Source organism: Kutzneria viridogrisea DSM 43870, assembly GCF_000525635.1.
Taxonomy (GTDB): Bacteria; Actinomycetota; Actinomycetes; order Mycobacteriales; family Pseudonocardiaceae; genus Kutzneria; species Kutzneria viridogrisea.
This window is the reverse complement of record NZ_CP007155.1, coordinates 2,226,975-3,149,720: the sequence shown is the minus strand read 5'-3', so window position 1 is coordinate 3,149,720 and position 922,746 is coordinate 2,226,975. Positions and strand designations below refer to the sequence as shown.

Annotated in this window: 809 protein-coding genes, 5 tRNA genes, 7 pseudogenes and 2 riboswitches (2 of these 823 running past the window's edge); of the genes and pseudogenes, 345 read left to right on the top strand and 476 right to left on the bottom strand. The window is 70.6% G+C overall.

All coding sequences use genetic code 11. The features are described 5' to 3' along the window. Positions 1 to 774, bottom strand: the 5' portion of a protein-coding gene (locus KALB_RS14145) for an alpha/beta hydrolase (protein WP_025356369.1). Its footprint begins 150 nt before the window's first position; 774 of the gene's 924 nt are visible here — the first part of the coding sequence; its start codon is at positions 772 to 774; its stop codon lies beyond the left edge, outside the window. On the opposite strand from KALB_RS14145, the gene KALB_RS14140 reads away from it, so the two are divergent. From KALB_RS14140 to KALB_RS14130, 3 genes are all read left to right on the top strand, one after another. Further along, a complete protein-coding gene (locus KALB_RS14140; RefSeq protein WP_236650256.1) occupies positions 773 to 1,882 on the top strand; it encodes a helix-turn-helix domain-containing protein in 1,110 nt (369 codons plus the stop codon). The two genes, KALB_RS14145 and KALB_RS14140, sit on opposite strands and share 2 nt — an antisense overlap. Before the next feature lie 213 nt (positions 1,883 to 2,095). Beyond that, complete coding sequence (locus KALB_RS14135; protein ID WP_025356367.1) at positions 2,096 to 3,439, top strand: cytosine permease; 1,344 nt, start codon at positions 2,096 to 2,098, stop codon at positions 3,437 to 3,439. 15 nt (positions 3,440 to 3,454) lie between these two features. Then, the gene (locus KALB_RS14130) at positions 3,455 to 4,111 is read left to right on the top strand and encodes a thiaminase II/PqqC family protein (protein WP_025356366.1); all 657 of its coding nucleotides are present in this window, start codon (positions 3,455 to 3,457) and stop codon (positions 4,109 to 4,111) included. 54 nt (positions 4,112 to 4,165) lie between these two features. Here KALB_RS14130 and KALB_RS49835 read toward each other — a convergent pair whose 3' ends face one another. Continuing rightward, complete coding sequence (locus KALB_RS49835; RefSeq protein WP_025356365.1) at positions 4,166 to 6,286, bottom strand: diguanylate cyclase; 2,121 nt, start codon at positions 6,284 to 6,286, stop codon at positions 4,166 to 4,168. A 376-nt stretch (positions 6,287 to 6,662) separates the two neighbouring features. On the opposite strand from KALB_RS49835, the gene araD reads away from it, so the two are divergent. Both araD and KALB_RS14115 read left to right on the top strand, forming a co-directional pair. Further along, a complete protein-coding gene (gene araD, locus KALB_RS14120) occupies positions 6,663 to 8,372 on the top strand; it encodes an L-arabinonate dehydratase (protein WP_025356364.1) in 1,710 nt (569 codons plus the stop codon). Positions 8,373 to 8,418: 46 nt separating this feature from the next. After that, on the top strand, positions 8,419 to 9,411 hold the full coding sequence (locus tag KALB_RS14115) for a LacI family DNA-binding transcriptional regulator (RefSeq protein ID WP_025356363.1): 993 nt from the start codon (positions 8,419 to 8,421) through the stop codon (positions 9,409 to 9,411). Position 9,412: 1 nt separating this feature from the next. Here KALB_RS14115 and KALB_RS14110 read toward each other — a convergent pair whose 3' ends face one another. Further along, positions 9,413 to 10,228 (bottom strand): S1 family peptidase, encoded by an 816-nt coding sequence (locus KALB_RS14110; RefSeq protein ID WP_025356362.1) that lies wholly within the window; start codon positions 10,226 to 10,228, stop codon positions 9,413 to 9,415. Positions 10,229 to 10,399: 171 nt separating this feature from the next. Between KALB_RS14110 and KALB_RS14105 the strand changes: the two genes are divergently transcribed. From KALB_RS14105 to KALB_RS14090, 4 genes are all read left to right on the top strand, one after another. Beyond that, entirely contained in the window at positions 10,400 to 11,071 is a 672-nt protein-coding gene (locus KALB_RS14105) for a DUF969 domain-containing protein (protein WP_025356361.1), read from the top strand. Next, positions 11,068 to 12,033, top strand: a complete 966-nt coding sequence (locus KALB_RS14100) for a DUF979 domain-containing protein (RefSeq protein ID WP_025356360.1) — start codon at positions 11,068 to 11,070, stop codon at positions 12,031 to 12,033. The genes KALB_RS14105 and KALB_RS14100 overlap by 4 nt, the downstream gene beginning before the upstream one ends. Beyond that, positions 12,033 to 12,674 (top strand): pyroglutamyl-peptidase I, encoded by a 642-nt coding sequence (gene pcp, locus KALB_RS14095; RefSeq protein ID WP_025356359.1) that lies wholly within the window; start codon positions 12,033 to 12,035, stop codon positions 12,672 to 12,674. Before KALB_RS14100 ends, pcp begins: the two co-directional genes overlap by 1 nt. Before the next feature lie 250 nt (positions 12,675 to 12,924). Beyond that, positions 12,925 to 14,937: an NPCBM/NEW2 domain-containing protein gene (locus KALB_RS14090; RefSeq protein WP_030111677.1), complete on the top strand. Its 2,013-nt coding sequence runs from the start codon at positions 12,925 to 12,927 to the stop codon at positions 14,935 to 14,937. On the opposite strand, the gene KALB_RS14085 is transcribed toward KALB_RS14090, so the two are convergent. The 5 genes from KALB_RS14085 to KALB_RS14065 form a co-directional block, all read right to left on the bottom strand. Further along, positions 14,898 to 16,133 carry an MFS transporter gene (locus KALB_RS14085; RefSeq protein WP_025356357.1) on the bottom strand — a complete coding sequence of 412 codons (1,236 nt, stop codon included), beginning with the start codon at positions 16,131 to 16,133 and terminating at the stop codon, positions 14,898 to 14,900. The two genes, KALB_RS14090 and KALB_RS14085, sit on opposite strands and share 40 nt — an antisense overlap. 106 nt (positions 16,134 to 16,239) lie before the next feature. Continuing rightward, on the bottom strand, positions 16,240 to 16,710 hold the full coding sequence (locus KALB_RS14080; RefSeq protein ID WP_025356356.1) for a hypothetical protein: 471 nt from the start codon (positions 16,708 to 16,710) through the stop codon (positions 16,240 to 16,242). A gap of 109 nt (positions 16,711 to 16,819) precedes the next feature. Beyond that, a complete protein-coding gene (gene mdlC, locus KALB_RS14075; RefSeq protein ID WP_025356355.1) occupies positions 16,820 to 18,409 on the bottom strand; it encodes a benzoylformate decarboxylase in 1,590 nt (529 codons plus the stop codon). Between the two features lie 109 nt (positions 18,410 to 18,518). Further along, positions 18,519 to 18,923, bottom strand: coding sequence for a hypothetical protein (locus tag KALB_RS14070; protein ID WP_025356354.1), 405 nt, complete (start codon positions 18,921 to 18,923; stop codon positions 18,519 to 18,521). A 69-nt stretch (positions 18,924 to 18,992) separates the two neighbouring features. After that, positions 18,993 to 20,111, bottom strand: coding sequence for a Glu/Leu/Phe/Val family dehydrogenase (locus KALB_RS14065; protein ID WP_025356353.1), 1,119 nt, complete (start codon positions 20,109 to 20,111; stop codon positions 18,993 to 18,995). A 178-nt stretch (positions 20,112 to 20,289) separates the two neighbouring features. On the opposite strand from KALB_RS14065, the gene KALB_RS14060 reads away from it, so the two are divergent. The 7 genes from KALB_RS14060 to KALB_RS14030 all read left to right on the top strand — a co-directional run bounded on the left by KALB_RS14060 (position 20,290) and on the right by KALB_RS14030 (position 29,016). Further along, the gene (locus KALB_RS14060) at positions 20,290 to 21,855 is read left to right on the top strand and encodes an aldehyde dehydrogenase family protein (RefSeq protein WP_025356352.1); all 1,566 of its coding nucleotides are present in this window, start codon (positions 20,290 to 20,292) and stop codon (positions 21,853 to 21,855) included. Then, positions 21,855 to 23,015 (top strand): acyl-CoA dehydrogenase family protein, encoded by a 1,161-nt coding sequence (locus tag KALB_RS14055; RefSeq protein WP_025356351.1) that lies wholly within the window; start codon positions 21,855 to 21,857, stop codon positions 23,013 to 23,015. The genes KALB_RS14060 and KALB_RS14055 overlap by 1 nt, the downstream gene beginning before the upstream one ends. Further along, positions 23,012 to 25,165, top strand: coding sequence for a thiamine pyrophosphate-dependent enzyme (locus KALB_RS14050; RefSeq protein WP_025356350.1), 2,154 nt, complete (start codon positions 23,012 to 23,014; stop codon positions 25,163 to 25,165). The genes KALB_RS14055 and KALB_RS14050 overlap by 4 nt, the downstream gene beginning before the upstream one ends. A gap of 150 nt (positions 25,166 to 25,315) precedes the next feature. Next, entirely contained in the window at positions 25,316 to 26,197 is an 882-nt protein-coding gene (locus tag KALB_RS14045) for a hypothetical protein (RefSeq protein WP_025356349.1), read from the top strand. Between the two features lie 309 nt (positions 26,198 to 26,506). Continuing rightward, the gene (locus KALB_RS14040) at positions 26,507 to 27,643 is read left to right on the top strand and encodes a type III PLP-dependent enzyme (RefSeq protein ID WP_201771922.1); all 1,137 of its coding nucleotides are present in this window, start codon (positions 26,507 to 26,509) and stop codon (positions 27,641 to 27,643) included. Between the two features lie 79 nt (positions 27,644 to 27,722). Then, complete coding sequence (gene speD, locus KALB_RS14035; RefSeq protein ID WP_025356347.1) at positions 27,723 to 28,106, top strand: adenosylmethionine decarboxylase; 384 nt, start codon at positions 27,723 to 27,725, stop codon at positions 28,104 to 28,106. Between the two features lie 40 nt (positions 28,107 to 28,146). After that, the gene (locus KALB_RS14030) at positions 28,147 to 29,016 is read left to right on the top strand and encodes a spermidine synthase (RefSeq protein ID WP_030108976.1); all 870 of its coding nucleotides are present in this window, start codon (positions 28,147 to 28,149) and stop codon (positions 29,014 to 29,016) included. Between the two features lie 37 nt (positions 29,017 to 29,053). Here the strand turns inward: KALB_RS14030 and KALB_RS14025 are convergent, their stop codons facing one another. The 3 genes from KALB_RS14025 to KALB_RS14015 form a co-directional block, all read right to left on the bottom strand. Next, positions 29,054 to 29,671 (bottom strand): TetR/AcrR family transcriptional regulator, encoded by a 618-nt coding sequence (locus tag KALB_RS14025; RefSeq protein ID WP_025356345.1) that lies wholly within the window; start codon positions 29,669 to 29,671, stop codon positions 29,054 to 29,056. A 20-nt stretch (positions 29,672 to 29,691) separates the two neighbouring features. Then, positions 29,692 to 30,774 carry an HNH endonuclease signature motif containing protein gene (locus tag KALB_RS14020; RefSeq protein WP_025356344.1) on the bottom strand — a complete coding sequence of 361 codons (1,083 nt, stop codon included), beginning with the start codon at positions 30,772 to 30,774 and terminating at the stop codon, positions 29,692 to 29,694. 317 nt (positions 30,775 to 31,091) lie between these two features. Then, on the bottom strand, positions 31,092 to 32,354 hold the full coding sequence (locus KALB_RS14015) for an MFS transporter (protein WP_236650255.1): 1,263 nt from the start codon (positions 32,352 to 32,354) through the stop codon (positions 31,092 to 31,094). Positions 32,355 to 32,459: 105 nt separating this feature from the next. Here KALB_RS14015 and KALB_RS14010 point away from each other — a divergent pair, with 105 nt between their 5' ends. Continuing rightward, entirely contained in the window at positions 32,460 to 33,449 is a 990-nt protein-coding gene (locus KALB_RS14010) for a GlxA family transcriptional regulator (protein ID WP_236650254.1), read from the top strand. On the opposite strand, the gene KALB_RS14005 is transcribed toward KALB_RS14010, so the two are convergent. Further along, entirely contained in the window at positions 33,415 to 34,125 is a 711-nt protein-coding gene (locus KALB_RS14005; protein WP_025356341.1) for an SDR family oxidoreductase, read from the bottom strand. The genes KALB_RS14010 and KALB_RS14005 overlap by 35 nt on opposite strands. Positions 34,126 to 34,194: 69 nt before the next feature. On the opposite strand from KALB_RS14005, the gene KALB_RS14000 reads away from it, so the two are divergent. The 4 genes from KALB_RS14000 to KALB_RS13985 all read left to right on the top strand — a co-directional run bounded on the left by KALB_RS14000 (position 34,195) and on the right by KALB_RS13985 (position 37,671). Beyond that, positions 34,195 to 34,578, top strand: coding sequence for a hypothetical protein (locus KALB_RS14000; protein ID WP_148309464.1), 384 nt, complete (start codon positions 34,195 to 34,197; stop codon positions 34,576 to 34,578). A 54-nt stretch (positions 34,579 to 34,632) separates the two neighbouring features. Beyond that, the gene (locus KALB_RS13995) at positions 34,633 to 35,388 is read left to right on the top strand and encodes a DUF8832 domain-containing protein (protein WP_025356339.1); all 756 of its coding nucleotides are present in this window, start codon (positions 34,633 to 34,635) and stop codon (positions 35,386 to 35,388) included. After that, on the top strand, positions 35,388 to 36,551 hold the full coding sequence (locus tag KALB_RS13990) for a permease (protein ID WP_030111880.1): 1,164 nt from the start codon (positions 35,388 to 35,390) through the stop codon (positions 36,549 to 36,551). The genes KALB_RS13995 and KALB_RS13990 overlap by 1 nt, the downstream gene beginning before the upstream one ends. Positions 36,552 to 36,615: 64 nt before the next feature. Next, complete coding sequence (locus KALB_RS13985; RefSeq protein WP_025356337.1) at positions 36,616 to 37,671, top strand: LLM class flavin-dependent oxidoreductase; 1,056 nt, start codon at positions 36,616 to 36,618, stop codon at positions 37,669 to 37,671. Between the two features lie 179 nt (positions 37,672 to 37,850). Here the strand turns inward: KALB_RS13985 and KALB_RS13980 are convergent, their stop codons facing one another. The 8 genes from KALB_RS13980 to KALB_RS13945 all read right to left on the bottom strand — a co-directional run bounded on the left by KALB_RS13980 (position 37,851) and on the right by KALB_RS13945 (position 47,438). Further along, on the bottom strand, positions 37,851 to 39,998 hold the full coding sequence (locus KALB_RS13980; protein WP_081789329.1) for a tetratricopeptide repeat protein: 2,148 nt from the start codon (positions 39,996 to 39,998) through the stop codon (positions 37,851 to 37,853). A gap of 2 nt (positions 39,999 to 40,000) precedes the next feature. Further along, positions 40,001 to 40,984: a glutamate ABC transporter substrate-binding protein gene (locus KALB_RS13975; protein ID WP_236650253.1), complete on the bottom strand. Its 984-nt coding sequence runs from the start codon at positions 40,982 to 40,984 to the stop codon at positions 40,001 to 40,003. Then, positions 40,981 to 42,267, bottom strand: coding sequence for a GlnX family signal transduction membrane protein (locus tag KALB_RS13970; protein ID WP_148309463.1), 1,287 nt, complete (start codon positions 42,265 to 42,267; stop codon positions 40,981 to 40,983). Before KALB_RS13970 ends, KALB_RS13975 begins: the two co-directional genes overlap by 4 nt. 147 nt (positions 42,268 to 42,414) lie before the next feature. Beyond that, entirely contained in the window at positions 42,415 to 44,622 is a 2,208-nt protein-coding gene (gene recD2, locus KALB_RS13965; protein WP_025356334.1) for an SF1B family DNA helicase RecD2, read from the bottom strand. 157 nt (positions 44,623 to 44,779) lie between these two features. Next, a complete protein-coding gene (locus KALB_RS13960; RefSeq protein ID WP_025356333.1) occupies positions 44,780 to 46,042 on the bottom strand; it encodes a serine hydroxymethyltransferase in 1,263 nt (420 codons plus the stop codon). A 32-nt stretch (positions 46,043 to 46,074) separates the two neighbouring features. Continuing rightward, positions 46,075 to 46,159: riboswitch (ZMP/ZTP riboswitch) on the bottom strand. Positions 46,160 to 46,170: 11 nt separating this feature from the next. Continuing rightward, on the bottom strand, positions 46,171 to 46,380 hold the full coding sequence (locus KALB_RS13955; RefSeq protein ID WP_025356332.1) for a hypothetical protein: 210 nt from the start codon (positions 46,378 to 46,380) through the stop codon (positions 46,171 to 46,173). A 15-nt stretch (positions 46,381 to 46,395) separates the two neighbouring features. Continuing rightward, positions 46,396 to 46,800 (bottom strand): nitroreductase family deazaflavin-dependent oxidoreductase, encoded by a 405-nt coding sequence (locus KALB_RS13950; protein WP_201771998.1) that lies wholly within the window; start codon positions 46,798 to 46,800, stop codon positions 46,396 to 46,398. A 101-nt stretch (positions 46,801 to 46,901) separates the two neighbouring features. Beyond that, a complete protein-coding gene (locus KALB_RS13945; RefSeq protein ID WP_030107948.1) occupies positions 46,902 to 47,438 on the bottom strand; it encodes an FKBP-type peptidyl-prolyl cis-trans isomerase in 537 nt (178 codons plus the stop codon). Between the two features lie 158 nt (positions 47,439 to 47,596). On the opposite strand from KALB_RS13945, the gene KALB_RS13940 reads away from it, so the two are divergent. Beyond that, a complete protein-coding gene (locus tag KALB_RS13940) occupies positions 47,597 to 48,202 on the top strand; it encodes an RNA polymerase sigma factor (RefSeq protein WP_025356330.1) in 606 nt (201 codons plus the stop codon). Positions 48,203 to 48,207: 5 nt separating this feature from the next. Next, a complete protein-coding gene (locus tag KALB_RS13935) occupies positions 48,208 to 48,684 on the top strand; it encodes a carboxypeptidase-like regulatory domain-containing protein (RefSeq protein ID WP_236650346.1) in 477 nt (158 codons plus the stop codon). A gap of 1,053 nt (positions 48,685 to 49,737) precedes the next feature. Here the strand turns inward: KALB_RS13935 and KALB_RS13930 are convergent. Continuing rightward, complete coding sequence (locus KALB_RS13930; protein WP_025356328.1) at positions 49,738 to 50,703, bottom strand: heme o synthase; 966 nt, start codon at positions 50,701 to 50,703, stop codon at positions 49,738 to 49,740. Positions 50,704 to 51,008: 305 nt separating this feature from the next. On the opposite strand from KALB_RS13930, the gene tkt reads away from it, so the two are divergent. From tkt to KALB_RS13895, 7 genes are all read left to right on the top strand, one after another. After that, positions 51,009 to 53,108 (top strand): transketolase, encoded by a 2,100-nt coding sequence (gene tkt, locus KALB_RS13925; protein WP_025356327.1) that lies wholly within the window; start codon positions 51,009 to 51,011, stop codon positions 53,106 to 53,108. Positions 53,109 to 53,184: 76 nt separating this feature from the next. Continuing rightward, positions 53,185 to 54,300 (top strand): transaldolase, encoded by a 1,116-nt coding sequence (gene tal / locus KALB_RS13920; protein ID WP_025356326.1) that lies wholly within the window; start codon positions 53,185 to 53,187, stop codon positions 54,298 to 54,300. Beyond that, the gene (locus tag KALB_RS13915) at positions 54,297 to 55,916 is read left to right on the top strand and encodes a phosphoglucose isomerase-related protein (protein ID WP_025356325.1); all 1,620 of its coding nucleotides are present in this window, start codon (positions 54,297 to 54,299) and stop codon (positions 55,914 to 55,916) included. Before tal ends, KALB_RS13915 begins: the two co-directional genes overlap by 4 nt. Next, a complete protein-coding gene (gene zwf / locus KALB_RS13910) occupies positions 55,913 to 57,451 on the top strand; it encodes a glucose-6-phosphate dehydrogenase (protein ID WP_025356324.1) in 1,539 nt (512 codons plus the stop codon). The genes KALB_RS13915 and zwf overlap by 4 nt, the downstream gene beginning before the upstream one ends. Then, positions 57,448 to 58,560 (top strand): glucose-6-phosphate dehydrogenase assembly protein OpcA, encoded by a 1,113-nt coding sequence (opcA, locus tag KALB_RS13905; RefSeq protein ID WP_025356323.1) that lies wholly within the window; start codon positions 57,448 to 57,450, stop codon positions 58,558 to 58,560. Before zwf ends, opcA begins: the two co-directional genes overlap by 4 nt. A 73-nt stretch (positions 58,561 to 58,633) precedes the next feature. Next, a complete protein-coding gene (gene pgl, locus KALB_RS13900; protein ID WP_042220348.1) occupies positions 58,634 to 59,353 on the top strand; it encodes a 6-phosphogluconolactonase in 720 nt (239 codons plus the stop codon). Between the two features lie 457 nt (positions 59,354 to 59,810). Further along, a complete protein-coding gene (locus KALB_RS13895; RefSeq protein ID WP_025356322.1) occupies positions 59,811 to 61,025 on the top strand; it encodes a sensor histidine kinase in 1,215 nt (404 codons plus the stop codon). Between the two features lie 67 nt (positions 61,026 to 61,092). On the opposite strand, the gene KALB_RS13890 is transcribed toward KALB_RS13895, so the two are convergent. The 10 genes from KALB_RS13890 to KALB_RS13845 all read right to left on the bottom strand — a co-directional run bounded on the left by KALB_RS13890 (position 61,093) and on the right by KALB_RS13845 (position 70,430). After that, positions 61,093 to 61,440, bottom strand: coding sequence for an RNA polymerase-binding protein RbpA (locus tag KALB_RS13890; RefSeq protein WP_025356321.1), 348 nt, complete (start codon positions 61,438 to 61,440; stop codon positions 61,093 to 61,095). A 73-nt stretch (positions 61,441 to 61,513) separates the two neighbouring features. Next, positions 61,514 to 61,750 carry a preprotein translocase subunit SecG gene (gene secG / locus KALB_RS13885; RefSeq protein WP_025356320.1) on the bottom strand — a complete coding sequence of 79 codons (237 nt, stop codon included), beginning with the start codon at positions 61,748 to 61,750 and terminating at the stop codon, positions 61,514 to 61,516. 213 nt (positions 61,751 to 61,963) lie between these two features. Continuing rightward, on the bottom strand, positions 61,964 to 62,749 hold the full coding sequence (tpiA, locus tag KALB_RS13880) for a triose-phosphate isomerase (protein WP_025356319.1): 786 nt from the start codon (positions 62,747 to 62,749) through the stop codon (positions 61,964 to 61,966). Between the two features lie 3 nt (positions 62,750 to 62,752). Next, on the bottom strand, positions 62,753 to 63,991 hold the full coding sequence (locus KALB_RS13875; protein WP_025356318.1) for a phosphoglycerate kinase: 1,239 nt from the start codon (positions 63,989 to 63,991) through the stop codon (positions 62,753 to 62,755). 10 nt (positions 63,992 to 64,001) lie between these two features. Then, positions 64,002 to 65,006, bottom strand: a complete 1,005-nt coding sequence (gene gap, locus KALB_RS13870) for a type I glyceraldehyde-3-phosphate dehydrogenase (protein ID WP_025356317.1) — start codon at positions 65,004 to 65,006, stop codon at positions 64,002 to 64,004. A gap of 188 nt (positions 65,007 to 65,194) precedes the next feature. After that, on the bottom strand, positions 65,195 to 66,751 hold the full coding sequence (locus tag KALB_RS13865; RefSeq protein ID WP_025356316.1) for a glycerol-3-phosphate dehydrogenase/oxidase: 1,557 nt from the start codon (positions 66,749 to 66,751) through the stop codon (positions 65,195 to 65,197). Then, complete coding sequence (gene glpK / locus KALB_RS13860; RefSeq protein ID WP_025356315.1) at positions 66,748 to 68,241, bottom strand: glycerol kinase GlpK; 1,494 nt, start codon at positions 68,239 to 68,241, stop codon at positions 66,748 to 66,750. The genes KALB_RS13865 and glpK overlap by 4 nt, the downstream gene beginning before the upstream one ends. 89 nt (positions 68,242 to 68,330) lie before the next feature. Then, on the bottom strand, positions 68,331 to 69,041 hold the full coding sequence (locus KALB_RS13855) for an MIP/aquaporin family protein (RefSeq protein WP_025356314.1): 711 nt from the start codon (positions 69,039 to 69,041) through the stop codon (positions 68,331 to 68,333). Positions 69,042 to 69,158: 117 nt separating this feature from the next. Further along, entirely contained in the window at positions 69,159 to 69,926 is a 768-nt protein-coding gene (locus KALB_RS13850) for an IclR family transcriptional regulator (protein ID WP_025356313.1), read from the bottom strand. Positions 69,927 to 69,959: 33 nt separating this feature from the next. After that, positions 69,960 to 70,430: a DinB family protein gene (locus tag KALB_RS13845; RefSeq protein WP_042220347.1), complete on the bottom strand. Its 471-nt coding sequence runs from the start codon at positions 70,428 to 70,430 to the stop codon at positions 69,960 to 69,962. Positions 70,431 to 70,452: 22 nt separating this feature from the next. Here KALB_RS13845 and KALB_RS49830 point away from each other — a divergent pair, with 22 nt between their 5' ends. Further along, positions 70,453 to 70,578 carry a hypothetical protein gene (locus KALB_RS49830; RefSeq protein ID WP_268872254.1) on the top strand — a complete coding sequence of 42 codons (126 nt, stop codon included), beginning with the start codon at positions 70,453 to 70,455 and terminating at the stop codon, positions 70,576 to 70,578. Continuing rightward, positions 70,575 to 71,114, top strand: a complete 540-nt coding sequence (locus tag KALB_RS13840; protein WP_025356311.1) for a GNAT family N-acetyltransferase — start codon at positions 70,575 to 70,577, stop codon at positions 71,112 to 71,114. Before KALB_RS49830 ends, KALB_RS13840 begins: the two co-directional genes overlap by 4 nt. Before the next feature lie 35 nt (positions 71,115 to 71,149). Here the strand turns inward: KALB_RS13840 and KALB_RS13835 are convergent, their stop codons facing one another. The 8 genes from KALB_RS13835 to KALB_RS13800 form a co-directional block, all read right to left on the bottom strand. Further along, the gene (locus KALB_RS13835; protein ID WP_025356310.1) at positions 71,150 to 71,887 is read right to left on the bottom strand and encodes a hypothetical protein; all 738 of its coding nucleotides are present in this window, start codon (positions 71,885 to 71,887) and stop codon (positions 71,150 to 71,152) included. Positions 71,888 to 71,972: 85 nt separating this feature from the next. Further along, positions 71,973 to 72,647: a Crp/Fnr family transcriptional regulator gene (locus KALB_RS13830; RefSeq protein ID WP_025356309.1), complete on the bottom strand. Its 675-nt coding sequence runs from the start codon at positions 72,645 to 72,647 to the stop codon at positions 71,973 to 71,975. 93 nt (positions 72,648 to 72,740) lie between these two features. Further along, on the bottom strand, positions 72,741 to 73,736 hold the full coding sequence (whiA, locus tag KALB_RS13825) for a DNA-binding protein WhiA (protein ID WP_025356308.1): 996 nt from the start codon (positions 73,734 to 73,736) through the stop codon (positions 72,741 to 72,743). Positions 73,737 to 73,757: 21 nt separating this feature from the next. Continuing rightward, positions 73,758 to 74,753: a gluconeogenesis factor YvcK family protein gene (locus KALB_RS13820; protein ID WP_025356307.1), complete on the bottom strand. Its 996-nt coding sequence runs from the start codon at positions 74,751 to 74,753 to the stop codon at positions 73,758 to 73,760. 35 nt (positions 74,754 to 74,788) lie between these two features. Continuing rightward, positions 74,789 to 75,646, bottom strand: a complete 858-nt coding sequence (gene rapZ / locus KALB_RS13815; RefSeq protein WP_025356306.1) for an RNase adapter RapZ — start codon at positions 75,644 to 75,646, stop codon at positions 74,789 to 74,791. 29 nt (positions 75,647 to 75,675) lie between these two features. Continuing rightward, positions 75,676 to 77,649, bottom strand: coding sequence for an excinuclease ABC subunit UvrC (gene uvrC / locus KALB_RS13810; RefSeq protein ID WP_025356305.1), 1,974 nt, complete (start codon positions 77,647 to 77,649; stop codon positions 75,676 to 75,678). A gap of 293 nt (positions 77,650 to 77,942) precedes the next feature. After that, complete coding sequence (locus tag KALB_RS13805; protein ID WP_042222073.1) at positions 77,943 to 78,389, bottom strand: Rieske (2Fe-2S) protein; 447 nt, start codon at positions 78,387 to 78,389, stop codon at positions 77,943 to 77,945. A 78-nt stretch (positions 78,390 to 78,467) separates the two neighbouring features. After that, complete coding sequence (locus tag KALB_RS13800; protein WP_025356303.1) at positions 78,468 to 78,962, bottom strand: hypothetical protein; 495 nt, start codon at positions 78,960 to 78,962, stop codon at positions 78,468 to 78,470. Between the two features lie 418 nt (positions 78,963 to 79,380). Here KALB_RS13800 and KALB_RS13795 point away from each other — a divergent pair, with 418 nt between their 5' ends. Further along, entirely contained in the window at positions 79,381 to 80,769 is a 1,389-nt protein-coding gene (locus KALB_RS13795) for a helix-turn-helix domain-containing protein (protein WP_025356302.1), read from the top strand. A 135-nt stretch (positions 80,770 to 80,904) separates the two neighbouring features. Here KALB_RS13795 and KALB_RS13790 read toward each other — a convergent pair whose 3' ends face one another. Genes KALB_RS13790 through rpe form a run of 6 tightly spaced genes read right to left on the bottom strand, consistent with a single transcriptional unit; the run spans position 80,905 to position 85,399 of the window. Continuing rightward, entirely contained in the window at positions 80,905 to 81,336 is a 432-nt protein-coding gene (locus KALB_RS13790) for a PH domain-containing protein (protein WP_025356301.1), read from the bottom strand. After that, entirely contained in the window at positions 81,333 to 81,833 is a 501-nt protein-coding gene (ribH, locus tag KALB_RS13785; RefSeq protein ID WP_025356300.1) for a 6,7-dimethyl-8-ribityllumazine synthase, read from the bottom strand. Before ribH ends, KALB_RS13790 begins: the two co-directional genes overlap by 4 nt. After that, entirely contained in the window at positions 81,830 to 83,101 is a 1,272-nt protein-coding gene (locus KALB_RS13780; protein WP_411931114.1) for a bifunctional 3,4-dihydroxy-2-butanone-4-phosphate synthase/GTP cyclohydrolase II, read from the bottom strand. The genes ribH and KALB_RS13780 overlap by 4 nt, the downstream gene beginning before the upstream one ends. Continuing rightward, positions 83,098 to 83,706, bottom strand: a complete 609-nt coding sequence (locus KALB_RS13775; RefSeq protein WP_025356298.1) for a riboflavin synthase — start codon at positions 83,704 to 83,706, stop codon at positions 83,098 to 83,100. The genes KALB_RS13780 and KALB_RS13775 overlap by 4 nt, the downstream gene beginning before the upstream one ends. Before the next feature lie 14 nt (positions 83,707 to 83,720). Beyond that, positions 83,721 to 84,731, bottom strand: a complete 1,011-nt coding sequence (gene ribD / locus KALB_RS13770) for a bifunctional diaminohydroxyphosphoribosylaminopyrimidine deaminase/5-amino-6-(5-phosphoribosylamino)uracil reductase RibD (RefSeq protein ID WP_025356297.1) — start codon at positions 84,729 to 84,731, stop codon at positions 83,721 to 83,723. Further along, a complete protein-coding gene (gene rpe, locus KALB_RS13765; protein ID WP_025356296.1) occupies positions 84,728 to 85,399 on the bottom strand; it encodes a ribulose-phosphate 3-epimerase in 672 nt (223 codons plus the stop codon). Before rpe ends, ribD begins: the two co-directional genes overlap by 4 nt. Positions 85,400 to 85,495: 96 nt before the next feature. Here rpe and KALB_RS13760 point away from each other — a divergent pair, with 96 nt between their 5' ends. Continuing rightward, positions 85,496 to 86,068: a Uma2 family endonuclease gene (locus tag KALB_RS13760; RefSeq protein ID WP_025356295.1), complete on the top strand. Its 573-nt coding sequence runs from the start codon at positions 85,496 to 85,498 to the stop codon at positions 86,066 to 86,068. Here KALB_RS13760 and KALB_RS13755 read toward each other — a convergent pair. From KALB_RS13755 to KALB_RS13715, 9 genes and pseudogenes are all read right to left on the bottom strand, one after another. Beyond that, the gene (locus KALB_RS13755; protein ID WP_148309927.1) at positions 86,024 to 87,370 is read right to left on the bottom strand and encodes an amino acid permease; all 1,347 of its coding nucleotides are present in this window, start codon (positions 87,368 to 87,370) and stop codon (positions 86,024 to 86,026) included. The genes KALB_RS13760 and KALB_RS13755 overlap by 45 nt on opposite strands. A gap of 82 nt (positions 87,371 to 87,452) precedes the next feature. Continuing rightward, the gene (locus KALB_RS13750; protein ID WP_025356293.1) at positions 87,453 to 89,264 is read right to left on the bottom strand and encodes a bifunctional metallophosphatase/5'-nucleotidase; all 1,812 of its coding nucleotides are present in this window, start codon (positions 89,262 to 89,264) and stop codon (positions 87,453 to 87,455) included. 139 nt (positions 89,265 to 89,403) lie between these two features. Next, on the bottom strand, positions 89,404 to 90,846 hold the full coding sequence (locus KALB_RS13745) for an RsmB/NOP family class I SAM-dependent RNA methyltransferase (RefSeq protein ID WP_025356292.1): 1,443 nt from the start codon (positions 90,844 to 90,846) through the stop codon (positions 89,404 to 89,406). Further along, positions 90,843 to 91,769 (bottom strand): methionyl-tRNA formyltransferase, encoded by a 927-nt coding sequence (gene fmt / locus KALB_RS13740; RefSeq protein ID WP_025356291.1) that lies wholly within the window; start codon positions 91,767 to 91,769, stop codon positions 90,843 to 90,845. The genes KALB_RS13745 and fmt overlap by 4 nt, the downstream gene beginning before the upstream one ends. Continuing rightward, entirely contained in the window at positions 91,769 to 92,254 is a 486-nt protein-coding gene (gene def, locus KALB_RS13735) for a peptide deformylase (RefSeq protein WP_025356290.1), read from the bottom strand. Before def ends, fmt begins: the two co-directional genes overlap by 1 nt. Positions 92,255 to 92,361: 107 nt before the next feature. Next, the gene (gene ggt / locus KALB_RS13730) at positions 92,362 to 94,125 is read right to left on the bottom strand and encodes a gamma-glutamyltransferase (RefSeq protein WP_042220346.1); all 1,764 of its coding nucleotides are present in this window, start codon (positions 94,123 to 94,125) and stop codon (positions 92,362 to 92,364) included. 71 nt (positions 94,126 to 94,196) lie between these two features. Beyond that, positions 94,197 to 96,213, bottom strand: a pseudogene (locus tag KALB_RS13725) (primosomal protein N'). Positions 96,214 to 96,237: 24 nt separating this feature from the next. Beyond that, positions 96,238 to 96,846 carry a LysE family translocator gene (locus KALB_RS13720; RefSeq protein WP_025356289.1) on the bottom strand — a complete coding sequence of 203 codons (609 nt, stop codon included), beginning with the start codon at positions 96,844 to 96,846 and terminating at the stop codon, positions 96,238 to 96,240. Between the two features lie 218 nt (positions 96,847 to 97,064). Then, complete coding sequence (locus KALB_RS13715; RefSeq protein ID WP_025356288.1) at positions 97,065 to 98,399, bottom strand: PucR family transcriptional regulator; 1,335 nt, start codon at positions 98,397 to 98,399, stop codon at positions 97,065 to 97,067. Between the two features lie 61 nt (positions 98,400 to 98,460). Here KALB_RS13715 and KALB_RS13710 point away from each other — a divergent pair, with 61 nt between their 5' ends. Genes KALB_RS13710 through KALB_RS13690 form a run of 5 tightly spaced genes read left to right on the top strand, consistent with a single transcriptional unit; the run spans position 98,461 to position 104,561 of the window. Beyond that, complete coding sequence (locus tag KALB_RS13710; RefSeq protein WP_025356287.1) at positions 98,461 to 99,822, top strand: sodium:solute symporter family protein; 1,362 nt, start codon at positions 98,461 to 98,463, stop codon at positions 99,820 to 99,822. Continuing rightward, positions 99,819 to 100,760, top strand: coding sequence for an agmatinase (speB, locus tag KALB_RS13705; RefSeq protein ID WP_025356286.1), 942 nt, complete (start codon positions 99,819 to 99,821; stop codon positions 100,758 to 100,760). Before KALB_RS13710 ends, speB begins: the two co-directional genes overlap by 4 nt. Continuing rightward, a complete protein-coding gene (locus KALB_RS13700) occupies positions 100,757 to 102,343 on the top strand; it encodes a thiamine pyrophosphate-binding protein (protein WP_025356285.1) in 1,587 nt (528 codons plus the stop codon). The genes speB and KALB_RS13700 overlap by 4 nt, the downstream gene beginning before the upstream one ends. Positions 102,344 to 102,389: 46 nt before the next feature. Then, positions 102,390 to 103,769, top strand: coding sequence for an aminobutyraldehyde dehydrogenase (locus KALB_RS13695; protein WP_025356284.1), 1,380 nt, complete (start codon positions 102,390 to 102,392; stop codon positions 103,767 to 103,769). A gap of 33 nt (positions 103,770 to 103,802) precedes the next feature. Beyond that, a complete protein-coding gene (locus tag KALB_RS13690; RefSeq protein WP_025356283.1) occupies positions 103,803 to 104,561 on the top strand; it encodes a class I SAM-dependent methyltransferase in 759 nt (252 codons plus the stop codon). A gap of 140 nt (positions 104,562 to 104,701) precedes the next feature. Here the strand turns inward: KALB_RS13690 and KALB_RS43880 are convergent, their stop codons facing one another. The 15 genes from KALB_RS43880 to pyrR all read right to left on the bottom strand — a co-directional run bounded on the left by KALB_RS43880 (position 104,702) and on the right by pyrR (position 120,004). After that, the gene (locus KALB_RS43880) at positions 104,702 to 105,409 is read right to left on the bottom strand and encodes a class I SAM-dependent methyltransferase (protein ID WP_025356282.1); all 708 of its coding nucleotides are present in this window, start codon (positions 105,407 to 105,409) and stop codon (positions 104,702 to 104,704) included. 53 nt (positions 105,410 to 105,462) lie between these two features. Next, entirely contained in the window at positions 105,463 to 106,683 is a 1,221-nt protein-coding gene (gene metK, locus KALB_RS13680; RefSeq protein WP_182838980.1) for a methionine adenosyltransferase, read from the bottom strand. An 88-nt stretch (positions 106,684 to 106,771) separates the two neighbouring features. Next, the gene (coaBC, locus tag KALB_RS13675; protein WP_025356280.1) at positions 106,772 to 108,025 is read right to left on the bottom strand and encodes a bifunctional phosphopantothenoylcysteine decarboxylase/phosphopantothenate--cysteine ligase CoaBC; all 1,254 of its coding nucleotides are present in this window, start codon (positions 108,023 to 108,025) and stop codon (positions 106,772 to 106,774) included. Next, the gene (rpoZ, locus tag KALB_RS13670; RefSeq protein WP_025356279.1) at positions 108,022 to 108,309 is read right to left on the bottom strand and encodes a DNA-directed RNA polymerase subunit omega; all 288 of its coding nucleotides are present in this window, start codon (positions 108,307 to 108,309) and stop codon (positions 108,022 to 108,024) included. The genes coaBC and rpoZ overlap by 4 nt, the downstream gene beginning before the upstream one ends. 30 nt (positions 108,310 to 108,339) lie before the next feature. Next, positions 108,340 to 108,849, bottom strand: coding sequence for a guanylate kinase (gmk, locus tag KALB_RS13665; RefSeq protein ID WP_025356278.1), 510 nt, complete (start codon positions 108,847 to 108,849; stop codon positions 108,340 to 108,342). Between the two features lie 96 nt (positions 108,850 to 108,945). Then, positions 108,946 to 109,263: an integration host factor, actinobacterial type gene (mihF, locus tag KALB_RS13660; RefSeq protein WP_025356277.1), complete on the bottom strand. Its 318-nt coding sequence runs from the start codon at positions 109,261 to 109,263 to the stop codon at positions 108,946 to 108,948. A gap of 352 nt (positions 109,264 to 109,615) precedes the next feature. Beyond that, positions 109,616 to 110,446, bottom strand: a complete 831-nt coding sequence (pyrF, locus tag KALB_RS13655; RefSeq protein WP_025356276.1) for an orotidine-5'-phosphate decarboxylase — start codon at positions 110,444 to 110,446, stop codon at positions 109,616 to 109,618. After that, positions 110,443 to 113,745 carry a carbamoyl-phosphate synthase large subunit gene (carB, locus tag KALB_RS13650; RefSeq protein ID WP_025356275.1) on the bottom strand — a complete coding sequence of 1,101 codons (3,303 nt, stop codon included), beginning with the start codon at positions 113,743 to 113,745 and terminating at the stop codon, positions 110,443 to 110,445. Before carB ends, pyrF begins: the two co-directional genes overlap by 4 nt. Further along, positions 113,729 to 114,352: a DUF4276 family protein gene (locus KALB_RS13645; RefSeq protein WP_025356274.1), complete on the bottom strand. Its 624-nt coding sequence runs from the start codon at positions 114,350 to 114,352 to the stop codon at positions 113,729 to 113,731. Before KALB_RS13645 ends, carB begins: the two co-directional genes overlap by 17 nt. Further along, positions 114,349 to 115,545 carry an AAA family ATPase gene (locus KALB_RS13640; RefSeq protein ID WP_025356273.1) on the bottom strand — a complete coding sequence of 399 codons (1,197 nt, stop codon included), beginning with the start codon at positions 115,543 to 115,545 and terminating at the stop codon, positions 114,349 to 114,351. The genes KALB_RS13645 and KALB_RS13640 overlap by 4 nt, the downstream gene beginning before the upstream one ends. Then, complete coding sequence (gene carA / locus KALB_RS13635) at positions 115,542 to 116,663, bottom strand: glutamine-hydrolyzing carbamoyl-phosphate synthase small subunit (protein ID WP_025356272.1); 1,122 nt, start codon at positions 116,661 to 116,663, stop codon at positions 115,542 to 115,544. Before carA ends, KALB_RS13640 begins: the two co-directional genes overlap by 4 nt. Beyond that, positions 116,660 to 117,181, bottom strand: a complete 522-nt coding sequence (locus KALB_RS13630; protein ID WP_025356271.1) for a PH-like domain-containing protein — start codon at positions 117,179 to 117,181, stop codon at positions 116,660 to 116,662. The genes carA and KALB_RS13630 overlap by 4 nt, the downstream gene beginning before the upstream one ends. Continuing rightward, positions 117,178 to 118,491: a dihydroorotase gene (locus KALB_RS13625; protein WP_025356270.1), complete on the bottom strand. Its 1,314-nt coding sequence runs from the start codon at positions 118,489 to 118,491 to the stop codon at positions 117,178 to 117,180. The genes KALB_RS13630 and KALB_RS13625 overlap by 4 nt, the downstream gene beginning before the upstream one ends. Continuing rightward, on the bottom strand, positions 118,488 to 119,420 hold the full coding sequence (locus tag KALB_RS13620) for an aspartate carbamoyltransferase catalytic subunit (RefSeq protein WP_025356269.1): 933 nt from the start codon (positions 119,418 to 119,420) through the stop codon (positions 118,488 to 118,490). The genes KALB_RS13625 and KALB_RS13620 overlap by 4 nt, the downstream gene beginning before the upstream one ends. Then, the gene (gene pyrR / locus KALB_RS13615; protein WP_025356268.1) at positions 119,417 to 120,004 is read right to left on the bottom strand and encodes a bifunctional pyr operon transcriptional regulator/uracil phosphoribosyltransferase PyrR; all 588 of its coding nucleotides are present in this window, start codon (positions 120,002 to 120,004) and stop codon (positions 119,417 to 119,419) included. The genes KALB_RS13620 and pyrR overlap by 4 nt, the downstream gene beginning before the upstream one ends. Before the next feature lie 259 nt (positions 120,005 to 120,263). On the opposite strand from pyrR, the gene bldD reads away from it, so the two are divergent. Continuing rightward, positions 120,264 to 120,752, top strand: a complete 489-nt coding sequence (gene bldD / locus KALB_RS13610) for a transcriptional regulator BldD (RefSeq protein ID WP_015803953.1) — start codon at positions 120,264 to 120,266, stop codon at positions 120,750 to 120,752. Positions 120,753 to 120,816: 64 nt separating this feature from the next. On the opposite strand, the gene nusB is transcribed toward bldD, so the two are convergent. After that, entirely contained in the window at positions 120,817 to 121,236 is a 420-nt protein-coding gene (gene nusB / locus KALB_RS13605) for a transcription antitermination factor NusB (RefSeq protein WP_025356267.1), read from the bottom strand. A gap of 1 nt (position 121,237) precedes the next feature. After that, positions 121,238 to 121,801: an elongation factor P gene (gene efp, locus KALB_RS13600; RefSeq protein ID WP_025356266.1), complete on the bottom strand. Its 564-nt coding sequence runs from the start codon at positions 121,799 to 121,801 to the stop codon at positions 121,238 to 121,240. 156 nt (positions 121,802 to 121,957) lie between these two features. Between efp and KALB_RS13595 the strand changes: the two genes are divergently transcribed. After that, positions 121,958 to 122,374, top strand: a complete 417-nt coding sequence (locus tag KALB_RS13595; RefSeq protein ID WP_025356265.1) for a B-4DMT family transporter — start codon at positions 121,958 to 121,960, stop codon at positions 122,372 to 122,374. Here the strand turns inward: KALB_RS13595 and KALB_RS13590 are convergent. From KALB_RS13590 to KALB_RS13565, 6 genes are all read right to left on the bottom strand, one after another. Continuing rightward, positions 122,348 to 123,790, bottom strand: coding sequence for a glycoside hydrolase family protein (locus KALB_RS13590; protein WP_236650251.1), 1,443 nt, complete (start codon positions 123,788 to 123,790; stop codon positions 122,348 to 122,350). The genes KALB_RS13595 and KALB_RS13590 overlap by 27 nt on opposite strands. 96 nt (positions 123,791 to 123,886) lie before the next feature. Beyond that, positions 123,887 to 124,318 (bottom strand): type II 3-dehydroquinate dehydratase, encoded by a 432-nt coding sequence (gene aroQ / locus KALB_RS13585; RefSeq protein WP_025356263.1) that lies wholly within the window; start codon positions 124,316 to 124,318, stop codon positions 123,887 to 123,889. Next, complete coding sequence (aroB, locus tag KALB_RS13580; protein ID WP_025356262.1) at positions 124,315 to 125,424, bottom strand: 3-dehydroquinate synthase; 1,110 nt, start codon at positions 125,422 to 125,424, stop codon at positions 124,315 to 124,317. Before aroB ends, aroQ begins: the two co-directional genes overlap by 4 nt. Continuing rightward, positions 125,424 to 125,942: a shikimate kinase gene (locus tag KALB_RS13575; protein ID WP_025356261.1), complete on the bottom strand. Its 519-nt coding sequence runs from the start codon at positions 125,940 to 125,942 to the stop codon at positions 125,424 to 125,426. The genes aroB and KALB_RS13575 overlap by 1 nt, the downstream gene beginning before the upstream one ends. Next, positions 125,939 to 127,129, bottom strand: coding sequence for a chorismate synthase (gene aroC, locus KALB_RS13570; RefSeq protein WP_025356260.1), 1,191 nt, complete (start codon positions 127,127 to 127,129; stop codon positions 125,939 to 125,941). The genes KALB_RS13575 and aroC overlap by 4 nt, the downstream gene beginning before the upstream one ends. Before the next feature lie 52 nt (positions 127,130 to 127,181). After that, positions 127,182 to 128,309, bottom strand: coding sequence for a DUF418 domain-containing protein (locus KALB_RS13565; protein WP_030108664.1), 1,128 nt, complete (start codon positions 128,307 to 128,309; stop codon positions 127,182 to 127,184). 132 nt (positions 128,310 to 128,441) lie between these two features. Here KALB_RS13565 and KALB_RS13560 point away from each other — a divergent pair, with 132 nt between their 5' ends. Beyond that, complete coding sequence (locus tag KALB_RS13560) at positions 128,442 to 129,584, top strand: sensor histidine kinase (protein WP_025356258.1); 1,143 nt, start codon at positions 128,442 to 128,444, stop codon at positions 129,582 to 129,584. Continuing rightward, positions 129,581 to 130,222 carry a response regulator gene (locus tag KALB_RS13555; RefSeq protein ID WP_025356257.1) on the top strand — a complete coding sequence of 214 codons (642 nt, stop codon included), beginning with the start codon at positions 129,581 to 129,583 and terminating at the stop codon, positions 130,220 to 130,222. Before KALB_RS13560 ends, KALB_RS13555 begins: the two co-directional genes overlap by 4 nt. A 295-nt stretch (positions 130,223 to 130,517) precedes the next feature. Here the strand turns inward: KALB_RS13555 and KALB_RS13550 are convergent, their stop codons facing one another. The 4 genes from KALB_RS13550 to KALB_RS13535 all read right to left on the bottom strand — a co-directional run bounded on the left by KALB_RS13550 (position 130,518) and on the right by KALB_RS13535 (position 133,121). Next, positions 130,518 to 131,126, bottom strand: a complete 609-nt coding sequence (locus KALB_RS13550) for a prepilin peptidase (protein WP_025356256.1) — start codon at positions 131,124 to 131,126, stop codon at positions 130,518 to 130,520. 77 nt (positions 131,127 to 131,203) lie between these two features. Then, entirely contained in the window at positions 131,204 to 131,728 is a 525-nt protein-coding gene (locus tag KALB_RS13545) for a methylated-DNA--[protein]-cysteine S-methyltransferase (RefSeq protein ID WP_025356255.1), read from the bottom strand. 11 nt (positions 131,729 to 131,739) lie between these two features. Beyond that, complete coding sequence (locus tag KALB_RS13540; protein WP_025356254.1) at positions 131,740 to 132,519, bottom strand: methylated-DNA--[protein]-cysteine S-methyltransferase; 780 nt, start codon at positions 132,517 to 132,519, stop codon at positions 131,740 to 131,742. Then, positions 132,516 to 133,121: an RNA polymerase sigma factor gene (locus KALB_RS13535; protein WP_025356253.1), complete on the bottom strand. Its 606-nt coding sequence runs from the start codon at positions 133,119 to 133,121 to the stop codon at positions 132,516 to 132,518. The genes KALB_RS13540 and KALB_RS13535 overlap by 4 nt, the downstream gene beginning before the upstream one ends. Before the next feature lie 608 nt (positions 133,122 to 133,729). On the opposite strand from KALB_RS13535, the gene KALB_RS13530 reads away from it, so the two are divergent. Genes KALB_RS13530 through KALB_RS13490 form a run of 9 tightly spaced genes read left to right on the top strand, consistent with a single transcriptional unit; the run spans position 133,730 to position 142,558 of the window. Beyond that, a complete protein-coding gene (locus tag KALB_RS13530) occupies positions 133,730 to 134,569 on the top strand; it encodes a class I SAM-dependent methyltransferase (RefSeq protein WP_201771921.1) in 840 nt (279 codons plus the stop codon). 20 nt (positions 134,570 to 134,589) lie between these two features. Then, entirely contained in the window at positions 134,590 to 136,011 is a 1,422-nt protein-coding gene (locus KALB_RS13525) for an iron-containing redox enzyme family protein (protein WP_025356251.1), read from the top strand. Further along, the gene (locus KALB_RS43875) at positions 135,999 to 136,352 is read left to right on the top strand and encodes a Rieske 2Fe-2S domain-containing protein (RefSeq protein WP_025356250.1); all 354 of its coding nucleotides are present in this window, start codon (positions 135,999 to 136,001) and stop codon (positions 136,350 to 136,352) included. Before KALB_RS13525 ends, KALB_RS43875 begins: the two co-directional genes overlap by 13 nt. Further along, positions 136,349 to 137,617, top strand: coding sequence for an ATP-grasp domain-containing protein (locus KALB_RS13515; protein WP_025356249.1), 1,269 nt, complete (start codon positions 136,349 to 136,351; stop codon positions 137,615 to 137,617). The genes KALB_RS43875 and KALB_RS13515 overlap by 4 nt, the downstream gene beginning before the upstream one ends. Continuing rightward, a complete protein-coding gene (locus KALB_RS13510) occupies positions 137,614 to 138,228 on the top strand; it encodes a LysE family translocator (protein WP_025356248.1) in 615 nt (204 codons plus the stop codon). Before KALB_RS13515 ends, KALB_RS13510 begins: the two co-directional genes overlap by 4 nt. Before the next feature lie 24 nt (positions 138,229 to 138,252). Then, a complete protein-coding gene (locus tag KALB_RS13505) occupies positions 138,253 to 138,966 on the top strand; it encodes an MOSC domain-containing protein (RefSeq protein WP_025356247.1) in 714 nt (237 codons plus the stop codon). 42 nt (positions 138,967 to 139,008) lie between these two features. Further along, positions 139,009 to 140,475: an amidase gene (locus KALB_RS13500; protein WP_201771920.1), complete on the top strand. Its 1,467-nt coding sequence runs from the start codon at positions 139,009 to 139,011 to the stop codon at positions 140,473 to 140,475. Further along, positions 140,472 to 141,140 carry an HAD family hydrolase gene (locus KALB_RS13495; protein WP_025356245.1) on the top strand — a complete coding sequence of 223 codons (669 nt, stop codon included), beginning with the start codon at positions 140,472 to 140,474 and terminating at the stop codon, positions 141,138 to 141,140. The genes KALB_RS13500 and KALB_RS13495 overlap by 4 nt, the downstream gene beginning before the upstream one ends. Then, positions 141,137 to 142,558 carry an MFS transporter gene (locus tag KALB_RS13490; protein WP_236650250.1) on the top strand — a complete coding sequence of 474 codons (1,422 nt, stop codon included), beginning with the start codon at positions 141,137 to 141,139 and terminating at the stop codon, positions 142,556 to 142,558. The genes KALB_RS13495 and KALB_RS13490 overlap by 4 nt, the downstream gene beginning before the upstream one ends. A gap of 149 nt (positions 142,559 to 142,707) precedes the next feature. On the opposite strand, the gene KALB_RS13485 is transcribed toward KALB_RS13490, so the two are convergent. Continuing rightward, positions 142,708 to 143,163, bottom strand: a complete 456-nt coding sequence (locus KALB_RS13485) for a PTS sugar transporter subunit IIA (protein WP_025356243.1) — start codon at positions 143,161 to 143,163, stop codon at positions 142,708 to 142,710. Continuing rightward, positions 143,160 to 143,396: a PTS sugar transporter subunit IIB gene (locus KALB_RS13480; protein WP_025356242.1), complete on the bottom strand. Its 237-nt coding sequence runs from the start codon at positions 143,394 to 143,396 to the stop codon at positions 143,160 to 143,162. Before KALB_RS13480 ends, KALB_RS13485 begins: the two co-directional genes overlap by 4 nt. A 216-nt stretch (positions 143,397 to 143,612) precedes the next feature. Between KALB_RS13480 and KALB_RS13475 the strand changes: the two genes are divergently transcribed. The 4 genes from KALB_RS13475 (at position 143,613) to KALB_RS13460 (ending at position 146,818) form a co-directional block, all read left to right on the top strand. After that, complete coding sequence (locus tag KALB_RS13475; RefSeq protein ID WP_236650249.1) at positions 143,613 to 144,401, top strand: GntR family transcriptional regulator; 789 nt, start codon at positions 143,613 to 143,615, stop codon at positions 144,399 to 144,401. Next, a complete protein-coding gene (locus KALB_RS13470) occupies positions 144,398 to 145,669 on the top strand; it encodes a PTS transporter subunit EIIC (protein ID WP_025356240.1) in 1,272 nt (423 codons plus the stop codon). The genes KALB_RS13475 and KALB_RS13470 overlap by 4 nt, the downstream gene beginning before the upstream one ends. 33 nt (positions 145,670 to 145,702) lie before the next feature. Beyond that, entirely contained in the window at positions 145,703 to 145,972 is a 270-nt protein-coding gene (locus KALB_RS13465; protein ID WP_025356239.1) for an HPr family phosphocarrier protein, read from the top strand. An 84-nt stretch (positions 145,973 to 146,056) separates the two neighbouring features. Beyond that, positions 146,057 to 146,818, top strand: a complete 762-nt coding sequence (locus KALB_RS13460) for a PIG-L family deacetylase (protein WP_025356238.1) — start codon at positions 146,057 to 146,059, stop codon at positions 146,816 to 146,818. 221 nt (positions 146,819 to 147,039) lie between these two features. Here the strand turns inward: KALB_RS13460 and KALB_RS47575 are convergent, their stop codons facing one another. The 15 genes from KALB_RS47575 to KALB_RS13395 form a co-directional block, all read right to left on the bottom strand. Next, positions 147,040 to 147,201 carry a hypothetical protein gene (locus tag KALB_RS47575; RefSeq protein WP_158510744.1) on the bottom strand — a complete coding sequence of 54 codons (162 nt, stop codon included), beginning with the start codon at positions 147,199 to 147,201 and terminating at the stop codon, positions 147,040 to 147,042. Next, positions 147,202 to 148,449, bottom strand: a complete 1,248-nt coding sequence (locus tag KALB_RS13455; protein ID WP_025356237.1) for a glycoside hydrolase family 18 protein — start codon at positions 148,447 to 148,449, stop codon at positions 147,202 to 147,204. A gap of 87 nt (positions 148,450 to 148,536) precedes the next feature. After that, a complete protein-coding gene (locus KALB_RS47570) occupies positions 148,537 to 148,989 on the bottom strand; it encodes a hypothetical protein (RefSeq protein WP_025356236.1) in 453 nt (150 codons plus the stop codon). A gap of 84 nt (positions 148,990 to 149,073) precedes the next feature. Continuing rightward, positions 149,074 to 149,922 (bottom strand): shikimate dehydrogenase, encoded by an 849-nt coding sequence (locus KALB_RS13445; protein WP_081789325.1) that lies wholly within the window; start codon positions 149,920 to 149,922, stop codon positions 149,074 to 149,076. 1 nt (position 149,923) lies between these two features. Next, the gene (gene mltG / locus KALB_RS13440; protein ID WP_025356234.1) at positions 149,924 to 151,123 is read right to left on the bottom strand and encodes an endolytic transglycosylase MltG; all 1,200 of its coding nucleotides are present in this window, start codon (positions 151,121 to 151,123) and stop codon (positions 149,924 to 149,926) included. Further along, a complete protein-coding gene (ruvX, locus tag KALB_RS13435; protein ID WP_025356233.1) occupies positions 151,120 to 151,638 on the bottom strand; it encodes a Holliday junction resolvase RuvX in 519 nt (172 codons plus the stop codon). Before ruvX ends, mltG begins: the two co-directional genes overlap by 4 nt. After that, entirely contained in the window at positions 151,628 to 154,291 is a 2,664-nt protein-coding gene (alaS, locus tag KALB_RS13430) for an alanine--tRNA ligase (protein WP_025356232.1), read from the bottom strand. Before alaS ends, ruvX begins: the two co-directional genes overlap by 11 nt. A 54-nt stretch (positions 154,292 to 154,345) precedes the next feature. Further along, the gene (locus KALB_RS13425) at positions 154,346 to 154,648 is read right to left on the bottom strand and encodes a hypothetical protein (RefSeq protein ID WP_025356231.1); all 303 of its coding nucleotides are present in this window, start codon (positions 154,646 to 154,648) and stop codon (positions 154,346 to 154,348) included. After that, positions 154,648 to 155,058, bottom strand: a complete 411-nt coding sequence (locus KALB_RS13420) for a DUF948 domain-containing protein (RefSeq protein WP_025356230.1) — start codon at positions 155,056 to 155,058, stop codon at positions 154,648 to 154,650. Before KALB_RS13420 ends, KALB_RS13425 begins: the two co-directional genes overlap by 1 nt. 88 nt (positions 155,059 to 155,146) lie before the next feature. Further along, positions 155,147 to 156,085, bottom strand: a complete 939-nt coding sequence (locus KALB_RS13415; protein WP_025356229.1) for a ferredoxin family protein — start codon at positions 156,083 to 156,085, stop codon at positions 155,147 to 155,149. 16 nt (positions 156,086 to 156,101) lie between these two features. After that, positions 156,102 to 157,292 (bottom strand): cupin domain-containing protein, encoded by a 1,191-nt coding sequence (locus KALB_RS13410; RefSeq protein ID WP_025356228.1) that lies wholly within the window; start codon positions 157,290 to 157,292, stop codon positions 156,102 to 156,104. Beyond that, the gene (locus KALB_RS49825) at positions 157,293 to 157,418 is read right to left on the bottom strand and encodes a hypothetical protein (RefSeq protein WP_268872252.1); all 126 of its coding nucleotides are present in this window, start codon (positions 157,416 to 157,418) and stop codon (positions 157,293 to 157,295) included. 101 nt (positions 157,419 to 157,519) lie between these two features. Further along, a complete protein-coding gene (locus KALB_RS13405; RefSeq protein ID WP_025356227.1) occupies positions 157,520 to 157,891 on the bottom strand; it encodes a BP74-related protein in 372 nt (123 codons plus the stop codon). A gap of 127 nt (positions 157,892 to 158,018) precedes the next feature. After that, positions 158,019 to 158,990, bottom strand: coding sequence for a S41 family peptidase (locus KALB_RS13400; protein WP_025356226.1), 972 nt, complete (start codon positions 158,988 to 158,990; stop codon positions 158,019 to 158,021). A gap of 84 nt (positions 158,991 to 159,074) precedes the next feature. After that, complete coding sequence (locus KALB_RS13395; protein ID WP_025356225.1) at positions 159,075 to 160,709, bottom strand: purple acid phosphatase family protein; 1,635 nt, start codon at positions 160,707 to 160,709, stop codon at positions 159,075 to 159,077. Between the two features lie 89 nt (positions 160,710 to 160,798). Between KALB_RS13395 and KALB_RS13390 the strand changes: the two genes are divergently transcribed. Then, a complete protein-coding gene (locus KALB_RS13390; RefSeq protein WP_025356224.1) occupies positions 160,799 to 161,557 on the top strand; it encodes an EI24 domain-containing protein in 759 nt (252 codons plus the stop codon). Here the strand turns inward: KALB_RS13390 and KALB_RS13385 are convergent. Continuing rightward, positions 161,548 to 162,903: a replication-associated recombination protein A gene (locus KALB_RS13385; RefSeq protein WP_025356223.1), complete on the bottom strand. Its 1,356-nt coding sequence runs from the start codon at positions 162,901 to 162,903 to the stop codon at positions 161,548 to 161,550. The genes KALB_RS13390 and KALB_RS13385 overlap by 10 nt on opposite strands. Positions 162,904 to 162,958: 55 nt before the next feature. On the opposite strand from KALB_RS13385, the gene KALB_RS13380 reads away from it, so the two are divergent. Next, positions 162,959 to 163,603 (top strand): uridine kinase family protein, encoded by a 645-nt coding sequence (locus tag KALB_RS13380; RefSeq protein ID WP_025356222.1) that lies wholly within the window; start codon positions 162,959 to 162,961, stop codon positions 163,601 to 163,603. Between the two features lie 4 nt (positions 163,604 to 163,607). Here the strand turns inward: KALB_RS13380 and KALB_RS13375 are convergent, their stop codons facing one another. From KALB_RS13375 to aspS, 4 genes are all read right to left on the bottom strand, one after another. Beyond that, positions 163,608 to 164,702: a pyridoxal-phosphate-dependent aminotransferase family protein gene (locus KALB_RS13375; protein ID WP_025356221.1), complete on the bottom strand. Its 1,095-nt coding sequence runs from the start codon at positions 164,700 to 164,702 to the stop codon at positions 163,608 to 163,610. A gap of 167 nt (positions 164,703 to 164,869) precedes the next feature. Continuing rightward, on the bottom strand, positions 164,870 to 165,727 hold the full coding sequence (locus KALB_RS13370; protein WP_063750738.1) for an SGNH/GDSL hydrolase family protein: 858 nt from the start codon (positions 165,725 to 165,727) through the stop codon (positions 164,870 to 164,872). A gap of 176 nt (positions 165,728 to 165,903) precedes the next feature. Beyond that, the gene (locus tag KALB_RS13365; protein WP_025356219.1) at positions 165,904 to 167,109 is read right to left on the bottom strand and encodes a hypothetical protein; all 1,206 of its coding nucleotides are present in this window, start codon (positions 167,107 to 167,109) and stop codon (positions 165,904 to 165,906) included. Between the two features lie 233 nt (positions 167,110 to 167,342). Continuing rightward, on the bottom strand, positions 167,343 to 169,130 hold the full coding sequence (gene aspS, locus KALB_RS13360) for an aspartate--tRNA ligase (protein WP_025356218.1): 1,788 nt from the start codon (positions 169,128 to 169,130) through the stop codon (positions 167,343 to 167,345). Between the two features lie 95 nt (positions 169,131 to 169,225). Between aspS and KALB_RS13355 the strand changes: the two genes are divergently transcribed. From KALB_RS13355 to KALB_RS13345, 3 genes are all read left to right on the top strand, one after another. Then, entirely contained in the window at positions 169,226 to 169,408 is a 183-nt protein-coding gene (locus KALB_RS13355; RefSeq protein ID WP_025356217.1) for a hypothetical protein, read from the top strand. A gap of 117 nt (positions 169,409 to 169,525) precedes the next feature. Then, positions 169,526 to 170,785, top strand: a complete 1,260-nt coding sequence (locus KALB_RS13350; RefSeq protein WP_025356216.1) for a glycoside hydrolase family 18 protein — start codon at positions 169,526 to 169,528, stop codon at positions 170,783 to 170,785. Positions 170,786 to 171,041: 256 nt separating this feature from the next. Further along, a complete protein-coding gene (locus tag KALB_RS13345) occupies positions 171,042 to 172,898 on the top strand; it encodes a hypothetical protein (protein ID WP_025356215.1) in 1,857 nt (618 codons plus the stop codon). On the opposite strand, the gene KALB_RS13340 is transcribed toward KALB_RS13345, so the two are convergent. Further along, a complete protein-coding gene (locus tag KALB_RS13340; protein WP_025356214.1) occupies positions 172,887 to 173,618 on the bottom strand; it encodes an IclR family transcriptional regulator in 732 nt (243 codons plus the stop codon). The genes KALB_RS13345 and KALB_RS13340 overlap by 12 nt on opposite strands. Positions 173,619 to 173,721: 103 nt before the next feature. Between KALB_RS13340 and KALB_RS13335 the strand changes: the two genes are divergently transcribed. Genes KALB_RS13335 through KALB_RS13315 form a run of 5 tightly spaced genes read left to right on the top strand, consistent with a single transcriptional unit; the run spans position 173,722 to position 178,405 of the window. Next, positions 173,722 to 174,924: a CaiB/BaiF CoA transferase family protein gene (locus KALB_RS13335; protein ID WP_025356213.1), complete on the top strand. Its 1,203-nt coding sequence runs from the start codon at positions 173,722 to 173,724 to the stop codon at positions 174,922 to 174,924. Between the two features lie 5 nt (positions 174,925 to 174,929). After that, complete coding sequence (locus KALB_RS13330; protein WP_030108812.1) at positions 174,930 to 175,691, top strand: crotonase/enoyl-CoA hydratase family protein; 762 nt, start codon at positions 174,930 to 174,932, stop codon at positions 175,689 to 175,691. A 1-nt stretch (position 175,692) separates the two neighbouring features. Further along, positions 175,693 to 176,439: an acetoacetate decarboxylase gene (locus tag KALB_RS13325; protein ID WP_025356211.1), complete on the top strand. Its 747-nt coding sequence runs from the start codon at positions 175,693 to 175,695 to the stop codon at positions 176,437 to 176,439. Beyond that, positions 176,436 to 177,254, top strand: coding sequence for a 3-hydroxyacyl-CoA dehydrogenase NAD-binding domain-containing protein (locus KALB_RS13320; protein WP_025356210.1), 819 nt, complete (start codon positions 176,436 to 176,438; stop codon positions 177,252 to 177,254). Before KALB_RS13325 ends, KALB_RS13320 begins: the two co-directional genes overlap by 4 nt. Then, positions 177,254 to 178,405 (top strand): acyl-CoA dehydrogenase family protein, encoded by a 1,152-nt coding sequence (locus KALB_RS13315; protein ID WP_025356209.1) that lies wholly within the window; start codon positions 177,254 to 177,256, stop codon positions 178,403 to 178,405. The genes KALB_RS13320 and KALB_RS13315 overlap by 1 nt, the downstream gene beginning before the upstream one ends. 40 nt (positions 178,406 to 178,445) lie before the next feature. On the opposite strand, the gene KALB_RS13310 is transcribed toward KALB_RS13315, so the two are convergent. Next, positions 178,446 to 179,357 carry a LysR family transcriptional regulator gene (locus KALB_RS13310; protein WP_025356208.1) on the bottom strand — a complete coding sequence of 304 codons (912 nt, stop codon included), beginning with the start codon at positions 179,355 to 179,357 and terminating at the stop codon, positions 178,446 to 178,448. A gap of 87 nt (positions 179,358 to 179,444) precedes the next feature. On the opposite strand from KALB_RS13310, the gene KALB_RS13305 reads away from it, so the two are divergent. Continuing rightward, complete coding sequence (locus KALB_RS13305; protein ID WP_063750741.1) at positions 179,445 to 180,626, top strand: MFS transporter; 1,182 nt, start codon at positions 179,445 to 179,447, stop codon at positions 180,624 to 180,626. 8 nt (positions 180,627 to 180,634) lie between these two features. Here KALB_RS13305 and KALB_RS43870 read toward each other — a convergent pair whose 3' ends face one another. The 10 genes from KALB_RS43870 to KALB_RS13255 form a co-directional block, all read right to left on the bottom strand. Further along, entirely contained in the window at positions 180,635 to 181,084 is a 450-nt protein-coding gene (locus tag KALB_RS43870) for a hypothetical protein (RefSeq protein ID WP_148309460.1), read from the bottom strand. Positions 181,085 to 181,169: 85 nt separating this feature from the next. Continuing rightward, on the bottom strand, positions 181,170 to 181,841 hold the full coding sequence (locus KALB_RS13295) for a hypothetical protein (RefSeq protein WP_025356205.1): 672 nt from the start codon (positions 181,839 to 181,841) through the stop codon (positions 181,170 to 181,172). A gap of 156 nt (positions 181,842 to 181,997) precedes the next feature. After that, positions 181,998 to 183,728 (bottom strand): carbohydrate-binding module family 20 domain-containing protein, encoded by a 1,731-nt coding sequence (locus KALB_RS13290; RefSeq protein ID WP_025356204.1) that lies wholly within the window; start codon positions 183,726 to 183,728, stop codon positions 181,998 to 182,000. Positions 183,729 to 183,898: 170 nt separating this feature from the next. Further along, entirely contained in the window at positions 183,899 to 185,056 is a 1,158-nt protein-coding gene (locus KALB_RS13285; protein WP_025356203.1) for an acyl-CoA dehydrogenase family protein, read from the bottom strand. Continuing rightward, the gene (locus tag KALB_RS13280) at positions 185,053 to 186,996 is read right to left on the bottom strand and encodes an ATP-binding protein (protein ID WP_025356202.1); all 1,944 of its coding nucleotides are present in this window, start codon (positions 186,994 to 186,996) and stop codon (positions 185,053 to 185,055) included. Before KALB_RS13280 ends, KALB_RS13285 begins: the two co-directional genes overlap by 4 nt. A 5-nt stretch (positions 186,997 to 187,001) precedes the next feature. After that, on the bottom strand, positions 187,002 to 188,600 hold the full coding sequence (locus KALB_RS13275) for an acyl-CoA carboxylase subunit beta (RefSeq protein WP_025356201.1): 1,599 nt from the start codon (positions 188,598 to 188,600) through the stop codon (positions 187,002 to 187,004). Next, positions 188,600 to 189,742: an acyl-CoA dehydrogenase family protein gene (locus tag KALB_RS13270; protein WP_025356200.1), complete on the bottom strand. Its 1,143-nt coding sequence runs from the start codon at positions 189,740 to 189,742 to the stop codon at positions 188,600 to 188,602. The genes KALB_RS13275 and KALB_RS13270 overlap by 1 nt, the downstream gene beginning before the upstream one ends. Beyond that, positions 189,739 to 191,412, bottom strand: coding sequence for an acyclic terpene utilization AtuA family protein (locus KALB_RS13265; RefSeq protein ID WP_025356199.1), 1,674 nt, complete (start codon positions 191,410 to 191,412; stop codon positions 189,739 to 189,741). The genes KALB_RS13270 and KALB_RS13265 overlap by 4 nt, the downstream gene beginning before the upstream one ends. Next, positions 191,409 to 192,200, bottom strand: coding sequence for a TIGR03084 family metal-binding protein (locus tag KALB_RS13260; RefSeq protein WP_025356198.1), 792 nt, complete (start codon positions 192,198 to 192,200; stop codon positions 191,409 to 191,411). The genes KALB_RS13265 and KALB_RS13260 overlap by 4 nt, the downstream gene beginning before the upstream one ends. Then, positions 192,197 to 192,811 (bottom strand): TetR/AcrR family transcriptional regulator, encoded by a 615-nt coding sequence (locus KALB_RS13255; protein ID WP_025356197.1) that lies wholly within the window; start codon positions 192,809 to 192,811, stop codon positions 192,197 to 192,199. Before KALB_RS13255 ends, KALB_RS13260 begins: the two co-directional genes overlap by 4 nt. Positions 192,812 to 192,879: 68 nt before the next feature. On the opposite strand from KALB_RS13255, the gene KALB_RS43865 reads away from it, so the two are divergent. Further along, positions 192,880 to 193,464: a hypothetical protein gene (locus KALB_RS43865; protein WP_025356196.1), complete on the top strand. Its 585-nt coding sequence runs from the start codon at positions 192,880 to 192,882 to the stop codon at positions 193,462 to 193,464. 47 nt (positions 193,465 to 193,511) lie between these two features. Here the strand turns inward: KALB_RS43865 and KALB_RS13245 are convergent, their stop codons facing one another. The 3 genes from KALB_RS13245 to KALB_RS13235 all read right to left on the bottom strand — a co-directional run bounded on the left by KALB_RS13245 (position 193,512) and on the right by KALB_RS13235 (position 195,097). Beyond that, complete coding sequence (locus KALB_RS13245; RefSeq protein WP_236650248.1) at positions 193,512 to 193,802, bottom strand: hypothetical protein; 291 nt, start codon at positions 193,800 to 193,802, stop codon at positions 193,512 to 193,514. Positions 193,803 to 193,827: 25 nt separating this feature from the next. Then, on the bottom strand, positions 193,828 to 194,067 hold the full coding sequence (locus KALB_RS13240) for a DUF397 domain-containing protein (RefSeq protein ID WP_025356194.1): 240 nt from the start codon (positions 194,065 to 194,067) through the stop codon (positions 193,828 to 193,830). 151 nt (positions 194,068 to 194,218) lie between these two features. Next, positions 194,219 to 195,097 (bottom strand): Sco1979 family transcriptional regulator, encoded by an 879-nt coding sequence (locus KALB_RS13235; protein WP_025356193.1) that lies wholly within the window; start codon positions 195,095 to 195,097, stop codon positions 194,219 to 194,221. A gap of 212 nt (positions 195,098 to 195,309) precedes the next feature. Here KALB_RS13235 and KALB_RS13230 point away from each other — a divergent pair, with 212 nt between their 5' ends. Next, a complete protein-coding gene (locus KALB_RS13230; protein WP_025356192.1) occupies positions 195,310 to 196,134 on the top strand; it encodes an SAM-dependent methyltransferase in 825 nt (274 codons plus the stop codon). 2 nt (positions 196,135 to 196,136) lie between these two features. Here the strand turns inward: KALB_RS13230 and KALB_RS13225 are convergent, their stop codons facing one another. The 3 genes from KALB_RS13225 to KALB_RS13215 all read right to left on the bottom strand — a co-directional run bounded on the left by KALB_RS13225 (position 196,137) and on the right by KALB_RS13215 (position 200,060). Continuing rightward, positions 196,137 to 197,198: an Rv2578c family radical SAM protein gene (locus tag KALB_RS13225; protein WP_025356191.1), complete on the bottom strand. Its 1,062-nt coding sequence runs from the start codon at positions 197,196 to 197,198 to the stop codon at positions 196,137 to 196,139. 41 nt (positions 197,199 to 197,239) lie between these two features. Next, the gene (locus KALB_RS48500) at positions 197,240 to 198,355 is read right to left on the bottom strand and encodes an HNH endonuclease signature motif containing protein (protein WP_148309459.1); all 1,116 of its coding nucleotides are present in this window, start codon (positions 198,353 to 198,355) and stop codon (positions 197,240 to 197,242) included. 1,120 nt (positions 198,356 to 199,475) lie between these two features. Next, positions 199,476 to 200,060, bottom strand: coding sequence for a GNAT family N-acetyltransferase (locus tag KALB_RS13215; RefSeq protein ID WP_025356189.1), 585 nt, complete (start codon positions 200,058 to 200,060; stop codon positions 199,476 to 199,478). Between the two features lie 104 nt (positions 200,061 to 200,164). Here KALB_RS13215 and KALB_RS13210 point away from each other — a divergent pair, with 104 nt between their 5' ends. Together KALB_RS13210 and KALB_RS13205 are read left to right on the top strand one after the other, a co-directional pair. Next, positions 200,165 to 200,932 (top strand): MerR family transcriptional regulator, encoded by a 768-nt coding sequence (locus tag KALB_RS13210; RefSeq protein ID WP_025356188.1) that lies wholly within the window; start codon positions 200,165 to 200,167, stop codon positions 200,930 to 200,932. A 72-nt stretch (positions 200,933 to 201,004) separates the two neighbouring features. Then, the gene (locus KALB_RS13205; protein ID WP_025356187.1) at positions 201,005 to 202,234 is read left to right on the top strand and encodes a YibE/F family protein; all 1,230 of its coding nucleotides are present in this window, start codon (positions 201,005 to 201,007) and stop codon (positions 202,232 to 202,234) included. Positions 202,235 to 202,258: 24 nt separating this feature from the next. On the opposite strand, the gene KALB_RS13200 is transcribed toward KALB_RS13205, so the two are convergent. The 5 genes from KALB_RS13200 to KALB_RS13180 are packed head-to-tail and all read right to left on the bottom strand — an operon-like array spanning position 202,259 to position 207,152. Continuing rightward, the gene (locus KALB_RS13200; RefSeq protein WP_025356186.1) at positions 202,259 to 203,248 is read right to left on the bottom strand and encodes a zinc-dependent alcohol dehydrogenase family protein; all 990 of its coding nucleotides are present in this window, start codon (positions 203,246 to 203,248) and stop codon (positions 202,259 to 202,261) included. Next, entirely contained in the window at positions 203,245 to 204,072 is an 828-nt protein-coding gene (locus tag KALB_RS13195) for a carbohydrate ABC transporter permease (protein ID WP_025356185.1), read from the bottom strand. Before KALB_RS13195 ends, KALB_RS13200 begins: the two co-directional genes overlap by 4 nt. After that, positions 204,069 to 204,989, bottom strand: coding sequence for a carbohydrate ABC transporter permease (locus KALB_RS13190; protein WP_025356184.1), 921 nt, complete (start codon positions 204,987 to 204,989; stop codon positions 204,069 to 204,071). The genes KALB_RS13195 and KALB_RS13190 overlap by 4 nt, the downstream gene beginning before the upstream one ends. Beyond that, positions 204,989 to 206,356, bottom strand: a complete 1,368-nt coding sequence (locus KALB_RS13185) for an ABC transporter substrate-binding protein (protein ID WP_025356183.1) — start codon at positions 206,354 to 206,356, stop codon at positions 204,989 to 204,991. Before KALB_RS13185 ends, KALB_RS13190 begins: the two co-directional genes overlap by 1 nt. A gap of 34 nt (positions 206,357 to 206,390) precedes the next feature. Continuing rightward, positions 206,391 to 207,152, bottom strand: a complete 762-nt coding sequence (locus tag KALB_RS13180) for a DeoR/GlpR family DNA-binding transcription regulator (protein WP_025356182.1) — start codon at positions 207,150 to 207,152, stop codon at positions 206,391 to 206,393. Positions 207,153 to 207,420: 268 nt separating this feature from the next. Between KALB_RS13180 and KALB_RS13175 the strand changes: the two genes are divergently transcribed. Then, positions 207,421 to 208,530, top strand: a complete 1,110-nt coding sequence (locus tag KALB_RS13175) for a glycoside hydrolase family 3 N-terminal domain-containing protein (protein WP_201771919.1) — start codon at positions 207,421 to 207,423, stop codon at positions 208,528 to 208,530. On the opposite strand, the gene KALB_RS13170 is transcribed toward KALB_RS13175, so the two are convergent. Together KALB_RS13170 and KALB_RS13165 are read right to left on the bottom strand one after the other, a co-directional pair. Beyond that, a complete protein-coding gene (locus tag KALB_RS13170) occupies positions 208,531 to 208,875 on the bottom strand; it encodes a DUF4333 domain-containing protein (protein WP_030111097.1) in 345 nt (114 codons plus the stop codon). 62 nt (positions 208,876 to 208,937) lie between these two features. Then, the gene (locus KALB_RS13165) at positions 208,938 to 209,726 is read right to left on the bottom strand and encodes an alpha/beta hydrolase (RefSeq protein ID WP_025356179.1); all 789 of its coding nucleotides are present in this window, start codon (positions 209,724 to 209,726) and stop codon (positions 208,938 to 208,940) included. 152 nt (positions 209,727 to 209,878) lie between these two features. On the opposite strand from KALB_RS13165, the gene KALB_RS13160 reads away from it, so the two are divergent. The 4 genes from KALB_RS13160 to KALB_RS13145 all read left to right on the top strand — a co-directional run bounded on the left by KALB_RS13160 (position 209,879) and on the right by KALB_RS13145 (position 214,779). Then, complete coding sequence (locus KALB_RS13160; protein ID WP_025356178.1) at positions 209,879 to 211,420, top strand: NCS1 family nucleobase:cation symporter-1; 1,542 nt, start codon at positions 209,879 to 209,881, stop codon at positions 211,418 to 211,420. 49 nt (positions 211,421 to 211,469) lie between these two features. Beyond that, positions 211,470 to 212,312, top strand: a complete 843-nt coding sequence (locus tag KALB_RS13155) for a nitrilase-related carbon-nitrogen hydrolase (protein ID WP_025356177.1) — start codon at positions 211,470 to 211,472, stop codon at positions 212,310 to 212,312. A gap of 73 nt (positions 212,313 to 212,385) precedes the next feature. Next, positions 212,386 to 213,774 (top strand): dihydropyrimidinase, encoded by a 1,389-nt coding sequence (gene hydA / locus KALB_RS13150; RefSeq protein WP_025356176.1) that lies wholly within the window; start codon positions 212,386 to 212,388, stop codon positions 213,772 to 213,774. A 12-nt stretch (positions 213,775 to 213,786) separates the two neighbouring features. Continuing rightward, entirely contained in the window at positions 213,787 to 214,779 is a 993-nt protein-coding gene (locus KALB_RS13145; RefSeq protein WP_025356175.1) for a TIGR03842 family LLM class F420-dependent oxidoreductase, read from the top strand. 49 nt (positions 214,780 to 214,828) lie between these two features. Here the strand turns inward: KALB_RS13145 and KALB_RS13140 are convergent, their stop codons facing one another. Next, positions 214,829 to 215,587, bottom strand: a complete 759-nt coding sequence (locus tag KALB_RS13140) for an SGNH/GDSL hydrolase family protein (protein ID WP_042222042.1) — start codon at positions 215,585 to 215,587, stop codon at positions 214,829 to 214,831. Positions 215,588 to 215,704: 117 nt separating this feature from the next. Between KALB_RS13140 and KALB_RS13135 the strand changes: the two genes are divergently transcribed. The 7 genes from KALB_RS13135 (at position 215,705) to KALB_RS13105 (ending at position 224,687) form a co-directional block, all read left to right on the top strand. Beyond that, positions 215,705 to 216,583: a metal-dependent hydrolase gene (locus tag KALB_RS13135; RefSeq protein ID WP_025356173.1), complete on the top strand. Its 879-nt coding sequence runs from the start codon at positions 215,705 to 215,707 to the stop codon at positions 216,581 to 216,583. Between the two features lie 29 nt (positions 216,584 to 216,612). Next, complete coding sequence (locus tag KALB_RS13130) at positions 216,613 to 217,605, top strand: PDR/VanB family oxidoreductase (protein WP_025356172.1); 993 nt, start codon at positions 216,613 to 216,615, stop codon at positions 217,603 to 217,605. A 13-nt stretch (positions 217,606 to 217,618) separates the two neighbouring features. Next, positions 217,619 to 219,343, top strand: coding sequence for an SDR family oxidoreductase (locus KALB_RS13125; RefSeq protein ID WP_025356171.1), 1,725 nt, complete (start codon positions 217,619 to 217,621; stop codon positions 219,341 to 219,343). Between the two features lie 162 nt (positions 219,344 to 219,505). Continuing rightward, on the top strand, positions 219,506 to 220,546 hold the full coding sequence (locus tag KALB_RS13120) for an IS630 family transposase (RefSeq protein ID WP_025353822.1): 1,041 nt from the start codon (positions 219,506 to 219,508) through the stop codon (positions 220,544 to 220,546). Positions 220,547 to 220,651: 105 nt separating this feature from the next. Then, positions 220,652 to 222,016 (top strand): M1 family metallopeptidase, encoded by a 1,365-nt coding sequence (locus tag KALB_RS13115; protein ID WP_025356170.1) that lies wholly within the window; start codon positions 220,652 to 220,654, stop codon positions 222,014 to 222,016. A gap of 66 nt (positions 222,017 to 222,082) precedes the next feature. Beyond that, positions 222,083 to 223,702 (top strand): ABC-F family ATP-binding cassette domain-containing protein, encoded by a 1,620-nt coding sequence (locus KALB_RS13110; RefSeq protein ID WP_025356169.1) that lies wholly within the window; start codon positions 222,083 to 222,085, stop codon positions 223,700 to 223,702. 106 nt (positions 223,703 to 223,808) lie between these two features. After that, positions 223,809 to 224,687, top strand: a complete 879-nt coding sequence (locus tag KALB_RS13105) for a glutamate ABC transporter substrate-binding protein (RefSeq protein WP_236650246.1) — start codon at positions 223,809 to 223,811, stop codon at positions 224,685 to 224,687. Here KALB_RS13105 and KALB_RS13100 read toward each other — a convergent pair. Then, positions 224,684 to 225,508 carry a GNAT family N-acetyltransferase gene (locus KALB_RS13100; RefSeq protein WP_025356167.1) on the bottom strand — a complete coding sequence of 275 codons (825 nt, stop codon included), beginning with the start codon at positions 225,506 to 225,508 and terminating at the stop codon, positions 224,684 to 224,686. The genes KALB_RS13105 and KALB_RS13100 overlap by 4 nt on opposite strands. Before the next feature lie 111 nt (positions 225,509 to 225,619). Further along, positions 225,620 to 226,858 (bottom strand): ornithine--oxo-acid transaminase, encoded by a 1,239-nt coding sequence (gene rocD, locus KALB_RS13095; protein WP_025356166.1) that lies wholly within the window; start codon positions 226,856 to 226,858, stop codon positions 225,620 to 225,622. Between the two features lie 215 nt (positions 226,859 to 227,073). Between rocD and KALB_RS13090 the strand changes: the two genes are divergently transcribed. Then, complete coding sequence (locus tag KALB_RS13090) at positions 227,074 to 228,219, top strand: lactonase family protein (RefSeq protein WP_236650245.1); 1,146 nt, start codon at positions 227,074 to 227,076, stop codon at positions 228,217 to 228,219. Positions 228,220 to 228,376: 157 nt separating this feature from the next. On the opposite strand, the gene KALB_RS13085 is transcribed toward KALB_RS13090, so the two are convergent. Then, positions 228,377 to 229,330 (bottom strand): quinone oxidoreductase family protein, encoded by a 954-nt coding sequence (locus KALB_RS13085; protein WP_025356164.1) that lies wholly within the window; start codon positions 229,328 to 229,330, stop codon positions 228,377 to 228,379. Positions 229,331 to 229,375: 45 nt separating this feature from the next. Here KALB_RS13085 and KALB_RS13080 point away from each other — a divergent pair, with 45 nt between their 5' ends. The 4 genes from KALB_RS13080 (at position 229,376) to KALB_RS13065 (ending at position 232,397) form a co-directional block, all read left to right on the top strand. Next, on the top strand, positions 229,376 to 230,038 hold the full coding sequence (locus KALB_RS13080; RefSeq protein WP_025356163.1) for a TetR/AcrR family transcriptional regulator C-terminal domain-containing protein: 663 nt from the start codon (positions 229,376 to 229,378) through the stop codon (positions 230,036 to 230,038). Positions 230,039 to 230,066: 28 nt separating this feature from the next. Continuing rightward, positions 230,067 to 230,627, top strand: coding sequence for a TetR/AcrR family transcriptional regulator (locus KALB_RS13075; RefSeq protein WP_025356162.1), 561 nt, complete (start codon positions 230,067 to 230,069; stop codon positions 230,625 to 230,627). A gap of 70 nt (positions 230,628 to 230,697) precedes the next feature. After that, entirely contained in the window at positions 230,698 to 231,852 is a 1,155-nt protein-coding gene (locus KALB_RS13070) for a Cmx/CmrA family chloramphenicol efflux MFS transporter (protein WP_025356161.1), read from the top strand. Further along, complete coding sequence (locus KALB_RS13065) at positions 231,849 to 232,397, top strand: PaaI family thioesterase (protein WP_025356160.1); 549 nt, start codon at positions 231,849 to 231,851, stop codon at positions 232,395 to 232,397. Before KALB_RS13070 ends, KALB_RS13065 begins: the two co-directional genes overlap by 4 nt. Here KALB_RS13065 and zapE read toward each other — a convergent pair. Further along, positions 232,387 to 233,418: a cell division protein ZapE gene (zapE, locus tag KALB_RS13060; protein WP_025356159.1), complete on the bottom strand. Its 1,032-nt coding sequence runs from the start codon at positions 233,416 to 233,418 to the stop codon at positions 232,387 to 232,389. The two genes, KALB_RS13065 and zapE, sit on opposite strands and share 11 nt — an antisense overlap. A gap of 33 nt (positions 233,419 to 233,451) precedes the next feature. Between zapE and KALB_RS13055 the strand changes: the two genes are divergently transcribed. The 12 genes from KALB_RS13055 to KALB_RS43860 all read left to right on the top strand — a co-directional run bounded on the left by KALB_RS13055 (position 233,452) and on the right by KALB_RS43860 (position 242,325). Further along, positions 233,452 to 234,198 carry a pyrimidine reductase family protein gene (locus KALB_RS13055; protein WP_025356158.1) on the top strand — a complete coding sequence of 249 codons (747 nt, stop codon included), beginning with the start codon at positions 233,452 to 233,454 and terminating at the stop codon, positions 234,196 to 234,198. A gap of 38 nt (positions 234,199 to 234,236) precedes the next feature. Continuing rightward, the gene (locus KALB_RS13050; RefSeq protein WP_081789875.1) at positions 234,237 to 234,767 is read left to right on the top strand and encodes an RNA polymerase sigma factor; all 531 of its coding nucleotides are present in this window, start codon (positions 234,237 to 234,239) and stop codon (positions 234,765 to 234,767) included. Continuing rightward, positions 234,764 to 235,333 carry an anti-sigma factor gene (locus tag KALB_RS13045; RefSeq protein ID WP_025356156.1) on the top strand — a complete coding sequence of 190 codons (570 nt, stop codon included), beginning with the start codon at positions 234,764 to 234,766 and terminating at the stop codon, positions 235,331 to 235,333. The genes KALB_RS13050 and KALB_RS13045 overlap by 4 nt, the downstream gene beginning before the upstream one ends. Before the next feature lie 108 nt (positions 235,334 to 235,441). Then, positions 235,442 to 235,927 (top strand): Asp23/Gls24 family envelope stress response protein, encoded by a 486-nt coding sequence (locus KALB_RS13040; protein ID WP_025356155.1) that lies wholly within the window; start codon positions 235,442 to 235,444, stop codon positions 235,925 to 235,927. A gap of 1 nt (position 235,928) precedes the next feature. Beyond that, positions 235,929 to 236,216 carry a hypothetical protein gene (locus KALB_RS13035; RefSeq protein WP_025356154.1) on the top strand — a complete coding sequence of 96 codons (288 nt, stop codon included), beginning with the start codon at positions 235,929 to 235,931 and terminating at the stop codon, positions 236,214 to 236,216. 82 nt (positions 236,217 to 236,298) lie between these two features. Beyond that, positions 236,299 to 236,475: a hypothetical protein gene (locus KALB_RS48245; RefSeq protein ID WP_025356153.1), complete on the top strand. Its 177-nt coding sequence runs from the start codon at positions 236,299 to 236,301 to the stop codon at positions 236,473 to 236,475. Continuing rightward, complete coding sequence (locus KALB_RS13025) at positions 236,472 to 236,804, top strand: Asp23/Gls24 family envelope stress response protein (RefSeq protein WP_025356152.1); 333 nt, start codon at positions 236,472 to 236,474, stop codon at positions 236,802 to 236,804. The genes KALB_RS48245 and KALB_RS13025 overlap by 4 nt, the downstream gene beginning before the upstream one ends. Before the next feature lie 4 nt (positions 236,805 to 236,808). Beyond that, the gene (locus KALB_RS13020; RefSeq protein WP_025356151.1) at positions 236,809 to 237,345 is read left to right on the top strand and encodes a DUF6286 domain-containing protein; all 537 of its coding nucleotides are present in this window, start codon (positions 236,809 to 236,811) and stop codon (positions 237,343 to 237,345) included. A gap of 73 nt (positions 237,346 to 237,418) precedes the next feature. Next, positions 237,419 to 238,012 (top strand): hypothetical protein, encoded by a 594-nt coding sequence (locus KALB_RS13015; protein WP_025356150.1) that lies wholly within the window; start codon positions 237,419 to 237,421, stop codon positions 238,010 to 238,012. Between the two features lie 14 nt (positions 238,013 to 238,026). Continuing rightward, positions 238,027 to 239,109 (top strand): ATP-dependent DNA ligase, encoded by a 1,083-nt coding sequence (locus tag KALB_RS13010; protein WP_042220345.1) that lies wholly within the window; start codon positions 238,027 to 238,029, stop codon positions 239,107 to 239,109. 411 nt (positions 239,110 to 239,520) lie between these two features. Beyond that, entirely contained in the window at positions 239,521 to 240,948 is a 1,428-nt protein-coding gene (locus tag KALB_RS48495) for a glycoside hydrolase family 19 protein (protein WP_201771918.1), read from the top strand. Between the two features lie 18 nt (positions 240,949 to 240,966). Beyond that, complete coding sequence (locus KALB_RS43860; protein WP_051912969.1) at positions 240,967 to 242,325, top strand: CHAP domain-containing protein; 1,359 nt, start codon at positions 240,967 to 240,969, stop codon at positions 242,323 to 242,325. A gap of 50 nt (positions 242,326 to 242,375) precedes the next feature. Here the strand turns inward: KALB_RS43860 and KALB_RS47565 are convergent, their stop codons facing one another. Continuing rightward, a complete protein-coding gene (locus tag KALB_RS47565; protein WP_025356149.1) occupies positions 242,376 to 242,774 on the bottom strand; it encodes a hypothetical protein in 399 nt (132 codons plus the stop codon). A gap of 118 nt (positions 242,775 to 242,892) precedes the next feature. On the opposite strand from KALB_RS47565, the gene KALB_RS47560 reads away from it, so the two are divergent. After that, on the top strand, positions 242,893 to 243,426 hold the full coding sequence (locus KALB_RS47560; RefSeq protein ID WP_158510743.1) for an RDD family protein: 534 nt from the start codon (positions 242,893 to 242,895) through the stop codon (positions 243,424 to 243,426). A gap of 360 nt (positions 243,427 to 243,786) precedes the next feature. Here the strand turns inward: KALB_RS47560 and uvrB are convergent, their stop codons facing one another. Further along, on the bottom strand, positions 243,787 to 245,937 hold the full coding sequence (gene uvrB / locus KALB_RS12975) for an excinuclease ABC subunit UvrB (RefSeq protein WP_035968132.1): 2,151 nt from the start codon (positions 245,935 to 245,937) through the stop codon (positions 243,787 to 243,789). Between the two features lie 211 nt (positions 245,938 to 246,148). On the opposite strand from uvrB, the gene KALB_RS12970 reads away from it, so the two are divergent. Then, the gene (locus KALB_RS12970; RefSeq protein ID WP_025356146.1) at positions 246,149 to 246,682 is read left to right on the top strand and encodes a ribonuclease FAU-1 family protein; all 534 of its coding nucleotides are present in this window, start codon (positions 246,149 to 246,151) and stop codon (positions 246,680 to 246,682) included. A 137-nt stretch (positions 246,683 to 246,819) separates the two neighbouring features. Further along, on the top strand, positions 246,820 to 247,338 hold the full coding sequence (locus KALB_RS12965; protein ID WP_025356145.1) for a ribonuclease FAU-1 family protein: 519 nt from the start codon (positions 246,820 to 246,822) through the stop codon (positions 247,336 to 247,338). Between the two features lie 70 nt (positions 247,339 to 247,408). Here KALB_RS12965 and coaE read toward each other — a convergent pair whose 3' ends face one another. The 3 genes from coaE to rpsA all read right to left on the bottom strand — a co-directional run bounded on the left by coaE (position 247,409) and on the right by rpsA (position 250,775). Further along, positions 247,409 to 248,587 carry a dephospho-CoA kinase gene (gene coaE, locus KALB_RS12960; protein ID WP_025356144.1) on the bottom strand — a complete coding sequence of 393 codons (1,179 nt, stop codon included), beginning with the start codon at positions 248,585 to 248,587 and terminating at the stop codon, positions 247,409 to 247,411. A gap of 12 nt (positions 248,588 to 248,599) precedes the next feature. After that, positions 248,600 to 249,205, bottom strand: a complete 606-nt coding sequence (locus KALB_RS12955) for a hypothetical protein (protein WP_148309457.1) — start codon at positions 249,203 to 249,205, stop codon at positions 248,600 to 248,602. Between the two features lie 103 nt (positions 249,206 to 249,308). Beyond that, on the bottom strand, positions 249,309 to 250,775 hold the full coding sequence (rpsA, locus tag KALB_RS12950) for a 30S ribosomal protein S1 (protein ID WP_025356142.1): 1,467 nt from the start codon (positions 250,773 to 250,775) through the stop codon (positions 249,309 to 249,311). 189 nt (positions 250,776 to 250,964) lie between these two features. Here rpsA and KALB_RS12945 point away from each other — a divergent pair, with 189 nt between their 5' ends. From KALB_RS12945 to KALB_RS12920, 6 genes are all read left to right on the top strand, one after another. Continuing rightward, a complete protein-coding gene (locus KALB_RS12945; RefSeq protein WP_025356141.1) occupies positions 250,965 to 251,804 on the top strand; it encodes a class I SAM-dependent methyltransferase in 840 nt (279 codons plus the stop codon). After that, positions 251,801 to 252,727, top strand: coding sequence for a GNAT family N-acetyltransferase (locus tag KALB_RS12940; RefSeq protein ID WP_025356140.1), 927 nt, complete (start codon positions 251,801 to 251,803; stop codon positions 252,725 to 252,727). Before KALB_RS12945 ends, KALB_RS12940 begins: the two co-directional genes overlap by 4 nt. A 98-nt stretch (positions 252,728 to 252,825) precedes the next feature. Next, positions 252,826 to 253,488 (top strand): hypothetical protein, encoded by a 663-nt coding sequence (locus tag KALB_RS12935; protein WP_025356139.1) that lies wholly within the window; start codon positions 252,826 to 252,828, stop codon positions 253,486 to 253,488. Positions 253,489 to 253,561: 73 nt separating this feature from the next. Then, a complete protein-coding gene (locus KALB_RS12930) occupies positions 253,562 to 255,496 on the top strand; it encodes a YhgE/Pip domain-containing protein (protein WP_025356138.1) in 1,935 nt (644 codons plus the stop codon). Next, entirely contained in the window at positions 255,493 to 256,110 is a 618-nt protein-coding gene (locus tag KALB_RS12925; RefSeq protein WP_030108869.1) for a TetR/AcrR family transcriptional regulator, read from the top strand. Before KALB_RS12930 ends, KALB_RS12925 begins: the two co-directional genes overlap by 4 nt. A 48-nt stretch (positions 256,111 to 256,158) precedes the next feature. Next, a complete protein-coding gene (locus KALB_RS12920) occupies positions 256,159 to 257,007 on the top strand; it encodes an alpha/beta fold hydrolase (protein WP_025356136.1) in 849 nt (282 codons plus the stop codon). 181 nt (positions 257,008 to 257,188) lie between these two features. Here the strand turns inward: KALB_RS12920 and polA are convergent, their stop codons facing one another. Then, positions 257,189 to 259,894 carry a DNA polymerase I gene (gene polA, locus KALB_RS12915; RefSeq protein WP_025356135.1) on the bottom strand — a complete coding sequence of 902 codons (2,706 nt, stop codon included), beginning with the start codon at positions 259,892 to 259,894 and terminating at the stop codon, positions 257,189 to 257,191. Positions 259,895 to 259,968: 74 nt separating this feature from the next. Between polA and KALB_RS12910 the strand changes: the two genes are divergently transcribed. Next, entirely contained in the window at positions 259,969 to 260,364 is a 396-nt protein-coding gene (locus tag KALB_RS12910) for a hotdog fold thioesterase (protein ID WP_030110690.1), read from the top strand. 101 nt (positions 260,365 to 260,465) lie between these two features. On the opposite strand, the gene KALB_RS12905 is transcribed toward KALB_RS12910, so the two are convergent. The 5 genes from KALB_RS12905 to KALB_RS12885 all read right to left on the bottom strand — a co-directional run bounded on the left by KALB_RS12905 (position 260,466) and on the right by KALB_RS12885 (position 265,936). Further along, positions 260,466 to 261,200 (bottom strand): ABC transporter ATP-binding protein, encoded by a 735-nt coding sequence (locus KALB_RS12905; RefSeq protein ID WP_268872249.1) that lies wholly within the window; start codon positions 261,198 to 261,200, stop codon positions 260,466 to 260,468. Then, complete coding sequence (locus KALB_RS12900; protein ID WP_025356132.1) at positions 261,193 to 262,023, bottom strand: ABC transporter ATP-binding protein; 831 nt, start codon at positions 262,021 to 262,023, stop codon at positions 261,193 to 261,195. Before KALB_RS12900 ends, KALB_RS12905 begins: the two co-directional genes overlap by 8 nt. After that, positions 262,020 to 263,717, bottom strand: a complete 1,698-nt coding sequence (locus KALB_RS12895) for a branched-chain amino acid ABC transporter permease (protein ID WP_025356131.1) — start codon at positions 263,715 to 263,717, stop codon at positions 262,020 to 262,022. Before KALB_RS12895 ends, KALB_RS12900 begins: the two co-directional genes overlap by 4 nt. Next, positions 263,714 to 264,634 (bottom strand): branched-chain amino acid ABC transporter permease, encoded by a 921-nt coding sequence (locus KALB_RS12890; RefSeq protein ID WP_025356130.1) that lies wholly within the window; start codon positions 264,632 to 264,634, stop codon positions 263,714 to 263,716. The genes KALB_RS12895 and KALB_RS12890 overlap by 4 nt, the downstream gene beginning before the upstream one ends. 75 nt (positions 264,635 to 264,709) lie before the next feature. Continuing rightward, on the bottom strand, positions 264,710 to 265,936 hold the full coding sequence (locus KALB_RS12885; protein ID WP_236650244.1) for a branched-chain amino acid ABC transporter substrate-binding protein: 1,227 nt from the start codon (positions 265,934 to 265,936) through the stop codon (positions 264,710 to 264,712). Positions 265,937 to 266,214: 278 nt separating this feature from the next. Between KALB_RS12885 and KALB_RS12880 the strand changes: the two genes are divergently transcribed. Beyond that, on the top strand, positions 266,215 to 268,122 hold the full coding sequence (locus tag KALB_RS12880) for a fibronectin type III domain-containing protein (RefSeq protein ID WP_081789318.1): 1,908 nt from the start codon (positions 266,215 to 266,217) through the stop codon (positions 268,120 to 268,122). On the opposite strand, the gene KALB_RS12875 is transcribed toward KALB_RS12880, so the two are convergent. Further along, positions 268,115 to 268,726, bottom strand: coding sequence for an ANTAR domain-containing response regulator (locus KALB_RS12875; RefSeq protein WP_025356127.1), 612 nt, complete (start codon positions 268,724 to 268,726; stop codon positions 268,115 to 268,117). The genes KALB_RS12880 and KALB_RS12875 overlap by 8 nt on opposite strands. 176 nt (positions 268,727 to 268,902) lie before the next feature. Between KALB_RS12875 and KALB_RS12870 the strand changes: the two genes are divergently transcribed. Further along, positions 268,903 to 268,976 (top strand) — tRNA-Leu (locus tag KALB_RS12870). Between the two features lie 387 nt (positions 268,977 to 269,363). On the opposite strand, the gene KALB_RS12865 is transcribed toward KALB_RS12870, so the two are convergent. Beyond that, the gene (locus KALB_RS12865) at positions 269,364 to 270,560 is read right to left on the bottom strand and encodes a serine/threonine-protein kinase (RefSeq protein WP_042220344.1); all 1,197 of its coding nucleotides are present in this window, start codon (positions 270,558 to 270,560) and stop codon (positions 269,364 to 269,366) included. 483 nt (positions 270,561 to 271,043) lie between these two features. On the opposite strand from KALB_RS12865, the gene KALB_RS12860 reads away from it, so the two are divergent. The 4 genes from KALB_RS12860 to KALB_RS12845 are packed head-to-tail and all read left to right on the top strand — an operon-like array spanning position 271,044 to position 279,736. After that, positions 271,044 to 272,261, top strand: a complete 1,218-nt coding sequence (locus KALB_RS12860) for a PD-(D/E)XK nuclease family protein (protein ID WP_201771917.1) — start codon at positions 271,044 to 271,046, stop codon at positions 272,259 to 272,261. Beyond that, entirely contained in the window at positions 272,251 to 273,354 is a 1,104-nt protein-coding gene (locus KALB_RS12855; protein ID WP_025356124.1) for a pPIWI_RE_Y domain-containing protein, read from the top strand. Before KALB_RS12860 ends, KALB_RS12855 begins: the two co-directional genes overlap by 11 nt. Next, complete coding sequence (locus KALB_RS12850) at positions 273,347 to 276,856, top strand: pPIWI_RE_Z domain-containing protein (RefSeq protein WP_025356123.1); 3,510 nt, start codon at positions 273,347 to 273,349, stop codon at positions 276,854 to 276,856. The genes KALB_RS12855 and KALB_RS12850 overlap by 8 nt, the downstream gene beginning before the upstream one ends. 3 nt (positions 276,857 to 276,859) lie before the next feature. Continuing rightward, positions 276,860 to 279,736, top strand: a complete 2,877-nt coding sequence (locus KALB_RS12845) for a pPIWI_RE module domain-containing protein (RefSeq protein WP_025356122.1) — start codon at positions 276,860 to 276,862, stop codon at positions 279,734 to 279,736. Positions 279,737 to 279,742: 6 nt separating this feature from the next. Here KALB_RS12845 and KALB_RS12840 read toward each other — a convergent pair whose 3' ends face one another. Continuing rightward, entirely contained in the window at positions 279,743 to 282,529 is a 2,787-nt protein-coding gene (locus KALB_RS12840; protein ID WP_201771916.1) for an NB-ARC domain-containing protein, read from the bottom strand. Between the two features lie 202 nt (positions 282,530 to 282,731). Between KALB_RS12840 and KALB_RS12835 the strand changes: the two genes are divergently transcribed. Further along, the gene (locus tag KALB_RS12835) at positions 282,732 to 283,811 is read left to right on the top strand and encodes a hypothetical protein (protein ID WP_236650243.1); all 1,080 of its coding nucleotides are present in this window, start codon (positions 282,732 to 282,734) and stop codon (positions 283,809 to 283,811) included. 829 nt (positions 283,812 to 284,640) lie between these two features. Here KALB_RS12835 and KALB_RS12825 read toward each other — a convergent pair. From KALB_RS12825 to KALB_RS43845, 7 genes are read right to left on the bottom strand one after another with little or no spacing between them, the layout of a single operon-like run. Further along, positions 284,641 to 285,438 (bottom strand): phytanoyl-CoA dioxygenase family protein, encoded by a 798-nt coding sequence (locus tag KALB_RS12825; protein WP_030110684.1) that lies wholly within the window; start codon positions 285,436 to 285,438, stop codon positions 284,641 to 284,643. Beyond that, positions 285,431 to 286,648 (bottom strand): NAD(P)/FAD-dependent oxidoreductase, encoded by a 1,218-nt coding sequence (locus KALB_RS12820; RefSeq protein ID WP_236650242.1) that lies wholly within the window; start codon positions 286,646 to 286,648, stop codon positions 285,431 to 285,433. Before KALB_RS12820 ends, KALB_RS12825 begins: the two co-directional genes overlap by 8 nt. A gap of 12 nt (positions 286,649 to 286,660) precedes the next feature. After that, a complete protein-coding gene (locus tag KALB_RS12815; RefSeq protein WP_025356116.1) occupies positions 286,661 to 287,635 on the bottom strand; it encodes a TauD/TfdA family dioxygenase in 975 nt (324 codons plus the stop codon). Then, positions 287,635 to 287,844 (bottom strand): MbtH family protein, encoded by a 210-nt coding sequence (locus KALB_RS12810; RefSeq protein WP_025356115.1) that lies wholly within the window; start codon positions 287,842 to 287,844, stop codon positions 287,635 to 287,637. Before KALB_RS12810 ends, KALB_RS12815 begins: the two co-directional genes overlap by 1 nt. A gap of 14 nt (positions 287,845 to 287,858) precedes the next feature. Beyond that, entirely contained in the window at positions 287,859 to 301,736 is a 13,878-nt protein-coding gene (locus tag KALB_RS12805; RefSeq protein WP_025356114.1) for a non-ribosomal peptide synthetase, read from the bottom strand. 3 nt (positions 301,737 to 301,739) lie between these two features. Further along, positions 301,740 to 310,322 carry a non-ribosomal peptide synthetase gene (locus tag KALB_RS46480; RefSeq protein WP_025356113.1) on the bottom strand — a complete coding sequence of 2,861 codons (8,583 nt, stop codon included), beginning with the start codon at positions 310,320 to 310,322 and terminating at the stop codon, positions 301,740 to 301,742. A 41-nt stretch (positions 310,323 to 310,363) separates the two neighbouring features. Beyond that, complete coding sequence (locus KALB_RS43845) at positions 310,364 to 331,270, bottom strand: non-ribosomal peptide synthetase (RefSeq protein ID WP_081789315.1); 20,907 nt, start codon at positions 331,268 to 331,270, stop codon at positions 310,364 to 310,366. A gap of 731 nt (positions 331,271 to 332,001) precedes the next feature. On the opposite strand from KALB_RS43845, the gene KALB_RS12785 reads away from it, so the two are divergent. The 4 genes from KALB_RS12785 to KALB_RS12770 are packed head-to-tail and all read left to right on the top strand — an operon-like array spanning position 332,002 to position 338,174. Then, on the top strand, positions 332,002 to 332,724 hold the full coding sequence (locus KALB_RS12785) for a thioesterase II family protein (protein WP_025356111.1): 723 nt from the start codon (positions 332,002 to 332,004) through the stop codon (positions 332,722 to 332,724). Beyond that, a complete protein-coding gene (locus KALB_RS12780; RefSeq protein WP_025356110.1) occupies positions 332,724 to 333,548 on the top strand; it encodes an SDR family oxidoreductase in 825 nt (274 codons plus the stop codon). Before KALB_RS12785 ends, KALB_RS12780 begins: the two co-directional genes overlap by 1 nt. Positions 333,549 to 333,576: 28 nt before the next feature. Then, the gene (locus tag KALB_RS12775) at positions 333,577 to 336,507 is read left to right on the top strand and encodes a non-ribosomal peptide synthetase (RefSeq protein ID WP_025356109.1); all 2,931 of its coding nucleotides are present in this window, start codon (positions 333,577 to 333,579) and stop codon (positions 336,505 to 336,507) included. After that, on the top strand, positions 336,501 to 338,174 hold the full coding sequence (locus KALB_RS12770; RefSeq protein WP_025356108.1) for a carbamoyltransferase N-terminal domain-containing protein: 1,674 nt from the start codon (positions 336,501 to 336,503) through the stop codon (positions 338,172 to 338,174). The genes KALB_RS12775 and KALB_RS12770 overlap by 7 nt, the downstream gene beginning before the upstream one ends. A gap of 16 nt (positions 338,175 to 338,190) precedes the next feature. On the opposite strand, the gene KALB_RS12765 is transcribed toward KALB_RS12770, so the two are convergent. Then, a complete protein-coding gene (locus KALB_RS12765) occupies positions 338,191 to 339,615 on the bottom strand; it encodes a glycosyltransferase family 39 protein (protein WP_025356107.1) in 1,425 nt (474 codons plus the stop codon). Between the two features lie 142 nt (positions 339,616 to 339,757). Here KALB_RS12765 and KALB_RS12760 point away from each other — a divergent pair, with 142 nt between their 5' ends. The 6 genes from KALB_RS12760 to KALB_RS12735 all read left to right on the top strand — a co-directional run bounded on the left by KALB_RS12760 (position 339,758) and on the right by KALB_RS12735 (position 345,405). After that, on the top strand, positions 339,758 to 340,726 hold the full coding sequence (locus tag KALB_RS12760) for a daunorubicin resistance protein DrrA family ABC transporter ATP-binding protein (RefSeq protein WP_025356106.1): 969 nt from the start codon (positions 339,758 to 339,760) through the stop codon (positions 340,724 to 340,726). Then, entirely contained in the window at positions 340,723 to 341,490 is a 768-nt protein-coding gene (locus KALB_RS12755; protein WP_025356105.1) for an ABC transporter permease, read from the top strand. The genes KALB_RS12760 and KALB_RS12755 overlap by 4 nt, the downstream gene beginning before the upstream one ends. A 258-nt stretch (positions 341,491 to 341,748) precedes the next feature. Continuing rightward, positions 341,749 to 342,294 carry a hypothetical protein gene (locus KALB_RS43840; RefSeq protein ID WP_025356104.1) on the top strand — a complete coding sequence of 182 codons (546 nt, stop codon included), beginning with the start codon at positions 341,749 to 341,751 and terminating at the stop codon, positions 342,292 to 342,294. A 3-nt stretch (positions 342,295 to 342,297) separates the two neighbouring features. Further along, the gene (locus KALB_RS12745) at positions 342,298 to 343,251 is read left to right on the top strand and encodes an ImmA/IrrE family metallo-endopeptidase (RefSeq protein ID WP_025356103.1); all 954 of its coding nucleotides are present in this window, start codon (positions 342,298 to 342,300) and stop codon (positions 343,249 to 343,251) included. Then, a complete protein-coding gene (locus tag KALB_RS12740; RefSeq protein WP_025356102.1) occupies positions 343,248 to 344,402 on the top strand; it encodes an MAB_1171c family putative transporter in 1,155 nt (384 codons plus the stop codon). The genes KALB_RS12745 and KALB_RS12740 overlap by 4 nt, the downstream gene beginning before the upstream one ends. Continuing rightward, positions 344,380 to 345,405: an LLM class flavin-dependent oxidoreductase gene (locus tag KALB_RS12735; RefSeq protein ID WP_025356101.1), complete on the top strand. Its 1,026-nt coding sequence runs from the start codon at positions 344,380 to 344,382 to the stop codon at positions 345,403 to 345,405. The genes KALB_RS12740 and KALB_RS12735 overlap by 23 nt, the downstream gene beginning before the upstream one ends. Positions 345,406 to 345,411: 6 nt before the next feature. On the opposite strand, the gene KALB_RS12730 is transcribed toward KALB_RS12735, so the two are convergent. The 4 genes from KALB_RS12730 to KALB_RS12715 form a co-directional block, all read right to left on the bottom strand. Then, a complete protein-coding gene (locus KALB_RS12730; RefSeq protein ID WP_025356100.1) occupies positions 345,412 to 346,515 on the bottom strand; it encodes an FG-GAP repeat domain-containing protein in 1,104 nt (367 codons plus the stop codon). Between the two features lie 83 nt (positions 346,516 to 346,598). Then, positions 346,599 to 346,898, bottom strand: a complete 300-nt coding sequence (locus KALB_RS12725) for a hypothetical protein (RefSeq protein WP_025356099.1) — start codon at positions 346,896 to 346,898, stop codon at positions 346,599 to 346,601. A gap of 16 nt (positions 346,899 to 346,914) precedes the next feature. After that, the gene (locus KALB_RS12720) at positions 346,915 to 348,312 is read right to left on the bottom strand and encodes a DUF4331 domain-containing protein (RefSeq protein ID WP_025356098.1); all 1,398 of its coding nucleotides are present in this window, start codon (positions 348,310 to 348,312) and stop codon (positions 346,915 to 346,917) included. Positions 348,313 to 348,334: 22 nt separating this feature from the next. Continuing rightward, complete coding sequence (locus KALB_RS12715) at positions 348,335 to 348,589, bottom strand: twin-arginine translocation signal domain-containing protein (protein ID WP_025356097.1); 255 nt, start codon at positions 348,587 to 348,589, stop codon at positions 348,335 to 348,337. A gap of 320 nt (positions 348,590 to 348,909) precedes the next feature. On the opposite strand from KALB_RS12715, the gene KALB_RS12710 reads away from it, so the two are divergent. Further along, positions 348,910 to 352,590, top strand: a complete 3,681-nt coding sequence (locus KALB_RS12710) for a beta-galactosidase (protein WP_025356096.1) — start codon at positions 348,910 to 348,912, stop codon at positions 352,588 to 352,590. Between the two features lie 41 nt (positions 352,591 to 352,631). On the opposite strand, the gene KALB_RS12705 is transcribed toward KALB_RS12710, so the two are convergent. Continuing rightward, positions 352,632 to 353,207 (bottom strand): HhH-GPD-type base excision DNA repair protein, encoded by a 576-nt coding sequence (locus tag KALB_RS12705; RefSeq protein WP_025356095.1) that lies wholly within the window; start codon positions 353,205 to 353,207, stop codon positions 352,632 to 352,634. A 16-nt stretch (positions 353,208 to 353,223) separates the two neighbouring features. Here KALB_RS12705 and KALB_RS49820 point away from each other — a divergent pair, with 16 nt between their 5' ends. Further along, complete coding sequence (locus KALB_RS49820) at positions 353,224 to 353,346, top strand: hypothetical protein (RefSeq protein ID WP_268872248.1); 123 nt, start codon at positions 353,224 to 353,226, stop codon at positions 353,344 to 353,346. 6 nt (positions 353,347 to 353,352) lie between these two features. On the opposite strand, the gene KALB_RS12700 is transcribed toward KALB_RS49820, so the two are convergent. Continuing rightward, positions 353,353 to 354,495 carry a glycerophosphodiester phosphodiesterase gene (locus tag KALB_RS12700; RefSeq protein ID WP_025356094.1) on the bottom strand — a complete coding sequence of 381 codons (1,143 nt, stop codon included), beginning with the start codon at positions 354,493 to 354,495 and terminating at the stop codon, positions 353,353 to 353,355. A gap of 152 nt (positions 354,496 to 354,647) precedes the next feature. On the opposite strand from KALB_RS12700, the gene KALB_RS12695 reads away from it, so the two are divergent. Together KALB_RS12695 and KALB_RS12690 are read left to right on the top strand one after the other, a co-directional pair. Beyond that, complete coding sequence (locus tag KALB_RS12695) at positions 354,648 to 355,400, top strand: hypothetical protein (RefSeq protein WP_025356093.1); 753 nt, start codon at positions 354,648 to 354,650, stop codon at positions 355,398 to 355,400. A 73-nt stretch (positions 355,401 to 355,473) separates the two neighbouring features. Further along, the gene (locus KALB_RS12690) at positions 355,474 to 356,124 is read left to right on the top strand and encodes a ClpP family protease (RefSeq protein ID WP_268872270.1); all 651 of its coding nucleotides are present in this window, start codon (positions 355,474 to 355,476) and stop codon (positions 356,122 to 356,124) included. On the opposite strand, the gene KALB_RS12685 is transcribed toward KALB_RS12690, so the two are convergent. Further along, positions 356,100 to 357,068, bottom strand: coding sequence for a hypothetical protein (locus KALB_RS12685; RefSeq protein ID WP_025356091.1), 969 nt, complete (start codon positions 357,066 to 357,068; stop codon positions 356,100 to 356,102). The two genes, KALB_RS12690 and KALB_RS12685, sit on opposite strands and share 25 nt — an antisense overlap. A gap of 231 nt (positions 357,069 to 357,299) precedes the next feature. Here KALB_RS12685 and KALB_RS12680 point away from each other — a divergent pair, with 231 nt between their 5' ends. Beyond that, positions 357,300 to 358,346, top strand: a complete 1,047-nt coding sequence (locus KALB_RS12680) for a helix-turn-helix domain-containing protein (protein ID WP_201771915.1) — start codon at positions 357,300 to 357,302, stop codon at positions 358,344 to 358,346. A 2-nt stretch (positions 358,347 to 358,348) separates the two neighbouring features. Further along, positions 358,349 to 358,894, top strand: coding sequence for a PIN domain-containing protein (locus KALB_RS12675; RefSeq protein WP_025356089.1), 546 nt, complete (start codon positions 358,349 to 358,351; stop codon positions 358,892 to 358,894). Positions 358,895 to 359,272: 378 nt separating this feature from the next. Here the strand turns inward: KALB_RS12675 and thrS (KALB_RS12670) are convergent, their stop codons facing one another. Continuing rightward, complete coding sequence (thrS, locus tag KALB_RS12670) at positions 359,273 to 360,490, bottom strand: threonine--tRNA ligase (protein ID WP_025356088.1); 1,218 nt, start codon at positions 360,488 to 360,490, stop codon at positions 359,273 to 359,275. 225 nt (positions 360,491 to 360,715) lie between these two features. On the opposite strand from thrS (KALB_RS12670), the gene paaI reads away from it, so the two are divergent. After that, a complete protein-coding gene (gene paaI, locus KALB_RS12665) occupies positions 360,716 to 361,087 on the top strand; it encodes a hydroxyphenylacetyl-CoA thioesterase PaaI (protein ID WP_025356087.1) in 372 nt (123 codons plus the stop codon). 10 nt (positions 361,088 to 361,097) lie between these two features. Then, positions 361,098 to 362,030, top strand: coding sequence for a hypothetical protein (locus KALB_RS12660; protein WP_025356086.1), 933 nt, complete (start codon positions 361,098 to 361,100; stop codon positions 362,028 to 362,030). A 102-nt stretch (positions 362,031 to 362,132) separates the two neighbouring features. Here the strand turns inward: KALB_RS12660 and KALB_RS12655 are convergent, their stop codons facing one another. Beyond that, positions 362,133 to 362,477, bottom strand: a complete 345-nt coding sequence (locus KALB_RS12655) for a histone-like nucleoid-structuring protein Lsr2 (protein WP_025356085.1) — start codon at positions 362,475 to 362,477, stop codon at positions 362,133 to 362,135. 270 nt (positions 362,478 to 362,747) lie between these two features. On the opposite strand from KALB_RS12655, the gene KALB_RS12650 reads away from it, so the two are divergent. Beyond that, on the top strand, positions 362,748 to 363,494 hold the full coding sequence (locus KALB_RS12650; protein WP_025356084.1) for an SAM-dependent methyltransferase: 747 nt from the start codon (positions 362,748 to 362,750) through the stop codon (positions 363,492 to 363,494). Between the two features lie 5 nt (positions 363,495 to 363,499). Here KALB_RS12650 and KALB_RS12645 read toward each other — a convergent pair whose 3' ends face one another. Continuing rightward, positions 363,500 to 365,872 (bottom strand): polysaccharide lyase 8 family protein, encoded by a 2,373-nt coding sequence (locus tag KALB_RS12645; protein ID WP_025356083.1) that lies wholly within the window; start codon positions 365,870 to 365,872, stop codon positions 363,500 to 363,502. An 85-nt stretch (positions 365,873 to 365,957) separates the two neighbouring features. Continuing rightward, positions 365,958 to 367,157 carry an LCP family protein gene (locus KALB_RS12640; protein WP_051913031.1) on the bottom strand — a complete coding sequence of 400 codons (1,200 nt, stop codon included), beginning with the start codon at positions 367,155 to 367,157 and terminating at the stop codon, positions 365,958 to 365,960. A 122-nt stretch (positions 367,158 to 367,279) separates the two neighbouring features. Here KALB_RS12640 and KALB_RS12635 point away from each other — a divergent pair, with 122 nt between their 5' ends. Then, the gene (locus KALB_RS12635; RefSeq protein WP_148309455.1) at positions 367,280 to 367,729 is read left to right on the top strand and encodes a DUF6542 domain-containing protein; all 450 of its coding nucleotides are present in this window, start codon (positions 367,280 to 367,282) and stop codon (positions 367,727 to 367,729) included. On the opposite strand, the gene KALB_RS12630 is transcribed toward KALB_RS12635, so the two are convergent. The 5 genes from KALB_RS12630 to KALB_RS43835 form a co-directional block, all read right to left on the bottom strand. After that, the gene (locus KALB_RS12630; protein ID WP_148309454.1) at positions 367,661 to 368,167 is read right to left on the bottom strand and encodes a hypothetical protein; all 507 of its coding nucleotides are present in this window, start codon (positions 368,165 to 368,167) and stop codon (positions 367,661 to 367,663) included. The two genes, KALB_RS12635 and KALB_RS12630, sit on opposite strands and share 69 nt — an antisense overlap. A 154-nt stretch (positions 368,168 to 368,321) precedes the next feature. Further along, positions 368,322 to 369,656, bottom strand: a complete 1,335-nt coding sequence (locus tag KALB_RS12625; protein WP_025356079.1) for a DUF58 domain-containing protein — start codon at positions 369,654 to 369,656, stop codon at positions 368,322 to 368,324. After that, positions 369,653 to 370,609, bottom strand: coding sequence for an AAA family ATPase (locus tag KALB_RS12620; protein ID WP_148309453.1), 957 nt, complete (start codon positions 370,607 to 370,609; stop codon positions 369,653 to 369,655). Before KALB_RS12620 ends, KALB_RS12625 begins: the two co-directional genes overlap by 4 nt. A 20-nt stretch (positions 370,610 to 370,629) precedes the next feature. Then, entirely contained in the window at positions 370,630 to 371,091 is a 462-nt protein-coding gene (locus KALB_RS12615; RefSeq protein WP_148309452.1) for a hypothetical protein, read from the bottom strand. Between the two features lie 8 nt (positions 371,092 to 371,099). Beyond that, on the bottom strand, positions 371,100 to 371,765 hold the full coding sequence (locus tag KALB_RS43835; protein WP_025356076.1) for a DUF4129 domain-containing protein: 666 nt from the start codon (positions 371,763 to 371,765) through the stop codon (positions 371,100 to 371,102). Between the two features lie 35 nt (positions 371,766 to 371,800). Here KALB_RS43835 and KALB_RS12605 point away from each other — a divergent pair, with 35 nt between their 5' ends. Both KALB_RS12605 and KALB_RS12600 read left to right on the top strand, forming a co-directional pair. Continuing rightward, positions 371,801 to 372,394 (top strand): NUDIX hydrolase, encoded by a 594-nt coding sequence (locus KALB_RS12605; RefSeq protein ID WP_025356075.1) that lies wholly within the window; start codon positions 371,801 to 371,803, stop codon positions 372,392 to 372,394. Positions 372,395 to 372,414: 20 nt separating this feature from the next. Next, positions 372,415 to 372,780, top strand: a complete 366-nt coding sequence (locus tag KALB_RS12600) for a DUF2203 domain-containing protein (RefSeq protein ID WP_025356074.1) — start codon at positions 372,415 to 372,417, stop codon at positions 372,778 to 372,780. Between the two features lie 197 nt (positions 372,781 to 372,977). On the opposite strand, the gene KALB_RS12595 is transcribed toward KALB_RS12600, so the two are convergent. The 5 genes from KALB_RS12595 to KALB_RS12575 form a co-directional block, all read right to left on the bottom strand. Continuing rightward, a complete protein-coding gene (locus tag KALB_RS12595) occupies positions 372,978 to 374,564 on the bottom strand; it encodes an esterase-like activity of phytase family protein (RefSeq protein WP_025356073.1) in 1,587 nt (528 codons plus the stop codon). A gap of 106 nt (positions 374,565 to 374,670) precedes the next feature. Further along, a complete protein-coding gene (locus KALB_RS50090; protein WP_338033857.1) occupies positions 374,671 to 375,690 on the bottom strand; it encodes a class F sortase in 1,020 nt (339 codons plus the stop codon). A 5-nt stretch (positions 375,691 to 375,695) separates the two neighbouring features. Next, positions 375,696 to 376,109, bottom strand: coding sequence for a GVDTG sorting domain-containing protein (locus KALB_RS12585; protein WP_025356071.1), 414 nt, complete (start codon positions 376,107 to 376,109; stop codon positions 375,696 to 375,698). A gap of 114 nt (positions 376,110 to 376,223) precedes the next feature. Further along, a complete protein-coding gene (locus KALB_RS12580) occupies positions 376,224 to 376,856 on the bottom strand; it encodes a response regulator transcription factor (RefSeq protein WP_025356070.1) in 633 nt (210 codons plus the stop codon). After that, positions 376,853 to 377,950, bottom strand: a complete 1,098-nt coding sequence (locus KALB_RS12575) for a sensor histidine kinase (RefSeq protein ID WP_148309451.1) — start codon at positions 377,948 to 377,950, stop codon at positions 376,853 to 376,855. The genes KALB_RS12580 and KALB_RS12575 overlap by 4 nt, the downstream gene beginning before the upstream one ends. Before the next feature lie 50 nt (positions 377,951 to 378,000). Here KALB_RS12575 and KALB_RS12570 point away from each other — a divergent pair, with 50 nt between their 5' ends. Further along, on the top strand, positions 378,001 to 379,254 hold the full coding sequence (locus KALB_RS12570; protein ID WP_051912991.1) for an exonuclease domain-containing protein: 1,254 nt from the start codon (positions 378,001 to 378,003) through the stop codon (positions 379,252 to 379,254). Here KALB_RS12570 and KALB_RS12565 read toward each other — a convergent pair. Beyond that, a complete protein-coding gene (locus KALB_RS12565; protein ID WP_025356067.1) occupies positions 379,223 to 380,017 on the bottom strand; it encodes a PIG-L family deacetylase in 795 nt (264 codons plus the stop codon). The two genes, KALB_RS12570 and KALB_RS12565, sit on opposite strands and share 32 nt — an antisense overlap. A 10-nt stretch (positions 380,018 to 380,027) precedes the next feature. Then, complete coding sequence (locus KALB_RS12560) at positions 380,028 to 380,939, bottom strand: proteasome assembly chaperone family protein (RefSeq protein WP_025356066.1); 912 nt, start codon at positions 380,937 to 380,939, stop codon at positions 380,028 to 380,030. 148 nt (positions 380,940 to 381,087) lie between these two features. On the opposite strand from KALB_RS12560, the gene KALB_RS12555 reads away from it, so the two are divergent. Both KALB_RS12555 and KALB_RS12550 read left to right on the top strand, forming a co-directional pair. Then, positions 381,088 to 381,681 carry a PadR family transcriptional regulator gene (locus tag KALB_RS12555; RefSeq protein ID WP_025356065.1) on the top strand — a complete coding sequence of 198 codons (594 nt, stop codon included), beginning with the start codon at positions 381,088 to 381,090 and terminating at the stop codon, positions 381,679 to 381,681. After that, positions 381,678 to 383,210 (top strand): DHA2 family efflux MFS transporter permease subunit, encoded by a 1,533-nt coding sequence (locus KALB_RS12550; protein WP_081789313.1) that lies wholly within the window; start codon positions 381,678 to 381,680, stop codon positions 383,208 to 383,210. Before KALB_RS12555 ends, KALB_RS12550 begins: the two co-directional genes overlap by 4 nt. Here KALB_RS12550 and KALB_RS12545 read toward each other — a convergent pair. The 8 genes from KALB_RS12545 to KALB_RS12510 all read right to left on the bottom strand — a co-directional run bounded on the left by KALB_RS12545 (position 383,186) and on the right by KALB_RS12510 (position 389,830). Continuing rightward, on the bottom strand, positions 383,186 to 383,824 hold the full coding sequence (locus tag KALB_RS12545) for a TetR/AcrR family transcriptional regulator (protein ID WP_025356063.1): 639 nt from the start codon (positions 383,822 to 383,824) through the stop codon (positions 383,186 to 383,188). The two genes, KALB_RS12550 and KALB_RS12545, sit on opposite strands and share 25 nt — an antisense overlap. Beyond that, positions 383,821 to 384,654, bottom strand: a complete 834-nt coding sequence (locus tag KALB_RS12540; RefSeq protein ID WP_025356062.1) for an oxygenase MpaB family protein — start codon at positions 384,652 to 384,654, stop codon at positions 383,821 to 383,823. The genes KALB_RS12545 and KALB_RS12540 overlap by 4 nt, the downstream gene beginning before the upstream one ends. A 304-nt stretch (positions 384,655 to 384,958) precedes the next feature. Continuing rightward, a complete protein-coding gene (locus tag KALB_RS12535; RefSeq protein WP_148309450.1) occupies positions 384,959 to 385,270 on the bottom strand; it encodes a hypothetical protein in 312 nt (103 codons plus the stop codon). A 28-nt stretch (positions 385,271 to 385,298) separates the two neighbouring features. Then, positions 385,299 to 385,742 (bottom strand): hypothetical protein, encoded by a 444-nt coding sequence (locus tag KALB_RS43830; protein ID WP_025356060.1) that lies wholly within the window; start codon positions 385,740 to 385,742, stop codon positions 385,299 to 385,301. A 102-nt stretch (positions 385,743 to 385,844) separates the two neighbouring features. After that, positions 385,845 to 386,516, bottom strand: coding sequence for a response regulator (locus KALB_RS12525; protein ID WP_025356059.1), 672 nt, complete (start codon positions 386,514 to 386,516; stop codon positions 385,845 to 385,847). After that, positions 386,513 to 387,745: a sensor histidine kinase gene (locus KALB_RS12520; protein WP_025356058.1), complete on the bottom strand. Its 1,233-nt coding sequence runs from the start codon at positions 387,743 to 387,745 to the stop codon at positions 386,513 to 386,515. The genes KALB_RS12525 and KALB_RS12520 overlap by 4 nt, the downstream gene beginning before the upstream one ends. Positions 387,746 to 387,755: 10 nt before the next feature. Continuing rightward, complete coding sequence (locus tag KALB_RS12515) at positions 387,756 to 389,327, bottom strand: PH domain-containing protein (protein ID WP_025356057.1); 1,572 nt, start codon at positions 389,325 to 389,327, stop codon at positions 387,756 to 387,758. Continuing rightward, positions 389,324 to 389,830: a PH domain-containing protein gene (locus KALB_RS12510; protein WP_025356056.1), complete on the bottom strand. Its 507-nt coding sequence runs from the start codon at positions 389,828 to 389,830 to the stop codon at positions 389,324 to 389,326. The genes KALB_RS12515 and KALB_RS12510 overlap by 4 nt, the downstream gene beginning before the upstream one ends. A gap of 254 nt (positions 389,831 to 390,084) precedes the next feature. Between KALB_RS12510 and KALB_RS12505 the strand changes: the two genes are divergently transcribed. From KALB_RS12505 to KALB_RS12495, 3 genes are all read left to right on the top strand, one after another. Further along, a complete protein-coding gene (locus KALB_RS12505) occupies positions 390,085 to 390,765 on the top strand; it encodes a response regulator (RefSeq protein ID WP_025356055.1) in 681 nt (226 codons plus the stop codon). A gap of 154 nt (positions 390,766 to 390,919) precedes the next feature. Then, positions 390,920 to 391,711: an NAD-dependent epimerase/dehydratase family protein gene (locus KALB_RS12500; protein WP_201771914.1), complete on the top strand. Its 792-nt coding sequence runs from the start codon at positions 390,920 to 390,922 to the stop codon at positions 391,709 to 391,711. A gap of 65 nt (positions 391,712 to 391,776) precedes the next feature. Then, positions 391,777 to 403,455 (top strand): type I polyketide synthase, encoded by an 11,679-nt coding sequence (locus tag KALB_RS12495; protein ID WP_025356053.1) that lies wholly within the window; start codon positions 391,777 to 391,779, stop codon positions 403,453 to 403,455. On the opposite strand, the gene KALB_RS12490 is transcribed toward KALB_RS12495, so the two are convergent. From KALB_RS12490 to KALB_RS12475, 4 genes are all read right to left on the bottom strand, one after another. Then, positions 403,438 to 404,775 (bottom strand): MFS transporter, encoded by a 1,338-nt coding sequence (locus tag KALB_RS12490; RefSeq protein WP_025356052.1) that lies wholly within the window; start codon positions 404,773 to 404,775, stop codon positions 403,438 to 403,440. The genes KALB_RS12495 and KALB_RS12490 overlap by 18 nt on opposite strands. A gap of 9 nt (positions 404,776 to 404,784) precedes the next feature. After that, the gene (locus KALB_RS12485) at positions 404,785 to 405,387 is read right to left on the bottom strand and encodes a TetR/AcrR family transcriptional regulator (protein ID WP_025356051.1); all 603 of its coding nucleotides are present in this window, start codon (positions 405,385 to 405,387) and stop codon (positions 404,785 to 404,787) included. A gap of 40 nt (positions 405,388 to 405,427) precedes the next feature. Continuing rightward, the gene (locus tag KALB_RS12480) at positions 405,428 to 406,366 is read right to left on the bottom strand and encodes a quinone oxidoreductase family protein (protein ID WP_030110975.1); all 939 of its coding nucleotides are present in this window, start codon (positions 406,364 to 406,366) and stop codon (positions 405,428 to 405,430) included. An 85-nt stretch (positions 406,367 to 406,451) separates the two neighbouring features. Further along, complete coding sequence (locus tag KALB_RS12475; protein ID WP_025356049.1) at positions 406,452 to 407,225, bottom strand: SDR family NAD(P)-dependent oxidoreductase; 774 nt, start codon at positions 407,223 to 407,225, stop codon at positions 406,452 to 406,454. A 158-nt stretch (positions 407,226 to 407,383) separates the two neighbouring features. On the opposite strand from KALB_RS12475, the gene KALB_RS12470 reads away from it, so the two are divergent. Beyond that, positions 407,384 to 408,223, top strand: coding sequence for a helix-turn-helix transcriptional regulator (locus KALB_RS12470; protein WP_025356048.1), 840 nt, complete (start codon positions 407,384 to 407,386; stop codon positions 408,221 to 408,223). 304 nt (positions 408,224 to 408,527) lie between these two features. Continuing rightward, positions 408,528 to 409,151 carry a phosphate signaling complex PhoU family protein gene (locus tag KALB_RS12465; protein WP_025356047.1) on the top strand — a complete coding sequence of 208 codons (624 nt, stop codon included), beginning with the start codon at positions 408,528 to 408,530 and terminating at the stop codon, positions 409,149 to 409,151. On the opposite strand, the gene KALB_RS12460 is transcribed toward KALB_RS12465, so the two are convergent. Continuing rightward, positions 409,141 to 409,551, bottom strand: coding sequence for a hypothetical protein (locus KALB_RS12460; RefSeq protein ID WP_025356046.1), 411 nt, complete (start codon positions 409,549 to 409,551; stop codon positions 409,141 to 409,143). The two genes, KALB_RS12465 and KALB_RS12460, sit on opposite strands and share 11 nt — an antisense overlap. Before the next feature lie 242 nt (positions 409,552 to 409,793). On the opposite strand from KALB_RS12460, the gene KALB_RS12455 reads away from it, so the two are divergent. Then, positions 409,794 to 410,630, top strand: a complete 837-nt coding sequence (locus tag KALB_RS12455; RefSeq protein WP_025356045.1) for a universal stress protein — start codon at positions 409,794 to 409,796, stop codon at positions 410,628 to 410,630. Between the two features lie 217 nt (positions 410,631 to 410,847). Beyond that, entirely contained in the window at positions 410,848 to 411,465 is a 618-nt protein-coding gene (locus KALB_RS12450; RefSeq protein ID WP_025356044.1) for a CBS domain-containing protein, read from the top strand. A 40-nt stretch (positions 411,466 to 411,505) separates the two neighbouring features. Here the strand turns inward: KALB_RS12450 and KALB_RS12445 are convergent, their stop codons facing one another. The 4 genes from KALB_RS12445 to KALB_RS12430 all read right to left on the bottom strand — a co-directional run bounded on the left by KALB_RS12445 (position 411,506) and on the right by KALB_RS12430 (position 418,727). Continuing rightward, on the bottom strand, positions 411,506 to 413,074 hold the full coding sequence (locus KALB_RS12445; protein ID WP_025356043.1) for a gamma-glutamyltransferase: 1,569 nt from the start codon (positions 413,072 to 413,074) through the stop codon (positions 411,506 to 411,508). 279 nt (positions 413,075 to 413,353) lie between these two features. Further along, complete coding sequence (locus tag KALB_RS12440; protein ID WP_081789311.1) at positions 413,354 to 414,874, bottom strand: ArnT family glycosyltransferase; 1,521 nt, start codon at positions 414,872 to 414,874, stop codon at positions 413,354 to 413,356. Between the two features lie 205 nt (positions 414,875 to 415,079). Further along, the gene (locus tag KALB_RS12435) at positions 415,080 to 417,275 is read right to left on the bottom strand and encodes a pectate lyase-like domain-containing protein (protein WP_420811821.1); all 2,196 of its coding nucleotides are present in this window, start codon (positions 417,273 to 417,275) and stop codon (positions 415,080 to 415,082) included. 210 nt (positions 417,276 to 417,485) lie between these two features. After that, positions 417,486 to 418,727, bottom strand: a complete 1,242-nt coding sequence (locus tag KALB_RS12430; RefSeq protein ID WP_025356040.1) for an MFS transporter — start codon at positions 418,725 to 418,727, stop codon at positions 417,486 to 417,488. A 137-nt stretch (positions 418,728 to 418,864) separates the two neighbouring features. Here KALB_RS12430 and KALB_RS12425 point away from each other — a divergent pair, with 137 nt between their 5' ends. Continuing rightward, positions 418,865 to 419,743, top strand: coding sequence for a LysR family transcriptional regulator (locus tag KALB_RS12425; RefSeq protein ID WP_025356039.1), 879 nt, complete (start codon positions 418,865 to 418,867; stop codon positions 419,741 to 419,743). Positions 419,744 to 419,895: 152 nt separating this feature from the next. Beyond that, positions 419,896 to 422,895 carry an AfsR/SARP family transcriptional regulator gene (locus KALB_RS12420; protein WP_236650241.1) on the top strand — a complete coding sequence of 1,000 codons (3,000 nt, stop codon included), beginning with the start codon at positions 419,896 to 419,898 and terminating at the stop codon, positions 422,893 to 422,895. Positions 422,896 to 422,940: 45 nt separating this feature from the next. Here the strand turns inward: KALB_RS12420 and KALB_RS12415 are convergent, their stop codons facing one another. The 10 genes from KALB_RS12415 to KALB_RS12370 all read right to left on the bottom strand — a co-directional run bounded on the left by KALB_RS12415 (position 422,941) and on the right by KALB_RS12370 (position 434,445). Further along, a complete protein-coding gene (locus KALB_RS12415) occupies positions 422,941 to 424,560 on the bottom strand; it encodes a DUF8189 domain-containing protein (protein WP_148309449.1) in 1,620 nt (539 codons plus the stop codon). A gap of 44 nt (positions 424,561 to 424,604) precedes the next feature. Continuing rightward, positions 424,605 to 426,146 carry a PLL family lectin gene (locus KALB_RS43825; protein WP_025356036.1) on the bottom strand — a complete coding sequence of 514 codons (1,542 nt, stop codon included), beginning with the start codon at positions 426,144 to 426,146 and terminating at the stop codon, positions 424,605 to 424,607. Between the two features lie 154 nt (positions 426,147 to 426,300). Continuing rightward, on the bottom strand, positions 426,301 to 426,504 hold the full coding sequence (locus tag KALB_RS12405) for a tautomerase family protein (protein WP_025356035.1): 204 nt from the start codon (positions 426,502 to 426,504) through the stop codon (positions 426,301 to 426,303). 43 nt (positions 426,505 to 426,547) lie between these two features. Further along, positions 426,548 to 427,402 (bottom strand): DUF6282 family protein, encoded by an 855-nt coding sequence (locus KALB_RS12400; protein WP_025356034.1) that lies wholly within the window; start codon positions 427,400 to 427,402, stop codon positions 426,548 to 426,550. Continuing rightward, positions 427,395 to 428,066, bottom strand: coding sequence for an RraA family protein (locus tag KALB_RS12395; protein WP_025356033.1), 672 nt, complete (start codon positions 428,064 to 428,066; stop codon positions 427,395 to 427,397). The genes KALB_RS12400 and KALB_RS12395 overlap by 8 nt, the downstream gene beginning before the upstream one ends. Further along, on the bottom strand, positions 428,063 to 430,294 hold the full coding sequence (locus tag KALB_RS12390) for an isocitrate/isopropylmalate family dehydrogenase (RefSeq protein WP_025356032.1): 2,232 nt from the start codon (positions 430,292 to 430,294) through the stop codon (positions 428,063 to 428,065). The genes KALB_RS12395 and KALB_RS12390 overlap by 4 nt, the downstream gene beginning before the upstream one ends. Then, the gene (locus KALB_RS12385; RefSeq protein WP_025356031.1) at positions 430,291 to 430,998 is read right to left on the bottom strand and encodes an alpha/beta fold hydrolase; all 708 of its coding nucleotides are present in this window, start codon (positions 430,996 to 430,998) and stop codon (positions 430,291 to 430,293) included. Before KALB_RS12385 ends, KALB_RS12390 begins: the two co-directional genes overlap by 4 nt. Beyond that, complete coding sequence (locus KALB_RS12380) at positions 430,995 to 431,921, bottom strand: hydroxymethylglutaryl-CoA lyase-like TIM-barrel protein (protein WP_158510741.1); 927 nt, start codon at positions 431,919 to 431,921, stop codon at positions 430,995 to 430,997. Before KALB_RS12380 ends, KALB_RS12385 begins: the two co-directional genes overlap by 4 nt. 689 nt (positions 431,922 to 432,610) lie before the next feature. Beyond that, positions 432,611 to 433,261: a response regulator gene (locus tag KALB_RS12375; RefSeq protein WP_025356029.1), complete on the bottom strand. Its 651-nt coding sequence runs from the start codon at positions 433,259 to 433,261 to the stop codon at positions 432,611 to 432,613. After that, positions 433,258 to 434,445: a sensor histidine kinase gene (locus KALB_RS12370; protein ID WP_025356028.1), complete on the bottom strand. Its 1,188-nt coding sequence runs from the start codon at positions 434,443 to 434,445 to the stop codon at positions 433,258 to 433,260. The genes KALB_RS12375 and KALB_RS12370 overlap by 4 nt, the downstream gene beginning before the upstream one ends. Positions 434,446 to 434,613: 168 nt before the next feature. Between KALB_RS12370 and KALB_RS12365 the strand changes: the two genes are divergently transcribed. The 3 genes from KALB_RS12365 to KALB_RS12355 all read left to right on the top strand — a co-directional run bounded on the left by KALB_RS12365 (position 434,614) and on the right by KALB_RS12355 (position 438,635). Beyond that, the gene (locus tag KALB_RS12365; protein ID WP_025356027.1) at positions 434,614 to 435,291 is read left to right on the top strand and encodes an ABC transporter ATP-binding protein; all 678 of its coding nucleotides are present in this window, start codon (positions 434,614 to 434,616) and stop codon (positions 435,289 to 435,291) included. After that, a complete protein-coding gene (locus KALB_RS12360) occupies positions 435,288 to 437,507 on the top strand; it encodes an FtsX-like permease family protein (RefSeq protein ID WP_025356026.1) in 2,220 nt (739 codons plus the stop codon). The genes KALB_RS12365 and KALB_RS12360 overlap by 4 nt, the downstream gene beginning before the upstream one ends. A gap of 93 nt (positions 437,508 to 437,600) precedes the next feature. After that, positions 437,601 to 438,635 (top strand): (4Fe-4S)-binding protein, encoded by a 1,035-nt coding sequence (locus tag KALB_RS12355; RefSeq protein WP_025356025.1) that lies wholly within the window; start codon positions 437,601 to 437,603, stop codon positions 438,633 to 438,635. Between the two features lie 64 nt (positions 438,636 to 438,699). Here KALB_RS12355 and KALB_RS12350 read toward each other — a convergent pair whose 3' ends face one another. Further along, positions 438,700 to 439,872 (bottom strand): alginate lyase family protein, encoded by a 1,173-nt coding sequence (locus KALB_RS12350; RefSeq protein ID WP_025356024.1) that lies wholly within the window; start codon positions 439,870 to 439,872, stop codon positions 438,700 to 438,702. Between the two features lie 171 nt (positions 439,873 to 440,043). Between KALB_RS12350 and KALB_RS12345 the strand changes: the two genes are divergently transcribed. The 3 genes from KALB_RS12345 to KALB_RS12335 are packed head-to-tail and all read left to right on the top strand — an operon-like array spanning position 440,044 to position 442,532. Beyond that, positions 440,044 to 440,613, top strand: coding sequence for an RNA polymerase sigma factor (locus KALB_RS12345; RefSeq protein ID WP_025356023.1), 570 nt, complete (start codon positions 440,044 to 440,046; stop codon positions 440,611 to 440,613). Continuing rightward, complete coding sequence (locus tag KALB_RS12340) at positions 440,606 to 441,859, top strand: hypothetical protein (protein ID WP_025356022.1); 1,254 nt, start codon at positions 440,606 to 440,608, stop codon at positions 441,857 to 441,859. The genes KALB_RS12345 and KALB_RS12340 overlap by 8 nt, the downstream gene beginning before the upstream one ends. Positions 441,860 to 441,875: 16 nt before the next feature. Then, a complete protein-coding gene (locus KALB_RS12335; RefSeq protein WP_025356021.1) occupies positions 441,876 to 442,532 on the top strand; it encodes a histidine phosphatase family protein in 657 nt (218 codons plus the stop codon). Positions 442,533 to 443,085: 553 nt separating this feature from the next. Here KALB_RS12335 and KALB_RS12330 read toward each other — a convergent pair. Continuing rightward, complete coding sequence (locus tag KALB_RS12330; RefSeq protein WP_025356020.1) at positions 443,086 to 444,585, bottom strand: CoA transferase; 1,500 nt, start codon at positions 444,583 to 444,585, stop codon at positions 443,086 to 443,088. Between the two features lie 104 nt (positions 444,586 to 444,689). Further along, positions 444,690 to 445,211: a DinB family protein gene (locus KALB_RS12325; RefSeq protein ID WP_025356019.1), complete on the bottom strand. Its 522-nt coding sequence runs from the start codon at positions 445,209 to 445,211 to the stop codon at positions 444,690 to 444,692. A 134-nt stretch (positions 445,212 to 445,345) separates the two neighbouring features. Between KALB_RS12325 and KALB_RS12320 the strand changes: the two genes are divergently transcribed. Beyond that, positions 445,346 to 448,594, top strand: a complete 3,249-nt coding sequence (locus tag KALB_RS12320) for a hypothetical protein (protein ID WP_025356018.1) — start codon at positions 445,346 to 445,348, stop codon at positions 448,592 to 448,594. Positions 448,595 to 448,779: 185 nt separating this feature from the next. After that, positions 448,780 to 449,292 carry a winged helix-turn-helix domain-containing protein gene (locus tag KALB_RS12315; protein ID WP_025356017.1) on the top strand — a complete coding sequence of 171 codons (513 nt, stop codon included), beginning with the start codon at positions 448,780 to 448,782 and terminating at the stop codon, positions 449,290 to 449,292. Here KALB_RS12315 and KALB_RS12310 read toward each other — a convergent pair whose 3' ends face one another. Then, a complete protein-coding gene (locus KALB_RS12310; protein WP_030108361.1) occupies positions 449,293 to 451,542 on the bottom strand; it encodes a glycosyl hydrolase family 95 catalytic domain-containing protein in 2,250 nt (749 codons plus the stop codon). Between the two features lie 218 nt (positions 451,543 to 451,760). Here KALB_RS12310 and KALB_RS12305 point away from each other — a divergent pair, with 218 nt between their 5' ends. Next, positions 451,761 to 453,068: a styrene monooxygenase/indole monooxygenase family protein gene (locus tag KALB_RS12305; protein WP_025356015.1), complete on the top strand. Its 1,308-nt coding sequence runs from the start codon at positions 451,761 to 451,763 to the stop codon at positions 453,066 to 453,068. A gap of 168 nt (positions 453,069 to 453,236) precedes the next feature. On the opposite strand, the gene nadE is transcribed toward KALB_RS12305, so the two are convergent. Beyond that, a complete protein-coding gene (gene nadE / locus KALB_RS12300; RefSeq protein ID WP_025356014.1) occupies positions 453,237 to 454,097 on the bottom strand; it encodes an NAD(+) synthase in 861 nt (286 codons plus the stop codon). An 85-nt stretch (positions 454,098 to 454,182) separates the two neighbouring features. Between nadE and KALB_RS47555 the strand changes: the two genes are divergently transcribed. Both KALB_RS47555 and KALB_RS12290 read left to right on the top strand, forming a co-directional pair. Beyond that, positions 454,183 to 454,527 carry a hypothetical protein gene (locus KALB_RS47555; protein WP_158510740.1) on the top strand — a complete coding sequence of 115 codons (345 nt, stop codon included), beginning with the start codon at positions 454,183 to 454,185 and terminating at the stop codon, positions 454,525 to 454,527. Continuing rightward, positions 454,524 to 454,958 (top strand): type II toxin-antitoxin system VapC family toxin, encoded by a 435-nt coding sequence (locus KALB_RS12290; protein WP_025356012.1) that lies wholly within the window; start codon positions 454,524 to 454,526, stop codon positions 454,956 to 454,958. The genes KALB_RS47555 and KALB_RS12290 overlap by 4 nt, the downstream gene beginning before the upstream one ends. Positions 454,959 to 455,002: 44 nt before the next feature. Here KALB_RS12290 and KALB_RS12285 read toward each other — a convergent pair whose 3' ends face one another. After that, positions 455,003 to 456,022 (bottom strand): alpha/beta hydrolase, encoded by a 1,020-nt coding sequence (locus tag KALB_RS12285; protein ID WP_025356011.1) that lies wholly within the window; start codon positions 456,020 to 456,022, stop codon positions 455,003 to 455,005. 41 nt (positions 456,023 to 456,063) lie between these two features. Next, positions 456,064 to 457,413 carry a cytochrome P450 gene (locus KALB_RS12280; protein ID WP_030108366.1) on the bottom strand — a complete coding sequence of 450 codons (1,350 nt, stop codon included), beginning with the start codon at positions 457,411 to 457,413 and terminating at the stop codon, positions 456,064 to 456,066. Positions 457,414 to 457,548: 135 nt separating this feature from the next. On the opposite strand from KALB_RS12280, the gene KALB_RS12275 reads away from it, so the two are divergent. The 7 genes from KALB_RS12275 (at position 457,549) to KALB_RS12245 (ending at position 465,639) form a co-directional block, all read left to right on the top strand. After that, on the top strand, positions 457,549 to 458,367 hold the full coding sequence (locus tag KALB_RS12275) for an SAM-dependent methyltransferase (protein ID WP_025356009.1): 819 nt from the start codon (positions 457,549 to 457,551) through the stop codon (positions 458,365 to 458,367). A gap of 90 nt (positions 458,368 to 458,457) precedes the next feature. Then, positions 458,458 to 459,279 carry an NAD-dependent epimerase/dehydratase family protein gene (locus KALB_RS12270; RefSeq protein WP_201771913.1) on the top strand — a complete coding sequence of 274 codons (822 nt, stop codon included), beginning with the start codon at positions 458,458 to 458,460 and terminating at the stop codon, positions 459,277 to 459,279. A gap of 155 nt (positions 459,280 to 459,434) precedes the next feature. Beyond that, the gene (locus KALB_RS12265; RefSeq protein ID WP_030112047.1) at positions 459,435 to 460,052 is read left to right on the top strand and encodes a maleylpyruvate isomerase family mycothiol-dependent enzyme; all 618 of its coding nucleotides are present in this window, start codon (positions 459,435 to 459,437) and stop codon (positions 460,050 to 460,052) included. A gap of 90 nt (positions 460,053 to 460,142) precedes the next feature. Next, positions 460,143 to 461,588 carry an MFS transporter gene (locus tag KALB_RS12260; RefSeq protein ID WP_025356007.1) on the top strand — a complete coding sequence of 482 codons (1,446 nt, stop codon included), beginning with the start codon at positions 460,143 to 460,145 and terminating at the stop codon, positions 461,586 to 461,588. After that, the gene (locus KALB_RS12255; protein WP_025356006.1) at positions 461,585 to 461,998 is read left to right on the top strand and encodes a MarR family winged helix-turn-helix transcriptional regulator; all 414 of its coding nucleotides are present in this window, start codon (positions 461,585 to 461,587) and stop codon (positions 461,996 to 461,998) included. The genes KALB_RS12260 and KALB_RS12255 overlap by 4 nt, the downstream gene beginning before the upstream one ends. Position 461,999: 1 nt before the next feature. Beyond that, positions 462,000 to 464,897, top strand: coding sequence for a DEAD/DEAH box helicase (locus tag KALB_RS12250; protein ID WP_025356005.1), 2,898 nt, complete (start codon positions 462,000 to 462,002; stop codon positions 464,895 to 464,897). Further along, the gene (locus tag KALB_RS12245) at positions 464,890 to 465,639 is read left to right on the top strand and encodes an SWIM zinc finger family protein (protein WP_148309448.1); all 750 of its coding nucleotides are present in this window, start codon (positions 464,890 to 464,892) and stop codon (positions 465,637 to 465,639) included. The genes KALB_RS12250 and KALB_RS12245 overlap by 8 nt, the downstream gene beginning before the upstream one ends. Here the strand turns inward: KALB_RS12245 and KALB_RS12240 are convergent. After that, complete coding sequence (locus tag KALB_RS12240; RefSeq protein WP_025356003.1) at positions 465,608 to 466,699, bottom strand: J domain-containing protein; 1,092 nt, start codon at positions 466,697 to 466,699, stop codon at positions 465,608 to 465,610. The two genes, KALB_RS12245 and KALB_RS12240, sit on opposite strands and share 32 nt — an antisense overlap. 143 nt (positions 466,700 to 466,842) lie before the next feature. Here KALB_RS12240 and KALB_RS47550 point away from each other — a divergent pair, with 143 nt between their 5' ends. Then, complete coding sequence (locus KALB_RS47550) at positions 466,843 to 467,280, top strand: hypothetical protein (protein ID WP_158510739.1); 438 nt, start codon at positions 466,843 to 466,845, stop codon at positions 467,278 to 467,280. A gap of 222 nt (positions 467,281 to 467,502) precedes the next feature. Here KALB_RS47550 and KALB_RS47545 read toward each other — a convergent pair whose 3' ends face one another. From KALB_RS47545 to KALB_RS12215, 5 genes are all read right to left on the bottom strand, one after another. Further along, on the bottom strand, positions 467,503 to 467,661 hold the full coding sequence (locus tag KALB_RS47545) for a hypothetical protein (protein WP_236650240.1): 159 nt from the start codon (positions 467,659 to 467,661) through the stop codon (positions 467,503 to 467,505). A gap of 244 nt (positions 467,662 to 467,905) precedes the next feature. Next, the gene (locus tag KALB_RS12230; protein WP_148309447.1) at positions 467,906 to 468,136 is read right to left on the bottom strand and encodes a hypothetical protein; all 231 of its coding nucleotides are present in this window, start codon (positions 468,134 to 468,136) and stop codon (positions 467,906 to 467,908) included. 52 nt (positions 468,137 to 468,188) lie between these two features. Continuing rightward, complete coding sequence (locus KALB_RS12225) at positions 468,189 to 469,064, bottom strand: HpcH/HpaI aldolase/citrate lyase family protein (RefSeq protein ID WP_025356000.1); 876 nt, start codon at positions 469,062 to 469,064, stop codon at positions 468,189 to 468,191. After that, positions 469,061 to 470,119 carry an HpcH/HpaI aldolase/citrate lyase family protein gene (locus KALB_RS12220; protein ID WP_025355999.1) on the bottom strand — a complete coding sequence of 353 codons (1,059 nt, stop codon included), beginning with the start codon at positions 470,117 to 470,119 and terminating at the stop codon, positions 469,061 to 469,063. The genes KALB_RS12225 and KALB_RS12220 overlap by 4 nt, the downstream gene beginning before the upstream one ends. Before the next feature lie 45 nt (positions 470,120 to 470,164). Next, positions 470,165 to 471,358 (bottom strand): citrate synthase, encoded by a 1,194-nt coding sequence (locus tag KALB_RS12215; RefSeq protein ID WP_025355998.1) that lies wholly within the window; start codon positions 471,356 to 471,358, stop codon positions 470,165 to 470,167. A 91-nt stretch (positions 471,359 to 471,449) separates the two neighbouring features. Between KALB_RS12215 and KALB_RS12210 the strand changes: the two genes are divergently transcribed. Then, the gene (locus KALB_RS12210) at positions 471,450 to 472,601 is read left to right on the top strand and encodes a citrate/2-methylcitrate synthase (RefSeq protein WP_025355997.1); all 1,152 of its coding nucleotides are present in this window, start codon (positions 471,450 to 471,452) and stop codon (positions 472,599 to 472,601) included. Between the two features lie 61 nt (positions 472,602 to 472,662). Here the strand turns inward: KALB_RS12210 and ispG are convergent, their stop codons facing one another. The 3 genes from ispG to KALB_RS12200 all read right to left on the bottom strand — a co-directional run bounded on the left by ispG (position 472,663) and on the right by KALB_RS12200 (position 475,127). Continuing rightward, entirely contained in the window at positions 472,663 to 473,763 is a 1,101-nt protein-coding gene (ispG, locus tag KALB_RS12205) for a flavodoxin-dependent (E)-4-hydroxy-3-methylbut-2-enyl-diphosphate synthase (protein WP_052360451.1), read from the bottom strand. A gap of 284 nt (positions 473,764 to 474,047) precedes the next feature. Then, complete coding sequence (locus KALB_RS49815) at positions 474,048 to 474,176, bottom strand: hypothetical protein (RefSeq protein ID WP_268872247.1); 129 nt, start codon at positions 474,174 to 474,176, stop codon at positions 474,048 to 474,050. Positions 474,177 to 474,230: 54 nt separating this feature from the next. Next, entirely contained in the window at positions 474,231 to 475,127 is an 897-nt protein-coding gene (locus KALB_RS12200) for a DMT family transporter (protein WP_042220334.1), read from the bottom strand. On the opposite strand from KALB_RS12200, the gene KALB_RS12195 reads away from it, so the two are divergent. Next, positions 475,126 to 476,532, top strand: coding sequence for an aminotransferase-like domain-containing protein (locus tag KALB_RS12195; RefSeq protein WP_025355996.1), 1,407 nt, complete (start codon positions 475,126 to 475,128; stop codon positions 476,530 to 476,532). The genes KALB_RS12200 and KALB_RS12195 overlap by 2 nt on opposite strands. Here the strand turns inward: KALB_RS12195 and KALB_RS12190 are convergent. Further along, on the bottom strand, positions 476,519 to 477,154 hold the full coding sequence (locus tag KALB_RS12190; RefSeq protein ID WP_025355995.1) for a histidine phosphatase family protein: 636 nt from the start codon (positions 477,152 to 477,154) through the stop codon (positions 476,519 to 476,521). The genes KALB_RS12195 and KALB_RS12190 overlap by 14 nt on opposite strands. A gap of 147 nt (positions 477,155 to 477,301) precedes the next feature. Here KALB_RS12190 and KALB_RS12185 point away from each other — a divergent pair, with 147 nt between their 5' ends. From KALB_RS12185 to KALB_RS12165, 5 genes are all read left to right on the top strand, one after another. Further along, complete coding sequence (locus KALB_RS12185) at positions 477,302 to 478,546, top strand: MFS transporter (RefSeq protein WP_025355994.1); 1,245 nt, start codon at positions 477,302 to 477,304, stop codon at positions 478,544 to 478,546. Between the two features lie 87 nt (positions 478,547 to 478,633). Then, positions 478,634 to 481,153 carry a fibronectin type III domain-containing protein gene (locus KALB_RS12180; protein WP_081789302.1) on the top strand — a complete coding sequence of 840 codons (2,520 nt, stop codon included), beginning with the start codon at positions 478,634 to 478,636 and terminating at the stop codon, positions 481,151 to 481,153. Positions 481,154 to 481,230: 77 nt separating this feature from the next. Continuing rightward, positions 481,231 to 482,514, top strand: a complete 1,284-nt coding sequence (locus tag KALB_RS12175) for an MFS transporter (protein ID WP_025355992.1) — start codon at positions 481,231 to 481,233, stop codon at positions 482,512 to 482,514. Positions 482,515 to 482,883: 369 nt separating this feature from the next. Beyond that, on the top strand, positions 482,884 to 483,444 hold the full coding sequence (locus tag KALB_RS12170; RefSeq protein ID WP_025355991.1) for a Uma2 family endonuclease: 561 nt from the start codon (positions 482,884 to 482,886) through the stop codon (positions 483,442 to 483,444). Positions 483,445 to 483,578: 134 nt separating this feature from the next. Further along, positions 483,579 to 484,778 carry a macrolide family glycosyltransferase gene (locus KALB_RS12165; RefSeq protein ID WP_025355990.1) on the top strand — a complete coding sequence of 400 codons (1,200 nt, stop codon included), beginning with the start codon at positions 483,579 to 483,581 and terminating at the stop codon, positions 484,776 to 484,778. A gap of 13 nt (positions 484,779 to 484,791) precedes the next feature. Here KALB_RS12165 and KALB_RS12160 read toward each other — a convergent pair whose 3' ends face one another. Then, complete coding sequence (locus KALB_RS12160; RefSeq protein WP_025355989.1) at positions 484,792 to 485,004, bottom strand: hypothetical protein; 213 nt, start codon at positions 485,002 to 485,004, stop codon at positions 484,792 to 484,794. Positions 485,005 to 485,355: 351 nt separating this feature from the next. Then, positions 485,356 to 485,760 (bottom strand): hypothetical protein, encoded by a 405-nt coding sequence (locus KALB_RS12155; protein ID WP_025355988.1) that lies wholly within the window; start codon positions 485,758 to 485,760, stop codon positions 485,356 to 485,358. A 151-nt stretch (positions 485,761 to 485,911) separates the two neighbouring features. On the opposite strand from KALB_RS12155, the gene KALB_RS12150 reads away from it, so the two are divergent. From KALB_RS12150 to KALB_RS12130, 5 genes are all read left to right on the top strand, one after another. After that, the gene (locus tag KALB_RS12150) at positions 485,912 to 486,826 is read left to right on the top strand and encodes an ABC transporter ATP-binding protein (protein WP_025355987.1); all 915 of its coding nucleotides are present in this window, start codon (positions 485,912 to 485,914) and stop codon (positions 486,824 to 486,826) included. Next, positions 486,823 to 487,542, top strand: a complete 720-nt coding sequence (locus KALB_RS12145; protein ID WP_051913145.1) for an ABC transporter permease — start codon at positions 486,823 to 486,825, stop codon at positions 487,540 to 487,542. Before KALB_RS12150 ends, KALB_RS12145 begins: the two co-directional genes overlap by 4 nt. A 2-nt stretch (positions 487,543 to 487,544) precedes the next feature. Next, positions 487,545 to 488,672, top strand: coding sequence for a sensor histidine kinase (locus tag KALB_RS12140; protein ID WP_025355985.1), 1,128 nt, complete (start codon positions 487,545 to 487,547; stop codon positions 488,670 to 488,672). Then, on the top strand, positions 488,665 to 489,294 hold the full coding sequence (locus KALB_RS12135; RefSeq protein ID WP_025355984.1) for a response regulator: 630 nt from the start codon (positions 488,665 to 488,667) through the stop codon (positions 489,292 to 489,294). Before KALB_RS12140 ends, KALB_RS12135 begins: the two co-directional genes overlap by 8 nt. Positions 489,295 to 489,399: 105 nt before the next feature. Continuing rightward, the gene (locus tag KALB_RS12130; RefSeq protein ID WP_025355983.1) at positions 489,400 to 489,774 is read left to right on the top strand and encodes an FKBP-type peptidyl-prolyl cis-trans isomerase; all 375 of its coding nucleotides are present in this window, start codon (positions 489,400 to 489,402) and stop codon (positions 489,772 to 489,774) included. Positions 489,775 to 489,966: 192 nt separating this feature from the next. On the opposite strand, the gene KALB_RS12125 is transcribed toward KALB_RS12130, so the two are convergent. The 8 genes and pseudogenes from KALB_RS12125 to KALB_RS12090 all read right to left on the bottom strand — a co-directional run bounded on the left by KALB_RS12125 (position 489,967) and on the right by KALB_RS12090 (position 499,235). Continuing rightward, positions 489,967 to 492,567, bottom strand: coding sequence for a glycoside hydrolase family 84 protein (locus KALB_RS12125; RefSeq protein ID WP_025355982.1), 2,601 nt, complete (start codon positions 492,565 to 492,567; stop codon positions 489,967 to 489,969). Positions 492,568 to 492,622: 55 nt separating this feature from the next. Continuing rightward, positions 492,623 to 493,138 (bottom strand): HAD domain-containing protein, encoded by a 516-nt coding sequence (locus KALB_RS12120; RefSeq protein ID WP_025355981.1) that lies wholly within the window; start codon positions 493,136 to 493,138, stop codon positions 492,623 to 492,625. A gap of 14 nt (positions 493,139 to 493,152) precedes the next feature. After that, positions 493,153 to 494,301, bottom strand: a complete 1,149-nt coding sequence (locus KALB_RS12115; RefSeq protein ID WP_025355980.1) for a YncE family protein — start codon at positions 494,299 to 494,301, stop codon at positions 493,153 to 493,155. A gap of 294 nt (positions 494,302 to 494,595) precedes the next feature. Next, complete coding sequence (locus KALB_RS12110) at positions 494,596 to 495,663, bottom strand: glycosyltransferase family 4 protein (protein ID WP_042220332.1); 1,068 nt, start codon at positions 495,661 to 495,663, stop codon at positions 494,596 to 494,598. Then, positions 495,660 to 496,535, bottom strand: a complete 876-nt coding sequence (locus KALB_RS12105; protein ID WP_148309445.1) for a phosphatidylinositol mannoside acyltransferase — start codon at positions 496,533 to 496,535, stop codon at positions 495,660 to 495,662. The genes KALB_RS12110 and KALB_RS12105 overlap by 4 nt, the downstream gene beginning before the upstream one ends. Before the next feature lie 239 nt (positions 496,536 to 496,774). Next, a pseudogene (gene pgsA / locus KALB_RS12100) lies at positions 496,775 to 497,395 on the bottom strand (phosphatidylinositol phosphate synthase); the annotation flags it as partial. 174 nt (positions 497,396 to 497,569) lie between these two features. Continuing rightward, positions 497,570 to 498,649 (bottom strand): HNH endonuclease signature motif containing protein, encoded by a 1,080-nt coding sequence (locus tag KALB_RS43820; RefSeq protein WP_025355978.1) that lies wholly within the window; start codon positions 498,647 to 498,649, stop codon positions 497,570 to 497,572. A 100-nt stretch (positions 498,650 to 498,749) separates the two neighbouring features. After that, on the bottom strand, positions 498,750 to 499,235 hold the full coding sequence (locus tag KALB_RS12090) for a MarR family winged helix-turn-helix transcriptional regulator (RefSeq protein WP_025355977.1): 486 nt from the start codon (positions 499,233 to 499,235) through the stop codon (positions 498,750 to 498,752). Between the two features lie 81 nt (positions 499,236 to 499,316). Between KALB_RS12090 and KALB_RS12085 the strand changes: the two genes are divergently transcribed. Beyond that, positions 499,317 to 499,862 carry a YceI family protein gene (locus KALB_RS12085; RefSeq protein ID WP_025355976.1) on the top strand — a complete coding sequence of 182 codons (546 nt, stop codon included), beginning with the start codon at positions 499,317 to 499,319 and terminating at the stop codon, positions 499,860 to 499,862. 148 nt (positions 499,863 to 500,010) lie between these two features. On the opposite strand, the gene KALB_RS12080 is transcribed toward KALB_RS12085, so the two are convergent. The 3 genes from KALB_RS12080 to KALB_RS12070 form a co-directional block, all read right to left on the bottom strand. Beyond that, on the bottom strand, positions 500,011 to 500,556 hold the full coding sequence (locus KALB_RS12080; protein WP_025355975.1) for an HIT family protein: 546 nt from the start codon (positions 500,554 to 500,556) through the stop codon (positions 500,011 to 500,013). Beyond that, entirely contained in the window at positions 500,553 to 502,562 is a 2,010-nt protein-coding gene (gene thrS, locus KALB_RS12075) for a threonine--tRNA ligase (RefSeq protein WP_025355974.1), read from the bottom strand. The genes KALB_RS12080 and thrS (KALB_RS12075) overlap by 4 nt, the downstream gene beginning before the upstream one ends. Before the next feature lie 83 nt (positions 502,563 to 502,645). Next, positions 502,646 to 503,383 carry a phosphatase PAP2 family protein gene (locus tag KALB_RS12070; protein ID WP_025355973.1) on the bottom strand — a complete coding sequence of 246 codons (738 nt, stop codon included), beginning with the start codon at positions 503,381 to 503,383 and terminating at the stop codon, positions 502,646 to 502,648. Between the two features lie 115 nt (positions 503,384 to 503,498). Here KALB_RS12070 and KALB_RS43815 point away from each other — a divergent pair, with 115 nt between their 5' ends. The 3 genes from KALB_RS43815 to KALB_RS12055 all read left to right on the top strand — a co-directional run bounded on the left by KALB_RS43815 (position 503,499) and on the right by KALB_RS12055 (position 505,844). Continuing rightward, positions 503,499 to 503,849 carry a hypothetical protein gene (locus KALB_RS43815; RefSeq protein WP_025355972.1) on the top strand — a complete coding sequence of 117 codons (351 nt, stop codon included), beginning with the start codon at positions 503,499 to 503,501 and terminating at the stop codon, positions 503,847 to 503,849. Between the two features lie 24 nt (positions 503,850 to 503,873). Then, a complete protein-coding gene (locus KALB_RS12060; protein ID WP_025355971.1) occupies positions 503,874 to 504,866 on the top strand; it encodes a Gfo/Idh/MocA family protein in 993 nt (330 codons plus the stop codon). Positions 504,867 to 504,929: 63 nt separating this feature from the next. After that, on the top strand, positions 504,930 to 505,844 hold the full coding sequence (locus KALB_RS12055; protein WP_025355970.1) for a S1C family serine protease: 915 nt from the start codon (positions 504,930 to 504,932) through the stop codon (positions 505,842 to 505,844). Positions 505,845 to 505,931: 87 nt separating this feature from the next. On the opposite strand, the gene KALB_RS12050 is transcribed toward KALB_RS12055, so the two are convergent. Together KALB_RS12050 and KALB_RS12045 are read right to left on the bottom strand one after the other, a co-directional pair. Then, positions 505,932 to 506,489 carry a DUF4232 domain-containing protein gene (locus KALB_RS12050; RefSeq protein WP_025355969.1) on the bottom strand — a complete coding sequence of 186 codons (558 nt, stop codon included), beginning with the start codon at positions 506,487 to 506,489 and terminating at the stop codon, positions 505,932 to 505,934. Positions 506,490 to 506,862: 373 nt separating this feature from the next. Beyond that, on the bottom strand, positions 506,863 to 507,624 hold the full coding sequence (locus KALB_RS12045) for an AraC family transcriptional regulator (RefSeq protein ID WP_030111117.1): 762 nt from the start codon (positions 507,622 to 507,624) through the stop codon (positions 506,863 to 506,865). A 55-nt stretch (positions 507,625 to 507,679) separates the two neighbouring features. Here KALB_RS12045 and KALB_RS12040 point away from each other — a divergent pair, with 55 nt between their 5' ends. The 3 genes from KALB_RS12040 to KALB_RS12030 are packed head-to-tail and all read left to right on the top strand — an operon-like array spanning position 507,680 to position 512,311. Next, positions 507,680 to 508,258, top strand: a complete 579-nt coding sequence (locus KALB_RS12040) for a class I SAM-dependent methyltransferase (protein WP_025355967.1) — start codon at positions 507,680 to 507,682, stop codon at positions 508,256 to 508,258. A gap of 11 nt (positions 508,259 to 508,269) precedes the next feature. Further along, complete coding sequence (locus tag KALB_RS12035; protein WP_025355966.1) at positions 508,270 to 508,692, top strand: MarR family winged helix-turn-helix transcriptional regulator; 423 nt, start codon at positions 508,270 to 508,272, stop codon at positions 508,690 to 508,692. After that, positions 508,685 to 512,311 (top strand): ABC transporter ATP-binding protein, encoded by a 3,627-nt coding sequence (locus KALB_RS12030; protein ID WP_025355965.1) that lies wholly within the window; start codon positions 508,685 to 508,687, stop codon positions 512,309 to 512,311. The genes KALB_RS12035 and KALB_RS12030 overlap by 8 nt, the downstream gene beginning before the upstream one ends. Here KALB_RS12030 and KALB_RS12025 read toward each other — a convergent pair. The 4 genes from KALB_RS12025 to KALB_RS12015 form a co-directional block, all read right to left on the bottom strand. Next, positions 512,301 to 514,163 carry a glycoside hydrolase gene (locus tag KALB_RS12025; RefSeq protein WP_025355964.1) on the bottom strand — a complete coding sequence of 621 codons (1,863 nt, stop codon included), beginning with the start codon at positions 514,161 to 514,163 and terminating at the stop codon, positions 512,301 to 512,303. The genes KALB_RS12030 and KALB_RS12025 overlap by 11 nt on opposite strands. Before the next feature lie 9 nt (positions 514,164 to 514,172). Beyond that, positions 514,173 to 515,150: a hypothetical protein gene (locus tag KALB_RS12020; protein ID WP_025355963.1), complete on the bottom strand. Its 978-nt coding sequence runs from the start codon at positions 515,148 to 515,150 to the stop codon at positions 514,173 to 514,175. A gap of 332 nt (positions 515,151 to 515,482) precedes the next feature. After that, a complete protein-coding gene (locus tag KALB_RS43810; protein WP_025355962.1) occupies positions 515,483 to 516,526 on the bottom strand; it encodes a glycoside hydrolase family 88 protein in 1,044 nt (347 codons plus the stop codon). Continuing rightward, on the bottom strand, positions 516,523 to 518,892 hold the full coding sequence (locus KALB_RS12015; RefSeq protein WP_051913334.1) for a hypothetical protein: 2,370 nt from the start codon (positions 518,890 to 518,892) through the stop codon (positions 516,523 to 516,525). The genes KALB_RS43810 and KALB_RS12015 overlap by 4 nt, the downstream gene beginning before the upstream one ends. Before the next feature lie 183 nt (positions 518,893 to 519,075). On the opposite strand from KALB_RS12015, the gene KALB_RS12010 reads away from it, so the two are divergent. The 3 genes from KALB_RS12010 to KALB_RS12000 all read left to right on the top strand — a co-directional run bounded on the left by KALB_RS12010 (position 519,076) and on the right by KALB_RS12000 (position 523,257). Then, complete coding sequence (locus KALB_RS12010; RefSeq protein ID WP_030111119.1) at positions 519,076 to 520,230, top strand: EfeM/EfeO family lipoprotein; 1,155 nt, start codon at positions 519,076 to 519,078, stop codon at positions 520,228 to 520,230. Between the two features lie 229 nt (positions 520,231 to 520,459). After that, positions 520,460 to 521,647, top strand: a complete 1,188-nt coding sequence (gene efeB, locus KALB_RS12005; RefSeq protein WP_025355960.1) for an iron uptake transporter deferrochelatase/peroxidase subunit — start codon at positions 520,460 to 520,462, stop codon at positions 521,645 to 521,647. A 20-nt stretch (positions 521,648 to 521,667) separates the two neighbouring features. Further along, positions 521,668 to 523,257, top strand: coding sequence for a phospholipase C (locus tag KALB_RS12000; protein WP_025355959.1), 1,590 nt, complete (start codon positions 521,668 to 521,670; stop codon positions 523,255 to 523,257). A gap of 123 nt (positions 523,258 to 523,380) precedes the next feature. On the opposite strand, the gene KALB_RS11995 is transcribed toward KALB_RS12000, so the two are convergent. Beyond that, the gene (locus tag KALB_RS11995) at positions 523,381 to 524,307 is read right to left on the bottom strand and encodes an N-acetylglucosamine kinase (RefSeq protein ID WP_025355958.1); all 927 of its coding nucleotides are present in this window, start codon (positions 524,305 to 524,307) and stop codon (positions 523,381 to 523,383) included. A 110-nt stretch (positions 524,308 to 524,417) separates the two neighbouring features. On the opposite strand from KALB_RS11995, the gene KALB_RS11990 reads away from it, so the two are divergent. Together KALB_RS11990 and KALB_RS11985 are read left to right on the top strand one after the other, a co-directional pair. Next, a complete protein-coding gene (locus KALB_RS11990; RefSeq protein WP_236650239.1) occupies positions 524,418 to 525,260 on the top strand; it encodes a MurR/RpiR family transcriptional regulator in 843 nt (280 codons plus the stop codon). A gap of 186 nt (positions 525,261 to 525,446) precedes the next feature. Further along, on the top strand, positions 525,447 to 527,288 hold the full coding sequence (locus KALB_RS11985; RefSeq protein WP_030108516.1) for an ABC transporter ATP-binding protein: 1,842 nt from the start codon (positions 525,447 to 525,449) through the stop codon (positions 527,286 to 527,288). Here the strand turns inward: KALB_RS11985 and KALB_RS11980 are convergent. Next, positions 527,285 to 527,518 (bottom strand): hypothetical protein, encoded by a 234-nt coding sequence (locus tag KALB_RS11980; RefSeq protein ID WP_025355955.1) that lies wholly within the window; start codon positions 527,516 to 527,518, stop codon positions 527,285 to 527,287. The genes KALB_RS11985 and KALB_RS11980 overlap by 4 nt on opposite strands. A gap of 50 nt (positions 527,519 to 527,568) precedes the next feature. Between KALB_RS11980 and KALB_RS11975 the strand changes: the two genes are divergently transcribed. Continuing rightward, positions 527,569 to 528,177 carry a TetR/AcrR family transcriptional regulator gene (locus KALB_RS11975; RefSeq protein ID WP_025355954.1) on the top strand — a complete coding sequence of 203 codons (609 nt, stop codon included), beginning with the start codon at positions 527,569 to 527,571 and terminating at the stop codon, positions 528,175 to 528,177. Here KALB_RS11975 and KALB_RS11970 read toward each other — a convergent pair. Continuing rightward, positions 528,171 to 529,259, bottom strand: a complete 1,089-nt coding sequence (locus KALB_RS11970) for an aldo/keto reductase (protein ID WP_025355953.1) — start codon at positions 529,257 to 529,259, stop codon at positions 528,171 to 528,173. The genes KALB_RS11975 and KALB_RS11970 overlap by 7 nt on opposite strands. 158 nt (positions 529,260 to 529,417) lie before the next feature. On the opposite strand from KALB_RS11970, the gene KALB_RS11965 reads away from it, so the two are divergent. Further along, complete coding sequence (locus KALB_RS11965) at positions 529,418 to 530,305, top strand: AraC family transcriptional regulator (protein ID WP_236650238.1); 888 nt, start codon at positions 529,418 to 529,420, stop codon at positions 530,303 to 530,305. On the opposite strand, the gene KALB_RS11960 is transcribed toward KALB_RS11965, so the two are convergent. The 3 genes from KALB_RS11960 to KALB_RS11950 are packed head-to-tail and all read right to left on the bottom strand — an operon-like array spanning position 530,302 to position 532,165. Further along, entirely contained in the window at positions 530,302 to 530,598 is a 297-nt protein-coding gene (locus KALB_RS11960) for a hypothetical protein (RefSeq protein ID WP_025355951.1), read from the bottom strand. The two genes, KALB_RS11965 and KALB_RS11960, sit on opposite strands and share 4 nt — an antisense overlap. Then, positions 530,595 to 531,656 (bottom strand): MAB_1171c family putative transporter, encoded by a 1,062-nt coding sequence (locus KALB_RS11955; protein WP_025355950.1) that lies wholly within the window; start codon positions 531,654 to 531,656, stop codon positions 530,595 to 530,597. Before KALB_RS11955 ends, KALB_RS11960 begins: the two co-directional genes overlap by 4 nt. Next, positions 531,653 to 532,165, bottom strand: a complete 513-nt coding sequence (locus KALB_RS11950; RefSeq protein ID WP_025355949.1) for a hypothetical protein — start codon at positions 532,163 to 532,165, stop codon at positions 531,653 to 531,655. Before KALB_RS11950 ends, KALB_RS11955 begins: the two co-directional genes overlap by 4 nt. A gap of 447 nt (positions 532,166 to 532,612) precedes the next feature. Here KALB_RS11950 and KALB_RS11945 point away from each other — a divergent pair, with 447 nt between their 5' ends. Then, positions 532,613 to 533,704, top strand: a complete 1,092-nt coding sequence (locus KALB_RS11945) for an IS630 family transposase (RefSeq protein WP_025353938.1) — start codon at positions 532,613 to 532,615, stop codon at positions 533,702 to 533,704. Here the strand turns inward: KALB_RS11945 and KALB_RS49810 are convergent. The 3 genes from KALB_RS49810 to KALB_RS11930 form a co-directional block, all read right to left on the bottom strand. Next, complete coding sequence (locus KALB_RS49810; protein ID WP_042220329.1) at positions 533,701 to 535,872, bottom strand: tetratricopeptide repeat protein; 2,172 nt, start codon at positions 535,870 to 535,872, stop codon at positions 533,701 to 533,703. The genes KALB_RS11945 and KALB_RS49810 overlap by 4 nt on opposite strands. A gap of 79 nt (positions 535,873 to 535,951) precedes the next feature. Further along, entirely contained in the window at positions 535,952 to 538,534 is a 2,583-nt protein-coding gene (locus tag KALB_RS11935; protein WP_158510737.1) for a winged helix-turn-helix domain-containing protein, read from the bottom strand. Between the two features lie 89 nt (positions 538,535 to 538,623). Further along, positions 538,624 to 539,241, bottom strand: coding sequence for a GAP family protein (locus KALB_RS11930; protein WP_025355946.1), 618 nt, complete (start codon positions 539,239 to 539,241; stop codon positions 538,624 to 538,626). Positions 539,242 to 539,447: 206 nt separating this feature from the next. Here KALB_RS11930 and KALB_RS11925 point away from each other — a divergent pair, with 206 nt between their 5' ends. Continuing rightward, on the top strand, positions 539,448 to 539,981 hold the full coding sequence (locus KALB_RS11925; protein ID WP_025355945.1) for a DUF1269 domain-containing protein: 534 nt from the start codon (positions 539,448 to 539,450) through the stop codon (positions 539,979 to 539,981). 3 nt (positions 539,982 to 539,984) lie between these two features. Here the strand turns inward: KALB_RS11925 and KALB_RS11920 are convergent, their stop codons facing one another. The 5 genes from KALB_RS11920 to KALB_RS11900 form a co-directional block, all read right to left on the bottom strand. Beyond that, positions 539,985 to 541,367, bottom strand: a complete 1,383-nt coding sequence (locus KALB_RS11920) for an MFS transporter (RefSeq protein ID WP_025355944.1) — start codon at positions 541,365 to 541,367, stop codon at positions 539,985 to 539,987. Next, positions 541,364 to 542,956 carry a flavin-containing monooxygenase gene (locus tag KALB_RS11915; protein WP_025355943.1) on the bottom strand — a complete coding sequence of 531 codons (1,593 nt, stop codon included), beginning with the start codon at positions 542,954 to 542,956 and terminating at the stop codon, positions 541,364 to 541,366. The genes KALB_RS11920 and KALB_RS11915 overlap by 4 nt, the downstream gene beginning before the upstream one ends. Positions 542,957 to 543,093: 137 nt before the next feature. Next, positions 543,094 to 543,801, bottom strand: coding sequence for a hypothetical protein (locus tag KALB_RS11910; protein WP_148309443.1), 708 nt, complete (start codon positions 543,799 to 543,801; stop codon positions 543,094 to 543,096). Continuing rightward, the gene (locus KALB_RS11905) at positions 543,798 to 546,449 is read right to left on the bottom strand and encodes a CHAT domain-containing protein (RefSeq protein WP_148309442.1); all 2,652 of its coding nucleotides are present in this window, start codon (positions 546,447 to 546,449) and stop codon (positions 543,798 to 543,800) included. The genes KALB_RS11910 and KALB_RS11905 overlap by 4 nt, the downstream gene beginning before the upstream one ends. Then, positions 546,439 to 548,127 (bottom strand): tetratricopeptide repeat protein, encoded by a 1,689-nt coding sequence (locus KALB_RS11900; RefSeq protein WP_148309441.1) that lies wholly within the window; start codon positions 548,125 to 548,127, stop codon positions 546,439 to 546,441. The genes KALB_RS11905 and KALB_RS11900 overlap by 11 nt, the downstream gene beginning before the upstream one ends. Before the next feature lie 592 nt (positions 548,128 to 548,719). On the opposite strand from KALB_RS11900, the gene KALB_RS11895 reads away from it, so the two are divergent. After that, positions 548,720 to 550,327, top strand: a complete 1,608-nt coding sequence (locus KALB_RS11895; RefSeq protein WP_030110602.1) for a helix-turn-helix transcriptional regulator — start codon at positions 548,720 to 548,722, stop codon at positions 550,325 to 550,327. 28 nt (positions 550,328 to 550,355) lie between these two features. Here KALB_RS11895 and KALB_RS11890 read toward each other — a convergent pair whose 3' ends face one another. Further along, positions 550,356 to 551,573, bottom strand: coding sequence for a Dyp-type peroxidase (locus KALB_RS11890; protein ID WP_236650237.1), 1,218 nt, complete (start codon positions 551,571 to 551,573; stop codon positions 550,356 to 550,358). On the opposite strand from KALB_RS11890, the gene KALB_RS11885 reads away from it, so the two are divergent. Continuing rightward, positions 551,572 to 552,912: a right-handed parallel beta-helix repeat-containing protein gene (locus tag KALB_RS11885; RefSeq protein WP_025355937.1), complete on the top strand. Its 1,341-nt coding sequence runs from the start codon at positions 551,572 to 551,574 to the stop codon at positions 552,910 to 552,912. The genes KALB_RS11890 and KALB_RS11885 overlap by 2 nt on opposite strands. Before the next feature lie 7 nt (positions 552,913 to 552,919). Here the strand turns inward: KALB_RS11885 and KALB_RS11880 are convergent, their stop codons facing one another. Next, positions 552,920 to 553,612 (bottom strand): hypothetical protein, encoded by a 693-nt coding sequence (locus tag KALB_RS11880; RefSeq protein ID WP_236650236.1) that lies wholly within the window; start codon positions 553,610 to 553,612, stop codon positions 552,920 to 552,922. Positions 553,613 to 554,071: 459 nt separating this feature from the next. On the opposite strand from KALB_RS11880, the gene KALB_RS11875 reads away from it, so the two are divergent. Then, positions 554,072 to 556,387, top strand: a complete 2,316-nt coding sequence (locus KALB_RS11875; RefSeq protein WP_236650235.1) for an SdrD B-like domain-containing protein — start codon at positions 554,072 to 554,074, stop codon at positions 556,385 to 556,387. 182 nt (positions 556,388 to 556,569) lie between these two features. Here the strand turns inward: KALB_RS11875 and KALB_RS11870 are convergent, their stop codons facing one another. Then, complete coding sequence (locus KALB_RS11870; protein ID WP_236650234.1) at positions 556,570 to 557,358, bottom strand: aminoglycoside phosphotransferase family protein; 789 nt, start codon at positions 557,356 to 557,358, stop codon at positions 556,570 to 556,572. A gap of 117 nt (positions 557,359 to 557,475) precedes the next feature. Between KALB_RS11870 and KALB_RS11865 the strand changes: the two genes are divergently transcribed. Then, positions 557,476 to 558,219, top strand: a complete 744-nt coding sequence (locus KALB_RS11865) for a class I SAM-dependent methyltransferase (protein WP_025355934.1) — start codon at positions 557,476 to 557,478, stop codon at positions 558,217 to 558,219. 48 nt (positions 558,220 to 558,267) lie between these two features. Here KALB_RS11865 and KALB_RS11860 read toward each other — a convergent pair whose 3' ends face one another. Beyond that, positions 558,268 to 559,200, bottom strand: a complete 933-nt coding sequence (locus KALB_RS11860; protein WP_030110604.1) for an aminoglycoside phosphotransferase/kinase family protein — start codon at positions 559,198 to 559,200, stop codon at positions 558,268 to 558,270. A 177-nt stretch (positions 559,201 to 559,377) separates the two neighbouring features. Then, positions 559,378 to 559,731, bottom strand: coding sequence for a hypothetical protein (locus tag KALB_RS11855; protein WP_025355932.1), 354 nt, complete (start codon positions 559,729 to 559,731; stop codon positions 559,378 to 559,380). A 226-nt stretch (positions 559,732 to 559,957) separates the two neighbouring features. Here KALB_RS11855 and KALB_RS11850 point away from each other — a divergent pair. Continuing rightward, a pseudogene (locus tag KALB_RS11850) lies at positions 559,958 to 560,596 on the top strand (GAF domain-containing protein); the annotation flags it as partial. Positions 560,597 to 560,737: 141 nt separating this feature from the next. On the opposite strand, the gene KALB_RS11845 reads toward KALB_RS11850, so the two are convergent. Further along, a complete protein-coding gene (locus KALB_RS11845) occupies positions 560,738 to 561,361 on the bottom strand; it encodes a hypothetical protein (protein WP_148309439.1) in 624 nt (207 codons plus the stop codon). 91 nt (positions 561,362 to 561,452) lie between these two features. Further along, positions 561,453 to 562,670, bottom strand: a complete 1,218-nt coding sequence (locus tag KALB_RS11840; protein WP_025355929.1) for an erythromycin esterase family protein — start codon at positions 562,668 to 562,670, stop codon at positions 561,453 to 561,455. Between the two features lie 112 nt (positions 562,671 to 562,782). Here KALB_RS11840 and KALB_RS11835 point away from each other — a divergent pair, with 112 nt between their 5' ends. Beyond that, positions 562,783 to 563,502 carry a MerR family transcriptional regulator gene (locus KALB_RS11835; protein ID WP_025355928.1) on the top strand — a complete coding sequence of 240 codons (720 nt, stop codon included), beginning with the start codon at positions 562,783 to 562,785 and terminating at the stop codon, positions 563,500 to 563,502. 334 nt (positions 563,503 to 563,836) lie between these two features. On the opposite strand, the gene KALB_RS11830 is transcribed toward KALB_RS11835, so the two are convergent. Then, entirely contained in the window at positions 563,837 to 565,411 is a 1,575-nt protein-coding gene (locus KALB_RS11830; protein ID WP_025355927.1) for a long-chain-fatty-acid--CoA ligase, read from the bottom strand. A gap of 220 nt (positions 565,412 to 565,631) precedes the next feature. Here KALB_RS11830 and KALB_RS11825 point away from each other — a divergent pair, with 220 nt between their 5' ends. Continuing rightward, complete coding sequence (locus KALB_RS11825; RefSeq protein ID WP_025355926.1) at positions 565,632 to 566,795, top strand: TetR/AcrR family transcriptional regulator; 1,164 nt, start codon at positions 565,632 to 565,634, stop codon at positions 566,793 to 566,795. A 69-nt stretch (positions 566,796 to 566,864) separates the two neighbouring features. Here the strand turns inward: KALB_RS11825 and KALB_RS11820 are convergent, their stop codons facing one another. Continuing rightward, on the bottom strand, positions 566,865 to 568,064 hold the full coding sequence (locus KALB_RS11820) for an oxygenase MpaB family protein (RefSeq protein ID WP_025355925.1): 1,200 nt from the start codon (positions 568,062 to 568,064) through the stop codon (positions 566,865 to 566,867). A gap of 178 nt (positions 568,065 to 568,242) precedes the next feature. On the opposite strand from KALB_RS11820, the gene KALB_RS11815 reads away from it, so the two are divergent. Together KALB_RS11815 and KALB_RS50180 are read left to right on the top strand one after the other, a co-directional pair. Further along, entirely contained in the window at positions 568,243 to 569,835 is a 1,593-nt protein-coding gene (locus KALB_RS11815) for a succinic semialdehyde dehydrogenase (protein WP_025355924.1), read from the top strand. A 28-nt stretch (positions 569,836 to 569,863) separates the two neighbouring features. Next, positions 569,864 to 569,962: pseudogene (locus KALB_RS50180) on the top strand (GXWXG domain-containing protein); the annotation flags it as partial. 53 nt (positions 569,963 to 570,015) lie between these two features. Here the strand turns inward: KALB_RS50180 and KALB_RS11810 are convergent. Next, positions 570,016 to 570,285 carry a helix-turn-helix domain-containing protein gene (locus tag KALB_RS11810; protein WP_025355923.1) on the bottom strand — a complete coding sequence of 90 codons (270 nt, stop codon included), beginning with the start codon at positions 570,283 to 570,285 and terminating at the stop codon, positions 570,016 to 570,018. 88 nt (positions 570,286 to 570,373) lie between these two features. Here KALB_RS11810 and map point away from each other — a divergent pair, with 88 nt between their 5' ends. After that, entirely contained in the window at positions 570,374 to 571,198 is an 825-nt protein-coding gene (map, locus tag KALB_RS11805) for a type I methionyl aminopeptidase (RefSeq protein WP_025355922.1), read from the top strand. Positions 571,199 to 571,374: 176 nt separating this feature from the next. Here map and KALB_RS11800 read toward each other — a convergent pair whose 3' ends face one another. Then, the gene (locus KALB_RS11800; RefSeq protein ID WP_025355921.1) at positions 571,375 to 572,175 is read right to left on the bottom strand and encodes an SDR family NAD(P)-dependent oxidoreductase; all 801 of its coding nucleotides are present in this window, start codon (positions 572,173 to 572,175) and stop codon (positions 571,375 to 571,377) included. A 79-nt stretch (positions 572,176 to 572,254) separates the two neighbouring features. Here KALB_RS11800 and KALB_RS11795 point away from each other — a divergent pair, with 79 nt between their 5' ends. After that, complete coding sequence (locus tag KALB_RS11795) at positions 572,255 to 572,860, top strand: TetR/AcrR family transcriptional regulator (protein ID WP_025355920.1); 606 nt, start codon at positions 572,255 to 572,257, stop codon at positions 572,858 to 572,860. Here KALB_RS11795 and KALB_RS11790 read toward each other — a convergent pair. Then, positions 572,857 to 573,585 carry a TetR/AcrR family transcriptional regulator gene (locus KALB_RS11790; protein ID WP_025355919.1) on the bottom strand — a complete coding sequence of 243 codons (729 nt, stop codon included), beginning with the start codon at positions 573,583 to 573,585 and terminating at the stop codon, positions 572,857 to 572,859. The two genes, KALB_RS11795 and KALB_RS11790, sit on opposite strands and share 4 nt — an antisense overlap. A gap of 105 nt (positions 573,586 to 573,690) precedes the next feature. Between KALB_RS11790 and KALB_RS11785 the strand changes: the two genes are divergently transcribed. Next, complete coding sequence (locus tag KALB_RS11785) at positions 573,691 to 574,815, top strand: FAD-dependent oxidoreductase (RefSeq protein ID WP_025355918.1); 1,125 nt, start codon at positions 573,691 to 573,693, stop codon at positions 574,813 to 574,815. Positions 574,816 to 574,819: 4 nt separating this feature from the next. Continuing rightward, the gene (locus KALB_RS46455; protein ID WP_148309438.1) at positions 574,820 to 575,005 is read left to right on the top strand and encodes a hypothetical protein; all 186 of its coding nucleotides are present in this window, start codon (positions 574,820 to 574,822) and stop codon (positions 575,003 to 575,005) included. An 8-nt stretch (positions 575,006 to 575,013) separates the two neighbouring features. Here the strand turns inward: KALB_RS46455 and KALB_RS11780 are convergent, their stop codons facing one another. From KALB_RS11780 to KALB_RS11765, 4 genes are all read right to left on the bottom strand, one after another. Further along, positions 575,014 to 575,658, bottom strand: a complete 645-nt coding sequence (locus tag KALB_RS11780; protein ID WP_025355917.1) for a class I SAM-dependent DNA methyltransferase — start codon at positions 575,656 to 575,658, stop codon at positions 575,014 to 575,016. Positions 575,659 to 575,693: 35 nt separating this feature from the next. Beyond that, on the bottom strand, positions 575,694 to 576,470 hold the full coding sequence (locus KALB_RS11775) for a class I SAM-dependent methyltransferase (RefSeq protein ID WP_025355916.1): 777 nt from the start codon (positions 576,468 to 576,470) through the stop codon (positions 575,694 to 575,696). Further along, entirely contained in the window at positions 576,467 to 577,387 is a 921-nt protein-coding gene (locus KALB_RS11770; RefSeq protein ID WP_025355915.1) for a MerR family DNA-binding transcriptional regulator, read from the bottom strand. Before KALB_RS11770 ends, KALB_RS11775 begins: the two co-directional genes overlap by 4 nt. Before the next feature lie 84 nt (positions 577,388 to 577,471). Next, positions 577,472 to 578,446 carry a GNAT family N-acetyltransferase gene (locus tag KALB_RS11765; protein ID WP_025355914.1) on the bottom strand — a complete coding sequence of 325 codons (975 nt, stop codon included), beginning with the start codon at positions 578,444 to 578,446 and terminating at the stop codon, positions 577,472 to 577,474. 95 nt (positions 578,447 to 578,541) lie between these two features. Here KALB_RS11765 and KALB_RS49805 point away from each other — a divergent pair, with 95 nt between their 5' ends. After that, complete coding sequence (locus KALB_RS49805) at positions 578,542 to 578,664, top strand: hypothetical protein (protein ID WP_268872246.1); 123 nt, start codon at positions 578,542 to 578,544, stop codon at positions 578,662 to 578,664. Between the two features lie 66 nt (positions 578,665 to 578,730). On the opposite strand, the gene KALB_RS43805 is transcribed toward KALB_RS49805, so the two are convergent. Then, on the bottom strand, positions 578,731 to 579,360 hold the full coding sequence (locus tag KALB_RS43805; RefSeq protein ID WP_025355913.1) for a TetR/AcrR family transcriptional regulator: 630 nt from the start codon (positions 579,358 to 579,360) through the stop codon (positions 578,731 to 578,733). A gap of 69 nt (positions 579,361 to 579,429) precedes the next feature. Here KALB_RS43805 and KALB_RS11755 point away from each other — a divergent pair, with 69 nt between their 5' ends. Next, positions 579,430 to 580,875, top strand: a complete 1,446-nt coding sequence (locus KALB_RS11755; RefSeq protein WP_025355912.1) for a carboxylesterase/lipase family protein — start codon at positions 579,430 to 579,432, stop codon at positions 580,873 to 580,875. Between the two features lie 226 nt (positions 580,876 to 581,101). Here the strand turns inward: KALB_RS11755 and KALB_RS11750 are convergent, their stop codons facing one another. After that, positions 581,102 to 581,935 carry a helix-turn-helix transcriptional regulator gene (locus tag KALB_RS11750; protein WP_025355911.1) on the bottom strand — a complete coding sequence of 278 codons (834 nt, stop codon included), beginning with the start codon at positions 581,933 to 581,935 and terminating at the stop codon, positions 581,102 to 581,104. A 117-nt stretch (positions 581,936 to 582,052) separates the two neighbouring features. On the opposite strand from KALB_RS11750, the gene KALB_RS11745 reads away from it, so the two are divergent. Both KALB_RS11745 and KALB_RS11740 read left to right on the top strand, forming a co-directional pair. Further along, positions 582,053 to 583,117 carry an aldo/keto reductase gene (locus KALB_RS11745; protein WP_025355910.1) on the top strand — a complete coding sequence of 355 codons (1,065 nt, stop codon included), beginning with the start codon at positions 582,053 to 582,055 and terminating at the stop codon, positions 583,115 to 583,117. A gap of 239 nt (positions 583,118 to 583,356) precedes the next feature. After that, positions 583,357 to 584,310, top strand: coding sequence for a phosphotransferase family protein (locus KALB_RS11740; protein ID WP_025355909.1), 954 nt, complete (start codon positions 583,357 to 583,359; stop codon positions 584,308 to 584,310). Positions 584,311 to 584,470: 160 nt separating this feature from the next. On the opposite strand, the gene KALB_RS11735 is transcribed toward KALB_RS11740, so the two are convergent. Beyond that, positions 584,471 to 585,436 carry a GlxA family transcriptional regulator gene (locus tag KALB_RS11735; protein ID WP_025355908.1) on the bottom strand — a complete coding sequence of 322 codons (966 nt, stop codon included), beginning with the start codon at positions 585,434 to 585,436 and terminating at the stop codon, positions 584,471 to 584,473. A 72-nt stretch (positions 585,437 to 585,508) separates the two neighbouring features. Between KALB_RS11735 and KALB_RS11730 the strand changes: the two genes are divergently transcribed. Together KALB_RS11730 and KALB_RS11725 are read left to right on the top strand one after the other, a co-directional pair. Next, a complete protein-coding gene (locus KALB_RS11730; RefSeq protein WP_025355907.1) occupies positions 585,509 to 586,198 on the top strand; it encodes an HD domain-containing protein in 690 nt (229 codons plus the stop codon). A gap of 44 nt (positions 586,199 to 586,242) precedes the next feature. After that, the gene (locus KALB_RS11725) at positions 586,243 to 586,662 is read left to right on the top strand and encodes a RidA family protein (RefSeq protein ID WP_025355906.1); all 420 of its coding nucleotides are present in this window, start codon (positions 586,243 to 586,245) and stop codon (positions 586,660 to 586,662) included. 524 nt (positions 586,663 to 587,186) lie between these two features. On the opposite strand, the gene KALB_RS48240 is transcribed toward KALB_RS11725, so the two are convergent. After that, positions 587,187 to 587,531, bottom strand: coding sequence for a C40 family peptidase (locus tag KALB_RS48240; RefSeq protein ID WP_268872269.1), 345 nt, complete (start codon positions 587,529 to 587,531; stop codon positions 587,187 to 587,189). A 371-nt stretch (positions 587,532 to 587,902) separates the two neighbouring features. Here KALB_RS48240 and KALB_RS46450 point away from each other — a divergent pair, with 371 nt between their 5' ends. Continuing rightward, a complete protein-coding gene (locus tag KALB_RS46450) occupies positions 587,903 to 588,025 on the top strand; it encodes an integrase (protein ID WP_148309437.1) in 123 nt (40 codons plus the stop codon). 130 nt (positions 588,026 to 588,155) lie between these two features. On the opposite strand, the gene KALB_RS11720 is transcribed toward KALB_RS46450, so the two are convergent. Together KALB_RS11720 and KALB_RS50175 are read right to left on the bottom strand one after the other, a co-directional pair. Continuing rightward, complete coding sequence (locus tag KALB_RS11720) at positions 588,156 to 588,674, bottom strand: GGDEF domain-containing protein (protein ID WP_051913249.1); 519 nt, start codon at positions 588,672 to 588,674, stop codon at positions 588,156 to 588,158. Positions 588,675 to 588,920: 246 nt separating this feature from the next. Continuing rightward, a complete protein-coding gene (locus tag KALB_RS50175) occupies positions 588,921 to 589,187 on the bottom strand; it encodes a WhiB family transcriptional regulator (RefSeq protein ID WP_201771911.1) in 267 nt (88 codons plus the stop codon). A gap of 568 nt (positions 589,188 to 589,755) precedes the next feature. Between KALB_RS50175 and KALB_RS11715 the strand changes: the two genes are divergently transcribed. Genes KALB_RS11715 through KALB_RS11700 form a run of 4 tightly spaced genes read left to right on the top strand, consistent with a single transcriptional unit; the run spans position 589,756 to position 593,077 of the window. Beyond that, entirely contained in the window at positions 589,756 to 590,199 is a 444-nt protein-coding gene (locus KALB_RS11715; RefSeq protein ID WP_148309436.1) for a hypothetical protein, read from the top strand. Further along, entirely contained in the window at positions 590,196 to 590,771 is a 576-nt protein-coding gene (locus KALB_RS11710; RefSeq protein WP_025355903.1) for a hypothetical protein, read from the top strand. Before KALB_RS11715 ends, KALB_RS11710 begins: the two co-directional genes overlap by 4 nt. Next, positions 590,768 to 591,859: an MAB_1171c family putative transporter gene (locus KALB_RS11705; protein ID WP_025355902.1), complete on the top strand. Its 1,092-nt coding sequence runs from the start codon at positions 590,768 to 590,770 to the stop codon at positions 591,857 to 591,859. Before KALB_RS11710 ends, KALB_RS11705 begins: the two co-directional genes overlap by 4 nt. 30 nt (positions 591,860 to 591,889) lie before the next feature. Next, on the top strand, positions 591,890 to 593,077 hold the full coding sequence (locus tag KALB_RS11700) for an FAD-dependent monooxygenase (RefSeq protein WP_051913250.1): 1,188 nt from the start codon (positions 591,890 to 591,892) through the stop codon (positions 593,075 to 593,077). A gap of 303 nt (positions 593,078 to 593,380) precedes the next feature. Here KALB_RS11700 and KALB_RS11690 read toward each other — a convergent pair. Continuing rightward, a pseudogene (locus KALB_RS11690) lies at positions 593,381 to 594,077 on the bottom strand (IS5 family transposase); the annotation flags it as partial. Positions 594,078 to 594,558: 481 nt separating this feature from the next. On the opposite strand from KALB_RS11690, the gene KALB_RS49150 reads away from it, so the two are divergent. The 4 genes from KALB_RS49150 to KALB_RS48490 all read left to right on the top strand — a co-directional run bounded on the left by KALB_RS49150 (position 594,559) and on the right by KALB_RS48490 (position 597,479). Continuing rightward, on the top strand, positions 594,559 to 595,233 hold the full coding sequence (locus KALB_RS49150) for an integrase core domain-containing protein (RefSeq protein WP_236650231.1): 675 nt from the start codon (positions 594,559 to 594,561) through the stop codon (positions 595,231 to 595,233). Positions 595,234 to 595,389: 156 nt separating this feature from the next. Continuing rightward, positions 595,390 to 596,262 carry an IS5 family transposase gene (locus KALB_RS11680; RefSeq protein WP_025355155.1) on the top strand — a complete coding sequence of 291 codons (873 nt, stop codon included), beginning with the start codon at positions 595,390 to 595,392 and terminating at the stop codon, positions 596,260 to 596,262. A 131-nt stretch (positions 596,263 to 596,393) separates the two neighbouring features. Continuing rightward, positions 596,394 to 597,044: an SRPBCC family protein gene (locus tag KALB_RS11675; protein WP_025355899.1), complete on the top strand. Its 651-nt coding sequence runs from the start codon at positions 596,394 to 596,396 to the stop codon at positions 597,042 to 597,044. 246 nt (positions 597,045 to 597,290) lie between these two features. Beyond that, on the top strand, positions 597,291 to 597,479 hold the full coding sequence (locus tag KALB_RS48490) for a tyrosine-type recombinase/integrase (protein WP_268872268.1): 189 nt from the start codon (positions 597,291 to 597,293) through the stop codon (positions 597,477 to 597,479). A gap of 299 nt (positions 597,480 to 597,778) precedes the next feature. Here KALB_RS48490 and KALB_RS11665 read toward each other — a convergent pair whose 3' ends face one another. Next, positions 597,779 to 598,198 (bottom strand): MarR family winged helix-turn-helix transcriptional regulator, encoded by a 420-nt coding sequence (locus KALB_RS11665; protein WP_025355897.1) that lies wholly within the window; start codon positions 598,196 to 598,198, stop codon positions 597,779 to 597,781. A 56-nt stretch (positions 598,199 to 598,254) separates the two neighbouring features. Here KALB_RS11665 and KALB_RS11660 point away from each other — a divergent pair, with 56 nt between their 5' ends. Together KALB_RS11660 and KALB_RS11655 are read left to right on the top strand one after the other, a co-directional pair. Further along, on the top strand, positions 598,255 to 598,779 hold the full coding sequence (locus KALB_RS11660; protein ID WP_025355896.1) for a DUF6790 family protein: 525 nt from the start codon (positions 598,255 to 598,257) through the stop codon (positions 598,777 to 598,779). 22 nt (positions 598,780 to 598,801) lie between these two features. After that, on the top strand, positions 598,802 to 599,449 hold the full coding sequence (locus KALB_RS11655; protein ID WP_025355895.1) for a TMEM175 family protein: 648 nt from the start codon (positions 598,802 to 598,804) through the stop codon (positions 599,447 to 599,449). A gap of 194 nt (positions 599,450 to 599,643) precedes the next feature. Here the strand turns inward: KALB_RS11655 and KALB_RS11650 are convergent, their stop codons facing one another. The 5 genes from KALB_RS11650 to KALB_RS11630 form a co-directional block, all read right to left on the bottom strand. Continuing rightward, complete coding sequence (locus tag KALB_RS11650) at positions 599,644 to 600,567, bottom strand: VOC family protein (RefSeq protein ID WP_025355894.1); 924 nt, start codon at positions 600,565 to 600,567, stop codon at positions 599,644 to 599,646. Position 600,568: 1 nt separating this feature from the next. After that, positions 600,569 to 601,390: a fumarylacetoacetate hydrolase family protein gene (locus tag KALB_RS11645; protein WP_318296396.1), complete on the bottom strand. Its 822-nt coding sequence runs from the start codon at positions 601,388 to 601,390 to the stop codon at positions 600,569 to 600,571. A 124-nt stretch (positions 601,391 to 601,514) separates the two neighbouring features. Further along, a complete protein-coding gene (locus KALB_RS11640; protein ID WP_025355892.1) occupies positions 601,515 to 602,030 on the bottom strand; it encodes an SRPBCC family protein in 516 nt (171 codons plus the stop codon). A gap of 171 nt (positions 602,031 to 602,201) precedes the next feature. Further along, the gene (locus tag KALB_RS11635) at positions 602,202 to 603,848 is read right to left on the bottom strand and encodes a linalool dehydratase/isomerase domain-containing protein (protein ID WP_025355891.1); all 1,647 of its coding nucleotides are present in this window, start codon (positions 603,846 to 603,848) and stop codon (positions 602,202 to 602,204) included. Beyond that, the gene (locus tag KALB_RS11630) at positions 603,845 to 604,297 is read right to left on the bottom strand and encodes an SCO family protein (protein WP_236650338.1); all 453 of its coding nucleotides are present in this window, start codon (positions 604,295 to 604,297) and stop codon (positions 603,845 to 603,847) included. The genes KALB_RS11635 and KALB_RS11630 overlap by 4 nt, the downstream gene beginning before the upstream one ends. Between KALB_RS11630 and KALB_RS49145 the strand changes: the two genes are divergently transcribed. Then, complete coding sequence (locus KALB_RS49145; RefSeq protein WP_236650445.1) at positions 604,259 to 604,420, top strand: hypothetical protein; 162 nt, start codon at positions 604,259 to 604,261, stop codon at positions 604,418 to 604,420. The genes KALB_RS11630 and KALB_RS49145 overlap by 39 nt on opposite strands. A gap of 175 nt (positions 604,421 to 604,595) precedes the next feature. On the opposite strand, the gene KALB_RS11625 is transcribed toward KALB_RS49145, so the two are convergent. Continuing rightward, positions 604,596 to 605,549, bottom strand: a complete 954-nt coding sequence (locus KALB_RS11625) for a LysR substrate-binding domain-containing protein (protein WP_030108445.1) — start codon at positions 605,547 to 605,549, stop codon at positions 604,596 to 604,598. 359 nt (positions 605,550 to 605,908) lie between these two features. On the opposite strand from KALB_RS11625, the gene KALB_RS50085 reads away from it, so the two are divergent. Further along, positions 605,909 to 607,219, top strand: a complete 1,311-nt coding sequence (locus tag KALB_RS50085) for an isocitrate lyase/phosphoenolpyruvate mutase family protein (RefSeq protein ID WP_025355888.1) — start codon at positions 605,909 to 605,911, stop codon at positions 607,217 to 607,219. 553 nt (positions 607,220 to 607,772) lie between these two features. On the opposite strand, the gene KALB_RS11615 is transcribed toward KALB_RS50085, so the two are convergent. Together KALB_RS11615 and KALB_RS11610 are read right to left on the bottom strand one after the other, a co-directional pair. Then, entirely contained in the window at positions 607,773 to 607,976 is a 204-nt protein-coding gene (locus KALB_RS11615) for a hypothetical protein (RefSeq protein ID WP_025355887.1), read from the bottom strand. 181 nt (positions 607,977 to 608,157) lie between these two features. After that, complete coding sequence (locus KALB_RS11610; protein ID WP_025355886.1) at positions 608,158 to 608,661, bottom strand: DinB family protein; 504 nt, start codon at positions 608,659 to 608,661, stop codon at positions 608,158 to 608,160. Between the two features lie 1,018 nt (positions 608,662 to 609,679). On the opposite strand from KALB_RS11610, the gene KALB_RS11605 reads away from it, so the two are divergent. Then, on the top strand, positions 609,680 to 610,111 hold the full coding sequence (locus KALB_RS11605) for a restriction system modified-DNA reader domain-containing protein (RefSeq protein ID WP_025355885.1): 432 nt from the start codon (positions 609,680 to 609,682) through the stop codon (positions 610,109 to 610,111). A 366-nt stretch (positions 610,112 to 610,477) separates the two neighbouring features. Here the strand turns inward: KALB_RS11605 and KALB_RS11600 are convergent, their stop codons facing one another. Beyond that, a complete protein-coding gene (locus KALB_RS11600; protein WP_236650230.1) occupies positions 610,478 to 611,212 on the bottom strand; it encodes a PE-PPE domain-containing protein in 735 nt (244 codons plus the stop codon). Positions 611,213 to 611,805: 593 nt separating this feature from the next. Beyond that, entirely contained in the window at positions 611,806 to 612,849 is a 1,044-nt protein-coding gene (locus KALB_RS11595) for a saccharopine dehydrogenase NADP-binding domain-containing protein (RefSeq protein ID WP_025355883.1), read from the bottom strand. Between the two features lie 101 nt (positions 612,850 to 612,950). Between KALB_RS11595 and KALB_RS11590 the strand changes: the two genes are divergently transcribed. Beyond that, positions 612,951 to 613,898, top strand: coding sequence for a helix-turn-helix domain-containing protein (locus KALB_RS11590; RefSeq protein WP_025355882.1), 948 nt, complete (start codon positions 612,951 to 612,953; stop codon positions 613,896 to 613,898). Positions 613,899 to 613,991: 93 nt separating this feature from the next. Here KALB_RS11590 and KALB_RS50080 read toward each other — a convergent pair. The 5 genes and pseudogenes from KALB_RS50080 to KALB_RS11575 form a co-directional block, all read right to left on the bottom strand. Then, a pseudogene (locus tag KALB_RS50080) lies at positions 613,992 to 614,171 on the bottom strand (GNAT family N-acetyltransferase); the annotation flags it as partial. A 198-nt stretch (positions 614,172 to 614,369) separates the two neighbouring features. Beyond that, positions 614,370 to 615,287, bottom strand: coding sequence for an NADP-dependent oxidoreductase (locus KALB_RS11585; RefSeq protein WP_025355881.1), 918 nt, complete (start codon positions 615,285 to 615,287; stop codon positions 614,370 to 614,372). A 106-nt stretch (positions 615,288 to 615,393) separates the two neighbouring features. Then, on the bottom strand, positions 615,394 to 615,525 hold the full coding sequence (locus KALB_RS49800; protein ID WP_268872245.1) for a hypothetical protein: 132 nt from the start codon (positions 615,523 to 615,525) through the stop codon (positions 615,394 to 615,396). Positions 615,526 to 616,007: 482 nt separating this feature from the next. After that, entirely contained in the window at positions 616,008 to 616,934 is a 927-nt protein-coding gene (locus KALB_RS11580; protein ID WP_025355880.1) for an NmrA family NAD(P)-binding protein, read from the bottom strand. Further along, complete coding sequence (locus tag KALB_RS11575; protein ID WP_201771908.1) at positions 616,931 to 617,653, bottom strand: polysaccharide deacetylase family protein; 723 nt, start codon at positions 617,651 to 617,653, stop codon at positions 616,931 to 616,933. The genes KALB_RS11580 and KALB_RS11575 overlap by 4 nt, the downstream gene beginning before the upstream one ends. Before the next feature lie 190 nt (positions 617,654 to 617,843). Between KALB_RS11575 and KALB_RS11570 the strand changes: the two genes are divergently transcribed. Then, on the top strand, positions 617,844 to 618,194 hold the full coding sequence (locus KALB_RS11570; RefSeq protein ID WP_025355878.1) for a winged helix-turn-helix transcriptional regulator: 351 nt from the start codon (positions 617,844 to 617,846) through the stop codon (positions 618,192 to 618,194). Positions 618,195 to 618,903: 709 nt separating this feature from the next. Further along, on the top strand, positions 618,904 to 619,395 hold the full coding sequence (locus KALB_RS48485) for an integrase core domain-containing protein (RefSeq protein WP_236650229.1): 492 nt from the start codon (positions 618,904 to 618,906) through the stop codon (positions 619,393 to 619,395). 393 nt (positions 619,396 to 619,788) lie between these two features. Here the strand turns inward: KALB_RS48485 and KALB_RS11560 are convergent, their stop codons facing one another. The 3 genes and pseudogenes from KALB_RS11560 to KALB_RS11550 form a co-directional block, all read right to left on the bottom strand. After that, positions 619,789 to 620,811: a 3-oxoacyl-ACP synthase III family protein gene (locus KALB_RS11560; RefSeq protein ID WP_042220326.1), complete on the bottom strand. Its 1,023-nt coding sequence runs from the start codon at positions 620,809 to 620,811 to the stop codon at positions 619,789 to 619,791. Continuing rightward, positions 620,808 to 622,697 (bottom strand): ThiF family adenylyltransferase, encoded by a 1,890-nt coding sequence (locus KALB_RS11555; RefSeq protein ID WP_236650228.1) that lies wholly within the window; start codon positions 622,695 to 622,697, stop codon positions 620,808 to 620,810. The genes KALB_RS11560 and KALB_RS11555 overlap by 4 nt, the downstream gene beginning before the upstream one ends. A gap of 1,217 nt (positions 622,698 to 623,914) precedes the next feature. Beyond that, a pseudogene (locus KALB_RS11550) lies at positions 623,915 to 624,115 on the bottom strand (NlpC/P60 family protein); the annotation flags it as partial. Between the two features lie 485 nt (positions 624,116 to 624,600). Between KALB_RS11550 and KALB_RS48480 the strand changes: the two are divergent. Next, complete coding sequence (locus KALB_RS48480) at positions 624,601 to 624,981, top strand: integrase core domain-containing protein (protein ID WP_051913336.1); 381 nt, start codon at positions 624,601 to 624,603, stop codon at positions 624,979 to 624,981. A gap of 4 nt (positions 624,982 to 624,985) precedes the next feature. After that, positions 624,986 to 625,393, top strand: coding sequence for a tyrosine-type recombinase/integrase (locus KALB_RS50170; RefSeq protein ID WP_081789297.1), 408 nt, complete (start codon positions 624,986 to 624,988; stop codon positions 625,391 to 625,393). Positions 625,394 to 625,509: 116 nt separating this feature from the next. On the opposite strand, the gene KALB_RS11540 is transcribed toward KALB_RS50170, so the two are convergent. The 3 genes from KALB_RS11540 to KALB_RS11530 form a co-directional block, all read right to left on the bottom strand. Continuing rightward, positions 625,510 to 625,581, bottom strand: a tRNA-Val gene (locus KALB_RS11540). Between the two features lie 151 nt (positions 625,582 to 625,732). Next, positions 625,733 to 626,530 (bottom strand): anti-sigma factor, encoded by a 798-nt coding sequence (locus tag KALB_RS11535; RefSeq protein WP_148309435.1) that lies wholly within the window; start codon positions 626,528 to 626,530, stop codon positions 625,733 to 625,735. Between the two features lie 5 nt (positions 626,531 to 626,535). After that, the gene (locus KALB_RS11530) at positions 626,536 to 627,192 is read right to left on the bottom strand and encodes an RNA polymerase sigma factor (RefSeq protein WP_236650227.1); all 657 of its coding nucleotides are present in this window, start codon (positions 627,190 to 627,192) and stop codon (positions 626,536 to 626,538) included. 244 nt (positions 627,193 to 627,436) lie between these two features. On the opposite strand from KALB_RS11530, the gene KALB_RS11525 reads away from it, so the two are divergent. The 5 genes from KALB_RS11525 to KALB_RS11505 all read left to right on the top strand — a co-directional run bounded on the left by KALB_RS11525 (position 627,437) and on the right by KALB_RS11505 (position 629,756). Then, the gene (locus KALB_RS11525; RefSeq protein ID WP_025355871.1) at positions 627,437 to 627,862 is read left to right on the top strand and encodes an SsgA family sporulation/cell division regulator; all 426 of its coding nucleotides are present in this window, start codon (positions 627,437 to 627,439) and stop codon (positions 627,860 to 627,862) included. A 152-nt stretch (positions 627,863 to 628,014) separates the two neighbouring features. Further along, a tRNA-Gly gene (locus KALB_RS11520) sits at positions 628,015 to 628,087 on the top strand. 59 nt (positions 628,088 to 628,146) lie between these two features. Further along, positions 628,147 to 628,218 (top strand) — tRNA-Cys (locus tag KALB_RS11515). Position 628,219: 1 nt separating this feature from the next. Next, a tRNA-Val gene (locus KALB_RS11510) sits at positions 628,220 to 628,294 on the top strand. Positions 628,295 to 628,412: 118 nt separating this feature from the next. Continuing rightward, positions 628,413 to 629,756: a hypothetical protein gene (locus tag KALB_RS11505; RefSeq protein WP_042220325.1), complete on the top strand. Its 1,344-nt coding sequence runs from the start codon at positions 628,413 to 628,415 to the stop codon at positions 629,754 to 629,756. 158 nt (positions 629,757 to 629,914) lie between these two features. Here the strand turns inward: KALB_RS11505 and KALB_RS11500 are convergent, their stop codons facing one another. Continuing rightward, positions 629,915 to 630,469: a dihydrofolate reductase family protein gene (locus tag KALB_RS11500; RefSeq protein ID WP_025355869.1), complete on the bottom strand. Its 555-nt coding sequence runs from the start codon at positions 630,467 to 630,469 to the stop codon at positions 629,915 to 629,917. 182 nt (positions 630,470 to 630,651) lie between these two features. Here KALB_RS11500 and KALB_RS11495 point away from each other — a divergent pair, with 182 nt between their 5' ends. The 5 genes from KALB_RS11495 to KALB_RS11475 all read left to right on the top strand — a co-directional run bounded on the left by KALB_RS11495 (position 630,652) and on the right by KALB_RS11475 (position 635,792). Further along, on the top strand, positions 630,652 to 631,461 hold the full coding sequence (locus tag KALB_RS11495) for a serine hydrolase (RefSeq protein WP_025355868.1): 810 nt from the start codon (positions 630,652 to 630,654) through the stop codon (positions 631,459 to 631,461). A gap of 19 nt (positions 631,462 to 631,480) precedes the next feature. Further along, positions 631,481 to 632,290, top strand: coding sequence for an alpha/beta fold hydrolase (locus KALB_RS11490; RefSeq protein WP_030111128.1), 810 nt, complete (start codon positions 631,481 to 631,483; stop codon positions 632,288 to 632,290). A 109-nt stretch (positions 632,291 to 632,399) separates the two neighbouring features. Then, positions 632,400 to 634,784, top strand: a complete 2,385-nt coding sequence (locus tag KALB_RS11485) for a beta-glucosidase family protein (RefSeq protein ID WP_201771907.1) — start codon at positions 632,400 to 632,402, stop codon at positions 634,782 to 634,784. A gap of 135 nt (positions 634,785 to 634,919) precedes the next feature. After that, complete coding sequence (locus KALB_RS11480; RefSeq protein ID WP_030109557.1) at positions 634,920 to 635,486, top strand: TetR/AcrR family transcriptional regulator; 567 nt, start codon at positions 634,920 to 634,922, stop codon at positions 635,484 to 635,486. 90 nt (positions 635,487 to 635,576) lie between these two features. Beyond that, positions 635,577 to 635,792, top strand: a complete 216-nt coding sequence (locus KALB_RS11475) for a helix-hairpin-helix domain-containing protein (RefSeq protein ID WP_025355865.1) — start codon at positions 635,577 to 635,579, stop codon at positions 635,790 to 635,792. On the opposite strand, the gene KALB_RS11470 is transcribed toward KALB_RS11475, so the two are convergent. Next, positions 635,793 to 637,751, bottom strand: coding sequence for a YhgE/Pip family protein (locus KALB_RS11470; RefSeq protein ID WP_025355864.1), 1,959 nt, complete (start codon positions 637,749 to 637,751; stop codon positions 635,793 to 635,795). Beyond that, positions 637,751 to 640,465 (bottom strand): MMPL family transporter, encoded by a 2,715-nt coding sequence (locus KALB_RS11465; protein WP_025355863.1) that lies wholly within the window; start codon positions 640,463 to 640,465, stop codon positions 637,751 to 637,753. Before KALB_RS11465 ends, KALB_RS11470 begins: the two co-directional genes overlap by 1 nt. 121 nt (positions 640,466 to 640,586) lie before the next feature. Between KALB_RS11465 and KALB_RS11460 the strand changes: the two genes are divergently transcribed. Continuing rightward, positions 640,587 to 641,240, top strand: coding sequence for a TetR/AcrR family transcriptional regulator (locus KALB_RS11460; RefSeq protein WP_030108625.1), 654 nt, complete (start codon positions 640,587 to 640,589; stop codon positions 641,238 to 641,240). Positions 641,241 to 641,338: 98 nt separating this feature from the next. After that, positions 641,339 to 641,875, top strand: coding sequence for a dihydrofolate reductase family protein (locus tag KALB_RS11455; protein ID WP_025355861.1), 537 nt, complete (start codon positions 641,339 to 641,341; stop codon positions 641,873 to 641,875). Positions 641,876 to 641,923: 48 nt separating this feature from the next. Here KALB_RS11455 and KALB_RS11450 read toward each other — a convergent pair whose 3' ends face one another. The 6 genes from KALB_RS11450 to KALB_RS11425 form a co-directional block, all read right to left on the bottom strand. After that, positions 641,924 to 642,619 carry a DsbA family protein gene (locus tag KALB_RS11450; protein ID WP_158510735.1) on the bottom strand — a complete coding sequence of 232 codons (696 nt, stop codon included), beginning with the start codon at positions 642,617 to 642,619 and terminating at the stop codon, positions 641,924 to 641,926. A gap of 51 nt (positions 642,620 to 642,670) precedes the next feature. Continuing rightward, the gene (locus tag KALB_RS49795) at positions 642,671 to 643,189 is read right to left on the bottom strand and encodes a GNAT family N-acetyltransferase (RefSeq protein ID WP_025355859.1); all 519 of its coding nucleotides are present in this window, start codon (positions 643,187 to 643,189) and stop codon (positions 642,671 to 642,673) included. Positions 643,190 to 643,909: 720 nt separating this feature from the next. After that, on the bottom strand, positions 643,910 to 644,989 hold the full coding sequence (locus tag KALB_RS11440; protein WP_025355858.1) for an HNH endonuclease signature motif containing protein: 1,080 nt from the start codon (positions 644,987 to 644,989) through the stop codon (positions 643,910 to 643,912). 91 nt (positions 644,990 to 645,080) lie between these two features. Then, positions 645,081 to 646,190, bottom strand: a complete 1,110-nt coding sequence (gene menC / locus KALB_RS11435) for an o-succinylbenzoate synthase (RefSeq protein ID WP_025355857.1) — start codon at positions 646,188 to 646,190, stop codon at positions 645,081 to 645,083. Continuing rightward, the gene (locus tag KALB_RS11430) at positions 646,187 to 646,894 is read right to left on the bottom strand and encodes a GNAT family N-acetyltransferase (protein WP_035967954.1); all 708 of its coding nucleotides are present in this window, start codon (positions 646,892 to 646,894) and stop codon (positions 646,187 to 646,189) included. Before KALB_RS11430 ends, menC begins: the two co-directional genes overlap by 4 nt. Beyond that, entirely contained in the window at positions 646,891 to 647,949 is a 1,059-nt protein-coding gene (locus tag KALB_RS11425; protein WP_236650336.1) for a M20 family metallopeptidase, read from the bottom strand. The genes KALB_RS11430 and KALB_RS11425 overlap by 4 nt, the downstream gene beginning before the upstream one ends. Positions 647,950 to 648,070: 121 nt before the next feature. On the opposite strand from KALB_RS11425, the gene KALB_RS11420 reads away from it, so the two are divergent. Next, on the top strand, positions 648,071 to 648,922 hold the full coding sequence (locus tag KALB_RS11420) for a serine hydrolase (protein ID WP_025355855.1): 852 nt from the start codon (positions 648,071 to 648,073) through the stop codon (positions 648,920 to 648,922). On the opposite strand, the gene KALB_RS11415 is transcribed toward KALB_RS11420, so the two are convergent. Beyond that, a complete protein-coding gene (locus tag KALB_RS11415; RefSeq protein ID WP_025355854.1) occupies positions 648,906 to 650,786 on the bottom strand; it encodes a S9 family peptidase in 1,881 nt (626 codons plus the stop codon). The two genes, KALB_RS11420 and KALB_RS11415, sit on opposite strands and share 17 nt — an antisense overlap. Beyond that, positions 650,783 to 652,126, bottom strand: coding sequence for a serine hydrolase domain-containing protein (locus tag KALB_RS11410; RefSeq protein WP_025355853.1), 1,344 nt, complete (start codon positions 652,124 to 652,126; stop codon positions 650,783 to 650,785). Before KALB_RS11410 ends, KALB_RS11415 begins: the two co-directional genes overlap by 4 nt. A 165-nt stretch (positions 652,127 to 652,291) precedes the next feature. Between KALB_RS11410 and KALB_RS11405 the strand changes: the two genes are divergently transcribed. Beyond that, positions 652,292 to 652,936, top strand: a complete 645-nt coding sequence (locus KALB_RS11405; RefSeq protein WP_025355852.1) for a TetR/AcrR family transcriptional regulator — start codon at positions 652,292 to 652,294, stop codon at positions 652,934 to 652,936. Then, complete coding sequence (locus KALB_RS11400; protein WP_025355851.1) at positions 652,933 to 654,141, top strand: PucR family transcriptional regulator; 1,209 nt, start codon at positions 652,933 to 652,935, stop codon at positions 654,139 to 654,141. The genes KALB_RS11405 and KALB_RS11400 overlap by 4 nt, the downstream gene beginning before the upstream one ends. 3 nt (positions 654,142 to 654,144) lie before the next feature. On the opposite strand, the gene KALB_RS11395 is transcribed toward KALB_RS11400, so the two are convergent. Then, positions 654,145 to 654,606 (bottom strand): RDD family protein, encoded by a 462-nt coding sequence (locus KALB_RS11395; protein WP_025355850.1) that lies wholly within the window; start codon positions 654,604 to 654,606, stop codon positions 654,145 to 654,147. An 85-nt stretch (positions 654,607 to 654,691) separates the two neighbouring features. Between KALB_RS11395 and KALB_RS11390 the strand changes: the two genes are divergently transcribed. Beyond that, positions 654,692 to 655,687 carry an agmatine deiminase family protein gene (locus KALB_RS11390; RefSeq protein WP_025355849.1) on the top strand — a complete coding sequence of 332 codons (996 nt, stop codon included), beginning with the start codon at positions 654,692 to 654,694 and terminating at the stop codon, positions 655,685 to 655,687. A 3-nt stretch (positions 655,688 to 655,690) separates the two neighbouring features. Here KALB_RS11390 and KALB_RS11385 read toward each other — a convergent pair whose 3' ends face one another. From KALB_RS11385 to KALB_RS11375, 3 genes are read right to left on the bottom strand one after another with little or no spacing between them, the layout of a single operon-like run. Then, the gene (locus tag KALB_RS11385; protein WP_030109744.1) at positions 655,691 to 656,266 is read right to left on the bottom strand and encodes a TetR/AcrR family transcriptional regulator; all 576 of its coding nucleotides are present in this window, start codon (positions 656,264 to 656,266) and stop codon (positions 655,691 to 655,693) included. A 41-nt stretch (positions 656,267 to 656,307) separates the two neighbouring features. Then, positions 656,308 to 657,549 (bottom strand): RNA polymerase sigma factor, encoded by a 1,242-nt coding sequence (locus KALB_RS11380; RefSeq protein WP_025355847.1) that lies wholly within the window; start codon positions 657,547 to 657,549, stop codon positions 656,308 to 656,310. 41 nt (positions 657,550 to 657,590) lie between these two features. Beyond that, positions 657,591 to 657,935, bottom strand: a complete 345-nt coding sequence (locus KALB_RS11375; protein ID WP_236650335.1) for a YciI family protein — start codon at positions 657,933 to 657,935, stop codon at positions 657,591 to 657,593. A gap of 224 nt (positions 657,936 to 658,159) precedes the next feature. On the opposite strand from KALB_RS11375, the gene KALB_RS11370 reads away from it, so the two are divergent. After that, complete coding sequence (locus KALB_RS11370) at positions 658,160 to 659,344, top strand: IS30 family transposase (RefSeq protein ID WP_030111998.1); 1,185 nt, start codon at positions 658,160 to 658,162, stop codon at positions 659,342 to 659,344. Positions 659,345 to 659,453: 109 nt separating this feature from the next. Here KALB_RS11370 and KALB_RS11365 read toward each other — a convergent pair whose 3' ends face one another. Continuing rightward, a complete protein-coding gene (locus tag KALB_RS11365) occupies positions 659,454 to 660,848 on the bottom strand; it encodes a phosphocholine-specific phospholipase C (protein WP_030109293.1) in 1,395 nt (464 codons plus the stop codon). Positions 660,849 to 660,853: 5 nt separating this feature from the next. After that, positions 660,854 to 661,990, bottom strand: a complete 1,137-nt coding sequence (locus KALB_RS44810; protein WP_236650226.1) for an NHL repeat-containing protein — start codon at positions 661,988 to 661,990, stop codon at positions 660,854 to 660,856. Positions 661,991 to 662,119: 129 nt separating this feature from the next. Between KALB_RS44810 and KALB_RS11355 the strand changes: the two genes are divergently transcribed. Continuing rightward, complete coding sequence (locus KALB_RS11355) at positions 662,120 to 663,943, top strand: FUSC family protein (protein WP_025355842.1); 1,824 nt, start codon at positions 662,120 to 662,122, stop codon at positions 663,941 to 663,943. 67 nt (positions 663,944 to 664,010) lie between these two features. Here KALB_RS11355 and KALB_RS11350 read toward each other — a convergent pair whose 3' ends face one another. The 7 genes from KALB_RS11350 to KALB_RS11320 form a co-directional block, all read right to left on the bottom strand. Next, the gene (locus KALB_RS11350) at positions 664,011 to 664,415 is read right to left on the bottom strand and encodes a PPOX class F420-dependent oxidoreductase (RefSeq protein WP_025355841.1); all 405 of its coding nucleotides are present in this window, start codon (positions 664,413 to 664,415) and stop codon (positions 664,011 to 664,013) included. Positions 664,416 to 664,545: 130 nt separating this feature from the next. Beyond that, positions 664,546 to 664,890, bottom strand: a complete 345-nt coding sequence (locus KALB_RS11345; protein WP_236650225.1) for a YbjQ family protein — start codon at positions 664,888 to 664,890, stop codon at positions 664,546 to 664,548. An 11-nt stretch (positions 664,891 to 664,901) separates the two neighbouring features. After that, positions 664,902 to 665,534, bottom strand: a complete 633-nt coding sequence (locus tag KALB_RS11340) for a DUF1345 domain-containing protein (RefSeq protein WP_025355839.1) — start codon at positions 665,532 to 665,534, stop codon at positions 664,902 to 664,904. 8 nt (positions 665,535 to 665,542) lie between these two features. After that, a complete protein-coding gene (locus KALB_RS11335) occupies positions 665,543 to 667,108 on the bottom strand; it encodes an alpha/beta fold hydrolase (RefSeq protein ID WP_025355838.1) in 1,566 nt (521 codons plus the stop codon). Positions 667,109 to 667,177: 69 nt separating this feature from the next. Then, positions 667,178 to 667,828, bottom strand: a complete 651-nt coding sequence (locus tag KALB_RS11330) for a response regulator (RefSeq protein ID WP_025355837.1) — start codon at positions 667,826 to 667,828, stop codon at positions 667,178 to 667,180. Then, a complete protein-coding gene (locus KALB_RS11325) occupies positions 667,825 to 668,916 on the bottom strand; it encodes a sensor histidine kinase (protein ID WP_025355836.1) in 1,092 nt (363 codons plus the stop codon). Before KALB_RS11325 ends, KALB_RS11330 begins: the two co-directional genes overlap by 4 nt. A 57-nt stretch (positions 668,917 to 668,973) precedes the next feature. Further along, the gene (locus tag KALB_RS11320; protein WP_025355835.1) at positions 668,974 to 669,462 is read right to left on the bottom strand and encodes a GtrA family protein; all 489 of its coding nucleotides are present in this window, start codon (positions 669,460 to 669,462) and stop codon (positions 668,974 to 668,976) included. Between the two features lie 180 nt (positions 669,463 to 669,642). On the opposite strand from KALB_RS11320, the gene KALB_RS11315 reads away from it, so the two are divergent. Next, positions 669,643 to 669,861 carry a cold-shock protein gene (locus KALB_RS11315; protein WP_025355834.1) on the top strand — a complete coding sequence of 73 codons (219 nt, stop codon included), beginning with the start codon at positions 669,643 to 669,645 and terminating at the stop codon, positions 669,859 to 669,861. On the opposite strand, the gene KALB_RS11310 is transcribed toward KALB_RS11315, so the two are convergent. The 3 genes from KALB_RS11310 to KALB_RS11300 are packed head-to-tail and all read right to left on the bottom strand — an operon-like array spanning position 669,846 to position 672,180. Then, positions 669,846 to 670,595: an SDR family NAD(P)-dependent oxidoreductase gene (locus KALB_RS11310; protein ID WP_025355833.1), complete on the bottom strand. Its 750-nt coding sequence runs from the start codon at positions 670,593 to 670,595 to the stop codon at positions 669,846 to 669,848. The two genes, KALB_RS11315 and KALB_RS11310, sit on opposite strands and share 16 nt — an antisense overlap. Beyond that, on the bottom strand, positions 670,592 to 671,698 hold the full coding sequence (locus KALB_RS11305) for an MAB_1171c family putative transporter (protein ID WP_025355832.1): 1,107 nt from the start codon (positions 671,696 to 671,698) through the stop codon (positions 670,592 to 670,594). Before KALB_RS11305 ends, KALB_RS11310 begins: the two co-directional genes overlap by 4 nt. Beyond that, positions 671,698 to 672,180 carry a hypothetical protein gene (locus KALB_RS11300; protein ID WP_042220323.1) on the bottom strand — a complete coding sequence of 161 codons (483 nt, stop codon included), beginning with the start codon at positions 672,178 to 672,180 and terminating at the stop codon, positions 671,698 to 671,700. The genes KALB_RS11305 and KALB_RS11300 overlap by 1 nt, the downstream gene beginning before the upstream one ends. Positions 672,181 to 672,307: 127 nt before the next feature. Between KALB_RS11300 and KALB_RS11295 the strand changes: the two genes are divergently transcribed. Next, the gene (locus KALB_RS11295) at positions 672,308 to 673,219 is read left to right on the top strand and encodes a glutaminase (RefSeq protein ID WP_025355830.1); all 912 of its coding nucleotides are present in this window, start codon (positions 672,308 to 672,310) and stop codon (positions 673,217 to 673,219) included. 708 nt (positions 673,220 to 673,927) lie between these two features. On the opposite strand, the gene KALB_RS11290 is transcribed toward KALB_RS11295, so the two are convergent. The 5 genes from KALB_RS11290 to KALB_RS11270 form a co-directional block, all read right to left on the bottom strand. Further along, positions 673,928 to 675,136, bottom strand: coding sequence for an FGGY family carbohydrate kinase (locus tag KALB_RS11290; protein WP_025355829.1), 1,209 nt, complete (start codon positions 675,134 to 675,136; stop codon positions 673,928 to 673,930). A gap of 65 nt (positions 675,137 to 675,201) precedes the next feature. Further along, positions 675,202 to 676,014: an ABC transporter permease gene (locus KALB_RS11285; RefSeq protein ID WP_025355828.1), complete on the bottom strand. Its 813-nt coding sequence runs from the start codon at positions 676,012 to 676,014 to the stop codon at positions 675,202 to 675,204. Then, positions 675,974 to 676,774 (bottom strand): ABC transporter ATP-binding protein, encoded by an 801-nt coding sequence (locus tag KALB_RS11280; protein ID WP_025355827.1) that lies wholly within the window; start codon positions 676,772 to 676,774, stop codon positions 675,974 to 675,976. Before KALB_RS11280 ends, KALB_RS11285 begins: the two co-directional genes overlap by 41 nt. Beyond that, positions 676,771 to 677,211: a MarR family winged helix-turn-helix transcriptional regulator gene (locus KALB_RS11275; protein ID WP_025355826.1), complete on the bottom strand. Its 441-nt coding sequence runs from the start codon at positions 677,209 to 677,211 to the stop codon at positions 676,771 to 676,773. The genes KALB_RS11280 and KALB_RS11275 overlap by 4 nt, the downstream gene beginning before the upstream one ends. Positions 677,212 to 677,243: 32 nt before the next feature. Continuing rightward, entirely contained in the window at positions 677,244 to 677,747 is a 504-nt protein-coding gene (locus KALB_RS11270; RefSeq protein ID WP_025355825.1) for a MarR family winged helix-turn-helix transcriptional regulator, read from the bottom strand. Positions 677,748 to 677,825: 78 nt separating this feature from the next. Between KALB_RS11270 and KALB_RS11265 the strand changes: the two genes are divergently transcribed. Next, entirely contained in the window at positions 677,826 to 678,239 is a 414-nt protein-coding gene (locus tag KALB_RS11265) for a hypothetical protein (RefSeq protein ID WP_025355824.1), read from the top strand. Then, positions 678,236 to 679,630 carry an FAD-dependent monooxygenase gene (locus KALB_RS11260; protein WP_025355823.1) on the top strand — a complete coding sequence of 465 codons (1,395 nt, stop codon included), beginning with the start codon at positions 678,236 to 678,238 and terminating at the stop codon, positions 679,628 to 679,630. The genes KALB_RS11265 and KALB_RS11260 overlap by 4 nt, the downstream gene beginning before the upstream one ends. Here KALB_RS11260 and KALB_RS11255 read toward each other — a convergent pair. Then, the gene (locus tag KALB_RS11255; protein ID WP_025355822.1) at positions 679,596 to 680,471 is read right to left on the bottom strand and encodes a CPBP family intramembrane glutamic endopeptidase; all 876 of its coding nucleotides are present in this window, start codon (positions 680,469 to 680,471) and stop codon (positions 679,596 to 679,598) included. The genes KALB_RS11260 and KALB_RS11255 overlap by 35 nt on opposite strands. A gap of 83 nt (positions 680,472 to 680,554) precedes the next feature. Here KALB_RS11255 and KALB_RS11250 point away from each other — a divergent pair, with 83 nt between their 5' ends. Then, the gene (locus tag KALB_RS11250; protein ID WP_025355821.1) at positions 680,555 to 682,303 is read left to right on the top strand and encodes a glycoside hydrolase family 76 protein; all 1,749 of its coding nucleotides are present in this window, start codon (positions 680,555 to 680,557) and stop codon (positions 682,301 to 682,303) included. Between the two features lie 787 nt (positions 682,304 to 683,090). Here KALB_RS11250 and KALB_RS47540 read toward each other — a convergent pair. Continuing rightward, positions 683,091 to 683,678 (bottom strand): hypothetical protein, encoded by a 588-nt coding sequence (locus KALB_RS47540; RefSeq protein ID WP_025355820.1) that lies wholly within the window; start codon positions 683,676 to 683,678, stop codon positions 683,091 to 683,093. A 157-nt stretch (positions 683,679 to 683,835) separates the two neighbouring features. On the opposite strand from KALB_RS47540, the gene KALB_RS11240 reads away from it, so the two are divergent. Continuing rightward, positions 683,836 to 684,573 (top strand): response regulator transcription factor, encoded by a 738-nt coding sequence (locus KALB_RS11240; protein WP_025355819.1) that lies wholly within the window; start codon positions 683,836 to 683,838, stop codon positions 684,571 to 684,573. Here KALB_RS11240 and KALB_RS11235 read toward each other — a convergent pair. Together KALB_RS11235 and KALB_RS11230 are read right to left on the bottom strand one after the other, a co-directional pair. Beyond that, positions 684,537 to 685,979 carry an FAD-dependent monooxygenase gene (locus tag KALB_RS11235; RefSeq protein ID WP_025355818.1) on the bottom strand — a complete coding sequence of 481 codons (1,443 nt, stop codon included), beginning with the start codon at positions 685,977 to 685,979 and terminating at the stop codon, positions 684,537 to 684,539. The two genes, KALB_RS11240 and KALB_RS11235, sit on opposite strands and share 37 nt — an antisense overlap. Then, entirely contained in the window at positions 685,976 to 686,938 is a 963-nt protein-coding gene (locus KALB_RS11230; RefSeq protein WP_030108965.1) for an MBL fold metallo-hydrolase, read from the bottom strand. Before KALB_RS11230 ends, KALB_RS11235 begins: the two co-directional genes overlap by 4 nt. Before the next feature lie 88 nt (positions 686,939 to 687,026). On the opposite strand from KALB_RS11230, the gene KALB_RS11225 reads away from it, so the two are divergent. After that, positions 687,027 to 687,557, top strand: a complete 531-nt coding sequence (locus KALB_RS11225) for a MarR family winged helix-turn-helix transcriptional regulator (protein WP_025355817.1) — start codon at positions 687,027 to 687,029, stop codon at positions 687,555 to 687,557. Here KALB_RS11225 and KALB_RS11220 read toward each other — a convergent pair. Continuing rightward, positions 687,554 to 688,642: a hypothetical protein gene (locus KALB_RS11220; protein ID WP_025355816.1), complete on the bottom strand. Its 1,089-nt coding sequence runs from the start codon at positions 688,640 to 688,642 to the stop codon at positions 687,554 to 687,556. The genes KALB_RS11225 and KALB_RS11220 overlap by 4 nt on opposite strands. Positions 688,643 to 688,758: 116 nt before the next feature. Further along, positions 688,759 to 689,214, bottom strand: coding sequence for a MarR family winged helix-turn-helix transcriptional regulator (locus KALB_RS11215; protein WP_025355815.1), 456 nt, complete (start codon positions 689,212 to 689,214; stop codon positions 688,759 to 688,761). Between the two features lie 87 nt (positions 689,215 to 689,301). Between KALB_RS11215 and KALB_RS11210 the strand changes: the two genes are divergently transcribed. After that, positions 689,302 to 689,913 carry a GTP cyclohydrolase II gene (locus tag KALB_RS11210; RefSeq protein ID WP_025355814.1) on the top strand — a complete coding sequence of 204 codons (612 nt, stop codon included), beginning with the start codon at positions 689,302 to 689,304 and terminating at the stop codon, positions 689,911 to 689,913. 9 nt (positions 689,914 to 689,922) lie between these two features. Continuing rightward, positions 689,923 to 690,687 carry a dioxygenase family protein gene (locus KALB_RS11205; protein WP_201771906.1) on the top strand — a complete coding sequence of 255 codons (765 nt, stop codon included), beginning with the start codon at positions 689,923 to 689,925 and terminating at the stop codon, positions 690,685 to 690,687. Between the two features lie 106 nt (positions 690,688 to 690,793). Here the strand turns inward: KALB_RS11205 and KALB_RS11200 are convergent, their stop codons facing one another. The 6 genes from KALB_RS11200 to KALB_RS11175 all read right to left on the bottom strand — a co-directional run bounded on the left by KALB_RS11200 (position 690,794) and on the right by KALB_RS11175 (position 696,205). Beyond that, complete coding sequence (locus tag KALB_RS11200) at positions 690,794 to 691,951, bottom strand: NAD(P)/FAD-dependent oxidoreductase (RefSeq protein ID WP_025355812.1); 1,158 nt, start codon at positions 691,949 to 691,951, stop codon at positions 690,794 to 690,796. After that, the gene (locus tag KALB_RS11195; RefSeq protein WP_025355811.1) at positions 691,948 to 692,145 is read right to left on the bottom strand and encodes a ferredoxin; all 198 of its coding nucleotides are present in this window, start codon (positions 692,143 to 692,145) and stop codon (positions 691,948 to 691,950) included. Before KALB_RS11195 ends, KALB_RS11200 begins: the two co-directional genes overlap by 4 nt. Before the next feature lie 14 nt (positions 692,146 to 692,159). Continuing rightward, positions 692,160 to 693,371 carry a cytochrome P450 gene (locus KALB_RS11190; RefSeq protein WP_025355810.1) on the bottom strand — a complete coding sequence of 404 codons (1,212 nt, stop codon included), beginning with the start codon at positions 693,369 to 693,371 and terminating at the stop codon, positions 692,160 to 692,162. A gap of 113 nt (positions 693,372 to 693,484) precedes the next feature. Beyond that, positions 693,485 to 694,099 (bottom strand): TetR/AcrR family transcriptional regulator, encoded by a 615-nt coding sequence (locus KALB_RS11185; RefSeq protein WP_236650224.1) that lies wholly within the window; start codon positions 694,097 to 694,099, stop codon positions 693,485 to 693,487. A 7-nt stretch (positions 694,100 to 694,106) separates the two neighbouring features. Continuing rightward, positions 694,107 to 694,997: a patatin-like phospholipase family protein gene (locus KALB_RS11180; protein WP_042220322.1), complete on the bottom strand. Its 891-nt coding sequence runs from the start codon at positions 694,995 to 694,997 to the stop codon at positions 694,107 to 694,109. 17 nt (positions 694,998 to 695,014) lie between these two features. Then, entirely contained in the window at positions 695,015 to 696,205 is a 1,191-nt protein-coding gene (locus KALB_RS11175) for a hypothetical protein (RefSeq protein WP_025355807.1), read from the bottom strand. A gap of 191 nt (positions 696,206 to 696,396) precedes the next feature. On the opposite strand from KALB_RS11175, the gene KALB_RS11170 reads away from it, so the two are divergent. Then, positions 696,397 to 697,902 (top strand): GMC oxidoreductase, encoded by a 1,506-nt coding sequence (locus tag KALB_RS11170; RefSeq protein WP_081789293.1) that lies wholly within the window; start codon positions 696,397 to 696,399, stop codon positions 697,900 to 697,902. A gap of 188 nt (positions 697,903 to 698,090) precedes the next feature. Here the strand turns inward: KALB_RS11170 and KALB_RS11165 are convergent, their stop codons facing one another. From KALB_RS11165 to KALB_RS11155, 3 genes are read right to left on the bottom strand one after another with little or no spacing between them, the layout of a single operon-like run. Beyond that, a complete protein-coding gene (locus tag KALB_RS11165) occupies positions 698,091 to 698,291 on the bottom strand; it encodes a type II toxin-antitoxin system antitoxin (RefSeq protein ID WP_030111990.1) in 201 nt (66 codons plus the stop codon). Between the two features lie 49 nt (positions 698,292 to 698,340). Then, positions 698,341 to 698,946 (bottom strand): TetR/AcrR family transcriptional regulator, encoded by a 606-nt coding sequence (locus tag KALB_RS11160; RefSeq protein ID WP_025355805.1) that lies wholly within the window; start codon positions 698,944 to 698,946, stop codon positions 698,341 to 698,343. Further along, a complete protein-coding gene (locus KALB_RS11155) occupies positions 698,909 to 699,562 on the bottom strand; it encodes an NADPH-dependent F420 reductase (protein ID WP_025355804.1) in 654 nt (217 codons plus the stop codon). The genes KALB_RS11160 and KALB_RS11155 overlap by 38 nt, the downstream gene beginning before the upstream one ends. Before the next feature lie 168 nt (positions 699,563 to 699,730). On the opposite strand from KALB_RS11155, the gene KALB_RS11150 reads away from it, so the two are divergent. Further along, a complete protein-coding gene (locus tag KALB_RS11150) occupies positions 699,731 to 700,534 on the top strand; it encodes a lysozyme (protein ID WP_025355803.1) in 804 nt (267 codons plus the stop codon). A 101-nt stretch (positions 700,535 to 700,635) separates the two neighbouring features. On the opposite strand, the gene pcaB is transcribed toward KALB_RS11150, so the two are convergent. The 12 genes from pcaB to KALB_RS11090 are packed head-to-tail and all read right to left on the bottom strand — an operon-like array spanning position 700,636 to position 712,406. Beyond that, complete coding sequence (pcaB, locus tag KALB_RS11145) at positions 700,636 to 701,982, bottom strand: 3-carboxy-cis,cis-muconate cycloisomerase (protein WP_025355802.1); 1,347 nt, start codon at positions 701,980 to 701,982, stop codon at positions 700,636 to 700,638. An 11-nt stretch (positions 701,983 to 701,993) separates the two neighbouring features. Further along, the gene (locus KALB_RS11140) at positions 701,994 to 703,874 is read right to left on the bottom strand and encodes an FAD/NAD(P)-binding protein (RefSeq protein WP_025355801.1); all 1,881 of its coding nucleotides are present in this window, start codon (positions 703,872 to 703,874) and stop codon (positions 701,994 to 701,996) included. Continuing rightward, on the bottom strand, positions 703,871 to 704,815 hold the full coding sequence (locus KALB_RS11135) for a 3-diazoavenalumate denitrifying reductase (RefSeq protein ID WP_025355800.1): 945 nt from the start codon (positions 704,813 to 704,815) through the stop codon (positions 703,871 to 703,873). The genes KALB_RS11140 and KALB_RS11135 overlap by 4 nt, the downstream gene beginning before the upstream one ends. A 3-nt stretch (positions 704,816 to 704,818) precedes the next feature. Continuing rightward, positions 704,819 to 705,307, bottom strand: coding sequence for an L-2-amino-thiazoline-4-carboxylic acid hydrolase (locus tag KALB_RS11130; protein WP_236650223.1), 489 nt, complete (start codon positions 705,305 to 705,307; stop codon positions 704,819 to 704,821). A 5-nt stretch (positions 705,308 to 705,312) separates the two neighbouring features. Beyond that, on the bottom strand, positions 705,313 to 706,974 hold the full coding sequence (locus tag KALB_RS11125; RefSeq protein WP_025355798.1) for a 3-aminoavenalumate diazotase: 1,662 nt from the start codon (positions 706,972 to 706,974) through the stop codon (positions 705,313 to 705,315). Beyond that, entirely contained in the window at positions 706,971 to 707,498 is a 528-nt protein-coding gene (locus tag KALB_RS11120) for a hypothetical protein (protein ID WP_025355797.1), read from the bottom strand. Before KALB_RS11120 ends, KALB_RS11125 begins: the two co-directional genes overlap by 4 nt. Next, positions 707,495 to 708,616 carry a beta-ketoacyl-[acyl-carrier-protein] synthase family protein gene (locus tag KALB_RS11115; RefSeq protein ID WP_025355796.1) on the bottom strand — a complete coding sequence of 374 codons (1,122 nt, stop codon included), beginning with the start codon at positions 708,614 to 708,616 and terminating at the stop codon, positions 707,495 to 707,497. Before KALB_RS11115 ends, KALB_RS11120 begins: the two co-directional genes overlap by 4 nt. Next, positions 708,613 to 708,846 carry an acyl carrier protein gene (locus KALB_RS11110; RefSeq protein ID WP_025355795.1) on the bottom strand — a complete coding sequence of 78 codons (234 nt, stop codon included), beginning with the start codon at positions 708,844 to 708,846 and terminating at the stop codon, positions 708,613 to 708,615. The genes KALB_RS11115 and KALB_RS11110 overlap by 4 nt, the downstream gene beginning before the upstream one ends. After that, entirely contained in the window at positions 708,843 to 709,118 is a 276-nt protein-coding gene (locus tag KALB_RS11105) for an acyl carrier protein (protein ID WP_025355794.1), read from the bottom strand. The genes KALB_RS11110 and KALB_RS11105 overlap by 4 nt, the downstream gene beginning before the upstream one ends. 17 nt (positions 709,119 to 709,135) lie before the next feature. Next, positions 709,136 to 710,494: a class I adenylate-forming enzyme family protein gene (locus KALB_RS11100; RefSeq protein ID WP_025355793.1), complete on the bottom strand. Its 1,359-nt coding sequence runs from the start codon at positions 710,492 to 710,494 to the stop codon at positions 709,136 to 709,138. A gap of 5 nt (positions 710,495 to 710,499) precedes the next feature. Further along, positions 710,500 to 711,591, bottom strand: a complete 1,092-nt coding sequence (locus tag KALB_RS11095; RefSeq protein ID WP_025355792.1) for a 3-dehydroquinate synthase II family protein — start codon at positions 711,589 to 711,591, stop codon at positions 710,500 to 710,502. Continuing rightward, entirely contained in the window at positions 711,588 to 712,406 is an 819-nt protein-coding gene (locus tag KALB_RS11090; protein WP_025355791.1) for a 2-amino-3,7-dideoxy-D-threo-hept-6-ulosonate synthase, read from the bottom strand. The genes KALB_RS11095 and KALB_RS11090 overlap by 4 nt, the downstream gene beginning before the upstream one ends. A gap of 445 nt (positions 712,407 to 712,851) precedes the next feature. Between KALB_RS11090 and KALB_RS11085 the strand changes: the two genes are divergently transcribed. The 5 genes from KALB_RS11085 to KALB_RS11065 all read left to right on the top strand — a co-directional run bounded on the left by KALB_RS11085 (position 712,852) and on the right by KALB_RS11065 (position 717,706). Further along, a complete protein-coding gene (locus tag KALB_RS11085) occupies positions 712,852 to 713,322 on the top strand; it encodes a flavodoxin family protein (protein ID WP_236650222.1) in 471 nt (156 codons plus the stop codon). 35 nt (positions 713,323 to 713,357) lie between these two features. After that, complete coding sequence (locus tag KALB_RS11080; RefSeq protein WP_148309430.1) at positions 713,358 to 714,731, top strand: MFS transporter; 1,374 nt, start codon at positions 713,358 to 713,360, stop codon at positions 714,729 to 714,731. A 19-nt stretch (positions 714,732 to 714,750) separates the two neighbouring features. Next, positions 714,751 to 715,704, top strand: a complete 954-nt coding sequence (locus tag KALB_RS11075) for a LysR family transcriptional regulator (RefSeq protein ID WP_081789292.1) — start codon at positions 714,751 to 714,753, stop codon at positions 715,702 to 715,704. A gap of 43 nt (positions 715,705 to 715,747) precedes the next feature. After that, positions 715,748 to 716,446 (top strand): VC0807 family protein, encoded by a 699-nt coding sequence (locus tag KALB_RS43795; RefSeq protein WP_025355787.1) that lies wholly within the window; start codon positions 715,748 to 715,750, stop codon positions 716,444 to 716,446. A gap of 252 nt (positions 716,447 to 716,698) precedes the next feature. Continuing rightward, positions 716,699 to 717,706: an alpha/beta hydrolase gene (locus tag KALB_RS11065; protein ID WP_030108754.1), complete on the top strand. Its 1,008-nt coding sequence runs from the start codon at positions 716,699 to 716,701 to the stop codon at positions 717,704 to 717,706. 2 nt (positions 717,707 to 717,708) lie between these two features. Here KALB_RS11065 and KALB_RS11060 read toward each other — a convergent pair whose 3' ends face one another. Together KALB_RS11060 and KALB_RS11055 are read right to left on the bottom strand one after the other, a co-directional pair. Then, complete coding sequence (locus KALB_RS11060) at positions 717,709 to 719,307, bottom strand: GMC oxidoreductase (RefSeq protein ID WP_025355785.1); 1,599 nt, start codon at positions 719,305 to 719,307, stop codon at positions 717,709 to 717,711. A gap of 105 nt (positions 719,308 to 719,412) precedes the next feature. Beyond that, positions 719,413 to 720,357, bottom strand: coding sequence for a class A beta-lactamase-related serine hydrolase (locus KALB_RS11055; protein ID WP_236650221.1), 945 nt, complete (start codon positions 720,355 to 720,357; stop codon positions 719,413 to 719,415). Positions 720,358 to 720,463: 106 nt separating this feature from the next. Here KALB_RS11055 and KALB_RS11050 point away from each other — a divergent pair, with 106 nt between their 5' ends. Then, positions 720,464 to 721,987, top strand: a complete 1,524-nt coding sequence (locus KALB_RS11050) for a glycoside hydrolase family 3 protein (RefSeq protein ID WP_025355783.1) — start codon at positions 720,464 to 720,466, stop codon at positions 721,985 to 721,987. Positions 721,988 to 722,308: 321 nt separating this feature from the next. Continuing rightward, a complete protein-coding gene (locus KALB_RS48475) occupies positions 722,309 to 723,805 on the top strand; it encodes a DUF6801 domain-containing protein (RefSeq protein WP_182838162.1) in 1,497 nt (498 codons plus the stop codon). A 49-nt stretch (positions 723,806 to 723,854) separates the two neighbouring features. Here the strand turns inward: KALB_RS48475 and KALB_RS11030 are convergent, their stop codons facing one another. After that, positions 723,855 to 724,628, bottom strand: a complete 774-nt coding sequence (locus KALB_RS11030) for a crotonase/enoyl-CoA hydratase family protein (RefSeq protein ID WP_025355780.1) — start codon at positions 724,626 to 724,628, stop codon at positions 723,855 to 723,857. 82 nt (positions 724,629 to 724,710) lie between these two features. Here KALB_RS11030 and KALB_RS11025 point away from each other — a divergent pair, with 82 nt between their 5' ends. Next, positions 724,711 to 725,217, top strand: coding sequence for a winged helix-turn-helix transcriptional regulator (locus KALB_RS11025; RefSeq protein WP_025355779.1), 507 nt, complete (start codon positions 724,711 to 724,713; stop codon positions 725,215 to 725,217). A gap of 66 nt (positions 725,218 to 725,283) precedes the next feature. Here the strand turns inward: KALB_RS11025 and KALB_RS47535 are convergent, their stop codons facing one another. Continuing rightward, the gene (locus KALB_RS47535) at positions 725,284 to 725,448 is read right to left on the bottom strand and encodes a hypothetical protein (protein ID WP_158510734.1); all 165 of its coding nucleotides are present in this window, start codon (positions 725,446 to 725,448) and stop codon (positions 725,284 to 725,286) included. A 44-nt stretch (positions 725,449 to 725,492) separates the two neighbouring features. On the opposite strand from KALB_RS47535, the gene KALB_RS11020 reads away from it, so the two are divergent. Together KALB_RS11020 and KALB_RS11015 are read left to right on the top strand one after the other, a co-directional pair. After that, complete coding sequence (locus KALB_RS11020; protein ID WP_025355778.1) at positions 725,493 to 726,305, top strand: slipin family protein; 813 nt, start codon at positions 725,493 to 725,495, stop codon at positions 726,303 to 726,305. Between the two features lie 11 nt (positions 726,306 to 726,316). Further along, positions 726,317 to 726,667 carry a hypothetical protein gene (locus KALB_RS11015; protein ID WP_025355777.1) on the top strand — a complete coding sequence of 117 codons (351 nt, stop codon included), beginning with the start codon at positions 726,317 to 726,319 and terminating at the stop codon, positions 726,665 to 726,667. Here KALB_RS11015 and KALB_RS11010 read toward each other — a convergent pair. The 3 genes from KALB_RS11010 to KALB_RS11000 are packed head-to-tail and all read right to left on the bottom strand — an operon-like array spanning position 726,645 to position 729,120. Next, on the bottom strand, positions 726,645 to 727,547 hold the full coding sequence (locus tag KALB_RS11010; protein ID WP_025355776.1) for an ABC transporter substrate-binding protein: 903 nt from the start codon (positions 727,545 to 727,547) through the stop codon (positions 726,645 to 726,647). The genes KALB_RS11015 and KALB_RS11010 overlap by 23 nt on opposite strands. Further along, complete coding sequence (locus KALB_RS11005) at positions 727,544 to 728,017, bottom strand: GNAT family N-acetyltransferase (RefSeq protein ID WP_035967800.1); 474 nt, start codon at positions 728,015 to 728,017, stop codon at positions 727,544 to 727,546. The genes KALB_RS11010 and KALB_RS11005 overlap by 4 nt, the downstream gene beginning before the upstream one ends. Continuing rightward, complete coding sequence (locus KALB_RS11000; protein WP_030108216.1) at positions 728,014 to 729,120, bottom strand: LLM class flavin-dependent oxidoreductase; 1,107 nt, start codon at positions 729,118 to 729,120, stop codon at positions 728,014 to 728,016. Before KALB_RS11000 ends, KALB_RS11005 begins: the two co-directional genes overlap by 4 nt. Positions 729,121 to 729,460: 340 nt before the next feature. Between KALB_RS11000 and KALB_RS10995 the strand changes: the two genes are divergently transcribed. The 7 genes from KALB_RS10995 (at position 729,461) to KALB_RS10965 (ending at position 736,446) form a co-directional block, all read left to right on the top strand. Continuing rightward, positions 729,461 to 730,270, top strand: a complete 810-nt coding sequence (locus tag KALB_RS10995; RefSeq protein WP_025355774.1) for an amino acid ABC transporter permease — start codon at positions 729,461 to 729,463, stop codon at positions 730,268 to 730,270. After that, positions 730,267 to 732,147 (top strand): FAD/NAD(P)-binding protein, encoded by a 1,881-nt coding sequence (locus KALB_RS10990; protein ID WP_025355773.1) that lies wholly within the window; start codon positions 730,267 to 730,269, stop codon positions 732,145 to 732,147. The genes KALB_RS10995 and KALB_RS10990 overlap by 4 nt, the downstream gene beginning before the upstream one ends. 265 nt (positions 732,148 to 732,412) lie before the next feature. Next, positions 732,413 to 733,174 (top strand): 3-oxoacyl-ACP reductase FabG, encoded by a 762-nt coding sequence (fabG, locus tag KALB_RS10985; RefSeq protein ID WP_025355772.1) that lies wholly within the window; start codon positions 732,413 to 732,415, stop codon positions 733,172 to 733,174. Next, entirely contained in the window at positions 733,167 to 734,339 is a 1,173-nt protein-coding gene (locus tag KALB_RS10980) for an acyl-CoA dehydrogenase family protein (RefSeq protein ID WP_025355771.1), read from the top strand. The genes fabG and KALB_RS10980 overlap by 8 nt, the downstream gene beginning before the upstream one ends. Before the next feature lie 43 nt (positions 734,340 to 734,382). Next, the gene (locus KALB_RS10975; protein ID WP_025355770.1) at positions 734,383 to 735,474 is read left to right on the top strand and encodes an acyl-CoA dehydrogenase family protein; all 1,092 of its coding nucleotides are present in this window, start codon (positions 734,383 to 734,385) and stop codon (positions 735,472 to 735,474) included. 11 nt (positions 735,475 to 735,485) lie between these two features. Then, complete coding sequence (locus tag KALB_RS10970; RefSeq protein WP_025355769.1) at positions 735,486 to 735,938, top strand: MaoC family dehydratase; 453 nt, start codon at positions 735,486 to 735,488, stop codon at positions 735,936 to 735,938. 133 nt (positions 735,939 to 736,071) lie between these two features. Continuing rightward, positions 736,072 to 736,446, top strand: coding sequence for a DUF5684 domain-containing protein (locus KALB_RS10965; RefSeq protein WP_025355768.1), 375 nt, complete (start codon positions 736,072 to 736,074; stop codon positions 736,444 to 736,446). 45 nt (positions 736,447 to 736,491) lie between these two features. Here KALB_RS10965 and KALB_RS10960 read toward each other — a convergent pair whose 3' ends face one another. The 3 genes from KALB_RS10960 to KALB_RS10950 form a co-directional block, all read right to left on the bottom strand. After that, positions 736,492 to 737,268 carry a hypothetical protein gene (locus tag KALB_RS10960; RefSeq protein ID WP_025355767.1) on the bottom strand — a complete coding sequence of 259 codons (777 nt, stop codon included), beginning with the start codon at positions 737,266 to 737,268 and terminating at the stop codon, positions 736,492 to 736,494. An 11-nt stretch (positions 737,269 to 737,279) separates the two neighbouring features. Further along, positions 737,280 to 738,023, bottom strand: coding sequence for a papain-like cysteine protease family protein (locus KALB_RS10955; protein WP_236650220.1), 744 nt, complete (start codon positions 738,021 to 738,023; stop codon positions 737,280 to 737,282). 147 nt (positions 738,024 to 738,170) lie between these two features. Continuing rightward, positions 738,171 to 739,820 (bottom strand): AMP-binding protein, encoded by a 1,650-nt coding sequence (locus KALB_RS10950; protein ID WP_025355766.1) that lies wholly within the window; start codon positions 739,818 to 739,820, stop codon positions 738,171 to 738,173. Positions 739,821 to 739,937: 117 nt separating this feature from the next. Between KALB_RS10950 and KALB_RS10945 the strand changes: the two genes are divergently transcribed. From KALB_RS10945 to KALB_RS10930, 4 genes are all read left to right on the top strand, one after another. Continuing rightward, the gene (locus tag KALB_RS10945; RefSeq protein ID WP_148309429.1) at positions 739,938 to 740,426 is read left to right on the top strand and encodes a hypothetical protein; all 489 of its coding nucleotides are present in this window, start codon (positions 739,938 to 739,940) and stop codon (positions 740,424 to 740,426) included. Then, positions 740,423 to 741,211 (top strand): enoyl-CoA hydratase-related protein, encoded by a 789-nt coding sequence (locus KALB_RS10940; RefSeq protein WP_025355764.1) that lies wholly within the window; start codon positions 740,423 to 740,425, stop codon positions 741,209 to 741,211. Before KALB_RS10945 ends, KALB_RS10940 begins: the two co-directional genes overlap by 4 nt. A gap of 37 nt (positions 741,212 to 741,248) precedes the next feature. Then, complete coding sequence (locus KALB_RS10935) at positions 741,249 to 742,067, top strand: MerR family transcriptional regulator (protein WP_025355763.1); 819 nt, start codon at positions 741,249 to 741,251, stop codon at positions 742,065 to 742,067. Between the two features lie 513 nt (positions 742,068 to 742,580). Next, positions 742,581 to 743,273, top strand: a complete 693-nt coding sequence (locus tag KALB_RS10930; RefSeq protein WP_148309428.1) for a hypothetical protein — start codon at positions 742,581 to 742,583, stop codon at positions 743,271 to 743,273. 418 nt (positions 743,274 to 743,691) lie between these two features. Here KALB_RS10930 and KALB_RS10925 read toward each other — a convergent pair whose 3' ends face one another. Next, a complete protein-coding gene (locus KALB_RS10925) occupies positions 743,692 to 744,471 on the bottom strand; it encodes an ESX secretion-associated protein EspG (RefSeq protein ID WP_025355761.1) in 780 nt (259 codons plus the stop codon). Positions 744,472 to 744,502: 31 nt separating this feature from the next. Further along, the gene (locus KALB_RS10920) at positions 744,503 to 745,960 is read right to left on the bottom strand and encodes an aldehyde dehydrogenase family protein (protein WP_025355760.1); all 1,458 of its coding nucleotides are present in this window, start codon (positions 745,958 to 745,960) and stop codon (positions 744,503 to 744,505) included. Positions 745,961 to 746,092: 132 nt separating this feature from the next. On the opposite strand from KALB_RS10920, the gene KALB_RS10915 reads away from it, so the two are divergent. The 9 genes from KALB_RS10915 to KALB_RS10875 are packed head-to-tail and all read left to right on the top strand — an operon-like array spanning position 746,093 to position 753,410. Further along, entirely contained in the window at positions 746,093 to 746,890 is a 798-nt protein-coding gene (locus tag KALB_RS10915) for a CoA transferase subunit A (RefSeq protein ID WP_025355759.1), read from the top strand. Positions 746,891 to 746,910: 20 nt separating this feature from the next. Further along, on the top strand, positions 746,911 to 747,639 hold the full coding sequence (locus tag KALB_RS10910) for a CoA-transferase subunit beta (protein ID WP_201771990.1): 729 nt from the start codon (positions 746,911 to 746,913) through the stop codon (positions 747,637 to 747,639). Beyond that, entirely contained in the window at positions 747,636 to 748,817 is a 1,182-nt protein-coding gene (locus KALB_RS10905) for a thiolase family protein (protein ID WP_025355757.1), read from the top strand. Before KALB_RS10910 ends, KALB_RS10905 begins: the two co-directional genes overlap by 4 nt. A gap of 11 nt (positions 748,818 to 748,828) precedes the next feature. Next, the gene (gene pcaH, locus KALB_RS10900; RefSeq protein ID WP_025355756.1) at positions 748,829 to 749,551 is read left to right on the top strand and encodes a protocatechuate 3,4-dioxygenase subunit beta; all 723 of its coding nucleotides are present in this window, start codon (positions 748,829 to 748,831) and stop codon (positions 749,549 to 749,551) included. After that, complete coding sequence (gene pcaG, locus KALB_RS10895) at positions 749,548 to 750,105, top strand: protocatechuate 3,4-dioxygenase subunit alpha (protein WP_025355755.1); 558 nt, start codon at positions 749,548 to 749,550, stop codon at positions 750,103 to 750,105. Before pcaH ends, pcaG begins: the two co-directional genes overlap by 4 nt. A gap of 8 nt (positions 750,106 to 750,113) precedes the next feature. Beyond that, a complete protein-coding gene (pcaDC, locus tag KALB_RS10890; protein ID WP_025355754.1) occupies positions 750,114 to 751,196 on the top strand; it encodes a bifunctional 3-oxoadipate enol-lactonase/4-carboxymuconolactone decarboxylase PcaDC in 1,083 nt (360 codons plus the stop codon). 24 nt (positions 751,197 to 751,220) lie between these two features. Continuing rightward, the gene (locus KALB_RS10885; protein ID WP_025355753.1) at positions 751,221 to 752,000 is read left to right on the top strand and encodes an IclR family transcriptional regulator domain-containing protein; all 780 of its coding nucleotides are present in this window, start codon (positions 751,221 to 751,223) and stop codon (positions 751,998 to 752,000) included. A gap of 55 nt (positions 752,001 to 752,055) precedes the next feature. After that, positions 752,056 to 753,012, top strand: a complete 957-nt coding sequence (locus tag KALB_RS10880; protein ID WP_025355752.1) for an ATP-binding protein — start codon at positions 752,056 to 752,058, stop codon at positions 753,010 to 753,012. Positions 753,013 to 753,020: 8 nt separating this feature from the next. Beyond that, entirely contained in the window at positions 753,021 to 753,410 is a 390-nt protein-coding gene (locus tag KALB_RS10875; RefSeq protein ID WP_025355751.1) for an SCO5389 family protein, read from the top strand. Between the two features lie 64 nt (positions 753,411 to 753,474). On the opposite strand, the gene KALB_RS10870 is transcribed toward KALB_RS10875, so the two are convergent. Then, a complete protein-coding gene (locus KALB_RS10870; RefSeq protein ID WP_025355750.1) occupies positions 753,475 to 753,678 on the bottom strand; it encodes a cold-shock protein in 204 nt (67 codons plus the stop codon). Positions 753,679 to 754,002: 324 nt separating this feature from the next. On the opposite strand from KALB_RS10870, the gene KALB_RS10865 reads away from it, so the two are divergent. Beyond that, on the top strand, positions 754,003 to 755,838 hold the full coding sequence (locus KALB_RS10865; protein ID WP_236650219.1) for a ricin-type beta-trefoil lectin domain protein: 1,836 nt from the start codon (positions 754,003 to 754,005) through the stop codon (positions 755,836 to 755,838). Between the two features lie 369 nt (positions 755,839 to 756,207). Here the strand turns inward: KALB_RS10865 and KALB_RS10860 are convergent, their stop codons facing one another. From KALB_RS10860 to KALB_RS48465, 4 genes are read right to left on the bottom strand one after another with little or no spacing between them, the layout of a single operon-like run. Further along, entirely contained in the window at positions 756,208 to 757,170 is a 963-nt protein-coding gene (locus KALB_RS10860) for an NAD(P)-dependent alcohol dehydrogenase (protein ID WP_025355748.1), read from the bottom strand. Then, positions 757,167 to 757,397, bottom strand: a complete 231-nt coding sequence (locus KALB_RS10855) for a helix-turn-helix transcriptional regulator (protein WP_025355747.1) — start codon at positions 757,395 to 757,397, stop codon at positions 757,167 to 757,169. Before KALB_RS10855 ends, KALB_RS10860 begins: the two co-directional genes overlap by 4 nt. Continuing rightward, positions 757,391 to 757,819, bottom strand: coding sequence for a hypothetical protein (locus tag KALB_RS10850; protein ID WP_025355746.1), 429 nt, complete (start codon positions 757,817 to 757,819; stop codon positions 757,391 to 757,393). Before KALB_RS10850 ends, KALB_RS10855 begins: the two co-directional genes overlap by 7 nt. 32 nt (positions 757,820 to 757,851) lie before the next feature. After that, complete coding sequence (locus KALB_RS48465; RefSeq protein ID WP_042220317.1) at positions 757,852 to 758,769, bottom strand: LLM class flavin-dependent oxidoreductase; 918 nt, start codon at positions 758,767 to 758,769, stop codon at positions 757,852 to 757,854. Between the two features lie 138 nt (positions 758,770 to 758,907). On the opposite strand from KALB_RS48465, the gene KALB_RS10840 reads away from it, so the two are divergent. Beyond that, a complete protein-coding gene (locus KALB_RS10840) occupies positions 758,908 to 759,126 on the top strand; it encodes a hypothetical protein (protein ID WP_025355744.1) in 219 nt (72 codons plus the stop codon). A 41-nt stretch (positions 759,127 to 759,167) separates the two neighbouring features. Next, positions 759,168 to 760,022 (top strand): alpha/beta fold hydrolase, encoded by an 855-nt coding sequence (locus KALB_RS10835; protein WP_236650218.1) that lies wholly within the window; start codon positions 759,168 to 759,170, stop codon positions 760,020 to 760,022. Positions 760,023 to 760,182: 160 nt separating this feature from the next. Here KALB_RS10835 and KALB_RS10830 read toward each other — a convergent pair whose 3' ends face one another. Both KALB_RS10830 and KALB_RS10825 read right to left on the bottom strand, forming a co-directional pair. Then, on the bottom strand, positions 760,183 to 761,694 hold the full coding sequence (locus tag KALB_RS10830; RefSeq protein WP_025355742.1) for an amino acid permease: 1,512 nt from the start codon (positions 761,692 to 761,694) through the stop codon (positions 760,183 to 760,185). Further along, entirely contained in the window at positions 761,691 to 762,599 is a 909-nt protein-coding gene (locus KALB_RS10825; protein WP_025355741.1) for a choline/ethanolamine kinase family protein, read from the bottom strand. Before KALB_RS10825 ends, KALB_RS10830 begins: the two co-directional genes overlap by 4 nt. 126 nt (positions 762,600 to 762,725) lie before the next feature. On the opposite strand from KALB_RS10825, the gene KALB_RS10820 reads away from it, so the two are divergent. Then, positions 762,726 to 765,182 carry a GcvT family protein gene (locus KALB_RS10820; protein WP_025355740.1) on the top strand — a complete coding sequence of 819 codons (2,457 nt, stop codon included), beginning with the start codon at positions 762,726 to 762,728 and terminating at the stop codon, positions 765,180 to 765,182. 92 nt (positions 765,183 to 765,274) lie between these two features. Next, positions 765,275 to 766,753 carry an alpha/beta hydrolase gene (locus tag KALB_RS10815; protein WP_051913033.1) on the top strand — a complete coding sequence of 493 codons (1,479 nt, stop codon included), beginning with the start codon at positions 765,275 to 765,277 and terminating at the stop codon, positions 766,751 to 766,753. A 49-nt stretch (positions 766,754 to 766,802) separates the two neighbouring features. Here the strand turns inward: KALB_RS10815 and KALB_RS10810 are convergent, their stop codons facing one another. The 4 genes from KALB_RS10810 to KALB_RS10795 are packed head-to-tail and all read right to left on the bottom strand — an operon-like array spanning position 766,803 to position 769,825. Further along, positions 766,803 to 767,441, bottom strand: a complete 639-nt coding sequence (locus KALB_RS10810) for a response regulator transcription factor (protein WP_025355738.1) — start codon at positions 767,439 to 767,441, stop codon at positions 766,803 to 766,805. A gap of 52 nt (positions 767,442 to 767,493) precedes the next feature. Further along, complete coding sequence (locus KALB_RS10805; protein ID WP_025355737.1) at positions 767,494 to 768,093, bottom strand: TetR/AcrR family transcriptional regulator; 600 nt, start codon at positions 768,091 to 768,093, stop codon at positions 767,494 to 767,496. Between the two features lie 5 nt (positions 768,094 to 768,098). Beyond that, on the bottom strand, positions 768,099 to 769,046 hold the full coding sequence (locus KALB_RS10800) for an LLM class F420-dependent oxidoreductase (RefSeq protein WP_025355736.1): 948 nt from the start codon (positions 769,044 to 769,046) through the stop codon (positions 768,099 to 768,101). Between the two features lie 11 nt (positions 769,047 to 769,057). Further along, a complete protein-coding gene (locus tag KALB_RS10795) occupies positions 769,058 to 769,825 on the bottom strand; it encodes an SDR family oxidoreductase (protein ID WP_025355735.1) in 768 nt (255 codons plus the stop codon). A 78-nt stretch (positions 769,826 to 769,903) separates the two neighbouring features. Between KALB_RS10795 and KALB_RS10790 the strand changes: the two genes are divergently transcribed. Next, a complete protein-coding gene (locus KALB_RS10790) occupies positions 769,904 to 770,704 on the top strand; it encodes an SDR family oxidoreductase (protein WP_025355734.1) in 801 nt (266 codons plus the stop codon). A gap of 141 nt (positions 770,705 to 770,845) precedes the next feature. Here KALB_RS10790 and KALB_RS10785 read toward each other — a convergent pair whose 3' ends face one another. Further along, positions 770,846 to 772,009: an MFS transporter gene (locus KALB_RS10785; protein ID WP_025355733.1), complete on the bottom strand. Its 1,164-nt coding sequence runs from the start codon at positions 772,007 to 772,009 to the stop codon at positions 770,846 to 770,848. On the opposite strand from KALB_RS10785, the gene KALB_RS10780 reads away from it, so the two are divergent. Next, on the top strand, positions 771,997 to 772,947 hold the full coding sequence (locus tag KALB_RS10780) for a helix-turn-helix transcriptional regulator (protein ID WP_338033855.1): 951 nt from the start codon (positions 771,997 to 771,999) through the stop codon (positions 772,945 to 772,947). The genes KALB_RS10785 and KALB_RS10780 overlap by 13 nt on opposite strands. Before the next feature lie 54 nt (positions 772,948 to 773,001). Here the strand turns inward: KALB_RS10780 and KALB_RS10775 are convergent, their stop codons facing one another. From KALB_RS10775 to KALB_RS10700, 16 genes are all read right to left on the bottom strand, one after another. Continuing rightward, positions 773,002 to 774,099, bottom strand: coding sequence for a zinc-binding dehydrogenase (locus tag KALB_RS10775; protein ID WP_025355731.1), 1,098 nt, complete (start codon positions 774,097 to 774,099; stop codon positions 773,002 to 773,004). Then, positions 774,096 to 774,902, bottom strand: coding sequence for a phytanoyl-CoA dioxygenase family protein (locus KALB_RS10770; RefSeq protein WP_025355730.1), 807 nt, complete (start codon positions 774,900 to 774,902; stop codon positions 774,096 to 774,098). The genes KALB_RS10775 and KALB_RS10770 overlap by 4 nt, the downstream gene beginning before the upstream one ends. A gap of 32 nt (positions 774,903 to 774,934) precedes the next feature. Further along, entirely contained in the window at positions 774,935 to 775,669 is a 735-nt protein-coding gene (locus tag KALB_RS10765; RefSeq protein ID WP_025355729.1) for an SDR family NAD(P)-dependent oxidoreductase, read from the bottom strand. Further along, positions 775,666 to 776,088 carry an aspartate 1-decarboxylase gene (gene panD, locus KALB_RS10760; protein ID WP_025355728.1) on the bottom strand — a complete coding sequence of 141 codons (423 nt, stop codon included), beginning with the start codon at positions 776,086 to 776,088 and terminating at the stop codon, positions 775,666 to 775,668. Before panD ends, KALB_RS10765 begins: the two co-directional genes overlap by 4 nt. Positions 776,089 to 776,095: 7 nt before the next feature. Next, a complete protein-coding gene (locus KALB_RS10755) occupies positions 776,096 to 776,626 on the bottom strand; it encodes a flavin reductase family protein (protein WP_025355727.1) in 531 nt (176 codons plus the stop codon). Then, positions 776,623 to 777,813 carry an acyl-CoA dehydrogenase family protein gene (locus tag KALB_RS10750; RefSeq protein WP_025355726.1) on the bottom strand — a complete coding sequence of 397 codons (1,191 nt, stop codon included), beginning with the start codon at positions 777,811 to 777,813 and terminating at the stop codon, positions 776,623 to 776,625. The genes KALB_RS10755 and KALB_RS10750 overlap by 4 nt, the downstream gene beginning before the upstream one ends. A gap of 12 nt (positions 777,814 to 777,825) precedes the next feature. Beyond that, a complete protein-coding gene (locus KALB_RS10745; protein ID WP_025355725.1) occupies positions 777,826 to 778,956 on the bottom strand; it encodes an acyl-CoA dehydrogenase family protein in 1,131 nt (376 codons plus the stop codon). Continuing rightward, entirely contained in the window at positions 778,953 to 779,216 is a 264-nt protein-coding gene (locus KALB_RS10740; protein ID WP_025355724.1) for an acyl carrier protein, read from the bottom strand. Before KALB_RS10740 ends, KALB_RS10745 begins: the two co-directional genes overlap by 4 nt. After that, positions 779,213 to 780,772, bottom strand: a complete 1,560-nt coding sequence (locus tag KALB_RS10735; protein WP_051913378.1) for an amino acid adenylation domain-containing protein — start codon at positions 780,770 to 780,772, stop codon at positions 779,213 to 779,215. Before KALB_RS10735 ends, KALB_RS10740 begins: the two co-directional genes overlap by 4 nt. Continuing rightward, the gene (locus KALB_RS10730) at positions 780,769 to 781,554 is read right to left on the bottom strand and encodes an alpha/beta fold hydrolase (protein WP_035976754.1); all 786 of its coding nucleotides are present in this window, start codon (positions 781,552 to 781,554) and stop codon (positions 780,769 to 780,771) included. The genes KALB_RS10735 and KALB_RS10730 overlap by 4 nt, the downstream gene beginning before the upstream one ends. A gap of 280 nt (positions 781,555 to 781,834) precedes the next feature. Next, positions 781,835 to 782,965, bottom strand: coding sequence for a pyridoxal phosphate-dependent aminotransferase (locus KALB_RS10725; RefSeq protein ID WP_052360448.1), 1,131 nt, complete (start codon positions 782,963 to 782,965; stop codon positions 781,835 to 781,837). Continuing rightward, positions 782,962 to 784,233 carry an ATP-grasp domain-containing protein gene (locus KALB_RS10720; RefSeq protein ID WP_025355721.1) on the bottom strand — a complete coding sequence of 424 codons (1,272 nt, stop codon included), beginning with the start codon at positions 784,231 to 784,233 and terminating at the stop codon, positions 782,962 to 782,964. Before KALB_RS10720 ends, KALB_RS10725 begins: the two co-directional genes overlap by 4 nt. Then, the gene (locus tag KALB_RS10715; RefSeq protein ID WP_025355720.1) at positions 784,230 to 785,651 is read right to left on the bottom strand and encodes an FAD-binding oxidoreductase; all 1,422 of its coding nucleotides are present in this window, start codon (positions 785,649 to 785,651) and stop codon (positions 784,230 to 784,232) included. The genes KALB_RS10720 and KALB_RS10715 overlap by 4 nt, the downstream gene beginning before the upstream one ends. Beyond that, positions 785,648 to 787,435: an asparagine synthase (glutamine-hydrolyzing) gene (gene asnB, locus KALB_RS10710; protein WP_025355719.1), complete on the bottom strand. Its 1,788-nt coding sequence runs from the start codon at positions 787,433 to 787,435 to the stop codon at positions 785,648 to 785,650. Before asnB ends, KALB_RS10715 begins: the two co-directional genes overlap by 4 nt. 2 nt (positions 787,436 to 787,437) lie before the next feature. Next, complete coding sequence (locus KALB_RS10705; protein ID WP_042220315.1) at positions 787,438 to 788,391, bottom strand: peptidase; 954 nt, start codon at positions 788,389 to 788,391, stop codon at positions 787,438 to 787,440. Positions 788,392 to 788,466: 75 nt separating this feature from the next. Next, complete coding sequence (locus KALB_RS10700; protein ID WP_030108287.1) at positions 788,467 to 789,687, bottom strand: MDR family MFS transporter; 1,221 nt, start codon at positions 789,685 to 789,687, stop codon at positions 788,467 to 788,469. 379 nt (positions 789,688 to 790,066) lie between these two features. Between KALB_RS10700 and KALB_RS10695 the strand changes: the two genes are divergently transcribed. Further along, the gene (locus KALB_RS10695) at positions 790,067 to 791,440 is read left to right on the top strand and encodes an MFS transporter (RefSeq protein ID WP_025355716.1); all 1,374 of its coding nucleotides are present in this window, start codon (positions 790,067 to 790,069) and stop codon (positions 791,438 to 791,440) included. Here KALB_RS10695 and KALB_RS10690 read toward each other — a convergent pair. Next, on the bottom strand, positions 791,421 to 793,487 hold the full coding sequence (locus KALB_RS10690; protein ID WP_025355715.1) for a S9 family peptidase: 2,067 nt from the start codon (positions 793,485 to 793,487) through the stop codon (positions 791,421 to 791,423). The genes KALB_RS10695 and KALB_RS10690 overlap by 20 nt on opposite strands. 79 nt (positions 793,488 to 793,566) lie before the next feature. Between KALB_RS10690 and KALB_RS10685 the strand changes: the two genes are divergently transcribed. Both KALB_RS10685 and KALB_RS10680 read left to right on the top strand, forming a co-directional pair. Next, complete coding sequence (locus tag KALB_RS10685) at positions 793,567 to 794,238, top strand: TetR/AcrR family transcriptional regulator (protein WP_025355714.1); 672 nt, start codon at positions 793,567 to 793,569, stop codon at positions 794,236 to 794,238. Then, entirely contained in the window at positions 794,235 to 795,044 is an 810-nt protein-coding gene (locus tag KALB_RS10680) for a class I SAM-dependent methyltransferase (protein WP_025355713.1), read from the top strand. Before KALB_RS10685 ends, KALB_RS10680 begins: the two co-directional genes overlap by 4 nt. A gap of 89 nt (positions 795,045 to 795,133) precedes the next feature. On the opposite strand, the gene KALB_RS10675 is transcribed toward KALB_RS10680, so the two are convergent. The 3 genes from KALB_RS10675 to KALB_RS10665 form a co-directional block, all read right to left on the bottom strand. After that, complete coding sequence (locus KALB_RS10675; protein ID WP_025355712.1) at positions 795,134 to 795,937, bottom strand: chitosanase; 804 nt, start codon at positions 795,935 to 795,937, stop codon at positions 795,134 to 795,136. 128 nt (positions 795,938 to 796,065) lie between these two features. Beyond that, positions 796,066 to 797,568: a CoA-acylating methylmalonate-semialdehyde dehydrogenase gene (locus tag KALB_RS10670; RefSeq protein WP_025355711.1), complete on the bottom strand. Its 1,503-nt coding sequence runs from the start codon at positions 797,566 to 797,568 to the stop codon at positions 796,066 to 796,068. After that, a complete protein-coding gene (locus tag KALB_RS10665; RefSeq protein WP_025355710.1) occupies positions 797,565 to 798,869 on the bottom strand; it encodes an aspartate aminotransferase family protein in 1,305 nt (434 codons plus the stop codon). Before KALB_RS10665 ends, KALB_RS10670 begins: the two co-directional genes overlap by 4 nt. 161 nt (positions 798,870 to 799,030) lie before the next feature. Here KALB_RS10665 and KALB_RS10660 point away from each other — a divergent pair, with 161 nt between their 5' ends. Next, positions 799,031 to 800,596: a PucR family transcriptional regulator gene (locus KALB_RS10660; RefSeq protein WP_042221927.1), complete on the top strand. Its 1,566-nt coding sequence runs from the start codon at positions 799,031 to 799,033 to the stop codon at positions 800,594 to 800,596. 292 nt (positions 800,597 to 800,888) lie between these two features. On the opposite strand, the gene KALB_RS48460 is transcribed toward KALB_RS10660, so the two are convergent. The 5 genes from KALB_RS48460 to KALB_RS10635 form a co-directional block, all read right to left on the bottom strand. Beyond that, the gene (locus KALB_RS48460) at positions 800,889 to 801,494 is read right to left on the bottom strand and encodes a helix-turn-helix transcriptional regulator (RefSeq protein WP_025355708.1); all 606 of its coding nucleotides are present in this window, start codon (positions 801,492 to 801,494) and stop codon (positions 800,889 to 800,891) included. A gap of 88 nt (positions 801,495 to 801,582) precedes the next feature. Continuing rightward, entirely contained in the window at positions 801,583 to 802,461 is an 879-nt protein-coding gene (locus tag KALB_RS10650) for an SDR family oxidoreductase (protein WP_025355707.1), read from the bottom strand. Positions 802,462 to 802,476: 15 nt separating this feature from the next. Further along, on the bottom strand, positions 802,477 to 803,310 hold the full coding sequence (locus KALB_RS10645; protein WP_025355706.1) for a MaoC/PaaZ C-terminal domain-containing protein: 834 nt from the start codon (positions 803,308 to 803,310) through the stop codon (positions 802,477 to 802,479). Further along, a complete protein-coding gene (locus KALB_RS10640; RefSeq protein ID WP_025355705.1) occupies positions 803,310 to 803,741 on the bottom strand; it encodes a type II toxin-antitoxin system Rv0910 family toxin in 432 nt (143 codons plus the stop codon). The genes KALB_RS10645 and KALB_RS10640 overlap by 1 nt, the downstream gene beginning before the upstream one ends. 10 nt (positions 803,742 to 803,751) lie before the next feature. After that, complete coding sequence (locus KALB_RS10635; RefSeq protein ID WP_025355704.1) at positions 803,752 to 804,942, bottom strand: lipid-transfer protein; 1,191 nt, start codon at positions 804,940 to 804,942, stop codon at positions 803,752 to 803,754. A gap of 92 nt (positions 804,943 to 805,034) precedes the next feature. On the opposite strand from KALB_RS10635, the gene KALB_RS10630 reads away from it, so the two are divergent. After that, positions 805,035 to 805,643, top strand: coding sequence for a TetR/AcrR family transcriptional regulator (locus KALB_RS10630; RefSeq protein WP_025355703.1), 609 nt, complete (start codon positions 805,035 to 805,037; stop codon positions 805,641 to 805,643). A gap of 89 nt (positions 805,644 to 805,732) precedes the next feature. Then, the gene (locus tag KALB_RS10625) at positions 805,733 to 806,296 is read left to right on the top strand and encodes a sigma-70 family RNA polymerase sigma factor (protein WP_025355702.1); all 564 of its coding nucleotides are present in this window, start codon (positions 805,733 to 805,735) and stop codon (positions 806,294 to 806,296) included. A gap of 70 nt (positions 806,297 to 806,366) precedes the next feature. Here KALB_RS10625 and KALB_RS10620 read toward each other — a convergent pair whose 3' ends face one another. Next, positions 806,367 to 807,335 (bottom strand): quinone oxidoreductase family protein, encoded by a 969-nt coding sequence (locus tag KALB_RS10620; protein WP_025355701.1) that lies wholly within the window; start codon positions 807,333 to 807,335, stop codon positions 806,367 to 806,369. Between the two features lie 78 nt (positions 807,336 to 807,413). Here KALB_RS10620 and KALB_RS10615 point away from each other — a divergent pair, with 78 nt between their 5' ends. After that, entirely contained in the window at positions 807,414 to 807,893 is a 480-nt protein-coding gene (locus tag KALB_RS10615) for a MarR family winged helix-turn-helix transcriptional regulator (protein ID WP_051913356.1), read from the top strand. Here KALB_RS10615 and KALB_RS10610 read toward each other — a convergent pair. Further along, entirely contained in the window at positions 807,851 to 808,441 is a 591-nt protein-coding gene (locus KALB_RS10610) for a TetR/AcrR family transcriptional regulator (protein ID WP_025355699.1), read from the bottom strand. The two genes, KALB_RS10615 and KALB_RS10610, sit on opposite strands and share 43 nt — an antisense overlap. 14 nt (positions 808,442 to 808,455) lie before the next feature. Continuing rightward, positions 808,456 to 809,241, bottom strand: coding sequence for an SDR family oxidoreductase (locus KALB_RS10605; RefSeq protein ID WP_030111262.1), 786 nt, complete (start codon positions 809,239 to 809,241; stop codon positions 808,456 to 808,458). A gap of 144 nt (positions 809,242 to 809,385) precedes the next feature. Here KALB_RS10605 and KALB_RS10600 point away from each other — a divergent pair, with 144 nt between their 5' ends. From KALB_RS10600 to KALB_RS10575, 6 genes are read left to right on the top strand one after another with little or no spacing between them, the layout of a single operon-like run. After that, positions 809,386 to 810,705, top strand: coding sequence for a sensor histidine kinase (locus KALB_RS10600; RefSeq protein ID WP_236650217.1), 1,320 nt, complete (start codon positions 809,386 to 809,388; stop codon positions 810,703 to 810,705). Continuing rightward, positions 810,681 to 811,340: a response regulator gene (locus tag KALB_RS10595; protein ID WP_025355696.1), complete on the top strand. Its 660-nt coding sequence runs from the start codon at positions 810,681 to 810,683 to the stop codon at positions 811,338 to 811,340. Before KALB_RS10600 ends, KALB_RS10595 begins: the two co-directional genes overlap by 25 nt. Before the next feature lie 32 nt (positions 811,341 to 811,372). Then, positions 811,373 to 811,927, top strand: coding sequence for a TetR/AcrR family transcriptional regulator (locus KALB_RS10590; RefSeq protein ID WP_025355695.1), 555 nt, complete (start codon positions 811,373 to 811,375; stop codon positions 811,925 to 811,927). A gap of 23 nt (positions 811,928 to 811,950) precedes the next feature. Next, entirely contained in the window at positions 811,951 to 812,511 is a 561-nt protein-coding gene (locus KALB_RS10585) for a DUF4865 family protein (RefSeq protein ID WP_236650333.1), read from the top strand. After that, complete coding sequence (locus tag KALB_RS10580; RefSeq protein ID WP_025355693.1) at positions 812,508 to 813,401, top strand: phosphotriesterase family protein; 894 nt, start codon at positions 812,508 to 812,510, stop codon at positions 813,399 to 813,401. The genes KALB_RS10585 and KALB_RS10580 overlap by 4 nt, the downstream gene beginning before the upstream one ends. Next, on the top strand, positions 813,398 to 814,108 hold the full coding sequence (locus KALB_RS10575; RefSeq protein WP_030108792.1) for a tyrosine-protein phosphatase: 711 nt from the start codon (positions 813,398 to 813,400) through the stop codon (positions 814,106 to 814,108). The genes KALB_RS10580 and KALB_RS10575 overlap by 4 nt, the downstream gene beginning before the upstream one ends. Here KALB_RS10575 and KALB_RS10570 read toward each other — a convergent pair. After that, a complete protein-coding gene (locus KALB_RS10570; protein ID WP_025355691.1) occupies positions 814,071 to 814,610 on the bottom strand; it encodes a sigma-70 family RNA polymerase sigma factor in 540 nt (179 codons plus the stop codon). The genes KALB_RS10575 and KALB_RS10570 overlap by 38 nt on opposite strands. A gap of 72 nt (positions 814,611 to 814,682) precedes the next feature. On the opposite strand from KALB_RS10570, the gene KALB_RS49125 reads away from it, so the two are divergent. From KALB_RS49125 to KALB_RS46425, 4 genes are all read left to right on the top strand, one after another. Continuing rightward, a complete protein-coding gene (locus tag KALB_RS49125) occupies positions 814,683 to 815,996 on the top strand; it encodes a DUF1775 domain-containing protein (protein ID WP_236650216.1) in 1,314 nt (437 codons plus the stop codon). Then, positions 815,993 to 817,669, top strand: coding sequence for a copper resistance CopC/CopD family protein (locus KALB_RS10560; RefSeq protein ID WP_025355689.1), 1,677 nt, complete (start codon positions 815,993 to 815,995; stop codon positions 817,667 to 817,669). The genes KALB_RS49125 and KALB_RS10560 overlap by 4 nt, the downstream gene beginning before the upstream one ends. Before the next feature lie 13 nt (positions 817,670 to 817,682). Beyond that, entirely contained in the window at positions 817,683 to 819,818 is a 2,136-nt protein-coding gene (locus tag KALB_RS10555; protein WP_025355688.1) for a heavy metal translocating P-type ATPase, read from the top strand. 254 nt (positions 819,819 to 820,072) lie between these two features. Next, positions 820,073 to 822,964, top strand: a complete 2,892-nt coding sequence (locus KALB_RS46425; protein ID WP_148309425.1) for a BTAD domain-containing putative transcriptional regulator — start codon at positions 820,073 to 820,075, stop codon at positions 822,962 to 822,964. 49 nt (positions 822,965 to 823,013) lie between these two features. Here the strand turns inward: KALB_RS46425 and KALB_RS10545 are convergent, their stop codons facing one another. The 7 genes from KALB_RS10545 to KALB_RS10515 all read right to left on the bottom strand — a co-directional run bounded on the left by KALB_RS10545 (position 823,014) and on the right by KALB_RS10515 (position 833,739). Then, entirely contained in the window at positions 823,014 to 826,460 is a 3,447-nt protein-coding gene (locus KALB_RS10545) for an endo-alpha-N-acetylgalactosaminidase family protein (RefSeq protein ID WP_081789287.1), read from the bottom strand. Positions 826,461 to 826,587: 127 nt separating this feature from the next. Then, positions 826,588 to 827,469, bottom strand: coding sequence for an SIS domain-containing protein (locus tag KALB_RS10540; RefSeq protein ID WP_025355685.1), 882 nt, complete (start codon positions 827,467 to 827,469; stop codon positions 826,588 to 826,590). Between the two features lie 3 nt (positions 827,470 to 827,472). Continuing rightward, positions 827,473 to 829,386: a DUF5107 domain-containing protein gene (locus KALB_RS10535; RefSeq protein WP_025355684.1), complete on the bottom strand. Its 1,914-nt coding sequence runs from the start codon at positions 829,384 to 829,386 to the stop codon at positions 827,473 to 827,475. Then, on the bottom strand, positions 829,383 to 830,453 hold the full coding sequence (locus KALB_RS10530) for an ABC transporter ATP-binding protein (protein ID WP_025355683.1): 1,071 nt from the start codon (positions 830,451 to 830,453) through the stop codon (positions 829,383 to 829,385). The genes KALB_RS10535 and KALB_RS10530 overlap by 4 nt, the downstream gene beginning before the upstream one ends. Before the next feature lie 8 nt (positions 830,454 to 830,461). After that, positions 830,462 to 831,361 carry a carbohydrate ABC transporter permease gene (locus KALB_RS10525; RefSeq protein ID WP_025355682.1) on the bottom strand — a complete coding sequence of 300 codons (900 nt, stop codon included), beginning with the start codon at positions 831,359 to 831,361 and terminating at the stop codon, positions 830,462 to 830,464. A gap of 9 nt (positions 831,362 to 831,370) precedes the next feature. After that, the gene (locus tag KALB_RS10520) at positions 831,371 to 832,330 is read right to left on the bottom strand and encodes a carbohydrate ABC transporter permease (protein ID WP_025355681.1); all 960 of its coding nucleotides are present in this window, start codon (positions 832,328 to 832,330) and stop codon (positions 831,371 to 831,373) included. Beyond that, positions 832,330 to 833,739, bottom strand: coding sequence for an ABC transporter substrate-binding protein (locus KALB_RS10515; RefSeq protein WP_042220312.1), 1,410 nt, complete (start codon positions 833,737 to 833,739; stop codon positions 832,330 to 832,332). The genes KALB_RS10520 and KALB_RS10515 overlap by 1 nt, the downstream gene beginning before the upstream one ends. 92 nt (positions 833,740 to 833,831) lie before the next feature. On the opposite strand from KALB_RS10515, the gene KALB_RS10510 reads away from it, so the two are divergent. Beyond that, positions 833,832 to 834,770: a 1-phosphofructokinase family hexose kinase gene (locus tag KALB_RS10510; RefSeq protein ID WP_025355679.1), complete on the top strand. Its 939-nt coding sequence runs from the start codon at positions 833,832 to 833,834 to the stop codon at positions 834,768 to 834,770. Between the two features lie 82 nt (positions 834,771 to 834,852). Beyond that, a complete protein-coding gene (locus KALB_RS10505; RefSeq protein WP_052360447.1) occupies positions 834,853 to 835,503 on the top strand; it encodes a hypothetical protein in 651 nt (216 codons plus the stop codon). Between the two features lie 241 nt (positions 835,504 to 835,744). Here KALB_RS10505 and KALB_RS10500 read toward each other — a convergent pair whose 3' ends face one another. The 4 genes from KALB_RS10500 to KALB_RS49790 form a co-directional block, all read right to left on the bottom strand. Next, positions 835,745 to 835,996 (bottom strand): hypothetical protein, encoded by a 252-nt coding sequence (locus tag KALB_RS10500; protein ID WP_148309423.1) that lies wholly within the window; start codon positions 835,994 to 835,996, stop codon positions 835,745 to 835,747. Continuing rightward, complete coding sequence (locus KALB_RS46420) at positions 835,962 to 836,153, bottom strand: hypothetical protein (RefSeq protein ID WP_148309422.1); 192 nt, start codon at positions 836,151 to 836,153, stop codon at positions 835,962 to 835,964. The genes KALB_RS10500 and KALB_RS46420 overlap by 35 nt, the downstream gene beginning before the upstream one ends. A gap of 82 nt (positions 836,154 to 836,235) precedes the next feature. Next, positions 836,236 to 837,480, bottom strand: a complete 1,245-nt coding sequence (locus KALB_RS10495; RefSeq protein WP_081789284.1) for an Hsp70 family protein — start codon at positions 837,478 to 837,480, stop codon at positions 836,236 to 836,238. A gap of 92 nt (positions 837,481 to 837,572) precedes the next feature. Next, complete coding sequence (locus tag KALB_RS49790; RefSeq protein ID WP_268872244.1) at positions 837,573 to 837,695, bottom strand: hypothetical protein; 123 nt, start codon at positions 837,693 to 837,695, stop codon at positions 837,573 to 837,575. A gap of 198 nt (positions 837,696 to 837,893) precedes the next feature. Here KALB_RS49790 and KALB_RS10490 point away from each other — a divergent pair, with 198 nt between their 5' ends. The 4 genes from KALB_RS10490 to KALB_RS10475 all read left to right on the top strand — a co-directional run bounded on the left by KALB_RS10490 (position 837,894) and on the right by KALB_RS10475 (position 844,454). Further along, positions 837,894 to 839,216, top strand: a complete 1,323-nt coding sequence (locus KALB_RS10490) for an MFS transporter (RefSeq protein WP_030111855.1) — start codon at positions 837,894 to 837,896, stop codon at positions 839,214 to 839,216. 73 nt (positions 839,217 to 839,289) lie between these two features. After that, the gene (locus KALB_RS10485) at positions 839,290 to 840,714 is read left to right on the top strand and encodes an APC family permease (RefSeq protein WP_042221920.1); all 1,425 of its coding nucleotides are present in this window, start codon (positions 839,290 to 839,292) and stop codon (positions 840,712 to 840,714) included. Between the two features lie 3 nt (positions 840,715 to 840,717). Further along, positions 840,718 to 841,914: a cytochrome P450 gene (locus KALB_RS10480; RefSeq protein WP_025355673.1), complete on the top strand. Its 1,197-nt coding sequence runs from the start codon at positions 840,718 to 840,720 to the stop codon at positions 841,912 to 841,914. 1,424 nt (positions 841,915 to 843,338) lie between these two features. Further along, positions 843,339 to 844,454 (top strand): HNH endonuclease signature motif containing protein, encoded by a 1,116-nt coding sequence (locus tag KALB_RS10475; RefSeq protein ID WP_148309421.1) that lies wholly within the window; start codon positions 843,339 to 843,341, stop codon positions 844,452 to 844,454. A gap of 3 nt (positions 844,455 to 844,457) precedes the next feature. On the opposite strand, the gene KALB_RS10470 is transcribed toward KALB_RS10475, so the two are convergent. The 4 genes from KALB_RS10470 to KALB_RS10455 all read right to left on the bottom strand — a co-directional run bounded on the left by KALB_RS10470 (position 844,458) and on the right by KALB_RS10455 (position 847,716). Beyond that, positions 844,458 to 845,030 (bottom strand): DUF742 domain-containing protein, encoded by a 573-nt coding sequence (locus KALB_RS10470; protein ID WP_081789283.1) that lies wholly within the window; start codon positions 845,028 to 845,030, stop codon positions 844,458 to 844,460. A 57-nt stretch (positions 845,031 to 845,087) separates the two neighbouring features. Further along, positions 845,088 to 845,645 (bottom strand): TetR/AcrR family transcriptional regulator, encoded by a 558-nt coding sequence (locus tag KALB_RS10465; protein WP_201771904.1) that lies wholly within the window; start codon positions 845,643 to 845,645, stop codon positions 845,088 to 845,090. Between the two features lie 119 nt (positions 845,646 to 845,764). Further along, the gene (locus KALB_RS10460; RefSeq protein WP_025355669.1) at positions 845,765 to 846,544 is read right to left on the bottom strand and encodes an SDR family NAD(P)-dependent oxidoreductase; all 780 of its coding nucleotides are present in this window, start codon (positions 846,542 to 846,544) and stop codon (positions 845,765 to 845,767) included. 5 nt (positions 846,545 to 846,549) lie between these two features. Further along, positions 846,550 to 847,716 (bottom strand): MFS transporter, encoded by a 1,167-nt coding sequence (locus tag KALB_RS10455; RefSeq protein WP_025355668.1) that lies wholly within the window; start codon positions 847,714 to 847,716, stop codon positions 846,550 to 846,552. Positions 847,717 to 847,843: 127 nt separating this feature from the next. Between KALB_RS10455 and KALB_RS10450 the strand changes: the two genes are divergently transcribed. After that, positions 847,844 to 848,290, top strand: coding sequence for a MarR family winged helix-turn-helix transcriptional regulator (locus KALB_RS10450; protein WP_025355667.1), 447 nt, complete (start codon positions 847,844 to 847,846; stop codon positions 848,288 to 848,290). Here the strand turns inward: KALB_RS10450 and KALB_RS10445 are convergent. The 10 genes from KALB_RS10445 to KALB_RS10395 form a co-directional block, all read right to left on the bottom strand. Beyond that, positions 848,259 to 848,789 carry a phosphatase PAP2 family protein gene (locus KALB_RS10445; protein WP_025355666.1) on the bottom strand — a complete coding sequence of 177 codons (531 nt, stop codon included), beginning with the start codon at positions 848,787 to 848,789 and terminating at the stop codon, positions 848,259 to 848,261. The two genes, KALB_RS10450 and KALB_RS10445, sit on opposite strands and share 32 nt — an antisense overlap. 20 nt (positions 848,790 to 848,809) lie before the next feature. Beyond that, positions 848,810 to 849,037 carry a helix-turn-helix transcriptional regulator gene (locus KALB_RS10440; protein ID WP_025355665.1) on the bottom strand — a complete coding sequence of 76 codons (228 nt, stop codon included), beginning with the start codon at positions 849,035 to 849,037 and terminating at the stop codon, positions 848,810 to 848,812. Between the two features lie 83 nt (positions 849,038 to 849,120). After that, complete coding sequence (locus KALB_RS10435; protein WP_025355664.1) at positions 849,121 to 849,972, bottom strand: ABC transporter permease; 852 nt, start codon at positions 849,970 to 849,972, stop codon at positions 849,121 to 849,123. After that, on the bottom strand, positions 849,969 to 850,832 hold the full coding sequence (locus tag KALB_RS10430) for an ABC transporter ATP-binding protein (RefSeq protein ID WP_025355663.1): 864 nt from the start codon (positions 850,830 to 850,832) through the stop codon (positions 849,969 to 849,971). Before KALB_RS10430 ends, KALB_RS10435 begins: the two co-directional genes overlap by 4 nt. Positions 850,833 to 850,905: 73 nt before the next feature. Beyond that, positions 850,906 to 851,730, bottom strand: a complete 825-nt coding sequence (locus KALB_RS10425; protein WP_025355662.1) for a siderophore-interacting protein — start codon at positions 851,728 to 851,730, stop codon at positions 850,906 to 850,908. Between the two features lie 75 nt (positions 851,731 to 851,805). Continuing rightward, positions 851,806 to 853,395: a hypothetical protein gene (locus KALB_RS49785; RefSeq protein ID WP_158510733.1), complete on the bottom strand. Its 1,590-nt coding sequence runs from the start codon at positions 853,393 to 853,395 to the stop codon at positions 851,806 to 851,808. A gap of 13 nt (positions 853,396 to 853,408) precedes the next feature. Continuing rightward, positions 853,409 to 853,984, bottom strand: a complete 576-nt coding sequence (locus KALB_RS43785; RefSeq protein ID WP_025355660.1) for a DUF3558 domain-containing protein — start codon at positions 853,982 to 853,984, stop codon at positions 853,409 to 853,411. Continuing rightward, positions 853,984 to 854,364: a hypothetical protein gene (locus KALB_RS43780; protein WP_025355659.1), complete on the bottom strand. Its 381-nt coding sequence runs from the start codon at positions 854,362 to 854,364 to the stop codon at positions 853,984 to 853,986. The genes KALB_RS43785 and KALB_RS43780 overlap by 1 nt, the downstream gene beginning before the upstream one ends. A gap of 109 nt (positions 854,365 to 854,473) precedes the next feature. Then, entirely contained in the window at positions 854,474 to 855,244 is a 771-nt protein-coding gene (locus tag KALB_RS43775) for an ESX secretion-associated protein EspG (protein ID WP_025355658.1), read from the bottom strand. Positions 855,245 to 855,293: 49 nt separating this feature from the next. After that, the gene (locus tag KALB_RS10395) at positions 855,294 to 855,869 is read right to left on the bottom strand and encodes a phosphatase PAP2 family protein (protein ID WP_025355657.1); all 576 of its coding nucleotides are present in this window, start codon (positions 855,867 to 855,869) and stop codon (positions 855,294 to 855,296) included. A 200-nt stretch (positions 855,870 to 856,069) separates the two neighbouring features. Here KALB_RS10395 and KALB_RS10390 point away from each other — a divergent pair, with 200 nt between their 5' ends. Next, on the top strand, positions 856,070 to 857,011 hold the full coding sequence (locus KALB_RS10390; protein ID WP_025355656.1) for a M28 family metallopeptidase: 942 nt from the start codon (positions 856,070 to 856,072) through the stop codon (positions 857,009 to 857,011). 148 nt (positions 857,012 to 857,159) lie between these two features. On the opposite strand, the gene paaE is transcribed toward KALB_RS10390, so the two are convergent. The 6 genes from paaE to paaZ all read right to left on the bottom strand — a co-directional run bounded on the left by paaE (position 857,160) and on the right by paaZ (position 862,933). Further along, complete coding sequence (paaE, locus tag KALB_RS10385; protein WP_025355655.1) at positions 857,160 to 858,236, bottom strand: 1,2-phenylacetyl-CoA epoxidase subunit PaaE; 1,077 nt, start codon at positions 858,234 to 858,236, stop codon at positions 857,160 to 857,162. Beyond that, positions 858,237 to 858,731 carry a 1,2-phenylacetyl-CoA epoxidase subunit PaaD gene (gene paaD, locus KALB_RS10380; RefSeq protein WP_035966661.1) on the bottom strand — a complete coding sequence of 165 codons (495 nt, stop codon included), beginning with the start codon at positions 858,729 to 858,731 and terminating at the stop codon, positions 858,237 to 858,239. Further along, positions 858,731 to 859,594, bottom strand: a complete 864-nt coding sequence (paaC, locus tag KALB_RS10375; protein ID WP_025355653.1) for a 1,2-phenylacetyl-CoA epoxidase subunit PaaC — start codon at positions 859,592 to 859,594, stop codon at positions 858,731 to 858,733. The genes paaD and paaC overlap by 1 nt, the downstream gene beginning before the upstream one ends. Before the next feature lie 7 nt (positions 859,595 to 859,601). Then, entirely contained in the window at positions 859,602 to 859,892 is a 291-nt protein-coding gene (gene paaB, locus KALB_RS10370) for a 1,2-phenylacetyl-CoA epoxidase subunit PaaB (RefSeq protein ID WP_025355652.1), read from the bottom strand. Further along, a complete protein-coding gene (gene paaA, locus KALB_RS10365; RefSeq protein ID WP_025355651.1) occupies positions 859,889 to 860,833 on the bottom strand; it encodes a 1,2-phenylacetyl-CoA epoxidase subunit PaaA in 945 nt (314 codons plus the stop codon). Before paaA ends, paaB begins: the two co-directional genes overlap by 4 nt. A gap of 72 nt (positions 860,834 to 860,905) precedes the next feature. Then, on the bottom strand, positions 860,906 to 862,933 hold the full coding sequence (paaZ, locus tag KALB_RS10360) for a phenylacetic acid degradation bifunctional protein PaaZ (protein WP_025355650.1): 2,028 nt from the start codon (positions 862,931 to 862,933) through the stop codon (positions 860,906 to 860,908). Between the two features lie 64 nt (positions 862,934 to 862,997). Between paaZ and KALB_RS10355 the strand changes: the two genes are divergently transcribed. Then, entirely contained in the window at positions 862,998 to 863,789 is a 792-nt protein-coding gene (locus KALB_RS10355; RefSeq protein ID WP_025355649.1) for an enoyl-CoA hydratase-related protein, read from the top strand. On the opposite strand, the gene KALB_RS10350 is transcribed toward KALB_RS10355, so the two are convergent. The 3 genes from KALB_RS10350 to KALB_RS10340 form a co-directional block, all read right to left on the bottom strand. Next, positions 863,786 to 864,496 (bottom strand): GAF and ANTAR domain-containing protein, encoded by a 711-nt coding sequence (locus KALB_RS10350; RefSeq protein WP_030107741.1) that lies wholly within the window; start codon positions 864,494 to 864,496, stop codon positions 863,786 to 863,788. The genes KALB_RS10355 and KALB_RS10350 overlap by 4 nt on opposite strands. Positions 864,497 to 864,570: 74 nt before the next feature. Beyond that, the gene (locus tag KALB_RS10345) at positions 864,571 to 865,284 is read right to left on the bottom strand and encodes a GAF and ANTAR domain-containing protein (protein WP_035966653.1); all 714 of its coding nucleotides are present in this window, start codon (positions 865,282 to 865,284) and stop codon (positions 864,571 to 864,573) included. Between the two features lie 81 nt (positions 865,285 to 865,365). Further along, positions 865,366 to 866,091, bottom strand: coding sequence for an ANTAR domain-containing protein (locus tag KALB_RS10340; RefSeq protein ID WP_025355646.1), 726 nt, complete (start codon positions 866,089 to 866,091; stop codon positions 865,366 to 865,368). Positions 866,092 to 866,390: 299 nt separating this feature from the next. Here KALB_RS10340 and KALB_RS10335 point away from each other — a divergent pair, with 299 nt between their 5' ends. Next, entirely contained in the window at positions 866,391 to 867,164 is a 774-nt protein-coding gene (locus KALB_RS10335; RefSeq protein WP_148309419.1) for a hypothetical protein, read from the top strand. Positions 867,165 to 867,171: 7 nt separating this feature from the next. Here KALB_RS10335 and KALB_RS10330 read toward each other — a convergent pair whose 3' ends face one another. After that, positions 867,172 to 868,011, bottom strand: coding sequence for a 3-hydroxyacyl-CoA dehydrogenase family protein (locus KALB_RS10330; protein ID WP_201771981.1), 840 nt, complete (start codon positions 868,009 to 868,011; stop codon positions 867,172 to 867,174). A gap of 5 nt (positions 868,012 to 868,016) precedes the next feature. Further along, the gene (locus tag KALB_RS10325; protein ID WP_025355643.1) at positions 868,017 to 869,183 is read right to left on the bottom strand and encodes a thiolase family protein; all 1,167 of its coding nucleotides are present in this window, start codon (positions 869,181 to 869,183) and stop codon (positions 868,017 to 868,019) included. 96 nt (positions 869,184 to 869,279) lie between these two features. Here KALB_RS10325 and paaK point away from each other — a divergent pair, with 96 nt between their 5' ends. The 3 genes from paaK (at position 869,280) to KALB_RS10310 (ending at position 871,944) form a co-directional block, all read left to right on the top strand. Then, complete coding sequence (gene paaK / locus KALB_RS10320; RefSeq protein WP_025355642.1) at positions 869,280 to 870,539, top strand: phenylacetate--CoA ligase PaaK; 1,260 nt, start codon at positions 869,280 to 869,282, stop codon at positions 870,537 to 870,539. Positions 870,540 to 870,543: 4 nt separating this feature from the next. Then, positions 870,544 to 871,140, top strand: a complete 597-nt coding sequence (locus KALB_RS10315) for a TetR/AcrR family transcriptional regulator (RefSeq protein ID WP_025355641.1) — start codon at positions 870,544 to 870,546, stop codon at positions 871,138 to 871,140. A gap of 213 nt (positions 871,141 to 871,353) precedes the next feature. Beyond that, positions 871,354 to 871,944, top strand: coding sequence for a lytic polysaccharide monooxygenase auxiliary activity family 9 protein (locus tag KALB_RS10310; RefSeq protein ID WP_025355640.1), 591 nt, complete (start codon positions 871,354 to 871,356; stop codon positions 871,942 to 871,944). Between the two features lie 104 nt (positions 871,945 to 872,048). Here the strand turns inward: KALB_RS10310 and KALB_RS10300 are convergent, their stop codons facing one another. The 7 genes from KALB_RS10300 to KALB_RS10270 all read right to left on the bottom strand — a co-directional run bounded on the left by KALB_RS10300 (position 872,049) and on the right by KALB_RS10270 (position 883,455). Continuing rightward, positions 872,049 to 872,900: a VOC family protein gene (locus KALB_RS10300; RefSeq protein ID WP_025355639.1), complete on the bottom strand. Its 852-nt coding sequence runs from the start codon at positions 872,898 to 872,900 to the stop codon at positions 872,049 to 872,051. Positions 872,901 to 872,977: 77 nt separating this feature from the next. Then, a complete protein-coding gene (locus tag KALB_RS10295) occupies positions 872,978 to 875,671 on the bottom strand; it encodes an AAA family ATPase (protein WP_081789277.1) in 2,694 nt (897 codons plus the stop codon). Positions 875,672 to 875,737: 66 nt separating this feature from the next. Further along, complete coding sequence (locus tag KALB_RS10290) at positions 875,738 to 877,837, bottom strand: M4 family metallopeptidase (protein ID WP_025355637.1); 2,100 nt, start codon at positions 877,835 to 877,837, stop codon at positions 875,738 to 875,740. Positions 877,838 to 877,979: 142 nt separating this feature from the next. Beyond that, a complete protein-coding gene (locus tag KALB_RS10285) occupies positions 877,980 to 879,500 on the bottom strand; it encodes a phytoene desaturase family protein (RefSeq protein ID WP_025355636.1) in 1,521 nt (506 codons plus the stop codon). Positions 879,501 to 879,503: 3 nt separating this feature from the next. Beyond that, positions 879,504 to 880,742: a metal-dependent hydrolase family protein gene (locus KALB_RS10280; protein WP_025355635.1), complete on the bottom strand. Its 1,239-nt coding sequence runs from the start codon at positions 880,740 to 880,742 to the stop codon at positions 879,504 to 879,506. Positions 880,743 to 880,755: 13 nt separating this feature from the next. Continuing rightward, positions 880,756 to 882,081, bottom strand: a complete 1,326-nt coding sequence (locus KALB_RS10275; RefSeq protein ID WP_030107746.1) for a pyridoxal phosphate-dependent decarboxylase family protein — start codon at positions 882,079 to 882,081, stop codon at positions 880,756 to 880,758. 69 nt (positions 882,082 to 882,150) lie between these two features. Continuing rightward, positions 882,151 to 883,455 (bottom strand): glutamine synthetase family protein, encoded by a 1,305-nt coding sequence (locus KALB_RS10270; RefSeq protein ID WP_025355633.1) that lies wholly within the window; start codon positions 883,453 to 883,455, stop codon positions 882,151 to 882,153. A 101-nt stretch (positions 883,456 to 883,556) separates the two neighbouring features. Between KALB_RS10270 and KALB_RS10265 the strand changes: the two genes are divergently transcribed. Beyond that, entirely contained in the window at positions 883,557 to 884,333 is a 777-nt protein-coding gene (locus tag KALB_RS10265; RefSeq protein ID WP_025355632.1) for an acetoacetate decarboxylase family protein, read from the top strand. Here KALB_RS10265 and KALB_RS10260 read toward each other — a convergent pair. Then, positions 884,285 to 884,968, bottom strand: coding sequence for a gamma-glutamyl-gamma-aminobutyrate hydrolase family protein (locus KALB_RS10260; protein WP_025355631.1), 684 nt, complete (start codon positions 884,966 to 884,968; stop codon positions 884,285 to 884,287). The genes KALB_RS10265 and KALB_RS10260 overlap by 49 nt on opposite strands. Continuing rightward, positions 884,965 to 886,443, bottom strand: coding sequence for an aldehyde dehydrogenase (locus KALB_RS10255; RefSeq protein ID WP_025355630.1), 1,479 nt, complete (start codon positions 886,441 to 886,443; stop codon positions 884,965 to 884,967). Before KALB_RS10255 ends, KALB_RS10260 begins: the two co-directional genes overlap by 4 nt. 82 nt (positions 886,444 to 886,525) lie before the next feature. On the opposite strand from KALB_RS10255, the gene KALB_RS10250 reads away from it, so the two are divergent. From KALB_RS10250 to KALB_RS10240, 3 genes are read left to right on the top strand one after another with little or no spacing between them, the layout of a single operon-like run. After that, positions 886,526 to 887,992, top strand: coding sequence for an aldehyde dehydrogenase (locus KALB_RS10250; RefSeq protein ID WP_025355629.1), 1,467 nt, complete (start codon positions 886,526 to 886,528; stop codon positions 887,990 to 887,992). Next, the gene (locus tag KALB_RS10245; RefSeq protein WP_025355628.1) at positions 887,985 to 888,869 is read left to right on the top strand and encodes a DODA-type extradiol aromatic ring-opening family dioxygenase; all 885 of its coding nucleotides are present in this window, start codon (positions 887,985 to 887,987) and stop codon (positions 888,867 to 888,869) included. The genes KALB_RS10250 and KALB_RS10245 overlap by 8 nt, the downstream gene beginning before the upstream one ends. Beyond that, positions 888,866 to 889,708, top strand: coding sequence for a fumarylacetoacetate hydrolase family protein (locus KALB_RS10240; protein ID WP_025355627.1), 843 nt, complete (start codon positions 888,866 to 888,868; stop codon positions 889,706 to 889,708). Before KALB_RS10245 ends, KALB_RS10240 begins: the two co-directional genes overlap by 4 nt. Before the next feature lie 212 nt (positions 889,709 to 889,920). Here KALB_RS10240 and KALB_RS10235 read toward each other — a convergent pair whose 3' ends face one another. From KALB_RS10235 to KALB_RS10215, 5 genes are all read right to left on the bottom strand, one after another. Then, positions 889,921 to 890,499: a MarR family winged helix-turn-helix transcriptional regulator gene (locus tag KALB_RS10235; protein WP_025355626.1), complete on the bottom strand. Its 579-nt coding sequence runs from the start codon at positions 890,497 to 890,499 to the stop codon at positions 889,921 to 889,923. Positions 890,500 to 890,620: 121 nt separating this feature from the next. Further along, positions 890,621 to 892,852, bottom strand: coding sequence for a 5-methyltetrahydropteroyltriglutamate--homocysteine S-methyltransferase (gene metE, locus KALB_RS10230; protein WP_025355625.1), 2,232 nt, complete (start codon positions 892,850 to 892,852; stop codon positions 890,621 to 890,623). A 121-nt stretch (positions 892,853 to 892,973) separates the two neighbouring features. Continuing rightward, positions 892,974 to 893,189, bottom strand: a riboswitch (cobalamin riboswitch). Between the two features lie 26 nt (positions 893,190 to 893,215). Continuing rightward, positions 893,216 to 893,785: a TetR/AcrR family transcriptional regulator gene (locus KALB_RS47525; RefSeq protein WP_025355624.1), complete on the bottom strand. Its 570-nt coding sequence runs from the start codon at positions 893,783 to 893,785 to the stop codon at positions 893,216 to 893,218. Then, the gene (locus KALB_RS47520; RefSeq protein ID WP_025355623.1) at positions 893,782 to 894,216 is read right to left on the bottom strand and encodes a hypothetical protein; all 435 of its coding nucleotides are present in this window, start codon (positions 894,214 to 894,216) and stop codon (positions 893,782 to 893,784) included. Before KALB_RS47520 ends, KALB_RS47525 begins: the two co-directional genes overlap by 4 nt. A gap of 57 nt (positions 894,217 to 894,273) precedes the next feature. Beyond that, on the bottom strand, positions 894,274 to 895,407 hold the full coding sequence (locus KALB_RS10215; RefSeq protein ID WP_025355622.1) for a nucleotide disphospho-sugar-binding domain-containing protein: 1,134 nt from the start codon (positions 895,405 to 895,407) through the stop codon (positions 894,274 to 894,276). Between the two features lie 91 nt (positions 895,408 to 895,498). Between KALB_RS10215 and KALB_RS10210 the strand changes: the two genes are divergently transcribed. Together KALB_RS10210 and KALB_RS10205 are read left to right on the top strand one after the other, a co-directional pair. Beyond that, the gene (locus KALB_RS10210; RefSeq protein ID WP_025355621.1) at positions 895,499 to 896,026 is read left to right on the top strand and encodes a TetR/AcrR family transcriptional regulator C-terminal domain-containing protein; all 528 of its coding nucleotides are present in this window, start codon (positions 895,499 to 895,501) and stop codon (positions 896,024 to 896,026) included. A gap of 12 nt (positions 896,027 to 896,038) precedes the next feature. Continuing rightward, entirely contained in the window at positions 896,039 to 898,936 is a 2,898-nt protein-coding gene (locus tag KALB_RS10205) for an ATP-binding protein (RefSeq protein WP_025355620.1), read from the top strand. A 169-nt stretch (positions 898,937 to 899,105) separates the two neighbouring features. Here KALB_RS10205 and KALB_RS10200 read toward each other — a convergent pair whose 3' ends face one another. The 11 genes from KALB_RS10200 to KALB_RS10150 all read right to left on the bottom strand — a co-directional run bounded on the left by KALB_RS10200 (position 899,106) and on the right by KALB_RS10150 (position 911,783). Further along, positions 899,106 to 900,533: an FAD-dependent monooxygenase gene (locus tag KALB_RS10200; RefSeq protein WP_025355619.1), complete on the bottom strand. Its 1,428-nt coding sequence runs from the start codon at positions 900,531 to 900,533 to the stop codon at positions 899,106 to 899,108. 140 nt (positions 900,534 to 900,673) lie between these two features. Further along, positions 900,674 to 901,498, bottom strand: a complete 825-nt coding sequence (locus KALB_RS10195; protein WP_051913281.1) for a hypothetical protein — start codon at positions 901,496 to 901,498, stop codon at positions 900,674 to 900,676. 118 nt (positions 901,499 to 901,616) lie between these two features. Further along, the gene (locus KALB_RS10190) at positions 901,617 to 902,552 is read right to left on the bottom strand and encodes an endo alpha-1,4 polygalactosaminidase (protein ID WP_063750754.1); all 936 of its coding nucleotides are present in this window, start codon (positions 902,550 to 902,552) and stop codon (positions 901,617 to 901,619) included. Then, on the bottom strand, positions 902,549 to 903,235 hold the full coding sequence (locus KALB_RS10185) for a spherulation-specific family 4 protein (RefSeq protein WP_025355616.1): 687 nt from the start codon (positions 903,233 to 903,235) through the stop codon (positions 902,549 to 902,551). The genes KALB_RS10190 and KALB_RS10185 overlap by 4 nt, the downstream gene beginning before the upstream one ends. Then, the gene (locus KALB_RS10180) at positions 903,232 to 904,128 is read right to left on the bottom strand and encodes an NAD-dependent epimerase/dehydratase family protein (RefSeq protein WP_025355615.1); all 897 of its coding nucleotides are present in this window, start codon (positions 904,126 to 904,128) and stop codon (positions 903,232 to 903,234) included. Before KALB_RS10180 ends, KALB_RS10185 begins: the two co-directional genes overlap by 4 nt. Continuing rightward, complete coding sequence (locus KALB_RS10175; protein ID WP_025355614.1) at positions 904,128 to 904,841, bottom strand: nucleotidyltransferase family protein; 714 nt, start codon at positions 904,839 to 904,841, stop codon at positions 904,128 to 904,130. The genes KALB_RS10180 and KALB_RS10175 overlap by 1 nt, the downstream gene beginning before the upstream one ends. 14 nt (positions 904,842 to 904,855) lie before the next feature. Continuing rightward, positions 904,856 to 905,851 (bottom strand): GDP-mannose 4,6-dehydratase, encoded by a 996-nt coding sequence (locus tag KALB_RS10170; RefSeq protein WP_025355613.1) that lies wholly within the window; start codon positions 905,849 to 905,851, stop codon positions 904,856 to 904,858. 18 nt (positions 905,852 to 905,869) lie between these two features. Next, positions 905,870 to 907,330 (bottom strand): hypothetical protein, encoded by a 1,461-nt coding sequence (locus tag KALB_RS10165; RefSeq protein ID WP_030110796.1) that lies wholly within the window; start codon positions 907,328 to 907,330, stop codon positions 905,870 to 905,872. Beyond that, positions 907,327 to 908,775 carry a GT4 family glycosyltransferase PelF gene (gene pelF, locus KALB_RS10160; protein WP_042220310.1) on the bottom strand — a complete coding sequence of 483 codons (1,449 nt, stop codon included), beginning with the start codon at positions 908,773 to 908,775 and terminating at the stop codon, positions 907,327 to 907,329. Before pelF ends, KALB_RS10165 begins: the two co-directional genes overlap by 4 nt. Positions 908,776 to 908,781: 6 nt before the next feature. Continuing rightward, complete coding sequence (locus KALB_RS10155) at positions 908,782 to 910,842, bottom strand: hypothetical protein (protein ID WP_051913282.1); 2,061 nt, start codon at positions 910,840 to 910,842, stop codon at positions 908,782 to 908,784. Positions 910,843 to 911,402: 560 nt separating this feature from the next. Then, a complete protein-coding gene (locus tag KALB_RS10150) occupies positions 911,403 to 911,783 on the bottom strand; it encodes a PadR family transcriptional regulator (protein WP_025355610.1) in 381 nt (126 codons plus the stop codon). A 299-nt stretch (positions 911,784 to 912,082) separates the two neighbouring features. Between KALB_RS10150 and KALB_RS10145 the strand changes: the two genes are divergently transcribed. The 3 genes from KALB_RS10145 to nagA all read left to right on the top strand — a co-directional run bounded on the left by KALB_RS10145 (position 912,083) and on the right by nagA (position 915,068). Further along, the gene (locus KALB_RS10145) at positions 912,083 to 912,802 is read left to right on the top strand and encodes an ANTAR domain-containing protein (protein ID WP_030110800.1); all 720 of its coding nucleotides are present in this window, start codon (positions 912,083 to 912,085) and stop codon (positions 912,800 to 912,802) included. Between the two features lie 134 nt (positions 912,803 to 912,936). Further along, positions 912,937 to 913,770 carry a hypothetical protein gene (locus KALB_RS10140; protein ID WP_025355608.1) on the top strand — a complete coding sequence of 278 codons (834 nt, stop codon included), beginning with the start codon at positions 912,937 to 912,939 and terminating at the stop codon, positions 913,768 to 913,770. 122 nt (positions 913,771 to 913,892) lie between these two features. Beyond that, positions 913,893 to 915,068 carry an N-acetylglucosamine-6-phosphate deacetylase gene (nagA, locus tag KALB_RS10135; protein ID WP_025355607.1) on the top strand — a complete coding sequence of 392 codons (1,176 nt, stop codon included), beginning with the start codon at positions 913,893 to 913,895 and terminating at the stop codon, positions 915,066 to 915,068. A gap of 70 nt (positions 915,069 to 915,138) precedes the next feature. On the opposite strand, the gene KALB_RS10130 is transcribed toward nagA, so the two are convergent. Continuing rightward, entirely contained in the window at positions 915,139 to 916,569 is a 1,431-nt protein-coding gene (locus KALB_RS10130; RefSeq protein ID WP_025355606.1) for an amino acid permease, read from the bottom strand. A gap of 249 nt (positions 916,570 to 916,818) precedes the next feature. Here KALB_RS10130 and KALB_RS10125 point away from each other — a divergent pair, with 249 nt between their 5' ends. Together KALB_RS10125 and KALB_RS10120 are read left to right on the top strand one after the other, a co-directional pair. After that, positions 916,819 to 917,331, top strand: a complete 513-nt coding sequence (locus KALB_RS10125) for a PH domain-containing protein (protein WP_030110802.1) — start codon at positions 916,819 to 916,821, stop codon at positions 917,329 to 917,331. 31 nt (positions 917,332 to 917,362) lie between these two features. Beyond that, a complete protein-coding gene (locus tag KALB_RS10120) occupies positions 917,363 to 918,931 on the top strand; it encodes a PH domain-containing protein (protein ID WP_081789274.1) in 1,569 nt (522 codons plus the stop codon). Between the two features lie 37 nt (positions 918,932 to 918,968). Here KALB_RS10120 and KALB_RS10115 read toward each other — a convergent pair whose 3' ends face one another. Both KALB_RS10115 and KALB_RS10110 read right to left on the bottom strand, forming a co-directional pair. Beyond that, positions 918,969 to 919,271: a zinc-ribbon domain-containing protein gene (locus KALB_RS10115; RefSeq protein ID WP_081789273.1), complete on the bottom strand. Its 303-nt coding sequence runs from the start codon at positions 919,269 to 919,271 to the stop codon at positions 918,969 to 918,971. Positions 919,272 to 919,330: 59 nt separating this feature from the next. Beyond that, positions 919,331 to 920,680 (bottom strand): serine hydrolase domain-containing protein, encoded by a 1,350-nt coding sequence (locus KALB_RS10110; RefSeq protein ID WP_025355602.1) that lies wholly within the window; start codon positions 920,678 to 920,680, stop codon positions 919,331 to 919,333. A gap of 91 nt (positions 920,681 to 920,771) precedes the next feature. Between KALB_RS10110 and KALB_RS10105 the strand changes: the two genes are divergently transcribed. Next, complete coding sequence (locus KALB_RS10105; RefSeq protein WP_030110803.1) at positions 920,772 to 921,743, top strand: magnesium transporter CorA family protein; 972 nt, start codon at positions 920,772 to 920,774, stop codon at positions 921,741 to 921,743. 166 nt (positions 921,744 to 921,909) lie between these two features. Further along, on the top strand, positions 921,910 to 922,746 hold the 5' end (the start) of the coding sequence (locus KALB_RS10100; RefSeq protein ID WP_236650212.1) for an anthranilate synthase family protein. 969 nt of this gene lie beyond the right edge of the window; only the first 837 of its 1,806 coding nucleotides appear in the window; the start codon lies at positions 921,910 to 921,912; its stop codon lies beyond the right edge, outside the window.

Sequence of the window (922,746 nt, the reverse complement as noted above, 5' to 3'; positions counted from 1 at the left end):
GTAGACCAGGCCCTCGTCGCGCAGCGGGTCGAACTCGCAGGCCGACACGTAGGCCGGGGGCAGGCCGGTCAGGTCCTCGGCGCGGGCCGGTGCCGCGTACTGGGTGGCGGGCTGCCCGCCGAGGTAGTACCGCCAGCTCAGCTCGGCGTTGGGCCGGTGCCACACCGGGGTGTCGGTGAACTGGGTCATCGACGGGGTCGCCAGCCGGTCGTCCAGCTCGGGGATGCCCAGGTACTGGAAGCACAGCGCGGGCCCGCCCCGGTCCCGGGCCAGCAGGGCCAGCGCGGCGGCCAGTCCCCCGCCCGCGCTCTCCCCGGCCACGGCGATCCGCGCCGGGTCCACGTCCAGCTCTGCGGCCTTGGCGGCGACCCACTCCAGCGCGGTGTAGCAGTCCTCCAGCCCGGCGGGGAACGGGTTCTCCGGGGCGAGCCGGTAGTCCACCGACACGAGGACCACCCCGAGTTCGGCGGACAGTTGCAGCGCGTTGGGGTGCTCGGTGTCCAGGTCGCCGAGCACGAAGCCGCCGCCGTGGATGTTGACCAGCGCGGGCAGCGGGCCGCTCAGACCGGTCGGGCGGTAGACCCGCACCGGGACGTCCGGGCTGCCCGGCACGAGCACGTCCTCGACGGTCATCGGCACCGGTGGGGTGTACGCCGGCAGGTGCGCGCGCATCTCGTGCATGCCCGCCCTGGCCTTGGCCGGGTCGTCGAAGGTCGTGCCCTGCGGCAGCATCGCCAGCCAGGGGGTCAGTTCGGGGTCGATCGCGTAGCTCATGCCGATCATGATCCGGCGCGGGCCGACCCCGGCCCAGCCGACAGGCGGCGCGAATGGACCGGCCCGCACCCGCCACGTGGCTAACCTGGTCGCCGTGGAGGGCTTGGTGCTGCGACTGTCCGAGCTGGACGCCGACGCGGCGAGCGCCGTGCGGGTGATCGGCTTCTTCGACGCGCTGATCGAGCAGCGGGCGAGCCTGGACCGGCTCGTCGCCAGCACGGCGCGGCTGACCGAGTGCCCGGTCGGGCTGCACGTGCCCGCCATCGGGGTGCGGGTGCGCGCGGACGCGGACGGGGTGCCGCTGCCGGGGCCGCCGAGGCCGACCGCGGGTGCCGGGCTCACCGGGGGCGGACGGGTCTGGCTGGAGCGCGACGGGGCTGCCACGGCGCTCGATCCGCTCATCCTGGAGCGGCTGGCCATCGCGGCCGGTCTGTTGTTGGAGCAGAACCGGCACCGGCTGCCCGAGCTGGGCGATCCCGCGCTGACTGAACTTTCGGTCAGCGCCTCGGCGGGTGAGGCGGAGCGGTCACGGGCCCTGCACCTGCTGGGCATCGACCTGGACGCGCCGATCCGGGTGCTGGCCGTGCCGGGCGGGCACTGGCCGGGCCCCGAGCCGCAGGCCCCGCTGGGTTCGGCGCTGGCCGTGCTGGTCGCCGAGGACTGGCAGGCGCCCCAGGGCATCGCGGTCGGGGTCGGTCCGCGGGTGACGGCCATCGAGGCCCCGCGCTCGTGGCGGGCGGCCCGCACCGCCGCCCGGTTCGCGGTGCCGGGGCAGAGCGAGGTCGTGCGCTGGGAGGACCTGGGCGGGCTGGCGGTGCTGGCCGACGCGCTCGGCGAGCCCGAACTGTCCTCGGTGCCCGACGTGCTGGCGCTGCGGCGGTTGGCGACCGAGCCGGGCGGTGCGGACACGCTCGCCCTGCTGGCGGGGGTGGTCAGCACCGACTCGGTGCGCAAGGCGGCCGCGCTGGTACACCGCCACCACAGCTCGGCGGCGGCCAGGCTGGCACGGGCCGAGACGGCGCTGGGCTTTTCCGTGCACGGACCGGCGGGCCGGTTCCGGCTCACGCTGGCTCTGGCCCTACTGAGATTGCGTGAGACCGCAATTTGATCAAACTTCACTCGAACAGCCGTAGTACCCCGGCCAAAAAATGCTCAACGTGACGACCGCTGCGCCCTTTGGGGGTAGTGGTTTGCGCTGGCCGCCGGGATACACGTCACGCTGTGTGTAGTAACTTTCCGACCACCAGCTAGTGGGAGGACGCGGCCGGTGGGTGAAACAGCGGAGCACGACTATTCAACCGGCGCGGCAGGTGTGGTCCCCATGGACCAACGCCGCTCCCAGTACCACTTCGTGGCGTTGTGGGTGACCCTCGCGGCCGGGTTCACGTACCTGTTCCTGGGCTTCCAGTACCACGACGCGGGCTACTCGCTGCTGGAGGCGGTGGGCGCGGGCGCGATCGGCGCGGTGGCCTACTTCCTGTACGCCCTGCCCGCGGCCTACCTGGGCTCCACCACCGGCCAGACGCACGCGCTGCTGACCAGGTCGGTGTTCGGCCGGATCGGCTCCGCGCTGGCCACCCTGCTGCTGGTGGGGGTGGCGGCGGGCTGGACCGCGTTCGCCTTCAACCTGCTGGCCACCCTGTTCGACGGCCTGTACGGCTGGGGCCACATCACCCTGGTCAGCGTGCTGCTGGCGGTGCTGGGCATCGCCAACAACCTGTTCGGCTTCAAGGGCATCGCGGGCTTCGCGCGCTGGGTGGCCGCCCCGCTGATGATCATCTGGGTGCTGTTCCTGGTGGTCAAGGGCCTGACCACCACCCCGGGCCAGGCGCTGGCGGCCCGTCCCGCCGGCACCGTGGAACTGCCGTTCCTGGCCGGGATCGGCGTGGCCGTCGGCTCGGTGATGTGGGGCAACGAGCCGGACACCTGGCGCTACGGCAAGCCGAAGCTGTTCTGGCCGGTACCCGCGTTCGCGGTGGCCTTCGCCGTGGGGCTGGTGCTGTTCGTCGCGGGCGGCTGGATGATGGCCGAGCTGTCCGGGCAGGGCCAGTACGACTTCGGGCCCGCCTACCGCTACGTGGTGCAGTACTCGCTGTTCGGCGCGCTGTGGCTGGGCGCGGTGGTCGCCGTGGTGCTGCTGGTGTCGATCAACGACGGCAACTACTACGAGATGATCAACGGCGGGCAGAACGTGCTCGGCCAGCTGCCCGGCTGGCGCCGCTGGCACACCTGCCTGCTGATGGCCGTGATCGCCGCCGTGTTCACCTGGTTGTTCCCCAGCGTGGAGGACGGTTTCTTCAAGGTGGCCAGCTGGTCCTCGATCGCACTGCCCAGCATCACGGTGGTGATGTGCGTGGACCGCTTCCTGCTGCCGAGGCTGACCGGGCTGACCCGGCCGGTGGACCAGGTGCCCAGCTGGCGCGAGGCGGCCACCGCGAACTGGCCCGGCCTGGTGTCGGTGGCGCTGGCCGTGGGCTTCGGCGCCTGGGGCCTCGGTTTGTTGCCCTGGCAGGACTCCGCGCCCGCCGCGGGTCTGGTGCCGGTCGAGACCTGGCTGCTGGCCGGGCTGCTCTACGCTGCCCTAGCCGCTGCCGTCGCGAAGCGACCGCTGGCCACCACGGTGCTCGGCTTCGGCAGGCGGCTCCGACACCACGGTGACGTCTGAGGGAGCATCGCAGCAATGACCGCTTCGGCACGCGAACTGCTGGCAGCCGCCAGGCAGGACCTCGCCCCCGGCGAGCACGAGAACCGCCTTGTCCCGCTGATCGCCCAGGGCACCGCCCCGCGCGCCGCGATCGCCGCGCTGGCCGCCGAGCAGCACCGCATCATCGTCAGCGACTGGCGCAGTTTCCTGGTGCTGGCCTCCCGCTCGCAGGACCCGGCGGCGGGCAGCTTCTTCAGCGACCTGGCCGCGGGCGAGGTGCTGGCGCTGGACAACCTCAAGAAGTTCGCCGCCGCGGCGGGCCTGGACGAGCAGGCGCTCAGGGACTACCGGCCGCGCGCGGGCTGCCAGGCCTACCCGTCCTACCTGGCCTGGCTGGCGCTCAACGGCGAGCCCAGCGACGTGGTGCTGGCCGTGGTCGCCAACTTCTCCGCCTGGGGCTCCTACTGCGGCACGGTCGCCGCCGCCCTGCGCGAGCACTACGGCTTCGACGACGAGGGCTGTGGCTTCTTCGACTTCTTCGCGACGCCCGCGCCCGGCGGGGACGAGGCGGCACTGGCCGTGGTGCAGGCCGGGCTGGACGCCGGTCGCGGCACCGACCAGGCTCGCGAGTACGGCCGCCTGTTGCAGTCCTACGAGCTGATGTTCTGGAACACCCTGGCCGAGATCTCCTGAAGCCGCGTGTCATGAAAGTGCCGTTCCTGGCACCTGACGCCAGGAACGGCACTTTCATGACATGTTCGGGGGCAGCACCAGGTTGCCGCTGCTGGTGGTCTCGCGGCGGCGCAGTTCGCCGACCTTGCCCTCGCGCAGCAGGTCCAGGAACAGGTCCACCACGTCCGGGTCGAACTGGGTGCCCCGGCCCAGTCGCAGCTGCTCGGCGGCCGCGGCCACGCTCAGCGCCGGCTGGTAGGGGCGGTCCACCAGCATGGCCGCCCAGGAGTCGCAGACGGCCAGGATCCTGGCCTCGACCCGGATCCCGTTGCCCACCAACCGGGACGGGTAGCCGTTGCCGTCGTAGCGCTCGTGGTGCTGGCGGATGATGTCGGCCACCACGCCGAAGCCGGGCACCATCCTGGCCAGCCGGTAGCCGTACTCGGGGTGCTGGCGCACCAGCCGCCACTCGTCCTCGTTCAGCGCGGTGGGCTTGGTCAGCACCGCCTCCGGGATGACGATCTTGCCGATGTCGTGCAGCCGCCCGGCCAGCTCGGCGTTGCGGGCGGTGGCCTCGTCCTGGCCCAGTGCGGTGGCCAGGGTCATCGTCCACCGGCTGATGCACAGGCTGTGGTCGTGCGCGCCCAGCTGGGCGTCCACCTCGTCGGCCACGTGGCTGAGGTAGTCGATCATGGCGGTGTGGTCGGTGGTGGTGCTCGTGTCGGGCACCGCCGCCTCGCCGACCACGACCTGGTCCCGGCCGCGGGCCTTGGCCACGTACAGCGCGCGGTCGGCGGTGGCCACCAGCTCGTTGGGACTGTCCCCGTGCAGCGGGAAACAGGCGGCGCCCACCGAGACGGTGACGGCGATCCAGGTGTCCTCGGAGACGGCCACGGGGCTGCTGGCCACCCGCTGGCGCAGCCGCTCGGCGATGGAGTGCAGCTCGCTCAGGCTCGCCTCGGGCACCAGCAGGGCGAACTCCTCGCCGCCGTAGCGGGAGAGCACGTCCCCGCCGCGGGAGGCCCCGCGCAACCGGGCCGAGATCTCGATCAGCGCCTGGTCCCCCGCCGGGTGCCCGTAGTGGTCGTTGATGGACTTGAAGTGGTCCACGTCGATGATGAACACCGCCAGCGAGCCTCCGGAGCGCCGGGCGCGGGCCACCTCGATGGGCAGCTGGGCCTCGAAGAAGCGCCGGGTGTGCAGGCCGGTCAGCGCGTCGGTGATGGCCAGCCGCCGCTGGTCGGAGACCAGCCCCGCCAGCCGGGCGATGGTCAGCCCGAACAGCACGGCACAGGCCAGCGCGATCACCGAGATGTCGGTGAAGTCCCCCGCGGAGTTGCGCACGAACAGGGTGACCGGGGCGATCAGCGCCGCGGCGCACAGCGCGGTGATGCGGGCCGGGCCGATGGCGGTCTCGCGCACCGGGGACGGGTCGGTCAGCCGGGCCATCGTGGGGTGCAGGGCCGCGGCGCCCAGGGCCAGGTTGCCCGCCAGCCAGATGGCGTCCAGGAAGTTGCCCGCCTGGTAGACCCCGTCCAACTGCTGCGAGACGTACAGGGTGTCGGCGGCGACGAAGGCGAGCAGGTTGAAGGTCAGCAGGAAGAACGAGGCGGGACGACGGCCGCCGCCCAGGATCAGCCGCAGCGCGATGGTCAGCATCAGCAGGTCCATCACCGGGTACGCCAGCGAGGTGATCTTGACGACCATCGGCGCGTCCAGCCGGGCGTTGGGCGCGATCAGGTAGAGCCAGGACAGCATGGCCGCGCCCACGCCGATGACCGCGGCGTCGAGCAGGCCGGGCAGGTCGCGGCCGGGGGTGCGGCGGCGGATGAACATCAGCAGGCCGGCCACCACGAGCGGGTAGTGCGACAGGTACAGCGGGTCGGCCACGCCCGGGTAATCCATCACCTGGAACGCGTAGTGCGCGAGGTAGAAGCTGGTGTCCGCGATGGCGTAGACCACCTGGCTCAGGCCGAGCATCAGCCAGGGCAGCCGGGGGCGCGGCCGGTACCGGTACAGCCCGTAGAGCACCGCGACCGCGGCCGAGACGCTGTCCAGGCAGTACAGCGTGATCCGGACGGCCAGCCCGGTGCCCTCGGCGGGCACCAGGTAGTACGCGACCAGGATGAGGGCGCCGACTGTCAGGTAGCCGATCCACACCCGGCTGAACTCGGTGCGCGGACCCGTCGCGTCCATCGGTGGCCCCTCATCCGGAATTGGTTGGCGAATCAATTATCCGCCTGGCCGAAACCACCAGGCATGATGCCCCAAAACACCCGGTTGCGGAACCGTTACCCGGTCCTTCGGCCATAACGGTCCCCAGCTTAGGGGATCTTCGCGCACTGGTCTGCGTGACCGTGCCGGAGTGGCTCGAAGAGGCACCGGGCCTGTGGCTCACGGGCAAGTTCTGTGAATACCCCGATGGGGGTGAAGGGCCGGTGTGGGCTGGCGAAGCCGCCGCGCAAGCCAACCCACACCGGGGTCTGGGAGGGGGCCTGTCCGGCACCCCTTGCTGAAAACACAGTAAACGTTTTCACTGGAGCTGTCCAGACCACTGAGAGGAGCCGCCCTCATGAGGCCCGAGGACCTGCGCAGCCACCGCTGGTACGGCACCGACGGACTGCGTTCCTTCAGCCACCGCACCAGGACCAGGCAGCTGGGCATCGGCGCGCAGGAGCACCTGGGCAAGCCGGTGATCGCGGTGGTCAACACCTGGAGCGAGCTCAACCCGTGCCACAGCCACCTGCGCGAGCGGGCCGAGGCGGTCAAGCGCGGGGTGTGGCAGGCCGGGGGCTACCCGGTGGAGCTGCCGGTGGGCTCGATGGGCGGGGAGACCTTCCAGAAGCCCACGGCCATGCTGTACCGCAACCTGCTGGCGATGGAGACCGAGGAGCTGCTGCGCTCCTACCCGGTGGACGGGGCCGTGCTGCTGGGCGGTTGCGACAAGACCACCCCCGCCCTGCTGATGGGCGCGGCCAGCGCGGACCTGCCCGCGATCTTCGTACCGGCCGGGCCGATGCTGCGCGGGCACTGGCGCGGGGAGGTGCTGGGCAGCGGCAGCGACATGTGGCGGTACTGGGACGACCGGCGCGCGGGCCTGGTGGACGACCGGCAGTGGGGCGAACTGGAGGAGGGGCTGGCCCGCTCCCCCGGCCACTGCATGACCATGGGCACGGCCTCCACCATGACCTCGGTGGCCGAGGTGCTGGGACTGACCCTGCCCGGTGCCGCCTCGATCCCCGCGGCGGACTCCGCGCATCCCAGGATGGCCGCGGCCAGCGGGATCCGCGTGGTGGACATGGTCCGCGAGGACCTGCGCCCGGCCAAGCTGCTCGACGAGCGGGCCTACGCCGACGCCGTGACGGCGGTGCTGGCGCTGGGCGGCTCCACCAACGCGGTGATCCACCTGGTTGCGATGGCCAACCGCAGCGGGATCACGTTGTCGGCGGCCGACTTCGACCGGGCCGTGCCGGTGCTGGCCGACCTGCGGCCCAGCGGGCGGTTCCTGATGGAGGACTTCTACTACGCGGGCGGGCTGCGCGCGCTGCTGGCCCGGCTGGGCGGGCTGCTGCACCTGGAACGGCCCACCGCGGCCGGGATCAGCCTCGGCGAGGCCCTGGCCGGTGCCGAGGTCTTCGACGAGGAGGTGATCCGCCCGCTGGACCGGCCGTTGGCCACCGGGGGCGGACTGGCCGTGCTGCGCGGCAACCTCGCGCCGGACGGGGCGGTGCTCAAGACCATCGCCGCCAGCCCGGAACTGTTGCGGCACACCGGGCCCGCGGTGGTGTTCGACGGTTACTCGGACCTGCAACGGCGCATCGACGAGGACACCCTGCCCGTCACCGAGGACTCGGTACTGGTGCTGCGCGGCGCGGGCCCGCTCGGCGGTCCCGGCATGCCGGAGCACGGCATGTTGCCGATCCCGCAACGCTTGCTGCGCAAGGGGATCCGGGACATGGTGCGGATCTCCGACGCGCGCATGAGCGGCACCAGCTACGGCACCTGCGTGCTGCACGTCGCGCCGGAGTCGCACGTGGGCGGGCCGCTCGCCCTGGTGCGCGACGGGGATCTGATCACAGTGGACACCGACCGGCGGCTGCTGCACCTGCACGTGGCCGATGCGGAGCTGGCCGCGCGCCGTTGCGAGTGGACACCGCCCGCGCCGCGGTACACCCGTGGCTACGGCAGCCTGTTCGCCGGGCACGTGTTGCAGGCGGATCGGGGCTGCGACTTCGACTTCCTCGCCGAGCACGGGCCGACCCCCGAACCGGACGCGAGTTGAGACAAGATCGGCGTAAGGTTCGCATTGTCCGGAAGGAGTGGTGTCGGTGGCGGTGACCATCCGCGATGTGGCGCGGCAGGCCGAGGTGTCGGTGGCCACCGTCTCGCGCGCGCTGACCTCCCCCGAGCTCGTGCGCGCCAGCACCAGGGAGCGGGTGCTGGCGGTGGCGGCGGACCTGGGCTACCAGCCCAACCTGGCCGCGCGCGGGCTGATCACCGGGCGGACCGGCAACCTCGGCATCGTGGTGCCCGACCTGAACAACCCGTTCTTCACCGGGGTGCTCAAGGGCGTGCAGTCCCAGGCGCGGCAGTCCTCCTACGCGGTGTTCGTGGCCGACAGCGACGAGGACCCGGCCGCCGAGCGGGACCTGGTGCTGGCGATGGCCAAGCAGGTGGACGGCGTGATCCTGTGCTCGCCGGGCCTCGACGAACAGGTGGTGCGCGAGCTCGCGCGGGCCACCAGCCTGGTGCTGATCAACCGGCGCGTGCGCGGCATTCCCGCCGCGCTGATGTCCAGCGGCTCGGGCATGCGGCAGGTGATCGACCACCTCGTCGCGCTGGGGCACGGCCGGATCGCCTACCTGAACGGGCCGCGCACCTCCTGGTCGAACCGGGAACGCAGGCGGGGCCTGAAGGCCGCGGTGCAGCGGCACGGGGTGGACCTGGTCGACCTGGGGCCGTTCCCGCCGCGCTACGAGGGCGGGTTGCAGGCCGCGGACCTGGCGCTGGCCGAGGGCGTCACGGCCATCGTAGCGTACAACGACATCATGGCGCTGGGCGTGCTGGCCCGGCTGCGCGACCGGGGCGTGTCGGTGCCCGGACAGGTCAGCCTGACCGGGTTCGACGACCTGATGTTCGCCGCGCTGTGCCAGCCCGCGCTGACCACGGTGGCCATGCCGGTGGAGCCGACCGGGCGGCTGGGCGTGGACCTGTTGCTGAGCAGACTGGGCCGCGACGGCGGTGCGATCAGGCAGGAGGAACTGGACACACAATTGATCGTCCGGGCCACGACCGCACCGCCGTCGGATTCACGGAATTGAGCTACGGCTTGGGCAGCACACAACCGGGAAGGCTCAGGTCCACCTTGCTGCCGGTCATGCACGCGGCCAACAGATAAGTCTGCTGACCGTAGTTGATGCCCTGCCGAACGGTGACGTTGCCGTTCTCGTCCACCTCGCACGGGTTGTTCTCCGTGCAGCGCTCCCCGTTCTCGTTACCGGTGTTGTTGATCCCGATCAGCTTGCCGGTGGCCGCGTCCACGATCGGCGAGCCGGAGGTGCCGCCGATGGTGTTGCACGAGCGGGTGTAGCGGATCGAGTCCTTGGAGGTCCAGTCCGCCTCCTTGAGCCGGTACACGAACCCGTCGATGTCGCAGGAGTAGATCCGCTTCCAGTAGCCGGAGACCACCTTGATCGCGGTGCCCGCGGTGGGATGGGTTGGGGAGATCTCCAGCGCCCTGATGCCGTACTGCTGCTGGATCTGCCCGTAGGTGGTGGACAGCTGGTAGAGCGACACGTCGGTGTCGGTCATGGTCGCGTACAGCAGCTTGGTGGCGCGCAGGGTGGCCAGCCGCCCGCCGCTGCCGGAGAGCAGGGTGAAGGTGCGCGAGGAGCTCCGGTTGGTGATCACCTCGCCGGCGGCCGGGAAGCCGCCCTCGTAGCAGTGCCCGTTGGACAGCACCAGGGCCGGGTCGCTCGGGTTGGCCGAGGCCAGTCTGACCAGCGAGCCGGAACAGTTGTTCAGCGCTACGGTGCCGGAGAAGTCGACCGCGGCGGGCGCGGCCTGGGCGACCGGGGCGGCCAGCATGGTCAGCCCGAGCACCGCGCCCAGGAGGGTGCCGATGACGCGTGGGGACATAGCAGGGGTCCTTCCGTCTGTACGGCCAGTGGTAACACGGTGTAGCGGGACGGTAGCCCTGGGCGCCACCCGCCGAAAGTCGGTGCATAACAATTCGCAACCTGTCCCCTTGTTGGATTGTTCAACAAGGCTTAGCCTTCCGAGCACCCCACCCGAGAGAGGAGCACGCTGATGCTCGTCCTGCTCGGTGTCGCACTGGTGGTCGTCGGGTTCGCGCTGCGACTCAACCCGCTACTGGTGGTCACCGCGTCCGGCATCGTCACCGCAGTGCTCGGCGGCGTCACCCCGAGCCAGATCCTGGACGCCTTCGGCAACGGGTTCGCGGGCAGCCGCTCGGTGACCATCTACGTGGTCACCCTGCCCGCGATCGGCCTGCTGGACCGGTTCGGCCTCCAGCAGCAGGCGACCCGGTTGATCGGCAAGCTGCGCGTGCTGACCACCGGCCGCCTGCTCGCGACCTACCTGCTGATCCGGCAGGGCACCGCCGCGCTGGGCCTGACCGGGATCTGCGGGCCCGCGCAGACCCTGCGCCCGCTGATCGCGCCGATGGCCCTGGGCGCCGCGACGCGCAGGCACGGTGAGCTCAGCGACCCGGCCATCGAGCGGGTCAAGGCGTACTCGGCCAGCGCCGACACCGTGGGCCTGTTCTTCGGTGAGGACATCTTCCTCGCGGTCGGCTCGATCCTGCTGATCACCGGCTTCGTGGACACCACCTACCACCTCAAGTTGGACGCGCTGCAGATCGCGCTGTGGGCCATCCCGACCGCCGTGTGCGCGCTGGTGATCCACTCCGCGCGGCTGCTGTGGCTGGACCGCCGACTCGCCAAGGAGCTGGCCCGATGATCGACGCCGAGTGGCTGTACTGGCTGTGCGGGCTGTTCTTCCTGGCCAACGCGGTGCTCTGCGGGCGGGAGAGGCGCTACGGGGCGGTGGCTTTCTGGGCCCTGCTGGGACTGTCCTTCTGCTACAGCACCTTCGTGGTGGCCAAGACCGCGGCGGCATGGCCGCTGGGCCTGGCCGTGCTCGTGATCGCCGGGCTGGCCGGGTTCGGCGCGGTGCGCAAGGCGGAGCTTCCCGTACCCACCGAGGCCGAGCAGGAAAGCTCAGCAGCCAAGCTGGGCAACAGGTTGTTCGTGCCCGCGCTGATGATCCCGTTGGTGGCACTGGTGTTCGCCACGATGCTGGCCTCGATCACCGTGGGCGGCAAGCCCTTGCTGGCCGCGGGCACCGCCACGCTGACCGGGCTCGGCGCCGGAGCGCTGATCGCCGTCGCCGTCGGCCTGGTGTTGGTGCGGCCCGCGCAGCCGGTGGGCCTGGGCGCGCCGCTGCGCGAGGGCAGCCGCCTGTTGCAGTCCATCGGCTGGGTCGTGCTGCTGCCGCAGATGCTGGCGGTGCTGGGCCTGCTGTTCGACAAGTCCGGTGTGGGCAAGCAGGTCGGCACCGTGCTGTCGGGGCTGCTGCCGGGCGGCTCGCTGCTGGCCGCGGTGGTCGTCTACTGCGTGGGCATGGCCCTGTTCACCGTGGTCATGGGCAACGCCTTCGCCGCCTTCCCGGTGATGACCGCCGCGGTGGGCTGGCCGGTGCTGATCCAGCAGTTCCACGGCAATCCCGCACTGGTGTTCGCGGTCGGCATGCTCGCCGGGTTCTGCGGCACCCTGTGCACCCCGATGGCCGCCAACTTCAACATCGTGCCCGCCGTGCTGCTGGAGATGAAGGACCGCTACGGGCCGATCAAGGCCCAGCTGCCGACCGCGATCCCTTTGCTGGCCTGCAACATCGCGATCATGTACTGGCTGGGGTTCTGATGCGCACCGTGCTGCTGACCGGGTTCGAGCCCTTCGGCGGGGAGCGGGTCAACCCGTCCTGGCAGGCCGTGTCCCTGCTCGGCGAGCGCCAACCACTGTCCGGTGTGGACATCCGCGTCGCGGTGCTGCCCTGCGCCTTCGACACTTCGCTCGACGCCCTGCGCGCGGCCGTCACCGAGCACTCCCCCGAGCTCGTGATCTGCACCGGCCAGGCGGGTGGCCGTCACGCCGTCACACCGGAACGGGTCGCCGTCAACCTCGACGACGCCCGCATCCCCGACAACGCGGGCAGCCAACCCGTGGACGTGCCGGTGGTCGAGGGCGGGCCCGCCGCCTACTTCACCAGCCTGCCCGTCAAGGCCTCCGTCGCCGCCATGCGTGCCGCCGGGGTGCCCGCCGCCGTCTCGTACACCGCCGGCACCTTCGTCTGCAACCACGTGTTCTACGGGCTGATGCACCTGCTCGCCACGGAGTTGCCCGGTGTGCGCGGCGGCTTCGTGCACGTGCCCTACACCCCGGAGCAGCTCGCCGACGCGCCGAGCATGTCCGTCGCCACCATCGCCGAGGGCCTCGCCGCCCTCGTGCGGACCTGCCTGGACACGGTCGAGGATCTGTCGGTTCCCGCCGGGACCCTGCACTGACCCACCCCGTTGTGCCGTGAAGGTGGCTTTCACTGCGCCCAGCGCAGTGAAAGCCACCTTCACGGCGTTGGTGCGGCGACTTTACCTTCGCGAATCAAACAAGACCAAACATCGGATATATCCGGCACAGAACTGATGTGACACCTACTTGTGGTGTATTGACACCACCTGGGAGTTCCCTGTGTGATGGGCACCACTGATCGAGTTCGTTCGTTTCTGATCGGTTGTGTGTCACGGACAAGGAGGTCCGATGTCTGTCCGCTCACGGTTGACGGCGATCGGTTTGCTGACGCTCCCCCTGCTGCTGGGCGCCACGGCACCGCTCGCCCACCCTGCCACCGTCGCGGCGCCAGCACTGGACAACGGTCTGGCCAAGACGCCCCAGATGGGGTTCAACAACTGGAACGCCACGCACTGCCGGGCCGAGTTCAACGAGTCCATGGTCAAGGGCATCGCCGACCTGTTCGTCAACAAGGGACTCAAGGCCGCCGGGTACCAGTACGTCAACCTGGACGACTGCTGGGCACTGCCGCAGCGCGACTCCGCGGGCAACCTGGTGCCCGATCCGGTGCGCTTCCCCAACGGCATCAAGGCGGTCGCCGACTACGTCCACAGCAAGGGCCTGAAGTTCGGGCTGTACTCCAGCGCGGGCAGCAAGACCTGTGACACCAACGGGTTCCCGGGCGGCCTGGGCCACGAGAAGGCCGATGCCAAGCTCTGGGCCTCCTGGGGCGTGGACTACCTGAAGTACGACAACTGCAACAACGAGGGCGTGGACGCCAAGCAGCGCTACACCGCGATGCACGACGCACTGGCCGCCACCGGCCGCCCGATCCTGTACAGCCTCTGCGAGTGGGGCGAGAACAAGCCCTGGACCTGGGCGAAGGACGTGGGCAACTCCTGGCGCACCACCGGGGACATCAGCGACAACTGGGGCAGCATGTTGTCGATCTTCAAGCAGAACGTGGGGCTGGCGCCCTACGCGGGCCCCGGCCACTGGAACGATCCCGACATGCTGGAGGTCGGCAACGGGGGCATGACCGACACCGAGTACCGCAGCCACTTCAGCCTCTGGTCGATCATGGCGGCCCCGCTGCTGATCGGTTCGGACATCCGCAAGGCCACGCCCGCCACCATGGAGATCCTGACCAACAAGGAGGTCATCGCCGTCGACCAGGACCGGCTCGGCGCGCAGGGCCAGGAGATCAGCAACGCCTCCGGTCTGCACGTGATCAGCAAGCCGCTGTCCGGCGGTGACCGCGCGGTGGCCCTGTTCAACGAGACGGCGGCACCGGCCACGATCAGCACCACGGCGGCGAAAGTCGGGCTGCCCCAGGCAGGCGGCTACACCGTGCGCGACCTGTGGACGCACACCACTCGCGAAACCGCGGGCACGATCGGCGCGGTGGTGCCGCCACACGGCACGGTGCTGCTGCGGGTGGGCAACGACCGGAACTGGCCGCAGTACCCGCCCGCCGTGCGCACCGGCATCGAGTTCCCGGTGGCCTACCCCGGCGCGCCGGTGCTCGCCGAGCCGGGAAAGGCCGCCAAGCTGAGCACGGTTGCCGTCAACGACGGGGCCGCCAACGCCACCAACGCCCGCGTGCAACTGACCGCTCCGCAGGGCTGGACCGTGCAGCCGCAGTCAGCCACCAGCACGCCGAAACTGGCTCCTGGCAAGGAACTGCGCACGCAGTGGGCCCTCACCCCGCCCGCGGGCACCAAGCCGGGCACCTACTCGCTGGCGGTCCGCACGAGCTACCAGCCGCAATCGTCCACTTCGGACTACCAGCTCGCGGTCGCCGTGGTGGCGCCGCAACCCGGCGGTACCAGCGGACTCGGTGACGACCAGTGGATCAGCGCGGACAACGGCTGGGGCCCGGTGGAGCGCAACACCAGCAACGGCGAGCAGGGTGCCGGGGACGGGCACCCGATGAAGATCGGCGGCGTGTCCTACGCCAAGGGCCTGGGCGTGCACGCCCCCAGCACCGTCGAGTACTACCTCGGCGGGCGGTGCACCTCGGTGCGCAGCACGGTCGGCCTTGACGACGAGGCCAACGGCAACGGCTCGGTCAGCTTCGAGGTGTGGGCCGACGGCCGCAAGGTCGCCGACAGCGGGGTGCTGCGGGCGGGCAGCGGGGGCAAGGCGCTGACCGCCGACCTCACCGGGGCCAGCCTGCTGCGACTGGTGGTCACCGACGGCGGGGACGGCAACACCTACGATCACGCCGACTGGGCGGGCGCCGAGCTCACCTGCTCCTGACCCCGCACCACCAGGCCGCGCACCTCGCGGCTGCACAGCGCCAGTCCCGTCGCCGCGAGCACCAGGGCCGCCGCCCCCAGCAGGGTCGGTGCCACGCCCGCGCTCGCGGCGACGGGCCCTGCCGCGACCTCCCCCAGCGGCAGGGCCACGCAGGACCCGAGCGCGTCGTAGGAGTAGACCCGGGCCAGCCGGTCGGGCGGCACGTTCTCCTGGAGGGACACGTCCCAGGCCACCGTGAACACCTCGGCCGCCACACCCATCAGACCCATGCAGACCGCCAGCACCACCACCCCCGGCTGCACGGCCAGCGCCACCAGCGGCACGGCGTTGACAAAGGTCAGCAGCACCCCCACCAGCAGGGCGCGACGCGGCTGCCACCGCGTGGCCAGCAGGCCGCCGAGCAGGGCGCCCACGGTGAACCCGGCCATCACCACACCCCAGCCGGACCGGCCGAAGCTGTGGTCGGCCACCACCGGGCCGAGCACGCTGATCCCGCCCGAACTGGCGGCGTTGACCACCATGAACTGCAGCACCACCACCCACACCCAGGTGCGCGCGGTGAACTCGGTCCAGCCCTCGCGCAGGTCGGCCAGCGCGCTGCTCGCCTCGCGGGCCGGTGCCGCGATCCTGATCGTGGCGAAGCAGCCGGCCGCCAACAGGAACAGCACCGCGTCCACCGCGATGCCCCAGGCCGGGCCGACGGCCGCGACCAGCAGGCCGCCCAGCGAGGCGCCGAGGATCATCGCGGTGTTGTTCGCGATCCGGTTCAGCGCGTTGGCCGGGCGCAGCAACTCCTTCGGCACCGTCTGCGGCACCAGCGCCGCCGAGCCCGGCATGGCCACGGCGGCCAGCGCCCCGTTGCAGGCGCTCAGCACGATCAGCAGCGGGATGGACGCGTGCCCGGTCAGCACCGACAGGGCCACCAGCGCCTGGGACAGCGCCGCGCCGAAGTTGGTGCCCTGCAACAGGACCCCGCGCGGCAACCGGTCCGCGAGCACCCCGCCCAGCAGGAGCAGCGCCACGTTGGCCAGCGACCGCGTGCCCACCACCACGCCCAGGTCCGCCACCGAGCCGGTGAGGTCCAGCACCGCGAAGGACAGCGCGATCGGCGCCACCCCGTTGCCCAGGTAGTTGACCGCCCGCCCCGCCACCAGCCACCGGTAGTCCCGGTGCCGCAGCGCCCCCACAGTGCTCATCCCCGCAAGCTAGCCGACCCCGGGCCGGACCCACACCGGATTTGTCCCACCCGGCCCCGTGGCGTGAAGGTGGCGTTCGCTGCGCTGGGCGCAGCGAACGCCACCTTCACGGCGCACGTGACCCAGGCCGCCGCACCGTGTCCCCGCGTGTCGGCCCGGTGCAGGCCCGCGAGCCCGGGTGCCCGGACACGGCGGCGGCCCAGGCCAGCGTGCCCGCCAACGCCTTGACCGCCTCGCTGTCGAACACGACCTCGACCTGTAGGTCGTTGGGCAGCAGCAGGTACAGCTCCATCGGTGGGCGGCCGGTGCAGTCGTGCTCCCACCAGCGGTGCGGGTTCACGCCGAGCAGGCGCTCGGGGTGTACCGGGTGCTGGCAGGGCACGCCGATGCTGTCGGCCTCGCGCAGCGCGGCGATCAACGCGCCGACAGCGCGGGGCTCCAGCGAGACGGTGAACTCGGGCAGGCCCGCCAAGCCGAGCGTGACCCAGCCGTCCCGGGGACCGGGGACCACCGTGGTGGTCGCGCCGGTGCCCGAGCCGGTCGTGCAGGGCACGCCGCGCGGAGTGAGTTGGTGCATCGGAAACCCTTGCCGCCGTTGAGGTGTGGATACGGCGCGGTGGGTTCCTGAACCCTCTGGAGGACTCCGTCCATCGAGGCACCCGCGTGAGCTGGAGCCGACTTTACCGTCAGTACAGCGATTCGTAGCCCGGATCAACCCGAACGTGGAGCAGGGTGGGCACTGTCGTGGTACCCAGCCCGGCCAGTGCCTCGCGCAGTTGCTCGGGCGTGTGCACGGCCCGAGCCGCGCAGCCCATGCCCTTGGCCAGCGCGGTGAAGTCGAGTCCGCCCAGCTCGGTGCCGGGAACCTTGGCCACCCCGGCGCTGTCGGCCATCGAACGCAGCGCCCCGTACTGGGTGTTGTCCAGGATCACGAAGGTCACCGGCACGTGCTCCCGCGCGGCGGTCCACAGCGCCTGGATGCCGTACATCGCCGAACCGTCGCCGATCACGGCCACCACCGGCCGGTCCCCCGACACCATGCGCACCCCGACGGCGGCGGGCAGCCCCCAGCCCAGCACGCCGCTGGCCATGGTGAAGAAGCCCCGGTCCCGGGAGGTGATCGGCAGGTGGTCGTGCAGGTCGTTGCGGTGGCTGGGGATCTCCTCCACGAGCACCCCGTCCGAGGGCAGCGCCTCGGACAGCGCCGCCAGCACGTAGGCACCCGACATCAGGCCGCCCACCGCGGGCGCCGCGGGCTCGGCCGCCCGCTCCCGCGGTGACGGCGCCGACCGCCCGCTGTCGGTCACCAGCTCCAACAGCGCCTGGGCGGCCAGCTTCGGCGTGGCCAGCAACCCGGTTCCCTCAGGGGCCCAGGCCAGCACGTCCGGGTCGTCGTGGATCAGGTGCAGCGGCGGCAGGTCCGGCCCGTCCTCGGGGGTCTGCACGTGGTAGGTGAACGCCGACGCGCCCAGCGCCACCACGCAGTCGTAGGCCGACAGCGCCTGGGTGAGCTGCTTGCGGGCCGGGGGCAGGAAGCCCGCGAACAGGGCGTGGTCCTCGGGGAACGCGCAGCGCGGCGACATCGGGCTCGCCCACACCGCCGCCCTGGTCCGCTCCGCCAGCCGCACCACCTCCTCCACCGCGTGGTCGGCGTCCACCGAGGCGCCCACGACCAGCGCGGGCCGTTCGCTGGCGTCCAGGGCCCGCGCCACCTCGGCGATCGCCGCGGCGTCGGGCCCGAACCCGGCGGTGCGCGGGCGCAGCGGCACCGGCCCCGCGGGCTGGTCCCAGTCGTCGACCGGCACGGACAGGAACACGGGCCCGTACGGCGGTTGGGTCGCGATCTGCAATGCGCGCGCCAGCGCCGCGGGCACGTCGGCCGCGCGCGCGGGCTGATTGCTCCACTTGACGTACGGCTTGGGGAACTCCGGCGCGTCGATCGCCCCCAGGAACGGGTCCCCGGTCAGCAGCTCGCGCGCCTGCTGGCCCGCGATGACCACCAGCGGGGTGCGGTTGCGGTAGGCCGTGACCAGGCCACCCAGGCCGTGGCCCACCCCGCCCGAGGAGTGCAGGTTCACCACCACCGGGCCGCCGCTGAACTGCGCGTAGCCGTCGGCCATGGCCACCACGCAGGACTCCTGCAGGGCCAGCACGTAACGGAAGTCGTCCGGCCAGTCCCCCAGGAACGGCAACTCGGTCGAACCGGGGTTGCCGAACACGGTGGTCGTACCCCAGGCCCGCATCAGCTCTCGGCAGGCATCTCGCACTGTACGCACGCCGCGATCCTAGACGTAGGATGTCTGCGGGCCTTGCACCGTGGCGTGAAGGGCTTGCACCGTGGCGTGAAGGTGGCTTTCGCCGCGCTGGGCGCGGCGAAAGCCACCTTCACGCCACTGGGACGGGCTCGATCCCGAACTTCTGGGCTACGAGGCGCCAGAAGACCGGGACGGCCTCCACACTGGGCCGGACGAGGTGGTCGTCGTGCCCGGTGGTCGAGCGGTGCTCGATGAGGACGTGGCCCGAGCCCACGTGGCCGGAGGAGGGTGATCGGACCACGAGGACGGCGATCGGCGGGGCCTCGGGCACAGGCCGGGCAGCGACCACCAAGTCGTGCATGGAGGTCAGTGCCGCCAATTGGCGCTCGGCCCCGCAGACGCGCACGCTGTCGACGATCTCGGCCATGTGGCGGAACTCGGGGTGTCCGGCGGCCATCTCGTGGAAGGCCAGGGCGATCTGCGACCAGGGCCGCTCGGTGAAGTGGTCCTGCCAGGCCCGCGAGTTCGTCCGCACCTGGTCAGTGTGCCCCGGCTCGTGCCATGAAAGTGCCGTTCGTTGCACTCAACGCAGGGAACGGCACTTTCATGACGGGTTCGGCAATCGCCCGCGCAACCGCATGGCCTCGCGGACGCGGGTCTGGGCGAGGTCGCGGGCGGCTTCGTGGGTGGTGCGGCCGAGCGCGCGGGCGTGGTCCAGCACGGTGACGGCGTTGGCGCGCAACTTGTCGGCGATGACGGCGTAGATCGCGGCGGGGTCAGGGCGCAGCGCGGAGTAGCGGGCGTCCATGGCGTACGCCGCGGCGACCACACCCCCGGCGTTGGCGATGAAGTCGGGCAGCACGGTGACCCCGCGCGTGGCGAGGACCCGCTGCGCGGCGGGGGTCGTGGGCAGGTTGGCGCCCTCGACCACGACCCGGGCGCCGATCCGCCCGGCGAGGTCGACGTCGATGACGTCCTGGGTCGCGGCGGGCACGAGCACCTCGGCGGGCACGAGCAGTTCCTCGCCCAGTGCCAGCAACCGGCCACCTCGGTACTCGGTGACGGTCCGGTCCCCGGGCACGGCGAGCAGGGCGGCCACGTCCAGGCCGTCGGGGTCGTGCCGGACCCCCAGCGCGCTGGACACGGCGACCACGGTGGCGCCGAGTTCGGCGTACCGCTTGGCGGCGGCGCGTCCGACGGCACCGAAGCCCTGGATGGCGACCCGCGCGCCGGTCAGCTCGGTGACGGCGTCAGTGGCCTCGGCGAGGCCGTACCCGGTGACGCCGAGTTGGTCGTACGGGACGCCGCCCAGCTCGGCGGGGGTACCCACGGCGGCGCCGCGATCACGCAGTTCGTCCTGCACGACGGCGGCGTCGCGCTCGGTCATGCCCACGTCCAGCCCGAGCACGTACTCGGCGGGCACCTCGTTGGACAGCGCCCGCACGAACGCGCGCAGCACGGCCTCCTTGTCGGCGCGGGCCGGGTCGAAGCGGATCCCGGCCTTGGCCCCGCCGTGGAACAGGTCCACCCCGGCCCACTTCCAGGTCATCACCCTGGCCAGCCGGGCGACCTCGGCCACGGTCAGCCCCGGGCTCATCCGGGTGCCGCCCTTGCCCATGCCGCGGGCGGTGTTGTCGATCACGAGCACCCCGCGCATACCGGTGCGGGTGTCGGACACGCAGACGACCTTCTCCGGACCCCACTCGTCCATCAGCTCGAACATGCTCCCAGGCTGCCGGAGCGCGGACCGGGCAGCCAAGGCCAGGAGAACACGACCTCGTGGCCCAGAGGTGCAGGGCTGCTTGCCCTCAGCCGAACGAGGTCCCGTGCTCCCGGGCTTGGCTGGGGCGGGGCGGGTTCGCCAAGGTGGAAGGCACACCGAACAGTGAGAAGGGACCTCCATGGCCGAGCCTCTTGCGTGCGCGTCCGTCATCGCGGGCAGCACCGACACCGGCGCCGCAGGCGGCGAACTGACCTCGCTCAACCCCGCTCAGCTCACCGACGTGGTCGCGCGGGTGGCGCTGTCCGGGCCACCGGCCATGGTCGAGGCCGCACGGGCGGCGCGCGAGGCGTTCCCCGCATGGGCGGCGACCCCGGCTCCGGTGCGCGGGCAGGTCGTGCAGCGCTGGGGCCGACTGGTCGAGTCCAACAAGGAGGCCCTCGCGCGGCTGATCACCCGCGAGATCGGCAAGCCCTACGCGGAGTCCCTCGGCGAGGTGCAGGAGATCATCGATACCTGCGACTTCTTCCTTGGCGAGGGCAGGCGGCTGTACGGGCAGACCGTGCCCAGCGAGATGCCGGACAAGCAGCTGTTCACCTTCCGCGTGCCGGTCGGGGTCAGCGTGATCATCACCGCGGCGAACTTCCCGGCCGCCGTGCCCTCCTGGTACCTGGTGCCCGCGCTGCTCTGCGGCAACACCGTGGTGTGGAAGCCCGCGGAGCTGTCCGCGGCCGTGGGCCAGGCGCTGGCCGAGCTGGCCTGGCACGCCGGGGTGCCCGCCTCGGTGCTCAACCTGGTGCAGGCCAACGGCGAGGCCACCTTCACGGGCCTGTCCCAGGCGCTGGAGCAGGGGCTGGTGGACAAGGTCGGCTTCACCGGGTCCACCGAGGTCGGCCGGGCGATCAGCGAGCTGTGCGGACGCCACCTGCAATCGCCGTGCCTGGAGCTGGGCGGCAAGAACCCGCTGGTGGTCATGGCGGACGCGAAGCTGGACCTGGCCGTGGAGGGCGCGCTGTTCAGCGGGTTCGGCTCGGCCGGGCAGCGCTGTACCTCGCTGGGCACGGTCTTCGTGCAGCGCGAGGTGCACGAGGAGTTCCTGCGCCGGTTCACCGCGGCCGTGGAGCAGGCCGCGATCGGCGAGCCGATGCGGGAGGTGCTGTACGGACCGCTGATCGACACCCGGTACGCGGAGCGGTTCGAGCAGTACCTGGAGCTGGTCCAGCCGCACCACACCGTGCACGGCTCCACCGGGACGGGCCGGATCACCGATGCCAACCCGCGCAAGGGTTTTGTCGGTTCACCGGAGCAGGGCATCTACGTGCACCCGACCATTGTGGACGGTGTGACCGCACAGGACGCCCTGTACCGCACCGAGACCTTCGGGCCGCTGGTCGGCGTGGGCGGCTTCGACACGTTCGACGAGGCGGTGGAACTGGCCAACGGGCACGGTTACGGCCTGTCCGCGGCGATCTACACCACCGACGCCGCCAACGCGTTCCGGTTCCGGCAGCGCTGCCGCGCGGGCATGGTCAGCGTGAACAACTCCACCTCCGGGGCGGAGGCGCACCTGCCCTTCGGCGGCAACGGCCTGTCCGGCAACGGCAGCCGCCAGTCCGGGATCTGGGTGCTCGACCAGTTCACCCGCTGGCAGTCGATGAACTGGGACTACGCGGGCAAGCTCCAGAAGGCGCAGATGGACCTGGTGGCGCTGCCGGAGGCCGACCTCGACTACCGGCTGGACGTGTGATGGCGGACCCGATCGACCTGCTGGGCGTGGCGGAGCTGTTCTCCGAGGAAGAGCGGCTCATCCGCGACACCGTGCGCGAGTTCGTGGACGACAAGGTGCGCCCGCACGTGGGCCGCTGGTTCGCCGACGGCACCTTCCCGCTCGAACTCGCCCCGGAACTGGGCAAGCTCGGACTGTTCGGCATGCACCTGACCGGCTACGGCTGCGCGGGGGCCAGCGCCACGGCGTACGGCATCGCGTGCATGGAGCTGGAGGCGGTGGACTCCGGGCTGCGCAGCTTCGTGTCGGTGCAGGGATCCCTTGCCATGACGGCGATCCACAAGTTCGGCTCGGAGCAACAGAAGCAGCAGTGGTTGCCGCGCATGGCCTCCGGCGAGGCGATCGGCTGCTTCGGGCTGACCGAACCGGACTTCGGCTCGAACCCGGCCGGGATGCGCACCACCGCGAAGCGCACCGCTGGGGGCTGGGTCCTCAACGGCAGCAAGCTCTGGATCACCAACGGCGGGGTCGCGGAGATCGCGGTGGTGTGGGCCCGCACCGAGGACGGGGTTCGCGGCTTCCTGGTTCCCCGTGGCACCAAGGGTTTCACGACCCGTGACATCAAGGACAAGTTGTCGCTGCGGGCCTCGGTGACCTCCGAACTGGTCATGCAGGACTGCGAGCTGCCCGAGGACGCGGTGCTTGCCGACAGTCGTGGCCTGCGCGCTCCACTGTCCTGTTTGAACGAAGCGCGGTTCGGCATCCTGTGGGGCGCCGTGGGTGCCGCGCGTGACTGCTACGCGACCGCCTTGCGGTACGCCAAGTCCCGCGTCCAGTTCGACCGGCCGATCGCCGGTTTCCAGCTGACCCAGCAGAAACTGGTCGGCATGGCACTGGAGCTGGAGAAGGCGTTCCTGACCGCGCAGCACATCGGGCGGCTCAAGGACGCGGGCCGCTGCGAGGCGGCGCACGTCAGCTTCGGCAAGCTCAACAACGTGCGGGTCGCGCTGGACATCGCCCGCGAGGCGCGCACGATCCTGGCGGCCAGCGGCATCACCACCGAGTACTCGGTGCTGCGGCACGCCAACAACCTCGAGTCGGTGCTGACCTACGAGGGCACCAGCGAGATCCACACGCTGGTGCTCGGCGAGGCGATCACCGGGATCGGCGCGTACCGGTGACCGAGCAGGTCGACGAGCACTTCCTGGCGGCGGTGGCGGGACTGCGGGCGTGCCCCGCCGCCCCGGTGGCCGACCGTGCGCGGCTGCTGGAGCTGTTCGACGCCCAGTTGGGCAGCCGCCACCTGGACCTGGTGGCCCGCGAGTTCCGGGCCAAGGGCCTTGGCTACTACACGATCGGCTCCGCCGGGCACGAGGGCAACGTGGCCGTGGCCGCCGCGCTGCGCCCCACCGATCCGGCCCTGCTGCACTACCGCTCCGGGGCGTTCTACCTGGAGCGCGTGCGGCAGGCCGGGCTGTCCACCGGGCTGGACGACGTGCTGCTGGGCATGATGGCGGCCACCGAGGAGCCGATCGCGGGCGGGCGGCACAAGGTGTTCGGCAACCACGCGGCGGCCGTGATCCCGCAGACCTCCACGATCGCCTCGCACCTGCCGCGGGCGGTCGGCGTGGCCTTCGCCATCGAGCGGGCGCGCAAGCTCGGCGTGGACTCGCCCTGGCCCGCCGACGCGCTCGCGGTGTGCAGCTTCGGGGACGCCTCGGCCAACCACTCCACGGCCGCCGGGGCGATCAACACCGCCGTGTACTGCGGCTACCAGAAGCTGCCGATGCCGCTGCTGCTGGTGTGCGAGGACAACGGGCTGGGCATCAGCGTGCCGACCCCGCACGGCTGGATCGCCAGCGCCTACGGCAATCGCCCCGGCCTGCGCTACTTCTCCGCCAGCGGCTTCGACCTGGTGCGGGCCTGCCAGGTCGCCGCCGAGGCCGCCGACTGGGTCCGTCGCAAGCGCTTGCCCGCCTTCCTGCACCTGCACACCGTGCGGCTGATGGGCCACGCCGGGTCCGATCTGGAGTCGGCCTACCGGGCCCCGCAGGAGATCGCCGCCGAGTTGGCGCGCGATCCGCTGCTGGGCACCGCCGAGCAGCTGATCGCCTGCGGGGCGCTGACCCCGGACGAGGTCGTGCGGCGGTACGAGGACAAGCGCGCCGAGGTCCGCGCGCGGGCGGAACGCGCCGCCGGCCGACCCCAGTTGGACAGCGCCGCCGCCGTGCTCGCACCGCTGGCGCCACGCAGGCCCGAGCTGGTGGCACAGGCTGTGCGGCCCGCGCAGCCGCACGAGCCGGTCACCTTCGCGCAAGCGGTCAACCGGACGCTGGCGGACCTGCTCGCGCAGCACCCGAACCTGCTCGTCTTCGGCGAGGACGTGGGCCGCAAGGGCGGGGTGTACGGCGTCACGCGGGGCCTGCGGCGGCGGTTCGGCGCGGGGCGCGTGTTCGACACCGTGCTGGACGAGCAGTCCATCCTGGGCCTCGCGCTGGGTACCGGCGTGTCCGGACTGCTGCCGATCGCGGAGATCCAGTACCTGGCGTACCTGCACAACGCCGCCGACCAACTGCGCGGCGAGGCGGCGACGCTGCGCTTCTTCTCCAACGGCCAGTACCGCAACCCGATGGTCGTGCGCATCGCCGGGTACGGCTACCAGAAGGGCTTCGGCGGGCACTTCCACAACGACAACGCGATCGCCGCGCTGCGGGACATCCCCGGCCTGGTGATCGCCTCACCCGCCCGCCCCGAGGACGCCGCCGCGATGCTGCGCACCTGCGTGGCCGCGGCCCAGGTGGACGGCAGCGTCTGCGCCTTCCTGGAGCCGATCGCGCTGTACCACACCAGGGACCTGCACACCGAGGGCGACGGCGGCTGGCTGGCCGGGCCGCCGACCGGGCACGTGCCACTGGGCAGCGGCCGGACCCACGGCACCGGCACCGACCTGACCCTGGTGAGCTTCGGCAACGGGGTGCCGATGAGCCTGCGCGTGGCGCGGCGCCTGGCCGAGCACGGCCTCGGTGCCCGCGTGCTGGACCTGCGCTGGCTCGCCCCGCTGCCCGTGGCCGACCTGCTGCGCGAGGCCACCGCCACCGGCCGGGTGCTGGTCGTGGACGAGACGCGGCGCACCGGCGGGGTGTCCGAGTCCGTGCTGACCTGCTTGCTGGACAACGGGTTCAGCGGCCGAGTCGCCCGCGTGGCCAGCGAGGACAGCTTCGTCCCGCTGGGCGGGGCCGCGCTGCACGTGCTGCTGTCCGAGGACACCGTGCTGCGCGCGGCGTTCGATCTACTGAACATCAGACTTCCGACGGGTACTGGCCTGGAGTGACCCGGCCCTAGCATCGGCGCTGGCGCGTGACCCCTGCGAAACAACCTCTGCACCGACCATGCGCTCCACAACGAGACCCACCGGCACCTGAGCGCTGCCGGTCGGTGACGCGCGCCTTGGTGAAGTCCCTGCGAACAAGGACGGAACGCGATGCGAAGCGCTCTCGTTGCCCTGACCTCGTTATGCCTCCTGCTCACCGGCGCCGCCGCCGGCAACGCCAGCACCCGTGAGGGCGTCGTGCCCGGGTTGTCGGGTACCGATGCCGTGCACGCCGCCGGACCGGCTGCCGACAACTTCCTGAAGCTGCACCGGCAGCGCGTCGCCGACAACGCGGCCCGCAAGCCCCAGGTGGCCGCGCAGCTGCACACCTTCTGGGGCCCCGAGCCCAAGCTCGGCAGCGGCGACGGCATGGTCGTCACCCAGAGCATCACCCCGAGCCTGCGGCTGTCCAACTCCAGCGACACCGTGTACGCGCCGACCATGAAGCCCACCGGGCACTCCTGCATCGAGATCACCACCGCCTACGGGCTCGGTGACGCCGGTCAGCTGTGGGCCTGGGACTGGTGCAAGTCGGTGTCCCCGGCGAAGGTCGTGTACCTGGACAGCTCCTTCGTGAGCACCTACACGACAACTGTCAACGGTCACCCGGCCTACACGGTGCAGGAGGTCCAGACCAACGCCAGGCAGAACACCTGGACGGCCTCGCTCTACAACTACAAGACCAGCGCCTGGGACGTGCTGTTCACCCAGAGCGGCAGCGACCAGAGCCAGCTCAACGAGGGCTGGGACATCTTCGAGATCTACGCCACGCACAACAACTCGACCGGCAACGCCTACTACTGCTCCGACGCCAGGGGCGCCGTGTTCGAGAGCAGCTCGATCAAGCTGCGTTCCGGCGGCAGCTGGGTCCCCGCCACGTCCTCGAACTCCCCGCTCTCGCCAACGACCAACCCGCGGCCGAGCGACTACGACTGCTCCTCGCTGAAGTTCGAACTGCTCAACGCCAACGACCACTGGCGCGTCACCGTGTGACCGCCACCACTCGCGTGAGTGAGCCGCCCACCGCGCCGGCCTACGGATTTCGTGAAGGAATTCGGCCGTCCGGTGGGCGGTGGTCGCCAACAGCCTCTTCGAGGATCTACCATGACTCGCCGCGGTGCGCCCCGAAGCACCGCGACCACCCAAGCGGCGAACGGGTCGACGCAACCACTGACCCGAGACTGGAAGGTACGTAGCGGAATGGGAGACAGCCTCGCCTGCCGGGCGTTGCACGCGCCACAGCCGATCACGGCGACCACCGTGCAGCCGCACACTCCGTCACAGACGGAACCAACCGGGGCGATGTCCCGCATCCGCGAGTACCTCGACCGTGAGAAACCGCCCACGCCCTGCCTGGTCATCGACCTGGCCACGGTGCGGGAGCGGTACCACCAGCTGGCCGCTGCCCTGCCGGGCGCCCGGCTGTACTACGCCGTCAAGGCGAACCCGAACGCCGAAGTGGTGCGCCTGTTGGTGGAACTGGGCGCCAGCTTCGACGTGGCGAGCATCCCCGAGATCGAGCTCTGCCTGGCCAGCGGCGCCCGTCCGGAGCAGATCTCCTACGGCAACACGATCAAGAAGCGCGCCGACATCGCGCGGGCCTTCGAGCTGGGCGTGCGTCTGTTCACTTCGGACAGCCTCGCCGACGTGGAGCACCTGGCCGAGCACGCGCCCGGCGCCTCGGTGTTCTGCCGCGTGCTGCTGGCCGACACCGGCTCGCTGACCCCGTTCGGCAAGAAGTTCGGCTGCGCCCCGGAAATGGCCACCGAACTGCTGTCCCACGCCGTGCGGCTGGGCCTGCGCGCGGGTGGCGTGTCCTTCCACGTCGGCTCGCAGCAGCTCGCCCCGTCCGCCTGGGACGAGGGCGTGCGGCAGGCCGCTGGCGTGGCCGCGAAGCTGGCCGCCGAGGGCATCGAGCCGCCTCTGCTGAACATCGGCGGCGGGCTGCCCGGCCGTTACACCCAGGACATGCCGCCGCTGGCCGAGTACGCCGGGGCGATCACCTCCTCGGTGCGCGAGCACTTCGGCGCCGCCGGGCTCGCGCTGCCCCAGCTGGTGCTGGAACCGGGCCGGTTCCTGGTCGCCGACGCGGGGCTGCTGCGCAGCGAGGTCGTGCTGGTCTCCCGTAAGTCCACAGAGGACACTCACCGCTGGGTGTACCTGGACGTGGGCCGCTACAACGGGCTGGCCGAGACCGAGAACGAGTACATCACCTACCTGCTGGCCACGCCCGGCCGCGAGGGTGCGACCGGTCCGGTGTACCTGGCCGGTCCCACCTGCGACGGGGACGACGTGCTGTACCAGCACAACGTGTACCGCCTGCCGATGGAGCTGCGCGCCGGGGACCACGTGGAGTTCCTCAGTACCGGCGCCTACACGGCGAGCTACTCCTCCATAGCGTTCAACGGGTTCGCGCCGCTGCCGACCCACTGCATCTGACCGCGCGCGAGCGGTCGACCTCTTTCGTCCAGGCCCTGTCAGGGGTCTGGTCTGCCCTGGGAATAGATGGGAGTGATAGATGACCGGAGTACTGGGCTCGGTGCAGACCGTGGGGTCGTTCACCGGACAGCACGTGCTCGCCGAGATGGAGGGCATCGAGGCCGCGCTGCTCAACGACGAGCAGAGGCTGCGGGAAATCCTGGCCACCGTGCTCGACCAGGCGGGAGCCACCGTGCTGGAGGTGACCTCCAAGCAGTTCGAGCCGCAGGGGGTGACCGTGCTGGCACTGCTGTCCGAGTCGCACGCCTCCCTGCACACCTACCCAGAGATCGGAAAGGTCTTCGTCGACGTCTTCACCTGCGGGCACCGGGCCAAGCCCGAGTTCGCGGTGCAGCTGCTCGCCGAGGCGTTGCGCACGCCCGTGGTGCACGCGAAGACCATCCGCCGCGGCGAGGACGAGTAGTCGTGTCCCCCTTGCCAGCGAAGAAGATTGTGAGGACCCAGTGACCACAACCGAACGCACGAAGCAGATCCACGAGCCCACCGGTCAGGGGCTCACCCGGATCTGGGACCTCGACGAGGTCGTCTGGGAGGGTGACACCGACTTCCAGCACCTCGTGATCGCCAAGACCGCCCAGGGCGTGTCGCTGTTCTGCGACAACGACCGGCAGAGCACCGAGTTCAGCCAGCTCACCTACCACGAGGCACTGATGGTGCCCGCGCTGCTGCTGGCCGACCAGGTGCGGTCCGTGCTCGTCGTCGGCTCCAGCGAGGGCGTCGTCTGCCAGATGGCCGTGGCCGCCGGTGCGACCCGGGTCGACCACGTGGACATCGACACCCAGGCGGTCAAGCTCTGCGCGGAGCACCTGCCCTACGGCTACACCCCGGAGGAACTGGACCGCGCCGAGCGCGGCGACGGGCCGATCCGGGTGCACTACGCCGACGGGTGGAAGTTCCTGCTCGACGCCGCGAACGGCACCGACCGGTACGACATCGTGCTGGTCGACCTGCCCGACGAGCGCGAGGAGGAAGCCCAGCACAACCGCTTGTACGGCACCGAGTTCCTCGGCATGTGCAAGGCCGTGCTGGCGCGGGGCGGGGTGGTGGTGACCCAGGCGGGTTGCCAGACCATGTGGCGCAACAAGACTTTGCAGACCTCGTGGCGGCGTTTCACCGAGACGTTCGGCACGACGGCGTACTACGGCTCCGACGAGCACGAGTGGGCCTACCTGTTCGGGCGCGCCGACGAGGTCGCCGACCCGACCGCGCTGATGATCGAGCGGCTGCCCGCCTGCGGGTACCGCCCGGAGTCCATCGACGCGCTGGCGCTGCGGGGCAACTCGGTTCCCCCGTACCGCGTGCGGCACCAGTAGTACCCGGCGGCGGGGTACGGTCCGCACCCCGCCGCCCTCACAACTCGGGGCGCCAGCAGCGTTTGACCTCCAGCCAACTCGGCGCGGGCCCTGGCGGCTGCTGGTGCCCGGTCGCGCGCAGGCCGTCCAGCATCAGCTCCAGGTAGCGCCGTTGCAGCAGGGCGGAGCGCTCGGCGCTGCCGACGCCCCGCACCCTGAGCTGAGCGAAGATCAGGTACAGGTCGCCCGGCGTGATGCCCGCGCGCATCGCCCCCGACGCGATCGCCCTGTCCAGCAAGGCTTCCAGCACTTCCGCCAGCCGGTCGCTGGTGGCCAGCTGCTCGTCGGTCGCCGGGAACACACCGGCCAGTTGCAGCAGTTCCCCGCTGCCCGCCTCGGCACAGTCCCGCATGAACCCCGTGAAGGCCGCCCACGCGTCCCCCGGCTGTTCCACCGCCTGCTGCGCCAGTTCCACCAGCTGTTCCATCGCGTGGATGCACAGCTGCTGAACCAGTTCGTCCTTGCTCGCGTACCTCCGGTACAGGGAGGCCACGCCGACACCGGCCCGCCGCGCGATCGCCGCCATCGAGGCGTCCGGCCCCAGCTCGGCGAGCACGGCCCTGGCTGCGTCGAAAACCAGTGCGTCGTTGCGCCGCGCCTCCGCCTGTCTGCTCACGTGACCAGGCTAGCCGCTGCTCAGGGCGGGTCGGGTTCCGCGATGGGCTTGGGCCGGGTCGTGTAGACGAACCCCAGCGGGGTCGTCCAGTGCCGGGTCCCATCCAGCTCTCGGGTGAACCGGTACAACTCAATCGTCTTCACATAATGGTGCACCTCGCAAAACGGCCCAAGATTGCGCGCCTCCGTCACCCCGCCCGAGGCGAATCCCCGCGCGTGGTCGATCTCGCACCGCGCCGCAGGCCGCATACACCCCGGCGCCTGACACACCCGATCCCGCACCCGCACGAATTCCTTCAACGCCTCAGGTGGTCGATACCGTTTCCGCCCCACCCCCACCGGCATCCCGACCTCATCCACGAGAACTTTCCGCCAGTCCCCCTGCGCGGCGATCTCCCGGGCGGTAGCCGCCTCCACCGGCCCCACCCCGGAAATGTACCCCGGCTCCTCAGTTAGTCCAATGAGCGTCTTCGCGGAAATCGTGAGATCGGTGTGCACAGTCACCGGTCGGCCGCTGCCCAGCATCCGGTCAATGAACACATCGGCCTGCTTCTCACCCCAGGACCGGTCATCTTCGAGGCTCTCCGCGTCGGCGGTGATCTGATCGAAGATCACCCGCGCGGGCACCGCATCCAGGTACGCGGTCAGCAACGCCATCCCATCCGGCATCGACCGATAGCCCACCTGCGAAGACTTCCGCACCGCCCGCACGTGCCGCCGCTGCGCACCCTCCGGATCCACCAGGCAGACCAGCCGATCGGTCTCGGCCTTGAGTTCCTGGGTGGTCCACTCGGCGGCCCCGGTCAGCCCGGCATCCACCGCCCGAGCCTGCTCCGCATCCAGGTTCTCGGTGCGCTTGCGCACCACCTCGAACCGGTCCAGATCCACCAACCCATCCCGCAGCAACCCCGCCACAACGGGAAGCCGATCCAGCGCGGCAGCCTGGTCCAGTTTCCGCCGCGCGGCACCCAACGGAATGTGCAGCAGCAATGCCAACTCGTGGGGATCATCCAACTCCGCGATCAGGCGAAGCTGCGCGTGATCGAGCGTCCGCTTGGCAACCTCAGCCGCCAAGACTGCCCGCACGATCTCCACCTTCCCCACGCCACCAATTCTACTCCGAATGCCGGACACGGAAGAGTGAAAGGGCGGCCGATCGCCGCGCGCAAAGAGTGACGATGGACGCACGGGCCTCGCGGCAGCGAATGCCGGAAACGAAAGGGTGAAAAAAGGGCGGCCGATCGCCGCGCGCAAAGAGTGACGATGGACGCAGGCCTCGCGGCAGCGAATAGCCGACACTAACAGGCGAAAGAGGGCGGCCGCCGACAATCACCAAACCCCAGGGGTGGCTTTTTCTGGGGGAGGCGATGGGCTACGCTTCCCGGCGAAATCGGGGCGGCATTCCACGCCCCGACTCCCGATTACCGCCCATCGCCAGGGGTCCCAGACAAAACCACCCCGACACTCCCCACTCGCGCTGCCCGCCGCCCCGCCATCATCGCCAGCGACAACCCCGCCGCCCCGCAACTGAGCAGACCCGCCACGTACCAGGCCAGGTCGTAGTTGCCGAGGTTGTCGCGGACCAACCCGGCCGCGACGGCGGCGAAGGCCGCACCGACCTGGTGGGAGGCGAACACCCAGCCGAACACGATCGGCCCGCGGTCACCGAAGTACCGGCGGCACAGGGCGACGGTCGGCGGCACGGTGGCGACCCAGTCGAGCCCGTAGAAGACGATGAACACGAGCATGCTGGGCTGCGTGGTGCCCGCGAACAGCGAGGGCAGGGTGAACAGGGACAGCCCGCGCAGCCCGTAGTACGCGCCGAGCAGCACGCGCGAGTCGAACCGGTCGGTGAGCCAGCCGGAGAAGACGGTCCCGGCGATGTCGAAGATGCCGACGAGCGCGAGCAGGCTGGCGGCGGCGGTCTCCCCCATGCCGTGGTCCATCGCGGCGGGGATGAAGTGCGTGCCGACCAACCCGTTCGTCGTGGCCCCGCAGATGGCGAACCCGGCCGCCAGCAACCAGAACGGCTTCGTCCGCGCGGCGTCGAACAGTGCCCGCAACGCCAACCGCGCCGCGCCACCACTCGCGGCCTCAACCACAGCGGGCTCCGTAGCACCGAGCGCCACGAGCCCCACGTCCTCCGGGCGGTCCCGCAGCAGCAACGCCACCAGCGGAACCACCACCAGCGCAGCCCCTGCCACCACCAGGGCCGCGACACGCCAACCGGAGTCGGCGGCGATCGAGGCCAGTACGGGCAGGAACACGAGCTGACCGGCCGCGCTGCCCGCGGTGAGCACGCCGGTGACGATGCCGCGGTGCCGCACGAACCAGCGGGAGGTCACGGTGGCGACGAACGCGAGCGCCATGGAGCCGGTGCCCAGCCCGACGAGCACGCCCCAGCAGAGCAGGAGCTGCCAGCTGGCGGTCATGAACACGGTCAGCCCGCTGCCCACCGCCACGACCAGCAGCGCGACGGACACGACAGCCCGGATCCCGAAGCGCTGCATGAGCGCGGCGGCGAAGGGCGAGGTGAGCCCGTAGAGCACGAGGTTGACCGACACGGCGGCCGAGATGGTGCCCATGGACCAGCCGAACTCGCGGTGCAGCGGGTCCATGAGCACGCCGGGGGTCGCGCGGAACCCGGCCGCGCCGACCAGCGCCACGAAGGACACTGCGGCCACGACCCAAGCACGGTGGATCTTCGATCTCAACACGGCGACCAGCAAACGCGCTCGGCCCCATCGAGCACGAGTGGCCCGGAGGCCACTATGTGCAAGAATCGGGCCATGAGGACCGGCAAGCACACCGTGGTCGTGCTGGCACTGGACGGGGTGGTCGCCTTCGACCTGGGCATCGCCTCGCGCGTCCTGAACTCGGCGGACCAGGCGCTGGGCGGCACCGCCTACGAGGTGCTGACCTGCACCGCGGACGGCGGCCCCGTGCGGACCACGGCGGGGTTCGCGCTGCTGCCCGGCCACGGCCCGGAGGTGCTGGAACGCGCGGACACGGTGATCGTGCCGGGGCCGTGCGAGGGGCCACTGGTCACCAGCGCGACGCTGCCCGGGGACCTCGTGGCGGCGCTGGCCCGCGTCCCGGCCAAGGCCCGCTGGGTGTCGATCTGCACCGGGGCGTTCGTCCTGGCGGCGGCGGGTCTGCTCGACGGCAGGCCCGCGACCACGCACTGGATGCACACGGAGACCTTCCGCGCACTGCACCCGCGCGTCCAACTCAACCCCGACGTGCTGTTCGTGGACGACGGGGACGTGCTCACCTCGGCGGGCGCCGCGGCGGGCATCGACCTGTGCCTGCACATCGTGCGCCGCGACCACGGCAGCGAGATCGCCAACCAGGTGGCCCGGCGCACGGTGGTGCCCGCGTGGCGTGACGGCGGCCAGAGCCAGTACATCGAACGGCCGTTGCCGGAGGTGGTGGACTCCAGCACGGCGGCCACCCGCCGCTGGCTCACCGAGCACCTGCACGAGCAGGTCGACCTGCGCGGGCTCGCCGCGACCGCGCGGATGAGCGTGCGCACCTTCACGCGCCGCTTCCGCGAGGAGACGGGCATGAGCCCCGGCCAGTGGCTGTTGCGGCAGCGGGTGGAGCGGGCCCGACACCTGTTGGAGAGCACGGAGTTGTCGGTGGAACGGATCGCCCGCGAGGCCGGGTTCGGCACCACGGCCTCGCTGCGCCAGCACCTCAACTCCGTGCTCGGCGTCTCCCCTTCGGCCTACCGCAGGGCGTTCACCGGTAGGCGGCCTGCCCGACGGGCCGGATGAGGATCTCGTTGACGTCCACGCTCGGCGGCTGGCCCACCGCGTAGAGCACCGCCCTGGCCACGTCCTCCGGCTCCAGCTTGGGCTCCCCGTAGCGGTCGACGGGGATCGCCGGGGTGTCGACCAACCCTGGCTGCACCACGGTGACCCGCACCCCGCTGCCCACGCACTCCGCCCGGATCGCCTGTGCCAGCCCGGAAACGGCCCACTTCGTCGCCGAGTAGAGGCTGCCCGGCCGCACCCCGCGCCCGGCCGCCGACCCGGTCAGCACCAGGTGGCCGCCGCTGCGCACCAGCGCGGGCAGCGCGGCGCGCGCGGTGTAGGCGGGCCCGCACACGTTGGCCAGCACCATGTCCTGCCACTGCTCGGGCGGGGTGCCGCCGTCACCGAGGAACGAGGTCGTCACGGCGATGCCCGCGTTGGCGAACACCACGTCCAGCCGCCCGAAGTGCTCCTCGGCCCGCTCGATGAGCGCGCTGACCTGCCCCCAGTCCGCCACGTCGCAGGGCTGCGCGAACACCCGGTCCGGACCACCGCCCAGGGACTCGGCGAACGCGGCGAGCCGGTCGGCACCGCGCGCCGCGAGCACGAGCCGGTACCCGGACTTGGCGGCCAGTCTCGCGGTGGCCGCACCCAGTCCGCTGGAGGCACCCGTGACGAGCAGCACTTGATCGTTCATGAAGACCACCCTAGGGCCGCCGACGTGGTCCGCAACCCGGTGTGCCCGCCCAGGGTACGCTCAGTGGCGATGGACAGCAGGGCGAGCCGCCACCGGTGGGTGATCAGGACGATCACCGTGTTCGCCGTGCTGGTTGGTGTGTTCGCCATGCACGGCCTGCCGATGGCCGTGGGCACCGGCTGTCACGGCGGGAGCACCGCCATGTCGGCCACCGCGATGTCCGGGCACGCCGACAGCGGACCCGTGGCCGCCCCGGCCCACCACCGCGGCGAACTGTGCGTGTTCGTCCAACCGGACGCCGCGGACAGCTCCGCGCTGCTCGCGCTCGCCGTCCTGGCGCTGACCGCGTTCGCCCTGGTGCTCGGCCTGTGGTCGACCGACCGCCCCTCGCGCGGCCCCCCGCTGCCCAGCGGCGCGCAGTTGCTGCTGCGCCTGTCCGTGTCGCGGACCTGACAGGACCGGTTCACCCCGGTCCCGTTTGTCGTTCGCACGTAAGGACTTCCACTCATGCTGTTCCGTCGTACCCTGCTGGCCGCCGCCGCGCTGGCCACCCTCACCGCCTGCTCGCAGGCCCCCGCCGAGCACGACATGTCCGCCATGCCCATGCCGGACGCGGGCACCTACAAGGTCTCCTCCACGTCCACAGTGGACAACGCCGACTACCGGTTCACAATCGTGGACGGCGGCGGCAAGACCGTCACGCAGTTCGAGCCGGACCAGACCAAGCTGATGCACTTCTACCTGATCCGCTCGGACCTCACCGGCTTCCAGCACGTGCACCCGACGATGGCCGCCGACGGCACCTGGACGGCCCCGCTGACCCCGGCCGGTCCCGGGGACTACCGGGTCTACGCCACGTTCACCACCGGCGGCAAGGAGCAGGTCGTCGGCCAGCCGACCCAGGTCCCGGGCACCGCGACGAGCACCCCGCTGCCGCCCGCCTCGGCCAGCGCGCAGGCCGACGGCTACACGGTGTCGCTGGAGGGCGAGCCGATGGCGGGCATGGCACACTCGCTGAAGGTGACCATCAGCAAGGACGGCAAGCCCGTGACCGACCTGCAGCCCTACCTCGGCACCAGCGCACACCTGTCGGCCTTCCACGAGGGCGACCTGGAGTTCGCGCACCTGCACCCCGAGTCCGCCAACGGGGCTGAGCTGTCCTTCCACGCGGTGCTGCCCAAGTCGGGCAACTACCGGCTGTTCGTGCAGTTCCAGACGAACGACACCCTGCACACCGCGGCGCTGACGCTCAAGGTCAGCTGATGGTCCTCGACGCGGTGGGGCGCGCGCTGGCCATGGCGGGCTCGATGACCTGGGAGATCCTCTGGGCGCTCATCCTGGGCTTCGCGCTGTCGGCCGTGGTGCAGGCACTGGTGCGCAAGGCCACGGTGGTCCGGCTGCTCGGCGACGACCGTCCCAGGACGTTGCTGGTGGCGGCCGGACTGGGCGCGGCCTCCTCCTCGTGTTCCTACGCGGCGGTGGCGCTGGCCCGGTCGCTGTTCGTCAAGGGCGCGAACTTCACCGCGTCGATGGCCTTCGAGATCGCCTCCACGAACCTGGTGGTGGAGTTGGGCGTGCTACTGGCCCTGCTGCTGGGCTGGCAGTTCACCGCGGCGGAGTTCCTCGGCGGCCCGATCATGATCGTGCTGCTCACGGTGCTGATGCGCCGGGTGCTGCGCCGCGGGCGGCTGCTGACCGCCGCCCGCGAGCAGGCCGAGAAGGGCGTGGCCGGGGCCATGGAGGGCCACGCCGCGATGGACATGTCGGTGCGGGCGGGCGGTTCGGTGTGGCGCAGGCTGCGCTCGGCCGAGGGCTTCACCTCGGTGTCGCACGTGTTCGTCATGGAGTGGGCGGCGATCCTGCGCGATCTGGTGATCGGCCTGCTGCTGGCCGGGGCGATCGGGGCGTGGGTGCCCGAGGAGTTCTGGCGGCAGCTGTTCCTGACCGGCCACCCGGTGCTGTCCGCGCTGTGGGGGCCGCTGGTCGGCCCGCTGGTGGCGGTGCTCAGCTTCGTGTGCTCGATCGGCAACGTGCCGCTGGCGGTGGTGCTGTGGAACGGGGGCATCAGCTTCGGCGGGGTCGTCGCCTTCGTGTTCGCCGACCTGCTGATCCTGCCGATCCTGAACATCTACCGCCGCTACTACGGCACCCGCATGGCCCTGGTGCTGTTCGGCCTGTTCACCGCCGCCACGGTCGGCGCGGGCTACGCCGTGGAGCTGCTGTTCGGCGTGACCGGGCTGACGCCCACCCGGCGGGCCGGGACCATGGTCGAGTCGGGCGTCTCGTGGAACTACACGACCTGGCTCAACCTGGTGTTCCTCGCGCTGGCGGCGGTGCTGGTGGTCCGGTTCCTGCGCACCGGCGGTGTCGGCATGCTGCGCATGATGGGCGGCTCACCGCCGAACAGCGGGCACGATCACACGTAGCGCGGGAAGCACGGGCGGCGGCGCGGCGTTACACCAGGACGTGACCGGACCACTTCCTGCCGACGTGCCGCTGTCCGTGCTCGACCTGGCCCCAGTGCCCGAGGGGTCGACGAGCACGCAGGCGCTGCGCAACACCCTGGACCTCGCCCGCCACGTCGAGGACTGGGGCTACCACCGGTTCTGGCTGGCCGAGCACCACAACATGCCCGGCATCGCCAGCTCCGCGCCCGCGGTGCTGATCGGTCACGTGGCCGCCGCGACCGCCACCCTGCGCGTGGGCTCCGGCGGGGTGATGCTGCCCAACCACCCGCCGCTGGTCGTCGCCGAGCAGTTCGGCACCCTGGAGGCACTGCACCCCGGCCGGATCGACCTGGGCATCGGCCGTGCCCCCGGCACCGACGGCGCGACCGCCCAGGCGCTGCGCCGCACGGCGGGACCGCTGTCGGCCGACGACTTCCCCCAGCAACTCGGCGAGCTGCTCAACTACTTCGAGCAGCCCGAGCCCGGTCAGCGGATCATCGCCGTGAACGCGCCCGGCAACAAGCCCCCGCTGTGGCTGCTCGGGTCCTCCGGGTACAGCGCGCAGGTCGCGGGCATGCTGGGCATCCCGTTCGCGTTCGCCCACCACTTCAGCGCCGAGAACACGCTGCCCGCGCTGGCCCTGTACCGGCAGACCTTCCGCCCCTCCGCGGTGCTGGACAAGCCGTACGCCATGGTCGCCGCCTCCGCCGTGATCGCCGACACCGATGAGCAGGCCCGCTGGCACGCCGGTCCCAGCGGGCTGTCCTTCCTGCGCCTGCGCAGCGGCAAGCCGGGTCTGCTGCCCACGCCGGAGGAGGCCGCCGAGTACCCGTACACCGACCTGGAGCGGGCCTTCATCGAGGACCGGTTCGGCACGACCATCCTCGGCTCGCCCGCGACGGCCCGCGCCCAGCTCGCCGACCTGCTGGAGCGGACCCAGGCCGACGAGCTGATGGTCACCACGATGGTGCACGACCACGCCGCCCGCCTGCACAGCTACGAGTTGCTGGCCACCCTGTTCCGCGAGTCCCGCTCACCGGAGCGCGAGTCCCGCTCTGAGGCGGGCGAGTCCCGTCCAGCCGTGGCCGAGTCCCGCTGAGGCCCTGACCCGCGCGTGTCGGCGCTTGCGGCACCGCGTGTCGGCGCTTCCGGGACGGTGTGTCGGCGCTTGCGGCACATCCTCCCGGCTGCTGGGAAATCGCCCGCGAAGCGCCAACACACCGCACGTGAGACGCCGACACGCGGTACGCGGAGCGCCGACACGCGCGGGTACGTGGGTCAGGTCAGGGTGCGGGGGCGCACGGCGTTGGCGCGGTCGACCAGGGCGACCCGCTCGCTGATGGTGCCGGCCATGCGGGCCAGGGCGCGGTAGCAGGCCTCCAGCCCGAAGCGCAGGTCGCGCTCGGTCAGCGGGCAGTCCAGCACGCGGATCGCGACCCCGTCGCCACCGGCCTGCACCCAGGCGAACGCCGCGCTCAGCACGTCGGCGACCAACTGGGCGCGGGCCGTGGCGTCCAGGCTGAGCCGTTGCAGCCGCTCACCGGCCTCGACCAGGTCGGTGACGGCCAGCTCGCGGCCGGCCCGGTTGCTGATCCGCACGTGGATGGCGGCGACCTGGGCCGCCACGTGCTGGCTGGAGCTGTCCGGCACTGAGTCGAGGATCTCCACGGCCCAGGAGCGGTGGCCCTGGGCGAGCCGGGTGCGAGCCAGGCCGAACGCGGCACTGACATAGGTGTTGTCGGTGCGCCACACCAGCTCGTAGTAGCGGGCCGCGGCCTGCTGGTCCCCGCACAGCTCCGCGCTGACGGCCAGCGCGAGCCGGGCGGCGGGCTCGCCGGGCAGGCTGTCGTACACGGAGTCGAAGGCGGCGCGGGCCTGCGCGGGCTGCCCGTCGGCCACGGCGACCAGTCCTCGGTACCACTCGGCGCGCCAGTCCCCCGGCGAGTCCTCGGCGACCTCGGCCAGCACCACGGCGGCCTCGGACAGGTCGTGCAGGTCGATCAGGGCGCGGGCACGCCGCAGCTGCACCTCGGCGGTGATCATCGGCGCCGAGTCCAGCCCGGAGATGACGGTCGCGGGATCGGTGCCGGTCATCGTGGCCAGGTAGCCGGCGGCCGGGTCGTCGGTGTCCACCTGCGGCACGGGCAGGGCCACGGCGACCTCGGCCGGATCGGGCGGGACCAGTTCGGCCTGGCTGCCGAAGGTCCTGCGCTGCGGACTGAACACAGTGGACAGTCCGGGTGGCGGCTGGTCCCCGCCGATCGCGCACACCTCGCGCAGCACACCCACCAACTGGTCGGCCATCTCCCCCGCCGAGCCGAACCTGCGGCCGGGGTCGGCGTGCGTGGCGCGCAGCAGGAACCGGTGGTAGGACTCGAAGACCTCGAACAGCGGCACCTGCTCCACCCCGGGCAGGCTGTGCTTGTGCACGCCGCGGTACTCGGGGAACTCGAAGCTGAGCACCGCGAGCATCCGGCCCACCGTGTACAGGTCGGAGGCGACCGAGGGCCCGCGCCTGCCCAGCTCCGGCGCGCCGTACCCGGCCGTGTAGAACATCGGGCTCTCGTAGTCGTCCATGCGCCGCACCGCGCCCAGATCCAGCAGCTTGAGCTGCTCGTCGGTCTGGATCACGTTGTCCGGCTTGAGATCGCAGTACAGCAGGCCCAGTCCGTGCAGGTAGCCCAGCGCGGGCAGCACCTCCAGGCCATAGGCGATCACCTGGGTCAGCGGCATCGGGTCGATCAGCCCGTCGGGCCGCCGACGGGCCAAGGCCAGTTCCCGTAAGGAGTTGCCGCCCACGTACTCCATCACGATGTAGCCGACCATCGTGCCGGTGGTCGGCTCCGGGTACTGCACGAAGTTGTAGATCTTGACGATGTTGGGGTGCTCGACCTCGGCGAGGAACCGGCGTTCCGCGACGGCGGCGGCCATCGCGGCGGTGTCCCCGGTGTCGATCAGTCCTTTGAGGACGACCCAGCGGTCGTTGACGTTGTGGTCACGGGCGAGGTAGATCCAGCCCAGCCCGCCGTAGGCCAGGCAGCCCAGCACCTCGTACTGGCCACCGAGCACATCACCGGGCGCCAGCTTGGGCAGGAAGGAGAACCGCGTGCCGCAGCGCGGGCAGAAGCCCTCGGTGGCCCCCGGCTCGCCGTCCGTCCCGCGGCCGACCTTGCCGCCGCACAGGCAGCAGAACCGCTTGGACTCCGCGACGACCGGGTTCTCCAGCACCGCGGTGGTCGGGTCCCGATAGGGCACGCGCGGCACCTCGACCAGTCCGGCGCCCAGCCGCCCCCGGGTGATCGCCCGCGCGGACAGCGGGCGGGAGGGCTGGCTGGGTGGTCGCCAGCCGTCGGTGCCCCAGCCGGTCTGCTCCAGCCCGGTCGGTACCGCGCCGGTCATCGCGGGCTCCCACGCTTGAGTCCCCATGCTCAGTCCCGGTATCTCGCGGTCGGCGGCGCGGGCACCGGCCCGAGCCTGGTGCCCAGCCAGTGCTGGTAGGAGGCGGTCCAGGTGCCGTCGACGCGGACCTTCTCGAGCACCCCGTTGACGAAACGCACGAAGTCCTCGTCCTGCTTGGGCATCGCGATCCCGTACGGCTCGTCGGTGAACCTCGGTCCCACGATCTTGGTGTACGGGTCCTGGGCCGCCATGCCGACCAGGATCGTGTCGTCGGTGGACACGGCGTCGACCTGGCCCTGCTGCATCATCACCAGGCAGTCGGTCCAGTTGTCCACCGACACCGGGGTGGGCCGCGCGGGGGCGGTGCTGATGTTGTCCAGCGAGGTGGACCCCCTGGCAGCGCACACCTTGCGGCCGGTCAGGTCGTCCATGCTGTCCACAGTGGAATTACTCTTGACCAGGACCCGTTGTCCCGCCTGGTAGTACACGGTGGAGAAGGCGACCTGCTTGAGCCGCGCGCAGTCCACGGTCATCGTCCTGGCCACGATGTCCACCTTGCCCTGGTGCAGGGAGGAGATGCGCTCCGCCGAGGTGATCGCCTTGAACTGGATGCGGTTGGGATCGCCGAACAGGGCCGCGGCCACCGCGTGCAGCATGTCGATGTCGAACCCGGCCAGCTCCCCGGTGAACGGGTCGCGGAAGCCGAACGGGTAGGTGGTCTGGTCCACCCCGGCGATCAGCCGCCCGCGCTCGACGATCCTGGCCATGGTGGAACCCTCGGGCATCCGTCCCGGTTGGGGCAGCGGCCCCGCGGGGCGCAGGCTGGCGGTCGGATCGCAGCTGCGGTCGGGGGCCTGCTGGGCGGTGGTGGGCGTCGGCCCGCCGCCGACGCCCAGCGGCATCGGCGCGGGCAGGGCGTTGGGCGCGACCGGTGGCGGCGTGCTGGGCACGGCGCAGCCCGCGAGCAGCGAGGCCGCCAGCAGCAGCCCGCCCAGCGCGCCCGGCGCTCTCACCAGTACTCCCGCAGCCGCTGCCAGCAGCCGTACACCGAGCCGATCCCCCCGATCACGGCCAGCACGATCAGGCCGGGGCGCAGGAAGGTCAGCGCGGCAAGCGAATCGGCGGCGCCACGGCTGAAGGCGCCCCGGGTGGCGCTGATCGCGCCGACCAGCCTGCCGTCGAGCTGGCTGAACAGCGTGCCGCTGCTGGTGTCGGAGGCGCCGATCGCGATGTCCACGGCCTGCTTGTACTGGCCGGAGTCGTCGGCCTGGCGGATCTTGGCGTGCGCCTTGACCCAGGACTGCTGGTAGCGCATCGCGTCGTCCAGGTCGGCGCGCACCACCGGGTCGGTGGCCAGTGCCCTGGCCTGGCCGAGCAGCCCGCCGGTGCCGTCGGCCCCGCCCAGCCGGGTGCTCGCGGTCTGGAAGTCCTGCTGGTAGCTCTGGCCGGTGCCCCTGGCGACCAGGGTCAGCGTCTCGTCGGCCCTGGCCTGCACGGCGGCCAGCCGGGCCTGCACCAGCACGCTGACCTGGTCGGAGCCGTCGATGCGCGCGCTGGACATGCGCACCGAGACGACCACCATCGAGGTCAGGGTCCACAGCAGGGCCAGCGACACGGCCACGGTCGCCACGACGAGCCCCGCGTTGAGCAGGCGGTTCGTCCTGCGCAGCAGGTAGACCTGCACGGCGAACAGGCAGCCGACCACGAACAGCAACAGCAGGATCTCCACCACCGGCAGGCGCGCCGCCGCGTCCTGTTCCTGGGCGAAGCGGGCGTTCTCGGCTCGGTAGAGCTGCTCGGCGGCGGGCAGCAAGGTGGAGCGCATCAGCCCGGAGGCCTCACGCAGGTAGGCGGCGCCCACCGGGAAGCCCTGCCGGTTGTTGGCGCGGGCGGTCTCCACCAGCCCGGTGTAGACCGGCAGCTGGGTGGACAGGGTCAGCAGCGGGTTGCCCGCGACCTCGGTGCCCGCGGCCAGGGTCAGCGCGGAGGTGGCCTGGGCGATGTCCGCGCTGTACTGGGCTCTGGTGGTCAGCGGCTCGACCCCGCCGGACAGGAACGCGCTGGCGGCCGCTGCGTCGGCGTCGGACAGCGAGCGGTAGATGTCCTGCGCGGCCACGCTCAGCGGCTCGCTGCCGCCTGCCAGGTCGGTGATCTCCTCACCCTTGCGCTGCACGGCGCTGGCGGTGACCGTGGCGACCAGGATGCACAGCAGCAGCAGACCGGACATGATGCCCGCGAGCTTGCCCGGTGAGCTGCGGCCGAACCGGGCCAGCGCGCGCAGTAGCCGCTTGGGCACTCTCGGTACCGCCCCCACGCGGGTGATCATCCCCAGCGCCACTGGTGACCACCCCCGTCCTGGCCGGGCGGCCCGCGCGGTGATCGGGCCGGACCAACAGGATGACTATCGATCGTGCCGAGGTCCAGCGCCACCCGGGGAGTCTGGTCACCCTCCCATGATCGGGCCGGCGGTGATGCGGTGCGCCAGGGCGGTGTGCCTGCGACCTGCGGACACGGTGCGGACGGCCTGCTGGATGGCCCTGCGCGAACCGACGAGCACCACGAGCTTCTTGGCCCGCGTCACCGCCGTGTAGAGCAGGTTGCGCTGGAGCATCATCCAGGCGCTGGTGGTGACCGGCACCACGACCGCGGGGTACTCGCTGCCCTGCGAGCGGTGGATGGTGATCGCGTAGGCGTGCACCAGTTCGTCCAGTTCGCCGAACTCGTAGTCGACCTCCTCGTCCTCGTCGGTGCGCACGGTCAGCACCTGCTCCTCCACCGACAGCGCGGTGACCACGCCGACGGTGCCGTTGAAGACCCCGGCCACCCCCTTGTCGTAGTTGTTGCGGATCTGGGTGACCTTGTCGCCGACCCGGAACACCCGGCCGCCGAACCGCCGCTCGGGCAGGTTCGGCCGGGACGGGGTCAGGGCCTCCTGCAACAGCCCGTTGAGCGCGCCCGCCCCCGCCGAGCTGCGGTGCATCGGGGCCAGTACCTGCACGTCCCGGCGCGGGTCCAGGCCGAACCGGCGCGGGATGCGGTTGGCCACCACGTCCACGGTCAGCTCGCCGACCGCATCGTTGTCCTCCTGCGGGAACAGGAAGAAGTCGGGTAACCCGTCGGTGACCGGGGGCTTGCCCGCGTTGATCCGGTGCGCGTTGGTGACCACCCCGGACTGCTGGGCCTGGCGGAAGATCCGGGTCAGCCGCACCCTCGGGATCGGCTCGGCGGCGAGCAGGTCGCGCAGCACCTCACCGGCACCGACGCTGGGCAGCTGGTCCACGTCCCCGACCAGCAGCACGTGCGCACCCGGCGGCACCGCCTTGAGTAACTTGTTGGCCAGCAACAGGTCCAGCATGGACACCTCGTCGACCACCAGCAGGTCCACGTCCAGCGGCCGGTCCCGGTCGTAGGCGGCGTCCCCGCCGGGGCGAAGTTCCAGCATGCGGTGCACGGTGGCCGCCTCGCAGCCGGTCAGCTCCGCCAGCCGCTTGGCCGCGCGGCCGGTGGGTGCCGCGAGCATCACCTTGGCCCGTTTGGCCTGCGCGAGCAGCACGATGGACCGCACGGTGAAGCTCTTGCCGCAGCCCGGTCCGCCGGTGAGCACCGCCAGCTTCTCGGTCAGCGCCAGCCGGACCGCCTGCTCCTGCTCGGGTGCGAGCTCGGTGCCGGTGGTCCCGTGCAGCCAGGCCAGCGCCTTGTCCCAGTCCACCCCGACGAAGCCGGGCAGCCGCTCGGCGGTGGTGTTCAGCAGCCGCAGCGACTGGTTGGCCAGGGAGATCTCCGCGCGGTGGAAGGGAACGAGGTAGATCGCCTGGTCGTCGGCCGGCAGCGAGTCGCGGACGAGGCCCTCCTCCTCGACCAGCTCGTCCAGGCAGGACCCGACCAGGACCGAGGGCACCTCCAGGATCTCCACGGCGTTGGCGACCAGGCTGGGCTGCGGCAGGTAGCAGTGGCCGTCCTCGCTGGCCTGGGAGAGCGTGTACTGCAGGCCCGCCTTGACCCGCTGTGGGCTGTCGTGCGGGATGCCGACCGCCTTGGCCAGCGTGTCGGCGGTCTTGAAGCCGATGCCCCACACGTCGGCGGCCAGTCGGTACGGCTCCTGTTTGACGACCCGGATCGCCTCGTCCTTGTAGGTCTTGTAGATGCGCACCGCCAGCGAGGTGGACACGCCGACCCCTTGCAGGAACAGCATCACCTCCTTGATCGCCTTCTGCTCCTCCCAGGCGTCGGCGATCAGCTTCGTCCGCTTGGGCCCCAGGCCCGGCACCTCGATCAGCCGGGCGCTCTCGTGCTCGATGATCTCCAGGGCGTCCACCCCGAAGTGCTGCACGATGCGCTCGGCGAACCTCGGCCCGATGCCCTTGATCAGCCCGGAGCCCAGGTAGCGCTGGATGCCCTGCACGGTGGCGGGCAGCACCGTGCTGTACGAGTCGACCATGAACTGCTTGCCGTACTGGGGGTGGCTGCCCCACCGGCCGCGCAGCAGCAGGCTCTCCCCCGGCTGCGCGCCGAGCAGGGCACCGACCACGGTCAGCAGGTCCCCCGCGCCGCGACCGGTGTCCACCTTGGCGACGGTGTAGCCGGTCTCCTCGTTGGCGTAGGTGATCCGCTCCAACGACCCCTCGACGGTGGCGTAGTTGTGTGCGGTCATGGCAGCACCGTATCCAGCACCACCGACAGGCCCGGTGACGGGCCGGTTCGGGTCGGCCGCGCTGCACGGCGCACACCACCTGCACGCCTACCTGCCCATGTCATGACAGTGCCGTTCGAGACACTAGATGTCTCGAACGGCACTGTCATGACACCTGTCAGGCCCAGCCCGGCATCGGGTAGCCCGCCAGCAGCTCGGAGATCTGCGCGGCGATGCGCTCGATGCCCGCCTCGTCCCCGGCGTTCGCGGCCGTCACGGTGTCGTCGATCCACTGGGCCAGCTGCGGCATCTGCTCGACACCCAGGCCGCGCGTGGTGATCGCGGCGGTGCCCAGCCGGATGCCGGACGGGTCGAAGGGCTTGCGCGGGTCGAAGGGCACGGTGTTGTAGTTCAGCTCGATGCCCGCGCGGTCCAGGGCCTTGGCCGCGGGCTTGCCCGCGATGCCCTTGGACTCCAGGTCGACCAGGATCAGGTGGTTGTCGGTACCGCCGGAGACCAGGTCGAAACCGCGCTCCACCAAGGATTCCGCCAGCGCCTTGGCATTGGCCACGATGGCGTGCGCGTAGTCGCGGAACCCCGGCGCCGCGGCCTCCTTGAGCGCCACGGCGATGCCCGCGGTGGTGTGGTTGTGCGGGCCGCCCTGCAGGCCGGGGAACACCGCCTTGTCCAGCGCGGCGGCGTGCTCCGCGTCGGACATCAGCATGGCGCCGCGCGGGCCGCGCAGGGTCTTGTGCGTGGTGGTGGAGATGACCTGGGCGTGGCCCACCGGCGAGGGGTGCGCCCCGCCCGCGATCAGCCCCGCGATGTGCGCGATGTCGGCCACCAGCACCGCGCCCACCTCGCGGGCGATCTCGGCGAAGGCCGGGAAGTCGATCGTGCGCGGGATGGCCGTGCCCCCGCAGAAGATCAGCTTGGGCCGCTCGGCCCTGGCCAGGTCGCGCACCTCGTCCAGGTCCACCCGGCCGGTCTCCTTGGTGACCCCGTAGCGCACGGCCCTGAACCACTTGCCGGTCGCCGACACCGACCAGCCGTGGGTCAGGTGCCCGCCCATCGGCAGGGCCATGCCCATCACCGTGTCGCCGGGCTGGAGGAACGCCAGGTAGACCGCCAGGTTGGCCGGGGAACCGGAGTAGGGCTGCACGTTGGCGTGGTCCACGCCGAAGACGTCCTTGGCGCGCTGCACGGCCAGCGTCTCGATCGGGTCGATGAACTGCTGGCCCTCGTAGTAGCGGCGCCCCGCGTACCCCTCGGAGTACTTGTTGGTCAGCACCGTGCCGGTGGCCTCCAGCACGGCGGTGGACACGTAGTTCTCGGAGGCGATCAACCGGATCTTGTCGTGCTGCCGCTTGGCCTCGGCCTCGACCAGTCCGGCCAGTTCCGGGTCGAACCCGGTGAGGGCGGTGAGGGCAGGCTGGTGCATGTGGGATCTCCCGCGTCGGTCGTCCGCTCCGGCGGCGGTACCCAGGCGCGCGACGCCGCCGGACAGTCGCTCCCCGGTGGTCGATTCCACCTGAACACGCCAGTCGCGACGCGGGAGATCCTATCGCCTCACACCGGCGGCACCATGCCCGCCAGCCGGCCGTCGCCGGAGCACAACCGGCAGTCCCGGTTGGCCGTGGCGCTGCGGCCGACACCACCGAGCACGGCCAGCACCGACAGCGGGGCCTCACCGATGCCGCCGCAGTGGTGGCACACGGTGTAGGTCTGCTCAGCCACCGAGTCCGCGACGAACTCGGCCTCCTCTTCGTCTCCGGTCACCGCACGACCATACGGTCAGGCCCTCGTCAGCAGGACAACCGGGATGTCCCGCTCGGTCTTGGCCTGGTATTCGTCGTAGGCGGGCCAGATACCGGCCATCAGCGGCCACAGCCTCGCCTTGTCCCGCGCGTCGGCGGTGCTCGCCACGGCCTCGAACTTGTCCGCGCCCACCTGGACGTGCACGCGGGGCTGCTCGGACAGGTTCAGGTACCACAGCGGGTGCGTTGGCGCCCCGCCGTAGGAGGCCACGATGACGTAGCGGTCACCGTCCTGGCCGTAGATCAGCGCGTTGCGGCGCTGCTTGCCCGACCTGCGGCCGGTCGTGGTCAGCACCAGCGTGGGCACCCCGGGCTGCCATTCGTGCCCGTCCGCACCATCGCTGTCCACGTAGCGACGGGTGTGCTCGGCGACAAAGTCAATCGCGCTGTCCAACGGCTGTTCCTGCTCGGACACCGGTTCTCCCTCCAGTGAGCCCCCCAGCGGGGGCAACACCGGAGGGCACCGGCTTTCTTCCCGGCAGGTCAGTTGCCCGCGGAGACGACCTTGACCGCGTCGATCACGAACACGAGGGTCTCGCCGCCCTTGATGCCCTGGTAACCGTCCGACCCGTAACCCTTGTCGGCGGGGATGATCAGCAGGCGGCGACCGCCCTCCTTCTGACCGACCAGGCCCTCGTTCCAGCCCTGGATGACGCCGGCCTGGCCGACCGGCACCACCGGGAAGGGCTTGACCGGGGTGCGGTTCCACACCGAGTCCACGACCTTCTTGTCCGACCAGGTAACCAGGTGGTAGTTCGTGTCCGCCTCGTCGCCGACCTTGACGGCCGGGCCGGTTCCCACGGACAGGTCCTTGCTGACCAGCTGCTTGGGCGGGGCGCAGTTGTCCGGGATGGTGATCGTCGGCTTGCTGCCGAAGGCCCCGTCCACCTTCACGTCATCGGCCGTGCAGACCTTGTCCGGGGAGTTCGTGCCCCCGGTCCCGGCGTCGGACTTGCCGCCGCAGGCCGTCACGGACAGCAGGGACACCATGATCACGGCCGCGAGGCCAGCAGTGCGCATGGCGCGCACGATAACCCAGCCACCCGCGTTACCTGTTCGTGACCTACCGGGAGGTATCCCCGAGGGCCCGCCGGCTCCCTGAATACCAGGGCACCACGGAGGCGGAGGGGGGCACGGTGGACCGACTGGGCGCAGGCCCGAGTTCGCCACCTGCAGACGTGCACGAACAGGGCGACCGCATACCCGAGGAGAACACCGACGACCGCTACGAGCGGATCGCCGAACTGCTGGAGGCGGCCCGCTCGGGGCGGCCGGACGGCATGGACGAACTGGTCGAGGAGCTGACCCCGCTGCTCTGGCACGTCGCGCGGGCGCAGGGCCTGGACCACACCAGCTGCGCCGACGTGGTGCAGACCACCTGGTTGAACCTGCTGCGCTCACTGGCGGGCATCCACACACCCTCGGCGCTGACCGCCTGGCTGGTGACCACCACCAAGCGCGAGGCCTGGCGGGCCCGCGACGCGCAGCGCCAGGAACTGCCCTCAGCCGAGGAGGGCTTCGCCGACAGCACCATCGACGAGGGCAACCCCGACCAGCAGGTGCTGGCCGCCGACCAGCGCAAGCGCCTGTGGCAGGCGGTGCACCGGCTGCCCCTGCGCTGCCAGGAGCTGATCCGGGTGGTGGCCTTCACCCCGCGACCCGACTACGGGGTCGTGGCCGCCCGGCTGGGCATGCCCCGCGGCAGCATCGGCCCGACCAGGGGCCGCTGCCTGGCGAAACTGCGCGACCTGCTCACGTCCGAGACCGAAGGGGGATGGGTGTGACCACGATGCGACCGCTGGGCCCGGCCAGCGCGAACGAGCCGCTGGACGAGGTGGACTTCCTGATCCTGGACCAGGTCCGCGAGCTGTACACGCAGGCCGACCCGCCGCCCGTCGACCTGGTCGAGCGGATCCGGCTCGCCGTGTCCATGGCAGGCGCCTGCGAGCCGCTGGCCCGCAGGCGCGAGGTGCTGGCCGCCGGGATGCGCGGCACCGACCAGCGCAGGCTGATCACCTTCGACGCGGAGTCCGTCACGGTGATGATCAGCGTCCAACCGAACCGGGACGGGACCGTGCGGATCGACGGCTGGCTCACCCCGCCCGCCGGGCACCCGGTCGAGCTGCGCACCGCCCGGATCCGCATGCGCACCACCGCCGACGCGGACGGCCGGTTCGTGCTGGACGGGGTGAAACCCGGCACCGCCCAGTTGGTGGTCCGCCCGCTGCGCGGCCGCTCGGTGACGACCCCCGCGATCGTGCTCTGACGGGTCCTTCGGACACAGGAGGCTGGCCAACCGGTACCGCACCACCACGAAATCCCGCAACGCCTTCGGCGCCCGGTATCGTTTTCGGCCGCCCCGACCGAAATCCACTGAATCGGCGATGGCCTTCCGCGGCGATTTCGCGAGTGCGACGCATGAGCGGATATCACTACCCGACCCCAGCACCCGATCAACGAATTCCTCGGCCCGCTTCTCACACCCGGACGAAGCCGCTCACCGATCACCTCACAAAGGGGCGATCTTTTCGGCAGTCGCACCTGTCGGCACAGCTCACGCATTCCTGTTGGTCCGTGACCTCGAAGTCGTGACGAGATGACCTCGCTGCTTCCCTGTCCTCGCGCGAGCCCATTCCGGAGAGAACTGCGGGTGCCGACACCGAGGACGGTGCCGACACCCGCAGACTTGATCAGCAGACCTGGCCGATCAGCAATGCCCGTGGCCCCACCAGCCGCCACCCCACCAGCCGCCGCCGTGGCCGCCGTGGCCCCATCCGCCGCCTTGACCCCATCCGCCTTCGGCCGAACGGGGAGCCTGAGCACCCTTGGTCGATTCCATTGGATACTGCCCCTTTCTCTCTCGAACTTCAATGATTGCGGAGAAAGTTCGCCACACGCAGGCCACTCAACAAATAGTGCTCCGCTCGCCACGTTACCGAACCGCATGTGGAGGCAAAGCGGCATCGACCAGAACACACTACGAGTTGCACAAGGTTTGCGTCGCACCTTTCGTTGAACCACCGGGCGAACGGCCCAACTGTATCGAGAACGATGACGACTACAGAGAGGCCACCCAGGCGGCCCCAGTCGGAAACCGCCAGCCGGATACCGACCCCGCACTCATGGCCTCGACCGAAAGAACCAGGTAGTCCGCGATGCATTTCCCGATTTGTCACACCGAGGACCCCGGTCCCACCGCCCCGGCGGCTGGCCCTCGAGCGCCGGACCCGGCAATCGCACGTCCGGGCGCCGGTCCAGGCCGCGGATCCCCGTCCGGGCCGGACCTCGCCCCCAGGACAACACCCCCGGGCAACCCGACCTAGAAGGGCAGCCCGAAGGTCTTCAGCCCGACAACGGCGTCCGCGGCCAGCGCCACGAAGACCAGCATCAGGTAGGTGTTGGACATGTGGAACAGCTTCATCGGGCTGCCCGGCTCACCGCGCCGGACCGCGTTGTGCAGCCGGTGGGCGAACACCAGGAACCAGACGCCGAACACGACGGCGAAGCTGCCGTAGATCCAGCTGGTGGCGGGCAGCAGCAACAGGCTCCAGGCGACCATGACCCAGGAGTAGATGACGATCTGCCGGGAGACCTGCTCGCGACTGGCCACCACGGGCAGCATGGGCACCTTGGCGGCGGCGTAGTCCTCGCGGAACTTCATGGCCAGCGCCCAGAAGTGCGGGGGCGTCCAGAAGAAGATGACACCGAACATGACCAGCGCGGGCCAGCCAACGGTGCCGGTCACGGCGGACCAGCCGATCACCACCGGCATGCAGCCCGCGGCGCCGCCCCACACGATGTTCTGCGAGGTCCGCCGCTTGAGGCCCATGGTGTAGACGAAGACGTAGAACAGGATCGTCACCACGGCGAGCACGGCGGACAGCAGGTTGGTGGTCAGCCACAGCCAGCTGAACGCCGCGGCACCCAGGGCGATGCCGAACACCAGGGCGCTGCGCACCGGCACCTCGTGGGTGGCCAGCGGACGGGCCTTGGTGCGCTTCATCACGGCGTCGATGTCCGCGTCGACCACGCAGTTGAGCGCGTTGGCGCTACCCGCGGCCATCGTGCCGCCGACGAGGGTGGCCAGCACCAGCCACACCGACGGGATTCCACGCTGGGCAAGCAGCATCGCTGGGATCGTCGTCACCAGCAGCAGCTCGATCACGCGCGGCTTCATCAGGGCCACGTAGGCCTTGACGACATCGCGCACTCGACGACTGGGAGTGGTGGTGGCGTCGATGGCGGTACTGCCCGGCGTTCCCTCCACGGGGGTCACCGACGGCATCTCGCTCCTCGAATCAGGCAGTTCGGGTCGGCTCAGGCGATCAAGTTCACCGGCCGGTAAGGATCGTAACCGCGCAGGTGTGCCCCACCCCTCAAGGGGGGCCGAGAGGTGGGTCACCCGACCCGGTGGCACGCCGCGGGCCACTTGGGATCACACGAGCGGCGGTACCGGACTAGGCTGGCCGCGGATGAGCAAGAGATAGCGGGACGGGCTGGGAACGGCCGGTCGACGGGATCGATCAAGACCTCGTTGACCAGGAACCCGACCCTCCCCCGCGCAACGCAGAAGAGTGGGAGCTCAGGTCCGTGTCCGAAGTTGACGAGATCACCCGGCTGACTACAGCACACCTTCCCCAGGACTGGACCGAGCTGGACAAGCGCGCGGTGGACACCATCCGGGTGCTGGCGGCGGAGGCTGTGCAGAAGGTCGGCAACGGCCACCCCGGTACCGCGATGAGCCTGGCGCCGGCCGCGTACACGCTGTTCCAGCGGACGATGCGGCACGACCCGACCGACCCGAACTGGATCGGCCGCGACCGGTTCGTGCTGTCCTGCGGCCACTCCAGCCTGACCCTGTACCTACAGCTGTTCCTGGCCGGGTACGGCCTCGAACTGGACGACATCAAGGCGCTACGGACCTGGGGCTCGCTGACCCCGGGCCACCCCGAGCACGGGCACACCGCCGGCGTGGAGATCACCACCGGCCCGCTGGGCCAGGGCCTGGCCTCCGCGGTCGGCATGGCCATGGCGGCCCGCCGTGAGCGCGGCCTGTTCGACCCCGAGGCGGCGCCGGGCACCAGCCCGTTCGACCACTTCGTCTACGTCATCGCCTCCGACGGTGACATCGAGGAGGGCGTGACCTCCGAGGCCAGCTCCATCGCGGGCCACCAGCGCCTTGGCAACCTGGTGCTGATCTACGACGACAACAAGATCTCCATCGAGGACGACACGGCCATCGCGCTGTCCGAGGACACCGCCAAGCGCTACGAGTCCTACGGCTGGCACGTGCAGCACGTCGAGGGCGGGGAGAACGTCGAGGCGCTGGAGGCGGCGCTGGCCGCGGCCAAGGCCGAGACCGAGCGGCCCTCGATCATCGTGCTGCGCACCGTGATCGGCTACCCGGCGCCCACCAAGATGAACACCGGCAAGGCGCACGGCGCCGCCCTGGGCGACGCCGAGATCGTCGAGATCAAGAAGGTGCTCGGCTTCGACCCGGAGCAGAGCTTCCAGGTGGCCGAGGAGGTGCTGGCCCACGCCCGCAAGGCCGTGGAGCGGGGCAACGCCGCGCACGTGGAGTGGCAGCGCTCCTTCGACCTGTGGGCGAACGCCAACCCGGAGCGCAAGGCGCTGCTGGACAGGCTGAACGGGCACGAACTGCCCGCCGGATGGGCAGAGAAGCTGCCGACCTGGTCGCCGGACCCCAAGGGCGTGGCGACCCGCAAGGCCAGCGGTGAGGTGCTCAGCGCGCTGGCCGAGGTGCTGCCCGAGCTGTGGGGCGGCTCCGCGGACCTGGCGGAGAGCAACAACACCACCATGAAGGGCGCCGACTCCTTCGGTCCCACCGAGATCTCCACCGCGGAGTGGACGGCCAACCCCTACGGCCGCACCCTGCACTTCGGCATCCGCGAGCACGCGATGGGCTCGATCCTCAACGGCATCGCGCTGCACGGTCCGACCCGCCCCTACGGCGGCACCTTCCTGGTGTTCAGCGACTACATGCGCCCGGCCGTCCGGCTCGCCGCGCTGATGAAGCTGCCCGCCACCTACGTGTGGACCCACGACTCGATCGGCCTTGGCGAGGACGGCCCCACGCACCAGCCGATCGAGCACCTGGCCGCGCTGCGCGCCATCCCGGGCCTGGCCGTGGTCCGCCCCGGTGACGCCAACGAGACCGCCGCGGCCTGGAAGGCGCTGCTGTCCCGGCACGACCAGCCGGTGGGCCTCGCGCTGACCCGGCAGAACCTGCCCGTGCAGGAGGGCACCGACGAGCAGGGCGTCGCGCGCGGCGGCTACGTGCTGGCCGAGGCCTCCTCGGGTGAGCCCCAGGTCGTGATCATCGCCACCGGCTCGGAGCTACAGCTCGCGGTGGCGGCCAGGAAGGTTCTCGAGGCCGAGGGCGTTGCAACCCGTGTGGTCTCGATGCCCTGCGTGGAGTGGTTCGACGAGCAGGACGAGGCCTACCGCAACCAGGTGATCCCGCCCTCGGTCAGGGCCAGGGTCACCGTCGAGGCGGGTATCGCCCAGCCGTGGTACCGCTTCGCCGGGGACGCCGGGCGGATCGTTTCGATCGAGCACTTCGGGGCATCCGCTGACTACCAGACCCTGTTCCGCGAGTTCGGGTTCACCACCGAGGCCGTCGTCGAGGCTGCGCGCAGCAGCATCGCCGCACTGGAGGGAAACGCGTGAACGAGCTTGCGAGTTCACCAGAAAACACAGTAGCGCTTGTGCTCGCAGGGGCGACGAGCGTCAGCGAGGAGGCACTGTGAGCAACACGAATCGACTGGCCGCGCTGAGCGAGGCCGGTGTGTCGATCTGGCTCGACGACCTGTCGAGGGAGCGGCTCAACACCGGCAACCTCGCGGCCCTGATCAGCGAGAAGCACGTGGTCGGCGTGACCACCAACCCGACGATCTTCGCGGGCGCCCTGTCCAAGGGTGCGGCCTACGACGAGCAGGTCCGCGAGCTGGCCGCGCGCGGTGCGGACATCGACGCCACGGTGCGCGAGATCACCACCACCGACGTGCGCAACGCCTGCGACCTGTTCCGCCAGACCTGGCAGGCCAGCGGCGGCAAGGACGGGCGGGTGTCCATCGAGGTGGACCCGCGCCTGGCACACGACACCGAGCGCACCGTGGCCGAGGCGCTGGACCTGTGGAAGACCGTGGACCGGCCGAACCTGATGGTGAAGATCCCGGCCACTGTGGAGGGTCTGCCCGCGATCACCCGCGTGCTGGCCGAGGGCATCAGCGTGAACGTGACGCTGATCTTCTCCGTGGCCCGCTACCAGGCCGTGATGGAGGCCTTCCTGGCCGGGATCGAGCAGGCCAAGGCCAACGGGCACGACATCTCCGGCATCCAGTCCGTTGCCTCCTTCTTCGTGTCCCGTGTGGACAGTGAGGTGGACAAGCGGCTGGACGCCATCGGCACCCCCGAGGCGCAGGCGCTCAAGGGCGAGGCCGCGATCGCCAACGCACGGCTGGCCTACGCCGCCTACGAGGCGACCTTCGCCACCGAGCGGTGGACCGCGCTGGAGCAGGCGGGCGCCAAGCCGCAGCGCCCGCTGTGGGCCTCCACCGGCGTGAAGGACCCGGCCTACTCCGACACCCGCTACGTGGACGAACTCGTGGTCGACAACGTGGTGAACACCATGCCGGAGAAGACCCTGGACGCGGTGGCCGACCACGCGCAGCTGCGCGGGGACACCGTGACCGGCACCGGTGAGCAGGCGCAGGAGGTGTTCGACGCCCTGGAGCAGGCGGGCATCGACATCGAGGACGTCTACGCCGTGCTGGAGACCGAGGGCGTGGACAAGTTCGAGAAGTCCTGGGCGGAGCTGCTGGAGACCGTCGGCGGCCAGCTGCGGAAGGCGGGGGCGTGAGCACCGAGATCGCCGTCACGATCGTCCACAGCGGACTGGCCGAGGAGGCCAAGCCGTTGGTGGACAACCTGGTCGCCGAGCAGGTGGCCTCGAAGCTGACCGCGAAGGACGCCACCCTGTGGGGTCCCGACGCCGAGTCCGAGTCGAGGATCCGGCTGTCCTGGACCACGTTGCACGAGTCCTCCATGCCGCTGGTCGGCGAGATCGAGGCGCTGGCCGCCGAGCTCGCGGGCGAGGGCGTGGACCGGGTCGTGCTCGCGGGCATGGGCGGCTCCTCGCTGGCGCCGGAGGTGATCACCGCCACCGCGGGCGTTCCGCTGGTGGTGCTGGACACCACCGACGCGGGCCAGGTGGCCGACGCGCTGGCCGGTGACCTCAGCCGCACCGTGATCGTGGTGTCCTCCAAGTCCGGCGGCACGGTGGAGACCGACAGCCACCGCCGGATCTTCGAGGCGGCGTTCACCGCCAACGGCATCGACGCCGCCAGCCGGATCGTGGTCGTCACCGACCCGGGCTCCCCGCTGGAGGCCGCGTCGAAGGAGGCCGGTTACCGCAAGGTGTTCACCGCCGACCCGCACGTGGGCGGCCGCTACTCGGCGCTGACCGCGTTCGGCCTGGTGCCCGCGGGGCTGGCCGGGGTGGACATCCAGGGCCTGTTGCAGGACGCGGCGCGGGCCGCGGTGCAGCTGGCCGCCGACTCGGCGGACAACCCGGCGCTGTGGCTGGCCGCCGCGTGGGGTGCCGCGCACGCCCGCGGCGCGGAGAAGGTCGTGCTGGCCGACACGGGTTCTGGCATCAAGGGCTTCCCCGACTGGGCGGAGCAGTTGATCGCCGAGTCCACCGGCAAGCAGGGCACCGGTCTGCTGCCGGTGGCCGTGGAGGGCCCGGACGCGGTGGGCTTCGCCGACGCGGGCAGTGACGCCACCCCGGTGGCCATCGGTGCCGCCGAGGGCGCAGCACAGATCAGCACCACCGGCCCGCTGGGCGGCCAGTTCCTGCTGTGGGAGTACGCCACGGCGATCGCGGGCCGCCTGCTGGGCATCAACCCGTTCGACCAGCCCGACGTGGAGGCCGCCAAGGTGGCCGCCCGCTCGCTGCTGGACAAGCCCCTGGGCGGCGAGGAGGCCGCGCCCGCGCTGGTCGTGGGCTCGGTGGAGGTGTACCCCTCCGGGGACTGGTTCCCGCGGGGGGTGAGCACGCTGACCGAGGTGCTCAGCGCCTTCATCGGCACCGCCCCCGAGGCGGGCTACCTGGCCGTGCAGGCGTACCTGGACCGCCTGGACGACGCCTCGGCCGCCGTGCTGCGGCCCGCGCTGGGCCGGGTCACCGGCCTGCAGACCACCTTCGGGTGGGGGCCGCGCTTCCTGCACTCGACCGGCCAGTACCACAAGGGCGGGCACCAGAACGGGGTGTTCCTTCAGGTGACCGGCGCGGTGGAGCAGGACCTGGCGGTGCCCGGCCGCCCGTACACCCTCGGGGTGTTGCAACACGCCCAGGCGCTCGGGGACGGTCAGGTGCTCGCCGAGCACGGCCGCCCGGTGCTGCGGCTGCACCTGACCGACCGGGCCGCGGGCCTGGTCGAACTGACCAAGGCTGTGCAGGAGGTCACCCGTTGACTAGCGGCCTACGCGCGTGGCGCAACCCGTTGCGCGACGAGCGGGACAAGCGGCTGCCCCGGATCGCGGGCCCCTGTGGCCTGGTGATCTTCGGGGTGACCGGCGACCTGTCCCGCAAGAAGCTGATGCCGGCCATCTACGACCTGGCCAACCGCGGGCTGCTGCCGCCGGGCTTCGCGCTCACCGGCTTCGCCCGCCGCGACTGGGCCAACGAGGACTTCGGCGAGGTGGTGCACCAGGCGATCAAGGACCACGCCCGCACCCCGTACCGGCCCGAGGTCTGGGCCCAGCTGTCCGAGGGCATCCGGTTCGTCCAGGGCACCTTCGACGACGACAACGCCTTCGACGAGCTGGCCAGGACGGTGCGCGAGCTGGACGAGCAGCGCGGCACCGGCGGCAACCACGCGTTCTACCTGTCCATCCCGCCCGGCGCGTTCCCGGTGGTCACCAAGCAGCTGGCCCGCTCCGGGCTGGCCGCCCAGGACTCCGAGCAGTGGCGCCGGGTGGTCATCGAGAAGCCCTTCGGCCACGACCTGCGCTCCGCCAAGGAGCTCAACAACGTGGTCAACGACGTCTTCCCCGAGGAGTCGGTGTTCCGCATCGACCACTACCTCGGCAAGGAGACGGTGCAGAACATCCTGGCGCTGCGCTTCGCCAACCAGCTGTTCGAGCCGATCTGGAACGCCAACTACGTGGACCACGTGCAGATCACCATGGCCGAGGACATCGGCCTTGGTGGGCGCGCGGGCTACTACGACGGCATCGGCGCGGCCCGGGACGTGATCCAGAACCACCTGCTGCAACTGCTGGCGCTGACCGCGATGGAGGAGCCGGTCTCCTTCCACCCCAGGGCGCTGCGGGCGGAGAAGGTCAAGGTGCTCTCGGCGACCAGGGCCCAGGGCCCGTTCGACGAGACCACCTCGCGCGGGCAGTACACCGGCGGCTGGCAGGGCGGGCAGAAGGTGCCCGGCCTGCTGGAGGAGGGCGGGTTCGCCCCGGACTCGATCACCGAGACCTACGCGGGCATCACCCTGGAGGTCAACACCCGGCGCTGGGCCGGGGTGCCCTTCTACCTGCGGCACGGCAAGCGGCTGGGCCGCAAGGTCACCGAGATCGCCGTGGTGTTCAAGCGGGCGCCGCACCTGCCGTTCGACTCGACGGCCACCGAGGAGCTGGGCGAGAACGCCCTGGTCATCCGGGTGCAGCCGGACGAGGGCGTGACGATGCGCTTCGGCTCCAAGGTGCCCGGCAACACCATGGAGGTCCGCGACGTCACGATGGACTTCGGTTACGGCCACGCCTTCACCGAGTCCTCGCCGGAGGCCTACGAGCGGCTCATCCTGGACGTGCTGCTCGGCGAGCCCTCGCTGTTCCCGATGAACGAGGAGGTCGAGCTGTCCTGGCAGATCCTCGACCCGGTGCTCAAGCACTGGGAGAGCCAGGGCGCGCCCGAACCGTACGCACCCGGCAGCTGGGGCCCGCCCTCGGCCGACGCGATGCTGGCCCGCACTGGTCGTCACTGGAGGCGCCCGTGATCATCGACCTGCCCTCGACCACGACCTCCCAGGTCAACAGCAAGCTGGTCGAGGTCCGCGAGCAGGGTGGCGCGGTGGCGCTTGGCCGCGTGCTGACCCTGGTCATCGTCACCGACGACGGCACCAAGACCGAGGAGGCCATCGCCGCGGCCAACGAGGCCAGCCGCGAGCACCCGTGCCGGGTGATCGTGCTGGCCAAGGGCGCGCGCAAGGCGGCGGCCAGGCTGGACGCGCAGATCCGCGTGGGCGGGGACGCGGGCGCCAGCGAGGTGATCGTGCTGCGCCTGTACGGTCCGCTGGCCGAGCAGGCCGCGAGCTGCACGGTGCCGCTGCTGCTACCCGACGCCCCGGTGGTGGCCTGGTGGCCCTCGGAGGCGCCCGAGGTGCCCGCCGAGGACCCGATCGGCCAGCTGGCCGCCCGGCGGATCACCGACTCGGCCGCCGAGAAGAACCCGATCAAGGCGCTGGACCAGCGGCGCAAGTCCTACGCCGAGGGCGACACCGACCTGGCGTGGACCCGGCTGACCAACTGGCGCGCCCAGCTGGCCAGCGCGCTGGACCTGCCGCCCTTCGAGAAGATCACCAGCGCCACCGTGGTCGGCGAGTCCGACTCCCCGTCCACGGAACTGCTGGCCGGGTGGCTGGCCTGGTCGCTGAAGATCCCGGTGACCAGAGCGAAGGCCACCTCCGGTGAGGGCATCGTGCAGGTGTACCTGGAGCGGCGCTCCGGGCCGGTGGAGCTGGTCCGGCCGGACGGCAAGACCGGCACGCTGACCCAGGCCGGGCAGCCCGAGCGGCGCATCGCGCTGCAACGGCGCACGGTGCGCGACTGCCTGTCCGAGGAGCTGCGCAGGCTGGACCCGGACGAGATCTACGAGGCGGCGCTCAAGGCGGCGGCCAAGGTGGTCAAGGGCAGGGCGCCCAGCGCCAAGTCCGCGGCCAAGCCCGCCGCGGCCAAGGCGGCACCGAAGGCGGCGGCTTCCAAGGCGGCGGCACCGAAGGCCAAGGCCAAGGCCCCCGCCGACAAGCCCGCGGCGGACAAGCCGGACACGGCCAAGCCCGCTCGCAAGGCCGCGGCCAAGAAGGTCACCGCCAAGGCGGATTCGTGAGCGAGCTTGCGAGCGAATCATCGAGCACAGGGCTGGCGCGCAGCGCCGCACCGAGCGCCAGCGAGGTGCGGCGATGAGCAGTCCTGACGTGGTGGTGCACGGCAGCGGCGAGGTGCTCGCCGCTGCCGCGGCCGCCCGGCTGATCACCAGCCTGGTGGACGCCCAGACCGCTCGCGGTACCGCCTCGCTGGTGCTCACCGGTGGGCGGACCGGCAACGCCGTGCTGGAGCACGTCCGCTCCAGCCCGGCCCGCGACGCCGTGGACTGGTCGCGGGTGGACCTGTACTGGGGCGACGAGCGGTTCCTGCCCTCCGGTCACGCCGACCGCAACGAGACGCAGGCCCGCGCCGCGCTGCTGGACCACCTGCCGCTGGACCCGGCACGGGTGCACGCCGTGCAGCCCTCCGACGGCCGGTTCGGGGACGACCCCGACGCCGCCGCCGAGGACTACGCCGCCGTGCTGCCCGAGCGGTTCGACGTGTGCCTGCTCGGGGTCGGTGAGGAGGGGCACACCGCCTCGCTGTTCCCCGACTCGCCCGGGGTGCACGAGACCTCGCGTGCCGTGGTGGCGGTGCGCGACTGCCCCAAGCCGCCGCCGACCAGGGTCAGCCTCACGCTGCCCACCATCCGGCGGTCCACGCAGGTGTGGCTGATGACCACCGGCTCGGCCAAGGCCGAACCCGTGGCGCTGGCCCTCGGCGGTGCCACCGAGGTGCAGATCCCCGCCGCGGGTGCCCGCGGTCTGGACCGCACCCTGTGGCTGCTCGACTCCTCGGCGGCCGCCAAGCTCTGATCCACCCTCAGTGCCATGAAAGTGCCGTTCCTGGCGTTGAACGCCAGGAACGGCACTTTCATGACATGGGGTGTTTACAGGTCAACAGTCATCAACAGTGATGACATAACTTCGCAATGTGACGCTGCGTTACTCCTTAAGGCCCAGTCTTCTCGGGGTTCATCACTGCGGGTGACATGTCGGCGACTTGACGTGTGCTGATGCACAGACATTTGGCAGCGCGCGTCCCGATCGGGTGTTAGGACTGTCTAAGAGCACAAGACTCACTCGCCCGCCCGAGGAGGACCGAGTCGTGCCAAACAGGCCGTGTCACGCCGTGCCCGACCCCGCTGTGCCCGAACACGAGGTAGGTCTCCCGCTGCCACGCCAGTCCACAGGCACAACCTGGGCCGATCCGTCCCTCCAGCAGTACCGTGTCTCCTCGGGGCAGGCCGGAGACGAAGGAGTCACCGAAGCCGTGGACGCGATCCCGGATCCCAGCCTCGTCGCCGCGGTCATCGGCGACGTGCGCGGTCCCCTGCTGACCAGATTCGGCCGCGCGGTGCTGGCCTTCGGCAAGCGCCACCGTCAGGGCCTCGCCGACGTGGGCCTCATGCTGTTCGCCCTGCTGGACATGTTCCTGGTGTTCCCGAAGAACGCCGAGGTGTACTCCTACGTGCTCACCGGGGTCGCGGTGGCCGCACTGGTGCTGCGCCGTCGCTACCCGTTCCTGGTGCTGCTGATCTGCGTGCCCGGCTTCCTCGCCGGCTGGTCGGCGCTGGCCGGGATGATCGCCCTGTACGAGCTGGCCAAGCGCCGGACGTGGTGCTGGCAGACCGCGGTCGGCACCGTGATGGTGGTGCTCTGCTACTTCGTGACCTGGCCGCTGGACAAGTTCCTGGCCGAGAGCTGGAACGAACAGGCCCGCGACCTGCTGTGGGGCGTGATCCACGCGGGCGCCCCGCTGGCGCTGGGCCTGCTGGTGACCACCTACAAGGAGCTGCGCCGCCGGATCAGCGAGCTGGCAACGATCCGCGAGCGCGAGGAGGCGCTCCAGTCGATGGCCATCCGCACCGACGAGCGCACCAAGCTGGCCCGCGAGATGCACGACGTGGTCTCGCACCAGGTCACGCTGATCGCCATGCAGGCGGGCGCGCTGAAGGTCACGGCCCAGGACGAGGCGTCCCGGGAGATCGCGAAGACGATCCGCAGGCTGTCCACCCGCACCCTGGAGGAGCTGCGCCAGCTGGTCGGCGTGCTGCGCGCGCCCACCGATGACGAGTGCGTGCCGGACCTGGCCGACCTGGAGCGCATGGTGTCCGACTCGGGCATCCCGGTGACGCTGACCCTGGAGGGCCCGCTGGACGAGCTGCCGCAGCCGGTGTCCGGGGCGGCCTACCGCACGGTGCAGGAAGCGCTGACCAACGTCGGCAAGTACGCGCCCGCCGCGGCCACCTCGGTGCTGGTGCAGGCCAACAAGCGGGAACTGCTCGTGCAGGTGCGCAACGAACGCCCCCGAGGGCAGCGGACCCCTGCCCTGCCCTCGGGGGGTCACGGGCTGGTCGGGCTCACCGAGCGGGCCGAGTTGCTCGGCGGCAGTTTCCACGCGGCGCCCAGCGTGGACGGCGGCTTCGTGGTGACCTCCCGCTTCCCGCTGGGAGTGAGCACCCTGCCCGCGGCCCACGCCGTCTAGAACGCCGTGAAGGTGGCTTTCACTGCGCTGAGCGCAGTGAAAGCCACCTTCACGCCACCTTGTCCGCCTAGAAATCGCCCTCGCGTTGGGCGCGCAGCTTGGCCAGCGCCTCGGCGAGGATCGCCTCACCGTCGGCGTCGGAGCGGCGCTCCTTCACGTAGGCGAGGTGAGTCTTGTACGGCTCGTTGCGCGGTGGAGCAGGCGGAGCCGCCTGGTCCCGTCCAGCGGGCAGCCCACAGCGCGGGCAGTCCCAGGACTCCGGCTCCTCCGCGTCGAGCGCGAAGGACGGCCGAGACTCGTGATTGTTGGCACACCAGTAGGACACCCGATGCCGAGGCGCGGACTCGCCGCGCTCGGACTCACCCATCGGGCCCGATCCGACTCGGGTACCGCGGATCGCGTTACCGCCGGTCATCGACCCTCACACCCCCACAGTGCGTGGTTGTCTTGCCCCAGTAATTCCAGAGAATGCACAGCCCGACGGCTGATCAACCGCCCAGCTTGGTGAGCAGGCCGATGCCGATGATGCTGATGATCCAGACCGCCGAGACGAACAGCGTGATGCGGTCGAGGTTCTTCTCGACCACGCTGGAACCGGACAGGCTGGACTGCATGCCACCGCCGAACAGCGAGGACAGCCCGCCGCCCCGGCCGCGGTGCAGCAGGACGAGCAGAATCAGCAACAGGCTGGCCACAATCAACAGGATCTGCAGGAACAGATTCATCTCATCCTCGCTGTCAGGCGTACAGGCACTACAGGCTACCCGTTCGCGCTCCGAACACGGGAGCACGGTCGATAATTGGCGGTGCGCACTCGGTCAACGAAACCACGCCGGGGCCCCGTCCACACTCGGACGAGGCCCCGACCAGCGGTTTTGCCCAACGGCACCGGTTACCAGCGAACCTGCCGCGATCCGCCAGGATCGCCGAGAGCACAACTACGGCAACGGGCCGCCAGCGGCCAGGGCGCAGAGCTTGGCGAACTCCTCCGCGTCCAGGCTGGCGCCGCCGACCAGCGCGCCGTCCACATCCTCCTGCTTCACCAGCTCGCTGATGTTGCCGGACTTCACCGAACCGCCGTAGAGCACGCGCACCTCGTCCGCCACGTCCTGGCCGTACTTCTCGGCCAGCGCGGCGCGGATCGCGGCGCACACCTCCTGGGCGTCGGCCGGGGTGGCGACCTTGCCGGTGCCGATCGCCCACACCGGTTCGTAGGCGATCACCACCTTGGCCACCTGCTCGGCCTTGAGGCCCTTGAGCCCGGCGATCAGCTGGCTGGTGCAGTGCTCGACGTGCCCGGCCGCCTCGCGGACGTCCAGGCGCTCACCCACGCACAGGATCGGCACGATGCCGTGCTTGACCGCGGCGCGCACCTTCTTGTTGACCAGCTCGTCGTCCTCGTGGTGGTACTCGCGGCGCTCGGAGTGGCCCACGGTGACGTAGGTGCAGCCGAGCTTGGCCAGCATCACCCCGGACACGTCCCCGGTGTAGGCACCGGAGTCGTGCGGGGACAGGTCCTGGGCCCCGTGCTTGATCAGCAGCTTGTCCCCGTCGATCAGGGTCTGCACGCTGCGGATGTCGGTGAACGGCGGCAGCACGGCCACCTCCACCTTGGCGAAGTACTTCTCCGGGAGCCGGAAGGCGATCTTCTGCGCCAGGGAGATGGCCTCGAGGTGGTTGAGGTTCATCTTCCAGTTGCCCGCGATGAGCGGCAGCCTTGCCATAACTCAGCCCTCCAGGACCGAAGACCCGCTTGCGGGGTCGAGCTTCAGCACAGTGACGCCGGGCAGTTCCTTGCCCTCCAGGTACTCCAGCGAGGCCCCGCCACCGGTGGAGATGTGCGAGAAGCCGTCCTCGGGCAGGCCCAGCTGGCGGACCGCGGCGGCCGAGTCGCCGCCGCCGACCACCGTGAAGGCGTTCGAGTCGACCAGGGCCTGCGCCACGGCACGGGTGCCGCCGGAGAACGCCTCGAACTCGAACACGCCCATCGGGCCGTTCCAGAACACGGTGGCCGCGTCGGCCAGCTTGCTCGCGAACAGCTCGCGGCTGCGCGGGCCGATGTCCAGGCCCATCCGGTCGGCCGGGATGGCGTCGGTGGGCACGACCTCGTGCTCGGCGTTGGCCGCGAACTCCTTGGCCGCCAGCACGTCCACCGGCAGCACCAGCTCCACGCCCAGTTCCTCGGCCTTGGCCAGGAAGCCCCTGACCTGGTCGAGCTGGTCCTCCTGGAGCAGCGACTGGCCGACCTCGTGGCCCTGGGCCCTGAGGAAGGTGTAGGCCATGCCGCCGCCGACCAGCAGCCGGTCGACCTTGGTCAGCAGGTTGGCGATGACCCCGAGCTTGTCGGAGACCTTCGCCCCGCCCAGCACCACCACGTAGGGCCGGGCCAGGTCCTCGGTGAGCTTGCGCAGCACCTCGACCTCGGCCAGCACCAGGCCGCCCGCGTAGTGCGGCAGCTTCTTGGCCACGTCGTACACCGAGGCCTGCTTGCGGTGCACCACGCCGAAGCCGTCGGAGACGAAGGCGCCCCCGCTGCCGACCAGGGCGGCCAGGTCCTCGGCAAGCGACTCGCGCTCGGCGGCGTCCTTGCTGGTCTCGCGCGGGTCGAACCGGATGTTCTCCAGCAGGGCCACGCCACCGTCGGTCAGCGCGCCGACCACGGCCTTGGCGGACTCGCCCACCACGTCGGCGGCCAGCGCCACCTCGGTGCCCAGCAGCTCGCCCAGCCGGGCGGCCACCGGGGCCAGCGAGAACTTCGGGTCCGGCTCGCCCTTGGGGCGGCCCAGGTGCGCGGTCACGACCACGCGGGCGCCCGCCTCGGTGAGCCTGCGCAGCGTGGGCACCGAGGCGCGCACGCGGCCGTCGTCGGTGATCGTCTCGCCGTCGAGGGGGACGTTCAGGTCGGCGCGCACCAGGACGCGCCGACCTGCGACACCCTCGGCGAGCAAGTCGTCGAGGTTCTTCACGGTGACGTCCTCAGAGCTTGGAAGCGACGAGGGCGACCAGGTCCGCGAGGCGGTTGGAGTAGCCCCACTCGTTGTCGTACCAGCCCACGACCTTGACCTGGTTGCCGATGACCTTGGTCAGCGGGGCGTCGTAGATGCAGGACGCCGGGTCGGTGACGATGTCCGAGGACACGATCGGGTCGGTGTTGTAGCGCAGGTACTTGCCCAGCGGGCCGTCGGCGGCGGCCTTGTAGGCGGCGTTGACCTCGTCCACGGTGACCTCGCGGCCCACGGTGACGGTCAGGTCGGTGGCCGAGCCGGTGGGCACGGGCACGCGCAGCGCGTAGCCGTCCAGCTTGCCCTTGAGCTCGGGCAGCACCAGGCCGATGGCCTTGGCGGCACCGGTGCTGGTGGGCACGATGTTCAGCGCGGCGGCGCGGGAGCGGCGCAGGTCCTTGTGCGGTGCGTCCTGCAGGTTCTGGTCCTGGGTGTACGCGTGGATCGTGGTCATCAGACCGCGCTCGATGGTGAACGCGTCGTGCAGCACCTTCGCCAGCGGGGCAAGGCAGTTGGTGGTGCAGGAGGCGTTGGAGATCACCGTCTGCGAGCCGTCGTACTTGTCGTCGTTGGCGCCGAGCACCACGGTCAGGTCCTCGCCCTTGGCGGGCGCGGAGATGATGACCTTCTTGGCCCCGCCCTCGTCCACGTGCTTGCGCGCGGCGGAGGCGTCGGTGAAGAAGCCGGTGGACTCGACCACGACGTCCACGCCGAGGTCCTTCCAGGGCAGCTTGCCCGGGTCGCGCTCGGCCAGCGCCTTGATGGTCTTGCCATCCACGCTGATGCCCTCGTCGGTCACCGCGACCTCGCCGTCCAGGCGGCCGAGGATGCTGTCGTACTTGAGGAGGTGCGCCATCGTGGCGACGTCGCCCAGGTCGTTGAAGGCGACGATCTCGATGTCGTGCCCGCTGGCCTGGACCGCTCGCCAGAAGTTGCGGCCGATACGACCGAACCCGTTGACACCTACGCGAACCGTCACGGTGTGTCTCCTCCGACTCTCGACGGTGTGTGATTGAGGCGACGCTGCCTTCCCGGCAACCCTAGCGTTACGAAGCCGCGCAGGTCACAGGGGCCGCCGAGAATCTGTATCGTGACAGTCGAGGTTGCTCCGAACGGAGCACGCCTGGCAGAGCATTGGTCCAGACCATAGCGGGTTTTCCTTGTGTGTCAGGCGACTCCGCGAGCGGTGAGCAGCTCGCCGACCCGCTCGCGGACGGCCGGGGTGTCTAGACCACGTACCGAAACAGTGGTACGGCGCCGCAACACGTCGTCAACGTCACATGCCCACTCGTGTTCCACGGCGTGCACGGCCTGCGCCCAGATGTCGGGGCCGTCCGGGTGGATGCGGTCCAGCAGCCGGGGGTCGGCCGCGGCCAGGGCCAGCACCTCGTTGCCCGCGGTGCCGTAGTGCGTTGCCAGGTGCGCGGCCACGTCCTGGGGCAGTTCGGGCAGCTCGGCGAGCAGCCCACGGGTGACGTTCTCCGGCAGGGCCGCACCCGGCAGCGGGGCGGGCGGGCCGTCCAGGGGCTTGGTGTGCGGGCCGCCGAGCCGGTCGGCCACGTGGCCCAGCACCTGGGTGCCGATCTTGCGGAAGGTGGTCCACTTGCCGCCAGCCACGCTGATCACCCCGCCGGAGCCCACCGTGATCACGGTCTCCCGCTTGGCGTTCTTGGTCTCCCCCGGCCCGCCGGGCAGCACCCGCAGACCGGCGAAGGAGTACGCCAGCTTCGCGCGGTCCAGGGCCTGGGCCTGGATGCCCAGCCCGGCCTCGCCCAGGATCTGGTCCACGTCGGCCTCGGTGCAGGCCACCTGCGCCGGGTCGCCCTCGTAGGCCTCGTCGGTGGTGCCCAGCAGCAGCTGGCCCTCCCACGGGATCGCGAAGGACACCCGCACGTCGTCGATGGGCGTGGTCACCGCGGCCCGCCAGGGCTGCTCGGTACGCAGCACCAGGTGCGAGCCCTTGGACAGCCGGATGCTCGGCGCCGCGTGCGGGTTCTCCAGCCGCCGCAGGTGGTCCAGCCACGGGCCGGTGGCGTTGACGACCACCTTGGCGTCCAGGCCGAACTCGGTGCCGTCCAGCAGGTCGCGCAGCTCCAGCCCACTGACCCGGCCGCCCAGCCTGCGGAAGCCGGTGACCTCGGCGTGGTTGACCAGCACGGCTCCGCACTCGGCCGCGGCGCGCGCGGCGGTGACGGCCATCCGGCTGTCGTTCATCTGGTGGTCGTAGTACATGGCGCAGCCGCGCAGCCCCTCGGTGCGCAGCGCGGGCACCATCTCCAGGGACTTGGCCGCCGACAGCAGCTTGCCGGTGCCGTCGCCGAAGCCGGACAGCGCGGAGTAGAGCAGCACGCCCGCGCCCAGCTTGAGCCGGGAGTGCGGGCCGTCGCGGAACACCGGCACCAGGAAGGGCAGCGGCCGGACCAGGTGCGGGGCCAGCCTGTCGCCCAGCGCGCGCCGCTCGGAGTGGTTCTCGTGCACCAGGCGCACGTCGCCCATGGCCAGGTAGCGCAGGCCGCCGTGCACCAGCTTCGAGGAGGCGCTGGACGTGCCGCCCGCGAAGTCCCCGCGCTCCACCAGCGCCACCCGCAGCCCGGAGCGGGCCGCCGCCCAGGCGGTGGCGATGCCCAGGATGCCGCCGCCGACCACGGCCAGGTCGAAGCTGCCGCGCGCCAGGCGCTGCCGGGTCGCGGCGCGCTGGTCGGAGACGTTCATGTCGTTGCTCATTCGTCGTCCTCGTCAATCCAGTCCATGGTCCGGGCAACGGCCTTGCGCCACTTGCGGTAGCCCTTGTCCCGGATCGAGGACTCCATGGCGGGCAGCCACTCGGCGGCCTTGTGCCAGTTGTCCCGGAGCTTGTCGGTGCCCTCCCAGAACCCCACGGCGATGCCCGCCGCGTACGCCGCGCCGAGGCAGGTCGTCTCGGCGATGATCGGCCGCACGACGGGCGCGTCGAGCACGTCGGACAGGGTCTGCATGAGCAGGTTGTTGGCGGTCATGCCGCCGTCCACCTTCAGCGTGGTCAGCTCCACGCCGGAGTCGGCGTTCATCGCGTCGACCACCTCGCGGGTCTGCCAGGCGGTGGCCTCCAGCACGGCACGGGCCAGGTGGCCCTTGGTGATGTAGCCGGTCAGGCCCGCGATCACGCCGCGCGCGTCGCTGCGCCAGTGCGGGGCGAACAGCCCGGCGAAGGCCGGTACGAAGTAGCAGCCGCCGTTGTCCGACACGGTGCGCGCCAGGGTCTCGATCTCCGGCGCGCTGGCGATCAGCTCCACGTTGTCGCGGAACCACTGCACCAGTGAGCCGGTGACCGCGATGGCGCCCTCCAGGGCGTACCGGGCGGGCTGGTCGCCGATCTTGTAGCCCACCGTGGTGAGCAGCCCGTTCCGCGAGGCGACGGGCTGCTCCCCGGTGTTGAGCAACAGGAAGCTGCCGGTGCCGTAGGTGCACTTGCCCTCACCGGGCTCGAAGCAGGTCTGGCCGAACAGGGCCGCCTGCTGGTCGCCCAGCGCGGAGGCCACCGGCAGGCCGGACAGGGTGCCGCGGGCGGTGCCGTAGACCTCGGCCGAGGAGCGGATCTCCGGCAGCATCGCGCGCGGGATGCCGAACTCCCGCAACAGGTCCGCGTCCCAGTCCAGGGTGCGCAGGTTCATCAGCATGGTGCGGCTGGCGTTGGTCACGTCGGTGACGTGGTTGCCGGTGAGCTTCCAGATCAGCCAGGTGTCCATGGTGCCGAACAGGACCTCACCGCGTTCGGCGCGCTCGCGCACCCCCGGCACGGTGTCCAGCAGCCAGCGCGCCTTGGGCCCGGCGAAGTAGGTGGCCAGCGGCAGGCCGCACTGCTCGCGGAACCGGTCCTGGCCCTGCTCCCCGCCCAGCTCGCGGACCAGCGCGTCGGTGCGGGTGTCCTGCCAGACGATGGCGTTGTGCACCGGCTTGCCGGTCTCGGCGTCCCACAGCACGGTGGTCTCGCGCTGGTTGGTGATGCCGATGGCGGCCAGTTCGTGCACGGTGATCGACAGCTTGCTCAGCGCCCCGTGCACCACGTCCAGCACGTTGGCCCAGATCTCCTCGGCGTCGTGCTCCACCCAGCCGGGCCGGGGAAAGATCTGCCGGTGTTCCTTCTGCGCCACCGAGACGATGCTGCCGCCCTGGTCGAACACGATGCAGCGGGAGGAGGTCGTGCCCTGGTCGATGGCGGCGATGTACGAACTCATCGCCGCACCTCGCTGGCGCTCGGTGCAGCGCTTCGCGCCGACCCTGTGTTGAATGATTCACTCGCAAGCTCGCTCATGTGCGAGTCCTCTCAGAAGACGGCGATGTCGACGAGACCGGCGGCGGCGCCACCGAGCAGCGGTCCGAGCACGGGGATCCAGGCGTAGCCCCAGTCCGAGCCGCCCTTGCCGGGGATGGGCAGCACGGCGTGCGCGATGCGCGGGCCCAGGTCGCGCACCGGGTTGATGGCGTAACCGGTGGGGCCGCCCAGGGACAGGCCGATGCCGACCACGAGCAGGGCGACGACCAGCACGCCCGTGCCGGACACGGCCAGGCCCTTGGTCTGCCCGGTGGCCAGGATGACGAAGACCAGCACGAAGGTGGCGATGACCTCGGTGATCAGGTTCTGCGCGGTGTTGCGGATCTCCGGGCCGGTGGAGAACACGCCGAGCACCTGGCCGTTGTGCGCGCGGAACTGGCCCAGGTAGGTCAGCCAGCACAGCACCGCGCCGAGGAAGGCGCCGATCAGCTGCGCCGACAGGTAGAGCGGCACCTTGGACCACTCGCCGGTCTGGATCGCGATGCCCAGGGTGACGGCGGGGTTGAGGTGGGCGCCGGACAGCGGGGCGCTGGCGTAGGCCCCGGCGAGCACGGCGAGGCCCCAGCCGAAGGTGATGGCCAGCCAGCCCGCGTCGCGGGCCTTGGACTTGGCCAGCGTGACGGCGGCGCACACGCCGTTGCCGAGCAGCACCAGCAGTGTGGTGCCGATCAGCTCACCGAAGAAGATCGTCTTGTCCGTCATCGGCCTCTCCCTTGAGGCGGCGCACCCAGATCCGCGAATGTCGTTCGACATTGTCGTACGCCTTGCGCGGAAACGTAGGTTTTCAGCCCGGAGGCTGTCAACCACGACTTCACCGCGTCACCACGGGATCGCGCCGAGTTCGCGGGAGATCGCCCGCGCCGCCTCACGCACGTAGGACACCTGCTCGGCCAACGGAACCCGCTCGGCGTCGCACAGCCGCTCCACCGGTCCGGAGATGCCGATCGCGCCGACCACCAGCCCGCTGCGGTCGCGGATCGCGGCGGCCAGCGAGACCTCACCCTCGACCAGTTCCTCCAGGTCGGCGGCCCAGCCCCGGCTCGCGGTGGCCTCAAGGTCGGCGCGCAGCGCGGCGGGCTCGGTCAGCGTGGCCGCGGTGTAGCCGGTGAGCTCCCCCGCGAGCAGCTCGTCGGTGGCGTAGGAGTTGGCCGCCAGCAGGGCCTTGCCCAGCGCCGAGGCGTGCGCGGGCAGCAGGGCGCCGACCTCCAGGGCCTGGCGGCTGTTGTCCGGCCGGAACACGTGGTGCACCACCAGCACGTTGCCCTCGTGCAGGGTGCCGATGCGCACGCTCTCCCTGCTGCGGCCCGCCAGCGAGTCCGACCAGTTCAGCGCCCTGGTGCGCAGCTCGTTGCCGTCCAGGTAGCTGCTGCCGATGTGGAACAGCGCGGCGCCCAGCTGGTACTTGCCGGTCGGCTCGTGCTGCTCCACGAAGCCCACGTGTTGCAGGGTGCGCAGGATGCCGTGCACGGTGGGTTTGGGCATGCCGAGGGTGGCGGCCAGCTCGGCGACGCCCATCCGCCGGGACGGCCCGGCCAGCAGTCGCAGGATCGCCGCCGCGCGCTCGACGGACTGGATCAGTCCAGGCATGACCGCACTGTACTCCCGTTCGACAATGTCGAACTAGTGCAGGGCCTCCACCATCAGGTCCAGGTGCCCGCAGTGCTGGGCCGTCTCCCGGATCATGTGGTTGAGCGCGTAGCGCAGGGTGAACGGTCCCTCCGGCGGGGCCTTGGCCAGGTCGTCCAGGCCCGCCGCGGCCACGACCTCACGCGAGGCCGCGCACTCGGCGAGGTAGGCCGGAACGGCCTTGGCCAGCGTGTCCTGTTCGGACAGTTCGAAGCCGTCGTACGGCTCGCCCTCCGGCCAGGGCGGGGTGGCCCCGTTGGCCGCGAAGTCCACGCTGAACCACCAGCGCTCCACGGCGGTCAGGTGCTTGACCAGCCCCAGCGGGGTCATCGCGGAGCTGGGCACCGGCCTGCTGCGGGCCTGCTCCTCGGTGAGCCCGTCGACCTTGGCCACCACCGTCGCGCGCAGGCTGTCCAGCAACTGCGACAGGGTCTCCCGCTCGGTGCCCACCTGGGTCACGTCCATGATCGGCAGCCTAACCGCGCAATTGCACTTGTCACTCAGTGCCGTCACCAAGTACATCAACTCCGTGTTCAGCAAACCGCACCTGGACCCCAGCGAGGACGACAACCGCCGGGTCCGCGCCGCACTCAGCCACCTGCGGGCCCGATGAGGGACCTGCGCGCGATCGGGCCGTACCCCGGCGAACTCGTGGTGCTGCGCCCCTGGCTGCTCGCGGATCTCGACGCCGTGCGGCAGGCCGCCGAGGACCCGTACATCCCGCAGATCACCACCGTGCCCGCCGTGTTCAGCGCGGAAGCCGGTGCGGCGTGGCTGCACCGGCAGTGGGACAAGGCCCGCGCGGGGCGGGGTTGCCCGCTCGCGGTGGTGGACCGGGCTGGGGGCCGCGCCGTGGGCATGGCGATCCTGGACCAGATCGACTGGGCGCGCGGCACGGCCTCGGTCGGCTACTGGCTGGTGCCCGCCGCACGCGGTCGCGGTCTGGTCAAGGCGGCGGTCGCGGTGCTGCTGCACGTGGCGGGCGAGCTCGGGCTGCGCCAGGTGTGGGCTCAGGTCGAACCGGGGAACACGGCCTCGCTGGCGGTGTGCCGCGCGCTGGGGTTCACCGAGGAGGGGTTGACGCCGGGCGGGTTTCAGGGCCGCGACGTGCTCAGGTTGTCCCGCTCAACGGGACTCGACAACCGCTGAGCGGGACTCGGCTGCGGCTGGGCGGGACTCGCGGGTCAGCGGCCGAAGGACACGCCGCCGTGGATGGTGTGGGCCTGCACGCCCTTGTTGTCCCCGGTGATGTGGTTGTTGACCACGCCGACCTCGGCCACCTGCGGCTCCACCAGCGGCTGGGCCGGGTCGCCGTCGACCATGCGGGCCAGGGACTGCACGTCGAACCCGGGCACGGCCACCCAGGCCGCGACCTCGTACTCCTTGTTGCTGACCCGGACAGGTGCGAACTCGGTGCGGCGCACCCGCTGCGTGTAGTCCCCGCCGAACACCGTGCGGAACACGTAGTCGGACAGGATCAGGCCCGAGGTCAGCGAGCCGTCCGGGCGCTCGTCGGAGCAGCGGCGCACCACGCCCTTGAACACCTGGGCGTCCAGCAGCCTGCCCCGGGAGATGTTGGCCTGGTAGAAGCCCGGTTCCGCGGGCAGCGGCCCGATCTCCACGGCGATGCGCATGCGCACCTCCGGCTTCTGCCAGCGGTTGTGCTCGGCGGCCAGTTCGTCGAGGTGCCTGCTCAGGTCCACCACGGCCCCCAGCAGCGCGCTGGGGAAGGCCAGCAGCCAGCCGTCCCCGGTGTACTGGCGGTCGATGACGGCAGCCTCACCGATGCCGACCCGCTCCAGGGCGGCGACCAGCAGTCTGCTGAGGACCTTGGGCAGTTCGGCCAGGTGGTGTGCTGGTGTGCGCGCGGACTCGATCAGATCGATGCCCAGGAGTACCCGGAACTCCGCGACTGGCTCCATCGAAACCTCCGAACGGGTGACCGGTTGTCAGGTGGAGTCTGAATCGCCTCCTGCTACCGGGTCTCCCGCATTTCCGGGAAACCGATCACCTGCCTGGACGCCAATCCGGGTCGTCGAGTCTGCGTTCCAGCAACTCCGGGTCAGGTAACAGGTACTGGCACCGCCTGGTGCGCAGCAGACCGTCCGCGCGCAACTGCTTGAGCGCCAGGTCCACGGTCTTGGCCGAGGCGGTGACCGACTGCGCCAGCTCCAACTGGGTCAGCCCGCTCACCTGCAACCCGCGCTCCACCCGCTCGCCGAAGACCCTGGCCAGGTCGAGCAGTTGCCTGGCGACCCGGACCGGCGCCTCCATCGAGGCGAGCCGCTCCTGGCGGCGGTCGGCCAGCAGCAACCGCTTCTGCAACAGGGCATTGACGAAGCGCAGCACCTCGGAGCCGTCGGTCAGCATGTTCTTGAAGGTCCGCGCGTCCACGTGCGTGGCCGTGCCCGCGGTGCGGGCCACCACGTTCGCGCTGCGCCGCCGCTCCCACACCACGCCCAGCTCGCCCAGCACGTCGCCGGGCCCGTAGAAGCCGAGGATCGAGTCGGCCCCGTTCTGGCCGTGCAGCACGACCTTCACCGAACCCGACTCGATCAGCAGCACCTCGTCGCTGGCTGTGCCCGCCGTGCACAGGAAGTCCCCACGCCGGAACTGCCTCAGGTGACCGGCCCTGCGGAACCGCTCCCGAATCCGATCGACCAACTGTTCATCGACGGGCATCTCGTCTCACCGCTCCCGGCCCCCGACACGAGCAGGACAACAGGTCATCGTCGTAGCCTGCCCCATTCGGCCGCAAGGCGGGCGCGGGCATGCCTAGGCGTCGGCTTCCTCCGCCTCCAGCATGTCCGGTGTCACCGCCGACTCGGTGTCGGGCAGCCCCAGCTCGTGCGCCCGCTTGTCGGCCATCGCCAGCAGGCGGCGGATCCGTCCGGCCACCGCGTCCTTGGTCATCGGCGGCTCGGACAGCTGGCCCAGCTCCTCCAGCGAGGCCTGCCGGTTGCTCAGCCGCAGGTTGCCCGCGGTGACCAGGTGGTCGGGCGCGGTCGGGCCGAGGATCTCCAGCGCACGCGCCACCCTGGCCGCGGCGGCCACCGCGGCCCGCGCGGAGCGGCGCAGGTTGGCGTCGTCGAAGTTGGCCAGCCGGTTGGCGGTGGCCCGCACCTCGCGGCGCATTCGCCGCTCCTCCCAGGCCATCACGCTGTCGTGCGCGCCGAGCCTGGTCAGCAGCGCGCCGATGGCGTCCCCGTCGCGCACCACCACCCGGTCCGCGCCGCGCACCTCGCGGGACTTCGCCTGGATGCCCATGCGCCGGGCCGCGCCGACCAGTGCCAGCGCCGCCTCCGGGCCGGGGCAGGTCACCTCCAGCGCACTGGACCGGCCCGGCTCGGTCAGCGAGCCGTGCGCGAGGAACGCCCCGCGCCAGGCCGCCTCCGAGTCGCAGGTGCCGCCGGAGACCACCGGGGCGGGCAGCCCGCGCACCGGGCGGCCGCGCGGGTCGAGCAGGCCGGTCTGGCGGGCCAGGCCCTCGCCGTCCTTGACCACGCGGACCACCCACCGGGTGCCCTTGCGCAGCCCGCCGGAGGTGATCACGTGCACGTCCGAGTGGTGGCCGAACAGGTCGTGGATCTCCTTGCGCAGTCGGCGCGCGGCCGATCCGGTGTCCAGCTCGGCCTCGACGACCACCCGCCCGGCCACGATGTGCAGGCCCCCAGCGAAGCGCAGCACCGAGGACACCTCGGCGCGACGGCAGCACGTCTTGGCCACGGCCAAGCGGCTCAGCTCGTCCTTCACCGCGCCGGTCATCGCCACGGGCGTTCTCCTCCTGTTTGCTCAGACTCTCTGGTCGTGCTGCGGGTGGTACCGCAGCGCGTCGCGCAGGCTCACCGCCAGCGCGGCGGGGTCGTGCCGGTCCGGCCGCCCACCCGCCGTGATGGTGGCCAGGTGCGCGACCGCACCCAGTGACGCCGCGGCGGTGCGCAGCCGTTCCGGGGTGGGCACCGAGTCCACGTCCGCGACGACGGCGTCCACGCGCAGCCTCGGTGCGTGCTGGCAGAGTACGTCCAAGTGCCGTTCGGGTGAGAAACCGGCTGTCTCACCTGGTTGGGGGACAAGATTGAGCACGACCACCTTGGATGCGGTAGTGCTCACCAACGCCTCGTGCAACTCCGGCACCAGCAGGTGCGGCAGCACGCTGGTGAACCAGGACCCCGGTCCGAGCAGCACCACGTCCGCGCCCAGCACCGCCTCCACCGCCTGCGGGCAGGCCTTCGGCGGGGCGGAACGCCCCCCGTTCGGATGACCGTTGCCGTTGGTCAGCCCGTTGTACAGGCGGATCCGCCGCACCTGGCCGGGTGTGGTGGCCACCGCCACCTGGCCCCGGATGCGCCGCACCGCGCTGGCGTCCTCGTCCAGCCCGGTGACCTCGGCCTCGATGTCCAGCGGCTCGTTGCACATCGGCAGCACCCTGCCCCGCACCCCGAGCAGCCTGGCCACCTCCTCCAGTGCCAGCACCGGATCGCCGAGCACCTCCAGCAGGCCCGCGATGAGCAGGTTGCCCACCGCGTGCCCGGCCAGCGCCCCGCTGCCGCCGAAGCGGTGCTGGAACACGGTGCTCCACAGCTGGCCGCCGTCGTCCTCGGCGGCCAACGCGGCCAGTGCCTTGCGCAGGTCCCCTGGCGGCAGCAGGCCCAGCTCGCGGCGCATGCGGCCGGAGGAACCGCCGTCGTCGGCCACGGTCACCACGGCGGTCACGTCATCGGTGAGCAGGCGCAGGGCACGCAGGGTGGCCTGCAACCCGTGGCCACCGCCGAGGGCGACCACCCGCAGCGGTCGGTCGTGCACACCGGTCGGCTGCACGGGGATCATTCCCGCCCCAGATCCCGGTGCACGACCTTGACGGCCATGCCGTCCTCGGCGGCCAGCAGGGCGGACAGTTCCTCGGAGATCGCCACACTGCGGTGCTTACCACCGGTGCAGCCCACCGCCAAGGTCAGGTACCGCTTGCCCTCGCGCCGGTAGCCCGCGCCGATCAGCCGCAGCAGTTCGTGGTAGCGGTCCAGGAACTCCTCGGCCCCCTCCTGGCTGAGCACGTAGTTGCGCACGTCGGAGTCCAGGCCGGTCTGCTCGCGCAGCTCGGGGATCCAGAACGGGTTGGGCAGGAAGCGCACGTCCATCACCAGGTCGGCGTCCATCGGCAGGCCGTACTTGTAGCCGAAGGACAGCACGGTGACCCTGGTCCGCGCGCTGGTCTCGCTGCCGAAGCTGTCCTCGATCTTGGCCCGCAGCTGGTGCACCGACAGGGAGCTGGAGTCCAGCACCAGGTCGGCCTCCTCACGCAGCGGGGTGAGCAGCTGCCGCTCGGCGATGATGCCGTCGGCCAGCCTGCCGTCGCCCTGCATCGGGTGGCTGCGCCGCACCGCCTCGAACCGGCGCACCAGCACCTCGTCGGTGGCCTCCAGGAACAGCACGCGCGGCTTGTAGCCGCGGGCGTCCAGGTCCTTGATGATCGCGGCCAGGTCGTCGGTGAAGGCCCTGCTGCGCACGTCCATGACCACCGCCACGCGGGTGATCGCGCCGCGGGCCTGCGCGCCCAGCTCGACCATGGTGGAGATCAGCTCGGGCGGCAGGTTGTCCACCACGAACCAGCCCAGGTCCTCCAGGCACTTGGCCGCGGTGCTGCGACCGGCACCGGACAGACCGGTGACCACCGCGACCTCGATGCCGGACTTCTCGGCACCGGCTGATGTACTCACGTCTGAACCCCTTCTGGTTTCGCCAGGCTGGCGTGCACTGCCTCCGCGGTGCGCCGGCCGACGCCGGGCACCTCGCTGATCTCCTCGACGCTGGCCTGCCGCAGTTTGCGCAGCGAGCCGAAGTGCTTGAGCAGGGCGGCTTTGCGGGTCTGACCGAGCCCGGGCACCTCGTCCAGTGCCGAGGTGGTCATCCGCTGCGAGCGCTTCTGCCGGTGGTAGGAGATCGCGAACCGGTGAGCCTCGTCGCGAACCCGCTGCAACAGGTAGAGCGCCTCGCTGGTGCGCGGCAAGATCACCGGATCGGGTTCACCCGGGACCCAGACCTCCTCCAGCCGCTTGGCAAGGCCGATCACCGCGACATCGGTGACGCCCAGTTCGGCGAGCACGTCCGCGGCCACCGCGACCTGTGGGGCGCCGCCGTCCACCACCAGCAGGTTCGGCGGATAGGCGAAGCGGCGCGGCTTGCCGGTCTCCGGGTCGATGCCGGGCCGGTCGGTGTCGGTCTCCTGGGCCGTCTCGGCCTGATAGCGGGCGAAGCGGCGGCGCACGACCTCCGCGATCGAGCCCACGTCCCCGCCCTCGGCGCCCTCGCGGATGGCGAACCGGCGGTACTCGGACTTGCGGGCCAGCCCGTCCTCGAACACCACCAGCGAGGCCACCACGTCGGTGCCCTGCACGTGGCTGACGTCGGTGCACTCGATGCGCAGCGGCGCGCTGTCCAGGCCCAGCGCGTCCTGCAACTCCTGCAGGGCCGCCGAGCGCGCGGTCAGGTCACCGGCCCGGCGCAGCTTGTGCTGCGCGAAGGCCTCGGCCGCGTTGCGCTGCACCGTCTCCATCAGCGCGCGCTTGTCCCCGCGCTGCGGCACGCGCAGCTGCACCCTGGCGCCCCGCAGGCCGGACAGCCACTCCTCGATCGCCTCGTGGTCCTCGGGCAGCTCGGGCACCAGCACCTCGCGCGGCACCGGGCTGGCCGCGGCCTCGGTGTTGTCCGACAGCTCGGCCTGGTCCCCGTAGAACTGGCTGAGGAACTGGTCCACCAGCCCGCCGACGCCGGTCTCCTGCGCATCGACGCTCGAACCCGCAAGCGGTTCTTCGACCTTGTCGGTCACCCAGCCGCGCTGCCCGCGCACCCGCCCGCCGCGCACGTGGAAGACCTGCACGGACACCTCGAGCTCGTCCTCGGCGAAGGCCACCACGTCGGCGTCCGTGCCGTCGCCCAGCACCACCGCCTGCTTCTCCATGGCCTTGCGCAGCGCGCCCACGTCGTCGCGCAGCCGAGCGGCCCGCTCGAACTCCAGCTCCTCGGAGGCCGCCAGCATGTCCCGCTCCAGCCTGCGCACCATCGCGTCGGTGCGCCCGGCCAGGAACTCGCAGAAGTCCGCCACGATCGCGCGATGCTCGTCCGCGGACACCTTGCCCACGCAGGGCGCCGAGCACTTGCCGATGTAGCCCAGCAGGCAGGGGCGGCCGATCTGCCCGTGCCGCTTGAACACCCCCGCCGAGCAGGTCCGCGCCGGGAACACCCGCAGCAGCAGGTCCAGGGTCTCGCGGATCGCCCAGGCGTGCGCGTACGGCCCGAAGTAGCGCACACCCTTGCGGCGCGGCCCCCGGTAGACGTGCAGCCTCGGGTACTCCTCGTTCAGGGTCACCGCCAGCACCGGGTAGGACTTGTCGTCGCGGTAGCGGACGTTGAACCTCGGGTCGAACTCCTTGATCCAGGAGTACTCCAGCTGAAGCGCCTCGACCTCGGTGCCCACCACCGTCCACTCGACCCCGGCCGCGGTGGTCACCATCTGCCGGGTGCGCGGGTGCAGGGTGGACAGGTCGGCGAAGTACGAGGACAGCCTGCTGCGCAGGCTCTTCGCCTTGCCCACGTAGATCACCCGACGCGTCGCGTCGCGGAACTTGTAGACGCCCGGCGCGTCCGGGATCGTGCCAGTCGCTGGTCGGTAGGTAGACGGGTCCGCCACCTCACCAGCCTACGGGCGGGGTCCGACAACCCCAGGGGCCGGGCGGATCCTCCTCCGGTCGGCGGCATGAAGGTGCCCTTCGGGACGGTGGACGCCGCGAAGGGCACCTTCGGGACACGACGAGGTGGGCGAGCCGGAACCGCGTCGCACCGCCATGAAGGTGCCCCTTGAGACGCTCAACGCCGCGAAGGGCACCTTCGTGGCATCGCCGGGACGTGCCGCGAAAGGACCGTTCGCCGCGTTCAACGCAGTGAAAGCCACCTTCCGGCCGACGCGGTGGGTCGCCCGCGGAGTCAGGCGGCGACCACGTTGGCCCCGTCGACCTTGACCTGCACCGGGGTCAGGCCGGTGGTCGCGGGGCCCTTCTTGAGCGAGCCGGTGGCGGCGTCGAACTGACTGCCGTGACCGGGGCAGGTGATGGTGGCGCCCTGCGGCGGGCTGACGATGACCCCGGCGTGCGGGCAGGTCGCGTTGAACGCCTTGACCTCCCCGCTGGTGGGCTGGACGAGCAGCACACCGCCGGTGACCAGGCCGCCGCCGACGGGCACGTCGGCGACCTTGGCCAGGACGGTGCCGGGCGTGGCGGCGCCACCGGTGCCGGTGCCGCCACCGCCCGAGGTGCCACCGCCGCCTGAGGGCCCGCTGGAACAGGCGGTGGTGACGGCACCGCCTGCGACCAGCGCGGCCACCAGGCCGCAGATCGCCTGCCTGCGAGTGGGGTTGGTGACGGCCTCGGGCATGTTCACGCTGGTGCCTCCGTGCTCACGTGGTGGGAAAGCGCAGTTCACCATGTACCACGGACAGCCACCATCAGAGGTTCATCGGGAGTTGCTGGCAACTTGCCGTGCCACGGCGAGCACGGCGGTGAACGGGGGCAGCCAGTGCCTGCTGAACGAGGGGGCGTTGGCCCAGCGGACCCGGCCGTACGGGGTCATCGTGGGCGGCAGCAGGATGCTGTGCGGCGAGCGCACGAACCTGATCTGGGAGGGGCTGCGCAGCTGGGCGGGCAGCAGCGCGACCAACTCCGCGAGGAACAGCCAGTTCTCCTGCGGGCTGGGGATGACCAGTGTGGGCCCGGCCAGCATCCTGGCGCGCAGCTCGGCGAGCACGGCCGAACCGATCCTGGCGGGCATGACCAGGGCGGTGGTGGTGGGGCCCAGCGGCAGCAGCACCCCCTGCTCGGTCACGTTCACCCGCCAGCCGAGCATCCGGTAGTTGGCCACGACCTCGCCGACGGTCCGGCCGAAACTGTGGTCGGGCAGTTGCGCGTTCGCGTGCGCCGGCTTCATCGCCGGCTTCGTGGTGGTGGTCATGGCGCACGTCCTCCCGTGTCGGGCGGTCCGAGTGGTGGTGCCGTCCGGAGGTCGTTCCGGGCGGCTCCGCCTGCGGTTGGAGGGACAGGGTGCGCCGCCGGCCACCGGGTCACCACCCCCGAAGCGGATCGGTCCAATTCACCTGCTGCATGACATTCCCGGATCAAGCCCGGTCTGTTTCATGCATCAGGTGAATAGACAGGTCGCGACCAGCGATTACACTGTGAACACGCTCAGTGACGGGAGCGAGGCCATGGAACCGGTTGGGTTAAGGCAAGCCAGATCGGGTCGTGCATGCTCCTGTGGCGCTCTGCTCGCTGCGGACAACTCCGACCGGCTGTGCCACCGCTGCCGTCGAAACGCCCGGCAGGAGATCTTCGGCCCGCCACCGCTGCCGGACGGGTTCTGGGACCACCCCGTGCTGTCGGAGCCCTTCGCCGATCAGGACATGGGTGCGCTGATCGCAGCCTACCGGCACCACCCCGGTCATCCCCACCGCATCACCCAGGACCGGATGGCCAGCTGGCTGGGCATCAGTCAGGCGCAGTTGTCGCGGTACGAGAACGGGGAGAACCCGATCGACCGCATGGACCGGCTCAAGCACTTCGCCGAGGTGCTCGCCGTGCCCGCGGAACGACTGTGGTTCGACCGCAACGGCCCTCCCAGACCCCGAGGTCCAGAAAGCTCCACGGCCCCGGACGTGTTCCTCGCGTCCTGGGACGCGCTGAGCACTGCCCGGTCCGTCGAAGAGGTGACGAGGAGCGACTTGACACTCAGCAGACGAGCGGCGCTCACCGGGGCGGCCGCGGTGGCCGTCGGACCTTCCCTGGTCGAGCCGATGCAGCACTGGCTGACGCCGTTGCAGCCGCTGGCGAAGTGGGCACCGAGCGGGGCGGTCAGCGAGGACGAGCTGGCGGCCATGCGCACGGTGGCCGACGGGCTGCGCGGCTGGAGCAACGGCGGCGGCGCGGGCCTGGCCCGCAAGGCGGTTCTGGGCCAGCTCAACGAACTGTCCGAGCGGCTGCGCAGAGCACCCGACTCGCCCACCACGCAGCAGGCGTTCTTCGTCGGCGCGGACCTGGCCAAGATCGCCGCGGGCATGTCCTGGGACGCGGGGCTGCACGACTCGGCCCAGCGCTACTACGTGCTGGCCGTGCGCATGGCCAAGGCCAGCCGCAACGAGCCGTTCGGGGCGATGTGCCTTGCCTCGATGGCGCGGCAGATGTTCGACCTCGGGCGTCCCGAGGACGGGCTGGAACTGGTGCAGCTCGCGCAGTACGGCACACGGCGGGGAGCCACCCCGACCCTGCGCTCGGTGCTGCACACCCGCGAGGCGTGGGCCTACGCCCTGCTCGGGCGGGTGCAGGAGTTCCACCGGGCCGTGGGGCACGCCCAGGAGTGCTTCGCCGCACGCGACCGCGGCCAGGAGCCGCACTGGCTGGCCTCGTTCGACGAGGCGGAGATGGAAGGGGTGATCGGCGCCCGGCTACGGGACCTGGCCAAGCACGACCCCACGCAGGCCCCGCTCGCGGAACGGCACATCCGCCGCGCGCTCGCGCTGCGCCACCCGTCGCGGGTGCGCAACCGGGTGTTCGACGTGATCGGGCTGGCCCGCACGCGGTTGGCCACCGGCGAGCCGGAGGCGGCCTGCGAGCTGATCCAGTCCGTGCTGCCCACCGTCGCCCGGCTGCGCTCCGGCCGGGTGCGGCGCAAGCTGCAGGACTTCGTGACCGAGTCGGCCCACTACCGGCAACTGCACGCCGTGCGCGAGGTGCAGGACGCGATCCGGGTCATCCGCAGCGCCTGAGTCAAGGGGCTGTTCGCTGCCTGTGGACAATCACGCGGTTGTCCACAGGCAGCGGCATTTCGTGATCCGCTCGGGGTGGGGGCGGGTAGACTGGAATCGGGGTCGCCCCCCAGGGAGTGGCGGGGGCTGGAGTGGTTAGTTCGCGGTGCTGGACTGCTTCCGCAGGCCGCGCAGCTCGCGGATGGCGGCCACGGCGCGGTCCCGGTCGGTGGCCTGCACGGCCATCACCGACACGTACTCGTCGGCGGGCAGGTCCAGCCGGGCCCAGGCCGCGCCGTCCGGGAAGCTGATCCCGTCCACCTGGTCCCAGGAGTACCAGGTGGCCCCGAGCAGGTTGCGCACCTCGATGCCCTCGGCGTTGGCGCGCACCCTCGGCCGGGTCAGCAGCAGCACCCCGCAGGCCAGCAGCACCCCGACCAGCGCCATGGCGATCTGGTCGGAGGTGCCGAAGTAGGCCCCGGTCGGGGTGTTGCGCAGCAGCACGGCGATCACCACGAACAGCACGACCAGCAGCGCGGCCAGCGGGATGGCGACGAGGCGCACCTTGTGCGGGCGGAAGGTGCTCACTCGAAGCCCCGCTCGGTCCACGGCCGCTGGATGGAGCGCAGCGCCAGTGCGGCGTCCAGCGCGGCCACGCAGGCCTCGAAACCCTTGTCCTCCACCGAGTCGGGCAGGCCACAGCGGTCGAGGGCCTGCTGCTCGGTGTCGCAGGTGAGCACCCCGTTGCCGATCGGGGTGGACTCGTCCAGCGAGACCCGGGTCAGCCCGGAGGTCAGCGCGTCGCACACGTACTCGAAGTGCGGGGTGCCGCCGCGGATGACCACGCCCAGCGCGACCACGGCGTCATGGTGCTTGGCCAGCGCCTGGGCGATGACCGGCAGCTCAACCGCCCCGGCCACGCGCACCACGGTCGGCTCCTTGACCCGCGCCTGCTCGGCGGCGGCCACGGCGCGCTCCAGCAGGTTGTCGGTGATCCTCGCGTGCCACCGCGTCGCCACGATGCCCAGTCGCAGGTCCTCGCACCACTGCGGGACCTCGATGGCCGGGCGCCCCGAGCCGCTCATCCTTGAACCTCGCTGTCCGATCCGCTGGCCTCGTACTGCTCCAGGTGGTGCAGGTCGTGGCCCATCCGGTCCCGCTTGGTCCGCAGGTAGCGCAGGTTCTCCGGGTTCGGCCACACCGGCAGCGGAACCCTATCGACCACCTTCAGGCCGTAACCCTCCAGGCCCACCCTCTTGTCCGGGTTGTTGGTCAGCAGCCGCATCGACTTGATGCCCAGGTCGCACAGGATCTGCGCGCCCATGCCGTAGTCGCGGGCGTCGGCGGGCAGGCCCTGGGCCAGGTTGGCGTCCACCGTGTCCGCCCCGCTGTCCTGCAACTGGTACGCCTGCAGCTTGTGCAGCAGGCCGATGCCCCGGCCCTCGTGACCGCGCATGTACAGCACCACGCCGCGGCCCTCGGCGGCCACGGCCTCCAGCGCGGCGTCCAGCTGCGGGCCGCAGTCGCAGCGCAGCGAGCCGAACACGTCCCCGGTCAGGCACTCGGAGTGCACGCGGACCAGCACGTCCTCCCCGTCGGACAGGTCCCCGTAGACCAGGGCCACGTGCTCGATGCCGTCCAGGGTGGAGTCGTAGCCCACGGCGGTGAAGTCCCCGTGCGCGGTGGGGATGCGCGCGTCGGCGACCCGCACCACGTGCTTCTCCTTGCGCCTGCGGTAGGCGATCAGGTCCGCGATGGTGATCATCCGCAGGTCGTGTTCCTCGGCGAAGACCATCAGCTCGTCGCGGCGGGCCATGTCGCCCTCGTCCTTCTGGCTGACGATCTCGCACAGCACGCCCGCGGGCGACAGACCGGCCAGCCGGGACAGGTCCACGGCGGCCTCGGTGTGCCCGGCCCTGCGCAGCACCCCGCCGGACCGCGCGCGCAGCGGCACCACGTGACCGGGCCTGGTGAACTGCTCGGGGGTGGACCCCGGGTCGGCCAGCAACCGGATGGTGCGGGCCCGGTCGGCGGCGGAGATGCCGGTGCTCACGCCCTGCTTGGCGTCCACGGTCACGGTGTAGGCGGTGCCGCGCTGGTCCTGGTTGGTGTGGAACATCGGCGGCAGGTCCAGCCGGTCGCAGTCCTGCTCGGTCAGCGACACGCAGATGTAGCCGGAGGTGTAGCGCACCATGAAGGCGATCAGCTCGGGCGTGGCCTTCTCCGCGGCGAAGATCAGGTCGCCCTCGTTCTCGCGGTCCTCGTCGTCCACGACGACCACCGGGCGCCCCGCCGCGATGTCGGCGATGGCCAGGTCGATCACGGACAGGTCGGTGCTCGGGTTCGTGATCAACGGGACTCCTCCTTGAGCGCGGCCAGGTGCGGGGTCGCCAGCCGCTCCACGTACTTCGCCAGCACGTCGACCTCCAGGTTGACCAGGTCACCGGGCTCGCGGCGGCCCAGCGTGGTCAACTCCAGCGTGGTCGGGATGAGCGCCACGCTGAAGAAGTCCTCCCCGGCCTCGACCACGGTCAGCGAGACGCCGTCCACGGTGATCGAGCCCTTCTCCACCAGGTAGCGCGACAGCCTGGCCGGGATGCCGAACCTGGTCAGCCCGACCTCGTCCCGGGACAGGAACACGCCGACCCCGTCCACGTGGCCCTGCACGATGTGCCCGCCCAGCCGCTGGCCCGCGGCCATCGCGCGCTCCAGGTTGACCCGGTCACCCTCGTGGATCTTGTCCAGGCTGGACCGCTGCAGGGTCTCGTTGACCACGTCGGTGGTGAACTGCCCCTCGCCGGAGGTCACCACCGTCAGGCACACGCCGTTGACGGAGATCGAGTCGCCGTGCCTGGCGTCGGAGGTCACCAGCGGACCCCGCACGGTCAGGCGGGCAGCGTTGGGCAGCTGCTCCACGGCGACGATCTCGCCCAGTTCCTCGACGATCCCGGTGAACACGACGGGCTCCCTACCTACTCCTCGGCCGGCACTGCGGAGATCCGCACGTCGGGTCCGCTCATGGTGACTTCTTCAACGCTCCAGTGCAGCGCCTGGGTGATGGTCGACACTCCCGCGTCGGCCAGCGCCACAGGCCCGGCCCCGAGCAGCTTGGGCGCAATGTAGACCAGCGCGCGGTCCACCCGCCTGGACTTCAGGAAACCCCCGGCCAGCCTGGGCCCGCCCTCCAGCAGGACGTCCACCACGCCGCGGGCGGCCAGCTCCGCGAGCACCTCGTCCGGGTCGTTCGTGCGCAGGTGCACGGTCGGCGCGCTGTCGTCCAGCACGCGAGCCGCGGGCGGCAGGTCCCCGGTGCCGACCACCACGCGCAGCGGCTGGCGCTCGGCGGGCGAGCCGTCCTCGGCGCGGGCGGTCAGCTGCGGGTCGTCGGCGAGCACCGTGCCGCGACCGGCCACGATGGCGTCCACCTGGCGGCGCAGCAGGTGCACCTGCGCGCGGGAGTCCGCCGAGCTGATCCACCGGCTGGTGCCGTCGGCGGCGGCGACCCGCCCGTCCAGGCTCGCCGCGTACTTCCACGTGACGTGCGGGCGGCCGGTCCGCGCGTAGTGCAGCCACGCGCGCAGCGGTCCTCGTTCCACGTCCTGCGCCAACAACCCCTGGCGCACGGTGATTCCCGCGGCGCGCAGCAGCTCGGCGCCACCGGCCGCCTTCGGGTTCGGGTCGGCGGTGGCGAACACGACCTCGGCCACACCCGCCTCGATCAGTGCCAGCGCGCAGGGCCCGGTCCTGCCCTGGTGCGCGCAGGGTTCGAGGGTCACCACGGCCGTGCCGCCGCGGGCCCGCTCCCCCGCCTCGGCCAGCGCCACGACCTCGGCGTGCGGCCCGCCCGGTGGCCGCGTGGCGCCCACCCCGACCAGCTGGCCCGCCGCGTCGAGCAGGGCTGCGCCCACCGGCGGGTTCGGGCTGGTCGTGCCCCGTACCCGCTCGCTGGCCGCGATCGCGGCCCGCATCGCCGCCTCGATCATCGCGTGCGGTGCTTCGCCGCCTGCGCGCGCAGCGCCTCGACAGCCTTGCCCGGGTCCTGCGCCCCGTAGACCGCCGAGCCCGCCACGAAGCAGTCCACACCGGCCTCGGCCGCCTGCTCGATCGTGTCGGCGTTGATGCCGCCGTCGATCTCCACCACCAGGGTCAGGTGCCCGGTGTCCACCAGCCTGCGCGCGGTGCGCACCTTGTCCAGCACCTCCGGCATGAACGACTGCCCGCCGAAGCCCGGTTCCACCGACATCACCAGCAGCGTGTCGTAGTGCCTGAGCACCTCGGTGTAGGGCTCCAGCGGGGTGCCCGGCTTGATCGACAGCCCGGCCTTGGCCCCGGCGGCCCGCAGGTCCCTGGCGATCCTGACCGGGTCGGCCGCCGCCTCCACGTGCACCGTGACGTTGTAGGCGCCCGCCTCGGCGTAGCCCACCGCCCAGCGGTCCGGGTCATCGATCATCAGGTGGCAGTCCAGCGGGATGTCGGTCGCCTTGAGCAGCGACTGCACCACCGGCAACCCCAGGGTCAGGTTCGGCACGAAGTGCGCGTCCATGACGTCCACGTGCAGCCAGTCCGCAGTGGACACTGCGGCGGCCTCCTCGCCCAGCCGGGCGAAGTCGGCGGACAGGATGCTCGGGGCGATCAGCGGCGACTGTGACACGACTGGTGAGTCTAGTTGTCCGGCGCGAATGAATCCGCACGTGAGCGGCGTGCCCCGATAGGCTGTGGGTCACAGTCGGACAGGCCGGGAGATGAGATGACAGCAGTGCCGTGGCCGGACCACCTGCTGTCCCTGGAGGAGTTCACCGCACTCCCCGAGGACACCAGCCGTCGGTACGAGGTCCTGGAAGGTGTGCTCATCGTGTCGCCGCGCCCTGTCGGACTCCACAGCCGGGTTGCCAAGCAGTTGGCGCTCCACCTCGACGAGCAACTCTCCCCGGAGTGGGAGGCCGCCATCGAGATGGACCTCGTGCTCCGGCCGGGGTTCCCGTTGGGGGTGCGAGTCCCTGACGTGGTGGTGACCAGGAGCGAGCTGATCGATCAGAGCGCGCCGCGCCTCTACCCCGAGGACGTCTTGATCGCGGTGGAGGTCATCTCACCTGGCTCGCGCATGACCGACACCGTACTCAAGCCGGTCGAGTACGCCGAGGCGGGCATCCCGCACTACTGGGTCGTGGACCTGGAACCGCCGGTCAGCCTCACCGCGTATCACCTGATCGAGGAGTTCGGGGCGTACCAGGAAGCCCCCGCGGTGACCGGGGAGTTCCTCACGAGCGAGCCGTTCTCACTGCGGATCGACCTCGACGCGGTGACCAGTCGCCGCCGGTGAGCTGCGCCGCCGCACCGCGTAGTACAGGACCACCAGCAGCGCCGTGAACGGGAGCCCGGCCTTCCAGGCGGTGTCGAACTGCTCGGTGAAGGCCGTCGTCACGAGCACGGCGAGCACGAAGGCCATGGCGAGCACGGTGGTGACCGGCGCACCGGGCAGGCGGACGGCGGGGCGGGGCTGCCCGGCGCGGGCCCGCCGGAACGCGAGGTGGCTGGCGAAGATCAGCAGCCAGGTGACCAGCGCCCCGAACAGGGCGAGGCCGAGCATAATCGGGAACGCCTGCTGCGGGGAGACCACGGAGACCAGTGCGGCCACGGCCAGCCCGCCCGCGGACAGCGCGAGCGCGTTGCGCGGGCTGCCGCTGGGGCTGACCCGGCCCACCCACTTCGGCGCGAACCCGTCCAGCGCCAGGGAGTGCGCCATACGGGAACTGACGTACAGGTTGGTGTTCATGGCCGACAGCGCGGCGGTGAGCACCACGAAGTTCATGATCCCGGCCGCGGCGGGCACCCCGGCGAGCGCGAACAGGGTGACGAACGGGCTCTGCTCCACGCCGTCGGCCCCAGCGGCCTGCTGCCAGGGCACGATGGTGACCACGATGAGCGTGGCGAGCACGTAGAACAGCAGCAGCCGCACCACCATGCCGCGGGCGGCGCGCGGCACGGACCGGGCCGGGTCACGGGTCTCGGCGGCGGCCACGGCCACGGCCTCGGTGCCCAGGTAGCTGAAGGTCACCACGGTCAGCGCGAGCCACACGCTGCCCAGCCCGTTGGGGGCGAAGCCGCCGTGCTCGACCAGCCCGCCGAAGCCCACCGCGGGACGGGAGGGCAGGCCGACCACCACGTAGGTCAGGCCGAGCAGCACGAACACCACGATGGCCGCGACCTTGATCATGGCGAACCAGTACTCGAACTCGCCGAAGAACCGCACGGCCAGCGCGTTGATGCCCAGCATCACCACGGAGAACACCACGACGGGCAGCCACAGCGGCAGCTGCGGCCACCAGAACCGGACGTACAGGCCCGCGGCCACCACCTCGCTGCCGAGGTTCACGGCGACCGCGGCCCAGTACATCCAACGCTGCACGAAACCGGCGAGCGGGCCCAGGTAGCGCTGGGCCACGGCGCCGAACCCGCCCGCCTCCGGGTGCACGACGATCATCTCGGCCAGGGCGTAGGCCAGGGCCAGTGCGACCAGCGCGGCCACCAGGTAGGCCACCACCACCGCGGGCCCGGCCAGCGAGATGGCCAGTCCGGACCCGAGGAACAACCCGGTCCCGATCGCGCCGCCCAGCGCGATCATGCCCACCTGCCTGCCGGACAGTTCCCGGTGCAGCGCCCCACCCCTTGTGCCAGTCACCCGGACATACTGCACGATCCGGTGATCAGCCCGTGACGGTGATGGGCGTGCTCCCCGCCACGAGCCTCCAGTCCACGGTGGCGAACCTGGCGGGGTCGATGCTGCCCGCGGCCTTGGTCCAGTCGATCAGCTGCTGGCGGATCTCCAGCTGCCGGTTGTAGACCACCTCGGCCTTGCTGATGTGCGGGAAGCCACCGCCACCGGACTGCCGGTAGTTGTTGACGGCCACCACGAACTGCTGGTCGGCGGCCAGCGCCTTGCCCGCGTAGGTGAGGTTGGCGATGCGCTGCCCGACCGGCTTGGTCACGTCGATGTCGTAGGCCAGCGGGGCGTCCAGGCCGGAGACCACGTCGTAGTTGTAGTCCGGGGTGCCGTTGACGGCGGTCGGGGTCGGCGCGTTGGTGACGGCCTCGGCCGGGTAGCTGCCGGGGCCGGGCAGCTGCTTGAAGTACTGGGCGGAGAACTCCAGGTAGTCCTTGACCTGGGCGCCGGTCAGCTTCACCGCGAGCAGGGTGTTGTCGTAGATGTAGAGCCCGGCCACGTCGCGGATGGTGACCTGCCCGGCGGGGATCGCGGCGTCCCGGTTGAACGGGGCGGCGATGGACAGCACCGGCAGCGTGCCGCCAACGGCCTGCTTCACGGTGTCGGCCTGCACGTGGTTGATGAAGTCCAACGCGGGCACGTCCTGGTAGCGGGCGGTGGCGCAGGACATGGCCTGGGTGCAGGTGCCGACCGGGGAGTTCACGTAGCCGACGACCAGTTCGTGGTCGGCCCTGAGCAGCTTGGTGATCTTCGGGTCCTCGGGCACGGTGTTGGAGTTGAGCACCTGCGAGGACACGGCCCTGACCTGCCAGCCGTCCCGCCAGCCCCACTCCAGGTCCACGTCGATCAGGCTCAGCCGCTCGCCCCACAGCAACGGCTCGGTCAGCACGACCTGCTTGCCGGTGGCCTTGTTGGTGACCAGCCGCTGCGGGATCTCCACGTGCGCGTGGCCGACCAGGATCGCGTCGATGCCCGGCACCTGCTCGGCGACCAGGGTGGCGGCGTTCTCCGGGTAGGGCAGGGCGTCGCCGTAGGAGGAGGACGTGTCGGCCCCGGAGTGGGCGGCGACCAGCACCACCTCGGCACCGGCCCGGCGCATCCTCGGCACCCAGACGGCCGCCTGCTCGACCAGGCCGGGGAAGCTCATCTTGCCCTCGACGTTGGCCTTGTCCCACAGCGCGATGCCGGGGTTGGTCAGGCCGAGGATGCCCACCCGCACCGGCGGGGCGCCCGCGGGGAACACGGTCTTGAGCACGTACGGCTTGAAGGCGGGCCGCCCGGTGGTGGCGTCCAGCGCGTTGGCGCCCAGCAGCGGGAAGTCCAGCTGCTGCTCGTAGGCGCGCAGCAGCGGGATGCCGTAGTTGAACTCGTGGTTGCCCAGGGCCGCGGCGTCGTAGCCCATCTGGTTCATCGCGGCGGCCATCGGGTGGATGCGCCTGCGGTTGATCGGCGCGACCTTGGCGAAGTAGTAGGCCAGCGGGGTGCCCTGGATGGTGTCGCCCGCGTCGATCAGCAGGGTGTTGCGCCTGCCGCGCTCCTTGCGCACCGCCTCGACCAGGGTCGCGACCTTGGCCAGACCGACGTCGTTGTGCTTGGCGTCGTCGTACTCCTTGCCCGCGTAGTAGTCCCAGTTGAACACGTGGCCGTGCAGGTCGGTGGTGCCCATCACGGTCAGCCGGAACGGGCGGCGCGCGGGGTCGGCCGAGGCGGGCGCGGAGGTCGCGGCGAAACCGGCGGCGGCCAGCACGGCGGCGGCGCCACCGGTCAGGACGGTGCGGCGGGGCAGGGTGGACACGGAGCTCCTCCGGTCTGTGCGGGGCAAGGTGTTGTGCGCGCACAACATAACCTCGCCCCGGCCCAGCGGGGGTGTGACCGCTGGGCGGGACTCGGCTGTGGGAGAGCGGGACTCGCGCTCCCCAGGGCGGGACTCGCGGTCAGTTGGGGCGGCGCAGCAGGGCGCAGAACATGGCGTCGGTGCCGTGCAGGTGCGGCCACAGCTGGACCGCGGGCCCCTTGCCAAGCTCGGGCACGCCCGGGAAGTACTCACGGGTGTCGATCTGCTCGGCCCCGGTGCGCCGGACCACGTCGGAGGTCACGCCCACGGTCTCGCGCAGGTGCGGGGAACACACCACGTAGGCCACGACCCCGCCGGGGCGCACCAGTTCCAGCGCGGACAGCAGTAGTTCGCGCTGGAGCTTGGTCAGGTCGGCCACGTCGGAGGGCTGGCGCCGCCAGCGGGCCTCCGGGCGGCGGCGCAGCGCGCCAAGGCCGGTGCACGGGGCGTCGACCAGCACCCGGTCGAAGGTCCCCGGCTGGAACGGCGTCTCCCGGCCGTCGGCCACGTGCACGGTCACCGGCAGGCCCTGGGTGGCGCTGCGGATCAGGTCGGCACGGTGCGGGGCCTTCTCCACGGCGTCCAGGGTGCCGCCCTGCAACCCGGCCAGCGCCGCGAGCAGCACCGCCTTGCCGCCGGGCCCGGCGCACAGGTCCAGCCAGCGCTCGTCCGTGCCGGTCAGCGGCACGCGGGTCAGCGCCAGCGCGCACAGCTGGCTGCCCTCGTCCTGCACGGCGGCCAGCTTCTCGCGCACCGGTTCCAGGTCGCCGGGGTCGCCCGCACCGGCCTCCAGGTGCACGCCGTAGGGCGAGTACGGGGCCACGTCCCCGCCGGTGATCGCGGCCAGCTCCTCGCTGGTGACCTCGCCGGGACGGGCGGCCAGGTGCACGGCGGGGCGGGCGTCGTCGGCACGCAGCGCGGCGGCCAGCCCCTCGCCCTTGTCCGCCAGTGCATCCGCGAAGGCCTGCGCGATCCACTTCGGGTGCGCGTTGACCAGCGCCTGGTGGCCGACCGGGTCCTGCTCGGCCTCGGGCGCCAGCTCGGCCATCCAGGCGGCCTCGTCGCGCTCGGAGACCTTGCGCAGCACGGCGTTGACGAACCCGGCCGGGCCCGAGCCGTGGTTGGCGCGCACCAGGTCCACAGTGGACGCCACTGCGGCGTGCGAGGGGATCCTGGTGCGCAGCAACTGGTACGCGCCCAGCCGCATGGCGTCCAGGAACGGACCGTCCACTTCGGACAGCGGCCGGTCGGCGCAGGCGCCCAGCACCGCGTCGAGCAGGCCCTGCGCGCGGGCGGCGCCGTAGGTCAGTTCGGTGGCCAGCGCGGCGTCGCGCCCACTGAGCTTGCGCTCCCGCAACAGCTTGGGCAGCACCAGGTTGGCGTAGGCGTCGCGCTCGCGCACCGCGCGCAGCACGTCCAGGGCGACCTGCCTGGTCGGGTCCTCCTGCGGCGGGCGGCGCGGGCCCACCCTGCGGGCGGGCGGGTGCGGACGTCGGGGACGCGACGGCCGTTGCTGCCTGCCGCCGTGGTTGCGCTCCGTCACGCCAACTGCTCCCCTGCTCCGATCCTCGTACCGCGCGCCCAGTCGACGGCGGCCATCCTCTTCTTGCCCTGTGCCTGCACCTCGCCGAGCTGCACGGCGGTGGTCGCCGTGCCCACGAGCACCCGGCGTTTCTCCACCCGCAGTTCGCCGGGGGCCAGTCCGTCCACATCGGACACCGTGACCGGCCCGAGCTTGAGCCGCTCCTCGCGGAACACCACCCAGGCCCCCGGCTCCGGGGTGACCGCGCGGGCCAGCCGGTCCACGGCCATGGCCGGGGCGGTCAGGTCCAGGTGCGCGTCCTCGACGGTGATCTTGCCCGCGTAGCTGACGCCCTCGGCGGGCTGCTCCACGGCGACCAGTGTGCCGTCCTCGATGCCGTCCACAGTGGAGGTGAGCAGGCGCGCGCCGGACTCGGCCAACCTGCCCAGCAGCTCACCTGAGGTGTCGGTGGGCCCGACCGGCTCGGTGACCACGCCGAACACCGGGCCCGCGTCCAGCTCCTTGACGATGCGGAACGTGCTGGCCCCGGTGATCTCGTCCCCGTTGCGCACGGCGGCCTGCACGGGGGCGGCCCCGCGCCAGGCCGGCAGCAGCGAGAAGTGCAGGTTCACCCAGCCGTGCCTGGGCACGTCGAGCGTGCGCTGCGGCAGCAGGGCGCCGTAGGCCACCACCGGGCAGCAGTCGGGGGCCAGCTCGCGCAGCCGGTCCAGGAACTCGGGGTCACCGGCCTTGGCCGGGCTGAGCACCTCGATGCCGTGCTGGTCGGCCAGTGCGGCGACCGGGGAGCGGACCAGTCCCCTGCCTCGACCAGCGGGCGCGTCGGGGCGGGTGACCACGGCGACCACCTCGTGGCGGCCGGCGGAGATCAGCGCGCGCAGCGAGGGCAGCGCGACCTCGGGTGTACCGGCGAAGACCAGGCGCATCAGCGCTCACCCCCGGCGGCGCGCAGTGCGAGCTCACGGGCCCGCGGCTCCAGCCGGTCCACGTAGAGCACCCCGTCCAGGTGGTCCACCTCGTGCTGCACGCAGCGGGCCAGCAGGTGGTCCCCGGTGACCTCGATCGGCTCCCCGTACATGTTCCAGCCGGTGGCCACCACCTCCAGGTGGCGTCGGCAGTCCACCGACACGCCCGGGATGGACAGGCAGCCCTCGGGGCCGTCCTGGTAGCCCTCGCCGAGCACCTCGACCACGGGGTTGACCAGGTGCCCGGCGTGCCCGTCGCAGTGGTAGGTGAACACGCGCAGGTCCACCCCGATCTGCGGGGCGGCCAGCCCAGCCCCGCCGGTGGCCTCCATGGTGTCCCACATGTCCCGGACCAGGCCGTGGAACTCCTTGTCGAAGTCGACGACCTCGGTGGCGCGGCTGCGCAGCACCGGGTCACCGAGTAGCCGGATCGGCTGAGCGGTCACAGTTCTCCCTGGGCGGGCGGATGGCGAACTGGCCCAGTCTAGTGGTGCCATGAAAGTGCCGTTCCTGGCGTCAGGTGCCAGGAACGGCACTTTCATGGCACGAGGGGTCAGCCCGCGCGCACCACCATGGCCGAGCCGCCGCCCCGCCGGGTGGTCTCGGCGGCGGCCTGCCAGCGGCCGTCGGGCAGCCGCTCCACCCCGGTGGCGGCGCCGATCTCCGCGCTGGTGTCGAACTTCTGGCCCAGTGCCCTGAGCTGTGCCGCCTCGGGGGCGGCCAGGAAGGCGGGCTCGGCGTCGGCTGCGGCCCCGTTGCGCTGGCTGGCCCTGGGCGCGGCGATGGCCCGCACCAGCGGCAGGCCCCGGTCGATGCGCTCGGTCAGCACCTGGAGCACGGTAGTGATGATCGTCGCTCCGCCGGGGCTGCCGGTGGCGAACCAGGGCTGGCCCTCGCGCAGCACGATCGTCGGCGAGATCGAGGAGCGCGGGCGCTTGCCGGGGCCGGGCAGGTTCGGGTCGGGCACGCCGGGGGTGACCGGGCTGAACGAGAAGTCGGTCAGCTCGTTGTTGAGCAGGAACCCGCGCCCCGGCACGACGATGCCGCTGCCGCCGGTCTGCTCGATGGTCAGCGTGTACTCGACGATGTTGCCCCACCGGTCGGCCACGGTGAGGTTGGTGGTGTTCTCCCCCTCGTACGGGGTGGGCGCGGCCGTGCCCGTGTCCGCGCAGTCCTCCGGGTCGCGCGGGTCACCGGGGGCGACGGGGCTGGTCAGCGCCTTGCTGTCGGAGATCAGGCAGGCACGGCTGTCGGCGAAGCGCTGGGACAGCAGCTGCCTGGTCGGCACCGAGTTGACCGCGGGATCGCCGACCCAGCGGTTGCGGTCGGCGAAGGCGAGGCGACTGGACTCCAGGAAGTGGTGCAGGTACTGGGTCTGGCTGGCGTGCTGTACGTCGGTGTCTTCCAGGATGTTCAGCGACTCGCCCACGGTGGTGCCGCCCGAGGACGAGGGCGCCATGCCGTAGACATCCAGCCCCCGGTAGCGCACGTGCGTGGGGTCGCGGCGGATCGTGTGGTAGGCGCGCAGGTCCTCGGTGCTGAGCTTGCCGGGGCGCACCACCCTGGTCGAGGCCGGGTCCACCGGTGGGTGCCGCACGGTGCTGACGATGTCCTTGGCGAGATCGCCCCGGTACAGCGCCTCCACCCCCTCACGGCCCAGCAGCTGGTAGGTGCGGGCCAGGTCGGGGTTGCGCATGACGGTGCCGACCGCGGGCGGCTGGCCGCCAGGCATGAACAGCGCGCGGGTCGCCGGGAAGGCGGAGAACCGCTCGGCGTTGTCGGCGGTCTGCTGACGGAAGGTGCTGTCGACCACGAACCCGTTGCTGGCGATGCGCTCGGCGGGCCGCAGCGCCTCGTCCAGGTCGATGGAGCCCCAGCGGTCCAGGGCGCTCTGCCAGGTCGCCGGGGTGCCGGGCGTGCCGACCGAGAGCCCGCTGGTGACGGCCTCGGCGAAGGGCAGCGGCTTGCCGTTCTCGACGAACAGCTTGTCGTCAGCGGACTTCGGCGCGGTCTCGCGTCCGTCCAAGGTGGACACCTCGTGCGTGTCCGCGTCGTAGTAGACGAAGTAGCCGCCACCGCCGATGCCCGCCGAGTACGGCTCGGTGACGCCGAGTGCGGCGGCCGTGGCCACCGCGGCGTCCACGGCGTTGCCCCCTCTGCGCAGCACCTCGATGCCCGCGGCCGAGGCGTCCGGGTCCACGCTGGCCACGACCCCGCCGTACCCGGTGGCCACCGGGCTCTTGGTGGGCGTGGCGGCAGCGGTGTTCGGCGCGACGAGGGCAGCGGCGGCCACGGCGGCGGTCGCCACCGCCACCATCCTGGAAGTACGCAACACGTCTCCTCGAGTAGGCGACTGAGCGGCTCCACCCTCTCCGGTGGAGCCCGCGCTCACAAGAGTTCGAGCGGGTCCATGCGCACCAGCGCGAAGTCCGGGTCCTTGCGCGCCGTGCGCACCGAGACCGCCTCGGCCAGCGCGGCGGCCAGCGCCCGCCCCTCCCCGCGCACGGCCCTGACCAGCGCGCGCTCCTGCTCACTGTTGCCCTCGGCGTCCACCCGGCCGATCGGCACCGGCCCGAGCACCTCGCCGGATGGCGGCAACCTCAGCTCCTCGAGCAGGGCGTTGACCGCGTCCGGCGAGCCGTCCACCGCGGCCATCCGCACGGCGGGCGGGAAGCCCAGCTCGGTGCGACCGGCCAGTTCCTGGCTGGCGTGCCACACCGGGTCCCAGCGGATCAGTGCCTGCACGACCGGGAGCGCGGACTCCGCGATGACCACCACCCTGCCCCCCTCGGCCCCGGGTCTGACCAGGGCGGCGGCGGTCATCCAGTGCCGCAGCGCCTGCTCGCTGGCGCGCAGGTCGGCGGCCCAGCATGGCCCAGCCGTCCAACAGCAGCGCCGCGCCGTAGCTGCCCTGGGCGACCGGCTCGGCGCCCGGGGTGCACACCACCAGTGCGGGCGCGTCGGGCACCTCGGCGAGCACCTCGCCCGCGCCGGAGGTGCGCACCGCGAAGCCCGGGAAGGCGCGGCCCAGTTCCTCGGCCGTGCGGCGCGATCCGACGACGACCGCGCGCAGCCTGCGCGACCCGCAGGCCGGGCAGCGGAACGCCGCCTCCGCGGCCCCGCACCAGCGGCAGGCGGCCGGGCGTGGCATGCCGTCGTCCTGGCCGCCGGGCAGCGACAGCGGTCCCGCGCAGCGACGGCACATCGCGCGGGTCCTGCACTGCGCGCAGGCCAGTGCGGGCACGTAGCCGCGGCGCGGCACCTGCACCAGCACGGGTGCCCCCGCCTTGAGGGCGGCGCGCGCGGCGTCGAAGGCGAACCCGGGCAGCCGGGCGGTGCGGGCCGCCTCGTCGCGGGCGAGCTGCTCGTCGGTCTCGCCCACCGCGACCACGCGGGGCGCGGCGGCCCGCAACTGCTCGCGCGCGGCCACGATCTCGTGCGCCCACCCGCTGTCCACCAGCAACTGGGCCTCGGCGGTGCGGGCGAACCCGGCCACCAGCAGGCTGGCCCCGGTCAGGTGCGCCCGCTCCACGAGCACGTCGCGGGCGTGCGGGTAGGGGGCGAAGGGGGTCGCGTGCCCGCTGTCCCCGTCGTCCCAGACCACCAGCAGCCCGGGGACCTCGATCGGGGCGAAGCACGCGGCACGGGTGCCGACGACCACGCGCACGGCGCCGCGCCGCAGCAGCAGCCAGCGCTTGTAGCGCTCACTCGGCCCCAGATCGGCCGACAGGGCGACCACCCCGTCCGCACCGATCAGCTGCACGCAGGCGGCGTGCACGCGCGCCACGTCGCGGTGGTCCGGCACCACCACGGCCACGCCGCGCCCGGTGGCGGCCACCGTGGTGACGACCTCGGCCAGCCGCGCGGGCCAGTCCTCACCCGGCAGCGCCTGCCAGACCGCGTGCGCCTGGCGTCCCGCGGCCATCGCGTCCAGGTAGGAACGCCCGCGCGGGTACCGCGACCAGCCCTCGGACTCCGGCGCGGGCGGCGGCGGTGCGGGTTCGGGCGCGGACTTGGCCTCGACCCGCGCGTGCCGTGGCGGGATGGCCAACCGCACGACGTTGGTGAGCACTCCCGCGTAGCGCTCGGCGACGGCCTTGATCAGCTCGGCGATCTCCGGGCTGAGCACCGGCTCCGGCGAGACGACCCGTTCGAGGTACAGCAGGGAGCCGGTGAACGCGGTGTCCTCGGCGCGCTCCCACAGCAGCCCGTCCACCGCCTTGCCGTGGAAGCGGACCCGCACCCGGCAGCCCACCACCGCGTCATCGGCCAGTTGTTCGGGCACCAGGTAGTCGAACAGCCGGTTCAGGTGGGGCAGCGCCACGTCCACGCAGACGCGCGCCACCGGCAGCGTGGCCGCTGGCTTGCGCTCGCCCCTGCGGTCGTTCTTGCTGCTGGTGGCCATGACTGTGGTCTACCAGAGACCGGTTCAGCGCGGCGCGGCGGTGCGCAGCCCGAGCACGATCAACACGGTCGCCGTCACCCGGTCCAGCACACGGCGGAACCCCGGCCTGCCGACCACGGTGCGCGCCCCGGACACCGCGAAGGTCCACACCAGCAGCCAGCTCGCCGCGACCACCACGTGCGCCGCCGCCAGCACCGCCAACTGGACTCCGATCGGCTTGGCCGGGTCCAGGAACTGCGGCGCCAGCGTCAGGTACACCGAGGCCGCCTTCGGGTTGAGCACGTTGCCCAGCAGGCCCTGCAGGTAGCTGCCGTGTCCGGTCCACGGCAGCCGTCGCGGCGCCTTGGCCCGGCTCGACCACAGCAGGCTCACCCCCAGGTACACCAGGTAGACCGCGCCCAACAGCCGCACCACCGTGAACGCCTCCGCCGAGCGCATCACCAGCGCCGAGAGCCCCAACGCCGCCAGCGCCGCGTGCGTGCACAGCCCGGTGGCCGTGCCCAGGATGACCAGCACCCCGTCCCAGCGCCCGTTGGCCGCCACCCGCTGGGTCACCAGCGTGAAGCTCGCCCCCGGCGTCAGGCAGATCGGCAACACCGCCAGCCCGAACCCGACCGCAGCCCCCCAGTTCACGGTGTGAGCCTAGTTCGTGGCCGATGTCACGAAGGTGCCGTTCGAGACGTTGGACGTCGCCGCAAGCGGGCCGCTCACCCCGCCCCCCACATGCCACGAAGGTGCCATTCAGGACGCTCATCGTCGCGAAGGGCACCTTCATGACGTGCCCGGCGCGGCGAACGCCCGCGCGGTCTGCCGGATCTCGCCCAGCACCACCGCGTCCTGGCGCTGGGCGATTACCTGGCGGGTAACGCGGTCAGCGCCAGCCACAGCTCCACGCGGCGCTGCACATCGGACAGATCCACCTCCAGCGCCTTCTCCACCTGGGCGATGCGGTGGCGGACGCTGTTGCGGTGCAGGCCGAGCGCGGTGGCGGTGCGGTCCCAGTTTCCGTTGTGGACCAACCAGGTGCGCAGGGTGTCGACCAGCGCGGGCCGCCCGTCCAACGGGGTGAGCAGCGCGCGGGCGGCGTGCGGGTCGATCAGGCCCACCAGGTCGGCGTCGGCGCGGGCGGGCCGCCCGGTGGCGCGGACCCGTTCGAGCAGGCGGCTCGCCTCGCGGTCCGCGGCGGCCAGCGTGGCGACGGGGTGCGGCAGGCTCAGTGCCGTCAGCCAGCCGGAGGCGTGCAGGGCGGGCAGGTCGGGAACCGAGTCCTCGGGCAGCACGGCGCGCAGCTCGTTGCCGGTGATCTCGACGAACGGCGTGTCCAGTGCGGGGTCGCCGGGGCCGACGCGCCGGCCGCGCAGCACGCGGTACCGCCCGTCGCCGAGCAGGACGCGGGTGGCGAGCCGACCGTGTTCGCGGCCCGCCAGCCCGAGCAGGGCCTGGGCCACGGCGAGGACCGCGCGGTCGGTCGCGGTGACGACCCGCGGGACGCCGACCAGCAGCACGGCGGCCGGGTCCACGGGGTGTGCCACGACGTGCGTCCGCCCGATCTCGGTGCTGGCGGCCCGCGGTCCGCTGCCCTCGCGCACCCGCCGGGCGAGGTCGAGCAGTTCCGCGTCCACCGCGCCGACCCGGCCGACCTGGGCCAGCACCGCGTCGGTGCCGTCGAGCAGGGTCGCCCAGCAGCTGAGGACCTCGGCCAGTACGCGCAGCACGGCCTGCGCGGGGTTGGCCCTGGCGGCGGCCTTGGTCAGCGCGGCCTGCGTGCCGGTGAGCCAGCGCAGTTCGGCGTGCTGGGCCTCGGCGAGCGCGGCGCCCACGGCCTGGCTGACCGCCAGGAACGGCGTGGCCTCCGGCACGGTGAGCAGCGGCAGCCCGTGCTTGGCGCAGGCCTGCGCGAGGGCGGGCGGCACCTGCTCGTGCACCGGGGTCAGGCCGAGCCCGAGCGCGCTGACCTGGGCCCGCACCAGGCTGCGCACGTAGCGGTCCAGGTCCTGCGGCAGGTCCAGGCCCACCGTCAGCAGCAGTTCGCCGCCCAGCAGGTAGGGCGCGGGCTCGCGCAGTTCGCTGACGTGCGCCCAGCGCACCGGCCGGTCCACCGCCTCCTGGCCGCTGACCAGGTGCAGCCGCAGCTCGGGCTGCGCCAGCAGGGTGCGCAGGGGCACTGACAGTTCGGACAACGCCATGGCACCAGATTGTGCACTTCATCCAGATGTGACGCGGCCCACCAGTTCCTACGGTTGCCCAATGGGTCTGGACTACGCGGTGATCGCGGCCTACGTGCTGGGCATGGTGGGCGTGGGCTGGTGGGGCATGCGCCGGGCCACCACCCGCAGCGACTACCTGGTCGCCGGGCGGCGGCTGGGCTGGGCGATGTACTCCGGCACGATGTCCGCGGTGGTGCTCGGCGGGGCCTCGACCATCGGCGGGGTCGCGCTGGGCTACCAGTACGGGCTGTCCGGGGCCTGGTTGGTGTTCACCATCGGGCTGGGCATCCTCGCCCTGTCGGCGTTCTTCGCGCGCAAGATCGTCAAACTGGAGGTCTACACGGTCGCGCAGATGCTGGACCGGCGCTACGGCGGGTCCACCAGCGTGATCTCCGGCGTGGTGATGTGGGGTTACACCCTGATGCTGGCGGTGACCTCCACCATCGCCTACGCCACGGTGTTCACAGTCCTGTTCGGACTGTCCAAAGTGGCTGGCGTGGTGCTCGGCGGCACGATCGTGGTGCTGTACTCGGTGCTCGGCGGCATGTGGTCGATCACGCTGACCGACATCGCCCAGTTCGTGGTGAAGACCGTGGGCATCCTGTTCGTGCTGCTGCCGGTGGCACTGGTCGCGGTCGGCGGCTTCGGCGGGCTCGGCGCGAAGCTGCCCGCCGAGTACTTCGACCTCGGCCACATCGGCACCGGCCGGATCGTCACCTACCTGGTGGTCTACGTGTTCGGCCTGCTCATCGGCCAGGACATCTGGCAGCGGGTGTTCACCGCCCGCTCCCCCGCCGTGGCCACCGCGGGCGGGCTGACCTCCGGCCTGTACTGCCTGGTCTACGCCGTGGCCGGCGCGCTGATCGGCTGCGCGGCCAAGGCCCTGTACCCGAACCTGCCCCACCCCGACGAGGCGTTCGCCACGATCGTCACCGGGCTGCTGCCCACCGGTCTGCGCGGGCTGGTGCTGGCCGCCGCGCTCGCCGCGATGATGTCCACCGCCTCCGGCGCGCTGATCGCCTGCTCCACCGTGGCCCGCAACGACATCTGGGCCGCACTGCGCCGGAGCGCCTCCGGCGGGGTCCGTGCGGAGCGACTGTCCACTTTGGCCCTCGGCGTGCTGATCATCCTGATCGCGATCCTCGTGGACGACGTGGTGGCCGCGCTGACCGTGGCCTACAACCTGCTCGTCGGAGGGCTGCTCGTGGCCATCCTCGGCGGGCTCGTGTCCCGGCGCGGCAGCACCGCGGGCGCGGTGGTCTCGATGATCGCCGGATCGGTGGCAGTGGTGGTCAGCATGCTCGTCTACGGCCTGGACGCCAACGAACCCGTCTACTTCGGACTGCTGGCCAGCCTGCTCGGCTACGTCTCGGTCAGCCTGCCGCGAAAGGAAACCCCGTGATCCAGGGCCCCGTCGACTCCTCCCGCGTGCCACGCTTCGCCGGACCGGCCACCTTCGCCAGGCTGCCCCGCCTGGACCAGGTGTCCACTGTGGACGTCGCCGTGGTCGGTGTGCCGTTCGACTCCGGCGTGTCCTACCGGCCGGGGGCCCGGTTCGGCCCGGCCGCCGTGCGCGAGGCCAGCCGCCTGCTGCGCCCGTACCACCCGGCACTGGACGTGTCCCCGTTCGAGCGGGCGCAGGTCGTGGACGCCGGTGACATCGCCTGCAACCCGATGGACATCGGCGAGGCGATCGGCACCGTGCAGCGCGAGGCGGGCGAACTGCTCGACAACGGCGCCCGCCTGATCACCGTCGGCGGGGACCACACCATCGCACTGCCGCTGCTGCGCGCGGTCGCCCAGCGGCACGGGCCCGTCGCCCTGCTGCACTTCGACGCGCACCTGGACACCTGGGACTCCTACTTCGGCTCGGCCTACACGCACGGCACGCCGTTCCGCCGCGCGGTGGAGGAGGGCCTGCTCGACACCTCGGCCCTGTGCCACGTGGGCATTCGCGGCCCGCTCTACAGCCGCGGCGACCTCGCCGAGGACCTGGCGCTGGGCTTCGGCATCGTCACCGCCTCCGACGTGCTGCGCAAGGGCCTGGACGAGGTGATCGGCGGGCTGCGGCAACGCATCGGCGACCGCCCGCTGTACGTGTCGGTGGACATCGACGTGCTGGACCCGGCGCACGCCCCCGGCACGGGCACCCCGGAGGCGGGCGGGCTGACCAGCCGCGAACTGCTGGAGATCCTGCGCGGGCTGGCCGGGACGAACCTCGTGTCGGCCGACGTGGTGGAGGTGGCGCCCGCCTACGACCACGCCGAGATCACCTCGATCGCGGCCTCGCACGTGGCCTACGACCTGGTGAGCCTGCTCGCGATGGGCACCGGCTCGTGAACCGGATCGGCGCGGACCTGGTCGTGCAGACCCTGACCACACTGGGCGCCAGCACGGTGTTCGGCGAACCGGGGCAGCACGCCCTTGGCCTGTTCGACGCGCTGCGCCGCTCGTCCCTGCGCTACCTCGGCAGCCGCACGGAGCCAGCCGCCGCGTTCGCCGCCGACGGGCACGCGCGGGTCACCGGCCAGGTGACACCGTTCGTGGTGTCCACCGGGCCCGGCGCCCTGTTGACCCTGGCCGGCCTCCAGGAGGCCGCCTGCTCCAGTTCGCCGGTGCTCGGCATCAGCAGCCAGGTCCCCAGCGACGGGCTGGGCGGGCGGCGGCGTGGCTACCTGCACGAGTTGCCCGATCAGCAGGCGAGCTTCCGCGAGGTGGTCAAGTCGGTGGAGGTCGTGCGCGCGGCCTCGCAGATCCCCTCGGCGATCGCCCGCGCCTGGCAGACGGCAATGTCCGTCCCCCGTGGACCGTCTTGGGTGGAGATCCCACAGGACATCCTGCTGTCACGAACTGATCTGCCCCCAGTGACCACAGTGGACACCACACCTGTGGTGCCGTGGCCACGGCCCGAGCTGATCAGCGAGGCGGCCCGGCTGCTCAACGGGGCACAGCGGCCGGTGATCCTGGCCGGGGGCGGGGTGGTGCGGGCTTGCGCGCAGGATGCCTTGCTGGACTTGGCCAAACGCTTGCGTGCCCCAGTGGCCACGACCTTCGGCGGCAAGGGCGCCTTCCCGTGGACGCACCCCTTGTCGCTGCAATCATGGCTGGAGGACCGGCACACCACGGAGTTCCTGGAGCAGGCCGACGTGCTGCTGGTGCTCGGCTCCGGGCTCGGCGAGCTGTCCACCAACTACGGCACGATGCGCCCGCGTGGCCGCGTGATCCAGGTGGAGGCGGACCCCGCGAAGCTGGAGGCCAACTATCCAGCGCTCGGCATCCACTGTGACGCAAGCGTTTTCCTTGATCGACTCAGTACCGAGCTGGTCGACCGGCCACGCCAGAACCAGGACGTGCGAGGAACGCTCGACAAGGTCCGCGCCCGACTGGACGGCCAGGGGCTGGACCTGGAACGCGGGCTGCTGCGGTCGATCCGGGAAGCGGTCCCGGACGAGGTAGCCACGTTCTGGGACATGACCATCCTGGGCTACTGGGCCTGGTCGGCCTGGGACCCGCGGTCAGGCGGCATGCACAGCGCGCAGGGTTCGGGCGGACTGGGCTGGGCGTTCCCGGCAGCGCTGGGCGCGAGCGCCGCTGGCGGTCCGGTGCTGGCCGTCTCCGGTGACGGCGGGGCCATGTACGGCATCGGCGAACTCGCCACGGCCGCGCAACACGGCAGCCGCGTCACGTGGTTGATCGTGGACGACGGGGGCTACGGGATCCTGCGCGAGTACATTGCCACCCCGTTCGGCACCGAGCTGCACCGGCCCGACTTCGTGGCCCTGGCCAGGGCTTTCGGCGTGCCAGCGGCCACGACCAGCCCGGAGACGCTGGCCGCCGACCTGACCGGGGCGCTGGAGTCGGACGGCCCCGCCGTACTCGTTCTCCGCGCCGCGCCGCGAATGTTCGCACCTACCCACGCGTAGACCGCTACCCTCCGACTTGATCATCAACCTCACTGGAGCGGACCTGATGGTGCACAACGTGATCGATGGCAGGCGACTGTCCGCCGTGGACGGTCGCACCAGCGAGCTGGTGGACCCGGCGACCGGGGCGGTGATCGGATCGGCTCCGTTATCCGGATCGTCCGATGTGGACGACGCGGTGCGGGCGGCGGCGCGGGCCTTCGAGTCCTGGCGCGCGACCACGCCCGGCGGCAGGCAGTCCGCCCTGCTGGGACTGGCCTCGGCCGTGGAGGACCACGCGCAGCGGCTGGCCGAGGTGGAGTGCGCCGAGACGGGCAAGCCCCGGGAAGTGGTGCTGGACGAGGAGATCCCGGCCTGCGCCGACGCGCTACGCTTCTTCGCCGGTGCCGCGCGCACCCTGGAGGGCAGGGCCGCGGGCGAGTTCCTGGCCGGGCACACCTCGGTGGTCCGCCGCGAGCCGCTGGGCGTGTGCGCGCAGATCACCCCGTGGAACTACCCGCTGATGATGGCCGTGTGGAAGATCGCGCCCGCGGTGGCGGCGGGCAACACCACGGTGCTCAAGCCCGCCGACACCACCCCGTCCAGCACCGCGCTGCTGGCCGAACTGGCCAACGAGCACCTGCCCGCGGGCGTGATCAACGTGGTGTGCGGTGACCGGGACACCGGACGCGCGCTGGTGGCACACCCGGTACCCGCGCTGGTGGCGCTCACCGGATCGACCCGGGCCGGTGAGCAGGTCGCGGCGGGCGCCGGGCTCAAGCGCACGCACCTGGAACTGGGCGGCAACGCCCCGGTGCTGGTCTTCGAGGACACCGAGGTGCGGCACGCCGCCGAGCAGATCGTCGCGGCGGCTTTCTACAACGCGGGACAGGACTGCACGGCGGCGTCCCGGGTCCTGGCGCACGAGCGGGTGCACGAGGAGCTGGTCACCGAGCTGACGAAGATCGCCGCGCGGCAGCGCACCGGCCCACTCAACAGCCGGGCACAACTGGACCGGGTGTGCGCGCTGGTGGCCCGCGTGGACGCGACGGCCACCGTGCACTGCGGTGGGCACCGGCTCGGCGAGCGCGGTTTCTTCTACGCGCCAACGGTGATCTCCGGTCTCGACCAGGACGCCGAGATCGTGCGCGAGGAGGTGTTCGCACCGGTGATCACCGTGCAGTCCTTCGACACCGAGCAGCGGGCGCTGGCCATGGCCAACGGGGTGCCACAGGGCCTGGCCGCCTCGGTGTGGACCCGGGACCACGCGCGGGCCATGCGGGTCAGCGCGGAACTGGACTTCGGCTGCGTGTGGATCAACGCGCACGGGGCGCTCACCCCGGAGATGCCGCACGGCGGGTTCAAGTCCTCCGGGCACGGCAAGGACCTGTCCGTGTACGGGCTGGAGGACTACACGCGGGTCAAGCACGTGATGAGCAAGCTCTAGCAAACCGTACGCGCGTACTACTAACTTGGGTGCATGGCCGACTCCGTGACACGCTTCTCCGGCTTCGCCGAGCTCTATGACCGTGTGCGGCCCAGCCCGCCCGCCGAGATCGCCGATCTGCTGCGCGGGTGGATCGCCGCCGAGGACCCCGAGGTGGTGGACCTGGGCGCGGGCACCGGCCTGGCCACCGCGCTGTGGCCGCGCGCGATCGGTGTCGAGCCCTCCGCCGAGATGCGGGCCATCGCCGTGGCGCGCGGCCTGACCGTGCTCGAGGGCACGGCCGAGCGCACCGGTCTGCCTGACGCCTGCGCGGACGTGGTCACGGCGGGGCAGGCCCTGCACTGGTTCGACCCGGACCGCGCCCTGCCCGAGGTCGCCCGGCTGCTGCGGCCCGGCGGCGTGTTCGCCGCCTTCGACTGCGACTGGCCGCCCGCCGTGGACTGGGAGGTCGACCAAGCCTACCGGGAGTTCAACCGGCTGGAGCAGGAGTTGGAGGTGGCGCGCGGCCTGCGCCCGCCCTACGCCGACAAGCCGGACCACCTGGCCCGGCTGCGCGCCAGCGGCCTGTTCCGCCACGTGGCCGAGGTCTGCTTGCACAGCAAGGACTCTGGCGACGTGGAACGCCTGCTCGGTGTCGCCAACAGCCAGGGCGGGGTGGTGGCGCTGCTCGCCGACGGCGCGACCGAACAGGAGATCGGCCTGACCCGCCTGCGCGAGGTGGCGACCCGCCGCATGGGCACCGGCCCCCGCCCCTGGTGGTGGACCTACCGGGTACGCCTGGCCGTGCGCTGAACCACGAACACGCCGTACCGGAACGTCCGACACGCCGTACCGGAAGCGCCGACACGCGCGACAGGACGGGACTCGGCCTCCGCAGAGCGGGACTCACGTGCGGGCCAGCGGGACTCGCGCTCCCCAGGGCGGGACTCGCGCTACTGAGGGCGGGACTCGCCGGGTTTGCGGTAGATCCGGTACGAGACGACTCGCTCGTGGGTGATCGGCGCGTCGGGGTCGAGCCCGGACTCGGTGAGCACCTGGTCGGCCACCGGGCGCAGCACGGTCAGGTCCTGGCCCGGTTGCCAGGCGTAGGTGTGGTTGGCGGCGTCGGTCACGGCCTGCCGGGGTGTGCCGGTCACGTCGAACCGGTACTCCACGACCTCGGGCTCAATGCCCAGTTCGGCGTCGACGGCCTCGACACCACGTGGTTCGTGCACGTGGTGGGCGCCACGCAGGCCGAGCCGCTCCCCCGCGTCGAAGACCTGGTCGCGCAGGCTCGCCAACTGGTTGGCGTAGAGCCGCCCACCGAGGGTCAGGCACAGCGCCCCGCCGGGGACGAGCACGCGCAGGGCCTCGGCCAGGGCGAGCCGCCAGTCGGGCACGTGGTGCAGGACCCGGGCGAGGTGCACGCCGGTCACCGACTCGGCGCCGATGGGCAGCTCGCAGGCCGAACCCAGCACGAAGGGTGCTGCCGGGGCGTGCGGGCCACGCATGTCCACCACGTCGAGCAGCAGCACGGGCACGCCGCGCGCGACCAGCTCGGCGGAGACCGCTCCGGTGCCAATGCCCACATCGAGCACGGGGCCGGGGCCCAGTTCGGCGCGGAGCCGACCGTAGAGCTGGTCCGCGACCTGAACAGGCATCTGCCGCTGGTGGTCGGGACCACCAGCGGCAGATGTCGGTGCGGAACCGGTCCTCACGCGCCAGCGGCGGTCTTCAGGGCGGCGGCGCGGTCGGTGCTCTCCCAGGGCAGGTCCACGTCGGTACGGCCGAAGTGGCCGTACGCCGCGGTCTGCGCGTAGATCGGGCGCAGCAGGTCCAGGTCGCGGATGATCGCGGCCGGACGCAGGTCGAACACCTCGGAGATCGCCTGCTGGATCTTCGTCGGGTCCACCGTCTCGGTGCCGAAGGTCTCCACGAACAGGCCCACCGGTGCGGCCTTGCCGATCGCGTAGGCCACCTGCACCTCAGCACGCGTGGCCAGGCCCGCGGCGACGACGTTCTTGGCCACCCAGCGCATCGCGTACGCGGCCGAGCGGTCCACCTTCGACGGGTCCTTGCCCGAGAACGCGCCACCACCGTGCCGGGACATGCCACCGTAGGTGTCGACGATGATCTTGCGGCCGGTCAGGCCCGCGTCGCCCATCGGACCACCGATGACGAACCGGCCGGTCGGGTTGACCAGCAGCCGCACGTTCTCGGTGTCCAGGGTCAGCTCGGCCAGCTCCGGCAGCACGACCTGCTCGCGCACGTCCACCGCGAGCAGCTTGTCCAGGTCGATGCCCTCGGCGTGCTGCGAGGACACGACCACCGTGTCCAGGCGCACCGGCTGGTCACCGGCGTACTCGATGGTGACCTGGGTCTTGCCGTCCGGGCGCAGGTAGGGCAGCGCACCGTTCTTGCGGACCGCGGTCAGCCGCCGCGACAGGCGGTGCGCCAGCGCGATCGGCAGCGGCATCAGCTCCGGGGTGTCGGTGCAGGCATAGCCGAACATCAGACCCTGGTCACCGGCACCCTGACGGGCGATCTCGTCCTCAGCGGACTCGACCCGGGACTCGTAGGCGGTGTCCACGCCTTGGGCGATGTCCGGGGACTGCGACCCGATGGCCACGTTCACGCCACAGGAGTTGCCGTCGAAGCCCTTGGCCGAGGAGTCGTAGCCGATCTCCAGGATCTTCTCGCGGACGATGGTCGGGATGTCCGCGTAGGCCTCGGTGGTCACCTCACCCGCGACGTGCACCTGACCGGTCGTGATCAGGGTCTCCACCGCAACGCGGCTGCGCGGGTCCTTGGACAGCAGGCCGTCGAGGATCGAATCACTGATCGCGTCGCAGATCTTGTCGGGGTGCCCCTCGGTCACCGACTCCGACGTGAACAGCCTCCGGCTGTGTTGGCTCACGACTCTCCTCGCAACCATCCAGGGCGGGCGTGCGCCGCCCGCTCTTGTACATCAAGTTTTCGCATGTCAAGCCAGCCCCAGGTTTCGGCGTTCACAGTACCTGGGGTCACTCAAGACGAGCGCAAGAATCGAGCAAGGGCAAGATCGCGTTCCACACCGCGACCGCCAGTTGCGTTTTCGAGCCATGTGGGATAGGGGTCTCGGACCCGTCGGCGGCCAGCAGCCAGCCCGCGTTGTCCTCCACCTCGAACGCCTTGCCGTCACCGACCGCGTTGACCACCAGCAGGTCACAGCCCTTGCGGCCCAGTTTGGCACGGCCGTGGTGCAGCACGTCCCCGGTGGCGTCCCCGGTCTCCGCGGCGAAACCCACCACGACCTGACCGGCGGGGCGGGCCCTGACCAGTTCCACCAGGATGTCCGGGTTGGTGGTCAGCTTGATCGGGGCCGGTTCCTGCCCGGACTTCTTGATTTTCGAGTCGGACAGGGCAACCGGCCGAAAATCGGCGACAGCGGCGGCCATCACCACCACGTCGGCCCCCGCGGACTCGGCGTGCATCGCGTCGCGCAGCTCGCGGGCGGAACCGACGCGCAGCACGCGGGCGCCCGCGGGATCCGCCAGGTCGGCGGTGTTGCCCGCGACCAGGGTGACCTCGGCCCCGCGCTGCGCGGCGACCCTGGCCAGCGCGTAGCCCTGCTTGCCCGAGGAGCGGTTGCCCAGGAAGCGCACGGGGTCCAGCGGCTCACGGGTGCCGCCCGCGGAGACCACGACCTTGCGGCCGACCAGGTCACGGGGCAGCGCGGTGGGCTCGGCCAGCAGCAGCCTGGCCAGCTCCACGATCTCGGCGGGCTCGGCGAGGCGGCCCTTGCCGGTGTCGGCACCGGTCAACCGCCCGCTGGCGGGCTCGGCGACCACGGTGCCGCGGGAGCGCAGCGTGGCCACGTTGGCCTGGGTGGCGGCGTGCTCCCACATCTCGGTGTGCATCGCGGGCACCATCAGCACCGGGCAGCGCGCGGTGAGCAGGGTGGCGGTCAGCAGATCGTCGGCGAGGCCGTGCGCGGCCTTGGCCAGCAGGTCCGCCGTGGCGGGCACGACCACGACCAGGTCGGCGGTCTGCCCGATGCGCACGTGCGGGACCTCGGGCACGTCGGCGAACACGCCGGTGGCCACCGGCTGGCCGGACAGCGCCTCGAAGGTGGCCGCGCCGACGAACCGCAGCGCCGCCTCGGTGGGCACCACGCGGACGCGGTGGCCGGATTCGGTGAGCCTGCGCAGCACCTCGCACGCCTTGTAGGCGGCGATGCCACCGCCGACCCCGAGCACGACCCTCGGCCGCGACTCGGGATCGACGTCCTGGCTCACTCGCCCTCGGTGTGCTCGAGCATGCCTGCGTGGATCTCGCGCAGGGCGATGGACAGCGGCTTCTCGCGGGGGCCGGGCTCGACCAGCGGACCCACGTACTCCAGCAGGCCCTCGCCGAGCTGGGCGTAGTAGTCGTTGATCTGGCGAGCGCGCTTGGCCGAGTAGATCACCAGCGCGTACTTCGAGCTGACCTGCTCCAGCAGGTCGTCGATCGGCGGGTTGGTGATGCCCTCCGGGGTGCTGGCGGGCTCCCCGACGGCGGCAAGGTGGGACGGGATGGTCACTCGCAACGCTCCTGCGGATCGGTCGTGGCGTCAGGCACCGGTGTGGGAGCCGACTACCAAGGTTAGCAACTCGCGGGCGGCGGTCCGAACATCGGAGTTCACGACGACCTCGTCGAACTCCTCCTCGGCCGCCAGTTCGCCCTTGGCGACCTCCAGCCGCCGGGCCACCACGGCCGGGTCCTCGGTGCCCCGGCCGGTGAGCCGGACCACCAGCTCCTCCCAGGACGGGGGCATCAGCATCACCAGCTGGGCCTGCGGCATGGCGCTGCGCACCTGCCGCGCGCCCTGCAGCTCGATCTCCAGGATCGCCGGCACGCCCTGGTCCAGGGCCTGCTCGACGGGACCACGCGGGGTGCCGTAGTGGTTGCCCGCGTACTCCGCGTGCTCGAGCAGCTCGCCCTCGGCGACCATGCGCTTGAACTCCTCGAGCGGCACGAAGTGGTAGTGCTGTCCGTCGACCTCGCCGGGCCTGGGCTGCCGGGTGGTCACCGAGACGCTGTAGTACACCTCGGGCCCCAGCTGGCGCAGCTCGGCGAGCACGCTGGACTTGCCGACCCCGGAGGGGCCGGAGACAACGGTGAGGCGGGCCGGGCCGCGTGGCCCGGCCGCCGCTCAGTTCCGGTCACCTGTTCGGTCTCACTCGCCACCGAACTCGGTGAGCAGCGCCTTGCGCTGACGGTCGCCCAGGCCGCGCAGACGACGGCTGGGGGCGATCTCCAGCCGCTCCATGATCTGGGCCGCCCGGACCTTGCCGACGCCCGGCAGGGACTCCAGCAGCGCCGAGACCTTCATCTTGCCCAGTACCTCGTCGCTGTCAGCGGCGATCAGCACGTCCTTCAGGTTGGTACCGCCCCGCTTGAGGCGCTCCTTGAGCTCAGCTCGGGCCCGACGGGCGGCAGCCGCCTTCTCCAGCGCTGCGGCCCGCTGCTCCTCGGTCAGCTGGGGAAGGGCCACGATCTCCTCCGTGGTTTGGTTGTGTAGAAGTGGGATCGGTGCCGCGACCGTACCGACCACGCCACACCGGGGACAACGCGGGGCCGTGCGGTCACCACGCAAACCAATGCGGTGACACCGGACCCACCCGGTTGGGTGTTCCTGGCGTGGAATCGGGAATCGCGACGTGGAGGAAGTACTACCAAGTACCCCCGACAGCCTGATCACCGCCTCCGGTGATGCGGGCTACACAGAGCGTGTGCTATGAGGCACGACATAGCGGTCCAAGATCGTGATTTCTGCACTTCCGGGCGTGCTGACAAGGGGCTTTGGGGACGCAGCGTGTCCCCAAAGCCCCCTGCCTGACACCGGATCAGAGCAACTGCGCGACGGACTCCCCCGTGCGCAGCGCCGCCGCGCGCAGGGCCGCCACATCGGGCCCGTGCCGGAGCACGTCGCGCGAGGAGGCGGGCAGAACGGCGGGCAGCGTGTCGCCGAAAACGGCCCGGAGATCGGCCGCGGTGGCCCCCTGGGCGCCGAAACCAGGCGCCAGGAGGGGCCCGTTGAGCGCCGAGAGGTCGAGACCACTCCGTCCGACGGTAGCGCCGACCACCAGTCCGACCGAGCCGAGCGGTACCGAACCGGCGTTGCGGGCCGCCGCGGCGTCCACTACGGCCTGCGCGGTCGTGCGCCCAGTGGTGTCTACCGCGCGCTGAACGGAGGCACCCTCCGGGTTGGAGGTCAGCGCGAGCACGAAGATCCCGCGCCCGGTCTGCCCGGCCAGGTCCAGTGCCGGGTCCAGCGAGCCGAAGCCCAGGTACGGCGAGACGGTGATCGCGTCGGCGGCCAGCGGGGAGCCCTCGGCCAGGTAGGCCTGGGCGTAGGCGGCCATCGTGGTGCCGATGTCGCCCCGCTTGACGTCCAGCAGGGTCAGCGCCCCGGCCTGGGCCGTCTCGGCCAGCACGCGCTCCAGCACCGCGACGCCGCGCGAGCCGTGCGCCTCGAAGAAGGCCGACTGCGGCTTGACCACGGCGACCTCCCCGGCGAAGGCCTCCACGCAGGTCAGCGCGAACCGCTCCAGCCCGGCCGCGTCCACGGTCAGGCCCCAGTCGGTGAGCAGGCCGGGGTGCGGGTCGATGCCCACGCACAGCGGCCCGCGCTCGGCCACCCGCTCGGTCAGCCTGGCCCCGAACGGCGCCCTCATGCCCGGCCGTCCCGCAGCCGCTCCTGCAGGGACTGCAGGGACCGCACGCCGATGTCCCCGCGGATCAGCGCCTCGATGCCGTGCACGGCGGCGGCGGCACCGGAAACGGTGGTGATGCAGGGGATGTCGCGGGCGACGGCGGCGGTGCGGATTTCGTAGCCATCCACGCGGGGGCCGTGGTTGCCATACGGGGTGTTGATCACCATCTCCACCCGCCCGGCGAGGATCTCGTCCACGATGGTGCCCTCACCCTCGAAATGCTTGCGGACCACCGTGCACGCGATCCCGTTACGCCGCAGCACCTCCGCGGTGCCCGAGGTCGCCAACACCTCGAACCCCAGATCCGCCAACCGTTTCACCGGGAACACCATCGCCCGCTTGTCCCGGTTGGCCACCGACACGAACACCCGCCCACTGGTGGGCAGCGACCCGTAGGAGGCGGTCTGGGACTTGGCGAAGGCCTGCCCGAAGGAGAAATCGATGCCCATCACCTCGCCGGTGGACTTCATCTCCGGCCCCAACAACGAGTCCACGCCGTGGCCCTCGGGGGTGCGGAACCGGTGGAAGGGCAACACCGCCTCCTTCACCGCCACCGGGGAATCCGCCGGCAGATCCGCCCCATCGCCGGCGGGCAGCAGACCCTCCGCGCGCAGCTCGGCGATGCTGGCACCCAACGCGATCCGCGCCGCCGCCTTGGCCAACGGCACCGCGGTGGCCTTGGACACGAACGGCACCGTGCGCGACGCCCGCGGGTTGGCCTCCAACACATACAGCACGTCGTCCTTGAGGGCGTACTGCACATTGAGCAGCCCGCGGACCCCGATGCCGTGCGCGATGGCCTCCGTACTCCGGCGGACGGCGTCGAGGTCGGTGCGGCCCAGGGTGATCGGGGGCAGGGCGCAGGAGGAGTCCCCGGAGTGGATCCCGGCCTCCTCGATATGCTCCATCACCCCACCCAAAAACACCTCCGTGCCGTCGCACAGGGCGTCGACGTCGATCTCGATGGCGTCATCGAGGAACCGGTCCACCAGCACCGGGTGTTCCGGGGAGACCTCGGTGGCCCGCGCGATGTACCCGGCCAGGCTGGCCTCGTCGTAGACGATCTCCATGCCGCGCCCGCCCAGCACGTAGGAGGGCCGCACCAGCACCGGGTACCCGATCTCATCGGCGATCCGCTTCGCCCCGGCGAAGGAGGTCGCGGTGCCGTACTTCGGCGCGGGCAACCCCGCGCTGGTGAGCAGGTCCCCGAACGCCCCCCGGTCCTCGGCCAGGTGGATGGCCTCCGGGCTGGTGCCCACCACCGGGACTCCGGCGTCGGCCAGGCGCTGCGCCAGGCCCAGGGGGGTCTGTCCGCCCAACTGGACGATGACCCCGGCGACGGTGCCGGACTGGCGTTCGGCGTGGACGACTTCCAGGACGTCCTCGAAGGTCAACGGCTCGAAATACAGGCGGTCGGAGGTGTCGTAGTCGGTGGACACGGTCTCCGGGTTGCAGTTGACCATCACCGTCTCATAGCCCGCGCGCCGCAACTCCATCGCCGCGTGCACACAGGAGTAGTCGAACTCGATGCCCTGCCCGATCCGGTTGGGGCCCGAGCCCAGGATCAGCACCTTGGGCCGCTCCCGCTGCACGCTGACCTCCGACTCCGCCGCCGGGTCGGACTCGTAGGCCGAGTAGTGGTACGGGGTGTGGGCGGCGAACTCGGCGGCGCAGGTGTCCACGGTCTTGAACACCGGCCGCACCCCCAGCCGGTGGCGCAGGGTGCGGACCCCGTCCTCCCCGGCCAGCTCCGGGCGCAACGCCGCGATCTGCGGATCCGACAACCCCGCCCGCTTCGCCCGCCGCAACAGGGCCTCATCCAGCACCGGGGCGCCGACCAGTTCCGCGCGCAACTCCACCAGGGCGGCGATCTGGTCGATGAACCAGGGGTCGATGCCGGAGGCCTCGTGCACCTGCTGCACGGTGGCGCCCAGGCGTAGGGCCCGCTCCACGGTGTACAGGCGGCCGTCGTGCCCGGTGCGCAGGGCCTCCAGGGTGCCCGCGAGGGTGGTGGTGTCGGGGTCGGGGCGGGTCCAGAACCCGGTCGCCTTCGTTTCCATCGACCGCAGCGCCTTGTTCAGCGCCTCGCTGAAGTTCCGGCCGATCGACATCGCCTCGCCCACCGATTTCATGGTGGTGGTCAGGGTGGGGTCGGCGCCGGGGAACTTCTCGAACGCGAACCGCGGGACCTTGACCACCACATAGTCCAGGGTCGGCTCGAAACTGGCCGGGGTCTGGCCGGTGATGTCGTTGCGGATCTCGTCCAGGGTGTAGCCGATGGCCAGCTTCGCGGCGATCTTGGCGATCGGGAACCCCGTCGCCTTCGACGCCAACGCCGAGGAGCGGGAGACGCGGGGGTTCATCTCGATGACGACCATCCGCCCGGTCTGCGGGTGGAACGCGAACTGGATGTTACAGCCCCCGGTATCCACCCCCACCGCGCGAATGACCTGGATACCGACATCGCGCATGTGCTGGAACTCGCGGTCGGTCAGGGTCATCGCCGGGGCCACGGTCACCGAGTCCCCGGTATGCACCCCCATCGGGTCGATGTTCTCGATCGAGCAGATCACGACCACGTTGTCGTTGCGGTCGCGCATCAGCTCGAGTTCGTACTCCTTCCACCCCAGCACGCTCTCCTCGATCAACACCTCGGTGACCGGGGACTCGGCCAGGCCCACCGAGGCCAGCCGCTCCAACTCCTCCGGGGTGTGGGCCATCCCGGAGCCCAGGCCGCCCATGGTGAACGAGGGCCGGATCACCACCGGCAGGCCCAGTTCGGCGACGGTGGCCCGGACCTCCTCCATGGACTTACAGACCGAGGAGCGGGGGACCTCGGCGCCGATCGAGCGGACGATGTCCTTGAACAGTTGCCGGTCCTCACCCCGCTGGATCGCGTCGATGTCCGCGCCGATCAGCTCGACGGCGTACTTGTCCAGCACCCCGCGCTCGTGCAGGGCCACCGCGGTGTTCAACGCGGTCTGCCCGCCCAGGGTCGCCAGGATCGCGTCCGGGCGCTCCGCGGCGATGACCTTCTCCACGAACTCCGGGGTGATCGGTTCGATGTAGGTGGCGTCGGCGAACTCCGGGTCGGTCATGATCGTGGCCGGGTTGGAGTTGACCAGCGATACCCGCAGGCCCTCCTCCCGTAGCACCCGGCAGGCCTGGGTGCCCGAGTAGTCGAACTCACACGCCTGCCCGATCACGATCGGCCCCGAGCCGATCACCAGCACGTGCGCGATATCAGTCCTCTTGGGCATGGGATCCCTCACTTACCAGGCGACGGAGCCCGTCGCGGAAAACCTGAAAACTCTTGGAGCGGTTGGACTCGACGTCCATGTGCTCGGCGATGTCAGTGGCAGCCCGGACCTTGGCGAGCTTGCGCGGGTGGTAGCCACTGGACTGCAGGAGGTGCTCCAGTGCCTTGGACGCCTTGCCGGGAATCTCCTCCGGATCGCGGTACTTCACCTGTCCGGCCAGGTCCCGTGACACCCTGGGGTAGGCGGCGCACAGGGCGGGCACGTCGCCGAAGAACCAGGCCTCCAGCTCGTCCACGACGATCCGCTTGAGCACGACGTGCTGTGGCAATCCCGCTTCGGCCGCGCAGTCGGCAAGCACCTGCTTGAGCTCGACGCAGTTGTCGTCGTCGCGGTCGACGAGGACGACGATCCTGATCTCCTCCCAAGACATCCTGATCGCGAGACCGCGGAAGACACCCGGCAACCGCTTGAGCAGGTCGGGCTTACCCCGGAAGTCCTGGACCGAGAAGGACGTTCCCGGCACGATCCTGGGAACGAGGACGTCCAGGGCCACTTTGGCCGACGGCTCCTCGACCAGGATCGCCAGGGCGACAGCGAGATGGCTCACCGCGGTCGCCCGGACCTGGTCAGGGGGTCGCCGAGCCCGAAGAACCCTTCCGTCCACAGGCTTCCGAGCAGTCCGCCCGCCTCCACCATCGCCATGAGTTCGGGCAGGTCGGCGGCACGGCGAGCCTGCGTGTACCCCTGCTCGTCGCGATAGAACACCCAGACCTCCTCCGGCCGCAGCGCGTCCACGAAGTAGGACGAGTGCGTGGCGACGAGGACCTGACCGGGCTGGTCCGACAACCTGAGGTCCTCGGCCAACCTGTAGTGGACCTGGGGGTGGACGTGGTTCTCCGGCTCCTCCAGCAACAGGACCCAGGCCTCGCTGTGCACTGCCACCAGGTAGCCGAGCAGCTTGAGCGTGCCGTCCGAGACGTGCTCGGGCAGGATCGGCTGGTCCACGCCGTACTCGCTGACCAGCACGATCCACCGCCCGTCACCGAGCCGCTCAGGGATGACGTCCCGCAGCGTCGGGACGTAGCGCCGCAGGGAACGCAGGATGGACTCCCACACTTCCGGTCGGCGTGTCTGCAAGCGCTGGACCACGCTCGCGAGGTTGTCCCCGCTCGAGGACAACACCTCGGGAGTGCGACTGGGCGTGCTGACGCGGATCCGCTCGACATCGGGGCTGGACACCTGCAACCGGGCGACGCGGTGACTGAGGCCGACAGCACTCCGGTACCGGGCGAGCTGACCGAGTGCGGCCGCGGCCAGCACCGCCGGCCCGCCCAGCACCATGTGCTCGATATCCTCGGCGGGTTCCTCGGTGTCCACTGCCTCGGCGAGCACGTGGCCGTCGCCCCGGGTGAAGTCGAGCCACACGGTGCCCTCAGTGGAGACCAGCGTCTCCCGCACCACAACGGGCGAGCCCTCTTCCTCATCAACGTCGATCCTGTAGACGAAGGACTCCTCGCGCCCCGAGTCACGGTAACCGAGCTCGATGCTGATCGGCTCTTCGGCTCCCCTGGTGCGCAACTCCGCGATTCCGCCACGTCGCCCCAACGCCTCGGCCAAGCCCTTGGTGAACGCCTCTTGGAGGAACGCGAGGGCGTCGAACACCGTGGACTTGCCACTGCCGTTCGGGCCGAGCAACGCGGTCACCGGGGTCAGCCCGCCAAGGGTGAGGTCCTTGAGAGCCCGGTAGTTGCGTATCCGCAGGTGCTCGATCTGCCGGAGGTCGGGAGCCGGTCCGGTCATCGAGCCTGCTCCATCAGGGTCACGAACTCATCGAACAGCGGGGCGGCGTCGTGCGGGCCCGCGGCCGCCTCGGGGTGGTACTGCACGGAGAAGGCGGGCACTTCCTGGCAGCGCAGGCCCTCCACGGTGTTGTCGTTGGGGCAGTAGTGGCTGACCACCGCGGACCCGTAGGGGGTGTCGAACACCTCACCGGGCTCGCCCTCCAGAGCGAAGCCATGGTTCTGCGCCGTGATCGCCACCTTGCCGGTAGCGGTGTCGATCACCGGGATGTTGATACCCCGATGCCCGTACCGCATCTTGTAGGTCTCCCGGCCCAACGCACGCCCGAGGATCTGGTTGCCGAAACAGATCCCGAACAACGGCAACCGCCGCTCCAGCACCTGCCGGGTCACCGCCACGGCGTGGTCCATGGTCGCCGGGTCACCGGGACCGTTGGACAGGAACACCCCGTCCGGGGACACCGCGAGCAGATCCTCCACAGTGGACTTCAGCGGCAGCACGTGCACCTCGATACCCCGGGCGGCCATCAACCGAGGCGTGTTCGCCTTGATCCCCAGGTCCAGCGCCGCCACCCGGAACCGGCGCTCCCCGACGGCGGGGATCACGTAGGGCTCGGGGGTGGTGACGTCCCCGGCCAGGTCCGCCCCGGCCATCTGGGGGCTGGCCTGCACCCGCCCCACCATGGTGTCCACATCGGACAACTCAGCGCCGGAGAAGACGCCTGAGCGCATGGCGCCGCGCTCGCGCAGGTGCCGGGTCAGGGTACGGGTGTCCACCCCGCTGATGCCCACCACGCCCTGGCGCTCCAACTCGGAGTCCAGCGAGCGCCGCGACCGCCAGTTCGAGGGCACCCGCGCGGGGTCACGCACCACATAGCCGGAGACCCAGATCCGCGCGGACTCGTCATCCTCGTCGTTCCACCCGGTGTTCCCGATCTGCGGCGCGGTCGCCACCACGATCTGCCGGTGATAGGACGGATCAGTCAACGTCTCCTGATACCCGGTCATACCGGTACAGAACACCGCCTCACCCACCGTGGCACCGACAGCCCCATACGCCTCACCACGAAAGACCCTGCCGTCCTCCAGTACCAATGCAGCCTGCTCGCGCACGCTCATCGCGCGCCACCTCCCACACCCGGATTGCCAGCGAGCTGCCGGAGCGCGGCAACCCACTGCTCGTACACGTCCTTGTCGTCACCGCGGAAACCGCTGTCGAGCACTGTGCCGTCCAGTTCCCACCGGACGATCAGCAGGCCGTCACCGCTGAACATGACCTTGCCCGCGAGGCCCTGCCCCACGTTGGCCTCGCGCACCGCGTCCACCGGGACCCACACCGGCTCGGCGCCGACCCGGTCGAACAGCAGGCCCTGCGGGTACAGCCGCAGCGTGGCCTCGGACCGGAAGCCCAGGTCGCCGACGGCCACGCGGTCCTGCCAGCTGGCGTCGGTCACCGTGCTGACGTACACCCCGGTCGCCGCGGGCAGCAGTTCCTCGCCGAGGTCGGCGGGCACGGGCGGGAAGCTCGGCAGCACCGCGGCCTGGTGGCGGGCACGGTTGCGGTAGCCCCACCACATCCCGAACACGCACAGCGCGAAGAACACGAACACCGCGAGCACCAGCAGCGCCCTGATCACGACTGCACCTTCCCCTCGGTCACGGTGACCCGCCCGCGCAGCATGGTGGTGTGCACCACGGCGGGCAACTCCATGCCCTCGAACGGGGTGTTGCCGGAGATGCTGGCCAGCTCCGCGCCGCGCACCACCCAGTGCGCCCTCGGGTCGACCAGTACCAGCGTGGCCGGTTCGCCCACGGCCAGCGGGCGGCCCTGGTCGGGCAGCCCAGCGATCTCGGCGGGCCGCTCGCTCATCACCCTGGCCACGCCGCGCCAGTCCAGCAGCCCGGGCCGCACCAGGGTCTTGACCACAATGGACAGCGCGGTCTGCAGACCGAGCATGCCGGGCCGGGCCGCGGACCACTCGCAGTCCTTGTCCTGCACGGCGTGTGGCGCGTGGTCGGTGGCCACACAGTCCAGCACGCCCTCGGCCAGCGCCTCGCGCAGCACCTGCACGTCGGACTCGGTGCGCAGCGGCGGGTTGACCTTGTTGACCGGGTCGTAGCCCTCCAGCCGCTCGTCGGTGAGCAGCAGGTGGTGCGGGGTCACCTCGGCGGAGACCTTGGTGCCGCGCGCCTTGGCCCAGCGCAGCACGTCCACGGTGCCCGAGGTGGACACGTGGCAGACGTGCAGCCGGGCGTCGACCTGCTTGGCCAGCAGGCAGTCCCGGGCCACGATCGACTCCTCGGCGGCGGCGGGCCACCCGGCCAGGCCCAGGCGGGCGGCGCGCTCCCCCTCGTGCGCCTGGGCGCCCACGGTCAGCCGGGGCTCCTCGGCGTGCTGGGCGATCACGGCGTCCAGCGAGCGGGTGTACTCCAGGGCGCGGCGCATGATCAGCGGGTCGGCCACGCACAGGCCGTCGTCGGAGAACACGCGCACCCCGGCCTTGCTGGCGGCCATGGTGCCCAGCTCGGCGAGCTTCTCGCCCTTGAGGCCGACCGTCACCGCGCCCACCGGGTGCACGTCGACCAGGCCGACCTCGCGGCCCCGGCGCCACACGTGCTCCACGACCACGGCGTTGTCGGCGACCGGGTCGGTGTTGGCCATGGCGAACACGGCCGTGTAGCCGCCCAGCGCGGCGGCGGCCGAGCCGGTGGCGATGGTCTCGGTGTCCTCGCGGCCCGGCTCGCGCAGGTGCGTGTGCAGGTCCACGAAGCCGGGCAGGGCGACCAGCCCGTCGGCGTCGAGGACCCGGACCCCGTCGAGGTCCTGGGTGCTCGCGGCGTCCAGCCACTGTCCGATCTCGACGATGACCCCGTCGCGGACCAGCACGTCGACGGGATCACCCTCGCCGTAGAGCCGGACGGCCTTGATCAGCAGCGGGCTGTTCACGCCGCTTCCTCCTCTCCCGCAAGCAGGTGGTACAGCACGGCCATGCGGACGTGCACCCCGTTGCGGACCTGGTCGGTGATGGCGGCACGCGGGGAGTCGGCCACCGCGGAGGCGATCTCCATGCCGCGCAGCATGGGCCCCGGGTGCAGCACGACGGCGTGCTCTGGCAGCAGGGCGAGCCTGCGTTCGTTGAGGCCGTAGGCGATCGAGTACTCGCGCGCCGACGGGAAGAAACCGCCGTGCATGCGCTCGGCCTGGACGCGCAGCAGCATCACCGCGTCCAGCGCGGGCAGCTCGGAGTCCAGGTCGTGCGACACCGTGACGGGCCAGCTGTGCACCCCGGTGGGCAGCAGGGTCGGCGGGGCCACCAGCACCACCTCGGCGCCCAGCGCGGCCAGCAGGTGCACGTTGGAGCGCGCGACCCGGCTGTGCAGCACGTCCCCGACGATGGCGATGCGGCGCCCGGAGATCTCCCCGAGCCGCTCCCGCAGGGTCGCCGCGTCCAGCAGGGCCTGGGTCGGGTGCTCGTGCGTGCCGTCCCCGGCGTTGACCACGGCGGTGCCGGTGCCCTCCAGCCAGCTCGCCAGCCGGTGCGCCGCGCCCGAGGCGGGGTGCCGCACGATCACCAGGTCGGCCCCGGCCGCGGACAGGGTCAGCGCGGTGTCGCGCAGGGACTCGCCCTTGTTCACCGAGGAGCCGCCCGCCGAGACGTTGATGACGTCGGCGCTCATCCACTTGCCCGCGACCTCGAAGGACACGCGGGTGCGGGTGGAGTTCTCGTAGAACAGGGTGACCACGGTCCGCCCGCGCAACGTGGGCAGCTTGCGGACCTCGCGGCCCAGCAGCGTGCGCTTGAGCGTGTCGGCGGTGTCCAGCACCGCCGTGGCGGTGGCCGGATCCAGGCCGTCTGTGGACAGCAGATGTTTCACGAACTTGCTCCCCGTCGCAGGAACACGCCGTCCCTGCCGTCGAGTTCGGACAGGCTCACGGCGACGTCCTCGCTGCGGGCGGTGGGCACGTTCTTGCCCACGTAGTCCGCGCGGATGGGCAGTTCCCGGTGACCCCGGTCGACCAGCACCGCGAGCTGCACGGCGCTGGGACGGCCCGCGTCGCGCAGGGCGTCGAGGGCGGCGCGGATGGTCCGGCCGGAGAACAGCACGTCGTCGACCAGCACCACGAGGCTGTCGTCGATGCCACCCTCGGGCAGGGTGGTGGACTCCAGCGGGCGGTTGGGCCTGCGCCGCAGGTCGTCGCGGTAGAGGGTCACGTCGAGGGAACCGACACCAACCCGCACGCCGGAGAACTCGGCGATCCGGTCGGCGAGGCGGTGTGCCAGCGGGGTCCCCCTGCTGGGAATACCCAGCAGCACGACCGAGCGGCCTGCCGGGCCGTCCAGTGCGGTCTTCTCGATGACCTGATGGGCCATTCGGGCGATCGTGCGCGCGACGTCACCGGCTGAGAGCAGCTCGCGCTCGTCAGCCGGGTCCGCCGCGCCGCGAACACGCGGCGCCACGGTGGACCTCCTTCCCCGCCTCACCGGACGGGTCCTTAAAGGACGTCGTGTCAGCCCGGCGTTTGCCGAGCTCGGCGGCTACGCTACCAGCCACGCTCTGTAGCCCTTCCGGGTGGTAAGGCACTCCTCCCCCGCATGACGCAGTGACATCAGCTTGACCTGGTGACGACAGCGAGCGACCATTACTCTGCGTATTGATCTGAGGCTTCCCGCGGTCATGGCTACCGGCCGACGGGGCGAATGAACGGAGAACCGCCACATGGGCGATTACGCCAAGGCGCTGGGGGCCAAGCTCCGCGCCATCCGCCAGCAGCAGGGATTGTCACTGCATGGCGTCGAGCAGAAGTCCGGCGGTCGCTGGAAGGCCGTCGTCGTCGGCTCGTACGAGCGGGGCGATCGCGCTGTCACCGTGCAGAAGCTGGCCGAGCTGGCCGACTTCTACGGGGTTCCGGTAGCCGAGCTGCTGCCCGAGGGCCGGGTGCCCTCCGGTGCCGAACCGGCCACCAAGATCGTGATAAACCTGGAGCGGCTCCAGCAGCTGCCCGCGGAGAAGGTGGGCCCGCTGGCCCGCTACGCGGCCACCATCCAGAGCCAGCGCGGGGACTACAACGGCAAGGTGCTGTCCATCCGCACCGAGGACCTGCGCTCGCTGGCGATCATCTACGACATGACCCCGGGCGAGCTGACCGAGCAGCTGATCGACTGGGGCGTGCTGCCGCCCGAGGCACGGCCGTCCAAGGAGGATTGAGCATGTCGCGCGAAAGCGGCGTCATCCGCGGAGGGGATGACGCCGCTTTCGCCGCCGCCTCGTACTAGAGCGCGGCCCTGAGGTGCTCAGCGATGCGCGCGATGCTGTCCAGCACGCCGTTGACGAACCGCGGCGAGTCGTCCGTGGACAGTGCCTTGGCCAGTTCCACGGCCTCGTCGATGGCTACCGCGTCCGGCACGTCGGAGACCCACAGCAGCTCGTAGACGCCCATGCGCAGCACGGCGCGGTCCACCGCGGGCATGCGGGCCAGGGTCCAGCCCTCGGCGTGCTCGGAGAGCAGCTCGTCGATCCGGGAACGGTGCGCGGTCACGCCCTCCACCAGCGAGATGGTGTAGTCGTTGACCGGCGGCACGTCCGGCGACCCGACCCGCTCGGAGAGCAGGGTCACCGCGTCGGCCCCGCGCAGGTCCGCCTCGTAGAGGACGTCGACCGCACGCTTGCGGGCCTTGCTGCGTGCACCCATGTCAGCTGGAGACCCGGCCGAGGTAGCGACCGTCGCGGGTGTCCACCTTGACCTTCTCGCCGGTGGTGACGAACAGCGGCACCTGGATCTCGGCGCCGGTCTCCAGGGTGGCGGGCTTGGTGCCACCGGTGGAGCGGTCGCCCTGCAGGCCCGGGTCGGTGTGCTGGATGAGCAGCTCCACCGAGGTGGACAGCTCCACGAACAGCGGGGTGCCCTCGTGCACGGCCACCACGGCGTCGGTGTTCTCCAGCATGTAGTTGGCCGCGTCGGACACGGTCGCCGCGGGCACGTTGATCTGGTCGTACGTGTCGGTGTCCATGAACACGAAGTCCGTACCCTCCTTGTACAGGAAGGTCATGGAGCGCTTGTCCACGGTCGCGGTCTCGACCTTCGTGCCCGCGTTGAAGGTCTTGTCCACCACCTTGCCGGACAGCACGTGCTTGAGCTTGGTGCGCACGAACGCACCGCCCTTGCCCGGCTTGACGTGCTGGAACTCGACGACGGTCCACAGCTGGCCGTCGAGGTTGAGCACCAGGCCGTTCTTGAGGTCGTTGGTGGTGGCCACGGTGGTGGTCTCTCCTGTAGTCGTGGTCGGCCGCCAGAGGCTGGCCCGGGGGTTGGTCGGCACCGACCAGCCCGCCGGCACGCGGCCGGGATCAGGTCGTGCTCAAGGCTGGAAGTGTACCTGGGGAGATCGGCGCCGACCGCCTAGGCTGGCCTGATGCGAGCTTGGCTGGTGCGCGGGGCTGTCGTCGCGGCGGTGCACGCGCTGGTGCAGACCGGGGTGGCGGCGCTGCGCGCGGCACACCCGGACTGGCTGTCGGTGCTGCGCCCGGTGTCGCTGGGCCTGCTGGTGGGCGTGGCCGTGTTCTGGGCCGGACTGGACGCCTGGCGCGGCCTGGAGCGGCCCGCCATGGAGTGGTTCAGGGCCGCGCTGCTGGCCGGGCCGGTCTCCGGGGTGCTCGGCGTGCTGTTGCAGGGCCTGCTGGTGGACCAGACCGGGGTGGAGTCGGTGTGGGCGGCGATCACCGGTGGCGCCGCGTTCACCGCTCTGCTGGTGCTGGTGCCCGCGGTGCTCGGCCTGGGCCTGGGCCGCCTGGTGGGGCGCAGGTCAGTCGCGCAGCACCGTGAGGTCTAGCCCCTTGGGGTAGGCGTCCCACTGCTGGTCGCTGGTCTCGGTGACCGGCGAGGAGTTGGCCCGCACCACGACCGGGTCCGGACCGACCGGCCAGAGCCTGCCGTCCAGCACCAGCCCGTAGGGCCGGTTCGGGGCGTGCAGGGCGGGCACCCCCGGCGCGATGCGGCCCGCCAGGGGCAGCGCCTCGGCCGAGGGCACCGGCTCGTCCAGCACGCGCACGGCCAACTGCTCGGCCACCGCGCGGCGGTCCACCCGCACCCGGTGCCCGGCCAGCACGAGGTCGATCGTGCGGTCGGAGCTGGGCATGGCGACCCCGTCGAGGGTCGCGGGCGGCTGGCAGGCGTGCACCCCGAGCAGGTCCAGGCCGAAGTGGGTCAGGTCGGTGGGCGCGCTGGTCTCGCGCACGGCGCGCACCAGGTCGATCGGCACCCGCCCGCAGCGGTCCTGGGCCGAGGCGGGCGCGTGCCCGTCGGCCCTGCGCACCAGGCCCGCGCCCTCCTGCCACGGCCCGGCCACCAGCACGTCCCCGTACGGGTGCGCGGTGAAGTCCCGGTTCCAGAAGGTGATGACGGTGCCCTGGTTCAGCGCCTCGTGGGCCACGGCGAAGGCGTTGAGGGCGTCCACCCACATCCAGTCGGAGCTGTTGCTGTCCGAGATCGAGGTGGTCCGGGCCGAGCGCGTGCCGGACACCTCGGCGAACCCGTTCGGGGTGAGCGCCTGGGTGCCGGTGGCGAAGGTCGGGTCCTTCGAGCGCAGCACGAACTGGCCGGTGCCCTTGGGACCGGCCGCCGCGCCCGTGGTGTCGGTGAACATCAGGTACACCCAGCCGTCCAGGTACAGCGCGGAGGGCTGGCCCGCGCCGTAGGTGTTCTCCCCGTGTACCTGCATGGACGGCTCGACCACGGGGTGGCCCAGCTTGGTCCAGTGCACCCCGTCCGCGCTGGTGATCAGCCCGATGGAGTTGCCGAAGGGCTGCTCCCCGGCCGCGCCGGTGTAGTACAGGTAGTAGGAGCCGCTGACCTTGATCACCGACGGGTCGCAGGTGTGCTTGGCGTCGAAGCCCGAGCCGCCGCCGTGCAGGTCCACGGTGGGCGCGCCGTACGGCCCGTCCAGCGCGGGCGCGCTCGCGGAGAGCACGTCGTCCCCGGGCACGCCGACCCCGGGCAGCTGGCTGCACCACCACATCCGGTACGAGCCGTCGTCCACCAGCACGGTGGGGCCGTAGTTGTACGGGGCGTCAGGCCCGCCGGAGACGATCACGCCGGGGCTGCTGCGCACCCGGTCGGTGGCCAGCAGCGCGGGGGCCGGGGCCTGCGCCGTGGGCTGCACCCCCTCCACGCGGGGCCCCGGCTGGGGCGTTCCCTCGGCGTTGCCGCAGGCGGCCAGCAGCAGCACGGCGGCCACCGCGCCGCTCACCCTCCGATGCGGTCGGATCGGCATGCCCGGGCGGACCTCCACGAGTGGGTGAGGGATGTGCCGGTCCAGTCTAGGGACCCCACCCACCCGTGTGAGTTACGCGGGGTGCGTCGCGATCCAGCGCAGCGCCAGGGCGTAACCCTGCACGCCCAGGCCCAGGATCGTGCCGTCCGCGACCGCCGAGATGTAGCTGTGCTGGCGGAACTCCTCGCGCTTGTGCACGTTGGAGATGTGCACCTCGACCAGTGGCGCGGTCAGCTGCGAGCAGGCGTCCCGCACGGCGATCGAGTAATGCGTCCACGCGGCCGGGTTGAGCACCACGGGGGTGCCCGAGTCGGCGGCCTCGTGCAGCCAGCCGAGCATCTCGCCCTCGTGGTCGGTCTGCCGCACGTCCACCTCGACGCCCAGTTCGGCGGCCTCGCGGCGGCACAGCTCGACCAGGTCCGCGTAGGTGGTGGAGCCGTAGACCTCGGGCTCCCTGGTGCCGAGCCGTCCCAGGTTCGGCCCGTTGAGCACGAGCACCCTCACAGCAGCACCGGCCGATCCGCGGTGTCCTCGCCCGCGATCACCGAGTAGGCCGCGGCGATCAGGCTCGGGTCCGGGCCCTCCAGCCGGCCCGGCTTGGCCAGCCCGTCCAGCACCACGAAACGCAGCATGCCCGCGCGGGTCTTCTTGTCGTTGCGCATGCCCTCCATGAGCTGGGGCAGCGCACCGGGCTCGTAGGCGGTGGGCAGCCCCAGCGCGGTCAGCACGCTGTGGTGCCGGTCCGCGGTGGCGTCGTCCAGCCGACCCGCCAGCCTGGCCAGCTCGGCGGCGAACACCAGGCCCACGCTGACCGCGGCCCCGTGCCGCCAGCGGTAGCGCTCGCGGCGCTCGATGGCGTGGCCCAGGGTGTGCCCGTAGTTGAGGAACTCCCGCTGCCCCGACTCGCGCAGGTCCCCGGACACCACCTCGGCCTTGTACCGGATCGCGCGGCAGACCAGCTCGCCGATCACCTCACCGGTGGGGTCCACGGCGGCCTTCGGGTCGGCCTCGATCAGCTCCAGGATGCGCGGATCGGCCAGGAACCCGGCCTTGACCACCTCGGCCATGCCCGCGACGAGTTCGTTGGCGGGCAAGGTCTCCAGCGTGGCCAGGTCCACCAGCACGGCGGCCGGTTCGTGGAACACCCCGACCAGGTTCTTGCCCGCCTCGGTGTTGATGCCCGCCTTGCCGCCCACCGCGGCGTCCACCATGCCCAGCAGGGTGGTCGGCACGTGCACCACGCGGACCCCGCGCAGCCAGGTGCCCGCCACGAACCCGGCCAGGTCGGTGGTCGCCCCGCCGCCCAGCGCCACCACGGCCCCGGTGCGGTCCAGGCCGATGCGGCCCAGCACCTCCCAGCAGAACCCCGCCACCGCCAGCGCCTTGCCGTCCTCGGCGTCGGGGAGCTCCACCCGGTGCGCGTCGATGCCGGCCGCGGCCAGCTCCTCGCGTACCACCTCGGCGGTCGCGGTCAGCGTCGGCTGGTGCAGGATCGCCACGGTGGGCGTGCCGGTCAGCACCTCCACCAGCTCACCGAGCAGGCCGCGGCCCACCAGCACCTCGTAGGGCCGCTCGGCGGCGACCCGGATGCGGACCGGTTCCTGGGCCATCACTGTCCTCCCTGGCCAGTCAGCGCCTCGATCACGGCCCGCACCACCTCGTCGGGTTCGCGGCCGTCGGTGTCCACCTCCACGGTGGCCACCTCTTGGTAGAGCGGCACCCTGGCGTCCAGCAGCGCCTTGAACGTCGCGCGCGGGTTCACCCCGACCAGCAGCGGCCGGTTCGCGGCCAGGCCCGTGCGGCGCACGCCCTCGGCCATGCACACGCTGAGGTAGACCACCGGATGGTCGGCCAGCAGCAGCCGGGTCGCCGCGGACAGCACCGCTCCCCCGCCCAGCGCCAGCACCCCGTCGTGCTCGGCCAGCGCGGCGAGCACCGCCTGCTCCTCGATGCGCCGGAACTCCTGCTCGCCGTCCTGGGTGAAGATGTCGGAGATCGGCTTGCCCACGGTGCGGACGATGTCGGCGTCCACGTCCCGGAAGGGCAGGCCCAGCTCCGCGGCGAGCAGTTCCCCGACGGTGGTCTTGCCCGCACCGGGCGGCCCGACCACGACGGCCCTGGGACTCACCAGCGATCCTGCAAGGACTTGAGGTAGCCCTCGACGTTGTGCCGGGTCTCCGACAGCGAGTCGCCGCCGAACTTCTCCAGCACCGCGTCGGCCAGCACCAGCGCCACGACCGACTCCACCACGACCCCGGCGCGCGGGACCGCGCAGATGTCCGAACGCTGGTGGATCGCCACGGCGGGCTCGCCGGTGGTGACGTCCACAGTGGCCAGTGCGCGCGGCACCGTGGAGATCGGCTTCATGGCCACGCGGACCCGCAGCGGCTCGCCGTTGGTGATGCCGCCCTCCAGGCCACCGGCCCGGTTGGAGCGCCGCGTCACCCCGGACACCCCGGGGCCGCGGTCGATCTCGTCGTGCGCCTGGCTGCCCCGGCGGCGCGCGGTGGTGAAGCCGTCGCCGACCTCGACCCCCTTCATCGCCTGGATGCCCATCAGGGCGCCGGCCAGGCGGGCGTCCAGCCTGCGGTCCCAGTGCACGTGCGAGCCCAGGCCCGGCGGCAGGCCGTAGACGATCGCCTCGATCACCCCGCCGAGCGTGTCCCCGTCCTTCTTGGCGGCCTCCACCTCCTCGACCATGGCCTCGGTGCCCGCGGGGTCGAAGGCCCGCACCGGGTTCTCGTCGATGGCGGCCAGGTCCTCGGGCCTGGGCAGCGGGGCGTCCGGGGAGCACTCGGCGGCCCCGATGGACACCACGTGGCTGAGCACCTCGGCGTTGAGCACCTGGCGCAGGAAGTTGCGGGCCACCGTGCCCAGCGCGACCCGCTCGGCGGTCTCCCTGGCGCTGGCCCGCTCCAGCACGGGCCGCGCCTCGGTGAAGCCGTACTTCTGCATGCCGGGCAGGTCCGCGTGGCCGGGGCGGGGCCGGGTCAGCGGCGCGTTGCGGGCCGAGCCCTCCAGTTCGGCGGGGTCGACCGGGTCGGCCGCCATCACCTTCTCCCACTTGGGCCACTCCGCGTTGGCGATGCGCACCGCCACCGGGCCGCCCTGGGTGAGCCCGTGGCGCAGGCCGCCGAGGAACTCCACCTGGTCGGTCTCGAAGTCCATGCGCGGGCTGCGGCCGAAGCCGAGCCTGCGGCGGGCCAGTTGGACCGAGAGGTCCTCGGTGGTGACCGACACACCGGCGACCATGCCTTCCAGCACGCCCACCAGCGCGGGGCCGTGTGACTCTCCTGCGGTGATCCAGCGCAACACGGCGCCGATCCTTTCACACCGGCCAGGCACGCATCCCCGGCACGCGTCGTTCTCAGCCGACGAGCTGACGCTGCGGGGCGCGGTAGGCCCAGTTCCACGCCGCCTCCAGCGGCCCGCGCCCGAACCTGCGCAGCCACCACGTGGCCAGGCTCATGAACAACGCGCCGATGCCCGCCCAGGCCAGGGGCACCCACCACGGCCGGAAGGCGTCCAGCTTCGCGGCAAGGCCCAGGCCCCAGCCGTAGCAGAGCACGCTGGCCACCAGGTTCTGGAACACGTAGCAGGACAGCGCGCAGCGGCCCACCGAGGTCAGCCCCCTGCGCAGCACACCGGGCTCGGCGCGCAGGCGCAGCAGCACGCTGGTGACGAGCCCGAGCAGGCCCAGGGCCACCAGGGGCGGCAACAGGTAGCGGTCGGCGAAGAACCAGCCGCCGCCCGCCAGCGAGGTGAGCAGGTTCAGCGGGGCGGCCACCCCCAGGCCGACCACCACCAGCCTGGTGCGCAACCGGGCGCCGACGGCCGTGTCCTGGAACACGCCCGCGCGCAGCAGCAGGACCCCGGCCAGGAACAGCACCGTGGACATCGGCAGGATGAAGATCGCTTCCAGGCGGAAGGCGAACAGGTTGTGCAGTCGGTTCGCGACCTGGTCGGGCCAGCTGCCCGCGCTGTAGAGCGTGGTCCCGCCCGCCGAGATCGTGAAGTCGCCCGCGCTGACCAGGTAGGCCGTGATCAGGCCCATCGACAGGACGTGCAGCCCGCCCAAGGTGATCATCCACGTCCTGATCACCCGCGTGCTCCTGGACACCAGGAAGGACACCAGCACCGCGGTCACCGCGTAGCTCATCAGCACGTCGAACTCGAAGATCAGCACGTAGTGCGCGGCGCCCTCGGCCAGCAGCAGGGCGCTGCGCCACAGGTACCAGCCGGGCCAGCGCCTGCCGTCGCGCCGGGCCGACCGGTACTGCAACTCCAGCCCCACGCCGAACAGCACCGTGAGCAGGCCCAGGAACTTGCCGTTGCAGAGGTAGAGCAGCACCGCGTGCACTGTGCCGCCCTCGGCCAGCCCGCTGACGGGACCGTGGGGGCTGGTGAACAGCCAGATGTTGGTTCCCAACGTGCCCAGGATCGCGATGCCCCGGAGCACGTCGACGGCCGTGAGTCGGCCCTGGATGGTGGACATGCCGCCAGCCTCCAGGCCGCGCGGCGACACGTCGTCGGCGATCGGTCGCAGCGCCGTCTCATCACTTCGTCGCACCCCGTCCGCCACCTTCGAACGAGGTGCGCAGGTCACGGCCTGTGCTGTGATGGCCCGGTGCCGCTGATCCGACCGAGCCGGTTCGACCTGGTGTTCGCCCCCTGCGCCTACCTGGTCGGGTGCGGGTTCCTCGCGCTGGACGGCACGATCCCGCTCACCCCGCGGGTGCTCGGCGCCTTCGCGGTGGCCTGCCTCGGCCTGCTGCTGCGGACCCGGCTGCCCGTGGTCGGCCTGCTGCTGTGGCCGCTCGCCGCGCTGCTGGCCCCCGCTACGGCGTTCTCGCTGCCCATGCTGCTGGTGGTCTGCGAGTTCCTGTACCAGTTGGTACTGACCAGTTCCGCGCGCTGGCAGCGCCCGGTCGAGGTGTCGATCTACGTCCTGACCGTGGGCGTGGCGGTGCTGGCCGCCGTGCAGCGGCCGGACTGGCGTTCGGGTCTGCTCACGGCGCTGGGCCTGGTCCCGATCTCCCTGGTGCCGATGTGGTGGGCGCTGAGCGTGCGGCGGCACCGCGAGGCCGCCGAGGCGCACCGGGTCAGCGCCGAACAGGCCCAGGTCATCGCGGAGCTGGACCGACAGGCCGCGGTCACCGACGAGCGCAACCGGATGGCCCGCGACCTGCACGACGTGATCGCCGGGCACCTGTCGGCCATCGCGATCCAGTCCGAGGCCGTGCTGTCCACCGGCCCGGAGGACGCCGAGACCACCCGCCGGGTGCTGCGCTCGATCCGCGAGAACAGCCTCGCCTCGCTCACCGAGATGCGAGCGATGATCGGTATCCTGCGCTCGCGGCACGCCGAGGACCCGCCGACGGCCCCGGCCAGGCTGTCCGAGCTGGCGCGGTTGATCGACTCGGCCCGCGCCACCGGGCTGCGCCTGGACACCAGCGTGGACCTGCCGCCGCACCTGCCGGTCGCGGTGGACCTGGTCGCCTTCCGGATCGTGCAGGAGGCGCTGACCAACGCCGCCAAGCACGCGGCGGGCGCCCACGCCGCGGTCACCATCACCTGGCAGGAGGAGCAGCTCGTGGTCGAGGTCAGCAACGACCTGACCGGCTCGCCGGGGCCCGTGCCCGGTGGCGGGACCGGCACCGCGACCATGGCCGAGCGCGCCGAGGCCGTCGGCGGCTGGATCACCTGCGGGCCGGACGGCCCCGTGTGGCGGGTGCACGCCGTGCTGCCGCTCGTGGCGGTGCCCGCGTGACGATCCGGGTCCTCGTCGCCGACGACCACGCCGCCATCCGCACCGGTCTCGCGCTCATCCTGGACCGCGCCGAGGGCATCTCGGTGGTCGGTGAGGCCGCCGACGGTGCCGCCGCCGTCCGCAACGCCCGCGCGCTGGACGTGGACGTGGTGCTGATGGACGTCCGCATGCCCGGTGTGGACGGCATCCAGGCCACCGCCGAACTGGTCGGCCAGGGCGTGTGCGAAGTGCTCGTGCTCACCACCTTCGATCTCGACGAATACGTGTACGGGGCGCTGCGGGCCGGTGCCGCCGGGTTCCTGCTCAAGTCGGTCGAGGCCCCGCAGCTCGTGGAGGCCGTGCGGCTGGTCGCCGCCGGGGACGGGGTGCTCGCCCCCGGCGTGACCCGCCGGCTGCTCGGGGCGTTCGCCGCGACCGCACCCGCGCCGCGGACCCGCCCCGCCCTCGACCAGCTCACCGACCGCGAGCGCGACGTGCTCGCCTGCCTCGGCGCCGGGCTGTCCAACCAGCAGATCGCCCGCCGCCTGCGGATCAGCGAGGCCACCGTCAAGTCCCACGTCTCCCGCGTGCTGGCCAAGCTGGACCTGCGCTCACGGGTGCAGGCCGCCATCCTGGCCCAGGAATCCGGCCTCAACTGACCGTTCCGCCCGGACCTCGGTGTGCCGCGCGGGATCGGACCGCTGTCGCACCAAGGACTTCTCGCGGGACTCGCGGCCCGGACAGCGGGACTCGCGGGCCGGACAGCGGGACTCGCGGGCCGGACAGCGGGACTCGCGGCCCGCAGAACGGGACTCGCGGCCCGCAGAACGGGACTCGCCGTCGGCTGGGCGGGACTCGCGGTCAGCAAAGCGGGACTCGCGGCCCGGACAGCGGGACTCGCCGTCGGCTGAACGGGACTCGCCGTCGGCTGGGCGGGACTCGCGGTGGGGTGGGTCAGGGCGGGACGAGGGTGAGGAGGTAGGTGGCGGCGAGCAGGCCGGGGCCGTGTGGGGTGAGGCCACCGCGGGCGGTCAGCGGGGTGAGCAGGGCCGTGATCGTGGCGGCGGCGAGGGCGCCGACCAGCAGGGCGGGCCAGGACACGGCACCGAGCGCGGCGCCGACCACTCCGGACAGCTTGACGTCACCGGCGCCGAGGGCCACGGGGGACGCGAGCCGGATCACCAGGTGTGCGGCGAAGAACAGGGCTCCGGCGAGCAGCGCGCGGGGCAGCAGGCCGGAGCTGGGACCGATCAGGGCGGCGCAGCACAGGGCGAGGGCCACCACGGGGTAGGCGGGCAGGGTCAGCGCGTCGGGCAGCCTGCGGTGGGCGAGGTCGGTGGCGGCGAGCAGCACGCCGAACCAGGCCAGCGCGAGCGGCACGGGCAGCCACCACGCGGGCAGCAGCCATCCGGCCAGCGCCCACAGCCCGGCCACCGCGAGCTCGCACCACGGTGGCGGCACGCGGGTCCCTCTACGCAGGCGTCTGAGCAGCACTCGTCCGGCTGCGCCCGCGGGCAGGCCCGTCACGAACGCGAGCAGAGCGGTCCAGGTCCGGAGATCCATGGGTCCACTGTGGATCGGGAACCGCTGGCACCCCAAGAGGTTCGTGGGCGAATGTGCCATTCGCTCGGAACGGGCGGTCAGCTGTTCCAGAACAGGTCGAGCTGCGGAGTCCGGTCGACCGCCTCCACGTCCAGCAGCCGCCGTTTGACGGTGAGCCCACCCGCGTAGCCGATCAGTGCGCCGCCCGCGCCGAGCACCCGGTGACAGGGCACCACGATCAGCACCGGGTTGAGGGCCATCGCCCGGCCGACGGCGCGGGCCGCGGTCGGCGGCAGTCCCAGGGACTCGGCCAACCGGCCGTAGGTCGTGGTCTGGCCGTACCGCACCGAGTCCAGCCCGGCCAGGATCCGCCGGTCGCCGAGGTGCGCGTACCGGAGGTCGGCCGGAACGGTGAACTCGCGCAACGCCCCGTCGAGGTAGGCACCGATCTCCTCACGGGCGAGCTCAAGCCACTGCGGCGCCGCACCGGTGGCGGGTTCGAGCGGGTAACGGCCGGCCACCTCCTCGGCCGAGTCGAAGGAGCAGACCGTCAGCCCGGTGTCGGAGGCGCCGATCGTCAACGGCCCCACGGTGGTGTCGAAGGTCAGCAGCGGTGCGGTCACGGGCGGTCCTCTCAGGCGGGCTGGTCGACGGGGCCGGGACGGCAGTGGCGGCAGGGCCGGTACCCCGCGTCGGCGGCCTGCTCCACGCTGCGGAACCCACGCCGGTGCGGGGCCGTGATCCGCCTGGCGTGGTGGCAGGTCGGGAAGCACACGATGCCCGTGGTGTCGCTGCCCAGGAAGTGCACGCGTGCCCGCGCGAGCGACCGCACCTCCTCCAGGTCGAGGTTCTCCGCCCGCAGCAGGGACTCCTTCATGGGCGTCCCGAACACGTACTCGCCGAGGACGCCGCCCACGCGGGTCACCCGGTGGCAGGGCACCAGCACGGGCACCGGGTTGCGCACCAGCGCGGACCCGACCGCGCGCACCGCCGACGGGCGGCCCACCTCGCGGGCAACCCAGCTGTACGGCCGGGTCTGCCCCGACGGGATGCGCAGCACCACGGCGAGCACCTCCCGGTCGAACTGGCTGAGGCCATCGAGGTCGAAGCGCAGCGACCGGGCGGATCCCTTGCGCAGGGCCGGAAGCAGGCCCGCGGGCGGCCGTTCGGCGGGCAGCAGCGGCCGACCGCGCAGATCTCGGTAGTGCGCAAGGAACTCCGCGCTGCCACCGGGCGCGCACTCGGCCGGGAGCACGCAGTCGATCCCCCGATCGGTGCTGGCCACGTACAGTTCGCCGATCGGACCGGGTACCCGGATCCACCGGCTGAAGACGCGGTCCACGAGGCTGGTCGGCGGGGCGGCGAGCAATTCGCCGAGCGCCCGCGCGAGGGGGTCGGATCCGTTGGTCGTCATCGCCGGTCCCTCCTGCCTGTGGGCTCGGGCAGTGCGGTCGGTGGCGGCCCGTCGGTGCACAGCAGGCGCAATCGCCGCAGTCCCCGGGAGACGTGGGACTTGGCGGTGCCCTCGGGGCAGCCCAGCACGGCGGCCACCTCGGTCATCGACAGCCCCGCGACGTGCCGCAGCACCACCGCTGTTCGTTGTGCCTGCGGCAGATCCGCCAGCAGGGCACCGAGTTCACGTTGGCTCTCACCGCTTTCCACCAGCTCCTCGACCCCGGGCCCTTCGTGCAGCCTTTCGGGCAGAGTCGCCACCGGCACGTGGTGCGGGCGCCTGCTGGCGTCGCGGGCGGCGTTGCGCCAGGTGTTGAGGGCGATGGTGAGCAGCCAGGGCTTGAGGCGCAGGGCGAGGATCCGCGCGCGGTCGTAGCCGCGCAGGGCTCGGTAGGCCCGCAGGAAGGTCTCCGCGGCGAGGTCCTCGGCCTCCTCGGGCCGTCCGGAGGCACGCAGTACGACCGAGTGCACCAACGGCTCGTGGTCGCGGACCAGGCGGTGGAACCCGGCGTCCAGGTCCTCGGCCAGACCGGCCAGCAGCGCCTCGTCCGTCTCCTCCTCCATGCACGCAAGAACACCAGAGCCCGCGATGTGGTTGCACCCCGCTACGGTCGGCCTAGCTCAGGTGGCGGAGAGAACGCTCGGGACGCGACAGTTCGAGTCACGCAGCGGAGTCACGCCCCTCCCCCGGTTGCTCCATACGGTCACCAACAGGTATCGGTAGTTGACAAAAAGACTGCTTTTGGGACGATGAAGTAGACGATCTGGTTATCGTCGATGGATCCAACTTGGGGGCTGCGATTATTCGCGGAATCAGGGGGAATCCTTTGCCGCACGTTCATCATACGTAGTGCACTGAAGATCGCACACACTCCGGTACGCCGGGCACAGTCCGGCGCATTTCGCGACGCCCACAGCAGGGCGTCCTAGGGGGATGACATTTGAGCGACAGCACACGTTTGCCAGTTGACAGTTATTCGCAGGCGGAGTTGGACGCTGCACCATTTGCCGCCAACCGGCTACTACTCGCTGCCGCCAAGGCGAGCCACGCACAGGTCCAGCAGGCGCTTGACATGAACCTCCAGGCGCTGTCGGCGCTCCATTCGGAGCAGAACAAGACCGAAACGGTCACCCGCGTATCACAGCGGTCAATTCCACGTTGGCACTTCGCCATGCTGAACGACGCGGAACGCAACGACGCACTCGCCGTGGCGCTGGAACGGCAGATAAAACCGGGCATGCACGTGCTGGACATCGGTTCCGGAAGCGGGTTGCTCGCGCTCATGGCCGTGCAGGCCGGGGCCACCAAGGTGACCACCTGCGAGGCGAATCCCATTCTCGCCGAGATCGCACGACAGGTGATCGGTGAGCACGGGATGTCGGAGTTCATCACCGTCGTGCCCGCGATGTCCACCGAACTCGTGGCCGGCCGGGACCTGCCGGACCGGGCCGACCTCATCGTGTCCGAGATCGTGGACTGCGGGCTGATCGGCGAGGGCCTGCTGCCGACCATGCGGCACGCGAGGCAACACCTGCTCGCACCGGGCGGCCGCATCATGCCGCCCTCGGGCAGGCTGCGCGGCGCCCTGCTGGAGAGCAAGGTCGTCGCCGGGTTCAACCGGGTCACCGTGGCCGCGGGCTTCGACATGAGGGCCCTCAACGTGACGGCGACCAGCGGGCACTTCCCGGTCCGGCTGTCCACCTGGCCGCACCGGGTGCTCAGCGAGCACGCGGAGCTGGTCGACTTCGACATCGAGCACGGCGACCTGGACAACGGGCAGCGGCGCGTGCCGCTGCATCCCGTCGCGGACGGGACCGCGCACGGTGTCGTCGCGTGGTTCGAGATGGACCTGGGCGGCGGAATCGTGCTCAGGAATTCGCCCGACAACATCGGGTCGCACTGGATGCAGGCTTTCATCCCGTTCGCGGAGCCGGTTCCGGTGCGTGCTCTGCGCACCGTGGACGTGACGATCCAGTGGGACGACACGAAACTCTTCGCGAGTGTGGCCTAACCATTCAACTGGGGAGAACCATGAGCAACGTGGGACCGTACCGCCCCTTCGAACTGGGAGGCGCCGACCTCAGGGAAGCGGTCAAGCGGTACACCAGCAATCCCCTCTACCTCGACAACGAGGAGTGGGAGAACGACGACAACCCGTACCGCAGGCAGTTGCGGCCACAGGTGGTCGAACACCTGGACTTCGATCGCGTGTTGGGCCGGGACGAGATCCTGGACTACGAGAACCTGGCCGCTCAGCGCATCCTCACCACGATTTACGAGACCGATCTGGTCTTCTTCCCCAAGTCCGGGCTCTCCGACCCGGCGAAGTGGGCGGACTTCACCAACTTCTACAGCTCGTCCAACCGCGTGCTCGGTGAGATGGTCCGGCCCGCGCTGGAACGTCACGTCTTCGGTTTCCTGGACACCGAGGTCGAGGTGTCCGGCAAGTGGACCAAGGATTCCCTCGAGGCATTCCTCCGGACGTTGGAAGACCGTCCCCAGGAGCCGTCGAAGCCGGAAAGCGCTATCAGGAATTCAAGCGACCCGGAGCGGGCCGCGCGCATGTGGCTCATCCAGTTCGCCCCCGACTTCCTGTCCGAGGCCTCCCCCATGATCCGCAACGCCCTGGGCTACTACGGCGAGGCGCAGTCCGAGTGGTTCAAGGTCATCATCGACGAGTACGGCTACGGGGTGCACGACACCAAGCACAGCAAGCTGTTCGAGCGCACGCTGGAGTCGGTCGGCCTGCGGACCGACGTGCACCACTACTGGCAGTACTACCTGTCCAGCAGCCTGATGATGAACAACTACTTCCACTACCTGGGCAAGAACCACGAGCTGTTCTTCCGCTACCTCGGGGCCCTGTACTACACCGAGACCACGCTCGTGGACTTCTGCCGCCGCGCGGACGAGCTGCTGCGGCACGTGTTCCCGGGCACGGTGGACACCCAGTACTTCACCGAGCACGTGCACATCGACCAGCACCACGGCCGGATGGCCCTGGAGAAGATCATCCTCCCGGTGGTGGAGGCCTGCGGCGAGGCGGTCATCCCGGAGATCGTGCGCGGCTTCGAGGAGTTCCAGGTGATCGCGGAGATCGCCGACGAGGACTTCGCCAGGCAGATCGCCTGGATGGACGGCGGGCCGCGCAACAAGGAGCTGCACGCCCCGGTGTGGGAGGCCATCCAGAGCGGCCGGGTGAGCGCGCCGGTGGCGCACATCGTGGAGCCGCACGGCGAACTGTCCAACACCCACTGCCACAACGGCGACGAGCTGTGCCACATCGTGTCCGGGACCATGCGGTTCGTCAGCGGGTTCAACTCCTTCCAGATCCTGGAGGCGGGCGAGGGCACCGTGATCAACCGCAACCGGCTGCACGGTGCGATCATCGAGTCGGACGAGTGCGTGTACGAGATCCACTCGGTGGGGGACTACGAGAAATGCTTGTCCTGAGCTTCGCGGTCAGCGGTGCGGGCAACTGCGTGACCGTCGAGGACATGCCCTACGTGTACGCCCGGTCCCGGCTCGGCTCCTTCGTGCTGCCCGCCCGCTGCCCGCACCGGGGCGGCCCGCTGCACCTGGCCACGGTCGAGCCGGACCGGGCCCGCCTGGTGTGCCCCTGGCACGAGCGGGCCAGCTCGGTCCGCCGGGCGCTCAGCTCGGGCGTGCCCGTGGTGCGCAATGGGAACCGGGCGACGGCGGTGTTCCCGCACGAGGCGGGAACACCGCACCACCTGACCCACCGGCCACTGTCCGCGGACCTCGCGGGCAAGACCTTGGAGGACCGCAGTTGAGCACTGCTCGCCGTCCGGCGGTGATCGTCGACCCGTACTCCTCGGGCGCGCTGTTCGCCCCCGCCTTCCAGCAGGCGGGGGTGCCAGTGCTCGCCCTGGTCTCCAGCCCGGTCCCGCCGCAGGTGTACGCGGCCTCGTTCCGGCCGCAGGACTACCCGGAGGTCATCACGCACCACGGTGACCTGGCGCAGACCCAGCGGCGGCTGCGCGAGCTGGACCCGCTGTGCGTGCTGCCCGGCTGCGAGTCCGGGGTGGAGCTGGCCGACCGCCTCACCGCGGCGGTGCTGCCCGAGCTGGCCAACGTGCCCGAGCTGACCGACGCGCGGCGGCACAAGGGCGCGATGGCCGAGGCCGTGGCGCGGGCCGGGCTGCCGACCATCCCCCAGATCTGCACGGACGACCCGGGGCGGGTGGCCGCGTGGATCGCCGAGTCCGGGCTGGCCGGGCGGGACCTGGTGGTCAAACCGCCGAAGAGCGCGGGCACCGACGGGGTGACCAAGGTGCCGGGCGGCCGGGGCTGGCAGCAGGTCTTCGAGGGCCAGATCGGTCGGCCGAACCGGCTCGGCCTAGTCAACGAGCAACTGCTGGTCCAGGAGTACGCCGTGGGCACGGAGTACGTGGTGGACCTGTTCAGCCACGGGGGTGAGCACACCGTTGCCGACGTGTGCCGCTACGGCAAGGTGGACAACGGGGTGCACATGGCGGTGTACGAGAGCCTGGTGTGGCTGGCGCCCGAGGACCCGGTGGTCCCGGTGGTGACCGCGTACGCGAAGCAGGTGCTGGACGCGGTGGGACTGCGGTACGGCACCGCGCACGTCGAGCTGATGCTGACCGCGGACGGCCCCCGGCTGATCGAGGTCGGGGTGCGACCACACGGCGGTGGCCACCCGCGGTACTGCCGCGCGGCCACCGGGGACAGCCAGGTCGACCGAGCGGTCCGGTACTTCACCGGGCAGGGCGAGATCCCCGGGGACTACCAGCTGCGCAGGCACGTGCGGGTGGCGTTCCTGATGAGCCGGACCGCGGGCGTGGTGCGCAGCGCCGCCTCGCTGTCGGCGATCGGGGAGCTGGCCAGCCACTTCGAGTCGGTGATCAACGTGCGTGCCGGGGACCGCATCGGGGTCACCGAGGACCTGTTCGCCACCTTCGACCTGGGCTTCGTCGTGCTCGCACACCCCGACCGGGAGCAGGTGCTCGCCGACGAGGCGGCCGTGCGGCGCGCGGAGGCGGGCTTGGAGGTCCTCGCCGAGGCCGTACCGACATGATCAGCGCGGGGTTCCTGCTCAGCTCGCTGCTGGTGATCATAACCCCCGGCCCGGACCTGCTGCTGATCACGCGCATGCTGCTCAGGGACCGCAGGCAGGGCCCCGCGCTGGCCGCCGCGGCCGGGATGATCACGGCGGGGGCGCTGCACGCGGCGATCGGGCTGGCCGGGCTGGCCCTGCTGTTGCAGACCGAACCCTGGCTGTTCACGGCGCTGCGCTGGGTGGGCGCGGCGGTGCTGTTCGGCTGGGGGGTGCTGACCCTGCGCTCGGCGCTGCGCACCCCCGCCGACGCGCCCGGGGCGAGCGCCCCGCCCCAGCACGGCAGGGCCTTCTGGCAGGGGCTGGCGTGCACCGGGTCCAACCCGAAGGTGGGGCTGTTCCTGGTGGCGTTCCTGCCCCAGTTCGTGCCGACCGGGCCGGGGGCGACCTCGGCGGTGGTGCTGCTGGCGGCCGTCTACCTGGCGATGGGTCTGGCCTGGCTGGTGATCTGGATCCAGCTGGCCCACTGGCTGAGCAGGTACCTGGTGGTCCCCTCGGTGACGCGGGCGGCCGAGGTCCTGCTCGGCCTGGTGTTCCTGGGTTTCGGCGTGCGCCTGCTCGTGAGCGGCTGAGCGGGCCGGGGAGGTGGTCAGCCCGTGCGGATCGGCTGGGTCGAACAACTGCGCCGGTACCCGGTGAAGTCGATGGCGGGCGAGCTTCTGTCCACTGTGGACTTCGACGCGCGGGGCGTGCGGCAGGACCGGTTGTGGGCACTGCGGCTGCCCGACGGCAGGCTGGGCAGCGGCAAGACCTCGGCGCGCTTCCGGCGGGTCCCCGGCATCGCGCTGGCCAGCGCGCGGTGCGTCGGCGAGGTGCCGGTCATCACGCTCGCCGACGGCACCGAGCACCGGGGCGACACCCCGGAGATCGACTCGGTGCTCAGTGCCGCCTTCGGCACACCACTGGGCCTGCGGCGCGAGTGCGGGTCCTCGCACTTCGACGACGGCCCGGTGCACCTGGTCAGCAGCGCCGCGATCGAGCACGTGGAGCGGCTGTCCGGGGTCGCGGTCGCGGCGGAGCGGCTGCGGCCCACCGTGCTGGTGCGCGGCCGGCCCGGGGCCGAACCGGGGTACCGGCACTGGCTGGGCCGGCGCGTGCGGATCGGCCCGGAGGTGGAACTGGAGGTCCTGGCGCCGATGCGGCGCTGCGGAATGGTCAACAACGCCACGCGCGGACTGCCGCGCGACAACCGCGTGCTGCGGGCGATAGCCCAGCACGCGGACCTGGTGCTCGGGGTGGTCGCCGCGGTGGTCCGCGGTGGCCGCGCGTCAACCGGCGACGAGGTTCGCCTGACCGGAAACGGCAGCTGAGACCAGCTGCAACCGAACGACTACAGGTGGTGTTCTCCGATCGTGGACAACTTCGCTCACATGCCGGCCACCCGGCTGGCAGACATGATCAGGCGGCGGGACGTGTCGCCGGTTGAAGTGGTCAAGGCCTGTCTGGAACGCATCGAGCAGCGCAACCCGGAGGTGAACGCCTTCGTCACCCTGTGCCCGGAGCAGGCACTCGACGCCGCCCAACGCGCCGAGCACGCGGTCCTGGCCGGTGAGCCGTTGCCCCCGCTGCACGGCGTGCCGATCGCGGTCAAGGACCTCGACCCGGTCGCCGGGGTGCGCATGACCCGGGGCTCCGCGGTGTACGCCGACCTGGTGCCCACCGAGACGGTGGAGTGCGTGGAGCGGTTGGTCCGCGCCGGGGCCATCGTGGTCGGCAAGACCAACACCCCCGAGTTCGGGCACAAGGCCACCACCGACAACAGCCTGTTCGGGCCGACCAGCACCCCGTTCAACCTGGCGATGAACGCGGGCGGGTCCTCGGGCGGCAGCGCGGCGGCGGTGGCCGCGGGCCTGGTGCCCATCGCCCAGGGCTCCGACGCGGGCGGCTCGCTGCGCGTGCCCGCCTCGTTCTGCGGCGTGTTCACCCTGATGACCACGTTCGGCCGGGTGGCGGTGCCCGCCCGGCCCAACGCCTTCCGCAGGCTCAACCCCATGGTGTGCTTCGGCGCGCTGACCCGCACGGTCGAGGACTCGGCCCTGGTGCTGGACCTGATGTCCGGGCCGCACTCCCGCGACCCCTACTCCTTCCCGGTGCACGACCGGCTCGGCGACCACCTGAACCGCTCCCTGGCGGGCGTGCGCGTGGCCTACACGCCCACGCTGGGCGGCTACCCGGTCGAGCCGGAGGTCGACGCCCTGGTGCGCGCGGCCGTGCCGGTGCTGGCGCAGGCCGGTGCCGAGGTCGACGAGGTGGACTTCCGACTGCCCCTGCCGCACGGGGAACTGACCAGCGTGTGGCGCCGCTACCTGAAGGTGGCCCACGCGGAGTCCGTGGAGTACTCGCGGCGCAACGGGCTGGACATGCTCGGCGAGTGGCGGGACCGGATCGCGCCGGAGTTCGTCGAAAGCGCGACGCTGGGCGCGCAGCCCTCGGCGGTGGACTCGAAGATGGACGACATCGTCCGCACCGAGGTGCTCGACGCCTTCGAGGACCTGTTCGACGACTACGACCTCGTGGTCAGCCCGGTCAACTGCGTCACGGGCATCGCCAACGACTCGACCCGCACGACCAAGGGCCCGGCCACCGTGGCGGGCGAGCCCGTCGACGAGCAGGTCGGCTGGTCCATGACCAGCCCGTTCAACTTCATCGGCAGCCCGGCAGCCAGCCTGCCGGTGGGCCGTGCGGCCAACGGGGTCCCGGTCGGGTTGCAGATCGCGGCCCGGCGGGGCAACGACGTGGCCGTGGCGGCGGCCAGCGCCGCCTTCGAGCGGTGCCGCCCCTGGCAGGACCTCTACCTCGCGCTGGAGGATCGCGCATGAGCACTGGTTTCAAGGCCGCCCTGTTCGACATGGACGGCACCCTGGCCGACAGCGAGCCGCGCAGCCGCTGGGCGTGGCAGCGGCTGTTCACCACGTACGGCCTGCCGCTGGAGGAGGCCGAGCTCAAGACCTTCTCCGGCAGGCGGGGCCAGGACGTGCTGGCCGAACGGGTCCACCTGTTCCCGGCGGACAGCACCGTGGACGGGCTGTTCGAGGAGGCCATGGGGTACTGGGCGGTCGCGGAGGTGCCCAGCGCCGTGGCCGTGCCCGGCGCACCGGAACTGGTCCGGGCCGTGCACGCCGCCGGGGTGCCCGCGGCGATCGTGTCCTCGGGGCGGCGGGACGACGTGCGCGGCCTGCTGGCGGAGCTGGGTCTGGCGGAGCTGTTCGCGGTCATCGTCGCCTCGGAGGACGTCACCGAGGGCAAGCCGCACCCGGAGGGCTTCCTCACCGCCTGCGGGCACCTGGGGGTGTCCCCACAGGACACGGTGGTGTTCGAGGACGCGCCCGCCGGGGTGGCCGCCGCGAAGGCCGCCGGCGCGGCCTGCGTCGCGGTGACCACCACCCGGCCCGGCTCCCAGCTCACCGAGGCCGACCTGGTGGTGGCGGACTTCCTCGGGATGACCTGGCCGCCGGTGCTGGACGGCACGAGGGCGCGGCCGTGAACGCACTGCCGGTCGGCGCGCGGTGGCTGCTCGCCGTGCTGCTGAGCGGTCAGCTCATGGTCAACGTGGACCTGGCGATCGTGAACACCGCAGCACCGTCCATTCAGGACACCCTGCACACCAGCGGCGGGGAGCTGGAACTGGTGGTCTCCGGCTACATCCTGGCCTACGCGGTGCTGCTGATCACCGGCGCGCGGCTGGGCGCGATCCACGGCTACCGGCGGCTGTTCATCCTCGGGCTCAGCGGGTTCGTGCTGGCCTCGCTGGCCTGCGGGCTGGCTCCCGGGACGGGCTGGCTGATCGCGGCCAGGGTCGTGCAGGGCGCCGCGGCGGCGCTGATGGTGCCGCAGGTGCTCAGCGGGATCCAACTGAACTTCGAGGGCGGCGCCCGGGCCACGGCGATCGGCTACTACAGCCTGGCCCTGTCCGGGGGTGCGGTGCTCGGGCAGCTGCTCGGCGGGGTGCTGGTGTCCGCCGACCTGTTCGGCAGCGGCTGGCGGCCGATTTTCCTGATCAACGTGCCGCTGGGGATCGCGCTGCTGGCCGCCGCGATCCGCTATCTGCCGGTCGACGGCAGGTCGGGGCGCGGCAGGCAACTGGACCTGCTCGGGGTGGCCGTGCTCTCGCTGGCCCTGCTGCTGGCCGTGGTGCCGCTGGTGTTCGGCCGGGAGGCGGGCTGGCCGGTGTGGACCTGGCTGTGCCTGCTGGCGAGCCTGCCCGCGTTCGGCTGGTTCGTGCTGGTGCAGCGCAGGACCACCGCGCGCGGCGGGCACCCGCTGGTGAACCTGTCGCTGGTGAACCGCCCCGCGGTGCGGTGGGGGCTCGTCGCGCACGGCGCGAGCACCCTGACCTACCTCGCGCTGCTGTTCGTGCTGGCGGTCTACCTCCAGAGCGGGCTCGGCCTCAGTCCCGCCTACTCGGGCTTCGCGCTGGTGACCTGGGTGGCCGCCTTCGGCGTGGCGGGGCCGCTGCTGCCCCGGCTGCCGTCCCGGCTCGTGCCGGTGCTGCCCGCGGCGGGCTGCGGCATCCTGGCGCTGGCCTACCTGGCCACCAGCGCCGTGGTGGCGGCAGGGCACGGCGGGGACGCCCTGCTGCTGGCCGTGCTCGGGGTGGGCGGGTTCGGGCTCGGCCTGAGCTCGGCCTCGCTGATCACCCACCTGACCGCGGCGACCCCGACCCGGTACGCCACCGACATCAGCGGGGTGATCAGCACCAACGCGCAGATCTGGGGCGCGGTGGGCGTGGCGGCGGCGGGAACGGCGTACCTGGGCATGGCCGAGGTCCCCGGGCCCGGGCCGGGCACGCACGCCTTCACCGTGATCACGGCCTGCTTCGGCGCGCTGGCGCTGGCCGCCGCGGCGGCCTCGCTGCGGGCCACGCGGGCGGTCGAGCGCCCCTCGGAGGTCCCGGTGGGCTGAGCCGGGCTCAACGTCCACCTGGGACGGGATGTCGGTCTGCACGACCTCCACGCTGCCCGTCCACACCGGACCGACCAAGAACTGCGTGGACGAATGTGCCTTTCAGCCCCGATTCCGGGCTGAAAGGCACATTCGCTCGTCCAGGACGCTCAACGCTGCCAGGTGAGCAGCGCTTCCCCCGCCTTGACCGGGCCGGGCTCGTGCACGTCCACCAGGGACTCCGCCGAGGCGTCCAGCGCGATCACCGGGCAGATCGGCGAACGGCCGCCCTGCTCGATCTCGGCCGGGTTCCAGCCGATCACCGGCTGCCCCGCGCGCACCGTCTCACCCTTGACCACGTGCAGGGTGAAGCCCTCGCCCTTGAGCTTGACGGTGTCGATGCCCAGGTGCACCAGCACCGCGGCGCCGCTCTCGGTGGCCACCACGAAGGCGTGCGGGTGCAGGGTGACGACCGTGCCGTCCACAGGGGACACCGCGTCGCCCGCCGTCCGCTCGGGCTGCACGGCGATGCCCGGGCCGACCATGGCCTGGGCGAACACGGGGTCCGGCACCTCGCTCAGCGGCACGACCTCACCGCTGACCGGGCTGAGCACCGTGAGAGTCACAGCAGGTCCTCGATGTCGCTGGCGATCGTGTCGGCCTCGGGGCCCACGATGACCTGCACCACGGAACCCGCACGCAGCACGCCGTGAGCCCCAGCGGCCTTCAGCGCGGCCTCGTCCACCTTCGAGCCGTCCTCCAGCTCGCAACGCAGCCGGGTGATGCACGGCTCGATCTCGATGATGTTGTCGGGACCACCGATCGCGGCCAGGATCTTCGCCGCCCTGTCGTCAGCCATCTCGTCCTGCTCTCGCTCGTCGTTGCACAACCGGCCGCCAGTCGTACGCGTGTCGGCCGGATGGTGCCATCACGCAGTACGAACGCGTAACGGTAGTTGACACCCGGTCGCCCGGCGGCGCATCCTCCCCGCACCAACTGGTCTAGACCGGAACGTACCAATATCGGCGACTGGGATCGACCCCAGGGGCCGAGAACGAGGATTCGAGGAGGGGTGGTGGCCCAGTTCGAGGGAGTGGATCACACCACCAACCGGATCGTCGACGGACCCAAGCCCAAGCACGCCCAACTGCGGGAGATCCTGCGCAGGCTCGCCGAGCACGAACTGCCCTCGGGGTCGCCGATCCCCAGCGAGCGCGACCTCGCCGACCAGTACGGGGTGTCCCGGCTGACGGTCCGCGCCGCGGTCGGCCAACTGGTCGCTGAGGGCCTGTTGACCAGGGCCCGCGGGCGCGGCACGTTCACCGCCCAGCGCCGCATGGAGGTCCAGCTCTACCTGGAGTCCTTCACCGACGACATGCGCCGCAGGGGCCACGAGCCCAGCACCGAGGTGCTCTCCTGCGCCGAACTGGCCCCGCCGCCCGCCGTGGTCACCGCGCTGGGCCTGGAGCCCACCGAGACGGCCTACCAGCTGTTCCGCCTGCGCCGCGCGGACGGCACCCCGCTGGCCGTGGAGCGCGGCTGGTACAACCGCCGCAAGCTGCCCGGCCTGCTCGGCGCGGACCTGAGCCGCTCCCTGTACACGCTGATGGCCGAGGACTACGGGGTCCAGCTCAACCACGGCAGGCAGACCGTGTGGGCCGAGGGCGCCGACCGGGAGACCGCCCGCCTGCTCGGCATCCGCACCGGCTCCCCGGTGCTGGTGTTCCGGCGGATCTCCACCGCAGACGCACAGCCGGTCGAGGACATGACGTCCTGGTACCGGGGCGATCTCTACCAGGTAACCATGCAGTTGGACCGGGGCACCCCAGGTTCCGGTCCGCTTCCCCACGGAGGAAACCGATGAGTGCCAGCGCCCCCACGGTCGCGGGCAGCAACAAGGGGTTGGCGGGGCTGCAACGCCTCGGCCGCAGCCTGATGCTGCCGATCGCGACGCTGCCCGCGGCAGGCCTGCTCCTGCGCCTCGGCCAGGACGACCTGCTCGGCAGCTTCAAGAACCCGTTCATGCAGAAGGTCGCCGGGGTGCTGGCCGCGGCGGGCGGTGGCCTGTTCAACTGGCTGCCGCTGCTGTTCGCGGTCGGCATCGCGGTCGGTTTCGCCCGCAAGGGCGACGGGTCGACAGCGGTGGCCGCCGCGGTCGGGTTCGTGGTGTTCACCCAGGTCATCCAGGTGTTCGCCCCGGTGGAGGCGAAGAAGGTCGGCGACGCGCCGATTCCCCCGGGCAGCTGGCCCTACGGTGTGCTCGCGGGCATCGTGGTCGGCATCGTCAGCGCCCTGCTGTGGCAGCGGTTCTACCGCACCAAGCTGCCACCGTACCTGGCGTTCTTCGGTGGCCGCCGGTTCGTGCCGATCATCAACTCCGTGGTGCTGATGGTGCTCGGCGTGATCTTCGGCCTGCTGTACCCGATCTTCAACGCGGGCCTGACCGCCTTCGGCAACTTCGTGTCCAACAACCCGGTCGTCGGCGGCGGCATCTACGGTGTGGTCAACCGCCTGCTGGTGCCCTTCGGCCTGCACAACGTCATCAACTCGGTGGTGTGGTTCCTGTCCGGTCACTTCACCGGCGCCGACGGCAAGGACTACACCGGTGACCTGACGCGGTTCTTCCACGGGGACACCACCGCGGGCAGCTACATGACCGGCTTCTTCCCGATCTTCATGTTCGCCCTGCCCGCCGCGGCGCTGGCCATCTGGCGCAACGCACGGCCCTCGCAGCGCAAGGTCGTCGGCGGCATCATGATCTCCGCCGCGCTGACCTCCTTCCTCACCGGCATCACCGAGCCGATCGAGTTCTCCTTCATGTTCGTGGCCTGGCCGCTGTACCTGATCCACGCGGTGCTCACCGGTAGCTCGCACGCGCTGACCAACGCACTGGGCATCCACGACGGGTTCTCCTTCTCCGCCGGTGCGATCGACTACCTGCTGAACTTCGGCATCGCGCAGAAACCGCTGCTGCTACTGCTGGTCGGCGTGATCTACGGTGCGATCTACTACTTCGTGTTCTCCTTCGTGATCAAGAAGTGGAACATGCGCACGCCGGGTCGCGAGGAGGAGGGCGAGGAGCAGCTCGACGGCGATGTCGCGGTGATCGAGCCCAAGAGTCACAAGGCCTGACCACCCGGTCGAGCCGCTAGGGAAGGGAAAGACATGCCGGAACGACGGGTCACCGTGGCCTCCAAGGTCGGCCTGCACGCACGTCCTGCCGCGCTGCTGGCCAAGGCAGCGGCCGAGCAGCAGGTCGGCGTCACCATCCGCAAGGACGGGGGCGAGCCGGTGGACGCGGCCAGCGTGCTTGGCCTGATGACACTGGGCGCCATGCACGGTGACGAGGTTGTGCTGGCGGCCGAGGGCGACGGCGCGGACCAGGCACTGGAGGCGGTGGCGACGTTGATCGCCACCGACCTGGACCAGGACTGACGAACTCGACCAGGAGGGGTCACCGGCGTGCCGGTGACCCCTCCTGGCGTGCAACCCCCGGCCGGTCCGGGGCGTCAGTCGACCATGACGAGCACACCGGGCGTGTTGTGCGTGCACGCCCACCCCGACGACGAGGCGCTGTTCACCGGCGGGCTGCTGGCCAGCTGCGCCGAGCAGGGGCTGCGGACCGGGGTCGTGACCTGCACGTGGCAGCAGGGCGACGCCCGGGTCGAGGAACTGCGGCGGTCGCTGGAGATCCTGGGGGCCGGTGAGCCGCGGCTGCTGGGCTACCGCGACTCGGGCATGGGCGGGGAGAACACGTTCTGCGCGGCCCCGTTCGACGAGGCGGTCAGCAGGCTCGTGGCGCACCTGCGGGAGTTCCGCCCCGAGGCGGTGGTGACCTACGACGCGTTCGGCACCTACGGGCACCCCGACCACATCCGGGCGCACCGCGTGACGCTGGCGGCTGCGGAGGCGGCGAACTGCGTGCAGCTGTACCCGGAGGCGGGCGAGCCGTGGCAGATTGGGGCGCTCTACCTCGCGGTGCTGCCGCGCAGCGCCGTGGCCGGGGCCTGGCGGACGCTGTTCGGCGGGGACGTGCCCGCGCCGGGACCGGGTGTGCCGGGGGTGCCCGACGAGCAGGTGGCCCTCCGGCTGGACGTGCGGCCCTGGGTGGACCGCAAGTGGGCGGCCCTGCTCGCGCACGAGAGCGAGACCGCACGCGGGGCCGGGGCGGCACGGCTGGCCGGGCTGCCCGAGCGGGTAAGGCAGGACCTGCTGGGCACGGAGTGCTTCCTGCGCAGGGACTTGGCCCCGCCGAGCACGGTACGCACCACCCTGTTCTGAGGCCCGCGGCGACCGACCCTGGGCAACAGCCCCGCGTGTCGGCGCTTCCCGGGTGGTGTGTCGGCGCCTCACGTACGGTGTGTCGACACTTGGCGGGCGGTTTCCCAGTGTGCGGGAGCCCGTACCGGAAACGCCGACACGCCGTACCGGAAGCGCCGACACGCGGGTCATGAGGCGCCGACACGCGGGGCCGGAACGTACGACACGCGGGGCCAGCGGGGTCAGTGCAGGAGCGGGGACAGGGCGTTGATCAGGGCGTGGTCGTTGGAGTCCTGGCTGAGTTCCCAGGCCATGGCCCCGCGCAGGTGCCAGGAGCGGATCAGCTCGGTGCGTTCGCCGATCGAGCGCGGGTCGGAGTAGGTGATCAGCGTGGAGGTGCTCACCTAGTACGGGCTCGCACAGCTGCCGTCGGCGTTGAACTGCCCGCACAGGTTGTGCGACTGCGCGGGGTTGTAGAGCCAGGGCTCGCCCGCGAAGGCGTTCCAGTGCTGGCTGAACCCGTTGGCGCCCACCACGTGCGCGGTGTCCACCAGGTCGTGGTAGGTCGGCTGGGGCTTGGCGTCCCAGGCCAGGCTGTTGGGGTCCAGCCCGCTGTTGTCGGCCTTCTGGTACAGCCCGCCGGTGCGCAGGTACTGGTTGCCGTAGAAGGGAACCCCGACGACGATCTTGTTCGCGGGCACGCCGCGGCCCAGGTAGTAGGCCACCGTGCCGATGGTGTTCCCGGTGAGGTCCTTGGCGTTGGGGTCGCGCGGGTCCGGCCGCAGCAGGGTGTCCGGAGCCGCGATGCCGCCGCCCGGCACGTTGTAGTCGTAGGTCATCAGGTTCGCCCAGTCCAGCTGCGCGATGGCCTGGGGCAGCTCGTAGTACTGCCCCGCCTTGGATGTCGCGGGCAGGGCGGCGGTCAGCAGGTAGTGCCGGTGGTCGCGGGCGCCCTGCGCCTCAAGCTGGCGGCGGAACTCGGTGAACAGCTCGGTGGCGTTGTGCCGGTCGGCCGGGCTCGGGTCCACGTTGCCCCCGGCGACCTGGGTCGGGTACTCCCAGTCCACGTCGATGCCGTCGAACAGGCCCGTGGCGGCACCGGGACCGCCCGCGGAGGCGGGCCAACCGCCACCGGGCAGATCGCCCTTGATGAACGTGTCTACACAGGACTGTACGAACTGCTTGCGGCGGTTGGCATCGGCGGCCACCGAGGAGAACCAGGTGGACTTGGTCCAGCCGCCGACCGAGATCTCCACGCGCAGGCCGGGGTGCGCGGCCTTGAGCCTGCGCAACTGGTTGAAGTTGCCGTACAGGTGCTGGTTGGCATCGGCCGCGTCGTCGGCGACCCCGCCCACGGCCAGGTCGGCGGGGTAGGGCTGCTGGTAGTCCGCCCACGGGTCCAGCACGGAGCAGCCGACCGCCCCGGTGGCCTTGTCGAAGGTGGGCGCCGCGAAGGCGTACTGGATGACGTTGATCTTGTCGGCGGGGATGCCCTTGACGTGGTAGCCACGCCCGTAGACGTCCCAGCCCGCGAAGTACGCGGACACCACCGACTGGTCGTGCTGGGCGAGTGCGGTCGCGGGCGCCGCGGCGAGCGTGCCCGCGACCGCCAGCGCCACCGCGGCGGCCACCGAGCGTCTGGAACCGAACATGTGCGTCTCCTGTCGGCCAGGCAGTTGGTCTACACCAATCAGCTGGCCGACAGGATCGCCCGCACACGGTCGGCTGTCAACGGGAGATCAGCCCTTCGTGCAGGTCTCCACGGCCTTCTTGGCCTCGCTGAGCGCGGCGTCGGCCTCGGTCACCTTGGCCACGGCCTGCGCCGAGTCGGCCTGGGCCTTGGTGTTGGCCTCGCGGGCCTCGGCCAGCTTGGCGATCGCCTCGGCCGAGTCCGCGGCGGCCTGGGCCACCCGCGCCGAGGAGGCCGCGTCCGTGCCCGCTGTGGCATCGGCCTGCTTGTAGTCCGCGTCCAGTCTGTCGGAGACCTTCTTGGCCTCGTCCACGGCTCTTTGGGTCCCGGCCGCCTTGTCCTCGACGGACTTGCGCTCGGTGTCAGCGGTCTTCTTGGCCGCCTCGGCCTTGCTGACCGCCTCCTGCTGTTTGGTGCAGTTGGGCGGGGTGGGCGATCCGCACGCGGAGAGCACCAGGGCCGCGCTGGCAGCCGCCAGCACCAGGGAGAACTTGCCGAACACGGGTCACCTGCCGTCCAGAGAAAACGAACGATTCTCGCGAACGGTAACAACCCGGCACGTCCCACGCGTGCGATTTGCCAGGACTCAGATCGGCAGCGGCAGCAGCCCACCGGTCGCGGAGTGCAGGGCGGCGCGCATCTCGGCCTTCGGTGCCTGCTCACCGGTGAACCGCCACACCTGGGTGAACGCCTGGTGCAGCAGCATGTCCAGGCCGGTGACCAGCCGCGTGCCACGGCGTGCCGCCGCGTCCGCGATCGGGGTCGGCCACGGGTGGTAGATCGCGTCCAGTGCGAACCTGGCGCGGGCCAGGTCCTCGGCGATGTCGACCACCGCCGCCGAGGGCACGGTGCTGACCACCAGGTCGGCAGCCGCGCACAGCTCGCCGAACCGGGTCTGCGACCAGTCCCGCACCGCCACGCCCACACCGACCTTCTCGGCGCAGCGCACGGCCTCGGCGGCCCGCGCGGGATCGCGCACGACGATCGTCACCTGCTGTACGCCGAGCAGGTGTGCCGCGACCACGGCGGCCGTGGCCGTGCCACCCGCACCGAGCAGCACCGCCGACCCGGCGCCCCGCTCCGGCCAGCCGCCCGCGGCTCGCACGGCCCCGCAGATGCCTTGCACGTCGGTGCAGTCGGCGAACCAGCCGCCCTGCTCGCGGGGCACCAGCGTGTTCGCCGCCTCGACCAGGTCGGCCACCTCGCTGCGCTGCACGGCGTGCTCGTAGGCGGCGCGCTTGCCCGGCATGGTCACCGCGAACCCGGCCCACTCCGGCCCCGAGCCGTCCACCAGCCCGGGCAGCTCGGCCGCCTCGCAGCGGATCCGCTCGAAGGACCAGTCCAGCCCGAGCGCCGCGTAGGCGGCCTGGTGCAGCACCGGGGACAGCGAGTGCTCGATCGGCGAGCCGAGCACGGCGGCGCGTCGGGAACTCACCTCAGAAGATCCCCGCCGCACGCGCCTTGGACACGTTCGCGTCGTGTTCCGCCTGGGTGGTGGCGAAGCAGGAGTTGCCCTCCTTGTCGCACTTCACGAAGTACACCCAGGTGCCCTCGGTGGGCTTGACCGCGGCCTGCATCGCCTTCTGACTCGGCGAGGAGATCGGGGTCGGGGTCAGCCCGGTGTTCAGGTAGGTGTTGTACGGGCCGGGCCGCGCGCGGTCGGCGTCGCTGGTGGCCAGCAGCGGCTGGTCCAGCACGTAGTTGATGGTGGAGTCGTCCTGCATCGGCATGCCAACGGCCAGCCGGTTGTAGATGACCCGGGAGACCTTGCCGAAGTCGGACTCGATGGCCTCGCGCTCGATCAGCGAGGCGACCACCAGCACCTGGTACGGGGTGAATCCGGTGTCCTCGGACAGCTTCGGCACGTCGGCCAGCTTGGTCGCCGAGCTGGTGATCACCGCGCGCAGCAGGTCCTGGGCGCTGGCCCCGGGCTTGACGTCGTACACCCCGGACAGGATCAGGCCCTCCAGCCGGTGCTTGGGCTCGGCCTTGGCCACCGAGGACAGCGCCCAGTCCGGCACGCCCAGCGCGGTGGCGTCGGCGGTCTCGGCGACCTTGCGCAACTCCTCCACGGGCACACAGGTCTGCTTGCCGTCGAGCGTGGCGCAGCTCGCCTTGGCCAGCAGGGACAGGATGCCGGGGTTCACCGAGTTGTCGGGCTTGCGGGTGTCGTCCAGCTGGAGCCCGGCCTTGACCTGGAGGTTGCCCACCCGGCTGGCCGGGTCGACGATCCTGGCCACGGCCGCCTTGCCGGACATCTCGGTCTTCATCACGTAGAAGCCCGGTTGCAGGGCGCCGACCCGGTCGTCGCTGCCCGCCGCGTTGACGAACGCCCGCCCGGTGCGCACCACGTCGTTGTCGGCCAGCATCTCGCCGATGGCCTTGGTCGAGGCCCCGTCGCGGACCTGCACCAGCACATCGGACCCGCCGTCCCCGCCGAAGTCCCCGTACGAGCCGATGCCCAGGAACCTGCCCGCGCCGTAGTAGGCGCCCCAGCACAGCAGGAGCAGCACCACCACGACAGCGGCCAGCACGACCGGCTTGCGCCGCGGGCGCCTGGCCGGTGTGGCGGGCTCCTCGGCACTGTCGAACAGGTCCAAGTCCTCGTGCTGGACCTCGGCCTCGTCCTTGGTCACGACTGGTTCTCCTCCTGCGCCCGTGCCAGCGCAGCCGACCTGGCGTCCAGCCACGCCTGGAGGATCTCCACGGCGGCGGCCTGGTCCACGACGGCACGCTGGCGGCGGCCACGCACGCCCCGCTCGGCGAGCACCCGGGTCGCGGTGACCGTGGTCAGCCTCTCATCGGCTAGACGCACCGGCACGTCGAGTCGTTCACGCAGTGCCGCCGCGTAGTCGACGGCGATCTGCGCGGCCGTGCCGTGCTTGCCCGCCAGGGTCTGCGGCAGCCCCAGCACGACCTCGACCACCTCGTGCTCGGCGGCCAGCTCCGCGAGCCGCTGCACGCTGGTCTCCCGCTCCAGGGTGACCAGCGGGGTCGCCAGCATCGGGGACGGGTCGCTCAGCGCCACGCCGACCCGCACGGCACCCACGTCCACCCCGAGCCTGCGGCCACGGCCCGGGTCGTCGACCCCGGGCCGGTCGGGTTTCGGCCCGACCGGCCCGTTCGTCGACTTGGCCTTGCTACGCGCCATTCCTGCCCAGCTCACCACGCAGGGCCGCGATGGCCTCCGGCACGCCGCCGGGGTTGCCGCCGCCACCCTGAGCCATGTCCGGCTTGCCGCCGCCACGCCCCCCGATGGCCGGTCCGAACACCGGCACCAGCTTGCCCGCGGCGATACCGGCGGACCTGGCGGCCTCGGTGGTCGCCACCACGAAGCCCACCTTGTCCTGCTCCGGGGCGAACAGCGCCACCACGCCTGGACGGGACCCGAGCCGGTTGCGCACGTCGGTGGCCAGGGTGCGCAGGTCGTTGCCGGACACCCCGGGGATCGAGGCGGCCACCAGCGCGGTGCCGCCCAGGTCCTCGGCGCCCTCGGCCAGGGCGCCCGCGGAGGACAGCAGCTGGGCCGAGCGCAGCTTCTCCAGCTCCTTCTCGGCCACACGCAGCCGCTCCACCAGGGCCTCGACCCGGCCGGGCACCTCGGCGTCAGGCACCTTCAACATGGTGGCCAGGTTCTGCACCAGGGCCCGCTCCTGGGCCAGGTAGCGGAAGGCCTCCATGCCCACGTAGGCCTCGACGCGGCGCACGCCCGAGCCCACCGAGGACTCACCGATCAGCGTGATCGGGCCGATCTGCGAGGAGTGCTCCACATGGGTGCCACCGCACAGCTCCAGCGACCAGGGGCCGCCGATCTCGATCATGCGCACGGTCTCGTCGTAGGTCTCGCCGAACAGGGCGATGGCGCCCAGCTGCTGGGCCTCGGCGATCGTGCCGTACTTGATCTTGACCGGGAGGTCCTTGCGCACGGCCAGGTTGGAGACCTCTTCGATCTCGCTGCGGGTCTCCGGGGACAGGCCGCCGGTCCAGGCGAAGTCCAGCCGCAGGTAGCCCGGCTTGTTGTACGAACCGGACTGCAGGGCCTTGGGCCCGAGCACCTCGCGCAGCGCGGCGTGCACCACGTGCGTGCCCGAGTGACCCTGCCGGGCACCGGTCCGCCACTCCTGGTCCACCTGGGCCAGCACCCGCTGCCCCTCGGCCAGCTCGCCCGCGCGCACCCGCACCTGGTGCACCCACAGCTTGCGGTTGACCTTCTGGACGTCGACGACCTCCAGCTCCACGCCGTCGGCGGTGATGACGCCCGCGTCGGACTCCTGCCCACCGGACTCGGCGTAGAGCGGGGTCCGGTCCAGCACGACCTCGACGATCTCGCCCTCGGCGGCGGAGCGCACCCGCTGGCCCTCGCGGATGATGCCGCGCACGGTGGCCTCGCTGGCCAGCTCCTCGTAGCCGGTGAACTCGGTGGCCCCCAGCTCCAGCAGCTCCCGGTACACGGTCTTGTCCCCGTGGCCGGTCTTGCGCGAGGCGGCGTCGGCCTTGGCGCGGGCGCGCTGCTCGGCCATCAGCTTGCGGAACCCGTCCTCGTCCACCGTCAGGCCCTGCTCGGAGGCCATCTCCAGGGTGAGGTCGATCGGGAAGCCGTAGGTGTCGTGCAGCTGGAACGCCTTGTCCCCGGGCAGCGTGGTGGCCCCGGCGGCCCGCACCTCGCCCGCGGCGGAGTCGAAGATCTTCGACCCGGCGGTCAGCGTGGTGAGGAAGGTGTTCTCCTCGTTCTGCACCACCGACAGGATGCGCTCGAAGTTGGTGACCAGGTCCGGGTAGACCGGGCCCATCTCGTCGCGCACCACGGCGGCGAACTGGCCAAGCACCGGCTCGGTGACGCCCAGCAGGCGGGCCGAGCGCACGATGCGGCGCAGCAGGCGGCGCAGCACGTAGCCGCGGCCCTCGTTGCCGGGGGTCACCCCGTCGCCGACGATCAGGATGCCGCTGCGCGAGTGGTCGGCGATGACGCGGAAGCGCACGTCGTCGGTCTCGTCGGCGCCGTAGCGGCGGCCGGACAGCTCCTCGGCCTTGGCGATCACGGCACGGACCAGGTCGGTCTCGTAGACGTTGTCCACGCCCTGCAACAGGGAGGCGACCCGCTCCACGCCCATGCCGGTGTCGATGTTCTTGGCGGGCAGCTCCCCGATCGGCTTGTGGCCGAGCTTGGGGCTCTGCTCCCCGCGGATGTCCTGCATGAAGACCAGGTTCCAGATCTCCAGGTACCTGTCCTCGTCGGCGACCGGGCCGCCCTCGCGCCCGTAGTCCGGGCCGCGGTCGAAGTAGATCTCCGAGCAGGGACCGCCGGGACCGGGCACGCCCATGTCCCAGTAGTTGTCCTTGCCGTCCCGGCGCTGGATGCGCTCCGGCGGCAGCCCGGCGACCTTCTGCCACAGCTCGATGGCCTCGTCGTCGTCCAGGTAGACGGTGACCCACAGCCGCTCCGGGTCGAAGCCGTAGCCGCCCTGGTCCTGCGGGTTGGTGATCAGGGTCCAGGCCAGCCGGATGGCCTCTTCCTTGAAGTAGTCACCGAAGGAGAAGTTGCCCGCCATCTGGAAGAAGGTCAGGTGCCGGGTGGTCTTGCCGACCTCGTCGATGTCCGGGGTGCGCACGCACTTCTGGATGCTGGTGGCGCGCTTGTACGGCGGCGGGGCCTCGCCGAGGAAGTACGGCTTGAACGGCACCATGCCGGCGTTGACGAACAGCAGCGTGGGGTCTTCGAGGATGAGCGAGGCGCTGGGCACGTAGGTGTGCCCGGCCCGCTCGAAGTGTTCGCGGAAACGCTTGACGATCTCGTGGGTCTTCACGGTGGTTCCTCGGGATGAGTCTGGGTCAGGACGCGGGACGGCGGACGAACGGGTTCAGCGCCCGTCCGCCCGGCGCGCTCGCGCGTCGCGGGTCGGCGACCAGGACTCGCCACCGGTGAAACCGGGCCGGAAGCCCGTCTTGTCCTCCACGGACCTGGACAGCTCGGACTCCCGCTCGGCCATGCCCGCCCGCACGTCGGCGCCGAAGGAGCCCAGGGCACCGGCCATCTCGCGCATGGCGTCGCCCAGATTCTCGGCGACCCCGGCGGGGGTGGCCTTGTGGGTCAGCTCGGAGACCTTGCGGCTGATGACGACCCCGGCGGCGACACCGAGACCGAGCCAGAACAACCTACTCATCAGCGCCTCCCCCGCTTCGTCCTGCGCACGCGCCTGCCCGGGCCCTCTGCCGGGGCGGCTGCCTTGCGCCGTGCCCGTACAGCCTTGCTGATCCCGTAGGAAAGCGCAGCCGCTTTCACCAGCGGACCGCCGAGGGTCGCGGTGAACAGCGAGGTCAGCGCCGAGACGTTGCCGCTGACGGCACGGGCGTTCGCGGTGATGCCGTCCACCCGCTCCAGCTGGGTGTTGACGTGGGTCAAGGTGGTGTTGGCCTCCAGGAACAGCGGATCGCTGTTCTCGTGCGCCTTGCGGATGGCGGTGGTCGCCTCGTCCAGCGTGCGCCCCAGCTTGACCAGCACCCACAACAGCACCAGCACCAGCAGCACGAAGGCACCGGCTGCCACGAGCGCGGCGATCTGCTCTGGTGACACGAACCCTCCTAGCAAGATCATCTATTGCCCGGCGAAGTGCTGATCAGGTTACCGCCACGACAATTCGGTGCCCTGCTGGGATGGGGGTTCAGACGGTGGCGAGCAGGTGCACGCTCAGCACCGAGTAGCCCGCGGGCGCGATACGGGCCGAGCAGCGGCTCGCCGCGCCGTCGACCGCGGGGCCCCGGCGCACCGCCACCTCGTACACGCCCTCGGGCGTGCGCACCGAGACGAGCCGGAGGTTCTCGTCCACCGGGTCGGGGCGGCTCTCCCCCACGGCGATCGCCTCGTCCAGCCCGCGCAGCCCCGCGCGCCTGCGCACGGCGATCTCGGCGTACTGGGCGTAGGCGGTGGGCGCGGAGGTGCGCCCGCGCAACTGGTCGAGCTGCACCTGACCGGCCAGTGCCGACTTGGCCACCAGCGCAGCCTCGTCCGGGCTGAGCTGCCCGTGCAGGTAGCCGTCCGGCACGACGAGCAGGTTGCCCGCCCAGCGGTCCCCGCCCACGTGGCTGACCTCCCAGGCCCGGCCGGGGTGGTTCTCACCCAGCGCGGCGGCCACCGGGCGGCCCAGCACGGCGCAGCACATGTCCTTGGTGCCGTGCGTGCAGGCCAGGAACAACGGACCGGCCACGGGCGTGCCGTGCCCGCCCCGACCACGCGTGACGGCCTCCAGGTCGAGCGCGGCCAACTCGGCCAGGTCGGCGATCTCCAGCCGCTCCAGCCAGCGCCCGCCCGGCAGGCCGCTGGCCAGGTAGACGGTGCGCGGGGCCCCGGGTTCCCTGCGGTGGCGCCCCGGCCTGCGGATCAGCAGTGGGCGCAGGCCCGCGGCGCGCAGGGCGTCCATCCGCTGGGCCGGGAAGACCTCGTCGCAGACCCGCTCCAGCGCGTCGGCGGTCCACGGTCCCGGTTGCTCGACGAGCAGCCAGGAGGTCATGTACGCCGCGGTCCCGGCGGGGCTGCCGCCCAGCAGTCTCATGACGGCGGCACAGCCGGGCAGCGTGTCACCGACCTCGAACCCGTTAGGCATACCTAACCTTACACGGTCAGCCCAGTGCCAGCATCCCGTGTGTGACCAACTCGCCGAGCAAAGCTCGCACAGTCCCCCGATCGAGTGTGGGACTGGCCACCTCCACGAGGGATTTCACGGCTACCGGTCCGCCACCGAGCAGGGCGGACAGCACCACCCCGGCCGGTTCCGCGAACACCAGCCGCTGACCGCCCGCCGCCAGCGCGACCGTGCCCTGCCCGCGTTCCAGCACCGCCCGCGGCGCGAGCAGCCGCACCAGCGCCTCGTCCTCGGCGGGCAGCAGCTCGCTGGTCGCCGCGAAGGGCAGGCCGATCCGCGTGTGCGTCGGGGCCTGCGCGTCCCGGTCGGCCAGGAACCGGTCCACCAGGTCGGTGGCCATCAGCTCGCCCAGCCGGGCCCGCAGCACGGCCGACCGCTGCGCCCGCTCCTGCTCGGAGGCGAACCGGGGCAGGTCCTCGCGGAACAGCTCCTCCGCGCGGACCTGGTCGGCCAGCCACGCCACCAGGTCCACCCCGGTGGCCCGGTTCACGCCGATCGTCAGGTGCAGGGACTGCTCGCCGAGCGCGGACACGTCGTGCCAGTGTCCGCGCGGCACGTAGAGCACGTCCCCGTCCTCCAGCACGAAGTCCGCCAGCGGCTCACCCTCCGGGCGCGGCGGCAGCTCCACGTCGCGCTGCAACGGGGCGGGCCGGGTCACCCCGTGCACCCGCCAGCGCTTGCGGCCCGCGATCTGAACGATGAACGCGTCGTGGTCGTCCCAGTGCACGTCGAACCCGTGCGTGCGGCCCCAGCCCGCGTACAGGTTGACCTGGATCCGTTCGCGCAGCTCGTGTTCCAGCCGGGCGGCCAGTTCGCCGACGGGCTCGACCAGTTCGTGCACGGAGTCCAGCACGAGGGTGGCGCCCGCGCGGAGCTTCTCGGAGAAGGGCGCTGCCAGCAGCTTGGGCACCGGCCCGCCGCGGCGCGACTCGACCATCTCGGTGTAGCTGTGCGCGGGCACGACCTCGCCGTCCAGCGCGAGGCGCAGCCGGGGGAACTCCAGCCGGTGCTGGCGCAGCACCCGGTTCAGCTCCGACCAGGGCAGCAGGTCGGCGAACCGGCCGGCAGGACCGGGGAACACCTGGTGGGTGCGGCCCTGTGTGGTGGCGAAGAACTGGCTGACCTCGACGGGAGCGACGAGGTCAGCCAGCGAGGGGACGGCGCCCACTCAGTCGTTGCCGTCGTTGTCCGCCACGGCACCGTTGGCCTTGCCGCGGTCCACCGCGACCGACAGCGTCTCGACGCCGAGCAGCAGACCGCTGGCCGGGGTGGTGTCCTTGAGTTCCTGAGCCATCGCATGACCTCGCAGAGAGTCGGTTGGCTGAGACAGCGCAACCGTACGTCAGCGGGCGGTTCAAGGTTATCGGTCATTGGGGTGCTTGTGACCTGGACTGATCACACTGCGCGGTCACCCTCAGGAGGTGGCGTGACCTCGCGGAGCAGCCGTGAATCCCACGGACACCAGTGACAGCCGGGGAGGAATGACCCGCACACTTCGTCCAGGTGATCCTCGATGTACTGCATGTCGGCATCGCACAAATCGATCGCGAACTCGAAGAAGGTGATGGTGTCCGGGTCGAGGTGGTAACTCCACTTCAGGTTGTAGGGCGCCGGGCGCTTGATGATCTTGCCCATCACGTGGACCCTGAACTTCTCCTTGCCGGACAGGATGTCCAGGGCCTCGACGATCCTTCCCTCGTCGGTGAGCTGGAAGATGAATTCCTGGTCCCGACTCTGCTTGAATGCGAAATAGCGCGGTGCGGCCATTTCGGCCCCCGATCGTCCTCAGCTGGACAATCGAGAATATCGACGGAATTGACCGGGCAACACTCGCCGACCGACTGACGAGGACTGCCGCCGACCAGCCGATTGCCCTGCCGGGCGGGCGGTGGCACTATCCGCGGGCCAGCCCGGCCAGCGCCACGCGGGCCTGCTCGGCGATCACCCGGCGCGGACCGGTCTCGCCCAGCCCCAGCACGTGCTCCAGGGCGAGCCGGTAGGCCCGGTCGAAGGCCTGTTCCGCGGGCAGTTCGAGGTGCGGACGCACCCCGACCCCCTCCCAGTTCGTGCCGGAGACCGGGTTGATAGACCGCCCGGCGGGCACGGCGGCACGCAGGTGCGGGCCGATGCGCTGGCGGTTGCCGGGGTGGGCGCCGCCCTTCGTGACCTCGCCGATCAGCGTGGCCCGCTCGAGTTGCTGGAGGTTGTAGGCCAGTTCCTCGGCACCGGAGAAGGTCTGCGCACTGGTCAGCACGTAGACCGGCTTCGAGTGGCCGAACCGCGGACCCGGCACGTACGGCAGGGTCCAGGACTGCCTGGTGCGGTCCTCGGCCCGGAAGTACATGTCGCACAGGTGGACCGAGCCCTTCAACAGGTAGCTGCACAGCATGGCCACCATGCCGGGGCTGCCGCCGCCGTTGCGCCGCAGGTCCAGCAGCAGCACGTCGGTACCGGCGAGCAGGTTCATGGCCGCGGCCGCGGCGGCACCGGAGATGTCGGGATCGAACAGGCGGGTCGTCTCCAGCAGCCCCACGTTGCCCGCCAACCGCTCCACCCGGTCGAAGCCGTGCCCGGACAACTCGGCCTCAGCCCGGTACAGGTCCTCGTCGAACCACTCGGGGTCCTCGTTCTCGGGCAGTTCCTCCACGCTGTGCAGCAGTCGCAGGTGCTTGTCCCCGCTGACGGAGAGCAGGTGCTCGGTGACCAGCTCGGCGAAGCGCTGGTCGTCCAGCCCGGCGTAGGCGTTCGCGGCGGACCGCTCGCGCAGCAGTGCGATCGCGCGTTCCGCCACCTCGGGGAACACGTAGATCCGTTGCAGGTGAAGGGTCAACAGGTCGATCTCGGCGGCGCGGTTGTCCTCGGGCATCCGCGCAACCTAGTCGACGGCAGGTGCTCGGTGCCGCCCATTTCCGCACCTGGCCGACGCGGAGTTGGGCGGCACCGCCACCCACTACAGGTCGCCGATGTCCCCGCCGACCGAGGCGTTGGCCTGGGCCCGGCCCAGGTCGATGCCCACGTGCAGGCCCGCGGTCCGCTCGATGGTGAACCGGTCGATCTCCTGCCCCCTGTTGGTCACCGTGCGCACCGTGATGCTGGTCTGCTGGCCCCAGAAGGCGGGTTTGACGTCCAGCGCGACGAAGGCGTACCCGGTGTAGCGGACCCGCGACCAGTGCACGGTCTCGGTGACCTTCTGCTTGCCCCTGGCCCAGTAGTAGGTCGGCACGTCCCGCAACGGGATCTCGTGCCCGGCATAGCTGTCCGGCGCCGGGAAGGAGTACAGGCTGCGCCCGGCGGAGCCGCAGGTGGCGTAGACGGTGCCGTCCCGGTCGGGCCGCACGGTGCCGCCGATGGGTACCTCGGTGACCACCGCGCCACCGCGCAGCGCGTCGCTGCGCTCGTAGACGTGGTTGTGCCCGTTGATGACCAGGTCCACCTTGAACCGGTCGAACAGCGGCACCCACTGCTCGCGGACCCCGCCCTCGGAGGCGTGGCTCTTGGTGGTGGAGTAGGCGCAGTGGTGGAAGAACACCACGATGAAGTCCACGTCGGCCTGCGAGCGCAGGTAGCTCAGCCTGCGCTTGAGCCACGCGGTCTGGCTGCCCGAGCTGTAGCCCAGGTTGGCCGGGATCTCGTAGGAGACGTCGTTGGCGTCCAAGGAGATCACGCCGACGTTGCCGTAGATGAACGAGTACACCGTGGGGCAGCCCGAGGGCCCGTTGCCGGGGAAGTCCCAGCGGGACTGCTGGCCGCCGTAGCCGTGGTCGGTGTAGAGCGCCTCCATGTCGTGGTTGCCGGTGGCGACCATCCACGGCACCTTCGAGGCGACCGGCTCGATCTGGGTCAGGTAGGCGTCCCACACCTTCGGGTCGAAGGTGTCGTGGGTGTCGTCGTGTACCGAGCCGATGGGCAGCCCGCCGCCGTTCGGGTCGGCGTAGGCGATGTCCCCGGCCAGCAGGTGGAACACCGGGTTCTGCTGGGCCACAACACCGTTCTCGGCCAGCGCGTCGGTGCTGACGCCCTGGTCGCCGAAGGCGGTGAAGGTGAACGGGCGCCCGGGGAACCAGCGCTGCGGGGCGGTGCGGAAGGTGGAGATCGCACCGGTGCCGCCGTCCCCGCGGGCCGGGTCGAAACCGTCGTGGCCCACGGCGTAGTAGTAGGTGTGGCCGGGCCGCAGGTCGCACAGCTCGGCGTGCAGGTAGTACTGGTCGTAGGGCGCGATGACCCCGGGAACCTCGGAGTGCAGCGCGCGCACCTCGGCGGGGATCCGCTCGGACAGGTGGCGCGGGTCGGTGCCGTAGCGGACGAAGGGCTTGCGCACCGGGACCGGCACCTGCCAGCCCACGCGCATCTGGGTCCTCGGGTTGCGGCCGAATGCCAGGTGCTTGGCGATGGGGGTGACCTTGTCCCCGGCGGCGTAGGCGAGACCGGGCAGGAACACCGGTCCCGCGGCCACGGCCGCCGCCGTGGCCAGACCGCCGCGCAGCACCGTGCGGCGGCCGAAACGCGTGCGCAGGTACTCGTGCTGCTCAGCCATGGACAGCCGCTCGGCGAGCTGCTCGGGCACCCCAGTTCTCGGGATTTCCATGGCCGCACATGCTTCGGGCACCAGGTGTACGCCGGGCGACCGGTTGGTGAACAACAGCGGGCGGGTCGCGCACTCCTTAGACTCCGGGGGTGGTTCGAAACTTCCTGTCCGGTTTGGGCATGCTGCTGCGCGGTTTCGGCATCGTGCTGCGTAGTCCGCGCCTGCTGCTGCTCGGCGCGCTGCCCGCGCTGATCACCGGCTCACTGCTGGTGGCGGCGGTGATCGCGCTGGCCGTGTGGGCCCCGGACCTGATCGCCTGGGCCACCCCGTTCGCCGACTCCTGGGACTCCACCGCGCGCGAACTGCTGCGCACCGGGCTGGGCATCTCCGCCGTGGTCGCCACGGCGGCGGTGGGCCTGCTGGTGTTCGCGGCGGTCACGCTGGCCATCGGCGCCCCGTTCTACGAGCGGATCGCCGAACACGTGGAGCGCAAGCTCGGCGGGGTGCCCGAGCAGGACGTCACCACCTGGTGGCAGGACACCGCCGACAACGCCAAGGTAGTCGGCACGGGTGTGCTGGTGGACGCCGTGTTCATGCTGGCCGACTTCATCCCGGTGGTGGGCAGCACGGTGGTGCCGGTGGTCGCGGCCTGCACCAACGCGTGGCTGTTCGGCCTGGAACTGACCGTGGTGCCGTTCACCCGGCGCGGGCTGCCGCTGGCGGCGCGGCGCGCGCTGCTGGGCCGCAACCGCGCCATGGCACTGGGTTTCGCGCTGCCCTGCTACCTGCTGTGCCTGGTGCCGCTGGTGGCGATCGTGGTCATGCCCGCCGCCACGGCAGGCGGCGCGCTGCTGGCGCACCGCATGCTGGAGACCGAGGCGGCCAGGGCGGCACAGCCTCAGTCCTGACCGCGGATGACCCTGCGCAGCCGTGGCACGCGCTCGGCCAGCGCGCGCTCGGCCCCGCGTGAGGTCGGCTGGTAGTAGTCGGTGCCGACCAGGTCGTCCGGCGGGTACTGCTGGGTCAGCACGCCCTCCGGCACGTCGTGCGGGTACCGGTAGCCCTGGGCGTTGCCCAGCTTGGCCGCGCCCGCGTAGTGCCCGTCGCGCAGGTGCGGCGGGACGTTGCCCACCGCGCCCTTGCGCACGTCGGCCAGCGCCGCGTCGATGCCCACGATCACCGCGTTGGACTTGGGCGCGGTGGCCAGGTGCACCGCGGCCTGCGCCAGGGCGAGCCGCCCCTCGGGCATGCCGATGAACTGCACGGCGTGCGCCGCGGCCACGCAGACCTGCAACGCGGTGGGATCGGCCATGCCCACGTCCTCGCTGGCGTGCACCACCAGCCTGCGCGCGATGAAGCGCGGATCCTCCCCCGCCTCGATCATGCGCGCCAGGTAGTGCAGGGTCGCGTCCACGTCCGAGCCCCGGATGGACTTGATGAACGCGCTGATCACGTCGTAGTGCTGGTCCCCGTCCCGGTCGTAGCGCACCGCCGCCTTGTCCACGGTGGCTTCCAGGGTGGCGAGGTCGATCTCGGTGGCACCGGTGGAACTGGCCGACTCGGCGGCGGCCTCCAGCGCGGTCAGCGCACGCCGCGCGTCGCCACCGGCCAGCCGCACCAGGTGGTCCTCGGCGTCGGCGGCCAACCCCAGCTTGCCGCCCAGCCCGCGCTCGTCGGCCACGGCCCGGCGCACGACCTCGCGCACGTCCTCGTCGGTCAGGGACTTGAGTTGCAGCACCAGGGAGCGGGACAGCAGCGGGGAAACCACGGAGAAGAACGGGTTCTCCGTGGTGGCCGCCACGAGCAGCACGGTGCGGTCCTCCACGGCGCCGAGCAGGGCGTCCTGCTGGGTCTTGGAGAACCGGTGCACCTCGTCGATGAACAGCACGGTGGCCTCGGCGGTGCGGCCCAGTCGGCGACGCGCCTCCTCGATGACGGCACGCACCTCCTTGACCCCGGCCGACAGCGCCGAGAGCGCCACGAACCGGCGGCCGGTGGCCTGGGACACCAGCGTGGCCAGGGTGGTCTTGCCGGTGCCCGGCGGGCCGTAGAGCATCACCGAGGCGGGGGCCGCGCCCTCCACCAGCCTGCGCAGCGGGGCGCCCTGGCCCAGCAGGTGCTGCTGGCCGACCACCTCGTCCAGGGACCTGGGCCGCATGCGGACCGCCAGCGGCGCGTTCTCGGCGAGCTTGGCCTTGCCCTTCTCCTCCACCTCGGCGCCGAACAGGCCCCCGTCGAACAGCGCGTCGTTCATTGGGCCGACGCTACCTGTAGGGACTGACAGGTTGGATGTGGGAGACTTGTTACCCGTGTCGACCACCGCCGTTCACCCGCGCGTAGTGCTGCTCGCTGGGCCGTCTGGCTCCGGCAAGACCACCCTCGCCGAGCAGCTGGGCTGGCCAGTGCTCCGGCTGGACGACTTCTACCGCGAGGGCGACGACCCTGCGCTGCCCCGGGACGCCTCGGGCCGTGCCGACTGGGACCACCCCGAGGCGTGGAACGCCGACGACGCGCTGGGCGCGGTGATCGAGCTGGCGGCCACCGGGCGGGTGGCCGCGCCGATCTACTCCATCGGCGAGGACCGCAGGGTGGGCAGCCGCCACGTGGTGCTGGCCGGTGCTCCCCTGTTCTTCGCCGAGGGCCTGTTCGCCGACCGGCTGGTGGCCGACTGCCGCGAGGCCGGGGTGCTGGCCGACGCCCTGGTGCTCGCCCCGCGCGCGGCCACCACCTTCGTGCGGCGGTTCACCCGCGACGTGGCCGAGGCGCGCAAGCCGGTGTCGACCCTGCTGCGCCGCGGCCTGCGGCTGTGGCGCGAGCAGCCCGCCGTGGTCCGGCGCTGCCTGGACGCGGGCATGCGCCGGACCACCGCGGACCGGGCCGGTGCGGACATGGCCCAGTTGCTCGGTTCCTGCGTCGCCGACCCGTCCGGCACGGCCCGGGCGGCCAGTTCCTGACGGGTCAGAGCACCTGGCGCAGCGCGGCGAGGACCAGTTCGGCGCGGTCCAGGCGGGCGTTGTGGCCCATCAAGCCGATCCGCCAGACCGTGCTGGCGTACTGGCCGACCCCGCCGCCGATCTCGATGCCGTACTCGGTGAGCAGCCGGTGGCGCACCTTGGCCGAGTCCACGCCCTCGGGCACCCGGACCGTGGTCAGCTCGGGCAGCCGGTGCCCCTCCTGCGCGAACAGTTCCAGGCCCAGCTCGACCAGCCCGGTCTGCAACCGCTCGCCCGCGGCGCGGTGCCGCTCGAACACCGCGTCCAGGCCCTCTTCGAGCACCCGGCCCAGCGCGGCGTGCAGCGAGGCGATCATGGCCACCGGCGCGGTGTGGTGGTAGGTCCTGCCGCCACCGGCCGAGCCGCTGACGTAGTCCCCGATCAGGCCCAGGTCCAGGTACCAGGTCGGCGGGCGCCGCACCCGGTGCTGCCAGGCCCGCTCGGACACCGTGAACGGGGCCAGGCCCGGCGCGACGCCCAGGCACTTCTGCGTACCGGAGTAGCCCAGGTCCACACCCCACTGGTCGGCGGCGACCTCGATGCCGCCCAGCGAGGTCACACAGTCGGCCAGCACCAGGGCGTCGGCGTCCCGCTCGTGCACCGCCGTGCCCAGTGCGCCGATGTCGCTGCGCACGCCGGTGGAGGTCTCGGCGTGCACCGCGGCCACCAGCCTCGGCGCCGGGTGCGCGTCCAGCACCCGCTGCACGTCCACCGGCCTGCCGAACTCGTGCTCCACCGGCACGACCTCGGCCCCGTAGCGGCCCGCCACGTCCACCATGCGCTGACCGAACAGGCCGTTCACCGCGACGACCACCACGTCGCCGGGGCGCACCGAGTTCGCGAAGGCCGCCTCCATGCCGATCGAGCCGGTGCCCGACAGCGGCAGGGTGCGCCGGTTGGCGGTGCCCCACACGGTGCGCAACCGCTCACAGGTCTCGTCCAGTACCCGCAGGAACTCCGGGTCCAGGTGTCCCAGCAGCGGGGCCGCCAGCCCGGCGGTCGCCTCCGGGTACGGATTGGACGGTCCGGGCCCCAGCAACACTCGATCTACCAACGCCATGCCCGCAGACTAACCACCCCCGCTCCCCCGCGCGCGAGTCCCGCTCTCCGGAGCGCGAGTCCCGGCCTGGGGAGCGCGAGTCCCGCCCAGCCGCACGCGAGTCCCGGTGTGCCGAGGAGGTGGCCGTCGCCCACCCGCGCAGGGAACGGCCACCCCCTCTTTGGTCTTCAGCCAAGTTGCCCGATCGGCTCCTCCGGCTCGACCACGGTCGTGGTCGCCGCCACGACCGGTCGTTCCGCTGCCCCGGTGACCGACCGCAGCAGCACCCCGGCCACGTACGGCACCAGGTCGGTGCCACGCCGCCACAGCCAGGGAATTCCCTTGAACACCAACCACAACACGTGGTGCAGCATGGTGATCTTCCGCCCGCCGGAGCACTGCGTGCTCACCTCGCCGGGCACCAGCACCCCGTGCAGCGCCAACTGCTCGGCGAACCCGCGCGCGAGCAGGCGGTGCCCCAGCTCGGAGGGGTGCAGCCGGTCCACGCTCCAGGCCGACACCTCGTAGGCACCGGGCAGGGCGTCCAGGTCGAGGCAGGCCGCCCCCCGGTCCCTGATCACCCGGTCCACCACCGCGTTCAGGTCGGTGATCCGCCTGCGCAGCGCCCGGCGGATCGGCCCCGGCAGTCGGAACACCCGCGCGTGGTCGTGGTACCGCGCGAGCACCACGACCGCCCCGGCCGCCTGTAGTTCGCCGACCACGTGGTCCAGGTCCCGGCGCAGCCGTGCCGGGTCGAAGTCCGCGCGCATCGTGTCGTTCATGCCCGCGACGACCACCACCGCGTCCGGTCGCAGCAGGACCGCCTGCGGCAGCTGGTCGCTGCGCATCGTGCAGATCCTGGCCCCGGTGAACGACAGGTTGGCCAGCTCCGCGCCCAGCGCCTCGGCGAGCAGCGGGCCGAACCCGCGCCAGCCGCCGCCCGGCAGCGGATCGCCGAGCCCCACGCTCGTGGAGTCCCCGAGCACCACCAACGTCCCGACCTCGCGCCGGGTGGGATAGGCATCCCCGATCGCGTGCACCGTCACCCGTCCACGATCACGGCTGCACAATCACCCGCGGTGAGAACCGGGTGACACGGCGGGGACGGCTTCGCGAACAGTTCTGCCGCACGCCAGGGCGGGACTCGGACGCGGCAGAGCGGGACTCGCGGTCCTGAGGACGGGACTCGCGCCCCGCAGAGCGGGACTCGCGGGGTGGGGGGTCAGCTGAAGGCGGGGAAGAGCGGGAGTTGCACGGTGTCGGCGCCGAAGCGGGCCTCCAGGGCACTGGCCACGGCGTCCGCGTGATCGGCGACGTGTGCCTCCTGCAGGCGACCCGCGTCGTCACGCAGGCGCAGCCAGCGCGCGTGCAGGGCGCTGCTGCGGCGCGGGGACGCCAGCCTGCTGGTGACGGGCCGGTCGGCCTCACCGGGCCTGGGCAGGTACAACCAGGTCGACAGCCACACCCACAGCAGCTGGGCCTCCAGCAGCCGGGGCATCAGCACCTCGTCCTCGTCCAGGTCGGGGAAGACCTGGCTGACCTCGGCGCGCCACGCGGCGATCATCGCCTCGGTCATGCCCGCGGGCAGCCGGAACGAGCAGCCGCACAGCGGGAACGGGATGCGCAGCGCCGCGGCGTCGAGCACCACGTCCCGCACGCACCCGCCCTCGAAGTCCAGCACCCGCAGGCCCTTGCTGGTGACCAGGTGGTTGTCCGGGCAGGCGTCGGAGGGGCTGAAGGCCCGGTGCTTGGTGCTGGTCAGCAGGGCACCGGCGGCGCGGGCGTAGGCCACGGCCTGCTCCCGCACGTCCACCGCGAGCACCTCGCGGAGTAAGGCGGGCAGCTCGGACAGGGCCGCCTGGACGCGCAGCGCGATCGGGTCCTGGCCTGGCCGGGCGCCCAGCCGGCGGGTCAGCGCGTCGAAGTCGGCCTCACGCCCCGCGGTGGTGGCGTGCAGCCGGCCCAGGGACCGGGCCCAGGCCAGCAGGGAGCGCTCGGCGCCGCGGGCGTCGTGGCCCAGCAGCTTGTCGGCCAGGGTCGGCGCGCGGCCCAGGTCCTCCAGCACGATCAGCCGCTTGGCCCCGTCGTGGGCGACCAGTTCCGGGCAGATCCGGTCGTCCTGGCCCAGCGCGGTGAACAGCTGGTAGCTGACGGCCTCGTGCGGGAACGGGTCAACCGCCTCGCCGACGGGCGAGGGCTGGTAGCGCTTGACGACCAGGGTGCGCGGCAGCGAGAACGGCGTGGCCGCCACCCGCACCCGCAGCACGGTGGCCTTGCCGCTGCCGCCGAGGTCCTCCGGGTCGGCCAGCCGCACGGCGGCACCGAAGCGCCTGCTGAGCACCGCTTCCGCCGCGGCCACGGCGTCCGCGACCTCGGGGTCCAGTGCACCGTTGACGTCGGCGGGGCCGGCGGTGGTCTCCACGCTCATCCCTTCCGACCCTACTCCCCAGATGACGGGCCGAGTCCAGGCGATCGACACAATGGGCCGTGCAGCGCAACCCCGGCACCCGTTCGCGCAGGGGCCCGCGCTGGCGCACAGCACGATTTCGTGAACCTAGTAGCGAGCATTACCGCGGATCAACACAGTGCGGTAACGGGTTCGTGCATCCCGGTGAACACCGGCGCCGTTCAGACGCCGGTGTCCCCCGTACGGAGCAGAGCTCAGCCCTGCTGTTGCTCGCCCTTGACCACCGGCTTGGCGTCCACGCCGGCTTCCTTGCGCTGCTGCGCGGTGATCGGCGCGGGCGCGGCGGTCAGCGGGTCGTAGCCGCCGCCGGACTTCGGGAAGGCGATGACCTCGCGGATGGAGTCGGCACCGGCCAGCAGCATGGTGATGCGGTCCCAGCCGAAGGCGATGCCGCCGTGCGGCGGGGCGCCGTACTTGAACGCCTCCAGCAGGAAGCCGAACTTCTCCTGGGCTTCCTCCTCGCCGATGCCCATCAGCGCGAACACGCGCTTCTGCACGTCGGGGCGGTGGATACGGATCGAGCCGCCGCCGATCTCGTTGCCGTTGCAGACGAGGTCGTAGGCGTAGGCCAGCGCGTTGGCCGGGTCCTCCTCGAAGCGGTCCACCCACTCCGGGGTGGGCGAGGTGAACGCGTGGTGCACGGCGGTCCACTTGCCGCTGCCCACCGCCACGTCGTCGCCGATCTTGTCAACGGCCTCGAACAGCGGGGCGTCCACGACCCACACGAAGGACCAGGCCGACTCGTCGATCAGGCCGATGCGGCGGCCGATCTCCAGCCGGGCGGCGCCCAGCAGCGCGCGGGCCCCGTCCGGGTCGCCCGCGGCGAAGAACACGCAGTCGCCGGGGTTGGCGCCCGCGGCCTTGGCCAGGCCCTCGCGCTCGGTCTCGGACAGGTTCTTGGCCACCGGCCCGCCCAGGGTGCCGTCCTCGCCGACCAGCACGTAGGCCAGGCCCTTGTGCCCGCGCTGCTTGGCGAACTCCTGCCAGCCGTCCAGGGTGCGGCGCGGCTGGTCGGCCCCGCCGGGCATGACCACGCAGCCCACGTAGGGCGCCTGGAACACGCGGAACGGGGTCTCGGCGAAGTACTCGGTGAGCTCGGTCAGCTCCAGGCCGAAGCGCAGGTCCGGCTTGTCGGTGCCGTAGCGGGCCATCGCGTCGGCGTAGGTGATGCGCGGGATGGGCAGGCTGATCTCGTGCCCGGCCAGCTCGCTCCACAGGGCGCCGACGACGGCCTCGCCCAGCTCGATCACGTCGTCCTGCTCGACGAAGCTCATCTCGATGTCGAGCTGGGTGAACTCCGGCTGGCGGTCGGCGCGGAAGTCCTCGTCCCGGTAGCAGCGGGCGATCTGGTAGTAGCGCTCCATGCCCGCGACCATCAGCAGCTGCTTGAACAGCTGCGGGGACTGCGGCAGGGCGTACCAGGACCCGGGCGACAGGCGCGCGGGCACCAGGAAGTCGCGGGCGCCCTCGGGGGTGGAGCGGGTCAGCGTGGGGGTCTCGACCTCCAGGAACTGGCGCTCGTCGAGGACCTTGCGGGCGATGCGGCTGGCGTTGCTGCGCAGGCGCAGCGCCTTGGCCGGGCCGGAGCGGCGCAGGTCCAGGTAGCGGTGGCGCAGCCGGGCCTCCTCGCCGGGCTCCTGGCCGTCGTCGATCTGGAACGGCAGCGGGGCGGCCTCGCTGAGCACCTCGAACTCGGTGACGGTCAGCTCGATCTGCCCGGTGGGCAGCTCGGGGTTCTCGTTGCCCTCGGGCCGGATCACGACCTCGCCGATGACCTTGAGGCAGTACTCGGCGCGCAGCCGGTGGGCGCGCTCGGCCATCTCGCCCTCGCGGAAGACCACCTGGGCCACACCCGAGGCATCCCGCAGGTCGATGAAGATGACACCCCCGTGATCACGGCGGCGCGCGACCCACCCGGTCAGGGTGACGGACTGCCCGGCCTGCTCGGCTCGGAGCGTCCCGGCTTCGTGCGTGCGCATCACGGGTACTGCTCTCCTCGGTTGGTTCGGGTGACTACCTGAGCTGCCAAGGCTAGCCAATCCGGGCCACCGGGTTTCCGCTGGCCCTTACCCCACGGGTGCTCTTCGACCCGGCGACCCGGCCGGACCCCTGCCCGGTGGTGGCCGGGCTGGCGCCCAGGATCACCCGACTGGTGGACCAGTCCCCGGACGCGGTCCGGGACTCGGAGCTGTTCGGCGTGTCCGACTCCGACCCACGAGCCGGTGCGTCTGGTGGTGCGCGGTTCATGACCGTTGACTAAAGTGGTCTAAACCAAATACGGTGAGTTGCGACACGTTTCGTCCCTTTCGGGCGTTCTGACCGGTCTCCCTGCCGCCGACCGGTCGATCGCCTCCCCTGCTCACCAAGGGAGCTACGGATGTTCGGACTCAAGCGCAGGACCTGGGCGGTCGGCGGTGCGCTGCTGGCCGGTCTGGTCACCGCCACGGTGGCCGCGCCCACCTCGACGGCGCAGCCCACGCCCGACACGGCCGTGCAGGCCGCACCCGCCGCACCGACCGCGGGCAAGACGGTGCTGGGCTACTTCACCGAGTGGGGCGTCTACCAGCGCAACTACCACGTGAAGAACCTGGTCACCAGCGGGTCGGCCGCCAAGATGAACTACATCAACTACGCCTTCGGCAACACCGCGAACGGCCAGTGCACCCTGGGCGACAGCTACGCCGACTACGACAAGGCGTACTCCGCGGCCGACAGCGTGGACGGCAAGGCCGACACCTGGGACGCGGGCGCACTGCGCGGCAACTTCGGCCAGCTGCGCAAGCTCAAGAAGATGTACCCGGGCCTGAAGGTGCTGTTCTCCTTCGGTGGCTGGACCTGGTCCAGCGGGTTCACCCAGGCCGCTGCCAACCCCGCCGCCTTCGCCAGCTCCTGCTACAACCTGGTCAAGGACCCGCGCTGGGCCGATGTCTTCGACGGCATCGACATCGACTGGGAGTACCCCAACGCCTGCGGCCTCAACTGCGACAGCAGCGGGCCCGAGGCGCTGGCCAAGGTGCTGTCCGCCGTGCGGTCCAAGTTCGGCTCCGGCGCGCTGGTGACCGCGGCCATCAGCGCCGACGCCACCTCCGGCGGCAAGCTGGACAAGGCCAACTACGCCAGCGCCGCGCAGTACGTCAACTGGTACAACGTGATGACCTACGACTTCTTCGGCGGCTGGGCCAAGACCGGTCCCACCGCGCCGCACTCGCCGCTGACCTCGTACAACGGCATCCCCACCCAGGGCTTCGACACCAGCTCGGCCATCGCCAAGCTGAAGGCCAAGGGCGTGCCCGCGAACAAGCTGCTGCTGGGCATCGGCTTCTACGGCCGGGGCTGGACCGGGGTCAGCCAGGCCACGCCCGGTGGTTCCGCGACCGACGCCGCCCCCGGCACCTACGAGGCGGGCATCGAGGACTACAAGGTGCTCAAGACCAAGTGCCCGGCCAACGGCACCGTCGCGGGCACCGCTTACGCCCACTGCGGCAACCAGTGGTGGAGCTACGACACGCCCAGCACCATCTCCGGCAAGATGAACTACACCAAGAACCAGGGCCTCGGCGGCGCCTTCTTCTGGGAGGCCAGCGGGGACACCGCCAACGGTGAGCTGATCGCCGCCATGCGCGGCGGCCTGGGCTGATCGGCGGGGGGCTAGTCGTAACGACTGGACAATCCCCCGCCACTCCCAGGGGGGCGACCCCGAGTCCAGTCTACCGCCCCACCCCGACACCTGATCTTGCCGAAGATCCACATGTGGACAACTCGGCGCCTGTGGGCAAACGCCTGCGGTGACACATGGTGACCGGGTCGCGACGCAGGTCGCGGCCCGGTCACACGTTCGTCTCGATGCGGCCGGCCGAGCTAACGAAGTGCGCCCTGTCATCAGTTAACGGGGTGTGAGCCCTTGGCTGGACAACAGATCGACCACCGGCCGGGGGCCCGCCACCCACGCCCTGGTCATCGGGGTCAGCTCCTACGACGGACTGACCACGAACCTCTCGCCCCGCGCGGACCGGCGGCCGAGCAACTTCGGCCTGCGCCGCGTGGGCACACCCGCGCTCGCGGCCCTGCGCTTCGCCCAGTGGCTGGCCGATCCTGAGCGGTTCCGGCCCGCCGTGCCGTTGGCCACGATCCGCCTGCTGCTGGCGCCCTCGGCGAAGGAGTCGCAGCACCCGGCGATCTCCGCGCTGGACGAGCGGTTCCGCTCCGCGCGCACGCTGGAGGTCCAGGCGGCGCTGACGCAGTGGCGGCTGGACTGCACCGGGGACGAGCAGGGCACCGCGCTGCTCTACGTGGCCGGGCACGGGATCACGCACTCCGCCACCGCGCACACCGTGCTGTTGCAGGACTTCCCGGCTCCGGACTCGCCGCTGGACCACTCGCTGGACGTGGACAACGTGCACCGGGTGATGTCCCGGCCCGGCATGCCCCGGCGGCAGTTCTACTTCGTGGACCTCAGCCCGATCCGGCCACGCGCGTTCGTGAAGTACGCCGCGCTGGGCAGTGGGCGGTTGCTGCCCGAACCGGACAAGTCCCCGCAGACCCCGCCCCCGCCGGTCTACGCGGGCACCTCACCGGGGTTCGCCCAGGAGCTGATGGCCTGCCTGAACTCCAGGCAGCACACCGAGATCAGCGCCGAGACGCTGGTGACCGACCTGGGGCGGCGGGTCGTGACGGGCGGCCGGTTCGACGGCGCGGTGCTGCGCCGTGCCGAGGCCAGCCCGCGACCCGCTGCCCCGCTGCGGTTCACCGTTCGCAGCAACGGGATCGTGCTACCCGTGGAGCTGCGCGACGAGCACCGCCGACTGCTGGGTGCGGGCCTGAGCGAGTCGCCGCTGGCCTTCGAGGTGCCGCCGGGTGAGCTCTCCGTCCTGCTGCGGCTGCCGGACGGGTCGTGCCTGGCCGAATCCGCGCGCGAGGAGGTGCGCTTCGACCTGGACCCCGACGCGTTCGGGCTGCGGCCACACCCGGTTCAGTCCGAAGTGGACAGTCTGCCCGCCGGGTGGGCGCTGGACGTGCTGTCCATGCGAGGGATGCGCGAGTTCTCCTCGGCCACCCCGGTGGACTCGCTGGCGCGGCTGACCCGCGGCCGGTTCGGCGTGACCCCGGAGGTCGCCGGGCCGGGGACCTGGTTCCTACGCGCGGTCGGCCCGCTGGCCGCACCGCTGACGGTCGCGCTGCCCGCGTGGTCGGGGCGGGTGCAGGTGACCTTCGAGATGGGCGGGGCGGCACCCCGCGTGCTCGCGGCGCCCGCCGACGAGCACCTGCTGCCCGCGTACCGGTACCTGGCGGGCAACCAGCCCCGTCAGGCGGCGCTGCTGCTGGAGCACAAGCAGGGCGAGGAACCGACCCGCACCGTGCTCACCGGCTACGTGCTGGCCCGGCTGGGCCGGATCCGCGAATTGTCCGCGGACACCATGGCGCGGCTGCGCGCGGACTGGCCCTGGCTGACCGACGCCGCCGTGCTCGCCGGGGAACATGCCGCCACCGACGGTGACCACCAGTTGGCGATGCGGCACTTCGCCGAGACGACCCGCCTCGGGCTGCCGGTGTTCACCGACGGGTTCTCGATCCTGGTGTCCCGGCTGCGCCAGTACCTGGCCAACGACGAGATCCGCCGCGAACTGGGCCAGGACTGGCTCACCGGGGCCGCGCGGCTGTCGCGGCGGCTGGACCGGTGGTCGCCGTACGTGGACTTCTCCGCGCCGACACTGACCGTGCACAGCTCGCCCCAGCTGTTCTCAATCGACTGATCGCGGCGCCCACTGGGCGAGCGCGTCCCCGAGCAGCTTGGCCAGTTCGTCCAGGCGCCCGTCCACGTTCTCGTGCGGTCCGGCCAGCGCCACGGCGGCCACCACGGAACCACGTTCCCACACCGGCATGGCCACCGCCGCGATCCCGCGCAGCATCGGCCCGCTGTCGCCCATCGTGTACCCGTTGGCGCGCAACCGTTCCAGGTCCGCCAACAAGGTGAGCGCGGCTCCGGCGTCCCCGGGGTGCACCGCCGAGACGACGGCGTAGCGCTCGCGCTCGGGCAGGTGCGCCAGCAGCACGCGGCCCACCGCGGTCTCCGGCAGCGGGGTGCGCAGCTGCTGCACGCTGAGGTAGTTGAACGGGTCGTCGGTGCCCGCCCAGTCCACGTAGACCGAGGTGTCACCCGTTCGTATGGCCAGCACGGCGGATACGCCCGATCGCTGGTGCAGTTCTTCCAGGTAGCCATGGGTGATCGACTGCACCGGGACCAGACCCGAGCGCAGCGCCAGCACGTAGGCGCCCGCGCCGAGCCGGAACCGGTGGTCCTGCTCGTCCAGGTAGCCGACGGCCGCCAGCCCGTTGACCAGCTTCTGGATGGAGGAGACCGGTGCGTCCAGCCGCAGCGCGAGCTTGGTCAGGCTCAGTCCCTCCGGCTCGGTCACCACGGCCTCCAGGATCGCCGCGATCCGGTCCACCGCCCTGTGGTGCGGTCTGGTCATCCCGCCCACCTCCTATCTATATAGGTATCACCGTATCACATTGCGTAAACTACTTGCCCAGCGATAACTTTCTTGGTGTAGCGATCGAGCAAGGAGGCGCACGATGACAGCGACCATGGGGGCACTGGAGGGCATCAGGGTCATCGACCTGGCCACAGTGGTCATGGGCCCGTACGCGACGCAGATCCTCGGGGACCTGGGCGCCGACGTCATCAAGGTCGAGCCGCCCGCCGGGGACATGAGCCGGCTGAGCGCTCCCTACCGCAACGAGGGCATGGGCCCGCTGGCGCTCAACGTCAACCGCAACAAGCGCGCGATCTCGCTGGACCTGAAGAACCCCGAGGGCAAGAAGGTCTTCCTGGACCTGGTGGCCACCGCCGACGTGCTGGTGACCAACATGCGGCCGGGCGCGCTCAAGCGCCTCGGCCTGGACCACGAGTCGCTGGCCGAGACCAACCCGCGGCTGATCTACTGCAGCGCGCAGGGCTTCCGCGAGGACTCCGACCTGGCCGACCGGGCCGCCTACGACGAGATCGTGCAGGCCGCCTCGGGCACCGCCGACCTGATGCGCCGCACCACCGGCACGCCCACGTACATGCCGACCATCCTCGGCGACAAGGTCAGCGGCCTGACCATCGTCTACTCCGTGCTCGCCGCGCTGGTGCACAAGCAGCGCACCGGCCAGGGCCAGCACGTCGAGGTGCCGATGACCGACACCATGCTCGCCTTCAACCTGGTGGAGCACCTGTCCGGCCAGACCTACGAGCCCGCCGTGGGGCTGATGGGCTTCTCCCGCTCGCTGTCCCCCGGGCACCGCGCGGTGGCCACCAAGGACGGCTGGGCCTGCATCCTGCCCTACAGCGCCCGCAACATCGCCGACTTCTTCACCGAGGTGGGCCACCCCGAACTGGTCACCGACCCGCGCTGGGCCAACTCCGCCGCGCTGGCCGAGCACTTCGGCGACTTCTACGACTACATCGAGACCTTCGCCAAGGAGCGCACCACCGCCGAGTGGGAGCAGACCTGCGCCCGGCTGAGCATCCCGTTCGCCCCGGTGCTGGACCTCGACCACGTCACCGAGGACCCGTACGTGCGGGAGGTCGGCCTGCTGGAGACCGCCGAGCACCCCACCGAGGGCACCTACCGGGTCATCGGCTCGCCCGTGCGGTTCTCCGCGACCCCGGCCAGTGTGCGCAGGCACGCGCCGAAGCTGGGCCAGGACAACGACGAGGTGCTGACCGAGCTGGGCTACTCCGCGGACAAGCTGCGCGAGCTGGCCACGGCCGGCGTCACGGTGAGCAGGTGAGTGGGATGAGCGTGCGCACCGAGGACCGCGACGGCGTACTGGTCATCACGATCAACCGGCCGCAGGCCCGCAACGCGGTCAACGCCGAGGTGGCACAGGGCATCGCCGCCGCCGTGCGTCGACTGGACAGCGAGGGCTCGCTCGCCGTGGGCGTGCTCACCGGGGCGGGCGGCAACTTCAGCGCGGGCATGGACCTCAAGGCCTTCCTGGCCGGTGAGTCGCCTTCCGTGCCGGGCAACGGGTTCGGCGGCCTGACCGAGGCCACCGTGCGCAAGCCGCTGGTCGCCGCGGTGGACGGCTGGGCCCTGGGCGGCGGCTTCGAGCTGGCCCTGTCCTGCGACCTGATCGTCGCAGCCGAGGATGCCCGGTTCGGGCTGCCCGAGGTCAGCCGCGGGCTGGTGGCCGGCGCTGGCGGCGTGATCCGCCTGCCGCAGCGGCTCCCCCACCACCTGGCCATGGAACTGCTGCTCACCGGGGACCCGCTGCCCGCGGGCAGGGCGGCCGAGTTCGGCCTCGTCAACCGGATCGTCCCGAGTGGACAGAGCACTGTGGACGCCGCGATCGAGCTGGCACAACGGGTGCGGCGCAACGCCCCGCTCGCGCTGGCCGCTGTCAAGCAGATCGTCCGTGCCAGCCAAGGGGTCGACGACGCGACCGCGTTCACCGCGCAGCGCGAGCTGACCGCCTCGCTGGCCTCCTCCGAAGACGTCCGCGAAGGCGCCCGAGCCTTCGCCGAGAAGCGCACACCAGTCTGGAAGGGGCGCTGAGATGAAGGCAGAACAGGTGGTGCGGGCACTGACGACCCCGCTGGCCAGCCCCGCCTACGCCAGGACCGTCGCCCGGTTCACCGACCGCGAGTACCTCAACATCGTCTACCGCACGGACCCGGACGCGCTGCGCGCCGTGGTGCCCGAGCCGCTGGAGATCGACGAACCGCTGGTCCGGTTCGAGGTCATGAAGATGAACGAGGTCACCTCCTTCGGCCCGTACACCGAGGCGGGCCAGGTGATCCCGGTCCGGCTGGGCGCCGAGCGCGGCGAGTACCTGCACGCGATGTACCTGGACAACTTCGGGGCCACCGTGGCAGGACGGGAGATCGCCGCCTACCCCAAGGTGGCCGGTACACCGAAGCTGTTCACCGACAGCGGCGCGCTGGTCGGCACCCTGGACTACGGCACGCTGCGGGTCGCCACCGCGACGATGGGCTACAAGCACCACGCGCTGGACCTGGACGCCGCCCGCGAGCAGATCACCACACCCACGTACATGCTCAAGATCGTGCCGGGCTACGACGGCACGCCCAGGGTCTGCGAGCTGGTGCGCACGCGGATCACCGACGTGGTGGTCAAGCAGGCCTGGACCGGTCCGGCCCGCCTGCAACTGTTCCAGCACGCGCTGGCCCCACTGGCCGACCTGCCCGTGCTCGAGGTCGTCTCGGCCAGCCACATCCTCACCGACCTCACCCTGTCCGGTGTCCGGCCGGTGCACGACTACCTCACGGAGGCGCGGTCATGAAGATCGCCATCATCGGTGCGGGCACGATCGGCCTGTCCTGGGCCACCCTGTTCCTGAGCAAGGGCCACACCGTCACCGTCAGCGACCCCCGGCCGGACCTGGCCCAGGTCGTGCCGCGGGGCGCCCTGCTCGCCGAGCCGGTGGAGCAGGCGGTCGCCGAGGCCGAGGTGGTGCAGGAGAACGGCCCCGAGCGCATCGAGTTCAAGCAGGACCTGTTCGCCGCCATCGAGAAGGCGGCCCCGTCCGACGCGTTGATCCTGTCGTCCACCTCGGGTCTGGTGGCCAGCGCGATGAGCGAGAAGATGGCCGAGCCCGGCCGCCTGATCGTCGGGCACCCGTTCAACCCGCCGCACATCCTGCCCCTGGTCGAGCTCGTGCCCAGCCCCGCCACCCCCGATGCGCTGGTGCGGCGCGCCCGCGAGTTCTACCGCTCGCTGGGCAAGGTGCCCGTGCTGGTGCACAAGGAGGTCGACGGCTTCGTCGCCAACCGCCTGCAACACGTGCTGTTCCGCGAGTGCGTGAGCCTGGTGGAGCAGGGCGTGGTGTCCGTCGCCGAACTGGACGAGATCGTCACCAACTCGGTGGGCGTGCGCTGGGCCACGGTCGGCCCGTTCCAGGCCTTCCACCTGGGCGGCGGCCCCGGCGGGCTGCGCCACATGATGGCGCACCTGATGACCGACATCGAGCCGGAGACCGCGGCGCGGCTGGCCGAGGCCGCCGAGCGGGAGTACCCGCTGGAGAACTACGAGCAGCTGTGCGAAATGCGGGATCGCCTGCAGTCGGCGATCATCGAGCTGAAGGGTGGTGTCAACTGATGAACACCGGTGACTTCTACGACTTCCAGGGCCTGTTGACCGGGGAAGAGCGCGAGATCGTGGCCAGGACCAGGAAGTTCCTGGAGAACGAGGTGGCCCCGATCGCCAACCAGGCCTGGGCCGACGCCGAGTTCCCGCACGAGATCGTCAAGGGCTTCGCCGAACTGGACATCGCCGGGCTGGCCTACCGTGGCGCCCGCAGCCTGCTCACCGGGTTCCTTGCGCTGGAGATGAACCGGGTCGACCCCTCGCTGGCCACGTTCTTCGGCGTGCACAGCGGTCTGGCCATGGGCAGCATCAACCGCTGCGGCTCGGAGGAGCAGAAGCAGCGCTGGCTGCCCGCGATGTCCCGGATGGAGAAGATCGGCGCCTTCGCGCTGACCGAACCGCACGGCGGGTCCGACGTGGCCGGTGGCCTGGAGACCACCGCGCGCCGGGACGGTGACCAGTGGGTGCTCAACGGGGCCAAGCGCTGGATCGGCAACGCCACCTTCGCCGACCTGATCGTGGTGTGGGCCCGCGACGAGGCCGACAACAAGGTCAAGGGCTTCGTGGTGGAGAAGGGCACGCCCGGCTTCACCGCGACCAAGATCGAGCACAAGATGGCCCTGCGCACCGTGCAGAACGCCGACATCACGCTGACCGACTGCCGGGTGCCCGAGGCCAACCGCCTGCAGAACGCGCACGGCTTCCGCGACACCGCCGACATCCTGCGGCAGACCCGCGGCGGCGTGGCCTGGCAGGCCGTGGGCGTCATGATGGGTGCCTACGAGCTGGCACTGGACTACGCCAAGCAGCGCGTGCAGTTCGGCAAGCCCATCGCCGGTTTCCAGCTGGTGCAGGACCTGCTGGTGAAGATCCTCGGCAACGTCACCTCCTCGCTGGCGGTCGTCGTGCGGCTGTCGCAGTTGCAGGACCAGGGCGTCTACCGGGACGAGCACTCCTCACTGGCCAAGGCCCTGTGCACCGTGCGCATGCGCGAGGCCGTGGGCTGGGCCCGGGAGATCCTGGGCGGCAACGGGATCGTGCTCGACTACAACGTGGGCCGGTTCGTCGCCGACGCCGAGGCGGTCTACTCCTACGAGGGCACCCGCGAGATCAACTCGCTGGTGACCGGGCGGGCGATCACCGGGCTGAGCGCCTTCGTGTGACCAACATGTCATGAAGGTGCCGTTTGAGACATCTAGTGTCTCAAACGGCACCTTCATGACTTGCGCGTTCGTGGTCCACGATCACCTGGGCCAGCGCGCGGTGTGCCGCGGTCTCGGCGTCACGGTGCCAGATCAGCGCGCGGCTGGCCTCGGGCAGCCCGGTCACCGGCACCACGCCGAGGTCCCGGCGCCACAGGGCGGCGGCGGTCGGCGCGCAGAACAGCATGGCCCCGCGGTCGGCGGCGATCATGGACAGGCCCTCCTGCAGGGTGCTGATCCGCGGGCCGCGCGGGATGGGCAGCCCGGCGGGAGTGCTCGTGGGTGCCATGGACTCCCGCCAGTAGCGCGGCGCGGGACCGGCGACGTCGATCAGCGGGCAGCCCGCCAGTTCCTCGGCGGACAGCGCCTCGCGAGCGGCCAGGGCGTGCCGCGCCGCGAGGACCAGGGTCTGCGGGTGGCGCGCGAACGTGGCGCCGAGCATGAGGTCCGGCTCGTGCACCGGTCCGAGCACGAGCGCGGCGTCCACCTCGCCCCGGCGCACGGCGCCGAACGGGTCGGACAGCGGCAGTTCGACGAATTCCAGGTGGCAGGCCGGGTTCTGCCGACCGAACGTGCCGGTCAGCTCGCTCAGCGGCTCGTCGAACATGCCGACGAACCCCAGTCGCAGCACCCCGAGCACCCCGCGCGCGGCGGCCCGCGCCTGCTCGACCACCCCGTGCAGACCGGTGTAGGCGGGCCGCAGCTCGGTGAGGAACCGCGCGCCGAACGGGGTCGGCCGCACCCGCCTGCTGGTCCGGTCGAACAGCCGCGCGCCGAGCCGGTCCTCCAGGGAGCGCAGCAGCTGGCTGACCCGCCCCTGGGAGAGGTAGAGCCGCTCGGCGGTCCGCCCGAAGTGCAGTTCCTCGCCCAGCACCAGTGCGCACTCCAGTTCGCGCAGGTCCAGTCCGGTCACGTCGTCCCCCTGATCGATGAGTCCGACTAATGCAAGGTTGCGATCTTCGTCGTTGTTCCCGGCCCGCCCGCGGTCGAGCCTTGAGCCATGATCAGGTCTTGGTTCGCGGTGTCGGCGGTAGCCATCGGCACCTTCAGCGTTGTCACCAGCGAGATGGTGCCGGTCGGCCTGCTGCCGGTGATCGGGGCGGACCTGGGCGCCGCCGAGGGCACGACCGGGCTCACCGTGACCGTCCCCGGCCTGGTCGCCGCCCTGGGCGCGCCCGCGGTCGCGGTGCTGATCGGCCGCTGGGACCGCCGTCACGTGCTGTGCGCGCTCATGGCCCTGTTGGCCGCCGCCAACCTGCTGTCGGCACTGGCTCCCGCCCTGCCGTTGCTGCTCGCCGCCCGCGTGCTGGTCGGCCTGTGCATCGGCGGTTTCTGGACGATCGCCGCAGGGCTCGGAGCCCGGTTGGTGCCCGAGCGGTCGGCGGGCCTGGCCACCTCGCTGGTGTTCAGCGGGATCGCCGCCGCCTCGGTGCTCGGCGTGCCCGCTGGCACGCTGGTCGGCCAGTTCGCCGGTTGGCGCGCCGCGTTCCTCGCCGTCGGCGTGCTGGCACTGGTCGTGCTGGCCGCCCTGCTCGTGCTGCTGCCCCCGCTGCCCGGCGGCGGATCGGTGCGGCTGACCGGCGCGCGCCGGCTGCGCATCCCGCTGGTCGTGACGATGTTGCTGGTCCCCGGCCATTTCGCCGCCTACACCTACGTGCGCCCGCTGCTGGAGCAGCGCTCGGGGGTGGCCGCCGACTCGATCAGTGTGCTGCTGCTGGTCTACGGGGTCGCGGGCATCTGCGGCACGTTCCTCGCGGGCGCCCTGACCCGCAGGTCGGCGCGCGGCACCGTGCTCGGCCTGAGCGCGCTGATCGCCGCCGTGCTCGCACTACTGGTGCTGTTCGGTGCGGGCCAGCCCGCGGCGATCGGCCTGCTCGTGCTGTGGGGCCTGGGCTACGGCGGCGTGTCCGTCAGCCTGCAAACCTGGTTGCACACTGTGGCACCGGACATGCCGGAGACCGGATCCGCGCTGTTCACCGCCGCGTTCAACCTCGCCATCGCCCTCGGCGCACTGGCGGGCGGCACCGTGCTGGACGGCCTCGGCCCGGTGGCCGTGCTCGTACTGGGCTGCGCCCTGACCGCGCTGGCGGCGTTGGTCAGCGCCAACCCCACCCGCGAGTCCCGCTCAGCCGCGCGCGAGTCCCGCTCTGGTGCCCGCGAGTCCCGCTCAGCCGTTGGGTGAATCCCGCTCTAGTGCCCCGCGACCTGCTCCATGGCGGAGCTGAGCACGATCAACTGGTCCCGCACGGTGCCCAGGTCGCGCGCGCAGACCTGGGTGTCCGGGCTGGCCCCCTTGGCACCGCACTGCCCGCGCTGGTAGTCGCCGCCCGCGCTGGCGAGCTTGTCCACGGCGGTGGCGATGTCGGTGGCCCGCGTGCTCTTCTCCGTGGCGGCCTTGATGGCCGCGGACAGGTTGACCACCTCGGTGACGAACCGATCGCACTCGGGGTAGACGGTCTCCGCGGTGACGCTCTGGCACTGGTCGGCCTGTAGGGCGCGCAGCTTCACCTGGAGATCGGGGAGTTCGGCGCCGACCTTCACCGCGGGGCGCTGAGCGGGTCCCAGTTCACTGCCGCAGCCCGCGGTGAGCACGGCGAGGGAAGCACAGATCAGCAGCACTGCTCGACGGGGATTGCGCACGACGGCCAGCCTACGCGCGGGCTCACCCCGGTTCCGCACGCCTATCGGGGGTTGGCGTGCGGACCGGGGCGTGCCGCGTCGTGGATCACACCTGGCTGGCGTGCCCACCCCCGGCCACCAGGCCGGGGAGTCCTGGCAGCGGCAGGCCACCGCCGGTGACGTCCTGGAATCCGCGCACCGCACCGTCGACGGCACCACCGAAGGCGCCACCGGCCACGGCACCGGCGAACTGTCCGCCCGCGTTGCCGATCGCGCCGCCCACCGGGGCGGCCGGTCCGGCGATGGCCCCGCCGATGGCGGTACCGGCCGCGGTGCCCACCGCGCCGCCGACGGCCCTGCCCACCTCGCTGGCGGGCTTGGCGGTACCGGTCGCGGTGCCGGTGGCCCCGCCGATGCCGCCGTCGATCGCGCCGCCGAAGGCCCCACCGGCCACCCCACCGCCCAGCTTGCCGCCGAGCTTGCCGAACTGCTCACCGGCCTGCTTGCCCTCGCCGTTCTTGTTGCCCAGCAAGCCATCGCCCACGGTGCCCACCGTGCCGCCGACGAAGCCGCCGAGGTCGCTGCCCGCCTTCTCGCCGACCTCGATGCCGGTGCTGGTGAAGTCGGTGATGTCGATCGGGTCCAGCGCGGGCGCGTCGGCCACCTTGGGCTGCACCGGGGCGGGTGCCGCGCTGGCCGTGCTCGCCAACGGGAACAGCAGGGTGCCCGCGACCAGTCCACCGCCGACCACCACCGACAACGGGCTGGTCTTCGGCACGCGCTTGAGACTGTGACGGCCCACTGGATTCTCCTGTCCAACGCCGAGGAATACCTGGAGTGCGGGAACAGTAGCCAGTGGTACCACAACAAACCGCGAGTATGTGAGTCATTCCATTGGTCGCAGGCAACCGTTGTCAGCCCGGTGACAAGCCTGTCAGCGCCAACTGTCCGCCAGGTTCAGCGCGGTGGAGGAACCGGTGCTCGCGGACCTGTTCGGATCGGATTCCCAGACCGTTGAACCATCCTGCCCCCGCTTGACGTACTTGTACTGGAAGGAGGTGTTCGCGGGCAGCGAGACCGTTGCCGACCAGTTCGGATAACCGGCCGAGGACAGCGGGACGCCGTTGGCCGGGTTCCAGCCGCCCAATGCCGGAATTGATCCGACCACGTAGACGTTCTGCCCCCACGAGGTGTTGGCGTTCTCGGTGAATGTCGCCGCGACCCGTGCCCCGGAAATGCGCGCGCCCACGTGGATCGCAATCGCGTCCATCGGGCCGACCGTGGTTCTCGCCGTGCCCGAGGAATCCACGCTGATCACCGGACCGGTGCAGGAGCCGCCGCTGAGCTCGCCGTGCAGCACGTCGCAGTAGTCACCGGCGGGCAGCCCCGTGGTGAAGGCCCGCGACAGCGTGCCGCCCTCCTTGTTGATCGCCACGAACCCGGAGCCGCCCCGGCTGAACGCGATCTGGTTGCTGCCGTCGGACCACCAGTTGGCCACCGGCGTGCCCGCCACGGCGTTGTGCAAGCCCACCATGTTCGCGGCCCAGCGCTGCCGGTGCTCGCACTGCCAGCCGCTGCCGCAGGTGACCGCCGACACCATGCCGTTGGCCGCGCTCGGCGGGGACTGGTCGTTGCCGCTGAAGTCGAAGCTGGACATCACGGTGGGCGTGCCGTAGTCCCAGGCCAGCCCGAACACCGTTGCCAGCTGGTAGATCGCGCCGTCCTTGTAGGACAGGGTGCTGCCGTTGCGCTGCGTGTCGTGGTTGTCCACGAACACCACGGCCTTGTTGCCGGGCTCCATGCCCCAGGACTGCCCGAACCCGTTGAGGTCGGCGAGGTTGCCGCTGGCGAACTTCGCCTTGAGGTTCGTGCCGTAGCGGAACTCCAGCAGGTCGCCGGTCCCCTCGTACTGCTGTGGCTGCACCGCCTCGCCCGCGCCGTAGATCACCTCCTGGTACAGGTAGGTCGGCTTGGACAGCTTCGCCTCGATGCCCGCGATGTCGTTGGGGTTGATGTGTTTGACCGCGTCCACCCGGAACCCGTCGACCCCCAGCGACAGCAGGTCGTTGAGGTAACCCGCGATCCTGCCCCGCACGTAGTCGTGCTCGGTGTAGAGGTCCGCCAGCTGCACCAGCTCGCACTCCTGGACCTCGGCCTGGCTGCCGTAGTTGTGGATCTGCCCGTCCGGCTGCGGGCACGGGTCCGGGTGGTGGTGGAAGTCCGCCGAGGAGTACGTCCCCGGGTAGGTGTACTTGTCCGGGGCGGTGCTGCCCCCATACCCCGTGCTGGCCTGACCGGCCATGTGGTTGATCACCGCGTCCGCGTACACCTTGACGCCCGCCGCGTGACAGGCGCTCACCATCGCCGCGAACTGCTCCCGGTTGCCCATGCGGCTGGTCAGCTGGTAGCTGACCGGCTGGTAGACCTCCCACCACGGGTGGCCCGCCACGCTCGCGGACTCCTCCGGCGGCGAGACCTGCACCGCCCCGTACCCCTTGGGGCCCAACTGATTGCCGCACTCGGCCGCCACCGAGGTCCACGGCCACTCGAACAGGTTCGCGATCACGTCATGGCCCCCGCCCGGCGGGCTGGCCGCCGCGGCAGCCGGGAGGACGCTCGCCAGTAGTGCGGTCACCAGTGCCACGCTGCGCCAGTGGGACGACATGCCCAGCAGGATGCGCGCGCCGATCAGTACCGGTCAAGACCGCGCGTGTCGGACACTCCGGTACGGCGTGTCGGACGTTCCGGTACAAACTCCCACCAGCTGGGAAAACGTATCGGGAGCGCCGACACACCGCACGGGAATGTCCGACACGCGGGGCTGGTCGGGGTGGGTCAGTACGACCTGGGCAGCTTCAGGGTGTGCTGGGACACGAAGTTGAGGATCATCTCGCGGCTGACCGGCGCGATGCGGCCCACCCGCGTCGCCCCCAGCAGCGCGCCGAGGCCGTACTCGGTGGCGAGGCCGTTGCCGCCGTGCACCTGGATGGCCTGGTCCACCGTGTCCTTCGCCGCCTCCGCCGCCGCGTACTTGGCCATGTTCGCCGCCTCGCCGGCCGCCTTGTCCTGACCGGAGTCGTAGAGCGCGGCGGCCTTCTGGGTCATCAGCCTGGCCAGCTCGATCTGCACGGCGCAGTGCGCCAGCGGGTGGGCCAGCCCCTGGTGGGCGCCGATGGGCGTGTCCCAGACCTTGCGGGTGCGGGCGTAGTCGGTGGCCTTGGCCATGGCGAAGCGGGCCAGTCCCGTGGAGAAGGACGCGGCCATGATCCGCTCGGGGTTGAGCCCGGCGAACAACTGGCCGATACCGGCGTCGGGCGAGCCCACCAGCGCGTCGGCGGGCAGGCGCACCTCGTCGAAGAACAGGGTGAACTGCTTCTCCGGGGAGACGATGTCCATCTCGATGGGCTGGAACTCGAAGCCGGGCGCGTCGGTGGGCACGATCATCAGGGACGGCAGCAGCCGCTGGCCCTTGTCGTCCACGTGCCGCGCGACGACGAGCACCGCGTCGACCTCGTCCACCCCGGAGATGTAGTACTTGCGGCCGTTGAGCACCCACTCCTCGCCCTCGCGGCGGATCGAGGTGGACAGCCGGTGCGAGTTGGACCCGGCGTCGGGTTCGGTGATCGCGAAGGCCATCTTCAGCGTGCCGTCGGCGAACCCGGGCAGCCACTGCTGCTTCTGCGCCTCGGTGCCGAAGCGGGCGATCACCGTGGCGCAGATCGCGGGCGAGACGACCATCAGCAGCATCGGGCAGCCCACCGCGGCCAGTTCCTCGCAGACCGCGGCCAGGTCGCCGATCCCGCCGCCGCCACCGCCGAACTCCTCCGGCACGGCCACGCCGAGGTAGCCCAGCTTGCCCGCCTCGGTCCACAGCTCGGTGGTCTTCTCCCCCGCCCTGGCCTTGGCGTTGAAGTACTCGTGCCCGTAGCGCGCGCCGAAATCGGCCACCGCGGACCGCAGCGCCTGGCGCTCCTCGCTCTCGGTGAAACTCATGACTGGCTGCCCTCCGACGGTTCCACGACAGCGAGCACGGCGCCCGCCTCGACCTGTTGCCCGGGCCGCACCACCAGCTGGGCGAGCACCCCGCTGGCCGCCGCGACAACCCGGTGTTCCATCTTCATCGCCTCCAGCACGAGCAGTTCCTCGCCCGCGCTGACCTGTGCGCCCTCGGCCACGCTGACCCGCACCACGGTGCCGGGCATCGGCGCGACCGTGGCGCCCTCGGCCACCTTGTCCGCCGAGTCGGGGAACCTCGGCACGACGCCCAGGCTCACCGAGCCCTGCGCCGAGTCCACCACCACGACCTCACCGTGCCGGGACACCGCGAAGCTCTGCCGCAGGCCGTCCAGCTCCAGCACGACCTCGTCCGCGCTGGCCCGAACCAGTTGCGGCCCTTCGGGTACGACCAGGGCGCCGAGCCGGTCGAACCGGTAGTCCACGTCGATCCGCTCCTCGCCGAGCAGGAAGCCGCGCCGCTGCGACTGGGAGGCCACGTTGCGCCAGCCCAGCGGCAGCCGCCCGCGACCGGCGTGCGCCAGCGCGATCGCCGCCGCCAGCGCACTGGGCCGCACATCGCGCACCAGCGGCTGGGCCAGCAGGTCCAGGCCGATCCGGTCCAGGTAGCCGGTGTCGGTGTCCCCAGCCAGGAACGCCTTGTCCCGCAACACGTTCACCAGCAGGTCGCGATTGGTGAGCACGCCGTGGATCCGCGCCGAGGCCAGCGCGGCGGCGAGCCTGCGCGCGGCGGAGGCCCGGTCGGGACCCCACGCGATGACCTTCGCCAGCATCGGGTCGTAGTGCACGCCGACTACCGTGCCGTCCACGACCCCGCTGTCCAGCCGCAGGCCGTACCCGCCCGGCACGGCGAACTCGGCGTCCACATCGGACATTGTGAACCGGTGCAGGGTCCCGCTCTGCGGGCGCCAGTCGTGCGCCGGGTCCTCCGCGTAGAGCCGGACCTCGATGGCGTGGCCGTTCGGGGTCGGCGGCCGCTCGGGCAGCGCCGCGCCCTCGGCGATGGCCAACTGCCAGCGGACCAGGTCCACCCCGTACACGCACTCGGTGACCGGGTGCTCGACCTGCAACCGGGTGTTGACCTCCAGGAAGTGAATGGTTCCCTTGGCGGACAACAGGAACTCGACCGTGCCCGCGCCGACGTAGGAGATCGACCGGGCCGCGGCGACCGCCGCCGTGAACAGGCGCTCGCGGATCTGCGGCGTGACAGCGGGGCTCGGCGTCTCCTCGACGATCTTCTGGTGCCTGCGCTGGATGGAGCACTCGCGCTCGCCCAGCGCCCACACCGTGCCGTGCGAGTCGGCGAGGACCTGCACCTCCACGTGCCGCGCGCCCTCCAGCAGCGGCTCGCAGAACACCGTGCCGTCACCGAAGGCGGACTCGGCCTCACGCCGGGCCGCCGCGACCTCCTCGGGCAGGTCGGCGAGCACCCGCACCACGCGCATACCGCGCCCGCCACCCCCGGCCGAGGCCTTGATCAGCACCGGCAGGTCGTCCTCGGTGACGGTCGCCGGATCCAGCTCGGTGAGCACCGGAACACCTTCGGCGGCAACACGTTTCTTCGCCTCGACCTTGGAGCCCATCGCCTCGATCGACTCCGGCGAGGGACCCACCCAGGTCAACCCGGCCTCGAGCACGGCGCGGGCGAACCCAGCGTTCTCCGACAGGAAGCCGTAACCGGGGTGCACGGCATCGGCACCGGCCGCGCGCGCGGCCTCGATCACCGCCTCGGCGCGCAGGTAGGTCTGCGCGGGCGTCGCTCCGGGCAGCCGCACGGCGTGGTCGGCCTCGGCCACGAAGGGCGTGTCGGCGTCGGGATCGGAGTAGACCGCCACCGGGGAGATGCCCAGCGCGCGGCAGGACCGGAACACCCGGCGGGCGATCTCGCCCCGGTTGGCAACAAGAAGTCGCGTGATCATCCAACTCACATCCTGAAGACGCCGAAGCCCTCGGCGCCCTTGACCTCGGCGCCGTGGATCGCGGACAGGCACAGTCCCAGCACGGTCCGCGTGTCGCGGGGGTCGATGATGCCGTCGTCGTAGAGCCGCCCGGACAGGAACGGGGCCAGCGACTGGGCCTCGATCTGGGTCTCCACCATCTGCCGCATCGCCGCGTCGTTCTCCTCGCTGTAGGGCTGCCCCTTGGCCACCGCCGCCTGCCTGGCCACGATGGACAGAACCCCGGCGAGCTGGGCGGGGCCCATCACCGCCGACTTGGCGTTGGGCCAGGTGAACAGGAAGCGCGGGTCGTAGGCCCGGCCGCACATGCCGTAGTTGCCCGCCCCGTAGGAGGCGCCCATCACCACGGTCAGGTGCGGCACCCGGCTGTTGGCCACGGCATTGATCATCATCGAGCCGTGCTTGATGATGCCGGACTGCTCGTACTGGGTGCCGACCATGTAGCCGGTGGTGTTCTGTAGGAACAACAACGGCGTGTCCGCGCGGTTGGCGAGCTGGATGAACTGGGTGGCCTTCTGCGACTCCTGGCCGAACAGCACACCGCGCGCGTTGGCCAGGATGCCGATCGGGTAGCCGTGCAGCCGCGCCCAGCCGGTGACCAGGCTGTCGCCGTAGCGGGGCTTGAACTCGTCGAACTCCGAGCCGTCCACGATGCGGGCGATGACCTCGCGCGGGTCGAACGGGATGCGCAGGTCCGTGGGCACCAGGCCGAGCAGGTCCTCGGCCGGGAACAGCGGTTCGGCGTACTCGGCAGCCGGCGCCGGACCGTGCTTGCGCCAGTTCAGCCGGGACACCACCTGGCGGATCAGCCGCAGCGCGTCGACCTCGTCCACGGCCACGTAGTCGGCCAGCCCGGACTGCCTGCCGTGCATGTCCGCGCCGCCCAGCGCCTCGTCCTCGGCCTCCTCGCCGGTGGCCATCTTGACCAGCGGCGGGCCGCCCAGGAACACCTTGGAGCGCTCCTTGACCATGATCACGTAGTCGGACATGCCCGGCACGTAGGCCCCGCCCGCGGTGGCGTTGCCGAACACGGCCGTCACGGTGGGGATGCCCGCCGCGGACAGCCGGGTCAGGTCCCGGAAGACCCGCCCGCCGGGGATGAAGATCTCGCTCTGGCTGGGCAGGTCGGCGCCGCCGGACTCCACCAGGCTGATCACCGGCAGCCGGTTGGCGATGGCGATGTCGTTGGCCCGCAAGGTCTTGCGCAGGGTCCACGGGTTGCTGGCCCCGCCGCGCACGGTCGGGTCGCTGGCCGAGATCAGGCACTCCACGCCCTCGACCACGCCGATGCCGATCACGATGCTGGCGCCGACCTGGTAGTCGGTGCCCCAGGCCGCCAACGGGGACAGCTCCAGGAACGGCGAGTCCTGGTCCAGCACCAGCTCGATGCGCTCCCGCGCCAGCAGCTTGCCGCGCTTGCGGTGCCGCTCCACGTACTTCGGACCGCCGCCGGCCAGCGCCTTGGCGTGCTCGGCGTCCAGCTCGGTGAGCTTGGCCAGCATCGCCTCGCGGTTGGCGAGATGCTCGTCGGCAGCCGTGTCCACAGTGGACTTCAGTGTTGTCATCAGGCGAACCCCATCCGGCGCGCGGCCAGCTCGGTGAGCACCTCGGTGGTACCGCCACCGATGCCCAGGATCCTCGCGTCTCGGTAGTGCCGTTCCACTTCGGACTCCCGCAGGTACCCGGCGCCGCCGTGCAGTTGCACCGCCGCGTCGACCACGTAGTCGCAGGCGGCCACCGCGGCGTTCTTGGCCATGCAGACCTGCGCAACGACCTCCTGCCCGGCGGCGATCCGCACCGCCACCTCGCGCGCATAGGTGCGAGCCAGCTCGATGCGCTGGGCCATCTCCACCAGCCGGTGCTTGACCACCTGGCGGGTGATCACCGGCCGGTCGAAGGTGACGCGGTTGCGCACGTAGTCCACGGTCAGGTCCAGGCAGCGCTGCGCGGTGGCGTAGGCCTGCACCGCAAGGGAGATCCGCTCCACCTGGAACTGGTTCATCAGCAGGGCGAAGCCGCCGTTCTCCGGTCCGACCAGGTTGGCCGCCGGCACGCGGGCGTCCACGAAGGACAGTTCCGCGGTGTCCGAGCAGTGCCAGCCCATCTTCTCCAGTCGGCGGCTCGCGCCGAAGCCCGGCGTGCCGCGCTCCACCACCAGCAGGCTGATCCCGGCGTGTCCCGGCCCACCGGTGCGCACGACGGTCGTCACGAAGTCGGCGCGGGCACCGGAGGTGATGAACATCTTGGCACCGTTGACGATGTAGTGGTCGCCATCCCGCACGGCACGGGTGCGGATCGAGGCCACGTCCGAGCCGCCGTCGGGCTCGGTCACGCCCAGCGAACCGATCTTCTCCCCGGCCAGGGTGGGCCGCACGAAGCGGTCGATCAGCTGGGGATCGCCCGCGTCCACGATGTGCGGCACCGCGATGCCGTGCGTCATCAGCCCGGCCACCAGCCCGGAGGAGCCGCCCGCCTGGATCAGTTCCTCGGTGGCCACGACCGTGTCCAGCAGATCGCCACCGCTGCCGCCGACCTTCTCGTCGAAACCGATGCCCAGCAGGCCCACGTCGGCCGCGGTGCGGTGCAGGGCACGGGGCAGCTCGCCGTCCCGCTCCCACTGGTCCAGGTTGGGCCGCACCTCGCGCTGTACGAAGGCCCGCACGGTCTCGCGCAGCTGGCGCCGCTCGTCTGTCTCAAAAGGACTCACAGGTCCACCTCGATGGATCGCAGCCACTCGCCGAGGGCCTTGGCCTGGGGGTCGAAACGGGTGCTGGAGGACACGCCCTCACCGAGCAGTCCCTTGATCACGAAGTTGACGGCCCGCAGGTTGGGCAGTGGGAACCGGTGCACCTCGAGACCTGCCAGCTCGGGCAGCAGGTCGCGCAGCCGGGCCGTGGTCAGCGCGGAGCTGAGCACCTGGTAGCCCAGGTCGTCGCGGGCCCAGACGCCGAGGTTGGCGTCCCCGCCCTTGTCCCCCGACCGCGCGCCGAACAGCTCGCCGAGCCGGGCTCGCCTGCCCAGCAAGGGTTCGTACCGCTCGGGGCCGTCATCGGGAAGGGTCTGCGCCACGGGTGCGGTCAGCGCGGGCGAGGGCACGTCGATGTGCGCGCCGTTGCCGAAGATGGCGGTCTGCACCAGCGCCTGCTGCGGCACATACGCGGCCGAGTAGACGCCGAACGGGGTGGCGTCGCTGGGCGGTGCGGTGACGTGGAAGCCGGGGTAGGAGGCCAGCGCGAGCTCGATCGCGGCCTGGGAGAAGGCGCGGCCGGACCGCTTGCCGTCGGCGTCCTTGATGGTGACGTGCAGCAGCGCGCTGGCCGCCTCCTCGGTGTCCGCCCCGGGCTCACCGGTGCGGGCCAGGGCCCAGGTCACGCCCTCAGCCCCGACGCGCTCGGTCAGCTGGCGGCGCACCAGGTCCGCCTTCGCGTCCACGTCCAGTCCACAGAGGACGAACGTGGTGGCGTTGCGGAAGCCGCCGATCCGGTTCAGGCACACCTTGGCCTCCGAGGGCGGCGGATCACCGCGCACGCCGGAGATCCGCACGCGGTCGGCGCCCTGCTGGCTGAGCTGGATGGTGTCGAACCGGGTGACCACGTCGGGGCCGAGGTAGTTCGGGCCACCGATCTCGTAGAGCAGTTGTGCCGTAACGGTTTCCACCGTGACGGCCCCGCCGGTACCGGCGTGCTTGGTGATCACCGACGAGCCGTCGGCGTGCAGCTCGGCGAGCGGGAAACCGGGGTGGCCCAGGTCCTCGATCTCGGTGAAGAAGGAGTAGTTGCCGCCGGTGGCCTGCGCACCGCACTCCAGCACGTGCCCGGCCACGGTGGCCCCGGCCAGCGCGTCCCACTGGTCGCGGCCCCAGCGGAAGTGCGCGGCGGCCGGTCCGACCACCAGCGAGGCGTCGGTGACCCGCCCGGTGACCACGATGTCGGCCCCGCCCTTGATCGCCTCGCAGATGCCCCAGGCACCGAGGTAGGCGTTGGCGGTCAGCACCCCGCCGAAGCCGAACTCCTCGGCGCGCGGGCGCAGGTCGTCACCCTCCACGTAGGCCACCGACACGTCGATGCCCAGTCGCCGTGCCAGCTTGCCGATCGCCTCGGCCAGCCCGGCCGGGTTCAGCCCGCCCGCGTTGGTGACGACCCGCACGCCGCGGTCCGCGACCAGCCCCAGCGATCCCTCCAGCTGGCGCAGGAAGGTCTTGGCGTAGCCGCCTTCGGGGTTCTTCAGCAGGTCACGACCGAGGATGAGCATGGTCAGCTCGGCCAGGTAGTCTCCGGTGAGCACGTCCAGCGGCCCACCCTCGAGCATCTCGCGGAACGCCGAGAACCGGTCCCCGTAGAAGCCGGAGGCGTTGCCCACGCGCAGTACGTCGGTCACGCGAACTCCCCCGCCTTGCGACCGGCACCGGGCGGACCGGCGAACGCCTGCGCCACGGCCAGCCACCGGTCGGCGACCTCACCGCTGACCAGCAGCCGGAGGTCATCGCGGTGACGGCGCTGGGTGACGAGCTGGCAGAAGTCCAGTGCGGGCCCGCTCACCCGGTTGGCGGCGTCCGCGGGGCCCCAGGTCCACAGCGTGCCGTCGGGCCCGGTCAACTCCACCCGCACCGGCTCGCTGGGTGGCTCGGATCCGTTGATCTGGAAGGAGAAACCGAGTGTCCGCACGCCGATGTGCGCCACGTGGCGCAGCCTGGCCGTCGGCTGGCGGTGGATCCCGAAGGTGTCGGCGAGGTCCTGGCCGTGCGCCCAGGTCTCCATGATCCGCGCGGTGGCCATGGAGGCCACGCTCATCGGCGGCCCGAACCAGGGCAGCTTGTCCCCCGCCGGGACCGCCCTGAGCGCGGTCAGCAGCTCGCCGCGCACCGAGCGCCAGTCGGCAAGCAGTTCGGCGGGCGGCAGTTGGGCGCCCGCCTCGGCTGCCTCGTCCACGAACCCGGTGGGATTGGCCAAGGCCTGGTTGAGCGCCTCGGCGAAGCCCCCCGGGTTGGTGGCCGCCAGCAGCGCCTGCCGGTCGGTCCAGGCCAGATGCGCCACCTGGTGGGCCACCGTCCACCCGGCGGCGGGAGTGGGCCGCTGCCACTGGTCCGCGCTCAGCGGGGCGACCAGCGCGTCCACCTCGGCGCTCTCGGCTTCCAGGTCGGCAAGCAGTCCGGTCAGATCGGTCACGACCGCTCCTCCACAAGTGCGCTGTCGAGCATCGCGGCCCACCGGCGGACGATCTTGGCCCGGCGCCGCGAGTCATCGGTCAACTGGTTGGCCAGCGCCAAGCCCCTGGCCAGGTCGAGGGTGGCCTGCACGGCCTCGCGCACGCCCGCGCGGGACTCGTCGGCGCCCAGCAGGTCCACGGCCAGCCGGTGGCACTCGCGGCCCAGCCGCACCTCCAGGGCCACCACCACCTGCTTGAGGTCGGGGTCGGTGCGGGCCGCGACCCACAGCTCCAGGGCCGCGGTGAACATCGGGCTGGCGTAGAAGTCGGCGATCAGCTCCACCACCGCGCGGGTGCGGTCCGGCCTGGCGCGCACCGCGTCGGCCCGTGCCAGCAACTGCTCGGCGCTCTGCGCGCCGACGTGCTCCACCGCTGCGGTGACCAGCTCGTTGCGGGTGCGGAAGTGGTGCAGCTGCGCGCCCCGGGAGACCCCGGCCAGCTCGGCGACCGCCGTGGTCGTGGTGCCCGACCAGCCGTGCGCCACCAGGCACTCGACGGTGGCCTCCATGAGCTTGCGCCGCGTCTCGCGGCTGCGGTCGGCCTGCCGCTGCCTGGTCAGTTCGGGGGCCATGCAGCCGAGTGTGGCCCCGCTACTAACAAACAGTCAAGACTGAATGTTTGTACCGGTAGACTGCGCCCGTGGGCTCCTCCTGGGACTGGACGCTGTGGCTGCGCGACGCGCGCGCGGTTGACGCCGCCGTGCTCGACTTCGTGCGCGGGGCCGAGGCGGCCGGGCACCTCGACACGCTCGAACTCGACCTGTACGTCACTGGCAGGCAGGTGTCGATGAGCATGTCGCGCAGGGCCGAGGGGACCTTGCACCCCGTGGTGACCGAACTCTGGCTGACGACCGCCGAGCGGCACGGCGCCCTGTTCGGGCGGGTGAGCGACGAGTGGTCCGACGAACAGGTGTGGCGCCTGCTCAGCGACCCACTGGGCGAACAGGTGCCCGCGGTCGGCCGGTGGCCGGAACTGCTGGGCTGGTGGACCTACTTCGGCGCGGAGCGCGCCGGCGCACTGCCCCCGTTGCCCGCGGGCGTGCCGGCCACCGTGCGGCCCACCGCGGGCGGCGGCGCCGTGCTGGCACTGCTCGAGGAGGCGACCGCCCTGGACGAGCTCGAGTTCGAGCGGGTGCATCGGGTGCTGTTGGACAGCCAGGCCAGTCGCACGGAGGCCGCCAGTCACGCTGCAAGCAACTGGCGACCCCCGTGCGACCTACCGTGAGCCACTGGTCCGCGCGGTCAGGTCGGATCGCGGACAGTGACCGAGTCTTAGGCGGCGCCGACTCGCAGCAGCATGCCGGGCGTGCGGTCGTCGGGCAGCTCGATCAGCTCCGCGAGCACGCGGTGGGCAGCGCCCTCCGAGCTCCACAGGACCTGCGAGGGGGACAGGAAGTCCTCTTCCTCGCTGGGCATCCGCATGGCCAGCACGTCGTTCTCGTCGCGCAGCCACAGCACGTCGGTGACGTTGTCGTGGGCGCGGACCCCGACCACTGCCGTGATCTCCCCACTGGAATCACACGGATTGATGAACTGGAAGCCACGATCGAGTAGCTCCCGCAATCTTGTCTCCACTGAGTGTGCCGACTCAGCCGAGGAGGTCATCGAACTCGCCCTCTTTCGCACCAGCCAGGAAGGCTGCGATCTCCGCCTGCGTGTACACCAGTGCCGGCCCCTCGGGGAATCGCGAGTTGCGCACCGCGATCCCCGCGGGACCTAATGATGCGACTTCGACACAATTGCCCACCGCGCCGCTGCGGGCGCTCTTGCGCCACACGGCCCCGGCGAGGTCGCTGGCCGACATCCCGTTGTGGATCTTCTGAGCCATGGCCGCCCCCTCCGATTTTGCATTCTCTGGGTGCAAATGCACGTGCATCGGGCCGTGCCGACCGAAGGTAGCACGGGCTGCGGCACTGGCACATGCACGTGCATCGCGTTCGGCCAAAATTGGGCCATCGGGGTGGTTTCCCAACCAGGGCCTAAAGTTCGTCGCGCACCTTGATCAACATCTGCCTGCTGTCCTCGGGGGTGAGCGCGTCCACCATGAGCCGGTCCATCATCCGGCCGTACAGCTCGAACTCGGCCCGCTTGTCCAGGTACAACGCGCCGCTGAGGTGCTCGATGTAGACCAGGTTCGGCAGTTCGGCCTCGGCGAAGCGCAGCAACGTGAACGCTCCCTCGGCCCCGTACCCGCTCAGCGCGTACGGCACGACCTGGAGCACCACGTTGGAGCGTCTGGTCAGGTCCAGGATGTGCTCGATCTGGTCGAACAGCACCCGCCTGCCGCCGATGGGCCTGCGCAGCACCGACTCGTCGATCACCGCCCAGAACCGGGGCGCGTCGGGGCGGAACAACAACTTCTGCCGCTGCATGCGCAGCGCGACCCGGCGCTCCACGTCGGCGCTGGCCGCGTCGGGGCGGCCCCTGCTGGCGATGGCCAGCGCGTACTGCTCGGTCTGCATCAGCCCGGGCACGAACTGGAGTTCGTAGCTCTGGATGCGCGACGCGGACTCCTCCAGGCCGACGTAGTCCTGGAACCAGTCGGGCATCAGGTCGTTGTAGCGGTGCCACCAGCCCGGTTCGTTGGACTGCTTGACCAGCGCCAGGAACATCTCGCGCTGGCCGGGATCGCTCACGCCGTACAACTTGAGCAGGTCCAGCACGTCCCGCTCCTTGAAACTGACCCGCCCCAGCTCCAGCCTGCTGATTTTCGACTCGGAACCACGAATGGAGTAGCCCGCGTCCGCTCGGGTGATTTCCGCGGCCTCACGGAGCCTGCGCAACTGCGCGCCGAGCATGATCCGGCGTGCGGTGGGACCGCCCGCACCAGCCGACTCGGCGGAACCACCAGCCGCCATTACCGCTCCTCCCAGCGCTGCACAGGGCCTCCAGGCCGTACCGCGCACCCCGGGTCGATCTTGCTCGGGGGCACGCCACGGGCGCTCCAACCTACACCGGCCAGCCGCCACGCCGACAACGCGCCAGCATTTACCACGGCAGCCACCACCCATACGCTGTGCCCCCGGTGATCGGCTGGTCGGCGATATCGCGAGGAGATGGTGAGACACTGATGCCCAGTCAAGAGGAAGCGATTCCCGTGTACATCGACACCACGAAAGCGAGTATCGCGCGGGTCTATGACGCCTTTCTGAATGGCAAGGACAACTACGAGATCGACCGGGAGGTGCTGCGCAGGGTCCAGCAGGTCGCGCCGGAGGCCTCGCAGCTGGCGTGGGACAACCGCGACTTCCTGATCCGCGCGACCCGGTTCATCGCCAGCCAGACCGGCATCACCCAGTTCCTGGACTGCGGCTCCGGCCTGCCCACCGCCGAGAACACCCACCAGGTCGCACAGCGGTTGCAGCCCGAGGCCAAGGTCGTCTACGTGGACAACGACCCGGTGGTGCTCGCGCACGGCAGAGCGCTGCTGGAGGAGAACGAGCAGACGCACTTCACCGCCGCCGACATCTTCCAGCCCGAGGAGATCCTGGCCAACGAGGTGGTGCGCAAGTACCTCGACTTCTCCGAGCCCATCGCGCTGTTCCAGTTCGGCACCCTGCACCACTACGACGGCGAGCGCGCGCCCAGCGACATCATGAGGGCCTACGTCGACGCGCTGCCCTCGGGTTCCTACGTGGGGCTGACCCACTTCTACGACCCTGGCACCGAGGAGTACAGCGAACTGGCCCGCCGCATGGAGGACATGTTCGTGCACAGCCCGATGGGCAGCGGCCGGTTCCGCACCATGGACGAGATCGCGTCCATGTTCCCCGGGCTGGAACTGGTCGCCCCCGGCCTGGTGCGGTGCGTCGACTGGTGGCCGGACGGCCCCCGCGTCAAGCCGCTGGACCCCGTGCAGCACTGCATCATCGGTGCCGTGGGCCGCAAGCCCTGACCTCACAACAGGGTCAGCTGCTCCTGGTCGACCCGCTGCGCAGGCACGGCCGGGTCCGCGGGCAACGCGCCCGCTGGCCACGTCGCCTCCTGATCGGCCCCTGGCACGCCCCGTGCCGTGCCCTGGCCGGAGGCCAGACCGTGCTTGCGCAGCAAGGGTTTCACCCGCGCTGACAGCCACGCGCGGTAGCGCTTGTCCACGTAGCTGCCGGTGCCGTACAGCGCCCGGTAGCCCTCGACCAGGTCCGGGTGCTCGCGGCGCAGCCACTGGGCGAACCACTGCTTGGCGCCGGGCCGCAGGTGCAGCGCCAGCACGGTGACCCCGGTGGCCCCCGCCGCCGCGATCTCGCCCAGCAACGAGTCCAGGTGCTCGACCGAGTCCGTCAACGCGGGCAGCACCGGCGCCACGAAGACCCCGCAGGGCAACCCGGCGTCACGGATCTTGCGCACCAGTTCCAGCCTCGCCTGCGGACTGGGCGTGCCCGGCTCCAGGCTGCGCTGCAGGTGCCGGTCCACCAGCGCGATCGACACCCCCAGCCCCACCGGCACCCGTGTCGCCGCCTGCGCCAGCAGCGGCAGGTCCTTGGCCAGGGTCGTGCCCTTCGTGAGGATCGAGAACGGGGTGCCCGAGTCCGCCAGTGCTCGGATGATGCCCGGCATCAACTGGTAGCGCCCCTCCGCGCGCTGGTACGGATCGGTGTTGGTGCCCATCGCCACGTGCTCCCGCGTCCAGCGCGGCGAGTTCAGCCGCGCCGCCAGCACCTCCGCCGCGTTGACCTTCACCACCACTTGGCTGTTGAAGTCGTGCCCCGCGTCCAGATCCAGGTACGTGTGCGTGTTGCGCGCGAAGCAGTACGTGCAGCCGTGCGAGCAGCCCCGGTACGGGTTCACCGTCCAGCGGAAGGGCATCGGCGAGTCCCCGGGCACCTTGTTCAGCACGGTCTTCGCCCGCACCTCGTGGAACACCACCCCCGCGAACTCCGGTGACCGGACCGACCTGACGAGCCCGGACAGGCCCAGCAGGGCAGGCGGTTCACGGTCTGGTCGCTGCTCATCCCATCGCACCCCGCCATTCGAACATGCGTTCGAATTTGTGTCAAACCTGGTCACCCACCCGGTCTTCGCCTGAGCCAGCTCGGCGGGGTGAACTCCGGTCTGCCGTTGACCATGTGGATAGTCCAGTCGGTGTGGTGGATGAGTCTGTGGTGCATTCCGCAGAGCAGCACCAGGTTGGACAGTGCCGTGTCCCCTCCGTTCACCCAGTGGATCACGTGGTGTGCGTGGCAACTGCTCGGCCTTCGCCTGCATCCCGGGAATGCGCAGTGCTGGTCCCTGACGATCAGTGCTCGTCGGAGGTGGGGCGGCACGGTGTAGCTGATCCGCCCGACGTCGAGCGGCTCGGAGTTGCTACCCAGCACTACTGGGAGGACCTTCGCGTCACAGGCCAGTCGACGGACCGCTGATGGGGAGAGTTCGGCGCTGCCGAGCCCGTTCTGGAGTGTTGTCAGCGGGATCGTCACCGCGATGTGCGGGCGTTCCCCACCCTCCGTCGGCGTGGTGCTGGTCTCCAGCAGTTCCGCGAACGCATCCCCTTGCCGTTCGGGCAGGGTGCGTGTGTCGCCTGCGTCGTGTGGTTTCGCCAGCGGGCTGAGGACGGCCCCCAGCAGTGCGCCGGTCTCTGCGTCTAGGCGCCCCTGGAACCGTACTGATCCGTCCCGCCGTGTGTCGTACCGGAACTCACGTCGGGGATGGGCGAGTTCGTCCTCACCCGGTAGCGCCCCGTCGGGGTCCAGCCGGTTGACGATCTCCCGGCCCAGCGACACCAGGTTGGACGCGTCCAGCGACTGGGCCGCTGCTGCCAGGACCTCCACCGCGTGCCCGCGCTCGGTCCGATCCACGTGTGGCGGCAGTTCTCTCAGTACCCGGTCGATCACCGACAACTGCTCCGGCTCCAGTGGAACTGCGACCGGAACGCCCGCGTGCGCGATCCGCTGCCTGGCTTCCTTCTTGCTCACGCAGAGCACACCGCGCAGCAACTCTGCCAGGCTCGGATACCCCACCCGCTCCGCCACACCCCGCGCATCCGCCTCCGCGACCAACTCCAACACCCGCGCATACGCTTGCCGTAGAACCACTTCCGCGTCCTGCAACTCGCCCAACAGCTCCGCGTCCCCCAACCGCCACAACCCTTCGGCGGGCGGAGTCTCCACGAATGCTGTCATGCCAACAATTCTACTCCACTATTCGCACCAAAACCGTTGCACACCAATGGCTACCCATGTGGGTGACCACACCCAAAACCCAACCCGAGCCAGTCAACGAGACCCACCCACCCCAGAACGGAACTCACCCTCCTCAGAGCGGGACTCACGCTCCCCACAACGGGACTCACCCTCCAGTCAGCGAGACTCACCCACCGGAGCCCGGGACTCACCTACCCCAAAACGGGACTCGCGCCCCTCAGCCCGGGACTCACCCTCCCCAGCACGGGACTCGCTTGCCGGAGAACGGAACTCACTCACCCCAGACCGGGACTCGCGCCCCAGTCAGCGGGACACACCGCACCGGAACGCCGAACACACTGCCCTGGACACGCCGACACGCCATCCCGCTATGTCCGACACGCCGCACCGGAACGTCCGACACCACCCCCGGAACCACCGACACACCACCCCGCAACGTCCGACACACCACCCCAGAACACCGAACACGCGACACCCCAACGTCCGACACACCGCACCCCAACCGCCGACACACCACCCCGCAACGTCCAACACGCACCGCAACCCCCGCGTACCGCACCACCAACCCCCGCACACCGCCCACCAACCCCGGGTTGGTTTTGTGTGGGTAGCGGCGGCCTTACGCTCGTCGGCGAATCGGGGCATCCCCCCATGCCCCGGAAACCCCGATCCAAGGCCGCCGCGAGGGACCCGCACCAAACCAACCCCACACCCCCAACCCCGACACACCCCGTGTGCACCCCGCAAACTCCAACACGCGACAGCAGCCGGGACCACCCACCCCAGACCGAGACTCGCTCACCAGACAACGGAACTCACCCACCCCAGACCGAGACTCGCCTTACCCAGAACGGGACTCGCACACCAGACAACGGAACTCACCCACCTCAGACCGAGACACGCCGCCAACCGCCAACACACCGCACCGGAACGCCGAACACGCCGTACCAGACCGCCCGACACACCACCCCGCAAACGCCGACACACCCCACCCGAACGTCCAACACACCACCCCGAAACGCCGAACACGCGGCACCGCAACGCCCGACACACCACCCCCGAACGTCCGACACGCGCCCACACCCCCACCCCTCACCTCCTACGCCCCCAACCCCGCAGCACCCCGTAGGACCCCGCCATCCCTCTCCCACTCCTCACCCGTCACCGCGTACTCCACCTCGCCGAACTCGGTGCCCGGCAAGGGATCCGGCCAGTCCACGTGGAACGTCCGCACGTAGCTCAGCCCGCACTTCTCCATCACCCGCCGGGATCCCGCGTTGACGAACATCGTCTCCGCGTAGACACGCCGCACGCCCAGTTCACCGAATCCCAGGCCGATCACGGCGCGCCCGCCCTCCGTGGCGTACCCCTTGCCCCATTCGGCGCGACGCAGCCGGTAGCCCAGTTCGCAGCCCCGCTCACCGGGTGGTCCGAGCGCGATCCAGCCGAGGAACCGGCCGTCGGCGCGGTCCAGTGCTGCCCAGCGGCCGAACCGCTCGTGCTGCCGGTACCCGGCGAGGATGCGCGGCAGCACCTCGTGCTCGACGACGTCGCGCGGGGTCGGCCTGCCGGTGTCGAGGTAGCGCATGACCTCGGGGTCGCTGTCCAGTTCCACGAGCAGGTCGGCGTCGCGCTCGGTGAACCGGCGCAGGACGAGCCGGTCGGTCTCCAGGTGCACGTGCATGCCCGCATCCTCCCCGGGCTGTCGAGCGACTTGCCCGGAACTCGGGTTGACTTTGACGTTACGTCAACTTCTAACCTGGGTCCCGTGAGGCGGAGGGAGCGGAAATGAGCTGGTCAACGGCACAGGTGGCGCGGATGGCGAAGGTGACGTCCCGGACCCTGCGGCACTACGACCGGATCGGGCTGCTGGTCCCGGCGTGGACCGGGAACAACGGCTACCGCTACTACGAGCAGGAGCAGTTGCTGAGGTTGCAGCGGATCCTGCTGCTGCGCGAACTCGGGCTCGGGCTCAACCAGGTCGCCGAGATCGTGGACGCGCGGCACGACCAGGTGGCGGCGCTGCGCCAGCACCACAAGTGGCTGCTGCGCGAACAGGAGCGCTACGCCCGGTTGGCCGCCACCGTCTCCGAGACGATCAGTCAACTGGAAGGGGGAAACGAGATGGCCGCCGACAGGTTGTTCGAGGGCTTCGACGTGGACAGCGAACGGCAGAAGGAGTACGAGGCGTACCTGCGGGCCCGCTTCGGCGAGGGCGTGCAGGAGCACCTGGACGAGTCCAAGGGCCGCATGCGCGACTGGTCCGACCAGCAGAAGTCCGAGTTCCTGGCGGAGTGGCCCGCGATCCTGAGGCGGGTCGCGGAGCTGGCCGAGGCCGGGGTCGCGGTGACCGAGGAGCGCGCGCTGGACGTGCTGGCCGGGCACTACGCCTTCGTGTGCAAGGCATGGACGCCCAACAAGCACTCCTACCGGGGGCTTGGCGAGATGTACGCGGACACCGAGGAGTTCCGCTCGCAGATCGAGGCGGTCCGCCCCGGGCTGGCCGAGTACCTGCGTGACGCCATGGCCGCCTACGCCGAGGCCCGACTGAGCTAACACCCGAGGGGAAGGGCCGCCCGTGGCACCCAGGTCACGGGCGGCCCACTCGCGTGCACCACGATTACCGGCATGACCCACGGGCACGGCCACTCGCACGGACCCAGCACACCGGCCTCGGCGAAGGTGCGCAAACTGGTCATCGGCCTGCTGCTGCCACTGGTGCTGGCCACAGTGGTCGGTGCGCTGGTGCTCTACCCGTGGGGTGGCACGCCGGTGGCCAACACCCAGGGCGGACCGACCACCACCGTGTACGGCGTGGTGACCGGGGTGCAGTCCGTGGACTGCGCCGGGGGCAGCGGCAAGCGCTGCGACGAGGTCACGGTGCGGCTGGACGACGGGCAGTCCGTGACCGAGCCCATGCCGGTGGAGCCGTCCACCCCGCGGTTCTCCGTGGACGACAAGGTGGTGCTGTCCTACAACGGCGGTGACGCCAGGGATCCCAGTTCGTACCAACTGGCCGACTTCCAGCGCAGCGGCCCGCTGTTGGTGCTGGCCGCGCTGTTCGCGGCCGCCGTGCTGGCGCTCGGCCGTTGGCAGGGGGCCAAGGCGCTGCTCGCACTGGTGTTGACCTTCGTGGTGCTGACCCTGTTCATCCTGCCCGCGATCCTGGCGGGCAAGGACCCGCTCGCGGTCGGCATCATCGGCTCGGCACTGATCATGTTCGCGGTGCTGTACCTGACGCACGGCCTGTCCGCGCGCACCTCGACGGCCGTGGTCGGCACGCTGGTCAGCCTGGGGCTGATCGGACTGCTCGGCTGGCTGTTCACGGTGGTGGCCAGCCTGACCGGCCTGAACGAGGACACCAGCAACCTGCTCCAGGTGCTGGGGCACGGCTTCGACGCCCGCGGGCTGCTGCTGGCCGGGGTCGTGATCGGCTCGGTCGGTGTGCTCGACGACGTGACGGTCACCCAGACCAGCGCCGTGTGGGAACTGCGGCGGGCCAACCCGAAGCTGGGCTGGCGCCAGCTGTACGCGGCGGGCCTGCGCATCGGCCGTGACCACATGTCCTCCTCGGTGAACACGCTGGTCATGGCCTACGCGGGCGCCGGGCTGCCGCTGCTGCTGGCCTACGCGGCCACCGGCAAGGGCGTAGGCGAGGTGCTCGGCCTGGAGACGATCGCCCAGGAGCTACTGCGCACCCTGGTGGGCAGCATCGGACTGGTCGCCTCGGTGCCGATCACCACCGTGCTGGCCGCGCTGATCGCCATGCAGGAGAAGGTCCCGGTGCCCGTGGTGCGCCGCCGCAAGCCGCGCCCGCTGCGCCCCGACGACTACCCCACCGAGCCGCTCACCCTGTGAGCACGGGGTGAGCGGCCCACGCCGTCAGGGCAGGACCTGGATCTTGCGGCCCTTGCCCGCCTTGAACTGCTCCAGTGCGGCCGGGTACTGCTCCAGCGGCAGGCGGTCGCTGATGAACACCTCGGGGTCGAGCACCCCGGTGGCGAACAGGTCGGCGGCCCGCTCGTAGCTGTGCAGCACGGCCATCGAGCCGGTGATGGTGATCTCCTCGTTGTAGATCCGGTACGGGGAGACCTGCACGCGGGTGGCGTAGTCGGAGACACCGAACTGGAGGAAGGTGCCGCCCTTGGCCACGCGGTCGATGCCGTCCTGGATGGCGTGCGCGTTGCCGGTGGCGTCGATGACCACGTCCCAGCCGCCCGGCCGGTCGATCTCGTCGGGGGTGGTCGCCACGGTGCTGCACCCGAGCTGGCGGGCGGTGGACAGCCGGTCCTCGTTGAGGTCCACCACGTCGATGCTCGCCGCGCCGGTGAGCTTGCCCAGTTGCAGCATCATCAGCCCCATGGTGCCCGAGCCGTAGATCAGCACGCGGCTGGCCAGCTGGCTGCGCAGCACGTCGTAACCGCGCACCGCGCAGGACAGCGGCTCGATCAGCGCGGCGTCCTCGGTGCGCACGTGGTCGGGCAGTTTCACGCAGTTGGCCACCGGGGCGAGCGCGTACTCGGCGGCGCCGCCCGCGGTGGACACGCCGATGCCGCCCCAGCGCTCGCACAGGTTGTTGCGGCCCACCCGGCAGTACCGGCACTCGTGGCAGTACAGCGAGGGGTCCACGGCCACCCGGTCGCCGACCTTGACCTCGGTGACCTCCGCGCCGACCTCGGCCACCACCCCGGCGAACTCGTGGCCCGGGATCACCGGCAGGGTGGGCGCGAACTCGCCCTGGAGGATGTGCAGGTCGGTGCCGCACAGCCCGCAGGCGGCCACGTCCACCACGACCTGCCTGCGGCCGGGAGTCGGATCGTCCACAGTGGTCACTTCGACCTGACCGACACCGCTGATGACAGCTGCTCTCACTTGACGGCTCCTAGCGACAGGCCCTGGACCAGCTTGTCCTGGGCGGTGAACCCGGCCACGAGAACCGGCAACGAGATCACGGTAGCGGCAGCGCACACCTTGGCCAGGAACAGGCCCTGGCTGGTGACGAAACTGGTCAGGAACACCGGGGCGGTGCCCGCGACGACACCGGTCAGCACTCGGGCGAACAGCAACTCGTTCCAGCTGAAGATGAAGCAGATCAACGAGGTCGCCGCGATACCGGGCATGGCGACGGGGGCGACCACCTTGCGCAGGGTGGTGACCAGGCTCGCCCCGTCGATGGCGGCGGCCTCCAGCATCTCCTTGGGCACCTCGGCAAGGAAGGAGCGCATCAGCCACACCGCGATGGGCAGGTTCATCGAGGTGTAGAGCAGGATCAGGAACCAGATGTTGTCCAGCATCCCGGTGTACTGGGCCACCAGGTAGATCGGCAGGATGCCCGCGACCACCGGCAGCATCTTGGTGGACAGGAAGAAGAACAGCACATCCGACCACTTGCGCACCGGCTTGATCGACAGCGCGTAGGCCGCCGGGACGGACAGCAGCAGCACCAGGACGGTGGACCCGATGCTCGCGCTGGCCGAGTTGAGCAGCGGCGGCCAGGGGCTGACACCCGTTGTGGCGCCGAAGAACTCGGCGTAGCCCTGGAAGGTCAGCTTGGCCGCGATCGAGGGCGGGTTGGTCGCCGCGTCGGACTCGCTGTGCAGCGAGGTCAGCACCATCCACAGCACCGGGAGCACGAACAGGATGCCGGCGAACCACGCGAGCACGCCCCACGGCCGCCACGCCTGCTTGGTGGTCATGACTGCACCTCGTTCCGCAGCAGGGAGGACACCACGCGCAGCGCGAACGTGGCGATGATGATCGAGGCGATGACCACCACGACGCCCGCCGCCGAGGCCTGCCCGTAGTCGTGGGCCTGGAAGAAGGTCTGGTAGATCGTGTAGGGCAGGTTGGCCGTGCCCAGCCCGCCGGAGGTGATGGTGAACACCGCGTCGAAGTTCTGCACGATGTAGATCGAGCCAAGCAGCCCGCCCAGTTCCAGGTACTGGCGCAGGTGCGGCAGGGTCAGGTAGCGGAACACCTGCCAGCCGGTGGCACCGTCCATCTTGGCCGCCTCGATCGCGTCCATCGGACGGCTTTGCAGGCCCGCCAACAGGATCAGCATCATGAACGGGGTCCACTGCCACACCAGGGAGGCCTCGATGGCGATCTTGGGCATGGAGCTGATCCAGTCCGGCTGCGGCGGGGTCGCCCCGCCGAACAGGCCCCAGATCCAGGTGAGCACCCCGTTGAACAGGCCGTACTCCGGGTTGAACAGCACGTGCTTCCACAGCAGGGCCGCCGCCACCGGCACCACCAGGAACGGCGCGATCAGCATGGTGCGCACCGCGCCGCGGCCGCGGAACTTCTTGTCCAGCAACAGGGCCAGGCCCAGGCCGAGCACCAGGCTGACCAGCACCACGCTGACGGTGAGCACGATGGTGGACAGCACCGAGGAGCGCAGGTCGGGGTCGACGATCACCGTGGCGTAGTTGTCCAGCCCGGCGAAGCCTCTGCCCTTGGGATCCAGGGCGTTCCACTGGAGGAAGGAGATCACCAGCGTGGCCACGAAGGGCAGCTGGGTCACCACGATCATGAACAGCAGCGCGGGCAGCAGGGGTGCCCGCCGCGCCCAGTCGGCCATCCGCCTCGGCGCCGCCAGAGCCTGGGTCGTCATCACTGTCCTCCCTTGTGCTTGGCGGCGACTCGTGCGGCCCGTTCCTGGCCGCTGTCCAGCGCTTCGTCCACTGTGGAGCTACCCGCGATGGCCGCGCTGACGTCCTGCGAGATGCGGGTGGCCAGCTCGGTGAACTCGGGGATGTCCACGAACTGGATGCCCACCGTTGGCCTGGGCTGCACGCCGGGATTGCGCGGGTCGGCGGAGGTGAGCGCCCTCTCCGTCTGCGGGGCGAAGGCGTTGGTCACCTTCAGGTAGTCGGGGTTGCGGTAGGTGGAGGACCGCTTGCCGTCGGGAATCCTGGACCAGCCCAGCTTGCTGCCGACCAGGTTCTCGTAGTCCTTGCTGGAGGCCCAGGAGATGAACTTCCACGCCAGGTCCTGTTTCGTGCTGGCCTTCTGCATGCCCCAGGCCCAGGTGTAGAGCCAACCCGAGCTCTTGGTCCGGTCCACCGGGGCCTGGGCGAAGCCGAGCTTGCCCGCGACCGGGGAGTCCGGGGCCTCCAGCAGACCGGCGGCCGAGGTGGCGTCGTACCACATGGCCGCCTTGCCCTGGGTCATGTTGTTCAGGCACTCGGCGAACCCGGCCTGCGGTGCGCCCGCCTCGCCGTGGGCGCGCACCAGGTCCACGTAGAACTGGGTGGCCCGCTTGAACTCCGGGGAGTTGACCTGGGCCTGCCAGTCCTTGCTGAACCAGGTGCCGCCGAAGGTGTTGACCACCGTGGTCAGCGGGGCGAACAGCTGGCCCCAGCCGGGCTGGCCGCGCAGGCAGATGCCGCGCATACCGGACTGTGCACCGTCCACTTTGGACGCCAGCTCGGCGACCTGCTGCCAGGTCGGGTTCTCCGGCATGATCAGGCCCTTGGCCTGGAAAACGTCCTTGCGGTACATGAGGAACGAGGACTCGCCGTAGAACGGCTCGGCGTAGACGTGCCCGTCGTCCGCGGTCAGCGACTGACGCATGGAGGGCAGCACGTCCTCCTGGTCGAAGCCGGGGTCGGCGGCGATGTGCGAGTCCAGCGGGGCGAGCCACTCGTTCTTGGCGTAGAACGGGACCTCGTAGTTGCTGATCGTGGCCACGTCGTACTGACCGGCCTGGCTGGAGAACTCCTGGCTGATCTTGTCCCGGACGTCGTTCTCCGGCAGCACGGTGTAGTTGACCCTGATCCCCGTGCGCTGGGTGAACTGCTCGGCGGTGAGCTTCTGGATGTCCAGCATCTGCGGGTTGTTGACCATCAGCACGTTGATCGAGGAACTGTCGCCGGGGCCGATGCCCCCGCCCGCCCCCGCGCACGCGGTGGCCGTCGCGGCCACCACCGTGACCGCCAGTGCCGCGCCCAGGGCGCGGTGCGACGCCGATGTCGCCATTGCAGTGTTCTCCTCGCAGCAGAGTGAGCGGGCGTCAGACCCTGATCACCTTCGGGCCCAGCGCCGCGTAGCGGCTGACCTCCGCGGGCGGCAGCGCGGTGTCGGTGACGATGGCCTCGAAGTCACCGACTTCGGCGAACCGGCTGAAGCTGGCCGCGCCGAACTTGGTGTGGATGCCGACGAAGACCCTGCGACGGGAGACCTCCATCGCCTTGGCCTTGACCGCGCCGACCGCGGGATCGGGCGTGGTCAGCCCGTGTTCGCGGGAGATGCCGTTCGCCCCGACGTAGGCCAGGTCGATGACCATCTCGCCGAGCATGCGCAGCACCCAGTGGTCGACGGTGGCCATCGTGCGGCCACGCAGGCGGCCACCCAGCAGCAGCACCGTGGTGGTGGGCACGGCCGACAGGGCGGCGGCCGTGGGCAGGGATGCCGTCACCACGGTGAGCGGACGGCTGGTCGGCAGTTCCTCGGCCACCAGCTGCGGGGTGATGCCCTCGTCCACGAACACCGTCTCCGCGTCGCCCAGCCGCTCGGCGGCGGCCCTGGCGATGCGGCGTTTCTGCTGGACCCGTGAGGTCGACCGGTAGGCCAGACCCGTCTCGAAGCCCGCGGTCTCCACGGGGGTCGCCCCGCCGTGCGTGCGCCGGACCAGGCCGTGCTCGTCGAGCAGCCGCAGGTCCCTGCGCACCGTCTCCGGGGCCACGTTGAGCTCGGTGGCGATGTCGGCCACATCCACCCGTCCGTGTTCGCGTGCCCGGTCGAGGATGTGTCGCTGACGCTCGTCGGCCTGCATCTGCTTGTTCCTCCTCGCCGGACTCGGGCGTCCCCTGTGCCCGTTCGGGCGTGGGGAACAGGTTCACACCGAAGACACACTGTGGCCAGCGCCACAGGCACCCCCGAGCCGCCCGGTTCTTGCCCGTATTTTCGGCGCCGAGCTGGTGCCGCGCACGGCCCGCGGACGATCTATGACCGATTCGGGCCCAGCCGTTGCCCGTTCGGCGCCCGCCGTCCGGGCCACCCAGGTCACGAGAAGGCAACGGTGGATGTGGTGGACTGGGCACATGGTGAGCACACCTGCTTGGGCGAAACTGGTGGTCGCGCTGACCACGGCGGGACCGCTGGCACTGGTCGGCCTGCCGGGTCAGCTGACGGGCAACTCACTGGCCACCGGCCTCAGCCCGGAGCAACTGGCGGGTCAGCGGGTGGTCTACTCCTACAAGGGGGCGCTGCCACCGGCCAGCCTGCTGGACAAGATCAGGGCGGGCCAGGCGGCCGGGGTCATCTTCTTCGGCGAGAACATCACCGCGCAGCTGCCCACCGCCGTGCAACAGCTCAAGGACGCCAACGCGCAGAGCCCGGTGAAGGCCCCGCTGCTGCTGATGACCGACCAGGAGGGCGGCAAGGTGCGGCGGCTGCCCGGTGCGCCCGAGCTGTCCGAGAAGCAGATCGGGCAGTCACCTGACGGGGTGAACCTGGCGGCACAGGCGGGTACCGGGGCCGCGCAGAACCTGACCGCGGCGGGCATGAACCTCAACCTGTCGCCGGTGCTGGACGTGTACCGCAAGCCGGGTGACTTCCTGGACCAGGCCCAGCGCTCGTACAGCACCAACCCGGACACGGTTTCCGCGCTGGGCAAGCAGTTCGTCACGGCCCAGCAGCAGGCGGGTGTGGCGGCGACCGTCAAGCACTTCCCGGGGCTGGGGCCCGCCGCGGCGGGCGAGAACACCGACGAGGCCCCGGTGACGATCAACGAGTCCCTGGACGAGCTGCGCTCGGTGGACGAGAAGCCCTACGGCGAGGCGATCGCGGCCGGGGCCAAGCTGGTGATGATGTCCTGGGCGACCTACCCGGCGCTGGACGCGAGCCTGCCCGCGGGCCTGTCGCCGAAGGTGGTCGGCGAGGAGCTGCGGGGCAGGCTGGGCTACCAGGGGGTCACCGTGACCGACGCGCTGGAGGCGGGCGGCCTCAGGGCGTTCGGCGGCACCGAGCAGCGGGCGGTGCGGGCGGCCAAGGCGGGCATGGACCTGATCCTGTGCTCGGCGCGGGATTCGGGGCAGGGCGATGCCGCGGGCGGGGCGCTGACGGCCGCGTTCAAGTCGGGCCAGCTCGACCAGGCGGCCTTCCTCGGTGCGGCGCAGCGCGTGCTGGAACTGCGCAAGACCCTGCACTGATCAGCCGTTGGCCAGCACCACGAAGTCGTAGCGGATCTGGCCGTCCCGGGAACCGGTCGGCGAGACGACGAGGCGGTCGGCGCTGTCGCCGGGGTAGGTCGCGGTGCAGTTCAGCTGCGTGCCGGGCAGCGCGGACAGGTCCCCGGCGCAGGTCACGTGGTCGGGCCTGCGCCCGTCGAAGGTGCTGAGCTTGTCGCCCAGGGTCTGCTCCACGGTGGCCCTGGTGACCTTGCCGTCGGCGGTGTTGGCCGTGGCCTCCGTGCTCGGCCCGCTGAGGAACACCCCGGCCACGCCGCCCATCGCCAGCACGGCGGCCACTGACAGTCCGATCACCAAGCGCCTCATGTACTCAACGATGCAGTCCGCGTGGGTCCGCGCGCGTCAGCCGGGACGACGATCCGGCCGTACTACCCCGGGATGACCTGGCCGAGGAAGCGCAGGGCGTCGGGCAGCACACGGCGCCAGTAGCCCTCGTTGTGCAGGCCGTGGTCGAAGGCCGACACCGTGGCGGGCAGCAGCCGTGCCGAGTCGATGAACGGGTCCTCCAGCCCGCACCACACACCGAGCCGGGGCGGCAGCCGGTCCAGGTGGCGCAGCGGCTCGTGGGCGGCCCACTGCGCCTCGTCGGCGAACCCGTCGATCGTGCGGGCGTCCGGCCACGAGCGGAACAGGGCGGGGCTGAGTACGGCGGCCGCATGCAGGTCGCGGGCGTACTCCAGGCCGCCGAAGCAGCCCATGGAGATGCCCAGCGCGGCCCGTGGCGCGGACAGGCCCAGCCCGGTGAGCCAGCCGGGCAGTTCCTCGCGGAGCATGGCCTGCGGGTCGTCGGACGGGTCGCGAGCCACCCAGTAGGAGTCCCCGCCGTCCACCGCGACGAGCGCGCTCCTGGGCTGGGCCGCCAGGAAGCGGGGCAGGCCCAGCTCGACCATGCCCTGGGCGTTGTTGCCACGCCCGTGCAGCACCACGCACACCGGCAGGTCGGCCGCCGGGACCATCGCCACCAGCGTGACCTCCCGGCCGCGGGCCGCCGAGTGGAACCGGTGCACCGAGGTCGGCACCGGGGCCAGGTCGGGCACCACCCCGTCCGGCCCCACCAGGCCCAGGGCCCTGCGCAGCGGCACCTCCTCGACGACGGCCAGCCCTGCCCCCAGCAGGCCGATCCCCGCCGCCGCCACCAGCAGCTTCCGCCTGGTCATCACCTTGTCAGAGACGTGTGGGCGGTAGTCCCGGTTGCCTGGTGCACAGACTGTGCGCACTGGGCGTGAACCGTGGACACTGTGACACTGCCCAACCGGGCAGAGGGCGCCGACGATACTGGCTTCGCGCCCGAGTGACCTCAGGAGCAGCCATGGCCCCCAGCACCCAGGTTGAGCACCCGGACGGTCGAGTCGAGCTGGTGGACGACGCGCGGATCGCCGACAGCCCCTACTACAACCCCGAGCTGGCGCCGGTCCCGCTCACGCGGCGCACGTGGAGCACCTACAACTTCTTCGCGCTGTGGATGGGCATGGCCCACAACATCCCCAGCTACACCCTGGCCGCCTCGCTGATCGCGCTGGGCATGGACTGGGTGCAGGCCTTCCTGACCATCACGCTGGGCAACCTGGTCGTGCTGATCCCCATGCTGCTCAACAGCCACGCGGGCACCCGCTACGGCATCCCGTTCCCGGTGTTCGCGCGCAGCTTCTTCGGCCTGCGCGGGGCGAACCTGGCCGCCCTGCTGCGGGCGTTCATCGCCTGCGGCTGGTTCGGCATCCAGACCTGGGTCGGCGGCGAGGCGGTCTACGTCATCGTGGGCAAGCTGGCCGGTCCCGGCTGGACAGACTCGACCGTGCTGCTCGGCCAGCACTGGACCATGTGGCTGTCCTTCGCCCTGTTCTGGGTGGTGCAGATGCTGATCATCTGGCGGGGCATGGAGGCGATCCGCCGGTTCGAGAACTGGACCGCCCCGCTGGTCTCGGTGGGCTTCCTGATCCTGCTCGGCTACGTGCTGATCAAGGCGGGCGGCTTCGGCCCGATCCTGTCCGAGCCCTCCACACTGGGCTGGGGGCCCGGGTTCTGGGCGGTGTTCGCGCCCTCGCTGATGGCGATGATCGCGTTCTGGTCCACGCTCTCACTGAACATGCCCGACTTCACCCGGTTCGGCGGCAGCCAGCGCAAGCAGTTGTGGGGCCAGGTGCTCGGCCTGCCCACCACGATGTCGTTCATCGCGATCGTGGCCATCCTGACCACCTCCGGCGCGGTCTCCCTGTACGGCACCGCGATCTGGGACCCCGCACAGCTGGCCAGCCGCTTCGACAGCCCGGTGCTGGTGGTCGTCGCGCTGGTCGCGCTGGTGCTGGCCACGGTCTCGGCGAACCTGGCCGCCAACGTGGTCAGCCCCTCCTACGACTTCTCCAACGCCTTCCCGCGCCGGATCACCTTCGCCACCGGCGGGCTGATCACCGGCGTGCTCGGCGTGCTGATCCAGCCCTGGCGGCTGATCTCCGACCCGCACATCTACATCTTCACCTGGCTGGGCTTCTACGGCGGGGTGCTGGCCGCGGTGGCCGGGGTGCTGGTCGCGGGCTACTGGGTGGTCGACCGCACCGAGCTGGACCTGGTGGAGCTGTACCGGCCCGGTGGCCGGTACTGGTTCAGCGGGGGCTGGAACTGGCGGGCACTGGTGTCCACTGTGGTCGGTGCCGTGCTCGCGGTTGGCGGTGCCTACTCCGCGCCGGGCCAGGGCCCGTTCCCCGAGCACGGGCTCATCCCGCTGCTCAAGCCGCTCTACGACTACAGCTGGGTGGCCGGGCTGATCGGCGCCTTCCTGGTGTACCTGCTGCTGTCGCGGCCCGCCGTGCAGCGCAGCGCGCCGAGGGTCACCCCGTTGCCGGTGGGCGAGGACTGATCGCCCGCAATACCTTGTCCCCTTGGACACCGAACAGTCAGGAGATCACGTGGCACAGATCGTCAGGGCAGGGCTGATCCAGCAGCGGTGGACCGGTGACAAGGAGTCGATGATCCGCAACGCGGTGGACGCGATCGCCACCGCCGCCTCGCAGGGCGCGCAGGTGGTGTGCCTGCAGGAACTGTTCTACGGTCCGTACTTCTGCCAGGTGCAGGACACCGACTACTACTCCTACACCGAGCAGATCCCCGACGGCCCGACCACCCAGCTGATGTGCGAGGTGGCCCGCCAGCACGGGGTCGTGCTCGTGGTGCCGATGTACGAGCAGGAGCAGCCGGGGGTCTACTACAACACCGCGGCCGTGATCGACGCGGACGGCAGGTACCTGGGCAAGCACCGCAAGAACCACATCCCGCAGGTGAAGGGCTTCTGGGAGAAGTTCTACTTCCGCCCCGGCAACATGGGCTACCCGGTGTTCGACACGGCGGTGGGCCGGATCGGGGTCTACATCTGCTACGAGCGGCACTTCCCCGAGGGCTGGCGCGCGCTGGGCCTGGCCGGTGCCAAGATCGTGTTCAACCCCTCGGCGACCAGCCGCGGCCTGTCGGAGTACCTGTGGCGGCTGGAGCAGCCCGCGGCGGCGGTGGCCAACGAGTACTTCGTCGGCACGATCAACCGGGTCGGGGTCGAGCCGCTGGGCGAGAACGAGTTCTACGGCCAGACCTACTTCGCCGACCCGCGCGGGCAGCTGATCGGCGAGGCCGCCTCGGACACCGAGGAGGAGATCGTGGTGCGGGACCTGGACATGGGCCTGCTGGAGGAGGTCCGCGACCTGTGGGCCTTCTACCGCGACCGCCGCCCCGACAGCTACGACTCGCTGGTGAAGCCGTGAGCGGGCCTGCGAGCGAACCAATGGGCACAGGGCCGGTGCGAAGCACTGCACCGAGCGCTAGCGAGGTGCGGTGATGAGCATCCTGATCAAGGGCGGCACCGTGCTCAGCTCCACGGGCTCGGTGCGCGCGGACGTGGTCGTGGAAGGCGAGCGCATCCTCGCCGTCACCGCCCCCGACGGCTGGGCGGGGCAGGCCGACACGGTGATCGACGCGACGGGCAAGTACGTGCTGCCCGGCGGCATCGACGGCCACACGCACATGGAGATGCCCTTCGGCGGCACGGCCTCGGTGGACACCTTCGAGACCGGTACGATCGCCGCCGCCCATGGCGGGACCACGACGGTCGTGGACTTCGCCGTGCAGGCCAAGGGCAGCTCGCTGCTGTCCACACTGGACAAGTGGCACGAGAAGGCCGATGGCAACTGCGCCATCGACTACGGCTTCCACATGATCGTGTCGGACGTGAACGACGGCACGCTCAAGGAGATGGACGCCTGTATCGACGCGGGGGTCAACACCTTCAAGATGTTCATGGCCTACCCCGGTGTCTTCTACTCCACCGACGGGGAGATCCTGCGCGCCATGCAGCGGGCGCGGGGCAACGGCGGCACGATCATGATGCACGCGGAGAACGGCATCGCGATCGACGAGCTGGTGGCCCAGGCCCTCAGCGAGGGCCGCACCGAGCCGGTGCAGCACGCGCTGACCCGCCCGCCGGAGCTGGAGGGCGAGGCCACGCACCGGGCGATCCAGCTCGCCAAGGTCACCGGTGCCCCGCTCTACATCGTGCACCTGTCGGCCATGCAGGCGCTGGCCGAGGTCGCCGCGGCCCGGGACACCGGTCAGAACGTGTTCGCCGAGACCTGCCCGCAGTACCTGTTCCTGTCCATCGAGGACCTGGCCAAGCCCGAGTTCGAGGGCGCCAAGTTCGTCGCCTCCCCGCCGCTGCGCGACAAGGAGCACCAGCCCAAGCTGTGGCAGGGGCTGCGCACCAACGACCTGTCCGTGGTCTCGACCGACCACTGCCCGTTCTGCTTCGTGGAGCAGAAGGAGCTGGGGCGCGGGGACTTCTCCAAGATCCCGAACGGGATGCCCGGGGTCGAGCACCGGATGGACCTGATCTACCAGGGCGTGGTCGGCGGCGAACTCTCCCTGTCCCGCTGGGTCGAGGTCACCTCCACCACCCCCGCCCGCATGTTCGGCCTCTACCCCCGCAAGGGTGTGATCGCCCCCGGCTCCGACGCCGACATCCTCGTCTACGACCCGGAGGCCACCCAGGTCCTGTCCGCCGAAACCCACCACATGAACGTGGACTACTCGGCGTACGAGGGGATGCGGCTGAAGGGCAGGGTCGACACCGTGCTCTCCCGCGGCAGGGTGGTCGTGGACGGCAGCGGCTTCCACGGCGGCCGGGGCCACGGCAGGTTCCTGTCCCGCGAACTCAACCAGTACCTGAACTGAGAAGGGTCCACAATGGACTTCGGTGTTGTGCTGCAGACCGACCCGCCCGCCCGCGAGGTGGTCGAGTTCATGCGGGTGGCCGAGGACAGCGGCTTCGGCTACGGGTGGACCTTCGACTCCTGCATCCTCTGGCAGGAGCCGTTCGTGATCTACTCGCAGGTGCTGGCCGCCACCCAGCGGCTGGTGATCGGTCCGATGGTGACCAACCCGAGCACCCGCGACTGGTCGGTGACGGCCTCGCTGTTCGCCACGCTCAACGACATGTTCGGCAACCGCACGGTGTGCGGGATCGGGCGGGGTGACTCCGCGCGGCGGGTGATCGGGCAGAAGCCCGCGACCCTGGCCACGCTCGGCGAGGCCATGCACGTGATCAAGGAGCTGGCCGAGGGCCGCGAGGTGGCGCACCACGGCACGCCGGTGCGCATCCCGTGGGTGCGTGACGGCAAGCTGGAGATGTGGATGGCCGCGTACGGGCCCAAGGCGCTGAAGATGGTCGGCGAGCAGGCCGACGGCTTCATCCTCCAGACCGCCGACCCGGACATCGCGCGCTGGACCATCGGCGCCGTGAAGGACGCGGCGCGGGCGGTCGGCCGGGACCCGGAGGCCATCACGATGTGCGTGGCGGCCCCGGCCTACGTGGGCACCGACCTGGCGCACCAGCGCGACCAGATGCGCTGGTTCGGCGGCATGGTGGGCAACCACGTCGCCGACCTGGTCGCCCGCTACGGGGACGGCGGCGGGGTGCCCAAGGCGCTGACCGACTACATCAAGGGCCGTGCCGGCTACGACTACTCGCACCACGGTCGCGCGGGCAACCCGTCCACCGACTTCGTGCCCGACGAGATCGTGGACCGGTTCTGCCTGGTCGGTCCCGAGGCGGCCCACGTGGACCGGCTCCAGGAGCTGGCGTCCATCGGCGTGCACCAGTTCGCGCTCTACCTGATGCACGACGAGCGCGACAAGACGCTGGCCAGCTACGGGGAGTCGGTGATCCCCGCGGTGTGAGGTGTCATGAAAGTGCCGTTCCTGGCGTTGGACGCCAGGAACGGCACTTTCATGACGCGTCCAGCACCCGCAGGTACGCCGCCTGCCCCTCGGCGTTCGGGTGGAACGAGCCGTCCACCGGGAACACCACGCTGTTGATCCACGGCTGCGCGCCGCACACCCCGTGCCCGGCGAAGACCGGCCGCGCGTCGGCGAACACGGCGCCCGCGGCGACGGCCCGCTCCGAGGTCACGCGGGCGAGTTCGTCGGCGCCCGCGTTGAGCGCCGAGCGCTTGGCCGCGCTGAGCCCGCCGCCGCACGGGCCGTCCTCGAACAGCCGCGGGTAGCCCACCACGACGAGCTTGGCGGCCGGGGCCTTGTCGCGGATCGCCCGGTAGGTCCTGTCCAGGTCCGCGCCGAGCCTGCCGTTGACCACTGCCACCGCGCCGTCCACCTTCGCCTTACAGGCCGAGTCGCTGCCAAGCACGCAGGTCGTCAGCACCTCGGTGAACCCGATGTCGTTGCCGCCAATGGAGATCGACACGAGCGTGGTGTCCGGCCCCAGCGCGCCGAGCTGCCCGTTCAGCACCTCTGCCGTGCTGGCGCCGCTGCACGCCACGGTCTGGGCGGAGGCATCGCGGTGCTCCTGAGCCCACAGCGCCGGGTAGGCGTTGAAACTGCGCTCGCAGCTGCCGCTGCTCGGGTCGTAGTCCCCGGCGCCGACCCCGGCCGCGTAGGAGTCGCCCAGTGCGACGTAGTGCGTTTGCGCTGGTCCAGGCGCCGGGAGGAGAAGCGCCGAGCTGAGCAGCAACGCCGTGAAAGCACCCATGGCACCTGCGTACCACTGTTCGGGGATACCTCCGCATCAGCCGATCTGGTTGTCTTTGAGTGTTACCTGGCATTACTGTTACCTCAAGTTACAGTTAAGCGGATAGGAGGACGGCCCGTGTCCGCGCTGCCCGAACAACCCGACCGCCTGCTCCTGCACGCCCGTGACGTGCAGTTCGACTGGTCCCAGCTGCCGATGCACTGGGTGCCCGGCGAACCGTTCAGCACCCACCTGCTCAACGTGCTGCACCTGCTGCTGCCCGAGGGCGAGCGCTGGTTCGTGCGGACCTTCCAGGAGGCGCTGCCGCTGATCGGGGACGACCGGCTGCGCGAGGACGTGCTGGGCTTCTGCGGGCAGGAGGCCGTGCACGCCGAGGCACACGACGGGGTGCTGCGACACCTGCCGTCCAAGGGGCTGGACCCCACGCCGTTCACCGACCAGGTCGGGTGGATCTTCAGCCGGATCCTCGGTGAGAAGCGCCAGCTGACCGGGCGCGCCCGGCACGAGTACCTGGTGGAGCGGCTGGCGATGATCGCCGCCATCGAGCACGTGACCGCCCTGCTCGGCCACTGGGTGCTCAACTCCCCCGGGCTGGACCGGGCCAGGACCGACCCCACCATGCTGGACCTGCTGCGCTGGCACGGCGCGGAGGAGGTGGAGCACCGCTGCGTGGCCTACGACGTGATGCGCCACTTCGACGGCCGCTACTTCCGCCGCGTGCGCGCCATGCTGATCGCGGGCCCGGTGCTGACCATCATGTGGATCAAGGGCGTGCGCTTCCTGATGGCCAACGACCCCGAACTGCCGCCCGGCAGCAAGCCCCGCTGGCGCGACTTCCGCAGCGCGGCCAAGCGCGGCCTGTGCCCGAGCGGGGGCAGCCTGCTGCGCTCGCTGGCCCGCTACTTCCGGCCCGGCTACTACCCCGACCAGGAGGGCTCCACCGCGCAGGCGGTCGCCTACCTGGCCCAGTCTCCCGCAGCGCGGGCCACGCACTGATGCCGGACCGCTTCCTCCGCGGACTCGCGGTGTTCACCGACGTGTACACCCGCTCCCTGCCGCTGCTCGGGCGCAGCCGCAAGCAGGCGGGCCCGCTGGAACGCGCGCTGCGCCTGGAGGTCGTCGACCGCCGCGTCGAGGCCGAGGACGTGGTCAGCATCCAGATGTCCACATCGGACGGTTCCGCGCTGCCCCAGTGGTTCCCTGGCTCGCACCTGGACCTGCACCTGGCCTCTGGGCGGCGTAGGCAGTACTCGCTGTGTGGGGACCCCGCCGACCGCAGCTGCTACCGGATCGCCGTGCGGCGCATCACCGATGGCGGCGGCGGATCCGTTGAGGTGCACGAGGAACTGACCCCCGGCAGGCACGTGGTGGTCCGCGGGCCGCGCAACGCCTTCCCGTTCGTGCCGCACGGCAGCGCGCTGTTCCTCGCGGGCGGCATCGGCATCACGCCGATCCTGCCCATGGTGCGCGCCGCCGACCGGCTGGGCATGGACTGGCGGTTCGTCTACACAGGACGGTCGCGGGCCACCATGCCCTTCCTGGACGAGCTGCCCGCCGGGCGGGTGCTGGTCCGGCCAGACGAGGAGTTCGGCGTGCCCACCGCCGCCGACCTGCTCGCCGACGCACCACGGGACGGTGCGGTGTACGTGTGCGGACCGACCCCGATGCTCGCCACCGTGCGGGCCGGTTTCGGTGACTGCGCGGCCAGCGCACTGCACTTCGAGCGGTTCGCCCCGCCGCCGGTGGTGGACGGCAAGCCGTTCGAGGTGCAGCTGGGACGGGGCGGTGTGGTGCTCCAGGTACCCGCCGACCGCTCCGCGCTGGAGGTGATCCGCGAGCAGTTGCCCGGGGTCGCCTACTCGTGCCGCCAGGGCTTCTGCGGCACGTGCCGGGTGCGCGTGCTCGACGGGGTCGTCGAGCACCGGGACCGGCGGTTGACCGACAGGCAGCGCGCCGAGGGCGAGGCGCTGGTGTGCGTGTCCCGTGCGGACGGCGGGCGCTTGGTACTGGACCTGTAGATCGGGAGGGCCGATGAAGACCAGCACGGTGACCTCGCACGGCGTGCGGCTGGCCGTGTTCGAGCAGGGCGACCCCGAACGGCAGACGGTCCTGCTGGTGCACGGGTACCCCGACACGCACGCGGTGTGGGACGAGGTGGCCGAGGCCCTCGCCGAGGACTACCACGTGGTCCGCTACGACGTGCGCGGGGCGGGCGCCTCGCAGGTACCGTCCACACAGGACGGCTACCGGCTGGAGCTGCTCGGCGCCGACCTGATGGCCGTGGCCGACGCGGTCAGCCCGCACCAGCCGGTGCACGTGGTGGCCCACGACTGGGGGTCGATCCAGTCCTGGGAGGCCGTCACCGAGCCGGGCAACGAGCACCGGATCGCCTCGTACACCTCGATCTCCGGCCCGTGCCTGGACCACGTGGGCCACTGGATGCGCCGCAGGCCCACGCCCCGCGTGCTCGGACAGCTGATCAACCAGCAGCTGCACTCCTGGTACATCGTGGCCTTCCACCTGCCCGTGCTGGCCAAGGCCGCGTGGCGGCTCGGGCTGGGCCGCAACTGGGCCAAGGTGCTGGCCCGGTTGGAGGGCGTGCGGCGGCGGCCCGGCCACCCCGCACCGACCATCACCTCCGACGGCGTGCACGGAATCTCCCTGTACCGGGCCAACTTCATCCCGCGGCTGCGCAACCCCCGCGAGCGGCGCACCACCGTGCCGGTGCAGGTGATCCAGCCGGTCGGCGACCGGTACGCGACGATGGCCCTGGCCGAGGGGCTACAGCGCTGGGTGCCGAAGTTGTGGCTGCGCAAGGTGATGGCCCGCCACTGGGCTCCGGTCACGCACCCCGAGGCGATCACCCGCATGGTGCGGGAGTTCGTCGGCCACGTGGACGGGGCCCCGGCCAGCCTGGCGCTGCGCCGCGACCAGGTGCGCGCCGCGCGCAGCCCGTTCGCGGACAAGCTGGTGGTCATCACAGGTGCGGGCAGCGGCATCGGGCGGGCCACCGCGCTGGCCTTCGCCAAGCAGGGCGCCGAGGTCGTGGTGTGCGACCTGGACCCGGTCACCGCCAAGGAGACCGCCGAACTGGCCGGTACCCGTGCGCACGCCTACCAGGTCAACGTCGCCGACGAGGAGGCGGTGCGGCAGTTCGCGGCCCAGGTCGCCGCCGAGCACGGCGTGCCCGACGTGGTGGTCAACAACGCCGGGATCGGCCACTCCGGCACGATCCTGGACACGACCAGCGCCCAGTGGACCAAGGTGCTCGACGTCAACCTGTGGGGTGTGATCCACGGCTGCCGGGCCTTCGGCGAGCTGATGGTGCGGCGCGGCGAGGGCGGGCACATCGTCAACCTGGCCTCCGCGGCGGCCTACCTGCCGTCCAAGGTGCTCGGCGCCTACGCCACGAGCAAGGCCGCGGTGTTCATGCTGTCGGACTGCCTGCGCGCCGAACTGGCCGAGCACGGCATCGGCGTCTCGGCGATCTGCCCCGGCCTCGTGCGGACCAACATCACCCGCACGACCACGTTCTCCGGGGTCAGCGCCGCCGAGCAGGCCGCAAAGCAGGCCCGCACCTCCCAGCTCTACGCGCGCCGCAACTTCCCGCCGGAGGGCGTGGCCGCCGAGATCCTCACCGCCGTGCGCCGCAACCGCCCCGTCGTGCCCGTCACCGTCGAGTCCAAGGCAGCGCTGCTGCTCAGCCGCGTCTCCCCCGCCACCCTCCGCGCCGCCGCCAAAATCCAGGCCACCTGACCCAGTGCCTTGCCATGAAAGTGCCGTTCGAGACATCTAAGCAGGTTGCCAGAAGTTGTGTCTGTAACTCGCGTGAGTTGACCTTGCCGTGAACGTGAAGAGCCTCGTCGGGTTGGATTCGGTTACCACACCAGACTCCACCACGACGAGGCCTCCACCAGTATGCGCCCCGCGCATGTCTACGCCGACTTGACCCCTGCCCAGCACCTCGAACTGGTCACCGCGCTGCACGGACCCTGGCGAGTCGCCACCCGCATCGTCATCGTCTTGCTGTCCGCGTCCGGGATGAGCGCGCCCGAGATCGCGGAACTTCTGCACTACGAGCCGGTCACGGTGCGCCGCTGGATCACCCGACACACCCGCGACGGCATCAACGGGCTACCCGACCGACCCCGCAGCGGACGCCCCCGCCTGGGCAGCCCCACGCTCGGACACCGCATCCACACCCTGCTGCACACCCCGAAAGCCTGGACCACCGCACGACTGTGGCGCGCCGCCCGACGCCCCGAAATGAGCCTGCGCACCTTCTACCGGCGACTGCGTGAACACGCCAGGTGGCGGCGTCCCCGGCTGATCGCCAAAGGCGACCCCGACCACGACACGACCTGCGCCACGATCCAGGCCCGCCTCGCCGCACTCCCCACCGGCTCCGTGGTTCTGGCCGAGGACGAAACCCACCTCGACCTGCTGCCGCGGGTCCGATCGTGCTGGATGCCCACCGGCCTGCGTCACCGGATCCTGACTCCCGGCAGCAACATCCGCCGCACCATCCACGGCGCGATCGACCTCACCACCGGCGCCTGGCACCACCACGTCTCCGTCAAGAACGTCTCCGTGGTGTTCTGCTACTTCCTGCAACAGGTACTCGACGCCTACCCCGACGCCCCTGTTGTCGCGGTGATCTGTGACAACGGCGGCACCCATCACAGCGGGATCACTCGCCGCTGGCTGGCCGAACACCCGCGCCTGTTACTGATCGAGGGCGCGAAATACAGCCCGCAGGACAACCCCGTCGAACGCGTCTGGGCCGGCCTCAAGCACCACATCGCCAACACCGCGCCAGCCACGATGGCCGGCCGCGTCCGACAGGCACACGCCTACTTCCGCGACCGGAGCACCGAACAGAACCTGATCACCGCCGCGCCCTGGACCAGCCCCTGGCTACCCGAAGGTTTCGGACAAGACTTTTGGCCACGTGCTTAGTGTCTCGGACGGCACTTTCATGACGCCGCCGGAGCGGGACGCGGCGGGCAGTTCACCACAGGATCGTCACAGGATCAGAACACCGGCGCGGCAGGCTCTCGCCCCGTGTGGAACACACTGCTGGCGGCAGCGCTGGTCGCGGGCTCGGTGGGCGGCACACCGGGCGCGGACGGGGTCGGCGACCCGTACTTCCCGCAGGACGGCAACGGGGGCTACCGGGCCGAGCACTACGAGGTGAAGGTCGTGTTCGACCCGGCCACGGCCGATTTCCTCAGCGGGGACACCACGATCACCGCGCGGGCCACCCAGAACCTGGACCGGTTCAACCTGGACCTGGAGGGGTTCACGGTCACCGGGGTCACTGTCAACGGGGTGCCCGCGGCGAAGGTCGACCGCGAGGGTCAGCACGAGCTGGTGGTCACTCCGCGGCACCGGATCCCCAGCAACGGCGCGATGGTCGTGCGGGTGCGCTACGAGGGCAAGCCGGTCGGCGAGAGTTGGCACAAGCTGCACTCGGGCGGGGTGAGCGTCAGCGGGGAGCCACACTCGGCCACGGCCTGGTACCCGGTCAACGATCACCCCTCGGACAAGGCCACCTTCGCGCTGACGGCCACCGTGCCCTCGGCGTGGACGGTGATCGGCAATGGGCTACCCGGCCCGGTGACCGAGCACGACGGGCACCGGACCTACCGCTGGCACGAGGACCACCCGATGGCCTCGTACCTGAGCACCATGGCCGCCGACAAGTTCACCGTGCACAACTCCACGCTGCCCGACGGCAAGCCGGTGATCAACGCCTACGGCCAGGGCACCACGATCGACCCGGTCGCCGAACAGCGGATCCCGGAGATCATCCAGTTCCTGTCCAGCAGGTTCGGGCCCTACCCGTTCGAGTCCACCGGGTCCATCGTGGTGGACGCCCGGTCCAGCGGCAGCCTGGCGCTGGAGACGCAGACCCGGCCCACCTACGAGGGCCAGTTCTTCGACGCCTCGGCCGTGCACGAACTGGCGCACCAGTGGTTCGGCGACAACGTCTCGTTCAGCGACTGGCGGGACGGCTGCCTCGCGGAGTGCTTCGCCCAGTACGCCGGGCAGTTGTGGGAGGAGCACAAGGGCGCGGACCTGGACAGGAGCTATCGCTCTATTGTGGACAGTCACCGGGACGATCCCGCCTACTGGCAGGTCACCCTGTACGACCCGGGCAAGGACCGGCCGCTGGACTATGCGCTCTACGACCGCGGCTCGCTCATGCTGCACGCCCTGCGCCGCACCGTCGGCGACGAGAAGTTCTTCGGCACGCTCCAGGCGTTCCAGCAGCACTTCCGCGACGGCAACGCGTCCTGGCCGCAGTTCGAGCAGTTCATGGCGCAGCGGTCAGGCCAGGACCTGACCGGGTTCTTCCAGGCCTGGGCGCACAGCAGCACGATGCCCGCGAAGCAGTACCTCTGCCCCGGATCGCTCAACTGTTGACAGTTGACAGTCGACACACCGAACTAGTTCGTGCCCGGGTGCCTGTTCACGGCATCATGTGCTTCCGTGGGATTCCTCGAGGCCAGCGGGCTGGCGCATCAACTCTCCGACGGGCGCGAACTGTTCCGGGACGTCACCTTCCGGGTGGCGGCGGGCAGCACCGCGGCGCTGGTCGGGGCCAACGGCGCGGGCAAGACCACCCTGCTGCGCATGCTCTCCGGCGAGCTGCCACCACGTGAGGGCGGCGTGGTGGTGCAGGGCGGCCTCGGCGTGATGCCCCAGTTCATCGGCTCGGTCCGCGACGAGCAGACCGTGCGCGACCTGCTGCTGTCGGTGGCGCCCCCGCCGCTGCGCAGGGCCGCCGCCGAGCTGGACGCGGTGGAGCTGGCGCTGATGGAGACCGACGACGAGCCGACCCAGATGCGCTACGCCAACGCCATCACCGCCTGGGGTGAGGCCGGGGGCTACGACGTGGAGGTGCTCTGGGACACGGTGACGGTCGCCGCGCTGGGCATGCCGTTCGACCGGGCCAAGTTCCGGGGTGTGCGCACCCTGTCCGGCGGGGAGCAGAAGCGGCTCGTGCTGGAGACCCTGCTGCGCGGGCAGGAACAGGTGCTGCTGCTCGACGAGCCGGACAACTACCTGGATGTGCCGGGCAAGCGTTGGCTGGAACAACGCCTGGCGGACACCGGGAAAGCCGTGCTGGTGGTCAGCCACGACCGTGAACTGCTCGCCGCCGCGGCCACGCACGTGATCACGCTGGAGGCGGGCACCACCTGGGTACACGGCGGCAGCTTCCGCACCTGGCACGAGGCCCGCGAGGCCCGCTGGGTACGGGTCGCCGAGCTGCACAAGCGCTGGGACGAGGAACACCAGCGGCTCAAGGAACTCGTGCTGACCCTGCGCCAGCAGGCCGCGAGCAGCCCGGACATGGCCAGCCGCTACCGGGCCATGCAGACCCGGCTGCGCAAGTACGAGGAGTCCCCGCGGCCGCCGGAGCTGCCGGAGAAGCACGAGGTCAAGCCGAGGCTGCGCGGCGGGCGCACCGGGATCCGCGCGATCACCTGTGAACGGCTGGAGCTGACCGGCCTGATGAAGCCGTTCGACTTCGAGGTGTTCTTCGGCGACCGGCTGGCCGTGCTGGGCTCCAACGGCTCGGGCAAGAGCCACTTCCTGCGGCTGCTCGACGGCGGGCAGGTCGAGCACACCGGGCAGTGCCGCCTCGGCGCACGCGTGGTGCCGGGACTGTTCGCGCAGACCCACGAGCACCCCGAGTGGGTGGGCCGCACGCTGGTGGACGTGCTCTGGCACGGGGAGGGCGACCGCTCGGGGCTGTCCCGTGGCGCCGCGATGTCGGTGTTGTCCCGCTACGGCCTGGCCGAGTCCGGGGACCAGCGCTTCGAGACACTGTCGGGCGGGCAGCAGGCGCGGTTCCAGATCCTGTTGCTGGAGTTGACCGGGGCGACCCTGTTGCTGCTCGACGAGCCCACCGACAACCTGGACCTGACCTCGGCGGAAGCACTGCAGGACGCGCTGGAGGAGTTCACCGGTACGGTGGTCGCGGTGACCCACGACCGCTGGTTCGCCCGCACCTTCGACCGGTTCCTGTTGTTCCGCTCGGACGGGGAGGTCACCGAGGTGGACGAGCCCGTGTGGGATGAGACCCGGGTGCGGAGGGTTCGCTGAAAGTTCTCCACGTGATCGGTCACGAGACAACTTTTCTCACCATTCCGGTGGACGTGGTCGCGATCACGACCTAGGTTCTTCGCATCCGTTGCGGCCAGGGGAAATCGTGGCCGCGCTGCCGCCGCAGGACCTGTTCGCGAAGGACTTCCCCATGCCGCGCAAGGCTGTCGTCCGATTATCCGGACTGCTCACCGCACTGGTCCTGCTCACCGCGTGCGGGCCGACCGCGGACGGCAACTCCCTTGCGGGCAAGGCGTCCTCGGGCAAGCTGACCATCGGTATCGGGGTTGACCAGCCCGGGCTGGGCTTCCAGGACCTCAACGGCGGGCACAGCGGTTTCGACATCGACGTGGCCACCTACGTAGCCAAGGAACTCGGGGTGGACGCGAGCGGGATCACCTGGGCGCCGACGGTGATCAGCGACCGGGCCAAGGACCTGCAGGAGGGCAAGGTGGACATGGTGGTGGAAGCGTTTTCCATCACCGATGACCGCAAGAAGCAGATCTCCTTCGCGGGCCCCTACTTCGTCGCGGGCCAGGACCTGTTGGTGCGACTGACCTCCACCGACATCACCGGCCCCGAGTCGTTGAACAACAACAAGAAGCTCTGCTCGGTGGCCGGTTCCACCTCGGCGCAGGACGTCCGGGACAAGTTCGCCCAGGGCGCGAAACTGGTGGAGTACGTGCACTTCACCGAGTGCGTCACCGCGCTGTTCGCCGGGATCGTGGACGCGGTCACCACCGACGACCTGGTGTTGGCCGGGCTGGCCGCGCAGAACCCGGAACTGCTCCGGGTTGTGGGCAAGCCGTTCACCAAGGAGTACTACGGGATCGGCCTGCGCAAGGGGGACACGGTCTCCCAGGCCAAGGTCGACGCCGCGTTGCAGAAGATGATGGACTCCGGGGCGTGGAAGGCCTCGCTGCAGCGCAACTTCGGCAGCTCCGGCTACCGGATCCCGTCCCCGCCACAGATCACCGAGCGCTAACCCACCGCCTGCATCGCCGGGGCGAACAGCCGTGAGCGGTCACCGGGTAGGTCCCCGCCGTGCACCATGTGGTCGGTGCGGAAGGACTCCGGTGCACCGTGCGCGGCGGCCCACTCCGCCAGCTCGGGGCGGTCCAGGTCCAGCCGGACCGGCAGGTCACTGCCCGCGAGCAGGTCCGCGGCCAGGTACCGGGCCTCGGTGAGGTCGGCGGCGACCAGCGGTCCGAGCACCAGCGCGCCGACGTTGCGCCAGGCCGCGCCATAACCGGTGACCACCCCGGCCCGCTCGACCACGCGGACCCGCTCGGCGAACTTGAGGAAGCGCGGCAGCCAGGCCCGCTCCGCGCCGAGCACCGCCGCGTCCAGCGCCAGCACGGACTCGGCGTCCGCGTCGGTGAACGGCCTGCTGTGGCCCAGGTCCTCGGCGCCCGGCGCCAGCTCGCCGACGTGCGTCATGACCGTCGCCGTGGACCGGAAGCCCAGCGTGTCGTAGAGCAGCTTGCCCTGCGCCGTGGCGTGCAGCACCGTGACACCACCCTCGTTGGCGGCCAGTGCGTGCGCCATCAGCCGGCGGCCGAGTCCCTGCCGGTTGTAGCGCCGAGCCACCAGCACCATGCCGATCGCGGCGAGGCGCTGGTCGTACCGGGTGAGCACGACCGCACCGGCCAGCCCGCCGTCGGGCGCCCAGATGCCGTGGGTCTGCCCGATCTCCAGCAGCAGCGGCCACTTGCGCTGCTCGTGCCGCCACTCGCGGTCCACCGACAGCGCCAGCAGGTCGTCCAGGTGCTCCGGGCCGAGCCGGGTGATGGAGAGCTCACTCACCCGGTCAACCTGTCACGGGGACGGGGTCGGCGGCACGCGAATTTCGGTGTGCCATGAAAGTGCCGTTCGTGGCACCTGACGCCACGAACGGCACTTTCATGGCGAAGACCCTCAGCGGGCCACGACCTCCGCGATGGCGTCCACGCCGCGGTCCAGCTCCTCACGGGTGATCACCAGCGGGGGCGCGACGCGCAGGGTGGTGTCGTGCGTCTCCTTGCACAGCACGCCGCGCTCGGCCAGCGCCTCGGAGGCCACCCGGCCCTCCGGCCCACCGGGCGCGATCTCCACCCCGGCCCACAGGCCGCGCCCGCGCACCTCGGCGACCCCGCGGCCGACCAGCTCGTTGAGCCTGCCGTGCAGGTACCCGCCCAGCTCCTTCGAGCGCTGCTGGAACTCGCCGGTGGCCAGCAGCTTGACCACGGCACGGCCCACGGCGCAGGCCAGCGGGTTGCCGCCGAAGGTGGAGCCGTGCTCGCCGGGGCGCAGCACACCCAGCACCTCGGCGCGGCCGACCACGGCGGAGACCGGCATGATGCCGCCGCCCAGAGCCTTGCCCAGGGTGTACAGGTCGGCGCGCACGCCCTCGTGGTCCAGCGCGAGCAGCTCGCCGGTGCGGGCCAGCCCGGACTGGATCTCGTCGGCGATCATCAGCACCCCGTGCTGGTCGCACAGCTCGCGGACCCGCGCGAGGTAACCGGCCGGGGGCACGACGACCCCGGCCTCACCCTGGATCGGCTCGATCAGCACGGCGGCGGTGCCCTCGGTGATCGCGGCCTCCAGCGCCGCCGCGTCCCCGTAGCCCACGACGCGGAAGCCGGGGGTGAACGGGCCGAAGTCGTTGCGCGCGACCTCGTCGGTGGAGAAGGACACGATGGTCGTGGTGCGGCCGTGGAAGTTCGAGCCGGCGACCACGATCTCGGCGGTGCCCTCCGGCACGCCCTTGACCTGGTACGCCCACTTGCGGGCGACCTTGATCGCGGACTCCACGGCCTCGGCCCCGGAGTTCATGGTCAGCACCAGCTCCGTGCCGGTCAGCTCGGCCAGCTCGCGGCAGAACAGGCCGAACTGGTCGTGGTGGAAGGCACGGCTGGTCAGGGTGACCCTGCCGAGCTGTTCCACGGCGGCGGCCACCAGGTCGGGGTGGCGGTGTCCGAAGTTCATGGCGGAGTAGCCGGACAGGAAGTCCAGGTAGCTGCGGCCGTCGACATCGGTCACCCAGGCGCCCTGAGCGTGCGCGATGACCACGGGCAGCGGGTGGTAGTTGTGCGTGCTCCACTGCTCGTCGAGCGCGACGTACTCGGCCGGGGTGCTGGGGACCTCGGTGGCGGGGTGGTCGATCGTGGCGGTCATGCGCTAAGGCTAGATGGCTCCTGGCGGAGATTTCATCCGGTCACCGTTGCGTTCAGCACCTGTTTGTTGCGCCTTTGTGAACCTCGACCGTTGATCTGTTGCATTCGGACAGTTGTCAGCTTCCATTGCGCCCGATGCAACATTCGTTGCGCATCTTGTGGACCGCCAGTGGTCTAGGCCACAGTGCCCGCAAGGAGATCACAGGAGGTGCTCTGGTGGCAGGACTGGATCGGCGCGGATTCCTCGGACTGAGCCTCCTCGGCGCGGCCGGGGTCGGACTGACGGGAGCGGTGCTGATGGACACGCCGGCACAGGCGGGGCCCAGAGCCACCCGGCCACTGTTCGTGGGCACCTACACCGACGGTGCGAACGCGGGCAAGGGCATCGGGCTGGCCAGTTGGGACCCGGCGACCGGTCAGGTGAGCGGCACGCAGGTGCTGCCCGTGGCGAACCCCTCGTTCCTGGCACTGTCCCCGAACGGGCAGCGGCTGTACGTGGTGAACGAGCAGTCCGACGGGCAGGTCACCGCCCTGTCGGTGTCCGGGACCAAGCTGAAGACGATCAACAGCCAGTCCAGCGGGGGCGCCGGGCCGACCCACCTGTGCGTGCACCCCAGCGGCAAGTACGTGGTGTCGGCCAACTACGACTCCGGCAGCGTGGCGGTGCACCCCGTGCGCGCCGACGGCGGGCTTGGCGCGCGCAGCGACCTCGTGCGGCACAAGGGTTCGGGCCCCGACCCGGACCGCCAGTCGAGCCCGCACGCCCACCAGGTGCTGCCCGACCCCGCGGGCCGCTACGTGCACGCCGTGGACCTGGGCACCGACTCGGTGTACGCCTACGAGCTGAACCTGGGCACCGGCAAGCTGGCGCTGCGCCACCAGGTGAAGCTGCGCGCCGGTTCGGGCCCGCGCCACCTGGCCTTCCACCCCAACGGGCGGTTCGCCTACGTGGCAACGGAACTGGGCAGCACGGTGATCACCTGCGGCTACGCGGACGGGCTGCTCACCCCGATCGACGAGGTGCCCGCGATCGCCGTGCCGGTGCCCGGGGTCCGCAACTACCCAGCCGAGATCCTCGTGTCGGCCGACGGCCGCTTCGTGTACGTCTCCAACCGCGGCTCGGACACGGTGTCGATCTTCGCGGTGGGTGGTGACGGCAAGCTCAGGCTGACCGGTTCGCCCTCCTGTGGCGGCAAGTGGCCGCGCCACATCGGGCTGGACCCCAGCGGGCGGTTCCTGTTCTCCTCGAACCAGAACTCGGGCACGGTCACCAGCTTCGCCGTGGACCAGGCCAGCGGGGCGCTCACCCCAACCGGCAAGCCCCTGGCCACCCCCACCCCCGTCTGCACCCTCCCCCTCTGACGGCTCACGCCGCGTGTCGGCGCTTCGTGACCCGCGTGTCGGCGTTTCCCGTACGGTGTGTCGAACGTTCCGGTACGCCGTGTCGGCGCAACACGGCGTACCGGAAGCGCCGACACGCGGTACCGGGACGTCCGACACGCGCGGGTTGAGGCGGGACTCAGCGGGTCGGGTCGAGGATGAGCTTGCCCGCGGTCTTGCGGGACCGGATGTCGAGGTGGGCCTGCACCACCTCGCTGAGCGGGTAGTCACCGCCCAACTGCGGCTTGAGGTCACCGGCGGCGACCAGGTCGAACAGGTCGGCCATGGCCTCACGCATCATCTGCGGGCGGCGGAAGCAGTCCTGCAACCAGAAGCCGGCCACCGACTTGGAGTGCGCCATCAGCTTGGACGGGGACACCGGGGAGCCGGTCTCCCGTGAGGCCGCGCCGTAGGCGACGAGTCGGCCGAAGCTGGCCAGCGCCGAGAGCGAGGCGTCGAACACCTCGCCACCGGTCATCTCCAGGACGATGTCCACGCGCGAGCCGTTGTTGGCCTCGATGATCCGCTCGACCAGGCCCTCCGGCTCGGCGTCGATGGCCACGTCGGCGCCCAGCGACACGGCGAGATCCCGCTTGTCCTGCGTGGAGGCGGTACCGATGACCCGGCCCGCGCCCCACAGCTTGGCCAACTGCACGGCCAGTGAGCCGACACCACCGGCGGCCGAGATCACCAGCACCGACTCGCCCGCCACCAGGCGCGCGGAGGTCTTCAGCAGGTGCCATGCGGTGGCACCCTGCACGATCAGCGCCAGCGCGTCGGCGTCGGACACCGCCTCGGGCACGTCGAAGGCCAGCTGCGGCACGGTCAGCGCGTACTCGGCGTAGCCGCCGCCGGTGGTCAGCGCCACGACGCGGCGGCCGTCCTCGGTGTGGCCGACCACCTCGCCGCCCGGCACGAACGGCAGGGACTGCTGGGACAGGTAGGAGTTCTCCGCCTGGTGGGTGTCGGCGTAGTTGATCCCGGCGCGGTCCACCCGCACCAGCAGTTGCCCCTGCGCCGGGACCGGCTTGGGCAGGTCCACCACCTTGAGCACCTCGGGACCGCCGAACTCGGTGACCTGGACCGCGCGCACTGGTTTCTCCTCACGTTTAGTACACCGTACGGTACACTGTACGGCATGCCGCCACGCCCACGAGCGCCGCGCAACACCCTCAGCAGGGAGCTGGTGGTGGACACCGCGCTGCGCATGCTCGACGAGGGCGGCATCGAGGCGTTCGGGGTGCGCGCGCTGGCCAAGGAGCTCGGCGTCGGCCCGATGACGCTCTACACCTACTTCCGTGGCAAGGAAGAGCTGCTGGACGCGGTGCGCGGGCAGTTGCTGGACACGGCCTCGCTGACCTGCCTGCACGGGGACTGGCAGCACCGGGTCCGCACGATCTGCCAGCGGCTGCGGCAGCTGATCCTGGACCACCCGTGCCTGATCCACCTGCTGTCCACCCGCCCGCTGTCCGGGCGCGACGCCGCCGACGCGGCCGAGGCCCTGCTGCGCACGCTGACGGAGGCGGGCTTCGACGAGGAGACGGCCGCGCGCACCTACACGATGCTGCTCGGGCACGTGCTGGGCGTGACCTCGCTGGAGGTCCAACTGGCCGCCGAGCACGAGGACCCGGACCGCCGCAGACACATCCGCGACACGATGACCGGACTGGACCCGAAGCGCCACCCCGCACTGGTCGCGCACACGGCAGCGCTGCGCCGGACCGCCGGCGGGGACGCGCAGTTCGAGTTCGGCCTGGAGTTGATCATCGCCGGGCTGGAGCGGCACACGGTATTGAAATGACCGTTCCAAAACATGCTAGGCTGCTCGCGTGCCCAGGCCACGGGAGTTCGACGAGCAGCAGGCGCTCGACGCGGCGATGACCGCGTTCTGGGCGACCGGCTACGAGGCCACGTCCACACAGGACCTGTGCGAGGCGACCGGGCTCGGCCGCAGCAGCATCTACAACACCTTCAGCAGCAAGCACGAGCTGTACCGGCGCAGCCTCCAGCGCTACCACGAGACGGCGACCGGCAACCAGTTGGAAGTGCTCGCCGCGGAAGGTGATCCGCGGGAGAAGATCCGCGCACTGCTGACCCAGGCGGCCCACGACGACAGGGGCTGCCTCGCGGTGAACGCCTCCATCGAACTGGGCAGCCGGGACAGCGAGGTCAAGGCCGTGCTGCGCAAGGGTTTCGACCAGCTCATCGAGGCCATCCGCGCGACAGTCCAAGAAGGACAGCGCGCGGGCGTGATCACCCGCGAGAAGGACGCGCTCGCACTGGCGCAGTTCGTACACGGCACGATCGGCGGCCTCCGCGTGCTGTCCAGCAGCGGAGCGAGCACCGAAACCCTGTGCAGCGTGGTGGACATCGCCATGAGCGCGCTCTAAATCCGTTCCACCCCAGCGCAACGAAGCGCACCCAAGTTTTGAACTGATTGATACATAACGAGGAGCTGTTGTGCCCCTTGCCGTCTACGTGATCGGGCTGAGCGTGTTCGCGCTCGGTACCTCCGAGTTCATGCTCTCCGGATTACTGCCCGCCCTCGCGGGTGACCTGGGTGTGTCCATTCCGGACGCTGGGCTGCTGATCTCCGCCTTCGCCGTGGGCATGGTGGTCGGCGCGCCCGTGCTGGCCATGGCCACGGTCCGCCTGCCACCGCGCACCACCATGATCGGGCTGATCGTGGTGTTCGGGCTCGGGCAGGTGCTCGGCGCGCTGTCCCCCGGCTACGGGGTGCTGTTCGCCTCCCGCGTGGTCAGCGCCCTGGCCTGTGCTGGCTTCTGGGCGGTGGGCGCCGCCACGGCGGTACGCCTCGCGCCGCAAGGGGCACAGGCCAGGGCCCTGGCGGTGGTCGTCGGCGGCCTGACCATCGCGAACATCGTGGGAGTGCCCGCGGGCACCGTGATCGGCCAACTCGCGGGCTGGCGGGCGGCTTTCTGGGCGGTGGCGGCCCTGTCCGCGGTGGCGGCGGTCGGGCTGGTGGCCCTGGTCCCGGCCAGCCCCCGCGAGGCCGAACCGCCCAGGCTCGCCGAGGAGCTGCACATCTACGGCAAGCCGCGCGTGTGGCTGGCGCTGGGCACGATCGCGCTGACCCAGGCCGCGATCTTCTGCACGTTCAGCTACCTCGCGCCGCTGCTCACCGAGTCGGCGGGCCTGCCAGCGGCCTGGGTGCCCGGGGTGCTGGCCCTGTTCGGGATCGGCGCGCTGGTCGGCATCAGCCTGGGCGGGCGCAGCGCCGACGCACGGCCAAGGCCCACGCTGCTGATCGGCATCGCGGCGACCCTGCTGGTGACGGCGCTGCTCGCGCTGGCGGCACACAGCCCGCTGCTGGTGGTGCCGCTGATCGCGCTGTTCGGCGTGGCGGGCTTCGGGGTCAACCCGGCGCTCAACGCCAGGGTGTTCGCGGCTTCCGGCGGGGCCAACAGCATGACCGGTGCGGCCAGCACGGCCGCGTTCAACGTGGGCAACACGGCGGGCCCGTGGCTGGGCGGACTGGCCATCGGCGGCGGGCTCGGCTACCCCTCGGTGGCCTGGGTCAGCGCGCTGCTCGGACTGCTCGCGCTGGGGAGCGTCGCGGTGACGAGCAAGCGCTCGGTGATACTTGCCTCGTGAACAGCATCGAACTGCCCGCCGACGCGGAGCTGCCGAGCAGGCACCCCAAGGCACCCGCGCCAGGCACCGAACTGCCCGTGCACTACCAGCGCTGCTTCGGCTGCGGGGACGTGGACGCCGGGCTGCACCTGAAGATCCGCGCGGGTGAGGGCCTGACGGTGACCGGGCTGTTCCAGGTCACCGAGCACCACCAGGGCGCACCGGGCCTGGCGCACGGCGGGCTGCTGGCGGCCGCGTTCGACGAGACCCTGGGCTCGCTGAACTGGCTGCTGCACACGACCACGGTGACCGGGCGGCTGGAGACCGACTTCCGCCGCCCGGTGCCGGTCGACTCCACCCTGCACATCCTGGCGAAGGTGGACGGGCTGGCCGGGCGCAAGCTCTACGTCAGCGCCGAGGGCAGGCTCAACGCGGTGGACGGGCCGCTGGCGCTGACCGCGCGCGGGCTGTTCGTCAAGGTCGGCATCGAGCACTTCGTCAAGCACGGCAGGCCGCAGGACATCGCCGAGGCCGTGGACGAACGCGGCTTCGAGGTCAACCCGTAGGGGCCCGCACCTCACGCGAGAGCGCCACGAGCCGGGACACCGCGCGCAGGTACTTCTTGCGGTACCCGCCGCGCAGCATCTCCTCGGTGAACAGCTCGGACAGCCGCTGCCCGGACACCGCCACCGGCACTGCCCGGTCGTAGAGCCGGTCGGCGAAGGCCACCAGCCGCAGCGCCACGTCCTGGTCCGGGGCCTGGTGCACGCCCCTGAGGTGCACGGCGGCCACGTCGGTGACCAGGCGGCCGTACTTGGACGGGTGCAGCTTCGCCAGGTGGGCACACAGCGCGTCGAACTCGTCCAGGGTCGCGCCCGGCGTGGCCTCGGCGCTGGCCAGCAGTTGCTCCTCCGACATCGGGTCGGGGGCCTCGGGCAGCCCGCGGTGCCGGTAGTCGGGGCCGTCCACCCGGACCACCTCGAACCGCGCGGACAGGCTCTGGATCTCGCGCAGGAAGTCGTCGGCGGCGAACCGCCCCTCCCCCAGCTTGTCCGGCAGCGTGTTGGAGGTCGCGGCCACGAACACGCCCGCGGCCATCAGCTCCGACAGCAACCGGGTCACCAGCATCGTGTCGCCCGGGTCGTCCAGCTCGAACTCGTCAATGGCCAGCAGCCGGTGCTCCGACAGCCGCCGCACCGCCTCCGGGAAGCCCAGCGCACCGACCAGGTGGGTCAGCTCCACGAAGGTGCCGTACGCCTTGGGCCCGGGCACCGCGTGCCAGAGCGAGGCCAGCAGGTGGGTCTTGCCCACGCCGAACCCGCCGTCCAGGTACAGCCCCAGCTTGGTCTCGGTCGGCCTGCCGCCACCCAGTAGTGACCGCAACCACGTCCTGCCCCTGCCCGCCGCGGCGACCCGCTGCGCGAAGGCCTCACCGGCGCGCACGGCGGCGGCCTGGCTGGGCTCCTCGGGGTTGGGGAGGTAGCTGGCGAAGCTGACCTGCCCGAACCGGGGCGGCGGGGCCATCGCGTCGACCATCTCGTCTGCCCCGATCTGGGGATAGCGGTCGGCCAAACGCGGGGCGGTCATGCCCCGAGCCTAACGGCGTGCTGGGATAGCTCCGTGCAGAGGCTGTGGCCGTCAGGCGACGAGGACGTCACCGACGCGGTGCTGGAACGGATGTACGACTACCCGGCACCGCTGGACCGGCCGTGGGTCCAGGTCAACTTCGTGGCCAGCAGCGATGGCGCGGCCTCCGTGACCGGGGTGTCGGAGGGGCTGTCCAGCCCCGGGGACAAGCGGGTGTTCGCGCTGAGCCGGGACCTGGCCGACGTGGTGCTGGTCGGTGTGGGCACCGCCACAGTCGAGGGCTACCACGGGATCAAGCCCCGCGAGCTGCGCACCGAGCGCCGCGAACGGCTTGGTCTGAGCCCGATCCCGCCGATCGCCGTGGTCAGCGCGCGCTGCTCGGTGGACCCCGGCTCGCCCCTGCTCACCGACACGCTCGTGCCCCCGCTGGTGGTGACCTGCGCGGCGGCGCCAGCGCGGCGGCGCGAGGCGCTGGCCGAGGCGGGTGCGGACGTGGTCGTCGCCGGGCAGCAGGAGGTGGACCTGCGCGCCGCACTGTCCGAACTGGACGCTCGTGGGCTGCGCCGGGTCAGCTGCGAGGGCGGCCCCCGGCTGTTCGGCTCGCTGGTCGCCGAGGACCTGGTCGACCAGCTGTGCCTGACCGTGTCCCCGCTGCTGGCGGGCGGCGACGCCCCGCGCGTGGCGCACGGCCTGCTGCCCGAGGTGCCCCGCGTGCTGGAGCTGGCCTCGGTGCTGCACGAGGAGGGCTTCCTGATGCTGCGCTACCGCCGGGCGCGGTGACACCGGTGCCCGCCCAGACCAGGTCCGACCTCGAGCTGATGAGCTCGGCGGCCGGGGGTGACCTGGCGGCCTTCGACGAGCTGGTGCGCAGGCACACCACCCGCATGTACCGGGTGGCCCTGCGCATCGTGGCCGACCCGGTGGAGGCCGAGGACGTGGTGCAGGACTCCTGGGTGTCGGCCTGGCGCGCGCTGTCCGGGTTCCGCGGCGAGTCCGCGCCGACCACCTGGCTGTACCGGGTGGTGACCAACGCCGCGCTGCTACATCTGCGGCGGCGCAAGCAGACCGTGCCGCTGGACACCGTGCTGGAGGACACCAACTCGCGGCTGCTGGCCGACACCCGGGTGGGGCCGGAGGGCGAGGCGCTGCGCGGCGAGCAGGTGGACGCCGTGCTGCGGGCCATCGCCACGCTGGAGCCGTCCCAGCGGGTGCCACTGGTGCTGCGCGAACTGGAGGGGATGAGCTACGAGGAGGTCGCCGCCGTCTTGGACATCGGGGTACCCGCCTTGCGCTCACGGCTGCACCGGGCGAGGGTGGCTCTGCTCGCGAAGCTGAAGGAGCTGCGGTGACCATGGATGGCGGTGAGCGGGTGCTGCCCTGCGGCCACCAGGTCGGCGAGCTGCTGGAACTGGTGAGCGACCCGGCGGCTGCCCCTGGTGGGCTGGCGGCGCACGCGCGGACCTGCCCGCACTGCCAGGCCGAGCTGCCCGAGCTGCGGGCCCGCTGGGAGCTGGTGCGGCAGGCGGCCCAGGCCCCGGTACTGACTCCGCCTGGGCTGGTGGACCGGGTGCTGGCCTCGGTGCGCGGGCTGCGCGGCCAGATCGCGGCCGAGCCGGTGGAGGTGGACCAGGAACGCGGCAAGCTGAGGATCTCTCAGCGCACCGTGCTGATCCTCGCGCGCAGGCTGGCCGGGGACTTCGCCTCGGCGCACGGCTCGGTGCACGTACGCGCCGTGGCCGGGGACGAGGAGGGGTTGCAGGTGCTGGTGGCGGTGCGCTTCGGCGTGCCGGTCGGCGAGCTGGCCGACCAGCTGCGCACGCACCTGCGGCAGGGCCTGGCCCGCGAGCTGGGCGAGGGTGTGCCGCCGATCAGCGTGCACGTGGTGGACGTGCACCCAACTACTCCATTCGAGTGAACAGGCGAGACGTCCTCGTTCCTCGGGACATCTGAACCAGTGCACGGCCGCGAGACGAACCTGGCGGCGAACGTGCACAGGCAGGTCCCTTCGGAAGGAGTCCGTCCCATGGCGCAGACAGGCGCGACCAAGTCCGAGTCCACTGTGGACAACACTCCGGCCGTTCGCGCGGCGGGCTCGGCTCCCGCGCGGCTGGCCGACGAGAACACACTCGGCAAGACCACGATCGCCTCCTCGGTCGTGCAGAAGATCGCCAGCATGGCGGCGCGGGAGATCTCCGGGGTGTACGCGATGGGCGGCGGGGTCTCCCGCGCGTTCGGCGCCATCCGCGAGCGCATCCCCGGCGCGGGCACGGTCAGCACCTCGGGTGTGGCCGTGGAGGTCGGCGAGAAGCAGGCCGCGATCGACCTGGACATCGTGGTCGAGTACGGCGCGGGCATCGTGGAGCTGGCGCGTGCGGTGCGCCGCAACGTGATCACCGCGGTGGAGCGCATGACCGGCCTGGAGGTCATCGAGGTCAACATCGCGGTCAACGACATCCACCTGCCCGAGGACAACGAGGAGCCCACCGAGCAGACCTCCCGGGTCGAGTGAGGTGGCCGAGCTGGCGGAGCTGATCGCGCAGGCGGTGCTGGCGCACCCCGCCGTGCACCGCCTGGACGGCGGGGAGTTCGGCGTGGTGGCCTCGCCGCTGCCCGGCCGCAGGGTCCTCGGTGTGCTCGCCGAGGGACCCGGCTCCCCCGTCGAGATCGCCGTGGTGCTGCTGCTGGGCCACCCCATCCCCGAGGTGGTCGAGCAGCTGCGCGAGCGGGTCAAGGCAGTAGCGGGCACAGTTCCCGTGGACATCACCGTCGCCGACCTCGTGGTGGCGGAACCAGCCTGACCGGCGGCGGGGGCACTGGTGGTTCGTCGGGGGACCACCAGGCCCCGCCCCCCGGTCCGGCACACGAACAGGAGACTCGCACGTGAACGGATCCCAGATCGGTCTGCTCGCCGGGCTGGTGCTCGGCCTGGCCGCCTCATTCAGCTTCGTGGCCTTCCTGGTCACCGCGGCCGTGGGCATCATCGGCTTCGTCGTCGGCCGCGTGCTCGACGGCGAGATCGACCTCGGCGACGTGCTCGGCAGGGGCCGGGACAAGTGAGCGCGGGCGATCCGGAGGAGCGCGGCTCGCTGCGGATCGACCCGAGCGTGGTCCGCAAGCTGGCCGAGCACGCCGCCGACCTGGCCCCGGGCACCGCCCGCGCGGGCAGGCGGGGCGCCAGCGCCAAGGTGTCGGGCAGCGGCAACGAGGTCGACCTGCGGCTGGAACTGGGCCTGAGCTACCCCGCCCAGGTGCGCGAGACCGTCGCCGCGGTCCGCGAGCAGGTCAGCGGCGAGGTGCAGCGCCTGACCGGCTACCGGGTCCGCTCGGTGGACGTCGTGGTCTCCGCGCTGCTGGCGGCCCCCATCAGTCGAAACCGAGTGGAGTGAGCCGGTGCGAGTACTCGTCCGCCTGCTGTCCTGCCTGCTCGGCCTGGCAATCGCCGCCGTGGGCGGGCTGCTGGCCACCGAGGTCACCTGGTGGTGGGTCCAGCCGGGCTCGCCGCCGCTGCTGGTGCCCTGGCACGAGTGGCTGCGCCTGCTGGGCACGCTGAACTGGGCCAGCCTGCCGGTACGGATCACCGCCTGGTCGGTGGCCGCCGCCGGGCTGCTGCTGGTGCTGTTCGCCGCCGCGGCCCGTCGCCGCGACGTGCGGCTCAACGCGCCCGCCCCGGAGATCACCGTGACCACCTCCCCGCGCTCGCTGGCCCGCACCGTGGGCAACAGCGTGCGCGCCGCGGAGGGCGTCACCGGCGCCTCGGTCACCGCGAGCCGCCGCAGGGTGCGCGTGCGGGCCACCAGCGCGCTCAAGACAGAGGACCAACTGCGGCCCCGGCTGACCGAACTGGCCCGCGAGGTGGTCGGCGCCCTGCCGCTGCCCCACACGCCCAGCGTCTCCGTGGTCGTCGACTCACCGAGGGATCGCCGATGAGCGAGCTTGCGAGCGAATCAACCAGCACAGTGCCCACGCGAAGCGCAGCGCCGAGCGCCAGCGAGGTGCGGCGATGAGCAAGCTCTCCGACGCCGCTCGTGCTCGGTCTTACCGGCTGGAGCGTGGCCTGACCGGTACCATCGGCGTGCTCGCCCTGCTCGCCGGTGCCGCGGCGGTTGTCGTCGGCATGGGACTGCTCGGTGAGTTCCGCGCGCAGCGGCCCGTCGCCGACCCCATCGCCCTGGACTTCCTGCGCCAGTACCCGGAGGTCACCAAGGGCGTGGCCATCGCGCTCGGCGTGCTGCTGTTCGTGCTCGGGCTGCGCTGGGCCTTCCGCTCGCTGCGCGTGGAACTGCGCCCCGACCTGGTGCTCGACCGCACCGCGGGCAACGGGCTGCGGGTGGTCTCCGGCGCCGTGGCCGAGGCGGTCCGCTCCGACGCCGAGGGCATCGACGGGGTCGCCAAGGCCCGGGTCCGCCTGGTCGGCGACGAGCAGCACCCCGCCCTGCGCATCCGGCTCTCACTGACCGACGGCGCCGAGGTGCGGGCCGTCTGGCAGGAGCTGGACAAGGTGCTGGGCAACGCCAAGTCCTGCCTGGGCGTGACGGAACTGCCCACCGCGGTGCACCTGGAATTGGCAACAGTCGAGCGCCAACGCGTCCAGTAGCGCAAGATGGGCGCGTGGCGCTCCCGGTGACCCCTCCCGTCCAGCCGATGCTGGCCTCGCCCGTCGACGGCGTGCCCGAAGGCGCGGACCTGATGTTCGAGCCCAAGTGGGACGGCTTCCGCTGCCTGGTCTTCCGCGACGGCGATGAGGTCGTGCTCCAGTCGCGCAGCGGCAAGCCGCTCAACCGGTACTTCCCCGAGGCCGAGGAGTACGTCCGCGCCGAGTGCCCCGACCGGGTGGTGCTGGACGGGGAGCTGGTCGTGGACCGCGACGGTCGCCTGGACTGGGACGCACTCGGTGAGCGGGTGCACCCCGCCGCCAGCCGGGTGCGCAAGCTCGCCGCCGAGAACCCGTCCCGGTTCATCGCCTTCGACCTGCTCGCCAGCGGGGACCGCTCGCTGCTCGACGAGCCGGGCCGGGTGCGCAGGCAGGCGCTGGTCGAACTGGTCGGCGCCGGTGAGCGGGTGCACCGCACGCCGTCCACACAGGACCCGGCCGTGGCCCGCGAGTGGTTCACCCTGTTCGAGGGCGCCGGTCTGGACGGGATCATCGGCAAGCCCCTGGACGGGCCGTACACCCCGAACAAGCGGACCATGGTCAAGGTCAAGCACAGCAGGACCGCCGACTGCGTGGTGGCGGGTCTGCGCTGGCACACCAACACCGAGCCCGGCACCGCCGTGGGCTCGCTGCTGCTGGGGCTGATCGACGCCAACGGGGTCATGCACCACGCCGGGGTGGTCGGCTCGTTCACCGCCGCGCGGCGCCGCGAGCTCGCCGAGGAGTTCAGCCCGCTGCTGGACCGCGGCGAGCTCGACCACCCGTGGCTCGGCGACCAGGCGGGCGACGGCCGCCGACTGCCCGGCGCCGTGAACCGCTGGCGCAGCGCCGAGGCCACGTGGCTGCCGCTGCGCCGCGAGCGGGTCGTCGAGGTGGCCTACGACCACACCGAGGGCGCCAACCCCGCACCCCGGTTCCGGCACACCACGCAGTTCGTCCGCTGGCGCCCCGACCGCGACCCGGACTCGTGCCGCTACGACCAGCTCGACGAGCCCACCCGCTTCGACCTCGGCGCCATCCTCACCGGCGAGGTCCGCTAACCCCCACCCCGCCGAGTCCCGCCCACCCGTCGGCGAGTCCCGCCCAGCGGAGCACGAATCCCGCCGTGCGGAGCGCGGGCCCAACCACTGGACGCCCCGGTCTCGCTCACGCCAGCGCGAGTCCCGCCCAGCGGAGCACGAGTCCCGGTCACCCGTCGGCGAGTCCCGCCTAGCCTCACGCGAATCCCGCTGTCGCGCGGGTGAGTCCCGCCTCGGGGAGCGTGGTTGCCGCCCCTGGCCTCAGCCCCGCTCTGTGCTGCGCGGGTACCGCAGGAATCCTCGCACTCCATCTCAAAATCCACTTTGAGTTTTTGTTGAGTTCTCGGCAGCACGCTGGCCCCAGTCGGCACAACCAGGCGCACCGCGGTGTGCCCTCGTGCTGCCCGATTCACAGACTCTTGAGGGGTACAGATGACTGCCTTGTGCAGTGTCGTGGTCCTGACCGCGCTGACCGGCGTTGTCACGGGAGGCGCCGCATTGCCCACAGCCGCGGCAGCACCACTGGCCGCGGCCGGACACCGGATCGGCGTACTGCGGGACGGTGCGGTGAAGGTCAAGGAAGGTGGCCTGGACGCGGGTTGGACGGTGCAGGAGCGCGGAGCAACGAAGTTCCAGATCGACGGTGACCGGATCGGCGCGCTGCTCAGCGACGGCAGGTTGGAGGTCAAGGCGGGCGGACTGGACGCCCCCTGGGTCGTGGTGGAGGACCACGTGGCCGACTTCAGCCTGTCCGGGACCCGGATCGGCGCGCTGCGCACCGACGGCACCGCCGAGGTCAAGGACGGCGGGCTGGACGCCACCTGGACTCCCGAGGACGACCACATCAGGCAACTGGCCGTGGCGGGCGCGCGGATCGCGGTGCTGCGCGAGAACGGGGACCTCAAGGTCAAGGACGGCGCACTGGACTCGCAGTGGGTGCTGCAGGAGGACCACGTCGTGCAGATCGCCCTGTCCGAGGACCGGATCGGCGCGGTGCGCGACACCGGCCGCGCCGAGGTCAAGGAGGGCGGCCTGGACACGCCCTGGGCGCAGGAGGAGGACAACGTCACGCAGTTGGCGCTGTGGGGACGCCGGATCGGCGCGGTACGCACCGACGGCACGGCCGAGGTGAAGGAAGGGGGGTTGGACGCGCCCTGGGTCGTGGAGGACCTCGGCACGAAGCAGATCGTGCTGGCGGGTGACCGGATCGGCACGCTGCACGGTGACGGCACCGCGTACGTGAAGGAAGGCGGCCTGGACGCCCGCTGGCAGTTGGAGGATGACACCGTCACCACGCTGCGGCTCGCCTCCGCGACCCCCTCGGGCGGCGGCTCCCAGGTGAGCATGGCCGACATCGCCGCGATCTACGGCAACGCGTACGCCACCGACATCGTCCGGGCGGGGCTGCCCAGCCTGAACACGGAGATGGCCGCGGGCGGAATCACCACCCCGGCGCGCAAGGCAGCCTTCCTGGCCACCCTCAAGCACGAGAGCGGATTCGTCTACAGCGCAGGAGAAGCGGGCCAGACCGCCCAGTACCGGGGTCGCGGTTTCATTCAGATCACCGGCAGCGCCAACTACGGATCGGCGGGGCGGTACTTCGGGCACGACTTCCTCAACTCGCCGGGGGACGCGGCCAGCCTGCAGTGGAGCGCACCGCTCGCGCGCTGGTACTGGACGGTCGCCCGCAACATCAACCCGATGGCCGACCGCCTGGACATGGGCGCTGTCGACGGCGCCATCGGCTACTCGACCAGTCTCGACCCCGGCGAGGCGCAGCGCCGCTGCGACGACTTCAAGAAGGCCCTCGCCTACTACAACGGCTCGCTGCCCGGCGGAATCCGCTGCGACCGCCACTGACCTTCTAGGAGAAAACCCATGTCTCACAAGCAGATCAGCCGTGCTCTCGGCGCGCTGACCAGCGCAGGTGTGCTCGCGGGCGCACTGTCCACGATCCTCGCGCTACCCGCGCAGGCGGCCACGGTGACCGACATCGTGAACCTGGCCAGAGCCAACCTCGGCAAGCACAACTGCGACATCAACAGCCTGGGCGGCAGGGGCTTCAACGGCAGCTGCACCCCCGAGGAGTGGTGCGCGGACTTCGCCAAGTGGGTGTGGCAGAACGAGGGTGCCCAGGTCGACGGGCTCACCGCGGCGGCCGGTTCCTTCTACACCTACGGTCAGCGCAAGGGAACTCTGCACACCGATGGCGGCTACCGCCCGCAGCCGGGCGACGCCGTGGTCTACAACTACGCCGGTAGCGGCTACGCCGATCACGTCGGTCTGGTCACCGAGGTGCGCGGCGACGGGTCCATCCAGGTCATCAACGGCAACTTCAACGGCACCACCGCCAGCAACTCCATGGTCGCCTACTCCTCCGGCACCGGCCGGGTCGGCGCCTCCATCGCCGGTCAGACCATCAGCGGCTTCACCAGCCCGGTCGGGGTGGGCAGTGTGCCCCGGCGCGTGGGCGTGCTCCGCAACGGGGACGTGAAGGTCAAGGAGGGCAACCTCGACAGCGCCTGGACCACGCAGGAGACCCTGGGCACCAAGTTCAAGGTCGATGGCAACCGGATCGCCGCCCTCCGCACGAACGGCGTGCTCGCCGTCAAGGAGGGCGGCCTGGACACGCCGTGGCGGATCGTCGAGGAGCACGTCACCGACTTCAGCCTGTCCGGTGGCCGGATCGGCGCACTGAGGTCCGACGGCACCGCCGAGGTGAAGGAGGGCCTGGACAGCGCCTGGGTCATGGAGGACGACGCCGTCAAGCAGATCGCGGTGTCGAGCAACCGGGTCGCCGTGCTGCGCGCCGACGGCACCGTCAAGGTGAAGGAGGGCGGGCTGGACGCGACCTGGAAGCACGTGGAGGACCGCGGCGTGCAGATCGCACTGACCAACAGCCGCGTCGGCGTGATCACCGACAGCGGCCGGGCCGAGGTCAAGGGCGGCAACCTGGACGCGCCCTGGTTCGCCGAGGAGGACAACGCGGTGCAACTGGAACTGTCCAGCAACCGGATCGGCGTGCTGCGCAAGGACGGGGTCTTCCGGGTCAAGGACGGTGCGCTGGAATCCCTGTGGACCACCGTGGACGACCACGGCAGGCAGATCGCCCTCGGCGGCAGCCGGATCGGCGTGGTGCGGACCGACGGCACGGTATGGGTGAAGGAAGGCGGGCTGGACGCGACCTGGCAGCAGGTCGACGACAACTGCACCGAGGTGGAGCTGACCCAGGAGTGAGCTGAGAACTCTCCGGGCGGCGGGGGCTACCCCGCCGCCCGGACTCGTGCTCAGGCGGCGTGGCCAAGTTCGACGAGCAGGGTGCCCGCCTGGTGGCGGGCCTGGTTGAGGGCCTCGATGTTGGCTTCGAGGTCACCGAGCGGGCCGCCGACGAAGAATGGGCTGAACCGTGCGGGGTCCACGCGCAGTTCGGTGAAGTCGGGGTCCTGCTCGGCTGCCTCCTGGATCAGCTCCTCGACCAGGGTGAAGTCCGCACGCTGGGCGTCCAGCAGCGCGGACATGGTGGTGGGTCGCAACAGGGCCAGTTCGAGGTGCTCGGCGGCGAGGTCGAGGCGGTGGGCGGCAATCGGGTCCTCGTGCAGGGCCATCCGAGCTGCCCTCACAGCCGTCAGCAACTGTGCGTCGTCCAGGGACAGCCAGCGCACCTGGTTGGCGGGGGTCCGGTCCACTCCATCAGGCTACGCGGATCACGTACCGTTCCGGGGTGACCTCGCCTGGCGCTCCGGGTGGGCGGATTGGTACAAAAGGATCAAGCAAAGTTCGGATCCGGTTGGTAAGGGGGTGAGCGTGATCCACCCCCTGCGCACGTCCGTGGACTCCCGCGCCAGGACCGAGGCCTGCCTCATGGACTGCCTGGTGGCCCTCACCTGGCTGCTCGCGCTCAGCGGGGTCGCGCTCGGCCTGCGGTCCCTGGGCCTGTCGGGGCTCAACGCCACCCAGGACGAGCTGACCGTGGACGCCATCACGCTGGTGGTCGGGCTGGGACCGGTGGCGGCCTACCTGATCCTGTGCGAGACCGGGCAGTTGCAAGCGTCCTGGGGCAAGCGCCGGGTCGGGCTGCGCGTGGTGCGCGCGGACGGCAGCCGCGCGGGTCTGCCCCGGCTCGTGCTGCGCACCGTGGTCAAGCTGCTGCCCTGGTACCTGGCGCACTGGGGCCTGAGCAGGCTCTGGCTCAACTTCGTGCCCGCCCAGTGGGCGACCACCTGTCTGGCCGCGGTGTACCTGCTAGTGCCGATCACCATCGGCCTGGCCCTGGTGCACCCCCAGCGCCGCGCACTGCACGACTGGCTGGCGGGCACCAAGGTCATCACCGCGGACTGACCGGCCGTCGCGCCAGCCCCACCGGAGCGGCTCTGTCCACTGAGGCGAATACCTCGCGCTCGCACCGCTCGGGACACAGCCGTCCCCCGGGCGGGACTCGCGCTCACCAGGGCGGGACTCGCGCCCGCCAGACCGGGACTCGCCACCCCCTAGGCGGGACTCACGCCCGCAGGGTCGGAACTCGCGCCCCCAGCCCAGCACTCTGGCCCCGCTGACCGGGACTCGGCCACCTCAACGCGGGACTCGCGCTGCCCAGGGCGGGACTCACGCTCCGTGGGGTGGGGTTCGCTGGTCTGCGACCAGCGAACCCCACGGGTAGGTCGCCTGCGCGCATGCGGTGTGCGGTCACCTCGTCCAGGGTTACTTGATGCCAGCGGAGTCCATGCCGCGCAGCTCCTTCTTCAGGTCGGCGATCTCGTCACGAATCCGACCGGCCAGCTCGAACTGCAGGTCACGGGCGGCGGCCATCATCTGGTCGGTCAGCTGCTGCACCAGGTCGGCCAGCTCGGCGCGCGGCATGGACTTGACGTCCTTGTCGGACAGCACGCCCGAGGAGGCCCGCCCGCCCGCCTCGCCGGTGGGCTTCTTGCCGCGCGAGGTGTTGCGGCCCGAACCGCCGACCGGCACGGCGTCCTCGTCCTCGGCCTCGGTGTAGACCTGGTCGAGGATGTCGGCGATCTTCTTGCGCAGCGGGGTGGGATCGATGCCGTTGGCCGTGTTGTAGGCGACCTGCTTCTCGCGTCGGCGGTTGGTCTCCTCGATCGCGTCCCGCATGGAGGCGGTGATCGTGTCGGCGTACATGTGCACCTCGCCGGAGACGTTGCGGGCGGCACGGCCGATCGTCTGGATCAGCGAGGTGGTGGAGCGCAGGAAGCCCTCCTTGTCGGCGTCCAGGATCGCCACCAGCGACACCTCGGGCAGGTCGAGGCCCTCGCGCAGCAGGTTGATGCCGACCAGCACGTCGTAGTCGCCCAGCCGCAGCTGGCGCAGCAGCTCCACGCGGCGCAGGGTGTCCACCTCGGAGTGCAGGTAGCGCACCCGGATGTCCAGTTCCAGCAGGTAGTCGGTGAGGTCCTCGGCCATCTTCTTGGTCAGCGTGGTGACCAGCACCCGCTCGTCCCGTTCGGCGCGGACCCGGATCTCGTGCACCAGGTCGTCGATCTGCCCCTCGGTCGGCTTGACCACCACCTCGGGGTCGATCAGGCCGGTGGGCCGGATGACCTGCTCCACGAACTCCCCGCCCGACTGGCCCATCTCGTACGGGCCCGGCGTGGCCGACAGGTACACCGACTGGCCGATGCGGTCCTGGAACTCCTCCCAGGTCAGCGGCCGGTTGTCCAGGGCGCTGGGCAGCCGGAACCCGTGCTCGACCAGGTTGCGCTTGCGGGAGGCGTCCCCCTCGTACATGCCGCCGATCTGCGGCACCGTCACGTGCGACTCGTCGATGACCAGCAGGAAGTCCTCGGGGAAGTAGTCGATCAGCGTGGCGGGCGCGGACCCGGCCTCGCGCCCGTCGATGTGCCGCGAGTAGTTCTCGATGCCCGAGCAGAACCCGACCTGGCGCATCATCTCGATGTCGTAACTGGTGCGCATGCGCAGCCGCTGGGCCTCCAGCAGCTTGCCCTGCTTCTCCATGCGCTCCAACGTGTCCGACAGCTCCGCCTCGATGTCGGCGATGGCCCGCTCCATGCGCTCGGGCCCGGCCACGTAGTGGGTGGCCGGGAAGATGCGCAGCTCCTGCACCTCGCGCACGATCTCCCCGGTGAGCGGGTGCAGGTAGTACAGCCGATCCACCTCGTCGCCGAAGAACTCCACCCGCACCGCGAGCTCCTCGTAGGCGGGGATGATCTCCACGGTGTCCCCGCGCACCCGGAACGTGCCGCGGGCGAAGGCGATGTCGTTGCGGGTGTACTGCACGTCCACCAGCGCACGCAGCAGCATGTCGCGCTCGATCTCCCCGCCGACCTTGAGCTCGATCGAGCGGTCCAGGTAGGACTGCGGGGTGCCCAGGCCGTAGATGCAGGACACCGAGGCCACCACGATGGTGTCCCGCCGGGTGAGCAGGCTCATCGTGGCCTTGTGCCGCAGCCGCTCCACGTCCTCGTTGATCGAGGAGTCCTTCTCGATGTAGGTGTCGGTCTGCGGGATGTACGCCTCGGGCTGGTAGTAGTCGTAGTAGCTGACGAAGTACTCCACGGCGTTGTCCGGGAAGAACCCGCGCAGCTCGTTGGCCAGCTGGGCGGCCAGGGTCTTGTTCGGCGCCATCACCAGCGTGGGCCGCTGCAACTTCTCCACCAGCCAGGCCGTGGTGGCCGACTTGCCGGTACCGGTGGCACCCAGCAGCACCACGTCCGGTTCGCCCGCGCGCAGCCTGCGTTCCAGCTCGGCGATGGCCGCGGGCTGGTCCCCGGAGGGCTGGTAGTCCGAGACCACGCGGAAGCGGCCGTCGGCGCGGGGGATGTCGCTGACGGGGCGGAACTGGGAGCTCGCGATGACCGGTGTGTCTGCCACGCCCCCCAGAGTAGGACGGGGTACCGACAAGTGGCCGCGCTACGCCGGTTGCCAGGGCGTCACCGCAGGTCAGGGCCACTCAGAGTCACCTGCGTGCCGCAAGAAATGACTCAGTCGGAGGATCCCGAACGGACCCGTGTGCGCCGAGTATTTCGACATGACCGTTCAGCTGCCCGTGCAGGACCGCGGCCAGCGTGCGGAGGGTGTCGCGATGGCGGCCCACCCGCACCCGCCCAAGGTCGAGGTGTTCGACCTGGCCGCGCGGACCAACACCGATCCCAAGGGCCACGTGCGCCAGGTCGAGGTCTACCGGCTGCGCGGGGACGCGCTCTACATGTCCCGGCCGGTGGTGGGCCACCCGCAACTGAGCCACTTCGAGTCCTGGCTGCTGCCCGCGCACGGCCTGCGCGTGACCAGGCAGTCCTGGACCGAGGGCAACGAACGGGACTACGAGTTCTACGTGGACGTGGTGGACGTCGAGCCGGGCCAGGACCGCTGGCGCACCACGGACCTGTACCTGGACCTGCTGGTGCGCACCGGCCGGGGCGTGCAGGTGCTGGACGTGGACGAGCTGCTGGAGGCGGTTGACGCGGGCCTACTCGGCCGGGACGCCGCCGAACGGGCGCTGGCGATCACCTACCGGGCGGTCGGCGGTATCGCCGCGCACGGTTACGACATTCAGCGGTGGCTGGCCGAGGAGGGCGTGCCGCTGGACTGGCGAACCGATTCAGGCTCTACGCGATGAGCGCACGGAGCATCAAGAGCCATCTGGTTGAACTACCCCCTCGCAACCCGATCGGTATCGGAAGAATCACAACACGTGATGTAACGAATCGACCCGGACGGTCACCACACGAACACCTACGGCTACCCTCGGGTCGCGTGGGAACGGTCATCACTCCGCAGCTGGTAGACGTAGTCGACACCTTCACGGCGGTGCGCAGCTACTCGTCAGGCGTGACTCGGCACCTGACGACCTGCCAGGTCGAACGCTGGGGCCTGCGCATGGAGTGCCCCACACCCGAAGATCCGTTCGCGGACAGCGAGGTCACCTGGCTGATCCCGGACCTGGGTCTGCGGCTGACCCACCAGCGGCCGCGCTCCCGGCACGGCAGGGTCGCCCCGTCCACCCTCACGGCGGTCCACGTGCAGCGTGACACCCGCTCGTGGCGCACCACCGACCTGCTGCTGGGACTGGCGGTTCCCGGCGGCACGACGGCCAGGATCGTGCGCTCCGAGGAGTTCGCCGCCGCCGTGGCCGGCCGGGTGCTCCGCCCCGGGGACGCCGACCTGGCGCTGCGCACGGTGCACCGCACGCTGGAGGAGATCAGCCACTTCCGGCACGACGTCAACGCCTGGCTCAACCACCTGGACATCTACGACGTCTGGCCGCCCCTGTAAGGACTTCCTTGCCCGTCGCGCGTCACGGGCAACGCCGCAGTGGTCGTCCCCGCCCGGCCACGACCGCGGCTCAGCCAGGCGGGGACCAGCTTGCCCCCTCGGCCCACGCCCCAGCTCGGGCGTGGGCCTTGGCGAACCAGGGGTCCTTCGCGTCCCCGTACTCCGCGATCGACTCGCACCGCGCGGCCAGCTCCCGCTTGACCGACTCGTACTCGGCCCTGGCGGCCGGGTCGGCGCGCAGCCAGGCCGGGAACAGCAGGGCGAAGCGCCAGCCCGGTGAGCCCGCGACCCGCAGGTGCAGGTTCACCCACCGGCCCGGGTCGGCACCGCAGTGCGTGCGCTTGAGCCAGTCGCCGGGATCTTCCCCGTCCTTCGGGGTGTCCTGCACCAGCCCGGGCACCACCGGGAAGCCCGCCTGCCCGAGTTGGGCGGCCAGCGCGTCGGCCTCGGCCAGCGACTCGACCGTCAGCTGGAGGTCCAGCACGTCCTTGGCGGCCAGCCCCGGCACGGAGGTGGAGCCGATGTGGTCCACCCGCTTGCCGGTGGCCAGCCCGATCCGGGCGGCGACCCGGGCGGCCTGCTCGGGCCAGCTCGGGTCGTAGGGCACCAGCTCGGGCGCGCCACGCGGGCTGTACCGGCCCAGCCGCACGTTGGCCTCGTAGGGCAGCAGGCGGGCGGCCCACAGCTCGTCCACGGCGGCCAGCACCTGTTCGGGCGTGCCGCTGTTGTCCAGCCACACGTCGGCGGCGGCCCTGCGCTGCTCGGGCGTGGCCTGGGCGGCGATGCGGGCCCGCGCGTCGGCCTCGGCCATGCCGCGCGCGGTGGTCAGCCGGTGGACCCGCTGCTCGACCTCGGCGTCGACCACGATCACCAGGTGGAAGGCGGGCGCCATGCCGTTCTCCACCAGCAGCGGGATGTCCTGCACCACGATGCCGTCCGCCGGCGCTGCGGCACTGAGCTGCACCGCGCGGTCGCGCACCCGGGGGTGGATGATCGCGTTCAGCCGGGCGCGGGCCTGGTCGTCACCGAAGACCCTGGCGGCCAGCGCGGGCCGGTCCAGCGCGCCCTCAGGGGTGAGCACCTGCTCGCCGAAGGCCTCGACCACCTCGGCCAGCCCGGAGGTGCCCGGTTCGACCACCTCGCGGGCGATCTTGTCGGAGTCGACCACCACGGCGCCCAGTTCGGCCAGCCTCGCGGCCACCGTGGACTTGCCCGCGCCGATCCCGCCTGTCAGCCCCACACGCAGCATGATCCGATTCTGTCAGCGTGGTGCGGGGCCGGTCGACTCGGTCAGGGCGCGGACCGCCAGCGCGGTCAGCGCGGGCCCCGCCTTGTCCTCCGCGAGCAGGTCCCTGCGCACGTCCACCACCACTGTGGACTTGCCGTGCGCCACGACCAGCGTGCGCGTGTCCTTCGCGGCCACCAGCGTGGCGTCCTCGGGGCCGACCTTGGTCGCCGCGGTGGCGTCCCCGGCCATCTTGGCCGCGTCCACGGTGGCCGCGACCCGTTCCCTGGCCGAGGCCTCGTCCCCGTAGGTGGCCACGCCGATCGACACCGGGGCGGCGGTCACCGGGTCGTTGGCGCCCACCCCGTAGTAGCAGTCCACCCGGCCGGTGCGGTTGATCTTCGGCACCGGCAGGCCCAGTACCCGGTTGGTGGTGCCGGCCAGTTCGCGGCCCAGCGCCTTCGTGACGTCCTCGGCGGCGGCCACGAGTGCGCAGTCGGTGGGCAGCGGGCGGTCGACCAGCCGGGCTGCGGGCGCCGCGGCCTTCGGTGCCAGGGGCTGGGCCGCCGGCGGTGTCGCACCGCCGCACGCGGTCACGGCGAACATCCCGACAAGCACCCCACCAGCGACAATCCGGATCACGACCGTGAAGGTAGCGCCCGCCCCCGGAACACGACGAGGGCCGCACGCCACCTGGGTGGCGTGCGGCCCTCGATCGTGTGAACTAGCTAGCTAGCGGCGACGCTCAGGCGCCACCGGACAGCTTCTCGCGGAGCGCGGCCAACTGCTCGTCGCTGGCCAGCGAGCCGCCGCCCTGGGCGGGCGCCTCGGTGGAGCCGGAGGAGTAGTTGGTCTCCCCCTGCGCCTCGGCGTCGGCCTCGGCGGCCTTGGCGATCTGCTTCATGTGGGCCTCGTAGCGCGTGTGGGCCTCGGCGTACTGCCGCTCCCACTCCTCGCGCTGCTTGTCGTAGCCCTCCTGCCAGTCCTGGGTCTCCGGGTCGAAGCCCTCGGGGTAGATGTAGTTCCCCTCGGCGTCGTACTCGGCGGCCATGCCGTACTGGGTCGGGTCGAACTCGGTCTCGGTCGTGAAGCCCTCGTTGGCCTGCTTCAGCGACAGCGAGATCCGGCGACGGTCCAGGTCGATGTCGATGACCTTGACCATGACGTCGTCGTTGACCTGGACGACCTGCTCCGGGATCTCCACGTGGCGCTCGGCCAGCTCGGAGATGTGGACCAGGCCCTCGATGCCCTCGTCCACGCGGACGAACGCACCGAACGGAACCAGCTTGGTGACCTTGCCCGGCACGATCTGGCCGATCGCGTGGGTCCGGGCGAACTGGCGCCACGGGTCCTCCTGCGTCGCCTTCAGCGACAGCGAGACCCGCTCGCGCTCCATGTCCACGTCGAGCACCTCGACGGTGACCTCCTGGCCGACCTCGACGACCTCGGAGGGGTGGTCGATGTGCTTCCAGGACAGCTCGGAGACGTGCACCAGGCCGTCGACGCCACCCAGGTCCACGAAGGCACCGAAGTTGACGATCGAGGACACGACGCCCTTGCGGACCTGGCCCTTCTGCAGCTGGTTGAGGAACTCGCTGCGGACCTCGGACTGGGTCTGCTCCAGCCAGGCGCGGCGGGACAGGACCACGTTGTTGCGGTTCTTGTCCAGCTCGATGATCTTCGCCTCGAGCTCGCGGCCCACGTAGGGCAGCAGGTCGCGCACGCGGCGCATCTCGACCAGGGAGGCCGGCAGGAAGCCGCGCAGCCCGATGTCGAGGATGAGACCACCCTTGACCACCTCGATGACGGTGCCCTTGACAGGCTCGTCCTTCTCCTTGAGGGCCTCGATGGTGCCCCACGCACGCTCGTACTGCGCGCGCTTCTTGGACAGGATCAGGCGGCCTTCCTTGTCCTCCTTCTGGAGGACCAGGGCCTCGACCTCGTCACCGACGCTGACGACCTCGGCGGGGTCAACGTCGTGCTTGATCGACAGCTCGCGCGAGGGGATGACACCCTCGGTCTTGTAGCCGATGTCGAGCAGGACCTCGTCCCGGTCGACCTTGACGATGGTGCCCTCAACGATGTCGCCGTCGTTGAAGTACTTGATCGTCTTGTCGATGGCGGCGAGGAAGTCCTCCTCCGTCCCGATATCGTTGATAGCGATCTGCTTCGGCGAGGTAGCAGCCGGGACAGTGGTGGTGTCGGTGGACATTAGGTGGGTTGCTCCGGTACGGATTGGATTGAGTGGCCTGAAGTTGTGTGCTGTGAGCTTTCGTGCGGTGCCCGAACTTCGAGGTGCCAGGCGGTACACCCCGGCAAGGCAACGCGAAACCTACTACGCGGCCAATATCGTACGCGGACCCGTGATGACCGGGCAAACCCGGTCCCCAGAAGGAGCAGTGTGAGCACGGAAGCGCGCTACGCCGGGGCCGAGGGCGCCCTCGGCACGACCGGCAGTGCCAAGCGCGGAGTGGGCCCCGCCGAGTCCCGGGCGGCGAGTATCGCCTGGTGGGACGCGGACGCCGACGACTACCAGTCCGAGCACGGGGACTTCCTCGGCCTCGCCGACATGGTGTGGTGCCCGGAGGGCCTGCGCGAGGCCGAGCTGGGGCTGCTCGGCGAGGTCGCGGGCCGGTCGGTGCTGGAGGTGGGCTGCGGCTCGGCCTCCTGCGGGCGCTGGCTGCGGGCCGCCGGGGCCGCCGCGGTCTCGCTGGACATCTCCGCGGGCATGTTGCGGCACGCCAGGGCGGGCAACGCCGAGACCGGCATCGCACTGCCCCTGGTCCAGGCCAGCGCGGACCAGCTGCCCTTCGCCGACGGCTCCTTCGACGCGGCCTGCTCGGCCTTCGGCGCCGTGCCCTTCGTCGCCGACGTGGGCACGGTGATGCGCGAGGTGGCCCGGGTGCTGCGGCCGGGCGGCCCGTGGGTGTTCGCCGTCACCCACCCGATGAGGTGGATCTTCCCGGACGACCCGGGCCCCACCGGGCTGACCGTCGTGCAGTCCTACTTCGACCGCACGCCCTACCTGGAGGTGGACGAGCAGGGCCGGGCCACCTACGTGGAGCACCACCGCACGCTGGGCGACTTCGTGCGGGCGATCACCGGGGCCGGGCTGGCGCTGGAGGACCTGGTCGAGCCGGAGTGGCCGCAGGGGCACACCCGCGAGTGGGGCCAGTGGAGCCCGCTGCGCGGCAGGCTGTTCCCCGGCACGGCGATCTTCCGCTGCCGCCGCCCGGCATGACCGTCACCGACCGACTGCTCTCGGCCCAGGCCGAGTGGTTCGCCTCGGTGGACCCGCAACTGCCCGATCCGGAGCACCCCGGCCCCGGCGAGGTGATCACGGCCGCGTTGCCGGACGGGCGCCGGGTGGCCGGGGTGGTCACCGAGTCGGTGGCGGGCCCCGGCACCGCGCACTCGCTGTGGTCGGCGCGGCGCACCTGGGAGCTGCACCCGCTGCTCGGCGACGCGGGGACCGCGGGCATGGACGCGCTGCTGCGGGCCTGGCGGCGCCACCTCGACGGGCTGGGCGCGCTCGACGGGGACACCGCCTGCGTGCTCACCTGGCCGAGCCGGGACGTGGCGGCCAGCAGGGCGCTGCTGGACCACGGCCTGCAACCGCTGACGGTGGTGGCCGTGCGCCCGGCGAACCCGGTGCCGCCGCGCCCGCTGAGCGTGCAGGTGCGCCGGGCGACCCCAGCCGACCTGGAGGTCGCGGTGCAGCTGGCCATGGCCGAGTTGCGCTACTCGGCGATGGTCGGCGCCGCCGTGCTGCGCCCGGACGCCGAGCAGCTCAAGCGAGTCATGCTCGCCGACCGGCTGATCCGTCCCGACGAGTTGTGGCTGGCCGAGCAGGACGGGGTCGCGCTGGCGCTGGCCGAGTGCGCCGTGGTGCCGGTGACCCCCTCGCTGGGCACCAGCAGGCACCTGCGGCCGGGTCTTTGGGGCTACGTGGGCTGCCTTTCCGTACTGCCCGGCGCCCGCCGCGGCGGCATCGGCCAGCAGCTGATGGCCGTGGTGCACGAGGTCGCGCTGCGGCACCGCGCCACGGCCCACTACCTGCACTACAACCCGGCGAACCCGCTCTCCTCGGTGTTCTGGCCCAGGCAGGGCTACCGGCCGCTGTGGACCCAGTGGGAGGTCCGGCCCGCCGCCGGGTTGCGGTAGCCCGTACGGCCTAGAGTTCGGATCACAGTGGTCGGAGTTGCACTGGTCGGTTGGTGTACGCAACTATTTGTACTGACCAGTCAGTTCAAGGAGGCTTGGTGGAGATCCACGCCCAGAGCGTCGGCGTCGACGGAGCACACGGCCCGTTGCTGCACCCGACCTCGCTGCGCGTGCGGGAGGGCGAGCTCGCACTGGTGGCCGGGGAGCCCGGCACCGGACACACCGCGTTCGCACTGGCCGTGTCCGGCCGGATGCGGCCCAGCGTCGGCACCGTGCACCTGGACGGTGCCGCGAACGACCCGGCGCTGCGCAGAGCGGTCGCGCTCGTCGACGCCCCGGAGGTGTCCGCGCCGGAGGACGCGCTCACGCTGGCCACGGTGGTCGGCGAGGAGCTGGCCATGGCCGGGCAGCCCGCGGGCCGCAAGGCGGTGTCGGACTGGCTGCTCGCCCACGACGCGCGCCAGCACCAGCGCACCCGGTTCGAGTCGGTGCCCGCCGAGCTGCGCACGGGGCTGCTCATCGAGTTGGCCGCCCAGCGCCCCGGCGTTCGCGTGCTGACCCTGGTGCTGCCCGACCGGCACGGGGCCGGTCCGCACACCTGGTGGTCGGCCGCCTGCCGACAGGCCGAGCGCGGGCTCGGCGTGGTGGTGCTGTGCTCGGAGACCTCGGCCCGGCTGCTGGACGTACCCGCCGCGCGGCTGGGCGTGCAGGAGCAGCCGCCGACCCTCGCTTTCGCTTCGCACCAGGAGGAAGAGCAGTGAACGAGCTCGCGAGTTCACCATTGAGCGCAGGGCCCGGGCGAAGCGCTGCGCCGAGCGTCAGCGAGGTGCGGCGATGAGTCCGCTACGCCTCGCGGCAAACGAACTGCGCCGGATCACGGCGGGACGACTGCCCAAGATCGCCGTACTGGCGCTGGTGCTGGTGCCGCTGCTGTACGGGGCGATGTACCTGTACGCGAACTGGGACCCGTACGGCAACCTCACCTCCCTGCCGGTGGCCCTGGTCGTGGACGACAAGGGCGCCGAGGTCAACGGCAAGCAGCTCAACGCGGGCAACGAGGTGGCCGACGAGCTGCTGCGCGAGCCAAAGTTCGACTGGCACCGGGTCAGTGACGCCGAGGCCGAGGCTGGGGTCCGCGACAACAAGTACACCTTCGCGCTGACCCTGCCCGAGGACTTCTCCCAGGCGCTGGCCTCCTCCGCGGACTTCAAGCCGCGCCAGGGCGTGCTGAAGCTGACCACCAACGACTCCAACAACTACGTGGCGCGGACCATCGCCGACAAGGTGGTGGAGACGGTGCGCGCCGCGGTGGCGACCAAGGTCGGCAGCAAGGCGGCCGACCAACTGCTGCTGGGCTTCTCCACGATCCGCGAGCAGACCGCGAAGGCCGCCGACGGGGCGACCCAGCTGGCCGACGGCATCGCCAAGGCCAACGACGGCGCGACCCAGCTGGCCAGTGGCAGCAGCGAGCTGTCCACCGGACAGCACAAGCTGCTCGACGGGGCGACCCAGTTGGCCTCCGGTCTGGACCAGCTCAAGAGCGGTACCGCCGAGCTGCCGGCCAAGTCCCAGCAGCTGGCCGACGGGGCGCAGCAGGTCGCCGACGGCAACGCCAAGGTGGCGGCGGGCGGCCAGGTGCTGGCCGGGGCCTCGCAGCAGTTCGTCAACGGGCTCAACGACCAGCGCAGCGCGATCTCGGCCAAGCTGCACGCGCTGGGCCTGACCGATGACCAGGTCAACCAGGCGCTGAGCGTGCTGGACCAGGCCCGCAAGCCGATCGACGACGCGAACGGCAAGGTGCAGGGCGTGTCCGGGCAGCTCAACCAGCTCGCCGACGGCTCGCGCAGGGTGGCCGCCGGTGCGGCGCAGCTGGCCGGGTCCGCACCCCAGCTGGCGGACGGCATCGCCAAGGCCGACGCCGGGGCCGTGCAGTTGCGCGACGGGGAGAAGACCGCGGTGGACGGCGGGGACAAGCTCGCCAGCGGTGCGGCCCAGCTCTCCACCGGCACCAAGAAGCTCGTGGACGGCAGCGTGCAGCTGCGCGACGGGCTCAACGCGGGCATCAACAAGATCCCCGACCCCAACGACCCGACCCGCACCGCCACCGCCAACACCATTGGCGACCCGGTGGCCGTGCAGACCCTGGGCCAGTCCACCGCTGGCACCTACGGGGCCGGGCTCGCCCCGTTCTTCCTCGGCCTGGCAACGTGGATCGGCGCGTTCGTGCTGTTCCTGCTGCTGCGCCCGCTGTCCCGCCGCGCGCTGGCCGCCAACCAGCACCCGCTCGTGGTGGCACTGGGCGGGTGGCTGCCCGCCGCGCTGTTGAGCGCGGCCCAGGTGGTGCTGCTGTTCGCGGTGGTCACCACGCTGGTCGGCGTGCACCCCGCCAACCCGCTGGGCACGCTCGGCTTCCTGGTCCTGACCGGGTTGGCGTTCACCGCCATGCTGCACGGCCTCAACGCGCTGCTCGGCGCCGTGGGCAAGTTCCTCGGCCTGGTGCTGCTGGTCCTCCAGCTGACCACCGCGGGCGGCACGTTCCCCTGGCAGACGATCCCGGCCCCGTTGCAGCCGCTGCACCTGGCGCTTCCGCTGGGCTACGTGGTCGACGGGATGCGGCACCTGTTGTACGGCGGCAGCCTGGACGGGATGGGCGCCGACATCGCTGTCATCGGCGGCTACCTCCTGGTGGGTCTGGCGCTGTCCACGTTGGCCGCGTACAAGCAAAGGGTGTGGACCGTGTCTCGCCTGAAGCCGGAACTGGTGCTGTGAAACCCCGCCCCGGTCGCACCACCGCGACCAAGCAGAAGCTGTTCGACGCCGCGCTGCGCCTGGTGGGCGAGCGTGGTGCGGCCGGGGTGACGGTGGACGAGATCGCCGCCGAGGCAGGTGTCGCCAAGGGCACCGTGTACTACAACTTCGGCAGCAAGGACGGCATGGTCGACGCCCTGCTGCGGCACGGGGTGCAGTTGCTGGCCACCCGGCTGCGCGCCGCCGAGGAGGTCGAGGACACCGCCGCCGCGCTGGAGGCGCTGGTCGACGGCGCGCTGGACTTCTTCGCCGAGTACCCGGCCTTCGCCCAGTTGCTGGTCAGCGAGATGTGGCGGACGCCCGGCCAGTGGCACGGCACGCTGAGCCTGTTGCGCGACGACATCGTGGCGATCGTCAAGCAGGTGGTGCAGCGCCGTGCCGACGTGGGCGCGCTGCCGCCCGAGGTCCAGGTCGGCACCGCCTCGGCGGCCCTGTTCGGCACCCTGCTCGTGGTGGCGCTGGACTGGCAGGTGTTCCAGCCGCAGCGCAGCAAGCAGGAGGTCCGCGAGTCGGTGATCCTGTTAGTCCGAGGGGTCAGCGAGCGCAACCCCAATGGGCCGGGTCATCAGCCCTGAGGGGCGCAACCGCCGTTCGGCGCTCGATCCTCGGACACACTGACTCCCGTGACTCCGACTTACGTGTTCGTACACGGATCAGGTGGTGGCGCCCGCTCCTGGTCGCGGATCCAGCAGGAGATGACGTTGCGCGGGCACCGCACGCTCGCGGTGGACCTGCCCGGGCGCGGTGCGGGGTTCTCCGCCGCGTACCACGTGCAGGACCTGGTGGCGTTCGCCGCCGAGCCCTCGGCCGCGGCTGAAGTCACCGCCGCGCAGATGATCGGGCACGTGGTGGACGTGGTACGCCGGGTTCGTGAGCACGGACCCGTCGTCCTCGTCGGCCACAGCTTCGGCGGGCTCGTCCTCACCGGTGTCGGCAACGCCGTTCCCGACCTGGTCGACCACCTCGTCTACATCGCCGCGCAGTGCCCCGTGGACCGGGCGCCCGGCGAATACCTCACCCGCCCCGAGTGGGCGAGCACCGACCTGATGCCCGCCACGGCGTCGATCATCCTGGGCAACCCGGCAGAGCTCGGCTTCATCCGGTTGAACTGGCGGGGCGCCGACCGGGCGACGATCGCGGCACTGAAGAACGCGATCGGCGCCGACCTCAGTGATCAGGAGTTCCTCGCGGCCATCGGCAGCTCGCAGCCCGACGAGGTGCTGTGGCAGAACGATCCGGAATGGGACCACCGGGCCGAGAAGGACACCTGGGGCCGGATCCCCCGCACGTTCGTCCGGCTGACCCAGGACAGGTCCATGCCGTTGGCGGCACAGAACCTCTACATCGCCGAGGCCGACGCGCTCACTCCGGCCAACCCGTTCGAGGTGCACTCCGTGGAGAGCAGCCACAGCGGTTTCCTCCGGCGCCCAGGTGCGGTCGTGGAGATCCTCAGCGGGATCGTCACGGGGTGAGGGGCGGCGGGTGACTACCCGCACCTGGGCGCCGCTGCGCCTGCTGGTGGGCGGCCTGCGCACCCGGCCCGTCAGCGGCTGAACCGCTGCACAGCGGGATTCGCGTGCCCCAGGGCGGGACTCGGGTGCAGGAGAGCGGGACTCGCGAGGGTTGGAGCGCGAGTCCCGCTCAGCACGGGGGTCAGTGGGCGGCTTCGTCCCAGGAGCGGCCGACACCGACGGAGACCTCAAGAGGTACGTCCAGAGTGTACGCGTTGCCCATGTGCTCGCGCACCAGCGCCTCCACGGCGGCCCGCTCGCCCTCGGCGACCTCCAGCACGAGTTCGTCGTGCACCTGCAACAGCATGCGGCTGCGCAGGTCGGAGGCGGCCAGCGCGTTGTGCACCCCGAGCATCGCGACCTTGATGATGTCGGCGGCGCTGCCCTGGATCGGGGCGTTGAGCGCCATGCGCTCGGCCATCTCCCGGCGCTGGCGGTTGTCGCTGTTCAGGTCGGGCAGGTAGCGCCTGCGCCCGAGCACGGTCTCGGTGTAGCCCTCGTGCCGGGCCTTCTCCACCACCGAGTGCAGGTAGTCGCGCACCGCCCCGAACCGCGCGAAGTAGGCGTCCATCTGCTCGCGGGCCTCCTCGTTGGAGATCCGCAGCTGCGAGGCGAGGCCGTACGCGGACAGGCCGTACGCCAGGCCGTAGGACATGGCCTTGACCCGGCGGCGCAGTTCGGCGGTGACCTCCTCGGCGGGCACGGCGAAGGCCTGGGAGGCCACGAAGGTGTGCAGGTCCTCGCCGGAGTTGAACGCCTCGATCAGGCTCTGGTCCCCGGACAGGTGGGCCATGATCCGCATCTCGATCTGGCTGTAGTCGGCGGTCATCAGCTCGGCGTAGTCCCCGCCGACCACGAAGGCGTGCCGGATGCGGCGCCCCTCCTCGGTGCGGATCGGGATGTTCTGCAGGTTCGGCTCGGTGGAGGACAGCCGTCCGGTGGCCGCGATCATCTGGTTGAACGTGGTGTGGATGCGCCCGTCCTCGGCCACCGACTTGAGCAGACCGTCCACAGTGGTCTTGAGCCGGGTCGCGTCCCGGTGCTCCAGCAGGTGCTGAAGGAACGGGTGCGCGGTCTGCTCGAACAGGTTCTGCAGGGCCTCGGCGTCGGTGGTGTAGCCGGTCTTGGTGCGCTTGGTCTTGGGCATGTTGAGGTCCTCGAACAGCACGACCTGCAACTGCTTGGGCGAACCGAGGTTGATCTCCTTGCCGATCACCCCGTACGCGTCCTGCGCCGCCTGCTTGACCCGCGCCCCGAAGTGCACCTCCAGCTCGGTGAGGTGCTCCAGGTCCACGGCGATGCCCGCGCCCTCCAGCTCGGCCAGCACGCCCAGCAGCGGCAGCTCCAGCTCGGTGAGCAGCCGGGCGGCGTTGATCTTGCCCAGCTCCACGTCCAGGGCGTCGGCCAGCTCGGCCACCGCCCTGGCCCGCACGATCAGCGCGGTCGCCGCCTTCTCGGCGTCGGCCTCCTCGTCGCCCAGCAGCGAGAGCTGGCCGTCCCCGTTGTCCTCCTCGGCACGCAGCTCGCGCTTGAGGTAGCGCAGCGCCAGGTCGTCCAGCTCGAACGAGCGCTGGCCCGGCCGCACCAGGTACGCGGCCAGCGCGGTGTCGGCGGTCCAGCCCTGCGCCTGCCAGCCGCGGGCCCGCAGCGCGTGCAGCGGCCCCTTCAGGTCGTGCCCGGCCTTCGGCACGGACGCGTCGGCCAGCCACGCGGCCAGCGCCTGCTCGTCGGCCTCGGTCAGCGCGGTGACGTCCAGGTAGCCGCCCTCGCCCTCGGCGGCCGCCAGGGCGAGGCCCTCCAGGTCCCCGGTGCCGCCGCCCCACTTGCCGCGGAAGGCCAGGCCCACCCGCTGCCCGGTGCGGGCGTGCTCGGCCAGCCAGTCGGCGAGCTGCCCCGCGGCGATCACGCCGCCGCTGACCTCGAAGCCCTCGTCGGCCTCCGGCTCCGCACTGGACAGGGTGGCGAACAGCCGGTCGCGCAGGACCCGGAACTCCAGCTCGTCGAACAGGCGGTGCACCTGGTCGCGGTCCCAGGCGCGCAGCGCGAGGTCGGCGGGGCGCAGCTCCAGTTCCACGTCGCGGACCAGCTCGGTGAGCTGGCGGTTGAGCAGCACGTTGGACAGGTTCGCGCGCAGCGACTCGCCGACCTTGCCCTTGACCTGGTCCACCCGGTCGACCAGCTCGCCGAGGGAGCCGTACTCGCGGATCCACTTGGCGGCGGTCTTCTCCCCCACGCCGGGGATGCCCGGCAGGTTGTCCGAGGGGTCCCCGCGCAGCGCGGCGAAGTCCGGGTACTGGGCGGGGCTCAGGCCGTACTTCTCCTGCACCGCGTCGGGGGTGAACCGGGTCAGGTCCGACACGCCCTTGCGCGGGTAGAGCACCGTCACCTTGTCGGTGACCAGTTGCAGCGCGTCCCGGTCGCCGGTGCAGATGGCCACCGAGAAGCCCTCGGCCCCCGCCTGGGTGGTCAGCGTGGCGATGATGTCGTCGGCCTCGTAGTTGTCCTTGGTCAGCACCGGGATGCCCAGCGCGCCGAGCACGTCCTGGATGATGCTGACCTGGCCGCGGAACTCGTCGGGGGTGGCCGAGCGGGTCGCCTTGTACTCGGCGTAGGCCTCGGTGCGGAAGGTCACCCGCGAGACGTCGAAGGCCACCGCCAGGTGCGTGGGCTGCTCGTCGCGCAGCAAGTTGATCAACATCGAGGTGAACCCGTAGACCGCGTTCGTGGTCTGCCCCGTCATCGTGCGGAAGTTCTCCGCGGGCAGCGCGAAGAACGCTCGGTAGGCCAGTGAGTGGCCGTCGAGCAGGAGCAGGCGGGACTGGTCTTGACGTGCTGCGGGCTCGGTCACGCCGCGAGTCTAGGGTGGGGCACTGACAAGGAGCGGAGGTGGCGGTGACTGAGACCCGAGCCGACGGGGTGGAGATGGTGCTGCCCACGGTGGAGCAGCTGGCGGACAAGCTGGGCATCCAGATCACCGACTGGAACCCGGACCGCATGGTGGCAACCATGCCGGTGGCGGGCAACCGCCAGCCCTTCGGCCTGCTGCACGGCGGGGCGAGCGCGGCGCTGGCCGAGACCCTGGGGTCCATCACGGCTGCCCAGCAGGCGGCCAGGATGGGCCGCATAGCGCTGGGCCTGGAGCTGTCCTGCACGCACCACCGCTCGGCCAAGGACGGCCTGGTCACGGGCGTGTGCATCCCGCTGAGCGTGGGCCGCACGGTGGCCACCATGGAGATCGTGATCAGCGACGAGCACGAGCGCCGCGTGTGCACCGCTCGGCTGACCTGCGTCCTGCGGGAGCAGCCGAAGACCACCTGATCGGGCGACCCCGGCTGCGGTAGACCGGCCCCCGTACGCAGCGAAGGTGGCTTTCACTGCGCTGGGCGCAGTGAAAGCCACCTTCACGGCACGCTGACAGGTCAGTTCTCGCCGAGGTAGGCGTCGCGCACCCGCTGGTCGGCCAGCAGGTCGTGGCCGGTGCCCTCGATCGTGGTGCGGCCCAGGTCGACCACGTGGGCGTAGTCGGACTGGGCCAGTGCCGCCAGCGCGTTCTGCTCCACCAGCAGCACGGTGGTGCCCAACCGTTGCAGGTCCCGGATGGTGTCGAAGATGCGCTGGGTCATGATCGGCGAGAGCCCCATGGACGGCTCGTCGAGCATGAGCAGCCTGGGCCGGGACATCATGGCCCGGCCGATGGCCAGCATCTGCTGCTCACCGCCGGAGAACAGCCCGGCCTTGTTGCCGCGCCGCTCGCCGAGCACCGGGAACAGGTCGTAGACCCGCTCGACGTCCTCGGCGATGCCCTCGTCCTTGCGGGTGTAGGCCCCCAGCAGCAGGTTCTCCTCCACCGTCATCTTCGGGAACAGCCGCCTGCCCTCGGGGCAGTGCGCCACGCCCATGCCCAGGATGGCGTGCGCCGGCTGGGTGTGGATGGGCCTGCCCTCGAACAGGATCTGCCCCGAGCGCGGGCGCAGCAGCCCCGAGATGGTCCGCAGGGTGGTCGTCTTGCCCGCGCCGTTGCTGCCGATCAGGCTGACGATCTGGCCCGCCTGCACGGTGAACGACACGCTGCGCACCGCCTCGATGGCCCCGTACGCCACGCACAGGTCGCGCACCTCCAGCAGGGGCTTGCCCGTCTGCACGGTGTCACTCACCGCTGGCTCCTTCCGCGGACCCGTGGGTGATCTCCTCGACCACGGCCTGCACCTCCTCGGGTGGCTTGCCCAGGTACGCCTCGACCACCCTGGGATCCCCGCGCACCTCCTCGGGCGTGCCCTCCACCAGCAGTTCGCCCTGCACGAGCACGGTCACCCGGTCGCACAGGGTGAAGATGAACTTGGTGTCGTGCTCGATGACCACCACCGAGATGCCCGTGTCGCGGATCCGGAAGATCAGCTGGCGGGCGGCCTCGGTCTCCTGCGGGTTCATGCCCGCGGTGGGCTCGTCCAGCAGCAGCACCGAGGGGTCGGTGGCCAGCGCCCTGGCGATCTCCAGGCGGCGCTGGTCCCCGTAGGGCAGGTTGCGGGACAGCTCGTCCTCGACCCGGCTCAGCCCCACGAAGTCCAGCAGCTCACGGGCCCGTTCCCTGGCGGCCCGCTCGCCGCGCTGGAAGGCCGGTCCGTGCAGCAGCGAGGACAGCGGGCCCTGCTTCATCCGCACGTGCCGCCCGATCAGGACGTTCTCCAGCACGGTCATGCTGGGGAACAGCCGGATGTTCTGGAACGTGCGGGCCAGGCCCGCGGTGGTGACCTCGGCCGGGTCCCCGGGCAGCTGCGTGCCGCCGAGCAGGACCTGGCCCGAGGTGGGCGTGTAGAGCCCGGTCAGGCAGTTGAAGAAGGTGGTCTTGCCCGCGCCGTTGGGCCCGATCAGCCCGACGATCTGACCCTTCGCCAGCTCCAGTGACACGTTGTTGAGCGCGCGCAGGCCGCCGAAGACCATCGACACCTCACGCGCCTGCAGCGCCGGTGCGGAACTCATGCCGTGGCCTCCTTCGGTGCCGCCGGGAGCTCGACGTCCTCGGCGACCAGCTCCGCCCTGCGGTGTCGGTCGGGCACCAGGCCCTGCGGCCGGAACCGCATGATCAGGACCAGCGCCAGGCCGAACAGCAGCAGCCGGTAGTCGCTGAACTCCCGCAGCTTCTCGGGCAGCACGAACAGCAGCGCAGCGCCGAGCACCGCACCGGGAATGGTGCCCATGCCGCCGAGGATCACCGCGGCCAGCAGGGTCACCGACTCCAGGAACTGGAAGCTCTCGTAGGACACGGTCGCGGTCTTGTGCGCGAACACCGCACCGGCCAGACCGGCCAGCGTGGCACCGGTGAGGAAGGCCAGGATCTTGGCCTTGCCGGTGCGGATGCCCATCGCGCGGGCCACGTCCTCGTCCTCGCGGATGGCGATCCAGGCCCGGCCGATCCGGCTGTTCTTCAGGTTGCCGAAGGCCACCATGGTCAGCGCGACCAGCAGCACGATCAGGAAGTAGTACAGCACCCCGCCCGGCAGTTGCAGGCCGCCGATGGTGACCGGGTTGTTGAACTCCAGCCCGAACAGCTCCACCTGCGGGATGTTCGGGATGGCGTTGGCGCCACCGGTCAGCCCACCGATGTTGTTCTGCGCGGCCCTGCGGAAGATCTCACCGAAGGCCAGGGTCACGATGGCCAGGTAGTCACCGCGCACCCGCAGGGTCGGCGAACCGACGATCACACCGAAGATGCCCGCGATCACCGCAGCGATCACGGCCGCGAGCAGGAACGGCACGTGGATGCCCAGCGCGGAGGCCGCGGCACCGGACAGGTTCGCCGCGACGAACGCGCCGATGCCCATGAAGGCCACGTACCCGAGGTCGAGCAGACCGGCCAGGCCCACCACGATGTTCAGGCCGATGGCGGTGGCCGCGTAGACGCCGATGTTGGCGGCCACGGTCATCCAGTACTCGTTGCCCGCTGAGGTCAGCGGCAGGCCCAGCGCGCACAACAGCAGCACCAGCACGCTGAACAGCCGGTGCTTCTCGGACAGCTCGCCGATCCAGCTGAGCAGGCCCGTCCCGTGCAGACCGCCGAGCAGACCGCCCGCCGCGCCGAGGAAGGACAGGAACACCGGTCCCGCGTACGGGTCGGCGGCGCCGCCGAGCCCACCCGCGGTGAGCGTGGCGGCCACCAGCAGCAGCACGGCGCCGAAGGACACCAGCAGCACCAACCACGCCGCCCACAGCGGCAGGCTGAACTTCCAGCGCGGCAACGGTTCCGCCGAGGCGTGCCAGTTGTCGGCGACCAGCAGCGCGCCACCGGCCAGACCCACGTAGCAGCCGAAGGCGAACGCCCCGTCGGAGGCGCTGACCGCACCGAAGCCGCCACCGTTGGAGATCAGGAACACGGTGTTGACCGCGGACACGGCCAGCACGCCCCAGCCGAGCGCGCGCAGCACCCGGCCGCGGCCCGGCAGCCTGGTGAAGCCCACCACCAGCGCGGCGAGGCCGAACAGCATCAGGTGCAGCCGGAACCCGGACAGCGCGAAGGGCGCGTCGAAGAACTGCAACGTGGCCTTGGCCGGGTATGGGCCCTCGTTGAACACGAACGTCGCCCACGGCAGCAGAGCGCCGAGGACGGTCGCCACGGCGCCCGCGGTGGACAGCGGGCGGAACAGGCCGGTCCTACCGGCAGTTGAGACCTCACTCATGCCCGCACCCTCTCGGCCTCGCCGAACAGACCCTGCGGCGCGAAGACCAGCACCACGATCAGCAGCACGAAGATCCACACGTAGTCGTAGGCCGTGCCACCGGGCAGCAGCACGTCGGCCAGGTTCTTGACCAGGCCGATGACGAACGAGCCGATCACCGCGCCGCGGATGCTGCCGATGCCGCCCAGCACGGCCGCGGTGAACGCGAACACGCCGTTCTGGAAGCCGATCTGGTTGTCGATGTTGTTGATGTACACCCCGTAGAGCACCCCGCCAACACCGGCCAGCACAGCGCCGATCGCGAAGGTCACCACGATGACCCGGTCCGGGTTGATGCCCATCAACCGCGCGGTGTCCGGGTCCTGCGCGGTGGCGCGCATGGCCCGGCCCATCCGGGAGCGGTTGACGTAGGCCTGCAGCAGGATCGCGAGCACGATCGAGACGGCGACGAGCAGGATGCCGCTGGCCGGGACGGTGACCGGTCCGATCACCAGCGGGGTGGTGATGAACGTGGCCGGGAAGGGCTGCGCCGAGGTGGCGTTCGGGTAGAACAGCCGGACGGCCTCCTGCAGGAACACCGAGACCCCCAGCGCCGTGATCAACGGAGCGAGCCTGGGGGCGTTGCGCAGCGGCCGGTAGGCGATGCGCTCCATGGCCAGGGAGATCAGCACCGAGACCACCACACCGCCGAGGACCATCAGCGGCAGGGCCACGTACCAGATCTGCTTGACATCGGCGGGCAGCACCCAGGTGTAGGTGGCCAGGCCGCCGAAGGCGCCGACCATGAACACCTCGCCGTGGGCGAAGTTAATCAGCTGCACGATGCCGTACACCATCGTGTAGCCCAGCGCGACCAGTGCGATCAGCGCGCCGAACACGATGCCGTTGGCTATCTGCTGCATCAGGGTTGCGAACACGTCTACCTCCATGTGCGGCGGGGGCGGGCTCACACCCGCCCCCGCCGCGTGGTCACTCAGGTCAGTAGCTGCCGCTCACCCCTCGAAGGCCCCGGACTGGCTGGCCTTCCACTTGCCGCTGGTGACCTGGTAGACCGTCAGCACCTTGTTGGTGCTGTCGCCGTACTGGTCGAAGGCCACCGAGCCGGTCGCGCCCTGGGCGCTGTAGCTGCCCACGTTCTTGAGCAGGGCGTCACGCTGGGAGTCGCTCCAGGTGCCGCCATCGCCCAGGGTCTTGGCCAGGCTGCCGATGATCGCGTTGGCCGCGTCGTAGGAGAACGCGCCGTACGCGCCGTACTCGTCCTTGTTCTTCTTGGCCTGGTAGGCGGTCACGAAGTCCTTGGCGCTCTGCAGGTCCTCGGTGGGGGCGCCGACCGAGGTGGCCAGGTCACCCTCCTTGCCGCCCAGGTCGATGAACTTCGGGTCGAAGATGCCGTCGCCGCCCATCACCGGCACGTTCAGGCCCAGCCCGGCGGCCTGCTTGCTCAGCGGGCCCGCGGCCGGGTACTCGCCGCCGTAGTAGATCGCGTCCGGGGTGGCCTGCTTGACCTTGGACAGCACACCGGAGAAGTCGGTGTCCTTCTCGCCAACGGTCTCCTGGTCGACGATCTGCGCGCCGTCCTTGGTGGCCTGCTTGATGAACTCCTCGGCAAGGCCCTTGCCGTAGGTCTTGCCGTCGGTGATGACGGCGATCTTCTTCTTGCCCGCCTTCTTGACCAGGTAGTCCGCCGCGTAGGGGCCCTGGTAGTTGTCGGTGGTGCAGACCCGGAAGTAGGTGTCGAACTGGCGCTTGGGGTTGGTCAGGTCCGCGCCCTTGGACAGGGTCGGGCTGGTGTTGGCCGGGGAGACCTGAACGACCTTCTTCTGCGCCAGGATCGGCTGCACGCTCTGCGACACCGAGGAGTTCAGGGTGCCGACCACGCCGACCACGTTGGGGTCCGAGGCCAGCTTCGTCGCGGCCTGCGCGCCGATCTGCGGGGTGGCCTGGTCGTCCTCGGGGTCCAGGACCAGCTTGTAGCCCTTCACGGCGCACTTGGCGTTGGCCTGGTCAACGGCCAACTGGGCGGAGTTGCGGATGCCCAGCCCCAGCGCGGAGAGGTTGCCGCTGAGCGGGGCCACCACGCCGACGGTCAGCGAACCCTTGCTGGTGTCGCAGGTGGCCGAACCGCCGCCGCCACCGCTCTCGGTCTTGTTCGTACCACAGGCTGCCAGCAGCAAGGCGCCGGCGAGCAGCACGGCACCCTTCAACATCGGGTTACGCACGTGACGTCCCTTCATCTTCAAACGCCCGGTCGCGTGATACGCGCGGACCGTCTGACCCCGTCCTGGTTTTGGGGTTGCGCGGAAGTTAGGCGATGAACCACGTCACAGTCATCGTGCGGGCCTGTCTCGTGACCAGACCGCAACGTGATGAGAACCCTCCGCAATCAGGCCGGTGCACAACGCCACTTGTGTAACAGAACCGCCGCACGGGGAAATGCCGATTTCAAGTTGACAACACCGTCTGGCGCGGCAGCCCCGGGTGGCCTAGCGTCGCCCCAATGGTGCCCCGAAAACGCGTGGTCGTGGCACTGGGAGCGGTCGCGCTGCTGGTCACGGCCGGTCTGCTGGTGAGAACGGTGCAGAACGTGGAAAGTGCACCCTCCGCCACCAAAACCATGGACAATTCGACACCGCGTCGAGTTGACAGATTCACCAGCGATGACGTTCTCGCCCCGCAACCAAGTGGCCCCCCGCCCGCACCGACTGGACTTGTGGCCACTTCCGCACCCAGCGGTCTACGCCTGAACTGGTCAGAAGTCAACGCGATCGGGTACGAAGTTCGTTGGAGCCGAACGGGCGAGTCGGAACACTCCGAACTGACCATCCCCCCTGAGTTCATGATCGGCAATCTGGCCGAGGGAACCGCATATGTAGTGCGAGTTCGCGCCGTGGACGCCTACGGGCGCCGTTCGGAACCGGCCGAGATCACCGCGACCCCGCGCGGGCAGGGCGACACCGGCTGGCGCTCCGCGCTGACCGGGCTGCTGGACGAGTTCGCCGACGACTCCGGCCTGCGCACCGACGCACCCGGCTCGCGCTGGCACGTGTCGGGCTACCGGGGCTGCGTGGAGGCGAACCCGGGCACAGGCGACAGGCGCGGACAGCTCGTGTTCGGGCTCCTGTGCGGCACCGACCAGGCCGTGCTGCGGGCGCGCAGCCCGCTGCTACTGCACGACCCGGTGCCCGGCACCGGCGAACTCGGCCGCGCCACCGTGATCACCGACGCCGCGGGGCCGTCGGGACAACTCGTCGTGGACCTCGTCCCCGGGCCGGTGGACCGGATCGGTTCGGCGCCCAACGCCCCGCTGCCCTCGGGCACGGTGCGCGTGGTCGTCAACGACAGCGGCGCCCGCGTGCTGGCCTCCGACACCGTGCCGAAGATCGCCGACGCGGGTGGCGCCAAGCCGGCGCCGCGGCGTGGAGTCGGTGTGCTGCACCGGTTCGAGGTCGTGCTGACCACCTCCGGCGTGCGCGTGTCGCAGGACGGCCAGCTGATCGCCACCGGCGGTGTGCTGCCCGACTGGAAGTCCGCCTCGGTGCTGTTCGGCTTCAACGGGCCGCCCGGGGTGAAGTCGCGCGTGCACGTGGACGCCGCCGGGTTCTCCGGGCCCGCGGCGCCCATGCCCGAGCTCTACGAGGTGCCCATCGTGCCCGCGACCCAGCGCGTGCTCGGCAGCGCGGACCAGGCCCCGGACATCGGCGTGTCCCGTGCCCCGCTGCTGGGCGCCAGGTCCGCGCGCGCCGTGCTCACCGTGTCGGCGGGCAGCGCGCTCGACCCCGGCAGGCTGGTGCTGCAACTCGGCGACAACCGCCTGCCGTTGACCCGTGCCGTGCCCGGACCCGGTGTGCCCGCCGGCGCCGAGGTCACCCTGTACGCCGACCTGCCCGCGGCACTGCTCGCACCCGGCGGGCCGGACCCGCTCAGCCCGTACACCGTGCGGTACACCGGCGATCCCGTCACCGCGACGGTCGTCGAGGGCTACCTGGAGATCCAGCCCGGTGGGCCCGTGCCAGGCACGTCGACACGACCCGGTGCTGCTGAGACCACTGTGGACGGTCTGCCCACCATCGCCACCACGGTGCACGACGCCGCGGGCGCCACGATCGACCCCGGCGAGCTGTCCCGCGGCCAGCGCGTGGCCATCGACGTGACACTCACCGGCACCGTCGCCCAGTGGGACAGCGGCGGGGTCGCCGGCGTGGCGGGCCTCCAGCTGTGGCTGGACGGCCGACTCGTGCTCGGGCTGCCCACCGACCTCGACGGGCCCGGACTCGGCGGGCGCTACAGCCTCGTACTCGGCGCCGACGTGCTCGGCCCCGGCCCACACGTGCTCGAAACCCGGGAATACGCCGCCGACCTGGCCGCACCACCCGTGTCCGAGCTGACCCAGCTCACCGTCAGGTGATGTTGTCCACCACGGCCTCGGCCACCGCCTTCATCGTGGTACGCCGGTCCATCGCCGTACGCTGGATCCAGCGGAACGCCTCCGGCTCGGTCAGCCCCTGCTTGCTCATCAGCAGGCCCTTCGCGCGCTCGATCACCTTGCGCGTCTCCAGCCGCTCGTTGAGGCTGGCCACCTCGTTCTCCAGGGCCTGCAACTCCGTGAACCGGCTCATCGCCAGCTCCACCGCGGGCACCAGGTCGCGCTTGGCGAACGGCTTCACCAGGTAGGCCATGGCGCCCGCGTCCCTCGCCCGCTCCACCAGCTCGCGCTGGCTGAACGCCGTCAGGATGACCACCGGCGCGATGCGCTGCCCCGCGATCGCCGAGGCCGCCTCGATACCGTCCACCTTCGGCATCTTCACGTCCAGGATCACCAGATCCGGCCGCAGCTCACCGGCCAGCCGGATCGCCTCCTCGCCGTCACCGGCCTCCCCGACGACCTGGTAGCCCTCCTCACGGAGCATCTCCACGAGATCGAGCCGGATCAACGCCTCGTCCTCGGCGACAAGCACGCGACGGGCAGCGCCCTGGGCCTGAGCCTGGGCCTCGGCAGCCTGCTGGGTCACCGTGCTCCTCCTGGTCGATCGGGGGCGGAAAACGCATTTTACCGAGCTGGCCGCCCACACGAGTCACCCCGAGGGCGTGATCAGGCATACACCCCTGACCAGCAGATGGCCACCCGAACGGACCCCCGGCGCACCCGCACCGCCCCCAGCGGGTTACGATCAGCACCACGCAGACGGCCCCCGTAGCCCAATTGGCAGAGGCAACGGATTCAAAACCCGTCCAGTGTCAGTTCGAATCTGACCGGGGGCACTCAACTGATCAAATACTTCTGCAGGTCAAACCAGGTCCAGTACGTGCCCCATGGAGGTGCTGTCAGCGGAGGTTTGGCGATACTGTGAAGGTCTCGGGGTTTGGTGAGTGCGCGGGTACCGGTGCTGCCGTGGCGGCAGTGGTAAGCGGCTCACCCATGGGCCTAGTGCGTGCCCGTGCGGCGCTCGCAGCGCACCAACTCAGCCGGGCAGCAGCCCAGGGCCTGCCCATGCCAGCTGTTCTCGAACACACGCATGGTTGGGCGGTGACAAAGTTGTCCCCGGACCGTCCAGGCATGGTGGACTGGGATGCGGGGCGGCTGAGCTGGCAGGCGCAACCACCCGGTTGGCCGCGATAGTCGGGGCATCCGGGCTTCGCGGGCGGCAGTCAACGGCCGCCCAGGAGGTCCAGTGCCGCCTCGATGGGGTCCAGCTTGGGGTTACCGATCCCGAAGCTCTCGATCGCGCGGCGATGGAGGTCGGCCAGGGTTTGGGCGGCGGCAGCGGTGTCGCCACGACCGTGTTCGGTGGTAGCGCGCTGGATGGTCGCGGTGATGTCGGTATCAGTGAGGAAATCGTGCCGTTGCCGGGCGCGGAACGGCTGTGTGGCGCGCGTTCGGCTCTTGGCGGGCGCCTCCGGTGGACGGACCTTGTCCGGGGTGCGATAGGGAATCGTCACGTCGGGTTGGAGCACAGGATTGGGCTCGGGTGCCCCGTTGACGGGCAGGTACGGCTCCAGGGTGGTGAGCACGTCTCCGATCTCCGGCCTGTCCTCTATGTCCTTCTCCAACAAGCCCAGCGTCAGGCCCTCTAGATCGCTGGGCAGCCGGCTGCCGTGCCGTGACGGTGGTACCGGCGGGTCCTCTAGGTGCTGCTTTTCCAATGACTTCCCGCCTTCTTCGATGAACGGCGGCCTAGCGGTGAGCAGGAAGTAGAATACGCAGCCTAGGCTATATAAATCGGATTGCACGACCTGCTCGCGGTTGCGGAACCGCTCCGGCGCCGCGTAAGCGTCGGTTCCAACGAAATTCCTGGTATACCTCGAGGCGCCCCCGTCCAACGGCAAGGCAATGCCGAAATCAATCACATAAACCACGCCGTTCTCGCCGACCATGAGGTTGTCAGGCTTCAAGTCACGGTGCAGGACCTTGTCCCTGTGGCAGGCGGCCAACGTCCTCGCGACGGACGTGCCGATCGCGGCGAACTCGGTTCGCCTGGGCAGGTTGACCTTCCGATAACAGGTCAGCTTCTTTCCTTCAATGTAGGTCATCGCTATGAAGGGCACCGACCCGTGCTCACCGTCGCCGACCACTGCTGGGATGTTCGGGTGGTCGAGTTTGCGCAGCAACCGACCCTCTTGGGTGAACCTCTTCATGGTTCGTTCATAGGCACCGGGATCCAGATCAACCGTTCCCGGCAACTGCGGGACCTTGACAACCACTTCCTTCCCTGACCGCAGGTCCCGCGCGAGGTAAGCGACCCCCATACCGCCCTCTCCAAGTTCCTCCCGCACCTGAAACTGGTGGCCGACAACGATGCCGGGAACCAGTCGCCGCCCCCGGGGCCTGTCCGCTCCACTCGCCATGGAAGCGAACTCTAGCCGACTGAATCTCGCGATCCACGTAACTTTCCGGCGCTTTCGCCGATAATCACGTCGATGAGGCCGGGAGAGCACAGGGGCACGCACCATCGGGATGGTACGGGGAGTCGAGGACAGGTGGTCCGCGTCAGCGCGACCGACGCCGGTTCCTCGGGCTGCCCTCAGGCGCTGGCGATCAAGGTGCGCCCAGCGTGGCGGGCCCGCGCCTATGGTGCTTCCGCGCTGTGCCACTTCACCTTGGGCCCCCTCATGGCCGCTCTCGACCGGGTCGAGTTCGCCGGACACGACGATGAGGCCGTCGTCGAGGAACTCCTGCAAACGCGAGGAGTATTCAGCTCCCGTGCGGCTCCTGCTCACCCTGGCCTGATTTCCTGGTCGGTCGAGGCTTTCCGCAACTACCGTGCCGCTTGGCGGACCCACCAGGCGACTGCTACCACTCGGTGCCCACGTCCCGTACGATCCGAGTGGGTGGTTGTGCATCACCGAGATCCCCCGGACCACCGTGATGTGCGCCGCTACGAACAGACCTGCTGGGGTCGCCGGTACCAGTCCGAGGACGGTTCCGTCCGGGAGATGTGGCTACTGGGTCTCACCACTCCGAAGGAGCGGCCCTCGGTCGTCTACGCGGCGGCGGCCAATGTCGCCGCGTTCGGCGGGCCGGCGTTACCGGAACGCGTGCGTGTGGTCGTGTTCGGGGCGATGTCGCCGGTCGCCGAGCAGTTCCCCGAATGGACCGTTGAGCAGGTTCGCCAGCGTGCTCAGAACGAGGTCGCGCCGAGACTCATCGCGGTCGTCGACGGCACTGAACGGCGAGCGGGTGGGGACTGTGCGCAGTGCATGCTGACGTCTGGGTGTGTCGCACTGCCCTCGGTCGACCTGTTGCCGGACGTCCCCGCCGTCCCCGGCCCAAAGCGAGCGCTCTCCGTCACTGACCTGCGACACTACCGGTCCTGCCCGGCGCGATACCACCTGCTGATGCAGCTGCACATCCGCGACGTCGAGACCGTCGAGAGCCAGCCGATCGTCGTGGGCAGGGCCGTCGACACCGCCTTGCGGGATCGTCACACAGGTGCTTCCCAACACCGTCGGTGCGGGCCCGACCAGCCGTTGGACGGTGCCGTCACCGCGCTCTCCGAGGAGAGCCGCAGCACAGCGAGCCGGATGCTGGCCCAGCACTCCGCGCTATGCCCATTCCCCGACGTCGAGGAGCACGACGGCGAGCCGCGGAACCTCGTCGTCGTCCACGACGAGAGGCTGGGCGTGGTGTTCATCGCCGCTCCTGATCTCCTCTACCCGCGGTCGGGCGGTTGGGTGTGGCGGGAGACCAAGACCTCGATGCACAGGCTGCCCCGCGACCGCCCCCTGCTGCAGCAGGTTCCCCAGTTGGCTCTGGCGGTCCTGATGCTGGCTTCCGGGGCACTGGGGCGCGACGCCGCACGGTCCCGGGTCGAGCTCGAGCAACTGCGCCCGAACGGATGTGCCTTGGAGGAGTTGGACCCCGGAAACCCAGTCGTCGTGGCGGAAGCCCGCGAGGTCATTGGCGGGATGGTGAGCCCGCTGCTGGCCGACACCGCCTACGAGCCGACACCCGGACGGGATTGCGCGGGCTGCGAGGTCCGCCGTTGGTGCGCGCCGGGTTCACAGTACGTGGCCGGGCAGGCAGGAGGCCCGCCTCGTGACCAGTGACAACCAGGATGAGCACCTGCTCGGCGCGGTGGCGAGCGCTTTGGTGACGATCGACGAGCTCCGCGACCTGACCGTGTTCCAGATGCCCTATCCGGCGACGGTCCAGCGTGCTCTGGATCGGATCGTGCTGCACTGCCTGCGCCGATACGCCCGCCCGCCCAAGTCCGTACCGGGGTTGGTCCGCTGGGGCTACGAGCGACACCTGGGAGGTTGGCCGTTGACGCTGCCCGACGGCGTCTACCCCGCAGACGGGTTCCTCGTCGACGCGGAGTCAGGTGCGCCGACCGCGCTCTGCCATGAGATCGCGCTCTGCGCGGAGACCGACAACCCACTACAGGAGGCATCGCGCCGGATGGCGACGATGACCGATCTCGCCAGCGAATACAGCCAGGCTCCGGCGTACGGCACGTTGCGAGGCGTGCTGGCGACGCACCCGGTGCTCACCAACGATCTGCTCAACAACGTGCGTTTTGCCAACAGGCTGGGTGCGCTGGACGAGCACCTGGGCGACTTCTACCACCCGATCGGGCTTGAGTACGAGATTGACGGCGCGGTCTTCCCCTGTGCGAACTGCAGCACCCCGCTGCGTCTGACAGCCGCAGGCTCGTGGTGGTGCGAGCGGGAGGAGTGCGGGACGGGAGGCGCGGTGTCCCCCGGTGCTCCACTGGACTGGGATGCCAAGGTCTTGATGCAGATGGGCAGAAAACACCGGCAGTTTGTCTCCGGCCCGGGCAGAACGGTTCTGCGCATAGCGAACAGCCTGAAGCTACCCGGGGTGACGGTCAGGCGTTGGCCGGTGCACGGACCCGGCGACCTGCGGGTGGAGCTGCCCGGTGTACACGCGTGGACCGCGCTCATCGTCGATTGGCACAGCCCGGTACTGCTCGGCAGGGCAATCGCGGTCGCGATGTCCCGATACGGCGCGGACACCGCGATCTGGGTCGTCGCCCAGTACAGGGTCGACGCCGACCCCGACTACCTACGGGTAGTCCGCGAGCACGCCACCGTGGCGACCGGAACCCCGCAGGTGTGCTCAGAGGAGGAGTTCACTGACATGGTCCGCCGCCACAGCAAGGAGAGCGGGCATGCGTAGCAAGAAGTGGTACTCCGAGATCGCCGATGAGCTCAGGCAAACTAGGCTGAGCTTGCCGCTGGAGGTGCTGTGCCCGGTCGAGTTGGGCCTCACCCTCTTGCACCGGATCGACAAGGGCCAGCCGCCGACGTCGGTGTGGGCACTGCTGGGCGGTTACCCGTTCGCCCAGGTCGCAGGCCTGGCGGATAAGCCGGAGCAGCACTGGATGATCACCTGCGTCCGGCACCGCCTGTGGCCCCTGCGCAGGCGGGGTGCATGGATCCAGGCGCTTCGGGATTACCAAGAAGTGGACTCCAGTCTCCGCGCCTTCCGGTTCGCCAAGGACCGCGACTCGTTCGAGTGGACGGGGACGACCGCGTTGACCAAGCGGTTCGAGGTCTACGACCGGGCACTGGAAACGCTGCCCGACCTAGTCGATCGGCATCTCGCACCGGCGGGAGCAGGCCGCTACCACTATTTCGACCGCGACGAGCGCGTGGAGGTCGAGATCCCGGACGACATCGCGGACCAGCCGGGAACGTCCCCGCAGCACGACTTGACGGCCCGTACTGCGACGAACGGCGCACCCCTGGCCATATCCTGGGCCGAACTGGAGGAGACCGCCGCGTGGATGGATGGGTGCGCCGAGCAAGACGGGCGGGCCAACTGGCACACCAGTATCCAGTCCACCCGGCTGCTTGTCCGCGACTCGCACGGACACGATTTCATCGAAGACACCAAAGACAAAGTGCTGCGGCTCGACGGGCTCCTGCACGCGGTCGGCATGGTCGGGGTGGGGAAGAGCACGCTGATGAAGGTGCTCGCGGTCTGGGCGGTCCGCCGGAACGAGCCGCTGCGGATCACGCTGGTGGTGAGTGATGTCGCCGATCAGCTGCGCACTGTGGAGGAGCTGCGCGGTTTCCTCGGCGAGCGAGCGGTCGTGCCGATAATCGGGTACTCGACACGCGAGCAGCACGTCGAGGGTCTGCACCGCAGGTTGGCGGCGAAAGGCCATCTGCTGTTGGCCGGGCACCACGAAGACAACGGGTTCGGAAACCTGAGCACCGCCTGCCCGCTCGACGCCCTCCGCGTCACGGAAAGGCCGGTGCGGTCGGTCGACGCACCGTGCTCGCGGCTCTACGACGCGGACGGCCATACCGACGACCGGCGGCGTCCGCGCCCGTCGGGCTGTCCGCTGTGGCACAGGTGCCCGAAGCACAGCGCTGCTCGCGATCAGGTCGGCGCAGGCGTGTGGATCGCCACGATGGCGTCGCTGGTCATGAGCCCGGTCCCCTCCGAGCTGAGCGGGGTGCGCCTGCGCCAACTCGAACTGGCATGCCTGCGCAGCGACATCATCGTCGTCGACGAAGCGGACCGGGTGATGATGAACCTGGACATGGTGTTCGCGCCTACCGCCACGCTCGTGTCCCGCGGTCCTCATTCGTGGCTAGACACCCTGCACACGCACAACATCCGCGAGCTCTCTCAAGCAGGCCGCCTGCAGCTGTCCAACCGCAAGGTGCGGGACTGGGAGGTGGCGCTGTCCGTGGTCACCAGCGCCACGAACCTGCTCTACTCGATGCTGATCGCGGACAAGGACCTGCGGGAGTGGGTGGGGATCGAGTACTTCAACTCCTGGACACTGCAGGGGAAGATCCTGCCCGAGCTGTTTCCGGCAGACGACTCAGCGGACGACGGCGAGTCCGCCACCGAGCCGGAGAACCCAGCAGCCCCGGCGGACGACCCCAGGTCACCGCGCAGCCAGGTTGAAGTGGCGTTCGACCAGTTCCGCGACGACCCGCTGGGCGATGACGGCCCCTACGGCACCGTGGCCGACCGCTTGGCCGCAGCGACGCAGGACCTGCTGCACACGCTGAACCCGCAGGCCGCCGCAAGACGGTTGGGCGTGGTGCTCAACGAGCTGCGGGCGATCGGCACGGACACCGAGCCCAGCCCAGCAGCAGAGGACGACTCCCTCGTGCGCAAGCTGGAGTTCACGTTGCTGCTGTCGGCCCTGCACCACCGGCTGGACCGGCTGACCTACCTGTGGCCGCAGGTCGAGGACGCGATGCGACTGGACTCCACGGACAACGAGCTGGTCCGCAGACCGCCGATGGACTACATGCCGCTCGTGCCGGAGTCCCCCATGGGCAACGTCCTGGGCTTTCAGTACGTCGTCGACGAGCAGGACGCCACAGGTGACGGGATGACTGGAACGCTGCGCTTCTTCCGGTGCACCGGGGTCGGCCGGGAACTGCTGTTCTCGCTTCCCGCACTGGGTGCCGACACCGCTGCGGGCCGCGGGGGCCCGCACGTGCTGCTGCTGTCGGGTACCAGTTGGGCCGGGACATCCACCCGAGCGCACGTCGTCATCCCGGTTGGCGCAGTCCTCCGGCCGTCACCCGAGGCCGAGCAGCGGTTGCGAGACACCGTTTTCACTACGCGGTTCTTCTACGACGACGACGGGGAGCCCATCAGCCTCTCCGGGCAGTCCCGCAAGGTCCGGCCGTCGGTTCTGCGGGCCCTGGTGGACAAGCTCGGCAAGGCAGGGCCGAGCGGGATGTCGCCGCTACAGGAGGAGATCCAGGCGGTCGAAGACCCCAACAGGCACCGCGCCCTGCTTCTCGTCGGCAACTACCAGGACGCCCAAGCCGCAGCGGACCAGTTGAACGCCATGCCCGAATGGCACGGCCACGTCAAGGCGCTCGTGGCGGACAACGCCGACCTCACCGAAGCAGTCAGCGGCGGCGCGGATGACCTCGGTCGGGCCGGGGTGATACGCCGCGGGGACGTGGGGCTCTTCGCCACCGACTCCATGGCCCGGGTACTCGTCGCGCCAATGCTCGCCATCGAACGAGGGCACAACATCCTCAACCACGAGACCAACGAGGCGGCGCTCGGCGTGGCGCTGTTGCTCACCAGGCCGCATCCCGTGCCCACCGACGTCGGCCTCTCCGTGCTCGCTGTCAACGACTGGGAGAGCCGCTTCACCCGCGGCCTATACCAGCCGGCGGATTCCGAGCCTGCGTCGCTGACCGAACTAGTGACCGCGCACGACTCACTCGACGCCGCCGCCCAGGAGTTTCGGGCCATGGCGCGCAGCAGGTGGGGGCGGCTGCTGACCCGCCGGTACGCGTACTCCGCGCTGAGCCGGGAAGAGATGCGGTCCTTCGCTTGGGACCAGTTGGTCGTCCTCTGGCAGGTGATCGGCAGACTCGTCCGCGGCGGGGTCGCCGCCCGGGTCGTGTTCGTCGACGCGCAGTTCGCCCGCAGGCGCGCTGCGGCGGAGGCACCCGTGGCCCGGCGGTCAGCCGTGCGGCGCGACCACGTCCGGACCAGCCTGCTTTACGGCATTCGGGAAGCCCTGCGCCCGTACTTCGCCCCGAGGCCGGACGACGACGGGGTCGACCTGGCGGACGCGCACCTTGCGGATCTGCTTTACAAGCCCGTCTACCTGGCCTTGTGCGAGATGCTCGACCAAGTCGACCTGAATAGCGCTGTCACCGACTCCGGGGAGGGGTGACCCATGGCCCAGCGCTACACGGCGATCCGCCGGGCGGCATACGAGCCCACCGGGGACCAAGACGGACTCACCGTCGGCTTTCACACGTTGGAGTTCCCCGAACAGGTCGCCGCACGGGTGCTCGACCTCTACAACCTGACCCGGGAGGGCCGTGCCCGTGCGCTGGTACCGCCGACCCGCCGCTTGGATTCCCTACTCCAGGCACTGGATATGCGCCTCGGGGTACTGCCGCGCTCGGTCGCGGCCGACGCGGGACCACGGACGTGGCTGTATTGCCCGGTGGACGCGCCCGACGAGCCGCTGCCGGTCCCGGTCCTGTTGCGGGTCCTGGATTACTGGATCGAGGAGCTGCAGCCCGGACCGAAGCACGCGGAAGCGGTCGCCGAGGTGTGCGAAGCGCTACGCGACCACGCACCTGTCTGGCAGCGAAAGGAGGTCCCGCTGCTGCGGTGCGAGCTCAGCGGCGGCGGGACCGCACAGCCAGCGGGCGTGCAGTACCTGCTCGCAACGCAGCACTTCGCCCAGCGTATCCAGGACCTAGAGCCCTACAACTCCGGCGAGCACTTGCTGCGGTTCCGCTCCGTGGCACGCCAAGCCCGTCAGCAGGGTGCGGAGCTGATGTCCCAGCCTCTCCCCTATGACGACGAGCACAAGCGGCGATGGTGGTTCTCGGTGGTCGCCACCGTCACCCTGCACACGGTGCCGTTCCACCCGCGTCCCCGGGTGCACCTGCGTTTCGGCGTGCGTCGGTGGGCGACACATCCCGAGCCGAAAACCGGGCTGCTGCGCCTGGGTTTCCGCCGGGGCAGCGCTGTGTACCTGCGCCCGCTGGCACCATGGCTTCCCGACGTCCCGGTCAGCGACCGGTACAGCGTGGCGCATGTGGTCAAACGCGGAGACGGGCATGTGTGGCGGACCGGGGACCCCGCGCTGCTGATGGCGCGGCTCGCACTTCGCACCCGGCCCTTCCCGGAACCTGCGAGCCTGCTCAGCGAACCGCGACGGTGGTTCGAGGGCGAGCGGGGGGTCGACGCGTTGGTCGTGCACAACACGCACATGGGTGAGCACGGTGTCGGCGCGGGCTTCATGTCCCACGAGCGGTCGCGCTTGGTTGAGTGGGCTGAGCAGGCACTAGTACCGGACCTGGTCCGCGTCGCCGACCTCACCCGGTCACCGCTACCCGCCAACAAGCCGGCCAATGCCCGCCAAAGCGGGTCCCGCGAGCGGACCGCGGCGGCCAAGGTCATACTCCAACGCACCCGACGCGCGTCGCTGGCCACACTCTACGCGGAGTGGTCCGGCACACCGGAGTTCACCCCCCGACTGCTGTGGCGCTCCGAGCAGACCCGCGACGCGGCCGTAGCCGCCCTCGCCGCAGTACTCGGCCTCAACGGGGATGGCGGCGCGAGCCAGGTGAGCGCGCAGGCCCACGACCGCAGCGGCCGCGGCCACCCCGTTGTGCTGCGGTGGCAGACACCGGAGCTGGTGGTGACGCTGAGCTGCCTGCGCATGGACAACGGATTGGCGGACAGCCTGGGGGTGGTCCAGGAGCCTCCCAAAGGCCGGGCGGACCGGGCCGCCCAAGCGGTCCGCAAGCGCCGTGCGGACATGGGTGAGTTCCTGGCCAAAGACGGCGCGAACGCGGCGGTGCCATCGGTCGCGATCGTGGAGATCCCGGGCAAGACCGTGTTCAGCAGCATGAACGATCCCAAGTTCGCGCTGCGGCTCGGCGCGGCGGACAGCGGGGTCGTGACCCAGTTCATCGTCTCCCCTATGTCTTCCCGCGCGGTGAAGTCGTTGGCCGCCGCGGCCGAGTCCTCCTGGGTGGACGCGATCCGGCAGCTGGGTGCCGTGGTCGTTCCGCTCACCGACGTTCCGGCCGGTCTACCCGCCCGGACGCAGTACCTCGCTGTCTGGATGGCGACGAAAGCTCGCGGCAGCACCGCGTACTCGGCCAAAGGGAAGTTTCCGGTCGCCGTGCTGGTGCGCCCCGGGGCCGACGGACCGGACGCGGTGCTGGGCTGGGACGCCGAGGCGGTCGCTGGGATGGGGGCATGGACGGCGTACCCGCGCTACCTGACCCGGCTCCCTGCCCTCGCTGCGGTCTCCGACCACGACCTGGCCGACGCGGACGACCACGACGCACCGTGGTTCGACTGGTCACGGAACCTGGATGAACAGCGGGCCGCGACGGAGGAGTTCCTGCACCGGGTGCTCTCCTCGGAACACGTGCGCGGAAGACCCACCGTTCTCCTTGTCGACGCGCAGAACATCAGGTTCCTGTGGACGTGGGTGCAGGACGGCCGGGTGGAGCGGGACCTCATCCGCACCGGCCTCGCGCCCGCAGGCCGCCCGAACCCCTGGCTACGGCTGGTGAGACTGCGCACCGGGGACCAGCAGGAGACTCCGCAGTGGTGGGGTCTCGCCAGTTCCGAAGGGGTGAACGGTCTGCCCGCCAACCTGTGGGAGAGCGGTGGACAGGAGGACGACAGGGTCTTCTACAGCACCACCCCCAAAGCCTCCACCGCCCAAAGTTCTGCGGTGGAGGCGCACAAGCTGAACCGCAGGAAGCTCCGCAAGGGCGAACGTGCGGGTCAATGGACTATCGATGTCGACCAACCCGCATGGAACCCCGACCTCGTGGAGATCGCGGTGCTCAGCTGCCACCTCGGCGACGGCGACGATCCACACGCCTTGGCAATGGCCGTCCACCAGCTGCGGCAGGCCCCGGACTACCGTGACGCGCTCCGCCGACCGCTGCCGCTGCACCTCGCCCAGAAGGCACAGGAGTACATCCTGCCGATGAGGAAAGCGGACGAGGAGGACGCACCCGACCCCGAGTCGCCGGACGATTCCACCGCCGGGTACTCCGGGAACTGAAGCACCTCAGGCACTGCCCTCGGCCGTCTCCTTGATCCGGCTTCTCGCAGCGTTGAGTATCCGCTTGTCCTCAGGCTCGAGTATCTGCTTGTCCTGGGAGTCCTTGGGCTGGAGTTGCTCGTAGATGGCCACACAGCTCAGCAGCGCGTCTCGTTCGTCCTCAGCGCGCCCCACTGCCCGGTAGGCCTGGGCCAGCCCGTCGAGCACCCGCGCCTCGTTGATCGGCGCCCTCGAGTCGATATAGCAGGCACGTGCCGCCTCTCCGTGGGCGATTGCCTCGGTGTAGCGCTTCAACTGCATGTGGCAACTCAGCAGGACACGATGCAGGGCCGCCCGGTTGTACGGGGTGCTCGCCCGCACCATCAGCTCGACGGCGAAAGCCTCCCGACTGAGCACGCGCTCTGGTTCCCCCAACTCGAGGTGGCAATGGATCTCGGTGGGAAGGGCGGCCGCCACGCCGCGCTCGTCCGCCATGTCCGCGTAGAGACGTCCGGCGGTCGTCGCGTGGTGGCGCGCCGCCTCCCACCGGCCCATGTCCTCTTGGAGGACACCCATCTGCTGGTGCCCGTGGGCCACTTCGAGCGGGTCGCCGATGCGTTCGGCGAGGGTGATCGAGGTCGTCAGATTGCGCTCCGCTGCACCGGTCTTGTGCAGCTTGCGTTGGATGTTGCCCAGCACCCGGCGGCAGACGGCTTGGTACCGGATGCGTTCCCGCTCGGCCAGCTCGTCTTTGTCGATCTCGCACGCCGAAACCAGCAGGCGTTCCGCGGTGAGCCAGGGGCCGTTGCGGGTGTGGTAGCAGCACAACGCGAGTGGCAGACGCCACCGGTAAGCTGTGAACGGTCGGAAATCCAACGAGTCCAGTACCGCGACCAGTGTGTCGTGCTCGCGGTCGAACCATTGCGTCCCGCCGGCCTCGTCCGCAGGGGCGGGAAGCGGAGCGCCTTCGTCCGCAACAAGGTCGTCCGGGAGTTCCCGGCCCGAACGTAGTGCGCGGTCGCACTGCCGGGCGGCAGTCAACAACCACCCCAGCAGTCGCTCCCGTACTTCGGCCACTTCCGATTCCGACCGTTCCTCGGCCGCGCGTTCCAAGGCGAACGCCCGGACCAGGTCGTGGAGACCAAACCGGTCGTCCGCCAACGGGTCCAGCAGGTTGCCGCGCACGAGTTCATCGACGGCGTCTTCTGCAGTATGCTTCGGAAGTCCGGACAGGAAGACGACGACATCCCGGTGGACGGTGGGACCGGGGTAGATCGCGATGACTTGTAGCACCTTGGCCGCTCCACGTGAAAGCGGCGCGTAGGACAAGCTCAGTGAATCACGCAACGCCGTCTCCCCATCGGGTTTCGCCCCCACCAACGCGGCCGCCGAGCCCAGTCTCGCCAACAACCTCTCCAGGGTGGAGCCCTGGTTCAGGCGGGCCTGCGCAACGACGAGCTTGACCGCGAGCGGAATTCCGCCGCACGCTTCCATGAGCTTGCGGGCCGCGAAGGGCTCCGCCGTAACCCGAGCGGTACCGACAGCATCGCGCAACACCTCTAAGCACGAGTCGAGTGTGATCGGGCGCAAAGGCAGCACCCGCGCGCCCACAACGGCTGGGGCGGTGACGGCCGCCCGCGTCGTGATGACCGTGCGGCTGTGCTCGCCCGCCGCCACCAGGTCCGCGGCGTGCCGGTGGTCACGGGCGTTGTCGATGACGACCAACACAGCGCGGGTGTTCACCGCTGTCCGGTACGCAGCCAGCACGTCGCCACCGCCCAGGCCAGTTCCCGGGATACCGAGAGCCTTGGCGAACCCCTTCAGCACGGCCGCAGGCTCCACCGGCCCCGTAGGGGAGAAGCCCCGCAGGTCGGCGAAGAGGACCCCGTCCGGGAAGTGCTCGACCACACCGTGCGCCCAATTCACCGCCAGCTCCGTCTTGCCCATGCCGCCCAGCCCGTAGACGGTGACGACCCGGACCTCGCTGTCCGGGGCGGTCAACTCTCCCAGCACGGCGAGTTCGAAATCGCGATCGCGCAACTCTGCTCGGACGGGCGGCAGCTGGTGCGGCGATCCCGCCGGCACTGCCTTGGACACCAGCCGCGCCTCGGCGACGAGCGACTTGGCCTCCACACGCAGCGCGGCGTGCAGTGGACCCGACTCTCTGGGCGCCTCTTCCCGTCTACGCAGATCATCGATGATCGCCTGCGCCTGACCGCACCGGGACCACATGTGCCACAACGCAGACCGGATCTCATCGTCGTCCACGAACAGCTCGTCGGCACGCTCCGCGTGGGCGGCGGCCTGTTCCTCACCTTCCTGTTCCGCGCAGAGCCGGATCAGCTCCAGGAAAGCCCGACGTCCCTCGGCACGCAGCTCCACCGTCTCTCGACTCACCCACCGCGGTTCCAAGTTGGCCAGCGGAGGACCTTGCCACAACTCCGCCGCCGCGAAGAGAAGAGGCAGCTTCTGGTGCGCTAGCAGCCCTTTCACTCCGACGACCTTGTCACGAAAACGCCAGAGATCGACCTCCTCCCGCTTCAACGCCAGTCGTAGAACTGAACGCTCATTCTTCTTCACCACCTCGACACCCGCGCAGGCCCGCAGCTTCGCGCCGTAGGAACGCAGGGTGGCTGGGGATTTCGTCCCGAAGCGGCTGGCCAGTTCGTCGTAACCGACTCTGCCGCCGGAGACCGCTGCGATCGCCAGGACCGTGAGCAGGCGCGGCTCCAACCGCACCGGCATGCCGTCCACCAGCAGTCGCACGGCACCAAGGACCTGCAGGTCGATCACGGGCTCGCCCATCGCGATCAAGTGAACCACACCTCGTCCGCTGCCCGGATTGCCCGTCCCAACTCCCCACGCTTTCCCCACGGTTCCCCCACGCCCAGCCACCACGCTGTCCTTGTCAGAATCAGCGCCCAGGAGGGAAGGCAAGATGGGATTGCGGAATCCGCACCGCTTGACGCCGTGGTGGGCAGCCGCGGGCGGTGTGCAGACGTATGGGGTACGACGGGTGGTGCTGGTGGTCGTGCACAGCGTCGCGGCGGGCGAGCGGGTACTTGCGGCCGCCCGCGCAGTCGAGGGTCTGCCAGGCGTCCAGGTCGTGTTCACCCAGTCCCCCGGACCCGCCGACAACCGGGTGGCGGACTTTCTCATCGGCACTGACGCGCTCACCACCCCGTGGGAACGCGCTGCACTCGAGCGGTTTGACCTGGTGATCGCAGCCAGTCCGACCAGCGTCGGCACGCTGCGGGGAGCGTTGCTGCTGCTGCCCGAGGTATCCACGGATGGTGAAATCGTCGACCACAACGGCAGGCGGTGTGTCCCCGCCCTCAACGGCCTGCTCCGCCAACGGGCGGTCGACCCCGACACGGTGGTCATCGGCCTGCCGCACGACGCCGCCGTCGCCGCGCTCCAAGCCGCCTCGCCAGGCACCAGGCGACACGCCGTCGTCATCGGCGATCCCGCGTACGACTACCTGCTCGACGCCCTCGCCCACCGGGACGCCCATCGCGAGCGCCTGGGGGTCCACCGCGACCAGCGGTTGGGCATCGTGTTGTCGACCCGGGGACCAGACTCGCTGCTCGGCAGGTCACCGGCCCTGTTCGGGCGGATCGCCGCCGATCTGCCGACATCAGGCGACCGGTTGATCTGCCACCTGCACCCCGACGTGTGGGTACGGCATGGCAGACGCCAAGTGCTGGCGTGGGCCGGGCCACTGGTGCGGGCCCGAATGCGGTTCCTGCGTCTCGGGCAGGGCTGGCAGGTCCCTATCGCGGCAGCGGACTACGTCGTGGGCGACCACGGTGCGCTGACCGCCTATGCCGCAGCCACCGGGAAACCGGTGTACTTGGCCAACCCGGTGCCCTCCACCGCGCCGGACTCGCTGGGTGAGGCCGTCGCCCGGTACGGCAGGTTCCTGGATCCGGCTGTGTCACTAGGGGCTCAATTTGACTGGACGGCGCGTCCCAGCGCCTCGGTAGTCCGACGCGTCACCTCCGTCCCGGGCAGGTCGGCCGACCTGCTGCGTACGGAGTGCCTCCGTCTGCTGCGGATCACAGACTCGGCCCGACAAACGGTCGACGACCTCTAGGAGAGGAGAAACCAATATGCCCGTCATCCAGACCTTCCCCCGTTCTGGCGGAGGTGGCGGCACCGGCGACCGCGCCCAGTCTAGGGAAAGTGGATGAGGTTGTGCTGGGCCCGGCCGGTGATTCTAGTCGGGCCCGGTTCGTCGTCAGCCGGGGTTGAAGATGCGGTATAGGAAGCGACGGGCCCGCCCTTCTTGAGGGTTGCCGATCACCTGCGAACTGGGGCCACCCTTGACGATAGGGCTGGCGTCGAGGAAGAGGACTTGGTCGGCTACTTGTTCGGCGAAATGTATTCGTGGGTGACGACGGCGGTGGCGAGGTCTTTGATGACAGACATGACTTCGTCGACGATCGACCTCGCCGCAGGCCAGGCCGTCGGCCTGCAACGGGCGTCAACCTGAGGATGACGTTCTCGGCGTTCATCGTGCACCACAGGTCGGACGGCGGCGGCGCAGGAGGACGTCAACCGTGGCGGAAACCAGCAGTTCACGGCGGGCATGGGTTCGTGTGGATGCTGTACGAGCCGGCCCGGGGGCACTCGCTTGGGGCGATCCGTGTTCGCGGAAAGCGCGAACCTCGGCGCTCGTCGCGCATTGTGGGGGTGCGACCCCGGGCCCCGCCCGGAGGGCTTCGCCCCCGGACCCCCGGCTACGGGGGTGGCCGCATGAGCTGCGGTTGCGGAAAGCGCGAACCTCGGCGCTCGTCGCGCATTGTGGGGGTGCGACCCCGGGCCCTGAGCGGATACTTTCAGCGCAAACAGCCCCTCACCAGGGGATACGTGGTGAGGGGGCTATTTGCGCGACGGCTGCTCGAGTTGGCGAGGTCCGGCGGTCAGACGGACAGCGCGGGGGTGACGGGGGTCGTGTCGCGGTCCACGAGGAATGCGGGGCGGGTGACGTTGCGCGGGGCGTTGCGCACCGAGTTGTAGGTGACGAACAAGACAGTGCGCCGATCGTCGGAGCGGTTGTCCGAGGACCAGTGCACCAGGTTGGGGTGGAAGGCGGAGATCGTCCCGGCGGGGCCGAGCAGTTGTGCGGGCCGGTGGTTGGCCGCGAGTTCGGCGGCGCGCTCGGCGGGCACGCTGTGCGTGAGGTCCGCGGAAACGTGCTCGTGCCAGTCGCCACCGGCGGCCCGCTCGGGCTGATCGGCGGCCCGGATGATGCCCAGCCGGTGCGAGCCGGTCAGCACGGTCAGCGGGCCGTTGAGCTCGTGCACCTCGTCCAGGTTGATGGCGATGTTGACCGCGTGCGGCTCGGGCATACCGTCCTCAATGGACCAGAACGCGAAGTCCTGGTGCCACGGCCAGCGCTGACCGACCTGCGGGTTCTTGACGTTGACCTTGAACTGGTACACGTACACGCGGTCGCCGATGAGCTGCTCGGCGAGGCCGACCAGCCGCGGGTGCCGGACCAGAGCCGCGCAGACCTGGTCGAAGCGGTGGCAACCGTGCAGCGCGCGCACGACGTCACTGTCCTTTTCGCACACCACCTCCTCGCGTTCCATCGCGCTGATCCGGCGCACCGAGGCACGGAGGTCGCGCAGGACCTGCTCGCCGATCCCCTCCTTGAGGACAACCCACCCGTTCTCGTGGTAGGCGGCGGCGATCCCGTCCAGTGCGGTGTCAGTCATCAGTAACCATCCCCCTGCCCCGTGCGGCGCCGGACAACAGCTCGGGCGAGTAGACCTCGTCCACGGAGAGCGTTCCGGACACGACCGAGAAGTACCTGTCCACCAGCTGCGGGTCGCGTTCGATGAACTTCAGCAGCTGGATGCGTTCTTGCTGGATATCAAGCCTGGCAACGGAAAGGGTGTTGCGGTAGGACTCGGTCAGTTCCTCCTTGCGCATCACCTCGTAGTCCGCGAGCGCATCGGCCAGCGCGACCGGATCCGCCACGTGCGGGACGACCTGCCTGCCGAACATGTCCGCCTGCAGGAAGGCGTCGGAAATGCCGCGCGCGGTGATCGAATCCTTGTGGTGCCAGGCATCGCCGAGCAGCAGCCAGCCGGGACCGGTCCCCTGCCGGAAGAAGTTGCGCTGGTCGCCAACGGCGTGCAGCTTGCCGAACCGGTCGTCGGTCACCGTGGCGTCGCGCAGCCCTGGCACCATGCGCGCGACGTTGTCCACGTAGATGCGGCGGGCGTCCCTGCGGACCGCCTCGAACTCCGGCTGCGGGAAGTAGATCGACACCACGGACAGCTCGTCGTTGGTCGGCACCGTCCCGGCAAACCGGTCGGTGTCCTCGAACAGCTCGAACCTGGGCGGCAGCCCACTCCAGTACGAGTAGTAGACGCAGGTCAGCGTGGGGTCTTCGACAACGGTCGGTGCCCCGGCGAAGCGGGCCACGGCCGAACGCATCCCGTCCGCGCCGACGACGAGCCGACCGCGCTCCTCGTGCACCTGCCCACTCTGCGTCCGGTAGCGGACCCCGCACACCCCACGCTCATCGAGGAGTAGCCCGGTGACCGTTGCCTGGGAACGGAATTCCACCCCCGCCGCCACCGCCGCGGAGAGCAGCACCTCATCGAGCAGGTAGCGCCGCGGGGCGTACGCGGCGTGCTGTCCCCCGCTGGCCATCGACGACCCGCGCAGGTGCACGTCGGCCACGTGGTAGGCGCTCTGCGTGATGGCTGGGCACCCGGTGGCCACGACCGCGTCCAGCACGCCCCACTCGGCGAGCAGCGCCACGCCCGGCTGGTGCACCAGGTGCGTGGACACGGTGTCGCTGGGCATGCGGGCACGGTCGAGCAGCAGCACCCGGTGGCCCGCCCGCGCGGCGAGCATGGCGGCCGAGGCGCCAGCGCACCGGCCACCGACCACGATGATGTCGTACAAGGTCACCTTCTCCGATCGCTAGGCGGACAACACGTATCCGTCGAGCCGGCGCAGCGCTCGCGAGCGCCGCAGGTCAGCGACCGCGAAGGTGCGCTGCAACCACCGGTCGCGGCCGTCGTAGCGCGGCCGGAACGAGGTGCGCCCGTGCACCGCGACCCGGTTGTCCACAATGGCCAGGTCCCCGGCCGCCAGGCGTACGTCGCTGGCCACCGATTCCAGCGCGGCCTCCAGTTCGCGCAGCGCGCTGGTCGCGTCGGCGGTCAGCCCCGTGGTCGCCGTGAAGTCCACGCGCAGGTCCGGATCGGCGGGATCGCCGTGCAGCACGGCGTGCCGTTCCGGGGTGCCGCCGTCGCCGAAGGACGGCGGCGGATCGGTGCGGAAATCCGGCTGAGCGAGCACATCCCTGGTGCGCGGGGACAGCTTGGGCAGTGCGCCGCGGACCGAGGACACGCGCAGGCCCGCGACCCGCTCGTGATCGGGCCGCAGGCACAGCAGCATCACGTAGTCCGGTCGATGCGCGTGGAAGGCGTTCTCGTTGTGCATGGTCAACCGCACCGATCCCGCGTTGCCCTGGAACTCCTCCTTGCCGGGGACCGGAACCACGTCCTGGACCAGCGCGCCGTGCTTCTCCGCCGCGTAGGCGACCGGATCGCCGAGACCACACGCCACCATCACCAGGACAGCCGCGGGGATGCTGGTCTGTCGCTGCACCGAATCCCCGGCAGACGGGGTTCCCGGCACGTCCCCGATCGGCAGACCGCGCAGCACCAGTGCCGCGGCGCTGCCGGAGTCCCTGCGGAAGTCCCGGAGCCGTTGCCGCACAGCGCCGGGCAGTTCCTCCCAGGCGGCCCTGGCCGCGGCCACCCACGCCCAGTGGTCGACCTCCCCGTGCTGGGCACTGAGCCAATCCGCGACCTGCCGCACGTGGGCGGCGGCGTCGGCGCGGAGCTGGAAGACCCAGTCCGCGCCTGCCGCGTAGAGCCGCTCACCCACTACTTGTCCATCGCTTCGATCAAGCTCTTCGGCCGCATGTCCGTCCAGTTCGTCTCCACGTAGTCGACGCAGGCCTGCTTGTCCGCCTCGCCGAAGACGGTCGTCCACCCGGCGGGGACCTCGGCGAAGGCGGGCCACAGCGAGTGCTGCCCCTCGTCGTTGACCAGCACGAAGAAGGAGCCGTCCTCGCTGTCAAAGGGGTTCGTCATGGTTCTGCTTCCTCTCAGTTGTGTTTGCGCAATTCACCAGCGAGGATCGTGCCGATCTCCGCGAGTGGTTCTGGGTTCATCATCTCGTCGTGCGAGCACGCGATGTCGTGGTTCACCACGGTTCCATCGACGTAGTCCCGCCACGCGTGGTGCGTCGGCAGGTCAGCGGGCCGACCACGCACGGCCGTGAAGAACAACAGGTCCCCGCGGAACACCCCGCGCGTGACCTCCTGGGCCAATGCCCAGTTGTTCAGGTAGATGTCGACGAACGCGGAAATCCGGCCCTTGTCGACCCCGGCCACGTGCTGCCCCGCCTGGTAGACCAGTTCCTCGACCTCCGCGCGTCGCAACGGGCCGGAACCGGTTTGCTCAGCTGGCTGGCCAAGGCTTTCCAGGATGGCGCGCAGCACGTCCTGCTCGGCGGGCTTGGGTTCCTCCGGCGCCGTCTGGTGCGGGTAGTTGTCCAGCACCGCCAGGAGGTCCACCCGCGCGCCCTGCCGCTGCAACTCGACCGCGATCAGGTGCGCGAGCTTCCCGCCGAAGGACCAGCCCGCGATCCGGTACGGCCCATCCGGCTGCACCTGGCGCAGCCGTGCCACGTACTCGGCCACCATGTCCGCGATGCTCTCCGGCAGCGTGCTCTCGCCGTCCAGCCCGCGAGCCTGGACGCCGTAGAGCCGGGCGTCCTGGCCGAGCCAGCTGACCAGACCGGCGTAGCACCAGCTGAGCCCGCCACCGGGGTGCACGAAGAAGACGATCGGGGCCGTACCAGCGGTCTGCAACGGCAGGATCACCTGCAGTCCGTCGTCTCCCCCGGCCTGGTTGCCGAACCGCCGCACCAGATCGGCCACCGTGGGGCTGGCGAACAGGTCCCGGACGGACAGCTCCTCGCCCAGCGTCGAACGGATCTTCGCGACCAGGCGGGTGCCCAGCAGTGAGTACCCGCCGAGGTCGAAGAACGACTCGTCGATGAGCACCTCCGGCAGGCCGAGCACCTCCGCGAACAGGTCGCACAGCACTCGTTCCCGCGGGGTCCAGGGGTGGCGGCGCACTCCGCTGTCCTGCGCGGCCGGGACGGGCAGCGCCGCGCGATCGAGCCGCCCGCCCGGGGTCACCGGGAATTCGGTGAGGGTCACCAGGGCGGTCGGGATCAACGCCTCCGGGACGATGCTCGCGATGTACTGCCGCAGCTCGGTGAGGTTGGGCTGGCCACCATCGGCGGGAACCACGTACGCCACGAGGCGTTGTTCCCCGGGCGCGCTCTCCCGCACCGCAACCGCGGCGCTGGCCACCGAGGGGTGGCGTGCGAGCGCGGATTCCACGGCGGCCGGTTCGATGCGGTACCCGCGGAGCTCCACCTGGTCGTCAACCCGGCCGAACACGGCAAGTTCACCGTCCTCGGTCCACCGCGCCAGTTCCCCGGTCCGGTACATGCGCCCACCGGGCGGGCCGAACGGGTCGGCGAGGAACCGCTGGGCCGTCAGCCCGGACCGGCCGAAGTACCCGCGCGGCAACTGCTCGCCCGCTGCGTACACCTCGCCGACGACCCCCGGCGGCACCGGCACCAAGCTGGCGTCCAGCACGTACACGAGGCTGCCCGGCCCGGCGATACCGGCAGCGGGTGCCTCGACGCACGCGCGCTCCCCCGACGCCAAGGGGCCGAACAGGCCTGCGAGCAGGGGGTCCAGACCACTGCACTGCGGCAGAGCGCCCAGGGGCACGACCAAGCAGTCCGGGGCATTAGTCGAATCCGTCGAGTACGCCAGGCAAGCGGTGTTCAGCGGCGACCTGTGCTCCTCGTCCGCCGGGGCCTCGTCGGGGTAGCTAGCCAGCTCGCCGACGAATCCCTCCTCGTCCAGTTCCAGCACCTGCTCGACAGCGCCGGGCACGGAGATCGAACTGTCCACTGTGGCCAGTGCGAGGAGTGGCTGCGCGTCGTCGAACACCTCGGTGATCCAGTCGGCTGGGCGCTGCGGTTCGACCGGGACGAACGCACCGCCGGCCTTCAGCACCGCGAGGACCGCCACCACCAGTTCGGCAGAGCGCGGCAACACCACGGCAACCACCTGCTCGGGTCCCACTCCCTGCTCGACCAGGTATCCGGCGAGCTGGTTGGCCCTGCTGTCCAACTCGGCGTAGGTCAGCGTCCCGGACTCGCACTCCACCGCGAGCGCCGTCGGGTTACGCCGCGCCTGGTCCTCGACCAGCTCCGGCAGGGTTGCCGCCGGTGTGGCCGCACCGGTCCGACTCCACTGTCCCAGCACCAGTTCGCGCTCGGCCGGGCTGAGCACGTCCACCTGGCCGATCGGGGTGTTCGGATCGGCGGCCATCGTCGCCAGCACGCGCACCAGCCGCTCGATCACCTGCTGCGCCTGCTGTTCGTCGAACAGGTCCGGGCGATAGCCGAGGCGCAGGCGCAGTTCCTCGTGCGGGATCACCAGCAGGCTCATCGGGTAGTGCGTGGCGTCGAGCATCCGCACATCGGTGAACCGCAGGTCGTGGCCGACGTCCCAGCCGGTGTCCTGGCCCAGCGGGTAGTTCTCGAACACCAGGTCGGTGTCGAACAGCTCGCCCAGGCCCGTCGCCTGCTGGATCTCGGTCAGTCCGAGGTACTGGTAGGCGGCGAGCTCGGCCTGCTGCCGCTGTAGGCCGTCCAGCAGCTCTCCCAGCGAGCAGGCCGGATCCAGGCGCACCCGAGCGGGCAGGGTGTTGATGAACAGCCCGATCATCGACTCGACACCGGCCAGTTCCGCGGGCCGACCGGACACGGTGATACCGAGCACCACGTCCGACCGCCCGGTCATCCGTCCGAGCACGATGGCCCACGCGGCCTGCACCAGGGTGTTCATGGTGAGCTCGCGGCCGCGGGCGAGCTCGGTCAGGCGGTCGGCGAGGCCGCCGGGCAGCACCAGGGTGACCTCCTCCGGGACGATGGGCTCCCGCGCCGGGTCCGGTACCGCGATCAACGTCGGTCCGGCCAGCCCGTCGAGGGCCGCCCGCCAGCTCTCCCGCGCCTGTTCCCGGTCCTGCCCGGCGACCCAGGCCAGGTAGTCCCGGTACGGGGTCACCCGGGGCAGCGCGCCGTCGTCGCCGCCGGTGAGGTAGAGCGCGAACAGTTCCTGTGCCACCAACGGGCTCGACCAGCCGTCCAGCACGAGGTGGTGGTTGGTCACCACGAACCGGTACCGGTCGCCGAGGCGGATCAGCGTGAACCGGATCAACGGTGCGGCGCCGATGTCGAACCGCCGCACCCGGTCCGCGTTGGTGATCCGGTCGAGCTCAGCCTGCTGCTCACGTTCGTCCATTGCGGACAGATCGTGTTCGGTCCACGACAGGGGCACCTCGCGCAGCACCACCTGGACCGGCCGGTCGAGGCCGTCGTAGGTGAAGCTCGCCCGCAGATTGGCGTGGCGGCGCAACAGGGCCTGCGCAGCCGCCTGCAACGCGGTGACGTCCAGGTTTCCCTGGAGGTCCACGTACAGCTGCACCAGGTACACGTCCAGGCCCTGCTCGTCGTACAGGGCGTGGAACAGCAAGCCCTCCTGCAGCGGGGACAGCGGCAGGACGTCCTCGATCCCCTGCCACCGCTCCTCGATCGCGAGAAGTTGAGCTTGACTCACTTCAACCAGCGGCAGGTCGGATGGCGTGAAACCACCGGCCCCTGGTTTCCCCGTGTGCACAACGAGACCAGTCAGCGCGTCGCACCAGTGTTGTGCGAGCTCACCAACTTCCCGCTCGTCGAACAGTTCCTCCGGCCAGGACCACGTGGCACGCAGCACGCCGTCGTGCACCGCGGCGTTGACGGCCAGGGCATGCGTGGCGGGCAAGTCCGGTGCGGCTGGCCGGACCGCGCCCGCCTCCGGAGCAAGCGACCAGTCACCGGTGTCCAGTGCCCCAGCCCGGCCGAGGTAGTTGAAGACGACCTCTGGGGTGCCGAGTTCCGCAAGCACCTCAGAGGTTTCCGGGTTGAGGTAGCGCAACAGCCCGAAGCCGATGCCGTTGCCGGGGATCGCCCGCAGTTGCTCCTTGACCCGCTTCAGCACCTCACCCACGGCGGGCCCGCCTGCGCACACCTCGGCGAACTGCCGGGCACCCGGCTGCAACCGCACCGGGTACAGACTGGTGAACCAGCCCGCCGTCCGCGAGACGTCCAGCCCGGCACCGATGTCCTCCCGGCCGTGACCCTCAACGTCGATCAGTACCGGCTCGTCGCCGACGGTGCCGCGCCACTCGGCGATGGCCACGGCCAGGCCGGTGAGCAACACGTCGTTGATCCCGGCGTGGAAGGCCGCAGGCACCTCACCCAACAGGCGAGTGGTGGTCTCAGCGGGCAACTCCACGGTGCACGAACGAACCCGGTCGGCACGGTCCCGTGCCGGGTCGAGCGCGCGGGAACCCAGTACAGGGCCGGGATCGGCCAGGACACGCTGCCACAGCGGCAACTGCGCAACGACCTGCGGCGAACTGGCCTGAGTGGCAAGCGACTCCGCCCATCGGCGCAGCGAGGTCCGCACCGGCTCCAATGCCGACGCGGTACCGGTCTGCCAGGCTTTTGCCAGGTCTGGCAGGAGAATCCGCCACGAAACGCCGTCGATCGCGAGGTGGTGCACGACCAGCAGCACGCGCCCCGACTGGTTCGGCCCCGCGTCGAACCACACCGCTTCGAGCAAGGCTCCCGCGGCCGGGGACAACCGGTCCTGCGCGGCGTGCAACTCCGCCTGCACCGCAGCGGCCACGTCCTCGGCGGCCGAGATGTCCACCCGGCGCACCAGCTCGTGGGCGGCAACCGCGCCCGGTGACCGCACTCGCAGCAGCGAACCGGGCAGTGCCACCATCCGCAGGGCGTCGTGGTGGTCGATGACCGCCTGCACGGTCCCGGTGATCCGGTCCAGACCGAGGCCAGCGGGAACCTGCAACAGGACCCACTGGCTGAAGCGGTCCGCCACACCGTCCTGTTCGGACAGCCAGCGCATGATCGGGGTGGCGGGCAGTTCGCCCGAACCGATGTCCGGTTCCGGCTCGGCCTGCTCGTCGAGGCGGACCGCGACCGCCGCGAGGGCCTCGACCGTCTTGTGCTCGAAGACGGTGCGCGGGGTGATGCCCCAGCCCGCCGCGCGCGCCCGGCTGACCAGCTGGATGGACATGATGCTGTCGCCACCCAGCGCGAAGAAGTTGTCCGCGACGCCAACCCCGTCCAGGCCGAGCACTTCGGCGTACAGGCGGCAGAGCAGTTCCTCCTGCGGCGTGCGCGGTGCGCGCCCGGACACCGCGCGGCGGAATTCGGGCGCGGGCAGTGCTTTTCGGTCGATCTTGCCGTTGGCGGTGACCGGCAGCGCGCCGAGTACGACGAAGGCCACCGGAACCATGTGGTCGGGCAGGGATTCCGCCGCGAACGCACGCAGCGAATCCACCTCGACGGCCCTGTCCTCGCCAGGCACGACGTAGGCGAGCAGCTGCTTGCCCGCCACACCGTGCTCGCGTGCGACCACCGCGACCTGGGCGACCGAGTCGTGGCCAGCGAGCACGTTCTCGACCTCGCCGGGTTCGATCCGGAAACCTCGGATCTTGACCTGGTCGTCGGCCCTGCCCAGGTATTCCAGGTCGCCGTCACGGTCCCAACGGACCAGGTCCCCGGTCCGGTACATCCGCGTGCCCGCCGGACCGAACGGGTCCGCGACGAACCGCTGCGCGGTCAGCTCCGGCCGGCCCAGGTATCCCCGCGTGAGTTGCGGCCCCGCCACGTAGAGCTCACCAGGCGTTCCTGGCGGCACCGGAGCGAGGCCCGCGTCCAGCACATACGTGCGCAGGTTCGGCAATCCCCGCCCGATCATGCTGCGCCCGGCGCCGGACCGGTGCACCGCGCGGTGGGTGGTGTGCACCGTGGCCTCGGTGAGCCCGTACATGTTGACCAGCTCCGGACCGGTACCGGGATGGCGGTCGAACCAGCCGGTCAACCGGTCGAAGCGCAGTGCCTCGCCGCCGAATACCACGTAGCGCAAGCGGGAGCCGTCCGCAGTGCCCGCCGCCCGCTCGACCTCGATCAGCCCGGAGAACGAGGACGGGGTCTGGCTCAGCACCGTCACGCCCTCGGCCACCAGCAGCGCCCAGAACTCAGCTGGCGACCGGCTGACCTCGAACGGCACCACGACCAGCCGCCCACCGTGCAGCAGCGGACCCCACAGCTCCCACACCGAGAAGTCGAAGGAGAACGAGTGGAACAACGTCCACACGTCCTCCGCGCCGAAGTCGAACAGCCCGGACACCGCGCCGAACAAAGCGGTCACATTCGCGTGCGACACCACAACGCCCTTGGGCGTTCCGGTCGAACCGGAGGTGTAGATCACGTACGCCGTGTTGCCGGGCCGCAGCTCGCCGCCCCGCTCGTGGTCTGCGAGGTCCTCGGCGGAACGCGTTGCCGTTGCCGGATCATCCAGTGCCAGCACGGGAACGCCATCGGGTGCTCCGGCGAACCCAGCCGTGGCCACGATGGCCGAAGGCCGCGCATCGGCGAGCATGAAGCCGATCCGGTCGACGGGGTAGGCGGGATCGACGGGCACGTACCCGCCACCGGCCTTCACCACGCCCAACGCGGCGACCACCAGGTCCAGCGAGCGCGGCAACACCACTGCGACCAGGCTCTCCGGTCGTACGCCGCACTCGATCAGCCTCCGGGCCAGCCGATTGGCCCGTGCGTTCAGCTCCGCATAGGTCAGCGCCTCGCCCTCGCACACCACTGCCATCGCATCGGGTGCCCGCCGAACCTGTGCCTGGAACAACTCCGCCAGCGTGGCCACCGGCACGTCCCGCGCGGCACCGTGCCACTCCTGCAAGACCTGGCGCCGTTCGACCACGTCGAGCGTGTCCACCTGGCCGAGGGCGGTGCGCGGGTTCTCGGCGATCGCCGCCAGCACCCGCAGCAGCCGCTGCAAGATCGCCTGGGCGGCGGGCTCGTCGAACAGGTCCGGCCGGTAACCGAGGCGCAGCCGCAGTTCGCGGTGTGGCAGCACCACCAGGCTCAGCGGGAAGTGCGCGGCGTCCTGCCCGTGCACCCCGGTGATCCGCAGGTCGGGGCCGAGGTCCCAGCCGCTGCCCGGCCCAATGGGGTAGTTCTCGAACACGAAGCCGGTGTCGAACAGCTCACCGGCACTGGCCAACTGCTGGATCTCGGCCAGCCCCAGGTACTGGTAGGCGGTCAGCGCCGCGTGTTGCTGCTGCACCTCGTCCAGCAACTCGGCCAGCGGGCGAGCGGGGTCCAGCCGCAACCGCATCGGCAGGGTGCTGATGAACAGCCCCACCATCGATTCCACCCCGGCGAGTTCGGCGGGACGGCCGGACACGGTGACGCCAAGCACCACGTCCGACCGCCCGGTCTGGCGCCCGAGCACCACACCCCAGGCCGCCTGGAGCACGGTGTTCAGGGTGATCTCGCGCTGCCGGGCCAAAGCAGTCAGCCTCGTGCTGAGCTCCTCGGGAACGGTCACCGCGATCTGCTCGGGGATGACCGACACCCGCGCGGACTCCGCGAGCGCGACCAGGGTCGGTTCGTCAACCTGGTCGAGCAATTCGCGCCAGTACCGCCTGGCCTCCGCCGGATCCTGTTGAGCCAGCCAGGCCATGTAGTCCCGGTACGGGGTCACGGCCGGCAGCGCGCTGTCGTCACCGCGGGTCGCGTAGAGCGCGAACAACTCGCGCGCGACCAGCGGCCCCGACCAGCCGTCCAGCACGAGGTGGTGGTTGGTCATGAGGAACCGGTACCGCCCGTTCCCCAACCGCGCCAAGGTGAATCGGATCAGCGGAGCGCTGCCCACGTCGAACCGCCGCAGCCGGTCGTCCGCGGTCAGCCGGTCGACGGCCGATTCGTCCGAATTGGACAGATCGACTTCGGTCCACGGCAGCTCGGCCTCGCGCAGCACCACTTGTACTGGCTTGCGCACACCTTCGTGCACGAACGCGGCGCGCAGGCTGGTGTGCCGCCGCAACAACGTCGCGGCAGCAGCGCGCAGGGCGTCGACGTCCACCTCGCCCTGCAAGTCGACCGCCAGCTGCACCACGTAGACGTCCGGCCCCTGCTCGTCGTACAGGGCGTGGAAGAGCAACCCCTCCTGTAGGGGCGACAGCGGCAGGACCTCCTCGACCTCCGGCCAGCGCGCCTCGATCCTGGTGATCTCGTCCTGGCTCAGGTCTGCCAGCGGCATATCCGAAGGCGTGTACCCGCCGGTGCCCGGCTGTTGGGCGTGCACCGCGATGCCGGTCAGCGCACGGGTCCAGCTCTGCGCCAGGTCGTGCACCTCGTCCTCGGTGAACAGCTCCTCGGGCCAGGTCCAGGTCGCGGTCAGCACCCCGCCGTGCACGCCCGCGTTGATCGTCAACGCGTGCGCGGCGGGCAGGTCCGGAGCATCCGGTGCCAGGGCGGCGGCTTCCGGGGCGAGGGACCACTCACCCGTCGCCAGCGTGCCGGTCTGGCCGAGGTAGTTGAACAGCAACTCCGGAGTACCGAGTTCCGCAAGCGCCTCAGCGGTTTCCGGGTTGAGGTAGCGCAACATCCCGAAGCCGATGCCGTTGCCGGGGATCGCCCGCAGTTGCTCCTTGACCCGCTTCACCACCTCACCCGCGGCCGAGCCACCGGCGCACACCTCGTCGAACCCTGCGACGCCGGTGTCCAGGCGCACCGGGTAGGCACTGGTGAACCAGCCCATCGTGCGGGATACGTCCACATCGGACCCCAGGTCTTCGCGGCCGTGCCCTTCCACCTCGACCACGACGGCTGTGCCCGTACCGCGGTGGCTCGCCCGCCACGCCGTGATCGCCATCGCCAGCCCGGCCAGCAGCACGTCGTTGACCCCGGCGTGGAAGGCAGCCGGAACCGTGCTCAGCAACGGCGTAGTGATCTCCGCAGGCAGCTGCACGGACAGCGCGCGCACCCGGTCGGCCCGGTCACGACCGGGGTCAAGCGCCCGCGCGGCGAGCACGGGTCCGGTGTCGGCCAGCACGTCCTTCCACAGCGGCAATTCGGAAACCCGCTGTGCGCTGGAGGCCTGCCCGGCGAGCAGACCGGCCCAACGACGGAATGAGGTGCCGACCGTGGCGAGCCGCGTCCGCTCCCCGGCCTGCCAGGCTTCCACCAGGTCCGGCAACAGGATGCGCCACGACACCCCGTCGACCACCAAGTGGTGCAGGGTCAGCAGCAACCGGCCCGGCTGGTCCGGACCAGCGTCGAACCACACCACGTCGGCCATGATCCCGTCAGCCGGGGACAGCCGCCGCACTGCGGCATTGGCTTGTTCCCTCAGCACGTCGAGCAGGTCCTCGCGGCCGGTGATGTCCACTCGGTGCACCAGCGACCTGGCATCGACGGCCCCGGGTGCCCGCACGGTCAACGACCAGGCCAGGTCCCGGCCGGGGCGCGCGATCATCCTGAGCACGTCGTGGTGATCGAGAACAGCTTGCAGCGCTGCGGCAATCCGGTCCTGCCCCAGATCAGCCGGTACCTGCGCCAGTACCCACTGGCTGAACCGGTCTGCCGACCCGCCCCGTTGCCACAGCCAGTGCATGATCGGCGTGGCGAACACCTCGCCGGTCGCGGAGTCCGGGACCGGCGGCAGTGCCTGGCCGGTTGGCACTGCGATCACGGCGAGACGCTCCGCCGTCTTGTGCTCGAACACGTTGCGGGGCGTGATGGTCAGGCCAGCTTGCCGGGCCTTGCTGACCAGCTGGATGGACAGGATGCTGTCGCCGCCGAGGGCGAAGAAGCTGTCGTCCACGCCGACCCGGTCCAGGCCAAGCACTTCGGCGAACAACCGGCACAGGGTTTCCTCCTGCGCCGTACGGGGTCCCCGGCCGGACACCTCGGCGCCGAAATCAGGGGCCGGCAGGGCGCGGCGGTCCAGTTTCCCGCTCGGTGTCAGGGGAAGGTCCGCCAGTACCACGAATCCGGCAGGCACCATGTAGTTCGGCAGGGATTCGGCGACATGCGCGCGCAGCTCGGCCACGGTGTCGCGGATATCGTCCGGCATCGCCGGTTCGTTGGCGTACGCGGAGGGCTGGAGGGCCAGGTCGCTGGATCGACGGCAGGTGTGCGCCAGATCCGCGCCTTGGCCTGGCGCGACCAGGACGGCGTCGAAGCTGCCTTCCGCGCCCGCGCCCGGGGACCAGGTGGTCACCACGGTGTACCCGACACGCTGGCTCAGCTCGTGGAAGGACTCCGGGTCCTGGCCGTCCTCGATGCGCCGGGCCGCAACGCCCTGGATAGCGGCCATGGCGTGGTATTCATCGGCGAGCCGGAGATTGGGGATGCCCGTCACCCGCAGCGTGTCCGGCCGCCTGTTCGTCACGTAGTTGACCAGGCCGCTGATATCGGTGACATCGGTCCCCCAGCGCAGCGCGGAGATGTCCGCGACCGGCAGCACCGAGTTCTTTTCCTTGTGCAGCACCACGTCGTACCGGTGACGGGTGAGCTCGTTCTGGTGCGTGCCGCGCTTGAGCCGGATGTCAGCACCCGTGATCGCGCCGACCGATTCCGCCCACGCGGCGAAGAAGTCGGGGTCGAGCAGGAGTTCCCGCTCGCGGAGCACGGCTTGCGCGACCAATTCGCGTCGTGCCGAGCGGGCGCCGTGCGCCTCGTCCTTGTGGTACTCGACCGCGGCGTGGAAGCAGCGGACCAGCCGCAGGTTGCGCACGTCACCGATGAACACCGAACCACCAGGCGCGAGGAGTTCCACGGCCTTGCCGAGGACATTGGTGAGGTAGTCCACGCTCGGGAAGTACTGCACCACCGAGTTCAGCACGATCGTGTCGAAGATCCCGCTTGGCAGGCCGTCGAAGTCGTGCGCGGGTTGCGCCCGCAGCTCGACATGCCCGGCCAGCCGCGGGTCAGCGGACACGTGTGAGCGCAGTGCGTCGATCGCCTCGCGCGACAGGTCGGTTCCCCAGTACTCCTCGCACTTGGGGGCCAGTTGCGACAGCAGCAGGCCGCTCCCGGCGCCGATCTCCAGTACCCGGCGGGGATTGAGCTCCCGAATTCGCTGCACCGCGTTGGCACGCCATTCCCGCATCTGCTCCAGCGGAATGGGTTTCCCGTCGTAGCTGCTGGACCAGCCGGAGAAGTCCTCGCCGAAGGGGATGCGCCCGGTTTCCTCGTAGATGGAGCGGTAAACCGAGGCCCAGTTGCTGACGGATCGCTGCTCGCGCGACGCGTCCCTGGCTGCGCTGCGCCGGACAATGTAAGCAACCAGCTGCTGGCCACCGGCACCGTCCTCGCGTGCCGTGACCGCCGCCTGCCGAACAGCCGGGTGCCCAGCCAGAACCGCTTCGATCTCGCCCAGTTCGACGCGGTAGCCCCTGATCTTGACCTGATCATCCGCCCGGCCCACGAACTCCAGCTCACCGTCGGCAGTCCACCGCGCCAGGTCCCCAGTCCGGTACAACCGCCCACCCGCAACACCAAACGGGCTTGCCACAAACCGCTCCGCCGTCAGAGCAGAACGCCCCAGATAGCCTTGGGCCAGCTGCGTACCTGCGATGTACAGCTCCCCGGCGACACCCGGCGGTACCGGGAGCAAGCCCGAGTCCAGCACGTACACCTGGGTGTTCCACACCGGACGACCAATCGGCACCACACCCGCACCCGGCGTGCATTCGGCAGCGGTCACGTCGATCGCGGCCTCGGTCGGACCGTACAAGTTCCACAGTGCCGCGTCTGATACTGCCGCCCACTGGTCGACCAGATCAGCGGGTAGCGCCTCGCCGCTGCACACCACCACCCGCAACTCCGCACACCCACCACCACCGACCTGCGCGAGGAACGCCCGCAACATCGACGGCACAAAATGGGCGACCGACACCCGCTCCGCCCGCATCAACCCCGCCAGGTACTCCGGATCACGATGACCACCCGGCCGCGCCAGCACCACCACACCACCCACTAACAACGGCCACAACAACTCCCACACCGACACATCAAACCCACACGACGTCTTCTGCAACACCCGCTCACCCGGCACCAACCCGAACCGGTCCTGCATCCACAACAACCGATTCACCACCGCACCATGCCCCACCACAACACCCTTAGGCACACCAGTCGACCCAGACGTATACAACACATACGCCGGATGACCCGACCCGATCACCACACCGGGATCTTCATCACGACACCCCGCGACGAGATCGTCGTCCAACAGCACGCATTCCACGCCATCGGGCACCAAACCCACGGTGTCCGCCGTGGCCAGCACCAACCGAGGCCCGGCGTCGGCAAGCATGAACCCCGCACGCCCAACTGGATACTCCGCATCCACCGGCAAATACGCCCCACCGGCCTTGAGCACCGCGAGAACGGCCACGACCAGCTCGACCGACCGAGGCAGCACAACACCAACTACACACCCCGGCCCCACACCACGCTCGGCCAACCACCACGCCCACCGATTCGCCCGCGCATTCAACTCCGCAAACGACACCTCCACACCCTCGAACACCACCGCCGTCGCATCCGGCGACCGCCGAACCTGCGCCTCAACCAACTCCGGCAACGACGCAGACACAACCTCATGCGCCGTCGCATTCCAGCCCGACACCACCAGCTCCCGCTCGGAAGCATCCAAGACGTCGACCTGGCCAACCCGTACACTCGGATCAGCAACCATGGCCTGCAGCACACTCGTGAACCGTTGCAACAGAGCCTTGATCGCGTCCGCCGCGAACAAGTCCGGTCGGTAGCTGAGGCGAATCCGGACCTCATCGCCGGGAAGCACGAGCAGGCTGATCGGGAAGTGTGCCGCGTCCTCACCACGAACACCGGTGATGCGCAAGCTGGGGCCGAGGTCCCAGCCACTGGCTGGGCCGACCGGGTAGTTCTCGAACACGAAGTCGGTGTCGAACAACTCGCCGCCACCGGCCTGCTGCAAGATATCGGTCAGTCCGAGGTACTGATAGTTGGTGAGTTCAGCCTGCCGCTGCTGCAAATCGGTCAGCAGATCGGACAACGGCCGCGCGGGGTCCAGACTCATGCGCACCGGCAGGGTGTTGATGAACATGCCCACCATGGACTCCACGCCGGTGAGTTCGGCGGGACGGCCGGACACGGTGACGCCGAGCACCACGTCCGTGCTTCCGGTTTGGCGCCCGAGCACAATGCCCCAGGCCGCCTGCATCAGGATGTTCATCGTCACGCCGCGCTGCCGGGACAATTCCGTCAACCGCGCGGTGAGCCCGTCCGGCAACGGGATGACGACCTCGTCCGGAACCACCGGTACCCGCGCCGGATCAGCTGGCGCAACCAACGTCGGGCCAGTCACGTCTGCAAGCAGCTCGTGCCAGCTACGGCGCGCCAATTCCTTGTCCTGCTTGGCAACCCAGGCCAGGTAGTTGCGATAGGGAGTCACCCTGGGCAGGCCGCTGTCGTCGCCGCCGGTCGCGTAGAGCGCGAACAACTCCCGTGCCACGATCGAGCTCGACCAGCCGTCCAGCACGATGTGGTGGTTGGTCACCACGAACCGGTAGCGGTCCTCGGCCAGCCGCAACAACATGAACCGGATCAGCGGCGGCTTGTCCATCTCGAACCGCCGCACCCGGTCAGCCGCCATCAGCCGATCCAGCTCCGCAGCATCCGCCCCCGACAGGTCGTGCTCCTGCCAAGGCAAATCCACCTCACGCAACACCACCTGGACAGGCTTGGTGACCCCTTCGTAGGCAAAACCAGCGCGGAGGTTCACGTGACGGCGCAACAGGGTGGCCGCGGCGGCCCGCAATGCCCCAACGTCCAAGGAGCCTTGCAGCTCAACGGAAAGCTGGACCACGTAGACGTCGGGCCCCTGCTCGTCGTAAAGGGCGTGGAACAGCAAGCCCTCCTGCAACGGGGACAGCGGCAGGACTTCTTCGATTCGCGAGTTCACCGGTCAGCGCCTTCCCCATTGTTGCTCAAGCAGATTGAGACTGTCCTGGCTCAGGTCCACCAGTGGCATGTCTGAAGGCGTGTGGCCGCCAGCACCGGGATCTTGGGCGTGGGCGACCAGTCCGGTCAGCGCGTGCAGCCAGTCCTGCGCCAGCCGACGGATCTCTTCTTCAGTGAACTGCTCCGCTGGCCATGACCACGTTGCGTTCAGCACTCCTTCGTGCACCGACGCGTTGATCGTCAGCGCGTGGGCGGCTGGCACGTCCGGCGCGGCCGGTGTCACTGCTGTCATTTCGGGTGCCGGCGCCCAGTCACCGGTGTCCAGCGCGCCGACCTGCCCGAAGTAGTTGAAGAGAATTTCTGGCTGCGGCAGCCCAGCCAACACCGCACCGGTCTCCGGATTGAGATACCGCAACAACCCGAAGCCCAGCCCGTCACCAGGAACAGCACGAACCTGCTCCTTCACCCGCTTGAGAACCTCACCCGCCGCAGGACCGCCCGCGCAGACCTCGGCGAAGTCCACGGCACCAGCGTCCAGGCGCACCGGGTAGATACTGGTAAACCAACCCACAGTCCGCGACAAATCAACCCCGCCACCAACATCAGCACGACCATGGCCCTCAACATCAACCACCAACGGACCAGGCTGCCCACGCCACGAACCCACCGCCACCGCCAGGGCAGCCAACAACACATCATCGACACCAGCATGAAACGCCGCCGGAACCGAACCCAACAACGGACCCGTCACCGACGACGGCAACTCCACCACCACCGACCGGACCTCACCAGCCCGATCCCCTGCCCCCAGCGACGTACCCGACTCGCCGAGAATCCTCGTCCACGCCGGCAACTCCGCCACCCGCGCCTGACTCCGAGCCTGCTCAACAAGCAACCCCGCCCAACGCCGCAACGACGTCCCCACCGGGGCCAACACATCGCCCGACACCGCAGCGGCAAGGTCAGGCAGCAGCACCCGCCAGGACACCCCATCGACTGCCAGGTGATGCACCACCACCAGCAACCGACCCGACACCTGCGGCCCAGCATCCAGCCACACCACCTCCACCAGCACACCGCGCTCGGGCGACAACCGACCCTGCGCCGCATGCAACTCACGCTCCGCAACCACGGCCACGTCCTCACCCGCGACGAGCCGCACACGCCGGACCTGGCCTGCCACATCCACCGAACCCGCCTCGGGGATCCGCAGCACCCAGCCCGCCCGCTCGTCCCGGCGGGCGATCATGCGCAACGCGTCATGGTGATCAACCACAGCCCGCACACCCGCGACCAGATTCTGCTCAGTCAGGTCAGCAGAGACCTGCAACAACACCCACTGACAGAACCGATCCGCAGAACCACCAACTCCGGCGAGGTCGGCTAGCCAGTGCATCACCGGTAGTGCCAGCACATCACCAGTACCGATATCGGCCACCGGCTCGGCGTCCGCGTCCAGCATCCGGGCAACCGCCGCCAGACCAGCCACAGTCTTGTGCTCGAACACCTCCCGCGGACTGAACCCCAACCCGACTTGCCGCGCCCGACTCACCAGCTGGATCGACAAAATACTGTCCCCACCCAGCGCGAAGAAACTGTCCTCGACCCCAACCAGCTCAAGCCCCAGGACTTCGGCGAACAGCCCACACAGGACTTCTTCCCGCACATCACGCGGACCCCGCGACGACACCACACCAGCACCGAAATCCGGGGCTGGCAGTGCCGCACGGTCCAGCTTCCCGTTCGCCGTCACCGGCAACTCGCCCAGCACAACAAACGCCGCAGGCACCATGTACTCCGGCAACACAGCAGCCACATGCGACCGCACCACGGCCACATCGACCTGTTCTCCAGCGGCAGGCACCAAGTAAGCCACCAACTGCTGATCAGCCACGCCATCCCGCCGCAGCACGACCACAACCTGCCCCACACCGGCACACCCAGCCAGAACCGCCTCGACCTCACCCAGCTCAATGCGGAAACCACGCACCTTCACCTGGTCATCCGCACGACCCAGGAACTCCAGTTCACCGTCCGCGGTCCACCGCGCCAGGTCTCCGGTCCGGTACATCCGCCCACCCGCAGCACCAAACGGGCTTGCCACAAACCGCTCCGCCGTCAAACCCGGGCGCTTGAGATAACCGCGAGCCAGCTGCGCACCAGCGATGTGCAACTCGCCGACCACACCCGGCGGCACTGGGGCCAGCCCTCGATCGAGCACGTACAGCTGGGTGTTCCACACCGGCTTGCCGATAGTCACCTGGGGCGAATCCGGCGCGGGCGAATACGTCACCGCCGACACCTCGACCGCCGCCTCCGTCGGGCCATAGAGGTTGTGCAGCGGGCCATCGAACACAGCGTGGAACTGATCGCGCAGCTCCGCCGTCAACGCCTCACCGCTACAGAAAACCTGCCGCAGGCCAACACAATCCCGCACTGGCGGCTCCTGTAGGAACAGGTGCAGCATGGACGGCACGAAGTGAGCAATCGTCACTTGTTCCTGGCGGATGATCTCCGCAAGGTAGCCCGGGTCCCGGTGCCCTTCCGGCTTGGCCACCACCAGCGTCGCGCCGTCGACCAGGGGCCAGAACAGCTCCCACACCGAGATGTCGAAGGTGAACGGAGTCTTCTGCAACACGCGGTCCTCGGCGCGCAGCCCGTACCTGGCGCGCATCCATGCCAACCGGTTCACAATGGCCCGGTGTTCGATGGTGACGCCCTTCGGCGTTCCCGTCGACCCAGACGTGTACATCACATACGCCGGATTACCCGGAACCGCCCGCACATCAGCAGGATCATCTTCGGGATACCCTGCCAACCCGTTCGCATCGTCGAGCGCGAACACCGGCACGGCGCCACTGGGCAACGTGTCCACAGCATCCACAGTGGACAGAACAACCAGCGGACGCGCATCGGCGAGCATGAACTCGATCCGCCCGGCCGGATAACCCGGATCGATCGGCAAGTAGGCGGCACCGGCCTTGAGCACGGCGAGGATGGCGACGACCAGGTCGATCGAGCGTGGTAGCGCCAGGCCGACGACGCGTTCTGGGCCGACTCCGCGTTCGATCAGGTGGTGGGCGAGCCGGTTCGCGCGCGCATTGAGCTGCGCGTAGGTCAACCGCTGCCCCTCCGACACCACCGCCACCGCATCCGGCGTACGCCGCACCTGCGCCTCAACCAACTCCGGCAACGTGGCCGCCGTGACCTCATGTGCGGTCGCGTTCCAGCCCGACACCACCAGCTCCCGCTCGGCAGCACCCAGCACGTCGACCTGACCGACCCGCACACCCGGATCAGCAACCACCGACCCCAACACGCGAGCCAGACGCGCCACGATCAACTCAGCGCTGCCATGATCGAAGATGTCGGTGTCGAACTCCAACACCAGATCGATCCCACCGGCATCCGGCCGCTCGGTCACGAAGAACGTCAGATCGAACTTCGCCGCACCCAACTGCACGGGCTCGGCCGCAACCGCAAGCCCCGGCAGGTCCACCTCCACCCGCTCCGGCCCAGTAAACGCCACCATCACCTGGAACAACGGGTGATGCGACAACGACCGCACCGGATTCAGGACCTCAACCAACCGCTCAAACGGCACATCCTGATGCGCGTACGCGGCCAGATCGGTCTCCCGCACCCGCCCTAGCAACTCACGGAACCTGGGATCACCCGAGGTATCAGTCCGCAGCACGAGCGTGTTGGCGAAAAACCCGACCAGGTCGTCAACAGCCTGATCAGTTCGGCCAGCGACCGGACTACCGATCGGGATATCAGTGCCCGCACCCAGGCGGGTCAGCAGCACCGCGACCGCGGCCTGCACCACCATGAACACCGTCGCATGCTGACCACGCGCCAACCCGACCACACCAGCATGCAGCTCAGCATCCAACGACAACGACACCGTGTCACCGCGATAACTCCGCACCACCGGACGCGGACGATCCACCGGCAAATCCAGTCGCTCCGGCAACCCCGCCAACGCTCCACGCCAAAACTCCAACTGCACCGACGCCACGCTGCCCGGATCATCCTCGCTACCCAGCAACTCCCGCTGCCACACCGCGAAATCCGCGTACTGCACCGGCAACGGCACCCACCCCGGCACCTGACCCGCAAGCCGAGCTCGATACGCCCGACTGACATCAGCCGCCAACGGCGTCAACGACCACCCATCACCCGCAATGTGATGCACCACGAACACCAACACGAACTGATCAGGCCCCACCTGGAACAACCGCACTCGTACCGGCAGCTCAGCAGACAGATCAAACCCAGCCCGCACCACGGATCCCACCAACACCGGCAATTCGGTCTCAGTCACCCGAGTCACCGGCAATTCCAGCCGGGCCTGGTCCGGGCTGACCACCCACTGCCGCGGAGTGCCGTCGGTTTCCTGGATCACCGTGCGCAAGGCCTCGTGCCGCGCGAGCAGGTCACCCAGTGCCGCTTCCAGCGCCGCCACGTCCAACCGACCAGTCAGCCTCAAGACCAGCGGCACGTTGTAGCGCGCCCCCAGTCCCTCCAGCCGATCCAGGAACCACAACCGCTGCTGCGCGAACGACAACGGCACCAACTCAGGACGCACCCCCGCCACCAACGCCGCACGCACCCCACCCGCACGACCCACCACACCCATCAAACCCGCCACAGTCGGCGACTCGAACAAATCCCGAATCGACAACTCCACACCCAACACCACCCGCGCCCGCGACACCAACCGCGTCGCCAACAACGAATGCCCACCCAAATCAAAGAAATCATCATCAACACCCACCACAGACAGCCCCAGCACATCAGCGAAGAGCCGACACAAAATCTCCTCACGCGCATCACGCGGACCCCGCGACGACACCACACCAACACCGAAATCCGGAGCAGGCAACGCCTTCCGATCCAACTTCCCGTTGGCGGTCAGGGGCAGTGCATCGAGCATCACGCAGGCCGCCGGAACCATGTACTCCGGAAGCCGTTGCGCCGCCAGGTCCTGGATGTCGGCGGTCAACTGCTGCGGCGTGAACCAGCGCTGGACGGGAACAGACTGCTGCACACCACTGGCGACCTGGCCGGGGCGGGTGGCATACACCTGGAACATGCCCGTGCCCTCCAGACCCTCGGGCAACTCCACCACCACACTGAACCCGCGCTCCTCCAACATCCCGGTCACCACGGCCAACCGGCCGTCCTCGTCATGCACCTCCGCCACCACCTGCCGGATCAACGGCCAGTGCTCCTCCTCGATGCCCCGCAGCACCGCGAGCTCGCTCTTCTCCGCATCCACCTTCAACAGATCAACAACCTCAAGCCCGAAGTCCCGAATCACCTGCGAGACCGTCCGCAACTCCACCTCCACCGGCTCACCCCGCAACCGCTGAGCCAGCAACTCCCCCAACACACCCTCATCCCCACCACCCCCACCAGCGGTGTTGCCGATCACCCGCCGCAACATCGCCTCCTCCACACCCTCATCAGCAAACCGCCCCGACAACAACGACATCTCCGGGTAATACGTGAACACCGCCCGACCCGGCGCGTCCGACACACCGCAAGTGGTCACCACCGCATCCACACCATGCAAATACGCGTTAAACCGATAAAACTCCGCCGACTCCGGCATCGGCTCACACGCAAACACCCGCACACCCCGCACCCGCCCCACAAACAACCCGAACATCCCCACATGCCCACCCACATCCACCACACACGCACCCTCCTCCACCACTACCCCACCACGCGCATACTCACCCCGCACAAAAATCTCATCAAACAAATACTCCACATTCGACCGATTCCGCCCCGCCACCACCAACCCACCCGACAACTCATGCACCGGCACACCCACAACCCGACCCGCACGCTCCAACTCACCCCACCGCACCACCCCACCCGCCACCACCACATCCGGCACCACATACCCCACCAACACACCATCACGCACCGCAACCGCAACTTGCCGAACAGCCAGGTGCTCCGAAAGAACCGACTCAACCTCGCCCAGCTCAATGCGGAACCCGCGCACCTTCACCTGATCGTCTGCACGCCCCACGAATTCCAGTTCGCCGTCGGCGGTCCACCGCGCCAGGTCCCCGGTCCGGTACATCCGCCCACCCGCAACACCAAACGGGTCAGCAACGAACCGCTCCGCCGTCAGAGCGGAACGACCCAGGTAACCCCGGGCAAGTTGCGCGCCCGCGATGTACAACTCACCGGCGACACCCGGCGGTACCGGGAGCAAGCCGGAATCCAGCACGTACCACTTGGTGTTCCAAATCGGTCGGCCGAGCGCGATGTCGCCGTCTCGCACGGGACTGCCCGGTTCGATGCGGTACTCCGCGCAACCGACCGTCGTTTCCGTTGGCCCGTACTCGTTGAGCACAGTCGCGCCCGGGTTCTGCTGCCGCCACTCGCGCAGGGCCTCGCCGAGCAGAAGGTCCCCGCCGAGCACCAGTTGCTCCGTCGGCGAGAACTCCCCGGGCAGGTTCGCCAGCATCGGTGCGAGCGAAGGCGTTCCCTTGACGAACGTCGGCCGCCGCAGCCAATCGGGGACGCGCTCCAGCGGCGCGAGTTGCGCGCATCCACCGGAAATGAGCGGGCCGTAGAGCCCCGTCACGGTCAGGTCGAATGCAACGGAGGAGTGCACCAGCGAAGCGCCGGCCAGCCCCGGGTAGCGATCCTGGGCCCACAACAGGTAATGGCACAGCGCGCTGTGCTCGATGGCAGCGCCCTTGGGTGTCCCGGTCGAACCGGACGTGTAGATGATGTAGGCGAGGTTCCCCGGCGACAACGGGGCAATGCGATCGGCATCAGCCAGATCGTTGGTGGTGCACGCGGCGAGTTCGGTGACGACACCGGGATCGTCGAGCAGCAGTACCGGCGCGGTTGCGCCCGCTGGAACGGCGGCGACGGCTTCGGCCGAGGACAGGATTGCCAGCGGCTGGACGTCGTTGAGCATGAACGCGATGCGCTCGGCGGGATACGTGTGGTCGACGGGCAGGTAGGCGGCACCGGTCTTCAGCACTGCCAGCACGGCGACCACGAAGTCGATCGACGGCGTCAGTACCACCGCGACCAGTCGTTCCGGCCCCGCTCCCCGGCCGATCAGGTATCGCGCCAACTGGTTGGCCCGCGCATTGAGCTCCGCGTACGTGAGCGTGTGCCCGGCACAAGCGACCGCGGGAGACGAGCCGTTGCTGCGCACCTGGGCCTGGAACAGTTCCGGCAGGGTGGTGAACGGCACCGGCCGACTCGTGGCGTTCCACTCCACCACCATCCGGTCGCGGGCGTCCGGTTCGAGCACGTCGATCCGGCCGATCGGCCGGTCGAAATCGGCAACCATCGCCTCGATGGCACGGGTCACCCGCCGCAGCACGCCCCGGATCGCCGACTCGTCGAAGAGGTCGGGCCGGTACACCAGGCGCAGCCGGATGTCCTCGCCCGGGATCACCACGAGGCACATGGGGTAGTGCGCGGCATCCTGCCCGCGCACATCGGAGATCTGGAGGTTGGGTCCGAGGTCCCAGCCGCTGGCCGGGCCGACCGGGTAGTTCTCGAACACGAAGTCGGTGTCGAACAACTCGCCGCCACCGACCTGCTGCAACACCTCGGTCAGCCCGAGGTACTGGTAAGCGGTCATCTCGGACTGCTGTTCCTGCAATTCGCGCAGGACATCGCTCAACCGGTGCGCGGGGTCAAGCCGCAGCCGCGCGGGCAGGGTGTTGATGAACAGCCCGATCATCGACTCGACCCCGGTGAGTTCGGCGGGCCGCCCGGACACCGTGGTGCCAAGCACCACGTCCGTGCGCCCGGTCATCCGGCCGAGCACAATGCCCCATGCCGCCTGCACCAGAATGTTCATCGTCACGCCGCGCTGCCGGGACAACTCCGTCAACCGCGCGGTGAGCCCGCCCGGCAACGGGATGACAACCTCGTCCGGAACCACCGGCACCCGCGCCGGATCAGCCGGTGCGACCAAGGTCGGCCCGTCGATTCCGGCCAGGAGTTCCCGCCAGCGACGACGCGCCACGTCCTTGTCCTGATCAGCAACCCAGGCCAGGTAGTTCCGGTAGGGAGTCACCCTGGGCAGGTCGCTGTCGTTCCCCTTCGCGAGGTAGAGCGTGAACAACTCCCTTGCCAGCAACGGAGTCGACCAGCCGTCCAGCACGATGTGGTGGTTGGTCACCACGAACCGGTAGCGGTCCTCGGCCAGCCGCAACAACATGAACCGGATCAGCGGCGGCTTGTCCATCTCGAACCGCCGCACCCGGTCAGCCGCCATCAGCCGATCCAGCTCCGCAGCATCCGCCCCCGACAGGTCGTGCTCCTGCCAAGGCAAATCCACCTCGCGCAACACCACCTGCACGGGTTCGCCGGTTTTCCTCGGCCGGAACTCGGTGCGCAGGTTCGCATGCCGCCGCAACAGGGTGGCCGCGGCGGCCCGCAACGCCGCGACGTCCAGGGCACCGCGCAGTTCGACGGAGAGCTGCACCAGGTAGACGTCGGGCCCCTGCTCGTCGTAGAGGGCGTGGAAGAGAAAACCCTCCTGCAACGGCGCCAGGGGAAGAATCTCTTCGATCCGGGAATTCACTGGTCTGCACCTCTCGGCAGGTCTCGCCGGCTCATTGGGGATCAACCTCGGTCTTCGAACTCGTCGATGTCCTCCTGGGTGAGGGTCACCAACGGCATGTCCGATGGGGTGTAACCACCCGCGTCGGGGTGTTCGGCGTGGTTGACCAGCCCGGTCAGCACGCCTGCCCACGCGTCAGCGAGTTCGCGCACCGTGTCTTCGGTGAACAGTTCCGCGGGCCACAACCACGTCGCCCGCAGCACTCCGCCGTACACGGCGGCATTGATCATCAGGGCGTGGCTGGCCGGGAGGTCCGGCGCGGCAGGTTCCACGGCGACGGCTTCGGGAGCCGGAGCCCAGTCGCCGAAGTCGACCACGTCGGCCCGCCCCAGGTAGTTGAAGAGGATTTCTGGTTGCGGTAGCCCAGCCAGCACCGCACCGGTCTCCGGATTGAGATACCGCAGCAGACCGAAGCCAAGCCCGTCACCGGGAACAGCACGGACCTGCTCCTTCACCCGCTTGAGGATCTCACCCGCCGCGGGACCACCCGCGCACACCTCGGCGAAGTCCACGACACCAGCATCCAGGCGCACCGGATAGATGCTGGTGAACCAACCCACCGTCCGCGACAAATCAACCCCATCACCAACATCGGCACGGCCGTGGCCCTCAACATCAACAACCAACGGACCAGGCTGCCCACGCCACGAACCCACTGCCACCGCCAAGGCGGCCAACAACACGTCATCGACGCCAGCATGGAACGCCGCCGGAACCGCACCCAACAACGGCCCCGTCACCCCAGGCGACAGTTCCACCACCACCGACCGAACCTCACCAGCCCGATCTCCTGCCCCCAGCGACGTACCCGACTCGCCGAGAATCCTCGTCCACACCGGCAACTCCGCCACCCGCGCCTGACTCCGAGCCTGCTCAACAAGCAGACCCGCCCAACGCCGCACCGACGTCCCCACCGAGGCCAACACCCCGCCCGACACCGCAGCGGCAAGGTCAGGCAGCAGCACCCGCCAGGACACCCCATCGACCGCCAGGTGATGCACCACAACCAGCAACCGACCCGACACCTGCGGCCCAGCATCCAGCCACACCACCTGCATCAGCACACCACGTTCGGGCGACAACCGATCCTGCGCCGCGTGCAACTCACGCTCCGCAACCGCGGCCAGGTCCTCAACGGTGGCCAATTCCACACGCCGGACCTGGCCTGCAACATCCAGCGCCCCCTCCTCTGGGATCCGCAGCACCCAACCCGCCCGCTCATCCCGGTGGGCGATCATGCGCAACGCGTCATGGTGATCAACCACAGCCCGCACAGCCCTGGTCAGGTCCTGCTCGGCCAAGTCAGCGGGAACCTGCAGCAAGACCCACTGGCAGAACCGATCCGCAGAACCCTCAACACCGGCAAGGTCGGCCAGCCAGTGCATCACCGGCAACGCCAGCACATCACCGGTACCGATGTCGGTCACCGGCTCGGCATCCGCGTCCAAAGCACGGGCAAGCGCCGCCAGACCGGCCACGGTCTTGTGCTCGAACACCTCCCGCGGACTGAACCCCAAACCGGCCTGCCGGGCTCGGCTCACCAGCTGGATCGACAAAATACTGTCCCCACCCAGCGCGAAGAAACTGTCCTCAACCCCAACCAGCTCAAGCCCCAACACCTCAGCGAACAGCCCGCACAGGACTTCTTCCCGCGCGTCACGCGGACCCCGCGATGGCATGACACCAGCACCGAAATCCGGGGCTGGCAGTGCCGCACGGTCCAGCTTCCCGTTCGCGGTAAGGGGCAACTCGTCCAGCACCACGAACGCCGCGGGAACCATGTACTCCGGCAACAGCCCTGCGGCATGTGACCGCACCACGGCCACATCCACCGGTTCTCCGCCAGCAGGCACCAAGTAGGCCACCAACTGCTGGTCAGCCACGCCATCCCGCCGCAGCACGACCACAACCTGCCCGACACCGGCACACCCAGCCAGAACTGCCTCGACCTCACCCAACTCAATGCGGAACCCACGCACCTTCACCTGGTCATCCGCACGACCCAAGAACTCCAGCTCGCCGTCCACAGTCCACCGAGCCAGATCCCCGGTCCGGTACATCCGCCCACCCGCAGCACCAAACGGATCAGCCACAAACCGCTCCGTCGTCAGCGCAGCACGACCGAAGTACCCGCGCGCCAACTGGATGCCGGCCATGTAAAGCTCGCCGACCACACCCGGCGGCACCGGCAGCAGCCCCGAATCCAGCACGTACAGCTGGGTGTTCCAGCCCGGACGGCCGATCAGCACGTTGCCCGGCGGCGTCACATCCCCAGGTTCGAGCCGCAACTCCGTTGACCCGACCGCTGTTTCGGTGAGCCCGTATTCGTTGATGACCGTCGCGGACGGGTGCCGACGCCGCCACTCCTGCAACACCTCGCCCAACAGCTGCTCTCCACCCACCACCAGCTCACCGGTCGGCGAGAACCCGTCGGACAACGCGGTCAGCAGCGGCACGTGCGCGGGCGTGGCCTTCACGAACGTCGGTTGCACCAACCAGTCCGGAGTGTCGTGCCCTGCCATTGCCAGCGAAGTCAGCTGCACAAGGCCACCGATGATCAGGGGCCCGAACAAGCCCGTGACAGTCAGGTCGAACGCAACGGAGGAATGCACCAGCGAAGCACCGGCCAGCCCCGGGTAGCGATCCTGAGCCCACGCGAGGTAGTGGCACAGCGCCCGGTGCTCGATCGTGACGCCCTTCGGTGTTCCCGTCGACCCAGACGTGTACATCACATACGCCGGATTACCCGGAACCGCCCGCGTGCCAACAACAGGATCATCATCGCGATATCCGGCCAGCTCATTTTCGCTGTCAAGCACCAGCACCGGCACAACACCACCGGGCAAGGCGTCGACTACGTCCATAGTGGACAGAACAACCACCGGACGCGCATCGGCGAGCATGAACTCGATCCGCCCCAACGGATATGCCGGGTCGATGGGTACGTAAGCACCGCCAGCTTTGAGCACCGCCAGCAAAGCGACAACCAGCTCGGCCGAGGCTGGAATCGCGACGGCAACCAATCGCTCCGGCCCGACTCCGCGTTCGATCAGGTGGTGAGCAAGCCGGTTCGCGCGCGCATTGAGCTGCGCGTAAGTCAACCGCTGCCCCTCCGACACCACCGCCACCGCATCCGGCGTACGCCGCACCTGCGCCTCAACCAACTCCGGCAACGTCGCCGCCGCGACCTCATGTGCGGTCGCGTTCCAGCCCGACACCACCAGCTCCCGCTCGGCAGCACCCAGCACGTCGACCTGACCAACCCGCACACCCGGATCAGCAACCACCGACCCCAACACACGAGCCAGACGCGCCACCATCAACTCAGCGCTGCCACGATCAAAGATGTCAGTGTCGAACTCCAACACCAGATCGATCCCAGCAGCGTCCGGCCGCTCGGTCACGAAGAACGTCAGATCGAACTTCGCCGCACCCAACTGCACCGGCTCCGCCGCAACCGCCAACCCCGGCAGGTCCACCTCCACCCGCTCCGGCCCAGTAAACGCCACCATCACCTGGAACAACGGGTGATGCGACAACGACCGCACCGGATTCAGGACCTCAACCAACCGCTCAAACGGCACATCCTGATGCGCATACGCGGCCAGGTCCGCTTCCCGCACCCGACCCAGCAACTCGCCGAACCCCGGATCACCCGAGGTGTCGGTGCGCAACACCAACGTATTCGTGAAGAACCCGACCAACTCATCGAGGGCTTGATCGACGCGCCCAGCAACCGGAGTACCGATCGGGATATCGGTACCCGCACCCAGGCGGGTCAGCAGCACCGCGACCGCGGCCTGCACGACCATGAACACCGTCGCATGCTGACCCCGCGCCAACCCGACCACACCACTGTGCAGCTCCGCACCCAATGACAACGACACCGTGTCACCGCGATAGTTCCGCACCACCGGACGCGGGCGGTCCACCGGCAGGTCGAGGCGTTCCGGCAACCCCGCCAGCGCTCCACGCCAGAACTCCAACTGCACCGACGCCACACTGTCCGGGTCATCCTCGCTACCCAGCAACTCCCGCTGCCACACCGCGAAATCCGCGTACTGCACCGGCAACGGCGCCCACCCCGGCGCCTGGCCTGCCAGTCGAGCTCGATACGCCCGACCCACATCAGCCGCCAACGGCGTCAACGACCAGCCATCACCCGCAATGTGATGCACCACGAACACCAACACGAACTGATCAGACCCCAGCTGGAACAACCGCACCCGCACCGGCACATCCCGGCTCAAATCAAACCCAGCCCGCACCAACGACCCCACCAACACCGGCAACTCAGCCTCAGTCACCCGAGTCACCGACAGCGAAAACCCAACCTCCTCCACCACACTCTGATACGGCCTACCATCCACCTCAACAACCACCGTGCGCAAAGCCTCATGCCGAGCCACCACATCACCCAGCGCCGCCTCCAACGCCGCCGCATCCAACCCACCACTCAACCGCACCACAAACGGCACGTTGTACCGCGCGCCCAGCCCCTCAAACCGATCCAGGAACCACAACCGCTGCTGCGCGAACGACAACGGCACCAACTCCGGACGCACCCCCGCCACCAACGCCGCACGCACCCCACCCGCACGACCCACCACACCCATCAACCCCGCCACAGTCGGCGACTCGAACAAATCCCGAATCGACAACTCCACACCCAACACCACCCGCGCCCGCGACACCAACCGCGTCGCCAACAACGAATGCCCACCCAAATCAAAGAAATCATCATCAATACCCACAGCAGGCAACCCCAGCACGTCAGCGAAGAGCCGACACAAAATCTCCTCACGCGCATCACGCGGACCCCGCGACGACACCACACCAACACCAACACCGAAATCCGGAGCAGGCAACGCCTTACGATCCAACTTCCCGTTGGCAGTCAGAGGTAGTACGTCGAGCATCACGCAGGCCGCCGGAACCATGTAGCCGGGCAGGAAGTCCGCAGCAGCCTTGCGCAGCACATCGGCATCGAGCACAACCCCTGTGGCGGGCACGACGTACGCCACCAACTGCTGACCCACACCGTCGTCACGGAGCACAACCGAAGTCTGGCCGACTCCCGGCTGCTGGTTCAGCACCGCCTCGATCTCACCCAGCTCAATGCGGAAGCCACGCACCTTCACCTGATCATCCGCACGCCCCACGAATTCCAGCTCACCGTCCGCGGACCACCGCACCAGATCCCCGGTCCGGTACATCCGCCCACCCGCAACACCAAACGGATCAGCAACGAACCGCTCGGCCGTCAGCGCAGAACGACCGAGGTAGCCCCGGGCCAACTGCGCGCCAGCAACGTAGAGCTCGCCGACCACACCTGGCGGCACCAAACGCAATGCCGCGTCGAGGACGTACGTCCGCAGGTTCGGCAATGCCCGCCCCACCGCGCTGCGCCCGTCACCGGTCCCGGTGACCACCTGGTGCGTCACATGTACGGTGGCCTCGGTCAGTCCGTACATGTTCACCAGGCGCGGGCCGCCGCTGCCGTACTGGGCGAACCAGCTGGCCAGCCGGTCGAAGCGCAGTTCCTCGCCACCGAACACCACATAGCGCAGTCGCGATCCCAGCGCGCCCGGCTGCTCCATCGCCTCGACCAGGCCGGCGAACGCCGACGGCGTCTGGCTCAACACCGTGACGCCCTGCTCCCGCAGCAAATCCCACATCTGCCGCGGTGACCGGCTCACCTCGAACGGCACCACCACCGCCCGGCCGCCGCTGAGCAGCGGTCCCCACAGCTCCCACACCGAGAAGTCGAACGCGAACGAGTGGAACACCGTCCACACGTCGTCGACGCCGAACTCGAACATCTCATTCGCCGCGTCGAACAGCGCCACCGCGCTGGCGTGCGACACCGCAACGCCCTTGGGTAGGCCGGTGGAACCCGAGGTGTAGATCACGTACGCCACGTGATCCGGCGCCAGTGCGCCGCGTTCGGCAACTCCGATGTCCCCGGAGGGCAATTCCGCCAGCAGCGCGCCGGTTTCCGGATCGTCCAGCAGCAGCACGCGAACCCCGGCCGGCACCACTGATGCCGTCAGGGTGTCGGTCAGCACCACCACCGGCCGCGAATCCGCCAGCACGAACCGGATTCGCTCCGCGGGGTACCCGGGGTCGATCGGCACGTATCCAGCACCGGCCTGCACCACCGCGAGCATCGCCACCACCGCGTCCAGCGAACGCGGCAGCACCACCCCGACCAGGCATTCCGGGCCCACCCCGCGCGCGAGCAACAGACGCGCCAGCCGGTTCACCCGCTCGGTCAGCTCGCGGTACGACAGCGATTCGCCCGCACACACCACTGCGGTCGCTTCGGCACGCGACTGCGCCCGCGCCTGGAACAACTCCGCCAACGTCCCCGGGGCGGCCGCCCGGCTGGTGCCCTGCCAGGTCGTCAGCAACCGGTCCCGTTCGGCCCGGTCCAGCACGTCGATCCGGTCGACTGCCTGCCCCGGGTCGTCCGCGACGGCCTGCAACGCGCGCACCAACCGGTCCAGGACGGATCGGGCGTAGTGCTCGTCGAACAGGTCGGGCCGGTAGTCCAGGCGGAGCAGCAGTTGCGTACCGGGGATCGCGACCAGAGTGAGCGGGTAGTGCGCGGCATCGCGTCCCCGCAGCTGGGTGATCTCCAGTCCGGTGCCCGGCTCGTCGCCGATCTGCATCGGGTAGTTCTCGAACACGAAATCGGTGTCGAACAGCTCGCCGGCACCGGCCAGCTGGTGCACCTCGGTCAGGCCGAGGTACTGGCAGGCCGTCATCTCGGCCTGCTGCCGCAGCAAGTCGCTAAGCAGGCTGGTGACCGGTGTCCCGGGACGCAGCCGCAACCGGATCGGCAGGGTGTTGATGAACAGGCCCAGCATCGACTCGACACCGGCGAGTTCGGCGGGACGGCCGGACACGGTGACGCCGAACACCACGTCCGTGCGCCCGGTCAACTGCCCGAGCACAATGCCCCACGCCAGTTGGAGCAGGGTGTTCAGGGTGATCTCCTGCGCCCTGGCGAGCGCGGTCAGCCGCGTGAGGAGGCCAGCGGGCAAGCTGATCGCGAGCTGATCGGGTACAGCTGACGCCCGGTGCTGGTCCTGCGGGGCGACCAGCGTCGGCCCGTCCACACCGGCGAGCAGTTCCCGCCAGTGCCGCCGCGCCTCCTCCCGGTCCTGCTCGGCCACCCAGGCCAGGTAGTCCCGGTACGGGGTCACCCTCGGCAGCACGGACTCGTCGCCACCCGCGCGGTAGAGCGCGAACAACTCCTTGGCCAGCAACGAATTCGACCACCCGTCCAGCACGAGGTGGTGGCTGGTCATGATGAACCGGTACCGGTTGCCGCCAAGGCGTACCAGCGTGAACCTGGTCAGCGGTGCTTGTGCCAGGTCGAATCGCCGCACCCGGTCGTGCTCGGTCAGCCGGTCGAGTTCGGCCGCGCGCCCCGCATCGTCCAAACTGGACAGATCGTGCTCCGCCCACGGCAACGCGGCTTCCCGTACGACCACCTGGACCGGTTCGTCCAAGCCGTCCACGGCGAACCCGGCCCGGAGGTTGACGTGCCTGCGCAGCAACGCCGCCGCGGCTGACCGCAGGGCCACGAGATCGAGTTCCCCGGCCAGATCGGCCCAGAACTGCACCAGGTAGACGTCGACGTCCTGCTCGTCGAACAACGCGTGGAACAGCAGGCCTTCTTGCAACGGGGCCAGCGGCAGCACATCCGCTACCTGCGGCCACCCGGCCTCGATCCGCTCGATCTCCTGCTGGGAGAGCTGAACCAGCGGGAGGTCCGAGGGCGTGAACCCGCCTGTCCCCTGGGCAACCTCGATCAGCTGGCCGAGTGCCGTGCGCCATTCCTCTGCCAGCACGGCGACTTCAGGTTCCGGCCAGAGTTGCCCCGCCCAGGTCCAGGTGGCGTCCATGCGCGGGCCGCCCGGGTGGTCACGGGTGACCACGGTGATCGCCAGACCGTGCGCGAGTGGCATGTCCGGGTCCACCCCACCGGTCAGGAACTCCATTTCCGGCGCAGCGGTCCAATCCCCGATGGCACCGTCGGAGGCGGGCAGGCGTCCGAGGTAGTTGAAGCCGATCTGGGCTCGCGGGAGGTCGGCGAGCACGCTCGCGGTATCCTCGTTGAGGTAGCGCAGGACACCGTGGCTGAGGCCGCCACCGGGCACCGCCCGCAGGGTTTCCTTGACCTGCTTGAGCGCGGCCAAGGGGTTGCGCGGATCGCCTGCTGCCAGCCGTACCGGGTAGATACTGGTGAACCAGCCCACGGTGCGAGTCAGATCGGCTTCACTGCCGGGGAAACCATCGCGGCCGTGGCCTTCGACGTCGACCAGCACGGTCACGTCCGCGGAGCGCCCGGTACGCCGCCGCCACCGGTCGACCGCGATGGCGAGCGCGGTCAGCAGGACGTCGGAAACCGAGCCGCGCACCGCGGCGGGGGCCGAAGTCAGCAACGCCGCGGTCTGTCCTTCCGGCAGCTGCACGGTCATGGTTCGCGCGGTAGCGGCCACGTCGCTGCTGCGATCGAGCGCGCGGCTGGTCAGCAGCCGGTCGCCGGTGCCAATGGCGCTGGCCACCTCGGCCAGCCGGTGTTCCTGCTGGGCCGCCCATTTCCGCAGCGACAGGGCCCAGTGCCGGATCGGCGTGCCCAACGGTTGCAGCTGCACCGGGTTGCCCGCCGACAGGTCGCGCCATGCTTCGGCCAGGTCAGTCAGCAGGATCCGCCAGGAAACCCCGTCCACGACGAGATGGTGCACGGCGAGCAGTAACCGGCCGTGCTCGTGCGGGCCCGCGTCGAACCACACCGCCTGCAGCACGATGCCAGCACTGGGGTCGAGGAGCTCGCGGGCCTGTGCCGCCCGCTGCCGGTAGCTGGCGGCGCGTTCGCCGGGGCCGAGGTCGGAGACGTCGACCCGGTGAACGAGGTCATCTGCTTTGACGTCACCGGCTGGCGGGATGTGCCAGGACGCGCTGGTGTCCCCGGGCTTGGTGGCGCGTGTGAAGCGCGATCGGAGCGCGTCGTGCTGGTCGAGCAGGGTTTGCACGAGTTCGACGAGCCGGGCCAGGTCGAGTTCCCTTGGGGTGGCGAGGAAAACCGACTGGCTGATGCCGTCGAGGTTCCGGCCGTGTTCGTACAGGGCATGCATGATCGGGGTCAGCGGCGAGTCCCCGGTGGTCGGCTCTGTGGTGCCAGCACCGAGTTCGTTGTCCGCGCTGGCCACCACTTCAGCAAGCGCCGCAACGGTTTTCCGCTCGAACACCTGCCTCGGAGTGATCCGCAGCCCGGCCCGGCGCGCCTTGCTCACCAACTGGATGGAGACGATGCTGTCGCCGCCGAGGGCGAAGAAGCTGTCGTCCACGCCGACCCGGTCCAAGCCGAGCACTTCGGCGAACAGAGCGGCCAGGATCTCCTCACGTGCGTTCCCCGGCTCGCGATCTGAAACCACATCAGCGAAATCCGGAGCAGGCAACGCCTTACGATCCAACTTCCCGTTGGCGGTCAGGGGCAGTGCATCGAGTACGACCAGTGCCGAGGGCACCATGTACTCCGGAAGCCGTTGCGCCGCCAGGTCCTGGATGTCGGCGGTCAACTGCTGCGGCGTGAACCACCGCTGGACGGGAACAGACTGCTGCACACCACTGGCGACCTGGCCGGGGCGGGTGGCATACACCTGGAACATGCCCGTGCCCTCCAGACCCTCGGGCAACTCCACCACCACACTGAACCCGCGCTCCTCCAACATGCCAGTCACCACGGCCAACCGGCCGTCCTCGTCATGCACCTCCGCCACCACCTGCCGGATCAACGGCCAGTGCTCCTCCTCGATCCCGCGCAGCACCGCGAGCTCGCTCTTCTCCGCATCCACCTTCAACAGATCAACAACCTCAAGCCCGAAGTCCCGAATCACCTGCGAGACCGTCCGCAACTCCACCTCCACCGGCTCACCCCGCAACCGCTGAGCCAGCAACTCCCCCAACACACCCTCATCCCCACCACCCCCACCAGCGGTGTTGCCGATCACCCGCCGCAACATCGCCTCCTCCACACCCTCATCAGCAAACCGCCCCGACAACAACGACATCTCCGGGTAATACGTGAACACCGCCCGACCCGGCGCGTCCGACACACCGCAAGTGGTCACCACCGCATCCACACCATGCAAATACGCGTTAAACCGATAAAACTCCGCCGACTCCGGCATCGGCTCACACGCAAACACCCGCACACCCCGCACCCGCCCCACAAACAACCCGAACATCCCCACATGCCCACCCACATCCACCACACACGCACCCTCCTCCACCACTACCCCACCACGCGCATACTCACCCCGCACAAAAATCTCATCAAACAAATACTCCACATTCGACCGATTCCGCCCCGCCACCACCAACCCACCCGACAACTCATGCACCGGCACACCCACAACCCGACCCGCACGCTCCAACTCACCCCACCGCACCACCCCACCCGCCACCACCACATCCGGCACCACATACCCCACCAACACACCATCACGCACCGCAACCGCAACCTGCCCCACACCCGCATGCCCAGCCAGAACCGATTCGATCTCGCCCAGTTCGACGCGGTAGCCCCTGATCTTGACCTGATCATCCGCCCGGCCCACGAACTCCAGCTCACCGTCGGCAGTCCACCGCGCCAGGTCCCCGGTCCGATACATCCGCCCACCCGCAACACCAAACGGATCAGCAACGAACCGCTCCGCCGTCAGCGCAGAACGCCCCAGATAGCCCTGCGCTAGCTGCATACCTGCGATGTACAGCTCCCCGGCGACACCCGGCGGTACCGGGAGCAAGCCCGAGTCCAGCACGTACACCTGGGTGTTCCACACCGGACGGCCGATCGGCACCACACCCGCACCCGGTGCGCATTCGGCGGCGGTGACATCGATCGCGGCCTCGGTCGGACCGTACAAGTTCCACAGAGCCGCGTCCGACACTGCCATCCACTGGTCCACCAGATCGGCGGGTAGCGCTTCGCCGCTGCACACCACCACCCGCAACTCCACACCCCCACCACCACCAACCTGCGCGAGGAACGCCCGCAACATCGACGGCACGAAATGGACGACCGACACCCGCTCCGCCCGCATCAACCCCGCCAGATACTCCGGATCACGATGACCACCCGGCCGTGCCAACACCACCACACCACCCACCAACAACGGCCACAACAACTCCCACACCGACACATCAAACCCACACGACGTCTTCTGCAACACCCGCTCACCCAGCACCAACCCGAACCGCTCCTGCATCCACAACAACCGATTCACCACCGCACCATGCCCCACCACAACACCCTTAGGCACACCAGTCGACCCAGACGTATACAACACATACGCCGGATGACCCGACCCGACCACCACACCGGGATCTTCGTCGCGATACCCGGCGACGACACTGTCATCCAGCAGCACACACTCCACACCCGCGGGCACCAAACCCGAGGCATCCTCAACAGCCAGCACCAACCGAGGCCCGGCGTCGGCAAGCATGAACTCGATCCGACCCGCCGGGTAGTCAGCATCCACCGGCAAATACGCACCACCAGCCTTCAACACCGCAAGAACGGCCACCACCAACTCCACCGAACGCGGCAGCACAACACCAACTACACACCCCGGCCCCACACCACGCTCGACCAGCCACCACGCCCACCGATTCGCCCGCGCATTCAACTCCGAATAACTCAACTGCTGACCCTCGAACACCACCGCCACCGCATCCGGTGTGCGCCGAACCTGCGCCTCAACCAGCTCCGGCAGCGACGCAGGCGCAACCTCATGCGCCGTCGCATTCCAGCCCGAGACCACCAGCTCCCGCTCGGCAGCACCCAGCACGTCGACCTGACCAACCCGCACACCAGGATCAGCAACCGCAGTGTCCAGTACCCGCAGCAACCGGTCGATGACCGTGTACGCGGCTTGTTCGTCGAAGAGGTCGGGCCGGTAGATCAGGCGGAGGCTGAGGTCGTCATCCGGGTGCACCACCAGGCTCATCGGATAGTGCGCGGCGTCCTGACCGTGGAACCCGGTGATCCGCAAGTCCGGGCCGAGTGCTTCGGCGCTGCCAGCCGGGCCGACCGGGTAGTTCTCGAACACGAAGCTGGTGTCGAACAGCTCGCCGCCACCGGCCTGCTGCAACACCTCGGTCAGCCCGAGGTACTGGTAGCTGGTGAGTGCGAACTGCTGTTCTTGAAGCTCGGTCAGCAGATCGCGCAGGCAATCCCCGGGCGCCAGTCGCAGGCGCACCGGCAGCGTGGTGATGAACAGGCCGATCATGGACTCCACGCCGGTGAGTTCGGCGGGACGGCCGGACACAGTGACGCCGAGCACCACGTCGGTGCGCCCGGTCATCCGGCCCACCACAATGCCCCATGCGGCCTGCATCAGAGTGTTCAGCGTGATTCCGCACTCCCGCGCGACATCCACCAGCCGCCCGGCCAGATCACCAGGAACCGCAACGGTGATCTCGTCGGGCACGACTGGCGCCCGCGCCGGGTCCGGCGGCGCGATCAACGTCGGTCCGTCCACCCCGTCGAGCACTTGCTGCCAGTGCCTGCGAGCGTCCTCAGCGTCCTGCGCGGCCACCCAGGCCAGGTAGTTGCGGTACGGCACGACCGGCGGCAGGTCGACGTCCTCGCCACCGGTCACGTAGAGCGCGAACAACTCCCTTGCCACCAAGGGAATCGACCAGCCATCGAGCACGATGTGGTGGTTGGTCAGCACGAGCCGGTAGCGGTCTTCAGCGAGGCGCAGCAGCATGAACCGGAGCAACGGCGCGCTTCCGGTGTCGAATCGCCGCGCCCGGTCGGCAACGGTGATCCGCTCAATCTCGGCCGCCAGTTCCGCTTCATCCAATGCGGACAGATCATGTTCTGACCACGGTAGGTCCACTTCACGCAACACCACCTGGACTGCGCGACCAAGGCCGTCGTAGGCGAATCCCGCGCGCAGGTTGGCGTGCCGCCGCAGCAAGGTGTGCGCGGCTGAGCGCAGTGCATCGGAGTTCACCTTGCCTTGCAGGTCAACGGCGAACTGCACGACGTAGACATCGGGTCCCTGCTCGTCGTAGAGGGCGTGGAACAGCAGCCCCTCCTGCAACGGGGACAGCGGCAGGACATCGTCCATTCCCCGCCAGGTCTGCTCCAGCGCTTCGATCTGAGGTTGACTCAACTCAACCAATGGCAGATCGGCAGGCGTGAACCCACCGGTGCCAGGCTTCTCGGCGTGGACTGCCAGTCCGGTGAGCACTTCGACCCAGCGCTGCGCGAGCTCATCGACTTCCTGTTCCCCGAACAGTTCTCCGGGCCAGGACCAAGTCGCCCGCAGCACACCGTCTTGCACGATTGCGTTGACCGATAGTGCGTGGCTGGCTGGGAAGTCCGACGCCGCAGGTTCAATGCTGGCAGTTTCCGTTGCCAGGGACCAATCCTGCGCCACCGAGGCATCTACTCGCCCCAGGTAGTTGAAGAGGATTTCTGGTTGCGGTAGCCCAGCCAGCACCGCGCTGGTCTCCGGGTTGAGATACCGGAGCAGACCGAAGCCAAGCCCGTCACCGGGAACAGCACGGACCTGCTCCTTCACCCGCTTGAGGACCTCACCCGCCGCAGGACCGCCCGCGCAGACCTCGGCGAAGTCCACGACACCAGCATCCAGACGCACCGGGTAGATACTGGTAAACCAACCCACCGTCCGCGACAAATCAACCCCGCCACCAACATCAGCACGACCATGGCCCTCAACATCAACCACCAACGGACCAGGCTGCCCACGCCACGAACCCACCGCCACCGCCAGGGCAGCCAACAACACATCATCGACACCAGCATGAAACGCCGCCGGAACCGAACCCAACAACGGACCCGTCACCGACGACGGCAACTCCACCACCACCGACCGGACCTCACCAGCCCGATCCCGCGTACCCAACGACGCGCTCGACTCGCCGAGAATCCGGCTCCACACCGGCAACTCCGCCACCCGCACCTGACTCCGAGCCTGCTCAACAAGCAACCCCGCCCAACGCCGCAACGACGTCCCCACCGGGGCCAACACATCGCCCGACACCGCAGCAGCCAGATCAGGCAAGAGCACCCGCCAAGACACCCCGTCGACCGCCAAGTGATGCACCACCACCAACAACCGACCCGACACCCCCGGGCCAGCATCCAGCCACACCACCTCCACCAGCACACCGCGCTCGGGCGACAACCGACCCTGCGCCGCATGCAACTCACGCTCCGCAACCACGGCCACGTCCTCACCCGCGACGAGCCGCACACGCCGAACCTGGCCTGCCACATCCACCGAACCCACCTCGGGGACCCGCAGCACCCAGCCCGCCCGCTCGTCTCGATGAGCGATCATGCGCAACGCGTCATGGTGATCAACCACAACCCGCACACCCGCGACCAGGTTCTGCTCAGTCACATCAGCGGGAACCTGCAACAACACCCACTGACAGAACCGATCCGCAGAACCACCAACTCCGGCAAGCTCCGCCAGCCAGTGCATCACCGGCAACGCCACCACATCACCGGTACCGATATCGGCCACTGGCTCGGCGTCCGCGTCCAGCATCCGGGCAACCGCCGCCAGACCAGCCACAGTCTTGTGCTCGAACACCTCCCGCGGACTGAACCCCAGCCCAGCTTGCCGGGCTCGGCTCACCAGCTGGATCGACAAAATACTGTCCCCACCCAGCGCGAAGAAACTGTCCTCAACCCCAACCAGCTCAAGCCCCAATACTTCAGCGAACAGCCCGCACAGGACTTCCTCACGCGCGTCACGCGGAGCCCGCGACGGCATGACACCAGCACCGAAATCCGGGGCTGGCAGTGCCGCACGGTCCAACTTCCCGTTCGCAGTCAACGGCAACTCGTCCAGCACCACGAACGCCGCAGGCACCATGTACTCCGGCAACAACCCAACAGCATGTGACCGCACCACAGCCACATCCACCGGTTCTCCGCCAGCAGGCACCAAGTAGGCCACCAACTGCTGATCGGCCACGCCATCCCGCCGCAGCACGATCACAACCTGGGCAACACCGGCACACCCAGTCAGAACCGATTCGATCTCGCCCAGTTCGACGCGATAACCCCTGATCTTGACCTGATCATCCGCCCGGCCCACGAACTCGAGTTCACCGTCGGCGGCCCACCGGACCAGGTCCCCGGTCCGGTACATCCGCCCACCCGCAACACCGAACGGGTTGGCCACAAACCGCTCCGCCGTCAGAGCAGAACGACCGAGATAACCCTGAGCCAACTGTGCGCCCGCGATGTACAACTCACCAGCCACACCAGGCGGCACCGGGAGCAAGCCCGAGTCCAGCACGTACACCTGGGTGTTCCACACCGGACGACCAATCGGCACCACACCCGCACCCGGCGTGCATTCGGCTGCGGTCACGTCGATCGCAGCCTCCGTCGGACCATACAGATTCCATACCGGCGCGTCCGACACCGCCGCCCACTGGTCGACCAGATCGGCGGGCAGGGCCTCACCGCTGCACACCACCACCCGCAGCGCCGCACACCCACCACCACCGACCTGGGCGATGAATGCACGCAACATCGACGGTACGAAATGGGCGACCGATATCCGCTCGGCACGTATCAACCCCGCGAGGTAGTCCGGGTCACGGTGACCACCCGGCCGTGCCAACACAACCACACCGCCAACCAGCAGCGGCCACAGCAACTCCCACACCGACACATCAAACCCACACGACGTCTTCTGCAACACCCGCTCACCTGGTGCCAGAGCGAACCGGTCCTGCATCCACAACAACCGATTCACCACCGCACCATGCCCCACCACAACACCCTTAGGCACACCAGTCGACCCAGACGTATACAACACATACGCCGGATGACCCGACCCAACCACCACACCGGGATCATCATCGCGATACCCGGCAACGAGATCGTCCTCCAACAGCACACACTCCACACCTGCGGGCACCAAACACGAGGTTTCCTCAACAGCCAACACCAGCCGAGGTCCAGCGTCGGCAAGCATGAACTCGATCCGACCCACCGGATAGTCCACGTCCACCGGCAAATACGCACCACCGGCCTTGAGCACCGCGAGAACGGCCACCACCAACTCCACCGAACGCGGCAGCACAACACCGACCACAGACCCCGGCCCCACACCACGCTCGACCAGCCACCACGCCCACCGATTCGCCCGCGCATTCAACTCCGCATACGTCAGCCGCTCACCCTCGAACACCACCGCCACCGCATCCGGTGTGCTCCGAACCTGCGCCTCAACCAACTCCGGCAACGACGCAGACACAACCTCATGCGCCGTCGCATTCCAGCCCGACACCACCAGCTCCCGCTCGGCAGCATCCAAGACGTCGATCTGGCCAACCCGCACACCAGGATCAGCAACCACCGAACGCAGCACGCGAGCCAGACGCGCCACCATCAACTCAGCGCTGCCACGATCAAAGATGTCGGTGTCGAACTCCAACACCACATCGATCCCACCAGCATCCGGCAGCTCGGTGAGGTAGAAAGTCAAGTCGAACTTCGCCGCACCCAACTGCACGGGCTCAGCCGCAGCGCGCACACCGGGCAGATCCACCCCGATGTCTGCTGGATTCCCGGCAGCGATCATCACCTGGAACAACGGGTGATGCGACAACGACCGCACCGGGTTCAGGACCTCAACCAACCGCTCGAACGGCACATCCTGATGCCCATACGCCGCCAGATCGGCCTCCCGCACCCGACCCAACAACTCCCCGAACCCCGGATCACCCGAAGTATCAGTCCGCAACACCAACGTATTCGTGAAGAACCCAACCAACTCATCAAGAGCCTGATCAACGCGGCCAGCAACCGGAGTACCGATCGGGATATCGGTCCCGGCACCCAGGCGGGTCAACAGCACCGCGACTGCGGCCTGCACGACCATGAACACCGTCGCATGCTGACCCCGCGCCAACCCGACCACACCACTGTGCAACTCCGCGCCCAACGACAACGACACCGTGTCACCGCGATAACTCCGCACCGCAGGACGCGGGCGGTCCACCGGCAGATCGAGGCGTTCCGGCAACCCCGCCAGCGCCTCACGCCAAAACCCCAACTGCTCCGACAGCAGGCTGCCCGGATCATCCTCAGTACCGAGCAGTTCTCGCTGCCACACGGCGAAATCCGCGTACTGCACCGGCAACGGCACCCACCCCGGTGCCCGGCCTCCCAGTCGAGCTCGATACGCCCGACCCACATCAGCCGCCAACGGCGTCAACGACCACCCATCACCCGCAACGTGATGCACCACCAACACCAACACGAACTCATCAGCCGACACCTGGAACAACCGCACCCGCACCGGAACATCCCGGCTCAGATCAAACCCAGCACGCACCACCGAACCCACCAACACCGGCAACTCGGCCTCAGTCACCCGAGTCACCGACAGCGAAAACCCAACCTCCTCCACCACACGCTGATACGGCCTACCATCCACCTCAACAACCACCGTACGCAAAGCCTCATGCCGAGCCACCACATCACCCAGCGCCGCCTCCAACGCCGCCACATCCAACCCACCACTCAACCGCACCACAAACGGCAGGTTGTAGGCACTGCCCAACTGCTCCAGCCGATCCAGGAACCACAAACGGGACTGGGCGAAGGACAGCGGCACCAGATCGGGCCTGGGCCGCGCGACCAGTTGTGGCTGGGCCGCGGCGCCACCGGACAGGCGTGAGGCGACCCCGGCAACCGTCGGCGACTCGAACAAGTCCCAAATGGACAGTTCAGCGCCCAGCACGACACGCACCCGCGACAGCAGGCGCGTCGCCAGCAGCGAATGCCCGCCCAGCTCGAAGAAGTTGTCGTCGACGCCGACCCGGTCCAAACCGAGCACCTCGGCGAACAGCCCGCACAGGCGCTCCTCCTGCGGGGTCTGCGGCTCGCGCCCGGACTCCTCGCCGGTGAACTCCGGGGCAGGCAGTGCCCTGCGGTCCAGTTTCCCGTTGGCGGTCAACGGAAGTTCACCAAGCACCACGAACCCGGCCGGTACCATGTAGTCCGGCACGCTCTGAGCGGTGAACGCGCGCAGGGCGAACACGTCGACCAGGCTGCCGCCCGCGGGCACGACGTAGGCGACCAACTGCTTGCCCGCGGCGCCGTTGTCCCGCGCCACCACCGCGACCTGCCCCACGGCGGGATGCCGGGCCAGCACGCTCTCGACCTCGCCGAGTTCGATCCGGAACCCGCGGATCTTCACCTGGTCATCGGCCCGACCGAGGAACTCCAGCTCACCGTTGGCGTTCCAGCGGACCAGGTCCCCGGTGCGATACATGCGGGTACCGGCCGGTCCGAACGGGTCGGCCACGAACCGCGAGGCGGTCAGCGCCGGGCGCTTGAGGTATCCGCGCGCCACCTGCACGCCCGCCACGTACAGCTCGCCGACCACTCCCGGTGGCACCGGGCACAGGCCGGTGTCCAGCACGTAGACCTGGGTGTTGTCGATCGGCTTGCCGATGGATGCGATGGCGGGCCAGTCCGCGACCGACTCCGGCAGGGTGCTCGCGGTGACCACGTGCGTCTCGGTCGGACCGTAGTAGTTGTGCAGCCGACGGCCCGGGCGCAGCTGGTAGAAGTTCCGCACGACCTGGCTCAGGCCAAGGGCTTCACCGGCCTGCATGACGTCGGTGAGGTCAGGCAGCCGCTGGCCGTGGGCCAGCGCCGCCTCGGCGAGCCCCTCCAGCACCGGGTTCGGCGCGTACAGCTCGGCGGTCCCGTGGGAGGCGAACCAGTCGACCAGCTTGTCCAGGTCAAGCCGGGTCTCGCTGGAGGTGACCACCAGCGTCTTGCCGAACAGCAAGGAGGAAAGGATCTCCTGCGCGGCGGCGTCGAAGCTCAACGCCGCGAACTGGGCGGTGCGCAGCCCGGGGCGGTCCACCGGGAGGTTGCGCGCGTTCCAGGACATCAGGTTGACCAGGGCGATGCCGGGCAGGCTGACGCCCTTGGGCCGACCGGTCGACCCCGAGGTGTAGATCACGTACGCCGGGTGTTCCGGCAACAGCCGGCACAGCCGGTCGGTGTCGGTGGGATCGCTGTGCCGGTAGCCGTCCAGCTCGGCCGCGGTGGCCGGGTCGTCGAGGAACACGGTGCGGTCCCGGGCAGCGTCCGGTACCACCTCGGCGGTCTCCGCGGTCGCGAGCACCACAACCGGCTCGGCGTCGCTGACCATGAACCCGATCCGCTCGGCCGGGTAGGCGGGATCGATCGGCAGGTACGCCCCGCCCGCCTTGAGCACCGCCAACGTGGCGATCACCAGCTCGCTCGAGCGCGGCAGCAGCAGGCCGACCAGCCGCTCCGGGCCGACCCCCAGTGCGACCAGGTGGCGGGCCAGCCGGTTGACCCTCGCGTTGAGACCGGCGTAGGTGTACTCCCGGCCCTCGAACACCAGCGCGGTCTCCGCCGGGGTGCGCGCGACCTGCTCCTGGAACAGCTCGGGCAGGGTGCTCTGCGGTACCGGCCGCGCGGTGTCGTTCCACGCCACCAGGACCTGCTTGCGCTCGGCGGCGTCGAGCAGGCTGATCCGGCCGACGGGTGTGTCCGGGCCCAGTTGGAGCACGGACGCCAGGAACGCGCTGAACCGCGCCTCGTGCACGGTGATCTCGTCAGTGCCGTAGAGCGCGCTGTTCCAGCCGATGTCCAGGCGCAGGCCCGCGCTGGTCGGCTCGCCGTAGGCAACCACGGCGAGGTCGTCGACCGGACCGTTGGACACGCCGTGGATCGTGCCCTCACACTGTCCGAAGTGGACGCTCTGCCCGAAGGGCATCAGGTTGACCATCGGGCCGAAGGGCCGCACGTCGTTGGCGGCGATGCCCAGGTCGCGGCGGATCTCCTCGTAGCGGTAGCGCTGGTGCCGGAACGCGTCGCGCATCTCGGCGGAGGTCCGGCGCACCAGCTCGGCCAGCGTGTCGCCGGGACGCATGCCGATGCGGACCGGGACGACGTTGGACATCATGCCAGGGGTCGAACGGGCCTGCCTGCCAACGCGTCCGGTGACGGGCAGCTCCACGACGGCGTCCCCGGCACCCGACATGCGGGCCACGTACGCCGCGACGGCCGTGGTGATGACCGTGGACCAGCGCGTACCCATGTCACGGCTGATGTCCTGCAGGCGGGCCGCGTCGCTGGCAGGCAGGTCGGCCGCGTGCCAGATCGGGGTGCGCGCCCTGGCCGGTTGCCGTCGGGACAGGGTGGCCGGACTGGCCAGGTCGCCCAGCAGCCCGGACCAGTACTGCCGGTCCCGCTCCAGTTGCGGGGAATCCCGGTACTGCTGGTCCTCCGCCAGCAGCAGCGGGAAGTCCGGCAGCACGCCCTCGTCCGGGTCGCCGCCGCCGGTGAGCGCCGTGTAGATGCTCGCCGCCCGCTTGGTCAGCAGCAGGCCGGTGAACCCATCCGCCCCGATGTGGTGGCTCCGGTAGTACCACAGCACGCGGGTGGCCGACAGGACGAGCAGGCCGGTGACGAAGACCTTGCCCGCGGTGAGGTCGAACGGCTCGGTGACGCCCGCGCGCAGCAGCTCCAGCGCGGTGCCGAACGGGTCGTCCCCGGCGCTCAGGTCGGTCACCGGGACCGGGAAGTCCTCGTCGGCCTGGACGACCTGGTACGGCTCGCCGTCGCGCTCGGCGAAGCGGCTGTGCACCGACTGGGTTTCCCCCATTGCTCGCCGGACGGCCGAACGCAATGCGCCGACGTCCACCGCACCGCGAATGTCGACGTACGAGCCGATCGTGAACACCTGGGGTTCGGGGTTCAACTTCTGAGCGAACCAGATGCCGCGTTGCGGAACCGACAAAGGCAGGTGGAGCCCGGCAGGTCGAGCCACGGTGTCTTCCCCTCAAATGTCTTGGTTTGCCGCAGCCGAGAAGGCCATCGCGGGCAATGACCGTCCCGGCGCTGGTTCGTCCAGTGCACTTTTCGGTGAATTCGCCACGACTGGGCGCGACATCACCCGCGCCCTGGGCGGTTTCCCGGGCGCACCCCAGTGGGCACTGTCAGCAGGTGTGTGGATCCGCAACCAGCCGGGCATGCGCGAAGTGCATGCTGGAATGTTCTTGCGCACAGACCTGTCTTGCGCGTGCGGGGCCAGGCCAGTTGCTGGCCACGGTCGTCGGACGGTCGTGCGTCCGTGCGCGGCCAGGTGCCCGGCAGGTCGGCGGCACGGAGCCCCGCGCGCCTGACATCCCCGACGACCGGCTTGCACCCCCAGCGAGACAAATCACCGCAAACCCCCCCTTACCTGGACAAACGCCCCCACCGACCTCGTCCAGTGCACCATCATGCCTGCGGTGGCGGGGTTCGTCCAGCGGTGGTGTGGACCAGGCCGGTGCGACCCCATCCCGGTGCGCTGAGTTCACTGTGGCCCAACGGGGTCAGTACCCGCGCCGGTGGCCTGGCGCTTTCCCTTGAGGTTGGCATCGTCATGTGCAAGGGTGAGCGAGATTAGGTGCGAAGAGGTGGCGCTGGCGGTCGGGGGGCACGCATTGCGGCGATAGCGGTCGATCACGGGCTTGGGCACCGTCACGCATACCTCCGGACACAGAGAGCTGACCGACAATGACCTATGTCACGCTGATTTGCCTCCCGTTCGCCGGTGCGGGCGCGAGCGTGTTCAGCCCGTGGCGCCGCCGTCGCAAGGAATTCGAAGTGCGCGCGCTGCAACTTCCCGGCCGGGAAAACCTGATCGACGATCAGCCCTGCACCAAGGTCAGCGACGCGGTCGGCGCCCTCATGCGCGAGGTGTCCGCCAAGGTGGGTGGCGGGGACGTCATTCTCTTCGGGCACAGCCTCGGCGCGATCCTGGCCTTCGAACTCGCCCGCGCGCTCGAGGCGGAGGGCAGGCTCGCCGTGCGCCACCTGTTCGCCAGCGGCTCGCCCGACCCGTGGTACGTCCGCGAGGAGCGGGCCACCGGGTTGTCCGAGGACGAGTTCATCCACCAGGTCGAGCTGTTCGCCGGTTACGAGCACCCCGCGCTGCGCGACCCGGAACTGCGCGAGCTGATCCTGCCCACCTTGCGCGCCGACGTCGAGATGCACGAGGCGTACCGCGCGGAACCGGGCGCCAAGATCAACGCGCCGATCACCGCGGTGCTCGGCGAGCAGGACACCCTGGTGCCGGTGCGGCGAGCGGAAGGCTGGCAGGCCGCCACCGGCGGTGCCTTCCGCACCAGTTGCACCGCCGGTGGGCACATGTACCTCAGCGAGGACCCGGACGCCGTGCTCGACCTCGTGGCCGCCACGGTGCGCGAGGCAGGCCCCCGGCAGCGCTGGCACGGCTGATGCGGCTCCAGCAGAAGGTCGCGGTCGTCACCGGAGCCGCGCGGGGCCTCGGCAGGGCCTGCGCGGTCGCGTTCGCGGCGCAGGGCGCGGACCTGGTGCTCGCCGACATCGCGGCCGACCTGCCGGGCGTGCCGTACCCGCTCGGCACCGAAAGCCAGCTCCAGCACACCGCGCGGCTGTGCCGCGAGCAGGGCGCCTCGGTGCTGGTGCGGCGGCTGGACGTCCGCGACGCGGCCGGGGCGGACGCGCTGGTGGCCAGCACCGTCGACCGGTTCGGGCGGCTGGACGTCCTGGTCAACAACGCCGGTATCGCGGCGCCTTCCGGGGCGGCGGTGCACGAGGTCACCGAGGCGCAGTGGCAGCTGATGATCGACGTCAACCTGAGCGGGGCCTGGCGGATGATCAGGTCGGTCGGGCCGGTGATGACCGGTCAGCGGGCGGGCAGCATCATCAACGTGTCCTCCACCGCGGGCGTGGTCGGCTACCGGAACTTCGCCGGGTACGTCGCGGCCAAGCACGGGCTGATCGGGCTGACCAAGGCCGCTGCGCTGGACCTCGCGCCGTTGAAGGTCAGGGTGAACGCGCTGTGCCCCGGTTCGGTGCGGGACAGCGAGCAGGTGGAGGGGCGCATGCTGGCCGCCATCGCGAGCAGCCTCGGTGTGCCGCGAGCCGAGCACGAGCAGGTGTTCGTCCGGGACCAGCCGATGAACTCGCTGGTCGAGCCCGAGGACGTCGCGTCGGCCGCGCTGTGGCTGGCTTCCGACGAATCGAAGCAGGTGACCGGATCGGTGATCACGGTGGACGGCGGGTTCACCACGCGGTGACCGCGTCCGTCATCGGCAGGGGGGCACGATGAACCGGGGCCTTGCGGCGATTGCCGCCAGCGAGCGGCTCGACCACGCCCGGCGGTCCTGTGCGGCCGGCGACAGCGTGCACGCGATGGCGATCGCCCTGGACGGGGGCAGCACGCCAAGCCAGCTGGAAACCGTTCTGCGGCAACGGATCGGGCAATTGCCGCTGGGCGGGGACGCGGCGCGGTGCCGGGTGTGGCTGGAGGAGGTCCCCGCGGACCGGTCCAGCGATCGAGCCGCGGCGTGGCGGGCGAGAGAACTCCAGCGGCCCCTGCACACCGCCGGTGGCCTGCTGCTGCGGGCGGCCCTCGCGCAGTACCGGGACGGGCGGGAGCTGGTCCTCGTCGCACACCGGGCGCTGCTCGGCAGATCCGCGCTGGCGGCGCTGGCCGCCGAGTTGTGCGGCGGTCCTCCTGCGGACCTGGCCTGCCAGCGCGCTCCGCAGGACCCGCCGGACGGCCTGGACGAGGAGGTGCGCGCCAGCTTCCACCCGCTGAGCCTGGACTGGTGCACGCGCCGGACCACCGGCGGCGAGCAGGTCGGCGTCGAGTTCGAACTCGGCCTCGCACCGGGCGATCAGCGTGCCGTGGCGGGCACCGTGCTCGGGGCGCTGGCGATCGCACTTGCGCGGTACGAGAACCGCGCCGAACTCGTCATCGGCGCGCTCACCTCGGACGGCCTGGCCGCGCCGGAGGGCATCGCCCTGGTGCCGATCACCGTGGACGAGGAGTGCGGCGCACGCGAATTCGCCGCCGCGGCGGGCGCCGCACTGATCAGGTTCGGGTGCTGCTGGCACGGGCGCCAGTTGAGCCGGGATCTCGCCGGTGCGGACGGCGGGTTGGCCACCGTCGCCCTGCACCTGGACACCGCGATCGAGCCAGGCTGGTACGAACCGGGGCGGCTCGCCGACTTCCCGGTGACGGTGCACGTGACGCGGGACCGCACCCGGCCGGAGCTGTTGCTGGGGGCAATCCGGTGCGCCGGTGAGCGGTTCGACCCGGGGATGGTGCGGCAGTTCGGCGCGCACGTGGCGGCGGCGTTCACCGCGCTGGTGTCCGCGGCGGATCGGCCGATCGGCGAGCTGAGCCTGCTCGGCGCGGACGAAGCGGAAGCCGTGGCACGGCTGGGAGATGGCGGGCCGCTGGCACCCGCCCGCTGGCCGACCATCCACGAAGCGGTGGCGGCACAGGCCGCGAGTCGCCCGGACGCGATCGCAGTGTCCTATCAGGACGAAGAACTGAGCTACCGGGAACTGGAGGAGCGCGGCGAGCAGGTCAGCGCCGCGCTGCGCGCCAAGGGCATCGGTACCGGCGCACGCGTCGGGGTGTGCCTGCCGCGCTCGGCCGAACTGATCGCGGTCCTGCTCGGCATCCTCAAAGCGGGAGCCGCCTACGTCCCGATGGACCCGGACCACCCGGCCGAACGGCTCCGCTACACCGCGGCCGATGCGGAGCTGTCCGCCGTGGTCGCCGCCGACCCGTTCCCGGCCACCGGGGACCTGCCGGTGTTCGGCACGGCGGAGCTGTCCGGTCGCACCGACACCGGATCTCCCGGTGCCACGCGGGACGATCCGGCGTACCTGATCTACACCTCGGGTTCCACCGGCCGTCCGAAGGGCGTTGTGGTGCCGCACCGCAACGTGGTCAGCCTGGTCGAGGCGACCCGGCGGGACCTCGGGCTCGGACCGGCCGACACGTGGACGCAGTTCCACTCGGTGGCCTTCGACTTCTCGGTGTGGGAGATCTGGGGCTGCCTGATGACCGGCGGGCGCCTCGTCGTGGTGCCGCCGCTGGTGGCCCGTGCGCCGGAGGAGTTCCTCGGGCTGCTGCGCCGGACCGGGGTGACGGTGCTCAACCAGACACCGACCGCCTTCGGGCAGCTGCTGACCTGCCCGCGACTGCTTGGCGAACTGGCCGTGCGGCTGGTGGTGTTCGGCGGCGAGACGCTCAACACGAAGGTGCTGACCACCTGGCTGGACCACCGGCCGGAGCAGGTGTGCCGACTGGTCAACATGTTCGGCATCACCGAGACCACGGTGCACGTCACGGCCGAGCACCTGGACCGGCGCAGCGCGATCGAGGGGTCCAGGGCCGTGGGCGGCGCGCTACCCGGCTGGTCTGTCCGAGTACGCGACGCCAGGGGCAGGTTGTTGCCGCCCGGCGTGCGGGGCGAGATCTGGGTGGGCGGCGCGGGGGTGGCGCTCGGCTACTTCAACCAGCCCGGCCTGACCGAGCAGCGGTTCCACACCGATCCGGTCAGCGGCGCACGCTGGTACCGCAGCGGTGACCTCGGGCGGTTGCTGCCGGACGGCAGGCTGGAGCACCTCGGGCGGCTCGACGACCAGGTCAGCGTCCGCGGTCACCGGGTGGAGACCGGCGAGATCACCGCGGTGCTGCTGGAGGATCCGGTGGTGACCGCGGCAGCCGTCACCACCGAGCACGACGTGGACGCGGGCACCCTGCTGCACGTGTTCGTCGTGGCGCCCGAGGGCACCGACCCGCTAGCGGTGCGGCGCAGGGCCGCACAGCGGCTGCCGCAGTACATGCTGCCCACCACGATCAGCTGCGTCCCGCAGCTCCCCTTGACCGCCAACGGAAAGCTCGACCTCGCGGCGCTGAGCCCCCGGCCGGGAACCGTCCAGGTCGTCCGGCAGGAGCCGCGGCTGGCCGACCCGGTCGAGCGGATCTGCCAGGTGTGGTCGGAGCTGCTCGGCATGGCGACCGGCCCTTCGGACGACTTCTTCGAACTGGGCGGGAACTCCCTGCTGGCCACGAAGTTGTCGCTGGTGTTGCAGGAGGCGGGCTTCCCGGCGCTGCCCGTGCGCCAGCTCTACCGCAGGTCAACCCCGCTCGGCGTGGCCGGGTACTACGAGCAGCTCGATCCCGGCCAGTCGGCCGATGCGGAGCAGAAAGGCGCGACGGACCAATGTTGATTTGCGGGATCAAGGCATCGCACGACGGCGGGATCGCCGTCATCGAGGACGATCGACTGCTGTTCAGCACCGAGGTGGAGAAACTCGGCAACGGGCTGCGCTACAGCGCGCTCGGCGACACCGACCGGGTGGCCGAGGTGCTGGCCACCGAGGGCATCGCACTGTCCGATGTGGACAGGTTCGTGGTCGACGGGTGGTGGACGCAGGGCGCGGGCGGCTCGACGGCGGTCCACCTCACCAGGGAGGGCAAGCCATTCGAACTCCCGGTGGCGCCCTACCTGGACGGCACCGGCGCGGAGGGGCCGCTGCGGCCACACCCGTTCGAGGCGCACGACTTCGGCGGCAGGACCGCGGGGTACGTGAGCTACCACCACGTCAGCAACCACGTGCTCGGGGCGTACTGCTCGAGCCCGTTTGCCGAGCGCGGGCAGGACGCGCTGGTGCTGGTCTGGGACGGCGGCATGGTGCCCCGCCTCTACCACGCCGGGCACCACACCCGGACGGTGACCGCGATCGCACCGGTGCTGCCCATCACGGGCAACAGCTTCGCCGACTTCAGCGGGCAGTTCGAGCCGTTCCTGCGCGACACCACTGACATGTCGCCGGACGAGACCGTGCGGTACCACCTGTCCATCGCGGGCAAGGCCATGGCCTACGCCGCGCTGGGCAGCGTCGAGGAGTCCGCGTTCGCGGTGTTCGACGAGCTGATCTCCGGTTTCTCCAGCGTCGAGCAGGAGAACGCCCGGGCGCTGGGGCAGCAGGTCGCGGGGAACCGTGACCAGGTGCTGCCAGGGCTGTCCAACGCCGATCTCATCGCCACCTTCCAGACCTACCTGGGGCACCGGCTGCTCGACGCGCTGTCCACGCTGATGCGCCGCAGGTTCCCCGGGCAGCGCCCACCGCTGGCGATGGCGGGCGGCTGCGCGCTGAACATCAAGTGGAACAGCCTGCTGCGCAACAGCGGACTGTTCAGCGAGATCTGGGTGCCGCCCTTCCCCAACGACGCGGGCGCGGCGATCGGCACGGCCTGCTGCGAGATGTTCCGCTCCGGCGGCCCTTCCGCGCTGCGCTGGGATGTCTACAGTGGACCCGAACTGGTTCCCGGTCCGGTTCCGGCGGGATGGCGCGTCCAGCCGTGCGACGAACGGCAGCTCGCCGGACTGCTGCACACCGAGGGGGAACCGGTCGTGGTGCTGTCCGGCCGGGCCGAGATCGGGCCGCGGGCGCTGGGCAACCGGAGCATCCTCGCACCGGCCACCGATCCGGGCATGAAGGACCGGCTCAACACCATCAAGGACCGCGCCTCCTACCGGCCGGTCGCGCCGATCTGCCTCACCTCGCGGGCCGCCGAGGTGTTCACCCCCGGCGGCAGCGATCCCTACATGCTGTTCGAACACCACGTGCGGGCCGAGTGGACCGAGCGGGTGCCCGCCATCCTGCACCTGGACGGGAGCGCACGGTTGCAGACCATCGACCCGTCCGCCGCCAGCGCGACCGGCCGGATCCTCCAGGCCTACGCGGAGGTGAGCGGCATCCCCGTGCTGTGCAACACCAGCGCCAACCTCAACGGCCGGGGCTTCTTCCCGGACGTGGCCTCCGCGGCGCAGTGGGGCGGCACCCGCTACATCTGGTCGGATGGGCAGCTGTACACCAACCCCGCGGCGTGACGCGGGGGCGGGGCGGTCAGAACCGGCCCAGCTGCGGCCACAGCTGGGGCCACGGCAGCCGCGGCTGCGTGCAGCGGTAGACCGGTACGTGGTCGTTGGTCGACGGCACGCCAGCCGGATTGTCCACAACGGACATAAGCTGGACCTCGCCGAAGTCGTGACGCAGCCGCTGTTCCTCGCCACCGACGTAGATCACCACGCCGGTGGACTCGGGAGGCGTGCCGAGATCGGCGTAACCGCGGTGCGGGCTGTAGACCGCGGGCACATCGGTGGCCAGCACGGCCACGGCACTGGCCAGGAAGTAGGTGTCGCCGATGATGGCCGCGCCGCGCTGCTCCGCGGGCGGCAACGCGTGGTAGGCGGCGGTGACGCGCTGGGCCACTTCCGGCCAGCCGGTGCTGTAGCGGCCGAAGAAGTCCCAGGCGGGCAACTGGTCGCGCGGCAGCACTGGCAGCTGGGCGACCCCGACGGCCGCGCACAGCACGAGCACCGGCCAGGACAGGGTCCACCGCCACCACGCCGAAGGCCTGTGGTGCCGCAGTTCCACCGCGCCCGCCGCCCACAGCAACGGGACCAGGCCGGACACGTAGTAGTAGCGTCCGCCCGCGGCCATGAAGATCGCCGCGACCAGCAGCGTGGTCCAGGCCAGGAACCGGTACCCGGCCAGCTCCGGCGAGCGCAGCAACCGCACACAACCGTAAGCAGCGAGCACACCGCCGAACAGCAAACCGCTGTAGAGCAACACCATCGGCACGAAGGGCAGCCACGGCGGCATCCCGAACACCGCCTGCCCACCGAGTTCCTCGGCCATGGACAGCTGGGGCCACCTGTGAGCCGCCTGCCAGCAGACACCCGGCACGGCGGAGATCGCCGCGACACCGGCTCCGGCCAACGCCATCGGCCTGCGCAGCAGCTCGCGCGGCCCGGCCAGCAGCACCACCACAGCGAAAGCGGCGCAGAAGGCGGCGATCAGCCACTTGTTCTGCACCGCGACCGCGACCACCACACCGCAGCCGAGCAGCAGCTGGTCATCCCTGGTGCGCACCCAGCGCGCCAGCAGCCAGCCGAGCAGCGTCCAGCAGAACAGGTCGATGATCACGGTGTGCAGGACGTGGCCGAACAGCAGCGTGTTCGCGGAGATCGCGCAAGCCGCCGCGGCCATGACCTGTGCCCTACGGCCACCGCCAAGTTCCATCGTCGTCGCCGCGGTCAACACCACCAGCGCCCAGGTCAGCAGGGCGGCCGGTACCCGCAGGGCCACCACGGATCCCGGGAACATTGCGTCCACAGCGTTGGCCACCAAGGGGGTCAGCGGTCCCTGGTCGGCGTACCCCCACTGCAAGTGCCGCCCGGCCGCCAGGTGGTACAGCTCGTCCCCGAAGTAGCCGTACTGCCCGCTGACCGCGAGCAGCAGTACCGCGACGACCGACGCCACGGCCACGACCGGCCACCAGGCCAGTGTTGGTCGGACCGATTTTGTTGTCACGCAAGACACTGGTTCCCCCCACATTGGAACTCCACTCTTCAATCGTTACTGTACAAGGAAAAGTGACAATGTTCGCAGCGAGGAAAGCGAGGACCAGGTGGACACCGCGATCGAAACCGTCGGCTTGGTCAAGCAGTTCGGGGACAAGCGCGCACTGGACGGAGTGGACCTGAAGGTCCCGGCTGGCACCGTGCTGAGCCTGCTCGGCCCCAACGGCGCCGGGAAGACCACGGTGGTGCGGATCCTCGCCACGCTGACGCGGCCCGACGGCGGGCGCGCCACGGTCTGCGGCAACGACGTCGTCCGCGAAGCCGACCTGGTCCGCAGGCTGATCGGGCTGACCGGGCAGTACGCCTCGGTGGACGAGAACATCTCCGGCTGGGAGAACCTGTACCTGGTCGGGCGGCTGACCGACCTGCCACGGCGCAGGGCGCGGGCCCGCGCGGACGAACTGCTGGAGCAGTTCGGGTTGACCGCGGCCGCGAAGCAACTGCCCCGCAGCTACTCCGGCGGCATGCGCCGCAAGCTGGACCTGGCGGCCAGCCTGGTCGGCGAGCCACGCGTGCTCTACCTGGACGAGCCGACCACCGGCTTGGATCCACGTAGCCGCAACGCGCTGTGGGCGGCGGTGCGGGCCCGGGTCGCCACCGGCACCACGGTGCTGCTGACCACGCAGTACATGGAGGAAGCCGAGGCACTGGCCGATTCCGTTGTCGTCATGGACAACGGCCGGGTGATCGAGGCTGGCACCACCGACCAGTTGCGGGCCCGGGTGGGCGGCAAGGTGCTGCACATCCGGCCGACCCGCGCCGCCGACCTCGCGCAGGTGCTCCGCGCGCTGGAGGGTGCCGGGCTGGCCGGGGCCAGCCTGGACGCCGAGGCGGGCCTGGTGCGCATGCCGATCGCCGGTGACGCCGAACTGACCACGGCGGTGGGCGCGCTGGCCAGCTCGGCGCTACCCATCGCCGGGATCGACACCCACGTGCCCAGCCTCGACGAGGTCTTCCTGTCGCTGACCGGCGCACAACCGGCCGGTTCCGGTGACGCGGCGCAGGTGCGGGCATGACCGGGCAGCGGGCACTGGCCCGCCACTCGCTGGCCGTCGCGCGCCGAAACCTGGTGCAGGTGAAGAACGATCCGGGTCAACTGCTCGCCGCGACGCTCACCCCGGTGCTGTTCACCGTGGTCTTCCTGTACGTGCTCGGCGGTGCCATCAGCGGCGGGCAGGCCGGGTACCAGCAGTACCTGATGCCCGGCATCATGGCGCAGACGGTCACCGTGGCCTCGATCGCCACCGGCATCGGTCTCAACCTGGACTTCGGCTCCGGGGTCATGGACCGGTTCCGGTCCCTGCCCATCGCGCGCTCCGCCGTGCTGACCGGCCGCATCCTGGCCGATGCCTGCCGCCTGGTGCTCGGCCAACTGGTGGTGCTCGGCTTCGCCCTGGTGATCGGCTTCCGGGTGCAGACCGGTGTGCTGCCCGCGGTCGGCGCCGTGCTGCTCATGTCGCTCTACGGCATCGCGTTGTGCTGGATCGCCGCCTACGTGGGGCTGCGCATCCGCAGTATGCAGACCGTGCAGACGATCGGCTTCCTCTGGCTGACCCCGTTGCAGTTCGCCAGCTCGATCTTCGCACCGGCCAGCACCATGCCGGACTGGCTGCGGGTCTTCGTGGAGGTCAACCCGACCTCCCTGGTCACCGACACCTGTCGTGGCCTGCTGATCGGCGGCCCGGTCGCGGGCAGCGCTGCGGGCGCGCTGCTCTGGATCGCCGCGATGATCGCCGTCTTCGCCCCGCTCGCGGTGCGCGAATACCGCAGGCGCCCGTGAGGCGGACGCCCTGCCGGGCGGGGGCGTACGGGAGCGGTCCGGCGCACCCCACACCCGCCGGACCGCTCCCCTCCCCCGCGTAATCGATGCGATCCACCTGACGGCCCCTCACCGCCACAGCGAAACAGTACAGGACGATAACGACAGTCCGCTACGCTGAGGCGTAGTAGAATTATGATCGAATGGGCACTGGTGGACGCTGGTCTGGATGTCGCGGCAGTGGCATTCTGTCCTGCAACGCCGAGCTGGGGAGCAAGGATGAGCACCGACCACGAGACACCACCGCCCACCCTGAGCGACCGGCTCAACCGCCTGTTCGAGGTGCGGCGCCCGACGGCGGCGCCGGAGCGGACGTACACCAACCGCGAGGTGGTGACGGCGTGCAGGGCGGCCGGGTGGGAGCTGTCGGAGTCCCATCTCAGCGAGCTGCGCCGCGGGGTGAAGCGGAACCCGACGCTGAAGACCCTCCAGGCGGTGGCCTCGTTCTTCGAGGTCCAGGTCGGCTACTTCACCGACGCGGCGGTGGCCGAGGAGGTGGAGCGCGAGCTGGCGGAGCGCGCGGCACAGCTGAGCGCCGCGCTCGCGGCCAACCGCGAGGCACAGGACGATCTCCGCGCCGCGACCCAGGAGTTGCAGCAGGCCATGCGCGACTCAGGGGTCACCAAGATGGCCCACCGGGGCGCCGCGGTGAGCGCGAGGACGGCGCGGGAGCAGGCCTCGATGATGCGGGCACTGGCGCGGGCACTGGTCGCCGAGGACGAGGAGGACGAGGACGGCGCAGGGCAGACAGCACGGAAGGGCTGAGGCGTGACCGCCGCTGACGGGGTGGCGGACCGGCTCAACTGGCTGTTCGACGTGGTCGCGGTGGCCGATCCCCCGGGTTGGCGGCCCTGGACCAACGCCGAGGTCGGGGCGGTGCTCGGGGCCGGGGGCCCGCTCGCGGTCGAGCGCCTGCGTGCGGGCGAACCGGCCAGCCAGGAACAGCTCACGGCGCTCGCGGCCTTCTTCGGGGTGCGACCGCAGTTCTTCGGCGAGGACCCGGCCGAGGTCGACGCGGCCCGCGACCGGCTGCTCGAGCTCGTGCTCCGCGACTGCGGGGTCCGGGCCTACCTGATCTGCCGCACACCGCTCCTGTCGGCCACCCGACGAGGCGAACAACTGCGCAAAGCCCTGCGCACCGTCCGCTCCGCTTCGCTAGGCTCGGGCGATGCTGCGCCCAGTCGCGACTGCGGACCATCGATGACGCCATCGATGAGCCAGGCGCAGCTCCGGGCGTGGTGTCACGACCTGGTCCACGAACTCGGCCTGCACCCGCCGTTCGACGCGCACGAGCTGTGCCTGCGCCTCGGCGAGCGCCGCGGCCGCCGGATCGAGGTCCGCCCGACCGACCTCGGCGCGACGACCGGTGTCGGCCACCTCGTGCCCAAGCGCCGGGCGGACTACATCCTGGTCGAGCGCACCGCACCGGCTTCCCAGCAGGAGTTGGTGATCTACCACGAGATCATCCACCTCGCGCGCGGCCACCTCGACGCGGGTGAATCGCTCACCTGCGGCCTGGCGGCACCCGCGGCGGACACCGGGCAGGCAGACCACGGGGCGTACGCCGACCGGCGGGAGTGGGAGGCCGAGGTCGGCGCGAGGACGCTGTCGCGGATGTCCCGCGAGCGCACGCGCCCCAACCTGCTGCCGGTGGCGGCCGGACCGGCCGAGCAGAGCATCGCGGCGGCCTTCGGCTTCGTCGCACGGGATCGTTCGTCATGAGTGTCGACCTGGCCTTGCGGTGGCTCACCGGCGGGGCGCTCGTGGCGATCGCGCTCTGGGAGCTCGTCCAACTGGCGCGGCGCCGCGAGGACCTCGCGCTGCGGGTGTTGTGCCCCGGGCTGGTCCTGCTCGCGGTCGCCGCCACCGTGGGCATCAAGACCCCGGCACTCGCCGCGGTCAAGGCGATGTTCGGCGGCGCATGGCCCAACGTGATCAATGGCTGCTGGATGGCCATGGCGTACTGCTTCTCCGCGTACTTCCTGTTGGCGGACAACGAAAGGCCCCTGGCCAGTCGCAAGCGGGCCGCGTTGGTCGAGCTCGGGCTGCTGGTTGCCGCCATCACCGTCATGGTGGTGGTGCACGACACCGCTCCGCCGGGAACCTGGGCCTTCCCCGGTTCCGCCGAGGCCTACCGCAGTTGGCAGCACGCCGTCTTCTACCTCAGCGTCGACGGGTATGCCCTGGCCGTGTGGTTCGTCGGGGTCCGGCGGGCCAGCGCGCTGCGCAGGCGCCTGCGCCACCCGTGGGCGCGGGCCGCGTTCTGGCTGGTCATCGTGGGCAGCGCGGGCATGGCGCTTGGTGTGGACGCGATCTCCTTGGTACAGCAGACAATTCGTGCCTTCGCACCGCGCGCGGACCTCGAGCTCTTCCACACGATGTACTCCACGGGCCAGCTCGGCGGACAGCTCCTGCTGGCCCTCGGTCTGGCCCTGGCCCCGCTGGCCACGGCGTTCGTCTCGGTGCGGACCCGGTACGACCGGGCGCTGCGGGCGCGCTACAGCCGCAGGATGACGCCGCTGTGGCGGGTTCTGGTGGCGGAATTCCCGTACATCGCGCTCGATCACGGCGGCGAGGAGGCATTCGAGACGATCACCGTGGAGATCACCGACGGCCTCGCCGAGCTGGCGCGGGACTGCCCTGGGGTTCGCGGGGACACCAGCGTTCCCGGGATCGCGGCGGGGGTCATCGCCGAGGCCCTCGACCGGCGCGGATCCGCCGACGGGCAGACCGAGCCGCCCTATCCTCGCATCGAGCCCGACTTCCCGGACTGGCGCGGCAGGGCGCGGTGGATGATCGGTGTGAGCGAGGAGCTCACCAAACGCGGTGTGATCCGAGAGGACGACGAGCATGGTCGGGTGTCGGCACGCTGAGGTGCGTGTTTCGGTACTGGACACCTCCCCGATCGTGCAAGGCTCCACCGCGCGGCAGGCCCTGCACAACACCGTCGATCTCGCCGTGCTCACCGACGAGTTGGGCTACCACCGGTACTGGGTCCCCGAGCACCACAGCATGCGCGGCGTGGCCAGTTCCGCCCCCGCCGTCGTCGTGGGCCGCCTGGCGGACGCGACACGCCGCATGCGGGTGGGCGCGGGAGGTGTGCTGCTGCCCAACCACGCGCCGATCGTGGTGGCCGAGCAGTTCGGCACCCTGGCCGCGTTCCACCCCGGACGGATCGACCTGGGCGTCGGCCGGGCGCTGGGCGGCCCGCGCCGGGCAGCGGAGGCGGTGCGCAGCGAACACGAGCGCACCGCCAAGAGCTTCGCCCACCAGGTGGCGGAGCTGATCGGCTACTTCGCCCCGGACCAGGAGCAGTCCGTGCGGGCGGTCCCCGCGATCGGCAACACGCCGCCGATCTGGGTGCTCGGATCGAGCACCGCCAGCGCGCGGCTCGCCGGGTCGCTCGGCCTGGCCTACGCGTTCGCCCACCACCTCAACCCGAGTGGTGCGGCCGAGGCGGTGCACACCTACCGCGAGCTGTTCCAGTCCCCGACCGGCACGCCGTCGACCTTGGTCAGCGTGTCCGTCATCGCCGCCGACACCGAGGAGCGCGCCGAGTGGCTCGCCGGATCCACCAGGCTGAAGGTGCTCAGCAGGGTGCGTGGCCAGCGCATCCTGCTGCCGAGCCCGGAGGAGGCCGCCGCCCGCTCGTACACCGAGCAGGACCGCGCCGAGATCGCCGCGCGCTCCGGCAGCGTCCTGGTGGGATCGCCGGACACCGTGCGGGAACGCCTTCAGGCCGTGCTCGACGACACCGGGGCCGAGGAGCTGATGATCACCACTCCGGTGTTCGACCACGGCGACCGGCGAAGGTCGTACGAACTGGTCAGCCAGATCGCGGGGCTGTTGCGGCCTGCCCGCCCCGCATCGGGCTGAGCTCGCTCAGTGCTTGGTGGTGTTGAGCAGCACCGAGGCGGTGTTGGCGTAGTAGTCCAGGCCGATGAGATCGGGCCAGCGGTCCCTGTTGAGGTCCCCGATCGCCACGGCCGTGCCGCCCGCGGAGAACCTGATCGCGGCGGCGAACCTGCCGTCACCGTTGCCCGGCAACACCTCCAGCCAGTTCTGGTTCTGCGCACCGGCCAGCCCCAGCACCAGGTCGGCGTGGCCGTCCCGGTTGAGGTCGGCGACACCGACCGCGTTGAGGCTGGCCGTCACCGGGACCTCGGCCACGGCCTGGAACGTCCCGTCACCGTTGCCGAGCAGCGGCACGAGTGCTCCGGTGTTGCCGATGGCGAGATCGGGCCGCCCGTCCCCGTTCAGGTCGGCGATGGCCAGCGAGAGCGCCATGCTGCCCGGCCCGGTCGGGTAGGCGGCCTTCTGCGTGAAGGTGCCGTCACCGTTGCTCAGCAACACCTGCGCCGTGTTGCCGCCGACCACGACCACGAGATCGGTGCGGCCGTCCCCGTTCAGGTCACCTGCCGCCACCCACTGGGGCCCGCTCCGGGTGGACGAGGCGATCGCCGGGGCGAAGGTGCCGTCACCGCGGCCCAGCAGCGTGGACACGAGGTCCTCGGTGCCTCCGGTGGTGGCCAGGTCGGGGTGACCGTCGTGGTTGAAGTCGCCCGCGGCCAGGCCCCACGGAGTACCCGGAACGGGGATGTCGGTCCTGGGCTGGAAGGTGCCGTCGCCGCGGCCGAGCAGCACGGACACGGTCCGGTCGCCCTGGTTGAGCACTGCCAGGTCGGCGCGGCCGTCCCCGTTGAAGTCCGCCGTCACCAACGAGTAGGGCACAGCGCCGATGGGCGTGTCCGTGCTGGGGCCGAAGGTTCCGTTGCCACGCCCCAGCCGCACCGAGACCACGCTGCCGGCCGTGTTCGCGCCCCTGGCGGCGATGGCCAGGTCCACCCGGCCATCGCCGTTGAAGTCCGCCGTGACCAGCGAGTACGGCTCGGGACTGGTGGGGTAGCTGGCCTTGGGCGTGAACGAGGGCGGCGCCGCCGAGATCGCCACCACCGAGGCCAGCACGACGAAGAACTGTCCGTACATGGTTCCTCCCCCTCACACGGAATGCAGTTCACCTCCGATGATGCTCCCGGCACGACCGCTTCCCCAGGGCTGAACGGAGGCCGTCAGCCGTGGTCGAGCCGGGCCCAGTGGTAGTCGGCGACCTCTCCCCCGTGCACGAGCACGGTCCCGTGCTTGGTCGTGGCGTCACACCAGACTGTGTAGTTGCCCGCGGTGACGGCGGGGAACACGGCGCAGTAGTGGATCTGGCCGGCGATCCACCGGTCGTGGACCACGTTGTGGAAGCGGGCGTCGTCGAGGCCGATCGGGCTGAGCTCGATCTCGCATTCGAGCAGTTCACGCCCGGCGTGGATGATCAGGGCACCGACGTCGCCGCCGATGTCGAGCACGAGGCCGTCGTACACGGTGGGTCGAGCCTCCTCAGTGCGCGGGCGTGTCGAAGCCGCTGTGCGGCACGCCGAGGTACGGGAAGTGGTTGAGGAACGGCACGGTGAGGTTGTCGGGGGTGAGCCCGTCGGTGAGCTGACCGGCCGCCTTGTCCGGGGTGAAACCCTTGTCCACCAACGGGACCGTGAGCCCGGCGATGGCGCGCAACTCCACGGTCACCACGTCGTCGAACACGCGGCGCCCGTTGGGGAACCCGGCGAGGTCCCCGCCGAGCACGCCGAGGATGCTGGGCTTGGCGGTGTTCGGCGGCACGGCGGTGTTCAGCCGGAGCATGTCGGCCTGGGTGGTGCCGGTGTTGTTCTGGAACCCGGCGACCACACCTGGGGGCAGGCCGGTGAGCAGGATGGCGGCCAGGTCGGCGCGCGGCTTGCCGGTCTTGTTCAGCGCGTCCAGGTTGGGGAACACACCGGGGTAGAGCGTGGGCAGCAGACCGGCCAGTTCGGGCTTGGTGACGAACTCGGCGAACTGCTTGTCGTAGGCGGGTATGGACCGGTTCCAGAGGTCCTTCTTGGCCATCGGCACGATGACCTCGTTGACCAGCGGGTTGCCCAGCCGGGAGATCTGGCTGAACGGGCCGGAACTGACGTGCCTGCCCGCCTCGGCGTCCCAGATGCGCACCTGCTGCCTGCTCGCCGAGGTCCACACCCCGATGACGGCCTCGCGACGGCTCGCGTCCACGGGGCCGCGGCCGGAGGTGAGGTCGGTGATGGGCACCTGCAACGCGATGGAGTGCACGTTGAGGTCCTTGGTGGTGTTCACCCCGCCGGTGGCCGAGGGGAACTTGGCGAGGCCGAAGTGGTTGTGCACGTTGGCGAACGGCCGCAGCGTGCCCAGGTCGAAGATCGCGCCGAGGTCCACGTAGAAGCCGTCGGCGCGCTGCCCGGCGAACACCCTGCGGCCACCGCCGAGGTCGTGCACGGCGGCGGCGGCGAGGGTCCCGTAGTCCGGAGTGGACAGTAGGCCGATGTTGCACGGCGGGCTGGCCAGATCGCGGCCGAGCACCGTGCTGTTCCCGCCGCGCTGCACCCTGGTGACGGTGAAGAACTGCCTGCGGTTGAAGTTGGGCGAGTCCAGGGACTGGATCGGGCCGGTGTTGTAGAGGAAGGTCCGGTTGTTGCGCAGGGTGGTGGTGAACCGGAACTGGTAGACCACATCCGGGTTGCCGTCCCCGTTGTTGTCCACGTTGATCTCGTAGAGCACGTCCTCACCGAACTCGAAGAAGTTCGGACCGGCCGCCGCGGTCTGCATCGGCACGTAGTTGGCGATCAGGGTGACCGTGTCGGGCCGGTCGGGGCTGATGAAGGCGTACAGGTCGGAGCTGTCGGCCACCGGGTCCTTGGCGATCTCCGGGGCCTCGCGGTGCGATGACAAGAAATATCCTCACATTCTGTGGTCAGCGAGCTGCCGCGCTCAGACGGGCGGCCAGCTCGGCGTCGCGCACCCGCACGCGCCGGGTCCCGACGTAGAGGTCGAGTTCGCCGGTGCCCGCGTCGCGCAGGTGGGCCACGATCGGTTCGCCGGCGGCGGATTCCGATGCCGCGGAGGCCGAGCTGTCGAACGACTGCACAGCAACGGCTCCAGCGACACCGACCGCGCCGAGTGCTGCCGCGCCACGCAGCAAACCCCGGCGGGACAAGTGGTTGGGCATGATCCGCGCTCCAGGTGATCTCGAACCGGGCTGGGTCACCGCTCTCTTCGCGCCCGAACGGACAAAGGTTCAGCGCGGCTTTGTTGCAACCAATGTGCAGCAATGCGCCACGAGTGGCGGACCAGCGGCTACCCGGCACCACTGAGCCGGAGGGGCGCCACCGGATTGGTCCGGATGGTTCATGGGCGCGAGCCGGTCCGAACCCGCCGACCTGCGGGTTGACCAGCACCGATCCGGCTGCCATGGTAGGCAAGAATCAACAAGAACCGACACGTACGAACACCGACAGTGTTGAGGTTTGTTGAAACGGAGCGTCAAAGATGACCCTGCCGGTTTCGCTTCGGCGCGCGCGTGTGCTGACCCTGCTGGTCGCCGCGGCGCTGGTCCTGTCCTTCCTCCACCCCGGCCCCACCCCGGCCGCGCAGGCCGCTGAGCAGCCGAGGGCCCAGCACAGCGTCAGCTACGACGGGTACTCCTTCCTCGTCGACGGCAAGCGGACCTACCTGTGGTCCGGCGAGTTCCACTACTACCGGCTGCCCAGCGTGGACCTGTGGCGCGACGTGCTGCAGAAGATGAAGGCTGCGGGCTTCAACGCGACCTCGCTGTACTTCGACTGGGGCTACCACTCGCCGAAGGAGGGCAGCTACGACTTCACCGGGGTGCGCGACGTGGACAAGCTGCTCGACATCGCGGCGGAGGTCGGGCTGTACGTGATCGCACGGCCCGGGCCCTACATCAACGCGGAGGTGGACGGCGGGGGCTTCCCCACCTGGCTGAGCACCAGGCCGGGCAACACGCGCACCGCCGACCCGGCCTACCTGAAGTACTCCGACGAGTGGCAGGGGCGCATCGACCAGATCCTGGCCAGGCACCAGCTCACCGACGGGCGCGGCACGGTGATCGCCTACCAGGTGGAGAACGAGTACTACAACGGCAAGCCCGACGGCCGCACCTACATGGCGCACCTGGAGGCCAAGGCGCGGGCCGACGGCATCAAGGTCCCGCTGACCGGCAACAACAACGGCACGTTCAACTCCGGGGACGGGGCGCTGGACGTGGACGGGGCCGACTCCTACCCGCAGGGCTTCGACTGCTCGAACCCGACGAAGTGGAACGGGGTCCCCGACATCTCCTACGACCACGTGCCGGGAAAACCGCTCTACACCGCGGAGTTCCAGGGCGGCGCGTTCGACCCGTGGGGCGGTCCCGGTTACGGCAAGTGCGCCCAGCTGATCAACGACCAGTTCGCGGACGTGTTCTACAAGCAGAACATCGCGGTGGGCGCCACCGCGCAGAGCTTCTACATGCTCTACGGCGGGACCTCCTGGGGCTGGAGCGCGATCCCGCAGAACTACACCTCCTACGACTACGGCGCGGCGATCACCGAGTCGCGGCAGCTGGACGCCAAGTACGCGCAGGACAAGCTGATCGGCTACTTCACCCAGGCCGTCGCCCCGCTGACCAAGACCGACAAGCTGGCCGTCGCGCAGCCCGAGTCGCCGGAGATCGTGGACACCGCTCGGTCCAATCCGGACACCGGGACCCAGTTCCACGTGGTGCGGCACAAGGACTCGACCTCGACCGCGAAGACGAGCACGCACCTCGTGCTGGACCTCGGCACCGCGGGCAGGTACCCGGTGGTGCCGCAGGACCCCAAGGCCACGATCACCCTGGACGGCCGTCAGTCGAAGATCCTCGTGGCGGGCTACGACCTCGGCGCGAGCCCGATGCGGTACTCCACCTCGGAGATCATGACCAACGCGACGATCGGCGACCGCGACGTGGCGGTGCTCTACGGCGACCGCGGCACGGTGGGCGAGACCGTGCTGCACTACGCCGCCAAGCCCACGGTGACGGTGCTCGACGGGACGGCTCAGTCCACTTGGGACGCTCAACGCGGTGATCTCCGGCTGGACTACGACCACCAGGGCCTCACCCGCGTGCTGATCACCGGCGGGGCACGACCGCTCCTGCTGCTGCTCGCCGACAAGGACAGCGCCAAGTCGTTCTGGCGACTGGACACCGTGAGCGGCCCGGTGCTCGTGCGCGGCACGCACCTGCTGCGCACCGCCACCGGCGAGGGTGATCGCCTCGCGCTCACCGGGGACACCGACACCGAGGGTGGTGCCGAGGTGTTCACCGCGGCGAAGTCCCTGTCCTGGAACGGCAATCCGGTTCAGGGTCAGCGCACGCCGAGCGGCACGCTGGCGGTGACCCTGCCCACCGCGAAGCCGGTCAGCGTGCCCGCACTGGACAACTGGCGGCACCAGCAGGAGTCGCCGGAGAGCCAGCCGGGCTTCGACGACTCGAGCTGGCCGGTGGCCACCAAGACCACCACGAACAGCAAGACCACCCCGGCCAGTCTGCCGGTGCTGTTCGCCGACGACTACGACTTCCACACCGGCAACACCTGGTACCGAGGCCGGTTCCACTCCTCCGGCAAGGAAACCGGCCTCACCCTGTCCAGCCAGAGCGGTGGACCGGCGGGCACCGTGTCGGTCTGGCTCAACGGCCGGTTCCTCGGCTCCTCAGCCGACGCCAGGCACGAGTTCGCCTTCCCTGCGGGCACGGTGCTCGGTCAGGGCGACAACGTGGTCTCGGTGCTGACCGTCAACATGGGACATGACGAGGACTACAACCCGAGTAACGGCAACAAGTCCGCACGCGGGCTGCTCGGTGCCGCGCTGACCGGCGCCCCGCTGACGCCGATCACCTGGCGCCTACAGGGCGTCCGCGGCGGCGAGGACGGCCTGGACCCGGTGCGCGGTCCGCTCAACACCGGCGGGCTCTACGGGGAGCGCGCCGGGTGGTCGCTGCCGGGCTACCCGGACCAGTCCTGGGCCCGGGTCTCGTTGCCCGCCAACGACACGACCCCGGGCGTGTCCTGGTACCGCACGAGCGCCACGCTGAACCTGCCGCAGGGCCAGGACACCTCGATCGGGCTGGAGATCGCGGACAGCCCGTCCCGCCACTACCGGGCACTGTTGTTCGTCAACGGCTGGCAGCTGGGCCAGTACGTCAACGACACCGGGCCGCAGCACAGCTTTCCCGTCCCCAACGGGGTGCTGAACCCGCACGGGGCCAACAGCATCGCCATCGCCGTGTGGAACACCGACGGCAGCACCGGCGGCCTCGGCAAGGTCCGACTGGTCAACTACGGCAGCTACGCCTCACCGCTGACGGTGGCGCTCAACCCGAGCCCCGGCTACGACGCCCGCCGCTACGCGATGCCCGAGTCCTCGGTGCGCGTGGCACTGGACACGCCGGGCACCGTGACCTCAGGGCAGCAGACGACGGTCACCGCGACAGTGACCGTGCCCCAAGGAAAACGGCCCATTTCCGAGGTCACGGCCGCACTGGCGCTGCCCGAGGGCTGGACGGCCGGTGCCGCGACGCCGCCGGTGGTGCACACGATCGGCAGCGGTCAGTCGGTGAAGTTCACCGTGCCGGTCAAGGTCGGTCCGGTGCGGCAGGTGAACGCCGTGTCCGCGAAGGTCCGGTACCGGGAGGGTTCGGCCGGGGACACCCGTGTCCTTGGCATGGTCCCGCCCGCGCCACCAGCGGGGGTCAACCAGGTCAGCGCCCTGCCCTGGCTGTCCGCGAGCAACGGCTGGGGCCCGATCGAGCGGGACACCAGCGTCGGTGAGGACAAACCGGGTGACGGTCGGCCGATCACCTTGCGGGGCAAGGTGTTCCAGCACGGTCTGGGCACCAACGCCCCCAGCGACGCGCAGTTCTACCTGGCAGGCCGTTGCGACCGGTTCACCGCCACGGTCGGCGTGGACGACGAGACCAACGGCGCTGGCTCGGTGTCGTTCCGGGTCCTGGTCGACGGCCAGGTGCTCGGCACGACCCCGGTGCTGACCGGCACCTCGCCGACCGCCTCGTTCGACCTGGCGACCACCGGCGGGCAGGTGCTGGACCTGGTCGTGGACGAGGCCGGTGACGGCCCTGGCCACGATCACGGGGACTGGGCCGAGCCGGTGCTGACCTGTCACTGACCGAGTCGCGCTCCGGCAGGACCGCCACCTGCCGGAGCAGGTCAGGACTTCCTCGCCGCCGCCTTGGCCGCCTTCTTGAACTCCCGGACCTCGCCCAGCGTGACGGCGTCCACGACATCGGCCACACTGCGCCGCGCCCCGTCCTCGCCGTAGGCCCCCGCGGCCTCACGCCAGCCAGCGGGCTTCGCACCCCACTGCTTGCCCAACAGGGCCAGGAAGATCCGCGCCTTCTGATCGCCGAACCCCGGCAGCGCCTTGAGCCTGCGCAGCACCTCGGCGCCGTCCGGCCTGCCCCGCTTCCAGATGGCCTCGGCCTTGCCCTCGTACTCCTCAACCAGGGCCTGGCACAGCGCCTGCAAGCGCTTGGCCATGGACCCCGGGAACCGGTGCACCGCCGGCGGGGTCGCGCACAGGGCCGCGAACTCCTCCGGGTCGGCCGCCGCGATCCGGTGCACGTCCAGCTCGCCCATCCGGTCCGCGATGACCTTCGGCCCCTTGAACGCCTTCTCCATCGGGATCTGCTGGTCGAGCATCATGCCCAGCAGCAGCGCAGCCGGGTCGGCCGCGAGCAGCGCGTCGGAGTCGGGGTCCTGGGCCAGGCAGAACTTGCGGGTCATGGGGCAAGGATGCCAGGTGGGCGGCGGTGCGGCGCAGGCGCCCACCGCACCCGGACGGGCGCTGGCCGCGCCCCGGGGCGGGTGCGCCAGGTGTGCGTTCGCCGAGCTCGCGGACCGCGTGGCCCGCGAGCTCGGCTGAGGGCGGTCAGCCCTGCTGCTGGTACTCCGTGCGGGCGGTGACACCGATGTCGGCGGTGTCGGTGAAGAAGCCGTCGACCCCGGCCTTGAGGTACGCCTCGATCTCACCGAACAGGTTGCCGTAGTCGGCGGGGTTGGCCGAGGACCGGAAGTCCGCGGGCAGGAAGGTGTTCTCCGGGCGGAACGTGTAGGGGTGCACCTTCAGGCAGGCGGCGTGCGCGTCGCGGACCAGCGAGGTGGGCTGGCCGAGGTGGTCGGTGGCGTCGCGCGGGATGACCTGGTTCTTGTCCGGGCCGATGCCCTGGGCGTAGGTGGCGACCTCGCGCAGACCTGCGGCGGAGGTGATCTCGGCGTAACCGCGCGGGTCACCGGACTCGACGAAGTCGAAGGGCTTGCCGGTGGCCGAGGTGAGCTGGATCAGCGGCACCCGCAGCTGGCGGTGCAGCTGCTTGAGGTTGCCGACCTCGAAGGACTGCACGAACACCTTGGCGCCGGGCCGGTTGAGCCCGTTGCGGTTGAGGGCCTCGACCAGCTTGGGCTCCAGCTCGAGCCCGGCCTTGCGGAAGTACGTGGGGTGCTTGGTCTCCGGGTAGATGCCGATGTCGCGGTGCAGTTCCCGGTCCAGCCGCCGCACCAGGTCGATGATCTCCTGGAAGGTCGGGATCTGGTAGCGCCCGTTGTAGACGGTGTTGTGCTGGCGCACGGCGGGGATGCGCTCGACCGCGCGCAGGGTCTTGAGCTCGGCGAGGGTGAAGTCCTCCGCGAACCAGCCAGTGGTCGGCACGCCGTCGAGCAGCTTGGTGGTCTTGCGGGCGGCGAACTCGGGGTGCCGCGCCACGTCGGTGGTGCCGCCGATCTCCGGCTCGTGCCTGGCGACCAGCACACCGTCCTTGGTGGACACGAGGTCGGGCTCCACGTAGTCGGCGCCCATCCTGGCGGCCAGCTCGTAGGAGGCGAGGGTGTGCTCGGGCCGGTAGCCCGAGGCGCCGCGGTGGCCGATCACCAGCGGACCGCGCTGGGCCTGCTGCTCAGCGGTTGCGGCGCCGTCCTTCGCGGCACCGTCCGGCACGGCGCTCGCCGAGGGCAGCGCGGTGACAGCGGTGATCGCGAGGACCGACAGCACGATCCCGGCCATCCGGGTTCTCGTCATGGCTCGACTCCTGGCACTCGGGGACACCGGTTGCGACCGGCCAGCGCCACACTCGTCCGGTGCCACGACGTTGAGATCAACACCTTAACAACAGCAGACCAATGGCGGGCAAAGGGTGCATGATGAGCCGGAACGAGCACCCAGGGGGCGACATGGCGTACCAGCCGCCGCAGTACCAACCACCGCAGTACCCGCAACAGCCGTACCAGCAACCCCAGTACTACCAGCAGTACCCACAGCCGCCGTTCCTCCCGCAGCCGCCGCCCCAACCGGGCGTGCCGCCAGGTGTGCTGGTCGGGGTCAGCCTGTGGCGGCTGGTGATCGTCGCCTGCGCGTTCACCGGGTTCGGCGCCGCGGTCAGCGTGCTCTCCAAGCCGATGCTCGCGTTGAGCCAGCAGGCCAGCCTGGTCGTCGGCATCGTCTACACGGGACTGCTGTGCTACCCGCTGTTCACCGGCGGCAGGCGGCACGAACCGGTGTCCCCGTGGTGGCGCGGGGCGATGACGGTGCTCGCCCTGCTGGTGTGCGTGACCTACCTGGTGATCATCCGCGGCTCGATCGCCCCGATGTGGTCGCTGTTCGAGCACGTGCTGACCCCGCTGGCGGTGCTCGTGGACTTCCTGGCGGTTGGCCGCAACCAGGCCGCCGCCAAGTGGTGGCACCCGCTCACCTGGCTGGCCTTCCCGCTGGCGTACCTGATCTTCTTCGTGGCCGCGAAGGTCAAGCTGTACGGCAGCTTCCTCAACCCGGCCAAGTCCAGCTTCCCGGGAACGGTGACCGGGTTCATCGCCGCGCTGCTGGTGCTGGGCTACCTGCTGTACGGGTTCGGCAAGATCAAGCTCGCGGTCGCCAGGCAGCACCAGCGGTTCCGCCAGCCGCCGCCGGGTTACCCGGGGAGCTGGTGACCGAGCCGTTCGCCACCCGGATCAGCTGACCGCGAACGCCGCACGCTGTGGGCGAACTCCCGACCCCACACCGATCCCGCCCGAATACGGTCGATCCCGCAGCGGACACCGATCGAAGGCGGCAGACATGACGAGTCAGTTGGCAAGCGCGCAGTCCTCCCAGGACCCGGTCTACGAGCGGCTTCTGCGTGACCGCATCGTGTTCCTCGGTTCGGAGGTCACCGACGAGGTGGCCAACCGGCTCGTCGCGCAACTGCTGTTGCTGGCCGCGGAGGATCCGGAGCGGGACATCACCTTCTACATCAACTCCCCCGGCGGCTCGGTCAGCGCGGGCATGGCCATCTACGACACCATGCGGCTGATCAAGCCGGACGTGTCCACCTGGGGCATGGGCTTCGTCGCCTCCATGGGCCAGTTCCTGCTCTCCTCCGGCACACCGGGCAAGCGCTACCTGCTGCCCAACACCAGGATCGTGATGCACCAGCCCTCGGCGGGCCTCCGCGGCTCGGCCACCGACATCTCCATCCAAGCCGATGTCTACAGCAAGATGAAGCGGCGCATCGCGGAGATCACCGCCCGGCAGACCGGCCAGACCGTGCAGCGCATCACCGCCGACGCCGACCGGGACCGCTGGTTCGAGGCCGAGGAGGCGCTCGACTACGGCCTGGTCGACCACCTGGTGGGGCAGGAGGAGGCGGCTCAGGGGCTCCAGCGCAGGCCGTAGGCCAGCCCGGGGGTGAGGTCGCGGAACTGCGCGTGCACCTCGCCCACGGCATCTGGCCGCACGGCTTCACCGACGACCGGGCCCGTGTCGTCCACGTCGCGCTGGAACACGCCCGCGAGTAGGTGAACCGCCTGTGGCATGGTGCCTGCGGCGAACCGGACACTGAGCTGGAACCTGTCGCACGGGTACTTGGGGACGCAGACGTAGTGCGGCTCGACCTCCCAGTGCGGCGCGGGCTTGATCCGCAGTGCGAACTCGTGTTCCTCGCCCGCGCGCAGCGGGCGAGGAAGCCTCAGGTGGAAGCCGAACCGGTCGGCGGATTCCATGTGCTTCGCCACCAGTCGCCCACCGAAGAGCACGTCGACCCCCAGGTCCGCGGGGGAGGCCGTACCGCTGAGCGAGGCGGGCGCCGGTACGGTCATCGCGAGGTCGAGCTCGTCGAGTCCGTCCTCCGACACGTGCACCCGGCGGGCCTCGAAGGACTCGATCCGGGGAGCGCCGACCACCACGGCGGCCCGAAGGTGACGTGTGTGCCAGCGCGCGTTCACCGTGCCGCCGGGCAACGCGGTGCTCGCCATTCCAGACGCCGCGGCCTCGGCGAGGGCCGTGATGCCCTGATCGATCTTCCGCCGCACCGTTCGGCTGTCGCGCTGGAATTGGCCGGACAGCCACTGGACCCGCTCGTTCAGGAACGGGCTGTCCACCTCGGGGATCAGTGACAACGCGGCCAGCACGGCGAGCCGGAGGTCCGCGGGCAGGCCATCGGCGGAGGCGGTCAACCGGCGCGCGAGCTTGTCCCGCACGACGGGAGGACTGTCCTCGGCGAGAACACCGCACAGCTCACGCAGGTTCGGCCCCACGTCGTGGACATCGATCCCGCGCAGTCCCCGGCCTTTGCGAACGACCTTCAGCTCTGCGGTCAATCCGTCCACGGTGGTCGACATCCAGCCTCCTCGCCACATTCGACCGGCGAAGACCCACGGGAGGAACTCCCGCGCACACCGCTGCTCAATGCGTCTGCATGCCGAAACGGTACCAAAGTGTCCACTTTTTGTCAATTAGACAGTACAGTGACAAACCATGGGCAGCGCGCTGTGGAGAGCCTGCCGGACCACCGGACGTGCGATTATCGCACCATGACTGGGGCCTCGGAGTGGGCGAGCGTCGGTGAGCGCGTGCGTGAAGCGCGCGTCGCCGCCAGGCTGTCCCAGGACGAACTCGGCCAACAGCTCGCACTGGACCGCACGATGATCGCGAAGATCGAGGCGGGCAGGCGCCGCCTCGACGCCCTGGAACTGATCAAGTTGTCCACGGCCCTCGGTGTGCCCGTGGACCACTTCCTACGCGAACCGCCACAGGTGATGTCCCGTCGCGCCCGTGTCGCGGGTGACTACGTGACGGATGCGGCGCAGGACCAGTACCGCCTTGAGGCAACCCTCCAGGCGTGGCTCCGGGACGTGCGTCAGCTCATCGAACTGGACGTGCTGCAACCGCCCCCGGTGCTCAGGTACCAGGGCAAGGTCCAGGACAAGGCGGGGGCCAGGGAGGCGGCCCGCTGGCTCCGGGACCAGCTCGGCATCGGCACCGAACCGATCGGCACACTGATGGAGGTCTGCGAACGAGCGGGCCAGTTGGTGCTGGTGACCGAACTGCCCGGAGACGGCGCCTCACTGGTCGACGGGGACGTCGCGGTGGCGGTGGTGAGCAAGAGCGGCGATCCGGGACGCCGACGGGCGACCGGCGCGCACGAACTGGGTCACCTGGTACTGGCCGACGAGTACTCGACGGACCTCGGCATCAGCACCTCGCGCGATGACCGGGAAGCCGTCATCGACGCGTTCGCGGCGGAGCTCCTGCTGCCCACGGCAGTGGTCGCGCAAGCGCACGTGACCCGAGAGAAGCTCATCCACCTGGCAGCCACCTACCGCACCTCCTGGTCGACCGCGATACACCAAGCGGTGCACGCCGAGTGCCTCGACAGGCAGGTGGCGACCAGGTTGCGCCAGAACAACCCGACACACGCCGAGATCATGGACGCACTGGGCTGGGCGCCGCAGCCGGACCTGGAATCGGTCCGGGTGCCGCCCAGTTACGCGCGTGGGGCCATGCGCGCCTGGCGGCAGAACAAGCTCACCTGGCCACGCCTGGTCGAGATGATGCACGGCCAACTCACCGACGAGGACCTCCCGCCCGCCGAACCGGACGCGGAGGTCGAACCGTAGTCATGTCGCCGGAGCGGCCGTTCGACACTCTCGTCTTCGACACCATGTGCATCTCGCACTTCGCCATCATCGAGAGGCTGGACGTTCTCGGTGATCTGTTGAGCGACTACGACTGCTACACGACAACCGTTGTCAGGGAAGAGATCAAGCAGGGGGCCGCGAAGAACCCGCACGCCGACACCGCTCTGGAACTGCTCTGGCTCAAGGTCGCCCCGAGTTCCGGGGTCGAGGACCTCAGGGTCTTCACGAAGTGGTTGCGGCGCGTGGGGCACAAGGGACGAGGCGCGGGCGAGGCATCGGTGTTCGCCTTTGCCGAGTCCTGTGACGGCATCGCCATCACCGACGACCGGGAAGCCACTCGCGTGGCCAGGAACTACGGCATGAGGGTGCACGGCACGGTGTGGCTCCTGGCGCAGTTCTGCCGGGCTGACCGGCTGCCCCCCGTTGCCGCGGGGACACTCGTCGACATGCTGCGGGACAGCGGCATGCGCCTTCCGTGCACCGGAGCGGATTTCGAGGACTACGTCCGCAAACACGGCCTGCTCTGAGGCGTGTCGCGTGCCGTTCGCGGCGTTGAGCGTCCTGAACGGCACGCGACAATTGGCGGGGCGCCGCGTCGCACGGCGGCCCGCTCGCCCCACTGCCATGAAGGTGCCCTTTGCGACGGTGAACGTCCCGAACGGCACCTTGACGACACGGCGGCACGGGCCCAGAACAGGCTCCCGAACCACGCGCCCACGTCCCAAAGGTGCCCTTCACGACACTGAGCGTCCCAAAGGGCACCTTCACGGCACCCAGTGCTGAGCCGCCACCCCACCCCAGCACGTCACAAAGGTGCCCCTTGGGACATTGAACGTCCTGAACGGCACCTTCGTGGCACCGCCGAGACGCGCAGCGAACGGCACGCGACATTGGCGGGGCGAGATCTACGCGTCCCACAGATCGGTGCTGTGCGCGCCGACCAGTGCCTCGACCCGGGTCAGGAACCGGTTCGCGGGCAGGGCGTCGAGCCGTTGACCTGAGCGCAGCCGGGGCGCGAGCAGGTCGGCGGCGGCCTCCTTGGCGCCGATCACCACCTGGTACGGCACCAGGCGCGCGGAGCGGATCCGGGCGCCGAGCGAGCCCTGTTCCGGCCCGGCGAGTTCGGCGCGCAGCCCACGTTCCACGCAGCGCCGGACGAGGTCGGCGGCCTGGGGCAGTTCGGCCTCGGACACGGGCAGCACGGCGATCTGGGTCGGCGCGAGCCAAGCGGGCAGGGCGCCGCCGTGCCGCTCGATCAGGTGCGCGACGGCCCGCTCCACGCTGCCGATCACGCTGCGGTGCACCATGACCGGCCGGTGCTTGGCCCCGTCCGGGCCGATGTAGTGCAGGTCGAAGCGCGCGGGCTGGTGGAAGTCGATCTGCACGGTGGACAGGGTGGACTCGCGGCCCGCGCTGTCGGCGACCTGTACGTCGATCTTGGGGCCGTAGAAGGCGGCCTCCCCCTCGACGGCCTCGTAGGGCACGCCGGAGCCGTCGAGCACCTCGGCGAGCAGGGCGGTGGCGCGCTGCCACAGGGCGGGGTCGGCCACGTACTTGCCGCCAGCCCCGGGCAGCGAGAGCCGGTAGCGGGCGTCCTCGATGCCCAGCGCGCGGTACGCCTGGCGGATCAGCTCGAGGGCTGCGCGGGCCTCGTCGACGGCCTGGTCGGGGGTGCAGAAGATGTGCGCGTCGTTGAGCTGGATCGCGCGGACGCGGGTCAGGCCGCCGAGCACGCCGGACAGCTCGGCGCGGTACATGCCGCCGAGTTCGGCCATGCGCAGCGGCAGCTCGCGGTAGCTGTGCGCGCGGGAGCGGTAGATCAGCGCGTGGTGCGGGCACAGGCTGGGCCGCAGCACGACCTGTTCCCCGCCCAGCCGCATCGGGGGGAACATGTCCTCGCTGTAGTGCGACCAGTGCCCGGAGATCTCGTACAGCTCGCGTTTGCCGAGCACCGGCGAGTACACGTGCCGGTAGCCCGCGCGGCGTTCGGCCTCGCGGACGTACTCCTCCAGGGTGTGCCGCACGACCGCCCCGTCCGGCAGCCAGTAGGGCAGGCCCGCTCCCATCAGCGGGTCGGTGTCGAACAGGTCCAGTTCGCGGCCGAGCTTGCGGTGGTCGTGCACGGTGGTCTCCTCACAGGGGTGAGGCGAGTGACCACAAGCGGAAGCCCCGGGGCACTCGCCCCGGGGCTTCGCGGTCAAGACAGCTGTCAGCGCGCCGGGACACTCTCCGGCGTCGTAGTCGACATGGCGCGCTGCACGTGGTCGACGCTAGCACGGCTTGACAGCGAGCACACCGACCCCTTGACTGGCCCCGTGTCACAGCAAGATCAAGAACCAGCGCAGGTGATGTTCGCCGCCGACGAGGCCTCCCGTGCCCTGGGCATCGAACTGCTGGCGACCGGCCCCGGTCAGGCCACGGCGCGGATGCGGATCACCGAGCAGATGGTCAACGGGCACGGCATCGCGCACGGTGGCTACGTGTTCCTGCTGGCCGACACGACCTTCGCCTGCGCGTGCAACAGCCACGGGCCGGTCACGGTGGCCGCGGGCGCCGAGATCAACTTCATCGGGCCGGGCAGGCTGGGTGACGTGCTGGTGGCCCAGGCCCAGGAGCGGACCAGCTACGGCCGCAACGGCATCTACGACGTCACGGTCCGCAGGGAGGACGGCGAGGTGCTGGCCGAGTTCCGCGGGCGCAGCCGCACGATCGGCCGCTAGGGCACGCGACGTGACGATCACCGAGCAGTGGGCGGCATTCCGGAGCGGGGCCAGCGCGGGCGAACCCGCGGGCACCGGGCCGGAGCTGTTCTACGCCGCGGTGGTGGCCCTGGCCCAGCAGCGGCGCGGGCAGGCGGTGGACCTGGTGCGCAGGGCGCACGAGGCGGACCCGGGCAGCCTGGTGTTCGCCGAGTGCCTGCGCTACCTGGTGGCCGAGGACCGGGCCGAGGTCTACTCCGCGCCGGAGGCGTTCACGGCCTTCGTGCACGGCGGCGGCAACGTGCCGCTGTACGAGGCGACCCGCCGGGCACTGGCCGAGCGCTACCGGCGGTACCGGCCGGACAGCCTGCTGGACCTCGGCACCGGCGAGGGGCTCGCCCTGCTGCCCGCGCTGACCGGGCAGGTCGGCCGGGTGGACGTGCTGGAGCCGGCCGCGGCCCGGCTGGCGGTGACGGCTGCCGGGCTGACCGCGCGCGGGCTGCCGTTCCGGGCGTTCGAGCAGCGCATGGACCAATTCCTCGCCGACCCGCCCGAGGCGGCGCGCTGGGACCTGGTGCAGGAGACCTTCGCGATGTTGTCGATCCCGGCCGATGAACGGGTGGCCACCCTGTCCTGGCTGCGGGAACGCACCGAGCGGCTGCTGCTCGTGGAGTTCGACGTGCCCCGCACGGCCCACCCGCTGGAGCCGAGCTGGTTCGAGCGGGTACTGACCCGCTACGAGCTGGGACTGGCCGAGTATCCCGGCGCGGGCAACCTCGTGCGCCAGGGTTTCCTGGTGCCGGTGCTGCTGGACGCGCTGCGCCCCGGAACGGACCGGCTGCACACCGAACAGGGCGTTGCCGACTGGACTGCCGACCTGCTCGCCGCGGGATTCCGGGTGGCCGAACCGGAAGCGTTGTACGACTACTGGTGGGCAACCGCGTACCTGCTGGAAGCGAACTGACGACGCGTTCGGCGGTCATTGTCGAATCGGACACAAAAACGACCGACCCACCTTCCCCCGAACGGGGGAAAGACGGGTCGGTCGCCGGAGAAGAATCGGGCCTCAGGCCCCGTGCGCCGCCTCGAAGCGGTGCACCAGGTCGGCCGGGATACGACCCCGGTCGGAAATGGTCTCGCCCTGGCTGCGCGCCCACTCGCGGATCGCCTGGTTCTGCGCGCGATCACCACCGGCCTTCACAGCGGTCCTGGTCGAGCCGCCGCGCTGCTTGCGACCACCGAGGCGCTGCGCCTTCTCGACGAAGGGGGCCAACAGTTCCCGCAGCCGCGTGGCGTTGGTGTCAGACACATCGATGGTGTACTCGACACCGTCGAGCCCGAAAGTCACGCTCTCACTGGCCTCGCCACCATCGAGGTCATCGATGAGCTGAACGATGGTCTTCTGTGCCATGGTCACTCCGTTGCGGTAAGTCCTGGGCAGAGCCACGCACCATCGCGGACTCACTCTTCAGCTTACGCGGTGCGAGGCCTGTTACAAACCAGCCACGCGGCAATTCGAGCGGATTTTCTCGCGTACTCCGAATCCGAGCAGTTCGGGCGGAGCCGCCGCCTCCTCGCCCTTTGGAGCTCGAACCCGAACTTGTCCACAGACCAGCGCGATCGTGCGCCGAGTGCGACGGCGGCGGCCGAAAACTGGTTGTCTCCCCGGATACCGTGAGGCGTGGATCGTGAACTCAGGGGAATGCTGGCACACGCCGATCACCCGATCTCGGCGCCGGTCAACGACGCGAACGTGCACAAGCTGATGGCCCGGGCCGTGGTCGCGCCGGACTCGCACGTGCTGGACCTGGGCTGCGGTACCGGCACCTGGCTGCAACGGCTGCTTGCCGAGCGTCCCGGCACGACCGGGGTCGGCGTGGACTCAGGTCCGCGCACCGTCGAGGCGGCCCGCCGGTCCGCCGAGGAGCTCGGCCTGGCCGACCGGCTGACCCTGCACTGCCTGGACGCCAAGGAGTACCGCTGCGAGCGCAGGGCCGACGCGGTGTTCTGTGTGGGTGCCACGCACGCTTTCGGCGGGCTGCGTGAGACCGTGCTCGGCTGCGCCGAACACCTCGCCGAGGGCGGGACCATGCTGATCGGCGACGGCTTCTGGGAGCGGCCGCCGGGTGAGGCGACGTTGCGGGCACTGGACTGCACCGCCGAGGAGTACCGCGACCTGCACGGCACCGTGGAGCTGGTGGAGAAGCTGGGGTGGCAGGTGGTCTACGCGCACACCAGCACCTTGGACGAGTGGGACGACTACGAGTGGAACTGGACCGGCTCGCTGACCCGGTGGGCGCTGACCAACCCCGGGCACGAGGCGGCGGCGGACGCCCTGGAGGAAGCCGCCCGGCATCGCACCGCCTGGCTCAACGGTTATAGAGGAACACTCGGTTTTGTCACGATGCTGTTGATGCGCAACGACTAGAACGACTAGCTGATCGTGACCGAGTGCGTGGCGCCACGTGAACCGGCCACCTTCACGTCCAGCACCAGTTGGCGCCCCGCCGACACCACGACCACACTCGGATCCGACTTGACCAGGTGACGGCCCACTCCGGTCACGGTGACCCGGATCGTGTCCTGCTGCTGCGTGGGGTCGGCGATCGCCAGGGTCCATCCGGACCGGTCCCGGCCCCACACCGCGGCGGCGGGCCCGCTCACCGCCACCTGGCGCACCGCCCCCGCGGCGAAGAACGAGGCGGCGACCAGGTCTCGGGACAACTGGGCGGCCTGCACCTCGGCGGTGTTGGCCAGTACTCGCCACCGGCCACACAAAGCCGCTGTCTGCCAAGGACTCGCGCCCGGCAGCACGGCGTACGCGTAGCTGGCACCGGTGGGCTTCACGCCGTGCTCGATCAGCACCTTCTGGTACCGCCGCGTGTACGGCACAGTGGTGCCGTGCGTGTTCGCACCGGTGTCCACGTCGAACCAGCTCGCGGTGCGGTCCTCACGCTTGAGCGTGAGCTTCGCCTTGTCCAGCAACACATACCCGGCCACGCCGTCCAGGTGCAGCCAGTGCGCCTCCGTGGGCTGCCCGTCGGTCAGCGGGCGGCCGTCGACCAGCAACCGGCGGGTGCCGTTGGCGCCGAGGTTGCGGTTCTCGATCGTGGTGTGCACGGCGGCGCCGGAGCCGTCGGTGATCCCGGCGCCCAGGCACAGCACGCCCTCGGGCGTGAAGAACCAGGACTTGCGCGCGGTGAGCGTGCCGTCCTGGGACACCAGGTCCAGGCCGTGCGCCCCGTGCTCGGCGTCCCAGCGGGCGCCACCCACCCAGGACCTGCTCGTGGTCGGCGTGGCCTGCAAAGCGGGCGGCTGCCCGTCCTTCACCGTCGTACCGGGCAGTGCGGCCGGGTCCACGGTCGGCCAGTAGGCATCGCTGTAGTGGCCCTGGTCCCCCGGCAGGAAGGTGTAGAGCACCCCGTCCCCGGTGTACCAGCCGTGCAGGTTCATGCCGTTGACCGACTCGTACCGGCAGATCCGCGTCGAGCCGACCCCGAGCGAGGCCGACCAGCGCGGGGTCACGTGCACCATCCGGTCCTGCTGTGGGAAGACCCGGTGTGCCGCAACGACTTCGGCCGCGCGGCGCCCCTCGGCGAGCAACTGCTCGGCGTACTCCACCTCGGGCACGCCGACCGGCTGGAGCCCACCGGAGAAGCGCTTGACATCGGTGACCGCCAGGTACGGCGCCCAGGTGTCGTCCTTGATCCACCGAGCCGCCAGCGCGGTCAGCGCGCCGCGGGTCGGCTCGGGTGCGTGCCTGGCCAGCAACACCACGGCCGCGGTCAGCTGGTGACCGGCGTCGAAGGCGGTTTCCCCTTGGCGGGACAGCATCCTGCCGCGCACCGGCTCCATCATGGAGCCCGCGAACACGAAGGGCGCGTACACGTCGGCCACGGTCTCGCAGACCTTCTGCCTGACCTCGGCGGACAGCTGGGTGGCCGTGCCCTCGGTGACGTGGATCAGCCCGGCCAGGGCGGAGAGCAGCACGAGCCCGTAGTGGCCCGGGTAGGGCACCACGTCGTGCTGGATGAACGAACCGTCCGGGTGGTAGCCGTCCCCGCTGGTGACCCTGGCGACCAGGTTGGCCGCCCCACCGCCGGCGGTGTCGGTGACGGCGGCGATCCCGGCCGCCACCCGGGCCGGGTCCCCGTTGAGCGCACCGGAGACCACGGCGATCAGCGACTTGTCCGCGCGGTTCGCACCGGTCTCCACCAGCCCGGGGGTCGCGGTGCGCCGGTTGGGATCGGCCACGAAACGCAGCACCGGCCGCAGGTAGCGCCGCAAGTCCACTTCGGACAGGTGGTCGGTCAGGCAGACCAGGGTCTGCACAAGCCAGTACGGCACACCGATCTCGTAGGAGTACCAGTTACCGATCTCGGCGGTGTTCTCGTTGTACTCGGTGCGGTACAAGGTCTCCAGTGCGGTGGCCAACCGCGCGGGCAGGTCGGGTCTGGACGACAGGGCCGAACCCGCCGTCGCCCAGTCCACGGCGATCGTGCGCAGCCGGTAGTACATCGTGGGGAAGTAGGTGCTGCCCGGCCCGGTGGGCAGGTCGGCCCACAGTTGGTCCCCGGTCACGGTCATGGCCGCCTCGTACTGCACGGCGGCCTGGTCCAGGGCGGCGACCGCACCGCGGCGGGCCGCGGAGTCCCGGTTGGCCCCGACCTGCAACTCCCGGTAGGCGGCGATGATCCGCTCGGCGTCGGTGGCCTGTGTGGCCGCGGCGGCACGCGTGCCGCCCACGGCCGAGACCAGCGCGGCCACGGCACCGGCCTGGAGCAGACCCCTGCGGTTGAGCGGCATGACACCCTCCCACGGTGTTCACATACATGAATACACTTCACGTATCCGAAGACGCCGTGGAACCTAATGTGACCCCGGGCACCTGTCAATCGACGCAGGTGACCCCGCTCGCGGTGACCGGTGGCGGTGCCGTTGAGGAACTGGGCGGAGCCTGCTTCGAGGAGGTCGCCGGGGTGCTGCTCGACGACGACGGCGGCGTGGTGCTCGTGGGCTTCGCCCGGTCGAACCGGCCCGCCACGAACGCCCGCACCTGCGCCGGGTCCACCTGCACGGCGACCCCGTCGGCAGGCGTCCAGTAGGCGATGTCCACGACCGGGATCGTGTCGAAGGTGATGTTCGCCCCGGCGATGCCCTGCACCTGCTGTGCGAACTGGAACAGGTCCCAGCCCTGGTCGACGACCACGGCGTTCTGCACCGCCGTGATGATCGCCGACAGCTTGCCGGGATCGGTCAACGTGCCCGCCGACAGCAGTTGGTGTGCCGCCGAGGCCAGGAAGGCCTGCTGCCTGCGCTCGCGGTCCAGGTCCCCGTTGGCCAGCCCGTGGCGCTGCCGCACGAATTGCAGCGCACGGACCCCGGACAGGGTCTGCTCCCCCGCGGCGAAGTCCGCACCCGAGTACGAGTCGTGCACTGGTTTGTTCAGGCAGACCGGGACCCCGCCCAGCGCCTGGCTGATCTGGTCGAAACCGTACAGGTTGACCTCGGCGTAGTGGTCGATGCTGACCCCGGTGAAGTTCTGCACCGTCTGCACCAGGTTGCGCCGCCCCGCGGTCAGCGACTGCCTGCCGATCGCGGCCTGGTCGGTGTCGCCCTGCGCGCGCAGCCGGTCGGCCTCGGCGTTCATGCCGTAGGCGTAGGCAGAATTGATCTTGTGCTTGCCGAAGCCGCCCGCGATGTCCACATAGGAGTCACGTGGGATCGAGACCGCACTGGCCGCGCCGCCGTCCCCCGGCACGTGCACCACGATCAGCGTGTCGGTGTTGAGCTGCCCGTCGTCCGTCCCCGCGTTGAGCGCGTCGAGCACCGAGCGCGGCAGCGGGTTGCCGTGCGCGTCGGTGCGGCTGTCCAGGCCGACCAGCAGGATGTTCATGTCCTGTCCGGGCGCCTTCGGCACCGGTGTCGTGCTCGCCGAGGGCGGGGCGATCACGTTGTCGGTCGCGGTGCCGGTCTGCACCTGGCGCACCACGGTCCAGCCGTAGCAGCCCAGCACGACCACACCCACCGAGGCCATCGTCACAATGATCTTGGCGGCGCCCAGCGCCACCCGTCCAGCACGGTGCTCCACGCGTCCCGTCCCTCCGACCACCGACCCGGGTCCAGGATGCCGCCACCGCGGCCGTCCCACCCGGTCGATCCCCTGATCGTGCGGCCGTGCAACCACTCGGCCGACATCTGCGTCATCCAGTCGTGGAGGAACTGAAGGGCAGGGCCACTGGACTGCGGTGGTGGGTTGCGGTATTGCTCGCGCTGGGCACCACAGTACTCGCCGCCGTACTGGACAACCAGGTCAATCACAAGCTCGGACCCGTGTTCCAGTGCGGTTACGTGGCCGGGTGCCTACTGGCCGTGTGCCTGGTGCGCAGGCGCAACCTGTTCGGCCCGGTCGTGCAGCCGCCGCTGGTGATGGCCGCGGTGGTGCTGGCCATGACCGCGCCCGGCCACGGCAACGGGGTCGGCGTGGTCATCGCGGCCGGACAGTCGCTTGTGGACTCCTACTGGGTGCTCGTCGGCACCACGGTCGGCACCCTGCTGATCGGGACCGCGCGGGCACTGGCCGGGCGCAGGCGGTCAGCCGACCCGATCGCGGTCCCGCAGCAGCGCCGCGACGAGCAGCACCAGACCAGCGGCGCCGAGTAGCCCCAGCGCCTCGACCACCGGATCCGCCCGGTCCGAGGGCAACAGGGCCACCAACCCCGCCAGGCCGAACGCGCCCGCCTGCACGAAGGCGAAGCGGCGCACCGGCGCGCGCAACGCCGCCAGGTGCAGCCTGCCCCCGCGCGGCAGGATCGCCGCCAGTGCGCAGCTCAGGTGCAGCAGGTGCACCAGCGGGATCAGCACCAGCACCTCCCAGCGCAACGGTTCACCCGGCAACACCGCCGTGGCCACCGCCGACACGCCGATCAGCAGCATCGCAGCGGGCGAACCCGGCAGCGCCACAGCCGCCACCGCGACGAACCCGACCAGTCCCAGCAGGACAGCCGTAACCCCTTGCACCGCAAGGACAAGCACGATCAACGCGCCGACCACGCCGACCGCCGCCCGCAACCCCCACCCCGGAACGCCCCGCCCCCTCACCCGCCCCACCCCGAGTCCCGTTCTGGGGAGCGCGAGTCCCGGCCAAGGGCGCGCGAATCCCGGCCTGAGGAGGCTGAGTCCCGCACACCGGCGCGCGAGTCCCGGTCACGGGAGCGCGAGTCCCGCTGGCCACACACCTTGATCAGCGCGTCAGTCACCGTGACCGCCTCGCACCGGGGCGCAGGACGTGCAGGCCCTGTTCGGCACTGGACCAGGGCAGCACCGCGATTCCGTGACCGCGCAAGGCGTCCAGGCGAACACGCCGCTCCAGGGTGATGATCTGCCGCACCGGCTCCCCCCAACGGTCTTCGGGCTCGGCGACCAACTCAGCGGGCAGCACGTCCACGGCCAGCACGAGGTTGCCGCGACGAGCGGCCTGCGCGGTGGCACCGACCACGGCGTCGTCGAGGAACGGGGACAGCACCACGACGAGCGCGCCGCCGGACACCTGGTGGGCGTTGAGCACCGGCCGCGAGGACCAGCCCGCGGACCGCGCGCAGACGACGAGTTGGTTGCGCAGCCTCAGCAGTTGCCGCCGACCGGCCCCGGGCCGCACGTACAGCCGCGGCCTGCCGAGGTCGACCAGACCGACCCGGTCGCCCTGGCGCAGGTAGCTCGCGGCCAGCGAGGCGGCGGCCCGCACGGCGGTGTCCAGGCTGCCGCCGGGACGCACGGCGGCTCCGCGCGCGGGCAGCGACCAGTCCGCGATCTCGGCGGCCACGTCGAACCGGGTGTCCAGCACCAGCACGACATCGGCGTCCGACTCGGCGTGGTTCTCCCGCACGTACGGCATGGAGTCGTTGCTGCGCAAGGAAACACGCCAGTCGATCCGGCGCATCCGGTCGCCGGGCTGGAACGGGCGGATGGTGCGCAGGTCCGTGCTGTCGCCGGGCCGCCGCGAGCGGTGCACGCCGACCAACCCGGCGGGGCGGGCGGGAACGGGCCCGGCGGGCAGTTCCCGCACGGGCGGCAGCAGCACCCGGCTGACCTCCCGGCCGACCATCGGGCCGTGCACGATCAACGCGTCCGGACCGGCGACGAGGTGGTCCAGGCGCAGGTCCACGCCTTCGCCCCAGGCCCGCCGGTACAGCCCGCAGGCGATCTCCGCGACCGAGGCGGGCAGCAGGTGCACCGGGCCGGGTCCAGGATTTCCCTTGTCCGGCAACCTGATCGCGAGCAGCTCGGCGCCGTGGCCCGGATCGACCCGCACGGTGGCCAGCGCGGTCTCACCGGCCTCCCCGGTCCGTGCGACCGGCAGCACGGTGACCTTCGGCGTTCCGGAGGGCTTGGTGGACAAGGCAAGCACGCTGGCGGCGAGCAGCGGGGCGCCCAGCAGGGCGAGAACCACGTTGTGCGCCAACACACCCGCCACGACCAGGCCGACACCGAGCAGCAGCCCGCGGCGCAGCGCCTCGGTGGCGTGCCAGGTCTGGTTGCGCCCGCCGAGCAGGGCCTCGCGGACCCGCCTCGCCCGCGCGAGCACCGTCACCGGGCAGCCCGGGTGCTGCTCGGGCCGGGCACCTTGTCCAGCAGTTCGGTGACCACGTCCACGCCGGTGGTGCCGGAGGTCCAGGTCTCGGGACGCAGTGTGAGCCGGTGCGCCAACCCGGCCACGGCGCACTCCTTGACGTCCTCGGGAACGACGAAGTCGCGCCCGTCGAGCACCGCGAGCGCGCGGGACACCAGCGTCAGCGCGAGCGAACCGCGCGGCGAGGCGCCGATCTCGACGGCCGGGTGCTGCCGGGTGGCGGCGACCAGGTCCACGCAGTAGCGCAGCACGTCCTCGTCCACCCGGACCTGCTCCACCCCGGCTTGCAGGCGGGCCAGTTGCGCGGCGTCCACCACGGCTGCGATCTCGGTCTCCTCGCGCTGGCGGGAAAGCCTGCGGCGCAACACCTCCAGCTCCTCGGCGGCGGGTGGGTAGCCCACGTCCAGTCGCAGCAGGAACCGGTCCAGCTGAGCCTCGGGCAACGGGTAGGTGCCTTCGTACTCAACCGGATTCGCGGTGGCCAGCACGTGGAACGGCCTGGGCAGGGGAAAAGTCCGGCCCTCGACGGTGACCTGGCGTTCCTGCATGGCCTCCAGCAGCGCCGACTGGGTCTTCGGCGGGGTGCGGTTGATCTCGTCGGCGAGCAGCAGCCCGGCGAACACCGGGCCGTGCCGGAAGGTGAACTCGCGTCCGGCCGGGTCGTACAGGAAGGAGCCTGTGACGTCGGCGGGCAGCAGGTCCGGGGTGCACTGCAAACGGCGGAACTCCAGGCCCAGTGCTTGGGCGAGGCTGCGCGCCATCAGGGTCTTGCCCAGTCCTGGCACGTCTTCCAGCAGCACGTGTCCCCCGGCGAGCACAGCGGCGACCGCCAGCCGCAGGGTGCGCCGCCTGCCGACCACGACCTCGCCCACGGCGGTGAGCACCGAGTCGCCGACCGCCGCGACCTCGGTCACGGCTGCTCCGTCCACAGTGGTCACAGTTCCTCCAGTCGGGCCAACAGGGTGCTGAGCTCCTCGGGGCCAGGCATGCGGGCGCCCCGATCGGTGAGCAGGGCGAGCAGTTCGCCGCCCAGCAGGGATTGTGCGCGTGGATCGGTCAGGTCCTCGACCCCGGCTTGGCGCAGTCTGGCCAGTGCGAGCTCGCGCAGCCTGGGCTGGATCCGGCTGCGGAACCGGCCCGCGTCGGTGGCGGCATCGGCGAGGCGCCCGCTGAGCGCGCTGGCCTGCGGGGTGGACAGGGCGCCGTCGGTGGCGGGCAGGGGCTGCCAGGCCGGTTCACTGGTCATCGGGGAACGGGCCAGCACCAACACCAACAGCCCGATCGGCAGGGTCAGCAGCGCAGCCCAGAGCACGGGTGCGCCGAGCAACCAGCTCAGGCAGGTCAGCGCCACGGCCGAGCACCCGACCGCCGAGGCGATCGCACGCGGCCAGCTCATCAGCGGGTTCACCGCGCCGCCGCCAGATCTATCGCGACCCGGTCCAGCGCCTGGGCCGCGGACTCCGCGTCCGCGTCGCTGACCTGCGCCGACTGGTCGAAGCGGGCCCGCACGTACAGGGCGCGCAACCGGGCCAGTGCCTGGGCGTCGACATGGTGCGCGGCGAGCACGGCGGCCACGAACTCGGTGGGCGTCTGCTGCGGGCGGCGGGTCGTGCCGCTGGCGGTCGCGCTGGCCTCCAGCCCGACCCAGGCCGCGATCACGCGGTCACCGGGCGGTCCGCCCTCGCGGGCTCGGAGCTGGGCCGCGGCCGTGCGGGCCCGTTGTGCGAGCACGGCGCCGCTGACCGCGGTCGGCGCGGAGTCCTCGGTGGTCACCGGGTCGGCCGTGCCGCGAACGCGGAGTTTGGGTCGCAGCCGGAGCAGGGCGACAAGTCCGGCGGCACCGAGCAGGAGGATCACCAGGATGAGGACCAGCGCGAACAGGTCGATGACGCCGCCGACCGCGGTGGGCGGGTAGCCGTCCGGCTGGGGGCTGGTGGTGCCGGTGGCCGTGATCGGCGCGGGCTGGAAGGTCGGCGCGCTGAACGTCACGGGCGAGCGGCCGCGAGCCGCGAGTGCCGCGAGCAGCAGCAGGGCGGCCAGCGACAGCAGCAGCGGGAGCCTGGCTCTCACGCGGTCGCACCGGACGGATCTGGCATGGTGGCAGCATGCCTCACCGGGACCTCGTGGACGAACGGGTTCGCCAGTTCCGACGTGTGGCCGTGACCGATCACGGCCTGCGCGCCGCGGCGGTGGCCGTGGTGCTCGTCGGCGACGGGCCGGCGGAGGGCGTCTGGCTGACCCTGCGGCCGTCACGGATGCGCGCGCACCCCGGGCAGTTCGCGCTGCCGGGCGGCAAGCTGGACCCGGGTGAGGACGCCGTGGACGCCGCGCTGCGCGAGCTGCACGAGGAGTTGGGCGTGCGGGCGGGCCGCGAGCAGGTGCTGGGGCTGCTCGACGACTACCCGACCCGTTCCGGGTACGTGATCACTCCCGTGGTGCTGCGGGTCGCCGAGGCCGTGCTGGACCCGAACCCGGCGGAGGTGGCCGAGGTGTTCCTGATCCCGCTCGCGGAACTGGACGTGCCGCCGAGGTTGCTGCGCATCCCCGAGTCGGACCGGCCCGTGGTGCAGCTGCCGCTCGTGGGCAGCCTGGTGCACGCGCCGACCGCGGCGGTGCTGCACCAGTTCCGCGAGGTCGCGCTGCACGGGCGGCACACCAGGGTCGCCCACCTGGAGCAGCCGGTGTTCGCCTGGCGCTGAGCCGGGGGCACGATGTGCACATGGGACTGTTCACCGTCGCCGAGGCCCGAGAGGAACTGGCCAGGCTGTTGCCGGTGCTGGACGAGCTGGTGCGGCTGCGCGCCGACGCCGCCGAGCTGTGCGCCTCGCTGGCACCGGACGGCCCGCCGACCCCGCTGGGCGGGCTGCCCGAGATGAAGGCGGCGCAGGCCCGGCTGGACGACCTGATGACCACCGTGCAGCGGACCGGCGCCGAGCTGAAGGGCTTCGCCCCGCTGCTGGTCGACTTCCCTGCGGATCTCGACGGGGTGCCGGTCCTGCTGTGCTGGCTGGAGGGCGACACCGAACTGGCCTGGTACCACCGCGCCGACCTGGGCTTCGCCGGCCGCCGCCGACTGGACTGCTGAGCGGCACGCAACCACAGCGCGTGTCGGCGCTTCCGGTGGCGCGTGTCGGACGTTCCCGTGCGGTGTGTTCGCCGTCCCGGTAAGGCCTCCCACGGGGTGGGAAACCGGGCCGGAAGCGCGAACTCGCCGTACCGGAAGCGCCGACACGCGCCACAGCTGGCGCCGACACGCGCTGGTTCGCCCCGGGGCGTTCGGCCTCAGCGGACGGTGATCGTCACGGTGGCGGTGCTGGTCGCGGCGGGCAGGCGGGTCGTGTCCACCACGAGGAACTCGCCGTCGTCCTGGCGGCCGTTGGGCTGGCTCTTCACGTGCAACTGGTACGGCGCCGTCGAGTTGGTGATGCCGTCGATGCCGAAGTCGCTGTCGTTGCTGATCACCAGCGTGCGACCACCGTTGATCGCGGCCACGCCCTCCACCTTGTCGTGACCGAAGAAGCCGCCGCTGGGGTCCAGGCCGCTGACCAGGCCGCCGAGGTCCAGGTGCAGCGACTTGGCCACCGGCCTGATGCCGACCTTGGCCAGGTCAGCCGTGGCCGTGGCGGTGTCGTCGGTGCCCACGTACGCGTCGATGCTGTGCTTGTCGGGGCCGACGAGCAGGCCACCCTTGCCCGCGTCGTAACCCGCGGCGGCCGGACCCACGTCGGTGGCCCCGGCCAGGTCGATCTTGAACAGCTTCTTGTACGCGCCGGGCTCCGGCTTGCCGTCACGCTCGTCGACCAGGAACGTGGTGCTGCTCAGCGCGGTGATCTCACTGACCGCCCCGCTGTGGGTCTTCGGGTCGTCGAGCAGGTACAGGTACTCGTGCGTGGCCTTGCTGCGCAGGTCGTAGGTCACGATGCGCAGGGTGGTGACGTTCGCGGGCTTCTTGGTCAGGTCGGGCTGCTGCAACGCCGACTGCATGATGCCGACCAGGGTCCGGCCGTCCGGGGTGACGGTCAGCCCCTCCATGCCCTTGTTCGGCACGCGGTTGGCGAGCTCGGCGGGCAGCGAGCCGTCGAAGGGCGAAAGCCTTTGCAGGGCACGGCCGTCGCGGTCGAAGTGGGTGATGAACGGGCCGTACTCGTCGGAGACCCAGAACGTGCCGTCGGGCAGGGCCACGATCCCCTCGGGGTCGTAGCCGTTGGGGTCGGCGGCCAGCGGGACCCCGTTGATGTCCACAATGGACTCACCGGTGTTCGCCGCCGTGCTGACCCGTCCGCTGTACGGGGTGCCGTCGGCCGCACGTAGCGGGATCTTCCTGCGCAGCACGGCCTTGCCGTCCACGAGCTGGAAGCGGCCGATGCTGGGCGTGAACGAGGTCAGCGGCTCGATCTTGACCCCGTTAGGCCCGTCCACGTTGGGGCCGCGGTCGGTCAGGCCGTAGAACTCGTCGCAGGAACCGGGCACCGGGGTCAGCCCGGACCCGTAGCCGCCGCCAGTGATCGGCACCCCGCCGACCGTGGCCAGCGCGGGCAGGTTCGTGCGGTACAGCCGGACCGCGTCGCTGGCGGTGTAGGTGAAGCTGTCGGTCCCGGTGAACCCGGCGGCCGGGGTGTAGCGGAAGGTGCCGTCGGGATTGATGTCCAGCGAGCCGTGCGCGGGGGCGGTGTGCGAGACGACGGTCAGCGGATTGCCCCGGTCGTTGCCCAGCACACCTCGGCCGTGCGTGGTCAGCGTCTGGCCAGCGCGCACCCGGTAGCTGTCGGCGACGGTCCCCAGCGGGTGACCGGCGGCCTGCGCGGTCCCGCCGGACAACAGGGTCAGTGCGACGGTCCCCGCGATGGCGGCGATCCCTCGACGGTTCATCGTTCCTCCTCAGCGCACCCGGTGGTGCACCGCGGGAGTCTCACCAGCGGAGGTGGACGCGGCGGGTCCGCCGGGCGTCCAGTCGATGAACAGTGCCGGGGAGCGCTCAGGGCGCCAACGCGGCGTAAACGATCGTGTTGTCCCGGTAGCTGCCCGCGCTGTGGTCGAAGGAACCGCCGCAGGTGATCACGCGCAGTTCCGGCTTCCCGTTGTCCCCGTAGACCTCCTGGGTCGGGAAGTTCGTCTTGGGCGCCTGCTCGACCTTGTACACCACGAACCGTGCTGTGGTCCCGTCCTGGCGCGGCACCAGGATCTCGGTGCCCGCGGTCACCTCGCGCAGCCGGTAGAACACGCCCTCCTTGTTCGCCCCGTCCACGTGCCCCAGCAGCACGGCCGAACCCTTCTCCCCCGGCGTGGGACCGTTGGCGTACCAGCCCGCCTGCATCGGCTGGCTCACCGGGGGCACCTGCACGGTCTGATCCGCGTTGAGCCCCAAGGACACCAGGGAGGAGTCCACCCCGATGCTCGGGATGCGCACCCGCAGCGGTGTCGACTTGGCCATCGGCTCGCCGGTGCTGCCTGCGGAGTTGGTGAAGCCCACGGCCGCCACGGCGTGCGTGATCTCGTCGCGGAAGCCGTAGCCCACGATGCCCAGCCCGACCAGGACGAGCAGGGCGGCGACCGCCCCTGCCCCACCGCGACGCCTGCGCGGCGGCCGCACCGACCGCTGCCGGGAAGCCTTGGGCTGCTGGAACCGCAGGGTCGGCTCGCGCCGAACCGGTTGAGCCGCAACGGCTTGGGGCTGGCGCCAGTCCGGTCGCCGCTGCTCGGGCCGCGGCTGCCGCGGGCGGTGCGCCTGCGGTTGCGGCCAACCCGGTTGCGAGCCGCCGGGCTGGCGCTGGCAGCGCGCGTCAGGGTGCGGCCAACCCTGTTGCAGGCCGCCCGGCTGCGGCCCGGTCTGCCGCTGCGGCCAACCCGGCTGCGGCGAACCCTGTTGTGCCTGAGCCCCACCCGCCTGCGGCCACGCCGGGGGCGGCACGGGCCGCGCACCGCCGACCGGGCCGCGGGGCGGTACCGGCAACGCCCTGGCCGGGTGCGGGTCCCGGCCAGGGAACTGCGGGTGCACGGCGGTCAGCCCTGGGTCGCGCGGCGCCGCAGCGCCCAGACGCCGACGCCGCCACCGGCGAGGACCACGGCGCCGCCCATGGCGATCAGGCCGAGGTTGCCGCCCTCGTCAGCGGTGCCGCCGCCACCGGTCTGCGGGGCGCCCTTGGGCACCTCACCGGACTTGGCGGTGGTGCTCGGCGCGCGGGTCACCGTGGAGCTGGGCGCCTTGCTGGACGGGCTGGTGGTGACGGTCGTCGTCGGCGCGGCGGAGGAGCTCGGAGCCGTCGTGCTCTCCGTGGTGGTGGGCGCCGAGGTGGTGGTGTCGGCGGCGACCACGGCGCGGGGCTGCCCCTCCGCGGCCATCGCGACGGGCGCCGCGGCCAGCACGGCCATCGCGCCGAGCAGGCTGCCACCGACCAGTACCCGAGTGATCTTCATGAGCTGTCCTTTCCCCGACTTGCCTGTCGAAGAGGAAGACGTCGGCCCGGCACCGGGGTTGACCTGCGGTGTTCCTGCCCACGGTCAGGCAACCTTTGCCCCAAGATCAGCGTCTTACAGGTCCAGACCCGCGCGCACGGCGAGCACCGCGAGCTGGACCCGGTTGGCGCAGCCGGTCTTGGCCGCCAGCGCGGACACGTGCGTCTTCACCGTGGTCACGGCCAGGAACAGGCGCTCGCCGATCTCCGCGTTGGACGCGCCGGTGGCCAGCAGGGCCAGCACCTCGCGCTCCCGCTCGGTCAGCGCGGGCAACTCGGCACGCGTGCCAGTACCCATGGCCCGGGACACGATGCGCGCCAACACCTCCGGGCTGAACACGGTCTCGCCCGCGGCCACGGCGCGGATCGCGGCCAGCACCCGTTCCGGCTCGGCGTGCTTGGCCAGGAACCCGGCGGCCCCGGCCCGCAGCGCCGCGTACAGGTGCTCGTCCTCGTCGAAGGTGGTCAGCACCAGCACCCGCGAGCCGGGGTGGTCGCGGGCGATCAGCTCGGTGGCGCGCACCCCGTCCATCACCGGCATGCGCAGGTCCATCACCACCACCTCGGGCGCGTCCGCGCACACCGCGCGCAGCGCCACCTCGCCGTTCCCGGCCTCCCCCACCACCTCCAGGTCGGCCGCGCTCTGGCACAGCATGCGCAGTCCCGCGCGCACGATCGGCTGGTCGTCCACCAGCAGCACCCCGGTCACGAGGGCACCGCGGGCACCAGCGCCCGGACCCGCCAGCCTTCGGTGGTCGGCCCGGCCAGCAGCGTGCCACCGAGCAGGTCCACCCGCTCCCGCATGCCGACCAGCCCCCAGCCGGTGCCGGTCTGGGCCAGTGCCCGCGTGCTGTTGAGGATGTCGACCTCCACCGCGTCCTCGCGGGTCGTCACGCGCACCCGCACCTTGCCGCCGGGCGCCCCGTGCTTGACGACGTTGGTCAAGCTCTCCTGGGTCACCCGCAGCACCGCCAGCCCCTGCACCGCCTCGACCCGGCTCAGGTCGTCCACGTGCCAGTCCACCCGGAACTCCTCGCGCAGGGTCCGCTCCAGCTCGGCCAGCGCACCGGCCAGGTTGGTGGGGTTCAGCAGCGGGGCCAGTTCCCGGTCGGTCATGCCCGGGTCGCGCAGCAGGTCGAGCATCTGCCGCACCTGGCGCAGGCTGGTGGTGGCGGCTTGACGCACGTCGTCAAGTACTTCGCTCAGCGGGTCGCCCAACTCCGGGTGGGCGTAGCGGGCGGCGGTCACCCGCAGCGCGATGGAGGACAGGTGGTGCGCGGTGATGTCGTGCAACTCCCTGGCCAGGGCCGTGCGCTCGGTGGTGCGCACCCGGGCCTCGGCGTCGCGGGCGTGCTCCTGGGCGGCCACCGCCAGTGCGCGCAGCGAGCGGATGTACAGCCCGAGCAGCACCGGGGCGGCGACCATGCTGCACACGGCCAGGTAGAAGGCGGGCGGGGCCTGGTCCAGCCGCCAGTTGCCGAGCTTGAGCAGCACGGCGGCCAGGGCCGCCAGCACGCCGAGTGCCAGCGGCCAGCCGCGGCGGCGCACGGGCAGTTCGGCGGCCGACACCAGCAGCAGCAACAACACCGCGTCCGAGGCGGGCGGGTCCAGTCTGCCCGCGACCAGCACGAGTCCGCACTGGGCCAGCACGGACAGCAGCGGGAACCGTGGAACGGCCAGCAACACCGCGCAGGACAGCGCGAGCCAGAGCCAGCCGCGGGCGGTCACCAGGCCCTCGCCGATCACCAACAGGTAGCCGAGGGCGAAGGCCATCGGCACCAGGCGCACGGGCAGAGAATGCACCCGAACGACATTAGGCCCTTTGGGCGTGACCGCGCGGAAACGGTAACCGAGTGCCACGGCGTGGCGACATCAAGGACATGGCCGGTGGGTTCGCGGTGATCGACGTGGAGACGACGGGGCTGTCAGCGGACCGGCACGACCGTGTGGTCGAGGTGGCGGTGGTGCGGCTGGACGCGGGCGGCCAACCGGAAGGTGAGTGGTGCACGCTGGTCAACCCGCAGCGGGACATGGGGCCGCAGCACATCCACCGGATCTCCGCGGCGCAGGCCAGACTGGCGCCGACCTTCGCCGACATCGCCGGTGATCTCGCCGCACAACTGGCGGGCCGGGTGCTCGTGGCGCACAACCTGCCCTTCGACGCGCGCTTCGTGCAGGCGGAGTACGCGCGGCTGGGCAGCGTCGCCGAGCTGGCGGTCGCGCCGGGGCTGTGCACGATGCGGCTTGCCACCGAGTTGCTGGACTCCCCCAGCCGCAAGCTCGCCGCGTGCTGCGCGGTGGCGGGCGTGCCGTTGACCAACGCGCACTCGGCGCTCTACGACGCGCGAGCGGCGGCCGGTCTGCTGCGCTACTTCCTGCGCGACAACGGGTCCACCTGGCAGCACCTGGTGGACCAGGCACTGGTGTGGCCGTGGCCGGTGCTGCCCGAGCCGTGCGGGCGCAGGTTGCTGCGCGGGCACACGCCCAGGGCGCCGATCCACTTCCTGGCCCGGCTCGTGGACCGACTGCCCCGGGTCACCGAGCCGCCCAACGCCGACGCCTACCTGGCCGTGCTGGACAACGCCCTGTTGGACCGGCACGTCTCGGACACCGAGCAGGACGCGCTGGTGGACACGGCCACCGCGCTGGGGCTGGACCGCGAGCAGGTCCTCGGCCTGCACTGGAACTACCTGCTGGGGCTGGCCCGCGCGGCCTGGGCCGACGAGGTGGTGACCGCGGCCGAACGCGCGGACCTGGTGCTGGTGGCGCGGTTGCTGGGACTGGCCGAGCAGGACGTGGAACTGGCTCTGGAGCAGACCCTCGGCCAGGGGGACGCGCACGAGCGCTTCCGGCTGCTGCCCGGTGATCAGGTGGTGTTCACCGGGCAGACCTCGGTGCGCCCGCGCGAGCAGTGGGAGCAGGTGGCCCGCGAGCGCGGGTTGCGGGTGCACGGCGGGGTCACCAAGCGGACCAGGCTGGTGATCGCCGCCGACCCGGACTCGGCCTCCGGCAAGGCCGCGAAGGCCCGCACCTACGGCATCCCGATCGTCACCGAGCAGGCCTTCGAGCGGCTGCTCACAGACCTGCCATCAGGTCCGTCTCGGTGATGCCGGGGCCCTGGCCAGCGCGGATGAACCACTCGGTGCCGAAGGAGTAGCGGAAACCCTCCTCGGGCATGGCCAGGAAGAAGGACTGCTCGCTGATCTGGCTGGCGTGCGCGCGCATGGCCTTGCGCTTGTACTCCAGGAACTCAGTGACGTCCACGGCCGCGGTCAGCTCGGACTCGGGCTTGCCGAACTGCACGTCCTCCTGGACCTGCGGCATCTCGATGCCCGCCGCGGCGGCCTGCTCGGCGAAGGCCTTCATGCCGCGCACCATGTGGTCCCGGTTCATCGTGCTCTGGTAGACCCTTGGCGTACCAGCGAGTTCGGCCGCGCGCATGCCGACGCGGTGCACCTGGATGTGGTCCGGGTGCCCGTAGCCGCCGTTGTCGTCGTAGCAGGTGAGCACGTCCGCGTTCTCCTCGCGCAGGATCGCGGCCAACTGCTGCGCGGCCTGCTCCACCGAGGCGGTCCAGAACGAGCCGGGCTCCTCGTTGGTGGGCCTGCCCATCATGCCGGAGTCCACGTAGCCCAGGAACTCCACGCGCTGCACGCCGAGGATCTCCGCCGAGGCGTGCGTCTCGGCAACCCTGCGCTGCCACAGCGGTTCGCCCTCGGCGAGGAAGCCCTCGGCCACCTCGCCGTGCTCACCCCTGGTGGCGACCACGAGCACGACCCGGTGGCCCTGCTCGTGCGCCTTGCGCATGACCCCACCGCAGCCGATGCACTCGTCGTCGGGGTGGGCGTGGAAAGTGACCATGGTCGCCATTGGCGTGAGGCTACCCCTCGGTCCCGCTCTGCTCGGCCAGGAACCGCTCGAACTCCGTGCCCAACTCCTCCGCCGTGGGCAGTTCCATGTCCTCGGTCAGCAGGCTCTCCCGCTGCGCGGCCTCGGCGAAGGTGTCGTACTGGCGCTCCAGCGCGCGCACCACGTCGGCCACCTCCTCCGAGCCCTCCACCTGGCGGTCGATCTCCACGTCGGTGCGCTTGGCCGCCTCGCGCAGGGCCTGCTCGGGCAGGTCCAGACCGGTGCCCTGGCCCAGCGCCGCCAGCAACCGCAGGGCGGCGGCGTGGTAGGCGGTCTGCGCCAGGTAGTGCGGCACGTGCGCGGCGTACCCGGAGGCGTCGCGGCCCGCCTCGCCGAGCCGGAACTCCAGCAGCGCGGCGAAACTGCCCGGCACCTGGAGCCGGTTGGGCATCTGCTCGTGCCGGCCGATCAGCTCGGGGCGGGTGCCGTGCGCGGTGACGCCCAGCGACCTGGTGTGCGGCACGCCCATCGGGATGCCGTGGAAGGAGGTGGCCATGCGCACACCCCAGCGGTCCATCAGGTTGCGCACCGCCTGCACGACCAGTTCCCACTCGTGGTCGGGCTCCGGCCCGGTCAGCAGTAGGAACGGGCTGCCCGCCAGGTCGTGCAGCAGGTGCACGACCAGTTCGGGCGTCTGGTAGTCGGCCCAGTGGTCGGTGGCGTAGGTCATCAGCGGCCGCCGCGAGCGGTAGTCGATCAGCCGGTCCACGTCGAAACGCGCCACCACGCGGTGCTCCAGCCGCTCCAGCAGGTGCTCGACCACGAGCTTGCCCGCCATGCCCGCGTCCATGAACCCGTCGAAGTGGTGCAGGAGCACGGCCCCGTCCAGCTCGGGCACACCCGGCTCGACCTCGTAGTACAGCTCCTCGGGATCCCGCCCCACCAGAGTCCTCCCTCATACCTCGCACGCGTGCCTACCTCCTTCCAACGTACGGAGGTGTCCAGCACATTCCTGATCCGGGCGCTGGACTTCTCGGTAGCCCACTCCGTATAGTCCACGTGGAATAAACGACACGGAGGATCAGCACCCGGTGGCGACCGCGAAACTCACCCCACTCGCGCTGGCAGTGCTCGAACTGCTCGCCGAGCGGCCGATGCACCCCTACGAGATCGCCCAGCTCATGCGTGAGCGGCAGATGGACCGCCGGGTCAAGGTGAAGGCCGGCTCGCTCTACCACACGGTGGAACGCCTGCACGGCCAGGAACTGATCGAGGTGGTGGACACCCAGCGGGACGGGCGCAGGCCCGAGCGCACGGTGTACGGCATGACCGAGGCGGGCCGCGCCGCGCTGGTGGCGCGGGCAAGCGAGATCATCGGCAGCGTCGCCGAGGAGTACCCCGAGTTCACCAGCGGCCTCGGTGTGGTCAACGACCTGGACCGCGAGCAGGCGCTGACCCAACTGCGCCGCCGCGAGCAGGTGCTGGTCGAGCAGTCCTCGGTGGACGAGCTGATCAACGCCGAGCTCACCGGCAAGGCGCTGCCGCCGATCTACTGGCTGGACTTCCAGTACGTGCGGGACCTGCGCGCGTTCGAGCTGGCCTGGACCAGGCGGCTCATCGAGGACATCGACAGCGGCCGGCTGCGGTGGCAGCCCAGGACCGCCCACGAGAACGGAACACCATGACCACCCGCACGACCAGCCCGTGGGCGGCGCTGTCCGCGCTGTGCCTGGGCTTCTTCATGATCCTGCTGGACAGCACGATCGTGTCCATCGCGATGCCCGCGATGCTGCGCGAGCTGGACGCCAGCCTGAACGCGGTGGTCTGGGTCACCAGCGTGTACCTGCTGGCCTACGCCGTGCCCATGCTGCTGGCCTCCCGACTGGGCGACCGGTTCGGGCCCAAACGGCTCTACCTGGTCGGCCTGGCCGTGTTCACCGGGGCCTCGCTGTGGTGCGGGCTGTCCGGCTCGGTCGGCTGGCTGATCGCCGCCCGCGCCGTGCAGGGGCTGGGCGCCGCGCTGATGACCCCGCAGACCCTGGCCTTCATCAGCCACCTGTTCCCGCCCGCCAGGCGCGGCACGGCGATGGGCATGTGGGGCGCGGTCGCGGGCCTGGCCACGGTGGCCGGCCCGCTGCTGGGCGGCCTGCTGGTGGACGGCCTGGGCTGGCAGTGGATCTTCTACGTGAACGTGCCGATCGGCGTGGTCGCGCTGGCCGCCACCGCCGTGCTCGTGCCCGACTGGCAGCCCAGGCACGCGCACTCCTTCGACGTGCTGGGCATCCTGTTGTCCGGGGCCGGGCTGCTGTGCCTGGTGTTCGGCCTGCAGAACGGGCAGCAGTTCGGCTGGGACGCGGGCGTGTTCGAGTTCATCGGCGCCGGACTGGCCCTGCTGGTCGCCTTCGTGGTGTGGCAGCGGTTCAACCGCCGTGAACCCCTTGTGCCGCTGGAGGTCTTCGCCAACCGGGGCTTCTCCGCCGGCAGCCTCACCTCGGTTGCCGTGGGCTTCTCGATCACCAGCATGTTCGTGCCGCTGATCATCTACTTGCAGACCGTGATCGGCCTGAGCCCGCTCATGGCCGGGGTGCTGACCGCGCCCACCTCGCTGCTGTCCGGGGTCGTCGCGCCCTTCGTCGGCCGCCTGTCCGACCGCGTCAACGGCAAGTACCTGGTGATGTTCGGGCTGGTCGCGACCGCGGCCGGGCTGGTCGTCGTGGCGTTGCAGGCCACGCCAACCGGCAACCCGTGGACCCTGCTGCCCGGCCTGCTGGTGTCCGGGCTGGGCATCGGCTTCGTGTTCACACCGATGAGCAACCTCACCATGGGTTCGGTGCCGCCGAAGCTGACCGGAACCGCCTCGGGCATCTACAACACGGCGCGCCAGATCGGCAGCGTACTGGGCAGCGCGGCGGTCGGCGTGCTGTTGCAGGCGCGGATCACCGCCGCGATGACCGAGGAGGCGGCCAAGCTGCCCGCGGCGATGCGCCAGCGGTTCCTGGACAGCATGGCCAACTCCGCCAACGAGTTCGGCTCCAGCACCGCGGGGCAGGCGCCCCCGCAGATCACCGAGGCCGTCCACAACGGACTGACCACGGCGATGAGCCAGACCATGGTGCTGCCGATCCTGGTGCTGCTGCTGGGAGTGATCTCCGCCGCGGCGATGAAGCGCAGCGCCCGCAAGCAGGCCGCTCAGCCCGAGCCGGTCGGCGTCTGAGACAGCTGCGCCAGGCCGAACACCGGCACGATGTGCCGCCGTGCGAACTCCCGCGCGGCGGCCACCTCGTCCACCGGGATCCGGGTCCGCCGGGTCAGCGCCAGGGACAGCGCCACGCGGGCGATCATCTCGGCCACCGGCTCCGGCGCGAACCCGGGCACCTGGCCAGCGCGCTGGAGCCGCACCACGAACTCGGCGAGGTAGTCGGTGCCGATGCCCAGCAGAGCCGCACCGTCCACAGTGAGCAGTGGCAGCACGGCCTCCGGCTCGGTGTTGAGCAGGCGTGCCAACAGTTTCTGGCGGCGCAGGCCGTGCAGGAAGGCCACGAACAACTCGACGACCTGCTCCCGTGCCCCAGCGGACTGGTCCACCCCGCGGTCCACGGCGGTGACGAATCGGCGTGCCTCCCGCAGGGTCACCGCGTGGACCAGTTCGGGTTTCTGCGTGAACCGGCGGTACAGCGTTGCCTGGCTGATCTCCGCCCTGCGCGCGACCTCCGCCATGCTGGTACGCCGGATCCCGTAGTCCAGGAAGGCCGCCAGCGCGGCGTCCAGGACCTCGGTGTGCTCCTCGGCTGAGGCGTCGCGGATCAGCGCCAGCAGGTCGGCCGTCACGCGGGGACCCCGCGGGCGGCCCGCCTCGCCCGGTACGCCAACGGGTACTGCCGCAGCCGCTCGGGCACCAGCGGGGCGGTGGCCCGCACCGCTGCCGCGAACCGGCGCAGCCTGCGCTCGTGCACGTCCGTCCACTCCAGACCGAGCTTCTCGCGCAGCGCGGGCGGCAGCGTGCCGACGGTCGTGTCGTACAGCGCGAAGCGGCCCAGCGGGCGCAGCGGGGCCCACAGCGCCTTCGGGAAAAGCCGCCACGGGGGCGGCGGCACGTCGTTCAACGTCAACGACTCCAACAGGTCCTGTGCGGCGGGGTTCGGCGCCAACCTGGTGTCGATCATGCCGTCCAGGTAGGTGTGGAACTCCCCCAGTGTCGGCGGCATGCGGCGCTGCGCCACGCCCAGCACCAGACCGGCCTGCCGCCACTCCGCGTAGAACTGCCGCTGCTGCGCGCCGGTCAGCGGCTGCTCGAACAGCCCGTACAACTCCAGCATGGAGCTGAAGATCGACAGGTGCACCCAGGCGTACGGCTCCGGGTGCAGCGCGCTGTACCGCTCCCCGTGGAACCCGGTGCCCCGGATCGACCTGTGCGTCTCGCGCAGCCGCTGACCTTCGGCCACCGCGTCGGGGCCGCCGAACAACTGGGTGACCAGCGAGCCGACGGTCCGCTCCAGGCGGCCCCAGGGGTCGGTGCGGAACACCGAGTGGTCGTGCACGCCCGCGCCGATCACCGGGTGCATGACCTGCATCAGCAGCGACCTGCCCGCCAGCAGCAGGGCCCTGCGGTCGAAGCCCAGCCGCCAGGCCAGGGAGTCCGGTCCCAGTGGAGCCGCCATGCCCGCACCTCCGCGCGCCGACACGCTGAGAGACTTCTCCTCTCACCCTCTCACGGCCCGGCTCACCCCGCACCCCGGCGAGTCCCGCTCTCCCGCACGCGAGTCCCGCTCAGTGGAGCGCGAGTCCCGGTCATCGACACGCCGACCCCGGCCCCAGAGCGGGACTCGGCCGCCCCAGGACGGGACTCGGGCTCCCCAGAGCGGGACTCGGCCGCCCCAGGGCGGGACTCGGGTTTGTTGGGGGAACAGCGAAGACCCGCCCATCGCGCGGATGGGCGGGCCTCGCGGCGCCGTCAAGCAGGGATCAGGCGGAACGCTTGAGGCGGTTCTCCGCGGAGATCACCAGCGATACACCGATCACCAGGATGACCACGGCGACACCGATGACCGTCCACTGCTGCACGCCCTCCTGCATCATGATCTTCGCCTCGGCGATGCCGCCGAGCCCGATCACGTTGAGCGTGTGCGCCCGGCCCATGCGCCGGTTCTCCTTGGAGTTCTTGGGCACCTTCTTCCAGACAGAGGCCAGTCCGAACGAGGCGGAGACCGTCCACAGGAAGAAGATGAGCAGGACGACTCCGGCGGCCCCGCCTGCGATCAGACGCCACTGTTCCACGATGTGCACCTTCCTCGGTGTTGCCGGTTCAGCCGGCCAGGCCGGCGTTGTGCGCGGTGCGCATCCACTGGGCGAGCATGCCGTACCAGCGGACGTTGTCGGAGCGCTCCACGAACCAGCGGTAGTTGAGCAGCAGGTAGACCTCGACCTCGTTCTTCAACCGCAGCACCACGGGAGCCCCGAACCTGCGCACCCCGCCACCGATGAACCGGCCGTACAGCTCGGTGAACTCGTGGCTGATGTCCAGGATCTGGCTCGGGTAGATGCTGACGTCACCGGTGCTGTCCCAGTCGCCGAGCACGAGCCGGTTGCCGTACAGGCTGGCTGTGCCCCGCCTCGGGAACAGCACCTTCTGGTTGATCATCGCCTTGGCGAACGCCGCCTTGCTGGTGACGGCCAGGTCGGCCGCCGTAGTGGCGATGTAGCCGTCCCGCGCGAGCAACGCGTCCGGGTCGACGGTGAGATCTGCCATGCGCACCATTGTGGTGCTGATGATCAGCAGCCCACAGTGGGCAATGGGCTAGTACCGGGTGCCAAGGGTAGCTTGCCGTTACGACTTTGGTCGTAGCGCGACTCACGCACTGTTCGCATCATGGGCCAAAAGGGCGATCTGCACTCGGTTGTTCAGGTCCAACTTGGCCAGCAGACGGGTGATGTGCGCCTTGACCGTGGGCACGCTCATGAACAGCTCGGAGGCGATCTCGGCGTTGGTCTTGCCCTCGCCGATGGCCATCGCCACCTCGCGCTCGCGCTCGGAGAGCTGTCCGAGCAGGTCGAGTGCCTTGCGCTGGCGGCTGGGCGCGGCGTCGTCGGCCACGTGGTTGATCAGCTGCCTGGTCACCGTCGGCGAGAGGATCGGCTCACCGGCGGACACGCGCAGGATCGCGTCCACGATCTCGGCGGGCGGGGTGTGCTTGAGCAGGAAACCACTGGCACCGGCCCGCAGCGCGCGCAGCACGTTCTCGTCGGTGTCCATCGTGGTCAGCATGATGACCTCGGGCGGATCGGCCCTGCGCCGCAGCTGCTGGGCGGCGACCAGACCGTCCACCTCGGGCATGCGGATGTCCATCAGCACGATGTCCGGCCGGTGCTTGTCCACCGCCGCGGGCACCTCGGCACCGTTGGTGGCCTCGCCGACGATCTCCAGCTCGGCCGTGCCGCCCAGCATCGTGCGCAGGCCGCTGCGCACGAGCGGGTCGTCGTCGACGATCAGGAGCCGGATCGGCGACCGCTGCTGCTCGTTCATGACGGCCAGGGTAGCCAAGCCCACAGCCGGAACTCCCCGGCAGTGGTGCGTCCGTGCTCCAACCGGCCACCGGCCAGCGTCGCCCGCTCGGTCAGCCCGGCCAGACCCGCGCCCGCCCCAGGCACGGCACCGCCCGCCTGCCTGGGCCGCGTGCCCTGTAGCGCGTTGCGCATCTCGATCACCAGCCCCTCCGCCTTGGCCCCGCTGACCTGGACGTGCACGGTGACCTGCGGCGCGTGCTTACGCGCGTTGGTCAGCCCCTCCTGCACGATCCGGTAGGCGTTGCGCCCCAACCCGGCGGGTGCGTCCTCCACGTGCTGCACGTCCATGACGAACGCGACGTCCATGCCCGCCTGCTCGCTCTCCCGCACCAGGTCGGGAAGATCGGCCAGCGTGATCTGCGGACGCTGCGGCTCGCCGATGGACTCGGGGTCCCGCAGCACGTAGATCACCTCGCGCAGGTCCACAAGGGACTGGTGCGCGCTGGCCCTGATCACCCCGGCCGCCTTGGCGATCTCCTCGGCGGGGGCGTCGGGCCGGAACTCCAGTGCGCCCGCGTGCATGCTCAGCAGGGACAGCCGGTGCGCCAGCACGTCGTGCATCTCGCGGGCGATCCGCTCGCGCTCGCGCAGCTTCGCCTGGTCCACGCGCAGTTCCTGCTCGGTCTCGGCGCGGCGGGTCCGCTCGGCCAGGGACATCACCAGTTGCCGCCGGGCGCGGATGGCCACCCCGTAGCCCACGGCGAGCACGGTCAGCGCGGAGGCGAAGCCGACCGCCGTCCAGTAGGTGGTCGGGGTCTCCGGGTCGATCGGGTTGATCCTGAACTCGAGCAGGGAGGAGCCGATGCTGAGCAGGGTCAGCGCCAGGGCCACACCGATCTTGCGGTGCACCGCGACGGTGAACATCGCGACGAAGCTGGCCCCCGCGACCGTGGGGTAGAGCACCGACAGCAGGATCAGCAGCAGCGCGATGGCCACCGGCCAGCGGCGCCGGAACCAGACCGCCCCGCAGGCCAGCATGCCCAGCAGCAGGTTGAACGCGGGCGACTCGGGGAAGCTGTCGTCCAGCGAGTTCACGAAGAACGGCACCGAGCCCGCCGCCGCGGCGAACAGGAAGCACAGCGTGTCCACGATCCAGTCGCGCACGGACCGGGGCTGGAGGGGCCCGTCATCGCCGGGGTCGCCGCCCAGGCCCGCGGGCAACAGTCCGGGATGGTCGGGCCCGGTCACTCTGCCCTCGTCACTGTGCACGGTCGAGGATGTTACGTGTCGTCACATCCTCCTCGGTACCGACCGGGGTCGCGGTGGGGGTAGACCTTCGGCGCAGGAAGGGGGCCAGCAGTCCGGGCACCGCCTCGTCCGCGAAGGACAGTCCCTCGGAAACGCCGACGTCGCGCACCTTGTAGCACCCGCGCTTGCCCGCCGAGGTGATGGCCGACACCGTGGCCAGCCCGGACAGCCGCTGCGTCGGCGAGCGCACGACCCGCCAGCCGATCACGCCGTCGGTGCGCACGGCCACGGTGCTGCGGGTGATCGCCCCGTACCGGGTCACCAGGTAGGCCCCGGTCAGGCCGTGCCCGAGCGCGCGGTAGGCGTCCATGGCCAGCGCTGCGCAGATCGGCACGAGCGGGATGGCGGTGATCCACGCGGCGGTGAGCAGGTTCGGCGACACGGTGAGCCCGCCGAGCACCAGCAGTCCGAGCACGCCGAGCACGACCCAGGCCGCGCGCACGAAACGGCGGCGCAGCGCGGGTTTGGGGTGCCCGGTCAGCCGGGTGGACGCGGTCGGCGAGGGGAACTGCTCGGCCACGGCGGCGGCGATCCGGTCGGCCTCCGGCTTGGGGATGGCCGGGGTCAGCACGTGGATCTTCGTGTGCTCCTCGTGGCCGCCGGTGAGCCCGGTGGCGATGGCCTCCACGCGGGCGGCACCGGCCAGGCGCATCAGCAGCGGCTGGCGGACCTCCACACCCCGCATCCGGCGGCGGTCGATCGCCACCTGGCGGGTGGTCAGCAGGCCCCTGCGCACCCGGTAGGTGTGCTTGTTGGGCCGCTCCAGGCGGTAGTTCCACCACTCCTCGACGAACGCGACCAGGCTGCTGAGCACGCCCAGCACCAGGGTCACCAGGCCGAGGGTGACGAACACCTCCGTGGTCGAGGCGGTGCCGAAGAAGCGGATCACCGCGTCCAGCAGGACATCGATGTGCACGCCGAACCAGTCGACCACCCTGGTCAGCGCGCCCACGATGATCACGATGCTGAGCACGCCCCACGCGGTCAGCGGGGCGTAGCGGATCCAGGCCCAGTCCAGCTTGGCCAGCACACCGTCCTCGGGCGCCTGCTCGGGCTCGGTGGCCGCGGAGTTGGCCCGCTGCAACAACTCCTCGCGCAGCTGCTGGCCCGCGGCGCGGGAGAGCGAGGCGAGCTTGAGTTCCTGGGCCCCGTGCGAGTGGTGCTCACCCGTGCCGATGCGCACCACGGCGATGCCCAGCACCCGGTGGATCGGGTTGGCGGTCAGGTCCACCCTGCGGATGCGCTCCAGCCGGATCGACTTGTGCTGGCGCAGCAGCAATCCCTTGCGCAGCTCGAAGAGCTCCTCGGTGACCCGGTAGCCGGTGGTCAGCAGCTGCACCGCCTCGAAGCAGCTCACCAGCAGGAAGCAGCAGGTCAGCACGCCGAGCCGGATCAGCGCGTCGCGGTTGAAGTCCCCACCGGTGAACAGCGCGTACAGGGCGACGGAGCCGATCGGCGGGCCGAGCCACTTCAGGTGCACCGCAAGGGTTCTGCGGTCCAGCCGCTGCCACTGGCCGATCACGTGGCGTCCCCCGGCGTGTCCTGGGTGCGCCGGGTCAGGTGCCGCACGATGCCCTGCGCGGCGTCCGGGGTCAGCCCCTCGATGCGCACCGGGCCCGCCGCCGAGGCGGTGGTGACCCGGACGCTGGACAGGCCGAACAGCAGTTGCAGCGGCCCGCGCTGCATGTCCACGGTCTGGATGCGCGACAGCGGGGCGACCCGCCACTCCTGCCAGAGCCAGCCCGAGGAGGTGTAGACGGCGTCCCGGCTGGTCTCCCAGCGGTGCACCCGGAACCGCCAGTGCGGCATGACCAGCAGGTAGAGCAGGCCGAGCACCGCCGAGCAGGTGGTGATCGCGGTGGGCGTCGGCCCCCAGTCGGAGAACCAGGAGAACACCAGGTACTCCACGCCGAGCAGCAGGAGGGAGGTCAGCAGCGCCTGCGCCGTCCACCACCAGCGTGCGCGCGGATTCACCTGGTGCAGCGGCGGCCGCAGTTCGACCTCGACCTCTGTGCTTTGCGACATTGCCCCGAGCCTATCAGTCATGATTCGTCAACCATTATCGCCGATCAATTAGCACCTGCACCGTATCGGAGACAAGTATCCCTAGGTCGATGCTCCCCCTACCCAGGTAGCGATATTTCCCGACTGGGCACGGGACGCCCCCACCAGGGTTGTCGACTTTCGTTCGTTACCGCCGCGAGTGGCCGCTGTTAGCGTTTGTCTGGTTGATCGGGTCGAGCACCGGGAGCAGGACCGGTTGGGCGGAAAGGGCAGCCATGACCGCGCCGGTGTCGGTACTGATCGTCGATGACGACCCGCTGGTGCGAGCCGGACTGCGCGCCATTCTCGCCGCCGACCGGGACATCAGGGTGGTGGCCGAGGCCGAGGACGGCGGGCAGGTCGCCGGTCTGGTCAGCCAGCACGCCCCGGACGTGGTGCTGATGGACGTGCGCATGCCCGGGGTGGACGGGCTGACCGCCACCGAGCGGCTGTGCGCCCGCGCGCACCACGCGCAGGTGATCATGCTGACCTCGTTCAGCACCGAGGACACCGTGCTGCGCGCACTGCGCGCCGGGGCCACCGGCTTCCTGCTCAAGGACACCTCGCCGGCCGAGATCGTGCGCGCGGTGCACCGGGCGGCCTGCGGTGAGCCGGTGCTCTCCCCCGCCGTGACCCGGGGGCTGATCGCGCGGCTGGCCGAGCCCGCCGAGGACGAGGCCCGCGAGCTGGCCCGGCGCCGCCTTGCCGAACTGGGCGAGCGCGAACTGGCCGTGGCCAAGCGGGTCGGCCAGGGCAAGTCCAACCCGGTGATCGGCGTGGAGCTGTCCATGTCGGTGGCCGCGGTGAAGGCGCACGTCTCGCGGTTGCTGGTCAAGCTCAGGCTGCGCAACCGGCTGGACCTCGCCCTGCTCGCCGACGCCGCGGAGCTGACCGGCGACCAGGGCTACGAACACTAGTCATCCCACCAGATTCCGTTGACACCCCGCAATACGCGTGGCGAGACTTCCCTCGTCACTGCCACTCTCGGTCTTGGCTAATCACGTTTTTTCGGCAACGTATTCGACAGCAGGCGTGTCCCCCTCCGCCCCCGTCGGCGGCAGACGAAACGGAGTGGCAGTGGAAATCATCGGCAAGGGGTTCCTGTCGCGGCACCTGGAGGCGGCCTTCGGCGACCGCCACCCCGACACGACGGTCATCTGCGCCGGGGTCACCAGGACCACCAGCGCGGAGATCGCCGACTTCGACCGCGAGGCCGCTCTGGTGCACGAGACCGTGCGCCGCTGCAAGCGCACGGGCCGCACGCTGGTGTTCTTCTCCACCGCCTCGGACTCCATGTACGGGGCGGAGGGCTGCTCCGGCCACGAGGACGGGCCGGTCTACCCGATCTCCGCCTACGGCAGGCACAAGCTGTCCATGGAGGCGGTGCTGGCCAGTTCCGGGGCGGACTGGCTGGTGTTCCGGCTCAGCCACATCGTCGGCGAGGGCCAGCGCCCGCACCAGCTGATCCCCTCGCTGACCGCGCAGGTCCGCACCGGCCAGGTGACCCTGCACCGCAACGCCCACCGGGACCTGCTCGACGTGCGGCACATGGTCAAGGCGCTGGAGGGCGTGCTGGCCATCGGGGTGCGGCACCAGGTGATCAACGTGGCTTCCGGTGTGCTGGAACCGATCGAGCGCATCGTGGACGGCATCGAGCAGCGGCTGGGCGTGCGCGCCAGCCGCACCATGAAGGACGTCTACGTCACCACCACCAGGACCTCCACCGCGCGGCTGCGCATGCTGGTGCCGGAGTGGAACGAGATCGGCTTCGGCCCGGAGTACCTGCCCGGCCTGCTCGACCGCTACGTGGGCCCGGTCCGCGGCGAGGCCGAGTTCGTCGGCCAGGCGGCCCGCTCGCTGTAGGGTTTTACTTAGAACAGCCGGCACACGCCGCTGGTCAGGGCCCATTTCGCCGCATACTGCCAGGCATGGGTGACCCCACAGCGCAGGACCTCGGCGGCAGTGGCGACATCGCGATCGTCGGGCTGTCGTGCCGGTTGCCCGGCGCGGCCGACCCCGGCCGGTTCTGGGAGCTGCTCGCCAGTGGCGGGGACGCGGTCGGCCGTCCGCCGAAGCAGCGCTGGGGTGCCGAGTGGGGCGGGTTCCTGGACGAGGTGGACCGGTTCGACCCGGCCTTCTTCGGCATCTCACCGCGCGAGGCCGCCGCGATGGACCCCCAGCAGCGGCTCGCGCTGGAGCTGGCCTGGGAGGCCGTCGAGGACGCCCGCCTGCTGCCAGACGCCCTGCGGGGCAGCCACAGCGGCGTGTTCCTCGGCGCGATCTGGGGCGACTACGAGACGCTGACCCACCAGGCGGGCGCCCTTGGCCACCAGACCCTGGTCGGGGTGAACCGCGGTGTGATCGCCAACCGGGTCTCGCACGTGCTAGCACTGCACGGCCCGAGCCTGACCGTGGACACCGGGCAGTCCTCCTCGCTGGTGGCGGTGCACCTGGCCTGCGAGAGCCTGCGCCGGGGCGAGTCCGAACTGGCACTGGCCGGTGGCGTGAACCTGAGCCTGGCCCCGGAGAGCAACGCCGTGCTCAGCGAGTTCGGCGGGCTGTCCCCGGACGGCCGGTGCTTCACCTTCGACGAGCGCGCCAACGGGTTCGTGCGGGGTGAGGGCGGGGCCGTGGTGCTGCTCAAGCCGCTGGCCCGTGCGGTGGCCGACGGGGACCGGGTCTACTGCGTGATCCGTGGCAGCGCGGTCAACCACGACGGGGCCGACGAGGACCTGGTCGTGCCCAGTGTGCGGGCGCAGCGCGGGGTGCTCGCGGCGGCGTACCGCAAGGCCGGGGTGGACCCGGGCCAGGTGCAGTACGTGGAGCTGCACGGCACCGGCACCAAGGTCGGCGACCCGATCGAGGCCGCCGCACTGGGCGCGGTGCTGGGCAGGGGACGCACCGGATCGGCGCTGCGCGTGGGTTCGGCCAAGACCAACGTCGGCCACCTGGAGGCCGCGGCCGGTGCCGTCGGCCTCGTCAAGACCGCGCTGTCGGTGTTCCGCCGCCAGCTCGTGCCCAGCATCAACTTCGAGCGGCCCAACCCGCGCATCCCCCTGGACGAGCTGAACCTCCAGGTGCAGCAGGAGTTCGAGCCCTGGCCGGGCGAGGGGCCGCTGCTGGCGGGCGTCAGCTCCTTCGGCATCGGCGGCACGAACTGCCACGTGGTGCTGGGCGAGGGACCGGCGCCCAGCCAGGCAGCCGAGGCCGAGCCCGCGCTGGTGCCGTGGCTGATCTCCGGCCGCAGCCGCGAGGCGGTCCGCGCGCAGGCCGCCAAGCTCGTGTCCCATGTGGACGGTCTGAACCCGGTGGACGTCGGCCACTCGCTGGCGAGCTCGCGCAGCGCGTTCGAGCACCGGGCCGTGGTCGTCGGCACCGGCGAGGAGCTGCTGGCCGGTGCGCGGGCGCTGGCCGCAGGCGAACCGTGGAACCACCTGGCCGAGGGTGTGGCCGACGCGGGCGGCAAGGTGGTGTTCTCCTTCCCTGGACAGGGTTCGCACTGGATCGGCATGGCCGAGCAGCTGCTGGAGCAGTCCCCGGTCTTCGCGGCCAAGATGGCCGAGTGCGCGGCCGAGTGCGCCAGGTTCGTGGACTGGTCCCTGCTGGACGTGCTGCGCCAGGTGCCCGGTGCGCCCTCGCTGGAACGCATGGACGTGGTGCAGCCCGCGGCCTTCGCCGTGATGGTGTCCATGGCCGAGGTGTGGCGCACGCTCGGCGTGACCCCCGACGCCGTGGTGGGCCACTCGCAGGGTGAGGTGGCCGCGGCCCAGGTCGCGGGCGCACTGTCCCTTGAGGACGCTTTCCGGGTGATGGCCTTGCGGGGCAAGGCGATCCGTGACCAGCTCTCGGGCCAGGGCGGCATGGCGGCCGTGGCCTTGCCGGTGGAGCGGGTCGAGGAGCTGATCGCCCCCTGGACCGGCGCGCTGTCGATCGGCGCGGTGAACAGCCCGAGCTCCACGATCGTCTCGGGCAGTCCCGAGGACGTGGCGGCACTGGTGGAGCAGTGCACGGCGCAGGGCGTCCGGGCCAGGGTGGTCGTGATCGACTACGCCTCGCACTCCGCCAGGGTCGAGGTGATCCGCGAGCGGATGATCGCCGACCTGGCCTCGGTGACGCCGCGTCCCGGCCAGGTGCCGATGTTCTCCACCGTGACCGGCGACTGGATCGACCACAGCAAGCTCAACGGCGAGTACTGGTACAGCAACATCCGACACACGGTGCGCTTCCGCGACGCCGTGCGCGGGCTGGCCGAGACCGGGCACACGGTGTTCGTCGAGCTGGGCGCGCACTCGGTGCTGACCCTGGCCACGCAGGAGACCCTGGACGCCTGCGAGGTGGACAACCCGGTCGTCGTGGGCTCCACCCGGCGCGGGGACGGCGGCCTGGACCGGCTGCTGACCTCGGCCGCCGAACTGTACGTGCGCGGTGTGCCGGTGGACTGGTCGCAGTGCTTCGGGGACAAGGCGAAGCTGGTCGACCTGCCGACCTACGCCTTCCAGCGGCAGCGCTACTGGGTCGGCGAGTCGACCGAGCAGCAGGTCAGTCAGTCCATTGAGGACCCGACCGAGCTGGTGCGCGCGCACGTGGCCGCGGTGCTCGGCCTCAGCGACGCGTCCACGGTGCAGATGAAGCGCACGTTCAAGGACGCCGGTTACGACTCGGTCATGTCCGTGGAGCTGCGCAACAGGCTCAGCACCGCGACCGGTCTGCGGCTGCCCTCCGGACTGCTCTACAACTTCCCGACGCCAACCGAACTGGTCGCGCACCTACAGGACCAGTTGTCCGGTCAGCGCAACCTCGCCCGGCAGGTCGTGGCCGCGAAGGTCAGCGAGGAACCGATCGCCATCGTCGGCATGGCCTGCCGCTACCCCGGTGGGGTGCGCACGCCCGAGCAGCTGTGGCAGCTGCTCGCCGACGAGGTGGACGCGATCTCCGAGTTCCCCACCGACCGCGGCTGGGACCTGCGCGAGCTGTACCACCCGGATCCCGAGCACCAGGGCAGTTCCTACGCGCGCCACGGTGGTTTCCTGCACGACGCGGCCGAGTTCGACCCGGCCTTCTTCGGCATCTCCCCGCGCGAGGCCACCGCGATGGACCCGCAGCAGCGCCTGCTGCTGGAGGTCTCGTGGGAGGCGTTCGAGCGCGCGGGCATCGACCCGACCACCCTGCGCGGCAGCCAGAGCGGCGTGTTCGTCGGCGCCATGTCCCAGGACTACGGTCCCCAGCTGCACCAGGGCGCCGAGGGCTTCGACGGCTACCTGCTGACCGGCAACACCGCGAGCGTGGCCTCCGGGCGCCTGGCCTACACCCTGGGCCTGGAGGGTCCCGCGCTGACCGTGGACACGGCCTGCTCCTCCTCCCTGGTGGCACTGCACCTGGCGGTCCAGGCGCTGCGCAACGGGGAGTGCTCGCTGGCGCTGGCCGGTGGCGCGGCGGTCATGTCCTCGCCGGGCATCTTCGTGGAGTTCAGCCGCCAGCGTGGGCTGTCCCCGGACGGCCGGTGCAAGGCGTTCTCCGACAGCGCCGACGGCACGGGCTGGGCCGAGGGCGTGGGCATGCTGCTGGTGGAGCGGCTGTCCGACGCCCAGCGCAACGGCCACCGCGTGCTGGCCGTGGTGCGCGGGTCCGCGGTGAACCAGGACGGAGCCTCCAACGGGCTGACCGCCCCGAACGGCCCGTCCCAGGAACGCCTTATCCTGCAAGCACTCGCCAACGCCGGGCTGCGACCGTCCGATGTGGACGCCGTGGAGGCGCACGGCACCGGCACCACGCTCGGCGACCCGATCGAGGCGCACTCCGTGCTGGCCACCTACGGCCAGGACCGGGACAGGCCGCTGTGGCTGGGCTCGGCCAAGTCCAACATCGGGCACACCCAGGCCGCCGCCGGTGTCGCGGGCGTCATCAAGATGGTGCAGGCCATGCACCACGAGGTGCTGCCGAAGACCCTGCACGTCACCGAACCGTCCTCGCACGTGGACTGGTCGGCGGGCAAGGTGGAGCTGCTCACCTCCGCGCAGCCCTGGGACAGCGAGGTGCGTCGCGCGGGCGTGTCCTCGTTCGGCGTGAGCGGCACGAACGCCCACGTCATCATCGAGCAGGCGCCCGCGACCGAGCCCGAACCGGTCGGCGAGGACGCGGTGGTGCCGTGGCCGGTGACCGCCCGCAGCGCGGAAGCCGTGCAGGAGCAGGTTGATCGCCTGCGGAACGAGGTCAGCGGCCAGCGTTCGGTGGACGTGGGCTACTCGCTGGCCACGGGCCGTGCGGAGTTCGACCACCGCGCGGTGCTGATCGGTGACGTCCGCGTGGACGGAGTTGTCCTCCCGCAGGGCAAACGCGTGTTCGTCTTCCCCGGCCAGGGCTCGCAGTGGGTCGGCATGGCCGTGGACCTGCTCGGTTCCTCGCCTGCCTTCGCCTCGCGCATGGCCGAGTGCGCCGCCGCGCTGAGCGAGTTCGTCGACTGGGACCTGGTGTCCTCGCTGAGCGATCCCGCCGCGTTCGAGCGGGTCGACGTCGTGCAGCCCATGTCCTGGGCCGTGATGGTGTCGCTGGCCGAGGTGTGGCGCTCACACGGCATCACCCCGGACGCCGTTGTCGGCCACTCACAGGGTGAGATCGCCGCGGCCTGCGTGGCCGGCGCACTGTCCATTCAGGACGCCGCGCGCGTGGTTGCCCTGCGCAGCAAGGCGATCGCCGAGGTGCTGGCGGGTCGTGGCGGCATGGTGTCGGTGGCTCTTCCGCTGGCCGAGGTCGAGCCGCTGCTGGACGAGCGGATCAGCATCGCGGCGTTCAACGGCCCGTCCTCGATCGTCGTGGCCGGTGATCCGCAGGCCCTGGACGAGTTGGTGGCCTCCTGCGAGCGGGCTCGCCGCATCCCGGTGGACTACGCCTCGCACACCGCCCACGTGGAGCTGATCGCCGACCGGCTGGCCGAGGTGCTCGCCCCGATCAGCCCGCGCACCGCGGAAATCCCGTTCTTCAGCACGGTGACCGGGGACTGGATCGACACCGGGGCGCTGGACGCGGGCTACTGGTACACCAACCTGCGGCAGACCGTGCTGTTCGAGAAGGCCGTTCGTGGGCTGGCCGACAGCGGGCACACGACCTTCGTCGAGGTGTCCTCCCACTCGGTGCTGACCTCCGGCCTCCAGGACGTCGTGGACGGCACGGTCGTGGGCACCCTGCGGCGCAACGAGGGCACGCTGGTCCGGTTCTACACCTCGTTGGCCGAGCTGTACGTGCGCGGGGTGGAGCCGGACTGGTCCGCGATCTTCCCGGCCGACGCGCGCCGCGTCGACCTGCCGACCTACGCCTTCCAGCGGCAGCGCTACTGGTTGGAGGCGCCCAAGCCGCGCAGCGCCGCCGACCCGGTGGACGCCGCGTTCTGGGCGGCCGTGGAACGCGAGGACCTGGAGTCGCTGTCGGCCAGCCTGGCCGTGGAGCAGTCCGCGCTGGGCGAGGTGCTGCCCGCGCTGTCCACCTGGCGCAGGCTCCAGCGTGAGGAGTCCACTGTGGACTCGTGGCGCTACCGGATCACCTGGAAGCCGCTCAACTCCGCCCCCGGCAGGCTCTCCGGCACCTGGCTGGTCATCGCGCCGGAGGGCGCCGACACGAGCCTGCTGGAGGGCAGCGGGGCCGAGGTGCTGGTCAATGCCCCGTTGGACGGCCTGAACCCCGCCGGGGTGCTGTCCCTGCTGGAGTGCCCGTCGGAGACCGTCAAGCTGGTGCAGGACCTGGGCGCTGCGGGCATCGAGGCCCCGCTGTGGGTCGGCACGCGTGGCGCCGTGTCCACTGGGGACGCCGATCCGCTGACCAACCCGTTGGCGGCACAGCTGTGGGGCCTGGGCCGGGTCATCGCCCTGGAGCACCCCAAGCGCTGGGGCGGCCTGGTCGACCTGCCCGAGCGGCTGGACGAGCGGGCCACCGCGCGGTTGTGGGCGGTGCTGGGCGGGATCGAGGACCAGGTCGCGTTGCGGGCCAGCGGCGCGTTCGGCCGCCGGATCGTGCACGCGCGGACCGAGGGCGCGCCGCCCGCACGCCGCTGGCAGCCCCGCGGCACGGTGCTGATCACCGGCGGGACCGGCGCGCTGGGCACGCACCTGGCCCGCTGGCTGGCCGGTCAGGGCGCCACGCACGTCGTGCTGACCAGTCGCAGCGGCCGGGCCGCGGACGGGCTGACCGCCGAACTGGCCGCGCAGGGCTGCGAACTGGTGGTCGCCGCGTGCGACGTCACCGACCGGGATTCCCTGGCAGCACTGGTGACGAGCCTGACCACGCAGGGCTCGGTGATCCGCACGGTGATCCACGCCGCGGGCATCTCCCCGCTCGCCCCGGTTGAAGGCCTGACCGCCGAGGAGATCGCCGAGGTCGCCGCGCCGAAGGTCACCGGCTCGCTGAATCTGGTCGAGGTGCTGGACGGCACCCAACTGGACGCGCTCGTGCTGTTCTCCTCGATCTCGGGGACCTGGGGCGTCGCCGACCACGCCGCCTACGCCATGGCCAACGCCTTCCTGGACGCCTTCGCCCAGCAGCAGCGGGATCGCGGGGTGCCCGCGCTGTCGGTGGCCTGGGGCCCATGGTCGGGCGGCGGCATGATCGCCGAGGAGTTGCAGGACGTGCTCCGGCGACGGGGCGTGCCGGTGATCGACCCCGAGCCCGCGATCGCCGGGCTGCGCCAGGCCCTGAACCACCAGGACACGTTCATCGCCGTGGCCGAGGTGGACTGGGAGCGGTTCGTGCCCACGTTCACCACGCTGCGGCCCAGCCCGCTGCTGGACGAACTGCCCGAGACCGCGCGGTTGTCGCAGGCCGAGGTCAAGGAGGAGACCGGTTCCTCCTTGCACGGCAAGCTGTCCGGCCTGCCCGCCGCGGAGGTCGACCGGGTGCTGGTGGAACTGGTCCGCGAGCACACCGCCAAGGTGCTCGGACACGCCGACCCGGCGCTGGTCGACACCGAGCGCGCGTTCAAGGACATCGGCTTCGACTCGCTGACCGCCGTGGACCTGCGCAACCGGCTCACCGAGGCCACCGGCCTGCGGCTGCCCAGCACGCTGGTGTTCGACCACCCCACGCCCGAGGCGCTGGCCGCCCACCTGCGCTCCGAGGTGCTCGGATCCGTTCAGGCGGTCAAGGACGACTCGGTGGTCGCGGCGTCCACAGAGGACCCGATCGCGATCGTGGCGATGGGCTGCCGACTGCCCGGCGGGGTGCGCTCCCCCGAGGACCTGTGGCGGATCGTGGCCGAGGGCGCCGACGTGATGTCCGGCATGCCCACCGACCGCGGCTGGGACCTCACCGGGATCTACGACCCGAACCCGGACGCCCCCGGCACGACCTACGTGCGCACCGGTGGCTTCCTGTACGACAGCGGGGAGTTCGACGCCGAACTGTTCGGCGTCTCACCGCGCGAGGCGCTGGCCACCGACCCGCAGCAGCGCCTGTTGCTGGAGACGGTCTGGGAGACCATCGAGCGGGCGGGCATCAACCCGCAGTCCCTGCGCGGCAGCCGGACCGGCGTGTTCGTCGGGCTGACCGAGCAGTACTACGGCGCCCCGAACCGGCGTTCCCCCGACGGGGACGAGGGCTACCTGGTCACCGGAGACGTGTCCAGCGTGGCCTCCGGCCGGATCGCCTACGTGCTCGGCCTGGAGGGCCCGGCCATCACCCTGGACACGGCCTGTTCGTCCACTTTGGTCGCACTGCACCTGGCCGCCCAGGCGGTGCGGCAGGGTGAGTGCGAGCTGGCGCTGGCCGGTGGCGCGATGGTCATGGCCACCCCCTCCCAGTTCCTCGGCTTCTCCCGCCAGCGCGGGCTCGCCCAGGACGGCCGCTGCAAGCCGTTCTCCTCGCGGGCGGACGGGTTCGCCCTGTCCGAGGGCGTCGGCGTGCTCATGGTGGAGCGGCTGTCCCAGGCCAGGCAGCACGGGCACCCGGTGCTGGCGGTGCTGCGCGGGTCGGCCGTCAACTCCGACGGGGCCAGCAACGGCCTGACCGCGCCGAGCGGTCCCGCCCAGCAGCGGGTGATCCGCCAGGCGCTGGCCAGCGCGGGCCTTCGACCGTCCGAAGTGGACGCCGTCGAGGCGCACGGCACCGGCACCACCCTGGGCGACCCGATCGAGGCGAACGCCCTGCTGGCCACCTACGGCCAGGACCGGGACGAGCCGCTGTGGATCGGCTCGGTCAAGTCCAACATCGGGCACACGCAGACCGTGTCCGGCATCTCCGGCGTGATCAAGATGGTGGAGGCCATGCGGCACGGGGTGCTGCCCCGCAGCCTGCACGCCGAGGCACCGACCGAGCACGTGGACTGGAGCACCGGCAAGGTCCGGCTACTGGACGAGAACCGGCCGTGGCCCGCCGAGGGCCGCCCGCGCCGCGCCGGGATCTCGGCGTTCGGCATCAGCGGCACCAACGCCCACGTCATCATCGAGCAGCCCGCCGAGCCCGAACCGGTGGAGCCCGCTGCCGCCACGGAAGGCTTCGTGCCGTGGGTCCTCAGTGGACACACACCCGAGGCGCTGCGGGACCAGGCCCATGCGCTGCGCGAGCACCTGCTCGCCAACCCGCAGCTGCGCCCGGCCGATGTGGCCCGCTCACTGGCCAGTACCCGCGCGAGCTTCGAGTACCGGGCCGTGGTGCTCGCCGAGGCGCTGAACACCGGCACGCAAGCGCTTGCGGCACTGGACAACTCCCCCAACGTGATCACCGGCTCGGCCCGAGCCGGACGCACGGCCTTCCTGTTCTCCGGGCAGGGTGCGCAGCGCGCGGGCATGGGCCGTGAACTGTACGAGGCGTTCCCGGTGTTCGCTGACGCGCTGGACGCGGTGCTGGCCCGGTTCGACCTGCCGCTGCGCGAGGTCATGTTCGGCGAGTCCGAACTGTTGAACCAGACCGAGTACACGCAGGCGGCCCTGTTCGCCATCGAGGTCGCGCTCTACCGGCTCGTCGAGTCCTGGGGCCTCACCCCGGACTACCTGATCGGACACTCGATCGGTGAACTCGCCGCCGCGCACGTCGCAGGCGTTCTGTCCCTTGAGGACGCGTGCAGGCTGGTTGCGGCTCGCGGTCGGTTGATGCAGGCGCTGCCGACTGGTGGCGCGATGATCGCGATCCAGGCCACCGAGGACGAGGTCCGTCCGCTGCTGACCGACCGGGTGTCGATCGCGGCGATCAACGGCCCGCGCTCGGTCGTGGTCTCCGGGGACGAGGACGCCGCGCAAGCGATTGCCGACCAGTTCGCCGACCGCAAGACCCGCAAGCTGACGGTCAGCCACGCGTTCCACTCCCCGCGCATGGACCCCATGCTGGCGGAGTTCAAGTCACTAGCTGACCAATTGACTTATTCACTTCCGATCATTCCCATCGTCGGCAACACCGAGGGCGACCCCACCACCCCCGAGTACTGGGTGCGCCACGTCCGCGAGGCCGTGCGTTTCCACGAAGGCATCACCAAGCTGCACGAGCTGGGGGTGAGCCGGTACCTGGAACTCGGCCCGAGCGGGGTGCTCACCGCGATGGCCCAGGACAGCCTGCCCGAGGGTGAGGCCGTACTGGTCCCCGCGCTGCGCAAGGACCGCGACGAGGTCTTCGCCATCACCAGTGCGGTGTCCACTTTGCACGTTCACGGTTTCTCCCCCGACTGGGAGCGGATCGTGCAGGGCGAGGTGGTCCCGCTGCCGACCTACGCGTTCCAGCACCAGCGCTACTGGCTCTACGACAAGGCCGGGTCGGCGCCGACCAGCAAGGTCGACGCCTGGCGGTACCGGATCCAGTGGAAGCCCGTCACGGCAGGCGGCAAGGCGCTGACCGGCAACTGGCTGGCGATCGTCCCCATGGGACACTCCGCGCTGGCCGATGCCCTGCGCGCACAGGGTTTGACCGTCACCGAGGACTGGACCAGCATCGCTGGCCACCACGACGGCATCCTGTCCTTCCTGTCGCTGGACGAGCTGCCCCACCCCGTGCACCCGTCGATGACCCGCGGCACCGCCGCCACCGTCGAACTGGTCAACGCCGGGCACAGCGCCCCGATCTGGTGCGTCACCAGCGGTGCCGTGTCCACCGGCCCAGAGGACCCGGTGACCAGCGCCGCGCAGGGCTCGACCTGGGGCCTGGGCGCGGTGCTCGGCCTGGACCACCCCGACCGCTGGGGCGGCCTGATCGACATCCCGGCGGACCACACCGACGACACGATCGCCCAGCTCGTCCGCGTGCTGGCCGACCCGGCCGGTGAGGACCAGCTCGCGATCCGCGCCTCGGGGACCTACGCGCGCCGCATGGTGCACGCACCGCGCCTGCGCGCCGGGAACGGCTGGCAGCCAAGGGGAACCGTGCTGGTCACCGGCGGAACGGGTGCGCTGGGCGGCCACGTGGCCCGCTGGGCGGCACGGCAGGGCGCCGAGCACCTGATCCTGACCAGCCGTCGCGGGCGGGAGGCCACGGGCGCCGCGGAGCTGGAGTCGGAGCTGATCGAGCTGGGCGCACGGGTGACGATCGCGGCCTGCGACACGGGTGATCGCGAGGCGCTGGCGAAGCTGCTCGCCGCCGAGGAGGTCGACGCCGTGGTGCACACCGCGGGCGTCGCGCAGGAGGAGATGCCGCTGTCCAGGATGAGCCTGGCGGAGTTCGCCGAGTTCGGGCGGGCCAAGCGTGGCGGCGCGATGTACCTGGACGAGTTGCTGGCCGACCGCGAGTTGGACGCCTTCGTGGTGTTCTCCTCGGTGTCGGCGGTCTGGGGTAACGGCGGGTCCTCCGCCTACGCCAGCGCCAACGGTTTCCTGGACGGGCTGGCGTTCCAGCGCCGGGCCAGGGGCAGGACGGCCACCTCGGTCGTGTGGGGTGCCTGGGGTGGCGGCGGCATGGTCGACCCGGCCACCGAGGACAAGCACCGGCGGCACGGCGTTCCGGTGATGGACCCCGAGCTGGCGATCAGCGCGCTGCAACAGGCCGTTGAGGACGACGAGACCCAGCTGATCGTGGCCGATGTGGTGTGGGAGACCTTCGCCCCCGCGCTGAGCTTCGCGCGGCCGCGCCCGCTGCTGCACGACCTGCCCGAGTTGCAGGAGGAGCCCGCGACCGAGGTTCCCCAGCAGGGCAACGACCTCGTGCAGCGGCTGCTCGGCATGAGCGAGGAGGACCAGCTGCACACGCTGACCGAACTCGTGCACGCCGAGACCGCGCACGTGTTGGGGCACAGCGGGACCAGCTCGGTGCGCGGCGGCAAGGCGTTCAAGGAGCTGGGTTTCGACTCGCTGACCGGTGTCGAGCTGCGCAACAGGCTCAACGCCGCCACCGGGTGCACGATCAGCTCCACGGCGGTGTTCGACCACCCGACGCCCAAGGCGCTGGCCGCGCACCTGCGCGAGGAACTGCTCGCCGGTGCCGTGCCGGAGCTGGACGTGTTGGGCGAACTGGACAAGCTGGAGCGCGCGCTGGCCAACTCCGCCCCGGACGGGGAGCTGCGCGCCAAGATCGGCGGGCGGTTGCAGGCCCTGCTGTCCCAGTTCGGCGGCGGCAGCCCTGCCGTCACCGATGAGGACCTGGACCTGGAGCTGGCCAGCGACGAGGAGATGTTCGACCTGATCGAGAAGGAACTAGGAGGGCTGGACTGAGTTCAGCTCCTCCAGGGCCACGCCGGTGGTGCGTGGCCCGAGCACTGCCACGTCCAGGGCCAGCAGCACCATCGCGCCAGCGATCAGCGCGAACAACAGGCCGCTGTCCTGGGCCAGCGGCAGCAGCACGAAGGGCATCAACCCCGTTGCCAGCCTGGACAACGAGTAGATGCCGCTGACCGCCGTGCCGCGCACCGCGGTCGGGAAGATCTCCGCCTGGTAGATGTGGAACGCGTTGGAGAACACGTTGCTGACCGCGGTGTAGCCGAAGCCCAGCAGCACGATCCAGGTGGTGCTCGTGGCGGAGCCGAAGGCGATGCCGAACGCCGCCATGCCCAGTGCCGAGCCGATCACCAGGTGCTTGCGCTCGATCCGCTCCACGATCGGCACCGACAGGGCCGAGCCGATCGGGTAGCCCAGGAAGGTCACCGCGCTGAACAGCAGGGACTGCACGACCGGATAGCCCTTGGCCACCAGCACCAGCGGCACCAGCGTGCCGAACCCGTAGTAGCCAACGGGTTGCAGCACCTGGAGCACCACCATCATGATCGTGCGCCGCCGGTAGGGCGGGCGCAGCAGCACACCGAGACCGCCGTCCTGCCTGGTGTCCACTGTGGCCGGTTCGACTGGATCGGGCAGCGGGGTCCCGGCCTGCGCCTCGAAGCGCCGCACGATGGCCTCCGCCTCCTCGGTGCGGCCCACGGCCTCCAGCCACCTCGGCGACTCGGGCAGCCCCGCACGCAGCGCGAAGACCAGCACCGAACCCAGTGCTCCCAGCACGAACATCCAGCGCCAGCCCTCGATGCCCAGCGGCGCGATCGGCACCAGCCACTGCCCCAGGAAGCCCACCGCCGGGAAACCGAGGAAGCCGAAGGTGTAGGCCAGCGCGGTGTACCGCCCCCGGTCGCGCGCCGGGAGCAGGTCACCGAGATAGGTGTCCGCCAGTGCCGGTTCCGCCCCGATGCCGAACCCGGCGCACAGCCGGGCCAGCACCAGCACCACCGGGTCGAAGCTGAACGCGCCCACCAGCGAGAACACCGAGTAGACCGCCGTGCTGAGCAGGAAGGCCCGCCTGCGGCCCAGCCGGTCCGCCATCCGCCCGAGGGTCAGCGCGCCCACGAACATGCCCAGGAAGGCCGAGGACAGCACCAGGGCCTGCGCCGGTTTGCCCAGGTGGAACTGCGCGCCGAGCACGCCCCCGAGCACACCGGCCAGGAATATCTCGTAGAAGTCGAAGAACAGCCCGCACCCGACCGCCACCGTCGCCAACCGGTGCCCACGGGTGATCGGCAGGCGATTCATCCGCGCCGCAACCGTCACGGGCTGAGACTACGGGTGCTGGCCGCTGTTCTCGCGGCGGCACTCGCCGCCGAGGCCCACCCCGCGCAGCACCGCGTTCGCCACCTCCCGTGGGAACTCCGGCCCCAGTTCCCGGTGCCCGAACAGCGCCCGGAACACGATCGGCGCCGCGAACAGGTCCAGGACGAGGTCCACGTCGAGGCCGGGACGCAACTCTGCGCGCCGCCAGCCCTGCTCCAGGGTCACGATGCACGCCGCCCGCCGTGGTTCCCACACCACGTCGAGGAAGCTCTTGCGCAGTTCCGGGTCATCGGCGAGGTCGGCCACGAGTGCCGGGAGCACGCGGGCGAACGCCGGGTCGGCCATGCCGTCCTGGAGCGCTTGGATGTGCTCGACGAGGTCGCAGTGCGTGCAGCCGGTGTCGACCTCGACGACCCCGATCCGGTCGTTGGCCATGGCTTCGATGACCAGGTGCCGCTGGCTCCGCCACCGGCGGCGGATCGCGGGCTTGGTGGTGCCCGCCCGCTGGGCGATGGCCTCCATGGTCAGCGCCGAGTAGCCCACTTCCCGCAGGAGTTCGGTCACGGCGGACAGCACGGCCTGGTCGATCCGCTCGTCCCGTGGGCGGGCCACCGCTGTCCTCCCTTGAATCGCACCGAAGAGTGCGAGCAGCCTACCGGGGGTGCAGGACGACCTTGCCGAACGGCTTTCCCTCCGCGACGCGCTCGAGCGCGGCACCGGCCTCGGCGAGCGGCAGGCTCTGGTCGACCACGGACACGAGCCTGCCCTCCGCCAGCAACCCCATGATCCGCTCCCAGGACTGGCGGCGTTCCCGCGCACTGACCGCGGTCAGGCTGAAGGCGAACAGCGTCGGTGACTTGTGGAAGTCCTCCAACAGCGACAGCAGGGCCTGCGGGTCGGGAATGCCCGCGGCGCCGCCGCACAGGACGTAGCGCCCGTTGGGCCGCAGCAGCCGGAGGTGCTTGCCCAGCGCCGGACCGGCGATCGGGTCCACCACGAGGTCGTACGTCTCGCCCTCCGGCGAACCGGTGCGGTTGCGGTCGACGACGTGCGTGGCGCCCAGCGCGCGCAAGCGCTCGCCGCGAGCCTCGGAGGAGGTCATGACGGTGACCTCGGCTCCGTGGGCGCGGGCGATCTGGGTGGCGAGCACACCGATCCCGCCACCGGCACCGAGGACGAGCACGCGGTCTCCGGCGCGCACCCCCGCGCGGTGCAGCCCGAGCTCCGCCACGATCGCGTTCAGGCCCAGCCCGACCACCTCGGCCGCGTCGAGCTCGTCCGGGGCCGGGAAGACCGCGTCCGCCTCGGCGAGGACCTGCTCGGCGAAACCCCCGAAGTCCGGCATCACGGCCAGCACCCGATTCCCGACCAGCCCCGTGGGTGTGCCCGGCCCGACCGCGGCCACCCGGCCGACGACCTCCGCGCCCGGTACCGCGCCCGCGCCGAGCGTGGTGCGGTACTGGCCCCGCTGGGCCATGACGTCCAGGTAGCCCACGCCGACGGCGTCGACCTCGATGCGCACCTGACCAGCCGCGGGAACCGGTTCCGGCGCGTCCACAACGGCCAGTTCCTCGGGCGAGCTGACGACCATCGTCCGCACGACAACCTCCCATATCGTTCCAATCCGGAACGGAACGATATGGGAGGCGCCGTGGTCCGTCAACTCGACGGGGTGATCATCGGTAGCGCGAAGCCAGTTCGGGGCTCTGGGCGCCGAACGCCGCCAGATCGGCTTGGAACACCGCGTCGAGCAGGCTGGCGTCCTCGACACCTGGGGCGCAGACGACCTCGCCCAGTTCCAGGCCGCGCAGACCGGCGGTGACCACCTCGTCAGCGGACATACGGGGCACCGCGCTCAGGTCGAGGCCCTGGCGCTCGTGGAACTCGGTGGCGACCACGCCGGGGCACAGCACCTGGACCTTGATCCCGGTACCGACCAACTCCGCGTGCAGGGCCTGGGACATCGCGACGAGGTGGGCCAGGGTCCCGGCGTAGACCGCCCGCCGGGGCATCAGCGTGTGCGGGGCGGGGCCGCTGAAGGCGATCATCCCGGCCACGTTGACGATCGAGCCCTCGCCGCGGGCGAGCATGCCCGGCACGGCGGCGCGGGTCAGCATGGTGGGGGCGAGGACCTTCACCGTGACCAGCTCGCGCGCCTTGTCGGCGAGCAACTCGGAGAGCGGCATGTAGTGCGACACCCCGGCGTTGTTGACGAGTAGGGTCAGCGGCCGGGTGGCGCAGACCTCGGCGACCGCGTCCACGCCCTCGGCGGTGGACAGGTCCGCGGTCAGGGGCTGGACCTCGACCTGGGGCAGCGAGGCGGCGAGCGCGTCGAGCCGGTCCTTGCGGCGGCCGACGGCAACCAGGTCGTAGCCCTGGGCGGCGAGGCGGCGGGCGAAGGCCATGCCGATGCCGGAGGAGGCCCCGGTGACGAGTGCGAGCTTGGTCATCGTCGGTTTTCCCTTCAGAGCGAGGGGTTGAGCTGGCGGACATGGCGGCGCTGTCCTGCCACGAGCCTTGTCGAGTCCGATGTGGACAACAAGTCGACGGATCTTCCTGGGACTGGCGGTACCAGGAAGATCCGTGCGCCCCGGTGCACACTGGGGGCATGGCCAAGGCGGAGTTCGGTGCGGCGGTGCGCCGCTGGCGCGACCGGGTTTCGCCCGAGGCTGCCGGGCTGGCCGTCGGCGGGCAGCGGCGTGCGGCGGGGCTGCGCCGCGAGGAGCTGGCACTGCTGGCCGGGATCTCGGCCGACTACGTGACCCGCCTGGAGCAGGGGCGCGCGACCAGTCCTTCGGCGCAGGTCGTGGCGGGGCTGGCCAGGGCGCTGCGGCTGTCGGGCGCCGAGCGGGCGCACCTGTTCGAGCTGGCAGGTCTCGTGGCGCCGGGCCCGGAGGTGGTGCCCACGCACATCACGCCGAGCGTGCACCGGCTGCTGGACCGGCTGACCGGGACGCCCGTGGCCGTCTACGACGCGACCTGGACCCTGCTGCTCGCCAACCCGCAGTACGCGGCGCTGATGGGCGATCCGTCGGGGTGGCGGGGCTTCGAGCGCAACGGGGTGTGGCGCAGCTTCCTCGGCCCGGGGAGCAGGGTGCGCCTCACCCCGGAGTCACGGCGCGCGTTGCAGGCGGGGCAGGTCGCCGACCTGCGCGCGGCCGCGGCCAGGTACCCGGCGGACCCAGGACTGCGAGGGCTGGTGGCGCAGCTGCGCGAGAACAGCCCGCTGTTCGCCGAGCTGTGGGACTCCGGGGAGGTCAGCCGGCACGTGGCGGCGCGCAAGACCATCGACCACCCGGAGGTCGGCGCGCTGACCCTGGACTGCGACATCCTCACCGTGGCGAACAGCGACCTGCGCATCATGGTCTACACGGCCGAGCCGGGTACCGAGGACGCCGAACGCCTCGCGCTGGTCTCGGTGATCGGCATCCAGTCGCTCACCGGGTAGCGGGTCGTCCACTGACACCAGCGGGACCCCGCGGCCTGCGCCGGTTCCGCCCAGTCGGCAGGCGATTCGTCCGCGCCGCGACCGTTGTGCTCGTGAGACTGCGGTCTCAACTGTGTCCGTTTCCAGGCGATGCGGGCCGACACCCCACCGAGTGGCCAGGGGACTTGGTCCCTGACAGTGAGGTGCGCTCGTCACTGCCGGGTGCGGCGCACACCGGGCACCGTGGGCCGTGAGCGGCAAGTCGGGGCCGCCGTCCACGCCGCGTCGGCCTGGGCCGCGACTGACGACGAGCACAGGAGGCCCCATGCGTGACCCCATGTGTGACACCGTGCACCAGGAGCTGATCGGGATGTTGCAACTGGTCGAGGCCGCGATGGGCCGGGCGACCACCGCTCTGCTGGCTCCGGACCCGGAACTGGCCGAGCAGGTGATCACCGACGACGCGGTGGTGGACGCGCTGCGACAGGAGATCGACGAGCGGGTGCTGGCGGCGCTGGCCACCCAGCACCCGGTGGCCGCCGACCTGAGAAACCTGGTCGCGACGCTGCGGATGTGCGTGGAACTGGAACGCATGGGCGACCTCGCCAGGCACGTGGCCGAGACGGCGCTGCGGGGCGGGGACCTGCCCGTGGTCCCACCGGGGTTGCAGGGCATAGTGCGGCAGATGAGCGCGGTGGCCCAGCACCTGGTCAGCGAGGTGCGCGACTGCGTGGGCTACCCCGGTGGGCACAGCGAGCGGCTGCTCGACCACGACGACGACGAGATGGACCACCTGCGGCTGGAGCTGGACACCGCACTGCTGCGCGCCAACCCCGGCACACGATCGATCATGGACGTCTCACTGGTCGGCAGGTACTACGAGCGGTACGCCGACCACGCGGTGGCCGTGGCCAGACAGGTCGACTTCCTCGCCGGGGTCACCCGGTGAGGTGCCGGGAGCGGCCCCGCTCGGGCGTCCCCGTGGCCTGCGTGGGCAGTTCAGGTGCCGTCCTGCTCGCCCTGCGCCTGCGCTGACGGGTGAGGGCGACGAGTTGCCCGCGCAGCGCGGTCCGCACCCGCTCGGTCGCGTCGCCCACCGAGGCGCCCGCGGCGAAGGCCAGCAGTTGCGTGCCGCCCACTTGCAGCACCGCGTGCGCGACGATCGCACCCTTGGCCCGAGCCCGCCCGGTCGGCACGGAGAACCAGACCGTGGCCCAGATGATCGGGTGTTGTGTGTAGCGGGCGAGCCCACCGATCCGCTCGCGCACTTGCGCTGCCACCTCATCCGGGGCCAAGTCGTGCAGTTCCACCCCGATCTCGGGGACCTGCTTCGCCCTGTCCGCTCGCATGCTCACTCCTGTCGTCGAAGTGGTGGTGAGCCCGGTTCCGCCCCGCCATCCTCACCGCGTGCCCCAGCGGCCCCCCAGGGTCGGCGGGTTCCACGCGACAGGGTCTTTCGCCCCTGCCCGGCGGGCGCGAGGCGGGCCGCAGGACTCGGCCGCGGCGGGTCTTTCGACTCTGCCTGACCAATCCCGCCAGCTGTGGCATGGAGGAACGCGCACGACGGCGGAGCCGAGCGAACGGGGAACCCATGATCAGCAAACCGATCGTCGTCGGCCACGACGGCTCCGAGTCGGCCGCACGGGCGACCGGGTGGGCGGCGAGGGAGGCCACCCGCAGGGGGACCGACCTGGTGGTCGTGCGGGCCTGTCCGCCGCCGCAGGCGGACGTGCCGCACCTGGTGCCGCTGCCCAAGTCCTTCGACCAGGCGCTGGTGGCCCAGTGCCGGGCCGAGCTGAAGGCCGCGGGCGAGGCGGTGACCGGCGTCGAGGTGACCACCGTGTTCACCCGCCTGACGCCGGTGCGCACCCTGGTGGAGCAGTCGGCCACCGCCCAGCTCCTCGTGCTGGGATCACGGGGCACCGGCGGCGTCACCGGCATGGTCGTCGGCTCGACGGCGATGGCGTTGGCGGCACACGGCAGGTGCCCGGTCGCCGTGGTGCGCTCCGGCACACCGACCGACGGGCCGGTGGTGCTCGGCGTGCACGAGTCGACCAGCGAGGAGGCGATCGAGTTCGCCTTCGACGCGGCGCGCAGCAGGGACGTGCCGCTGCTGGCCGTGCACACCTGGCGGAACAGGGTCGTGGTGATCGGGACCGACACCGACGCGATGGTGGCGGCGGGGCGCGAACTGCTCGGCAGACGGCTGAACGGCTGGCAGGACAAGTACCCGCAGGTGGCCGTCCAGCGGTTGCTCGTCAACGATCGGCCGGGCCACGCGCTGGTCGAGCAGTCCAAGCACGCCCGGCTCCTCGTGGTCGGCTCGCGCGGGCGGAACACCCTGACCGGGGCGCTGCTCGGGTCCACCTGCCACGCCCTGGTGCACCACGCCGAATGCCCGGTGGTCATCGCCAGGAACTTCGGGTGACAGTCGCTTGTGGACTGTCCAAACAAGTCTTCAGACCGCAGTAGCAGTACACGCCTTGGCGCGCGGCACGCGGTGGGCGCGATCGGGAGCGGAGAACGGCCCAGTGCCAAGGGACTTTGTGCCGTGTCGGCGGACCGGGTCCACCACCCATCGTGGAGCCGAGGAGGACACCGCGGAGGGCGGCCGTCCCACCCCGCAGAACACGAGGAGTCGTCCAGTGAGGGCCCAGGACGTGATGAGCAGCCCGGTTGTGGTGCTGCGCCAGGACCTACCGGTCAAACAGGCCGCCGCCGTGCTCGCGGACAAGGGTTTCACCTCCGCGCCGGTGGTCGACGAGGACGGGCGTCTGATCGGCATGGTCACCGAGGCCGACGTGCTGCGCGACCGGGTCCCGGTGGACCCACGTTCCCGGATCTGGGGCGCGGTCACCAAGCAGGCCCAGCCCGCCGCGACCGTCGGGGAGGTGATGAGCACCCCGGCGGTGGCCATTCCCCCGGGCACCGACTGCTCGGCGATCGCCCGCATGATGCTGGACGACCACGTGCGCAGCATGCCCGTGGTGGACGGCGCCGAGGTCGTCGGCATCGTCACCCGCCGCGACCTGCTCCGCGTGATCGCCAGGGAGGACGCCGTGATCCGCAGCGCGGTCTGCTCCCGGCTGGCCGACTACGGCGGTGCGGACCGCTGGACCGTGACCGTCCAGGACGGGGTCGTGCACATCATCGATGATCTGGACGACGACACCGACCGGCACGTCGCCCAGATCATCGCGGAGGCGGTGCTCGGCGTGGTCAGGGTCGAGGTCGCCAGCCGAACCTCGCGATCAACGCCGTGAGCGTGTTCCCGGGTCACGATCAGTCAGCATGGAGCGCGGTTCAGATCCCCTCGATCCGGCCCCCGGAGAACGGGGTGCGTCCGCCGGTCAGCCGGTCGCCGATGCCGATGCCGCCCCAGAACCCGCGCGGAATGGTCCGCTCGGTGATCGGCCGCACCGACAGGCGCTGGCCCAGTTCCTCGGTGCGCCGCACCACTTCCGGGTCGAACCGGTCCTCGATCACCTGCGGGATGGCCGCCATCACGGCGTCCCAGGCCTGCTCCTGCGGCACCCCCGACTCGCGTGCCCGCGCGAGCGCCTGCTGCCAGGTGGAACCGACCCGCTTGCCCTTGATCCGGTCCTCCAGCGGGGTGTTCACCGTGTCCCCGGCCAGGTAGTCCGGGCCGTGGAACAGGGGCCGCCGCACCACCTCGTCCACCGGCACACCCAGTCCCAGCACCGCGTGCAGACACTGGAGGGTGGCGCAGTGCAGGCCCGCTCCGATGCTGCTGGAGGCCAGCACCGGACGGCCCCCGCGCAGGACGATCGCCGGGTTCGCCGGGAACGGCACGTGCTGCCCCGGCCCGAGACCGGCCAGGACCTGCTGCTGGAACGAGGCCGCGTCGGGGATGGACACGCCCCCGGCGAACAGGCCGGTACAGCCCCACAGACTGGTGTTGATCGAGTGGCACGCGGCGGCCACGTTGCCCTCGGCGTCCACCGCGAGCACGAAGTCCGAGTGGCTGCCCGGGCGCGTGCTCTGCCGTGAGATGCCGATCAGCTCGTACAGGGCCTGCGGGTCGGTGAGCGGATCGCCCACGCCCTCGGCCGCGCGCAACGCCTGCACCAGGGACTTGCTCCCGGTGTGCACCTCGTGCCCGTGGAACCGCGCGCGCAGCGGTTCGGACCAGACCGGCTCATAGGTGTCCAAATCGGACAGAGTGGCCTTGCCGCCCGCCGCGCGCACCACGTCCACGAACTCACGCGCCCACGGGCCCCGGTACATCCAGTCGGCGCCCTCGGCCGCCACGCCCCGCAGCGTCTCGGCCAGCTCTGGCTGGCGGAACAGCTCGCCGCGCTTGGCCCGGAACGACTCGGGCAGCACGTCAGCGCGCATCGCGAACTGCCGCTCACGCACCAAGCCGACCGGAAACCCCTGCTCCGCAACGTGGATCGCGGGCTGGAACAGGTCCGGCCACGGCAGCACGCCGAACCTCTCGTGGGCCGCCGCCACCCCGGCCATGAAGCCCGGCACCAGGGCCGTGCGCCCGCTGGGCTCCGGCGCCCTGGGGATGCTCGCCGGGTCGTCCTCCACCGCGAAGGTGGCGAAACCCGCGCTGAGCGAGTCGGTCCGGCCCGCCTGGCAGTGCACCATGACGAACACGCCCGCGTAACTGACCCATGAGCCCGCCGCCAGTGCGATCTGCGCCAGCGAGGTGGCGATCACCGCGTCCACGGCACTGCCGCCGGCCTCCAGCGCCCTGCGCCCCGCCAACTGCGCGAACGGCCCGGTCGAACCCAGCACCATCGCACGCTTGCCGGTGCCCGACGCCCCTTCGGTGTCGCTGGCGTCGATCCCGTCGGACAGGTAACGCCGCACCTCGTCAGCGGCCCAGGTCTTCGGATCCACCCCAGCAGGCTACGCCCCCGCGAGTCCCGCCCAGGCGACCGCGAATCCCGCCCTGGAGCACACGAGTCCCGCTCCGGGGAGCGGGAATCCCGCCCACCGGTCCGCGAATCCCGCCCAGGTAACGACGAGTCCCGCCCTGGAGCACGCGAATCCCGCCCACACCAGGACAAATCCCGCCCAGACAAACGGCAAGCCCCGCCCACCGGCGACCGGTGGGCGGGACTCAGCAGCCGGTGGACGGGACTCGGGCGCCGGAGAGCGGGACTCGCGGGGTGGGGGTCAGTCCACGTTCAGCTTCATCATGCGGAAGGCGGGCCAGGTGTCGGCCCAGGTGGTGCGCAGGCCGGTGGCCACCCAGATCGGCTTGCCCTCGTCGCCGGGGTCGCCGGTGCCGACGTCCGGCACGGTGCCGACCTGCTGCACCGAGGTGAAGTAGCGCTGGAGCATCTCCTGCTTGTAGCCGACGAACACCACGTTGCGCGCCGACTCGGGCGGGGCGCCGAAGTACCAGTAGCCCTGGGCCCCGCTGTAGGAGCGCGGCACCCCGCGCTGTGGGCCGTACCGGTCCACGGCGCCGGCCAGGCCGTGCGAGACGGGCATGATCACGGTGTGCTCGCGGGTGGCGGCTGGCAGCTGCTCGTAGACGTCGATCACGGCGTTGGCCTGCGCGGGCATCGGCGAGGTCGCGTCGGCGAAGCTGCTCTGCACCACCAGCGCGGCGCCCACCACGTAGATCGGCACGGCGGCCCAGCGCCAGATCGAGTGGCCTGAGGAATCGCGGCGGTGCTGCAACGCGGTGACACCGGCCGCCCAGCACACCGCGTAGATCCCGGCCAGGTAGTAGACCTGACCGCCGGTGACCAGGAAGAACGCGGTGGTGGCCAGCACGGCCCAGCCCAGGAACCGGTACTGGACCAGCTTGGCGGAGCTGAGCAGGCTCCACAGGCCGTACAGCAGCAGCAGCGCCCCGCCGACCCCGGCGGAGAGCAGGGTCACCGGCAGCAGCTCGAACCGCCCGCCGCCCGCGTAGAGGTGGGAGATCGAGGAGGCGATCTCGAACTGCGGCCAGCCGTGCTGGGCCTGCCACCACAGGGTGGGCCCGTTGACGGCCACGGCCACGATCGCGCCGATCCACAGCGCCGGGCGGGTCACCAGGTTGCGCGGGCCGAAGACCAGCGCGGCCGCGGCGATGGCCAGCCACCAGATCGGGATCAGGAACTTGACCTGTAGGGCGAACGCGGTGACCAGGGCCGCGCCGAACAGGGCCCAGCCCCCTCGGGTGCGGACCCAGCGGACCACCAGCCAGGCAACCAGCGCCCAGCAGGGCGGGTCGATGGTCGAGGTGGCCAGCAGGTGGCCGGACTGCACGAACTGAAAGGAGGTGGCCACGGTCAGCGCCGCGAGCACCTGCGCCCTGGTGCGACCGCCCATCTCACGGCTGATCGCGGCGGTGGCGAACACCGCGACCAGGGTCGCCGCGATGGCGGGCAGCCGCATGCCCAGAAGCGAGTCGCCGAACAGCGCGTCCATGGCGCGGGCCAGCATCGGCAGCATCGGCGGCTGGTCGGGGTAGCCCCAGGCGGGGTAGTTCTTGCCCGCGGACAGGAAGTACAGCTCGTCCCCGGACAGGCCCCAGCGACCCGCGGTGAGCAGCAACAACACCGCCACACCGCCGGCGACCAGGGACACCGGTCCCCAGGCGTAGTGCGGCACCGACACGGTGCGTGCACGGCGCTGGTCTGGCGGAGCGGACGCGCCACCAGAGGACGGCGGCGAGATGAGTACTTCCTGCGATCCCATGATGGCGGCTCCACGGTCGGGTACTACTCAACAATGCTTTGGGAGTACCCGGATGCGCTTCCGCCCAACGTCCACCACGGAGGTCCGCGGGTGGAGATCACCATCGACCTTGGTCTGCACTTGGTCGAGTGAGAGAGACCTCACTCGAGAGTAGGTTTACCGCCCCGCCGTGACGCTGCGTGACACCACGACGGGACGGTCCCGGTCAGGGGTAGCTGACCAGGTTCACCACGCTGTTGCCGGAGTTGGACGGTCCCGCGGTGTTGTTGATGACGTGGCTGATCGTTCCGGTGCCGCCCAGGGACACCGTGACCATGTCATGGAAGCGCACGCCGGAGGTGTTGGGCACCTCGAACGCCCTGGCCGCGACCACGCTCGGGTTGCTGCTGAAGTAGCAGTAGCTGCCCAGGCCCCACGCCTCGTGGCTGGTCACCGAGTTGGCCACCTTGTAGGCGGCGTAGCCCTGCGTGCCGCCGTTCATCCAGGCGCCCTGGTTCGGCGGGTCGTAGGGCATCTCGTTCTGGAAGAAGTAGGTGCGCCCGCCGTTGCCGTTCCAGATCACCTGGTACTGCTGGTAGTGCTCGACGAACAGGCCGTACATCGTCACGTTGTCGCCGTTGACGATCAGCCCGTTGGCGGCCGTGTTGGTGCCCCAGCCGACCCCGTCACCGTGATCGGCCCGCCACAGCCACATGTGGTCGCCGATCACGTTGTTGCTGTTGATCGCCAGGCTCTGCGTGGCCCTGCCGACCCCGGCCCCGCCGATCCGGAAGAACACGTCGTGCAGGGAGGTGGGGTTGGCGGAGTGGTCCGCGGTCGAGCCCGGGGCGCCGACCTGCATCAGCAGCGGGGAGTTGGTCTGGCCCGCGTCCAGCAGCAGCCCGGCCACCTTGACCCCGTCCACGTCGGCGACGCTGATCGGGGTGGAGCCGTTGTCCGGGGTCAGCGTGGCCAGCCCCAGCCCGAGCAGCACGGTGTTCGGGCGGGTGACCCGGATCGTGTCGGTCAGGTGGTAGATGCCGGGGGTGAACAGCAGGTTCTGCCCCGCGTCCAGAGCCGCGTTGATCTTGGCAGCGGAGTCGCCCGGCTTGGCGATGGAGAACTGGCTGATCGGGATCGAACTGCCGGCCGCCTGGCCGTTGGTCCAGGTGGTGCCGCTGGCGTTGCTGTGCGGCGCGGGCACGAACACGTTGTAGGCGCCCGCGTTGTCCACGTACAGGAACGGCTTCTCGCGCACGACCGGGGCCTGGCCCACCGTGGTGTAGGGCGGGTTCGGGAAGCTGTTGCCCGGCGCGCCGTTCACCCCCACGAACACCATGTTCCAGTTCGAGCCGTTCCAGCTGCCCAGCTGCGAGTTGCGGGTGAGCCACTGCTGCTGGGAGCCCGAGCGCACCTGGCCGTCCACCTTGGTGTCGGCCATGAAGCCACCACTGGACCAGCCGCCGTCGTCCAGTTGCAGCGAGCCGCGCACGTGCATCCTGCGGTACGGGGCCGCCTGGGAGACCGCCCACCGGTCACTGCCCGAGCTCGGCGTGACCGACAGGTTCTCCGCGGCACGCCAGAAGTTCTGCGTCGCGTTGCCGCCGAACCAGTCGGCCTCCGCGTGCACCGCACCGTTGATCGTCACGTTGTCCGGGGAAGCCCCCAGGCCCAGCACCTGCGTGTAGAAGCCCACGTTCACGTCGTTGCTGTACGTGCCGGGCTTGAACATCACCGCGTACCGGTTGGTACCGAACTGGTTGCGCTCCTGGGCGGCGAACACCGAGTTCAGCCTGCTCTGGATCGCCGAGGAGGACATGGACGGGTCGAAGACGAACACGTTCGGCCCGAAGTCGGGCGTGCCCGCCGGCGGTGGCGGCTGGTCGCCGACCTGCTTGAGCGTGAAGGACTGGGCCGAGGTGCCGTTGCAGGCGTACTGCTGCAACTGCACGGCCTCGGCCGTCGAGGCACTGGGCACGTCCAGGCACTTGCCGCTGTTGCGGTTGACGAAGTGGAACGAGCCGCCGCCCTCGTCCACCGGCTGCCACTGCTGGTTCGCGCCACCGGCGTAGTTCCACAGCTGGGTCAGCCCGCCGTCGGCCTTGGACACGTCGGTGACGTCCCACACCTGGTTGACGTCGTTGCCGTTGCCCACGCGCACGTAGCCGTCGCTGGTGGCCGGGAACCGCCACTGCTGGGCCACCGAGTTGTTGCAGCTGTACTGCTGCACGACCGTGCCGTTCGCGGTGGCCGCGCCGCGGGCGTCCACGCACTTGCCGCTGCTGTTGCTGACCACCGTGAACCAACTGGTCGGCGAGATCGCGGCGGCGGCGCTGGGCGCGGTCACCAGGGCCGCGCCGGTCAGCGCCAACCCGGTGACCGAAGCCGCCACCACGGCGCGTTTTCCTCGTCCTGCAACCACAAGACCCTCCTCGCTGCACTGGGGGATGCCCCGTGGCGGCGGGGTGGGCGACCGTTGGCCGGAATGTAACGACGGTCACAACACCCTGTCAATACACGACTAAAAATAAGTCGTGAACAGTCTCGAGCTGCGGGCGGCGCCCATGTCAGGAAGGTGCCGTATGAGACATCTGATGTCTCATACGGCACTTTCCTGACGCCCCGCGGCGGGTCAGCGCTTCGAGCGGGCCGTGCTCACCAGGGTGATCAGCGCGATGACGGCCATGACCGCGGCGAACAGGTAGAACGTGGCGGACAGCCCGATCTGGGTGGACACCACACCGGCACCGATCACCGGCAGGGAGATGGCCAGGTAGGCGATGACGAAGTACGTGGCCAGCACCTGACCGCGCTTGTCGGCGGGCGCCGCCTGGGTGACCAGCCGGGTGCCACCCATGAACGCCAGGCCGAAGCCGACACCGGTCACGGCGTCACCGAGCAGGAACAGCACGGCACTGGTGAACAGCACCGAGCAGGCGACGAGGGCCATGCCGGTGATCAGCGCGACGCAGCCGAGCACGGAGGCCGTGCGGGCGGGGAGCTTGGTGCAGGCGAGCTGGGACAGCCCGCCGACGCCCTGCACGGTGAGGATGACCAACCCGGCGACCAGGTGGTTGTTGATGTGCAACAACTCCTTGGCCAGGTTGCCGCCCAGTCCGAGGTACAGCCCGCCGACCGACCAGGCGGCCAGCACGCCGAGGCAGCCGAGCACGAACTGCCCGCGCATCGAGGCGGGGATGTGGATGCGCTGGGGCCGCAGCAGGGTGCCGACCCGGATCGGCGCACGCACCGGCACCGTCTCGGGCACCTTGGCGGCGATCACCGCGAGCAGCACCAGCCCGATGGCCATGAGCACCAGGTACGGGGTCTGCAACGGGAACGGCGCCCACTGGGCCAGCGCACCGGCGAGCACCGCCCCGCAGGCGATGCCCATGGAGGTGGAGGTGCTGTTGACCAGTGCGGCGATCCGGGCGTCCCGCCTGGGGTGCAGTTCGGTGAGCGCGGCACCGGCGGCACCGGTGAACACGCCGGTGGCCAGGCCCTGCACCAGCCGCGCCACGCACAGCCAGGCGGTGCTGTCGGCGAACAGGAACACCACGAGGCTGCCGAGCAGGGCGAGCACACTGCCCAGCAGCACGGGGCGGCGGCCGATCCGGTCGGACAGCCCGCCCGCGAACAGCAGGGTGATCACCACACCGCCCGCGTAGAGCGCGTAGATCACGGTGAGCATGGCGGCGGAGAAGTGCCAGCGCGCCTGGTAGTCCACGTAGAGCGGGGAGGGCGTGCCGCTGGCGGCCAGCGCGAGCGCGGTTGCGGCGGTCACCACCCAGAAGGCGAAGGGGGAACGGGGCTGCCCGGCCACGGGCGCGGCGGACTCGGGCGCGGTCAGTGTCGCGGGCGCTTGCGGGGCCATGGGCATTCCTTCAAGTGGTCGCCGATTCGCCGTCGAGGCTAGGTCGCAAATGGGGACGTGTCGAAGTCCTCAGCCGCTATGACAGCCATAGGTGCTAAGCTATGTGCGCTGTTCGGCGCGCTGATCTGGGGGAATTAATGGAGGACCTGGACGGTCTGGAAATACGGCACCTGAGATATTTCCTCACGGTGGCCAGGTCCGGCAAGATCTCGGCGGCCTCGCAGGAGCTGAACATCGCCCAGCCCAGCCTGAGCCAGCTCATCCAGCGACTGGAGAAACGGCTGGGTATCACCCTGTTCGCGCGCAACGCCAGGGGCGTGGAGCTGACCACGGGCGGGGAGGTGTTCCGGCGCGGGGTGGAGCGGATACTGGAGGAGTTGGAGTCGGTGCTCGCCGAGGCCGGTTCGGCCGCGCGGGTGGTGCGGGCCGGTGTGTGCGCGGGCGTTGTCCCGGCATTGTTGACCGATATCGAGAATGCGGTGACCGGGCCGCGGGAATCAATAGTATTCCGCTCGGAGAGTTCCAGCAGGCAGGTGGAACTGCTGCGCTCCGGTGAACTGGACTTCGGAATCGTCCGGCTGCCGGTCGAGGAGGAGGACGTGGAGGTCGCCACGGTCAGCGAGCAGGAGCTGGGTGTGGTGACGCACACCGAACACCCGCTGGCCGCACGCGCCGAGCTGAGCTGGGCCGACCTGGCGGGCCAGCGGCTGCTGTGGTTCGACCAGCGCCGCGCCCCCGGTTACGCCAAGGGCCTGCTCGCCGAACTGGCCGACCGCGGCTGGCAGCCCCGGCTGCACACCGTGGACAGCGACCGGCACGCGCTGTTCACGCATACCCTGCGCTCGGTGCCCGGTCTGGTCGCGCTGCGCCCGGCGACCAGCGTCGGCGCCGATCCGCACCTGGTCTGGCACCGCATCGCCGACGGGGACGCGCCCCGTGAGCGGTTCGGCCTCGCGGCGCTGCGCGGCGGGGCGCACGCCGCGGCTGTGAGACGGATCGCGGCGAAACCCCGTTGATCCCGGGCCCGGTCCGCCTACACTGAGCCCGGTTCTCCGAATGGGCGTCCCCCCTGCGTCCAGCTCGAACCCGTGTTGCACACGCGTTGACGAGCGACCATGCCCAGGGGGGACAGATGGAATTCCGGGTTCTCGGCCCGGTTGAGGCTCGCGTGAACGGCGCACTGGTGCCGTTGGGCGGACCGAAACCACGCACGTTAGTCGCACTGCTCGCCTGCTCACTCGGCCGTGCGGTGCCGGTCGAGCGGGTCATCGAGGCGCTGTGGGGGCTCGACGCCCCCGAACGCGCCAGGGCCTCGCTGCACACCTATGTCTCGGCCCTGCGCCGCAGCCTGTCGGCGGCCGCGGGCGAGGAGGTGCTCCTGCGCACCCCCGGCGGGTACCGGCTGGCCGCCGCGAGCACGCAGGTCGACCTCGGCGTGTTCGGGTCCCGTGCCGCCGAGGGACGCCGGGCGATCCAGGAGGGCCGGTTCGAGCAGGCGGCACACCTGCTGGACGAGGCCCTGGCCCAGTGCCGGGGCACCGTGTTGAGCGGCACCGAGGGCGACTGGGCGGAGGCCGAGCGGGACCGGCTCACCGAGGAGCGCCTCGGCGTGCTGGAGGACCGGTTCGAGGTGGCGATCACCCTGGGCCGGGGCCCCGCACTGGCGGGCGAGCTGTCCGCGCTGGTCAAGGAGTACCCGCTGCGGGAACGGTTGCGCGGGCACCTGATGACGGCGCTGTGCCTGGCCGGCAGACAGGCGGACGCGTTGACCTCCTTCCAGGAGGGCAGACAGGTGCTGGCCCGGGAACTCGGGGTGGACCCCGGGCCAGCACTGCGGGCCATCCACGAGAAGGTGCTGCGCGGCCAGATCGCCGCTGCCCCGCCCTCGGCGCCCGCACCCCCCGCTCCCCCGAAACTCGTTGCCCCGCAACAGCTCCCGCCCGACATCGCCGACTTCACCGGCCGCACCGAGGAGGTCGGCCTGGTGCGCGAGCGCCTGGACGCGGCCGGGGGCGGTGCGGCCCTGCGGGTGTGCGCGATCTCCGGCAAGCCCGGCTCGGGCAAGAGCACGTTGGCCGTGCACGTGGCGCACGGGCTGCGCGAGCGGTTCGCGGCCGGGCAGCTCTACGCGAACCTGCGCGGGGTGCACCAGGCCCCCACCGACCCGTCCGAGGTGCTCGTCCGGTTCCTGCGCTCGCTCGGGGTCGCCGACACCGCGATGCCCGCCGACCTGGATTCGCGGGTGGAGCTGTACCGGACGCTGCTCGCCGACCGGCGGGTGCTGGTGGTGCTGGACGACGCCACCGACGAGCGGCAGGTCCGCCCGCTGCTGCCCGGCGGGGCGCCCTGCGCGGTGCTGATCACCAGCCGGACCCGGCTCACCGCGCTGGAGGGGGCCGACCAGGTGGACCTGCACGTGCTGCCGGAGGAGGAGGCGGTGGGCCTGTTGCGGCGGGTGGTCGGCGCGGACCGGGCCGCTCGCGAGCCGGACCGGGCGAGCGAACTCGTGCGGCTGTGCGGGTACCTGCCGCTGGCGGTACGCATCGCGGGGGCCCGGCTGGCGGCTCGGCCCACCTGGCCGCTGGCCAACCTGGTGCGGCGGCTGCGGGTGCAGCAACGGGTGCTGCACGAGTTGTCGATCGGCGACCTGGCGGTGCGGGGCAGTCTCGCGCTGAGCTACGCCGGGCTGGCCGAGCAGGAGCGCACGGCCCTGCGCAGGCTGGGTTGGCTGGGCGGACTGGACTTCGGGGCCTGGCTGGTGGGCGCCCTGCTGGACGTGCCGCTGGCGCTGGCCGAGGACGTGGTGGAGGCGCTGGCCGACGCGCAGTTGGTGGACACCGTCGGGGTGGACGGGTCCGGTGCGGCGCGCTACCGGTTGCACGACCTGACCCGGGCCTTCGCCCATGAGCGGGCGGAGCAGGAGGAGCAGCGGTCCGTGGCGGTGGCCGCGGTGGACCGGGTGGCGCGGTGCTGGCTCACGCTTGTCGAACGGGCCGCCGCACGGGTGCACGAACGAGGCAAGCCGGTGGGCGTGGCGGAGGAGCACTGCGAGTACCTGCCGGAGCGAACGGTCTCGGTGCTGCTGCGCGATCCGGCGGCCTGGCTGGAGTCCGAACAGGCGAGTCTGGTGGACATGGTCGAGCGCGCCTGCCAACTGGACCTGACAGCGGTGGCGGTGCGGCTCACCGTCGCACTGTCGGCCTCGACTTTCTCCGTGCACAACCAGTTCAACCTCTGGTGGCACACGCACCGCGTGGCGCTGGAGTGCGCGCGCCGGGCGGGTGACCGGTCCGGTGAGGCGCAGCTGCTGAGCGGGCTGGGCTGGTTGCGGTCCGAACAGGACTGGCACGAGGAGGCCGTGGACTACTACGAGCAGGCACTCGCGCTGCACGTGGAGATCGGCGACCTGGACGGGCAGGTGCGCAGCCGGTTGGCGCTGAGCATGGTCCAGCGCGAGTGCGGGGCACTCGCCGCAGCACTGTCCACTGTAGACGCCGCAGTGCCGCTGATCGTGCCGGGCACCGAGCTGGCCGCCAGGGCGGGCCACAGCAGGGGCATGGTGTTGACCGAACTCGGCGACCTGGACGGGGCTGTTGCGGCCTGCACCGAGGCGGCGCGCATCTACCGCGAGCTCGGCGAAACCCAGGCCGAGGCACTGGTCCTGCGGTCGCTGAGCATCGCGCACCGCGCGGCGGGCCGCTACGGGGAAGCGGCCGAGAACGTGGAACGGGCGCTGGAGTTGTTGCGCGCCTTCGGCGATCCGACCATGTTGCCCTACGCCATCCAGGCGCTGGCCAAGGTGCGGATCCGGCAGGGGTTGGGCGCCACGGTCCGCGAGCAGCTGCGCGAGGCGCTGGCCCTGCGCAACGAGATGCAGGACGGGTTCGGTCAGGCGCTGGTGCTGCGCACGCTCGGTGAGCTGGAACTGGCCGAGGGCAGGCTCACCGAGTCACTGTCCTATCTGGAGCGTTCCCTGGAGTGGTGGGGCGCCCTGGACATCCCGCTGTGGCACGGTCGCAGTCTCCGTGATCTGGCAACGGTTCTGGAGGCTCTGGGCAGGCACGCGGAGGCGGACTCGGCGTGGGCGGCGGCGCTGGCGGTCTTCCAGCGGTTCGGCAGCAGGGAGGCGGGCGAGCCGAGGCGGCGGCCCGCGCTCACCAGGATCTGAGCAGCAGGTCGGCCCCGGCCGGGTGGCCGGGGCCGACCGCTGTGGTCAGCTGCTCGCCAGGCTGCCGTTCAGCGAGGTCCACGGCGAGTAGCCGTCCGACCCCGGGGACTGCCAGCTGGCGGTGACGTCGCCGAGGGCGCCGCGGGCGAACAACGCCCGAGCACCGGAAGGACCGGCCACCGTGATGTCACCGGTCACCTTGCCGCCCAGCGAGGTCCACGGCGAGTAGCCATCGGAGCCCGGGGACTGCCAGCTTGCCACCACATCACCGTTGGCACCACGGGCATACAGCACCCGCGCACCCGCGTCACCCAGGACGACGATGTCGCCCGTCACCTTGCCGCCCAACGAGGTCCACGGCGAGTACCCGTCAGACCCCGGGGACTGCCAACTCGCCACCACATCACCATTCGCGCCACGGGCGAACAGGGTCCGGGCACCGGCAGGGCCGGTCACCGTGATGTTGCTCGTTACGCTGCCACCCAAGGAAACCCACGGCGAGTAGCCATCCGAACCAGGAGACTGCCAACTCGCCACGACGTCACCGTTCACGCCACGGGCGTAGAGCACCCGCGAACCCGCGTCACCAACCACCGTGACATCGCTGGACACGTTGCCACCCAACGAGGTCCACGGCGAGTACCCGTCCGAACCAGGAGACTGCCAACTCGCCACGACGTCACCGTTCACGCCACGGGCGAACAGCGTGCGAGCACCGGCAGCACCGGTCACCGTGATGTTGCCCGTTACGTTGCCGCCCAACGTGGCCCACGGCGAGTAGCCGTCAGACCCCGGGGACTGCCAGCTCGCCACCACATCACCAGCCGAGCCGCGTGCGTAGAGCACCCGCGAACCCACGTCGCCAACAACGGTGATGTCGCTGGACACGTTGCCACCCAACGAGGTCCAAGGCGAGTAGTCACCGCCGCTGTTGATCTGCCAGCTCGCGATCACGTCACCCCGGGAGCCGCGGGCGAACATCGCGCGGGAGCCGCCGTCACCGGTCACCGTCACGTGCACCGGCGCGGTCGTGCCCTGGGCCAGGACCGCGTTGACGATGGTCTGCGCGTCCTCGGCGTTGGGCTGGTAGCGGTCCGGGTAGGCGGAGCGCTCCACGCCTTGGGCGACCTCGCCGACGGGCTTGGTCTGCCAGGAGTTGTTGGGGTAGGTGCGGGACATCGTGGTGAGGAACCAGTTGGTCTCGTACCAGAGGTCGGTGCGCTGGGCGAAGTTGCCCTTGTCCGCGAGCATCTGGAACAGGCCCACGCTCGTCGCATCGCCCCCGTTGAGGTTGAGGATGCTGGTCTCCACGATGGTCGCGGCGACCTCGATCACCGCGGCACGGCTGTTGTACCCGGCGTTGAGCGTACTGTTCACGATCGCTCTGGCGCAGGAGGCCTGTTCGGCGGACAGCCCGCCGGACATCTTGGCGTGCAGCCTGCCACGCAACGAGTTGGCCAGCGCGCCGTCCTGGGCCGTCGGGCCACCGGCGTGGCACGCGGTGTAGCCGATGTCAGCCAGGGCACGCTGGTGCTGGGCGTAGGCGCTGTCCTGGCTGGCTGCGCTGGGTGCGGCGGCGGCGACCCCGTTCAGGCCCACCACCCCGGCCAGGGCCAGACCGGCCGCCACGGCACCGCGGAACTTGGCATTTCCTTGCGTAGACACAGTTGTCCCCTCTGTGGATCCGGAATTGCTTGCTGTGGAGCGGATCAGCCCGCGAGGCTGCCGCCGAGACTGGTCCAGGGCGAGTAGTCACCAGCACCGTTGATCTGCCAACTGGCGGTGACGTCGCCGTTGCCACCGCGCGCGAACAACGCCCGCGAACCAGCCGCGCCCGTCACCGTGACATCGCCGGTCACCCTGCCGCCCAACGACACCCAAGCCGAGTAGCCGTCCGAACCAGGCGACTGCCAGCTCGCCACCACATCACCGTTCACGCCACGGGCGAACAGCGTGCGAGCACCGGCAGCACCGGTCACCGTGATGTTGCCCGTTACGTTGCCACCCAGCGACACCCACGGCGAGTACCCGTCCGAGCCCGGAGACTGCCAGCTCGCCACTACATCACCGTTCACGCCACGGGCGTACAGCACCCGCGAACCCGCATCTCCAACTACCGTGATGTCACTGGACACGTTGCCACCCAAGGACGTCCACGGCGAATAGCCATCCGACCCCGGAGACTGCCAACTCGCCACCACGTCACCGCCCGAGCCGCGGGCGAACAGCGCCCGCGAACCAGCAGCACCGGTCACCGCGATGTTGCCCGTCACACTGCCACCCAACGACACCCACGGCGAATAGCCGTCAGACCCCGGGGACTGCCAACTCGCCACCACATCACCAGCCGAGCCGCGTGCGTAGAGCACCCGTGAACCCGCATCTCCAACTACCGTGATGTCACTGGACACGTTGCCACCCAAGGACGTCCACGGCGAATAGCCATCCGACCCCGGAGACTGCCAACTCGCCACCACGTCACCGCCCGAGCCGCGGGCGAACAGCGCCCGCGAACCAGCAGCACCGGTCACCGCGATGTTGCCCGTCACACTGCCGCCCAGCGTGGCCCACGGCGAGTAGCCGTCCGAACCCGGAGACTGCCAGCTCGCGATGACGTCCCCGGCGGAGCCACGGGCGTACATCACCCGCGAGCCGCTGTCGCCGACCACCGTCACGTGCGCACCGGAGTCGTCGATGATTCGGTTGTACCGCTTGGGAGCGAAGGAGTTCGCGTAGTTGGCCGGCCAGGTGCGCTGTTCGGCGTTGTGCCCGTAGTCGTACTCCTCCATCACCACCGGCTGGGTGTGCGCGGAGTCGCTCCAGCGCAGGAACAGCGCCACGTGCTGCTGGGTGGAGTCGTGCCGGAACAACACGTCCCCGGCCTTGAGGTCGGACCGGGCGACGTCGTGCATGACCTCACCGAGGTTGCCGGTCCAACGGGAACCGCTCAGGTGCCAGGCCATCGACACGTAACCCGAGCAGTCCTGCCGGTAGGTGCCGTACTGGTTGGTGTACGAGCTGGTCTGGCTGTAGGGGACGTGCTGGTCGATCCAGGACTGCGCGCGGGTGATCACCTCGCTCCGGCTGATCGGGCCGTCCGCGGTGGAGTTGGCCACGGCGGGTCTGGCCACGGCCGCGGCGGCGGGAGGTGCGGTGGCCAGGCTCATGCCGCCAAGGGACACGGCGGCGACGCCGGCGGTGGCCACCGCGGCGATGAGACGGGCGAGCGGGCGCGGAGCTGTGGTCTGCACGGTGCTGCCTTCCGGGAGAGGAGCTCTGTTGACCGGGCAAGGCTGTGTCCGCGCTATCAAGGAAAACTCAAAACCGAGGTCAGCGGCCGTTCCCACGAGACGCCGAGGCCCGCCCCGCGTGATGGCGCGGGGCGGGCCTCGGGGCGTGCTGGTGCTACTTGGCGGCCTTGGCGGCGCGCGCGGTCAGGGTCTCCCCCGCGATGCCCCAGTTGTCCTTGGCGGTCTCCTCGATGGTCACCCAGACCGACTCGGGCTTGCCGCCGGTGGCGCGCACGTACGCCTCGGTCAGCTCACGCACGATGGCGGCCTTCTGCTCGGTGGTCTGCCCGGTCGGCTGGTTGACGTGGATCAGCGGCACAACTACTCCCCTGTGATCGATTCCTGGTTTGTCTCAGAGTTGGTCAAAGAGCCAGCAGAAGGCTCGGGTCACCCGCGGTGACCTTGGCGACCTGGTCCGCGGTCAGCCCGGCCTCGGCGAACCAGCGGCCGGACAGTTCCAGCCACTCGGCCACGTCGGGCTGGTCGGGCTGGCCGAGGTCGGAGCTGTGCACCACGCGCGGGTGGGCGTGCAGCACCTGGCTGAACCTCGGTCCGTCGTGGTGGCCGAGCAACCTGGTCAGCGCGGTCAGCTCCACGTACACCTGGGGCACCCCGGACAGCTGGGCCAGGTCCCGGTCGGTCAGCCCGCACATCGGGTGCGTGGGGTGGGTCAGCAGCACGCGGTCCAGCCCCAGCGCCACGACTTCGTCCACGACTCGAAGGATGTCCTCGCGGAGCGCGTGCCCGGTGGCGAGGACCACCGGCAGGTCCCGGGCCGCACGCAGCACCTCGACCACCTCGGGCAGCAGCCTGCCCTCGGCGCTGATCGGGGTGCCGCGCAGCCCGGGTACGTCCAGCAGCGGGTGGAACGGCACCCGGTTCAGCTTCGAGGCGTGCGCCCCGCCGACCAGTGTCGGCAGGTACACCACGAGCCGGGCGGGTCCGTCGTCCCCGTGCTGGTAGACCGCGCGTTCCACGGTGCGCGTCTCCAGCCCGCCGCCCACGTGGTTCAACGTCACCGAGCCGGACACGGGCAGGCCCTCCTGGCGGGCCTCCCACGCGGCCGAGGCGGTGGACCCGAGGTGGCTCTTCACCACCACCCAGCCGCCCAGCTCGGCGTAGCGGCGCCCGGTGGCCAGCACCGAGCGCCGCCGCCGGTACAGGTCCGCGCCCGCGTGGTGGTGCAGGTCCACGAACCGGCCCAGTGGCTCAGGCACTGGCAGCGGCCTTGTCCTGCCACGGGGTGGCGTACCCGAACTCGGCGCGCGCCTCGTCCAGCCTGCGCCCCTGGGCCACGGCCTGGGCGATGCGCCGCTCGGTGGCCTCCACCCGCTCCGCGCGCTCGGCCACCTCCTCGGCGTGCTCCGCGGGCACGACGATCACGCCGCTGTCGTCGGCGAGCACGATGTCACCGGGCCGCACACGGGTGCCGTGCACGTCCACGGTGGCGCCGACCTCGCTCAGCTCCACCCGGTTCTTGCCGCTGACCATCGTGATCCCGGTGCTGAACAGCGGGTAGCCCGCCGCGCGGATCTCGGCCAGGTCGCGGGCCGACCCGTGCAGCACGGTGCCACGCACCCCGCGAGCCCTGGCCACCGCGGTCAGCAGCGAGCCCCAGTTGGTGCAACTGGTGTTGCCCCCGTTGTCCACCACGACCACCGAGCCCTCGGGCACGTCGTCGAGGTAGTTGGCGGCGTTGCGGAACTTCGGGCCGTCCCCGCGCACCGGGCCGTAGGTGACGGTGTAGGCGGTGCCGCAGGCCCTGCTGCCGGGCACCCGCGCCGCGATGCCGGGCAGCACCCCGGTGATGCCCAGGCTGTCCAAGGCATCCGAGACCGCTGCCGTGTCCAAAGCGGACAGTCGCGCGACGAGATCACTCATCGCCGCACCTCGCTGGCGCTCGGCGCAGCGCTTCGCGCTGACCCTGTGCTCAATGATTCGCTCGCAAGCTCGCTCATTGGCTTCTCCCCCTCGTTGAGTGCGCGTGCGGCGCTCCAGGCGAAGAAGGCGGCGGCGTTGTCGGCCACCTCCGGCCCGCGCTTGGGCACCGAGAGCTGGTAGGTGCTGGTACGTCCGCCGCTGGTGACCTCGGCGGTCAGCGCGAGCGTGCCGGAGAACTCCGTAGGTCCGCCCGACCACTCGGCGCCGCCAGTGATGGACAGCTCCGGGCCGGTCCCGGTGTCGCCGACCCCGCTGAGGAACTCCTTCTCCGCGAAGTCCAAGTCCACAGTGGACAGCGTGAACGGTCCACCGGCGGCCAGTTCCGCGAAGGCGTCACGGCCGTCCCTGCTGACCGTGTGCGGGCCGAGCACCCGCTCCAGCCCCTCGGGCAGCGGCGCGGACCCGGCGGGCCTGCTCACCGTGACGTCCACGTACGGATAGCTCCACAGGTAGGAAACCCTTGCCTGGTCGCCGATCGGGGCCAGTACGGCGTCCACGTCGGCCGCGATGTCCCCCTCGATCACACCGAGCAGCCGCCACCGGCTGGACTCCGACCGGGTCGCGCCGGGCAGCGCGGCCACCGCGTTCTCCGCCATCGGCAGGCACTCCTTGGGCGGCCCGGGAAGCATCAGCACGGTGGTGCCGGACACCTCCACGCGGGCACCCCAGGCCGTGCCGTTGGCGTTGGGCAGTAGTTCGGCGCCCACCGGGAACTGGGCCTGGCGCCGGTTGTCCTCGTGCACGGGCAGGTTGAACGACTCCAGCCGCGCGCACACGGCCTGCCAGGCCTGCTCGCTGAACTCCAGCGGCAGCCCGCAGGCCGCCGCGACCCCGTCACGGGTCACGTCGTCGGAGGTGGGGCCCAGGCCACCGAGCACCGCGACGACCTCGTCCACGCCGATGCGCGCGCGGACCGCGTCCTGGATGTCGGCCAGCGTGTCGCCCACGGTGGCCCGGCTGCGCACCTGGTACCCGGCCTGGTCGAGCAGCTTGCTGACCGCCGTGCTGTTGGTGTCGGCGATCGCCCCGCTGAGCAGTTCGTCGCCAACGGCGATCACCGTGGCCTGGCGGACCTCCACCGTGCCCGACAACGCCTTCTCCACCGCGGCGGCGGCCACCGGCGTGGTCGCGGTGCCGCCGAGGTCGTAGGTCACCGCGCGGCGGGCACGGGCCACGGCACGCACCGCGGAACGGATCTGCTCGGCGGGCGCGGGCAGGTCCAGGTGCCGCAGCAACTGGCTCGCGGTCAGGAACAGGGCCATCGGATTGGCCTTCTGCCGACCGGCCATGCTCGGCGCGCTGCCGTGCACCGGTTCGAAGTAGCTGCCGTGCTCACCGATGTTGCCGCTGGGCGCGAGCCCGAGCCCGCCCATGACCCCGGCGCCGAGGTCGGACAGGATGTCGCCGAACATGTTCTCGGCCACGATCACGCCGAACCGCTCCGGCCTGCGCACCATCCACAGCGCCAGCGCGTCCACGTTGAGGATCTCGGTCTCGATCTCCGGGTACTCCTGGGAGATCAGCTCCAGCCTGCCACGCAGGTGGTTGCTGCTCTCCCGCAGCACGTTGGGCTTGTCGGCCAGGCTCAGCAGCCGGTACCCGTTCTGCCTGGCGTGCTCGAAACCGAAGCGCAGCAAGCGGTCGATGCCGAACTGGGTCTGCAGCCGCAGCGTGGCGCTGGTCAGCTCCGGACCGGTGGCGGCGGCGTTGGGGTGGTCCTTGACCACGTCCCACAGTGCCGGGCCCAGTCCGTGGAAGTCCAGGCCCGCGTAGAGGCCCTCGGTATTCTCCCGGATCACCGAGAAGGCGAACCGGTCCGCGTGCACATCGGCCACGGGGCGCACGTTGGCGTACAGCGAGAGCTTCTGCCGCAGCTGCACCACCGGCGAGACGTAGCGCAGGCCGGTACCGCGCAGGTGCTCGGCCAGCTCCGCCTCGGCCTCGCGCAGCGGCTTGCTCGTGATCGCGCCGAGCAGGCAGGTGTCCGTCTCGGCGAGAAGGTCCCAAGTGGACTGTGGGACGGCGTTGCCCGTTTCACACCAACTGGTCCAGCCGACCTCGCCGAACCGGAACTCCAGCGGCAGGCCCATCCGGTCCAGCACCGGCAGCACCGCCGAGACCACCTCGGGTCCGATGCCGTCCCCTGGCAGCACCGCAACGCTCTTCATGGGGTCAGGTTCTCCTTTGCGAACCGGGTGAGGTGATCGGTGACGAACTCGGGGCGGTCGCTGTGCGGGCGCATACCCGCGCCGGGCACCTCGACCACCTCGTGGTGGGCCGCCGCCGCGAGGTGCGCGGTGGTCACCAACCGGGAGCGTTCGCCGACCAGGTGCATCAGCGGCCCCTCATAGGACAGCACCTGCTCGGTGAGGTCGACCTCCAGCAGCAGCCGCATGCCACCGGCGATGCGGCGGCACGCCTGCTCATCGGCCGGAACCGGTTGGTGCACAGGCGGTTCGACGCCCTCGGCCGTGACCAGCTCGCCCAGCACCGCGAGTGATCGCGACAGCTCACCTCCGGCGGCCAGATCGGCCACAGTGGACAGTCGCTCCGCGAGCACGCGGTCGGCCCGGGTGGGCGCGGACACCAGCACGGTGGCCGGTGGCCTCAGGTCGGGCAGCAGCGCCTGGGCCACCGCCCCGCCCAGCGCGTTGCCCACCAGTAGGTCCACTTCGGACATACGGGGCAGCCAGCTCCGTGCGAGCTGGCTCACCTCGGTCATGGAATCCTCAAGCAGGGCAAGGGTGTCCACCACGGTGACGCGGCAGCCAAACGCCTCCAGCGCGCCGGTCACCGTGGCGAAGAAGCGTCCCTCGTCCCACTGCGGCAGCACCGGCGCGAACACCAGTGCGTGCGGACGTGAGTCGGTCATCCCGCTGCGGCACCGGCCAGCGCCCGCGCGGCGTGCACGGACTGCCGGTGGTCGGAGTGCGCGATGCTGCCGCGCTCCTCCACCGACAGGTCGAAGTGCCCCAGCACCAGGTCGGGCAGCGGCAGCGAGGGCGCCGACTCGGGCACGCTGCGGCCGAGCAGGTCCGCCAGGTGCAGCATGGTGCCCAGGTCGTAGCGGTCGCCGCCGATCCGGTCCAGGTAGGCGATCCACTGCTCGGCCACCAGGTTGCCGGGGCCCTTGCCCATGCCCAGCACCGAGGAGTCCATCCACGTGGCGCCCGCGTCCACCGCGGCCATCGCGTTGGACATGGCCAGGCCCAGGTTGTTGTGCGCGTGCAGGCCGACCTCGCCGGGCACCACCGACTTCACCAGCGTGGCGAGCCGGGCGGTGTGCGCGGGCAGCAGGCTGCCGTTCGAGTCGGCCAGGTACACCACGTCGGTGCCCGCGTCGGCCGCGGCGGCGGCCACCTCGACCACCTTGCGCGCGGGCAGTTGCGAGACGCGGGTCAGGTTCACGCACACCGTGAAGCCGACCTCCTTGGCCTGCCGCACGGTGTCCAGCGCGGGGCCCGGGTCACCGGCGGGCACGCAGACCCGCACCAGCCGGGCGCCCGCGCGGTGCATCGCGGGCAGGTCCCCGGCGTCGATGTTGCGCGGGTGCAGGATCAGGCCCACGTGCTCCGGGCCGATCTCCTCGGCGATCGCGGCGATGTAGGAGTCATCGCCCCGACCGGTCAGCCCCAGGTCCGCAACCGGCTTGAACGAACCCTTGCGATAGGCGATCTCCACCCAGTCGAACCCGGCCGCCACGCTCAACCGCGCGTGGGTGCGGGCGTAATCCAGGTCGAACTCGAATCTGTTGCGGTAGCCACCGTCACGTAACGTGACATCAATGTTAACCAAAGACACAGCTCCCCCAGCCTATTAGTCACCGAAACTCGCGAAACGGACACCGGCATCCGACGGGCTCCCCAGCCCCGACCGTTGCGTTCGCGGTCAGAAAATTATGTGAACCGGATTCCACCGTCAAGCGGACAAGCTCCTATAGCAGCCATAGCTGCCGAACTATCTGGAGCGAGAAAGACCTGGAAAACGGCGGGGCGAAACCCGCAATCAGCACGTCGCGACCCATTATGAGCCGTCTCACACGCCTGCCCAAAAGGGCCTTTACCACATCGACTTGCACCACGCGGCGAATACTTGCCGGTAATAATGATCGGCCGCCGCATCACGGTCAGCGAACACGCCGACACCCATCGTCACACAAATGCATTCCCGGGCAATCCACCTACCCCCAAGTACCCCGAGTCCCGCTCACCCACACGCGAGTCCCGCTCACTGGCGCGCGAATCCCGCTGAGCGGGTGTTGAGGGCTTCGACGGACGGGCACCAACTCTGACGGAGCCGCGAGTCGCACACGGGAGAGCGGGATTCGGGCGCAGGAGACCGGGACTCAGCTGCGGCAGAGCGGGACTCGCGCACCCCAGAGCGGGACTCACGCTCCTCAGAACGGGACTCGCGCACAGGTGGACGGGACTCGCAGGCTCCAGGCCGGGACTCGCGCACCCCAGAGCGCTCAGGGCGGGGCTCGGTCAGGTCATGAGGCCGCAGCGCCAGGCCCAGGCGGCGATCTCCACGCGGTTGCGGGCGTTCACCTTGGTCTGCACCGAGGCCAGGTGGGTCTTGACCGTGGACAGGGACATGAACAGTTCGCCGCCGATCTCGGCGTTGGTCAGGCCCTTGGCCACGGCCCGCACCACCTCCACCTCGCGGTCGGTCAGCGGCACGGGTGGGCTGGCCGCGGGCGCGGGGGCGGTCTCGGTGAAGCGGGCGAGCATGCGCACCGTGATCTGCGGGGAGATCAGCGCGTCCCCGCGCACCGCGGCGCGCACGGCCTCCACCAGCAGCGCGGGCCCGGCGTCCTTGAGCAGGAACCCGCTGGCGCCGTGGCCCAGCGCGCTGTGCACGTACTCGTCGAGGTCGAAGGTCGTCACCACGACCACCTTGACCGGGTCGGTGACCCCGGGTCCGGCCAGCTGCTTGGTGGCGGCCAGCCCGTCGATCCCGGGCATGCGGATGTCGAGCAGGCACACGTCGGGCCGCAGCTCGCGGGCCATCCGCACGGCGGAGACCCCGTCGGCCACGTCGGCGACCACCTCGATGTCCGGCTCGTTCTCCAGGATCATCCGGAAGCCGACGCGCACCATCTCCTGGTCGTCGGCGATCAGCACCCGGATCGTCACCTGCGCACCTCCGTCAGGGGCAGCTCGGCGAGCACCTGCCAGCCCCGGTCCCCGGTCCGTCCCGCGGAGAACAGGCCGCCGAGCAGCTCGACGCGTTCCCGCATGCCGACCAGACCGTACCCACCCGAGCCACCGGCCGGATCACGGGCCGGTTCGGCCCCGTCGTCGGCGACGACCACCCGCACCCAGTGCTCCCCCGCGGCGACCTGGACGGTGATCAGGGTGGCGGTCACGGCGTGCTTGTGCACGTTGATCAACGACTCCTGGAGGATGCGCAGCACGGAGCGGGCCACCTCGCCGGGCACGGGGCGGGGCAGGCTCACCTCGTCCCGGATCGGCACACCCAGGTTGCGGGACTGCTCGATGGTGGCCCGCACGTCGGAGAGCAGGTCGGTGGTGGCCGCGTCGGCGGTGTTCTCCTCGCGCAGCGTGCCGACCAGCCGCCGCATCGCCGCCAGCGCCTCGGTGCCCGCGTCGGCGATGCCGGGCAGCAGCCGGTGCGCCGCGAGCGGGTCCTTGCCCGACACGGTCATCGCCGCCTGCGCCTGCACCACGATGCCGGTGACGTGGTGGGCGACCACGTCGTGCAGTTCACGGGCCAGCGCGATCCGCTCCTGCTGCTGGGCGGCGGCCACGGCGCTGGTGATGGTGTGGTCCCGGTCGGTGTCGCGGGCCCGGAAGTACAGGCCGGTGCCGATCGCCAGGACCACCAGCATGAGGGCGGGGAAGGACTGGCTGGGGTCCTGCGGGCGCCAGCCGCTGACCAGCGCCTGGCGGATCGCGGCGAACATGCCCGCGAAGGCCAGCGCGGCCAGCCCGCCCCACACGGCGTTGCGGGGGGCCAGCCGGACCAGCACGGCGATGATCACCATGCAGGCGGCCGTCTGCACCGGCGAGACCGGGCTGAACTCGGTGTGCAGCACGATGCGCAGGGTCTGTTCCACCGAGGTCACCGCGATGATCAACACGGCGGCGCCCAGTGCGCTGGCCAGTGGGTAGGCGACCGCCAGCACGGCGAGCCCGATCAGCAGCGCGGTGGGCAGCGCGGTGAGCACCGCCGCCGCCCGGCCGCCGTAGCGCTCGGGCAGCACCCCCCACTCGATCACCATCAGCACCGACAGCGCCACCAGGATCGGCCACTGCCTGCGCAGCACCGCCTGCCAACCGATGAACGGGGTGTCCACAGCGGACACAGTACGGCGCCGGGCGCCGAGCGGGCCTCAGCCTCGCGGCCGGGCACGCATCGGTCATTCGGCCGATGCGCCCGAGGTGATCACCGGCCCGGCGGCCGAGGCGGGCGAGCCCCTCCACTGGGCAGTATTGCCCCCGAACGGTTCGAGGAGGAGGACGACGTGGTGGAACCGATCCTGATCGGGCGGGCTGTGGTCAAGCGGTACGGGGAGGTGCACGCCCTGGCGGGGGTGGACATCTCCATCGGGGCGGGTGAGGTGCTGGCGATCGTCGGGCCCTCCGGCTCGGGCAAGACCACGCTGCTGCACGTGCTGGCGGGCATCCTGCCCGCGGACGGCGGCGAGGTGTTCCTCGCGGGCAGGCCGATCTCCGGGCTGGGCGAGGCCGAGCGCAGCAAGCTGCGGCGCACCGAGTTCGGCTTCGTGTTCCAGTCCGGCATGTTGGTGGCCGAGCTGACCGCGGACGAGAACGTGGCCCTGCCGATGCTGCTGGCGGGCCGCGCGAAGGGCGAGTCCATGGCGGCGGCGGGCGAGTGGCTTGCCAAGCTGGGGCTGCTGGGCCTGTCCTCGCGCAGGCCGGGCGAGCTGTCCGGCGGGCAGGCGCAGCGGGTGGCCATCGCCCGCGCGCTGGCCCACCGGCCCAAGGTGATCTTCGCGGACGAGCCGACCGGGGCGCTGGACACGCGCACCGGCCAGGAGACGGTCAGCGCGCTGCTGGAGGCGGCCTCGGCGACCGGCGCGGCCGTGGTGATCGTGACGCACGACCCGGCGATCGCCGCGCGGGCGCACCGCGTTGTGGAGATCCGAGACGGCCTGATCGCGACGGGAGTGCCCGCGTGAACCCGGTGCAACTGGCGTTGAAGGTGCTGCGCGCCGACTCGCGCAGCAGGGTGTCGGCGGTGTTCATGGCGCTGGGGGTCGCCGTGGGCGTCGCGGTGGTCCTGTGGCTGGGAGCGGGGCCGGACGCCATGCAGTCCCGGGCCGACCGGGTCACCTGGCGCACCTCCGTCGGCGTGGGTGGCCCGGCGAACCCCTCGGCTGCGGCGCTGGTGGTCAACACCAGGGACGACTACAACGGGCAGCGCATCGAACGGCTGGACGTGGCGGCGCTGAAGTCTCAGGTGCCGGTGGCCGCGGGCATCCCGCGGCTGCCCGGGCCCGGCGAGGTGCTGTTGTCCCCCGGTCTGGCGAAGCTGGCGGCCTCGCTGCCCCCGGACCAGCTGGCGGATCGCTTCCCCGGCAAGGTGATCGGCCAGTTCGGGGACGAGGCGCTGCGCTTCCCCGACGAGCTGGTGGCGATGGTGGGCCACAAGCCGGCGGAGCTGCCCGGCGGCTCGCCCGTGGACGGGTTCGAGTCCAAGCCGGGCACCGGTACGGTGGACGAGCTGCTGGTGCTGCTGACCCAGATCGGGCTCGTGGTGCTGGTCGCGCCCTGCCTGGTGCTGGTCGCCTCCGCCGCGCGGCTGACCGCGGCCAGGCGGGAGCGCAGGCTCGCGGCGCTGCGACTGGCCGGGGCGACCCCGCAACAGGTCGTGTCGATGACCGCGGCCGAGACGGCGATCGCCGCGGTGGTGGGCACGGTGCTGGGCATCGCGCTGGACTTCCCGCTGCGCTCGCTCACGGCGCTGATCTCCTGGGACGGCGGCCCGTGGTTCCCCACCGACTTCACACCGAACCCGGCGCTGCTGGTGGCCGTCGCCGTGCTGGCGCCGACCCTGGTGGTCGCGGCTGCCGTGCTGGGCCTGCGGCGGGTGGTGAGCCGTCCGCTCGGCGCGGCGCAGCAGGTGGGCCGCAAGGGCCCCAACCCCGCGCGGCTGCTGGTGGTCGTGGCCGCGGCCGTGGTGTTCGTGATGGGGCTGAACGTGGCCAGGGGTCAGGGCGGCACGACCCTGGTCGTGCTGGTGGGCCTGGCCTTCGTGGCCATGTCGCTGGTGTTCGCCGGTCCGCTGGTGACCTCCTTGGTGGGCAAGCTGTTCACCAGCCGCTGGCGGTCTCCGGCGACCTTGCTGGCCGGGCGCCGGCTGCGCGACGACCCGAAGGCGGCGTTCCGCGCCTCGGCGGGTGTGGTGCTCGCGGTGTTCACCGGCTCGATGGCGCTGGTGATGCTGCCCGGCATCGAGGCCCGCATCGGCCACACCGACGGCACTATCCGGGACAACGTGTTCGTCGCCAACACCGGCGGGTCCACCCCGGAGCAGATCGAGTCCCTGCGCAACCAGTTGCGGGCGCGCGGCATCGACGCGGCGGTGGTGCCGATCGTCGAGGGCACGCTGGGCAGCGCCGAGCGCGGCATGTCCGCCATGGTGGTGACCTGCCAGGACGCCGCGAAGGTCTTCGGCGGTTCGGGGACCGACTGCCAGCCCGGTCCCGCGGTGTACGTGCCGTACCAGCGGCGCGAGCCGTTGGAGTTCCGGCAGTACGGTCGCGGCTCGGAGCGGACGCCGGTCGCGCTGCCCGCGGGCACCCAGATCCGCGAGTACCACCCGGGCCGCTCCTCGGCGGTGCTGATCGATCCCGCGCTGCTACCCGGCCTGACCGCCGTGTACGACACGGTGGCGGTGGCCAGCAAGGCCGCCGACCAGGCCGCGGTGCACACCCTGTTGGCGCGCAACCTGCCCGGGGTCAGCCTGTACAGCAACGGGCAGTACGAGGGCAGGGCCGACACGATCAGCGGTGACCTGCGCCGGGCCACGGTGATCGGGCTGTCCATCGCCGCGATCCTCGGCGGGGTCAGCGCCGGGGTGGCCGCGGCCGGGTCGGTGGTGGATCGGCGGCGGACCTTCGGGGGGCTGATCGCCGCGGGCACGCCGGTGCGGGTGCTGACCAGGGCGCTGCGCTGGGAGGCCATGCTGCCCGCGCTGGTGGCCACGGTCGGCGCCAGCGTGGCCGGGGTGCTGGTCGGCAGCGGGCTGCTCACCCTGCTGCGGCAGCAGGCCGTGCTCAGCCCCTGGCTGCTCACCCCCGTGGTGCTGGGCCTGGTGGTGGCGCTGCTCGCGGCGGTGGCCTGCGGGCCGGTGCTGCGCAAGGTCACCGCGCAGTCCTACGCCGAGGAGTGAGCGTGACGGCGGCCACCCTCCAGTGAGTCTTGATTTCCAACCCACTCGATGGGACCGTGAGTTGGACAATCGAACTCACTGGAGGTGGCCGCCATGGGCCAAGGCCTGCCCGCCAAGCTCGCCGAGCACCCGACCGTGCGCGCGGTGCGGGCCAGGGGCACGCGGCAGCCGCCGCCGGTGATCGACGCCGCCTGGCTGCGCGAGCTGTGCCTTGCCTGCGGCGCGGACGACGCCGCCGCGGTGTCCCTGGACCACCCCGACCTGGCCGGGGAGAAACCCCACGCCCTGGCCGCGATGCCCGGCACGAAGGCCCTGATCTCCTTGGTGGCGCGCATGAACCGGGAGGATGTGCGCACCCCGGCCCGCAGCGTGGCCAACCAGGAGTTCCACCGCACCGGCGAGGTCATCAACGACGCGGCCCGCGAGGTCGTGCGCGCACTGGAGGACGCCGGGTACCGCGCGCTCAACCCCTCCGCGACCTTCCCGATGGAGATGGACCGCTACCCCGGCCGGATCTGGGTGGTCGCCCACAAGACCGTGGCCGTCGCCGCGGGCATGGGCGCGATGGGCATACACCGCAACGTGATCCACCCCAGATTCGGCAACTTCGTCCTGCTGGCCACGATCCTGGTCGACGCCGAGGTCAGCGAGTACGGGCAGCGCCTGGACTACAACCCGTGCCTGGAGTGCAAGTTGTGCGTGGCGGCCTGCCCCATCGGGGCCATCGCCAAGGACGGGGCCTTCGACTTCAGGGCCTGCGCCACGCACAACTACCGCGAGTTCATGGGCGGCTTCACCGAATGGGTGGAGACCGTCGCCGACAGCGGCAGCGGGGCCGAGTTCCGCGAGCGGGTCACCGATGCCGAGAACGCCAGCATGTGGCAGAGCCTGTCGTTCAAGCCGAACTACAAGGCCGCCTACTGCATGGCAGTGTGCCCCGCGGGCGAGGACGTGATCAACCCGTACCTCGAGGACCGCAAGGAGTTCCTCGCCACCGTGCTCAAACCCTTGCAGGACAAGGTGGAACCGCTCTACGTCCAGGAGGGCTCGGCCGCGCAGGAGTACGCCCGGCGGCGTTTCCCGCACAAGCCCCAGCGCGTGGTGACCGGCGGATTCCGCGCGCAGTGACATGCCATGAAAGTGCCGTATGCGGCATCTGATGCCGCATACGGCACTTTCATGGCACCCCAGCCTAGTTCGGGTTGTTGGCGTGGGTGAGGGTCTCCCAGGCGACGAACAGGGCGTTGGTGCCCGCGGGGCGGTTGCGCTCGGTCAGGGTCTGCGTGTTGGCCATGGCGATGCCGAGCCTGGTGTGCAGGGCGTTGAAGCCGACCTCGGTGACCGGGCCGAGGCCGAGCTTGAGGTGGCCGCCGCACAGCGAGGAGGGCACCGCCGCGCCGAGCTCGTACTTGGCGTGCAAGCCCAGGGCCTGGCGCAACCGTTCGCCGACGTCGGTGGAGTACAGGTCCACGCCCTGGATGCGGGAGGTCTCGGCCACGTCGGAGATGGAGGCCAGCCCGTAGCCGGTGTGGGTGAAGTCGCGGCAGGTCTCCTGGGCGAGCCCGTCGGTGAAGGTGCTCTGCCCCTGCCAATAGCTGATGATCTTGTCGCGGGTGTTCAGGCCGCTGCCCGGGGTGGTCTTGGGCAGCGGGCCGTCGCTGGACAGGTAGACGTAGGCGGGCACCCGGTCGCGGAACTTGGCCATCGCCTTGTCGTAGCTGGCCTTGTCGTCCAGGAACACCGAGATCCCGACGGCGGCCTCCAGCATGACCAGTTCCCAGTTGCCGTTGCTGTTGCTACCGCCGATGACCTTGGACAGGTAGACGTTGCGCAGCATCGTGGAGAACCGGCCGATGCTGGCGGCCGACCAGCCGGTGTAGCTGTAGCGCAGGATCTCCCCAGCCCTGGGCCAGGCCGAACCGGCCCAGCCGGTCTGCAACGGCGCGTTGCTGTTGGTGTGACTGGTGATCGTGCCCGACCAGGCGTCGATGATGGCGATGGCCTTCTCGGCGTACCGGCTGTCACGGGTGACGTACCAGGCCAGGGCCAGGCTGTAGGCGGCCAGCGCGTCCTGGCGCTCGTCGGTGCAGCCGATGTTCGGGTTGGAGTACGGCCCGCACTCGACCACCGCGCGCGGCTTGGGGGTACGCGAGAGCGAGGCGTACGGGCTGGCCAGCATCTGGTCGTAGGCCGACTTCCAGGGCTGGGCCCCTGCGGTGACCTGACCGCGCACGAAGTCGAGCTGGGCGCGGCTGACGAGCACACCGGGATGGGTGAACGCGGCCGGTGCGGCCGTGGCGACAGGGTGGATGAACAGCAGCGAGAGCAGGGCCACCAGCAGGGTGGTTGCGCTTCGTCGGCGCATGGTCCGTCCTCACACGTAGGCGGTGGAGGCGGTACGGTCAGTGTGTGTGGTCTGAACCACACTCGTCAATCATTGTGACCCCGATCACACGCAACTCCGATGGCGGACCGACCACAACCAGGTGTGACAGCGTTGATTCGGGGGGTGAATGCACTGGCCGATCCACTCGGGGTGGGCACTTCCGAGGCGAGGTCGGACCGGGAGCTCTGGGAGCTCGTCGCGGTCGGCGACCACTCGGCGTTCACAGTGCTCTACGAGCGGCACGCCAAGGCGGTGTGGAACTACGGGTACCGGCTGACCGCCTCCAGGGCCGCGGCCGAGGACCTGCTGTCGACCACATTCCTGACGGCGTGGCGCAGGCGAGCCGAGGTGGTGCTGGTGCGGGACAGCGCGTTGCCGTGGCTGTACACGGTGACCGCCAACATGGCGCGCAACGAGCACCGGCGGCTGGGCAGGTTCCTGCGGCTGGTGCCCAAGCTGCTCAGCGAGGACGTCGGCCGCGACCACGCCGAGGAGCTGGCCGAGCACGCCGCGACCAGGCAGCGGCTGGCCAGGGTGCTCGCCGCGGTGGACGAACTGCCCGCCTCGGAGCGGGAGGCCGTCAAGCTGTGCCTGCTCGGCAAGGTCAGCACCGAGGACGCCGCCCAGTTGCTGGGCATCACCGAGGTGAGCGTCCGTTCCCGACTGTCCCGTGCCCGTTCTCGCCTGCGCAAGCTCACCGGGGAGGAGTCCGATGACTGACCCGTTCGACCTCCCGGACCTGCCGCTGCCCGACTCGGTGCGCGACAGCGCCCGGCAGCGCATCCTCAGCGGGATCGCCCAGCGCCCGCGCGCCAGCAAGGCGCCGCTGCTGATCGCGGCCTCGGTGGTCGTGCTGGCGGCGAGCGCCACCGTGGTGGCCAGCACCTTGCAGCACGCGGACAAGCTGTCCCCTGGCGCGGCCAGCACGACGACCACCAGCTCCTGGGCGCGTGGCGGCGCGGGCGCCAACAGCTACAACGCCCACGAGGGCTGGGCTGCCGCACTGGACTCCGAGCGCTGCGGGCGGGCCGCGACCAGCGTGCACCCGCCGCGGGACCAGTGGCAGCCGATCGTCACGAGCAGCCTCGACGGCGTGACCCTGATCGCCTTCCGTGGCCCGACAGGCCCGTTCTTCTGCGAACTCACCGCGAGCTCGGTCAGCCTGTCCACGCCCGTCGCGGACTACCCGCACGAAGGGGTGGGCCAGGTGCTGTTCCGCACCGCGAACGGCAGCCTCGCGGGCGTGCTGACCCCCGGGGTGCGCGACGTGTCGCTCATCCGGGAGCACTCGGGCGGCTTCAGCGAGGCCGTGCCCGGTCTGGTGGCGGCCTCGCTGTTCCTGGCGCCCAACGCCATGTCCGGCGGGGACCTCGTGCTGAAGGACACGGTCAGCGGGCTCACCCAGCGGTTCCGCGAGGCCGAGTTGCCGCCGAAGGCGCAAGCCACGGTGGACCAGCCGAAGCCGCCGGGCGAGCGCACCTCGGACAGCGGTCGGCGGCTGGGTTCCTGCCTGGACGCGGCCTCGCTGCACCCACCTGCCGACGCGGGCAACTGGCAGCCGGGCGCCCTCATCGACACGATGCCCGGACACACGATCCAGCTCGGCCGCTACGGCAGCGTGCTCGGGGTCTGCGACTCCCATTCGAGCCCGCTGTTCTACACACTGGACACCACTGAGCGGGTGCCGGTCGCGAGCACGGTCTTCCGCGGCTACAACCTGATGGTCGACATCAAGCCGGACCGCGACCCGAAGCTGAACGTGTCCGCGCTGGTGGGTGTGGTCAACGACGAGGCCGTCGCCTCGATCACGCTGAGCCAGCAGGGTCAGCCCGACCGCCAGGCCGTGATCAGCAACCGGACCTTCGCGGTGTGGGGGCTGATCACCGCCCAGGACGCGCGCTACCAGGTGACCGCCAAGGACGCCGCGGGCAAGGTGCTCGACCAGGTCTGGGCGGGCGGACGCTGAACTACCCTCCCATGACGTGACCACCGAGTACCGGCAACCGCGCTTCCAGGCCCCGCCAGGGTCCACCGAGTTGGTCCTGGTGCGGCACGGGGAGTCCGAGCCCGCCCGCACCGACCGGCCCTTCCCGCTGGTCGGCGGGCAGGGCGACCCCGAGCTGGCGCCGCAGGGCCTGCGGCAGGCCGAGGCGGTGGCCGACCGGCTGGCCGCCGAGCACCTCGACGCGATCTACGTCACCAACCTGCGCCGCACGGTGCAGACCGCCGCCCCGCTCGCCGCACGACTCGGGCTGGCGCCCCGGGTGGAGGCGGACCTGCGCGAGGTCCACCTGGGCGAGTGGGAGGGCGGCCTGTTCCGCCAGCGGGTGGCCGAGCAGCACCCGCTGGCGGTCCGGATGCGGGAAACCCAGCGCTGGGACGTGATCCCGGGCGCCGAGCCCACCGAGCGGCTCGCCGACCGGCTCCGCGCGGCCGTGGGCAGGCTCGCCGCGGCGCACCCCGGCCAGCGGCTGGCCGTGTTCAGCCACGGCGGGGCGATCGGCCAGTTGCTGGCGATGGCCACCGGGTCCGAGCCGTTCGCGTTCACCGGCAGCGACAACGGCGCGATCTCCCGCCTGGTGGTGACCGGCCCCCGCTGGGTCGTACGGGGCTTCAACGAGACCTCCCACCTGGACTAGCGGCGCGTCGCGCATCGTTGACCTGGTATCCGGTCCGGGCCGAGGCCGCAGTGTCATGAAAGTGCCGTTCAGGACACCGGATGTCCTGAACGGCACTTTCACGACACGGCCCGCGTCGGCGGGCGTGGCTGGGTGGTCGGCGGCGAGACACGGTCAAGGTCCTGAGGCGAGTCACTAGCCGCACGCGAGTCCCGGCCTGGCGGGGCCGAACCCCGGCCTGGGCGGGCGCGAGTCCCGGCCAGCGGCGCGCGAGTCCCGGTCACCCGCACGCGAATCCCGGCCTGGCGGGCGCGAGTCCCGGCCAGCCTCACGTGAGTCCCGCCCAGCGGCGCGCGAGTCCCGCCCGCACGCACGCGAGTCCCGCCCAGTCGAAGACGAAACCAGTTCTGGCGCACGCGAACCCCGGTCACCCGCACGCGAGTCCCGCCCGGTCGAAGGCGAACCCCGCTCTGGCGCACGCGAACCCCGCCCAGCCACACGCGAATCCCGCTCACCCGCACGCGAACCCCGCCCAGCCACACGCGAGTCCCGGCCTGGTGGGCGCAACCCCCACCTACCCGCGCGGCAGCCACTCCGGGCGGCTCGATCCGCGTGGCACCAGCACGGTCCGGTACTCGCCCGGGGTCTGGGACATGCGCACCTGGTCGGTCACGCCCTGGTAGTGCCCGAGCGGGGTCTCGGCGGTGAACGTCTCGGGGTCGAGGTAGGCGTGCCGCTCGCCGGTCCCGGCAACGGAGTGCGCGTACTGCTTGTCGAACACGCCCAGGCTGATGATCCACAACGCGATGCGGGTCAGCGAGATGTGCACGCGGTAGCTGCCACCCTCGGTGGCGCGGCGCATCAGGGCGGCGGCGATGCCGGTGGTGGCCAGCCAGGGCACGAGGTAGTCGTTGACCACCATGATGTGCGGCAGCACGGGCTGGTCCCTGGTGCCCTCCAGGGTCATCATGCCGGTGACGCAGCCCGCCGTCTGGTCGAAGCCGACCCGGTTGGCCCAGGGCCCGCGCTCCCCGTGCAGGCTGACCGTGGTGTGGATGATGCCAGGGCGGATCTCGGCGGCCCGCTCGGGCGACAGGCCCAGGCCCGCCACCAGGCCGGGGCGGCGGTTGGCGTAGAAGACGTCGGCCGTGCGCAGCAGCTCGTGTACCCGCGCCATGGCCGAGGGGCTGCGGGCGAAGTCCAGTGTGGACGATCGCACGCCGACGTTCGCGGTGGCGTAGATCAGCTCGCTCTCGTACTCGGTGGGGCGCCAGAGGTTGAGCGCGTCCGCACCGTGCAGTGCCAGGGCCCGGCCGATGCCCGCGCCCGCGATGACATGCCCCATGCCCAGTGCGCGGACGCCGTCCAGTGGCTGGGTGGCGCCCGCGGGCAGCGGTTCGGGCGCGGAGTACCCGATCTTCTCGATCTCGATCAGCGGCAGGTCCGCGAGCACATCTCGGAACTGCTCGGTCTCCAGGAACTCCTCGGTGGTGCGCAGCATCGGCATGACGATGCCCGCCTCGGCGCCCGCCTCCTCCAGGTCGGCGGCGTTCCAGCGGGCGACCGCGTTGGCGATGGCCGTGGCCTCGTCGTGGGTGCGCAGCAGCTTGAGCGTCCTGGACTTCAGCTTCGGGTAGATGTTCAGCGGCATCACCCACCGCCCGTCACCGGCGCGGTAGAAGCTCAGCGACAGCGGGCTCTGCGGGTCGCCGGTGTTCTCCGGGCTCAGCCCGTTGAGCTTCTCCCACTTCCGGTCGTAGAACGGGCACAGCCGGTGCGGGGCCTGGCGCAGGTCCATGCTGATGTCCTGGCCGGGTCCGCCGCGGTGACGCCACAGTGCGGCCAGTGCCACCGACTTCGCGACCAGCCCGATCGCGGGCGCGGCGCCGAGCCGCACGACGCTGGGCACGACGGGGTCCGCGCCGAGGAACTCGACGGTGCCCCCGCAGTCGGCCGCGGTGAAGCCCGCGGAGGCGAGGACCTCGGCCAGTGCCTCGTGGATGTCGAAGGTGTCCTCGTCCTCCGACCGGATGGGCTGTGCCAGCGCGGCCTTGATCCGATCCCCGACGGACATGGCTCCACCTCCCGCCCTGGCAGGGTGCCCAGGGCCTGTCAACCGTGTCATGAAAGTGCCGTTCCAGACACTAGATGTCTCGAACGGCACTTTCATGACATGTCCTACTGGGCCGCTGCCATCAGTTCGTACGCGGTCCTGCCGTCCAGGGACTCGCGCAGGATGTCGGCGTGTCCGGCGTGCCGCGCGGTCTCCTCGATCAGGTGCAGCAGGATCCACCGCGCGCTGCGCACGGCGTTCTCGGGGAACCACGGCGCCCGCGGCAGCGGGGCGGTGACCTCCAGGGTGGGCAGTTCGGCCACGATCCGCTCGGTGTGCGCGGCGGCCTGCTTGTAGGCGGCCAGCCAACCGGGCAGGTCCTCCTCGGCGCCGATCTCGAACTGCGCGGCCCAGTCGGGCTTGTCCCCGGCGGGCAGTTGACGCAGCACCTCGTCGATCCAGAACCGCTCCACGTGCACCGCGTGCTTGATCAGCCCGCCCAGGGTCAGCGCGCTCACGGTCGGCCGCTGACCGGCCTGCCGCTCGTCCAGCCCCAGCACCGCACGGCGCAGCCCGGCGCGCTGCTCGGCCAGGAAGGCAAGCAGAGCGGTCCGCTCGTCCGCGACCGTCTCGACCAGTGCCGGCATGGTTGTCCTCCCACAGTTCGTTGACCTCGACAAACACCACTCTAGGAGTCAACGCGGTCAGGTTCTGTCCTGGTTTGCGGCGGATTTCTTGACCCCGCGAAGACTCCGGTTCGGGCAGCATGGGTGGAGTGCGGGTGAAGGACCTGATCAAGACCGTCGAGCCGTTGACCCATCGAGAACGGGGCCAGCAGCTTGCGCTGTGCCGCCACCTCGCGGACACACCGGAGCTGGCCGAACTGCTGTCCGAGCTGTCCGGACTGGGCTACTACGAGCGCTGTCTCGGCCTGCGCATCGCGGTCGCGACCAGGGACAGGGCCTCGCTGGCCTACCTCGCGGCGCGGACCACCGACCCCGACGCGGACCTGGCGATACGGGCCATCGCGCTGTCGGTGCGACTGGGCGCGGAGGTGGGCCACCTGGTGGACCAGGCCCCGCGCGGCGTGCGCACCGCGCTGTACCAGGCGATCCGCACGCACCGCAGGACCGCGCTGGCCGACGAGCTGATCGACCGGGTGCGCACCCGCTGGGGCGATGCCGAGGCAGCCATCCTGTTACCGGGCTGTGGTGCCGAGCAGGCCGCCCGGTTGTTGCCCGAACTGGCGCACGCGGTGCGCAACTGGCCGGTACTGGCGCGCAGGCACCCCGGGGCCGTGCTGGACCAGGCCGAGCGCGAGCTGGCCGAGCTGCCGCGCGGGCAGTTCACCACCTGGTGGCACGAGCGCGGCGCGGGCATCGCGGCCACCGTGGACCACGACCCGCTGCGCGTGCTGCGGCTGCTGGAGCTGAGCTGGACGGGCGGACCGGCGGACCGGCTGGTCAGCCACCGGATCGGCACGTTGATCGCGGCCGATCCGGCGCGGGCGGTCGCCCTGCTGACCAGACCCGAGCACCGCTCGCAGCTGACCGAGCTGGTGGGGCGCAGGGCCGTGCGGCGCCAACTGGTCAGGGCGGGCGGCGTGCACCGGGTGGCCCGCGCGGTTCGTGAGGACACCTCGGCACTGGTCAGCCTGCTCGGCGCCGTGCCGCCCAGCGAGCGCGAGGCGGTGTTCGACGCGGCCATGGACGGGGTGGACCTGAGCACGGCGGTGCTCGACCCCGAACTGCTCGACGTGCTGCCCCACGCGCGGCGGGTCCGCGAGGCTGAACGGATGAGCCGCCTGCGCGCGGTCACCGACCAGCCGCTGCGGCTGGCGACGGTCGTCTCCGCGCTGCCCTACGAGCAGAGCGCGCCTCGGTTGCGCGAGCTGACCCGGAGCACGGACTCGGCCGACCGCGCGCTGGGCTACCGGCTGCTGGTGCGGTGCGCGGGCCGGACCCGTGACCCCGAGGCGCTGACGAGCCTGTTCGCCGACCTGGACCGGCTCGCGGGCGAGCAGGAGCCGGTGCGGCTGGTCGTGCTGAACGCGCTGGCCAGGCTGCCCGCGGAACAGCTGCGCCCCGAGCACGTGCCCGCGCTGACCGGGCTGGTGCGCGACGCGCTCGCGGCACGGGACTGCTCGGCGAGCATCCTGGGCGCGCTGGCGGAGCTCGCGGGCAAGCTGGCCGCGCGCGGACTGGTGGAGTTCACCCTGGACACGCTGGCGGCGGTGGCCGGGCACGGCGGGCCGGTGGACCTCGGGCGGCTGGACCAGGTGCTGCCGCGGGGTCAGGAGCACGCCCTGGTCGACCGGCTCGGCAGGTACCTGGACGCCGAGCAGGCACGTGGCGAGTACGACCTGCTGTTCGCGCTGGTCGAGTCGCTGGGCAGGCGGGCGCACGGCGTGCCCCGGTTGCAGGACGGGCTCGCCCAGGCCGTGCAGGCCAAGCGGGACAGCGTGGTCCGGCGCGCGGTGACGCACTGGCTGGCCCCCGCGGGGACCAGGGCGGAGCGGGTGGCCGAGGTGCTCACCAGGGAGCGGTCCGCGGTGACCGTGCCCGAGGTGTTCGACGTGATCGCGCACTCCCGCACCGATCTGCTCTACCTGGGGCTGTCCGGCCGGCCGCCGGGCGGGCGGTTCTGGGACCGCAAGGTGATCTACGTGCCCAGCGCGCCGAGGTCCCGGCTGCGCCGCTGGACCGGCATGCAGCGCGCGGCCTACGTGGAGCTGCAACACCTGCACGCGGGCGGCGAGTCGGCGCCCGACCGGCAGCGGGCCAGGGCGGTGCTCGCGATCGGCGAGGTGCCCGGGGCCGGGGCCGAGCAGGTGGGCCGCTACCTGGGCTGCGCCAACGAGGTGGTGCGGCGGGCGGCGCTGACCGCGGCCGGGCGCACGACCCGCCCGCAGGAGGTGCTGGCCGACCTGCTCGCCAGCACCGAGGGGCCGGACGCGCACGTGGCCGTCTACTGCGTGACCAGGGCGGCCCGGCACATCAGCCCGGACCGGCTGGGCGGCACGGTGGCCCCGCTGCTGGCCGCCCGCGGGGTGGGCGTGCGCAAGCAGGCCGTGCGGCTGCTGGCGCACAACCGCGTGCCGGGTGCGGTGGACCTGCTCGCCTCGGCCTGGGGCGCGCACGGGCAGCACGAGCACGTGCTGGGCACGATCGCGGCGAGTTGCCTGGAGCTGCTGGAGGACCCGGCGGCACGGCACATCCTCAGCGAGGCCAGCACGATGCAGGGCAGTGTGGCCGTGCGTGCGGTGAACCGGCAGCCGCTGCGGATCGCGCCGGGCTGGCGCGAGTGGTACGCGGGCATCGTGGCGCGGGTGGCCGACTCGGCCGATCCGCACGCCCGCGACCGGGCCACCCTGCGGCTGGCCGACTGGGCCCCGTGGGCGCCCGGGGCGGCGCGCCTGCTCGCGCGGCGCGTCACCGACCTGAGCACCACCGACCGCTGGCGCGGGGCGGTGCTCGGGCTGCTGGCCTGCGCGGAGCCCGAGCTGCTCCAGTCCACTGTGGACTCCCTGCGGGGTGCACCGCCGAGCCCGGACGCCGAGCGCGAGCGGGATCTGCCCGCACGCCAACGACTCGACCTGCTGGTGACCCGGATGATCCAGCTCGCGGAGTGGGACCGCGCCGGTGCCGCCGACGCGATCGCCGCGCTGGACGAGGTGCTGCCCGAGCCGCTGGCGGCCCGGCTGCACGCGGCCACGCTGGACTGGCACGAGCCGGACGTGGACCGGCTGGCCGCGCGCGAGCTGGGCGGGGCACTGGCCACCGCCGAGGTCGCCGAGGCGTTGGCGCACAGCACGAACGAGGTGGACCCCGCGCTGGTGCTGCCGCACGCCCAGCGGCTGGCCGAGCGCGTCGACCGGGCGGGCGGGCTGTTCGCCCGCGCACTGGCGGCCCGCTGCGGGCCGAGAGCGGGCTGGTCCCCACCCTGGCGCGCGGTGCTGCGGCAGCTGCGCGCCCACCCGGACCAGGACGTGGCCCGGTTGGCCCAGCACACCTGGACGGCAGGCGAGTGAAGGTGGTCCACAAGGTGTTCCACATGGTGGGTGGCCGTTGACAGGCCGGGCGGAACTTGGTCCGATCGCTGCTGTGATGACATCGCTGACCAGACGGCGGCACGTGGACTTCGCGCGTGTCGTGGTGCAGGGCTGTCGCTGACCGCGAGGCCCCACCCCCGTCCGCCTGGCCAGAGGAAGCCGCCATGCCGTACCAGTTCTCCCCCAGCAGCACCCCGACCGCGGCCACGGCCGAGGTCAGCGTGCTGATCCGGATCACCACCGACGCCGGGCAGGCCCCCGACCTGGCCGCACGCGTGGTCGAGGCGGTGCGCACCGCAGCGGGCGGCAACCCGCTCACGGTGTCGATCCCCACCGCACCAACGGTTCCGGCGCCCCGGCGACCGCTGGGCTCGCGACTGCGCATCAACGTGGCCGACCGCAGAGTCGAGCACGAGGGCGCGCTGGTCGACCTCACCCGGTTGGAGTTCGACCTGCTGCTGTTCCTGTGCCGCAGGCCGAACCGGGTGCACCTGCGCACCACCCTGCTCGCCGAGATCTGGGGCCTGCCCGAGGAGGTGCACACCCGCACGCTGGACGTGCACGTGCGCCGCATCCGCCGCAAACTCGGCTCGGCGGCCGCGATGCTGGACACCGTGCGCGGGGTGGGCTACCGGATCACCGGCACCGAGGGCCTCAGCATCGACGAGCCCGCCTGATCAGGGCAGTCCCCAGTACCGCTTGGTGTTGCTCGCGGCAGGGGCGATCCGCAGCCGCGGGTCGGTGCCCCTGGTCACGATCACCACGTCATCGCCACGGGACAGCGGCAGCCGCAGGGAGCCGCCGCTGCCCGGCTGCCAGGGCACGGCGCTGCCGTCGGTGAGCGAGCGCACCTCGTAGGGGCCGGCCAGGTCGCCCGGCACGACCTGGCACGGCTCCCCTGCGAGGCTGCGGACACGCACGAACTGGGTCCGCCCCGCCCGGCGCACGGCGCTGATCAGGAACGCGCCCTCGGTCCGTAGGTTGTGGACGGTCACCTCCGCCCAAGCCGTTGGCACAGCGGGGAAGACCCGGATCGTGTCGCCCCAGCTCTGCACGAGCATGTCGTGCATGGTCTGGGCCCCGGACAGCGGCGTCTCGATCACCGGCCCGGACTCCTTGTACATGGTGTTGGGCTGCACGTACTTGTCCAGCAGGGTGGACAGCTGACCGTGTGCCTTGTCGCCCTCCCCCAGCACGGCGTACATCGAGCCCGACCCGGTGAAGGTGTAGCCCTGCTGCGCGCCCGTGTAGCCCAGCCAGTGCGCCATCGACCTGGTCAGCGCCGCGCGGTTCGCGGGGTTGTCGGTGACCTCGAGCTGGTAGAGCGGGTAGAACCACAGCAGGTGCGAGTAGTGCCGGTGCGAGGAGGTCAGCTGCACGTCGGCGCCGATCCAGAACCCGTTCGTCGCGTCCTGCGGGGGTTTCACCAGGTGGTCCAGCACGTCCTGCCACTTGGCGGCCAGCGGATCGCCCAGCTTGAGCCGCTTGTTCGCGGCCAGCAGGGTGGCACAGCCCCAGTGGATCAGCGCGAGGTCGTAGTTGCAGTCCTTTGTGGACGCGTACTCCGGGGAGAAGGTCCTCGGCAGGTGGTAGGTGCCGCCCGGGTCCTTGGTCAGGAAGTGCAGGTAGTAGTTGATCGCCTTGCGCAGCAACGGGAAGACCAGGTCCCGCAGCACCCCGTCAGCCATGCTGTGCCGGTAGGACAGCCAGGCGTTGTGCAGTGCCCAGGTGAGGTCGCCGACCTCGGGGTCCCCGTCCCCGCCAGGCACCGGGGCGGTGCCGGTGGCCAGGTCCTCCTGGCTGGTGCGGGCCATGGCCATCGAGTCGGACCGGTACTGCGCGGGCACGTTGGCCACCAGGTTGTCCCGGTGGGCGTCCAGCGAGGCGGTCAGCGAGTCCAGTTCGGTGTGCCCGGTGGCGTTGACCAGCCAGTACTCCAGCTGCACGTTGAGGTTCCACCAGGTGCCCGGCCACGGGGTCGGCTCCAGCCACGGCCCGCAGGTGCCCAGCACCGGGCGGTCGCGCCGGGTCGCGCTGGCCAGCTTGTAGAGCTGGATCCAGTAGAAGCTCTCCAGCCTGGTGTCGGCCACGGACACGAAGCTCTTGGGATAGAAGGCGTGCCACCAGCGGCGGTGCTCCTGGGTGAGCCCGTCCAGACCGAGATCCGCTGCGGCGCCGAGGTTCCTGCCCGCCTGCGCCGCCGCGTCGCGCGCCGGGAAGCTGTGCACCACCGTCGCCAGCAGCGTGTTCGTGCCCTGCCACCTGGTCACGGTCTGGCCGCCCGCGACGAGGTTCTGGGTGCACGTCGTCCCGGCCAGCGCGGCGGGCGGGTTGGTCCTGAGCCCCTCCGGCGCGGGCTTGAAGTCCAGCCTCGGGCTGCGCGCCAACGCGGGCGTGAAGGTCCAGGCCACCTTCTCGTTGCCGGACTTGGGGTTCACCGAGATCACGAGCACGTCCCTGGTGGCGTGCACGAAGGCGCGCAGGCCCAGCACGCCCTTGGAGGTGGTGATCGTGCCGGACAGTTCGGCGTCGAACAGCGACAGTCGCAGGTCCACGGCGGTCAGGTCCCCGGCGGTGCTCAGCGTCAGCTCGCCGACCGGCAGCCGGGCGTTGCCGAAGTTCGTGCCGCCGGTGCCCTGGTGGTCGCGCACCCTGCTGTCGCCCAGCTTGAAGGCCAGGCGCTTGGCGCTGCCGGTCTGGTAGACGGCCGCGCCCAGTCCGCCGTTGCCCAGGAACGGCGCCTGGTAGAAGCTCGTCGGCACCTTGCGCCACACCGGGTCCAGGTCGCCGAGGTAGGCCGCCCACGCCGGATCGGCGGCCATAGTGTCCTCCAGCCCGGGTGGGCTCGGGGGCATCGGGAAGGCCAGCGACCCGGCCAGTCCGGCCGCGCCGGCCAACAGGGTCCGCCGGGAGATGGGCAGCGACATCAACCGCTCCTGTCGGGAGTCAGCAGCCGGGCGGCGCAGCCACGGTGAATCAGACCTCCGATGTCTAACCAGAAATCCAGGCCAGGTCAAGATAACCAGCCATGATCAACCCGATGTCTGCACGGGGGTCACCGGATGATCACCCGGATGTCGCATCCCACAGAGGGCCGAATACCGCAACCATCGAGCGAACGGACCAGCGCCACGGGGAGGCAGCTGTGCGGTCGATCGGCATCGTCGGTGCGGGACAGGCGGGCGTCGTGCTGGCAGCGGCACTGCACCGGGACGGGCACCAGGTCACGCTGTACTCCGATCGCACACCCGAGCAGTACCTCGCCGGGCGGGCGAGGCCGAGCGCCTGCCTGTTCGGGGACCAGGTCGCCTACGAACGCAAGCTGGGACTGGACTTCTGGCGCGAGCAGGCGCCGCCGATCACCACGGCCCGGCTGGACCTTGGCATCGCGGGCCGCATGGTCGCGCTGTCGGTGAACGCCCCGATGCGCACCCCGGCGCTGGCGGTGGACCAGCGGCTGAAGTTCGCGCACGGCATGCGGGAGCTGGCCCTGCGCGGGGTGCGGGTGGTGATCGAGACGGTGACCCCGCAGCGCCTGGACGAGATCGCCGCGACGCACGACCTCGTGGTCGTGACCACCGGCAGGCAGGGCCCGGTCGGCGCGCTGTTCCGGCCCGACCGGTCCCGGTGCAGCGGCGCGGGGCCGCGGCGCGCGCTGTTCATGATGTGCCTGCGGGACTGCGGGCTGGACAGCGGTCCGCAGGCCAACGAACTGCGCTTCTCCTTCGTGCCCGGCGTGGTCGAGGTGTTCTGGATCCCCTTCTACGACAAGGACGTCGGCCCCTGTCGCAACGTGCTGCTGGAGGCGGTGCCTGGCGGTCCCGCCGACCGGTTCGCCGGGGTGCGCGGCACGGGTCAGGCCGTGGCGGCGCTGCGCCGGGTCGTGCGGGAACTGCTGCCCTGGGAGAACGAGGTCCTCGACCCGGCCACGCCGACCAGTGACCAGTGCTGGCTCACCGGCGCGGTGTCACCGACCGTGCGCGAACCCGTCGCGGTGCTGCCGTCCGGGCGGCACGTGCTCGGACTGGGCGACACGGTGGTGCTCAACGACCCGATCGCCGGGCAGGGCGCCAACAACGCGACCAGGATGGCGCGCTTCTTCGCGCAGCGCATCACCGCGCGCGGCGAACGGCCCTTCGACGCCGCGTGGCTGACCGAGCAGTTCGACCAGTTCTGGGAGTACGGCAGGCTGGTCAACGAGTTCAGCGAGCTGCTGCTCGAGCCGCTGCGGGACTTCCAGCGGGACGTGATGCTGGCCGCCTCGCGGCACCCCTCGATCGGCACCGCGCTGTTCGGCGGCTTCGAGGACCCGGCCAGCGTCTTCCCCTGGTTCGTCGACCGCCGCGCCTCCAAGCTCTTCCTGGCACAGCACGGGGTTCGCCCACTGGACGTGCTGGGCACCAAGCTCGGCGTGCTGGGCCGGGTCCTCTCGCAGCGCCTCCCCTGGGCCTGACCCAGCACCGGCCAACCCCCGCGTGTCGGACGTTGCGGTGCCGCGTGTTCGCGCTTGCCGCACATGCTCCCACCGACTGGGAAACCGCCCGCGAAACGCGAACACGCCGTACGGGAAGCGCCGACACGCGGGGCTGTGGGGCCCCGCGTGCCGGTGCCTCGGCCGGGCCTAGACCAGTGCCGGTTCGGCGTGGCCGCCACCGGGGGCGAAGGCGATCGGCACGGCGCGCTTGTGCACCGTGCGCCGGTGCCAGGACACGATCACCTCGTAGGCGTGCGCGGAGACCTCGCCGCCCTCCAGGAACTCGTCGATGTCCTCGTAGGTGATGCCGAAGGCCTGCTCGTCGGGCAGACCGGGCGTGTCGGTCTCCAGGTCGGCGGTGGGCACCTTGTGCACGATCCCCGGGTCGGCGCCCAGCTCGGTGGCCAGCGCGCGGACCCGGCGCTTGGTCAACCCGGTCAGCGGGGTCAGGTCACAGGCCCCGTCCCCGTACTTGGTGAAGAAGCCCATCACCGCCTCGGCGGCGTGGTCGGTGCCGACCACCAGCGCGCCGCGGGCCCCGGCCACCGCGTACTGGGCGATCATGCGCTGGCGGGCCTTGATGTTGCCGTGCAGGAAGTCCGCGCGCTCACCGAAGGACTCCCCGCTGGCCAGCACCGAGTCGCGCATGGCGTCACTGGCCGGTTTGACGTCCACGGTCAGCACCTCGTCGGGCTGGATGAACGCCAGTGCGCGCTGCGCGTCGGCCTCGTCCTGCTGCACCCCGTAGGGCAGCCGCATGGCCACGAACCTGGCGTCCCCGCCCTGCGCCCGCACCCGCTCCACAGCCAGCTGGCACAGCCTGCCCGCAGTGCTGGAGTCCACCCCGCCGCTGATGCCCAGCACGTAGCCGCGCGCACCGGAGCTCGTCAGCTGGTCGACCAGGAAGCCCACGCGCGACTCCACCTCCTGCGCGGGATCGAAGCCGGGGCTCACCGCCAGCTCGGCGATGATCAGTTCCTGCAGGTAACGGCGACCGACCTCACTCATGCGGGAAGTCTCGCACAGCGCCCGGCGTTCCAGACCGTGCCCGACACTCGGGCACACGGCCCCACGCAGTGCTAAAGTGTCGGGCATGTCCCCCGTGGAAAGGCTGGACCAAGGCTCTCGGCGAGTGGACGCCACCGTGACCGAGGAGCAGGCACAGCTGACCCTGACGATGCGGGAGCTGGGCAAGCTGACGGCCGAGCACGTGCGGACCTTCGACCGGCCGGTTCCGGTCACCAGCAACGGCGTGCCGGTGGCCTGGCTGGTGCCGCTGACCCCCGCGGAACGGCTGCGCGCCGAACTGATCGCCTCCGGGCGACTGCGCCCACGCCGCAGGCCGGGCCTGGCCGAGCTGAAGTCACTGGCACCTGCCGCCGAGGAGGAGCCGCTGTCCGAGGTGCTGCTGCGGATGCGTCAGCAGGAGCATTCGTGATCTACCTGGACTCCTGCGCACTGGTGAAGCTGGTCATCACCGAGCAGGAGACAGCGGCGCTGCTCGCCCGGCTGCGCGGGCACGACGAGGAGGTCGTCACCTCCGAGCTGGCGCTGACCGAGGTGATCCGCGTGGTGCGTCGCAGCTGCTACACCGCGCAGCGCGAACTGCGGGTCGAACCGGCGGTGCTGGACCAGCGGCTCACCGCCGCCGCCGAGGTACTCGACCGCGTGGACCAGCTCGTCGTGGACACCGACACCCTGCTGCGCGCGGGCATGTTCGCCGATGACCCGCACCTGGGCTCGCTGGACGCCATACACCTGGTGTGCGCCCTGGAGATCGGCCCCGACCTGGCCTCGTTCATCACCTACGACCGCGCGCTGGCCAAGGCCGCCGCCGACCGGGGCATCCCGGTGGAGCAGCCGCACTGACGTCGGTGCCCTCCCCAGGTCCTCGCGGGGAGGGCGCCGAGAGCTCAGTGCCCGACCGTGGTGTCCGCCCACCTCGCGACGGCGGCCTGGTAGAGCGGGGCGTCCGGGGCGAGGTTGAGCGCGTGCCCGTAGTCGCGCAGCACGAAGGTCTGCAACTGGGCCGCCGCCGAGTAGTCCGGGGCCTCGGCCTTGCGCAGGCTCTCCGCGCTGCCGCAGTCCGGGGCGGTCAGCCCGCCGCAGAACGCCGGGTCGTTGCCCATCACCAGCAGCACCGGAACGTTGATCTTGCGCGAGTAGGGCAGCACCGCACCGAGCAACACGGTGTCCACCACCTCGCCGGGCGCGAACACGTCCTTGGTGGCCTCGTCGGCCTCGTCCACCCCGGGCACCGGCAGACCGGGCTTGTGGAAGGAGGCGTACCGGGTGCCGGGGGCGGTGGTCAGGTAGCCCAGGTCACCGGCGGCCTTGGCCAGCCGGGAGTCCAGCTTCGCCGGGATCAGCGAGCCGACGATCGGCACGGCGCCGAGCGCGTTGATGCCGTGCGTCAGCCCGGTGACCAGCACCGCGTCCACGTCGTGCCAGGTGCCCGCCTCGATGATCGTGATGGCCGAGCCAACCGAGTGCCCGCCAAGCACCACCTTGCCGAACCGCGGCGCACCACGGCCCGCGCGCAGCGCCTGGATCACCTGGTGCACCACGTCGGCCTGGCTGAACGAGGTCAGCAGCAGGCTCGCCGGGCGGCTGCTGCGGCCGGTGCCCAGCCGGTCCAGGGTCAGCGTGGCGTACCCGGCCCGGTTCATGGCCAGCCGGAAGGACCGGGTCTCCGGGGTGTACGGGTAGTCCCAGTAGCTGCTGTTGTACGAGGCCCCCGGCACCAGCACCTGGACGGTGTGCGCGCCGGCGGGGGTGCACAGCTTGCCGTAGATCGTCTGCTGGGTGCCCACCAGCGTCACCGGCAGGTCCAGGTCCTGGCAGGTGGTGCCTGCGGACTGCTCGGCCTGCGCGGGCATGGTGCACAGGCCGATGCCCAGCGCGGCCAGCCCGAGGGCGAGCACGCGCGTCACACGGCGGAATCGCAACGGAAACTACCTCCAAAGTGGACTGATCAGACGTTGCGCCGCTGCGCCGTCATGGGCAGCTGGCTGGGGTACGCCGCACCGGTGACCTTCTGCCTGACCGGCCTGCCCGCGACGGGCACCAGCCGCCAGCTGGCGGCGATCGTGGCCGCGGCGGCCACGATCTCGGTCTGGGCGAAGACGTTGCCGATGCACTGGCGCGCACCGGCTCCGAAGGGCACGTAGGCCCCCTTGGGCGGACCCGAGTCGCGCTCGGGCGCCCAGCGATCGGGATCGAACCGGTCGGGATCCGGGAAGTATCGCGGATCGTGGTGCAGTGCGTGCGGGCTGAGGGTGACCTCGGTGCCCACCGGCAGGCGCACCCCGCCCAGCTCGACCTCGGCACTGGCCCTGCGCATCAGCAGCCAGATCGGGTAGGCGCGCAACACCTCCTGCGCGATCTGCTGGGTGTAGACCAGTTTCGGCACGTCCTCGATGGTGACCGGACGGCCGTCGAGCACCTGGTCCACCTCGGCGTGCAGCCTGCGCTCGATCTCCGGTGCGCGGCCCACCTCGTGGAAGAACCAGGCCAGCGCCAGCGCGGTGGTCTCGATGCCACCGGTGAGCAGGGTGACGACCTCGTCGTAGACCTGCCCGTCGTCCATGCCCTCCCCGGTGTCGGCGTCACGGGCCAGCAGCAGCATGGACAGCACGTCGCCCCGGTCGGCGCCCTCGGCACGGCCCGCCGCGATGACCTCGCCGACGATCCGCCGTAACCGGGAGATGGCCAGGTCGAACCGTCGGTTGCCGGGGATGGGCAGCTTCTCCACGAAACCGGGTGAGAGGGCCCGCACCATGCCCTGCTTGATGACCACCGGCATGGAGCGCTGCGCCTCGGCGATGGCCTGGGCGCCCAGTTCGGTGGCGAACAGGGTCTCGCCGACGATGTTCACCGCCAGCTCCTGCATGGCGAGGTCGAACTCGATCACCTGTCCGGTTGACCACGAACCGGACAGCTCGGCGGCCTTGCCGGACATGGCCGCGGTGTAGCCGGCGATGCGCTCACGGTGGAAGGCCGGTTGCACCAGCCTGCGCTGCTTGCGGTGGAAGCTGCCGTTGGACATCGCGATGCCGTTGCCGAAGTACGGCCGGAACCGGTCGAACATGATGCCCTTGTCGAAGCTGGCACCGTCGGTGACCAGCACCTGGTGCACCAGGTCCGGGCTGGTCACCACGTAGGTGGCCAGTGGGCCGAGGTAGATCTTCACCAGGTCGCCGTGCTCGCGCAGGGAGGAGGTGAACCCGAACCGGCGCCGTAACAGTGACGGAGTGTGTCCCAACAGCGGCCACCGCCCCGGTGCGATCGGCACGGCGTCGAGCGTGTTGAGTTGGGCAGGCATCCGCGCTCCTCGCGGGATCGGGTGAGGCGACCAACCGTATTGGTTTCGTTGGGGGAACGGGAGCACCCGATCGGGTCATGACCGCGCCTGATCGGGGTTGGCTACCCTGCGAGTCGGATTCAGGAGGTGTCGGCGGTGACCGATCAGGCGGCGTGGGTTCCCCCGGAGGTCGATCCCTCCATTCCCAGCATCGCGCGGGCGTACGACTACATGCTCGGTGGGGCGCACAACTTCACGGCGGACCGGCAACTGGCCGAGCAGGCGGAGAAGGCGGTGCCCGGGTCCAGGCAGATCGCCCGGCTCAACCGGTCCTTCCTGGCCCGAGCCGTGCGAGTGCTGGTGGAATCGGGTGTGCGGCAGTTCCTGGACATCGGCTCCGGCGTGCCCACCGTGGGCAACGTGCACGAGATCGCCCAGCGCTCCGCCCCGGAGAGCCGGGTGCTGTACGTGGACAAGGACCCCATCGCGGTGGCGCACAGCCAGCTCATCCTGGCGGGCAACGAGAACGCCGACGTGCTGCGCGAGGACCTGCGCAATCCCGAGGCCATCCTGGAGAGCAGGCAGGCCAAGCGGCTGCTGGACCTGGACGAGCCCGTCGCCGTGCTGATGGTGATGATGCTGCACTGGGTGCCCGAGCAGGACGACCCGTACGGGCTGGTCGGGCGCTACCGGGACGCGATCTGCCCCGGCAGCTACCTGGCGATCTCGCACGTCACCGCGGACCAGCGGCAGGACCAGATCAGCGAGGCCGCCGACGTGATCCAGCGCGCCAAGAGCCCCGACCAGCTCGCCTACCGCACGCACGCCCAGGTGGTCCGCCTGTTCGAGGGCATGGAACTGCTGGATCCCGGCGTGGTTGGCTGCGGCCTGTGGCGCACCGGCGGTTCCGGCGACTTCGCCGACGAGCCCGACCTGAACTCCCACGTCTACGCCGGGGTCGCCCGCAAGCCCTGACCCCTCTCCGTGGCGTGAAGGTGGCTTTCACTGCGCTGGGCGCAGCGAAAGCCACCTTCACGCGACTCCCGGTCGGGCACACTGGGTCGAGTGGATCACTCGATTGTGCTGGTGACGGGCAGTTCGGGGCTGGTGGGCTCGGCGGTGGCCGGGGCGCTGCGGGCGGGCGGCTGGCTGGTGCGGGGCCTGGACGTGCGGCCCGGCCCGGAGACCACACACCTCGCCGACCTGGACGAGCCGGGCGAGGCGCTGGACGGGGTGGGCGCCGTGGTGCACGCGGCGGCACTGCACGCCCCGCACGTGGGCGTGCTGCCGGACGCGGAGTTCCACCGGGTCAACGTGCACGCCACGACCCGGTTGGTGCGGCGGGCCGCGGACCGCGGGGTGCGGCGGTTCGTCTACACGAGCAGCACCTCGGTGTACGGCCACGCGCTGGTCGGCACCGACGCGGCGGTCTGGGTCACCGAGGAGTTGGCGCCGCGTCCCCGTGACGTCTACGACGTGACGAAGCTGGCCGCCGAGCGGGTGGTCCGCGCCAGTGGCCTGCCGAACGTGGTGCTGCACATCGCGCGCTGCTTCCCCGAGCCGCCCGAGGTGACGGCCGTGCACCGGCTGCACCGGGGTGTGGACCTGGCCGATGTGGTGGACGCGCACCTGCTGGCGCTGAGCACGCCGGGCGCCGACGGGGTGTACACCATCGCGGGGCCAACGGTGTTCGAGCCGGGCGACGGGGTGGCGCTGTGGCAGGACGCGCCCTCGGTGATCGACCGCAGGGTGCCGGGCGCGCGGGCGGCCTTCGCCGCTCGGGGCTGGCGGCTGCCCGATCGGATCGACCGGGTCTACGACTCGTCCGCAGCCGCCAGGGACCTGGGCTACCGGCCGAGTCGCGGACTGTCCACGCTGCTGACGTAACGGACCGCGGGCACTGGCGACACCCGGTCCACGAACGCACGGCAGCGCGCGACACCTGGCCTGCACGACCCACTCGCAGACTGTCCACGCTCCTCGCGTAACGGTCAGCGCCCGCTGGCGATGCTCTGGGGCGCCCGCGGAGAACGGAGTCCACAGTGGACACTTGGCGACTCATCGCGACCGAGCGAGCACGGTTGGTGGACGGACTGGCGGGGGTGACCGAGGCGGAGTGGGACTCGCCCTCACTCTGCGCGGGCTGGCTGGCGAGGGACGTGCTGGCACACCTGGTGTCCACCGCCGAGATGACGCCCCGCCGGTTCGCGTTCGGCCTGCTGCGGCACGGGTTGGCCTTCCACCGGATGACCGCCGCCGACGCGGCCCGCTACGGCGAGCGGCCGGTGCCCGCGCTGCTCGAGCGCCTCGCCGGGCTGGCGACCAGCCACGACCACCCGCCGGGGCCGATCGAGACCCTGCTGCTGGAGGCGGTGGTGCACGGGGAGGACATCCTGTTCCCGTTGGGACTCACCGCCGACCACGTGCCGGAGGCGCTGGTCAGGGCGGCCGACTTCGCCAGGACCGCACAGCCGCTGGTGGGCTGCCGCAGGCGGATCGCGGGCCTGCGGTTGCAGGCCACCGACTGCGACTGGCAGACCGGATCCGGGCCCGAGGTACTGGGCCCGCTGCGGTCGGTGTTGCTGGCGATGTGCGGCCGCAAGGCGGCGCTCGCCTCGCTCAACGGCCCCGGCGTCACCGCACTGGAGGCGCGCCCCTGAGCCGGTGAACCGAATCACCGTGGCCACCCGGCCCAGTTAGTTATACTCTGGAAACAATTACAGATGTAGAACTAACTACGGGGGTATCCGTTGCCGGAACTGACTCACCGGCGCAGACTGCTGGTGCTGGCGATCTGCTGCCTGAGCCTGTTCATCGTGGGCCTGGACAGCACGATCGTGAACCTGGCCCTGCCCGACATCCAGCGGGACCTCAACGCCTCGGTGTCCGGTCTGCAGTGGACGATCGACGCCTACACCCTGGTGCTGGCGAGCCTGCTGATGCTGTCGGGGTCCACCGCGGACCGGTTCGGGCGGCGGCGCACGTTCCAGGTGGGACTGGTGCTGTTCAGCCTGGGCTCGCTGTTGTGCAGCGTGGCGCCGAACACCGGCTCGCTGATCGCGTTCCGCATGGTGCAGGCCGTCGGCGGCTCGATGCTGAACCCGGTGGCGATGTCGATCATCACGAACACCTTCACCGAGCCGAGGGAGCGGGCCAGGGCCATCGGCGTGTGGGGCGGGGTGGTCGGGCTGAGCATGGCGCTGGGCCCGGTGGTCGGCGGGGCGCTGGTCGGCGCGGTGGGCTGGCGGTCGATCTTCTGGATCAACGTGCCGGTCGGCGTGGCCGCAGTGGTGCTGGCGGCCCTGTTCGTGCCGGAGTCGCGCGCGGCACGCCCGCGCAGGATGGACCCGGTGGGGCAACTGCTGGTGATCGTGCTGTTGACCGGTCTCACGTACGGCATCATCGAGGGCCCGTCCACCGGCTGGGGCTCCCCACAGATCGTGGCCTGCTTCGCGGTCGCGCTGCTGGCACTGATCGGCATCCTGCTCTACGAGCGCCGGGTCGCCGAACCGCTGATCGACCTGCGCTTCTTCACCAGCCTGCCGTTCTCCGGCGCGACCTTGATCGCGATCAGCGGGTTCGCGGCGCTGGCCGGGTTCCTGTTCCTCAACTCCCTGTACCTGCAGGACGTGCGCGGTTACAGCGCGCTGCACGCCGGGTTGCTGACCCTGCCGATGGCCGTGATGACCGCGGTGCTGGCGCCCATCTCCGGACGGATCGTCGGCACGCGCGGGCCACGCCTGCCACTGGTGGTCGCCGCGATCGGCATCATCCTGAGCGGCCTGCTGCTGACCGGGTTGAGCGCGGACACGCCGCTGGCCCTGCTGGTGACCGCCTACGTGCTGTTCGGCATCGGCTTCGGCATGCTCAACGCGCCGATCACCAACACGGCCGTGTCCGGTATGCCCCGTTCGCAGGCGGGCACGGCGGCCGCCGTGGCCTCGACCAGCCGCCAGGTCGGCTCCTCGCTGGGGGTGGCGGTGCTGGGCTCGGTGGTCACCGCGCGGGTGACCGGCCCGCTGGCCACCGGCCTGCCCGAGGCGAGCCACCTCGGCTGGTGGATCATGGCAGGTTGCGGGGTGCTCGTGCTCGCACTGGGTATCCTGACCACCGGCCGGTGGGCACGTCGGACCGCCGAGCGCGCGGCCGCCCACCTGAGTCCGGAACAGCCGAAGGTCGTGGTGAGAACGGCATGAGTGAGCAGGCGGCGAGCCGTGTGTGGCAGCGGATGCGCGCACTGGTGCTGGAGCAGCACGACCGCCGCCGCGAGGTGTGCGCCGAACTGGGCATGAGCTTCATCAAGGTCAAGGCCCTGCGCCGGATCGCACGCGGCCCGCTGACGATGCGCGAGCTCACCGAGCAGTTGTCCACCGACAAGCCCTACACCACCCTGGTCGTGGACTACCTGGAGCGGCGCGGGCTGGTGGAGCGCAGCGTGCACCCGGACGACCGCCGCTGCAAGATCGTCACTGTCACCGCGGCCGGGCAGGCCGCCTCCAAGGTCGCCGAGGGCATCATCAACGAGCCGCCCTCGGTCATCCTGGAACTGCCCCCAGCCGAACTGGCCGCGCTGGACCGGACCGTGGCCAAGCTGGCGGTCGACTGAGTTGTCCCTGCTGCACGGGCTGATCACCGGCTCCGGCGAGCTGGCGGTGTGGGCCGAGGACCCCGGCCTGCCCCGTGCCGCGACCGGGCGGGAGCACCCGTTCGCGGTGCCGCTGGACCTCGGCGCTCCCGGCGTCGTGACGGTCCTGCTGCCCTCCGACGAGCACGGGCCGGTGGCCTCCTTCGAGACCGGCACGCTGCTGCGCCCGTGGCGTGTCCCGGTCTGCCTGGTGGACGCCGAGTTCTTCGAGGACCCTGGCGAGCACGAGCTGGGCTCCTCGGCGGCCTACCTCGCCGACGTGGCCGCGTACGCCACCAACCTGGTGGCACGCGGCAGGTTCCTGCCCTCCGTTGTGGACGGTTCCCAGGCGCGCTGGCTGCCCGCACTGTCCGGTGTGGACTCAGCGCGCTTCGCGGCACTGCGCGAGGCGATGCCGCCCGCCTGCCGCGCCGAGCAGGTGGAGCCCGAACTGCTGGACGGCCGGGGCAGCGAGCAGGTCCTCACCGTGGCCGTGAACTCGTTGGTGGACAGCCAGGTCCGCGCCGCACTGGGCAGGTTCAGGCTCACGCCGCCCCGGCGCGGACGGGTCGCCGCCGCCGACCGCGCGGTCGAGTCCTGGCTGACGGCCCTGACCGGCGACCCGGAGGTCACGGCGGATCCCGCGCTGGCCGGGAAGCTGGCTGCCTGGCGTGCCAGCGGCATCAACGACAACCCGGTGCGGCTCTGCTTCCGGCTGCGCTCCCCCGAGCAGACCGAGTACGACCACGATGACGCCGAGGGCGGCTGGCTGCTGGAGTTCGGGTTGCAGGCCGTGGACGAACCCAGTGTGCTCGTCGGGGCCGACCAGGTGTGGCGGGCCGCGGACAACGTGCTGCTGCGCTGGATCGAGCAGCCACAGGAACAACTGCTGGCCGACCTCGGCCGGGCGAGCCGCCTCTACCCCGCGCTGGACCACGCGCTGCGCGAGGCCAAGCCCGTCGAGCTGCGGATGAACACCGCTGGGGCGCATGAGTTCCTGAGCCGGTCCGCCCTGCTGGTGCAGGCGGGCTTCGGGGTGATGGTGCCCGCGCGCTGGCGGCAGCCGCACGAGCTGGGACTGCGGCTGGAGGTGGACAGCCCCGGGGCGGCCGGGGTCGTGGCGCAGGAGCGGGGCTTCGCGCTCAAGGTGCTGGTGGACTACCGCTGGCAGTTGGCGATCGGGGACCAGCCGCTGACCGAGGGCGAGCTGGCGGAACTGGCCCGCGCCAAGGTGCCGCTGGTGCGGATCCGCGGCGAGTGGCTGCACCTGGACCAGGAGCGGCTCGACGCCGGGCTGGAGTTCCTGCGCCGCTACGGCAGCGGGCGGATGAACCCGCGCGAGGTGCTGTTCCGCGCCGAACACGAGACCCCGTTGCCGGTCAACGAGGTCACGGGCACGGGCTGGCTCGCCGACCTGGTGTCGGGCAAGGCGGAGCGGCTGCTCGAACCGGTGCCGACCCCGGAAGGCTTCACCGGCACGCTGCGGCCCTACCAGCGGCGCGGCCTGGCGTGGCTGGCGTTCCTGGACCGGCTGGGGCTGGGCGCCTGCCTCGCCGACGACATGGGCCTTGGCAAGACCGTGCAACTGCTCGCACTGGAGGCGATGCCGCGCTCCGGGCCGACCCTGTTGGTCTGCCCGATGTCGGTGATCGGCAACTGGCAGCGGGAGGCGGCCCGGTTCACCCCCGGCCTGTCCGTGCACGCCCACCACGGGGAGAACCGCTTGCCGGGCAGAGAACTCGGCCGGTACGACCTCGTGATCACCACCTACGCCACGGCCACCAAGGACGCGGCGAACCTGTCCACTGTGGACTGGGACCGGCTCGTGCTGGACGAGGCGCAGAACATCAAGAACAGCGCTTCCGCCCAGTCGCGGGCGATCCGGGCGCTGCCCGCCCGCAACCGGATCGCGCTGACCGGGACCCCGGTGGAGAACCGGCTCGCCGAGCTGTGGTCCGTCCTGGACTTCGTCAACCCCGGCATGTTGGGCTCGGTGCACACCTTCCGCGCCCGCTACGGGGTTCCGGTGGAGCGCTTCGCCGACGCCGAGGCCGCGACCCGGCTGCGACGGGCCACCGGCCCGTTCATCCTGCGCAGGCTCAAGACCGACCCCTCGGTGATCGACGACCTGCCGGAGAAGCTGGAGCTGCGCCAGCTGTGCAACCTCACCACCGAGCAGGCCAGCCTCTACCGGGCCGTGGTGGACCAGATGCTGGACCGCATCGCGACGACGAAGGGCTTCCGGCGCAAGGGCTTGGTGCTGGCCACCATGTCCAAGCTCAAGCAGGTGTGCAACCACCCGGCGCAGTTCCTCGGTGACGGCTCCCCGGTGGCCGGTCGCTCGGGCAAGGTCGCCCGGCTGGAGGACATCCTCACCGAGGTGCTCGCGGACGGGGACAAGGCCCTGTGCTTCACCCAGTTCACCGAGTTCGGCGACCTGCTCGTGCCGCACCTGCGGGCCCGGTTCGACACCGAGGTGCTGTACCTGCACGGCGGCACCTCGCAGCGCGACCGCGACGCGATGGTGCAGCGCTTCCAGTCCCCGGGCGGCCCGCCGATCTTCCTGCTCTCGCTCAAGGCGGGCGGCACCGGGCTGAACCTCAGCGCGGCCAACCACGTCATCCACCTGGACCGCTGGTGGAACCCCGCGGTGGAGGACCAGGCCACCGATCGGGCCTTCCGCATCGGGCAGCGCCGCGACGTGCAGGTGCGCAAGTTCGTCTGCGTGGGCACCCTGGAGGAGCGCGTGGACGAGATGATCACGCAGAAGCGGGCGCTGGCCCAGCTCGCGGTCGGCGCGGGCGAGGACTGGCTGACCGAGCTGTCCACCGGGCAGCTGCGTGAGCTGTTCGCGCTGTCCCAGGAGGCTGTCGGTGACTGAACTGGGTGCGCGCTTCCTCGCCGCGCTGGTCAACCTGGGCATGGAGCACGGCCTGCGCCAGGGCCGCAAGCTCGCCCGCGCCGGACAGGTGCTGAGCCTGTCGCTGTCCACCAGCATCGTCGTGGCCCAGGTACAGGGCTCGCAGCTGTCCCCGCACCGGGCCCGCATCGGGGTGAAGGCGTTCACCGGCCCGCAGTGGGCGCGGATCGAGAACGCCTTGGCAGAGCAGGCATTGTTCACCGCGAAGCTGCTGGACGGCCAGGTGCCCGGCGAGATCGAGCAGCTGTTCGCCGAACTGGGCTTCAGCCTGTTCCCCAGCAGCATGCGCGAGCTGTCGATGGACTGCACCTGCCCGGAGTGGGAGGTGCCGTGCCAGCACGCCGGTGCCGCCTGCCACGTGCTGGCCGAGCGGTTCGACAGCGACCCGTTCGAGGTCTTCGCCTGGCGCGGGCGCGGGCGTGAGGCGCTGCTGGAGCGGTTGCGCGAACTGCGCGGGCGAGCGGGCGTGCCCACGGTCGCGCCGGGCGACAAGCCGCTCATGGCGTGCCTGGACTCCTTCTGGCACAGGCAGAACCCGCCCGCGGCAGCGCTGCCCCAGCCGCTGCGCACCGAGGTGCCGGACGCGGTGCTCGACCAGCTCGACCCGCTGCCGATCAGCCTGCGCGGCCACGAGGTCACCGAGTTGCTGCGGCCCGCCTACCGAGCGGTGCTCAGGACACGACGCGGTCCAGCACAGCCCTGAACACTTCTCTGTCCACAGTGGATGGTTCAACGGCCAGCCAGGCGCCCAGCTCGGCGACGAACCGGTGCGGGCTCATCGGCGGTGCGGCCACCTCGGGCGGCTCACCGGTGGTGATCTCCCCCTTGCGGCTCGGGTAGATCAGCACGGCCCCGCGCACCTCCACCTCGGGCAGCATCTCCGCGAAGGCCTCGACCCCCTCGGGCAGCCGGATCGCGCCGCCGCGGAACGGGTGGCCGTTGCGCCACAGGGAACCGTCCTCCTCGGCCTCGTAGTGCCCGGGCAGCCACAGCTTGGACTCGATCAGCACCAGCCGCCTGCCGCACAGCACGGCGTGGTCCACGTCGGAGAACACCGAGCCCGGCAGTCCCAGTCCGTGGAACACCCGCACACCGGGCAGCCGGGTCAGGTACTTGGCCAGCAGCTCGGCGGTCAGCCGCTCGGCGCGGTCGTCGGGCAGGCCGAAACTGGTGGTGCCGCCTAACTCGGCGGTGAACTCGCGGTGCTCCCGCTGCGCGGCCAGGTAACCGCGGCCCAGCCGCACCAGCACGACGATCGCCGCCGCGACCAGTGCCAGCACCAGTGCCAGCAGCAACGGGGTGAGCTCGACCAGCAGCAACACGGTGAGCAGCAGCGCAAGCGCGCTCAGCGTGGCCAGCACGGGGGCGTGGCCGGGGCCGGTCTGCGGCAGGTGGCGCACCCGCTCCCTCGGGTCCACCTGCTGCCACCAGGGAATTCCCCTCGGGTCGATCCTGGGCAGCTTGGGCACGTAGTCCGGGTCCTCACCGAAGTCCCTGGGCTGCCACGGCTGGCGGGGCGCGCGGCGCGGCTGGGGACGCACCGGCTGCGACTCGGACTCCTCCTCGGTGTCCCGGTCGTAGTCGGCCCGCCGGGCCGGGTCGTTGAGCGTCTCGTACGCCTGCTGCAACAGGCGGAACGTGCCCGCCGTGCCGCCCGCGTCCGGGTGCATGACCTTGGCCAGCACGCGATAGGCCGACTTGACCTCCGCGGCGGACGCGCCACGGCTCAGGCCCAGCAGCTCGTAGTAGTCGACACCCGACACGGGGCACACCCTATGGGGTGCGGCCACGGCTCGGAGCACCGGTCGGCCTTGTTGATCAAGAAGCCGGATCGGGCCTGCTCAGCCCAGGTGGTGCCCACCAGGTCTTCAGGTCTGGTTCAGCAGCGGCGTTCACAGTGGTGTGCATGACACACCGAACGAAGATGGCGCTGGCCGCGAGCGTCGCGGTGGCGGGACTGCTCGGCATAGGCGGCGGGGTCGCACTCGCCGCGGGCAACGGCACCCAGCCCGCACAGGGACAGGCGCAGGGACATGGGCACAAGCACGGCAAGGCGGGTCTGCTCGCCCGCGCCGAGCACGGTGAGGTGACGCTGCGCGGCAAGCAGCACAGGGTCGTGGACGTGCAGCGCGGCAAGGTGGACGCCGTGTCCGCCACCGCGATCAGCGTCACCAGCGAGGATGGGTTCAAGGCCACCTACACCGTCAACGGGGACACGAAGGTCCGCAAGGACCGCAAGGCCTCCGCGATCGGCTCGGTGGCCACCGGTGACCAGGTCCTCGTCGTGGCGACCAAGTCCGGAACCACGCTGACCGCCACCAGGGTCGTCGACCGCGCCCACTAACCCCGCGAGTCCCGCCCTCCGGAGGCCGAGTCCCGCTCTCCCGCACGCGAGTCCCGCCCGCAGGCACGCGAGTCCCGCCCAGCCGGTGCACCGCGCGCGGCCTCAGCCCGCGCGCGGTGCGCGCCGGTGCCTGGACCGCGGGCAGATTCCGACCGCGTCTGTCCAGCGGTCGGAATCTGCCAAGGAAAGACACCGGATCAAGAGCGCACCGCAGGCACTGCCTCAGCCCGCGCGCGGTGCGCCACGGCCTTCGGCGAGACCGAGCTTGCGGCGCACCTGCTCCGCGTCGGCGTGTCCGAGCCGGTCCAGCAGTTCCAGGGCCTGCCGCCAGTGCGCGAACGCCTCGTAGTAGAGGTCAGCGAGTTCGCGGTCGAGCTCCAAGGACCTTTCGAAGTACTCCAGGGCCTGATGGCCGCTGCCGCGTCCTTGGTGCGCGATTCCCAAGCTGTGGGGAATCCGCCTCTCGTTGCTCGTCCGCCTCGTACCGCCGCACTGCCCGCTCCAGCAGCGGTATCGCCTCCTCGTGGCGGCCGACCGCGTTGATCGCGTCAGTGTGCACAGTCCGGACATTGGCCTGCTCAGCGGCGGTGAGCCCCCTGCTGCGAGCAGTGCAGGGCCTGGCTTCTCACGTCCTGCCGGTGGCCAACAGGGCGCGCGCCAGCCGCGCGTCCACGTCGCGGGGCATCTCGCCGCGCGACAGCTGGAACGCCTCCATCGGCTGGCTGACCGGGTCGTAGCCGCGCAGGTTCAGGCACAGCGCGGTCTTGCCGATGCCGCCGCTGCCGTTGACCGCCGAGATGACCACGGCCTCGGCGGAGCGCCCCAACGCCTCGTCCAGCGCCGCGAGTTCGTCCACCCGGCCGAGTTTGGCCGTGGCGGGTGCGGAAAACACCCGCCACGGCGGATTCTCAGGCCAGTGACGCCACCGCGTCGGCCAGTGCGAGCACCCGGCGCGCGTTGTCCACGTGCAGCACCTCGATCATGCGGCCGTCCACGGTGACCACCCCGTCGCCGCGGGCGGTGGCCTCCTCGAACGCCGCGATGATGCGGCGCGAGCGGTCCACCTCCTCCGGGGAGGGCGCGAACAGCCGGTTGCAGGGCTCCAGCTGGCCCGGGTGGATCAGCGTCTTGCCGTCGAAGCCGAACTCCTTGCCCTGCAAGCACTCCGCCTCGAACCCGGCGAGGTCCTTGACGTCGTTGTACACCCCGTCGAGGATCACCTTGCCCGCGGCGCGGGCGGCCAGCAGGCACAGCGACAGCCCGGTCAGCAGCGGGGCCCGGCCCGGCACGTGCTCGGCGTGCAGTTCCTTGGCCAGGTCGTTGGTGCCCATCACCAGCACGGTCAGCCGCTGGCTGGCGCGGGCGATCTCCTCGGCGTGCAGGATGGCCACCGGGGTCTCCACCATGGCCCAGATCGCGGTGTGGTCGGGGGCTCCCGCCTGCTCCAGCAGCCGCTCCACGGCGTGCACCTCGGCCGCAGAGTTGATCTTCGGAACGACCACGGCGTGCGGTCCCGCCTGCGCGGCGGCCCGCACGTCCTCGGCGTGCCACTGGGTGTCGATGCCGTTCACGCGGATGGTCAGCTCGCGGCTGCCGTACTCCCCGGAGCCGACCGCGGCGCACACCCGCTCACGGGCCTGCGCCTTGGCATCCGGCGCGACGGCGTCCTCCAGGTCCAGGATGAGCGCGTCGGCAGCCAGGCCCTTGGCCTTCTCCAGCGCGCGCTCGTTGGCGCCGGGCATGTACAGCACGGACCGGCGCGGGCGCAGTGCGGCCTCAGTCATTCGGTGCCCTCCTTGTAGGCCGCGGCCAGCTCGGGGTCGCGGGCGGCCAGCGCGTCGGCCAGCTCGGCGACCACCCGGCACTGCTTCACCGTGGCGTCGTCCTGCATCTTGCCGTCGATCATGACAGCGCCCGTGCCGTCACCCATGGCCGCGATGACCTTGCGCGCCCAGTGCACCTCCTCGGGTGCGGGCGAGAACACCCGGCGCGCGATGTCGATCTGCACGGGGTGCAGGCTCCAGGCGCCGACGCAGCCGAGCAGGAACGCGTTGCGGAACTGGTCCTCGCAGGCCACGGTGTCGCGGATGTCCCCGAACGGCCCGTAGTAGGGCAGGATCCCGTGCGCGGCACAGGCGTCGACCATCCTGGCCACGGTGTAGTGCCACAGGTCCTGCTGGTAGGTGTGCCGACCGGTGGTGAGGTCCTCGCCGACGGGGTCGGTGCGGACCAGGTAGCCGGGGTGCCCGCCGCCGACCCGCGTGGTCTTCATGCGGCGGCTGGCGGCCAGGTCCGCGGGCCCCAGGGACATGCCCTGCATGCGTGGGCTGGCCCCGGCGATCTCCTCCACGTTGGCCACGCCGCGCGCGGTCTCCAGCAGGGCGTGCACCAGAATGGGCCGCCGCAGCCCGGCCTTGGCCTCCAACTGGGCGAGCAGCCGGTCCACGTAGTGGATGTCCTCGGCCCCCTCGACCTTCGGCACCATGATCACGTCGAGCTTGTCGCCGATCTCGGTGACCAGGGTCAGCAGGTCGTCAAGGCCCCAGGGCGAGTCCAGGCTGTTGACCCTGGTCCATAGCTGGGTCTGGCCGAAGTCGGTGGCCTTGGCGATGCGCACCAGCCCGTCCCGGGCGGCCTGCTTGCGGTCGGCCTGGATGGCGTCCTCCAGGTTGCCCAGCAGCACGTCCACCCTGGGCGCGATGTCGGGCACCTTGGCCGCCATCTTCTCGTTGCCCGGGTCGAAGAAGTGGATCATCCTCGACGGCCGGAACGGGATCTCCCGCACCGGGTCGGGGGCGCCGACCGCGAGCGGGCGGAAGAAGTCCTTGGCTGAACGCACACTGCCTCCGTTTGTTACCGATCGGTATCACGCCGTTGGCGGGGATCATCGCGCCGGGCGGTCGCCCGTGTACACGCCGAGTGGCCGAAACCTCAGTCCGGGTTCGCGGTACTCCTCCAGCGCGTGCGCGATCCACCCGGCCGTGCGCGCCACCGCGAATATGGCCTCACCCGCGTCCTGGCGCATGTCGAAGGCGTGCATCATCGCCGCGATCCCCAGGTCGACGTTGGGAAACGTGCTGGTCCCGAGCTCGGCGACCAGGGCGTCCACGCAGTGCATGACCCGCTCGGCGACCAGGATCCGGCGCAGCATGCCGAACAGCACCTCGGCCCGCGGATCCCTGGATCGATACACAGCGTGACCGAAGCCCGGCGGGGTCTGCCCCGAGCGCAGCCGCTCGGACAGGGCGGCCACCGGATCGGCCATGGCCTCGGCGAGGAACCGGTACGCGTGGCTGCTCGCGACGCCGTGGTAGTGGCCGTCCAGCGCGCCGAGCCCGGCCGACACCACGGCGTAGGGGTGCGCCCGCGCGCTCGCGGCGACCCGGGCCGCCATGGTGGACACGGCCAGGTCGTGGTCGGCGAGCAGGATCAGGGCGGCGTTGAGCAGCGCGGGCTGGGCCCGGCGGGTGGTGAGCCTGGGCCACAGGCGGGCGGCGAAGGTGTTGCCCGCCGGACGGCCCACCTCGGGCAGGGCGTCGACCATGACGCCGAGCAGGGTCTCGCCCGCGCGGACCACGGCGGCCGGGGCGAGGTCGAAGCGCAGCGGGTCGGCGGCGCCGAGGGCGGCCACCACCACGCGGAGCTGGTCGGTGAGCCGTGCCGACTCGGGTAGGGCGGCCACGCAGCCCCTCGCCATCGCCAGCAGCCCGGGCGGCGCGGGGAACAGGGTGCGGGTGACCAGTTCGCCGGTCCACAGCAGGTAGGCCACCGACTCGATCGAGTTGGCGGTGGCCAGGTCGGCGACCCGGTGGCCGCGGTAGTACAGCTCGTCCTCGTCGAGCAGGGTCAGCTCGGTGCGGATGCGCTCCACGGCGCCACGCGGCTGGCGGTCCTGCGCCCCGCGGTCGGCGAGCCGGTCCACCTGGTCCTGGGCGAACAGGCTGCCGCGTCGGCCGGGGGCGCGCACGCTGGTGAGCAGCCCGCGGCTGACGTAGGCGTAGACCGTCTCCGGTTTGACGTCCAGCCGGCGCGCGACCTCAGCCGTCGTGAGGTAACGCTCGTCACTGCCTGGGGCCACGACCTGCACCTCCGCCATTCATCTTGACTGGATCAACATTGACAATACTTGATTGTCAAATCGACAGTTGAGTGGACAAGAGGAGGTAGTCATGCCAGTCAGTGTTGACGGGCCGATCCAGGTACCGCCGGGTCTGCGCAACGTTGTCGTGACGGACACCCAGATCGGGGACGTGCGCGGCGGCGAGGGCTTCTACCACTACCGCCAGTACTCGGCGATCGAACTGGCCAGGACCAAGTCCTTCGAGGAGGTCTGGTTCCTGTTCGTGGCGGGCAGGCTGCCCGAGCCCGCGGAACTGGCCCGGTTCACCGAGGACGTCGCCGCGCTGCGGCACCTGCCCGAGGAGCTGCGCCCCCTGCTGCCCGCGATCGCCAGTGCGGGCGACGCGTTCACCCCGCTGGCGGGCCTGCGCACCGCACTGTCCCTGGTCGCCGCCGCGCGCGGGCTGCCCCCGCTGTGGGACGCCGACCCGGCGCGCCGCAAGGCCGACGCCCTGCTGGTCAGCGCGATCACCCCGACGATCCTCGCCGCACTGCACCGGCTCAGGTCCGGCCTGGACCCGGTGGAGCCGCGCGCCGATCTGTCCAGCGCGGCCAACTGGCTCTACATGATCACCGGCGAGGTGCCCCAGGCCCAGCACGCCGACGCGGTGCAGCGCTACCTGACCGCCACCATCGACCACGGCTTCAACGCCTCGACCTTCACCGCGCGCGTCGTCGCCTCCACCGGCTCGGACGTGGTGTCGGCGATCTCCGCCGCGATCGGCGCGTTCGTCGGGCCGCTGCACGGTGGGGCCCCGGACCGCGCGCTGGACAGCGTGGACGAGATCGGCACCCCTGACCGGATCGATCCCTGGGTGCGCGCCAAGGTCTCCGCCGGGGACCGGATCATGGGTTTCGGGCACGCCGTGTACCGCACCGAGGACCCGCGCTCGGTGCTGCTGCGCGAGATCGCGGTCGGCATCGGCGGCCCGCTGGTGGATTTCGCCACCACCGTCGAGCGGTGCGTGGTCGAGGTGCTGGCCGAGCTCAAGCCGGGCAGGCACCTGTACACCAACGTCGAGTTCTACGCCGGGGTCGTGATGGAGCTGTGCGGCATCCCGCGCACGATGTTCACGCCCACGTTCGCGGCCAGCCGGGTCATCGGCTGGTGCGCCAACGTGCTGGAGCAGGCCGAGGAGGGCAAGATGATCCGTCCGGCGGCCCACTACTCCGGCCCGCCCGCGCCCCAGCCGCTCCCCTGAGCGGGACTCACGCGCCGGAGAGCGGGACTCGCGGAGGATGGGGTGCCGCTCCCCGGCCGGGTCAGGACTCCTGGTTCTCGCCGACCAGGGCGAGGGCCTCCTCGATCAGGGTCTCCACGATCTGGTGCTCGGGCACCGTCTTGATGACCTTGCCCTTGACGAAGATCTGCCCCTTGCCGTTACCCGAGGCCACGCCCAGATCCGCCTCACGCGCCTCACCAGGCCCGTTGACCACGCAGCCCATGACGGCAACGCGCAGTTGCGCCTCAAGACCGTCCAGGCCCGCGGTGACCTCCTCGGCCAGCCGGTAGACGTCCACCTGCGCCCGGCCACAGGACGGGCAGGACACGATCTCCAGGCCCCGCTCGCGCAGTCCGAGCGATTCCAGGATCTGCGCGCCCACCTTGATCTCCTCCACCGGCGGGGCCGACAAGGACACGCGGATGGTGTCCCCGATGCCCTGGGAGAGCAGCGCGCCGAAGGCCACCGCGGACTTGATCGTGCCCTGGAACGCCGGACCGGCCTCGGTCACCCCCAGGTGCAGCGGGTAGTCGCACGCCTCGGCGAGCTGCCGGTACGCCTCGACCATGATCACCGGATCGTTGTGCTTCACGGAGATCTTGATGTCGTGGAAGTCGTGCTCGGCGAACAGCGAGGCCTCCCACAGCGCCGACTCCACCAACGCCTCCGGCGTCGCCTTGCCGTACTTGGCCAGCAGCCTCGGATCCAGCGAACCGGCGTTGACCCCGATCCGGATCGGCGTGCCGTGATCACGGGCGGCCTGCGCGATCTCGCGCACCTTGTCGTCGAACTTCTTGATGTTGCCCGGATTCACCCGCACCGCAGCACATCCGGCCTCGATCGCGGCGAACACGTACTTCGGCTGGAAGTGGATGTCGGCGATCACCGGGATCTGCGACTTGCGCGCGATCGCGGGCAACGCGTCCGCATCGTCCTGCGAAGGCACGGCCACACGCACGATCTGGCAGCCCGCGGCGGTCAGCTCGGCGATCTGCTGCAAGGTCGCGTTCACGTCCGAGGTCAGCGTGGTGGTCATCGACTGCACCGACACCGGAGCGTCACCGCCAACCCCAACGCCCCCAACGTCCAGTCGTCGGGACCGGCGGCGCACCGCAATCGGTTTCGGTGGTATCACCGGCATTCCGAGGGGTACTGCGGACACGCTTCCTCCCGTTCACGCCGGGCCTGACTGGCCACCGAACGCTATGCGTTCGGCGTGCGTGGCAACAATCACCGACCCGGGTAGTGCTGCGCGTCACCCGGACGGCCTCGCTCACAGCTCCAACAAACCTTGCCAGAACAGGGAAAACGGGGTGGCGCGGACATCCCACCGCACTCCTGGGGTCCACCGTGGACCGAGCTGGCAATAGGCTGTACGGGCAGCGGGCCCGCACGGACGAGTGATACCGCTGCCCGTGACACAACTCAGGCCACCGCTGACAGCTCGCGCTTCACTACCTGCTCCAGCTCACCGTCGGTCGCGGTGAACGCGGGCGCCAGAAGTGTTTGATCGCCGGCAAACCCGTCACGGCTGGGCTGGGTCGAGTAGACCACCAGCCGACGAACCCTGGCCAGTTCCCGTTCCGGGGGCAGCGCGGAGCCGCCCGGCTACCTCGCACGCTGGGTCAGCACCACGCAGCCGAGCACCACGAGCGCCACCAGCACGGTCACCAGGCTGACCTGCTCGTGCAGCAACAGCGCCGACCAGGTCAGGGTCAGCACTGGTTGCAGGGCCTGCACCTGGCCGATCCTGGCCACCCCGCCGCGGGCCAGCCCGGCGTACCAGGCGAAGAAGCCCAGAAACATGGAAATGACCGTCACGTAGGCGAATCCGAGCCACGAACTGCCCGTGGCACCGGCGAAACCGTGACCGACCACGACCACCACGGTGATGGCGAGGCTGACCGGCAGCGAGAGCACGAGCGCCCAGCAGATGGTGCGGGCACCGCCGAGGTCACGGGCGAGCGCCCCGCCCTCGGCGTAGCCCAGGCCGCAGGCCAGCACGGCGACCAGCAGCCACAGGTCGGCGAGTTGGAAGCCGCCGCCGAAGCCGCCGGAGACCCCGACGAAGGCCAGCACGGCGACGAAGCTGGCGCCCGCGGCGAGCCAGAACGCGCGGGAGGGCCGCTCGCCGCCGCGTAACACGCCGAACACGGCAGTAACGGCTGGCAGCATCGTGATGACCACGGCCCCGTGTGAGGCGGTCTGCTCGGTGAGCGCGAGCGAGGTGCACAGCGGGAAGCCGACGACCACGCCGAGTGCGACGACCACCAGCCTGCGCAGTTGGCCTGCGGTCGGCCTGCGCGCGGAGGTGACCAGCAAGTACACGGTGGCAAGCACTCCGGCGCCGACTGCCCGTCCGAAGGCAACGAACCACGGGTCGAGTCCCGCCACGGCCAGCCGGGTGGCCGGCAGGGAGAAGCTGAACGCGAGCACCCCGAGCGCGCCGAGCAGCAGGCCACCCGTTACCCGACTCGGGGCAGTAACGTTATCCTTGGTCCTCATGAATGAGGATAACGCAGTGGCCAACGTTATCCGTGTGCTGCGCACCACGATCGCCGCGACGGCACCGGGCGGGCGGCTGCCCTCGGTGCGGCGGCTGATGGCGACCGAGCACGTCTCACCGATGACCGTGCAGCGGGCGATGCGCAGCCTCGCCGCCGAGGGCCTGATCGAGGTGCAACCGGGACGGGGCGCCTTCGTGGCCGCACCAGGGCCGTCGGCGGTCGGCGCCCCGGACCTGGACTGGCAGTCGGTGGCGCTGGGCCCGCGCCAGGTGGGCGACGAGGCACTGCCCGAACTGCTCGCGGTGCCACGACCCGAGTCGGTGCCGCTGTCCAGCGGCTACCTGGAGGCGGCCCTGCAACCGGTGGCCGCCTTGGGTTCCGCGCTGGCCAGGGCGGCGCGGCGGCCCGCGGCCTGGGAACGCGGCCCGGTGGAGGGCCGGGCGGACCTGCGCGCGTGGTTCGCGGGTGCGGCGGGCGGCGCGTTCCGGGCCGGGGACATGGTGGTGTGCCCCGGTGGGCAGTCGGCGCTGTCCACGGCGTTCCGGGCGCTGTGCGGGTCCGGGGACACGGTGCTGGTGGAGGCGCCGACCTACCTCGGCGCCATCGCGGCGGCGCGCAACGCTGGCCTGGACGTGGTCGCCGTGCCCGCCGACGGGGACGGGGTCCGCACCGAACTGCTCGCCACGGCCTTCGAACGCACTGGCGCGCGGCTGTTCTACTGCCAGCCGCTGTACGCCAACCCGCACGGCGCGGTGCTGTCCACCGCCCGCCGCGCGGAGGTGCTGGCGCTGGCACACCGGTTCAGCGCGTTCGTGCTGGAGGACGACTGGGCCCGGGACCTCGTCGTGGAGGGCACTCCCCCGCCGCCGCTGGCCAGCCAGGACGAGCACGGGCACGTGGCGTACCTGCGCTCGTTGACCAAGTCGGCGGCACCGGGGCTGCGCGTGGCCGCGATCGGGGCCCGTGGCGCGGCGGGCGCCCGGCTGCGCGCCGCCCGTGCGCTGAACGACTTCTTCGTGTCAGGGCCGTTGCAGGAGGCGGCGGTGGAGTTCCTGTCCTCGCCCGCGTGGCAGCGGCACCGCAAGGACCTGCGCCAGCAGCTGCGGACCCGCCGGGACGCTCTGTTGCTTGCCCTGCAACGACATCTGCCGCAGTTGCGGCCCACGGCCGTGCCCGAGGGCGGCCTGCACGTCTGGGTGCGGCTGCCCGAGGGCGTGGACGACGGGGCGCTGACCACTGCCGCCGCCGCGCGCGGTGTGATCGTCTACCCGGGAAAGCCTTGGTACGCCGTGGATCCGCCCGCAGCACACCTGCGGCTGACCTTCGGCGCCGCCGCCCCCGAGGTACTCGACGAGGGCGTGCGGCGCCTGGCCACGGCCTTGGCCGACCTCAGATCCCGGTAGCGCTGTCCCCGGACAGGAGTTGTTGCGGCACTTGGCTGAACGTCCAGCCGGAGCCGTTGCGGGTGAAGACCCACACCACGTCGAAGCGCTCATCGGGCCAGGTGCTCGGCGGGGTCGGCGAGACCTTGCCCAGCGCGGCGGCGATCTCCGGGATCTCCGTGTGCTCCCAGCAGACCAGGGTGGTGCCGGTGCGCTTGGCCACGTCGGCGGCCACCTCGGAGGTGTCCCCCTTGGCGTGGCTGGTGTTCACGGTCAGCCCGAGCTTGTCCGCGAGCGGGGTGACGGTCTCCAGCATGCGGTGGTGCTTCTTGGAGGTGCTGGTGGTGGCGTAGATCGCGGTCGGCGTGCGCAGCCCGGACTTGATCGGCGTGCCGGCGGGGGCGAACAGCGCCGCCAACGCGCCCGCACGGGACCAGCCGCGGGTGGTCAGCGAGGCGTCGTCGGTGTTGCCGTCGGCGTCGATCCCGTACGGGGCACCGCTGTCCGCGGGCTTCTCGCCGTGCCGGATCAGCATGACCACGTCGGCTGCCGAGGTCGCGGCGCTGGCGGTGCCGATCGGCACGGCCGCGGCAGCACCGGTCGCGGCGAACAGTTTCAGCGCGGTTCTGCGAGAGGCCCTCATGAATGTCGACAGTAATTCCTTACGCAGGTCGGACGAACATTTCACACTTGACACCGGAAATACCCGGTAAACATGTCGTGACCTACTACTTGCGGTACTTTTTCAATTCGGGGGAGCTGCTGGCGGTGATCTGGCATCGTCAGAGCCATGACCTCGACGGTTCCCGATGTGCGGTCGGTGCAGCGCAGGACGTTGCGGATCCTCGTCATCACCCAGGTGGCGGGTAGCGTGGGAATTGGCGCCTCCATCTCGGTGGGCGCCGTGCTGTCCCAGGAATTGTCCGGTTCGGCCTCCTGGTCGGGAATGGGCAACACCATGACCACGTTCGGCGCCGCCCTGTGGGCCCTGCCGCTGGCGCGGGTCGCGACCAGGGGCGGGCGCAGGACCGCGCTGGCGCTGGGCTGGGCGCTGTCGGCGATCGGCGCCGTCGGGGTGCTGCTGGCCGCGGTGCTGCACTCGTTCCCGCTGATGCTGGCCGCGATGGTGCTGGTCGGCTCGGGAACCTCGGCGAACCTGCAATCCCGTTTCGCCGCGACGGACCTGAGCCAGCCCGCGACACGGGCCCGGTCGTTGTCGCTGGTGGTCTGGTCCTCGACGATCGGCGCGGTGATCGGCCCGAACCTGACCCTGCCCGGGGCCGAAGTGGCCCAGTGGCTGGGGGTTCCCGCGCTGTCCGGACCGTTCGTGTTCTGCGCCGTGGCCGGGGCGATCGCCGCGCTGGTGCTGGTGGTGGCGCTGCGACCGGACCCGCTGCTGACCGCCCGCACGCTCGAAGGCGCGGACAACCAGTCGCAGCGCAGGAACCTGCGTGCCGCGCTGGCCGCGATCGGCGCCTCGCGACAGGCCACGTTCGCGATCATCGCCGTGGCCCTGTCGCACGCGGTGATGGTGGGCGTCATGTCGATGACCCCGGTGCACATGCAGGAACACGGCGCCAGCCTGACCATCATCGGGTTGACGATCAGCCTGCACATCGCGGGCATGTACGCGCTGTCCCCGGTGATGGGCTGGCTCGCCGACCGCTGGGGCCGGATGCCCACCGTGCTGCTCGGCCAGGGCCTGCTGATCGGCGCGGTGGCGCTCGCGGCGACCGCGGGCCACAGCATGGAACAGGTCACCGCGGGGCTGATCCTGCTCGGACTGGGCTGGTCGGCGGCCACGGTGGCGGGATCCGCGCTGCTCGCGGAGTCGGTGGGCGCGGCCGAACGCCCCAGCGTGCAGGGCCTGTCGGACCTGGTCATGAGCCTGGCCGGTGGCGTGGGCGGCGGGCTGGCCGGGGTCGTGCTGTCCCTGGTCGCCTTCGACGGCCTGGCCTGGGTCGCGGGGCTGCTGGTGCTCCCCGTGCTGGTGCTGGCGGTCCGCAACAGGTCCTACCAATCAGCGGCTCGTTGACAGGAAACCCGGACAACTCTACGGTCGTGCCCTGGATACATCGGATGTGTTGACCCGCCGCCAACACGCTGATCCAGGGAGATCACCATGCTCAGAGCAGCGGGGCTCATCGCGATGGCGCTCGCCGTGGCCGTGCCACCGGTCGGCGCCCAAACTCAGACAACTGTCTACGTCTCACCAACCGGCAATGACGCAAACCCCGGCACTGTGTCGTCTGCGCCGGTACGCACACTGGAACGTGCACAGCAGCTGCACGCCAACGTCGTGCAGCTCGCTGACGGCACCTACGAGCTGAGCAAGCCGCTCACGCTCACCGCCGCCGACTCCGGCACCACCTGGCGTGCGGCCCCCGGCGCGCACCCGGTGATCAGCGGCGGGAGCCGGGTCACCGGCTGGTACCTCAGCGACCCGGCCCGCAACATCTGGTCCGCCCCGGTGCCTGCCGGGCTGAAGACCCGCCAGCTCTACGTGGACGGGGTGCGCGCGCAACGGGCCAGTGGACCGCTGCCGGTGAAGCTGACCTCCACCACCACCGGCTACACCGCCTCCGCCGACACGCTCTCCCACTGGCACAACCCGTCGGCGATCGAGTTCGTGTACCCGGGCGGGGACCGCTACTGGTCGTTGAGCACCGGCGGGCAGGGGCCGTGGACCGAACCGCGCTGCCCGCTCGCCTCGGCCACCGGCACCACCGTGACCATGGCCCAGCCGTGCTGGAACAACTCCACGAACCGGATCATGCGCACCGACACCTCGGGCCGCACGGTGAATCTGGTCGGGCCGAGGACCTTGGGCAACAACCAGGTCCCCGGCTACGTGGAGAACGCCTACGAGCTGCTGGACACGCCGGGCGAGTGGTACCTGGACGACACCGCGCACCGCATCTCGTACCTGCCCAAGCCGGGCCAGCGGCCCGCGCAGTCCGAGATCGTGGCTCCCCGACTTGAGACTCTGGTCTCAGGTCAGGGGGTCAGCGACCTGACCTTCAGCGGGATCCAGTTCTCCTACGCCACCTGGTTGCGGCCGAGTACCCCCGAGGGCCTGTCGGAGATCCAGGCCAACTACACGCTCACCGGGGAGCACGGCGCGGACCGGCAGGGCCTGTGCCAGTTCGTGGACAAGGGCGCCTGCCCGTACGGGGACTGGACCAAGGAGCCCGGCAACCTCAGCTTCAGCGGCGCACGCGGCGTGCGGTTCACCGATGACGTGTTCACCCACCTCGGCGCCGCCGGGCTGGACCTGGGCACCGGCGCGCAGGACTGCGAGGTGCGCGGCAGCGTGTTCACCGACATCTCCGGCAACGGGCTGGAGTTGGGCGGGGTCGACCACCCGACCGACGTGCGAACCAGCGGCAACACCATCGCCGACAACCACCTGTACGGGCTGCCCGCCGAGTTCCACGGCGGCATCCCGATCGTGGTGGGCTACAGCGAGCGCAGCCTGATCACGCACAACCAGATCGACCACACCGCGTACACCGGCATCTCGATCGGCTGGGGCGGCTGGCCGGACAAGATCGGCAAGCCCGCGACGCCGAACTACAGCCACGACAACACCATCAGCGCGAACCTGATCACCGACACCACCCAGTACCTGGCCGACGGCGGGGCGATCTACACCCAGGGCATCACCGGCAGCTCGATCGACACCGGGGAGAAGATCACCGGCAACGTGATCAGCGGCCAGACCGGCCACGGTCACGCGATCTACTGCGACAACGGCTGCACCTACCTGACGATCGCGGGAAACGTGGAATACGGCAACCAGAACGACTGGGGCGCCACACACGCCAACTACACCCCGCCCGCCGACGGCAGCACCAAGGACCCGTTGCTGATCCAGGACAACTACTGGCAGCAGGGTGACGCGGACTCCGCCAAGAACGAGGTCGTGATCCGGCGCAACCACATCATCACCGGGCCGCGGCAGGCCCCGGCCGCCACGATCGCCAACGCCGGGCTCGAACCCGCCTACCGGCACCTGCTCACCCAGCAGGTCGGCGGGCGCTCCGCCCCGCAGGCCCCCGCCCAGTTGGCCACCACCGGGGCCGACGGCGCCGTGTACGTCTCGTTCAGCTCGACCTTCGTGGACAACGGGGCGCCGGTCGACTCCTACACCGTCACCGCCCAACCCGGCGGCCGATCCGTCACCGTGTCCGCCGACCAGTACCGCGAACCGCACTACGTGCGCGTGTCTGGACTCAGCAACGGCACGGCGTACACCTTCACCGTGACGGCCACCAACGCGTTCGGCACCAGCGCACCCTCACTGCCTTCTGCCGCAACGAAACCCAGTGCCGCCAACACCGCCGTGCCCGGTGCGCCGACCGATGTGTCCGTGCGGGTCTCCGGCGGCAACGCGAGCGTGCACTGGAAGCCGCCTGCCGCCGTGTCCGGTACGTCCCCCGTGCTGGCCTACCGGATCAGTGCGCCCGGACTGCCCGACACCCTGTTCCAGGGCCACACCGCACTGTGGGCCGATTCCTCGCGTGACACCTTCACCGCCGTCGGCGGCCTCGTACCCGGTAAGACATACGTCTTCACGGTGACCGCCCTCAACGCCGCTGGCCCCGGCCAACCCGGCACCGCCAAGCCCGTCACCGGCTGACCCCAGAACGCCGTGAAGGTGGCTTTCACTGCGCTGAACGCAGTGAAAGCCACCTTCACGGCATATGCTGCTCGGCCATGAGCGAGCAAGTGCTGGAGCGCGAACACCGCTTGCCGGTGCGCAAACTGGTCGCGGCCAGCATCGGCAACGCCATCGAGTGGTACGACTGGACGATCTACGCCACGTTCAGCATCTACTTCGCGAAGTCCTTCTTCCCGGCGGGCAACGACGCGCTGGCGCAGTTGAACACCGCCGCCACGTACGCGCTGGCGTTCTTCTTCCGGCCACTGGGCGGCTACCTGCTCGGCCGGTTCGCGGACCTGCGCGGCAGGCGGCCCGCGATGCTGCTGACGATCCTGCTGATGGCGGGCGGCTCGCTGCTGATCGCGGTGCTGCCCAGCTTCGCGCAGGTGGGCTGGTTGGCGCCGATCCTGTTGCTGCTGGCCAGGATCGCGCAGGGCCTGTCACTGGGCGGGGAGGTCTCCAACGCCTCGGCGTACCTGGGCGAGATCGCGCCCGCACAGCGCCGCGGGCGGTACTCCTCGTTCTTCTACATCTCCACCGGCACGGCCCTGTTGCTGGCCTCGTTGCTGGGGTTGCTGCTGTCGAACGTCCTGGACAAGGCCCAGCTGAACTCCTTCGGCTGGCGGATCCCGTTCGTGGTGGGCGGCCTGCTCGGTCTGCTCGGCCTGTGGCTGCGCCGGACCCTGCGCGAGACGGAGACCTTCGAGGAGCACCGCGCCAGCGGCGAACGGGTGCACCGCCCGCTGCTGACGACCCTGCGCGAGCACCCCAAGGCGGTCGGCCGACTGGTCGGCTTCACGGCCCTGTCGACCCTCTGCTACTACACGTTCTTCAGCGCGTTGACCCCGTTCGCCGTGAACAACAGGGGCGCGGGGGCACAGGAGGTATTCCTGGCCCTGTCGGTGGCCACCGCGCTGTTCGTGGCCCTGCAGTACCCGATGGGCGCGCTCTCGGACCGGTTCGGCCGCAAGCCGCAGTTGCTGGTCTGGTCGGCGGCCACGGCGCTGCTGATCGTGCCGCTGTCCGCGCTGATCGGCCCCTCGCTCGGCGGGCTGCTGGTGGTGTTCTGCGTGGGGCTGGGCCTGTACACGATGATGACCTCGGTGGCGCCCGCGGTGATGAGCGAGCTGTTCCCGACCCGGTTGCGGGCGCTGGGCATCGGCGCCTGGTACAACCTGACCGTGGCGCTGATCGGCGGCACGGCCCCGCTGGTGATCCAGGCCCTGGCCGACGCGGGCGCCTCGGCGCTGTTCTTCTGGTACGTGGTGGTTGTCGCGGTGATCGCTTTCCTGGTCACGCTGACCCTGCCGGAGACGAGGGGCACCCAACTGGGGTAGCCGCCGGGCAGGTTTCACCCTGGCGCCCGGCGTGGTGATCGGTGCAGTGCGGCGGGTAACGGCTCACTCGACTGGCCGACGATCACACGAGGCCACGGGCCAGCGCCGATACCGAGGGGCTAGGCCGTTTGGGGCGTTCGTCCTAAAATCACCCGGACAGCCTCACCCAGCACTGTTGGCCCATCCTGGACGCGCGCACCGGCTACCCAGAGCAATCCCAGGGGTCCGCTCGGCCCACATCGAGTCGGCCTGCTGTGCCGGTCGGGTCGCTAGACTCTTTCGGTTCAAGAGGATTTCGCGTGGTGGTCGCCTGTCTGGCGGGCCGTCGGCGCCGGGGGTGGGTGGAACCGGGGAAGGAGGAAGCTCACCATGGGAACTGTCCCCGCATTTCCCCACGGAATGCCGCTGACGCGGGCGGACCTGGAGGCGATGCCAGATGACGGGCACCGCTACGAATTGGTGGACGGGACGCTCATCATGAGTCCGTCGCCCCGTCCGCTGCACCAGCGCATCGTCGCGCGCCTCGTGATCGCGCTGACGATGAACTGCCCCGCGCACCTGGAAGTGCTGCCCGCCCCGGTGGACGTCGTGCTGGCCGACAACACGGTGCTGATCCCCGACGTGGTCGTGGGCCGGAGGTCCGATTTCACCACCAGCCACCTGGCCGGGATTCCCGAATTGGCCATCGAGGTGCTCTCCCCCAGTACCCGTTTGGTCGACCTGGAGCTCAAGCGTGCCCGGTTGCAGGAAGCGGGCTGCCCGAATTACTGGCTGATCGACCCGGAACTACCCGAACTGCGGTGCCTGGCGCTGCGCGGCGGGGTCTACAGCCAGGTGCTGACCGCCATCGGAGACGAGATCATCGAGGTCAGCGCGCCTTTCACCGTCTCGTTGAGCCCCGGGCAGCTCGTTGCACCCTACGGCCGGTAGCACTACTCTGATCAGAGTAATCCGGGCGCGAAAAATCCCCAACAGTCCCGTGGATACCGTCCCGCTCGGGCACACCTGGCAGCTACCGTGTGCGGCTGTCGAGCACGAAGTCTGCGGACTCAGGGGGAGATCCGATGGCTGCACCCCACGTACTGCTGTGGCCGTTCCCAGGTCACGGCCACGTCGACCCGACGCTGCCGGTGGCCGCCGAACTCGTCCGGCGCGGCCTGCACGTCACCGTCGCCACCACCGAACGCTTCGCCGAGGCCGTCACCGCCACCGGCGCCGAGGTCCTGCCCTACGCCTCAGCCCTGGCCGGACGCCCACTACCGGAGGTCTTCGACCCCGACTACCTCGCCCGCGAACCCCTGCGCGCCATGATCGAGGCCATCGCCACCGTGCCCCCGATCCGCAGCCACTTCCAGCACAGACAACCCCCCGACCTGGTGGTCTACGACTCCAGCACCTACGCCGCCGCCCGCGTGGCCGCCCTGACCTGGTCCCGCCCCGCCATCCAGATGTTCCCGACCTTCGCCAGCAACGAGAAGTGGCAACTCGGGCCCTGGATCAAAGACGAGTTCGCCCCCGAGATCGACGAGCACCACCCGGCCCTGCTGGAGTTCTTCTACTGCATGGGCGAACTGCTGTCCGGCTACGGACTCGACGACATCGACCTGGAACGGTTCCACGCCCCCTGCGAGGACCACAACCTCGTCTTCCTGCCCAAGTTCTTCCAACTGGGCAACGAGTTCTTCGACGACCGGCACGAGTTCCTCGGCCCCTGCCTACCCACCAACAGCGGCGGCACGTGGCAGCCCCCGGCCAGCGGACACCCCGTCCTGGTCGTGTCCCTGGGCACCGAGAAGAACAAGGACACGAGGTTCTTCCACGACTGCGCCCAGGCCTTCGCGGACCTGCCCTGGCACGTGGTCCTCACCCTCGGCGGCGGCATGACCGTGGCCGACCTGGGCCCCCTGCCCGCCAACGTCGAGGCCCACCAGTACCTGTCCCACGCCGAGGTCCTGCCGCACGCCACCGCACTGGTCGCCCACGCGGGCATGAGCACCACCATGCGCGCCCTGCACCACGGCGTCGCCCAGGTCCTGGTACCGCACACACCCGAACAACACTTCGTCGCCCGCCGCGCCGCCGAACTGGGCATCGCCCGCCTCCTGCCCCGCGACCAGGTCACCGCCCACGCGGTACGCGAGGCCGTACTCGAACTCACCAGCGACGACCGAGCCCGCACCCAGATCCGGGAACTGGCCGAGCAGACGCGTGCCGCGGGCGGGGCAATGCGAGCCGCAGACCTGATCCAGGCGCGGCTCGCCTAGCCCTAGCCTCGTTTCACTTGCGCAACACGGCCCAGCACCGGTTCAGCCCCGAGAGCACCGAGTCCAGCAGCACGCGCCACGGTCTGCGCGGTGTGGCGACGCGGTGCGCCCCGCTGCCCCGCAACGGCAGCGGCTCGGGGTTGGGCCGGGCGCGACGGGTCGGCGGCCGGTTGATGTGCACGGTCTTGCGCGGCGGGCGCGCGCTGCTGCGGGAGTCGGCAGTCAAGGGTGGGTTCCACATCTGTGTCACGACGGAATGGCCATGATGCCGAGGATGATCATGCCTACCGACCGGTTCACGGTGATCGGTGCGATCCGGGCGCCCAACGGACACTCTGCGCTTCACCGGCACCGATCGGGCAGCATCGCCGATCCCCCAGTGGAGTGAGCCGAGCGGTCCCAAACCCACCCGCAGTGCGCCCCCCCACAAACGCCGTGAAGGTGGCTTTCACTGCGCTGAACGCAGTGAAAGCCACCTTCACGGCGACTGGGGCGGGCAGGCAACGGCCACACCCATGTCATGAAGGTGCCGTTCATGGCGTAGAACGCCGCGAACGGCACGCGACACAGCTTGGAGCTAGTGTTCGCCGCCCATGTGCGGGGAGGCGATCATCAGGCCGCACACCGAGGCGATGGTGATCAGCCCCAGGTGCAGGAAGTGGCTGCCCGCGTTGAAGCCGAAGGCCTGCGGCTCGCCGAGCCCGTACATGAACAGCACGGCGAAGGCGCCGAACTGGACGATCGCGAGCAGGCCGAGCAGGGCGCGCACGACGGCCATCACGATCGACAGCACGCCGGCGGCCAGCAGGATCAGGCTGTGCACCGGGCTGAGCTGGAGGCCGATGACCGCGGTGGTCGGCTGGCTGTCGAACAGCGAGCCGTGCTGGCCGAGCGCCAGTCCGGCGGCCCCCAGGGCGACCAACAGCACGCCCTGCACGATGAAGATCAACCGCGGTACCCGCGTGTGGTCGGCTGCTGCCATGTCCCCGTCCGTCTCCCGTGAGAATTCCCGCGCGATCTTCGCACAGCTCTGCCAAACAGCACGTCGACACCCCGCAATCCACCGATCGGTTGACCGCGGGCTGGCGGCTCGGTCGATTCGCCGACCCGGTGCCCGCGGCGAGGCTGGACGCATGGCGATCATCGAGGTCACGAACCTCCACAAGCGGTATCGCGACCACGTCGCGGTGCACGACGTGTCGCTCACCGTGCAACGCGGTGAGATCTTCGGCATCCTCGGCCCCAACGGGGCGGGCAAGACGACCACGGTCGAGTGCGTGGAGGGCCTGCGCGCACCGGACGGCGGCACCGTACGAGTGCTGGGCAAGGACCCGCGGGCCGACCGGACCCACCTGCGCACGAAAATCGGGGTGCAGCTCCAGGAGAGCCAACTGCCCGATCGGCTCAGGGTCGGCGAGGCGCTCCAGCTGTACAGCACGTTCTACCCGGACCCGGCCGACTGGCGGCGGTTGTTGTCCGACTGGGGTCTGGAAGCCAAGCGGGACACGCCCTTCGGCAAGCTCTCCGGCGGCCAGAAGCAGCGGCTGTTCATCGCGCTGGCGCTGATCGGCAACCCGGAGATCGCCGTGCTGGACGAGCTGACCACCGGGCTGGACCCGCAGGCGAGGCGGGACACCTGGCAGCTGGTGGAGGAGATCCGCGAGCGCGGGGTGACCGTGCTGCTGGTGACCCACTTCATGGCTGAGGCCGAGCGGCTGTGCGACCGCATCGCGGTGATCGACGCGGGCCGCGTGGTGGCGGTGGACACCCCGTCCGGGCTCGTCTCCCGGGTGGACGCCGAGCAGACCGTGCGGTTCCGGCCCAGCGCCCCGCTGGCCGAGCACCTGCTCACCGACCTGCCGGAGGTCAGCTCGGTGCGGCGGGTGGGCGGCCAGCTGGTGGTCAGCGGCACCGGCAACCTGCTGCACGCCGTGACCTCGGTGCTGGCCCGCCACCAGGTGGTGGCCGCGGACCTGCGGGTGGAGCAGGCCGATCTGGACGACGCGTTCGTGGCCCTGACCGGCCGCAAGCTGGAGGAGTCGAAGTGATCATCCGCATGGCGTTCACCGAGTTCAAGCTGTACCTGCGCGAGCCCGCCTCCGTGGCGGCCACGCTGGGGCTGCCGCTGCTGATCGTGGTCAGCTTCGGGCTGCTGATCAACCCAGGCACCGACACCAGTTCGCTGGTGACCTACTTCCCCGGCATGGCTATCGCGTTCTCGCTGGCGATCCTCTCGCTGAACCTGCTGCCGACGATCCTGGCCAACTACCGGGAGAAGGGCATCCTGCGCAGGCTGTCCACGACCCCGGTGCCCCCGGCGAGCCTGCTGCTGGCCCAGGTGGCGGTCAGCTTCGCGGTGGCGCTGGCGATGACGCTGATCGTGGTCGTGGTGGGCCACTTCGTGATCGGCTTCACGGTGCCCGCGCAGCTGGGCGGCTTCCTGCTCGCGTTCGTGCTCGGCACGCTCTCGCTGTTCGCCGTTGGCCTGGTGATCGCCGCGATCGCACCCAGCGGGCGGGCGGCCACCGGCATCGGCATGCTCGTGTTCTTCCTGAACATGTTCGCGGGCGGCGTGTTCACCCCGCGCGAGACCCTGCCGGACTTCCTGAACCGGATCGGCGACTTCCTGCCGCTGGGCGCCGCGCTCACCGCGATGCGTGACGCCTGGTCGGGTAGCTTCCCGCAGCCGCTGCACCTGCTGGTGATGGCTACGATCACGGTGGTGTTCGGGCTGGCCGCGGCCGGTCTGTTCCGTTGGGAGTAGACATGGACGGCAGGGAGCGGCTGATCTTCTCGAGCAGCGGGTACGTGCTGCTCGCGGTCTCCAGCGTGCTCGCAGCGCTGATGCCGCTCAGCGAGCCGCACGGCGGTCTGCCGCTGACCGCGGCGCTGGTGCTGGCCGCCGCGCTGTGGCTGCTGTGGACGGTGCCGGGCAAGCCCAGCCGCCCGCTGCTGTACTACGTGGTGCTCGTCGCCCTGATCGTGGCGCTGACCTGGTGCAACGCCTGGTTCGCCCTGTTCGGGTCGGTGGGCTTCGCGCACGCCTTCGGCCTGCTGTCCACGCGGTTCGTTGCGGTGGGCGTGGCCGTGCAGGCGGTGCTCTCCGCGTTCGTGCAGCACCCCGACCAGGGCACGGCCTGGCTGCTGATCGTCAACGTGGGCGTGCCGCTGCTGTACGCGGGCCTCGTGGTCGGCCACGAGAGTGAGAAGCACAAGCGCACCAACGCCGAACTGGCCGCCGCGCTGGCGGAGAACTCCGGGCTGCACGCCCAGTTGCTGGCCCAGGCGCGGGAGGCCGGGGTGCTCGACGAGCGGCAGCGCATGGCGCAGGAGATCCACGACACGCTGGCGCAGGGCCTGGCGGGCATCGTCACGCAGTTGCAGGCCGAGGATCAGACCGGGGACCGGGCACACCTGGCCACCGCCGCGCGGCTGGCCAGGCAGAGCCTGACCGAGGCGCGGCGGTCGGTGCGCGCGCTGCGGCCCGAGCCGCTGGAGGGCACGCGGCTGCCCGAGGCGGTGGGCGCGCTGGCGGCCGACTGGTCGCGCACCGAGGGCGTACCCGCGCAGCTGCACACCGACGGTGAGCCGTGGCCGGTGCCAGCCGAGGTGGAGGTGGCGCTGTACCGGGTGGCGCAGGAGGCGCTGACCAACATCGCCAAGCACGCGCGCGCCTCACGGGCCGGTCTCACCCTGTCCTACCTGGAGGACCAGGTGGTGCTGGACGTGCGCGACGACGGGGTGGGTTTCAGCGGGCAGCCGCACGGAGACGGGTTCGGGCTGACCGTGATGCGGCAGCGGGTCGACGGGGTCGGGGGGCGGTTGAGCGTGGAGTCCGAGCCGGGCGTGGGCACGGCGATCTCGGCGAGCGTGCCGGGAGGCCGCGGTGAGTGAGCCGATCCGGCTGTTGATCGTGGACGACCACCCGGTCGTGCGGGACGGGCTGCGCGGCATGTTCGCCGGGGACCCGGAGTTCGAGGTGCTCGGCGAGGCCGCCGACGGGGCGCAGGCGGTGACCTACGCCGAGGCGCTGCGGCCGGACGTGGTGCTGATGGACCTGCGCATGCCCGGGGTGGACGGGGTCAGCGCGATCCGGCGCATGGCCGAGCGCGGGCTGCCCGCGCGGGTGCTGGTGCTGACCACGTACGACACCGACAGCGACGTGTTGCCCGCGGTGGCCGCCGGGGCCACCGGCTACCTGCTCAAGGACACGCCCCGGGCCGAGCTGCTGCGGGCGGTGCGGGCCGCGGCGCGCGGCGAGGCGGTGCTGTCCCCCGCCGTGGCGACCAAGCTGCTCGGGCAGGTGCGGGCGCCCGCGCGGGAGGAGCTCAGCGCCCGCGAGCTCCAGGTGCTGGAGCTCGTCGCCCGCGGCGGCACCAACCGGGAGGCCGCGGCGAAGCTGTTCATCAGCGAGGCCACGGTCAAGACGCACCTGATCCACATCTACGCCAAGCTGGGCGTGAAGGACCGCGCGGCGGCGGTGGCGGCGGCCTTCGCGCGCGGGCTGCTGAGGTAGTGCGGCGAGGCGCCGCCTGGGCGCGGAAGGACCGGTGATGGGCGCCGGACACCGCACTAGGGGCATGATGTGGGCAGTTGTACCCGAACCGAGGAGAACACCGGAATGTCTCTGACCAAGCCCGAAGTTGAGCCGCACGAGGGCGCTGCCCCGACCGACCTGCTGGTCGAGGACATCACCGTCGGCGAGGGCCCCGAGGCCGCCCCCGGCCAACTGGTCAGCGTGCACTACGTCGGCGTCGCCCACTCCACCGGCGAGGAGTTCGACGCCTCGTGGAACCGCCAGCAGGCGTTCCAGTTCCCGCTGGGCGCGGGCCGGGTCATCGCGGGCTGGGACCGCGGCGTGGCGGGCATGAAGGTCGGCGGCCGTCGCAAGCTGGTCATCCCGCCGCACCTGGGCTACGGCGACCGTGGCGCGGGCGGCGCGATCAAGCCCGGCGAGACGCTGATCTTCGTGGTGGACCTGCTCGGCGTGAACTGAGCCCCGCCGACCGGGCCGTCACGCCGATCGCGTCGTGACGGCCCGGCGGGACTGGGCTGCGGCGGCGCGGGACTCGCGTGTTCGTTGGCGGGCCTCGCGCGGTCGTAGGCGGGACTCACGCGGTCGTAGGCGGGACTCACGCGCACCCCAGCGGGACTCGCGCTCCCCTGGGCGGGACTCGCGGTGACTGGGTCAGTGCGCGATGAGTTCGTTGATCACTGGTGCGGGTGAGTCCGCGGACCACAGCAGGCGCACCGAGTCGGCGCTGACCTTGGGCAGGTCCAGCTGGGTGTAGCCGCCGCCGAACCGGCCGACCGTGCGCCAGGTGCCGCCCTCGTGCACCTGCACCTGCGCGCGGCCCGCGGATCCGAGCACCACCACCCCGGTGAGCCGCTGCGAGGTGAAGCTCACGGTGAGCGCGTCACCAGTGGCCGGGGCGCCCGCCGCGCGGTAGGCCGTGTCGGGGTTGCCGTCGGCCACGGCGGGCAGGCCGGTTCCCGCGGGTCCGCCCGTGACGGCGACCGTGGCCACCGACAGTTCGCGGACCACCAGCCAGTTGTCCTGGTCGGCGGTGGCGCGCAGCCGCACGTAGCGGGCCGTGGTGCCGGCGGGCGGGCTGGCCACCAGCTCCGGGGTGTTGCTGAACGACTGGCCGGTGGTCCAGGTGGTGCCGTCCGCGGAGTACTCGACAACCCCGCTGTGCACGTAGTCCTCCGCGCTGCCCGACTTGGCCATCAGCGCGGTGAAGGCCCCGATCGTGCGCACCGAACCCAGGTCCACGCCCACGGTGTCGCCGACGTGCACGGGGCCGTTGCTCCAGTAGAACGTGGCGGGGTTGCCGTCGACCATGTTGGCGGGCACATAGGACTCGTAGGTGGGCAGGCTGGCCTGTGCCGTGGCCGGGACCGGGGTGATGCCCAGCGCCTTGTTGTTGTCCTGCAACACCTTCGCGATGAACTTGTCGAGCACTCCCTGACCCACCAGCACTTCCTGCTTGCTGCCGTCCAGCTTGGTGTACCGGAACGAGTGGGCCTTGGCCACCAGCCCGAGCAGCGCCTGCCGGTCCCGCCAGGCGCTGGCCCCGTCCTGGGAGCGCTGCTGCTCGACCAGGTCCAGTGCCTTGTCGGCGGCCTTCGCCCACGCCTTGGTCGCGTCCAGCCAGAGCTGGGTCTCGGTGAGGAACTGCTTGTCCGGCAAGGAATCCCGCAACTGGTCGGGGGCCTCGTCGAGCAGCTCGAACTGCTTGTGCAGTGCGGCGATGTCCCCGGTGCGCCAGAACGAGTCGATCTTCGCGGCGAGCGCAGGGGCCTGCCGCTGGTCCAGGTCGGAGGTGTAGTTCAGGTCAGCGAACAGGCGCAGCGCGGCCAGCGCGTCGGGCTCGCCACCGGCCAGCTCCGTGAGACTCGCGTCCCAGGAACGCTGCGGCTGGTAGCCCGCGCTGTTCCACACGAAGTCGGCGATGGTGAACTCCGAGATCTTGGACGCCTCGGCCTGGATCATCGGGTTCGCGGTGATGCCCGCCAGCGAGGCCGCCAGGCCGGTGCCCCGCCCCACGTAGGGCCCCAACAGCAGCTGGCCGGTGATGTAGTCGTTGACCGGGTAGTTGTCCCAGACCAGGATCTCGTGGCCGTAGACCTTCCGCGCGGCGGCGGCCTGCTCGTCGGTGATCACCGGGGCGATGAACGGGGTCCCGGTCCACTCCACCAGCACCGCGGGGTCCAGTTGGGCGGCCAGGGTGTTCTTGTACGGGGTGGCGGCCAGGTCGGAGTACTCGGTGGGCACCATCTCCAGCTTGCCCGCGCCGGGGTGCGTGGCGATGAACTCGCGCTGCACCGCGTTGAGCAGGAAGGACTGCGCGGCACCCGCGGCGGCCCCGCCGGTGCCGAACCTCGTCGCGTCGGCCGCGCAGTTCCACTTGGTGTAGCTGATGTCGTCCAGCGGCACGGCGAAGGTCCGCACACCGATGTCCCACAGGGACTGGAACTTCGCACCGATCGCCTTGGCCTCAGCCGGATCGGAGTAGCACACCGACAGGCCGGGCGAGATCGCGTAGGTGAACTCCACGTGGTTGGCCGTGGCGCGGTCGACCAGCCCCTTGAGCGCGGCGAGCTTGTCGGCGGGGTAGGGGTCACGCCAGCTGGCACGCAGGTACGGGTCGTCCTTGGGCGAGTACACGTAGGTGTTCATCTTGTGACGGCCGTAGAAGTCCAGCTGGTCCAAGCGGTTCGCGTCCGACCAGGGCGTGCCGTAGAAGCCCTCGATCACTCCGCGGATGGGCAGGGTGGGCCAGTCGCGGATCTCGTACCAGCGGTTCGGTCCACTGTGGATGATCTGGCGCAGGGTCTGCGCGGCGTAGAAGGTCCCGGCCGGGTCCACCCCGTCCAGCACGATCCGACCGGTGCCCACGGCCAGCACGTACCCCTCGGCGGGCAGCCCGGTTGCGTCGTGCACGCCGAGCGCGGCCAGTGCACCGGCGGTGGCCTGGTTCTCGCCCTTGCCGCCGACGTAGACCGTCACCGGGGAGGAACCCGGATCGGTGTGCTCGTCGACCTCGCGGAGGTGCCGGACCCCGGCTGAGCGCAGCGCGGCGCGGGTCGCGGCCAGCGCCGGGGCGTCGGTGTGCGCGCCCACCACCAGCGTGGCCTGCTCGCCGAGCTGGAGCACGCCCGATCCGGCGACGGCCTGCTGCGGTTTCGGGAAGATCGACAGCGTGGTCGGTGGTGGTGCCGCCTGCGCCGCGGGTGCGAGTGCGATCACCGGTACCAGTGCCAGCAACGCTGCGAGTACGCGCACAGCTCCCCCCTTCGCCAACCCTGCAAGAGGACTAGACCAAGCCGCGACGCCCAGGTCAACCGGCCGTTCGCAGGTTCTTGCTCCAGTCCAGCAGCGCCGCGAAGTCCTGCTCGCGCAGGCCGAGGCCGGGATCCACCCAGCGCAGCAGGGCGGGCCGGTCGTGGTGCTCACGCACCCACGCCCGGTCCGCCTCACTGATCTCGTCGTCCACCCAGGCGAAGGGCCGGCCCGCCGCCCAGCGCACCGCGTGCCGGGTCTTCCAGTGCAGCCCCTCGGGGTCACGGCCCTGCCGCCGGGGCCACTCGATCACCGGCAGCTTGGGCAGGTGCAGCGGAGGTGAGATCCACTCGTTGGCCTCGCCCTGCCAGGTGGTGGCCCAGACCAGGTCGAAGGGCAGTGCGCGCAGCCTGGCCCCGTGCGCGGCGTTGAGCCAGACTCGCAGCGCACTGGCGTGCGGCCACAGGCTCGGCTTGGTCCGGTACGAGGTGTAGCCGTGGGGCCGCGGGCCCGGCATGGCGCGGAACGGGTTGAGCGGCCCGTCCACGTCCAGCAGCAGCCACGGCTTGTCCATGACCTCGATGCCTACTACAGGCGCACGACCTGCACCAGACCCTTGCCCTGGCCCGCGTCCTCGAACGCCTTGCCGACCACGTAGAGCCGCTTGTCGTCAGCCCCGAGCACCAGGGAGTACTGGTGCTCGGTGTCGAAGCCGACCAGCGTGCTGTCCACAGTTGCGGTCCCGGTGTTGATGACGGTCACGGCCGCGGCGCCCCACTTGTCCGGTCCGGTGTCGGCCACGTAGAGCCGCCTGCCGTCGTGGCTGAGCGCGATCGGCCGCCAGTAGCCGCTGTTCGGGACTTCCACGGCGGCCACCTGCTTGTCACTGGCCGTGTCGACCACGTGCAGCGCCCCCGGGTACACGCCCATCGCGTACAGCCGCTTGCCGTCCGGGCTCAGCGCGAGCGAACCGATCTCCTCGCTGGGGCCGATCGAGGTCTGCACCTCGCCGAGCAGGCGCGGGGGCACGGTGCTGGCGTCGAAGTGCCGCACGGTGGACGGGAAGGTGCCCTGGCTGGACTGCGCGGAGATGTAGAGGTCACGGCCGTTCGGGCTGATCACCAGGTCGTCCGGGACCCAGCCGCCGACCTTCTGGCTGCCCACCACGGAGTTGCTGGCGGTGTCGACCACGTACACCGTGCCCTGCTCCGGTGAGCCGGGCACGATGACGGCCCCGTTGCGGGTGAAGTACAGGTAGCGGCCGTCGGGGCTGATCGTCTGCGCCCCCATCCAGCCGAAGGAGCTGTTGCCGTAGGTGACCGGCGGGGTGATCGTCGCGACCTGTTGGAGCGCGGCCGTGTCGATCACGTTGACCTGGCCGCTGACCCCCTGGCCGCCCGACTGGAGCGCGTAGAGGCGCCTGCCGTCCGGGCTGATCGTCAGCCGGACCACCGTCTGGTACTCGATGCCCACCCGCAGCAAGGACCGGGTCTTGTTCGTGCTCGTGTCGATCACTCGGATGTTCGACCTCGTCGGCGCCGCGGTGTCGCGCTCCGCGGTGTAGAGCAGCTTGCCGTCCGGGCTGAACACCGGCTGCGCCCCGCTCACCTCGGTCTCGCCGACCTGCACGCTGGCCTGGATGTCGGCCTCGACCTCCCGCGCGGGCGGGTTCGCCGCGGCCTGCGCGGGCACGGTGGTCAGCGCGCACAGCGCGGCCGCGGCGACAATCACTGACATGGGTCTCATCGTCAACATCTCCCCTGGAGTTGGCGTTCTCCCAAGGGAACACGCCACACCCACGCGGCGACACCGCCGCCGGGAGTCAGTGATCAGCGGGCGAAGGGCCCCGGGGCAGGCGTACCGGAACGTCCGACACACCGCACGGGAAGCGCCGACACGCGCAGGAACCCCGCGTGTCGGCGCTTCGGGTACGCCGTGTCGGCGCTTCCGGTACGCCCTCAGCCGCCGAACCGTTGATGTTCCTCGGCTGCGCATCCGTCAGTTCCCCGCGCACCGCTCAGGGCAGTACAGCTAGGCCAGCACCCGGGGGTGGGCCGCGCTGGCGGTCTCGTAGACCCGCAGCACCTGCTGGGCCACCGACGGCCAGTCGAACGCGGTGGCCCGCAGGCGGCCCGCCCCGGCGAGCCGCTCGCGCAGTGCGGGATCGTCCAGCACGGCGGTCAACCCGGCCGCCAGCCCGGCCGGATCGCCGGGCGGCACGAGCACCCCGGCCCGCCCGCCGTCGAGCACCCGGCGGAACGCGTCCAGGTCACTGGCAACCAGCGGGGTGCCCGCGCTCATCGCCTCGGTGAGCACCATGCCGAAGCTCTCCGCGCCGATGTTCGGCGCGCACAGCACGTCCACACTGCGCAGCACCGAGGCCTTCACCTGGTCCTCGACCGGTCCAAGCACGGTGATCCGCCGGTCGGCGGCGCGCAACCGGTCGGCGTCCCCGTGGCCGACGACCAGGACACGCAGGTCCGGGAACCGCTTGGCGAGCAGCGGAAGGGCCGCCAGCAGCACCGGCATGCCCTTGCGCGGCTCGTCGTAGCGGCCCACGAACCCGATCGTGCCGCCCGCGCGCGGGTAGCCGGGCAGCGGCTCGGCGCGGGCGTGGAAGTCCACGTCCACCCCGTTGGGGATCTCCACCGCGTCCCCGCCCAGGTGCTCCACCTGCACGCGGCGGGCCGAGTCGGACACCGCGATCCGCGCGGTGACCCGCTCCATCAGCGGGCGCAGCACCGGGCGCACCGCGAGCAGCCCCCGGGACCGCGCGATGCTGGTGTGGAACGTGGCCACGACCGGGCCGCGCGCCAGGGTCAGCGCCAGCAGGGACACGCTGGGCGCGGTCGGCTCGTGCAGGTGCAGCACGTCGAACTCGTGCTCGGACAGCCAGCGCCGCACCTGCCGGTAGGAACGCGGGCCGAACCCGAGCCGCGCCACCGAACCGTTGTACGGCACCGGAACGGCGCGTCCGGCCGGGGCCAGCACGGACACCTCGTGCCCCAGCGCGCGCAGGGCCGCGGCCAGGTTCACCACGTGCGCCTGCACACCGCCGGGCACCTCCAGCGAGTACGGGCAGACCAGCCCGACCCTCACTCGTCGGCCAGCCAGAGCCGTTGCAGCATGTGCCAGTCGGCCGGGTGCGCGGCGATGTCCGCGGCGAACACGTCGGCCAGCGCCTGCGTGGCCGAGCCGATGCCCTCCACCCCGGCGACCTTGATCGGCGGGTGCACCCGCAGCCCCCAGCCGCGCTCGGTGAACCAGCAGCCCACCGGCAGCAGCGCGGCCCCCGTCGTGGCGGCCAGGTAGGCCGGGCCCGCGGGCATCTTCGTCGTCTCCCCGAAGAAGGTCACCGGCACGCCCCGCTCGGTGAGGTCCCGGTCGGCGAACAGGCACACCACCCGGTTCGCGCGCAGCCGGTCGGCCAGCACCTCAGCGGGCGGACGGTCCCCGCCACTGGTCGGCAGGATCTCGAATCCCAAAGAACGTCGGAACTTGGTGAACCGCTGGTACACCGCCTCCGGCCGCAACCGCTGCGCCACGACCGTCAACGTGCCGGTGTGCCCCAGCAACCACACCCCCGCCACGTCGTAGCTGCCCGAGTGCGGCAACGCGATCACCACGCCGTTGCCCTCGCGCATCGCGGCGTGCAGGTACTCCTGCCCGGAGGCGTTGTCCTCCACCCCGACGTGCACCGCCTCCGGGTCCATCGCGGGCAGCCGGAAGGTCTCGCACCAGTAGCGCGCGTAGGACCGCATCGACAGCCCCACGAGCTCGGTCAGCTCGTCCGGCCCGGCCTTGGGCATCACCCTGGCCAGGTTCGCGCGGAGCTGGCGGACACCCGCCCCGTCGCGACGAGTCGCCAGCTCCGCGCCCCAGCCGAACAACCAGGCCGCCAGCCGCGCGGGCACCCTCGGCACGATCGCCCACGCCGCGGTGTAGGCGGCGGTGGCGAGCAGACCTCTCACTGCTCGCACTCCCCGGCCTGGCCCTGCCCTGGTTCGCGGTCACCGGCTCCCCGGTCACCGGCCCCGCAGAGCCCGGCTTCGCGGTCCCCGGCCTGGCAGTCCCCGGCTTCCCGTTTCCCAGCCCCGCGTTCCCGCGCCTCGCCGTCCCCAGCCACGCGGAGCCCGGCATCCCATTCCTCAGCCTCACGCTGCCCGGCTTCACGAGGCGCCGCACCGCCGTCCCCAGCCTCACGCTGCACCGCACCATGGCCCCCGGCCCCACGATCCCGTGCCGACCTGTGCACCGCGCTCAGCCGCTGCGCCACCGTGATCACCGCCAGCACCGCGAGCGCGCACATCGACACGTCCACCGCGAGGGGCACGCCCAGACCCTGTAGCCCCGTGCCGACCAGCGCCAGGATCAGCCGCTCCGCCCGTTCGACCAGGCCCCCGTCGGCATCCAGCCCCGTCGCCTCGGCCCGGGCCTTGACGTAGGAGATCACCTGCGCGCACACCAGGCTGATCAGCGCCGCCGCCCCCGCCAGGCGGTCCTGCGCCACGACCAGGCACCACCAGGCGATAGCCCCCAGCAGCGCCCCGTCGGCGATCCGGTCACAGCTCGCGTCCAGCACCGCCCCGAACGGCGTTGCCCCACGCGCCCTGGCCACCGCCCCGTCGACCAGGTCGAACACCGCGAAGACCGTCACCACGACCGTGCCCAGGAACAAGTCGTCCCTGGGGAAGAACCACAGGCTCGCCGCGACCGTGCCCAGTGTGCCGATCACGGTGACCACGTTCGGGGTGACGCCGAGGCGGAGCAGCCACGCACCGACCGGGTCGGTGACGCGTGAGACCGAGGCGCGAGCGAAGATGTTGAGCATGGGGCGGGGGCGGCACCTACCTGCACAGAGGAGCGGGTGGGGCCAGCCTAGTAGCCGCGCGGCCAGGGGCGCCTGCCCGCCCTGGGTTGCGAGTCGGTTCCAGTTGCTTCGCTGGTCGCGTCCACTGATGGCTTTGGACGGCAGCAGCGGCCCAGCTCCGTGCCCCGCCGCCGGTCATGGCGGGTCGGGCTCCGCGATCGCCTTCGGCCGGGTCTCGTGCTCGAACCCCAGCGGCGTGATCCACCGCCGCACCCCGTCGGCGCCCCGCGCGAACCGGTACCGGCCAATCGTCTTCAGGTAATGGTGCACATCACAGAACGGCCCCAGATTGCGCCCATCCGTCGCACCACCCGAGGCAAAGCCCCGCACATGATCGATCTCGCATTCCGCCACCGGCCGCAAACAGCCCGGTGCCTGACAGACCCGGTCCCGGACCATCACGAAATCCCGCAACGCCTTCGGCGGCCGGTATCGTTTCCGACCGACCCCGATCGGCATGCCGACTTTGTCGGTGAGGACTTTGCGCCAGTCGCCCTGCGCGGCGATTTCGCGAGCCAAGCTCGCGTCAACGTATCCGACACCCGCAATGTATCCAGGATCGGTGGTCAACCCGAGCAGCGTCCGCGCGGACACGGTCACGTCAGTCCGCACCGTCACCGGTCGATCCGAGCCCAGCATCCGATCGACGAACACATCGGCCTGCTTCTCGCCTCGGGACCGGTCGTCGTCCAGGGCCTCCGCGTCGGCGGTGATCTGGTCGAACACCTGCCGCGCCCGCACCGCGTCCAGGTATGCGGTCAGTTCCGCCATGCCATCAGGCATCGGCTTGTACCGCACCTCGGAGCGTTTCACGGCCCTGACGTGCCGGATCTCCGCACCGAGTGGATCAACCAGGCACACCAGCCGCCCGACCTCGACCCTCAACTCCCCGGAGTTCAGTTCGGCGGCACCGGTCAGCCGGGCGTCCACCTGGCGGGCCTTCTCCTCGTCCAGGTTCTCGGTCAGCTTCCGCACGGCCTCGAACCGGTCCAGGTCCAGCAACCCGTCCCGCATCAACCCGGCCAACACCGGCAGCCGATCCATTGCCGCCGCCTGCTCCTGAAGCCGACGAGCCCTCCCGAGCGGAATGCGCAGCAACAACGCGATCTCGTGGGGATCGTCAAGTTCGGCGGCGCAGCAGAGCAGATCGAATTCGGCGGACGCGAGGCGTTTCCACACCTCAAGCATCCGCTCCGCGATCTCCCTCTTCCCCATGCTTCAATTCTACGCCGAATATCAGACACCGAAGAGTGAATCCTCAGAGGCAGCTTTTCACGGCAAGTGAAATCGCGGCGTTCACCACACCCCGCGACACCTAGTCACCGTCACACGACGCCGCCGGACAACCCGCCCCAGCGTGGTCACGGATCGCCTCGGCGATTTCGCCCAGCTGACGCAACTGCTCGGCGGTGAGCCCGTTGAACAGCGCCGCCCGCACCTCGGTGACATGACCGGGCGCGGCAGCGCGCAGCACGGAGTACCCGAGGTCCGTCAGCGAGGCGAAGGAGCCGCGCTTGTCCGTGGGGCAGGACCGGCGCACCACCCAGCCGTTCTCCTCCAGGCGGGCGATCGCGTGCGACAGCCTGCTGCGCGAGGACCGGGTGAACTCGGCCAGCTCGCTCATGCGCAGCTCGCGGTTGGGCGCCTCGGACAGCGCGACCAGGATCTCGTAGTAGGTGGCGGGCATGCCGGAGTCGCGCTGGAGCTGTCGGTCCAGGCGTTCCCCGACCAGCTTGGTGGCGGCGGTGTAGGCGCGCCAGATCCGCTGTTCGTCCTCGGTCAACCAGCGCGGCTCGTTCATGGCACCATCATACCTCGTTGTTGAACTCTCAACATTAGTGCGCTAGGGTTCAGTTGAGAGCTCAACCAACCAGGAGGAACGATGACCACCGCGACCCAGATCCCCGGCTACGTCGCAGGCACCTGGACCATCGACCCGGTCCACTCGGACGTGACCTTCATCGTTCGGCACCTGGGCGTGTCCAAGGTGCGCGGGCGCTTCAACTCGGTCTCCGGCCAGATCGTCACCGGCCAGGACCCGAAGGACTCCTCGGTGAACGCCGTGATCGAGGCGGGCAGCATCGACACCAAGAACGAGCAGCGTGACGGCCACGTGCGCTCCGCCGACTTCCTGGACGTGGAGACGCACAAGGCGCTGACCTTCACCTCCACCGCCGTGCACGTGGACGGCGAGAGCGTGACGATCGAGGGCGACCTGACCCTGCACGGCGTGACCCAGTCGGTGACGCTGACCGGCGAGCTGGGCGGCTTCGGCGACGGCATGACCGAGGGCGCCAAGGTGCTCGGCGTGTCGGCCAGCACCGAGATCAGCCGCAGCGCGTTCGGCGTCGGCGCGGGCATCCCCTCCGCCGTGGTCAGCGACAAGATCAAGATCGAGCTGGACATCGAGGCCGGTCTGCAGTCCTGACCGGGACCCAGCCACGCCAGAACGGGACTCGCACGCCCCAGACCGGGACTCGCGTGCGGGAGAGCGGGACTCGGCCGCTGCTGAGCGGGACTCGCGGGTGGAAACACCGCGAGTCCCGCCGAGCGGTGGGCCGAGTCCCGCTCCGGCGTTACTGCCAGGCCCCGGCGATCAGCTCGCGGGTCTGCCCGAGCAGTTCGGGGATCGTGCGGGTGCGGCCGATCACCGGCATGAAGTTCGCGTCCCCGCCCCAGCGCGGCACCACGTGCTGGTGCAGGTGCGCGGCGATGCCCGCACCGGCGATCGCGCCCTGGTTCATGCCCACGTTGAACCCGTGCGGCCCCGACACGCGCCGGATCGTGCGCATGGCGCGCTGGGTGAACTCCGCCAGCTCCACGGTCTCCGCGGGCGTCAGGTCCGGGTAGTCGGCCACGTGCCGGTAGGGCACGACCATCAGGTGCCCGGCGTTGTACGGGTACAGGTTGAGCACCGCGTAGACCAGCTCACCGCGGGCCAGGATCAGCGCGTCCTCGTCGGGCAGCGACACGAGCTCGCAGAACGGGCAGCCCTGCGGCTGGTCGCCGGTGGGCTTGTTCTCCCCGCGGATGTAGGCCATCCGGTGCGGGGTCCACAGGCGCTGCAAGGCGTCCGGGACCCCGACCCCGTCCTGACCGACGAGCTCCGGCGGCTCGGTCACGCGGTGAACACCTCGGCGTTGGGCGAGGCGTTCTCCCGGCGCTCGATCCAGTCCACGACCGCCTTGACGGCCTGCTCCACCGGGATGCCGTTGAGCTGACTGCCGTCGCGGAACCGGAAGGACACCGCCCCGGACTCCACGTCCTTCTGCCCGGCGACGAGCATGAACGGCACCTTCTGCATGGTGTGGTTGCGGATCTTCTTCTGCATGCGGTCGTCGGAGGCGTCCACGTCCACCCGGATCCCCCTGGCCCGCAGCGACTTGGTCACCTGCTGCAGGTGCTCCACGTGCTCGTCGGCGATCGGGATGCCGACCACCTGCACGGGGGCCAGCCAGGCCGGGAACGCGCCCGCGTAGTGCTCGGTGAGCACGCCGAAGAACCGCTCGATGGAGCCGAACAGCGCGCGGTGGATCATCACCGGTCGCTGCCGGGAACCGTCACCGGCGGTGTACTCCAGCTCGAACCGCTCCGGCAGGTTGAAGTCCACCTGGATGGTGGACATCTGCCAGGTGCGGCCCAGCGCGTCCTTGGCCTGCACGGAGATCTTCGGACCATAGAACGCGGCCCCGCCCGGGTCCGGCACGAGCTCAAGGCCGGAGTCCAGTGCGGCGGTGCGCAGGGCCTCGGTGGCCTTCTCCCACACCTCGTCGGAGCCGACGTACTTCTCCTCGTTGCGGGTGGACAGCTCGAGGTAGAAGTCGTCGAGGCCGTAGTCGCGCAGCAGGCCGAGCACGAAGCCCAGCAGCGACTTGAGCTCCTCCTGCACCTGCTCGGGGGTGCAGAAGATGTGCGCGTCGTCCTGCGTCATGCCGCGCACGCGGGTCAGCCCGTGGATCACACCGGACTTCTCGTACCGGTACACGGTGCCGAACTCGAACATGCGCAGCGGCAGCTCGCGGTAGGACCGCCCGCGCGACCGGAAGATCAGGTCGTGGAACGGGCAGTTCATCGGCTTGAGGTAGTAGTCCTGGCCGGGCTTGCGGACCTTGCCGTCCTCGTCGTACTCCGCGTCCAGGTGCATCGCCGGGTACATGCCGTCGCGGTACCAGTCCAGGTGGCCGGAGACCTCGAACAGGTTGCCCTTGGTGATGTGCGGGGAGTAGACGAACTCGTAGCCCTCCTCCTCGTGGCGACGGCGCGAGTAGTCCTCCATGGCCCGGCGCACGATGCCGCCCCTCGGGTGGAACACCGCCAGACCCGAGCCGATCTCGTCGGGGAAGCTGAACAGGTCCAGCTCGGTGCCCAGCCTGCGGTGGTCGCGGCGCTCGGCCTCGGCGATCAGCTCCAGGTGCGCGTCCAGCGCCTCCTGCGACTCCCACGCGGTGCCGTAGACCCGTTGCAGCTGCGGGTTCTTCTCGCTGCCGCGCCAGTACGCCGCGGCGGAGCGCATCAGCTTGAACGCCGGGATGTGCTTGGTGGTGGGCACGTGCGGGCCGCGGCACAGGTCGCCCCAGACCGTGTCGCCCGAGCGCGGGTCGAGGTTGTCGTAGACGGTCAGCTCACCGCCGCCGACCTCCATCACCTCGGAGGTGTCCACATCGGACTTGATGTCCACCAGTTCGAGCTTGAACGGCTCGGCGGCCAGCTCGGCCTTGGCCGCGTCCACCGACTCCAGCACGCGCCGGGAGAACCGCTGCGAGCCCTTGATGATCTGCTTCATGCGCTTCTCCAGCGCGAGCAGGTCCTCCGGGGTGAACGGGCGGGCCACCTGGAAGTCGTAGTAGAAGCCGTCCCGGATGGGCGGGCCGATGCCCAGCTTGGCCTCGGGGAACTCCTGCTGCACGGCCTGCGCGAGCACGTGCGCGCAGGAGTGCCGGATCACGCTGCGGCCGTCGTCGGTGTTGGCGGCCACCGCCTCGACCTCGGTGTCCACCTCGGGCGCCCAGGACAGGTCGCGCAGGCGGCCCTCACCGTCGCGCACCACCACGACCGCGTCGGCGCCCTTGCCGGGCAGGCCCGCCTCACGGACCGCAGTGCCCGCGGTAGTCCCGGCCTGCACCACCACGCGGGGTGCTTGACCTGGGCCTGCGGGACGTGGCTGCGACACGGTGACTCCTTCGACGGGCGTGCTGGCTCTGGCAGTCCATGCTATCGAGCAGCGACCAGCCAGTTCGCCGGAGCCCTCGACTCGGCGCACAGCGGCCAGGCCAGCGCGAGCACGATCAGCGCCACCGAGCAGCCGGTGGTGGCCAGCACCGGCCCCAGTCGCGGCACGGCGGACTCCACCTCGAACGCCGCGAGCACCACCAGCGGCGGCACGAGCAGCGCGATCCAGGCGGTGCGGCGCACCGCGAGCAGCCCGTAGACGGCACCGCACAGCGCGGTCGCGCCCAGCGTGTCGGACAGCCGGTGCCAGCCCAGCGCCACGGTGCCGCCCGCGACCAGTGCGGCCGCCAGCGCCCCGAGCACGGCGGCGGCCGGTCGCGCCCGGTCGGGCAGCACGACCAGCAGCGCGAGCACGATCGCCACCACCGCCGTGACGTGCCCGCTGGGGAAGCTGTTGTGCCCCGCCGCCCGGCTGACGTGCAGCGCGGGCCTGCTCAGCAGGTCCAGCTTGAGCAGCTGCGAGGCGCCGATCGGCAGCGCGAGCACCCCGGCGGCCGTCAGCGCCAGGGCTGGCCGCCTGCGCAGCAGCGCGATGCCCAGCACGACCACGGCGCCCAGGCCGATCAGTACCGGGCTGGCCGCGCCCAGTGCGCCCGCACTGTCGGGCACGAGGTCGGCGAGCACGAGGTTCTCGGCCCGCTGGCCGGGGTAGGTCCGCACGAAGAGCAGGTAGCTCAGCACGCAGGCGAGCAGGCCGCCCGCGCAGGTCATCAGCCGCATGGGGCCAGGCTCGGCGGGGTTCGTGCGAGCACTGTGCCCAGAAGGTCATGGTTTCGCTACAAATCCGACAGGTCGCCCTCAGCGGACACACAGCCAGTACGCACAACCTTGAGTCATGTCCGAGGAGAACACCCCCAAGCCAGAACCGCAGCCAGGGCCGGAGCAGCCCGAACAGGCGGTCCACACCGAGCAGCCCGCACCCCAGCCGGAACCGCCGCTGGCCCCGCCGCCCACCTACTACCAGCAGCCCGCGTACGCCCAGCAGCCCAAGCCGCCGGGCGGGTTCCAGCGCTTCGTGGGGCACCGCGCCACGCAGCTCGTCGCGGCCCTGGTGCTGGGCCTGGTCGTCGGCGGGGGCACGGTGGCCGCGTTCACCCACCACGCCGGACCGGCCGGTGTGGAGCGCGGGCACTTCCGCGACGGCGGCGGCCAGCGCCAGTTCCCCCGAGGCGGCTACGGCAACTGAGACCGGGTGCTGGATGATCGCTGGATGACGGTTTCCGGAACGGTGCGGATCGGGGTGCTGGGCGCGGCGCGCATCGCCCCACAGGCGGTGATCGCGCCCGCCCGCGCGTCGGCGGAGGCCTCGGTGGTCGCGGTCGCCGCCAGGGACGCCGAGCGGGCCGCCGCCTTCGCCGCCCGCCACGGTGTGCCGAAGGTGCACGCCAGCTACGAGGACCTGCTGGCCGACCCCGACATAACGGCGATCTACAACCCGCTGCCCAACGGGCTGCACGCGCCGTGGACCTTCGCGGCGTTGCAGGCGGGCAAGCACGTGCTGTGCGAGAAGCCGTTCACGGCCAACGCCTCCGAGGCCGAGGCCGTCGCCGAGGCCGCGCAGCGCTCCGGCCTGGTCGTGATGGAGGCCTTCCACTACCGCTACCACCCGGTGGCCCGGCGCATGGCCGAGATCGTGGCCAGCGGGGAACTCGGCGAGCTGCGGCACGTGCGGACCTCGGTGTGCTTCCCGCTGCCACGCTTCTCCGACATCCGCTACCGCTACGACCTGGCCGGTGGCGCCATGATGGACGCGGGCTGCTACGCCGCGCACATGGCGCGGCTGCTCGGCGGTGAGCCGGAGGTGGTGTCGGCCAGGGCGAAGCTGCGCGGCCCACAGGTGGACCGGGCGATGACCGCCGAACTGCGCTTCCCCGAGGGGCACACCGGCACGGTGACGGCCTCGATGTGGTCCTCGGACCTGCTGCGGATCTCCGCGCGGGCGGTCGGCTCGCTGGGTGAACTGCGGGTGGTCAACCCGCTCGTGCCGCAGCTGTGGCACCGGATCACCGTGCGCACCGCGCGGGGCCGCCGGGTGGAGCGGCTGGACCGCCGCCCCAGCTACAGCTACCAGCTCGACGCGTTCTGCGACGCCGTGCTGCGCGGGCAGCCCACCCTGACCCCGCCCAGCGATGCCGTGGCCACCATGAAGGTGATCGACGCCGTGTACCTGGCCGCCGGGCTCAGGCCGCGCGGGCTGGACTGATTTCTTGGGTGGTCCATGGCAACGCCTCAGGTTGTTCTCATGTAGCGGCGCCACAGTTGGACCATGACCGAGACCCCGCAGTTCCACGGCAGCGACACCCCCACCCCGCCCACGGGATTCCCGAACCCGCTGTTCGTGCAGCAGCAGGTTCCCCAACAGCAGCCGCCGCCAGCCCGCAAACCGCGCCGCGGCATGGCGCTGGTCGCGGCGGCGGCCGTCGCCGCCGCGCTGGTCGGCGGCACGGCCGGTGCCGTGTACACCAGCACCTCGCTGGCGTCGCCGGGCAGCTCCATCAGCTCGTCGGACTCCGGCGGCGCCACCGCGACCCCGGCCAGCAACCAGAACTCCGGCACGGTCAGCTCGGTGGCCGCCGCTGGCCTGCCCTCCGTGGTGCAGATCCAGACCCAGAACGAGATCGGCTCGGGCGTGGTCATCAGCTCCGACGGCCAGATCCTGACCAACAACCACGTCGTGGCCGGGGCCGGCACCGTCAAGGTGACCTTCAACGACGGCAGCAGCGCCACCGGCACGGTGCTGGGCACCGACCCGACCACCGACCTGGCCGTGGTCAAGGTGTCGGGCAAGTCCGGGCTCAAGGTCGCCGCGCTGGGCGACTCCTCGCAGGTCAAGGTGGGCGACAAGGTGGTGGCCATCGGCTCGCCCGAGGGCCTGCAGGGCACCGTGACCTCCGGCATCGTCAGCGCCCTCAACCGCACCGTCACCGCCTCGGACAACCAGAGCGGCGGCTCCCCGTACACCCGCAGCGGCAACTCGAAGACCACCTACAAGGGCATGATCCAGACCGATGCCTCGATCAACCCCGGCAACTCCGGCGGCGCCCTGTTCAACATGCAGGGCCAGGTGATCGGCATCAACTCGGTGATCTACGCGCCCAGCGGCGGCAGCGCGGGCCTCGGCTTCGCGATCCCGATCAACCAGGCCAAGGAGATCGCCAAGCAGCTGGTGGCCGGCAACTGAGCCACGACTGACGGGGTCATGTCATGAAGGTGCCGTTCGAGACACTAGACGTCTCGAACGGCACCTTCATGACATCTCACGGGCAGGTCACGCGGTGGGCGCGGTGCCCTGGGTCATGGCGCCGACGTCGATGGTGTGGCTGACGGAGTCGGCGTCGACGGCACCGAGGTCCCACGGCAGGTCGACGTTCGGGTTGATGTAGTCGCCGTGCATGTTGTACTCACTGGGGGCGGCGAAGCTGACCGCGTTGGGGGTCTGCTGCCCGTCGGTGGGCTCGATGCTGGTCCAGTGCAGCGGGACGTAGGCCGAGGAGCCGTCGCTCAGCGCCACCGAGGGCGCGTCGGCCGGGGCCTGGTCGTTGACCAGCACGTTGTGCGCGCCGATGAGCTTCACATCCAGCTTGCCGGGCAGGGTGCAGCGCTCACCGGGGTTGGCGGTGAACTGGATCGCCGCGTAGCGGTTGCCCATGCCCGCACCGCCGTAGACGAGCTTGCTGGTGAACTGGTTCGAGGTGCAGGGGAAGACGCTCGGTACGTCCGGGGTAGCGGCAGCAGCGGTGCCCGCGACGAGCGTGGAGGCACCGGCGGCGGCACCGGCCACGGCGAGAGCGAGAGCGGTGCTGCGGAGCGTGGTGCGAACGGTCATGGTCGTACCCCTTTCTACGTGCACGGGCAGGCTCTCCACCCGTTGACAGGAAATCGAATGGTGTTCTGCTCACTTCGATTGCCCTCAACCGGAAAGACGTTCACGACGGCAGCACGATGCTTTCCTGTGGCCTCATACACTTCAAGGCAACCTGACGGTGCCTCACACGTCACAGGCAAGGATGGCGTTGGGACACAGAAAAGCGCCGGAATACCCGCAGCGGCATGCCGGTAAACCGCGAATTCCCAAGACGGGCACCAACGGGCAGCGCAGCGCCGAATTCCCGGGCAATGATCAACCTGTCGACGTCATCGGTTCCGGGCACCACTGCCGCCGTCGACGGCGTCCTTGCCAACCTCTGACACCGGCCCGGCTACTGGCCCGCTCCCGCGAAGTACGCGCCCGGCGTGACCCCGGTCGCCCGGCGGAACGCGGCGACGAAGGCGCTGGGCGTGGCGTAACCGACCCGGTGCGCCACGACGGACACCGGCAGCCCGTCGGCCAGCAGGGGCAGGGCGGCCCGCAGGCGGAGCTGGGTGCGCCAGCGGCCGAAGGTCAGCCCGGTCTCGGCGAGGAAAATCCGCGCGAGGGTCCGGCCGCTGGCACCGACCTGTCGGCCCCACTCGGCCAGTTCACGGCCATCGGCGGGATCGGTCTCCAGCTCGCGCTGGATCCGCACGGCGCGGGCTTCGCGTGGTTCGGGCACCTCGATCGTGGCCACGGGCATGGGGTGCAGCAGGTCGAACACCACGGCGTCGGCGCGGGCGCGGGCGTCCTCGGGCAGTTCGGGGCGGGCCAGGTGGCGGATCAGCTCACCGAGCAGCCCGCCGACGGCCACCACGGTCGGCTCGGTCCACCGCAGCGGGCAGGTCCGCGGGGCGAAGTACAGGCTGCGCATGGTCGCCAGGCTGGCCGCCGCCGTGCGGTGCCGCACCCCGGCCGGGATCCACAGCGCCCGGCTGGGCGGCAGCAGCCACGCGGCCTCGCCGATGTGCACGGTCAGCATGCCGCTGGCGGCCCAGGCGAACTGGTGCATCGGGTGCTCGTGCCAGTCGAAGACCTCACCGCGCGGCATGGTCAGGGCGGCGATCACGATCGCCCCGGGCACGGAGATGACTTGTCCTTCTGGCGACATCAGTTGTCACTCTACTCTGTGGCGGCCACCCCACCGGCTCCCTAACGTCAGTGCCATGCCGATGAACCTGGTCCACCGCAAGCTGTGCAGTTCTCAGTACTGGGCCCGGGCCGTGGAGAAGCACGGCATGCCGTGGGCGCTGGACGGGGTGCCGCTCGGCGCGCACGTGCTCGAGATCGGCCCGGGTTTCGGCGCCACCACAAGGGTTCTGCGCAAGCGGGTGGCCAGGTTGACCGCTGTGGAGGTGGACGAGGCCTCCACCGAGCAGCTGCGCGCGGAGTTCGGCGACACCGTGCGCGTGCTGCACGGGGACGGCGCCGACCTGCCGTTGCCGGACAACGAGTTCGACTCCGTCGTGTGCTTCACGATGTTGCACCACGTGCCCTCGCCCGCGCTTCAGGACAGGTTGTTCGCCGAGGCCCAGCGCGTGCTGCGGCCCGGCGGGGTGTTCGCCGGTTCGGACAGCCGCACCAGCTTCCTGTTCCGCCAGCTGCACCGGGGCGACACGATGGTCATGGTCGAGCCCGGCGGGCTGCCCGACCGGCTGCTCTCCGCCGGGTTCGAGGGTGTGTCCGTGCTGGCCAAGCCGGGCGCGTTCCGATTCAGCGCGCGCAAACCAGTTAGTACGCTGTAGCGTACTATCCCGTGGCGCGGGACGAGTCGGTACGACAGATCAGATCAGCGGTGGTGCGGCTGGCGCGGCGCCTGCGGGCGGAGCGGCCCGCCGACGCGCTGTCCGGGACGAAGATCAGCGTGCTGGCCTCGCTGCTGCGCAACGGGACGCTCAGCGCGGGTGACCTGGCCCAGTTGGAGCGGTTGCAGCCGCAGTCGCTGACCCGCGTGCTGGCCTCGTTGCAGGCGGACGGCCTGGTGACACGGAGCCGCGACCCGCTGGACCGCAGGCAGTCGGTCATCGGGCTGACCGAGGCGGGGCTGGCCGCGCTCTCGGCCGACATGCAGGCCCGGGAGCGCTGGCTGGCCAAGGCGATGGACGTGGAGCTCAGCCAGGACGAACGCGCGCTGCTGGCCAGGGCGGCCGAACTGATGGACCGGCTGGCCGATGGCTGAGCCCCGCACCGGCTGGGTGCGCCGGATCCTGCCGCTGCTGCGCGAACGCCGGACCAGCCTCGCGCTGACCTTCGGCGCGGCCGTGCTCGGTGCGCTGCTGGCCGCCACCACGCCGATCATCGAACGGCACCTGGTCGACGAGGTGATCGTCGCGCACCGCTCGCCACTGGCACCCTGGCTCGGCGCACTGGTGCTGATCGGCGTGCTGACCTTCTTCGCCTCGCGGACCCGTCGCTACCACGCGGCCAAGGTGGTGCTGGAGGTCCAGTACCACGTGCGCAACGCGGTGCACGAGCAGTTGCAGCGCCTGGACGTGGCCAGTCACCAGGCGATGCCCACCGGGCAGCTGGTCTCCCGCATCACCTCCGACGCGGGCGTGATGGTCCGGGTGCTGTCCTACCTGCCCTCGTTGAGCAGCAACGTGTTGCTCATGATCGTCTCGTTCGTGGTCATGCTGGTGCTCTCCCCGTTGCTCGCCATGATCAGCGTACTGGTGGTGCCCGCACTGGTGTTCGTGGTGCACCGCATGAGGTTACGCGTTCGACCGGCCACTTGGGACAGTCAGCAGCGGTCCGCCGAGGTGGTGCAGGCCGTCACGCAGACCGTGTCGGGGATCCGCGTGGTCAAGGCGTTCGGCCAGGAACAGCGCGAACTGGAGCGATTCCTGGAAGCGAGCCAGCACCTGTACGGATCACGCATCCGCACCGTGCGGTTGCAGGCCCGCTACCAGCCGCTGCTACAGGCGATCCCGGCGGTCGGGCAGGTGCTGCTACTCGGGCTGGGCGGCTGGCTCGCGCTGCACCAGCAGATCACCATCGGCACGTTCCTGGCCTTCGCCACCTACCTGGCGCAGTTGATCGGCCCCGCGCAGATGTTCGCCGCGATGATCAGCGCCACGCAGCGCGCGGGCATCTCCGCCGGAAGGATCTTCGACCTGCTCGACTCGGTGCCCGCGGTGGTGGACAGGCCGGACGCGGAACCCCTGCCGCCACTGGCGGGCGAGGTCGAGCTGGACGGGGTGCGGTTCGGCTACCTGTCCAGCGAACCGGTGCTGGACGGGTTCAGCCTGCGCGTCAGGCCAGGCGAAACCGTTGCGCTGGTCGGCACTTCCGGTTCCGGCAAGTCCACAGTGGCCATGATGCTGGCGCGCTTCCACGACACTCAGGCCGGAACCGTGCGCGTGGACGGCGTCGACGTTCGTGACGTCACGGTCGATTCCTTGCGCAGCCAGGTCAGCATGGTGTTCGAGGAGAGCTTCTTGTTCTCTGACACGGTGGCCGCCAATATCGGCTATGGCCGCCCTGACGCCAGCGAGTCGGAGGTCGAACAGGCCGCCAAAGCCGCCGAGGCACACCAGTTCATCAGCGAGCTGCCGCAGGGCTACCAGACGCTGGTCGGCGAGCGCGGCATCACCCTGTCGGGCGGACAGCGGCAGCGGATCGCGCTGGCCAGAGCACTGCTGACGGACCCGCGCATCCTCGTGCTCGACGACGCCACCAGCGCCGTGGACGCGAAGGTGGAGGAGGGCATCCACGCCACGCTGCGCGAGGTCATGCGGCACCGGACCACGATCCTGGTGGCACACCGCAGGTCCACGCTCCGCCTGGCCGACCGCATCGCGGTGGTGGATCAGGGCCGCGTCGTCGACGAGGGCAGTCACGAGGAGCTGATGGCGCGCAGCCCGCTCTACAGGCGGCTGCTCTCCGGCACCAGCGAGGACTACGAACTTCTGTCCGAAGTGGACGAAACCCCGGATTCCGCTTGGCAGAGTGATGTCGAGGGCGCCAAGCGCAAGCGTCTGTCCATCATGGAGTCGCCGCCGGAGATGCTGGCCGGTGCGGCGAAGCTGCCGCCCGCCGACGACCGCGCCGAGATCGACATGACCGACCTGGCCATCGGCCGGTTCTCCTTCCGCGCCTTCGTCTGGCAGCACCGGGGCGCACTGGCGCTCGGCCTGCTGCTGGTGCTGCTGGACACGGCGGCCACCGTGGCGGGCCCGTACCTGTCCCGCGAGGGCATCGACAACGGCGTGCTGTCCGGCTCCGCGCCAGCACTCTTCCTGTCCACGGCGCTGTTCCTCGGCGCGGTCCTGGTCGACCTGGTGGTGTCCGTCGCCTCCACCCTGGTCACCGGCAGGACCGGGGAACGCCTGCTGCTGACGATCAAGGTCCGGGTGTTCCGGCACCTGCTGCGGCTGCCGATCTCCTTCTACGACAGGGAGATGACCGGTCAGGTCATGACCCGCATGACCACCGACGTGGACGCGTTCTCCGCCCTGTTGCAGAACGGCTTGCTCAACGCGGCGGCCAGCGTGCTGACCTTCGTCGGCATCGCCGTGGCCATGTCGCTGATGAACGTGCAGCTGACCTTGGTCGCCTCGGCGGTGCTGATCCCGTTGCTGCTGGCCACCACCGTGTTCCGCCGCAGGACCAAGCACAGCTACGTGGCCGCCCGCGAGCGCATCTCCGACGTGAACGCAAGCCTCCAGGAGAGCCTGTCGGGCATCCGCGAGTCGCAGGCGCTGGGACAGCAGGGCCGCAGGCAGGGCCAGTTCAAGCGGCTCACCCGCGGCTACCTGGACGCCAGGATGGCCGCGCAGCGACTGATCGCCACGTACTTCCCGTTCCTGGAGTTCCTGTCCGACCTGGCCGCAGCACTGGTGCTCGGCGCGGGCTACGTGCTGATCGGATCCGGGCAGCTGACCGCGGGTGAGCTGATCGCGTTCCTGCTCTACCTCGGCCTGTTCTTCTCCCCCGTCCAACAGCTGTCGGGCGTGTTCGACGACTGGCAGCAGGCCAAGGTCTCACTGGTCCGGATCAACGAACTGCTCACCGAACAGGACCTCACCCCGCCCGCTGACAAGCCGATCACCCTCGGCCGTCCGCGCGGAGAACTGGCCATGCGCGGCGTGCGCTTCACCTACCCCGGACAGGACGAGGAGGTGCTGCGCGGGGTCGACCTTGCTGTTCACGCGGGCGAAACCGTTGCCCTGATCGGGGAAACCGGAGCAGGCAAGTCCACTGTGGTCAAACTGCTGGCGCGCCTGCACGACCCGGACTCCGGCGCCGTCCTGCTCGACGGGGTGGACCTGCGCGAGCTGGAGCAGACCGGCTTCCGCCGTCAGGTCGGCTACGTGCCGCAGGAGGCGTTCCTGTTCGCGGGCACGATCCGGGACAACCTGGCGTACGGCCGCCCGGAGGCCACCGACGCCGAGGTGGAGGCCGCGGCACGGGTCATCGGCGCGCACGAGTTCATCGCCCGCCTGCCCGGCGGCTACCTGCACGAGGTCGCCGAACGGGGCAGTTCCCTGTCGGCGGGCCAGCGGCAGCTGCTGTGCCTGGCCCGGGCCGAACTGGTCGACCCGGCGATCCTGCTGCTGGACGAGGCGACGGCGAACCTCGACCTGGCAACGGAAGCCGTCGTGTCGGCGGCGATGTCCGCGGTGGCCCGGCGGCGCACCACGGTGCTGATCGCCCACCGCCTGCAGAGCGCCCGCACCGCTGACCGGATCATCGTGCTGGACCGCGGCCGGGTGCTGGCCGCGGGCACGCACGAGGAGTTGCTCGCCCAGAGCGAGCGGTACCGGGACCTGTGGCAGGCGTTCGCGGTCAGCCGGTAGCGTTGACCGTCCACCGGGTGTCGGCGCCGTGCGTCAACTGGGCGCCGTCACCCTTTCCCGTGAAGCCAACGAGTTTGCCGCTGCTGGCGTTGCGCAACCGACCATCGGCGAGGGTCCACGCCTGATTGGCCCCGCCATTGCAGCCGTACTGGATCACGACCGCACCATCGGCCAGGTCCAGGCACTTGCCGCTGTTGACCGACACCAGGCGGATCTGCCCGGAGCCCGCATCCTGCACGGTCCAGCGCTGGTTGGCCTCACCCGTGGTGTGGTACTGGATCGCCGCAGCACTGTCCGATGTGGACGCACCGCTGACGTCGATCGCGGACCCACTGGCCGCCGACTGCACCACGTAGTTGTGCCCGGCACGGACCTCGGTCGGCTGGCTGAACGTGAACGTGGTGATGCTGCGCGCGGGCAGGGTCGCCGACAGGGTGTTGTTGGCGTCCACAGTGGGCATTCCGACGGGCGCGAGGTCCTCGGTGGCCGAGGTCCGGTACGCGCCGGTAGGGGTGAGCTGCCCGTTGGTGGCCGCGAAGTGCAGCGGGAACTGGGTCGGCGCGGTGTTGTCGTTGATCGCGACGACCGTCCACTTGCCACCGTCCTCGAAGGCCACCGGCCAGACCCCGCCCGGCATGCCGCCGATCGGGAAGCGCAGCGCGCCCGGTCTGACGAACCGGCTGAAGTTCGCCAGCGCCCAGAACCTCTTCGTCACGTACAGGCTCTGGTTGCCGTTGCGGGCGTAGTTCTGGTCGTAGTAGATCAGGCCGTCGTTCCAGCCGTTGCCGTTGCTCCGGCCAGGGCAGCCGGGATCGGCCACCGGGTCGCAGCCCAGCACCGGGGACAGGGCCGTCCACCAGTCGAACTGCGCGTCGTTGGCCTCGGTCAGGTCCTGGTGGATCAGGTCCGCCAGCCGCAGCCCGCCGTCGATACCCGGGTCGTAGCCCTGCCCCATGCCCTGGCCCTGCCCCTTGGAGCAGCAGATCTCCGTGGCCCACAGCGGTTTGCCGTAGTTGCGCGCGGTGCTGCGCAGGATGTTCATCGTGGCGTTGGTCGGGAAGTCGTAGGTGTGGTGCGCCAACGCGACCAGGTAGCGCTGGGTGCTGGCGTCCCCGGCCCACTGGGGCAGTTCGAAGATGTCCTGGAGGGCCCAGCTCGTCTCGTCCGCCAGCACCTGGGCGTCCGATCCGGCCTGCGCCAACGCCTTGCCCAGTGCCCGCACGATCGGGCCGCGCTGACCGGTGCTGGCCTGCATGCCCTCCTGCCCGCAGTCGGCGAAGCTGTTGTCCGGCTCGTTGAGCGGGCTCACCTCGGAGATGTGCACGCCCTGCTGGGCGAAGTGCGTGACCACGTCGGCGAGGAACCGCCCGTAGGCGTCCTCGTTGCCGGGGACGAGCCAGCCGCCGCAGCTCTTGCCGTTGTTGGTCCACACCGGCGGCGCGCTGTTCACGAACGCCTGTAGGTCCGACACCCCGTGCTGGGCCGCCAACTGGAGGAACGTGCTGCCGCCCGGATCCCTTGTCCAGTCGTAGGTCCCCGGGCTGACCAGCACGGTCTGCGGGGCGCGCGGCGGGTTCGTGACGCCAACTCCCCCGCCGCCCACGTTGTACCGGTACACGCTCAGTGCCAGTCCGCCTGGACCGAACAGCAGGTCGCCAACCCGTTGTTGGACGGCGGGGGCGAAGTGCGCGAGGTCGTTGACCCACCACGCGCCCGAGGCGCCGAAGCCCTGCACCGACTGTGCGGGCGTGCCCGACACCTCGGCCATCGACTGCGTCGCCGCTCCGGCGGGCGCCACCGTCGCGGCGACGAGCCCGATGATCACGGCCAGGTTCCTGATCGTGTTCCGCACGGCTCGACGTTAGGGGGTGGCGGGCGCCGTGGGCAGTGTCCCGGCCGTCTTTGTCCGGTACAGGACCGGGACCGTCGCCAGGAGCACTGCTCCGATCAGCGCAGCGAGCGCCGTCAGGGTCTGCCCGTCCGGGTGGATCAGGGACTGCCCGCGCAGCGCCTGCCACAGCGTCAGCCCGAACAGACCGGCGTAGCCACCGGCCGCGATCACCGTCAGGCGCGTGCGCACCGGCTCCGGGCGCAACCGGGGGAACCGCCTGGCCAGCAGGCCGAGCAGCAGCACGACCAGCGGCAGGGCGTTGAGCGCGTGGATGCCGAGGAAGTGCGGCACCCGCAGGTCCCCGCCGACCGTGCTCCAGTTCGTGATCGGCAGGCCCGGCCCACCGTCGGGCAGGCCGACCGAGTGTGCGCCGATCATGTCCACGTGCTGGTGCCCGGCCAGCGCCGCGCGCTGCTCCGGGGTCGGCTGCGTCATCAGGAAGGCCACCGCCATGCCCACCAACGCGGTGACCATGCCCAGCCGCAGCGCCCACCGCGTCGGCCCGTCCGCGAAGCGCTGCACCAGCAGAACGACCGCGACCACCAGGTTGGCCAGCCACAACGCCACGACCAGCCCTCCCATCACCCCGAACAGGGTCGCGTCGAAGGCAGTCCGGTTGTTGAAGTGGCTCGCCGTGCCCCGCGCCACCTGCAACAGGATCCCCGCCATCTCCGCCGCCCCCAGCGCGGCAATGATCGTGCCCAACCACCAGATCAGGCGCTTTCCCTTCTGCACCAGGGAGGTCATCCACGCCAGCGTGAGGCTGTAGACGCCCAGCGAGATGCCGAACTTGAACGGCTTGAGCCAGATCGACTCGTTTTCCAGCACCCGGTCGTCCAGCCCCATGCCCACCGCGGACACCACGGCGCACAGCACCATCAGCCCCGCGAAGACCACCAGCGGCCGGTGCCACCCCACCGCTCTGCGCGCCACACCCAGCACAGTCATGTCGCCCCTCCCCAACCCCATGTCAGCCGTCACCACCCTGCCCGCTCGGCGCGGGCCGCGGACCAGGTGGATCCCCGAGACGCACCCTGAGGACCGGGTCAGGGGGCTCAGGGTGGGACTCGGGTGCGGGTGGGACTCGGGCGGTCTTGGGCGGGACTCGCGTACCCCAGGGCGGGACTCGCGCACCCCGGAGCAGGACTCACGCGTTGCGGGCGGGACTCGCGCGTTGGTGGGCGGGACTCGGGTGCGGGTGGACGGGACTCGCGCACAGCTGCGCGGGACTCGCGCACCCCAGGACGGGACTCGCGCGCCCCAGGGCGGGACTCGCCGGGTCAGGGGGTGTGCAGGGCCTCGGCGTAGGCGTGCAGGGCGAGGCCCTGGCCCCAGGGCTGGATCCGGTCGTTGCGGATCACCGAGTAGCCGAACGGCACCAGTTGCAGCACCGTGCCCGCGCTCGTCCTGGTCAGGGTGCCGTCGGCGGCCACGTAGGCGTGCAGCCCGGCCACCGCCCGCCAGGCGCTGTCCAGCAACCGCTCGGACTCAAGTCCCAGCCGGGCGGCACGGAACATGGCGGCGGCGATACCCGCTGCGGCCGAGGTCTCCACGATGCCCCGCGTCTCGGGCTGCCCGTCGACGAGCACGTCCCAGACCCCGTGTTCGGGCTGCGCGCGGGCAAGCCCCAGCAACTGGGTCCGCACCAGTTCGGCGACCCGTTCGTCCTGGCTGACCTCGAGCAGCTCGACCCCGGCGAGCGCGGTCCACGCGTTGGCCCGGCCCCAGTAGCACCGAATGGTCCTGCCGTGGTGCGAGCCGTGGGCGTACAGGCCGGTGCCGGGGTCGCGCAGCACCTCGGCGTGCAACACCAGTTGCCGCGCGGCGGCCTCGATCAGCTCGGGACGCCCCAAGTACCGTCCACAGTGGACAAGAAAGACTCCCGCCATGTACGCGGTGTCGGCCCACACCCCGCCGGGCCAGTGCTCGATGATCCCGGGCGCGGTGCGCTCCGCCAGCCAGGAGACGAGGTACTGGCAGGCGTTGGCGTACCAGGCTGATCCGGTCTCCGCGTACAGCCTGGCGCACAGCGCACCGGGGATCACCGCGTTGACGTGGTCCAGTTGCACACCCGCCCGCAGGTGCCGGTCCACGAACTCCCCGACGAACTGCGGGATCGGCTCACCGAGCGCGTCGGCGAGCCGCACGGCACCCAGCAGCGCCACGCCCTCGCCCCAGAACCACTGGTGCAGGTCCATCCGCTCGGTGCGCGCCAGGATCCGGCGCGCGGTGCCCGCGAGCACCTCGGGCGTCAGCGAGTCCCGGTCCACCGGCCGCAGCGGGCGCTCCGCCAGCGCCGCCTCACGCAGGTCAAGTCCGGTCACGGCCCGTCCCAGGTCAGTTCGTGCCCGCCACAGCTGACACCGTCCACAGTGAACTCCGGTTCGGGCAGTCCGGCCGCGAACTCCTCGAGCGGCCCGCTGCCGACAACGCACACCCAGGCCGTTCCCGTTCCACGGGGCCGCAACTCCTGGTACGCGTCGGGTCCGGTTCTCGTCAGGCGCGCGCCGCCCTCGGTGGCCAGGGCCACGCAGCCGTTGCCGCGACGACCGACCGTCCACGGGCCGCGCTGCGTCCACTCGTCCATTGTGGACGTCGGGAACCAGGCATGCGTGAAGCCCATCGGATCGTCCTCGGGAATGGTGTAGACCGCCAGCAGCAGCTCGCGGTGCTGCCGCACGCGGGGCAGGATCCTGTTGCCCGCCCAGGCGTTGGGCCGAGCGGAGGAACTGGTGGCGGAGTTCGCCGGGTGGTTGACGTACACCTGGGTCTCCGGGCCGAGCGTGGCGCCCCACACGTGCTCCTGCAGGCCGGGCAGCCCGCAGCGGTAGTCCTCCACGCTGGCGAGCATGACCTCGGGCGTCTTGTAGACCACGGTGTCCGCGGCGTAGGTCCGGGAGAGCAGGTCGTGGTGCTGCCGGTACTGGCCCTCGGAGTGCTGGCGCCCCAACCAGACCGACGGCAGCTGCGGCACGACGGGGATGCGGTACCGCCGCGCCAGGGCCAGGGCTGTCGCGGGCAGCACCGCGCTGTTCAACGCGCCGGTGCCCCAGCACAGCCACATGATCGGCGCGCTCTCCTCGAACCGCGAGGACCGCACCGGGTGCACGTAGGAACGACCGTGCGCGCAGCCGTGCACACCGCGCCAGGAGTTGGTCGCCAGCCGGAGCAACACCTTGTCCAGCAGCCGTGACGCCTCGCTCGCCAGGTCGGCGTCCTGGGTGAACTCGACGATCGAGACCAGTGCCAGCGTGTCGATGGCCAGGTAGGCGTTGGAGTCGAACTCGCTGAAGCCACCGGCGAGCTTGCGCGCGATCCACTCGCGGGCCAGCCCTGCGCCGTGCTCGGCGTGCCGTCTGCCAGTCCAACCGGTGTTGGCGAACACCTCCTCGGCCAGGTGCTCGCCGATCAGCAGTTCCGCGGTGTGCCACACCAACTGGTGGTTCTCGGTGAAGTAGCACATGGCGTCCAGCCCGGGCTGGTCGATCCAGTACTTGAAGCCCAGCAAGGACTTGACCGCGGTCTCGCGCAGACCTGCCGACCAGTTCGCCGCGGGCACCCGGTGCAGCAGGGTGACCAGGCCGACCGCCTCGAAGTCGGCGCAGTCCGCCCGGTTGTCGATCATCCACAGCGCCCTGGTCAGCGCCTGCTGCCCGACGTTCCCGGCGACCAGCGCGGTGGCGGTGCTCGGCGGGGTCCTGGCCACGTGCGCCAGCAGCTCGGCGCGCCACTGGTGTTGCGTACCAACGGGTTCCTCGCGGTGGGCGGCGGGCAGCACGGCCACCGGGAACTCGCGGAACACCGGTGAACGGTCGTCGTCCACGCTCACCCGCAGCACCACCTCGCCGCTGGCGAGCATGGAGGCCGAGCCGAGGTCCTGCCCCGCGTGCGAGTCGAGCCGGACCACCGCCCTACCCTCGGTGATCCGCACGACCTGGTCCCCGTTGACCCTCAGCACGGCGCCCTCCGGGCCGGTCAGCGGCACCGATCCGGTACGGGTGCCCCAACTCGGCGTGCCGACCGCCGACAGCAGCCGTTCGGCCCGCGCCGCGACCAGCTCGTCCGCGCCGGGACTGGGCAGCACGACCTGCACGGGCAGACCGCCCACGCGCAGCCGCAGCACGTGCCTGCACTCGCGGAAGCCCACCTGCCAGGAGGTCACGAGGACCGGGGTCGTTCCCGAGGGCAGCCACACGCGGACCTCGTGCTCGACCGGCTCCATGTAGCTGACCGTCGCGCTGTGGGCCACCAGCTCGCCGCCCACGTGCAGCAGGGTCGGGCCGGTGCCCGCCAGCCGCAGGGTGCGCCACTCGGCCTGGTCGACCTCCAGCGTGGTGGCGGCCACCGCGAACCGGTACTCGGGGGTGAAGCAGAACCGGCTCAGGTCCACCAGGCCGTCCGCGCCGGTGTGCACCCTACCGAGCTGTCCACTGTGGACCTGGCCGCTCGGGCTGGTGAACCGCACCGGCCCGCCCTCCACGACGAGGGGCTGTTCCGGGGCGGTCAGCGGGGCGGCCTGGTAAAGCCGTTCTTTGTACGGGGTGCAGTCGGGGCCGTTGGTGAGCACCCATCGGCCGTCCGCGCCCCACGGGGAACCCTCGGGATCCAGCCCGAGCTGCGTGACCGGCTCGGACCAGACCGGGCTCACCACCCAGTCGAGGACCGTGCCGCGACGGTCCAAGCGGTGCACGGTACGTCCTGAATGCCCCATTCGAACGCCTTTCGACGGGTAGAGCATCGGCAAGGAACTCGTCAAGCTGTTGGCCTGAAACAACGAACTCTGTGTGACCAGGAGGCCAATAGCGGTGACTCGCCCAGTCGCACCGCCTAGGATTCGGCGCGATAAGCAACAGTCCTCACCAGGAGCAACGCAGTGAGTCAGCGCAGGCCCGTGCTCGTGGTCACGGCTGTGGTAGCAGTGGTGGCGGCCGCCTTCGCCCTGGCTTTGCGGCCGTGGGAGTCCGGCAGCACCGAAACCGCGCGGGACTCGGAGATCACCGTGTCCACCGGGGGCTGCGGCTCCGGCTGGACGGACCCGCATCCGGGCAGGCAGACCTTCCAGCTGCACAACACCGGCTCGCAGTCCGCCGAGGTACAGCTGGTGGAGCTGCCCAGCGGCCGGGTGCACGGCGAGGTGGACGGGCTCGGGCCGGGTACGACCGCGCAACTGGACGTGCAGCTGGGGCCGGGCGACTACGCGTTCCGCTGCCTGCCCGACGAGGTGCACCCGGTCACCGGCTCGACCGTGCACGTCGGCGGCACGGGCGAGAGCGGGCCCGCGGTGGTGCCGGTGAGCCAGAACGACCTGCTGGGCGCGGTCCGCCAGTACCAGTCCGATGTCGCCACCGGCCTGGACGGGCTTGTTGCGAAGACCGCAACACTGCGCGCGGCGGTGGACGGCGGCAACCTGGACGCGGCGAAGGCGGCCTGGCTGCCCGCGCACCTGGCCTACAACCGGCTGGGTGCCGCCTACGGCACGTTCGGCGAGTTCGCGGCGAAGATCGACGGCGGGTTGGAGGGCCTGGCCGGGGGCGTGCACGACGAGTCCTTCTCGGGTTTCCACCGGCTGGAGCAGGGCCTGTGGCACGGGGAGTCCGCGGACGGCCTGCGCGCGGTGGCGGCCAAGCTGGAGCAGGACGTGCGCGGGCTGCGCGAGGACTTCCCGAACCAGCAGGTCGAGCCGAACGACCTGGGCCTGCGCGCACACGAGATCATGGAGAACGCCCTGCAGTTCGAACTGACCGGCGAGAACGACATGGGCAGCGGCACGACGCTGGCCACCGCCCTGGCCAACCTGGACGGCACCGCCGAGGTGCTCAAGGTGCTGGACCCGGTGCTGCGCCCGCGCTACGCCGGGCTGGCCGGGGTCACCGACTGGATGGGCCGGGTGCGCGAGCTGCTCACCGCCGCGGGGACCACCCCGGTCGGCGCCCTGGACCGGGCCGCCCGGCAGAAGATCAACGGCGCGGTGGGCGAGCTGCTGGAGCGGCTGGCCCCGGTCGCCGCGATCTGCGAGGTGCGGCGATGAGCGGGCTCGCGAGCGAACCATCAGACACAGCGCCCGCGCGAAGCGCTGCACCGAGCCCCAGCGAGGTGCGGCACGTGAGCGAGCTTGCGAGCGAACCATCAGACACAGCGCCCGCGCGAAGCGCTGCACCGAGCCCCAGCGAGGTGCGGCACGTGAGCGAGCTTGCGAGCGAACCATCAGACACAGCGCCCGCGCGAAGCGCTGCACCGAGCCCCAGCGAGGTGCGGCGATGAGCGGGTTGGGGCGCAGGTCCTTCCTGCGTGGCGCCCTGCTGGGTGCGGGCACGGCCGCTGTCGCGAGCGGGGCCACGGCCTCCGCGCGCAGCTCGGTCTCGGTGCCCTTCCACGGGGTGCACCAGGCGGGCATCACCACCCACCAGCAGCGCCAGGCCGTGTTCGCCGCCTTCGACGTGGTCACGGACAAGCGCGCCGAGCTGACTGATCTACTGCGCACGCTCACCGAGCGGGCCAGGCAGCTGACCGACGGCGGCACCTCCACCCCGGTGGGCATCACCGGCCCGCCCGCGGACTCCGGGGTGCTCGGCCCCGAGGCGCCGTCGGGTGACCTGACCGTCACGGTGGGCGTGGGCGCCTCGCTGTTCGACTCGCGCTTCGGGCTGGCCGACCGCAAGCCGTTGCGGCTCACCCCGATGCGCACGTTCCCCAACGACCACCTCGACGCCGAGCTGTGCCACGGGGACCTGAGCCTGCAACTGTGTGCCAGCGAGACCGACGTGGTGCTGCACGCGCTGCGCGACATCGCCCGGCACACCCGGGGCGCCATGCAGTTGCGCTGGCGGGTGGACGGGTTCGTCAGCCCGCCGCGGCCCACCGGCACCCCGCGTAACCTCATGGGCTTCAAGGACGGCACGGTCACGCCCGCCACCAGCGAGCACGACAAGCTGGTGTGGGTGCGGGGCGGCGGGGAGCCCGCGTGGACCGAGGGCGGCAGCTACCAGGTGCTGCGGGTGATCCGCATGCTGGTGGAGTTCTGGGACCGGGTCTCGGTCAGCGAGCAGGAGAACATGTTCGGCCGCAGGCGGGACAGCGGGGCGCCGCTGGACGGCACGCACGAGTTCGACGTGCCCGACTACGCCCAGGACCCGATGGGCGCGGCCATCCCGCTGACCAGCCACATCCGGCGGGCCAACCCGCGCACCCCCGAGACGGCCGACAGCCAGCCGCTGCGCAGGGCGTACAACTACGACCGCGGCACCGACCAGGTCGGCGACCTGGACATGGGCCTGGTGTTCTGCTGCTACCAGCAGGACCTGGCCAGGCAGTTCGAGGCCGTGCAGACCCGGCTGGCCGACGAACCGCTGGTGGACTACATCCGGCCGATCGGCGGCGGCTACTTCTTCGCGCTCCCCGGCGTGCGCGACGCCACGGACCACTTCGGACGGTCCCTGCTCACATGAAGGTTCCAGGAGGAGGAAAAGTGCGCTACCCACGCCGTGCGCTCGCGGTGACCGCACTCGCCGCGACCGGGCTGCTGCTGGCCGCCTGTGGTGGTGGCGGGAACCAGGCCGCGCCCCAGGCCGCCGAGGCCGCCAAGCCGACCACGCCCATCCAGCACGTGGTGGTGATCTTCGGCGAGAACATCTCGTTCGACCACTACTTCGGCACCTACCCGAAGGCGGCCAACACCGACGGCACGCCGTTCACCGCCAAGCCGGACACGCCGAAGGTCAACGGCCTGACCGAGGACCTGTTGACGCACAACCCCAACGCCTACCAGCCCAAGCGGCTGGCGCCCTCGCAGGCGATGACCTGCGACCAGGACCACGGCTACGGGCCGGAGCAGAAGGCCGCCAACGGCGGCAAGATGGACAAGTTCGTGGAGCACACCGAGAAGGACAAGTGCACCGGGCAGCCGGTGTTGTTCGGTGAGCCGGGCCTGGTGATGGACTACTACGACGGCAACACCGTCACCGCGATGTGGAACTACGCCCAGCACTACGCGTTGAGCGACAACTCGTTCAACACCGTGTTCGGGCCGTCCACCCCGGGTGCGATCAACCTGATCTCCGGCAACACGCACGGGGTCAAGGCGGTCAACCCCAAGAGCGGTGAGGACGTCACCGACACCTACGCCGTGCAGTCCCCCGACGCCCAGGGCACCGGCACGATGACCGAGGACCCGGACCCGGCCTTCGACGACTGCTCGAACAAGAACCACACCAGCAAGGACGCGCTCGCCTCGATGTCCGGGCGCAACATCGGTGACCTGCTCAACGCCCGCAACGTCACCTGGGGCTGGTTCCAGGGCGGGTTCAAGCCCACCGGGGAGAAGAACGGCTACCAGGTGTGCGGGGCCAAGCACGCCAACCTCGGCGGCAACCAGGTCGTGGACTACAGCCCGCACCACGAGCCGTTCCAGTACTACAAGTCCACGGCCAACCCCAAGCACCTGCCGCCCAGCTCGGTCGACAAGATCGGCTACACCGACCAGGCCAACCACCAGTACGACCTGAGCGACTTCGACGCCGCCGTGCAGGCCAACAAGCTGCCCTCGGTGAGCTTCCTGAAGGCACCGTCCTATCAGGACGCCCACGCGGCCAACTCCGACCCGATCGACGAGCAGCGCTTCGTGGTGGAGCAGATCAACAAGTTGCAGCGCTCCAAGGAGTGGGGCAGCACCGCGGTCGTGCTGGCCTACGACGACTCCGACGGCTGGTACGACCACGTCAAGCCGCCGATCGTCAACGGCTCCAAGGACTCCAAGCTGGACGACCCGGCCCTGTGCGGCGGCACCGAGGTCGCGGGCGGCTACCAGGACCGCTGCGGCTACGGCCCGCGCCTGCCCCTGCTGGTGATCTCCCCGTACAGCAAGGCCAACCACGTGGACCACACGCAGACCGACCAGACCTCGGTGCTGAAGTTCATCGAGGACAACTGGCAGACCGGGCGGATCGGCGACCACTCCTTCGACGAGCGCGCCGCGGGCATCGAGTCCATGTTCGACTTCGCCAAGCCGCACCCCGAACCGGTCATCCTCGACCCGAAGACCGGGGCCGTCACCGGCTGACCGGGACTCGCCAACCCCTGAGCGGGACTCGCCGATCAGTACCCGGCGAGTCCCGCTCTGCTACTCACGAGTCCCGCCCTGCCGAGCGCGAGTCCCGCTCTGGGGGGCGCGAGTCCCGCTCTGCTACTCGCGAGTCCCGCCCACCGGCCCGCCAACCCCGCTCAGCGCCAGCCTCGCCGCGCCCAGCGCCGTGTCCCCGGCCGGTCGCGCGGTGAGCCCGAACCGGTCCGCCAGCCCCGCGGTGACAAGTTCCGCGAGCGGGCCGGGGGCCAGCAGCACGCCACCAGCGAGCACCGCCCGCGTGTGACCGGCCGTCACGGGGTCGAGCGCGCCGACGGAGGCCAGCAACAGGTCAGCGGCTCGTCGGATGATCCGATCGGCCACCTCGTCCCCGGCCAGCGCGGCGCCGGTGACCAGCGGGGCCAGGCGGGCCAGTGCCAGCGGTGGGCGCCCGTAGGCAGCGGCGCGCAGGCCCTCCGAGGTCGGCGCCGCGACCAACTCCCCGGCCACCTCCGCCAGCAGCCGGGTCGGCGCGCCCCGCCCGTCCAGTGCCGCCAGCGCGGCGCGGACCGCCTGCCTGCCCAGCCAGAACCCCGACCCCGCGTCGCCCAGCAGCCAGCCGTCCCCGTCCACGTGCCGGATCTTGCGATGTGCTCGGATCTCCACGACCACCGCGCCGGTGCCCGCGATCAGCAGCACCCCGTCGGCCGCGCTCGTGCCCGCGGCGAAGGCCACCTCGCTGTCGGACACCAGCGTGCAGGCGCAGCCCAGCCCGAGCCGGCGGGCCAGTTCACCGAGTGCGCGGAGGAAGGGTTCACCGGACGTCGGGCCACCGGCCACCCCGAGCACACAAGCCGAGACCGACTCAGCCGGTACGGTGCCGATGGCCTGGCGCAGGGCGATCTCCAGTTGTGCAACAGCGTTTCCGATCCCGTGCGCCACCGGGTTGGCGCCGCCCGCCCGTCCGGTGCCCAGCACTTCACCGGAGGTCTGGACCAACACCGCCCTGGTGTGCGAGCCTCCGGCATCGACGCCGACCACGTGCCTCATGGGCGGAGTGTATGGACACCGGAGGTAATCGTGAAGAAGAATAACGAACTGTGCAGCCTGCTTTGAAAGTTATTCACGAAAACAGCGCGCGGCGCACCGTCGAGTCCCGGGTGCTCGGCCTGTTGCCCGTGCTCTCCCCCGCCGAGCGGAGGCTGGCCGAGGAGGTGCTGGCCAACCCGGCGGGCGTGGCCAGGTGCACCATCACCGAGCTCGCCAAGCGCTGCCGCACCTCGCGCACCTCGGTGACCCGGTTCTGCCGCGCCATCGGCCTGCCGGGCTACGCCGAGCTGCGTCTCGCGCTGGCCGCCGAGGTGGGCAGGGCCGAGTCCCAGGCCTGGGCCGAGGAGGTCGGCGGCGAGATCGGCCCGAACTCCACGGTGGACGCCGTGCTCACCTCGCTGGCGAAGGCCGAGGCCAGGGCGATCGAGCAGACGGCGGCCCAGGTGGACCGGGCCGCCATGGGCGCGGCGATCACCGCGCTGGCCGCCGCGCGCCGGGTGGACGTGTACGCGGTCAGCGGCAGCGCCTCGGTGGCCACCGACCTGCGACTGCGGCTGCACCGCATCGGACGGCCCGCCTCGCTGTGGACAGACGTGCACGACGCGCTCACCAGCGCCGCCCTGCTCGACGAGCGGGACGTGGCGCTGGCGGTGTCGCACTCGGGGCAGACCAGCGAGGTGGTCGAGGCACTGGAACTGGCGCACGCCAACGGGGCCCGCACGATCGCGGTGACGAACTTCCCGCGCTCACCGGTGGCCCTGGCCGCCGACCACGTACTGCTGACCTCGGCCAGGGAGACCCCCTTCCGCGCGGGCGGCATGTCCGGTCGGCACGCGCAGATGATCGTGCTGGACTGCCTGTACATCGGTGTCGCGCAACGCTCGCACGCCCAGGCCGAGCAGGCGATGACCCGGACCGCCGAAGCGGTGCGCGGGCACCTCAGGGCACACTGACGGTCCGGCACGGCGGGACTCGCGCACCGGAGAGCGGGACTCGCGCCCCCCAGGACGGGACTCGCGCTCGACAGGGCGGGACTCGCCGGGGGAATACGTGGGCGGCTCCCATGGTTCAGTGGGTTGACGGCCACCTCGGGGGGAGGCCGAGCGAACCGGAGGTGGACCGTGGACACGTGGATGCTCATGCGCGGGGCGATGAGCCGCGCCGAGGCGCCCGAACAGGTGCGGCGCGGCACGATGCGCCGAGTGCTGGAATTCGCCCGACCGCACTGGGGCAAGCTCGGGATCTTCCTCGGGCTGACCGTGGTGGACGCCCTGCTCGCCGTCAGCACCCCGGTGCTGGCCGGGCAGGTCGTGGACGCGATCATCAACAAGGCGGCGGTGAGCGCGGTGGTCGGCACCGCGGTGCTGATCGCCGTCCTGGCCGTGGTCGGCGCGCTGACCGGGCTGCTGGAGCGCTGGCAGTCCTCGCGCATCGGTGAGGGCCTGATCTACGACCTGCGCCGCGCGGTGTTCGAACACGTGCAGCGCATGCCGGTGGCTTTCTTCACCAGGACCAGGACCGGCGCCCTGGTGAGCAGGCTCAACAACGACGTGATCGGCGCGCAGCGCGCGTTCACCTCCTCGCTGTCCGGGCTGGTGACCAACCTGATCCAGCTCGCGCTGGCGCTGGGCGTCATGCTCACACTGTCCTGGCAGGTCACCGTGCTGGCACTGGTGCTGCTGCCCGCGTTCCTGTTGCCCGCCAGGCAGATGGGCAACCGGATGGCCGAGCTGGGCCGGGAGGCGGCCGGACTGAACGCGGGCATGACCACGCAGATGACCGAGCGCTTCTCCGCGCCGGGCGCCACCCTGGTCAAGCTGTTCGGGCGGCCCGCGGCCGAGGCCAAGGAGTTCGGCGAGAAGGCCGCGCGGGTCCGCGACATCGGCGTGCGCACGGCGATGGCCACCCGCTGGTTCCTCACCGGCATGACCCTGCTGCCCACACTGGCCCAGGCGCTGGTCTACGGGCTGGGCGGCTGGCTGGCGCTGACCGGCCAGCTCGCCGCGGGCACCGTCGTGACCCTGGCCCTGCTGCTGACCAGGCTCTACACCCCGCTGACCGCGCTGGCCAACGCCCGGGTGGACATCATGACCGCACTGGTGTCCTTCGAGCGGGTCTTCGAGATCCTGGACCTGCCGCCGATGATCGTCGAGAGCCCGAACCCGCACTCGGTGCCCGCCGGGGCGGTGTCGGTGGAGTTCGAGGACGTGCGCTTCAGCTACCCGGCCGCCGACCAGGTTTCCCTTGCCTCGCTGGAGGAAGTGGCCACCCTGGACACCCGTGGCGGCCAGGAGGTGTTGCACGGCATCAGCTTCAAGGCCGAGGCCGGTCAGCTCGTCGCGCTGGTCGGCTCCTCGGGCGCGGGCAAGTCCACGCTGGCCTCGCTGATCCCACGGCTGTACGACGTGGACTCCGGCGCCGTGCGCCTGTCCGATGTGGACATCCGGGACCTGGGCTTCGACTCGCTGCGGGAGACCGTCGGCGTGGTGACCCAGGACGGGCACCTGTTCCACGACACGATCGAGGCCAACCTGCGCTACGCCAGGCCACAGGCCAGCGAGCAGGAGCTGTGGGACGCCCTGCGCAGGGCCAGGCTGGAGGACCTGGTGCACAGCCTGCCGGACGGTCTGTCCACTGTGGTTGGTGAGCGGGGCTACCGGCTCTCCGGCGGCGAGCGCCAGCGGCTGACCATCGCCCGGCTGCTGCTGGCCAGGCCCCGCGTGGTGATCCTGGACGAGGCGACCGCACACCTGGACTCCGAGTCGGAGGTGGCCGTGCAGGCCGCGCTGACCGAGGCCCTGCACGGCCGCACCGCGCTGGTGATCGCGCACCGGCTGTCCACGATCCGGGCCGCCGACCAGATCCTCGTGGTGGAGGACGGCCGGATCGTGGAGCGCGGCACGCACGAGCAGCTGCTCGCCGCAGAGGGCCGCTACGCCGAGCTGTACCGCACCCAGTTCGCCCTCAAGGCGGCCGTCTAGGCCCGCTTCTTCAGCGCGTCCAGCCAGATGATCACCGCGACCGCGAACACGAGTACCAGCCCGGCCACGACCAGCGAGTACGGGTCGGGCAGGTACAGCGGCAGCGTGATCCAGGACCCGCCGTGACCGAAGATCTTGAACACGAACGGCAGGATCCCGCACTGGATGCCGATCCAGCCCGCGGCGATCTGCAGCACCTCGTTGGTCTGCTTGCTCATCTCCACCCCCATGGTTTTTATGGTGCGATCGCACCATAACACGGTGTGGCAGGGTAGCGGGCGTGCCGAGACGTGTTGATCACGAGCAGCGGCGGCAGGAGATCGCCGCCGCGCTCTGGGAGCTGACCTGCGCGCAGGGCCTGGAGGCGGTCAGCCTGCGCCAGGTCGCCGCCCAGGCGGGCGTGTCCATGCGCCTGGTGCAGTACTACTTCGAGACCAAGCACGGCATGCTGCGCTACGCGCTGCAACACCTCAACAAGGTGATCAACCAACGGATCACCGAGCGGATCGAGTCCTCAGCCGAGCCGAAGTCCCCGCGCACGATCCTGCGCGCCACCCTGCTCGAACTGCTGCCGCTGGACGCCGACCGGCGCACCGCCCTGCTCGTGCACACCGCCTACTTCGTGCGCGCGCTGGCCGATCCCGAACTGGCCGAGGTCTACCAGACCGCCGAGGCCCCGCGGCTCACCGAGTTCTTCGCGGGGCTGATCCGCGACTCGCAGCGCGCGGGCACCACCCCCGAGCACCTCGACGCCGACCGCGAGTTCGCCACGGTGTGGAGCATGGCCAACGGCCTCGGCGAGGACCTGCTGCTCGGGCTGATCAGCGAGCGGGACGCCGTGTCCACTGTGGACTACAACCTGGACAGGCTGTTCCCGCCCGGTCAGTAGCGGGTGGTGCCGCCCGCCAGCACCGGGAAGACCGGCGAGGTGCGGCCGTCCACGGTGAGCCCGCCGAACTGGAGCATCGGCGCGGCGCGGTTGACCTCGGCCGGGAAGTTCAACCTCGGGGTCGACACCTCGTCGAGCGCGGCGCGCTGGGCCTCGGGCAGGGTGAGTTCCAGTGCGTCGAGGTTGGCCGTCAACTGCTCCAGCCGCCGGGCGCCGACCAGGGTGGAGGTGACCCCGGGCCGGTTGTGCACCCAGGACAGCGCGACCGAGGCCGCGCTGACCCCGAGCTCGGCGGCCACCTCGTTGACCGCGTCGATCACCGGGTAGTCGCTCGCGCCGGGCGGGGCGAAGTAGTCGGACGTGCCGACGCGGGCGGTGCCGTCCGGGACGGGCACGGTGCTGGAGTACTTGCCGGACAGGAAGCCGTTCTTGAGCGGGCTCCACGGCAGCACGCCCAGCCCCAGGCCCTGCGCGGCCGGGATCAGCTCCCCCTCGCTGGTGCGCTCCAGCAGCGAGTACTCCAGTTGCAGGGCCGTGACGGGGGCCCAGCCGCGCAGGTGCGCGGTGGTGGCGGCCTCGGCGACCTTCCACGCGGGCAGGTCGGACAGGCCGATGTAGCGGATCTTGCCCGCCGTCACCAGGTCGTCGAGGGTGCGCAGGGTCTCCTCGATCGGGGTCACCGGGTCGTAGTTGTGCACCCAGTACAGGTCGACGTAGTCGGTTCGCAGGCGCCGCAACGAGTTCTCCAACTGCTGGACGATCCCCTTGCGGCCGACCCCACCGCCGTTGGGGTCGCCCGCGTGCAGGTTGCCGAAGAACTTGGTCCCGATCACGACCCGGTCGCGCAGGTCGCGGCGTGCGGCGAAGAAGTCGCCGATGATCTTCTCGGAGTGGCCGTTGGTGTAGATGTTGGCGGTGTCGATGGAGTTGCCGCCGCGGTCGAGGTAGGCGGCCAGGACCTTCGTCGACTCCTCCGGGCTGCTGCCCCAGCCGTGGTCCTCGCCGAAGGTCATGGTGCCCAGGGTGAACGGGCTCACCCGCAGGCCCGACCGGCCCAGGGTGACGTAGGAGTCCAAGGACATGCGGTGCTCCAGCTCAGTCGTTGACGGATTCGGTCAACCGTCTACCAGTGACATCAATGCAAACACCGAACCCCCTGCCCTTCCTAGAATGATCGACTCGTGGCATTGCACGATCGAATCAACTTGACGGGACGGGCCGAGCAGGGCTCACTGGTCGGGTGAGAACGCTGCGGGAACTGGCGGAGTGCATCGCCCGGCTCAGCGAGCGGACCGAACACCCGGCCTGGGTGCCGGGCATGACCGTGTTCGCCACGCCGCGGGTCACCCATCCGCTGGGAGACGTGACGCGGCCGGTGCTCGCCCTCATCGCGCAGGGCGCCAAGCGCACCGTGCTGGCCGACCGCGTCTACGACTACCAGGCGGGCCAGTACCTGATCGCCACCGTCGACCTGCCGGTGACCGCGCAGATCACCCGGGCCAGCGGCAGCGAGCCCTTCCTCGGGCTGGGGCTGCCGCTCAGGGAAACCCTCATCGCCCAACTCCTGCTGGAGACCGGGGCGCCCCGGTCCGCGGACGGCCCCGGAACGGGAATCGTCACCGGCGATGCCGAGGAGGAACTCCTGGACGCCGTGGTGCGGCTGCTGCGCCTGGTCGAGCGGCCCCAGGACTTCGCCGTGCTCGCCCCGGGCGTGGAACGCGAGATCCACTGGCGGCTGATGACCGGCCCGCACGGTGCGACCATCCGCCGGATCGGGGTGGCCGACAGCCGGGTGTCCCTCGTCGGGCAGGCCGTCCGCTGGATCGGGCAGCGCTACGACCGCACCATCCGCATCGCCGACCTCGCCGAGGCGGTCGGGGTCAGCGTGCCCACCCTCAACCGGCACTTCCGCGCCGTCACCGCGATGAGCCCGGTGCAGTACCAGAAGCACCTGCGCCTACAGCGGGCGCGCATCCAGCTCCTGGCCGCCCCCGAGGACATCGCGGCCGTCGGCCACGCCGTGGGCTACGACAGCCCCTCCCAGTTCAGCCGGGAGTACCGGCGCCTGTTCGGCGCACCGCCCGGCCGCGACGCCCTGCGCCTGCACGCCGCCGCTCCCGGGAGTTAGAGGGCTTCGTCGCGCAGCACGTCCAGGTCCACGAAGGTCGGCCCCTCCTCGCACAGCTCCACGAACCGCTCGTGGATGGCGTTGGTCTCGGGCATGGTCGAGTTGGCCATGGCCAGCTCGTAGGAGGGGAACTCCAGCACCTCCACGTAGCTGGTGGGCTCGTTGCGGTCGCGGGTGACCCTGGTCCTGGTCGCGGTCCGCTTGCCCGCGCTGGTGGCGATCCAGCGGTCGAGCAGCTCGCCGACCTCCTCGGGCTGGGTCGTCCGGTACTGGATCAGCTGGATGAACGTCATCGCACTCCTCCTGGGGTGCTCGTCTGCGAACGGTAGGCCTCGGCGACGTCGAGCAGGAAGGCGATCTCGCGGTCCAGGTCCTCGCCGCCGGGGCCGAGCAGGTTCTCCTGCTGGGCCTGCGGTGCACGGCCCGCGGCCCGGTGCTCGCGAGCCAGTGCCAGCCAGTGCGCGGTGCCCTCCGCCCCGGTGCCCGGCCCGTCGAACAGGTCGGCCTCGTCCACGTAGCCGCGCAGCACCAGCATGACGTCCCGGATCTCGATCACCCTGCGGTACAGCCGGAACCGCAGCGGGGCCAGCGGGTGCGCCGAAGGGGCCAGCACGATGTCGGGCACGGCCTCGGTCAGCGAGCGCCACAGTGCGCTCAGCCGCAGGTACGCGCGCAGGTCCCGGACCTGGTCGACGATCGTGGGCACCAGCGGGCAGGCGCTGCCCACCGCCAGGCACAGCCCGCTCAGGCCGTCGATCTGGGAGAACCAGGCGATCCAGTCCGGGTCCCCGGTGAGCAGCCACACCAGGTTCAGCAGCCAGGGCGAGGCGTTGAGCACCCAGCCCAGCGCGAGCAGGGCCAGCCCCCAGCGCATCATCGGGTGGTCCACCCGCCTGCTGCTCAGCCCGCAGACCACCGCGCAACTGGTCAGCGCGATCACGCTGAACCCGGACACCAGCAGGAAGTAGAACAGCGGCAACTCCACCGCGTGCCCCGGGCGGGGGTCGTGCGGGTCGGCCCTGACGTAGATCACCAGCAGCACCGTCACGGTGATCGCCGCGAGGGCGTAGAGCCAGCGCAGGTGGCGCCGGTACCCGTTGGCCAGCAACACGAAGGACAGCACGGCCGCGGCGCTGGCCACGCTGACCAGGTGCGTGCCCAGGTACACCGCGTAGGCGCCGAACAGGTGCGCCAGCGCCTCCTGCACCGCGTCCACGTACAGCGTGGTCAGCAGCGCGAGCAGGGCCACCGCGGCCCACAGCGCGCGCTGCTCCCGGTAGCGCACGACCTGCGGCAGGCGCAGCAGCACCACCAGCCACATGGCGAACGTGCCCGCAGCCTCCAGCGTCACCGCCCGGACCTCCTGCGGAAGCCGATCGAGCGCTCCAGCCCGGCGAGCAGCCCGGTGAACGGGGACGGTGCGGGCAGCCTGCCGATGCCCTCCAGCACCAGGCTGGCGATCATCTCCGCCTCCTGTTCCTGGTGCGAGTCGTAGTGCACCCTGGGCAGCACCCGCAGCACCTGGTCCGGGTCGACCAGGCCCAGGTCCAGCTCGCGGTGCAGCACCTTGTTGCCCGCCTCGTGGTCGCAGAGCATGTGCCCGATCTCGTGCAGGATGATGTGGTCCTGGTGCAGCCTGCTGGTCTGCGAGTCGTACAGGATGTGGTCGGCCTGCTCGGTGGCCAGCCACATGCCGCTGGGCAGCCCCGGCGGGGTCGGCACCGGCAGCGCGTGCAGGTGCAGCGGCCGGGACCGTCGCTCGGCCAGCCGCTCGCACAGCTCCTGGGCGGTGAAGGGGACGGGAAGCTCGATGCCCGCGACCACCTCGCGGCACCTGCGGCGCAAGTTGTTGCGGCCCATGCTCTCCCGTCCGGATTGACCCGCCCCGAAAGAAGTCTACTCAGGGTGACCAGTCATCCCATGTTCGAACACATGTTCTCATTCGTGCTAGGCTCGCAGCGGGTGGTGCCCCGTGAGGGGAAGTCACGCGGGCACCACCCGCCACAGCCACCGGAACCGCGAAAAGCGCGTTGCTACGCAAGGTCATCGATTCCTCCCCTGGATCGGATGCTGAGGAACACGCTAGCGGCGCGTCGCGCATCGTTGACCTGGTATCCGGTCCGGGCCGAGGCCGCGGTGTCGTGAAGGTGCCGTTCAGGACCTCCAGTGTCCTGAACGGCACCTTCATGGCACGGCCCGCGTCGGCGGGCGTGGCTGGGTGGCCGCCGGCGAGACACGGTCAAGGCTCCGAGGCGAGCCACTAGTGTCGTGCGCCGGAAATCCGCCACATAAGTCTAGTCTGGGTTGATGGCGCGGATTGGACGTCCTCCTGCTGAGGTGACGTTGACCGAGCAGGAGCGGGTAACGCTGGAACGGTGGGCGCGGCGGGCGAAGTCGTCGCAGGTGCTGGCACAGCGGTGCAGGATTGTGCTGGCGTGCGCGGACGGCCTGCCAGGCAAGCAGATCGCCGAGGATCTTCGGGTTCACCCGTCGACGGTGACCAAGTGGCGCAGGCGATTTCTCCAGCATCGGCTGGAGGGCCTGGTCGATGAGGAACGGCCGGGCCGTCCGCCGTCGATCACGGTGGACCAGGTCGAAGAGGTGATCGTGGCGACTCTGGAGGAGACCCCGCGCAACGCCACACACTGGTCTCGGGCGTCGATGGCGGAGAAGTCCGGGCTGAGCAAGTCGACCATCGGCCGGATCTGGCGCGATTTCGGGCTCAAACCCCACCGTGCCGAGACCTTCAAGCTCTCGACCGATCCATTGTTCGTGGAGAAGGTCGTCGATGTCGTTGGCCTGTACCACAATCCGCCCGAGCGGGCGGTGGTGCTGTGCGTGGACGAGAAGAGTCAGATCCAGGCACTGGACCGCTCCCAGCCGGTGCTGCCGATGATGCCGGGTATGCCTGAGCGGCGCACACATGACTACGCCCGCAATGGCATCACCAGCCTGTTCGCCGCGTTCGACGTCGCCGATGGCACGGTGATCGCCGAGTTGCATCGTCAGCACCGGGCCGCCGAGTTCAAGAAGTTCCTCATCACGATCGACAAGACGGTCCCGGCGGAGCTGGCCGTCCACCTGGTCTGTGACAACTACGGCACTCACAAGACCCCGGCGATCAAGGCCTGGCTGGCCAAGCACCCCAGGTTCCGCATGCACTTCACCCCGACCGGATCATCGTGGATCAACCAGGTCGAACGCTGGTTCGGCTTTCTCAGCGACCAGAAGATCACCCGAGGTACCCACCGCAGCGTCCAAGCGCTGGAGAAGGACATCCGCGTCTGGATCGCTGACTGGAACACCCATCCACGGCCGTTCATCTGGACCAAGACCGCCGAAGAGATCCTCGAGTCACTCGCCCGATTTTGTAGGCGGATTTCCGGCGCAGGACACTAGCTCTCGGGTCTGACATCCAGCCGCCGAGCCGCAGCGACCTGCTCCAGGGCGTGCCTCGTGTTCAGCGTCGAGGGGTGCTCGGGCCCCAGCACCCGGCTGCGCGCCGCGTGGACCTCGCGGAAGGCCTCCTCGGCGCTGGCCAGGTCGTGCCGGATCCACCACAGCCAGGCGAGGTTGTTGCGGGTGCTCAGGGTCTCCGGGTGTTCGGCCCCCAGCACACGTGCGCGCACCGCCAGCACCTCACGCAACTCCACCTCGGCCGCCCGCACGTCACCGCGGTCACGCACGATGCAGGCCAGGTTGTGCCGCACCGACAGGGTGTTCGGGTGCTCGGGGCCCACCACGCGCTGCTGCACCGCGAGCACCGCGCCGAACTCGATCTCCGCGCTGGCCAGGTCTCCCCTGTCCCACACCACCATCGCCAGGTTGTTGCGGGCGATCAGGGTGGACGGGTGGTCGGCGCCCTGCACCCTCAGCCGCACCGCGTGCACCGCGCGCAGCTCGTCCTCCGCGCCGGACAGGTCCCCGCGGTCCCGCAGCACCCCGGCCAGGTTCTGCCTGGTGGTCAACGTGTTCGGGTGTTCGGGCCCGAGCACCCGCTGCTGCACCCCGTGGATCTCCCGGAACGCCGCCTCGGCGCTGGCCAGGTCCCCCCGGTCGCGCAGCACCGCGGCCAGGTTGTGCCGCACGGTGAGCGTGGTGGCCGCCTCCGGCCCCTGGGTGCGCGACAGGACCGCCAGCGCCCGCTGGTACAGCGCGTAGGCGTCCTGGGCGTGCCCGATGGCGTCGGCGAAGTCCGCGGCGCGGTGCTGCACGACCGCCAGCAGCGCCTGGTCGGCCGCCACCGGGAACTCGTTCTCCGCCAACGTCAGGCAGTGCGGCAGCAAAGCGGCCCAGCAGGACCAGTTCGCCGGTTCCACCGGCTCGCGGTCGGCCGTGCCCGCCTCGATCAGGCGCAGGTGCAGCTCCGCGTAGCCCGCGTGCTCGTCGAGCACGTCGCGCTGCTGCCTGGTCATGTCCCGGACCACCGGGTGCAGCACCGCGGTGTCCACCCCGTGGACCAGGCCCAGGTTGGTCAGCGCCGAGAGCAACCCCGCCAGCCGCTGCGGGGTGAGCTCCGGGAACAGCGGCGAACGCGCCAGCACCGCGGCGTCCAGCAGGAAGTGCGGCACCGGCGCCGCCGCGAGGCAGGACAGCAGTCGCAGCAGGGGGCGGGCCTGCGGCAGGCCGCGCTCCGCGAGCAGGTCCAGCGACAGCTCCCAGGTGCGGCTGAGCTGCTCGCGCTCCCGGGGCGTGCCCACGTCGGTCAGCTCCACCGAGCGCTGCTCGAACGCGGCCTGGTAGCCCGCGAACCCGCGTGGCTGCGCCAAACCCGGCAGGGCGGGCGCACCGCTCGTGCTCGCCAGGTACGCCCCGGCCAGGCGCAGCGCCAGCGGCAGGCCACCGAGCCGGTGGCTGAGCTCCGTCGCCTCCTCGCGGCTGCCCGCGGTGGGCGCCAGCTCCAGCAGCACCTCCGCGCCGTCCACCGGGTCCAGCGCGGGCACCGGGTAGCGGTCGGCCACCGAGCCCCACGCCGCCTGGTCCTGGTCGCGGGTCGTCACCAGCACCGTGCCGCTGCCCTGCCTCGGCCCGCGCAGCCAGCCCGTGTAGTCCGCCGTCTGCTGCCCCTGCGCCGCGAGCACCCGCGTGTCGTCCGCGTTGTCCAGCACGAGCAGCCAGCGGTTCGGCACCTCGTTCAGCGTGCGCCACAACAACTCCGGCGCCGACCTCGTGCCCGTCCACGCCTCCCGTACCGAAGCCGGTGGGGCGCCCGCCTGCAACGCCACCTCCGCCAGCCCCGCCGTCAGGCTCGCCGTGGTCGTCGCGTCCACCCACCAGACCCGCACCTGGTCCGCCACCTGCTCGGCCACCCGCAGCGCCACCGTCGTCTTGCCGTAGCCGCCGCCGGCGTGCAGCACCACCACGCGGCCCGCCGGACTCAGCACCGCCCCGGTCAGCCGCTCGATCAACGCCGCCCGGCCCCGCGTGCCGTGCTCCAGCCGCCCCACCGGGGCCGTCACCGAGGCCATGCCGGGGTGTGCCGACTGGGTCGTCACCGTGACCGGTCCGTGGAAGTCCCTGGCCTGGAGCACAGGCCCGTTCACCGTCCCCGACACGTCATTGCGCACCCGTGGCACCCAACCCGTGCCGCCGGCACCTCACAACCGGTTCCCCCGCACACCACCCGTTCAGCCGTCACCGGAGGCGTCAGAGCAGGCCCCGGCTGCGGGCGGCGACCACGGCCGCTCGGCGCGAGGACACCCCGAGCTTGCGGTAGACGCTGCGCAGGTGGGTCTTGACCGTGTTGACCGACACGAACAGGTCCCGCGCGATCTCGCCGGTCGTACGCATCGAGGGCAACTCCTCCAGCAGCGCCCGTTCCCGCGGGGTGAGGCCCTCGGGCAGGCCGGACGCGGGGTGAGCCGGGATGCGGGCGAGCAGGTCCTCGGCGAGCGGGTCGAGACTGCCCAGGCGGCCGAGGTTGGCCGCCAGCAACTGCCGGGTGGCCGCACCGGTGTCCACGAAGGGCCGCAGCGCGTGCGAGCGGCCAGCCAGCTCCAGCGCCGCCTCCAGCGATCGGCGCGCCCCGCCCCGCACGCCGTTCTCCTCCTCCAGCACGGCGAACATCAGGTGTGCCCGCACCGCGGATTCGACCACGTGCACCGGCACTTCGCCGCAGGTGACCGCGCGCAGCACCGCACGGACGTCACGGGCGCGACCGCGCTGCTTGTGCACCATCGCGCGCAGCACCCGCACATCGCCGTTGTCGCCCAGGCGCACGCGTGCCTGCTGCACCGCCGCCACCGCCCGCGCGGTCTCCCCGAGGGACAGGGCCGCACCGACCGCGATGGTCGAACCGGCCGCGATCAGCGCGGGCGGCACCGGGACGTCCCTGGTGAGACAGGCGAACCTGGCGTGCAGTGCGGCCAGGGCGCGCAGCGGTTGCCTGCCCTGCTCCACGGCCAGCACGAGGGCGAGCGCTCGGGCGGCCAACTCGACCGCGGGCTCCACCGGGCCGGCCAGCAACTGCGCCATCACCGGGGACAGATGGTGCCCCACCATCGGGTCCAGGGTCTGGTGTGCCGCCCAGGCCGCGGCCACGCGGGCGCAAGCCGAGCTGTGGCTGTCGGTGAGCCCCCGCTCGGCGGCGAACCGCAGCGCTGCCACCGCGCGCTCGCGCATCCGCGCGTAGTCGCCCCGGCCCGGGGAGGCCAGTGCCAGACGGGTCAGACACTCCAGCGCGATCTGGTCGCGCCCGGCGGCCGATGCCGCGTGCAGGACGCCGGTGAGCGTGTGTTCGGCGGCCCGCTCGTGCCCCAGGTTGAGCTGGGCCAGCCCCACACCGGTCCTGGCCACCAGCACCAGGTCGGGGTCGCGCAGCCGTTCGGGCCTCGTCTCCAGCAGGGTGGCCAGCGCGGTGGTGGGCGTGCCGCCGAACCGCGCACGGCGGATCTCGGCCACCGCACGCAGCACGCACGCACCCTCGTCCCGGTCCACCAGGTGCTGCGGGGCAGCGGCCAACCGCGCGTCGGCGCCGGGCGCGTCCCCCTCCGCGAGGTCGGCCAGCGCGAGCACCAGGGCCACCCGCGGGCGGGCCACCAGGCCCTGCGGGAGCCGGTCGCCCAGCAGGCGCAGCCCGCGGGCCTCCCCGCACGCCAGCAGGGTGGGGCCGCGCGCCTCGATCAGCCGGGCGGCCAGCTCCTCGTCCTGGCCCGCGGCCACGTGGCGCAGGGCGGCGGGCATGTCGCCGTGCCGGACGAGCCACCCGGTCGCGAGCCGGTGCAGCCCCCGTGCCCGTACGGGCTCGCTCCTGCGCAGAGCGGTCCTCAGGTGCAGGCGCAGCAGTTCGGGGCAGCGCACCCACTGTCCGTCCGCGCCGCAGGGGGTGAGCAGCAGATCCCGCCGCTCCAGCAGACCGATCACCGCCGCGGCGTCGGCGCGTCCGGTCAGCGCCTGGGCCAGCTCGGCGCAGAACCGGTCGCACACGCTGGTCAGCGACAGGAACCGCACCAGGTCCTCGGGCAGGTCGCGCAGGACCTCACCGGTGAGGTAGTCGCCGAGCACCCGGTCGGCGGCGAGGTGGGCCAGCACCCCGGCCGGGTCCGCGCTGCCGGTCAGCGCCCGCGCCGCGAGCCGCACCCCGGTCGGCCAGCCCTCGGTCTTGGCCGTGACCGCGTCGAGCACGTGCGGGGAGGGCGTCACCCCGTGCTCGGCGAGCAGCGCACGGATCTCGGTACGGCCGAGCACCAGGTCCTTGGCGCACACCTCGCGCACCGCGCCCGCCAGCCGCAGCCGGGACAGGCCCAGTTCCGGCTCACGCCTGCTGACCAGCACCAGCCGCAACTGCGGCGGCAGTCTGCGGACGAGTGCGTCCAGGCAGCGCAGTGCCTCCGGGGCCCGCAGCTCGTGCAGGTTGTCCAGCACCAGCACGCAACCCGACTGGAGGTGCTCGAACACCTCGGCCAGCTCGCCCGCGAATCGAGTGGATCCCCCACCTGTGGACGGGGTGGTGCGGTCGATGCCGGGAGCGATCCGCGCGAGGGCGGACCGCAGCGTCGTGCGCAGCGTCGTGGGGTCGTTGTCCTCGGGTTCGAGATCGGCCCAGGCCACCGGCAACTCCCCGGACTGGGTGGCGCACCAGGTGACCAGCGTGGTCTTGCCGCAGCCCGCGGGCCCGCAGACGAGGGTGACCGGGGGTGCGGTCGCGCTCCGCAGTCCGGGCAGCGTGCTCCGCAGGCGGTCCGCGCCGACCAGCCCACGCGGCAGCGGCGGCACTCGCACCTTCGGCACGGGCACCGCGGTCGACCAATCCGGGCTAGCCGCCACTGAATCACCCTAGAACCGCGGCCACAGGTCGCGATGGGCCGAAAGACCTCAGCTCACACCAGGATCAGCACCGCGAAGAACAGGCACACGATGATGTTGACCAGCCAGCCGTGCCCGGTCAGCCAGTCGCGGACCACGGGCACCGCGGCCTCGGCCCGGTCGCGCACGAGCAGGTAGGTCAGCAGCGGTGCCGCCGCGATGAGGACCGTGGCCAGGACGAACGGCAGTGCCGCCAACGGTCCGGCGTGGTCCTGCGACAAGGTGATCCCCACGGTGAACAGCACCACCACGTCCGAGGGGAACAGGCCGATCAGCAGCAGACCGGCCCGGAACGCCCTGCCGGGTCCGGCGGACTGTAGGGACCCCAGCCAGGCGGGTGGATCCGCCGTCTCCCGGTTCCGCCAGTTCCGCAGCGCCAGCAGGACCAGCACCACCACCAGCGCGTACTGGAGGACCTTGCCGAACGACCCCTCCCGATGGCCCGCGCCGAGCGAGAGCGCGGAGGCCAACCCCGTCGTGATCACAACGCCGAGGCAGGTGGCGACGGCGACACCGGCGACGAACGCGCCGGAGGCCGCCACCGGCCGCCGGGCGGTGAGCAGCACCAGGGCGCACATGATCTGCGGTCCCGCCATCATCGTGATGGCCAGTGGGAGCACGTGCAGGTTCACCTGTGCTCCCCGGCGCCGCCACCAGCCCGGTCCCCGCGCTCGCCCCGTCTCGTCCGGCGCATTCCACCACCCACCTCAGCCTCGACACGCACCGTCGCCTGGTACGGCAGTGCCGTCACCACCCGGAACGGGTGATGCGACCGGCCCCGCGCCGCGCTGAGGTGGGGAGCGATACCGACTGACCGCGCACCGAGAGGACGGCGACCATGGAGACCTTGACCATCTGGCAGTTCGACACAGCGGACGGCGCGAGCCAGGCAGCGCAGACGCTGCGCTCAGTGGAACGGGACAAGCTGATCACAGTGCGCGACGCCGCGACAGTGAGCTGGCCCAGCGAGCGGAAGACGCCGAAGACCACCCAACTGCACAACCTGGCCGGCTCCGGTGCGCTGGGCGGCGCGTTCTGGGGAATGCTCTTCGGCCTGATCTTCTTCGTACCACTGCTCGGTGCCGCGATCGGCGCGACCGCGGGCGCGCTCGGTGGGGCGCTGAGCAACGTCGGCATCGACCGCGAGCTCATCCAGCGGATCCGCGATCGGGTCACACCGGGTACCTCCGCGCTGTTCGTGCTCAGTTCCAACGCCGTGCTGGACAAGGTGGGCGCCGCGTTCGCCGGCCAGCAGAAGCCGGAACTGCTGTTCACCAACCTGTCCAGCGAGCACGAGGCCGCCCTGCGCGAGGTCTTCGGCGAGCACGAACCCACCCCCGCCGCTGACGAGCAGCCCGCCAGCCACCCCTAAGTACTACCGGGGCAGGACCGCGCGCCGCCCGGCCGCCGCCACCGCGAGGGCCACCACGAGTTGGACCCCGAGCACGACGGCGAACGCCGATTCGCGGCCCGCCCCGGCGAATCCGAGGTAGACCGACCCGAGCCCGGCCACCCCGATCGCCATCGCGCCCTGCTGGGTGGTCACCAGCACCCCGCCGCCGACCCCGGCGTACGCGGTGGGCACCGCGCTGAGCACCGAGATCTGGGAGGACCCCACCACCAGCGCCTGCCCCAGTCCGACCAGTACCAGTCCCGGCGCCACGGCCCACACCGGTGCCCCAGCGAGCAGCACCGCCAGGAGCCACGCCACCCCGGTGGCCTGCACCAACGCCCCGGCGCCGAGCACCCGGTCGCCGAGCCTGCCCCGCAGTCCCGGCACGGCGAACGAGCCCACCAGGAACGCCGCCGACATCGGCACGACCGCGAGCCCGGCGAGCAGCGGGTCCAGGCCGAAGCCGTGTTGCAGGGTCAGCGGCAGCGCGAAGAGGTACCCGGCCCACGCGGCGAGGAACGGCGCGAGCAGCAGAAGACCGCCGCGCACCCCGGGTGTGGTGAGCACCGACGGCGGCAGCAACGGGACGCGGCCCGCCCGCACTACGCGGTTCTCCGTGCGCCACAACGTGATCGCCGCGACCGGCACGAGCGCGAGCAGCAGCAGCGTCCACCAGGGCCAGCCCAGGACCGGCCCCCGGTTGAGCGCCACGAGCAGCAGGACGATCGTGGCGGTGAGCAGTGCGGTGCCGCGCAGGTCGATGCCGACCGGGTTGGTCGAGCGGGTGTCCGGAACCAGCAGCAGGACCAGCAGTACGGCCGCGATGCCCAACGGCAGGTTGACGAGGAAGATCAGCCGCCACGACGTGCCCCACAGGTCGGCGTGCACCAGCACCCCGCCCAGCACCAGCCCGAGGATCGCGGCGAGCCCGCTGACCGCGGCGTAGCGGCTCATCGCGCGCGGCCGCCGGTTCTCGGGCAGGGCGGCCTGGATGGTGCCCAGCACCTGCGGCGGGATCAGGGCCGCCGACGCGCCCTGGAGCACGCGGGCCGCCACCAGCCACGGCCCGGACGCGGCCAGCGCGCACAGCAGCGACGCGGCCGTGAACACCACCAGGCCGGTGAGCAGTACCCGCCGCCGCCCGTGGGCGTCGCCGAGCCTGCCGCCGAGCACGAGGAAGGCGGTGAACCCCAGCCCGTACCCGGCGACGACCAGTTCCAGGTCGCTGCCACTGGCGCCGAGGTCCTCGGCGATGGTCGGCAGGGCGATGTTGACGATGAACGAGTCCATCATCGGCAGCAGCACCGCAAGCAGCAGCACCGCAAGGCCCGCACCGCCGAGCCTGCGCTGCTCGTCGACGATCATGCGGTCCGGAACCCGCGGTAGCCCTCGCGCGCGATCTCCTCGCAGGCGCGGCGGTAGGCGTCCAGGCCCCCGGCGTAGGGCGCGAACACCCGCGGCTTGCCGTCGATGTTGGCCCCCAGGTAGTAGGAGTCGGTGTGCGGGTAGAGGGTCCGCCCGGCCAGTTCGGCGACCTGCCCCACCCAGTCCCGCTGCGCGGCGGCCTCGGCCTCGAACTCGGTGATCCCGTTGTCCCGCAGGTGGATCAGCGCTTCGAGCACCCAGTCCACGTGGTGTTCCAGCGCGCGCATGACGTTGGAGAGCACAAGGGTGCTGCCGGGTCCGGTGATGGTGAACAGGTTCGGGAACCCGGCGACCGCGAGCCCGAGGTAGCTGCGCGGGCCGTCGCGCCACTCCTCGGCGAGCGCGTGTCCGCCGCGGCCGGTGATGCCCATGCGCAGCAGCGGACCCGTGAACGCGTCGAACCCGGTGGCGAGCACGAGGGTGTCGAGCCGGTGGTGGCCGCGGGCGGTGCGCACGCCGTCCACGGTGATTTCCGCGATGGGATCCTCGCGGAGGTCGACGAGGCGGACGTGCGGCAGGTTGAACGTCTCGTAGTAGCCGGTGTCCACGCACAGGCGCTTCGTGCCGATGGGGTAGCCAGTGGGGGTCAGCGCCCGCGCGGTCTCCGGGTCCTGCACGGTCTCGCGGACGCGGTCACGGAAGTAGTCGGCGAGAACGGCGTTGGCCTCGAGATCGCGGCCGGTGTCGGTGAAGGTGGCGACGATGTGCGTGCCGCCGTGCGCCCACCGCTGGTCCAGTGCCGCGGCCCGCTCGGTGGGCGGGGTGTCCAGGATCGCCTGGCCGGTGCCGGTGACGGCGTGCCCGAAGCGGGTGGTGCGGGCCTCCGCCACGCGCTGGGCGTACCCGGCCACCGCGGCGTCGCGGTCGGCCTGGGTCAGCGGCCGGTTGCGGGCGGGCACGCTGAAGTTCGCGGTCCGCTGGAACACCGTGAGCTCGCTCGCCGACCGCGCCACCTCGGGGATGAGCTGGATGCCGGAGGAGCCGACGCCCACGACCCCGACACGGCCGGTCAGGTCCACCTCCCCGTGCGGCCACCGGCCGGTGTGCAGCACCCGGCCCTCGAAGTGGTCGAGCCCGGGCAGTGGCGGAGTGTGCGCGGCGGACATGCAGCCGACGGCGGTCACCAGGAACCGCGTGACGACGGTGTCGCCGCGGTCCGTGGTGAGCCGCCACAGCCCGTCGTCGAAGGCCGCGGCGGTGATGGCCGTGCCGAAGGTGATGTGCGGGTAGAGCCCGCGCGACTGGGCGAAGTGCTCGGCGTAGCGCAGGATCTCCGGCTGCGAGGCGAAGCGCTCCGTCCACGCCCACGAGCGGTAGAGGTCGCGGTCGTGCAGGTAGCAGTAGTCCAGGCTCGCCACATCGCAGCGGGCGCCGGGATACCGGTTCCAGTACCAGGTTCCGCCGACCCCACCCGCCGCCTCGTAGGCGTGGCAGGCGAAGCCGTGCGCCCGCAGCCGGTCCAGTGCGTACAGGCCACTGAACCCAGCCCCCACCACCACGACGTCCAGCAGCCCGGTGTCCGCGCCCAAGATCCGCCCTCCGCCGTGAGTACGCCGGCCCCGAGCCTACACAGGAACGGACAAAGCAGCCATAACGAACACCTGGGCGCAGGTTAGAGCCGCTTCGAGCAGGCGATCACGACGTGGCCCGCGGGAATGTCGGATGGTCAGGTATTCGTGGCCACAGCCTCGGACACCAGCTCCACGGTCGACTCAAGACTCGCCCGCTTCCGCACCGGCACCAGGTTCGGCAGCCCGGGCAACCGCAGTCGAGCGCGCAACGCCATCGAAGCCACTACCGGTGCCCCGGCGGGCGCGCTCACCAACAGCCGCAACTCCCGATTCGCGTGAAGGTAGTTGTCCTTGTTCGCCATGAAGTCCCAATACGCCTTCCGGAAACCGGTGCCGGAGGCGGTCACCGTCGGGAAGTGCACCGTCCGCTTCCGCGCGAGTTCGGGCTTCAGTTCGATGTCCACCGTCTTGAGCACTGTGGTGAACTTCAACCCCGCGCCGACTCGGGTCTCCACCTCCACGGCGTTGTGCTCGACCTCGGCGGGCGCCATGTCCTCAATCACCGCCCCTGGTGTGTCCGACAGGTCCACGACCAGGCGCGACCACACGAACCGACACTCCGGGTGCGCGTGCACCACCAGCATCAGTCCGATGTCGTAGGCGGCTTGCCCGGGCTCACTGGTCTCGGCCGGCCGGGGCGCGCGCATCGCCACGCCAACGCGGTTCTCGCGGCCGAGCAGGCTCAACGCGCGTTCCTCGACAGGGGTGTAATGCGACCGGTGGTCGTCCTGCTCGTCCACTTCCAGCTCGAAATACGCGGCGATAGCGAAGTCCTCGTCCACGTGCTGCCCTTCCTGCGTCACAACCATGATCCAACGAGCACGAAACCCGCCCACCGGTCCAGCCGCTCGTCCTGTCCGCGCACCGCGAGCGCCGTTCGCCGCAGTGCCTCCGCCTTCGGCAAGCCGTTCCGCAGCCCGGAGTAGAACCCCGTCATGAGCTGGTAGGCCGAGCTGTCGGGCACCTTCCACAAGCTGGCCAGGACGGAGTGGGCGCCCGCGAACAGCAGTGCACGGGGAAGGCCCATGGGGTCCTCCGAGCGTTGGGCATGGTAAACGCCGCTCTCGCACGCGGACAACGCAACGAGATCAAGCCCTGACGTCCGGATCCCGAGAATCTCCTGAGCCGTCAGCACCCTGTCGGCCATCCGCACACCGGAGGCCAGTGGGTCCTCGGCGCTGAACGCCGCGTGCGCCGCGACGTGTACGGATCCAGCGGACCCGAGTGCGGCGAGCAGCGCCTCGGCGGTGGCCGCGGCGCCGAGCATCGGAGCGACGCCCCAGCGCTCGGCCAGTTCGGCGGCCTCGATTCGGGCCCCGGCCAGGTCGCCGGTCGGGTCGCCGAACACGGCATGACCACCCTGACCGCCGTGACGAATAGCCAGCCGCCAGGACCGGAACAACGACGCGCTCGGGCTGATCACCAGCGGGTTACGCGCGAGCAGCACGTCATCGCCGAGTCGCACCGCGCCGAGTGGGATGTTGTGCAGCGGCCCGGTCAGGCCAACCACGACCGTGTCGCCCGGCTCGCACAGGTCGGCGAAGGGCGCGACGACGCCTGCGAACTCGTGGTGGAACAGGTCCTCCAGATCGGTGGCCAGTTCGCGCACCCGCGAGGCCGAGCCGAAATTGGCGGCGGCGAATTTGGTCAGCCGCCTACGGTCGACCCGCGAGGACACGACACGCACGTGCGCGTCGCCACCGCCGACCGCGAGGAGTGTCAGGGTCTGGTCGTCCTGGAAGAACAGGTTCACAGCGACGGCCCGGCCGCTCGGTTCAGGCGCCCGGTCACGCAGTACGGCGGAGACCTCGGCGTGCGAGGCCGGACGTGCTTGACGCACCGCCACGTACTCAGCGGTTTCCGGGGACAGCGCGGCCAACGAGTGCCAGACCTGCGCCAGCTCCGCCTCGATCGACTCGTGGGCGGCCCAGAACCCGTTGTCGCGGTTGGCTTCGGCTCGCAGTCGACGGCGGCGCTCCAGCAGTTCGGCCTCGCGGGCGGCCAGCTCGGCGGGGACGCCGGCTGGCAGGGCCAGGGCCGTGTCGCCGACCATGTCAAGGAACGTGCGGGCCCGAAGCGTCTCCATGGTCTGCCACGCTTCGTCGGCGAAGTCCGGCGAACCGGTCTCCCGCGCCAGTTCCAGCTGGATCCGGGCCAGGGCGACGAGCGCCTCACTGCGCTGCTCCTGCACCGCGATCCGCGAGGCCTCGTCCAGGGCGCTGCCGCGGACGGACTCGGCGATCGCCGTCGCCAGGCGGAGGAAGTCGACTGCCTCGCCGCGCCGCCCGTCCTCCCGCAGCACCTCGGCGGCAGCCAGCAGGACACCGAATCCGCCCTCGAAGTCGATCACGCGCAGGACGCGACCGTCTGGTGCGGTCCAGGTATGGGCAGCACCTGGTTCGGCAGGGGCGCTGTAGTACTCCAGGGCCCGCAGGTAGTGGTCCAGGGCAACACCGAGGCGCGGGCTCGTCCGGAGGATCCGGGCCGCCGTGACCTCGACTCCGGCCAGGAACCCGGACTTCCCGCTGCCGATCATCAGCTCCCTGGCTTTGGCCAGCATGAGCAGGGCCGTCCGTGGCACCCCGAGCCTGTTGTACACCTCTGCTATGCGGTCGTAGGCCTGCGCGGTGACCTGGACGATGTGGGTGTGCATCTGCTCGGTCTCCGCGAGCGCGATGGCGTCCTGGAAGTAGCCGAGCGCGGTGTTGGCCTGGCCCATGTCCAGCCAGTACTCGCCTCTGAGCATCAGCTCGGCGATCTCGCTGTCCGCCGTGCGGTCGTCGTTGCGGTGATCGTTTGCGAGCAGGTGGTACCGACGCGCCTCGGCCTCGTCGCCGATCCGCCACGCGGCTTTGGACAAGTCTCGGTAGAGGTGTTCCAGGCCGCTGCCGATTCCCAGGATCCGCTCGACGGCCGGGCGCTCGGTGACGCCTTCGCGACGGCGGGCTTCCTGCCCGGCGTGGTAGTGGCTCTCAGCTTCGCGCAACAGCGCGTACTCGCGCTCCACGGCGCCACGCAAGCCCTCCAGTTTGGCCAGACCGGCCAGCGCGGCGTACAGGTAGTGGTCCTTGCTGTACCCCACCCGGCTGGATCGCGGGCCGAACCCGTCCGGCAGCGACCGCGCCAGCCGAACGTGGATCGCGGCCCAATGCAACGCCGCGGCAAGGTTCCGGTCCTGGTCCCGATAGGTGATGGACAGAGCCTGCACCACGATGATCACCGGCTCCCGGGCGTCCGCCGCCACCGCGGCGAGCCACGACTGCCAGGACTCGGCTTCGACGATGTCGAAGAAGCCCGCCATGTTCGGATTGACTCGGCACTTCGCCAACAACAGGTCGCCGGTCGACCCGTGCTCGCCTGCGCTTTGGCGGTAGTCGGCCGGTTCCCACGTCAGGGCTGGTCGTCCGAGGAGCGCGCCAAGGCGGTCCTGGAAGTCCGGCTCAGCGGCCATCCGCACCGCCCTCGGCGAGCATCAGCGTCACCTGCCGCAGCGCGTTGCGGGCTCCCCCATAGTTGGGGTCCAGTTCGAGGGCCTGCTCATAGCATTGCTTCGCACGGTGCGGATCACTCTGACCGCGCAGGATCGCGTCCCCGAGGAACCGGAATGCCTGTGGCGTCGGCCGGATGGCAATCGACTCGGTGAAGTGCGCGATCGCCATCCGGTACTCGCCGAGCATGTAGTAGGCGTCGCCGAGGCCGAGCTGGGCGAACTCGAGGTCGGGATCGGCCGCCAGCGCCGCCTGGTACTCCGTGACCGCCTCGCGGTAGCGGCGCTGCTGAAAGAGCTGCTCGGCCGCGGCCAGGTGCGCATCGGCCTCCGAGACTGGCCGCGCGTCCGCCGGAAGGTAGTCCAGCACCTTCTCGTACAGCGCTGGATCCTTCACAGCGAGATCGTCGAGCAGTTCCGAACCCTTCTGCGCCCCAAGGCCAAGGACCATCGCGGCCATCATGTGCTCCTTGACCTCGCCGGCCGGGATCGACGGATCGATCGTCAGCGAGCCGTTCTCGAAGCGGGCCAGCAGCCGCCGCCGAGGCTGCCTGGCCTGTCCGGCCTCGGCCGACATGGTCGGCGGCGGCATCGCGGATTCCGGCAACTCCCCGCCAACCGCCTGTAGCATCCGGGCCCACTGGGGCGTCTCAGGATCCCCCACGGTGTAGCCCGTCATCACCATGAACCGGAGCAGCTCAACGTGTTCCGGCCCCGGTCGGCCGCCGAGCCGGGCCGCCAGCTCGACCCTCGCCTCGTCCCAGCGCCTGAGCTCGGTCAACGTCCGGGCGAGCTCGATCACTGTCTCGTCCCGCCGGTCGCCGTGCGCGATCATGTCGCGCAGCAGTGCCAGCCGCGGCTCCCAGTCCCGCACCTCGGCCAGCATGTCCACCAGCTGCTCCAACTCCAGCACGGAGTCGGCGGGCAGGCCGCGCAGCGCCTGAATCCAGCGCGCGATCGCCGCGGCGCGCTCGGGCCGCGGCAGCGCCGCGACCATGGCTGTGCGCAGGATGTTGAGCTCGTCCTCGGCGGCTGCCAGCAGGGTGGACGGCACCGGCCCGCCGTCCATCAGCTCGCGGCCGAGGCGGAGGAACGTGACGTAGTCGTCCACCGGCCCGGTGATCCGCCGTCGGCATTCGGCGTCAACCCTGCCGATGTCCGTGACCGCGCGCAGCAAACCGTCGATGGTCCTGTCATCCCGGATTCGCTCCGGGGTCAAGGACGCTGCCGCCGCGGCCAGGCCCGCCAGCGCGGCCAGGAGCGGTGCCCGGAGGTCGCGATAGGCGACGACCGCGAGCTCGAAGTGCCGTCTGCTCTCGGCGCTGCTCGACCGCAGTGCGTATCCCACCAGGAAGTGCCCAGCGGCCCGAGCCTCGGCCGCGAGGTGGCCGATCGTGATCAGCACCCGCCCGATCCGCTCGACATCCCGCCGACCAGCCAACACCTCGGTTCGAGCGTGTGCCAGCAGGTTCGCGCGATGGGCAACGAGCTCGGCTGTCCGGTCACGAACGTAGGAGGTCAGTTGCTCTGGCGACACCGAGGCCAGTACCCCTTGGACTGTCCGCTCCGCGTCCGGGTTCCGCTCGGGTTCGTCGGCAGCCAGGTTGCGTGCCCACTCTGAGCCGATCACTTCAAAAAGCACTGAGACACCCCCGTGCCGGATCTCGTGCCGAAGTCTACTGGCCAGGCCACCCTTGAGTCCGGCGATGTGGTCAGGTCGTGGCCCATGATCAGGACGGTGGCCGGCAGGCAGCCTCCGATCAGGTGGGACCGATGCCGGATCTTCTGCGGCTTCCGTCAAGTGGAAGGTCCCCTCAGCCACTTCTGGTGTTCCTGGGCGAATTTCACCAGCTCGTTGGCCAATCAGCCAGGCAGGGACGTGGATCCGTTGTGGTTGGCCTGGACGCTGAGCCGAACCAGTCAATGCCGAACATGGACCGCGCGGGAGTCGGCGTCGAGCTCACACCGCGCGTAGCCCGTTCAGACGATGTTGGCACGTGCGAGAAGTCGGCCCGTGCCTGCTCAGGCGCCGGTCGGGGCGGCATCGCCGACTCGCCCTGCCCGGCACCGTTAGCCTGAACGTTGGCCAAGTTCACCTGGTCGTGGGACGTGACGGCAACTGCGTCTGCGCGCCAGGGTGATGTTTTGCCATCTGGAGTGAGCGGGGCGGAAAACCCGAGCACCTCGTAGTTGCGAGTGAAATCTATCGGTCTGGCCTGGGGAGGACAGAAACGGTGCCGCACGGAACGCAACCTGTTCGTGTCTTGGGGGCCGACTTACCGGAAACGCTGGCCAGGATCGCCGAGGACCGGGACTGGGCGGCGCTTGAAGCCCTGTGCGACCAGCACATCCTCGCGGTGGAGGGCGAACTCGCCATTCGGCTGCTTTTCGTGCTTAGCCTGGTGCCGGCTGAGGAGCTACGCGCGCGCCCACGCTTGATGATCGCGTGGATCGGCGCTTACTACGCGGTGAACCAACCACACTCCAGCGAACTCCGGGCGTACCTTCGCCACTACACGGAACTCGGTACCCGCTTGGCCGCGACGTTGGACATACCGGGTGAGACTTCGGTGGCGACATTGGTCACGGTCGGTACCGCGGCGATGATCGGGTTGCGCATGCAAGGGGCGTGTGCCGAGGCCGAGGAACTGGGAGAACGCCTCACTGTCCGCGCGGCGCAGCTCAGCCCGCTACCCGGCGTCGACGCGGTACCGCGCACTGGCTGGCTTTCCATGCAACGAGGTCTGACGCGTTCGTTGATGGATGACTTTCCAGCGGCGGTGGAGTTGTACCGCCAGGCGTATCAGCACGCGACGGTCGAGCCGATAACGGCGGCCACTGCACTCAACGCGACCGCGAATCTCGCCATGATCTTCGGGCATCTTGGTCACGGTGCCATCGCGCGGCAATGGCTTGACCGAATGCGTGGCATCGAGTCGCCATCCGAGCGGGTCCGGTTCCTGCTCACTGTGGGCGGGACGATCGCCGAAGGCTGGGACGCGCTGGACCGCTACGACGAGGCGAGTCTCGCCGACTGCCTGGGGATCACCGGGGACGGTACCAAGCAGCTGGAAGTCTGGCCCTTCGTGGCGGCGTTGGTGTTCGCGCATGGGCTGCGCCTCGGCGATCCGGCGACCTCGCTGGCCCATCTCGGCGCGCTCCGGCTCAGTCACGCGCCCGCGATTGTCGAGCAAGGCACCGCCGTCCGGGTGATGCGACGCGCCCAGGTCGAGCTGCTGATCGCAACCGGCCAAGCCACCCGCGCACTCCAGTTGACCAAGGAGGCGGACCCGCAGGCGTCGTGGCTCGTGCTGCCTGCCGCCCGGCTCCGCCTGCTCAACAGCGAATACGAGGCAGTCCGCGCGATGGCCTCGCGCACGTCCTGGCACGAAACCACATCGCGCCGGGACGCCAGGCAGATGCTGCTCCTCAGGGCGATCGCCGCGCTGCGTATGGGTGACAGGGACGAGGCTCGTCAGTCACTTGTGCTGCTCAGCCGCGTGCGTACGCCCGATGAAGTGCTCTCGCTCGCCTCGTTGTCACCGGCCGATCGCGAGGACCTGTTCCGGCTGGGCGAGATTGCACTGACCGACGAGGCAGCACAGCGTCTGGCGCTGGCCAGGCCGGTGTTCCCGGAACGCGTCCACCTGGTCGAGCTGACTCACCGCGAGCACGTGGTACTCACCGAACTGGACGCCGGCCTGACCATCGCGGAGGTCGCGCGCAAGCTCGTCGTGTCCGTCAACACCGTGCGCACGCAGGTGAAAAGCGCTTACCGCAAGCTGGGCGCGTCCAGCCGTGAGGGCGCGCTGATGCGGGCTTACGAGCTTGGTGTGCTCTGACGCGCAGGTATCCGACTGTCCACTGTGGTCAGTGGAACAGTGTGGCGCCAAGCGGGTGTTGTTGGTCGAAACCGGGGAGTACCAGGAAGGTCGCACTGGCAGTGGTGGTGGTGAACGGCAGCAGTGCGTCGAGGTTGTCCATACGGGTGAGGGTGCTGGTGAACGTTCGTATGTCGTTCTGGAAACTGATGAAGAGCAGGCCTGGGGCAGGTTCGTCGATGCTGTAGGAGCGGCGCAGCATGAGGCCGACTCCAACGACGTTGGAGTGCGCTCTGCGAATGTGGGCGTCTGCCGGGATGTGGTAGCGCCCGTCCGGGGTTTTGGCGCCAAGATCCGCGTCCGAGGCGATGGTGCCACCCGAGAGCGGGATGCCGGTGGCACGGCGTCGACCGAAGACTGCCTCCTGGTCGGCGACGGACAGCCTGGCGAACCGCGGCAGATCGAGTTCCATGCGTCGGAGTACGGCAATGGTGCCGCCGGCAACCGGGGCCGGCCCGGCCAGCCACAGGTCCTGTTGTTGTTCGGCGGTCGTGTGCGGGCCCACGATGCCGTCGACGAAACCGAACACGTTGCGTGGCGCGGTGAGGCCCTGACCTGTTGGAATGGTCGAACCGCGGCGCCCGGACTGTCGCCAGCGCTCGTGCATCCGGTCCCCAGCCTGATCCAGGAGTGCGGCAGCGACGATCGGTACTACCAAGGCGTCGCCGGCGCAGATCTGTATCAGCAGGTCACCGCCACGTGCCTGCGGGGCAATCTGCTCCCGGGAGAACTGTGGGAGATCCGCCGCGCCGGGCAGGGCAGGATCGACCATGCGCACCAGTCGGGGGCCCACCCCGACCGTCACGGTGAGATCGCCCGGTGGCAGGCCCAGCAGTCGTGCATCGGTCCCCGCGGTGAGCGCGCGAATGGTTTCGCCGAGTTCGGCCAACAACGGACCGACAGCCACGCCGTCACCGAGGTCGGCCACCACGGCCAGCAGGTTGGGCTGGGCCGACTGCGGGAGCGTGATGCCCGCCTGATACCGGCCCGTCGGTGACACCGGTGTGGTTGGCGCAGGGGCATCGAGCTGGACCGGCTGAGCGGAACCCGATTCGCACCCAGCGGTGAGGCCGGCGGCCAACGCGGTGCCGGTGACACCGAGAAACGCGCGGCGTGACTGGTGACGATCGGCTCGGCGCACGGAGTGGAGAGTGCCATATCCGCCCGACAGCAGGCGAACCCGGCGTTCGTGCCAGACTGAGATCATGCCTCGTTTCGGTCGTCGCATGATGGTCGCGGTGCTGGGCACCCTGACACTCGTACTGATCGGTTGCAGCACTGGCGAAAACGGATCGGACCAGGGCCGACGACCGACCGGCACGCACGTGACGATCCGAGTGCCGGCTGACGCCCCGACGATCTCGGCTGCGGTGTCCCTCGCTCAGCCCGGTGACCTCGTGTTGGTCGCGCCGGGCGAGTACCACGAGTCGGTGAAGATCTCCACGGCGCACATCACCCTTCGCGGCGAGTCTCGGGACAAGGTCGTCATCGACGGACGGTTGCAGCAGGCGAACGGCGTCGTCCTCGCCGCACCGGGGGTGGCCGTGGAGAACCTGACCGTGCAGAACAACACGCAGAACGGGGTCCTGGTCACCGGTTCGGCGGCGGCGGTCGCTGGACTGCCGGGGCACCGCGGCTACAACACCGGCAACGAGCCCGTCACCTTCCTCAAATCGTTCCTGGTCTCCTACGTGACCGCCACCCGCAACGGGCTGTACGGCATCTACGCCTTCTCCGCGCAGGACGGGGTCATCGAGCACTCGTACACCTCGGGTGGGGCCGACTCGGGGATCTATGTCGGGCAGTGCAAGCCGTGCCGCATCGTGGTGCGGGACAACATCGCCGAACTCAACGCGGTCGGCTACGAGGGCACCAACGCCAGCGGCGACATGTACGTGGTCGGCAACCGTCTCGTCGGCAACCGGGTCGGCCTCACCACCAACTCCGACCACCAGGAGAAACTGCTCCCACAGCAGGGTGCCGTCATCGTCGGCAACCTGATCGCGGACAACCAGCAGACACCGACCCCCGAACAGGCCGACGGCGGGTGGGGCATCGGCGTCGGCATCGACGGCGGCAGCGACAACCAGTTCGTCCGCAACCGGATCGCCGGCAATGCCAACGCTGGGCTGGTGATCACCGCAACCGCTGACCTTCCGTCAGACGGCAACCAGATCGTGGACAACACCTTCGCCGCCAACGGCGTTGACGTTGGCTGGAAGTTCCCCACCGCAACGCGGGGACGGGGCAACTGCCTGCGCGGCAATGACCTGCGCACGACGGTGCCCGCCCAGCTCGCGGCGAGCGCGACCTGCCCGCTTCCCGCCGACTCGCCCACGCCTTCGGGCACGTGGGTGACGCCGAGGGCACCTGGCGGCATCCCGTTCACCGATGTGGCCGCGCCGGGCGCACAGCCGCAGTTCCCGAACGCCACCACCACCGGCGCGACCGCTCTTCCGGACGTTCCGGCGCTGCCGGACACCGCGAGCATCCCGCTGCCGTCAGCCTCACTGCTCGCCGGCAGTGCGCGAGTGCAGACCTCCTGAGCAGCGGCTACCGCGTCGCGGTGACTCCGGGTACCGGCTGGACCGGAACGTAGTTCTGGGTGTCGAAATCGATGACCACCGGCTGCGGCTCGGAAGCCACACTGGCCTGAACCCGGTACATGGTGCCGTCCGAGCCGATCCAGTAGCGCACGGTGCCCGCCGTACCGGGCTTGGCACCGGCGCTCGGCCCGGTCATGACGTCCACCTGATGACCGCCCAACTGGTCCTGGCCAACCCAGCCGGCGCCGTTCTGTTGCAGCAGTTCGACGTTGTCCGGCCGGTCGCCACCGAGACTGAGCGCGATGGCCAACGAACTGTCCAGCGAACTGCCGGAGGTCTGTAGCGGACGGCTGTGCCAATCCGCCCCGGGCGGCGTTGCCGGTGCCTCCGCCGGGGCGTTGGCCATCGGGTGGACGAGCACGGTCTCGGCCGTCCACTCGATCAGCCCATCGCTGGACGTGTCGCGCCCGGTGCCGTGCACCACGCCGTAACCGAGCTTGGTGCGGTAGTCGATGGATCCCGTGATGACCAGCTGACCAGCGGTGCCCGGCACGGTGATCCGCACCGCGCGGCCCCCCGCCTGGTAGTTGCGGAACCGCGTGATCGCCAGCCGGTTCGCCTCATCCGAGGTCAACGCACGCGGACCGGCCGGGCCCGACCCGTTGCCAATGACCAGAAACGTGGCCACCGCGACGGCCACAACGCCGATGACGGCTGCCCACCAGCGTGGCCGCGACCATCGGCGCCAGCCAGCCGTGCGCCGCGGGAGACCTTGCTGGGTTCTCTTGCTCCGCACGCGGTGCGACGCTAGCAGGTCCGCTGATTCACCCCCTAAATCACCCGAGCTTGCCGCATATGCGGTACGACGTTCTGGTTGTCTGTGTCGGTTCGCGATGGCTTCTCGTGTCCGGCGCAACACCCTGGGGGCGGGAATCGGCTGTTCAGCCCAAAGCGAACCTTTCGTTCACGCGACAAGGGGACAGCGATAGCTATGAGCCGAGCCGGTAGACGACGGAGACGGCCAGCCGGGAAGCGTGTGGATCGGCTGGCGCGGGTGGGGTTGTCCGGTCTGTTGCTGTTGGCCAGCGCCACAGGTCTGACGGTGGGGACAGCCGGGGCGGCCGGTGCTTCGACCGCTGACGGCACACTGACAGTTCAGGTGCTGCGGGACTTCTTCGGCACCGGCGTGATCAACGCGACGATGGACGTGCCACAGCGGGGCATGAACGTCGATATCGCCGACCCTGCTGGCCATCACGTCACCGGCGTCACGGATGCCACCGGAAAGGTCGTGGTGTCGCGGTCGACCGTGCTGACCGGCGGCCAGTACCGCGTCGATGTCACTGTTCCCGCGCCGTACAGCAATCATCTGCGGGCGGCGCCGGCCTCGACGGCGGCGAACCACTTCGACAGCTTCACCACGTTCGTCGACGTGTCGGAAGGCAAGAACGCCTCGGTGATCACCGGGGTCTGGGACGCGGCCGACTACGCGCTGCCGGATTCACGGTACTTCGTGCCAGTCCAGAACGGCGGTAGCGGCAAGGACACCCGGGCACTGGTGGCGTTCGGGATGAACACCCGGGGTACGTGTCCTTCCGGCGTGGCATGCCCGACGGTGCTCGACACCCAGGACCAGGTGGGCACGACGTTCGGGCTGACCTACGACAAATACCGTCAGCGGCTGTTCCAGAGCGCGTTCGCCCGCCGGTACGCCTTGTACGGCCCGGAGGGCGGTGACGCGATCTACACCGTTCCGACCGATGGTGGGGGCGCGCCGACGCTGTTCGCGAAGGTGGCGGGTGCCGCGGTGACTCCGCACGACACCGCCAACATCATCAAGGACCCCGGGTTCACCAACGCGCCGGGCAAGGAGAGCATCGGCGGCCTGGCCCTGTCGGAGGACGGCTCGACGCTGTACGCGGTGAACCTGCAAACCGGGTCCCTGGTCAGCTTCAACGCGACCGGCGCCACCGCGGCGGCCCCCGCGGCCGTGGTACCGATCCCGGACCCGGGCTGTGCGGCGCCGACCGACTGGCGGCCGTTCGCCGTCGCCACGCACGACAACACGCTCTACGTCGGTGGCGTGTGCAGCGCGGAGAGCACGCGCAACCGCGCCGACCTGAAAGCCGTTGTCTACACCTACGACGGCAAACAGTTCAGCACGGTGCTGACCCAGCCGCTGACTTTCGAGCGCGGTGGCGTCCTCGCCGGTCCCACGCAGATGGCATCGGCCCAGAACACCCACTGGAACCCGTGGAACACCAGCCTGTCGGACTGGGACCAGTTCAACCTCGGCGGTGCCTTCATCAATCCGCAGCCGGAACTGGCCAGCCTCGCCTTCACCCGTAACGGTTCGATGATCCTGGGGTTCCGCGACCGGTTCATGGACGTTCTCGGTGCGAACGGGCTGGACCCCCGGCCGGGGAACAACACCCCGCAGCTCGGCATGTCCGGTGGTGACATCAACATGGCCTGCGCCACTCCCACCGGCGGATACTCCTGGGAGGGCACCGGAAACTGCCCCAACCACGCGACCCCCGCCAACAACGGCGGCGAGCGCGCTGGCGTCGTCGAGTACTTCCCGGGTGACTACTTCTCCGGTAGTCACCAGGAAACCGCGCTCGGGTCGGTGGCCTACATCCCGCAACAGCAGTGGATCGTCAGCACGGAGTTCGACCCGACCGTCAACATCGAGACCTCCGGAACCGGTTACCACCACGTCGAGACCGGCGAGGGCCCCGGCAACAAGCCGAATGCCAACGCCTACGAGTTCGTGGGGAGGGAGCAGAACGGATTCGGCAAGGCAGGTGGGCTCGGCGAGATCGCGTACACGGCGGCGAACGCGCCGATCCAGATCGGCAACATCGTGTGGTTCGACGGCGACCACAACGGGATCCAGGACCCCGCGGACGTGCGGTTGCCGGGTGCGACGATCAACCTGTTGGACGCCAACGGCAAGCAGGTCGCCACGACCAAGACCGACGCCGCCGGTGAGTACTACTTCGGTGGGGTCGGCGCCGCCTACCAGCTCACGCCGGGTGCGAAGTACACGGTGCAGTTCAATGTGTGCACCGCGGACACCAGCAAGGTGCCGAATCAGCCGCCGGCCACGGATCTGCGGTTCACGCTCCCGACCGCCGGTGACGACCGGGCACACGACTCCAACGTGATCCCGCCGACCACCGGGCAACTGTGCAACGGGTACGCACCTGTCACGGCGCCGGCCACCCCAGGAGGGGTTGACCACACGATCGACGCTGGCGTGTACATCCCACAGCCACCGCCGACGACCACGCCGCCGACGTCCGCACCGCCGGTGACCACCAAACCGGAGCCAACCAGCCCATCCACGGGTCCGCTGGCCTCCACCGGCATTTCCGGCCTGCCAATGTTGATCCTCCTCGGTGCCCTGCTCGTCGGTGCCGGTGCGGCATTCGCGCTCGTGAGCCGGCTACGTCGCGCTAGGCGACGCTGACAAACACGTGGTCTGCCCGCCTGCGCCGTTCCGGTCGCAGGCGGGCAGAACCACGTCTGGCGTAGGGGCAGTACGCGGATTGCTGGTGTTGGGCTCTCGCGATTGGCCAAGGGCCTGGGCAGAGCCTCACAACCGGGATCTCAGCACGGCGATCTCGGGCCACGGGTCGAAGCCGTGTTCGATCAGCCAGCGAACCCCCGCAGGCTTCGCAACGACCACCACGCCCGGATCACGTCGAGGTCGACGTCGGTGCCGTAGCCCGCGACAACCTCGCCAAGGTGCTCCTCGTGTCCGAGCGTCAAGGTGGCGAGGTCGAACAGGGCATCGCCCTGGCCCGCCTCGGACCAGTCGATCACGCCGGTGATCTCGTCACCGTCGACGAACACGTGGGTGACCTGGAGGTCGCCGTGCGTGAACACCGGTGTCCACGGCCGGAGCGCAGCCTCGGCAATCCGGCGGTTGCGCGTGACCACCTCGGCGGGAACGACGCCGTTCGTGATGAGCCACTCGCATTCGCCGTCGAGGTGCGATGCGACCTCGTCGAGGCTCCAACCGGGCCATGGCGGCAGCGGCGCGTCGTGCAGCATCCGTGCGGCCGCCCCCGCCGCGGCCCATGCCGCCGAGGACGCGATCGACGGCTCGCCAAGGCGGCCGAGTGCCGTCCCTGGGAGGGCGGCCAGCGCGAGCACGGGCGGCTTGCGCCACAGGACCTCCGGAGTCGGGATCGGCGCCATAGCCATCGCCTCGACCTCGACGCCGGTGCGCGTCTGATCAGCGTCGATCTTCAGGAACACCTCGCCCACACGCAGGGTCGCGCGCTCGTGATGGGCGACGACGACCTCGACCTCCTCCACGTCGGCCATTATCGCGGGGATGACCACCGACGTCGCCGGGTTTATCGCGTGCGGCTGCGTGGCGGCCTCGCTCAGACCAGCCTGCCCCCGGCCACTGGACCGGTCGTCGCGGTCCACCACTGGCCGATGTGGTGGCGTTGTCCCTTGTATGAGGGGAAGCGTCGCACCGGCGGGCGACTGGTGGTCGAGATGATCTCCTGGCGTCCTGATTGATCACTCGGCAGTATGGGACACATGCCTGCCATTCCCGAGAGTTCCGCCGGAGTCACCGACGTGGCCGTGGAAAACGACTACGACAGCTTCGCCGAGGCTTACACGGTTGAGAACGAGACCAGCCTCATCAACGCCTACTACGCACGGCCTGCGATCGTCGACCTGGCCGGGGATGTGGCCGGTCGGCGGATTCTCGACGCCGGCTGTGGCGCTGGCGCCGTGTCCGTGGCGCTGCGTGATCGGGGCGCCGTCGTGAGCGGCTTCGATCGCAGCGCCAAGATGGTGGAGCTGGCCCGACAGCGGCTCGGCGAGGACGTGGACCTGCGGGTCGCCGACATCGGCAAGCCGCTGCCGTATCCCGACGGCGCGTTCGACGATGTCGTCGCCGCCCTGGTGCTGCACTACCTGGAGGACTGGACCGGACCGCTGGCCGAGTTGCGGCGGGTGCTGAAGCCCGGTGGCCGGCTGATCGTGGTGGTCAATCACCCCATCATCCTCAAGATGGTGCATCGCGAGACCGACTACTTCGCGACCACCAAGTGGTCCGACGAGTACGACTTCAACGGCCAGAAGGCCGTGCTCACCTACTGGCACCGGCCGCTGCACGCGATGACCGACGCCTTCACCGCGGCCGGCTTCCGCACGGCCGTCATCAGCGAACCGCTCCCCGTGCCGGAAGCCCGCGAACTCTTCCCCGACGAGATGGCGAGGTTTCCCTCCGGGGCCTTCCTGAGCTTCCTGTTCTTCGCCCTGGAGGCCGTCTGACTGCGTCTGGCACTGGTCCGGCTGCCAGAAAAACGGGCTCACCCGGGCTTATCCACGAGGAGCCGCATTCGCCCGGCGGAGGCGTTCGGCCGCTTGTGCCCGGAGCGCCTTGCCTGCCACCGGGATGTCGCCGTGCAGCGCTTCCCATCGGGCGTTGTGCGCTGCCGGCCACAAGCTGGCCGCCCACGCGACCTCCTGCTCCACGGCTGTGAACGAGCGTCCCCGAATGTCCTGATAAGCCACCAGGAACGCCTCGGAACTCTCGATCGGCGCCAGCGTGGGCGGCCCGGCGTTGGTGAACGCCCCACTCGCCGCTCCCACCAACGCCGCCTCCGGCTGCCATGCCAGGCTGTCCCAGTCGTGCACCGCCCACACCTGCCGACCGTGCCACCGGAGGTTCTGCGCCTCGAAGTCGGCGTGGCCCAGCACGCACGGCAGGCTGGCGGCCAGTATCCGCCCGCGGGCCCGGTCGGCCGTGTCGACGACGCACGCGGGCACGGCGCCCTGGTCCCGGTCATCGAGGAAGCCGATCGCCGGCCACAACCCGGAATCCGTGTGGTCCCAACGCGCCCAGCGCGGATTCGGCAGCGGCGGCGCGACGGCCACCTCGGCCAGTTCGGCCATCAGCTGGGCGAACACATCCGCGTAGCGCACGGCCACGTCCGGCGAGTCCTCGTGCAACACCTCGCCGCCGGGCCGGAACTCCTCGGCGTGCACGGCCAGCGAACCGACACCGACCACCGGCGTGAGCGGCCGGGCACACGGAAACCCGCGCTGCGCCAACCGGGCCTGCGCCGCGACACACGACACGGCCCGACCGTCATCGGCGCGCGTCTTGACCACGACGTCCGTACCATCGGCCAGCCGGAGCCCGAACACCGCCGACATCTGTTGCAGCTGGAACAGCACCTCGGCGGGCTCACCACCCAGATGGTCCAGACACCAAGCGGGCAACCAGTCCGGCACATCGTCCAACGGCACAGTGAGGACTGTGCCATGCGCAGGTCAACGTTGCATCAAATTCAAATCGAGCAATTATCATCTACGTGCGGAAACCACGCCCCTCGAAACCATTCGCGCGCACTCGCCTGGACACCGACCACGGGTGCGGGCGCGCCCTCTGCCCTGTCCAGGAACGCCTGCTACGCCGCCACCAACTCAACCGACGCCGACACCGTCGAGCAGATGATCGAACTCCAGATCACCCTCGGCTAGGGACCAGCCCTGACGGCCATGCACGACGGTCAGCCCGTGCTGGTCGCGGACCTCGCCCACCAACCGCACTACGCGCGGTGGCCGGTGTTCGGCCCCGCCGCGGTCAGCGAGTCGTTGGTCGCGATCTTCGCGTTCCCCTCGACGATGGGGCAGATCACGCTCGGCGCGCTGGAGGTCTACCGGGCACACGCGGGTCCACTCTCCGGTGACGAACTGGCCCTGGTGTTCGCCGACGTGCTGACCGGCCAAGTGCTCACCCAGGTGGCCGAGGAGGAGTTCGTGGTCGAACGGTTCCACGGCCGCTGGCTGACCGTGCACCAGGCCACGAGCATGGCCTCGGTGCATCTGCGCTGCACCCTCACCGAGGCGTTCCTGCGGTTGTGCGGCCACGCCTACGCCACCCGTCGACGTCTGTCCGATGTCGCTGAAGACGTCGTCGACGGCGTGCTGAGACTATGGCTCGACGACCCGCCGAACAGCACCGGCGACGGCTTATCCCGCCCCTGCCACGCAGGCCGACCGGTGGCCGCGTTTGGCCCGGTTAGCCAGCACACACGGGATCCGCGCCCTGTACGCGGTCCCGATGCACGCCTTCGGCGTCGTCGTCGGGACCCTCGTGCTGCTGTGCCGCCGGGTGCCCGTACTGACCGCCGACGAACTCGACACCGCTCAGGTCTGTGCGGTGATCGCCGCGGCGGGCATGCTGGCCGACACTGTCGCCGACGCCCTTCCCGACACGGCCGCGCCTCTCACCCGGCACCGCGTGTTCCATGACCAGGTCACCATCTGGCAGGCGAGCGGCGCCCTCGCCGCCCGACTCGGCGTGGACATCCCCACCGCACTGGCCATGCTCCGCCGCCACGCCGTGCAGAACACCCAGCCGCTGGCGCACAGCGCACGGCACGCCCTGACCTGGACGCCCGAGGTCCGTGACGGTTTCGCAGGCCAGCACCGCGACACCCGCGTCCCGGTGGTCGAGGCTGACTCGTTTGTCAGCAGTTGCCTGGCAGGGCTCCTGCGCGCGGAGGGCTTCGAGGTCACCACGACCGCGACGGTGCACGCCGCGCGGGGCCAGCGGGCGAACCCTGCGCCGGTGGCGATCATCGACCAGTTCCTGCCCGGCGCGGCCGATCTCGGGCGCGACTTGGTGACGGGGTTCTGAGTTCGTGCCTGTGGGACTCGTGAAGTCATCGCGCGACAGCAAGTACACCGCCTCTTTCGACGCTGTCCTTGCCGCAGCGACGACTTTTCGAGCCGCGCAGGTTCAACGGGGCGTTGTCCAACGCGCTCGGCAAACTCGGGTTCAGCCGAGTTCGGTTCGGCGTCGCCGCAACTCCTCGATGGTCGCATCGACCGTGTCGCGGTGCTGCTGGAGCCGCCCGATGGCCTTGTCGATCTCGGCACGAAGCTCCTCGACGCCGCCGCGCCCGATCTCCACATGATCGGGGTGGACCCGGTTGCGCTCGCCGACCACCAGTGGCCGGTCCACGCGAGGCACGTGCGACATCCTGTTGTTGATGAAGTCGTTCAGCTCGTCCAGGCTGTCGTTGAGACGCTCGGTCCAGGACAGGCGCCGGAGGGCCTCTTTCTCGGGATCGCGTTCGTTCCAGGACGCGTCGGCCATGGTGCGGGTCAGCGCCTCGTCGGTGGCGCGGAAGTTCAGTATCAGGCCGGTGATGGCGTGCCGAACCGACTCCACGTCGGGCGGATCTGATTCCTTTCGGCGCGAGGCGGGCCAGGTCCGTTGTCCGCCGCGTCGTTTGTAGTGCTGCTGCATCGCCTGCTTGGAGCGTTCGCCGTAGACCGCGCCCAGCCGTTCCCATGACCAGCCGCTGTCCATGATCGATTCGATCAGCACCCGTTCGGCCTGGTCCACCGCGTCGCGGGCCCAGGGCATCATCCGCAATGCGCTCAAGGATTCGTCCACTCCGTCAACGTATCGGTTGACGCTTGATGCGTCAACCGATACGTTGACGACGCTCGGTCAGCGGCAGACAAGCCTGTCGCGCCGAGAGCGGCTACCAGTACTGATGCCGTTTTCCGTCGGTGTCGGCGACGAAGATGACCGCGTCGGCGCCGCCCAACTCTGCCGGGTTGAGCGGAATGTGGCCGGGCACGATCGGTTTGCCCGTGCCGATCGACGGGGGAAGTGCGGCGCGCAGGGCCTGCGCCGGGAACAGGGCGCGGCGGGTGGTCGCCTCGGCCAACACGCGCTGGAGGGTGCCCGGATCGCTGTCGGGGTTGGCGTCGGTTGCCAGGAACACGTAGCGCTCGCCGAGGGTGAGCCCGACGAGCGCGCCAGCGCTCCCCCAGTTCGCCGCGTCCTCGCTGACCGGCACTTGGGACTGCGCACGCTGGAGGTGCACGTTGTGCGCGAACACCAGGCTAGGCCCGCGTCGCTGCTCCTGGGCAACGATCGCGAGCAGGTTCTCGGCCATCATCTCGGCGCGCAGGCTGAGCAAGCTCGCGATGCGATCAGGTGCGGGGCTGGCCATCGCCGCGTGATAGCGCAGCAGGCCCTGGGCGGTGCGCGCGTGCATGAGGGCGTGGTCGTAGCCGGTCGGGTCAGCGGGGCGCAGGCCGGGTGCGGCGCGGCGCAGCGCGCTGGCGAGATCGTCGGCGACGATGCGCAGGGCGCGAGCACGGTCGGAGTCGCCCACGGACGCTGCCGGGTCGAACATGGCCGCCTCGTTCGTCCAGTCCGCGTCCTCTCCGAGCAGCGCGTCGAGGTCGCGGACTGATTCGGGCCGCAGCGCCGCGGGCAGGTAGTCGTTGACCGAGGACAGTGCGCTTCGCGGGCTCGGCGCCGCCGAGTACTCCGTCGGCGCGTCGAATCCGTGGAAGCGAACCCGGTCCGACGGTGCGCGGCCGGCGTTGTGCGCACGGAGCCATTCGACGAGTTCGCGGTTGCCCGGCACAGCACCGAACCCGTGGCTGAACCCGGTCGCGAGCACCGTGTCGATCTCCGCCGCTGCCCCGGCCACGTAGTCGTCGACAACGGACGCGGCGAAGACATCGGTCTCCAGCACGATCGACCGGTATCCCCGTTCGACGAGGTGACCGAGGATTTCGTTGCGCAGCAACGGGAACGCCTCGATCCCGTGTGTCGGTTCGCCAAGGGCGAGCAGGCTCGGCGGCTCGGTCCGCGCGGCGAGCAGTTCGTCGAGGGCACGGCCCAGGCTGGTCGGGTCGTCGAGTTGGCGGCCGATCTCACGCAGTGATGCGGCAGTGGACATGAACACCTCTTCCGGAATTGAACTGCCCTCGACCGTATCGTTGAAGACTCGGGTGAGACTTCCGCGATGTCTACCTGGGTTCGGTAGTTTGAAGCCTCAATCGGAGGTGTAAGTGCGACCCATCGACCTTGCCCGGGAACACGGGTTGTCCGCCCAGGCGGTCCGCAACTACGACGCCGCGGGCATCCTCCCGCCGACCGAGCGCAGCAAGACCGGCTACCGGCGCTACACGCCCCTGCACGCGCAGGCCCTGCGCGCCTTCCTCGCGTTGCGCGGCGGTCACGGGCACCAGCAGGCAGTGGAGATCATGCGCGCGACCAACCGCGGCGACACCGAGTCCGCCTACCGGCTCATCGACGCCGCGCACGTCGCGCTGCTCGCCGAACGCAACACCCGCACCGAGGTCGCGACGGCCCTGGGCAGCCTGTCCACCACGACACCCGCCCCCGTCCACGGTCGACCGCTGACCGTGGGCGAGCTCGCGCGCCGGCTCGGCGTGCACCCAGCGACGCTGCGCACCTGGGAGACCGAGGGCATCCTGCGCCCCGAACGCGACCGAGCAACGGGTTACCGCCAATACGGACCCGACTGCGTGCGCGATGCCGAGATCGCACGGCAGCTGCGCCGGGGCGGCTACCCGCTGCACCAGGTCGCGCAGTTCATCGATTCGCTGCGCGAGGCGGGCGGGGCGGACGCGTTGACCGCCTTCCTCGACTCCTGGCAGGACCGGCTGATCACGCGCAGCCGCACCCTTCTCTCCGGCGCGGCCCAGCTCGATGCCTACCTCACCATGCTCGATCAGACGCAGCAGGAGCGGCCGACGACGTGGTGAGGGCAGGGTCCCCGAGTCCTGGACCTGGTCAGGCGGTGCGCGATGAACCCGGACTGGTCGGGCAACGCCGGCAGCGCGTTGAGCGCCTTGGCTGGGCAGACTGGCCTCACCACCGCCGCAAGCTGATCCACACCACGGTCAACCAGCCGATGAACTCCCGCACGGCCGCGCTGGTGGGCGGCGACGATCGCGGCGGCGTAGTCGGCCTCGGCGAAACTACGCCGCTCCCCCTGCGACCCCGGTGGACACGCACCCGGTAGAACAGGTGCCCACGATGGCCGGGTGACCCTGTGGGGTGCCAGCAACCGGAACCCTTCAGGACTTGAGTTCCGCCTCAGGCCGGTCCTTGCGCCCGCTTCTCGTCCTGGGCGCGAAGCAACCCCTTGAGCACCTTTCCGCCCGCGTTGCGGGGGAGTTCGGGGACCACCACGAGGTCCTTGGGCATCTTGAAGGAGGCGAGCTGTCCGTCGAGGAACCCGGTCAGCTCCCGCAGGGACAGGTCGGCGCCAGGTGCGAGGGTGACAAACGCGACCGGCACCTGGCCCCAGCGCTCGTCGGACCTGCCGATCACGGCGACCTCCAGCACCGACGGGTGCTCGGCGATGACGTTCTCCAGTTCGGCGCAGTAGATGTTCTCGCCACCGCTGATGATCATGTCCTTCTTGCGGTCGACCACCCAGACGAAGCCCTCTTCGTCCTGCTTGACCAGGTCGCCGGAGTGGAACCAGCCTCCCGCGAAGGCCGCTGCGGTCTCCTGCGGCTTGTTCCAGTACCCCTGCGTCACGGTGGGCCCTCGGTAGACGATCTCGCCTACCTCGCCCACGGCGACGTCGTTCATGAACGCGTCCACGATGCGGTACTGGATGGTCGGGATCGGCCGGCCCACGGAGCCGAGCTTGCGCAGCGAGTCCTCCCCACGGAGCACGCAGGTGATCGGCGAGGTCTCGGTCTGGCCGAACACGGCCACGTTGAGGGCGTTGGGGAAGCTCTCGGCCATGGCTCGCAGCGTCGTGTCGCTCGCGGGCGCGGCGCCCCAGCTGATGATCCGTAGCCTCAGATCGCGCTTGCCGATGTCCGGCTGGGCGCAGATCAGGTCCCACTGCTGCGGGACATTGAACACCACGGTGGCGCCCTCGCGTTCGTAGGCCTCCAGCACCGCCTGCGGGTCGAAGGCGCCCAGCGGGTGGATCACGACCGTGCCGCCAACCAGGAAGTTCGCCACGATCGACCCCAGACCCGCGATGTGGAAGAAGGGCGCGGTCAGGAAGCCGACGTCGGAGTCGTCGAAAATCTCCATCGCCCGGATACAGGTGATCGCCTGCACCTGCAGGTTGCGGTGGGACAGCAGCACTCCCTTCGGCCGGCCGGTGGTGCCCGAGGTGTACATGATCAGCGCCGTTGACTCCTCGCTGACGTCGGGCAGCTCCATCGGCGCGCGTGCGGACAGGAACTCCTCGTACGCGGTGCGGCCCTCGGCCGCCTCCGACTCGCCGACGACGATCACCGTGCCGATCGACGCGGCGGCCGGCACGGCCTGGAGCAGCGGCAGCAGCTGTGCGTCGACGAGGATGGCCGATGGCGTGCAGTCGGCCAGGATGTAGTCGAGTTCCAGCGGTGCGAGCCGGAAGCTGAGCGGGACGGCCATGGCCCCCAGACTGTTCGCCGCGAACACGCTTTCCACGAACCACGGGTGGTTCAGGGTGAGCATCGCCACGCGGTCGCCCTCGGCGACGCCTCGATCGGCGAGCGCGGCGGCCAGTTGCAACGACCGCCGCGACAACTGCGCCCAGGTCGTGGTCTCCCCGAGGTAGCGCAGCGCGGGCTTGTTCGGTCGCATCATCGCGTGGGTGGCCGCGTGCGCCATCCAGTGGTGCCGGAAGGACCACGCGGGAGCCGCGTCGGTCGACATGGGGCCGCTCCTCGGGTGCCGGATCGGTGACGGGTCGCGGTGTGATTATGCCCTTCGCGCCGCCGGTCGAGAAGGAATATGTTAATCAGGAGTCACGCCGGAGGTGTCCAGGGGTCACCTGCGGGCAGCCCGCGTCGTGCCGGTCTCGGGGACCTGGTTCGTTTCGTGGTTGACTGGCGGGCATGGCCCTGTTTCCGCGTACGTCTGCTCGGGTGCCGCTGTGACCGCCGAGTCGACCGCGGCCGTTCGACCGCGCAACCGCAAGCAACTCATCGTCGAAGCGGCCGGTCGGGTGTTCAGCGAGCGCGGCTACCACGCGGCGTCCATGGAGGAAATCGCTACCAGCGTGGGCATCACCGCGGCGGCCCTGTACCGGCACTTCCCGAACAAGTACGCGCTGTTCGCCGAGTGTGCGAACGTCATGGTGGACCGACTCGTCGCCGCGCTCGACGAGGTGCCCCCCAAGGCAGCCTTGGCGGAGGTGCTCGCCGCCGTCACCCGAGTCACCGTCGCCCATCGTGCGTCAGGTGGCGTGTACCGATGGGAGGCCCGCTACCTCAATCGCGAGGATCGCCAGATTCTCCGGACGAAGTTCGCGCGCGTCGTCAGGCGGGTGACTGACGCGGTGCGGCGCGAGCACCCGCTCCCCGACGAGCACCTGCGAGCCGCAGCGGCCCTCGGTGCGATCGGGTCCATCACGATGCATCGCACCTCGATCGCCCAACGTCGGGTCGAAGACCTGCTGCTAGCCTCCGCCGAGCGCGTGGCCGCGACCGATCCCGCGGCGGCCATCGGGAGCGCGCGCTCCGTCGAACTGCCTGCCCAACCCGTGCCACGCACTCGGCGCGCGGAGATTCTCGCGGCCGCCATCCTACTGTTCGAGCGGGACGGGTTCGCCAACGTCACGAACGGCCGGATCGCCGAGGCAGTGGGGCTGGTCCCATCCGCGCTCTACCGCTATTTCCCCGGCAAAGTCGACATCCTGGCGGCGGCGTGCCTGCAGGCTGCGGGCCTGTTGGCCCAAGCGGTGGAACAGAACCTTCACGGGGTGACCGACCCGCATGACGCGGTGGTCGCACTGGCAGCGACGTACGTGGCCTACAGCTTCGAGCACACCGCGCTCACCAGCGTCGCGAACGCCGAACTCGTCGGCTTGCCAACCACTCTGCAGCGCCCCCTGATCGACGCGCAGCGTGAGCACATCGCTGTCTGGGAACAGCAACTGCGGCTGGCACGTCCGGACCTCGACTCGCGGCAGGCCCGGGTGCTGGTGCACGCGGGGTTCGGCGTGGTGGTCGAGGTCGGACGCAGACTGCGGTGGCGGGACAGCCCCGACCACCGTGACGCCGTTGCCGCCCTGCTCGTGGGTGCCTTGGGTCTGTAGATCTCGGATTTTCGAGGTGTCCCGCGCGAATGCGCCGCAGCGGGACACCTCACGGTCGAGTGCGCCGATTCAGGCTTCGGGCCGGTTCGCGGTGGGGATCGTGATGGGGGTGCTCGTCGGTGAGGTGCCGTTGTTGAGGAACAGCATCGCGATCGCGCGCACGAACTGGTCGAACAGGTAGAACCCGGCGGGCATGACGGGCAGCAGCCCCTCGCGGAACGCGATGTAGGCCGGCCATCCGGTGCGGATCAGGGCTGCCGCCGCGTAGTCACGTGGCAGTTCGAGCCAGTCGCCGATCTCGTTGCTGAGCACGTAGCGCACGAACTCGTTGAGGAATCCTCGGGTTACCCCCAGGTCGACCTGCGCGGTCAGCCCGAGCAACTCCTTGGCCAACTCCTTGCCCTCGGGCGTCGGGTTGAGGATCGGTGTGAGCACCTGCGCCGACTGCGCGTCCGCCTCGGCCCACGTCCTGGGGATGAACTCGTCCCGCACGCCGAGCAGGTGAATGGCGACCTGCCACATGTGCAGGAAGGCATCCTCGTCCGCAGCCGACATGGGGACGTGCCATTCGAGCAGCTTGCGGTGCACGAAGGTGCCCAGACTGTGGAAGGTGACCAGGATGTCACCGTTGCTGATCGGGATCTGCTCCTCGTTGGCCGCCCGCCAGTGCGGAGATCGCGGCAGCAGATGACGCACCGCCGCGTGCACCAGGCGCGTCTTGTTGGCTGTGACCACGAACTGCCCCGTGGGTTCGAAGGCGCTCACCTCGCTCAGGTCGTAGCCGAAGGTGAACGTCTTGGCCGCGCGGTCCTTCATGTTGGCGCCGCCCGCGGACCAGTAGACCGCCGTGGCCTCACGTGGGATCACCGTGCTCATGATGCCGCTGCCGAGGCCGTACAGCATGAACAGGTAGGTGTCCTTGCGCCGGTTGAAGTCGGCGGCGAGACGGAGCTTGGTGCGGTCGGCCCAGGAGGGCAACTGGTTGACCTGCTGTAGGTAGGCGGCGAGATCGGCCGGCAGTCCGTCCGGTAACGGGTCGCTGTTGTTCACCCACGACCGCATCGCGGAGTTGACCGCCGGAACCTGGCCGCTGTCGAGAAGCGCCGCCACCAGACGGTCCACCGCATCGTCCCAGACCCACCACGGGTCGGTGGCAGTGCTGGTGCCGGCCGCCGCTGACCGCGCCCAGGCCGGGACAGCGCCCGCCACGCTCGCGAGGCCCAGCGCGGCACCGAGGGACAGGATGCTCCTTCTGCTGAGACTGCTCATTTACTTAGCTCGCTTCCTTGGTAGGTGTCAGACGCTGCTTCTCCCGACTCGGTGCTGGCCACGGCCTTGTTTCCGACCCTGTCCCAATGTGAGATTTCTCGTTAACATAGCGAGGCGCGTCGCCCGTCGGCAAGGGCATCTCGACCCCGAACCGGTCCGCCACCTCGGAGGAGCTCACATGACCGCTACGACGACGAGCTCTCGACCTGCGTGGGTGACCGACGAGTTGGTCGCACAGTGGTGTTCGTGGGTGCGTCAGGACGTGACGCGACACGGGGACTCCGTGCCGGAGCCGGTGATGGCTGTCGCACCGTACGACCTGTCGCCGATCGCGCCCGTCCCCGTGTGCGCCCCGGAGGATGTCGCGGCCGCGGTTGTCCGCGCCCGGCAGGCCCAACCGGACTGGGCGGGGACCTCGATCGCGCGCCGTGGCGAGATGGCACTCGCCTTCCACGACCTGCTGTTGGAGCGGCAGGACCAGGTGCTCGACCTGATCCAGTGGGAAACGGGCAAGGCGCGGTATCACGCCTGGCAGGAGGTGGGTCAGGTCGCGGCGATCGCCCGGCACTACGCGCGCCGCGCAAGGCACTACCTGGCTCCCCGTCACGTGCGCGGCATGGTGCCCGGCCTGACGAAGGTCAAAGAGGTGCGTGTGCCGAAGGGCGTGGTCGGCGTCATCTCTCCCTGGAACTATCCGCTCTACCTCGGAATCGGCGACGTGCTGCCCGCGCTCCTCGCCGGCAACGCCGTCGTGTCGAAGGCGGATTCCCAGACCGCGCTGACCATGTTGTGGACTCGCGACCTGATGGCCGAGGCCGGCCTGCCGACCGATCTGTGGCAGATCGTGACGGGTTCGGGGTCCGTGGTGGGAACCGCCGTGGTCGAAGCCGTCGACTTCGTCTGCTTCACCGGGTCGACCGCCACCGGTCGCACGGTGGCGGGGCGTGCCGCGCGGCGACTCGTCGGGGCATCCCTTGAACTCGGCGGTAAGAACCCGCTCATCGTGCGCGAGGACGCCGACATCGCCGCCGCGGCGGCCGGCACGGCGGTGGCGGCCTTCGCCAACACCGGGCAGATGTGCATCCACATCGAACGCGCCTACGTGCACGAGAAGGTCTACGACGCGTTCCGCGACGAGCTCGTGCGCGTGACCCAGGCGCTGCGGCTCGGACAGTCCTACGACTACTCGGTGGACATCGGGCCACTGGTCTCACCAGACCAGCTGGCGGCCGTCGCGGCACACGTCGATGACGCGGTGGGCAAGGGGGCGTCCGTGCTCGCGGGCGGCCGCGCCCGCCCCGACCTCGGCCCGCTCTGCTACGAGCCGACGATCCTGGAGGGCGTCACGCCCGAGATGGCCGTCCACGGGCAGGAGACGTTCGGCCCGGTGATCTCCCTGTACTCCTGTGCCACCGACGAGGACGCCGTTTCCCTTGCCAACCAAGGGACCTACGGCCTGTCGGCATCGATCTGGTCGAGCGACCTCCGTGAGGCCGGTCGGATGGCCGTGCGGATCCGCGCCGGATCGGTCAACGTCAACGACGGCGCGGCGGCCGCGGCCGGCAGTGTCGAGGCCGGGATGGGCGGCATGGGCGACAGCGGGCTCGGCCGCCGTCACGGGGCCGAGGGGATCCGCAAGTACACGGAGAGCCAGACGATCGCCGTGCAGCGACTCATGCCGCTCGGCCCGTCGCCGAAGACGTCCGTGGCCAGCTTCGTCCGTCGCACCAACCGACAGCTGGCCCTGCTGCGCCGGCTGGGCTTGCGATGAGCGGCGACACGGCGCCCATCCTCGGCTCCTGGCGGGGCACCCGCCATCCGTCGAGCCAGTGTTGACCGGCAGCCGGTGGCACGGCAAGCGGTTCGTCGCGCTGGATGACGCCAAACCGCTGATCTGCCGGGCTGCCGACACTCTGCCGGGGCGCGGGGTCCATGCTGACAGGAACAGCGGCTACATGGCGGCTTCCAGCGGTAGGTCGCTGCCGCGCCAGGTGGCTGCCAACTCCTGCACTGGCAGGTTGAGCGCCTCGCCGAGGCAGACGATCGTGCCGAATCCGGGAGAGGGCAGTCGTCCGGTCTCGATCTTGCGCAGGGTTTCCGGCGAGATGCCAGCCGCGTGCGCGACCTCCGCCAGGTCGCGTCCCGCTCGCGCGTGGCGCAGCAGGGCGCCGAGACGCCTGCCGGCTTCGATCTGCTCAGGTGTGAGCGGTTGGCGGACCATGCCCCCAGGATATGACTGGTATTACTATACCGGCAAGTGTTAGGGTGCCGGTATAACTATACCAACACCCCTGTGACGCGAGGTACTCGTGATCGAACTGAAGACGCCTGCGGAGATCCAACGCATGCACGTGGCCGGGCGTTTTGTCGCCGAGGTGCTCTCCGAGGTCGGCCAGCTCGCCGACGTGGGCGTCAACCTCCTGGACCTGGAGCACCACGTGCGCGGCATGATCAAACGGCGCGGGGCGGAGTCGTGCTACTGGGACTATGCGCCGTCCTTCGGACGCGGCCCGTTCCGCAACGTCATCTGCCTGTCGGTCAACGACGCCGTCCTGCACGGCCTGCCCCACGACTACACGCTGCGCGACGGCGACGTACTCAGCGCGGACCTCGCGGTCAGCATCGACGGCTGGGTGGCCGACTCGGCGCGCACGGTCGTCGTCGGGACCGCCACCGAGGAGGACCTGCGGATCATCCGTGCCACCGAGGAAGCGTTGGAGGCTGCGATCGAGATGGCGCGTCCGGGCAACAGACTGGGTGACATCTCGGCGGCCATCTGGGCGGTGGCCCGCGACTACGGTTATCCGGTCAACAACGAGTTCGGTGGCCACGGCATCGGCCGCACCATGCACGAGGAGCCCCACGTTTCCAACAAGGGCCGGACAGGGCGCGGCCTCACGCTCCGGCCGGGCCTGACCCTCGCGCTCGAACCCTGGTTCGCCCGCACGACCGACCGGATCGTCTACGACGCCGACGGCTGGACCATCCGGTCGGCCGACGGCTCACGCACGGCCCACTCCGAGCACACGGTCGCCATCACCGAGGACGCCCCCTTGGTGCTCACCCGGCGCGACACGGAGCACCCTGTAAGGCAGGGTGATTCGGCCAGCCGTCTATCCACAAAGGACGCCTAGCTGTTGCGGGTCATGACGTTGGTGACAGCCGGCAGGGCCTGAACGAGCGGACGGGTCTTTCAGCGGCAGGACGAGAAGTACCACCAACTCGTCCGCCGACCGAAAGACCCGTCCGTGCTCCACCACACCTTGCCCACCGACATGGGCAGGAGGCGAGATCACCACACCCTGAGGCGTCAGAAGGCACTGCGGACGGTGCCGCCGTCAACGCGGATCGTCGCGCCGCTGATGTACTCGGCGTACGGGCCGCACAGGTAGGCGACCGCGCCGGCGATCTCCTCAGGCCTGCCGTAGCGGACCCGGTCGTTGGGCACGATCTCGCGAACCGAGTTGTACTCGATCTCCTCCCAGGTCTGACCCCAGCCGCGCTCCGGCGCCAGCGCGGTCAGGAAGTCCTGGACCGCGGGGACGAGGATCGCGCCGGGCGCGACAATGTTGGAGGTCACGCGCGTACCGGCCAGGTCGCGAGCCAGCGAGACCCCCAGATTGTGCCGGGCGGCCAGGGACGCGTTGTAGTGCGGATGACTGTCGAACGGCTGCATGCCCAGACCGCCACCGATGGTGACGACCCGTCCGTAGTCGCGCTCGCGCATGGCGGGGACGAGACGCTGGATCATCCGCACGCCCGAGACGACGTTGACGTTGTAGGTGTGCAGCCAGACATCCGGCGTGGCGTCGCCCCAGCTCAGGTGTTCGTAGCCGCCGGCGTTGTTGACCAGGATGTCGACGACGCCGTCAGCTAGCGCTTGCTCGGCGGTCAAGTCCGCCCCGGCGTCGGTGCCGAGATCGCCCACCGCGACGGCCGCCTTTCCGCCGTCCTCGATGATCGAGTCGGCGACTGCCTGTGCGCGCTGGGCGTTACGGCCGTGGATCACGACCTCGGCGCCCTCGGCGGCGAGCAGTCGGGCGGTGGCCTCCCCGAGCCCGGACGTCGAGCCGGTGATCAGTGCCCGACGTCCCGCGAGCTGTAGATCCATGAGAACGTCCTCCGATCAAGGGTTATGTATACAGTTGTATACTACCCTCAGTTAAGTTGCCGCCTGTAGACTTGCTGGCATGAGCCGCAGCACACCCCGCGCGCGCAACGCGGCCGCGACCCGGCAGGCCATCCTCGACTCGGCGATCACGGCATTCACCCGCCACGGATACGACGGCGTCGGCCTGCGCGAGATCGCGGCCGCGGCCGGGGTGACGGCGATCCTGGTCAACCGCTACTTCGGCTCCAAGGAAGCCTTGTTCACAGAGGTCGTCGACGTCTCCTTCGCGCAACCCACGATGGTCCCGCAGGAGCCGGCAGACCCGGCCGACCTCGCCGCCCTGACCGCCCGCGCCCTGGTCACCCGCACCGCCCCGGAGGCCGACCATCTAGGCCCGTTCGAGCTGATGCTCAAGTCGGCGGCCAACCCGAGGGCAGCGGAGATCATGCGAGCCGGCATCCAGAAGCACGTCGGCGCCCGGTTCACCGGCGCCCTGCGGGGTGCTCATGCCGAGCAACGTGCCGAGCTGGGACTGGCCCTGCTGGCGGGCACCTGGCTGATGCGCCGGATCATCGGCACCCCCGCACTGCGTGCGGCCGATCCCGAACAGCTGACGACTCAGGTCACCCGCATCCTCGCGGCGGTCGTCGAGCCACCCGCTGGGTCGGGTCCTGCGATCGGCTAGGTCCGGCTGAGGTTGTCCATGATCAGGCCAAGGGTGAACTCGAACCGGTCGTGTCCGGTGCCGGAGGTCAGCTCGGCGGCATAGCGTCGGGTCTGCGGAAACGTGTCGGCCGGCAGCGCGGTGAACCGGCGTAGCAACTCCTCGCGGCTGAGGACCCATTCGTGGTCCGGATGTTTCCGCCGCTGCTGGACCAGCGACTGCTCCAGGGCGTAGGCGCTGACGTAGAGGGACAGGGCATCGAGGGCCCAGGCGGCGGTCCGCGGTTCGATTCCGCCCGCGAGCAGGATCGCGAAGAGCCCTTCGCGCACCCGCAGCGTGTGGAGGTTGGTGGGAACCGTGCCCAGTGCGGCGCGGGAGACTCCGGGGTATTTCAGGTACTGGTCGCGGATCTGCGTGTACACGCCGAGGATCTGCTTGCGCCACGTGGCCGGGTCTGGTTCGGGGAGCACGACCTCGGAGTAGAGCCGGCCGACGAGCAGGTCGTCGATGTCGTCCTTGTTGAGGATGTGCGCGTACAGCGAGGACGGCCCGGTGTCGAGCACCGCGGCGACTCGACGGATGGTCAGCGCGTCATAGCCCTCGGTGGCCACGACCTGTAGGGCGGCGTCGGTGATCCGGTCGACCGTGATGGGCTTCTTGCGCGGCGTCGACCTTGCGGAGTCCCCAGCTGGCTGGGCGTGACGAGCTGCTCGGCGTTGTCGGGGATCGGAGGGCATGCCGGCCACTATAGCTTGACACGAACTAAGTTCGCCCAGTAGAACTTAGTTCGTTCGCGACGAACTAAGTTCGCATCGACTTGGTTCACCCGTGCCCTGTTCAGGAGGTATGTGATGCGAGTTTCCGTTGCCGGAGCCGGTCTGGGAGGTCTGTGCCTGGCGCAGGGCCTGCGTGGCGCCGGGATCGAGGCCGAGGTGTACGAGCGGGACCCGGCGATCTCCGCGCGGTTCCAGGGCTACCGGCTCGTGCTGAGCCCCGTCGGGTTCGAGGCGCTGCGCGGCTGTCTGCCGCCGCGGTGGCACCCGCTGCTGGACGCGATCGTCGGTGACGCCTATGGCGAGCGGCTGATCCTGGACCCGCGGCTGAACCAGATCGGCGAGCTCGGCCCCGGCAGGCCCGGGATCGTGGTCGACCGGCACGTGCTCCGGCACCTGCTGCTGACCGGACTCACCGTGCGCACCGGGGCCGCGCTGACCGGCTACGACGTGCTGGCCGACGGCAAGGTCGAAGCCCGGTTCGCGCACGGCGACCCGGCCACCGCCGACCTGCTCGTCGGGGCGGACGGGGTCGGCTCCGCCGTCCGTGCGGTGCTGTCGCCGCAGACCACCCCGACCGACACCGGCGTCCGGTTCGTCATCGGCCGCACGCCGCTGACCGAGCGCTTTGCCGGACTGACGCGGGCCTTCGGCTCGAAGATCGCCGGGGACGGGGTGAGCCTGCTGCTCGGAGCGATGCGTTTCCGCACCCCGCCGAAGGAGGCGGCCGAGGAGCTGGCGCCCGAGGTGACCCTCCCCGATGTCCGCGACTACGTGCGCTGGGCCATGATCCTGCCGCCGAACGGCTCGCTCGGCGCCACGACCCCGCAGGAGGCCGTGCTGTCCAGGATGGCGGGCTGGCATCCGGACCTGCGGGCGATCATCGAGCAGTCCGACCCGGACAACAGCACCCTGCTGTCCATCCGGGTGGTCGAGCCCCGCGAGCGCTGGGCGCCCGGTCCGGTCACGCTGCTCGGCGACGCGATCCACGCCACCTCCCCGACCGGCGGCAACGGCGCGAACACCGCCCTACGCGATGCCGACCTGCTGCGCCGCTGCCTGATCGAGGCCGCCGAGGGCCGCCAGGACCTGCTCGGCGCGGTCGGCGACTACGAGCGCCAGATGTTCACGTACGGCGCCGAGGCCGTGCGCCACAGCCTCGACGCGCTCCCCGCCTTCGTCCAGGGACCGGCATCGGCCTGACAGCGTGCGTCAGGACCTGCTGAACAGTGTGGATGCCGGACACCGGGCCTTCGTCGGAACATGTGAGGACATCACCGAGTTGCGTGACGAGGGCGGCATCCCGGAAGCGATGCTGGCCTCGCTGCGCCAACTCACCGTCCATTGTGGCCAGTGCCGAAGCTTGAGGGGACCGTCGCCGATGGCGCACTAGCGGGACGCTCAGGGCTCCTGTGGCTTGCGAACCAGCAGGTGGGCCTGTTGGAACCGCTCGCCCTCGTGAGGCTCGCGCAGCAACCGGGCGACCTCGACGAACCCGGCCTGGCGCAACAGTTCCGCGAGACTGTCGGGCGACCATCGATAGGCGAGCGAGACCTTGTGGTCGAATTCCTGGGGCAGCGGATCGTCACCAGCGAAGAATCCGAGCAGCAGGTGGCCGCCCGGCGCCAGCACTCGCTGGAACTCGGTGAACACGACCGGCAGTTGCTGCGGTTGTGTGTGGATAATGGAGTAGAGAGCCAGAATTCCGCCAAGAACTCCGTCGGCGAGGTCCAGGGCGGTCATCGACCCCTCGTCGAACCGCAGGTCCGGATGCGCTCGGCGGGCCAGGGCGACCATCGCGGAGGACAGGTCGATGCCGAAGGTGGTCGGCCCGAGCGCGTGCAGGTGTGCCGTCACATGGCCTGGGCCACATCCGATGTCGGCGACCGGTCCGGCGTCCTGGGCCTGCACAAGTTCGGCGAACGCGGCCAGCAGTGCACGTTCCATCGGTAAGGTCTCAAGCACGTTGCTGAAAAGCTCGGCGTAGCGGGACGCAACGGCGTCGTAGGCAACCCTGGTGTCGTGCAAGGCGGAGGGCTCGGTCACGGCGGGAAGCTACCATCGTCGGTCCCCCACTCCTCTCAGGGCAGTGCGCGGATCAGCACGAGTGAACCGTTCAGATGCGGCTGTCGACGCAGGTGGCCGTACCGGTCCTCCCACGCGCCCGACGCCAGGTCCGCGCGGAGTCGCTCCGTGTACTCCTCGGCCTGTTCCGGCGGGACGAAGCTCCAGGCCGAGCAGGACTGGCGGGCGGCCGGGTCGAGGAGGCGTTCGGGGCGGGCGTAGTACGCCTCGTTGAAGCCGTCGACGCAGTCGGCCGGGATGGGCACGGTGATGACCTCGGTGTGACCGCCCAAGGTCGCGGTGATGTCGCGGATCGCTGGGTACCGGCGCGCCTCGGTGTCGAGCACCAGCGGGGCATAGTCGTACAGCCAGAACTCGCGGACCCGGTCAGGATCGCAGGTGAGCACGACGACCGGGCCACGCGCTACCCGACGCATCTCCAGCAGCCCTGACTCCAGGTCGCTCCACTGGTGCACGCTGAACGTGGTCATCGCGGCGTCGAAGGCGTCGTCCTCGAACGGCAGGTGTTCGGCGACCGCGTCGATCGCCACGGGGAGGTGTACCGGCCGTTGGGCGCGCATGGACGCCGACGGCTCCACAGGGGTCACGGTGAAGGCCGCCGACTCGTACGAGCCGGCCCCGGCGCCCACGTTGACCACCGTGCGCGCACCGGCCAGCGCCTGCTCGATGAGCGCGGCGATCCGCGGCTCCGGGCGCCGGTAGGCGGAGTACGACCCGCCGATCGTGCCGTAGTCCGCGTCACCCGCGCTGCCGTCCGCCGTACGCCGTGTCATGGGGTTCCCTTCAGCCATGTCAGTACCTGCCCGGCATGTTCGCCGGGTGAGTCGATGGGATGGAACACGTGCTCGATCACGCCGTTCCGGACGATCAGAGTGATCCTCGCGTACAGCCGCGTCCCGCCGGCCTCGAACGTCGGCAGACCAAGCAGGGCCGCCAACTCCAGGCCTGGATCGGACAGCATCGAGAACGGCAGCCTCAGCCGCGTGACGACTTCGCGCTGGTAGGCGACGCTCTGGCTGGACAGGCCGTACACGGCGGTGGCGCCCGCGTCGATGACCTCGCGGTGGTGGTCTCGGAACCCACAGGCCTCGGCCGTGCAGCCGCGCGCACCCGGGATGGTGTCCCAGCCTTCCGGCAGATCCACGTCCGGTCTGCCGGTCAGCGGGTACAGGTAGATCACCGACCGGCCGAAACCCAGCTCGGCCAGCCCCACTCGGGCTCCGGTCGTGGCGGTCAGCGCGACCGCCGGCATGTGCCGCCCCACCAGATCCTCGGCCGCGGCGTCGAGATACCCGGTCGGCGCGCTCGACGCAGCATCGGCCGGCGCCGCACAACTGCTGCGGTAGGCGGCATTGCGGAGACGCACGACCAGTCGATCACGGCGGGCCGTCAGATCCTCGATCCGGTGGGTCAACTCCTCGATCGCCGTCCGGTACTCGGCCATCGAGGACGGACAGTCGTCCGCCAGCTCGGCCCCAGACTCCAGGCACTCCAGGAACGGCCGGGTCCGCTCGGCAGGAATCCCCAACTCGCGCAGGACCCGAAGCTCACACACCACCCGCACGTCCCGCTCGTCAAACGCCCGGTACCCGTTCGCCAGCCGCCGCGGCGCGATCAACCCCAGCGCCTCGTAGCGCCGGACCGCCTTCGCGCTTACCCCCGCACGACGCGCCACCTCACCGATCCGCACCGATCCCCCTCCCCGACAATCGGAGCGAGCGTAAACCTTGCCCCCAGGGGGAAGGTCAATCAGAGGTAGGTTGCCAAGTGCGCGTCAGACCTCGAGCGCCCAGCGCACGTACCGCATCTTCGGCGTGAAGCCGGCCTTCTCGAAGACCCCGGACGCCCCGGAACGGTTCGCCGAGTCCACGCTCAGGCTGGCACGGTCGTAGTCCTGGTCGGCGGCGGCCCGCAGTGCGTGCCCGATCAGCGCGCTGGCCACGCCCCGCTTCCGGTAGTCCCGGAGCGTTCCGATGACCATGAAGTGCGCGTCACGGATGCCGGTGGCCACCGTATCGGCCTCCCAGGACATGGTCACCAGCATGCCCGCCGGAACCCCGTTCGCCACATCCCGGAGCAGGAAGCTGACCTCGGGCCGGAACGTCTGGTTGATGATCTTGTTCTTCCAGGAGTCCACCGGCATCGGCACCGCACCCCAGTGGTCCTTGAACGACTCGTTCCGGGTCAACCGGAAATCCTCGTCGTTGCGCTCCGACCACGGCTCGACCCGCAGCCCGTCGGGGATCGCCGCGTCACCGAGCGCGTCGCCGAGCGGGCGCTCCATGCGCTGGTAGTAGCGGACCGGCGCGAAGCCCTGGGAGCGGAGGAGTTCGGCCACGCCGGCGATGTGCTCGCACTTGTGGACGTCGACCACGAGCTTCAGTGTCGGGTGATGCAGTGCGTGCAGTACCTTCGCCGCCGCCACCCCGGCCTCCACGAGCGCGGTGCCGACACCCCGGCGGCGGTACTCGGGGTGGACCCCGCCGTCCATGAAGACCCGATGGACCTCCTCCGCGGACGGCTTGTAGCGGATCTTCATGTAGCCGACCATCACCTCGCCGTCGAAGGTGGCAAGACTCGCGCGCTCCAGGTCCGCGTAGGGGTCGATCAGCTCCTGGAGGGTGTCCTCCTCGTTGTAGTTCTCGCCGATCTTGTCCACGGTCTCGATGGCGTTGAGGAGGTCGGCCGACGCCTTGGCGTCCTCGCTGGTGAGCGGCCGCCACGTGAGGGAGGTGGATCCTTCGTACATGCGGCCGACGGTAATCCCTGCGCGTGCGGACTGTCGCCTTGTTTCCGGACCGTTGACCACTTCAGTTCGGCAGGGTCGTCCGCCATGTGGAGCCGGTGATCGACATCTCCGGCCGGCTGGCGGGGCCCTCTGTGACACGGGCAGATCTGACCGGCCGCGCGGTCCGGCGCGGACGCATCCTCGGCGGCCTGATCAACGAGTACCACCTCGCTGCTTGACTGGCTTTATGGTGGCGAACTCGCTGGCCACACCGCCAAATCGTGTTTTCGAGCCCCACACCCTCTTCAGTGGGTGAAGACGACCGCGACAAAGCGCGCGATCACGATGGACGCCTCGGCTGGACTGATGTCGCGCCGCGCCAGTTGGAGCAGGAGACCCTCGACGAGGGAAAGCAATCCGCGCGCATCGCGTTGCGCATCGTCGAGGGAGTGGCGGGGTGCGCTCATGCGGATGGCCGCGGCGATCACTTGTGCGAGCCGATCAGAACCGGCGGACAGGCGCGCCGACATCTCCGGGTTTTGCGCGGCCCTACCCACCACGGTCAGCCAGGCCATCACCTGGATCTGCCAAACGTTGTCCGGCACCGGCGCGGATGACGGGTCGGAGCCCTCGGCAGCCCCGGGGATCATGCTCTGAAGTACCCGGCGCACGGTCGACTGGGCGTGCTGCGGATCGGCAAGCGTGGTGAGTTGGCCGACGAGCTGGTCGTCGAGGGCGTCGAGTACCCCTCCGACAGCGTAGTTGAGAAGGTCGTCGGTCCCGGCGAAGTAGTGCTGGACCGATCCAAGCGACAGCCCTGCCTCCGCGGCGACCCTGCGCAGGCTAACCGCACTCCAGCCGTCGCGGTACGCCACTCGCCACAGCGCGGCCGCCACCTCGTCCCGCCGCTGCTTGCGATCAACGATCTTCGGCACCGGGCCTCCTTTTTTGGTACAGTGACCTATATTAGAGCTCGGCAAGCCGACGGCCAAGGGGGGTCACTGGTGGATGTGGTTGTCCGCACAGAGTGTGGTGCTGTACGCGGTGAATCGCGCGAGGGATACTCGGTCTTCCTCGCCATTCCGTATGCCGCGCCCCTGGACGGCGCCCGTCGCTTCCAGGCGCCGGCTCCAGCACTCCCCTGGGATGGCGTACGCGACGCACAGGCTTTCGGCTCCTCGGTTCCGCAGCCGACGAGTTGGCAACCCGGCGACGACTCGGAGTGCCTCACCGTCAATGTGTGGACCCCTGATGTCACGTTCTCCGGGCTGCCGGTCATGGTGTGGATCCACGGCGGCGCATGCATGGGCGGCACTGCCGCCACCACCGACTTCGACGGCGCGGCCTTTGCCGCTGCGGGAATCGTCCTGGTCACGCTGAACTACAGGGTGGGATACGAGGGCTTCGGCTGGGTCGACGATGCCCCGTGCAACCGGGGCGTGCTCGATCAGATCGCCGCACTCCGCTGGGTGCACGACAACATCACCTCCTTCGGTGGAGACCCGGACGCGGTGACCCTGATCGGACAGTCCGCTGGCGCCTCGTCGATTGTGGGCCTGATCGCCGCTGATGGTGCGCCAGGGCTCTTCCGACGCGGAATCGCGCAGAGCCCGGGAAAGATCTTCGTTCCCGCCGACGAGGCCCGCGCCGTGTCAGCGATGATCACGTCCCAACTCGGCGTTCGCCCAACGGCCGACACCTTGGCGGAGGTGCCGCCCCAGGCAATTCATGCGGTACAGATGGCGCCGGTGGCGATCATGTCGAGTGAACCAGCACGGTGGACCCACCCGAACGCGCCGTACTCGCTGATCATCGACAACGAACTGTTCGACGCTCCTCCGTGGCTACGCACGCATCAGTCCGCATTCGGAGTGAGCCGGGAACTCATCTGCGGGTTCACCACAGACGAGGCCCGGATGTTCACCGTCGACACAGACCTGTCGGCAACCGATCCCGCCGATACCGCTCGCGCTTGCGGCCTGAGTGTGAGCGCAGTTCAGGACTATCGAACCGGGAATCCCGGCATCACCGACGACGAGCTTCACGCCCTGATCCTGTCCGATGCCTTGTTCCGGATACCCGCCCTGTGGTGCGCCGAGGCCAACGCCGACGCAGGAAGGAGCACCTATCTGTACGAGTTCGCGTGGCCGAGCCCGGCGCGCAACGGTGCGCTGCGGGCCTGCCACGGCCTCGATATCCCCTTCACCTTCGACGCACCCCACAGCCCCCTCGCCGCCAGTCTCATCGGCCCTGAGGTTCCGCCAGACTTCCATCCACTCTCGACCGCAATGCGCAGTGCCTTCGCCGCGTTCGCCACAACCGGCGACCCGGGCTGGCCGCAGTTCGACAGCACCGAACGAATCCGCCAGATCTGGAAAACACCACCCGCGCTGGGCAGCGACTCACTGTCGACGTCTCGTCGGATCTGGCCAAAGCCTCGCTCTTCATGAGGCGCAGCCCGAGATCCTACAGGCTGCCTTTTTCATTTCGGGCATCAGATCTTGATCGACCGCTGTCTTACCGGGAGCTTCGCCCACCACACATCCCGCCACTCCACCTACGCCATGACCTCCAATGCCACAACGAAAACGCCCAGTACGTGGCCGCGGCCTGACGAACCTGTCACCTACCTGCCCTGTCCGTGGGGCCCGCCTGCGGACAGGGCACGGTTCGGCATCACCGTGCGCACAACCGGTCCAGCGCCGACTGGCTCTCCTCGTCCGCGGCGCGGTAGATCACCAGCAGTTGGTCCGGATCTTGGAGTGGCCGGAGGGTTTCGAACTGCACGGCGATCACACCGACCTCGGGATGCCGCATGACCTTGCGCCCGCGGCCGTTGATCCTGACGTCGCGCTCGGCCCACAGTCGCGCGAAGTCCTCGTTGTCGGCGGTGAATTCGGCGATGAGGTCGGTCAGCGCCCGGTCGTCCGGGTGCGCGGCCCACGCGGCGCGCAGGTGGGCGATCCCTTCCCGCACCACGCGTTCGCGGTCGAGGTAGAACTCACGCACCTGCGGGTGCATCAGGCACAGCCACATCGAATTGCGCTGCGAGGGCAGCAGGGTGTCGAGGTCCACCAGCAGCCTCGCCATTTCGGCGTTCCAGGCCAGGATGTCGTAGCGGTGGTTCAGGAGCATGGCCGGCAGCGGTGACAGGTCGTCGACCAGCCGGGCCAGCGGCGGCGTCGCGGTGGTGACGAGCTTGTCGGCGTCGCGGGGTCGCTGCCGGGCCAGGTCGAAGAGGTAGGCGCGCTCGTCGGGAGCCAGGCGCAGCGCCCTGGCCAGCGCCTCCACCACGTCCGCCGAGGGCCGCAGCCCGCGCGCCTGTTCCAGCCGCACGATGTAGTCGACGCTGACCCCGGCCAGTTCGGCGACCTCTTCGCGACGCAGTCCCGGGGTGCGCCGGGTCTGCCTGCGCGGCGGCAGACCTAGATCCCGCGGATCCAAGCGCTCGCGCCGAGTCCGCAGGAACGCAGCCAACTCCCGGGTCCTGTCCACTGTGGCGGTCGTCATGATCGCTGCAACAGCCAGGGTGGGACTGGTGTTCCCAGGAACGTCTTTCCCTTACCCCCGCCCCGCCGCGGTCACAGACTCGCTGTCGACAACGGATCACAAGCGCAGGAGGACTCCATGTCGCTCACCCTCGACAGCTACCGGCTACTGGGCCGCTCCGGGCTGCGGGTCTCACCGCTGGCGCTGGGCACGGCGACCTTCGGCACCGAGTTCGGCTGGGGTGCCGAGAAGGACGAGGCGCGCAAGCTGTTCGACACCTACGTCGAGCGTGGCGGCAACTTCATCGACACCGCCATCACCTACACCAACGGCAGCTCCGAGCGTCAGTTGGGCGAATTCACCCGCGACAACCGCGAGAGCCTGGTGCTGGCGACGAAGTACACGACGCTGCGCCGGCCTGGCGACCCGAATTCCACGGGAAGCCACCGCAAGAGCATGTTCGCCTCGGTGGAAGCCAGTCTGCGGCAGCTGAACACGGACTACCTCGATCTGCTCTACCTGCACGTGTGGGACTTCACGACGCCGGTCGAGGAGATCCTGCGCGGCTTGGACGACCTGGTCCGGCAGGGCAAGGTCTTGTACCTGGCGATGTCCAACGTCCCGGCCTGGGAGGTCTCGCGCATGCAGGCGATCACCGACCTGCGTGGCTGGTCGCCGCTGGTCGGGCTGCAGGTCGAGTACAACCTGATCAACCGGGCCGCGGAACGTGACCTGATCCCCATGGCACGGGCGATGGGACTGGGGGTGACCCCGTACTCACCGCTGGCGGGCGGCCTGCTCACCGGCAAGTACAGCCGCGCGGACCTGACCGCGGCGAACGCCGGATCCGGGGAAAGCACCCGCAAGAGCTTCAACGCCGGCCTGGGCATGGTCACCGAACGGAACCTCGCCATCGCCGATGTCGTGAAGGAGGTCGCCACGGAGCTGGGCCGCACCCCCGCACAGGTCGGGCTGGCCTGGACCCTGCAGAACCCGGACGTGACGGCACCGATCATCGGCGCCCGCACCCCCGAGCAGCTCGAGGGCAACCTGGGTGCCCTGGAGGTCGACTTCACCCCCGCCCAGCTGGCCCGTCTCGACGAGGCCAGCGCGATCGACCTCGGCTACCCGCACGACCTGCTCGCCAGTGACCACATCCGCGCTGTGACCAAAGGAGACCTGAAGATCGAAACCCGCCGCTGATACCCCCTGAACAGGTGGGGTGACGACGTCGGCAACCGAAGTCTCCAGGCGTTCCCCCAACTCGTCGACGTGCTCGGCGAGGTGGCAGCACGGCCCGAAGCCGAGTACTGGGCCTTCTCGTCGTGGCGTTGGAGGTCATGGTGCTGGTGGAGTGGCGGGATGCGTGGTGGGCGAGGCTCCCGGTAAGACAGCGGTCGACCAAGATCTGATGCCCGAACCGGGAGCCTCGAGGTGGCACGGTGACCAACCACGATGAGGTAGCGGCTGTCCGACCGTTGACACTGGCTTGGGTGAGCCGGCACCTGGATGCCGGCGAACGGGTCGTCAGAACCCAGGTGCTGCACGGCGGCATCACCGCCGAAATGCGGAGGCTGACTATCGGCACGCGGCACGGAGGCACCCGCGACCTGGTGCTGCGGACCTTCGTCAACATGGAGCACGCCGAGGACTGGCTGAACAGGGAGGCTGCTGCCCTGACCCTGTGCACAGGGACCGGCGTGCCGGCTCCTGGACTGGTCGCGGTTGATCCGACCGCCTCGCATTGTGAGTACCCATCGCTCCTGATGACGCATCTGGCGGGCCAGACGGTCCTCGGCGATGAGGGAGTGGAGACGCGCGTCCCTCTGCTGGCCCGTCAACTCGTAGCGATCCACGCGTTGCGACCCGCGCAGCGGCCCCGGGAGTTTGTGGCGTTGACGACCGCCGACACCGTCGTGACCCCACAGGGCGCCGACGCGGCGGCATGGGCCGCGGCGATCGAGGTGATCCGCAAGCCCGCACCGCCCTATGAAGGGCGGCTCCTGCACCGGGACTTCCAACCCGGCAACGTGCTGTTCGACGTGCCGCCCCCAAGTCCGGCAGGTACCCGGATCACCGGGGTCGTCGACTGGGCAGCGACCTCCTGGGGCCCGACGGATCTCGATGTGGCGCACTGCTCCACCAATCTCGCGCTGCTGCACGGCCCGGCGTGGGGTCTGCGGTTCGCTGAGGCGTATGAGGAGGCTGGCGGGGTGCTGGCGGCGGCCGCGAGCGAGCGGCTGTACTGGCGGGTGCGGAGCGGGCTCGCGTTCTCAGAACAAGTGCGGTTGGTGTCGCAGCCATGGCGGGAGGCAGGCAGGACAGAGTTGACGACGCGAGCCGTGGAGACGCGGCTGGATGCCTATGTCACCGCCCTGATGAACGCACTGGCCTGAGCAGACATCGCAGCCTGACTGTGACGACAGGGCATAGTTGGCATCAAAGTCGGCGCTGACCGCAGCGAAGCTGGCTGTCATGCCGAGTTGCGTGTGTTCGCACGCGTAAGGCCCACCCGTCCAGGCGCAGGCGCCGCGCCGCTTCACCACCGACGATCGTCTACGGTGACAACTCCGGCCCGCGCATTTGGCTGGAACACCAAAAGGTGCGCCGATAGGCGGTGGGAGTGGTGTCCAGTGCGCGCCGGAAGTGCAGCCTCAGGTTGGCCGCTGTACCCAGCCCGCAGTCCCGCGCCACCCGATCCACCGAGTGGTCGGTGGTTTCCAGTAGTTCCCGCGCCCGGCTGAGGCGGGCGTTGAGCAACCACTGCAACGGGGTCGTGCCGGTTTCCTCGGTGAACCGGCGCATGAAGGTGCGCTGCGAGATGCCGGCGTGCTTGGCGAGCACCCGTAGAGTGAGCGATTCGTCGAGCCGTTGCAGGGCCCAGCCCCGGGTACTGGCGAGCGAAGCGTCACCGGCCACCGCGACCGGAGCCGGCACGTACTGGGCCTGTCCGCCCTCACGATGCGGGGCAGCCACCAAACCGCGAGCGATCTGATTGGCCACCGCCGCCCCCAGATCGCGGCGCACCAGGTGCAGACACAGGTCGATGCCGCAGCACACCCCTGCCGAGGTGAGCACGTCACCCTCATCGACGTACAGCACGTCGCGATCGACCGCGACAGCCGGGAAGTCCCGCTCGAGGTCCTCGATGTGCTGCCAGTGCGTCGTGGCGTGCAGCCCGTCCAGCACACCGGCCGCGGCCAACGCGAAGGCGCCCGTGCAGATCGACACCACCCGCCGACCCTGATCACGAACCTCGGCCAGCACGTCGAGCGCGGCTTGCGGTGGCCGCAGGACCGGCGCGAATCCCGGCACGATCACGGTGTCGGCGGCGCGCACCTGTTTCAAGCCCCCACTGGCGACAAGGGTGAAACCCGCGTTGGTGGCCACCTTCGAGTCGAGCGCGCACACGGTCATCTCATAGGGAGTCTCCGGTCGGGCATTGAAGATCTGCGTCGGGATCGCCAGATCGAGCGGGGTGACCCCGTCCAACACCAGCACCGCGACTCGGTGGACCGCCATGGCAAGATCCTAACGAAGTGGGGCAAGTTTGCCACTCGCCAGGTCAGGGCGGGGACGGCAACCCTGGAGAGCATGACCGGACCGACCCCCACCGCCCCAGCCCGCGAGCCAACCGACCAGCTGATCGGGCTGCCGGGCACACCGTTGGCCGACGCGATCGTGAACCTCATCCGAGCGGTGGAAACGCCGTCGGTGTTCAACCACAGCGTCCGGACCTTCCTGTTCGCCCGGTTGGTGGCCGCTCGCCTCGCCCTGGTCGTCGACCACGACTACGACGCCGACCTGCTCTTCGCCGCGTGCGCGATGCACGACCTCGGCGTGGCCTCGGACGGCCCGCACACTCGACGGTTCGAGGTCGAAGGCGCCGACCGGGCCGCCGAATTCCTCGTCGAGCGCGGAGTGCCCGCAGCCGACGCCGACGAGGTCTGGCAGGCCATCGCCCTGCACACCTCTCCCGGCATCGCGGAACGCCGCGGCGCGCTGTGCGTGCTCGTCCGCGAAGGCGTCGCCCTGGACTTCGGCGGCCCGCTGGGAGCCGACCACCTCGACGCCGTCACCGACGCGCAGGCCGACGCCGTCCACGCCGCCTATCCACGGCTGGAGATGATCCGCTCGCTCACCGACGCGATCGTCGCCCACGCCGCGAAGAACCCGAACAACGCTCCCCGGTACGCGATTCCCGGCGAATTCCTCCGCGAACGCGAGACCTTCGGCCAGACCCGGCTGGAGCACGCCTGCCGCTCGTCCCGATGGGGCAACTGACTCCCTGACCACGACCCAGCCAGCAAGGAATCGGACTCACCGCGATGACCATCCACACCGTCACGATCCCCGAGGACAACGCGATCTTCGGACAAACCACCGGCGCCTTCGCGCGCTTCGGCTATTCGGCCGCGGTCCGCGCGCACGGACTGCTGTTCATCGCCGGCACGATCGGCCGCCGCGCCGACGGAACCATCCCAGAAACCATCGAAGAACAAACCGAGATCGCCATCCAGCGCATCAAGGAGATCCTTCGGCTGGAGAACCTCGACCTCACCGCCCTGGTGGATGTCACCAGCTACCACGTCGACATCCACCAGCACATGCCCGGCTTCATCGAGGCCAAACAGCGTCTCATCAACGCCCCCTACCCAACTTGGACGATCATCGGGGTCAGCGGCCTTGCCAGCCCGGGTTTGCTCGTCGAAATCCGCGCGACCGCCGTCTACCCCGACAACACCTGACTCCCCCGGTCCCGAGTGACATCGGCTCGCGTGGGCCCGTGACGACGGCGGACGCGTTGGGGCAGCGGAGTCCCAGCGCGTCCGCCCTCATCACGAAACCTGCCCCGTTCCACGAGAGCAGCCGAACATCCGCCCGTGCCGCGAGTCGCGCGGCGACTGGTGTCCGCACATGCCGACGAGCCAGCAACCTCTCGTGATGTCGGTCCCCAAGCCTCACTGTCCGGTGCGTCGAAGGTGTAGCTGTAGGGCAGTCCAGCTGCGGAACACCAGTAGTCACCGTGATTCCGGTAGTCCGACCCGGAGGGATCCCGGGGCATGCCTTCGGCGGTCATCTCCTCCGCCACGATCGGCTCGACCCGCTCGGCGGTGTGCGGGCTCAAGACGACCAACGCGGTCCCACTCATGGTTGGGAGTAGACAACATCCGACCACGCCGCTGCCAGCCGACATCGAACCTAGCGCCGCCCACGCGATCACGAAACCACAGCGTGCGCTTCTGCTACTGAGAGCGACCTCGCCTCCTCGTTAGCCACGCGTGAGGCCGACTGGACGGGTCGCCCCCAGGTAGTCCGTTTCCGAGTAGAACTCGGATTTCACGCGTTGGCCGAAGTCGGGAGGGTCGATCATGAGACCACCACCGAGGCAGAGCCCGACGTGGTGGATGCTGGCCGGAGTACCATAGAAGGTGAGGTCTCCTGGGAGCAGGGGTTGTCCCGCTGGAACACGGGGACCGGCGTCGTACTGCGTTTGTGCGGTGCGCGGCAAGCTGATTCCGGCGGCGGTGTAGGCAGCCTTGGTCAAACCACTGCAGTCGAACCCTGCGTCTGCGTTGGTCGGACCGTTTCCTCCCCACTGGCAGGGAAGTCCGATTTGGCCGCACGCGAAGTTGATCGCCGTCAGCGCCGAGGCATTGGGCGCCTAGATGTGAGCGCAGTCGCCGGTGCCGATGGTGATGTCGGTGCAGGCGGCACCCCCGACGGCAGCGAGAATCTCGTGCGCGGCATGTTCGTGCTGAGCGTAGGCGTTGGGAAATGCGGCATTGGTGATCTGGTCGGTTCGATAACCAGCGACCGACGCTGTCGTGGAACTCGCCACGATGCAGTCGGGGTGCCTGTATCGCGGCAGAACTCGACGCTGTATCCGTGACCTGGCGTTACGTCACCAGCGACACCCCAGCATGATCACCTCCCGTGGCGTTCCGTCTCTTGTGCTTGCCCACAGTTCGGGTGCTCGGATGGCTGATGTTGCTCGCTGGCAACAGGACCGTGTTGATCGCCGGGGTGCTGGTGCTGCGGCACGAGGTCGCCGTGCTGCGTCGTCAGGTCGGCGACCACGTCCTACCTGGCCCGACCGGGCGATCTTGATCAACGAGTACCGGCGAGCTGCCTGAGCTGGCCGGCGAAACACCCGGTCACCGCCTACGCATCGACTTTTGGCACGGTACAACCATGTTCACCAGGCTTGACGGGATCAAAGCTGATCATTTTCCCTTCCCTATATAAGAGTCTTGCGCTGAGGAAGAGGCGAAGCTGGACATACTTGATTGCGCCCTGCGCGCTTGGCTGCGTAGAGCGCCCGGTCAGCCTCGAGTAGGAGGCGGTCGAGGGTGCGATGTCGCTGCGGGGAGTAACCGGCGACACCGACGGAGACCGTGACAGTCGTGATGGTGGCGGTCTCACCATCGAGAGTGGGTACGGTGACCCGCATAGACCGAATGGCGTCGCGGATCTCCTGAGCTGCCCGGAGGGCGTCGGTCAGGCCGGCGTTGGCTAGCAGGAGCACGAACTCGTCGCCGCCGTAACGTCCAAGCAGATCCCCACTCCGGATGCCTTGCTGAAGGACGCTACTGGCCGCCGCCAGAACTCGGTCGCCGGCGATGTGACCGTAGGTGTCGTTGACTGTCTTGAACTTGTCAAGATCCAGGAACAGTAGGGTGGCGGGGCTGCCGGTGCGCTCTGCGTCCGCCAACAGGCGGTGAGCGTTGTGGTCCCAACTTTCGCGGTCGAGCACCACGAGGACATCGGTGCGGCGAGGGCGCACCAGGCGAGCCCCACAGCGCGTGCACTGCCGAAGCACGTCGAGGTCGAGATGTTCGGTAGGCCAGTCCGCAGTCGACAGGGCACGAGCGCTCATCAAGGATCTCCCAGTGTTTGAAGGGGAAGACCCCGCGCGCCTCCAACAGGTGCTGGGGTTCACCTGAGGGTCGGCGAGGTACGCGCAGGGCCTGGTCTGTGGTTGTGGGCTAGGTAGAACTCCGGCTCACTGCGCCGGAAGTAGTGTTCGCAGCGAGTTGCGGCGTTCGTGTTCGGGAAGCCCGCCCCAAATCCTCTTGGAGTTGATGAGAGGCCCCACTTGCGGGCAATCCGCCCGCACAGGACACCGCTGACAGCCCAGGACGCGATCGGATTGCCGCCGAGTCGGGATAGGGAAGAAGGTGTCTGGGTCGAGGTGCGCGCGGAACACGGCACGCTGGTACCACTCTGCATCGGTGGGTGGCGCGACTGGCCCGACTGTCGGTGCGGTCATCGTTGGAGGCCCTCCGTAGTTCCCCATCGATTCGATTGGTCGCGCGAGAACTGCGCAGCCAGCAAGACCGTGTTGGCGTCGCTAGGCCCCAGGGGAGGCTGCATCGCCGGTGCTTGTGCGATCCCAGAGTTCGCCTAACCGAGCGCTGAGGATGCCTGCCCGCACCGGCCGAGGGGACGTCCGGTGCGGGCAGACGGATCGCCGGGAGCTGGGGAACTGCCCGACGATCTCGGGCCGCAGCGAAGACTGAGCCAGGTGGTCGTGCTGTGTTCCTGACCCGTGCGCCTTCCCCCCTGCGAGAGGCGTCCTCGTCCGGCGGCCACGTCTATCTCCGCTCCATCTGGCGCATCATCCCCTGTTGCCCCAGATGCTCCCCCAATGCAACCACGGTACATTATAATTAACCGCAGGCGAGGCAACTCGACATGGTTCATTCATTCGGAGCAACCGTTGCCCCTGACTACCTGGACGCTGGTTAACATCAGGACTTGCCACGAGGGCGAAGGAGTGTGCTGTGGACCCGAGTAGCGACGGCGCGCCCGCACTGGAGTCCGCGCTGACCCACCGGTTGAACCAGCTGTTCGAGAACACGATCAAGTCCTACGACCGGCGGGGAAGGCCAGTACGGTACTCGACTCCGGAGGTGGCGCGGGCGATCACCGACGACCCGTCGCACGACGTGTCCATCTCGCGGGTGACGCTGTGGAAGGTACGTGAGGGCAAAGCGAACCCGACGATGGAGAAGATCCGGGCGATCGCGAAGTTCTTCGACGACAACCGCCCGGAGAACTCACCGCGGGTGACAGCCGCCTGGCTTCTGGCCGAGAGTGACGAACCGGCCGCCTCGCGGCAGGACGATCTGCCCGAGCGCGCCGCACAAGTGCGACTGATCGCAATGCGCGCCGGCCGGATGAGTCCGGAACGGTTGCGCATGCTGGTGGAGATGATCGAGGTCATCGACCCCGGTGGCGAGAAGGCAACCAAGCCGCCAGTGGGTGAGGACGACAGATGAGCACGGCACGAGACCGGCGCAGTCAGCCGCAGCGGGGCCGGGCCAGCGACCGGGAGTTGCAGCGACGCTGTCGGCGGCTGCTGCGCGAGCTGGACATCCAGCCGCCGCTGGACATCAGCGAGCTCTGTGCCCGACTCGGCCGGCAACGTGGACGGCCGATCAAACTGATCAGCTACCCCATCCCGGCAGACGGGCCCTTCGGACTGTGGCTACGGGACGAGACGACCGACTACATCGTCTACCAGCGACACACCACCGAACCCCACCAGAAGCACATCATCCTGCACGAAGTCGGGCACATCCTCGCCGACCACCCCAGCGATGAAGATGCCGATGACCTGGCCCAACTGCTCAACAGACCCAAGGCAGGCGGGGCCGGACAGCTGCCGGACACCGCAGACGGCCTGCGCCGCCGCACCGCCTACGACCAGCGGGAGGAGCACGAGGCGGAAACCGTGGCCACCATCATCCTGGAGTGGGCGTCCGTACTCGACATCCTGCAACTGCCGTCCGCGCCCGGCCCGGCCGAGGAAATGGACGCCGCGTTGGGCGAGCGGTTAGGTTGGCTATGAGCGGCGACGTCGTGGCCCAGGTAGCACTCACAGCCATCATCGGCGCCTGGAAGGCCACCCAACTCGCCCGCTCGCCTCAAAGGTCGTCACTGCGGTGGGTGGTCGCCACCTTCGCCGTGGCGACTGCGGGGTTCGCAGTCACCCCGCTGGCCGGCACCGACGCTGCCCCCGGTCCGCCCTGGTTCATGTGGCTAGCCGAGGCCCTGTTGTCGGTGATGCTGTACAACCTGATCTGCGTGTTCCTCGTGTCTGCCCGGGAGAAGCGGGGTCAGCCGGCTCGGGAGCGAGTCATCTGGCAGGCCGTACCGCTGGCCGCCACCGTCCTCGCCTTGGCCGTGATCGCGGCCCGCATGCCGTCCTCAGTAACAGCGACAGACCAAGCTTTGGCCCTATTCCGTTTCGTCGGCAACGCCTACACCGCCTACGGCATCGGTATCTGCCTGGTGTGGCAACGCCGCTATGCCCGTCTGTCCCACCCGTGGCTGGCTCGCGGTCTGACCGTGGCATCGGTAGGGCTGGCTGTGATCGGCGTGGCCGCCGTGCTCACCTGCCTGATCAGCGCCCTCCGTCTGGCCGGTGTGGACGCACCTAGCTGGTTGGAACTGCCGCGGTCGGTAGTGATGGCGGGCAACCTGCTGTTCCTGGTAGGCGTCGCGGCACCGGGCGCGCGGGTACGGTGGTCGGCGTCCCAGGTGTGGTGGCGCCACCTACAGGCCTACCACCGACTGCGGCCACTGTGGACGCTGCTACACGGCGCGTTCCCCGAAGACTCACTCACCCGGGCGCCCGTCAGGCCGTGGCGGGACGTCTTGAGCCTGCGCGGTGTGCACCGCCGCTTCTACCGGCGGGTGATCGAGTGCCGGGACGGCCTAGTCCGTGCCAGCGGCCACCTCCCTCCCAACCAAGACCTGTCCGGGCCAACCGCGCTGGCCGCCTGGTTGCTCCGCGCCCTGGCTGTTGCGACCGCTAGCCCCCGCACAGGTGACCAGGGCCTGGAGGCACACCCAGTCGCCATCCCAGCCGACGGCGGACTGGACTCAGACGTCCGCGAGCTTGTCGCACTCTCCCGACAGCTGCGCACCAAATAACCACCATGACACGACGAGGAGGAGGATTTGGTGAAGGCGTTGGTCATCGGCGGCGGAGTCGCCGGCATGGCGACCGCGATCGCACTACGCCACGCAGGGCACGACGCGACCGTCTACGAGGCATACCCCACAGGCGCGGACGGCAAGGGCGCATTCCTGACCATCATGGCCAACGGCCTGGACGCCCTGCGCGCGGTCGACGCCGACCACCTGGTCCTCGACCGCTCATTCGTCTCACGATCAGTGCACATGCGCAACGACCGCAATCGCCGCCTGGGTGTGCTCTCCATTCCCGCCCCCGCCCCACGGCTTGTGCCACGCACCCTGCGGCGCTCCGACCTCTACCGAGCGCTGGCCAACGAGGCCCGTCGGCGTGGCGCCGTCGTTGAGCACGGTAGGCGCCTAGTTGACGCCAAACAGGACGATACCGGCCTGGTGACCGCCTTCTTCGACGACAGCACCCAGGCTACCGGGGATCTGCTGGTGGGCGCGGACGGCGTGCACTCCACCGTGCGCGCCCTGATCGACCAGGACGCGCCAAAGCCGGACTACGCGGGCTGGAACATCGCGTTCGGCGCGGTCCGCTACACCCCGTCCGACGCAGACTCCAACTCCTACTACATGTACTTCGGACGCCGGGCCAGCTGTGGCCACACCACCTCCCCGGATGGGGAGACCTGGTGGTTTGCCAACGTCCCCTGCGGCGAGCGTGAACTGGCCGACCTCACCCCCCAGCAGCTGCGCCACCGCCTGACGCCCCTGTTCACCGGCGACCACATCGCCACCGTCCGCGCCATCGAGGCCACAAGCGACGACCAGATCACCGTGAACCCCTGCTACCAGCTGCCTACCCTGCCCGTCTGGCATCGTGCGGGGATGACCTTGGCCGGCGACGCGCTGCACGTCGCCTCACCCGTCACCACCCAAGGCGCGTCCCAAGCCATCGAGGACGCCGTCATCCTCACCAAATGCCTGCGCGACCTGCCCGACATCACCCAGGCTCTTGCCGCCTACGAGCGACTACGCCGCCACCGCGTCGAACGCGTCGTCGCCTCCGGACAACGCCGCCTGGGCCCACGCCTGCCTGGACCGCTGCAGCGGCTGCTGCGCGACCTCGCCATATCCCACAGAGCCCGCCACCCTGACTGGGACTGGCTGCATCTGCACCACATCGACTGGGCCGCCGACACTACGGCAGTTCTGGCGAAGACGGAGTAGGCCGCGGGTTGACTTCGGTGGTCTCGAGGTCGAACGCGACGATCGACCTGTCACACCATGACGTTTTGCGGATCAAGGCGTTGGTGACGGCCAACAGGGCAGGAACAGACGGACGAGTCTTCCAGCGGCGGGATGAGAAGGCCACCAACTCAACCGCCGACCGGAAAGACCCGTCTGTGCTTCACCGTCCGTCGACGGCCGCCGCCGTCCCATTGAGCGCTGTCAGCACCACCCGGTCGTCCATGTGGCCGGCCAAGATGGACATCTCCCGCCAATGCGCAAGTAAGAAGATGTTTGAGATCTTCAGGTAGCAATGCCGAAGCGGTGGGGCCCTGGACGCGCGGCCAGCGCACGACGAGCGATACGGCGGGTCATCGTGGCAATCGAGGCCCACCTAATGAGGGCCTCGGACGTGGCGGGATGACGTTCGTAGTCCCGTGCCAGCCGCCGGTATCCGGTCAGCCAGGCGAGCGTGCGTTCTACCACCCACCTGCGCGGGATCACAGAGAACCCCTTCTGGCCAGCGGGTTTGCGGACGATCTCGATGGTGGTGCGCGCCCATTCCACCAAGGCCCCGGCGAAGCCACCATCGACGAACAGGTACCGGGTCCGGCGGCGGGTGGCCGACAGCAGCGGGTGTTGGCGGTGGTGCAGTTCCAGCAGTAGGCGCTTGGCGCCGTCCCGGTCCTGTACACACGCCGGCAGCACCACCACGGCCAGCAGCAGGCGCAGGGGGTCGGTGGCGATGAACCGCTTGCGGGGCGTTGACTTTCTTGCCCGCGTCATAGCCCCGGGTGTCCGCGCCGACGGTGTCGGCACCCTTGACGGTCTGGGAGTCCATCAGCCCGGCGCTGGGATCGGAATCGCGGCCCTGGTCGGCGCGGACCCGCGTCCGCAGGGCATCAAGCAGGCGGAAGGTCAACCGCTGCTGCTCCCAGCGGGTGAAGTACCAGTACACGGTCTCCCAGGGTGGGAAATCGGCCGGTAGTTGCCTGTAGGACTCGCAAAGTCATCGCTGCAGGTGGCAGCTGCGCGCACAACCCCTCGGACAGCAGCTGGGATGCTGCCAGGATGATCCTCTCGCTGCTGCACCGAGCAACTCGTGCGCTGCTGTCCGTGCCAGCGGTACTACTGCGCCGGGACACCGCCAAGGACGCCGAACTGCTCGTGCTGCGGCACGAGAACACGGTACTGCGACGACAGCTCAACGGTCCGATCCGCTATGAGCCAGCAGACCGGTTCTGGCTGGCCGCATTGTCGTCGCTGCTACCGCGTCGCCGCTGGCACAGTGTCTTCCCAGTCACCCCAGGGACGCTGTTGACCTGGCACCGCCAACTGACCGCCAGGAAGTGGGACTACACCGCTCGACGCCGGCGCACCGGACGCCCACCTACCGCGGCCGTGGCAAAGAAGCTGGTGCTGCGCTTGGCGCGGGAAAACCCACGGTGGGGCCCCGCAGAATCCAGGGCGAGTTGGCCCGCTTGGGGCATCGGATCGCGCCGTCCACGGTCTGGAAGATCCTGCACGCGGCTGGCGTCGACCCTGCACCGCGCCGCACCGGCCCAACCTGGCACGAGTTCCTCACCGCCCAGGCCAGGGGGATCACTGCCGCGGACTTCTTCCACCTGGACACGATCACCGGCAGACGGCTATACGCACTGGGGTTCCTCGAGCATCACACCCGCAAGCTCCCCATCGCCGGCGTCACGGCGCACCCGACCGCGCAGTGGGCGACCCAGCAGGCTCGCAACCTGGCCAGCGACCTGGGCAGCCGCGTCGAGTCTCTACGCTTCGTCCTCCGCGACCGCGACAGCAAATACACCGCCTCCTTCGACGCCGTCTTTGAAGCCAAGGAGATGAAGGTGCTGCTCAGTACGCCCCAGTCTCCGCGCATGAACGTCCACTGCGAGCGAGTGATCGGCACCATCCGCCGAGAGGCCCTCGACCACGTTCTGATCATGAACGAGGTCCACGCCGGGCAGGTCCTCGCCACATACCAAGATCACTACAACAGGCATCGACCACATCGATCCCGAGACCAGCGACCACCCGACGCTCAGGAGCAGACCCGCGCCGCGCACGACTTCAAGGCCCGCAGGCTCGTGCGTACCCACGTCCTCGGGGGAGTCATCAACGAGTACCGATACGCATCCTGAGCTGCAACGACGACTTTCCGAGCCCCACAGGATGTTAGTGCCCGTTTTCGAACTGAGGGCCGGGTGTGAAGGTGGGTGACGAGACAGGGGAACTCCTGGTAGATCGGACGTTGTCGAAGCGCCGTTCCGCCAGGAGTTCCATTGCTATCGTGCCCGATGCCCGCGGGCGATGCCACCGCGGGTGCCTCGTGCTGCCGGCTGGCCGCAACCCACCAGCCCACACGGCGTGCCAACCGGTATCCCTCGGATGTCACCGACGCGCAGTGGGCGGTGTTGGACCCACTGCTGCCGGATCCGGCCTGGCTGGGTGGCCGGGGTGGCCGTCGAGAGCGGCACTGCCGCCGGGTGATCGTGGACGCGATCTTGTACCTGGTGGACAACGGCATCAAGTGGCGTGCGCTGCCGGCGGACTTCCCGCCCTGGCCGACGGTCTACAAACGGTTCGCCCTGTGGGAGAAATCCGGTGCGACGCAGCGGATCCTGGACGGGCTGCGGGACCGTGCCCGGCTGGCGGAGGGCCGGGTGGCGGCGCCGTCAGCGGCGGTGATCGACTCGCAGTCGGTCCGCGCGGCCGAGACCGTGGGACGGGCCACTCGCGGGTGGGACGCGGGCAAGAAGGTCAACGGCCGCAAGCGCCATATCGTGGTGGACACCGTCGGGTTCGTGCTGGCGGTGCTGGTGACCCCGGCCTCGATCCAGGACCGGGTCGCCGCCCGCGCACTGCTGCTGCGACTGGGTGCCACGGTCGGCGACCGGATCCGGTTGGTATGGGCCGACGGCGGCTACACCGGCACCTTGCTGGACTGGGCGCGACAAGCGCTCGGCGTGGTGGTGGAGATCGTCAAACGCCCCGACCTGCCCCACTTCACGGTGCTGCCCCGCCGCTGGGTGGTGGAGCGGAGCCTGGCGTGGATCACCGGTCACCGCCGCTGTGTCCGTGACTACGAACGACTTCCACACCACCACGAAGCGATGGTCCGCTGGGCCATGATCCGCATCACCAGCCGCCGATTGACACAGACCCTGTAGATCAGAAACGGGCACTTAGAGCTTCTCACTTCTCCTGTTGACGCCCACCAGAGCGGAGTTATATGTTCTCACTATAGCATGCAGTTCTAACCAGACTGGCTGGGCCGGTCGGCGAACAGAGGAGAAGGACCATGCGCGGCGCCCGCCCGACCATCTCGCGAACCTCTCGTCACCGAACCGGCCCGCGGGCCACCCTGCTCGCGGTCCCACTGGCTGTCGCCGGCGCCCTCGGAGCCACCGCCACGCCCGCCCACGCCGCCATCCCCGACCACGGCGCCGGCCCGGCCTCGCTGACCTGCCAAGGCCAAGGCGTCGACCCGGCCGCCAAGGCCCGCCACCGGGCCGACATCCTCGTCCAGGCGCCGCTGCGCGTGATCTGGGACCTCCAGACCGATGTGGAGGGCTGGCCCTCCTGGCAGAAACCCGCCGCCCCCATGACCGTGCGGCGCCTGGACCCGGGCCCGCTGCGCAAGCGCTCACAGTTCCAGGCGACCGTCCACGTGCCCCCAACCCCCTCGACTCCCCCCAGCACGGTGGTCATCACCTCCACTGTCCAGCAACTCCAGCACGGCAAGTGCATCCGCTGGACCGGGCCCGCCGACAGCGCCGGATTCCACATCGAAGGCGTCCACGTCTGGACCTTCAGCACAGTCCCCGGCGGCGTCCTCGTCCGCACCGAGGAAAGCCACACCGGCCCCCAAGCCGACCCCAACTCCGACATGGGCCTCGAAACCTGGCTCAGCGACCTCAAGACCGCCGCCGAAGCCGACCCCTGCAACTGACCGCACAAGCGCCGAGCCGCCACCGGACGCGCCGTGCTCAACTGCCGGCGAGCGCGCGGCTCGTGACCGCGGCCCATGGCCCGGCGTTCGGCGGGATCACCGCTGGGCGAGGCCGGCGCGGTCACCTGTCCGGCGGGCCGGGTCGGATACCACCGACCCGGCCCGCCTGGGGTGCGGATGGACCGCCACTGCGCCACACGGCGACTACAGCGCCTGGCCGGGGTGGCGGTGGTGCGCTAACCGAGGCTGCATCCGCACATGCCGCGCCATACCTTCGTGACCACGATGCTGGATGCCGGAGTCGACCTCCGTGATGTGCAGATCGCCGCGCGGCATGCCGATCCACGAACCACGATGCGCTACGACCGCGCCCGTAAGAATCTCGATCGCCACCCGAACTACGTCCTGGCCGCCTACATGGCTTCCGGAACCTGACACCCAACACGCTCTCATGCCGATGAGCGCGCTACTGCGGTGCCTGGCGGGTGATGTCGCCTGGCCGCCGTGTCGCCCGCCAGCGTCAGTTCGACCAGGCGGGCACGCTGGTCGTGCGGGTCGGTGGCCCGGCGCACCGGCTCGCGCCGCTGAAGCTCGTGCAGGTGCCGCGTGACGTGCGGCCCGACGACCCGCGTCCGGGTGGAGATCTCCCCGACGCGCCGGGGTTGGCCCGCCGTCCTCGCAGTGACGCGCATCGCTGCCCGGCGGTCGGACGGGGGTCTCGTGGTGAGGTGTTGTCAGTCGGACTCGAGGATCTCGGCCAGCCAGAGGGTGTCCTCGAGGTAGCGTTCGTAGGGAAAGCCAGCCGCGACGAGCCCGGCGCGGAATTCGTCGTAGAGCGGTTTTCCGGCGGTGTGGAAGGCTTTCCGGCCGGCATCGGTGAGGCGGACCAGCCGCCGCCGTGCGTGTTCGGGGTCGATGGTGATCTGCACCAGGCCTTCGGCTTCGAGTGGCCGCAGCGCCCGACTGATCGCCGGGTCGGACACCGACAGCGCCTGCGCGAGCCGATGCTGCGTCACCGGCTCGACGTCCTCCAGCGTGCCCAGCAGTCGTATCTGGCTGTAGGTCAAGCCGTCGCGGTCATCGGTGCGCCGACGGGCCGCCTCACCCAGCAGCATGACCACGCGGTGCAGCAGGTCTGCGAGTCCATCATCCACGACACCACCATACATGAGTCTTGACTAGTTAATATTAACCAGACAACAATGAGGCCATGGACAACTTCTCCTACCTCGCCCAGTCCGCCTTCCCCCTTGTCTGGATCCTGGTGCCGGCCATCGGGGCGTTCGTGCGGGCCCGCCACGCCCGGTCACCCCAGGAGGCGCTGGAGACCTGGCAGCGCTGGTGGGCCATCGGGGCCCTCGGCTTCGGCAGCCTGTGGATGACGGTCGCGTTCCTCGCCCTCCCGGACGTCATGGCCACGGCGATCGGCTTCGACCGGACCCCCTTCATGTTCGAGATCGCATTCGCCAACCTCGGGCTGGCCGTCATCGGCTTCCGTGCCGCCTCGGCATCCGCGCGCGAGCGCATCACCATCGGACTCGGCGCCGGGATGTTCCTCTGGGGAGCCGTGGTCGGCCACGTCTACCAGTGGTTCGCCAACGGTGACCACGCCCCCGGCAACACCGGTGGAGTCCTCGTCAACGACATCCTGATCCCGGCAGTCATGATCATGCTGGCCGTGCGGTCCCGGCGACTGCCGGCCACGCCCCAGCCGACCGTGGAAATCGCCGCCTGACACCGCGGGAGCTGACCTCACCATGGCTACCCATGCCTGCCACCAACCCGACGGCGAGGCCGGCCTGGCGCGAGCGGCCGCCGCCGAGCGGCTCACCGTGTTCGTCGACGCCGTGATCGCGATCGCACTCACCCTGCTCGCCCTGGAACTGCCCGTCCCCACCGGCGACACCACCGACGCCATGCTGGGCTCGGCGCTGGCCCACGGCAAGGAGTACTTGGCCTTCGCGCTCAGCTTCGTGGTGATCTCCGCCCACTGGCACGCCCACCACGAGATCTTCCGCTACGTCCACTCGCTGAGCGGCCGCCTGACCAGCCTCACCCTGCTCTGGCTGTTCATGCAGATCCTGATGCCGTTCGCGACCCGGGTGCTCACCGCCGAGGGCGCCTTCCCGCCCCGGTTCAGCCTGTACGCGCTCGTGCAGGTCCTGGCGTCCGCGTCGTTCGCGCTCATCATCCGGGAGATCCGACGCGAACACCTGTACCGCACGGACGTCCCGCCCCGGGTGTTCGCCCAGAGCCTGGTGCGCAGCATCTGCCTTGCCGCCGTCTTCGGGGTGTCCGTTCCCGTCTCGTTCGTGACCACGAGCACCGGCGCGTACCTGTGCTGGCTCGCGGCGCCGATCGTGCTCGCCGTCGCCCGCGGTATCCAGGGCCGTGCCGTCCGGTGACCGCACATGCCGCTGAGTGGAAGTTCTGAGCGATGCTCGCTCATTCCGATGACCGGTAGTCCAGCGTGGCCCCAGTAAGCGGGCTGGTCGTTGGTCCTGGATGCGGGTGAGTGTTCTCAGTGTGCCCCGCGTGCTATGGCGACCTTGCCTGACAGTTCCAGATCCATCCATTTTCCCGATGAACGAGCAGGACTCTAGGCGGAATGCGCCCCGGTCATCAGCGCGGCGAGGTCCTCGGGGGCCAGGAACGACGGCGGGGGCGGAGGTCCCCAGCTGTACAAGCCTTTCGTCCCTTCCCAGACGCCGGGTTTCCAGAGTTGGTCGTCCACGACGCAGTCCAGGTCAGAGTAGTACTCGGAGAAGTTGCCCGCCGGGTCCTTGAGGTACCAGAAGAAGTTCGATCCGACGTGGTGGCGTCCCAGTCCCCACACGTGGCGGTCGGGGTCGGCGGCGAGCATCGCGGTGGCCCCGCGGCCGACCTCGTCGACGTCCTCGAGCTGCCATGAGGAGTGGTGCAGGAACTGCACTGGGGCTTGCTGCACCAGGACGTTGTGGTGGTCGGTCGAGCAGCGCAGGAATGCCGCCAGGCCCTTCACGGTATCGCTGACCTTGAAACCGATCCCTTCGGTGAAGAAACGCTGGCTCGCTTGCTGGTCGGTGGAGCCCAGAACGACGTGCCCCAGCTTGCGCGGACGCACGGCCTGCGAGCGCAACACCGCATCGGCACGGGCGTCCGCGCGCTCGATCCGTCCGGGACCGTTGTAGTGCGGTGCCGGGGCGGCGCTCTGCCCCAGCCGGGGCGCGAGCGTCACCTCGACACGGGTGCCGGTACCCGCGTCGACGGCGGAAACCGTGGTGCTGGTGCGTTCCACCGTCACGTCGAGGCGCTGGAGGCCGGCGGCGACGCGGTCGAGGTCGTCCGGGTCGTCCGCGCCGACGCCCAGCCGCAGCAGGCGGCGGTGGTCGGAGCGGGCGATCCGCAGTTGTTCGCCGCCGTCGACGGTGCTGAAGCTGTGCCCGTCGGGCAACGGTCGCAGGCCGAATTCCTCGTAGTAGGCGGCTGTTTGCGCGACGTTGGGCACGCCGAGTGTGATCGAGGTGAGGCGGTGCAACGCCATGTCACATCTCCTGGGATCCGGGTGCGGGTACGAAGTGGTGACACAGCTCGCCGATGCCATCGATGGTGCTGACGAGTCGGTCACCGGGGCGCAGGTACCGCGGGGGTGTGCGGGCCGCGCCAATGCCGGCGGGGGTGCCGGTGAAGATCACGTCGCCAGGCTCGAGTGGTAGCACTGCCGAGACAGTCGCGATCAGGGCGGGCACTGAGAAGATCATGTCGGCCGTGGTGCCGTGCTGGACCAGTTCGCCGTTGACCGAACAGCTCAGCTTCAACGCGTCGGGGTCGAGGCCGCCCGCACGCAGTTCGTCGACGGTGACCAACCAGGGCCCCATCGGAGCGAACCCGGGAAAGGACTTGCCCAGGCTGAACTGTGGCGCCGGCCCGGCGGTCTGCACCGTCCGCTCGGAGATGTCCTGCCCCACGGTCACCCCGGCCACGTGGTCCCAGGCCTGTGCGCTGTCCACGTCGCGGGCCGTGCGGCCGATGACCACAACCAGCTCCACTTCCCAGTCCACGGTGTGGCCGGGGAGGGTGATCGGGCCACTCGGGCCGGTGATCGCACCGCGGAACTTGGTGAACACCGGTGGGAACTGCGGCAGCTCGAATCCTGATTCCGCGGCGTGGTCGCGGTAGTTCAGGCCGATCGCGAACAGCTGGTCGGGTCGTGGCACCGGAGACCGCAGCGTGTCGAACTCGACCGGGTGCACCGGTAGTGTCGCGTGGTTCAGACTCCTCACCCACTCGGAGAACTCGTCCCACCGGGCGAAGACCTCCTGCGGGTCGGACCCGAACCTGCCGTGCGAGGCGGATTCGACGTCCACCGCCCCTCCACGAGCGGCCAGGACGAGTCTGCCGTCGAGATTTCCAATGCGCATTGGCCCTCCTGCCGCTGGCAACGCTGTTGCCAGTAAATGTTGGTGTGCCTGGAGAATCAGGTGGAGCGGACTATTCGACCGTTCCCTCGATGTGCGCCTTCAGCAGTTCCAGTCCGGGCTGGATGCGTGCCGGGTCTTCGATCGGGTGCGGGCCAGCCGGCTCGGTGTCCGGGACCAGTCGCTCGAACAGCCGGCAGAACAGGGTCGTTCCGTCGCCGAGGTCGAATGTGGTGAAGGTGGCGATCGCGTGCATCGCCGGTGCCGGGACACCGTTGTCGAGCACGTCCCGGCCGACCACCGTCCACAGCTTGCCGGGGACCCGTGCCACCACGGTGTAGAGCTTCGGCTTCTCGTTCAGCTCCGGCACGATGTTCTCGAGCAGCACGTCGCCGAGTTCGGCGGGAACGCCTTCGTTGCCCCGCCGCACCTCGGTACCCGACGCCATCGGCAGCCATTTCGGCAGGTTCGCCCAGGTGGTCACCCAGTCGTACACGACCTGCGCCGGGCGCTCGACGACGATGCGGTTCTCGATGAACCTGATGTTCAGGTTGTACGGGATCGGGGACACGTACAGGTCGGACGTCACCGTCTTACCTCTTTCTTCTCGGTTGTGTTGTTCTTTTCCGCCAGAGCGCGCGAGGACGAATCCGGGCAGGAGCGCGGTAGTAGCGCCAGGCGAGCAGGTGGATCTGGCTCACCAAGTCGAGCGGCCACGAGATCTCGGTGGCACTGTGCTGATCACGGTGCCGGCGTCGTTTCAGTAAATGGCGGTGTCGTGAAGGCTCAGCGCGAGATCCGTCGCTGCGCGCAGCGTGCAGTTGAGGACAAGCGCGTTTCCGACGTAATGTGCGCCGACCTTCGACGTGTCGAGGACATCCAGCGTGTCCCGGCCGTCGGAGGTGACGACCGGACTGCCGTCCAGGAAAAGCGTCCAGTTCCGCCCGGACCGAACGTTGGCGATCTCCATCTGGATGGCGGCGGAGTCCTGCTGAACGGGGCGGAGGGTGAGCGCGAGCAGCGACTCCGTCGGGTCGTACCAGGCACGGGCCACATCCGCCCGGCCGTCGAGGCGGGCCAGGTTGGGCTGCCGGAAGTGTTCCGGCCCCCACGGCTCGTTGTACATCTTCCACAGCCCGTCGGTGACATTCAGCCGCGCGTAACCCAACATGGCGTTACCGGTGAGCCGGTCCATGTAGACCAGATTCCCGTCCGCGTCATACGAAGTGTCGTTACGCGGATAGTACAGACCGCCGTCCCGCCAGGTGGGAGTCATGTACCGGTCAGCGTGGGCGAGCATACCGCGCAGGTTCTCGGTGTCGCCGAGTTCGGCCATGCAGGCGGCCGTGTACCCGAAGGACGGACTGCTCCACTGGTAGTCGGTGCCGCCGTCGGGCAGGAGCGGCGCACGGTTCTCCCGCCGTGCCCGCCGCAGCTCCGCGGTCGCCGGTGGCGGCATCAGGGTCACCAGTCCGTCGGCGCTGCGCCGAATCATGTCGCGGATCTGTTCGGGGTAGAGCTTGTGAACGAGTTCCCGGTTCCAGGCGTTCATGTTCAGTGCGGTCCACTGGGAGCCCGCACCTCCCGCCAGTTGCAGCGGGCGGTCCTGCTTGACAAGCCAGATGCGCCAGTATTCCCCGTCCTCATCGAGCATGCCTCGCTTGTGCCAGGCATCGGTGAAGGCCCTGGTGACCTCTTCGGCGACGGACGTTCCCCTGCGCAGGTCCAGGAATCGGAAACCGAGTATCGCGAACTGGTTGCAGACGATGAACAGGCAGTTGGGTTCGCAGACGACGCCGTACCAGCCGGTCTCGGCCATCTGCCAGTAGAGGTTGTCCGCGATCGAGCTGTACGAGTACTCGTAGACCTCCGGGCCGAGGCCCTGGAACATGGGCTCCCACCGCAGCGAGATCGCACCGGGCTCGTCGTACCGGTCGCTGTCGAACAGCATGGAGTGCATGCCCAGCATCGCGAACAGGCGGCCGCTGTACATGATGTTCTCTTTGACGATGGGGTCTCGCCAGCCTTCGCGCAGTTCGACGATGTCGGGGTCGGTCACCCTGCTGCCCTTGCTGGTTCCGTTCCAGTAGGCCCAGGCCTCCGGGAGTTGCATCTTCCGGATGGCCTGTTCGAAGGTGGGACGGAAGGCGCCTGGCGCGGCCGGAAGGTGGTGGAAGTGGGCGAACCCGAGACAGTAGGACATCTGGGCGAACTGGTAACGATAGGAGTCCGACGTCTCCTGGCCCCACTGCGCCGAGCCCATGCCATCCCAGTCATTGTCCTCCTGCGAGACCAGGTTGTGGATGTGCCGGAGGTGGCCGATCTGCTCGTGGTCCAGCATCGGATAACGGGAGAGGTCAGGCGCGGCGCGCATGCTCCCGCTGGCCATGGTGTTGTCCTTGCTCATGCCGGCACCGTGTTCACGATGCTCTTGTGCCGGCCCAACGATCCGGCCAGCCGCCGGGCCATCTCGGCGGCCGTCACGGCGTCGGTGAAATGGGTGATGTAGGCGCCGTCCTGGCCCATCAAGTAGGTGAAGGCGCTGTGCGGAACCTGGTAGCCGTCAGAATCGTCGGGATCCACGGCGCGCCCCGCGAAGACGTGGTACGCGGTCTGTGCCGCGGCGACCTGCTCGGCGGAACCGGTGAGCCCGACGAAGCGGGGATGCGCACGTTGTAGGAAAGCGCGCAACACCGCAGGGGTGTCCCGCTCGGGATCGACGGAGACGTACAGCGGCTGCACGTCGTTCGCCTTCTCGCCGAGCAGATCAAGTGCTTCGTCCATCCGGGACAGTGCCGCCGGGCAGATCGTCCGGCAGTGGGTGAAGCCGAAGAAAATCAGCAACCGCCTGCCCAGGTACGAATTCTCGGTGACCTGTTGTCCGAAGTGGTCGATCAGCTCGAAGTGCCCGCCGACGGTGACCGTGGGGCGGTGAACCACGACGGGCAGGGTTTCCTCGAGGTCACCGCAGCAGCCTGAACTCTTCGTGGAATCACTCACTGGCACTCACTCCTTTCGGGGTTGGCACCAGGCTAGAAACCCGCACCTATACCTGTCCAATACTCTTTTCGCTTTGAGCCATGCCCACCGAGCATAGTTCAGGGTGAAAGGAGTTGTGCTGGTGCGGGCGAGTTCGAAACGTGGGCGTCGTCTGCTACTTCTGGCCGTACGTTTGCGCTGCCTCCAGGCCGCTGCGGATGTCGACTGCCGCCTGACGCAGGTACTCGAGCATCTGACGCAAGGCCGGTGTGAGCGGGGATTCCGCCGGGAGGGTGAGTCCGACGGTCTCCGCGATCCCCAGGTCGAGCGGCAGCGGGACCAGGTCCCGCTCCGCTTCGGCCACCAGCTGCGGCAACAGGACCAGAACGTCGGTTTCCAGGGCGAGCGATCGAACGGCGAGGTAGGAGTTGACTTCGATGCGGTTGCGCGGCAGTGGAAGGCCGTGCCGCAGGAGGAGTTGCTGCACCTCGCGCCGCAACGGAGTGCCGACCATCGGTACGGACCACAGGTGGTCGGCGAGATCGGGAATTCGCAGCTTCGACATCGAATGCGCGGGATGCGCAACGCGTGCCACCAGGCGAAGTGGTTCCTGGTACAGCGGAACCTGGGTCATTCGCGATGAGTCGGCCATTTCCAGTGTGCCGACCACCAGATCGAGTTCGCCGGTGAGCAGGTCCTGCCGAAGCCCGTCGAGAGTGCCGTGCCGGACGACCACCGTGATGTCCGGGTGCGCCTCCTTCAGCCGCGCGACGGCGCGGGGCAACAGGACGTTGGCCCCGGCGAGATGGGTGCCGATGGTGACCTGGCCGGTCTGCCCGGCGGCGAGTTCCCGCATGTGTTGGTCGGTGTGCCGCAACTCGGCCAGCACCGCACGGGCGTGATCGACGAAGGCGTGCCCGAACACGGTGGGCGTCATCCCCCGAGGGCCGCGCTCGAACAGTTCGACACCCAGGATCGACTCCAACTCCCGCAGGCAGCGGGTCAGCACCGGCTGGGTGATCTTGAGGTGATCAGCCGCCGCGATCAGGCTGCCGTGCTCCGCGATCGCCGCCGTGTAGCGCAGGTGCCGCAACTTGAGGTTGCCGTCGAGGAGATTGCCGTGGGACACGAACACAGCATGACAAGGCGTCGGGCATAGCTGGTGCGGCGGGTGGAGACCTGGAGGTCTTCCCGGCCACTTCTGGCTCGTGCCGCCAACGAGCGTTGGTAGCTGTCGAACACCCGCTCATGCCGCAGACCCGTAGTGGTCACAGTGTGGACTGGGCACAACTCGCCACCGACCTGGGCTACCACGACCAGGCACACCTCGTCCGCGACTTCACCACAACCATTGGGCAACCACCCGCCCACTACGCGGCGGGACACCCCAGCCCAATGGAGACATGCCGCCGCCAGCGCACCCGGGTCGCGGTTCACGCCGTCTCATTTCGGCCGGGGCCGAACCGTTGCCCCGCTACCGTCGACCGCGTGCTGACCGACCCGACCTACACCGTCCCGGCCGTGCCGCCCGCCGACACCGGCGTGGCCTGGTTGCGCGCCCATGTCGCCCGGTTCAGCGAGGGCGCCGACCACCGACGCCGTCGCGCGCTCGCGGAGGACTTCCTCGCCGCGGTGGACGCCGAATCTCTGCGCCGGCCGGGGAATCCGGTGGCGAACCTCGCCGAGGCACTTGGCCTGCCGCGCGCGGTCGCGGCCGAGGTCGCCGTGGTCGCCAGGTCCTACCAGCCACACACACCGGTGACCGAGGAGGCCGACGCGGCGGTGGCGCGCCTGGTCGCGGCCTGCGGCGGCGGGTGGGACGAGGCCACGGCCAACCGGATCGGCCTGCTGGTGCAGGCCTGTGACGCCACCATCGCGTTGATCGTCGGCCGCCAGCCGCCGGTGCCGGTCACCCGCCGGGTCGCGCCGAGCGGCGAGACCGTCGAGGTCGACCTGGCCGACACGCCGTTCGGGGCCGGCCGACACGCCTGCCCCGGCCGGGAGCACGCCGAGGCGCTGGCCGACGGCGCGCTGGCCTTCCACCGCCTGCACTGCGGCGAGCAGCCGTTGCTGCTGCCCAACGCGTGGGATTTCGCCTCGGCCGCCGCCCTGGCCGGCGCCGGCTTCCCCGCTGTCGGCACGACCAGCCTCGGGGTCGCCGCCGCACACGGCATCCCGGACGCCGCCGGGCTCACGCTGGCCGAGACCCTCGCGCTGGCGCGGCGGCTGGTCCGGCTGCCCGTGCCGGTCACGGTGGACATCGAGGCGGGCTTCGGCTGCGACCCGCACGAGCTCGCGGCCCAACTGTGGGAGCTGGGCGTGGCCGGGGTGACCATCGAGGACGGTCGGGGAGCCGGACTCGCCGATCCGGCCGAGCAGGCGAGGCTGGTGCGCGGCGTGAAGGAGGGCGGCCCCGGCCTGTTCGTCAACGCCCGGGTGGACACCCACTGGCTGGCGGTTGGCCAGGACTCGACCATCGACCGCGCGCTGCGGTACGTGGACGCGGGCGCGGACGGGGTCTTCGTGCCCGGGCTGCGAGACGAGCGCGGGATCGCCGCCGTCGTCGACGCGGTGCCGGCGCCGGTGAACGTGCTGGCGCAGTTGGACATCCACACGCTGGCGGGCCTCGGAGTGCGGCGCGTCAGCACCGGCTCGCTGCTGTTCCGCGCGGCGCTCGGGTCCGCCGTCACGGCCGCGCGCGCCGTCCGGGACGGCGAGCCGGTCGGACACCCGCTGGGCTATCAGGAGGTCCAGGACCTCATCGTGACGGCCACGCCCCGCCGCAGCCGACCCCACTGACGCGGCGTCCCCCATGACAGGACCCAGCCGCCGCGCCGTCAGTGGCAACATCCTCATCTGCCGCAGACCGGTTCACACCGCTACGGTCGAGGTCACGTCCTGTTCGATCGGCGCCTGTTTCCCTCCGATCCCGACCACAGCGACAAGCCCGCGTTCGGATCTCCGGGGAGCCAGCCAACGATCGAGTGGACTTCCCGGAGCAGGCACGCGGGCCTGTGATGTCTCACGAACGGCTCACCCGAGGGCCAGCCGCGTTACTCGCCGCACCGCCCTGACCAGCGGTCTTGGCCGTGCCCGGTCTCGCAGTGCCCATCGGGGATGATGCCTCCTGGTGGGTACACCTCGCCACCCAAGCGCATACGCGCTGCCCGTAGCGATTCACCGCCGCCCCAGTGGCCCCGTGACGACACGGATGCGGGCAGCCAGCGAGTAGTCAGTCAGCCTGTGCGGGAATCGCCCGACATGTCGACGAAGTGATCAGGCGAACGCGAGTGTGATTGTGTCCCAACAGCGTCATCATTGGGACACAGCCAACACTCGGGCGTGGAATCGGTTAGTTCGTCGGTGCGGGGGCAGCCGTCGCCTCCGCCGGGGCGGCGTCGCTCTGGTCGACCGGTTCGGCGTCGATTTCGGTGATCGCCCACAGGTCGGCGGCGCGCCGACCGCCCTCGACGATTCCGGCGGTACGGGTGACACTGCCGTCGGCCGCCCACTTGACGAGGATCTTCTGTGCGGTCGACTTCCCGATCTTCGCCACCCCGGACAGGTCGGCGGCGGTGCTGACCGTCTCGTGTGGATCGTGCCGTGGTGTGACTTTGCAGGCTAGTCGGCGATGTCGTCATGATGACGCTCACCCGGATCGCCCTGATCCACAATGGACCAGTCGCGGACTATGCCGCGTGGCGGCTTCCGCATGCCGGATACTTGGCACCGAAGTCTCACGGGTTTGGCTTTCGATGTGGGGCCTGATCGATCTGTTCGCGAAGGATGTCGCCATGCCCTGCGTGCCGTGCGAATTCTTCGATCATGGCGAGCAGGGTCCATCGCATGCTGACTGTTCCTTCACGGGGGTTGTCCTTGGTGTCGTCGAGGTTGAAGCGGGCGGCGATCTCACGTGATCGTTGGCTTGCGCGTTCGAACTCGGTGATCACGTCGGCTAAGAGCTCGTCGCCTGTGACGGTGAAGGTGCCCTCGTCCCGGTTCGAGTATCCGTCGCATTCGGATTCGTCGAGGCCCGCCCAGAATCGTTGGAACCAGATCCGTTCGGCGGCCGCGGCATGCTTGATCAATGAGATTGGTGTCGTCAGTGAAGCGACGAGTCGGCGGCGGGCGTCGGCTTCGGAGAGGCCGCGTGCGGTCTCGATCAGGGCTTCGCGGTTGCGATCGAGCATGTTCTCGATGATCGCTCGTTCGATGCCGTTGGTAATTCTGCTGGTACTCATGGGCTTTCACTCCGTTCTTTTGCGTGACCGAAGAACCCGTGCGGTCTCACGTCCGGTCGGTGTGGTTGACGACAAGGCTGCGGTTCGACGCGGGGTTTGCGGACAGGGACGATGCATCCAGAAGCTGGAACGAGTTGGGGACGCCGAGGCGTTCGATGTGCTCACCGCTTTGATGCGCAGGGAGCGTGTCGATGCGGGCAGAACTGAAACACCGCAGACGAGATCAGTCGCCGGGAAGATCCGGCGAAGGCGCCGACGTCATCATCCTATGATGTCCTCGAGGGTGGGGTCAATGCGGCGAAGTAGGTGAGTACGCCTTCGGCGGTCATGCCGAAGATGGCGGAGACCCGTTTGGGGTCGAGGCTGTTGACCAGGTCGATCAGTCGGGCGGATCGACCACCGCTGTCCGAACAGCGCGGCTCACAGTCACAAGGACACCACGTTCAGAGCGCCTACAGAAGCCGCCACGCCGCACGGTCCGCGATCGGTCCATTGCGGATCACGGCGATCCAGATACGCGTCATCACGACGACATCGCCAACTAGCCTGCAAAGTAACACGTGGAGCTGGGAGTCGTTGCGCCACACGGGTCCACTTCACCATCGACGCGCATGGCGGCATTGACAACCCCCGCCACACGAAGCGTCCATACAGGTCGGCCAATCGGCCACGACCGCCACGGAAACCGAAGGGGCGCATAGACATGCCGACCGACGCTGTCACACCACGGACACCCGAAACGGCTCCCGACGGGGCCGTACACGGACTGCGAACCGATCCCGGACCCGAACACACACCAGCGCGCCCATCGAGCCGTCACAGCCACAGGACGAGGCGTCGATACGGGAATGGCAGGAACTGCCGCCCGATGCCCTGATTCTCGCCCCGGCGTCGGTCACCGCCACACCGATGCGGTCGCCGGATGGCGTGTGGGCGATGCTCGTGCTGGCCGTGGACATCATCGGCGACACCGACCCCGACCGCGCGGGCGAGGTGGCCCTGTTCGCCGGACAAGGGATTGGCGACCAGCGACCACGCAGCCGATGTCGAGATGCTGCTGGCCCACCAGGGCCGTTGGCAGCGAGTCGGCCAGTGGTGCGGTGTCCACGATCGCTGGCCGCTCATCATCACCCCGACTGCCGCCGCCGTGATGGGGCTGCACTGCGATCTCAGCGAGGCGGTCGCGGGGTTCGAGGCAACGTTGCCGCTCGACTCCGGGGCGGGCGACGAGTTGGGCTGGAATCGCCGCAACCTCGGTGTGCGTCACACGGCGCGGATTCGGGCCGACGGAACGGTCGTCCTCGCTGACGGGCGAGTGTATGCGACCCCGTCCGGTGCTGCCACGGCCTTGAGCGGCTACCCGCAAAACGGGTGGACGGTGCTCAGGACGTCCGACGGACGGACCTTGGACGAGACGCGCACCGAACTACGCGCACGGCGCGAGAACTGACGCCGCGAAGACCGTTTCCCCATCGTTCACACCGGGTTGTGTCGCATGGCGATCGCGTCGCCGTGCGGCACAACCCGCCCGCCTGGAAGAGGCTGGCCATGACCTACCTGAAGTCCACAGTGGACTGTCTTGTTCCGCGGGGCGCACGAGCCGGGACCGGCCCCGTTACACCTTGGAAGCCGCCGCCGTCAGACTCTGCGAGGACATCGCGAGTTGCGTGACGAGGGCGGTGTCCCGGACTACGTGCACACCGTCATCGGGATCCTGCCACAGCAGCGGGTGTTGGAGATCCGGGTCAAGGGCCTGTCGGTCGAGACCGACCCGGACCGCACGACCATCCGCGAGGTGACCAACACGCTGTTCGAGTTACGGGTGGACCGGCCCAGCCCAGCAGTCCTGCTTGCCCAACATCTGGGTCGCGTTGGTGTACACCTCGTCGGCGATGGTGTCGCCCATGATGGACCGCCCGTCGGTGGGACGGTTCCACTGGTAGCACCAGTGCTGAGCGAAGTAGCCGCCCGGCGCCTCAAGGGTGTCGAAATTGCAGATGCCGTCGGTCTGGATGCAGTAGCGGATAAACGGAATGCCGTTGAAGTCCGTGCGGCCGGGCCCGAACGACACGTACCCGCCGAATGGCGACGGCGCACCGGTCCCCTGCGGGATCGCCGCACTGATCCCCCGTGGATCCGGCTGCATCGGGTCGCCGAACAGCTTCGCGCTGATCCGGTCCTTGTTCACGGGGAGGTTGCCGTCAGCGATGTCGTTGAGCACCAGGTTGGCCACGATCGCACCCTGCGAGTACCCCACCACGGTGATCGGTGCGTCCGGGTTCTCGTTGTACGCGTCCTGCACCACCTGCCTGGCCACGTCGTGGCCACGCGCGACACTCTGGTCCATCGGCGTTTGGTCGCAGTTGGGCAAGCCCGCGGCGCCAGCCGGATAATGCACCACCCGCGGGATGCCACCCCGCACCCAGTCGTTGTTGAAGACGGTGGCGTTACCGTCGCAGGTCCCACCGATGAGGACGTAGTAGTGCCCCGGCTCCGCGTGCGCCAATGACGCAGTGACGTTGAGTAGTCCGGCGACGAGCGCCGTAACCACGGCCACAGCTTTCTTGGGATTCCTCACATTACCGCCTCTCCCTAGTTGCGCCTGTGGGCGCAACGTAGCGAGCAGCAATGAAATCCCGATGAAACGCCAGTGGTGCGACGGTGCCGCGGGTCTGGCGCGTCAGGGCGCAGTCCGACCGTGCAACACGCCTCAATCAACTAGATCGCCAGGTTCTGCACGTTTGTGTAGAGTTTGACCCCGACGCAGCGTCGAGGTACCGCGCTCCACATCCGCAGACTCGTTGTCTGAACAGCCACTTTGGGGTGGCACGGCCGGTCGCGACAGCGGTTGGACTTCACAAATGAAGCTGACCGGCGGGGCGCGGCAGCCGCGGGTGCTATCAACGCCGACCTCATCGCTGAGGACACCCGCCGCGCCGTGCAGGCCGGGCAGGGTTCCCTTCTCGCCGGGCCTGGAAGCCTGTCTCTACGAACACATCATGGGCGACCGGCGCCACGGGTTCTGGCCACCATCAAGCGCAGTCAACTTGTTGAAGTCGGCCGGCTGGAGCCTGCCCCGCACAGGTGATCGGCGTGCTCATCGACCGCGCTGACCACGGTCTGGATCCCGGCCCGGGTCGCCGGTCAGTCGCGTGTGTCGAGCGGAACGTGCAGCGAGAGGTGCGAGGACAGGGCGCGGAGGAAGTCCGGGGCGTCGAAAACCGCGCCCGCGGAGGCGACACCGGTGGTCCTGATCCGGCCGGTGAGGATGCGGTCGACGGCCTCCACCGCGAGCGGGGCGCTGACGGCGTAGATGTCCTGACCGGCGGCGACCACCTGACGTTCCGTGCCGCCGGAGCGGACGAGGACGTCGACGACGAAGGTCTGCGCGGAGCGGCCGCGCTCGTCGACGGCGGTCGGTGCCGAGGCGTCAGTAGCGGACAGGTCGGCAGCCGCCTTGGCGGTCATGTAGGTGCGCACCTCCCGGACGGCCAGGTGGCTGGGAACGGTGACCACGTCGGCCATGGTGAACTCGCCGATGACGCTCCGGGGACCGAGCGGAGGCGGAAAGGGCCACTCCAGGGTCGGCAAAGCGTCGTCGTGGTACTCCAACCGTCCGCCGGTGTAGCGGACACGGCGGCCACCCCGTCGCTGCCCCGATACGGCGCCCGCGGCGAGCGTTCCGGCGGTGGGTTGCCAACTGCTCAGGCCGTAGGCGATGTGCGCCTCGTCCGCCGCCGTCCAGTCGCCCATCGCGGTGGTGACCAACAGGTCGCCGAGGCCGCCGAAGAAGGCCATCGCCGGGACCACTGTGGTGTCCACGGCGCGGGTGCGCTCCGCGAAGTGCGCGAACGTGTCAAGGTTCGCCTCGACCTCGGCCGCCACGTCGACATAAGGGATGCCGGCGCGAAGCGCCGCCTCGACCAGCGGGGCGGCGGTCGTGGCGAAGGGCCCGGCGCAGTTGATCACGGCGGCCGCGCCGTGCAGCGCGCGGTCGAGCGAGGCCGGATCGTCGACCGACGCCTGCCGCGCTTCGAGCCCTGGTTGGGCCTGTGCCAGCGCCAGCAGCTTGTCCTGGTCGCGACCGAGGAGCAGCGGGACGTACCCGCGCTCGCGCAACTCCGCGACCACGAACCGCCCGGTGTGCCCGTAGGCGCCGAACACCGCCACGTTCCGACCCGATCCCATGCCTGCTCCCGCGTGCTCGAAGTGATCCATTGCGGAAATCCTGTCTCGATGGACCATCGGTGCCCAGTGTCCGGAACGACACGACCCATACAATTCCCGACATGAGCTCTGTCCCGCGCTCCATCGCGGTCGCCGCTACCGACGGGATGCTGCACTTCGAGCTGGCCCTGGCCTACGAGGTCTTCGGTTCCGCCCCGGCCGCCCTGCCAGGCCCTTGGTACGACGTCAAGGTGTGCGGCACGCGCGCCGTCAGGGTCGGCCGGTTCCTGCAGGAGCCGGACTGCGGGCTCGAGCTGCTGGCGCACGCCGACACCGTGATCGTCCCCGCCTTGGCGGACGTCGACGAGGACCCGCCGGCCGAACTTGTCGAGGCGGTGCGCGCGGCCCATGAGTCGGGCGCGCGGGTGGTCTCCCTGTGTACGGGCGTGTTCGTGCTCGCCGCCGCCGGCCTGTTGGACGGACTGCGCGCGACCACGCACTGGGCCCACACCGAGGAACTGGCCGCGCGCTATCCCCGAGTGCAGGTCGACCCGGACGTGCTCTACGTCGACAACGGCAACGTGCTCACGTCTGCGGGCAAGGCCGCAGCGATGGACCTGTGCCTGCATCTGGTCCGCCGCGACCACGGCTCGGCGATCGCCAACGTGGTCGCCCGCCGCCTGGTCGTACCGCCCCACCGGGCCGGGGGCCAGGCCCAGTTCGTCACCACACCAGTGCCCGCCCAGGACGGCCATCCCCTGGCCGAGCTGCTCCCCTGGGTGATGCGGCGGCTGGACCAGCCGCTCACCGTGGAGGACCTGGCCCGCCAGGCGAACATGAGCTCGCGCCAGCTGACCCGCCACTTCCGCTCGGTAACCGGCACCACCCCGCTGCAGTGGTTGCTGACGCAGCGAATCCGCCGCGCGCAGGAGCTGCTGGAGACCACCGACGACAGCGTCGACACCATCGCCTCGGCCGCGGGCATGGGCACGGCGACGACACTGCGGCGCCACCTCCACCGCACGATCGGCGTATCGCCAGACGCCTACCGCCGCACGTTCCGGCCGTGAGGCTGCGGTCCTCACCGTGACGGCTCTCGGCCGTCTCAGCAGCCGAAGGGCCACCAGCTCTTTGCGGAAGCGGGAAGTCGTGACCCGACTGGCCTAGCCGATCAGGAACCGCGTCAGAGCGGTGAGCGCTTGGCCCGCGACCCCGCAGCCGCGCTCACGAGGCGCGACGGGGTACCGCACTGTCGCTCGGCCTGTGGCGACAGGTGCGAGGTGCAGACCGGCCGTCCCAAGCGCCGCCTCGGTGTCTTTGTCCGCCACGCAGAAGGAGTAACCACTTCCGGTGTCGAGTTTGCCCGGAGCTGTAGGGTCTCGCCGCGTCCGACATGTCGATCTTTTACGACCTGGGCTTTCCTGGTTGTCTCACGGCCCTGTCACCATGACCAGTCTCAAGTCCGTGGCATTTCCTCGTCCGACACCGGGCAGGTCAGCGGTCGTCCAGCCCATCACCGCTGTTGGCCTATTCCAGGGCGCTCAGGGGCGCACGCGAATGACGGTCTTGCCCTTGCGCCGCTCGGTCGGGTTGAGCGCAGGGACGGCGTCGTCGAGGGTCGCGACGGTTCCGATGTGCGTGCGAAGGCGCCCGTCCCGCACCCGGTCGACGATCTCCACCAGCTGACTCGGAACGGACTCGACGACGAAGTCGACCGCCAAGCCGTCGACAGGGCGAGCCTCAACAGGCCCGACCACCGACACCAGCGTCCCGCCAGGCCGGATGATGCTCGCCGAGCGCCTTTGGATGTCAGCGCCGATGACATCGAAGACCACGTCGACCCCGCCGATGTCGTCGAGATCCCCGGTGGCGAGGTCGAGGAACTCGTTCGTGCCGAAGTCGAGCGCCGCCTGGCGGTCCGCCGCCCGCCCGGTACCGATGACGTAGGCGCCGAACTCCCGGGCGAGCTGCGTCACCACAGACCCGACCGCGCCGGCGGCGCCGTGTACGAGGACGCTCTGCCCCGCCTGAAGACGACCGTGCTGGAACAGGCCTTGCCACGCGGTCAGACCGGAGATCGGCAGGCTCGCACCCACTGTGAAGTCGACGTTCCCCGGCAGCGGCGCAAGGTTGCGTGCCTCCACGGCCGCGTACTCGGCCAGGGTTCCATCGCGGTGCCAGTCCGTGATCCCGAACACCCGCTGTCCCAGCGAGAGTCCCGTCGTGCCGTAGCCGAGGGAGGTGACCACTCCGGCGAACTCGTGGCCGATGATCGCCTGGGCTCGATCGTGACCGGCGCGATCGACCCACGTCGAGGGCCACTCCCACTCCGCGGGGACGAAGCCCGACGCATGGACTTCAACGACGACGTCGTTGATCGCCGGCGTCGGCTCAGGCCGCTCCGCGAGTGTGATCCCGGCTGCTTCCGCGGCCTGATCCGTCGCGACGATTGCCTTCACTGGTACCTCCGTGTATCTCGTGCTCGCCGAGCTCCGGTTGGACTCGACGCGTTTCAGTGGTCCATCCGTCTGTGGTGACGGATCTTGTTGCCGTTCCTGGAGTGGGCTAATCAGCCCACTCCATGGCTTGGGCGCAGAAGTCCGCAGCCAGGGGCTGGGCTTGCAGGTTGGCGTAGGAGTCCGACCCGGCGACTGCGATGTCCCCGGTGCGCAGCTCGGCGGCCAGGTAGGAGAACACGCGGACCTGCCCCTAGGTGACGTCAACGCGCTGCTACCTCCACAGCTACATCGTCGACGGCAAGAAGGACGAGACCAGCACCGGCGAGTCGGCGACACCACACGAACGGCCCAGGACAGCAACACCCACCACGCGCTGGTGTCCGTTCTCATTCATCTTGTCCCGCAAGCATCCTGCTGAGCTGTGCGATGACAACTTCGCTGAGACGAAGTGACCGACAGGGACGCGAGCCGGCACCAAGATCCGGGTTCTCACGGAGGACCGTCTCAACGATCATGTCGGTGCGGACCAGCTCTGACCAGCGGTGTGACACGTTGGCCGAGACCGAGTGCGCCGGATTCTCACCGAAGCTGTCATATTTTCGTGAGCGCTGAGCACTCCCGCGGTCAACTTCCGGTCCGCGGCACAAGCCTGCGTCGGCTCCGGTCCGAAGTGACGAGCCCTGTCGTGCGTGCCCGCGTTCGGACTGACGTGGTGGGTGGTCATCCCGTCCATCCGGTGTGGTGCAGCCAATCCTCGAAGGTCATCAAGTCGGGATGCAGGCGCCGCAGGAGGTTGATGTCCCGGTCCCGGGCGTAGAGATCACGGTCGGCGAAGAACTGGAACATCGCTGCGTAGTCATGGCCGAAGTCGGGGAAGGCGGCGCGCAGGTCGTCGTGCGGCATCGGGCTGTAGGTGGTGGGAGTGCCCGTGACCCGAGCGAAGGTAGCGGCGATCTCGTCGCCGGTGAGGCTGTCGCCGATCACCGCGAGGTCGCGGGTGCCCCAGGACTGCCAGTTGTCGAACATGTGGCAGGCGAACCACGCGATGTCGTCGAGGGCGACGAGCGGGTAGTGGGCGGTACCGAGGGGGAGCCGGAAGGTCAGGCCGCCCCGGCCGACCGGTCGGGGGGTGAGTCGGTCTCGCAGGTTCTCGAAGTACGGCGCCGTGGTCAGTACCGAGACGTGCTCGGTGTACCAGCCGTCGGTCTCCTTGCGGAGCATTTCCTCCGACCGCATCAGGTCGATGTGGGCGGCGACGGCGGCCTTGCTGTCGAAGTGCGGGACGGGGCGGCCGGTCAGGGACACCGCGCTGTCCAACGAGGACCAGATGAAACGCTCCACTCCGGCCCGCTCCGCGGCGGCCAGCAAGTGCAGCCCTTGCCGATACTCACCCACGGCGCTGCCCGTCGCGAAGAAGTCGGTGTTGGCGAACACGCGGTCGGCCGATCCGACCAGGGCGTCGAGGGCAGTCGGGTCGGAGCGGACCAGTCGCACGCGGTCGGGCGCGGTGGCGGCGAGTTCGGTGGCGTGGGCGGACTCCGGGTGGCGGCTGGGGACGGTGATGGTGGCGTCGGTGGTGGCCAACAGGTGCTGGATCACCTGGCTGCCCATGGCTCCGGTGCCGCCGACGACGAGGACGTGGGTCATAGCGTTCCTTCCTGGTGTGTCAGGACGTGTTCGGCCAGCTGGGTGTGGGTGGCAACCCAGACGTCGCCGGACTCACGGATGTGGTCGAGGATCTGGCCGACCATGCCCGCGAGGAGCGGTCGGCCTCCGACGTGGGCGTGGACCGTGAGGTGGAAGACACCCGGGCCGGGTGCGGCGAGCAGTTGATCCAGCAGCGCACGGTGCAGGTCGCGGTAGGCGTACGGGCCGGCCGCAGCGTCGCGGACGTCGGAGTAGTCGCTGTGCATGAGGGAGGCCAGAGGGCCGTGAGCGGTGGACAGGACCTGCGGGAGGTCGTGGTCGCCGTGGTCGCCGGTCCAGCGGTAACCGGCCTCGGCGAGCAACTCGACAGTGTGCTTCGAACCAGTGGCGCGTGGGCTCATCCACCCCGTCGGGCGAACGCCGGTGACTTGGCGAAGGATGTCGGTGCAGCGACGAATATTGGTCCGCTCGGCATCGACATCGAGCAGCGCGGGCACCACGTCCTGGGCCCAGGAGTGTGCGGCGACTTCATGACCCGCCTTGTGCACGGCCCGGACGGTCTCGGGGTGCCGCTCGGCCACCAGTCCATTCACACCGACGGTGGCGGGCAGGTCACCGAGGACGTCGAGCAGCCGCCAGATGCCGGTGGTGACGCCGTAGTCCGCCCAGGAGGTGCTGTGCGTGTCGTCAATGCCGGCCAGCGGCCACGCCGCGGCCATCGGCGCGTAGGCGGGCCAGTGCCCTGGTGACCACAGCTCCAACGCGACTGTGACCAGCGCGACCACCTTCCGCCCGCCCGGCCAGTCGATCTCTGCTCTCATTCGGTTCCCCTGTTCGGTAGCTTCCGCCGTGGACGCTAGTGAGGCGGCAGGTACCTCCAGGTTCCTGGCGGCGGGCTACCGTCGGGGCATGCGTGAGTACTCCGGCAGCGTCTTCCTCGCCGACTGCCCGGCTCGGCTGGCGATCGAGATCATCGCCGACAAGTGGGCGGTGGTCGTGCTGTTCGCGTTGAGCCGGAAACCGTGCAGGCACGGTGAGTTGGTCGGCCTGATCGGCGGAATCTCGCGGAAAGTGCTGACCCAGACGCTGCGGCGGTTGCGGGGGTACGGCCTGGTCGACCGCCACGCCGAGGCCGGGAAGATCGAGTACGTGCTGACAGACTTGGGCCGGACGCTAGTGAAGCCGATCGCCGTGCTGACTGAGTGGGCTCACGAGCACGGCGCGGCCGTGGCGGGATTCCAGGAGTCCACAACGGACTAAGTATATTCGGCCTCTCCCCCAATCCGACAGCAGGAATCTCATCCGCACGGCGCGCATGCCAAACGGATGCCAAAATCACTGAGAATATGCCACGCAGAATGAGAACCTACACGCCTGTAGGGTCTTACTGCCGATGACATACCGATCTTCCCTGAGGTCCGCCGCGGCACCGCGGCGCGTAAGGTCTCGATGCCAACGTCGGCCCAGGACGACACATGTTCCGATGTCTGCCCCGATAACGGACACGGACTGACGTCCCGGGGCCGCCTGGTGCAGTCGCCATGGTATGGGGTTCCAGAAGTCGGCCCACGCATCCAACCTGCGACGACAGGCACGGTCAACGGACACGGCGCGGTATTCGCCACGCTGGTCCGCCTGCTGCCCAAGGCGCTGCGAACGCACCGGCTGGTCACTCCGGAAACGGTCCTGCGCTGGCACCGACGCCTGGTAGCCGCGAAGTGGACCTACCCACACCGCCACGGACAACCACAACTGGGGTTACACAAGGACTCAGGGCGAGCTGCTCAAGCTCGGACACCAGGTCAGTGCCTCCACCATCCGGCGGATCCTGAAACGGGCGCGCATACCTCCCGCGCCGGACCGGCGTACCGACACGACCTGGCGGCAGTTCCTGCGCACGCAGGCCTCGACGAGGCTGGCATGCAATTTCTTCCCTGTCGACTGCGCGCTCACCCTCCAGCGGATCTCCGTGTTCTTCGTGCTGGAAGTCGGCAGCCGCTACGCCCACATCCTCGGCACGACCACCAATCCGGACGGCGGGCGGACCACCCAGCAGATCCGCAACCTCGTGATGGACCTCGGTGACCGAGTCGACGAGTTCAGGTTTCTCATCCGCGACCGGGCTGGCCAGTTCGCGGCCTCATTCGATGCCGTCCTGGCTGACGTGGCCATCAAGACGGTAAAGATCCCACCACGTTGCCCACGGGCGAACTGCTACGCCGAACGCTTCGTACTCACCGCTAGATCCGAACTCACCGACCGCATGCTGATCCTGAGCCAGCGGCATCTGCACACCGTGCTCGCCGAATACGTCCAGCACTACAACGGTCGACGGCCGCACCGGTCCCGCAGGCTTCGACCACCCCGGCCGACCTACCCAGTGGCGAACCTCAACTCCCAGCGGATCAAGCGACAGCGGCTCCTCGGAGGCCTGATCAACGAATACGAACGCGCCGCGTAAAACTACTGGTCAGAGCCGGTGACTGACTTTTGGAACCCCACACGTCAGGTGGAGCTTGACCGCGGGCCAGGCTCGCAGGTCGTTCACCTCGCGGCGCAACACATCCCGTTCGGTGCGGGCCTCATCAACGTCTGCCTGTCGTCTCACACATCACGAGGACAGAACACCAACCCACTGAGGTCGAGCAGCTGCAGACGACGTGAGGTGGCGACGTGTACCAGTGTGGACAGCTCGTGGAAGCCGCGCGCACGGACAGGTCGGGGTGGCAGGTTCGAGCCCCGTGACACTGCGGAGCGTTGTCCGAGCGAATGGTCCACTCGGGCCGTCCCCGACCTGTGGACGGGGACGGTGATCCCGGTTGACGCTACGCCACGATGGCGCGTGCCTCTCACCTCATCCGTGTCGCAAGCACAGGGATCCCCATTGGAATCCCGCGCCGATGGCGGACATGACGTAGGTGTCGCCGCGCCGGACCAGCTGCTGGCTGAAGGACTGGTGCAGTGCGGTGAACACGCCGGCCGACCCGGTGTTGCCGAGTCGGTCGACGGTGATCGGTGCCCGGTGCCCGGGGACACCAAGCTTGTCCATCGTGGCGGTGATGATGTTCAGATTCGCTTGGTGGACAAAGAAGTGGGTGATCTCGCCGACCGGTAGCCCGGCCCGGTCGACCGCGTTGAGAATGCTTTCGGGCAGGCGCCTGGTCGCGGTGTCCCACACGGCCCGGCCGTCCATCTTCAGAAAGTGTTTCCTGTCCGTGACCGTCTGTGCTGTGACGGGGAGCCGGGAACCGCCGGCCGGGATCTGCACGCCGTAGGACAGCTCCGACCCGAAGTCCCAGCCGAGCAGGCCGGCACCGGGGGTCGACGATCTGGTCAGCACGACCGCTGCCGCCGCGTCACCGAAGAACACCCGCGTGGTGCGCTCCTGAGGATCCGTCACCCGTGAGGCACAGTCCGCGGCGATGACCAGGACCACCTCCGCCGCAGCGGTCTGCAACAGGTGCACGCCGAGCAGCATCGCCTGAACGCCGTTGGCGCACGCGGCCTGGGTGATGTCGAGGGTGAGCGCCCGGTGCGCGCCCAACCCGTCCTTGACGATCAACGCGGTGGCGGGCAGCGGTTGGTCGTTGGTATAGGTGGCGACGATGATCACGTCGACGTCCTCGGCGGTCAGCCCGGCCGCGGTCAGCGCGGATCGCGCCGCGGATCCGCACATGTCCGAGGTGGCCTGGTCGGGTGCCAGCCAGCGACGCTCGCGGATGCCTGTCCTGCTGACGATCCACTCGTCTGAGGTGTCCACCATCTCGGCGAGCTGGTGGTTGGTCACGGTCGCAGCGGGCAGGTGCAGCCCGGTACCGGCGACCGTGACGGGCACGGACAGGCCCGAGCCGGCCAGGCGGTCGATCAGCGCGGTCACCGGGCGCTCCCGGCTGCCGTGTTGCGTTCCGGCCTGAGTTGCAGTTCCAGGTCGGTGTAGAAACGGCCAGACCCGCAGGGCAGACCGAGCAGGATGCGGCGGGCCGCTTCACCGGTCAGCGCACCGCCCAGAGCGACACCTGAGGCCAGCTGCGGCCAACTGCTCAGGGTGCGGCCGATCTGTCCGAAGGACGCGGCGAGTTCCGGGCTGATCCGGTCCGCGTCGACCATGGCCAGGATCAGGTTGACCCTGTCCTCGCGGCTCAGCTCCAGCATGTCCACGGACTTCACGTCGCCGAGCAGCCCGTGCAGCAGGGGCCGGTCGGGCTCGTGGTCGAATCTTTCGATGTCGAGCATGCCTCGGTCGTTGCAGTCCATCACGACTGGGATGCCCAGCTCACGCGCGTGTTCCCTGGCCGCGATCTTCACCCACGGCGTGTCGCACTCCTCAACGAGCAGGTCGATCGGCCCGTTGCCGCCGGTGAAGAAGTCCGCGATGTTGTGCTCGGTCAGGCCGTCCCGGTAGATCTCGATGTCCAGGTACGGATCGATCTCGAACATTTGCCGGGCGGAGATCACCGCCTTGTTCACGCCCAGGTGGTGCACGCCCGCGCGCAGCCGGTTGAGGTTGGACAGGCTGAACTCGTCGAAGTCGGCGAGCTTGTACGCGCCGCCGATGCCCTCCAGCGCGAAGGTGACGGCGGCGCTGTTGCCGACCGACAGCCCGATGATCCCGATCGTGTTGCCCAGCAGACGGCGCTGTTCAGGGCGTTCGATCTTGCCGCGGTTGCGGTCGGTGCGTACCAAGCGGAACTCCTCGCGTGGCAGCACGTGCACGAGCCGCTGCGACCACGGGTACCAGGCCCAGGTGCCGTACTCCCACGCGTCGAGCCCGGCCAGTTGGTCGTTCTTCTTGCGCTGGATCTCAATCGGGTCGGTACAGGCCGGTTCACGGCTGCGGACCAGTTCGGTGAGCTGCTCGTCGATCGTGTCGTGGACCTCGCGCACGTCACCGGAGGCCAGCAGCGCGGTCAGCGCGTCGACATCGGACGTCCGGCGGGGCTCGAACAGCACCGGCTGCCACACGCCGCGGTCGGCGCAGTCCGCGTTGGCGAGGCCCACCGGGGCAGGGCGGCCCGACGACAAGTCGGACACCAGCCGCGCGTGGCCCGCGGCGGCGATGGCGGGGAACTCCTCACGAAGCTGGTCGACGAGTTCGGCGTACTGGCCCGCGCCGTCGGCGACGCGGTGGAACATCACCACCACGTCCTCGGTGTACTGCTCGACGTAGGCGCGGGTGCCCGGCATGCTGCGGAAGCCGAACCTTTCATGGAAGCGGTCCTGACCGTCCCTGGTGCCTGAGGTGCCGATCATCGCCTTCGCGCCGAGATGGTGTGCCGCCGCGATCGCCAGCCCGTTCAGGTACAGACCCAGCCCCAGTTTGCGAGCCCGGTGCTCGACAACGAGTCTGCTGTGCTCGAACGCGTCCCCGACCGCGACGCCCTCGGACCGCAGCAGTTCCTCGTATCGCGATGCGCCCAGGTAGGCGCGGGACTGGAAAAGGTCGCCGGTCGCCGGCGTGGACAGCCTGATGTAGCCCAGTGGTGGCCCGTCCGGCTCCCGCCGGGCGATGAAGTGCCAGGCGCCGAAATCCAGGTTCTGGTCGTCGAGGTGTGTGCCGTCGGTACGCGCGAAGGCCGGTCGGCGGCCGTGGTCGAAAAGGATCCGTGCCCTGAGTTCGCGCATCGACTCAAGCAGGGCCGGGTCACCGTTGCGGTCGCACGACGCGAGATAGGCCGTGACGTGCCACTGCGGCGTTCCGACTAATTGCTGTCCGATCTGCTGTGACATCGATTCCCCGGTGCCATAGTGGTTGGTGTCCGTCACGGATCGCCTTTTCTGATGATGCGATCGCTCGCCGGAAGGTTCTCAGGGGTAGCGCGAACCAACCGATCGAGCGACAGGAGGTTCCGGTGGCCTGTTGAAATCACAGTCCGAATCGGGTCGACCGGAAGGGTAGCAGCAGTTGAACCGCACTACCCAAAAAAGGCTGGATGGAGGTTGGTCTTTCACTCGCACGGGCAAGAAAGTGCACCAATTCCCGACTTGATCAACTCTTGGTTGCGTCAATGTCAGGCAGAAGCGATGATGATCACTCGAACGGGTACTCGATCGAATGTGATGCATGCCGCACGAGTTACTGCTCGTCACGGTGATTGCGTCCACAACCAGCGAGGCACGTGATGTGTGGTTGTCCATCACGGTCGCATGTGGACATGACGGACGACACGCGAAGCGAGATGGCAGCGTGTGGGCCGGGTTGTGATCATCCGATGACCTGATGACCATCACTGGTGGTTGCGCCGCTGCAACCGTCGGATCGCTCGACCGTCCGACAAGATCGCCGGTTTACGCCGCTCGCCATTCGGCATGTGGAACGCTCTGTCATCAGTCCTGCCCGTTACTGTTTGGCGTGTCAGGGAGCGACGCTCTGACCTGCGACATGACATTCCCTTTGGGAAACAAGGGGTGCGTGGCCCGTTCAGTGGCTCTCTGGGGTGTGCGGCCAGCCGTCGCTTTCTCGATGATCATGTCAAGGTATGCGTCGACGAAGAACTCCATCAATTTCAGTCCGCATCAAAAACGGTTGGGATGCAATATTCCGCACCGATTTATCGAAATCAGCGAACAACAATCGAGCCAACTCCAGCCGGGACTCGTAGATCACATGATCGGACGTGGGGGCACACCAGTAACTGCCTGAATAGTGCCTCTGTCCGTGGTACCAGCGGAAAGTCCTCCATGGGACCGCTGAGCGAAACACCTCGATGTCGATGTCGGCCTACGCTCGATCATCGTCGACGGTGCCGTCCTCGAAGCGGACAGCGACCAACGCCCACTCGGTGGCGATCTCGTCGCTGGACATCACCGCCCCCTACATCATGTTCGTAGCGTCACCACCATGACACGTGGCCGCGCTGCCGCGACCACTCCAAACGAGCGAAAAGATCACGCCTGTCCAATTCCCGTGGCCCATGAGCCAGACAAGGGCCACCGAAGGTGAGAAAGGGCCATCAGAAATGTGACCCTACAATAAATCCTATTTAGCCGGGTGCGTAGCCCCCCCCGGCATAGTCGTCTCCGCTGTACCTGTAGGGCTGAATTTTGACTACCTGTCCGAAGTCCGGCGCGTCGATCATCATCTCGCCGCCGATGTAGAGCCAGACGTGGTGAATGTACACGCTGGTGCCGTAAAAGACGAGAGCGCCCGGCAGAAGTGGCTGCCCGTCCGACACGCGCGGCCCCTGTCCTGGTCGAGAATCCGGTCAGTAGCCTTGGCCTGCTGATTTGCCGCATTCGATGATCGACGGGCCGTGGCTGCTCGACTGCTGTACCAGGTCTTGCCCCAGGGATTGGTCTGGCCGGCGCTGCTCGCCCGGTCCTCAGCATCCAAGGACACGGAGATACTCACGCTTCGCCACGAGGTCGTGGTGCTGCGCCGCACCAACCCACGCCCGCAGTTCAACTGGGCCGGCCGGGCGGTGCTCACGGCCTTGTCCCGGCTCCTACCGAAATCCCTGGGTGTCTGCCGCATCGTCGCTCCCACCACGTTGCCGCAGCGGCATTGCCCCCTGATGGCCGCGAGGCGGCGCCAACCGAAGCCGCCAGGTCGGCCACCGATCAGTGACGAGATCACCGCACTGATCGCCCGCCTGGCGACGGACAACCGGACCTGGGGCGTCATCCAAGGCGAGCTGCGTCGGCTCGGGCACCGCGTCGCCGGGCCCACGTGCTCGGCGCCACCAACCACCCGACCAGAGCCTGGGGAGCCCAACTGGCCCGCAACCTGACCGCGGATCTTGAAAGCGCCGGACACCGCTTCACCCACCTGATCCGCGACCGAGACGCCAAGTTCACCGCGGCATCCGACGCGGTGTTCGCCTCAATCGGCGTCGACACGGTGCTCACCGCGCCGCAGACGCAGCGGATGAACGCGATCGGCGAGCGGTGGATCTCCTCCGTCCGCCGCGAGTACACCGACCGGATTCTCATCACCGGCCGCAGCCACCTCCACGAAGTGCTCGACGCTTACGTCAAGCACTACAACGCCGGCCGCAGTCACCAAGGTCGGAGCGTTGGCTACGCGCGCCCGATGACGACCCGAAGGTGATCCCATTGCCCACCACGCCAGACCGGATCAAGCACAGGCGACACCTCGGAGGACTACTCAACGAGTACCAACCCGCCGCCTAAAACCCCAGCTCACAGCCAGTGACAGGATTTTCGACCAGGACGGACGCCCGATCTACCCGGACACCATCACCGAGCAGTTCAACAAGCTGGTCGACCGGGCCAAGCTGTCGCTGATCACCCTGCACGACCTGCGGCACAGCTACGCGACCATCGCGCTGCGGTCCGGGGTACACCCGAAGATCGTGAGCAGTCGACTCGGCCACTCCCGGGTCGCCTTCACTCTGGACATGTACTCGGCGGACGTCCCTGATCTCGACAAGCAGGCTGCCGAGGACATCGGTGGTCTATTTCTGCCGAAGCCTGATCACGAGCCCAGAGAGGAGCAGTAGCGGCAGGGTAGCTACCACTTCAGCTACCGACCCGAAGAGACTCCGACATTCCCGGCGTGCCCGAAATAGAGAAGTGGCCCCCGACCATGCAGGTTGGGGGCCACTTCTCGTCAGCGTGGGCGATACAGGGATCGAACCTGTGACCTCTTCGGTGTGAACGAAGCGCTCTCCCGCTGAGCTAATCGCCCGGGTTGTTCGCCGCTCTCGCGGTGATGTCAGTACCTTACAGGATCAACCCCGCAGAAGTGAAACCGGGGGGCTTGGTCACTCCGCGGGCCCGCCACCTGCGAAAACACCGAACACCGCACACGCGTGAACACGCCCAGTGATGTGGATCACTCAGTTGCCGGCCTGTCCGCTGCCGAGCACCTGGGTGGGCTTGTCGGGCAGGGACTTGCCGGGCTCGAGGGAGATCGCGAAGCCCTTGTGGGCGGCGGCAGCAGCCGACCAGTCGATCGTCTCGGGCCCGCTGCCGCCGCTGGCGACGTCGAACCGGCTCAGGGCCACCGGCTTGCCGGTGGGGGCGCTCAGGCCCCAGACGACGTAGCTGGTGTCGGCGGCGTTGGGGGCCAGCCCGGAGGGGACCACGGCGGCACCCTTGTCGCTGCTGAGCAGCACGGCGACCTGCTGCCCCGAGCCGCCGCTGAGCACGGCCCTGCGCATGGACGGGTCGGTGACCACGCCGAGGACCTGGGCCTGCGCCTGCTGCTGCTGGCTCACCTGGTTGAGCTGGTAGCCGAGCACCCCGGCGACCCCGCCGAGCACGAGCACCAGAACGGCGGCAGCGGCGAGCAGCCCCCGGCCGAGGGGGCGGGGACGCCGCGAGTCCAGGTCGGCCACGCCGGGCGGCTGGGTGTCGAGCACGGCGTCGGCCGGGAACGGGAACGCCTCGAAGGCGGCCTGCGGGGTGCGCTCGGCCAGCTGCATGACCCGGTCACGCAACCCGGCGGGCGGCTCCTCCTGGGGTACGGCGGAGCCGAGCAGGGCGCCGAGCTGCTCGGTGGAGCGGACCGTCTCCTGGCACACCGGGCAGGTCGGCAGGTGCAGCCGGGCCGCGTTCTCCTCGTCGGGTTCCAGCGCGTGCAAAGCCCACCCGACCGCCAACTGCTCGTTCGGGCAGTGCCCGTTCTCACTCACCGTGCTCACCACTGCGCCCCCGTCCTGACATCGCCCAGCAGCGAGGACAGCAGGCCCCGCAGTCGCCGGATCCCGGCGAAGGTCCGCGACTTGACCGTGCCCAGCGGCAGACCGGTCAGCGCGGACACCTCGCACTGGGTGTACCCGCCGAAGTAGGCGAGCGCGATCACTTCACGTTGCTCCTCGGGCAGCCGGCCGAGCGCCTCGCGCACCTGGCCGCCGACCACCCCGTCCAGCGCCTTCTCGTCGGCCCCTGGCCCCGCGGGCACCACGTGGTCGGTGACCTCCCCGTCACCGGGCACAGCGCGCTTGCGGTGCACGCTCTCCCTGCGCACGGCGTCCACCGCGCGGTGGTGCACCAGCGTGAGCAGCCAGCTGGCGAAACCACCGCGCTGCGGGTCGTAGCGGGAGGGGTCGCGCCACAGCGCGAGGAACGCCTCCTGGACCACGTCCTCGGCGAGGTCGGGGTCCACGCACACGCGCCTGGCCAGTGAATAGGCCTGGCGGCAGTACCGGTCGTAGATCGTGCCGAAGGCCCTGCGATCCCCGCCGCTGACCCGTCCGACCAGCTCGGCATCCGAGGGCGGGTCGACGAGGGACGCCCCGTCCTGGCCGCTGCCGGACGATGGTCGGCGGGAGGGCGGGACGGGCGTGTCAGCCACCACGGAAATCCTCACGTCCAACATTCGCGCAACATGCGGTACCGGGTTCAGGTTAAACCCAGCAAGATGGGGAGCGTCGGAGAGAGGGCCTCACACAGCGGAGTCGACCGGTCACCCTGGGAGAGCTTCCTGGCCCGGACGGGTGAAGTAGGTCGTCTCTACGAGCGGTGTCCCTCACTTCGGCGTCACAACAGAGGAGCTCGGTCGTTTCCTTGGCCGGGAAGGGAGCAGAAGGGTAACGACGATGCGCAACGACCATGTGACGCTCCGCTCGACGGCGGTGTTCGACCTGCTCGCCCCGCGAACCCCAGCGGTCCCGGTGCAGGTCGAGCTGCGCTATGACACCAGGGACCCCTATGCCGTGGTGGCCGCGTTCCGCACCGGCCGCGCCGGCTGGGTCGAGTGGTGCTTCGCCAGAGACCTGCTGGCCGACGGCCTGATCGCCGAGGCCGGTGACGGCGATGTCCGCATCCACCCCGCCACCGACGACCCCGAGGTCGTGGCGGTCGAGCTGAACTCACCCTCGGGTCACGCCACCTTCGAGGCCTCCGCCGAGGAACTGGCCGACTTCCTGGACCGCACCTACGACGTGGTCGTGCCCGGCAACGAGCACCTCTGGGTCAACGTGGACCAGGCGCTCACCCACTTGATCTCCAACGACCTGACCTGAGCCCACCAACCTCCTCACCAGGGACGATGTCGTTTCCGACCCCCCGATTTGATCCAGGAGGAGGCGTTCGGATAAAGTTCTCCTCGCACCACGGAGAACGGGTTCCACCGGAAAGCCTCGGCGGACACGGTGACCCCCGATCCGGGGAGCGTGCGGACGTAGCGCAGTTGGTAGCGCATCACCTTGCCAAGGTGAGGGTCGCGAGTTCGAGTCTCGTCGTCCGCTCGGCAACGGCCTTCGACATTCAGGTCGGTGTCCCAGGCTGCGCAAGCAGTCGGGCAGCTGGCGGAGTGGCCGAGTGGTTTAGGCAAGGGCCTGCAAAGCCCTGTACACGGGTTCGATTCCCGTCTCCGCCTCGGGCGATTAGCTCAGTGGGAGAGCACTACCTTGACACGGTAGGGGTCACTGGTTCAATCCCAGTATCGCCCACCAGATTTTTTGGTGGCACCAAAGGCTCGGTTCTGGATTCAGAACCGAGCCTTTGTGCGTCTCCGGTCACGCGGTAGCATCACGACTACCTCCGCCAGAGTGATGTCCCGGAGGTGTACCCATGATTCGGTTCCCAGCTCTGCTGGGCTGCCTTGCGGTGGTCCTCGGCTGCCTGACGGCGCCGGCGGCACAGGCCGCGGCGCCCACGGTGACGGTGAACCCGGCGGGCAGCGGCCACGTCGGCCAGGGATTCGCCGGTTTCAGTTACGAGAAGGACCGGGTCGGTGCGGGCATGTTCGACGCGGCGGACGCCGACCTCGTGCGGCTGTTCCGGCTGTTGGGGCCCAGCGTGCTGCGGATCGGCGGCAACCTGGTCGACATCGTGAACTGGAACCCGAAGGGCGCGGGCGGCTCGGCCACCGAGGTGGCCCGCCCCGACGTGGTCAGGCTGGCGGCCTTCCTGAGGGCCACCGGCTGGCAGGTGATCTACGGCATCAACCTGAAGACCAACACCCCGGCCAACGCCGCCGACGAGGCGCAGTTCGCGGCGCGCACCCTGGGCAGCTCGCTGCTCGCGTTCGAGATCGGCAACGAGCCGAACTTCTACCGCACCGAGCAGACCTACGAACAGTCCTATGAGGACTACGTGGGCGCGATCCGCGCCAAGGTGCCCGGGGCGCGGTTCGACGGGCCCGGCGTGACCAACGGCCACAGCGCCTGGCTGGCCCCGTTCACGGCCAAGGAGAAGGACAACGGCCTGGCCGTGCTGACGATGCACAGCTACATCGGTGACCAGACCACCGGGACCATCCCCGGCATGTTGGCCTCCAACGGCTCGGGCGTGTTCAGCAAGGACCAGGAGGCGTTGCGCGATGCCAAGGCCGCCGGCCACATCCCGCAGTGGCGGATGAGCGAGGCCAACTCGTACTACCACGGCGGCACCGCGGGCGTGAGCAACGTGCAGGCGGCCGCGCTGTGGACCCTGGACTTCATGCGGGGCATCGCCGCGCGCGACGGGGACGGGGTCAACTTCCACGGCGGCACCTCGACCCAGTTCCCGCTGAACTACTCCCCCATCGTCTACTCGGGACTGACCCCGACCGGGGTCCAGGGCGTCTACTACGGCGAACTGCTGTGGCGGCTCGCCGGGACCGGTGCGCTGCACGCCGCGACGGTCAGCGGGGCCGCCGACCTGACCGCGTGGGGCATCGGCAACAACCTCGTGCTGAACAACAAGGGCACGTCCGCGCAGACGCTGACGGTCACCCTGTCCTCGCGCGCCGCCACTGCCGCCGAGTACGTGCTGACCGCCCCGGCGCTGAACTCCACTGCCATCACCATCGCCGGGTCCGGTGTGGACCAGCACGGTTCCTTCCACCCCACGCCGAACTCGTTGCGCGTGCACGGGAAGACCCTGTCCGTCACCGTACCCGCGGGCAGCGCGACGCTGCTCGTCACGAGCTGAGGTCGTGCCCGCCCGGCGGTCCAGCCGGGCGGGCACCACGGTTCGCGCACCGGGCGAAGGCGGTCCAGCGGGGCGACGAGCCAGGGACCGCGATGCCGTGCGAGAGGTGCTGGCAGACGAGCAGCACCAGGGCGGCCACGACCTGGCCGGCAGGTGGGTCAGCGCTGGTGACGCAGCAGCACGACGCGCTCGTCGAAGGTCCGGGTCTCGACCAGCCGCAGGTCCAAGCGCTGCCCGGCCCTGGCGAACACGGGCTTGCCGCCGCCGAGCAGCACGGGGTGCACGAACACGCAGTACTCGTCGATCAGGCCCTGCTCGGTCAGCGCGGAGGCGAGGGCGGAACCGCCGAACAGCACGAGGTTGTTGCCGGGCTGGGCCTTGAGCTCGGCGAGCTCCGCGGGACCGGTGAGCACCCGCGTGTTCCAGTCGGCCTTCTCCAGGGTGCGTGAGACCACGATCTTGGGCGTCTCGCGCCAGATCGGGGCGAACTTCACGTCGTGCGGGTCGGTGGACAGCTCCTCGGCCCTTGGCCAGTAGCCGGACATCATCTCCCACACCACGCGCCCGTACAGGAAGGCGTCGGCGAACTCGGTCAGCTCGTGGGAGTAGGCGGACAGCTCCGGGCCCATCAGCGGCCAGTCGAACTCACCGTTGGGGCCCTCGATGAACCCGTCGAGGGACTGGTGCACGAAGTGAACGATCTTGCTGCCCATGGCGAGCCTCTTTCCTGAGTCGTTACCACTACCGACCGCCCGTTCCCGCGGAACTCATCGGACAGGCCGCTGTGATGGCGGTCACTGACAGGACAGTCACGGCAACCACACCCATCCGCCGTGCGCCCCAGGCTGCGTGCGGGGAGAATCCGCACAGGTGCACGAACAGTATGGGGGACACCATGAGAAAGCGGCTCATCGCCGTGCTGGCACTGGCGCTGGCGGCCGTGCTGAGCCCGGTGGCGGCTGCGGCCCCGGCCGGCTTCGACCGAGAGCTGCGGGCGCGCATCGCCCAGGCGCAGGCGTACGCGGACAGCAGGCCCGGGGAGACGGGCATCGTGCTGCGCGACCGGTGGACCGGGGCGGTGTACCGCAGCGGGGCCGCGGGCACGCTCATCTGGGCCTGTTCGACGCCGAAGCTGGCGATGGTGGTGGACTTGTTGCTGCGCAACGACTCCGGCGCGATCACGCTGACCGCCGAGGACCGCGAGCTGATGCACAGGATGCTCAACTCCAGTGACGACGCGGCGGCCACCACCATGTGGAACAGGTACGGCGGGGAGGCGGAGTACGCCAAGCGCTTCCCCTCCTACGGCATGACCGACATGCGGTTCACCGACAAGCACCCGCACCACTGGGGCTGGATCCTCACCACGGCCAACGACCTCGACCGGCTGGTCAACTACGTGCTGACCAGGTTGCCGAGGCAGCACCGCGACTACATCGTCGGGGAGATGCGCGCGGTGGACCCCAACCAGCAGTGGGGTGTCTGGGGCGCGGGCGAGGCGGCGCGGCCGGGCAACAAGGACGGCTGGTCCGACGACAACGACGACGGGTCGTGGATCATGAACTCGGTGGGCTTCGTGGGTCCCGGTGAGCGCTTCACCCTGGCGCTGATGAACAACACCAAGGTGGTCCAGGACGGCTACGAGGTGGGCAAGGAGACGACGACCCGGATCAGCGAGATCCTCTTCAGGGGCTACTTCGGCTGAGCGCCCGTATCCTCCCGCCATGCAACTGCGGGACGAGTTCGTGCAGACGGTGCTGGGCCTGGTCCGCGTGCGAGTCGGCGGATCCGGCCCAGCCATGGTGTTCTGGCCGAGCCTGCTGATGGACGGCTCGATGTGGGCCGCGCAGGCCGAGCACTTCGGCACCGCGCACACCGTGCTGCTGGTGGACCCGCCCGGCCACGGGGCGAGCGCCCCGCTGACGGCCCCGTTCGACTTCGAGCAGTGCGCGCAGACCATCGTGCAGGTGCTGGACCGGTTCGGCCTGGACGCGGTGGACTACGTGGGCAACTCCTGGGGCGGCATGATCGGCGGCACCGTGGCGGCGCGGTACCCGGACCGGATCCGCAGCGCGGTGCTGATGAACTGCACGGCCTCACCGGCGGGTCTCCGGCAGAAGGTCGAGTTCACGGTGCTGACCCAGCTGGCACGGCTGCGCGGCGGGATCCGCCCACCGCTGCGCAAGCCCGCGGTCGACGCGTTCGTCGGGCCGACGACCAGGCGTGAACGGCCCGAGGTGGTGGCCAAGATCGAGGCGGCGCTGGCACGGGTGGACGTGTCGGCGGCGCGGTGGGCGGTGGCCAGCGTGGTGCCACGCCGTCCCGACCAACTCGCCCTGCTCGGCGCCGTGCGCTCGCCGGTGCTCGTCGTGGCGGGCAGACAGGACGCGACCTTCCCCGTGGCCGAGACCCGGCTGATGGCCGAGGCGATCCCCGGGGCGCGGTTCGTGGTGCTGGAGCGGGCCGCGCACCTGGCTGCACTGGAAGCCCCGGCCGAGGTCAATGCCCTGATCGAGGAGTTCTTGTCACGGTGACGCCCACCCACACGGTGCGACTTGTGCTCCGTGACAGGCAATCCGGTGCACCTGCTGCGCGAACACGAGCCAGTCCGGGATCCTGCTGCTACGGTCCCGAACGGTGTGGGTGAACCGATCGACACGGGTGCTGGTGGCTTTCGCCTTGGTGCTGGCCAGTTCCGCGCTCGCGGCGGGTGCGGCCGACAGGGCGGAGGCCAGGGCCGCGGGCCTGGTGGCGCGCATGACCCTGGACGAGAAGCTGGGATTCGTCGGCGGCTCGGCGGATCCGCGCAAGCTGGGTGGGGCGGGCTACGTGCCGGGTGTGCCCAGGCTGGGCATCCCGGAGCTGCGGCTGACCGACGGGCCCGCGGGCGTGCGGGTGGCGGCGCACGCCACGGCCATGCCCGCGCCGATCGCACTGGCCTCGGCCTTCGACCCGGGGCTGGCCCGCGCCTACGGGGCCGTGCTGGGCAGGGACGGGCGCGCACTGGGCCAGGACGTGCTGCTCTCGCCGATGGTCAACACGATCCGCGTGCCGGTGGCGGGCCGCAACTTCGAGACCTTCAGCGAGGACCCGCTGGTGTCGGCGCGCACGGTGGCCGCGGAGGTCGCCGGGGTGCAGTCCCAGGGCCTGATGGCCACGGTCAAGCACTTCGCGGAGTACAACCAGGAGACCGACCGGGACACCGTGGACGTCTCGGTGGACGACCGCACGGTGCACGAGATCGAGTTACCAGGCTTCCGGGCGGCGGTGGACGCGGGCGCGGCCTCGGTGATGTGCGCGTACAACAAGGTGAACACGGTCTACGCCTGCGCCAACGAGGAGCTGCTGCACGGGATCCTGCGCGAGGAACTGGGTTTCCGGGGCTGGGTCATGTCGGACTGGTACGGGACCCACTCCACCGACTCGATCAGCAAGGGGCTCGACCAGGAGATGCCCAACGGGTTGTACCTGGGCACGGCGCTGCGCAGGGCCGTGCTGGACGGGACCATCCCGGAGTCCACTGTGGACGCTTCTGTGCGGCGAATCCTCACGCAGATGTGCAGGTTCGGGCTGCTGGACCGCACCCCGCCACCCCGCCCGGAGCGCGACGCGGCCGGTGGCGCGCGGGCCGCGCTGGCCGTCGCCGAGCAGGGCGCGGTGTTGCTGCGCAACGAATCCGGGGCGCTGCCGCTGAGTGACGCCCCCGGCCAGCGCATCGCCGTGATCGGTCCGACCGCGCGGGTGCCGAAGATCGGTGGCGGCGGCAGCTCGCACGTCGTGCCGGACCACGCGGACGCGCCGCTGGACACGATCCGCGCGCGGGCCGGTCAGGACAGCACGGTGAGCTACGCCCCCGGCGGCACACTGGACGGTCTGCCGATCCCGCCGGCGAGCTTCGACCCGCCACTGCCGGTGGACGCGGACGGCGTGGTCTCGGTGCCGCAGGGGCAGACAGCCGTCTACAACGGGGACCTGCTCGTACCCGGCAGTGGCGAGTACCTGGTGTCGCTGAGCGCGAGCGGCAGCGGCTACGGCGTGCTCGAAGTGGACGGTCAGACCGCCTATGCAGGCGGCAACCTCGGGCTGGCCGAGCTGTCGCTGCACTTGGACGCGGGGCGGCACAAGGTGGCCCTGTCCCGACTGGCCGGGCTGGGCATCGGGGTGCTGAAGCTGACGCCGCAGTGGGTCACCGCGCAGCGGCAGCGCGAGTACCTCGCCCCCGCGGTGGACACGGCCAGGCAGGCGGGCACCGCGATCGTGTTCGCCTACGACGACAGCGCGGAGGGCACCGACCGGCACTCGGTCTCGCTGCCCGGCTACCAGGACGAGCTGATCACCGAGGTGGCGCGGGTCAACCCGAACACCGTGGTGGTGCTGAACACCGGTTCCGCGGTGGCCATGCCCTGGCTGAACGGGGTCAGGGCGGTGCTGGACATGTGGTACCCCGGGCAGGAGGGCGCCGCCGCAACCACGGCGCTGCTCTACGGGGACGCGAGCCCCTCCGGCAGGCTCACCCAGACCTTCCCGACCTCCCTGGCGGCGACGCCCTTCGGCGGCCACCCGGAGCGGTTCCCCGGGGTGGCCAAGCGGGCCGAGTACTCCGAGGGCATCTTCACTGGCTACCGCTGGTATGACGCGAACCGGGTGCGGCCGCTGTTCCCCTTCGGCTACGGCCTCACCTACACCAGCTTCGCCTACAGCGATCCGCGCGCGAAGTGGCGTGACGGCGGGCTCGACGTGGAGTTCACCCTGCGCAACACGGGCACACGTCCCGGGCGGGAGGTCGCGCAGGTCTACCTCGGGCCGAGCCCGGACGTGGCCGTACCGCAGGCGGTTCGCGCGCTCGCCGGGTACCAGGGGGTTTTCTTGCGACCTGAGGAAAGTCGGCGCGTCAAGATCCACGTGGACGCCCAGCAGTTGAGGTACTGGACCGGCACCGGGTGGGCGCTGGGCACGGGCACCCGTACGGTGTCGATCGGCGCCTCCTCGGCCGACCTGCCGCTGAGCACGGCGGTGACCGTCAGGTAGTGCTGTCCCCAGCGGCCGCGGCGCGCCGGTGTCGGTTGCGCCGGTGGTGGCCACGACCACCGATAACCTGAGCGCGGACTCGACATGGCTCAGGATGTCGAGTCCCCACTCAGGTCGTCAATGGCGAGGTGACGCGTGACCGATCAGGCCAAGCCGCTGCGCGCCGACGCACGCCGCAACCGGGCGAAGGTGCTGGCCGCCGCCGAGCAGGTGTTCGCCGAGTTCGGTGCCTCGGTCTCCACCGAGCAGGTCGCGGCCCGCGCGGGCGTGGCGATCGGCACCGTGTTCCGGCACTTCCCCACCAAGCAGGAACTGCTGCGCGCCCTGCTCAGGGAGTTGCTGGCGCGGCGGACCGAGGAGCTCACCACGCTGCTGGCCGAGGGCGACCCGGCCACCGCCCTGTTCGAGTTCTTCACCCGGCTGGTGGCGGAGGCCGCGGCGAACAAGGCCGTGGTGGACCTGCTGGCCGAGGCCGGGATGGACGTGCAGGTCGCCGAGCAGGTGCGGAGCTTCCAGCACGCGCTGGCGCAACTGCTCGACCGGGCCAAGTTGGCCGGGGCGGTGCGCGCCGACGTTCGGCTCGACGAGGTGCTGGCCCTGCTTGGCGCGATCAGCCAGGGCGCCCTGCTCGGCAGCTGGGACCGCGACCTGCAGACCCGCACCCTGGCGATCGTCTTCACCGGCCTGCTGCCCGGAGGCTGAGCTGGCTCCCCGTCCGCACCGCCAGCCTCTCGCCGCGTGAAGGCGGGGCGGCACGGCGAGGATTGCTGGACCCGGCACCAGGAGGAAGCGATGGCGGCTCAGGACGCGGCGGAGCCCACGGAGTTCACGCCACGGATCGGCAAGACCGCTCGGCGCGTGCTGGCCCTCAACGGCTACACGCGGTACGAGCAGCTGACGAGGGTGTCATCGGCGGAGCTGCTGAAGATCCACGGCGTGGGTCCCAAGGCGATCCGGATCCTCGGCGAGGAACTGGCCGCGAGGGGGCTTGCCTTCCCCGCGCTGTGATTAGGCGGCCAGCGCACGACGGCCGCGCAGCCATGCGTCGGGCACCACGCGGCGCCGCTCGGTGACCACGATGGTGGCGATCACGCCCGCCGCGAGCCAGGCGAGCAGCTCGGCTATGCCCGGCACGAGGCCATCGGCCCCGGTGACGATCGCCCGCAGCGCAACGACCGCGCCGTGCGTGGGCAGGAACGGGGCCACCGACTGGAAGAACCCGGGCACGGTGGACACGATCCCGGTCGCCGCGGCGAGCACCAGCACGGCGATCGCCACGAACCGGCCGGGCTGCCGGAAGATCGCCACCAGTGCCCGGTTGACCGCGGTGAAGGCGAAGGCCGCCAGCAGGGTCACGCCGAGCACCGCCAGCCAGGCGGCGAGCCCCAGGCCGAACGCGGGCGCGAGCACCAGGCTGAGCAGCAGTGCGGTCAGCGCGGCGATGCCGGTGCCGGGCAGGGCCGAGCCCACGATGATCCGCCAGGTCGGACGGCGTGAGGTGAGCACGCTCGGCGGCACCGCGCGGATCACCACGTAGGTGGCCAGCGCCCCGGTCCACAGCGCCAGCACCAGGAAGAACACGGCGGCACCCGGCCCGCTCAGCCCTCCACCGTCCACTTCGGACCTCAGAGGGCTGGCCGCCACCTGCTTGAGGTGCTGGCGGTCCCGCTCGCTGTAGTTGGGCACCTGGTCGCGCCCGGCGTTCAGACCCGAGGCGAGCTCCTTGCTGCCCGAGTCGAGCTTGCCCGCCCCGTTGGCGGCCTGCTCCGCGGCCTCGGCCAGCTGCCGCGCCCCGCTGTCGGCCTGCCGGATGCCCGAGTCCAGCTGCCGCGCCCCGTCCGCGGCCGTGGCGATGCCGCCTGCCAGCTCCGCGGCCTTGGCGGCCAGCGCGGCGTTGCCCTGGGCCACCTGCCCGGCTCCCGAGGCCAGGTCGCTGACTGATTTTTTGGTCAGCACGGCCGCGTCCCGGATCTCCGCCCGCTTGCCGTCGATCACGGCGGCCTCCGCGCTGAACCTGTCGGCCGCCGCGGACAGCTGCGCGCAGAACCGCGGGTCGCCGCCCTGGTCCGCGCAGCGGTCGGCCAGGTCCCGGAAGCGCTGCGCGGCCTGGGTCGCCGAGGGCAGTGCGTCGATCACGGCGATCACCTGGTCGGCGATGGGCACGATCTTGTCGGCCAGTTGACGGTTGCCCGCAGCGACCTGGGCCGCGCCGTCCGCGAGCTGCTTGGTGAGCGCGGGCAGCTGCGCGGTCTGCTGTTCGGCGCTGGTCAGGCCCGCCGACAGCTGGCCGGAGCCCTCGGTGAGCTTGCCGGTACCCGAGGCCAGTTCCCCCGCTCCGCTGGACAGCTTGCCCAGGCCGACCACGAGCTGGCCGGTGCCCTCGCTGAGCTGACTCGCCCCGTCGGCCGCCTTGCCGAGCTGGCCGTGCACGGTGGTGAAGCCGAGGTAGATGTTGTCCAGGTAGGTCTGCACGACCTGCTGGTTGAGCGCGCCCAGCGTGGCGTTGGCGATCTGCTTGCTGGCAACGGGATCGACCAGTCCCCCGCTCTTGGAGGTCTCGACCCGCAGCGTGGCCTGCTCGGCCTCCAGCGGCTTGCCCCCGGTGGAGGTGGCCTGCTTGGAGAAGGTCTTCGGAATGGTGACCACCGCCGAGTACCGGCCCCCGGACAGGCCCGAGCCCGCGTCGGCGGAGTCGGTGAGCACCCAGTCGTAGCCGGAGTCCTTGCTGTGCACCAGGTTCCCGGCCAGCTGGCGGCCAAGCGGCACGATCTGACCGTTCACCGTGACCGGCTCGTCGTTGTTGACCACGGCGGCCCGCGCGGTGGCGTGGTTGTCCTCCGGGGACCAGAACGCCCAGGTGAGCAGGCCCGCCACCAGGACGGGCACGGTGATGATGCCGACCAGGGTGCGCCAGGTGATCGGGCCGGAGGTGGTCGCCCGGTCGGAGTTGGTGAACAAGGAGAACATCAGGCGACCTCGACAGTCTGCGCGGACAGGGCCAGCGTGGTGATCCCGGCCGGTGGCACGAGATCGCGCACCAACTCGGGGCTCTGGCAGGTGAAGACGATCCCGGCCGGTCCACCGGCCAGTGCGGCGATCAGCTCGCGCAGCGCACCGCGCTGGTCCGCGCTGACCACCACGTCGAGGTCGTCCAACAGGAGCAGGCGGATCCCGTCGCGCAGCGCGTGCGCGGCCTCGCCCGCGGGGTCGGCGCTCTCCCGGCAGTCGATCAGCGCGACGCGGGTGCGCACGGCGTGCGCGTGCTGCGGTACCACCCGGCCGCACACCTTGAGATCGCCCTCCACCCGGCTGACCCGGCCGCCCAGGGCGTACAGCAGGGTGGACTTGCCCGCGGCCGCCGGGCCGTGGACCGCCAGCGCCGCACCGGGTTCCAGGTGCAGCTCGACCCCGGCGAACACCGCGCGGTCACGATCGTCGGCCACGCGCAGGTCACGCGCGCTGACCAGTTCCGGCGAGCCGGGCGCGGGCCAGTCGGCCAGGCGCAGTTCGTGCACCAGGCCGTCCCCCTCGGCGTCGAACACCGGCAGCTTGCGGTCCAGCCGGGTGGGCAGGCCCCAGGCCCGGTGGCCCAACAGCGCCAACACCGCTGGTACCAACGTCATCCGCACCAGGAAGGCATCCACGGACACGCCGACGGCCAGGCTGAACGCGATCGGTTTGATGGTGGCGCTGCCCTCGGGCACGAAGGCGGCGAACACCGCGAACATGATCAGTGCGGCGGCCACCACCACCCGCGAGGCCGAGACGAATCCGGACTCGATGGCCCGCGCGGGATCACCGCCGTGCACGTAGTCCTCGCGGATGCGGGACACCAGGAAGACCTCGTAGTCCATCGCGAGTCCGAAGAGGACACCCATCAGGATGATCGGCAGGAAGCTGATCACGCTGCCCTCGTGCTGCACGTTCAGCACGTCCGCCAGGTGTCCCTGTACGAACACGAAGGAGGTCGCGCCGAAGGCGGCCCCGCAGGACAGCAGGTAGCCGAGGGTGGCCTTGACCGGCACCCAGATCGAGCGGAACACCATGGCCAGCAACACAAGTGAGAGCCCGACCACCAGCGCGCCGAAGGGCAGCAACGAGCCGCCGAGCTGGCTGGACACGTCGATGGCCACGGCGGTGATACCGGTGACCGCGGTGGCCACGCCGTAGTTGTCCTGGAACTGCCCACGCATCCCGCGCAGGGCGGACACCAGCTGCTCGGTCTGCGGTGAGTCCGGGGCCGTCGAGGGCACCACCTGGATGATCCCGGTGTCCCCCTTGGGGTTCGGCGTGGCCAGCGGCACCGAGGCCACCCCGGGCAGGCGCCGGATGTCCTCGGCGATCTTGTTGGTGACGCCGATCGGATCGGTACTGGAGATGATGTCCGCGGTGACGATCAGCGGCCCGTTGTAGCCGGGACCGAAGTGCTCCGCGATGACCTGGTAGGTGTCCCGCGCCGGGCTGCCCTCGGCCTCGGAGGCGTTGTCCGGCAGGGCGAGGCGCAGGTCGAACGCGGGCAGTGCGCACACCGCGAGGCCCAGTACCACGACCAGCACGGTCACCAGCGGGTACCGCGTGGCCAGCCGGACCCAGCGCAGGGCGAGCCGGGCGCGTGGCTTGCGCCGTGCCCTGCGCTGGGCCCTGCGTGGGCGCTGTGCCTTGGGGCGCAGGCGTTCCCCGGCGAAGCCGAGCAGGGCGGGGATGAGCGTGACGGCGATCAGCACGGCGATGGCCACGCCCAGTGCGGCGGCCACGCCCATGGTGGTGAGGAACGGGATGCCCGCCACGGCCAGTCCGAGCAGGGCGATGACCACCGTCAGCCCGGCGAAGATCACCGCCGAGCCCGCCGTCGCGGTGGCGCGGGCCACCGACTCCTCGACGTCCAGGCCCTCGGCGAGTTGGTCGCGGTGCCGGGACAGGATGAACAGGGCGTAGTCGATGCCCACGGCCAGCCCGAGCATCACCGCCAGCATCGGCGCGGTGGAGGAGATCGGCGTGACCAGCGTGGTGAAGAAGATCAGCGCCACCGAGACGCCGACACCGAGGATCGCCGTGAGCAACGGCATCACCGCCGCGATCAGCGAGCGGAACACCAGCAGCAGCACCAGCATCGCGATCAGCACACCGAGGCCCTCGGTGGCGCTGAGCTTGGGCACCGGGTTGGCGTAGACCGCGCCGCCCACGTGCACCTGCGCGCCACCGCCGACCGCCGTGCCGAGGTCGTGCCCGATGCGGGCGACCTCGTCCTTGGTGGCCTGCCTGGCCTCGGCCAGCTGCACGTCGAAGGGCACCGCGATCAGCGCGGCCCTGCCGTCCGCGGACACCGCGCCGTGCACGTCCTGGCCGAACGGGTCGATGGCCATGGCGACCTGGTTGACCTGCTTGAGCTTGGCCACGGCGTCAGCCACGGCCGCCCTGGTGCGCGGGCTGTCCACCCGCTGCCCGTCCGGCATGACCAGCACCACCTGTGCCGAGGTGCCGCTGACCTGTGGGAAGACGTGCTTGAGGTGGTCGAGGGCCTCCTGGGACTGCGAACCCGGGATGGCGAATGCGTCGTCGGTGCCCTGGTTGAACAGCAGCGCGCCGGTTCCGGTCAGCGCGAGCAGGACCAGCCACAGGGCCAGCACGAGGCCCCGCGCGCGCACCGCGGCGCGGCCGAGGCGGTACAGGAAGGAGGACAAGGTGGGCTCCCGACGGCTGCTGACCTGGTTCGATACACAATGTATCTTCATACGCGGCGCATCCGATACATACCGTATTTCAGAACACACCGCATCCGATGCACCGTGTACGCTCGTTCGAGTGGTCAACAGTGGTGAGCGGGTGACCAGGCGCCGCGTGGACACCCGGCAGCGGCTGATCGCGGCCGCGCACGAGGTGTTCCTGGAACGCGGGATCCGCGACTCCCCGATCGAACTGGTCTGCGAGCGGGCCGGGTTCACCCGGGGCGCCTTCTACTCCAACTTCGCCACCAAGGAAGACCTGTTCCTCGCGCTGTTCGAGCAGCAGAACGAGATCAGGGCCCAGCGGCTGCGCGGCATCCTGGCCGAGGTCGCCGCCAGCGGAGTGGTCTCCGACATGAGTTCCGTGCAGGCACTGGTCGTCCAGGTCGGCAAGCTGTTCATGACCCCGTTGGCCGAGGACCGCGACTGGTACCTGCTGTGCAGCGAGTTCCGCTCGCAGGCCCTGCGCCAGCCCGAACTGCGCGGCCACCTCGCCCGCGCGCAGGCCGAGTTCGACCAGCGCCTGGGTCAGGCACTGGTGGAATCCTTGGCACAACTGGGTTTGCGCTTCGTCATCGCCCCCGCCGACGCTGTGCACGTGATGGTCGGCATGTACGAGATGGCCATGCAACGCTCCCTGCTGGAGGAGCAGGCCAGCTCCGCTGTGGAAAGCTACGTCACCGACCTGATCCCCCGGCTGATGTCCGCGCTGGTGGAGCTGCCCCAGGGTTAGGCGCGTTCCGGAAACTCGTGCCCGGCTTCGCGATGAGTTCGGTCCGGCTACCCGGTCTATCCCGGGAACAGCCGAACACCAGCGACCGCGGAGGAACCATGAGGATCAAGACGCACATGGCAGTGAGCATCGACGGCTACATCACCACCCCGGAAGGCTGGCCGGTGCAGCTGTCGATGCCAACCTTCGCCGGGCGCACCTCGCACGGACTGCCGGAGTTCCTGGCCAGCTGCCGGGGCGCGGTGATGGGCCGGACGACCTTCCTGCCCGCACTGGACGCGCCCGAGTGGCCCTGGCCGGGGCTACGCGTGTTCGTGCTGACCTCCAGCCCACTGCCCGAGGGCACTCCCGAGGACGTGGTCACCGCGGCCGATCCGGCTCAGCTGCTCAAGCTGATGGCGGAAGCCGACCTCGGCGGCGACGTCCACCTGGTCGGCGGCCAGCAGACCCTGGAAGCCTTCCTGGCCATCGGCGCGGTATCCCAGTTGGGGGTACTCACGGTGCCGCGACTCGTCGGCAGCGGGGTGCGGATGACGGCGGAGGGCAGCGCGTTCCGCCGGTTCGAGTTCCAGTCCTCGCGGACGTTCCCGGACGGCTGCACCGAGCAGATCTACACTCCCGCAGCCAGCTCCTGACCTGTACCGGGCGGTGCCGTCACACAGCGCCGTGCTGTGGAGTGCCATCTAGCGGGTGAGCCTGGCCAGCCAGTTCGGGTCGGCGATGTCCACCGGCACGGTGCTCATCACCACGGTGGGCGTGCCCTTGAAGAACGTGGCGTCCCGGGCCCGGTCCGTCACCGAACGGATCTTCGCCGCGTACGTGCCGCCGTGCACCTCGGCCGCGAACTGGTCACCGGTCAGCCCCACCCGCCTGCCCATGTCGATCAGCTGGTCCTCGGTGTAACCGCCCTGCCCCTCACCGGGCTGCTCGCGGTAGAGCAGTGCGTGGAACGCCGCGAACCGGCCCGCCTTCGCCGCCGCCAGCGCCGCGTTCGCCGCGCGCAACGAGTAGCCCGCCGGGTTCGACTCCCGGTCCAACAGGTTCAGCAGGTGGTAGGTGACCCTCAGTTGGCCGGCGGCCAGGGCCTTGGTCAACTGGTCGCCGTAGCGCTGCTCCAGATCCTTGCGGCAGTACGGGCACAGGAAGTCCTCGTACACGTCGATACTCGCCCGCGCGTTCGCGCTGCCCGCCACCACCGTCCCGTCCTCAGCCACCACCGCCGGGAAGTCGGCGCCCGCCACCGCCGCCGACTGCTGGCTGCCCTGGTACAGCACGCCACCGAGCACGCCGACCGCGATCACCACCAAGGCCGCCACCCACAGCAGGCCGCGCCTGCCCCTGGTCGTGCCCCGCGCCGCCGCCACCACTGTGCTCCCCACGGTGGATCTCCTTCCGCTCACCGAAGACCACGGCCGCGCGGGACATTCGGTTCACCGCAGCAGCTTGTAGAAGTACGTCGTCGACTTCAGCCGCCCCGCCGCGTCCGTCGCGTAATCCGGGATCACCCCCACCTCGATCCACCCCGCCGACCGGTACACGCCCTCCGCCGGGCTACCCGTCTCCGTGTCCAGCACCAGCGTCGACCGCCCCGCCGCCAGCGCTCCCCGCTCGGCGGTCGCCAGCAACTCCCTGCCCAGTCCACGACCCCGCGCCCTCGGGTGGACGATCAGCTTCGCCACGTCCGCGCGGTGCCTGCTGTTCGGTTTGTCCGCCAGCCTCAACTGCACCGTGCCCAGCACCTCACCGTCCTCCAGCGCCAGCCACAGCACCGTAGCCCCCGCCGACACCTCCGGCGCCAGACCCGCCCACCAGTTCGCCGCCGCCTCAGGGTCCAGCGGCGCCAGGAAACCCACCGAAGCGCCCGCTGCCACCGTGTCCACCAGCAACCCCGCCAGCCCCTTCGCCGCTGCCAGCAGTTCCTCCGCCGTCGCCCGCTTGATCTCGTGCATGGGCGTGATGCTCGCAGTTGGGTGGTTGGGTTGGGTGGTTGGCTTGGTTGGTCGGCTCGCTGGTCGGTTTCGCTGGTCGGTGGGCCGTTTCGGGGGTGCTCGGCGCTGGTGGTGGGGTGGTGGGTTACGGGGGGGGTGGATCCTGGGGTCGTTGTTCCGGTGGTCGCTGCTGGTGGTGGCTTTGGACGGCAGGTGGGGCGTGACTCCGTTGCCCCGGCGGCGGTTGGGTCGTTGGTCGCTGCTAGTGGCTTTGGACAGCAGGTGGGGCGCGCCAATATCGCCCCGGCGGCGGTTGGATCGTTGGTCGCCACCACTGCTGGCTTTGGACGACAGCCGGGACGCACCAACGTTGCCCCAGCGGCAGTTGGGCCGCTGGTCGCCACCACTGATGGCTTCAGACGGCAGCCGGATCCCAGCTCCGCTGCCCGCCACCGGTTCAGCGCACCATCACCACCACTGACCACCTTCAACGACAGCCGGGGCGCACCAACGTCGCCCCGACGGCAGTTGGGCCGCTGACCGCCACAACTGCTGGCTTTGGACAGGAGGCGGACCCCAGCTCCGCTGCTCCGCCACTGGTTGAGCCGTTGGTTGCCTCGGGTGGCGCTCGTTGCTTCGTGTTCGTTGTCGGCTCGCCGTTGGCTGGGAGCCGCTTCGGGCGGCGGCCGGGGTTCGGGGGTTTCTTGCCTGGTCGTTGGCCCTGGCGCCCTTTCCCAGCCGTCAGGGCGGGTCCGGCTCCGCAATGGCCCTCGGCCGGGTCTCGTACTCGAATCCGAGCGGGGTGGTCCACCGCCGGGTCCCGTCGGCATCCCGCCTGAACCGGTACTGACCGATGGTCTTCAGGTAATGGTGCACATCGCAGAACGGCCCGAGATTGCGCTCATCTGTCGAACCGCCCGAGGCAAAGCCCCGCGCATGGTCGATCTCGCATTCCGCGACGGGCCGCAAACAGCCTGGTGCCTGACAGACCCGGTCCCGGACCATCACGAAATCCCGCAACGCCTTCGGCGGCCGGTATCGTTTCCGACCGACCCCGATCGGCATGCCGACTTTGTCGGTGAGGACTTTGCGCCAGTCGCCCTGCGCGGCGATTTCGCGAGCCAAGCTCGCGTCAACGTATCCGACACCCGCAATGTATCCAGGATCGGTGGTCAACCCGAGCAGCGTCCGCGCGGACACGGTCACGTCAGTCCGCACCGTCACCGGTCGATCCGAGCCCAGCATCCGATCGACGAACACATCGGCCTGCTTCTCGCCTCGGGACCGGTCGTCGTCCAGGGCCTCCGCGTCGGCGGTGATCTGGTCGAACACCTGCCGCGCCCGCACCGCGTCCAGGTATGCGGTCAGTTCCGCCATGCCATCAGGCATCGGCTTGTACCGCACCTCGGAGCGTTTCACGGCCCTGACGTGCCGGATCTCCGCACCGAGTGGATCAACCAGGCACACCAGCCGCCCGACCTCGACCCTCAACTCCCTGGAGTTCAGTTCGGCGGCACCGGTCAGCCGGGCGTCCACCTGGCGGGCCTTCTCCTCGTCCAGGTTCTCGGTCAGCTTCCGCACGGCCTCGAATCGGTCCAGGTCCAGCAACCCGTCCCGCATCAACCTGGCCAACACCGGCAGCCGATCCATTGCCGCCGCCTGCTCCTGAAGCCGACGAGCCCTCCCGAGCGGAATGCGCAGCAACAACGCGATCTCGTGGGGATCGTCAAGTTCGGCGGCGCAGCAGAGCAGATCGAATTCGGCGGACGCGAGGCGTTTCCACACCTCGAGCATCCGCTCCGCGATCTCCCTCTGCCCCATGCCACCATTCTACGCCGAATAGTCGACACGGAAGGGTGAAAAGCGGCGCGCGCCGAATAATCGGGGCGGTATTCCACGCACCTGGAACGACCTAGCCGCCGGCACACCAGGTCTTCGACACGGTCAACTCCGCCAGCACCTCACCCAGCGGCACAACCCCGAGCCCGGGGCCACGAGGCACGGCGACATGCCCGCCGTCGAGCACGAACGGCTCGGTCAGGTCCTGGGTGTAGTAGCGGTCCGAGGCCGAGGTGTCACCGGGCAGCACGAACCCGGGCAGCCCGGCGAGCGCCACGTTGGCGGCGCGGCCGATCCCGGTCTCCAGCATGCCTCCACACCACACGGCGACCCCGTGCGCCTGGCACACGTCGTGCACCCTGCGGGCTTCGAGGTAGCCGCCGACCCGCCCGGGCTTGATGTTGACGATGGAGCAGGCACCGAGCGAGATGGCGTCGGCCGCCGCCTTGGCCGAGACGATCGACTCGTCGAGGCAGATCGGGGTCCTCAACTGACGGGCCAGCGTCGCGTGCTGGCTCAGGTCGTCCTCGGCGAGCGGCTGTTCGATCATGAGCAGGTCGAACGCGTCGAGCCGGGCCAGTTGCCGGCCGTCGGTCAGCGCGTACGCCGCGTTGGCGTCGACCTGGAGCAGCAGGTCGTCCCCGAACCGCTCGCGCACGGCACGCACGGGCTCCACGTCCCAGCCTGACTGAATTTTCAGTTTGATCCGCAGGTAGCCCTGGTCCAGGTGACCGGCCACCTCGTCCAGCAACTGCCCGATCGAGTCGGCGATCCCGACGGACACCCCGGCAGGCACGCGGTCGCGCACGGCTCCGAGGTGATCGGCCAGCGAAACACCTTGTGCCCGAAGGGAAGCGTCCAGCACGGCCATCTCAAGCGCGGCCTTGGCCATGGGGTGCCCCTTGAACCGGGCGAGCGCGGGACCGACCGCGCCGGGCGTGATCCTCGGCAGCCGCAGCAGTTCGGGCAGCAGGAACCGCTCGATGACGGAGGCCGCACCCGCCACGTACTCGGCGGAGTACAGCGGCTCGGTCATCGCCACACACTCGCCCCAGCCCTCGGCATCGGGCGTGACCACCCTCAGCAGCAGCACGTCCCTGGTGTGCGCCACGCCGAACGAGGTGCGAAACGGTGCTCGCAGCGGCATCCTGACCCTGAGCAGCTCCACTCCAGTGATCTTCACGAGGTTCCTCCCGAGGTCAGCACGTACCACCCGGACCGGCTCATCCCGGTCACACGGAAACCGGATTCCTGCGCGTCCGCCATTGCCGCACGCACCGCCATCCGCCACCGGTTGGCCGCGGCGGGATCGTTCCTGCGCAGCGCCTCGATGTCCTCGGGTACCCGCACGAACAGCGTTTCCCCCTGCCGCACAACGGTTCCTGACAACTCCAAGAGCTCCGGTTCTGGCGGCGGAGCGCCGGTCAGGTCCCACTCGACCAGGAACCGGTCAGACCGGTCACCGGCGTTGATCTCGTCAGCCATCGGCCCGTAGTAGTCCGGCACGTACCGGCACGGCAGCGCACCGAGCCGGGTGATGTTGAAGTGGGCGTTGCGCCGCACCAGTGGGTCGAAGGTCCACCTGATGATCGACACCCCACGAGCCAGCGCCCAGTCCCGCTGGTGCAGCTTCAGCCGCAGCCCGGCGCCACCGCCGCGGGCACCGGGCAGCACACCGAGCACGTGCGAGTGCAGTTCTCCGTCAGCGCCGAAGAACCCGACCGCGGCCCCGAGCAGTTCCCCGCCCTCGACGAGCCCGCCAACGTAGTTGCCGGAGCGCGACAACGCCGTGATCAGCCCCGGGTCGATCAACTGCCGGGACCACACCTTCGTGAGCAGCTCGGCCGCGGCCCGGTGTTCGGACAACTCGGTGAGCTCGCGGATCACGTCAGCACCCTGCGGATCAACGCGGCGAGCAGTTCGGCCCGTTCCGGCATCCGGTCCACGACCACGTGCTCCCCCTCGGCATGCGCACCACCGCCGACAGCGCCAAGACCGTCCAAAGTGGGCACTCCGACCCCAGCCGTGAAGTTGCCGTCCGAGGCGCCGCCGACCGCGACCTCGGTCAGCGGCGTGGCCGAGACCTGTTGTGCCAGCTCGAAAAGCGCCGCCGAGCTGCTGCGCTCCAGCGGCGGGCGGTTCGGCCCGCCGTCCAGTCGCAGCAGAGCCCCTGGCAGTACGGGACACAGCGACCGGATCTCCTCGTCCACCCGCCGCTGCTCGGCCAGCGAACTGGTCCGCACGTCCACCGAGACGCGAGCGGCAGCGGGCACGGTGTTGACCGTCGTGCCCGCGCTGGCCACCGAGGGCGTGACCGTCGTGCCGAGTTCCGGTCGCGCGATGGCGGACAGCGCCAGCACCTGGTGGGCGAGCTCGATCGTAGCGTTGACCCCGCGCTCGGGCTCCAGCCCCGCGTGCGCGGCCAGGCCCTGCACCTCCAGGTGGTAGATCGACGTGCCCTTGCGCGCGGTCTTCAGCGCCCCACCGTCGGCGCTCGCCTCCAGCACGAAGGCCGCCCGCGCCCCGCGCGCGGTGTCCTCGATCAGCGGGCGCGACCCCGGCGAGCCGATCTCCTCGTCCGCGGTGACCAGTACCGCGACCCCGTCCAGACTGTCCAAAGTGGACAGAGCGTGGAAAGCCTGCACCAGACCGGCCTTCATGTCGAAGCAGCCTGGCCCGGTGGCCACGCCTTCGGTGACCGAGAACGGCCAGCGGGCGAGCGTGCCCAGCGGCCACACCGTGTCGTAGTGGCCGAGGACGAGCACCTCGGTCCGGGCCGAGTACCGCCACAGCAGGTGCGGTCCGACCCGCTGCGGCGCGAGCCCGGTCAGGCGCTCGCCGAGGTCGGCGACCACCTCGGCGCAGCGGGCGAGCGCGGCGGGGTCCGCCGACGGGGATTCGACCCCGACCAGTGCGGCCAGGTCAGCGAGCATGTTCTCCAGCACCGGCCCACCCTAGGTCGGCGGCGCGGCCCGCTGCTTCGTGCGATCCGACGAACCGGCCCCCACCGGTTGGTGCGCTGCGTGGAGTCGCAGGTCAGCCGGTTGTTCCTACTGTGACGCCATGACAACCAGTGAGGACCTCGCCGCCTTGTTCGACCGGATCGGCGCACGGGGCTGGGTGCACGCACGGGAGCTCGACGGGGACCGCGAGATCGGCCTCGACCCGGACGAGCCGGTGGTGCTGGCCTCGGTGTTCAAGCTGCCGGTGCTGGTCACCTACCTGCGGGCGGTCGCGGCGGGCGAACTGGACCCGGCCGAACGGGTCAGGATCGGCCCGCGCCACCGGATCGGCGGGATCGGCACCGCGGGCTGCGCCGACGACGTGGAGATGAGCTGGCGGGACGTGGCGCTGTTCATGATGAGCATGAGCGACAACGCGGCCACCGACGTACTGCTGGCACGGCTCGGGCTGGACCGGGTGCACGAGGTGCTGGCGAGCCTCGGGCTGACCAGGACCAGGCTCATCGGCGGTTGCGAGGACCTGTTCGCCAGCGTGGCCGAGGACCTGGGCCTGGACCTGGAAACGGCCCTCGCCCAGCTGGCGGAAGCCACCTTCGACGGGGACCTGTCGGTGTACGACCCGGAACGCACGACCTCGGGCACCCCGCGCGAGATCACCTCACTGCTGGCACAGGTCTGGCCGGACCCGGAGCTGCGCGCGGTGCTGGGCAAGCAGGTCTGGCCACACCGGCTCAGCGCGGGCTTTCCCGACGAGGTGGCGGTGGCGGGCAAGACGGGCACGATCCCGGGGCTGCACAACGAGGTCGGCGTCGTGACCTACCCGGACGGCCGCGCCTACGCCGTGGCGGTGTTCACCCGCTCGGCCAGCCGGGCACACCGGCAGCCCGCGCTGGACGCGGTGATCGGCGCGTCGGCGCGGGCTGCCGTGGAATCGCTCAGGGGTGCGCGGTGAGCCAGTCGATCACGCGGCGGCTGTAGTCGATCCGGTGCGAGGGGCGCCCGTTCAGGATGAACAGGTGCCCGCCGCCCGGGTACAGCACGAGCCGGGTCGGCACCCCGCGTGCCCGCAGGGCGGCGAACCACTGCTCGGCCTGGCCGACCGGGCAGCGTTCGTCGGAACCGCCGTGCAGCACCAAGGTCGGCGTGTTGACCCGGTCGACGTGGTTGATCGGGGACAGCCTGGCGTAGCGCTCGCGCTGTTCCCAGGGCTGGCTGCCCAGCTCGATCCCGCAGAGCTCGTAGCCCGCGTCGGAGGTGCCCGCCATGCTGACCAGGTCCGACACGACACCGCCCGCGACCACCGCGCGGAACCGGTCGGTGCGGGTGGGCAGCCAGCAACTCAGGTAGCCGCCGTAGCTGTAGCCGGTCAGCGCGAGCCGATCGGCGTCGGCCACGCCCTCGGCGACGAGTTGGTCGATCGGCTCCAGGAAGTCGTTCTCGTCGGCCTCACCCCAAGCCCCGATCGCCGCCGTGCGGAAGGCGTTGCCGTATCCGTCGCTGCCCCTGGGATTGAGCAGCAGCACGGCCCAGCCCCGCGCCACCAGCAGTTGGTGGTAGGCGTGCACGGGATCACGGGTGGGGCTCCACGAGTTGTGCGGGCCACCGTGCGCGTCCACCAGCAGCGGTGCGGGTCCCGAGCGGTCCGGGTCCCGCAGGAGCCAGCCGTGCACCTCGGTGCCGTCACTGATCCGGAACACCCGCTGTTCCGGCCGGAACGGCTCCACGTCAGGGAAAACGGCCTCGGTGTGGTTGGTGAGCCGCCGCTGCTCGCCGGTGTCCAGGTCGACCAGCAGCACCTCGCCGAAACTGTCCGGTGTGGACACGATCGTGACCGCGAACCTGCCTTCGGCGCAGAGGGAAAGCCCGTTGACCTGGCTGGTGTCCGTGCCGACGATCTTGCGCCCCGAACCGTACAGGTGGGTGCAGCCGCGGTCCCGCGCGCAGAACAGGACCTCACCGTCGGGCCGGGTCCTGGGCAGCGCGCCGGGGTAGCCCGGACCGCCCGGCATCACGGCACGGTCCAGATCCGTTGTCAGGTAACGCGTCTGGTCGTCGACGAGGGCCAGCACGGGATTGTCCGGACCGACCTTGACCAGACCGATCAGCAGGAGCCCGCGCACACCCCACGTGACCGCGCCGACGGTGGCGAGCCCACTGGCCACCGGCTCCGGCGCGGAGCCGTCCAGGCGCAGCACGTACGCACTGGACTCCTGGGTCAGTTCGGTGTCGGCCCCACCAGCCCGCGCGAAGGCCAGCGCGGAGTCGTCCGGGGCCCAACTCGGGTCCCCCGCGTGAAAATCCCCGCTGGTCAGCTGCTGCGGCTCGGCACCGTCCAGCCCGACCACGTGCAGGTGCTTGCGCAGGCCGCGCAGCATCCCAGCCCCGTCGGTCTTGTAGCCGAGGCGGTCGATCACCAGCGGGTCGCTGTCTTGTTCGCCGGTTGTGTTGACCGGAGCGGAGAAGGCGATTCGGCTGCCGTCGTTGCTCCACACCGGGGTGCCCGCGCCCAGCGGCAGCGCGGTGATCGCCCGCGGCTCCCCACCGTGCACGGGCAGCAACCACAGCTGGGAATCGCGCAGGAAGGCCACGCTGCCGCCATCCGGGGAGAAGCGCGGGCTGGTGTCGTTCGGTCCGTTGGTGAGGCGACGCGGCGGGCCACCGTCCACATCGACCGTCCACAGTGCACTGACATCGCGATCCAGCTCGGTGTCGGTGGTCCGCAGCACGTAGACGACCTGCCGACCGTCCGGCGAGATCGTCGGGTCGGCCGGCAGCTCGACCAGGTCGAAGTCGGCCAGCTCATGCCTGCGGCTCATTCAGCTGCCCTCGCCACGGCACGGCCGTTGTGCAGGTACCTGGCCCTGCCCTGCGAGTCCTCGCCGACGAGCACGTACACCGAGTGCCGTCCCATCTCCTGCTTCGTGGAGATCAGCCGGTTCTCGTCCAGCCGCACCAGTTCGACCGGCTCGACCTCCCCGAGCAGCACCTTGGCCTCGGGCGTGCGGGGGATCATGGTCAGCCAGGCGCTGCCGTTCTCGCGGACCTCCAGCTCCAAGTCGAGCATCGTGGACCGGTAGGTGCCCGCGGTCCGGTGCGCGTCGATCGGCTCGGGCTCGGCGGGGACCTGGGCGAGTTCGGGCAGTCGCACCCCGGCCAGCTCGCCGAGCAGGTGCCCGAACACCTTGCGGTACAGGGCGAGCACGTCACCGCCGTTGGTCAACATGGCGACGGCGACCCCCGCCTCGGGCACCACGCGCAGGAACGCGGACTGCCCGAGCGTGCCACCGTCGTGGCCGATCACGGTTCCACCGGGGTAGTCGAACAGCATCCAGCCCAGACCCCAGTGGCCGCCCATCAGGTCCAGCGGCGGCAGGTCAACCTGGGGCTCGCGCATGCCGTCAAAAGCGCTGTCGGACAGGTGCATCCGCACGAACCCGAGCAGGCTGCGCGCCCGCATCGACAGCACGGCCCCGGCGGGTGCGTTCGACGGGGTGAGCGAGTAGACCGGCGCGGGCAGCACGTCCTTGCCGACGTGGCCGATCGCGGGCAGCTCCAGGATGGCCTCGCCGATGTGCGTGGCCACGTGCTCCAGGCCCAGCGGCGTGATCAGCTGCTCGCGCAGCGCGGTGTTGAACGGCTTGCCGCGCAGGACCTCGACCAGCCGGCCGAGCACGACGTAACCGCTGTTGCAGTAGGAGAACCGCTCACCGGGTGGGAACAGCTGCGCGGCGTCGGCGAGCGTGCCGACGTAGCGCTGCACGGCGTCCTCGTTGGCCCCGGTGTCGGTGAACAGGTCGCCCTCGACGCCCGAGACGTGGCAGAGCAGCTGCCGGGTGGTGATCGTCGCGGAGGCGGCTTCGTCGGCCACCACGAACTCCGGCAGGTAGTCCCGCACCGGGCGGTCCAGGTCCAACAGCCCCTCGTTGACCAACTGCTGCACCAGGGTCGCCGTCCACACCTTGGTGATCGACCCGATCTGGAACACCGCGTCGGTGGTCACCGGCACGCCGGTCGCCTTGCTGACCACCCCGGCGGCCGTGTCCACGACCTCCCCGTCCACCAGCACGGCGATCTGCGCGCCGGGCACACCGTGCTCGGCCACCAGGTCAGGCAGGTTCTTCGTGATCCACTCGGCTACCTCAGCCGCTCGCGTCATGACCCCTCCTCAACTGACGGTGCCGCCAACCTACGGCGGGTCCGAGCGCCCCGAATCCTCGTTGCGGAGGAACGGAGAACCACCGATTGGTCGCGGTCGCGGAAACTGCCCGTTGGCCATAACGTACACGTACGGTAAATTGTCCACCACCGAGTTGGGAGAACGATGACCGGACGGACCCGCGCACCGCGCGGCGGGCTCAACCGCGCGACGATCGTGCGCGCGGCACTGGAGCTGATGCGCGCCGAAGGACTGGATGCGGTGACGGTGCGCGCCGTCGCGGCACGGCTGGACGTGCGGCCGATGGCGCTCTACACGCACGTCCCCAGCAAGGACGACCTGCTCGCCGGCGTCTTCGAGGAGTTGCTCGGGGAGATCGAACTGCCCGACCCGGCCACCGCCGGGCTGCCGGGGCTGCGCGCGCTGATGGTGCGCTTGTTCCACCTGCTGGTGGCCAACCCCGAACTGACCAAGGTCAGCATGGGTCGGCAGTCGTCCGCGGACCGGGAAATGATGTTCAGCGAGACGGTCTTCGCGATCCTGTTGTCAGCCGGGACGAGCAGGCGCGAGGCCGTGGGCACCGCGGCCACGCTCATGCGGTACACCCTGGGCTCGGCCGTGATGTACCCGTACGGCCAGCAGTTCGACGAGGACCCGCAGCACTGGCCGAAGCTGCGCGCCACACTGACCGAACTGCCCGCGGACCGCTACCCCGCCATGCACTCCCTGGCCGACGACCTGCCCGAGTTCACCCAGCAACAGGCGTTCGAGTACGGCCTGGACCTGATCCTGGACCGGGTCGAGCCGTGATCACCAGCGCGCCGGGCGGCGACCTGTTCTCCCTCGCGGGCGCGATCGACGCCCTGGTGCGCGCGCCGGTGACGATCGAGGACCTGACCGGCCGGGTGCTGGCCTTCTCCGGTCATCTGTCCACTGCGGACGAACCGAGGGTGCAGACCATCCTGAGCCGCCAGGTACCCGAGTGCTACCGGCGGGTCCTGGAGGAGCGCGGGATCCTCACCGAGATCTACCGCAGCCGCGAGGCCGTCTACCTGGAGCTGGCCGAACTGGGCGTGGCGCGGTTGGCGGTGGCGGTCCGCGCGGGCGAGGAGATCCTGGGCACGATATGGGCGGCGGTCGGGAGTCGTCCCGAACCCGCCCGGACACGGGCCTTCGCCGAGTCCACCGAGTTGGTGGCCCTGGCCATGTTGCGGCAACGGGTGGACGCCGACGTGGAGCGCAGGCTGCGCACCGAACTGGTGGCCACCACGCTGGACGGCGGCCCCGAGGCGTTCGAGGCGGCCGGCAGGCTGGAGCTGCCAGTCGGGCCGATCACCGTGCTGGCACTGGGAATTCGCAGCCCCGGACTGCCCAGGGCGCAGGCCGAGGCGGACCGGCACCGCCTTGCCGACGCGCTGTCGGTGCACCTGTCGGCGCTGCACCCACAGGCGGTGTGCGCCCCGCTGGGCACCCTCGCCTACGGCCTGCTGCCGGTGCCCGCCGCGTGCGGGGACGCCGAGTCGCACGCCCAGCAGGTGGCGCTGGAGTTCCTGCAACGCACCGGGAGCCGGACCCGCTGTGCGATCGGCATCAGCCGGGTCGCCGGGGACGTGGCCGAACTGGCCCGGTGCCGGGTCGACGCCGACCGCGCACTGCGGGTCGCCTGGCAGGAGGGCGGATCCCGGCGGGTGGCGCGCATCGGCGAGGTGTATCCCAGGGCGCTGCTGCTGGAGTTGTCCGACCGGGCACGCAGCGAGCCGCAACCACCGACCGGGCCACTGGCCAGCCTGCGCGCCTACGACGCCCAGCACGCAGCACAGCTGGTGCCCAGCCTGCGCGCCTGGTTGGACGCCTTCGGGGACGTCAACGCGGCAGCCGCTGCCGTGCACGTGCACCCGAGCACCTTCCGCTACCGGTTGCGCCGGATCCGCGAGGTCGGCGGGGTGGACCTGGCTGACCCCGAGCAGCGTTTCGCGATCATGCTGCACCTGCGGCTGCCACCCGGCGGGCCGTGAGGGTCAGAACCCGCTCAGCACCGTGGCGGCCACGACGAAAACGCCCACCAGCCAGTTCCTGGTGAGCTGCCAGACCGTGGGCCTGCCGCCGGTGTCCTCGCGCACGAAGCGCAGCCCGGTCAGCGCCTTGCCGAGGCTGGCCCCGGTCAGCCGCTGCACGAAGATCCGGTGCCCGATCGAGCACAGCAGGAAGCCGCCGATCGCCCCCACCGCCCAGAGACCGGACAGCCGAGGGCTGTGTAGGAAGGCGGCAGTGACCCCGAAAGCCAGGAGCACGTGCAGCAAGAAGTCGACGGTGAACGCAAGCACGTTGCGCAGCGCCCGCGGCGAGGGATAGCGGGGGTCACCGTCACTGCCGTGCGAGGAGGGCAGCCGCTCCCCCTGCGGCGGGCCCCACTCGCGCAGGTGCCGTACATCGCGAGTGCGCACCAGGGCCACGTCGACAGTGCTCTGCTTGTCCCCCACCGGGGCATGATGCACCACACCACCGCCGGGTGAGTGCCGATACACAAATCCTGACTGAATTTTCAGTCAGTGCTATGCTCGGGCCGTGACCTGGACCAGACCGGCCGAGTGGGAGCCGCACGCCCGCACGATCATGTGCTGGCCCGCCCGGCGTCGCGTCTGGGGACTGGGCCTGCCCGGGGTCCGCGCGGACCTCGCCCGGCTGGCACGGGTGATCGCCCGGTACGAGCCGGTCACCATGCTGGCCGGGCCCGCCCAGCTCGGCCGCGCACAGCGGCTGTGCGGGCCCGAGGTCAGCGTGCTGCCGATCCCGGTGGACGACCTGTGGGCACGCGACACCTGCCCCACCTTCGTCACCGGCCCGAGTGGACTGTCCGGAGTGGACTTCCACTTCAACGGCTGGGGCGGCAAGCAGGTGCACCGCGAGGACGCGCTGGTGGCCCAGCGCCTGCTCGCGGCGGACGGGCTGCCGCGGATCCCGGCGCCGATCGTGGCCGAGGGCGGCTCGCTGGAGGTGGACGGCGAGGGCACCCTGCTGGCCACCGAGAGCTCACTGGTCAACGACAACCGCAACCCCGGCCGCGGCCGTGCCGAGATCGAGGACGCGCTCAAGCTGACCCTCGGCGTGCGCAAGGTGATCTGGGTTCCCGGCGTGCGGGGTCTGGACATCACCGACTGCCACATCGACGCGCTGGCCCGGTTCGCGGGCCCCGGCGTGGTACTGCTGGACCGACCGGCGGACGGCGCGCGCCCGGACGTCTGGTCGCGGGCGGCCGAGCAGGCGGCGGAGGTCCTGCGCGGCAGCACCGACATGGCGGGCCGCCCGCTGACCGTGGTGGACCTGCCCGCGGCCGACCCGGGCCGCCGCGGCAAGGACTTCCTGCCGTCCTATACCAACTTCGCCCTGGTCAACGGCGCGGTGATCATGCCGAGGTTCGGCGACCCCGCCGCCGACGACCGGGCCGCGGGCATCCTGCGCGAGCTGCACCCGGGCCGGGAGGTGGTCGCCGTGGAGATCGACACCCTGGCCGAGGGTGGCGGCGGCATCCACTGCGCGACCCAGCACCAGCCCGTGGGCTGAGCCTCAGGCGTCCAACTCGTTGGCGACCGCGGTCTCCAGCAATTCGTGCACCCGCGCGGTGGTGATCAACCCGGACAGCCAGCGCGGGGCCAGTCCCTCCACCAGGGCGGTGAGCCGGACCGCCGTGTCCTCGGCGATGACCGCCGCGGCGAAGCTGCCCTCGTCCTGACCGTTCGCGATGGCCTGCTCCAGATCACCGACCCAGCGGCCGGTCTGCTCGCGCACCACCTCGCGCAGCTCCCGGTCGAACACCGAGGCGGCCCGGAGCTCGCCCCACACCGCGGAGTTCTCGATGACCGCGTCGGTGTCCTGGAACTCCAGCTGCAACTGGTCGATCACCCGGTCGCGGGCGGTGCGCCCACCTGGGGCGTCCGCGTAGCCGAACGCGCGCTCGCTGACGAACTCCACCACGGCCGCGAGCAGGCCCTGCCGGTTCTTGAAGTGGTAGTAGATCAGGGCTGTGGAGGCCTCGGCCTCGCGAGCCACCTGGTCCACCCGCAGCCCGCGCACCCCGCGCAGGGCGATCATCCGGCAGGCGGCCTCCAGCAAAGCGGTCCGACGATCACCAGTAGCGCTCACCCGTCCCACTCTGTCACGTCCCTCGCTGGCTGACCGGATTTTCAGTCAACCGGGTCCCCTGCGCGAGCCAGCAGGAACGCCCGCTCCCGCTCGTTGCTGGTCAGCCCGGCGGCGCGGGTGAACTCGCGGCGCGCCTCCTCGTCCCGGCCCAGCTTGGCCAGCAGGTCACCGCGCACGCTGGGCAGCAGGTGGTAGTTGTGCAGCGCGGGCACATCGGCCAGTTCGTCCACGAGCGCGAGCCCCGCCGCGGGCCCCCGCGCCATGCCCACCGCCACCGCGCGGTTCAGCTCCACGATCGGCGACGGGGACACCTCGGCCAGCAGCCCGTACAGGGCGGCGATGCGCTCCCAGTCCGTCTCCTCAGCGGTGCGGGCCTGGGCGTGGCAGGCGGCGATCGACCCCTGCAACCAGTACGGCCCCAGCGGCCCGCCGCAGTCCTGCGCGCGTTGCAACGCGGCGAGCCCGCGCCGGATCAGCACGTGGTCCCACCGCCCGCGGTCCTGGTCGAGCAGCAGCACCGGCGCGCCGTCCGGGCCGGTACGGGCACGGGTGCGCGAGGCCTGGATCTCCATCAGGCCGACCAGCCCGTGCACCTCGGGCTCCTTCGGTACGAGCTCGGCCAGCACCCGGCCCAGTCGCAGCGCCTCCGCGCACAGCTCGGGGCGCATCCAGTCCTGTCCCGCAGTGGCGGAGTAGCCCTCGTTGAACACCAGGTAGATCACTTCGAGTACCGAGGCCAGCCGCGGGCCGAGCTCGTCGGAACCGGGCACCTCGAAGGGCACGCCCTTGCTGCTCAGGGTCCGCTTGGCGCGCACGATGCGCTGCGCGATGGTCGGTGCGGGCACCAGGAAGGCCCGCGCGATCTCCTCGGTGGTCAGCCCGCCGAGCAGCCGCAGGGTCAGCGCCACCCGGGCCTCGGTGGACAGCACCGGGTGGCAGGACACGAACACCAGCCGCAGCAGGTCGTCGCCGATGCTCTGCGGGTCCGGCTCGGTCGGCTGCGCGTCCAGGTCACGGGCCAGCTCGGCGACCTTGTCCCGCAACCGCTCGTTGCGGCGGAACAGGTCGATCGCCCGCCGCTTGGACACGGCCATCAGCCAGGCGCCCGGGTTCTTCGGCACGCCCGAGTCCGGCCACTGCTCCAGGGCGGCGACCAGTGCGTCCTGGGCCAGTTCCTCGGCAAGGCCGACATCGTGCACCAGGCGCGCGAGCCCCGCGATGAGCCGGGCGGACTCGATCCGCCAGACCGCGTCGATGGCCTCGTGGGTAGCGGAGGTCGTCACGGTGACCGATCAGATCACCCGACGGCCCGGTCGGCAACGGGTCAGGACGGCTCCCCGGACTCGAACACCTGACGGACCTCGATCACCGCTCCCGGCTCGCACGGGGATCTGCGTGCCCAGGCCACGGCCTCCTCGCGGGACTTCACGTCGATCATCCAGAAGCCCGCGACCAGTTCCCCGCTCGCGGCGAAGGGCCCGTCCACCACCGTTGTGCCCTCGGGGGTGAAGTGCACGCGGGCGCCCCTCGAACTCGGGTGCAGGCCCTCCGCGGCCAGCAGCACGCCCGCCTTGACCAGCTCCTCGTTGTACCTGGCCATCTCGGTGAACAGCCGTTCGCTGGGCGGCTTGCCGTTCTCGGTGTCCTGGTCGGACTTCACGAAGATCATGAACTTCACGGCGGGCTCTCCTGTTCGGCCGGGAGCGGACACCACTGCGTCGAACAGGGCAGACCCAGATCGACACCGCACCCGAACCTAGCGGCTCGCCTCGGAACCTTGACCGTGTCTCGCCGGCGACCACCCAGCCGCGCCAGCCGACGCGGTCCGTGTCATGAAAGTGCCTTGGGTTCAGGGGGTGGTTGCAACACCGCTTGTGATCGAGTGGAGTTGTGATGACTGGACGGGCCCAGCTACCCCGCGCTGTGCGGGTGAGGTTTTGGGAGGTGGTCCGGGCTGGTCATGCGGTCCGGCCCGCGTCGGGGATGGTCGGGGTCAGTCATGAGACCGGGCGGCGGTGGTTCCGGCAGGCTGGCGGGGTGATCGGTAACGCGCCCCGCCCACTGTCGAACCGGTTCCTGTCGTTGGTCGAGCGGGAGGCGATCTCCCGCGGGATCGCCGCGGGTGACTCGTTCGCCCGGATCGCGGCGGGTCTGGGGCGTCCGGCCTGCACGGTCAGTCGTGAGGTCGGTCGTAACGGTGGGCGGCGGGGGTATCGGGCGGTGGCCGCGGAGCGGGCCGCGAGGGCGCGGGCCCGGCGGCCCAAGGTCGCGCGGCTGGCCTCCGACCCGGTCCTGCGGGGCTGGGTCCAGGCCGGGCTGGAGCGGGGTTGGTCACCGGAGCAGGTCGCTGCCACGCTGGAGACGACCTTTCCCGACCGGCCGGAGATGCGGGTGTCGCACGAGACGATCTACCAGTCGATCTACGTCCAGGGCCGGGGCGCGTTGCGCCGTGAGCTGGCGGCGTGTCTGCGGACCGGGCGGGCGCTACGCCGCCCCCGCCGGGCCAGCGGTGCGCCCGTCTCGGGGGCGGGCCGGATCCCGGGCATGGTCAGTATCTCCGAACGTCCCGCCGAGGCCGCCGACCGGGCGGTGCCCGGGCATTGGGAGGGTGACCTGATCCTGGGGCGGGGTAACAGGTCCGCGATCGGGACCCTGGTCGAGCGTTCCACCCGGTACTGCCTGCTGCTGCACCTGCCCGACGGGCATGACGCGGCGCGGGTGCGGGACCGGATGATCGAGACCATCCGGTCCCTGCCCACGCACCTGTGGCGGTCGTTGACCTGGGACCAGGGCAAGGAGATGGCCCGGCATGCCGAGATCAGTCTGGCCACCGACCTGGCGATCTACTTCTGTGACCCGCACTCACCCTGGCAACGTGGCTCGAATGAGAACACCAACGGGCTGCTGCGCCAGTACTTCCCCAAGGGCACCGACCTGTCCGCGCACTCCGCGGAGGACCTCGCACGCGTCGCGGTCCTGCTCAACGGCAGGCCCCGCAAGACCCTGGGCTGGATCACCCCCGCCGAAGCACTCCAGCGGGTACTGTCCGGCAAACCCCCCATTGCAACCACCACATGAACCCACCTGCCGTTCAGGACACTGGATGTCCCAAAGGGCACTTTCATGACACCGCAGCCTCGGCCCGGACCGGATACCAGGTCAACGATGCGCGACACTCCAGCCGAACCTAGCCCTGCCCCGGCTGCCGCTGGGGGCCGGTCGGCGGGTGCGGCGGCGGGTTGTCCCGGACCTGCTGCTGGGCCTGGCGCAGCTTGCTGACCGTGGCGGCGTAGCGCAGCTGGGCGTTGTCCCGGGGGAAGCGCGCGGGCTTGGCGAAGCGGAACGCGGAGGTCATGTCGCCCACGGCGGCGCGGCGCCAGGCACTGATGTGCGGTTCGGCCACACCGAACCGGCGCTCCAGGAAGCGCACCAGCGAGGAGTGGTCCAGCGCCTCGGAGCAGACGTAGCCGCCCGCGGTCCACGGGGACACGATGACGGTCGGCACGCGGAAGCCCAGGCCGATCGGCACGCCCCGCACGAACTCGTCCGGGGTGCCCGCGGGCGGGGTCGGCGGTGGCACGTGGTCGAAGTAGCCGTCGTTCTCGTCGTAGGTCAGGATGAACACCGTCTTGGCCCAAAGGTCCGGGTTCGCCGCGATGGCGTCCAGTTTGGACGCGATGTACTGGGCGCCCGCGGCGGGCATCCAGTTCGGGTGCTCGGTCTGCGCGGACGGGGCCACCAGCCAGGACACCTGCGGCAGCCTGCCGGTACGGGCGTCGTGCTCGAACCAGCCCGCCGACCTCTTGACCATGCCGTTGCGGTACAGGGGCGAGGACTTCGGCGCCTCGGCGAACTGCCGGAACCAGGCCAGCGCGTTGTCGTCGTAGTTGTCCTCCTCCTGGTACACCTGCCAGCTGACCCCCGCCCTGGTCAGCCGCTCGGGATAGGTCTCCCAGGACAGCACGGGGTTCGCCGAGGACATGTAGTTGTGGTACGCCGGGCCGCCCGCGGTGCCCTGCGGGTCGATCCAGCCGCTCCACATGTAGAGCCGGTTCGGGTTGGTCGGGCCCAGTACCGAGCAGAAGTAGTTGTCGCACACCGTGAACGCCTCGGCCAGCGCGTGGTGGAACGGGATGTCCTCGCGCGTGTAGTACGCCATGCTGTTGGCGCCCTTGGCCTTGATCCAGTTGTCCATCCGGCCGCCGTTCCAGGCCGAGTGCTGGTCGTTCCAGTCGTGCGGCAGGCCGGGGGTCTCCTGCGCGCTGGTCACCGCCGTGTCGTAGCGGAAGGGCAGCAGGTAGCCGTCGGGATGGCCGGAGTAGGGCTGCTGGAACACGGAATCGCCGTTGGGCAGCCGCATCGCGGTGGGGTCGGCGAAGCCGCGAACCCCGGGCATGGTGCCGAAGTAGTGGTCGAAGCTGCGGTTCTCCTGCATCAGGATCACCACGTGCTCGATGTCGCGCAGCCCACCACGCGCAGTGGCCGGGGTGTCGGCCAGCGCCCTGCGCAGGTTGCCCGGCAGCACCATGGCGCCCAGCGCCGCGGCGGCACCGGCAGCCAGCACCCTGCGGCGGGTCAGCATGTTGTTCACCTGTGTGCTCCGAACTCCACGATGCGGCTGTTTCCGTTGTCCACCACGAAGATGTGGCCGCGCCGGTCGAGGGCGACACCGAGCGGGAAGCGCAGGTCGGTGCCGAACTCGCAGCGGAACGGGCCGGTGGGCGCGAACTGGGCCACCCAGTCGTAGTCGGGCACGGTGACCAGCACCGTGCCCCCGCCGTCCACCGCCACGTACGCCGGGTTGGACAGGCCGCCGTACTTGCTGTGCTGGCCGTAGCCGAAGACCGCGGCCACCGTGCCGTCGGCGGCGTAGCGCACCACGGAGTCGTTGCCGCTGTCCGCCTTGCCGTTCTGCACCACCCACAGCTGGCCCTTGGCGTCCACGGTCACGCCCTGCGGGGAACTCATCTGCGCGGTGATCGACCCGAGCAGCTGCCCGCTGCGCGCGTCGAAGCGGGCCACCCGCTGGTTGCGCGTGTCGGCCACGTACACGTGCCCGGACTTGTCCACCGCGATGCCGCGCGGCTTGTCCAGCACGCCAACGCCGAACTCCCGCAGGTAGCCGCCCCACCACGCGAAGACCGCGACCCGGTTGTTGCCCGTGTCGGCCACGTACACGGTGCCGGCGTCGTCCACGGCCACGTCCTGCGGCTCGGCCAGGCGCCCGCTGAGCAGGCGTACCGGCAGCCCGTTGGCGGTGAAGGCCTGCACGCGGTTGTTACCCGTGTCGGCGACCCACAACTGCCCGAGCCGGTCCACGGCGAGCCCCTCCGGGCGGGCCAGCTGGCCGAGACCGCGGCCGGGGCTGGCCATGCTGCCGCGCCGCTGGGGCTGCTCCACCAGCGGGGCGCCGGGGCGCACGGTGAAGCGCACCGGCTCGGCCAGCGAGGTGTAGCCGTCGTCGTAGAGGTAGAAGGCGATGTAGTTGCCGGGGCTCAGTGCGCCCGAGGGCAGGAACACGGTCCCGCTCGCGCCCGGGGAGTAGCGGTACGCGGTGGACGGTCCCACATAGGAGCCGTTGATGGGGCCGTTGCCGGGATCGGCGTAGAGGCCGACCCAGTTCTTGGCGCTGACCTTCTCCTGCTGGGTGCTGTAGCCGAACATCAGCTGCTCGCCCTGCTCCACAGCGGTCGAGCTGACGGTCAGGGTCCCTGTCGATGGCACGGCCGCAGCTTCACCCGATCGTGGCGGACATGTCCACCTCGGACTGGCCAAGTCGAAGAATGTTCATCCACGCTTCGACCGCTCGTGCCCGGCTGCGCGATCGTGATCGATCAACCCTATTCTTGCCGGGTGGCCAAGGCGTTGCTCCCGATCGTGCTGATGGTGGTGGTACTCGGCGCGGTCGCCGGGCTCGGCGTCGTGCTGGGTCTGGGCGGCGCCGCCGTGCTGGCCGCGCTCACCGCGATGTTCTGCATGATGGCCGCGTTCGGCGGGGCGCTGTGGCCGGACCTCAAGCTGCTGGCCTGGTTCGCGCCCGCCGTGGTGGCGGCCGGGGCGGGGCCGCGCCTGCTCGCCGAGGTCTCGCAGCCCGCCGCGATCGTCGCGCTCACCGCGGTGATCTTCCTGACCTCGCTGCTGCCCACACTGGGCCCCCGGTACGTGACGGCCGCGGTCGGGCTGGGCATGGCCTCGCTGTTCGGCTACGCCTTCCAGTTCACCGGGCAGACCGGCAACGGCCAGGTGCTGGCGGCCCCGGCGCTGGCCGTGGCGGTGGTCATCGTGCTGCGGGTGGCAAGCGGGCTCGGCGACCCGACCAAGCCGACCCGCACCGCCGTGGCCGACCTGCTCGCCGCGCCCGAACCGCACAGTCCCGAGACTGCCGTCCGGGCTTGGCGCAGCGACGGCAGGCGGCACTGGATCGGCCAGGTGCTCGACGGCACGCTGCGGTACCGGACCTCGCTGGGCCTGCTAACGGATCGCTTGCAGCAACTCGACGACGGCCACGCCGCCGAACTGACCGCGCTGCTGGACGAGGCCCGCGCCGAGGCGCAAACGCTTGCCGACGCCGTGCGGGCCAAGCAGCCGCAGGAGATCGCCGGGCCGGTGCGCGGGCCGCTGCCCACGGGGTTGCCCGGGCAGACGGCGCGCGTGGTGGAGCGGATGCGAGCCGGGCTCGACGCGGTACGTGCCGCCGTGACCGAGCGCGGTTCGAAGGCGCTGGCGGTACACGCCACGGCCACCCGCTTCCCGGTGGAACTGGTGCTGTCGGCGCTCAACCCTCGCTCGGGCCAGTTCCGGCACGCGCTGCGCTGCGCGCTGGGCGTGCTCGTCGCGCTGATGGTCGCCTCGCTGCGGCCGGGTGATCCGCTCGTGCCCACGTTCCTGATGGCCGTGTTCGCGATCATCCAGCCGGAGTGGCAGGCCAGCGCGACCCGCGCGTGGCAGCGCACGGCCGGTGCGGTGCTCGGTGCGCTGCTGATGGGACTGATCGTGCTCGTGGCCCCGCAGGGTGCGTGGCTGGTGATCGGCGTGGTGTCGATGATGGTCGGCATGACCTTCCAGCAGAGCAAGCCCATCGTGTTCAACGCGTGCATGGTGCTGATGCTGGTCGGCATGTACAGCACCACCAAGCACCTCGCCCCGGACCGGCTGCTCGTGGAGTACCTGGCCGCGATCGCGCTGGCCGTGGCGATCGGCCTGCTGTTCGGCTTCGCCGTGGTCCCCGGCAAACGGCGCCCCAGCGCCGAGGAGCGGATCTCCGCGGCGGCCGGTGCCGTGCGGACCAGCCTCACCCGGTTGACCGATCCCGTCACCGAGGACGAGGCCGCGCAGCGCAAGCGCGGACGGGCCGTGGTTCGCCGGGTCAACGACCTGCTCACCGAGCCCGGCACCGGACGCGAGACGCCTGCCGACCAGGCACGGCTGGCCGAGGCCGCGCAGTCCATGGGTGAGCTGCTGCGCGGCGTGGCCGGCCTGCTCATGCACCGGGCCGCCGTGCCCGAGTCCGCCGACACCACGGCCGCCGCCCTGCGCTGGGTCCGCGACGCCGTCGACCCCGCCGCCACGCCCGACCCCGACCAGTTGGCCGCCAGCACCCAGGACGCCGACGAGGAACAACGCCTGCTCATCGACGCCCTGGCCGAGGACGCGCTGCGGCTGCGGCAAACCCTGTGACGTGAAAGTGCCGTTCGAGGCATCCCCGCGCACAGCAGGTGTGCACGCGATCAACCAGGGCTGAACGCTATACGTTGCGGCTGCCGCCGCCCGGGGCGTCGACGTTCCAGGTGACGATCCGGCGCGGCCGGAGCCGGATCACGTCCTGGCTGAAACCCGGGATCAGCGGCCGTTCGACGCGCACGAGTTCTGCCACACCGCGGATTTCCACACCCCGGCCCCGCTGCCCGCCCGGCCCGACCGGGTGCGGGGCGTTGTCGTCGACCACCAGGGAGACCCGGGGATCGGCCTGGATGTTGCGGTACTTCCGGGACGCGGCGAGGTCCGGGCCGCCGATGTCGATCGTCCCGGCCCGCTCGTCGACCCAGAAGGCCACCGGATGGTTCTGCGGCGCCCCGGCCGGGCCGATCGTCGCCAACCGGCCCAGGTCGCGGTCGTGGAGGTACCGTGCTTCGGCTTCTGTGAAGATCATGAGCACAGTCTGCGACCTCGACCAAAGTGGAGGTCAACTCGTGCTCACCCCGGACGTGTCCGGGGTGAGCACGCAAGACCGCGTACCGCCCGCCGCGGCTCAGTGGCGTCGCGCGGTCGTGGACACGGGCTCAGCCCTGCTTGGGCGCGATGAGGACCGCGGTGCCGTAGGCGCACACCTCGGTCCAGGTCTCGCCCATCTCCGAGGTGTCGAAGCGCATGGCGATGACCGCGTTGGCCCCCTTGGCCCTGGCCTCGTCGCACATCCGCTCGATCACCTCGTGACGGCTGTCCACCAGCGCCTTGGTCATGCCCTTGAGCTCACCGCCGAAGATGGACTTGATGCCCGCGCCCATCTGGGACACCGCGTTGCGCGAGCGCACGGTCAGGCCGAACACCTCGCCCAGGGTGCGCACCACCTCGTGCCCGGCGATCTCGTTCGACGTGGCGATCAGGATCTCCTGCTGGCTGTCCACTGGACTTCCCCTCACTTGCCCGAGACGACTCCGACCGCGATACCGAGGATCGCGGTGTTGTAGAAGAAGGAAAGCACGCTGTGCGTGAGCACCCGCATCCGGACCGCCGAATCGCGCACCTCCACGTCGGACACGGCGAAGGAGGTGCCCAGGGTGAACGCGAAGTAGGTGAACTCCAGGAAGGTCGGTGACTCGGTGCCGGGGAACACCATGGCCCGCTCCGGCAGCCGGTCGTAGTACAGGTGCGCGTACCGCTCGGCGTAACCGAAGTGCAGGATCAGCCAGGCCATGATCACCGCGGGCACGCCCTCGACCTTGGCGAGCAGGTCCAACTGGGCCAGGTCGCCGGTCAGCACCGGGAACAGTGCGATGTTGAGCCCCGCGCTGATCCCGGTGATGCTGGCGAGCAGGGTGAACACGTACCCGGCCCGCCTGCCGAGCAGGCCGCGCAACCACTGCTGGTCCCCCGGCCTGCTGCGGCGGACCCGGATCCAGCGGATCAGCAGGTACACGAAGGCGACGAGGTCCCAGCAGGCGATGATCACCAGGTCGGTCACCGCCGAGTCCTCGAACGGCAGCAGCGTGGCGGCGCCCAACAGGATCAGCGTGAACTCGACCAGCCGGGAGAAGGCCCTGCGCAGCACGACTGTCCCTACCTGATCGGCCGAGCGTTGATCTCGGCGGTGACCTCGCTCAACGAGCGCTGGACTGAGGGCATCGGCGCGGTCGAGCCGTCGACGGGGATGTCCTCGGCCTTGTCCGTTGCGGCACAAGCGGTTCGCCGCGCGGGCAGCGTGCCCGCCACCAGGTAGGCGTTGACGGCCTGGTCCACGCAGGCGTTGCCGGTGGAGGCGAAGTGACCGTGCGTGCCGTCGTCGAGCACGCTGATCAGCGGCTCGCGCAGGCGCACTGCCATGGCCACACCGTTCGGGTAGGCGGTCTGCGTGTCGCCTTCCCCTTGCACGACAAGGCCTGCGGGGTACTGACGAGCACCGATGGCCACCATCGGATCCCGGCCCTTGGTGAACGCGCAGTTCTTGGGCGCCATGAAGTTCGCGGTCAGACCGTACGGGAAATCGCGGGCGATGCGGCGCATGTCCGCGTAGTAGCTGTCCACATCGGACGGCCAGTGCCAGTCACAGGTCACCGCCGGGTAGACCCCGTCAACGTTGCGCTCACCGCGCTGCGCCGACTCCTTGCCGACGATCTCCTGCACCGCAGCGGTATCCACAGCGCCGCCGTCCAGTGCGGGCAGCAACTTGGCGAGGTTGCGCGCGAAGGGCGCCCACATCGCGCGGTACCGGGTGCGTTCCCCCACCTTGGCGTCGAAGGTCGTGACATCGCTGAGCGCGCCGAGCCCGCGCTTGGCCAGCACGGTGGCGAAGCGGTCCAGGACCTGTTGCACGGCTTGGGAACTGCTCCCCAGGTGCAGGCTCTTGTCGCGCTGGGCAACCCACTGCTCCCAGGCGGCCAGGTTGTCCTTCAGCGTGGCGACCGTGTCGTAGTCCTGTTCGTGCCAGGTCTTGCCGGGGTCCAGCGCGGAGTCGAGCACGCTGCGGTCCAGGTGCTCGGGGAACAGCTGGCCGTACATGGCACCGAGGAAGGTGCCGTACGAGTAGCCCAGGTAGCTGATCTTCCGCTCACCCAGCACCGAGCGGATCAGGTCCATGTCCCTTGCGGTGTTCATGGTCGTGACGTGCTGGCGCAGTTCACCGCCCACGCGGGCGCAGTTGGCCTCGACCTCCTTCGCGTACTGGCCCCACAACGGCAGTTCCGCCTCGGTGGGCCGGCTCGTCACGTCCGGGAACCCGGTCCGCCCGCACAGCAACCGGGTCGAGGCCCCGACCCCGCGCGGGTCCATGCCGATCACGTCGTACACGGCTCCGGCGGGCTGCTCGGCGAGGATCGTGGCCAGCCCCAGCCCTTCGCCGCCCGGCCCGCCGGGATTGGTCATCAGCACGCCACGGCGCTGTGCCCGGTCGCGCGCCTGCCTGCGGCTGATCGCCACGGTGATCAGCTTCCCCTCCGGCGCGCGGTAGTCCATCGGCACCTGGACCGAGGAGCACTCGACTCCCGCCTCGGCCAGGTCCGCCTCGGCACAGGCCGCCCAGGTGATCTTCTGGTGCAACAGGGCGTCCAGGCCGTGCGGTTCACCCGCGAACGCTGGCGTGACAGCACCGGCCAACAAGATCGTGACAACAGCTGCGACCATGCGCATGCGAGATGTCCTCCAGTGCACCGGCGGCCAGTGATCCGCCGCGATACTAGGGCGGCGGATGATCAGCGGCTAGCCGAGGAGTCCGGCGTCCCGGGCCAGCATGGCGGCCTGCACGCGGTTCGCGCAGGACAGCTTGGCCATCAGCCTGCTGACGTGCGCCTTCACCGTGCTCTCCGTGACGTTCAGCGCCGCGGCGATCTCCGCGTTGGAGTTGCCCTGCCCGACGAGCGCCAGCACCTCCAGCTCACGCCCGCTCAGCGCGGACAGCAGTTCCCGCGCCCGATCCGCCTTGCCCGCGCCGATTTCACCGAACCGGGTGAACAGCAGGCGAGTGACCCTCGGCGACAGGATCGCCTCCCCGGAGGCCACCACGCGGATCGCGGCCAGCAGGTCGGCCGGGGCGGTGTCCTTCACCAGGAAGCCCGCGGCCCCGGACCGCACCGCCCGGTACACGTACTCGCCGAGCGCGAAGGTGGTCAGGATCAGCACCGCCGTGCCCGGCGAGGCGCGCAGCACCGACTCGGTGGCGCTCAGCCCGTCCACCCCGGGCATCTGCACGTCCATCAGCAGCACGTCGGGCCGGTGCTGCTCGGCCAGCAGCACGGCGCCACCGCCGTCGGCGGCCTCGCCCAGCACGGTCAGGTCCGGCGCGGTCTGCAGGATGCCGCGCAGTCCGTAGCGCACCAGCGCCTCGTCGTCCACGATGCCCACGGTGATCACGGCCTGCCTCCCAGCGGGATCCGGGCCCTGACCTGGTAACCGTCCGAAGTGGACCCATGCACCAGCACACCACCCAGCAGGCGGAGCCGCTCGGCCACAGTGGACAGTCCACTCCCGCTGCCCAGCGCGTGCGTGTCCGGCAGGCTCGTGGGCACCTCGTTGGCGACCAGCACGGTCAGCACCGTCGAGTCGGAGCGCACGGTGACCGCCGTGGGCACGGCACCGGCATGCTTGTGCACGTTGGTCAACGCCTCACGCACCAGTTGGTGCACCAGCGCGGACACGGCGGGCGGCAGTTCGTCGGGCTGCCAGTCCAGTTCCACGGTCAGCGGCAGACCCGCCTGCACCGAACAGCGCAGCAACGCCTCCAGGCAGGACCCCGCGTCCTCGGGCTGGGCCGGTTCGCCGTCGAGCACGCCGATCACGCGGCGCAGGTCGTGCAGGGCGGCGCACCCGGACTGGCGGATGACCCCGGCCCGTTCCGCGGCCTCACCTCCGGCCAGTTCAATGGCGCCCGCGTTGAGCACGATCAGGCTCAGCTTGTTGCCGAGCAGGTCGTGCACCTCGCGCGCGATCCGGGTGCGGTCCTCCAGCACGGCTCGCTGCGCGGCGAGCCGCTGTTCCTGGCGCAGCACCAGGATCAGCCGCCGACTGCGGCGCACGTACAGGCCGAACAGGCTGGGCAGCGCGAGCACCAGCGCGGTCCAGGACAGCCAGCCGTCCAGGTCCAGGTCCCCGCCGGTGCCCAGGGCGAGCGCGGCGCCGATCGCCAGCAGCCCCAGGCCCGAGGGCAGGAGTGGCCCGAACCGGCCCGCGGTGTAGGCGGCGCAGATCATCGCCCCGGCGGCCACCGGGTGGAACTGCTCGGCCAGCGGCAGCGAGCAGGCCACGTGCAGCGCGCCGACGGCCAGCAGCACCGGCAGCGGGAAGCGGCGGCGCAGCGCGAGCAGGGCGGCGGCCGACAGCGCCCAGGCCAGGTGGTCGGCGCCGCCCTCACCGGCGAACAGCAGCCCCCAGACGAGCAAGGCCAGGCAGTCCGCGAACAGGTCGCGACGACGGGCGGGCTGGTCGTACCACCAGGCCCGCATGCGTCCAGCGACTGTCCACATGCACTTCCCCGAGTCTTGCTCACACCCTGTCGGGTGTCAGCCTACCGGGGGACTCGGCTCACGCTGCTTGCGGAACACCCAGAACCGCGAGCCGGTGTAGGTGAAGGCGGCCACGCAGGCCGCCGCGATCACGCGTGCGATGCGGAAGTCCAGTCCCAGCGCGGAAAGCCCGGTGGTCACGCCGAGGGTCAGCCCGTAGTCGCAGGCGATCACCACGGCGTAGCGGGCGGCCTGACCGCCGACCGGGGCGTGCGAGCGGAAGTTGACCGAGCGGTTGAGCACGAAGTTGATGGCGAACGCGGTCACGTAGGCGATCGAGACGGCCACCGGCAGCGGCAGCGAGGTCCAGCCGCGCAGGGCGGCCAGCAGGGCCAGGTCGATGGAGAAGGTGAAGGCGCCCAGGATGGCGAAGCCGACCAGTTCGCGGGGCAGCAGCTTGCGCAGCGGCGCGGGCAGCTTGTCCACCCAGGAGGTCAGCAGATCGCCGGCGCGCTCGGCGAGGCGTCGGCGTTGTTCGGTCTGCACCACACCATGCTGCCCGGTGTGCGGGCCCGATCACGGGCGGTGGCCGGGCAGTTCGCCAACTGTTCGGGGAACCGACACCGGACTGCTCCGTTCGGGCGATTTAGGTCCGCGCGGAGTTAACGACCGCACTCCGGCGGTGGACGTGCAAGAGCGGCACATCCCCACAGGGAGGCGGCAGGCATGGCAGAGGGAACGGTCACCTGGTGGCACGGCGGCAAGGGGTACGGCTTCGTCTGCCCCGACGGCGGCGGCCCCGACCTGACTGTCTACTTCACCCAGCTCCGGGACGGGCTGACCAAGCTCGTCCAGGGCGACCGGGTGTCCTACGAACTGGTGACCACCAGCAAGGGCCCGCTGGTGGTCAACGTCCGTACCGCGGTCGATCACGAACGGAAGTAGGAGGCCCCGTTGATGTCGATGATGGTGCCGCTGGCGAACTCGGCCCCGGGTGAGGCCAGGTAGAGCACGGCGCCCGCGACCTCTTCGGCCGTGGCGACGCGGCCGAAGGGGCTCTGCGCGCGGATGGCCTCCGCGTCGGGGCCGGTGAGCAGGTCCTCGGCCATCGCAGTGTCGATCACGCCGGGGGCCACGGCCGTGACCGAGATGCCCCTGGTCCCCAACGACTGGGACAGGGTCTGGGTCAGCGCGTGCAGCCCCGCCTTGGCCGCGCCGTAGCCGGGCATCATCGGGGTACCGCGGTGTGCGCCCCGCGACCCGACGTTCACGATCCGCCCGCCACGCGGCAGGTGCCGCACGGCGCAGTAGATGAGGTTGGCCGGTCCCAGCAGGTTCGCCCTGGTCATCAGCTCGAAGGACTCGTGCCACTGCTGGTAGGTGCTCTCCAGCACCGGGTGGTAGGGCTTGACCAGGCCCACGCTGTTGACCAGCACGTCCAGCCCGCCCAGCAACCCGACCGCGCCCTCGACCAGGCCCTCGGCCTGAGCGGGGTCGGCCGGGTCGGCGCCGAGCACGTGGTGGCCCTCGCCGGGCAGTCCGGAAAGGACCTGCTCGGCCCGCTCGCGGCTGGTCACGTAGTGCACGACCACGCGGTCCCCCGCCTCGGCGAAGCCCCGCGCGACGGCCGCGCCCACCCCGCCGGAGCCGCCGGTGACCAGCACAGCCCGTCCTGTCATGCCTGTTGCCTCCTGAACTCGGTGACCAGTGGGGAGCGGTAGGCCCGCGCCAGCTCGCGCAGGAAGTCGATCTCGGTGTCCAGGTGGCCGCCGCCAAGGTGGGCGATCCTCGGCGGTTCGGGCTGCGGCTGCGCGCCCGCGCCCCGGCTGGCGATGGCCGTGGCCACCCAGCACGCGGTGACCGCCGCGTCGACCTGCTCCTGCGGCACGCCCTGGGCCGCGACGTGCTCGCGGGCCCGCCGCAGCAGGGCGGGCGGCACGTAGTTGCGCAGCACCAGCAGGCCGTCCCGGATCTCGATCACCATCCGGTAGATCCGCATGCCCGGGGCGGTCAGTCCGCGCGTGGGCGGCACCAGCACCACGCTCGGCACGGCCAGCGAGATGTCCCGCCACAGCGGGGTGAGGCGGCGCAGGGTCAGCAGCGAGTGCACCGGCCGCAGCAGTGAGCCCGAGGAGGCCACCAGCACGCCTGCCGCCAGGAACAGCGCCTCCACGCCGGTGACCGGGGACAGCAGCTGCTCGGCCGGTTCCCAGCCGGTGACCAGGTAGACCGCGAACAGCACCCACAGCACGCAGGCCAGCGCGAGCCCTGCGGCGAACGTGGTCAGCCCCAGCCGCAGCGGGCGTTCGTCCGCGCGGCGGCCGTTGTACCAGCAGACCGCCGCGCAGGTCAGGTCGGAGACGAACAGCACGCTGAAGTAGATGATCCAGTACACGGGCAGCGGCCCGTCCTCGCCGACCACGTTGCGGGCGTGCGGCGGGGACACGGCGTCGATGTAGAGCAGCACCCCGGCGACCACGGCCGCCAGCGACAGGATGCGCAGCACGTACCGGGACCGGCCCGAGGCCAGGAACACGAAGCAGAGCAGCGCGGCGGAGTCGGCCGTGGCGAACACCTGCCTGGCCAGGTCGATGGTGTGCGCGTCGCCGATGACGCGCTGCAACAGGACGTCCACCCCGTCCAGGCGCAGGGTCATCGCCACCGCGATCGTGGTGATGGCCGCCCACAGCGCGCGCTGCCGGGGCTGGCGCAGCGCGGCCGGTGCCTTGACCAGGGCCACCAGCCACATGCACGCGATGCCCAGCAGTTCCAGCCAGCCCATCAGGTGCTCGGGCTGCGGTGGTAGCCGATCGCGCTCTCCAGCCCGGCCACGATGCCGCGCAGCGGGGAGGGCGCCGACAACCGGCCGATCGTCTCCAGCACCAGCGTGGCGATCATCTCCGCCTGCTGCTCCTCCACATTGGAGTACCGGATCCTCGGCAGGTAGCCCACCACCTGCTCCAGCCCCACGTCCTCGATCATGCGCATGAGCACCCGGTTGTCCTCCAGTACGGAGTGGTTGTGCTCGCAGAGAATGTGCCCGACCTCGTGCAGGATGATGTGGTCGCGGTGGATCGGGCTCGTGTCGCTCTCGAAGCAGATGTGGTCCGCGCTGTCGGTGGCCACCCACATGCCGCTGGGCGCGCCGAGCGAGGTCAGCCCGCTCACCGGGTGCAGGCGCAGCGTGCGGCCGCGGCGCCGTTCGATGCCCGCGCACAGCCGTTCCACGTCGAACGGGTCCGGGATCTCCAGCTCGCGGATCATGGCCCGGCACTGCCTGCGGAGTCGGGCAGGACTGATCTGGTGACGCACGAAACCCCCCAGGTCGCGTGGTTCGCCTTGCACGCTACCAGTCAGCAAGAATTGGTCCAGCACCACGAGGGGAGCCGTAATGGACTACCAGGGCGTTCTCACCGAGATCGCCGCCAGCGTCAAGGGATTGGTCGGCAGTGGGCAGGTCGCCGACTACATACCCGCGCTGAGCTCGGTCGACCCCGACCAGTTCGGCATCGCCGTGGCCGACGTGCACGGCGAGGTGCACGGGGTCGGCGACTGGCAGGTGCCGTTCAGCGTCCAGAGCGTGTCCAAGCCCTTCGCGCTGGCCCTGGCGCTGGCGCACAGCGGTGAGGGCATCTGGCGACGGGTCGGCCGCGAACCCTCCGGTACCGCCTTCAACTCGCTCGTGCAGCTCGAACACGAGCACGGCGTGCCGCGCAACCCGTTCATCAACGCGGGCGCCCTGGTGATCACCGACCACCTGGTGACGACCACCGGTGACGCCGGGACCGCCGTGCTCGACCTGCTGCGCGCCGAGAGCGGCAACCCGCACATCTCCGTGGACGAGGACGTGGCCATCTCCGAGCTGGCCAACGCGGACCGCAACGCCGCGCTGGCCCACCTGATGGCCAGCTACGGCAACATGGAGAACCCCGTACCAGTGGTGCTGGAGAACTACTTCTGGCAGTGCGCCGTGCGGATGAGCTGCCGCGACCTGGCCACCGCCGGCCTGTTCCTCGCCCGCGAGGGCGTGCGCGCCGACGGCTCGCGGCTGCTCTCGGGGAGCCTGACCAAGCGGGTCAACTCCGTGATGCTGACCTGCGGGACCTACGACGCCGCCGGGGACTTCGCCTACCGGGTCGGCCTGCCCGGCAAGAGCGGGGTCGGCGGCGGCATCCTCGCCGTCATCCCGAACCGCTGCGCGCTGTGCGTCTGGAGCCCCGGACTCGACGCCCGCGGCAACTCCGTCGCCGGGGTCGCCGCCCTGGAGGAGTTCACGACCCTGACGGGCTGGTCGGTGTTCTAGGGGCGGGCGGGAGCCTCGTGGCGCCCCGGCGCCCCGGGCGAGCGCCATGAAGGTGCCCTTTGGGACGCCCAACGTCGCAAACGGCACCTTCATGACGGTCCGCCCGCGTGGTGAACCCGCCGCGAAAGCCACCTTCACGGCGGTGCCGCACCGCAAGCGGGCCGCTCACCCCACACCCGCGCCACGAAAGTGCCCTTCAGGACACCCAACGTCCCAAACGGCACCTTCATGACAGCCCGCCCACGTGGTAGAACCCGCAGCGAAAGCCACCTTCGCTGCGCCCAGCGCCGCGAAAGCCACCTTCACGCGCACGTCCGAGCGAGACTCGCGCACCACACAGCGGGACTCAGGCGCGGCAAAACGGGACTCGCGCACCGAAAAGCGGACTCGCGCACCTCAGAGCGGGACTCACGCACCTCAGAGCGGGACTCACGCACCACAGCACGGGACTCGCCCGCCCCACACCGGGACTCGCCCACCCCACAGCGGGACTCACGCACCACAGCACGGGACTCACGCACCCCACACCGGGACTCACGCACCACAGCACGGGACTCACGCACCCCACACCGGGACTCGTCCTCCCCCGAGCGGGACTCGCGCTCCTCACACCGGGACTCACGCGCCCCAGAGCGGGACTCAGGCTCCGCACACCGGGACTCGCGCGCCCCACAGCGGGACTCGCGGTGTCCTGGCGTGTGCCCCGCCTCACCTCAGGTCGTGTACGGGGGTGAGCAGGGGGTCGGGGCGGACGAGGCGCCAGGGGCGGGCCAGGGTCGCGGCGGCGGTGAGCGAGGGCAGGACGCCGAGGGCGCGCAGCCCGAGCAGGGCGGCGCCCATGGCGGCGGGGGCGTCGTCGGCGACGATCTCCACGGGAACGCCCAGGGAGGTGGCCACGACCTCGGCGGCCATGGGGATGCGCAGCACTGCGGGGCCGGTGCGGACCAGGCGCACCTCGACCCCGGTGGCCAGCAGGTGCTCGCGGGCGGCGGACAGGCGCCGGCCGATGCGGTCCAGGCGGATCACGGTGCAGGGCTCGTCGTCCCCGGTGGCGCCGACGAGCCACAGGCCGTCGGCAACGCGGTGCCAGTGCACGCGGCCGTGGTCCCCGGGGCTGGCGGGACCGGCCAGCGCCGCGAGCACGGGACCGGACTCCAGGGTGACGGAGGCGGTGCCGGGCGCGGCCAGGCCCAGGCCCACGGCGGACAGGGCGTCCTGGGCGGCGCCGACCACGAGCGGCAGACCGCGGGGCAGGCCGAGCAGCTCGGCGGCTTCCCTGGACAGCGGCAACTGGTCGTTGGGGTCGGCGAGCGGGGGCAACCGGTCGGCGCCCACGCCCGCGACCCGCAGCGCCGTATCCGACCAGGCGGGCAGCTGGGTGTCGAGCAGACCGGCGGCCGAGGCGCTGGAGGTGTCGGCGAGCACGCGCCCGGACAGCCGTGACAGCACGAAGTCCTTGAGCTCGCACCAGCGCGCCACGCTGGCGAGCAGGTCGGGGGCGTGCGTGGCGAACCAGGCCAGCCGCACCAGGGCGGACCCGCCGTGCACCGGCACACCGGTCATGTGGTGCAGCTCGGCGCCGAGCTCGTGGCGGATGCGGGCGGCCAGCTGCGTGGTGCCCTCGTCGGCGCCGGTGAACACCGGGGTCACCGGCCGGTCGGCCTCGTCGGTGCCGAGCAGGGTGTCGCCCGCACCGGCGAAGCAGAGCCCGCGCACCGGCACGCCGCGCGCCTGACAGGCCAGCACCGTGCGCTCGATCGCCGCCAGCGTCACGTCCAGCGCCGCGTACGGGTCCAGCACCCCGGCGGGGTAGCGCAACTGCGTCGTCTCCAGCACGGTCAACTCGGTGCTGAGCGCGACCACCCGTGCCGCGTCCGCACCGACCTGCACGCCGAAGACGGCACCCGCTGCGCTCATGCCCTCCATCATGACGCCAAATCACCGTGCGTAGTTGACGAGTTGGCCGCCGATCGGGGCAACCTTCAGCGGGCCAGCCGGGGCAGCAGCGCCGCGGCGACGCCCACTCCGAGCGCGGCGGCCCCGACCAGCACCGCGAGATCCAGCGGCAGGGTCGCCGGGGTGCCGATCAGCAGTCCGCGCAGGGCGTCGACCTCGTAACTGAGCGGGTTCACGTGGTTGATCACCTGGAGCCAGCCGGGCATCAGCTGCACCGGGTACAGGGCGTTGGAGGCGAAGAACAGCGGCATGGTGATGGCCTGTCCGATGCCCATCAGCCGCTCGCGGGTGAGCACCAGCCCGGCGATGGTGATGGACAGGCAGCAGAAGAAGGCCGAACCGAGCACCACCACGAGCAGCACCGTGAGCAGCCGCAAGGGGTTCGCGGTCAGGCCGACGCCGAGCAGTGCGGACAGGACCAGCACGACGAGTGCCTGTAGGACGGCGCGCACCCCGGCAGCGAAGGCCTTGCCCGCCACCAGCGCGGCCCTGGGGGTGGGCGTGACCAGCAGCTTGGACAGCACGCCCGCGTCGCGCTCCCAGATGATCTGGATGCCGTAGAAGATCGACACGAACAGGGCGGACTGGGCGAGGATGCCCGGCGCCAGGTAGTCCAGGTACGGCAGGGACCCGGTCGGGATCACCCGCAGCCGGGTGAAGGTCTCGCCGAAGACCAGCAGCCACAGCGCGGGCTGGATGGCCCTGGTGACCAGCTCGGACCGGTCGTGGCGCAGCTTCTGCAACTCCACCAGGCACATCGTGGCCACGCGGGACACGAACAGCCTGGGCAGTACTCGGTCACCCCAGGCGGCGGGCGGTGCGGCGGGTGGCGCGGACATCGCGGATCCCCTTCGACGTGTCCTCGGTCAGGTCTCCCCCGGTGCGCGCGCGGAACACGTCCTCCAGGCTCGCGTGCTCGCCCACCTCGGCCCTGAGCTCGGCAGGGCTGCCGATGGCGGTGATCCGGCCGCGGTGCATCAGCGCGATCCGGTCGCAGTTCTGCTCCGCCTCGGCCATGTGGTGCGTGGTCACCAGCACGGTCATGCCGGTGTCCGCCCGGACCTGGCCGATGCGCTCCCACACCCCGGCGCGGGCGATCGGGTCCAGGCCGATGGTCGGCTCGTCCAGCACCAGGAGCCGAGGGGTGCTCACCAGCGCCTGGGCCAGTTCCAGCCTGCGGATCATGCCGCCGGAGTAGGTGGCGGCCCGCCGGTCGGCCACCTCCAGCAGGCCCACCGCGCCCAGCACGGAGCCGACCTGCTCGGCGCGTGCCGCCCTCGGCACGTCGAACAGCCGCGCGAACAGGGCCACGTTCTCCCGGCCGGTCAGCGTGGCGTCGGCGGACAACTGCTGCGGCACGTAGCCGACAAGCCTGCGCACGGCCAGCTTCTCGCGGGCCACGTCGGTGCCGAACACGCGGATCGCGCCCGGCGGGGCGGGCAGCAGGGTGGTGATCATGCGGATGGTGGTCGTCTTGCCCGCGCCGTTCGGGCCGAGCAGCCCGAACACCTCGCCGGGCGCCACCTCCAGATCCAGGTCGTCCACGGCCACGGTCCGCCCGAAGCTGTGCCGCACCCCGGTGCAGCTCACCGCGTTCACGAGTCGGCCTCCAAGCGGGTGATCAGCCTGCGCAGCGCGGGCAGGGCCTGGCCGATGGCCGCGCGGTCGGCGGGGTCCAGGTCCGCCAGCGCCGCGCCGACCAGCTCGGTGCGGGCCTGCCGCCAGGCGGCGAGCCGCTGCTCGGCGGCCTCGGTGACGTACAGCCGGGCGTTGCGGCGGTCGTCCGGATCGGTCTCGCGGCGCAGCAGGTCCTGGTCCACCAACTGGTTGACCAGGGTGCTGACCGAGTTGCGGGCCAGGTGCAGTTCGGCAGCCGCAGCGGCGACGCCGAGACCGGGCCTGGCCGAGGCCACGCGCAGCAACTCCACCTGGGCGCCGCGCAGCCGAGGGCCGGTCAGCCCGGCCTGCAACCGCCGCCGGACCAGCCTGCGCAGCCCGGTGGTGACGGTCATCAGTTCGTCGGCGCTCGCGGTCACCGGGCCAGAATAGCTCTCATTAGGATCTAATCCTAGTGAGATCCTTCCAGGGAGATCAGCAGGGTCCGCAGGTCCTCGTTCATCCGGGCCTGACGCTCGGGATCCAGAGCGGAGAGCATCGCCAGTTCCGCACGGGTCTTGGTGCCGAACACCTGGGTGGCCCGCTCACGCCCCTGCTCGGTCAGCGCCACGAGCACGACTCGCCGGTCGGACTCGTCGAGCTGGCGGCTCACCCAGCCCTTGCGCTCCAGTTGGCTGACCCGGTTGGTCACCGCACCCGAGGTCAGCTGCATCTGCGTCATCAGCTCGCCCGCGGTGAGCCGCTGCTTCGGCTCGGCGCGGCGCAGGCAGGCCAGCAGTTCCAGCTCCCACAGCTCGATGCCGTGCGGGGCCAGCTCGCGCTTGATCTCGGTCTCCAGCCGGTGCGCGACCCGCCGCAGCCGGTAGGCCAGCGCCTTGGCAGCCAGTTCCTCCGGGCTGTGCGTGCCCACGAGGTGGTCGGTCAGATCGTCGATGTGGTCACGGGACTGCGCCATCAGCCGATCGTAGCAATACCTTGACGTTCATATGAATGCTCATTATCTTCACGTTCATACAACTTGATTGGGGGCTCGATGCACTCCGCACTGCGCGAGCGGCTCGGCGCGGCGGTCACGGTGGCGGGCATCGCCGCCGCGGTGCCGTCCATCCAGCAGACCGTCTCGCACATCACCGACGACACCTACCGGGCGCCAGAGGTCCGGCACGGGGAGGGCCACGTGCAGTACCACATGGCCCGCGAGGCACTGATCACCGTGGGCAGCATCGGCGCGATCGGCGTCGGACTGCTGGCGGGGCCACGAAGGGGACGCCCGCTGTGGTGGGCGATGGCAAGCGCCGCAACGGGTTTCGCCGCGGCGATGTGGTCGGGTGGGCCGACCACCGGCAAGTGGGCGCCCAACCGCACGGCGCTGCTGGTGCACCTCGCGTCCACCACGGGGCTCGCGGTCGGCATCGCCCTGCTGCGGCCCGGCAGGGAGCGGTCATGAACGCGGAGGTGGTCGTCGCGGGCGGCGGGCCGGTCGGCCTGATGACCGCCGCACTGCTGAACGCGGCCGGGGTTTCCGTGCTGGTGCTGGAAAAGCTGGACAGGCCCACCACACAGTCGCGGGCGACGACCCTGCACCCGCGCTCGCTGGAGGTGTTCTCGGCGCTGCCCGGCCTCGCCGAGAGGCTGATCGAGCTGGGACGGCCCGTGTCCGGCACGCACTTCGCGGTGCTGCCGGACCTGCTCGACCTCACCGGCCTGGACACGCGCTACCCGTTCACCCTCCTGGTGCCGCAGGTCCGGACCGAACGCCTGCTGGCCGAACACCTGGCCACCTCGGGCGTGGTCGTGCTGCGCGGCACCGAGGTCACCGGCCTCGAACAGGACGCCGAGGGCGTGCGGGTCCTCGCGGGCGGCCAGGTGCACCACGGGCGCTACCTGGTCGGCGCGGACGGGGCGCACAGCGCGGTGCGCAAGCTCGCGGGCATCGAGTTCCCCGGCCGGGAACCGACCATGTGCGGGTTCCTGGCCGACGTGGAACTGGCCGAAGCCCCGCCGCGAACACACCAGTGGCGGCACGACACCGGCTGGCTCAGCGCGGTGCGCCTGACCGACGGGGTGCACCGGTTGTTCGGCGCCGAACCGGGTGACACCGGGCTGAGCCCCGAGCAGGTGCGCGAGCGGCAGGCCGAGCCGCTGACCGAGGGGGAACTGCGCGCGGTCCTGCGGCGCGTCGTGGGCACCGACTTCGGCCTGCGCGCGGTCCACTGGACCTCGCGGGCCAACGACTCGACCCGGCACGCGGCGACCTTCCGCAGCGGGCGGGTCCTGCTGGCCGGGGACGCGGCGCACGTGCACCTGCCCGCCGGTGGTCAGGGCCTGAACGTGGGCCTTCAGGACGCGACGAACCTGGCCTGGAAGCTGGCGGCCGAGCTGCGCGGCTGGGCACCGGAGGGCCTGCTGGACAGCTACGACGCCGAGCGCAGGCCGATCGCCGAGAAGCTGGCCGCCAACACCCTGGCGCAGTCCGCGCTGATGACCACCTTCACCCCGGCGGGCGGGGCGCTGCGCGACCTGGTGAGCGGGTTGATCGCGGACGGCACGCTCACCTCGGAGCTGGCGGGCTGGATCTCCGGTATCGCCGTGCGCTACCCGGCCCCGCCCGGGGCGCACCCGCTGGTGGGCGCGCGCTGGCCCGAGGCGATCGGCCTGCCCGTGGACCGCATGACCAAGGTGGACTTCACCCCCGACCACCGGCTGGGCTGGCGGCCCGCGCGGCCTTGGCAGGGCCTGGCCGCGGCCGTGATCCGGCCCGACGGTCACGTGGCCCAGGCGTGGGACAGCGCCGAGGACGCGCTCAGTCAGCTCGGGAACCTCGCCGGTACAGGGTGAACACGACGGCCACGCCCACGGCCAGCACCAGGGTCGTGGCCAGGCTGCCCTCCAGGCCGAAGCCGCCACCGGTGAGCAGTTCGGTGGCGGCACCGGTGTTCCTGGTGTGCAGCAGGCTGGTCCGCACCTCGTTGCCGGACACCAACACGCCGAAGACGTTGCCCTGGGTCCAGTTCCACACCGCGTGCCAGGCGCAGGCGCCCCACAGGCCGCCCTCCCACAGCGCCCAGCCCGCCAGGAACACCGCGAACAGCAGCAGGTTGAGCACCGGCAGTGCGCTGAACCCGTCCGGGTTGGCCAGGTGCAGCGCGGTGAAGACCACCGCCTGCACCGCCACCGCCGCGGGCAGGCCCCACTTGCGGTGCGCCGCCTGCATCAGCAGCCCGCGGCACAGCACCTCCTCGGTGGAGCCCTGCACGCAGAACCCGAGCAGCGCCAGCAGCACCCCGCCGGTCATGGACGCGTCGAACCCGCCGTCGAACCGCAACTGACCCGCCGCAAACCCGATCAGCACCACCACGCCGAACATGGCGAACCCCGCGACCGCCCCCGGCACGGCCCGCACCGGCGAGGTCTGGAAGCCGACCGTGGCGATCGGACGGCCCTCGCGCCAGCGGACCCAGGCGAGCACGAGCAACAGGGTCGCGCCGAACGCGACCACGGTGGCGAACAGCTGCCCCGGCAGGCTGGCGAAGGTCAGCGGGATGCCCAGCAGAGCCGAGAGCAGGCCCGCGATCACCATCTGGCCCAGCAGGAACGCCGCCAACAGCACCAGTACCGCGGTGATCGGCCCGGTCGGCCTGCGCGCGGAGTTCATCCCGTCCAGCAACGGGTTCGTCATGCTGTGCTTCCCCTCGTGTGCGGTACTCGCGTGCCCCCGAAAGCTGCCCTTCCCGGCACACCCGCCCACGCTAACGTCGATCCATGCGGATCGCGGTCGCTCTGCTGCTCGTGTCGGCGCTGACGGCACCCACTCAGGTGTGCACCCTCTACTGCGACACGCGAGATCCCTCGCTGGCGCACCAGGAGACCTTCCCGGTCGGTACGAAGGTCCTGAACGGGCGGCAGGTGCGGCTGCACGTGGACGAGGCCGACGGCATGGCGTGGGCCAGCATCGACAACGGCGTGCTGAACGACTCGGTGTGGCTGGACAGGTCCTGGGACGGCGGCAAGACCTGGGACGGCCTGCTCGGCAAGGCCGCCATACCCGGCTCGTGGACCGGCACGCGGACGCTGATGTTCAACATGTACGACCCCAGCCACCACCGACGTGGCGTGGTCCGTGCATGTGGGGACGCACAGGGCGTCGGCTGCACCGAGTGGGCTTACACAAATGTCTGTGACCAGTTCTGTGACGGCCGCGACGCGGGCTCAGCCGCGGGCGACACCCAGCCGGTGCCTGCGGCCACGTTGAACGGTCGGCGGTTCTCGCTGCACGTGGACAACACCGGCATGGCGTGGACCGCCGTGGCGGGTGGGCGGGCCGGTGACGAGGTGTGGCTGGACCGCTCCTGGGACGCGGGCGCCAGCTGGCCGGACGGGTCCTCGTTGGGCCGCACCACGAACTCCCGGACCGCCATGTACGCCACGCGGGACCCACGCGGGTGGCTGTACGGCGGGGCGGTGCGGGCCTGTGGCCGCGCCGTGGAGGGCCAGAACGGCAGTTGCACCGCGTGGGCCCGGCCCGCGGCCGACCCGGTGTCGGCGGCCACCGAGGCGCTGGCCGCCGACTACGACCCGGCAACCGGCTGGTGGCCGTCCAGCTGGTGGAACTCCGCCGTGGCCCTGACCACGCTGACGGACTCGTTGGCCCGCACCGGCAACACCGGCCTGCGCTGGATGATCGACCGCACCTTCACGGTCAACCGGGGCACGTTCCCCGCCGGGCAGCGCGGCTCGGACCCGATCGAGGGCGACTTCCGCAGCCGGGCGATCGACGACACCGCGTGGTGGGGCCTCGCCTGGCTCAACGCCTACGACCTGACCAGGGACCGGCGCTACCTGGACGAGGCGGTGGTCATCGCGGACTACGTCGGCGGCTACTGGGACACCGGCACCTGTGGCGGCGGCGTGTGGTGGGACCGCGAGCGGACGTACAAGAACGCCGTGACCAACGGGTTGTGGGTCCGGCTGACCGCCGCGCTGCACAACCGCCTGCCCGGGGACACGGCGTGGCTGGCACGGGCACGGACCGCTTGGACCTGGCTCGACCACAGCGGCATGATCAACTCATCCGGTCTGGTCAACGACGGGCTGACCTCGTCCTGCGCCAACAACGGCGGCACCGTGTGGAGCTACAACCAGGGGCTGGCCATCGGCGGCGCGGTCGAGCTGTGGCGGGCCACCGGGGACACCTCGGTGCTCGACCGCGCCCGCACCCTCGCCGGGGCCGCTGCCACCAGTCCTGCCCTGACCCGCAACGGGATCCTCACCGAGTCGTGCGAGCCGAACTGCGACGACAACGCCAAGCAGTTCAAGGGCGTGTTCGCCCGCTACTTCGGCGAGTTCGCACGGGCCACCGGCTCGTACCAGGACTACGCGCGCCGCCAGGCCGAGGCCGCCTGGTCCACCCGCGACTCCCTGAACCGGCTAGGCCTGCGCTGGTCCGGGCAAGCCCCCAACCCCCAGGACTGGCGCACCCAAGCCAGCGCCCTGGAAGCCCTCCTCTGGTGAGGGCACGCCGAGCCCCGGGGTGCGCGAGTCCCGCTCTGAGGCGCGCGAGGTCCGGTCAGGGGAACACGAGTCCCGCTCTGGGGTGCGCGAGTCCCGGTCAGGGGCGTGCGAATCCCGCTGAGCCGCAAGTGAGTCCCGGTGAGGGGCGCGCGAGTCCCGGCGAGAGGTGCGTGAGTCCCGGTCAGAGGTGCGCGAGTCCCGGCGAGAAGGGCACGAGGCCCGGCCACGAGCACACGAGTCCCGCTCTGCGGTGCGCGAGTTCCGGCCAGGAGCGCGCGAATCCCGCCCAGGGACACACGAGTCCCGGCCAGAGGCGCACGAATCCCGCCCAGCCGCATACGACCTCCGGTCTGAGGCGCGCGAAACCCGGTCAACCGAACACGAAACCCGGCCAGGGGCACACGAGTCCCACTGAGCCGCAAACGAACCCCGTCTGAGGCACACGAATTCCGTTCAGGGGCACACGAATCCCGCCCAGGGGCGCGCGAATCCCGCGCTGAGGCGCTCGAGTCCCGGCCAGGAGCACACGAACCCCGGCCAGGAGCGCCCAAGTCCCGCCAAACGGCACGCCAGTTCGGCCGAGGGCACGGCCCACCGCCATGCCACGAAGGTGGCCTTCGAGACGTTCACCGTCATGAAGGGCACCTTCATGACACGGGGCCCCGGCCCGGCGAGCCCGCTCAGGGCCCGCGCCGCCGCGTCGTGGCACCACCGAGACCCGCAGCGAAAGGACCATTCGCTGCGTTCAACGCAGTGAAAGCCACCTTCACGCGACCCGCGCGCCCGCTCAGTTGCCCGGCGCCCCCTGCCCGCCGCCCTGTTGGGCCAGCGCGCGGTCCAGCACGGAGGTGGCGGTGCCGGTGTCCCCGGCCAGCTTGGCGATGACGGTGACCGTGTCCCCGGTCTTCACGGCGCTGATCTGGTCGTCGCCGTTGTCCACGAGGGTGGACGAGTCGACGGTGTAGGTCTTGGTGTACCCGTCCTCGCTGGCGGTGGTGATCGAGGTGGCGCTGACGGCGGTGACCTTGCCGGTCTGCATGCGCTCGGTGACGTAGCTGCCGTTGTCGGCGACGGTGAAGTCCCCGTGCAGGGCGTTGCCGAGCCCGCCCGCGCCGCCCATCATGCCGCCGCGACCGCCCATGCCGCCGGGGCCACCGCCCTGACCGCCGCCGAAGCCGCCGGGGCCCGCGCCCTGCTGGCTGCTGCCTGTGCCGCCCGCGAGCTTGGTGATGGCGAAGCCGCCGCCGACCGCGACCACGACGGCGAGGCCGACCACCAGTGCGGTCCTGCCCGCCGACCAGCGCGGCTTGGGCTGCGCGGGGGCGGCCTGCGGTGCCGGGGCGCCCCACACGGGTTCGGTCTGCTGGGTTTCCATGTCACTCCTCTGGCCGGTTCGGCTGGTGAACTCCAACCTGGCCAGGCAAGCTGTGCGTGAGCTGTGCCGACGATAGGTGGTACCTGTGACGCCGAAGCACAGGGAACGCACAGCCGCGGTTCAGCACTGGCTCAGTCGCGCCGGTGAGGATGGGGACATGTCCACACCGAACGGCGAGTTGCGCAGGGCGGACGGCGGTCAGGTCCGGGTGCTGGTCGTCGACGACGAGGCGGCCCTGTCCGAACTGCTGGCGATGGCCCTGCGCTACGAGGGCTGGGCGGTGCGCGGGGCGGCCGATGGCGGCACGGCGGTGCGGGTGGCCAGGGAGTTCCGTCCGGACGCGGTGGTGTTGGACGTGATGCTGCCCGACTTCGACGGGCTGGAGGTGCTGCGCAGGCTGCGCGCGGAACGCCCGGAGCTGCCGGTGCTGTTCCTGACCGCCAAGGACGCGCTGGAGGACCGGATCGCCGGGCTGACGGTGGGCGGGGACGACTACGTCACCAAGCCGTTCAGCATCGAGGAGCTGGTGCTGCGCCTGCGTTCCCTGCTGCGGCGCACGCACGCGGTGTCCTCGGCGGCCAGCTCGCGCATCGTGGTCGGCGACCTGGTGCTGGACGAGGACAGCCGCGAGGTCAGCAGGGCCGGGGAGCACGTGCAGCTGACCGCCACCGAGTTCGAGCTGCTGCGCTACCTGATGCGCAACCCGCGCCGGGTGCTGAGCAAGGCGCAGATCCTGGACCGGGTCTGGGAGTACGACTTCGGCGGGCAGGCGAACATCGTGGAGCTGTACATCTCCTACCTGCGCAAGAAGATCGACGTGGGCCGGGAGCCGATGATCCACACCATGCGCGGAGCCGGTTACGTGCTGCGGCCGAGCGGGGCCGAGGCGGGCTGACCGGTCATCCTGCGCTCGGCGGCGGCCAGCTCGGCGGTGCTGGGCCGGGTGAGCTCGGCGGCCAGGTGCGCGTCGGGGCGGACGAGCTGGACCGCTCCGGGCGCGAGCCGGTCGGTAACGACAACACGCAGGTTTGTCGTTACGGGCACCCCGGGTGCGGTCAGCACGAGACCACCCAGCCGGGCGAGCTGGCGCGCAGTCGTGCCGGCACAGGGGAAGTCGGGAATGAGTGAGCCCTCGGTGCCGGGTGTGGTCAGCGGGGAGTCCCGGTACGAGAACGGCTCCGACAGCCTGCCGGAGTCGACCAGCGGCCAGGCCGCGGGATCGGTGGCGGCGCGGGCCAGCACTTCTTCGCGGTACTGGCGCTGGCGCTCGTCCTGGGGCACGAGGAAGTCCATGGTGGCACTGGTGACGGCGAGGTTCTCCAGCGCGGCGGCACGGCGTTCCAGGTGGTAGGTCTCCAGCAACCCGGGCGGGGCCAGGCCGTACAGCACGTGGGCGAGCTTCCACGCGGCGTTCTCGGCGTCGGCGACCCCGGAGTTCAGGCCACGCGCCCCGAACGGGGAGTAGACGTGCGCGCAGTCCCCGGCCAGCAGCACCCTGCCGACCAGGAACCGATCGGCCACTTTGGACTGGAACCGGTAGACCGAGCGCCACAGCACCCGGTACGGCACCTCACCGAGGATCGCCCGCACCTTCTCGTCCAGCTCGGCGGGCCCCGGCTCGGCCCCGGCCGGGATCTGCCAGTCGATGCGGAACGTGCCGCCGGGGCACGGGTGGACCAGCACCTGACGGCCCGGGTTGCCCGCGGGGTCGAAGTGGAAGCGCCGCTCCTGGGCCCAGCCGGGCAGGTCGGCGGCCAGGTCGCAGATCAGGAACCGGTCGGAGAAGCTCTGCCCGGCAAGGGAAACGCCGAGCTGGGCACGCAGGTCCGCACCGTGCACGCCGGTGCACAGCACGGCGTAGTCGGCGGCGATCCCGCCCGCGCGCACGCCGTTCGCGTCCTGGCTCAGCTCACGGACCTCGTGGTCCCAGCGCACCTCGATCAGCGGCTGCTGGGCGATCAGCTCGTCCAGGATCTGCTCGGTGCGGGCCTGGGACAGGTTCACGAAGGGCGGGAACGGGGACTGGCCCGGATCGGTCAGCTCCCGGCAGAACAGCTCGCGGTCGCGGTGGAAGGTCCTGGCCCGCGACCAGGTCAGCCCCGCATCGGCGATGCGCCGGCCCGCACCGACCGACTCCCAGATGTCCAGCACGTCCCGCTGCTGGCAGATCGCCTTGGAGCCAACCGGGTCGCGGGCCGGGCGCCGGTCCACCAGCACCACGGACACACCTCGCTTCGCCAGCAGCAGCGCGGTGCTCTGCCCGACCGGCCCGTTGCCGATGACAACGACCCGGCCGGTCATCCCTGCAACTCCTCCCAGACCTCGCGGTCGCGCTGGGCGGTCCAGATCCTCGGACGCTCCACACCGGACAGTTCGTCCCACAGCCGGGACACGTCGAAGGGCAGGCAGTGCTCGAAGATCGGCCAGCGCCCGTAGCGGTCGACCAGCGCGGCGTGCGTGGCCTGGAACGCCTCGCGCAGCGTGCCACCCCTGGCCTGCACGGCGCCGACCTCGCGGAGCATGACCTCCAGGAAGTGCCGGGTCTGCGCGACCGCCGCTGTCACGGCATCAGCGCCCTGCGCGACCGCTCCCCTGCCGCCGATCAGCGTCTCGGCGCCGAACGCGGCGACGTTGTCCAAAGTGGACGTCGACCAGTCGCGGTGGAAGGCGTCACCGGTGTAGAGCGCGGCCTGCGCCTCGACCAGGTCGCCAGCGAACAGGATGCGCTGCTGGGGCAGCCAGGCCACGATGTCACCCTCGGTGTGGCCGCGTCCGCAGTGGCGCAGCACCAGGTCACCGCGGTCCCCGCCGAGCGGGATGGTCAGCGAGTCGGAGAAGGTCAGCGTGGGCCAGGTCAGGCCGGGAATCGAGGCGGGCTCGTCGAACAGTCGGGGCATGCGGCCGAACTCGGAGTCCCAGTCCTGCTTGCCGCGCTCGGCGATCAGCGCGCGGGTGTTGTCGTGCGTGACGACCACCTCGGCGTCGAAGGCGGAGGCACCCAGCACGCGGACCGCGTGGTAGTGCGAGAGCACCAGGTAGCGCACCGGTTTGTCGGTGTGCTCGCGCAGCCGGGCCAGCCACTTGCGGGCCGCGACCGGGGTGGCCAGCGCCTCGAAGCAGACCAGGAAGTCCTCGCCCTCGATCGCCCCCACGTTGGGATCGCCCTCGGCGGTCAGCGCGTAGACACCCTCGGCGAGGACCTCCAGGGTCTGCTCCTTGGCCTGCACGTCGGCGGACGAGGCGAACGGCTTGGCTGCCATGAACCCTCCGATCATCAAGGCTTTGACTATCTCGCACCCTAGGGCCTCCCGGCCGGTCCTGGGAAGCCCCCTTGCCTACGATCGAGCCGTGCCCGACTCACCGGAACAGCTGGACTACGTGTCCTTCGTGGACTACGCGATCGACCGGGTGACCGCTGGCGGCGCCGCCGTGGACCCCGTGGCGATGCGCCTGGTGCTGACCCTGCACCGGGTCACCAGCGCGCTGGTCTACGACGTGGAGTCCGGGGTGCACCGCCCACGCGGCCTGTCCTGGCCGGGGTTCCGCGTGCTGTTCGTGCTGTGGCTGGCGGGCCCGCTGGAGGCCAAGCGCGTGGCCGAACTGTCCGGCATGAGCCGCGCGGCGGTGTCCGCACTGGTCAACACCCTGGAACGGGACGGGCTGGTGTCGCGCTCCCGCGCCGAGCACGACGGGCGGGCCGTCACGCTGGCGCTGACCCCCGGCGGCATCGAGTCGATCACCGACGCCTACCTGGCGCACAACGCCCGCGAGCAGGTGTGGGCCAGCGCGCTGACCGGGCCGGAGCAGCGCACGCTGATCGGCCTGTTGCAGAAGCTGATGGACGGACCGGCCGCCGAGAGCGCGCGGCGGCGCACCTAGCGGCGCCGCCTGGTGAGCGCGAACTGGATCAGCAGCGCGGTGGCACGCGGCACCGGCGCGTACACGAAGGAGGGCCGGGAAACCAACTCCGTGCCGTCGGCGCTGACCTCGAACAGGCCGCCGGAGGAGCGGTAGCCGGGCACCTGCACACCCCGTGCCCGCAGGAAGCCCTCCACCTGCGCCCAGGGCTTCTCGTAGTCCCGGGCACCGGCCATCGTCGGCGGCATCACGAAGACGCACTTGGACAGCAAACCGTTGCGGTACAACCAGTTGATCTCCCACCGGGTCCCGGCGAAGTCCAGCGGCACGACCACGACGGTCTCCGCGTGCCTGGCCAGGGTCGTGACCCTGGACCGCCAGTTCGCCTCCGTGCACTGGAACTTGCCCGTGCCGGGGATGTCCCAGGTGTGGTCGATCATCGAGCCGAGGCCCTGCACCCCGGTGGGCAGCAACTCCCCCGGTCTGCCCGCGGCGATCAGCGGGCGGTGCGCGGGGAAGGCACTGGCCAGCACGGCCTCGAAGTCGGTCTGGATGTTGCCGACCTGCCCGTCGGCGCTCAGCACGCCCACGGCGTTGGAAGCCAACTGCCCGCTGGTGGTGAACGGGCGCAGGTACAGCGCGAACCGGTACCGGTCCGGGGTCTCGGCGATCCGCCGCGCCGCCGCGTCCCTGGCCCGCTGCCGCGCGGAGCTCTCCAACTCCATCAGCGCGAAGCACGGCTGCCCCACGAGCGCGAACCCGATCAGCGAGACGACCGAGCCGACCGCCAGGCACAGCACGGCGTAGAGCAGGTGCGCGGGCCAGCTCAGGAAGATCGTCGGCAACGCGTCCAGCGCGGTCCACCCGGCCACGACCAGGTCCGCGACCCAGCGGTAGACCTCCAGCAGGAACGGGCCCACGGGGGACATCGCGAGCAGGATGACCACGGCACGGCTGACCGCTCCGGTGTGCACCGGCCTGAGCAGCACGCAGGCGGCCACCACCCCGGCGGTGATCAACGGATGGCGGTCGAACAGCCAGCCCGCGAGCACGGCGGCGGCACAGGGCAGTGCCCAGTGGGCGAACAGGAGCAGCCTGCGCAGCACCGATGAACCATCGGCCCGGTGGGCGGTTCGTTACGGAGGTCCGCTACCGGCGTCAGCTCAGGTTGTGACGGCGCCGGGCGCTGGCCGTCGCAAAGGTGCCGAGACGCCCCAGCCCCTCAGGGCTCCTGCGGGGCCAGTCGTGCCGCCAGCGCGTCCACCCCGTCCGACAGCGCCGCGAACTGCCGCTCGCTCAGGCCGTCCACGAAGTGCCGCCGCACCAGTTCGGCGTGCCCCGGCGCGACCTCGCGCAGCTTGCGCCACCCCTCGTCGGTGAGCGCGGCGACCACCCCGCGCACGTCGCTGGGGCAGGACTTGCGCCGCACCAGGCCCGCCTTCTCCAGTTGGCCCACCTGGTAGGTCAGGCCGCTCTTGGAGGTCACCGCGACCTCGGCCAGCTCGGTCATGCGCAGCTCGCCGCCGGGCGCCGCGGAGAGCCGGACCAGCACCTCGTACTGCGGGTGCGAGAGCCCGGCCTCCTCCTTGAGCTGCTGCTCGACCAGCCTGGTGAGCACCGTCGCCGCCGTGAGGAAGCCCTGCCAGGTCCGCAACTCGCGCTCGCTCAACCACCGCATGGCGTGAGCGTACCCACTTGTTCAAATTCGAACCAACGGCTAGGGTCGAGGTAGTTCAAGTTTCAACCAATGAGGCGGGGGCCGAGCATGACCGACACCGCGACGGTGCGCACCCGGGTGCGCATCCCACTGCACTTCCCCGACGGCTACCGGGCCACGGCCGAGGCGATCACCTTCCACGGCCTCGCCGACGGCGCCGAGCACCTGGCGCTGGCGCTGGGTGAACCGGGCGGGGACGCGCCGCTGGTGCGCATGCACTCCGAGTGCCTGACCGGGGACGTGTTCGGCTCGGCGCGCTGCGACTGCGGCCCGCAGCTGCGCGAGGCGGTGGAGCTCATCAGCGAGGTCGGCGGCTACCTGCTGTACCTGCGCCAGGAGGGCCGCGGCATCGGGCTGTACAACAAGCTCGACGCCTACGCCCTACAGGACGGCGGCCTGGACACCTACGCCGCCAACACCGCCCTCGGCCTGCCCGAGGACGGCCGCGACTACACCGCCGCCGCGCAGATGCTCACCGCGCTGGGCGCCACGCGGATCACCTTGCTCACCAACAACCCCGACAAGGCCGGACAACTGCGCGCGCAGGGCGTGGACATCGCCGCCCTGCACCGCACCGGGGTGTTCGCCACCGAGACCAACCTGCACTACCTGCGGGCCAAGGTCGCCCACACCGGTCACACGATCTCGCTCGCCAGTTAGGAAATCGCCATGCGCATGCCCAGCCTCTACCTGTCACACGGAGCACCGCCGCTGGCCGACGACCCCGTCTGGCCCGGCCAGCTCGCCGCCTGGTCCGCCGAGCTGCCGCGCCCCAAGGCGGTGCTGATGGTCTCCGCCCACTGGGAGCACGCCCCCATCGCGCTCAGCGCCACCAGCACCGTGCCGCTCGTCTACGACTTCTGGGGCTTTCCCGAGCGGTACTACCAGGTCCGCTACGAGGCACCCGGCGCACCCGAGCTCGCCCGCTCCGTGCGCGCCCTGCTGTCCACTTCGGACACACCGGTCGTCGACGTGCCCGACCGCGGCCTGGACCACGGCGCCTACGTGCCGCTGGTCGAGATGTACCCCGAGGCCGACATCCCCGTGCTCCAGATGTCCATGCCCAGCCTCGATCCCGAGCAGTTGCTCAAGCTCGGCCGCACGCTGGCCCCGCTGCGCGAGGAGGGCGTGCTGATCGTCGGCAGCGGCTTCTTCACCCACAACCTGCGTGCCCTCAACCAGGACGGGCAGGTCGCCTCCGTCATGGCCGAGTTCGACGACTGGGGTGCGCGCGCACTGGGCGCCCAGGACCTCGACTCACTGCTCGACTTCGAACACAAGGCCCCGGCCGCCCGGCTGGCCCACCCCCGCACCGAACACTTCGCCCCGCTGTTCGTCACCCTGGGCGCCGCGCTGGACGAGCTGTCCACCCAGCGCACCACCATCGACGGCTTCTGGATGGGCCTGGCCAAGCGCTCGCTCCAACTGGGCTGAAGCGCCATGAAAGTGTCGTTCATGGCACTGGACGCATCGAACGGCACTTTCATGGCAACGCGGTGAGCGGGACTCGCGTGCGGCTGAGCGGGACTCGCGTGGTGGGTCAGGCGGCGCCGCCGATGCGGGCGCGGAGTTTGCGGGTCTCGCGGGGCAGGTTCCAGCCGAGCACGCCGACCACACGGCCGTGCTGGTGGTACTCGGCGGCGAACGAGCCCTCGGCGGGATCGCCCACGACCACGGTCGGCACGGAGTCCTCGGGGAACATGCCGTAGGCCTGGATCTTGACCTCGTACTGGTCGGTCCAGAAGTACGGCACCGGCGCGAAGGGTTCTCCCTTGCCCAGCAAGGTCTTCGCCGCCGCCATGCCCTGCTCGGTGGCGTTCATGCGGTGCTCGACGCGCAGCCGCACCCCCAGCTCGGGGTGCGTCCAGCTGGCGACGTCACCGGCCGCGACGACACCGGGCGCGGCGCGGCACAACGAGTCGCAGTCCACGCCGTTGCCCAGCGACAGGCCGCTGCCGGCCAGCCAGCCGGTGGCGGGCTCCGAGCCGATGGCCACGAGCACGACCTCGGCGGGCAGCGAGCTGCCGTCGGCGAGGTCCACGGCGACGACCTGGTCGCCGAGCCCGACCAGCCCGCTGACGCCGACCCCGGTGCGCACGGTCACCCCGTTGTCGGCGTGCAACTTCGCGACCAGGCCGCCGATCTTCGCCCCGAACTGCCGGATCATGGGCGCGGGCAGCGGGTCCACCAGCGTGACGGCGAGCCCCATCTGGCGGGCGACCGCTGCGGTCTCGGCGCCGAGGAAGCCCGCGCCGACGACCACGACACTGGACGCGGCGAGCAAGTCCTTGCGCAGCGCCAAGGCGTCGTCCATGGAGCGCAGCACGTGCACGCCAGCGAGGTCGTGCCCGAACGGCAGCCGCCTGGGGGTGACGCCGGTGGCGATGACGAGTCCGTCGTAGCCGATCGCGGTGCCGTCGGCGAGGCGCACGGTGCGAGCGGCCACGTCCAGGCCCGAGGCGGGCGTGCCGAGCAGCCAGTCGGCCTCCACCAGCGCGTCCTCGCGGCGCAGCGCGGTCCGCTCGGGCTCCCAGGTGCCCGCGAGCACCTGCTTGGACAGCGGCGGGCGGTCGTAGGGCAGCCGCTGCTCCGCTCCGATCATGGTGATCCTGCCGTCGTGCCCCTCACGGCGCAGCGCCTCGGCCGCGGTCAGACCCGCGGCCGAGGCACCGACGACCACCACGTGGTCCAGGTTCACGCCTCGTCCAGCTCGATGGCCAGCGCGGGGCAGATCCGCGCCGCCTGGCGCACGTCCTCGTGCAGCTCGGCGGGCGGGTACTCCTGCAACAGCACCACGATGCCGTCCTCGTCGCGCTGGTCGAACACGTCCGGCGCGGCCAGCACGCACTGCCCGGCGCCCACGCACTTGTCCTGGTCGATGACAACCTTCATCCCGGGTACCCCCTTCACCACTCGACGGGCAGCGAGTGCACGCCGTAGACGATCATGTCGTGCTTGAACTCGATCTCCTCCAGCGGCACCGCCAGGCGCAGCGTGGGGATCCGCCGGTACAACGTGCTGTACACGACCTGTAGTTCCATCCGGGCCAGCGGCTGGCCAAGGCACTGGTGGATGCCGTAGCCGAAGGCCACGTGGTGCCGGGACTGGCGGTGGATGTCCAGTTGCCCGGGGTCGCCCTCGAAGGCGCCCTGCTCGCGGTTGCCGATCTCGCCCGCGGCGATCAGGCCCTCACCGGCCCTGATCAGCTGGCCGCCGATCTCGATGTCCTCGGTGGCCACGCGCCTGCGCCCGCTGTGCACGATGTGCAGGTAGCGCAGCAACTCCTCGACCGCGTTGGCCACCAGCTTGGGGTCCTCGGTCTCGCGCAGCTCCGCCAGCTGCTCGGGGTGCTGCAACAGGGCGGTGGTGCCCAGCGCGATCATGTTGGCGGTGGTCTCGTGCCCGGCGATGAGCAGCAGCACGGCCATGTCGGCGACCTCGACGTCGGTCAGCGCGCCGGTCCGCAGCTGCTCCACGACCAGGCGGCTGAGCAGGTCGTCGGCGGGCTCGGCGTCCTTGGCGGCGACCAGCTTGATCAGGTAGTTGCGCAGCTCGTCGGAGATGGCAAGCGCTTCCTCGGCGCTCACGGTGCGGTTGAGCAGCCGTGAGCTGCAACGCTGGAAGAAGTCGTGGTCGGCGTAGGGCACGCCGAGCAGTTCGCAGATCACCAGGGAGGGCACCGGCAGCGCGAAGTCGCGCACCAGGTCGGCGGGCCGCGGCCCGGCCAGCATCTGGTCGATCAGCCCGTCCACGATCTCCTGCACGCGGGGCCGCAGCTTCTCGATGCGCTTGACCATGAAGTCCCTGGTGAGCATGCGGCGGTGCACGTCGTGCTCGGGGTTGTCCATGGTGATGAAGGCCTGCAAGTGCTGCCTGCGCGCCTTGCCGGACTCGCTGACGTGCGGGTAGCCCTCCTTGCGGACATCGGCGCTGATCCGCGGGTCGGCCAGCGCGGCGCGTTGCTCCTCGTAGCCGGTGATCAGCCACGGTGTGCTGCCGTCCCAGATGCGCACCCGGTTGACCGGGCCCTTCTCGCCCAGCTCGGTCAGCTCGGGCGACGGGTCGAAGGGACAGCCCTTGGCCCTGGTCATCGGGAAGGTGGGAATGGTGTCAGTCATGGATCCCCCAACACGAGCAGTTACCAAACGATTGTTCAGTGACTTACTGAACACATGTTAGGCATCTAGGGGGAGCGCTCGCACCGGGATGGGAGTCAGATCACACGGGTGGGTCAGGCGAAGACGAGGGAGAGGAACTCGCTCACCATCGGCTCGATGCGGTCCAGTTGCCGCTCGTCCGGAGAGGCGTGCCACAACGCGACCAGGCCGTGCGTGGCGACGAAGACCATCACGGCGGACCGCTCGGCGGGCAGCCGCAGCTTGTGCCCGGCCTGTTCACAGCGCTCGAAAGCGGCGGTCACGCCCAGGATGACCTTGCCCAGCGGGCCCTTGGGCGGCTCACCGGGCTCGCGGCGCGGACGGTTGTTCAGCATCAGCCGGTAGTGCCCGGGGCTGTCCAAGGCGAACTGGCAGTAGGCGTGCATCTGCGCGCGCACCCGGTCGACCACCTGCTCGGCGGGCAGCGCGGCGTCAGCCTCGGCCATGGCGGCGGCCAGCCGCTCGTAGTCGTACTCGATCAGGCCGTGCACCAGCGCGTTCTTGTCCGCGAAGTGCTGGTAGATGCTGGCCGGGGCGATGCCCGCGGCCCGCGCCACCCCGCGGATGGTCAGCCCCTCCTCGCCGCCGAGCTCGGACAGCAGGCGGGCCGCCGCCTCCAGGATCTCCCCGCGCAGCCGTTCGCCCTGCCCCCACGGGTTGCGGGCGCGCTGCTGCGGTGTCGGGTCCAAGGCGGTCTCACTCGGTGATCGGGGTTCCGGCCGGATGACCGTACAGGCCGGGGCCGTCAACCCGCAGGTTGTCCAGGAACTGGGTGCACTGGGCGTAGGAGGACTCGATCAGCTCGGCCGTGTGCGAGAAGTCCAGCGGGGTCACCGGCTGCACCGGCGCCCCCGGCAGGTACACGATCGGAACCTCAGCCGATGCGATGTGAGACTCCAGTACCGCTTGGTTGCGCATGCCCAGGGTAGCCCAGAACAGCAGGGTCTCCGCCAGCGAACCGGGCACGCCGGGCAGGTGGCCGGGGAAGGCGCAGTCCAGCACCACCAGCGAGCGCGCCCCCATGTCCAGGGCCTGGCGGATCGGCACGTTGGCCACCACCCCACCGTCGTAGAGCACCCGGCCCTCGTGGCGCACCGGCGGGTAGACGCCCGGGATCGCACTGCTGGCCAGGATCGCGGGCACCAGCGAGCCCGAGCGCAGCAGCACCGCGCTGCCGGTGACCGCGTCCACCGCCACCGTGCCGAAGGGCAGCCGCAGCTCGGCGAAGTTCGTCACCCCGCCGAGCCCCTTGGCCAGCACCTCGACCAGGCCCGTGTTGCGGAACAGGTGCGTGCGGGCCCGGCGCAGGGTCCGCAGCTGGGCGAGCGGTCCACCGGGGAAGACCTGAGCCCGCGTCATGCCCGCCCACAGCACGGCCAGCCGGTCCGCGGCCCGTGCGGGGTCCAGCGCGAGCAGTGAGCCGTTGACCGAGCCGACCGAGGTGCCCACGACCAGGTCGGGCAGCACACCGTGCTCGGCGAGGGCGCGCAGCATGCCCACCTGGATGGCGCCCAGGCTGCCCCCGCCGCCCAGCACGAAGCCGACCGGGCCGGGCAGGGTGATCGCGCGCTCGTCCACGGGGCGCATCGTCGCATGTGGACGGCTCAGCCGCCGCCACGCCTGCCCCGCCGGTGCCGGTTGGGCGAGGCACGGAAGTCGTGCAGCAGCTGGATGTTCACCCGGGTGAGGTACGGGTCCGGCGGCACGAGCCCACCGGGCTTGCGCTCCCCCTGCCAGTACGCGAGGTTGGCCACGCCACGGGACAGGTCCACGTGGTTCCCGCCGAGCACCGCTCGCTGCCGCCGCACGAGGTCGGCGGCCAGCCGGGCGGCCCGCGCGGGCTCGCCGCCCAGCCCGACGGCGTGCGCGTGGTGCGCCCGCAGGGCCAGTGTCCTGGGGTGGTCGGTGCCGAACTCCTCGGTGCAGTGGGAGATCACCTCCGCCAGCAGCGAGATCGCCTCGTGCACGGCCCCGGTGCGCAGGGTCAGCGCGGCCACGTTCTCCATCGCGGGCAGCCGCCACCGCGCCGGGACCTGGTCGTGCAGTCCGATCAACAGGCGCAGGGCGCGCCGCGAGTCCCCGCCGATGCCCGTCCAGTAGGCGTGCCGCAGGTAGGCGTTGGCCAGCGCGCGCACGTGGGTCCGCGGCCCGTCGGGCAGGCCGACCGCGGACAGCGTGCCCTCCACCGACCCACCAGCCGAGTCCCCGACCAGCGCGAGCACGCGTCGCAGGCGGGTCTGCACCCGGTGGGCCCGCCGGGTGGTGCGGTGCATCTCACCGAGTTGCCGTTCGGCCTGCGGTGCGACGGTGGCGATCAGGTGGCTGGCCTCGCGCAGCTGCCACGCCTCGGCCCGCCACTCCGCCAGCGCCACCCGGCAGGCCAGCACCACCGGGTCGTGCGGCCCCAACTGTTCCAGCAGGGCGTACCGCACGCCGTGCAGGATCTCCACCGCCTCATCCAGTCGGCCGCACAGCGCGAACCCGTCCGCCTGGCGCCCGGTGGTCACCAGCACGTCCACCGCGCGCTCCCCGCCGCCCGCCCGTTGGCGTTCCAGCAACTGCTGCCACAGCCAGGACGCCGTGTCCAGCTCCCCAGCGCGCTGCGCCGACCACGCCGCCGCCGTCCACATGTGCGCCTGCTCCGCGGATACCGGCTGGTCCGGCGGCAGTGTCGGCAGCACGCGGGTCGTCTCGTTCAGCCTGTCCAGTTCCTCGGCCAGCTTGCCCCAGGCGACCTGCCCGGCCCTGCCGAGCGGCGGGCTGTCCCTGGCGGTCGCGCCTGCGTGATCCCCCATGGTCGAAGTCTGGTAGAGCCCACGAACGGACACAAGGGATCTATGAGGCAATGCCACTTTTGTCACCCCCTGTGTTCGCGACTGTGAAGCGGTGACAGTTTTGTCATCCCGCGCGCACGCGGCGGTATTGATCTTGGGCCATTCGTGTCAGCACCTGGTGCGCCAGAAGGCTTTCTGCCACGTTGCCGCACGTGGCAGAAGTGAGTCGACGCCGATTCCTCGCACTGGCGGCAGCCGCCCCGATCGGGTTGCGCGGCGGTGGTGGTGCGCACGTGCCCGCGATCGTGGTCGGCTCCGGTTTCGGCGGCTCCGTGGCCGCACTGCGACTGGGCCAGGCCGGGGTGGACGTGCTGCTGCTCGAACGCGGCAAGCTGTGGCCGCACGACGACCACGCCCAGGTCTTCGGCTCCGAGAGCTCGATCGACCGGCGCATGCTCTGGTTCCAGCTGCTCGCGAACTACCCCGGGCTGCCCGCGGTGCCGATGATCCCGTACCCGGGCGTGATGCAGGTCGACGTGCAGCCGGGCATCACCGTGCTGGCCGCGTCCTGCGTGGGCGGCGGGTCGGTGGTCTACACCGGCGTGACCCTGCAACCGCCACGCCGGTACTTCGAGCGCCTGTACCCGTCCGGGCTGAGCTACACCGAACTCGACCGCGTGTACTTCCCCCGGGTGCGGGCGATGTTGTCGGCGCAGACCGTGCCGGAGGAGGTCTACAACTCGGCGCCGTTCACGCACACCCGGGTTTTCGACGCCCAGTTCGCGACGGCCGGGCTGCCGGTGGAGCGCACCCCGTCCACCTTCGACTGGCAGGTGGTGCGCCGCGAACTGGCCGGGCAGGTCCGCCCCTCGGCGATCGTCGGCGAGAGCAGCTTCGGCAACAGCAACGGCGCCAAGCACGACCTGACCCGCAACTACCTGCCCGCCGCGCTGGCGACCGGGCACGTGCGGCTGGGCGCGCTGCACGAGGTGACCTCGATCCGCCGCGAGGCCGGGCGGTACGCGCTGGCGGTCACCCGGCGCGACGAGGACGGGCTCACCGTGGAACAGCTCGAACTGACCTGCGACCGGCTCGTGCTCGCCACGGGGTCGATCAACACCACCCGGCTGCTGGTGGCCGCCCGCGACAGCGGTGCACTGCCCGGCCTGAACGAGCACGTCGGCACCAACTGGGGCAGCAACGGCGACGCCTTCGTGTTCCGGCCCTACACCGGACCGGTCGGCCCCAGCCAGGCGGCGCCCATCGTGTCCACCGCCATGGTCGACCAGGGCTACCCAGTGCCGATCCGCGCCGAGAGCGCCGCCGTGTCGCTGCCGGGGCAGCAGCCCGTGCTGCACCAGCTCAGCATCGCCGTGGACATGGACAACCGAGGGGTGTGGCGGTCCGGGCTCGGCGGCCAGGTCGGCCTGAACTGGCAGGCCAGCCAGTCAGACCCCGCGCTGAGGTCCGCGCTGGCGCTGAGCGAGCGGGTCGGCGGCACCACCGGTGTCGGGTCGGCCGCCGCCACGGCGCACCCCGTCGGCGGCTGCCCCATCGGCGCCGCCACGGACCTCGCCGGCCGCGTGCACGGCTGCCCCGGCCTGTACGTGCTGGACAGCTCGCTGATCCCCGGCAACGTGGGCGGCGCCAACCCAGCGCTGACCGTCAGCGCCCTCGCCGAGCGCGCCATGGACCAGATCGTGCAGGCGGGCGGCTGACCCCGCAGGCCCAAACCCAGCGCGTGTCGGCGCTTCCGGGACCGCGTGTCGGCGCTTGCGGGACGGTGTGTCTGCACTTGCGCCGCGAGTTCTCACATCCCGAGAAACAGCGCTCGAACCGCAAACACGCCGTACCGCAACGTCCGACACACCGCACACGCAGCGCCGACACGCGCTGACCCGCGGGGTCAGTCCTCGGTCTTGGCGGGGCGGCCGCGGCGTGGGATGCGGCCGAGGTTGCTGGGCAGGCGGCCCGCGTCGGCCAGCGCGTGGCGCAACAGGAACTCGATCTGGGCGTTGGTGCTGCGCAACTCGTCGGCGGCCCACTTGGCCAGCGCGTCGTGCACTGCGGGATCCAGTCTCAGCAGCACACCCTTGCGCTCGGCCACAGTGCGCCCTCCCCGGTTCACCTGATACTTTCAGCCTAGCATGTAGATATCACCTTTGCCGGAGACCGTTCAGCACCTGGTCGACGACCCGCTCGGTCCATCGCGCGTCGGTGACCCGCCCGGCGAGCCTGTCGGCGTAGTAGCTGCCGATCAGCGCGCTGGTCGCGGCGTCGAGGTCCACGTCGGCGGCCAGCTCGCCCCGCTCGCGGGCCTGGGCCAGCACCTCGCGGAACAGGGCACGGCGCGGTCGCACGGTGCGCTCGCGCAACAGGTCGAGCAGCTCGGGGGTGTGCGCCTCCTCGGCGAGGCAGGTGCCGATCATGGGCATGCCGTTGACCCGCTCCAGGGTCAGCCGGAACTCCTCCAGGTGCGCGACCAGGTCGGCGCGGACCTCGCCGACCTGGTGCACGGTGGTGTTCAGCCGCATGGACTCCAGCGCGGCGGTCACCAGGTCGGCCTTGGTGCGCCAGCGCAGGTGGATGGTGGCCTTGCTGACCCCGGCAGCGGCGGCCACCCCGTCCAGGGTCATCCGGGTGAACCCCTCCTTGGCCAGCAGGTCGAGCGCGGCGGCCAGGATCGCCTGGTCCTTCTCGACCGACCGGGGCCGCCCCTTGCGCTCAGCGGGCCCGCTGGACCTGGAAGTTGAAGTCGGCATGCCCGAAGGTACCCATCAGTCGCAGCCACAGGGGAAGCAGCATCTCCGTGCCGCGCGCAGCGGTGATGTCGCCCAGGTCGATGATCGACTCGGCGGCCCAGCCGAAGCTCACCAGCAGCTCGACGACGATCTTCTTGGCCTCGGCCTCGTTGCCGCAGACGAACAGGTTGTGCTCACCGGGCACGCGCCCCGGCTCGACCATCACCGAGGCGTTGAGCGTGTTGAGCCCCTTGACCACCCGCGCCTCGGGGAACTCGCGCTGCACCTGCTCGCCGAGGCTGTCGGTGTTGACCACGCTGAGCGAGACCGCGTCCCCGCCGAAGTCCAGCGGGTTGGCGATGTCCAGCAGCACCTTGCCCGCCAGCGTCCGCGCACCGGCCGCGCGCAGCACGTCCATCGCCACGGCCCCGCCGGTCGCGTTCACCACGATTTCACCGAACTCCGCGGCATCGGCGAAAGTCCCCACCGAGGCCCCGTTGCCGACCGCCGCGGCCCACTCCAGCGCACCCGGGTTGTCCGCTCCGCGTGAGCCCATCCGCACCTGGTGGCCCAGCTCGGCGAGCTTGCCGCCGACTGCCTGACCGACCATTCCCGTACCCAGCACCGCGATCCGCATGACCGCTCCCTTCTTCGGGCACAAAAACTAAACCGAACGACTCAGTTCGGCAAGTACGTGTGACTGATTCACCAAAATCCTGGTGAGGAGGTGACAGATCGGCCACGATGCGATCAGACGCGGCCAACAACCCCTGCTGTGCCGCGCCGACAATGGGGAGAACTCGTCATGAAGCGCACCCGATTAGTCGCCGCACTCGTCGGTCTGGCCACCTGTGCACTGGCCATGACCTCGATCAGCCCGGCCTCGGCGAGCCCGAGCGAGGACGATCCCGCCCTGCACTGGGCGGGATCCCAGGTGGTCAAGCACGAGGGGCACGGCGACGGCCGGGCCTTCGCGCCCGCCGCCCTCACCAACGGCCTGGACGTGAGCCACTACCAGGGCAACGTGGACTGGTCCTCGGTCGCGGCCAAGGGCGCCAAGTTCGCCTACGTCAAGGCGACCGAGGGCACCACCTACACCGACCCGACCTTCGCCCACCAGTACAACGGTTCCTACAACGCGGGCCTGATCCGCGGGGCCTACCACTTCGCACGGCCCAACGCCTCCAGCGGCGCGGCGCAGGCCGACTACTTCGTCGCGCACGGCGGCGGCTGGTCGCGGGACGGCAAGACCCTGCCGCCCATGCTGGACATCGAGTACGCGCCGAGCGGGGACACCTGCTACGGCCTGAGCCAGGCCTCGATGAGGTCCTGGATCCAGTCCTTCGTCAACGAGGTGAAGGCCAAGACCTCCCGCTACGCCACCATCTACACCACCACGAACTGGTGGACCCAGTGCACCGGCAACTGGAGCGGCCTGGGCTCGACCAACCCGCTGTTCATCGCCCGCTACGCCAGCAGCGTGGGCACACTGCCCGCGGGCTGGGGCTTCTGGACGATCTGGCAGTACGCCGACAAGGGCACCTTCCCCGGTGACCAGGACTACTTCAACGGGGCCTACGACCGGGTGCAGGCACTGGCCAACGGCTGAGCACCGGGTTCCGCGCGGGGACACCGGAAGTCGCGTCCCCGCGCGGATTCCCGTGCCGCACTACGACTGCGACGAACCAGCAGTGGCAACTGCCCGGCTGATCAGGTGCTGAGCCGGTACCTGGCCAGCACCCGGTCCACCAGCGCACCGGCCGCACCGAGGTAGCGGGCGGGGTCGAGCAGGTCGTCGAGGGGCAGGTCCACCTCGACCTGCTCGGCCAGCACCTCGCGCAGCGGGCGCCCGCTGCGCGCGGCCTCGGCGGTGGCCGCACCCAGCACCTTCTTGGCCGCCGCCTTGCCCAGCACCGGAGCCAGCGCCACGTTCAGCCGCTCGCTGACGATCGCTCCACCGAGGACGTCCACAGTGGACGCCATACGTTCCGGGAACACCTCCAGGCCCTCGACCAGCTCGGCGGCGGTGTGCGCCGCGCCGCCCGCCAGGCGCAGGGCCTCGCGCAGCGGCTGCCACTCGGCGTGCCAGGCACCGGCGGGCCGCTCGTCCTCGGCGACCATGGCCTGCGCGAGCACGCTGACCAGCGCGGGCAGTTGCCGTGCGGCGCTGACGATCAGCGTGGCCAGCACGGGGTTGCGCTTCTGGGGCATCGCCGAGGATGCGCCCCTGCCCTCGGCCGCGGGCTCGGCCAGCTCACCGATCTCCGTACGGGACAGCACCTGCACGTCCAGCGCGATCTTGCCGAGCGCTCCGGTGACGATCTGCAGGGCACCGGCCACGTCCACCAGCGGGGTGCGCGCGGTGTGCCAGGGCAGCACCGGCACGGCCAGCCCCAGCTCCTCGGCGAAGGGCTCGATCAGCTCGACGCCACCGTCCACACCGGACAGCTTGGCGTACTCCACGTAGGCGGCCAGCGTTCCCGCGGCACCACCGAGTTCGGCGGGCAGCACCAGGGCCTTGATCCGGTCCAACGCGTCCAGCACGAGCTGCAACCAGGTGGCCACCTTGAGCCCGAACGTGATCGGCACGGCGTGCTGGCCGAGCGTGCGACCGGCCATGACGGTGTCGCGGTGCCGCTCCGCGAGCCCGGCCAGGGCGGCGGCCACCCGGCGCAGGTCGGGCACGAGCAGCCCCAGCGCACGCTTGACCACCAGCATCGTGGCCGAGTCCAGGATGTCCTGGCTGGTCGAGCCCCGGTGCACGTACTCCCTGGCCTCCTCGGGCAGCAGCGCGGTCAGCGCGGGCACGAAGGCCACCACGGGGTTGGCCGCCGCACGCGAACGCTCCGCCAGCTCGACCAGGTCGATGCGACCGGCGTCCACCGCGCTGATCGCCTCGGCGGCGGCGGCCGGGATCACGCCGAGCCGGGCCTGCGCCCTGGCCAGCGCGCCCTCCACGTCGACCATGGCGCGCAGCCAGGCCTCGTCCTCGACCGCACGCGCCACCGGCGTACCGGCCCACGTCGGGGCCAGCAGCCCGGAATCCGTTCCCGCCACGGCAGTTCTCCTCACCCGGCGACCGTCGCCATGTCCCACTCGCGTCGCGGCGACGCACAGCTCAGCGCCGCCCTGGCGATCGCGTCCGAGTCCTCCAGGGTCACCGAGCCCACCCCGGGCCGGATCCCGGCCGCGGTCACCCAATGTACGTACTCGGTCGGCACGCCGAACGCGAACCTCCTCGGGTGCGCCCGGTGTGCGGCGTCGATCACGTGGTACGGGCGTGCGGTGACGGCGACCCCGCCGCTGTCGAACGGCTCCGCGGCCTCGTCGGGGATCCGGTAGGAGCGCACCTGGCCGGTGGCCCGCAGGTAGCGCAGCAGCGGATTGGTGCTGCGCGCCAGGTCGATGTCCGGGATGCGCGCCTCGACCAGCGTGGTCACGGCCACCGGCGGGGCGGGCACGGCCACCGCGTCCACCAGGAACGCCGTGCCGTCGGGCGCGCGGCGCACCCGGATGCCGGGACCGGCCACCCGCAGCACCCCTGCCTCGATCAGCGCGGTCATCTCCTCGATGCGGCGCAGTGGCGGCCCGATGGACAGGAAGGCGTTGAGCGGGGTGTACCAGCGGGCGAGTTCGTCGCGGTAGGAACTGCCGGTGATGCCGCCGTGGTCCACCACGAGCCGGATCTCGTTGCGCAGGTCCCGCAGCACGTCCAGGGCCGCCTTGAGCGGGCTGTGCACGTTGCCCCGGCGGGCCTGGTCGGCGTCGTGCCTCAGGTACTCCAGCAACCAGCGGTGGAAGGCCGTCGGGTCGGCGAACTCCCTGTCCCCGTAAGGACGGGCGACCCGCTCCCAGCTCCATCTGTCCTCTTCGGACACTCCGTGCACGGTGAGCAGCGCGCTGTCGTCCTCCTCGGCGCGCAGCAGTTGCGCGTACTGCTCGGCGAAACCGGGCCGGTCGGCCAGCAGGGTGCCGTAGTAGACCGCGCGCACCTCCTTGTCGATCAGCGGCCAGATGTCGTGCATGAACCGGATGCTGGGGCGCGCCCGCAGGTCCTCGATCACCTCCGGGGTCAGGAACACCGGGTGGTGCCTGCCGACCGCGCCCTTCTGGTTCTCGCCCCGCGCGTGGTGCGGGATGCCGCGCCGCGATCCCGCGTACAGCAGGGGTTCCCGGCCGGACGGGTGGTACACCAGCCCGCTGGCGGTCGGTTCGAAGCGACCGCCACGCCCCTCGGTGAACAGAGCGAGGTAGTCGAAGAAGTTCAGGCCCATGCCGCGCAGCGCGACCCGCTCCCCCGGCGCGACACCGGACAGGTCCACGTCCGCGGGGTTGCTGGGCGGCACGTAGCGCAGGGCGTGCTGCTCGGCGAACTCGTGCAGTTCGGTCTCCTGCTCGGTGAGCACCACGGGCCCGTGCCCCAGCGCGAGCACCACGGCGTCCAGATTGTCCACAGTGGACCCGTTGTCCAGGGTCAGCACCTGGCGCCCGTCGCGGGCGTCCTCCAGGGTCAGCGCCGTGGCGCGGTGCACCGTCACGGCGATGCCCGGCTGCCCGGTCAGCCGCTGGAAGACCCACTCCAGGTAGTAGCCGTACAGCGAGCGGCTCGGGTAGGAGTCCGGCCCCAGCGCACGGGCCTCGGCCAGCACCCGCGGCGGGTACTCGCGGGAGTCGGCGTCCAGCGCCCACTCGTACAGGCTCGGCCCCGGCACGATCGGGCCCTCGCACGCCACGCTCGGATCGGTGTAGAGGCTCACCTGGGAGGCCACGGTGTTCATCAGCAGGTGCCCGGACTGGTTGGTGCGCCAGACCGAACCCGCACCGGGCGGGTACGGGTCGACCACGTGCACCTCGACCTCGACCTCACGGGGCCGGTTGGCGCAGATCCGTTCCAGCACGGAGGTCCCGCGCGGACCGGCGCCGACCAGGCAGATCCTGAGCACCGTCATCGGCCCGCACCGACCAGGCACAGCCGCTGCCCGTTGCGCCAGCTGGACACGCCGGGCCGCCAGCCCAGTTGCTCGCGGGCCTTGCGGTTGCTGGCCCCGCGTAGCCGGGTCTGCTGGTGGGCCGCGAACCAGCCAAGCAGCCGCGCCCCCAGCTCCGCGGGCACCTGGCGCGGGTGCGGCCCGTCGAAAGCCCTTGCGTAGTGCGGCAACCAGGTGCGGGCCGTGGCCGGATCGTCGTCGACGATGTTGAACAGCCCGGTGGCGCGGGACATCACGGCGGTGGCCGCCGCGTCGGCCGCGTCCTCCACGTGCAGGAAGGAGTTGATGCCGGTGCCGTCCCCGATCAGCGGCAGCTTGCCCAGCCGCACCGCCTGTCCGAACGGCCCGTTGAGGTCGTAGGCGGTGTCCCTGCCGTACAGCGTGCCGTAGCGCAGCACCACACCCTCGACGCCGGAAGTGTGCAGCACCAGGCGTTCCAGCTCCGCGATCGCACGCACGGTGGTGGACCACACGGCGTCGGGCGGGTCGAGGTAGAGCGGTGCCTCCTCGTCCAGCAGCGGCCCGCCGTGTGGGGCCGTGGCGAAGGCGATGCTCTGCGCCACGACCCGCCGCGTGCCCGAGGCCAGCGCCGCGTCCACCAGGTTGGCGGTGCCCTCGGTGCGGACCCGCGCGGTGCGCTCGAACACCTCCCACCGGGTGTCGCCGGTACCCGGTCGCAGCGCGGTCGCTTGGTGCACAACGACTTCCGGGGCCGCGCTGAACACGGCGGCGTGCACGGCGTGCCGGTCCAGCAGGTCGGCGACCACCACCCGGTCCACGTCCAGCTCCGCGGCGGCGGCCTGGTCGCGGACCAGCACCGTCACGTGGTGGCGCTCCCCGCGCAGCAGCGGCAGCAGGGCACGGCCGATCACCCCGGTCGCACCGGCCAGCAGCACACGCATGATCTACTCCCCTGTCCCGGCGACCCTCATCAGCAGGCGGCACTGCGGATCACCGTGCCGCAGGCACCCGGTCGCCCTGTTCTCCGACAACTCCACGCCCAGGCCCTCGGCCCACCCGGCATGGATTTCCGTGCAGGGGCACTGGTAGCCCTCCAACGAGCCCGCCATGCGCACCATGACCACCGCGAAGTTCTGCCGCATGGTCAGTTCCAACAGTTCCTCGTCCAGTGCGGTGACACCGCCGTCGCGCAGTTCGTTGGGGAACATGATGTCCGCGCACCGCTCGAACAGGGCCGCCAGTTCCTTGGCATCGGCCTGGTTCACCGGTTTGGCGAAGGCCCGCGCCACCTGTTTGCCCACCCGGGTGGCCACGAAGCGCAACGCCTCCGCGTTGATCTCGTTGGCCACCTCCTGCCCGAACCGCTTGGCCACACCCTGGTACCAGCGGGCGTCGTGCAGCCACCACAGCCGGTACACCTCCATCGGCTGCATGGTCATCACCCCTGGTCGGCGCGGGCGACCAGCTCGCGCGCACGCTCGCGCATCACCCGCTTGAGCACCTTGCCGGTGACCCCGGTGGACACGTCGGTGCTGTCCATGCGCAGCGCGCGGGTCACCGGCGGAAAGCCCTGTCCGGCAAGGACTTCGTTCACCCACCCGGTGAGGTCCCCGGGTTCCCGCGCCCCATCGGTGAACTGGAGCAGCACGTACGCCTCGGCCACGCCGTCACCGTCCCAGTCCGCGCGCACGCCCTCCTCGGCGATCGCGGTGACGGTACAGTCGGCCAGTTCCGGCAGGCTCGCCAGCAGCAGCTCCTCGGTGCGGGTGCTGAACACGATGCCCGCCTCGGTACGGATAGCGTCCGGTGCCCGGTCCAGGTGGTAGAAGTTGCCCTCGGCGTCCTGCATGGCCAGATCCCCGGTCAGCCAGTAACCGCCGAGCCGCAGCTTGTGCCAGGTGAGGCTGTCGTTCCAGTAGCCGGGGGTCAGCGTTGGCGAGCGCACGCCGAGCCTGCCGACCTCGCCGGCGGGCAGCGGGCGGCCGTCCTCGGACAGCACGGCGGCCTGCGCGAAGCTCATCGGCTTGCCGATGCAGCGGCCGAAGGAGGCGCTGCCCGGCTTGTGCCCGTTGTGGAAGATCGAGTAGCCGGTCTCCGAGGAGCCCAGGCCGTCGGTGAACACCGAGCCGGGCACCCGCACCGGCTTGAAGTCCGGGCCGATCTCCTCGTGGCTGCCCTGCGCGACCAGCACCCGGATGTGCGCCTCGTGGGCGGCGTCCCCGGTGTTGTAGTACGCCTCGATGCTGGACATGTCCCTTGTGGACAGATCGGAGGTCGCGATCTGCCCGTAGGTGCCGGAGAAGCCGAACACCGTGGTGGGCTTGAACTTCTCGATGGCGTCGAGCACATCGCTGCCGCGCTGGCTGGACTGCAGGTACACCGGGGAGTCCAGCAGCAGGCCGAACATCATCACCGACATGGCCGCGTTGTGGTTGCCGGGCAGGGCGACCAGCAACCTGCCCATGGACCCGCCCACGGACAGCTTGAGCCGGTGCAACTGGGCGTAGAGCAGGGTCTGGTGGGTGTGCGGCACGGCCTTGGGCATGCCGGTGGTGCCCGAGGAGTGCGAGATGATGATCGGGTCGGTCGGGTCGTGCCGGTAGGGCCAGCCCTGCGGCAACTGCGCGCGGTGCTCCGGCCGGATGTCCTCGGCGGTAACGACAAAACCGAGCTCTCCCCCGGCGAGCACCTCGTGCCGCTCGGTGTCGGTGACCGCCCCGCTGGCGCCCTGGCGGCGGATGTACTCGCGCGCGATCTCCGGGCGCAGCTTGGCGTTGGCGAAGGACGGGATAGCACCCAGCGAGTTGATCGCCATGAAGTTGATCGCGAACTCGGTGCTGGAGGCGGTGAGCACCCCGACCACGTCACGCGGGCGGATCCCCTTGCCGTGGTAGAAACCCGCATAGGTCTCCACGTACTCGTACAACTCGCCGAGCGTGATCACCTCGGGGTGGCTGCCGTCGGGTGCGCGCCAGGTGCCGTCGGTCCACAGCACCGGCCGGTCGGTGGGCCTGCCGTAGGCGCGCAGGCGGTGCAGCACGTTGCCCGCGCCCAACTCGGGGTCGGCGTTGATCTGCGCGCGTTCTTCCTTGGTGATCACGGTTCCTCCGGGTGGCGTTCGAGCAGCAGGGCGATCGCGAGGTCGTGCCGGGGCGCGGTCGCGGGCAGCAGGGACAGGGCGTGCGCGGCGCGCTCGGTGGGTACCAGCTCGACACCGAGCACCAGCACCGCGTCCAGCCCGGGGTCGGCCAGCAGCAGTTCGGCGGTGTCCAGCAGCTCGTCGTCCATGCCGTCCATGGTGGACAGTGCGAGCAGCGGTCCGGTGATGTCGAACTCGCGGCTGAGGTACCCGAGCACGGCGTTCGCGGTGGCCTGCATGAACAGCAGCGCATTGTGTACCTGGCCCTGCACCAGCAGGCGGCTGGCCAGGTCGGTGGTGGTGCAGTCGCCGACCAGGCTGCCGAGCACCACGGCGAGCCGGTCGCCGGGGATGTCCTGGCCCGCCAGGCAGTTCGTGGCCACGTGGTGCACCAGCGGGTTGAACGTGGACTCGATGAAGCCCGGCACGGCGGGCAGGTCGACCGGCCCGTCGACCTTGGCTGAGGAACGCACCCGCAGTGTCATGCGTGCTCCAGCACGATCGCGGTGTTCATGCCGCCGAACGCGGCGTTGAGGCTGAGCACCTGGCGCAGGTCGGCCTTGCGCGGGCCCTCGGTGACGTAGTCCAGGTCGCAGGCCGGGTCCGGGGCGAAGTAGTTGGCCGTCGGCGGGACCACCCCGTCCAGCAGGGCCAGCAGTGAGATCACGAACTCCACGGCCCCCGAGGCCTCCAGCATGTGCCCGGTCGTGCCCTTGGTCGAACTGACCACTGTGGATGGTCCGAGCACCGAGCGCAGCCCATTGGTCTCCGCGCTGTCGTTGAGCGGGGTCCCGGTGCCGTGCGCGTTCACGTAGTCCACTGTGGACAGACCAGCCCTGTTCAGTGCCTGGCGGGCCGCGGCGGCCATGCCCCGGCCCTCGGGGTGCGGCTTGGCCACGTGGTAGGCGTCCGAGGCGATGCCCCAGCTGGTGAAGCGGGCCAGCACCCGCGCACCCCGCTCCCGCGCGGTCCTGGCCGACTCCAGCACGAGGACCGCGACCCCGTCGCCCAGCAGCAGGCCGCTGCGACCGGCGGAGAAGGGCCGCACCGCACCGTCCTTGGCCAGCGCGCGCCCGGAGTCGAACTTGGCGTGGTTCTCCTCCTCCACCAGGTACGCCCCCGCGCACACGGCGGCGGGCGCCCAGCCGGAGCTGACCAGCCGCCAGCCGTGGATGAGCGCGCTGGCCGAGGCGACGCAGGCGTTGGTGAAGGCCAGCCGCCTGCCGTGCAGGCCGAGCCGGTCGGCCAGGCCCTGGGCCAGGTGGGCGGGCACGCTGTCGGCGAGCCCGGTCTCCTCCCGCTCGCGCCAGAACCGGGTGACGGCCGTCCAGTCCCCCGCCGAGCCGACCAGCACCGCGGCCTGCGCGCCCCGGTTCAGCCCGGCCATGGTGACCGCGTCGTGCGCGCAGTCGTGGAGCACCTCCCGCAGCACCGGCTCGCCGGGCGCGGCGGCCGTCATCGGCGTGCGGTAGGGGGTGGGGTCGAACCGGGTGGCGGCGGCGAAGGCGGGCACACCCGCGAACACCCCGTCCCGCACGGCCTGCGCACCGCGCCCGAAGGCGGTGTGCACGCCGAACCCGGTGACCACCACCTCCTCGGTCATCGCACCGCCCCGGAGTTGAGGTACTCGGTGATGCCCGCGACCGAGTCGAACCGGGCCAGGTCCTCGTCGGAGGGGTCCACGGTCAGCCCGAACCTGGCCTGCACCTGGTGCAGCAGCCACACCAGTGCCATGGAGTCCAGCACCAGCGGGGCGTCGTCGGCCAGGTCGGCGGGCAGGTCGGGGAAGACCTTGCGGTCGGCCAGCAGCTCGCGCACCTGCTCGGTGGTCACGCCGCCGCCCTGCGCCGCACGATGTCGTCCACCAGCTGGCCCAGGGTCATCGCGCCGATGGCCTCGATATCCGAGTCCGGGATCTTCACCTCGAACTGGCGCTCCAGCCGCAGGGTCAGCTCGACCAGGCTCAGCGACTCCAGGTCGATGCCGCTGGTGCCGATGGGGCTGTCGTCGGTGAGCGAGTCGCGGTCGATGGGCACGTTCATCTCGGTGGCCAGGGTGCTGAGCACGAACTCGCGGACGTCCTGGCTGTGCACGGAGCTGGTCATGGAACCTTCCCTTGTCGTCAACTGATCGCCGCGCGCAGGACCGACCGCTCGCGGATGAGCTTTCCGTTGGAGGTGCGCGGGAGCTGGGGCAGCACCCACACCGACTTGGGCAGCTTGAAGTCGGCCAGGAAGCTGCGGCACCACAGGATCAGATCCTCGGCGGCCACCGCCTTGTCCACTGTGGACACGTACGCCTCGATGGACTCGCCGTGCACCAGCACCGCCTCGGTGATCGCCGGGTGCCTGCCGAGCACCGCCTCCACCTCGGTCAGGTCCACCTTGAGCCCGCCGATGACCACCAGCGAGTCGCCCCTGCCCAGCAGCCGCACCCCGCCGCCGGTGGTCAGTTCCGCGCGGTCGCGGGTGCGCAGCCAGCCGGCCACGAACCGCTCCTGCCCGTCGGCGGTGAGGTACGGGGTGCCCTCCAGCGCCACCTCGACCTCGCCGTCGACCAGCCGCAGCCGGATGCCCGGGGCCGCGGGGCCGACCGCGGGGCGCTGCCGCCCGCTGACGTCCATGGCGATGACCCCGGTCTCGGTGGTGCCGTAGGACTCCCCCACCGGCACGCCGTAGGCCAGCCGGAACCGCTCGGCCACCTCCGGCGGCATGATCTCCCCACCGGAGACGGCCACCCGCAGGGCGGGCAGCGCGGGCGGGGTGGGCAGCGAACCCAGCAGCTCGTAGTGGAACGGCACGCCGAAGATCGCCGTGACCTCGTGCTTGCGCGCGGCGTCGAGCATGTCGGCGGCGGCCACGCGCGGGGCGAAGACCACTGTGACGCCGACGGCGAGCGAGTGCAGCAGCCCGGCGATCAGCCCGAAGCTGTGCGCGGTGGAACTGAGCAGCAGCACGCGGTCGCCGTACTTGGGCATGCCCTCGATCCGGGTGAAGCGCTCGATCTCCTCCGCCAGCGAGCTCTCGGTGCGGCCGATCACCTTGGGCAGCCCCGTGGAACCCGAGCTGAACTGCACGAGCCGGTGCGCCGTGTCGGCGGGCTTGCCGTCCGACCGCTTCTCGGTGACCAGTTCGTGCCGTGCCCGGAAGTTCAGCCGCGACCACCCGGCGGCACCGGCCCGCACCACGAACTGCGGGCGGCACAACGCACGCAGCGCGTCGACCTCGGCCGGCTTGAGCCGGTGGTCGATCAGCATCACCTGGGCGCCCAGCCGCCACAGGGCGAGCAGCACCTCCACCTGGGTGAAGCTGGGCGGCACCTGGAGCGCGACGGTGCTGCCCGGTCCCACGCCCGCCGAGGCGAACAGCGCGGTCTCGTGCGCCACCGCCTCACGCAGTTCCCCGTGCGTCACAACGTGATCGGCCACCAGGTAGGGCAGGTCGTCCGGATGGCGATCCAGCAGGTCCTCCACCAGCCGCATCGTGATCAGCTCTCCTTGCAGAACTCACCGATGGGGATGCCGACGTGGCGCTTGTCGGTGGCGATGTAGCCCAGCAGTTCGTCACCGGCCTGCAACTCCGTGACGTTGCGGACCTTGCCGCCGGGACCGAGCACCCGCACGTGCCAGTCGTCCTGCACGGTCAGGCTGACCTTGACGCCCTCCGGCGAGTGCGCGGTGATCGTCAGCAGCGGGCGGGACTCCAGCTTGGCCCGGCCGACCACCACGCGGCGGGTGCGGCCCTCCGCGTTGACCGCCAGGGTGACGCTGCCGGACTTGAGCTCGCTGAGGTAGTTCGTGCGGTTGTCCGGGCCCAGCACGTAGGAGTGCAGCGCGCCCGCGTTGACCCGGAACGGCCGGGTCGGCATGTACGGCAGCGGGTGGGTCTCGCTACAGCACAGGATGAACCCGGAGGAGTAGGAGCCGACGAGGATGCCCTCGTCCTCCTCGAAGTGCGAGCAGGTGTCCACGCAGACCCGGTCGCCGAGCCCGTTGTGCTCGATGCCCTCCACGACCAGCGTGCTCAGCGCGAGGTCCTGGGTGCCCGCCTCCAGAAGCCTTGCCAGCGCGAAGACCTCGGTGGCGTCGCGGGGCGCGAGCATGACCCCGTCCGAGCCGTGCTCCAGCACGTCCAGCACGATCGTGGCCTCTTCGAGGTCGGCGACCACGCAGATCAGCTTGCCCTGCGCGCGGTCGGCCGCCGCGATCACGATCTCCAGCGGGATCTTCGTCGGGTCCACGAAGCTCACCACGGTGTAGGGCAGGGCGACCGCCGCGGCGCAGGCCAGCTTCAGCGTGCGGTCGTCGGCCACCTCCACGAACACCGCGCCGCTGTGGTTCTCCGCGACGAGGCGGTCCAACTGGTCGGCGTCGGTGAGCACGGTGGTCACCAGGTCCACCTGTGCGTCGGCGACGGGCTGCGCGGGCAGCAGCACCTTGGTCACCGTGGGCGGCAGCGAGGCGAGTACCTCGGGCCTGTCGGAGACCACGCCCTGCACACGGGCGTGCACGGCCGCGGCGACCACGGCCTCCAACTGCGTGTCGGCGGTGGAGCGGAGGTCGATCCATGCGAATTTCACGCGGCACCTGCACCTGTCGTCATCGAGGGGTGGTTGGCTACGGCGTCGGGGTGCAGCACGGCGGCCAGCCGGTGCACCAGCGACAACGGGTTGGGCGCGGAGAACACCCTGCGGCCGATGGCAAGTCCCGCGCAGCCCACGTCCAGCGCGGCGCGGGCGTACTCGGCAAGGCCCGAGCCGTCCGGGTCGGCCTGCGCGGGCGGACCGCCCGCGGCCAGCACGGGGATCGGGCAGCTGGCGGTGACCTCGGCCATGCGGTCCACCGGCAGGGCCATGGAGGTCTTCACCAGGTCCGCGCCGAGATCGGCGGCGATGTTCACCACGTGGGCGAGTACCTCGGGGTCGTGCGAGTCACGCACCCGGGGGCCTCGGGCGTAGGCCATCGCGATCAGCGGGACGTTCCACTCCTGGCAGGAGCTGGCCACCGCACCCAGGTCGGCCAGTTGCCGCGCCTCGGTGTCCGAGCCGACGTTGACGTGCACGCTGACCGCGTCGGCGCCCAGCCGCAGCGCGTCCTCCACGTCGCCGACGAGCACCTTGGCGTGGGCGTCGGCGGCGTGCACCGTGCCCGCGCTCAGGTGCACCACCAGGGCGCAGTCCTCCAGCAGTTCGGGGCTGATCGCCCGGATCCGTCCTTTGTGGACGATTATCGCGTCGGCCCCGCCGAGCACCAGGTCGCGGATCAGCTCGTCCCAGTCCTCGTTGCCCGCCACGGGCCCGTCGGAGACGCTGTGGTCCAGCGGTACGAACAGGTACCTGCCGTCCCCCGCCCGCGACAGACGCCGCAGGCGAAGCGCTTTCCCGGTGTCAGCCACGTTGCGCACCTCGTCCCCACTCCCGTTGTGACCCGAGATGATTGTTTTCGCGTAAATCAGGGCACGGCCAGTATCAACCTGCGATAACTCCGCAGTTATGCAACGCGGATCACGGCACTCTGACAATGCACCGAACAAGCTCTGATCCTACTTTGAAGTACGTCTGGTATGCGCGGCACGACCAGTAGGTCAACTGTGAACACACAGGCACGTTCGCTCCGTCCGAACGTCGCTGTCACCCATGGACGCAGGTGGTTAACATGCCTTTGCATCGATACGCGTCAGCAATATGTCCTCAGATCGGAGAGGCGCCGTGCCTATTTCTGTCCGGGTCGCCATCGCCTACCACGGCGGCGGAGGACATACCGCCAGATTCGCGGAGGCGGTCGGTTCCGGAGCGAGTTCGGTACCCGGGTGTGAATCGCTGCTGATCCCAGTGGCGCAGATGTCGGCGGCCGACTGGACGGCACTGGACGAGGCCGAGGCCATCGTCTTCGGCGCACCCACGTACATGGGCACCGCCTCGGCGGCCTTCCACGCCTTCGCGGAGGAGACCGCGCGCCGCTGGCTGCGGCAGAGCTGGCGGGACAAGCTGGCGGCGGGCTTCACCAACTCCGGCTCCAAGGCCGGGGACAAGTCCTCCACCCTGGCCTACTTCGCCACACTGGCCGCCCAGCACGGCATGACCTGGGTCAACCTTGGCCTGCTGCCGGGCTGGAACCGCGCCCGGGGCAGCGAGCAGGACCTGAACCGGCTGGGCTTCCACAACGGGGCCGCCGCACAGTCCAATGTGGACTCCAAGCCGGAGGACGTGCACCGCGCGGACCTGGCCACCGCCGAGCACCTCGGCCGCAGGGTCGCCGAGCAGGCGCTGGTCGTGGCGGCGGGCCGGGCCGCACTGGCACCCGCGCGGTGAGCCTCGCGCTGGAACGCCCCACACGCTGGTCCGCGGTGCTCGGGGTCGCGGTGCTGGCCCAGACCCTGGTGTCCATGGACAGCTCGGTGCTCAACATCGCGGTGAAGACCCTGGCCGACCCGGTGTCCGGGCTCGGTGCGAGCCCGGACCAGCTGGCCTGGGCGATCAACGCCTACACCGTGGTGTTCGCCTCGGCGATGTTCGCGGGCGGCGCGCTGGCCGACCGGTTCGGGCAGCGCCGCGCCCTGGTCGCCGGGCTGCTGCTGTTCTCGGTGACCTCCGCGCTGGCCGCGTTCGCCAGTACCCCGGTGCAGTTGGTGCTGGCCAGGGGCGCGATGGGGCTGGGCGGAGCGCTGCTGATGCCCGCCACACTCGCCATCGTGATCATGGCTTCGCGGCCGGAGCAACGCAGCAGGGCCATCGCGATCTGGGCCTCGGCCGCCGCGGTGGGGCTGGCCATCGGCCCGGTCGCGGGCGGGGCGCTGCTGGGCTGGTTCTGGTGGGGCTCGGTGTTCCTGATCAACGTGCCGATCGTGCTGCTGTGCCTGGTCGGCATCGCGCTGTGGGTGCCGGAGTACCGCGCCGACCGGCCACGACCACTGGACCCGCTGGGGCTCGTGCTGTCCTTCGCCGGGCTGGGCGGGGTGGTCTTCGGCGTGATCAACGCGGGCCAGGACTGGCTCCGGCTGGACGTGCTCGGCCCGATCCTGGTGGGACTGGCCCTACTCGGGGCGTTCGCCGTGGCACAGCTGCGCGCCGCGGAGCCCAGCTTCGACGTGCGGCTGTTCACCCGGCGCCGGTTCGCGGGCGGCAGCCTCAGCCTGATGATCGCCTTCTTCGGCGTGTCCGGGCAGCTGTTCTACGCCACCTTCTACCTCCAGGACGTGCGCGGGCTGAGCCCGCTGGCGGCCGGGCTGGCCACCGCGCCGACCGCGCTGGGCATCGTGCTGGGCAACCTGGTGGCACCCGGTCTGGTCGCGCGCTGGTCCACCCGCTGGGTGGCCGCGGTGGGCATGGCCGTCAGCATCGCGACCTTCGGCAGCTACGTGCTGTTCGACCAGCACACGCCGATCGCCTGGTACGCCGCGATGATGCTGGTGCAGGGCGCCGCGATGGGGCTGGTCGCCGTGCCGTCCACGGCGGCGTCCATGGCCGCGCTGCCGCCGGAGCGCAGCGGGGCGGGGTCGGCGGTGACCAGCGCGATGCGCCAGGTGGGCAGCGCACTGGGCGTGGCGGTGGTCGGTTCGCTGCTGACCTCCTCCTACCGGGCCGCGGCCGGGTCGTGGACCGGCGCCTCGTTCACCGACGGCGCGGCCTACCTGCACGCGATGGCCTTCGCCGCGGGCTGGACCTGCCTGCTCTGCCTGGCCGGGCTCGCGCTGATCGTGGTGTGCCTGAACGAGAACTGAACACTGAGGGGAAAACATCGTGCAGGTCGAATTGCGACATCTCCAGGTGGTGCTGTCGGTGGCCGAGGCGGGCAGCATCAGCCGGGCGGCGATCCAGCTGCGGATCGCCCAGTCCGGACTGACCGCGCAGTTGCAGCGCATCGAGCAGGAGTTCGGCGGGCCGCTGTTCGCGCGCAACCCGGCCGGGGTGGAGCTGACCGAACTGGGTGAGCACGTGGTGTGCCGGTCGCGGGAACTGTTGGGGCAGTTCGACGACCTGCTGGAGACCTCCCGGCTACTCACCAACACCGACCAGCCCGCCTCGCCGGTGCTGGTGACCGGCCCGCTGGGCCCGGTGGTGGCGATGCTGGCCTGCGCGGTGCGCGAGTCGCTGCCCGACCGCGAGCAGGTGACCTCGCTGGAGCGCACCTTCGAGTCGCTGAACGAGGTGCTGCGCTCCCCGGAGTTCGACGTGGGTGTGGTGCCGGAACTGGCGGAACTGGCCGTGCACCTGCCCGCCGGGCTGGTGACCAGACCGCTGGTCGAGGAGTCCGCGTTCGTCGGGCTGTCCAGCTCGCACCCGCTGGCCGACCGGGCCGAGCTGCGGCTGGCGGAGCTGGCCGGGCAGGACTGGGTGATGCCCGAGGAGAAGCTGTCCGGGCTGAGCCCGGGCCTGCGGCTGGCCTGCGAGGAGGCCGGGTTCACGCCCAGGTGCAGGCACACCGGTGCGGACCTGGCGACCGCGCTGATGCTGGTGCGCTCCGGCAACGCGATCGGGGCGTTCTACCCCACGGGGGTGCACAGCCCCGGCATGGTGCTGCGCCCGCTGGTCGGCAACCCGCTGCGGCGCAAACTCGTGCTGGCCTGGCGCAGCGGCTCGCCGGTGGCCGAGGTCATCGACCACGTGCACGAGACCGTGGTGAAGCGGTACCAGACCCTCGTACACGGGCACCCGGTCTACTCCCAGTGGCAGGCCCGCCAGCAAGCATCTTAGAAACTACTTGATTGCGTCGCGCAAGTAGCCTTAGGCTGCCCCCGTGACCGACAAGCTGCGTACGGTGCTGCCGATGGTGCTCGACGTGGTGCTGCCCATCGGCGGCTACTACCTCCTGCACGCGTTCGGGGTGGGGGACTTCTGGGCGCTGACCATCGCCGGGCTGGCGACCGCCGCCAACGCCCTGGTCAACACCGTGCGACGGGGCAGGCTGGACACGCTGGGCGTGCTGGTCCTGGTCATGCTGGGCCTCAGCATCGCGCTGATCTTCGTCACCGGCGATCCGCGCTTCCTGCTGGCCAAGGGCAACGTGTACGTGACGCTGGCGGGCCTGTACGTGTTGGGCACCACCGTGTTCGGCCGACCGCTGAGCTACCTCGGCGCCAAGCCCATGGCCACTCGCGGGGATCCGCTGCGCGAGCTCGCCTACGAGCGGGTCTGGCACAACCGCGCGCCGTTCCGCCGTGCCCACCGCGTGCTGTCCGCGGTGTGGGGCCTTGCCATGCTCGGCAACGCCGCGGGCTCGCTGGCGATCATCTACAGCCACTCGGTCGCCGAGGTGAGCGAGTCCGTCCTGCTCTCGCAGGCGCCCGGCATCGCCATGCTGGCGATCATGGTCGTCTCGGTGCGGTTCACCAGGCCCAGGCTCCGCACACTGGTCGACGCCGAACACGCCGCCCTGACCCACGAGTCCCGCCCAACCGACGCCGAGTCCCGTCCTGGGGCGCGCGAGTCCCGCTGAGCTGCCCGCGGCTGCCATGTCATGAAGGTGCCGTTCGCGACGTTGACCGTCACGAACGGCACCTTCATGACGTGCCGCCGGGCCACCCGATCCGGGGACGGCAACCCCGTTCGGCCGCGCCGGATTGCTGCGGGAGCACCAACCGGTCCTCACGGCGGTTCACACGATGGTGGCCAGTTCCCACCGTCCACTGCGAACCGTCCTAACGTGCATGCCCTCCCGTTTTCCCTACACAGGAAGGGTTTGCTACCGATGAGACCGTTATCGGTCCTCGCCACCATGCTCGTGCTGCTGGCCTGCTTCGCGACGCCCGCATCCGCCACGCCCACCGCGCAGTGCAGTCAGACCAGCACGCCCGTCAGCAGCGGCCTGTTCCAGTACACCGTGCACGGCCAGCTCTGCCTGCCCTCGGACTCGACCCCGAGCACCGTGCAACTCCTGCTGCACGGAGCCACGTACAACAGCGCCTACTGGGATCTTCCCTACCAGCCGGACCAGTACTCGTACCAGCGGGACATGGCGGTGCACGGCCTGGCCACGTTCGCCATGGACGAGATCGGCGTGGGCCAGAGCTCGCGGCCGCTGAGCACGCTCGTCTCCGGAACGTTGCAAGCCAGTGTGGTGCACCAGGTCGTGACGAGCCTGCGCACCCAGTTCACCCGTGTTGTCCTGGTTGGACATTCGGCCGGGTCGGGCATCGCGATGATGGAGGCCTCGACCTACAACGACGTGGACGGGGTCGTGGTCACCGGCGCCACCCACGTACCCAACGCCCCCATCGTGATCCAGGACGTCGTGCTCGGCCTGCACCCGGTGACGCTGGACCCACAGCTGTCCTCTCGCGGCGGTGATCCCGGCTACCTCACGACGGTTCCGGGCTCGCGCGGCCAGATGTACTACGCGCCCGGCGACCTCGACCCGCAGGCAGTGGCCGCCGACGAGGCCTTCGCCAAGGACCAGGTGTCCACCACCAGCCTGACCGACATCATCACGATCGGCCTGGCCAGCCCGGTCTCGCTGAACATCACGGTGCCCGTGCTCATGGTGTTGGGCACCAACGACACCGGTTTCTGCGGGGTCTTCCGCGACTGCTCCAGCGCGGACGCCCTGCGCGCACAGGAGGCGCCGTACTTCAGCCCGGCGGCGCAGCTCGCGGTGTCCGTGCTGCCCGGCTCGGGCCACAGCGTGGCGCTGGCGGTCAACTCGGCCGACTACCGCGACACGACCCGAGCCTGGTTGCAGCAGCACGGCTGCGGCTGAGCTCAGTTGTGCAGCCCGTCCGCGGCGAGCACCCGGGCCATGTTGCGCTCGGCCAACGCGGTGATCGTGACGAACGGGTTCACCCCGGTCCAGCCCGGGATCAGTGAGGCGTCGTTGACGTACAGGTTGGGGCAGCCCGACACCCGGCCATACAGGTCGGTGGCCTTGCCCAGCACTGCCCCGCCCAGCGGGTGGTAGCAGAAGTCGTCGCCGAAGGCCCTGTTGCCGGAGAACAGGTCGTGGCGGTAGATCGTGGCGTTGGCGGCGTTGATCCGGTCGAAGACCCTCTTCGCCGCCGACACCGCGAAGTCCTTCTGCGTGCTGCCCCAGCGCAACGACACGGTCCCGCTCGCGCGGTCGTAGCCGAAGCTGCCGCGTTCGGGGCTCTTGGTGATCGCCAGGTACAGGCTGGCGAAGGTCTCGACGCCAGCGGGGATCGGGGCGATCTCGGCGAAGACCGGGACCGGGTCGTTGGTGGCGTCGATGCCCAGCGTGGGCATCGACGCCTGCACGCAGCCGGTGGGCTTCCAGTTGGCGCGGGCGGTCATCACGTTGCCGTTGTCGCCCCAGCCCAGGCCGACCTGGTCGTTGAGCCCGGGCAGCGCCCCGGTTTCCCTTGCCGTCAACAGCAGTTGGGTGGTGCCGAGGCTGCCCGCCCCGAGGAACAGGTACCGGCAGTTGATCAGTGCGGTGCCGGTGACCGCGCCGGACTCGTCGATCGTGGCGGTCTGCACGGCGTAGGTGCCGTCGCCGTCCCTGGCGATGCCGGTGACCCGGGTCAGGGTCTGCAACCGCACCCGGCCGGTGCCCAGCGCGGCCGGGATGTAGGACTTGTCCAGGCTGCGCTTGCCGTGGTTGTTGCCATAGATGACCTCGCTGTTCAGCGCGGACTTGGCCACCTGCCCGGCGGCTTCCCTTTCCAGGTAACCGAAGTCGTAGACGTTGGGCACGAACGAGGTGCCGTAGCCCGCCTTGGCCGCGTCCGCACGGGAGACCCGGGCGTAGGAGTAGCAGTCCGCGGCCTCCCACCAGGCCGGGTCCACGGAGTTGACCCCGAGCATCCGGTTGGCCAGCGGGAAGTACGTGCCGTACATCTCGTCCACGTCCACCCCGGGCAGGATCTCCGGGAAGAACCGGCGCTGCGGCACCACAGCCATGCCGCCGTTGACCAGCGAGCCGCCACCGACCCCGCGGCCCACGTAGACCTTCATGTTGGGGAAGTCCACCCGGTCCAGCACCCCGGGGTACGGGTCGATGTCGCGGTTGACCACCGGCAGCCACAGGAAGCTGTCCAGCGGGGCAGCGGTCCTGGTGCGGAACCACATCGAGCGCCGGTCCGGGGTGAGCATGGGGCAGAACGGGGCGGGGCCGTCCCAGAGCCGGCCCATCTCCAGCACCAGCGTGTCGATCCCGGCCTCACCCAGCCGCAGGGCCGTGACCGATGCGCCGTAACCACTTCCGATGACCAGTGCGGGAACGAAGCCACCGCTGGGCGCCGCGGTGACGGGCGAGGTCGACACGAAGGTCGCTCCCGCTGCGGAGGCGGCGCTGAGCGCGGCTGCACCCAAGAAGCGCCGACGAGACAGGGACGACGGGCTCATGCCCCCATGATGGATGCTAGAACGTGTTCCACACAAACCCGTAGCTCGTGATTTTTTTGGCTTGATAGATAAAGCTACACGATCGAGTGGGATCAAGAACACGTATCAGAAGCGACCGTCGAACAGGATCTTGGCCACCTCGGTGACCGTCTGCCTGCCCTCGTCGTACCCGCCCTGCCCGTTGAGGCTGTTCATCACGGCCAGGGTGTAGCGCTCGCCGGGTCCCGCGAAGCCCACGGTGTTCATCACCCAGCCGCCCTGCTCCTGCGACCAGCCGTCCTTGGTGCCCGGCCGCGCGGCGGGCCCGGCGCCCCACACGCCCCACTGCTGGATCGGGGCCACCGAGCGCATCTGGCCCACCACGTAGTCGCGCAGGTCCGCGGGCAGCTTGGTCAGCACGTAGTTGATCAGGTGGTCCAGGTCGACCGGGGTGCACTTCTGGAAGCCCCAGTACGGGTAGAACTCGCTGAACCCGCGCTGCGGCTGCACGGTGGTCATGCCGTACTCGGCGAAGGCGGAGTTGAACGCCATGTGGTCCTCGCCCGCGTAGCGGAACCAGAGCGTGTCGGCGGCCTTGTCGTCGGAGCTGTTGAGCATCTCGTGGATCAGCGCGCGGTCGGCCGAGCTCAGGCTGATGCCGCCCGCCCGGTCGCGCAGCAGCAGGTTCACGGTCATCGCGAGCTTGATCGTGGAGGCGGTCCACACGTGCGCGCCCGCGTTGTCATTGCTCCACACCGCGCCGGTCTGCCGGTCGCGCAGCACGACCCCGGTCGTGCCGGGCCGCTTGGCCAGGTAGCCGCCCACCGAGGCGATGCGCTGGCGCAGGTCGCAGTCGAAGTCCTCGCCGGGCGCGGGGCAGGCGGGCGCGCCGCTGGTCGTGCTGGCGGTGGTGGTGCTGCTGGTCGGCGCCGCGCTGGAGGTGCTGGTCGAGGTACTGGTCGAGCTCGCAGCCTGGGGCGAGGCCGCCGTGGAGGTGCCACCGCAGGCCGCCACGGTCAGCAGCAGCGCCGTCACGGGTAACCAGGTGCCCAGCCGTACCAGTCGTGTCACCGCCGCAGGCTACCTGTTGACCGTTGTCGAATGCCTTGACGCTGCGGGGACCGTGTGCGAACCTGTGCCAACATTGGTCTAGTCCAATAACCGAGGAGGTACGCCGGTGCCCATCGAGCAGCGCAGCCGGGAACTGCTCCGCCTCGCCGACGCCGTGCTGCAGCCGGGGTTCGAGGGCACCAGCCCGCCGGACTGGGTTCGCCGACGGCTCGACGAGGGCCTGGGCGGCGTGGTCCTGTTCTCCCGCAACATCTCCTCCCCCGCGCAGGTCGGCGAGCTGACCGCGGCGCTGCGCGAGTGCCGCCCCGACGTGCTGGTGGCCATCGACGAGGAGGCCGGGGACGTCACCAGGATGGAGGCGCACACCGGCAGCTCCCGGCCGGGCAACCTGGCGCTGGGCGTGGTCGACGACGTGGCGCTGACCGAGGAACTGGCCCGCGACCTGGGCCACGACCTGGCCGCGGCCGGGGTGAACCTGGACTACGCGCCCAGCGGGGACGTCAACTCCAACCCGGACAACCCGGTCATCGGCGTGCGCTCCTTCGGCGCGTGCCCGGACCTGGTGGCCCGGCACACCGCCGCCTGGATCCGCGGCCTGCAGGCGGCCGGGGTGGCCGCCTGCGTCAAGCACTTCCCCGGGCACGGGGACACCAGCGTGGACTCGCACCTGGCCCTGCCCGTGCTGGCCGCCTCGATGGAGGAACTGGCCGAGATCGCGCTGCCGCCCTTCCGCGCGGCCGTGCGCGCCGGGGTGTGCGCCGTGATGGGCGGCCACCTGATGGTCCCGGCCTACGACACCGCGCACCCGGCCACGCTGAGCAGGCGGATCCTGGTCGAGCTGCTGCGCGAGGAACTGGGCTTCGACGGGCTGATCGTCACCGACGCGATCGAGATGCGCGCGGTCTCCGACCGGTACGGGCTGGCCGAGGCCGCGGTGCTGGCCGTGGCGGCGGGCTCCGACGCGGTGTGCGTGGGCGGCGACCTCGCCGACGAGGCCACCGCCACGCGACTGCGTGACGCGCTGGCCGACGCGGTGGCCACCGGCCGGCTGCCCGAGCAGCGGCTGGTGGAGGCGGCCACCCGGGTGCGGGCACTGGCCGACTGGGTCGGCACCGCGGTGGGCAGCGCGCGCGACCAGGGCACCAACCCGGCGATCGGGCTGACCGCCGCGCGCCGGGCGATCCGGGTGACGGTGGGTCCCGGGCAGACCGCGCTGCCGCTGAGTTCGGCCCCGCACGTGGTGGAGTTCCACCCGGAAATGAACCAGGCCATCGACCGCCGCACCCCGTGGGGCCTGGCCGCCCCGCTGACCGAACTGCTGGCCGGCACCACCGCGGCCCGGCTCACCCCGGCGGAGGCCGCCGACGCGGGGCGGCTGACCGAGGTGGCACTGACCCCCGCCGCGGGCAGGCCGCTGGTGCTGGTGGTCCGCGACGCACACCGGCACGAGTGGATGGCGTCCGCGCTGAATCGAATCACGGCGGCCCGACCCGATGCCGGAATCGTGGAGATGGGCCTGCCGCACCACAACGAGGACGCGAAGCCCGGTTCTTTCCACCTGGCGACCCACGGGGCCACCCGGGTGTCCGGCCAGGCCGCCGCCGAGGTGCTCGCCGGATACCGGAACTAGCTTTCGGCGTTACGCCCCACCTGCTCGCACGTCAAGCAGGTGGGGCGTTTTTGCGCACTCAGCACGCCTTCTACCTGGGTTTTGTCAAAAAATGAGCATGTCGATAAATCCTCACAAAATTGACCGGTGTACCCCGATGACAATTTTCGTCATACGTTTGCTCACCCATTCAAGAAAGCTTGCCGAGCACGTTTCCGCTGGTTACTTTGAGGCGCTTCACCGCGTGGACGGCGCCTTTCGTGCGCCCTGTATCACCGCTGATACACGGGAAGAAGGACGGTTGTGACTCATCGAAGACTATCGAGGAGACTGGTCGCGGGCGTGGCCGCAGCCAGCACCGCCACGCTGGTCGTGGCGGGCCTGGTGATCGGTTCGGGGACCAGCTCCGCAGTGCCGATCAAGCTCAACCTCACCTACAGCTGCACGTTCCCCCTGATCGGTGTGCAGCCGATCAAGGTCGAGATCAACACCGACATCCCCGACACCATCGCGGTCGGCACCCCGGCGCCCGCCTTCACCATCAAGGCGATCTCCACGGTGCCCGCGACCGCCACCCAGGGCCTGACCCTGGTCGGGGCGACGACCATCGAGGGCACCGCGGACGCCAGCTCCACGGTGGCCGCCCCGGAGGCGACCCTGCCGGTCAGCGTGCCGACCACCATCCCGCAGACCGCGGTGCCCGCCTCCGGTGAGTTCACCATCGTGGCCTCCGGCCAGACCCCCTCGCTGACCTTCAGCAAGGCGGGCCAGGCCGTGATCACCGTGGGCGATCTGCTGCTGCACCTGGAGCCGAAGAAGGCCGACGGCACCGACACCGGCCTGGGCAAGTTCGACTCGGCCTGCAAGCAGGACCCGGGCCAGAACAACACGCTCACCACGATCACCATCACGGACGCGCCGCCGACCACGACGACGACCACCACGCCCCCGGTCACCACCACGACCACCACGACCCCGCCGGTCACCACAACCACCACCACACCCCCGGTCACCACGACGACGACCACGCCGCCGGTGACGACGACCACCACGACACCCCCGGTCACCACCACCACGACCACCACACCCCCGGTGACCACCACGACCACGACGCCGCCCGTCACGACCACGACGACGACGCCCCCGGTCACGACCACCACCACGCCGCCGGTCACCACGACGACGACAACTCCCCCGGTCACCACCACAACCCCGCCGGTGACCACCACCACGACCACCCCGCCGGTCACCACGACCACCACCACGCCCCCGGTGACGACCACGACGACCACGCCGCCGGTCACCACCACGACCACCACCCCGGGTGGCGGCACGATCAACTACGGCTACGGCCTCAAGGGCTCCTCGGTGATCAGGAACCTGAACGGCACCGTGCCGCTGAGCGGCGGCATCGACGCCAGCCTGGAACTGGCCACCGGCAAGTTCAGCGCCGACCTGTCACTGAACCCCACGCACGCCCGGTTCAGCCTGTTCGGCTTCCTGCCGGTGAGCACCGACATCGCCTTCTCCTCGGCGGGCAGGACCACCGGCAGCCTCAGCGGTGGCAAGCTCATCTCGCACTCGAAGCTGACCATCAAGCTGCCCAGGGTCACCCTGTTCGGCATCCCGATCAGCAGCTCACCGAACTGCCGCACCTCCTCGCCCTCGGACATCGACCTGAGCTCCGACTCGGGCTTCGACCCGCTCAGGGGCGGCAAGCTCAGCGGCACCTACGGCATCGCCCCGCTGACCGGCTGCGGCCTGTTCACCGGGTTCATCAGCGCCTTCACCACCGGTGGCGGCAACACGATCGACGTCACGCTGTCGGCCAAGAAGTAGCCCGCCCGCCACCTGCCCCCGTCCGCACCAGGCCGGGGGCAGGTGTGCGTCACCGGCCCTGGAACACCGCCTTGCGGCGCTCCAGGAAGGACCGCACACCCTCCTGACCGTCCTCGGTACCGAACAGCGGCAGCAACTCCTCGACCAGCTTGTCGGCCGCGGCCCGCTCCCCCTCCAGCACGGCCCGCCGCGCCGAGACCACCGTGGCCCGCACGCCCAGCGGGGCCTGCTCGGCGATGCGCCCGGCCAGCTCCACCGCCCGCTCCACCTGCTCACCCAGCGGCACCACCTCCTGTACCAGGCCGATCCGGTGCGCCTCGGCCGCGTCGAACTCGTCCCCGGTCAGCAACCAGCGCATGGCGTTGCCCCAGCCCGCCGTGCGCGGGAACCGGATGGTCGCCCCGCCGAAGGGGTAGATCCCCCGCTGGATCTCGATCTGCGCGAACCGCGTGTCCGCCGCGGCCACCCGGATGTCGGCCGCGAGCAGCAGCTCGATGCCCAGCGTGAGGCACCAGCCCTGTGCCGCGGCCACCACCGGCTTGGTCCGGTCCGGCCCCTGAAGTCCCCATGGATCGAGTGAACCACTGGGGTACGACAATCCGCCTTCGCCCAGCTTGGGGGCCACCTCGGCGAGGTCGAGCCCGGCGGTGAAGTGGTCCCCGTGCGCGAAGAGCACCCCGGCGCGCAGTTGCGGGTCACGCTCCAGCTCCCCGTAGGCGGCGGCCAGCTCGCCGATCATCGTCGTGGTGAACGAGTTGCGCTTGTCCGCCCGGTCCAGACCCATCAGCAGCAGGTGCCCGCTGCGCTCCACGGTGATCGCCATGCCCGCCTCCAGTGAGTTGCACTATTAAACTCAGCACCTAACCCGAGTCGGTCTCACCGCGCAACCCACTAGGATGGGCCGGGTGAAGCGAACCTCCTTCGCAGGCTGGCCTTGCTCGATCGCGCGGACCATGGACCTGCTCGGCGACTGGTGGACCCCGCTGGTGCTGCGGGAGGCGTTCTACGGGGTGCGCCGGTTCGACGACTTCCAGCAGTCCCTGGGCGTCGCGCGCAACACCCTGACCACCCGGCTGAACCGCCTGGTCGAGGAGGGCCTGCTCGAACGGGTGCCCTACCAGGACCGGCCGGTGCGCCACGAGTACCTGCTCACCGACAAGGGCCGCGACTTCTTCCCCGTGCTGGCGGCGATGGTGCGCTGGGGCGACAGGTGGCTGGCCGAGGAGGCGGGACCGCCCGTGGTGCTGCGGCACGAGTGCGGGCACACCGGGCACCCCGAGGTGGTCTGCACGCACTGCGGCGGGCAGTACACCGCCGAGACGGTCCGCTCCGAGCTGGGACCTGGCTTCCCGCAACGACTCCGCTCCCGCGCCGAGGTGCAGGCCCGGTTCGGGGGCGACACGAGGTCATGAAGGTGCCCTTTGGGACGGTCAACGCCAGGAACGGCACTTTCATGACAAGTCGGCGGCCGGACCTGGTCAGCGGGGTGGTGGGCTGAGCGCCCAGCCGATCCAGGTGCTGCGCGAGCAACCGGGCCGGATCGAGGCGGAGCCGGGCGCGGACGTGCCGACCCCGCCCTCGCTCCACATCTGCGGGGACCGCGGGTTCCCCGGCCCGGAACGGGCGATCTCTGAACCGATCACCCGGCGTACCGTGGTGGTCTCTCCGCTGGGAGGCCACCGTGCTGCTGCTGTGGGAGATCCTGTCCGGGCTCGTCGCGCTGGGCGTCGCGGGTTTCGCCGCGAGCGCGCGGGTGGTCAAGCAGTACGAGCGCGGGGTGGTGTTCCGGTTCGGACGGCTGCTGCCCGCGGCGCGCGGGCCGGGGCTGACCGGGCTGATCCCGGGCGTTGACCGCATGCGGAAGGTGAACATGCAGATCGTCACCCTGCCGGTGCCCGCCCAGGACGGCATCACCCGGGACAACGTGACGGTCCGGGTGGACGCGGTGGTCTACTTCAACGTGGTGGACCCGGCCAGGGCCGTCGTCGCCGTGCAGGACCACGTGTTCGCCGTGTCCCAGGTGGCGCAGACCTCGCTGCGCTCGATCATCGGCAAGAGCGAGTTGGACGACCTGCTGTCCAATCGGGAACGGCTCAACCAGGGCCTGGAGATGATGATCGACAGCCCGGCACTGGGCTGGGGCGTGCACATCGACCGGGTGGAGATCAAGGACGTGGCCCTGCCCGAGTCGATGAAGCGCTCGATGTCGCGGCAGGCCGAGGCCGAGCGCGAGCGGCGGGCCAGGGTGATCTCCGCGGACGGGGAGTTGCAGGCCTCGCACAAGCTGGCCGAGGCGGCCGGGGTGATGGCCGACACCCCAGCCGCACTGCAACTGCGACTGCTGGAGACGGTGGTGGAGGTGGCCGCCGAGAAGAACTCGACACTGGTGCTGCCGTTCCCGGTGGAACTGTTGCGGTTCCTGGAGAACTCACCCACCGCGAAGGACGTCGTGACCGGGCTCAACCCTGTGGGTGATGGCAACGAGGAGGGGAGGGACTAGCATTGTCCCCCGTGACCGCACCCGCAGCCATTTCCGCTGACCTGGTCACGGATCTGCGTACCGCCGTGGACGCTGCCCTGACCGATCTGCTCACCGCCGGGCCCGATCTCCGCCTCCCGGCCTATGTCGACCTGACGAACTCCCTGTCCCGAGCGGAGTCCTGTGTCCTGGGCGAACTGACCGAGGCCGTCGCCATGATCGAGGCGGCGCACGAGCACGCCCGGTTCGGCGAGTTCGCCGAAGCCAGGCTGCTCATGGTCGCCGGACACCGCGTGCTGTGCGCCGCCGACGCCGCACCAGTGCGCATCCCGCCGAACCGATCACCGGCACACGACGCGGTCAGGCCCGTTCCGGCGGGTTGATCCGCGAGGTGTCCAGCGCCGAGGACCGGGTCCCCCACTTGCCGAGGACCCGGTCGTAGGTGCCGTCGGCGATCAGCTTGTTCACCGCCGCCTGGAACGCGGCGGTCAGCGGCGAGCCCTTGGCGAAGGCGAAACCCACGTCCAAGCGGTGGAACTCGTTGAGGAAGCGCAGGTTCGGCTGCCGCGAGACCGCGTAGCGCAGGCCGTTGATCGTGCTCATCAGCACGTCCACCCTGCCCTGCTGCAAGGACAGGTACAGCGCACTGGTCTCCGCGAACACCTGCACCTCGTACGGGCCGCGGCCGGAATCGGCGCAGCGGTGCCGCTCCCGCTCCAGGGTCGCCTCGAAGGTGGTACCGGCTCCGGTGCCGATCCGCTTGCCGCACAACTGGGTCAGGTCGGTGATCGCGCCGAGTGGACTGTCCCCGCGCACGGCGAAGCCCTGGCCGTCGTCGACGTAGGTGACGAAGTCGATCGTCTTGAGCCGCTCGGTGGTTACCCCGAAATTGCCGGTGCCAACCGCGAACTTGCCACTGCCCAGCGCGGGCAGGATCGCCTCGAAACTGGCCACCTGCCGGTCCAGCCGCACCCCGAGCACCCTGGCCACCGCGTCGGCGATGTCCACGTCCTGACCGAGCAGGGTCCTGTTGTCCTCGGCGTAGAAGGCCGAGGGCGGGGTGCCGCCTGCCGCCGTGGCCAACCGGATCGAGCCCGCCCTGCGGACATCTTCCGGCAACAGAGCCGAAACCGCGGGGTCACGCGCGACCTGCGAGACCACGTCCTGGGTCGGGAACGCCGACTTCGGCGCGTCCGATCCGGTGGCCGTGCCGCACGCGGTGAGCGCGAGCAGCGCGCAGGCCAGTGCCACGAGTCTGGTCATGGCAGCAGCACCTTCTCGAAGGGCAGCGGGCCGATCGTCTCCGGGTCGGCGCGCAGGTCGAACAGCGGCCGGTAACCGGTTTCCAGGTACAGGCCGCGCGCCTCCGGCTGGCGCGGGCCGGTGGTGAGGTAGATCCGCCGGTAGCCGCGGCGGACCGCCTCCTGCTCCAGCTCGGCCACCACGCGGCGCCCCCAGCCCTGCCGCCGGTACGCCGAGTGCGTCCAGATCCGCTTCAGCTCCGCGGTGTGCTCGTCGTAGCGGCGGAACGCACCGCCCGCCACCGGCTGCCCCTGCTCGAACAGCAGCAGGAACGCACCGTGCGGTGGCGCGAACTGTTCAGCGGGAAAGCTGGACAGCTCCTGGTTGCGGCCGTACCTGGTGTTGTACTCGAACTCCAGCTCGCGCAGCAACGGCTCGGCGGCCGGGTCGTCGATCGTGGTGTAGTGCGCGCCCACGACAAGCTCGCTCACGCCGACTTCCGGCTGGCCGCGTCGCGCTTGGCGACCTCCTCGCGCACGATCGGGATCACGTGGCGGCCGAAGTCGATGGTGTCGTTGACCATGTCGTAGCCGCGCGCGGACAGGATGTCCACGCCGAGGTCGTAGTAGTCCAGCAGGGCCTGCGCCACCGTCTCCGGCGTGCCGACCAGGGCGTTGGAGTTGCCCGCCCCGCCGGTGGCCGCCGCCGTGGGTGTCCACAGTGCACGGTCGAACCGCTCGCCCTTCTCCGCCAGCGCCAACAGCCGCTGCGAGCCGGTGTTCTCCGGCGCGGTCAGCGAATGCCTGCGGGTCAGCGACTTGCCGCCGGCGGTGCGCGCCTTGATCGCGTCCACCGTGCGGTACGCCTTCTCCCAGGCCAGTTCCTCGGTGGCCGCGATGATCGGCCGGAACGCCACCTGGATGCGCGGCACGTCGGTGCGCCCCGCCGCACGGGCCGCCGCCTTCACCGACTCGATCTGCTCCGCGGTCTGCGCCAGCGGCTCGCCCCACAGGCAGAAGATGTCGGCCTCGGCCCCGCCCGCCTGGTAGGCCGCGGGCGAGGACCCGCCGAAGGACACGCCGGGGCGCGGCTGCTGGGCCGGGAACGTGTCGCTGACGAAGTCGGCGAACCTGTAGTGCTTGCCCTCGTGGTCGAACGGTTCCCTGGAGGTCCAGGCTTTCTTCACGATCTGGATGTACTCCTGGGTGCGCGAGTAGCGCTCGTCCTTGGTGAGGTAGTCACCCTCGCGCTGCTGCTCGTGATCGGTGCCCCCGGTGATGAAGTGCACCGTGAGCCTGCCCTCGCTGATCTGGTCCAGCGTGGCGAAGGTCTTCGCGGCGAAGGTCGGGTAGGACACGTTGGGCCGGTGCGCCAACAGGATCTGCAGCTTGTCCAGCTTGGTTGCCACGTACGCGGCGGCCTGCGCCGGGTCGGGCGAGCCGGAGCCGTAGGCGAACAGCACGCGGTCCCAGCCGTGCTCCTCGTGCGCGCGGGCCAGCCGCAGGGTGTAGTCCTTGTCGAAGGACAGACCGGTGCGCGGCGAGGTCTCCGAGCCGTCGTTGGTACCGCCGATACCGAGGAACTCCACAGGCATGACAAGGCCCTTCTACGGATGTGGTGGGAAACGGCGCAGGCGGCCCACGTCCGGCGATGGACGTCGAGGGGAGGCGCGTCGCGCTGGAATCAGAAGGCGCGCGCTAGCAACAGGAAGCCGACCACACCAGACCGAAGTCGATGTGGCCGCGGGTGACCAGCCGCAACCCGGTTTCCATGCCTTCCAGTGGAGCGCATCCGGGGCGCGCGCGTCAACGTTCCCAGCGTGTGAGATACGACTGCGCTCGTACAAGTTTCCGGCCTAGACTCGCACCCGTCACGTTGAGGGGCGTGGCGGTGTCCTGCCGCCTCCGCTTGCCCTCGAACAGGAAACCCGTGACATGACAACACTGCCGATCGTGCCCGTGCGCCGCTGGGGCCGGTGGGCCGCCGCTGCCCTCGCCCTGCTGGCCTTCGGCGGGCTGCTCTACTCGGTCGCGGGCAACGCGGCCTTCGGCTGGCCGGTGGTGCTGGACTACTTCACCAGCCCGGCCGTGCTGGCGGGCCTGGTGCTCACCCTGTGGCTGACCGCCGTGACCCTGGTGGCCGGTTTTGTGCTGGGCACGGTGCTGGCGGTCATGCGGCTGTCGGGCAACCCGGTGCTCAGCGGGCTCGCCTGGGGCTACGTCTGGCTGTTCCGGTCCACCCCGATGCTGGTGCAACTGCTGTTCTGGTTCAACATCGGCGCCGTGTACCCGAGGATCGGGCTCGGCGACTGGTTCAGCTTCGACGCCACCAACCTGATCAGCGGCACGGCCGCGGCGGTGCTCGGGCTGACCCTGCACGAGGCGGCCTACGCGGCGGAGATCGTGCGCGGGGGCATCCTGTCGGTGGACCCCGGCCAGACCGAGGCGGCGCTGGCACTGGGCATGGGCCGCCTGCGGATCCTGCGCAGGATCGTGCTGCCGCAGGCGATGCGCTCGATCGTGCCCGCCGCGGGCAACCTGCTGATCGGCACGCTGAAGGGCACCTCGATCGTCAGCGTGATCGCGGTGCAGGACCTGCTGTACTCGGTGCAGATCATCTACAACCGCAACTACCAGATCATCCCGCTGCTGCTGGTGGCCACCCTGTGGTACGTGCTGGTGACGAGCCTGTTGTCGGTGGGCCAGCACTACGTGGAGCGGCACTACGGACGGGGCGCGCGGTGAGCGCCACGCTGGTGATCGTCGGCGCGGGGCCGCGCGGAACCGGTGTGCTGGAACGGATCGCCGCGAACCTGCCGGAGCTGTACGGGGAGCAGGAGCTGGCGGTGCACCTGGTGGACCCGTTCCCGCCGGGAGCGGGCCGGGTGTGGCGCTACGAGCAGTCCCCGTTGCTGCGGATGAACTCCATGGCCGAGGACGTCACGATGTGGCTGGACGAGAGCGTGACCTGCGAGGGACCGGTCCGCACCGGCCCGTCGCTGGCGCAGTGGGCCGACTCGGTGCGCGAGGAGGGGCTGGGCGACCCTGAGCTGACCGCCGAGTTGCGTGCCATGACCCCGGCGAGCTTTCCCAGCAGGCGCCTGCAGAGCCGGTACCTGGAGTGGGTCTTCGCCCAGGTGCTGCGCGACCTGCCCGAGCGCGTCTCGGTCACCGTGCACGCCACCACGGCTACCTCGGTCACCGACGCACCCGATGGGCGCCAACAGGTCTGGCTGGCCGACCGGCGCGAGCCGCTGCTGGCCGACGTGCTGGTGCTGACCCTGGGCCACCTCGACGCCGACCCGGGCGAGGAGCAGCGCGACCTGCGCATGTTCGCGCGGGTCAACGGGTTGCGCTACCTGCCGCCGGAGTACACCGCCGACTCCAACCTGTCCGTGCTGCGCGCGGGCGAGGACGTGCTGCTGCGCGGGTTCGGGCTCGCCTTCGTCGACGCCATGGCCCTGCTGACCGAGGGCCGTGGCGGGCGGTTCCACGAGCAGCCGGACGGATCGCTGCGGTACGAGCCGTCCGGGCGGGAGCCGCGGCTGCACGTGGGCTCGCGGCGCGGTGTGCCCTACCACGCCAAGACCACCTACCGGCTGCGCGCGGACCGCCCGCCGCTGCCGAGGTTCTTCAGCGCGGACGCCATGCCGGACGGCCCGCTGGAGTTCCGCCGCGACGTGTGGCCGCTGATGGCCAAGGAGATCGCCTGGGGCTACTACCACGAGCTGTTCAACGGCCACCGCGAACGAGTCGCCCTGGACTGGGCCGAGTTCGACCGGCGCTACGCGGCACTGGACTGGGGCGGTGCGCCGATGCGCGAGCTGGTCGAGACGAGCGTGCCGTCCACTGTGGACAGACTGGACTTCGAGGCACTGGACAAGCCGTTGCGGGGACTGCGGTTCGACACCAGCGAGCAGTTGCAGCGCCACGTGCACTCCTACGTCGCCGCGGACGTGGCACGCCGCACCGACCAGTCGTTCAGCGCTGACCTCGGCGCCTTCTACGCCCTGCTCTCGGCGTACGGGCAGTTGGCGGCGTTGCTGGCCGCCGGGCGGTTGGCCGCCCGCGACCAGGTGCACGAGGTGGACGGGTGGTGGTCGGGGTTCTTCAGCTTCATGGCCAGCGGCCCGCCCGACGACCGGCTCCGCCAGTTGCTCGCACTGTCGGACGCGGGCGTCGTGCGGTTCCTCGGCGCCGACATGTGGGTGGAGGCCGACCAGCACGGCGGGCGGTTCCGCGCGGGCAGCTCCTCCACGCCGGAGGTCGTCACGGCCACGGCACTGGTGGAGGCCCGCCTGCCCCGGCCGAGCGTGCGCCACAGCCGTGACGAGTTGCTGCGCACCCTGGGCGGGGTCGAGGAGCTGCTGACCGCGGACCGGTTCAGCCACAACACGGGCCTGCTGCGGATCCGCGCCGCGGACGGCCGGGTGCTCGACGCACAGGGCAAGCCGCACCCGAACCGGTTCGCGCTGGGCGCGCACACCAACAGTCGTGCGGTGGCGGCCTTCGCCCGGCCGATGGTCAACGCGCCGGCGTTCCGCCAGAACGACGCGGCGGCACGGGAGGTGTTGCGCGAGCTCGCACACCGGGCGGGCGCACCGCGGGTCCGCGTAGCCTGAACCTGACCGGCGTACCGGCCCACCGGGCCAGCCCTCGCGTGTCGGCGCTTCCGGTATCGCGTGTCGGACGTTGCGGCACGCGGTCTCGCCAGTTGGGAAATCGTCCGCGAAGCGCGGACACGCGGTGCGCGAAGCGCCGACACGCGCTGGGACCCCGTGTGTCGGTCACTCCTGGGACACTGTGAGCGGGGCCACTAGTGAGCATACCGCCCGGTCGGTATGCTCGGTGGCTAACGGCGTTAGGTTTGCTCAAGGAGGAGCCCTCGTGTCCGAGACCAGTCAGCGCGTCGCGATCGTCACCGGGGCAGCCCGAGGCATCGGTGCCGCCACCGCCAAGCGACTGGCCGCCGACGGCCTGGCCGTCGCCGTGCTGGACCTGGACGAGTCGGCGACCAAGGCCACCGTCGAGGCGATCGAGCAGGCCGGTGGCCGCGCGATCGGCGTCGGCGCCGACGTCAGCGATGCCGAGGCCGTGCAGGCCGCGGTGGAGCGCGTGGCCACCGAACTGGGCGGGCCGACCGTCCTGATCAACAACGCCGGTGTCACCAAGGACAACCTGCTGTTCAAGATGACCGAGCAGGACTGGGACACCGTGATGGGCGTGCACCTGCGCGGGTCCTTCCTGATGAGCAGGGCCGCGCAGAAGTACATGACCGAGGCCAAGTGGGGCCGCATCGTGAACCTGTCCAGCACCTCGGCGCTGGGCAACCGCGGGCAGGCCAACTATTCGGCGGCCAAGGCGGGCCTGCAGGGCTTCACCAAGACCCTGGCCATCGAGCTGGGCAAGTTCGGGGTCACGGTCAACGCGATCGCCCCCGGCTTCATCGCCACCGAGATGACCGCGGCCACCGCCGAGCGCGTGGGCGCCACCTTCGAGGACTTCAAGAAGATGGCGGCGCAGCAGATCCCGGTCAACCGGGTCGGCGAGCCCGAGGACATCGCGCACACCGCCTCCTTCCTGGTCAGCGAGGGCGCGGGCTTCGTGTCCGGCCAGGTCATCTACGTCGCGGGCGGCCCCCGTGACTGATCTGGCGGCCAAGGTCGAGGCGTTCCTCGCCGAGCACCCGCCCGCCGGGGCCGACCCGATCGAGTTCCTGCGCGCGCGCTTCGACGCGGGCCTGGCCTGGGTGCACTTCCCGGTCGGCGCGGGCGGTCTCGGTGCCCCGCGGGCCGCGCAGTTCGCGGTGGACGAGGCGTTCGCCGCGGCCGGCGCCCCCGAGGCGGTGCCCGCGGCGAAGGTCATCGGCTACGGCATGGCGGCGCCCACCATCCTGACCTTCGGCACGCCCGAACAGCACGAGCGCTTCCTGCGCCCGCTGTTCACCGGCGAGGAGGTCTGGTGCCAGCTGTTCAGCGAGCCGGGCGCGGGCTCGGACCTGGCCACGCTGGCCACCCGCGCGGTGCGCGACGGGGACGACTGGGTCGTGGACGGGCAGAAGGTGTGGACCTCCTTCGCGCACGCCGCGCGCTGGGCCATCCTGGTCGCCCGCACCGACCCGACGGTGCCCAAGCACCAGGGCCTGAGCTACTTCATCTGCGACATGAACGATGCGGGTGTGCAGGTGCGCCCGCTGCGCCAGATCACCGGTGAGGCCGAGTTCAACGAGGTGTTCCTCAACGCGGTGCGGGTGCCCGACGCGCACCGGCTCGGCGCGGTCGGCGAGGGCTGGAAGGTCGCGCAGACCACGCTGATGAACGAGCGGGTGGCCATCGGGGCGCACGCCGCGCCGCGTGAGGGCGGGCTGATCGGTGTGGCGGCGCGGACCTGGCGCGAGCACCCCGAACTGCGCACCCCCGGGCTGCACGACCGGCTGCTGCGACTGTGGGTGCAGGCCGAGGCGCTGCGGCTGACCTCGGAGCGGCTGCGCCAGGGACTGGCCGTGGGGCAGCCGGGGCCGGAGGGCTCGGCGGCCAAGCTGGCCTTCGCCACGATCAACCAGGCGGTCAGCGGGTTCGAGGTGGAGTTGCAGGGCGAGCAGGGCCTGGCCTACGAGGACTGGACCATGCGCCGCCCGCTGGAGACCGACTGGGCCAGCCGCGACCCCGGGTTCCGGTACCTGCGCACCAAGGGCAACTCCATCGAGGGCGGCACCTCGGAGATCCTGCGCAACATCATCGCCGAGCGCGTGCTCGGCCTGCCCCGTGAACCTCGCTCCGACGCGGACGTGGCGTGGAAGGACCTGCCTCGATGAGTGAGCTTGCGAACGAATCATCAAGCGTCAGCGAGGTGCGGGGATGAGTGAGCTTCTGTACAGCGAGGTCGAGAACGACCTGCGCGCCAGCGTCCGCGACCTGCTGTCCGACCGCAGCCCGTGGACGGCCGTGCTGGCCCGCACCGAAACCGACCAGCCCTACGACCTGGCCCTGTGGCGCACCCTGGCCACCGAGCTCGGGCTCGCGGGTCTGCTGGTGCCCGAGGAGCTGGGCGGGGCGGGCGCCTCGGCCCGCGAGGTCGCCGTCGTGCTGGAGGAACTGGGCCGCGCGGTCGCGCCGGTGCCGTTCCTGGGCAGCGCGGTGCTGGCGACCAGTGCCCTGCTCGCCGCCGGTGACGCGGAGCTGCTGCCGGAACTGGCCGCTGGCAACAGGACCGCCACGCTGGGGGTCACCTACACCACCGCGCCCAACGCCGTGTTCCCGGCGAGCGTGCACGTGCACAACGGGCGGCTCACCGGGCGCATCGGCAGCGTCGTGGACCTGGACGTGGCCGAGTTCGTGGTCGTCCCGGCCGTCGGGGCGGCCGGTCCGGAACTGCACGTGATCGAGGTTTCCTCGGCGAGGGTCACGCCGGTCGTGCCGCTGGACCTGACGCGGCGGATCAGCCACCTGGAGCTGGACGGCGTGTCCGGGCGGCTGCTGGCCACCGGCGACGCGGCCGAGCAGGCACTGCGCTCGGCGCTGACCACCGGCGCCGGGCTGCTCGCCGCCGAGCAGCTCGGGCTCGCCCAGTGGTGCCTGGACAGCACGGTGGACTACGCCAAGACCCGGTACCAGTTCGGTCGGCAGATCGGCTCGTTCCAGGCCATCAAGCACCGGCTCGCCGACCTGTGGGCGGCCACCTCCTCGGCGCTGGCGACCTCCCGCGCCGCGGCGAGCGCGCTGGCCACCGGCGAGGACGTGGGCGTGTCGGTGGCCGTGGCCGCCGCGTACTGCTCGGACGTGGCCGTGCTGGCCGCCGAGGAGGCGTTGCAGCTGCACGGCGGCATCGGCATGACCTGGGAGCACCCGGTGCACCTGTACCTGGGCCGCGCCAAGAGCTCGCAGCTCGCGCTGGGCAGCCCGGAGCGGCACCGCGCGGCGCTGGCCACCCTGATCGACCTGCCCGCCTGAGGAGGACTCACATGCGCGTTTTCGCTGACCTGGACGAGGTGAAGGCCGCCGTCGGGCAGGACCTGGGCACCACCGACTGGCACACCTTCACCCAGGAGCAGGTCAACCTGTTCGCCGACGCCACTGAGGACCACCAGTGGATCCACGTCGACCTGGAACGTGCCAAGGAGGGCCCGTTCGGCGGCCCGATCGCGCACGGCTACCTGACGCTGAGCATGATGCCCAAGATGTCCAGCCAGCTCTGGAAGGTCGAGGGGCTGAAGATGGGCGTCAACTACGGCCTGAACAAGGTGCGTTTCCCCAGCCCGGTGCTGGTGGGCTCGCGGGTGCGCGGGCACGGGGTGCTCAGGGAGGTGGCCGACGCGCCCGGTGGTCTGCAGGCCACGATCGTGGTGACCCTGGAGATCGAGGGCCAGGACAAGCCCGCCTGCGTCGCGGAGTGCCTGGTTCGACTCGTCGTGTGAAACACCCGGTAACGGTTCGGCAAAGCCAGTACCGCCCGGACCGTCCTGATGCCACAGTTCCGACGCCGCGCGCGGGTTCCGTTGCCGGGCGCTGGGTGCCCGCTCCCGCCGCGGCCTCGGAAAGTAGGACGCAGTGAGCAACTACGGCTCTCCCCTGGTGTTGTCCGGCGGTCTCCTCGTGGCGGTGTTCTACATCGTCGTCTTCTGGTCGGTCTTCACCAAGGCAGGCAAGCCCGGCTGGGCGGCGATCATCCCGTTCTACAACACCTACACGCTGATCAAGATCGCCGGACGTCCCGGCTGGTGGCTGATCCTGTTCTTCATCCCGCTGGTCAACATCGTGATTTCGATCATCCTGATGCTGGACGTGGCGAAGTCCTTCGGCAAGGGCGGGGCCTTCGGCTTCTTCGGCCTGTGGCTGTTCGGCTTCATCGGCTTCCCGATCCTGGCCTGGGGCAGCGCGCAGTACCGGGGTCCGGCCGCGGCGCAGGGCCCCTACATCGGCTGACGAGGTGCCGGGCGGCTCCCCCTCGCCGGGAGCCGCCCGGCGGTCTCATGCGGTCCTGCGCCGCAGGGCGCGCAGGCCGAAGCCCACACCGAGCAGGGCAGCGGCCCCCGCCGGCAGGACCACGCCCAGCGGCACGCCCTGCTCGACGGTCGGCTGGTAGCCCCCGACGAGCCCGCGCTTCTGGTAGTCCGAACCGGCCATCTTGTCCGCGTACCGGTCGTGCACCAACTTCTGGTACGCCGCAACGGTTGTGCCCGCCGCCCCGACCGAACCGCGGGCCGTGTCGTTGAGCGGGCTCACCCGGTCACCGCTGATCCGGTACCAGGCGTTGATCTGCGGCTCGGTGAACACCGTGTCCGCACCGGCCTGCGCGGTGTAGGTCAGATCGTCCACACTGGACGACACGTTCTGCACCTCCCACCCACTGCCCCGCGGCACCAGCCACACCGAGGCGTGCTGCCCGGTGGCCGAGTCGGCGCGCACGGCGGCGCGGGCGAACTCGGTGACCGCGGTGGGCTGGGCACCGGAGACGAAGGCCGGGTTCAGCGTGTGGACCGCCAGCGCGTCACCGACGAGCTTGGGCGACTTCGCTTGCGCCGCAGCGGATTCCGCCTGCGGACTGAGCCGGTTGGCGGTCCCGGCGTTGTGCTGGTCCAGGTGCACGAAGAACTTGCCGAGATCGGTGACGACCGAACTCTGCCCCGCGGCGGCACGGGCAGCGGCCAGGTCGACCGGTGCCGGTGCGGCCACGGCGGTGCCCGCACCGGCCAGCAGCAGCAGGCCGAGGCTCGCGGAGGCGGCCAGAACTCGTATGGTGGTCATGACTGCTCCCCTCACCGCCCGATCCGGTACAGGGCCTCGGCCCAGCGGAACTGGTTGTTGTTGACGTAGCTGCTGTAGGACATCTCGTTGTAGGTGCTGCTCTGCGGCCACGGGTCCCCGTAGGACAGCTTCTTGGTCGACGGGTCGTAGCCGTAGATCACCTGGGCGTGCCCGCCGCCCGCGGTCCAGTAGATCCCGGTCTCGATCGGCCGGTTCGCGTTGATCTCGGTCTGCACGTCGGCGAAGGACAGGGCGCTGCTGCTCACCGAGCCCTGGCCGAGCCCGATCCTGCTGTAGGCCTTCTGCACGTCGCTGAACTCACCGGGCTCGTTCGGGCACGGGGCCCCGTCGGCGAGTCCGCGCGCGTAGTCGCAGAAACTGTTCTGGCTGACGTCCTTGGCGTAACCCAGGTACCGCGCGATGGACAGCCCGCTGGCGTCCCAGCACCACTGGTCCTGCTCCTGCTTGAGCTGGCTGAACTTCAGCACCACGGCGCCGCCCGGTGTGGGCTGCGTGGTGCTGGTCGGCGCGGGGCTGGTGGTGGGCGTGGGCGTCGCGCAGCCGGGGAACGGCGGGAAGCCGGGCCAGCAGGGCCACGTGAAGTCCGCCGGGTGCGCCGCGGCGAGCGCGGCGTCCGGGGCGGGCTGGGCGTTGGCGTTGAGCGCGAAGGCGACCGGCATCGTGGCCACCAGCAGCCCGATCCCGGCGGCGATCAGGCCGCGCCGGCGCCGCGCGGGGATTGGCGATTTCGGCATGGAAATGGTGCTCCTTCCGCAGTGTGCAGGGTGCGGAAAATCGTTGTGGGGAGCCACGGTAAGCAGCGCCCCGAGCACCAACCAGCTACTTTCGTAGGGTGCGGATAAGAGTTAGCAACTCCTCGCGGGCAAAATATAAGTGTTAAATCATCCCCTGGCGCGCAGCTCCCTGCGGAGGATCTTGCCGGTCGCGGTCTTGGGCAGTTCCTCGAGCAGTTCCACGCTGCGCGGGTACTTGAACGCGGCCATGCGCTGCTTGGCGAACTCGATGAGCTCCTCGGGCGAGGCGCTGGCCTGCGGGCGCAGGCTCACGTAGGCCTTGACCGTCTCGCCCCGGTAGGAGTCGGGCACGCCGACCACCGCGACCTCGCGCACGGCGGGGTGCCCGTACAGCACGTCCTCCACCTCGCGCGGCCACACCTTGAAACCCGAGGCGCTGATCATGTCCTTCTTGCGGTCCACGATGTAGACCCAACCCTGCTCGTCCATGAAACCGACGTCACCGGTGAACAGCCTGCCCTCGCGAATGCTCTCCGCGGTGGCCTCCGGCCGTCCCCAGTAGGCGGGCACCACCATCGGTCCGGAGATCACGATCTCACCGGTCTCGCCCAGCGGCAGCGGATTTCCCTCGTCGTCCACGATGCGCACCACGGCGTTGGGAACGGGCAGCCCGACGCTGAGCGAACCCGAGGACTCGTCCAGCGGGGCGCGCTGGTGGCGCGGGGTCGAGGTCGCGGGCGCCGTGGTCTCGGTCAACCCGTAGCTGTTGTGGATGTACGGGCCGAAGCGCTGCTCGAAGGCGTCCACCACGGCCCCGGGCAGCGGGGCGCCGCCGGAGTAGGCCAGCTCCAGTGAGGAGAAGTGGTCCGGGGTGACCTCCGGGTGGTTCATCAGCGCGATGTACGCGGTGGACGGCCCGACCATGAAGTGCGGCCGGGTCTCCAGCAGGGCGTCGAGCACCGCGCCCGCCTCGAACCGGTGCACCAGCACGAGTTCCCCGCCCAGCGCCAGCGAGCCCGCCAGCTCCGAGACGAGCCCGGTGATGTGGAACAGCGGGGCCAGGCCGAAGATCCGGCTGCCGCGCGGGAGGCCGACCAGGTCGCGGAAGCCCTGCGCGTTGAAGCTGACGTTGCCGTGCGTGTTGGTGGCGCCCTTGGGGATGCCGCTCGTGCCCGAGGTGTAGGTCAGCAGCGCGATGTCCCCGGCGGCGTACTCCACCGGCGGGGGCGTGCGTCCCTCGTTGCGCGCGGTGATCTCCAGCAGGTCGGCGACCTTCGTCCTCGGCACCACACTGAGCACCCTCGGGTCGTTGCGGGTCTGCAGGTCCAGCTCGCTGGTGCTGATCGCGATGCCCACCCCGGCAGCCGCCACGCTGGGCGCGATCACCTTGTCCCACAGGCGTTCCAGGCCCACGACCGCGGTGGCGCCCGAGTCGGTGAGGATCGTGGTCAGCTCGCGCTCGGTGTACATCGGGTTGACCGGCACCAGGATGCCGCCCGCCTTCCAGCCCGCGAGCACCGCGATCGCGAACTGCGGCATGTTCTGCAACTGCACGGCGATCCGGTCCCCGCGCTGGAACCCGTTGTCCAGCAGGTGCACGGCCAGCGCGTCGCTGAGCCGGTCGAGGTCGGCATAGGTCAGCGCGGAGTCGAAGTAGCGCACCGCGACCCGCTCGGGGGACTCGGCCGCGCTGAGCCGGAACACCGCGAGCATGTCGGTGACCTCGAAGTGCAGGTCCGGCGGCGTGCCCTCGTCGTACTGCGCCAACCAGGGGCGAGCGGCGTAGGCATCGCGCATCGGGCACCTCCACGGTGAGAGACCGACCAGTCGGTATGACACCACCAGAGCCGTGCCGGACTGTCAACGGGCGGCGCCGGGAATGTGCCTTTCGGTACCCTGGAACAGGGGGTTCCGATGACAACTGTGCGGCACAGCAGGGATCTGCGGTCCATGTTGGTGGTCTTCGGCGTGCTGGAGTGCGTGCTGGCCTGGCCATTGGACCTGATCTTCCCGACACCCTGGAAACCGGTGCACCTGGTCGCCGAGGTGCTGTTGATCTGCTTCTTCCTCGGCTTCGCGCTGACGTTGGCCAGGCGCCCACACGTGATCGAGGAGGACCACCTGCTGCTGCGCTTCGGCTGGCGCGGGAGCTTGACAGTGCCCGTCAAGCAGATCGCAGGGGTGCGGGCCGAGGACCGCTCGGTGCGCGGCGGCGGCCTGCGCGTGGACGGGGAGGAGGCGGTCTGCGCCAGCGGGTCGACCACCTCCGTGCTGCTGGAACTGCACTCCCCCTTGACGGTCCGCGTCAAGCAGGAGGAGCACCAGGTGAGCCGAATCAGGCTGGACGCCGACGAGCCGCGCGAGGCCGTGCGGGAGATCAGGCGCACTACCATCCCGACATGACCGAAGTGGTGCTGCGGGACCTGCGACCGGACGGCGTGCTCGTGCTGACCCTGAACCGGCCGGACAAGCTCAACGCCTGGACCCCGGAGATGGAACGGCTCTGCTTCGGCATGCTCGCCGAGGCCGAGCAGGACCCCGAGGTGCGCGTGGTCGTGCTCACCGGCGCGGGCCGGGGCTTCTGCGCGGGGGCCGACCTGACCGCACTGGGCACGCTGGACCCGAGCGCGGTCACCGAACAGGACCTGCACCCCAGCGGCAAGCCGATCACCTACCCGATGAGCCTGCGCAAGCCGGTGATCGCCGCGATCAACGGGCCGGTGGCGGGCATCGGCCTGGTCGTGGCCCTGTACTGCGACGTGCGCTTCGCCGCCGAGGACGCGAAGATCACCACCGCCTTCGCCCGCCGCGGCCTGATCGCCGAGCACGGCATCGCCTGGCACCTGCCCCGGCTGGTCGGCACCAGCCGGGCGCTGGACCTGCTGCTGTCCAGCCGCACCCTGCTGGGCACCGAGGCGCACCGGATGGGCCTGGTCGACCACGTGCTGCCCGCGGGGCAGGTGCTCGACGCCGCGCTGGCCTACGCCGCCGACATGGCCGCGAACTGCTCGCCCACCTCGATGGCGATCATCAAGGAGCAGGTGTTCCGCGCCGCCGAGTCCGGAGTGGACCCCGCGCTGCGCGAATCGGTGGAACTGATACTGAAGTCCTTCCAGGGTGAGGACTTCCGCGAGGGCGTGCTCAGCCACCTACAGCGGCGCGCGCCCCAGTTCCCGCCGTTGGCTTGACCCTGACACCGTGTGAGCCCCTAGACCGGTAGGTGTCATGTTCAGCATCGGAGACTTCGCCAGGCTCGGGCTCGTGTCGCAGCGGATGTTGCGCCATTACGACGCGATCGGCCTGCTGCCACCGGCCCACGTGGACCAGCACACCGGGTACCGCTACTACCGCGGTGAGCAGTTGCGCGTGCTCAACCGGATCATCGCGCTGAAGGACCTCGGGTTCACGCTCGACCAGGTCCGCGCGATCCTGGACGAGCAGCTCGGCGTGGACCAGCTCAAGGGCATGCTGCGGCTGCGGCGCGCGCAGCTGGCGGTGCAGGTGGAGGCCGACATGGATCGGCTGGCCAGGGTCGAGGCGAGGCTGCGCACCATGGAGAGGGAGGGCACCATGCCCGCGGACGAGGTAGTGGTGAAGAGGGTCGAGGCCGTGCGGGTCGCCGAGGTCACGGGGGTGGCGGCCGGGTACGACAGCAAGGACATCGGCCCGGTGATCCAACCGCTGTACCCGGAGCTGTTCGGCAAGCTGGAGGCTGCCGGGCTGACCCCGGTCGGCCCCGCCATCGCCTACTACGAGGACCTGGACGACAAGGTGCTCGTGCACGCGGCCGTACCGGTGAGCGGGCAGCCCGTGGCGGGCAGCGGGCTGGCGATCGTGGACCTGCCCGGCATCGAGCAGGCGGCCACGCTGCTGCACCGGGGGCCGATGTCGGAGGTCGGTGGCACGATCGAGGCGCTGGCGAGCTGGACCGACGAGCACGGGTACCAGGGCGGCGGCTACTTCCGCGAGGTGTACCTGGAGGTCAACGCGCCCGATCAGAGCGACTGGGTGACGGAGTTGCAGCAGCCGATCACTCGCGGCTGAGCTTGGGTGTGGCTGGTCGTGGCCCGCCGCCACGTGACCACGACCAGCCACGTCCTGAGGGGGGCGCAACGCCCCGGCTATCGTGAAAGTCTGTGCATATTTTGCCGGGCCCGGGGGGTGCGCGGTCCAGGGCCTTGCCCCAACTCCGCCGACCTTCCTGCCCGTTCGTCTCACCCAGTGTGGTCGCGCTCTCACGCCCTGGCAATGGGCCAAATGGCAGCACTTGCACGATCCAGCCCGCACAACCCCACCGCGTGTCGGCGGTTCGCGGGCGGCGTGTCGGCGCTACCGGTACGGCGTGTCGGCGCTGCTGGTGGGGCGTGTTGGCGCTTCGCGGGCGGTGTGTTGGCGCTTGGCGGGCGGCGCGTGTCGCCCTCTGCTGGCGAGTCCCGCTCTGAGGACCGCGAATCCCGCCCGCTGGCACGCGAGTCCCGCTCTGGGGTTGATGAGTCCCGCTCCCCTGCACGCGAATGCCACCCGTGGACCGGCTCACGCGCTCCTAGGATGGCCGTCGTGGGGAAACTGCTGACCGACTACCTCGACGGGCATCAGGTCCGGGTGTGGACCGAGCTGACCAGCATGGGCACCGACCTGCGCGGCACCGACGGGTGGTCGGAGGCGGTCGAGGTGGCGCGGGCGACGATGCGCCGGGTGCGCACCAACGTGGAGCGGCTCGCGGAGCTGCTGCCCGCAACCGGGTACCGCTTCACCGAGCCCACCGACGTGTTCAGCCCGCCGCCGCCTGACATCGCCGAGCAGCTGACCAAGCTGGAGGGCCAGGTCGGGCCCATTCCGCTGGCGCTGCGGTGCTGGTACGAAGAGGTGGGCAGGGTGGACCTGACCGGTGGCCACCCGGACTGGGAGCTGGAGCTGACCGACGCGCTGGTGGTGGACGCGCCGATCGAGTTCGTGCTGGACGACCGCGCCGACTGGGAGTCCGACCGGGGCACCGAGTGGGACCGGGGCACGTTCACGATCGACTTCGCCCCCGACCTGCGGCACAAGGCGGGCATCAGCGGCGGGCCGCCGTACTCGCTGGCCGTGCCCAACCCCGGTGTCGACGGCCTGGTGCTGTGGGAGCCGCACCAGACCACGTTCGTGAACTACCTGCGGACGAGCTTCCGGTTCGGCGGATTCCCAGGTTGGGAGGGGCACACCGTGCCCGAGGTGATCCGCGAACTGGCGGGCAAACTGCTGCCGATCTAGCCGAAGCGCCGCCCGGCTGGACGGGACTCACGCACCCCAGAACGGGACTCGCGCACCAGAGAGCGGGACTCGCCGGCCCCAGAGCGGGACTCGCCGGTGGGGGCGACGCGCCGCCCGCGAACCACCAACACACCCCACCCGAACCGCCAACACACCGCCCACGAAGCGCCGACACGCGCCACCGGAACCGCCGACACGCCACGCTCCCAGCGCCGACACGCGCCACCGGAACCGCCGACACGCCGCCCGCGAACCGCCAACACGCCGTACCGAAACCGCCGACACACCGCCCGCAAAGCGCCGACACGCGCCACCCGAACCGCCGACACGCGCCGCCGACCCGCACCGGCACCGGCACACGCGCCACCGGAACCGACACACCCCGCCAGCTACCCGCCGCCAGCACCCCACCCCCGCCTCAGGCGCTCGCGGTGCGGATCATCTCCCCGAGGCGGTACACGATGCGGTTGCCGTCGCCTGGCGACACGGTTGCCCAGTCCTGACCGTCACGGCCCCGGTCGACCACGCTGAAGTAGCGGCCAGCGGAGTTGTCGAACCAGCTCAGCCCGGCCAGGCGCCGCGCCTTGCCCCGCTCGTCGTAGAGCGCCACGCCGATCTGCCCGAGTCGCAGCACCGTGGGCTCCATCATGGCTGCCAGGGCCTTCTGCTGCTCACGGGACAGCGCGGCAGCGGTCCGCCGTGTGACGGCACCGACGGCGCCCTGTTCGACGGGGCTGCCGACGAGCCGGGCGGGCAGCGAGACGGGCTGCCCGGGCCCGGCGTGGGTCGGCGGCAGCAGGGCGACCAGGGAGGCCGCCAGCGCCGTGTCACGGGTGGCCTCCAGGCGCAGTTGCGTGCCCTCCTGCACGGCGAGCACGGCGGTGCGACCACCGGCCACGGCGCTGGCGCGCAGCATGCCCTGGTCCCCGGCCTGCACGTCCAGGGTGGAGATCGTGTCCAGTTGCAGGTGCGGGCGGGCCAGCAGGGTCAGCGCGGCGGCCACCTCGGGGGCGACCTGCCCCCGGTAGGTGATCTCGCGCTGTTCCAGGTCGGCGTGCACGGCGATGCGGATGCGGGCGCGCTCGTCGTGGGTCTGGCCGTGGCTGGGCACCTCGAACGGGTAGGGCGGGCTGCCCAGCCGCAGGTCCTCCCACAGCACGTCGAACGCGGCCAGCGACAGGTTCACGATGGTGGACATCGCGGCCCAAATTACCGCAGCGGCGGCCCGCTCAGAACGGATATGGCGCAACACCACCGCGAACGGTCACCCACCGGGTCTCGGTGAAGGCCTCGATGTTGGCGGCCGCCCCGCCGAAGCGCGCGCCGGTGCCGGAGGCGAGCACCCCGCCGAACGGGGCGTTGGCCTCGTCGCTGATGGTCTGGTCGTTGACGTGCACGACCCCGCTGGGCACCCGCTCGGCCAGCGCCAGACCGCGCACCGGGTCGCCGGTGAGGATGCCGAGTGACAGCCCGTACTCGCTGCTGGCAGCCAGGTCCACGGCGTGCTCGGCGCTGCGCACGGGCAGCACCGGCGCGACCGGCCCGAACACCTCCTCGGCGTACGCGGGCGTGTCGAGGTCGATCCCGGCCAGCACGGTCGGCCGGTAGAACAGGTCCTCGTAGCGACCGCCCGCGAGGACCTGCGCGCCCGCCTCGACGCTGCGGGTGACCAGCCCGTGCACCCGGTCGCGCTGGGTCGCGTCGATGATCGGCCCGAGGTCCACCCGCTCTCGCGCCGGGTCGCCGACGCGCAGCGCGTCTGCCTTGGCCACCAACAGGTCCAGGTACTGCTCGTACACCGCCTCGTGCACCAGGTGCCGCCCGCTGACCATGCAGATCTGGCCCTGGTGGAAGAACGAGCCCCAGGCACCGGCCGAGGCGGCGGCCTCGAGGTCGGCGTCCTCCAGCACCAGCAGCGCCGAGTTGCCGCCCAGTTCCAGGTGCGCGCGCTTGAGGTGACGTCCCGCCAGCTCGCCGATGCGCCTGCCCACGGCGGTGGAGCCGGTGAAGGAGATGACCCGCACGTGCGGGTCCACGATCAGCGCCTCGCCCACCTCGGCGCCACCGGGCAGCACCTGGAGCACGCCCGCGGGCAGCCCGGCCTCCTCGAACACCCTGGCCAGCGCCACGCCACCGATCACGGCGGTGCGCGGATCGGGCTTGAGCAGCACGGCGTTGCCCAGCGCGAGCGCGGGCGCAACCGAGCGCAGGGACAGGATCAGCGGGGCGTTGAACGGGGCGATCACGGTGACCACGCCCGCGGGCACGCGGCGGCTCATGCTGAGCCGGTCCTGCTCGCTGGGCAGCACCTCGCCCAGCGGGTGCGAGGGCAGCGCGGCGGCCTCCAGGCACTCCTGCTCGGCCATGTGCAGTTCGAACTCGACCTTGGCCTGGGCCGACCCGGACTCGCGGGCCAGCCAGTCCCCCAGCTCGGCGGCGTGCTCGCGCCACAGCGCGGCGGCACGGCGCAGCACGGCGGCGCGCTGCTGGTAGGGGGTGGCGGCCCAGGCCCGCTGTGCGTTCGCGGCGCGCAGGGCGGCGCTGGTGACGTCCTCGGCCGTGGCCACGCCGACCCGGCCCAGTTCGGCACCGGTCGCGGGTTCCACGACGGCGGCCTGCCCACTCGTGCCGGTCCACTCGCCGGTGAAGATCCGGCCCTGCCAGATGTCCTCGTCCAGGAGGCCCACAGCAACTCCTTTGTTCGCTATGCGCACGACTGTTCTAACTGTGCACGACGGTAGCACCAGTTGACCAGACCTGAGATCAGAGTTACGTTCGTATAGCGAATCTAAGTTCGCTATACGAACAGTGGAGGGCGGATGGCGCGGATCGTGTCCCTGGCCGAGGGCGTCGCGCAGACCGTGCTGGACGGCGACACCGTGGCCTTCGAGGGCTTCACCCACCTGATCCCGTTCGCGGCGGCGCACGAGGTGATCCGCCAGGGCCGCCGCGACCTGACCCTGGTGCGCATGACCCCGGACCTGATCTACGACCAGCTGATCGGCGCGGGCTGCGCGCGCAAGCTGGTGTTCTCCTGGGGCGGCAACCCCGGGGTCGGCTCCCTGCACCGCTTCCGCGACGCCGTGCAGCACGACTGGCCGGTCCCGCTGGAGGTGGAGGAGCACAGCCACGCGGGCATGGCCAACCGGTACGTGGCGGCGGCCTCCGGGCTGCCCTTCGCGGTGCTGCGCGGCTACCGGGGCACCGACCTGCCCGCGCAGACCGACACCATCAAGCCGATCACCTGCCCGTTCACCGGGGAGGTGCTCACGGCTGTACCGGCGCTGCGGCTGGACTCCGCCGTGGTGCACGCCCAGCAGGCCGACCGCCAGGGCAACGTGCAGTTGTGGGGCATCAGCGGGGTGCAGAAGGAGGCGGTGCTGGCCGCCAGCCGCTCGCTGGTGACCGTGGAGGAGGTCGTGGACGAACTCCAGCCCAGACCCGGCGCGGTCGTGCTGCCCGGCTGGGCCGTGGGCTGCGTCGCGGAGGTGCCGGGCGGGGCGCACCCCTCCTATGCTGCCGGATACTCGGTGCGGGACAACGGGTTCTACCAGGACTGGGACGAGATCAGCAGGGACCGCGAGGCGTTCCTGCGGTGGCTGGAGGGCGTGCGGTGACCGGCTACACGGCCGACGAGATGATGACGGTGGAGGCCTCGCGCGCGCTGCGTGAGGGCACGGTCTGCTTCGTGGGCATCGGCCTGCCCAGCACCGCGGCCAACCTGGCCCGCCGCACCCACGCGCCGGGGCTGGTGCTGATCTACGAGTCCGGCACGCTGGGCGCCAAGCCGGACCGGCTGCCGCTGTCCATCGGTGACGGCATCCTCGCGGAGACCGCCGACGCGGTGATCGGCGTGCCCGAGGTCTTCAACTACTGGCTGCAACCCGGCCGGGTGGACGTGGGCTTCCTGGGCGCCGCGCAGGTCGACAAGCACGGCAACATCAACACCACGGTGATCGGCGGGGACTACCGCGCCCCGAAGGTGCGGCTGCCCGGGGCGGGTGGCGCACCGGAGATCGCGGCCTCCTGCAAGGAGGTCGTCGTGGTGCTGCGGCAGAGCAGGCGCGCCTTCGTGGACCGGGTCGACTTCGTCACCTCCCTGGGCTTCGGCACCGGCCCCGGCGACCGGGAGCGGTTCGGCATGACCGGGGCGGGGCCACGCCGGATCATCACCGATCTCGGTGTGCTGCAACCGGATCCGCTCACCTGTGAGTTCGTGCTGACCCACCTGCACCCGGGCGTGGAACTGGCCCAGGTGCGGGAGAACACCGGCTGGGAGCTGACCGTCTCCCCCGACCTGACGCGCACCCCGGAGCCCACCGAGCGGGAACTCACGGTGCTGCGCGAGCTGAAGGCGGCGTCATGACCGAACAGGTGTACGTGCTCGACGCGGTGCGGACCCCGATCGGGCGCTACGGAGGGGCCCTGTCCGGGGTGCGGCCCGACGACCTCGCCGCGCACACCCTGCGCGGGCTGCTCGACCGGCACCCGGACCTGGACCCGGCCCTGATCGAGGACGTGCTGCTGGGCGACGCGAACGGGGCCGGAGAGGACAACCGGGACGTGGCCAGGATGGCGGTGCTGCTCGCGGGGCTGCCGGTGTCCGTGCCCGGCAGCACGGTGAACCGGTTGTGCGGCTCGGGCATGGAGGCGGTGATCGCGGCCTCGCGGGCCATCGCGGTCGGGGACGCCTCGCTGTGCGTGGCCGGGGGCGTGGAGTCGATGAGCCGCGCACCCTGGGTCCTACCCAAGTCGGAAAGCGCTTTCCCTCGTGAGCACGCGACGTTGAACTCAACCACCCTCGGCTGGCGTATGGTCAATCCGAGGATGCGTCCTGAGTGGACTGTCAGTCTCGGTGAGGCCACCGAGCAGCTCGCCGAGCAGCACCACATCGGCCGGGAGGAGCAGGACGTGTTCGCCGCCGCCAGCCAGGACAAGGCCGCGCGGGCCTGGGCGGCGGGGGCGTTCGACGACGAGTTGGTCGCCGTGCCGGGGGTCGAGCTGGCGCGGGACGAGAGCGTGCGCCCCGGCACGACGGTGCAGAAGCTGGCCGCGCTCAAGCCGGTGTTCCGCGAGCACGGCACGGTGACGGCGGGCAACTCCTCTCCGCTCAACGACGGGGCCGCGGCCCTGCTGCTGGGCGACCGGCGCGGGGCCGAGGCGGCGGGGGCCACCCCGCTGGCCCGCGTGGTCAGCCGGGCGGTGCACGCGGTGCCGCCGCAGTCCTTCGGCATCGGACCGGTCGAGGCGGCGAACACGGCGCTGCGGCGCGCGGGCATCGGCTGGTCCGACCTGAACGTGGTGGAGCTCAACGAGGCGTTCGCCGCGCAGGCGCTGGCCTGCCTGGGCCAGTGGCCGGAACTGGATCCCGGCATCGTGAACCCGCTTGGCGGGGCCATCGCACTGGGCCACCCGCTGGGCAGTTCCGGCGCACGGGTGCTGGGTTCCCTTGCCTGGCAACTGCATCGCAGGGGCGGCGGCTGGGGGCTGGCCGCCATCTGCATCGGAGTCGGCCAGGGCCTGGCCGTCGTACTGCGAGCGTGAGGAGAAAACCCATGGCCGAACTCGTGCTGCCGCACTACCCCAGTGACGCCGACTCCCACCCACCCATCGACTACCCCGGCTACGGCTCCAGCGTGCTGCGCGTGCCCAAGCGGCCACCGCGCCTGCTGCCGCAGAACCTGACCGAGATCACCGGTCCCGCACTGGGCCACGAGCGGGTCGGCGAACTGGACCACGACCTGACCCGGCAGCACGCGGGTGAGCCGCTGGGCGAGCGCATCATCGTCAGCGGGCGGGTACTGGACTCCGACGGGCGCCCGGTGCGCGACACGCTGGTCGAGGTGTGGCAGGCCAACTCCGCGGGCCGCTACGCGCACGACCGGGACCGCCACCCCGCCCCGCTGGACCCGAACTTCAGCGGGGTCGGCCGCTGCATGACCGACGCCAACGGGGAGTACCGGTTCGTGACGGTCAAGCCGGGCGCCTACCCGTGGCGCAACCACAGCAACGCCTGGCGGCCGGCGCACATCCACTTCTCCCTGTTCGGCACCGCGTTCACCCAGCGGCTGGTCACCCAGATGTACTTCCCCGGCGACCCGCTGTTCTTCCAGGACCCCATCTACAACTCGATCCGGGACGTCAAGGCGCGCGAGCGGATGATCTCCCGCTTCGACCTGGACAGCACCGAACCCGAGTGGGCGCTGGGCTTCAAGTTCGACATCGTGCTGCGCGGCAGCCAGTCCAGCGTGTTCGAGGACGAGGAGGACCAGGCGTGACCACCCCCTCGCAGACGGTCGGCCCGTTCTTCGCGCTGCCCGGCGGCATCCCGTGGCCCGACGGCCCCGAGGTGGTGCCGGCGGGCACGCCGGGGGCCGTGCTGATCAGCGGCACCGTGCTGGACGGGGCCGGTGCGCCGGTGCCCGACGCCGTGATCGAGACCTGGCAGGCCAGCCCCACCGGCCGGTTCGCGCACCCCGACGACCCGCGCGGTGCCGTGCAGGAGGGGTTCCGCGGCTTCGGGCGCTGCGCCACCGACGCGCAGGGCCGCTACTGGGTCCGCACCGTCAAACCGGGTGCGCTGCCCACCGCCGACGGCCAGGTGGAGGCCCCGCACCTGGACGTGTCGGTGCTGGCGCGTGGGCTGCTCAACCGGCTGGTGACCCGGATCTACTTCCCCGACGAGCCAGCGGCCAACGCCGCCGACCCCGTGCTGGCCGCCATCGCCGACCCGGCGGAGCGTGCGAGCCTGGTCGCGGTGCCCACACAGGACGGCCTGCGCTTCGACATCCGCTTGCAGGGCGAGGGCGAGACCACTTTCTTCGAGGTGTGAGGAAACGGATGATCAGGTACAGCTGGTCGGGACTGACCGAGGGGCCGGTGCTGGTGCTGGGCAACTCGCTGGGCACCACCTCGGCCATGTGGGACCGTCAGGTTCCCGCGCTGGGCGAGCACTTCCGGCTGCTGCGCTACGAACACCGCGGGCACGGCGGCTCGGTGGCGCCGCCGGGACCGTACACAGTGGACGAACTCGGCGCCGACGTGCTCGCACTGCTGGACGTGCTGGGGCTGGAGCGGGTGTCCTACTGCGGGCTGTCACTGGGCGGCATGGTCGGCATGTGGCTGGCCGCCACCGCACCCGAACGGGTGGACCGGCTCGCGTTGTGCTGCACCACGGCGAAGTTCGACTCCGCTCAGCCCTGGCTGGACCGTGCGGCGGCGGTGCGCGAGCACGGCACCGCCTCGATCGCCGAACAGGTGGTCGCACGCTGGTTCACCCCCGAGCGGGTGGATCTCGCGCCGGAGTTCACCGCGATGCTGGCCGGCACCGAGGACGAGGCGTACGCCAGTTGCTGCGAGGCCCTCGCTGAACTGGACTTCACCCAGTTGGTGTCGGGCATCCGCGCGCCCACCCTGGTGCTCGTGGGCGACCGGGACCCGGCCACTCCCCCGACGCACGGACGGGCGCTGGCCGAGGCGATCCCCGGCGCCCGGCTGGCGCGCCTGCCCGCGGCGCACCTGGCCACCGTGCAGGCCGCCGAGCAGGCCACCGCCCTGCTGGTGGACCACTTCACCTCGGTGCGCCGCCAGGTGCTCGGCGACGCGCACGTGGACCGCGCGCTGGCCGCCACCGACGAGTTCACCGCCGACTTCCAGGAGTTCATCGGCCGCTACGCCTGGGGCGACATCTGGACCCGCCCCGGCCTGGACCGGCGCACCCGCAGCTGCATCACCCTGGCGATGCTGGCCACGCTGTGCCACGAGGAGGAGCTCGCGATGCACGTCCGGGCGGCCCTGCGCGTGGGACTGAGTCGTGAAGAGATCAAGGAAGTACTACTGCAGGTGGCAGTTTACGCCGGGGTACCCGCAGCCAATCGAGCGTTTCGCGTTGCACAGCAAGTGTTGTCCACTCAGGACGAGTGATCGGTCGGCTAGAGTACGGCCTCAATGAGCGAGGAACAGCAACGCGGATCAGCCTTCGTCCAGTCCCTTGAGCGGGGTCTGGCGGTGATCCGCGCCTTCGACTCCGAACACGTCGAGCTGACGCTCAGCGAGGTAGCCAAGATCACCGGATTGACCAGGGCCGCCGCACGCCGGTTCCTGCACACACTGGTGGAGCTGGGCTACATGCGCACCGACGGCAGGTTGTTCGCGCTGCGCCCGCGCATCCTGGAACTGGGCTACGCCTACCTGTCCAGCCTGTCCCTGCCCGAGGTGGCGCAGCCGCACATGGAGCGGCTGGTGGCCACCGTGCACGAGTCCAGTTCGGTCTCCGTGCTGGACGGGGACGAGGTCGTGTACGTCGCGCGCGTGCCCACGAAGCGGATCATGACGGTGAGCATCGCGGTGGGCACCCGGTTCCCCGCCTACGCCACCTCCATGGGCCGGGTGCTGCTCGCCGCGCAGGAGGAGGCGTGGCTGGAGCGGTACCTGGACAAGACCGAACTGCGCCCGCTGACCTCGCGCACGATCACCGACCCCGGCAGGCTCCGCGCGGTGCTGGCAGAGACGAGACAGCAGGGCTGGACCCTCGTCGACCAGGAACTGGAGGAGGGCCTGCGCTCCATCGCGGCCCCCGTGCACGACGCGGACGGGGTGGTGATCGCGGCGGTGAACGTCTCCGCGCACGCCAGCCGCGGCAGTTCGCAGACCATCCGCGAGGAGTTGTTGCCGCATCTGCTGGAAACCGCGCGGCTGATCGAGGAGGACCTGCGCGCGGGCAGCTGATGCATGCCCCGCGCGCGATTTGTCGTCGATACTGAAAACCAGTATCGATAAGGCGGTGAAAATCGCCTTCGTCGGCAAGGGCGGCAGCGGCAAGACGACCCTGTCCGGGTTGTTCGCCGGCCACCTGGCCGCACTGGGACGGCCAGTGCTCGCCATCGACGCCGACATCAACCAGCACCTGGCCGCGGCACTGGGCTTTCCCGAGCCCTCGCTCGGCGCCGCTCTGGGCGCCCGCCTGCCGCTGATCAAGCAGTACCTGCGCGGGGACAACCCGCGGATCGCCTCCGCCGAGGCCATGATCAAGACAACCCCGCCCGGCCGGGGCTCCCGCCTGCTGCGCGTGGTCGAGGACAACCCGGTCTACGCCGAGTGTGTGCGCGAGCACGGCGGCGTGCGGCTGGCCGTGACCGGCCCGTTCGCCGAGGACGACCTGGGCGTGTCCTGCTACCACTCCAAGATCGGTGCGGCCGAACTGCTGCTCAACCACCTGGTGGACGGGCCGGAGGAGTACGTGGTGGTGGACATGACCGCGGGCGCGGACTCCTTCGCCTCCGGCCTGTTCACCCGCTTCGACCTGACCGTGCTGGTGTGCGAGCCGACCCTGCGCAGCGTCGGCGTCTACCGGCAGTACCGCGACTACGCCCGCGACTACGAGGTGCGGCTGGCGGTGCTGGGCAACAAGGTCTGCGACGCCGAGGACGAGCTGTTCCTGCGCGAGCAGGTCGGCGCCGACCTGCTGGGCTGCATGGGCCGTTCGGCACACGTGCGCGCGGCCGAGCGCGGGCAGCACCGGCCGGTGACCGAGTTGGAGCCGGAGAACCTCGCGGCGCTGGCGGCCGTGCGCGACCTGCTGGACGCCGCGCCGAAGGACTGGGGCCGGTACCAGCGCCAGGCCGTGCAGTTCCACCTGCGCTACGCCGAGAAGTGGGCGGGCCCCGGGCTGGCCGCGCAGGTCGATCCCGAATTCGTGCCAGGACCACAGGCGCTGTCACTGCTGGCGCCGACCAACTAGGAGGACCGATGTCCCTGGATGTGCCCACCGAACTGCTGGCGCGTGCCGAGCGGGGCGAGGTGGCCGACGAGGAGTTCGTGGCCTGCGTGCGGGATTCGCTGCCGTACGCCTGGACGGTGATCAGCGGGGTCGCCAGGCAGGTGGACCCGGACACCGAGTTCGCCGATCACGAGGTGCCGCCGCCCAGCGAGGCGGAGCGGGGGCAGTTGCTGCGGGCGCTGGCCTCCGACGCGATCCGCGGCGGACTGGAGCGGCACCTCGGGGTGCGGCTGGCGTTCCAGAACTGCCACCGGGTAGCCGCGTTCCGGCCCGACGCGGTGGACGGCGACCGGTACCGGGCGTTCGTCTCACCGCGGGGTCAGCTGCTCAACCAGAGCCCTGAGCTGCGGGACTGCTGAGAGCGGGTACGAAGAACGGGGTCCGCCACGACCGCGGCGGACCCCGTCACCTCAAGTCTGCAGCTCAGAGGGCGCGGACGCCCATGGCCTGCGGGCCCTTGGTGCCCTGGCCGATCTCGAAGCTGACCCTCTGGTTCTCCTCCAGGCTACGGAAGCCGTTGCCCTGGATCTCCGAGTAGTGCACAAAAACGTCGGCGCCACCGTCGGAGGGGGCGATGAAGCCGAAGCCCTTCTCCGAGTTGAACCACTTGACGGTGCCTTCTGCCACTTGACTATCTCCTCAAACAGGTCATCACACCGTGCCGCAGCTGCGACACGACGGGTCTGATCACGGGACGGAGACTTCGCCCGGTTCCCTGCGAGGAAGGACTTACCGCCCGCGACTTCGTTCCGCGAGCGTGGATACGACACGAACACAGAATGCGACCGCGCACAGTGAACCACACCGCCGCACCGACCGTGAAGGCCCGCACCCATGTGGGTGTGACCGCCCCCACAACTCACCCTTGACCACCGGCCCGTTCACGACTTAAATCGGATCGCGAAATAAGCCGCCACGCCGTTCCCACCCCTGCTGGAACGAGGTGTCCCCGTGCGATCACCGTTGCTCGTCGCGCTCCTGCTCACCGCATCAGCACTGGCCCTGCCCGCGCCCGCCCAGGCGGCCGGTGAGACCGTCAACATCTGGCTGACCAGCACCAACGACTCGGGTGGCCGCAGCCTCACCCGTGGCCTCCAGCAGCAGAGCCCGGTGAGCTTCACCCCGGGCACCGGCTCGGGCGGTCAGACCGTCACCGTCAACGAGAACATGACCTACCAGCAGTTCGAGGGAGCCGGTGCCTCGTTCACCGACACCGCGGCCTGGCTGATGAACTCCAGCGGGGCGCTGTCCCCGGCCACCCGCGAGGCCACCATGCGTAAACTGTTCGACCCGGTCGACGGCATCGGGCTGGGCTTCGTCCGCAACCCGATGGGCGCCTCGGACCTCGCGCGGTACAGCTACTCCTACGACGACGTGCCCGCCGGGCAGACCGATCCGGGGCTGGCCAGGTTCTCCATCGCGCACGACCTGGCCGACGTGGTGCCGCTGACCAAGCAGGCCCGCGCGCTGAACCCGAACCTGAAGGTCATGGGCTCCCCGTGGACCGCCCCCGGCTGGATGAAGGACAACGACAACCTGGTGCAGGGCTGGCTCCAGTCGCAGTACTACGGCGCCTACGCCCAGTACTTCGTGAAGTACCTCCAGGCCTACGCCGCGCAGGGCGTGCCGGTGGACTACGTGTCCGTGCAGAACGAGCCGACCTGCTGCAACGGCTACCCGTCCATGTCCTGGAACGGCTCGGGCCTGGCCTACTTCACCAAGAACGACCTGCTGCCCGCGCTGCACTCGGCGAACCTGTCCACGAAGGTGCTCGCGCTGGACTGGAACTGGGACACCTACGGCAACTACGCCGCGGCCACCGTGGACGACTCGGCCGTGCGCAACGACCCGCTGTTCGGCGGCATGGCCTGGCACGGCTACGGCGGCAACGTCGGGCAGCAGACCACGGTGCACGACCAGTACCCGTCGATGAACGCCTACGACACCGAGCACTCCGGCGGCACCTGGATCGGCAACCAGCAGCAGGAGGACATGAACAACATCATCGACTACACCCGCAACTGGGGCCGCAGCGTGGTGAAGTGGAGCCTGGCGGTGGACCAGAACATGGGCCCGCACAACGGGGGCTGCGGCACCTGCACCGGTTTGATCACCGTGCACAACGGGGACTCGCGCAGCGGGCAGGTCGACTACACCGTGGAGTACTACGACATGGGCCACTTGACCAGGTTCGTCAAGCCCGGCGCCGTGCGCATCGACTCCACCGACAACTCCGCGGTGCGCAACGTGGCCTGGCGCAACCCGGACGGCTCCAAGGCGCTGGTGGCCTACAACGGCAGTGGCAGCTCGCAGAACCTGCGGGTCAACTGGGGCAACCAGTCGTTCAGCTACACCCTGCCAGCGGCCACCTCGGCCACGTTCACCTGGAGCGGCTCGCAGGGTTCGGGCGGTGCCACCGGCGGGCGGATCACCGGCGTCGCGGGCAAGTGCGTGGACGTGGCGGGCGGCAGTTCCGCCAACGGCACGGCCGTGCAGCTCTACGACTGCAACGGCAGCGCGGCCCAGCAGTGGACCGTCAGCGGCAACACCGTGCAGGCACTGGGCAAGTGCCTGGACGTGGCCAACGCCAGCTCCGTCAACGGCGCCCAGGTCCAGCTTTACGACTGTAACGGCACGGCGGCCCAGCAGTGGACGGCCAGCGGCGGCGGCTTGCGCGCACTGGGCAAGTGCCTGGACGCCACCGGCAACAGCTCCGCCAACGGCACACGCCTGCAACTGTGGGACTGCACCGGATCCGCCAACCAGACCTGGACCCTCCCGATCTGACCCCGCGAGTCCCGCCCTGGGTTACGCGAGTCCCGCTCTCCCGCGCTTGAGTCCCGCTCACCGGAGTACGAGTCCCGCTCAGCGGTGGTCTCTGATCAAGGCTGGGCGGGACTCACGGGCATGTGGACGAGACTCGCAGGCGGCTGGACGGGACTCGCGGGCCGGTCAGCGGGACTCGCGGACCGGTGGGCGGGACTCGCGCGCCGGAGAACGGGACTCACGGGCCGGTGGGCGGGACTCACGCGCCAGAGAGCGGGACTCGCGGGCGGCAGGGCGGGACTCACGGGCAGGTGAGCGGGACTCGCGCGCCAGAAAGCGGGACTCGCGGACCGGTGGGCGGGACTCGCGGGGGGCTTGGGGCGCTCGGGGTTAGACGGTGATGACGACCTTGCCGCGGGCTTGGCCGGACTGGAGGTGGTGGATCGCGGCGGGGACCTGGCCGAGCGGGAAGGTCCGGTCGAGCACGGGTGTGACGGCACCGGACTCGACGAGCCGCCGCAGCGACTGGAGGTCGGCCGCGCGTTCGGCCGCGACCAGCCCGAGCAGCCGCTGGCCCACGAACGGATTGAGCAGCGCCGCGCGCAGCACGCGGTCGACCCCGCCGAACAGCCGCCCGCCGCCCTCGCCACCGACGATCACCAGGGTGCCCTTCGGGGTGAGGGCCCGCCGCAGGCGCGGCAGCGGCCGGTTGCCCGCGGTGTCCAGGACCAGGTCGTACCGGCCCGTGAAGTCCTCACGGGTGTAGTCGACGACCTCGTCCGCACCGATCGAGCGGACCAGGTCCACCTTGCCCGTGCTGCACACGCCGGTCACGTGCGCGCCGAACGCCTTGGCCAGTTGCACCGCGAACGTGCCCACGCCGCCCGCGGCACCGATGACCAGCACGCGCTGACCCGGTTGGACGGATCCCTTGTCGCGCAGGGCTTGCAGGGCAGTGGTCGCCGAGATGGGCACGGCGGCGGCCTGCTCCCAGTCCAGGTTCACCGGCTTGGGCGCGAGCTTGTCCTGCCGGGCGCGCGCGTACTCGGCGAAGGCTCCGTCGCAGATGCCGAACACCTCGTCGCCAGGCCGGAAACCGGTCACGTCCGCGCCGACCACCTCGACCCGCCCCGCGAACTCCCTGCCCCGAACCCGGACCTTGGGCGCGCGCAGCCCGTACCCCATGGCGCGCACCAGGTAGGGCAGCCCGGTCATGAGATGCCAGACCCCGGGGTCCAGCCCGGCCGCGTGCACCCGCACGAGCACCTCCCCAGGACCGGGCTCGGGTCTGTCCACATCGGAGCATCTCAGCACATCCGTTTCCCCGTAACGGTCCTGCACGACTGCCTTCACGGTGCGCCTCCTGCGTCGGGGTACTGGAACACGTCGTCGAGCGGGACCTTGAACACGTGCGCGATCTGGAAGGCCATCTCCAGCGAGGGCGAGTAGCGGCCCTGTTCGATGGCGATGACGGTCTGCCGGGTGACGCCGATCCGGTCGGCGAGTTCGGCCTGCGTCATCTGCCCGTGCTGGAACCGCAGCGCGCGGATCGAGTTGGTGACCCGGGTCGGCTTCACCACTGCGGCAGTCCCCTGCGGTAGGCGAGGATCCTGGCCACCGAGCCCAGCACCGCGGAGAGCACGAACGCCAGGTACACGGCGTTGGCGATCCAGAAGTGCGGCAGCTGGGCCAGGGACATCAGCAGGGCGGCCACCCCGCCGACGACCACGAAGGACTGGCCGATGCGCTCACCGAACCAGCCGATCTCCCGGTCGCGCTGGTCCTTCTGGTTGGCGCCCTCCGGCGAGACGACCGAGACCACGACGTGCAGCACGATCGCGGCCACGATCGCCCCGCCGACGGTCCACAGCAGGGCCGCCGCGTAGGGCACCTCAACCAGCGGGGCGCCACCCGCCCGGCCGAGCACGGTGATCAGGTAACTCGCGTAGGCGAGAACGCTGACCACCAGCATGATCCACGCTCGCTTCTCCTCGAAGGCCACGCGAGGAAATGTAAAACAGACCAGACATGGTGTCAAACATTCTTGACATCGAGCAGCCCGCGGACCTCGGCCAGCCGCTCGTACTGCGCGAACCGCTGGGCGCCGGACAGGTTGACGACGAACGTGCCCGCCCCGGCCCGCATGTACTCCTCGACCCGCTCCGCCACGCGCGCGGGCGACCCGCTCACCACCAACCGCTCCATGCGTTCCGCGGGCAATCCCGTGAGGTGACAGAGGAATCCGACCAACCGTGCATGGTCGGCCGGGTCCTCGCTCAGCGCGGCGAACAAGGTCGTGCCGACGGCAGGCGCGGGCACGCCGCGCGCCGCGGCGAGCTCGGCGAGGGCAGCGGTGCGAACGGCCAGCTCGTCCGGCTCCAGCAAGGAGGACAGCCAGCCCACGCCGTGCTCGACCGCGCGGCACAGGGCACGCTCGGACACACCGCCGATCCAGACGGGCGGCATGGGCACCGCCGGTTCGAGCCGAACGGTCGGCCCACCGGGCACCGATCGCAGCGGCGTGTCACGCCCGCCGAGCAGGTCGGGCAACGCGGCGAGCAGCTCGTCGGTGCGCGCGCCCCGCCCGGCGAAGGGCACGCCCGCGGGCGGCCACTCCCCGGGCTTCTCCCCGCCGACGCCCACGCCGAGCAGCACGCGACGCCCGGACAGGTGGTGCAGCGAGCCGATCTGCTTGGCGGCCCACGCCTGCTGGCGCATGGCGAGCAGGAGCACGCCGAAGCCGAGCCGGATCCGCGAGGTCACGGCGGCGGCAGCGGCCAGGGCGACGGTGCTCTCCAGGAAGGGCGCACCCGTGCTGAGGTGGTCACCGGCCCAGACGGCGTCGAGTCCGGCCAGCTCCATCTGTCGGGCGTGTTCGGGGATGTCGGGGATGTCCTCGGCGCGGGCGGCGAAGGTCGGCAGCGAGACGCCCAGACACACGGAGTCAGTCATGAAGGTTAGCCTTACCTAAATTTTAGACTCGTGCCAGTCACCCGCAGACAACTTCCCGTGCACGCATAGTCAAGACTCCGAATGGCCCAGCGCACTAGATTTCACAACGGCCAGCACCCTGCGCGTGAGGGGAACCCGATGAGCGTTCTGCACCAACCACTGGCACTGGAGGTGGAGTGGCTGCCGGGCGTTTTCCGGCCACTGCGGCACGCCGTCGCCGTGCACGCCGACAGCATGCAGATCCGCAACCAGAGCCTGACCTTCGCGCTGTGCCGCAGCCTGACCGCATCGGAGGCCGGTGGCGCGAGCGGCGGCGAGCACTGCCCGGAGTGCCTGCGGCTGGCCGGTTACGCCTGATCGAACTTAGGCTACCCTTACCGACGGGAGGGGTGGTCGTGGTGGGACACAGTCAGGGAGAGTCGGGCCTCGCGCGGACCCGGGACGGCAGGCAGCTGCACCACATGCGGCTCCAGGGCCCGGCGGGCAGCCCGACGGTGGTGTTCGAGGGCGGGCTCGCCGCGAGCCGTTCGTACTGGGCGCTGGTCCAGCTCGAGGTGGCCCAGTGGGCGAACGCGGTGGTCTACGACCGCTCGGGCCTGGGCCGCAGCCCCGCCGACCCGCGGCCGCGCCCGCTGCGCCGCCTCGCCGAGGACCTGGGCGACCTGCTCGACCACCTCGGCCCCGGCCCGTTCGTGCTGGTCGGCCACAGCTGGGGCGGGCCGGTGGTGCGCATCGCCGCGGCGGCCGACCCCGGGCGCATCGCCGGGCTGGTGCTGGTGGACCCGACCGACGAGTCCTGCGAGCTGCTCTTCGCCAGGTCCGTGCGCAGGGCGGAGCGGATCGGCCAGGTGGGCAGCGCCCTGCTCGCCCGCCTCGGTCTGCTCGGGCGCACCTTCCGCTGGATGACCGACGAGTTGCCCGCCGACGCGCGGGCGGACATGGTCGCGGAGGGCTTCACCGTCGAGGCGATCCGCACCCGCGCCGCCGAACTGGGTTCCGTGGTCCCCGACCTGCGAGCCCTGCTCGACCACCCGGTGGACCTGGCCGAGGTCCCGCTCACCGTGATCTCCGCGGGCCAGACCTCGACCGGCATCAACGCCACCGCCCTGGCGGCCATCACCGAGGCCCACGCGTTCCGCGCGCGGCAGTCCGCGCACGGGCGGCACGTCTGCGCCCGCGAGTCGGGCCACATGGTCCCGATCACCGACCCCGAGATCATCGTCGAGGAGATCAGGCGCCTGGTGGTGGCCTAGTGCGGTGTCCGGCAACCCTCGCCGGTCCTTCCGCGCCCAGGCGGCGCCTCGCCGCACCGCCCCCGCGCCCCCATACAACCAGTATGAAGACGCGAGGGCGGCACGCCGATCCATCCACCTGGACCGCGAAATCACCCGACGAGGAGTTTTGGACACCGCACTAGTCCACCGTGCGCCGTGGCCCGGTGAACCACTTGCGGGCCGACAGCGCCCACCACAGCGCGATCAGCAGCACCAGGCCGCCCACGGCGAGCGGGGCGTAGTTCACCGAGGTCCAGCTGAACGCCGGGTCGCCGGGTACCCCCGCGGGCACCGTGGGCAGCACGAAGTAGACCGAGATCACCACGATCTCGATGATCGCCACCCAGCACATCCACCGGTACCGCCCGCCCAGGGTCCAGGGCCCCGGCCGGAACGAGGCGCCCGCGCGCAGCCGCAGCGCGATCGGGATCAGGAAGGCCAGGTACAGCCCGATCACGGCCACCGACACCACCGCGTAGAACGCCGTGGGCACGCCCGCGGAGCTCTTGTAGAGGGCGGGCAGGGTGAGCACCAGCCCGGCGGCGCAGGCGCCGATCACCGCGTTGACCGGCACCTGGTTGGCGTTGAGCCTGGACCAGAGCCGGTGGCCGGGCACGGCGCGGTCCCGGCTGAACGCGTAGGCCATGCGCGAGGTGCTGGTCACGCAGCTCATGCCGCAGAAGAACTGGCCGATGGCGGAGATCGCCACCACGGCCACGGCCAGCTTGGTGCCCAGCGCGGTGGTGAAGATCGCGCCCACCGCCCCGCCCTGCTTGTTGATCTCGTCCACGTGGGTGGCGGCGAACAGGAAGGACAGCAGCAGGACCCAGCCGCCGATCGCGGAGTACAGGATGGACTGCCAAATCCCGCGCGCGGCCGTGCGGGCGGCCCCCTTGGTCTCCTCCGACACGTGTGCGCAGGCGTCGAACCCGGTGATCGTGTACTGGGTGAGCAGGAAACCCAGTGGCAGCACGTAGAACCAGAACGAGCCCTCGGAGAAGCCGGAGTTGTTGATGCGCTCGGTGAACACGAAGGCAGCGCTCTGGTGCTCGCTGGGGCCGAACACCAGGATGGCCACCACGGCGGCCACGCCGAGCACGTGCCAGTACACCGAGACGTTGTTGAGCAGGGCCACCAGGTGGCTGCCGAAGATGTTGACCAGCGCGTGCAGCACCAGCACCACAACGAAGATCAGGAAGATCTGGCCGAGGTCGCCCTGCCAGCCCGGGTCGAGCAGGCCGATCAGCAGGGAGACGAAGGTGGCGCAGCCGTAGTCCACCGAGGCGGTCACCGCGATCAGCCCGACCAGGTTGAGCCAGCCGGTGAACCAGCCGTGCACCGGGCGGCCCAGGGTGGCCGCCCACCAGTAGATGCCGCCCGCCGTGGGGTAGGCCGAGACCAGCTCGGCCATGCACAGCCCGATGACCAGGATGAAGGCCGAGACCACCGGCCAGCCCCAGGAGATGGCGATCGGGCCGCCGTTGTTCCAGGCCTGGCCGAAGGTGGTGAAGCAGCCGGACAGGATCGAGATGATGGAGAAGGAGATCGCGAAGTTGGAGAACCCGCTCCAGGTCCGACGTAGCTCCTGCTTGTAGCCAAGTGCCGCCAGCGCCTCGGCGTCGGCATCGGACTCTGGGTCCCGCACGGTCATACCGCCGCCACCAGCCTCCCGTACTCGGGGCCGTCCAGCACGGCCAGCGCGCGGCCCCACTTGCCCGCGGCCTCGGCGGCGTAGTCGAAGTCCCCGGCCTTGCTCGGCAACAGGCCGTGGTGGATGCGGAACCACAACGTCCAGGTGTAGTCCGACATCAGCGCGTACAACCGGACCCTGGCCACCAGCGCCCCGGTCAGTTCCGCGCCGAAGTAGGCCCGCGCGAGCCGTTCGGTCTGCTCCGGGTCCAGTTGCGCCTCGGCGGCGATGTCGCCCAGCTCGAAGCCGGGGTCGTTCATCCCGCTGAGCTGGTAGTCCACGATGCGCACCCGGTCGTCCTGCGCGAGGAAGTTCTCGGCGAGCAAATCGTTGTGGCACGGCACTTTCGGCAACGGGTGTGCGGCCAGCGCCCGGCGCAGCGCGTCGATCTCGGGCTGGCGCTGCTCGAAGCCCTCGGGCAGGCCCAGGTCGTGCGCCCGGCACAACCCGGCCAGTTCCGCCAACTTCGCGAAGACCTCGAACTCGTTGCCGAAGGCCCGGCCGGAGTGCAACAGGCGGCAGGCCAGCGCGATGCCCTCGATGTGCTGGGGGACGTCGGCGGCGGACAGGGTTTCGCCGTCGACGTACTCCAGCACCAGTGCGCTGTGCTCGGGCAGCACGCGCACGACCCTGGGACCGGCGCCGGTCTCGGCGGCCAGCACGGTGTTCGCGATCTCCTGTTCCATGGGCACGCCAAGGCCCGCCAGGCTGACGGCAGGGTCCAGCAGCCGCAACACGTAGCGCTGGTCCCCGGTCCGCACGCTGAGCACCTGGTGGCTGAGCCCGCCGGTGATCGGGACGCACTCCACGCGCCGACCGGCCCACTCGGGCACCTGCGCGAGCACCGCCTCGACCGTCACGGACACCGATCGCCCCCCTCTCACCGAGGTGATCGCACAGTGTGTGCACCGCCGCTGGCGGGCGTCAACCCATGGGATCTTCTTCGCCGGTAACGGTTCCGGCAGCGGCCACGAATGGGGTAACAAGAGCGGGTGGCAACAGACAGGGCACTCCCGGCCCGCGCACGGATCGTGATCATCGGTGGCGGTGTGGGCGGCACCAGCATCGCCTACCACCTCGCCCAGCTCGGCGAGCGCGAGGTCCTGCTGGTGGACCGGGCCGAGCTCACCAGCGGGTCGACCTTCCACTCGGCGGGGCTGGTCGGCCAGCTCCGCGCGGACCCCACCCTGACCAGGATGAACTCCTACTCGGCACAGCTGTACCGGGAACTCCAGCAGGGCGAGCACCCGCCCGGCTGGGTGGAGTGCGGCGGGATCCGGCTGGCCTGCACCCCGGACCGCATGGCCGAGGTGCGCCGCCAGATCGGCTGGGCGCGGGCGTTCGGCCTGCCGCTGGAGGAGATCAGCGCCGAGCAGGCCCGCGAGCTGTTCCCGCTGATGTCCACCGAGGGCGTGCTCGGCGGCTCCTACCTGGCCACCGACGGCTACGTGGACCCCTCGCAACTGGCGTACTCGCTTGCGGCGGGCGCGCGGGCCGGTGGGGTGCGGATCCACCAGCACACCAGGGTGCTGGGCATCGACACCCGCGGCGGCCGGGTCTGCCGGGTGCGCACCGACCAGGGCGAGGTGGAGTGCGAGATCGTGGTCAACTGCGGCGGCATGTACGCCGCGGAGATCGCCAGGATGCTGGACGTGCGGGTGCCGATCGTGCCGATGTCGCACCAGTACGTGGTGACCGAACCGGTGCGCGAGCGGGACGGCACGCACCTGCCCACCCTGCGGGACCCGGACAACCTCGTGTACTGGCGCGAGGAGGTGGACGGCCTGCTGATGGGCGGGTACGAGCGGGACTCACGTGCCTGGTCGCTGGGCCGGGGCGAGCTGGACGCGATCCCCGCCGACTTCAACGGCAAGCTGCTGGCCGCCGACTGGGAACGCTTCGCCGAGATCACCGAGAACGCGCAGCGCCGCGTGCCGGTCATGGGCGAGCTGGGCATCCGCAAGCTGATCAACGGCCCGGAGGCGTTCACCCCGGACAACGAGTTCTGCCTCGGCGAGACCGAGGTGCCCGGGTTCTTCGTGGCCGCGGGCTTCTGCGCGCACGGCATCGCGGGCGCGGGCGGCATCGGCAGGGTGATGGCGGAGTGGATCGTGTCCGGGGAGGCGGGCATGGACGTGTCGCACATGGACATCCGCCGTTTCGGCCGCCAGTACCGCTCCCCCGCCTACACCCTGGCCAAGGTCACCGAGAACTACGAGACCTACTACGACATCCCGTTCCCGCACCGGCAGCGCTCGGCGGGCCGCCCGCTGCGGGTGTCCCCGGTCTACAACTGGCACGTGCAGCAGCAGGCCCAGTTCGGCGAGAAGTCGGGCTGGGAACGGGTGGACTACTACCAGAACAACTCCTACCTCGGTGACGAGCTGCTGCGCCCGGCGGGCTGGGCGGGCATGGGCTGGTCCCCGGCCATCGTGGCCGAGCACCGGGCCACCCGCACCACCGCGGGCCTGTTCGACGAGTCCTCCTTCGCCAAGATCGAGGTCAGTGGCCCTGGGGCACTGGGCCTGCTGAACTGGTTGTGCGCCAACGAGATCGACCGTCCTGTCGGGACGGTGATCTACACCCAGGCACTGAACTCGCGCGGTGGCATCGAGTGCGACTTCACGGTGACCCGGCTGGAGCCCGAGCTGTTCCGCATCGTCACCGGAACCGCCTACGGCTCACGGGACCTGGCCTGGCTGCGCCAGCACGCGCCCCGTGACGGCTCGGTGCGCATCGCCGACGTGACCGGGCAGTACACCTGCTTCGCCCTGTGGGGACCGAAGTCCAGGGAGATCCTCGCCCCGCTCACACCGTCCAGTTTGGACAACGACGACTTCCCTTACATGACAGCGCGGTCCACCACGGTGGGCGACGTGCCGGTGCAGGCCCTGCGGGTGACCTTCGTGGGCGAGCTGGGCTGGGAGCTGTACTGCTCGGCGGAGTACGGGGCCGGGCTGTGGACCTCGCTGTGGGAGAACGGGCAGGAACACGGGCTACTCGCCGCCGGGTACAAGGCGATCGACAGCCTGCGCCTGGAGAAGGGCTACCGGCTGTGGGGCTCCGACCTCACCCCGGACCACAACCCGTACGAGGCGGGCCTGGGCTTCTGCGTCAGCAAGGACAAGCAGTTCCTCGGCAGGGACGCGCTGCTGGCCGCCAGGGAGCGCGGGATCAGCAGGCGGTTGCGCTGCCTGGTGCTGGCCGAGGAGAACTCGGTGCCGTTGGGCAGCGAGCCGGTGCGGGTCGGCGAGGAGATCCTCGGACGGGTCACCACCGGCGGTTTCGGCTACACCGTCAACAAGCCCATCGCCTACGCGTACCTGCCCGCCGAACTGCCCGAGGGCACCGAGGTCTCCGTGGAGCTGTTCGGGCAGTGGGTGCCCGGCACGGTGACCAGGGAGCCGCTGGTCGACCCGAAGGGCATTCGGATCAGGTCGAAAGTCTGATCCGGTCTACCGCGCTGGTCTGATGTGCCCCCACCGCGAAGGCGGAACACTCGGTGACCTTGGCAGTACCGCCACCGAGGAGGGGGAAATCCTTGACGAGCAAGAAGATGCTCGCCGCCGCGCTCGTGCTGAGCGCGGCGGCGAGTGGCGCGGCGGTCACACCAGCCAGCGCGGGTACCGAGCAGGCCAGGACGATCAACTGGCGGCCCTGCGTGGAGAACGCGCAGGCCGACTGCGGCACGCTGACCGTGCCGATCGACTGGGCCAACCCCGCGCTGGGCACCATCGACCTGGCGCTGGCCAGGCGGAAGGCCACCGACCCCGCGCACCGGATCGGCTCGGTCGTGGTGGACCCCGGTGGGCCGGGCGGTCCGGGCGCGGAGTGGGTGGCCACCGGTTCCGTGCTGTCCGAGCAGGTGCGGCAGCGCTTCGACGTGATCGGCTTCGACCCGCGCGGTGTCACCAAGAGCCACGCCCTGACCTGTGACAGGTCGGTGCTCACACAGGTGCCCACGACTGATCCCGGCACGCCACAGGGCTTCGCCGACCTGGTGGCCTACAACCGCAGGGTCGCCGAGAACTGCCGCCACAACTCCGGTCCGCTCTACGACCATGTGGACGACCTCAGCGTGGTGCGGGACATCGACGCCATCCGGGCCGCGGTGGGCGACCGCAAACTGACCTACTACGGCACCTCCTACGGCACGCTGATGGGGCAGCAGTACGCGGAGCTGTTCCCGGACCGGGTGCGCGCGCTCGTGCTGGACAGCAACATGGACCACTCGTTGCCAGGCGCGGACTTCTTCCGCACCGAGGCGGCCACGGCCGAGGACGGCTTCACCGAGTTCACCAAGTGGTGCGCCGCGAACACCGCCTGTGCGCTGCACGGCCAGGACCTCGGTACGGTGTTCGACCAGTTGCGCGCCAAGGCCGAACGGGGTGAGCTGCACCTGCCCGGCTCCAGTCAGGTGCTGACCCCGATGCTGCTCACCGCGTACACGACGAGCTACCTGTACGGGCCGGACTGGGCCAGGCTGGCCAACTGGCTCAAGTCCGCGTCCGAGGGCGGGCAGCTCACGGCTTCGAGCGTGCCGGACGAGCAGCAGCCCTTCTACCCCCAGGCCTCGTTCTGCTCGGACTGGACCCCTGGCCTGGACAGTGCCGCCACCGTGGCCGCCCAGCGGCGCGCCGACGCCGTGCAGGCCCCGCACCTGCGGCTGTCCGGACTTGCCTGGCGGGCCAGCCTGAACTGCGTCGGGCACCCGGTGCGCACCACCAACCCGCCGCACCGGTACCGGACCGCGGGCGCCCCGCCGATCCTGATGGTGAACAGCCTGCACGACCCGGCGACCCCGTACGCCTGGGCACAGCACGCCGCGAGCCAGATCCCCAGCGCCACCCTGCTCACCTACGAGGGCTGGGGACACGTCGCCTACGACAAGAGCCCCTGCGTCGCCGCCCTGACCGACCAGTACCTGGTCACGCTCGAACTGCCCGCCAAGGGCACGCGCTGCGCCGCCGTGCCACCCGCCACGACGGCCGCCAGCGCGCCGCGAGCGGTCCAGTTCTGAGTGGTCATGAAGGTGCCCTTTGAGACGTTGAACGTCTCAAAGGGCACCTTCATGACACCGGGGGCGACTCGTCCGCGGGCCCTATTCCGTGCTGCTTGGCGTACCGCACGGCCTCGGCCCTGCTGTGCAGCCCCGCCTTGGTGTAGGCGTGGTTGAGGTGGGTCTTCACGGTGGCCTCGCTGACGGAGAGCCTGCGGGCGATCTCGGCGTTGGTGAGCCCGGCGGCGACGAGCCCGAGCACGTCGATCTCGCGGGCGGTCAGTTCCTCGCGGCGGTCACGGGGGGCGGGCCGGCGGCCACTGGTGCTGGCCACGGCCACGCGCAGGGCGCGGACCACGGCCTCGCGGTCGGGTGTGGCGGACAGGTAGCCGGCGGCACCGGCCAGCAGCACCGCCCGCACGGCCTCGTCTGCGGGGGCCGAGCCCACCACGACCAGGGCGGTGGCGGGGTGCTCGGCACGCAGCCGCCTGGTCAGCTCCGCGGGGTCCCCGCCCGGCAGCGTCAGCCCCAACAGCACCACCTCGGGCTGTTCGCGCTGTGTGTGGTCCACGACCTGTCGTTGGTGCGTCGCCGTGGCCACCACGGCGACGCCGGGTAACAGGCGCAACACTGTGCTCAGGGCCGTACGAACCGCGGGGCGGTCGTCGGCGACGAGCACCCGGATGACCGGAGTCTCCTTAGCCGTCATGGGGAGATGATGGTAGGACCACCCGCCCCAGCGCAGCCGTACGGGCAAGAAACTAGGCCGACAGCGCGGCAAGCACGAAGTCGGCGATCTCGGTTCCCAACTGCTGCGGGGACTTCGGGCCGTCCGGCCGGTACCAGGTGGGCAGCTGGTTGACCACCCCGAGCGCGATCAGCACCGCCGTGTCCGCGGGGACCACCGTGCCCAGCTCACCCGCGGTCTGTGCCCGGTCAATGACCTCGCGGAAGGTCTCGTGGTAACGCCGCCGATCGGCCCGGAACGCCGCCATGCGGTCGGCGTTGAGCTTGTGCATCTCGCGGGTGAACACCGCCGCCTCGTCCACCCGCGAGGCCGTGGTCTCCACCAGGTTCACCAGGATGGCCCGCACCGTGTCGGCCGCGCTCAGCCGCAGCGCGATGATCCGGTCCAGGTCGGCCATCTGCGAGCTGATCAGCGAGTGGTAGATCTCGAAGAGCAGGTCGTCCTTGGCGTCGAAGTAGTGGTAGAGCGCGCCCTTGGTGACCTCGGCCGCGTCCACGATCTCCTGCACCGTGGTCGCGTCGAAACCCTTCTCCGCGAACAGCCGCACGGCCGCGCGCAGGATCCTGCTCTCCATCGGGGTCAGCTCGCCCCGGCCCTGCGCCGATCTCGTCACGCCTCTCATGGTGCCAGGGCCTTCACCTGGGAGATCGGGTCGGCCCCGGTGGGCAGCACCATGATCGCCGGGGTGTCCAGGCCCTGCGCCACGTACTCGCACACCCGTTCCCGGCACTGCTCCACGCTGCCGTGCACGACCAGGTCGTCCACCACGTGGTCGGGGATCGCCGCGTTGGCGGCCTTGCGGTCACCCGCCTGCCACGCGGCGTGCATCGCGGCCAGGTCCTCGCCGCGCCCCAGCCAGTCGTGGAAGGCCGCGTAGGCCGGCACGGTCAGGTAGCTGCTGATCAGCAGGCGGCCCAGTCCGCGCGCCGCGGCCACGTCCTCGGTCGGGCACACGAAGACCCTGGCCACCAGCTCCTTGTCGGCGCCCAGCTCGGCGCGGACCCGCGGCACGTCGGAGGGGGCGAGCCAGTTGGTGATCGCCCCGTCGGCCTCGCGGGCGGCCAGCCGGAGCATGCCGGGGCGCAGCGCCGCCAGCATCACCTGCGGGGCCTGCTCGGGCACCCGCTCCAGCTTGAACCGCTTGACCGAGAAGGAGCCGAAGTCCCCGTCCACCTTCTCCCCGGCCAGTGCGGGCCGCAGGAAGCGCAGGGTGTCGCGCACGTGGGCGAAGGGCTCGCTGAACTCGCGGGCGTTCCAGCCGTTGACGATCACCGGCGAGGAGGAGCCGATGCCCAGCACGAACCGGCCGGGGGCCAGCTCCGCGATGGTGGCCGCGCTCATCGCGAGCAGGCCGGGGCCGCGGGTGTAGACCGGGGCGATGGCGGTGCCCAGCCGCAGCTGCGGCGCCCACTCGGCGACCAGCGCCAGCGGGGTGAACGCGTCGGTACCTGCGGTCTCGGCGGACCAGACGTCGGTGTAGCCCAGGTCGGGCAGGGACTTGACCAGCTCGCGCTGCGCGGGCAGCGGGATCCCGGTCAACGGCAGCGTGATGCCCCAGCGAGTCATGTCCTACCCTCTCAGACGATCAGGGGGCGCACCGAGGCGCCGCCGTCGATGACCAGCGTCTGCCCCGTCATCCAGGACGACTGCTGCCCGGCCAGGAACACCGCCGCGTTGGCGATGTCCACGGGCTCGCCGATCCGGCTCAGCGGCAGGGCCTTGTTGATCTGCTCCTCGTGGTTCTCCCACAGCGCCCGGGCCAGGTCGGTGCGCACCACCCCGGGCGCGATCGCGTTGACCCGCACCGAGGGCGCCAGCTCCATGGCGAACTGCCTGGTCAGGTGGATCACCGCGGCCTTGGTGGCGTTGTAGTAGCCGATGCCGACCTCCGGCTCCAGCCCGCCGAGCGAGGCGATGTTGATGATCGACCCGCCGTTGGCGGCCATGTGCGCCTTCCAGGCCAGCTGGGTCCACAGCACCACGGAGAGCTGGTTGACCTGCACGGTCTTCTCCGCGCGCGGCACGTCGATGTCCACCATCGGCCCGAAGTACGGGTTGGTGCCCGCGTTGTTCACCAGCACGTCCAGCGCGCCGAACTCGGCGATCGTGGCCTCCACGCAGGCCTGCGCCTGCTCGGCCAGGCCCACGTGCGCGGCCTTGGCCAGCACGCCGACCCCGGGGTGCTCGGCCCGCAGCTCGGCGGCCACGTGGTCCAGGGCCTCCTGCTTGCGCGAGGACAGCACCACGTTGCAGCCCTGGGCGGCCAGTGCGAACGCGATCGCCCTGCCGATGCCCCGGGACGCCCCGGTGATCAGTGCGGTCTTGCCGGTCAGTCCGGTGGACATGCTGCCTCCTCGCGCGTGGCTGCCCCCACGGTACAATACCGACCAGTTGGTATGCAGCACCTTCCGAGGAGGTTCGGCGTGCTCGTGCGCGACAGCGTGGTTGTGGTGACCGGAGGCGGCCGCGGGATCGGGGCCGCGCTGGCCCGGCGGTTCGCCGCGGAGGGGGCGGCCGGGGTGCTGGTCTCCGACCTGGACGGGGACGCGGCCCAGGCGGTGGCCGAGTCGCTGGAGGGCACGAAGGCGCTGGCCGTGCGGGCCGACGTCGCCGACGAGGCGCAGGTCACCGAGCTGGTGCGGACCGCGGAGCGCGAGCTCGGGCCGATCGACCTGTTCTGCTCCAACGCGGGCATCGGCACCGGCCACACGCTGGAGGAGTCCACCGCAGAGGACTGGTCGCGGGCCTGGTCGGTGAACCTGCTCTCGCACGTGCACGCGGCCAGGGCCGTGCTGCCCTCGATGCTCGCCCGCGGCAGGGGCTACCTGCTCAACACCGCCTCCGCCGCCGGTCTGCTCATCGCACCCGGCGACCCCGCCTACACCGCCACCAAGCACGCGGCGGTCGGCTTCGCGGAGTACCTGTCGGTGACCTACGGCTCGCGCGGCATCAAGGTCAGCGCCCTGTGCCCGATGGGCGTGCGCACCGACCTGCTGATGCCCGGCGTGGAGCAGGGCAACCTGTCCGCGCTGGCGGTGGCCGCCAGCGGCGAGATCCTGGAGCCCGACGAAGTGGCGGGCGTCGTCGTGCAGGGCCTGGCCGAGGAGCGGTTCCTGATCCTGCCGCACCCCGAGGTGGCGAAGTTCGTGGAGCGCAAGGCCGTGGACCGTGACCGCTGGCTGGCGGGCATGCGGCGCAACGTGGACCAACTCCCCCAGCAGTGAGGAAAACCGGGTAGGACGCGCGTGAGGGTTGTGCGCGTCCCACCCGGTTCGCAGGCGAGTCCCAGTTGTCGCGCGGACCTGCTGCCTGCGATGGGGGACGGCAGACAGGCCCGAGCGGAGGGGTGGGCGGGACTCGCGGGTCTACCTGTAGCGGGCCCGGCCAAGCGCGGCAGCCGCGGTCAGCGGCACGGCGAGCACGGCGGCCAGCAGGAACAGGCCCTGGTAGCCCTGGTGCTCCGCGGCGGGCGCGGCCAGGGTGGTGGCCAGCGCGCTGCCCACGTACAGCGCCACCCCGAACAGCGCGACCCCGGTGGCGCGGGCTGTCGGCGAGAGCTGGGTGGCCCAGGACTGGATCGTGGAGTGCATGAACGACCAGCCGCCGCCCAGCAGCAGCGAGGTCACCACCAGCGCCGGGGTGGCCAGGCTGGCCGAGGCCACCAGGTAGGCCAGCACCATCTGCACCCCGCCGATCAGGATGATCACCGCGGGGCTGACCCTGCCCACCAGCCGCTTCACCAGCTGCGCCGCCGACATCGCGCCGACCCCGTAGAGCGCGGACACCGCACCGGCCAGCGCCGTGGGCACGCCCTGGTCCTCCAGCGCGGGCGCCACGTAGGTCAGGAAACCCAGCAGCACGGCGCCTTCCAGGAAGGCCACGGCCATCACGTACCACTGCCAGCCCGAGCTGAGCACCGCCTTGACCGGGGCCAGCACCGAGGTCACCGGCTCGCGCTGCGGCTCGGGCAGCCTGCGCAGCTCCACGGCCAGGTAGGCGGCCAGCAGACCGGGCAGCAGGAACACCACCCGCCAGCTCACCCAGTGCGCCAGCGCGCCCGCCACCAGCGTCGCCAGGGCCGTGCCCAGCGCCAGCGTGGTCATCAGGTCGCTGAGCGAGCGCTGACGGGTCTCGGCGGGCACCGTGTCGCCCACGTAGGTCAGGGTGGCGGCGATGGCCGCCGCGAAGAAGCCACCGGCCACCGCGCGGGCCGCGACCAGCACCGTGGCGTTGGGCGCCAGCGCCGACACGACTGCGGCCAGTGCGGCGCCCGCGAAGGAGAAGCGCATGACCCACACGCGGCCGATCCGGTCGCTGAGCACGCCCCACACCGGCTGCATCAGGCCGTAGCAGAGGTAGTAGCCGCTGGCGGCCAGCACCACGGTGGGCAGCGGCACCCCGAGCTGGGTGCCGATCAGCACCAGCATGGGCGCGATGGAGAACCGGTCGAAGTTGCTGATGAAGCTGGCTGCCCGCAGCAGCCAGAAGGACCTGGCGGGCAGGCCGGTCGGGGCGAGTGTGGCGGTCATCGAGGTCGTGCTCCTTCGCTGATGTGCGCACCACCACCTCACCACTGGTCACGGCCCGCCGGAGCCGTCAACCGATTACCATCGCTGACAGCTTTGGGGGGTGGGCCACCACGAACACGCCACGTGAGGAGCTCGGCGCCTTCCTGCGGTCGCGCCGGGAGCGGTTGACCCCCGGCGAGCTCGGACTGCCGGTGGCGCCACGTCGGCGCACGCCCGGGCTGCGCCGCGCCGAGGTCGCCGAACTGGCCGGGATCAGCGGCTCCTGGTACGCCTGGCTCGAACAGGGCCGGGTCCGCACCTCCGAGCAGGTGCTGCGCTCAGTGGCCCGTGCGCTGCGGCTGGACGAGGCCGAGGCCGCGCACGTGCTGTCCTTCGCCGAGGAGAACTCGGCGCCCAGTGACCGGCGTGCCCGCTGGGTGTCGATGAACCTGCTGTCCCTGGTCGACTCGATGACCCCCAACCCCGCGCTGGTGATCGACCCGCACTGGGACCTGCTCGCCTGGAACCCCAGCTACGCCGCGCTGCTGACCGACCCCGCCCGGCTGGCCCCCGAGCACCGCAACCTGCTCTGGCTCGTCTTCCGCTGGCCGCCGTGCCGGGACCTGTTGGTGGACTGGGAGTCCGAGGCCCGCGTGCTGCTCGGCCAGTTCCGCGCCAAGGCCGCCCGCAGCCCCGGGGACCCCCGCTACGCCGAGATCGTCAACGCCATCCTCGCCGACCCCGACGCCGCCCGCTGGTACGGGGACCGCGAGACCGCCGCCTTCCACCCGGCCGTCAAGCACTTCCGCCACCCCGTGGTCGGCGACCTGCGCCTGCGCTACGTCAAACTCGCCGCCGTGGACGAGCCCAGCCACCACTTCCTGGCCTACCTGCCCGACGACTCGGCGGCGGAGGCGGGGGTTCGGGCGCTGGTAGCCGGGGCCCCACACGTGTCATGAAAGTGCCGTTCCTGGCGTTGAACGCCAGGAACGGCACTTTCATGGCATCGGGGGTTAGCTGGCGAAGACGGCCTTCATGACGGAGCCCTCGGCGACGGCGGCCAGGGCGGCGGCGTGCTCGTCGAGGGCGAAGGCGGTGACGAGGCTGGCCAGGTCGAAGCGGGCGGCCAGCGCGGGCAGCAGGCGGACGTACTCGACGAGGTGCGCCCCGGTGAAGGCCCAGGAGCCGACGACGTCGAGTTGGCGGTGCACGATCTGGTGCGGGTTGAGCGTGGTGTCCCCGGCGTCGGTGTACTGGCCGATGACGAGGTACGAACCACCGCGCCGGGCCAGGCGCAGGCCCTGGGAGACCGCGGCGGGCACACCGGCGCACTCGATGACCAGGTCGGCGCCCAGCCCACCGGTCTCGGCGAGCACCTGTGCCAGCACGGCATCGGGGTCGGCGGCCTCGGCGATGTTCAGGTGCACCTCGCCGATACCGGCGGCAGCGGCCTGGGTGAGGCGAGCGGCGGGGCCACCGACGAGGATGACCTTGGCGGCACCGGCGAGCTGGGCGAAGGCCGCGGCGGCCAGGCCGACCGGGCCGCTGCCCTGGACGACCACGGTCTCACCGAGTCGCACGGGGCGCCGCTCGTAGAGTGCGTGCACCACGGTGGGCCCCGCGCAGGCCAGGGACATGGCGGCCAGCGGATCCGTGCCCTCGGAGACCTTGATCACGGTGGTACCGGCTTGCAGCACGATGTGGTCGGCCCACGCACCGGACAGCTCGGGACCATCCACAGTGGACCGGTTGACCCCGTAGGTGCGGCGGTTCTCGCACAGCGTGGGCTCCCGGTGCAGGCGGCACGGAACGCAGGTACCGCAGGCGATCGAGGAGGCCCACATGACGGTGTCACCGACCGACAGGGGGGCACCCGCGGCGTCCTTGTCCACGCCGGGTGCGAGTTCGCGCACGACGCCGAGGCCCTCGTGACCGAGCACGAGCGGGGTCGGGATGTTCAGGTGACCGGCGTGCAGGTGCAGGTCGGTGCCGCAGATCCCGCCGAACCCGCAGGCGACGATCATGCCGCCCGCAGGGGCTTCTGGGATGGTGAACTCCCGCAGCGCCAAGGGCTTCCCGAACTCCTCCAGGACGACAGCACGCGCGCTCATGCCGACACCTGGCCGGTCAGGAAGGACTCGGCCAGCGGGCGCAGCGGCTCGGTGTCGCGGCAGACCACGTAGTCCGGCCGCGGCTCACCGGGCCAGCTGGGCAGGTTGGCCACGTCGTTGTAGGTGGCGATGAGCAGCCTGCGCGGGAACGGGGACATGTTGGGCGCCGAGCCGTGCACGATCTCCGGGGAGAAGAACACGATCGAGCCCGCGGGCCCCTTGGGGCTGACCATGCCGCGCCGGTCCACGTGCTCGGCCAGCTGCTCGGCGCTCAGCGCGATGTCGTCGGGGTCCAGGTGCTGCTCCGACTTGGCCTGCTCGGTGCGGCCCTCGTGCACCAGCCCGTTGCGGTGCGAACCGGGCAGGAAGATCACCGGGCCGTTGAACTCGGTGACGTCGTCGAGGAACACGCCGATGTTGACCTGGCGCGGGGCGGGCAGGTTGTCGGCGATGCGCCAGGCAAGGTAGTCCTGGTGCCAGGACCACCTCTCGCCGCCGAAGGCGGGCTTGGCGTTGATCTTGAACTGGTAGACGTAGACGTCCTCGGTCAGCAGCTGCTGCACCGGGACCAGCACGCGCGGGTCGCGGACCAGCCCGGAGAACTCCGGCTGGCGCTGGTGCGAGGCGTAGACCGCGCGCACCTGGCTGCCGTCCTCCTCGGCGACCAGGTGCGGGCCGGGGGTCTCGCAGTCGCGCTGGAAGCTCGCGCGAAGCTGCTCCACCTCCTGCTGGTCGAGTGCGGACTCGACCAGCAGGAAACCGTCCTCGTGGTACTGCGCGAGCTGCTTGTCGTTCAAACGCATGGTTGTTCCACTCCAGATCTCGGGTATGGGCCTCAGCCCATGAAGTGCCCGCCGTCCACGATGAGCTGCTGTCCGGTGACGTAGGCGCTGCGCGCGGTCACCAGGTACTCCAGCGCGTCGGCGATGTCCTGGGTGCCGCCGATCCGTCCCTGCGGGATCCGTTGCAGCACTTCGGAAAGGCGGTCGGGGTCGTCGAGCCGGTAACGCTCGGTGACCTCCGCGGTGTCGGTGAACCCGGGCAGCAGGGCGTTGACCCTGACGTGCGGCGCCAGTTCCAGCGCCATGCACTTGGTCAGTTGCAACAACCCGGCCTTGCTGGCGCAGTAGTTCGCGCCATCGCGCCTGGGCCGGATCGCCGTGGTGGCACCGATGTTGACGATCACGCCCGCGCCCTGCTCCACCATCGCCGGGGCCAGCGCCCTGCTGAGGTGGAACGGGCCGGAGAGGTTGGTGGCCAGCACCTCGTCCCAGTCCTGTTCGGACAGTTCGAGGAAGGAGCGGTCCCGGTTGACCCCGGCGTTGTTCACCAGTACGCGGACAGTGCCGTGCTCGCCGAGGATCCGTTCGCAGGCCGAGCGGATCTCCCGCGGTTGGGCCAGGTCCACCTTCAGCGGCAGCAGGTGCTCGTGCTCGGCGGCCTGCTTGGCGGCCAGTTCGTCAGCACGGTACAGCGCGATCACGTTGTGCCCCAGTGCGATCAGGCGCAGGCTCAGCGCGAGCCCGATGCCCTTGGTGCCACCGCTGACGACCGCGAGCGGCTTGCTCACACCGGCTCCGCGACGCGGTCACCGCGCAGCAGACCGGATCCCTCGGGCACGGCGGCCGGGTCGCTGCCCAGGTCGAGCACCTTGTTGTCGGCGTCCACGAACACCACGCTGGGCTCGAACTGCTTCGCCTCGGCGTCGGCCATGTTCGCGTAGGCGATGATGATCACCAGGTCACCGGGGCTGATCAGCCGGGCGGCGGCCCCGTTGATACCGATGATCCCGGAGTCGCGCGGGCCCTCGATCACATAGGTGGACAGGCGGTTGCCGTTGTCGATGTCGACGATGTCCACCTTCTCCCCCGGCAGCAGGTCGGCGGCCTCCATCAGGTCGGCGGAGATCGTCAGCGAGCCCACGTAGTGCAGGTCGGCCTGCGTCACGGTGGCACGGTGGATCTTCGACTTCATCATGGTGCGGTCCATCGTGACCTCAATCCCTCGGTGTGGTTTCGGTGGCGGGTGGCCAGGTTGCGTAGGTGCGCAGGCCATACAGCAGCGCCTGTGCGGGATCGCCGCACGAGCCGGTGCGCACGACCTCGCCGAGCACGATCGTGTGGTCGCCTGCCGGGTCCAGGCGCACCACGCGGCACTCGGCCACGGTGTGCGCGTCCTGCTCCAGCAGTGGCAGGCCCGAGCCGGGCGCGGGCCGCCACGGCACGGCGGAGAACCGGTCCGCGGTCCGGCTGGTGAAGGCCTCGGCCGCGCGCTGCCCCCTGGTGTGCAACAGGTTCACCGCGAAGTGCCCGCTGCGGGTCAGCACCGGCAGGGTGCGCCCGGTGTTGGCGGCGCACACCAGCAGCATCGGCGGGTCCAGCGAGACGGCGCACAGGGCGGTGCAGGTGAACCCGTGCGGGGTGCCCTGCTCGTCGATGGTGGTGATCACGGCCACCGAGCTGGGATGCGCTCCCATCAGTTCGCGGAACTGCTCCGCGCTGACGGTGCCGGTGGTCGCGGCGGTCACCAGTCGAACGCCTGTGCGTCGTACAGGTTCACGCCCAGCGCGGCCTTGCCCAGGTACTCCAGGCACTCGTCGGGCTTGGCGGGCATCACCGAGGAGAACGAGGCCTCCCGGATGTAGCGCTCCAGCGGCTGCGAGCGGCTGACCGCGGCCGAGCCGCAGACCCGCAGCGCGTCCTGGGCCAGCGCGGGCCCCACCTCGCCGACCAGGTACTTGGCGGCGTGCACCATGGCGTTGGCCTCCAGGCTGCCGCGCTCGGCGTCCACCTGCGCGCCCGCGGCGTGCACCAGGGCGCGGGCCGCCCGCAGCCGAGCCGACATGCGGCCCAGATCCCGTTGCAGCACAGCGGATTCCGCCCGCTTGGGCGAGGCTGCCACGTAGTCGGCGCTGAACTGGTAGATCGCCTCGGCGATGCCAAGGTAGGCACCGGTGTAGCCGGCGGCCATCCAGTGCGGCTCGCGGACGAGCTTGAACAGGGACATGCCCTCCACACCGAGGAACAGGCGTGCGCGCGGGACCTTCACCCCGTCCAGCTTCATCGCGGCGGTGCTGGTGCCGTACATGGCCGACAGGCCGTGCACCTCGCCGAAGCTGATGCCCTCGTCCTGCGCGGAGACCACGAAGTGCGAGACCTCGCCGGTGCCCTCGCTGCCCTCGGCGCGGGCGACGACCACGTAGTAGTCGGCGACCCCGGCCAGTGAGACGAAGGACTTCTCGCCGGTGATCACGAAGTGCTCGCGGTCCTCGCTGAGCCGGTAGCTGGTGCGGATGCCGCGCAGCTTGGCCCCGGTGCCCAGCTCGGAGGTGGCCGAGGCGAACATCTTGCGCCCGGACACCACCTCGTCGAACAGCCAGGCGCGGAACTTCTCGGCGGCGGGCGGCAGTGCGGTGCCCGCCGACTCGGAGAGCGCGCCGATCGCCACGTTGTGCATGTTGAAGCCCAGTGCGGCGGCACCGTTGTGGGCGCCGAGCACCGCCAGAACCCTTGAGTAGTCGGCGAAGCCGAGCCCGGCACCGCCCGCCTCGCGGGGCACGAGCAGGCCGAGCAGCCCGGCATCGCGCAGGATGCGGTAGGTCTCGTGGCCGTTGCTGCGACCGGCGTCCACGTCGGCGGCCAGCGGGGCCAGTGCGGCGCCGGTCTGCTCGGCCAGCTTGAGGATCTCGTCCATGGTTGTGGGCAACGTCGTCATCGGTTGTCCTTGTCAGTTCTCGACCGGGAGGCCGAATTGGCGGGCGACGCCCACGCGCAACAGGTCGTTGGGACCGGCGTAGGTCAGCGCGGCCATCGGGCTGTGCAGGTCTGCCGGGAGTTCGGAGTCGGCGATGAACGCGCGTACCCCGGACAGGGCCGTGGCGTGCTCGGTCAGCCGCACGTAGTCCTCGGAGACGGAGATCTTGGTCAGCGCGGCCTCGGCGGCCAACTGCCTGGCGGGCGTGCCCGCGTCCAGCCGCGCCGCCATGGCGTACAACAGGGTGCGCGAGCGGTGCACGGCCATCGCCATGTCGCTGATCCGGGCGGCCACCTGGTGGCTGTTGCCCATCACACGGCCGAACTGCTCGCGCCGGCCGGCCCACTCGGTGATACGCCGCAGCAGCCTGCGCATCGGGCCCAGGGCGTAGCCGAGGATCACCGCGCGCTCCCACGCCGTGGTGGAGGCCATCACGGCCAGGCCGGAGCCCTCCTCCCCGACCAGGCTGTCGGCGGGCAGCCGCACCCCGTCGAAGACCAGCTCCCCCATCGGTACCGTGCTCAGCGCGGTCTTGTCGAACTCGCTGCCACGGATCACCCCCGGTGTGTCGGCCGGGAACAGGAAGGCCGACAGCGCGAACGGGGAACGGCCCTCGGCGGTGCGGGCGAAGGTCAGCACCAGGTCGGCCACCGGGGCCGCGGTGATGAAGGTCTTGGCCCCGTCGAGCACGTACCCGTCACCCTCGCGGCGGGCACGGGTGTCCATGGACAGCGGATCGCTGCCGCCCTTGCGCTCGGTCAGCGCGTGGCACACCAGTGTCTGTCCATTTTGGACGTGCGCGAACTCGGCCCAGGCCGCCTCGGACAGGGTTGCCCGCAGCGGGAACTGCATGCCGAACAGCTGGGAGGCCAGCGCGTAGACCACGCCGGGGTCGATCCCGGCCAGGCCGATGCCCTCGATGACCGCCAGGCTGCGGGTGACCGTGCCCTGCGCCATGCGCAGCACGCCGAGCTCGGCCATTGCCTGCCACTGGTCGAGGAAACCCTTGCCCGCCAACAGCTCCGCGATCGGCGTTGCCCGGTCGCGGAACTCGGCGACCACCTCCTCGGTGGCGGCGCAGCCCAGCCGGGGCAGCTCGGTCACTGGGTCGCCCCCGCGGGCAGCGACTCGATGAGCTTCCACAGCGCGGCGGGGCTGCGGAAGTTGGCCGCCACGATCTCGGTGTCCGGCAGCACGATCCCGGCCTGGCTGTTCAGCGCGGTGACGATCTGCATGATCGCCAGCGAGTCGAGCAGGCCCATCTCCAGCAGCATCGTGTCCGGGGTCAGCTGCTGGGGGCTCTGGCCGCGGCCCCAGGTGATCTGGCCGCTGATCAGGGTGCAGAGGTCTTCGACGCTGGTCATACCGGGATCTCCTCGGTGCTAGTGGTGGTGGGGGCGGCGGGGAACTCGCCGCCGAGTGCGCGGCGGTCGACCTTGCCGCTGGTCGTGGTGGGCAGGCTCGGCAGCACCACCACGCGGTCGGGCAGCATGCGCTTGGGCAGCGCGGCACCCAGCGCGGTGAGCACCTCGGCCTCGGTGGAACCGGTCTGCACGTAGGCCCAGAACTGCCCGCTGTGCTCGCCCTGCTTGGCGACCACGGCCGCGGTGGCCACGCCGGGCAGTTCCAGCACGGCGCTCTCCACGTCGAGCAGGTCGATGCGGTGACCGCGCCGCTTGACCTGGGAGTCGCGCCGGCCGCGCAGGTACACCAGGCCGTCGGCGGTGATGCGGCCGATGTCCCCGCTGAAGTAGGCGCGCTGCACGCTGCCGTCGCGGAAGGCCACCAGCGCGGTGGGATCGCGCAGCACACCCCGCTCCAGGTAGCCCTGGAACACCGTGGGGCCGCCGACGACGATCTCGCCCTCCCCGTCGGTGGGCCGCCCGTCCTCGTCGAGCACCTCGATGGTGACCCCGCCGATGCCCCGGCCGATGGTCAGCTCCTGCTCGGCGGTCCAGTCCGCGGGCATCCGGTAGTAGGTGCAGGCGTTGGTCTCGGTGGGGCCGTACAGGTTGTAGAACGGCACGTCCCCGAGCAGTTCCAGGTAGCGCTCCAGGTGGCGCGGGGCGAAGGCCTCGCCGCCGAAGGCCGCCACCCGCAGCGTGGGCGGCACGGACTCGGCGAAACCGCCCTGGAGCAACATGTTGTGGTACAGGGAGGGCACCGCCATGAACGCGGTGATCTGGTTGTCGTTGAGCCAGTTCACCACGTCGCGCGGGAAGGCGCGCAGCACGTCGGGCATCAGCACGGCGCAGGCACCGGCCGAGGCCGCGCTGTAGAGGTCGAAGGTGGTCAGGTCGAAGGTCAGCGCGGCCTGCGAGCCGATCCGGTCCCGCTCGGTGAGGCCGAACTCCTCGGCGGCCCACAGCGCGTAGTGCGCCACGTTCTCGTGCGAGAGCAGCACTCCCTTGGGCCAGCCGGTGCTGCCCGAGGTGAACAGGATGTAGCCGCCCTGGTCGGTGGGCGCGGGCAGGGCCTCGGGGCGGTCGGCCTCGGCGATGGTGCGGACCCAGTTCAGCCCGCAGTCCAGCTCACCCGAGCCCAGGTCCACGCCCTCGGTGGCCAGCTCGGCGGCCTCGCGGCAGGCGCCAAGCGAGCGGTCCACGGTCAGCAGCACCGACAGCCCCGCGTTGTGCACCATGCGGGCGGTGCGGGCGGGCGGGTCGGCCACGTCCATCGGGGCCACGACGGCACCAGCGCGCAGCCCGGCGTAGATCGCCATGACGGCGGAGGAGCCCTTGCCCGCGTACACCCCGATCCGGTCACCGGTGCGGATCCCGGCCGCGCTGAGCTGCCAGGACAGCTCCTCGACGAGCTGCTCCAGCTCGGCGTAGGTCCAGGTGCGGCCCTCGGCGGCCAGCGCGGGCCGCTCCGGGTACAGCTTGGCCGCGGTGCTCAGCAGTGCGTCCAGCCTGGTCACGAGAGTTCCTCGGCTTTCTGCGTGCGGTTCGCGTGCTCGGCGAGGAAGACGCAGGTCTGCTCGATGACCAGGTCGGGGCAGACCAGGTGCGGGTAGTGGTCCACACCTTCGGGCACCACCCGCTTGACCGGCCCGGACACCGAGCGCTCCAGGGCGTCGAGTTGGTCGAGGCTGCCGTACTCGTCGCGGTCGCCCTGGATCATCAGCACGGGGTCGGTGACCGCGGCCACGTCCGCCTCGATGTTCCAGCGGCTGAACTCCTCGGAGAGCCAGACCTGGCTCCACCGGTCGAAAACAGACTTCGGGTCCCGGTGGACCAGCCCCATCTTCCTCGCGAGTGGACCGTCCGCATAGGACTGTTGCGCGGCCAGGATGCCCAGCCGGTTCTGCTCCTCGAAGTACAGGTGGGGACCCAACGCGACCACGGCCTCCACCGGGCGGATCGCCGCGTACAGCAGGCCCATGGAGCCGCCGTCGCTGTGCCCGACGAAGACCGGGCGCCGCACGTCGAGCAGGTCGAGCAGTTCCGGCAACGCCTCCTGCCCCTCCTCGTGCACGTAGCGCGCGGTCTTGGGCCTGGTGGCCGGGCCCGAGTAGCCGCTGCCGATGCGGGAGAACAGCAGGGCGCGGCGGCCGGTCTCGGCGGCCAGCAGGGACGGGAAACGCCCCCAGGAGGCGGTGCAGCCCAGCCCGCCGTGCAGGAATACCAGCGGAGCCAGATCAGGGTCCCCATCGATGAAGAAATGTTCGACGGGGCCATTCCGTGTCTCGACTACAGGCACGCGACTACCCTTTCGGAAAATATCGGCAACAAGGTGCCGGAACGCAGCGCTCGCCCTCACGAGCGCAGGTTCAAGAAACGGACCCACCCCGGATCCGCGCAGGCTCCACATGGGAGCAGGAAGTGTGAAGAGCGACTACGCGCTCAGAGATGTACTCACGAAAACAACGCCCCCCAGCGTTATCGAATTCCCCCAGACGCAGTTGACCGTACCCGAGCAAAACTCGATGGTCAACCGGTGGTTGAGTGACCAATCCTACGAACAACCAAGGGCGAATCGGTCATACCGCACACCGGGCGAGCACCTCACCCAAACGACGCAACCCCTCGGTGAGCTGGTGTTCGCCGGTGGCGAAAGAAATCCTCACATGTCCCTCACCGGCCGGGCCGAACTCGCCGCCCGCCCGTACCGCGACCCCGCCCGCGGCCAGCAACCGCACCAGCTCCGCGGAGCGGATCTTGGCGTGGTAGCGGGGAAAGACGTAGAACGCGCCCTCCGGCCGCACCGGCAGGTCGAGCCCCGGCACCGCCGCCAGCTCGCGCACCACGAGGTCCCGGCGCGCTTGGTAGGCGGCCACCATCGGCGCCGCGAGGTCCGGTCCCAGGCGCAGCGCGGTCAGCGCCGCCCGCTGCACCGCGGCGTTCACCGAGGCGTTGAGCCCGCGGTGCACCAGGCTGATCGCGCGCATCAGTGGGCGGGCGGCCACCACGTAGCCGATCCGCCAGCCAGTCATGGCGTAGGTCTTGGACAAGGTCACGCACAGCACCAGGTTCGCCCGCAGTGCGGGCACTTCCAGCGCGGAGACGAAGCGGCGCCCGTCGTAGACCAGGTCCCGGTACGCCTCGTCGGCCAGCACCGCCGTGTCCGTGCCGTGCACCAACTCGCCCAGCGCGTGCAGTTCCTCCACTGTGAACACCGAACCGGTCGGGTTGCCGGGGTTGCACAGCACGAGGAGCTTCGCGCCGCGCAGTGCGGGCGCCAGCGCGTCCAGGTCCAGGTGGCCGTCCGGCCGGGTGGGTACCCGGACCGGGTGGCCGCCCGCCAGGTGGACCTGGTCGGCGTACAGCGAGTAGGTCGGGTCCAGCAGCACCACGGAGTCGCCGGGGTCCACCAGCGCGAGGATCGTGGCGGCCAGCCCGGCCGAACCGCCGTGCGTGATCAGCACCTCCTCGGCGGTCCAGCCGGGCCCGCACTGCTCGGCGACCAGCGCGCGCAGTTCCGGGTCCCCGTTGAGGTCCCCGTAGCGGGTCCAGCCCTCGCGCAGCGCGGCGACGGCCGCCGCCACGATCGGTTGCGGCGTGGGGAAGTCCGGCTCCCCCATCGCCAGCGAGATCACCCCGGGCGGCGGGGCGGACCCGCCTGGTCGCAGCGAGCCCGCCCGGATTCTGCCGACCGCCCGCGAGGCCCTCACGTGCCGATGTCCTCGTAGTCCAGGCGGATCCGCTCGTCCAGCTCGCGGTGGAACGCGGCGGTCTGCTCGTCGCTGTCGTGGTGGGACATGATGAACGCCGGGTAGCCCGACCAGTCCGGGTAGGGCCGCACCACGTCGCCGGGCCACAGCATCTGCACCGCGTAGTCCACCCTCGGGTCCTCGTGCAGCTCCGCGATCCCGTGCACCGCCACGATCCTGCCGTGCCCGCCGCAGGGCACGATGTAGCCCCCGCAGTGCCCGAGGTGCTCGATCGGCTTGCCCCAGCAGTGCGGGCGCTGCCCGGTGAGGATGCGGATGGTCTCCGCGGCGTAGTCGATGCCGGTGACGATTCGCGCGACCTGGTGGGTCATGCCGCCACCACCGATGCGCGCGCCCATCTCCAGCAGGTGCGGGCGCCCGCGGTGCAGGCGCAGCTCGGTGTGCGTGGCGGCGTCGGTGATGCCGAACGCGGCGTGTGCCGCGGCGACCTCGCGCACGATCTCGTCCCGGACCTCCTCCGGCAGCACGGCGGGGCTACGGAAGCCCACCTCCTCGAAGTACGGACCGACCGGCTTTCCCTTGTCGCTGACCACGACCACGGTCACCTCACCCTGGAAGGCCAGCGACTCCACGGAGATCTCCGGCCCGTCCAGGTACTCCTCGACCACCAGGCCGAGCAGCTGCTCGGGGTGCTCGCTGTAGGCGTCGAGCTCGACCCCGCACTGGGCCCAGACCGCGTTCACGGTCCGCGCCAACTCCTCGACACTGTCCACTTTGGTCACACCGAAGCTGCCGTACCCGTTGGCGGGCTTGACCACCACGGGGAACTCAAGCCTCGCGGCCAGCTCCCACTGTTCGGGCGCGGTGATCGCCACGAACCCCGGGGTGTTCAGCCCGGCGGCACGCAGCCGCTCGCGCATCAGCCGCTTGTCCCTGGCCACCTCGGCCGCCTCGAGGGCAAGCCCCGGCAGGCCCAGTTCGGCGGCGGCCCTGGCCACGAAGGGCACCGCGGGGTCGCAGCCGGACAGGATCCCGGCAAACGGGGACTCCGCGTGCCGCCGCGCCAACTCGGCGATGGCCCCGGCCGGGTCGGTGTAGAGCTGCAACGGCAGGCACTCCACGACGACCGGCGGCAGCTTGGCTGGGTCCACCACCTCGTCGTGCCTGGGCACGAGCACGATGTCGACGCCCACGCGCTCAGCGGCCTCGAACACCCAGGGCAGCGTCGTGCGCTGGTTGACCAGAACCAGCTTGGGTCTGGGGCTCACCGGGTCTTCCCTCCTGTGACGTCCTGCGAGAGGACCTTGCCGGGGTTCATGATCTGCAACGGGTCCAGCGCCTGCTTGACCGCGGCCTGGAGCCGCAGCCGCACCGGGTCGGCGTGCTCAGCGTGGGCCTCGCGCTTGAGCAGGCCGATGCCGTGCTCGGCGCTGATGCTGCCGCCGAAGCGCGCCACCAACTCGTGCACGAACTCGTTGACGCGGTGCCACAAATGTGTGTCCCTGGCGCTCTGCCCGGGTGACGGCAGCACGTTGAAGTGCACGTTGCCGTCGCCGACGTGGCCGAGCGCGATCACCTGGGCGCCCGGCAGCCGCTCGTGCACCAGCCGGGTGCCAGCGATGACGAACTCGCCGACCTCGCTCAACGGCACCGAGACGTCGTGCTTCACGGTGCCACCGGCCCGCTTCTGCGCCTCGGACAGGTTCTCCCGCAACGCCCACAGCCGATCGGCGTCGGCGCGGTCCACGGCCAGCACGGCGTCGGCCGCGTGCCCCGAGTCCAGGGCGGTGGTCAGGAACGCGTCCATGACCGCGTCCAGGTCGCCTCGCACGGTCGAGGAACTGGCCTCCACCAGCAGGTACCACGGGTGCCGCTGGCCCATCGGGTACCGGCTGCCGGGCACGTGCCGGACGAGCAGGTCCAGCCCGGCCGCGGGCAGCAGCTCCAGGGAGCTGACCCGGTCGTCGAAGCAACGGCGGGCCAGCTCCAGCAGGGGCACCAGCGACTTGATGTCGACGAGCCCGAGCAGCGCCGTACTTGTCCTGCGCGGCAAGGGGAACAGCCGCAGACTGGCTGCGGTGATCACGCCGAGTGTGCCCTCGGAGCCGACGAACAGCTGCTTGACGTCGTAGCCGGTGTTGTCCTTGCGCAGCCGCTGCAACCCGTTCCACACCGTGCCGTCGGCCAGCACGACTTCCAGTCCCAGCACGAGATCACGGGTGTTGCCGTACCGGACCACGTTGAGCCCGCCCGCGTTGGTGGCCAGGTTGCCGCCGAGCTGGCAGCTGCCCTCCGAGGCGAGGCTCAGCGGGAACAACCGGTCCGCGCGCTCGGCGGCGGCCCGCACCTCGGCGAGCACGCAGCCCGCCTCGGCCACGAGAGCGAAATCCTCGGCGTACACGGCACGGATCCGGTTCATCCTGCGCAGGTTGAGCAGGACCTGCTCGCCCCTGCCGACCGGGACCGCGCCACCGACCAACCCCGTGCCGCCGCCTTGCGGCACAACAGGAATCCGGTTCTCGGCGCAGGTGCGTACCGCCAGCGCCACCTCCTCGGTGCAGCGGGGCAGCACCACGGCAGCCGGTACGCCGTCGAACAGCCCGCGCTCGTCGCGGACGAAGCCCTCGGCGGCCTGCCCGGTGAGCACCACCTCGGGCCCGAGCCGGTCCAGCAGCGCGGCCGTCACGAGCCCGTCCGCAGCGTCCGGACCTGCTCCAGCCACAGGTCCAGGACGAGCAGCGCCCACAGGGACTTCGCCACGGGGTCGCTGGGCCGCTCGCGCTGCTCCGCCAGCAGACCGGCCACCGCGCTGGGCACGAGGTAGTCGGCCAGCGCGGTGGACCCACGCAGCCGCTCGGTGGCGTAGCCGAACAGCGGCTGCCCCTCGCGCAGCATGGCGCCCACCGGCAGCGTGAACGGCTGCTTCTTGCGGTGCAACACCTCCGCGGGCACCAGGCCCTCGGCGGCGACGTAGACCGGGCGCTTGACCTTGCCCTCGGAGATCTTCAACTCCGGGCCGAGCGAGCGCGCGAAGTCCACGATCCTGGGCTGGCAGAACGGCACGCGGACCTCCACCGAACTGGCCATGCTCAGGTGGTCGGCCCGGCGCAGGATGTAGTACGGGAACCGGTCCACCTGGTCGAACCGCAGCAGGTCCTCCAGTGCCGGCCGCGCGCCGAGACCTGCCATGGTGGCGCGGATCCGCGAGGTCGGGCTGTCCGCGTGCGAGGAGATCGCGGCGAACCGCGGGGTGTAGATCGCGTCCCGGATCCGCGCGGGAACCGGTGCCATGGCGTCCAGGTAGCGCTCGGCCCACCCGGGACCGCCCTGTGCGGCCACGGCGAAGCGCTCGTAGCCACCGAACAGCTCGTCGGCGCCCTCACCGGCCACGGCCACCTTGAAGCCCGCGGCACGCACCTCGCGGAACAGCACGTAGGTGCTCAGACAGTGCGGGGCCGCGTTGGGCTGCCCGAGGTGGGCCACCATCTGCGGCAGCAGTTCGGGGAAATCCGCGGGATCGGCCTCCACCTGGTGGTAGACCGCGCCGCTGGCCCGCGCCACCTGCTCGGCGTACCCGCGCTCGTCGGCGGGCCAGTCACCGCGGTAGGCGATGTTGAAGGTGTGCAGGCCGGGCTGGTGCCGTGCCGCCATTGCGGTGAGCAGGCTGGAGTCCAAGCCACCACTGGTGATCAGCGCGACGGGCACGTCCGCGCTGAGCAGCGAGCGCACCTCCTCGTCCAGCAGTTCGCGCAACTGCACACCCACCTTGGCCAGGTCCTGGGCGGGCTCGGGCGCCACGATGCTGGTGCGGTAGGTACGGACCACCGGCGCCCGACCCGGCTCCACGACCACATGGCTGGCGGGGGCGAGCTGCTGCACGTCGCGGAAGGCGGTGTCGCTGCCCAGCACCGCCAGCATGGACAGGTACAGGTCGATCGCCTCGGGTCGCAGCTCGCTGCTCACCCGGGACACCGCCAGCAGCGCGGGCAGCTCGGAGGAGAACACGAACTCGCCCGCCCGGTACCAGAAGTACGCCGACTTCGTGCCCAGCGGGTCGTTGGCCAGCAGCAGCCGCGGGCGGCCCTGCTGGCGCAGGTCGATCACGGCCAGCGCGAACATGCCGTCCAGCAGTTCCACGAACCGGTCCCCGTGTTCCAGGTACAGCGCGGGGATCAGGCTGCCGTCGCAGTGGTCGGCAAACCGGTAGCCGCGGGCGCGCAGGTCCTGCCGGAGCTGGTCGTGGTTGTAGATCTCCCCGTTGAGCACGGCGATGATGTCCTCGCCGTGCCGGTAGGGCTGCGCCCCGCCGTCCAGGCCCTGGATGGCCAGCCGGTTGGCGCCCAGCGACCAGCTGGGGCCGCTGCGGTGGGCCTGCTGGTCGGGCCCGCCACCGCGCTGGTGCCGGTGCAGGGCGTCGAGATCGCGCTCGGACAGCGGGCTCGCGCCGAGGTTGCCGAAGATCCTGCACATGGTCAGGCCCCCAGTCCGGTCGCGGCCAGCGCGGCGCGGCGGCCCACCGGCTCGGTCTGCACTGCCTCGGGCAGGTGGGTGCCCACGATCTCGCGCACGATGGACGCCTGCTGGGCCATGCGCCGCGCCTGCTCCACGGTGGTGGCGTGGCCGTGCTCCCCGACGGCGGAGTTGCCCGCCTTGAGGTAGACCGGCGCGAGCAGCCGCACGAACTCCGGCGCCTCGTACACGCGGATGAACCCGCCGGAGGCCGCCGGGTTGTCGGTGTGGCAGTCCAGCGGCACGGAGATCGCCGACCGCAGCGCGGCCAACATGCCCAGTTGCAGGTCCCGCACCGGGTTGATGCTGTCGGCGCCAAGCCGCTCCAGCAGCATCAGGGAGGCGGCGTTGCCGTGCCCGCAGTGCGCGGAGACCTTCAGGTGCACCTCGCTGGGCAGCGCCCCGCACAGCCGCATCTCGTTGAGTGTCCACAACAGACCCTCGTCGTAGACGACGAAGGAGCGCACACCCAGGTCACAGGCGCGCTTGACGTCCTCGATCGCGCGCACGAGCTGTTCCTGGCCGCGCAGGCGGTAACCCATCCGGCTGCCCTGGCTGGACAGGGCCGAGGCGCTGGTGTCGTAGGTGGCCCGCGGGCCGGGGGACATCACCAGCTCGCAGCCGTAGTCGGCGCACAGGGCCACCATCTCGCGGATCTCCGCCGAGGTGTGCCGGAACAGGCCCAGGGTCTCGGTGATCCGGTTGACCTGTACGCCGAGGCGGTCGGCCTCGGCCAGCACGGCCTCAGTGGCGGCGGCGGAGTTGACGGTGGGGATCTCCAGCCGGAACCAGGCCCCGTCGGCGAAGCGCCGCGGCGAGGAGGGCAGGTTCCAGGCGTCGCGGTCGGGCAGGCCCAGTCCGCGCAACTGGGTACGGGTGTGGGCGAACAGCTCGTGCCGGGATGTTTCCTCAGGCATGGGAAGTCCTCTCGGGCTCGTGGCCTTGCCGGGTACCGCCGCCCCGGGTCACGGGGTCGGCGGGTGGGCGGAGGTTCAGGGAACTGCCGGTACCGGCAGCGGTTGCGGCTCGGGTGGTGCCGTCGCGCGTCTGCGGCCCAACAGCAGGTGGCCCGCCGCGCAGAGCACGCCGACCACCGCGCAGGCGGTCCACACCAGCCAAGTGCCCGCGTACTGCATGGCCAGGCCGCTGAGCACCGGGGCCACCGCGGAGGCCGCGCCCCAGGCGAGGTTGTAGACCCCCTGGTAGCGCCCGCGCATGGAGTTCGGGGACAGGTCGGCGACCACCGCCATGGAGGTCGGGGAGTTGGCGATCTCGCCAACCGACCAGATGACCACCGTCGCGGCGTAGAGCAGTGCGGTGCTGGCGAAGGTGGTCAGCCCGAAGCCGATACCGGCGACCAGGGCCGCGACCGCGAGCACCACCCACGGGTCGGCCCGCTGGGTGAGCTTGCCGATCGGCAGTTGCAGCAGCACGATGGCCACCCCGTTGAGGCCCATCACCAGGCCGTACTGCGCGGCGGGCACCCCGCTGGCGGTCATCTGCACCGGCAGCGCGACCAGGTACTGCTGGTACACCATGGCCATCAGGAAGGTCAGCACCAGGAAGCCGAGGAAGAACCGGTCCCGCAGCACGGATTCCCGCCGCGGCCGAGGTCTTGCCTCGGACCGGGTGGTGGTGGGGCTGGTCTCGGGCAGCTTGTAGTAGACGATCAGCCCGCAGAGCAGGTTGGCCAGGGCGTTGGCCAGGAACAGCCACAGGAAGCCGTTGCCCGCCAAGGCTCCCGCCATCGCGGGCGCCACGGCGAAGCCCAGGTTGATCGCCCAGAAGTTCAGCGTGTAGGCGCGGACCCGGTCGGCGGGGGCCACCAGGTCGGCCATCATCGCCGCGCGGGCGGGCCGGGCGGCGTTGAGCCCGGCGCCGACCAGGAAGGCGAAGACGCCGATGCAGATCGGGTCCACGGCCAGTCCGAGACCGGTCATGCTGACCGCGGCCAGCACCTGCGCGCCGAGCAGCGCGGGGCGTCTGCCCAACCGGTCGGTGAGAATGCCGCCGACCAGGCAGGCCAGCATGTTGCCGACCCCGTAGAGCGTCACGGCCAGCCCGGCGAAGGCCGTGGAATATCCAAGTTGAACGGTCAGGTAAATAGCCATGAACGGAACGACGAACCCGCCCAGTGCATTGATCAGGGTTCCCGACCACAGCCACCAGTACTGAGCAGGCAGACCTTGCAGAGAACGCAGCGCGATACGCACGACACAACTCTCACGTGGACGATCCCCAGCGGGTCGCACGTAAAGAAAGCGCAAAGAATTGCACCCGCCATACCGTGACACCGCCCAGGAGCAGGCGAAATACCGACCGAAGACGGCCGTCAACCCTGCGAATGAGTGAATGAGTGGCCAGATTTGACCAGGCCAGAACACACCGGTAACGGCATACGCAAACCCCCCAGTCAGCGTGATCGGAACTCGTCATCGTTCCGTGGACCACGCTAGTGGTGAACGTGAGCCGCACTAGCACTACTCGGCGGTAAGTGAGACAGATCATAGCAACTGTGCCCGAATTGACGACGGTAGGCTGAAACCGCACAACGATGAATTGGTCTGTACCACAAAAACGGGGGAAACTTCGATGAGCACGGCCACGCCGATCAGGGCAGGCCTGGTGGTGGCGGCGATCGCCACCGGCACCGTCCTCAACCCGCTGGACGCCACCATGGTGGCCGTGGCGCTGGCCAGGGTGCAGGCTCACTTCGGTGTCTCGGTGACCGCGGTCTCCTGGTTGGTCAGCGGGTTCTTCGTGGCGGGCACCATCGGCCAGGCGCTGATGGGCAGGCTGGTGGACCGGCTCGGAGCGCGCCGCGTGTTCCGCTGGGGTCTGCTGGTGGTGGCGATCAGCTGCGCACTGGCCCCGCTGTGCCCCTCACTGGGCTGGCTGGTCGGGCTGCGCGTGGTGCAGGCACTGGGCACCTCGGTGGCCTTCCCCGCCGGGCTGGTGATCATCCGACGGCACCTCACCCTGCCGGACGGCACCCCGCCCGCCCGCGCGATCGGCGCGGTCACCACCACGAACACGCTCTCCGCGGCGGTCGGCCCGTTCGCGGGCGGGCTGCTGGTGAGCTGGGCGGGCTGGCAGGCCACCTTCCTGGCCAACGTGCCGGTGGCGCTGCTGGCCGTGCTGCTGGCCGGGAAGTGGCTGCCCGCCGACGAACCGCGCCCCGCGGGGCGCCGCGCACTGTCCGGTTTGGACATACCGGGCGCGCTGCTCTACAGCCTGACGCTGATCTCCGTGCTGGTGTTCCTGTTGCAGCCGGGCAGTACGGCCTCCTGGATCGCGCTGGCCGCCACCGTGCCCTGCACGGTGCTGTTCCTCCAGCGCGAGCGGCGGACCGAGGAGCCGTTCCTGGACGTGCGGCTGATGGCCCGCCGCCCGGAACTGCTGGGCGTGTTCGCGCAGTACGGGCTGGCCAACCTCGCCTACTACGGACTGCTCTACGCGGTTCCCCTGTGGCTGCAAGGGGTTCGCGGCACCGATCCGACCACCGCGGGGCTGATCCTGGTGCCGATCGCGGTGTGCAGCGCGGCGGTGACCCCGTTCGCGGCGCGGTGGATCCAGGGCGGCGGCCCCGCTCCCGTGCTGCTGACCGCCTCGCTGGTGCTGGCCATCGGCGGGGCGCTGATGCTCACAGTGGACAGTGCCACCCCGCTGGTGCTCGTGGCGGCGATCGGCGCGCTGGTCGGAATGGTCAACAACCCCAACACGCTCGGCCTGCAGGCGGTGCTCTACGCGGGCACGCCCACCGAGCAGACCGGCACGGTCAGCGGGGTGTTCCAGAGCTTCCGCTACGTGGGCTCGATCCTGTCCACCGCGGTGCTCGGGCTCGCCTTCGGCGGGCACGCCGATGACCACAGCCTGCACCTGACGGCGTGGCTGCTGCTGGCCACCGGCGTGCTGATCACCGCGATGAACCTGGTGACCAGGCGGGTCAGCCCAGGGCGCGCTTGAGGAAGTCCACCTGTAGCAGCAACAGGTTCTCGGCGACCTGCTCCTGCGGGGTCATGTGCGTGACGCCGGACAGCGGCAGCACGGTGTGCGGGCGGCCCGCGGCCAGCAGCGCGCTGCTCAGCCGGAGTGTGTGCGCAGCGACCACGTTGTCGTCGGCCAGCCCGTGGATGATCATCAGCTCGCTGCGCAGCTTGGCGGCGTCGGAGATCAGCGAGTTGGCGTCGTACACCTCGGGCCGCTCCTGCGGGTGGCCCAGGTAGCGCTCCGTGTAGTGCGTGTCGTACAGCCGCCAGTCGGTGACCGGGGCACCGGCGATGCCCGCGCGGAACACGTCGGGGCGGCGCAGCACGGCCAGCGCCGACAGGTAGCCGCCGTAGGACCAGCCGCGGATGCCGACCCGGTCCAGGTCCAGGAACGGGTGCTCGGCCGCCACCGCGTGCAGGGCGTCGACCTGGTCGTCCAGCGTGGCGCCCGCGAAGTCGAGGTGGATCGCGCGGTCCCAGTCCGGGCCCCGGCCCGGCGTGCCGCGCCCGTCCACGACCAGCACCGCGAAGCCCTGGTCGGCCAGCCACTGTGAGGCCACGTAGGCGTTGCGCGCCGACATGACCCGCTGCGCGTGCGGCCCGCCGTACGGGTCGAGCAGCACCGGCAGCTTGCCGGTGGTGTGCCCGGTCGGCAGCAGCAGGGCGCAGCGCAGGCCGCGCTCCCCCGCGGTCAGCAGCCGCACGTTGGGCGTGATCGACGGGGTCTCGGCCAGCGAGTCGATCCCGGCCACACGCTCCCCGCCGCGCAGCACGGACACGCGCGAACCGAAGTGGTCCATGCCGGTCTCCACGTGCACGGTGACGTCCCCTCCGCGGGCCAGCGAGTGCACGCCGGGGGCCTCGGTGAGCCGCCGCACGCCCTGCGCGCCGACCGAGTAGACGTGCACCTGCGTGGGGTCGGACTCCGAGGCGCGGATCAGCACGTCCTGCGCGCCGATCGCGGACACCGAGCGGACCTGCAACTCGGGGCCGGTGACCTCCTCGTCACCGATCACCAGCCGGTACGCCCCCTCGCGCGCGGTGATCCGCAGCAGCTTGCCGTCCCGGGTCCACGCGGGCACCCCGGGCAGGATCTCCACCCAGCGCTCGTCGGTCTCCTCGTGCAGCACGGTGGTCTTGCCGCTGGCGGTGTTCACCGCCAGCACGAGCATGCTGCGCTGGTCCCGGCTCTGCACGGCCAGCAGCGGCGCGCCGCCGGTGGACCAGTGCACGCTCGCCAGGTACGGGTGGGCGTCCCGGTCCCACTCCACGTCCACCCGGCTGCCGTCCAGCCCGAGCACCGACACGCCGACCTCGGCGTTGGGCGTGCCCGCCGCCGGGTAGCCCACCTCGGCGGGCACCGTGCCGGGGTTGGCCGGGTCGGCGATGTACCAGCGCTGCACGGGCGAGTTGTCCACGCGGGCGGCCAGCAGGTGCATGCCGTCGGGTGACCACCAGTAGCCCCGCGAGCGGCTCATCTCCTCCGCGGCGATGAACTCCGCGAGCCCCCAGGTGATCTGCTCACCCTCCGGGCTGGCCAGCGCGCGGTCCTCACCGCCTGCCAGGCCGACCACCCGCAGTTCGCCGTTGGCCACGTAGGCGATGTGCCGCCCCGTCGGGTCCGGCCGGGGGTCGATCACCGGGGTGGCGGTGGCCAGCTCGCGGTTCTCCCCGGTGAGCAGGTCCAGTGCGTGCAGCCGCCCGGACAGGGCGAACGCCGCCACCCGGACCTCGCCGTCGGTGGCGTAGCCGACCACGCCCGCGGCCTGCTCCCGGCTGCGCTCGCGGCGGGCCCGCTCCTGCGCGGACAGCTCCTCGGCCCCGGCAAGGGGGTCGAACAGCTGGCGGTGCTCCCCGCTGGCCACGTCCACCGACCACACGCCGGTGCGCCGGTCGGTGCCGGAGGCCGACCTCAGGTACACCACGCGCGAGCCGTCCGGGGCCACGGTGAACGCCTTGGGCACACCGAGGGTGTAGCGCTGCGTGCGGGCGTGCTGACGAGGAAACGACAGTTCGGCGGTCACGCCGAGCACCCTAATACCCGCACGGGAGTGCGCTACACTGACCAGAAAACTAATCTGGTCAGTTAGTCAGGAGTGGGCGGTGGACAAGCCGGGGCGCATCCTCGACGCGGCGGAGCGGCTGCTGGTCGACCACGGCTACCGCAGGGTCACCGTGGACGAGGTGGCGAAGCGGGCCGGAGTGGGCAAGGGCACCGTGTACCTGTACTGGCCCAGCAAACTGGAGCTGTTCGGCGCGGTGATCTCCCGCCGCACGGCCGAACTGGTCCGCGAGCAGCTCGCGGCGCTGCGGGCCGATCCCGCCGAGGTGCTGCTGCACAGGGCCTTCAGCTGGACCTTCCGCCAGGTGCTGCGCGAGCCGCTGACCAGGGCGCTGTACACCGGGAACCAGGACGTGCTCGGTGAGCTGATGACGGTGCAGGGCGGGCGGTTCGCCGGGGGCAAGGCGGCCACGACCGCGCGGTACCTGGAGGTGCTGCACGCGCACGGCCTGCTCGCCGGGGACCCGGCGGCCGATCCGCTGCTGTCCTACCGGCTCTCCGCGACGATCAGCGGGTTCTTCCTGCTGGAGACGGTTCCCGGCGCGGCCGAGCACGAGGTGGCGGACAAGGCGCAGGCGCTGGCGACCACGCTGCGGCTGGCCTTCGAACCCGCAGGAAGGCCCGCGCCGCAGGCGGTCCGCGCGGCGGCCACGGAGCTGGCGGGCCGGTACGAGCAGTGGGCCGAGGAGCTGACGAAGGAGGCGACCCCGTGAAGGTGCGACTGGCCGGTTCCATGGAGACGGCGCTGATCACCCTGTACGGCAAGGCCTTGGACGCGGGCATGACGCCCTCGCTGTTGCACGACACGATGGCGGCACAGGCCGTCGAGAGGATCGACTACGACTTCGGCCGGATCGGCATGACGCCCCGGCTGGCCCCCAACGTGGCGGCCCGTTCCCTGCACTTCGACGGCTGGGCAAGGGAATTCCTCGCCCGGCACGAGCAGGCCACCGTCGTGCACCTGGGCGCGGGGCTGGACACGCGCGTGTGGCGGGTCGACCCCGGTCCCGGCGTGCGCTGGTACGACGTGGACTACCCGGAGGTCGTGGCCGTGCGGCGGCAGTTGTACCCGGAACGGGAGAACTACCAGCTGATCGGCTGCTCGGCGACCGCACCGGAGTGGCTGGCGCAGGTGCCCGCCGACCGGCCGACGCTGGTGCTGGGTGAGGGCCTGCTGATGTACCTGGAACCCGCGCAGGGCCACGAACTGCTGCGCCGGATCACCGACCGGTTCCCCAGCGGGGTGTTCGCCGGGGACACGCACAACCGGCTGGCCGTCCGCATGGTGAACCGGAACCTGGCCCGTACCTTCGGCGCCCCGCTGCTGCGCTGGGCCATCGAGGACCCGCACGAGTTGGAACGCGCCAACCCCGCGCTGCGGCTGACCGACGCGGTGAGCGCGCTGAGCAGCCCGTCGTTGCCCAGGGCCACAAGGATCCTCGCCACGCTGACCAGGCCGGTCCGCGCGGTGCGCGACCTGGGCATGTACCTGCGGCTGGAGTTCGGCCCTCAGGGCTGAGCCCCGGCGAGCTGCACCGCGAGGCCGCCCAGTTCGAGGCGGACCAGGTGCAGCACCCCGCCGACCATCGCGCACACAGCGGGATCGGCTCAATCGTGCGGGTCGGTGATGGTCACCTCGAACCCGCCATGCACGGTCAACGGGGTGGTCAGCGCCCAGTTGCCCTCATCGGCAAGCTGCTGCAACGCCTCGGTGCGACCGGTGGCCGAGGGCCAGTCGTTCTCCCGGCCCGGCGTGCAGGGGTGGCGCATGTGCTCGGCGCGGATCTGGTTGAACCGGCTCAGCCAGCTGGCCTCGTCCACCCCGCTGGCCGGGTCCCCGCCCAGTGCGGAGCTGGTCTCGCCGATGATCTTGGGCAGGCCGTCGCAGTCGGTCGGGCCGGGGCCCATCATCAGTGCGGTGTCGAAGAAGTTCGCCAGCCCGAGGTTGGTGCGCAACCCGTGCTGTGCGACCAGGTCGCGGGCCGGGTTGAGGTACAGCTCGTGGCCGGTGGCCAGTTGCAGCTCGGTGAAGGTGCTGTCCTGCGCGGCCTGCTTCCAGTCGGACTCGAAGCTCCCGCCCAGCGCGCTGGTGTCGTCGCTGCCGGAACCGGCCAGTTGCCGCAGGGTGTCGGTGTACTTGGCCAGCACGTTGTCCGGGGCGGCCTGGTTGTAGCGCTCGACGAGCTTGAGCAGGTCCCCGGTCTGGGTGCAGAACCCGATCCAGCCCGCGGTGTAGCCGCAGCCGTCGTTGAGGTTCTCGATGTAGCCGTACTGCGGGGAGTTGGCGCCGTTCTCGAACACGGCGGTGATGTCGTCCAGGGTCGCGACCAGCGGGTCGGCGGCCAGGGCCGGGGCGGCGGTGGTCAGGCAGAGCAGGGCGGACAGGCAGGCGGGGACGAGTGCGCGGCGCACGGTGACCTCCGGGGGTCGGTGGCGTGGCGGCGCCTTTCATTAGGAAAGTTTCCTATTTATTAGCGCACACCATAAACGCCCGCGGCGCACCGGTCAACGGTGCGCCGCGGGCGTTTTCCGAGCGGAGGTCAGGTGTTCTGCGGGAAGCCCAGGTTGATGCCGCCGTGTGAGGGGTCCAGCCAGCGGCTGGTGACGACCTTGGTCCTGGTGAAGAAGTGCACCCCCTCCGGGCCGTAGGCGTGCGAGTCCCCGAACAGCGAGTCCTTCCAGCCGCCGAAGGAGTAGTAGGACACCGGCACCGGGATCGGCACGTTGACCCCGACCATGCCCACCTCGATCTCGTTCTGGTACCGGCGGGCCGCTCCCCCGTCGTTGGTGAAGATCGCGGTGCCGTTGCCGTACCGGTTGGCGTTGACCAGTTCCACGGCCGCGTCGTAACTGGGGCAGCGCAGCACCGACAGCACAGGACCGAAGATCTCGTCGGTGTAGACCGACATCTCGGGCCGCACGCGGTCGAACAGCGTGGGGCCGAGCCAGAAGCCCTGCTCCCCGCCGTTGATCGGGTGCGCCCGCCCGTCCACGACCAGCTCCGCGCCCTCGGCCACGCCACTGTCCAGATAGGACGCGACCTTGTCCCGGTGCACCGCGGTCACCAGCGGGCCCATCTCGCTGTCGGCCTGCCGCCCGTCGCCCACCTTGAGCCCCGGCATGCGCTGCGCGATCTTGGCCACCAGCTCGTTGCCGACCGGGTCCACCGCGACCACCACGGAGACCGCCATGCAGCGCTCCCCGGCCGAGCCGAAGCCCGCGGACACCGCCGCGTCGGCGGCCAGGTCCAGGTCGGCGTCGGGCAGCACCACCATGTGGTTCTTGGCCCCGCCCAACGCCTGCACCCGCTTGCCCGATGCGGTGCCGCGCCCGTAGACGTACTTGGCGATGGGCGTGGACCCGACGAAGGAGATCGCCTTGACCTCGGGGTGCTCCAGCAACCGGTCCACGGCCACCTTGTCCCCGTGCACCACGTTGAGCACGCCCTCGGGCAGCCCGGCCTCGGCCCACAGCTCGGCGATGAAGTTCGCCGCCGACGGGTCCTTCTCGCTGGGCTTGAGCACCACGGCGTTGCCGCAGGCGATGGCGTTGGGCACGAACCACAGCGGCACCATCGCCGGGAAGTTGAACGGGGAGATCACCCCGACCACGCCGAGGGACTGCTGGATGGAGTAGACGTCCACCCGCGTGGAGGCGTTCTCGCTGAAGCCGCCCTTGAGCAGTTGCGGTATGCCGCAGGCGAACTCCACGGCCTCCAGCGCGCGCTGCACCTCGCCCGCGGCGTCGGAGAGCACCTTGCCGTGCTCGGCGGTGACGATGGCCGCCAGCTCGGACTTGCGCGAGTTGAGCAGTTCCCGGAAGGAGAACAGCACGTTGGCGCGGGCCGTCAGCGAAGCGCCACGCCAGCTCCGCCACGCGGCACGGGCCGTCTCCACAGCAAGGTCCACTTCGGACTCCGCAGCGAAGTCCACATAGGACGCCACGGAACCCGTTGCGGGGTCGAACACCTCGCCGTGCCGCTGGGCGGTGCCGCTCCACGGCTTGCCGCCGATCCAGTGCGTGATCCGGGAGGTCTCAGTCATCGGGCCAGCTCCGCGCTCGTCGCGGCGATTGAGTCGGCCAGGATGCCCAGCGCCTCCTCGGCCTCCGCCTCGGTCAGGGTCATCGGCGGGGCAAGGCGCAGCACGTTGCCGCCCTGCCCGCCCTTGCCGATCAGCAGCCCGCGCTCGCGGGTGTGCTCCATCATCCGTGCCGCCGCCCGCGAACTCGGCTCGTCCGTACCGGGCTCGACCAGCTCCACGCCGATCATCAGCCCCTTGCCGCGCACGTCCCCGATCACCGGCTCCTCCTCGGCGATGCGGCGCAGCCCGTCCATGAGCTGGTTGCCCACCTTGAACGCGTTGGCCTGCAGGTCGTGGTCGAGCAGGTAGTCCAGGGTGGCGTTGGCCGCCGCGGTGGACACCGGGTTGCCGCCGAAGGTGGAGATGGAGTTGGCGGTCAGGCAGTCCATCAGGTCCCCTCGGGCGACCAGGCCGCCGATGGCCAGCCCGTTGCCCAGTCCCTTGGCGAAGGTCATCATGTCCGGCACCACCCCGTGCGCCTGGATGCCCCAGAAGTGCTCCCCGGTACGGCCCCAGCCGGTCTGCACCTCGTCGGAGATCAGCAGGATGCCGAACTCGTCGAGCACCTCCTTGAACGCGCCGAGCAGGCCGTCCGGCGGGGTGGTGAAGCCGCCGACGCCCTGGATCGGCTCGGCGATCAGGCAGGCCACGTCCCCGGAGGTGGCGGTGGCCAGCACCTCGCGCAGGTCCGCGACGCAGGCCCTGATGTACTCGGCGTCGCTGAAGTCCTTGAACGGCCCGCGGTTGCGGTTGCCGCCGTGCACGTAGCTGACGTTGACCGGGCTGAGCGAGGAGGCCGACCAGCCCCGGTTGCCGGTGATGGCGATCGTGCCGAAACCCCTGCCGTGGTAGGAGTTGCGCAGCGCGAGCACCTGGTTGCTGCGGCGGTGCTGGGTGGCCAGCATCAGCGCCGTCTCGTTGGCCTCGGTCCCGGAGTTGGTGAAGAACACCTTGGCGTCCGGGATGCCCGACAGGCGCGCGATCTTCTCCGCCAGCTCCACCTGCTGGCGGATCAGGTACAGGGTGGAGGTGTGCACGACCCCGCTGTCGAGCTGGGCGCGGACCGCCTCGCGGATCTCGGCGATGTCGTAGCCGATCGCGTTGGTCAGGATGCCCGCGAACAGGTCCAGGTAGGTGCGGCCCTCGCCGTCGGTGACCCGGCGGCCCTCGCCGCGCACGATCTCGATCGGCTGCTCGTAGTAGAGGGCAAGCCAGCTCGGCAGCACGGCCCTGTGCCTGGCGAGCAGCTCCTCGTGCACCATGGGTCCTCCACAACTCGAAGTGGTCGGGCTACCCGCCGAGTGTGGCGTCACCGACCTGTGACCGCCATGGACAAGGTGTCGCCCATTGCGGGCAATACCATGACACTGTGTCCACCCTGGCCCGCAGCTCCGCGTTCCCCACCGTCGCCGACGTGCTCACCATGCCGGTGATCCGGCGGGGACGGCCGAGGCTGGCGGCGGGCTCGGCGGGGCTGGAGCACAAGGTGCGCTGGGTGCACGTGGCCGAGGTCGCCGACATCGGGCACCTGTTGCGCGGCGGCGAACTGGTGCTGACCACCGGCATCGCCCTGCCCGCCGAGGACAGCGCGCTGGTGGCCTACGTGGACGAGCTGGTCGGCGCGGGCGCGAGCGGGCTGGTCATCGAACTGGTCCGCCGCTGGCCGGACGCGCTGCCGCAGGCCCTGGTCGGGGCCGCCGAGCGACACGGCCTGCCGGTGATCACCCTGGCCGAGGAGACCCGGTTCGTGGCCGTCACGGAGGCGGTCGTCGCACTGATCGTGGACGCCCAGGTCGCCGAGCTGCGCGCGGCCGAGCAGGTGCACGAGACCTTCACCGCGCTGACCGTGTCCGGGGCGGAGCCCTCGCAGGTGCTGCGCGAGGTGGCCGCCATGTCGGGGCTGCCGGTGGTGCTGGAGACCCTGTCGCACGAGGTGCTGGCCTACGACGCGGCCGGAGGCGACCCGAGTGAGCTGCTCGCCGGGTGGGCGCAGCGCTCGCGGTCGGTCAACCTGGTGGAGCGGACCTCGTACCACCCCGAGCCCGGCTGGCTGGTGACCGTGGTGGGCGCCCGGGGCAACGACTGGGGCCGCCTGGTGCTGGTGACCCCCGACACACCCCCGCACCGGCACGTGGTCGTGGCCGAGCGCGCCGCCTCCGCGCTGGCGGTCAACCGGCTGGTGGCCCGGGACCGGGAGAGCCTGGAACGGCACACGCACCGCACCCTGCTGACCGAGTTGCTGGCGACCGGCGCACCGCCGGTGGACCTGGCCGCACGGGCCACCGCGCTGGGCGTGCCGCTGGAGGGCAGGCAGTTGGTCGGCGTGGCCGTGCGACCGCAGGACGTGGTCTGCGCGCCGACCATGGCTACCCAGGAGGTGCTGCGCGACCTGGCCGAGGCCATGGCGCTGGCGGCCCGCCGGGCCCGGGTGCCCGCGCTGGTCGGCGGGGTGGACGACACCAGTGTGAGAGCACTGCTCTCGGTTCCGGCCCAGTCGGCGGTGGACCTGGTGCTGGACCGGCTCGCCGCGCAGATCAGCAACGGGGACGCCACGCTGGTGGTCATCGGGGTGGGCACGACGGTCCGCTCCGTGGCCGACGCGCGCCGGAGCCTGGTCGAGGCCGCGCACGTGGCCGGGGCCGCGCTGCGTTCCCCGGGCACGAGCAGTTACCACCGGCTCGCCGACGTGCGGTTACGCGGGCTGCTGCACCTGCTCCGCGAGGACGAACGGCTGTCGGCCTTCGCCGAGCGCGAGCTGGGGCCGCTGCTGGCCCGTGACGCCGCGACCGGCAGCAGGCTGGTCGACGTGCTGCGGGTGTACTGCGAACACGGTGGCAACAAGTCGGCCGCGGCCGCGGCGGCACACCTGTCGCGCACGGCCTACTACCAGCAGTTGGCGCGGATCGAGTCCGTGCTGGGTGTGTCGCTGGAGGACCCCGAGTCCATGCTGTCGCTCTACGTGGCGCTGCTGGCCACCGACCTGCACTGACCAACCCCCGCGTGTCGGCGCTACCGGCACCGCGTGTCGGCGCTCCAAGGACCGCGTGTCGGCGCTTCCGGTACGCCGTGTCGGCGCTTCCGGTGCAGGTTCCCACTGGCTGGGAAATCTCCCACGAAGCGCAGAAACACCGTGCGCGAAGCGCCGACACGCGCCTCCGGAACGTCCGACACGCGCTGTTGTGGCGGGCGAGTCCCGCTCTCGAACACGCGAGTCCCGCTCTCCCGGCCGCGAGTCCCGCTCTGGAGCACGCGAGTCCCGCCCAGGTGCGGGCGAGTCCCGCTCAGATGATCCCGGCGCGCAGGGCGTGTGCCACGGCGTGCACCCGGTTGTGCGCGCCCAGCCGCTTGGCCGCGGCGAACAACGTGTTCTTCACGGTCCGCTCCGAGCAGCCCAGCTGGCTGGCGATCTCCCCGGTGTCCCGGCCCTCGGAGAGCAGCCGCAGCACGGCGATCTCGCGTTCGCCCAGGCTGGCGGCGTTGAGCACGTCGGGCGGCAGCACCTCGCGGTGCAGGGTCTCGACCTCGGCGCGCAGGTCACCGGGCAGCGCCTCGCGCCCGGCGGCGAGCACGGTCTCGTGCAGCCGGGGGCTGAGCACCGCGGACATGGGCAGCACCGCGACGACCCCGCAGGCGGCCAGCGCGGAGGCGGTCACCTCGGCGGCCCGGTTGGTGACGAGCACGGTGGGCACCGAGCCCTCGGCGGCGAGCCCGCGCAGGAGCTCCAGCGTGGGCACGGCCACCCGTTCCACGGCGAACACCGCGACCTGCACGGCGGAACGGGGCCGTCCGGCGACCACCACCACGCCCTGGCTGGACCGCAGGTAGCCGACCAGCCCGGTGTGCATCACGGGGTCGGTTGCATGTGCCGCAACGCGAAGTCTGTCCACCGGCACAGCCTGCGTGGCGCGACTACACAAGTTGTCCACGTTCTCTGGATCGATGCCGGGCGCCCGCTGCCGACCGCCCGGCCCGACCTCAGACCTGCCCCGGCAGCCGCTCGGCGATGTCCTTGATCGTCCACGGCCCGTCGGTCTCGATGGTGCGGGCGCCCTGCCACCCGCTCAGCTCGGAGATCGCACCGCCCTGCACGGCGAACACCTTGCCGGTGACCGGGCAGTCCTCAGTGGCCAGGTACGCCACGACGGGCGCGATGTTCACAGGGCTGAACAGATCGAACTCGCCCTCGGGCACCTCCATGGCGAACATCGCGCCCATGCCGGGGGTGGCCAGGGTGAGCCGGGTCCTGGCCACCGGGGCGATCGCGTTGGCGCGGACCCCGTAGCGGCCCAACTCCTCCGCGGCCACCAGCGTCATCGCGGCGATGCCCGCCTTGGCCGCGCCGTAGTTGGCCTGACCGGCGTTGGCGATCAGCACCCCCGAGGCCGAGGACGTGTTGATCACCGAGGCGCGCACCTGCTCACCCGCCTTGTGCCGGGACTTCCAGTGCTCCGCCGCGTGCCGCAGCACGGCGAAGTGCCCCTTGAGGTGCACGGCGATCACGTCGTCCCACTGCTGCTCGTCCATGCCCGCGAGGAAGGCGTCGCGCAGGATGCCCGCGTTGTTGACCACCACGTCCAGTCGGCCGAACTCCTCGACGGCCTGGGCCACCAGCTCCGCGGCCCCCGCCCAGGTCGCGATGTTCGCGGTGTTGGCCACCGCCTGCCCGCCCTCGGCGATGATCTCCTCGACCACCTCGTGCGCCGGACCGGCGTCGGTTCCCGAGCCGTCGTTGCCGCCGCCGAGGTCGTTGACCACGACCTTGGCCCCCTCGCGGGCGAACAGCAGGGCGTGCTCGCGGCCGATGCCCCGGCCCGCACCCGTGATCACCGCGACGCGGTCCTGGAGTACTCCCATGTCTTGACCCTCCACTCAGGACAGTTCGGCCAGGCCGTCGCGGATCACCAGCGCGTCCCCGGCCCAGGTCTGGTAGGCGAATCGGCCACCGCCGGTGGACCACAGGCGGGTCGTGATGTCCTGGCCGGGGAACACCGGCTTGGCGAAGCGCACGGCGAGCCTGCGCAGCCGCTCGACCTGACCGTCGGCCAGCTCGGTCAGCACCGCCCAGGAGGTGAACGCCATCGTGCACAGGCCGTGCGCGATGATGCCGGGCAGCCCGGCCAGCCGGGCCGCGTCCTCGTCGAGGTGGATCGGCATCGGGTCGCCGGAAGCCGGGCTGTACCGGAAGGTCTGGTCGGAGTCCACGTGCTGCACCACCTCCGCCACCGGCTCCAGTTCCAGCAACGTCTGATCGAACTCGTGCGGTTCCCCTTGTACGCCAAGGCTCTCGCCGATCTCGTGACGGCGGAAGAAGAAGGTCACCCACTGCTCGTTGACCAGCTCACCCGCCGCACCCCTGGTCTCGGCGTACACCGTTGCCGTGCTGCCGCTGGAGTTGTCGTGGTAGCCGACGGCCTTGGCGCGGCAGGACAGGGTCTGCCCCGGCAGGATCGGCCGGTGGAAGCGGAAGTCCTGCTCCCCGTGCAGCACCCGGCCCAGCAGCTCCGGCGGCATGATCTCCAGCGCGGCGGGCAGCAGGGAGTCGAAGGTCGGCACGCAGGCGAACACCGGTGGCGCGATCTCCCCCGCGCGGTGCGCCCTGATCGGGTCGTTGGTGGCCTCGGCGTACGCGGCGACCCGCTCCGCCCGCACCTCGAAGGTCGAGGTCTCACACCACTTGTCCAGGCCCTCGGGGTTGAACTCCATCAGCCCAACAGCCCGGCGAAGGTGTCCAGGGACTGCTCCAACTCCTTGCGCGCGGTCTTGGCGATCGCGGTGCCGATGGCGCCGACGACCATCTGCCCGCTGAAGTCGGCGTCGATGCTCGCGGCGGAGCCGGATCCGTTCTCCTGCACCGAGAGCGTGAAGGCGATCTTCACCCCGGCCATGCCGGTGCCGGACATGCGCACGGTGGAGGGCGCCTCGTAGGAGTCGAAGTTCCACTCGATCTTGTTGGCCATGCCCATGATCGCGATGATCTCGGTGACCTTCGCACCCTGGGAGAGCTCCGCGGGCAGCTCACTGCGCCAGCCCTGGTGCAGGCTCAGCCACTCCTCGTAACGGGAGAGATCGGTGAGCAGCGCCCAGGCCTGCTCCTTGCTAACGGGCAGTTCCTTGCTCACGGTGACGTTGGGCATCGCTGGCTCCTCAGCGGTTGGCGGGGCGGTAGGCGGTGACCACGACGGCGCCGCCGAGGCCGATGTTGTGCTGGAGGGCGACCTGTGCGCCCGCGACCTGGCGCCGGTCGGCGGTGCCGCGCAGCTGCCAGGTGAGCTCGCTGCACTGGGCAAGGCCGGTGGCGCCCAGCGGGTGGCCCTTGGAGATCAGGCCGCCGCTGGGGTTGACCACCCAGCGCCCGCCGTAGGTGGTGTCCCCGGCGTCGACCAGCTTGCCGCCCTCGCCCTCACCGCACAGGCCCAGGGCCTCGTAGGTGAGCAGTTCGTTGGTGGAGAAGCAGTCGTGCAGCTCGATGACGTCCACATCGGACGGTTTGAACCCGGCCTGCTCGTACACCTCGCGGGCGGCCCGTTCGGTCATGCGCGCGCCGACCAGGCTGATCGCGCTGTTGTCGGCGAAGGTACTGGGCAGGTCGGTGACCATGGACTGGCCGACGATCTCCACGGCCTGCGCGGACAGGTCGTGCCGCTCCACGAACTCCTCGCTGGCGATCACGACCGCGGCCGAGCCGTCCGAGGTGGGCGAGCACTGCAACTTGGTCAGCGGCTCGTACACCATGTTGGCGGCCAGCACCTCCTCCAGCGTGTACTCCACCTGGAACTGGGCGTAGGGGTTGTGCACCGAGTGCCGGTGGTTCTTCACGCCGATCTTCGCGAACTGCTCGGGCGTGGTGCCGTAGCGCCGCATGTGCTCGCGCCCGGCGGCGCCGAACATCCACGGGGCGGCGGGCATGGCGAACTCGGCCAACTCGGCGAGCGCGGCGATGTGCCGCATCAGCGGCTGTTCGCGGTCGTCGAAGGTGGTGCCCAGCGAACCGCGCTGCATCTTCTCGAAACCCAGTGCCAGCGCGCAGTCCACGGTGCCGCTGCGCACCGCCTGCGCGGCCAGGAACAGCGCGGTGGAACCGGTGGAGCAGTTGTTGTTGACGTTGACCACGGGGATGCCGGTGATGCCCAGCTCGTAGACCGCGCGCTGGCCCGCGGTGGACTCGCCGTACACGTAGCCGACGTACGCCTGGCGGACCAGTTCGTAGCCGATGCCCGCGTCCTGCAATGCCTTGGTACCCGCCTCGCGGGCCATGTCCGGGTAGTCCCAGTCCCTCGAACCGGGTTTCTCGAACTTGGTCATGCCCACGCCGACGACGAAGGTCCGGGTGCTCATGGCGAGCAGCCTAGGCAAGAAACATACATGCACGCCAGAATGTATTTGGGTGACCCAGCTCACCCGGCACCACGCGTGCGAGACTGCGCACCGTGACCACGACCCGCTCGCAGCGCCGGACCCAGGCGGAACGACGCGCGGCCACCCGGCAGGCGCTGCTGGAGGCCACGATCGACTGCCTGTGCGAGCACGGCTACCCCAACCTCACCGGGGCGCAGATCTCCGCGCGGGCCGGGGTGACCCGCGGCGCGCAGGCGTACTACTTCACCACCAAGGTCGAACTCGTGATCGCGGCGCTGGAGTACGCCATGGAGCGGATGATCACCAGTTTCCGCACCGACCCGCCCCGACTGGAGACCGAGTCGGCCACGGCGATGGCGCTGGTGGACCGGGTCTGGGCGCTGCACGAGAGCCCCGCGTTCACCGCGGCGGCCGAGGTGGCCTTCGCCGCGCGCACCGACGAGGAGCTGCGCGAGAAGGTGGGCACACTCAACCGGCGGCTGGTCAGCGCGCTGACCGAGCTCGTGCAGCAGCAACTGCCCGGACTGAGCGAGCACGGCGAGGCGTACGCGGTGATGCTGACCGCGCTGGCCGCGGTGCGCGGGGTGCTGGTGATGGGCGTGGTCTCCGACGCGCAGACCATCGAGAGCCTGTGGCTCACCGTGCGTGGTCAGCTGGAGAAGCTCATCAGCACCATGTGATTCAGCTCACCGGCATTACAAGCTGGCAGGCATGAATGTTTTTGCCCTACCCTGGCCCCCTTCCCGAATACTGGGCGGTGACGACGGCGATGGTCGACGAGAACGGACCGGGCCAGGTCTGGCAACTCGTGCGCGCGGCACAATCGGGTGATGGTGAGGCTTTCAGCGAGCTCTACGCCGGTTATGTGGACATGGTGTACCGCTACGTGTGGTTCCGCGTCGGCGACCGGGCGCTGGCCGAGGACCTGACCAGTGAGACCTTCCTGCGCGCGCTGCGCCGCATCACCAGCGTGGACTACCAGGGCCGCGACCTCGGCGCCTGGTTCATGACCATCGCGCGCAACCTGGTGCTGGACAACGCCAAGTCGGGCCGGGCCAGGCTGGAGATCAGCTCCGCCGACGCGGGCAGCGACGCGGTGTCCCACGAGGGCCCCGAACAGGCGGTGCTGACCAGGGAGCGCAGCACGGTGCTGCTGGACTGCGTTCGGCAGCTCAAGCACGAGCAGCGGGAGTGCATCGTGCTGCGCTTCCTGCACGGCCTGTCGATCTCCGAGACGGCGCTGCGACTGGGCAGCACCGAGGGCGCGGTCAAGGCGCTGCAACACCGCGCGGTGCGCAGGCTGGCCACACTCCTGCCCGAGAGTTATCACTGAATCGAGAAGAAACCGCGAACCCGGTTCTCGGGAAAAACGATTTCGACGAGGCCGCGGAAATTGTCCGCACTCAGATCGTGAGCAGAACGCGACCCGTCCTGGCGCGATCAGCCAGCATTTCGTGTGCGCGCCGCGCATCGGCCAGCGGCAGGCTCGCGTGCACCACGGAGCGCAACCGCCCGGCACTCGCCCACCCGGCCAGTTCGGCGATCTCCGCCCGCGCCTGCTCGGGCCGCGCTCGCCGCCAGGCCAGCAGCGAGAAGCCCACCACGTACTTCAACTGCGCGAGCTGCATGAACGTCGGTGTGCCGAAGTCCCCGGCGATCGCCCCGTACAGCACGGTGCGACCGAGCGGCGCGAGCAGGTCCATGTTGGTCGCGGTCACCGCGCCGCCGATCGAGTCGGCGATCACGTCCACCCCGCCCGGCGCGACCGCACGCACCTGCTCGGCCCAGTCCGGTTCGCTGGTGTTCACACCGAAGTCGGCACCCAGCCCGCGCGCGAAGTCCAGTTTGGACGGTGAGCTGGCCGCCGCGATGACCTTGCCCGCACCGAGCAGCTTCGCCAGCTGCACCGCCAGGTGCCCGATGGCGCCCGCCGCGGCGTGCACCAGCACGGTCTCCCCCTCGGCGAGCTGCCCGGTGCGCAGCACGCGCAGCGCAACCGGTGCGTTCATCGGCAGCACCGTGGCCGTACCGATGTCGACATTGGTCGGCACGTCGACCAGCCAGTCCGCCTCGACCAGCACCTGCTCGGCGTAGGCCGGGTCGGCCAGGGCAGCCACCCGCGCGCCGATCCGCGCCGGGTCCACGCCGGGGCCGACCGCCTCGACCGTGCCCACCACCTCACCGGTCAGGTCCGCGGGCAGCTCACGCCGGAACACCCCGGCCGTCCCGGTGCGGAACTGCACGTCCACGTAGTTGGTGCCGATCACCTCGGTGCGCAGCCGCACCTGCCCCTCTCCCGGTTCGGGCACCTCGGCCTGCTCCAGCCGCAGCACCTCCGGCCCGCCGTACTCGTAGTACCGCACTCGCCGCATGGCACGTCCCCCTCGGTTTGTGTTGGCGTCACCAACGTTGGCAAGGCCAACATAGCACGGCGCGGTACCGTGACCACTGTGATCGGTGATGAGGTGTGCCAGCCCAACCGGCTGAGCGGCACAGTGGTGTGGCTGCTGGGCAGGGCCTCGCTGCGCGCACACCGCACCGTGCAGGAACGGCTGGCGGCGCACGGCATCCGCAAGTGGCACTACGGGGTGCTGGCCACGCTGTTCGAGTTCGGGCCGGGTACGCAGGCGCAGATCGGGCGGCGACTGGGCGTGGACCGCAGCGACATGGTCGCGATCCTCAACGACCTGGAGCGCGAGGGCTACGTGCACCGCGCGCCGGACCCGGCGGACCGGCGGCGCAACACGGTGACGCTGACCGAGCCGGGCCGCACCGCGCTGGCCGGGTTCGACCAGGTGGTCGCGGCCACCGACGACGAACTGCTCGGCCACCTGTCCGCGGCCGACCGCGCGGACCTGGAGCGGATCCTGCGCACGCTGGCCGGGGATCAGCCCTTGGGCACCGCGTCCAGCGCGGAGCGCGCGATCTGACGGGTCGCGGCGCGGCCGATGCCGGTCTGCCCAAGGAACCGGATGCCCTCCACCACCGCGAGCAGCAGCCTGGCCTGCTCGCGCGGATCGACCCCGGCCGCGATCTCCCCGCGATCCCGTGCCATCTCAAGGCATTGCGCCAGCACGTCCTCCAGCGCCGCGAAGGTGCTGCGGGAGCGGGCCAGCACCTCGGGATCGCGGCTGTTCAGCTCCGCGCTGGAATTGGCCAGCAGGCAGCCGCGCAGGCCCTGCTCGGTACTCGCGCCCTCGGCGATCGCCATGACGAACGCCTTCAGGCGCCGCCACGGCGATCCCGTGCCCTCCAGCAGCGTGGACCTGATCCCGCACAGGAGCCGCTCGCGGTAGTCGTCCAGCGCGCGCAGGAAGAGCTGGTGCTTGTCCCCGAACGCCCCGTAGAGGCTGCCCTTGCCCAGACCGGTGGCCGACATCAGGTCGTCCAGCGAGGTGGCCGCGTAGCCGTTGTCCCAGAACCGGTTGCAGGCCGCCGCGAGAACCTCCTCCTCGTCGAAACCGCGCGGTCTGGGCATGGCAGCAGTCTACTTCAGACGTTGCTGATCGAGCCGCCGTCGATCACGAACTCGCTGCCGGTGATCCAGCGGGCACGGTCGGAAGCCAGGTAGGCCACCAGGTCCGCGATCTCCTCCGGCCGCCCCGGCCTGCCAAGCGGGATGCCGCCGACCTCCGCCAGCAGCGCCGCGCGGGCCCCTTCGATGTCCAGCCCCCTGGCCTGCGCCATCTCACTGAGCAGCACCTGCACCGCCGGAGTCTCGATCATGCCTGGCGACACCCGGTTGACCCGGACGTTGTTGCCCGCCACCGCCTTGGACAGCGCCTTGCTGTACGAGGACAGCGCCGCCTTGGCCGCCGAGTAGTGCGGGATCGTCGTCTGCGGTTCGCGGGCCACGATGGAGCTGATGTGCACCACCACCCCCGAGCCCCGCTCGACCATCTGCGGGACCAGGGCGTTGTCCAGCCGCACCGCGCTGAGGTAGTTGGTCTGCAACGCCTCCAGCCAGTCCTTTTCGGACAGGGTGAGCGGGCCACCGGGGAAGAGCTGCGCACCACCGGCGTTGTTGACCAGCACGTCCACCCCGCCCAGTTGGTCGAGGGCCTGCTCGGCCAGCGCGCTCGCGCCCTGCGCCGTGCTCAGGTCGCCGCGCACGAACCGCACGCCCTCGGGCAGGTCGTCCACCGGGTTGCGCGCCGAGGTCAGCACGGTGGCCCCCTGCTCCACCAGCCTGCGCACGATGGCGGCACCGATCCCCTTGGTGCCGCCGGTGACCACGGCCCGCAGGCCGTCGAGTTCCTTCGTCGAGTTCTGAACCATGTAGTCCAGAATTGTCGTTATGGACCGCACGGTCAAGAACGCGTGAGTGGGCTCACAGGGCACCTGTCACTACGGCTGGCCCTACCTCCAGGACTACGGCCAAAGGCAGGGACCCGGGCCGTTCGCGCGGCTAGCGTGCTCGGTGTGACTCCCCGTAACGCGCTGGAATCGGTGGCCAGTCCCCGGTTCCTGCTCAGCTGGTGGCCCTGGCGCTCGGTCGGCTACCTGCTCAGCTCCCTGCCCGTGCTCGCGGTGCTGGCGATGCCGCTGGCCTGGCTCACCCTGCCATGGCTGGTGGCCGGCGGCCTGCTGGTCACCCGGCCGACCAGCGCGATCGTCGGGATCCTCGTGCTGGTGCTGCTCGGCGCGGTACTGGTGGGCGCGGGCGCACCGCTGGTGGCCATCCCGCTCGCGGTGGCCGAACGCTGGCGGCTGGGACTTGTCGACACCCGCCCGCTGTGGGAGGACCACCGGCTGCCACCGGGCCCGGGGCTGTGGAACTGGTTGCGCACCAGGTACGCCGAGACGGCCACCTGGCGCGAGGTGGGCTACGTGTTCCTGTTCGTGGTCTGGCAGGGGCTGTACCTCACGCTGTGCGGGCTCGGGCTGGTGATCGTGTTCCTGGTCGCCTCGCCGGCGATCCTGATGACCGGGGACGGCCCGGTGGCCATGGGCCCGTGGACGATCACCCAACCCGAGCAGGCCTGGTGGCTGCCGCTGGTCGGCCTGCTGCTGGCCCCGGTGCTGCTGTACCTGGTGGGGATCGCGGTCGGGGCGCACGCCGCCGCGGCGCGGGCACTGCTCGGCGGGAACCGGGCCCGCACCGAACTGGTGGAGGTGGCGCGGTCGCGGGCGCGGCTGGTCGACGCCTTCGAGGCCGAGCGCAGGCGCATCGAGCGGGACCTGCACGACGGGGCGCAGGAACGGCTGGTCAGCCTCACGTTGCGGCTCGGCCTTGCCAAGCTGGACCTGCCAGAGGACTCCCCGGCGCGGCAGAACGTGGCCGACGCGCACGACCAGGCCAAGCAGGTGATGGCCGAGCTGCGTGAACTGGTGCGCGGCCTCAACCCGAGGGTGCTTGCCGACCGCGGGCTGGGCGCCGCGCTGTCCGAACTCGGCGACCGGTCGGCGATCCCCGCCCAGGTGCGCACCGACCTGCCCGAGTGGCTGCCGCCACACGTGGAGTCCACCGCCTACTTCGTCGCGGCGGAGGCGCTGACCAACGTGGCCAAGCACAGCGGGGCGACTGCGGTGACGGTCAGCGCGTGGACGGGGGCGGGGCTGCTGGTGATCGAGGTCGGCGACAACGGGCGGGGCGGTGCGGACCCGGCGCGCGGCAGCGGTCTGACCGGGCTGGCCGACCGGGCGGCCACGCTCGACGGCAGGATGTTGTTGTCCAGTCCGGTCGGCGGACCGACCCTGCTGCGAGTGGAGTTGCCGTGCGGCGACAACCGATCCGAGTAGTGCTCGCCGAGGACGGCGTGCTGCTGCGCGAGGGACTGGCGGGCCTGTTGGGGCGCTTCGACTTCGAGGTGCTGGCCGCGGTGGGCGACGGGACGGCGCTGCGGCGGGCCGTGGCCGAGCACCGCCCCGAGCTGGTGATCACCGACATCAGGATGCCGCCCGGCCTGCGTGACGAGGGGCTGCGCGCGGCGGTGGAGCTGCGCCGGGCCGACCCGGATCTGGCGGTGGTGGCGCTGAGCCAGTACGTGGAGCGCAGCTACGCGGCCGAACTACTCGACTCCGGCGGCGGCAGACGGGTCGGCTACCTGCTCAAGGACCGGGTGGTCGACGTGGAGGAGTTCGTGACCGTGCTGCGCCAGGTGGTGGCGGGCGGCACGGTGGTGGACCCGCAGGTGGTCCGCCAGCTGCTCAACCGCCAGCGCGACCCGCTGACCAAACTTTCAGTCAGGGAGCGCGAGGTGCTGGCCCTGGTGGCGGAGGGTAGGTCGAACACCTCGATCGCCGCACACCTGGTGGTGACCGAGGCCGCGGTGACCAAGCACGTGGGCAACATCCTGGCCAAGCTGGACCTGCCGCCGCACGAGGACAGCAACCGCCGGGTGCTCGCCGTGCTGGCCTACCTGCGCTCCTCTTGAGCTCTGTACCTACTGGTATGTACAGTCAGCCCGTGGACACCAGGGACAAGCTGATCGAGAGCACCCGCGAGCTGCTGTGGGAGCGCGGGTACGTGGGCACCAGCCCGAAGGCGATCCAGGCGCTGTCCGGGGTCGGCCAGGGCAGCATGTACCACCACTTCAGCGGCAAGCCCGAGCTGGCGCTGGCCGCGCTGCGCCGCAGTGCCGAGTTGCTGCGCGCCGAGGCGGAGCGCTCGCTACTGGGTCCTGGGACCGCGGTGGAACGGGTCACCGGCTACCTGCGCCGCGAGCGGGAGGTGCTGCGCGGCTGCCGGATCGGCCGCATGGCCCAGGACCCCGAGGTGATCGCGGACCCCCAGCTGCGCGCCCCGCTGGCCGAGACCTTCGACTGGCTGCGCGAGACGATCACCACCGTGCTCGCCGAGGGCCGGTCCCGCGGCGAGGTCGCCCCCGACCTGGTGCCCGAGACGACCGCGGCCACGGTGCTCGCCGTGGTGCAGGGCGGCTACGTGCTCGCCCGCTCCGCGGACTCGGCGGAGCCGTTCCGCCAGGCCGTGGACGGGCTCATCGCCCTGATCTCCCGCTGACCGGAGGACTCGCCGTGCACGCCATGCAGTACGAGATCACCCTGCCCGCCGACTACGACATGGGCATCATCCGACGGCGCGTCGCCGACAAGGGGCCGCTGCTGGACAACTTCCCCGGCCTGGGGCTCAAGGCGTACTGCGTGCGCGAGCGCGACAGCTCACCGGTCAACCAGTACGCGCCGTTCTACCTGTGGCACAACACCTCCGGCATGAGCCGGTTCCTGGTGGGCGGCAGCGGTTTCCGCAGCATCATCGACTCGTTCGGGCGGCCCGTGGTGCGGCACTGGGTCGGCGCGGGCTTCCAGCGCGGACCGGCGTTCGGCGCGAAGGCGGTGGCCGCGAGCAAGCAGCTCACGGCGATTCCCGCCGAGGCCGATCCGGAGGCCGTCACCGAGCTGGCCTTGGCCGAACTCCGTGCGCGGACAAGTGATCCGGCCGTGCTGTGCGGGGCCGTCGCGATCGACCCGAGCTCCTGGGAACTGGTGCACTTCACGCTGTGCGCGGAGCCTGTCGAGGGCGGCTACCAGGTGCTGCACCTGTCCTGCCCCGAACTGGCCGAGCTCGCCGAGGGGCGGAGCTGGTGATCCGCACCGTGCTGGGCGACATCGCGCCCGAGGAGTTGGGCGTCTGCGACTCGCATGACCACTTGTTCTTCCGCAGCGAACTGTTGCCAGGCCAGGAACTGGACGACGTGGCAGCCGCCGAGGCCGAACTGCGGGCGTTCGGCGCCGCGGGCGGGCAGGCGCTGGTCCAGTGGACCCCGGCCGGTCTGGGGCGGCGCCGTGACGCGCTGGCGGAACTGTCCCGCGCGACGGGTGTGGCCGTGGTCGCCGCGACCGGGCTGCACCAGGCGGCGCACTACTCCCCCGACCGGCTCGGCGGGCTCGTCGACCGGCTGACTGAAATTTCAGTCGGCGACCTGACCAGCGGGATCCGCGCCGGAATGATCAAAGTCGCGGGCCAGTTCCACCACCTCGACGCGCATGCCGAGCGGGTCATGACCGCCGCCGCGCAGGCCCACCACGAGACCGGCGCCCCGATCGGCGTGCACCTGGAACTGGGGACCGCCCCGCTGGAGGTGCTGGACCTGTTGTGCGACAAGCACGGCGTGCCGCCGAACAGGGTGATCCTGGGCCACCTCAACCGGTTCCCGGAGCAGCGCGTGCACCGGGCCGCTGCCGAGGCGGGCGCGTTCCTCGCCTTCGACGGGCCCTCCCGCGCCAACCACGCCACCGACTGGCGACTGTTCGACGTGCTCACCGCGCTGGTCGAGTCCGGTCACGGCGGTCAGGTGCTGCTCGGCGGGGACACCACCACGGCCGCCGCGAGGGCATCCACCGGCGGTGGGCCCGGCATCCCGTACCTGCTGACCACCTTGCGCCCCAGGCTGTCCCGTGAACTGGGCGAGGAGGCGGTCACCAGCATGTTCGTGGCCAACCCGGCGCGCGCGTTCTCGGTACCTTGGCGGAGGTGAGGACACGACACCTGGACTGGCCTGGCTGCTACAACGCGCGTGACCTGGGCGGACTGCCCACCGCGGACGGCGGGCGGACCCGGCGTGGCGCGGTGGTCCGCTCGGACGCGCCGGACGAGGTGCCCACCGAGGTCGTGCGGGACTACGGCATCCGCACCGTGGTCGACCTGCGCGGGGACGAACTGCCGCCGCGCGAGGGGCTCACCACGCTCCAGTTCAGGCTGGACCGGACCGAGGACACGGAGTTCTGGGACCAGTACACCAACGGCCTGCACGCGACCCCGGTCTACTACGTGCCCTATCTGCGCAGGTACCCGCACCTGGTGGCTGAGGTGGTGACGGCGATCGCCCGCGCCGAGGGCGGGGTCCTGGTGCACTGCGGCTCGGGCCGTGACCGGGCGGGGCTGATCAGCTTGGTGCTGCTGGCATTCGTGGGCGTACCGGCGGAGGAGATCGCCGAGGACCACGCGCTGAGCACCGACCGGCTGCGACCGGCGTGGGCGGCGCTGGGCTACGCCGACCAGGGGCCGCTGATCGAGAAGCTGCTGACCGCGCAGGGCACCACCGCGCGCAAGGAGTTGCTGCAAACGGTGTCGTCGTTCCGCTTCGACGAGTACCTGCGCGAGGCAGGTGTCGGCGAGCAGGACCTGAGGGCGTTGCGCGAGCGGCTCACACAGCCGGGCGCTGCTCCCCGAAGCCCTCGATGAGATCGGTGCGGGCGCGGAACACCCGCGAGCGGATCGTGCCCACCGGGCAGCCGCACACCTCGGCGGCCTCCTGGTAGGACAGGCCGACCACCCTGGTCAGCACGAAGGCCTCGCGCCGATCGGGGTCCAGCGCCCGCACGGCCTGCCGCAGCGCGATCAGCCCCTCGTGCCCGGCCTGCGGCTGCGCCAGGTCCTGCCACTCCTGCACCGCGGAGATCCGCGGGGTGCGGCGGGCGGTGCGCACGTAGTCGGCGGCCACCCTGCGGGCTATCGCCAGCAGCCACATCCTGGCCGGTGACCTGCCCTCGAACCGGGGCAGCGCGGCGAACGCGCGCAGGTAGGTCTCCTGGGCCAGGTCATCGGCCTGGCCGGGGTCGGACAGGTAGCCGAGCAACCTGCGCAGCTGGTGCTGGGTAGCCCGGACAAACGCGGCCGCGGCCGCCCGGTCACCGTGCTGCGCGGCCACGGCCAATCGCGTGATCTCGGCGTCGTCTGTGCCCACGACCCCCGATACGCCTCCCGCGCGCGGGAGGTTCACGGGAACTACCTGGCGGGGTGGGACGACCTGCCCGCCATGGACTGTGGCATCGCGCGCGAAGCGCTCTCGGCGGTCATGGACGGGGAGGCGCCGGGCCCCGCCGGGCTGGACGCCCACCTGGCGGCCTGCCCGGCGTGCACGACCTGGCAGGCGCAGGCGAGCCGGATCGGCAGACTGGCCGCGATCTCCGCCGCCGAACCAGGCCCGGACCTGACCTCGTTGGTACTGGCCGGGGTCAGCCTGCCGCGACCGGCACGCGGCAGGTCGGCACTGCGCGTGGCACTGCTGGTGGTCGCCGTGGCCCAGGTGCTGGTCGGCGCGGTGGAACTGCTGGCGACCGGGCCCATGCCGATGATGAGCATGCAGGGTCACGTCCAGCACGAGACCTCGGCGTTCAACCTGGCGCTGGGTGTGGTGCTGCTCCGGGTGGCCGCCGACCCCGCGCGGGCGCGCGCCCAACTGCCCCTGCTGGCCAGCCTGGTCGGCGTGCTGGCGGCGATCTCCGCCGTGGACCTGGCGCACAGCAGCGTGGGCTGGCAGCGGCTGGCCACGCACGTCCCGGTGCTGCTCGGCCTGCTGCTGACGTTGGTGTTGAGCCGTACGGGAACCGATCGGCGCTCGGGGACGACCCGGCCTCGGGGGGCAGGCCAGACGTGGAGGTTGTTGATGGACTCCAGGACGCGCCGGACCACCGCGGTGGGCGCTCTCGTGCTCGGCGGGCTGCTGACCGGGGTGGGCAGTGCGGCGGCGCACGTCACCGCGCAGCCGTCCACGGCGGCCCAGGGCGGCTTCACCAAGATCGCGTTCCGGGTGCCCAACGAACAGGACAAGGCGGCCACGAACAGCGTGGAGGTGAGCCTGCCCGCCGACCACCCGATCGCCTCGGTGGCCACCCGCGCGCTGCCCGGCTGGACGGTGAAGGTGGACAAGTCCGCGCTGGCCAAGCCGGTGAAGACCGATGACGGTGAGGTCACCGAGGCCGTCTCGAAGATCACCTGGTCCGGGGGCAGGATCGGCCCGGGTTCCTTCGAGGACTTCGAGGTCTCGCTCGGCCCGCTGCCCACCGACACCAGCACCCTGGTGTTCAAGGCGATCCAGACCTACGACAACGGGGACGTGGTGCGCTGGATCGACACCGCCAAACCCGGTGGGGCCGAGCCCGAGCATCCCGCGCCCACGCTGGCGCTGACCCCGAAGGCCACCGCCGAGCCCGTGGCCACCAAGGCAAGCGTGGCCGACTCCACCAGCGACTCCACCGGCGTCCTGCTCGGCGGGATCGCGACCGTGCTCGCCGTGGTCGCGGCGGTGTTCTCGGTGCTGGCCTGGCGCCGCTCGCGCGAGTCGGCGTGAGGGCGGCGGCACTCGTCCTGCTGCTGGCCGTCGCCGGGCTGCTGCTGGGCAGCGGTTCGGCGGCGGCCCACGCCATGCTCGAATCCACCAATCCCGTGCAGGGCTCCGTGGTACAGGCCATGCCGAGCCGGATCGAGCTGACCTTCGGTGAGCCGGTGCAGGTCTCCGCCGACTCGGTCCGGGTCATCGCACCCGACGGGTCCACTGTGGACACAGGTGGGGCGGAACACCCCGAGGGGCACGGGGAGACCGTCGGCGTGCCGATGTCCGGTACGGCCGAGGGCACCTACACCGTGTCCTGGCACGTGGTCTCCGCCGACTCGCACCCCATCTCCGGGGCGTTCACCTTCTCCCTAGGGCACACCAGCACGCCCGCCGCCACGCCACCGGCCGCACAGCAGAGCGACTCGGCGGTGTCCCTGCTGTACGGCCTGACCCGCGCGCTGGGCTACGCCGCCTTCGCGCTGCTCGCGGGGTCGGCGGCCTTCGTGTACCTGTGCTGGCCACAGGGCGCGGTGCGGCGGACCGTGCGCAGGCTCATCGGCGGGGCGTGGCTGGGCCTGCTGCTCACCACGATCGCCAGTGCGCTGCTGCAAGGCCCCTACGGCGCGGGCCTCGGCCTGGACCACCTCTTCGACGGCGAGCTGTTCTCGTCCACAATGGACATTGAGTTGGGCGTCGGACTGGCCGTGCGGGTCTGCCTGCTGGCCCTGGCCGCGCCCTACCTGGGTGAGCTGCTGGCCACGGTGGACTGGACCCCGACGAGGCGGGCCCTGGTCGGGGCGGGCGGTGTGGTGCTGCTCAACGGCTTCGCCTGGACCTGGGCCGGGTCCGGGCACGCCACCGCCGGGCTGCAACCGGAGTTCGCCCTGCCGGTGGACCTGCTGCACCTGGACGCCATGGCGGTGTGGCTGGGCGGGCTGGCGGTGCTGGCCGTGGCGCTGTGGCGCGGCCGGGAGCTGCCGGAGTCCATGGCGGTGGCGGTGCTGCGGTTCTCGAAGATCGCCTTCGGCTGTGTGGTGGTGCTGGTGGCCACCGGCACGTACCAGAGCTGGCGCCAGCTCGGCTCGTGGCAGGGCTTCACCGATACCGGCTACGGCCGACTGCTGCTGGTGAAGGTCCTCGGCGTGGCCGCCGTGCTGGTCGCCGCCTGGTACTCGCGCCGCTGGGTGCGCGGCCAGGGCAGGATCCGGCTCCGGCGCTCGGTGTTGGCCGAGGCTCTCGGGGCCGTGCTGGTCATCGGCCTGACTGGATTTTTGGTCAGTGCCGAACCCGCCCGCACCGCCCTGGCCGACACGCCCAGGCGCCAGGCCACGCCCTCCGCGCAGACCGTGCCCTTCGACACCGGCGGCCCGCACGGCAGGGGCCAGCTGAGGATCAACGCCCTGCCGCTGCGGCTGGGCACCAACCTGGTGGACGTGCTGGTGGTCGACGAGACCGGCACGCCGACCGACGTGGCCGAGCTGACCGCGGCGCTGAGCCTGCCCGAGCGCGGCCTGGGGCCGCTCAAGATCGACATGGTGCACCAGGGTCGGGGCGGCTACCGGGCGGGCACCGCGGAGATCCCCCTGGCCGGGGACTGGCAGCTGGCGGTGACCGTGCGCACCAGCGATGTGGACCAGACCACAGTGACGGCCAGGCTGCTCGTCTCGGGAACCGGGGAGGGCGGCTGACCGACTCACTGGTGTGGTCGAACTAGCCATTGGCGGCATGACCTGCGCCGCCTGCGCGAACCGGGTGGAACGCAAGCTGAACAAGCTCGACGGCGTGCGAGCCAGCGTCAACTACGCCACCGAGAAGGCAACCGTGAGCACGACCGAGGACGTCACGGTGGCCGAACTCATCGCGCAGGTGGAGAACGCGGGCTACCGGGCGCACGTGGTCACGCCCGAGCGCGAGCCCGAGGCGGACCCGAGCCGTCCGCTGTGGCACCGGCTGGTGCTGGCGGTCCTGCTGTGCGCCCCGCTCGGCGACGTGTCGATCACGCTGGCGCTGGTGCCCTCGCTGCGCTTCACCGGGTGGCAGTGGGTCGTGCTGGCCATGGCGCTGCCCGTGGTGACCTGGGCCGCGTGGCCGCTGCACCGGGCCGCCGCGATCAACGCCCGGCACGGCAGCAGTTCGATGGACACCCTGGTCTCCGTGGGCATCATCGCCTCGACCTGCTGGTCGGTGTACGGCATGTTCTTCGAGGCCGACTCGGCACCGGCGAGCTCGCTGTGGGAGCTGGTGTCCCGGCCCGGTGGGGCGATCTACCTGGACGTGGCCGCGGGCGTCACCACGTTCGTGCTGGCCGGGCGGCTGTTCGAGGCGCGGGCCAAGCGCCTGGCCGGTGGCGCGCTGCGGGCACTGGCCGAGGTGGCGGCCCGCGAGGTGAGCGTGCTCGCCGAGGACGGCACCGAACGGCGTGTTCCGGTGGGCGCGTTGCGTGTGGGTGAGAAGTTCCTTGCCAGGCCTGGTGAAACCATCGCCGCTGACGGGGTGGTGGTCGACGGGGCGGCGGCCGTGGACGCCAGCACCATGACCGGTGAGTCGGTGCCGGTGGAGGTCACCGAGGGCGATCCGGTCATCGGCGGCACGGTGGCGATGGGCGGGCGGCTGGTGATCGCCGCGACGCACGTGGGCGAGGACACCCGGCTGGCCCAGCTCGTGCGGCTGGTGGAGCGGGCGCAGAGCGAGAAGGCCGGGGTGCAGCGGCTGGCCGACCGGATCTGCGGGGTCTTCGTGCCCGCCGTGTTCGGGCTGGCCGCGCTGACCCTGCTGGGCTGGCTGCTGCTGGACGGCTCGCCGGGCAGGGCGATCGCGGCGGCACTCGCGGTGCTGATCATCGCCTGCCCGTGCGCGCTCGGCCTGGCCACGCCCACGGCACTGATGGTGGCCACCGGGCGCGGGGCTTACCTGGGCGTGTTCATCAAGGGCCACCAGGCCCTGGAGTCCGCGCGGGCCATCGACACCGTGGTGCTGGACAAGACTGGCACGATCACCACCGGCCGGATGGCCGTCACCGAGGTACGCGCCGAGGACCGCGCCCTGGCGCTGCGACTGGCCGGTGCCGTGGAAGCCGCCTCCGAACACGCCGTCGCACTCGCGATCACCTCGCTGGCACGGGAAGAACTGGGCGAACTGCCCGCCGTCACGCAGTTCGAGAGCCTGCCAGGACTCGGCGCACAGGGCACTGTGGACGGTCACCGCGTTCGGGTCGGCTCACCGCGGATGTTCGGCCAGGACGGCGCTTCGGCTACCACCGCGTTGGTGTCCCGCGATGGTGTCCTCATTGGACGGTTTACCCTCGCCGACTCCGTCAAGCCCACCGCGGCCGAGGCCGTCGCGCGGCTGCACCGGATGGGCCTGCGCACCGTGCTGCTCACCGGGGACAACGAGACCACCGCGCGGGCGGTCGCCGAGCAGGTCGGCATCCCCGAGGTGATCGCCGGGGTGCTGCCCGAGGACAAGGCCGCCGCCGTGCGCGCGCTGCGGGCCGAGGGCAGGGCCGTGGCCATGGTCGGCGACGGGGTGAACGACGCGCCCGCGCTGGCCTGCGCCGACCTGGGCATGGCCGTGGTCACCGGCACCGACGTGGCCCTGGGCGCCGCCGACCTGATCCTCGTCCGCGAGGAACTGGACGTGGTCCCCCGCGCGATCGGCCTGGCGCGGGCCACGCTGCGCACCATCCGCGGCAACCTGGTCTGGGCCTTCGGCTACAACGTCGCCGCCCTGCCGCTGGCCGCGTTCGGCCTGCTCACCCCGCTGATCGCCGGGGCGACGATGGCGCTGTCCTCACTGTTCGTGGTCTCCAACAGCCTGCGCCTGCGCAGCTATCGGTGATTCGGCGCACAGGCCAGGGGCGGGGGGTGTTCGTCACCATGCCGGTGGTCCTCCACAGCTCGCTCACAGTCCGATGCCCACCACGCTAGGCGGCAGATCACGGAGCTGGCTTGACCTGCGCTGTACCCACGTGCTTTCTCAGCCGCAAGGCGCTGACCTGGTAAAATGCGACCTGCTCGGCTGCCTCGCTGGACCGTGACCGGCAGAATCGGCAGAATCGCCAGGCAGTTCGGCCAGTACGGAGAGGACAGCGCGTGGCACAGGCCTTCGGTGACGCGCTGCGCGCTGGTCGCAAACGCCTGGGCCTGAATCAACAGGAGTTGGCCGACCAGGCCGGGGTGAGCGTCCGGACCGTGCGAGACCTGGAGCACGGCCGCGTCCGCACGCCCCGTGCCGAGTCGGTGCGCAGGATCCGCTCAGTGCTCGACCTCGTGCCACCGCCGGAACGCGGGGTGCGGCTCGCGGCGCTCGGTCCTGTCGAGGCCACCCGCGACGGCAAGCCGGTCGACCTGGGCTCGCCGCAGGCCAGGTTGGTGCTGGCCCTGCTTGCCGTGAACGCGGGCCGGGCGGTGGCCGTCGAGGAGATCGTCGACCTGGTGTGGGGCGGGCGGCCACCGAGGACCTGCCGGTCGCTGGTGCAGACCTATGTCTCCCGGCTGCGCAAGCTGCTCGGCGCGGAGCACCGGATCGAGCGCATCGGTGACGGCTACCTGCTGCGCTCGCCCAGCGACCTGTTGGACGTCGCCCGGTTCACCGAGCTTGTCGACGGCACGCCCTCCCACGCGGCTCTGGGTGAGGCGCTGGACCTGTGGCGCGGCACGCTGGCGGCCGAGCTGCGGGCACATCCGGGCGCGGTGGCGTTGGCCCGCCGCCGAGTCTCCTGCGCACTGGCCTATTCGGAACTTGCTGTCCGGTTCGGCGGACACGACAGGGCCGTACCCCGCATGCAGGCCGTGGCGCACGCCGAGCCGCTGCACGAGGCCGTGCACGCCAGGCTCATGCTCGCGCTGGCCGCGTCGGGTCACCGTGCGGCGGCACTGCGGATCTTCGGCGAGCTGAGGTCACGGCTCGCGGCGGAACTGGGCATCTCGCCCGGTCCCGATCTGCGGAGTGCGCAACACCAAGTGCTGCAAGAGGTTCCGCTGAGCACAGCAGCGGTCCCCGGCCAACTGCCCTCGGACGTGTCCGGCTTCACCGGTCGCGCCGAGCAGCTCGGCCAGCTCGACGAGGTGCTCGCCGGTGGCACGATGGTGATCTCCGCGATCGGCGGCATCGGCGGCATCGGCAAGACCTGGCTCGCGCTGCACTGGGCTCACCGGCGCCGCGACTGGTTCCCGGACGGCCAGCTCTACGTCAACCTGCGGGGCTTCGACCCCACGGGGCCGCCGGTGGAGTCCTCGGCGGCTCTGGTCGGCTTCCTGGAGGCGCTGAGGGTCCCACCGAACGCGATCCCCGCCGACCTCGACGCGCAGGCAGCGCTGTTCCGCAACCTGGTGTCGCGGCGGCGGATGCTGGTCCTGCTGGACAACGCCCACGACCTGGCCCAGATCAGGCCACTGCTGCCCGGCGGTTCGCACTGCACCGTACTGATCACCAGCCGCAACCGGCTCGGCGGGCTGGTCGCCACGCACGGCGCCCACTTGATGTCACTGGATGCACTGCCCAGCAACGAGTCCAGGACACTGCTGGTGAGCCACCTCGCTCCGGGGCGAGTAGCGGCAGAACCGGACGGGGTGCGTGAACTGGTCGACCAGTGCGCGGGACTGCCGCTGGCACTGGGCATCATCGCCGCGCGAGCCGCTGCGCAGCCGACGTTCCCACTGGCGGTGCTCGCCGCTGAACTGCGAGAGACCTCCGCACGGCTGGACGCGTTGGACGCAGGTGACCTGAGCACGAACCTGCGTGCGGTCTTCGACTCCTCCTGCCAGGCGCTGACTGCCGAGGCAGCTCGAGTGTTCCGGCTGCTGGGGCTGGCCCCGGGCGCGGACATCGGCCTGGCCGCCGCGGCCAGCCTCACCGCACTGCCCGTCGCCCGGCTGCGCACGCTCCTGCGTGAACTCGGCAACGCCCACCTCGTGCAGGAGCACGTGCCGGGCCGCTACCGCATGCACGACCTCGTCAGATTGCACGCCGGCGAGCAGGTTCACCAGCACGAGAGCGAGCTGGTCCGACTCGAAGCTCAGCGGCGACTCGTCGACTTCTTCGTGCTCAGCGCGTACGCGGCCGAGCAGGTGCTCAGGCCGCACGAACCGATCATCCCGTTGCACCGACCCCGGTCAGGCTGCGTCCCGTTCTCACCCGTGGACGAGGAGCAGGCGCTCGCGTGGTTCACAGAGGAGGAGGAGTGCGTGATCGCCGCACAAACCCTTGCCGCGCAACGCAGTTGGCACACGCAGGTCTGGCAGGCCGCGGTAGCGCTGACCACCTTCCAGTGGCGTCAGGGGCACATCCACGACCACGTCGCCATCTGGCGCGCCGGGCTCACTGGCGCACAGCGACTCGGCTCCGCTGCCGCGCAGGGTTTCGCGCACCGGAGCCTGGGCTACGCCTGTACCCGGGCAGGTCTGCACTCCGAGGCCGTCGAGCACACCACTCGTGCCCTGACGATGGCGCGGCAGGACGGTGACCTCGCTGGTCAGGCGCATGCGGAACGCGCGCTCGCGGAGGCGTGGGAACAGAAAGGCGGCTACCAGCAGGCCCTCGACCATTCGTTGCGCGCACTGCACGTGTTCGAGCAACTGGACAACCAGGAATGGCGGGCCGACGCGTTGAACGCCGCAGGCTGGTGCCACAGCCGCACAGGACAGCACTCCGCGGGCCGCGACCTCTGCGAACGCGCGCTTGCCCTGTTCCGCGCCCACCGGGACCGGCCAGGCCAGGCCGTCACCCTGGACAGCCTCGGCCACATCGCCCACCACACCGGGCAGTACCTCGACGCGCTGCGCCACTACAACGACGCACTCGACTTGTACCTGGAGATCGGGCACAGCTACCAGGAGGCCAACACCTGGGCTCGCATCGGGGACACCCAGCACGAACTGGGCAACCGGGAGCAAGCCACCGAGGCCTGGCAGCGGGCCGTTGACCTCTACCTCGCCCAGCACCGGCTCGCCGAGGCCGAGCAGGTCCGCCGCCAACTGCCGTGAAGGTGGCTTTCACTGCACCCAACGCAGCGAAAGCCACCTTCACGTCGGCTCAGCCCGCCAGGTTGATCTCGGCGACGGAGGTCCACGGGTTGCCGTTGACCTCGGACAGGGCGCGCAGCCGCACGTAGCGGGCGGTGCGCGGGGTGAAGCAGGCGGACTGTTCGGCGGTGCTGTCGGTCCAGGTGCCGGTGGCGGCGGGGCTGCCCCAGTTGACGCCGTCGGCGCTGGTGTAGACCTCGTAGTTGGCGATCCTGCCGTTGGACTGGGTCTGTCGCGGCAGGTAGTACAGGCAGCTCACGGTGCGCGAGCCGCCCAGGTCGAGCTGGATCTCGTGCGGGGGCTGGGCGGTGGACTGGCTCCAGGCGGTGTGCCAGATGGTGGCGGGATCGCCGTCGAGCACGTTGGCGGCGGACCCGTTCTCGGCAGCGGTCTCCTGGCTGTCCACAGCGGACACCTTGAGCTGGGACTGCGGGATGCGGGTCGGCGCCGGACCGAGGTCGTCCACGGCCAGGTTGTCGATCACGAGGTCGTGCTGCTCGTTGCCGGTGCCCTCGGTCAGCTTGTCCACGCCGATCCACGAGTTGGCGGTGGCGTCGAAGGTGGTGCTGAACGTGGTGGGCTTGTGCGCCGCGGCGAAGTTGGTGCTCGCCCCGCCGCTGGTGACGAACGAGTACTCGTTGTCGCCGGTGGCCTCGTAGCTGAACGACACGCGGTAGCGGCGGCCCGGCTGGAAGCGCAGGGTCTGCGGCAGGGTCCGGTACACCGGGCCCTTGTTCTCCTCGTGCGACTTGAGCGAGGTGCCGCCCGCGATGACGTCGTCGATCAGCTTGCCGTTCCAGCCAGCCTGGGTGTACGGGGCGTTGATCGGGGCGAGGTGCGTGCGGGCGTCATCGGGGTTGCCGCCGTTTCCGGAGTACACGAACGGACCCCAGGTGTCGCCGGTCTCGTGCTCGAAATCGGTGTAGTAGTAGTGGCCGTTCTGCGGGGTGCGCTCGGTCCGGACGACCCGCACGTTGTCGAACGCGACGACGGGGTTGCCCGCTTCCGCCGACAGGGCAAGGGTAGCCGTGCCCTGACCGGGCGGAACATCGAAGAGGACCTTCATGGGCTGGGTCGTGGTGCCCTGGTAGTCGCTGGTGCCGTCGTAGTTGCGGTAGGTGGAGGAATCGGTCCACGTGGTGGCGCCGCCAGCGGTCAGGCTTGCCTTGCGGGTACCGGAGGCGACCTGAACGTCCACAGTGGCCGCATAAGTGGCGCCGCCGGTGAGACCGGTCAGGGTCTGCGAGACGGAAGCGGCCGGGCCGCCAGCGAGTTGCAGCTGCTTGTTACCGAGGGAAGTCGTTGCCACCGAGGCGTTTCCGGTGACCGTCCACTTGGACAGGTTGCCGGAGTTGAAGCCCGGGTCCTTCACCGGGGTGCCAGCACCGAAGTTCGGGTCAGCGACCGGACCGGGGTCGGTCGGGTAGACCACGTACGGGGTGTTGGCGGCGGCGTTGATCGTCACCTGGCGGTTGCTCACCGGCAGGTCGCTGACGAACTGCCGCCCGGTGTCGGTGAGCTTGTACAGCTTGACACTGGACTTGTTGCCCCACTTGGCGGGCAGAGTCCAGGTGGTCGAGCCGCCCGTGGGGTTCCAGTGGTAGAGCTTGGTTTCCGCCTGCTGGTCCCAGGGCAGCAGGTAGCTGCCCCCGTTGAGCACCAGGTGCCCGTCCTTGCTGATCTGCCTGGCCCCACTGGCCGTGGACACCGAGACGCTCTGGCCCAGCTGGATGTTGTTGGCGGTCCACTTCTGGATCGGGAAGCCCTGTAGGTACTTCGTGGGCAGGTCCACGGAGAACGTGATCTTGAGGAAGGCGTTGTAGTCGTTGAGGTTCTGCCAGCCCTCGTAGGCGGTGAGCTGGCCGCCGCCGAGCAGCGGGTCACCGGCGATCCAGTCGTCGGTCTGCTGGTTGCGGATGAACCGCACGACCTGGCTGTTGATGCCCTTGTAGTCGCTGCCGCCGTACTTGACGTCGTTGGCCCAGTGGCTCCACACCGAGGTGCCCTCGAACTTGTCCGGGAACTCGGTGGCCACCTGGAAGCCGAGCCCGTTCATCTCGCGGGCGAACTTGTTGCTGGTGTAGCCGTCCCCGTACCAGGTGTCCACGTACAGGAAGTCCAGGCCCGGTGCCTGCTGGCGCAGCTGCGCGAGCCGCTGCTGGCGTCGCCCGCTCTGGCCGTCGTAGCGGTAGTTGATGTGGTAACTCTGGTCCAGCCAGTCCCAGCCCAGGTCGCTGGTGACGCTGTTGGCCAGTGCGGGGTCGAAGGCCGGTGAGCTCGGGTACTCCTCGGTGTCCTGCAGGTGCACGCCGATCTGCGCGTTGTAGCGGTGCGCGGAGTCGATCAGCTTGTTCAGGTCGGCGACCCCGCCCTGCTTCTGGCCCACCCCGGCGTAGTCCGGGTGGCCGGAGTCGTGCCCCTCGTTGCCGTACCCCTTGAGCTCCACGAACTGGCCGAGGCCGTCGGTGTTCAGCGCCACCCGCTTGGTCTCGTCCAGGGTGCGGGAGAATGGGTTCCGGGCGGTGGAGGCGAAGTTCATCGGGATGCGCTGCACGGGCCGGCCCGCCACCTGCTGCCAACCCAGCGGGCTGCTCATGATGTCCCGGAAGGCGATCGCCCCGTCCTGCCAGTCCACAGCGGAGTCGCCGTTGCGATCACCCGTGATCACGATCTTGGCCTGGGGCAGTGGCTCGGTGTCGGAACGGGCCGCCCCACTGGACCGGTACAACCAGTCGCCGCTCCACAGCCCGAGCCGCTTGTAGCCGCCCTTGTCCACGGTCTGCTTGACGATCCGGCCGTTGTCCTTGGCGGTGGCGCCGGAAGGCTTGTCGTAGGTGGAGTTCGTCGCGATCGAGGCGGCGAGCTTGCCCGTGTTGATGATCCCGTACATGTAGCTGACCGGCGCGGCGTCGGCTGCCGTGCTCGTGGTCAACGCGCCGAAGGTATCGCCGGTACCGGTCGTCGCGTTGTAGTTGCGCGCACCGGCCATGGCGGCGCCGGGCTGGTTGCTGCGCACGGAGATCAGGTTGTGATTGGGGATGCTCAGCGAGTTGACCGGGTTCGCCGCGGTGTCGGCGATCCTGGTCACGGTCAGGTCGACCTCGTGGCCGCGGACCCGGATCGTGGCGCCCACCTCGACCCCGCCGTAGTCGGCGAAGGTCAGCGCGTAGTCCACGTGATCGGCGGACACCGTGCCGGAAACCCTTGGCGTGTAGGCCTTGCCGTTCAGTACGACCTGGGTCAGCACGTCCTCGTCACCGTAGATCACCGCCGAGCTGGCCCGGTCGGTGTAGCTGGCCACCCGGGGGAAGCCCTGGTCCAGGCTGACCGACAGCTCGGGGCTGGAGATCGTCACCAGCGAGCCGGCAGGGGTGGCCTGCGCTGGTGCCTGGACCACCGAGACGCTCGCGAGGGCGAGCAGCAGCGCGGTGGCCATGGCCCTTGTTCTACCGTTCATCGCGACTCCGCAGGGTTGGCGTCTGGACGGGATTCGCGCGCCCCAGGGCGGGACTCGCGCGCGTGTGGGCGGGACTCGCGCTTGAGACGGCGTGTCCCGCTCAGGGGAGCGCGAGTCCCGCTCTGGGTCAGGTCAGGATGATGCTGCGCGTGACCCCGCGGGGCCGGTCGGGGTTGACGCCCTGCGCGACGGCCACCCGCACGGCCACCCGCTGGGCGCGGATCAGGTCCACTATCGGGTCCACAGTGGACAGCACGAGGGTCGCACCGGTCGCCAGCACCTGGTCGGCCAGCCCCTCGGGTGCGGGCCCGAACACCCAGACGGCCGTGTCGTGGTCGGCGATGGACACCGGACCGTGCCGGTACTCCATGGCGGAGTAGGACTCCGTCCAGCCCCGTGAGGTCTCGCGGAACTTCAGCGCGGCCTCGTGCGCGATGCCGGTGCTCCAGCCGGTGCCGAGGAAGGTGATCTGCCTGGCCCGCAACACGCCCTCGGGCAGTTCCTCGGTCAGGGCCTGCTCGGCCAGCGCGGGCAGCCCCGACACGTCCTCGCCCAGCGCGGCGCGCAGCAGCACCAGTTGCGTGGTCGGGAACCGGGTCTGCACCACGGAGACCTCGTCGGCGAAGTCCAGCAGCAGCACGTGGTTCGCGGTCTGGTAGACCGGCGTGCCCGGGGTCGCGGTGATCACGGAGGTCACGGTGCCCGCGGGCACGCGAGCCAGCGCCTCCAGGACCTCGGTCGTCGTGCCGGAGCGGCACAGCGCCAGCACCCGGTCGTAGCGGCGCCGGACCCCGGGCAGCTCGGAGGCGGGCCACGCGTCGGTCTCACCCTGGCCCGCGGCCTCGCGCAGCGCGGCGTAGGACTGCGCCATGTAGTACGAGGTCCCACAGCCGATCACGGCGACCCGCTCGCCCCGCAGCGGCAGCGCCTCAGGTGCGGTGGCCGCGATATCCAGTGCCCTGCGCCAGCAGTCGGGCTGGCTGGCGATCTCCTCGTTGGTGTGGCTCATGGTTCACTCCCCAGTCATGCTGAAATCGTGGTGCGCGGGCAGCGGCAGGTCCGGGTTGATCAGCCGCCAGGTCTGGGCCAGCACGGTTGATCCCTCACGGATGTCGGCCAGCTCGAAGCCGTTGTCCAGCACTGATCGCGCGGCCTCGTGCTCGCCGAGCGCGTGCAGCACGCGGGCCTCGGCGAGCCTGATCCGGCCCACTCCTCGGATGTCCTCCGGCAGCAGCTCCAGCACCTGCGCGGCCTCCTGCGCCCGGTCGGCGGCCAACAGGGCTTGCAGGGCCTCGACCGCGAGTGCCGCCACACCGGGTGCGAGCCGGACGGCCTGCCGCAGCAGGTCTGCCGCGCGCTCGGGCTCGACCACCGCCAGGTTGCGCATCGCCCACGGGGAGGCGGCCAGCTCCAGGGAGCGGCGCCAGGACTGGGCGGCACCGCGCAGGTCTCCCGCGTGCCACCGGGCCACGCCCTGGTGGTAGGCCGCCGACCAGGACTGTCCCGCCTTGTCCAGCAGCGCGAGCCAGTGCGGGCCGACGAGGGTCGCGGCCGGCGGGTCGAGCGGATCCCCGACCGGCATGGCGCCGTCCAGCAGCGCGAGCCAGGGGTCCTGTTGCACACCAAGGGTGTCCACCGAGAACGGCGTGCCGGGCAGCTGTGACCGTCCACTGCGGACAAGCTCCAGCGCGCCCCAGCCCGAGCCCGTGCCGATCAGTCGCCGGGGCTCCGCGTCGGCCACGGTCCGCCACTGCGTGAGCCGGTCGTCCACAGTGGACTTCGGCAGCGCGCTGCCCAGCGCCGACTCGACAGCACCCCGGGCCACGGCCCAGTCGGCGCCGTGCACGGCAGCGGGGTCGGCCTGCACGGCGCCGTACGCCTCCAGCCAGTCCCACTCCGCCAGCGCGGGCATCCTGAGGTGTTCCAACTGGGTGCGCGCCAGCCCCGCCTGGATCTCCAGGTAGCCGTGACCGGAACCCTCGGGCGCCAGCCAGTCCTGCCAGCGACGCCCGCCGCGATTCTCCCCCCACACGAACAGCTTGCGCCCGCGCAGGCGGTCGGTGGAGGTCTGCACCAGGCCCGTGCCGGTCTCGTCCAGCGCCGCGATCCACGGGCGCTGCTCGGCCGGAATCTCGAAGAAGCAGTCGGCGGCGTCGGCGTGCCGCATGGAATAGGTGTTGTCGAACCCGTTGTGCACGGGCACCGGGATCAGGTCCAGCCGCTGGCCGTAGCCGAAGTGCCAGGCCTGCTCGGCGGGGGCGAGCACGCGGGTGCCCGGGCTCTGCTCGACGGCGATGTTGGACCACCAGTAGGCGGGCACCTCGTGCTGGTTCGGGTTGCGCACGCGGACCGCCACGAACAGGAAGGCCGAGTCCACGGGCAGCCAGAAGTCCAGCTGGTACACCAGGTTCCTGGTGCGCTCCCACTCCCAGAGCCGCAGCATCGGCGTGCCGTCGGGCGCGGTCAGCTCGGCGGCGTGCATCGGGTCGCAGGTCAGCGTGGTGTGCCCGGTACTGCCCAGGTTCCACTCCACGCCGCCGGCGAACCAGGCGTTGCGCAGCGCCAGGTTGGCCGGCTGCACCACCGGGTTGCGGAACAGCAGCTCCCTGCCAGTCTGCTTGTCCCACAAGGAGTGCAGCCGACCCCCCAGCTCGACCAGCACGGTCGCCCGTAGCTGGGAGTTCTCCAGCACCACGACCCGCGTCGGGGTGTCCGCCCGCTCTCGGCCGTAGCCGTCCTGCAAGCGGTACGGCAGCACGCTGCCCAACCGGCCGTAGCCGATGTTGTCGGCCAGCTCGGCTGGCAGCTCGTCGAGGTTGCGGACGTGGTGGGTCTCGTTGAGGTTGTGCAGTGGCGGCAACGGGTTCTCCGCGCCGACGGCCGCCACGGGCAGCACCAGCTCGGTCGCCGTCAGGGTGGTGGTCACTCGGCCACCCGCACGCCGGTCGCCGCGTCGAACACGTGCAGTGCGTCCTGCTGGGGCCGCAGCTGGATCAGGTCCCCGCGCTGGCGCTTGGACAGCCCTTGGGTGCGCACGGTGATCAGCTCCGGGTGGCCCTCGACCGTGCAGTACAGGTACTGGTCGCTGCCCAGTTCCTCCACGACGTCCACAGTGGCCGGTACCCCCTGGTCGGTGATCAGCCAGCCCTCGGGGCGCACACCGAGCACGGCCTCGCCGGTGGTCAGCGCCCGGCGCTGGGCCGGGGTGATGCCCACCTCGATGCCACCGAAGGACGCGCCCTCGGCGGTCATCTTGGCGGGCAGCAGGTTCATCGCGGGCGAGCCGATGAACCCGGCCACGAACACGTTGGCGGGCCTGGCGAACAGCCCGACCGGAGTGTCGCACTGCTGGAGCTGGCCGTCCTTGAGCACGGCGACCCGGTCCCCCATCGTCATCGCCTCGACCTGGTCGTGCGTGACGTAGATCGTGGTGACGCCCAGTTCCCGTTGCAGGGAGGCGATCTGGGTACGGGTCTGCACGCGCAGCTTGGCGTCCAGATTGGACAGTGGTTCGTCCATGCAGAACACCTGCGGGCGCCGCACGATGGCCCGGCCCATGGCCACCCGCTGGCGCTGGCCACCGGAGAGCTTGGCGGGCTTGCGGTCCAGGTACTTCTCCAGGTCCAGCAGCTTGGCCGCGGCCAGCACCCGCTCGGTGCGCTCGGCCTTGGGCATCTTCTGGATCTTCAGGTGGAAGCCGATGTTCTCGGCCACCGTCATGTGCGGGTAGAGAGCGTAGTTCTGGAACACCATGGCGATGTCCCGGTCCTTGGGCGGCAGGTTCGTCGCGTCCCGGTCCCCGATCCACAACTGGCCCTCGTCCACCCCCTCCAGCCCGGCCAGCATGCGCAGGGTGGTGGACTTGCCGCAGCCGGAGGGGCCGACCAGTACGAGGAACTCCCCGTCGGCCACCTCCAGGTCCAGCCGGTCCACCGCGGGCCGGTCCACCCCGGCGTAGTAGCGGGTGGTCCCCTTGAACGACACGGTTGCCATGACTTCTCCTACTTCCCCGCGCCGAGGGTGAGGCCGGTGATGATCCGGCGGGCCAGCACGATGTAGAGCACGAGCATCGGCAGCACCACGATGGCGACCCCGGCGATCAGGCCGCCGTACTCCGACTGGTAGCTGGCCGCGCCGTAGAAGGTGAACAGCGCGCGGGCCAGGGTGAACTGGGCGTTGTCCTGGAGGAACACGATGGACAGCAGGGTCTCGTTCCACAGCCCGATCGCGTTGAGGATCAGCCCGGTGATCAGGCCGCCCCGCGCCAGCGGCAGCATGATCGAGAAGAAGGTGCGCACCGGGGAGGCCCCGTCGATGGCGGCGGCCTCCTCCAGCTCGTCGGGCAGCGAGCGGAAGAACCCGGTGAGCAGGAAGACGGTGAACGGGATGGACAGGGCCACGTAGACCAGGAACAGGCCGAACAGCGAGTTGGTCAGGTGGATCTTGGCCAGGCCGACGAACAGCGGGATCACCACGGTCTGGAACGGCACGCCCATGCCGATGGCGATCACGTTGGTCAACCCGTTGGCCCCGCGCACACCGAGCCTGGTCAACGCGTAGGCGGCGGGCGCGGAGATCAGCACGATGGCCACGGCACAGGCCGCGACGAGCAGCACCGTGACGAGGAAGGCGTGCCCGAAACCGGCCTGCTCCCAGGCGTAGGCGAAGTTGCGGAACGGCTTGCCCAGCGCGAACCAGTGCTTGGGCAGGCCGAACGGGTCGGTGAAGATCTCGACCGGGGTCTTGAACGAGGCCGCGACCAACCAGTACAGCACCAGCAGGTTGAAGGCGGTGAACAGTCCGACGACGGTCAGGCCGACCGCGCGCAGCGGGCTGAACCGCTTGGACCCCGGCGCGGGCTTGGGCCGCCTCGGCGGGCGGCGAAGCTCCACAGTGGACATCTCTTCCCCTCAGAACTGGATCGCGTCGCGGCGCATCAGCCTGCGCAGCAGCACCACGAGCACGGACACCAGCGCGATCATCACCACGGCGCAGGCACAGGCCGTGCCGTACTCGGGGGTGCCCTGGGTGCCGAAGGACCGGTCGAACACGTAGATGCCCAGGGTCCAGGCGCGGATCGGCGGGGAGTAGGTGCCGGGACCGGCCAGCACGAACACCAACTCGAAGATCTTGATGGCGTTGATGGTCCAGAGCACCCCGGCCACCCCGACCACGTCCCAGGTCAGCGGCAGGGTGACGTGCCGGAACTTCTGCCAGGGCGAGGCACCGGCCAGGTCGGAGTCCTCGTACAGGTAGGGCGGGATGCGGTCCACGGCGGCCATCAGGATGGTGATGTAGAAACCCGCGCTGGCCCACATGATCGAGCCGGTGACGGCCCAGGTGACGTTCTCCGGCTGGAGGAACTTCACCGCGCCCAGGCCCAGGTGCTCCAGCAGGAAGTTGGCCATGCCCTGCTTGCCGGGCTGGAACTTGAACACGAAGCCCAGGAACATGCCCAGTGCCACCGGGGCCACGATGTTCGGGAAGAACAGGATGGCCCGCACCAGCTTGCCGCCGCGCATGTCGCGCAGCACGGTGGTGAACAGGAACGCCAACACGAAGGTGCCGATGCCGCCGATCACCACGTACACCAGGGTGTTCACGAATGAGTCCTGAAAGGACTCACTGGCGAACATCTGCGCGTACTGGTCGATGCCGGTGAAGGTGGGCGTGTCGCCGGCCCCGGCCCAGTGGGTGAAGCTGAGTACCGCCGTGGCCACCGTGGGCAGCACCAGGAACGCGACGTACAAGGCCAGTGCTGGCAACAGGAACGGCCAGAACAGCCGCTTCTTGCCGACGAGGTGTTCGGCCGTGGTACCGCTGACGCGTGCGGGGGCACGCGTCAGCGGCGGGGTCAGCTGGGCAACCATCAGGTCTGCGACTTCCAGTAGTCGGCGGTCTTCGCGGCGAGCTGGTCCACGAACTGCTCGGCGCTGAGCTTGCCCTTGAGCAGATCGTTGTCGACCGGGTAGAACACGCTGTCGACGAACTTGCCACCGAAGGCCCCGTCCAGGCCGTCCATGAAGATGTTGTGCTCCTTGGCGGTGTTGTCCAGCGCCGCCTTGACCTCCTTGAGGTCGGCGGGCACGTCCAGGTCCGGCCGGGAGCTGATGTTGTCGGCCACCGCCGGGATTCCCTTGAGAATGGCCGAGTTCAGGAAGTACGCCATGAACGCCTTGGCGGTCTCGGGGTGCTTTGCCTTGGCGGTCAACGAGAAGCCGATGGGCAGCTGCTCCACGACGTCGTGCGTGGCGCCCGCGGGCATCGGGAACTGGAACGAGCCGTAGTCGATCTTCTTGCCCCCGCCCTGCTTGGCCAGGTACTCGCGGGTCTCGCTGGGCGCCCAGCTGCCCACGAACAGGTAGCTGGCCTCACCGTCGGCCCAGCGCTGCTGGATCTGCGGGAACTTCGAGGCATCCCAGCCGTCCACGAAGTAGTGGCCCTTGGCCAGCTTCTCCACGATCTGCGCCGCCTTGAGGAAGCCCGGGTCGCTCTTCCAGCTCTGGCCCGACTTGTCCGAGGCCGCCTTGATCAGCCCGCCCGGTCCGACGAAGCGCTGCGCGAGCTGGGTGAAGTAGTAGGCGTTGTAGAAGTTGATGTCCCCGTCCTGGCTGACCGCGGCCTTGCCCGCCGACTTCGCCTTGTCGAACAGGGCGAACAGCTCGTCGGTGGTCTTCGGGGCGGTGAAGCCGGGGACCTGCGACTTGTCGTACCACCAGGCGTTGCCGATGAGCTCGTACGGGATCTGCACGAGGTGACCGGCCGCGTCCTTGTTCTGCGGGGTGTCGTAGAAGGTCGCGGGCACGACGTCCTTGACGGTCTTGTCGCCCTCCCCGACCTTCATGCCCAGCACCTCGTCCACGCCCTGCGTGCCACCCGGGGTGACCACGGCCGCCTTGACCTGACTGACGTCCTGGTCGAACAGGTCCGGCACGGTGTCGGTGTTCAGCGCGGGCGCGAGGTTCTGCGTGAGGAACTTGCGGCCCAGCCACTGCACGTCGACCTTGACCCCGGTCTGCTTGCCGAAGCAGTCGATGGCGTGCTTGAGGACCTTGCCCTGCGGCTCGTCGGCCGTCCACATGGACCAGTAGGTCAACTGCTTGTCGGTGGGCTGCACCGCGGACTGCGGGCAGGCCGAGGCGAGGTACTGGTCGGCGCCGGGCAGCGCCGTGTCCCCGGCGTCCGCGCCGCCGCTCGCACCACCGCAGGCCGACAGCACCAACGTGAGCGTCGCACCGCAGGCCACCGCGGCCACGGTTCGAGCAGGGAAAGGTCTCATGGGCACCACCTGAGCGCTTGATGCGTGTTTCTGCGCAGTTTTATGTGTCTTCACGCACATGTCAACACGCTTCGTGCAGTAACATCCAGTTCGTGATCCTGACCGTCACGCTCAACACCGCCCTCGACGTGACCTACGAGGTGGACGGCCTGCGCCCGCACTGTTCGCACCGGGTGCGCACCGTGCGCGGTCGCGCCGGGGGCAAGGGCGTCAACGTGGCCAGGGTGCTCACCGCGCTGGGGCACAGCACCCAGGTCACCGGCCTCGTGGGCGGCCCGACCGGCGAACTGGTCCGCGCCGACCTCGCCGCCTCGGGGCTGGCCGACCGGCTGCACCAGGTCGCCGGGGACACCCGCCGCACGGTCACCGTGGTCGCGGGCGACGTCGGCGACGCCACCGTGTTCAACGAGCCGGGGCCGCGGGTGGGCGAGCGGGAGTGGGCGGAGTTCCTCGCGCACTACCGGGAGTCCGTGCGCGGGGCGCAAGCCGTTGTGCTGTCCGGTTCCGTGCCGCCCGGGGTGCCGGTCACCTGCTACCACGACCTGATCCGCGTCGCCGCCGCACGCGGGGTGCCCACCGTGCTCGACACCTCCGGCGCGCCGCTGCTCGCGGCGTTGCCCGCGCACCCCGACCTGGTCAAGCCCAACGCCGCGGAACTGAGCGAGGTCACCCGCGTGGCGAACACCGGGCAGGCCGCCGAGCGGCTGCGCGAGGCCGGGGCCGGGGCCGTGGTCGCCTCGCTCGGCCCGGACGGACTGCTGGCCGTGACCGGACAGGGCCGGTGGCGGGCCGTTCCCGGCGAACACCTGCTCGGCAACCCCACCGGTGCGGGCGACGCCTGCGTGGCCGCACTGGCCGCGGCCCTCGCCCAGGCGCACGACGTGTCCAGTGTGGACTGGCCGCGCGCGCTCACCGAGGCAGTGGCCGTCTCCGCCGCGGCCGTGGCCGCACCGCTGGCTGGGGAGTACGACGACTCGGTGCGCGAGCGGCTGCTGGCGACGGTGCACGTCGACGGCACGTCCCTGTCATGAAAGTGCCGTTCGGGACACTAGATGTCTCGAACGGCACTTTCATGACAGGGCTTGAGGCGCCGGGCTGTGGCAGGCTGGGGACGTGGCCCTGGTGTTGCGAGTGATCTCGCCGAGTGCGCTGCTCGAGCTGGCGAAGTCGACCGTGCAGACGGCGGTGGACACAGCGGTGGTCCTGGTCTCGGTACCGGCCCGCCTGCTGGGGGTGCTGGGCGGGGCGGAGGCCCTGGTGGAGCGGATCGGCGCCACGATCGACCGGGTGGACGACCTGCTGGCCCGCACGGAACGGGTGGTCGGGGCGGCTGAGGCCGCCGTGACCGAGGTGCAGGCGATCAGCAGGGCGGCGGCGGGCGTGATCGCGGAGACGGTCGCGGTGTGCAACCAGGCGGCGGCCGTGGTGGCGGCGGCCGGGCACACCTCGGACCGGGCGGGCGCGCTGGTGCGGACCTGGGAGCCGATCACGTCCGAGGCCGCGCCGCTGGCGGACCGGTTCGTGCGGGAGCTGTCCGCGGACGAGGTGGACGCGGCGATCCGACTGGTCGACGAGCTGCCCGCGCTGACCGAGCACATGACGGCCAACGTGCTGCCGATCCTGGCCACGCTGGACCGGGTCGGCCCGGACGTGCACGAGCTGCTCAATGTCACCAAGGACCTGCGCCAGGCCATCAACGGCATACCCGGCTTCGCCTTCTTCAAGCGCCGCGGCGAACACCGCGAGCAGCAGCACGAGGGCTGAGCCACGTGGCGGGCAGCAGTTCCCGCAAAAGGCTCCTCAGCTTGCCCCGAATGTCGTAGCGCAGTCCAGCGACCATGGCGGCGCGGTCGGTGGTGCGGATCGCCGCGTGCACGCGGTTCCAGTGCGGGGTAGTCGTCCACAGTGGAGGGTCACCGAACTCGGCGAACGGCGCGTCGGCCTGCGCCCGGTCCTGTGCAGCGGTAGCGGGCCGAACAGGTCGACCGGGTGGCGCACCACGGCCTCACGGACCTGATGGCCAGGCCGTTCTCCCTGCGCGCCAGTCCCGGGGCTCCAACTCGGTACCGGCCGCGACCAGGTCGGCGCGGGCCGCGTCGAACGCCCCGCGCAGCACCAGGTGCCGCTGCACCGCGATCAGCCGCTGGCCTGCGCTCCCAGGGCCCATCGCCAGCACGGCGGTGCGGGCGATGGGCAGCAGCGTGCCGTCCAGGTGCTCCAGGTCAGCGCGGAAGCCCTCGACCACTGCCCTGGGCACGTCCCCGGCCCGGACGGCCGGTCTGCTCGGCGGCCAGCTCCGCCAGTTGCGCGCGGTCCAGCGAGGCCAGGGGCCCGGCCAGTTCGCACAGCCCGCGCAGGTGCGCGTCGTCCACGATCATGGCGCCGGGACCGGCAGGTGCGCGGCTGTGGGCCACCAGCACACCCGCCGCGCGGTACTCGGCGCCCTGCGTTCAGGGCGCCGCGGGGTCGATGCCGGTCAACGAGGGTTGGCAGCGATCACGGGCCACCCGCGCCCGGCGCTGTGGAGGACACCGACGGCGGTGCGGGCGGCGGGGTCGGGTTCAGGTACTGCTGCACCAGCCAGGCGCTGACGGCCACCAGCGCGGCGGTCACCAGGCCGATCGCGGCCCCGCGCTTGGTCATCGGGCGGCGGCGCACCGAGCCGCGCTGGGGCGCCTTGACCTCGGCCGGCGGGCGCTGCGGGGGCACGTCGATCGCCGGGCGGCTGTCCGGGTCGACGGTGGGGAACAGGATCACGGTCTCCTCAGAGGGGTCGGCCATGATCACAGTCTCGGCGATGCTCGATCCTGCCCGTTCGCGGGGCGGGGCCAAGGCGGCGATCGTGGCGGCGCCCACGGCGGTGATGGTCTCCGGTGCGCGGTCCACCAGCACCGGGACCCGCAGCCGCTCACCGAGCAGCGTGCGCACCAGCGGGATGCGCGCCGAACCGCCGACCAGCACGACCGCGGTCAGCTCCTCGGGCGAGGTGCGGGCGGCGGCCAGGGCGCGTTCGGCCAGTTCAACGCCCCGGTCCACGGTGGGCCGGATCGCGGCCTCGAAGTCGGCCCCGCTCACCGCCACGCCGGGATCGCGGCCCTCGGACAGGGCGTGCTTGGCGGCCACCGCAGCCACCCGCAGCTGGTCGAGTTGCTCACCGGACTCCCCGGCGAGAGCAGTGCTCTCGTCTGAGAGCAGGCCGATTACCGCCTCGTCCAGGGCTGAGCCCGCCAGGGCCTCGGAGCGGATCGGACGGCCCAGCACCTCGAACCGGGCACCGCCGGTGCCGCGCAGCACGGTGGCGGTCAGCTTGCCGCCGCCGATGTCGTGCACGAGCAGCCGGGCCGCCGAGTCCAGCCGGTGCCAGGTCGCCGTGCCCGCCACAGCAGCCAGCGGTTCGGGCACCAGCACGGGCGCGAGCAGTCCGAGTTCGCGCAGCGCCCGGTGCACCAGATCAATTCGATAAGGTCCCCACTGGATCGGGTGAGTGACTGCCACCCGTTCGGGCAAACCTTGTTCACTCTCTGCAACTTTCTGGACGGTCCGAAGCACAAGGTGTGCCACCGCCTCCTGCCCGGGCAGCGCCGCATCGCCCGCGGCGAACAGCCCACGATCCCCCGCGATGCCCAGTCCCAAGGGCTTGGCTGGCGACCAAACAACCCCATCGCGCCTGGTGAGGGCCACAGCGGTGGCACTGGCACCGATGTCGATCCCCAACGCGTAAGACCCGGCCGAACGCGACATGTCTGCAAGCTAACCCATTCGTGCAGCCCTGTCCCCAGGTGGGTCAGGCTCCGCTTTACTCGCAGCAACGACTACTTGATCAAGTCGCTGCGTCACGAGGTGCCGCCACCGAGCAGCTCCAGCTGACCGGCGCCGTGCGCGAGGACCCGCCCACGGCGGTGCCCCGGCAGATGCGGCACGGCCAGGACACCCGGCGTAAACGGACTGCGGTCCACACAGACCGCGAGCACCCTGGTCGACCGCCGACGCCGTGCTGTACCTGATCGGTCAGATCAACGAGCAGGACCCGCGGCTGCTGTGGCCCCCGCTCGGGGCTGCTGGCGGTTCAACCGCGCGGTTGAGGGTTTGCCGCCGACGGCCCTGCTCAGGTGAGCAGGAGTTTCCGGGCTTGGTTCAATGAAAGCCTTGTTTACATGAGCTTTTCTGACACGAGGACGCGCGGGGCCTTGGTCGTGATGGCGGGCGGGGTGCTCGTCGGCGCGGTCAACATCTACCTGGCGTCGAGCATGCTGCCGACCGCCGTGGCCGAGATCGGCGGTGCGGACTTCTACGCGTGGAGCATGACGGTCTACCTCGTCGCCATGGTGGTCGCGACGATGCTCGTCGGCCAGGCCCTGTCCCGGTTCGGCAACCTCGGCGCCTACCTGCTCGGCTTCGCGGCGTTCGCGGTGGGGTCGCTGGCCTGCGCGGCGAGCCCGGCGATGCCGGTGCTGCTGCTCGGGCGCTGCGTCCAGGGTCTCGGTGCGGGTTTGTTGTCCGGCTTGGGTTTCGCCGTTGTCCACACTGCACTGCCGCAGCGGCTGTGGGCCCGGGGCAACGCGCTGATCTCCGCGATGTACGGGGTCGGCAACTTCCTCGGGCCCGCACTGGGCGGCCTGTTCGCCCAGTTCGGGTCCTGGCGCCTGGCGTTCGTGGTGATGGCCGTGGCCGCGGCGGTGTGCGGTGCGGCCGTTCCCCGCGTGCTGCCGCGCACCGAGCGGACCCGGACGCAGGCACCGATCCCCGCCGTGTCGCTCACGCTGGCCGTCGCCGCAACGGCAGCCGTCAGCGTGGCGGGAGTTCTTCCTGGTACGGCAACAAAAGCAGTCAGCATCGCGGCGGCCTTGCTGCTGGTACTCGGATTCCTCGCCCAGGAGCGGCGCAGCGGGGTGCGGGTCTTCCCCACCGCGACGTACCAGGCGGGGTCCCCGCTGAAGTGGATCTACCTGACGATCGGGCTGCTGGCCTTCGGTGTGGCGGTCGAGTCCTTCGTGCCGCTGTTCGGCCAACGGCTCGGCGGCCTGCCCCCACTCGCGGCGGGCTTCTTCGGCGCGGCGGTCTCACTGGGCTGGTCGGCGACCCAGGTGCTCAGCTCCACCGCGGTGCAGGCGCGGACCATGCGTCGGCTGCGCGCCGCGGGGCCGGTGTTGCTCGCGCTCGGATTCCTCCTCCAGGGCTTGGTTCAACGCGAGAACGCACCGATCTGGCTGGTGCTGCTCTGGGTTCCGGTGCTGCTCCTGGCCGGGTCGGGCATCGGTGTCGCCTACCCGCACCTGTCCGTGGCCGCGATGGCGGAGGGCGAGCAGGCCGCCGCCGGGATCGCGACCGTCACGACGACCTCGACCGCGTTCGGCACGGCCGTCGCCGGTGTCCTGGTCAACCTGGGCGGGGACTCGGTGCTCGACTCGGCGCGCTGGCTGCTGTTCGGGTTCGCGGTCATCACCGCCACCGGGGTGCTCGTCCAACGCCGGGTGTGAGCCCCTTGTCGGAGGTCGTTCGCGTCCGTACGATCGGCGAGGTCGTGTGGACCCGAACGACGGGAGCACCACCGTGGCAACTAGTCCCACCACCGCGCGGACCTCCGGTCTGGGCGTAGCGCACGTCGTCTTCTTCGTCATCGCCGCCTCCGCACCGCTGACCGTGGCTGCTGGCGGCATCCCGCAGACCTTCGGCGTCACGGCCACACTGGGCGTGCCACTGCTGTTCCTGGTGCTGGCAAGCCTGTTGGCCGTGTTCAGCGCGGGCTACGCGGCGATGAGCAGACGGATCGTCGGCGCGGGCGCCTTCTACTCCTACGTCTGCCACGGACTTGGCCGCACTGCCGGAGTGGGCGCCGCGTTCGTCGCACTGCTGTCCTACAACACAATGCAGATCGGCATCTACGGCCTGTTCGGCTTCACCACCGCGGACCTGCTGGAGCGCAAGCTGGGGCTGGCAGTGCCGTGGTGGGCGCTGGTGCTGGGCTGCGTGCTGCTGGTGGGCGTGCTGGGTTACCTGCGGGTCGACCTCAACGCGAAGGTGCTGGCCGTGTTGCTGGCGCTGGAGTCGGCGACGGTGCTGGTGTTCGACCTGAGCCAGTTCGCGGCGGCCCCACAACCGGTGTCGCTGGCGCCGTTCAGCTGGAGCGCGCTGACCGGGGGCTCGCTCGGCGCCGCGGCCTGCTTCACGATGGGCGCCTTCACCGGGTTCGAGTCGGCCGCGATCTACGGCGAGGAGTGCCGCGACCCGCGCCGCACCGTGGCCCGTGCGACCTACGCGGCGGTGGGCCTGATCGGGGTGTTCTACTGCCTCACGGCCTGGGCGATGATCTCGGGTACGGGCATGGGCGCGATCGTGGACCGGGCTCGCGCGGAGGGCCCCTCGCTGGTGTTCACCCTCGCCGAGCACACCCTGGGCGGGCCGTTCGCCGACCTCGCGCAGGTCTTCCTGGTGACCAGCCTGTTCGCCGCCCTGCTGTCGTTCCACAACGCGGTGGCGCGCTACTTCTTCGCGCTGGGCAGGGAAGGCGTGCTGCCGGTGGCACTGGGCCGGACCCACACCAGGCACGGGTCCCCGCACGTGGGCTCGCTGACCCAGACCGCGCTCGCGGCGGTCGTCGTGCTGGTGTTCGCCTTGCTGGGCAAGGACCCGGTGGCCACCCTGTTCACCTGGTTCACCAACATCGGCGCGCTGGGCGTGCTTCTGCTGCTCGCGGTGACCTCGGTCGCGGTGCTCGCGTTCTTCAGACGGGGCGGTGCCGACGGGGAGAGCCGTTGGCACCGGGCGGTCGCCCCCGCGATCTCGGCCGTGGCACTGGCCGCGGTGTTCGTCACGGCAGTGGTCAACTTCGACGCGCTGCTCGGCTCCGACAGCACCTCGGCGCTGCGCTGGGTCCTGCCCGCACTGGTGGGGCTGGCGGCGGTCGGCGGGGTCGGGTACGGCTGGTACCTGAGGCTGCGGCGCCCGGCGGTGCACGACCGGATCGGCAGGGGATGACGCGTGGAGCTGGCGGAGATCGACCTGACGGACCTGGACCGGTTCACCGACGGGGACACGCCGTGGCGCATGTTCGAGGTGCTGCGCGGGCAGGCACCCGTGCACTGGCAACCCGAACCCGCGCCGAACAGCGGGTTCTGGGCGGTGACCCGGCACGAGGACATCCTCACCGTGGAGCGGGACCCCGAGACCTACACCTCGGAGCAGTTCGTCAACCTGGAGGAGGTCGACCAGGAGCAGATCGCGCGGCGCAGGTCCATGCTGGAGACCGACGGCTCCGACCACACCGCGCTGCGCAAGATGCTGATGCGCGAGTTCACGCCGAAAGCCGTCGCCGCGTACGAGAGCTTCCTGCGCGGGCTGACCACGCGCACCCTGGACGCCGCCCTGCCACTGGGCACGTTCGACTTCGTCCGCGAGATCGCCGCCGACTTCCCGATCTCGGTGCTGACCCGCATGCTGGGCGTGCCCGCCGAGGACAGTCCCCAGCTGATCGACTGGGGCAACCGGATCATCACCAGCGAGGGCAGCGACGAGCGGCACCGGGACCTGCCCTTCCGCAGCCCGGCCGCACTGGAGGTCTTCGACTACGGCAGGCGGCTGGCCGCGCTGCGCCGTGGCGGCACCGGCACCGACCTGGTCAGCAAGCTGGCCAACGCCGGGCTGTCCCCCACCGAGTTCGACACGAACTTCCTGCTGCTCGTGGTCGCGGGCAACGAGACCACCCGGCACGCCATCTCCCACGCCCTGCTCGCGCTGATCCACAACCCCGAGCAGTTCCGGCTGCTGCGCGAGGACCCGTCCCTGCTGCCGGGCGCGGTCGAGGAGTTCCTGCGCTGGTCCTCACCGATCTACCACTTCCGCCGCACGGCGACACGCGAGGTCGAACTGGGCGGTCAGCGGATCCGCGCCGGGGACAAGGTGGTGCTCTGGTTCGCCTCCGGCAACCGCGACGAGTCGGTGTTCGAGGACGCGGCCGCGTTCGACGTGACCCGGACCCCGAACAACCACGTCACCTTCGGCCGCGGCGGCCCGCACTTCTGCCTTGGCTACGCCCTGGCCCGCCTGGAACTGCGCGTGCTGTTCGAGGAGCTGCTGAGTCGTGTGCGAGCAGTGGAACTGGTGGGTGGGGTGCAGCGGGTGAGGTCCAACTTCGTGAACGGGATCAGGGAAATGCGGGTGAGGGTTCGGGGGGTGTGAGGGGGTGAGGAGGGACGGGGTGCTGCGGGGTGACGGGTGCGGCGGGGTGTGAGGGGGTACGGCGGGGCTGGGGGGTGAGGGTCGGCGCGTGTCGGCGGTGGCGGGGTGGTGTGTCGGACGTTTGGGGTCGGCGTGTCGGCGTGTGCGGGGTGGTGTGTCGGGCGTACGGGGTCGGCGCGTGTCGGCGTTTACGAGCCGGTGTGTCGGACGTTTGGGGACGGTGTGTTTGCGGTGGTGGGGTGGTTTCTCGGTTGGTGGGATTCGGGGGCGGGGTACGGGATGTGGCGGGGTTGGGGGCGTGGGTTGGTTTGGTGTGGGTCCCTCGCGGCGGCCTTGGATCGGGGGTTCCGGGGCATGGAGGGATGCCCCGATTCGCCGACGAGCGTAAGGCCGCCGCTACCCACACAAAACCAACCCGGTTGAGGTTGGTGCATAGGGGGGTTGGGTGGTGCGGGTCGGAGGGTGGGGTGCGGGCGTGGTGGCGCTTGTGATGGGGCGAGTCCCGGTTTGGGGAGGGTGGGTTCCGGTCTGAGGTGTGTGAGTCCCGCTGTGTGGAGTGTGAGTCCCGCTCTGGGTAGGGTGAGTCCCGGCCTCTGGTGTGTGAGGCCCGGCCGCCGGTGGGCCGGGTTCCGCTGCCTGGGGTGCGATTCCCGCTCTGGGCAGGGCGAGTCCCGGCCTGGGTAGGGTGAGTCCCGGTCTCCGGTGTGTGAGGCCCGGCCGCCGGTGGGCCGGGTTCCGCTGCCTGGGGTGCGATTCCCGCTCTGAGGAGCGCGAGTCCCGCTCTGGGTAGGGCGAGTCCCGGCCTCTGGTGTGTGAGGCCCGGCCGCCGGTGGGCCGAGTTCCGCTGCCTGGGGTGCGATTCCCGCTCTGGGCAGGGCGAGTCCCGGCCTGGGGAGGGTGAGTCCTGCTCGGCGGAGAGTGAGTCCCGGTTTGGAGAGCGCGAGTCCCGGCTTCCGATGTGTGGTCCCGCTGTCCGGAGCGTGAGTCCCGGTCTGAGGAGCACGAGTCCCGCTCTGGTGAACGAGAGTCCCGGCTTGGGGAGGGCAAGTCCCGGCCTAGGGGGCATGAGTCCCGCTGCCTGGGGCGCGAGTCCTGGCTTGGTGAGCGGGTGTCCCGCTATGGGGGAGTGCGAGTCCCGCTCTGGGGTGTGTGAGTCCCGCTTGGGGGAGCACGAATCCCGATCCGGGGAGGGTGAGTCCGGTCTGGGGGAGGGCGAGTTTCGGCCTCGGGTGTGGGGTCCACTGTCTAAAGCGTGAGTCCCGTGCTGGGGAGCGCGAATTCCGCTGCCTGGAGGGCGAGTCCCGGTTTGGGGTGTGTGAGTCCCGCTGCCTGGTGAGGGTGTGTCGGGTTTGGGTTGGTCACCCACATGGGTAGTGGTTGGCGGGCAAAGGTTTTGGGGTGAATTGGGGAGTAGAATTGTTGGTATGACAGCATTCGTGGACGCTCGACCCGCCACAGAGGTGTGGCGGTTGGGGGACGCGGAGCTGTTGGGTGAGTTGCAGGACGCGGAAGTGGTTCTGCGGCAAGCGTATGCGAAGGTGTTGGGGTTGGTCGCGGAGGCGGATGCGCGGGGTATGGCGGAGCGGGTGGGGTATCTGAGCCTGGCAGAGTTGCTGCGCGGGGTGCTCTGCGTGAGCAAGAAGGAAGCCAGGCAGCGGATTGCGCATGCGGGGGTTCCGGTGGCATTTCCACTGGAGCCGGAGCAGTTGTCGGTGATCAACCGGGTGCTACGGGAGTTGCCGCCACACATCGGTGCAGCCGACCGGGAGCAGGCTGTCGAGGTCCTGGCAGCAGCGGCCCAGACGCTGGACGCGTCCAACCTGGTGCCACTGGGCCGGGAGATCGTCAACCGGCTGGACCCCGACGGGGCGCTACCGGGCGAGGACGAACTCGCCTATCCCCGACGTGAGTTCCGTTACGACACACGGCGGGACGGATCAGTACGGTTCCACGGGTGCCTGGACGCGGAGACCGGCGCCCTGCTGGAGGCCATCCTCAGCCCGCTGGCGAAACCACACGACGCAGGCGACACACGCACCCTGCCCGAACGGCAAGGGGACGCGTTCGCGGAACTGCTGGAGACCAGTACCACACCGACGGAGGGTGGGGAACGGCCCCACATCGCGGTGACGATCCCGCTGACAACACTCCAGACCGGGCTCGGCACCACCGAACTCGCCCCATCAGCGATCCGCCGACTGGCCTGTGACGCGAAGGTCCTCCCAGTGATACTGGGCAGCAACTCCGAACCGCTCGATATCGGGCGGATCAGCTACACCGTGCCGCCCCACCTCCGGCGAGCACTGATCGTCAGGGATAAACATTGCGCCTTCCCAGGGTGCAGGCGACGGCCGAGCAGTTGCCATGCACACCACATCATCCACTGGGCGGACGGAGGGGACACGGCGCTGACCAACCTGGTGCTGCTGTGCGGAATGCACCACAGACTGATCCACCACAGCGGCTGGACAATCCACATGGCCAACGGCAGGCCGGAGTTCACGCCGCCGAGTTGGCTCAGGCGAAGGCGAAAACGGTAGGCGCTACAGGCCGCGCAGCCCGGTGAGGACCCGTTCGAGCAGTTCGAGGTCGGGGCGTTCACCGGAGTTGACGTGCGCGGTGAGCACGCCGAGGTCGATCAGGTCGCCGAGCAGCACGCGGGCGACGCCGAGCGGGGCGGGCAGGGCGGCGGCGACCTCGGCGACGGAGCGGGTGTGGGCGCAGAGGTCGACGATGGGTTGGTGTTCGAGGCCGAGCGGGGGCAGGGGGCCGCTGCGCAGGGACACGAGGGTTTCCAGGCGCAAGTCGTAACGGGAGGTGGTGCGACCGCCGGTGCGGGCGTAGGGGCGTACGAGGGCGCTGGGCTCCTCGACCTCGCTGTCGAGCCAGAGGGGTTCCTCGGGTTCAGGGTCGGCGAAGAACTCGGCGACGGGGTCGGGCTCAGCGGGCGGTTCGGGTTCGGGCTCGGGGGTGGCCATGCCGTGGAAGCGGGCACCTCGAGGGGCCGGACGTGGGATGTCTGGCACCTCTTCGGGGGTGTCCTCGGGTTCCGACTGCCTGCGGCGGCGCTGCTTCGGGGAGCCGAAGCGCGCGCCGGTCTGTCCGACCTCGCCCACGGGGTCAAATCTAGTGTGCGCTGGTGCCGTGCGATGTCAGCGGTGTTTCAACTGCGTTCAGTGTGGGTGAACGTCCCTGTTGATCCGCGCGGCGAGGCCGTCGAGCAGGATCTCCAGCTTGTCGTCGAACCGGCGGCGGTCCCGCCAAGTGGACTCCTGGTCGACGCGGTCCATGCCGCTCATCGCGAGGTCGGCGATGAAGTCCAGGGCGACCATGGCGTCACGGGCGTGAAAACCCAAGGCACGCAGGCGTTCCCCGTACTCGCCCATCAGCCGCACCACGGTGGGCGGGATCACCGCGAGGGTGTGCACGGCCTCGGCGAGGCCGGGGTGCCGGTCGATGGCGGCCCAGATCGCCTCGGCGAACGCCTGGAGCAGCTCGCGCCAGCCCAGTTCGGGGTTGGGCCAGTCGGCGGTGCGGAACGCCTGCTCCACGGCGACGGCGAGCAGGTCGTCCTTGTCGCGCACATAGCGGTACAGGGTGGAGTGGCTGACCCCGAGGTGCCGCGCCACCGAGGACAGGCTGAGCTGCTCGATGCCCACGGCCAGCGTCGCCCGCGCCACGTCCTCGCGGCACAGGGTCGGTGGCCGACCCGGCCGTCTGCCGCCGATCACCACCGGTACCGCCCACCTTCCGCCTCGTCGGGTCCGGGTGCGCAGCGTACAGACGCGCCCGCTCCTCCGATACGGCAAGGCCCGGCCGCAGTCGCGGCCGGGCCTTCTCCGTTGGTGCGTCAGGGGATCAGCGTGGGGGCCACACCGCCATCCACGCGCAGCGCGGCACCGCTGGTGGCCGAGGACAGCTCGGAAGCCACGTACACCACCAGGTTCGCGACCTCCTCGGGGCGGATCAGCCTGCCCAGCAGGGAGGTCGGCCGCGCCTCGGCCATGAACCGGCGCTCGGCCTCCTCGAACGGGATGTCCGCGCCGATCAGGTCGCGCACGAACTCCTCGACCCCGGGGGTCAGCGTGGGGCCGGGCAGCACCGAGTTGACGGTCACGCCCGTGCCCGCAGCGGCCTGCGCCATGCCGCGGGCCACCGCGAGCTGCGCGGTCTTGGTCATGCCGTAGTGCACCATCTCGGTGGGCGTCTGCACGGCGGACTCGCTGCTGATGAAGACCACGCGCCCGAAGCCGCGCTCGATCATGCGCGGGGTGTAGTGGCGGGCCAGCCGGACACCGGAGAGCACGTTGGTGTCGAAGAAGCGCTGCCACTGCTCGTCGGGGATCTCGAACACCGGGGCCGCGGCGAAGATGCCGGTGTTGTTGATCAGGATGTCCACGTCGGGCAGCTCGGCGACCAGCTGGGCCGCACCCTCGGCGGTGGCCACGTCGGCGGCGATCCCGGTGACCTCACCGGGGATCGACGCCACGGCTGCGTCCACCCGGTCCCTGCTCCGCCCGTTGACGACCACCTTGGCGCCCGCGGCGGCCAGGCCGGTGGCGATGGCCAGTCCGATGCCCGCGGTCGATCCGGTCACCAGGGCGGTGCGTCCGGTCAGGTCGATGTTCACTGCGGTCAGCTCCTCACGAGTACGGGTTGCTTGCGGCGGTCCAGGGCACCGGAGATCAGCGCGACGGCCAGCCCGGCGAGCACGAGCAGGGCGCCGATCCAGTTCGGCGCGGTGTAGCCGAGGCCGTGTTCGATGGCCAGGCCACCGAGCCAGGCGCCCCCGGCGTTGCCGAGGTTGAACGCGGCGATGTTGGCGGCGGAGGCCAGCGCGGGCGCGCCCTCGGCCTTGTCCATGACGCGCATCTGCAGCGGGGGCACGGTCGCGAACCCGGCGGCACCCAGCAGGGCGATGGTGATCGCGGCGGGGACCTGGCCGTGTGCGGTGACCACGAAGGCCGCCAGCACCAGGGCCAGCGCGCCGAGGCTGGCGTAGACGCTGGGCATCACCCTGCGGTCGGCCCCCTTGCCGCCGATCAGGTTGCCCACGACCAGCCCCACGCCGAACAGCACGAGCAGCCAGGTCACCGCACCGGCGGAGAAGCCCGCGACCTCGGTCATCATCGGCGCGATGTAGGTGAAGGCGGCGAAGACCCCGGCGAAGCCCAGCGCGGTCATCAGCAGGGCCAGCAGCACCTGCGGACGGCGCAGCACGGCCAGTTCGGCGCGCACCCCGGCGTTGTGCTCCGCGGGCTGCGGCGGCACCAGCAGGGCCACCCCGACGAGTCCGATCACACCCAGCAGGGTCACCGCCCAGAACGTGGAGCGCCAGCCGAAGGCCTGACCCAGTGCGGTGCCCAGCGGCACGCCGAGCACGTTGGCCACGGTCAGCCCGGTGAACATCATCGCGATGGCACTGGCCCGCTTGTCCGGGGCCACCAGCGCGGCGGCCACCACCGAGCCCACGCCGAAGAAGGCGCCGTGCGAGAGGGCGGCCACGATGCGGCCGGTCAGCAGCAGGCCGTAGTCACCGGCCAGCGCGGAGATCAGGTTGCCCACGATGAACAGCACCATCAGCCCGACCAGCATGGTCTTGCGCGGCAGCCGGGCCGCGAGCAGCGTGAGCAGCGGGGCACCGACCACGACGCCCAGGGCGTAGCCGGAGATGAGCAGGCCCGCCGAGGGGATGGATACGTGCAGGTCGGCGGCCACCTCGGGGAGCAGACCCATGATCACGAACTCGGTGGTGCCGATGCCGAAGGCGCTGATCGCCAGCGCGAACAGGGCGATGGGCATTGGTCCTCCAGGTAGAATCCTCGTGAGCAATAACCGGCGTCCGCGATAGTTGCACACGCTTGATGTTGCAGACGCTTGATAATGTTGCACGCAACGAAGGCGAACGCAAGCCGAGCGAGGGTGACCCATGACACTGGCCGACGAGGACGTGGCGATCCGCGCCCAGAACTGGTGCACGCTGGCGGCACTGCACGCCCGCATCGAGGACAAGCTGGAGCGCGCGCTACAGGGCTCGCACCAGTTGTCGGTGCGCGAGTACAGCGTGCTGACGGTGCTGGCCCAGCAGGACAACTTCCACCTGCGGATGAACCAGCTGGCCAGCGCGGTGGTGCTCAGCCAGTCGGCGACGACCAGGCTGGTGACCCGGCTGGAGGAGCGCGGCCTGTTGCAGCGCTACCTGTGCGCCGACGACCGCAGGGGCATCTACACCGAGGTCACCGAGGCCGGTCAGCAGATGCTGGAGCAGGCCCGCCCGGTCAACGACAAGGCGCTCTCGGAAGCGCTGGCCGAGGCCGAGCAGCAGCCCGAGTTCGCCCCACTGGTCAAGGCGCTGGCCGCGCTGCCGCAGTCCTGACCCGCGCCGTCCACAGCAGGGCGAGAGTGGGCACGACCCCGCCGACCAGCAGGCCGACCAGCACGTCGTGCGGGTAGTGCGCCCCCACGTAGACCCGGCTGAACCCGATCAGCAGGGCGATGACCCACGCCACCAGCCCGATCCGCCTGTTGATCAGCAGCAGCGCCACGGCCGCCGCCCCGGCGATCGCGGAGTGGTTGCTGGGAAAGGAGAAGTCCCAGAAGTGCTCGCAGGGCAGCACCGTGCGCACCGGGGCCAGCGCGCGACAGGGCCTGGGTTCCTCCACGAACGACTTGATCGTGTTGCTCGCCAGCCAGCCGAGGAACACCCCGAACGGGGCCCAGACGACCAGTGCGCGCCGACCGGTGCGCCAGGTCAGCGCCCACAGGCCCACGAACAGCACGAACCCGTAGTCGGTGAACAGCCGGGCCGCGCCGTGCAGCCACGGGGTGGCGGCGGCAAGATCGGACACGGCGCGGAACCAGCTGTCGTCGAACACCCCTCAGTTCTACACAGTCCTCAGCCGGTGCCGATGCGCGGGAACGGATTGGTGGAGAAAACGACCTCCACCGGTACCTCGAAGTACTCCGCGATCCGCAGGGCCAGGTGCAGGCTGGCGCTGTACTCCCCGCGCTCCAGGTAGCCGACGGTCTGGTAGTGCACGCCCAGCGCCTCGGCCAACTGCCTGCGCGAGACCCCGCGCTCCACCCGCAGCACGGCGATCCGGTTGTAGACCTGCTCACTCATCGCCGCGCCTCGCTTGCGCTCGGCGCAGCGCTTCGCGCGGGCACCGTGCCCGATGATTCACTCGCAAGCTCGCTCATCGCGTCTCAGCCAATCCGCTGCATCGCCTTCTCCCGCCGCGCCGCCACGCTGGACCCCGACTCGCGGCGTGCCATCCTGCGCAGCACCACGGGCGCCAGCACCAATCCCAGCACAGCCCAGACCGCGAGCACGCCGAAGGTCTCCAGTGGACGCCAGGAGTGCGCGATCTCGGCGACCACCGCGCTGTCGGGCAGCATGGCCGAGCGCATGCCCAGGCCCAGCCAGTAGATCGGCGAGCACTGGGCGACCAGCTGCACCCACTGCGGCAGCACGGTGATCGGGTAGAAGATGCCGGAGATGACCGACAACCCCATGATCGGCAACATCACCAGAGCGGCGCTGCGCGGGCTGGTGAACAGCGAGCCGAGCACCGCGCCCAGCGGCATGGTCGCCACCAGGCCGAGCACCAGCACCCAGGCCAGGGTCAACCAGGCCCCCAAGCTGGTCAGCCCGATCCCCTCGAACAGCAGCACCCCCGGCACCAGCAGCACCAGCACCGCGGCCACCGTGCTGCCCGAGATCGTCACGATCTTGCCGATCAGGTAGCCCAGCATGCCGTTGGGCACGGCCTTGGCGCGCAACAGGGTCCCGTCCTCGCGCTCCGCGGTCAGCGTCTGCGCCATGGCGAGCAGCCCGCCGAAGGCCACGTTCAACCCGAGCATGCTCGGCAGGGACATCGCCCCCACCGAGATCGGCGCGTCCTTGACCGGGACCTGGCGCAGGAACAGCATCACCACCAGGAACACCGCGGCGGGCAGCAGGAAGTTGACCACGTCCTGGGCCGTGGACATGGTCTGCCGCAGCTCGATCAGGCCGCGACGCAGCCCCGCGCGCACGGCCGTGGTCACCGGGGTCACCTGGCCACCTCCTCGAACTCGCGCACCAGCGACATGTAGGTGTCCTCCAGACTCGCCCTGCGCACCTCCAGCTCGCTGATCTCCTCCCCGTACTGGGCGAACAGCTCCCGCACGAAACGGGTCGCGTCCCGCTCCGAGTGCACGAAGCGCTGCCCCGCCCTGGTCCAGCGGACCTCCGCCTCGGTGGCCATCTGCCGGGACAGCGCGTCCGCCGACCCGTCCGCGATCACCTTGCCACCGGCCAGGATCAGGATCCGGTCGGCCAGCTTCTCCGCCTCGTCAAGGTCATGGGTGGTGATCAGGACCGTGGTGTCCTCATCGGACAGTCGGTGCACCAGGTCGTGGAACTCCCTGCGCGCCTCCGGGTCGAAGCCCACGGTGGGCTCGTCCAGGAACAGCACCTTCGGGCGGCCCACGATCCCGATCGCCACGTCCAGCCTGCGCCGCTGCCCACCGGACAGCCGCATGACCCGCTTGTCCGCGTGTTCGGTCAGCCCGACCGCCGTCACCAACTCGTCCACCTGCCAGGGCTGCTGGTAGCAGGTGTAGTAGCCGCGCAGGTGCGCCAGCAACTCGCGCACCCGCCACTTGCCGTGGTCCCGCCAGGACTGCAACACCACCCCGAGCCCGGCGCGCCAGCGCTCGTCCCCGTGCGCCGGGTCGACCCCGAGCACGCGGACCTCCCCCGCCGAGCGCATCCGGAAGCCCTCCAGGATCTCGATGGTGGTCGTCTTGCCCGCCCCGTTCGGGCCGAGCAGCGCGAGCACCTCACCGCGGTGCGCCTGGAAGTCCACGCCGGTGAGCACGTCCGCGCTGCCGTAGCGCATGCGCAGGTCGCGAACGTCGAGTACCGCCTCCATATCCCCTCCCCCTGTCGAACCCCTGCATTGAAATGTAGCAGACCTACTACATTCGCGAGGAGGAGTACGACAACTACTGCTGGGAGAGTGTGAGGGCCTCCTGCGCATCGGCGAGGTCCTCGGCAGTGGGCGGGGCGTCCTGGTCGACCTCGGCCCGCCAGTAGCCGGTGAACGCGATGCGCTTCTTGTCGAACCCGCGGTCCACGAGGTGCCTGCGCAGCGCCCGCACCGCGGCGGCCTCACCGGCCACCCAGGCGAAGCCCGTCCCCTCGGGCAACTGCGCCACGCGCGCCGCGTCGAGCAAAGTCCTGCCAGTACTGCGATGCACCCAGTGCACCGTCACGTCCGCCTTGGTGTCGAAGGACTGCTCCTCGGCGGAGTCGGCAACCTCGATGTACGCCAGGGTCTTCGTCCCGGCGGGCAGGGCCTCCAGCGAGGCACCGATCGCGGGCAGCGCGGTCTCGTCGCCGAGGAACAGCAGCCAGTCCTCGTCGCTGGGTTCGAGATAGTGGCTGACCGCCGGACCGAGCAGGCCCAGCACGTCGCCGGGCACCGCCCTGCTCGCCCAGGCCGAGGCAGGGCCGGTGTCCCCGTGCAGCACGAAGTCGATGTCGATCTCGTGGCGCTCAGGCCGGTGCGCACGGATCGAGTAGCTGCGCATCCAGGGCCGCTCGGCCTCCGGCATCGCCAGGTAGGACTGGTACCAGCGCGCGATGTCCCCGTCGGCGGGCGGCTGCGGCACAGTCGGCTCGCCCTGCCCCGGCCTGGGGAAGAACAACTTCGCCTGCTGGTCCGGGGCGAGGTGCTCGAACTCGGCCAGTCCGCCGAAGGTCACCCGCGCCATGTGCGGGGTGAGGCGCCGGACGGCCGTCACCCGCATGAGCGTGAACTGCTTCATGCGGTAAGGCTAGCCTAAGCTAATGGTTTGCGAGCAGTGTTCGCGGCGGCTCGGCTGAGCCGCCGCGAACCCACGTCACAGGCCGATGACCGGCGGCACCACCTTCTCGTCGGTGCCGAAGATCTCGTCCGGGTCGGCCTCCACCAGCCAGGACGGCCGCTGGTGCTCCCCGTCCTCGCCCTTCTTGCCGCCCTTGCCGCCCTGTCCGGCCATGCCACCGGCGCCCGGCTGCCCCGCCGCGCCCCGGGCACCGCCCAGGCCACCGCGACCCGCGGCCTCCTCGGCCGCCATCGCACCCGCGCTCGCGCCCGCACCGGCACCCCTGGATCCGGCACCGCCAGCGCCCGCGCCAGCCGCGCCCGAACCCGCGCCCGCGCCGAAACCACCTCGGCCGCCCGGACCACCGGCCCCGGGTCCACCGGTACCTGAGCCAGGGCCGAAGCCCCGGCCACCGCCCGGGCCATTGCCGCCACCCGGACCCGAGCCGCCGGGGCCACCCGGCGGCAGGCCGTAGCCCGGGCCGCCAGGGCCAGGCATGCCGGGACCAGGCCCGCCGTAGGTCGGCGGGTCACCCCAGCCCGGCGGGTAGCCGCCAGGCGGCATGATCCCACCCGGCGGGTAGCCGGTCCCCGGTGGCGTGCTGCCACCCGTGCCCTGCGTGCCGGTACTGCCACTGCCACCGCCACCCGGCAGCTGCCCCGGCGGGGTCCAGCCGCCACCACCCGGTCCGACGCCACCGGTACCACCCGTGCCGCCGCCACCCGGCCGGTAGCCGCCACCGCCACCACCCGGTCCGACGCCGCCCGGGTTGAAGCCACCCGTGCCGCCCCCGGTGTAGCCCGGTGTGCCGCCACCCGGCTGGGGAGTCTCGCCGCCACCCGGGTTCGCCACCTGCGGCGGCGGCGCGAACGCCGGCGCGCTCTGCGCCGTCGTCGACAGGGTCTGGTCGTAGGTCTGGACCGCCTGCGCCGCCTTCTGGTGGTCCGCCTTCTCCTGTGCCGCCTGCTGGCGGAAGCCGTCCGCCAGCTTCGCGTACTGCACCGGGTCCGTCTGCGCCGCCTGCAACTGCTGCGCGGCCGTCGCCGGATCGTACGGGTTGGCCGGCGGCTTCGGCACGTTCGCCTTCACCGAGTCCAGCGCGCTCGACTGCTGGTGGGTGAGCATGCCCGCCAACTGCGAGGCCTTGCCCGCCTCACCCGACTTGTTCGCCACCTGGGCTATCGCCTGCCTGGCCGACTCCGCGCTGGCGCCCGTCCAGCTCGACTCCGAGTTCGCGATCGCCCCCGCGATCCGGTCCCCGAACTTCGCCAGGCTGTTGCCGATGCCCACCCAGGTGTCCCCGGCCTGCGCCACTCTGCCCGAGTCCACCTCGTTGTTCACCTGGTCGTACAGCGCCTGGTGCGGGATGCCCTCGTAGTGGATGGCCGGATTGCCCGGGGCGGCACGCTTCATCACCCCGTTGTTGAGCTGCTGCTCCTGCTGGTCGACCTTCTCCCCCGAGTGCAGCATCCCCAGCAGCGGGCCGAACAGCGGGCCGTACTTCGCCTCCCCCTCCTGGATCGCCTGCTGACGCAACTGCTCGATCGTCGGCACATCGTTGTACTGCTTGATGTGGTACCGATCTCTAGCCGAATCCGCGCTGGGTACCTGACCATTGCTGACCATGACGCCGTCTCCCCTACGACTTCGGCAACTTCGGCTCGACCAACTTCGCCGCCTTCTCCCCCAGCGCGCACGCCTTGTCCTGGCTGCCGCTGTCGTCGACACCAGTGACGTCAACCCTGGACTTCGAGGTAACGGCTATTGCGATCCTGCACTCGCCCGCGCTGCCCCGCAGTTCACGTGCCTGATGCGAACCGAACTGCGTTTCGGTGATCTTCCCGGAGGTGCTGAGGTCCGCAGTGCCCTTGTCGACGAGGACCAACACGTTGACACCGGCAGCACCAACACCCCAGTCGCAGGTGGGCGCGCCTGCGAGAGTTGACTTCTTCCCGGCCTCGCTGCCTCCGATCGCCGAGATGTCGGCGCTGGACAGCAGGTCACACGGGTTGAGCGTCGCGAGGGTCGGTCCCGACGTGTTGCTCCCAGTGGACGCAGAAGTCGTCGCCTCGGAGGTTACGGGAGTCTTCACCGGCCCGGGATCGCCCTGCACCGGACTGCCCGTACACCCCACAGTGACGAAAGCCACCACAATAAGTCCGACCGCAAACACACCGCGCCGCACACTCTTACCCTTCATCCGGAAAAGCATCATCAATGCTCGTTCTTCCTCAGGCTGCTGGCGCCGGAGTGATCGGCGTCCTGCTGGAGAGCAACCGACTTTCGAATCGTGTTCTCGACGTCATCCAAATCGGTCTGCAGCTTGTGCAGGAAGGGCAGAAGTCCCTGCGCTTGATCGCTGGCGACAGTCGCCATGAAGGGCCTGTAGACCTGAGCAGCCGGTGTCTGTCCAAGCGGCAGGACCTCGGCCAGACCGGTGCTCTTCATGATGTGGCTACGGACCTCGGCCTTCAGGTCGGCCACCGCCTTGAGGAGCGGCTCGGCGCCCTCCTCGGTGATCGAGAAGCCGCCGCTGGCCGAGGCAGCCTTGAGCTGCGAGACCGCGCCGCTGATGCCGTCGATGGCCGCGTACACCGTGAATCACTCCCCACCCTGAGCATGCCAGACCCCACGTACACCGTAGCTGGGCACGGGGACATCTGTGCGTTGAGACGTTGAGACCGAGGTCATCGGTTCCACCCGGTCAGGAGAACCTGGCGAGCAACCGGTGCAGCTGGTGATCGAGCTTGGCCTGGTCGCCCGGGGTGTAGGTGACGTGCAGCCTGCCGTCGGCGCCGCGGTCGCTGATGACGAGGTACCGGCCGGCGTCGGTGTCGAGCCAGCTGACGGACTCGCTGGGGCCGAGTTGCCCGTGCCGACCGTCCTCGGCGACGACGAACGCACCGCTGCCGAGCCGGGGCATCGCGAGGATGCGCTGGGCGGCCTCCAGGTCACGGCCCGCCTGGTCGGAGGGGCCGCCGGTGGAGTGCAGGTAGCTGGCTGAGGCGAAGTCCTCGTCGACGCGACGCGGGGCGGGGGCCGCGGACTCGGTGACGGTGACGGAGGCGCCGTGCGCGGGGGCGAGCGGGGGCAGCAGGCCGACCAGCGCGCGGACGGCGCCGTCCTCGGCGAGCACGTCGAACCGGATGCCACCAGAGGTCTGCACGCCGACGACGACCCGGTCCTGCGCGAACACGGCGAGCGCGATCAGCTGGCGCTCCCCCGCGCTGCCGAGCATGGACACCGACAGCCTGCCGGTGCCGAACAGCCGCAGCGTGTCCTCCAGTTCGGGCGCGAACCGGGAGCCGTGCACGAGTCCGCGCGCGGACAGGCTGGCGTTGACGCTGGCGTACAACCCGGGGCGGTCGACACCGCCGCCGAAGTACGGGAAGGCGAACGGGAACCTGCGCAGGTCGACACCGAGCGCCTCACCGGCGGCGTCGAGTTCTGGGAATGTGCACTCCAGTACGGCCACTGCACAATGCTGGCACACACACAGCGTCACCAACGAGCGATTCGCGGATCTACCCCAGGGCGAAGATCACGCCCGCTGTGGCACCGGCTCCCAACAGGGCGCCGACAACCGCCTGCGCGACGGTGTGCTCGCGCAGTGCCACCCGGGAGAAGCCGACGACCACCACGAACAGGTAGCCCAGCGCCCACCACGGCCCGAGCAGGGCGGCGAAGGCGGTGACGGCGCCACCGGTGACGGCGGTGTGCACGCTGACCTTCCAGACCAGGGTGACCAGGAACAGCGGCAGCAGCACGGCGAGCATCGCCAGCAGGGCGCCGACGAGCACGGGCGGCGCGCCGAGTTGGGCGAGCAGCACCCCGCAGCCGCCGACGGAGGCCATCACCACCGGGATGACCACGATGCGGGCCTCACGGCGGCGCACGTGCGGGTCGTCCCACCGGCCGAGCACCATGCCCAGGCGGATCACCACCGCGGGCACGATCCCGGTGAACAGCACGGCGAGCAGCGCCCACCCCAGTCCCGGCCAGCCGCCCGCCCGCCAGCCGATCAGCACCAGTCCGGCCACGACCACGTTCTTGGGGTCCAGCACGTCGCTGACCACCCGGGCCACCCTCAGCGAGGCCATGCTCGGCTCCTCGACTTGATCAACTCCGAGTGGGGATCGTAGGAATGCGCCGGTGGCAGCAGCACGGAACACGCCGACGGCTCACCCCATTGATCCGATTATTCCGAAGTCTTGACGCTCTGCGCACCTGCTCGTTAACTCAGTGCAACCGCCCGCCCCCGCACAGCACACCGGGCGGTCCCTGCGAACAAGGAGCAACCGTGAAACGACAGGCAACCCGCCTGGGAGTGGCCCTGCTGGCGGCGACAGCGCTGGCGTTGGGCGCACCATGGGCCAGCGCGGCGCCACAAGCGCCCGCGACGACCGCCGCCGCGCCGGACATCGACGTGGCCAAGGTCAAGGGGCATCTCGACCAGTTGCAGAGCATCGCCACGGCCAACGGCGGCAACCGGGCCACCGGCAGCCAGGGCCACGCCAAGTCGGCGGCCTACGTCAAGCAGCAGTTGCAGGCGGCCGGGTTCACCGTGACCAGCCAGTCCTGCACCAGCTGCACCGGCCAGGCCCCGAACGTCATCGCGGACTGGCCCGGCGGGGACGCCAACCAGGTGGTCATGTTCGGCGCGCACCTGGACGGGGTGTCGGCCGGTCCCGGCATCAACGACGACGGCTCGGGCTCCTCGGCGCTGCTGGAGGTGGCACTGACCCTGGGCAGGACCAAGCCGGTGCTGGCCAAGCACGTGCGGTTCGCCTGGTGGGCCGGTGAGGAGCAGGGCCTGGTCGGGTCCCGGTTCTACGTCAACGGGCTGTCCTCGGCCGAGCGCGCCAAGATCAAGGTGTACTCCACCTTCGACATGATCGCCTCGCCGAACGCGGGCTACTTCGTCAACGGCACCAACGACTCGGCCACGGCTCTGCGCAACTACTTCGCCTCGATCAACGTGGCTGTGGAGACCACCAACGAGTGCTGCAGCGATGACGGCTCGTTCCGCAACGCGGGCATCCCCGTGGTGCTGGCCTCGACCGGGGCCAGCGCGCGCAAGACCTCGGCGCAGGCCGCCAAGTGGGGCGGCACCGCGGGTGCCGCGTACGACTCCTGCTACCACCGCGCCTGCGACAGGTTCCCGAGCAACATCAACGATGTAGCGCTGGACCGATTCAGTGACGCCATAGCCTCCGCCGTGTGGAAGCTCGGAGTTGGCTGAGCCGCTGGTCAACGGCGCCGCGCGCGAGTTGTGCACAGGTCCCGAGTTGTCCACAGCCCGAGCCCGTTCAAGATCAACTAGGCGCTTCGGGCGGTAGACTGGTTTCGGGGTCGCCCCCCTGGGAGTGGCGGGGGATGGGTACAGGGCGTTAGGCGTCGAAGTCCACTGTGAGAGTGTCGCCGACCGGGAAGGTCTGACAGGTCAGCACGAACCCGGCGGCGACCTCCGCGGGCTCCAGGGCGAAGTTGCGGCGCATGTCGGCCTGGCCGCCGACGACCTTGGCGCGGCAGGTGCCGCACACCCCGCCCTTGCAGGCGAAGGGCAGGTCGGGGCGCACGCGCTGGGCGCCTTCGAGCAGGGTGGTGTCGGCGGCGATGGGCACCTCGGTGGTGCGGCCGTCGAGCACCACGGTCACGGCGGTGCTGGGGCCGGTGACGCCGGGCTCCTCGTGCCGCACGGGCTCGGGCGGCAGGTCGTCGACGAAGAACAGCTCCTGGTGCACGCGCTCAACGGGCACACCGAGTTCGGCGAGCACCTCCTGCGCGTCGGTGACCATGCCGAACGGGCCGCACAGCCACCAGTGGTCCACGCCCGGCACGTCGATCAGCAGCGGCAGCAGGGCGCGCAGCTTCTCGGCGTCGAGGCGGCCGGTGAACAGCTCGGCCTCGCGGGGTTCCCGGGACAGCACGTGCACCAGTTCGAGCTCGGCCCGGTGGGCGTCCTTCAGGTCGGCGAGTTCGTCGGCGAACATCACGGTGTCGGTGCGGCGGTTGCCGTACAGCACGGTGACGGTCGACCGCGAACTGTCCAAAAGGGACGACGCGATGGACAGCATCGGGGTGATGCCGGAACCTGCGGCGATCAGCACGTGGCGGGCGTCCTGGGTCAGGTCGGGGCTGAACGAGCCGGTGGGCGGCAGGACCTCGACCTGGTCGCCGGGGCGGACCTCGCGCACGAGCCACTGGGAGAACAGGCCGCCGGGAACCTCGCGCACGCCGATGCGCGGACGTGCGCCGACGGGGGCGCAGATCGAGTAGGAGCGGCGCTCGTCACGGCCGTCCACGACCCGGCGCAGGGTCAGCGACTGGCCGGGGCGGAAGGCGAACTCCTCGGCCAGCTCCGGCGGCACCTCGAAGCTGACGGCGACCGCGTCCTCGCACAGACGCTCCACTTCGGACACGCGCAGCAGGTGGAACTCCGTGCGGCGCTTCACCGTGGCGGTCACTCAGATCTCCTTGACGTGTTCGAACGGCTCGGCGCAGGACCGGCAGCGGCGTAGCGCCTTGCAGGCCGTGGCGCTGAACTCGGACTGCAGCACGGTGTCCGGGGAGCCGCAGAGCGGGCAGCGCACCAGTTGGGCGGGCGGCACCAGGGTCAGCGGCACGGGGCCGCTGGCACGACGGGGCGCGGGGCCAGGTGGGGCGATACCGGCCTCGGCGAGCTTGCGGCGGCCCGAGGGGGTGATCCAGTCGGTGGACCAGGCGGGGGTCAGCACCACGCGGATCTCCACCTCGGAGTAGCCCGCTTCGCGCAGGCGGGCGTCCAGGTCGTCGCGCATGGTGTCCATGGCGGGGCACCCGGTGTAGGTGGGGGTGATGGACACGACCACACGACCGCCCTGGCCGACCTCGACCTCCCGCAGCACACCGAGTTCGGCCAGGGTGAGCATGGGCAGTTCGGGGTCGGTGACCGTCTCCGCGACCTCGCGCGCCCCGCTGATCACCACGTCGCGTCCGGGTGTGCGCGGGCCACGCTCTGCAACTCGGCGAGCAGGTAGCCCATCTCCTCGGTGTGCACGCCGTCGCGACCGGACCGGCCCAGCACGGTTGCCAGGGCTGGGGTTTCGGGCAGTTGCAGGGTGGCGGCGGTCAGCACCTGGGCGAGGACGGCGTCGAACTCGGCACGCAGCTCGGCGGGGTCCACGCCGATCCGGGACTCGACCGGGTGCCCGGTGAACAGCTCGCCGACGTAGGGCCAGACCGCGGTCAGACCGTTCTGCATGCGTTGGTGCGACAGTTCGGTGCCGTCCCCGAGCCGCACGACCCAGCGCGCGGCGTAGTCGCGGTGGTAGGCCACCTCCTTGACGCCCTTGGCGGCGATAGCGGCCAGCACCGGGTCAACGGAGTCGACCAGCCGCTGCAACAGGGCAAGGCGCCAGGTGGCGAAGACCAGCAACCGGGCCATGGAGAACGCGAAGTCGGCGTTGCCCACCTCGACCAGGCGCACGTTGCGGAACGCCTGTTCGGTGCGCAGGAAGGCGAACTCGTCCTCGCCGCGGTCGGTGCCGTCGGCCTTGCCCGCGCGAGCGAGCAGCAACCTGGCCTGCCCCAACAGGTCCAGGCCGATGTTGGCGATGGCGACCTCGTCCTCCAGCTCGGGAGCACGGGTGCACCACTCCTGCAACCGGTGCGACATGATCAGCGCGTCGTCCCCGAGCATCAGGCAGTAGGCGGCCAGCTCTGCACCGTCCACACCGGACGGAACCGTGGTGTCCACTCCGGACAGTGGGTCGGCGAACCCGGTGCCGAAGGCCCAGCGCGCGTCGCCCTCTTCGGTCAGCGCCTCGTACGCGTTGTCGAACACGCTGTCCTCACATGTGGGGTACGTCGTCGGGGATGTCGTAGAACGTGGGGTGCCGGTACACCTTGTCCCCGCTGGGCGCGAAGAACGGGTCCTTCTCGTCCGGGCTGGAGGCGGTGATGTCGGCGGCCTTGACCACCCAGATGCTCACGCCCTCGTTGCGCCGCGTGTAGAGGTCGCGCGCGTGCCGCACCGCCATCTCCTCGTCGGCGGCGTGCAGCGAGCCCACGTGCACGTGGTTGAGGCCGCGCTTGCCGCGCACGAACACCTCGTACAGCGGCCAGTTGCTGCGTGCGGTCATGCTGCTGCTTCCCTCCGGGCGTGTTTGGCCGCGTGCGCCGCGGCGGCGTCGCGCACCCAGGCGCCGTCCTCGTGCGCCTTGCGGCGGTGCGCGACGCGCTGGGCGTTGCACGGGCCGTTGCCCGAGATGACCCGCTTCAGCTCGGACCAGTCGATCGCGCCGAAGTCGTAGTGACCGCGCTCGGCGTTCCACCTGAGGTCCGGGTCGGGGAAGCTCACCCCGAGCTTCTCCGCCTGCGGCACGCTCATGTCCACGAAGCGCTGGCGCAGTTCGTCGTTGGTGTGCCGCTTGATCTTCCATGCCATGGACTGCGCGGTGTTGGGCGAGTCGCCGTCGGGCGGGCCGAACATCATCAGCGAGGGCCACCACCAGCGGTTGACCGACTCCTGCACCATCTCGCGCTGCGCGTCGGAGCCGGACATCATGGTCATCAGCAGCTCGTAGCCCTGCCGCTGGTGGAAGGACTCCTCCTTGCACACGCGGATCATCGCCCGCGCGTAGGGCCCGTAGGAGCTGCGGCACAGCGGGACCTGGTTGCAGATCGCCGCCCCGTCCACGAGCCAGCCGATCACGCCCACGTCGGCGAAGCTCAGCGTGGGGTAGTTGAAGATCGAGGAGTACTTCTGGCGGCCGGTGACCAGCATCTCGGTCAGCTCGGCGCGGTCGGCGCCCAGAGTCTCCGCGGCCGAGTACAGGTAGAGCCCGTGCCCGGCCTCGTCCTGCACCTTGGCGAGCAGGATCGCCTTGCGCCGCAAGGAGGGCGCGCGGGTGATCCAGTTGCCCTCGGGCTGCATGCCGATGATCTCGGAGTGCGCGTGCTGCGCGATCTGCCGGACCATCGTCCTGCGGTAGCCCTCGGGCACCCAGTCGCGGGGCTCCACCCGCTGGTCGGCCGCGATGGTGGCCTCGAAGTGGGCGAGCAGGGCCGGATCCTCGGACACGACCTCTCTCCTTTCAACCGACCATTCGGTCAGTAATGAGTCTCGCTGACTGGGCGCCCGAGCGCAAGTGCACTAGGCCTTGGCGACCAGGGTCAGCACGTCGTACTTGGCCACCGACTCGCCCTTGCCGTTGGTCACGTCGGCGTCCCAGCGGACCTCGCCGTAGTCGGCGTTCTCGCGGGGCGTGATCTGCTTGGCGGTCAGCGTCACGGTCAGCTCGTCCCCGGGGTAGGTGGGGGTGAGGAAGCGCAGGTTCTCAAGGCCGTAGTTGGCCAGCACCGGGCCGGGCTCCGGGGAGACGAACAGGCCGGCGGCGAAGGACACCACCAGGTAGCCGTGCGCCACCTTGCCGCCGAAGAACGGGTTGGCCTTGGCGGCCTCCTCGTCGGTGTGGGCGTAGAAGGTGTCCCCGGTGAACTCGGCGAAGTGGTCGATGTCGTCCTGGGTGACGGTGCGCGGACCGGCCACCACGGTGTCGCCGATGCGCAGCTGTGCCAGGGACTTGCGGAACGGGTGCACCCCGTCGGCATTGCGGTCGGCACCCGCCACCCACTGGCCGGTGACCGCGGTGAGCACCTTGGGGCTGCCCTGCACGGCGGTGCGCTGCATGTGGTGGAACACCCCGCGGATGCCGCCCATCTCCTCACCGCCACCGGCCCGGCCGGGACCGCCGTGCACCAGCGCGGGCAGCGGGGAGCCGTGCCCGGTGGACTCCTTGGCGCTGTCGGCGTCGAGCACCAGCAGGCGGCCGTGCCACGGGGCCACGCCGAGCACCACGTCCCTGGCGAACTCGGTGTCCCCGGTGACGACCGAACCGGCGAGGCTGCCCTGACCGCGGGCGGCGAGCGCGACGACCTGCTCGGTGGAGGTGTAGGGCATCAGCGTGCTGACCGGGCCGAACGCCTCGACCTCGTGCGGCTGGGCCAGGTCCGGGTCCTCGGCGCGCAACAGGATCGGGGACAGGAAGGCACCCCGGCTGGGGTCGGCGTCCACCACCTGGGGGTCGCCGGGGTCGCCGAACACCACGCGGCCCGCCTCCAGCAGGGCCTTGAGCGAGCGGCGGACCTCCTCGCGCTGCTCCAGGCTGGCCAGCGCGCCCATCCGCACGTCCGGGTTGGCGGGGTTGCCCACGGTGACCTTCGCCAGCCGCGCGGAGGCCGCCTCGGACACGGCGTCGAGCAGGTCGGCGGGCACGAAGGCGCGGCGGATCGCGGTGCACTTCTGTCCGGCCTTGACGGTCATCTCGGTGCACAACTGCTTGACGAACAGGTCGAACTCGGCGGTGCCGGGCTTGGCGTCCGGGCCGAGGATCGAGCAGTTGAGCGAGTCGGCCTCGGCGTTGAAGCGCACCGAGCGGGACACGACCCTGGGGTGGGCGCGCAGCCGCTGCGCGGTGGAGGCCGAGCCGGTGAAGCCGACCAGGTCCTGTTCGGTGAGGTGGTCGAGCAGGTCACCGGCGCTGCCGCAGACCAGTTGCAGCGAGCCCTCGGGCAGCAGCCCGGACTCGATGATCAGCTCGACCAGGCGGGCGGTCAGGTAGGCGGTCTGGCTGGCGGGCTTGACCAGGGTGGGCACGCCCGCCACGAAGGCGGGGGCGAACTTCTCCAGCGGGCCCCACACCGGGAAGTTGAAGGCGTTGATCTGCACGGCCACACCGCGCAGCGGGGTGAGGATGTGCTGGCCCGCGAAGGTGCCGCCCTTGCTCAGCGGCTCCACGGCCCCGTCCACGCAGACGGTGGAGTTGGGCAGTTCGCGGCGGCCCTTGCTGGAGTAGCCGAACAGCACGCCGATGCCGCCGTCGATGTCGAACATCGAGTCGCCCTTGGTGGACCCGGTTCGGGTGGACAGGGCGTAGAGCTCCTCGCGGTGCTCGCGCAGGTGCGAGGCCAGTGCCTTGAGCAGGGCGGCGCGCTGGTGGAAGGTCAGCTCGCGCAGCGCGGGGCCGCCGACCCTTCGGCCGTGCTCCAGCGCGGCGGCCATGTCGATGCCCGCCGAGGAGACGGTGGCGACCTCCTCGCCGGTGACCGCGTCGTGCAGCGGTACCCCCGGCTCGGTAGCGGTGTGCCAGCGGCCGTTGACGTAACTGCGCAGCGGTGCCATCGATCCCTGCCTTCCGGAGAGGGAATTACTTACCGTCCGTTCGTTCAGATGCTAGCGTGGCGGCATGGCCGAGGAAACCGTTCAGCTCGCCATCGGCGAGGGCGTCGCGACCATCGCGCTCAACCAGCCCGCCAAGCGCAACGCGCTGACGGTGGAGATGAAGGTGGCCCTGCTCGAGGCCGTCGAGGAGGTCGCGGCCGAGGACTCGGTGCGCGCCGTGGTGCTGACCGGTTCCGGGCGGGCGTTCTGCGCGGGCCAGGACCTTGGCGAGCACGCCGAGGCCCTGCGCGCCGACCCGGCCAGTGCGCTGGACACCGTGCGGGCGCACTACAACCCGCTCGTACAAGCCATCACGGACATGGACAAGCCCGTGCTGGCCGCGGTCAACGGCACCTGCGTGGGTGCCGGTCTCGGTCTGGCCCTGGCCTGCGACCTGCGCCTCGCCACCGCGAGCGCCAAGTTCGCCACCGCCTTCACCGCGATCGGCCTGAGCTGCGACTCGGGGCTGTCGGCCACGCTGGTGCGCGCGGTCGGCGCCGCGCGGGCGAGCGAGCTGGTGCTGCTGGGCGAGGCGTTCACCGCGGAACAGGCACTGGCCTGGGGTGTGGTGGGCCGGGTCGTGCCCGACGAGCAGTTCGCGGGCGCCGTGGAGCAGTTGGCCGGACGGCTGGCGACCGGTCCGACCAGGGCGTTCGCCGAGGCCAAGCGGGCCATGGCCGGGGCGTGGACCCCGCCGATCGGCGAGGTGCTCGCCGCCGAGGCCGCCGCCCAGTCACGGCTCGGCCTGACCACCGATCACCAGGGAGCCGTCGAGGCGTTCCTGGCCAAGGAGCAGCCGAAGTTCAGCGGGGCCTAGTCCTGGTCACCGCCGAGCGAGCGCCGCCAGTCGGTGCGCACCACGCCGGACACGATCTCGTTCGCCGCACCGCTGGTGGTCAGTCCGCCGTCGCGGGCGTAGCGGCGCAGCTCGGCGAAGGCCGTGTCCATGTCGCTGTCCAGGTGCTCGGCGAGCACGCCCTTGGCCTGTTCGATGACGATCCTGCTGTGCAGCGCCTGCTGCAACCGCATGGCCAGCACCTCGTCGTTGCGGCCGGACCGCTCCTGCAACAGGCTGATCGTGGCCACGTCGGCCAGCGCCTGCGCCACCCGCATGCCCACCAGGTCCAGCGTGCGCGGCCGCACGTGGAACAGGTTCAGCGCACCGATGGTGCGCTCGCGCAGCCGCAGCGGCAGGGCGTCCACCGCCTCGAAGCCCGCCGCCAGCGCGGCCTGGGCGAACCGCGGCCAGCGGCTGGCCGCCATGTTCAGGTCCGCGACGCTGACCACGGCCCCGGACCGGTAGCACTGCACCGAGGGCCCCTGCTCGCTCTGCAACTCGAACAGCTCCAGCAGTCGCGCTCGCTCGCTGGACACGGCAATCGTGCGCAGCCGGTGGTGCTGGTCGGCCAGCAGCACCCCGGCGAGGTCGACGTCGAGCACCTCGACACAACTGTCGGCCACCAGGTCCATGAAGTCGATCGAGTCGAAATCGGTGACCAGGGTGTCGGTCAGCCGAACGAACATCTCGGCAAGCCTGTCAGCAGGCACCGATACCACCTCCACGCGGTCGCGCCGACGGGGTGGGGTTCCCACCGGGTTCACAGCGGATCCGCATCGACACCTCTCGAGAAGCGTAGCGTCCTGTTCACCACGCCCGCGGCCACTTCGGCCAGCGGCAACTGGTTCGCGAACGCGTGGGCTCTCAGCCGGACCAGCGCCTCGCCCAGGTCGACTCTGAGCTGCACGGCCACCATGCCGGTGGCCTGGTGCACCACCGCCCCGCCCAGCGAGCCGTCGTCGTTGAGCCAGTGCGCCGTGTGCCCGGACCCGTGCGACTGGGCGTCGAGCACCAGGTTCAGCACGAGGTCGGCGAACACCTGCGCGTCGGCGATCTGGTCGGGCAGCAGCGCACCAGCGCTGTCCCGGTAGGTGGCGAACACCCCCAACTGCACGGCCCCCTTGCGCAGCGGGAAGGCGAACAGCGCGCGGGCGGTGGACTGCACGGCCGCCGGGGCGAACACCGGCCACCGTTGCAGGCTCTCCTCGCTGTCCAGGTCCGAGGCCAGCACGGGCAGGCCTGAGGCGAAGGCCTCCTCACACGGCCCCTCGCCGAGGGTGAACTGGCTCTCCTCGAGGGAGGCGGCCAGCGGATCGCTCGCGTACGCGCGTTCCCGCTCGGCGGGCGAGGTCATCAGCGTCAGCCAGGACCCGGTGAGCTCAAGCGCGGCCACGCAGGCATCGCAGACAGCGGGAAAGGACACGTCGGTACCTGTCGCGCCGACGTGTCTGGCAACCGTGGCCCACGCGCGCATGACCCGTTGGCCACTCACCGTCTGGACCACCTGATCGTCGTCTGCGACTCGGGCACCGGCAGGTGACCAATGGCAGGCACGCTACTCCTTGCGCAGCCGACGTGCTCGCGCCTGGAGGGTCTGCTCGTCGACAACCGCACGTGCGACGTCGCGGAGCAGACGGTTGTGCGAACGCGCGTGCGTTCGCAACATCGCGAACGCGGTGTCCAGATCGGTGTCGAGACGTTCCGCGAGAATGCCCTTGGCCTGTTCAATGAGAATTCTGCTGGTGAGCGCCCCCTGGAGCTGGTCCACCGTGGTCTCGGTGCGCCGAATAGCGGTCTGTTGCAGGATGCCCAGCGCCACCAGACCCGCCACCATCCGCGCGACCTTTCCCGCGTCGCGGACCATCGATCCTCTGGTCGTGAGAAAGAGTGTCAATGCGCCGATGGTGTCCTCGCGCACGCGCAGGGGAACCGAATGGATGGCGCGGACACCGACCGTCAGCGCCGCCGCGCTGAAGGTCGGCCACCGGCCCGCCTGTGCTTCCAGGTCGAGGACCTCACTGGGCTCACCTCTGCCGTGGCTGGTGTTGCTCGGCCCGTCGGGGCAACTGAGTTCCATCGCAACCAGTTGTCGCACAACCTCATCAGAGGCTCCAACGGGGCGAAGCACGCCCTGCCGGTCGGCGAGCACCAGAGCCGCGCCGTCCACGCCGAGCAGGCGCACGCTGCGCTGGGAGACCACGTGGGCCACCTGCTCGATCTCGATGTCATCGGCCAGGGTGTCCGCCAGCGTCAGAAAAGTCTCCGCCAGGTTGTCGGTCACCGAATAAGTCACATACGCACAGTACGCGGGGTGTACGCCATTACCCCCGATCGACCACCAAAGGAGTGCACAGGAAGACACCTGGCGGGTGAATTACACCATAGTGATGAACGGCATGCCCCGAATGGACCTGTGAGGCGGACAGAAACAAATCCATACTGGCCACTGCCTGCTCAGTTGATGTTCGAGTAGGATTCAGCTTTTACGGGGACAGTTCCCCGGATCTGCGCCGCTCCAGCCCTTGGCGGCCCTCTGATGGGTACCGGCAGGAAGGCGGAGTGGTGGTCATCGCCCATGTCATGGAAGGTCTCGATTCCTGTTCGACGACCCAGCGCAGACTGCGTGCGCTGATGGCGTTGCTGGTGCTCAACCCCAGCCGGGGTGATCGCCCGCCCTCGGACGAGGACAGCTCGCCGCCCGGCTGGCGGCAGTTGGCCCGCTGGGACCTCAGCGGGACGCTGGCCGCGGCCGACCAGATCCGGCTGCTGCCCGACGAGCTGCTGTTCTCCGCCACCAGGCCGGACGAGCTCGTGGACGCGCTGATACCCACGCCGCACCTGATCCACCCCACCGGCTTGCCCGGTCTGCGGCTGCTCACCGCGGCGGCCGACGGCAGTTGGTTGCAGTGCCGCCACGTACCGACCCGAGCCCTGATCAGGATCGAGGCACTCGGCTCGGCCACGATCGACTGCGGCCGTCGCGGACGTCCGTGGCAGGCGGTGGACAACGGCTGGGCGCTGACCTCGCCCGAGATGCGGGCGATGACAGCGGTGCCCGCAGTGCACCCGCACGCCCGCACGCTGTTGTCCGCGCTGCTGGCCCGGCTGACCACGGCGGGCCCTGAGCGGTTCCGCGAGGCCAGCGCCGGGTTCGGCTGGCACCGGCTGTGGGGCCGCAGCAGGCACTGGGTGTTCTGGTGCGAGAACCGGGACGTGGTCATGGACCTGGCCACCGCCCTGGTCGACGCGGGCGTTGGCCTGCCGGGGGCCTCGTTGCTGTTCAGCACCGGCGCGTCGGCCACCGTGGGGTACGGCAACGCGGCGCTGCGGCTGTCCAGCCACGTCCGGCGCTGAGGCCAGCTCAGTTCCAGTCGTGGAAGCCCCGCCCCGTCTTGCGACCGAGGTCGCCGCGGGCCACCGTGTCGCGCAGCAGCGCGGGCGGGGCGAACCGCTCGCCGAGCGTGCGTTGCAGGTACTCCGCGATGGCCAGTCGCACGTCCAGGCCGACCAGGTCGGTGGAGCGCAGCGGCCCCATCGGGTGCCCGTAGCCCAGTTCCATCGCGCGGTCGATGGACTCGGCGTCGGCAACGCCCTCCTCCAGCATGCGGATCGCCTCCAGGCCGAGCATGACGCCCAGCCTGCTGGTGGCGAAGCCGGGTGAGTCGCGCACGAGAACCTCGGACTTGCCGAGCTGGCTCACCCAGCCCAGCGCGCGGTCCCGGGTGAGCTCGGCGGTCTGCGGGCCGACCACCAGCTCCACCAGCTTGGACACCGGCACGGGGTTGAAGAAGTGCATGCCAAGGAAGCGCTCCGGGCGGTCCAGGACCGAGCCCAGCTCGGTGATCGACAGCGAGCTGGTGTTGCTGGCCAGCACGGTGTCCGGGGACAGCACGCGCTCGGCGGCGGTCAGCACCTGGATCTTCAGCTCGACCGACTCGGGCACCGCCTCCACGACCAGGTCGGCCCCGGCGGGCAGCTCGGCCACGTCGGTGACCGTGCGGACCCTGGCCAGCGCGGCCTGCGCGGTACCGGTCAGCTTGCCGCGCTCGGCGGCCCGCTCCAGCCCGGTGCCGACCCGTTCCAGCGCGGCGGCGGCCGTGGACTCGTCGCTCTCCACGACGACGACCTCGGCGCCGATCCCGGTGAAGACCTGCGCGATGCCCGCGCCCATCCGGCCCCCGCCGATGACTCCCACCAACACGGCGGTCACACCCTTTCCACGAGCATCGCCACGCCCTGGCCGACCCCGACGCACAGCGTGGCCAGCCCGCGCCTGCCGCCCTCGCGTTCCAGCCTGCCCAGCAGGGTCACCAGCAGCCGCGCACCGGAACAGCCCAGCGGGTGGCCCAGCGCGATGGCCCCGCCGTCGGCGTTGACCCTGTCCTGGTCCAGCTTGAGCCGCCGCACGACGGCGAGGCTCTGCACGGCGAAGGCCTCGTTCAGCTCGATCGCGTCCAGATCCTGCACGGACAAACCCTGGCGTGCCAACAACTTCTCCGTGGCGGGCACCGGCCCAAGGCCCATCAGGTGCGGCTCGACGCCCGCCGAGGCGCTGGCCACCACGCGGGCGCGCGGGGTGAGGCCGTGGCGCCGCACGGCCTCCTCGCTGGCCAGCACGAGCGCGGCGGCCCCGTCGGACAGCGGGGAGGACGAGCCCGCGGTGACCACCCCGTCCTTGCGGAACACCGGGCGCAGTGAGGCGAGCTTCTCCAGCGTGGTCGAGGGCCGCGGCCCCTCGTCGGCGGTGACGCCCTCCACCGCGACGATCTCCCGCTCGAACCGGCCCGCCGCCTGGGCCGCCACGGCGCGCTGGTGGCTGCGCAGCGCGAACGCGTCGCTGTCGGCGCGGCTCACCCCGTCCAGCGCGGCGACCTCCTCGGCCGTCTCGCCCATGGACAGCGTGTGCCGCGACTCGTGCCGGGGGTTGGTGAACCGCCAGCCCAGGGAGGTGTCGCTGACCTCACCGGGCCGCGCCCAGGGCGTACCCGGCTTGGCCATCACCCAGGGCGCGCGGGTCATCGACTCCACGCCGCCCGCGACCACGACCTCGGCCTCACCCGACCGGATGGCCTGCGCGGCGGAGGCCACCGCGGTCAGCCCGCTGGCGCACAGCCGGTTCACCGTGTAGCCGGGCACCTGCTCGGGCAGGCCCGCCAGCAGCACGGCCATGCGCGCCACGTTGCGGTTGTCCTCACCGGCCTGGTTGGCCGCGCCGAGGATCACCTCGTCCAGGGCCGCACCGGGCACCCCGGCCCTGCGGACCGCCTCGCCGACCACGGTGGCCGCCAGGTCGTCCGGCCGCACCCCGGCCAGTGCTCCGCCGTACCGGCCCTGCGCGGTGCGCACCCCGTCGACCAGGAACACCTGTCCCATCGGCTCTCCTCTTGACACACCTCGGCGTGCTGCCCTGTACTTGGCGCACCATTATTAACCGTCCATTCGGTCAGTTCGCAAGCACGGGAGCCGCTCTTGTCACCAGAGGAACTCCGCGAGCTGCAACTGCGCCGTCTGCAGTGGACGCTGCGGCACGCCTACGAGAACGTGGCCTGCTACCGGGCGAAGTTCGACGCGGCCGGCGTGCACCCCGAGGACTGCCGCGAACTGGCCGACCTGGCGAAGTTCCCGTGCACCACCAAGCAGGACCTGCGCGAGCACTACCCGTACGGCATGTTCGCGGTGCCGATGGACCAGGTGCGCAGGGTGCACGCCTCCAGCGGTACCACCGGGCGGCCCACCGTGGTCGGCTACACGGAGCAGGACCTGGCCACCTGGGCCAAGGTGGTGGCCCGCTCCATCAGCGCCGCGGGCGGGCGGCCCAGGGACAAGGTGCACATCGCCTACGGCTACGGCCTGTTCACCGGCGGGCTGGGCGCGCACTACGGGGCGGAGGAGCTGGGCTGCACGGTGATCCCGGCCTCCGGCGGCATGACCGCGCGCCAGGTGCAGCTGATCCGCGACTTCCAGCCCGAGATCATCATGGTCACGCCCTCGTACATGCTGACCCTGCTGGACGAGTTCGAGCGGCAGGGCGTGGACCCGCGCACGAGCTCGCTGCGGGTGGGCATCTTCGGCGCGGAACCGTGGACCGAGCAGATGCGCCAGGAGATCGAGCAGCGCGCGGGCATCGACGCCGTGGACATCTACGGCCTGTCCGAGGTGATGGGCCCCGGCGTGGCCCAGGAGTCGGTGCGCACCAAGGACGGCCTGCACATCTGGGAGGACCACTTCTACCCGGAGGTGTTCGACCCGCTCACCGAGCAGGTGCTGCCCGACGGCCAGCACGGCGAACTGCTGTTCACCTCGCTGACCAAGCAGGCCATGCCCGTCATCCGGTACCGCACCCGCGACCTGACGACCCTGCGCCCCGGCAGCGCCTTCCCCGAGTTCCGGCGCATGGACAAGGTCACCGGCCGCACCGACGACATGATCATCCTGCGCGGGGTCAACGTGTTCCCCACGCAGATCGAGGAGATCGTGCTGCGCACCCCGGGTCTTGCCCCGCACTTCCAGGTGGTGCTGACCCGGGTCGGCCGCATGGACCACCTCACGGTGCGGGTGGAGGCCCGGCACGACACCCCCGCGCAGCGCCGCGCCACCGCCGCCGCCGAACTGGTCGCCGCCGTCAAGGACAACGTCGGCGTCAGCGTGGAGGTGGCGGTCGTCGACCCCGACACACTGGAACGTTCCGTGGGCAAACTTCGGCGAATCATCGACCAGCGAGTTGAATAGCCACGTGAGCACCCCAGCACCACGGCGCGGACGTCCCGGCTACGACCTGGAGTCCCTGCTGACCATCGCCGTCAAGGTCTTCAACGAGCGCGGCTACGAGGCCACCAGCATGGAGGAGCTCTCGCGCAAGCTGGGCATCACCAAGTCGGCGATCTACCACCACGTCTCCAGCAAGGACGAACTCCTGCGGCTGGCCATGGACCGCGCGCTGGACGGGCTGTTCACCGTCGCGGAGGAGGCCATGGCCCTGGACGGCCGCGCCATCCACCGGCTCGAACACCTCGTCCGCGGCAGCGTCGCCGTGCTCGCCGACCGGCTGCCCTTCGTGACGCTGCTGCTGCGCGTGCGCGGCAACACCAAGGTCGAACGCGCCGCACTGGCCCGCCGCAAGGAGTTCGACCGCCTCGTGACCGACCTGGTCAAGCAGGCCGAGGCCGAGGGCGACGTCCGCCCCGACGTGGATCCCGCCGTCACCGCACGCCTGCTCTTCGGCTTGGTCAACTCGCTGATCGAGTGGTACCGCCCGCGTGGCGGCACCAATCCCGCCACCCTCGCCAACGCCGTGTGCACCATCGCCTTCGACGGCCTGCGCACGAGCTGAACCGGCGAGTTCCCTCGCGGCGAAAGGACCTTTCGCCGCGGTGAGCGCGGTGAAAGCCACCTTCACGGCGCGTTTCCCCGCGGGAACTACACCGTTCCGGTGTTGCCCCCGCACGCGGAATGCTCGGATACTGCAGTACCGAAGTGGTCTGCACCACTTCCGCCGTCGGTCTGGACCACCTCGCGTTCCCTGCAACTCGTGAGGAGCCACACCATGAGAAAGCGCTTCACCCTGCCCTTGATCGCCATCGCCGCCGTCGTGCTGCCGGTGCTGTTCGCCGGTCCCGCCTCGGCGCACGGCTACTCCTCGAGCCCGCCCGCGCGGTCCCAGCTCTGCGCGCAGGGCGTGGTCAAGAACTGCGGGCCGATCCAGTACGAGCCGCAGAGCGTGGAGGGGCCCAAGGGCTTCCCCGGCTCGGGTCCCGCCGACGGGCGGATCTGCGCCGGTGGCCTGGGCCAGTTCGCGCAGCTCGACGACCCGCGCGGCGGCAGCTGGCCCGCCGCCAAGCTGACCAGCGGTGCCTCGTACACCTTCACCTGGCACTTCACCGCGCGGCACGCCACCTCCTCGTTCCGCTACTTCGTCACCCGCAACGGCTGGGACCCGAGCAGGCCGTTGACCAGGGCCGCGCTGGAGTCCACGCCGTTCCTGAACGTGCCCTGGGGCGGCAAGCAGCCCACCGGAGACGTGTCCCTGTCCGGCAAGCTGCCCTCCGGCAAGTCCGGGCGGCACCTCATCCTGGCGGTCTGGGACATCGCCGACACGGGTAACGCCTTCTACTCCTGTGCCGACGTGACCTTCTGATCACGCACCGTGTGGCCCGCGGCGTCGGGCCACACGGTTGTGTGACCGCGAACAGCACACGTGTGGGGCGGGCCTGTGCGTGGGGCGGGCGTCCGGCTTCGTCATCAACCTGCTGAAGTGAAGCCCAACACCGCTCCCGCCGCCGCCACGAAGAAGCCCGTCGCGGTGTCGACCGTCGCGAACCCGTTGTTGTGGACGAGTTCGCGGGCCTGCCGCACATCGGTCACCGCAACCGTTTGCGCCGCCACGCCTGGCACCGCGGGCGGTTGGCTGCCGGGGAAGATCGCCGCGTACTCCTCCGCCGTCACGATCTCCACCCGGCCGGTCCTGAGCTGGAACGCGTTGTCCCGCGCCGGGCGGTCCAACATCAGCTCGTACCTCGCCGTGTACTCGTCCCGCTCCGCCGCCGGCACCACCAGGTAGACCGCCTCCAGGCCCCGCGCCCCGTTGGCGTGCACCAGGTAGCGCTGCTGGTGCACGTACTGCCGGGTCAGGTGCTCCGCCGTGTGCATGATGCCCTCCGGTGTGCGGGCCCGATCGATGTGCACGCTCCTCGCCCGCACCGTTCGCACCCCGTCCGGCGTGTCCACGTCGCGTTGCAAGTTCAGCACTCCCGAACTCGACAGCCCCACCGCCCTGAGCCGCCGCTCCGCCGCCTCCGAGTCGTGGCAACCGAACGAGTAGCCGTGCAACCCGTTGTACCGGTCCACCAACGGCCTCACCCGCCACGGGTCCGGTGCCGACTCGTCCACCACGCCGATCAGCTCGATGAACGATTCCCCGAACAACGCACAGCGGTTCGCCGTGCAACTCGGCACCAGCGGGCCGCCCGCTCGTTCCGTCACGAAGTGCCGCGACTCCGGGCTCAACGTGAACCCCAACTGCTCGTACGCCCGCCACGCCGCCCCGAAGTCGCGCGTGATGAACACGGTGTGGTCCAGGTAGTCGATGTCCATGCCCCGACCCTGCCCAGCACCCGGCACGCCCTCCAGCCGCAGCCACCAGCCCGGCGAATTCCGACGGGGTGAGGGGGTCAGGTCGCGGATTCCGTCACGGAGAGCAGTTCGGCGCGGTTGTGCACGCCGAACTTGCGGTAGAGGCGGGTGAGGCTGGCCTCGACGGCCTTGACGGAGAGGTAGAGGTCGACGGCGATCTGGCGGTTGGTGGCGCCGGAGCGGACGAGTTCGATGAGCCGCTGCTCGGCGTCGGTGACGGGGGTGTCGGCGGCGGACAGGCGGGCGAGTTCGTGCTCGGCGAACCGCTGCCAGGGCACGCAGCCGCAGCCGGTGAACAGGTCGAGCGCGCGGCGTGCGGCGGCGGTGGCGGCGGCACGGCGACGGGCACGGCGTTCCACAGTGGACAGTGCGAGCCAGGCGCGGGCCAGTTCGAGCGGGTAGGGGTGCCGCTCGGGCAGAGCGGCGCGCAGCCGGTCGGCGGCCTCGCGGCTGTCGCCGAGCAGGGCCTCGGCACGGTCGAGGCCGAGCCGCACGACCCAGCGGCCCATCCGGTCCGCGCGGGCCCGCGCATCCTTGATGATCTCACCGGCCTGTCCCGGCTCACCGGTCAGCGCGAGGCATTCGGCCAGATCAGCGTCGATCATGAAGAAGGCGGGGTCCTGGTACCCGATGTCGTGCAACGTGGTTCGCGCGCGGTCGAACACGCGGACAGCGGGCTCGTACTCGCGCAGCAGCACGTGCGCACGGCCGCGCATGCCGAGGGCATAGGCGAGCCACTCGCGGTCGTGCACGTGCTCGCCCGAGGCGATCGCGGCGTCGAGCAGTTCGGCGGCGGCCTCGGCGGTCCCGGTGTTGAGCTGACCGGCCGCGCGCATCGTGAGCCCGGGCCCCGGCGTGGGCTCGATGTCGGCGCGCAGCAGGCCGCCGGTCTCGGCGAACTCCGCCGCACGGGCGCACAGACCGGCTCGCTCGTGCACCGAGGTGCAGGCGTACAGCACCGAGCACAGCTCGTGCATCCGGCCGCTTCGCTCCACTTCGGACAGCGCCTTGGCGGCGGCGTCCACGGCCTCGTCGGTCTGCCCGCGGCGCAGCAGGGTCACGACGGCGGCCAGCCTGGCGTGCACCGCCGCCTGGGTGACGCCCACCCCGTCGGCAGCGAGGTTGGCCCGCAGCACGAGCTCCCAGGCGAGCGGCTCATCCCGTTGCAGCTCAATGGGTATGCGCAGGGCCAGCACCTGGAGGAGCAGGTCCTGGTCGCGGACCATCTCGGCGAACTCCTGCGCGGCGACGAGTTCGTCCACGGCGACCAGCGGACGTCCCTGGCGCACGGCCAGTTCCGCGCGGTAGCGGTGCACCCAGCCGACGAGTCCGGGCTCGTCGCCCGCGTCCTCGGCGGCGGCTTCGAGCAACGGGGCGACCGAGGACTTGTCATGCCCGGCGAGTTCCCACAGCAGCAGCCGAGCCCGGACCCGCGCTTCGTGGTGCACGCCGCGAATCGCCGCCTGACAACAGAATCGCGCGTCGTCGGTGAGTCCCGCGGCGTAGGCGTGCCGGGCGGCCTCCAGCCACAGCAGGCCGATCTCCGGATCGTCGGCGGGCGTGTGACTGGCCGCGAGGCGGCACAGCTCGGCAGCGGCAGCCGGGGCGCCGCGTCCACGTGCGAGAGTCGCCGCGGCTAGGAGTTCCTTGGACAGCAACGGATCCGCGCCGACAGTGGCGAGGGCGCGGTGGCGAGCCTGACGCAGTGGATCGTCCACATGGGAGGCGAGCAGCTCATGTGCGCGACGACGCTCGGCGGGGCTGGCGTCACCGTAGACGAGCTCGGCCAACAGCGGGTGGCTGAACCGGATCGTGCCATCGGAGCTGACGACCAGCACACCGGCCTCGACCGCGGCGGTCACGGCGGGATCGCCGGCGACCTGCACCTCACCGTCCGCGGCGATCGCGAGCAACACCGGGCGACACTGCTCGGGCAGGCTGGCCAGCCGGTCGGCGACCAGGGAACGCAGCCGGTCAGGCACCGGCAGCGGTCTGTCCAACCAGGACTGACTGCCGCCGCGTTGCAGCATGCGCCCCAGTTCCAGGGCGTAGAAGGGGTTGCCACCGCTGGCCTTGCGCACCCTGCTGAGCGCGGTACCGGTGAGTGCGAGCCCGAGCCTGGACCGCAACAGCTCGGCGATCACCCCGTCGGGCACCCCGTCCAGTTCGATCTCGCTGACCGGCGGTGGGCACACGGCGGTGCCGACCAGCTCGGCACCGGGTGCGGCGCGCTCAGCGACCAGCACCCGCACGCGGTGACCGCCGATCCGCCGCGCGGCGAAGCGGAGCACGTCCAGGCTCGCCTGGTCCAGCCACTGCACGTCGTCCAGGGCGAGCAGCACGGGCCGGTCGGCGGCCAGCACGCGCAGCAGGTCCACCACGGCCAGCCGAACGGCGAGCATGTCCATTGTGGACCCGTAGGTGGTGCTGGTGCGCAGCAGCGCGGTGTCCAGCGCGGCCCTCAGGTGGCCGGAAAGCCGTTGCCCGTACTCGTTCAGGTGCGGGCCGAACAGGTCGATCAGGGCCACGTGCGGCAGCAGCACCTCGGTGGCCCCCGAGGTGCTGCGCAGCACCAGCTCGCCCTCCTCGGCGGCCTCGGCGGCGAGCGCGTCGAGCAGCGTGGACTTGCCGACACCCGCCGGTCCGTGCAGCAGCACACCGCCCTCGGCGAGCCCGGCGCGGCACCGGGCCAGCACCTCACGGCGCCCCAGGACGTTCCCATGCGGGTTCACGCATAGGAAAATAACTCGCAGCGGCCCGGAACTGGAAGCCCCGGGCCGCTGCGCCGTGTGGCGGTATCAGCTCAGCGACACGTCGTCGAGCAGGAAGTTGGTTGCCAGATAGGCATCCTCCACCCCGTAGAAGCGCAGGGTGACGTTCTGCCCCCTGTAGCCGGACAGGTCCACGGTGCGCAGCACGTAGCCGCTGCTCACGTTGGCGTTGGAGTAGGTCGCCAGCGTCGTGCCGTTGACCTGCACCTGGAGCGTGTCGTAGGCGGTGCTACCGGACTCCTGCGTGCTGATCGCCAGGTAGAACGACAGCTTGGGGGCGCCGCTGTTCGGGACCGTCACCGTTTGCGTGATGTACTCCGTGGCGGTACTGCCGTTGCCCAGCAGCCACGCGTAGTACGAGCCGCCGTGCGCGGCGCTGTTCGCGCTGTTGGTGACCACGTTCGACCCGCCCCAGCCGTTCTGCCCTGCCTCGAAGCCACCGTTGGTGATCGCGTTGCCACCGGGCGGAGTCGAGGTGGTGGTGGTCGTCGGCGGGGTGGTGGGCGTGGTGGTGGGCGGCGGCAGTGCGGTGCCCACGTTGACCGCGGCCCAGGCCACGCTGACCAGGTAGCGCTCCGTGCTGCCGCTGCCGTACAGGTCCGCCGCCGCGTTCAGGGTCGCCGTGCGGGCGGCCGCGTAGTTGGTGGTGGAGGTCATGTACGTGGTCAGCGCGCGGTAGTAGATCGCCGCGGCCTTGTCCCGGCCGATGCCTGCGAAGCTGGTGTTGTTGCAGGTGGTGCCGTTGTGCGACTTGCCACCGATGGTCTTCGCACCGGTGCCCTCGGCGGCCAGGTAGAAGAAGTGGTTGCCGATGCCGGAGGAGTAGTGCACGTCCACCGAGCCCGCGTTGCTGCTCCAGCAGGACAGGCTGCTGCCGTCCACGGACGGGTTGTCCATCCGCCGGAAGTAGCCGCTGGGCATGTTCAGCTGCTCGCCGATGTAGTAGTTGCCCGGGTCCCTGGAGTTGTTGGCGTAGAACTCCACCATGGTGCCGAAGATGTCGCTGGTCGCCTCGTTGAGGCCGCCGGACTCGCCCGAGTAGTTCAGGTTCGCGGTGGCGGCGGTGACCCCGTGCGTCATCTCGTGCCCGGTGACGTCGATGCCGATCACCGGCGTGTTGCCGTTGCTGGAGTTGCCGTCCCCGAACACCATGCAGAAGCAGCTGTCGTCGTAGAAGGCGTTGAGCAGGTTGGTGTCGGTGTGCACGTACGCCGTGGCGCCCTGCCCGTCGTTGCGGATGCCGGTGCGGCCGAACGTGTTCTTGTAGTAGTCCCAGGTCTTGGCCAGGCCGTAGTTGCCGTCGACCCCCGCGGAGGCCCGGTCGCTGTTGCTGCCGTTGCCCCAGACGTTGTCCGAGTCGGTGTACAGCGTGGCGCGGCTACTGGGCGAGCTCTGCGGGCTGTTGTGCGCGTCGTAGATCGCGGTGTTGCCCCGGTTGGGGTCGATCATGACGTACTGGCCGCCCTGCTGGGAGGTGTCGATGTTGACCTGACCGTCCAGCACGCCGTTACCGGTGGCGCGGTGCTCCTGGTGGTAGCGGTCGAGCAGCTCGCCGCTGGCCGCGTCGGAGATGACCACCTCGCGGCCGTCCGTGCCGTCCACGGTGCTGCGGTAGGCCAGGACTGGCTTGTGGTTCGCCGCGTAGACGACCAGCTCGGAGCCGGTGGTGCGGCCCGCGGTGAGCTTCGCGGCCCGGTCGCCCACCTGCTGGGTGCTCAGCTTGGGCGCGGTGCTCGGCACGGTGATCGTATCTCCGGAGGCCCGGTCCACGGTGGCGATCGAGCCGTCCGGCGTGCGGTGCACGATCAGGTCGCCGCCCAGGACGGCGAGGTTGTCGTAGGTGCGGTCGTAGCGCACGTTGCGCGCGCCGTTGGTGTCGATCACGACGTCCTTGGCGCGCAGTTGCTCCTTCGCGCCGAGGTGCAGGGCCTTGGCCGTGGTGGCGGCCTCGTCCTGGGCGGTCCGCAACGCCTGCGCCCGCTGGTCAGGGCTGAGCGGTCTGGCGCCCGTGGTCGGGGCGGACTGGGGCTGGGCATCGGCCTGGGAGGTCGTCCCGATGGCCGTGCCGGTCACCCCGAGCACCGCGGCGACGGCGGCCACCGTCGCCACTATTACCTTGCGTGACATGGTTCTCGTTCCTCCATCGGACCCGCTTGGCAGGGGGTTCTCGGGTCCGTCAGGAGGGACGGTAAGTAGCACCTGTGGGCCTGGGCGAAGGGTGCGGGCGGGGTCAAGGGTTGGTCAAGGGTGAGCTGCGGGGGGCGGAACCCTACTCGGCCCGGGCCGACAGCACCGCCATCGCGGCGTTGTGGCCGGGGATGCCGCTCACCCCTCCCCCACGGCGCGCACCGGCACCGCAGAGCAGCACGCGGGGATGCGCGGTCTCGACGCCCCAGGTGCCGACCTGCTCGGGCTCCTCGGCGTACGGCCAGGACAGGTCGCGGTGGAAGATGTGCCCGGCGGGCAGCCCGAGGGCCTGTTCGAGGTCGAGCGGGGTCTTGGCCTCGACGCAGGGACGGCCGTCACGATCGGTCCACAGGCAGTCCTCGATCGGCTCGGCAAGCACGCTGTTGAGCGAGGCCAAGGTCGCGGCAAGCGCCTGCCCGCGAGCACGCCCGTTGTCGGCGGCGAACAGCCGGGCGGGCATGTGCAGGCCGAACAGGGTCAGGGTGTGTGCGCCGGGTTCGGCCACAATGGACGGATCGGCGAGCGAGTGACAGTAGATCTCGCACGGGGGCAGGTCGGGGATGTGCCCGGCGGCGGCCTGGGTGTAGGCGGTGGCGAGTTGTTCGTACGACTCGTTGACGTGGAAGGTGCCGCCGAACGCCTCGGTGGGGTCCACGCGTGAGTCGCGCAGTCTTGGCAGGCGCTTGAGCACCATGTTCACCTTGAGCTGGGAGCCCTCGGCAGCGGACCCGGTGAACGGCTCGCCGAGCAACCGGGCAAGCGCCTGCGGCGAGGCGTTGACCAGCACGTGGTCGGCGTGCACCACGTGCTCGGCGCCCCCGGTCAGGTAACGGACCTCGCCGTCAGGGGTGATGCCGGTGACCTCGGCGCCGGTCTCCAGGCGGGCACCGGCCGCGAGGGCGACCCGGGCCAGTTCGGCGGTGACGGTGCCCATGCCGCCGACCGGCACGTCCCAGTCGCCGGTCCCGTTGCCGATCACGTGGTAGAGCAGGCAGCGGTTCTGCCGCAGCAGCGGGTCCTCGGCGGGCGCGAAGGTGCCGATCAGCCCGTCGGTGAGCACCACCCCGCGCACGACCTCGTGGTCGAAGGCGTTCTCCAGTACGGAACTGAGGGGCTCCTCGAACAGCGCACGCCAAGCCTGTTCGTCGGCGATCCGGGCGCGCAGTTGCTCGCGGCTGGGCAGGGGCTGGGTCAGCGTCGGGAACACGTGCCGGGCCACCGAGCCGGTCATCCGGTAGAAGCGCTGCCACGCCTGGAAATCGGTGATCCCGCCCGTGAAGTCCACAAAGGACCCAGCGGTGCGCACGGCGCTCTGGTTGTCCACGAGCAGCCCACCGGAGCCGACCGGGGTGTACGAGGACACGTCCCGTCGGCGCAGCACGAGGTTCAGCCCCAGGTCGGCGATGATCTGCTTGGGCAGCAGGCTGACCAGGTAGCTGTAGCGGGAGAGCCGGACGTCCACGCCGGGGAAGGCGGGCGCGGACACGGCAGCACCACCGAGGTTGTCCAGGCGCTCCAACACCTGCACCGACAGACCGGCCCGTGCCAGGTACGCCGCGGCGACCAGCCCGTTGTGACCGCCGCCGACCACGACCACGTCCACGGCTCAGCCCTTCACCCGGCGGCCGGACTTCCAGACCCCGACCACGTGGTCGGGATCGGCGAGGGCCGAGATGTCGGCGATCGGGTCGGCGTCCAGCGTGATCAGGTCGGCCTCGTGGTCGGCACGGAGCTGACCGGTTCGCGGGGCCTGCGGGCCGACGGTGAGCGGCCCGTTCGCGGTGGCCGCCTCAATGGCCTGCAACGGGGTGAAACCCAGTGACACCAACAGGCTCAGCTCGCGGGCGTTGCTGCCCCACGCGCTGGGGGCAGCGGGTGAACTGGCGACCACGTCGGTGCCGGTGGCGAAGGTGACGCCCTTCGAGTGGGCCAGGGCGACGGCCTGCGCGTGCTGGTCGGCCAGGGCGGCGAGCTTGGTGGCGGCGTAGGGCGGCATGGTGTGCGAGGCGGCCAGCAGGTCGTCGATGATCAGCCGGGTGGCGACCAGCACGGCGCCGGTCTCCAGCATCGCGTCGCAGGCCTCCTCGTCCAGGTAGGAGCCGTGCTCGATGGTGCGCACCCCGGCCTCCAGCGCGGCCATGATGCCCGCCTTGCCGTGGCAGTGCGCGGCGACGACCCGTTCGGCCATGCCCGCGACCTCCACGACGGCGCGCATCTCGGCCACCGTGAACTGCTGGTGCATCGGATGGTCTACTTCGGACAGAACCCCGCCGGAGGCGCAGACCTTGATCACCCGCGCGTTCCTGCGGAGCTGTTCCCTGGTGGCCTTCATGCACTCGTCGACCCCGTCGCAGAGCCGGAAGTCGGCTCCGGTCATGGACAGGTCGTGCATCCACTCCAGCGGCACGGCGTGCACGTCGCCGTGCCCGCCGGTGGTGCTGAGCACGGCGCCGGCCGCGTAGACGGTCGGCCCCTCGATCGTGCCCTCCTCCACGGCGCGTGCCACGTGCACACCGATGCCGCCGACCTCGCGCACGGAGGTGATCCCGGCGTCCAGCGCGGCGCGCAGGTCGCGGGCACAGCGGGCGCCCCTGGTGGCCAACGGTTCCGTGGTCAGCACCTGGAGGTTCATGCCGCTGCTGGGCGGCAGCCCCATCAGGTGGCTGTGGCAGTCCCACAGGCCGGGCAGCACGGCGGCTGCCCGGCTCGTGGTGGTCACCGGCACCTCGGGGGCCTGCGCGGCCGGTCCCGCGTAGTGGATGCGCCCGCCCTCGAACAGCACGCAGCCCTCGGCAACGGGCTCGCCGCGGCCGGGGATCAGCAGGTCCGCGTCGATCCGTTCCACGCCGCGCTCCTCGTCAGTGCTGGGAGAGCTGCTCCACCCGTTCGTGCAACTGGGTGAGGAAGGTCTCCGACTCGGGCTTCATCAACACACTGCGTACCACTCGGGTGCCGTCGCTGTCGACCGTGACCTCGGGGCGGCGCGCGGTGAACGCGGCCGCGTCGGCGCGGAGCACGCTGAGGAACACCGGGTCCTGGTCGGCTTCCATGCCGCGGCGCATCAGCTCCTCGGAGGCCTTGTCGATCGCGGACAGCGAAAGCGGTGCCGTGCGCGGGAAGTACGTGACGATGTCCAGTCCGGGCCGCTGGTACAGCTCCAGGTGCTCGGACTGCTCGATCAGCTCCGACCAGCGCAGCGCGGCCCGTCGGCCCGCGGCGAGCACCGCGCCGAGGCCGTTGCGGGTCAACGGGAGCAGTTGCAGGGTCACCCAGAACGCGGCGGCCGAGGCGCCGGCGCGGGAGCACTCCAGGCTGATCTCGCCCAGGTGCAGCTCGTCGGAGGTGAAGTAGGTGTACGGCGAGTCGTGCACGTAGAACTGGCCGACAGCGGGGTCGCGGAACAGCACCGCTCCGCAGCCGTAGGGCTGCAACCCGTGCTTGTGCGGGTCGACCACGATCGAGTCGCAGTGCCGGATCGCCCGCCACGGCTCGGGATCGATGCCCAGGTCGCCCGCGATGAGGGTGAAGAAGCCGCCGTACGCGGCGTCCACGTGGATGCGGAACTCGTAGCGCTCACGCAGCTTGACGACCTCGTGCACGGGGTCGACCACACCCAGGCCGGTGGTACCCGCGGTGACCACGACCGTGCCGATCTCTCCCTTGCGCAGCAATGACTCCAGCGCGTCCACGTCCATGCGGCCGAGCCCGTCCACCGGCACGCTGGCGGTCCGCACGCCGAGCACGCGGCACATCCTGGCATGGGTGTAGTGGCTCTCCGCGCTGAAGGCGACCCCCTTGTCGGGGTGAAGTTCCCTTGCCACGAAAAGAGCTTCGAGGTTGGCCATGGTGCCGCTGGAGGTCAGGTGGCCCAGGTGCTCGGTGTAGCCGAACATCGCGGCGAGCTGGCGCACCGCCTCGCGTTCCAGCTGCGCGGTGGCCGGTCCGCCGTCCAGCGCGTGGTTGTTGGGGTTGATCAGCTGCCCGGCGAGGTAGCCGGCGATGGCGGCGGGGTGCGGCGGCTTGAGCATCTGCCCGGCGTAGCGCGGGTGGAAGAACGGGTAGTTGTCCCGCAGCCGCTCGGCGAGCCGGTCGAGCACGTCCTCGACCCGGCCGCCGGGTACCTGGAGGGCGGGGTGCACCGGGTGCGGACCGAACTCCTGGGTCCACTTCTGGTGGTTGGCCATCACCCGGTCCAGCCACTGCCGGAGGTCGAGCCACTGCTGGAGGTCCACCGCGATCTCCTCTGAGGGGGCTTACATGTGGTAGGCGTACTCCCGGAACTCCCAGTCGGTGACCCACTGCCGGTAGCGCGCCACCTCGGCGCGCTTGAACGTGCTGTAGGAGGTCACGAACTGCTTGCCCAGCAAGGATTGCAGCGCCGAATCGGCTTCCAGTTCGTCGAGTGCGGCGGTCAACGTCATCGGAAGCACGGCCGTGGTGCTCACGTCGTAGCCGTAGCCCTGCAACGGGGCGGGCGGCTCGGTGGCCTCCTCGATGCCCAGCCGCATCGCGGCCAGCACACCGGCGTAGACCAGGTACGGGTTCGCGGAGGCGTCGGGCAGGCGGACCTCGACACGGGTGCCCTCGCCGCGCTCGGGCGGTACGCGCACCATCGCGCTGCGGTTGTCCAGGCCCCAGTCGATCAGCCACGGCGCGAGCGTGTCCGGGCCGAACCGCTTGTAGGAGTTGACGGTCGGGTTGGTCAGGGCGGTCAGCGCGGGCGCGTGCCGCAGCACCCCGGCCAGCGCGTGCCGCAGCAGCCGGGACAGGCCGTGCGGGGCGGCCGGGTCGTCGCCGAGGTTGCGGCCGGCGGGGTCGGTGAGCGAGACGTGCAGGTGGAAGCCCGAGGCCCCGTGCTCGGTGAACGGCTTGGCCATGAAGGTGGCCAGCCTGCCCTGGCGGCGGGCCAGGTCCTTGACGGCGGACTTGAACCGGAACGCCCGGTCGGCAGAGGAGAGCGCGGGCCCGTGCGTCAGGTTGATCTCGAACTGGCCGGGGAAGTACTCGTGGTTGCCGCCGAGCACGCCGAGCCCGAAGTCGCGCAGCTGCCGCAGGGTGGCGGTCAGGTGGCCGTCCGGGTCGCCCTTGCTGCCGCTGACGTAGATGTTGCCCGGTTCGGGCGAGTACGGGGTGAAGCCGCCGCGGCCGTCCGGCTCACACAGGAAGTACTCCAGCTCGGGGCCGACCACGGCCTGGTGACCGAGCGTGTCCAGCACCCTGGCGAGCAGCCCGCGCGAGGACTCGGGGGCCTCGGGAGCGTCGCCGAGGCAGCTGGCCACCCCGGGCTCCCAGGGCACCGGCCGCAGCGTGTCCAGATCGGGCAGCACGGTGATGTCGGGCAGGCCCGCGTCCAGTCCACCGGGCACCTCGACCGTCTGGCCGAGCGGGCTGGTGTGGTAGACCGCCCGGCAGAAGGCCACCCCGCGCTCCACGGCGGCGGGCAGCTCCTCCAGCAGTAGTTCCTTGGACCGCTCGGTGCCCATCAGGTCGGCGAAGCCCACCCGCACCACGTCGATCCCGCGCGCCGCGAGTTCCTCGACGACCCGCTGAACCGCCATACCGACCTCCGCGCTCGTTTGGTTCCGAACTATAGAGCCGTAGCGGTGCGCCAACAAGACCGATATCGTACGTACCCAAACGACCTACGGCGGGAGTGACCATGCGCGGATTCCTCTACCCACGGACCGGGACCGGTCGTGCCTCACTCATCCCACCGCCGCCGTGGCACTACAGCGGGGACCTGCTCACCGTGGAGTACCGCACCGACCCGGCCAAGGTCGCCGCCCTGCTGCCCGAACCACTCAGCCCCGCCGACCACGAGCCCGGGGCGGTCGCGGTGATCTGGGCCGACTGGCAGTCCTGCTCGGAGGGGGGCGAGGAGCTGCTGGACCCGGTGCGTTCGCAGTACAAGGAGTGCTTCGTGGTGGTGCGCTGCCAGTACGCCGGGCAGACCTACTCCCGGTGCGTGTTCATCTGGGTGGACAAGGACTTCGCCATCGCGCGCGGCCTGCACCAGGGCTATCCCAAGAAGCTGGGGTCGATCCACCAGACCCGGCCGCACCCCTACGGGCCCGCGCCGCGCATCGAGGCGGGGGCCCGGTTCGGCGCGACCCTGGCGGCCGGGGACCGGCGGCTGGCCGAGGCGGTGCTGCGCCTGGAGCGGCCCAGCGAGCACAACGGGTTCGTCAACGGCCACCCGATGGCCCACCACCGCTGGCTGCCCAGCGTGGTCAAGGGCGAGCCGGACAGCCTCAACGAGCTGATCCGCTCCGGGGCGGCGGTGGTGACGGCCGGGCAGGCCTGGTCGGGCAGCGCCGAACTGCGGCTGTTCGACTCGCCCACCGAGGAGCTGGCGGAGCTGACCGTGGAGGAGCCGCTGGGCGCCTACTACCGGCAGATCGGCGTGACCTGGGACGGCGGCACCGTGCTGGCCTGAGCCGCCGCGACCAGTTGCCGGAACAGGCCGTCCTGGCTCGGGGTGTCCTCGGGGTGCCACTGGACCCCGAGGAACCAGCCCGCCGGGTCGGCCAGCCGCAGCGCCTCGACCGTGCCGTCGGCGGCGTGCGCGACCGGCACGAGCCCGGCGCCGAGCTGGTCCACCCGCTGGTGGTGGTAGCAGGACACCTCCTGCTCGCCCCAGGTGCTGGTCACGGTGTGCACGAGGTGCCGGTGCGGGCTGGCCATGTGCTGCTCCAGCGTGCCGCCCAGGGCCACGTTGACCACCTGCATCCCCCGGCACACCGCGAGCAGCGGTCGACCGGTGCGCAGCGCCCAGCGGGCCACCGCCAGGTCGAACTCGTCCTGCTCGGCGTCCACGTCGTACACGGACTCGTCCCGGCTCGCGTGGCCGTAGCGACTCGGGTCCAGGTCACCGCCGCCGGGCAGCAGCACGCCCTCGGCGAAGGCGAACCGCTCGTCCAGCTCGGCGCCGTCCGGGTGCACGGTCAGCGGCTCGCCCCCGGCGCGCAGCACGGCCCCGGACAGCGCGCGTGCGGTCACCACCGCGCCGTAGCGCAGTGCCGATGCGCTGGCCGAGAACCGGGCCGGGATGACGATCAGCGGTCGCTTCACGGCAGTGCGATCCAGGTCGTCTTGAGCTCGGTGAACTTCTCCAGCGCGTGCGCCGACTTGTCCCGGCCGTGCCCGGACAACTTGGTGCCACCGAAGGGAACCGTCAGGTCGCCCTCCTCGTAACAGTTGACCCACACGGTGCCTGCCTTCAGCTCGCGCGAAGTCCGGTGCGCCACACCGAGATCACGGGTCCATACTGCGGCGGCCAGCCCGTAGTCGTTGTCCTGGGCCAAGTTCAGCGCCTCCTCGACGGTGTCGAAGGTCAGCACCGACAGCACCGGCCCGAAGACCTCCTCACGCGCCAGGGCCATGTCCGGCCGCACCTCGTCGAACACGGTCGGTTCCAGGTAGCAGCCGGTGGCCGGTCCACCGCCCGCGCGCAGCCTGGCCCCGTCGTCGACCGCCCGCTCGATGTGCCGCTGGACCCCGGCCAGGTGCTCGGCACTGACCAGTGGCCCCATCCGCGTCGCGGGGTCGAGCGGGTCGCCGGGCGCGAACTCGGCCGCCCGCTCCAGCAACCGCCGCACGACCTGGTCGGCGACGGAGCGCTGCACGATCAGCCGGGAGCCCGCCGTACACATCTGGCCCGCGTTGAAGAAGATCGCCCACGCGGCGGAGTCGGCGGCGGCGTCCAGGTCGGGGGCGTCGGCGAACACCAGGTTGGGCGACTTGCCGCCCAGCTCCAGCCAGACCTGCTTGAGGTTGGAATCCGCCGAGTAGCGCTGGAAGTGCCGCCCGACCTCGGTGGACCCGGTGAAGGTCACCACGTCCACCCCGGGGTGCAGGCCGAGCGCGCGCCCGGTGACCGGCCCCGGCCCGTTGAGCACACCGAGCACACCCTCGGGCAGCCCGGCCTCGGTGGCCAACGCGGCCAGGTGCAGCGCGGACAGCGGGGACTGCTCGGCCGGTTTCAGCACAACCGTGCACCCGGCGGCCAGCGCGGGCGCGAGCTTCCACGCGGCCATCGTCAGCGGGAAGTTCCACGGCACCACGGCCGCGACCACGCCGATCGGCTCGCGGGTCACCAGCGCGAGTGAGCCCGGCTCGGTACCCGGCACCTCGCCCGCGGTCTTGTCCGCCAACTCGGCGTACCAGCGGAAGGTCTTCACCACGGCGGCCAGCTCGATGCCGTACGAGTCGCTGATCGGCTTGCCCATCTCCAGCGCGATCGTCGTGGCCAACTGGGCCCGATCCCGCTCCACCAGCTCGGCGAGCCGGTACAGGTGCGCGGCCCGCTCACGCGGGTGCAGCCGGGGCCACGGGCCGTGGTCGAACGCCCGCCGGGCGCTGGCCACCGCCCGGTCGACGTCCCGCTCCCCCGCCGTGGCCACCTCGGCCAGCACCGCCCCGTCGCGCGGGGAGACCACCGGCAGGCTCGCGCCGTCCACGGGGTCGGTGAAGCCGCCGTCCAGGTAGAGGCCGGTGGGGTGGGTCAGCCCGGCGGCGACACCGGTCCAGTCGGCTGCCGTGTGCATGGCACCTCCGTGTCTTGACCGCGTCATCGCAGCCCCGTACGTTTGGGTTCAAACGATATACGGATCCCCTTACGGAGAAAAGATGTCGAGCAGCGCGCGGGTGGCAGGGGTCGAGGTGCCGACCGGGCACTGGATCGGGGGCGGGCGGCTGGGCTCGGCGCGGACCTTCGCCGATCACTCCCCCATCGACGGCGCGCTGCTGGCCGAGGTCGCGCGCGGTGGTGCGGCCGAGGTCGAGGCGGCGGTGTCGGCGGCGCGGCAGGCGTTCGGCGGGTGGTCGCGGACCAGCCGGGAGCGGCGTGCCGAACTGCTGCACGCGATCGCCGAGGGCATCGAGAAGCGCACGGACGAACTGGCCCGCGTGGAGACCGCCGACAACGGCGCGCTGCTGCGCTCGCACCTGCGGGGCGTGATGCCCAGGGCTGCGCACAACTTCCGGTTCTTCGCCAACTGGCTGGTGGACGAGCTGGCCCACCCGGAGTTCGACACCCGAGGGCACCGCAACCAGGTGTCCTGGGACCCGGCCGGGGTGTGCGCGCTGATCACCCCGTGGAACGCCCCGCTGATGCTGGCCACCTGGAAGATCGCCCCCGCGCTGGCCGCGGGCAACACGGTGGTGCTCAAACCCGCCGAGTGGACCCCGCTGACAGCCTCGCTGCTGGCCGACATCACCGCCGAGGCCGGGCTGCCCGACGGGGTGTTCAACGTGGTGCAGGGCTTCGGCGCCGAGGCCGGGGCCGCGCTCACCGAGCACCCGGACGTGCGGCGGATCAGCTTCACCGGCTCGGTGCCCACGGCGCGCACGATCGCCGCGGCGGCGGCCCGCAACCTGGTGCCGACCTCGCTGGAGCTGGGCGGCAAGTCCCCGCTGCTGGTCTTCGCCGACGCCGACCTGGACCTGGCCGTGCGGCTGGCGGTGGAGCAGTACGACAACGCCGGGCAGGTCTGCCTGTCGGCGGTCCGGCTGCTCGTGGAGGAGCCGGTGGCCGAGGAGTTCCAGCGGCGCTTTCTGGAACGGGCTTCGCTGCTGCGGCAGGGTGATCCGCGCGAGCTGGACACCGACATCGGCCCGCAGGTGCATCCCAGGCAGCTGGACCGGATCGACGGCTTCGTGCGGCGCGCGGTGGCGGCGGGCGCGACCGTGGCGCTGGGCGGTGAACCGAACTCCGAGCTGGGCGGCCTGTACTACCGGCCCACGCTGCTGACCGGGGCGCGGCCGGGCAGCGAGATCCTCACCGAGGAGGTGTTCGGGCCGGTGCTCACCCTGCAGACCTTCAGCGGGGAGGAGCAGGGCATCGCCATGGCCAACGACAGCCGGTTCGGGCTGGCGGCCACGCTGGTCACCGGGGCCCCGGCGCGGGCGGAGCGGGTCAGCGCGCGGCTGGTCGCGGGCACGGTGTGGGTGAACTGCTTCTTCGTCCGCGACCTGCGGGCCCCGTTCGGCGGCAGTCGTGAGTCGGGGATCGGCCGCGAGGGCGGCACCTGGAGCTTCGACTTCTACTGCGACGTGAAGAACTCGGTCTACGCCCAGGAGGGCTGGAATGGGTGAGGTTGTCGGCGCGGGCCTGCTCGCGCACGTGCCCACGATCATGTTGCCGGAGCAGCAGCGGCGTGAGCTGAACAACGGTGCGGACACCACGCTGGTCGCCGGGCTGGACCGGTTGCGGACCGAGGTGTTCGAGACCCTGGACTACGACACGGTGGTGCTGCTCGACTCGCACTGGGCGACCACCGTGGAGTACGTGGTGACCTCGCACCCGCGGCGGGCCGGGCTGTTCACCTCGGAGGAGCTGCCGCGTGGCATGTGTCGCATCCCCTACGACTACCCCGGGGACCCCGAGCTGGCGCACGCGATCGCCGCGCACGGCACCGAGCGCGGCACCTGGATCACGCCGATCGACGACCAGTACCTGCCGATCTTCTACGCCACGGTGAACCTGTGGCGATACCTGGGCGTGCCCGAGAAGAAGTGGATCTCCATCGGGGTCTGCCAGACCGCCGATGTGGAGGACAACCTGCGGCTGGGCCGGGCGCTGGCCGACGGGATCGCGCAGGTGGACCGCAAGGTGTTGATCATCGCCTCCGGGGCGATGAGCCACACGTTCTGGCCGCTGCGCGAACTGCGCGCGCACGAGGCCAGCGGGGTGGAGCACATCCGCACCCCGGAGGCGGCCAAGGCCGATCTGGAGCGCATCGACTGGTTGCGCGCCGGGGACCACGCCCGCGTGCTGGACACGATGCCCGAGTTCGCGCGGTACCGGCCCGAGGCCGGGTTCGCGCACTACCTGATGATGGCCGGGGCCATGGGCGAGTCGGCCTGGACCGCACCCGGCAGGCTGTTCAGCGAGTACGAGAACTCCGTCGGAACCGGCCAGGTGCACATCTGGTTCGACCGGCCCGAGCAGGGGTGGAGCGCCACGCGATGACCGAGTACCGCAGGATCCTGCTCGACGGCGCGGCCGTGCGGGTGCAACGCGTCGGCGACCTGCTGCTCGCCCCGGACGGGCGCGAGGTCGGCGTGGCCGAGGCCGTGCACCTGCCGCCCTGTCAGCCGTCGAAGATCATCGCCGTGCACCTGAACTACCGCAGCCGGGTCGAGGAGTTCCAGGGCAGGCTGCCCAAGGCGCCGACCTACTTCCACAAGCCGACCTCGGCGCTCAACTCGCACGGCGGGGCGGTGGTGCGGCCCGAGCGGTGCAAGTGGCTGAACTACGAGGGCGAGATCGGCATCGTCATCGGCCGGACCTGCCGGAACGTGCCCGTCGAGCAGGTCGGCGAGCACATCCTGGGCTACACCGTGGCCAACGACTACGGGCTGCACGACTTCCGCGACACCGATGCCGGATCCATGTTGCGGGTCAAGGGTTCCGACACGCTGTGCCCGCTCGGACCGGGTCTGGTCACCGGCTGGGACTTCCGCGGCAAGTCGATCCGCACGCTGGTCAACGGCAAGGTCGCACAGGACGGCAACACCGACGAGATGGAGTGGGACATGCACTACCTCGTCGCCGACATCGCCCGCACGATCACACTGCACCCCGGCGACGTGCTGCTGTCCGGGACCCCCGCCAACTCACGCCCCGTGCAACCGGGCGATGTCGTGGAGGTCCAGGTCGAGGGCTTGGGCACGCTGCGCAACCACATCGTGTCGGGCCCGGTGCCGATCGACTCCGCCGTGGGCGCCCAACCCACCGAGTCCGAGGAGGTCCGCTCCACCGCACTCGGCGGCGACTGGGAGTACCGCGGCCAGCGCGCCCCCCGCTGAGGACTCGCCCCGTTCCGAGCCCGGCGCGTGTCGGCGCTACCGGTGCCGCGTGTCGGCGCTTCCGGGACGGTGTGTTCGCACTTCCGCTTTGGACTCCCGGATTCTGGGACGTCGTACGCCAACCGCGGACACACCGTACGGAAGACGTCGACACGCGGTGCGCGAAGCGCCGACACGCGCCGCTTGGGGTGAGCGGGACCGATCCAGCCGGGTCAGGCCTCCACGTCGCGGGCGAGCAATCCCGGCAGGGGGCCGGACTGCACGGAGCGGCGCACCTCGGCCTGGCGCTCCTGTGCGGTCTCCTCGAAGTGGCTGAGCACGTGCCGCAGGATGCGGGTCAGCTCGGTGACCCGGCGCGGGGACAGGCCCTCCAGGCTGTAGACCTCCTCGGCGTTGAACCGCGGGAACAGCTCGGTCATCAGCGCCTTGCCACGCTCGGTCAGCGACAGCACGCTCAGCCGCCGGTCGTCGGCGGGCGTGGCGCGGGTGATCAGCCCGCGGTTCTCCAGGGTCCTGGCGACCCCGGTCAGCGTGCCCTTGGAGATGCCGCTCTCCTCGGCGACGTGCCGGGTCTCGATGTCACCCCAGATCCACACCACCCACAGCACGACGAACCCCGTCCAGGACAGGTCGACGTCGCGCAGCACGGACTGCTCGAAGTGGTTGCGCACGACCAGCGCGGTCCGGTGCAGGTTGGACAGTGCCATCATGGCCTCGACGTCGATCCGCAGGCCGCCGAGCCGCTCGCCGACGGCCTTCTCGGTCTCCCGCAGCGTGTAGTAGCCGGTCATCGTGCCCCGCCCTCGCCGTCGCCCAACCTGGTTGACACGCGAGCAGCCTAACTCGCCCGACCATATGGGCACGAACGAGTGGCCGGGTCGGCAGGTCCCGACCCGGCCGCTCGTCCGGTGCTCAGCCGCGCAGTGCGCGGGCGGAGCCGACCAGCGCCCGCAGCGCGGGCTCGACCTCGGCGTAGTCGCGGGTCTTCAGCCCGCAGTCGGGGTTGACCCACAGCCGCTCGGCGGGCACCGCCTGCACGGCGGCCCTCAGCAGCTCGGTGACCTCGTGCTCGGCGGGCACCAGCGGGGAGTGGATGTCGTACACCCCGGGCCCGACCCCGCGCCGGAAGCCGATCGCGCGCAGGTCGTCCAGGACCTCCATCCTGGACCGGGCCGCCTCGATCGTGGTGACGTCGGCGTCCAGCCCGTCGATCGCGCCGATCACGTCCCCGAACTCGGAGTAGCACAGGTGCGTGTGGATCTGCGTGGCGCTCGCGGCCCCGGAGGTGGCCAGCCGGAAGGACTCCACCGCCCACTCCAGGTACGCGGGCCGGTCCTCGGCGCGCAGCGGCAGCAGTTCGCGCAGCGCGGGCTCGTCGACCTGGACCACGCCGATCCCGGCCGCCTCCAGGTCGGTGATCTCATCCCGCAGCGCGAGCGCGACCTGCTGCGCGGTGTCGGCCAGCGGCTGGTCGTCACGCACGAAGGACCAGGCGAGAATGGTCACCGGGCCGGTGAGCATGCCCTTGACCGGCTTGCTGGTCAGCGACTGCGCGTGGGCCGTCCACTCCACGGTGATCGGGTTGCGCCGGGACACGTCCCCGTGCAGGATCGGCGGCCGCACGCAGCGCGAGCCGTAGGACTGCACCCAGCCCAGCTCGGTCGCGGCGAAGCCGACGAGGTTCTCCGCGAAGTACTGCACCATGTCGTTGCGCTCGGGCTCGCCGTGCACCAGCACGTCCAGCCCGATCTCCTCCTGCAACCGGATGACGCGCTCGATCTCCTCGCGCATCCGCTGCTGGTAGTCCTGTTCGGACAGTCGACCGGCGCGGACCTCGGCCCGTGCCTTGCGGATCTCGGTGGTCTGTGGGAAGGAGCCGATGGTCGTGGTGGCCAGCGGCGGCAGGCCGAGGCGCTCCTGCTGCGCGGCGGCGCGCTCGGAGTAGTCGACGCGACGGCGGTGCTGCGGGGTCAGCGCGGCGATCCTGGCGCGGACCTGCTCGTCACGAGAACCGGCCGCTGGCACGGCCCCGTTCTGGATCGAGGCGCCCGCGTGCAGGGCCCTGCCCAGGGTCGCGATCTCGGCGAGCTTCTGCCTGGCGAAGGCCAGCCTGCCGCGGACCTCCGGTTCGAGACCGGTCTCGGCGTCCAGGTCGTACGGCACGTGCAGCAGCGAGGTGGAACTGGACACGGTGAGCGAGCCGACCGAGCCGAGCAGGCTCGCGCAGACCGAGGCGGCGGCCCGCAGATCGGTGCGCCACACGTTGCGGCCGTCCACCACGCCCGCGAGCAAGGTCTTGTCCCGCAACGAGGTCAGCCCGGCGATGCGGCGCACGGTGTCGGGCGCGGAGACCAGGTCCACGGCGATGGCCTCGACCGGGGACTCGGCGAGCACGGCCAGTGCGGGCCCGAGGTCCCCGTAGCCGCCGGCGACGAGCAGGCGCGGGCGGTTGGCCAGCTTGCCGAGCTTGTCGTACGCCCTGCGCAGTGCGTCGAGTTCGGCCTCACCGCGGTCGGCGGCATAGGCGTGCTCGTCCAACTGGACCCATTCGGCGCCCGCGTCGGCGAGCTTGCCGAGCAGTTCGGCGTAGCGGTCCACCAGCTGGTCGATCAGCGTGATCGGCGCGAAACCGGGCTCGGTTCCCTTGGACAGCAACAGGAAGGTCGCCGGGCCGACCAGCACGGGACGGGTGTGCACGCCCTGGGCCAGCGCCTCGGTGAACTCCTGGACGGGCTTGTCGCCGACCAGCGCGAACTTCGTGTCGGCGGACAGCTCCGGCACCAGGTAGTGGTAGTTGGTGTCGAACCACTTGGTCAGCTCCATCGCGGCGGCGCCGTCGCGACCGCGGGCCATCGCGAAGTAGGTGTCTAGTTCGGACAGTCCGAGCTCGCGGAAGCGCCGCGGCACCGCGTCGAACAGCACGGCGGTGTCCAGCACCTGGTCGTAGAAGGAGAAGGTGTTGCCGGGCACGGAGTCCAGGGACCGCGACAGCTCGCGCCAGGTGTCCGCGCGCAGCTTCGCGGCGACCTCCAGCAACTCGGCCTGAGTCCCCCGCCCGGACCAGTAGTTCTCCAACGCACGCTTGAGTTCCCGACGTGGACCGATCCTGGGATAGCCCAGCACCGTCGTCCTCAGTTCAGCCACAGCTCTCTCCTCGCGAGCCTGTGGGCCACATCACGGCGTGCACGCGAGGACAGCGGGCACAGAAGTGCTCCGCCAACGTCCGCGCGAGCCCACCCGAGAGGCCCCGGACCAGCGCGTACCGGCGGCACGCGCACCTGTGGCAGGTCTTCGGACTCGCGGGCACCCGGGCACGGACCCGGACCTACTGGCCGTCGCTTCCCAGGCTCTCGCCCAGTGCTTCATGACGGCGGTCGTTCCCACTCACCGCTGCGGGGCAGTCCCGGAATCGCACCGGGTTCCCTGTTGCCTCGCCGCACCCAGACCGCGGGCACGGCGAACCACTGGCGGTTGTGAGCCTAGCGACTGCACGGCCGTTGACAAGAGTCAGCTTGGCAACTCCGCGCTGAAGCCCCGCACCATGGCGGCCAGCCCGGCCTCGAACCACTGGTCGTAGTACCCGCGATCAGCCGATCGGGTCGGGCGGCCGTCCTGGTGTGGCGTGCCGACCTGGGCCAGCGCGTGGCCCAGCACGAACACCGCCACCGACTGCACCGCCGTGACCACGCGCTCGTCCCCGTCGAACAGCTTGGCCAGCAAGGACTCGCCCAGTTCGAGGTCCACCGGGTGGGTGGCCAGCAGCGGCACCGCCCCGGGGTGCGCCAACAACACCTCGCGGTAGGCGCGGGCCAGCTCAGTGAGCCGCCGCGCGACCCCGCCGTCGACCCGCACCGCTTCCATCGCCCGCGCGAACAACTCGTTGACCACCAGCGCCAGCAGGGCGTCCCGGTTGGGCACGTGCCGGTACAGCGACATCGCCGCCACGCCCAACTCGGTGCCCAGCCGCCGCATCGTCAGCGCGTCCAGCCCCTCGGCGCCCAGCACGCGCACGGCTGCCGCGAGGATGGACTCCTGACTGAGCAGGGGCTTGCGGCCACCGCGGGACTTCTCCGTCACCCCACGAGCGTAGCCGTCAGGCAGGTACCGAACAGCGCCCAGCACCCGACCGTGACGACCACGTGCTGCAAGTCGGGCACCACGGCGCGCCCCCGTGTGGGCAGGACCTTCAGCGTGCGGCTGTACTCCCGCTGGTACGCCCGCCGCATCGGCTCGTTCCGGATCAGGCCGAAGTACGGCAGCCACCAGCAGACGGCGTTGCCGACGATCGTCAGTCCACTGAGGACGGTCGCGAGGACCGTGGACCAGGTCTGCCCCAACGCCATGCCGCCCGCGATCGCCAGCCCGACCGGGTAGTTCATCAGCGCGGCCCGCACCCGGTCGCCGACATCGGACACCGCCAGGTCGTTGAGCGGGAACATCGGCACCCACTCGGTGAGCACCAGCCAGCCCACCCACAGCAGCGCCAGGACAACGGCAACAGTGCTCACAACATCCCCCTCCGGCGTGCGTACAACGTAAGCTTACGTTGTACGCACACCGGACTGTCAAGCCACCTGCTCGATCCGGCCCACGATCGAGCTCGGCGCGGGCTGCGCCGCGATCTCGTCACGGACCTCGTTGGCAGCCCGCGCGAAGCCCGGTTCACGCAGCAGCCTGGCCAGCGACTCGCGCACCAGCTCCGGCGTGACCTCGGCGGGCGGGATGCTGATCGCCACGCCCCGCTTGGCGGCCAGCTCCGCGTTGAGCGGCTGGTCGGCGAAACTGGCGATGATCAGCTGCGGCACGCCGTACGCCAGCGGGGTCGCCGTGGTGGCGGAACCGCCGTGGTGCACGATCGCCGAGCAGGTCGGCATCAACGCACCCAGCGGCATCCAGCCCAGCGCACGGGCGTTGTCCGGCAGCGGACCGAGATCCACCTCCCCGGCGGCGACCAGCACCTCGATGTCCATCGTGGACAGTGCGGCGAGCAGATCCCGCAGCGTGGCAAGCCCGCCGAGCTGCGGCAGCACGCTGCCCAGGGTCAGGCACACGCGCGGGCGGCTCGGCCGGTCGGTGACCCAGGCGGGCAGCAGGCGAGTCTCGTTGTACGGCACGTACCGCATGAGCCACTGGCTGTCGGTGGCCAGCCCGCCCATGCTCGGCGGGCGCACGTCGATGGTGGCGCTGGGCGCGGCCGGGGGCGCGAGGCCCAGCCAGGTCCGCCGCTCCTCCAACCTGTCCAGGATCGCCTTGCGGGTGCCCACCGCGTGCTCCCCCGTTCCGGCCCAGCCCAGCCGGATGCCCTGCTCCACCAGCGACACACCCAGCTCACCGGCGATCAGCGGACCCGCGCCCTGCTCCAGGGTGGACACCACCACGTCCGGGGCGAACCCGCGCGCGACCGCCAGCGCGGGTTCGAGGATCTGCTCGCCGAACCAGCCGAACCCACCCGAGATCGTGACCCCGCCGTCGTTGTCCCCTGGCGTGACGTGACCGGCGACGGACTCCATGAACTCGGCCCACAGGTCGCGCTCGGGCAGCACGTCCACGGTGGGCAGCCCGGCACCGACCGCGGCACCGGCCCCCAGCCCGTTGTTGATCACCAGCACCTCGTGGCCCGCGGCCCGCGCAGCCCAGGCCAGCGGCACCGTGGGCAGGAACAGACCGGACCCCGGCAAGGCCGTGAACAGCAGTTTCATGATTTCCCCCATCACTTGAGCGGCGCTCAATTGAGCGCCGCTCAAGGTAGTGCGCTAGGCTCGGGCCGTCAAGGCCGAAGGGGGTCCGCGCATGCCGCTGCGGCGGGAACAGGTGATCGACGAGGCAGTCGCGCTGCTCAACGAGGTCGGGCTGGACGGGTTCACCACCCGAGCGCTCACCGACCGGCTCGGCGTGCAGCGCGGCGCCCTGTACTGGCACGTCAAGAGCAAGCACGAACTGCTCACGGCGGTGGCCGTCAAGGTCGTCGAACCGGCGCTGCGCAACTGGACGGCGACCGCCGACTGGCCCGAGGCGTACACGGGTTTCGCGCAACGGCTGCGCACCGCGATGCTGGCCCACCGCGACGGGGCCCGGCTGGTCGCCTCGTACATCCCCGGCACGCCAAGGACCCAGGCCGCCATGCAGGAGCACCTGGCGGGACTCGCGGAGCTGGGCATCCCGCCCGAGCTGGCCGCGCGCTTCGGCGACACCGTCGCCAGCTACGTCACCGGGTTCGTGCTCCAGGAGCAGGCCACCGGGGAACAGGACCCCGAGCTGTTCACCGCCTCGGTCAACACGATCATCCTGGGCATGCGGGCCGAGCTGGGCACGCTCTGACACCATGCCCCGGTGCGCATCGGCATCCTGGGACCGCTGCACGTGCGGGACGACGAGGACCGCCCGGTGCGGCTTGGCGGTGCGCGGCTGCGCACCCTGTTGCTGCGGCTGGCGCTGGAGCCCGGCCAGGTCGTGACCGCCGAACGGCTGGTCGCCGATCTGTGGCCGCACGACACCCCGGCCGAGCCCGTGGCGGCACTGCAGTCGCTGGTGGCCCGCCTGCGCCGCGCACTGGGCCGGGACCTGATCAGCTCGCACCCCGCGGGCTACCTGCTGGCGGTGGACCGCGAGCAGGTCGACGCGTGGCAGTTCGAGCGGGCGATCACCGAGCACCGGCCGCACGAGGCGCTGGCGCTGTGGCGGGGCAGGCCGCTGGCCGACGCGGGGGACGCCGAGTTCGCCGTGGCGCCCATCGCACGGTGGAACGAGTTGCGCATGGCGGCACAGGAGAGCCGGATCGACGCGGAGCTGGCCACCGGGCCGCGCGCCGAACTGGTCGCCGAGATCGAACAGCTGGTCGCCGACCAGCCGCTGCGGGAAGGCTTGCACGCCAGGCTGATTCGCGTGCTGTGCGCGCTGGGCCGACACGCCGAGGCGCTGGCCGCCTACGAGCGGGTGCGCACGCTGCTGGCCGACCAGCTCGGCGCGGACCCCGGACCCGAGTTGCGTCAGGCGCATCGTGTTGCGCTCAGCGAACCGGTACCGCTGCCCGCACCCGCACGGCCCGCCATGCCCGCGCGGCTGACCAGCTTCGTCGGCCGCGACACCGAACTGGCCCAGGTCCGGCAGGCCCTGCACGGCTCCCGGCTGGTGACCCTCACCGGCCCCGGCGGGGTGGGCAAGACGCGGCTGGCGGTCGAGTCGGCCGGAGACTACGCCTGGTTGGTCGAACTGGCCGAGGTCCGCTCCGCCGAGGGCGTGCGGCCAGCGGTGCTCAAGGCGGTCGGCGAGAACGCGGAGTCGTTGGCCACCCGCACCCTGCTGCTGGTGCTGGACAACTGCGAGCACCTGATCGACGCAGTGGCGGCGTTCGTCGCCGACCTGCTCACCGGGGCACCCGGAATCCGTGTACTGGCCACCAGCCGCGAACCGCTGGGCATCACCGGTGAGGTGCTCTGCCCGGTGCCGCCGCTGGAGGACGCGAACGCCGTGCAGCTGTTCACCGAGCGCGCTCGGGCCAGCAGCCCCGGCTTCACCGCCGATGACTCCACTGTGGACATCTGCCGCGCGTTGGACGGCATTCCACTGGCCATCGAGCTGGCGGCAGCCCGGTTGCGCTCGATGAGCCCGGGGCAGCTGGTGAGCCGCCTCACCGACCGGCTCGGCCTGCTCGACCGGGGAACGCGTTCGACGCAGCCGCGGCACCGCACGCTGCGCGCCGTGATCGACTGGAGCTGGCGACTGCTCGCCGAGGACGAACGGCTGCTGCTGGGCCGGTTGTCGGTGCTGCACGGTGGGGCGACCGTGGAGTCCGCCAACCGGATCGCCGCACCTGAACTGACCGCCGAGGCCACGCACGACCTGCTGACCTCGTTGGCGGACAAGTCGCTGCTCGTGGCCCAGGACTCGCGGTACCGGATGCTGGAGACGATCCGCGAGTTCGCCGGGGGCCAGGTGGCCGAACTCGAGGAGCTGCGCGCGCGCCACGTCGTGTACTTCACCGAGCTGGCGGAGTCGCTCGAACCGCTGCTGCGCCGCGACGAGCAGTTGGCCGCCAGCCGGGCGCTGATCGCCGAGCAGGCCAACCTGGACGCCGCGATGTCCTGGGCGGACCAGGCCCACCTGCTCCGGCTCGTGGGCGCGCGCACCTGGTTCTGGCTCGTCTCCGGCCAGCCGCAGGAACTGCGCCAGTACGCGCGGGGCGTCCATGCCGGTGACACGCTGGTGCACGACCAGTGCGCGGTGCTCAACGGAACGGGCACACTCGCGCAACTCGAACGTCTGACCACTGTGGACGATCCATCCGCGCTCGGTGTCGCCATACTGGTCGGCAGGGAGTTCCTCGGCGCCGAGCAGGTCCGGCGGGTGTTCTCCGAGGTGGCCGATCGCCTGGCGGCACGGGAAGATCCCTGGCTGCGGGCGGCCGGGCAGCTGCTGCGCGGGTACGTGGAATCCGAACTGAGCAGCGGTGGCGCACTGCGTGCCGAGACTGCTTTCCGTGCGGCCGCAGCGGGTTTCCGTGCGGTGGGCGATCGCTACGGGTTGGCGTTCTCCTTGTTCTTCCTCACCATGGCGCTGGCCAACAGGGGCGAGACCGAGGCGGCCCTGACCGGTGCGCGCGAGGCGATGGAAGTCATCGAACGACTGGGGCCGCCGATCATCCCGGTGCCGACGATGCTGCTGGTGCAGTCGGCGAACCTGCGGGCGCGGGCGGGCGACCTCGCCGGGGCCAGGGCCGACCTGGACCGGGCGGAGGCCGGGGCGCTGCGGGAGCGCGACATGCTCGCGGTGTGCCGGATCCGCAACGCGCAGGCCGGTCTGGCCCGCCAGCGCGGGGACCTGGACGAGGCGCTGTCCTGGCACCGGGCGACGATGAAACTGTCCACTGAGGACATGCCGATGCAGTTCCGCGCCCTGCTGCACAGCAACTGCGGGCGCACCAGGACGGCGCGCGGTGAGTTCGCGGCGGCACGGGAGCTGCACGAGCAGGCTTGGCGGCTGGCCGACTCCACACAGGACGGTCCGGCCAGGGCCAGCGTGCTGGAGGGCTACGCGGAGTGGTGCGCCGCCAGCGGGGACACCGAGCGTGCCGCGTTGCTGCTCGGTGCCGCCTACGCGGTGCGCGGGGTGCAGGACCCGAGCGACCCGGAACTGGCCGAGCTGATCGACCGCTGCCGACAGGCCCTGGGCCAGCAGGGGTTCCAGACCGCCTGGCTACGCGGCGGCCACTCCCCCATCGAACTCACCTGACCCGCGCGTGTCGGCGCTTCGCGTACCGCGTGTCGGCGCTGCGCGTGCGGTGTGTCCGCATTTGGCGGACGAGTTCCCAACAGGCGAGAACCCGTACAGGAAGCGCAAACACGCCGTACCGGAAACGCCGACACGCGGTGCCGGAAGCGCCGACACGCGCTGTCCCTGCTCAGGCGCCGACGGCCACCACGCCGCACCGAACCCGCGCGAGGTACTCCGCCACCTGGTTACCGGTGCTGGCGATCAGCCCGATGTAGCCGTCCGGGCGCACGACCACCAGCGCGTCCCCCGCGATGTCGTAGGCCGGGTTGCCGGTGATCGACGCGGCGCCCTCGTACTGGGCGTCACCGAAGGCCAGCACCGTGAACTGCGGGCCGCGGAACAGGTCGAACAGCCGGCCCTCGCCGTGCACCCCGTCGGGCGCCCGGTCACCCGCGCGCAGCGCACCGGGCCGCTCGCGCAGGTCGACCGACAGCGGGCTGTCCCGGTAGTGCAGGCCGAGTTGCTTGAGCACCGGGTCGTCGCGGCGCATCGCGTCCTCGTCCCCGCGCGCGGCCTTGTTCAGCAGTTCGGTGCTGATGCCCAGCACGGCGGCGGCCACCGGCAGGCGCTCGGCCTGGTAGGTGTCCAACAGGGACTGATCGGCCCCGGCGAGCACGGCGCCCAGCTTCCAGCCCAGGTTGTGGGCATCCTGCACACCCGTGTTCAGGCCCTGGCCCCCGGTTGGCGAGTGCACGTGCGCCGCGTCCCCGGCCAGGAAGACCCGGCCCACCCGGTACCGGTCCACCATGCGCACGTTGGCCCGCCACGAGCTGGACCAGCCCACCTCGCGCAGTGTCAGGTCGGTGCGGCCGCTGGCCCGCTCCAGCAACTCCTGGAGGTCACCCGGCCGGGTGCCCCCGGTTGTGGGCACGGTGAGCTGGAACGTGTCAGTGCCCGCCATCGGGCAGAGGGCAAGCAGCGGCAGGCGGCAGGTCTCGTCCAGCCACATGTGCCAGTGGTCACGGTCCAGCCCGTCCACCCGGACGTCGGCGATGAACATCTGGTGCTGTTCCAGGGTCTGCCCGGCGAACTCCACCGGCAAGCCCTTGCGCACGCCGCTGCGGCCACCGTCGGCGCCGACGAGGTAGTCGACACGAACGTCCTCTGTGGATCCGTCACGACTCAGCGTGGCGGTTACCCCGTTGTCGTCCTGCGCAAACCTCGTGAGCTCGGTCCGGAATTCCACGTGACCGCCCAGCTCGGCGAGGCGCTCGCGCAGGATCTGCACGGTGCGCCACTGCGGGACCATCAGCGTGTTCGGGTAGGGCACGTCCTCGCGCGGGTCGAGCTCCGGCGCCATGGGCCGCTCCCACACGACCTGTTCGTGCCGGTAGCCGCGCACCGGCGGGTAGGGACCGCCCACAGCCAGTGTCCGCTCGATCACGCCGAGGTCATCGAGGACCTCCTGGGTCCTTGGCTGCAAACCTTTGCCACGTGAGCCCGCGAAAGCCTCGTCGCGGTCCACCACGCGGACCGCGACCCCGCGCCGGGCCAGGTCGACGGCCAGTGTCAGGCCGGTGGGCCCGGCCCCTGCGATGAGTACCTGAGTGGTCATGACGGCACTGTGGCCCCGGGCGCTGTCAGCTCACCGACAGCGCGCTGTCAGCGGGACTCGCGCGCCTCAGAGCGGGACTCGCCGACCCCAGAACGGGACTCGCGCGCCTCAGAGCGGGACTCGCGGGGTGGGGTGGGTGGTCAGCGGCCGGTGTCGCGCAGGAAGTCCTCGAACAGGGTGGGCAGGTAGGCCAGCAGCAGGTTCAGGGCGTCCAGGGCGCCGCCCACGGGATGCAGCTCGGCCAGGGACCAGGCCATCGCGGACCCGCGGTAGGCGGGCACATCGCTGCGCACGTCGGTGAACCAGGTGAGGAAGGGCACGCGCAGCTCGCGCACCCGGGGACTGACCAGCGGGCCGCCCAGCGCGAGCAGGGCGGTGGGCTCATTGCGCAGCAGCCAGCGGTAGACCTGGGAGAACTGGAAGAACCGCCACTCGGGGCCGGTCGGGCGCACCCCGCGCGACTTGGCCAGGGCCACCCCGTACTCGGTGGCGGTCTGCTCGGCACGGCTCCAGGCGGCGTCGTGCACGCTGCGCTTGGTCAACCGCCCCGCCTGCAATCGCAGCAGGTAGTTAGCCCATTCAGTCGATCCGGGGTTTCCGAACGTGTCCTGACCCACTCCCAGTGCGATTGCTGTCCCCCGTTCGATGCCCTCCAAGATCGCGGCATCCACAATGGACGCCCAACTGCCTGACTCGCCGACCCCGCGGTCGCGGAAGAACTCGAGAACACCCTCGATGTTGCGCCACCGGTCCCAGACAGTGACCAAACGGGACACCTGGTGTGACTCCACGTGACGCAGCCAGGTACGTCTGTCGTGCATGGACAGTGCGTCCAGCTCGTCCAGGCCGAGGTCAAGGCCGTGCTCGCAGCACTGTCCAGCGCGCGGCAGCGGCACGTGCGGCGGTGTGGCCACCTCGGAGGTGGCCGGCGCCGTGGCTGCGCCGAGCGCACTTCGTACCAACACCAACACTCCCCAGCCCGCACCCAGTCGACAACGCCAGAAAATGGTAACCGTGCGACAAGGAATGACCTTACGCCAAATCGGGCGAACCGGTGCGGCCGAGTAGAGGATCTTGAATGGCTCAGCAGGGCCAGCGCGCTGCGTCCAACGACTTGTTCTTCCGCATCGAGCTGAACCGGAGCCGACTCGTGGTGCCGCAGAACTCCTTGTTGTCGAGTTCGTACTCGACTTGGAACACGGCCTTGCCAGCGGCGATGAACGGGCTGAGCTTCGGGCACTCGTTGTACTGCGCACACTGCTCGTTGACTGAGAAGTCGAACTCGCCAACCAGTTGGGTGACCTGGTCCAAATCATTCTTGAGCCCGATCGACAACCCCCGGTCGTGTGCCAGCCGGGCCAGCATCCGGTTGTAGGCGAGTTGATCAGCGGCGCTCAACGGGAATCCGGTGTCGCTGGCGTAGCCGTCGACGAGATCGGCCTCGATGCCGTCGAACCCCTTGTCCCGACAGGTGTCGAAGCGCTTGGCCATCAGCGGCTGCAGCACGGAGAGCTGGCGGATGTCCAGCCACTTCTCCCCGGGCCAGTTGTTCGAGCGGCCCTGCAACGAACTCGGGAACGCCTTGGCGTCGGGCCGGAAGTCCTCGTTGGCGCCCGCGTTGACGTAACAGATCACCTTGCGGCCCTTGGCGTGCAGGGTCCGGATGACATCAGCGGTCGCCTCGACCCCGTCGATGTCGTACACCGGCACGTCCACGCTGGTGTCCACCGGGGTGGTCAACTGCCACTGCCACGCGGTGCCCGGGGCCGGTACCCAGCGGGCGGACGTGCCGCCCCCGGTGCTGGGCTTGGTCGGCGGCGCCGCGGTGGGCGGCTTGGTCGCGCTGGGATCGGTGCTCGTCGGCGGCGCCGGGGTGGCGGTCGTGCTGGAGCTCTCCTCGGTCGTGCCGCTGCCAGTGGTGGTCGTGCTGGTGGGCGCGGGCGGCTCGCCGCCGGACCCGCTGCACCCAGCAGCCAGCACGACCAGGGGTAACAGCACGCACAGAGCGCGGGCTCTCATGCGATCAGGGTTCCTTTTCCGTTGGCGGGGAGGGGAAACCAGGACGGGAGCCGACCCCAGGGGTTGGCCCCGCTGTGGTCGCTGACCAGTGAGGTGCCCGCGTTGCGCCGGGCGATCAGGTCCAGCGCCTCCTCGGTCTGCGCGTCGGGCACGTCGTAGACCAGGTGCAGGAAGCGCTCCGCGGGCAGGGCGCGCGGCCAGCGCGGGGTGCTCAGCTCCACGTAGGTCGACCACGGGCCCTCGAAGGTGCCGAGCAGCTCCGCGTGGTCGGCGTAGGGCTTGATCGGGTGGGCGCCGTGGTTGAACACCACCTCACCCGCGCCGAGCAGGCGGGCCGCCTCGGCCAGTTCGGCGTAGTGGCCCACCTGGTCGGCGCCGGTGCTGACCCGGTCGAAGAACACCGCGTCCACCGAGAACCAGTCCCGGTGACGGGAGAAGTCCACCAGCGCGTCGGCCACCGGGCGGGTGCCGTAGGCGGAGTCCACGTACCCCGCCACCGGCACACCCGCGGCCCGCAGCCGGGCCACCACCGGGGCGAACGCGCTGTCGTACTGGGTGCCCGGCCCGCTGGCCACGTTCAGCACCACCAACCGGACTTGGTCGGCGGCCTCGGCCAGCGCGGTCCACCCGGCGGGGTCGACCGCCGGGTGGAAGTAGGCCGGGACCACGAGCTTGGGTGTCACGTCGTTGCCTGCCACAGATCCGTCAACGAGGTCGTCAGGTCACGGCCGGGTTTCCAGCCGAGCAGTTCGCCGATCGTGCTGATGTCCGCCTGGTGCCAGGGGACTTCGGCGGACCGCGCAGACCCTACGCCCTGTTCGACGACCACACCAGTGAAGCCCGCGATGTCGGCCAAGGTCGTCACCAGTTGACGCACCGGTGTCGCACGGCCGCTCGCGACGTTGAGCACACCTGTGTCCACAGTGGACGCTTGGCAGACCGCGAGCACGGCTTCGGCCACGTCACGGGCGTCCACGAAGTCGCGCACGTCGTCGAGCGCACCCAGGTGCACGTCGGTGCCCTCGGCGATCGCCTGCCGCAACTGGGTGGCCAGCCTGCCCGGCAGGCTGCCCACCGGGGAACCTGGGCCGAACGGGTTGAACACCCGCAGCACCACCGCGTCCAGCCCAGCGGCCCTGCCCGCGGACACCACGGCGGTACCGGCCAGCTTGGTCACCCCGTAGACCCCCACGGGGCACGGCCTGGTCCGCTCGGTGATCGGCGTGCCCACCTCGACCCGGCCGTACTCGCCCGCCGATCCCAGGTGCACCAACCTGGTGGCGCACCCACGGGTGAGCAGCGCGCCGACCAGGTTGGCCGGGCCGGTGATGTTGCCCTCGGCGAGCACGTCGGGCGGGCCGGCCACCTTGCCCGCGCAGTTGACCACCACGTCCGGCTCGGCCTGCTCCAGCGCGGCCAGCACCCCGGCCACGCCACCGGTGACCAGGTCCAGCGCGAAGTCACAGGAGGCCGACCGGCCGGCGGTGACCACGCTGGTCCCCGCCGCGCCGGTCAGCGCCCGCTTGACGTGGGCGCCCAGGAAGCCGTTGGCCCCGATGAGCAGAACGCGCGTCACTACGCCCCCTTCAGCAGGGTGCCCCTGATGTCGTCGAACTCGGCGTTGGCCCGGTCGTAGTCGTCGGGTCGTCCGATGTCCAGCCAGTAGCCGCCGAAGTCGAACTCGGCGGGCGGGTTGCCGCTGGCGAGCAGGTCCAGCACCAGCTCGTCGAAGCCCAGCGGGGTGCCCGGCTGGTACTCGCGCAGGGTGGCCTTGCTCAGCCCGTACACGCCCATGGACACCCGGTAGTTCAGCGTGGGCTTCTCGGTGAACTCCACCACGCGGCCGTTCTGCGTGGTCAGCACACCGAAGTCGATCTTCACCTGGCGCTGGTAGGTGGCCACGGTCAGCGGGGCGTTGCCGCCCACGTGCTGCTTGAGCATGGACGAGTAGTCCAGGTCCGTCAGCACGTCCCCGTTCATGACCAGGAAGTTGTCCGGCAGGGTGTCCAGGATCTGCAGCACCGGGCCGATCGTGCCCAGTGGGGAGTCCTCGGTGGCGTAGTCGATGGACATGCCCCAGCGACTGCCGTCTCCCACGTAGGAGCGGATCAGGTCGCCGAGGTAGCCGATGGCCAGCGTGGCCCGCTCGAAGCCGTGCTGGGAAAGCTGGGCGAGCACGATGTCCAGGATGGAGAACTCGTCGCCGATGGGCACCAGCGGCTTGGGCAGCCGGGTGGTGTAGGGACGCAGGCGAACTCCCTTGCCCCCGGCCAGGATGACGGCGTGCATGGTCGACTCCCTCGTCACTGGTTGTACTGCTCGGGCTTGTAGTGCGCCAGGTTGGCCGGGTCGCAGAACCACTCGATGGTCTCGGCGAGGCCCTGGTCCCTGGTGTACTGCGGCTTCCAGCCCGTGGCCTGGTGCAGCTTGTTCGCGTCGGCGATCAGCCGCATGACCTCCGAGTTCTTGGGCCGGATGCGCTGGCTGTCCTCGGTGATCTCCACGTCCACGCCCATCACGCGGGCGATGTCGTGTGCGAGCTGGCCGATGGAGACCTCGACCCCGGTGCCCGCGTTGAACAGCTCGCCGACCACGGTCTCGGCCGGGGCGGTGCCCGCGGTGACGAACGCCTCCGCGGTGTCCTTGACGTACAGGAAGTCCCGCGTCGGGTCCAGCGCGCCGAGCTTGATCGACTTGGCCCCCGCGGCCAGCTGGCTGATCACGGTGGGGATGACGGCGCGGGCGGACTGGCGCGGGCCGAAGGTGTTGAACGGCCGCAGGGTCACCGCGGGCACCTCGAAGCTGAGGTGGTAGGACTCGACCAGCTTGTCGGCCGAGAGCTTCGAGGCCGCGTAGGGCGACTGGGCCTGCAACGGGTGGGTCTCGCTGATCGGCACGGTGCGCGCGGTGCCGTAGGTCTCGCTGGTGGAGGTGTGCACCAGGCGGCCGGTGCCGCAGGCGCGCACCGCCTCCAGGATGTTCAGCGTGCCGATCACGTTGGTGTCCACATAGGACCGGGGCGCCTTGTAGGAGTACGGGATCGCGATCAGCGCGGCCAGGTGGTAGACCACCTCGGCGCCCTCGACCAGCTCGCGGGCCGAGGCCCCGTCGCGCACGTCGCCCTGCACGACCTCCACGTTGTCCAGCACGTCCCGGCCCAGCGACTCCAGCCAGCCCCAGGAGCCGAAGGAGTTGTACAGCACCATCGCCTTGACCCGGTTGCCGCGACGTACCAGCGACTCCACCAGGTGTGATCCGATGAAGCCCTCGGCCCCGGTCACTGCCACGACGTTCGTCATCTACTGCCTCTCTAGGTGTTACCTGTGTTTGGTTGCCTGACCCAGAGCCACCGAGGCGTGCACGGCGAGTACCGCCAGCAGCCCGCAACAGGCCAGCAACTGAGCCGAGATCAGGTCGATCCGCCATCCGAACCAGATGGCTCCCACCGCGGCCGAGACCTCGGTGAGCAACGCCGCCGCACAGCCTGGCAGCACCGTCCAGGTGCTCCCGCAGGCCTGCAACAGCAACGCGATGAACAGCGCCGCGCCCAGCGCCAGGTACGCGGTGTAGGCCGGGACCTGCGTCCACTCCGGACGGCCCGCGCCGATCAGCGCGGCCGTGGTGATCACCGTGGCGAACAGCAGCACCGCGACCACCAGGTAGCGGACCACCGCGAGCCCCAGCACCAGCCGGGAGCGCGCGACGAACCGGGACACCCGCGTGGTGGCCTGCGACTCGCGGCGCATCCTGCTGCGGTACCAGTACAGGTTCCACTCCGCAGCCCCCATGCTCAGCGACAGCGGCAGGGCTGCCACCGGTGCCGCCTTGGTGCCCAGCGCCGGGATCGCGGTGGCGGCGACCACCGGGAAGGCCAGCAGGCCCGCGGTGAGCACGCCGAACAACGCGTAGGGCAGTGCGCCGAACGAGGTCTGCCTGGTGACCAGGGGTCCGTTCGCGGGGGCGGGGTTCCAGGTCTGGTGCACGGCGAATCCTACCGACAGCAGCACGGAACCAGCCAGCACACACCACACCGGCAGGTTCAACCACTGCGGCTCACCGGCCACCACATATCCCAGGCTGGCCAGCACGCCCGGCGCGAGCGCGATGAACAGCCACTTGTCGGCCTTGCGCACCAACAGGACCGTGGCGGCCATCAGGTAGATACCCTGCCCCAGTGCGAAGAGCACCACCGGCAGCCCTGCGCCGGAGACCAGCAGCAGCACGCCGAGCACCAGGGCGAGCAGACCGACCGAGGCGGCCATGCCCAGCCGGAGAACCCTTGCGGCGCCACCGTTGTCCAGTGCGCTCGTCCGAGAGTACCCGAGGTAGGCCACGGCCTGGCTGAGCGACCAGGAGATCAACATTGACACGACGAGCACGGTCAACGCCGGGCCGCCGCCCAGCAGCGGGGCCGCCGCCGGGTAGCACAGCGCGGGCAGGCCGAACAGCAGGCCGTGCACCACGTGCGTGCTGCGCTTGGTGGTCCACGGGTCGGGCAGCGGCTCGGGCTCCTCGGGCTCGCGCGGCACCTGCCGGTAGAGCTCCTCGGCCAGGGTGAACACGTCGGAGAAGCCGTACTTGCGCTGCACCGCCTGGTCGGACAGGCCGTCGGCCTCCAGCCCCGCGGCGATCTCGAACGGGTCCACCGCGGCCGCGCACAGCGAGGTCATGCGCTCGCGCAACTCGTCGAGCGGGGTACGCGGCTTGGTCTCGGGAATCGTTCCCTGCACGGAGAAGTACGCGGTCTTCTGTGCCTCGGGGGCGGTACCCGCGGTCATGCGCTCCTCACTTCCCGATCCTGGTTCAGCGGGTACTTGCGGGCCAGTGTGGCGTAGAGCTCGTCGAAGGTGCCGATGGCCTGGTCAACGGTGAAGTACTCCAGCGCCCTCGTACGGGCCGCCTGGCCCAGCCGGTGGCGCAAGTCGTTGTCGGTCAACAGGTCCAGGCACGCCTTGGCCATGGCCTCCGGGTCGCGGGGCGGCACGACCAGCCCCGTGTCACCCACCGCCTCGCACACCCCGCCGACGTCGGTCGCCACGCAGGCGCGCGCGCTGGTCATGGCCTCGATCACGGTGTACGGGAAGCCCTCGGAGATGCTGGACAGCACCACGACGTGCCCCGCCGCGTAGGCGTCCCTGATCTCCTCGACCCTGCCCTCGAAGGTGGCTACCTCGCCGATCCCCAGTTGTGCCGCCAAGTCCTTGCAGCGGTTGAGATACCCCTCGCCGCCCTTGGGTGTTCCGCCGAACAGCCGCAGCCGCGCCTCCGGTAATCGCTTGTGCACCAACGCGAAGGCCCGCAGCAGCGTCTCCAGGTCCTTGATCGGGTCGACCCGGCCCGCCCAGCTGACCGTGGGGACCTCCGGCTCGGAGTCCACGGCGGGGAAGTCGGCGGGGTCCACCCCGTTGTAGACGGTGCGGATCGCGGTGGGCTCGGCGCCCAGCCGCTCCTCCCACCGCTTGTTGTAGATGTTGCCGGGGGCGATCATCCCGGCCTCCAGGTAGGCCTGCGTGCACAGCTTGCGCAGGAAGGCCAGGTGCAGCGCCTTGACCGGCCAGCGGTACGGGCCGCCGCGGTAGCCCAGGTAGCGCTCACGCAGGTAGATGCCGTGCTCGGTGAGCAGCAGCGGGGTGCCGTAGGTCCACTTGGCGGCCAACGCGGGCAGTGCCGCCAGGCCGTTGGCCACGCAGTGCGACACCTCCGCGCGCACCGGCGGGATCGCCAGCGGGCGCAGCGAGTGCTCCAGCAGTTCCACGGCGGTCAGCGCGTCGAACACGGTCGGCGCCGTGGCCTCCCCGTCCAACCAGCCGTCCTGCCAGGCGTCGGACAGGGCCCGCACGGTGTGCTCACCGCGCAGCGCCGCGGTCAGGTCGTAGCGCTGCCCGTACTCGAACAACTCGCGCAGCACCAGGCCGAACCACTGCTGGCCCGCGTCGGTGGGGTCCAGCAGCGTGTCGAAGAAGTCCCTGATCAGAGGCCGGAAGGCCCGGCGGGCCTGCCGGCCGGGTGTGCGCCCGGCCGGCACGGCCCCCCACAGCGGAACGGGCGTCACCGAGGCGACATTGCGGGGCAGCTCCCAGGCTGGCTGGTTCACCGTGCCGCCGACCAGCGCGACCACGTGGAAGTCGTAGTCCGGCATACCGCGCACCAACTGGTCACACCACACGCTCACACCACCGAAGCTGTGCGGGTAGGTGCCCTCTGTCATCAAGGCGACGTCCATTGTGGGTTAGCGCCCCTGACCTCTCTGGGCCGCGGCCGAGGTCAGCACCGCGTCGGAGGCGGCGTTGAGCTTCGGCGTCGACAGGGTGACCGGGATCGCCGGGCGCACCGGCTGGTCCAGCACGACCGGCAGCAGGGCCCTCGGTGCCAGCGGCAGGGTGCCCGCGGGCAGGGTGAGCGTGGCCCTGGCGGAGCTCAGGTAGGCCGAGCGCTGACCGGCGTAGGACTCACCGAACGCGGCCCCGTTCACCGTGGTGCCCTCCGGCACCGTGACCGGGATCTCCACTCCGTCAGGGCCCTGCACGGTGACGGTGCCGCCCTGGCTGTACGCGGTCACCCCGCCCGCTGCCAGCGCCTTGGTCCACGCGGCCTGCCGCTGGAGCGCCTGCCCCGCGGCCGACAGCCTCGGGTTGACGATCGGCGTGTTCGCCGCGAACTGCGCGCGGTAGGTGGCCAGCACGCCCTCCACCACCGGGTACAGGAGCCTGCCCTCGGCGAGGTTGGACTGGTGCACGTAGTGCGGCTGCGGGTCGTTGCTCGTCACGTGCCGCATCGCGATCTTGACCTCGAGCGGCACGATGTAGTTCGCGTAGCCGGTGTTCGGGTCCAGCGGGGTGATGCAGGTGGTGGTGGCGGGGTTGTCCTCGCACACCCCGCTGCCGCCATTGGCCCTGGAGGTGTAGATCCAGTTGTACTCGGAGACCTCCTCGGAGGGGTTGGCCACGTTGTAGAACACGTTCATCGGGTGCCGGGGCACGCCCAGCGCCGAGGCCACCTGCCGCTGGCCGGTCTCCCGCGAGGCGTCCAGGCCGACCCACGCGATGTCGTTGGCGCTGAGCGCGGCCAGGAAGTTCGGGTTGTCCTGGGGCTGCTGGGGCAGGATGAAGGTGCCCGAGTGCTCACCGGAGAGCAGTTCGTCGGCCTGGATGGGCAGGCCGTGCTTCTGCGCGAACTCCAGGTTCTTGGTGATCTCGATGTTGATGTCGGCCTGGCTGACGTACTGGACCTGGCCCGCCGCGTTGGTCACGCAGCGCCACGGGATCACCGTGAAGTCCTGCTGGCAGCCCAGGAAGCCGTGCGAGTAGGTGTGGTTCACCCAGCGGAACTGGCTCTTCTGCGCGTCCAGCGAGGTGGTCAGCGGATCACTGCCGTGGTCGGCGATGACCTCGTCGCTGCCGACCCCGTTGTACATGAAGTCGAACTGGAAGTTGTGCTGCTGCTGCCAGGCGACGGCGTGGTCCACGTCCTGCGGGGTGATCCGCACCGGCACGGTGTCCGGGGTGCCCGGCGGGCAGTCGTTGTTGCCGGGGGTGCAGTGCGCCGTGGAGTTCCACCGGTCGTCGGCGGCGTAGATGTCGTCGACGTTGACCGTGAAGTAGTTGCGGTAGTACCCCAGGTGCACGCCCCGCGTCGCCCAGTCGATGATGCCGTGCGCCAGCAGGCGGAACTGCTGCTGGTACCCGTTGTAGGCGAAGGTCGTGACCAGCTGCTCACGGCCGCCCTTGCGGTAGACGCCCATCAGCGTGCCCTGGGCGGTGCCGCCCGGCACGGTGGCCGTCAGCAGCGGCTCGAAGTGCGCGCCGGTCGTGGTGTTGTCCGGCTGCGGCGTCGCCAGGTAGCCGTACGCCTCGGTGACGGCCGGGTCGTTGTCCTCCAGCGGGACCGGGCCGGCCAGGTAACGGAAGGCGTCACCGGTGGCCGCCGCGGTCAGGTGTGCGGTGGTGCCGTCCAGCTTGCCCGAGTAGATCGGGCTGTTCAGGCCCACGTTGGCGCTCGGGTAGGAGAACCCGTTCACCTGGCGGATGCCGTACTGCTGCTCGTAGGCGGTCAGGGCGGTGAGCTCGGCGGAGCTCAGGCCACCCGGGTTCTCGTTGGCGAGCACCACGGCCTGGAACTTGGCCCTGGGTGCCCCGCCGACCTGGTCGGCCAGGTAGGTGTCGGTGATCTGGGGACGGTGCGCGTCACTGGTGGACAGCACGGTCGCGGCCAGGCCCTCGGAGGCCAGCTGGGACCGGATGCCCTCCACCCACGCCGAGCCGTCCGTGACGACCAGCACGTTGAGGTCCACGCGTGTCGACGCCGCCGCAGCGGCCACCCCAGGCACACCCACGAGACCGGCTACGCACGCAACTACCAGAAGCGCAGCCCTCGCTTGTGCGATCGATCGCAATGTTTACCCCGTTCACGCGCGTGCGACCACCAGGTGGCACGCGGTTTGTGAAGGAAATGGACGCGGGTGCGTCCGCCCCAACCACATCGCTGACGGCACTCCGTTGTTACCGGCGAATGGCATTCTTCAGCTAAACGCACGCTAATCGGCTGAAGGAGGTATCTACGCTGGGCCGAACGGCTCAGCGGGTAAGACTGAACGCATCATTCACATGCCCAAGTGGGTTAACTCCGGTTCATTCAGAACGACAAGTTTCCTGGACGTACCAGACAGGCAGTGACGAACCGGACACATGATGAACCAGCAGTTGAATACGCACACCCAGCATCTTCACAGCCAACCGTTACCTGAGTCACCCATCCGTGGGTGACGATGGCCACGATGTGGTCAGGTGCACGTTAGCCCTCGACATGACGAACGCGCGGGCAATTACCTGTGAACGGCGCAAGCATCCGGACCTATATTCGGTAAATGGGCGTAGCGGGCGCCTGGGCGGCGGTCCTTGCCATGGCCCGGTCGCGCGCGTAACGGCCAAGGAACGCGTCGATGGCCGCCCTGGTGGCGCGCAGGCCCTCCGCGCAGTCGGCGAGCACCGACTCGCCCAGTGCGGTCAGCTCGTAGCAGCGCCTGGCAGGCCCCGGGGTCGCGGTGCGCCAGGCCGAGCAGACCAGGCCGTCCCGTTCCAGGTTGCGCAGCGCCCGGTAGATCCCGCTGGCGTCGTTGTCCGCCCCGCACAGCTCGCGCAGCCGCTCGATCAGGCCGTAGCCGTGGTCGGGGCGCTCGCCGAGCAGGAGCAGCAGGCAAGGGCGCACGAAGTTGCGCGGTTCACAGTCTCGCATGAGTGGCACCCGTCCCGTCCAATTAGCACACCCCAGGGCAGGGAGAGGGGCGCGAGTTCGCGTTTCGCAAGTTGAATCATGCACATGCAAGCGTACTCCCGGTACAGGATAAACCGAATGCACACGCAAGGACCGGGCTCTCGACGCGTCCAATCGGGTAACGCTCCACGCGAACCGCGTGGCAATTCCACTGCGGCAGCCGCCGAACAGTAGAGCGGGCTGTGGTCCGACCGGAACAACCGTGCTCCATTCCGGTCGTTTGTCGCCGACAGGGCTTCCCCAGCCCGTACCGTTCAATCATGACGTCGATGCCGGCAGCAAGACTGGCTGAAACCTTCGTCAAGCTCGCCGATACCCTGGTCGGTGACTTCGACGTCGACGAGTTCCTGCGTTTTCTCGCGAGCAGAGCGAGGGAAACACTGTCCGCGGACGCGTCCGGTGTTGTGCTGGCCGACCTGTCCGGGCACCTGCGCACCGTGGCCGACTGCGTGGGGAAGACCAGCTCAGCGCCGCTGTGGGAGCTGCTGCGAGCGGACGGCCCCAGCATGGAGTGCTACCGCACCGGTACGCCCATCGCGGTACCCGACGTGGACCAGCACAACAACAGGTGGAACCGCTTCCTTCAGGAGGCGAGATCGGCCGGTTTCGCCGCACTGCACGCGGTGCCGTTGCGCCTGCGTGATACCACCATCGGCGCGCTCACCCTGTTCCACGCGCGCCGGGGAACACCGGACTCCGAGGACGCGCGAATCGCCGAGGCGATGGCCGAGGCCGCCGCGATCGCGTTGCTGCAGCAACGGGCAGTGCAGCGGGAGGAAACCCTTGCCAAGCAGCTCCAGGCGGCGTTCACCAGCCGCATTCTGATCGAGCAGGCCAAAGGTGTGCTCGCCGAGCGGCTGGGCACGACGGTGGATGCCGCTTTCACGGCACTGCGCGAACACGCCCGGCGAAGCAACCAGCGGTTGACCGAACTCGCCAACGCGGTGCTCTCGGGTTCGACGGACCTGCCGCGTGAGTGATCTTCGCCCGCTCGGGCTTGCCAGTGGTGATAACGCGGGTGCACTGTGTGACCGGGGCGAAATCACATTGCGCCCACTCACCGCTCCGGACCCCGGCGGGCCCACGCGTCCACACCTCGACCAGGGAGGTTGCCGTGTCCGGCACGGCCTTGACCGCGGCACGCCGGTCCGCCTACACGGGCGAGCCCGCCGCACGTGCGGGCTCCGCGATGGGCGCCGGGGACTCGCACGGCCTGGACACCTGCTCCTCGGGGCAGCGCAGGCTGCGCGCGCTGTTCGCGCTGCTGCTGTGCAACCAGGGCGCGGGCCAGGACCACCCGCTGGATGGGTGGGAGCTGGACTTCTCCGTGGTCGACTTCGTGACCTACTCCCCCGAACCGCACGGCCTGGTGGTGCTGACCTCGGCCCCGCACGTGCTGGCCGAGACGTGCCTGGTGCAGACCGAGCAGCCGCGCCGCAGCGGTCTGCCCGGGCTGCGCCCGCTCAACGCCGACCAGCACGGCAGGTGGTTCCGGTTCCGGCACGTGCCGACCCGCACCCTGCTGCGCATCGCCTCCGCGGAGGGCGCCGGGGCGACCCGCCCGCAGGTGCCGATCGCCTGGGAGATCGCCTCCCGCGCCTGGGACCTGCACCCCGCGGAGCAGCACATGCTGGACGTGGTGCCCCCGGTGCACCGCGACGCCGAGGAACTGCTCGCCGGGTTGCTGGTGCGGTTGGGCACCAACGATCCGGACGGCCGCTGGCGGGTCGGCGGGGTCGCCGGGTCCGGGCACTGGACCTCACTGTGGGGTCGCGGCAGGCATTGGACGCTGACCTGTCGTGAGGCGGAACTGGTCGCCGGTCTGACCGCTGCCCTGTGCGGGCCCGAGATCGGCATGGCGGGCACCGTCGTGCTGGAGTCCGACGCGACGTCCACGCTGGTGGGCCACCGGGAGGCGACCCTGCGGCTGATCGGACCGACCGGGTAGGTCCGGGCGCACCCGGTCGAGGGAGATGCGGGCGGCACCGGCCCCTGTTCGGATAAGGTCTAAACCAATATCGTCAACGATGCCGTCGCCGGGACCCATCTCAGCTGCCCCAGGAGGCACCCGTGTACCTGCTGCGCAACGCCCGTCTCGTCCTGCCGGGCGCCGTGGTGGACAACGGCAGGATCACCGTCGACGGCGAGTGGATCACTGACGTGGGCGCCGGCGCCGAGGGCGTGCAGGGCCCCGGCGTGCGCACCATCGACCTGGACGGCAGCTGGATCGTGCCCGGCTTCGTGGACATGCACGTGCACGGCGGCGGTGGCGCCAGCTACCCCGGCACCACGCCCGAGCAGGCCCGCCAGGTGTTCGAGTTCCACCGCAACCACGGCACGACCACCGCCGTCGCCAGCACCGTCACCATGGAGGTCGGCGAACTGGAGCGCGGCATCGCCTGCCTCGCCGAGCTCGTCCAGGACGGTCTGCTCGCGGGCATCCACCTGGAAGGCCCGTTCATCAGCAGGGCCCGCTGCGGGGCGCACGACCCCGCGCTGCTGCGCGAGCCCGAGCCGCACCTGGTGCAGCGCCTGCTCGACCGCGGCCGGGGCGCCGTGCGCATGGTCACGCTCGCCACCGAGTTGCACGGCGGGCTGCACGCCGTGCGACAGCTCACCGACAACGGGGTCATCGCCGCACTCGGCCACACCGACTCCAGTTACGAGCAGGCCCGCACCGCCATCGGCGCGGGCGTCACCGTCGCCACGCACCTGTTCAACGCCATGCGCGGCATCCACCACCGCGAGCCCGGACCGATCACCGCGATGCTCGAGGACGAGGGCGTCACCGTCGAGGTCATCAACGACGGGCACCACCTGCACGACGCCGCCGTGGAACTGGCCTTCCAGGCCGCCGGTCACCACCGCGTCGCGTTGATCACCGACGCGATGAGCGCCGCGGGCGCCGGTGACGGCAGCTACGAACTCGGCCCGCTCGCCGTCCGCGTGGTCGACGGGGTCGCCCGGCTCGCCGACAGCGAGGCGATCGCCGGGTCCACGCTCACCATGGACTCCGCCTTCCGCCGTGCCGTGCTCGTCAACCAGATCCCCATCGAGCACGCCAGCGCCGCCGCTTCCAGCACCCCCGCCCGCGTGCTCGGCATCGACCACCTGGTGGGCTCGCTCTCCGTTGGCAAGCGCGCCGACCTCGTCGTGCTCGACGCCGACCTGCGTGTGCAGGCCGTCATGTCCGCCGGCCGGTGGGTCACCGAGGTGCCCCAGGCCCAGCCCGCCGTGGGCCGGTGAGCCGGACTCGGTTGCCCGGGTCCGGCCCCTGACCCCGTTGTCCCGCTGGCGGTTCGGTGGTCGGCCAGCACTACTCCCCGGACGCGGCGAGCTCGCGCACCCGCCGCCGCACCAGGAACCAGCCCAGCACCAGCAGCAGCACGATGCCCGGGATCGAGAAGATCATGATCCGGCCCGCGGGCTCGTCGAAGTAGCTCAGCGCGAGCACGAGCACCAGGAAACCGAGGGTCACGTAGTTCGTGAACGGCGCGCCGGGCAGCCGGTACGCGGGCCGCTGGACCTCGCCCCGCTTGGCCTTGCGCTGCAACGCGAGGTTGCAGATCATGATCATCGACCACATGCTGAGGATGCCCAGCGCGGAGAAGTTCAGCGCGATCTCGAAGGCGTCGTGCGGCAGCACCAGGTTCAGCACCACACCGAGCGCGTAGATCGCGGCGGTGAGCAGCACCCCGCCGTAGGGCACACCGTTGCGGCTCATCAGCGCGGTGAACTTCGGCGCGGACCCGGCCACCGACAGCGAGCGCAGGATCCGGCCGGTGGAGTACAGCCCGGAGTTGACGCTGGACAGCGCGGCGGTGAGCACGACGATGTTCATGATCCCCGCGGAGCCGGGCACGCCGAGCCTGTCCAGGAAGGTCACGAACGGGCTCTGGTCGGCGGTGTAGTCCCCGGCGGGCATCAGCATCACCAGCAGCAGCACGGAGCCGACGTAGAAGATCGCGATGCGCCAGCCGACGGAGTTCACCGCCTTGGGGATGACCTCGCGCGGGTTCGCCGTCTCGCCCGCGGCCACACCGACCATCTCGATCGCGGCGTAGGCGAAGACCACGCCCTGCAGGATCATCACCGCGGGCAGCAGACCGGCCGGGAAGAACCCGCCGTGCTCGGTGATCAGCTGCGGGCCGGTTGAGTGCCCGTCCACGGTCTGCCTGGTGACCAGCACGAAGATCGCGATCAGCATGAACGCCACCAGCGCGATGACCTTGATGGCGGCGAACCAGAACTCCAGCTCGCCGAACAGCGCCACGGACACCATGTTCACCGCGAGCACCACCACCAGCGCGATCAGCGCGGGGATCCACTGCGGCACGTCCGGCCAGAAGAAGCGCACGTAGGTCGCGGCGGCGGTGACGTCGGCGATGCCGCTCATCGCCCAGTTCAGGAAGTACATCCAGCCGACGAAGAACGCCGACTTCTCGCCGAGGAACTCTCGCGAGTAGGACACGAACGAGCCCGAGCTCGGCCGGTGCATCACCAGCTCGCCCATCGCCCTGACCACGAAGAACGCGAACACGCCGGAGATGGCGTACACGATGGCCAGCGAGGGGCCCGCGCTGTGCAGCCGACCGCCCGCGCCCAGGAACAGGCCGGTGCCGATGGCGCCGCCCATGGCGATCATCTGCACCTGACGGCTCTTGAGCCCCTTGTGGTACCCGGCGTCCTCGTCGAGGCGGCCCTCGTTGGCGGACCCGGCACGCACGGGATCAGAGGTGTGAGACATGGGGTCCTTTCCAGACTGCACCGGTCGCCCGTTTGTAGCAGTCGGCTCCCGCGCGCACGAAACGGGAGCGGTCACGCCAAGTAAACATCCGATGTCTGAGCCTCAGAACGCCCGTCGACAGCCCCACGAACGCCGTCAGATCCGATGACCGGACCGAGTCCGACCACCCCTGACAGAAGGCAAGCAGCCATCCGTGTCATTTGACCTAAGTCCGCCCCGGGGCGCCCGTGCCATGGTTTCCTCGTGAGCGTGACAGAACAGGTGGGGACCAGGCTTCGGGCGCCGCGGCACCAGGTCAGCCGCAAGGCGATCCCGTACTGGACGGTACGGGCACTGCCGGGGTGGGTGGTGCTGGCCGGGGCGCAGATCGTGTTCGCGGTGGTCCCGCGCGGGCCCTTCGGAGCCCAGCCGTCGTGGCTGTGGGTGACGCTTGCGGTGACCGTGCTGCTGGCGGTGGCCCACCTGCTGGTGATGCCGCGCTGGCGGTACCGCGTGCACCGCTGGGAGGTCACGCCCACCGCCGTCTACACCCAGTCGGGCTGGTTCGACCAGGAGTGGCGGGTCGCGCCGATCAGCCGGATCCAGACGGTGGACACCGAACGCGGGCCGTTCGAGCAGCTGTTCGGCCTGTCCCGGGTGACGGTGACCACCGCCTCGGCTGCCGGTCCGCTGCACATCCACGGACTGGACGAGCAGACCGCGCGCGACCTGGTCGAGGAGCTCGCGGCCACCACGCAGGCCAGCAAGGGTGACGCGACGTGAGCGAGCTTGCGAGCCCCAGCGAGGTGCGGCGATGAGCGAGCTTGCGAGCGAACAATCCAGCACGGTGCCCGAGCTCACCCAGCGGCCGGTGGACTTCACGCCCGCGCCGCCCCCGCCGGAGGAGATCCCCTGGCACCGGCTCAACCCGTTGATGCTGGTGATCCACCCGGCCAAGGAACTGATCCGGATCGTCCCGGTGCTGGTCGGCCTGGTGCTGCTCAACCGCAGCGGCAACTGGCAGCAGTGGATCGGCCTTGGCGTGGTCGGCCTGCTGCTGGTGCGCGGGGTGCTGCACTGGATCACCGCGCGCTACCGGATCACCGAGGAGCAGGTGGAGCTCAAGCACGGCCTGCTGATCCGCAAGTCGCGGGCGGTTCCCCGGGACCGGATCAGGACCGTGGACATCACGGCCGAGTGGCAGCATCGGCTGGTGGGGCTGTGCAAGGTCAAGGTCGGCACGGGTCGGCACGACTCCGGCAAGGGCGACGAGCTGGTCCTGGACGCGGTGACCAAGACCGAGGCCGAGCGGCTGCGCACCCTGTTGCTGCACAGGCCGTCGGCGCCGAGCCCGGAACAAGCCACTGTGGACAGTCCACAGGAGACGGTGCTGGCGGCGGTGGACCGGCGCTGGACGCGGTTCGCCCCGTTCACCCTGTCCGGGGTGGCGATCGTCGGCGCCCTGGGCGGCACGATCTTCCACTTCGCCCACGAACTGCACCTGGACGGCGGCGCGCTCGGGCCGCTGCGGCAGGTGCTGGACCAGGTGCTCACCGGCCCGGTGTGGCTGACCGTGCTCATCGCGGTGGCCGCGCTGCTGGTCGTGGTGACGATCGCCTCGGTGCTGGGCTACGTCCTGTCCTACTGGAACTTCCAGGTGACCCGCGAACCCTCGGGCACCCTGCACATCCGGCACGGCCTGATCAACACGCGCTCGGTCTCCATCGAGGAGAAGCGGCTGCGCGGCGTGGAGGTCAAGGAGACCCTGCCGCTGCGACTGGTCCAGGGTGGACGGTGCTCGGCGGTGGTCAGCGGGCTGCGCACCGGGCGCGGTGACGAGCGCGGCGGCGCACTGCTGCTGCCCGCGGCACCGCTGGAGCGGGCGCACGAGGTGGCCGCGAAGGCCCTGCACGAGGCCGAGGACCCGACCACCGCACCGCTGCGCGGGCACCCGAGGGCGGCACGGATGCGCCGGGTCAACCGGGCGGTGATGTCCGCGGTGGGCATCACGGTGCTGGCCTGGCTGGCCTCGCTGGTGAACTTCGCCCCGGACTGGCTGTGGAAGGCGGCGTTGGTGCTGATCCCGCTGTCCGTCCTGATCGGACTCGACCGGTTCCGCAGCCTGGGGCACACCCTGGCGGGCGAGTACCTGGTGACCCGCTCGGGCTCGCTGGTGCGGGAAACCGTTGCGCTGCGCAGGGATGGCGTCATCGGCTGGCGGCTGCACGCCTCGTTCTTCCAGCGCAGGGCCGGGCTGATGACGGTGGTCGCGACCACGGCGGCGGGCAAGGGCGCCTACCACGTCACGGATGTGTCCGCGGCCGAGGCGGTGGCGCTGGCCGACGAGACGATGCCGGAACTGCTGACCCAGTTCCTGGAGTGAACCCGTGGGGCCCCGGCGGACCGGGGCCCCACAGCGGTCAGTGCTGGTGCGGCTGGTTGACCGGCAGCTGCGGCTGTGCCTGGGCAGTGGCCTGCTGCGCCACGGCCTGCTGGTCGATCAGCTGCTGCGCCTGCTCCTTGTCCAGCCAGCTCTCCGCCCCGCAGAAGGTGCACTGCAGCGCGTGCTTGGTGCTGATCGGGAACAGCGGGATGAAGAAGAACGTGAACTTGGTGGTGAACTTGCGCAGCGAGTGCGCGGCCGGGTTGCGGCAGCTGTTGCACACCAGCATCGCCATCAGCAACTGGTACACGTATCTGCGCGTACCCCAGATCAACAGCATCAGGTCCCCCCTCGGGCCCAGGTCGTGTGTGACCGCAGCAGGGTAGCCGCCCGGCCCGCTCAGTGCCAGCCGCTGGGGTCCACCCCGCCGGGGATCTCCGCCGAGGGGTCGTACGGGGTCCTGGTGAAGATGAACGTGGCCAGGTCGAGGTGGCGGATCGAACCGTCGGCGTGCCGCACCACGCGCAGGGTCTCGCCCGCGTAGTAGCCGTCCAGGCCGATCCAGGTGCCGTCCGGCTCGGGCCGGAAGCGGGAGGCCCGCCCACCGACGCCGATCGGGGCGAGGTTGATCCAGCCGCCGGGCATCAGCTTGAGCGAGCGCGCCGCCGGGCCCCAGTACCAGGTGCCGGTCATCGCCAGCAGCTCCGGGTCGTACTCGGTCAGCGGGGCCCACTCGGCTGGCAGCCTCGGCTCGCTGGTGGCCAGGATGTCGATCAGGTCGGCGGCCACGGCGGGCACCTCGACCCCGCTGGTGGTGTTGGCGAACACGACCGCGCCGGTGGCCTGCTCGGGGTGCGTCCACAGGGTGGCCAGGAAGCCCGGCATGGAGCCGGTGTGCCCGGCCAGCCGCCGGCCCCGGTTGCGGGCCAGTTGCAGCCCCAGGCCGTAACCGCCGAGCCAGTGGTCCCCGTCCTCGACCACGATGGGCTCGCGCATCTCGGCCACGGTGTCGGGGTGCAGTACCTCACCGGTGTCCCCGCCGACCAGCCGCGCCCAGCGGGCCAGGTCGTTGAGGGTGGACCAGAGCTGGCCCGCCGGCGCCATGGACACCGCGTCGTGCGCGGGCTCGGGCAGCAGCACGTCGGCCCACGGGTGCACGGCCCAGCCCTCGGCGTGCGGCTTCTCCGGCATCGGGGTGGTGCGGGTCATCTCCAGCGGGCGCAGGATCTCCTCGCGCACGACGTCCAGCCAGCTCGCGCCGCGCACCCGGCTGACCAGCTCGCCCAGCGCGCCGTAGCCGAGGTTGGAGTAGTGGAACCGGCGGCCGGGCCGGTGCTTGAGCTCGCCGGGGCCCACCCGGTCGGACAGCTCGGACCAGGAGGTGCCGGGGCTGCGCTCCCACCAGGAGCCCGGGGACTCGGCGGTGATGCCGCTGGCGTGCGCGAGCAGCTGGGCCACGGTCAGCCCGCCCAGCGCGCTGCCGGGCACGTAGGTGTCGAAGGTGTCGTTCAGCTCCACCTTGCCCTCGTCGCGCAGGCGCATCACGGCCACCGCCACGAAGGTCTTGGTGATCGAGCCGATCCGGTACTGGGTGTCCGCGGTGGGGGCCTGCCCGTCCACCTGGCCCCGGCCGCCGCTCCACAGCAACCGCCCGTCGCGGATCACCGCGGCGGCCAGCGAGGGGGCCCGTTTCGCGGACTGCTCCACCGCGATCCGGTGCAGCAGGGCATGTTCGGTCGCGGGCAGCAGGTTCTCGGAGGACACGCCGTCCTACCCCTCTCACTCACTGTGGAGGCCCTTCGGGCCGGTGGCCTCCGATCCTGCCACTAACCTCTGCCCCATGGCTCGCACGCGTTTGTACCGAAACGGCGTCCTGGAGAGCGAGGACTTCGATCCCGCCCTTATCTCCGACCACCTGGCCGAGCCGGGGGTGGCCGTGTGGCTGGACATGTGCGCTCCCGACGAGGCGGACCTCGCGACCATCAGCGAGGAGCTGGGGCTGCACAAACTCGCCGTGGAGGACGCGGTGCACGAGCACCAGCGGCCCAAAGTGGACCGTTACGACTCACACCTGTTCCTTTCCGCTTACCAGGCAACGACAAATGTTGACAGTGAACGGATCTCGGTGGCCGAAGTGTCGGTTTTCATCACCGAGAAGGCATTGGTCACCGTGCGCAAGAGCCAGGAGTTCGACATCGATCCAGTGGTGAAGCGGTGGGATTCCGCTCCGGAACTGGCCAAGGGCGGGGTCGCGTTCCTGCTGCACGGCCTGCTCGACCACATCGCGGACAGCCAGTTCGAGGCGGTGCAGTTCCTGGACGAGCGCATCGAGCAGGTCGAGGAGCAGCTGTTCGGCGACCCGGTGGACCTGCGGCTGATCCAGCGCCGCTCCTACATGCTGCGGCGCTCCCTGCTGGACCTGCGCAAGGTGACCTCCCCGATGCGCGAGGTGCTCGAAGCCGTGCTGCGCCACGACACGCACCTGGTGGACGATCAGCTCCAGCCCTACTACCGGGACGTCTACGACCACGTGCTGCGCGCCGACGCCCGCATCGAGTCCCTGCGTGACCTGGTGGCCACGCTGCGCGAGACCGAACTGACCATCCAGGGCAACCAGATGAACCTGATCATGAAGAAGGTGACCAGCTGGGCCGCGATCATCGCGGTGCCCACGCTGATCACCGGCTTCTACGGGCAGAACATCAACTACCCCGGGCTGAACACCGACTGGGGCTTCTGGATCTCCACCGCGGTCATCCTGGTCGCCTCGGCCGTGCTGTACGTGGTGTTCCGCAGGCGCAACTGGTTGTAGTAGCCTCACCGGCATGACCGCGCGACTGTCCAACTGGTGGCCCGCCTCCTAGGCGGGCGCTCTCGCGCACACCCACTCCCGTGGCCGCCTCACACCGAGGCGGCCACGAGTGTGTTCGGGCCAGGTCGCTCCGGTGCGGTGGACCACCAGACCGGAAGGAATTCCCGTGCTGCTGGACCGCATCCTCGTCGCCGACCCGCCGCCCTTCGCCCTGCTGCGCCGCGAGGGCGGTGCGGTGGAGGTGCTGCTCGGCGAGGTCGTGACCCTCGCCGAGCTGGGCGAGATCCCCTTGTCGGACAAGGAAGTGCTGGCGATCGTGCCGTACCGGCAGATCACCGAGCGCGGCTTCGAGTTCGTGGAGGACCAGGCCCCGCTGCTGGCCCTGCTGGTGTCCGAACGCGACACCGTGCCCGTGGACCAGGTGCTGGACCGCGTGGCCGACCTGCCCTTCGAACTGGTCGACGCGGGCTTCGACCTGAGCGACCAGGCGTACGCGGAGGTCGTGCGCAAGGTGCTGGCCGAGGAGATCGGCCACGGGGCGGGCGCCAACTTCGTGATCAAACGCGAGTACACCGCGCGCATACCCGGCTACACCCCCGCGACCGCACTGGCGGTGTTCCGCAGGCTGCTGCTCGGTGAGCGGGGTGCCTACTGGACCTTCCTGGTCAACACCGGCGAGCGGACCTTCGTCGGCGCCACCCCGGAACGGCACGTCAGCCTCGACGAGGGCACCGTGGTGATGAACCCGATCAGCGGCACCTACCGGCACCCGGACGGGCGACCGGACCGCGACCGGTTGCTGGACTTCCTCGGTGACGGCAAGGAGACCGACGAGCTCTACATGGTCGTGGACGAGGAGCTGAAGATGATGGCCGACGTCTGCGACCTGGGCGGTCGCGTGCTCGGGCCGTACCTGAAGCAGATGTCCCGGCTGACCCACACCGAGTACCTGCTGTCCGGGCAGACCTCGCTGGACGCCAGGGAAGTGTTGCGCCGCACCATG

Excerpts from the sequence above, each read along its gene's own strand:
- KALB_RS14140 (WP_236650256.1), top strand. The coding sequence starts at position 773 with ATGCCGATCATGATCCGGCGCGGGCCGACCCCGGCCCAGCCGACAGGC.
- KALB_RS14135 (WP_025356367.1), top strand. The coding sequence starts at position 2,096 with ATGGACCAACGCCGCTCCCAGTACCACTTCGTGGCGTTGTGGGTGACC.
- KALB_RS14130 (WP_025356366.1), top strand. The coding sequence starts at position 3,455 with ATGACCGCTTCGGCACGCGAACTGCTGGCAGCCGCCAGGCAGGACCTC.
- KALB_RS49835 (WP_025356365.1), bottom strand. The coding sequence starts at position 6,286 with ATGGACGCGACGGGTCCGCGCACCGAGTTCAGCCGGGTGTGGATCGGC.
- araD (WP_025356364.1), top strand. The coding sequence starts at position 6,663 with ATGAGGCCCGAGGACCTGCGCAGCCACCGCTGGTACGGCACCGACGGA.
- KALB_RS14110 (WP_025356362.1), bottom strand. The coding sequence starts at position 10,228 with ATGTCCCCACGCGTCATCGGCACCCTCCTGGGCGCGGTGCTCGGGCTG.
- KALB_RS14105 (WP_025356361.1), top strand. The coding sequence starts at position 10,400 with ATGCTCGTCCTGCTCGGTGTCGCACTGGTGGTCGTCGGGTTCGCGCTG.
- KALB_RS14100 (WP_025356360.1), top strand. The coding sequence starts at position 11,068 with ATGATCGACGCCGAGTGGCTGTACTGGCTGTGCGGGCTGTTCTTCCTG.
- pcp (WP_025356359.1), top strand. The coding sequence starts at position 12,033 with ATGCGCACCGTGCTGCTGACCGGGTTCGAGCCCTTCGGCGGGGAGCGG.
- KALB_RS14090 (WP_030111677.1), top strand. The coding sequence starts at position 12,925 with ATGTCTGTCCGCTCACGGTTGACGGCGATCGGTTTGCTGACGCTCCCC.
- KALB_RS14085 (WP_025356357.1), bottom strand. The coding sequence starts at position 16,133 with ATGAGCACTGTGGGGGCGCTGCGGCACCGGGACTACCGGTGGCTGGTG.
- KALB_RS14080 (WP_025356356.1), bottom strand. The coding sequence starts at position 16,710 with ATGCACCAACTCACTCCGCGCGGCGTGCCCTGCACGACCGGCTCGGGC.
- KALB_RS14065 (WP_025356353.1), bottom strand. The coding sequence starts at position 20,111 with ATGTTCGAGCTGATGGACGAGTGGGGTCCGGAGAAGGTCGTCTGCGTG.
- KALB_RS14060 (WP_025356352.1), top strand. The coding sequence starts at position 20,290 with ATGGCCGAGCCTCTTGCGTGCGCGTCCGTCATCGCGGGCAGCACCGAC.
- KALB_RS14055 (WP_025356351.1), top strand. The coding sequence starts at position 21,855 with ATGGCGGACCCGATCGACCTGCTGGGCGTGGCGGAGCTGTTCTCCGAG.
- KALB_RS14045 (WP_025356349.1), top strand. The coding sequence starts at position 25,316 with ATGCGAAGCGCTCTCGTTGCCCTGACCTCGTTATGCCTCCTGCTCACC.
- KALB_RS14040 (WP_201771922.1), top strand. The coding sequence starts at position 26,507 with ATGTCCCGCATCCGCGAGTACCTCGACCGTGAGAAACCGCCCACGCCC.
- speD (WP_025356347.1), top strand. The coding sequence starts at position 27,723 with ATGACCGGAGTACTGGGCTCGGTGCAGACCGTGGGGTCGTTCACCGGA.
- KALB_RS14010 (WP_236650254.1), top strand. The coding sequence starts at position 32,460 with ATGAGGACCGGCAAGCACACCGTGGTCGTGCTGGCACTGGACGGGGTG.
- KALB_RS14005 (WP_025356341.1), bottom strand. The coding sequence starts at position 34,125 with ATGAACGATCAAGTGCTGCTCGTCACGGGTGCCTCCAGCGGACTGGGT.
- KALB_RS14000 (WP_148309464.1), top strand. The coding sequence starts at position 34,195 with ATGGACAGCAGGGCGAGCCGCCACCGGTGGGTGATCAGGACGATCACC.
- KALB_RS13995 (WP_025356339.1), top strand. The coding sequence starts at position 34,633 with ATGCTGTTCCGTCGTACCCTGCTGGCCGCCGCCGCGCTGGCCACCCTC.
- KALB_RS13990 (WP_030111880.1), top strand. The coding sequence starts at position 35,388 with ATGGTCCTCGACGCGGTGGGGCGCGCGCTGGCCATGGCGGGCTCGATG.
- KALB_RS13980 (WP_081789329.1), bottom strand. The coding sequence starts at position 39,998 with ATGGGGACTCAAGCGTGGGAGCCCGCGATGACCGGCGCGGTACCGACC.
- recD2 (WP_025356334.1), bottom strand. The coding sequence starts at position 44,622 with ATGACCGCACACAACTACGCCACCGTCGAGGGGTCGTTGGAGCGGATC.
- KALB_RS13960 (WP_025356333.1), bottom strand. The coding sequence starts at position 46,042 with ATGCACCAGCCTGCCCTCACCGCCCTCACCGGGTTCGACCCGGAACTG.
- KALB_RS13945 (WP_030107948.1), bottom strand. The coding sequence starts at position 47,438 with ATGCGCACTGCTGGCCTCGCGGCCGTGATCATGGTGTCCCTGCTGTCC.
- KALB_RS13935 (WP_236650346.1), top strand. The coding sequence starts at position 48,208 with ATGCGACCGCTGGGCCCGGCCAGCGCGAACGAGCCGCTGGACGAGGTG.
- KALB_RS13930 (WP_025356328.1), bottom strand. The coding sequence starts at position 50,703 with ATGCCGTCGGTGACCCCCGTGGAGGGAACGCCGGGCAGTACCGCCATC.
- pgl (WP_042220348.1), top strand. The coding sequence starts at position 58,634 with ATGAGCAGTCCTGACGTGGTGGTGCACGGCAGCGGCGAGGTGCTCGCC.
- KALB_RS13890 (WP_025356321.1), bottom strand. The coding sequence starts at position 61,440 with ATGACCGGCGGTAACGCGATCCGCGGTACCCGAGTCGGATCGGGCCCG.
- secG (WP_025356320.1), bottom strand. The coding sequence starts at position 61,750 with ATGAATCTGTTCCTGCAGATCCTGTTGATTGTGGCCAGCCTGTTGCTG.
- tpiA (WP_025356319.1), bottom strand. The coding sequence starts at position 62,749 with ATGGCAAGGCTGCCGCTCATCGCGGGCAACTGGAAGATGAACCTCAAC.
- KALB_RS13865 (WP_025356316.1), bottom strand. The coding sequence starts at position 66,751 with ATGAGCAACGACATGAACGTCTCCGACCAGCGCGCCGCGACCCGGCAG.
- glpK (WP_025356315.1), bottom strand. The coding sequence starts at position 68,241 with ATGAGTTCGTACATCGCCGCCATCGACCAGGGCACGACCTCCTCCCGC.
- KALB_RS13855 (WP_025356314.1), bottom strand. The coding sequence starts at position 69,041 with ATGACGGACAAGACGATCTTCTTCGGTGAGCTGATCGGCACCACACTG.
- KALB_RS13850 (WP_025356313.1), bottom strand. The coding sequence starts at position 69,926 with ATGCCTGGACTGATCCAGTCCGTCGAGCGCGCGGCGGCGATCCTGCGA.
- KALB_RS13845 (WP_042220347.1), bottom strand. The coding sequence starts at position 70,430 with ATGGACGTGACCCAGGTGGGCACCGAGCGGGAGACCCTGTCGCAGTTG.
- KALB_RS13840 (WP_025356311.1), top strand. The coding sequence starts at position 70,575 with ATGAGGGACCTGCGCGCGATCGGGCCGTACCCCGGCGAACTCGTGGTG.
- KALB_RS13835 (WP_025356310.1), bottom strand. The coding sequence starts at position 71,887 with ATGGAGCCAGTCGCGGAGTTCCGGGTACTCCTGGGCATCGATCTGATC.
- KALB_RS13830 (WP_025356309.1), bottom strand. The coding sequence starts at position 72,647 with ATGCCCGTCGATGAACAGTTGGTCGATCGGATTCGGGAGCGGTTCCGC.
- KALB_RS13805 (WP_042222073.1), bottom strand. The coding sequence starts at position 78,389 with ATGCCCGAGGCCGTCACCAACCCCACTCGCAGGCAGGCGATCTGCGGC.
- KALB_RS13800 (WP_025356303.1), bottom strand. The coding sequence starts at position 78,962 with ATGACCACCACCACGAAGCCGGCGATGAAGCCGGCGCACGCGAACGCG.
- ribH (WP_025356300.1), bottom strand. The coding sequence starts at position 81,833 with ATGAGCGGCTCGGGGCGCCCGGCCATCGAGGTCCCGCAGTGGTGCGAG.
- ribD (WP_025356297.1), bottom strand. The coding sequence starts at position 84,731 with ATGATCGAGGCGGCGATGCGGGCCGCGATCGCGGCCAGCGAGCGGGTA.
- KALB_RS13760 (WP_025356295.1), top strand. The coding sequence starts at position 85,496 with ATGACAGCAGTGCCGTGGCCGGACCACCTGCTGTCCCTGGAGGAGTTC.
- KALB_RS13755 (WP_148309927.1), bottom strand. The coding sequence starts at position 87,370 with ATGATCGCGCTGGGCGGCGCGATCGGGACCGGGTTGTTCCTCGGGTCC.
- fmt (WP_025356291.1), bottom strand. The coding sequence starts at position 91,769 with ATGCGCCTGGTCTTCGCCGGTACACCCGAGGTCGCGCTGCCCTCGCTG.
- ggt (WP_042220346.1), bottom strand. The coding sequence starts at position 94,125 with ATGGTGGCGGTGGCGACCGCCGCCGTGGCCGCCGCTGCCCTCGTCGCG.
- KALB_RS13715 (WP_025356288.1), bottom strand. The coding sequence starts at position 98,399 with ATGGCGTTGTCCGAACTGTCAGTGCCCCTGCGCACCCTGCTGGCGCAG.
- KALB_RS13710 (WP_025356287.1), top strand. The coding sequence starts at position 98,461 with ATGGGTCTGGACTACGCGGTGATCGCGGCCTACGTGCTGGGCATGGTG.
- KALB_RS13695 (WP_025356284.1), top strand. The coding sequence starts at position 102,390 with ATGGTGCACAACGTGATCGATGGCAGGCGACTGTCCGCCGTGGACGGT.
- KALB_RS13690 (WP_025356283.1), top strand. The coding sequence starts at position 103,803 with ATGGCCGACTCCGTGACACGCTTCTCCGGCTTCGCCGAGCTCTATGAC.
- KALB_RS43880 (WP_025356282.1), bottom strand. The coding sequence starts at position 105,409 with ATGCCTGTTCAGGTCGCGGACCAGCTCTACGGTCGGCTCCGCGCCGAA.
- metK (WP_182838980.1), bottom strand. The coding sequence starts at position 106,683 with ATGGTTGCGAGGAGAGTCGTGAGCCAACACAGCCGGAGGCTGTTCACG.
- pyrF (WP_025356276.1), bottom strand. The coding sequence starts at position 110,446 with ATGAGGGCGCCGTTCGGGGCCAGGCTGACCGAGCGGGTGGCCGAGCGC.
- carB (WP_025356275.1), bottom strand. The coding sequence starts at position 113,745 with ATGCCCAAGAGGACTGATATCGCGCACGTGCTGGTGATCGGCTCGGGG.
- KALB_RS13640 (WP_025356273.1), bottom strand. The coding sequence starts at position 115,545 with ATGACCGGACCGGCTCCCGACCTCCGGCAGATCGAGCACCTGCGGATA.
- carA (WP_025356272.1), bottom strand. The coding sequence starts at position 116,663 with ATGAGCGTGCGCGAGCAGGCTGCATTGGTACTGGAGGACGGCAGGGTC.
- bldD (WP_015803953.1), top strand. The coding sequence starts at position 120,264 with ATGGGCGATTACGCCAAGGCGCTGGGGGCCAAGCTCCGCGCCATCCGC.
- nusB (WP_025356267.1), bottom strand. The coding sequence starts at position 121,236 with ATGGGTGCACGCAGCAAGGCCCGCAAGCGTGCGGTCGACGTCCTCTAC.
- KALB_RS13595 (WP_025356265.1), top strand. The coding sequence starts at position 121,958 with ATGCGAGCTTGGCTGGTGCGCGGGGCTGTCGTCGCGGCGGTGCACGCG.
- aroB (WP_025356262.1), bottom strand. The coding sequence starts at position 125,424 with ATGGCCCAGGAACCGGTCCGCATCCGGGTCGCCGCCGAGCGGCCCTAC.
- KALB_RS13565 (WP_030108664.1), bottom strand. The coding sequence starts at position 128,309 with ATGTCCACCATCCAGGGCCGACTCACGGCCGTCGACGTGCTCCGGGGC.
- KALB_RS13550 (WP_025356256.1), bottom strand. The coding sequence starts at position 131,126 with ATGGATCTCCGGACCTGGACCGCTCTGCTCGCGTTCGTGACGGGCCTG.
- KALB_RS13540 (WP_025356254.1), bottom strand. The coding sequence starts at position 132,519 with ATGACGACCAACGGATCCGACCCCCTCGCGCGGGCGCTCGGCGAATTG.
- KALB_RS13535 (WP_025356253.1), bottom strand. The coding sequence starts at position 133,121 with ATGGAGGAGGAGACGGACGAGGCGCTGCTGGCCGGTCTGGCCGAGGAC.
- KALB_RS13530 (WP_201771921.1), top strand. The coding sequence starts at position 133,730 with ATGCTGAACGACGCGGAACGCAACGACGCACTCGCCGTGGCGCTGGAA.
- KALB_RS13525 (WP_025356251.1), top strand. The coding sequence starts at position 134,590 with ATGAGCAACGTGGGACCGTACCGCCCCTTCGAACTGGGAGGCGCCGAC.
- KALB_RS43875 (WP_025356250.1), top strand. The coding sequence starts at position 135,999 with ATGCTTGTCCTGAGCTTCGCGGTCAGCGGTGCGGGCAACTGCGTGACC.
- KALB_RS13510 (WP_025356248.1), top strand. The coding sequence starts at position 137,614 with ATGATCAGCGCGGGGTTCCTGCTCAGCTCGCTGCTGGTGATCATAACC.
- KALB_RS13495 (WP_025356245.1), top strand. The coding sequence starts at position 140,472 with ATGAGCACTGGTTTCAAGGCCGCCCTGTTCGACATGGACGGCACCCTG.
- KALB_RS13480 (WP_025356242.1), bottom strand. The coding sequence starts at position 143,396 with ATGGCTGACGACAGGGCGGCGAAGATCCTGGCCGCGATCGGTGGTCCC.
- KALB_RS13470 (WP_025356240.1), top strand. The coding sequence starts at position 144,398 with ATGAGTGCCAGCGCCCCCACGGTCGCGGGCAGCAACAAGGGGTTGGCG.
- KALB_RS13465 (WP_025356239.1), top strand. The coding sequence starts at position 145,703 with ATGCCGGAACGACGGGTCACCGTGGCCTCCAAGGTCGGCCTGCACGCA.
- KALB_RS13460 (WP_025356238.1), top strand. The coding sequence starts at position 146,057 with ATGACGAGCACACCGGGCGTGTTGTGCGTGCACGCCCACCCCGACGAC.
- KALB_RS13455 (WP_025356237.1), bottom strand. The coding sequence starts at position 148,449 with ATGTTCGGTTCCAGACGCTCGGTGGCCGCCGCGGTGGCGCTGGCGGTC.
- ruvX (WP_025356233.1), bottom strand. The coding sequence starts at position 151,638 with ATGGCGCGTAGCAAGGCCAAGTCGACGAACGGGCCGGTCGGGCCGAAA.
- KALB_RS13425 (WP_025356231.1), bottom strand. The coding sequence starts at position 154,648 with ATGAGTAGGTTGTTCTGGCTCGGTCTCGGTGTCGCCGCCGGGGTCGTC.
- KALB_RS13415 (WP_025356229.1), bottom strand. The coding sequence starts at position 156,085 with ATGCCTAACGGGTTCGAGGTCGGTGACACGCTGCCCGGCTGTGCCGCC.
- KALB_RS49825 (WP_268872252.1), bottom strand. The coding sequence starts at position 157,418 with ATGGCTCAGGAACTCAAGGACACCACCCCGGCCAGCGGTCTGCTGCTC.
- KALB_RS13405 (WP_025356227.1), bottom strand. The coding sequence starts at position 157,891 with ATGGCCGCACCGCGCTATTTCGCATTCAAGCAGAGTCGGGACCAGGAA.
- KALB_RS13400 (WP_025356226.1), bottom strand. The coding sequence starts at position 158,990 with ATGCCCGAGGACAACCGCGCCGCCGAGATCGACCTGTTGACCCTTCAC.
- KALB_RS13395 (WP_025356225.1), bottom strand. The coding sequence starts at position 160,709 with ATGGAAATCCCGAGAACTGGGGTGCCCGAGCAGCTCGCCGAGCGGCTG.
- KALB_RS13385 (WP_025356223.1), bottom strand. The coding sequence starts at position 162,903 with ATGAACGACGCGCTGTTCGACGGGGGCCTGTTCGGCGCCGAGGTGGAG.
- KALB_RS13375 (WP_025356221.1), bottom strand. The coding sequence starts at position 164,702 with ATGGCGTTGGTAGATCGAGTGTTGCTGGGGCCCGGACCGTCCAATCCG.
- KALB_RS13365 (WP_025356219.1), bottom strand. The coding sequence starts at position 167,109 with ATGAGCGTGGAGACCACCGCCGGCCCCGCCGACGTCAACGGTGCACTG.
- KALB_RS13350 (WP_025356216.1), top strand. The coding sequence starts at position 169,526 with ATGTTCGGACTCAAGCGCAGGACCTGGGCGGTCGGCGGTGCGCTGCTG.
- KALB_RS13340 (WP_025356214.1), bottom strand. The coding sequence starts at position 173,618 with ATGACCAGACCGCACCACAGGGCGGTGGACCGGATCGCGGCGATCCTG.
- KALB_RS13335 (WP_025356213.1), top strand. The coding sequence starts at position 173,722 with ATGACAGCGACCATGGGGGCACTGGAGGGCATCAGGGTCATCGACCTG.
- KALB_RS13330 (WP_030108812.1), top strand. The coding sequence starts at position 174,930 with ATGAGCGTGCGCACCGAGGACCGCGACGGCGTACTGGTCATCACGATC.
- KALB_RS13325 (WP_025356211.1), top strand. The coding sequence starts at position 175,693 with ATGAAGGCAGAACAGGTGGTGCGGGCACTGACGACCCCGCTGGCCAGC.
- KALB_RS13320 (WP_025356210.1), top strand. The coding sequence starts at position 176,436 with ATGAAGATCGCCATCATCGGTGCGGGCACGATCGGCCTGTCCTGGGCC.
- KALB_RS13315 (WP_025356209.1), top strand. The coding sequence starts at position 177,254 with ATGAACACCGGTGACTTCTACGACTTCCAGGGCCTGTTGACCGGGGAA.
- KALB_RS13305 (WP_063750741.1), top strand. The coding sequence starts at position 179,445 with ATGATCAGGTCTTGGTTCGCGGTGTCGGCGGTAGCCATCGGCACCTTC.
- KALB_RS13290 (WP_025356204.1), bottom strand. The coding sequence starts at position 183,728 with ATGTCGTCCCACTGGCGCAGCGTGGCACTGGTGACCGCACTACTGGCG.
- KALB_RS13285 (WP_025356203.1), bottom strand. The coding sequence starts at position 185,056 with ATGAGTTTCACCGAGAGCGAGGAGCGCCAGGCGCTGCGGTCCGCGGTG.
- KALB_RS13280 (WP_025356202.1), bottom strand. The coding sequence starts at position 186,996 with ATGATCACGCGACTTCTTGTTGCCAACCGGGGCGAGATCGCCCGCCGG.
- KALB_RS13275 (WP_025356201.1), bottom strand. The coding sequence starts at position 188,600 with ATGACAACACTGAAGTCCACTGTGGACACGGCTGCCGACGAGCATCTC.
- KALB_RS13255 (WP_025356197.1), bottom strand. The coding sequence starts at position 192,811 with ATGGCCCCCGAACTGACCAGGCAGCGGCAGGCCGACCGCAGCCGCGAG.
- KALB_RS13240 (WP_025356194.1), bottom strand. The coding sequence starts at position 194,067 with ATGGCTCAGAAGATCCACAACGGGATGTCGGCCAGCGACCTCGCCGGG.
- KALB_RS13235 (WP_025356193.1), bottom strand. The coding sequence starts at position 195,097 with ATGGCGGCTGGTGGTTCCGCCGAGTCGGCTGGTGCGGGCGGTCCCACC.
- KALB_RS13230 (WP_025356192.1), top strand. The coding sequence starts at position 195,310 with ATGCCCAGTCAAGAGGAAGCGATTCCCGTGTACATCGACACCACGAAA.
- KALB_RS48500 (WP_148309459.1), bottom strand. The coding sequence starts at position 198,355 with ATGACAGCATTCGTGGAGACTCCGCCCGCCGAAGGGTTGTGGCGGTTG.
- KALB_RS13215 (WP_025356189.1), bottom strand. The coding sequence starts at position 200,060 with ATGCACGTGCACCTGGAGACCGACCGGCTCGTCCTGCGCCGGTTCACC.
- KALB_RS13210 (WP_025356188.1), top strand. The coding sequence starts at position 200,165 with ATGAGCTGGTCAACGGCACAGGTGGCGCGGATGGCGAAGGTGACGTCC.
- KALB_RS13205 (WP_025356187.1), top strand. The coding sequence starts at position 201,005 with ATGACCCACGGGCACGGCCACTCGCACGGACCCAGCACACCGGCCTCG.
- KALB_RS13195 (WP_025356185.1), bottom strand. The coding sequence starts at position 204,072 with ATGACCACCAAGCAGGCGTGGCGGCCGTGGGGCGTGCTCGCGTGGTTC.
- KALB_RS13190 (WP_025356184.1), bottom strand. The coding sequence starts at position 204,989 with ATGACGACCCAGGCTCTGGCGGCGCCGAGGCGGATGGCCGACTGGGCG.
- KALB_RS13185 (WP_025356183.1), bottom strand. The coding sequence starts at position 206,356 with ATGGCGACATCGGCGTCGCACCGCGCCCTGGGCGCGGCACTGGCGGTC.
- KALB_RS13180 (WP_025356182.1), bottom strand. The coding sequence starts at position 207,152 with ATGCAGGCCGACGAGCGTCAGCGACACATCCTCGACCGGGCACGCGAA.
- KALB_RS13175 (WP_201771919.1), top strand. The coding sequence starts at position 207,421 with ATGGTGAGCACACCTGCTTGGGCGAAACTGGTGGTCGCGCTGACCACG.
- KALB_RS13170 (WP_030111097.1), bottom strand. The coding sequence starts at position 208,875 with ATGAGGCGCTTGGTGATCGGACTGTCAGTGGCCGCCGTGCTGGCGATG.
- KALB_RS13165 (WP_025356179.1), bottom strand. The coding sequence starts at position 209,726 with ATGACCAGGCGGAAGCTGCTGGTGGCGGCGGCGGGGATCGGCCTGCTG.
- KALB_RS13160 (WP_025356178.1), top strand. The coding sequence starts at position 209,879 with ATGGCCCCCAGCACCCAGGTTGAGCACCCGGACGGTCGAGTCGAGCTG.
- hydA (WP_025356176.1), top strand. The coding sequence starts at position 212,386 with ATGAGCATCCTGATCAAGGGCGGCACCGTGCTCAGCTCCACGGGCTCG.
- KALB_RS13145 (WP_025356175.1), top strand. The coding sequence starts at position 213,787 with ATGGACTTCGGTGTTGTGCTGCAGACCGACCCGCCCGCCCGCGAGGTG.
- KALB_RS13140 (WP_042222042.1), bottom strand. The coding sequence starts at position 215,587 with ATGGGTGCTTTCACGGCGTTGCTGCTCAGCTCGGCGCTTCTCCTCCCG.
- KALB_RS13125 (WP_025356171.1), top strand. The coding sequence starts at position 217,619 with ATGAAGACCAGCACGGTGACCTCGCACGGCGTGCGGCTGGCCGTGTTC.
- KALB_RS13120 (WP_025353822.1), top strand. The coding sequence starts at position 219,506 with ATGCGCCCCGCGCATGTCTACGCCGACTTGACCCCTGCCCAGCACCTC.
- rocD (WP_025356166.1), bottom strand. The coding sequence starts at position 226,858 with ATGACCGCCACGATCGACCACCCCGCCACCGAGGTCCCCAGCACCCCG.
- KALB_RS13080 (WP_025356163.1), top strand. The coding sequence starts at position 229,376 with ATGCCGCCACGCCCACGAGCGCCGCGCAACACCCTCAGCAGGGAGCTG.
- zapE (WP_025356159.1), bottom strand. The coding sequence starts at position 233,418 with ATGACCGCCCCGCGTTTGGCCGACCGCTATCCCCAGATCGGGGCAGAC.
- KALB_RS13050 (WP_081789875.1), top strand. The coding sequence starts at position 234,237 with ATGAGCTCGGCGGCCGGGGGTGACCTGGCGGCCTTCGACGAGCTGGTG.
- KALB_RS13040 (WP_025356155.1), top strand. The coding sequence starts at position 235,442 with ATGGCGCAGACAGGCGCGACCAAGTCCGAGTCCACTGTGGACAACACT.
- KALB_RS13015 (WP_025356150.1), top strand. The coding sequence starts at position 237,419 with ATGAGCAAGCTCTCCGACGCCGCTCGTGCTCGGTCTTACCGGCTGGAG.
- KALB_RS48495 (WP_201771918.1), top strand. The coding sequence starts at position 239,521 with ATGACTGCCTTGTGCAGTGTCGTGGTCCTGACCGCGCTGACCGGCGTT.
- KALB_RS43860 (WP_051912969.1), top strand. The coding sequence starts at position 240,967 with ATGTCTCACAAGCAGATCAGCCGTGCTCTCGGCGCGCTGACCAGCGCA.
- KALB_RS12970 (WP_025356146.1), top strand. The coding sequence starts at position 246,149 with ATGGCGGCCCACCCGCACCCGCCCAAGGTCGAGGTGTTCGACCTGGCC.
- coaE (WP_025356144.1), bottom strand. The coding sequence starts at position 248,587 with ATGCTGCGTGTGGGGCTGACAGGCGGGATCGGCGCGGGCAAGTCCACG.
- rpsA (WP_025356142.1), bottom strand. The coding sequence starts at position 250,775 with ATGTCCACCGACACCACCACTGTCCCGGCTGCTACCTCGCCGAAGCAG.
- KALB_RS12940 (WP_025356140.1), top strand. The coding sequence starts at position 251,801 with ATGACCGTCACCGACCGACTGCTCTCGGCCCAGGCCGAGTGGTTCGCC.
- KALB_RS12930 (WP_025356138.1), top strand. The coding sequence starts at position 253,562 with ATGAGTCCGCTACGCCTCGCGGCAAACGAACTGCGCCGGATCACGGCG.
- KALB_RS12910 (WP_030110690.1), top strand. The coding sequence starts at position 259,969 with ATGGTGCTGCCCACGGTGGAGCAGCTGGCGGACAAGCTGGGCATCCAG.
- KALB_RS12900 (WP_025356132.1), bottom strand. The coding sequence starts at position 262,023 with ATGAGTTCCGCACCGGCGCTGCAGGCGCGTGAGGTGTCGATGGTCTTC.
- KALB_RS12895 (WP_025356131.1), bottom strand. The coding sequence starts at position 263,717 with ATGAGTGAGGTCTCAACTGCCGGTAGGACCGGCCTGTTCCGCCCGCTG.
- KALB_RS12880 (WP_081789318.1), top strand. The coding sequence starts at position 266,215 with ATGGTGCCCCGAAAACGCGTGGTCGTGGCACTGGGAGCGGTCGCGCTG.
- KALB_RS12865 (WP_042220344.1), bottom strand. The coding sequence starts at position 270,560 with ATGGCGAGTGGAGCGGACAGGCCCCGGGGGCGGCGACTGGTTCCCGGC.
- KALB_RS12850 (WP_025356123.1), top strand. The coding sequence starts at position 273,347 with ATGCGTAGCAAGAAGTGGTACTCCGAGATCGCCGATGAGCTCAGGCAA.
- KALB_RS12845 (WP_025356122.1), top strand. The coding sequence starts at position 276,860 with ATGGCCCAGCGCTACACGGCGATCCGCCGGGCGGCATACGAGCCCACC.
- KALB_RS12825 (WP_030110684.1), bottom strand. The coding sequence starts at position 285,438 with ATGACTGACACCGCACTGGACGGGATCGCCGCCGCCTACCACGAGAAC.
- KALB_RS12810 (WP_025356115.1), bottom strand. The coding sequence starts at position 287,844 with ATGACGAACCCCTTTGACAGCGAGGACGGCTCCTTCTTCGTGCTGGTC.
- KALB_RS12785 (WP_025356111.1), top strand. The coding sequence starts at position 332,002 with ATGACCTATGTCACGCTGATTTGCCTCCCGTTCGCCGGTGCGGGCGCG.
- KALB_RS12780 (WP_025356110.1), top strand. The coding sequence starts at position 332,724 with ATGCGGCTCCAGCAGAAGGTCGCGGTCGTCACCGGAGCCGCGCGGGGC.
- KALB_RS12775 (WP_025356109.1), top strand. The coding sequence starts at position 333,577 with ATGAACCGGGGCCTTGCGGCGATTGCCGCCAGCGAGCGGCTCGACCAC.
- KALB_RS12770 (WP_025356108.1), top strand. The coding sequence starts at position 336,501 with ATGTTGATTTGCGGGATCAAGGCATCGCACGACGGCGGGATCGCCGTC.
- KALB_RS12755 (WP_025356105.1), top strand. The coding sequence starts at position 340,723 with ATGACCGGGCAGCGGGCACTGGCCCGCCACTCGCTGGCCGTCGCGCGC.
- KALB_RS43840 (WP_025356104.1), top strand. The coding sequence starts at position 341,749 with ATGAGCACCGACCACGAGACACCACCGCCCACCCTGAGCGACCGGCTC.
- KALB_RS12740 (WP_025356102.1), top strand. The coding sequence starts at position 343,248 with ATGAGTGTCGACCTGGCCTTGCGGTGGCTCACCGGCGGGGCGCTCGTG.
- KALB_RS12735 (WP_025356101.1), top strand. The coding sequence starts at position 344,380 with ATGGTCGGGTGTCGGCACGCTGAGGTGCGTGTTTCGGTACTGGACACC.
- KALB_RS12730 (WP_025356100.1), bottom strand. The coding sequence starts at position 346,515 with ATGTACGGACAGTTCTTCGTCGTGCTGGCCTCGGTGGTGGCGATCTCG.
- KALB_RS12715 (WP_025356097.1), bottom strand. The coding sequence starts at position 348,589 with ATGCCCAACCACTTGTCCCGCCGGGGTTTGCTGCGTGGCGCGGCAGCA.
- KALB_RS12710 (WP_025356096.1), top strand. The coding sequence starts at position 348,910 with ATGACCCTGCCGGTTTCGCTTCGGCGCGCGCGTGTGCTGACCCTGCTG.
- KALB_RS12705 (WP_025356095.1), bottom strand. The coding sequence starts at position 353,207 with ATGACCCGCAAGTTCTGCCTGGCCCAGGACCCCGACTCCGACGCGCTG.
- KALB_RS12700 (WP_025356094.1), bottom strand. The coding sequence starts at position 354,495 with ATGACGAGAACCCGGATGGCCGGGATCGTGCTGTCGGTCCTCGCGATC.
- KALB_RS12695 (WP_025356093.1), top strand. The coding sequence starts at position 354,648 with ATGGCGTACCAGCCGCCGCAGTACCAACCACCGCAGTACCCGCAACAG.
- KALB_RS12685 (WP_025356091.1), bottom strand. The coding sequence starts at position 357,068 with ATGTCGACCACCGTGGACGGATTGACCGCAGAGCTGAAGGTCGTTCGC.
- KALB_RS12675 (WP_025356089.1), top strand. The coding sequence starts at position 358,349 with ATGTCGCCGGAGCGGCCGTTCGACACTCTCGTCTTCGACACCATGTGC.
- paaI (WP_025356087.1), top strand. The coding sequence starts at position 360,716 with ATGTTCGCCGCCGACGAGGCCTCCCGTGCCCTGGGCATCGAACTGCTG.
- KALB_RS12655 (WP_025356085.1), bottom strand. The coding sequence starts at position 362,477 with ATGGCACAGAAGACCATCGTTCAGCTCATCGATGACCTCGATGGTGGC.
- KALB_RS12645 (WP_025356083.1), bottom strand. The coding sequence starts at position 365,872 with ATGCCGCTCAACCGCAGGGGTCTGCTCCAGGCCGGTGCCGTGGCCGCG.
- KALB_RS12615 (WP_148309452.1), bottom strand. The coding sequence starts at position 371,091 with ATGAGCTGGCCGCGTGCGATCGCCTCGGCGGTCGGGTGCTCGGCCGTG.
- KALB_RS12605 (WP_025356075.1), top strand. The coding sequence starts at position 371,801 with ATGCCTCACCGGGACCTCGTGGACGAACGGGTTCGCCAGTTCCGACGT.
- KALB_RS12600 (WP_025356074.1), top strand. The coding sequence starts at position 372,415 with ATGGGACTGTTCACCGTCGCCGAGGCCCGAGAGGAACTGGCCAGGCTG.
- KALB_RS12595 (WP_025356073.1), bottom strand. The coding sequence starts at position 374,564 with ATGAACCGTCGAGGGATCGCCGCCATCGCGGGGACCGTCGCACTGACC.
- KALB_RS12585 (WP_025356071.1), bottom strand. The coding sequence starts at position 376,109 with ATGAAGATCACTCGGGTACTGGTCGGTGGCAGCCTGCTCGGCGCGATG.
- KALB_RS12565 (WP_025356067.1), bottom strand. The coding sequence starts at position 380,017 with ATGGCGACCATGGTCACTTTCCACGCCCACCCCGACGACGAGTGCATC.
- KALB_RS12550 (WP_081789313.1), top strand. The coding sequence starts at position 381,678 with ATGACCACCCGCACGACCAGCCCGTGGGCGGCGCTGTCCGCGCTGTGC.
- KALB_RS12540 (WP_025356062.1), bottom strand. The coding sequence starts at position 384,654 with ATGGCGGCTCCACTGGGACCGGACTCCCTGGCCTGGCGGCTGGGCTTC.
- KALB_RS43830 (WP_025356060.1), bottom strand. The coding sequence starts at position 385,742 with ATGGCAGATCTCACCGTCGACCCGGACGCGTTGCTCGCGCGGGACGGC.
- KALB_RS12525 (WP_025356059.1), bottom strand. The coding sequence starts at position 386,516 with ATGAACGAGCAGCAGCGGTCGCCGATCCGGCTCCTGATCGTCGACGAC.
- KALB_RS12510 (WP_025356056.1), bottom strand. The coding sequence starts at position 389,830 with ATGTCGCAAAGCACAGAGGTCGAGGTCGAACTGCGGCCGCCGCTGCAC.
- KALB_RS12505 (WP_025356055.1), top strand. The coding sequence starts at position 390,085 with ATGACCGCGCCGGTGTCGGTACTGATCGTCGATGACGACCCGCTGGTG.
- KALB_RS12495 (WP_025356053.1), top strand. The coding sequence starts at position 391,777 with ATGGGTGACCCCACAGCGCAGGACCTCGGCGGCAGTGGCGACATCGCG.
- KALB_RS12480 (WP_030110975.1), bottom strand. The coding sequence starts at position 406,366 with ATGGTCGTCAGCTCGCCCGAGGAACTGGCCGTTGTGGACGCGCCGGAA.
- KALB_RS12475 (WP_025356049.1), bottom strand. The coding sequence starts at position 407,225 with ATGACCAAGCTCGCACTCGTCACCGGGGCCTCCTCCGGCATCGGCATG.
- KALB_RS12470 (WP_025356048.1), top strand. The coding sequence starts at position 407,384 with ATGGCCAAGGCGGAGTTCGGTGCGGCGGTGCGCCGCTGGCGCGACCGG.
- KALB_RS12465 (WP_025356047.1), top strand. The coding sequence starts at position 408,528 with ATGCGTGACCCCATGTGTGACACCGTGCACCAGGAGCTGATCGGGATG.
- KALB_RS12460 (WP_025356046.1), bottom strand. The coding sequence starts at position 409,551 with ATGCGAGCGGACAGGGCGAAGCAGGTCCCCGAGATCGGGGTGGAACTG.
- KALB_RS12455 (WP_025356045.1), top strand. The coding sequence starts at position 409,794 with ATGATCAGCAAACCGATCGTCGTCGGCCACGACGGCTCCGAGTCGGCC.
- KALB_RS12440 (WP_081789311.1), bottom strand. The coding sequence starts at position 414,874 with ATGGGATCGCAGGAAGTACTCATCTCGCCGCCGTCCTCTGGTGGCGCG.
- KALB_RS12430 (WP_025356040.1), bottom strand. The coding sequence starts at position 418,727 with ATGGCCCCGCAAGCGCCCGCGACACTGACCGCGCCCGAGTCCGCCGCG.
- KALB_RS12425 (WP_025356039.1), top strand. The coding sequence starts at position 418,865 with ATGGAGGACCTGGACGGTCTGGAAATACGGCACCTGAGATATTTCCTC.
- KALB_RS12395 (WP_025356033.1), bottom strand. The coding sequence starts at position 428,066 with ATGAGTGATCTCGTCGCGCGACTGTCCGCTTTGGACACGGCAGCGGTC.
- KALB_RS12390 (WP_025356032.1), bottom strand. The coding sequence starts at position 430,294 with ATGAAGAGCGTTGCGGTGCTGCCAGGGGACGGCATCGGACCCGAGGTG.
- KALB_RS12385 (WP_025356031.1), bottom strand. The coding sequence starts at position 430,998 with ATGACCGACTCACGTCCGCACGCACTGGTGTTCGCGCCGGTGCTGCCG.
- KALB_RS12355 (WP_025356025.1), top strand. The coding sequence starts at position 437,601 with ATGGGCCAAGGCCTGCCCGCCAAGCTCGCCGAGCACCCGACCGTGCGC.
- KALB_RS12350 (WP_025356024.1), bottom strand. The coding sequence starts at position 439,872 with ATGCGCCGACGAAGCGCAACCACCCTGCTGGTGGCCCTGCTCTCGCTG.
- KALB_RS12340 (WP_025356022.1), top strand. The coding sequence starts at position 440,606 with ATGACTGACCCGTTCGACCTCCCGGACCTGCCGCTGCCCGACTCGGTG.
- KALB_RS12330 (WP_025356020.1), bottom strand. The coding sequence starts at position 444,585 with ATGTCCGTCGGGGATCGGATCAAGGCCGCGCTGGCACAGCCCATCCGG.
- KALB_RS12325 (WP_025356019.1), bottom strand. The coding sequence starts at position 445,211 with ATGCCGGCACTGGTCGAGACGGTCGCGGACGAGCGGACCGCTCTGCTT.
- KALB_RS12315 (WP_025356017.1), top strand. The coding sequence starts at position 448,780 with ATGCCGTACCAGTTCTCCCCCAGCAGCACCCCGACCGCGGCCACGGCC.
- KALB_RS12310 (WP_030108361.1), bottom strand. The coding sequence starts at position 451,542 with ATGTCGCTGCCCATCTCCCGGCGGACCCTGTTGGCCGGCGCGGCCGGA.
- nadE (WP_025356014.1), bottom strand. The coding sequence starts at position 454,097 with ATGAGTGAGGTCGGTCGCCGTTACCTGCAGGAACTGATCATCGCCGAG.
- KALB_RS47555 (WP_158510740.1), top strand. The coding sequence starts at position 454,183 with ATGTCCCCCGTGGAAAGGCTGGACCAAGGCTCTCGGCGAGTGGACGCC.
- KALB_RS12280 (WP_030108366.1), bottom strand. The coding sequence starts at position 457,413 with ATGCCTGCCCAACTCAACACGCTCGACGCCGTGCCGATCGCACCGGGG.
- KALB_RS12255 (WP_025356006.1), top strand. The coding sequence starts at position 461,585 with ATGAGTGAGCAGGCGGCGAGCCGTGTGTGGCAGCGGATGCGCGCACTG.
- KALB_RS47550 (WP_158510739.1), top strand. The coding sequence starts at position 466,843 with ATGACACACCGAACGAAGATGGCGCTGGCCGCGAGCGTCGCGGTGGCG.
- KALB_RS12225 (WP_025356000.1), bottom strand. The coding sequence starts at position 469,064 with ATGACTGAGGCCGCACTGCGCCCGCGCCGGTCCGTGCTGTACATGCCC.
- KALB_RS12210 (WP_025355997.1), top strand. The coding sequence starts at position 471,450 with ATGCCAGTCAGTGTTGACGGGCCGATCCAGGTACCGCCGGGTCTGCGC.
- ispG (WP_052360451.1), bottom strand. The coding sequence starts at position 473,763 with ATGCCGGTGATACCACCGAAACCGATTGCGGTGCGCCGCCGGTCCCGA.
- KALB_RS12195 (WP_025355996.1), top strand. The coding sequence starts at position 475,126 with ATGAATGAGGATAACGCAGTGGCCAACGTTATCCGTGTGCTGCGCACC.
- KALB_RS12200 (WP_042220334.1), bottom strand. The coding sequence starts at position 475,127 with ATGAGGACCAAGGATAACGTTACTGCCCCGAGTCGGGTAACGGGTGGC.
- KALB_RS12190 (WP_025355995.1), bottom strand. The coding sequence starts at position 477,154 with ATGAGGGCCTCTCGCAGAACCGCGCTGAAACTGTTCGCCGCGACCGGT.
- KALB_RS12185 (WP_025355994.1), top strand. The coding sequence starts at position 477,302 with ATGACCTCGACGGTTCCCGATGTGCGGTCGGTGCAGCGCAGGACGTTG.
- KALB_RS12180 (WP_081789302.1), top strand. The coding sequence starts at position 478,634 with ATGCTCAGAGCAGCGGGGCTCATCGCGATGGCGCTCGCCGTGGCCGTG.
- KALB_RS12175 (WP_025355992.1), top strand. The coding sequence starts at position 481,231 with ATGAGCGAGCAAGTGCTGGAGCGCGAACACCGCTTGCCGGTGCGCAAA.
- KALB_RS12170 (WP_025355991.1), top strand. The coding sequence starts at position 482,884 with ATGGGAACTGTCCCCGCATTTCCCCACGGAATGCCGCTGACGCGGGCG.
- KALB_RS12165 (WP_025355990.1), top strand. The coding sequence starts at position 483,579 with ATGGCTGCACCCCACGTACTGCTGTGGCCGTTCCCAGGTCACGGCCAC.
- KALB_RS12155 (WP_025355988.1), bottom strand. The coding sequence starts at position 485,760 with ATGGCAGCAGCCGACCACACGCGGGTACCGCGGTTGATCTTCATCGTG.
- KALB_RS12150 (WP_025355987.1), top strand. The coding sequence starts at position 485,912 with ATGGCGATCATCGAGGTCACGAACCTCCACAAGCGGTATCGCGACCAC.
- KALB_RS12140 (WP_025355985.1), top strand. The coding sequence starts at position 487,545 with ATGGACGGCAGGGAGCGGCTGATCTTCTCGAGCAGCGGGTACGTGCTG.
- KALB_RS12130 (WP_025355983.1), top strand. The coding sequence starts at position 489,400 with ATGTCTCTGACCAAGCCCGAAGTTGAGCCGCACGAGGGCGCTGCCCCG.
- KALB_RS12120 (WP_025355981.1), bottom strand. The coding sequence starts at position 493,138 with ATGGACAAGCCGTGGCTGCTGCTGGACGTGGACGGGCCGCTCAACCCG.
- KALB_RS12115 (WP_025355980.1), bottom strand. The coding sequence starts at position 494,301 with ATGTCAGTGATTGTCGCCGCGGCCGCGCTGTGCGCGCTGACCACCGTG.
- KALB_RS43820 (WP_025355978.1), bottom strand. The coding sequence starts at position 498,649 with ATGGGGAAGAGGGAGATCGCGGAGCGGATGCTTGAGGTGTGGAAACGC.
- KALB_RS12090 (WP_025355977.1), bottom strand. The coding sequence starts at position 499,235 with ATGAACGAGCCGCGCTGGTTGACCGAGGACGAACAGCGGATCTGGCGC.
- KALB_RS12085 (WP_025355976.1), top strand. The coding sequence starts at position 499,317 with ATGACCACCGCGACCCAGATCCCCGGCTACGTCGCAGGCACCTGGACC.
- KALB_RS12070 (WP_025355973.1), bottom strand. The coding sequence starts at position 503,383 with ATGCGGCTGATGACCTGCGCGGGCGGCCTGCTCGCCTGCGTGCTGAGC.
- KALB_RS43815 (WP_025355972.1), top strand. The coding sequence starts at position 503,499 with ATGTCCGAGGAGAACACCCCCAAGCCAGAACCGCAGCCAGGGCCGGAG.
- KALB_RS12060 (WP_025355971.1), top strand. The coding sequence starts at position 503,874 with ATGACGGTTTCCGGAACGGTGCGGATCGGGGTGCTGGGCGCGGCGCGC.
- KALB_RS12055 (WP_025355970.1), top strand. The coding sequence starts at position 504,930 with ATGACCGAGACCCCGCAGTTCCACGGCAGCGACACCCCCACCCCGCCC.
- KALB_RS12050 (WP_025355969.1), bottom strand. The coding sequence starts at position 506,489 with ATGACCGTTCGCACCACGCTCCGCAGCACCGCTCTCGCTCTCGCCGTG.
- KALB_RS12045 (WP_030111117.1), bottom strand. The coding sequence starts at position 507,624 with ATGTCGCCAGAAGGACAAGTCATCTCCGTGCCCGGGGCGATCGTGATC.
- KALB_RS12040 (WP_025355967.1), top strand. The coding sequence starts at position 507,680 with ATGCCGATGAACCTGGTCCACCGCAAGCTGTGCAGTTCTCAGTACTGG.
- KALB_RS12030 (WP_025355965.1), top strand. The coding sequence starts at position 508,685 with ATGGCTGAGCCCCGCACCGGCTGGGTGCGCCGGATCCTGCCGCTGCTG.
- KALB_RS12020 (WP_025355963.1), bottom strand. The coding sequence starts at position 515,150 with ATGACTGTGCTGGGTGTGGCGCGCAGAGCGGTGGGGTGGCACCGGCCG.
- efeB (WP_025355960.1), top strand. The coding sequence starts at position 520,460 with ATGAGCGGGTTGGGGCGCAGGTCCTTCCTGCGTGGCGCCCTGCTGGGT.
- KALB_RS11995 (WP_025355958.1), bottom strand. The coding sequence starts at position 524,307 with ATGAGGCACGTGGTCGGCGTCGATGCCGGAGGCTCGCACACCAGGGCG.
- KALB_RS11985 (WP_030108516.1), top strand. The coding sequence starts at position 525,447 with ATGCGCGGGGCGATGAGCCGCGCCGAGGCGCCCGAACAGGTGCGGCGC.
- KALB_RS11980 (WP_025355955.1), bottom strand. The coding sequence starts at position 527,518 with ATGGGGGTGGAGATGAGCAAGCAGACCAACGAGGTGCTGCAGATCGCC.
- KALB_RS11970 (WP_025355953.1), bottom strand. The coding sequence starts at position 529,259 with ATGTCCTTGGACTCCTACGTCACCCTGGGCCGGTCGGGCCTGCGGGTG.
- KALB_RS11960 (WP_025355951.1), bottom strand. The coding sequence starts at position 530,598 with ATGACGTTCATCCAGCTGATCCAGTACCGGACGACCCAGCCCGAGGAG.
- KALB_RS11950 (WP_025355949.1), bottom strand. The coding sequence starts at position 532,165 with ATGGGCCGCAACAACTTGCGCCGCAGGTGCCGCGAGGTGGTCGCGGGC.
- KALB_RS11945 (WP_025353938.1), top strand. The coding sequence starts at position 532,613 with ATGGCGCGGATTGGACGTCCTCCTGCTGAGGTGACGTTGACCGAGCAG.
- KALB_RS11925 (WP_025355945.1), top strand. The coding sequence starts at position 539,448 with ATGGAGACCTTGACCATCTGGCAGTTCGACACAGCGGACGGCGCGAGC.
- KALB_RS11920 (WP_025355944.1), bottom strand. The coding sequence starts at position 541,367 with ATGATCGTCGACGAGCAGCGCAGGCTCGGCGGTGCGGGCCTTGCGGTG.
- KALB_RS11905 (WP_148309442.1), bottom strand. The coding sequence starts at position 546,449 with ATGGCCGCTGAGCCGGACTTCCAGGACCGCCTTGGCGCGCTCCTCGGA.
- KALB_RS11885 (WP_025355937.1), top strand. The coding sequence starts at position 551,572 with ATGCCTCGTTTCGGTCGTCGCATGATGGTCGCGGTGCTGGGCACCCTG.
- KALB_RS11890 (WP_236650237.1), bottom strand. The coding sequence starts at position 551,573 with ATGATCTCAGTCTGGCACGAACGCCGGGTTCGCCTGCTGTCGGGCGGA.
- KALB_RS11865 (WP_025355934.1), top strand. The coding sequence starts at position 557,476 with ATGCCTGCCATTCCCGAGAGTTCCGCCGGAGTCACCGACGTGGCCGTG.
- KALB_RS11840 (WP_025355929.1), bottom strand. The coding sequence starts at position 562,670 with ATGTCCACTGCCGCATCACTGCGTGAGATCGGCCGCCAACTCGACGAC.
- KALB_RS11830 (WP_025355927.1), bottom strand. The coding sequence starts at position 565,411 with ATGTCGACCGACGCGGCTCCCGCGTGGTCCTTCCGGCACCACTGGATG.
- KALB_RS11820 (WP_025355925.1), bottom strand. The coding sequence starts at position 568,064 with ATGAGCAGTCTCAGCAGAAGGAGCATCCTGTCCCTCGGTGCCGCGCTG.
- KALB_RS11815 (WP_025355924.1), top strand. The coding sequence starts at position 568,243 with ATGACCGCTACGACGACGAGCTCTCGACCTGCGTGGGTGACCGACGAG.
- KALB_RS11810 (WP_025355923.1), bottom strand. The coding sequence starts at position 570,285 with ATGGTCCGCCAACCGCTCACACCTGAGCAGATCGAAGCCGGCAGGCGT.
- KALB_RS11800 (WP_025355921.1), bottom strand. The coding sequence starts at position 572,175 with ATGGATCTACAGCTCGCGGGACGTCGGGCACTGATCACCGGCTCGACG.
- KALB_RS11795 (WP_025355920.1), top strand. The coding sequence starts at position 572,255 with ATGAGCCGCAGCACACCCCGCGCGCGCAACGCGGCCGCGACCCGGCAG.
- KALB_RS11785 (WP_025355918.1), top strand. The coding sequence starts at position 573,691 with ATGCGAGTTTCCGTTGCCGGAGCCGGTCTGGGAGGTCTGTGCCTGGCG.
- KALB_RS11775 (WP_025355916.1), bottom strand. The coding sequence starts at position 576,470 with ATGACACGGCGTACGGCGGACGGCAGCGCGGGTGACGCGGACTACGGC.
- KALB_RS11765 (WP_025355914.1), bottom strand. The coding sequence starts at position 578,446 with ATGTACGAAGGATCCACCTCCCTCACGTGGCGGCCGCTCACCAGCGAG.
- KALB_RS11750 (WP_025355911.1), bottom strand. The coding sequence starts at position 581,935 with ATGACGACCGCCACAGTGGACAGGACCCGGGAGTTGGCTGCGTTCCTG.
- KALB_RS11745 (WP_025355910.1), top strand. The coding sequence starts at position 582,053 with ATGTCGCTCACCCTCGACAGCTACCGGCTACTGGGCCGCTCCGGGCTG.
- KALB_RS11735 (WP_025355908.1), bottom strand. The coding sequence starts at position 585,436 with ATGGCGGTCCACCGAGTCGCGGTGCTGGTGTTGGACGGGGTCACCCCG.
- KALB_RS11730 (WP_025355907.1), top strand. The coding sequence starts at position 585,509 with ATGACCGGACCGACCCCCACCGCCCCAGCCCGCGAGCCAACCGACCAG.
- KALB_RS11725 (WP_025355906.1), top strand. The coding sequence starts at position 586,243 with ATGACCATCCACACCGTCACGATCCCCGAGGACAACGCGATCTTCGGA.
- KALB_RS46450 (WP_148309437.1), top strand. The coding sequence starts at position 587,903 with ATGTTGCTCGCTGGCAACAGGACCGTGTTGATCGCCGGGGTGCTGGTG.
- KALB_RS50175 (WP_201771911.1), bottom strand. The coding sequence starts at position 589,187 with ATGACCGCACCGACAGTCGGGCCAGTCGCGCCACCCACCGATGCAGAG.
- KALB_RS11710 (WP_025355903.1), top strand. The coding sequence starts at position 590,196 with ATGAGCACGGCACGAGACCGGCGCAGTCAGCCGCAGCGGGGCCGGGCC.
- KALB_RS11705 (WP_025355902.1), top strand. The coding sequence starts at position 590,768 with ATGAGCGGCGACGTCGTGGCCCAGGTAGCACTCACAGCCATCATCGGC.
- KALB_RS11680 (WP_025355155.1), top strand. The coding sequence starts at position 595,390 with ATGCCCGCGGGCGATGCCACCGCGGGTGCCTCGTGCTGCCGGCTGGCC.
- KALB_RS11675 (WP_025355899.1), top strand. The coding sequence starts at position 596,394 with ATGCGCGGCGCCCGCCCGACCATCTCGCGAACCTCTCGTCACCGAACC.
- KALB_RS11660 (WP_025355896.1), top strand. The coding sequence starts at position 598,255 with ATGGACAACTTCTCCTACCTCGCCCAGTCCGCCTTCCCCCTTGTCTGG.
- KALB_RS11655 (WP_025355895.1), top strand. The coding sequence starts at position 598,802 with ATGGCTACCCATGCCTGCCACCAACCCGACGGCGAGGCCGGCCTGGCG.
- KALB_RS11650 (WP_025355894.1), bottom strand. The coding sequence starts at position 600,567 with ATGGCGTTGCACCGCCTCACCTCGATCACACTCGGCGTGCCCAACGTC.
- KALB_RS11635 (WP_025355891.1), bottom strand. The coding sequence starts at position 603,848 with ATGAGCAAGGACAACACCATGGCCAGCGGGAGCATGCGCGCCGCGCCT.
- KALB_RS11610 (WP_025355886.1), bottom strand. The coding sequence starts at position 608,661 with ATGAGTACCAGCAGAATTACCAACGGCATCGAACGAGCGATCATCGAG.
- KALB_RS11595 (WP_025355883.1), bottom strand. The coding sequence starts at position 612,849 with ATGGGATCGGGTCGGAACGTGGCGGTGTTCGGCGCCTACGGGCACACC.
- KALB_RS11590 (WP_025355882.1), top strand. The coding sequence starts at position 612,951 with ATGAGCTCTGTCCCGCGCTCCATCGCGGTCGCCGCTACCGACGGGATG.
- KALB_RS11580 (WP_025355880.1), bottom strand. The coding sequence starts at position 616,934 with ATGACCCACGTCCTCGTCGTCGGCGGCACCGGAGCCATGGGCAGCCAG.
- KALB_RS11575 (WP_201771908.1), bottom strand. The coding sequence starts at position 617,653 with ATGGCCGCGGCGTGGCCGCTGGCCGGCATTGACGACACGCACAGCACC.
- KALB_RS11570 (WP_025355878.1), top strand. The coding sequence starts at position 617,844 with ATGCGTGAGTACTCCGGCAGCGTCTTCCTCGCCGACTGCCCGGCTCGG.
- KALB_RS11525 (WP_025355871.1), top strand. The coding sequence starts at position 627,437 with ATGCGCAACGACCATGTGACGCTCCGCTCGACGGCGGTGTTCGACCTG.
- KALB_RS11505 (WP_042220325.1), top strand. The coding sequence starts at position 628,413 with ATGATTCGGTTCCCAGCTCTGCTGGGCTGCCTTGCGGTGGTCCTCGGC.
- KALB_RS11500 (WP_025355869.1), bottom strand. The coding sequence starts at position 630,469 with ATGGGCAGCAAGATCGTTCACTTCGTGCACCAGTCCCTCGACGGGTTC.
- KALB_RS11495 (WP_025355868.1), top strand. The coding sequence starts at position 630,652 with ATGAGAAAGCGGCTCATCGCCGTGCTGGCACTGGCGCTGGCGGCCGTG.
- KALB_RS11490 (WP_030111128.1), top strand. The coding sequence starts at position 631,481 with ATGCAACTGCGGGACGAGTTCGTGCAGACGGTGCTGGGCCTGGTCCGC.
- KALB_RS11475 (WP_025355865.1), top strand. The coding sequence starts at position 635,577 with ATGGCGGCTCAGGACGCGGCGGAGCCCACGGAGTTCACGCCACGGATC.
- KALB_RS11470 (WP_025355864.1), bottom strand. The coding sequence starts at position 637,751 with ATGTTCTCCTTGTTCACCAACTCCGACCGGGCGACCACCTCCGGCCCG.
- KALB_RS11455 (WP_025355861.1), top strand. The coding sequence starts at position 641,339 with ATGAGGATCAAGACGCACATGGCAGTGAGCATCGACGGCTACATCACC.
- KALB_RS49795 (WP_025355859.1), bottom strand. The coding sequence starts at position 643,189 with ATGCACGAGATCAAGCGGGCGACGGCGGAGGAACTGCTGGCAGCGGCG.
- KALB_RS11440 (WP_025355858.1), bottom strand. The coding sequence starts at position 644,989 with ATGGGGCAGAGGGAGATCGCGGAGCGGATGCTCGAGGTGTGGAAACGC.
- KALB_RS11420 (WP_025355855.1), top strand. The coding sequence starts at position 648,071 with ATGACAACCAGTGAGGACCTCGCCGCCTTGTTCGACCGGATCGGCGCA.
- KALB_RS11415 (WP_025355854.1), bottom strand. The coding sequence starts at position 650,786 with ATGAGCCGCAGGCATGAGCTGGCCGACTTCGACCTGGTCGAGCTGCCG.
- KALB_RS11410 (WP_025355853.1), bottom strand. The coding sequence starts at position 652,126 with ATGACGCGAGCGGCTGAGGTAGCCGAGTGGATCACGAAGAACCTGCCT.
- KALB_RS11405 (WP_025355852.1), top strand. The coding sequence starts at position 652,292 with ATGACCGGACGGACCCGCGCACCGCGCGGCGGGCTCAACCGCGCGACG.
- KALB_RS11375 (WP_236650335.1), bottom strand. The coding sequence starts at position 657,935 with ATGATCTTCGTGAAGTCCGACCAGGACACCGAGAACGGCAAGCCGCCC.
- KALB_RS11370 (WP_030111998.1), top strand. The coding sequence starts at position 658,160 with ATGACTGGACGGGCCCAGCTACCCCGCGCTGTGCGGGTGAGGTTTTGG.
- KALB_RS11365 (WP_030109293.1), bottom strand. The coding sequence starts at position 660,848 with ATGCTGACCCGCCGCAGGGTGCTGGCTGCCGGTGCCGCCGCGGCGCTG.
- KALB_RS11350 (WP_025355841.1), bottom strand. The coding sequence starts at position 664,415 with ATGATCTTCACAGAAGCCGAAGCACGGTACCTCCACGACCGCGACCTG.
- KALB_RS11335 (WP_025355838.1), bottom strand. The coding sequence starts at position 667,108 with ATGCGCATGGTCGCAGCTGTTGTCACGATCTTGTTGGCCGGTGCTGTC.
- KALB_RS11325 (WP_025355836.1), bottom strand. The coding sequence starts at position 668,916 with ATGCGGGCCTGGTGGTACGACCAGCCCGCCCGTCGTCGCGACCTGTTC.
- KALB_RS11315 (WP_025355834.1), top strand. The coding sequence starts at position 669,643 with ATGGCAGAGGGAACGGTCACCTGGTGGCACGGCGGCAAGGGGTACGGC.
- KALB_RS11310 (WP_025355833.1), bottom strand. The coding sequence starts at position 670,595 with ATGACAGGACGGGCTGTGCTGGTCACCGGCGGCTCCGGCGGGGTGGGC.
- KALB_RS11305 (WP_025355832.1), bottom strand. The coding sequence starts at position 671,698 with ATGGGCTGGCTGGAACTGCTGGGCATCGCGTGCATGTGGCTGGTGGCC.
- KALB_RS11300 (WP_042220323.1), bottom strand. The coding sequence starts at position 672,180 with ATGATCCGCGAGCTGGAGATCCCGGACCCGTTCGACGTGGAACGGCTG.
- KALB_RS11295 (WP_025355830.1), top strand. The coding sequence starts at position 672,308 with ATGGACTACCAGGGCGTTCTCACCGAGATCGCCGCCAGCGTCAAGGGA.
- KALB_RS11290 (WP_025355829.1), bottom strand. The coding sequence starts at position 675,136 with ATGAGCGCAGCGGGTGCCGTCTTCGGCGTGCAGGTCGGTGCGGACGCG.
- KALB_RS11285 (WP_025355828.1), bottom strand. The coding sequence starts at position 676,014 with ATGTCCGCGCCACCCGCCGCACCGCCCGCCGCCTGGGGTGACCGAGTA.
- KALB_RS11270 (WP_025355825.1), bottom strand. The coding sequence starts at position 677,747 with ATGGCGCAGTCCCGTGACCACATCGACGATCTGACCGACCACCTCGTG.
- KALB_RS11265 (WP_025355824.1), top strand. The coding sequence starts at position 677,826 with ATGCACTCCGCACTGCGCGAGCGGCTCGGCGCGGCGGTCACGGTGGCG.
- KALB_RS11260 (WP_025355823.1), top strand. The coding sequence starts at position 678,236 with ATGAACGCGGAGGTGGTCGTCGCGGGCGGCGGGCCGGTCGGCCTGATG.
- KALB_RS11255 (WP_025355822.1), bottom strand. The coding sequence starts at position 680,471 with ATGACGAACCCGTTGCTGGACGGGATGAACTCCGCGCGCAGGCCGACC.
- KALB_RS11250 (WP_025355821.1), top strand. The coding sequence starts at position 680,555 with ATGCGGATCGCGGTCGCTCTGCTGCTCGTGTCGGCGCTGACGGCACCC.
- KALB_RS47540 (WP_025355820.1), bottom strand. The coding sequence starts at position 683,678 with ATGGAAACCCAGCAGACCGAACCCGTGTGGGGCGCCCCGGCACCGCAG.
- KALB_RS11240 (WP_025355819.1), top strand. The coding sequence starts at position 683,836 with ATGTCCACACCGAACGGCGAGTTGCGCAGGGCGGACGGCGGTCAGGTC.
- KALB_RS11235 (WP_025355818.1), bottom strand. The coding sequence starts at position 685,979 with ATGACCGGCCGGGTCGTTGTCATCGGCAACGGGCCGGTCGGGCAGAGC.
- KALB_RS11230 (WP_030108965.1), bottom strand. The coding sequence starts at position 686,938 with ATGGCAGCCAAGCCGTTCGCCTCGTCCGCCGACGTGCAGGCCAAGGAG.
- KALB_RS11215 (WP_025355815.1), bottom strand. The coding sequence starts at position 689,214 with ATGCGGTGGTTGAGCGAGCGCGAGTTGCGGACCTGGCAGGGCTTCCTC.
- KALB_RS11210 (WP_025355814.1), top strand. The coding sequence starts at position 689,302 with ATGACCGACACCGCGACGGTGCGCACCCGGGTGCGCATCCCACTGCAC.
- KALB_RS11205 (WP_201771906.1), top strand. The coding sequence starts at position 689,923 with ATGCGCATGCCCAGCCTCTACCTGTCACACGGAGCACCGCCGCTGGCC.
- KALB_RS11195 (WP_025355811.1), bottom strand. The coding sequence starts at position 692,145 with ATGAAGGTTGTCATCGACCAGGACAAGTGCGTGGGCGCCGGGCAGTGC.
- KALB_RS11190 (WP_025355810.1), bottom strand. The coding sequence starts at position 693,371 with ATGACTGACACCATTCCCACCTTCCCGATGACCAGGGCCAAGGGCTGT.
- KALB_RS11180 (WP_042220322.1), bottom strand. The coding sequence starts at position 694,997 with ATGCGCCCCGTGGACGAGCGCGCGATCACCCTGCCCGGCCCGGTCGGC.
- KALB_RS11175 (WP_025355807.1), bottom strand. The coding sequence starts at position 696,205 with ATGGGGGATCACGCAGGCGCGACCGCCAGGGACAGCCCGCCGCTCGGC.
- KALB_RS11160 (WP_025355805.1), bottom strand. The coding sequence starts at position 698,946 with ATGCCGACTTCAACTTCCAGGTCCAGCGGGCCCGCTGAGCGCAAGGGG.
- KALB_RS11155 (WP_025355804.1), bottom strand. The coding sequence starts at position 699,562 with ATGCGGATCGCGGTGCTGGGTACGGGAATGGTCGGTCAGGCAGTCGGC.
- KALB_RS11150 (WP_025355803.1), top strand. The coding sequence starts at position 699,731 with ATGAAGCGCACCCGATTAGTCGCCGCACTCGTCGGTCTGGCCACCTGT.
- KALB_RS11140 (WP_025355801.1), bottom strand. The coding sequence starts at position 703,874 with ATGACGGTGCTCAGGATCTGCCTGGTCGGCGCCGGTCCGCGCGGGACC.
- KALB_RS11135 (WP_025355800.1), bottom strand. The coding sequence starts at position 704,815 with ATGCGTGTGCTGCTGGCCGGTGCGACCGGGGTGATCGGCCGTGCCCTG.
- KALB_RS11130 (WP_236650223.1), bottom strand. The coding sequence starts at position 705,307 with ATGCAGCCGATGGAGGTGTACCGGCTGTGGTGGCTGCACGACGCCCGC.
- KALB_RS11120 (WP_025355797.1), bottom strand. The coding sequence starts at position 707,498 with ATGACACTGCGGGTGCGTTCCTCAGCCAAGGTCGACGGGCCGGTCGAC.
- KALB_RS11115 (WP_025355796.1), bottom strand. The coding sequence starts at position 708,616 with ATGACCGAGGAGGTGGTGGTCACCGGGTTCGGCGTGCACACCGCCTTC.
- KALB_RS11105 (WP_025355794.1), bottom strand. The coding sequence starts at position 709,118 with ATGACCAGCTCCGTGCACAGCCAGGACGTCCGCGAGTTCGTGCTCAGC.
- KALB_RS11100 (WP_025355793.1), bottom strand. The coding sequence starts at position 710,494 with ATGCGGCTGGTGGAGGACCTGCTGGATCGCCATCCGGACGACCTGCCC.
- KALB_RS11085 (WP_236650222.1), top strand. The coding sequence starts at position 712,852 with ATGTCGGCGGCCGACTGGACGGCACTGGACGAGGCCGAGGCCATCGTC.
- KALB_RS11065 (WP_030108754.1), top strand. The coding sequence starts at position 716,699 with ATGAGACCGTTATCGGTCCTCGCCACCATGCTCGTGCTGCTGGCCTGC.
- KALB_RS11060 (WP_025355785.1), bottom strand. The coding sequence starts at position 719,307 with ATGAGCCCGTCGTCCCTGTCTCGTCGGCGCTTCTTGGGTGCAGCCGCG.
- KALB_RS11030 (WP_025355780.1), bottom strand. The coding sequence starts at position 724,628 with ATGGCGATCACCGTGGAGCGCAGCGGGCACCTGCTGCTGATGGGTCTG.
- KALB_RS11010 (WP_025355776.1), bottom strand. The coding sequence starts at position 727,547 with ATGACCAGACTCGTGGCACTGGCCTGCGCGCTGCTCGCGCTCACCGCG.
- KALB_RS11000 (WP_030108216.1), bottom strand. The coding sequence starts at position 729,120 with ATGCCTGTGGAGTTCCTCGGTATCGGCGGTACCAACGACGGCTCGGAG.
- KALB_RS10995 (WP_025355774.1), top strand. The coding sequence starts at position 729,461 with ATGACAACACTGCCGATCGTGCCCGTGCGCCGCTGGGGCCGGTGGGCC.
- KALB_RS10975 (WP_025355770.1), top strand. The coding sequence starts at position 734,383 with ATGAGTGAGCTTCTGTACAGCGAGGTCGAGAACGACCTGCGCGCCAGC.
- KALB_RS10970 (WP_025355769.1), top strand. The coding sequence starts at position 735,486 with ATGCGCGTTTTCGCTGACCTGGACGAGGTGAAGGCCGCCGTCGGGCAG.
- KALB_RS10960 (WP_025355767.1), bottom strand. The coding sequence starts at position 737,268 with ATGACCACCATACGAGTTCTGGCCGCCTCCGCGAGCCTCGGCCTGCTG.
- KALB_RS10955 (WP_236650220.1), bottom strand. The coding sequence starts at position 738,023 with ATGCCGAAATCGCCAATCCCCGCGCGGCGCCGGCGCGGCCTGATCGCC.
- KALB_RS10950 (WP_025355766.1), bottom strand. The coding sequence starts at position 739,820 with ATGCGCGATGCCTACGCCGCTCGCCCCTGGTTGGCGCAGTACGACGAG.
- KALB_RS10945 (WP_148309429.1), top strand. The coding sequence starts at position 739,938 with ATGACAACTGTGCGGCACAGCAGGGATCTGCGGTCCATGTTGGTGGTC.
- KALB_RS10940 (WP_025355764.1), top strand. The coding sequence starts at position 740,423 with ATGACCGAAGTGGTGCTGCGGGACCTGCGACCGGACGGCGTGCTCGTG.
- KALB_RS10935 (WP_025355763.1), top strand. The coding sequence starts at position 741,249 with ATGTTCAGCATCGGAGACTTCGCCAGGCTCGGGCTCGTGTCGCAGCGG.
- KALB_RS10925 (WP_025355761.1), bottom strand. The coding sequence starts at position 744,471 with ATGTCCACCATCGTGAACCTGTCGCTGGCCGCGTTCGACGTGCTGTGG.
- KALB_RS10915 (WP_025355759.1), top strand. The coding sequence starts at position 746,093 with ATGGCGCGGATCGTGTCCCTGGCCGAGGGCGTCGCGCAGACCGTGCTG.
- KALB_RS10910 (WP_201771990.1), top strand. The coding sequence starts at position 746,911 with ATGATGACGGTGGAGGCCTCGCGCGCGCTGCGTGAGGGCACGGTCTGC.
- KALB_RS10905 (WP_025355757.1), top strand. The coding sequence starts at position 747,636 with ATGACCGAACAGGTGTACGTGCTCGACGCGGTGCGGACCCCGATCGGG.
- pcaH (WP_025355756.1), top strand. The coding sequence starts at position 748,829 with ATGGCCGAACTCGTGCTGCCGCACTACCCCAGTGACGCCGACTCCCAC.
- pcaDC (WP_025355754.1), top strand. The coding sequence starts at position 750,114 with ATGATCAGGTACAGCTGGTCGGGACTGACCGAGGGGCCGGTGCTGGTG.
- KALB_RS10885 (WP_025355753.1), top strand. The coding sequence starts at position 751,221 with ATGAGCGAGGAACAGCAACGCGGATCAGCCTTCGTCCAGTCCCTTGAG.
- KALB_RS10875 (WP_025355751.1), top strand. The coding sequence starts at position 753,021 with ATGTCCCTGGATGTGCCCACCGAACTGCTGGCGCGTGCCGAGCGGGGC.
- KALB_RS48465 (WP_042220317.1), bottom strand. The coding sequence starts at position 758,769 with ATGACTGACTCCGTGTGTCTGGGCGTCTCGCTGCCGACCTTCGCCGCC.
- KALB_RS10840 (WP_025355744.1), top strand. The coding sequence starts at position 758,908 with ATGAGCGTTCTGCACCAACCACTGGCACTGGAGGTGGAGTGGCTGCCG.
- KALB_RS10830 (WP_025355742.1), bottom strand. The coding sequence starts at position 761,694 with ATGACCGTGCGGGACCCAGAGTCCGATGCCGACGCCGAGGCGCTGGCG.
- KALB_RS10810 (WP_025355738.1), bottom strand. The coding sequence starts at position 767,441 with ATGACGGCTAAGGAGACTCCGGTCATCCGGGTGCTCGTCGCCGACGAC.
- KALB_RS10800 (WP_025355736.1), bottom strand. The coding sequence starts at position 769,046 with ATGACTCGCTGGGGCATCACGCTGCCGTTGACCGGGATCCCGCTGCCC.
- KALB_RS10795 (WP_025355735.1), bottom strand. The coding sequence starts at position 769,825 with ATGTCCACCGGACTGACCGGCAAGACCGCACTGATCACCGGGGCGTCC.
- KALB_RS10785 (WP_025355733.1), bottom strand. The coding sequence starts at position 772,009 with ATGACCGCCACACTCGCCCCGACCGGCCTGCCCGCCAGGTCCTTCTGG.
- KALB_RS10775 (WP_025355731.1), bottom strand. The coding sequence starts at position 774,099 with ATGAGCGCGCGTGCTGTCGTCCTGGAGGAGTTCGGGAAGCCCTTGGCG.
- KALB_RS10770 (WP_025355730.1), bottom strand. The coding sequence starts at position 774,902 with ATGCGTTTGAACGACAAGCAGCTCGCGCAGTACCACGAGGACGGTTTC.
- panD (WP_025355728.1), bottom strand. The coding sequence starts at position 776,088 with ATGGACCGCACCATGATGAAGTCGAAGATCCACCGTGCCACCGTGACG.
- KALB_RS10750 (WP_025355726.1), bottom strand. The coding sequence starts at position 777,813 with ATGACGACGTTGCCCACAACCATGGACGAGATCCTCAAGCTGGCCGAG.
- KALB_RS10740 (WP_025355724.1), bottom strand. The coding sequence starts at position 779,216 with ATGACCAGCGTCGAAGACCTCTGCACCCTGATCAGCGGCCAGATCACC.
- asnB (WP_025355719.1), bottom strand. The coding sequence starts at position 787,435 with ATGTGCAGGATCTTCGGCAACCTCGGCGCGAGCCCGCTGTCCGAGCGC.
- KALB_RS10705 (WP_042220315.1), bottom strand. The coding sequence starts at position 788,391 with ATGCCTGAGGAAACATCCCGGCACGAGCTGTTCGCCCACACCCGTACC.
- KALB_RS10695 (WP_025355716.1), top strand. The coding sequence starts at position 790,067 with ATGAGCACGGCCACGCCGATCAGGGCAGGCCTGGTGGTGGCGGCGATC.
- KALB_RS10670 (WP_025355711.1), bottom strand. The coding sequence starts at position 797,568 with ATGACTGAGACCTCCCGGATCACGCACTGGATCGGCGGCAAGCCGTGG.
- KALB_RS10665 (WP_025355710.1), bottom strand. The coding sequence starts at position 798,869 with ATGGTGCACGAGGAGCTGCTCGCCAGGCACAGGGCCGTGCTGCCGAGC.
- KALB_RS10660 (WP_042221927.1), top strand. The coding sequence starts at position 799,031 with ATGCCGGTGATCCGGCGGGGACGGCCGAGGCTGGCGGCGGGCTCGGCG.
- KALB_RS10650 (WP_025355707.1), bottom strand. The coding sequence starts at position 802,461 with ATGGGAGTACTCCAGGACCGCGTCGCGGTGATCACGGGTGCGGGCCGG.
- KALB_RS10645 (WP_025355706.1), bottom strand. The coding sequence starts at position 803,310 with ATGGAGTTCAACCCCGAGGGCCTGGACAAGTGGTGTGAGACCTCGACC.
- KALB_RS10640 (WP_025355705.1), bottom strand. The coding sequence starts at position 803,741 with ATGCCCAACGTCACCGTGAGCAAGGAACTGCCCGTTAGCAAGGAGCAG.
- KALB_RS10635 (WP_025355704.1), bottom strand. The coding sequence starts at position 804,942 with ATGAGCACCCGGACCTTCGTCGTCGGCGTGGGCATGACCAAGTTCGAG.
- KALB_RS10625 (WP_025355702.1), top strand. The coding sequence starts at position 805,733 with ATGGTCGACGAGAACGGACCGGGCCAGGTCTGGCAACTCGTGCGCGCG.
- KALB_RS10620 (WP_025355701.1), bottom strand. The coding sequence starts at position 807,335 with ATGCGGCGAGTGCGGTACTACGAGTACGGCGGGCCGGAGGTGCTGCGG.
- KALB_RS10610 (WP_025355699.1), bottom strand. The coding sequence starts at position 808,441 with ATGCCCAGACCGCGCGGTTTCGACGAGGAGGAGGTTCTCGCGGCGGCC.
- KALB_RS10605 (WP_030111262.1), bottom strand. The coding sequence starts at position 809,241 with ATGGTTCAGAACTCGACGAAGGAACTCGACGGCCTGCGGGCCGTGGTC.
- KALB_RS10585 (WP_236650333.1), top strand. The coding sequence starts at position 811,951 with ATGCAGTACGAGATCACCCTGCCCGCCGACTACGACATGGGCATCATC.
- KALB_RS49125 (WP_236650216.1), top strand. The coding sequence starts at position 814,683 with ATGGACTGTGGCATCGCGCGCGAAGCGCTCTCGGCGGTCATGGACGGG.
- KALB_RS10545 (WP_081789287.1), bottom strand. The coding sequence starts at position 826,460 with ATGAACGGTAGAACAAGGGCCATGGCCACCGCGCTGCTGCTCGCCCTC.
- KALB_RS10540 (WP_025355685.1), bottom strand. The coding sequence starts at position 827,469 with ATGAGCCACACCAACGAGGAGATCGCCAGCCAGCCCGACTGCTGGCGC.
- KALB_RS10530 (WP_025355683.1), bottom strand. The coding sequence starts at position 830,453 with ATGGCAACCGTGTCGTTCAAGGGGACCACCCGCTACTACGCCGGGGTG.
- KALB_RS10525 (WP_025355682.1), bottom strand. The coding sequence starts at position 831,361 with ATGTCCACTGTGGAGCTTCGCCGCCCGCCGAGGCGGCCCAAGCCCGCG.
- KALB_RS10520 (WP_025355681.1), bottom strand. The coding sequence starts at position 832,330 with ATGGTTGCCCAGCTGACCCCGCCGCTGACGCGTGCCCCCGCACGCGTC.
- KALB_RS10515 (WP_042220312.1), bottom strand. The coding sequence starts at position 833,739 with ATGAGACCTTTCCCTGCTCGAACCGTGGCCGCGGTGGCCTGCGGTGCG.
- KALB_RS10495 (WP_081789284.1), bottom strand. The coding sequence starts at position 837,480 with ATGTCGCGTTCGGCCGGGTCTTACGCGTTGGGGATCGACATCGGTGCC.
- KALB_RS10490 (WP_030111855.1), top strand. The coding sequence starts at position 837,894 with ATGAGCTTTTCTGACACGAGGACGCGCGGGGCCTTGGTCGTGATGGCG.
- KALB_RS10475 (WP_148309421.1), top strand. The coding sequence starts at position 843,339 with ATGACAGCATTCGTGGACGCTCGACCCGCCACAGAGGTGTGGCGGTTG.
- KALB_RS10455 (WP_025355668.1), bottom strand. The coding sequence starts at position 847,716 with ATGCCCATCGCCCTGTTCGCGCTGGCGATCAGCGCCTTCGGCATCGGC.
- KALB_RS10450 (WP_025355667.1), top strand. The coding sequence starts at position 847,844 with ATGACACTGGCCGACGAGGACGTGGCGATCCGCGCCCAGAACTGGTGC.
- KALB_RS10440 (WP_025355665.1), bottom strand. The coding sequence starts at position 849,037 with ATGAGTGAGCAGGTCTACAACCGGATCGCCGTGCTGCGGGTGGAGCGC.
- KALB_RS10430 (WP_025355663.1), bottom strand. The coding sequence starts at position 850,832 with ATGGAGGCGGTACTCGACGTTCGCGACCTGCGCATGCGCTACGGCAGC.
- KALB_RS10425 (WP_025355662.1), bottom strand. The coding sequence starts at position 851,730 with ATGAAGCAGTTCACGCTCATGCGGGTGACGGCCGTCCGGCGCCTCACC.
- KALB_RS49785 (WP_158510733.1), bottom strand. The coding sequence starts at position 853,395 with ATGGTCAGCAATGGTCAGGTACCCAGCGCGGATTCGGCTAGAGATCGG.
- KALB_RS43785 (WP_025355660.1), bottom strand. The coding sequence starts at position 853,984 with ATGATGCTTTTCCGGATGAAGGGTAAGAGTGTGCGGCGCGGTGTGTTT.
- KALB_RS10395 (WP_025355657.1), bottom strand. The coding sequence starts at position 855,869 with ATGGCCTCGCTGAGGGTGGCCCGGGTGGTCAGCGACGTGCTGGACCCC.
- paaB (WP_025355652.1), bottom strand. The coding sequence starts at position 859,892 with ATGACCGCACGCAGCAACTGGCCGCTGTACGAGGTGTTCGTGCGCGGC.
- paaZ (WP_025355650.1), bottom strand. The coding sequence starts at position 862,933 with ATGGCACCGCTGCGCAGTTACGTCAACGGCCGCTGGCACACCGCTACC.
- KALB_RS10355 (WP_025355649.1), top strand. The coding sequence starts at position 862,998 with ATGGCCGAGGAAACCGTTCAGCTCGCCATCGGCGAGGGCGTCGCGACC.
- KALB_RS10350 (WP_030107741.1), bottom strand. The coding sequence starts at position 864,496 with ATGTTCGTTCGGCTGACCGACACCCTGGTCACCGATTTCGACTCGATC.
- KALB_RS10345 (WP_035966653.1), bottom strand. The coding sequence starts at position 865,284 with ATGCGCGCGTGGGCCACGGTTGCCAGACACGTCGGCGCGACAGGTACC.
- KALB_RS10335 (WP_148309419.1), top strand. The coding sequence starts at position 866,391 with ATGGAAGGTCTCGATTCCTGTTCGACGACCCAGCGCAGACTGCGTGCG.
- KALB_RS10325 (WP_025355643.1), bottom strand. The coding sequence starts at position 869,183 with ATGGGACAGGTGTTCCTGGTCGACGGGGTGCGCACCGCGCAGGGCCGG.
- KALB_RS10310 (WP_025355640.1), top strand. The coding sequence starts at position 871,354 with ATGAGAAAGCGCTTCACCCTGCCCTTGATCGCCATCGCCGCCGTCGTG.
- KALB_RS10300 (WP_025355639.1), bottom strand. The coding sequence starts at position 872,900 with ATGGACATCGACTACCTGGACCACACCGTGTTCATCACGCGCGACTTC.
- KALB_RS10290 (WP_025355637.1), bottom strand. The coding sequence starts at position 877,837 with ATGTCACGCAAGGTAATAGTGGCGACGGTGGCCGCCGTCGCCGCGGTG.
- KALB_RS10275 (WP_030107746.1), bottom strand. The coding sequence starts at position 882,081 with ATGGCCAACCACCAGAAGTGGACCCAGGAGTTCGGTCCGCACCCGGTG.
- KALB_RS10270 (WP_025355633.1), bottom strand. The coding sequence starts at position 883,455 with ATGGCGGTTCAGCGGGTCGTCGAGGAACTCGCGGCGCGCGGGATCGAC.
- KALB_RS10265 (WP_025355632.1), top strand. The coding sequence starts at position 883,557 with ATGCGCGGATTCCTCTACCCACGGACCGGGACCGGTCGTGCCTCACTC.
- KALB_RS10255 (WP_025355630.1), bottom strand. The coding sequence starts at position 886,443 with ATGCACACGGCAGCCGACTGGACCGGTGTCGCCGCCGGGCTGACCCAC.
- KALB_RS10250 (WP_025355629.1), top strand. The coding sequence starts at position 886,526 with ATGTCGAGCAGCGCGCGGGTGGCAGGGGTCGAGGTGCCGACCGGGCAC.
- KALB_RS10245 (WP_025355628.1), top strand. The coding sequence starts at position 887,985 with ATGGGTGAGGTTGTCGGCGCGGGCCTGCTCGCGCACGTGCCCACGATC.
- KALB_RS10240 (WP_025355627.1), top strand. The coding sequence starts at position 888,866 with ATGACCGAGTACCGCAGGATCCTGCTCGACGGCGCGGCCGTGCGGGTG.
- KALB_RS10235 (WP_025355626.1), bottom strand. The coding sequence starts at position 890,499 with ATGACCGGCTACTACACGCTGCGGGAGACCGAGAAGGCCGTCGGCGAG.
- KALB_RS10215 (WP_025355622.1), bottom strand. The coding sequence starts at position 895,407 with ATGAAACTGCTGTTCACGGCCTTGCCGGGGTCCGGTCTGTTCCTGCCC.
- KALB_RS10210 (WP_025355621.1), top strand. The coding sequence starts at position 895,499 with ATGCCGCTGCGGCGGGAACAGGTGATCGACGAGGCAGTCGCGCTGCTC.
- KALB_RS10200 (WP_025355619.1), bottom strand. The coding sequence starts at position 900,533 with ATGACCACTCAGGTACTCATCGCAGGGGCCGGGCCCACCGGCCTGACA.
- KALB_RS10190 (WP_063750754.1), bottom strand. The coding sequence starts at position 902,552 with ATGAGAGCCCGCGCTCTGTGCGTGCTGTTACCCCTGGTCGTGCTGGCT.
- KALB_RS10175 (WP_025355614.1), bottom strand. The coding sequence starts at position 904,841 with ATGCACGCCGTCATCCTGGCCGGGGGCAAGGGAGTTCGCCTGCGTCCC.
- KALB_RS10170 (WP_025355613.1), bottom strand. The coding sequence starts at position 905,851 with ATGACGAACGTCGTGGCAGTGACCGGGGCCGAGGGCTTCATCGGATCA.
- KALB_RS10165 (WP_030110796.1), bottom strand. The coding sequence starts at position 907,330 with ATGACCGCGGGTACCGCCCCCGAGGCACAGAAGACCGCGTACTTCTCC.
- pelF (WP_042220310.1), bottom strand. The coding sequence starts at position 908,775 with ATGGACGTCGCCTTGATGACAGAGGGCACCTACCCGCACAGCTTCGGT.
- KALB_RS10150 (WP_025355610.1), bottom strand. The coding sequence starts at position 911,783 with ATGCGAGACTGTGAACCGCGCAACTTCGTGCGCCCTTGCCTGCTGCTC.
- KALB_RS10145 (WP_030110800.1), top strand. The coding sequence starts at position 912,083 with ATGACGTCGATGCCGGCAGCAAGACTGGCTGAAACCTTCGTCAAGCTC.
- KALB_RS10130 (WP_025355606.1), bottom strand. The coding sequence starts at position 916,569 with ATGTCTCACACCTCTGATCCCGTGCGTGCCGGGTCCGCCAACGAGGGC.
- KALB_RS10120 (WP_081789274.1), top strand. The coding sequence starts at position 917,363 with ATGAGCGAGCTTGCGAGCGAACAATCCAGCACGGTGCCCGAGCTCACC.
- KALB_RS10115 (WP_081789273.1), bottom strand. The coding sequence starts at position 919,271 with ATGCTGTTGATCTGGGGTACGCGCAGATACGTGTACCAGTTGCTGATG.
- KALB_RS10105 (WP_030110803.1), top strand. The coding sequence starts at position 920,772 with ATGGCTCGCACGCGTTTGTACCGAAACGGCGTCCTGGAGAGCGAGGAC.